This window comes from Panacibacter microcysteis (assembly GCF_015831355.1).
GTDB lineage: Bacteria > Bacteroidota > Bacteroidia > Chitinophagales > Chitinophagaceae > Panacibacter > Panacibacter microcysteis.
In genome coordinates this window covers 576717-1499462 of sequence record NZ_JADWYR010000002.1, presented here as the reverse complement: position 1 = coordinate 1499462, position 922746 = coordinate 576717, and the positions used below count along the sequence as shown (strand labels likewise).

General features: G+C 42.5%; 757 protein-coding genes, 5 tRNA genes, 1 other RNA gene and 1 pseudogene (1 of these 764 cut by a window edge). 395 read left to right on the top strand and 369 right to left on the bottom strand.

The genetic code is table 11. From position 1 onward, the window contains the following. Positions 1-454, bottom strand: the 5' portion of a protein-coding gene (locus I5907_RS18155; RefSeq protein WP_196992213.1) for a heme exporter protein CcmB. The gene continues 197 nt to the left of window position 1, outside the view; the window shows 454 of its 651 coding nt (coding positions 1-454); the start codon lies at positions 452-454; the stop codon falls past the left edge of the window. 156 nt (positions 455-610) lie between these two features. Then, positions 611-1180 carry a thymidine kinase gene (locus I5907_RS18150; protein ID WP_196992212.1) on the bottom strand — a complete coding sequence of 190 codons (570 nt, stop codon included), beginning with the start codon at positions 1178-1180 and terminating at the stop codon, positions 611-613. Between the two features lie 119 nt (positions 1181-1299). Between I5907_RS18150 and I5907_RS18145 the strand changes: the two genes are divergently transcribed. Next, complete coding sequence (locus tag I5907_RS18145; RefSeq protein ID WP_196992211.1) at positions 1300-2004, top strand: hypothetical protein; 705 nt, start codon at positions 1300-1302, stop codon at positions 2002-2004. Here I5907_RS18145 and I5907_RS18140 read toward each other — a convergent pair. Next, positions 1977-3233 carry a 3-deoxy-D-manno-octulosonic acid transferase gene (locus I5907_RS18140; RefSeq protein ID WP_196992210.1) on the bottom strand — a complete coding sequence of 419 codons (1257 nt, stop codon included), beginning with the start codon at positions 3231-3233 and terminating at the stop codon, positions 1977-1979. The two genes, I5907_RS18145 and I5907_RS18140, sit on opposite strands and share 28 nt — an antisense overlap. Positions 3234-4337: 1104 nt before the next feature. Here I5907_RS18140 and I5907_RS18135 point away from each other — a divergent pair. Next, a complete protein-coding gene (locus I5907_RS18135; protein ID WP_196992209.1) occupies positions 4338-4649 on the top strand; it encodes a hypothetical protein in 312 nt (103 codons plus the stop codon). Between the two features lie 484 nt (positions 4650-5133). Here the strand turns inward: I5907_RS18135 and I5907_RS18130 are convergent, their stop codons facing one another. Both I5907_RS18130 and I5907_RS18125 read right to left on the bottom strand, forming a co-directional pair. Beyond that, positions 5134-5907, bottom strand: coding sequence for a hypothetical protein (locus I5907_RS18130; RefSeq protein WP_196992208.1), 774 nt, complete (start codon positions 5905-5907; stop codon positions 5134-5136). A 206-nt stretch (positions 5908-6113) separates the two neighbouring features. Beyond that, positions 6114-6818, bottom strand: coding sequence for a phospholipid carrier-dependent glycosyltransferase (locus tag I5907_RS18125; RefSeq protein WP_196992207.1), 705 nt, complete (start codon positions 6816-6818; stop codon positions 6114-6116). 292 nt (positions 6819-7110) lie between these two features. On the opposite strand from I5907_RS18125, the gene I5907_RS18120 reads away from it, so the two are divergent. From I5907_RS18120 to I5907_RS18085, 8 genes are all read left to right on the top strand, one after another. After that, positions 7111-8241, top strand: a complete 1131-nt coding sequence (locus I5907_RS18120) for a DegT/DnrJ/EryC1/StrS family aminotransferase (protein WP_196992206.1) — start codon at positions 7111-7113, stop codon at positions 8239-8241. A gap of 16 nt (positions 8242-8257) precedes the next feature. Beyond that, a complete protein-coding gene (locus I5907_RS18115) occupies positions 8258-9238 on the top strand; it encodes a UDP-glucuronic acid decarboxylase family protein (protein WP_196992205.1) in 981 nt (326 codons plus the stop codon). 174 nt (positions 9239-9412) lie between these two features. Next, positions 9413-10705, top strand: coding sequence for a nucleotide sugar dehydrogenase (locus I5907_RS18110; RefSeq protein ID WP_231402158.1), 1293 nt, complete (start codon positions 9413-9415; stop codon positions 10703-10705). Further along, on the top strand, positions 10706-11563 hold the full coding sequence (gene rfbD / locus I5907_RS18105) for a dTDP-4-dehydrorhamnose reductase (protein ID WP_196992204.1): 858 nt from the start codon (positions 10706-10708) through the stop codon (positions 11561-11563). Between the two features lie 316 nt (positions 11564-11879). Beyond that, a complete protein-coding gene (locus tag I5907_RS18100; RefSeq protein WP_196992203.1) occupies positions 11880-12893 on the top strand; it encodes an alpha/beta hydrolase fold domain-containing protein in 1014 nt (337 codons plus the stop codon). A gap of 1 nt (position 12894) precedes the next feature. Next, positions 12895-13500: a dephospho-CoA kinase gene (gene coaE / locus I5907_RS18095; protein WP_196992202.1), complete on the top strand. Its 606-nt coding sequence runs from the start codon at positions 12895-12897 to the stop codon at positions 13498-13500. Beyond that, entirely contained in the window at positions 13487-13846 is a 360-nt protein-coding gene (locus I5907_RS18090) for a cupin domain-containing protein (protein ID WP_196992201.1), read from the top strand. The genes coaE and I5907_RS18090 overlap by 14 nt, the downstream gene beginning before the upstream one ends. After that, the gene (locus tag I5907_RS18085; protein ID WP_196992200.1) at positions 13843-14196 is read left to right on the top strand and encodes a hypothetical protein; all 354 of its coding nucleotides are present in this window, start codon (positions 13843-13845) and stop codon (positions 14194-14196) included. The genes I5907_RS18090 and I5907_RS18085 overlap by 4 nt, the downstream gene beginning before the upstream one ends. Before the next feature lie 11 nt (positions 14197-14207). Here the strand turns inward: I5907_RS18085 and I5907_RS18080 are convergent, their stop codons facing one another. The 8 genes from I5907_RS18080 to I5907_RS18045 form a co-directional block, all read right to left on the bottom strand. After that, a complete protein-coding gene (locus I5907_RS18080) occupies positions 14208-15173 on the bottom strand; it encodes a class I SAM-dependent methyltransferase (protein ID WP_231402157.1) in 966 nt (321 codons plus the stop codon). Positions 15174-15197: 24 nt separating this feature from the next. Continuing rightward, positions 15198-15755, bottom strand: coding sequence for a methyltransferase family protein (locus I5907_RS18075; RefSeq protein WP_196992199.1), 558 nt, complete (start codon positions 15753-15755; stop codon positions 15198-15200). A 101-nt stretch (positions 15756-15856) separates the two neighbouring features. Next, positions 15857-17458 carry a carboxylesterase/lipase family protein gene (locus tag I5907_RS18070; protein WP_196992198.1) on the bottom strand — a complete coding sequence of 534 codons (1602 nt, stop codon included), beginning with the start codon at positions 17456-17458 and terminating at the stop codon, positions 15857-15859. A 367-nt stretch (positions 17459-17825) separates the two neighbouring features. Next, positions 17826-19010 (bottom strand): PQQ-dependent sugar dehydrogenase, encoded by a 1185-nt coding sequence (locus I5907_RS18065; RefSeq protein WP_196992197.1) that lies wholly within the window; start codon positions 19008-19010, stop codon positions 17826-17828. A gap of 144 nt (positions 19011-19154) precedes the next feature. Next, a complete protein-coding gene (locus tag I5907_RS18060) occupies positions 19155-20366 on the bottom strand; it encodes a hypothetical protein (RefSeq protein WP_196992196.1) in 1212 nt (403 codons plus the stop codon). A 122-nt stretch (positions 20367-20488) separates the two neighbouring features. Further along, the gene (locus I5907_RS18055) at positions 20489-21571 is read right to left on the bottom strand and encodes an MBL fold metallo-hydrolase (RefSeq protein ID WP_231402156.1); all 1083 of its coding nucleotides are present in this window, start codon (positions 21569-21571) and stop codon (positions 20489-20491) included. 161 nt (positions 21572-21732) lie between these two features. Further along, the gene (gene pgi, locus I5907_RS18050) at positions 21733-23394 is read right to left on the bottom strand and encodes a glucose-6-phosphate isomerase (protein ID WP_196992195.1); all 1662 of its coding nucleotides are present in this window, start codon (positions 23392-23394) and stop codon (positions 21733-21735) included. Positions 23395-23566: 172 nt separating this feature from the next. Then, positions 23567-24583 carry a threonine aldolase family protein gene (locus I5907_RS18045; protein WP_196992194.1) on the bottom strand — a complete coding sequence of 339 codons (1017 nt, stop codon included), beginning with the start codon at positions 24581-24583 and terminating at the stop codon, positions 23567-23569. Positions 24584-24987: 404 nt separating this feature from the next. On the opposite strand from I5907_RS18045, the gene I5907_RS18040 reads away from it, so the two are divergent. The 6 genes from I5907_RS18040 to I5907_RS18015 all read left to right on the top strand — a co-directional run bounded on the left by I5907_RS18040 (position 24988) and on the right by I5907_RS18015 (position 30490). Then, entirely contained in the window at positions 24988-25845 is an 858-nt protein-coding gene (locus tag I5907_RS18040; protein WP_147188503.1) for a sigma-70 family RNA polymerase sigma factor, read from the top strand. Positions 25846-26198: 353 nt separating this feature from the next. Continuing rightward, the gene (locus I5907_RS18035) at positions 26199-26795 is read left to right on the top strand and encodes a DUF4142 domain-containing protein (RefSeq protein WP_196992193.1); all 597 of its coding nucleotides are present in this window, start codon (positions 26199-26201) and stop codon (positions 26793-26795) included. Positions 26796-26936: 141 nt separating this feature from the next. Further along, positions 26937-27968, top strand: coding sequence for a sensor histidine kinase (locus tag I5907_RS18030; protein WP_196992192.1), 1032 nt, complete (start codon positions 26937-26939; stop codon positions 27966-27968). Further along, a complete protein-coding gene (locus tag I5907_RS18025) occupies positions 27968-28681 on the top strand; it encodes a LytR/AlgR family response regulator transcription factor (RefSeq protein WP_196992191.1) in 714 nt (237 codons plus the stop codon). The genes I5907_RS18030 and I5907_RS18025 overlap by 1 nt, the downstream gene beginning before the upstream one ends. Positions 28682-28693: 12 nt before the next feature. Next, a complete protein-coding gene (locus I5907_RS18020; protein WP_196992190.1) occupies positions 28694-29404 on the top strand; it encodes a hypothetical protein in 711 nt (236 codons plus the stop codon). A 186-nt stretch (positions 29405-29590) separates the two neighbouring features. Next, on the top strand, positions 29591-30490 hold the full coding sequence (locus I5907_RS18015; protein ID WP_196992189.1) for a TraB/GumN family protein: 900 nt from the start codon (positions 29591-29593) through the stop codon (positions 30488-30490). A gap of 32 nt (positions 30491-30522) precedes the next feature. Here I5907_RS18015 and I5907_RS18010 read toward each other — a convergent pair whose 3' ends face one another. Continuing rightward, complete coding sequence (locus I5907_RS18010; RefSeq protein WP_196992188.1) at positions 30523-30939, bottom strand: nucleoside-diphosphate kinase; 417 nt, start codon at positions 30937-30939, stop codon at positions 30523-30525. 299 nt (positions 30940-31238) lie between these two features. Between I5907_RS18010 and I5907_RS18005 the strand changes: the two genes are divergently transcribed. Beyond that, positions 31239-33950, top strand: coding sequence for a DNA translocase FtsK (locus tag I5907_RS18005; protein ID WP_196992187.1), 2712 nt, complete (start codon positions 31239-31241; stop codon positions 33948-33950). Positions 33951-34063: 113 nt separating this feature from the next. Here I5907_RS18005 and I5907_RS18000 read toward each other — a convergent pair whose 3' ends face one another. Together I5907_RS18000 and I5907_RS17995 are read right to left on the bottom strand one after the other, a co-directional pair. After that, entirely contained in the window at positions 34064-34825 is a 762-nt protein-coding gene (locus I5907_RS18000) for a ferritin-like domain-containing protein (protein WP_196992186.1), read from the bottom strand. A gap of 239 nt (positions 34826-35064) precedes the next feature. Then, a complete protein-coding gene (locus I5907_RS17995) occupies positions 35065-36144 on the bottom strand; it encodes a Gfo/Idh/MocA family protein (RefSeq protein WP_196992185.1) in 1080 nt (359 codons plus the stop codon). A gap of 126 nt (positions 36145-36270) precedes the next feature. Between I5907_RS17995 and I5907_RS17990 the strand changes: the two genes are divergently transcribed. Both I5907_RS17990 and I5907_RS17985 read left to right on the top strand, forming a co-directional pair. Continuing rightward, on the top strand, positions 36271-37548 hold the full coding sequence (locus I5907_RS17990; protein ID WP_196992184.1) for a PAS domain-containing sensor histidine kinase: 1278 nt from the start codon (positions 36271-36273) through the stop codon (positions 37546-37548). Next, on the top strand, positions 37545-38597 hold the full coding sequence (locus tag I5907_RS17985; RefSeq protein WP_196992183.1) for a response regulator: 1053 nt from the start codon (positions 37545-37547) through the stop codon (positions 38595-38597). Before I5907_RS17990 ends, I5907_RS17985 begins: the two co-directional genes overlap by 4 nt. 132 nt (positions 38598-38729) lie before the next feature. Here the strand turns inward: I5907_RS17985 and I5907_RS17980 are convergent, their stop codons facing one another. Beyond that, positions 38730-39134, bottom strand: coding sequence for a hypothetical protein (locus I5907_RS17980; protein ID WP_196992182.1), 405 nt, complete (start codon positions 39132-39134; stop codon positions 38730-38732). 122 nt (positions 39135-39256) lie between these two features. After that, positions 39257-40675, bottom strand: a complete 1419-nt coding sequence (hemN, locus tag I5907_RS17975; RefSeq protein WP_231402155.1) for an oxygen-independent coproporphyrinogen III oxidase — start codon at positions 40673-40675, stop codon at positions 39257-39259. Positions 40676-40944: 269 nt separating this feature from the next. Between hemN and I5907_RS17970 the strand changes: the two genes are divergently transcribed. The 10 genes from I5907_RS17970 to I5907_RS17925 all read left to right on the top strand — a co-directional run bounded on the left by I5907_RS17970 (position 40945) and on the right by I5907_RS17925 (position 53181). Then, a complete protein-coding gene (locus I5907_RS17970; protein WP_196992181.1) occupies positions 40945-43344 on the top strand; it encodes a heavy metal translocating P-type ATPase in 2400 nt (799 codons plus the stop codon). 350 nt (positions 43345-43694) lie between these two features. After that, positions 43695-43868, top strand: coding sequence for a cbb3-type cytochrome oxidase assembly protein CcoS (ccoS, locus tag I5907_RS17965; protein ID WP_196992180.1), 174 nt, complete (start codon positions 43695-43697; stop codon positions 43866-43868). Further along, positions 43868-46048, top strand: coding sequence for a cytochrome-c oxidase, cbb3-type subunit I (ccoN, locus tag I5907_RS17960; protein ID WP_196992179.1), 2181 nt, complete (start codon positions 43868-43870; stop codon positions 46046-46048). The genes ccoS and ccoN overlap by 1 nt, the downstream gene beginning before the upstream one ends. A gap of 32 nt (positions 46049-46080) precedes the next feature. Continuing rightward, entirely contained in the window at positions 46081-46257 is a 177-nt protein-coding gene (locus I5907_RS17955) for a CcoQ/FixQ family Cbb3-type cytochrome c oxidase assembly chaperone (protein WP_196992178.1), read from the top strand. A gap of 18 nt (positions 46258-46275) precedes the next feature. Next, entirely contained in the window at positions 46276-47448 is a 1173-nt protein-coding gene (locus tag I5907_RS17950; RefSeq protein ID WP_196992177.1) for a cbb3-type cytochrome c oxidase N-terminal domain-containing protein, read from the top strand. A gap of 15 nt (positions 47449-47463) precedes the next feature. Continuing rightward, positions 47464-48879, top strand: coding sequence for a cytochrome c oxidase accessory protein CcoG (ccoG, locus tag I5907_RS17945; RefSeq protein WP_196992176.1), 1416 nt, complete (start codon positions 47464-47466; stop codon positions 48877-48879). Positions 48880-49197: 318 nt separating this feature from the next. Beyond that, positions 49198-49632 carry a FixH family protein gene (locus I5907_RS17940; protein WP_196992175.1) on the top strand — a complete coding sequence of 145 codons (435 nt, stop codon included), beginning with the start codon at positions 49198-49200 and terminating at the stop codon, positions 49630-49632. Next, positions 49632-50342 carry a sulfite exporter TauE/SafE family protein gene (locus tag I5907_RS17935; RefSeq protein WP_196992174.1) on the top strand — a complete coding sequence of 237 codons (711 nt, stop codon included), beginning with the start codon at positions 49632-49634 and terminating at the stop codon, positions 50340-50342. The genes I5907_RS17940 and I5907_RS17935 overlap by 1 nt, the downstream gene beginning before the upstream one ends. 108 nt (positions 50343-50450) lie before the next feature. After that, positions 50451-50717: a hypothetical protein gene (locus I5907_RS17930; protein WP_196992173.1), complete on the top strand. Its 267-nt coding sequence runs from the start codon at positions 50451-50453 to the stop codon at positions 50715-50717. Positions 50718-51054: 337 nt separating this feature from the next. Beyond that, positions 51055-53181 (top strand): c-type cytochrome, encoded by a 2127-nt coding sequence (locus I5907_RS17925; RefSeq protein ID WP_196992172.1) that lies wholly within the window; start codon positions 51055-51057, stop codon positions 53179-53181. Positions 53182-53225: 44 nt separating this feature from the next. Here I5907_RS17925 and I5907_RS17920 read toward each other — a convergent pair whose 3' ends face one another. The 4 genes from I5907_RS17920 to I5907_RS17905 form a co-directional block, all read right to left on the bottom strand. Beyond that, a complete protein-coding gene (locus tag I5907_RS17920; protein ID WP_196992171.1) occupies positions 53226-53492 on the bottom strand; it encodes a SemiSWEET transporter in 267 nt (88 codons plus the stop codon). Positions 53493-53525: 33 nt separating this feature from the next. Further along, a complete protein-coding gene (locus I5907_RS17915; protein ID WP_196992170.1) occupies positions 53526-53699 on the bottom strand; it encodes a phosphatidate cytidylyltransferase in 174 nt (57 codons plus the stop codon). A gap of 100 nt (positions 53700-53799) precedes the next feature. Continuing rightward, complete coding sequence (locus I5907_RS17910; protein ID WP_196992169.1) at positions 53800-54765, bottom strand: YihY/virulence factor BrkB family protein; 966 nt, start codon at positions 54763-54765, stop codon at positions 53800-53802. 48 nt (positions 54766-54813) lie between these two features. Continuing rightward, positions 54814-56019 carry a PQQ-dependent sugar dehydrogenase gene (locus I5907_RS17905; RefSeq protein ID WP_196992168.1) on the bottom strand — a complete coding sequence of 402 codons (1206 nt, stop codon included), beginning with the start codon at positions 56017-56019 and terminating at the stop codon, positions 54814-54816. Positions 56020-56500: 481 nt separating this feature from the next. Here I5907_RS17905 and I5907_RS17900 point away from each other — a divergent pair, with 481 nt between their 5' ends. From I5907_RS17900 to I5907_RS17890, 3 genes are all read left to right on the top strand, one after another. After that, positions 56501-57409, top strand: coding sequence for an SDR family oxidoreductase (locus I5907_RS17900; protein ID WP_231402154.1), 909 nt, complete (start codon positions 56501-56503; stop codon positions 57407-57409). A 346-nt stretch (positions 57410-57755) separates the two neighbouring features. Continuing rightward, positions 57756-58028 (top strand): hypothetical protein, encoded by a 273-nt coding sequence (locus tag I5907_RS17895; RefSeq protein WP_196992167.1) that lies wholly within the window; start codon positions 57756-57758, stop codon positions 58026-58028. A gap of 217 nt (positions 58029-58245) precedes the next feature. Then, positions 58246-59160: an SDR family NAD(P)-dependent oxidoreductase gene (locus tag I5907_RS17890; protein WP_196992166.1), complete on the top strand. Its 915-nt coding sequence runs from the start codon at positions 58246-58248 to the stop codon at positions 59158-59160. 483 nt (positions 59161-59643) lie between these two features. Here the strand turns inward: I5907_RS17890 and I5907_RS17885 are convergent, their stop codons facing one another. Further along, positions 59644-62052, bottom strand: a complete 2409-nt coding sequence (locus I5907_RS17885; protein ID WP_196992165.1) for a sensor histidine kinase — start codon at positions 62050-62052, stop codon at positions 59644-59646. Positions 62053-62345: 293 nt separating this feature from the next. Here I5907_RS17885 and I5907_RS17880 point away from each other — a divergent pair, with 293 nt between their 5' ends. Beyond that, a complete protein-coding gene (locus I5907_RS17880) occupies positions 62346-62702 on the top strand; it encodes a hypothetical protein (RefSeq protein ID WP_196992164.1) in 357 nt (118 codons plus the stop codon). A 142-nt stretch (positions 62703-62844) separates the two neighbouring features. On the opposite strand, the gene I5907_RS17875 is transcribed toward I5907_RS17880, so the two are convergent. The 4 genes from I5907_RS17875 to I5907_RS17860 form a co-directional block, all read right to left on the bottom strand. Next, a complete protein-coding gene (locus tag I5907_RS17875; RefSeq protein WP_196992163.1) occupies positions 62845-63069 on the bottom strand; it encodes a hypothetical protein in 225 nt (74 codons plus the stop codon). A gap of 68 nt (positions 63070-63137) precedes the next feature. Then, entirely contained in the window at positions 63138-63746 is a 609-nt protein-coding gene (locus I5907_RS17870; protein WP_196992162.1) for a hypothetical protein, read from the bottom strand. Between the two features lie 137 nt (positions 63747-63883). Next, complete coding sequence (locus tag I5907_RS17865) at positions 63884-64150, bottom strand: hypothetical protein (RefSeq protein ID WP_196992161.1); 267 nt, start codon at positions 64148-64150, stop codon at positions 63884-63886. Positions 64151-64426: 276 nt separating this feature from the next. Then, complete coding sequence (locus tag I5907_RS17860) at positions 64427-65773, bottom strand: NAD(P)/FAD-dependent oxidoreductase (RefSeq protein WP_196992160.1); 1347 nt, start codon at positions 65771-65773, stop codon at positions 64427-64429. 248 nt (positions 65774-66021) lie between these two features. On the opposite strand from I5907_RS17860, the gene I5907_RS17855 reads away from it, so the two are divergent. Next, positions 66022-66435, top strand: coding sequence for a cupin domain-containing protein (locus tag I5907_RS17855; protein ID WP_196992159.1), 414 nt, complete (start codon positions 66022-66024; stop codon positions 66433-66435). Positions 66436-66497: 62 nt separating this feature from the next. Continuing rightward, positions 66498-69203 carry a DNA ligase D gene (gene ligD / locus I5907_RS17850; RefSeq protein ID WP_346266793.1) on the top strand — a complete coding sequence of 902 codons (2706 nt, stop codon included), beginning with the start codon at positions 66498-66500 and terminating at the stop codon, positions 69201-69203. Between the two features lie 114 nt (positions 69204-69317). Here the strand turns inward: ligD and I5907_RS17845 are convergent, their stop codons facing one another. Further along, positions 69318-69833, bottom strand: a complete 516-nt coding sequence (locus tag I5907_RS17845) for a low affinity iron permease family protein (protein WP_231402153.1) — start codon at positions 69831-69833, stop codon at positions 69318-69320. Positions 69834-70102: 269 nt separating this feature from the next. Between I5907_RS17845 and I5907_RS17840 the strand changes: the two genes are divergently transcribed. From I5907_RS17840 to I5907_RS17805, 8 genes are all read left to right on the top strand, one after another. Further along, on the top strand, positions 70103-70573 hold the full coding sequence (locus tag I5907_RS17840) for a (2Fe-2S)-binding protein (protein WP_196992158.1): 471 nt from the start codon (positions 70103-70105) through the stop codon (positions 70571-70573). Further along, the gene (locus I5907_RS17835; RefSeq protein ID WP_196992157.1) at positions 70566-71585 is read left to right on the top strand and encodes an FAD binding domain-containing protein; all 1020 of its coding nucleotides are present in this window, start codon (positions 70566-70568) and stop codon (positions 71583-71585) included. Before I5907_RS17840 ends, I5907_RS17835 begins: the two co-directional genes overlap by 8 nt. 190 nt (positions 71586-71775) lie before the next feature. Continuing rightward, positions 71776-74013 carry a xanthine dehydrogenase family protein molybdopterin-binding subunit gene (locus tag I5907_RS17830; protein ID WP_196992156.1) on the top strand — a complete coding sequence of 746 codons (2238 nt, stop codon included), beginning with the start codon at positions 71776-71778 and terminating at the stop codon, positions 74011-74013. Between the two features lie 181 nt (positions 74014-74194). After that, positions 74195-75898, top strand: a complete 1704-nt coding sequence (locus I5907_RS17825) for a peptidase domain-containing ABC transporter (protein ID WP_196992155.1) — start codon at positions 74195-74197, stop codon at positions 75896-75898. 1 nt (position 75899) lies between these two features. After that, entirely contained in the window at positions 75900-77249 is a 1350-nt protein-coding gene (locus I5907_RS17820; protein WP_196992154.1) for an HlyD family secretion protein, read from the top strand. Positions 77250-77384: 135 nt separating this feature from the next. Continuing rightward, entirely contained in the window at positions 77385-78767 is a 1383-nt protein-coding gene (locus I5907_RS17815) for a TolC family protein (protein WP_196992153.1), read from the top strand. A gap of 149 nt (positions 78768-78916) precedes the next feature. Next, entirely contained in the window at positions 78917-79984 is a 1068-nt protein-coding gene (locus I5907_RS17810; RefSeq protein ID WP_196992152.1) for an acyl-CoA dehydrogenase family protein, read from the top strand. 194 nt (positions 79985-80178) lie between these two features. Beyond that, positions 80179-80646, top strand: a complete 468-nt coding sequence (locus tag I5907_RS17805) for a nucleoside deaminase (RefSeq protein WP_196992151.1) — start codon at positions 80179-80181, stop codon at positions 80644-80646. A 311-nt stretch (positions 80647-80957) separates the two neighbouring features. On the opposite strand, the gene I5907_RS17800 is transcribed toward I5907_RS17805, so the two are convergent. Continuing rightward, the gene (locus tag I5907_RS17800; RefSeq protein WP_196992150.1) at positions 80958-82562 is read right to left on the bottom strand and encodes a hypothetical protein; all 1605 of its coding nucleotides are present in this window, start codon (positions 82560-82562) and stop codon (positions 80958-80960) included. A gap of 63 nt (positions 82563-82625) precedes the next feature. Beyond that, positions 82626-83249: a hypothetical protein gene (locus tag I5907_RS17795; protein WP_196992149.1), complete on the bottom strand. Its 624-nt coding sequence runs from the start codon at positions 83247-83249 to the stop codon at positions 82626-82628. Between the two features lie 664 nt (positions 83250-83913). On the opposite strand from I5907_RS17795, the gene I5907_RS17790 reads away from it, so the two are divergent. Then, positions 83914-85521, top strand: a complete 1608-nt coding sequence (locus I5907_RS17790) for a DUF5018 domain-containing protein (protein WP_196992148.1) — start codon at positions 83914-83916, stop codon at positions 85519-85521. 525 nt (positions 85522-86046) lie between these two features. On the opposite strand, the gene I5907_RS17785 is transcribed toward I5907_RS17790, so the two are convergent. Then, positions 86047-87540: a T9SS type A sorting domain-containing protein gene (locus I5907_RS17785; RefSeq protein WP_196992147.1), complete on the bottom strand. Its 1494-nt coding sequence runs from the start codon at positions 87538-87540 to the stop codon at positions 86047-86049. Positions 87541-88130: 590 nt separating this feature from the next. Here I5907_RS17785 and I5907_RS17780 point away from each other — a divergent pair. Next, positions 88131-88997 (top strand): hypothetical protein, encoded by an 867-nt coding sequence (locus I5907_RS17780; RefSeq protein WP_196992146.1) that lies wholly within the window; start codon positions 88131-88133, stop codon positions 88995-88997. A 57-nt stretch (positions 88998-89054) separates the two neighbouring features. On the opposite strand, the gene I5907_RS17775 is transcribed toward I5907_RS17780, so the two are convergent. The 4 genes from I5907_RS17775 to I5907_RS17760 form a co-directional block, all read right to left on the bottom strand. Beyond that, complete coding sequence (locus tag I5907_RS17775) at positions 89055-89570, bottom strand: transposase (RefSeq protein ID WP_196992145.1); 516 nt, start codon at positions 89568-89570, stop codon at positions 89055-89057. A 34-nt stretch (positions 89571-89604) separates the two neighbouring features. Next, entirely contained in the window at positions 89605-90030 is a 426-nt protein-coding gene (locus I5907_RS17770) for a hypothetical protein (protein ID WP_196992144.1), read from the bottom strand. 604 nt (positions 90031-90634) lie between these two features. Further along, complete coding sequence (locus tag I5907_RS17765) at positions 90635-91006, bottom strand: VOC family protein (protein ID WP_196992143.1); 372 nt, start codon at positions 91004-91006, stop codon at positions 90635-90637. A gap of 449 nt (positions 91007-91455) precedes the next feature. Continuing rightward, positions 91456-91995 carry a hypothetical protein gene (locus tag I5907_RS17760; RefSeq protein WP_196992142.1) on the bottom strand — a complete coding sequence of 180 codons (540 nt, stop codon included), beginning with the start codon at positions 91993-91995 and terminating at the stop codon, positions 91456-91458. A gap of 180 nt (positions 91996-92175) precedes the next feature. Between I5907_RS17760 and I5907_RS17755 the strand changes: the two genes are divergently transcribed. Both I5907_RS17755 and I5907_RS17750 read left to right on the top strand, forming a co-directional pair. Then, entirely contained in the window at positions 92176-93108 is a 933-nt protein-coding gene (locus tag I5907_RS17755; RefSeq protein WP_196992141.1) for a winged helix-turn-helix domain-containing protein, read from the top strand. Between the two features lie 38 nt (positions 93109-93146). Further along, positions 93147-93599 carry a hypothetical protein gene (locus I5907_RS17750; protein WP_196992140.1) on the top strand — a complete coding sequence of 151 codons (453 nt, stop codon included), beginning with the start codon at positions 93147-93149 and terminating at the stop codon, positions 93597-93599. A gap of 214 nt (positions 93600-93813) precedes the next feature. Here I5907_RS17750 and I5907_RS17745 read toward each other — a convergent pair whose 3' ends face one another. Both I5907_RS17745 and I5907_RS21730 read right to left on the bottom strand, forming a co-directional pair. Next, positions 93814-94647: a GlxA family transcriptional regulator gene (locus I5907_RS17745; RefSeq protein ID WP_231402152.1), complete on the bottom strand. Its 834-nt coding sequence runs from the start codon at positions 94645-94647 to the stop codon at positions 93814-93816. After that, positions 94623-94814 carry a hypothetical protein gene (locus I5907_RS21730; RefSeq protein WP_231402151.1) on the bottom strand — a complete coding sequence of 64 codons (192 nt, stop codon included), beginning with the start codon at positions 94812-94814 and terminating at the stop codon, positions 94623-94625. Before I5907_RS21730 ends, I5907_RS17745 begins: the two co-directional genes overlap by 25 nt. 117 nt (positions 94815-94931) lie before the next feature. Here I5907_RS21730 and I5907_RS17740 point away from each other — a divergent pair, with 117 nt between their 5' ends. Both I5907_RS17740 and I5907_RS17735 read left to right on the top strand, forming a co-directional pair. Next, positions 94932-95411 carry a DinB family protein gene (locus I5907_RS17740; RefSeq protein WP_196992139.1) on the top strand — a complete coding sequence of 160 codons (480 nt, stop codon included), beginning with the start codon at positions 94932-94934 and terminating at the stop codon, positions 95409-95411. 11 nt (positions 95412-95422) lie between these two features. Further along, entirely contained in the window at positions 95423-95851 is a 429-nt protein-coding gene (locus I5907_RS17735; protein ID WP_196992138.1) for an SRPBCC family protein, read from the top strand. Between the two features lie 121 nt (positions 95852-95972). Here the strand turns inward: I5907_RS17735 and I5907_RS17730 are convergent, their stop codons facing one another. Beyond that, positions 95973-97505 (bottom strand): T9SS type A sorting domain-containing protein, encoded by a 1533-nt coding sequence (locus I5907_RS17730; protein ID WP_196992137.1) that lies wholly within the window; start codon positions 97503-97505, stop codon positions 95973-95975. Between the two features lie 836 nt (positions 97506-98341). Here I5907_RS17730 and I5907_RS17725 point away from each other — a divergent pair. Continuing rightward, positions 98342-99898, top strand: a complete 1557-nt coding sequence (locus I5907_RS17725) for a T9SS type A sorting domain-containing protein (RefSeq protein WP_196992136.1) — start codon at positions 98342-98344, stop codon at positions 99896-99898. A gap of 324 nt (positions 99899-100222) precedes the next feature. On the opposite strand, the gene I5907_RS17720 is transcribed toward I5907_RS17725, so the two are convergent. Further along, entirely contained in the window at positions 100223-101896 is a 1674-nt protein-coding gene (locus tag I5907_RS17720; RefSeq protein ID WP_196992135.1) for a GH39 family glycosyl hydrolase, read from the bottom strand. A 79-nt stretch (positions 101897-101975) separates the two neighbouring features. Further along, the gene (locus tag I5907_RS17715) at positions 101976-102323 is read right to left on the bottom strand and encodes a hypothetical protein (RefSeq protein WP_196992134.1); all 348 of its coding nucleotides are present in this window, start codon (positions 102321-102323) and stop codon (positions 101976-101978) included. Positions 102324-102888: 565 nt separating this feature from the next. Here I5907_RS17715 and I5907_RS17710 point away from each other — a divergent pair. Continuing rightward, positions 102889-103431, top strand: coding sequence for a heme NO-binding domain-containing protein (locus tag I5907_RS17710; RefSeq protein ID WP_196992133.1), 543 nt, complete (start codon positions 102889-102891; stop codon positions 103429-103431). Positions 103432-103549: 118 nt separating this feature from the next. Then, complete coding sequence (locus tag I5907_RS17705; RefSeq protein ID WP_196992132.1) at positions 103550-105460, top strand: hybrid sensor histidine kinase/response regulator; 1911 nt, start codon at positions 103550-103552, stop codon at positions 105458-105460. A 933-nt stretch (positions 105461-106393) separates the two neighbouring features. Here I5907_RS17705 and I5907_RS17700 read toward each other — a convergent pair. From I5907_RS17700 to I5907_RS17685, 4 genes are all read right to left on the bottom strand, one after another. Further along, positions 106394-107083, bottom strand: coding sequence for a hypothetical protein (locus I5907_RS17700; protein WP_196992131.1), 690 nt, complete (start codon positions 107081-107083; stop codon positions 106394-106396). A gap of 10 nt (positions 107084-107093) precedes the next feature. After that, a complete protein-coding gene (locus I5907_RS17695) occupies positions 107094-107588 on the bottom strand; it encodes an RNA polymerase sigma factor (protein ID WP_196992130.1) in 495 nt (164 codons plus the stop codon). A 12-nt stretch (positions 107589-107600) separates the two neighbouring features. Continuing rightward, a complete protein-coding gene (locus I5907_RS17690; RefSeq protein WP_196992129.1) occupies positions 107601-108467 on the bottom strand; it encodes an alpha/beta hydrolase in 867 nt (288 codons plus the stop codon). Positions 108468-109276: 809 nt separating this feature from the next. After that, entirely contained in the window at positions 109277-110590 is a 1314-nt protein-coding gene (locus I5907_RS17685) for a Gfo/Idh/MocA family protein (protein WP_196992128.1), read from the bottom strand. A gap of 403 nt (positions 110591-110993) precedes the next feature. Here I5907_RS17685 and I5907_RS17680 point away from each other — a divergent pair, with 403 nt between their 5' ends. Together I5907_RS17680 and I5907_RS17675 are read left to right on the top strand one after the other, a co-directional pair. Then, entirely contained in the window at positions 110994-111404 is a 411-nt protein-coding gene (locus tag I5907_RS17680; RefSeq protein WP_196992127.1) for a hypothetical protein, read from the top strand. A gap of 291 nt (positions 111405-111695) precedes the next feature. Further along, positions 111696-112409 carry an SDR family oxidoreductase gene (locus I5907_RS17675; RefSeq protein WP_196992126.1) on the top strand — a complete coding sequence of 238 codons (714 nt, stop codon included), beginning with the start codon at positions 111696-111698 and terminating at the stop codon, positions 112407-112409. Positions 112410-112691: 282 nt separating this feature from the next. Here I5907_RS17675 and I5907_RS17670 read toward each other — a convergent pair whose 3' ends face one another. Continuing rightward, positions 112692-113408, bottom strand: coding sequence for a GAF domain-containing protein (locus I5907_RS17670; RefSeq protein ID WP_196992125.1), 717 nt, complete (start codon positions 113406-113408; stop codon positions 112692-112694). A 148-nt stretch (positions 113409-113556) separates the two neighbouring features. Then, on the bottom strand, positions 113557-114804 hold the full coding sequence (locus tag I5907_RS17665) for an arsenic transporter (protein ID WP_196992124.1): 1248 nt from the start codon (positions 114802-114804) through the stop codon (positions 113557-113559). An 819-nt stretch (positions 114805-115623) separates the two neighbouring features. On the opposite strand from I5907_RS17665, the gene I5907_RS17660 reads away from it, so the two are divergent. Continuing rightward, entirely contained in the window at positions 115624-115818 is a 195-nt protein-coding gene (locus tag I5907_RS17660) for a hypothetical protein (RefSeq protein WP_196992123.1), read from the top strand. Positions 115819-116147: 329 nt separating this feature from the next. On the opposite strand, the gene I5907_RS17655 is transcribed toward I5907_RS17660, so the two are convergent. From I5907_RS17655 to I5907_RS17635, 5 genes are all read right to left on the bottom strand, one after another. Continuing rightward, positions 116148-116221 (bottom strand) — tRNA-Pro (locus I5907_RS17655). A gap of 206 nt (positions 116222-116427) precedes the next feature. Then, positions 116428-117222 carry a TPM domain-containing protein gene (locus I5907_RS17650; protein WP_196992122.1) on the bottom strand — a complete coding sequence of 265 codons (795 nt, stop codon included), beginning with the start codon at positions 117220-117222 and terminating at the stop codon, positions 116428-116430. Positions 117223-117262: 40 nt separating this feature from the next. Continuing rightward, entirely contained in the window at positions 117263-117724 is a 462-nt protein-coding gene (locus I5907_RS17645) for a TPM domain-containing protein (RefSeq protein WP_196992121.1), read from the bottom strand. A 15-nt stretch (positions 117725-117739) separates the two neighbouring features. Next, a complete protein-coding gene (locus I5907_RS17640) occupies positions 117740-118333 on the bottom strand; it encodes a LemA family protein (protein WP_196992120.1) in 594 nt (197 codons plus the stop codon). Between the two features lie 96 nt (positions 118334-118429). Next, a complete protein-coding gene (locus I5907_RS17635; protein WP_196992119.1) occupies positions 118430-119470 on the bottom strand; it encodes a DUF6807 domain-containing protein in 1041 nt (346 codons plus the stop codon). Between the two features lie 324 nt (positions 119471-119794). On the opposite strand from I5907_RS17635, the gene I5907_RS17630 reads away from it, so the two are divergent. Beyond that, the gene (locus tag I5907_RS17630) at positions 119795-121153 is read left to right on the top strand and encodes a Gfo/Idh/MocA family protein (RefSeq protein ID WP_196992118.1); all 1359 of its coding nucleotides are present in this window, start codon (positions 119795-119797) and stop codon (positions 121151-121153) included. A gap of 352 nt (positions 121154-121505) precedes the next feature. Here the strand turns inward: I5907_RS17630 and xylA are convergent, their stop codons facing one another. After that, entirely contained in the window at positions 121506-122834 is a 1329-nt protein-coding gene (gene xylA, locus I5907_RS17625; protein WP_196992117.1) for a xylose isomerase, read from the bottom strand. 351 nt (positions 122835-123185) lie between these two features. After that, positions 123186-124667, bottom strand: coding sequence for a xylulokinase (locus tag I5907_RS17620; RefSeq protein ID WP_196992116.1), 1482 nt, complete (start codon positions 124665-124667; stop codon positions 123186-123188). Positions 124668-124852: 185 nt separating this feature from the next. On the opposite strand from I5907_RS17620, the gene I5907_RS17615 reads away from it, so the two are divergent. From I5907_RS17615 to I5907_RS17600, 4 genes are all read left to right on the top strand, one after another. Further along, on the top strand, positions 124853-125704 hold the full coding sequence (locus I5907_RS17615) for an AraC family transcriptional regulator (RefSeq protein ID WP_196992115.1): 852 nt from the start codon (positions 124853-124855) through the stop codon (positions 125702-125704). Between the two features lie 144 nt (positions 125705-125848). Continuing rightward, complete coding sequence (locus I5907_RS17610) at positions 125849-127636, top strand: glycoside hydrolase family 2 protein (protein WP_196992114.1); 1788 nt, start codon at positions 125849-125851, stop codon at positions 127634-127636. A gap of 145 nt (positions 127637-127781) precedes the next feature. Beyond that, positions 127782-128180 (top strand): hypothetical protein, encoded by a 399-nt coding sequence (locus I5907_RS17605; RefSeq protein ID WP_196992113.1) that lies wholly within the window; start codon positions 127782-127784, stop codon positions 128178-128180. Positions 128181-128614: 434 nt separating this feature from the next. After that, a complete protein-coding gene (locus I5907_RS17600; RefSeq protein ID WP_346266792.1) occupies positions 128615-131509 on the top strand; it encodes a family 78 glycoside hydrolase catalytic domain in 2895 nt (964 codons plus the stop codon). 238 nt (positions 131510-131747) lie between these two features. On the opposite strand, the gene I5907_RS17595 is transcribed toward I5907_RS17600, so the two are convergent. Next, positions 131748-134243, bottom strand: coding sequence for a DUF5916 domain-containing protein (locus I5907_RS17595; RefSeq protein ID WP_196992111.1), 2496 nt, complete (start codon positions 134241-134243; stop codon positions 131748-131750). Between the two features lie 734 nt (positions 134244-134977). Here I5907_RS17595 and cobA point away from each other — a divergent pair. The 5 genes from cobA (at position 134978) to I5907_RS17570 (ending at position 142503) form a co-directional block, all read left to right on the top strand. Continuing rightward, complete coding sequence (cobA, locus tag I5907_RS17590) at positions 134978-135832, top strand: uroporphyrinogen-III C-methyltransferase (protein WP_196992110.1); 855 nt, start codon at positions 134978-134980, stop codon at positions 135830-135832. Further along, positions 135816-137531, top strand: a complete 1716-nt coding sequence (locus I5907_RS17585) for a diflavin oxidoreductase (RefSeq protein WP_196992109.1) — start codon at positions 135816-135818, stop codon at positions 137529-137531. Before cobA ends, I5907_RS17585 begins: the two co-directional genes overlap by 17 nt. Before the next feature lie 46 nt (positions 137532-137577). Further along, positions 137578-139278: an assimilatory sulfite reductase (NADPH) hemoprotein subunit gene (cysI, locus tag I5907_RS17580; RefSeq protein WP_196992108.1), complete on the top strand. Its 1701-nt coding sequence runs from the start codon at positions 137578-137580 to the stop codon at positions 139276-139278. 338 nt (positions 139279-139616) lie between these two features. After that, complete coding sequence (locus I5907_RS17575; protein WP_196992107.1) at positions 139617-140249, top strand: precorrin-2 dehydrogenase/sirohydrochlorin ferrochelatase family protein; 633 nt, start codon at positions 139617-139619, stop codon at positions 140247-140249. Between the two features lie 337 nt (positions 140250-140586). Beyond that, positions 140587-142503 (top strand): M4 family metallopeptidase, encoded by a 1917-nt coding sequence (locus I5907_RS17570; protein ID WP_196992106.1) that lies wholly within the window; start codon positions 140587-140589, stop codon positions 142501-142503. Positions 142504-142731: 228 nt separating this feature from the next. Here I5907_RS17570 and I5907_RS17565 read toward each other — a convergent pair whose 3' ends face one another. Next, positions 142732-143580: a DUF6089 family protein gene (locus I5907_RS17565; protein WP_196992105.1), complete on the bottom strand. Its 849-nt coding sequence runs from the start codon at positions 143578-143580 to the stop codon at positions 142732-142734. Positions 143581-143951: 371 nt separating this feature from the next. On the opposite strand from I5907_RS17565, the gene I5907_RS17560 reads away from it, so the two are divergent. The 5 genes from I5907_RS17560 to I5907_RS17540 all read left to right on the top strand — a co-directional run bounded on the left by I5907_RS17560 (position 143952) and on the right by I5907_RS17540 (position 148665). Next, positions 143952-144389: a hypothetical protein gene (locus tag I5907_RS17560; RefSeq protein WP_196992104.1), complete on the top strand. Its 438-nt coding sequence runs from the start codon at positions 143952-143954 to the stop codon at positions 144387-144389. A gap of 233 nt (positions 144390-144622) precedes the next feature. Next, the gene (locus tag I5907_RS17555; protein ID WP_196992103.1) at positions 144623-146128 is read left to right on the top strand and encodes a CCA tRNA nucleotidyltransferase; all 1506 of its coding nucleotides are present in this window, start codon (positions 144623-144625) and stop codon (positions 146126-146128) included. Between the two features lie 212 nt (positions 146129-146340). Continuing rightward, positions 146341-146925, top strand: coding sequence for an IS1096 element passenger TnpR family protein (locus tag I5907_RS17550; RefSeq protein WP_196992102.1), 585 nt, complete (start codon positions 146341-146343; stop codon positions 146923-146925). A 59-nt stretch (positions 146926-146984) separates the two neighbouring features. Continuing rightward, positions 146985-147878: an SDR family oxidoreductase gene (locus tag I5907_RS17545; protein ID WP_196992101.1), complete on the top strand. Its 894-nt coding sequence runs from the start codon at positions 146985-146987 to the stop codon at positions 147876-147878. Between the two features lies 1 nt (position 147879). Then, a complete protein-coding gene (locus I5907_RS17540; protein WP_196992100.1) occupies positions 147880-148665 on the top strand; it encodes a CHAD domain-containing protein in 786 nt (261 codons plus the stop codon). A 125-nt stretch (positions 148666-148790) separates the two neighbouring features. Here I5907_RS17540 and I5907_RS17535 read toward each other — a convergent pair whose 3' ends face one another. The 6 genes from I5907_RS17535 to I5907_RS17510 form a co-directional block, all read right to left on the bottom strand. Beyond that, on the bottom strand, positions 148791-150728 hold the full coding sequence (locus I5907_RS17535; RefSeq protein WP_196992099.1) for a T9SS type B sorting domain-containing protein: 1938 nt from the start codon (positions 150726-150728) through the stop codon (positions 148791-148793). A gap of 144 nt (positions 150729-150872) precedes the next feature. Continuing rightward, positions 150873-151721, bottom strand: a complete 849-nt coding sequence (locus tag I5907_RS17530; protein WP_196992098.1) for an ATP-binding cassette domain-containing protein — start codon at positions 151719-151721, stop codon at positions 150873-150875. Between the two features lie 2 nt (positions 151722-151723). Continuing rightward, entirely contained in the window at positions 151724-152500 is a 777-nt protein-coding gene (locus I5907_RS17525; RefSeq protein ID WP_196992097.1) for an ABC transporter permease, read from the bottom strand. Positions 152501-152762: 262 nt separating this feature from the next. After that, entirely contained in the window at positions 152763-154559 is a 1797-nt protein-coding gene (locus I5907_RS17520; RefSeq protein ID WP_196992096.1) for an OmpA family protein, read from the bottom strand. A 23-nt stretch (positions 154560-154582) separates the two neighbouring features. Then, positions 154583-155692 (bottom strand): hypothetical protein, encoded by a 1110-nt coding sequence (locus I5907_RS17515; protein WP_196992095.1) that lies wholly within the window; start codon positions 155690-155692, stop codon positions 154583-154585. A 10-nt stretch (positions 155693-155702) separates the two neighbouring features. Further along, entirely contained in the window at positions 155703-156371 is a 669-nt protein-coding gene (locus I5907_RS17510) for a hypothetical protein (protein WP_196992094.1), read from the bottom strand. 300 nt (positions 156372-156671) lie between these two features. Between I5907_RS17510 and I5907_RS17505 the strand changes: the two genes are divergently transcribed. The 10 genes from I5907_RS17505 (at position 156672) to I5907_RS17460 (ending at position 165533) form a co-directional block, all read left to right on the top strand. Continuing rightward, positions 156672-157496 carry a purine-nucleoside phosphorylase gene (locus tag I5907_RS17505; protein WP_196992093.1) on the top strand — a complete coding sequence of 275 codons (825 nt, stop codon included), beginning with the start codon at positions 156672-156674 and terminating at the stop codon, positions 157494-157496. Positions 157497-157555: 59 nt separating this feature from the next. Then, positions 157556-159577 (top strand): putative porin, encoded by a 2022-nt coding sequence (locus I5907_RS17500; RefSeq protein ID WP_196992092.1) that lies wholly within the window; start codon positions 157556-157558, stop codon positions 159575-159577. 72 nt (positions 159578-159649) lie between these two features. Continuing rightward, positions 159650-160030 (top strand): HYC_CC_PP family protein, encoded by a 381-nt coding sequence (locus tag I5907_RS17495; protein ID WP_196992091.1) that lies wholly within the window; start codon positions 159650-159652, stop codon positions 160028-160030. Between the two features lie 203 nt (positions 160031-160233). After that, positions 160234-160707 (top strand): heavy-metal-associated domain-containing protein, encoded by a 474-nt coding sequence (locus I5907_RS17490; RefSeq protein ID WP_196992090.1) that lies wholly within the window; start codon positions 160234-160236, stop codon positions 160705-160707. 53 nt (positions 160708-160760) lie between these two features. After that, entirely contained in the window at positions 160761-161306 is a 546-nt protein-coding gene (locus I5907_RS17485; protein WP_196992089.1) for a heavy-metal-associated domain-containing protein, read from the top strand. Between the two features lie 14 nt (positions 161307-161320). Continuing rightward, on the top strand, positions 161321-161791 hold the full coding sequence (locus I5907_RS17480; RefSeq protein ID WP_196992088.1) for a TlpA family protein disulfide reductase: 471 nt from the start codon (positions 161321-161323) through the stop codon (positions 161789-161791). 15 nt (positions 161792-161806) lie between these two features. Continuing rightward, a complete protein-coding gene (locus tag I5907_RS17475) occupies positions 161807-162619 on the top strand; it encodes a hypothetical protein (RefSeq protein WP_196992087.1) in 813 nt (270 codons plus the stop codon). Continuing rightward, on the top strand, positions 162619-163185 hold the full coding sequence (locus tag I5907_RS17470) for a helix-turn-helix domain-containing protein (RefSeq protein WP_196992086.1): 567 nt from the start codon (positions 162619-162621) through the stop codon (positions 163183-163185). The genes I5907_RS17475 and I5907_RS17470 overlap by 1 nt, the downstream gene beginning before the upstream one ends. Before the next feature lie 76 nt (positions 163186-163261). Further along, positions 163262-163996: a heavy-metal-associated domain-containing protein gene (locus tag I5907_RS17465; protein WP_196992085.1), complete on the top strand. Its 735-nt coding sequence runs from the start codon at positions 163262-163264 to the stop codon at positions 163994-163996. 190 nt (positions 163997-164186) lie between these two features. After that, a complete protein-coding gene (locus tag I5907_RS17460; RefSeq protein ID WP_196992084.1) occupies positions 164187-165533 on the top strand; it encodes a hypothetical protein in 1347 nt (448 codons plus the stop codon). A gap of 61 nt (positions 165534-165594) precedes the next feature. On the opposite strand, the gene I5907_RS17455 is transcribed toward I5907_RS17460, so the two are convergent. After that, positions 165595-166254: a head GIN domain-containing protein gene (locus tag I5907_RS17455; RefSeq protein WP_196992083.1), complete on the bottom strand. Its 660-nt coding sequence runs from the start codon at positions 166252-166254 to the stop codon at positions 165595-165597. 190 nt (positions 166255-166444) lie between these two features. Here I5907_RS17455 and I5907_RS17450 point away from each other — a divergent pair, with 190 nt between their 5' ends. Both I5907_RS17450 and I5907_RS17445 read left to right on the top strand, forming a co-directional pair. Further along, the gene (locus tag I5907_RS17450; RefSeq protein WP_196992082.1) at positions 166445-167065 is read left to right on the top strand and encodes a porin family protein; all 621 of its coding nucleotides are present in this window, start codon (positions 166445-166447) and stop codon (positions 167063-167065) included. Positions 167066-167292: 227 nt separating this feature from the next. Next, on the top strand, positions 167293-167934 hold the full coding sequence (locus tag I5907_RS17445) for a hypothetical protein (RefSeq protein WP_196992081.1): 642 nt from the start codon (positions 167293-167295) through the stop codon (positions 167932-167934). 456 nt (positions 167935-168390) lie between these two features. On the opposite strand, the gene I5907_RS17440 is transcribed toward I5907_RS17445, so the two are convergent. Then, positions 168391-169710, bottom strand: coding sequence for an aspartate kinase (locus tag I5907_RS17440; protein WP_196992080.1), 1320 nt, complete (start codon positions 169708-169710; stop codon positions 168391-168393). Between the two features lie 111 nt (positions 169711-169821). Between I5907_RS17440 and fbp the strand changes: the two genes are divergently transcribed. The 12 genes from fbp (at position 169822) to I5907_RS17380 (ending at position 179796) form a co-directional block, all read left to right on the top strand. Next, positions 169822-170829 (top strand): class 1 fructose-bisphosphatase, encoded by a 1008-nt coding sequence (gene fbp, locus I5907_RS17435; protein WP_196992079.1) that lies wholly within the window; start codon positions 169822-169824, stop codon positions 170827-170829. A gap of 235 nt (positions 170830-171064) precedes the next feature. Beyond that, positions 171065-172072 (top strand): DHH family phosphoesterase, encoded by a 1008-nt coding sequence (locus I5907_RS17430; protein ID WP_196992078.1) that lies wholly within the window; start codon positions 171065-171067, stop codon positions 172070-172072. A gap of 1 nt (position 172073) precedes the next feature. Next, on the top strand, positions 172074-173012 hold the full coding sequence (locus tag I5907_RS17425) for an FKBP-type peptidyl-prolyl cis-trans isomerase (protein ID WP_196992077.1): 939 nt from the start codon (positions 172074-172076) through the stop codon (positions 173010-173012). Between the two features lie 195 nt (positions 173013-173207). Further along, positions 173208-173444: a 50S ribosomal protein L28 gene (gene rpmB / locus I5907_RS17420; protein ID WP_196992076.1), complete on the top strand. Its 237-nt coding sequence runs from the start codon at positions 173208-173210 to the stop codon at positions 173442-173444. 31 nt (positions 173445-173475) lie between these two features. Next, positions 173476-173658, top strand: a complete 183-nt coding sequence (rpmG, locus tag I5907_RS17415) for a 50S ribosomal protein L33 (protein ID WP_147187708.1) — start codon at positions 173476-173478, stop codon at positions 173656-173658. Between the two features lie 2 nt (positions 173659-173660). Next, positions 173661-173834 (top strand): DUF4295 domain-containing protein, encoded by a 174-nt coding sequence (locus tag I5907_RS17410; RefSeq protein WP_196992075.1) that lies wholly within the window; start codon positions 173661-173663, stop codon positions 173832-173834. Between the two features lie 305 nt (positions 173835-174139). After that, complete coding sequence (ftsY, locus tag I5907_RS17405) at positions 174140-175102, top strand: signal recognition particle-docking protein FtsY (protein WP_196992074.1); 963 nt, start codon at positions 174140-174142, stop codon at positions 175100-175102. A gap of 252 nt (positions 175103-175354) precedes the next feature. After that, positions 175355-176176 (top strand): M57 family metalloprotease, encoded by an 822-nt coding sequence (locus tag I5907_RS17400; protein ID WP_196992073.1) that lies wholly within the window; start codon positions 175355-175357, stop codon positions 176174-176176. 225 nt (positions 176177-176401) lie between these two features. Beyond that, positions 176402-177220, top strand: a complete 819-nt coding sequence (locus tag I5907_RS17395) for a M57 family metalloprotease (protein WP_196992072.1) — start codon at positions 176402-176404, stop codon at positions 177218-177220. 150 nt (positions 177221-177370) lie between these two features. Next, entirely contained in the window at positions 177371-177781 is a 411-nt protein-coding gene (locus I5907_RS17390) for an EVE domain-containing protein (protein ID WP_196992071.1), read from the top strand. Between the two features lie 314 nt (positions 177782-178095). Beyond that, on the top strand, positions 178096-179028 hold the full coding sequence (locus I5907_RS17385) for a DUF4349 domain-containing protein (protein ID WP_196992070.1): 933 nt from the start codon (positions 178096-178098) through the stop codon (positions 179026-179028). Positions 179029-179103: 75 nt separating this feature from the next. Then, positions 179104-179796 (top strand): SIR2 family NAD-dependent protein deacylase, encoded by a 693-nt coding sequence (locus I5907_RS17380; RefSeq protein ID WP_196992069.1) that lies wholly within the window; start codon positions 179104-179106, stop codon positions 179794-179796. 42 nt (positions 179797-179838) lie between these two features. Here the strand turns inward: I5907_RS17380 and I5907_RS17375 are convergent, their stop codons facing one another. From I5907_RS17375 to I5907_RS17355, 5 genes are all read right to left on the bottom strand, one after another. Next, positions 179839-180177, bottom strand: coding sequence for a cupin domain-containing protein (locus tag I5907_RS17375; protein ID WP_196992068.1), 339 nt, complete (start codon positions 180175-180177; stop codon positions 179839-179841). 21 nt (positions 180178-180198) lie between these two features. Then, entirely contained in the window at positions 180199-181713 is a 1515-nt protein-coding gene (locus I5907_RS17370; protein ID WP_196992067.1) for a saccharopine dehydrogenase C-terminal domain-containing protein, read from the bottom strand. 94 nt (positions 181714-181807) lie between these two features. Continuing rightward, entirely contained in the window at positions 181808-183313 is a 1506-nt protein-coding gene (locus I5907_RS17365; protein ID WP_196992066.1) for a hypothetical protein, read from the bottom strand. A gap of 401 nt (positions 183314-183714) precedes the next feature. After that, positions 183715-187008 (bottom strand): T9SS type A sorting domain-containing protein, encoded by a 3294-nt coding sequence (locus I5907_RS17360; protein WP_196992065.1) that lies wholly within the window; start codon positions 187006-187008, stop codon positions 183715-183717. Between the two features lie 643 nt (positions 187009-187651). Next, the gene (locus I5907_RS17355) at positions 187652-189316 is read right to left on the bottom strand and encodes a glutamine--tRNA ligase/YqeY domain fusion protein (RefSeq protein ID WP_196992064.1); all 1665 of its coding nucleotides are present in this window, start codon (positions 189314-189316) and stop codon (positions 187652-187654) included. A gap of 642 nt (positions 189317-189958) precedes the next feature. Between I5907_RS17355 and I5907_RS17350 the strand changes: the two genes are divergently transcribed. Then, entirely contained in the window at positions 189959-191098 is a 1140-nt protein-coding gene (locus tag I5907_RS17350) for a choice-of-anchor V domain-containing protein (RefSeq protein WP_196992063.1), read from the top strand. Positions 191099-191337: 239 nt separating this feature from the next. Beyond that, positions 191338-192072 carry a lysophospholipid acyltransferase family protein gene (locus I5907_RS17345; RefSeq protein ID WP_196992062.1) on the top strand — a complete coding sequence of 245 codons (735 nt, stop codon included), beginning with the start codon at positions 191338-191340 and terminating at the stop codon, positions 192070-192072. Positions 192073-192329: 257 nt separating this feature from the next. On the opposite strand, the gene I5907_RS17340 is transcribed toward I5907_RS17345, so the two are convergent. From I5907_RS17340 to I5907_RS17320, 5 genes are all read right to left on the bottom strand, one after another. After that, positions 192330-192728, bottom strand: a complete 399-nt coding sequence (locus I5907_RS17340; RefSeq protein ID WP_196992061.1) for a hypothetical protein — start codon at positions 192726-192728, stop codon at positions 192330-192332. Then, positions 192712-193476 carry a methyltransferase domain-containing protein gene (locus I5907_RS17335; protein ID WP_196992060.1) on the bottom strand — a complete coding sequence of 255 codons (765 nt, stop codon included), beginning with the start codon at positions 193474-193476 and terminating at the stop codon, positions 192712-192714. Before I5907_RS17335 ends, I5907_RS17340 begins: the two co-directional genes overlap by 17 nt. Beyond that, positions 193464-194198, bottom strand: a complete 735-nt coding sequence (locus I5907_RS17330) for a DUF2071 domain-containing protein (protein WP_196992059.1) — start codon at positions 194196-194198, stop codon at positions 193464-193466. The genes I5907_RS17335 and I5907_RS17330 overlap by 13 nt, the downstream gene beginning before the upstream one ends. Further along, positions 194182-194589: a DoxX-like family protein gene (locus I5907_RS17325; RefSeq protein ID WP_196992058.1), complete on the bottom strand. Its 408-nt coding sequence runs from the start codon at positions 194587-194589 to the stop codon at positions 194182-194184. The genes I5907_RS17330 and I5907_RS17325 overlap by 17 nt, the downstream gene beginning before the upstream one ends. Positions 194590-194733: 144 nt before the next feature. After that, positions 194734-196035: an NAD(P)/FAD-dependent oxidoreductase gene (locus I5907_RS17320; protein WP_196992057.1), complete on the bottom strand. Its 1302-nt coding sequence runs from the start codon at positions 196033-196035 to the stop codon at positions 194734-194736. Between the two features lie 228 nt (positions 196036-196263). On the opposite strand from I5907_RS17320, the gene I5907_RS17315 reads away from it, so the two are divergent. From I5907_RS17315 to I5907_RS17300, 4 genes are all read left to right on the top strand, one after another. Further along, entirely contained in the window at positions 196264-196746 is a 483-nt protein-coding gene (locus tag I5907_RS17315; protein WP_196992056.1) for a MarR family winged helix-turn-helix transcriptional regulator, read from the top strand. Positions 196747-196754: 8 nt separating this feature from the next. Continuing rightward, positions 196755-198311, top strand: coding sequence for a histidine ammonia-lyase (gene hutH / locus I5907_RS17310; RefSeq protein WP_196992055.1), 1557 nt, complete (start codon positions 196755-196757; stop codon positions 198309-198311). Positions 198312-198443: 132 nt separating this feature from the next. Next, positions 198444-200120: a urocanate hydratase gene (gene hutU / locus I5907_RS17305; protein ID WP_196992054.1), complete on the top strand. Its 1677-nt coding sequence runs from the start codon at positions 198444-198446 to the stop codon at positions 200118-200120. Between the two features lie 119 nt (positions 200121-200239). Next, entirely contained in the window at positions 200240-200737 is a 498-nt protein-coding gene (locus I5907_RS17300; protein ID WP_196992053.1) for a GNAT family N-acetyltransferase, read from the top strand. 153 nt (positions 200738-200890) lie between these two features. Here the strand turns inward: I5907_RS17300 and I5907_RS17295 are convergent, their stop codons facing one another. Next, on the bottom strand, positions 200891-201589 hold the full coding sequence (locus I5907_RS17295; RefSeq protein WP_196992052.1) for a hypothetical protein: 699 nt from the start codon (positions 201587-201589) through the stop codon (positions 200891-200893). Positions 201590-201850: 261 nt separating this feature from the next. Between I5907_RS17295 and I5907_RS17290 the strand changes: the two genes are divergently transcribed. Beyond that, positions 201851-202549, top strand: coding sequence for a hypothetical protein (locus I5907_RS17290; protein ID WP_196992051.1), 699 nt, complete (start codon positions 201851-201853; stop codon positions 202547-202549). A gap of 9 nt (positions 202550-202558) precedes the next feature. Here I5907_RS17290 and I5907_RS17285 read toward each other — a convergent pair whose 3' ends face one another. Further along, on the bottom strand, positions 202559-203236 hold the full coding sequence (locus tag I5907_RS17285) for a TIGR02117 family protein (RefSeq protein ID WP_196992050.1): 678 nt from the start codon (positions 203234-203236) through the stop codon (positions 202559-202561). A 157-nt stretch (positions 203237-203393) separates the two neighbouring features. Between I5907_RS17285 and I5907_RS17280 the strand changes: the two genes are divergently transcribed. The 4 genes from I5907_RS17280 to I5907_RS17265 all read left to right on the top strand — a co-directional run bounded on the left by I5907_RS17280 (position 203394) and on the right by I5907_RS17265 (position 206114). Beyond that, the gene (locus I5907_RS17280) at positions 203394-203654 is read left to right on the top strand and encodes a hypothetical protein (protein WP_196992049.1); all 261 of its coding nucleotides are present in this window, start codon (positions 203394-203396) and stop codon (positions 203652-203654) included. Between the two features lie 96 nt (positions 203655-203750). Further along, complete coding sequence (locus I5907_RS17275) at positions 203751-204419, top strand: Crp/Fnr family transcriptional regulator (protein WP_346266791.1); 669 nt, start codon at positions 203751-203753, stop codon at positions 204417-204419. A gap of 89 nt (positions 204420-204508) precedes the next feature. Further along, positions 204509-205444: a ring-cleaving dioxygenase gene (locus tag I5907_RS17270; RefSeq protein WP_196992048.1), complete on the top strand. Its 936-nt coding sequence runs from the start codon at positions 204509-204511 to the stop codon at positions 205442-205444. Positions 205445-205493: 49 nt separating this feature from the next. Continuing rightward, positions 205494-206114, top strand: a complete 621-nt coding sequence (locus I5907_RS17265) for an alpha/beta hydrolase (RefSeq protein WP_196992047.1) — start codon at positions 205494-205496, stop codon at positions 206112-206114. 2 nt (positions 206115-206116) lie between these two features. On the opposite strand, the gene I5907_RS17260 is transcribed toward I5907_RS17265, so the two are convergent. Beyond that, complete coding sequence (locus tag I5907_RS17260; RefSeq protein WP_196992046.1) at positions 206117-206932, bottom strand: alpha/beta hydrolase; 816 nt, start codon at positions 206930-206932, stop codon at positions 206117-206119. 349 nt (positions 206933-207281) lie between these two features. Here I5907_RS17260 and I5907_RS17255 point away from each other — a divergent pair, with 349 nt between their 5' ends. Continuing rightward, positions 207282-207836, top strand: a complete 555-nt coding sequence (locus I5907_RS17255) for a hypothetical protein (protein ID WP_196992045.1) — start codon at positions 207282-207284, stop codon at positions 207834-207836. Between the two features lie 5 nt (positions 207837-207841). Next, a complete protein-coding gene (locus I5907_RS17250) occupies positions 207842-208255 on the top strand; it encodes a hypothetical protein (RefSeq protein WP_196992044.1) in 414 nt (137 codons plus the stop codon). A gap of 17 nt (positions 208256-208272) precedes the next feature. Here the strand turns inward: I5907_RS17250 and I5907_RS17245 are convergent, their stop codons facing one another. Further along, positions 208273-208560, bottom strand: a complete 288-nt coding sequence (locus I5907_RS17245) for a chaperone modulator CbpM (protein ID WP_196992043.1) — start codon at positions 208558-208560, stop codon at positions 208273-208275. Positions 208561-208566: 6 nt separating this feature from the next. Beyond that, a complete protein-coding gene (locus I5907_RS17240; RefSeq protein WP_196992042.1) occupies positions 208567-209439 on the bottom strand; it encodes a DnaJ C-terminal domain-containing protein in 873 nt (290 codons plus the stop codon). 413 nt (positions 209440-209852) lie between these two features. Between I5907_RS17240 and I5907_RS17235 the strand changes: the two genes are divergently transcribed. The 5 genes from I5907_RS17235 to I5907_RS17215 all read left to right on the top strand — a co-directional run bounded on the left by I5907_RS17235 (position 209853) and on the right by I5907_RS17215 (position 214492). Beyond that, on the top strand, positions 209853-211409 hold the full coding sequence (locus I5907_RS17235; protein ID WP_196992041.1) for a carboxylesterase/lipase family protein: 1557 nt from the start codon (positions 209853-209855) through the stop codon (positions 211407-211409). A gap of 204 nt (positions 211410-211613) precedes the next feature. Next, complete coding sequence (locus I5907_RS17230; RefSeq protein ID WP_196992040.1) at positions 211614-212606, top strand: amidohydrolase family protein; 993 nt, start codon at positions 211614-211616, stop codon at positions 212604-212606. A gap of 131 nt (positions 212607-212737) precedes the next feature. Further along, positions 212738-213520: a hypothetical protein gene (locus I5907_RS17225; RefSeq protein WP_196992039.1), complete on the top strand. Its 783-nt coding sequence runs from the start codon at positions 212738-212740 to the stop codon at positions 213518-213520. 157 nt (positions 213521-213677) lie between these two features. Then, the gene (locus tag I5907_RS17220; protein ID WP_196992038.1) at positions 213678-213998 is read left to right on the top strand and encodes an ArsR/SmtB family transcription factor; all 321 of its coding nucleotides are present in this window, start codon (positions 213678-213680) and stop codon (positions 213996-213998) included. Then, positions 213995-214492, top strand: a complete 498-nt coding sequence (locus I5907_RS17215; protein ID WP_196992037.1) for an SRPBCC family protein — start codon at positions 213995-213997, stop codon at positions 214490-214492. Before I5907_RS17220 ends, I5907_RS17215 begins: the two co-directional genes overlap by 4 nt. A 266-nt stretch (positions 214493-214758) precedes the next feature. Here I5907_RS17215 and I5907_RS17210 read toward each other — a convergent pair whose 3' ends face one another. Together I5907_RS17210 and I5907_RS17205 are read right to left on the bottom strand one after the other, a co-directional pair. After that, on the bottom strand, positions 214759-215379 hold the full coding sequence (locus I5907_RS17210; protein WP_196992036.1) for a hypothetical protein: 621 nt from the start codon (positions 215377-215379) through the stop codon (positions 214759-214761). Positions 215380-215391: 12 nt separating this feature from the next. After that, the gene (locus I5907_RS17205; protein WP_196992035.1) at positions 215392-215961 is read right to left on the bottom strand and encodes a papain-like cysteine protease family protein; all 570 of its coding nucleotides are present in this window, start codon (positions 215959-215961) and stop codon (positions 215392-215394) included. A 264-nt stretch (positions 215962-216225) separates the two neighbouring features. Between I5907_RS17205 and I5907_RS17200 the strand changes: the two genes are divergently transcribed. Next, the gene (locus tag I5907_RS17200; protein ID WP_196992034.1) at positions 216226-216657 is read left to right on the top strand and encodes an EthD family reductase; all 432 of its coding nucleotides are present in this window, start codon (positions 216226-216228) and stop codon (positions 216655-216657) included. Between the two features lie 153 nt (positions 216658-216810). Here the strand turns inward: I5907_RS17200 and I5907_RS17195 are convergent, their stop codons facing one another. Continuing rightward, the gene (locus I5907_RS17195; protein WP_196992033.1) at positions 216811-217542 is read right to left on the bottom strand and encodes an RDD family protein; all 732 of its coding nucleotides are present in this window, start codon (positions 217540-217542) and stop codon (positions 216811-216813) included. A 79-nt stretch (positions 217543-217621) separates the two neighbouring features. On the opposite strand from I5907_RS17195, the gene I5907_RS17190 reads away from it, so the two are divergent. From I5907_RS17190 to I5907_RS17165, 6 genes are all read left to right on the top strand, one after another. Beyond that, positions 217622-218647, top strand: coding sequence for a stage II sporulation protein M (locus I5907_RS17190; protein WP_196992032.1), 1026 nt, complete (start codon positions 217622-217624; stop codon positions 218645-218647). Then, a complete protein-coding gene (locus I5907_RS17185; RefSeq protein WP_196992031.1) occupies positions 218614-219492 on the top strand; it encodes a hypothetical protein in 879 nt (292 codons plus the stop codon). The genes I5907_RS17190 and I5907_RS17185 overlap by 34 nt, the downstream gene beginning before the upstream one ends. Positions 219493-219626: 134 nt before the next feature. Then, positions 219627-220334 (top strand): DUF4129 domain-containing protein, encoded by a 708-nt coding sequence (locus I5907_RS17180; RefSeq protein ID WP_196992030.1) that lies wholly within the window; start codon positions 219627-219629, stop codon positions 220332-220334. Beyond that, positions 220321-221517, top strand: coding sequence for a DUF4350 domain-containing protein (locus I5907_RS17175; RefSeq protein WP_196992029.1), 1197 nt, complete (start codon positions 220321-220323; stop codon positions 221515-221517). The genes I5907_RS17180 and I5907_RS17175 overlap by 14 nt, the downstream gene beginning before the upstream one ends. Then, the gene (locus I5907_RS17170) at positions 221517-222479 is read left to right on the top strand and encodes an AAA family ATPase (RefSeq protein ID WP_196992028.1); all 963 of its coding nucleotides are present in this window, start codon (positions 221517-221519) and stop codon (positions 222477-222479) included. Before I5907_RS17175 ends, I5907_RS17170 begins: the two co-directional genes overlap by 1 nt. A gap of 207 nt (positions 222480-222686) precedes the next feature. Further along, positions 222687-224033, top strand: coding sequence for a DUF58 domain-containing protein (locus I5907_RS17165; RefSeq protein WP_196992027.1), 1347 nt, complete (start codon positions 222687-222689; stop codon positions 224031-224033). Between the two features lie 33 nt (positions 224034-224066). Here the strand turns inward: I5907_RS17165 and I5907_RS17160 are convergent, their stop codons facing one another. Then, the gene (locus I5907_RS17160; protein WP_196992026.1) at positions 224067-224603 is read right to left on the bottom strand and encodes a hypothetical protein; all 537 of its coding nucleotides are present in this window, start codon (positions 224601-224603) and stop codon (positions 224067-224069) included. Between the two features lie 109 nt (positions 224604-224712). Beyond that, the gene (locus tag I5907_RS17155; protein WP_231402150.1) at positions 224713-225513 is read right to left on the bottom strand and encodes a ThuA domain-containing protein; all 801 of its coding nucleotides are present in this window, start codon (positions 225511-225513) and stop codon (positions 224713-224715) included. A gap of 330 nt (positions 225514-225843) precedes the next feature. Between I5907_RS17155 and I5907_RS17150 the strand changes: the two genes are divergently transcribed. The 18 genes from I5907_RS17150 to I5907_RS17070 all read left to right on the top strand — a co-directional run bounded on the left by I5907_RS17150 (position 225844) and on the right by I5907_RS17070 (position 243242). Next, entirely contained in the window at positions 225844-228513 is a 2670-nt protein-coding gene (locus tag I5907_RS17150) for a glycoside hydrolase family 78 protein (RefSeq protein WP_231402149.1), read from the top strand. 3 nt (positions 228514-228516) lie between these two features. Further along, entirely contained in the window at positions 228517-229575 is a 1059-nt protein-coding gene (locus tag I5907_RS17145) for a serine hydrolase domain-containing protein (protein ID WP_196992024.1), read from the top strand. Positions 229576-229879: 304 nt separating this feature from the next. Beyond that, complete coding sequence (locus I5907_RS17140; protein ID WP_196992023.1) at positions 229880-230599, top strand: hypothetical protein; 720 nt, start codon at positions 229880-229882, stop codon at positions 230597-230599. A 93-nt stretch (positions 230600-230692) separates the two neighbouring features. Continuing rightward, entirely contained in the window at positions 230693-230854 is a 162-nt protein-coding gene (locus I5907_RS17135) for a hypothetical protein (RefSeq protein ID WP_196992022.1), read from the top strand. 152 nt (positions 230855-231006) lie between these two features. Then, the gene (locus I5907_RS21830) at positions 231007-231129 is read left to right on the top strand and encodes a hypothetical protein (protein WP_283016290.1); all 123 of its coding nucleotides are present in this window, start codon (positions 231007-231009) and stop codon (positions 231127-231129) included. Between the two features lie 111 nt (positions 231130-231240). Further along, the gene (locus tag I5907_RS17130) at positions 231241-232065 is read left to right on the top strand and encodes a hypothetical protein (RefSeq protein ID WP_196992021.1); all 825 of its coding nucleotides are present in this window, start codon (positions 231241-231243) and stop codon (positions 232063-232065) included. 227 nt (positions 232066-232292) lie between these two features. Then, on the top strand, positions 232293-232814 hold the full coding sequence (locus I5907_RS17125; protein ID WP_196992020.1) for a hypothetical protein: 522 nt from the start codon (positions 232293-232295) through the stop codon (positions 232812-232814). A gap of 199 nt (positions 232815-233013) precedes the next feature. Beyond that, positions 233014-233511 (top strand): hypothetical protein, encoded by a 498-nt coding sequence (locus I5907_RS17120; RefSeq protein ID WP_196992019.1) that lies wholly within the window; start codon positions 233014-233016, stop codon positions 233509-233511. Between the two features lie 130 nt (positions 233512-233641). After that, positions 233642-233803: a hypothetical protein gene (locus I5907_RS17115; RefSeq protein WP_196992018.1), complete on the top strand. Its 162-nt coding sequence runs from the start codon at positions 233642-233644 to the stop codon at positions 233801-233803. Positions 233804-234210: 407 nt separating this feature from the next. Next, positions 234211-234825, top strand: a complete 615-nt coding sequence (locus I5907_RS17110) for a Crp/Fnr family transcriptional regulator (RefSeq protein ID WP_196992017.1) — start codon at positions 234211-234213, stop codon at positions 234823-234825. 109 nt (positions 234826-234934) lie between these two features. Beyond that, the gene (locus tag I5907_RS17105; RefSeq protein WP_196992016.1) at positions 234935-235582 is read left to right on the top strand and encodes an NADPH-dependent F420 reductase; all 648 of its coding nucleotides are present in this window, start codon (positions 234935-234937) and stop codon (positions 235580-235582) included. Between the two features lie 239 nt (positions 235583-235821). Then, positions 235822-236697 (top strand): alpha/beta fold hydrolase, encoded by an 876-nt coding sequence (locus tag I5907_RS17100; protein ID WP_196992015.1) that lies wholly within the window; start codon positions 235822-235824, stop codon positions 236695-236697. A gap of 380 nt (positions 236698-237077) precedes the next feature. Then, on the top strand, positions 237078-237437 hold the full coding sequence (locus tag I5907_RS17095; protein ID WP_231402148.1) for a DUF1801 domain-containing protein: 360 nt from the start codon (positions 237078-237080) through the stop codon (positions 237435-237437). Between the two features lie 408 nt (positions 237438-237845). Beyond that, a complete protein-coding gene (locus I5907_RS17090; protein WP_196992013.1) occupies positions 237846-239924 on the top strand; it encodes an outer membrane protein assembly factor BamB family protein in 2079 nt (692 codons plus the stop codon). Positions 239925-240353: 429 nt separating this feature from the next. Further along, positions 240354-240956 carry a hypothetical protein gene (locus I5907_RS17085; RefSeq protein ID WP_196992012.1) on the top strand — a complete coding sequence of 201 codons (603 nt, stop codon included), beginning with the start codon at positions 240354-240356 and terminating at the stop codon, positions 240954-240956. A 261-nt stretch (positions 240957-241217) separates the two neighbouring features. Continuing rightward, positions 241218-241769: a riboflavin biosynthesis intermediates N-glycosidase gene (gene ybiA, locus I5907_RS17080; protein WP_196992011.1), complete on the top strand. Its 552-nt coding sequence runs from the start codon at positions 241218-241220 to the stop codon at positions 241767-241769. A gap of 228 nt (positions 241770-241997) precedes the next feature. Then, positions 241998-242468 (top strand): hypothetical protein, encoded by a 471-nt coding sequence (locus tag I5907_RS17075; RefSeq protein WP_196992010.1) that lies wholly within the window; start codon positions 241998-242000, stop codon positions 242466-242468. A 297-nt stretch (positions 242469-242765) separates the two neighbouring features. Next, on the top strand, positions 242766-243242 hold the full coding sequence (locus tag I5907_RS17070; protein ID WP_196992009.1) for a hypothetical protein: 477 nt from the start codon (positions 242766-242768) through the stop codon (positions 243240-243242). Between the two features lie 502 nt (positions 243243-243744). Here I5907_RS17070 and I5907_RS17065 read toward each other — a convergent pair. Together I5907_RS17065 and I5907_RS17060 are read right to left on the bottom strand one after the other, a co-directional pair. Continuing rightward, entirely contained in the window at positions 243745-244359 is a 615-nt protein-coding gene (locus I5907_RS17065) for an NADPH-dependent F420 reductase (RefSeq protein WP_196992008.1), read from the bottom strand. A gap of 116 nt (positions 244360-244475) precedes the next feature. Next, a complete protein-coding gene (locus I5907_RS17060; RefSeq protein ID WP_196992007.1) occupies positions 244476-245126 on the bottom strand; it encodes a type 1 glutamine amidotransferase domain-containing protein in 651 nt (216 codons plus the stop codon). A 273-nt stretch (positions 245127-245399) separates the two neighbouring features. On the opposite strand from I5907_RS17060, the gene I5907_RS17055 reads away from it, so the two are divergent. Further along, positions 245400-245738 carry a winged helix-turn-helix transcriptional regulator gene (locus tag I5907_RS17055; RefSeq protein ID WP_231402147.1) on the top strand — a complete coding sequence of 113 codons (339 nt, stop codon included), beginning with the start codon at positions 245400-245402 and terminating at the stop codon, positions 245736-245738. A gap of 227 nt (positions 245739-245965) precedes the next feature. Continuing rightward, entirely contained in the window at positions 245966-246664 is a 699-nt protein-coding gene (locus tag I5907_RS17050) for a DUF4386 domain-containing protein (RefSeq protein WP_196992006.1), read from the top strand. 211 nt (positions 246665-246875) lie between these two features. Here the strand turns inward: I5907_RS17050 and I5907_RS17045 are convergent, their stop codons facing one another. Further along, positions 246876-248630, bottom strand: a complete 1755-nt coding sequence (locus I5907_RS17045) for a hypothetical protein (RefSeq protein WP_196992005.1) — start codon at positions 248628-248630, stop codon at positions 246876-246878. Positions 248631-248925: 295 nt separating this feature from the next. Here I5907_RS17045 and I5907_RS17040 point away from each other — a divergent pair, with 295 nt between their 5' ends. Further along, positions 248926-249177, top strand: coding sequence for a hypothetical protein (locus tag I5907_RS17040; protein WP_196992004.1), 252 nt, complete (start codon positions 248926-248928; stop codon positions 249175-249177). 35 nt (positions 249178-249212) lie between these two features. Further along, a complete protein-coding gene (locus I5907_RS17035) occupies positions 249213-249518 on the top strand; it encodes an antibiotic biosynthesis monooxygenase family protein (RefSeq protein ID WP_196992003.1) in 306 nt (101 codons plus the stop codon). Between the two features lie 155 nt (positions 249519-249673). Here the strand turns inward: I5907_RS17035 and I5907_RS17030 are convergent, their stop codons facing one another. The 3 genes from I5907_RS17030 to I5907_RS17020 form a co-directional block, all read right to left on the bottom strand. Next, a complete protein-coding gene (locus I5907_RS17030) occupies positions 249674-250834 on the bottom strand; it encodes a hypothetical protein (RefSeq protein ID WP_196992002.1) in 1161 nt (386 codons plus the stop codon). Positions 250835-251072: 238 nt separating this feature from the next. Beyond that, positions 251073-257552, bottom strand: coding sequence for a beta strand repeat-containing protein (locus tag I5907_RS17025; protein ID WP_196992001.1), 6480 nt, complete (start codon positions 257550-257552; stop codon positions 251073-251075). Between the two features lie 393 nt (positions 257553-257945). Then, entirely contained in the window at positions 257946-259100 is a 1155-nt protein-coding gene (locus I5907_RS17020; protein WP_196992000.1) for an acyl-CoA dehydrogenase family protein, read from the bottom strand. A 275-nt stretch (positions 259101-259375) separates the two neighbouring features. Here I5907_RS17020 and I5907_RS17015 point away from each other — a divergent pair, with 275 nt between their 5' ends. Then, positions 259376-260374, top strand: a complete 999-nt coding sequence (locus I5907_RS17015) for a beta-ketoacyl-ACP synthase III (RefSeq protein WP_196991999.1) — start codon at positions 259376-259378, stop codon at positions 260372-260374. A 300-nt stretch (positions 260375-260674) separates the two neighbouring features. Here the strand turns inward: I5907_RS17015 and I5907_RS17010 are convergent, their stop codons facing one another. Next, positions 260675-261172 (bottom strand): GtrA family protein, encoded by a 498-nt coding sequence (locus I5907_RS17010; protein WP_231402146.1) that lies wholly within the window; start codon positions 261170-261172, stop codon positions 260675-260677. A gap of 142 nt (positions 261173-261314) precedes the next feature. Here I5907_RS17010 and argS point away from each other — a divergent pair, with 142 nt between their 5' ends. Both argS and I5907_RS17000 read left to right on the top strand, forming a co-directional pair. After that, a complete protein-coding gene (gene argS / locus I5907_RS17005; protein WP_196991998.1) occupies positions 261315-263096 on the top strand; it encodes an arginine--tRNA ligase in 1782 nt (593 codons plus the stop codon). A 290-nt stretch (positions 263097-263386) separates the two neighbouring features. After that, the gene (locus tag I5907_RS17000; RefSeq protein ID WP_196991997.1) at positions 263387-264166 is read left to right on the top strand and encodes a hypothetical protein; all 780 of its coding nucleotides are present in this window, start codon (positions 263387-263389) and stop codon (positions 264164-264166) included. A gap of 53 nt (positions 264167-264219) precedes the next feature. Here I5907_RS17000 and I5907_RS16995 read toward each other — a convergent pair whose 3' ends face one another. Both I5907_RS16995 and I5907_RS16990 read right to left on the bottom strand, forming a co-directional pair. Beyond that, positions 264220-264798, bottom strand: coding sequence for a YdeI/OmpD-associated family protein (locus I5907_RS16995; protein WP_196991996.1), 579 nt, complete (start codon positions 264796-264798; stop codon positions 264220-264222). Between the two features lie 4 nt (positions 264799-264802). Continuing rightward, entirely contained in the window at positions 264803-266161 is a 1359-nt protein-coding gene (locus tag I5907_RS16990; protein ID WP_196991995.1) for a glutamine synthetase family protein, read from the bottom strand. 294 nt (positions 266162-266455) lie between these two features. Between I5907_RS16990 and I5907_RS16985 the strand changes: the two genes are divergently transcribed. Continuing rightward, a complete protein-coding gene (locus tag I5907_RS16985) occupies positions 266456-267955 on the top strand; it encodes an NAD(P)H-hydrate dehydratase (RefSeq protein ID WP_196991994.1) in 1500 nt (499 codons plus the stop codon). Positions 267956-268074: 119 nt separating this feature from the next. On the opposite strand, the gene I5907_RS16980 is transcribed toward I5907_RS16985, so the two are convergent. Then, positions 268075-268530 carry a hypothetical protein gene (locus tag I5907_RS16980; RefSeq protein WP_196991993.1) on the bottom strand — a complete coding sequence of 152 codons (456 nt, stop codon included), beginning with the start codon at positions 268528-268530 and terminating at the stop codon, positions 268075-268077. A 283-nt stretch (positions 268531-268813) separates the two neighbouring features. Between I5907_RS16980 and I5907_RS16975 the strand changes: the two genes are divergently transcribed. Together I5907_RS16975 and I5907_RS16970 are read left to right on the top strand one after the other, a co-directional pair. After that, a complete protein-coding gene (locus I5907_RS16975; protein ID WP_196991992.1) occupies positions 268814-269359 on the top strand; it encodes a hypothetical protein in 546 nt (181 codons plus the stop codon). A gap of 60 nt (positions 269360-269419) precedes the next feature. Then, positions 269420-269492 (top strand) — tRNA-Thr (locus I5907_RS16970). 222 nt (positions 269493-269714) lie between these two features. Here I5907_RS16970 and I5907_RS16960 read toward each other — a convergent pair. Next, positions 269715-270650 (bottom strand): annotated as a pseudogene (locus I5907_RS16960) (IS1595 family transposase). A gap of 281 nt (positions 270651-270931) precedes the next feature. On the opposite strand from I5907_RS16960, the gene I5907_RS16955 reads away from it, so the two are divergent. Together I5907_RS16955 and I5907_RS16950 are read left to right on the top strand one after the other, a co-directional pair. Further along, positions 270932-271444, top strand: a complete 513-nt coding sequence (locus tag I5907_RS16955; RefSeq protein ID WP_196991990.1) for a hypothetical protein — start codon at positions 270932-270934, stop codon at positions 271442-271444. A 298-nt stretch (positions 271445-271742) separates the two neighbouring features. Beyond that, positions 271743-272492, top strand: a complete 750-nt coding sequence (locus I5907_RS16950; protein WP_196991989.1) for a methyltransferase domain-containing protein — start codon at positions 271743-271745, stop codon at positions 272490-272492. A 3-nt stretch (positions 272493-272495) separates the two neighbouring features. On the opposite strand, the gene I5907_RS16945 is transcribed toward I5907_RS16950, so the two are convergent. Continuing rightward, positions 272496-273659, bottom strand: coding sequence for a hypothetical protein (locus tag I5907_RS16945; protein ID WP_196991988.1), 1164 nt, complete (start codon positions 273657-273659; stop codon positions 272496-272498). A 196-nt stretch (positions 273660-273855) separates the two neighbouring features. On the opposite strand from I5907_RS16945, the gene I5907_RS16940 reads away from it, so the two are divergent. From I5907_RS16940 to I5907_RS16920, 5 genes are all read left to right on the top strand, one after another. After that, positions 273856-275418, top strand: a complete 1563-nt coding sequence (locus tag I5907_RS16940; protein ID WP_196991987.1) for a Gfo/Idh/MocA family protein — start codon at positions 273856-273858, stop codon at positions 275416-275418. 431 nt (positions 275419-275849) lie between these two features. Continuing rightward, positions 275850-276155, top strand: coding sequence for a hypothetical protein (locus I5907_RS16935; RefSeq protein ID WP_196991986.1), 306 nt, complete (start codon positions 275850-275852; stop codon positions 276153-276155). A 210-nt stretch (positions 276156-276365) separates the two neighbouring features. Further along, positions 276366-277562: a hypothetical protein gene (locus I5907_RS16930; protein ID WP_196991985.1), complete on the top strand. Its 1197-nt coding sequence runs from the start codon at positions 276366-276368 to the stop codon at positions 277560-277562. A gap of 218 nt (positions 277563-277780) precedes the next feature. Further along, the gene (locus I5907_RS16925) at positions 277781-278323 is read left to right on the top strand and encodes a hypothetical protein (protein WP_196991984.1); all 543 of its coding nucleotides are present in this window, start codon (positions 277781-277783) and stop codon (positions 278321-278323) included. Positions 278324-278327: 4 nt separating this feature from the next. Beyond that, positions 278328-278513, top strand: coding sequence for a hypothetical protein (locus I5907_RS16920; RefSeq protein ID WP_196991983.1), 186 nt, complete (start codon positions 278328-278330; stop codon positions 278511-278513). Positions 278514-278617: 104 nt separating this feature from the next. On the opposite strand, the gene I5907_RS16915 is transcribed toward I5907_RS16920, so the two are convergent. Next, entirely contained in the window at positions 278618-278965 is a 348-nt protein-coding gene (locus I5907_RS16915) for a hypothetical protein (protein ID WP_196991982.1), read from the bottom strand. 6 nt (positions 278966-278971) lie between these two features. Continuing rightward, complete coding sequence (locus I5907_RS16910) at positions 278972-281434, bottom strand: penicillin acylase family protein (protein WP_196991981.1); 2463 nt, start codon at positions 281432-281434, stop codon at positions 278972-278974. A gap of 288 nt (positions 281435-281722) precedes the next feature. Here I5907_RS16910 and I5907_RS16905 point away from each other — a divergent pair, with 288 nt between their 5' ends. Beyond that, positions 281723-281932, top strand: a complete 210-nt coding sequence (locus I5907_RS16905; RefSeq protein WP_196991980.1) for a hypothetical protein — start codon at positions 281723-281725, stop codon at positions 281930-281932. A gap of 641 nt (positions 281933-282573) precedes the next feature. Here I5907_RS16905 and I5907_RS16900 read toward each other — a convergent pair. The 6 genes from I5907_RS16900 to I5907_RS16875 all read right to left on the bottom strand — a co-directional run bounded on the left by I5907_RS16900 (position 282574) and on the right by I5907_RS16875 (position 293827). Continuing rightward, positions 282574-283467 carry an MBL fold metallo-hydrolase gene (locus I5907_RS16900; protein WP_196991979.1) on the bottom strand — a complete coding sequence of 298 codons (894 nt, stop codon included), beginning with the start codon at positions 283465-283467 and terminating at the stop codon, positions 282574-282576. Positions 283468-283563: 96 nt separating this feature from the next. Further along, positions 283564-285108 carry a T9SS type A sorting domain-containing protein gene (locus I5907_RS16895; protein WP_196991978.1) on the bottom strand — a complete coding sequence of 515 codons (1545 nt, stop codon included), beginning with the start codon at positions 285106-285108 and terminating at the stop codon, positions 283564-283566. Positions 285109-285557: 449 nt separating this feature from the next. Next, complete coding sequence (locus I5907_RS16890; protein WP_196991977.1) at positions 285558-288107, bottom strand: TonB-dependent receptor plug domain-containing protein; 2550 nt, start codon at positions 288105-288107, stop codon at positions 285558-285560. A gap of 35 nt (positions 288108-288142) precedes the next feature. Next, positions 288143-289753, bottom strand: a complete 1611-nt coding sequence (locus I5907_RS16885; RefSeq protein WP_196991976.1) for a WD40 repeat domain-containing protein — start codon at positions 289751-289753, stop codon at positions 288143-288145. A gap of 347 nt (positions 289754-290100) precedes the next feature. Next, entirely contained in the window at positions 290101-290730 is a 630-nt protein-coding gene (locus I5907_RS16880) for a response regulator (protein ID WP_196991975.1), read from the bottom strand. 70 nt (positions 290731-290800) lie between these two features. Beyond that, positions 290801-293827: a sensor histidine kinase gene (locus tag I5907_RS16875; RefSeq protein WP_196991974.1), complete on the bottom strand. Its 3027-nt coding sequence runs from the start codon at positions 293825-293827 to the stop codon at positions 290801-290803. Positions 293828-294431: 604 nt separating this feature from the next. On the opposite strand from I5907_RS16875, the gene I5907_RS21945 reads away from it, so the two are divergent. Next, positions 294432-297923: an Ig-like domain-containing protein gene (locus I5907_RS21945; RefSeq protein WP_196991973.1), complete on the top strand. Its 3492-nt coding sequence runs from the start codon at positions 294432-294434 to the stop codon at positions 297921-297923. A 191-nt stretch (positions 297924-298114) separates the two neighbouring features. Here the strand turns inward: I5907_RS21945 and I5907_RS16865 are convergent, their stop codons facing one another. From I5907_RS16865 to I5907_RS16805, 14 genes are all read right to left on the bottom strand, one after another. Next, entirely contained in the window at positions 298115-298615 is a 501-nt protein-coding gene (locus I5907_RS16865) for a hypothetical protein (protein WP_196991972.1), read from the bottom strand. Between the two features lie 146 nt (positions 298616-298761). After that, positions 298762-300273, bottom strand: a complete 1512-nt coding sequence (locus I5907_RS16860) for a serine hydrolase (RefSeq protein WP_196991971.1) — start codon at positions 300271-300273, stop codon at positions 298762-298764. 660 nt (positions 300274-300933) lie between these two features. Further along, complete coding sequence (locus I5907_RS16855) at positions 300934-301326, bottom strand: VOC family protein (RefSeq protein ID WP_196991970.1); 393 nt, start codon at positions 301324-301326, stop codon at positions 300934-300936. A 314-nt stretch (positions 301327-301640) separates the two neighbouring features. After that, positions 301641-302294, bottom strand: coding sequence for a hypothetical protein (locus I5907_RS16850; protein ID WP_196991969.1), 654 nt, complete (start codon positions 302292-302294; stop codon positions 301641-301643). A 953-nt stretch (positions 302295-303247) separates the two neighbouring features. Then, the gene (locus tag I5907_RS21825) at positions 303248-303379 is read right to left on the bottom strand and encodes a hypothetical protein (RefSeq protein ID WP_283016289.1); all 132 of its coding nucleotides are present in this window, start codon (positions 303377-303379) and stop codon (positions 303248-303250) included. 271 nt (positions 303380-303650) lie between these two features. Continuing rightward, positions 303651-304163 (bottom strand): hypothetical protein, encoded by a 513-nt coding sequence (locus I5907_RS16845; protein WP_196991968.1) that lies wholly within the window; start codon positions 304161-304163, stop codon positions 303651-303653. Positions 304164-304460: 297 nt separating this feature from the next. Then, entirely contained in the window at positions 304461-304913 is a 453-nt protein-coding gene (locus tag I5907_RS16840; protein ID WP_196991967.1) for a hypothetical protein, read from the bottom strand. 260 nt (positions 304914-305173) lie between these two features. Further along, entirely contained in the window at positions 305174-305854 is a 681-nt protein-coding gene (locus I5907_RS16835) for a hypothetical protein (RefSeq protein ID WP_196991966.1), read from the bottom strand. Positions 305855-306089: 235 nt separating this feature from the next. Continuing rightward, entirely contained in the window at positions 306090-306677 is a 588-nt protein-coding gene (locus tag I5907_RS16830; protein ID WP_196991965.1) for a hypothetical protein, read from the bottom strand. Positions 306678-307729: 1052 nt separating this feature from the next. Next, complete coding sequence (locus tag I5907_RS16825) at positions 307730-309796, bottom strand: alpha-ketoacid dehydrogenase subunit alpha/beta (protein ID WP_196991964.1); 2067 nt, start codon at positions 309794-309796, stop codon at positions 307730-307732. Positions 309797-309842: 46 nt separating this feature from the next. After that, positions 309843-310454 carry a fumarylacetoacetate hydrolase family protein gene (locus tag I5907_RS16820; protein ID WP_196991963.1) on the bottom strand — a complete coding sequence of 204 codons (612 nt, stop codon included), beginning with the start codon at positions 310452-310454 and terminating at the stop codon, positions 309843-309845. A 115-nt stretch (positions 310455-310569) separates the two neighbouring features. Further along, positions 310570-311145 (bottom strand): aminoacyl-tRNA hydrolase, encoded by a 576-nt coding sequence (gene pth, locus I5907_RS16815; protein WP_196991962.1) that lies wholly within the window; start codon positions 311143-311145, stop codon positions 310570-310572. Positions 311146-311411: 266 nt separating this feature from the next. Beyond that, entirely contained in the window at positions 311412-312029 is a 618-nt protein-coding gene (locus I5907_RS16810) for a 50S ribosomal protein L25 (protein ID WP_196991961.1), read from the bottom strand. Positions 312030-312105: 76 nt separating this feature from the next. Then, entirely contained in the window at positions 312106-313059 is a 954-nt protein-coding gene (locus I5907_RS16805) for a ribose-phosphate pyrophosphokinase (protein ID WP_196991960.1), read from the bottom strand. Between the two features lie 72 nt (positions 313060-313131). On the opposite strand from I5907_RS16805, the gene radC reads away from it, so the two are divergent. The 3 genes from radC (at position 313132) to I5907_RS16790 (ending at position 315142) form a co-directional block, all read left to right on the top strand. After that, the gene (radC, locus tag I5907_RS16800; protein ID WP_196991959.1) at positions 313132-313821 is read left to right on the top strand and encodes a RadC family protein; all 690 of its coding nucleotides are present in this window, start codon (positions 313132-313134) and stop codon (positions 313819-313821) included. Between the two features lie 6 nt (positions 313822-313827). After that, positions 313828-314337 (top strand): AAA family ATPase, encoded by a 510-nt coding sequence (locus tag I5907_RS16795; RefSeq protein ID WP_196991958.1) that lies wholly within the window; start codon positions 313828-313830, stop codon positions 314335-314337. A 217-nt stretch (positions 314338-314554) separates the two neighbouring features. Further along, positions 314555-315142 (top strand): DUF6992 family protein, encoded by a 588-nt coding sequence (locus I5907_RS16790; protein ID WP_196991957.1) that lies wholly within the window; start codon positions 314555-314557, stop codon positions 315140-315142. 75 nt (positions 315143-315217) lie between these two features. Here the strand turns inward: I5907_RS16790 and I5907_RS16785 are convergent, their stop codons facing one another. From I5907_RS16785 to I5907_RS16770, 4 genes are all read right to left on the bottom strand, one after another. Beyond that, the gene (locus I5907_RS16785; protein WP_196992476.1) at positions 315218-317026 is read right to left on the bottom strand and encodes an alpha-amylase family glycosyl hydrolase; all 1809 of its coding nucleotides are present in this window, start codon (positions 317024-317026) and stop codon (positions 315218-315220) included. Between the two features lie 114 nt (positions 317027-317140). Next, complete coding sequence (locus I5907_RS16780) at positions 317141-318541, bottom strand: MFS transporter (protein ID WP_196991956.1); 1401 nt, start codon at positions 318539-318541, stop codon at positions 317141-317143. A gap of 90 nt (positions 318542-318631) precedes the next feature. Beyond that, entirely contained in the window at positions 318632-319915 is a 1284-nt protein-coding gene (locus I5907_RS16775; RefSeq protein WP_196991955.1) for a glucose-1-phosphate adenylyltransferase, read from the bottom strand. A gap of 541 nt (positions 319916-320456) precedes the next feature. Then, positions 320457-321875, bottom strand: a complete 1419-nt coding sequence (locus I5907_RS16770; RefSeq protein WP_196991954.1) for a glycogen synthase — start codon at positions 321873-321875, stop codon at positions 320457-320459. A 144-nt stretch (positions 321876-322019) separates the two neighbouring features. On the opposite strand from I5907_RS16770, the gene I5907_RS16765 reads away from it, so the two are divergent. Beyond that, entirely contained in the window at positions 322020-323669 is a 1650-nt protein-coding gene (locus tag I5907_RS16765; protein WP_196991953.1) for an MFS transporter, read from the top strand. Positions 323670-323776: 107 nt separating this feature from the next. Further along, complete coding sequence (locus tag I5907_RS16760) at positions 323777-324754, top strand: ROK family protein (protein WP_196991952.1); 978 nt, start codon at positions 323777-323779, stop codon at positions 324752-324754. Between the two features lie 117 nt (positions 324755-324871). Here I5907_RS16760 and I5907_RS16755 read toward each other — a convergent pair whose 3' ends face one another. The 18 genes from I5907_RS16755 to I5907_RS16670 form a co-directional block, all read right to left on the bottom strand. Next, entirely contained in the window at positions 324872-325729 is an 858-nt protein-coding gene (locus tag I5907_RS16755; RefSeq protein ID WP_196991951.1) for an SUMF1/EgtB/PvdO family nonheme iron enzyme, read from the bottom strand. Between the two features lie 270 nt (positions 325730-325999). Next, positions 326000-326725, bottom strand: a complete 726-nt coding sequence (locus I5907_RS16750; protein WP_196991950.1) for a pyridoxine 5'-phosphate synthase — start codon at positions 326723-326725, stop codon at positions 326000-326002. A 98-nt stretch (positions 326726-326823) separates the two neighbouring features. After that, on the bottom strand, positions 326824-327357 hold the full coding sequence (locus tag I5907_RS16745; protein WP_196991949.1) for a DUF2911 domain-containing protein: 534 nt from the start codon (positions 327355-327357) through the stop codon (positions 326824-326826). A 454-nt stretch (positions 327358-327811) separates the two neighbouring features. Beyond that, on the bottom strand, positions 327812-328834 hold the full coding sequence (locus tag I5907_RS16740; protein WP_196991948.1) for an isoaspartyl peptidase/L-asparaginase family protein: 1023 nt from the start codon (positions 328832-328834) through the stop codon (positions 327812-327814). 257 nt (positions 328835-329091) lie between these two features. After that, complete coding sequence (locus tag I5907_RS16735; protein ID WP_196991947.1) at positions 329092-331227, bottom strand: elongation factor G; 2136 nt, start codon at positions 331225-331227, stop codon at positions 329092-329094. A 292-nt stretch (positions 331228-331519) separates the two neighbouring features. Then, positions 331520-331915, bottom strand: a complete 396-nt coding sequence (locus I5907_RS16730) for a hypothetical protein (protein ID WP_196991946.1) — start codon at positions 331913-331915, stop codon at positions 331520-331522. A 328-nt stretch (positions 331916-332243) separates the two neighbouring features. Further along, on the bottom strand, positions 332244-333203 hold the full coding sequence (locus I5907_RS16725) for a glycoside hydrolase family 5 protein (protein WP_196991945.1): 960 nt from the start codon (positions 333201-333203) through the stop codon (positions 332244-332246). 134 nt (positions 333204-333337) lie between these two features. Beyond that, positions 333338-334156 carry an imidazole glycerol phosphate synthase subunit HisF gene (hisF, locus tag I5907_RS16720; RefSeq protein ID WP_196991944.1) on the bottom strand — a complete coding sequence of 273 codons (819 nt, stop codon included), beginning with the start codon at positions 334154-334156 and terminating at the stop codon, positions 333338-333340. Beyond that, the gene (hisA, locus tag I5907_RS16715; RefSeq protein WP_196991943.1) at positions 334149-334868 is read right to left on the bottom strand and encodes a 1-(5-phosphoribosyl)-5-[(5-phosphoribosylamino)methylideneamino]imidazole-4-carboxamide isomerase; all 720 of its coding nucleotides are present in this window, start codon (positions 334866-334868) and stop codon (positions 334149-334151) included. The genes hisF and hisA overlap by 8 nt, the downstream gene beginning before the upstream one ends. A gap of 26 nt (positions 334869-334894) precedes the next feature. Continuing rightward, positions 334895-335494: an imidazole glycerol phosphate synthase subunit HisH gene (gene hisH, locus I5907_RS16710; RefSeq protein ID WP_231402144.1), complete on the bottom strand. Its 600-nt coding sequence runs from the start codon at positions 335492-335494 to the stop codon at positions 334895-334897. Further along, positions 335491-336261 (bottom strand): tryptophan synthase subunit alpha, encoded by a 771-nt coding sequence (gene trpA, locus I5907_RS16705; protein ID WP_196991942.1) that lies wholly within the window; start codon positions 336259-336261, stop codon positions 335491-335493. Before trpA ends, hisH begins: the two co-directional genes overlap by 4 nt. Positions 336262-336439: 178 nt before the next feature. Continuing rightward, the gene (gene trpB / locus I5907_RS16700; protein ID WP_196991941.1) at positions 336440-337639 is read right to left on the bottom strand and encodes a tryptophan synthase subunit beta; all 1200 of its coding nucleotides are present in this window, start codon (positions 337637-337639) and stop codon (positions 336440-336442) included. A gap of 114 nt (positions 337640-337753) precedes the next feature. Continuing rightward, the gene (locus I5907_RS16695; protein ID WP_196991940.1) at positions 337754-338245 is read right to left on the bottom strand and encodes a GNAT family N-acetyltransferase; all 492 of its coding nucleotides are present in this window, start codon (positions 338243-338245) and stop codon (positions 337754-337756) included. Between the two features lie 135 nt (positions 338246-338380). Further along, a complete protein-coding gene (locus tag I5907_RS16690; RefSeq protein WP_231402143.1) occupies positions 338381-338998 on the bottom strand; it encodes a phosphoribosylanthranilate isomerase in 618 nt (205 codons plus the stop codon). Between the two features lie 10 nt (positions 338999-339008). Further along, positions 339009-339806 (bottom strand): indole-3-glycerol phosphate synthase TrpC, encoded by a 798-nt coding sequence (trpC, locus tag I5907_RS16685; protein ID WP_196991938.1) that lies wholly within the window; start codon positions 339804-339806, stop codon positions 339009-339011. Continuing rightward, the gene (gene trpD, locus I5907_RS16680; RefSeq protein WP_196991937.1) at positions 339806-340798 is read right to left on the bottom strand and encodes an anthranilate phosphoribosyltransferase; all 993 of its coding nucleotides are present in this window, start codon (positions 340796-340798) and stop codon (positions 339806-339808) included. The genes trpC and trpD overlap by 1 nt, the downstream gene beginning before the upstream one ends. 46 nt (positions 340799-340844) lie before the next feature. Continuing rightward, positions 340845-341438: an anthranilate synthase component II gene (locus tag I5907_RS16675; RefSeq protein WP_231402142.1), complete on the bottom strand. Its 594-nt coding sequence runs from the start codon at positions 341436-341438 to the stop codon at positions 340845-340847. 70 nt (positions 341439-341508) lie between these two features. Then, a complete protein-coding gene (locus I5907_RS16670; RefSeq protein ID WP_196991936.1) occupies positions 341509-342921 on the bottom strand; it encodes an anthranilate synthase component I family protein in 1413 nt (470 codons plus the stop codon). A gap of 469 nt (positions 342922-343390) precedes the next feature. Between I5907_RS16670 and I5907_RS16665 the strand changes: the two genes are divergently transcribed. Both I5907_RS16665 and I5907_RS16660 read left to right on the top strand, forming a co-directional pair. Beyond that, positions 343391-344500: an acyltransferase family protein gene (locus I5907_RS16665; protein WP_231402141.1), complete on the top strand. Its 1110-nt coding sequence runs from the start codon at positions 343391-343393 to the stop codon at positions 344498-344500. A 2-nt stretch (positions 344501-344502) separates the two neighbouring features. Beyond that, positions 344503-344793, top strand: a complete 291-nt coding sequence (locus I5907_RS16660) for a GNAT family N-acetyltransferase (RefSeq protein WP_196991935.1) — start codon at positions 344503-344505, stop codon at positions 344791-344793. 184 nt (positions 344794-344977) lie between these two features. Here I5907_RS16660 and I5907_RS16655 read toward each other — a convergent pair whose 3' ends face one another. From I5907_RS16655 to I5907_RS21820, 3 genes are all read right to left on the bottom strand, one after another. After that, positions 344978-347092, bottom strand: a complete 2115-nt coding sequence (locus tag I5907_RS16655; protein ID WP_196991934.1) for a prolyl oligopeptidase family serine peptidase — start codon at positions 347090-347092, stop codon at positions 344978-344980. A 235-nt stretch (positions 347093-347327) separates the two neighbouring features. After that, complete coding sequence (locus tag I5907_RS16650) at positions 347328-347582, bottom strand: hypothetical protein (RefSeq protein WP_196991933.1); 255 nt, start codon at positions 347580-347582, stop codon at positions 347328-347330. Positions 347583-347824: 242 nt separating this feature from the next. After that, positions 347825-347947 carry a hypothetical protein gene (locus I5907_RS21820; RefSeq protein ID WP_283016288.1) on the bottom strand — a complete coding sequence of 41 codons (123 nt, stop codon included), beginning with the start codon at positions 347945-347947 and terminating at the stop codon, positions 347825-347827. A gap of 810 nt (positions 347948-348757) precedes the next feature. Here I5907_RS21820 and bshC point away from each other — a divergent pair. Next, positions 348758-350356 (top strand): bacillithiol biosynthesis cysteine-adding enzyme BshC, encoded by a 1599-nt coding sequence (bshC, locus tag I5907_RS16645; protein ID WP_196991932.1) that lies wholly within the window; start codon positions 348758-348760, stop codon positions 350354-350356. A 17-nt stretch (positions 350357-350373) separates the two neighbouring features. Then, on the top strand, positions 350374-350943 hold the full coding sequence (locus I5907_RS16640) for a DNA alkylation repair protein (protein ID WP_196991931.1): 570 nt from the start codon (positions 350374-350376) through the stop codon (positions 350941-350943). A 1-nt stretch (position 350944) separates the two neighbouring features. Here the strand turns inward: I5907_RS16640 and I5907_RS16635 are convergent, their stop codons facing one another. The 4 genes from I5907_RS16635 to I5907_RS16620 all read right to left on the bottom strand — a co-directional run bounded on the left by I5907_RS16635 (position 350945) and on the right by I5907_RS16620 (position 357337). After that, complete coding sequence (locus I5907_RS16635; protein WP_196991930.1) at positions 350945-351895, bottom strand: helix-turn-helix transcriptional regulator; 951 nt, start codon at positions 351893-351895, stop codon at positions 350945-350947. A gap of 568 nt (positions 351896-352463) precedes the next feature. Further along, on the bottom strand, positions 352464-354842 hold the full coding sequence (locus tag I5907_RS16630; RefSeq protein WP_196991929.1) for a 3-hydroxyacyl-CoA dehydrogenase/enoyl-CoA hydratase family protein: 2379 nt from the start codon (positions 354840-354842) through the stop codon (positions 352464-352466). Positions 354843-355047: 205 nt separating this feature from the next. Then, entirely contained in the window at positions 355048-356037 is a 990-nt protein-coding gene (locus I5907_RS16625; protein ID WP_196991928.1) for an ion channel, read from the bottom strand. A gap of 76 nt (positions 356038-356113) precedes the next feature. Next, positions 356114-357337 (bottom strand): MFS transporter, encoded by a 1224-nt coding sequence (locus tag I5907_RS16620; RefSeq protein WP_196991927.1) that lies wholly within the window; start codon positions 357335-357337, stop codon positions 356114-356116. A 129-nt stretch (positions 357338-357466) separates the two neighbouring features. Here I5907_RS16620 and I5907_RS16615 point away from each other — a divergent pair, with 129 nt between their 5' ends. After that, positions 357467-358516: an NAD(P)-dependent alcohol dehydrogenase gene (locus tag I5907_RS16615; RefSeq protein ID WP_196991926.1), complete on the top strand. Its 1050-nt coding sequence runs from the start codon at positions 357467-357469 to the stop codon at positions 358514-358516. A gap of 178 nt (positions 358517-358694) precedes the next feature. Here the strand turns inward: I5907_RS16615 and I5907_RS16610 are convergent, their stop codons facing one another. Beyond that, positions 358695-359705 carry a potassium channel family protein gene (locus tag I5907_RS16610; protein WP_196991925.1) on the bottom strand — a complete coding sequence of 337 codons (1011 nt, stop codon included), beginning with the start codon at positions 359703-359705 and terminating at the stop codon, positions 358695-358697. A 209-nt stretch (positions 359706-359914) separates the two neighbouring features. Here I5907_RS16610 and bamJ point away from each other — a divergent pair, with 209 nt between their 5' ends. Beyond that, positions 359915-360349 (top strand): BamJ family beta-barrel-assembly machinery protein, encoded by a 435-nt coding sequence (bamJ, locus tag I5907_RS16605; protein WP_196991924.1) that lies wholly within the window; start codon positions 359915-359917, stop codon positions 360347-360349. A 115-nt stretch (positions 360350-360464) separates the two neighbouring features. Here bamJ and I5907_RS16600 read toward each other — a convergent pair whose 3' ends face one another. From I5907_RS16600 to I5907_RS16590, 3 genes are all read right to left on the bottom strand, one after another. Beyond that, positions 360465-360986 (bottom strand): hypothetical protein, encoded by a 522-nt coding sequence (locus tag I5907_RS16600; RefSeq protein WP_196991923.1) that lies wholly within the window; start codon positions 360984-360986, stop codon positions 360465-360467. Between the two features lie 116 nt (positions 360987-361102). After that, complete coding sequence (locus tag I5907_RS16595) at positions 361103-362998, bottom strand: ABC-F family ATP-binding cassette domain-containing protein (protein ID WP_196991922.1); 1896 nt, start codon at positions 362996-362998, stop codon at positions 361103-361105. A 110-nt stretch (positions 362999-363108) separates the two neighbouring features. After that, entirely contained in the window at positions 363109-363591 is a 483-nt protein-coding gene (locus I5907_RS16590) for a YdeI/OmpD-associated family protein (protein ID WP_196991921.1), read from the bottom strand. Positions 363592-364103: 512 nt separating this feature from the next. Here I5907_RS16590 and I5907_RS16585 point away from each other — a divergent pair. Then, the gene (locus I5907_RS16585; protein WP_196991920.1) at positions 364104-365102 is read left to right on the top strand and encodes an alpha/beta hydrolase; all 999 of its coding nucleotides are present in this window, start codon (positions 364104-364106) and stop codon (positions 365100-365102) included. 63 nt (positions 365103-365165) lie between these two features. After that, the gene (locus I5907_RS16580; RefSeq protein ID WP_196991919.1) at positions 365166-366839 is read left to right on the top strand and encodes a T9SS type A sorting domain-containing protein; all 1674 of its coding nucleotides are present in this window, start codon (positions 365166-365168) and stop codon (positions 366837-366839) included. 192 nt (positions 366840-367031) lie between these two features. Here I5907_RS16580 and I5907_RS16575 read toward each other — a convergent pair whose 3' ends face one another. The 5 genes from I5907_RS16575 to I5907_RS16555 form a co-directional block, all read right to left on the bottom strand. Next, entirely contained in the window at positions 367032-367241 is a 210-nt protein-coding gene (locus I5907_RS16575) for a hypothetical protein (RefSeq protein WP_196991918.1), read from the bottom strand. A gap of 41 nt (positions 367242-367282) precedes the next feature. Further along, the gene (locus I5907_RS16570; RefSeq protein ID WP_196991917.1) at positions 367283-367819 is read right to left on the bottom strand and encodes an SRPBCC family protein; all 537 of its coding nucleotides are present in this window, start codon (positions 367817-367819) and stop codon (positions 367283-367285) included. A gap of 79 nt (positions 367820-367898) precedes the next feature. Then, positions 367899-368318 carry a VOC family protein gene (locus tag I5907_RS16565; RefSeq protein WP_196991916.1) on the bottom strand — a complete coding sequence of 140 codons (420 nt, stop codon included), beginning with the start codon at positions 368316-368318 and terminating at the stop codon, positions 367899-367901. A 71-nt stretch (positions 368319-368389) separates the two neighbouring features. Next, positions 368390-368890, bottom strand: coding sequence for a DinB family protein (locus tag I5907_RS16560; RefSeq protein ID WP_196991915.1), 501 nt, complete (start codon positions 368888-368890; stop codon positions 368390-368392). An 18-nt stretch (positions 368891-368908) separates the two neighbouring features. After that, a complete protein-coding gene (locus tag I5907_RS16555) occupies positions 368909-369826 on the bottom strand; it encodes a DinB family protein (protein WP_196991914.1) in 918 nt (305 codons plus the stop codon). 193 nt (positions 369827-370019) lie between these two features. On the opposite strand from I5907_RS16555, the gene I5907_RS16550 reads away from it, so the two are divergent. After that, the gene (locus I5907_RS16550) at positions 370020-371006 is read left to right on the top strand and encodes a GlxA family transcriptional regulator (protein ID WP_196991913.1); all 987 of its coding nucleotides are present in this window, start codon (positions 370020-370022) and stop codon (positions 371004-371006) included. Between the two features lie 176 nt (positions 371007-371182). On the opposite strand, the gene secG is transcribed toward I5907_RS16550, so the two are convergent. From secG to miaB, 5 genes are all read right to left on the bottom strand, one after another. Beyond that, complete coding sequence (secG, locus tag I5907_RS16545; RefSeq protein WP_196991912.1) at positions 371183-371539, bottom strand: preprotein translocase subunit SecG; 357 nt, start codon at positions 371537-371539, stop codon at positions 371183-371185. 1 nt (position 371540) lies between these two features. After that, positions 371541-372827 (bottom strand): hypothetical protein, encoded by a 1287-nt coding sequence (locus tag I5907_RS16540; protein WP_196991911.1) that lies wholly within the window; start codon positions 372825-372827, stop codon positions 371541-371543. A 20-nt stretch (positions 372828-372847) separates the two neighbouring features. Further along, positions 372848-373381: an LPS assembly lipoprotein LptE gene (gene lptE / locus I5907_RS16535; protein WP_231402140.1), complete on the bottom strand. Its 534-nt coding sequence runs from the start codon at positions 373379-373381 to the stop codon at positions 372848-372850. Between the two features lie 156 nt (positions 373382-373537). Further along, positions 373538-374809: a sigma-54 interaction domain-containing protein gene (locus tag I5907_RS16530; RefSeq protein WP_196991910.1), complete on the bottom strand. Its 1272-nt coding sequence runs from the start codon at positions 374807-374809 to the stop codon at positions 373538-373540. A gap of 19 nt (positions 374810-374828) precedes the next feature. Next, positions 374829-376250 (bottom strand): tRNA (N6-isopentenyl adenosine(37)-C2)-methylthiotransferase MiaB, encoded by a 1422-nt coding sequence (miaB, locus tag I5907_RS16525; protein ID WP_283016287.1) that lies wholly within the window; start codon positions 376248-376250, stop codon positions 374829-374831. Positions 376251-376640: 390 nt separating this feature from the next. Here miaB and I5907_RS16520 point away from each other — a divergent pair, with 390 nt between their 5' ends. Next, entirely contained in the window at positions 376641-377594 is a 954-nt protein-coding gene (locus tag I5907_RS16520) for a DUF3078 domain-containing protein (RefSeq protein ID WP_196991909.1), read from the top strand. Here the strand turns inward: I5907_RS16520 and I5907_RS16515 are convergent. Continuing rightward, positions 377587-378102 carry a hypothetical protein gene (locus tag I5907_RS16515; RefSeq protein ID WP_196991908.1) on the bottom strand — a complete coding sequence of 172 codons (516 nt, stop codon included), beginning with the start codon at positions 378100-378102 and terminating at the stop codon, positions 377587-377589. The two genes, I5907_RS16520 and I5907_RS16515, sit on opposite strands and share 8 nt — an antisense overlap. 44 nt (positions 378103-378146) lie before the next feature. Then, the gene (locus I5907_RS16510; RefSeq protein WP_196991907.1) at positions 378147-378923 is read right to left on the bottom strand and encodes a (Fe-S)-binding protein; all 777 of its coding nucleotides are present in this window, start codon (positions 378921-378923) and stop codon (positions 378147-378149) included. A gap of 230 nt (positions 378924-379153) precedes the next feature. Here I5907_RS16510 and I5907_RS16505 point away from each other — a divergent pair, with 230 nt between their 5' ends. Further along, positions 379154-379432 carry a hypothetical protein gene (locus I5907_RS16505; RefSeq protein ID WP_196991906.1) on the top strand — a complete coding sequence of 93 codons (279 nt, stop codon included), beginning with the start codon at positions 379154-379156 and terminating at the stop codon, positions 379430-379432. Here I5907_RS16505 and I5907_RS16500 read toward each other — a convergent pair. The 4 genes from I5907_RS16500 to ahcY form a co-directional block, all read right to left on the bottom strand. Beyond that, positions 379413-380162 carry a DUF2306 domain-containing protein gene (locus I5907_RS16500; protein ID WP_283016286.1) on the bottom strand — a complete coding sequence of 250 codons (750 nt, stop codon included), beginning with the start codon at positions 380160-380162 and terminating at the stop codon, positions 379413-379415. The genes I5907_RS16505 and I5907_RS16500 overlap by 20 nt on opposite strands. Positions 380163-380239: 77 nt before the next feature. Further along, positions 380240-381130 (bottom strand): MerR family transcriptional regulator, encoded by an 891-nt coding sequence (locus tag I5907_RS16495; RefSeq protein WP_196991904.1) that lies wholly within the window; start codon positions 381128-381130, stop codon positions 380240-380242. Between the two features lie 369 nt (positions 381131-381499). After that, positions 381500-381943 carry a hypothetical protein gene (locus I5907_RS16490; protein ID WP_196991903.1) on the bottom strand — a complete coding sequence of 148 codons (444 nt, stop codon included), beginning with the start codon at positions 381941-381943 and terminating at the stop codon, positions 381500-381502. Positions 381944-382093: 150 nt separating this feature from the next. Continuing rightward, on the bottom strand, positions 382094-383419 hold the full coding sequence (gene ahcY / locus I5907_RS16485) for an adenosylhomocysteinase (protein ID WP_196991902.1): 1326 nt from the start codon (positions 383417-383419) through the stop codon (positions 382094-382096). A gap of 117 nt (positions 383420-383536) precedes the next feature. Between ahcY and I5907_RS16480 the strand changes: the two genes are divergently transcribed. From I5907_RS16480 to I5907_RS16470, 3 genes are all read left to right on the top strand, one after another. Next, positions 383537-384037 carry an Lrp/AsnC family transcriptional regulator gene (locus I5907_RS16480; RefSeq protein WP_196991901.1) on the top strand — a complete coding sequence of 167 codons (501 nt, stop codon included), beginning with the start codon at positions 383537-383539 and terminating at the stop codon, positions 384035-384037. A 460-nt stretch (positions 384038-384497) separates the two neighbouring features. Continuing rightward, positions 384498-385226 carry a sugar transferase gene (locus tag I5907_RS16475; RefSeq protein WP_196991900.1) on the top strand — a complete coding sequence of 243 codons (729 nt, stop codon included), beginning with the start codon at positions 384498-384500 and terminating at the stop codon, positions 385224-385226. A gap of 113 nt (positions 385227-385339) precedes the next feature. Next, complete coding sequence (locus tag I5907_RS16470) at positions 385340-386458, top strand: UDP-galactopyranose mutase (protein ID WP_196991899.1); 1119 nt, start codon at positions 385340-385342, stop codon at positions 386456-386458. 331 nt (positions 386459-386789) lie between these two features. Here the strand turns inward: I5907_RS16470 and I5907_RS16465 are convergent, their stop codons facing one another. The 3 genes from I5907_RS16465 to I5907_RS16455 all read right to left on the bottom strand — a co-directional run bounded on the left by I5907_RS16465 (position 386790) and on the right by I5907_RS16455 (position 388098). Beyond that, the gene (locus I5907_RS16465) at positions 386790-387215 is read right to left on the bottom strand and encodes a VOC family protein (RefSeq protein WP_196991898.1); all 426 of its coding nucleotides are present in this window, start codon (positions 387213-387215) and stop codon (positions 386790-386792) included. 83 nt (positions 387216-387298) lie between these two features. After that, positions 387299-387766 (bottom strand): hypothetical protein, encoded by a 468-nt coding sequence (locus tag I5907_RS16460; RefSeq protein WP_196991897.1) that lies wholly within the window; start codon positions 387764-387766, stop codon positions 387299-387301. Positions 387767-387837: 71 nt separating this feature from the next. Next, positions 387838-388098, bottom strand: coding sequence for a DUF3185 family protein (locus I5907_RS16455; protein WP_196991896.1), 261 nt, complete (start codon positions 388096-388098; stop codon positions 387838-387840). Between the two features lie 39 nt (positions 388099-388137). On the opposite strand from I5907_RS16455, the gene I5907_RS16450 reads away from it, so the two are divergent. The 3 genes from I5907_RS16450 to I5907_RS16440 all read left to right on the top strand — a co-directional run bounded on the left by I5907_RS16450 (position 388138) and on the right by I5907_RS16440 (position 390323). Further along, on the top strand, positions 388138-388776 hold the full coding sequence (locus I5907_RS16450) for a hypothetical protein (protein ID WP_196991895.1): 639 nt from the start codon (positions 388138-388140) through the stop codon (positions 388774-388776). A gap of 52 nt (positions 388777-388828) precedes the next feature. After that, positions 388829-389713, top strand: coding sequence for an alpha/beta fold hydrolase (locus I5907_RS16445; RefSeq protein WP_196991894.1), 885 nt, complete (start codon positions 388829-388831; stop codon positions 389711-389713). Positions 389714-389849: 136 nt separating this feature from the next. Beyond that, on the top strand, positions 389850-390323 hold the full coding sequence (locus I5907_RS16440; RefSeq protein WP_196991893.1) for an NUDIX hydrolase: 474 nt from the start codon (positions 389850-389852) through the stop codon (positions 390321-390323). Here the strand turns inward: I5907_RS16440 and I5907_RS16435 are convergent. Both I5907_RS16435 and I5907_RS16430 read right to left on the bottom strand, forming a co-directional pair. Then, on the bottom strand, positions 390320-391129 hold the full coding sequence (locus I5907_RS16435; protein ID WP_196991892.1) for a queuosine precursor transporter: 810 nt from the start codon (positions 391127-391129) through the stop codon (positions 390320-390322). The two genes, I5907_RS16440 and I5907_RS16435, sit on opposite strands and share 4 nt — an antisense overlap. A 430-nt stretch (positions 391130-391559) precedes the next feature. Further along, positions 391560-392009, bottom strand: coding sequence for a hypothetical protein (locus I5907_RS16430; protein WP_196991891.1), 450 nt, complete (start codon positions 392007-392009; stop codon positions 391560-391562). 297 nt (positions 392010-392306) lie between these two features. Here I5907_RS16430 and I5907_RS16425 point away from each other — a divergent pair, with 297 nt between their 5' ends. Continuing rightward, complete coding sequence (locus tag I5907_RS16425; RefSeq protein WP_196991890.1) at positions 392307-394163, top strand: M61 family metallopeptidase; 1857 nt, start codon at positions 392307-392309, stop codon at positions 394161-394163. 101 nt (positions 394164-394264) lie between these two features. On the opposite strand, the gene I5907_RS16420 is transcribed toward I5907_RS16425, so the two are convergent. Then, a complete protein-coding gene (locus I5907_RS16420) occupies positions 394265-396487 on the bottom strand; it encodes a patatin-like phospholipase family protein (RefSeq protein ID WP_196991889.1) in 2223 nt (740 codons plus the stop codon). A 255-nt stretch (positions 396488-396742) separates the two neighbouring features. Here I5907_RS16420 and I5907_RS16415 point away from each other — a divergent pair, with 255 nt between their 5' ends. Beyond that, positions 396743-397825, top strand: a complete 1083-nt coding sequence (locus I5907_RS16415) for an Ldh family oxidoreductase (RefSeq protein ID WP_196991888.1) — start codon at positions 396743-396745, stop codon at positions 397823-397825. Between the two features lie 237 nt (positions 397826-398062). Beyond that, complete coding sequence (locus I5907_RS16410) at positions 398063-398971, top strand: bestrophin family protein (RefSeq protein ID WP_196991887.1); 909 nt, start codon at positions 398063-398065, stop codon at positions 398969-398971. A 30-nt stretch (positions 398972-399001) separates the two neighbouring features. Here the strand turns inward: I5907_RS16410 and I5907_RS16405 are convergent, their stop codons facing one another. Next, entirely contained in the window at positions 399002-400429 is a 1428-nt protein-coding gene (locus I5907_RS16405) for an L-serine ammonia-lyase (RefSeq protein WP_196991886.1), read from the bottom strand. 140 nt (positions 400430-400569) lie between these two features. Between I5907_RS16405 and I5907_RS16400 the strand changes: the two genes are divergently transcribed. The 12 genes from I5907_RS16400 (at position 400570) to I5907_RS16345 (ending at position 411360) form a co-directional block, all read left to right on the top strand. Then, positions 400570-401277, top strand: a complete 708-nt coding sequence (locus I5907_RS16400; protein WP_196991885.1) for a DUF4397 domain-containing protein — start codon at positions 400570-400572, stop codon at positions 401275-401277. A 297-nt stretch (positions 401278-401574) separates the two neighbouring features. Beyond that, a complete protein-coding gene (gene hutI, locus I5907_RS16395) occupies positions 401575-402816 on the top strand; it encodes an imidazolonepropionase (protein ID WP_196991884.1) in 1242 nt (413 codons plus the stop codon). 247 nt (positions 402817-403063) lie between these two features. Beyond that, positions 403064-404002, top strand: a complete 939-nt coding sequence (locus I5907_RS16390) for a sugar phosphate isomerase/epimerase family protein (RefSeq protein ID WP_196991883.1) — start codon at positions 403064-403066, stop codon at positions 404000-404002. A gap of 159 nt (positions 404003-404161) precedes the next feature. Next, complete coding sequence (locus tag I5907_RS16385; protein WP_196991882.1) at positions 404162-404965, top strand: AraC family transcriptional regulator; 804 nt, start codon at positions 404162-404164, stop codon at positions 404963-404965. A gap of 71 nt (positions 404966-405036) precedes the next feature. Continuing rightward, entirely contained in the window at positions 405037-406689 is a 1653-nt protein-coding gene (locus I5907_RS16380; protein WP_196991881.1) for a serine hydrolase domain-containing protein, read from the top strand. Positions 406690-406762: 73 nt separating this feature from the next. After that, positions 406763-407581: an ion transporter gene (locus I5907_RS16375; RefSeq protein ID WP_196991880.1), complete on the top strand. Its 819-nt coding sequence runs from the start codon at positions 406763-406765 to the stop codon at positions 407579-407581. 305 nt (positions 407582-407886) lie between these two features. Continuing rightward, the gene (locus tag I5907_RS16370; protein WP_196991879.1) at positions 407887-408450 is read left to right on the top strand and encodes a DUF4256 domain-containing protein; all 564 of its coding nucleotides are present in this window, start codon (positions 407887-407889) and stop codon (positions 408448-408450) included. A 199-nt stretch (positions 408451-408649) separates the two neighbouring features. Continuing rightward, positions 408650-408973 (top strand): ArsR/SmtB family transcription factor, encoded by a 324-nt coding sequence (locus I5907_RS16365; RefSeq protein WP_196991878.1) that lies wholly within the window; start codon positions 408650-408652, stop codon positions 408971-408973. Positions 408974-408977: 4 nt separating this feature from the next. Continuing rightward, complete coding sequence (locus tag I5907_RS16360; RefSeq protein ID WP_196991877.1) at positions 408978-409442, top strand: SRPBCC domain-containing protein; 465 nt, start codon at positions 408978-408980, stop codon at positions 409440-409442. Positions 409443-409447: 5 nt separating this feature from the next. Continuing rightward, positions 409448-409828 carry a DoxX family protein gene (locus I5907_RS16355; RefSeq protein ID WP_196991876.1) on the top strand — a complete coding sequence of 127 codons (381 nt, stop codon included), beginning with the start codon at positions 409448-409450 and terminating at the stop codon, positions 409826-409828. Positions 409829-409838: 10 nt separating this feature from the next. Beyond that, the gene (locus I5907_RS16350; protein ID WP_196991875.1) at positions 409839-410420 is read left to right on the top strand and encodes a YdeI/OmpD-associated family protein; all 582 of its coding nucleotides are present in this window, start codon (positions 409839-409841) and stop codon (positions 410418-410420) included. A 157-nt stretch (positions 410421-410577) separates the two neighbouring features. Then, positions 410578-411360, top strand: a complete 783-nt coding sequence (locus tag I5907_RS16345; RefSeq protein WP_196991874.1) for an alpha/beta fold hydrolase — start codon at positions 410578-410580, stop codon at positions 411358-411360. Between the two features lie 174 nt (positions 411361-411534). On the opposite strand, the gene I5907_RS16340 is transcribed toward I5907_RS16345, so the two are convergent. From I5907_RS16340 to I5907_RS16325, 4 genes are all read right to left on the bottom strand, one after another. Beyond that, complete coding sequence (locus tag I5907_RS16340) at positions 411535-412386, bottom strand: NAD(P)-dependent oxidoreductase (RefSeq protein WP_196991873.1); 852 nt, start codon at positions 412384-412386, stop codon at positions 411535-411537. 243 nt (positions 412387-412629) lie between these two features. Then, on the bottom strand, positions 412630-413079 hold the full coding sequence (locus I5907_RS16335; RefSeq protein WP_196991872.1) for a DUF2214 family protein: 450 nt from the start codon (positions 413077-413079) through the stop codon (positions 412630-412632). 165 nt (positions 413080-413244) lie between these two features. Then, positions 413245-414453 (bottom strand): PepSY-associated TM helix domain-containing protein, encoded by a 1209-nt coding sequence (locus I5907_RS16330; protein ID WP_196991871.1) that lies wholly within the window; start codon positions 414451-414453, stop codon positions 413245-413247. A gap of 58 nt (positions 414454-414511) precedes the next feature. Next, on the bottom strand, positions 414512-416902 hold the full coding sequence (locus tag I5907_RS16325) for a TonB-dependent siderophore receptor (protein ID WP_196991870.1): 2391 nt from the start codon (positions 416900-416902) through the stop codon (positions 414512-414514). A 488-nt stretch (positions 416903-417390) separates the two neighbouring features. Here I5907_RS16325 and I5907_RS16320 point away from each other — a divergent pair, with 488 nt between their 5' ends. The 3 genes from I5907_RS16320 to I5907_RS21720 all read left to right on the top strand — a co-directional run bounded on the left by I5907_RS16320 (position 417391) and on the right by I5907_RS21720 (position 422660). Next, positions 417391-417759 carry a BlaI/MecI/CopY family transcriptional regulator gene (locus tag I5907_RS16320; RefSeq protein ID WP_196991869.1) on the top strand — a complete coding sequence of 123 codons (369 nt, stop codon included), beginning with the start codon at positions 417391-417393 and terminating at the stop codon, positions 417757-417759. 4 nt (positions 417760-417763) lie between these two features. After that, positions 417764-419008: a M56 family metallopeptidase gene (locus I5907_RS16315; protein ID WP_196991868.1), complete on the top strand. Its 1245-nt coding sequence runs from the start codon at positions 417764-417766 to the stop codon at positions 419006-419008. A gap of 250 nt (positions 419009-419258) precedes the next feature. Continuing rightward, entirely contained in the window at positions 419259-422660 is a 3402-nt protein-coding gene (locus tag I5907_RS21720; RefSeq protein ID WP_231402138.1) for a glycosyltransferase family 117 protein, read from the top strand. A 359-nt stretch (positions 422661-423019) separates the two neighbouring features. Here the strand turns inward: I5907_RS21720 and I5907_RS16305 are convergent, their stop codons facing one another. The 4 genes from I5907_RS16305 to I5907_RS16290 form a co-directional block, all read right to left on the bottom strand. Then, positions 423020-423514 (bottom strand): VOC family protein, encoded by a 495-nt coding sequence (locus I5907_RS16305; protein ID WP_231402137.1) that lies wholly within the window; start codon positions 423512-423514, stop codon positions 423020-423022. Between the two features lie 108 nt (positions 423515-423622). Further along, the gene (locus I5907_RS16300) at positions 423623-426835 is read right to left on the bottom strand and encodes a reprolysin-like metallopeptidase (RefSeq protein ID WP_196991867.1); all 3213 of its coding nucleotides are present in this window, start codon (positions 426833-426835) and stop codon (positions 423623-423625) included. 144 nt (positions 426836-426979) lie between these two features. Continuing rightward, complete coding sequence (locus I5907_RS16295; protein ID WP_196991866.1) at positions 426980-427228, bottom strand: hypothetical protein; 249 nt, start codon at positions 427226-427228, stop codon at positions 426980-426982. A 250-nt stretch (positions 427229-427478) separates the two neighbouring features. Continuing rightward, positions 427479-427760 (bottom strand): hypothetical protein, encoded by a 282-nt coding sequence (locus I5907_RS16290; protein WP_196991865.1) that lies wholly within the window; start codon positions 427758-427760, stop codon positions 427479-427481. Positions 427761-427913: 153 nt separating this feature from the next. Between I5907_RS16290 and I5907_RS16285 the strand changes: the two genes are divergently transcribed. Further along, a complete protein-coding gene (locus I5907_RS16285; RefSeq protein WP_196991864.1) occupies positions 427914-428303 on the top strand; it encodes a DoxX family protein in 390 nt (129 codons plus the stop codon). 7 nt (positions 428304-428310) lie between these two features. Here I5907_RS16285 and I5907_RS16280 read toward each other — a convergent pair whose 3' ends face one another. Next, on the bottom strand, positions 428311-428802 hold the full coding sequence (locus I5907_RS16280) for a DUF4251 domain-containing protein (RefSeq protein WP_196991863.1): 492 nt from the start codon (positions 428800-428802) through the stop codon (positions 428311-428313). Between the two features lie 506 nt (positions 428803-429308). On the opposite strand from I5907_RS16280, the gene I5907_RS16275 reads away from it, so the two are divergent. The 4 genes from I5907_RS16275 to I5907_RS16260 all read left to right on the top strand — a co-directional run bounded on the left by I5907_RS16275 (position 429309) and on the right by I5907_RS16260 (position 433405). Beyond that, a complete protein-coding gene (locus I5907_RS16275; RefSeq protein WP_196991862.1) occupies positions 429309-429509 on the top strand; it encodes a hypothetical protein in 201 nt (66 codons plus the stop codon). A 201-nt stretch (positions 429510-429710) separates the two neighbouring features. Next, the gene (guaA, locus tag I5907_RS16270; protein WP_196991861.1) at positions 429711-431249 is read left to right on the top strand and encodes a glutamine-hydrolyzing GMP synthase; all 1539 of its coding nucleotides are present in this window, start codon (positions 429711-429713) and stop codon (positions 431247-431249) included. Between the two features lie 53 nt (positions 431250-431302). Continuing rightward, positions 431303-432487, top strand: coding sequence for a type 1 periplasmic-binding domain-containing protein (locus tag I5907_RS16265; protein WP_196991860.1), 1185 nt, complete (start codon positions 431303-431305; stop codon positions 432485-432487). A gap of 198 nt (positions 432488-432685) precedes the next feature. Then, positions 432686-433405, top strand: coding sequence for a hypothetical protein (locus tag I5907_RS16260; protein WP_196991859.1), 720 nt, complete (start codon positions 432686-432688; stop codon positions 433403-433405). 115 nt (positions 433406-433520) lie between these two features. Here I5907_RS16260 and I5907_RS16255 read toward each other — a convergent pair whose 3' ends face one another. Then, on the bottom strand, positions 433521-434258 hold the full coding sequence (locus I5907_RS16255; RefSeq protein ID WP_196991858.1) for an FkbM family methyltransferase: 738 nt from the start codon (positions 434256-434258) through the stop codon (positions 433521-433523). 285 nt (positions 434259-434543) lie between these two features. After that, positions 434544-434617: transfer RNA gene (locus I5907_RS16250), tRNA-Arg, on the bottom strand. Positions 434618-434692: 75 nt separating this feature from the next. On the opposite strand from I5907_RS16250, the gene ung reads away from it, so the two are divergent. The 3 genes from ung to cdd all read left to right on the top strand — a co-directional run bounded on the left by ung (position 434693) and on the right by cdd (position 437799). Next, positions 434693-435364 carry a uracil-DNA glycosylase gene (gene ung / locus I5907_RS16245; protein WP_196991857.1) on the top strand — a complete coding sequence of 224 codons (672 nt, stop codon included), beginning with the start codon at positions 434693-434695 and terminating at the stop codon, positions 435362-435364. A 330-nt stretch (positions 435365-435694) separates the two neighbouring features. After that, positions 435695-437230: a S26 family signal peptidase gene (locus tag I5907_RS16240; protein WP_196991856.1), complete on the top strand. Its 1536-nt coding sequence runs from the start codon at positions 435695-435697 to the stop codon at positions 437228-437230. 77 nt (positions 437231-437307) lie between these two features. Then, positions 437308-437799: a cytidine deaminase gene (gene cdd, locus I5907_RS16235; RefSeq protein ID WP_196991855.1), complete on the top strand. Its 492-nt coding sequence runs from the start codon at positions 437308-437310 to the stop codon at positions 437797-437799. A 142-nt stretch (positions 437800-437941) separates the two neighbouring features. Here the strand turns inward: cdd and cysM are convergent, their stop codons facing one another. Further along, positions 437942-438823, bottom strand: a complete 882-nt coding sequence (gene cysM, locus I5907_RS16230) for a cysteine synthase CysM (protein WP_196991854.1) — start codon at positions 438821-438823, stop codon at positions 437942-437944. A 122-nt stretch (positions 438824-438945) separates the two neighbouring features. Then, on the bottom strand, positions 438946-440313 hold the full coding sequence (locus I5907_RS16225; RefSeq protein WP_196991853.1) for a sulfatase-like hydrolase/transferase: 1368 nt from the start codon (positions 440311-440313) through the stop codon (positions 438946-438948). Between the two features lie 299 nt (positions 440314-440612). Here I5907_RS16225 and mltG point away from each other — a divergent pair, with 299 nt between their 5' ends. Then, a complete protein-coding gene (gene mltG, locus I5907_RS16220) occupies positions 440613-441641 on the top strand; it encodes an endolytic transglycosylase MltG (protein ID WP_196991852.1) in 1029 nt (342 codons plus the stop codon). 2 nt (positions 441642-441643) lie between these two features. Then, positions 441644-442597, top strand: coding sequence for a YihY/virulence factor BrkB family protein (locus I5907_RS16215; protein WP_196991851.1), 954 nt, complete (start codon positions 441644-441646; stop codon positions 442595-442597). Between the two features lie 94 nt (positions 442598-442691). Here the strand turns inward: I5907_RS16215 and I5907_RS16210 are convergent, their stop codons facing one another. Then, entirely contained in the window at positions 442692-443141 is a 450-nt protein-coding gene (locus tag I5907_RS16210) for a hypothetical protein (RefSeq protein WP_196991850.1), read from the bottom strand. A 319-nt stretch (positions 443142-443460) separates the two neighbouring features. Between I5907_RS16210 and I5907_RS16205 the strand changes: the two genes are divergently transcribed. The 3 genes from I5907_RS16205 to I5907_RS16195 all read left to right on the top strand — a co-directional run bounded on the left by I5907_RS16205 (position 443461) and on the right by I5907_RS16195 (position 451345). Next, complete coding sequence (locus I5907_RS16205; RefSeq protein ID WP_196991849.1) at positions 443461-448560, top strand: autotransporter-associated beta strand repeat-containing protein; 5100 nt, start codon at positions 443461-443463, stop codon at positions 448558-448560. Between the two features lie 285 nt (positions 448561-448845). Further along, complete coding sequence (locus I5907_RS16200) at positions 448846-450057, top strand: cation:proton antiporter domain-containing protein (RefSeq protein WP_196991848.1); 1212 nt, start codon at positions 448846-448848, stop codon at positions 450055-450057. A gap of 235 nt (positions 450058-450292) precedes the next feature. After that, positions 450293-451345: a formimidoylglutamase gene (locus I5907_RS16195; RefSeq protein ID WP_196991847.1), complete on the top strand. Its 1053-nt coding sequence runs from the start codon at positions 450293-450295 to the stop codon at positions 451343-451345. Between the two features lie 129 nt (positions 451346-451474). Here I5907_RS16195 and I5907_RS16190 read toward each other — a convergent pair whose 3' ends face one another. Next, positions 451475-451918: an SRPBCC family protein gene (locus I5907_RS16190; protein ID WP_196991846.1), complete on the bottom strand. Its 444-nt coding sequence runs from the start codon at positions 451916-451918 to the stop codon at positions 451475-451477. A gap of 147 nt (positions 451919-452065) precedes the next feature. Between I5907_RS16190 and I5907_RS21815 the strand changes: the two genes are divergently transcribed. The 3 genes from I5907_RS21815 (at position 452066) to I5907_RS16180 (ending at position 453374) form a co-directional block, all read left to right on the top strand. Then, complete coding sequence (locus I5907_RS21815) at positions 452066-452422, top strand: aldo/keto reductase (protein WP_283016285.1); 357 nt, start codon at positions 452066-452068, stop codon at positions 452420-452422. A 17-nt stretch (positions 452423-452439) separates the two neighbouring features. After that, complete coding sequence (locus I5907_RS16185; RefSeq protein WP_283016284.1) at positions 452440-453060, top strand: aldo/keto reductase; 621 nt, start codon at positions 452440-452442, stop codon at positions 453058-453060. Positions 453061-453194: 134 nt separating this feature from the next. Next, the gene (locus I5907_RS16180; RefSeq protein WP_196991845.1) at positions 453195-453374 is read left to right on the top strand and encodes a Sec-independent protein translocase subunit TatA/TatB; all 180 of its coding nucleotides are present in this window, start codon (positions 453195-453197) and stop codon (positions 453372-453374) included. A 73-nt stretch (positions 453375-453447) separates the two neighbouring features. Here the strand turns inward: I5907_RS16180 and I5907_RS16175 are convergent, their stop codons facing one another. From I5907_RS16175 to I5907_RS16165, 3 genes are all read right to left on the bottom strand, one after another. After that, a complete protein-coding gene (locus I5907_RS16175) occupies positions 453448-454281 on the bottom strand; it encodes a ferritin-like domain-containing protein (RefSeq protein ID WP_196991844.1) in 834 nt (277 codons plus the stop codon). Between the two features lie 23 nt (positions 454282-454304). Next, positions 454305-455024, bottom strand: a complete 720-nt coding sequence (locus I5907_RS16170) for a ferritin-like domain-containing protein (RefSeq protein ID WP_196991843.1) — start codon at positions 455022-455024, stop codon at positions 454305-454307. Positions 455025-455157: 133 nt separating this feature from the next. After that, the gene (locus I5907_RS16165; RefSeq protein ID WP_231402136.1) at positions 455158-455772 is read right to left on the bottom strand and encodes a MiaE family protein; all 615 of its coding nucleotides are present in this window, start codon (positions 455770-455772) and stop codon (positions 455158-455160) included. 282 nt (positions 455773-456054) lie between these two features. On the opposite strand from I5907_RS16165, the gene I5907_RS16160 reads away from it, so the two are divergent. The 3 genes from I5907_RS16160 (at position 456055) to I5907_RS16150 (ending at position 460373) form a co-directional block, all read left to right on the top strand. Continuing rightward, positions 456055-457149 carry an aminotransferase class I/II-fold pyridoxal phosphate-dependent enzyme gene (locus I5907_RS16160; protein WP_196991842.1) on the top strand — a complete coding sequence of 365 codons (1095 nt, stop codon included), beginning with the start codon at positions 456055-456057 and terminating at the stop codon, positions 457147-457149. A 171-nt stretch (positions 457150-457320) separates the two neighbouring features. After that, the gene (locus I5907_RS16155) at positions 457321-457938 is read left to right on the top strand and encodes a DUF3347 domain-containing protein (RefSeq protein ID WP_196991841.1); all 618 of its coding nucleotides are present in this window, start codon (positions 457321-457323) and stop codon (positions 457936-457938) included. A gap of 74 nt (positions 457939-458012) precedes the next feature. Further along, positions 458013-460373: a TonB-dependent receptor gene (locus I5907_RS16150; RefSeq protein ID WP_196991840.1), complete on the top strand. Its 2361-nt coding sequence runs from the start codon at positions 458013-458015 to the stop codon at positions 460371-460373. A gap of 199 nt (positions 460374-460572) precedes the next feature. Here I5907_RS16150 and I5907_RS16145 read toward each other — a convergent pair whose 3' ends face one another. The 4 genes from I5907_RS16145 to I5907_RS16130 all read right to left on the bottom strand — a co-directional run bounded on the left by I5907_RS16145 (position 460573) and on the right by I5907_RS16130 (position 462848). Continuing rightward, positions 460573-460773: a hypothetical protein gene (locus I5907_RS16145; RefSeq protein ID WP_196991839.1), complete on the bottom strand. Its 201-nt coding sequence runs from the start codon at positions 460771-460773 to the stop codon at positions 460573-460575. A 113-nt stretch (positions 460774-460886) separates the two neighbouring features. Continuing rightward, entirely contained in the window at positions 460887-461516 is a 630-nt protein-coding gene (locus I5907_RS16140; protein WP_196991838.1) for an energy transducer TonB, read from the bottom strand. A 141-nt stretch (positions 461517-461657) separates the two neighbouring features. Further along, a complete protein-coding gene (locus I5907_RS16135) occupies positions 461658-462095 on the bottom strand; it encodes an acyl-CoA thioesterase (RefSeq protein WP_196991837.1) in 438 nt (145 codons plus the stop codon). Between the two features lie 15 nt (positions 462096-462110). Continuing rightward, positions 462111-462848, bottom strand: a complete 738-nt coding sequence (locus I5907_RS16130; RefSeq protein ID WP_196991836.1) for a class I SAM-dependent methyltransferase — start codon at positions 462846-462848, stop codon at positions 462111-462113. A 29-nt stretch (positions 462849-462877) separates the two neighbouring features. Here I5907_RS16130 and I5907_RS16125 point away from each other — a divergent pair, with 29 nt between their 5' ends. The 3 genes from I5907_RS16125 to I5907_RS16115 all read left to right on the top strand — a co-directional run bounded on the left by I5907_RS16125 (position 462878) and on the right by I5907_RS16115 (position 465950). Continuing rightward, complete coding sequence (locus I5907_RS16125; protein ID WP_196991835.1) at positions 462878-463369, top strand: TspO/MBR family protein; 492 nt, start codon at positions 462878-462880, stop codon at positions 463367-463369. 272 nt (positions 463370-463641) lie between these two features. Then, complete coding sequence (locus I5907_RS16120) at positions 463642-464331, top strand: ABC transporter ATP-binding protein (protein ID WP_196991834.1); 690 nt, start codon at positions 463642-463644, stop codon at positions 464329-464331. A 179-nt stretch (positions 464332-464510) separates the two neighbouring features. Then, the gene (locus I5907_RS16115) at positions 464511-465950 is read left to right on the top strand and encodes a TolC family protein (protein ID WP_196991833.1); all 1440 of its coding nucleotides are present in this window, start codon (positions 464511-464513) and stop codon (positions 465948-465950) included. A 142-nt stretch (positions 465951-466092) separates the two neighbouring features. On the opposite strand, the gene I5907_RS16110 is transcribed toward I5907_RS16115, so the two are convergent. Both I5907_RS16110 and I5907_RS16105 read right to left on the bottom strand, forming a co-directional pair. Next, entirely contained in the window at positions 466093-467724 is a 1632-nt protein-coding gene (locus I5907_RS16110) for an ATP-dependent DNA ligase (protein ID WP_196991832.1), read from the bottom strand. Beyond that, positions 467721-468767, bottom strand: coding sequence for a ligase-associated DNA damage response exonuclease (locus I5907_RS16105; RefSeq protein WP_196991831.1), 1047 nt, complete (start codon positions 468765-468767; stop codon positions 467721-467723). Before I5907_RS16105 ends, I5907_RS16110 begins: the two co-directional genes overlap by 4 nt. A 480-nt stretch (positions 468768-469247) precedes the next feature. Between I5907_RS16105 and I5907_RS16100 the strand changes: the two genes are divergently transcribed. Next, positions 469248-469469 carry a hypothetical protein gene (locus tag I5907_RS16100; protein ID WP_196991830.1) on the top strand — a complete coding sequence of 74 codons (222 nt, stop codon included), beginning with the start codon at positions 469248-469250 and terminating at the stop codon, positions 469467-469469. A 69-nt stretch (positions 469470-469538) separates the two neighbouring features. Here I5907_RS16100 and I5907_RS16095 read toward each other — a convergent pair whose 3' ends face one another. Continuing rightward, positions 469539-470897, bottom strand: coding sequence for a dihydrolipoamide acetyltransferase family protein (locus I5907_RS16095; RefSeq protein WP_196991829.1), 1359 nt, complete (start codon positions 470895-470897; stop codon positions 469539-469541). A gap of 264 nt (positions 470898-471161) precedes the next feature. Further along, positions 471162-472427, bottom strand: a complete 1266-nt coding sequence (locus tag I5907_RS16090) for a CinA family nicotinamide mononucleotide deamidase-related protein (protein WP_196991828.1) — start codon at positions 472425-472427, stop codon at positions 471162-471164. Positions 472428-472669: 242 nt separating this feature from the next. Here I5907_RS16090 and dacB point away from each other — a divergent pair, with 242 nt between their 5' ends. Continuing rightward, positions 472670-474067: a D-alanyl-D-alanine carboxypeptidase/D-alanyl-D-alanine endopeptidase gene (gene dacB / locus I5907_RS16085; protein WP_196991827.1), complete on the top strand. Its 1398-nt coding sequence runs from the start codon at positions 472670-472672 to the stop codon at positions 474065-474067. A 1-nt stretch (position 474068) separates the two neighbouring features. Here the strand turns inward: dacB and I5907_RS16080 are convergent, their stop codons facing one another. Beyond that, positions 474069-474479: an acyl-CoA thioesterase gene (locus tag I5907_RS16080; RefSeq protein WP_196991826.1), complete on the bottom strand. Its 411-nt coding sequence runs from the start codon at positions 474477-474479 to the stop codon at positions 474069-474071. 118 nt (positions 474480-474597) lie between these two features. Here I5907_RS16080 and I5907_RS16075 point away from each other — a divergent pair, with 118 nt between their 5' ends. Continuing rightward, positions 474598-475281, top strand: a complete 684-nt coding sequence (locus I5907_RS16075; protein ID WP_196991825.1) for a YdcF family protein — start codon at positions 474598-474600, stop codon at positions 475279-475281. A 54-nt stretch (positions 475282-475335) separates the two neighbouring features. Here the strand turns inward: I5907_RS16075 and I5907_RS16070 are convergent, their stop codons facing one another. Further along, a complete protein-coding gene (locus tag I5907_RS16070) occupies positions 475336-476058 on the bottom strand; it encodes a head GIN domain-containing protein (protein WP_196991824.1) in 723 nt (240 codons plus the stop codon). Between the two features lie 564 nt (positions 476059-476622). Between I5907_RS16070 and I5907_RS16065 the strand changes: the two genes are divergently transcribed. Then, the gene (locus I5907_RS16065) at positions 476623-477978 is read left to right on the top strand and encodes a Gfo/Idh/MocA family protein (protein WP_196991823.1); all 1356 of its coding nucleotides are present in this window, start codon (positions 476623-476625) and stop codon (positions 477976-477978) included. A 176-nt stretch (positions 477979-478154) separates the two neighbouring features. On the opposite strand, the gene I5907_RS16060 is transcribed toward I5907_RS16065, so the two are convergent. Both I5907_RS16060 and I5907_RS16055 read right to left on the bottom strand, forming a co-directional pair. Beyond that, positions 478155-478817, bottom strand: a complete 663-nt coding sequence (locus I5907_RS16060; protein ID WP_196991822.1) for a Pr6Pr family membrane protein — start codon at positions 478815-478817, stop codon at positions 478155-478157. A gap of 108 nt (positions 478818-478925) precedes the next feature. Beyond that, a complete protein-coding gene (locus I5907_RS16055; RefSeq protein WP_196991821.1) occupies positions 478926-481574 on the bottom strand; it encodes a glycoside hydrolase family 3 C-terminal domain-containing protein in 2649 nt (882 codons plus the stop codon). A gap of 417 nt (positions 481575-481991) precedes the next feature. On the opposite strand from I5907_RS16055, the gene I5907_RS16050 reads away from it, so the two are divergent. Continuing rightward, a complete protein-coding gene (locus I5907_RS16050; protein WP_196991820.1) occupies positions 481992-483128 on the top strand; it encodes an exo-alpha-sialidase in 1137 nt (378 codons plus the stop codon). Between the two features lie 51 nt (positions 483129-483179). After that, positions 483180-484622 (top strand): alpha-L-fucosidase, encoded by a 1443-nt coding sequence (locus I5907_RS16045; protein ID WP_196991819.1) that lies wholly within the window; start codon positions 483180-483182, stop codon positions 484620-484622. Positions 484623-484848: 226 nt separating this feature from the next. Here the strand turns inward: I5907_RS16045 and I5907_RS16040 are convergent, their stop codons facing one another. The 6 genes from I5907_RS16040 to lpdA all read right to left on the bottom strand — a co-directional run bounded on the left by I5907_RS16040 (position 484849) and on the right by lpdA (position 495290). After that, complete coding sequence (locus I5907_RS16040; RefSeq protein WP_196991818.1) at positions 484849-487239, bottom strand: hypothetical protein; 2391 nt, start codon at positions 487237-487239, stop codon at positions 484849-484851. 36 nt (positions 487240-487275) lie between these two features. After that, on the bottom strand, positions 487276-488442 hold the full coding sequence (locus I5907_RS16035; protein WP_196991817.1) for a DUF4249 domain-containing protein: 1167 nt from the start codon (positions 488440-488442) through the stop codon (positions 487276-487278). Positions 488443-488566: 124 nt separating this feature from the next. After that, positions 488567-491341: a TonB-dependent receptor gene (locus tag I5907_RS16030; RefSeq protein WP_196991816.1), complete on the bottom strand. Its 2775-nt coding sequence runs from the start codon at positions 491339-491341 to the stop codon at positions 488567-488569. Continuing rightward, entirely contained in the window at positions 491341-492099 is a 759-nt protein-coding gene (locus I5907_RS16025; protein WP_196991815.1) for a hypothetical protein, read from the bottom strand. The genes I5907_RS16030 and I5907_RS16025 overlap by 1 nt, the downstream gene beginning before the upstream one ends. A gap of 351 nt (positions 492100-492450) precedes the next feature. Beyond that, positions 492451-493749 (bottom strand): OmpA family protein, encoded by a 1299-nt coding sequence (locus tag I5907_RS16020; protein ID WP_196991814.1) that lies wholly within the window; start codon positions 493747-493749, stop codon positions 492451-492453. A 131-nt stretch (positions 493750-493880) separates the two neighbouring features. After that, positions 493881-495290 carry a dihydrolipoyl dehydrogenase gene (lpdA, locus tag I5907_RS16015; protein ID WP_196991813.1) on the bottom strand — a complete coding sequence of 470 codons (1410 nt, stop codon included), beginning with the start codon at positions 495288-495290 and terminating at the stop codon, positions 493881-493883. A 353-nt stretch (positions 495291-495643) separates the two neighbouring features. Between lpdA and I5907_RS16010 the strand changes: the two genes are divergently transcribed. After that, complete coding sequence (locus I5907_RS16010) at positions 495644-496309, top strand: YggS family pyridoxal phosphate-dependent enzyme (RefSeq protein ID WP_196991812.1); 666 nt, start codon at positions 495644-495646, stop codon at positions 496307-496309. Positions 496310-496355: 46 nt separating this feature from the next. Here I5907_RS16010 and I5907_RS16005 read toward each other — a convergent pair whose 3' ends face one another. The 3 genes from I5907_RS16005 to I5907_RS15995 form a co-directional block, all read right to left on the bottom strand. After that, entirely contained in the window at positions 496356-497024 is a 669-nt protein-coding gene (locus tag I5907_RS16005) for an outer membrane beta-barrel protein (protein WP_196991811.1), read from the bottom strand. A gap of 251 nt (positions 497025-497275) precedes the next feature. Beyond that, on the bottom strand, positions 497276-498790 hold the full coding sequence (locus tag I5907_RS16000; RefSeq protein WP_196991810.1) for a serine hydrolase: 1515 nt from the start codon (positions 498788-498790) through the stop codon (positions 497276-497278). A gap of 53 nt (positions 498791-498843) precedes the next feature. Next, positions 498844-499929, bottom strand: a complete 1086-nt coding sequence (locus I5907_RS15995; RefSeq protein WP_196991809.1) for a Gfo/Idh/MocA family oxidoreductase — start codon at positions 499927-499929, stop codon at positions 498844-498846. Between the two features lie 139 nt (positions 499930-500068). Here I5907_RS15995 and I5907_RS15990 point away from each other — a divergent pair, with 139 nt between their 5' ends. Beyond that, positions 500069-500536: a thioredoxin family protein gene (locus I5907_RS15990; protein WP_196991808.1), complete on the top strand. Its 468-nt coding sequence runs from the start codon at positions 500069-500071 to the stop codon at positions 500534-500536. On the opposite strand, the gene I5907_RS15985 is transcribed toward I5907_RS15990, so the two are convergent. From I5907_RS15985 to I5907_RS15975, 3 genes are all read right to left on the bottom strand, one after another. Continuing rightward, positions 500531-501094 (bottom strand): NUDIX domain-containing protein, encoded by a 564-nt coding sequence (locus I5907_RS15985; protein WP_196991807.1) that lies wholly within the window; start codon positions 501092-501094, stop codon positions 500531-500533. The genes I5907_RS15990 and I5907_RS15985 overlap by 6 nt on opposite strands. 257 nt (positions 501095-501351) lie before the next feature. Beyond that, positions 501352-502575, bottom strand: coding sequence for an alkaline phosphatase family protein (locus tag I5907_RS15980; protein WP_346266790.1), 1224 nt, complete (start codon positions 502573-502575; stop codon positions 501352-501354). Positions 502576-502758: 183 nt separating this feature from the next. Then, positions 502759-503520, bottom strand: coding sequence for a superoxide dismutase (locus tag I5907_RS15975; protein ID WP_196991805.1), 762 nt, complete (start codon positions 503518-503520; stop codon positions 502759-502761). 320 nt (positions 503521-503840) lie between these two features. On the opposite strand from I5907_RS15975, the gene I5907_RS15970 reads away from it, so the two are divergent. Continuing rightward, positions 503841-504674, top strand: coding sequence for a hypothetical protein (locus I5907_RS15970; protein ID WP_196991804.1), 834 nt, complete (start codon positions 503841-503843; stop codon positions 504672-504674). An 89-nt stretch (positions 504675-504763) separates the two neighbouring features. On the opposite strand, the gene ccsA is transcribed toward I5907_RS15970, so the two are convergent. Next, positions 504764-507334, bottom strand: a complete 2571-nt coding sequence (gene ccsA / locus I5907_RS15965; RefSeq protein WP_196991803.1) for a cytochrome c biogenesis protein CcsA — start codon at positions 507332-507334, stop codon at positions 504764-504766. A gap of 30 nt (positions 507335-507364) precedes the next feature. Next, positions 507365-507802: a cytochrome c maturation protein CcmE domain-containing protein gene (locus I5907_RS15960; protein ID WP_196991802.1), complete on the bottom strand. Its 438-nt coding sequence runs from the start codon at positions 507800-507802 to the stop codon at positions 507365-507367. Positions 507803-508123: 321 nt separating this feature from the next. Between I5907_RS15960 and I5907_RS15955 the strand changes: the two genes are divergently transcribed. Continuing rightward, positions 508124-508555, top strand: a complete 432-nt coding sequence (locus I5907_RS15955; RefSeq protein ID WP_346266789.1) for a DUF3276 family protein — start codon at positions 508124-508126, stop codon at positions 508553-508555. A 105-nt stretch (positions 508556-508660) separates the two neighbouring features. Then, positions 508661-511354 carry a T9SS type A sorting domain-containing protein gene (locus I5907_RS15950; RefSeq protein ID WP_196991801.1) on the top strand — a complete coding sequence of 898 codons (2694 nt, stop codon included), beginning with the start codon at positions 508661-508663 and terminating at the stop codon, positions 511352-511354. Positions 511355-511733: 379 nt separating this feature from the next. Here I5907_RS15950 and I5907_RS15945 read toward each other — a convergent pair whose 3' ends face one another. Further along, entirely contained in the window at positions 511734-514112 is a 2379-nt protein-coding gene (locus tag I5907_RS15945; protein WP_196991800.1) for a sodium-translocating pyrophosphatase, read from the bottom strand. Positions 514113-514314: 202 nt separating this feature from the next. Between I5907_RS15945 and I5907_RS15940 the strand changes: the two genes are divergently transcribed. The 21 genes from I5907_RS15940 (at position 514315) to I5907_RS15840 (ending at position 547569) form a co-directional block, all read left to right on the top strand. Beyond that, entirely contained in the window at positions 514315-515010 is a 696-nt protein-coding gene (locus I5907_RS15940; RefSeq protein ID WP_196991799.1) for a zinc metallopeptidase, read from the top strand. A 104-nt stretch (positions 515011-515114) separates the two neighbouring features. Further along, positions 515115-515432 carry a DUF3467 domain-containing protein gene (locus I5907_RS15935; RefSeq protein WP_196991798.1) on the top strand — a complete coding sequence of 106 codons (318 nt, stop codon included), beginning with the start codon at positions 515115-515117 and terminating at the stop codon, positions 515430-515432. Positions 515433-515724: 292 nt separating this feature from the next. Continuing rightward, complete coding sequence (locus tag I5907_RS15930; protein WP_196991797.1) at positions 515725-517113, top strand: Gfo/Idh/MocA family protein; 1389 nt, start codon at positions 515725-515727, stop codon at positions 517111-517113. 441 nt (positions 517114-517554) lie between these two features. Continuing rightward, the gene (locus tag I5907_RS15925; protein WP_196991796.1) at positions 517555-521826 is read left to right on the top strand and encodes a sensor histidine kinase; all 4272 of its coding nucleotides are present in this window, start codon (positions 517555-517557) and stop codon (positions 521824-521826) included. A 9-nt stretch (positions 521827-521835) separates the two neighbouring features. Continuing rightward, positions 521836-522483, top strand: coding sequence for a response regulator (locus tag I5907_RS15920; protein ID WP_196991795.1), 648 nt, complete (start codon positions 521836-521838; stop codon positions 522481-522483). A 96-nt stretch (positions 522484-522579) separates the two neighbouring features. After that, positions 522580-522951, top strand: a complete 372-nt coding sequence (locus tag I5907_RS15915; RefSeq protein ID WP_196991794.1) for a response regulator — start codon at positions 522580-522582, stop codon at positions 522949-522951. A gap of 126 nt (positions 522952-523077) precedes the next feature. Then, positions 523078-525603 (top strand): PAS domain S-box protein, encoded by a 2526-nt coding sequence (locus I5907_RS15910; protein WP_196991793.1) that lies wholly within the window; start codon positions 523078-523080, stop codon positions 525601-525603. An 18-nt stretch (positions 525604-525621) separates the two neighbouring features. Next, the gene (locus I5907_RS15905; protein ID WP_196991792.1) at positions 525622-526017 is read left to right on the top strand and encodes a response regulator; all 396 of its coding nucleotides are present in this window, start codon (positions 525622-525624) and stop codon (positions 526015-526017) included. A gap of 372 nt (positions 526018-526389) precedes the next feature. After that, on the top strand, positions 526390-531768 hold the full coding sequence (locus tag I5907_RS15900) for an Ig-like domain-containing protein (protein WP_196991791.1): 5379 nt from the start codon (positions 526390-526392) through the stop codon (positions 531766-531768). Between the two features lie 242 nt (positions 531769-532010). Further along, positions 532011-533090 (top strand): PorP/SprF family type IX secretion system membrane protein, encoded by a 1080-nt coding sequence (locus I5907_RS15895; RefSeq protein WP_196991790.1) that lies wholly within the window; start codon positions 532011-532013, stop codon positions 533088-533090. Positions 533091-533149: 59 nt separating this feature from the next. Beyond that, a tRNA-Met gene (locus I5907_RS15890) sits at positions 533150-533223 on the top strand. A gap of 258 nt (positions 533224-533481) precedes the next feature. Next, positions 533482-534000, top strand: coding sequence for a hypothetical protein (locus I5907_RS15885; protein WP_196991789.1), 519 nt, complete (start codon positions 533482-533484; stop codon positions 533998-534000). Between the two features lie 241 nt (positions 534001-534241). After that, positions 534242-535720, top strand: coding sequence for a hypothetical protein (locus tag I5907_RS15880; protein WP_196991788.1), 1479 nt, complete (start codon positions 534242-534244; stop codon positions 535718-535720). A 23-nt stretch (positions 535721-535743) separates the two neighbouring features. After that, positions 535744-539535 carry a hypothetical protein gene (locus I5907_RS15875; protein ID WP_196991787.1) on the top strand — a complete coding sequence of 1264 codons (3792 nt, stop codon included), beginning with the start codon at positions 535744-535746 and terminating at the stop codon, positions 539533-539535. A 10-nt stretch (positions 539536-539545) separates the two neighbouring features. Continuing rightward, positions 539546-540076, top strand: a complete 531-nt coding sequence (locus tag I5907_RS15870) for a glutathione peroxidase (protein WP_196991786.1) — start codon at positions 539546-539548, stop codon at positions 540074-540076. Between the two features lie 40 nt (positions 540077-540116). Then, entirely contained in the window at positions 540117-544517 is a 4401-nt protein-coding gene (locus I5907_RS15865) for a DUF6443 domain-containing protein (protein ID WP_196991785.1), read from the top strand. Positions 544518-544526: 9 nt separating this feature from the next. Further along, positions 544527-544883 (top strand): DUF7674 family protein, encoded by a 357-nt coding sequence (locus tag I5907_RS15860; RefSeq protein WP_196991784.1) that lies wholly within the window; start codon positions 544527-544529, stop codon positions 544881-544883. A 383-nt stretch (positions 544884-545266) separates the two neighbouring features. After that, a complete protein-coding gene (locus tag I5907_RS15855) occupies positions 545267-545824 on the top strand; it encodes a NucA/NucB deoxyribonuclease domain-containing protein (RefSeq protein ID WP_196991783.1) in 558 nt (185 codons plus the stop codon). Positions 545825-545863: 39 nt separating this feature from the next. Beyond that, positions 545864-546466, top strand: a complete 603-nt coding sequence (locus I5907_RS15850; RefSeq protein ID WP_196991782.1) for a hypothetical protein — start codon at positions 545864-545866, stop codon at positions 546464-546466. 255 nt (positions 546467-546721) lie between these two features. Further along, the gene (locus I5907_RS15845; RefSeq protein ID WP_196991781.1) at positions 546722-547039 is read left to right on the top strand and encodes a hypothetical protein; all 318 of its coding nucleotides are present in this window, start codon (positions 546722-546724) and stop codon (positions 547037-547039) included. Positions 547040-547059: 20 nt separating this feature from the next. Further along, positions 547060-547569, top strand: coding sequence for an Imm26 family immunity protein (locus I5907_RS15840; RefSeq protein ID WP_196991780.1), 510 nt, complete (start codon positions 547060-547062; stop codon positions 547567-547569). Between the two features lie 210 nt (positions 547570-547779). On the opposite strand, the gene I5907_RS15835 is transcribed toward I5907_RS15840, so the two are convergent. Beyond that, a complete protein-coding gene (locus I5907_RS15835) occupies positions 547780-548535 on the bottom strand; it encodes a hypothetical protein (RefSeq protein ID WP_196991779.1) in 756 nt (251 codons plus the stop codon). Between the two features lie 702 nt (positions 548536-549237). Further along, positions 549238-549417, bottom strand: a complete 180-nt coding sequence (locus tag I5907_RS15830) for a hypothetical protein (RefSeq protein WP_196991778.1) — start codon at positions 549415-549417, stop codon at positions 549238-549240. Positions 549418-549554: 137 nt separating this feature from the next. On the opposite strand from I5907_RS15830, the gene I5907_RS15825 reads away from it, so the two are divergent. The 4 genes from I5907_RS15825 to I5907_RS15810 all read left to right on the top strand — a co-directional run bounded on the left by I5907_RS15825 (position 549555) and on the right by I5907_RS15810 (position 556458). Further along, positions 549555-551282, top strand: coding sequence for a phospho-sugar mutase (locus I5907_RS15825; RefSeq protein WP_196991777.1), 1728 nt, complete (start codon positions 549555-549557; stop codon positions 551280-551282). A gap of 382 nt (positions 551283-551664) precedes the next feature. Then, entirely contained in the window at positions 551665-553623 is a 1959-nt protein-coding gene (locus I5907_RS15820; RefSeq protein WP_196991776.1) for a sialate O-acetylesterase, read from the top strand. Positions 553624-553725: 102 nt separating this feature from the next. Further along, entirely contained in the window at positions 553726-554382 is a 657-nt protein-coding gene (locus tag I5907_RS15815) for a protein-L-isoaspartate(D-aspartate) O-methyltransferase (protein ID WP_196991775.1), read from the top strand. A gap of 279 nt (positions 554383-554661) precedes the next feature. After that, entirely contained in the window at positions 554662-556458 is a 1797-nt protein-coding gene (locus tag I5907_RS15810; RefSeq protein ID WP_231402135.1) for a DUF4139 domain-containing protein, read from the top strand. A gap of 176 nt (positions 556459-556634) precedes the next feature. Here I5907_RS15810 and I5907_RS15805 read toward each other — a convergent pair whose 3' ends face one another. After that, positions 556635-557483 (bottom strand): alpha/beta fold hydrolase, encoded by an 849-nt coding sequence (locus tag I5907_RS15805; RefSeq protein ID WP_196991773.1) that lies wholly within the window; start codon positions 557481-557483, stop codon positions 556635-556637. 256 nt (positions 557484-557739) lie between these two features. Here I5907_RS15805 and I5907_RS15800 point away from each other — a divergent pair, with 256 nt between their 5' ends. Beyond that, a complete protein-coding gene (locus tag I5907_RS15800) occupies positions 557740-558534 on the top strand; it encodes a T9SS type A sorting domain-containing protein (RefSeq protein WP_196991772.1) in 795 nt (264 codons plus the stop codon). A gap of 53 nt (positions 558535-558587) precedes the next feature. Here the strand turns inward: I5907_RS15800 and I5907_RS15795 are convergent, their stop codons facing one another. Together I5907_RS15795 and glmM are read right to left on the bottom strand one after the other, a co-directional pair. Further along, complete coding sequence (locus I5907_RS15795; RefSeq protein WP_196991771.1) at positions 558588-559715, bottom strand: cysteine desulfurase family protein; 1128 nt, start codon at positions 559713-559715, stop codon at positions 558588-558590. Between the two features lie 280 nt (positions 559716-559995). Beyond that, positions 559996-561378: a phosphoglucosamine mutase gene (gene glmM / locus I5907_RS15790; RefSeq protein ID WP_196991770.1), complete on the bottom strand. Its 1383-nt coding sequence runs from the start codon at positions 561376-561378 to the stop codon at positions 559996-559998. A gap of 128 nt (positions 561379-561506) precedes the next feature. Between glmM and I5907_RS15785 the strand changes: the two genes are divergently transcribed. The 16 genes from I5907_RS15785 to I5907_RS15710 all read left to right on the top strand — a co-directional run bounded on the left by I5907_RS15785 (position 561507) and on the right by I5907_RS15710 (position 579418). Then, a complete protein-coding gene (locus I5907_RS15785; RefSeq protein WP_196991769.1) occupies positions 561507-562256 on the top strand; it encodes a class I SAM-dependent methyltransferase in 750 nt (249 codons plus the stop codon). 111 nt (positions 562257-562367) lie between these two features. Next, complete coding sequence (locus tag I5907_RS15780) at positions 562368-562733, top strand: VOC family protein (RefSeq protein ID WP_196991768.1); 366 nt, start codon at positions 562368-562370, stop codon at positions 562731-562733. Positions 562734-563071: 338 nt separating this feature from the next. Then, positions 563072-563614 (top strand): hypothetical protein, encoded by a 543-nt coding sequence (locus tag I5907_RS15775; protein WP_196991767.1) that lies wholly within the window; start codon positions 563072-563074, stop codon positions 563612-563614. A gap of 188 nt (positions 563615-563802) precedes the next feature. Continuing rightward, the gene (locus I5907_RS15770; RefSeq protein WP_196991766.1) at positions 563803-564351 is read left to right on the top strand and encodes a 2OG-Fe(II) oxygenase; all 549 of its coding nucleotides are present in this window, start codon (positions 563803-563805) and stop codon (positions 564349-564351) included. Positions 564352-564632: 281 nt separating this feature from the next. Next, entirely contained in the window at positions 564633-566327 is a 1695-nt protein-coding gene (locus I5907_RS15765; RefSeq protein WP_196991765.1) for a DMP19 family protein, read from the top strand. A 47-nt stretch (positions 566328-566374) separates the two neighbouring features. Next, positions 566375-567052 (top strand): hypothetical protein, encoded by a 678-nt coding sequence (locus I5907_RS15760; RefSeq protein WP_196991764.1) that lies wholly within the window; start codon positions 566375-566377, stop codon positions 567050-567052. Between the two features lie 412 nt (positions 567053-567464). After that, a complete protein-coding gene (locus I5907_RS15755; protein ID WP_196991763.1) occupies positions 567465-570668 on the top strand; it encodes a glycosyl hydrolase in 3204 nt (1067 codons plus the stop codon). A 63-nt stretch (positions 570669-570731) separates the two neighbouring features. Beyond that, complete coding sequence (locus I5907_RS15750) at positions 570732-571382, top strand: hypothetical protein (RefSeq protein WP_196991762.1); 651 nt, start codon at positions 570732-570734, stop codon at positions 571380-571382. Between the two features lie 236 nt (positions 571383-571618). Beyond that, a complete protein-coding gene (locus tag I5907_RS15745; protein WP_196991761.1) occupies positions 571619-571987 on the top strand; it encodes an FEKKY domain-containing protein in 369 nt (122 codons plus the stop codon). A 240-nt stretch (positions 571988-572227) separates the two neighbouring features. After that, a complete protein-coding gene (locus I5907_RS15740; protein WP_196991760.1) occupies positions 572228-572626 on the top strand; it encodes a DUF3997 domain-containing protein in 399 nt (132 codons plus the stop codon). A 796-nt stretch (positions 572627-573422) separates the two neighbouring features. After that, positions 573423-573887: a hypothetical protein gene (locus tag I5907_RS15735; protein ID WP_196991759.1), complete on the top strand. Its 465-nt coding sequence runs from the start codon at positions 573423-573425 to the stop codon at positions 573885-573887. Positions 573888-574447: 560 nt separating this feature from the next. After that, positions 574448-574822: an rRNA adenine methyltransferase gene (locus I5907_RS15730; protein ID WP_231402134.1), complete on the top strand. Its 375-nt coding sequence runs from the start codon at positions 574448-574450 to the stop codon at positions 574820-574822. Between the two features lie 77 nt (positions 574823-574899). Next, on the top strand, positions 574900-575451 hold the full coding sequence (locus tag I5907_RS15725; RefSeq protein WP_196991758.1) for a dihydrofolate reductase family protein: 552 nt from the start codon (positions 574900-574902) through the stop codon (positions 575449-575451). 195 nt (positions 575452-575646) lie between these two features. Next, a complete protein-coding gene (locus I5907_RS15720; RefSeq protein ID WP_196991757.1) occupies positions 575647-576069 on the top strand; it encodes a VOC family protein in 423 nt (140 codons plus the stop codon). Between the two features lie 390 nt (positions 576070-576459). After that, positions 576460-578094 (top strand): SBBP repeat-containing protein, encoded by a 1635-nt coding sequence (locus I5907_RS15715; protein WP_196991756.1) that lies wholly within the window; start codon positions 576460-576462, stop codon positions 578092-578094. A gap of 166 nt (positions 578095-578260) precedes the next feature. After that, entirely contained in the window at positions 578261-579418 is a 1158-nt protein-coding gene (locus I5907_RS15710; RefSeq protein ID WP_196991755.1) for a DmpA family aminopeptidase, read from the top strand. 3 nt (positions 579419-579421) lie between these two features. Here the strand turns inward: I5907_RS15710 and I5907_RS15705 are convergent, their stop codons facing one another. Beyond that, positions 579422-581092 (bottom strand): DUF3472 domain-containing protein, encoded by a 1671-nt coding sequence (locus tag I5907_RS15705; RefSeq protein ID WP_196991754.1) that lies wholly within the window; start codon positions 581090-581092, stop codon positions 579422-579424. Between the two features lie 380 nt (positions 581093-581472). On the opposite strand from I5907_RS15705, the gene I5907_RS15700 reads away from it, so the two are divergent. The 3 genes from I5907_RS15700 to I5907_RS15690 all read left to right on the top strand — a co-directional run bounded on the left by I5907_RS15700 (position 581473) and on the right by I5907_RS15690 (position 584197). Continuing rightward, entirely contained in the window at positions 581473-582135 is a 663-nt protein-coding gene (locus I5907_RS15700; protein ID WP_196991753.1) for a DUF4304 domain-containing protein, read from the top strand. A gap of 410 nt (positions 582136-582545) precedes the next feature. Then, positions 582546-582986, top strand: a complete 441-nt coding sequence (locus tag I5907_RS15695; RefSeq protein WP_196992466.1) for a DUF4291 family protein — start codon at positions 582546-582548, stop codon at positions 582984-582986. A gap of 467 nt (positions 582987-583453) precedes the next feature. Further along, positions 583454-584197, top strand: coding sequence for an ankyrin repeat domain-containing protein (locus I5907_RS15690; protein ID WP_196991752.1), 744 nt, complete (start codon positions 583454-583456; stop codon positions 584195-584197). Positions 584198-584346: 149 nt separating this feature from the next. Here I5907_RS15690 and I5907_RS15685 read toward each other — a convergent pair whose 3' ends face one another. Beyond that, positions 584347-585330, bottom strand: coding sequence for an aldo/keto reductase (locus I5907_RS15685; protein ID WP_196991751.1), 984 nt, complete (start codon positions 585328-585330; stop codon positions 584347-584349). A 153-nt stretch (positions 585331-585483) separates the two neighbouring features. Between I5907_RS15685 and I5907_RS15680 the strand changes: the two genes are divergently transcribed. The 3 genes from I5907_RS15680 to I5907_RS15670 all read left to right on the top strand — a co-directional run bounded on the left by I5907_RS15680 (position 585484) and on the right by I5907_RS15670 (position 588087). Next, on the top strand, positions 585484-586380 hold the full coding sequence (locus I5907_RS15680) for a helix-turn-helix domain-containing protein (protein ID WP_196991750.1): 897 nt from the start codon (positions 585484-585486) through the stop codon (positions 586378-586380). Between the two features lie 13 nt (positions 586381-586393). After that, entirely contained in the window at positions 586394-586696 is a 303-nt protein-coding gene (locus I5907_RS15675) for a DUF1330 domain-containing protein (RefSeq protein ID WP_196991749.1), read from the top strand. Positions 586697-586800: 104 nt separating this feature from the next. Continuing rightward, positions 586801-588087 (top strand): TCR/Tet family MFS transporter, encoded by a 1287-nt coding sequence (locus I5907_RS15670; RefSeq protein WP_196991748.1) that lies wholly within the window; start codon positions 586801-586803, stop codon positions 588085-588087. Between the two features lie 190 nt (positions 588088-588277). On the opposite strand, the gene I5907_RS15665 is transcribed toward I5907_RS15670, so the two are convergent. The 19 genes from I5907_RS15665 to aroQ form a co-directional block, all read right to left on the bottom strand. Then, positions 588278-589858: an amidohydrolase gene (locus I5907_RS15665; RefSeq protein WP_196991747.1), complete on the bottom strand. Its 1581-nt coding sequence runs from the start codon at positions 589856-589858 to the stop codon at positions 588278-588280. Then, entirely contained in the window at positions 589858-590277 is a 420-nt protein-coding gene (locus I5907_RS15660) for a GNAT family N-acetyltransferase (protein WP_196991746.1), read from the bottom strand. The genes I5907_RS15665 and I5907_RS15660 overlap by 1 nt, the downstream gene beginning before the upstream one ends. A gap of 166 nt (positions 590278-590443) precedes the next feature. Then, positions 590444-591865 (bottom strand): aminotransferase class III-fold pyridoxal phosphate-dependent enzyme, encoded by a 1422-nt coding sequence (locus I5907_RS15655; protein WP_196991745.1) that lies wholly within the window; start codon positions 591863-591865, stop codon positions 590444-590446. Between the two features lie 83 nt (positions 591866-591948). After that, positions 591949-592596 carry a GNAT family N-acetyltransferase gene (locus I5907_RS15650; RefSeq protein ID WP_196991744.1) on the bottom strand — a complete coding sequence of 216 codons (648 nt, stop codon included), beginning with the start codon at positions 592594-592596 and terminating at the stop codon, positions 591949-591951. A 118-nt stretch (positions 592597-592714) separates the two neighbouring features. Beyond that, positions 592715-593038: a GxxExxY protein gene (locus I5907_RS22010; protein WP_196992465.1), complete on the bottom strand. Its 324-nt coding sequence runs from the start codon at positions 593036-593038 to the stop codon at positions 592715-592717. 160 nt (positions 593039-593198) lie between these two features. Continuing rightward, positions 593199-594557: a Na+/H+ antiporter NhaC family protein gene (locus I5907_RS15640; protein ID WP_196991743.1), complete on the bottom strand. Its 1359-nt coding sequence runs from the start codon at positions 594555-594557 to the stop codon at positions 593199-593201. A gap of 42 nt (positions 594558-594599) precedes the next feature. Further along, positions 594600-596024, bottom strand: coding sequence for an NAD-dependent succinate-semialdehyde dehydrogenase (locus I5907_RS15635; protein ID WP_196991742.1), 1425 nt, complete (start codon positions 596022-596024; stop codon positions 594600-594602). 223 nt (positions 596025-596247) lie between these two features. Continuing rightward, positions 596248-597564, bottom strand: coding sequence for an aspartate aminotransferase family protein (locus tag I5907_RS15630; RefSeq protein ID WP_196991741.1), 1317 nt, complete (start codon positions 597562-597564; stop codon positions 596248-596250). Positions 597565-597665: 101 nt separating this feature from the next. Continuing rightward, positions 597666-599024, bottom strand: coding sequence for an NAD-dependent succinate-semialdehyde dehydrogenase (locus tag I5907_RS15625; protein WP_196991740.1), 1359 nt, complete (start codon positions 599022-599024; stop codon positions 597666-597668). A gap of 80 nt (positions 599025-599104) precedes the next feature. Then, on the bottom strand, positions 599105-600478 hold the full coding sequence (locus I5907_RS15620) for a RagB/SusD family nutrient uptake outer membrane protein (RefSeq protein WP_196991739.1): 1374 nt from the start codon (positions 600476-600478) through the stop codon (positions 599105-599107). A 223-nt stretch (positions 600479-600701) separates the two neighbouring features. Then, positions 600702-603815, bottom strand: coding sequence for a SusC/RagA family TonB-linked outer membrane protein (locus I5907_RS15615; RefSeq protein ID WP_196991738.1), 3114 nt, complete (start codon positions 603813-603815; stop codon positions 600702-600704). 34 nt (positions 603816-603849) lie between these two features. Further along, positions 603850-604326, bottom strand: a complete 477-nt coding sequence (locus I5907_RS15610) for an Lrp/AsnC family transcriptional regulator (protein WP_196991737.1) — start codon at positions 604324-604326, stop codon at positions 603850-603852. A gap of 604 nt (positions 604327-604930) precedes the next feature. Further along, positions 604931-605140 carry a hypothetical protein gene (locus I5907_RS15605; protein ID WP_196991736.1) on the bottom strand — a complete coding sequence of 70 codons (210 nt, stop codon included), beginning with the start codon at positions 605138-605140 and terminating at the stop codon, positions 604931-604933. Between the two features lie 71 nt (positions 605141-605211). Next, complete coding sequence (locus tag I5907_RS15600) at positions 605212-607053, bottom strand: tail fiber domain-containing protein (RefSeq protein WP_196991735.1); 1842 nt, start codon at positions 607051-607053, stop codon at positions 605212-605214. Positions 607054-607634: 581 nt separating this feature from the next. Then, positions 607635-608267: a response regulator gene (locus I5907_RS15595; protein ID WP_196991734.1), complete on the bottom strand. Its 633-nt coding sequence runs from the start codon at positions 608265-608267 to the stop codon at positions 607635-607637. Positions 608268-608312: 45 nt separating this feature from the next. Then, positions 608313-611474 carry a two-component regulator propeller domain-containing protein gene (locus I5907_RS15590; RefSeq protein WP_196991733.1) on the bottom strand — a complete coding sequence of 1054 codons (3162 nt, stop codon included), beginning with the start codon at positions 611472-611474 and terminating at the stop codon, positions 608313-608315. A gap of 20 nt (positions 611475-611494) precedes the next feature. Further along, positions 611495-612004 (bottom strand): hypothetical protein, encoded by a 510-nt coding sequence (locus I5907_RS15585; protein ID WP_196991732.1) that lies wholly within the window; start codon positions 612002-612004, stop codon positions 611495-611497. Positions 612005-612222: 218 nt separating this feature from the next. Beyond that, positions 612223-612894, bottom strand: a complete 672-nt coding sequence (locus I5907_RS15580; protein ID WP_196991731.1) for a toxin-antitoxin system YwqK family antitoxin — start codon at positions 612892-612894, stop codon at positions 612223-612225. 319 nt (positions 612895-613213) lie between these two features. Continuing rightward, positions 613214-613633, bottom strand: coding sequence for a type II 3-dehydroquinate dehydratase (gene aroQ, locus I5907_RS15575; protein WP_196991730.1), 420 nt, complete (start codon positions 613631-613633; stop codon positions 613214-613216). 112 nt (positions 613634-613745) lie between these two features. Here aroQ and I5907_RS15570 point away from each other — a divergent pair, with 112 nt between their 5' ends. Together I5907_RS15570 and I5907_RS15565 are read left to right on the top strand one after the other, a co-directional pair. Further along, complete coding sequence (locus I5907_RS15570; protein ID WP_231402133.1) at positions 613746-614285, top strand: methylated-DNA--[protein]-cysteine S-methyltransferase; 540 nt, start codon at positions 613746-613748, stop codon at positions 614283-614285. Then, a complete protein-coding gene (locus tag I5907_RS15565) occupies positions 614263-614850 on the top strand; it encodes an O-acetyl-ADP-ribose deacetylase (protein ID WP_231402132.1) in 588 nt (195 codons plus the stop codon). The genes I5907_RS15570 and I5907_RS15565 overlap by 23 nt, the downstream gene beginning before the upstream one ends. A gap of 60 nt (positions 614851-614910) precedes the next feature. Here the strand turns inward: I5907_RS15565 and I5907_RS15560 are convergent, their stop codons facing one another. Both I5907_RS15560 and I5907_RS15555 read right to left on the bottom strand, forming a co-directional pair. Further along, complete coding sequence (locus I5907_RS15560) at positions 614911-616281, bottom strand: dipeptidase (RefSeq protein ID WP_196991729.1); 1371 nt, start codon at positions 616279-616281, stop codon at positions 614911-614913. A gap of 277 nt (positions 616282-616558) precedes the next feature. Further along, a complete protein-coding gene (locus tag I5907_RS15555; protein ID WP_196991728.1) occupies positions 616559-617593 on the bottom strand; it encodes a T9SS type A sorting domain-containing protein in 1035 nt (344 codons plus the stop codon). Between the two features lie 151 nt (positions 617594-617744). Here I5907_RS15555 and I5907_RS15550 point away from each other — a divergent pair, with 151 nt between their 5' ends. Continuing rightward, positions 617745-618032, top strand: a complete 288-nt coding sequence (locus tag I5907_RS15550) for a hypothetical protein (protein WP_196991727.1) — start codon at positions 617745-617747, stop codon at positions 618030-618032. A 353-nt stretch (positions 618033-618385) separates the two neighbouring features. On the opposite strand, the gene I5907_RS15545 is transcribed toward I5907_RS15550, so the two are convergent. Next, positions 618386-618456, bottom strand: a tRNA-Gln gene (locus tag I5907_RS15545). 143 nt (positions 618457-618599) lie between these two features. On the opposite strand from I5907_RS15545, the gene I5907_RS15540 reads away from it, so the two are divergent. The 4 genes from I5907_RS15540 to I5907_RS15525 all read left to right on the top strand — a co-directional run bounded on the left by I5907_RS15540 (position 618600) and on the right by I5907_RS15525 (position 622576). Further along, on the top strand, positions 618600-619400 hold the full coding sequence (locus tag I5907_RS15540) for an O-methyltransferase (RefSeq protein ID WP_196991726.1): 801 nt from the start codon (positions 618600-618602) through the stop codon (positions 619398-619400). A gap of 71 nt (positions 619401-619471) precedes the next feature. After that, complete coding sequence (locus tag I5907_RS15535) at positions 619472-620596, top strand: Re/Si-specific NAD(P)(+) transhydrogenase subunit alpha (protein ID WP_196991725.1); 1125 nt, start codon at positions 619472-619474, stop codon at positions 620594-620596. Positions 620597-620749: 153 nt separating this feature from the next. Further along, positions 620750-621058: an NAD(P) transhydrogenase subunit alpha part 2 gene (locus I5907_RS15530; protein ID WP_196991724.1), complete on the top strand. Its 309-nt coding sequence runs from the start codon at positions 620750-620752 to the stop codon at positions 621056-621058. Positions 621059-621106: 48 nt separating this feature from the next. Then, positions 621107-622576: an NAD(P)(+) transhydrogenase (Re/Si-specific) subunit beta gene (locus I5907_RS15525; protein WP_196991723.1), complete on the top strand. Its 1470-nt coding sequence runs from the start codon at positions 621107-621109 to the stop codon at positions 622574-622576. Here the strand turns inward: I5907_RS15525 and I5907_RS15520 are convergent, their stop codons facing one another. Continuing rightward, positions 622577-624136, bottom strand: coding sequence for an acyl-CoA mutase large subunit family protein (locus tag I5907_RS15520; RefSeq protein WP_196991722.1), 1560 nt, complete (start codon positions 624134-624136; stop codon positions 622577-622579). 256 nt (positions 624137-624392) lie between these two features. Further along, positions 624393-624908 (bottom strand): DUF7935 family protein, encoded by a 516-nt coding sequence (locus I5907_RS15515; RefSeq protein ID WP_196991721.1) that lies wholly within the window; start codon positions 624906-624908, stop codon positions 624393-624395. 126 nt (positions 624909-625034) lie between these two features. On the opposite strand from I5907_RS15515, the gene I5907_RS15510 reads away from it, so the two are divergent. Further along, on the top strand, positions 625035-625379 hold the full coding sequence (locus tag I5907_RS15510) for a HesB/IscA family protein (RefSeq protein WP_196991720.1): 345 nt from the start codon (positions 625035-625037) through the stop codon (positions 625377-625379). 65 nt (positions 625380-625444) lie between these two features. Here the strand turns inward: I5907_RS15510 and I5907_RS15505 are convergent, their stop codons facing one another. Then, complete coding sequence (locus I5907_RS15505) at positions 625445-626854, bottom strand: DUF6600 domain-containing protein (protein ID WP_196991719.1); 1410 nt, start codon at positions 626852-626854, stop codon at positions 625445-625447. A gap of 358 nt (positions 626855-627212) precedes the next feature. Between I5907_RS15505 and pdhA the strand changes: the two genes are divergently transcribed. From pdhA to I5907_RS15460, 9 genes are all read left to right on the top strand, one after another. Then, entirely contained in the window at positions 627213-628208 is a 996-nt protein-coding gene (gene pdhA / locus I5907_RS15500) for a pyruvate dehydrogenase (acetyl-transferring) E1 component subunit alpha (protein WP_196991718.1), read from the top strand. Between the two features lie 55 nt (positions 628209-628263). After that, the gene (locus I5907_RS15495) at positions 628264-628962 is read left to right on the top strand and encodes a tetratricopeptide repeat protein (protein ID WP_196991717.1); all 699 of its coding nucleotides are present in this window, start codon (positions 628264-628266) and stop codon (positions 628960-628962) included. Next, positions 628962-629444: a 6,7-dimethyl-8-ribityllumazine synthase gene (gene ribH / locus I5907_RS15490; protein WP_196991716.1), complete on the top strand. Its 483-nt coding sequence runs from the start codon at positions 628962-628964 to the stop codon at positions 629442-629444. Before I5907_RS15495 ends, ribH begins: the two co-directional genes overlap by 1 nt. 153 nt (positions 629445-629597) lie before the next feature. After that, positions 629598-630317: a (Fe-S)-binding protein gene (locus I5907_RS15485; protein WP_196991715.1), complete on the top strand. Its 720-nt coding sequence runs from the start codon at positions 629598-629600 to the stop codon at positions 630315-630317. 79 nt (positions 630318-630396) lie between these two features. Then, positions 630397-631023 carry an MgtC/SapB family protein gene (locus I5907_RS15480; RefSeq protein WP_196991714.1) on the top strand — a complete coding sequence of 209 codons (627 nt, stop codon included), beginning with the start codon at positions 630397-630399 and terminating at the stop codon, positions 631021-631023. 235 nt (positions 631024-631258) lie between these two features. Further along, positions 631259-632146: a cyanophycinase gene (locus I5907_RS15475; RefSeq protein WP_196991713.1), complete on the top strand. Its 888-nt coding sequence runs from the start codon at positions 631259-631261 to the stop codon at positions 632144-632146. Positions 632147-632269: 123 nt separating this feature from the next. Further along, on the top strand, positions 632270-632809 hold the full coding sequence (locus tag I5907_RS15470) for a hypothetical protein (protein ID WP_196991712.1): 540 nt from the start codon (positions 632270-632272) through the stop codon (positions 632807-632809). A 107-nt stretch (positions 632810-632916) separates the two neighbouring features. Then, on the top strand, positions 632917-633342 hold the full coding sequence (locus tag I5907_RS15465; RefSeq protein WP_196991711.1) for an SRPBCC family protein: 426 nt from the start codon (positions 632917-632919) through the stop codon (positions 633340-633342). Between the two features lie 397 nt (positions 633343-633739). After that, positions 633740-635443: a GMC oxidoreductase gene (locus I5907_RS15460; RefSeq protein WP_196991710.1), complete on the top strand. Its 1704-nt coding sequence runs from the start codon at positions 633740-633742 to the stop codon at positions 635441-635443. Positions 635444-635446: 3 nt separating this feature from the next. Here I5907_RS15460 and I5907_RS15455 read toward each other — a convergent pair whose 3' ends face one another. Next, the gene (locus tag I5907_RS15455) at positions 635447-636313 is read right to left on the bottom strand and encodes an NAD(P)-dependent oxidoreductase (protein WP_196991709.1); all 867 of its coding nucleotides are present in this window, start codon (positions 636311-636313) and stop codon (positions 635447-635449) included. A 176-nt stretch (positions 636314-636489) separates the two neighbouring features. Next, complete coding sequence (metG, locus tag I5907_RS15450) at positions 636490-638592, bottom strand: methionine--tRNA ligase (protein WP_196991708.1); 2103 nt, start codon at positions 638590-638592, stop codon at positions 636490-636492. Between the two features lie 318 nt (positions 638593-638910). On the opposite strand from metG, the gene I5907_RS15445 reads away from it, so the two are divergent. Both I5907_RS15445 and I5907_RS15440 read left to right on the top strand, forming a co-directional pair. Further along, positions 638911-639819 carry a S66 peptidase family protein gene (locus tag I5907_RS15445; protein ID WP_196991707.1) on the top strand — a complete coding sequence of 303 codons (909 nt, stop codon included), beginning with the start codon at positions 638911-638913 and terminating at the stop codon, positions 639817-639819. A 52-nt stretch (positions 639820-639871) separates the two neighbouring features. Continuing rightward, a complete protein-coding gene (locus I5907_RS15440) occupies positions 639872-640162 on the top strand; it encodes a hypothetical protein (protein WP_196991706.1) in 291 nt (96 codons plus the stop codon). Between the two features lie 89 nt (positions 640163-640251). On the opposite strand, the gene I5907_RS15435 is transcribed toward I5907_RS15440, so the two are convergent. From I5907_RS15435 to I5907_RS15425, 3 genes are all read right to left on the bottom strand, one after another. Next, the gene (locus tag I5907_RS15435) at positions 640252-641274 is read right to left on the bottom strand and encodes a sialidase family protein (protein WP_196991705.1); all 1023 of its coding nucleotides are present in this window, start codon (positions 641272-641274) and stop codon (positions 640252-640254) included. A 9-nt stretch (positions 641275-641283) separates the two neighbouring features. Next, positions 641284-641685: an SET domain-containing protein gene (locus I5907_RS15430; protein ID WP_196991704.1), complete on the bottom strand. Its 402-nt coding sequence runs from the start codon at positions 641683-641685 to the stop codon at positions 641284-641286. A gap of 327 nt (positions 641686-642012) precedes the next feature. Next, positions 642013-642741, bottom strand: coding sequence for an EcsC family protein (locus I5907_RS15425; RefSeq protein WP_196991703.1), 729 nt, complete (start codon positions 642739-642741; stop codon positions 642013-642015). A gap of 148 nt (positions 642742-642889) precedes the next feature. Here I5907_RS15425 and I5907_RS15420 point away from each other — a divergent pair, with 148 nt between their 5' ends. Next, positions 642890-643324 (top strand): DUF6526 family protein, encoded by a 435-nt coding sequence (locus I5907_RS15420; RefSeq protein ID WP_196991702.1) that lies wholly within the window; start codon positions 642890-642892, stop codon positions 643322-643324. A gap of 48 nt (positions 643325-643372) precedes the next feature. On the opposite strand, the gene I5907_RS15415 is transcribed toward I5907_RS15420, so the two are convergent. Next, positions 643373-644614, bottom strand: coding sequence for a multidrug effflux MFS transporter (locus I5907_RS15415; protein WP_196991701.1), 1242 nt, complete (start codon positions 644612-644614; stop codon positions 643373-643375). Between the two features lie 267 nt (positions 644615-644881). Here I5907_RS15415 and I5907_RS15410 point away from each other — a divergent pair, with 267 nt between their 5' ends. From I5907_RS15410 to I5907_RS15400, 3 genes are all read left to right on the top strand, one after another. Next, positions 644882-646153, top strand: coding sequence for a type IX secretion system plug protein (locus I5907_RS15410; protein ID WP_196991700.1), 1272 nt, complete (start codon positions 644882-644884; stop codon positions 646151-646153). Positions 646154-646303: 150 nt separating this feature from the next. Further along, positions 646304-646402, top strand: an RNA gene (gene ffs / locus I5907_RS15405) — signal recognition particle sRNA small type. Positions 646403-646679: 277 nt separating this feature from the next. Beyond that, on the top strand, positions 646680-647489 hold the full coding sequence (locus tag I5907_RS15400) for an FkbM family methyltransferase (RefSeq protein WP_196991699.1): 810 nt from the start codon (positions 646680-646682) through the stop codon (positions 647487-647489). Between the two features lie 3 nt (positions 647490-647492). Here the strand turns inward: I5907_RS15400 and I5907_RS15395 are convergent, their stop codons facing one another. After that, on the bottom strand, positions 647493-647879 hold the full coding sequence (locus I5907_RS15395) for a hypothetical protein (protein ID WP_196991698.1): 387 nt from the start codon (positions 647877-647879) through the stop codon (positions 647493-647495). A 158-nt stretch (positions 647880-648037) separates the two neighbouring features. On the opposite strand from I5907_RS15395, the gene I5907_RS15390 reads away from it, so the two are divergent. Continuing rightward, entirely contained in the window at positions 648038-648658 is a 621-nt protein-coding gene (locus I5907_RS15390; protein ID WP_231402131.1) for an RNA polymerase sigma factor, read from the top strand. After that, on the top strand, positions 648642-649805 hold the full coding sequence (locus tag I5907_RS15385; protein WP_196991697.1) for an outer membrane beta-barrel protein: 1164 nt from the start codon (positions 648642-648644) through the stop codon (positions 649803-649805). The genes I5907_RS15390 and I5907_RS15385 overlap by 17 nt, the downstream gene beginning before the upstream one ends. Before the next feature lie 137 nt (positions 649806-649942). On the opposite strand, the gene I5907_RS15380 is transcribed toward I5907_RS15385, so the two are convergent. Further along, the gene (locus I5907_RS15380; RefSeq protein ID WP_196991696.1) at positions 649943-650683 is read right to left on the bottom strand and encodes a GLPGLI family protein; all 741 of its coding nucleotides are present in this window, start codon (positions 650681-650683) and stop codon (positions 649943-649945) included. Positions 650684-650702: 19 nt separating this feature from the next. After that, on the bottom strand, positions 650703-653498 hold the full coding sequence (locus I5907_RS15375; protein ID WP_196991695.1) for an outer membrane beta-barrel protein: 2796 nt from the start codon (positions 653496-653498) through the stop codon (positions 650703-650705). A 536-nt stretch (positions 653499-654034) separates the two neighbouring features. Between I5907_RS15375 and glgB the strand changes: the two genes are divergently transcribed. Together glgB and I5907_RS15365 are read left to right on the top strand one after the other, a co-directional pair. Next, complete coding sequence (gene glgB, locus I5907_RS15370) at positions 654035-656017, top strand: 1,4-alpha-glucan branching protein GlgB (protein WP_231402130.1); 1983 nt, start codon at positions 654035-654037, stop codon at positions 656015-656017. Between the two features lie 69 nt (positions 656018-656086). Continuing rightward, a complete protein-coding gene (locus tag I5907_RS15365) occupies positions 656087-657004 on the top strand; it encodes a PAS domain S-box protein (protein ID WP_196991693.1) in 918 nt (305 codons plus the stop codon). A 160-nt stretch (positions 657005-657164) separates the two neighbouring features. On the opposite strand, the gene I5907_RS15360 is transcribed toward I5907_RS15365, so the two are convergent. The 3 genes from I5907_RS15360 to I5907_RS15350 all read right to left on the bottom strand — a co-directional run bounded on the left by I5907_RS15360 (position 657165) and on the right by I5907_RS15350 (position 660228). Next, complete coding sequence (locus tag I5907_RS15360) at positions 657165-658637, bottom strand: hypothetical protein (protein ID WP_196991692.1); 1473 nt, start codon at positions 658635-658637, stop codon at positions 657165-657167. After that, positions 658624-659187, bottom strand: coding sequence for an RNA polymerase sigma factor (locus I5907_RS15355; protein ID WP_196991691.1), 564 nt, complete (start codon positions 659185-659187; stop codon positions 658624-658626). The genes I5907_RS15360 and I5907_RS15355 overlap by 14 nt, the downstream gene beginning before the upstream one ends. 384 nt (positions 659188-659571) lie before the next feature. Then, positions 659572-660228 carry a metal-dependent transcriptional regulator gene (locus I5907_RS15350; RefSeq protein WP_196991690.1) on the bottom strand — a complete coding sequence of 219 codons (657 nt, stop codon included), beginning with the start codon at positions 660226-660228 and terminating at the stop codon, positions 659572-659574. Between the two features lie 81 nt (positions 660229-660309). On the opposite strand from I5907_RS15350, the gene I5907_RS15345 reads away from it, so the two are divergent. Then, positions 660310-662772: a TonB-dependent receptor gene (locus I5907_RS15345; RefSeq protein WP_196991689.1), complete on the top strand. Its 2463-nt coding sequence runs from the start codon at positions 660310-660312 to the stop codon at positions 662770-662772. A gap of 205 nt (positions 662773-662977) precedes the next feature. On the opposite strand, the gene I5907_RS15340 is transcribed toward I5907_RS15345, so the two are convergent. From I5907_RS15340 to I5907_RS15290, 11 genes are all read right to left on the bottom strand, one after another. After that, positions 662978-663457: a hypothetical protein gene (locus I5907_RS15340; RefSeq protein ID WP_196991688.1), complete on the bottom strand. Its 480-nt coding sequence runs from the start codon at positions 663455-663457 to the stop codon at positions 662978-662980. A 149-nt stretch (positions 663458-663606) separates the two neighbouring features. Beyond that, complete coding sequence (locus tag I5907_RS15335; RefSeq protein ID WP_196991687.1) at positions 663607-664911, bottom strand: hypothetical protein; 1305 nt, start codon at positions 664909-664911, stop codon at positions 663607-663609. Continuing rightward, positions 664908-665468, bottom strand: coding sequence for an RNA polymerase sigma factor (locus tag I5907_RS15330; RefSeq protein ID WP_196991686.1), 561 nt, complete (start codon positions 665466-665468; stop codon positions 664908-664910). Before I5907_RS15330 ends, I5907_RS15335 begins: the two co-directional genes overlap by 4 nt. A gap of 59 nt (positions 665469-665527) precedes the next feature. Then, positions 665528-665998, bottom strand: coding sequence for a hypothetical protein (locus tag I5907_RS15325; protein WP_196991685.1), 471 nt, complete (start codon positions 665996-665998; stop codon positions 665528-665530). A gap of 233 nt (positions 665999-666231) precedes the next feature. Continuing rightward, entirely contained in the window at positions 666232-666990 is a 759-nt protein-coding gene (locus I5907_RS15320; RefSeq protein WP_196991684.1) for a PLDc N-terminal domain-containing protein, read from the bottom strand. A 95-nt stretch (positions 666991-667085) separates the two neighbouring features. Continuing rightward, positions 667086-668165, bottom strand: a complete 1080-nt coding sequence (locus I5907_RS15315; protein ID WP_196991683.1) for an AI-2E family transporter — start codon at positions 668163-668165, stop codon at positions 667086-667088. Between the two features lie 133 nt (positions 668166-668298). Next, a complete protein-coding gene (nhaA, locus tag I5907_RS15310) occupies positions 668299-669462 on the bottom strand; it encodes a Na+/H+ antiporter NhaA (protein ID WP_196991682.1) in 1164 nt (387 codons plus the stop codon). A 271-nt stretch (positions 669463-669733) separates the two neighbouring features. Continuing rightward, complete coding sequence (locus tag I5907_RS15305; RefSeq protein WP_196991681.1) at positions 669734-670234, bottom strand: GNAT family N-acetyltransferase; 501 nt, start codon at positions 670232-670234, stop codon at positions 669734-669736. Positions 670235-670382: 148 nt separating this feature from the next. Then, on the bottom strand, positions 670383-670976 hold the full coding sequence (locus I5907_RS15300; RefSeq protein ID WP_231402129.1) for a phosphatase PAP2 family protein: 594 nt from the start codon (positions 670974-670976) through the stop codon (positions 670383-670385). A 12-nt stretch (positions 670977-670988) separates the two neighbouring features. Continuing rightward, positions 670989-673628: a valine--tRNA ligase gene (locus tag I5907_RS15295; protein WP_196991680.1), complete on the bottom strand. Its 2640-nt coding sequence runs from the start codon at positions 673626-673628 to the stop codon at positions 670989-670991. Between the two features lie 108 nt (positions 673629-673736). Further along, the gene (locus I5907_RS15290; RefSeq protein ID WP_196991679.1) at positions 673737-674021 is read right to left on the bottom strand and encodes a hypothetical protein; all 285 of its coding nucleotides are present in this window, start codon (positions 674019-674021) and stop codon (positions 673737-673739) included. A 319-nt stretch (positions 674022-674340) separates the two neighbouring features. Here I5907_RS15290 and I5907_RS15285 point away from each other — a divergent pair, with 319 nt between their 5' ends. Beyond that, positions 674341-675675: an exonuclease domain-containing protein gene (locus I5907_RS15285; protein WP_196991678.1), complete on the top strand. Its 1335-nt coding sequence runs from the start codon at positions 674341-674343 to the stop codon at positions 675673-675675. A gap of 106 nt (positions 675676-675781) precedes the next feature. Next, positions 675782-678025, top strand: a complete 2244-nt coding sequence (locus tag I5907_RS15280; RefSeq protein ID WP_196991677.1) for a Tex family protein — start codon at positions 675782-675784, stop codon at positions 678023-678025. 404 nt (positions 678026-678429) lie between these two features. On the opposite strand, the gene I5907_RS15275 is transcribed toward I5907_RS15280, so the two are convergent. Then, a complete protein-coding gene (locus tag I5907_RS15275; protein ID WP_196991676.1) occupies positions 678430-679125 on the bottom strand; it encodes a DUF4397 domain-containing protein in 696 nt (231 codons plus the stop codon). A 313-nt stretch (positions 679126-679438) separates the two neighbouring features. On the opposite strand from I5907_RS15275, the gene I5907_RS15270 reads away from it, so the two are divergent. Beyond that, on the top strand, positions 679439-680761 hold the full coding sequence (locus I5907_RS15270) for a cation:proton antiporter (RefSeq protein WP_196991675.1): 1323 nt from the start codon (positions 679439-679441) through the stop codon (positions 680759-680761). Between the two features lie 97 nt (positions 680762-680858). On the opposite strand, the gene I5907_RS15265 is transcribed toward I5907_RS15270, so the two are convergent. Further along, complete coding sequence (locus tag I5907_RS15265; RefSeq protein ID WP_196991674.1) at positions 680859-682106, bottom strand: PQQ-dependent sugar dehydrogenase; 1248 nt, start codon at positions 682104-682106, stop codon at positions 680859-680861. 277 nt (positions 682107-682383) lie between these two features. On the opposite strand from I5907_RS15265, the gene I5907_RS15260 reads away from it, so the two are divergent. Both I5907_RS15260 and I5907_RS15255 read left to right on the top strand, forming a co-directional pair. Next, positions 682384-682974, top strand: coding sequence for a Crp/Fnr family transcriptional regulator (locus I5907_RS15260; protein ID WP_196991673.1), 591 nt, complete (start codon positions 682384-682386; stop codon positions 682972-682974). 59 nt (positions 682975-683033) lie between these two features. Continuing rightward, positions 683034-683378 (top strand): hypothetical protein, encoded by a 345-nt coding sequence (locus I5907_RS15255; RefSeq protein ID WP_196991672.1) that lies wholly within the window; start codon positions 683034-683036, stop codon positions 683376-683378. Positions 683379-683548: 170 nt separating this feature from the next. Here the strand turns inward: I5907_RS15255 and I5907_RS15250 are convergent, their stop codons facing one another. The 3 genes from I5907_RS15250 to I5907_RS15240 all read right to left on the bottom strand — a co-directional run bounded on the left by I5907_RS15250 (position 683549) and on the right by I5907_RS15240 (position 685279). Then, the gene (locus tag I5907_RS15250; RefSeq protein ID WP_196991671.1) at positions 683549-684193 is read right to left on the bottom strand and encodes a hypothetical protein; all 645 of its coding nucleotides are present in this window, start codon (positions 684191-684193) and stop codon (positions 683549-683551) included. A 10-nt stretch (positions 684194-684203) separates the two neighbouring features. Continuing rightward, positions 684204-684701 (bottom strand): RNA polymerase sigma factor, encoded by a 498-nt coding sequence (locus I5907_RS15245; RefSeq protein ID WP_196991670.1) that lies wholly within the window; start codon positions 684699-684701, stop codon positions 684204-684206. Between the two features lie 161 nt (positions 684702-684862). Then, a complete protein-coding gene (locus I5907_RS15240; RefSeq protein ID WP_196991669.1) occupies positions 684863-685279 on the bottom strand; it encodes an Hsp20/alpha crystallin family protein in 417 nt (138 codons plus the stop codon). A gap of 229 nt (positions 685280-685508) precedes the next feature. On the opposite strand from I5907_RS15240, the gene I5907_RS15235 reads away from it, so the two are divergent. From I5907_RS15235 to I5907_RS15220, 4 genes are all read left to right on the top strand, one after another. Then, a complete protein-coding gene (locus I5907_RS15235; RefSeq protein ID WP_196991668.1) occupies positions 685509-685922 on the top strand; it encodes a BrxA/BrxB family bacilliredoxin in 414 nt (137 codons plus the stop codon). A 311-nt stretch (positions 685923-686233) separates the two neighbouring features. After that, entirely contained in the window at positions 686234-687526 is a 1293-nt protein-coding gene (locus I5907_RS15230; protein ID WP_196991667.1) for a prolipoprotein diacylglyceryl transferase, read from the top strand. A gap of 260 nt (positions 687527-687786) precedes the next feature. Next, the gene (locus I5907_RS15225; protein WP_196991666.1) at positions 687787-688734 is read left to right on the top strand and encodes a DUF6600 domain-containing protein; all 948 of its coding nucleotides are present in this window, start codon (positions 687787-687789) and stop codon (positions 688732-688734) included. Positions 688735-688847: 113 nt separating this feature from the next. Beyond that, the gene (locus I5907_RS15220) at positions 688848-690122 is read left to right on the top strand and encodes a sterol desaturase family protein (protein WP_196991665.1); all 1275 of its coding nucleotides are present in this window, start codon (positions 688848-688850) and stop codon (positions 690120-690122) included. Positions 690123-690472: 350 nt separating this feature from the next. On the opposite strand, the gene I5907_RS15215 is transcribed toward I5907_RS15220, so the two are convergent. Next, a complete protein-coding gene (locus tag I5907_RS15215) occupies positions 690473-692314 on the bottom strand; it encodes a UbiD family decarboxylase (protein ID WP_196991664.1) in 1842 nt (613 codons plus the stop codon). Positions 692315-692361: 47 nt separating this feature from the next. Then, complete coding sequence (locus I5907_RS15210) at positions 692362-693234, bottom strand: DUF6089 family protein (RefSeq protein WP_196991663.1); 873 nt, start codon at positions 693232-693234, stop codon at positions 692362-692364. 393 nt (positions 693235-693627) lie between these two features. On the opposite strand from I5907_RS15210, the gene gyrA reads away from it, so the two are divergent. The 4 genes from gyrA (at position 693628) to recF (ending at position 699828) form a co-directional block, all read left to right on the top strand. Then, positions 693628-696213, top strand: a complete 2586-nt coding sequence (gyrA, locus tag I5907_RS15205) for a DNA gyrase subunit A (protein ID WP_196991662.1) — start codon at positions 693628-693630, stop codon at positions 696211-696213. Between the two features lie 13 nt (positions 696214-696226). After that, positions 696227-697528, top strand: coding sequence for a hypothetical protein (locus I5907_RS15200; RefSeq protein WP_196991661.1), 1302 nt, complete (start codon positions 696227-696229; stop codon positions 697526-697528). Between the two features lie 543 nt (positions 697529-698071). Continuing rightward, positions 698072-698500, top strand: a complete 429-nt coding sequence (locus I5907_RS15195) for a Fic family protein (protein WP_196991660.1) — start codon at positions 698072-698074, stop codon at positions 698498-698500. A gap of 245 nt (positions 698501-698745) precedes the next feature. Then, on the top strand, positions 698746-699828 hold the full coding sequence (recF, locus tag I5907_RS15190; RefSeq protein ID WP_196991659.1) for a DNA replication/repair protein RecF: 1083 nt from the start codon (positions 698746-698748) through the stop codon (positions 699826-699828). Between the two features lie 192 nt (positions 699829-700020). On the opposite strand, the gene I5907_RS15185 is transcribed toward recF, so the two are convergent. Together I5907_RS15185 and I5907_RS15180 are read right to left on the bottom strand one after the other, a co-directional pair. Continuing rightward, a complete protein-coding gene (locus I5907_RS15185; RefSeq protein ID WP_196991658.1) occupies positions 700021-702384 on the bottom strand; it encodes a M1 family metallopeptidase in 2364 nt (787 codons plus the stop codon). A 260-nt stretch (positions 702385-702644) separates the two neighbouring features. Next, on the bottom strand, positions 702645-703223 hold the full coding sequence (locus tag I5907_RS15180) for a HupE/UreJ family protein (RefSeq protein WP_231402128.1): 579 nt from the start codon (positions 703221-703223) through the stop codon (positions 702645-702647). Positions 703224-703347: 124 nt separating this feature from the next. Between I5907_RS15180 and I5907_RS15175 the strand changes: the two genes are divergently transcribed. Continuing rightward, on the top strand, positions 703348-703836 hold the full coding sequence (locus I5907_RS15175) for a DUF6702 family protein (protein ID WP_196991657.1): 489 nt from the start codon (positions 703348-703350) through the stop codon (positions 703834-703836). Positions 703837-703842: 6 nt separating this feature from the next. Here the strand turns inward: I5907_RS15175 and I5907_RS15170 are convergent, their stop codons facing one another. Then, positions 703843-705144, bottom strand: coding sequence for a hemolysin family protein (locus I5907_RS15170; RefSeq protein WP_196991656.1), 1302 nt, complete (start codon positions 705142-705144; stop codon positions 703843-703845). 213 nt (positions 705145-705357) lie between these two features. Then, positions 705358-707103 carry an ABC transporter substrate-binding protein gene (locus I5907_RS15165; RefSeq protein ID WP_231402127.1) on the bottom strand — a complete coding sequence of 582 codons (1746 nt, stop codon included), beginning with the start codon at positions 707101-707103 and terminating at the stop codon, positions 705358-705360. 44 nt (positions 707104-707147) lie between these two features. On the opposite strand from I5907_RS15165, the gene I5907_RS15160 reads away from it, so the two are divergent. The 8 genes from I5907_RS15160 to I5907_RS15125 all read left to right on the top strand — a co-directional run bounded on the left by I5907_RS15160 (position 707148) and on the right by I5907_RS15125 (position 716691). Continuing rightward, positions 707148-708830: a M1 family metallopeptidase gene (locus I5907_RS15160; protein ID WP_196991655.1), complete on the top strand. Its 1683-nt coding sequence runs from the start codon at positions 707148-707150 to the stop codon at positions 708828-708830. A gap of 154 nt (positions 708831-708984) precedes the next feature. Then, positions 708985-710481 carry a lipopolysaccharide biosynthesis protein gene (locus I5907_RS15155; RefSeq protein ID WP_196991654.1) on the top strand — a complete coding sequence of 499 codons (1497 nt, stop codon included), beginning with the start codon at positions 708985-708987 and terminating at the stop codon, positions 710479-710481. Between the two features lie 195 nt (positions 710482-710676). Further along, positions 710677-711594, top strand: coding sequence for a hypothetical protein (locus I5907_RS15150; protein WP_196991653.1), 918 nt, complete (start codon positions 710677-710679; stop codon positions 711592-711594). Positions 711595-711874: 280 nt separating this feature from the next. Continuing rightward, entirely contained in the window at positions 711875-712462 is a 588-nt protein-coding gene (gene msrA / locus I5907_RS15145; protein WP_231402126.1) for a peptide-methionine (S)-S-oxide reductase MsrA, read from the top strand. A gap of 478 nt (positions 712463-712940) precedes the next feature. Further along, positions 712941-713801, top strand: a complete 861-nt coding sequence (locus I5907_RS15140; protein ID WP_231402125.1) for a UbiA family prenyltransferase — start codon at positions 712941-712943, stop codon at positions 713799-713801. Further along, the gene (locus tag I5907_RS15135; RefSeq protein WP_346266788.1) at positions 713740-714873 is read left to right on the top strand and encodes a type III polyketide synthase; all 1134 of its coding nucleotides are present in this window, start codon (positions 713740-713742) and stop codon (positions 714871-714873) included. Before I5907_RS15140 ends, I5907_RS15135 begins: the two co-directional genes overlap by 62 nt. Beyond that, positions 714870-715562, top strand: coding sequence for a methyltransferase domain-containing protein (locus I5907_RS15130; protein WP_196991651.1), 693 nt, complete (start codon positions 714870-714872; stop codon positions 715560-715562). The genes I5907_RS15135 and I5907_RS15130 overlap by 4 nt, the downstream gene beginning before the upstream one ends. Further along, positions 715552-716691, top strand: a complete 1140-nt coding sequence (locus I5907_RS15125) for an NAD(P)/FAD-dependent oxidoreductase (protein WP_196991650.1) — start codon at positions 715552-715554, stop codon at positions 716689-716691. Before I5907_RS15130 ends, I5907_RS15125 begins: the two co-directional genes overlap by 11 nt. A gap of 250 nt (positions 716692-716941) precedes the next feature. Here I5907_RS15125 and I5907_RS15120 read toward each other — a convergent pair whose 3' ends face one another. The 11 genes from I5907_RS15120 to I5907_RS15070 form a co-directional block, all read right to left on the bottom strand. Beyond that, positions 716942-719293, bottom strand: a complete 2352-nt coding sequence (locus tag I5907_RS15120; RefSeq protein WP_196991649.1) for an ABC transporter permease — start codon at positions 719291-719293, stop codon at positions 716942-716944. Between the two features lie 62 nt (positions 719294-719355). Further along, positions 719356-721731, bottom strand: coding sequence for an ABC transporter permease (locus tag I5907_RS15115; protein ID WP_196991648.1), 2376 nt, complete (start codon positions 721729-721731; stop codon positions 719356-719358). 332 nt (positions 721732-722063) lie between these two features. Beyond that, the gene (locus I5907_RS15110; RefSeq protein ID WP_196991647.1) at positions 722064-724121 is read right to left on the bottom strand and encodes a T9SS type B sorting domain-containing protein; all 2058 of its coding nucleotides are present in this window, start codon (positions 724119-724121) and stop codon (positions 722064-722066) included. Between the two features lie 303 nt (positions 724122-724424). Continuing rightward, on the bottom strand, positions 724425-725453 hold the full coding sequence (locus I5907_RS15105; RefSeq protein WP_196991646.1) for an ABC transporter permease: 1029 nt from the start codon (positions 725451-725453) through the stop codon (positions 724425-724427). A gap of 59 nt (positions 725454-725512) precedes the next feature. Then, the gene (locus tag I5907_RS15100; protein WP_196991645.1) at positions 725513-726871 is read right to left on the bottom strand and encodes an ABC transporter permease; all 1359 of its coding nucleotides are present in this window, start codon (positions 726869-726871) and stop codon (positions 725513-725515) included. A gap of 59 nt (positions 726872-726930) precedes the next feature. Beyond that, entirely contained in the window at positions 726931-729333 is a 2403-nt protein-coding gene (locus I5907_RS15095; RefSeq protein WP_196991644.1) for an ABC transporter permease, read from the bottom strand. A 198-nt stretch (positions 729334-729531) separates the two neighbouring features. Further along, positions 729532-731850: an ABC transporter permease gene (locus I5907_RS15090; RefSeq protein ID WP_196991643.1), complete on the bottom strand. Its 2319-nt coding sequence runs from the start codon at positions 731848-731850 to the stop codon at positions 729532-729534. Positions 731851-732055: 205 nt separating this feature from the next. Beyond that, a complete protein-coding gene (locus tag I5907_RS15085) occupies positions 732056-734452 on the bottom strand; it encodes an ABC transporter permease (protein ID WP_196991642.1) in 2397 nt (798 codons plus the stop codon). Between the two features lie 232 nt (positions 734453-734684). Next, positions 734685-737099 carry an ABC transporter permease gene (locus I5907_RS15080; RefSeq protein ID WP_196991641.1) on the bottom strand — a complete coding sequence of 805 codons (2415 nt, stop codon included), beginning with the start codon at positions 737097-737099 and terminating at the stop codon, positions 734685-734687. A gap of 298 nt (positions 737100-737397) precedes the next feature. Beyond that, positions 737398-739800 carry an ABC transporter permease gene (locus I5907_RS15075; RefSeq protein WP_196991640.1) on the bottom strand — a complete coding sequence of 801 codons (2403 nt, stop codon included), beginning with the start codon at positions 739798-739800 and terminating at the stop codon, positions 737398-737400. A 96-nt stretch (positions 739801-739896) separates the two neighbouring features. Beyond that, positions 739897-742326 carry an ABC transporter permease gene (locus I5907_RS15070; RefSeq protein ID WP_196991639.1) on the bottom strand — a complete coding sequence of 810 codons (2430 nt, stop codon included), beginning with the start codon at positions 742324-742326 and terminating at the stop codon, positions 739897-739899. 375 nt (positions 742327-742701) lie between these two features. Between I5907_RS15070 and I5907_RS15065 the strand changes: the two genes are divergently transcribed. Beyond that, positions 742702-743157: a DUF1801 domain-containing protein gene (locus I5907_RS15065; protein WP_196991638.1), complete on the top strand. Its 456-nt coding sequence runs from the start codon at positions 742702-742704 to the stop codon at positions 743155-743157. 14 nt (positions 743158-743171) lie between these two features. Here I5907_RS15065 and I5907_RS15060 read toward each other — a convergent pair whose 3' ends face one another. The 12 genes from I5907_RS15060 to I5907_RS21940 form a co-directional block, all read right to left on the bottom strand. Beyond that, complete coding sequence (locus I5907_RS15060; protein WP_196991637.1) at positions 743172-743672, bottom strand: hypothetical protein; 501 nt, start codon at positions 743670-743672, stop codon at positions 743172-743174. A 387-nt stretch (positions 743673-744059) separates the two neighbouring features. Next, positions 744060-746438: an ABC transporter permease gene (locus I5907_RS15055; RefSeq protein WP_196991636.1), complete on the bottom strand. Its 2379-nt coding sequence runs from the start codon at positions 746436-746438 to the stop codon at positions 744060-744062. A 424-nt stretch (positions 746439-746862) separates the two neighbouring features. Further along, positions 746863-747606, bottom strand: coding sequence for a head GIN domain-containing protein (locus I5907_RS15050; protein WP_196991635.1), 744 nt, complete (start codon positions 747604-747606; stop codon positions 746863-746865). A gap of 265 nt (positions 747607-747871) precedes the next feature. Continuing rightward, positions 747872-750295 (bottom strand): ABC transporter permease, encoded by a 2424-nt coding sequence (locus I5907_RS15045; RefSeq protein ID WP_196991634.1) that lies wholly within the window; start codon positions 750293-750295, stop codon positions 747872-747874. Between the two features lie 370 nt (positions 750296-750665). Further along, the gene (locus I5907_RS15040) at positions 750666-753050 is read right to left on the bottom strand and encodes an ABC transporter permease (RefSeq protein WP_196991633.1); all 2385 of its coding nucleotides are present in this window, start codon (positions 753048-753050) and stop codon (positions 750666-750668) included. Positions 753051-753214: 164 nt separating this feature from the next. Beyond that, positions 753215-755656: an ABC transporter permease gene (locus tag I5907_RS15035; protein ID WP_196991632.1), complete on the bottom strand. Its 2442-nt coding sequence runs from the start codon at positions 755654-755656 to the stop codon at positions 753215-753217. A 367-nt stretch (positions 755657-756023) separates the two neighbouring features. Next, the gene (locus I5907_RS15030; RefSeq protein ID WP_196991631.1) at positions 756024-758447 is read right to left on the bottom strand and encodes an ABC transporter permease; all 2424 of its coding nucleotides are present in this window, start codon (positions 758445-758447) and stop codon (positions 756024-756026) included. Between the two features lie 301 nt (positions 758448-758748). Continuing rightward, positions 758749-759786 carry a DUF4097 family beta strand repeat-containing protein gene (locus tag I5907_RS15025; protein WP_196991630.1) on the bottom strand — a complete coding sequence of 346 codons (1038 nt, stop codon included), beginning with the start codon at positions 759784-759786 and terminating at the stop codon, positions 758749-758751. A 295-nt stretch (positions 759787-760081) separates the two neighbouring features. Continuing rightward, positions 760082-762445, bottom strand: a complete 2364-nt coding sequence (locus tag I5907_RS15020) for an ABC transporter permease (protein ID WP_196991629.1) — start codon at positions 762443-762445, stop codon at positions 760082-760084. A 189-nt stretch (positions 762446-762634) separates the two neighbouring features. Continuing rightward, a complete protein-coding gene (locus I5907_RS15015; RefSeq protein WP_196991628.1) occupies positions 762635-762853 on the bottom strand; it encodes a hypothetical protein in 219 nt (72 codons plus the stop codon). Positions 762854-762883: 30 nt separating this feature from the next. Beyond that, on the bottom strand, positions 762884-763561 hold the full coding sequence (locus I5907_RS15010; RefSeq protein ID WP_196991627.1) for an ABC transporter ATP-binding protein: 678 nt from the start codon (positions 763559-763561) through the stop codon (positions 762884-762886). Between the two features lie 53 nt (positions 763562-763614). Then, on the bottom strand, positions 763615-764868 hold the full coding sequence (locus I5907_RS21940; protein WP_196991626.1) for a permuted SH3 domain-containing protein: 1254 nt from the start codon (positions 764866-764868) through the stop codon (positions 763615-763617). 436 nt (positions 764869-765304) lie between these two features. Between I5907_RS21940 and I5907_RS15000 the strand changes: the two genes are divergently transcribed. The 3 genes from I5907_RS15000 (at position 765305) to I5907_RS14990 (ending at position 768854) form a co-directional block, all read left to right on the top strand. Beyond that, on the top strand, positions 765305-765838 hold the full coding sequence (locus tag I5907_RS15000) for a hypothetical protein (protein WP_196991625.1): 534 nt from the start codon (positions 765305-765307) through the stop codon (positions 765836-765838). Positions 765839-766098: 260 nt separating this feature from the next. Beyond that, a complete protein-coding gene (locus tag I5907_RS14995; protein ID WP_196991624.1) occupies positions 766099-767460 on the top strand; it encodes a sigma-54-dependent transcriptional regulator in 1362 nt (453 codons plus the stop codon). A 50-nt stretch (positions 767461-767510) separates the two neighbouring features. Then, positions 767511-768854, top strand: coding sequence for a sensor histidine kinase (locus I5907_RS14990; RefSeq protein WP_231402124.1), 1344 nt, complete (start codon positions 767511-767513; stop codon positions 768852-768854). Positions 768855-768957: 103 nt separating this feature from the next. Here I5907_RS14990 and I5907_RS14985 read toward each other — a convergent pair whose 3' ends face one another. After that, positions 768958-770727: a sulfatase-like hydrolase/transferase gene (locus tag I5907_RS14985; RefSeq protein ID WP_196991623.1), complete on the bottom strand. Its 1770-nt coding sequence runs from the start codon at positions 770725-770727 to the stop codon at positions 768958-768960. A gap of 325 nt (positions 770728-771052) precedes the next feature. Between I5907_RS14985 and I5907_RS14980 the strand changes: the two genes are divergently transcribed. From I5907_RS14980 to I5907_RS14960, 5 genes are all read left to right on the top strand, one after another. Continuing rightward, positions 771053-771604, top strand: coding sequence for a hypothetical protein (locus I5907_RS14980; protein ID WP_196991622.1), 552 nt, complete (start codon positions 771053-771055; stop codon positions 771602-771604). Positions 771605-771625: 21 nt separating this feature from the next. Continuing rightward, positions 771626-772258 carry a hypothetical protein gene (locus tag I5907_RS14975; RefSeq protein WP_196991621.1) on the top strand — a complete coding sequence of 211 codons (633 nt, stop codon included), beginning with the start codon at positions 771626-771628 and terminating at the stop codon, positions 772256-772258. Beyond that, the gene (locus tag I5907_RS14970) at positions 772222-772968 is read left to right on the top strand and encodes a sensor histidine kinase (RefSeq protein ID WP_196991620.1); all 747 of its coding nucleotides are present in this window, start codon (positions 772222-772224) and stop codon (positions 772966-772968) included. The genes I5907_RS14975 and I5907_RS14970 overlap by 37 nt, the downstream gene beginning before the upstream one ends. Then, complete coding sequence (locus I5907_RS14965; RefSeq protein ID WP_196991619.1) at positions 772968-773648, top strand: response regulator; 681 nt, start codon at positions 772968-772970, stop codon at positions 773646-773648. The genes I5907_RS14970 and I5907_RS14965 overlap by 1 nt, the downstream gene beginning before the upstream one ends. Positions 773649-773922: 274 nt before the next feature. Next, positions 773923-774510, top strand: a complete 588-nt coding sequence (locus I5907_RS14960) for an outer membrane beta-barrel protein (RefSeq protein ID WP_196991618.1) — start codon at positions 773923-773925, stop codon at positions 774508-774510. 296 nt (positions 774511-774806) lie between these two features. On the opposite strand, the gene I5907_RS14955 is transcribed toward I5907_RS14960, so the two are convergent. The 3 genes from I5907_RS14955 to ruvX form a co-directional block, all read right to left on the bottom strand. After that, complete coding sequence (locus I5907_RS14955) at positions 774807-775733, bottom strand: hypothetical protein (RefSeq protein WP_196991617.1); 927 nt, start codon at positions 775731-775733, stop codon at positions 774807-774809. Beyond that, positions 775730-776308 (bottom strand): peptide deformylase, encoded by a 579-nt coding sequence (gene def, locus I5907_RS14950; protein ID WP_196991616.1) that lies wholly within the window; start codon positions 776306-776308, stop codon positions 775730-775732. Before def ends, I5907_RS14955 begins: the two co-directional genes overlap by 4 nt. 67 nt (positions 776309-776375) lie before the next feature. Beyond that, the gene (gene ruvX, locus I5907_RS14945) at positions 776376-776789 is read right to left on the bottom strand and encodes a Holliday junction resolvase RuvX (protein WP_196991615.1); all 414 of its coding nucleotides are present in this window, start codon (positions 776787-776789) and stop codon (positions 776376-776378) included. Between ruvX and I5907_RS21810 the strand changes: the two genes are divergently transcribed. After that, complete coding sequence (locus I5907_RS21810; RefSeq protein ID WP_283016283.1) at positions 776788-776919, top strand: hypothetical protein; 132 nt, start codon at positions 776788-776790, stop codon at positions 776917-776919. The two genes, ruvX and I5907_RS21810, sit on opposite strands and share 2 nt — an antisense overlap. Before the next feature lie 14 nt (positions 776920-776933). On the opposite strand, the gene I5907_RS14940 is transcribed toward I5907_RS21810, so the two are convergent. Together I5907_RS14940 and I5907_RS14935 are read right to left on the bottom strand one after the other, a co-directional pair. Continuing rightward, entirely contained in the window at positions 776934-777869 is a 936-nt protein-coding gene (locus tag I5907_RS14940) for a UbiA-like polyprenyltransferase (protein ID WP_196991614.1), read from the bottom strand. 6 nt (positions 777870-777875) lie between these two features. Beyond that, the gene (locus I5907_RS14935) at positions 777876-778415 is read right to left on the bottom strand and encodes an RNA methyltransferase (protein WP_231402123.1); all 540 of its coding nucleotides are present in this window, start codon (positions 778413-778415) and stop codon (positions 777876-777878) included. 152 nt (positions 778416-778567) lie between these two features. On the opposite strand from I5907_RS14935, the gene I5907_RS14930 reads away from it, so the two are divergent. From I5907_RS14930 to I5907_RS14920, 3 genes are all read left to right on the top strand, one after another. Further along, positions 778568-779026 carry a GNAT family N-acetyltransferase gene (locus tag I5907_RS14930; RefSeq protein WP_196991613.1) on the top strand — a complete coding sequence of 153 codons (459 nt, stop codon included), beginning with the start codon at positions 778568-778570 and terminating at the stop codon, positions 779024-779026. Positions 779027-779090: 64 nt separating this feature from the next. Then, the gene (locus I5907_RS14925; protein WP_196991612.1) at positions 779091-780017 is read left to right on the top strand and encodes a DUF6089 family protein; all 927 of its coding nucleotides are present in this window, start codon (positions 779091-779093) and stop codon (positions 780015-780017) included. Between the two features lie 109 nt (positions 780018-780126). After that, the gene (locus tag I5907_RS14920) at positions 780127-780963 is read left to right on the top strand and encodes an energy transducer TonB (protein ID WP_196991611.1); all 837 of its coding nucleotides are present in this window, start codon (positions 780127-780129) and stop codon (positions 780961-780963) included. A gap of 53 nt (positions 780964-781016) precedes the next feature. Here I5907_RS14920 and uvrA read toward each other — a convergent pair whose 3' ends face one another. Next, the gene (gene uvrA, locus I5907_RS14915; protein WP_196991610.1) at positions 781017-783893 is read right to left on the bottom strand and encodes an excinuclease ABC subunit UvrA; all 2877 of its coding nucleotides are present in this window, start codon (positions 783891-783893) and stop codon (positions 781017-781019) included. A gap of 435 nt (positions 783894-784328) precedes the next feature. Here uvrA and I5907_RS14910 point away from each other — a divergent pair, with 435 nt between their 5' ends. Further along, the gene (locus I5907_RS14910) at positions 784329-785441 is read left to right on the top strand and encodes a DUF2911 domain-containing protein (RefSeq protein ID WP_196991609.1); all 1113 of its coding nucleotides are present in this window, start codon (positions 784329-784331) and stop codon (positions 785439-785441) included. Between the two features lie 51 nt (positions 785442-785492). Here I5907_RS14910 and I5907_RS14905 read toward each other — a convergent pair whose 3' ends face one another. Together I5907_RS14905 and I5907_RS14900 are read right to left on the bottom strand one after the other, a co-directional pair. Then, the gene (locus I5907_RS14905; RefSeq protein ID WP_196991608.1) at positions 785493-787115 is read right to left on the bottom strand and encodes a CotH kinase family protein; all 1623 of its coding nucleotides are present in this window, start codon (positions 787113-787115) and stop codon (positions 785493-785495) included. Positions 787116-787172: 57 nt separating this feature from the next. Beyond that, the gene (locus I5907_RS14900; protein ID WP_196991607.1) at positions 787173-787556 is read right to left on the bottom strand and encodes a hypothetical protein; all 384 of its coding nucleotides are present in this window, start codon (positions 787554-787556) and stop codon (positions 787173-787175) included. A 141-nt stretch (positions 787557-787697) separates the two neighbouring features. On the opposite strand from I5907_RS14900, the gene I5907_RS14895 reads away from it, so the two are divergent. Further along, on the top strand, positions 787698-788186 hold the full coding sequence (locus I5907_RS14895; RefSeq protein ID WP_196991606.1) for a hypothetical protein: 489 nt from the start codon (positions 787698-787700) through the stop codon (positions 788184-788186). Between the two features lie 155 nt (positions 788187-788341). Here the strand turns inward: I5907_RS14895 and sat are convergent, their stop codons facing one another. Together sat and cysC are read right to left on the bottom strand one after the other, a co-directional pair. Then, positions 788342-789490 (bottom strand): sulfate adenylyltransferase, encoded by a 1149-nt coding sequence (gene sat / locus I5907_RS14890; RefSeq protein WP_196991605.1) that lies wholly within the window; start codon positions 789488-789490, stop codon positions 788342-788344. A gap of 35 nt (positions 789491-789525) precedes the next feature. Further along, positions 789526-790134 carry an adenylyl-sulfate kinase gene (gene cysC / locus I5907_RS14885; protein WP_196991604.1) on the bottom strand — a complete coding sequence of 203 codons (609 nt, stop codon included), beginning with the start codon at positions 790132-790134 and terminating at the stop codon, positions 789526-789528. A gap of 293 nt (positions 790135-790427) precedes the next feature. Here cysC and ade point away from each other — a divergent pair, with 293 nt between their 5' ends. Continuing rightward, positions 790428-792101 (top strand): adenine deaminase, encoded by a 1674-nt coding sequence (ade, locus tag I5907_RS14880; protein WP_231402122.1) that lies wholly within the window; start codon positions 790428-790430, stop codon positions 792099-792101. On the opposite strand, the gene I5907_RS14875 is transcribed toward ade, so the two are convergent. The 5 genes from I5907_RS14875 to I5907_RS14855 form a co-directional block, all read right to left on the bottom strand. Then, positions 792102-793373, bottom strand: a complete 1272-nt coding sequence (locus I5907_RS14875; protein WP_196991603.1) for a DUF2851 family protein — start codon at positions 793371-793373, stop codon at positions 792102-792104. A 73-nt stretch (positions 793374-793446) separates the two neighbouring features. Then, positions 793447-794016 carry a Maf family nucleotide pyrophosphatase gene (locus I5907_RS14870; RefSeq protein WP_196991602.1) on the bottom strand — a complete coding sequence of 190 codons (570 nt, stop codon included), beginning with the start codon at positions 794014-794016 and terminating at the stop codon, positions 793447-793449. Positions 794017-794218: 202 nt separating this feature from the next. Then, entirely contained in the window at positions 794219-795157 is a 939-nt protein-coding gene (locus I5907_RS14865; protein WP_196991601.1) for a geranylgeranylglycerol-phosphate geranylgeranyltransferase, read from the bottom strand. A 54-nt stretch (positions 795158-795211) separates the two neighbouring features. Next, complete coding sequence (locus tag I5907_RS14860) at positions 795212-795733, bottom strand: KdsC family phosphatase (protein WP_196991600.1); 522 nt, start codon at positions 795731-795733, stop codon at positions 795212-795214. 342 nt (positions 795734-796075) lie between these two features. Further along, positions 796076-796840: a Rossmann-like and DUF2520 domain-containing protein gene (locus I5907_RS14855; RefSeq protein ID WP_196991599.1), complete on the bottom strand. Its 765-nt coding sequence runs from the start codon at positions 796838-796840 to the stop codon at positions 796076-796078. Positions 796841-796853: 13 nt separating this feature from the next. Here I5907_RS14855 and I5907_RS14850 point away from each other — a divergent pair, with 13 nt between their 5' ends. Further along, the gene (locus I5907_RS14850; RefSeq protein ID WP_196991598.1) at positions 796854-797720 is read left to right on the top strand and encodes an alpha/beta hydrolase; all 867 of its coding nucleotides are present in this window, start codon (positions 796854-796856) and stop codon (positions 797718-797720) included. A gap of 319 nt (positions 797721-798039) precedes the next feature. Next, positions 798040-800622 (top strand): type I DNA topoisomerase, encoded by a 2583-nt coding sequence (gene topA, locus I5907_RS14845; protein WP_196991597.1) that lies wholly within the window; start codon positions 798040-798042, stop codon positions 800620-800622. A gap of 468 nt (positions 800623-801090) precedes the next feature. Here topA and I5907_RS14840 read toward each other — a convergent pair whose 3' ends face one another. The 7 genes from I5907_RS14840 to I5907_RS14810 form a co-directional block, all read right to left on the bottom strand. Continuing rightward, complete coding sequence (locus tag I5907_RS14840; RefSeq protein WP_196991596.1) at positions 801091-803547, bottom strand: TonB-dependent receptor; 2457 nt, start codon at positions 803545-803547, stop codon at positions 801091-801093. A 489-nt stretch (positions 803548-804036) separates the two neighbouring features. Then, positions 804037-804597, bottom strand: a complete 561-nt coding sequence (locus I5907_RS14835; RefSeq protein WP_196991595.1) for a DinB family protein — start codon at positions 804595-804597, stop codon at positions 804037-804039. Positions 804598-804730: 133 nt separating this feature from the next. Further along, on the bottom strand, positions 804731-805918 hold the full coding sequence (locus tag I5907_RS14830) for an MFS transporter (protein WP_231402121.1): 1188 nt from the start codon (positions 805916-805918) through the stop codon (positions 804731-804733). 166 nt (positions 805919-806084) lie between these two features. Beyond that, positions 806085-808415 (bottom strand): T9SS type A sorting domain-containing protein, encoded by a 2331-nt coding sequence (locus tag I5907_RS14825; RefSeq protein ID WP_196991594.1) that lies wholly within the window; start codon positions 808413-808415, stop codon positions 806085-806087. A gap of 229 nt (positions 808416-808644) precedes the next feature. After that, positions 808645-810225, bottom strand: coding sequence for a Na+/H+ antiporter (locus tag I5907_RS14820; RefSeq protein WP_196991593.1), 1581 nt, complete (start codon positions 810223-810225; stop codon positions 808645-808647). Between the two features lie 252 nt (positions 810226-810477). Next, complete coding sequence (locus I5907_RS14815; protein ID WP_196991592.1) at positions 810478-811674, bottom strand: DUF3179 domain-containing (seleno)protein; 1197 nt, start codon at positions 811672-811674, stop codon at positions 810478-810480. A gap of 186 nt (positions 811675-811860) precedes the next feature. Then, positions 811861-812472, bottom strand: coding sequence for an FMN-dependent NADH-azoreductase (locus I5907_RS14810; RefSeq protein WP_196991591.1), 612 nt, complete (start codon positions 812470-812472; stop codon positions 811861-811863). A gap of 121 nt (positions 812473-812593) precedes the next feature. Here I5907_RS14810 and I5907_RS14805 point away from each other — a divergent pair, with 121 nt between their 5' ends. From I5907_RS14805 to I5907_RS14795, 3 genes are all read left to right on the top strand, one after another. After that, the gene (locus I5907_RS14805; protein ID WP_196991590.1) at positions 812594-812941 is read left to right on the top strand and encodes a winged helix-turn-helix transcriptional regulator; all 348 of its coding nucleotides are present in this window, start codon (positions 812594-812596) and stop codon (positions 812939-812941) included. A 256-nt stretch (positions 812942-813197) separates the two neighbouring features. After that, a complete protein-coding gene (locus tag I5907_RS14800) occupies positions 813198-813647 on the top strand; it encodes a DUF5009 domain-containing protein (RefSeq protein WP_196991589.1) in 450 nt (149 codons plus the stop codon). Positions 813648-813680: 33 nt separating this feature from the next. After that, positions 813681-814295 carry a hypothetical protein gene (locus I5907_RS14795; RefSeq protein ID WP_196991588.1) on the top strand — a complete coding sequence of 205 codons (615 nt, stop codon included), beginning with the start codon at positions 813681-813683 and terminating at the stop codon, positions 814293-814295. 163 nt (positions 814296-814458) lie between these two features. On the opposite strand, the gene rph is transcribed toward I5907_RS14795, so the two are convergent. The 4 genes from rph to I5907_RS14775 form a co-directional block, all read right to left on the bottom strand. Continuing rightward, on the bottom strand, positions 814459-817056 hold the full coding sequence (rph, locus tag I5907_RS14790; protein WP_196991587.1) for a rifamycin-inactivating phosphotransferase: 2598 nt from the start codon (positions 817054-817056) through the stop codon (positions 814459-814461). Positions 817057-817297: 241 nt separating this feature from the next. Then, positions 817298-817843: a lipocalin family protein gene (locus tag I5907_RS14785; RefSeq protein ID WP_196991586.1), complete on the bottom strand. Its 546-nt coding sequence runs from the start codon at positions 817841-817843 to the stop codon at positions 817298-817300. Positions 817844-818148: 305 nt separating this feature from the next. Then, positions 818149-818487 (bottom strand): zinc ribbon domain-containing protein YjdM, encoded by a 339-nt coding sequence (locus I5907_RS14780; protein ID WP_196991585.1) that lies wholly within the window; start codon positions 818485-818487, stop codon positions 818149-818151. 171 nt (positions 818488-818658) lie between these two features. Beyond that, positions 818659-819042: a hypothetical protein gene (locus tag I5907_RS14775; protein WP_196991584.1), complete on the bottom strand. Its 384-nt coding sequence runs from the start codon at positions 819040-819042 to the stop codon at positions 818659-818661. Between the two features lie 145 nt (positions 819043-819187). On the opposite strand from I5907_RS14775, the gene I5907_RS14770 reads away from it, so the two are divergent. Genes I5907_RS14770 through I5907_RS14760 form a run of 3 tightly spaced genes read left to right on the top strand, consistent with a single transcriptional unit; the run spans position 819188 to position 821256 of the window. Continuing rightward, on the top strand, positions 819188-819832 hold the full coding sequence (locus I5907_RS14770) for a phosphatase PAP2 family protein (protein ID WP_196991583.1): 645 nt from the start codon (positions 819188-819190) through the stop codon (positions 819830-819832). Positions 819833-819844: 12 nt separating this feature from the next. Continuing rightward, positions 819845-820792: an FAD-dependent oxidoreductase gene (locus I5907_RS14765; RefSeq protein WP_196991582.1), complete on the top strand. Its 948-nt coding sequence runs from the start codon at positions 819845-819847 to the stop codon at positions 820790-820792. Positions 820793-820797: 5 nt separating this feature from the next. After that, entirely contained in the window at positions 820798-821256 is a 459-nt protein-coding gene (locus tag I5907_RS14760; RefSeq protein ID WP_196991581.1) for a GNAT family N-acetyltransferase, read from the top strand. A 219-nt stretch (positions 821257-821475) separates the two neighbouring features. Here the strand turns inward: I5907_RS14760 and I5907_RS14755 are convergent, their stop codons facing one another. From I5907_RS14755 to I5907_RS14735, 5 genes are all read right to left on the bottom strand, one after another. Further along, positions 821476-822435, bottom strand: a complete 960-nt coding sequence (locus I5907_RS14755; RefSeq protein WP_196991580.1) for a TolB-like translocation protein — start codon at positions 822433-822435, stop codon at positions 821476-821478. A gap of 244 nt (positions 822436-822679) precedes the next feature. Beyond that, a complete protein-coding gene (locus tag I5907_RS14750; RefSeq protein WP_196991579.1) occupies positions 822680-822868 on the bottom strand; it encodes a CsbD family protein in 189 nt (62 codons plus the stop codon). 156 nt (positions 822869-823024) lie between these two features. After that, positions 823025-825403 (bottom strand): ATP-binding protein, encoded by a 2379-nt coding sequence (locus tag I5907_RS14745; RefSeq protein ID WP_196991578.1) that lies wholly within the window; start codon positions 825401-825403, stop codon positions 823025-823027. Between the two features lie 172 nt (positions 825404-825575). After that, positions 825576-825854 (bottom strand): hypothetical protein, encoded by a 279-nt coding sequence (locus I5907_RS14740; RefSeq protein WP_196991577.1) that lies wholly within the window; start codon positions 825852-825854, stop codon positions 825576-825578. Positions 825855-825967: 113 nt separating this feature from the next. Beyond that, positions 825968-827347, bottom strand: coding sequence for a T9SS type A sorting domain-containing protein (locus I5907_RS14735; protein WP_196991576.1), 1380 nt, complete (start codon positions 827345-827347; stop codon positions 825968-825970). 428 nt (positions 827348-827775) lie between these two features. Here I5907_RS14735 and I5907_RS14730 point away from each other — a divergent pair, with 428 nt between their 5' ends. After that, positions 827776-828303 carry a VOC family protein gene (locus I5907_RS14730; protein WP_196991575.1) on the top strand — a complete coding sequence of 176 codons (528 nt, stop codon included), beginning with the start codon at positions 827776-827778 and terminating at the stop codon, positions 828301-828303. Positions 828304-828453: 150 nt separating this feature from the next. Here the strand turns inward: I5907_RS14730 and I5907_RS14725 are convergent, their stop codons facing one another. Continuing rightward, positions 828454-829224: a DNRLRE domain-containing protein gene (locus tag I5907_RS14725; protein ID WP_196991574.1), complete on the bottom strand. Its 771-nt coding sequence runs from the start codon at positions 829222-829224 to the stop codon at positions 828454-828456. A gap of 223 nt (positions 829225-829447) precedes the next feature. On the opposite strand from I5907_RS14725, the gene I5907_RS14720 reads away from it, so the two are divergent. Then, positions 829448-829855, top strand: a complete 408-nt coding sequence (locus tag I5907_RS14720; protein ID WP_196991573.1) for a DoxX family protein — start codon at positions 829448-829450, stop codon at positions 829853-829855. 166 nt (positions 829856-830021) lie between these two features. Here I5907_RS14720 and I5907_RS14715 read toward each other — a convergent pair whose 3' ends face one another. The 4 genes from I5907_RS14715 to katG all read right to left on the bottom strand — a co-directional run bounded on the left by I5907_RS14715 (position 830022) and on the right by katG (position 835381). Beyond that, on the bottom strand, positions 830022-830408 hold the full coding sequence (locus I5907_RS14715) for a VOC family protein (RefSeq protein ID WP_196991572.1): 387 nt from the start codon (positions 830406-830408) through the stop codon (positions 830022-830024). A 59-nt stretch (positions 830409-830467) separates the two neighbouring features. After that, positions 830468-830854: a helix-turn-helix domain-containing protein gene (locus tag I5907_RS14710; RefSeq protein ID WP_196991571.1), complete on the bottom strand. Its 387-nt coding sequence runs from the start codon at positions 830852-830854 to the stop codon at positions 830468-830470. A gap of 303 nt (positions 830855-831157) precedes the next feature. Continuing rightward, positions 831158-832588: a T9SS type A sorting domain-containing protein gene (locus tag I5907_RS14705; RefSeq protein WP_196991570.1), complete on the bottom strand. Its 1431-nt coding sequence runs from the start codon at positions 832586-832588 to the stop codon at positions 831158-831160. A 525-nt stretch (positions 832589-833113) separates the two neighbouring features. After that, positions 833114-835381, bottom strand: coding sequence for a catalase/peroxidase HPI (gene katG / locus I5907_RS14700; protein WP_196991569.1), 2268 nt, complete (start codon positions 835379-835381; stop codon positions 833114-833116). A gap of 140 nt (positions 835382-835521) precedes the next feature. On the opposite strand from katG, the gene I5907_RS14695 reads away from it, so the two are divergent. The 4 genes from I5907_RS14695 (at position 835522) to I5907_RS14680 (ending at position 842115) form a co-directional block, all read left to right on the top strand. Beyond that, entirely contained in the window at positions 835522-836454 is a 933-nt protein-coding gene (locus I5907_RS14695) for a hydrogen peroxide-inducible genes activator (protein ID WP_196991568.1), read from the top strand. A gap of 562 nt (positions 836455-837016) precedes the next feature. Then, complete coding sequence (locus I5907_RS14690) at positions 837017-837571, top strand: hypothetical protein (RefSeq protein WP_196991567.1); 555 nt, start codon at positions 837017-837019, stop codon at positions 837569-837571. Between the two features lie 149 nt (positions 837572-837720). After that, positions 837721-838998, top strand: coding sequence for a T9SS type A sorting domain-containing protein (locus I5907_RS21935; RefSeq protein ID WP_196991566.1), 1278 nt, complete (start codon positions 837721-837723; stop codon positions 838996-838998). Positions 838999-839727: 729 nt separating this feature from the next. Further along, positions 839728-842115, top strand: coding sequence for a T9SS type A sorting domain-containing protein (locus I5907_RS14680; protein WP_196991565.1), 2388 nt, complete (start codon positions 839728-839730; stop codon positions 842113-842115). A gap of 86 nt (positions 842116-842201) precedes the next feature. On the opposite strand, the gene mnmE is transcribed toward I5907_RS14680, so the two are convergent. Beyond that, entirely contained in the window at positions 842202-843584 is a 1383-nt protein-coding gene (gene mnmE, locus I5907_RS14675; protein ID WP_196991564.1) for a tRNA uridine-5-carboxymethylaminomethyl(34) synthesis GTPase MnmE, read from the bottom strand. A gap of 517 nt (positions 843585-844101) precedes the next feature. On the opposite strand from mnmE, the gene I5907_RS14670 reads away from it, so the two are divergent. Next, positions 844102-845043 carry a nucleotidyltransferase family protein gene (locus I5907_RS14670; RefSeq protein WP_196991563.1) on the top strand — a complete coding sequence of 314 codons (942 nt, stop codon included), beginning with the start codon at positions 844102-844104 and terminating at the stop codon, positions 845041-845043. A 9-nt stretch (positions 845044-845052) separates the two neighbouring features. Here the strand turns inward: I5907_RS14670 and I5907_RS14665 are convergent, their stop codons facing one another. Genes I5907_RS14665 through I5907_RS14655 form a run of 3 tightly spaced genes read right to left on the bottom strand, consistent with a single transcriptional unit; the run spans position 845053 to position 848713 of the window. Then, positions 845053-846450, bottom strand: coding sequence for a B12-binding domain-containing radical SAM protein (locus I5907_RS14665; RefSeq protein ID WP_196991562.1), 1398 nt, complete (start codon positions 846448-846450; stop codon positions 845053-845055). 6 nt (positions 846451-846456) lie between these two features. Further along, positions 846457-847272, bottom strand: a complete 816-nt coding sequence (locus I5907_RS14660; protein WP_196991561.1) for a class I SAM-dependent methyltransferase — start codon at positions 847270-847272, stop codon at positions 846457-846459. Continuing rightward, complete coding sequence (locus I5907_RS14655; RefSeq protein WP_196991560.1) at positions 847262-848713, bottom strand: B12-binding domain-containing radical SAM protein; 1452 nt, start codon at positions 848711-848713, stop codon at positions 847262-847264. Before I5907_RS14655 ends, I5907_RS14660 begins: the two co-directional genes overlap by 11 nt. Positions 848714-848846: 133 nt before the next feature. On the opposite strand from I5907_RS14655, the gene I5907_RS14650 reads away from it, so the two are divergent. After that, positions 848847-849821 (top strand): glycosyltransferase, encoded by a 975-nt coding sequence (locus I5907_RS14650; protein ID WP_196991559.1) that lies wholly within the window; start codon positions 848847-848849, stop codon positions 849819-849821. Positions 849822-849838: 17 nt separating this feature from the next. Here I5907_RS14650 and I5907_RS14645 read toward each other — a convergent pair whose 3' ends face one another. From I5907_RS14645 to I5907_RS14635, 3 genes are all read right to left on the bottom strand, one after another. Next, a complete protein-coding gene (locus I5907_RS14645; protein WP_196991558.1) occupies positions 849839-851011 on the bottom strand; it encodes a glycosyltransferase family 4 protein in 1173 nt (390 codons plus the stop codon). A gap of 181 nt (positions 851012-851192) precedes the next feature. Then, entirely contained in the window at positions 851193-852251 is a 1059-nt protein-coding gene (locus I5907_RS14640) for a glycosyltransferase family 4 protein (RefSeq protein ID WP_196991557.1), read from the bottom strand. Further along, the gene (locus tag I5907_RS14635) at positions 852244-853911 is read right to left on the bottom strand and encodes an ATP-binding cassette domain-containing protein (RefSeq protein ID WP_196991556.1); all 1668 of its coding nucleotides are present in this window, start codon (positions 853909-853911) and stop codon (positions 852244-852246) included. The genes I5907_RS14640 and I5907_RS14635 overlap by 8 nt, the downstream gene beginning before the upstream one ends. 305 nt (positions 853912-854216) lie before the next feature. Here I5907_RS14635 and I5907_RS14630 point away from each other — a divergent pair, with 305 nt between their 5' ends. Beyond that, positions 854217-856166 (top strand): ABC-F family ATP-binding cassette domain-containing protein, encoded by a 1950-nt coding sequence (locus I5907_RS14630; protein WP_196991555.1) that lies wholly within the window; start codon positions 854217-854219, stop codon positions 856164-856166. 251 nt (positions 856167-856417) lie between these two features. Here I5907_RS14630 and I5907_RS14625 read toward each other — a convergent pair whose 3' ends face one another. Continuing rightward, a complete protein-coding gene (locus tag I5907_RS14625) occupies positions 856418-857167 on the bottom strand; it encodes a LytR/AlgR family response regulator transcription factor (protein WP_196991554.1) in 750 nt (249 codons plus the stop codon). Positions 857168-857176: 9 nt separating this feature from the next. Continuing rightward, positions 857177-860074, bottom strand: a complete 2898-nt coding sequence (locus I5907_RS14620; RefSeq protein WP_196991553.1) for a sensor histidine kinase — start codon at positions 860072-860074, stop codon at positions 857177-857179. 147 nt (positions 860075-860221) lie between these two features. Here I5907_RS14620 and I5907_RS14615 point away from each other — a divergent pair, with 147 nt between their 5' ends. Beyond that, entirely contained in the window at positions 860222-862696 is a 2475-nt protein-coding gene (locus tag I5907_RS14615; protein ID WP_196991552.1) for a YfhO family protein, read from the top strand. A gap of 289 nt (positions 862697-862985) precedes the next feature. Here I5907_RS14615 and I5907_RS14610 read toward each other — a convergent pair whose 3' ends face one another. From I5907_RS14610 to I5907_RS14600, 3 genes are all read right to left on the bottom strand, one after another. After that, a complete protein-coding gene (locus tag I5907_RS14610) occupies positions 862986-863654 on the bottom strand; it encodes a DNRLRE domain-containing protein (protein ID WP_196991551.1) in 669 nt (222 codons plus the stop codon). A gap of 394 nt (positions 863655-864048) precedes the next feature. Continuing rightward, the gene (locus tag I5907_RS14605) at positions 864049-866895 is read right to left on the bottom strand and encodes a sensor histidine kinase (protein WP_231402120.1); all 2847 of its coding nucleotides are present in this window, start codon (positions 866893-866895) and stop codon (positions 864049-864051) included. Positions 866896-867019: 124 nt separating this feature from the next. Next, entirely contained in the window at positions 867020-868024 is a 1005-nt protein-coding gene (locus tag I5907_RS14600; protein WP_196991549.1) for a glycosyltransferase family 2 protein, read from the bottom strand. 59 nt (positions 868025-868083) lie between these two features. On the opposite strand from I5907_RS14600, the gene I5907_RS14595 reads away from it, so the two are divergent. The 6 genes from I5907_RS14595 (at position 868084) to I5907_RS14570 (ending at position 873824) form a co-directional block, all read left to right on the top strand. Then, a complete protein-coding gene (locus I5907_RS14595; RefSeq protein ID WP_196991548.1) occupies positions 868084-868839 on the top strand; it encodes a TylF/MycF/NovP-related O-methyltransferase in 756 nt (251 codons plus the stop codon). Next, a complete protein-coding gene (locus I5907_RS14590) occupies positions 868839-869555 on the top strand; it encodes a class I SAM-dependent methyltransferase (RefSeq protein ID WP_196991547.1) in 717 nt (238 codons plus the stop codon). Before I5907_RS14595 ends, I5907_RS14590 begins: the two co-directional genes overlap by 1 nt. Before the next feature lie 72 nt (positions 869556-869627). Next, complete coding sequence (locus tag I5907_RS14585; protein WP_196991546.1) at positions 869628-870770, top strand: glycosyltransferase; 1143 nt, start codon at positions 869628-869630, stop codon at positions 870768-870770. 1 nt (position 870771) lies between these two features. Beyond that, positions 870772-871887 carry a non-hydrolyzing UDP-N-acetylglucosamine 2-epimerase gene (gene wecB, locus I5907_RS14580; protein ID WP_196991545.1) on the top strand — a complete coding sequence of 372 codons (1116 nt, stop codon included), beginning with the start codon at positions 870772-870774 and terminating at the stop codon, positions 871885-871887. Continuing rightward, entirely contained in the window at positions 871887-872816 is a 930-nt protein-coding gene (locus tag I5907_RS14575; RefSeq protein ID WP_196991544.1) for a glycosyltransferase family 2 protein, read from the top strand. Before wecB ends, I5907_RS14575 begins: the two co-directional genes overlap by 1 nt. 84 nt (positions 872817-872900) lie before the next feature. Further along, positions 872901-873824, top strand: coding sequence for a glycosyltransferase family 2 protein (locus I5907_RS14570; RefSeq protein ID WP_196991543.1), 924 nt, complete (start codon positions 872901-872903; stop codon positions 873822-873824). Positions 873825-874064: 240 nt separating this feature from the next. Here I5907_RS14570 and I5907_RS14565 read toward each other — a convergent pair whose 3' ends face one another. Next, on the bottom strand, positions 874065-877889 hold the full coding sequence (locus I5907_RS14565; RefSeq protein WP_196991542.1) for an Ig-like domain-containing protein: 3825 nt from the start codon (positions 877887-877889) through the stop codon (positions 874065-874067). 378 nt (positions 877890-878267) lie between these two features. Between I5907_RS14565 and I5907_RS14560 the strand changes: the two genes are divergently transcribed. From I5907_RS14560 to I5907_RS14540, 5 genes are all read left to right on the top strand, one after another. Next, positions 878268-878648 (top strand): RNA-binding regulator, encoded by a 381-nt coding sequence (locus I5907_RS14560; protein WP_196991541.1) that lies wholly within the window; start codon positions 878268-878270, stop codon positions 878646-878648. 245 nt (positions 878649-878893) lie between these two features. Further along, entirely contained in the window at positions 878894-880075 is a 1182-nt protein-coding gene (locus I5907_RS14555; RefSeq protein WP_196991540.1) for a lipoprotein N-acyltransferase Lnb domain-containing protein, read from the top strand. Positions 880076-880077: 2 nt separating this feature from the next. Beyond that, entirely contained in the window at positions 880078-880890 is an 813-nt protein-coding gene (locus I5907_RS14550; RefSeq protein ID WP_196991539.1) for an alpha/beta fold hydrolase, read from the top strand. Between the two features lie 96 nt (positions 880891-880986). Further along, positions 880987-883641 carry a PKD domain-containing protein gene (locus I5907_RS14545; protein ID WP_196991538.1) on the top strand — a complete coding sequence of 885 codons (2655 nt, stop codon included), beginning with the start codon at positions 880987-880989 and terminating at the stop codon, positions 883639-883641. A 316-nt stretch (positions 883642-883957) separates the two neighbouring features. Next, positions 883958-886174, top strand: a complete 2217-nt coding sequence (locus tag I5907_RS14540) for a carbohydrate binding family 9 domain-containing protein (RefSeq protein ID WP_196991537.1) — start codon at positions 883958-883960, stop codon at positions 886172-886174. 52 nt (positions 886175-886226) lie between these two features. Here I5907_RS14540 and lipA read toward each other — a convergent pair whose 3' ends face one another. Both lipA and I5907_RS14530 read right to left on the bottom strand, forming a co-directional pair. Further along, a complete protein-coding gene (gene lipA / locus I5907_RS14535; protein WP_196991536.1) occupies positions 886227-887144 on the bottom strand; it encodes a lipoyl synthase in 918 nt (305 codons plus the stop codon). A 205-nt stretch (positions 887145-887349) separates the two neighbouring features. Further along, positions 887350-888177, bottom strand: a complete 828-nt coding sequence (locus I5907_RS14530; RefSeq protein ID WP_196991535.1) for a hypothetical protein — start codon at positions 888175-888177, stop codon at positions 887350-887352. A 45-nt stretch (positions 888178-888222) separates the two neighbouring features. On the opposite strand from I5907_RS14530, the gene I5907_RS14525 reads away from it, so the two are divergent. Next, positions 888223-888627, top strand: a complete 405-nt coding sequence (locus I5907_RS14525) for an OsmC family protein (protein ID WP_196991534.1) — start codon at positions 888223-888225, stop codon at positions 888625-888627. Positions 888628-888878: 251 nt separating this feature from the next. Here the strand turns inward: I5907_RS14525 and I5907_RS14520 are convergent, their stop codons facing one another. From I5907_RS14520 to I5907_RS14510, 3 genes are all read right to left on the bottom strand, one after another. Continuing rightward, positions 888879-889394, bottom strand: coding sequence for a hypothetical protein (locus tag I5907_RS14520; RefSeq protein WP_196991533.1), 516 nt, complete (start codon positions 889392-889394; stop codon positions 888879-888881). Between the two features lie 125 nt (positions 889395-889519). Continuing rightward, on the bottom strand, positions 889520-889891 hold the full coding sequence (locus I5907_RS14515) for a response regulator (protein ID WP_196991532.1): 372 nt from the start codon (positions 889889-889891) through the stop codon (positions 889520-889522). Between the two features lie 200 nt (positions 889892-890091). After that, positions 890092-890529, bottom strand: coding sequence for a hypothetical protein (locus I5907_RS14510; RefSeq protein WP_196991531.1), 438 nt, complete (start codon positions 890527-890529; stop codon positions 890092-890094). 261 nt (positions 890530-890790) lie between these two features. On the opposite strand from I5907_RS14510, the gene I5907_RS14505 reads away from it, so the two are divergent. From I5907_RS14505 to mqnE, 15 genes are all read left to right on the top strand, one after another. Further along, positions 890791-891348: a pyridoxamine 5'-phosphate oxidase family protein gene (locus I5907_RS14505; protein WP_196991530.1), complete on the top strand. Its 558-nt coding sequence runs from the start codon at positions 890791-890793 to the stop codon at positions 891346-891348. An 86-nt stretch (positions 891349-891434) separates the two neighbouring features. Then, positions 891435-891785, top strand: coding sequence for an NADH-quinone oxidoreductase subunit A (locus I5907_RS14500; RefSeq protein WP_196991529.1), 351 nt, complete (start codon positions 891435-891437; stop codon positions 891783-891785). Positions 891786-891816: 31 nt separating this feature from the next. Beyond that, a complete protein-coding gene (locus tag I5907_RS14495) occupies positions 891817-892356 on the top strand; it encodes an NADH-quinone oxidoreductase subunit B (protein ID WP_196991528.1) in 540 nt (179 codons plus the stop codon). Between the two features lie 150 nt (positions 892357-892506). Next, the gene (locus tag I5907_RS14490; RefSeq protein WP_196991527.1) at positions 892507-892956 is read left to right on the top strand and encodes an NADH-quinone oxidoreductase subunit C; all 450 of its coding nucleotides are present in this window, start codon (positions 892507-892509) and stop codon (positions 892954-892956) included. Positions 892957-892958: 2 nt separating this feature from the next. Continuing rightward, entirely contained in the window at positions 892959-894074 is a 1116-nt protein-coding gene (locus tag I5907_RS14485) for an NADH-quinone oxidoreductase subunit D (protein WP_196991526.1), read from the top strand. After that, positions 894064-895152 (top strand): NADH-quinone oxidoreductase subunit NuoH, encoded by a 1089-nt coding sequence (gene nuoH, locus I5907_RS14480; protein WP_231402118.1) that lies wholly within the window; start codon positions 894064-894066, stop codon positions 895150-895152. The genes I5907_RS14485 and nuoH overlap by 11 nt, the downstream gene beginning before the upstream one ends. A 386-nt stretch (positions 895153-895538) precedes the next feature. Further along, positions 895539-895949, top strand: coding sequence for a 4Fe-4S binding protein (locus tag I5907_RS14475; protein WP_196991525.1), 411 nt, complete (start codon positions 895539-895541; stop codon positions 895947-895949). A gap of 34 nt (positions 895950-895983) precedes the next feature. Then, the gene (locus tag I5907_RS14470; protein WP_196991524.1) at positions 895984-896505 is read left to right on the top strand and encodes an NADH-quinone oxidoreductase subunit J family protein; all 522 of its coding nucleotides are present in this window, start codon (positions 895984-895986) and stop codon (positions 896503-896505) included. Continuing rightward, complete coding sequence (gene nuoK, locus I5907_RS14465; RefSeq protein WP_196991523.1) at positions 896498-896812, top strand: NADH-quinone oxidoreductase subunit NuoK; 315 nt, start codon at positions 896498-896500, stop codon at positions 896810-896812. The genes I5907_RS14470 and nuoK overlap by 8 nt, the downstream gene beginning before the upstream one ends. A gap of 35 nt (positions 896813-896847) precedes the next feature. Further along, positions 896848-898779, top strand: coding sequence for an NADH-quinone oxidoreductase subunit L (nuoL, locus tag I5907_RS14460; RefSeq protein WP_196991522.1), 1932 nt, complete (start codon positions 896848-896850; stop codon positions 898777-898779). Positions 898780-899022: 243 nt separating this feature from the next. Then, positions 899023-900462 (top strand): complex I subunit 4 family protein, encoded by a 1440-nt coding sequence (locus I5907_RS14455; RefSeq protein WP_231402117.1) that lies wholly within the window; start codon positions 899023-899025, stop codon positions 900460-900462. 9 nt (positions 900463-900471) lie between these two features. Next, on the top strand, positions 900472-901884 hold the full coding sequence (locus I5907_RS14450; RefSeq protein ID WP_231402116.1) for an NADH-quinone oxidoreductase subunit N: 1413 nt from the start codon (positions 900472-900474) through the stop codon (positions 901882-901884). 1 nt (position 901885) lies between these two features. After that, entirely contained in the window at positions 901886-902275 is a 390-nt protein-coding gene (locus I5907_RS14445; protein ID WP_196991520.1) for a hypothetical protein, read from the top strand. Between the two features lie 174 nt (positions 902276-902449). After that, positions 902450-903691 carry an ABC transporter permease gene (locus tag I5907_RS14440; RefSeq protein WP_196991519.1) on the top strand — a complete coding sequence of 414 codons (1242 nt, stop codon included), beginning with the start codon at positions 902450-902452 and terminating at the stop codon, positions 903689-903691. Between the two features lie 266 nt (positions 903692-903957). Next, positions 903958-905181 (top strand): aminofutalosine synthase MqnE, encoded by a 1224-nt coding sequence (gene mqnE / locus I5907_RS14435; protein WP_231402115.1) that lies wholly within the window; start codon positions 903958-903960, stop codon positions 905179-905181. Between the two features lie 49 nt (positions 905182-905230). On the opposite strand, the gene I5907_RS14430 is transcribed toward mqnE, so the two are convergent. Continuing rightward, positions 905231-905521, bottom strand: coding sequence for an isoamylase early set domain-containing protein (locus I5907_RS14430; protein ID WP_196991518.1), 291 nt, complete (start codon positions 905519-905521; stop codon positions 905231-905233). Positions 905522-905941: 420 nt separating this feature from the next. Here I5907_RS14430 and I5907_RS14425 point away from each other — a divergent pair, with 420 nt between their 5' ends. After that, positions 905942-906328 carry a BlaI/MecI/CopY family transcriptional regulator gene (locus tag I5907_RS14425; RefSeq protein ID WP_196991517.1) on the top strand — a complete coding sequence of 129 codons (387 nt, stop codon included), beginning with the start codon at positions 905942-905944 and terminating at the stop codon, positions 906326-906328. Continuing rightward, a complete protein-coding gene (locus I5907_RS14420) occupies positions 906328-908364 on the top strand; it encodes a M56 family metallopeptidase (protein ID WP_196991516.1) in 2037 nt (678 codons plus the stop codon). Before I5907_RS14425 ends, I5907_RS14420 begins: the two co-directional genes overlap by 1 nt. Positions 908365-908816: 452 nt before the next feature. On the opposite strand, the gene I5907_RS14415 is transcribed toward I5907_RS14420, so the two are convergent. The 4 genes from I5907_RS14415 to I5907_RS14400 all read right to left on the bottom strand — a co-directional run bounded on the left by I5907_RS14415 (position 908817) and on the right by I5907_RS14400 (position 911906). Continuing rightward, positions 908817-909650 carry an energy transducer TonB gene (locus tag I5907_RS14415; protein ID WP_196991515.1) on the bottom strand — a complete coding sequence of 278 codons (834 nt, stop codon included), beginning with the start codon at positions 909648-909650 and terminating at the stop codon, positions 908817-908819. A gap of 53 nt (positions 909651-909703) precedes the next feature. Continuing rightward, entirely contained in the window at positions 909704-910261 is a 558-nt protein-coding gene (locus I5907_RS14410) for an ExbD/TolR family protein (protein WP_196991514.1), read from the bottom strand. A 50-nt stretch (positions 910262-910311) separates the two neighbouring features. Beyond that, positions 910312-910977, bottom strand: a complete 666-nt coding sequence (locus I5907_RS14405; protein WP_196991513.1) for an ExbD/TolR family protein — start codon at positions 910975-910977, stop codon at positions 910312-910314. Between the two features lie 65 nt (positions 910978-911042). Continuing rightward, a complete protein-coding gene (locus I5907_RS14400; protein ID WP_196991512.1) occupies positions 911043-911906 on the bottom strand; it encodes a MotA/TolQ/ExbB proton channel family protein in 864 nt (287 codons plus the stop codon). A 604-nt stretch (positions 911907-912510) separates the two neighbouring features. Between I5907_RS14400 and I5907_RS14395 the strand changes: the two genes are divergently transcribed. Next, on the top strand, positions 912511-915042 hold the full coding sequence (locus I5907_RS14395) for a zinc-dependent metalloprotease (RefSeq protein WP_196991511.1): 2532 nt from the start codon (positions 912511-912513) through the stop codon (positions 915040-915042). Between the two features lie 108 nt (positions 915043-915150). On the opposite strand, the gene I5907_RS14390 is transcribed toward I5907_RS14395, so the two are convergent. Next, on the bottom strand, positions 915151-915306 hold the full coding sequence (locus I5907_RS14390) for a hypothetical protein (protein WP_196991510.1): 156 nt from the start codon (positions 915304-915306) through the stop codon (positions 915151-915153). A gap of 314 nt (positions 915307-915620) precedes the next feature. Between I5907_RS14390 and thrA the strand changes: the two genes are divergently transcribed. The 4 genes from thrA (at position 915621) to I5907_RS14370 (ending at position 921610) form a co-directional block, all read left to right on the top strand. Next, a complete protein-coding gene (gene thrA / locus I5907_RS14385; RefSeq protein WP_196991509.1) occupies positions 915621-918068 on the top strand; it encodes a bifunctional aspartate kinase/homoserine dehydrogenase I in 2448 nt (815 codons plus the stop codon). Positions 918069-918094: 26 nt separating this feature from the next. Further along, positions 918095-919036, top strand: coding sequence for a homoserine kinase (locus I5907_RS14380; protein WP_196991508.1), 942 nt, complete (start codon positions 918095-918097; stop codon positions 919034-919036). A 440-nt stretch (positions 919037-919476) separates the two neighbouring features. Then, entirely contained in the window at positions 919477-920763 is a 1287-nt protein-coding gene (gene thrC / locus I5907_RS14375; protein ID WP_196991507.1) for a threonine synthase, read from the top strand. A gap of 25 nt (positions 920764-920788) precedes the next feature. Continuing rightward, a complete protein-coding gene (locus tag I5907_RS14370; RefSeq protein WP_196991506.1) occupies positions 920789-921610 on the top strand; it encodes a hypothetical protein in 822 nt (273 codons plus the stop codon). A 22-nt stretch (positions 921611-921632) separates the two neighbouring features. Here the strand turns inward: I5907_RS14370 and I5907_RS14365 are convergent, their stop codons facing one another. Beyond that, complete coding sequence (locus I5907_RS14365; protein WP_196991505.1) at positions 921633-922625, bottom strand: 3-hydroxyacyl-CoA dehydrogenase family protein; 993 nt, start codon at positions 922623-922625, stop codon at positions 921633-921635. Between the last annotated feature and the right edge of the window lie 121 nt (positions 922626-922746).

Genomic DNA, 922746 nt, shown 5'->3' with positions numbered 1-922746 from the left:
GCTGCGCCTTTGCTGCAATGGCCGCAAGAAACGTAAAAATGAGACTGAAGCCAATGCCACCTAATAAACTTATACCTGCAAATGCCCAGAAATGCAGCAGCGGGTTATCGAGCCAGAGTATAAAAATGAGCAGGCTCAGGAAACTCATCAGCATCATGAGCAGTGCATTGAAAGCAAGTTTGGCAATGATAAAGTCTCTTGCGCCGGCAATGGAATAGTAATACAACATCCGGCCCTTGCTGTCCTGCAAAAAACTTTTGGCCACTGCATTTACGCATACAAACAGTTGCACCACCCAGAACATCGCATTCCATACATCATCTTCAGGTTTGCCCAATGTGAGGTAAATAACGAATATTGTAGACGCCACATATAGTAACACACCGTAAAAAGTATATTGCTGCCTTACCTCGAGGAGCAAATCTTTTTTGATGAGTGTAGTTATCTTTTGCATGGTTGTTTAAAATATGAACTGTGGCTTATGAATAAAGCTTGCCCTGTGTAGCTTGCGTAGTTGCAACCCGAAGCTGCCGCATAATGATCTTCAGTACAAGAGTGCGACGCAACAGGCGATGCCATAAAATACCGCAGCTCGGCTACTAAAAAAATTTTATGTCTTTTCATTATAGCATTTTCTGCAACGCGGTTCGTACGAGTCTTTTTCTCCCAGTAAAAGCTGGCCTTTATCTGCCGTTTTGCGGTAAGAGTTGGTGGCTATATTTCCGCACTTTACACATATGGCGTGCAGCTTGGTGATGTAGTCTGCAATGGCGAGCAGGTGGGGCATGGGCCCGAAGGGCTTGCCAAGAAAATCCATGTCGAGCCCCGCAACAATAACCCGCGTACCTTTCAGCGCCAGCGTTTCGCAAACCTGTATCAGTTGCGGGTCGAAGAATTGCGCTTCGTCAATACCAACCACATCAACCCCGCTTGCCATAAGCAGTATTGTTTGCGAATTATCGACCGGCGTGGAAAGAATTGCATTTGCATCGTGACTTACTACCTGCTCCTCGGCATAACGCGTGTCTACAGATGGTTTAAAGATCTCCGTTTTCAGATTGGCGATCTTGGCTCTTTTCAGCCGCCTGATCAGCTCTTCTGTTTTACCGCTAAACATAGAGCCGCAGATAACTTCTATCCATCCTCTTTTATCCCCACCTATATGCGGTTCTATAAACATTATGCAAAACCTGTTTCGTTTAATGAAAAGCTTAGTACTTTTAATATGTCAACACAAGTACAAAGGTGGCATAGCAATTGCGGATGCGCACCTATTAATCGTCAAATGTATAATATAACATGCAAAGAGTTGATACTCTTATAAAAAGATTGGTTGAGTTGCAGGAAAGCCATGCAGGTAATGCTTCATTGCTGCTAACTGCGCAAATGCTTGTGCAGGAGTTACAGGAAAATGCAAAAACAGTAAACAGCAAATCTGTAGCGGTTATACACCCGGCCATACAAAATGTACCTTACGAAAATATAACCGTGTTGCAACCCGTTGCTGAAAAAGCAGTGGTGAAAGAGACTCCTGCCATAACGGTTCAGCAACCTATGGTTGAAAAAGTTGCGGAAGTTGTTGAAGTACCGGAAGTGCAGGAGAAAACATATATGCCTTTGCCAAAGATTGAAGAGATACCCACTTTCGCATACCAGGTAAAGGAAACGCCTGTGTTTGCAGGAAAGGAGCACGCGGTATCAGAACAAACATTGAATGACCGGCTGAAAACAGAAAAAAGAGAACTTGGCAATTTGTTGAAAGAGACACCCATTAAAGATCTTAAGAAAGCAATTGGCATCAACGATCGCTTTGTTTTTATAGAAGAACTTTTTCGTGGTGATGAGATCATGTATGAACGCAGCATAAAAACCATCAACAATTTTACCATCTTCCCCGAGGCCGAGTATTGGATTCAAAGAGAGCTGAAGACAAAGATCGGGTGGGATGAAGAGAGCCCTACCGTAAAACATTTTGATCAACTGGTAAGAAGACGTTTCTCATAAATATATTGCATAACGCCGGCAGTAGCCCCTTTTTTAGACCTTACGTAATTGCCTGCTGCGGCAGCGCAGTATTCGTACAGGTCAGTATCATCAAACAGTTCATCTAACATTTCTTCCAGTTCCAGCGCGTTTGCCACCGCAAATGCGCCTTCGTTATTGATGAGCTCTGTTGCTTCAAAATATTTATCATACACAGGGCCAAATACAACAGGTTTATTGTAAACAGCTGCTTCCAGCACATTGTGAATACCATCGCCCCCAAAACCGCCGCCTACGTAACATACAGTGGCATATTTATACAGGTATTTAAGCATGCCTATATTGTCTATAATAAGGGTATTGGCGTTAACGCCGGCAGTTATGTCGTGCGCATAAACTGAATATCTTACACTCTGCTGGTACAAGGCTTCACATTCTTTTAAACGCTCCTCTCCAATATTATGTGGTGCAACTATAAAGCGGTGGTCCGGGTGAGTATTTGCATAATGATCAAGTGCCTCGTCATCATCCGTCCATGTACTGCCTGCCACTACCGTTTTTTTTCCTGCGCAGAATGTTTGTATAACCGGCATTGCTTTAAAATCTTCTGCAATTTCCAATACACGGTCGAAGCGCGTATCGCCGCTTACTGATGCATTGCTGATATGTATGGATTGCAGCAATGCAAGCGCTGCATCTGTCTGAACAAAAAGATAGGTAAAGCATTGCAACATGCCCCGGTGAAAATCTCCATACCATTTAAAAAATGGCTGGCTTTTACGAAATATGCCCGATACAAGTACCAACGGAATATTACGAACTTTTGCTTCGTAGAGGTAGTAAAACCAAAATTCATATTTTACGAATACCACTAAAGATGGCTGCACAATATCAAAGAATTGTTTTGCATTGGCGCGGCTGTCCATCGGCATGTAAAACACGTGGTCTGTATACCTGTTGTTTTTTTCATGCTCGTAGCCGGACGGGGAGAAGAAGGTAAGAACGATGGCATATGTGCTGTAGCGCTGTTTAAGTTCCTCAATAAGCGGCAAACCCTGTTCAAACTCTCCGAGTGAAGAGCAGTGCACCCAGATTTTTTTACGCTTGTCGGCAGAAAGTTTTGCTGAAATCAATTCAAAAATATCTTTCCTGCCTTCTACCCACAGTTTTGCTTTGCGGTTAAATATGCCCAGCAACTTTGCCGCAACAGGGTACAATTGTATAAAAAGTAAATATGCAAGTTTGCCCATAAATCTTTTGCAAAGAACGTGATAAAGCGGCAGGCGTAAAGATTATTTTGTACCCAACTGTGGAATAAAAATGAGGCTTTTGTTGCGTCGCACACTTGTACTGCAGTACAACAGGCAACAGCTTAGCGTGCATCTTCAAAAGAAATACTGATTTTCTGCAACAAATAATTCAGACATTAGGATTTTATATTATTCCAAAGCATTTATTAAGGTGTGTTTTTCAAACAGATCATGTAGTTTTGAATTGAAAGACTAATATCCAATATCTAATCTCCGAAAAACCATGCTTATGCAATTCGATTTTCATTCCATTTTATGGCCAGTTGTAAACATTGTGCTGCTTGTTATTATTCTGTATGTGGTTGTTAAGTTTTCTGAGAAGGGAGCGATGTAGGTGTTTAAACATTACATGCTACGGTTTAGGGGAACAACTAATTCTTTATCTATTTATGTTTTTAAGCTTAAGATTACATGTAGGCTGCTGTTGGCATACGAAAAAAAAACCTGATTCAGGCATTAGATGCTCTTTGTAAACCTTGGGGATTTAAACGAAAGGCAAGCAAGTGGTACTTAGAATGTAATGATATTTTTAAAGTAATAGTACGGCAAAAGTCTAGTTGAAGTATGCGTATTATATCAATTTCGGTTATTACATAAAAGATTTGATCAGTTCATATCCGAATCCGCACATTTATCTGGGACTATCTTCATCATATAATAAAGAGAGTGCTTCCATAACTGGACTTTTAGACTTGGAAAATAATAATACTGAAGATACACGAGAAAGCCAATTTGAAGTTTTTGTTGATAAATATGTATTAATGAATTGTCTAAAATAAATTCGTAAAATGACTTACATATATCTCTAAAAAATAGATTACATCTAAATGATGTTGTCTTTGTTGTCCGGAGTAGGTATGGGTGGTAAAAAGGAAGATTAATGGTGCCAACAAATATCAGGTAAATTGTACGTAAAGTATTAAACAAATCCTTGCCAGTAAGGAACACTTTGCAGAAATTATTTTTTGCCGAAGAGAAAAAAAGGCTATTCCAGGTTAAACATTTTTTCATAGGATTTACATAGAGCTGTAATATGATATAATTATGCATTTAGAACATTTATCAGAACTCTATTACAATAAATATTTGAAGAAAATAGCGGTTGATTTAATGGATATTGAAGAATACAGTTGTAGTGAGCCGGAAGATAAAGAAAGGATTTTGTCGCTATATAAATTAAGAAACGAAGTATACAAAGAAAGAAAAGGAAGAGATAATAAGCGATTTAAAACTTTTATAGAAGAAATGGAATCATATAAGGGTTCAAGAATTGTAATGCACTTTTATAAGATTAATGAAAACGTTCATATGGTGTTGACCGACGATACTTTTACGAAAGTCATTTGTGAACTATAACTATGCTATTGCAGAAGAGAATTAGAAAAGCATCTTAGATTCTTAAAAAAACGGTTTAAGTAGTATTCTAAAAAGCGCAAAACTCAAACGTGCTTTATTTAAACTGTAAGCTCAAATCGAAGAACTTGTTTACAAGTTTATAACAATAAAGTAATAAACCTAAAAATGTTGCCATTATCAATATTAATAACACGAAACACTTTTGAAATTTACCCTATTACTATTCTATTTATAAATTTACATTAGCATTTGTCCGTAAACTTATTTTGCATAATGTTTCAAAAAAGTGTTAGTGTTATCAAATCTTTGTTGGTTGAACAGCCCCTTACAATACTCTTTTTGTTGTGGTTATTCATGCAGACATTTATTTATAGCATTTTTGGTATTGTAACCACCGGTGAAGCACCCCAATACGGCCAGCAGGCAGATTACTTTCTTAAAAGATGACAAATTTTGTCTTTGACGTCAAAACCATTTACGCTTATCAAAATGGTTTTGATATTGTCGCATTATCTTTCTCTATCGCTTTAGAAATGTACTTGATTGATTCAAATGAATCAATCAAGTAGGCGCTAACTTCACCATAATCAACAGCGTCTTTTATAAAGCCATTTTTAGATAAAACTTTAACTGTATTTAGGAAATTTACAGACCTTATTGTGTATCTATTATTTACAACAAACCATCCTGGCTGAAAATTTTCTTCATCCAGCTTTTCATAGTATTGAGGAAACACTTTGAAGGGTTTGTTGTCTAAATTGAATGAATGCACAATGTCATTAAATCCATGTAATAATTTCCAGTATTGCATGTTATCGTGTTCCGGAAAATAAAAATATTGCCCGTCGATCTTTTTTGAAAGTTGCTGCATGTCTTTATACCATGTGCCGTTTTTATAAAACAAATGATAGGGCATGTATATCAACAAAACGGTAGCAAAAGCCAGGTATTTTGCTTTGTGAAAAAATTTTTTATGAAGTAACAATCGCTGAACAAAAAAGAAAAAAAATAAAAGCCCATACATCATCCAGTACCACTTCTCTCCGGAAATATTGATACCGCATATAAATAGTAGAGCAGAAGCTATAACCAGCATCCAGGAACTTTCCTCATTGCTCCAGTATCTTTCAATGAAAAATGTTGACGCCGCTACGCCAAATGGCAACAAAAAAAGAAAATGTCGTACTTCAAAACAAAGTGGTTGATAGCCTTTTAATGAAAAAGGAAAATAGACTGCAATAAATGAGAGTAAAATCAAGTATCTAATATTTTGTTCTCGCCAAACTGGAAGCCGCCTGGCAGAAAATAAATTTAATAAAACAAGTAATAATGGTAGAATTACCGGGTAAAAACTTCTAAGAATAAGCTCTTGCCAAATTCCATAAGTAAGGCGCTTAACTAATGCGCTAAGTGGTTGATAGTTATAATTACAGGGATTAGCATAGTCTGCATTTTCAATTTGCTTTACCCTGAAAAAAAGTTATTGGTATAATGATAGTAAAGCAGCCCTGATATAAAGACCAACAAAATAAATGAGGCTGTAATAATGAAAGCTGGTTTCAAACCGTAGTCTTTTCTTTCTAAAACTGCTATCAACAAAATAAATGGCAGGTAAACCAAAGCGTTTTCTTTAAAAAACAATGCCATGAAAATGATTAGGCCGATCAAAAAAAAGGGTATTATTTTACCGGATTCACGGGATTTATCCAGCGTTTTTTTCCATAATAGAATAACAAGTAAGCCTGCAAGCATTACATACACATCGGGCATTATTGTAAGATCAGAAGCGGGAAGTACGGGGTTAAAGTAAAAAAGTGCTGCTGCACAGATAACCCTGTTATTCGACGATTTTGAAATCAATTTAAAAACAGTTAGGTATGCGCAAAGAATTGTGGCGAGCATTGTACCCAACTGGCTTGTTATAATATTAACACCGCCAATATAATAAATGAGTGCCTGATAGCTTATGAGCAGTATGCGCCCGGAAAATATGTCATTTTCATTGAACGGGTTATACCGACCCTTTAATAATTCAGACGCAAGCATAGCATAGTGTAAATCGTCCGTACCGTTAAAACCACGGAATGTAATCCAGCTAAAAAATATGTAGGTGAGGGTAATACATACAAAAATCCAGTAGGGCTTATTTTTTTCCGTTACAGCTTTCAACGAAATAGTTTAATGCAATATAAACGAATCTCGTTTGCAAAAAACCTGAATGCGTGGTATTCCTTTGCTCCCAAACCTTCCAGCCGCACGAGTGAGTAATCTCTTGTGGTTGTTCGAACCGAAACGCTGCAGTCGCCATAAAAACGGAACGTACAAGTGAGTGACACAACAGGCGATGCCACAACGAACTGCAGCCGGTACCATAAAAATTGGCTTAAGCCAACGCTGCCTGAACAACATTAATGGTAATCAGGCGTTTTTACGTTAGTTTTGCGGCATTTAAATTTTAGGTATGCGACCTATCCAAATGGTGGATCTTAAAACACAGTATCAAAAGATTAAGACCGAAATTGACACTGCTGTTATCGATGTATTAGAAAGCACTGCATTTATAAATGGTAAACCGGTACAACAGTTTACAGATAATCTTGCAACATATCTGGATGTAAAACATGTTATTCCCTGTGCGAATGGTACAGATGCATTACAAATAGCGATGATGGCGCTTGATCTGCAGCCGGGTGACGAAGTGATCACACCTTCATTTACCTATATAGCCACTACAGAAGTGGTGGCGCTACTGAGGTTGAAGCCGGTTTTTGTAGAAGTAGATGCAAAAACTTTTTGCATGGATCCTGATGCGCTGCGTAAAGCCATCACACCAAAAACAAAAGCGATCGTGCCGGTACATTTGTACGGTCATGCAGCCAATATGGAGGCAATTATGCAAATTGCTGATGAACATCGTTTATATGTAATAGAAGACAATGCGCAGGCCATTGGTGCAGACTACACTTTTAGCGATGGCACAAAAAAGAAAACGGGTACAATAGGTACCATCGGTACCACGTCATTTTTTCCATCCAAAAACTTAGGCTGCTATGGCGATGGTGGCGCCATCTTTACCAATGATGATGCGCTTGCAGCAAAAATGAAAATGGTGGCCAATCACGGGCAAAGCAAAAGATATTACCACGATGTAGTAGGATGCAACTCCCGGTTAGATACCGTGCAGGCTGCCATACTCAATATCAAACTTCGTGAACTCGATAATTATATTGCGGCGCGCAGAGAAGCGGCAGATTATTATGACAATGCTTTTGCGAATCACCCAAAGATCACCACGCCTCATCGTGCAGCGTATAGCAGTCATGTGTTTCACCAATATACGCTGATATTGGACGACGTAAACAGGAATGGATTGAATGAGCACCTTGCTGCAAAGCAAATACCTTCCATGATCTATTACCCGGTACCAGGCCACAAACAAAAAATGTTTGATTCGTTTAACCTGCCAAATGTAGATTTATCAACCACAGACTGGCTTACAGAAAGGGTTATATCTCTGCCTATACATACAGAGCTCGACGAGGAGCAATTGACTTATATTACATCATCAGTGTTAGATTATATTAACCAGTAAAAACAACCAGGACATTATGAGTAAAAAACGTGTATTGATTACCGGCGCCGCCGGGTTTCTTGGCTCACACCTTTGTGACAGGTTTATAAAAGAAGGATTTCATGTTATTGGCATGGATAATCTTATTACAGGTGATCTCAGGAATATTGAACATCTTTTTCCCCGGGAAGATTTTGAGTTTTACCACCATGATGTGTCAAAATTTATCCATGTGCCCGGTGAGTTGCATTATATACTGCACTTTGCTTCCCCGGCAAGCCCGATTGATTATTTAAAGATCCCGATACAAACATTGAAAGTAGGCTCTCTTGGCACACACAACTGCCTTGGCCTTGCACGTGCAAAAAATGCAAGGATTCTTGTTGCTTCTACCAGCGAAGTGTACGGAGACCCGCTGGTACACCCGCAAACAGAAGAATACTGGGGCAATGTAAACCCGGTTGGTCCGCGTGGCGTGTACGATGAAGCAAAACGTTTCCAGGAAGCCATCACGATGGCTTACCATACTTTCCACGGTTTGGAAACACGCATTGTGCGCATCTTTAATACCTATGGTCCGCGCATGAGGCTCAACGATGGCCGTGCATTACCTGCATTTATCGGCCAGGCCTTGCGTGGTGAAGATCTTACTGTTTTTGGAGATGGCAGCCAGACGCGTTCTTTCTGTTATGTGGATGACCTCATAGATGGCATTTACCGTTTGCTGATGAGCGATTACGCCAAACCGGTAAACATCGGTAACCCTGTAGAGATTTCACTGAAAGACTTTGCAGAAGAAGTGTTGAAGTTAACAGGCTCATCAGTTAAGCTTACGTTTAAACCATTGCCCGTAGATGATCCGAAGCAGCGCCAGCCTGATATTACCAAAGCAAAAGAACTGCTTGGCTGGGAGCCCAAAGTAAGCCGTGCAGAAGGTTTGAAGGCTACATACGAGTATTTCAAATCGTTGCCAAAAGACGAACTGGTGAAACAGCCGAAAGAGTTTATCTCAAAGTAATGGTATGTACCCGGCTGTAGTACCTGTGGCATCGCCTGTTGCGTCGCACTCTTGTACTGTTGAAAATATATTGAGCAAGCGCGAAGATTGCAACGCAACTATAAAAGCTTTTTGGTGGTGTGAACAATACTGCTGATTTTATTTCCTGTATTTACCTGCAATTAATTAAATGTTATGATCGTTCAGCAACTGCTCGACAAAGAAACCAAACTGGCCGTAATTGGCCTGGGTTACGTTGGCTTACCTATTGCGCTGGCCTTTGCAAAAAAGATAAGTGTTATCGGTTTTGATCTCAATGCCGAAAGAGTAGGCATGCTAAACAATCAGCAGGATCCCAGTAAAGAGCTTGGCAAAGAAGCATTCGAAAATACAGACATCACGTTCACCAACGATCCCGACGTACTAAAACAGGCGTCGTTCTTTATTGCTGCCGTACCAACACCGGTAGACGACCATAATGTGCCGGATATTTCTTTGTTATTGAAAGCTTCCAAAACCCTCGGCAGCGTACTAAAGAAAGGCGATTATGTTGTGTTCGAATCTACCGTTTACCCGGGTTGTACAGAAGAAGATTGCGTACCGGTAATGGAAAAGATCAGCGGGCTTAAGTTTACCGAAGATTTTAAAGTCGGTTATTCACCTGAGCGCATCAATCCCGGCGACAAAGAACATACGCTCGAAAAAATAATCAAAGTAGTTGCCGGCTGCGACCAGGAATCGCTTGATAATATTGCGGCAGTTTATGATATGGTGGTAAGGGCGGGCACATACAAAGCCAGCTCCATCAAAGTAGCAGAAGCTGCAAAAGTTATTGAAAACACGCAACGCGATCTCAACATCGCGTTAATGAATGAACTTTCCATCATATTCGATAAAGTTGGCATCAACACTTACGAGGTACTCGAAGCCGCCGGTACAAAATGGAACTTCCTCAAATTTCAGCCTGGTTTGGTAGGCGGTCATTGCATTGGTGTAGATCCTTACTATCTTACCTACAAAGCATCAGAACTGGGCTTCAATTCAAGGGTAATTACAGCAGGCAGGTATGTAAATGACACCATGGGTAATTACATTTCCAAAAAAGTGATCCAGCATATCATCCAGCACAGCGGCAATGTAAAAGAATCCAAAGTACTGATCATGGGTGCAACGTTTAAAGAAAACGTCAGTGACATACGTAATTCCAAGGTGGCAGATATTGTAAACGTACTGCGGTCATACTATCTTAATGTGCACATCGTAGATCCTCATGCATCTTCTGATGAACTGCAACACGAATATGGTTTTGCTCTTACAAGAGAAATGGACAATGATTACGATGTGGTCATTATTGCCGTACCACATACCGCTTACAGGCTGCTGGATGAAAACTATTTTCAGTCCATTACAAAAAAACATGCGCTCGTAGCAGACCTGAAAGGTTTATACAGGAACAAAATTGCTAACCGTTATTACTGGAGTCTGTAAATGGAAAAACCTGTTATACTCGTTTCCGGGAAGAACGGACAACTGGGCAGCGAGCTGCAAAATATTGCTGCCGCCTACCCGCAATACGAGTTCGTTTTTTTTGACCGCACCTCCATGGATATTGCAAACGAAACACAACTTGCCCGCATCTTTCAGCAATATCAACCTTCTTACTTCATCAACACTGCGGCCTACACGGCTGTAGATAAAGCTGAAACTGAGCAGGAGCAGGCTTATAGCATCAACGCCGCAGCCACAGGCTATATAGCAACTGCATGTAAAACGGCCGGCGCAAAGCTGATCCATATTTCCACCGACTATGTTTTTAATGGTACCGGCTCGCAGCCATACAAAGAAGATGATGCAACAGATCCTGTAAATTATTACGGCTACACAAAACAGGTGGGTGAGCAACTTGCGCTGCACAACAATCCCGAAACAGTTATCATTCGTACATCATGGGTTTATAGTGTGTATGGCAACAACTTTGTAAAAACAATGCTGCGCCTTATGAAAGACCGCGCAGATATCAATGTGGTGGCAGACCAGTATGGTACGCCCACTTACGCAAAAGATCTTGCGGAAGCTATCATGCAGATCATAACACACCCGCATTTTGAGCCCGGTATTTTTCATTTCAGCAACAGCGGCGAAATTAACTGGCACAATTTTGCCACAGCAATAAAAGACGCCAAACATTTTGCCTGCAATGTGCATGCAATACCTGCCACACAATATCCGACTCCGGCAAAAAGGCCAGCCTATTCTGTAATGAGTAAAGAGAAAATTCAGCGCGTTTATGGCATAGCGTTACAACCCTGGCAGGAAAGTCTTGCTATTTGCCTCTCGCAATTATAATTTTTTGGAGCCCGGCAATAGAATAAGGATGAAGCTTTTGTTGCGTCGCACTCTTGTACTGCAATGCGTGTTGCAGCAATCCTCACGGTCTCACTGCTTAAGCAATCATTTATCTATTGACCGCAACACCAATTAAATTGCGCATTCTCATCTGCTCTTACTGTAGAGCAAGCAACAGAAAACGCAACGAAAAGATGCCATGAAAATTTGCTGTACAAGTGAGTGACACAAGGGACGATGCCATAAAAAACGACCGCACGCTAACAAAAGAAATCAATAAGTTTGTGCTGCCTGCTCAGCAAAATCCAGCAACAGTATGAAAAGAATTTACTCGTTTTTTTTAATGATCACTGGCTGGTTTTCAGCCACCGCGCAGGAAGGCAGTGAGCGCTATAAAGACACGGTTTTTACATCGGTTGACAAGCTTACTGTTACCTATGGCAGCAATACAAATTACAGTGGTACCCAACAAAATCTCGAAGCAGATATTTATGCCCCGGCTGGTGATTCCGTTTTGCAAAGACCAATGATCGTGTATATGCACGGTGGTGGTTTCAGGGCAGGCAGGCGGTTTGATACTGCCTGCGTGGAATTGTGTAAAAAGCTGGCGCGGCGCGGTTATGTAACTGCATCCTTAGATTACAGGGTTGGTATGGCAGATGCAACAACAGCGGAACAGTCTGCAGCCGTTATACGTGCAGTACAGGATTTAAATGCATTTATACGCTATGCAAAATCAACTGCGGATTCATTGCATATTGATACGGCAAAAATATTTATCAGCGGTTCTTCGGCCGGTGGCATTGCGGTGCTTACCAAAGCTTATATCAAGCTTGATTCCACGGCTGCTGTGTTTGGTATAAAAAACATGAACGACCTCGAAGGTACCACGAATGAATTGCCCTTCACATCATCTGTTGCCGGTGTGTTTTCTATGTGGGGTGCTTTATACAACATTGATTGGCTGCAAAAAAATGACATACCTGTTGGTTGTGTTCATTCCCGGGGCGATTCTACCATTCCGTTTGTATCTGGTTATAACAGGCAAAACCGTTCATTGCTGTTGTATGGCAGCAAGCCAATAACAGAGCGTGCAGATAGTTTGGGCATACCCACCTTTTTGCATGCCTACGATTCCTACAAGCATGACCTTGGCTTAAAAGTGGCCCCGTATAAAGACACCACCGCACAACTGATGGCTGATTTTTTTTACAGGTTATTGCAACCTGGAGTGAAAGATGCGCCGGCACCGGTCAACAATCCGTCTGCACAGGCATATGTAGCACCTGCCATCACGCAAAGATTTTCCCAGCAAAAACAAACCAGGTAATATGGGCTTGAAGGTAGGATTGACAGGTGGCATCGGCAGTGGTAAAAGCACGGTGGCCAGGATTTTTAAAACACTGGGTGTACCGGTATTTGATGCAGATGCCGCGGCAAAAAAAGTGATGAATGAAGATGTAGCATTGAAACAGCAGGTGACTGCATTGTTTGGCGAAGAGGCATACATTAAAAATGAACTGAACAGGAAATATATTGCTTCTGTTGTTTTCAACGATTCGTTTAAACTTGAACAGTTAAATGCGATCGTTCATCCTGCCACCATTGCGGCAGGTGAGGCCTGGATGAACAAACAAACCACTCCCTACACTTTAAAAGAAGCGGCTATATTTTTTGAATCAGGCTCCGCCGCCGGTCTCGATTACATGATAGGCGTTTTTGCTCCGCAGCACCTGCGTATCCGGCGGGTGATGCAACGCGACAATATAACAAGAGAAGAGGTGCTCAGCAGGATGTCTAAACAAATTGATGAATTTTTGAAAATGAAGCTGTGCGATTTTGTGATATCCAATGATGAGCAATCTCTCCTTATTCCCCAGGTGCTAAATGTGCATGGGCAGTTGCTGGCCATAAAACAAAAACATGGAGAAAGTTAACCTGTCAGACAAATTTGCATTATTCAAAGACCACTGGTCTCCCAAAATCGTGGGCGAGCTTAATGGCCAGCAGGTAAAGCTGGTAAAATTCAAAGGGCCGTTTGTCTGGCATCATCATGAACATGAAGATGAGTTGTTTCTTGTTGTAAAAGGGCAATTTATAATGGAGCTGAAAGACAAACACGTGCAAATAAACGAAGGCGAGTTTTTTATTGTGCCACGGGGTGTCACGCACCGGCCCAATGCCAGGGAGGAAGTGTGGGTAATGCTTTTTGAGCCTGCTGCAACTTTGAATACGGGCAATGAAATAAATGATCTTACCAAAACTGCACTTGACAACATATGAAAAAAGGGCGCATTTTACTAATTGTGATCATTTCAGTATTTGCAATGCTGTATGCGTTTGCATATCTGTTTGTCATTCCCAATGCTGCTGAAGCATCCATGCCACACAAATGGAAATATGTTTTCGCCGATTTAAAACAGCGCGAATATCATGTATACCTTGGCAGTACTGCAGCGGGTGAGGCGGAACAGGCATTCACAGACAACTGGGTTGTGAACAACGGTAACTATACATATTACCTGGACATACATTACGATAAGGATACCATTGCAGACCGGATAAACATGCGCTATACGTTCAAAAATTTCCTTTTTAGTAAAGAAGGTGAAATAACCACCGCCAGGCCTTAAAACAAAGGAAGCTACCTGGAAATCCTGTAGCACCACCTTTTCAGCTTTCCTTCAAAATCGAATGGTGTAGTGGCCCTGGTTATATCTTTTACGGCAGATGCATGTATGCTTGCCTCGTTTATCAGGAACTTTGTATAATTGGTACTGAAATAAACGGTGCCGTCTTTGCTGATGGCGTGTAATACGTCATTGAGTAATTCCACATGGTCCCGCTGGATATCCAGGAAATCTTTCATGCGTTTGCTGTTACTGAATGTCGGCGGATCCATTATTACAAGATCGTAACTATCCGGTTGTAAGGTTTTGAGCCACTGCTTTACATCTGCATGAACAAATGCATATTTTGTCTTGTCTTTAAACCTGTTTATAATAAAATTATCTTCTGCCCACTGCAGGTATGTTTTTGAAAGATCAACCGACGTAACTGTTGCTGCACCGCCGGCAGCCGCATAAACCGAAAAGGAACCGGTATAACAAAAAAGATTCAATACCCTTTTGCCGGCGCATTGCTCTCTTACCATTTGTCGTGTAATGCGGTGATCCAGGAATAAGCCGGTGTCAAGATAATCCGTAAGGTTAACCAAAAACTTTAAACCACTTTCTTCAACAGTGAAAAAATCCTTCCGGGCATCTAGCTTTTCATATTGGTCCTCGGTGCGGTGACTCATTTTTCTACGCTGACGCACATAAACTTTTGTAACAGGTACATCCAGGAGTTTACTTATAACAGCAATGCATGCATCAAGCCAGCTATCATGTTCTTCGTCTGTCATGCCGTGCCTGCGCAGGTATTCGGCCAGGTAAATCTTGTCTTCGTATAATTCTATGCAGAATGGAAATTCCGGAAGATCATGATCATAAACCCGGTAACAACCGATGTTTTGCCTTTTCGCCAGTTTGCTTTTGTGCTTATACACCTTCTGCAGACGGTTTTCAAACATGGTTAATTTATCATTGCTATGCAGTTCATTGCTCATGCGGCTTTTTTTCTAAGCGCAATATTAGTAGATAAATGGAAGAAGTCTTTTTGTATTGTTGATGTAGTTTTTATACGCTTCGCCAAACTGCGCAAGTAATGCCTTTTCTTCTGTGCTCATGCGAATGACGAACACACTAAAGACCGGAATAAAAATGATCAAAAGGCTGTACCAATTATTGAACGTTATACCCAGCCCCAGGAATGCAAGCAGTACGCCTGTATAAGACGGATGTCTTACATGCTTATACAAACCTGACTGCATCAATTGATGTTCCTGCCTTATAGTTACATCTACCGTAAAATATTTGCCTAATTGCTTTATAGCTATAATACGAAGCAAAATGCCTGCAATCATCAGCGCCATGCCAACATACGAAAAGTTATTTAGCAGTACAATTGGCTGGTATGTGATAAATGAAACGTATACACCCAACGTAACTGCTATTGCTATAACGATCCATAAATAGCGTTCGGTATTACTATCAACTTTTTGGTTGTCACCCTTGCCGGAACGTACCAGCCTGTTGAGTAATATTTCTGCTGTAAGCCATATGCCGGAGATGATGTAAAACAGGTTCATGCCATGAATTTAAGAAGCTAAAAAATATACCAGCTTTACCAATCAAGCACAATAAAAAGCCGCAAGTGTATTCAACCACTTGCGGCCTGATGAATAAACGTCTACTTACCCAACAACGAAAACAATTCCTTATCCATCTGCGGCATTACCGCACAGGTATTATCAAAGTGCATGGTAGAAGTATTGGTTGCACTATACGCCGGCCATTGTGGTAAACCTTTGTGGTTTGGATTACCGTTGCGTGCAAAGCTGATCCATGCGCCACTTACTTTTTCTGCCAACGCATATGCTTCTTTTGTTCCGCCGGTCATTTCTTCGCAGCGCTGTATGTTATTAAATGCAAAAGGCAGTTCCATACAGTGCATCGCCTTATACTTCCCGTCTAAAACAGGCGACTGCCAGGTAAACAAATACATGTAAACCGGTGCAGCGTTCAAAGAAGATTTTTCATTGGCCTGCATTACCGCGCCGGGGCGAAAAGTAACGTCAACATCCATCAGGTCTGACGGCCTTGTATCGTTTGGATATGCTTTTTTTACTGCTGCTATATAAGCATCCGCTTTATCGCCCTGCTGTTTCTTTATTGCTTCCATTACTTTATCAAGCGGCGCACTGCTCATGCCTGTAAACAAAGACGGCATAAACTCGTTCTTTACCGTGCCGATCATCAGCGGCACATCTTTGGATAGCTCAAATGCTTCTTTCGAAAAAAGCTGGTAGGGCAGGTCCGCGCCATCGCGGCTCGGCCCCCAGCTTAAGCCAAAACCTGGTATGGTTTTGCCTTCAGCCTTCATTTTATCTGCAATGGTGCGCAGCGCTTTTCTTCCTGCATCACTCAGTTGCGCAAAAGGTACTTTTTGTATGCTGTCAATATTTGATGGGTCGATGTTCAGGTTTTTCAGCACCTCTGCGGTAATGGCCTGCGTGGTTGCTTTTTCAAGCATTTCCATCCTGAAAGATCCGCTCTGGTTGATTGCTTTGTGAAACAATCCTTTCGCAGATGGCATTGCCATTAGCGTATTTACTTTTGCGCCGCCACCGGATTGCCCGAAGATGGTAACATTACTTACATCACCACCAAAATTGCTGATATTGGTTTTAACCCACTCCAGCGCTGCTTTAATATCCAGTATGCTGTTGTTTGCAGAATGTTTGTATTTGTCACCATATGCAGAAAGATCTAAAAAGCCCAGTATGTTTAAACGATGGTTGATCGATACAACTACCACATCGCCTTTTTTTGCCAGTGCTTCTCCATCGTAGGAAGGTAGTTCCTGGCTGGAGCCTGCGGTATAACCGCCACCATGTATCCAGAATAGAACGGGCCTTTTTTTGCCGTCATTTATGCCCGGTGTCCACACATTGATGCGCATGCAGTCTTCACTCGTATAACCCCAGTCGTGGTGAAACATAAATTCACTTTCGTCCTGCACGGTTGTAGTAGGTGTTTCGAGCGGCGCCACAGGGCCATACGTCATAGTACTGCGCACACCCTGCCATTGTCTGGGTTTTTGTGCTGCCTCAAAACGTTTGGCTTCCGCATATGGAATGCCTTTGTAGGTATAAATACCGTTGTGTACATAGCCCCGCACTTTTCCCGCGTCGGTAGCAGTTACGGCAACATTTTCGCCGGTTTGTAATTGCGCAGATGCTGATAAAGAAAGAAGGGATGCCACCAGCAGGCAAGTCGTTATTTGTTTCATATGTCAGTGAGTTTTGCAGGTAAGAAATTACTTAAATATAAACTCTTTAAAACCCGTGGAAAAAAGTTGAGATAAAATCGTCTTTTTTGTATACACCCCGGCAAATATCAGCGACGGAATTTTTTGGCTTAATGCGTTTAATTTACGGAATGAATTTTTTTGGGGCCCGGCTGCATTGCTACTATGATGCATCGTTGCGTCGCACACTTGTACGGCTGTGCAAAATTCGGCAAGGTGCTGCCTTGCTCATAAAAGATATGCAGTACAAGTGTGCGACGCAACAGCAGTTGATACATGCGTTGCAGTTGGGTACCAAAAAATAAAACCCGCAATGATGATTGCGGGCTTTACAATTATAGCAGGGTCTCTATTCTTTTGCAACAGGCAGCGCAGCGCCAACACGATAGATGATGCCTTCGGCAGAGGTGGCGTATAGTTCACCTGCTTCGTCTTCTGCGTAACTGGTAATAGCCGGCGGAATATTGAGTTGTTCAAAAATATTGAAGGTGCCACCGGCCGCTGTTCTTATCTTCCATGCTTTGTTTTGAATATAGTCTGAACAGATATAATAGCCTCTCAGCATGGGATAGTTTTTGCCGCGGTAAACAAACCCCCCGATGATTGCCTGCTCGCCGTTTGAATCGGGCGGATTTTCAAAAACAGGGAAAGTGTAACCGGCAGAGTCGGCACAACCTTGTTGTACAAATGTTACCGAACCTTCATAACATGGCCAGCCAAAATTCTTAAACCCAACCTGGTTGCGGGGAACAAAATTGATTTCATCCCATTGTTCACCGCCATCATCTGCTATCCATATATTCATTGTCTGCTTGTCAAAACTCCACCGCCACGCATTTCTGAGACCCATCATAAATATTTCCCGTTTTACCGTGGTGCTGCCGGCAAAAGGATTATCGGGTGGTATTGTGTAATATGGCGCAGTAATGCCATTTCTAACATTTATACGCAGCATTTTTCCGAAAAGTGTTGTGCTATCCTGCGCTGCTCTTACGGTCCGGTTGAGAAAACTGCCATCGCTTACCGTCAGGTACAGATTTCCATCGCGGCCAAACTGCATTTCGCCCAAGTGTGAAAAAGTAGTAACGGTGTCTTTGAGCGAAAGCACTTCAACCCTGGAGTTGAGTATAACAGAATCTGGATTTGTTTTACTTACCTGGTAGCGTGCAAGAATGGTGTTGTTTGCTTTGTCATAATAGTACACAAAGAATGCACGGGTTCTTTTAAAGTCCGGGGGAAACGCAACACTCCATAGCCCTTTATATTCACCTACAGCAACAAGATTTGCAATATCAAGAAATGGTTTTGGTTGTACCTGTCCGTCTTTTAAAATTTTTATTTTGCCGGTCTGCTCTACAATAAACAGCCTGCCGGTAGAATCATTTGCAGACTTCATGTTCAGCGGCAATTCGAGTCCTGCCGCAACGCTGGTAAAAGTAAGCTCAGGTTGTGCAGATAAATTATTCAGAAAAAAACTGTACAACATAACAATACAGAAAAGCAGGTTTTGCTTTTTGAAAAAGGTAATTTTCATTGCAGTCAGAGTTTTAAATGTTGGCCGGATTAATTGGCAGAAACGATAAGTGTAAAAATAACTTTATTCAATTCTGGGTTTTAAGCAACAGGTTTATATTATCATTAATTTGAATAAAAAAATACTTAATATGTGAGTGGTGATTTACCTGGAGTACATGATATTGATTGAGCTACTCACCGTGTAGTCAGATGAGATGGTCAGTTCGTCCTTTTTATTGCCGAAAAGAATTTCCAGCTTTGCTGTGTTTGGCGGAAACTCCCCGAGGTTGTGCGCATGAAATACCAGGGTATTATTACCGGAAGGTTGCACAGGTATTTTTATAACAAATGCTCTCGACGTAAGGGATAGCTGGTCTATCACCACTTTATCGTTGTAAACAACAGAAACAACATCTCCATCAACCACGCCATTATCATACACACGAATTGTTATGGAATCAGTGTCTACGGGGATTGTTCTTACCACGTTCACTTTTCTTTCAGCGTAGCCTTTTGGCAGTGCGGTAATTGAATCCTTCAACACCGGTTTAGCCACCACAGGTTTAGTTTGCATCACAACTGCCTGCGTATCTTTTTTGATGCTTGTTTGGGCTACATCTGCAGGTATTATTTTGTTTGGCACTGTTGGCTTTATTGTAAGTGAAGATTGCCTGTAAACGTTGATTTTTGCTGTCACCGGTAACACCGGTTGTTTAGGTTTGTTGCTCCTGATAAGTTCGGTTGTAACAGGCGTCAACATTGTTCGTTGAATACTAACTTCTTCAGGCCCGGGGTCATTTACTTTTGGCTTCATTTCAACTACAGCAACCGCAGCAGTTGCCTGTACGTTTTTTAGCGGTCGTTCGATTTTCAGCAATGCATACAAAGAATCCTGGTCCTTGTCATTAAACTGGTCAATTTCTTTTGAGAACTCACTTACTCCTTTGCATTGCGGGTAACACTCGTCTACAGTTCCTTTTATGTAAAACCTGTTTTCCTGCAGTCCAAAAGTCATTTTGGGTGGTTTGCAGTTTACACAACTCAGCAGCCATTTGCTTCCCGGCGAGTTACGTACATAAAAGACTTTGGTTGATTTGATGGTAACATAATCGCCAAAAAATTCACCGGTAAAGCGCGCATCATACCGTATGGTGGTATCGTATGGTTCCATCGTGCTCAGGTAGCCCTCGAACTTATTGCCTTTTATTTCCACTACTCTCAGGGTTAGGGAGAAATACTGTGCCTCATCGCTGCCGGGCAGGTAAGACTTGCCTTTCCAGGTGCCCATCAGCCATGCGTTATTTTGCGCTTTGGAAAAAATACCAACTGAGAGAAACAGAAAAAGGATAAATATTGGACGATACAGTGAAGCCATAAACGTAATTCCGGTAATTGCCTTACTAAACGTTTATGCATCGCAATCATTGCGGCAGATATGCATTTTTTATTAACATGAACCGGTTATGATATGTCTTTGTGCTTTATCATAGATACAAATTATTTCCACCACGTTGAAGCAGGCAATTGCCTGGTAAAATATACTGGCTCGCCTATCATTGGCGTGGTGATCTGTGTGGCAATATTTTGGTGAGCTGCAAGCAATCGTTCTATAGGTTCATTCCACGGGTGTAAAGACAAGGAGAATTTAGCCCAGTGTACAGGTAACAGCACCCGTGTGTTCAGATCTTTGGCAGCCTGTGCAACTTCTTCCGGCATCATATGAATATAAGGCCAGTCTTTCCCGTATTGGCCGCATTCCAGTATGGCAAGATCGAACGAGCCCCACTTTTCTCCAATCTGCTTAAAGTGGCTGTCATATCCGGAATCACCACCAAGATAAATTGTATAATTGTTGATCTCAAGTATAAAGGACGACCACAAGGTTTTTCCGCGGGTAAACTTTCTGCCGGAAAAGTGCCTGGATGGAGCAGCCGTTAACTTAATGTTCCCGGTTATATTCAGCGTATCCCACCAATCGAACTCTGTGATTTTGGTTGCTGCAATACCCCAGAATTTTAAGTGTGCGGCTACCCCGAGAGATGTATAAATATGTTTCACTTTTGGCTGCAGTTTTATCACAGCATGATAGTCTAGATGATCAAAATGATCATGTGTGATAACCAGTATATCAATGGCCGGCATATCGTGTGGCTTGTATATATCAGCACCGTTGAAAGCTTTTACAGACATTGAAAACGGTGATGCATAACCGCTGAAAACGGGATCTACAAGTATTGTGGTGCCTTTGTGTTTTATTAAATAAGAAGAATGTCCAAACCATACAACTACGGGCTCTTCATCACTGAGGTTTGCCAGGTCTGTTTTTACAGAAGGAATGGTCTGTTGAGGCGTTGTGTCTTTGGGTTTGTTGAGAAATTCTATCATCATTTTTGGGTAGGAGGCACCCTTTCTTATTTCGTCTGTCAGTGACAGATTCTTAAAAACACCATCCCGGAAATTAAGCGACGCATTGATCTTTGCCTCCAGTTTTGCATCAGGTGTTTTACCAAAGATTTTCCGCTGCATGAACAGGTATACGCCAAGAAAAATAATGAACAGGATTGAGAAGAATACTAACATGTTATAAGATTACAATAAAAAAGCACGATGGCAAAATTATGCATCGTGCTGGTTATATAAGATTACGCTTCGGTCTTCGCGTTTGTTCAATAAAGATTCAACAGTACAAGAGTGCGACGCAAGTAAAGCTCAATGGCTGTACCAATGCCGGGTACATTATTTTAACCCTTTTTTCTGAAAGCCTTGTACGCATTGATCAAACCGTTGGTCGATGAATCATGAGAACTGATACCTGTTTCATCTTCAAGTTCCGGTAGAATTTTATTGGCCAGTTGTTTGCCAAGTTCTACGCCCCATTGATCGAAACTAAAAATATTCCAGATAACACCCTGTACAAATATTTTGTGCTCGTACAAGGCAATCATGCTGCCCAATGATTCCGGGGTTATTTCTTTCAATAAAAAAGAATTGGTTGGCCTGTTGCCTTCAAAAACTTTAAATGGCAGCAGTTTTTTAATGGCTTCTTTCGATTTACCGGCATTGGTCAATTCTTCCCTTACCTCTTCTTCACTTTTGCCCGCCATCAGCGCTTCTGTCTGTGCAAAGAAATTGCTTAGCAATTTCGGGTGATGATCACCAATAGGGTTGTGGCTTATAGCGGGAGCAATAAAGTCGCACGGAATAAGCACGGTGCCCTGGTGTATCAACTGGTAAAAAGCGTGCTGGCCGTTGGTGCCGGGCTCGCCCCAGATTACCGGGCCGGTCTGGTAAGTGGTGTCATTCCCATTCCTGTCAACATACTTGCCATTGCTTTCCATATTGCCCTGCTGAAAATAGGCGGCAAAGCGATGCATGTACTGATCATATGGCAGTATAGCTTCTGTTTGCGCACGGAAAAAGTTTGTGTACCAAACACCCAGCAGCGCCATGATTACAGGAATATTTTTATCAAACTTTTCTGTGCGGAAATGCTCATCTACTGCATGGGCACCTTTCAATAATTGTTCAAAATGATCATAACCAATGGTGAGGGCAATAGACAAACCGATAGCGCTCCACAAAGAATAACGACCACCAACCCAATCCCAGAATTCAAACATATTCTGCGGGTCAATGCCAAACTTTGTAACCTCTTTTTCATTGGTGCTGAGTGCCGCAAAATGTTTGGCCACATGCGCCTCATCTTTTGCATGTTGTATAAACCATGCACGTGCAGAATGCGCATTGGTCATGGTTTCCTGCGTGGTAAACGTTTTAGATGCAACCAGGAATAGTGTTTCATCGGGCGTAACTTTTTTTAGCGTTTCCACAATATGGGTACCATCTACATTGCTTACAAAGTATGTTTGAATGCCTTCCACCCAATACGGTTTCAGCGCCTCGGTTACCATGAAAGGGCCAAGATCGCTGCCGCCAATGCCGATATTTACAATGTATTTTATGGGCTTGCCGGTATAGCCTTTCCAGGAGCCACTGTGTACAGATTCGCAGAATGTCTTCATCTGTGCCAGTACTTTGCGCACGGCGGGCATTACATCTGTACCGTCGCTCAGCACAGGCTTGTCGCCCATGTTTCGCAAAGCGGTGTGCAATACGGCACGCCCTTCTGTTTCGTTGATCTTTTCACCGGTGAACATTGCTTCAATAGCATCTTTCACGTTGCATTCTTCTGCCAGCAGTTGCAGTAGTTGTAATGTTTTAGCGGTAACAATATTTTTGGAATAATCAAACAAAATGTCATTGAAGCGAACAGAAAATCTTGAGAACCTTTCGGTGTCTGCATCAAAGAGGCTTTTGATTTTCAGGCGCTGCATTTCTTCCTGGAAGTGTCGCTTCAATAACAGCCAGGCCTGTGTAGTAGTTGGATTAACTTTTGGAAACATAGATTCGGTTAATTGTTTAATTTACCCGTTATATAACTTGAATGGTTATTATGGTTAAACCGGCTGTACTGCATCCATGCAACTGCTGTTGCGTCGCACACTTGTACTGTATATCATTATTCAGCAGCTCCGGACACTTTCTTCTTAATGCTTTTTTTTGCTTTTTGTAACCCTATAAGCGTTCAATTACCTGTATCACTTCTTCTATCATCTCTTTGCTTATGTCGAGGTGTGTAACAAGGCGCACCTGTGTGCCTGCAATAGCGATACTGAGAATACCATTTTCCTGCAATGTTGCTACCAGTTCTTTTGGGGTAAACCTGCCTTTAACTTCAAAAATTACAATGTTGGTTTCTACGGGCAGCATTTCGCCTGTAAAGTCTTTCTTCACCAGCGCTTCGCCAAGCTGTTGTGCATACCGGTGATCTTCTTCCAGTCTTTCAATATTGTTGTCCAGCGCATATATACCGGCCGCCGCAAGATAGCCCGCCTGCCGCATGCCACCGCCAAAAATTTTTCTTATTCTCCTGGCTTTGCGTATAAAGTCTTTGTTGCCTGCCAGTACACTGCCCACCGGTGTGCCAAGGCCTTTACTCAGGCATACCGAAATGCTGTCGAAGACTTCTCCATATGCAGCAGGTTGCTCTTGGTTTGCCACAACGGCATTAAATATGCGGGCCCCGTCAAGGTGCAGTTTCAGCTTATGTTCCTGGCATACCTGTTTTATGTTGTGAAATTCCGCAAAGTCGTAACATGCGCCACCGCCCCGGTTGGCTGTATTTTCCAATGAAACCAGCGAGGTATATGCTTTGTGCACATCAGAGGGGTTGTTGATGGCCTGGGCAACCATACTGGCGGTAATTCTGCCCCTGTCGCCATTTAACAGTTTTACAGAACAACCCGCATTAAAACCAATGCCACCACCTTCATACTGGTAAATATGCGAGAGCTGGTCACAGATTATTTCGTCTCCCGGTTGTGTGTGGCATTTGATGGCAATTTGATTCGTCATGGTACCGCTGGGGCAAAACAAACCTGCTTCCATACCAAACGTATCTGCAACCCTGGCTTCCAGCCTGTTTATTGTTTCATCCTCGCCAAATACATCATCACCCACGGAAGCGTGCATCATTGCTTCGAGCATACCTGGCGAAGGACGCGTTACTGTATCAGATCTCAAATCAATCATGCCTGCGAAGATAAGTTTGCATGTTGATGTTTTTTGATGGAATATCTTTAAATAGCGGCTGTTTTTGGGTTACTTTTTAGATAATATGGTATGTATTTGGCAGGTCATTGACAAAGTAGCGCGACAGAGCCGGGGTGCAGCGTAATGTACATGTGTACAAGAGTGCGACGCAACAGGAGATCAACAGAGATTCTGTTGCCGGGTACCAAAATAAATTTTAGCACATATGCGTTAGTAAAAAATTACCATAACAGGGTAGTTTTTACGCAATTGTCACTAAAATCACCTTAAACTGTTGTACCTTTGCAAACATTTTCCTTATATTACGGAAATTTAAGTGTCAAACGCAACTTTATCCCGGCAACAATAGTCTTATCATTGTTTTAAAATAGTAATCGTTTAACATGAGGCAACTCAAAATCGCTACACAGATCACCAACCGTGATTCGCAGGCAGTAGAAAAGTATCTCCAGGAAATTTCTAAAATTCCGATGATCACTCCCGAAGAGGAAACAACACTTGCACAGCGAATCAAGATGGGCGATCAAAGAGCGCTTGACAAATTGGTGCAGGCCAACTTACGTTTCGTGGTATCTGTGGCTAAGCAGTACCAGCACCAGGGCCTTTCACTTAGTGATCTCATCAACGAGGGAAATCTCGGCCTTATAAAGGCGGCACAACGCTTTGATGAAACAAAAGGGTTTAAATTCATTTCTTATGCTGTATGGTGGATTCGCCAGTCTATCTTACAGGCATTGGCAGAGCAGGGCCGACTGGTACGCCTGCCCCAAAACAAAATTGGCACTTACAACAAAGCGAACAAAGCCTATATGGCTTTTGAACAAGAGCATGAACGCGAACCTTCTACCGAAGAATTAGCCGACATTCTTGAAATGAGCGAAACTGAAATCAACAATATTTTCCAAAGCAACACAAGACACACATCCCTGGATGCACCAGTGCACGAAGCAGAAGATGTGGCTATGGGTGATCTGCTGGAAGGTAGCGATGATACAGATGATGATGTAATGAAAGATTCTTTGAGAGAAGAAATCAAACGTGTATTAAAGTCGCTTAGTCCGCGTGAAGCCGAGATTGTAAACGCGTATTTTGGTCTTGATGGTGAAAATGGTGTAACGATTGAACAAATCGGGATGAAGTACGATCTTACAAAAGAACGTATCCGCCAGATTAAAGAAAGAGCAATCAAACGTTTACAAAAGGCCCGTTACAGTAACGCATTGAAAGCCTATTTAGGATAACGGAAAACTTTACAACAAATTAAACCTCCTGCATTTTGCAGGAGGTTTTTTATTTGCAGCCCGCGGTACGCTTTGTTCAATGCATTTTGCACAGTCCGGATGCATTTTGTTGGGTGCGGGGCCGTTTTGTAGAATAATCTCAACTAAATTATTACATCATTCCCCACAAAGCGGTTTTTTAAAAACAACAAGAGACACCTTAGCCAGCCTTTGTTTTTATTGTTTTATGTAGCAACAGCAACTGTTTGAAGCGTTTTGGCATGTCTGAAATATATTTTGGATGAAACCGCCGGCGGGATGGCTTGCGATTTGTAATGCATACCCTGCATTGTTAATCTTATAAAAACATTTTTATGAAAAAGACTTTTTTACTGGCTATAGCAGCAGGTACCTTGTTTTTCGCATCTTGTGGCTCGGGAAATACTTCAGGTGAAGATCCGGTAGATAGCGCAAAAGACGTTAATGACATGAAGGATACTTCTTCAATGAGTTCTAATGAACCTATGAGTACTACACCTGTAGACAAAGATGCTGCAGATTTTGCGGTAGAAGCTGCAAGCGGCGGCATGATGGAAGTGGAGCTTGGCAAACTGGCCCAGGAGAAAGCTGCTGATCAGCGCGTTAAGGATTTTGGCGCAATGATGGTGAAAGACCATTCAGCTGCAAACGATAAACTGAAAGCAATTGCCACTGCAAAAAACATTACTCTTCCGGCAGAAATGGGTGATAAACACAAAAAACATGTGGAAGACCTTGCCAAAAAAACCGGCAAAGATTTCGATAAAGCTTACATGGATATGATGGTTGATGACCATGAAGAAGATGTAAAAAAATTCGAAGACGCTGCTGAAAAATGCAAAGATGCTGATTTGAAAGCTTTTGCTACAGAAACACTTCCAACACTTAGAACACACCTCGATGCTGCAAAAGCAATCGATGACAAAAAATAGTTTTGTGAGTATTTTAGTTAAGCCGGCCCACCAATGGCCGGCTTTTTCATGTAACAACTTTTTGTATCAACTTATTCCTGCTTCGTCGCATTATTTAACCACTCACCCTTTTAAATCTGCCGATTTCACTATTTTGGCTGTATGAAAGGACCCTGGTATAGCAAAAAGTCGGTAATTGTTTTGTGGCACATCCTTGGGTGGCTACTCATTTTCGCTTTACCATTTCTTATCAGAACAAATTCTTCTGATCAGCGTAAGCAACCGGACGAAGGGTTTCTCAATTTTTATATTGTATCCCGTTTTTTGTGGATTGGATTGTTTTACTTCAACGCGCATTACCTTTTTGCGAAATACGTTAATAAGAAGAGCTTTTGGATTTACATTATATCGCAGGTTGTATGTATCCTTTTCATTTCCGTACTGTCTCACTGGCTGTTCAATGCTTTTGTAAAAACTTCGCCCTACGATATTGCCAACTTTTTCGTGTACAACATCTTTACCTACTTTTTTATAATGGCTGCAAGTACTGCCTATGTACTTATTCTTGATAAGATAACAGCAGATAAACTAAAGCAACAAAGGGAGAATGAAAACCTGAAGACCGAATTGTCTTTTTTACGTTCGCAGGTAAGCCCGCACTTTATGTTCAACGTTTTAAACAACATGGTAGCGTTGGCGCGCAAACAGAGTGACCAGCTGGAGCCATCGTTGATAAAACTCTCATCACTTATGCGCTATATGCTGTACGAAACAGATGATGATAAAGTGTTGCTGGAAAAAGAAGTGGAATATGTAAAAAGCTATATCGATTTACAGCAATTACGTTTTGGAAAGAATGTAAAAATAAATGTTGAAATACAGGATGTACATGGCGGATACGAAATAGAGCCCATGTTGCTGATACCTTTTGTGGAAAATGCCTTTAAACACGGTACCGGCTTAATTGAAGCAGCCTGTATAGATATTGAACTAAGTATAAAAAATAATATTCTTTACTTTACGGTAAGAAACAAATACAACGAGCACAGCGAAGAAGTTAAAGACAAAACATCGGGCATTGGATTGAATAACGTAAAACGCCGGTTAAATTTGTTGTATGGAAGTAACCACAGTCTGTTGATCAACAAAAACGATAACTGGTTTACAGTTTCTGTACAATTAAACCTGCACTGATGCTTAAATGTATTGCCATAGACGATGAGCCCCTTGCACTCGAATTGCTGTCAGACAATATCAGCAAAGTACCTTTTCTTGAGCTGGTAGCAGAATGTTCTAACCCGCTGGAAGCACTCAGTGTATTACAGGCGCAAAAGATCGACCTCGTCTTCCTCGATATTCAAATGCCAGGTTTAACCGGTTTGCAGTTTATACAAAGCCTGGCCGAGAAACCCATGTTTATTTTGATTACGGCTTATGAAAAATACGCACTCGACGGCTATACACTCGATGTGCTTGACTATCTCGTAAAACCGGTATCACTCGAAAGGTTTATCAAAGCCTGCAATAAAGCAAAAGACCTGCACGATCTCAAGTTAAAGGGAATAAGCAATCCGGCCGGCCCAAAAGCTGACTACTTTTTTGTGAACGTAGATTACAAGCTGCTCAAGGTAGTGTTTAACGATATCTCGTGGATTGAAGGTTTGAAAGACTACATCAAAATTCACCTGAAAAATTCCGGGCGCCCTGTTATTACCCGTATGAGCATGAAATCTGTGGAAGAACAATTACCTGAAAAAGATTTTATCAGGGTACATAAATCTTATATCGTTTCAGTGAAGCATATTACCGCTGTTATGAAAAACAGTATATTTATCGACGATCTCGAATTGCCCGTTAGTGATAATTACCGCGATGCACTAACCGTTTTAACCGGACGAAATAATTAAAACCATACATAGATGAAACAATCAAAACTACTGTTTGCTATTGCAGCAATGGCACTTTCTGTTGGCTATTCCCACGCACAAACTGCAGACGAAATCATTGCCAAACACGTTGATGCAATCGGCGGCAAAGCTGTTCTAAGCCAGGTAAATACTATTGTAACCGAAGGAAACCTCGAGGTAATGGGTGGCAATAATCCCAGTAAAACATACCTGGTAAATGGCAAAGGCTATAAAAATGAAATCGACTTCAATGGCCAGAAAATTATGCAGTGTGTAACTGACAATGGCGGCTGGTCTTTGAACCCGATGATGAGCGGGCCTACCGCGCAACCGATGTCTGCAGAAGATGCCAGCGCAGAAAAAATGGCTATTTACGTGGGCGCTCCTTTATATGATTACGCAGCAAAAGGCTATAAAGCAGAGCTGTTGCCAAACGAAAAAGCAGGCGATAAAGATGCCTATAAGATCAAGCTTACAGGTTCAGGTACCGAAATGTTGCTCTGGCTCGATCCTTCAACATACTACATTATTAAAACAGAACGTAGCGTGGGTGGGCAGGTTACAACATCTGCCCTGTCAGACTACCGTAAAACAGACATTGGTTTTGTAATGCCTTTTGCCGCTGAAATTACGTTGCCACAAGGTTTTACGTTAAATACAACTGTTACGAAGGTTGATATTAATACCAATGTAGATGCAACCGTTTTCGATATGCCGAAATAAGCGTTAAATAAACTTTTTCATCAGCAGGTGTCGCTAATGGCATCTGCTTTTTTATTTATTTTGTTACCGGCAGCAGATCTTTGGGCATCGCCTGTTGCCACGCTCGGTTCATCGTTCCGTTAGTATGGCGGCTGTAGCGATCTGTAGACAAACGTGCATCAAAAAATGTAAACTGTAGTAAAAGAAATGAAGCAGAAACTAATAAAATATACATCACTGTTATTAAGTCTTACCGGTCTGTTTTCCTGCCAGACAAAAGCGCAATACGAAACTGCCGCAGGTAGCAAAAGCCTGTTGTGGGAAGTAACTGGTAAAGATTTAAAGAAGCCATCATACATTTTTGGCACCATGCACTTATTGTGCGCAAATGATGCAAAGCTCAGCACCAACCTGCAGGCTGTTATAACCGCGGCAGATGAAATTTATTTTGAAATAGACATGGACGATTTTGGTCAGCTGATGAGTGGGCTTGCAGCCGGCACAATGAAGCACGATACAACACTGCCACAACTATATACGCCAGATGAATACGAACGTATAAAGACATTCTTCGATAAACATGGTATGGGTATGCAACTGCAGTTACTGGGTAAAATGCAACCCATGCTTGTATCGGCATTGGTGTACCAGGCCATGTTGCCCTGCGCCCAGTCAGACGGTATGGAACTGAGCATTATGCAATTGGCCCATACCAAAAAGAAAGAAATAAAAGGACTGGAAACAGTGGCTTTCCAGGCATCAATAATGGAAAACATTCCTTACGAAAAGCAGGCAAAAGAATTGTTGCAGAGTATTGACAGTATAGAAACAGCCGCAAAAGAAACAGCAGAAATGATCAGGTTGTATAAAGAGCAGGATGTAGATAAGCTGCTGGAATTTAGCCTGAAAACTGATGGAGGCTCTACCAGCGAAATCCAGGATGTAATGATCGACAGCAGGAATAAAAACTGGGCCGGGAAGTTTGCTGCAATTACAAAAGATAAGCAATTATTGATAGCAGTGGGGGCGGGGCATCTTGGCGGCACAAACGGTTTGCTAAACCTGCTCAAAGAAATGGGCTACCAGGTACGGGCAATACAAAATTAAAAAACGGCTCGCCGCAGGCGAGCCGTTTTGTTTTAAAATCTTTCAAGACCAGAGAAGAAAAAGTTTCCCTCTATCACGGCGTTCTCATCGCTGTCGCTGCCGTGTACGGCATTCTCACCAACAGACGCTGCATATTTTTTCCTGATGGTACCTTCTGCTGCGTTTGCAGGGTTGGTAGCACCGATCAATGTTCTGAAATCGGCAACAGCATTTTCCTTTTCAAGAATGGCTGCTACTATCGGCCCGCTGCTCATAAATTCAACCAACTCTCCATAAAAAGGTCGTTCCTTGTGTATTTCGTAAAATTTACCAGCCTGTTCTGCGCTTAATTTTATCCATTTCATGGCTTTTATTGCAAAGCCTGCGTTTATAATCTGGTCTAAGATTGCACCTGTATAACCTTTGCCGGTAGCATCAGGTTTTATCATGGTAAAAGTTCTGTTACTCATCTCGGTTAAATTTTGGCGGCAAAAGTAAGCGGAACGGCTTAAATAAAAAGAAATTTTATGTTAATGCATAATCTTCGCACCAGCCGAATATTGCTGCTGCCGTACAAGAGTGCGACGCAACAGCAGCTTCATTGAAATACTGGTGCCGGCTACAACATAAAAAATGGTTATACCGGTAAAGAGTGGGCAATCCAAAGCTGGTTTTGTTATTGTATATGTGTATTTCTTTTGGGCGGTATAACAGTTATGCACGGGGTTTTGTGCGTTTATGGTAAACCTGTAGGTTTGTAGGTTATAATATGGCGAATAAATTAAAAAAGAAAACCCCTCCTCCTGCGCCAGATCCTGCCAAGCTGAAAGAAGATAAAGAAGCGAAGGTTACGGTTACAGAGGTGGTAAAAGATGAAAGAACAACAAAAATTGCCGGCGCGGTCAGTTTGCTGGTAGCTATATTCCTGTTTATTGCTTTCACGTCTTATATATTCACATGGAAAGAAGACCAGGATATGGCCCGTCTTGGCGTTGGTATTTTTACAGCAGATGATGTAAAAGTAACTAACCTGCTGGGCGCACTTGGTGCATACATCTCGCACACGTTTATTGCCAATGGCTTTGGCCTGGCCAGTTATCTTTTTTGTACTTTTTTCTTTGTGCTGGGTGTAAACCTCCTGTTCGGTAAAAAAGTATACAGCCTTGCACGCAACCTTCGTTATTTAATACTTGGTTTACTGGTAATAAGTGTGGCGCTTGCATTTCCCACAAAAGGCGCAGAGTTTTCCTGGGGCGGCGCAACGGGTGAAATGATGAGCGACTGGCTGGTAAAAGTTACCGGCAAGGTGGGCACCACGCTTATTCTTGCACTGGCTGTTTTGAGTTATGTGATCTGGCGTTTTAACCCGGTATTTAAAATGCCGCAACGTAAACCCAGGACCATGAAAGCTGCACCACCGCCACCTGCAGAAACCGATGAAGCCGAAGCAGAAGAAATGTTGCCGGTTTATCCTTTTGCAAAAGGAGATCCGGGAGTTTTGGAAACCGGTGATGCCGTTGAAGACAATAACAACAAACTAAAGAATGGTGGTAAGAATATCTCAGTGATAATGCCTAAACAGCAGGCAGTAAACGAAGACCCGATGATTGCCTTCGAGGTAAATGAAAAGGAGATTGCTGAAGATGCGGGTCTTGTAACGGCTATTCCACCTAAAGAGATCAATGATCTGTATGCTGCCGGGTTAATGAAAGAACCTCTTGCCGATGAAGAAGAACCCGCAACCGGAGAACCAGTTGCCGAGCCTGTAACAGTAAAAACACCACGGAAAAATGCTACCCCGCAAGATATGGAACTGGAGATAAAGCAAACGGTTGATGACGAAATTGTTGATACAGAGGCGGAAGCTGATATGGAGGATAATGATGATGCATTTGACAGCGAAGCGGTTGATGATGCCGGTAAAGCAAATGAAGAAGACGAGAAGGTTTATCCCTTTACCAATTTCAAAATACCGGATGGTGATTATGAACCTACACTGGAATTGCGCGATTATAAATTTCCGGCGCTCGATCTGCTGGAAGCACATGGCAGCGAAAAAATTGTACATGACCCGGCTGAACTGGAGGCGAATAAAAACCAGATTATTGCCACACTAAAAAACTACGACATCGCTATTCAGCGTATTGCTGCCACAGTAGGCCCTACAGTTACATTGTACGAGATTGTACCTGCACCTGGTGTGCGCATCAGCCGGATAAAAAACCTGGAAGATGATATTGCACTGAGCCTTGCAGCACTGGGCATTCGTATTATAGCGCCTATACCTGGTAAAGGTACTATTGGTATAGAAGTGCCAAATGTGCGTAAGACAGTAGTAAGCATGAAAACTCTGCTGGCTTCCGACAAATTTCAGCACAACAGTTTTGCGTTGCCGATAGCCATTGGTAAAAAGATCGACAATGAAAATTTTATTGTAGACCTTGCCAGCATGCCGCACCTGCTTATGGCGGGTGCAACCGGGCAGGGTAAGTCTGTTGGTATAAACGCATTGCTTGTATCGCTGCTGTACAAAAAACACCCGTCGCAGCTCAAGTTTGTACTGGTTGATCCCAAGAAAGTGGAGCTGAGTATCTACCGTGTAATTGAAAAACATTTCCTGGCCAAACTGCCCGGCGAGGAAGAATCTATTATTACTGATACAAAGAAAGTAGTGTATACACTCAATGCGCTTTGTATAGAAATGGATAACCGTTACGACTTGCTGAAAGAAGCCGGTTGCCGCAATATAAAGGAATACAATGAAAAATTTGTAAAGCGAAAACTTAACCCGCAGAAAGGTCACCAGTTTTTACCCTTTATCGTGTTGGTGGTAGATGAGTTTGCTGACCTCATCATGACTGCTGGCAAAGAAGTGGAAATGCCTATTGCACGCCTTGCGCAGCTTGCCCGTGCCGTGGGTATACACCTTATTATAGCCACGCAAAGACCTTCTGTAAATATTATTACCGGTACCATCAAGGCCAACTTCCCGGCACGTATTGCTTTTAAAGTTTCATCCAAGATAGACAGCCGTACAATTCTCGATGCCGGCGGTGCAGAGCAACTGATTGGTAAAGGAGATATGCTCGTAAGCTACAATGGCGAGATAACGCGTTTGCAATGCGCTTTTGTAGATACACCCGAAGTAGACCGCGTGGTCGATTTTATCGGCGACCAGCGTGGCTACCCGCAGGCATTCCTGTTGCCGGAGTATGTGGATGAAAAAGAGATGGAAGGCAAAGATTTCGATGTTGCCGACCGCGATCCGCTGTTTGAAGATGCGGCAAGGCTAATCGTTCAAAACCAAATGGGCAGTACCTCTCTTATACAACGCCGCATGAAGCTTGGTTACAACCGTGCAGGCCGCTTAATGGATCAACTGGAAGCAGCGGGTATTGTTGGTAAAAATCTTGGCAGCAAAGCAAGGGATGTTTTGGTACATAGCGAAACAGAACTTGAGGAAATACTTGGTGGTTTCTAACTGCAACATCGTATAGTTAATGCAAAACAAATGTAGGGGCCGGGCAATAGTTATTACGGCATCGTCCCTTGCGTCGCACACTTGTACAGTATAACCTTTTGCAGCTTCGGCGATCAGGAGCTAACACCATATGCTTTATTAAACTTCTCTTTCATGCCGCGTTGTACGGCAGTTATTCTGCTGATCGTTTTCCTGTATTTAAAGATCATCTTTCGCAGATACTTACTAAAAGTTACGCCACCTGCCATAAACAATTTTTTGTGGGCACACCATACCACCAGTATTGTGGTGTAAAAAAACATAAAATACATTTTTTCCACTATCAACCGCTGTACAAAAGATTTATTGCTGAAAAGTATATACAATCTTTCCAGCTGAAAGTCTATATGGTATGCTTCGTCAATCAATATATCTGTACAGATTTGTTTGAGTAACCGGCAGCCTGTTGCATCTTTCAAACACTGGTAAAATACCTGTGCAGTACTTTCTACTGTAATCACGGTAAGGGTCCACAATTCCATGTTGGTATTAAAATACCTGATCTTTCTGAACAGTGTGTCTCCCCAGTTTTTTTGTATTCGGGGTTGTTGAATTAAGTCGAGATAGCGGCCGAGATTGTTGCCATGTTTCTGTTCTTCTTTTATAAAGAGTTTTACTGCTTCAATGTATGCAGGATCGCTGATGCGCCAGGCGTATTTTGTAGCGGCAAATATTAAATGCCTGCCGTCAGAAGTTTCTCCCAGTTGCCAGGCTTGTAATGATGGCAGGATTTCCCGCATTTCTTTGTTGTTTATGGCTGGCTTAAGATTCCAGTCAATGCGTTGCCGCAGTGCATTTGCAGAAAAGTGGTTGATCCATTTGATGGTTGTAGACATGGCTTCTTATTTAATTTAAAAGTACTTTGAATTTCAAAGTAAATTAAAAATAGTTGTACCTTATCTTCAAAAAAGCTAAAATTTAGTGAATACGTTTAATAATGCCATGCTGCCTGCACGCGCAACCAGTTTAAGAGCAGGTACGCAGTTATACCCGGAAGTGCTCCACAGAGATATGCAGTTGAAGAGTGCGACGCAACAGCAGTTCAATTGTTATTCCACTGCCTGGTACATACATTTTACAATTTAATTTTCTTACCTGTTTTTGCAGACTCTCGGGCAGCCTCTAGAATTCTTACCACGATTAGATTGTTTTCCAGGGAAGATAGATCGTTTGCGGGTTTTATGTTGCCATGTAACACATCGGCAAGGTATTGCAGGTTGTCTTTGTATAGATAAGCAGGCACATCGGTTTTATAATAAGCGCCGGTATCTCTCGCTTCAAGCGTGTTGCTGTTTAAAGCATGGAGGTAACCTTTCTCTCCAAATACTTCCATGTCTTTTATACCGTATGGCCAGTTCCAGGAGGGTTCTACGATGCCGGTTGCATCTGCGTATTCAAGCAGTATGGTTGCATCATCATCTACTTTTGGATAAACCGAAGGCTTTATTTGCTTTGTGATAGCGGTAACCGCCAGCGGCGCTTTGCCGTTCATCAGCCAGGTCATCAGATTGGCGCCATAGCAGCCGAAATCTGTAAGTGCACCTCCGCCATTTTTAACAGGGTCCGTAAGCCAGTCAAGGAAATATTTGCTGCAGCCAATTTCTTTGGGCCCCTGGTGGCCATCGTGTACAATCATTTTCCTGATGTTACCGATCTTGTTTTCTTTATTGGTCAGTGTATACGCCTGCTGGTTTGAAGAATACCAGGTTGTTTCATAATTGGTTAATACCTGTATGTTGTATTGTTTGGCAAGTGCATGCATCTTCATAGCATCTTCAACGGTTGTTGCCAGTGGTTTTTCTACCATTACGGAAATACCTTTTGGTGCGCAAACTTCCACAACAGGCAGATGATCGATCGTTGCATTATAAGCAAGCACAGCATCTGGCTTTATATGATCGAGCATTTCTTTTACGGAAGTGTAGAAAATAGAATCAGGTAGTTTATAGCGCTCTTTGTACCGTGCAACCAACGCTTTATCCGGTTCTGCAATACCGAGTAGTATTACTTCGCCGCGCTGGTATTGGCTCATCAAGCCATAAGCGTGATCATGGTTAAGGCCTGCAACACCCACTTTCAGTAACTGCGCAGATGCAGTAAATTTCCCGGTGGCAAGCAGTACACAAACAAGCATCGTATGTAAAATCTTTTTCATAATGGCATATTTCAATAAATATAAGCATGCCTGCGGTGAAAAAAGTTATACCGTGTAAAAGTTATGCGTATAACTTTGTAGATTATTTATCCCTTACAACATTACCTGTCTTACAACTAAGCCTTCATGAAGGATATCCCCGCTATATCAAAAGACAACAGTGAGCAGTTGGAAGCCTTGTTCAATTTTGCTACAATAGGGATTATTGTAACAAATGATAAGGGGGCAATCATCAACTTCAACAGGTTTGCCCAAACACAGTTTGGTTATACAAAAGAAGAACTGCTGGGCAAAACAGTAGAAATCCTGTTGCCGCAATCAGTACATCATGCACATGTGAAATACAGGCATGAATACTACACTCACCCTGAGCCACGTGCAATGGGCCATGGTCGTGATCTTTATGCAAGGAATAAAAATGGCGAGACGTTCCCGGTAGAAGTAAGTCTTAGTCACTATACCATTAACAGGGAAACCTTTGTAATAGCATTTGTAATTGATATTACTGTGCGAAAGAAACATGAGGCTGTAGTGCTTGACCAGAAGAAAGAACTGGAAAGGGTAGCGATGGAGATCAGGAAAATGAACAGTGAGCTTGAACAGAAAGTACAGGACCGTACCAAAATGCTTCGTGAGGCTTTGGTAGACCTTGAGAAATCAAAGGAAGAACTAAATGAGGCGTACGAGAATGAGAAAGAGCTTGGCGAGCTGAAGTCACGGTTTGTAACAATGGCTTCTCATGAATTCAGAACGCCGCTAAGTACGATACTTTCTTCTGCTTACCTGCTGGAGAAATACAACGAAACAACGGGCGATGAAAAAATTACCAAGCACCTGCAGCGTATACGCAATGCAGTAGGAGGAATGAAAAATATACTGGAAGACTTTCTCTCGCTTGGCAAACTGGAAGAAGGCAAAGTGCAGGTGCACATGGAAACGGTGAGCGGTGCAGCGGTGATGGAAGCCATAAGAGGAGTGGTGCAGGAACTGGAAGGATTGCTAAAACCATCTCAGCAAATTGTAGTACGGGGCAATATTCCCGGGAACATCCTGATAGACACACACCTTCTGAAAAATGTACTGGTAAATCTTGCCTCTAATGCCATTAAGTTTACACCCGGCAATGCATTGGTGGAGATTGAAGCAGGTATTGTAAACGAACAATTTTTTACCAGCATAAAAGATAATGGTATTGGTATTTCTGAAGAAGACCAGGAGCATTTGTTTGAAAGATTTTTCCGTGCCAGGAATGCATCTAACATACAGGGAACAGGCCTTGGCCTGCACATTGTAATGAAATACCTGGAGCTGATGAAAGGCAATATAACCCTCCAAAGTAAACTGGAGCAAGGTTCCATATTTACCATCTATATACCCCAAAACGATCAACCGCTTACAACATGAAAAAAATATTGATAATAGAAGATAACCCCGAAGTAAGAGAGAATACTGCGGAAATAGTGGAGCTTTCTAATTACCAGGTTGTAACTGCAGAAAATGGTAAAGTTGGTGTGGAGATAGCACTGAAAGAAAAACCAGATCTCATTGTTTGTGATATCATGATGCCTGTACTTGATGGCTATGGCGTGCTGCACTTATTGAGCAAACACAAAGAAACTGCTGCCATACCTTTTATATTCCTGACTGCTAAATCGGAAAAGGCAGACCTGCGGAAGGGTATGGAGATGGGTGCAGATGATTACATCACCAAACCTTTTGATGGCATAGAATTGCTTAATGCCATTGAAGCGCGGCTAAAAAAAGCAAACCTGCTGCAGGAAAAATATGAGGGTCCTAAGGCTATGCACGATTTCCTGGCGGATGTTGAAAAAAGTGGCAAAGTGCAGCTCGTATCAGACGAGCGGGAAGTAAACAATTACAGCAAAAAACATATTCTTTATAAAGAAGGCCAAAGGCCAAGGGCAGTGTACCACATATTGTCTGGTAAAGTAAAAACGGCCCGCTGCAATGAAGATGGTAAAGAGCTGATAACCGGCATTTACAGCAATGGCGATTTTTTTGGTTATACACCCGTGCTGGAGAACAGCACATATAAAGAAGAGGCGCAGATACTGGAAGACGCACAACTGATGCTTATACCGAGGGAAGATTTCTTACAACTTGTATCAAACGATATTCATATTGCCCAGACCTTTATAAAGATCATTACCAGGAATATTGCAGAGAAAGAAGAAAGTCTTTTAAACCTTGCTTATAATTCTTTACGTAAGAAAGTAGCCTTTGGTCTTATACAGTTGTATGATAAATACCGCCGGGAAAACGAGCACCCGGTACTGAATATTTCCCGTGAGAATATGGCGCAGTCTGTAGGTATTGCCACAGAATCATTAATCAGAACCCTGGGCGATTTTAAAGACGAGCGGCTGATAGATATACAGAGCGGCAAAGTAATTGTGCTTGATGAAAAGAAACTTCGTAACCTGCCTTATTAACCTTCGCTGAACAACCTTACACGGGGTAATGTGCGCATATGCAGTATCGTTGCTGAATAAAGTGCAGAACCCTGCAGTGAGTGACACAACAGGCGATGCGTAAAGCGCTGCAGCCGGTACACAAATAATCATTTAACTGCCGGTGGGCGGCAATGACATTTCGGAACTGATAAATTTTCCAGCATCATTCTGGTCTTCGAGCGTCCAGCTATCGGTTAGGGTAATAGCATTCCATACGTTGCCCGATTTACGGGAAAACTGCACCGTTAGCCCCAGTATGCTTTTTACTTCCTGCTCTATCTGGGCGATGGTTTTTTTATGGCCAATATTTAAAATGGCCGGCATCTGTGATTTGGCCACTTCTTTTACACTTATTTCTGCAATGATTTTTTTGGGCTTTTGCTGCCCGTTTACCGTGCCATTGTGCAATTGCCAGAACTCTATTTTTAAAAAGGGATAATGATCGTTGAATGCTGACTGTATATCAGACAGCAAAGTATTTTCCGTTATCAATATTTCCTTGTGCGAACTAATCATTGTTACATCTTATATGATACTTGCCTGCATAAATACTGTTCAACTTTGAACAAAAATATTTTTATTGAAAGGGATTGGTGTCAACCTGCATCAGCTACTGTTATGATTATGGTCAGCAGTCTTCATATAGCCTTGCTAAACATCTGTTGGCTGGTATGCCGGCTGCGTTGCAGGTGAAGATCGAAAGCGCTGCAAATATTCCTTATAAAATAATGCCCTTGCTGTGTTAATGTGCAGGCATCAGCGTCATAAGTAAGCAACCCGTCATGCTCAAACTCTTCCAGCGCAGGCATGCTGTATTCCTGCAGCAGCGCATATTGCGCCGCTTTAAAGCTGGTACGGCCATGGCAACTGAGATCCCTGATGTTTTGTTTGAAGTCGAGGTCTTCTTCGTTTAAAAAATATCCTTTTCTTACCGGCAGCCTGTTTTCTTCCAGGGCAAGGTAATAGAGGTCGAGCTTTTTTTCATTTTGTGCAAAAGCTGTTCCTGCGTCACTAATGGCAGATACACCCAGGCCAACAAGCATGTTGGTGCTTTGCGTGGTATAGCCCATAAAGTTGCGGTGCAGCTTGCCTTTTATGCGTGCTTTGTACAAATCATCGTGTGGCAGCGAAAAATGATCCATGCCAATATCATAATAACCAGCCTCTGTCAGTAACTGTTTACCGGTAAGGTATAACGCCATTTTTTCGGCAGCGCCGGGCAGGTCATCTTCGTCAAACAGGCGTTGTGCGCGGCTGGTCCAAGGCACATGCGCGTAGCTGTAAAATGCTATGCGGTCAGGCTTTAATTCAATTACCTGTTGTATGGTGCGTGTAATACTCTCAGTGGTTTGCTTCGGTAAGCCATAAATAAGATCGAAGTTTACAGAAGTATAACCAATGTGCCTTGCTGTTGTAATGGCACGTTGCACATTTTCAAAAGGCTGCACCCTGTTTATTACGTGCTGCACCAGCGGGTCGTTATCCTGCACACCAAAGCTAACCCTTCTGAAACCCAGCCTGTACAAGACTTCCAGGTGTTCTTTGGTGGTGTTATTGGGGTGCCCTTCTATACTAAATTCATGTTGTTCGTGTATGGTATTGCCTGCCGTTATTGTGGTAATAATGCGCTCAAGATTTGCCGGTGAAAAAAAAGTAGGCGTACCGCCACCAAGATGAATTTCCCTTATGCAAGGTTTTTCATGCATCAGGGTTTTGTAAAGGCTCCATTCTTTTTCCAGGGCAGGTATATACGTTTCTTCTACTTTGTGGTTGGTGGTTATTTTCTTGTTGCAGCCACAGTAGGTGCAAAGACTTTCGCAAAAAGGCAGGTGAATGTAAATACTTATACCATCATTGTTATCGCGTATAAAATTGTTTGAGAATGTGCCTGCCCATTTCGCTGCATCTATCGTTTCCTCCCAGTAAGGCACTGTAGGGTAGCTTGTGTACCTGGGCAATGGTTTGTTGTATTTCTCAATAAGCGCCGGTAAAACAGCAACACTTTTCATCTTACGAAAATATACATGTGTTTTTCCAAACAACATGACGGTCGTCATGTGCTTATTTTAAATGACTGATCTCCATCATCATTGTTCCTGTGCTGCCGTCATCCGTAGTACATGCACGGCCCGGTAGTTTTGCTGCCATATTTTTTGTGGCCGGGCAGGGAGTTTTTTATGGCATCGTCCCTTGCGTCGCACTCTTGTACTGTATAACATTCTTCGGCTGCCCGGGTTTGCACAGCGTCACTGTTTATGTCTTTACTGTTCAGGTGCAGGCTGCAACCGGTTGCTGAATATGCTGCAGGCACTTACAAACAACTACAATGGATCAACAAACAATACAACAACAAACGGCTTGTTTTCACTGCGGCGAGCAGTGTGATAAGGAACCGGTTATAGCACACGGTAAATCGTTCTGTTGCGAAGGTTGCAAAATGGTTTACGAGATTTTGAACGACAGCGGCCTGTGCGATTACTACACCATCAGCAAAAACCCCGGCGCCAGCCGCAGGGTGGCCGTTAGAAAAGATAAGTTTGGTTTTTTGAATGATGAAAAGATCATGCAGTCGCTGATCTCTTTCCGCGATGCCACGCAAACGCATGTTACGCTGTACCTGCCGCAAATGCACTGCAGCAGTTGCCTGTGGCTGCTCGAAAACCTGCACCGGCTGCAGCCTGCCATACTCAGCAGTAAGGTAAACTTTACAAGAAAAGAGGCAACTGTTGTATTTGATCATCGTAGAGTGACACTGAAAGATGTGGCAGACTTGCTTACGAGTATAGGTTATGAGCCTTATATCAGCTTTAATGATATGAAGAAGACAAAGCCTGTCATCAACAAATCGAAAATTTACAAGCTGGGCGTTGCCGGTTTTTGTTTTGCCAACATCATGCTGTTGAGTTTTCCTGAATACCTGGGCATAAATGCGGCCGAGGAAAATCTTGTGCAGACTTTCCGCTGGCTCAACGTATTATTAAGTTTACCTGTATTCTTTTTCAGCGCGTCAGAATTTTATACCAGTGCATGGAAAAGTTTAAAGCATAAATTTCTAAACATAGATGCGCCGATTGTACTGGCGGTATGGGTCACTTTCGGCAGAAGTTTGTACGAGGTTATTTCGGGCACGGGCAGCGGCTATTTCGACAGTATGACGGGTATTGTTTTCTTTATGCTTATTGGCCGCATACTGCAGGATAAAACCTACGAGCAGCTTAGCTTTGAAAGAGATTATACATCTTACTTTCCTGTCGCTGTTACAAAGATCTTCAACGGCAAGGAATCAACGGTGTCTTTGCCGGATATAAAACTCAATGATACGCTGCTTATACATCATGAAGAGCTGATACCTGCAGATGGTATTTTAACACGCGGCCGTGCATACATCGATTACAGTTTTGTAACAGGCGAGAGTATGCCGGTACGCAAAGAAATGGGAGAGATCGTATATGCAGGTGGTAAGCAAACGGGAAGTAACATAGAAATATTGGTAATAAAAGAAGTGGCACAAAGCTATCTTACCAAACTATGGAACCGGGAAGAATTTCAAAAAGATAAAGCCGGTACGCAGCTTTCTTTTGTACACCTGCTCAGCAGGTATTTCACCTGGATTGTTTTTGCAGTCGCCTCTGTTAGCGCGTTATACTGGTCGGTTATCGACCCGGTTAAAATATGGCCTTCTGTAACCGCTGTATTGATTATTGCCTGCCCATGCGCGTTGCTGCTGAGCAACACATTTACCAACGGTAACATACTGCGTATTTTGGGCCGAAATAAATTTTACCTGCGCAATGCACAGATCATTGAAGAGATAGGTAAAATAGACCAGGTTGTATTCGATAAAACCGGTACCCTGACCACGGGTGCAGGTTCAGATATTATTTTTATTGGAGAACCACTTTCTCTAAAACAGAAAAAAATGGTGGCGGCACTTGCATCGCAGTCCACACATCCTGCAAGTAAAGCTATTGCTGTATTGCTGGGCGGCGGAAGTAAATGTAAGATTGAAGACTTCTCAGAAATTCCGGGTTATGGTGTGGAGGCTTTGGTTGACGGCACAGCAGTTGTTATCGGTTCTCAAAGACTGGTTAGCGGTAAAACGCAGCAGGATGAAAAGACATCGGTATATGTGGCAATCGATCATAAAGTGTCGGGCCGTTTTGTTTTTAAAAATCATTACAGGAATAATATTGGCGAGTTGATCGATAGCCTGAAAGATCATTACGGGCTGGCTGTACTAAGCGGTGATAACGACAGCGAAGCAGCTACGCTTGCAAATATGTTTGGTGAACATGCACAGCTTTACTTTCAGCAAAAGCCGGAAGATAAATTACAGCGGATAAAACAACTACAGCAACAGGGTAAAAAAGTAATGATGCTGGGTGATGGTTTGAACGACGCCGGTGCATTGAAGCAGGCAGATGTTGGTATTGCTGTAAGTGATGCAAGTAACAATTTTACACCTGCAAGTGATGCAATTGTTGATGCCGCTGCATTACCGAAGCTGCAACAGTTTATAAAGTTGTGCATCATCAACAAAAGAATTGTGCTGTCCAGTTTTATTGTCTCAATATTATATAATATAGTTGGTATCTTTTTCGCAGTGCAGGGCACACTATCCCCAATGATTGCCGCTATTCTTATGCCTGCAAGCAGTCTTAGTATATTGCTGATAACGTTCGGTTCCAGTTCTTTCGTGGCGTGGAAAATGAAGCTGCTCAAATAATACATACTCACTGTATACATCAACAGCAGGTGTGCATAGATACGACTATGCATAACATGTTGCGAAAAACACCACAGGCTTTTGCCGGAACCACCTGCTCATCTATTTGCTTCAGTACAAGAGTGCGACGCAAGGGACGATGCCATGAAATACTGCAGCCCGGGCCACAACTATTACTGCGCTGTGCATTGGAGCAGCATTAAATAAAAGCATGCGACATAAGAATATATACCTCTCACCCAAAAAACATTCACCATCTTTTTTAAAACATGATAACAATCATAAACATGGTTGAGTAAGGTCAAAACCAGGCGGTTCAACGGAGGTTACTTTTGACAATCAATTTACATATGAGTGTTATAATCCTTTTGTTGATAGCAAGTATTACTGTAGCCGGCCTTTTTCTTATTGCATTTTTATGGAACATCAAAAAGGGGCAGTACGATGATGAAGAAAGCCCACCTGTAAGAATTCTTTTCGACGATGCACCCGTTTCTCAAAACCAAAATAAAACCATTGATTAATGTCAGTTCATTCCACATCTTTAGAAGGGTCTTTTCAAACAAGCGCTCCTGGTGTTGAAAGATTTTATTACGACAATAAGATCGTAAAGCTTTTTATGTATGCTACAATATTCTGGGGCGTAATTGGTATGCTGGCTGGTTTATTTGCTTCTATCCAGCTTTTCTTTCCTTCAGCAAATTTAGATTTTGCACCCACCACATTTGGCAGGGTAAGACCTGTGCACACCAACGCAGTAATATTTGCCTTTGTTGGTAACGGTATTTTTATGGGTGTGTATTATTCTTTGCAGCGCCTGTGCAAAACCAGGATGTTCAGTAATGCACTTAGTAAAATTCATTTCTGGGGCTGGCAGCTGATTATTGTTTCTGCTGCACTTACATTGTTTATGGGTTATACCACCGGTAAAGAATATGCAGAACTTGAATGGCCGATAGACATTGCCATTACACTTATATGGGTGGTGTTTGGGATAAACATGTTTGGTACCATTTTGAAAAGAAGGGAAAGCCATTTATACGTGGCCATATGGTTTTATATAGCTACCTGGGTAACCGTGGCTATGCTGCATATTGTTAACTCTTTTGAATTGCCTGTAAGCTTTATGAAGAGTTATAGCTGGTATGCAGGTGTGCAGGATGCGCTGGTGCAATGGTGGTATGGCCACAATGCCGTAGCATTTTTTCTTACTACGCCTTACCTGGGTTTGATGTATTACTTTCTTCCGAAAGCGGCTAACAGGCCGGTATACAGCTACCGGTTATCTATCGTTCACTTTTGGGCGTTGATATTTATATATATATGGGCTGGTCCGCACCACCTGTTGTACACTGCGTTGCCAGACTGGGCACAAAGCCTGGGTGTAGTGTTTAGTGTAATGCTTATTGCACCAAGCTGGGGTGGTATGCTTAACGGCTTGTTTACTTTAAGGGGAGCATGGGATAAAGTGCGGGAAGAACCGATCCTGAAATTTATGGTGGTAGCGGTAACCTGCTACGGTATGTCAACATTTGAAGGCCCGATGCTGAGCCTGAAGAATGTAAACGCCATTGCCCACTTCACAGACTGGATCGTAGCGCATGTACACGTTGGCGCACTTGGCTGGAACGGCTTCCTTACGTTTGGTGTGATCTACTGGCTGGTACCAAAAATGTTTAAAACAGCGCTTTACTCGAAGAAGCTTGCCAATACGCACTTCTGGATAGGGACGATAGGTATTGTATTGTACGTGGTGCCTTTATACTGGGCAGGGTTTACACAAAGTATGATGTGGAAAACATTTACGGAAGAAGGCCAGCTGAAGTTCCAGTTCCTTGAAACAGTGACCAACATTATGCCTGAATACATGGGCAGGAGTATTGGCGGTACGCTTTACCTTATCGGTGTATTTATCATGATTTATAACGTGGTAAAAACCATTAAGGCCGGAAGCTTTGTGGCAGATGAAGCTGCAGAAGCTGCACCATTGGCAAAAGTTGTACAGGCTCATGGCAAAGAACACTGGCACAGGTGGATTGAAAGAAAGCCAGTTCAGATGCTTGTATTCAGCCTCGTAGCGGTTGCTATTGGTGGTATACTGGAACTGGTACCCACATTTCTTATCAAAAGCAATGTGCCAACCATTACATCTGTAAAACCTTACACGCCACTTGAATTGCAGGGCCGGGATATTTATGTAAGAGAAGGCTGTTATACCTGCCACTCTCAAATGATAAGACCTTTCAGGGATGAAGTGGCGCGGTACGGAGAATATAGCAAGGCCGGTGAGTTTATTTATGATCACCCTTTTCAATGGGGTAGCAAAAGAACAGGTCCTGATCTTGCGCGCATTGGCGGTAAGTACCCGGATAGCTGGCATTACAACCACATGCTCGATCCCCGCATCATGTCGCCCGGCTCTATCATGCCTTCTTACCCCTGGTTGCTCGATAACCAGATCGATACGGCATCTACTGCAGGTAAAATAAGGGCTATGCAAACATTGGGTGTACCGTATGCCGAAGGATACGATCAACAGGCTAATGCAGACCTGATGCAGCAGGCCGCCAGTATAAAGGAAAGCCTTAAAAAGGATAAGTTGAACACACCTGCAAACAGTGAAATTGTTGCATTGATCGCTTACCTGCAAAGAGTAGGAACAGACATCAAAGCTGCGCCAAAAGAAGTGGCACAAAACAAATAATATTTATTCCAAACCCACGCTAAAATATACATATGAATTTCCTCAATTATTTAGAAAAGATAACCGGCGTAGACGTTTTCGGGCTCACATCATTCATGATCTTCTTCGTCTTCTTCGTTGTAATGTCACTCTGGGCATGGCGTGCCGACAGGAAGCTGATTGATGTAATGAAACAGATTCCGCTGGATAAAACTGAAATAAATAACTAACTGAAAATTGTCTTTTATATGAAACGATTTTTCTTTCACCGGTTTTTTAAAGCAATGGCACTTACAATCATGTTTGCTGTTGCCGCAGTCAACGTTTTCGCCGACGGCCCTCCAAAGCCGAACCAGTTCGATAACCCGCTGGCGGTTTCACTGATTATTGTTGCCGGCGCATTGTTACTTGCAATTGTAATGCTTGGCAGGGTACTTATCAATGTTGCCCAGTTTAGAGTGGAAAGAGACAAAGAAGCACGGAAAAATGCAGGTACTGCTACAAAAGTACTGGTAACCTTACTGTTCTGTACCGTTGGCTTTGCATCATTTGCGCAGAATGCTGCGGGTGATGGTACCAGTGTTGCCAACGATGCAGCAGCTTCTTTTGGTGGCCTTTCTGCATTTTCTTTTTATACGATCATCAGTATAATCGGGCTGGAGGTTATTGTAATTGCTGCGATGCTCATTTCACTCAAAAGCCTTATTGCAAAAGAGAAGGCGGTTGTTACCGCGGTTGCCGGTGAAAAAATTCAAACAGAGTCTGCCGTGCAGGTTATATGGAGAAAGCTTAACAATTTCAGACCGCAGCACGAAGAAGTAGACCTTGGGCATGATTACGATGGCATCCGGGAACTGGACAACCGGTTACCGCCCTGGTGGCTCTATGGATTTTACATCTGTGTGGTGTTTGCCGGTATATATCTGTATCGTGCACACGTATCTCATGCTGCTCCTTCAAGCGAGCAGGAATATATTGCCGCTGTGGCAAAAGCAGATGCAGATAAAAAGGCATACTTAAAAAAAGCAGCCAACATGGTTGATGAAAATAATGTGGCAGTACTAACAGATGCCAACCAGATTGCAGAAGGTAAAAAACTTTTTAGCAGCACCTGTGCCGCCTGCCATGGCCCTGAAGGACAGGGTCTTGTTGGACCAAACCTAACTGATGATTACTGGCTCCATAAAGGCAGTATCAAAGATATTTTTAAGACCATCAAATATGGTGTGCCTGAAAAAGGCATGAAGTCATGGGAAGCAGATTTTAGCCCTATGCAACTGGCAGAACTGGCAAGCTACATCAAATCATTGCATGGCACAAAACCTGCCAATCCGAAAGAACCACAGGGAGATATTTATAACGAAGAACCATCAGCAACACCAGCACAAGACTCTTCAAAAATTGTGGCTGCAGTAAAGTAACGGAGAGTATACAATATGGAAAAGGTCGCGCTAAAAAAGGTTAAAGAGGAAGAAAGCTTCAGGGACCATCTTGCTACAGTTGACAAGAAAGGTAAAAGAAACTGGATATATGCGTACCAGCCCAAAGGCCGGCTCTACAACATCCGCACAGTATTGAGCATCTTTTATTTCCTCTTGTTCTTCGGGCTGCCTTTTGTACATCTAAACGGCAGACCGTTGTTCATGTTCAACATACCGCAGGCAAAGTTTATTTTATTCGGTAAAGTTTTCTGGCCGCAGGATTTTTTCATCCTTGGTCTTGGCATGGTAACGTTTATCTTTTTTATCATTCTTTTTACCGCATCTTTTGGCAGGTTGTTTTGCGGCTGGGCCTGCCCGCAGACCAACTTTATGGAAATGATGTTTCGTAAGATCGAATACCTGATAGAGGGCGATGCGGCGCACCAGAAGATACTAGCAAAGGAACCCTGGCATAGTAAAAAAGTGGTGAAGAAGCTGCTGAAGCACGTGGTTTTTTACCTGCTGTCCTTTATCATCGCCAACTTTTTTCTTGCATACATTATCGGCATCAAAGACCTGGAAAAAATTATTACAGAGCCTGTATCACAACACGTAGGCGGCCTTACAGCCATTATGATTTTCAGCGGTGTGTTTTATGGTGTGTATGCCTTTTTCAGGGAGCAGGCCTGCACCGTTGTTTGCCCGTATGGCCGTTTGCAGGGTGTATTGCTCGATAAAAATTCAATGATCGTTGCCTATGATTACAAACGTGGTGAGCCGCGTGGCGTAGATAAAAAGAACAGCGAGGTACAACACGGCGATTGCATTGATTGCTTTCAATGCGTAAAAGTTTGCCCTACGGGTATCGATATAAGAAATGGCGTGCAACTGGAATGCGTCGGCTGCACTGCATGTATAGATGCCTGCAATAACATCATGGAAAAATTGGGCAAGCCACATGGGCTCATCCGCTATGCAAGTGAAAACAGTATAGCCAACGGCGAGCCGTTAAAGTATACACCGCGTATGAAAATGTATACCGCATTGTGCGGTCTCGTGGTTATCATTCTTTCTGCCATTCTTTTTACAAGAAAAGATATAGATACAACCGTTATGCGTACGCCGGGCATTCTTTACCAGGAGCGTGGTACAGACAGCATCTCGAATCTCTATAACATAAAGCTTGCAAATAAAACGCTCGATGAACTGCACGTTACCGTAAAACTGGAAGATGCACAGGGCAGTGTGCAGCTTGTTGGCAAGCCTTATGTAAATGTAGCCGGCGAAGGGCAGGGCAGTGGTTCGTTTTTCGTTGTCTTGCCTGCGAAGAATATTACAGCAAGAAAAACAGCCGTAAAACTTGGATTGTACCAGGGAGATAAAAAGATCACGGCCATTACAACAAGTTTTCTCGGGCCTGTTGGAGATTAGTGCTGTTAATGATGTACCCGGCAGCAGTACTGCTATGATACCCCGGTTGCGTCGCACACTTGTACTGCAATGCATGTATCAGCAAAGCGATGCTTACCCGCTGCTCCGTTTTGTAACATGTTGCAATGTCAAAGATCATTGGGTACGTTGCAGGATATGCAGCAGGCATGCGAACCAGTATCGTTGGCTGCATAAAGTATCAAACGTACAAGTGAGTGACACAACAGGCGATGCCACCTGTACAAAAGCTGGCAACATCATTAAAAAAGTCAATACGATAACGTTATGATATACATTGAACGTTTAAAATTTTATGATATGAGTTGGGGAAACAAACTGCTGGTGGCCTTTATAGCATTTGGTGCGTTGATAGGAACACTTGTGTACAAGTGCATGCACCAGAATTTTGAGCTGGTATCGAAAGACTATTATGCAGATGAACTTAAATACCAGGATAGGATAGATGGTGCAAATAATGCCGGAAAGCTAAGTGCGGTACAGGTTTCAACAACGGGTACTGAACTGGCTATTCAATTGCCAAAAGAACTGAATGGCCAGGTATTGAAAGGTGAAGCGTGGTTTTATTGCGCAACCAATGCAGCAGATGACAGGCGCATTCCTTTAACGGTAGATGACAAAGGCATTATGCTGGTTGATAAAAGTAAACTTGCCAAAGCCAGTTATGTACTTAAGCTGAACTGGGAAAATACGAGCGAGAAATTTTATAACGAACAAGCTGTTTCATTAAGATAATGTTCTGGCAGATTTTTATATCGGCATTCAGTATAGGATTGCTCAGCAGTTTTCACTGTGTGGGCATGTGTGGTGCGTTTGCGTTTTCCCTGCCTGTGCAGGAGTATTCAGGTGTAAAAAAAGCAAGTGCTATTTTGTTGTACAACCTTGGGCGCACCGCTACGTACGCCGTCTTGGGTCTTGTTTTCGGTTTAGCGGGAAGACAAATGTACCTGGGTGGGTTTCAGCAATGGTTCTCGGTTACTGCAGGTATCATCATTGTGCTTGTGGCACTGCAATCTGTTATTAAATATCCTTTGCTGCGCATCAGAGGTTTTTCTGTGTTTAATCTTTTTGTACAAAAGCTTATAACAAGAGCAATAGGGCAAAAGAATTTGCATGGCATACTGCTGCTGGGCATGGCAAACGGTTTGCTGCCCTGCGGGCTGGTTTACCTGGCTATTGCCGGCGCACTGGGCACAGGTAGTATAGAGGGGGCGTCGTTTTTTATGGCAGCTTTTGGCATAGGCACGTTGCCGGCCATGTTCAGTGTGTCTTATTTTGGCTATTTTATCAGGCTGTCGGTTCGCAATACCATTAAAAAAGCTATGCCATGGTTCATTGCTGCCATGGGCGCCATGTTGATTGTAAGAGGTATGGGGCTGGGTATTGCCTATCTTAGCCCGCAATTGAGCAGCAATGCAGAAAAGACGGTCTCCTGCCACAAATAACTTCCTGTTGATTACCCGAAAACATATTAAAAAAACTAAGCAAATATTGATCATTTTAAATATTACATTTGTGCTATCAAAAGAAAAAACCATTGTCCGTAAAGACATATGAAGACGACAATAGCACTCGCTGACCTCTCTGTAAAATGTTCCTTCTCAAAGATTGAGGAAGACCTGTTGATCGACAGGAAATTTCAGCGTGTTATACACTACACGGTAATATTAAAAATGAACGACAAACGTTTCAGTCTTGTTCACCTTTACAAAGATCTTGATGGCAACTGGCTTCCGCCGGGCTCAGAAGAAAGCAGGGAACTTTTCACCATCATCGGGCAGAAGATAGATTCCATTGAACAAAACGGAACAACGATTTAGGAAAGTTATTGTCGGATCATTCGCGCTTTTTTTTATCCCTCCCATAGCACCTCCACAACATTAGTATCGGGTCTTTAAGCATTCCGCGTTTTAGAAAAAATAATAATGTGCATCTGCAGCATACCATCAATTGTACAGCGGTTAAACTTATAAGCAGCTTCGGGAAAGAAGCATACTTGTAACCCAAATGCATATGGCTGGTTCAGTCGCGGGAGGATGGCCCGTGGTATATTCGTTTGTAACCAGGCTCGCAAAATGAAATATACGGCCGGTTATTCCTGAAAAAATCCATAAGTTTAAACTGTTATAACACTTCTAACCAGGATTTGCTTTTCGCATGAAAAAATTACTTGTACTTACCTTGTTCTTTACCACATACCTCGCATGTAAGCAGGCAGAAAAGCCCGCATATGGTACCAGTGAATGGAAAGAATACCTCGGAGGACCCGAACGTAATCATTTTTCCCCGCTCACACAGGTTAATAGAGAGAATGTACAGCAGTTACAGGTTGCGTGGGAATATCATACCGGCGATTCCGGGCAGATGCAATGCAATCCCATCATTGTTGATGGTGTTATGTATGGTATGACAGCCACGACCAGGCCATTTGCTGTAGATGCAGCAACGGGCAAAGAGATATGGAAGGGTAAAAGTGAAGGGCCTGATAGTTATAGCAGCAGCCGTGGCGTTGTTTACTGGGAGGATGGCGATGATAAACGCATTCTGTATACCAGCGGCCCGTGGTTGTATGAACTGGATGCACGCACAGGAAAGCCTCTGACGTTGGTGGGGGATAGCGGCCGTATCAGTCTTAAAGCCGGGCTGGGTAGTACGGCAGGTGATAAGATGGTAATATCCAATACCCCGGGAACAATATTCGGAGACCTGATCATTATGCCGCTGCGCGTGTCGGAAGGCACAGACGCCCCTCCGGGCAACATACAGGCGTTCAATATTAAAACCGGGAAGCTTGCATGGGTATTTCATACCATACCACATGTCGGCGAAGAAGGATATGAAACATGGCCACCGGGCACATATAAAAATCTTTCCGGTGTAGGCGCCGCTAATAACTGGAGTGGTATGTCGGTAGACCGTAAACGCGGCATAATCTTCGTTCCTACGGGCTCTGCAGCATATGATTTTTACGGTGGTAACCGTAAAGGAGCCAATTTGTTTGCCAACTGTTTACTGGCGCTGGATGCAAAGACCGGCAAACGCATTTGGCATTTCCAGTTTGTTCATCACGATATATTGGACCGAGATCCCCCGGCACCGCCAAACCTCATCACTGTTACACGCGGTGGTAAAATGATCGACGCGGTCGCGCAAATTACCAAACAAGGCTATGTGTTTGTTTTTAACCGGGAAACCGGTGAACCATTGTTTCCTGTAAAAGAAACACCTGTACCGCAATCAGACATACCGGGAGAAGCCGCATGGCCTACACAACCTATTCCGGAGAAGCCTGCACCTTACGCAAGGCAGTACCTGAAGGAGCACGATATAAATCCTTACGCAGCAAACAGGGATTCGCTTATCGCACTTTTAAAAGAAACGCGTTCTGAAGGCCCTTTCACCCCGTTGAGTGAAAAAGGGACCATTATTTTTCCGGGTCTTGACGGAGGTGGAGAGTGGGGCGGGGCTGCCGCTGATCCGGAGGGTATCATTTATATCAACAGTAATGAAATGGCCTGGCGTATCTCGCTTGGTCCTGATAAATCAAAAGAGCAGAATGTAAGTATGACCCCTGGTGAAAGTGTGTATGTGACCAATTGTACCTCATGTCATGGCACCGCACGAAAAGGCAACCCTTCCAGCGGTTATCCCTCATTGGTGAACATTGGTAGCCGCAGAAAACGGGAAAGCGTGCAGGCTGTCGTCTCTCATGGCAAGGGCATGATGCCAGCGTTTCCAAAGCTAAGCAAGGACGAAATGCAATCGCTTGTAGGGTTTTTGTTTGGCGATGAGCAGGTAGCACGAGTACCGAGCGAGCCAGGTGTTGACAACGCCATAAAGACTGAACAACAGATCTCGTATGCTATTTCAGGATACAGTAAATTTTTAGACAGGGACGGTTTACCGGCTGTTTCGCCACCATGGGGCACGTTGAATGCAATCAACCTGAATACAGGAGAATATGTGTGGAAAATACCTTACGGCGAAATACCCGCGTTGAAGGATAAAGGTCCTGATGCAAAAGGTGCCGAAAGCTACGGCGGGCCTGTGATCACAGCAAGCTGCCTGCTGTTTATCGCAGGAACAAAAGACCAGTATTTCAGGGCCTTTGACAAGTTAAACGGAAAACTTTTATGGCAAACACAATTGCCGGCGGCATCTTTTGCAACGCCAGCCACTTATGAAGTAAAAGGGAAGCAATACATCGTTATGGCTTGCGGCGGCACCAAACTGGGCGCAAAAGGTGGTGACAGCTATATTGCCTTCACACTACCCGCTCCGTAGCCTAAGATAACATTTTTCGAATTGATGCACTCAAGAGGCGTTGCTTACGCTTCATCGCTGTTATTTCTGTAAATGTATCCAAAGATGCACAAGGTTATATTTACAAGCAGCGAGAAGATATTTGTAAATATGATGGGGTAGTCTTCTTTTAAAATACCATACCATACCCACGTTGCAAGGCCGGCAATTAATACGAGTACCATACCAAAGGAAACACCCTGGGCTTTTTTCTCTTTAATCACTTTTATCAGCTGCGGCAGCATAGCTATAGCCGTCAGAACCGCTGCTACAATACCCACAATTTGCTCCATGTACTTCCTTCCTGTTTTTAAGCAACATAGTGCTTATTTTTTTCCACCTGCAAAAACGCGGATGATGATAAATACTACCACTATAACGATGAGTATACCAACCCATACACCTGCACTGAATATACCCTGTATCGCTTCGCAACCTGTGAGTAATACTGTAGTGAGTATAAGAAAGGCAAGCGATTCATAGACATGTAGCTTTTTCATAACTTCTTTTTTTTATTATAGAGAAAATGCGTGCCAAATGTTAAATCCTGAAACAATATCCTTTACTGCTACACAAGCGGGTCAGTCAGGAATTTCAACCTTATTGCTGTTTTACCGTTTTCTTGCTTCCCGTATTTTCATTTTCCTGCACAGACGCGTCACCTGTTTCAACTTCTACCTGCCGGGTTGTAACAGCGTATGCATTTGGATGAATCGGTGCACCAAAAACAACAGCGTATGCTTTGGTAAATTCAGCACCCATATATAAGATCATAGAAGAATAATATACCCACACAAGCAATACCACGATAGATCCCGCAGCGCCGAAAGTTGTACCCACATTACTCTGGCCGATGTAAAATGATATAGCGAATTTGCCCAGCATAAACAATACGGCAGTGGTTATGGCACCGGCCCGCACATCTTTCCAGCGTATTGCTGCATCAGGTAATACCTTGAAGATAGTAGCAAAGATGGCAGAGGTAATGATCAGTGTAAGCAACAGGTTGAGTATATAAAAGATAACTACCTTTCCTGTTTCAAAAGAAATCGTCAGTCGTTCGCTGAATGCATCAATAACCGCACTAACAGACAATGACACCAGCAGTAAAAAGCCCAGGCTCACAATAACAGAAAAAGAAAGAAACCTGTTTTTAAGCATTTTCATCAACCCTTGTTTTGGCTTTGGTTTTAAACCCCAGATCATGTTGATGGAATCCTGTATCTCTCCGAAAACCGTGGTGGCGCCTATCAACAATGTTATACCCCCAATAATGGCTGCAAAGGTGCTTTTTCCTTCAAGTGAGGCACTTTTTACCAGCACCTGCAATTGCGAGGCTGTATCCTGTCCTACAAAGCCCACCAGTTGTTCGTAAATTTTTCCTTCACTCGCTTCCCTGCCGAGTATGATACCTGCTATTGAAATAATGAGCAACAACAGCGGGCCCATTGAAAATACAGTGTAATATGCCAGTGAGCCACTTAGTTTCGGAAGCTTGTCTGCCCCAACATTTTTAAATGTCAGCTTGATAACCTTCCATAAATTTTTCAGCGAAAACTTCTTCATAATCAATTTTCAATCAATGTGCAAAAAGGCGACCAGTATCGCCGTTACCTATTTTTTTGTGACCGTGTTTTCGAAACTGATTTTATAGATCATACCATTTTCATCATCTGCCACAAGTAGAGATCCGTCGGTGTATTGTGCAAGACCAACTGGTCGTCCAAAAATTTTGGTGCCATCAGCAAACAGGAAACCGGTTAAGAAGTCTTCTATTCCCTGCACTTTACCATTATTGAATTTTACCCTTACTACATTATACCCGGATGGTGGTTTACGATTCCATGAACCATGCATAGTTGCAAAAGCGTCGCCCGAATAGTTTGCAGGAAACTGCTGTGCAGTGTAAAAAACAAGATCCATTGGTGCAGCATGTGCTGTGTATAACATTTCCGGTGCAATGGTGTGTTTAGCGTATGCCACATGTGTTTCACCTTTGGGGTCATGGTGTTTATCGAATTCATAATTACCATATACATAAGGCCAGCCATAATCGCCACCTTCTTTTATCAGGTTCAGTTCTTCGCGCTGGTCAAAATCTCCCAGCCAGTCTATACCATGATCAAAACCCCACATCGCCTTTGTTTGCGGATGCCATGCAAAACCAATGGTATTACGCAGGCCTTTTGCAAAGATCTTTTGTGTACTATCCTGCAGGTTCACCTGTAGCATGGTTGCGTTCCTGTCGTTGGTTTCATCGCAGGAATTACATGTACTGCCAACAGAAATGTACAGCAGGCTGTCTGGCCCAAAATGCATGGTACGGTTACCGTGCTGACCACCATCCGGCAGATTGCCTGCAAGCAGCACAAGCGAATCGAGTGTACCATCTTCATGAATGGTTGTAGAATACAAGTCTTTTACTGTAATAAGATACAGTGAACTTCCTTTTTGTGCTATGCCGTGCATCTGGTCTTTCTGCGCTACCACAGTGGCCATATCTGCTTTTCCATCATTGTTTACGTCTTTTAACAGTGTAACTGTACCGGCTTGCCTGTTGGTAACATATACATTCCCGTTTGGCATCACCAGCATCATACGTGGTTTGCCCAGGTTCTTTGCAAATACCGAAACTTTAAAGCCGGCAGGCACTTTCAGGCTTTTGATGAGGTCATCTGAAGGCGTAACCACCACAGGCCTTATAATATGCCCTTCTTTCTTTTGATTGATAAGACCTTTAATATCTTGTGTTTGTGCATGCAGGGTTTCTGCAAACACAAGCAGCACTAAAATGACTGTGTTAATAATTGTTTTTTTCATAAACGATGTTGCTAAACAATGTGTGGTAAAATGTATAAGATCGCGGTTTGTATTCGTAAGTATATGTATGCATGTTTCTAATGCTGCCGGTTTTTTTATGATCCAGCCTGTATTACTACTATTAAACTTTTGTTGCGTCGCACCCTTGTACAGCGGTATATTACTGAACAAGAGCGCAACCCCGCTATTACAGGCAATCAGTTCCTGCTGCTCCACGCTTGTAGCATATACTGCATATATAACCTACAGTACAAGTGAGTGACACAACAGGCGATGATAGTAGCAATGCTGCCGGCAACATCATTATGCTTATCACAAAAGGTCTTTATTGCTTTCTCCGGTGCTTGCCTTTTGTTGTACAAAACGTTGCAGCGCTTGTTATAGCTACTATTGAGCCACACTTTTGTGATAGCGGGTTTGAGCAACAGTTGTAATAAGTTCTACAATAAGCGACAGCTAAGTGGGCAATTTGTAGCTATGTATGAGAAAAATCAGCTATGGCATAATAAGTGTGCACGTAGTTGAAACAAATTTTATGAAAGACATCAACACAATACCTCCGCAGCACCAGGATGTACAACCCGGCATAGAAGCGGAGATGAACCCGCTGCCGGTTTATGATGACGGACGGCCGGGCAGCAAGAAATTAAAAGATAAGGTTGCGATTATAACAGGTGGCGACAGCGGTATAGGTAGAGCGATTGCGATAAGCTTTGCCAAAGAAGGTGCAGATGTGGTGATCGCTTATCTTGATGAAAACAACGATGCAAAAAAAACGGCAGAACTTGTAAAAGGTTATGGCCGCAAAGCTTCGTTGATAGCGGGAGACCTGTCTGTAGAAGAAAATTGTAAAAAGGTGGTCGACCAGGCCATTGCAGAATTTGGTAAAATAGACGTCATCATCAACAATGCTGCTGTGCAATACCCGCAGGATGATATTACAGGCATTTCTGCAGCGCAACTACACAAAACATTTGCGGTAAACATTTACCCTCATTTTTATATGGTAAAATATGCATTGCCACATTTAAAAGAAGGTAGCTCCATTATCAACACAGCTTCAGTTACGGCTTATAAAGGCAAAAAAGTATTGCTGGATTATTCTTCTACAAAGGGCGCCATTGTAGCATTTACAAGAAGCTTATCCCAGTCTTTGTTCGATAAAAAGATTCGTGTAAATGCTGTAGCGCCCGGCCCGGTTTGGACACCCCTGATACCAGCTTCATTTGATGAAGACGAAGTGGCATCTTTTGGTAAGGACACCATGTACAAGCGGCCCGCACAACCCGCGGAAATAGCCCCATGTTACGTTTTTCTTGCCAGCGATGAAAACCTCTTCATGAGCGGCCAGGTGTTGCACCCGAACGGCGGCACTATAGTAGACTCTTAATATTCTCTAATACCTGTTACCGTTACCATAAAGGTTTTTTCCGTGTTGCCGCATGCGCAGCTGCCGCAGCAGGAAAAGCCTTTTTTTATGTATTGTTCACCGCGTAAATCCTTTTGTGCTGTGTACTTCGGCCAAAGCGCATTTTTTTTTGGTTAAAAAACATGATGTTGTTAGTTTTGTTTTACTCTACTGTACTTGCAGTATTGCTCTACATACCAGGAAAGTTTCCATTCAATTTATTGCAACAGATTTTACCGGCAAAACCGCTGTACCTGTTTATGCCGGTAGCGGAAAGCGCGTTATCAAACTTTGTTTTTTAAACCAGCAATTTAAAAAAGCATTGCCTATGTATATACACATTGTACATGCAGGAGAAACACAGAAAGCAAAAGTGGTTTACAATTTCAGGCAGGTAACAAACATGATTCTTTTAAAGTTCGAAGTGCCCATCAAAAACGGGTTACATGAGATTGTGCTTACCTGTACTGACAATTTATGGAGAGATGATTGCAACATCAAAGAATCAGACCCGGAACTTTTTACGCAATTGTTGATCAAACTAAAATCTGTATTGCAGGAATCTTTAAGGGCAATACAAAATGAGTATAACAACATGTAGCATTTTTACTTCGTTGTTGTACCCTAATAAACGTATAAGTCCCGGCCATAAATGGCCGGGACTTATACATTGTACCACTTTGAATCACCACTCATTCCAACTTCTTTTATAAATACCTGTAACTAAGTTTGTTATTGCCACCCGGTGGCAGGATAATTGTTTGCATATACTGCACGATAACTGCAATACACGTCACTTATATCAAATGCTGATCAATATGAAACACATTAACACAGAGAACAGGAACAGGTATGCACTGATCACCGGTGCATCAAGCGGTTTTGGTTATGAGTTTGCAAACCTTTTTGCGGCTGATGGCTACAATCTGATCATTGTTGGGCGCAATGAAAAGCAACTGCAAAAAATTACCGATGATTTTAAAGCTAAGTACGACGTGGAAGTAACGCCTGTTTTAAAAGACCTCTTCGACAGGAATGCAGCGCAGGCCATTTACGCCCATACAAAAACCATGGGTATAAATGTAGATGTACTCGTAAACGATGCCGGGCAGGGGCAGTGGGGAATGTTTGCCGAAACTGATCTTGAGCGCGACCTTGACATAATACAATTAAACGTTATCACACTTTTGTCTCTTACCAAACTCTTTTTAAAAGACATGCTTGCAAGAGGTGAGGGAAAAATTCTGCAACTGGCTTCTGAAGCAGGCAAAACACCTATGCCACTAATGGCTGTATATGCCGCCACCAAAGCCTTTGTGATCTCTTTTACCGAGGCCCTTATCAACGAAACCGAAAACACCGGTGTATCGGTAACGATGTTATTGCCGGGCGCCAGCGATACAGATTTCTTTCACAAAGCGCAGGCAGAGAAAACGGTTGTTTACAAAGAAGAAGAACTGGCAGACCCGGTAGAAGTTGCCAAAGCGGGTTACAAAGGCCTGATGAAAGGAGAGAACAGGATTACCATTGGCGCAGGTGCAAAATCTCATGTGGCCATGAGTGCTATGATGCCCGATCATGTAAGTGCTGCCAATATGCGTAAAAAGATGGAGTTAAGCGAAAAGCCTGATAACGAAAACAGGAGAGAAGCTTTACACGACCCATCGTTTGAAGAGCGGTTGAAAATTGTGCGGGAAACCGGCGAACTAAGTGGTGATTATAAAAGTAATTAGCCAGGAATAAAAAAGATTGCCTGTGGGCAATCTTTTTTTTATGTGTAACCCGGCAGTTGTACATGCATTGGGCTTTTGTTGCGTCGCACACTTGTGCTGCAGCAAATTATTCGGCAACGGTTCGGGCTTGCTGCTACGGCACCCTTTTCTTACTATGCTACTTTGTATGCACAGGTATAGACAGTAATTTTTTTGGGAAACGGCATCGCGAACTGCAGTTGCTGCTTTTACAATTGTACAAGTGTGCGACGCAACGATGCTGCATAGCGGGATATCGGCCGCTTACAAAAAATAACAGCGGGTAAAAAATGGCAACACAATTGTGGTGTAGCAAAGATGCTGCGCCATGTGGTTCATTTTCCAACAGTATTGTGTTTTCACTGCACGAACCACTGAAAATTATAATGGTACAATGTATGCTTTGGATCAGGCAGATAACAGCACCCATATACAATGTGCCCGGCCGTTTTGGCCGGGCTTTTTTTATGCGCTAAAAGGAAGCTCTGCAGGAAAGTAGCAAAGAAACACAGCGCCGTTGCCCTCATTGCTTTCTGCCTGTATAAACCCATGGTGTATATCCATGATCCGTTTGCAAATAGAAAGTCCGATACCGGAACCCCTGTATTTTTTTTGCGGCGGTTTATAAAAGATCTCGAAAAGTTTTTCTCCGTCAACCGGGTTAAAGCCGGTGCCGTTGTCTGTAACAGTTATCCTGTGATAAACCATGTTTGGTATGGCGTCATCTATATGAATGTTATTGAGTTTTTTATAGCCGATATGTACAAGTCCCGGCTGGTCTTCTTTCCTGAATTTTATGGCATTGTCCAGCAGGTGGTAGAACAACAATGATATCAGTAACGGAAAGCCTTTTAAAGAAGGCAGCGGGTCAGCTTCAATGACTGTGCCTGCAGAATGAATCTTGTCCTGCAAATCATTGATCACAGTTTTAAGTATTTCGTTCATATCAATGTCTGCAAGTACATTATCCAGGGACGGGATCTTCAGGTAATTCACAATATCATCTGTGAGCAATTTCATTTTTTGTATACCAGACTGTGCCCTGCGCAGGTTTGCTTTACCTGCATCACTTAATTTTTTTGCTTCATTGCTAATGATGAATTCGAGGTTTGTATAAAGGTGTTTCAGGGTTTCTTTATAATCGTTGGCTGCTATGGATGTAAATGTTTTGATACCGGCATTGGCTGCTTCCAGTTCGCGGTTTTTATGCAGTAGTTTCTTATTCAGCACTGCTATTTTTTCTTCTGCTTCTTTCTGGTAGGTGATGTTTTGTATTACGTTTAAACCATGCGTTGCCACGCCTTCGCTATTTCTTTTAAACACCCTGCCCCTTACTTTAAACCATCGCCAGCTTTCAGTTTCATTGTTCCTTGCGCGGTAATCGGCATGTGTTATTTCATCATCGCTCATGGTGTAAAACTTTGCAAAGAACGCCTGCAGGCCGTGCAGGTCTTCCGGGTGTATCATCTGGCTGAGTTCTTCCCTGGGCTTTGCAGAGAGCTCATCAGTGTTAAAACCTTCAGAGGTAAAAGTCCTGGTATTAATAAATTCATACTTTCTCGTTGATAGTTCTACAATGCTGATCATATCGGGCACTGTTTCGGTAATCCTTGAGATATATGCTGCCTGTTCTTTTATTTGATTTTCGTTCATTTTCCGTTCTGTGATGTCAAGGTTTGTGGCTACAAGTCCGCCATCAAACTTTATGAACATGCTTAAAAAGTGTTTGTCAAAACCATCGTGCCGGTAGTGGTATTCTAACTCCTGCGGCTTGCCTGTTTCTACTACCCGTTTCATGGCTTCAAAAACGGGTGTCTGCTTTATACCCGGGTACTCTTCGCTGTATAATTTACCTTCAAGGTTTGTGCGGCCTGTAAGTTGCTCAAGCTGTCGGTTGGCAATTTTTATACGAAAGTCCGTTATGTTACCTGCTGCATCAAACACTGCCTCATGTACCGCCATACCAACAAGGTTCGTGTCAAAAACAGATTTCAGGAGGTATTGGCTTTCTTTCAATGCTATCTCGGCAAGCTTACGCTCGGTAATATCCTTTGTTGACACGACCACGCCATCGCCCATTTTTACAACAGCCTGCTCAAACCAGCCGCTATATCCTTCATGGTCGTAATATTGTTCAAACTGAATGCTGTTGCCGGTTTCAGCCACCTGTACCCATTTACTGAAGATGCCTTCCGTAAATATGCCAGGATTTGTTTGCGATACTTTCCTGCCTTTCGTATCACCATTTGCTTGCCCGGTGTTTTTATTGGAAAGCACCGGTTGAAAGTCTGTAATATTGCCGTCTTCCCGCCTTATAGCATTAAACACCTGTATATGATTAAGCGTGCTTTCCAGCGCTGCAAATAATAAATGCTCATTTTCATTAATTGCTTCGGGTGTTGCACGGCTTCCTGCAAAGGGCTGTGTAACCGGCGAACACACTCCATTTTCGCCAGGTAGTTGCCCGGCCTGTCTCTGTACCGCCGCTGTGTAACTTACCAGCACACCATCGCCAAATTTTTGTGCGGTATAATCTAACCATTGTACGCCTGCCGCAGTGCTGTGTGCATAAGCAAAACTTAGCGGCTGCTGCTGGCCCGCTGCCTCCAGGAATTTTATAAAAAGGCGATCGGCTTCTGCGTTGCCCGGGTGTGTATGTAGTTGCTTACCGGTCAATTTTTTTCCCTGCAATGCATCTGCGGTGGTATTGGAAAACACAAACAAAAAATCTGTGATACTACCGCTGTCGTCCCGCACGGCTCTGAGTACCTGCACAGCAATGGGCATGGCATCAAGCAATGCCCTGAACATACTATTTTGCATAAACTGCTGCATCTCCTGCGCAGAGTAAAACGAAGATGAACCTGTTTGCATTTGTAAAACCTTGTGTTTATAACGTCAACAACTGCCTGGCTGGAATTATAGGGGAATATGATAAAGTGTATTATACAGATACGCCGGAACCGCAACCTGCTGGCTTTAATTGTTGAAGTGTATGTAACAGTTCCGGCTAAACGCGGTAAACAAATATAAGCCAGCAATACTACATATTCATATAATAGCTGTTTAATTTGTAATGCGCCAGTTTACAGCTATATGTTGTGGATATTTTTCATCACATATGCACAGTTTCCGTTATGCGAAAAATGGCCGCTGGTTTGTAATGTTTGTATGACAGGAAAATTTTAAAGATCAACAGAAAGGAGGAAAAGTTTATGAACCCGGTAAAAGTATTTGAGATAAGTTTTGATTACCCGCTGTCTGCAGAAATGATAGTGGGTCTTACTGCAACGGTAGCGTTGCATCATTCCGATCCGTATTACGTTGTGGCAGATTTTTTTCTAGACCAGGGAACTAATCAGCGCCGTTTGCTGCCCGATATTGCGATACAGGCTATAAGACGTGGGCAGGAGGTGATATGGGTGCATGCAGATTCTCAACAGGAGACCCTGCTTAGCAGTGCTGCAGGCAAAGCCATTGAAGCCCTTGGAAATTTTGAAATTTCTGAAGGTACACCATCGTGAAAGCGTTAGCAATATTTGAGATACAAGCTACAGTACTCCGTGGCATCATCGTTGCGTCGCAATCCTTTCATCAGCAGTGCTGATGGCATCTGATGAAGAAAGCGGCCGGCGACAGCCGGCCGCTTTCTTGCCGGAAGTAACGTTACATTGTTGTATCTCTTAACCGCGCTGTATCACTATTGTCACGCATTTGTGTAGAATCTGCTTTATTAGGTGTAGCATTGGGGTCCACCATAGGCTGGCTGTTCTTCATCGAATCGTCCCTGCTGCCGCCATCTTCGCCTGTGGCTCGTTCTTCGGGCGACTTACATGCGCCAATTACCAGCATTATTACAATTGCTGCAAAAAAAGACCTGTAGTGTTGCATAATTTATATTTGAGTGAGAAATGTTTGTTCTTTACAAGTGCAGCAAATGCCGCACCAATACACATTGCTTACCTGCAGAGAATACCCCTGGTGAGGGTCTTCCATTGCAGTTTTGAAAATCCCGCAAAAGCAACCAATGCTGTTAGCATGTTTCGGACCATTGTTCCGATAGTTGTCATGTCAATATTGGCTTTCTCATTTCTGCCGATCACCGCACAGGTTACAATATTGCCTTTGTGTATAACAAGAAATGTACTGGTGGCATGCTCCTGGAAGAAATGTGCTGTAGAGCCGTTGGCGTTGATTGGCTTTTTTGCCGGCCTAACTCGCATTGCCAATGAGTTTTCCTCTTCACTTACTTCCCTGTATTCTATTTTTTCAATAGTAACCCAGTCCGTACCACCGCCTGATTTATTGGAGGGCCCCGGGATATCTATTTTAATGTTATATCCTTCCTTTGCCAGTGCGTTTACTTTTACACCTTTGCTATCTGTCAGGGAAAATTCAGCAAATTTTTTACCGCTGTAAGTATGCCATTTATTTATGTTGAGCAACCTGTTGGCACTACGTATAAAAAGCAGCGATGCCTGCCTGTTGCTTGGGCATTTTACTTTTGACGATGTTTCATTATTTACGCCTTCCTCTTTATCTGGTATTACATTGTCAACAGAGTTCATGAGTTTAACATTTTAATATCTTGTTCAATAGTTATGCCACGCATGGCATTCTGTTGATTATGTAAAAATCTGTACCGGCAAGCCTTTTACATGAAGATGCTGAGATGAAAAATAGGTATATCAGTTTTAAAACGGTGCTACAGAGAATCATCGCAGCGGCTTGCTTCAAGAAAAACATTGCGGAGCTTATATTGTAACTGGCCGGTTATCTCGGGGTACCTGAGCGAAAGGTTGTCTTCTTCAAACCACGTTTGCGTATTCTTAAGTTTTAATAAAACGACATCCCTTTCCGTTTCACCAAAGCAACGGTCAAAACGCACGAGGATCATGTCTGTGATAATGTTGAAATTGTAAATAACCCTGCCGGACAGTTCCTGCCCCTGGTTGATAATTTTTATTACCATAATTGATTTAAAAGATAACGCTTACCCCGGTACGTAAATAACCAGTGGCTTTATGCCAGATAATTTGAACCAGAAAGAAGAGGGACAAAATAAATATGAGGCAAAATGAAACCGGGATGAACTGAATGTAGAATATATCCTTACAAAGAAAGGCAATTAATAATGGTATAGCAAATAAGAAACAATGTTTCAGATATATTCTTTACTGTTATACTTCAAAACATGCACACAACAAAGCTTTTAAAAGATCATGCCGGTGTGTAGGCCCGGATGTTATTAAGCTGCCGTTTCATTTTCTTTGAAAACCTGTTTGGCTAATTCGTTTCCACTCTTAACATACGGTCGTATAATAAGCCGGTTTCCTTTGTCAAAAGTAATGTAGTTCCAAAACCAGTTTACCAGCACAAACAATTTATTACGAAAGGTGATGAGAAAAGTGAGATGTACAAAAAGCCAGATCCACCATGCAGGGCGGCCTCCAAAATGAAGCTTCCAGATATCCGCAACTGCTTTGCCACGGCCAATAGTGGCAAGCGAGCCTTTGTCAAAATATTTAAATGGCGGAACCTCCTTTCCTTCATGCATAGCTTTCAGGTGTTTGCCAAGGTATTTGCCCATTTGTATAGCAGGTTGCGCCACACCAGGATGTCCTTTGGGGTAAGCGGTAGTTTTCATCAATGCAATATCGCCAATGGCGAAAATATTATTGCTGCCGGTCACCCTGCAATATACGTCTGTAAGAATGCGCCCTCTCTCCATCCATTCTTTGTGCAGTCCGTCTATGGCTTCTCCTGTAACACCCGCAGACCATATAACGGTATAGGTATTTATCGTTTCACCGGATTTGAACCTGAGCGTACGGCCGTCATAGCTTTCCACCATTGTATCGTTTTTAATAATGATACCAAATTTCTCCAGGGTCTTTTGGGTTATTGCACTCGCTTTTTCCGACATGGGTGGCAATACACGCGACATTCCGTCTACGAGGTAAATTTTCATTCCTGAAAAATCTACCTGTGGGTAATCTTTTGGTAATACATGTTTCCTGAGCTCAGATAATGCGCCCGCCAGTTCCACACCGGTAGGGCCTGCGCCTGCCAGCACAATAGTCAATATCTTGTCCTGCTGCGTTTTATCCTGCGTCATGCTAGCCCACTCAAACATCTGCATCAAATGGCTTCTCAGGTTGAGTGCATTCGGAATAGTCTTCATTGGTAAGGCATATTGTTCAATCTCTTTGTTGCCAAAGAAATTTGTCTTCATGCCGGTTGCAATGATGAGATAATCGAAATGAAGGTTTCCCGCAGTGGTTGTTATTTCCTGTGTTTCATTATTAATACTCAACACCTTTAGCATGCGAAAATGAAAATCGTCTCTGTTGGTGAAGATCTTACGAAGCGGCCCAACAATAGAATCTGGTTGTAGTGCCGCCGTAGCTACCTGGTAGAGCAGCGGTTGAAATGTGTGATAATTGTGTTTGTCAAACAAGACCACCTGGAAGTATTTTGTACTGAGCTTTTTCGCCGTGTATAAACCGCCAAAACCACCGCCGACTATAACTACCCTCGGTTTTGTTGTATCGGGAACGTTGAGCGAAAGATTAAGCGCGTTACCTGTTTCCATTTTGACTATTGTTTGTTACAGGTAGTCAAAGACTGTACCCCATAATACATTCTGTGGTTTTAAGCCCGCAACCGGTGGTTGGTCTTACCATTTACCGGTCAAAAATGTATGTGATGTTCAATTAATACTGCTGCCGGTACAGAAATGCCTGAGCACAACAGGAGTTGGTTAAGAACGGGTGAAATATCAACAAAAACTGACTGGCAGGAAAATTGTTCCCTGTTATATAACACCAAAAGATTATTTATATGAAGTACAATGAAGCAACAGCCAACCGTCCCGAGGGATCAAGATTACTGGATGCATCTCAGCTATACATCAGTATTCCGGAGCATATTGCAAAAATAAAGGAAGAAAAAGCGTGGGAAAAGAATGACCGGAATGCGATTACGGTTTTTAAAAACGGCGAAGTAACAATTACTGTGATGTTGCTGAAAGGTGGTGCTACATTGTTGCCACAGGAAGTTGATGCGCTTGTTACTGCCCAGGTGGTTGAAGGCATGATCAGTTTTGAATCTACGCAGGGCAAGAAGAATATGACAAAAGGAAATATTGTCGTATTACACAGCAGCCAGCCTTTTAATGCCACTGCTATAGAAGAAACAATATTGCTGCTGACCGTTTTTCATACAGAAAGCGGAGTGCAGACCTCGCTTTTGTAAAGTGCCCGGCAATATCACAAACGCTGGCAGAACCCTTGTTGAAAAATGATCTGAACGTACAAGTGAGTGACACAACAGCAGGCGATAGTAGTAATGCTGCTGACCAAATAATACTTATGAGTCTTGCGCAATACCGGAAAAAGCGTTCTTTTAAAGTAACGCCGGAGCCAAAAGGTGGCAAACCCGAAAACGTTACATTGAAATTTGTAATACAAAAGCATGATGCAACGCACCTGCATTATGATTTTCGCCTGGAAATGGATGGCGTTTTAAAAAGCTGGGCTGTTCCGAAAGGCCCGTCTGTTGACCCCTCAGTGAAAAGGCTGGCGATGATGGTGGAGGATCACCCGTACGATTACAAGGACTTTGAAGGTATTATACCAAAGGGCCAGTATGGTGGCGGAACCGTAATGGTGTGGGATGAAGGCACTTACGAGCCAATGACGAAGCACGCTACAAAAAAGGAAGCGGAAAAAGACCTGCTGCAGCAGTTGCGCAAGGGTAAGCTGGTCTTTATAATGCACGGCAAAAAACTGAAAGGCGAGTATGCACTGGTTAAATCTGCTTACCAGGGAGAAAACAGCTGGCTGCTGATGAAGGCAAAAGACAAGTACGCAAAAGATACAGATATTACAAGGAAAGATAAATCTGTTGTATCTGGCAAAACACTCCTGCAGATAGAAAAAAATCCTGGAAAAGTATACAGCAGGAAAACGATTGATCCCGGAACGACTGTAAAAGACAAACCGAAGAAGTTACAGGAAAAGCCGGCTAAAAAGGCTGCTTTTTCAGTACCTGTAAACATAGAGCCGATGCTTGCAACGTTGACAGACAAACCTTTTGATGAACCGGGATGGATTTACGAAATAAAGTGGGATGGTTACAGGTGTATTGCTTATGTGAACGATGGCTCGGTGGAATTGAAATCGAGAAACAACAAGTCATTCAACGAAAAATTTTATCCGTTGCACACGGCGCTTGGTCAACTGAAGGTCAATGCTGTGCTCGATGGGGAAGTAATTGTAGCCGGTGAAGAAGGTATTTCGAAATTTGGTGATTTGCAAAACTGGCGCAGCGAAGCAGATGGCACTTTATTGTTTTACGTGTTTGACATATTGTGGCTCAATGGCGAAGAGTTGCTGCAGTTGCCGCTTACAGTGCGCAGGCAAAAGTTAATGGAGACCATTACCGAAAATGAAAGCATCAGGATAAGCAACGCATTCGAAACGTCTGGTATCGAATTTTTTGATGCTGCTTCGAAAATGCACCTGGAGGGTATTATAGCCAAGAAAAAGGAGTCTTTGTATGCACCCGGTGCAAGATCGAGGGAATGGTTAAAAATAAAAGTGCAGGCAAGGCATGAAGTGGTGATTGGTGGCTATACAAACAATGAAGACAGTTCGAAATTATTCAGTGCTTTATTGGTTGGTGTGTTCAGGGATGGAACGCTTCATTACACCGGCAAGATAGGTACGGGTTTCAATGAACAAATGCAGCAGCAGATGATGAAAACATTTAAGCCGCTCATAAGGAAAACGAGCCCTTTTGATACCGAGCCCGATGTAAACAAACCCAGCCGCTTCAGGCCTCACCCGCCGAAGGCATCTGTTACGTGGCTTAAGCCTGCATTGGTTTGTGAGGTTTCGTATACAGAAATCACCGGTGATGGCGTAATGCGTCATCCATCATTTGAAGGTATGCGGGATGATAAGAAAGCTGCCGACGTAAAAGAGGAAAAACCTTTGCCTGCAAAACGGCTTACAGCAGCATCATCTGTAATTGACAAACAAAAAATGATCAAACCTGTTGCTGCAGGCAAGCGTAAAACGTTATTGAATCCCACGGACGAGACCCAGGTTCGGGTGATCAATAAACATGAATTGAAGTTCACCAATTTGTCAAAGATTTTTTGGCCCAAAGAAAAATACACAAAACGCGACCTTATCAATTATTACTACCAGGTGGCGCCATATATGCTACCTTATTTAAAAGACCGGCCACAATCGTTAAACCGGCATCCAAACGGTATTGATGGTAAAAGTTTTTACCAGAAAGATGTAACGGGCAAGGCCCCGGAATGGCTGGAAACATTTCCTTATCGAAGCGATGCCGACAACAAAGACAAGGAATACCTGGTCTGTACAAATGAAGAAGACCTTTTGTACATGGCATCGCTTGGTTGCATTGAGATCAACCCGTGGAGTAGTCGCGTACAAAAGCCCAACGAGCCTGACTGGTGTATCATTGACCTTGATCCTGATAACAATCCTTTTGAGCAGGTGATAGAAGCGGCGCTTGTTACAAAGCAGGTGTTAGACAGCGCCAACATTACATCCTATGTAAAGACTTCCGGCTCAACGGGCATGCATATTTATATTCCGCTCGGTGCAAAATATACCTATGAGCAATCAAAAGAATTTGCCCGGGTAATTGTTAAACTGGTGCATGCACAGTTGCCTCGTTTTACGAGTATTGAACGTGCTACCAGGCTGCGCAAAGGCAAGCTGTATTTGGATTTCCTGCAGAACAGGCCACAGGCTACCCTTGCAGCACCTTATTCCGCAAGACCCAAGCCAGGCGGCACAGTCTCGGCACCGTTACATTGGGAAGAAGTAAAAAAGGGATTGCAAATGAGGTCCTTTACTATCGCCAATATGATGGATCGTTTAAAGCATGAAGGTGACATTTTCAAAAAGGTGCTGGGCAAAGGCATCGATATGCAGAAAGCTCTGGACAAGCTGCTGCTACAGTTTGAAGAAAACGGGTAAATATAAAAGATAATGTAACCGGCAGCGGTATTTCAATGAAGCTGTGGTTGTGTCACTCACTTGTACGCCTGGTAGCGCTGCTCAGCAGTGAACAGCCACGTCGATATTGCACGGTCATGCGCCTTTGCGATGCTGCTGTGTATTTGCTTTCTTATTTTTTCTTTTGTGCAGGCTTTGTTCCTGTTTAAACTCGTGGTTAATCTCCGCATCTTCAATCGAGTGAGATTCCTGGAGTGAATCTTCGAGTTCAGCTTTCTGCTTCAGCGCACAATAATACTGGTGAATCGTCTTCAACTCATCTTCTGTAAGGCCCTCTACATCTATCAGCCTGTTGCTTGCGCGTTCCTGTGCGGCAATAATCTCGTTAAGCTTTAGCTGCACGGCCAGCGATTCTTTGTTTTGCGACTTTTGTATAAGGAACACCATCAAAAATGTAATGATGGTAGTGCCCGTATTTATTACCAGTTGCCATGTTTCAGAATAATGAAAGAAAGGGCCGGCGCATGCCCACGCAAGAATGATAACGAATGCAATAACAATGGCAGTGGTGCTCCCGGTAATATTGGCTGCGTAGCCCGCAAACTTTTCCATCAATGGTTTTTGCTGCGGTATATGGTTTATGCTCTTCATGATCTCAATGATTGTTTAAAGAATGCATTCAATTTGTATACCATAAGTAAACATGTGTGTCGTACGGTATTTAACAGATCGTCGGTTTAGCTAGCCGTTTTGCGGGAAGCAGGCTGTGCCATAAACGTAAATGGCGAAAAGATGCAACAGTTAGCGTCATTTTTTTCGTACTTGCGTAAAACTGCATTTTAATTTTTTATGAAACACACGCTGTTATACATGGCATGATATTATAGTGGTGGGAGAGTATTCCTCTTCTAAATTATTTTATGCCTACTATTCATTTAACAGTTAATCATACAGCACACGAGCTGTCTGTGTTGCCATGGGTATCCTTACTCGATGCACTACGCGAAAGATTAAAACTAACAGGTACTAAAAAGGGCTGCGATCACGGGCAGTGTGGGGCCTGCACGGTTTTATGCGATGGTAAACGCATTTTAAGTTGCCTTACTCTTGCAGTAATGAAAGACAATTCAGCTATTATAACTATAGAAGGTTTGGCAGAAGGAGATGTGCTGCACCCGCTGCAGGAAGCGTTCATTAAACATGATGCGTTCCAGTGCGGTTATTGTACGCCGGGGCAGATATGTAGTGCAGTAGGGTTGCTACAGGAAGGACGGGCAAACACCCGTACGGAAGTAAAAGAACTCATGAGCGGCAACCTGTGCCGCTGTGGGGCAAACGTAGGTATTATAGATGCAATCATGGAAGTAAAAGATGGAGGAACCAATGAATAATTTTGATTACCTGCACCCTGCAACAGCAGATGAAGCTTTTGATAAAAGCAATACTACAGACGGGGCAGTTTATGTGGCCGGCGGTACCAACATTATAGACCTCTGGAAATACGATCTCCTGCATCCGTCTGTGATGATTGATCTTAATGGTATTTCAGGAGAAAAAGGGATAAAGGAAAACGAAGATGGAAGCGTTTTACTGAGCGCTTTAATGACGAACGCGGAAACGGCTTACCATCCTGTGATAGAGGGCCGTTATCCATTGTTGTCCAGGGGGATTTTGGCAGGTGCTTCGCCGCAGATCCGTAATATGGCCACCAATGGCGGCAACCTTTTACAGCGTACACGTTGCTATTATTTTTATGACTCCAATTCACCATGCAACAAACGGCTCCCTGGATCTGGTTGCCCGGCCAGAGAAGGCTACAACCGCATTCACGCCATACTGGGTGCCAGTGAACAATGTATTGCAGTGTTTCCATCGGATATGTGTGTGGCGTTAGCCGCTTTGGATGCAACAGTGCATGTTTCTGGTCTTACAGGTAACCGCAGCATAGGCTTTGAAGATTTTCACCGCTTGCCGGGCGATACGCCGGAGATAGACAATAATCTGAAATACGGAGAAGTGATAACAGGTATAGAGTTGCCTGCAAAAGGCTTTGCAAAAAATTATGCTTACCTGAAGTTGCGCGACAGGCATTCCTACGCATTTGCGTTGGTATCTGTAGCCATTGCACTGGAACTTGATGAAAACCATATAACGGAAGCAAGGATAGCACTTGGCGGCGTGGCGCACAAACCATGGCGCATAAAAGAAGCAGAGGAAATGCTGAAAGGTAAAAGCGCAGATGCTGCCAGTTTTGCTGATGCGGCAGATATTATTTTGGCAGGGGCGCAGGGCTTTGAACACAACCATTTTAAAATAGAGCTTGCAAAGCGTGCTGTTATTCGTTGTGGATTGATGGCCCTGGAGCCTGAGAGCCAGTTGCCGGGCGCACAACCATCATTATAATAACTATAAGCCTTGCAGGTAGTAACACAAAGATTATCTTATCTACGAACCAGGCCATGGAGTTTCGTTGTTGCATTGTGATCTGTCGTACAAGTGAGTGACACAACAGGCGATGCCATTAGCACTACAGCCGGCAAAACAATATTTTTTCATACACTGATTTTTGAGTTAGTAAATATATCGAGCACTTATGACCAAAGCATCATTTACCGGGCAGCCTGTAAGCAGGCTCGAAGGAAAACAGAAAGTAACAGGTACCGCAAAATATGCCGCAGAATATGAAGTGCCCGACCTGCTATATGGTTACGTAGTATGCAGTACAATAGCTAAAGGTACCATTACAAATATTGATATAGACAAGGCGATGGCTGTTGACGGAGTAGTGGAAATATTAACACACAACAACCGCACAAAGCTTGCGTGGTTTGATATTCAATATGCAGACATGGATGCGCCGCCCGGTATGGTATTAAAACCGTTACGCGATACAACCGTTCATTTTTTCGGGCAGCCTGTAGCATTGGTGCTGGCCAACGATTATGAAACTGCACGGTACGCATCGACCCTTGTAAAAATCGATTATGAATCAGTACATGCAGATACATACCTGCCCGACCATACCACAAAAGCGAGAGAACCAAAAAAAGGACTGGCAACAGCTTTAAAACCGCCACCACCGCCGCCCACCGGGGATTTTGAGGCGGCCTTCGAAAGTGCGCCGGTAAAAGCGTCAGCAGTTTATACACATGGAACAGAGCATCACAACCCGATGGAGTTGTTTGCTACTACGACGGTGTATGAAGGCAAAGGAAAGCTGACGATCTATGACAAAACACAGGGCACGATCAACAGCCAGGTTTTTGTAGCCAACATATTTGGCCTGAAGTTCAAAGACGTGAAAGTACTGGCGCCATTTGTTGGCGGAGGTTTTGGCGCAGGGCTACGGCCGCAGTACCAGCTTTTTTTGTGTGTGATGGCATCGTTGCATATGAAGCGTAATGTGCGTGTGGTGCTGGAAAGAAAACAAATGTTTGCGTTTGCACACAGGCCGCAAAGCATACAGTCGCTGCGTTTTGGCACAACAGAAGAAGGCATTATGATGGCGATGAACCACTCAACCGTTTCTGAAACATCTCAGTACGAAGATTATACAGAAACAGTTTCTTCATGGAGCCACAAATTATATCCTTGTCCCAATACACTGTTTGAATACAAACTTGTTCCGCTCGATGTACCAACGCCGCTGGATATGCGTGCGCCAGGTGGCAGCACCGGAATGCATGCAATAGAGTGTATGATGGATGAACTGGCGTATAAACTTGATATGGACCCGGTTGCATTAAGACTTAAAAATTATGCAGCGGCAGATCCGTCAACCGGTAAGCGTTATACCAGCAAAGCATTAAAGGAATGCTATACCAAAGCTGCCGCTCATTTTGGCTGGGACAGGCGAAACCCGCAGCCCGGCAGCATGACAAGAGGAAACAAATTGGTGGGTTATGGAATGGCAACCGGTATATGGGATGCGTTCCAGTTTCCATCGAGGGTGGCAGCCATGCTTACTACCGAAGGTAAAATTGAGATCAATAATGCGGTTACAGATATTGGTACGGGTACCTATACCATTATGACGCAGATTGCGGCTGATGTATTTGGCCTGCCTATGGAGGATATCATCTTCAACTATGGCAACAGCAGCTATCCTTTTTCCATGTTCCAGGGTGGTTCTTCGGTGACTGCCTCAACAAGTTCCGGTATAGTGGTGGCAGCCAATGAACTGAAGAAGAAAATACTCAAACAAATAAAGCAGGCAGGCAACACCACTTTTGGTAAGGCTAAAACCGAAGATGTCATTTTCAAAGACAGCAGGATCTGCCTGAAGGAAGATGAAAGCATTTATTTGTCTTTTGCAGATGTTATCGCGCTAAACAAAGGACGTGCGGTGAAAGCGACAGGCATGGGTGCTCCTCATGCGTTTAAACTACGAAAGTTTAGCAAGGCCACGCACAGTGCCGTATTTGTAGAGGTGGAGGTGGACAAAGAGTTAAAGACAGTTACCGTAACCAGAGCAGTAAGTGCCGTTGCAGCGGGCAGGATTATTAACCCAAAAACGGCGCGCAGCCAGATACTTGGGTCTATGGTATGGGGTATAAGTAAAGCGCTGATGGAGGAAACGGTTACTGACAAAAAAGCGGCAAAATACATTAATACCAACCTGGCCGAATATCATATACCAGTACACGCTGATATTAATGACCTGGAGGTAATTTTTGCTGATGAGGAAGACAACCTGATCAACGAACTGGGCGTAAAGGGCGTAGGGGAGATAGGGCTGGTAGCTGTGCCTGCCGCAATTGCCAATGCTATCTTTCACGCTACCGGAAAACGGATCAATGATCTGCCCATACACTTTGATAAACTTCTCTGAGATTAGAATGTGATTAGAAATAAAGCCCTGGTTTGGTTATAAGTAGTGGTTTCTGAATGATTATTAGAAGGTATTAAGATTTTTTTTACAATTATATTATCTGCAATATGAACAATTTTCTAAAAGAGTTTGTTTATTGCAGCTAAGATTAATAACCTTTAATCATTCAACATTCTTTTACATGGCAGACTTGGGCACCAATGTTCTTGGAAGGGCTTTATCGCGTTTTTTTTCATTTTTAAAAGCAGACAAGAAAGATTTCTACGCAATTTATGCTTATGCAATCTTCAGCGGGTTGCTGGCGCTCTCTGTGCCGCTTGGTATTCAGACAATTATAAGTTTCGTACTGGCTGGTTCTATTTCAACCTCCATGGTAGTGCTCATCTGTTTTGTTGTAGTGGGCGTCTTTTTTACCGGATTGTTACAGGTAAAACAAATGCAGGTAGTGGAAAAAATTGAGCAGAAGATTTTTGTTCGTTATGCATTTGAGTTTACGGACAGGCTGCCCAAAATTAACGTGCAAAAAATGGACAGCTACTACCTGCCTGAACTGGTAAACCGTTTTTTTGACACTGTTTCCCTGCAGAAAGGTATAGGCAAGCTGCTGATTGATATTCCTACCGCCACTATCCAGTTATTGTTTGGATTGATCTTACTCTCTTTTTATCACCCCGTTTTTATTGTTTTTGGTATTGCACTGTTCCTTGTGCTGATACTGATATTGCGTTTTACTTCGGTAAAAGGCATGGAAACAAATGTGCTGGCCAGCGATTTCAAGTTTAGCGTTGCCGGATGGATAGAAGAAATTGCCCGTACGGTGAAAACCTTCAAATACTCTAAAGGAACACAAATTCACCTGAAGGAAACGGACCAGCTTACATCGGGTTACCTGAAGGCGCGTACCGAACATTTCAGGATATTACAAAAGCAATACTGGAGCCTGATCGTTTTTAAAGTGCTGATTACGGCGGCGATGCTGATTGTAGGTGCGGTGCTGCTGATTGACCAGCAACTAAACGTGGGCCAGTTTGTAGCTGCAGAACTGGTAATACTTACCGTGATCACCGCAGTGGAGAAATTTATTCTAAACCTCGACAAAGTGTATGATGTACTTACCGCACTGGAAAAACTAGGTAAAGTTACCGGCAGCGAGATAGAAAAAGATGGCAGTGTGGTATTGCCCACAACCAATCAAGGCGTTGCGGTGAGGTTTAAAGACGTTGTGTTTCATTATGGGAGTGACAACAACGTATTGCGCAACCTTTCTTTCGATGTAAAGCCGGGAACACATGTGGCCGTAATGGGAGAATCAGGTTCCGGGAAATCAACAGTACTAAGGTTGCTGACCGGTGCTTTCAACAAGTTTGAAGGAGCCGTGCTGGTAGATGAAGTGCCGGTAGGTAATTATGAGCTTGCATCTCTGCGCAGACAGACAGGGATATTGCTGAGCCTGCAGGATATATTCAAGGCCTCGTTACTGGAAAATATTACAATGGGCAACCCCGATGTATCTATCAATGAAGTGATCCATCTGGCTGCCATCACCGGGCTTGATGAGTTTGTACAGGCACAGAAGGAAGGATATGATCATATTCTTGACCCCGCTGGCAAGCGGCTACCCAAGAAATACATACAGGCCATATTGCTGATGCGGGCATTGCTCGGCAGGCACCGGCTATTGCTGCTCGAGGAACCATGCCACTACCTCGACAGGAAGCACATACCGGGTATTTTGTCTTTTTTAAAAGAAGATTCTAACGCAACAATTATTATTACCACCAACGATCCCGAGATTGCAGGCTGCTGCGACGAGGTGTTACTCCTGAACGAAGGTCAGCTGCAGGCTCGTGGCACATGGGAGATCATCAAAAATAAAATTGCATAATATGGCTAAATATTTAGAGAAGGATATTGCCATACTTGCATCTGAGCATCAGTATGGTTCTTTTGATAAAGTGTACCAGGTGCATAAGAGAAGCACCATCAAAAAATGGACATTGGGTATTCTTTGCGTGCTGGTAATTATACTTTTTTTACCCTGGACGCAGAATATTAAGGCAAAAGGAAATATTACCACGCTGCGGCCCGAGCAAAGACCACAGCAGGTAAATAACGTTATTGCCGGATCGGTAGTAAAGTGGTATGTAAAAGAAGGCGACTACGTAAATGCCGGTGATACCATCCTGCAGCTGGGTGAGGTAAAGGCAGAGTATTTTGACCCGCAGTTGCTTGACAGGACCAAAGAACAGATCGATGCAAAAATACTGAGCGAGGAAAGCTACCGGAACAAAGCATCTACAGCCGTGTTGCAGGTAGATGCCCTGCAGCAGGCACGTGACCTTAAGCTGCAACAGCTTAATATAAAACTGCAGCAGCAGGCACTGAAGGTGCAAAGTGACAGTATTGATGTACTTGCGGTAAACAATGAGTTGAATGTGGCACAGCGCCAGCTGAATGCTGCCCAGCAGATGCTTGACAGCGGTGTAATTTCACTCGTGGATTTTGAAAGGCGAAAAGTGTCTTATCAAAATGCACAGGCAAAGAAGATAAACGCGGAAAACAAACTCATGCAATCCCGGCAGGAGCAGCTTACATTGGCTATAGAAAAAAATGCTACTGTACAGGATTATACGGATAAAGTGGCAAAGGCGGAAGGAGACCGGTTTGCATCTTTGTCTGCCTCGGCAACTACGGCGGCAGATATCTCCAAGTTAAAAAATACCTATGCCAGCTACGATGTGCGTAATAAACTGTACTTCGTGCTTGCACCGCAAAGCGGCCAGGTAGTACAAACAAAGAAAGCAGGTATAGGCGAGGTTGTGAAAGAAGGAGACCTGATCGCGGAAATTGTACCCGATCATTTCCAGTATGCTGTGGAAATGTTTGTAAGCCCCATGGACCAGTCGCTGATAGAAAAAGGGCAGAAGGTGCGGTTTATCTTCGACGGTTTTCCTGCCATTGTTTTTTCCGGCTGGCCATCTGCTTCGTATGGAACATTCGGTGGCGTAGTGGCTGCTGTGGAGAACAATACGAATGCAGAGGGCAAATACCGGGTGCTGGTAGTGGAAGACAGTGCAGATAAACCATGGCCACCACAATTGCGCATGGGCGGCGGCGCAAATGGTATAGCGTTATTGAAGAATGTTTCTGTGTGGTACGAGTTGTGGCGTAACATCAATGGCTTTCCGCCGGAGTACTATAAACCTGCCACTACTGCCAATACCGGTAAAAAATAATTACCTGCAGCACTATACGTAGGCACGAAATGCGGAAGAAAAAGCTGCTGTTGATGCTTCAGTACAAGAGTGCGACGCAACAGGCGATCAATAGCATTCCTGCAGCCCGGCCCATAACAATATTGAAAAATACACATGAAACGTTGGTTATTATACATTGTACTTTTTGTTGCACAAAGCGTAACAGCGCAATCACTTTTTACGGTAGATGAGTTTATTCAACAGGTAAGGCAGTATCATCCTGTTGCAAAGCAGGCCAACATACTGGTAGACCAGGCTGCGGCGGAATTACTTGCAGCAAAAGGTGCATTTGACCCTGCGGTGATGCTGGATGCCTCACGTAAAACTTTTGATGGCAAGAACTATTACTATTACACCAATCCTGAGCTTAAACTGCCAACATGGGTTGGTATTGATGTAAAGGCAGGGTTGGAAAGCAATGGCGGCACATATCTTAACCCCGAAGTTACGAGTGGCAATACCAGTTATCTTGGTGTGGAAGTACCACTGGCAAAAGGTCTGCTGATGGATAAACGCAGGGCTGCCGTGCAACAGGCAAGAATATTACGCAGCCAGAGCGAGCAGGAAAGAATGGCTGCCATCAACGACCTGCTATTTGATGCTTATACCAGTTACTGGCAGTGGGCGGGGCAATACAGTTTATATAATCTATACAGCACTTTCCTGGATGTATCGAATAAACGTTTCAGGCTGGTGAAGCTTTCTTTTGTTAATGGCGACCGCTCGGCAATGGACACGCTGGAAGCGTTTGCCCAGTTACAGAATGTGGCCATGATGCAAACAGAAGCACTTGCAAAGCTAAACGATGCCGTACTCGATCTTTCCAATTATTTATGGATAGACAGGGATAGTGCCTACCTGTTGCCTTCTACTGCAAAGCCTGATACAGTAAGGTTTGCAGCGTATGCAGAGCCGGTAGATGCAGAGGCTGTAATAGCAAATGCCTATCTGCAGCACCCGCTGCTGAGAACATACCAGTTTAAACTGGAATCGCTGCAGGTAGAGCGTAAACTTAAGTTCCAGAGTTTGCTGCCTGTACTCAATGCAAAAGCAAACCTGCTGAATAAAAACTATTACGTATTAAAAGGCGTTGATGCAGCCTTCCTGCAGAATAATTATAAGTGGGGTATCGATTTTAAACTTCCGCTTTTTCTGCGTGAGGGCCGTGGCAGTTACCAGCAGGCAAAGCTGAAAATAGAAAACACCAATTATGCATTCACTGCCAAACAGTGGGAGATCGAAAACAAGATCCGCTCATACTTCAACCAGTTTATACAATTGCAAAAGCAACTGCAGATAACGCAAAGCGCATTTGACAGTTACAGGTTACTCCTTCGCCAGGAAGAGTTACGCTTTGCCAATGGAGAGTCTTCGCTGTTTGTGATCAACAGCCGCGAAAACAAGGTGATCGAAACGGGTCAGAAACTGGCAGAATTGCGCATCAAATACCAGAAAGCCTACTATGCGGTACAATGGGCTGCGGGCATGCTTCGATAATAAGCATACAACAATGTTGGTAGCCGGCTGCAGTATGGTATGGCATCGCCTGTTGCCACGCTCGGTTCAACGTTCCACTCTTATGGCGGCTGTTCCATGGCACCATCTTACAAACAGGTATAACTATCTTCGTACAAATCTTTTTGCTGATGCATGTAAACAATGTTGCGCCTGTATACCATCCTCAACATCCTGCACGTATGATCGATACTTTATTAGCAGCGCGGCTGAGTGCTGTGTGTGACAAGGCGGAAGCGTTAGGAAGACTGCACGAAGAACAATTACAGGTTATTTATGCGCAGCAGTGGTTTAAAATGTTTGTGCCAAAAATATTTGGCGGTCTTGAACTATCCCTGCCACAGGGTTTACAACTACAGGAAGCACTGGCTTATATTGACGGCAGCATTGGCTGGACGGTAACCCTTTGCAGCGGCGCCAACTGGTTTGCAGGCTTTTTGCCCGTGCATATATCCCGGGATATTTTTACAGGTGCATACGCATGCCTTGCCGGCAGCGGCAAAGCCACCGGTGAAGCTGTTGTGGCAGGTGATGAATATATCGTTACCGGAAGCTGGGATTACGCAACCGGCGCTGCACATGCTACGTTTTTTACTGCAAACTGTGTAGTAAAAGACGGGGCCGAAACACAGGTGCGTTCGTTCTGGTTCAGGCGGGATGAAGTAACCATTAACGAAAGTTGGCACATGATGGGCATGGTGGCCACGGGCAGCCAGCGCTTTGGTGTAGCGCAACTGCATGTGGGTAAAGAAAGGGCTTTCACGATTGATGCCGCACACGCGGTAATGCCGCAGGCTGTGTATCGTTACCCTTTCCTGCAATTTGCAGAGGCCACGCTGGCGGCAAATATGTGCGGTATGGGTTTGCATTTTCTGCATTTATGCGAAGCGCTGGTAAAAGGTAATGAGCCTGCCCTCACAATGCTGGACGCATCAAACGCACAGGCGGCAGCACTGCGCAGCCATTTTTATAACACAGCAGAAGCATCCTGGCAGATGCTGCTAAAAGATGGAACCATCAATGACAGCCTGTTAGCGGAGGTAAGCCAGTCTGCAAAAGCACTTGCCAACGGTATAAGAAAACTAACGGAAGCGCTATACCCGTTTTGCGGCATGGCTGCTGCAGAAAAGCATACCACCATTAACCGCGTTTGGCGGGATATGCATACCGCCAGCCAGCATGTGTTATTGAGGGGGTAAGCCGCATAAAGTTCCCGAAAGTACAAGAGTGCAACGCAACCAACGCTTCATTGAAATACTACAGCCGGGCTCATTATTTTTATTTTTTGTATGCAACGTGTTGGCGGGCATCAGGGGTATGTTTGGGTGCTGTTGTTTGCTATTGATATGCTACTGGCATGTTATTGGACTATGTACCTGTAAACACAGGAAACATGGCAACAACAGACCAAAAAAGGTTTATGCAAATGGCGGTAGATCTTTCTGAACAGGCGGCAGATGGAAAAAAAGGCGGGCCGTTTGGTGCGGTAATCGTACGCGAAGGCAAGATAGTAGGCAGTTCCGGCAATTGTGTGATGAAACATACCGATCCTACGGCTCATGCGGAGGTAATGGCTATACGCGATGCATGTGCAAACCTTGATACCATTGATCTTGCGGGCTGTGAAATATATTCCTCTGCCGAACCCTGCCCCATGTGTACGGCAGCAATTTACTGGGCAGGCATTAAGGCTGTATATTTTTCCAACACAGAAGAACAATCGATGGATTATGGTTTTGTAGACAAAGAGATTTTACAGGAGCTCAGGAAGCCGGTTGCCAAACGTAAAGTAAAATTTCAGCGCATAACAAACCCGGCTGCTATTAAAGTGTTTGATAAGGCTTTAAAGCAAAATGGTTAACAGTAAGACTGCAATAAATAATTGAAAAGCCACAGTCGCTTAGTAAATGTGTAAGTTTTCGTGTAATGATGCAGGCATTGTTTTATGCCAACAGTGACATTTGTTATGCTCCTGTTGATGGTTTTGCCACCAGTTGGAATATGCCTCGGTTGAGTCCGCAGGTTCTTCGCATTAAGTGCCCAATATAGTTGTTGCAGTACAAGTGAGTGACACAACAAAAGCTCAATAGTAGCAATACTGCATAGTCTATGAAATAAAAAAATGCAATCCTTTAAAGATTGCATTTTGATTTTTATAAAATTATGTTGCGCTTATTTGGAAGTAATCAATACCGGTTGAAATAATTTCTTTTTTATTCTTGCCCTGCCGATGAACTGGTTACCGTTGATCTTGTAAAAATTAGTTGGGTAGATCATAATGTCTTCATCGCGTGTATCGAATAACAGTTCTTTTGTAGTTGTGCCATCACTGGTAATCTTAGATACAATTACCTGGCCACCGGCGCCATCAATGTGGTATTTCGGTGTTTCATCTTCTGCCAGGTTCATGTTGTGAATGTTATCAAGATAAAGAAAATAATAACCTGTTTCATCGCTGATCAGTTTAAAGCTCATGGTACCTGTGCCGGCAGTGCCACGTTGCTTTTTAGGAATCTTGCGCATCCATAAAAACTTACCTGCTGCATCTATTTTTGCTGCATAAATATCTTCGTAATAATACGTATAGGTTGTGCGGATAGAACCATTAAAGTTTGATGTGGATACCACCAGTTTGTATTCTTCGCAGGCAAAGAAAACGCTGCCATCTTTTTCAACTATCACATTTCTTACCCTGAGGTTGGGTAATTCGAAATCTTCTTTGTTCTCTATCTTTCTTTTTGTTCTTGAACTTTCAAACTTCTGCAGTTCTTCACCGGGAAATTCGTAATAACCTTCCCTGTACTTTGCCAGAATTCCTTCCTGGTTTAATGATGCGAGAAAGATGCCATCGGTACCATTGCCTTTTGACTTTTTGCTGTAGGTGCAGGCAACGATCATCTCATTCAAACTGCTTTCTATAAGGGTTGCTTCCCTTATATAATTATCGCCAAGGTTAATTTTCGCAGAAATGATTTTTTTGCTCTCTTTGGTAAATTTCAATACCTCGTAGTGGTAAGCAGGATTGCCCGTTTCTTTGTCTCTTTCTCTTCTGGAATCGCTGTCGTACACCTTCGCAAGCATGTAAGCGTTGCCTTTAGCATCCAGAGAAAAATCTGAATTATCCATGATGGCCTCTGTATAAGGCATCGTAAACTCACCGCCCCACAGTTTATTCATCTTATCATCAAATACCTGCAGACCAATTTTGTCAAAGTTTTTCTTGTCACTTTTTTGTTCCGGGTACAGGCGGTAGCTGATCAGCAGTTTACTGCGCTCTGCATTATAATTGTACCTGTACTTGCCTACAACCTTTGCGCTGTATAAGCCATTGCCAACAAGGGTTCCAGCCATCCTCGTTGCCTGAAACAGTTTGTGGTTTGCATCTTTTATTTTACCTGCGGTTACGTCTATCTTGTCGTAATACAGCATTTCCGTTTCACTGCTTTTATCCCAGTCGCTGTGCATCCAGTAGTAGTTATCATCATTGAAATTTACAACAAGTTCGCTGGTGAAATTTTTTGTTGCTTCCGGCAGTTCAATTTTTTGTTCCGCTGTTTTATGTAATGACTGTGCATCGAAACGGGTAATGTACAGCTCATCATCTTTCAAAGAAAGGTTTACGATACCATCTTTTTGATTGCCAAAAAAAGCAAGGTCTTCTGTTTTGCGGGGCAGTTCATATTCGTCGCCCAGCTTAAAAGTAAATTTGGTACTCTGCTTTTGCGCATACGTAACCACCGATAATAAACATACCGGGAGCATTGCTAAATATTTCATCGTTTGGAGGTTAAAAGGTTTGTTAGAAGTATCAGGTGTATAAAATTTTATTTGTTGATCAGCTTAGTATTTTGTTAACGGCACCAACACACCGGCCCGCAGGGCGGTAAACGCATAGGCGCCCAGGTAACCGCCACCGGTGCTTGCCACAACCGGTTTTAACGACAGGTCGAAGCAACCTTTTGTTTCAATCACCACACGTTTAATGCGACATTGAATACCCGTATTAAAACTAAAGCCGCTGATGATGTAATTGAATTTATCGCTGGTGGCAGAATTGCCGAGGAATTCGTATTTGTTGCGCTGAGATACAAAGCCCAGCATGCCACCTGCACCCACAAACCAGTTTACACGGGAGTCTGAGAAATCGCCCACCAAGGCGCCTTTAAAACCCAGTTGCAGGTATTTGTAGTTGTATATTTCAGAATGTTTCTCGTCGCCTACATAGGTATTATCGTCGTACACGGCTTCGGTGTACCCGTCCGTATTTTTTTTGTATAGAGAAGCATTCAGGTAATAACCTACACGGTCGTCACTTACATATTCCACCATCAGTGTTGGCCCGGTGCCTTTAAAGTTGTCACCCGAGCCAGGGTTATTGAAAGTGCCATAGACGGCGCCGACAAACAACTGTGCGAAAGAAAACTTAACGGTAAAAGCAAAGAAAAGGGTAAGCAGTTTTTTCATAATGTTCAGGGGCTAAAGGCAGGTATATGTACCTGTGTATGGGTTTTTGTATGCGATTTTTTATTGAACGACGAAAGTACACTGCTGCTTGTTGCCAGTGCCTTTAAAAACCATTAAAACATTAAACGCTATGCACAGCATATCAATTAAGAAGATAATGTAGCCGGCTGTAGTACTTCGTGGCATCGCCGGTTGTGTCACTCACTTGTACGGTTGGTTGGTGTGGGATCTGTAGCGTTGCAGTTTATCCCACTTTCGGCAGACGACTTACTTTTGCGGTTGGTTAATGTGGCGGCAATGAATTCAGCTATGTTTCTGGCGCAGGTCTCCTGACCTGCGCTTGCTGGTTATTTAACTCGTCTTTAAACATATGCAGAAGCATAATCAAGTTCTTGTAACTGAAATTGATTATTGAATATAAAATAAGTAATGCTTAGGCGCAGGAATGAGGCGTTAGGTTTGCAGCTTAGCTTCCTGTGCCTTTGCAACAAGAGTATTTTGTACTAATTACAAACTTAAGATGCCTAATCGCAAAAGATAAGCATCAATCTTAAGCCAGCACCGTAGCAAGCAACGCGAAACCAACTTCTATAATTTTACAAAGAGATTTACGTTTTATATATTGCATTTCAATCTATGAGTAAAAGTCAGATCCTAAACTAACATGAGAAAAATATTTTACATTGTAATCAGCATCGCTTTAGTAAGTTGCACAGGTAGCCCCTCAAATCCGGTAACTCCACCAGATTATCTTCCATCAGATAAATTTATAACTCTATTCAGTTTTAAAGCTGCTGATAATGCAGGTGTTCTAATTTCTGATGTTTCGGGAGTAGTAGGTACTGATAGTATACATCTTTTAGTGCCATACGGAACCAAAATAAATAATGTTAAGCCAACAATAACTATAAAAGGTAAAAGTGTTTCACCTTCAAATCTTGCGGCGCAAAACTTTACGAATCCTGTAGAATATATTGTTACGGCCGAAGATGGATCAACAAAAAAATATGTTGTTGTTGTTAGGGAATCAACACCCGATATTTTAGTTGACAATAAATGGCAGTGTGAGATTGGTGGCGTTCTGTATTCAGGTACTATGGACACCAGTTTTATTAATATCATCAACAGCCAGGGCACGCCGTTTTATGATTCACTTGTTTATTTCACCGGAACCTCCACAGACAAAAAAACAAGTATTGCCTTTTGGATAAATGTAAAACGGAATTTATATCCCAATGGCATTTTCAGTAGTTCGCAAGGAATGAGTTCATTAAGTATCGATATGAATTCATCAGATGAATGGTCGTCAGTATATGGCTCGCCGGATAAAGCCGATTTTGTAGTTGACTCTTTTACCACAAAAAAACTGAAAGGAACTTTTAGTGGTCATTTTCCTAACAAACAACATACTGCATGGATAGATGTAACAAATGGCAAGTTCAGTTGTGAATTTGGACAAGGAAACAATGAACCCAAGCAGGTATCGTTTGTCGGAGAAGACAGTATTTATGGCTATACACGTTATGCGGCATTACAAGCAAATTCGCTTATTATTGACGCTTCAGATTATACTGCATTTACAGGACGTACATACAGGCTAATAGTGCATACCGGCAGCACAATTAAACCGGGAACATACGAAAGTAAAGAAGGTAATGTTGGCTTCAATCTTTATACCCCCAGCATCTACCGTTATGCAATTGGAGATTCACTTGGTAATATGTCTGTAACAATTACAGCAGTAAACGGAAATGTTGTAGAAGGAACATTTCATGGCAGGTCGGAATTTGCCGTTGAACACGATATTAATGACGGTAAGTTTAAATGCCGCGTTCTGAATTATTACCCACAGCAAGATTCTGTAAATAAATGGAAATATCTATCTGATAACATTTATATGGCGGAGTATTCCATTTTTGGAGGCAACATTACAAAAGCCGAAAAAACTTTCTCCGATAATTACTACAGACTAACGGTAGATGGCACTTCTGATAATGATAACTCACAATTTAAACTCGCTGTATTTTCAAGAAATCCAATAGATACAGGCTACTATGCTACAATACCTGGCAATAGAATAATAGAAGCCATTTATTTTAAAACAGGATCAACCTATCCATTCAATTTTGGAAGCAGCAGCACAGGTGTGTATTGCCATATAGATCATATTGACAACAATACTGTTTCCGGCACATTTGGATATAATCCTTCTGTAGGTCAGTTTGATAATTATTTAATAAGAAAGGGAAGTTTTACTGCATCATTTCATTAATATCTGATTTACCTATTGGGTCACCAGTTGGCCTAAGAATATAAACCAGCTGTTGGCGCAGGAATGAGGCGTTAGGTATATAGCTTAGCTTCCTGTGCCTGTACAACAGGATTGTTTTAATTTATTCGAGAGTTGCTTACAAGGCTTAAGATGCCAACACACAAAAACCTTTATCTCAATCTTAAGCAGCATTGTAGTTTGCTTCTTTATAATAAAGACGTCTTTGCTTATGCAGATAGAAGTAATGAAGCAGATCGCTGCAGCCGCCATAAAAGCAGAAACCTGAAGTGTGCGACGCAACCAAAGCCCAACAGTATTCCCCAGGCTAGCTACCAAAAAATACATCAGTTCGATCAGACTTAAACTTATCAGTTACTTAGTAGTGTTTAAAATATACAAATTGAAAAAAATACAGGTAGTAAACCTGTACTATAGTGTATCAAATCATTTATTTATACAACACCTAAATGGATAACTATGCTTCAACTGATTCAAAAAGTATGTTGCTGCGTTTCGTTTTGAGGTTTAATGTAGTTTGTAAAATTTCGCTTGCTGAATATCTAATGTATTACTTGAAATTTTCAAAACATATGTTCCTTTGGGAAGTGACAACACATCAATCGTCATGTTTATACTTCCGTTAACCGCTATTATCTTTTGCTTATTGAAAGTTCGTCCCTGCAAATCACTAATTGTAAGAAGTAGATTTGTTGACCTGATATTTTTTATACGTAACGTTAGTGTGTTGCTGGTTACAGGATTAGGTGAAATAAATATCGTATTACTGATATCTGGCAGTGTTTTGAAATCAATTCCTTTAACCCATATGGAATACAATGAGTCTGTTCTGCATAAACTTCTAAGCTTCCATTGATAAGTTGTATTCGGCAACAGACCGTCTATGTTAATCCCCTCCTTTGAATAATTTCTTTGTTTTATAATCCATACAGAATCATTGCTGGCACGGTAAGCTATCCTTGTGTTTGTAACGTTAGTGTCTGTAATTGTCCACGATAACCTTGCTGCTGTATTTGTAATTTTTGAGGCGTTCAGATTAGATGGAATACTGCAAACTGATTCGGCTGGTGTGTAAGACCATAAATCTTTTGCGAAGTTATGTTCTGCCACGCCAGTGCCTACATATCCCTTATTGCCGATGTTAAAACTAACACAAGCATCATATCCTGCACCGGCGAAATCTACTTGTTGCAACCATTGATTAAGCCCGGGATCATACTGCCAGAAGTCTTTATAAGCTGATCCTGATCCGGAACCACCCGTTCCTACATATCCTTTTTCCCCAATGCTAAACGCTACAGCGTTTAAACGGGCAACTCCGCTAAAATCTGCTTTTTGCGACCATTTATTTATCGCAGGATCGTATTCCCAAAAGTCTTTTACATTTCCTGTATATCCGCTTCCTGTACCAACGTATCCTTTATTACCTATACTAAAACCGACAGCACCAAATCGTTCTGTCCCACCAAAATCGGCTTTGCGCTTCCATGTATCCGTAAGTGGATTGTATTCCCAAAAATCTCTCGCCACTTTGGTACTGTAATGTCCTGTACCTACATATCCTTTTCCACCAATACTAAATCCTATATTGCCCTGGCACCCTAATCCGGGGTAACTTGCTTTCTGCGTCCATTTGTTTTGCAGAGGATCGTATTCCCAAAAATCTTTTGCCTCTTGTGTTGATGTGCCGACCCAACTTAAACCCATTCCAACGTATAGTTTTGAACCTATGCTAAATGCAGTGGAAAAAGCACGTAGGCCACCACTGAAATCTGCTTTTTGAGTCCAGGTATTTGCTATTGCATCATACTCCCAAAAATCTTTCAGAAATCCGTTACCAATTCCAACTCCAATGTATCCTTTGTTGCCTATGGCAGCCCCACATGCACCGTAACGACCTTCTCCACCCATGTCTTCTTTTTGCGTCCATACCCCGGATTGAGAAAAAATTGTTACTGTACTTAACGACAGGACGGCTACAACCAGCAAATGCTTTTTCATAGTGGTAAATTTTGTAAATAATTTTTTGAGCAATCATGTTTGCTGCTGTATAAAAATTATTAAACACAATAGTTATTCATGTTCAGCAATACAGCTTTAAGCTTTTGATACAAATATTATTACCTAAGGTTGGAATTGTAATGATAAATAAATCTGACAGTAGTCAAGAACCCGGATGATTTTAATCAAACTCATAAAGAGTCTTAAACTAACATAAACCAGCTAATACCAAGTTGGCCTAAGAATATAGCTGTTGGCGCAGGAATGAGGCGTTAGGTATATAGCTTAGCTTCCTGTGCCTGCACAACAAGATTGCTTTAATTTATTCAAAAGTTGCTTACAAGGCTTGAGATGCCAACACACAAAAGCTAAGCCTCAATCTTAAGCCAGCATCAACGGTGACTATTTGCTGCCCAAACAATCGAAAGTACAAGTGTGCATCTCATAAAATGTTATTGATTTTATAGAACTATAAATAAAACAACAATATTAATTGCAAACATCTACCGTTAAATAACGGTACGAAATACGGTTTTTTTCTTGTTGACATGTTTTCTCTTAGAAAATAATTTTAGGCATAAATTTTATCTATGAAACTTATTAACCTTTTTTTTCTACTTTTCTTAATAATCTTATTTTATAGTTGTGATAAAACAACTGATCTAACAAGTAATGCTTCTGTTAAAGGATGCAGACAGCCAAACTCTTTTAATTATAATCCAGCTGCGACTGAAGATGATGGTTCATGTAAAGAAATGGAAGGTTGTCTTGGTTATAGCTCTGGTTTAACTAATTCGGGCTCATTGGGAAATACACTGAATAGTGCCTACTATGATCAGAAAATGAGTGAAGAAATATACCTCCAAAGCATTTTTTTTAATGGAATTCCTGCAACTGTATATATACTTTATGAACCATCAATTGAAATGAAAAATGCATACGCAAGTCCTGAGGGAAATATATTATTTGGGTATTATATGTTTTATTATACGATACAGTCTTACGGAGAGCTTCCTGTTTCTGGAATTTTGGCTCATGAGTGGGGGCACCGAACTCAATTTACAGTAGGATGGCAAGACTATTATAAGCCTTCACATAAAGAGCTAGAAGCTGATGCGTTTTCGGGATTTTATATGGCTCTTGCAAAACAATATGCGTGGGATCAAATTGAATCATATTATGCGAATGTTTACGCTACAGGAGATTATTATTATAATAGCCCAACACACCATGGAACCCCCGACCAAAGATTAAATGCGGCATATCTTGGAGTTAATACTGCTATTTATGCACTTCAATCCGGTAAGCAATATACATACAGTGAGCTACATGAAATTTTCTTTGGAACTATTCGTACTCAAATTGACGGAAAAAGTCAGGGACATGGATTTAAAGACGTTGTATATCCTAAAAATCTTACTAAAGATTACATAAAGTCTTTGTTTCCAAAAATGTAGAGAATTAATATTTTGTGTGCATTTTCTCTATCGGTTGGTGTCCTCACCAACCGAAACCTAGTCTCTGAAATGCGTAAGTATATTAAACTCATCCTGCCCGGTTAAATAAAACCTGGCGCTGCTCCACTTGTATTCTTCAGGTAACTTACACAAAGACCATTTCTCTCTTACCGGATTAAGATGAATATAGTTCAGCTTTTCAGCAAGTATATTGTCGTTGCTTATCGGGATAGCAAGCGGATCTCTTTTCCAGAATTGATATTGCCGGTCTTCTTTATCCGATTGATACAACTTTAGCAAGCCGGCATCTTTGGCAGACAAATATTTTTTAAACTGGTGAGCAGTAAACTTTGCAAAACTTCCCGCCGGACTTTCTTTTCCATTATCCTTTAATATATACCATAGTAAGTGAATGTGATTTGGCATAATAACATACCCATAAATTTTTACCAGATTATTCGTGACAAGATATTGAAGGGAATTAATCACCGTCATTTTTAAACTATCATCAGCAAGCAGGTGCCTGAATTGATTGATTGTATCTGTGTAGAAATAGCAGATATTTCCTGCCATTTGTCCCTGGCGCCTATGAAAAAATATTCATGATTTAAGCTACAATATTTTTCGGTTCATCAATATTTTCGGTTGGTGGGGACACCAACCGATAGATAAAAATATTTTTCGGTTCATCAATATTTTCGGTTGGTGAGGACACTAACCGATAGATAAAAATATTTTTCGGTTCATCTACATTTTCGGTTGGTGGGGACACCAACCGATAGATAAAAATATTTTTCGGTTCATCTACATTTTCGGTTGGTGGGGACACCAACCGATAGATAAAAATATTTTTCGGTTCATCAATATTTTCGGTTTGGTGGGGACACCAACCGATAGATAAAAATATTTTTCGGTTCATCAATATTTTCGGTTGGTGAGGACACCAACCGATAGATAAAAATATTTTTCGGTTCATCAATATTTTCGGTTGGTGAGGACACCAACCGATAGATAAAAATATTTTTCGGTTCATCAATATTTTCGGTTTGGTGGGGACACTAACCGATAGATAAAAATATTTTTCGGTTCATCAATATTTTCGGTTTGGTGGGGACACCACCGATAGATAAAATATTTTTCGGTCATCAACATTTTCGGTTGGTGGGGACACCAACCGATAGATAAAAATATTTTTCGGTTCATCAATATTTTCGGTTTGGTGGGGACACCAACCGATAGATAAAAATTTAAGCTACAATATTTTTCGGTTCATCAATATTTCGGTTGGTGAGGACACCAACCGATAGATAAAAATATTTTTCGGTTCATCAATATTTTCGGTTGGTGGGGACACCAACCGATAGATAAAAATATTTTTCGGTTCATCAATATTTTCGATTGGTGAGGACACCAACCGATAGATAAATTCAACATGCACACAAGGCTTAAAATAGCAACTCACAAAAGCTAAGCCGCAATCTTAAGCCAGCACCAGTATTGCATAACGTTTATGAACTTGTTCAGGTGGGGGTTTGTAGTACGTTATCCGAGCATATAAAAATGCTGAGTAGCTTTAGAAAGGTTCAATTTATTGTATCAGCTTCATTACCCAAAAAATGATGTTGGCTGTTCGTTGTTCATTTCATTGAGTGAAAAGCAACTTTGTTTCCTTCTGTGTCAATAAAATATGCCATAAAACCATTTTGACCAATAGAAGTTTTGGGCATTATTATTTTTCCGCCTGCCTGCTCTACTTTGCTCAACGGTAAACTTAAATCTTCACCGCCATTCAGATAAACAACTGTTCCTTTGTCTGATGGTTCAAAGCCTTCGCCCTGCGCAAGTCCTCCACCAACACCACCATTCATCATATCTGCCGGAAATATTCCATACTTTCCGATGGGAAACGGCATTTCCGAAATTTCTACTCCTAACACAGTTTCGTAAAATTTTTTTGCTCTTGTGAAATCTGTTGCCGGGATTTCAAACCAATTGATTGCATTTGTCATTTTGTTACTTATTTATTGTTGAGGTATACCAATTTTGAAAGCTCCTTTCTGCGGCTTCAATATTTTTCATAACAGCATAATCATTTAATATTGATGGTAACAATAAATATACAAAACTGCCATATATCAACTGTCTTGATTTTATGGTTGGCCTAAGAGCCTAAACAACCCGTTTGTACTGGAATGAGGGATTAAGGTTTGCAGTTTAGCTTCCTGTGCCTGTGCAACAAGTTTGCTGCAAGTTATTCATGGATGCTTAAAAGGCTTAAGATGCCGGCACGCAAAAGCTAAGCCTCCATCTTAAGCCGGCACCATGTATTCAAGAACTCTTGCTGATGCAGCAAGAAGATGATTAACAGATCGCCGCAGCCGCCATAAAAGTGGAACCGTCAACCGAGCGTGGCAACAGGCGATGCCATGGAAAGATTGGCTGGTAACATAAGCCTTTCTCAGCAGCCGCCTTTACGCGGATTGCGTTTGAAAATAAGCTTATTGTCTTTTTCAACATAATCGCCTGAGATGATGGGATAAGCGTACTTCGGTGCATACGATACAAAATGGCTCCGGATAATGATTTTGTCATTCACCCGCAGGGTGCGCAGTTGCTCAAGTTGAGGCTTGTCAGCATCAAACTGTAGTATGTATTCAGTGCCGTTAATACTGGCCATTATTCCAAAACCCAACCGGGAGCCCGGGGGAAGTGTAAGAGAAGTGATCACAGCCTCCATATTGCTATAGCTGCTTAACTGCTCCCTTATTTTAGCGGCACCGTCGAGCACTTTGATACCTTCGGGTGATGCCTGCCATGTCCTGAATTTTATACCTTCGGCGGTAGCTTCCCATTGTTCCCTTTCGGTTTTTGCTGCTGCAGCACCAAGGGTATTTGCGGCAGGCTTTTGCGTGGTATCAATTTTTGAATCGCGGTTAGCGAATACAAGACCGCTTACCACCACCAGCGGTAAGATAAGTGCATAGATCGTTTTTTTCATGGTTGATGTAGTTTTAACTGACATGAGTGTTGTTATCCGTTTTAACCCAACCGTTCAAGGATTTCTTTTTGTTTGCCCATCCTTATAAAGTTGGTGCACCAAAAATACTTTGATAATTTTCCCGCAAACAAATACTGCTTGTAAATAAGCATGTAAACTTTGTAAATAATACATTGACATATGCCTGGTAAACGATATTTCCCTGCCATACAAGGTACATACTTTGGTGGGTTGTTATTGCTTATGTTAATTTCTGTGATCTGCGTGGCTTTTAGCATGACGGACAGCAACGATTTTGATGTTGCAAGGAGGGAAGTGCTGCTGCGCCGGGTAGGGCACGAGATACTGCTGCAGTCGGGCGACAGTACATCGCGGGTATTACCGGTAGAGAAAACCGGGAGCAATGAATACCAGCTTCGTTTTGAAAACGCGTTTACTTTTCAGCCCGAAGCCCTCGTGAGCACCACGCAGCGGTTGCTGGCCAAAGACCCGCTGGCCGTTGATTATATTGTTAATGTCATCAACTGTGCTGATACCACTGTAGCATACGCCTATGCAGTTTCAGCCAATAAGAAAGATGATATTGTGGCGTGTATAGGAAGAAAGCAGCCAACTGCCTGTTACATGATCAACATTCAGTTTAAACCGGCAGGTGTAATGACCGCGAAGAGCGGTTTGCTCGCAGGCAGTATTGCGGTTGCAGCCTTTGCCGGGTTCGTTTTCTTCCGGTTGCACAAGCCGCGGAAGGTATTAACAGGGTCGCCCGGTGTGGCAGAAATGTCTCCGACACCCGCGCTGCCCGATAACCCGCATACAGAGTTGTTTACGCTGGGCGCCATGTTGTTTGATGCCGGGGCGCGTAAGCTTACGGTGAACGAACAAAGCGTAGACCTTACCAAAACGGAAGCACGCGTGCTGCGCATTTTTGCATTGTCGCCAAATGAGATCATAGAACGCAGCCGGCTGCAAAAAGAAATATGGGAAGATGACGGCGTTATAGTCGGCCGCAGCCTGGATATGTTTATTTCGAAACTTAGAAAAAAGCTGGAAGCAGACCCCGCTGTACGCATTGTTGTGATACGCGGTAAAGGATATAAGCTTGAGATTAGTTAAAACTGAGTGTAATAAAATAAATCATTACCAACCACACTATGCTAACATTAGAAATACTGCTTGCAGAACTGGACCGTGCCATTGCACAACAGCAAGCAATGAATGCAGCAGTGTCGAAAGCCAATGTAGGCTGGCATATTGAGCACAGCCTGCTAACCATAGATGTGGTGATTGAGGCTTTAAAAAAGTCTGATCCGCAGCATTACACTCCGCGTTTCAGCATGCCACGGCTGATCGTTTTTACCACAAATGCTATTCCGAGGGGGAAGGCAAAATCTCCCAAAGCAGTTGTGCCCGATGCTTATACAGCGCAAAGCCTGCGGGAGCATGTAAACCTTACAAAAAGCAACATAGAGGAACTGGCCGCTATTGATAAAAACAAATATTTTAATCATCCCTTCTTCGGGCATATACGCGCAGCTAAAACAAGAAAATTCCTGGTGATACATACCAGTCATCATGTAAAGATCATCCGGGACATACTTCGCTGAATGCCCTACGCATTGTTATCTGCAGGTATATGATCGTATGCCGGTTCACCATTTTACAAGATGCCGGTTCTTATGTAGTACATTTTTCTAATGATTATGTAGCAAGCTGCAGATTATAATGGCATCGCCTGTTGTGTCACTCACTTGTACGGTGGGAACGTATATCGGCAACGCGAAGACAACAGCGTATTCCTTTACTGTTATGGAAACCGGGCTACACCAAAGAATATTTTCTTTCCTTGTTGTACTTTGATTTATATGCGAGTGGTGAAAGCCCTGTTACACGATTGAAAACTTCCCTGAAAGCTTTGGTATCATTGTAGCCCACTTCATACATTATCTCACTAACCGTTTTTCGCGTGGTTTCAAACATCCTTTTGGCAGCTTCCATTTTTACTCTCTGCAGGTAATCCAGCGATGTAAGCCCGGTGGCCTTAATAAACCTTCGGTCAAAATTTCTTCTGCCAATGTTCAGGTCTGATGATAATTTTTCAATAGATATTTTGTCCTGGTAGTTTTGTTCGAGGAATTCCTGCGCCGTTAAGATTTCATTGTCATTATGTTTTTTATACCCGTTGAATATTGAAAATTCGGCCTGCAGGTTTCTATCCAGGTCTATCTGGAAATATTTCGCACAATGAATGGCGGTTGGCCTGTCATAAAATTTTTCTACGAGGTACAGCAATAAATGTAAAAACGAGTAGGCACCACCATTGGTGTAAATACCATTTTCATCCGTAATCAATTGGTCGGTTTGTAAATTCACATCAGGAAACAAGGCTTTAAAATGTTCAGACAAAGCCCAATGCGTAGAACATGTTTTGCCTGCAAGAATGCCGCTGGATGCCAGCATAAAACTGCCGGCACACATACTGGCTATTTCCGCACCCTTCTTATACTGTTTTGTTACCCAGTCAATCAATAGCCGGTTGTTTGCAGCAGCGGTCTCATAACTGCGGATCTGCGATGCAGGAATAATAATGAGATTGGTCTTGTCAATTTCATTGATCGTTACCTGGTGCTTTATGGAAAGTAAGCTGGTCTCCAAAAATCGCTTTTGGTTGCACCAACCAACTCAATAGTAAAAATAGCTTTGCCATTTTTCTTTACCAGGCAGTTATTTGCCTCACTGAATACCTGGTATGCACCTACAATACAGGCAATGGTACTCATGTTGGTTTGATCGTCCGGCACAAGGATGCTCAGGTGCTTCATCTGTTTTTTCAACAAAACTATAGCAATTATTTGTCTAAATCAACCCGCTATAATGTCGGTTTAGCACCATGCAAATAGCTGTTCCGGACAGTACATTTGCTGATAAACACACAAAAAATGATAAATACAGCGTTGTTCGTAAAAATGGTGATTGACAGATGGAATGGCTCCATTGCAAACTTAGACAAGCACCTGGGTTCATTAACAGATGAGCAATTGCAAAAGCAGGTTGCACCGGGTAAAAACAGGGGCTTTTATTTACTGGGACATTTTATTGCAGTGCACGATGAAATGCTGGTACTGTTGGGCATGGGTGCAAAACTATACCCCGAATTGTACGGGCCCTTTCTCAAAGAACCTGATAATATAGCGGTGCAAACACCTCCTGTTGCTGCACTAAGGAAAATGTGGGAAACGCAAAATAAACTGATCCATGAAAAATTCCGGCAAATGAACCCAGAAGACTGGTTTCAGAAACATACAGCCATTGCAGATGCAGATTTTGCTGCAGAGCCACACCGCAACAAACTAAATGTAGTCATTACCAGGACTTCGCATCTGCAATATCATACAGGGCAAATTGTTTTACTCCATTAACAGCCACAACTATGACAGCACAAAATTTTCAATACAGTTTTACCACTTCAAAAGGCACTGCTGAAGTATTCGCGCATCTACTCAATCCCAAAAACTGGTGGGTTGGTTTATTTGAAGAAAGGATTGATGGAAAAAGCAACGCCATCAATGACGAGTTTAGTTTCAGTGCAGGCGGTGGCGCACACTTTTCCAACCAGAAATTAACGGAGCTTGTTGCCGGCAGCAAAATTACCTGGCTGGTTACCGAAAGTAATTTGTCGTTCCTGCACAATACAAATGAATGGGCAGGAACAAAGCTCTGCTTCACGATCGAAGAATTTGGCGATCAAACAAAAGTCACCTTCACACACGATGGGTTGGTTCCGCACTTTGAATGTTACGGTGGTTGCTCACGTGCGTGGACACAATACCTGCAGAACCTGGAGCAACATCTTGCGTGAGACAGTTAGTGGCTACACAAAGCGCCTACAAGCTTGCAGCAGCACGTGCTCGTTGCCGGGGGCAACGCACCCCGCAAAGTCGCACAGCGCTTGTGCCCTGGCGTATTTGAATTCCCGGTTTTTATTGCTTGATAAACCGCAGCACCGCATGTTGCTCACCATCTGAAATCCGGATGAAGTAAAGACCTTTGTTAAGAGACGCAACATCAACCGGTATGTTGTTCAAGCCCTTCATGAGCGTTGTATTGATGGTTTGTACAATTTTACCATCAGCAGCCGTAATATACAGCACAGCCTTGCCCGCAAATGTTTTATTTACACTTACCGTGATGGTACTTACTGCCGGGTTAGGTGCAACGGTTGCCGCAGGCTTATGTAGGCTGATGTCATTACTGGCAGTTTGGGATATCGCTTTCGTGTTGGCGCTCCCCTCACAAAAGACTGTTACCGCATTGATTTTATTTGTCGCAATATCGTATGCGCCAGTAGTAATGCCATCTTCCACGGTAGTGTATGGAATATTGGTAACCGTAAAATTTTTTGGTGTAACAATGGAATCAAATTTTGGAACACGGTAACCTGTGCATATCCTGCCGAGTGAATCATACTTGTACAGCATCATATCATAATTATACGTGTCGCCACCATAATACCGGTTGGCCTTAAACATACTGCCATCCCTGTTGAACGCAAGATTATAATATGCACCATCAGGTAAAGTAAGCAGTTGGTGATTCACCGCATACTGTACCGCAAAGTCTGACTGCTTAACCGTAGAAGCACTTACGACCGTGGAATTTTTATCTAACCGTAACCAGAAATGTTTTCCTGCGTAGTAAATAATGCCTGCTATCTGCCATTGTTTATTTTTCCCATAAACTTTCATAGGGTAGGTAGATTCGTATGTCGGGTCGCAATTGGCACAATATACAGACTGGAAAGACTGGATAACCCCGGTACTGTCAAACACCATCAGGCCGGCGCTGCCAGCATTTTCAAAAAGCGTAACAGAAAATTTGCCCGCTACAGCTACTGCGCCATCTTCCCTTACCGCCACCGCGGCAGAGGCAAAAACATCCTGGGCCAATGTATTCACTGTCTTTTGCAGTGTAACCACACCTGAAGCATTTACCCTGAATAATTTGAACAAGCCTTTTGGAATGATGCCAATGCCAGGGTCTGCGGTAAAATAAAAATTACCACCCGGTGCTGCTGTAGCAGATTTTACAGATAATGATGCGTAGGTATGGCTGTTTATGTTTCTCGTCCACTGTACATCGCCGTTTGGCGCACATTTTATAAGCAGTATACTGTTAGCGGTTGCGCTGGTGGTTTCATACGTTTCGGCCACCAGTAAAAAGCTGCCGTCATCCGCCACTGCGCATTGGGCATTTTTCTCCGATGCAGCCGTTCCATAAGTGTTAGACCATCTCATGTTGCCGCTGGCATCAGTACAAACAATATAAATATCGTTAGAGCCTGCGCCAAAGTTTTGGGTGTAGCCAACCAGCAAAAATTTGTTGCTGCTTATTCTTTTAAAGTCCGTCTGGTATTCCGATGCGTTGGGGCCACCAAAGCCCTTTTCAAAAGTTGATTGCACAAATGCGGGCAATGAAATGCCAAGCAACAGTAACAGGAAGAGTATTTTTTTCATAAAGTGTTGTGGGTATTGTGGCGTTTAAATAATGGCACGAAACAGTCATATTGCATATGGGGACGGCATGTGGTTTTAATGGTTAAGGAATGAGCTGCTAAATGTAGCTTAATAACCTACAAAGATGCGTACACCTTTTCCTGTATTTTAACTGCGTCATGGTCAGCCCTTGCATACAATGTTGAATGATGATGGAGCCGGCTTTTGTATTACATGGCATCACCTGTTGTGTCACTCACTTGTACGGTTGGTTATTTATGGCGGCTGTGGCGTTCCGTTAATCCGGCGTGCGGCAGAATGGTAACTTGTTTAATCAGGTATTTTATTTATAGCGCATTCAAAAGCTGCGATTTGTGTGAAAGATAATGTCTTGTCATCATTACTCTCCGGCGCAGGTATTACGAGCTAACCCTGCAAGCAATGTTTAGCTTTCGAATAGCAGAAATACACGAAAAAGGGGAGTATACGGCTATTGGATTATAGTTTACATTTACCGGTATCATGCAACTTTGGGTCAGCCAGCATCATTTTTTAAACTGTTCAAACTCTTACATGAAAACAATGTTACATGTCTACCTGCTCAGGCGAGGGTCGGAAAGATGTGTGAGCTGGCTTTGTGGCACTCACCCGCATATTTACCAACATGGCGAGTCCGCTACTCCACAACCGGTACACATGAGACTCGCCTTACAATTCAAATTGTCGCCATAAAAACAGAACGCACAAGTAAGTGACACAACAGGCGATGACAGAAGCAGCTTAGCTCATAACACCAAACATTTCTTATCATGCTTTTAAAACAATACTCACAATATTTATAACCTAAAAAATACTCTATGAAAATGCGTATCCTGCTTGCTTCAATTTTTATTTTACTTACTATAACCCCTTATGCTCAGCATAGTTTTATTGACAGTATTTCTTCAAACGTACCAATAAAACTAATATCCATAGCTTCCACTGCAGACGGCGGCTATTTAATGGGCGGACATTCAGGTTCTAACTGGAGTTCGAACATGTTTGTACAAAAGATAAATCGTAAAGGTGATGCTACATGGTCTAAGACTTATGATGCAGGCTACCAGGAGGAACTGGAAAATATGATTACTACCTTCGATAGTGGTTTTGTTTTATTTGGTACAACCTACGACGGCAAGTACGCCGATGTAGGATATGCTGGCTCTTTACTGATAAAGTGCAATAAAAATGGCAACATTGAGTGGAAGAAAAAATGGAGGTTTCCGGCCAAAGCCAATACTTTTTATGATACCGCCTTTTATGGCGGATTGGTTATCGAGTCAAAAGACGGAGGGTTTATAACAGCATCTCTTGCTGGTGAATTCTGGAGCGGCACAAGGTATATCGTTGTTAGTAAACTAACTGCGCAAGGCAACGTTTTGTGGAGCACTGTGCAAACTACTCCTTACTCTTTTACCAGCGCTATTGAAGCATTGGATGAAGCGCCTGATGGTTCGATATTGATTGGTTTTGCATCTGAGCAATGTTCTGGTTTTTGTAACAGGCTCTACCTGTATAAACTACAATCTACAGGAGTATTTGAATGGGAGAAACATATATTCCTCAGCGCTTACCGGGAAGATGATGAAAACAATCATTTTATCGGGTTGGCATCTGATGAAAGCGGTATTCACATTATAATACATTTACTGAGCAACCGGCCATATAAAGATTATCAATATAGCTACCAGCTTATAAGACCAGACAACAGCATTTCCAAAGCAGACATTATGGATGATAACATGTTTACACTTAAAGACTATTTATTAAAAAATAATATTAACGCATTTAAGAATGCAATATTACCACAAACACTTTCCCGCAACAACGGTTCGGCGCTTGTAAGAAAAGATGGTTCTGTTGTGGCAGGTTCTTATGGTTCTATATTTGGACAAAGTAATTATGTGTTACTGAAAAAATATACACCGGGCAACAGTATATGCCCTTCTTACACACCGGTAAAATTCTCTGATGCTATATTGAAAGAGCAAGTGGATCAAACAGCGCTAACTGAAAATTTTTCTGCTGTTGGTTTGGTAAAACTTCCTGTAAATATTACAACCGGAAATACATCTTTTACTTTTTATACAGCATGCAACAACACGTTAACGGCTGCAATTAATGCTGTTGATGCCCAGCAATTACAACACAAAGGCCGTGGGTTTGTTGTATATCCCAATCCAGCAAGAGATCATATAACATTCAGCGTACAAAGCAATATAAAAATTGGTTTACTAAACAGTACCGGAAAATTATTACAAACCATTAATGCAAGTGGGAACCAACGAATGAATACCAGTCATCTTGCAGCAGGTATGTACTACCTTAAAAATTATGCGACAGGTGATGTACAAAAACTTTTTATCAGCAGGTAAGAAACCTGTGCTGCCTTGCACACTGCCACAGGGCTGTAACTTGTGCCATAGCAATATCTTTCACCGCACTGGCGCAGGTCTCCTGACCTGTGCCCGGGTGTTACTTATCTTTAATCTCACCCGGCGATAATAAAATGCAGGATAAACAACAGAACACACAGATATGCGCTCCGCAGGCAGTTAGCTAACCGCAACGCTACAGTCGCCATAAAAACGGAACGTACAAGTGAGTGACACAACAGGCGATGCCATGAAAAACTACTGCCGGAACAATACAAATACGCCGCACCAGGACGCAATCGTGAAACGAAATGCCTGTACGTTTTATTCGTAAGTCAGCCTGAGCAATGATACGCCCTGCCGTGGTAAGGAGAAATGAATCACGGCTTCGCCGTTTGCTGTATTGATCCATTCAGGTGAACTGAGTAATTGCAACTGACCTGCCCGCTCCAGTTGTTTGTATTGCTCATCTGTAACATGTTGCGGCGAACCCATCTGCTTCCACGCCTCATAAGCATTGCTGTAGTCTTTATCAATGCGGTAATGTTGCAGCAATATCTTTTTTGCAGGAATGTTTTTGATGGTAACGGTAACCGGCGAAGCGTCGTTTGCAATAGCTGCATCGTAGTAGTTCCACACCATAACGGATGAAGATTTTTTATCAGCGCAAGCCAGTGCATGAATATCTGCACTGTTTGCATGCACACTGTTTTTAAGTATGCTGTCTAACGGAATTTGGTTGTTGTTCTCAATCGGTATTCTGTTGCCCCGCATTAATCCATACATGCGAAAAACATTCAGCACAGGTTTATCAATACCATTCGTTGCAAGATCCCTGAAACCATCAAACCATTGCTGGTTCTCAAATTCGAATGACCAGCTTGTAAGCCCTGCCAGGTTTACCTTATACCGGTCGGCAAGGTCATATATTCTTGCAAAAGAAGCCGCGGTATAACTTGAATACAAGGTGCCATTGCGGTATGCATTTTCCGGATTGGTTGCCATACCACATGCGGCACAACCTTCAGGATCGCATTCTGTAATATAGATGGGCAGTTGTTTGTAGGCAGATGCATGCACGATTTCAAAACCTCTGGCAACATCTTTTAACTGCGGCGACATGTTCATCTGCACATGACCATCTACAACCTTCGGACTTCCCTTTGCATGAAAGCTGATAAAATCCAGCGGTACACCTTTTTTTCCTGTTGCAAAATTTTTCCCTTCCGCACAGTGCACCAAAAAATCTTTCAACCATACAGCCGCTTTATCCCATCCCGGGCCTGTGGTGGCCGGGCCGCCTATTTGTGCAGCAGGGAATGCTCTCTTCACCGCATCTGCAGCATAATCATCGACCATAAAATATTCCTCTTCCGTGCCTTTCCAGTAACTGATATTTGGTTCGTTCCATACTTCCCACAACCAGGTTTTTACTTCCGCTTCACTATAACGCTGAATGGAATGTTTCACCCATTGGTACACAAGTTCACCCCATTTTTTATAATCGTTTGGCGGGTATGCCCAACCCGTATAAATACTGTCGTATTTTACACCGGGCTTCCAGTAATGACGGTAGGGTTGCGGATGTGTTGACAATGCTTCGGGCATAAAACCAATCTCAGCAAGCGGTTTCATTCCGCGTTGTATATACGTATCAAAGATGCTGTCCACAATATGCCAGTCATATACCGGGTTGCCGTTTTTATCTTCTGTATAGGCATTTGTGGAGCCCCATTTCAATGCCGCCGTTCCATCACCTGTGGTCAGCAAATTGTGGCATCGTACATAAACAGGGGCGGGGCTTAACGCAGCAATTTCGCTCAGCAGTTTTTTGCCATCTTTCATGTATGTATAGTTCGGCTCATCATAACCAAAATGCGCCCATACAGGCTGCAATGGTTTGCCTTGTTGTTGCAGGTCAATTGTAATCTGTGCAGCAACTGTAGTGTTTGTAAGTGTAGCAATTACCATTAATAAAAAGAAGGGAAAACATTTCATTGGTGCTATTTGAGTTGAAAGTTATCATGCTTTCCAGTGATAATTATATTTTTTATTGAACCGGTCTGCATTATTACTATTAGGCGTTCCTTGCGTCGCACGCTTGTACGGTTGGTTCTTTATGCAGCAATATCACCCACCGGCGTAAGTATGCAGGGCTGGCCAGTTGTGTTGCGTACCTGCGCCGCAAACAGGTTGCAATACTTCTGAAGTTTGGGAGTATGATAAAAGTCAGGCATAACAGGTGAAATATTATGCGCCAGCATCCCGTATGATTTGACGATACACCCGATGGCCAGTACGCAGCCGTTGATGATAAGAATGTAAGGAACAGCACCACTCTTTTTTTGTTGATAAAGAAGGATTCGGGATCGTCTTTTTTGTAAATGATGTTTACCTGCTCACCTTTTTTATAGGTGCCCGGCATCACACCAATTTTTGAAACCTTCGTTATCTATACATTTTCTGTTGTGGGAAAACGTACAACAGGCCTGGCCGGGTGGTGTCTGCAGACAAATATGTTACGGGCTTCTGTATTTCATGGCATCGCCTGTTGTGTCACTCACTTGTGCGTTCCGTTTCTATGGCGGCTGCAGCGTCCTGTTTATCCGGCCATGAGCAATATGCTTACCTGCAAGTTCCAACGTTTCTTGTCATAGCGAAGTAAATACAAGAGGTTTGTGTGCCAGGCAATGTTTTGTGACAAGCTGTATTTAACCTGCTGACATTGCCATTACTAATCTTTGATACAAATTTGTGTAATCATTCTGCTATTCTATCGGGGTCTTTGAGATGAACCCTTTGGCATGAACTAAATAAAACGCAGGCACATGTCACAGACCTGCGAAAATGAGGAGATCGGTGTGTAGTAACAATACTACACGAAAAACCAAAATCACATGACGGCATCACCCGTTTAGTTTGCTTTATTTTAAAGTTTATATCATTTTAAAACCCTTCAGATACAAATAGTGTATTTGTAAAAGAACATTATGTACGGAATAGTTAATAGAGCCATCGAAGACCTTGTAACCACAAACTTTGGAGAGGCCAGATGGCAAGCTGTTAAAAAGAGAAGCGCTGTAGATGTTGATTTTTTTGTAAGCAGCGAACCTTATGATGATGATATAACCTATGCACTTGCTAATGCCGTTTCTGAAGAGATGAACATGCCGCTGCAGGATGTGTTGCAGGCTTTTGGAGAATGGTGGATTTTAAAAACAGGTAAAGAAAAATATGGAGGGCTCATGCAGGCAGGCGGAAAGAATTTTAAAGAATTTATTGTAAATCTTCCTTTGTTTCACAATCGTATTATGTTCATGTACCCAAAGCTTACACCGCCTGAATTTAAAGTGGATCATTTAACAGATAATAGTGTTTGGCTCCACTACTTTTCAAAGCGGCAGGGCCTGCAGGAGTTTGTTCGGGGACTCTTAACAGGGTTAGCAAAAATGTATGATGTACATATCACCCTGGAACTTTTGCAAAGCAGGGGCAGCGGAAGCGATCATGAAATATTTAAAATAAACTGGTAAACATATGGATCAGGATATTTCGTTTGACCAGGCACAATTCAACAGGCTTTTTCCGTTTTATTTTGCTGTAAATAAAGACTTGCAAATACTGGAGACTTGATGTTCGTTACAAAAACTGATGCCTGTATTAAAGGGGGAGATATTTACTGATGTTTTTGTAATAAGCAGACCCCATATCGAAGCGCATACATTTGAGAATTTGAAATCGTCTCTTACAAATGTTGTAATTATAGAATGTGTAAGTCAAAGCAATATTAAACTCCGTGGACAATTCGAGTATGTTCCTGCACAACACGCGTTGTACTTTCTCGGCTCTCCCTGGTTTCAGAATATTGAAGACGTAATAGCCAATAATCTGACTTTACATGATTTTGCATGCCATGACCCCCTCATAGATCTTTTGCATTTGTTGAAAACACAGGATATAACGAATGAAGATCTGAAATACCTGCTGAAAAAGATTAACATTCAGAAAAAGGAAATCGAATACAGCGCTAACAGACTTTCTACCCTGATAACAAACCTGCATGCCGGCGTTCTTTTGGAAAACGAACAACGGACTATCGCATTAATAAATAAAAAGTTTTGTGATCTTTTTGAAATACCTGCAGAGCCTCATGCCCTCATTGGCGCTGACTGTTCTTCTGCTGTTGAACAGTCCAAGCATCTTTTCAAGGAACCTGCTGCTTTTGTAAATCGTATAGAAAAAGTGTTAGAAGAGAAAGTTTTAGTAGTAGGAGATATACTTGAATTATGTGACGGGAAACATTTGGAAAGAGATTTTATTCCTATCTACGGGGAAGATGGATATATCGGTCATTTGTGGATATATACAGACATTTCAGAAAGGGTAAATGCTGAAATGGCATTGAAAAAAGCGAACCAGGCTACGGAGGATCTTGCGAAAGCAAAACAAAATTTTCTTGCAAACATGAGCCATGAAATTCGTACACCCATGAATGCAATCATTGGAATGGCTAAACAATTGAGTAAATCAACTTTAAATCCAACCCAGAAAATTTTCCTTGACACGATCAATACTGCTGCCGACAATCTGCTCGTGATAATTAATGACATACTTGATATTTCAAAAATTGAAGCAGGAAAACTAACAATCGAGAAGATAAATTTTGATGTTAGAGATGTTGTTGGAAAGGCTATTGATGTGCTTAATTATAAAGCAGAAGAAAAAGGATTGAAATTAACCTGTAGCTATTTTGATAACAGCATAGACAGCGTTTTAATTGGTGATCCGTTTCGTTTAAACCAGGTGCTGTTAAATATCATTTCAAATGCTGTAAAATTCACTGCTGTTGGTTCAATAAAAGTCAGTTGCAGTCTACAAACTGAGGACAGCAATGAGCAGTTAATCTGTATAACCGTAACTGATACAGGTATAGGTATGGATGAAGCGTTTCTTGATAATTTTTTTACAAAATTTAGCCAGGAAGATAATTCTATGACGAGGCGCTTTGGGGGAACGGGGCTGGGTACCAATATATGTAAACAATTGGTGGAATTAATGGGCGGAAGCATTGATGTGAAAAGTAAAAAAGGGGTAGGAACAAGTGTGTCTTTTACGTTCAAGGGGTACAAGACTTCCTCCGAATCGTTGGTTGTAAAAGAAGAATGTATATATGATAAAGCATTAATCAGAAATAAAAAGATTCTTGTTGTTGATGATAACGAAATGAATCGAATGCTTGTCTCAATATTATTACAAGACTATGGTGCAAAAGTTACTGAAGCGCAGGATGGTAAAGAGGCTGTTAAAGCAATTTCGGATAATGAGTTTGATCTTGTGCTAATGGATGGGCAGATGCCGGAAATGGATGGAATTACCGCAACTAAAATAATAAGGGATCAAATCAATAAAGATTTGCCGGTTATAGCGTTAACTGCATTTGCAATAAAGGGAGATGAATTAAAATTCCTGGAAGCCGGTATGAACGATTATGTTTCAAAGCCAATAGATGAACCACTTTTTATTAACACTATTTGTCGTTGGCTCGGAAACAGAACTGTTTAATGGATCTTGTACACAAAGCACCACGTAGTTTACTGACTTCCTCCTGCAAAATCAAACATATTCGTTAAAAAGTCTCTTTAGTTACGCAACCATTCCGGCGGGAAAGGAGATATTGCCGGTTAAACAGTTTACTAAGGCTCACAGTCGAATGTTTGAGTACAAAGACAATTTACCAGACCCCCAAATGGTCTAAGTATGTAAACCTGTTCACTGGCGCAAGTATGCAGCCAGGCATTTTGTAGCGAAGCGTACTTGTGCCAAAGAAGTAAACAAGGCACAAGTGCACCAATACACATTAACCACTTCACTGGCGCAAGTATGCAGCTAAGCTTTGCAGCGCAGTGTACTTGTGCCATAGCACTAAACTATTATCAAGGCACAAGTACGCCAACACACATTAACCACCCCTGCATACTTGCGCCAGTATCAACATCATGCAGCATAAACAACCAACCGTACAAGTGAGTGACACAATAGGCGATGCTATGAAATACTATAGCCCGCTACTTAAATAATTTTTCTCTATTGGTCGATGTCTGTAACAATTTTACCATTCCGGCGGGTGGGGACACACCGCCGGTAGAACTTCAACTGCACACCTACGGTCTATCGGTTGGTGTCCCCCAAATAGTCTAAGTATGTAAACCTATTCACTGGCGCAAGTATGCAGCCAGGCTTTTTGTAGCGTAGCGTACTTGTGCCATAGCACTAAACTATTATCAAGGCACAAGTACACCAACACACACTAACCACCCCTGCATACTTGCGCCAGTATCAACATCATGCAGCATAAACAACCAACTGTACAAGTAAGTGACACAACAGGCGTACATCAGTGCTTCAAAAGCCGACAAAAAAATGTAAAATAAACTTGTACCGGAGGGTATACAATAGACTGCACTGGTTTCATCATTCTTAAAAAGAGATACAGATTCAGTTTTCTTTTCTCAAGCCCTGCAACTCTTCCATGAACTGGGCCGCTCTATAAACATTCTTGCTACTTACGCCGCGAATGATTGTCTTTACCCAGGGTTTGTGCATGTTGGCGGGCTTTACCTGCTGGTAAAACCAGGCACCTGCGGGTACGAGAATGATACACACGATACATTCTACCATCCACCATTTACCTTTTGTATACGTGATAATGTCTAATCCATCAAAGTAATTCAATTGTAAATCGATCATCGCTTTCATAACTACCACGGGAAAGGACAGGAAGACAGGAATGCTGAGTAGCGAAAGCCTTGGGTAATGCAGTACGTGTGTATTCAGTTCTGCCAGTGCTGTTTGTTTGCTCATTATGTCAGTACAACGGTCTACCTTCCGTATGGCTTTTATTTGCTGTATGCAGTTCACGGTTAAGTAAACATAAAACAACAACAATACAAGTGCAGAGGCGGCGTAGGGCAGATCGGATATATGATACACAAAGAAAATAAGCAAGCCTGCAATAAATAGTACATGAAAAACCAATACGATTTTATTTTGCAGCAGTAGGGGCTTAAGCATCGAGTGTATTTTCTGTGATTTGATTTTATCAAGCAACGGCGTATTTAGTTTTGCTGACTTTTCCAGTGTTGCTTCCTGGTTTTGCCACATTGATTTTAAAGTATCGAATTCCATGATTCCTTATTTAATAATTTGAAAACTTCGTTTTGAGATTTGCCTTTATACGGCTGATTTTTGTTGCCACATTGGTTTCGGAAATGCCGGTGATCTCTGCTATCTCATGATAACTTTTATCATCCAGGTACAATAGCATAATTGACTTATCGATTTCTTTCAGCTCAAAAATGAATTGCTGTAATAACAAAAGATTTCCTTCGAGTTCTTTGTTATAACCTTCTTCGCTAAAGACGATCAGGTTTTCGTCGTAAGGCGTGTATTGCAGCGAACGTTTTTCTTTACGATAATAAGAGATGGCCACGTTCAATGCTACCCGGTATAACCACGTAGAAAATTTATGGTCCGGGGTGTAGTTGGCAAATGCCTTCCAGAGATTGTATACTATTTCCTGCGAAAGGTCTTCTTTATCATCCTTTGCCTGGCAATAAGCATTACATATTTTGATGAGAATACCTTTATGTTGCTCGAGCAACAGTAGAAATGTTTGTTTGTTCTTTGTCATTGCCTGGTCTTTTTACCTGGATGCCATAAGAGAATAAAAAGTCCTTAATGTACGGGTACAGGTGAGCGGTACTACAGATAAATGCGTCTCGTCGTCAAATATTTTGTAGTTCAGTTTTATACCGGGTAAGTTAGCAATTATCACCTTCTCAAAAGCATCGACAGGTTTTATCATGAAATCACCTTCCAGTTTTCCCGCTGATAGAAAGACCCGGGCATCAATGGTTGAATCTGCGGCAGTGGTTGCGGCAAATTGTTTTGCCATTTCACCCTGGCGCCACCAGAGTGACGGACTGTTGATGGAATACCTGTGAAACAATGCAGGTTTTTGCAGTAGACAATAAGCGGAGAAAAGTCCACCCAGCGAATGACCATACAATCCTTTATCAGCATTGGTTTTATAGTGCTGTTCTACCCATGGCAGTATTTGTTTTTCCAACGTTTGCAGGAAGGCGGTTGCTCCGCCAGAGGGTACAACAGCGGTTTTCATAAACCTGGCAATCGCGGTATCGGCGGCCGGATCGGAGGAAGGGGTGTAATCATAATACCGGTTAGCGAGCCATTGTTCGTAAGAGGTATTAACGCCATCAATGGTAACAATTATTAGCTGCTGCAACTCAGGCGCCATAGAAAATAAGTCTATGGTTGACTGGAACAGACTAGTAGAATAGTTTCCGTCGAGCACATAAAGTACCGGATAGGCTACAGTATCTGATGCAGTGTATTTTGCCGGCAGAAGTACTTTTAATTGGTACTGTTTTTTGTTATAGTCGGATACGAGCTTATGCGTATCGCTACTTGCAGACTGAGCTGCAGCATATACTGTAGGAATGTATAAGCAGGTAAGCAAAAGCATTAAACGGGTGGTAATCTTTTTCATTTGTATGTGCGTTTACAATTAAATAATGGTTGCAGTAATTACTGATAAGGTTAATCGCAGGACTTAAAAAAAATCACAGTCTTTTGCATTTTTTTTTCGCGGAGTTTTCGTTGGTTTAAGCATGTTTAGTTGAAATAAAAAGCCCGTGCAGGAATAACGGCGTGACTTTGTGTGTAAGTGTCCTGTGGGGTATAGCTAGCCTGTAGGGCAAAATTTACCTGTGGTGCATAGACGACTAATTGTACGCTGCCCCAAATGGTCTAAGTATGTAAACCTGTTCACTGGCGCAAGTATGCAGCTAAGCTTTGCAGCGCAGTGTACTTGTGCCATAGCACTAAACTATTATCAAGGCACAAGTACGCCAACACACATTAACCACCCCTGCATACTTGCGCCAGTATCAACATCATGCAGCATAAACAACCAACCGTACAAGTGAGTGACACAACAGGCGATGCTATGAAATACTATAGCCCGCTACTTAAATAATTTTTCTCTATTGGTCGGTGTCTGTAACAATTTTACCATTCCGGCGGTGTGTCCACACCCGCCGGTAAATCATTGCAGACATGTCAAAACATTACAGACTCACACAGTCGCATGTTAGAGACCAACATCTAAGTATTACTTGTCTTTAACTTTGATCCCACTATCATAAGCTATTGCATAAATAACTGAACGCACAAATAAAAATCCGCCGCGAAACCGATAAATCGGAACGCTACAGTCGCCATAAAAGCGGAACGTACAAGTGAGTGACACAACAGGCGATGCCATGAAAAACTACAGCCGGAAAACAGGTAAAGCTACTACACCACCGGTTCCCAGCCTTTTTCGTAAGTACGGCGCCAGAGTTTCATCGCGTCTTCATTGTGCAGAATGTGCCCGTTTGATGGATCGCAGTTGAGCAGGCCGCCGCTGCGTTGTGCAATATTGGCGAGGTGACAAAGCAACACCGATTTGCTTCCTTCATTTACAGGTGAAGTAAGTTTTGCATTGCCACGAATTGCATCAACAAAATTCTGAAAATGGTAAAGATCTAAATTGCCTGTTGAGCTTACGAGATTGTTGGCCTCTGCTTTTACATTGGTGGAAACATCGCTTACCAGTTTGTTCTTTGTATCATAAATTTTATACGCGCCACCACCATCATTTACGAGTGTGCCTGCATCACCATAAATAATAAAGCCACGGCTTTGGCCTTCTACGGGGTAATTGTTGCAACTTCTGCCTTCCCATGTTATGGCCTTATCATTACCAAACTCGAAGTTTGCAACCTGTGTGTCTGTTGTTTGCCAGTCATCTTTGAATGCATATCGTCCACCAGCTGATGTAACTTTTGTTGGGTAATCAACGCCTAAAAACCAGCGGCAGCAATCAATTTCATGCGTGCCGTTGTTGCAGCTTTCACCGGTGCCCCAATGCCAGAACCAGTGCCAGTTGTAATGCACAATATTGTCTTTGTAAGCTGTGCGTGGTGCAGGGCCCTGCCACAGGTCCCAGTCTAATGTTGCGGGTACGGGAACAACTTTTCCTGTACCGATTGATGCGCGGTTATTGGTGTACCATGCTTTTGCAAAATACACTTTGCCAATAGCGCCTGCCTTTACCTGTTTTACTGCTTCGATGAGGGTAGGCATGGAGCGGCGCTGGTTGCCCATTTGTATATGCATGCCATACTTTTCATATGCTTTGGAAATAAGTTCTCCTTCGTAAGGGTTTTGTCCGCAAGGTTTTTCTACATACACATGTTTGCCACTTTGCACACCGAGTATAGATGCAGGCGCATGCCAATGGTCAGGCGCTGCGATCAATAATGCATCGAAATCTTTTTGTTTTACCAAGGCACGGATGTCTTTTACGACACGCGGTTTTCGTGGTGCTTCTTTTAATGCATCGAGACCGTTTTTGATGGCGCCATCTTCCACATCGCATATATAAGCGACCTCTGTATTTTCCAATGATGCAAATGATTTAGCGAGGTAATTGCCACGACTGTTGACACCCATAACTGCGAGTACCACCTTATTACTTGGGGCATCTTTGCCAAAGACGGGAAAATTAAGAATGGTAATACCCGCTGCTGCGGCTGATGTGTTCCTGAGAAAATTTCGTCTGTTCATAGTTGCAAGCTTGTGTACTAAAGATAGCAGAATTTGCCATTCAGCAACATGTATACGCAGGCTAAGTGATTGATTCTCGTGCCACATGATTGGTATTGTAAAACATTCATGTGATCATTGTTGTTTTACACGCACACTTGTTATAATAATTTGAGACGGTAACAGCGGGCAGCAGCAAGAATGGTGAAAATCGGAAAAAGCTTTACCCAACCGATATTTATAAAACCTGTTTATGTAGAGGAAATGCTGCATTTATCATGTTGCAGTGCCCATAGAGTCCTGCAGACAGGCTGATACTGCTGTGGCATGATATTTTGTTTTTATTAATCTGTTGTTTACGGGGTACAGCTTGCTGTACCATGGAGTGCTACAACAATGGACATTTTTAACACCGCATAACATTATGGAGCTGACAGATCAATTGGTAAGGCTGTTTATACTTCCGCTGGCTATTGCCTGCATTAGCTGGACTGTAACGCATGAACAGATATTCCTGGAGCCGAGAACCTGGTGCCAGGATTGCAGTAAAAATGCGAAGACATTATTGGTAAGAAAATTCTTCTACCTGTTTACATGCGAGTATTGTTTTAGTCATTACGTGACCGCGCTAATACTTTTTATTACAAAATTCCAGCTTTTGTATACCGGCTGGAGAGGTTACATCATTGCAGGTTTTGCCCTGGTTTGGATCGCTAATGTGTACATGAGTTTATACAACCTGGTAAGAACAGATCTTAAAAAGGAAAACCTGGAAGCAGAACTTAAAAGCGAGGAGAAAAAAGCTATAAAGCGTACAAACGAGCAGGCTCTTTAAGCCGTGTTAATGCAGTTTTGATGGCAGAGACCAGATCAGTGATGACTGTGTTTGTATGCGCTGTTGGAACCGGCGCTGCTGCGCAATGAAAAGAAAGTACAAGTGTGCGACGCAACGGAAGCTGAGCAGGATTACCACAGCCCGGTTACAAAAATTGCTTTATGTTTTCTGCATGATGGAAGTAAACGCCTGAGTTATTATTGCTTTGCAGATGTGCCTGCAAACGCAGGCATCTTAGCGCATTATTTTTGACTGTTGCATGCTGACGTAATTGGTAAACAAACAATAGATATGAATACATTACAAGGAAAGGTAGCCTATATTACTGGTGGTAGTAAAGGCATTGGTTATGGTATTGCAAAAGCATTGCTGGATAGTGGTATGAATGTGGCCATCACGAGCCGCAGCATAGAAACTGCACAGCAGGCAGCAAAAAGCTTAGGCAGTGGAACGAAGGTACTGGCACTGCGGTCTGAAGTTAATTCCCTGGAGGACGAACAAAAGGCCATTGATGCAACCATTGCACATTTCGGGCAATTGGATGTGGTAATTGCCAACGCTGGCATCGGTCATTTTGCGCCTATACAAGACATGACGGAAGCGCAGTGGAAAGAAACCATTGACACCAATCTTACAGGCGTGTTTAATACGGTTAAATCCGGCATAGAGGCATTGAAAGCATCAAAGGGTTACATAATCACCATTGCAAGCCTTGCCGGCACTAATTTTTTTGCCAACGGCGCGGCCTACAACGCCAGTAAATTCGGACTGGTTGGATTTTCGCAGGCCATTATGATGGACTTAAGACAATTTGGTATAAAGGTAACTACGATTATGCCGGGCTCTGTGGCTACGAACTTTGGTGGTCACACGCCAGGCAATGAAGATACTTGGAAGATACAGCCCGAGGACATAGGAGAGATGGTTGTAGATCTCCTGAAGATGCACCCCAGAACGCTGCCGAGCAAAATTGAAGTAAGACCATCAATGCCCGGTAAATCTTAGCGTTTTCCATGTATATAGATTTTCTCTCTTTTTGGGAAATTTGTCCTGAAATGGGATTTTTATATAGTTTTTAATGTATAAATGTTTGAAAAACAATGGGTTAGATACGCGGCACATATTTGGCTAACAAATAGTTGCTCGTGTATCCCTATCCTATGGAGTGCAATGAGCATATGATCCGGGGAGCCTTCCCCGGGTTTTTTATTGTTAGTTGATGGCATTGCAGAAGAGCCCGGCTGCTTGAGACTGGCAACAATTTATTTAAAGTCCCGGAGTGTTACATTACATGTTGAGGAAAGCTTCTAACAAGCTGATCCGCGTTTTTACATTTTCAAACAGGTGCTGCCTGCTTTCTGTGCCGGCACCCGGTGTACGTTCGAGCGTAGCGATGTCATTTTGTATTGCTTTCACCATTGGTATCACCTGTGTATCAAACTGGTCAACACGCTGCTGCAATTCTTCATTGCGTTCTTCCAACAGCTTTTGCAATACTGTCATTGTCTTTGTTGCACGCCTCAATTCCAGTAAGCTTACCACGTGGCCCGATAGAATTTTAAGCGCCGCAAGCTGGTTTTCTGAAAGCGTGCGGGTTTTGTTGTCTATTACACAAAGAGAACCTAACGGGAATCCGTCTTTGTTTACGAGTGGCACCCCGGCATAAAAAATTACGTGCGGATCGCCTTCTACCAGCGGGTTGCCCGAGAAACGTTCATCTGCCCTGGAATCGGGCACAATCAGTATTGCTGAAGGGTCTAAAATGGCGTGTGAGCAAAAAGCATAATCTTTTGGTGTTTCGCGTACTGACAAACCGTGGTTTGATTTAAACCACTGCCTTTTGTCGTCGATAAAGCTGATCAGTGAAATGGGTGTACTGCAGATGGTTGAGGCGAGTAAGGTAATGTCATTGTATTCTTTCTCAGGCAGCGAATCCAGTATATCGTAGCTGTGTAATGCTGCCAGTCTTTCTTCATCATTTCCCGGTAAATCTGCAACCCTCATTGTGTTTGTTGATTTTGACAATGTTACAGAAAAATGCTGTAGCACTGAAATTCGAGCCTGGTTATTGGAATGTGGCATTAAAATATGCATGCCCGGTGTGCGTTCATGGCTGCGCCGGTACTGCCGGAATCTAACCTGCACCTATACATTAAATCCAAAGCGTGGCCAAAGTTGCCAGCAGGGCAGGAAGCATTACCACCAGGCCTGTTTTCAAAAACTGCCAGGCGCTTATGTCTTCGCCTTCACGTCTTAGCACGATCAGCCAGAGTATGGTGGCCAATGAACCCGTGACAGACAAATTGGGGCCAAGGTCTACACCAATAAGCACCGATCGCTGAATGATTTCCGGAACCGCTGCTGCCTGCACTGCATTGCCTGCTATCAGGCCGCTGGGCAGGTTGTTCATGATATTGCTGATGAAAGCTATGCCCAATCCACTCAACCATGTTGTTGCACCTGCAGACTCCCGTGAATTGTGGGTGAGCCAGTTTTCAGCAAATGCCAGCACGCCTGTTTTGGTAAGGCCTTCTACTATAACAAACAATCCCGCCACCATGGGTAATACAGCCCAGGAAACCTGGCGTATGATACTGGCAGGTTGCAAACCACAGCCCGTTGTAACCACGACGAAAATAAGAAGGCCGGTTATAGCCGTAGGTAAACCGAGCGCTATATCTAATGCAGAACAGATTGTCAAAACCAGGGCGGAGAGGAGGATGCCTGTTCCGGCCAGTTTACCTGCCGGGGAAAGTGCGGGGATTGAAATATTTGTTTCAATGCTGCCAGCCAGTGATTTGCGTTGTGTATAATATAGCGCTAGATAAGTGATAAGGATTGATACCAGTGAAGGAATGGTGTATTGTCTCAGCCACGATAGCAGGGGTGGCAGCTTATCGCCATATATTACAAGATTTGCAGGATTGGAAATAGGTAAAACAAATGATGCGGCATTTGCTATAAAAGCACAGATCAACAGGTAGGGAAGCACGTTTTTTACATTGGCTGCTTTGGCTGCTGCAAATACAGCCGGCGTTAATACCACAGCGGTTGCGTCGTTAGATAAAAACGTTGTTGTCGCAATGCCTACAACATATACGAGCAAAAAGAGTTTCCGGGGCGAGCCTTTGGAGAAGGAAACGGCAAGTGTGGCCAGCCAGGCAAACAATTTTGCTTCTCTGGCAACCTCTGCCATCAACATCATGCCTGCCAGGAACAGGTATACGTCCAGGCCTTTTGTTACGCCGTCTAGTGCATCTACGGGTGTTATGAGCCGGAATATAACCAGCAACGCAGCACCTGCTACTGCCCAGTAAGCTTCAGACAATTTAAACGGGCGGATGATAATCAGGAAAATAACCAGCAAGGCAATAATCCATATAAAAATATTCGGTGTCATAAGTTCTTCTGTTAACCATTCTGTTTAATATTTCCAGCCATTCAGTTCATGCCCGTCCTGTTCATTTCCGCATGTATCATGATGAGCTTATGTATCTCATTCATCTTTGAACGATATACAGTTCATTCTCCAAAGCAAAACAGGTACCAATGCAAAGATCCCGGACCAAACCACGCCGGCAAAACGAAATAACTGTGAGCAACAGTAATATAAAAATGATTTTTTTCGACTGTTTCTCATTAATCCGAAGGGTATAAAAAGAGCAAACGTAACAGATAAAATACCAAATAAAGATGCAAACAGATGAAACAGGGCTGGCATATGTTCTGCATAAATCTGGTAAGGTTGCGAAATGCCGGCCATTTTGTGTAAAACGCATTGCAGGTTGTAACGCTATCGGTTTGTTGTTTTTCCAATCTGGATAAAATGATCATCGTGATGTTAAAGGTTGCGATAATTTTTACTGAATGCCGTATGCATGATTTGTTTTTCAGCAGTAGTATTTTATGGCATCGTCCGTTGTGTCACTCACTTGTACGTTCCGTTCTTTACGCGGCTGCAGTCCGCGGCTCGGCATTACAACAAAGTATCAACCTCTTTAATTGCCTGATTGGATACGGCAGGGACATAAAAAACACTTATTGTACTCATCAACATTGTGAACATCATGTTATAGCAATATGATAAATGATTGTTAACGATGCACATATATATAAAGTTGATGGATGTTAACAACGATAAATTATCGGGCACAGCGTACACGTTTGGCACAGTTGTTGGATTTTAAGGTTTGTATTTTTAAATCAAAAAAAGTTAACCATGAAAAAATTACTATTTGCAGGCATGTTGCTTATTACAGGTGCAGCATTTGCTATATCATCAGATAAGGGTACTACAGGCGATTTTTCTCAGTACGCATTCAATAACATTAAGGACACTGTGCCACAGGATACGTCTGATACAACGCATAAACCAGACTCTATTTTCCTGGCAAATATTCTTGACCAGCAGTAAATACTTTTAGAATGCTTCATTACTGAAATCATTTAGGTTAACGATGAAGCATTTAGTGAAGCCACCTTGCAAAAGGTGGCTTTTTGTTTTTGTGGGGCGATACAGTATTTAGATATATACAGTCCGCCTTTCAATTAATTTATCGCTATCTCATAACATTGCAGTCTTGTTGTTTCTGTAAAGCCCAATTTATTGGAGTATACGAGGTTGGTTACAATATTTTCACCACTGCCAGCATTTTCTTCACAGCTTTATTACTGCATGTTTTGAAGCGCATAAAAAAGCCTGCGATGGTTATGCAGGCTTGACAATTGTTTTTCATAAGCTTGTCGGGATGACTGGATTCGAACCAGCGGCCTCTTCGTCCCGAACGAAGCGCGCTACCGGGCTGCGCTACATCCCGAAATTTTGTATGACAAAAATATCTAGTCAGACATATTTTTCAAAACACATTATGCCGGCAGGTATTTTTCTGCGTGACTGTGCCCTGGGCTGTTGCATGAGGAACAGAAAGTACAAGAGTGCGACGCAACAATAGCTGCATTGAAATACAAAAGCCGGGCTCATAAAGATTCCCGGCTTTGTTATTTACGTGTTTTATAAGACATTTTACCATCCGCCACTGGCACCGCCGCCGCCGCTGCTGCCACCGCCAAAGCCACCGAAGCCGCCACCGCCGCCGCTCCAGCCGCCACCGCCACCACCACCCCAGCCACCGCCACTGCGGCCACCGCCGCCCAGGTTGCTGAAGATAAGCGGCCACAATACGCTGGAGTAACCTCTGCGGCTCATCATGCCACCGCCACGGCCACCACCGCCACCGCGGCTCACGATCATGATGACAACAAAAAGTATTACAAAAAACAGGATGGCACCGCCTATGCCTCCGCCGTCATCTGCAGGGCGTTTGCGTTTTTCACTGTATTCACCAACAGCGGCTTTGCTTAAGGAAGTTACCGCTTCATCAAACGCACGATAATAATCACCTTTCTTGATGTTGGGAATGATGTCGTCTTCAATAATGTGTTTGGAAGTAATATCGGGGATGGCACCTTCCAGGCCATAACCTACTTCTATACGCACCCGTCTTTCATTGGGTGCTACCAGTATAAGCACACCATTGTTATTCTTGGTGCCGCCAATACCCCAGGAGCGGAAGAGTTTGTTGGCATAATCTGCCACATCGTAACCCTGGAGGTCTGGAACCGTAACAATTGCTATCTGGTTAGATGAGTTATTGTCGAGGTCTACGAGTCGTTGTTCCAGTATTTCCCGCTGCTCGGGTGATAGTACGCCTGCAACATCGTTTACCAGCCGTGGCGGGTTGGGTTTTGGCAGCAGATCCTGCGTAAACCCTGCAAACGTTGCAACGAGGAAGGAGAGGAGTAATAATATTTTTTTCATCTTATAAATAAGTCCCGCCTTGCGACAGGACTTTGTTGATTTATTTTCCAAAAACTATCTCGTCCGGCAATTCATTTTTATCTGTATGCGGGTCGTACGGAAAGTGTGCGTGCAGTACTTCGCCGATTTCTGTTACAACGGTGGCAATGCCTGCGGCGTAATTTGCTTTGTTGAAGTGTGTAAGCATATGTTTTACTTCTTCCGTCCAGAAACTGTCGCCTGCTTTTTTATAAATGCCTTCATCTGCAAAAATGGCCAGCTGCTTATCTTTCATAGCTACATACACCAGTACACCGTTGTGCAGATCGGTAGCATTCATCTTAAGATTATAAAAGATCTCTGCCGCCCGGTCTATAGGGTCTACATAACTGCAATGGCTTTCGATATAGACACGCACCTCACCGCTGGTATGGCGTTCTGCCTGCTGTATGGCGGTGTGTATGTGTTCCTTTTCTGCTTCAGAAAAGAAATTGACTGCTTTTTTGCGAAATAGTGCAAACATGTGCTGGTGCTGGTATTATTTAATGTTGAACTGTATGTCCGGCGCTTTTTCGCTGCCTGCATCTGATTTGTAGAAAGGCTTCTCTTTAAAACCGAAAATACCGGCAAACAAACTGGTTGGTAACTGTTTTACCTTAAGGTTATAAGATTCTACAGCTTTGTTGTAATCCTGCCGCGCAATATTGATGCGGTTTTCGGTGCCTTCTATCTGGGTTTGAAAATCGCGGAATGCAGTCGTTGTCTTAAGATCAGGATAAGCTTCTGCTACGGCCATTAACCGGCTGAATGCACCCTGCAACTGGCCCTGTGCCTGCTGGAACTTTGCCAGTGATTCAGGATCATCAATATCGACCGTTACGCTCGTAGCCCTGGCACGTGCCTCGAGTACTTCTTTCAGGGTAGACTTTTCAAAGTTTGCTGAACCTTCGATTGTCTTAATAACACTGTTGTACAAATCTGTACGGCGCTGGTAGTTGGTTTCTACGTTACTCCATACTTTTTTTACATTCTGGTCGCTGCCAACAAGACCATTGTACATATTGCATCCGCAACCACCTAAGATTACCAGTAGTGCTACAACAACTATTAAACCTAAACTTTTCGTTTTCATGTGCGATGTTTGTTTTATTTAAATATAATCAATCAACAGATACTTTAAAAATACAACCTGAAAGCATAAAATAATCTGACTGCAATCATTTCATCTTTAGTAGAGTTTTGCAAATGCAGCAGCCATTTTATCAATGTTGTCATTTGTTAGTCGCGTGCCTGCAGCATTTATTACAATCCTGTACCTGAATCTTGTTCTTTCTTCTTTTTTCAACGCAAAGTTGAGTGTTTCTTTGCCGTTGCTAAATACTTTTTGCCCGAGCGGGTTAGCTGCAAACAGGCCATAACCCCTGGCATGCCAGTAAGTAGGGTAGCCAACATTTTTCGGGTGATCTATGATTGCAATACTAATACTGTCGCTGCCTTTTTTGCCATATAGTAAACACCAGTTTGCCCGTGTGCCCCATGCTGCGTTGCCTTCCTTGCCTGCACCCGTAAGATAATTGCCAGATGCAAGTGTGTCGGTGGCTGCATTTACTTTGGTTACAATGCCGTTGGCATCGGCATATTCACGGTCTTCTTTCGACGGCAGCTCCAGTTCATGCGCCACACGCAACCCCAGAAATCCATCTTTGATGTCTGGCATCGATACTTCTTTCAATGCAATCAGCGTTGTTATCCGATCAATAATAATGGCATTGTTTTCCTGTAAAAAAATAAAAGTGGTCAACTCTTTCAGCAGGGAGTCTCCACTGCTGTCCAGCCAGTTCGCTTCGTAGGTAAGTTGCCCCTCCCTGCCGCTTTTGCTGTTTACGATGCGCGTAGTTTTTATGCGCCCATACCGGTTCTTTTTGTCTGCAGGAATTGCATAAGAATTATTCCAGAAGTCAAGCCCGTTCACGTTTTCATAGTTCAGCCACAAGCCAATATGGTGGGGATGGTCAACCGGGTCACCGGCCCTTGTCGCAAGCGGGAAACCGCGGGTGATTACTTCGCCGTTTGGTGCATAGACCGGGTAAAGAAATGGTTTCTCCAGGCTGTCAGGAAAATTGAATACCGTAAAAAGTTTACCATCTACACTAACAGTAACCTGTTGTTTATTTTTTACCGGGGCAACTTTTATATGCTGTGCCTTTGTAAAAAACGGAAGTATAAGCAGGCAGATAATAAAGAAAAAATTATACGTTATGCTTTTCATGTGCTACCGGTTTACGTTATCATTAAATGTATAACTTTAATCGCTTTCAGGATGTTGGCAAAACAGTTTTACAGCGGCAATGATACTCAGTTATGCATGAATAAAATGTTTTTTATTTTGTTAGCGTGCTGTAGCGTTTCATGGCATCGCCTGTTGTGTCACTCACTTGTACAGTGAGGGCATTATGCAGCACGCGAAGACTGTTGCGAAAAGCGTTTAAACCCGCAACAATTGCTAAATAAGATTGAGCATTTGTCTTTTTATGCATGCAAATATGCCCGGCTTTTTTCAGTATACAACACAACGCTAAAAATTACTTGCAGTATGAATAACACAAGAAGAAACTTTATTAAAAAAGGTGCAATGACAGGCGCCGCTACCTATCTCGGAACACTTGGTTTAAGTGCAAAAAGTTACAGCAGGATTATAGGTGCCAATGACAGGGTAAATGTAGGTGTGGTAGGTTTTTCCGACAGGCATAAGGATTCTCACCTTCCTTCGTTTATGACCCTGTACAAAGAATTGAACTTCGATATTATAGCGGTGAGTGATATATGGAAAAAGCGCAGGGAAGAAGGCGTTGCGATGTGGAAGCAGAAACTGGGCCACGGCGTCACAGCCTGCATGAACAATGACGACTTGTATGCGTTGAAAGACCTTGATGCCGTGTTTATCAGTACCGCAGACTTTCAACATGCGCAGCATTGTATAGAAGCGATGAAAGCAGGCAAAGATGCCTATACAGAAAAGCCCCTTGCCGAAACAATGGAAGATGCACGGGCCGTACTTAAGGCAGTAAAAGACAGTAAGCAGATCGTACAGATCGGAAGCCAGCGCAGGAGCGGAGCCAATTACTGGGCCGCTTATGATTTTATAAAGTCAGGCAAATTCGGACCCATCGTTACTGTTGAATTAACATGGAACGTAAACCAGCCGGGCCGCTGGCGCAGACCGGCACTGGTAGCACAGGTAAAAGAAGAAGATGTAGACTGGAAGCGCTTTTTAATCAACCGGCCTGATGCACCGTTTAATGCGCGGCACTACCTCGAGTACCGGTTGTTCTGGCCATATTCGTCTGGTATTCCCGGCCAGTGGATGTGCCACCAGATAGATACCGTACACTGGTTTGCAGGTTTATCGCACCCACGCAGTGTGGCAGTTAATGGCGGTAATTATGTATGGAAAGACGGCCGGGAAAATGCTGATACGCTAACAGCAGTATTTGATTACGGTCCGATGGATGATATGAAAAATGGTTTCCAGGTAGTGTTTACGTCTCGGCAAACAAATGCGGCGGGCGATGTAAAAGAGATCTATTATTCCAATGGCGGTACACTCAACCTCGACACAAATAAAATATCGTCTGCCGGTGGTCTTACAGAAGAGTATGCAAAACCAATGAACATGAAGCCCAATCTTTTGCCGGAGATAAGCCTTAATGATCTTGCTCCAAAAGTTTCAACAGGTGCCAATACCGGCGGCGACCCGCTTACGCAGGCACATGTGCGCAACTGGATGGAATGCGTGCGCAACCGTAAGCAACCCAATGCACCCATCGAAGCGGGTTACAACCACAGCATTGCGGTTATCATGACCAATGCCGCGTACAGAACCGGGCAAAAAGTAACATTTGATGATAAAACCCAGGAAGTAATGGCAGGGGATAAGGTTTTTAAGTATTAAAAAAATCTTCGTTGCGTCGCATTCTAAATGCTGGTTTCTTTAAGCTAATGCGGGTATGTTTTTCATTCTTTGCTTTAGTATAAATACTATGCAATCGAGGATCAGATTTAAAACGGGTTCCAATCATTAGATGATATCGTTTAATCGAATGCCGGAAAAAAACAAACCGGTCAGCTTTCAGAGGGCAAGTAACTTGATAAAAACGGCGTGGTTTTAAAATGCGACGCAACAAAGACTAATCTAAGATAGAAAGTTTACAGCAAAAAAAACAAACGAATTTTCCTGCCTTTTTATGTTAAATGAAAGCGCCGCCCCATGGGCGGCGCTTTCATTTACTGCTCTTTTGCATGTATCAGATAAACCTGTTCACGATGTTTTCAAATAATTCCTGTTTGCCACTGGTAATTTTTGGTTCGCCGTTATCAATAGCGTATTGTCTCAGATCTTCCAGTGAAAGCTTACCTGCTTCAAACTCAGCGCCTTTACCGCTGTCGTAAGATGCATAACGCTCTTTACGCAGCCTGCTGTAAGTACCGTTTTGTAAGATTTTGTCTGCTGTAACCAATGCCCTTGCGAACGTATCCATTCCGCCAATATGTGCCAGGAACAGGTCGTCCGGGTCAGTGGAGTTGCGGCGTATTTTTGCATCGAAATTGATACCGCCACCTGCAAAACCCCCTGCCTGCAAAATGATCAGCATGGCTTCAGTAAGTTCGTTTATGTCGTTCGGGAACTGGTCTGTATCCCATCCATTCTGGTAGTCGCCACGGTTGGCATCTATAGAACCAAGTAGTCCCGCATCGGCAGCCACCTGCAGTTCATGCGTAAAAGTATGCCCGGCAAGTGTGGCATGGTTTACTTCAATGTTCAGTTTAAAATCGTTCAGCAAGTCATGCTGGCGCAAAAAGCTGATCACTGTTGCGCTGTCATAATCATACTGGTGTTTTGTAGGCTCACAAGGTTTTGGCTCTATAAAGAAGGTGCCGGTAAAACCCTGGGATCTTGCATAGTCTTTTGCTTTATGTAAAAACATGGCCAGGTGTTCCTGCTCACGTTTCATATCTGTGTTCAGCAATGTCATGTAGCCCTCGCGGCCACCCCAGAACACATAGTTTTGCCCGCCCAATGCAATGGTTGCGTCGAGTGCTGCTTTTACCTGTGCAGCCCCATGTGTCAATACATGAAAATCGGGATTGGTAGCTGCGCCGTTCATATAACGCAGGTGAGAGAACAGGTTGGCAGTACCCCATAACAGCTTAACGCCTGAGGCTTGCTGTTTTTCTTTTGCATATGCTACCAGCGCCTGCAAACGTCTTTCATTTTCTGCAATATCGTTACCGTAGTCAACCACATCAACATCGTGGAAACAGTAAAAAGGCAGATTCATTTTTGTAATAAACTCAAAAGCGGCATCCATCTTATCTTTTGCTCTTTCAACTGCATCACTTTTTTCATCCCACGGGTGCGTATGTGTTGGGCCGCCAAAAGGGTCAGCACCGTTGCCGCAGAATGAATGCCAGTAAGCACATGCAAAACGCAAATGCTCTTTCATGCTTTTGCCTGCAATTGTTTTATGCTCATCGTACCAACGATAGGCCAGCGGGTTATCGCTTTCAGGGCCTTCGTATTTAATCTGCCCGATTCCTTTAAAGAATTCTTTGTCTCCGGTAAGAACTGACATAGTTATTGATTTAAAAGTTATAGTTTTTTATATGATTGTGTAACCAGCTTTTGTACTGCTGTCATCGCCTGTTGTGTCACTCACTTGTACGTTTGGTTCATTACTCAACTGCTCCGGGTGCTATATGCAGGCTAAATATAAACTCCTTTTTATACTGCATTATTTTTTCTTTGGCTACCACCCTGGTGTGCTAAAGCAAAGCTTTAGCACACCAGGGTCATTTTATACTTGTAAACCATTGCGCCGGTTGCATTTAAGCTGCTGAGACATGCAATGCAGTACAAGAGTGCGACGCAACGAAAGTTTCATGCCTGCACGGCTGCCGGGCTACAAACCTTCTTTGCTTTTGTACTAAAACGACAGGTCTTTTTGCAAATAACTTTTCCATTGCTGGTAATGTTCTTCGTATGCATTGTTACCGTCTGGTGTTACCGTTTGTAACTGCTGCATGTTGGCAAAAGCTTCTTTCGCGCTGCTGAAAACATTGGCACCAATACCAGCGCCCAGGGCGGCACCCACACTGCCATCGCAGTTGTACAACTCCACAGGTGTATTGGTTACGTTTACAAACGCATCAGTAAATACACTGCTCAAAAACATATTGGCTTTGCCTGCACGAATGACAGAAGGATTCATTTTGTTTTCGCGCATAATATCCAGACCATACCTGAAAGCAAATGCAATACCTTCCTGTCCGGCGCGGTACAAATGCGCCGTGCTGTGTTTATTAAGATCTATGTTGTGTAAATGTGTACCCGGAATTTTATTGTTCAGCATGCGTTCTGCGCCATTGCCAAATGGTATAATGTACAAACCATCGCTGCCAATGTTTACTTTGGCTGCATCTTCGTTGAGTGCACTGTACGAAGCGTTGGCGGCTGCAATGTTTTTGAGCCATTTGTTTAAAATACCCGTACCATTAATGCAAAGCAGGATGCCAATGCGCGTTTGCGCCGGTGTATAATTTACATGCGCAAAGCTGTTTACACGGGATTGCAGATCGTACGCAAGCTGGTCGCTTACGCCATAAATAACGCCGGATGTGCCGGCAGTAGCTGCAACTTCGCCGGGTTCAAGCACATTTAACGAGAGTGCATTATTGGGCTGGTCGCCTGCCTTGTAAGCCACAGGAATACCAGGCTTAAGTTGTAAGAGGTTAGCAACGGCTTCGGTAATATAACCATGTTCGCTAAAGACGTTGTTGATTGTTGGAATAATGCTGTTATCGAACCCGAAATACTGCATAACATCTGCAGAAAGTGTATTGGTTTTAAAATCCCAGAATATACCTTCTGATAAAGACGAGATGCTGGTGGTAATACTTCCTGTGAGCATCATGCCGATATAATCGCCAGGCAGCATTATCTTATCTATACGTTCGTACACCTGTGGTTCATTTTCCTTTACCCATGCAAGTTTGGCCGCTGTAAAGTTGCCGGGCGAATTGAGCAGGTGTGCAAGGCTTTTTTCTTCCCCGATACTTTTAAACGCTGCTTCGCCGTATGGCACAGCGCGGCTGTCGCACCAGATGATTGAATCTCTCAGTACGTTCTGGTTTTTATCTACTGTTACCAGCCCATGCATCTGGTAAGCAATGCCGATGGCGGCAATATCTTTGGGATCATAGTTTTTTGAAGCATGCGCTTTCCTGAGGGCTTCCTGGAAAAACATCCACCAGCTTAGTGGTGATTGTTCTGCCCAGCCGCTTTTATGTGCAATAATCTCTGCTTCCGTTTCAGGATAATTTGCAGACGCAACCGTTTGTTGTGTTTGTGCATCTACTACTGATACTTTGATTGATGAGGTTCCTACATCTATGCCTAATAATAACATACAGCTTGTACCCGGTTGTTGTAAGGGGTTATTAAAAATCGTTAGAAAATCAGTTGCCGATTACCCGTTTAAGGTAAAAGTATTAAAGAGATTTGCCACGAGCCTACACTTTCTTTTTTAAAACTAAAACTATTTTAACTATCTATTTTATAAAACAATAGATTTGTGCTTAATATAGTTCAGGAATGAAGCCGATAATTGAAAAATTAATGTTGAGTGAGAACACTTCTTTTCTTGCTACAACATACACCACACCGCTTTTTGAAGTGCCCTGGCACCAGCATATTGAATACGAACTCATCATGTTTAAAGAAGGAGAGGGCAGCAGCTTCATCGGTAATTACATTGGTGAATTTAAAACGGGCGACATTTTTTTTCTCGGTTCAAACCTTCCGCATACATTTCAGAAGGTTAGCAAAGACATTATTACAAGCGCCCTTGTTATCCAATTCAGGGATGACTTCTGGGGCAAAGAATTCCTTCAATTGCCGGAAAGCAGGCACATCAGGCAGTTGCTTGATATTTCTTACCAGGGTTTAAAAATAAACGGCAACCTCAGAGAATACCTGAGACCATTTATAGAGGAACTTGAATTTGCTGAAGGCTTCGAACGCATCATTCTACTTTGCGAGTGCCTGAATATGATCATGCAGCATAGGGGCTTTGAAACTGTTTCCACGCAGGAAGTAAAAGCATACAACACCCGCCATAAAGAACGCATTGATAAAATATACCAATATACCATCGACTATTTCCAGGAGCCAATATCCCTGAATGAAATTGCCATACATGCCGGTATGAGCGTTCCGGCATTTTGCAACTACTTTAAAAAAAGTACAAAAAAAACATATATCGATTTTCTAAACGAAGTGCGCATTGGTTATGCCTGCAAACAACTGATCGACACACAGAAAACAATCGAGTCTATTTGCTATGAAAGTGGTTTTAATACGCTTGCCAATTTCAATAAACAGTTTTTGAAAGTAAAGCAGGTTACACCATCCCGTTACAGGAAAGATTTTATGCAGCGTTTGTAATGCAGGCCATTTAAGGTTTACCTGCAATAAAGCCATATTTGTGCCGTTTATTGCAGGTGTTATGGCGTAACCGGCAGCACAAAATTTTGTCTTTATCTTATGGCTTTAATCCCTATTTTCATGGCTCACTTTTTTAAGCATATTATGAAAAAATCCATCCTGTTGTTCTGTGGTATTTTTATGTTGTTGGCAAATCTGTCTGCACAGGTTAACTTCAATATCATACAAAATATCAAAGGCCGGAATATCACAAATCTAGATGGTAAATGGCACTACATTGTAGACCCTTACAACACCGGCGATGAACGTAAGTTCTTTATGAACAAACAGCAGGAAAACGACAGCGAATTGCTTGAGTATGACTTTTCAACCGCACCAACAATCAATGTTCCCGGAGACTGGAACTCCCAGAAAGAAGAACTGAAATATTATGAAGGTATTGTATGGTTTCAGCGCGATTTTGTAGCGCACCCGCAAAATGGTAAAAGATATTTTTTAAACTTCGGCGCCGCCAATTACAAAGCAGAGGTATACCTTAATGGCCGTCTTTTAGGATCTCACGAAGGTGGTTTTACGCCTTTCCAGTTCGAGATATCAGATAAGATTGCAGATGGTGATAATTTTATTGTTGTAAAAACGGATAACACGCGTTATGCAGAAAATGTACCATCAGATAATTATGACTGGTGGAACTACGGCGGCATAACAAGAGATGTGGTGCTTGCCGAAACCAACGAGACATATGTGAATGACTATAGCCTGCAGTTAACCCAGGATATGAAGAATCTTACCGGCTACGTGCAGCTAAAAGGCATGCAGACTTCGCAGGAAATTACGGTGCAGGTGCTCGAAGCAAACCTGCAGATAAAAATACCAACCAATTCAAGCGGCCGCGCCACTTTTATTTTTCCCATAAAGAATGTAGAATTGTGGACGCCCGAAAACCCGCAGTTGTACACCATTAAAATATTTGCCAATACAGATACCGCCACAGACCGCATAGGTTTCAGAACAATTGAAACACGCGGCAAAGACATTTTGCTCAATGGTAAATCAATCTTTTTGCGGGGTGTTTGTTTGCACGAAGAAAATCCATTTATACCCGGCAAACCACGCAGCAAGGCAGATCTTAAAATGTTGCTGTCATGGGCCAAAGAACTCAACTGCAATTATGTAAGGCTGGCACATTACCCGCACAACGAATATGTAAGCCACCTTGCAGATGAAATGGGCTTATTATTGTGGGAAGAAATACCTGTTTACTGGAACGTAGAATTCAATAACGGCATTACATATGAGAATGCCAAACAGCAGATGAGTGAACTCATTTACCGTGATAAAAACCGCGCCAGCGTTATCATCTGGTCAATCGGCAACGAAACGCCTAATACAGATACGCGGCTCAAATTCATGAGCGATCTTGCCGACCATGTACGCCGTATGGATACCACACGCCTTGTATCTGCCGCGCTACTCGGTGGCATCGACAGCACCAATACTTTCCGCTTGTCAGACAACCTGGCTGATAAACTCGATATCATTTCTTTCAATGAATATATAGGCTGGTATGGGCAGAATGCGGCTGACATACCGCAATACCGGTTTGATGTTATGGCAGACAAGCCTGTTGTGGTAAGCGAGTTTGGCGCAGAAGCCCTGGGTGGGTTTTATGCAGACAGTGCTACGCGCTTTTCAGAAGAAATGCAGGAGCTTTTCTACAAAAACCAGTTGAAACTTATCAGCAGTATTCCTGCCTTGCGGGGCACTTCCCCATGGATACTCGTAGATTTTCGATCGCCCAAACGTTTAAACCCGATCTACCAGGAAGGCTGGAACCGCAAGGGCTTATACACAGAAACAGGTAAAAAGAAAAAAGCTTTTTTTGTAATGAAGGCCTGGTACGATGCACAGGAAAAAAAATACAGGAAATAAATAATGAGCCCGGCTGTAGCATTTCAATGAAGCTTTCGTTGCGTCGCACTCTTGTACGGTGTATCACTATGCATCAGCGATGCTGCAATAATATCTTGTTCAGTATGTAAGATTTGAATTACAGCGTGTGAAAGATTATTCCTGTATGAAAAATTCAATTATAATTTTTGTTTTGATCGCTTTTGCAACAGCTTGTAAGGGTACAAAGAATAATGTAAACCACACGAAAGCTCTCGACAATCCTATGTTTGTACTATGGAATGAAGATACTGTAAATACACGCACTTTCGTGATTTCAAAAACTGGTCATTTCACTTATTTCATAAGTAATGGCAACCGTGCAGTAATTTATTCCGGCATATGTATAAACGAAGCCTCAAACGATAGCTTGTATCTGTTATATGACAAAAAAAAGCAACCACCATTTACTACCACTTACCTGATACGGGAAGCCTCAGGAAAAGGGTATTTCCAGCATTTCACAGATGGCCGAAAAAAAGAATTTTTGTTCTTTTTGCCCACACATGGCAGGCATGGCTATTAATAATACAAATAATATAAGTATAGGTAAACGTAGCAAACTGGCAGCACTTACGCTGTAAGCAAACTATCCAATCAATATAGCATGTAAAAACATTAACGGCGCAATGCCTGCATCCCTGTTTTCACACTGGTTTATGCAACAAGCTTACCAGAAAGTATGTGGGCTGCGCCGTCAGCAATGCAGTATCGCTGCTGCATAGCGATCTGCCGTACAAGAGTGCGACGCAACGAACGTTTAATAGCATTCCTGCAGTACGGCCCACCAATCTTTAACAGGATAGTACATGATGGTTGCTTATTTTTTCTGTGTTATTTTGGGCCACTGATCAGAATTGGCTGACAACCTCAACTTTAGCTATGACGAAATCGATTGCTTTGTTTTTTACATCACTGCTGTGCTGTTTTACTGGTTTTTCTCAACTTAAAATACAGCATGTGCTGGTCGAGAATCTTTCCAACCCCATAGGTCTCGATGTAGCGCAGCCGCGCTTTAGCTGGCAACTTATAGCAGACAAAAGAAAAAATGTAACACAAACCGCTTACGAAATACTCGTGTACTCGGCAAAAGGTAATGTGTGGAAGAGTGGCAAAGTAATGAGCGATTCATCTGTGCATGTTGCGTACAAAGGTGCACCCCTGCAAAGTGGTACACGGTACACAGTTGAGCTACGCGCATGGGACAATACAGGCAAACCATCTGCCTGGTGCGAGCCTGCTTTTTTTCAAACCGCGTTGTTTAACCCCAGCGACTGGAAGGCCAGGTGGATTGCACCGGGCTACACAGAAGATTCGGTAATGCGCCCCAGTCCTTATTTCAGGAAAGAATTTGCCGCAAAGAAAAAAATCTCCTCGGCGGTAGCGTACATCACCGCGCATGGTATGTACGAAGCGCAGATCAACGGCAAACGTGTGGGTGACGCATATCTTACACCGGGCTGGACTGCCTACCAGAAAAGGATACAATACCAGGCTTATGATGTAACGCAAATGCTGCAAAATGGCAATAACGCTATCGGGGTGGTGTTGGGCAGTGGCTGGTACAGGGGTATCATCGGGTTTACTAATTCTTCCAATGTTTATGGTAAAGATATTGCCCTGCTTTTTCAGCTGGATATCACCTACACAGATGGCTCTGCAGAATCGGTTGTTTCTGATGGCTCCTGGAAAACAGCTACCGGCGCCATTACATACGCCGAAATTTATAACGGAGAAACAATTGATGCGCGTAAAGAAAAAAAGGGTTGGTCTGCTGCCGGGTTTAATGATACCGGATGGACACCTGCAAAGGCCGTGGACTATCCGATGAATGTATTGGTAGCCACTTACAATGAACCCGTTAAAAAACACGAGGTGTTTAAACCCGTAAAAATATTTAAAACGCCAAAAGGAGAGCAGGTAATAGATTTTGGCCAAAACCTGGTTGGCTGGGTGGTGGTAAAAGTAAAAGGCAAAGCAGGCGATAAGATCACCCTTTCGCATGCCGAAGTGCTCGATAAAAATGGTAATGTTTACCTGGATAACCTGCGTTCTGCAAAAGCTCAGAACAACTACATTCTGAAAGGTGGCGAAAAAGAAATATTCGAACCACATTTTACATGGCAGGGCTTTCGTTATTGCCAGGTAGAAGGATACCCCGGTGAAATAACGCCAGAAAATTTTGAAGCCGTAGTCTTGTATTCTGATATGCAGCCAACAGGTTCGTTCACCACGTCTAATACAATGATCAACCAGTTACAGCACAATATAAAATGGGGGCAGCTGGGTAATTTCCTAGATGTACCAACTGATTGCCCGCAACGTGATGAACGCCTTGGCTGGACAGGCGATGCACAGGCATTTTCACGCACGGCTGCTTTCAACTACCGGGTAGATAATTTCTTTGCCAAGTGGCTGAAAGATCTTGAAGCCGACCAGCAGAATGGTGTGGTGCCATTTGTCATTCCCAATGTACTGGGTGCCGCCATCAGCAGTGCAGGCTGGGCAGATGTGGCAACCATCGCACCGTGGAATATGTACCTTGCCTATGGTGATAAACGCCTGCTCGCAAATCAATACAACAGCATGAAAGCGTATATCGAAAGTATCAGGAAAACAGCGAAGAATGATCTGTGGAATACGGGCTTTCATTTTGGCGACTGGCTCTTCTACCGCCCCGATGATGATAATGATGGCCGCGCAGCCGTAACAGATAAATACCTGATTGCACAATGTTTTTATGCCAACTCAACACAGTTGCTTATTAATGCTGCGCAGGTATTGGGCAACACAAACGATGTTACTGAATACACTGCTTTGTTGCAACGCATAAAAAGCGCATTTAATCAAGAGTACGTTACCGGCAATGGCCGGCTTGTTTCAGGCACACAAACAGCATACGTGCTTGCGCTCAACTTCGATATGCTGCCGGAAGACCAGCGCAGGCAGGCTGCGCAGCGGTTGGCAGATAATGTAAAAAGTTATGGCAATCACTTAACGACTGGTTTTCTCGGCACGCCCTATCTCTGCCATGTACTTACGCGTTTCGGTTTTACGGATGTAGCCTATAAACTATTATTGCAGGACACCTATCCTTCCTGGCTTTACCCCGTAAAAATGGGTGCAACCACCATTTGGGAAAGATGGGATGGTCAAAAGCCTGACAGCAGTTTTCAAACACCTGGCATGAATTCTTTTAACCATTATGCGTACGGTGCCATTGGCGACTGGATGTACCGTAAAATGGTGGGGCTTGATACATATGAAGATGGTGTGGGTTACAAACACATCAAAGTGCAGCCACATACAGGAGGTGGCTTTACCCATGCTTCCGCTACTTTAAATACCTACTATGGTACCGTCAGCAGCGGCTGGAAGATAGAAGCCGGTAAGATGTTCATGGATGTTACCATTCCCGCTAACACTACAGCAACAATATGGCTGCCTGCAGCGGGCGGGCAAGACATTACCGAAAGTGGTAATCCTCTCAGCAGCGAACTGCAGGTAGAGGGTAAGGAAGATGGATATGTAAAAGTAAAAATTGGTTCGGGAGAGTATCATTTTGCTGTTAACAAACCGGCAGATGCCGCCATATCCGTTAATGCAGCAGACTATGCGGGCAAATACAAAACCGGCGGGGGAATGGTGGAAATGATCGAAATAGTAAATGAAAACGGGAAGGTTGTTGTAAAAATTTTTGGCAACAGCGGCGAACTCGAACCGGTAAAAGATGCAAAAGATACCTTTAGCAGCGCAGATGGTTCTACGGTTAGTTTTACACGCGATGCCGATGGAAGGGTTATTAAAATAAAAATTAACGCTTTGGGTATGACGTACGAAGGCGTAAAGCAATAAAGATGCTGGTCGTTTTTTAACGACGCCCTGTCACGTAAAAGTGGCGGGGTTTTTTATGCATATAACTTATTTCGCAAACTGTATCGGCATACTGCTAAGCGAACCCGTTATTTATGTATGGTGCCGGCTGCAGCATATATGGCAGCTGTTGTTGCGTCGCACTCTTGTACGGCAACAAACAAATCAACTGAAGCGATCACAGTGTATACATCGCTAATAGTATAAGCCGCAGCCAGTATTATTTATGTTCGGTTTTGTTGCCGTGCAGTTGTTTTCTAACACTGAGGTAATCAAGAAAATAGATCACTTTTATAGAAAGGTTGTTGTTATTATCTGAACTAATGGTATTGCGAAAGTTTTTGAAGTAACTTCTTTCCACCTCATTGGTGTAATACTGCGTGGCATTTTTCCATACTACATTTAAGAAGCTTCCCGGTGCAAACTGCCAGGTGTACACCATATCAATATTAAAGAAATTGGCATTTTGGTTTGCTGCTGGCAGGTACCCGGCATTGGCCGTCAGCTCCCCATTTTTCTGTAAAATAAAAAACTCTTTGTTGTCTACGGTACTCAGGTAGTGTCTTGCACGAAAAGTAATGCCCATCTTATTGCTGAAACTGTAAGTGGTACTCAGGATATTTTCAATTGTATTCACTTTGCGCCTGGCAAAATTGATGTTGCTGCTCCCGCTGATGTATGTGTACCCAACGTTGTTGAATCTTGGCAGCAGGTTTAACTGGTTAGAGAAACTGAGTTTATTGTTTACCCTGTATTCCTGGCCAACAGCTATGTCAAAACCAAACTGGTTATAAAAGTTGATGCTTTTTCTAAACAGAGCATCTATGAAGAATGAATACTTTTTGCTCTCATTGCTTTCAACCCAGGCCTCAGTAACCACCTGCGCGCCGCGTTTAAAATACCAGCCCTGCTGCCTCGGCTCGTAAAAGTCATTTTGTAAAAAATTATAGCCCATAAACGCGCCAAAGAACCACAGCTTTTTTGTTTGTGCATTTGCGTTGATATTGATACCGGCAGACTGGTATTTTTCATTTACCGGTTCAATTTTTTTTGACAATATGCTGATGTTGCTGTTGAAATTTACATTGATGCGGTTATACCAGTTTTTGGGTTTGTTCCAGGTATAGTGCACCCACAGGTAGTGGTTCAGGAAATTGTTGTTGGTAAAGTAGCCCATATCGTCGCTGGTAAACTTCGCATCTGTTCTTTCCTGTGATAGACTAAAGTTGAACTGGCCGCTTGTTTTACTAAAATGCAGCTCATGGCTGAAACCTGTTTCAGTGCTGCCATCGGGCAGCAAGCCAAAGCGGTTGCTGGTAGCTAGTTTGCCACCGAGATTATAGGTATTCTTTTTGTCGTTCAACTCAAAGAGCGCGGCAGTAACGTTTGCATCATAATCTTTGCCACTGCGCCATACATTGGTATTTACAAGCGATACACTCGAGTTATATTTCATCGTTTTATCAAGTACGAACACATTGTAGTTGGTAAGGGGGTCTGTAAGTGCCTGTCTTTCCTGTTTTGTAGCCGTATTTTCGATGGTTGCATACTGCGCCCTGGTAACGGCATTCAGAAAACCGATGCCAAAACCGTTTTGCGTTCTGCCGGAAATCTTAGTGGCATTGATGAGTTTAGATTCTGTAGGGTTTTTGATCACGGCTTCATTGCTGTCAACAGCAAAATCGTACATGTGCAGCGGAGAGCCGCCAATTCTGCGGGAATAAAAAAGGTTGCCTTTGCTGAACAGTTCTGTACCTTCTGTAAAAAAATTCCTGTACTCATTATACTTCACTTCAAATGGTGTAAGGTTCAATACCTGGTTATCGCTTTGAACCTGGCCAAAATCCGGGATCAGCGTGGCATCTAATGTAAAAGCCTGGTTGATGCCATACTTTACATCAAGCCCGCCGTTTACCCTGCTTGTCCAGTTGCTGAAACCCTGCTGGTTAGCCGGAAAATGATTGGCATACACGGAAAAATAGGGAGAAAACTGTAAACGCATGGGCGGCTTTATATCCGATATTCCTTTCCACAAGCCTTCCTGCGTAAGAAAGCCATTGATATTGGGATCGATTGGGTTCCAGGTATTTTGTTGCTCTGTTTTTCTACGGCGGCGTGTAACGTTGAAGCCCCAGTCCTGCACTTCTTTTTTTCCAAAGCGTATGGCTGAAAATGGAATGAACATTTCAAAACTCCAGCCGCTGTCTGTTATTACAGCGCCACTTTTCCAAACACCGTTCCAGCTAAAGTCTTCCATCTCGCCATCTATGCTTGGCGGGTTCATTTTAGCATCCCACTGTTCGCCGAGTGGTGTAACAAAATATTCGAAGCCATTGAGGTTATCATTATAGGTATCGAAGATGATGCCTATGTAGTCGTTGGTGCCAAAACCATCACGTGTACCCGTTAGCTGCGTTGCAATACTGTCTTTGGTGCGCTCGTAACAAAAGCCCCCAAAGTAAATGCCTTCATCGCTGTACATCATGTACGCAACGGTTCTGTTGGCATATTCTTCGCGGGCACCGGTTGTAGGCCGGAAGTAGACAAAGTTGGTCATTACTGCAGCATCCTGCCAGCCCGAATCTTTTATAAGACCATCAATTTTTATGGTGCTGTTGGTGCGTTTTGCCTCCAGCGTTCTTTGTGGTGTCTTTTGCGCAGATGCAACAAAAGACAAACATATCAATGCAGTTAATATAACAGGGCCGAGTTTCATAATGCTGGTAATAATGGTTTTGATGCTGAACGATTATGTGCAACAGATGTTACAGGTTAATCCTTTGGTACAAACAAAATTGCCGGTGAAAACAGATGAGCAGTAGTTAATTTATGTGAACAGCATCTTTATGCTGACAAGAGGTGAATTATGCGCAACTGTCTTTGTGTGTAAACGAAGTAACCATTTGTTGCATAGCGGCCTTGTTTAACCGGAGCGCTGCAGCCGCCATGCAAACGGAACGCTGAAGTGAGTGACACAACAGGCGATGCCATGAAGACTATAGCTGAAACAACCATTAAATCCGGTTTTTCTGGAAGTAATGCAGGTGAAAAGTGTGGGCCGGGTTCGAACAAATGTTAGCTTATTTTTCACGTGAATATTTTCTATTTATTTGGTAGACTATTCATTATCGTGTTTCTTTGCACCACCAATCTGGTAGACTAATGGCTAAACTCACACATCTTCAGTCTTGTTGCCCCATGCAACGCATGATCTGCAAACGTTGTTGTTTGTGTTGTTGTTAAATACACATTACGATAGCAGATCAGATATTCAGTTTAGCAAATTCCATCAAACTTATTTTCGAAACATGGCACTGCCGGCAAACATCTTTACCACTACTGCATTATGTAAAAATGATGTGGCAGAAATGTGTTGTAAGCAGGTGTGTTTTTCGGCCGGGAGGGTAGGGCTTTTTATTTTATTTATTAATCTACTAAAATTGTGGACTAATGGTTAAGCAGGTTTTTGGTAAAGTTTTTTTTATAGGTGCAGGGCCTGGTGATCCGGATTTACTTACCGTGAAGGCTGCTAAAGTTTTAGCCAAAGCAGCAGTGGTGATCACAGACAGGCTGGTAAGCAGTGAGATTATCAGCGAATATGTTAACCCGGCGGCAATTGTGATACCTGTAGGGAAGCAGGGCAGGAGTAACGCTTCTACTCCTCAATACGAGATCAATGATCTGATTGTTCAGTTTGCCTCGGCCTACCCGAATGTTGTAAGACTAAAGGGTGGAGATGTAGCCTTTTATTCCAATGTTCTGGATGAGCTTATAGCTGTGAACGAAAACAATATTCCTTACGAAATAATACCGGGTATTACAGCTGCATCCGGCGCTTCAGCGGCAACAGGTGTACCGCTTACGGCCAGGGGTTTATCAACCGGTGTGCGTATGCTTACCTATTACCAGCATACAGCCATAGCAGATGATGCCTGGAAGCAGTTGGCAACTTTTGAGGACACACTGGTGTTTTATATGACCGGTAATGCTTTGCAGCAACTGGTAAACAGGTTGCTGCAGCACGGAGCAGATGCTTCCATTCCATTTCTTGTTGTAGAGCAGGCCACCACACCATTGCAGCATGTGCATGAATTTACACTGCAGGGTTTTGAAACCGCCGAAAAACCGGAAGCTTTTTTAAGTCCCTCGCTGGTAATAATGGGCAAGGTGACAGCCTTGTACAAACAGTTTAAGTGGCAGGCAAATAGTATGGAGCGGGCACATTACTTTAAACCATTACAGGATAACCCGGAATTAATTTCATTGATCAATCATATACAGGAGACACATGTTAGCAGGGCCTAAGTTACAGTTGTTACAGGAGTTGGCGAAAGGTGCATCAAGAGATGAACTGATGTGGATAAGCGGCTATATTGCCGCGCTCTCCGCGCAACCCATAGCAGAAGAGAAACCAGTTACAGAATTTGTGCAGGATGCTTCTTTTGTAATGCCGGCGTGTACCGTCGTGTATGGTACAGAAACCGGTAATTCAAAGAAAGTAGCGGTAGATTTTGGTAACCGTTTAAAGAAACAGGGTATTCAGGCAAAAATTAAAAGCCTGGACCAATATCGTTTAAATGATCTTGCAAAAGAATCGCACATGATCGTGGTAATAAGCACTCAGGGTGATGGCGAACCACCAGCCGCGGCAAAGAAATTTTACGATCATATACACCAGCAGGATATATCGTTGTCGCAATTGAAATACGGCGTGCTGGCGCTGGGGGATTCAGCCTACCCGTTGTTCTGCAAAGCCGGCGAAGACGTGGACAAGCGCCTGCATGCTCTTGGTGGCCGCAGAATTGTTTCCATGAAGAAATGCGACACAGATTTCGAAGCAGATGCAGATACATGGATAGATGAACTGATTACGGCAGCACTGGCCGTAGGTACCGGCGCTGCCACCAATGGTGCCGTAAAAGCTAAGCCGGCAAAATCAGGTAAGAAACTGTATGATGCAAACGTAGTGGCTACCGTTAACCTTAATGATCGTGGCTCCAATAAAGAGACCTACCATATAGAGATAGCTACCGACGAGCCGATTGTTTACCAGCCCGGAGATGCATTGGGCATTGTGCCAAAAAACAGTGCTGCCGGCGTAAAGAAAATTCTTGAATTACTGTCGCTGAAAGGCAATGAGGAATTCATTTTCAGGGAGCATGCTTATAAAGCAGAAGAAATGTTTGCAGGTAAAATCAATATTCAATACCTGCCGGAGAGAATCATTCAGCAGTATGCAAACATTGCAGGAAAAGAAATTCCGAATATACGCATGGACCTTGCCGACCTGTTACGTATATATCCTTCAGATAAAAAGCTGAACATACAGCAACTGGTTGCAATACTGGAGCCAATAGCGCCAAGGTTATACTCCATTGCATCATCGCCGGCAGCACATGGCGGGAATGAGGTGCACATTACCGTAAGCCGTGATAATTTTTGTATAGACGGGCAAACACGTTTTGGATTGTGCTCAGATTACCTGGCACAGTTAAAAGAAAACGAGCCACTGCAGGTGTATATACAAAAGAACAATGCTTTCAGGCTGCCGGATGCTACAACAGATGTAATCATGGTTGGGCCGGGTACAGGTATTGCACCCTTCCGCTCATTTCTTTTTGAGCGTGATGCAAAAGGCGACAGTGGCCGCAACTGGCTTTTCTTCGGTGATCAGCATTTTGTTACAGACTTTCTTTACCAGACAGACTTACAGGGCCTGCGCGATACCGGTGTGCTTACCAGGCTGAACCTTGCTTTTTCCCGCGATCAGCAGGAAAAGATCTATGTACAGCATAAGATGCAGCAAAATGCAAAAGAGTTGTTTGAATGGCTGGAAGGTGGTGCACAGCTATACATCTGTGGTTGCAAAGACCCCATGAGTTACGATGTTGAAAAAACATTACTCAACATCATTGCGCAGGAGAAGAATGTTTCAGCAGACGCTGCTGAGGAGTACCTCGCTGCCATGAAGGAAGCCGGCAGGTATCATAAAGATGTGTATTAGGGAGAGCGATAGAAATAAGTGAACAGTAACCAGTAAAAGCAAACAAATGAGATTAAGTTTTATTTATACGCAGCAGTATTCGCTTTCTGAAGTAGGGGGCAACCAGACACCGGTAGAACGTATTAAAAAATCGAGTGATGGTTTACGTGGTACACTTAAAGAAAGTTTGTCAGATGAGCATACAGGTGCCATCCGCGAAGATGATCAGACATTGATCAAGTTCCATGGCATGTACATGCAGGATGACAGGGACAGAAGAGAAGAGCGGGCAACAAAAAAACTGGAGCGGCTGTATTCTTTCATGATAAGGTTACGCCTGCCGGGCGGCAGGTTGACACCGGCGGAGTGGATTGCATTGCACAATATAACCGGTGAGCATTCTACCGGCGTAATAAAAATTACCACTAGGCAAACCGTACAATTGCATGGTATTTTAAAATCGCACATAAAACCTACCATCGCAGCATTTGACCGCATGAAGCTTGATTCTATTGCCGCATGTGGAGATGTAAACAGGAATGTAATGGTCAGTGCGCATCCTAAATTTTCTGCTATACACGAAGAAGTTTTTCAGTACGCTGATAAGATCAGCTACCTGCTTTTGCCAAAAACAAGAGCTTATTACGAAATATGGCTCGATGAAGAAAAACTGCTTGAAGTGAATGAAGAGGACAACCTGTACCAGGATCGTTACCTGCCGAGAAAATTCAAGATCGCTATTGCTATCCCGCCATACAACGATGTAGATGTATTTACAAATGATGTGGGCATCATCGCCATTATCGAAGACAATAAACTTATTGGCTTCAACATTGCAGCCGGTGGCGGTATGGGCACCACGCACGGTAACCCGGATACCTATCCAAGGCTTGCATCAGTGCTCGGGTTTATAAAAGTAGAAGACCTGGAGAAAGTTGTGTATGAGATAGCTACCACGCAAAGAGATTACGGCAACCGTACAGACAGGAAGTTGTCGCGCTTAAAATATACCATGGACAGGGTAGGGGTAGATGTGTTCAGGGCCGAAGTTGAAAAGCGCTCAGGCGTTACGTTTCAGCCTGCAAAACCCGCCGTATTTACCACAAGAGATGACTGGTATGGCTGGCAGCAAAACCATGAAGGCCTGTGGTACTATACCATGTTTGTTGAAAGCGGAAGATTGTATGACGACGATAACGTTCAATTTAAAAAGGCCTGTCTCGAAATTGCGGAAAGTGGTAAAGCAATGTTCCGTTTTACAAGCAATCAAAACCTTATTGTTGGTGATGTTAAAGAAGAAGACAAAGCTTTTGTTGATGAAGTGCTGACAAAATACGGTGTTATTGCACAAACAGAAAAAGCATCAGCTTTACGAAGAAGTGCACTGGCCTGTGTGGCACTCAACACCTGCCCCCTGGCACTGGCAGAAGCACAACGTTATTTGCCATCACTGATTGATAAGATTGACGAAGTGATGATGAAACACGGTTTACAGGACGAAGGTATTACCATTCGCATGACCGGTTGCCCCAACGGTTGCGCACGGCCGTACATATCAGAAATAGGTTTTATCGGCACAGCATTGGGTCATTATAACATGTATCTTGGTGCAGATGCTGTAGGATACCGGTTAAATAAAATTTATAAAGAAAATCTCGACGAAGCTGCCATATTGAAAGAACTGGATGTGTTGCTCGAAAGCTTTAAAACAAAGCGGTTGCAGAAAGAAAGTTTCGGTGATTTCATAATGCGTGAAGGGATCGTGTAAATGATGATTGCAAATGCAGCTTTCATTGCGTCTCTCATGTGTTGACTATAAACCAAACCCCGCATCCCTCTCAATCCTGGGAGGGAGCAAGGTGCGGTTATATACGAAAAGATTTTTTTGTTAACCGGCTGCAGAACATATATCGGGCTCCTGTTGTGTCACTCACTTATACTCTATCACTTTATTCAGCTTTCCCCGGTTCAAACAGCGTATACAAATCCAGCTTCAATCGCTGCCAACCAATTACGTTCACCATTTCGCCAGCATTATACTAACGGAATATTTTGAAAGATGATTTTAAAATGCGTCACTTAAAGTTGTTGGTGTAATTTGCATCTATGAGTGATCATATCCATTCTCATCCTCCGGTTGAAGCAGCCAAATCAGGTGTCAACAACTTGTTCCCCGTGTTCTTCAAACTCGAGCAAATGCGTGTGTTATTAATAGGTGGCGGCAATGTGGCGCTGGAAAAACTGCAGGCAATTGTAAACAATGCACCGGCAACAAAAGTTACTGTGGTGGCAAGAGAAGTGTTTGATGTATTCAGGGAAGAGGCAATTAAATATGATACCGTAGAGATTATTACCGGTGCTTACCATCCGTCTTACCTGGATAGTTGCGATCTTGTTATAGCCGCGGTTAATGATATACCCACCAGCGAAATTATAAGGAACGATGCCAAAGCAAAAGGCAAACTCATAAACGTTGCAGATAAGCCGGCACTTTGCGACTTTTATCTTGGCTCTGTTGTAACCAAAGGAAACCTCAAACTTGCAATTTCCACCAATGGAAAATCGCCAACAGTGGCAAAGCGTTTAAAAGAAGTATTCAACGAAATGCTCCCCGAAGAACTGGAAGATGTACTTGAAAACCTGCAGCAGATAAGGAACAGTCTAAAAGGAGATTTTACCAATAAGGTGCACCAACTCAACGAGATTACAAAAGTGCTGTTAGATGAAAAAAAAATATAATTCAATCAACTCTGCTGTTTTTTTCTTTTAGTATTATTTTTTTACCATTTGTTTAATTGAATACAAACTTTCTTATTTTAGTTCCGTCAACACAAAATTGTCTGTTACCTTTTGAAGCAAAAGTAGCTGCAAACTCCGATTGTAAATTTTCCCGGATTTAATTGCCATCGATAAAGATGGATAATGCGTTAACCGTATGCAGCAGGCTACGGTATGCACCAGTGCTATGCGATGACTTTTTTTGAACCAGGCGACCTTTACAGGACCCGGAAGATAACTATATAACAACAATGATCTTATACGTGCAAAATTTATTCCTCTATAAATTCAAATCAAAATGAAGAAACATTTACTTACGTTGGGTTTGCTTGCGCTGCTGATGCAGGCCGACGCTCAAAAGAGCCTGCTGCCTGCTATTAAAGGAGAGAAAGGTATTTCCAAACAGTATGCTGTTTTTACTGACAAAGAACAGGTGCCATTTAATGCCAGATCTGCAAAAGCAGTTTTAGGCCTTAACGACAAATCAGATCTGGTGCTCTACAGTACAGAAACAGATAAGCTAGGTTTTACACATTACCGGTTTTACCAAACGTACGCAGGTGTACGCGTAGAGAACACCATGCTGGTGGCACATGTAAAAGATGGTAAGCTCGTATCAGTCAGCTCATCACTGGTAACAGACTTCAATGCTGACCTGTCTTCGAAACTTGCACTCAAGACAATTGCCGGCGCAGATGCTGTTGCAAAAGCAATCCGGCATACGGGTGCCACCGTTTTTGCATGGCAGGATGCAGATATGGAAAGTGCATTGAAAGACCAGGAAGGCATTGCCGCAACGTATTATCCAAAAGCTGTAAAGGTTTGGTACAATGAAAATGATGTATTGAACGCATCAACGTTAAAGCTGGCGTACAAAGTAGATGTATACACCCAGGAACCGAAGATAAGCCGTGCTTATTATTTTATAGATGCACAAACAGGCGCGGTAATTGGCAGGCGCGAAAGAATGCATACAACAGATGCTGTTGGTACGGCAAACACTTTATACAGCGGCACGCAAACTATCCACTCAGACCAGACAGGCGCAAATGCTTACAGGCTAAGGGATTATTCCCGCGGGCTGGGCATTATAACAAGGAATGCAAAAAACAGAGCAGAAATTACCAGTCCCTCTGCAAACTGGAACCTTGCACTGCCGGATCAGAATGGCCTGGATGCACATTGGGGTGTTGAAATGACCTATGATTTTTACAAAACAAATTTTAACCGCAACAGTCTTGACAATAATGGACTGGCTTTGTACAGCTATGTAAATAAAGGTGGTTTCTTGTACAGGGACAACGCATCATGGGACGGAACAGCAATGAACTACGGTAAACGTTCCGGTGCTGCCAATAAAAACAAGGGTGTTACAGGTATTGACGTTACCGGTCATGAGTTAACACACGGTGTTACTGAATATACCTGCAACCTCGTATATAGCGGCGAATCTGGTGGTATGAACGAAAGCCTGAGCGACATTATGGGTAAATCAGTTCAGTTCTGGACAAAACCAACAGACAAAGACTGGCGCCTTAGCAATGACATGGCATGGTTTATACGCGACATGAGCAACCCTAATGCTTACCAGCAGCCGGATACTTATGGCGGAACATTTTGGAAAGCCGGTGCAGACGTACACATCTTAAGCGGTGTAGGAAACTTTATGTTTTACCTGCTGGTAGATGGTGGTACAGGCACCAATGATAAAGGAGATGCTTACAGCGTGCAGGGATTAGGTTTGAGTAAGGCAGACCAGATTCTGTATCGCTCACAAAGCGTATATCTGGTTTCTTCATCTAATTATGCTGACTGGCGTGTGGCATGTATCAATGCTGCAACAGACCTGTACGGCGCATCATCCAATGAAGTAGCACAGGTGAAGAATGCGTTTTATGCAGTAGGTATTGGTGCTGCTGCGCCGGGCAGCATTGTGGCGGCAGATTTCAAAACAAATATTACCATGTCTCCCAACCCGGTAAATGGCGGTGTTTCTACCGTGAAGTTTAACCTGGTAAAAGATGGTAATGTAATATTGAAAGTCTACGACCGTACGGCCAATGCAGTACAGACCTATAACCTGGGTAACAGGCAGAAAGGTGATGTTGCTTACAGGCTTACGAGGGCGGCAGAATTAAAAACCGGCGATTATTTTGTAAACGTAGAGCAGGATGGTGCTGTAATCGGTCGCCTGAAATTTATTGTATTGAAGTAAAGATTCAACAAACATAAAACACAATAGCCGCCTTTTGAGGCGGCTATTTTTTGTATCAGTAACAGGTAGTAAGAAGATGTTTGTTTGGGTACTTCCACCAACGTTTAAATGGTTGTGTTATGAATGCCTTTGTATAAACAGATCGCTACAGCTGCCATAACAACGGAACGTACAAGAGAGTGACACAACAGGCGACGCCACGAAGCACCCATGCCGGTTACAAAAAAATTACAACTTAACGGGCGGGCAATTTTTATAATATTTACCGGAAGTTTTGTTTTGAGAGCTATTGCCAAAAGGCAGGCGGTAAGAAATGCGGAACATGAGAAAATAGTACGCGTCATTCTGATCAGGATTACCTCTTAGTGCGCCTTCGCCCGGGAAGGGGATCGGTGGTTTTAATTCATCGCCACGATAAGATAACATGGCACTGCGCGAACCGAGTAAATCCAGATCCGGATAATTTGTACTAACATCATCCAGGTAATCGGTGAAAAGATTGCGCAGGCTGAATTCTGCGGCCACTTTAATATTATCGCTCAATGCAAGTTTTACACCTCCCCCAACAGGAATATTGATGTGCGTTCTCCGGTACACCTGGCGGTCAGGATAATTTGGTAAACCCTGCCCCTCTGTACGCAACCCCCGCAGGAAAGCTTTTCTGCCCAGTGTATCGAATGTGTAAGGGCTAAACCTGTAAACACCCACACCGGCAAACACGTACGGTACCAGCTTATGCGTGTAATTATCCAAAATATCGTATTCTGCCACAAGGTTTACTTCCTGCAATATGGTTTTAAAGTTTAGGTTGCGTATGATGTGGCTGTAGATTTTCGAGTTCTTGTCATCGGCGCCAAGGTTGGTATACGTAAATTGTCCGCGTAAGAAGAGCTTATTGGTAAGCTCGTAGCTTAAACCCAGCGCCACGGCTGGTTTTGCCCGTTGTAACGTAAAACTTTTATCCTCCAGTTCTCCTGCATAGTTGGAAACACCACCCAGTAGGTTAACGTGAAATCTTTGAGCATTTGTAGCAATAACGGTGAGCAGGGTAATAGCAAATAAGATAGCTTTCTTCATAGTCGGTGCGTGTACGGCAATAATTATGCCCTGTTATAAATAATAAGGCGCAACGAAATTACTGCAATTAATCTTGCTGCAAAATGTTTAAGGAAAAGCAAAAAGTTTACTGACCGTTTACATCGTTGTCTGATCCGTAAAGGTGCGTGTTAACGATTGAGAAAAGCACCGGTTGTATCACTGCGAAACAGTTTTTGTATCGAAAGCGAACAACCCATATGCGTGTACCGGTTTTAAGTGTTTTAGTCAATAACAGTTCATCCCTTTTATTTTACCGCTCATCAGCGCATTTACGCCTTTCGTTGCGTGGTTAACAGTTTTTAACCAACATCGTCATGCCCTTTGCCAATATTAAGTCAAACACATTTATTATGAAAAAGCACTTGTTATATGTTACGGTTGCAATGGTACTTGCAATAGCTGCTATGGGCAAACAGGTGATTGCTCTTATGACACCAGCCAAACCAGTTGAAAAAAGCGTATCGTTTGCCTTGTATAAAGAAGGCAATTATGCAGCAGATATTTACCATAATACCTTTGCCGGCGTGCATATTGTTATTGAAAAAGTAAATGGCAAAAGCAGGAAGAAGGTTTGGGATAAAACTTTCGATGCACAAATGCTGCAGCAGTACCCCAGCATGCAGGAGGCCATAGCCCAAACGGTAAGCATTTCAAATGTTTTTGACAACAAAGAACACCTGGAGGTTTCTTACACACTTACTTACAACACCAAAGGAAGTGAGTTGCAAATGCAAAGCGGCATTGTGGTAAAAGGCAATGGCAATGACAAAGTTTATATTGGAATTTAGACTAACAGAAGAGCCTTTACAACAACCGTTAAAACATGAATGGAGCATTTTCAATGCTCCTTTTTTTTTATTGTGTAACCGGCTGCATTGCTACTATTGATCGTCCCTTGCGTCGCACTCCTGTACTGTATCTCATTATTCGGCATATGCAATGTTCGCAGCGGAATCTTGTAACCTGCAGATGCCTTGCACACCGTTTTATTCAGTTGGTTCCAACACTTATCTTTGTCGCAATGGATATTCAGTGTACCGGTAAAGAATTATTTATACTTAACAAGATCGCAAAAGCCGCCGAAGAACTAAACGTGGAATGTTACCTGATCGGCGGTTTTGTGCGGGATAAAATTATTGGCCGCCCCACAAAAGATGCAGACATCGTTTGCCTGGGCGATGGCATTGCACTGGCGCATAAAGTGGCCGAACGGTTTAAACCTAAACCAGCCGTTGCGTTTTTTAAAACCTTTGGTACGGCACAGATAAAGATCCATTCATTTTTTAAAGACCAGGACGAGATACCGCTTTTCCACGATCGCGAAGAAGAAAGTATTATTGAAGACAGCGATGCAGATAAACTGAGTTTCGAAATAGAGTTTGTAGGCGCCCGCAAAGAAAGTTATAACCGCGATAGCCGCAAACCAATGGTGGCGCCGGGCACGCTGGAAGATGACCAGAACCGCCGGGATTTTACCATCAACGCTTTGGCTGTAAGCCTTAACCAGCAAAACTTTGGCAAGCTGGTTGACCCCTTCAATGGTATAAAAGATATAGAACGTGGTGTAATACAAACCCCGCTTCAGCCCGCTGAAACATTTAGCGACGATCCTTTGCGCATGATGCGCGCCATTCGTTTTGCCACGCAACTGGAATTTATTATTGCGTATGATACATTCGAAGCCATTAAACAAAATGCCGAACGCATCAGCATTGTTTCTCAGGAACGCATCACCGACGAGCTAAACAAGATCATGCTTTGCCGCAAGCCGTCTATCGGTTTCGATCTGCTTAGCAAAAGCGGCTTACTGCAACTTATCTTTCCGCAAATGATGTTGCTGCACGGTGCCGAGTATGTAGATGGCAAAGGCCATAAAGACAATTTTTATCACACGCTGCAGGTGATCGATAATATTGCCGAAAAGACCAATGACCTGTGGCTGCGCTGGGCAGCTTTGCTACATGATATTGCAAAACCTGCCACAAAACGCTTTGAAGAAGGCCATGGCTGGACGTTCCATGGCCACGAAGTGGTAGGTGCGCGCATGGTACCAAAAATTTTTTCCAAACTGAAGCTACCGCTGAATGAGAAGATGAAAATGGTGCAAAAGCTTGTGGCGCTTCATTTACGGCCTATCAGCCTTACCAAAGAAAATATTACAGACAGCGCGGTAAGAAGATTGTTGTTTGAAGCTGGCGAGGATATTGATGCACTAATGTTGCTCTGCGAGGCAGATATAACCAGCAAGAACAAATACAAAGTAAAGCGCTACCTGCAAAACTTTGAAATGGTGCGCCAGCGCATGAAGGAAGTGGAAGAAACAGATCACCTGCGCAACTGGCAACCACCTGTTACGGGCGAACTTATTATGCAGAAGTTTGGCATACCGCCTGGTCGTAATGTTGGTATAATTAAAGACGCTATACGGGAGGCAATACTTGATGGCATAATACCCAACGATTACCATGCAGCCTATATGTTTATGCTGGAAAAAGCAAAAAGCCTCGGTTTGCAGGCCGTTGAATAAGTTGTAGTTTCGTACATGACTGTTAAGTACGAAAGATGATTGCTCTGCTGGTGCAGGTTGCACCCTTGCCGAAAAGGGATAAGAACGTACAAGTGAGTGACACAACCAATGCCTGATAGTAGCAGTACAGCTTGCAAAATAAAATCTTACTTTTATCGAATATCGAAACGGCAGTTCTGCCGCAAACGCATAAAACCGAAATCAACAACAGGATGGCAATACTTAAATTCAGGGTTTATTTTGAGGAAGATGATGCAGTGTACAGGGATGTAGTGATACGCCACACCCAAACATTTGAAGACCTGCATTATGTGATATTAAAAGCTTACGAGTTTGACAGTAAGCACCAGTCAACTTTTTACCGTAGTAACGACCACTGGGTACGTGGCCGGGAAATATCTTTTGCCAGGTACGAAAAAGATTATGTGGCCCCGCCATTGCTAATGGCAGAAACCACGATAGGCAGCGAGATCAGAGACACCAGCCAGAAATTTATATACGTGTACGACTTTGCTAAAAACTGGACGTTTATGGTGGAACTGATCAATGTGAGCAAAGAGGAAAACGCACGTACCGTATATCCCTCTGTAAGCAGGGTAGAAGGCATCGGGCCGCAGCAATATGGCACACGCAGCCTGCTGGGCGATAAATTTGCTGACATTGAAGAGAAATACGACCTGACCAAAGGTGCAGAAGGATTTGGGCTGGAAGGCACCGGCGATGGTGACAGCGATGAAGATGAATTTGGTGGCAGTACAGAAGAAAGCACCAGTGAAGAAGGCGGCGAAGACTATTAATAAACTGTAAACTTTCTATTAATTTATTCAATATGCCAATAGCTTATTAAATTGGCAGTATGAAAATGCTGATTACAGGCGCCAATGGTTTTCTCGGTCAACACCTTACGTTGTACCTGGCAGATAAAGGTTACGATATATATGCCTGTAGCAGGGGCGAAAGCCGCATTCCTTCAAAAGTTCCTTATACCTATTTTCCCGTTGACCTTACAGACAGGCCTGCCGTAGCGCAGTTGGTTGCGGCGGTAAAGCCAGATGTGCTGGTGCACACGGCAGCCAATAGTAAGCCCGATGATTGCCATATAAACCGCGAATGCTGCCTGCTGCAAAATGTAGAAGCTACCAAATATTTATTGCAGGCGCTTAAAGAACACACACCCGGCGCAAAGTTTATCTATGTGTCCACCGATTTTGTTTTTGGAGAAAACGGCCCCCACGCAGAAGACGATGAAAAAGGCCCGCTCAACTTCTACGGCGAAAGTAAACTGCTGGCAGAACAGGCCGTACAAAGCAGTGGATTAGCTTATGCTATTGTAAGACCGGTTTTTATTTACGGTCCCGTATGGAACGGTGTTCGCTCCACTTTTTTGCATTGGGTAAAAAACAACCTCGAGCAGGGCAAAGCTATTAAAGTAGTGAGTGACCAGTTGCGTACGCCCACTTTTGTCACAGATATCTGCAAAGGCATAGAAGCAATTGTAACACTGCAGCAGCAGGGGGTTTTTCACCTGGCAGGCAAAGACCTGCTTTCGCCGTATAATATGGCGGTTGCCGTGGCTTCGTTTTTACGCCTTGATGCAGCACTTATTGAAAATGTAACGTCTGAAACTTTTATAGAACCGGTACAAAGAGCAAAACGTTCGGGTCTCAGCATCGCCAAAGCAAAGCAGTTGCTGCAATATGATCCCGTAGATTTTGCAACAGGGGTAGCGCTAACTTTCAATAACCAATAGTATGGATACTCCACTGGAGAAATATTTTGCACAAAGAGTAAAAAACCTCTTCAATAACCTGCACGATTTTGAGTTAAACGGCGATGAACCTTCCCTGCACGATCTGCGTGTAGAGATCAAAAAGCTGAGGGCCATCATTAAATTCCTGGGCACCATTTATCACAAGCAACAGTTGAAAAAACCTGCTCACTTAATCCGTTCTGTTTTTCAAAAAGCCGGCGAGGTAAGAGAAAGCCAGTTGCTGCAACAATGGCTGCAAAAACACGAGTTTGGTATTATAGAACATACCTATTTCCCGCAGGAAAAGCTCGATTTTCTTGTGGCCCAATTCAGGCAAAATGCACCGCGCTATAAAGATGATTTTAAAGAGATCGTGGAAACACTTTCCAAATTTGTACACAGCACCAACGAGATTTTAGCCGAACAATATTTTACAGACCTCAATGCACAGGTTGAAAAGCTATGTCGTAAAAACCTGCCCGGCGCAGAGTGGCACGATCTGCGTAAGCTCATTAAGCAACGCATTTATGCATACAACTGGGTAAGGCACGAGGCAGAAAATGACGACCCCAACTTTGCCTATTACAATAAGCTACAGGAAAATATCGGCATCTGGCACGACCTGGAGATCATCAAAGACAATTTTTCTCAGAAGCAGGTTTACCTCTCGCAGGATATTGAGGTGCAGAAAGAATTCAATATAGCGTGGGAGAAGCTGACCGCTGCCCATAAGTACCGCGAAAAACATGTGGAAGAGCTGCTGGCACGCACGGCAATACAGGATTAACATTCGTCGAAAAAATATTTATACCGGCATGCGTTTTCCATGGAATCATCGTTGCGTCGCAATCACTTTATCTGCAGTTTTTCATGGCAGCAGTTCCAGGTCACTATCCCGTGCATAAAGCATTATCAGCGCAATATCGTCAGCGAACCTTTTAATGGCGCAAGTTTAAGTTCACCGGCAGATTTAAGGTCAATTACATAGTAGTAGGTGCCCACCGGCAGGTCAGTATTATTGAACTTACCGTTCCATGCAGTATAACTACCTTTCGAGGTAAACACTGCTTTCCCATAACGGTTGAAAACACTTACAACAGCATCAGGGTAAGCATCAAGGGCCAGTATCTGCCATTTGTCATTTATGCCATCATTGTTGGGCGAGAAAGCATTTGGCACAACCACCTTCTTATATACTTTTATAAATACATTGTCAGAAGCAATCCCACAACCCAGTTCAGAATATACATTCAATGTATAGGTAGCATCTGCAGGCGGTGTAACCAAAGGAGTTAAACTCACAGGATCACTAATGCTGGTATTTGGTGCCCAGTTGAAGGTAATACCTGTACCTGTTGCTGCGCCTTCCAGCGCTATACTGTTACCTTCCATGATCACCTTATCGGGACCTGCATTTGCCACAGGCAAATCATACACAAATATTCTCACAGAATCCTGTGCAGTGCAGCCTGTATTGTTGTCTGTAACGGTTAGTGTGTAAGTGGTACTGTCGGCAGGTGTTACAGTTGGGTTGGCAATATTGGTAGCAGATAAACCGGTTGATGGCGACCAGGCAACTGTGCCATTTGCAAAAACTCCGTTCAACGTTGTTGAGCGGCCCGCACAAATACCGGCATCACTGCCGGCATTGGCAGCAGGCTTTGCTACCACCGAAACAACAGTGGAATCGGTTTGCACACAACCTGCTGCAGATGTAACGGTAACATAATATTTGCCTGCGGCACCAAATGGCGTTGGCTGAATAACAGGCTGGGCAACTGATGAAGAAAAGTTTCCAGGCCCTTTCCAACTGTAAGATATGCCACCTGTTGCGGTAAGTGACAATGCTGCATCTTCGCAAACCGGGCTATTGCTGCCTGCCGTGGTCACAGGTTTGCTTTCTACATTGAACTTAATCACGTTAGAGTAAATGCGGCATAGTGCTGATGAGATGTTTTCTTTTTCTGCCACTGCCATCCTGTAATAATAGGTGCCTGTTGGTGTTGGTGTGCGGGTATATGTTGCAGCAGTAGCCCCGCCAATATCGCTCCAGTTAACATTATTAGTGCTTAACTGCCATTGGTAGGCAGGATCAGTATAGCCTTGTGTAATGGCACCAGTGAGTGTATAAGATTTTGAATTGTAGTCGCACAGGTCTTTTACGTCTATAACAGACTCTCCCTGTATGGAAGCTTTAACTTCCGGCCCGCATGGCCTGAATGTAATATCATCCAGCGCAAGGTCGTTACCGCAACCACCGTCTGCATTGTTCCTGATACGTACAATTACATCGGTAAGGCCGGCAGGTGTTTCAAAGAAAAAACCGTACTGCTTCCATTGCGGGCTGTTCTGAGACGGGATGGAACCTGTATTGTATTTCTGGAGTGTATCGCCCTGCAGGTTTTGGATGTAAAATGTAAGATCAGGCGTAATGCCGGCAGCGTTGCATGCAGAGGGCTTTAGAACATTTACCACCCAGGCGGCAAACTCGAACGTTGTTTTCGGGCAAAGTCCTCTCACCGTATCAACATAAAAATCGCCTTTTTGCAGCGATGCATTTACCAGCATAAAATAGCCGCTTCCATTGCCTGTGTGGTCTTGCACCAGGCTGTGCCAGCTATCTCCAAAGCATGACGAAGTACTGTTGCGCACAGCATAAAATCCGTCATTCGGGCAGTCGTTTGTAACAAAGCCATAACCTGTAGGGAACGAAAGTGTTGGTCCCGGGTTTGGGCCTGAGCCAAAATCAATTTTAACCACGGGATCGCCGAGGCTGCCCTGGCATAACTGTGCGGAAAGACGATGCGAGAAGGCAATCAACAGGAAGAGGAGGCTGAAACGGATTATCAATGGATGGTTATTTTGATAAAAATAAGTTATTGCACTTTATTCTAAAGATTGAAAGTCAGTAAATTATTTTTGCATGTACACGTATGGCGATATTCGCCGGAAGATAGTAACAGCGATTTGACTATTGGCTGCTGTTACGCAGAATCATGATCGCAGCATAATGTCTTTTATTTCTTTTACCAGATCAAGATGTGCTGATGTGAAACTGTCGTGCCATGCCAGGCCCAATGCTTTAAGATCAAAATGTTTTAAAAGCGTACCTACATTATTGTTGTGAACACTTTTGTCATAACCCAATACATAAAGAGAGTCAGCCAGCTCAACAGCCAGTTCTATATCATGTGTGCTGAATATAACAGTGTTTAATTCATGGCTGTCATTAATGAGTTTAAACGCATCTTTTACGTTTGCAATGTTTCCAACATCTAAACCGGAGAAGGGTTCGTCCAAAACCATATAGTATCCTGAGCTGAGCAACTGTTCCAGCAAGGCAGTACGTTGGCGCTGGCCGCCAGATAGTTCGCATGGGTATTGATCTTTTGCTGATTCAAGACCCCACTGCTGCAGGTGATGCATTATTTTATCATGTTTTTGCTCTTTGCTTTCTGGCGACTGCCGCAATGAAAACATAAGTGCCTGGTAAATGGTTTTATGCCTGAAGAGCGTATATTTCTGGTCTACGAACCCAACATCTCCTTCTGCTACTTTTTTGGCAGGTTGCTGGCCGTTTACAATTTCTTTCGAAAAATCTGGTATCAGAATGTTACCTGATGTAGGCGTTATAAGCCCGGTTAATGCTTTGAAAAAAGTAGATTTGCCACGTCCGGATCTTCCTACAACAGCAATAGTTTGCCCCTGCTGTTTGCCGGGTCTGTAACAATTTTTTTCTTCAAGGTTAATGTTTTGAATAATTGTCTTATTACCATAAGCAACACTTAAATGCTCTACGTGCAGGATGGTTTCCTTCTGTTCGTATTCGTACTTGGGATTCATTTTTAGAATGTTGAGTAGCGGAATAAAGATTTTCTTGTTATGTTTAAAACCCAATCGAGGCCTAACCCGAGGAAAAGTATTACCAACTGCAATGCTACTATACGGCCATGATTCATAAACTTATCGCTGTTTTTAATGAGTACGCCGAGACCGCCGGCTGCCACCAGTATAGATTCTACGGTTACCAGCATCATCCAGATAATAGAAAGATTTTGGCGCAATACATCAATCACATAGTCAAGACGACCTTTGATAACCACTTCCCATAAGATTTCCCAGCGTGTACATTTTAGAGATCTGGCATGGTCTATTTCTTCTGAAGGAATATCCTTTAAGACTGCAAGAAGGGACGTGATAAAATAAAGGCTCATAAATATTACCAAAACACTTACCTGCATGGATCGTGCATTGCTAACGAGTATGGTAAGATAAAAAGTTATACCTGTAAGTGGAAGATACCTCACTTTACTTAGTGTAACAGCCAAAGGTTTTAACGCCGGCAATGGGGAGAGATAAACAATGGTTAGCGATACCACCAACGAGATAAGTGTAGCCTGTAAACAAAGCCCGAGCGAACTGGCTATGTGTACAACAAGCCCTTCGTTATAGAGAGATGCAAAACCGTTTAATACCTGGCCTGGCGATGGGAAAAGATGTTTTTGCCCCAACGAAGCGATAACCCAATAGCCCATTACTAAAACAAGCCATATGCCGGCCAACACGAGGCGCTGATTTTTTTTTACAGGTTCAAACGGTTTGAAAAATTTCGCGATGCTCATTATAATTTGGTTGATTTTGATCACGGGCGTACCCTGGAAGTTGTAGCTGGCAGGACTTGTAATATCGTTTGCTGATTTGATTGCAACGGCTGCTGTTGATGATATGTATAATGCAGGCACCTTGTTCCTTATACTAAAAACCGAATTGAAGCGAGTTGAGAATAACTAAGGCAGACTGCATCAATTGCTGAAGCATATTCAACAGTACAAGAGTGCGACGCAACGGAAGCTTAATTAAGATTCCGTTGCCCGGCTCATAAATTTATTTTAAAATAGATACCACAACACGCCTGTTTTTCGCTTTACCAGCAGCCGTTGCATTATCTGCTACCGGCTCATCCTGTCCTTTACCTTCAATTTTCTGGAAGCGAGTAGCTGGTATGCCGCGCTGGATGAGGTAGCTTTTTACGGCTTCAGCCCTGGCCTGCGACAATGAGTAATTATTCTCTTGTGTACCTGTATTATCTGTATGCCCTGTGAGTTCGAGTTTTGAGTCTTCTGCCTGGATAAGGAGATTGTAGATTTGCTCGAGTACGTCTTTACCTTCAGGGCGTAGTGAAGCGCGGCCAACATCAAAATTTATCTGCCATTCGCCTGAAGCAACCACGTTTGTAGCCTTTTCGCTATAGTCTGCCGTGTATGCCTTACCTGCATCAATGTTCTCTACCTGGTTTAAGAACGAAACATTTACAGCCTCCTCATAAGGAACGATTCGTTTCACATTCTGGTTAAAGCCTGCAGGGTTAAGATTTTTAAGATAACTGCTTACCTGGTCGTAAACCGCTTTGTAACGATTGGTTCCGTCAGTTATGCCAAAGTACTGCTTTGCATCGGAAAGGTTGAAAACCCTTGAACCACCCATGTTGTAAGAGATGCCATTTTTTTCGCCTTTTTGTCCTTTGAACATGTTATACCAGTAGTCTGCATTTTCCATATTGAAGGTAGAGGCAACATTTTCTGCAGCCTTCTTTCTCCAGTCATCGTACTGTTTCATTTGATTGCAGGCGGTGTACGTAGCCTTCAAAATGTTTTGTACAACGTCTTTATTTTTGTCTGCCCATTGTTTTAAAACAATAACTGCGGTTGCCATCTGGTTGTTGAATTCTCTTGTAGAAATAATATCTGTAACACCACCTAATTCATCAAAAACCATTTTATCTCCCGGCGTCCAGGTTGCGCAACCATCGACTTTCTTATTGATGGTTTTACCGGTAAGTTTTCCAGCTTTTACTTCTTTAAGACTAACAGTGTATCCTTCCTTCTGCGATTTGATCAGATCTTTTGAAGCTTCTATGTAGTCGTCGTTTGCTGCGGCTACAAAGTTTACCGCTTCTGCATCGTAAGTTGATGGATCAGGATTTACTTTGATATTGTTGGCAGAAGCGTAGTTTACAGCGGTAACCCAATCACCATCTCCAATTACAGTTGATATAAGTGCACCCTTCATGGACTGAGGGTTCATTTTCCAGCTTGGGGGGCCAATTAGTTTATCTTCTCCATAACTTAAACCTACTACACCTACCACCTGCAACTGGTATTTTCCCGCACCGTATTTATCATCTATCGCCTGCTGTGCGGAACTGATGTAGAAAGGCACGCCGTCGCCCATGATCATTATTCCTGCTACTCCTTCTTTAGGATTGTTGTTACCCTGATCAAATTCTTCAATGAATTTCATTTGCAGGTTGCGTAGTTCAGAAAGCCAGTCCTGGCGAATGATTTCGAGGTTTACTCCATTTTTCTCCATTAAGGAGCCTTTGGTGGTCTTTGCTCCACCATTTGCAACGATAATTCCGGATTGTGCATTCCATGCGTAACCTGCAATTTTTACCACCGGTTTTGAAGAAACCTCTGTTGACAGTGCTGGTTCCGGGAGCGGCAATTCGGCTGACGTTACAACATTATTTATATCTTTCTCAGACAAGTCAAGTTTTTCGAGTTGCTTTGATTCGTCGATACGAAGCCCTGGCGCGAAGTAATAAACTGCTCCTCCTACAGCTCCGGCGATTATTAGAACAATAAGGGCTTTTGAAAAAAATGTGAGTTTAGACCATTTCATATTTGTGGATTATAAAAATTAGATTAATTAAAGATGTCTCCAAATCCTTTGCTTTCCAGTTTATCCTGGTCAGTTAGTTTATAATTGGGGTTACTGTATTTTTTTGATTCCGGTAAGGCGTAGTTATCTGTTTTGATCTGATCAGCCAGCTTATCCAATTTAGAATAGAGCTCATCACTGTCAAGGGAATATTCGCTTGTTAATGTATCCAGGTCGAGCAGGTTTTCACTTGTTGTGGCCAGGTCCATAGCGATAGTATTGGTTACTACGTCAAGAGCATATTCCAGTTCCCAGCCTTTTGTAAATAACATGGCAGATTTAGCTTGTTCAGTAGCTTCTCTTGCTGCCTGTGCAAATGCATATTCTTTTTTTAGCATATCAATGCTCACATCGAAGTCTGCAATCTTTATTTCCATTGCAGTATCTACCATATTTAATTTACGGTCCAGTTTACCGATTACATGCGCACGGCTGCCATATTTTCTAACAAGTCCGGTACTTTGATTAAGCATGTGGCTAATACGCTGTGCTTCGCTAAGCGTCTTCATCAAACCTGTTTGAAGCTCTACATAATCATCATTTTCTTTTGCTGCCGCACCCATAGCGCGATCCATATCTTCCATTTTGGTCTTAGTATTTTCTGCACGTGATTGTAGCATGAGAACTTTTTCCTGATATTCCTTTGCTTCTTTTTCTGCTTTGGCAGATTCCGCCTCCATGTTGGATTTAATTGCCTTAATCTTTGCTTTTGCTTCTTTAAATTTCATTCTGTTGCCAATCATTTTTTGCTTTTGTTCTTCTAGCTCGCCAAAAGGATCATATTTAATAAGCAGTTTATGAAAAAGACGCGCAAGGTTTTTTAGTGCCTTAATGATTACCGGCAGCATTATGAAAAAAGCAATCACCAGCACCGCAGTAGCAATAGCTCCCAAAGCCTGACCTATCCATGTAAAGACGATTGGTAAAACATATTGATATAAGCCCCATGCGAGTGTTCCGGCTAAAATAAGCCCGAATATAGTAGCAATCCCTTTTTCACCTTTACGCCAGTTTTTCGGGCTTAGTGTGATGTCATTTTTATCAAAATGCTTGAGAATGGGTAACTCAAGTACTTTACTTGATTCAAGAGCCATATTGTATGCTTTAGATAGTTTTTATAAATTTTAGAATGCCTTCCTTGATAGTAGTAAGTTTAGTTACGCTTGCCTGCCTGGCAACATCGTTGGCTACCATCTTATCTCTTACCGACTTTTCTTCGGGAAAATACGCTTCATCAATTTTAGACAATGAACCGCGTTTTTGATTTATATCAGACTCGAGTTGCTGCAATTCATTTCGTAACTGAGAGATTCTTACTGTAGCAGCATCTATTTCGTTGGTTAATTTATTTTTTTCACTACTTTTTTGCTCCTGTAAAGCATTTAATTTTTTTTGTCCCTGCGCTACATACTGGCTGTGGACTTCATTTATTTTGCTGATGTAAAACTCGGCGTCACCGGTTAGCTTTTGCGGCGTAAGTGTTTTATCCAGTGTTTTGGCCATCATAAACGCCATGTTGTATGATTGTTCTGTTACCTGTCCGGTCGCTGCCACAGATTTATAGAATTCATAGAAGTCATAGCCAGGCATATTTATAGATTCGAGCCCGCTTTCATACACGCTGAGCACTTCATCCAGAATCCTCTGCTCAATGCCGGCTGAATGAGACGGTATATTTACCGTAGAGGTATTCGGCGCATTTACGGGAAATGAAAAAGACTCGGCGGCAGGTTTAATATTTGTAGACTCTTCAGGGTAATCTTCGGATTTCACAAATAAACTTTTCCAGTTTTTAAGCATTGTTTTGGTCGAATTTGTTTTAGAAAAGAATCAAGAGCAATCAAATGTAATGTAAATGTTAACATATAGTGAGGCATTTTGCTCACACTTGTCTTAATGCGTTTTTCTGTATTTTATTGTAATAATCAGCTTTTTGTTTTATTCATTTGTTAGTAAGAAATGTAAAATATTACAAAGTCTTACGGTTTTTTCTAAGATTCACTCACGGCTTCGCAGAATGAAGATAAAATCATATCGCTTCGCCTATATTTGCCCACACATAAAATGTATGCTATGGCAACTGGTCTGTTACAGCAGCTTAATGAAACAACTTCCTACATCAAATCTGTGTATAAAGACACACCTGAAGCAGGTATTATTCTTGGCAGCGGTTTGGGTAATTTGGTACAGGAGATCGACATAGAAAAGGAAATACCTTATGAAGATGTGCCGCATTTTCCTGTGAGCACAGTAATTGGCCATAGCGGTAAACTGCTCTTTGGAACATTAAATGGCCGCAAGGTGATGGTAATGGCAGGCCGCTTTCATTTTTATGAGGGTTATACACCGCAGCAGGTAGTTTACCCCGTGCGGGTAATGAAAATGATGGGTGTACACACCTTGTTATTGTCCAATGCTGCCGGGAGTGTAAATCCTGCGTATAAAGTGGGAGATCTTATGATCATAAAAGATCACATCAGTTTTTTTACCGTAAACCCACTGATTGGTAAAAATGAAGAAAGCCTGGGTACACGTTTCCCGGATATGAGTGAACCATACAACAGGGAACTGATTAGCAAAGCGCATGCAATTGGTAAAACATTGGGCTATCATTTTCATGAAGGGGTATACACGGCTGTTACAGGGCCCACCTTTGAAACACGTGCCGAATATATGCTGATAAAAATTGCCGGGGGAGATGTGGTGGGTATGAGCACCGTGCAGGAAGCTATTGCAGCCGTGCATGCGGGTATGAAAGTATTTGCCGTAAGTGTTGTAACAGACATTGGTATAAGAGAAGACGATAATATCATTACCCACGAAGAGGTACTTGCGGCAGCGAAAGACGCAGAACCAAAACTTACCGCACTCTTTAAAGAACTGGCTGCGGTACTATAAAAGCTAATTATATTTTCATTCACAGGTTTACGCTTATTTTGCGCAACTGATTCTAAAAAATGCATAACAGGCTTTCCTTTTATATTATCTGTTTGGTGTTGTGTTGTATGGCCAGCCTGTCTGCATTTGCACAGGATGATGTTCCCGCAAGAAATTTTGACAACCGTGGGCGGCCTGTCGCCAAAAAAGACTCTGCCAATATGAACCTGCAGCACAGGGATGCCAATGCAGATTCCATAACAATCAGTTACCACTATTTCGATTCCACAAAGACCTATAAAATTGACTCTTCCATCAGCGATTTTTACCAGCGCTACCCTGTGTCGTACAATTATACAGACCTGGGTAATTTTGGCAGCGCTGCAAGATCAATGATATTTATGCCCTATATGAAGCCGGGTTTTGACGCCGGTTTTCATGCATTCGATGTATATAAATTCAGGATAGAAGATACCAAACTGTATACTACTACAAGGCCATATACAGAACTTGCCTACCTTCTCGGCAGCAAGGCCGAGCAGATGATAGACCTGATGCACACGCAAAACCGCAATGCCAACCTGAACTTTTCCTTCGGTTTCAGGCTTATCAATGCACCGGGTGCATTTAAAAACCAGAATACCAATCATAACAATATCCGTTTTGCACTTGGCTATACGGGTAAGAGCAAACGGTACAACAATACACTCATCTTTATTACCAACAAAATACAGTCTTCAGAAAACGGCGGCATACAGGTAGACACCGCGTTAAAAAGTGATGGCAGTTTTAGTGACCCGTTCAGTATTCAAACACGCCTGGGTAATGCATCTCAGTTTTCTAGAAACCCCTTTTCTGTAAAGATCACCACCGGCAATGAGTACAAGGAGACAACCATACTATTCCGCCAGCAATATGATTTCGGTCAGAAAGATTCTTTGGTTACTGACTCACTTACATACAGGCTGTTTTACCCGCGCCTACGCTTACAACATACTATCCAGTTCACCCGGGAGAATTACGAGTTTCATGATTATGCACCGGTAGATACGCTGTACAACAAATATTATAACCTTAGCATCAGCAACAACGATACCCTGCTGTACAGGGATCAGTGGGCAAGACTAAACAACGAGTTTGCTGTCGTGTCTTTTCCGGAAAAGAAAAACCAGAACCAGTTTTTAAAGCTTGGTGCAGGGTATGAGATGATTGCAGGAGGGTTTTATCCGTATAAAACAAAATACAACAACGTTTATTTTACGGGTGAATACCGTAACAGAACACGCAACAAAAAGTGGGATCTTGTGTTGAGCGGGCGTCTGTACAGCGCCGGCGCGTATGCGGGCGATTATGACGCATATGGCAGTCTGGAAAGATTGTTAGGCAGTAATAAAGGAAACCTGCTCATCGGTTTTCAAAACGTGAACCGTTCACAGTCGGCTATCTTTTTCAACAGTGTCAGTGCATTTCCGGTATTGACAGGAGGGGAGAACTTCAAAAAAGAAAATGTCTCAAAAGCGTTCGCCTCCATCAACTTTTCGAAACTTAATCTTAGCCTGGTTGGCAACTACTATATCGTAAGTAATTACGTGTACATGACAGACTTTTACAGGGCACAGCAGGAAGCTGCTTTGTTCAATGTATTGCATGTGGGCGCACTCAAAAAAATACAACTGCGTAAGCACTGGTTCTGGTATATTGAAGCGCATTTCCAGCAAACTGCCGGTAACCCGCCCATAAATGTGCCAACTGTGCTAACCCGCCACCGCTTTGCGTTTGAAGGTAATTTCTTTAAAAACTTATATCTGTCCACCGGTTTGGAGGTAAAGTATTATACCGGCTACAATGCAGATAATTATTCTCCTTTTTCAGGCCAGTTTATTTTCCAGGAAAACATCAGTACCAGAGCCAACAGGCCGGAAATAAATGCGTACCTCAACTTTCGTATCAAAAGCTTTAAAGGTTTTATCCGCGGAGAAAACATCAACTCTGTTAATACAGAAGATGGCTTCCGTTTTACACGCAACAATTTTTCTGCCCCTCATTATCCCCAGCGCCCATTCTGGTTCCGCGTAGGTATATGGTGGAACTTTGTAAACTAATATTAGATTTAACAAAAATATGATCGGGCGCATGTTTTAAATGGCCCAACTACTGTAGTTTTGCATTTTCGCATGAATAAGACCGTGGCACTCATATTAGCGTTTATGTATCTCAGCCTTTCATCAGGGCTGGCGGTAAATATCCACTATTGTATGGGTAAGGTGGCAGATGTTCATGTAAATGATTATACCGAAACAACCTGTAAGTGCGGAAAGAAAAGTGCAAAACCTTGTTGCAACAACCAGTTCGAAGTAGTTAAGGTGCAGGATGCACACCAGCTTGCTACTGCAGATTTCAACCTTCAGTCTCCTGCAATAGTGTTGCATAGTTTTCAAAATCTTATGGCATTGCTCACGCTGCCGCAGGTGCAAACCGCTATGGTTGCAGATCATGCACCACCATTATTATCTCCGCCCGATATCTACCTGCAGAATTGCGTTTTCCGAATTTGATAAGCCGTTGGTGCTACAGTTAGTTTTATTGTGAAACCGGCTGTAGTATTGCTATCCGGCGTCCCTTGCGTCGCACTCTTGTACTGTTGAATGTATATGGAGCAGCTACCGCAACTCCTATCTTGTTACGCCGTATACAGCAACATTCCGGCTAAGTCTATTAATCTTTTATCATTCTTTTCTTATCATTTCAAATTCATTGTATGAAAACAAAATATTTCATTCTCTCATTATTGTGCGCAACGTTTTCTTTCGCAACATTTGCTCATTCAGGTACAGATACAATAAAGGTTTCCGGCAACTGCGGCATGTGCAAAAGCCATATAGAAAAAGCCGCAAAAGATGCAGGCGCCACAGAAGCAACCTGGGACAAATCAACCAAATTACTGGTTGTTACTTACGATGAGCATAAGACCAGCAACCTGTCTATACAGAAAAAAATCGCAGCTTCCGGCTATGATACGCAAGATGTAAAAGCATCAGAAAAAGCTTACAACAAACTGGAAAAATGCTGCCAGTATGAAAGGCCGTCCAAAGATGGCGTTAAAGCAGCAGGCTGTTGCAAAGACAAAGATTGCACAAAAGATGGTTGTTGCAAGAGCGATATGAGTTGCTGCAAAAAAGATGTTGCAGCAGGTGATTGTTGCAAAGATGGAAAATGCAGCAACGGCAAATAATTTCTTACCCGCAGGTTTGCGTTTACACGCAGGCCTGCTCTAAATATTTTTATATGAAGCGATTGATGTTTTTATGTGTGTTGTTCTTCACAACCCAACTGGTAAATGCGCAGGTAAAAGAAGCAAATCTTGTTGCCAGTGGTTTAACGTGCTCTATGTGTTCAAAAGCTATTTATGAAGCCCTGAAGAATATAAGTACCGTAGAAAATGTAAAGGCAAACATTAAAGAGTCGAGCTATAACATTGTTTTTAAAAACGGTGCAAATGCCGATCCTGATGCAATAAAGAAGGCCGTTGAAGACGCCGGTTTTTTCGTTGCAAAACTGCAATTGAAAATTAAATTTAATGATGTTACTGTAAAGAATGATGAGCACATTACCGCAGCAGGGCTAAATCTGCATTTTCTAGATATCCGGGAACAGCAATTAAACGGTGAAAAGTTGATTACTGTAGTAGATAAGAATTTTGAACCTGCAAAAGAGTTTAAAAAATATGCGCAGTTCACCAGTATGAAATGCTTAACGACTGGCAAAGCTGAAAGCTGCTGTGCGGATGGAAAAATAGCAGCTGGTGAACGCATTTATCATGTGACCATTTAACTTATATTCATTCAATGAAAAAAGCAGTTTCTGTAATTTGTTTTTTATTGGTTGCAGTGGTGTTGTTTGCACAGGATCCCGAAAAAGGCAGCAAAGCAAAAGAGATCAGTTTGCCCGATGTACAAGGCAACAAGGTAAGCCTTGCTGCTTTACAGGGTAAAGTGGTATTAGTAGACTTTTGGGCAAGCTGGTGCGTGCCTTGCAGAAAGACGATTCCGGCATTGAAAAAATTGTATAATTCGTATAAAGACAAAGGTTTTGAGATCTACGGTATTTCGCTTGATACCGATGCCGTGGATTGGAAAACTGCTGTGCAGCAGGAAAAGATAAACTGGGTACAGGTACTCGATACAAGCGGCGAAACTGCCGGTGCCTGGAATGTGAACTATATTCCACGAACATTTTTAATAGACAGACAGGGTAAGATCATAGCCATCAATCCCACAGAAGAAGAATTACAAAATCAATTACAGAAGCTGCTTTAGCAAAGCAGTATTCCCATGAAATATTTATGGATTATTTTCCTGTTTGCAACCGCCAGGTTGCAGGCGCAGGAACTTTTTGTGTACACGGAGCCGGCCAGTAATATGCCCACCCGTTCTTTGGGCGTGCGCCTCACCAATATGCTTATGGACGAGCGGGGCACTGAAAAATATGAATATCACGTTGTGCCTGAAGCTATGTGGGGCGTGAATAAAAGATTAATGGTGCACGCAAATGCTTTTATCAGCAATGCTGCTAATAATTTAAAAGCAGAAGGTGGAAGCATTTATGCCAAGTACCGTTTCTTAAGTTCAGACGCTGTACACAGCCATTTCCGCATGGCAGGCTATGGAAAGTATAGTTTTAATAACAGCGCAATACACCAGCAGGAAATAGACCTATTTGGTCATAACAGCGGCTGGCAGGCGGGGGTTGTGGCTACGCAGCTAATACATAAAGTCGCAGTGTCTGCCAATGTTTCTTACTTACAGGCTACCGATAACGGAAGCTTAAATAAATTTCCCGTTACAGAAGCCAATAAGGCGGTGAGCTATTCATTATCACTTGGTAAGCTGATGCTGCCAAAAGAATATGTGGATTATAACCAGACAAACATAAATGTTATGGTAGAATTGCTGGGACAAACACTTGGCAATAATAAAGGTTCTTACCTCGATATCGCGCCTTCTTTGCAACTGATCATTAAAAGCCAGGCCCGTATTGATATCGGGTACCGTTACCAGCTAATGAGTTCTATGGCACGGTCTGCTCCCAATGGATTCCTGTTGCGTTTTGAATACCTCATTTTTAATGCTTTTAAAAAACATTAATGGAAATAGCGGTAAAAAATATGGTATGCAGCAGGTGTGTGAAAGTGGTAAACCAGGTGTTAGATACCATGCATATTGCGCATGCGGTTGTTACACTTGGGCACATATCGTTTCAGCAGGAATTGTCAAAGCAGCAATACGATGATCTGAAAACACTACTGGAAGCTGAAGGCTTTGCGCTTGCAGAAAATGAAAAGTCAGTTATAGCCGAGCAGGTAAAGAACCTCGTGATTGACCTGGTGTATAATAAAGAGCTGTCAGATTTCAATTTCAAACTTTCTGCATATCTCTCAGCTGCGCTGCATAAAGATTACAGTATGATCAGCCAGGTGTTTTCTGCGCTGGAGAATACAACCGTTGAGCAGTTTTTTATTTTGCAAAAACTTGAACGCGTAAAAGAAATGCTGGTGTATGACCAGGATTCTTTGAGCAACATAGCCTGGAAAATGGGCTATAGCAGCGTGGCGCATCTTTCTGCGCAATTTAAAAAGATGACGGGCTTTACACCTTCCGGTTTCAAAGCATTGAAGGCGCATAAAAAAGTTTCGATTGACCACCTGAAATAATATAAACAATAGCTGTAATTGTATAACAGTGAGGGCTGTTTGTTGTACAAACTTTGTGTCATTAAAATATTCAGTTATGACACATACTTATAACATTACAGGCATGACATGCAGCGGATGCGTTGCAAAAGTTAAATCAGCCTTATTAATGCTCGGAGACGTAACAGCCGCTGAGGTACAACTAAACACACCGCAGGCCACGATCACTATGCAACGTCACATTGACTTACAAACCCTGCAAAATGCATTGCACAAAGCCGGCAATTATAATATTACCGAAGACTTTTATGCTGGTGCGATGACGCATACAGCGGCAGAGCCTTCAAAAACATGGCTGCAAACATACAAACCATTGTTGCTGGTGTTCGGTTTTATAACAGGCATTGCATTGCTAACTGCATACAACGGAGACAAAATTGTTGGGCATATAGCCATGAACAATTTTATGGCTGGCTTTTTCCTGGTATTTGCATTCTTCAAAATGCTTGACCTGCGTGGCTTTGCAGACAGTTACAGCAGTTATGACCTGCTTGCCCGGCGCTGGCATGGCTATGGATTCATCTATCCGTTTGCAGAGCTTGCCCTTGGTATAGCTTACCTGCTGCACTGGCAACCACTGTACACCAATATTGCTACCATTATTGTAATGGGTTTTAGCAGCATAGGCGTCATTAATAGTGTTGTAAACAAAAGAAAAATTCAATGTGCCTGCCTGGGTGCCGTTTTTAATTTGCCTATGAGCACCATAACAATTATAGAAGACCTGCTGATGGTAGCAATGGCCGTGATGGGCGTGGGAAGTGAATGGTGAAAGGTGAATGATGAATTGAATTTTGTTGATTGATTATGCACAGGAGGGCGTTGATAAATACACGGCGTTGACCGTTTACTGATCGCCGGAGCTGCCATAAAAGAGGAACCCTGAAGTGAGTGACACAACAAGCGATCAGTAAAGTACTGAAGCCGGGTTCATTATAACTAACTTATTTAAATAAACATCTATGAAAAAAACACTTCTGCCGGCATTACTATTTTTTTCAATGCAGGCCTTTGCGCAGCATGATATGCACAAGATGCAACATGATTCAATGCCTGCGAAAGATTCAATGCACATGAACATGCACGAACATGGCCATATGAACATGCCGGGTATGAACCATGCATATTCGTTATCGCTGCCTATGAACAGGAATAGTTCGGGTACAGCATGGAACCCCGATAACACACCGATGTATATGTTAATGAAACATGGCAAAAAAGATATGTGGATGTTTCATGGCAGTGTGTGGCTGCGTTACAATAACCAGGAGCTGACCGATAAGACCAGCCGCAGTGGGGCGAAGTTTGATGCGCCCAACTGGTTTATGGCCATGTACAACAGGCAGGTTGGTTCTAACGGTTTGTTGAATGTTACCGGCATGTTTAGCCTGGATGCACTTACTGTTGGCAATGCAGGCTATCCATTGCTGTTTCAATCAGGTGAATCTTATAATGGAAGGACACTGGTAGACCGCCAACACCCACACGATCTTTTTGCTGCACTGAGCGTTGGATACACACAACGCCTTAGTAAATCTGTTGATGTCTTTGGATACTTTGGTTATCCCGGCGAACCAGCCATCAGTGCACCAACCTTTATGCATCGCATCAGCGCCATGAATGATCCTGATGCACCTTTGAGCCACCACTGGCAGGATGCAACACACATTACGTTTGGCGTTGCCACACTTGGTGTAAGGGTTAATAAACTCAAGCTCGAACTATCCAACTTCACCGGCAGGGAACCAGATGAAAAACGTTATGGTTTCGATAAGATGAAGTTTGACAGCTATAGTTACAGGCTGTCTTATAACCCCGGCAGGGCATGGGCTATACAATTTTCGCAGGCATATCTTGAAAGTCCTGAACTGCTCCACCCTTCAGAAAATATCTGGCGCTATACGGCTTCTGTTCTATATGCCACGCCTGTTAGAAATGATAAATTTTTTACCGGTGCATTTGTATGGGGCATGAATGATGCAGGCAAAACACACAAAGAACATTCGCTTTTACTGGAAGGTACGCAACAGTTGAAAACGCAGGCCGTGTACGGGCGGTACGAGTTTGTGCAAAAGTCTGCGGAAGAGCTTGCACTGGATGATGCGTTTGATCATGATTACCTGTTCAACATCCACAAACTTACACTTGGCACTAACAGGAAGCTTTTTGCGGTGGGTAAAATTGATCTGCTGGCAGGTTTGCAGGTATCAGCAAATTTGCCACCGGCATCCCTGCATTACCTGTATGGACAAACACCATTGGCCGGGCAGGTTTATCTGCAGCTAAGACCATCGCGCAGCAAAATGTAAAATGCATATGGTATAAAAAAGAAAGCACCGCAACCGCGGTGCTTTCTTTTAGCCTGCAGTTTTATTGGCTGATGAGTTTCCCGCTGCCGGATATTTCACTGTTCACTTCTTCCGGGTTGCCTTTGTAATATACAGTGCCACTTCCAGAGATGTGGACATCCAGGCTTTCGGTTGCTGTTATTGATGCATTGCCACTGCCCGAAATGGCTATCGCCGCATGCTTTGCGGTTAAACCAAATGCGCCAAGGTTACCACTTCCGGATGATTGATAGTCCAGGTTATCATAAGTGCCGTTTGCAAAATCTATGTTGCCGGATCCTGATATGGAAGCATTCAGTTGTGTACCGCTGAAGATGCCTTCCACTGCAATGCCGGCGCTGCCGCTGATAAATGTACCCGCTAAAGAAGGCATGGTTACATACACTTCAGCATTGTCGTTCTTTACATTGGTGTTGTCCTTGTAATGAACTTCGAGTGTGCCGTTAACAACCTCCGTTTCAAGATATGGAACAAGGTTTTCGTAAGCCTTTACACTTACTTTAAATGATGTGCCCTGTGTAATAAAAACGTTGGTAGAACCTTGCGTACTCACTTTGGTAAATCCTGTAAGCTGCCTGTCTTCTGTTTTTACGTTGCCGCTGCCTGTAATGCGGTCTTTACTGCATGAACATAATGAGGTAACTGCTGCTGTAATAAGCAGCGCATAAAATGTGCTTTTCATGATAGGTTGTTGTTTAAATAAATCTGTAATGCCGCAAATTCTTTGCAAGTAGCAGCATATGCAAGCTAAAAGGTGATCTGCGGTTTGAATATTTTTTTACCGGTATTTAAATGTATTACTGCTTATATAATAAGAAATAAATTTTTCAGGTTGTGGCTGCGCATTATTTTTGCCGCCTAAACTTTAAAAAATGAAAAAACTCTTAAAGAACATGGCATTGGCCGCTCTCTTTGTATTTCCATTCACCAATAACGTAGATGCGCAGGTAAGTGTTGGGCCCGAGGTTGGCTTTTCCGCTGCAGGCCTTTACAACGATGAAAGCGATGTATATGCGGGCATCAATGTGCATGCAGGTGCAACTGCTCACATTCAGCTCGGTAACTTCCTCGCTGTAAGACCTTCGTTGCTTTTTAAAACAGGTTCATTGTCTTACCAGGATGATAATACTTCAAAAATTTCTTTCACCCGCATTTCATTACCGGTTCCGATCATGTATTCAAAGATTTTTGACAATGGCGGCAACCTGTTTGTAGGTGTTGGTCCGAATATTATGTATTCATTGGGCGGGAAGGTAAAGGAGCAGGGCCAGAGCGCAGACATTGATTTTGGAAAAGAGCCCGGGCAGCTTAAGCCAATTGATATTGGTTTGCACTTGAAGGGAGGCTTTCAGTTTTCAAACGGACTTGCGCTAAGCACCTTTTTTAATGGTGGTTTTACAAACCTTTCTAATGTTAGCGGTATTAAGACCAAAACAATGGATGCTATAGGTTTTTCTATCGGCTGGATGTTTGGTGGCGGCTCAGATTATTAATCAGCAATTATTTTATAAAAAGCAACACTGCCCCTGGCGTGTTGCTTTTTTTATTGCACAATACTTTTGTAGCCGGCAGCAGGTTTGCTATTGAACTGTTGTTGCGTCGCACTCTTGTACTGTATATCGCTGCGCGGCTGCTCCGGGCACGGCCATGTTTTATTACAGGCAACCTATGCAAAATGGTTTTCTAAAAAATGGGTATTATTCTTGAGTACACTCGGTTAATGAAAAATTTCATTTTTATTGCGTTGCTGTTGTTTGCTGCATGTAACGGAAACCTAAATGATCAGCAACAACATGCGTCAAGCCAATCAGATTCAGCTGCAGTAGTACCTGACGACTCATCTGCTGTTATCGATACTGCAAAGCTTATTGTGCCCGGTGCAAGCATCGGTAGCGTAAAAATTGATGAAGATGCGGCACTGTTGGAAAGACAATTGGGTAAGCCGGATTCTTCCGATGCTGCAATGGGCAAAGCCTGGTTGTTCTGGTTTGGTAAAAAAGATGCGCAAAACAATACCAGTGAACTGAGCATTTTTACTTCTTATAAAGACACATCGATGAATGGTAAATCGGTAAAGCTTGTCAGAACTACTTCTTTATTTTTTGAGACAGGAAACGGCATAAAAGTTTCCGCTTCCTTCAACAACGTGCAGCAACAGTTTACAATAAAACGAATTGGTTCATACACAGCTAAAGACGGACGTAGCATGCTGTTATATGACGATGAAACCGGCGGTATTGCATTTGAATTTGCAGGCAGCGAACAAACCTGCAGTGGCATTATAGTGCATCAGAAAAATGTGCCGGTACTCAATACTTACCTGACGTTTCATCCCGGGATGAAAATAACCGGAGCAGACTAATGTAAGCTCATGCCCCTGCTTTGAAAAGACCCGGATGAAGAATAGAAATATTTCACGTATCCATTAAATTCGGCGGCAGTAAACGCAACACCTGCCAGGCCAGGTTGAATTACTATACGCGTTTGTAGACGGTGGGTAAGAAATATTATTTCACACCTTTACATGATTTTATGTTTGATACAACGGATCGCTTCGGCCGACATGAAAAACGGAACGCACAAGTGAGTGACACAACAGGCGATGCCATGAAATGCTACCGCTGAAACAACAATAGATAAAGCATTCAGTGCAACTAAAAACTACATTTGATACTATAAATCAATTCAGTTTTCACGCCAGTAAATGCTACCGCTGAAACAACAATAGATAAAGCATTCAGTGCAACTAAAAACTACATTTGATAACATCATTAAATTTAGTTTTCAAGCCGATAAATACTGCTGCCTGTTACTAAAATCAGTCCCTGTATAAAACCTGTATGGTTTGTTTGTCCTGCTGTTGTAATACAATTTCTTTACCTGCAGTCATTTTTTCGATCAGCATCGTTGTATAATGGCGGATCGTTAACAGGCTTAATCCTTTTTCAACCTGCACATCAAAGATGGCGCCTGCTTCGGCGGCAAGGTGGTCTATCTTTTCGGGCTTATCGTCCAGGCAAACCTGCAGGCTTATTGCCCCGGTCTGTATAAGATTGGGCCGAATTTTATTGGATGCAAAATATTCATACAAACGAATAATCGGTTTTTCGCCCACAAAAGAAAAATCCTGGCTGTGCAGGTGCATCAGCGCCTGTTGTTTTTTGATTATGATAATGGGTGGCAGGTGCCTCGGTTGTTTTTTGTAGATAACAGTGCCCGGCAGAGACGGATCTATAAAACTCTTTACATGTAGCGGTATACCTTTATTCTGTAGTGGCTTGATGGTTTTAGGATGAATGATCTGTGCCCCATAGTAGGCCATTTCTATCACTTCATCGAAGCTTAACTCGTGTATAATCTCAGCATCGGGGAATTGCTTGGGGTCTGCGCTCATTACGGCTTCCACATCTTTCCAGATCGTTTGGCTTTCTGCATTGAGCAGGTTGGCAAAAATGGCTGCTGTAAAATCGCTTCCTTCCCTGCCCAGCGTGGTGCTCTCATTTTCATCGGTGGAGCCGATAAAACCCTGCGTTATCACAATGCCCGGTGTATAGTTGGCATCGTCTGCCGTAAGAACCGACGAAGATTGAGCCGCCTGCATGTTATGGAAATATTGTGCCTTTAGTTCGTCTACTTTCCGGGCTGTGTATTCCCAGTCTATGGTGGCATCGCGAAAATTATCATCGGTCCTAATGATATCTCTTACATCGAGCCAGGTATTGGCCACTTGCATTTCGTTGAGGTAATAACTCACAAGGCAGGTACTGAGTAATTCGCCCACGCACACCACCTGGTCATAGTAATAATCAAATGCTCTTACCGGTTTATCATGCATTAACCATTCAACTTCGGTAAAAAAGCTGTTTAGCTGTTCAATACAGGCGTTGTAATGTGTAACCAATAGATATTTTGCAGTGGTTACGTGTTGTTTTTTGATGCCATCGAAAAGTTGCAGAGCTTCTTCTTTGTGGCCGGCGTAGAATGCTTCCACCACTTTTTCCAGCGCATTGGTGGTTTTACCCATGGCAGAAATAATAATCATCAGTTGCTCATCGCTGTAGCTTTTGATAATCTCCTTTACATTTTGAATTCTTTCTACACTGTTCACACTTGCACCACCGAATTTGAAAACTTTCATAGCAATCTTTTGAAACCTGTTAATGATTTGTATAACCTGTTGAACAAAGATAGGAGGAATGAAAAGTAAATTTTTTGCAGGCAACTACTTTTGCCTGAAACGATTTGCACCATGGCACTAACCAGGAAGATACTTACACTAGATGAGTTTACCATTCAGCAATACCGCACCATACCCAATGCAACAGGCGAACTCAGCAGCCTGTTACGAGATATCGGCCTTGCCGCCAAACGTGTAAATGTTGAAGTAAATAAAGCAGGCCTTGCAGATATATTGGGTTATGACGGCAGCCGCAACATCCAGGGCGAGGAAGTGATGAAGCTGGATGTTTTCGCCAATAACCAGTTTATGAGTGTACTTAAAAACGGCATAAGCTGTGCCGGTTGTGCCAGTGAAGAGATGGATGACATTGTGGTGTTCGATGATGAAATAAGCAACAACAGTAAGTACGTGGTCATGTTCGATCCCGTTGATGGCAGTAATAACATCGACGTAAATATTTCTATCGGTACCATCTTTGGTGTGTACCGCCGTAAAAGCAAACCGGGCACGCCATGTACCATCGATGATTTCCTGCAGCCCGGCATTAACCAGGTAGCTGCAGGTTATATTGTCTACGGCTCATCAACCATGCTGGTATATGCCACACGCCGGGGCGTAAATGGTTTTACACTCGACCCCTCTATCGGTGAGTTCTGCCTGAGTCATCCCGGCATTACATGTCCGGAACATGGAAAAATCTATTCCGTTAACCATGGCAATTTTTTTCAATACGAGGATTTTGTAAAACAATATATTGCCGGGTGCCAGCAGAAAAACGAGACCAATGGTGGCCCTTATTCGCAGCGTTATTTTGGCAGTATGGTGGCAGATCTGCATCGCAACCTTATAAAAGGTGGCATTTTCATGTACCCGGCCACGGCCGATAACCGCAACGGTAAACTGCGTTTACAGTATGAGTGCAACCCGTTTGCTTTTATTATTGAGGTGGCTGGTGGTAAAGCAACAAATGGTAAAGAACGTATTCTCGATATACAACCCACCGCATTACACCAGCGCACGCCCATATTTATTGGCAGTAAGGCCATGCTTGAAGAACTGGAAAGCTTTTGCGCGTAATTTTTTTAACCAATACAATTTTTGTGGCCCGGCAGGGTATAAGCATTAAGCTTTCGTTGCGTCGCACTCTTGTACAGCAGTGCATAGTTCAGCTGTAGCGTTCAGGTTATCGTCGCGCTTTCGAATCCCGGCATTTGACCCTTTTTCAAAAAATCCTTAAAATACAAGGGTGTGGCGTGTTGCCGGCAAATACTTTTGACTGTATGACGGTAAAGCCGCAATTTTGCCGCCACCTATGCAAGAGGTAAAATTTGTATATCCATTATTAGAAGAGCAAAAGCGGGTTGTAATAACAACGCACCAGAAGCCAGACGGTGATGCAATGGGCGCAGCGCTGGGGCTTTATCATTTTTTGAGCCAGCTTAACCACCATGTTACGGTTATATCTCCCACCAACTGGGCCAATTTCCTCGACTGGATGCCGGGCTGCGATAAAGTGCTGGATTTTGAGAATGACCGTGAACTTGCATCAAAGATCATCAGCGAGGCAGACGTGTTATTCTGTCTCGATTTCAATATTCTGCACCGTACCAAAAACCTGGAACCGGTACTTGCAGCAGCGTCCTGCCTTAAAGTGCTGATAGACCATCACCAGCAGCCACAGGTTGAGGTTTTTGATTATGGCATCAGTAATGTACACAAAAGTTCTACCTGCGAGATGGTTTTTGATTTTATTGATGCATCTCCATTCAGCACACTGCTCAATAAAGATATAGCTACCTGTCTTTTTACAGGAATTATGACAGATACCGGATCTTTCCGTTTTTCTTCCACAACGGCCGAGGTTCACCGTGTAATTGCCGTATTGAAAGAAACCGGCATAGATCATACAGAGATATACGAACATATCTACGACAACTTTTCTGAAAGCCGTTTACGCTTTATTGGTAATGCGCTTTTAAACAGGCTGGAGGTTTTATACGAGTATAATGCCGCTGTAATGGCCATTCCTAAAAAGGATCTCGTTAAATATGAAATAAAAACAGGCGATACAGAAGGACTGGTAAACTATCTCCTTACAATGGAAGGCATAAAGCTCGGTGCCCTGTTAATCGACAGAACGGAAGAGCGGAAATGGAGTTTCAGGAGTAAAGGAGACTTTGATGTGAATGTGTTTGCCAGGCTGCATTTTGAGGGTGGTGGTCACCGGAATGCCGCAGGCGGGCGCAGCAGTGAAAGCCTTGAAGAGAACGTACAAAAATTTAAAACTGTTATTAAGGAATACGAACAACAATTACAATAAGATGAAAAAAATCATGTTTGTTGCTGCGGCAGCAATAGCTATGGCTTCATGCGGTGTGGATTATCAAAAAACTGCATCTGGCCTTGTGTACAAAATTTATGAGGGAAAAGGTGGCGATTCTGCCAAACCCGGCAACTACGTAAAATGCAATGTGCAGGTATTTTTGACTGACAGAACAGGGAAAGAAGATTCTGTGCTTACGCCACAATCCGATTTTCCAAATTACCTGCCTTGCGATACCAGCAAAAGAGCAGAAGCGTCTTTCATGGAGATCATACCCAAACTGCGCGAAGGTGACAGTGCTGTAATTAACGTAAGTGTTGATACGCTTAAGTCGAAAAGACTTATCAACCCTGCAGACAGTGTTGTTTTTGTGAAAGGCAGCAATATCCAGTACAGGGTTAAGGTTACCAGGGTTTTCAAAGAAGAGAAAGATGTGATGGCAGATTATGAAAAGGAAACCAAACTGGAAGAAGCCCGCCAGACAAAACAGGTGGAAGATTACATTGCAGGTAAAGGCCTGAAGGATAAAGCAAAAAAGACACCGCACGGCGCCTATGTTGTAGTAGATAATGCCGGCGATGCAGCTTTAAAAGCTGATTCGGGCAAACAGGCCTCCATTAAGTACAAGGGTTACCTGATGAGCGATAACAGCAAAATCTTTGATACAAACATGGATTCATCCAAAGGACATACAGACCCGATTGATGTAGTGGTTGGACAAAGTATGGTGATACCGGGATGGCATGATGCGTTGCCATTTTTCGGGAAAGGTGGTTCAGGAAAAATATTGATACCATCATTCCTTGGTTATGGTCCACAGGGAAGACAGCCGGAGATACTGCCCAATACAAACCTGATTTTTGATATAGAAGTGCTTGATGTAAAAGATGCACCACCTATGCCTGAAAGAAGAATGCCGGGCCAGATGCCGCAATAACTGATTAAAGCCTCGAAAGAGGCTTTTTTATTGAAAACCAGGCATTTTGGATTCGAAGTATGTGGGTAACTAAGTAATTCAGGTGTTGGAAATTTACTTTTCCCTACGATGTGAAGAACTTACGTAAAAAAACTTTTAATTGTTTTGGTAATTCGTTGGTTTTCCCGACCTTTGCCGTCCGAAAAAATTACAGTCATGGCAAGAGTATGTCAGGTTACAGGTAAGAAGCCAATAGGCGGTCACAGTGTTTCTCACTCAAACATTAAGACCAAGCGTCGTTTTTTACCAAATTTACAGACGAAGCGTTTCTACTTTGCAGAAGAAGATCGCTGGGTTACATTGAAGCTTTCTACAGATGCATTAAGAACCATCAATAAAAACGGTCTTGCAACTGTAATAAAAGAAATGAGAGCAGCAGGTGCTAAAATCTAATAATCGTATTAATAGTTAAATTGCTTATACAATGGCAAAGAAAGGCAACAGGGTTCAGGTTATTCTCGAATGTACCGAGCATAAAACCAGTGGTCAACCGGGCACAAGCCGCTACATCACCAAAAAGAACAAAAAGAATACTCCCGAAAGACTGGAGTTGAAGAAGTACAATCCTATTTTGAAAAAAGTTACCGTTCATAAAGAAATTAAATAGTCATGGCAAAAGCAGCTTCAAAAAACGCGAAGGTTAAAGATGCTAAAGCAGCAGCAGAAGCAAAGAACTGGACCAAAGTAATCCGGGCTGTACGCAGCTCAAAGTCTGGTGCTTATACTTTTAAAGAAGTAATCGTTCACAAAGACAAAGTGAAAGATTTCCTGGCTGGTAAATAATGCATGTACAATAAGAAACTGAAAAGCTGTTCTGTATTTACGGAACAGCTTTTTGTATTTGTATGTTAGTATTACCAGTTAATATTTCTTTTATGCATGGTATTTGGCTACATTAATTATGCTGCGGGTCTATGATTATTTCATGTCATTATGCATGAATGAATGCCCGGAAAAGGATAACAGGACCGCACCTTGTTGAAGGAAGAACAGAACGCACAAGTGTGCGACGCAACGGAAGCCTAATAGAATTGTTGCAGTTGGGCTCATAAAAAATATATTTGCACCTACACACCAAATAAATCAGCATGAGTTTTTTCGGAAAATTATTCGGCAAAAAGGAAAAGGAAAGTTTAGACGAAGGTTTGCAAAAAACCAAGGAGGGTTTTCTTTCTAAGATAACCAAAGCAATTGCAGGTAAAAGTACCGTAGATGAAGAAGTGCTCGACAATCTTGAAGAAGCACTCGTTACAGCCGATGTTGGTATAGATACCACGCTGGCTATTATTGATCGTGTGGAAAAACGCGTGGCACGTGATAAATACGTGAGTACCGGCGAACTGAATAAACTGCTGCAGGAAGAAATAGAGAATGTTCTTGTAGATGCTTCTGATGACAAGCACAAAAACTTTGATATACCGGCAGGTAAAAAGCCGTATGTAATTCTTGTGGTTGGGGTAAATGGTGTTGGTAAAACCACTACAATTGGAAAGCTGGCATACAATTATAAACAGGCCGGTAAATCTGTAATGCTTGGTGCTGCAGATACATTTCGTGCTGCGGCGGTTGACCAGCTTACCATATGGAGCGAAAGGGTAGGAGTGCCGATCGTAAAGCAGGCTATGGGCAGCGACCCGAGTGCAGTGGCTTTTGATGCAGTTCAAAGTGCAGTGTCAAAGAATGCAGATGTGGTAATTATAGATACCGCCGGGCGCTTACACAACAAACTTCATTTGATGGATGAGCTTACAAAGATCCGTCGCTCAATAAGTAAAATTATACCAGATGCACCACACGAAGTATTGCTGATACTGGACGGCTCTACAGGCCAGAATGCATTAGAGCAGGCCAAACACTTTACTGCAGCCACAGATGTGACTGCCATGATTATTACAAAGCTTGATGGCACCGCCAAGGGTGGTGTAGTGCTTGCAATTGCCAATCAATTCAGCATTCCAGTAAAGTATATTGGTGTTGGAGAAAAAATAACTGATCTCATCGTTTTTGATAAGCATGAATTTGTAGACTCTTTGTTTAATCTGACGAGATAACTTACATTATTATTTTTTGTTTTTTGAAAATTTATTTTTTTTGAAAACTATTGCACGGGTTTTTCTCAATGAGGCAATGGTTTTGTTTTATTTTTTTTAACGATTGTATTGCTTGTCTGAATTCTTTTCTGTTGGTGTTTAAAAAATCACAACCGGTCTTCAATGTGTTTTTTTAAAAAAACATTAAACACATATATTTACCCTCGTTGTTAATATTTTGTAACCAAAACAAATCACCAAAAAACGAGTTCCATGAAAATCTTGAAATCGGTTCTGGCTTGTGCTGCATTGAGCACGGCATTATTCTCCTGCCAAAAAGATGCAGCAGTAAAATCAGATTCATCAATCCCCTCCGATGTAATGAATCAAATCAGGGCACATGGCTTTAGCACAGACGGTGTTATTGCACAGGCTGATGGTTATGTAGTGGAAGGTGACGTATTCTTATCTTACAAAGATTTGTCACGTACACCGTTGACTGAAACACAAATGCGTATTGCAGAAGTTGAGCAGTACCACACAACAAATCTGATTACAGGTTTGCCACGTGTTATTAAAATTTCTGTGCGCAATCTTGATCCGGTATGGACAGTAGCGTTAGACAGTGCTGTAGCACGTTACAACGCATTAGGCATGAGGTTAAGATTTAAAAGAGTTGCAGGTATTGCAAAATCTGACATTGACCTGATTGGTGCTGATCTTGGTGGTGGTGGCGTATTAGGCCGCTCTTCAGGTTTTCCTGATGTAAACGGAGATACTCCTGACACCATTACCATCAACAACCGCGCAGGTACCTTTGGTACAAACCCAAGTGTGCAGTGGCTTACAACAATTGTTGCACATGAAATTGGCCACACAATTGGTTTCCGCCATACAGACTATGCCAACAGAAACTATAGCTGTGGTTTCTCTTTCCCACGTAATGAGGGTGATGCAGGTGTTGGCGCAATCTGGATTCCAGGTACACCAACAGCTCCACAGGATCCAGGCAGTTGGATGCTCGCCTGTACAGATGGCACAGACCGTCCGTTCAATGTGAATGATATCATTGCACTCAATTATCTATACTTGTAGATCTGTTTGCTACAGCCTGTAAAAGGGCTGTAGCTTTTTTATTTTATTTATTCCCCCTGGCGTTTTGTTAATTAATTATTAATTGGTTTGATTAACATTATTCCACACCTTTGGTCTGACAAACAAAACGTACCCCCTTCAAAAAAATCACGATAGAAACATCTTTACTTATTCTTACAGTTTTATAAGCCAAAAACAAAACATTAATTACAAACTCTCATTCTTATGAAAATGAATGTTAGATCTGCTTTAGCATGTGCTGCACTCAGCACAGCTTTATTTTCCTGCCAGAAACAAGACAAAACACCTGCTGCAACTGCAAACCAGATTCCTTCTGAAGTAATTGCACAGATTGCTGCAAAAGGATTTAATACAGAAGGCGTAGTTGCTGCAAATGGTGGTTATGTAGTAGAAGGCGATATCTTCCTTTCAACGAACGATCTTAAAAATCTGAACCTCGGTCCGGATTTAAGGGTTGGCGAAGAAGAGCAGTATCACACTACTAACCTGGTGAAAAATCTGCCAAGAACAATTACTATCTCTGTAGAAGGTTTAGAGCCAATTTGGGCGCAGGCTACAGATATAGCTATTGCGCGTTACAATGCATTAGGCTTACGTCTTACATTCCAGCGCATCACTAGCGGTGGAAACATCGTTGTAATTGGTGCGGATTTAGGCGGTGATGGCGTTTTGGGCCGTTCTTCCGGTTTTCCAACTACAGCAGGCGATCCTGCTTCTCCAATTACATTGAACAACCGTCCTGGTACATTTGGTTCAAATCCTGATGTTAACTGGCTTGCAACAGTTGTAGCGCATGAAATTGGTCATACAATTGGTTTCCGTCACACAGACTATAAAAACCGTAAATATAGCTGCGGTGGTATCCGTTACAACGAAGGCAAAGCAGGTGTAGGTGCCATCTGGATTCCTGGTACACCAACTGGTCCTCAGGATCCTTATAGCTGGATGCTTGCATGTACAGATGGTACAGACCGTCCTTTCAATGCAAACGATGTTATTGCATTAAACTACCTATACAAATAATCTTAGTTCTTACTGTAAGAAATTAAGAAGGCCCCTGCAAATTGCGGGGGTTTTTCTTTTGGTACCCGGCCGCAGAAAAATAATGCAGCTTCTGTTGCGTCGCACACTTGTACGGTATATCTTTATTCAGCAAATAACACAACCATCATTATGGCATACTGGCTTGTAAAAAGTGAACCATTCAAATACAGTTGGGAGCAGTTTGAAAAAGATAAACAAACATTTTGGGATGGTGTAAGAAACTACGCAGCACGCAATAACCTTCGATCCATGAAGAAAGGAGAGGAGGTTTTATTCTATCATAGTAATGAAGGCCTTGCAATTGTTGGTATTGCAAAGGTTTCAAAAGAAGCTTACCAGGATCCCACAACAGAGGAAGATGCATGGGTGGTGGTAGATTTAAAGCCCTACAAAAAAATCAAAAAGCCTGTAACGCTTGAGCAGGTGAAAGCAGATCCCCGTTTAAAAGATATGGCCCTTGTACGTCTCGGCAGATTAAGTGTACAACCTGTTACAGATGATGAATGGAACATCATTATGGAACTTGGCGGCATGAAATAATTATATAAGAAAAAAGAGAACATTCAACAGGTACAGGTCATAAGGCCTGTACCTGTTTTGTTATCATGCTATACCGGCCTTGAATAACTTCAGGCCTGCGATTTCTGTTGGTTTTCTTTTGCTTTCTTTTAACGTTAGTACGTGGTTACAAAAGTCAACCATAAAGAATCAATACAAACAAGCTTGTCTTTCTGATTATTTTATCCAACAACTTATTTTCAAAAAATTAAGCTATCTCGCGAAGCAGGTATAGAATAACGCTTACCTGTTTGTGCAATCTAAACTTTCCCGCATCTAAAACAAAAAACTAAATTATGAAGAAGCAATTTTTCTATGCATTTTGCGTAGCCGCTATCGCTATGTCTTGTACCCGCAATGAACAAGAAATGACTTCGGATCTTATTCAGTCAGATAGAGGTAATAAAGAACTTGCAGCGCCGGGTACGGTATCAGCAGATACAACTGTTATTCCCACTATGAATATTAATGATGGTAGAGAGGTTTTGCAATCTGGAAATCCGCTGATAGATTGGGATAAGAAGATTATCAAGAATGCACACGTTACACTTGAACTGAAAGACTATAACGCTTATAATGCAGCCTTGCATAACAAACTCAAGAGCTATGGAGCATACGTAGCGCAGGAACAGCAAACTCAATCTGACGATCAAATTGCAAATATTTTGTCAGTAAAAGTTCCTGTAGATAAGTTTGATGATTTAATGAATTCCTTATCAGGTGATGGCATTAAAGTATTGGAAAAAACAGTTTCCACAGAAGATGTTACAGGGCAGGTAGTTGATACCAGGGCCAGAATAGAAGCGAAGAAGGAAATAAGGGCCCGGTATATCGAACTACTGAAGCAATCAAAAAGTATGAAAGATATTCTGGAAGTTCAACGAGAGATTAATGGTATCCAGGAAGATATAGAGTCTGCAACCGGCAGAGTTAGCTACCTGACCAATTCTTCATCTTACAGTACGATCAACCTGCGCTATTATCAATTTCTAAATGGTGCTGATGAGCAGACATTGCAACCAGGATTTATGTCGAAAATAGCAGACGCTTTCAAAAACGGAGGTAGTTTGGTAAGCGGTATATTGTTGTTTCTTGTCTCAATATGGCCACTGTTAGCAGGCGGACTGTTAGTATTTATATATTGGAAAAAACTGCGAGTGAAAAAGCAGGTGGCACACGTGCCGACGCTTAATCCGAACGCACAAGTGAGTGACACAACAGGCGCTTAATAGTAGCAATGCAGCCCACACAAAAAAGTTTCAACCCTTTACCTTTCTAACGATTTGCCTGCTTAATTTTATTACATGTCTAAAAAGAAACTGGTGGTGCTTACGGGTGCCGGTATAAGTGCAGAAAGTGGCCTCAGAACTTTTCGCGACAGCGATGGTTTGTGGGAGGGCTATAACATTGAAGATGTGGCCACACCGCGGGCATGGAAACGTAACCCGCAACTGGTGCTGGACTTCTATAATTACAGGAGGAGGGATGTTGCAAAGGCGCAACCTAATGCCGGCCACCTTGGACTTGCTGCGCTGGAAAATGATTTTGACGTGCACATTATAACACAGAACATCGACGACCTGCATGAGCGTGCAGGCTCTACTAAGGTATTGCACCTCCACGGCGAAATATTTAAAATGCGCAGCGAAAAAAGAATGAGCCCGGTATATGAAATACGCAATGATATAAGGCGTGGTGACCTTGACGAAGATGGCGGACAAATGCGACCTCATATTGTATGGTTTGAAGAGCCTGTGCCCATGATCGAGATTGCAGCGGCTATAACCGCGGAGGCTGAAATATTTGTGGTGGTGGGTACTTCGCTTGTTGTATACCCTGCGGCTGGTCTGGTGCATTATGCACCCGATCGTGCACCGAAATTTATTGTAGATAAAAAAATACCTTACTTGTCTTCTTCGCAAAACCTTACTGCTATTGAACTGCCGGCTACAACAGGCGTAAAGGTATTACAGGAAAAACTAATGGCTTTGCGGTAGAATGATTTACCCGTGATTGAACAAAAGCAAATAGCGTTGGTTTTATAGAATGGTTGCTTCACCACCCTGCCTGCCATAAAAGATTACCCAGGTGGCAAAATCTTCTGTAAAGTTTTCGAATCGGTGTTCCATGCCGGCTGGCACAAACAAGACATCACCTTTACTGAACTTAATGCGTTCGCAATTTCTAAAAAATGTTCCAGAACCGGCAACAATAATATACAGCTCGTCCTGTGTATGGGGCGTTTGTGTGTCTGTTTTATACGGCGCAAAGTACTCAACACTCATAGTGCCGTGTTGCATAAGCACAGCAAACTTTTTGCCCGTTTCTTTTTGCAATGCCGTTATGGCTTCATTGAGTGGTATATGATAACGGTTCATGCCCGGGTTGAGTATTTTTTATTAGTGTTCCGTTTCATTGAATACAATACCGTGTTGTTGTAATTCCTGTAAAACCGGCTCGTAAATTTCCGGGCTTACCGGTATATGTAATCCTTTTTCTTTGATCCTGCCTTCCAGTATAAGTTTGGCAGCGATACCCAAAGGAAGACCAACTGTTTTTGCCATTGCCGTATGTATACTGTCTTCACCTTTTAGTACCAGACTGCTTTTTATTGCATGCATTTTGTCATTAAGCTCATAATCTATCTCGTGCATCATTACGATCATGTCTTTATCTTCCGGTTTCAATGCCCATTTGCTTTCAAGGATAAACTGCAAAACGTCTGCAGCACTACAAAGCCCTTTGTTGATCAAGGTCTCTTCATCATCAAGTCCGAGAAAAAAGAGTTGCTTCATGCTGAGGTTGGCTTCGTGCATTTTACCCGCTACCGATTCGGTAGCTTTATCTTTTATCTCTTCAAGATCGAGACTAGTGAGTGCACCTTTCTCATCAATCATCATGATTTCCTCTTCAGCCGGCTCGCCTGCTTCGATAGCCTGCTCTTCTGCATCCATGAGTTGCATGAGTTTTTCCATCATGGTTTTAGCATAATCAAGGCGGCTGGTAAGCATGTTGTTCAGCCATTCGCCAAAGCCATTTCTCTCAAAATGTGTTTTAAAAAAACCGGCTACACTAAGGCCGTCTGTTTCGTATACTTTTTCTTCATCCGTTAATTTCAGATCTACGATATTTTTCCAGCCAAAGCTAAACTCAGGATGCCTGAGTGTTGTGCGCATAAGAGTTTGAATACCCTGCAGGCCGTAAAGTTTTTCGTATGCCAGTGAATCGCGGTTGGCATAATAGGCAAAAATGCCGTGCCCGGGAATTTCGATGATATTATCCGTATCGAATAAACCGGTATAGGGCAGGTGCACTTCCCGGCCGTTAACCTTGTAATCTGCCCCTGCTTTACCGGCAAGTACCACATTTCTTGGGTTCCAGCTTATTTTATAGTGCCACGGATTGTCATCACTTTCCGGTGCTACCAGTCCGCCGCAATGCGATTTAAACGAAGTAATTTTTCCACCCTGTTGTTGTATGCGATGGAAAAGCTGCATGGCACTCATATGATCGATACCAGGATCGAGCCCCATCTCGCAAAGAAATAAAAGACCTTTAGCCGCTATTTGCTCATGCAACGCGTTAATGGATTCACTTACATAAGATGCTGTCAAAAGGTGTTTGCCAAGGTCAATGCAGTCAAGCGCCAACAGGTAATGCAGGTTTGGCGGCATCATTGATATTACAATATCTGCTTCAGTAACCAGCGCCCGGCGCTGGGTTTCGTTCTCTATGTTTACCTGTGCAGCCTTTACAAGCTCGTGTTTACCAACTTTGGCTTCCACAACGGCAAGGTTGCTGTCTGCTACTGTAACCTTCCAGATATTCCCGGTAGCAAGTTTTTTTAGATAGTCGATAAGCACAGTAGCAGATTTGCCCGCACCAAAAAGAACGATGTGTTTTATTTCAGCCATAAAAGAGATGTTGGTACCCTTGAAAAATAGTGGCAAAAATAAAAGCCTTTTTTAGAAAAGGCTTTTATCATTTTTCAGCAAGACGAAGTGCTGTTTAGTCAGCTATTATATTCAGATCATTTTGTTCGGAAGTAATCATCGAAACTTTGTATTTGATACCGGCTGCTTTCTGGTTTTGTGGTGCATTGATCCTTACATTGCCGCCAGGCTGTACGTTCTTTACGGTAAGTGTTTCGCCTTTAATAAACTTGTTATTTGCATCAAAGTATTGCAGGTCGAGCATTACAAGATCCAATGGAACGTCACTGATATTGGATACATTGTATTGTACGCCTGATGCAACGGGGTAAGATTCAACATCCACATAATCATCAATCAAAACTGCCTTTTTTACAGGTCTTTTTACCTCCGGTGCAACCACTGTTGGTTTTTGCTCGTCCTGTGGTTGTGCATACGTAGTTTCCGCTCTCTTTGATGCATTGCGGGCACCATTTACATCTGTTGCAGCAGGCTGGTAGCTTTTCTGTTGTACCACTGCATTTTGTTGTGCCTGTACTTTTTGCACCGGTGCAGTCACAGGTTTTGCGTTACCGATTTTTTGTCTGGTTGTTGCAGGGTTTGCAACAGGAGATTTTATCACAGCAGGTACCACTACCTGCTTATTTGCAGTTTCGGCATTTTTTCCGGCATCAGCCTGTTCATCGCTTACATTGCTATTGTCATTTGCTGTAACCGCAGTGCTTTCATCAGTAGTTTCCTGCGGCAGTAACTGGATATCTTGTTGCGGCTGCAAATTTGCGTTGGCCTCTTCAAAACTGGTCTTATCGCTCCAGGTAAGATCCACCCACATACCCGCCGCCATAATAGCCAGTAATAATACCGCAGCCGTGAGATGCGATTTATATTTTTCAAAACCTGACGATGCTTTCTTTCTTGCCAGCAGGCTGTCAGCATAATTGCCGGCAATGTCTTCCAGCGACTGAGAAAATTTTGTTTCCAGCACTTCTTCTTCGCCCATTGACTTTATGCGGTCGTTAACGGTCTTGTAAGACACGGCAGCAGAAGATACAGCCTTTTTTTCCTGCTCCCAGTCCATCCACATATTCTCCCACGATGCCGGAGACGCCACCGTTTGGGTATGTTTTACCTGTTCTGTATTTACTTTGGGCGTAACATTATTCTCCACAAAAGATACAGGTGGCCTGTAATTGTCTATTAATTGTTGTGGTGTAGTGGTTACAGGTACTGTGGTGGTCACTGTTTCAATACGCCGGGAATCTGCGGTTATTCTTATACGCGGCTTTTCCTTCCTGGTAACCGGCACGGGGGCCTCCGTTTCCATTGGTGGCGCCTGCACCACAGTTTGTTGTAGCACCTGTGTGGCGGCAGTTGTATTTCTTTTATAAAACCTGTCAAATGGCTGCTCGTCTACGGGCGGCGCATAAGGTTTTAATACCTCTATTTCGCTGGGGTAGCGCCATGCAGCACTTCTGCCATCTACCCAAACAAGGTCGTATTTCTTTAAACCCATTTGTATGAGTTCTTCGGCAGCGTATGGGCCCGATTCTTTGTTGTCGCGTAAAAGACGGTACTGTTTCATCGCACTATGTAGTTAGTAAATTGTATAATGCACACCACATTCCGAATATTGCAAAAGAATAGTTATAAATGCACTGATACCTTACAAAACTACTTTATTTTTCCTGCTCTTCAAAGGTTGTACCGTTTAACGATATGATATGCAGTTGTTTGGCTGCGCCGGAACCTTCAGATGCCATAAAAAGGGAACCCTGAAGTGAGTGACACAACAGGCGATGAGCAATGCTGTGCTGCTGGTAAAAAAGCAATTAAGGATACCGGCTTTTGTACGTTGTGGCATCACCTGTTGCGTCGCAATCCGTTCAACTGTAGTTTTTCATGGCTGCAGGGGCAAGGTGGTGCCAAATAAAAAACCCGCCCATGCAAAAGCATAGCGGGTTATACATAGTGCTTAACATCCGGTTATCCTTTGACCAGTTTTGTTGAAAGCTTTTCTCCGTTATCGTTATTGATGATTGTTACGTTGTAGAGACCATCTGTTAATGAAGACACATTAACCGGTATCTTATTGTTGCCCTGGTTAGCAACGCCAGACTTGCGGATAACTGTTTTACCAGACATGTCAGTGATCTCGATTGTGTAGCGGTAATCTACATCTGCATCGAATGAAAGGTAAGTAACGCTTCTCGCAGGGTTTGGTGAAGCCGTAACCGTGGCTGTTTCTGTGGTTGTTTTAGTACTTGTGGTTGTAGTTGTGCCTACGGTGATGTTCAGTATTGTATTACCTGAACTTTCGCATTTGTTGTTGGCAGTAACTTTTACGCTACCATCTCTTGAACCCCATGTAACTGTGATGGACGGTGTGTTTTGACCAGAAGTAATTTTGGCACCGCTTGGCACGGTCCATTTGTAGGTAAGACCGCTAACTGCTGATGTTGTGTACACAAGACCTGCCTGGCCGGACTTCACTTTCTGCGGTCCTACGATGCCGCCAGGATTTTGTGGCGCAACTTTCAATGTTTTGGAAGAATTTCTGCTGGTGCCGCAAGTGTTGCCTGCTGCAACCTGCAGAGAACCACCATTGAAGCCAGACTGTGCGTTAAGTGTTAACGTTCTGCCATCGATGCTGGTAGAAGCGATCGTTGCTTTTGCGGGCAATGTCCACACATAAGACGTAGCATTCTTCACAGCATTTACAGAGAAAGTATATGTGCCAGGTCCGCACACACCTGTAATGTCTGCATCAGGGCTGAGGATAGTACCTGGTTTTTCAGGAGCGGTACCTGTGCCATTAGGAGCAGAGAAACCCTGGTTGTCTGTACAACCGTTTTTATCGGTAACAGTGTAAGTAATAAAGCCTGAGCTTTTCACAAATGTTCCGGTACCTGTGTAAGGCATTGTGCCGCCTGTTGCAGTTACATATACATTGGTTGTGCCGCCTTTACACTGCATAGGATCTGCAGATACTGATGTTATCAATACCTCAGGCTGTGTAACAGTGAAGCTTGCAGTTGTTTTACAGCCGTATGCAGCGTTGATGTTTACTGTATAAGTAGAAGGAACCAGTGCATTGATATCTTCTGCAGTAGACTTGAAATTTGTAGCGCTGCTAACCCAGCTATAAGTGAATGGTCCCTGGCCACCTGCCGGTTTCAAATCGATCGAACCATTTTTGCTGTTGTAGCATGTTACATTGTTAACGGTTGAACCTGTAACATCCGGTGCACTGTTCATGGCTGCTGCACTAACGGGTAAACTGATTTTTGATGCACCGCCACCATACACAGGAATGTTGCCAGAGTAAGAACCGGGGGCGTCTGGTCTGAACTTCACATACAACGACTGTGTGAATTTAGCGCCCTGGCTGATGATGATTGAATCACTGTATATACCATCTCTTGCAGTAGCGAAGCTGAAGCCTTTCAGCGGGCCTACCACTACGTTGCTGTTGTCAAGGTAAAGACCAGTAATGCTTACAGCCAGCGGATCAGGCGTAGAGGTGATACAAATTGTATCAAAGATTAAAGCATTTGAGTATGAAAGTGTGCTGCCTGTAACACCATTGCCTGAACGGGATAATTCAACGATCTGAAATATTACATTTTCTGAACCGGTATTTTTAATGAAGAAGTCTGCGCCGTTTGCAGCACGGTTTCCGAAATACGCATCATTTAAAGTTATTGCAACTGTTTTCCATTTGTTTGTATTGGTGCAGTTAATAGACATGGATGATGGCACTGTACCTGTTTTACCATCGTAGAACAACTGGAATTTACCGTTGCCCTTGTCGAGATAAGTTACCTCTATAATAACAGGGTAAGCGCCGTCTAAAGCAGCATTGTGTAAGAAGGCGTCTTCTACGTCAAAATAGAGGGCGTCTTTACCTTTTGCAAGATCAAAGCCCCTTGCAAAACGACCATAAGATGTATTTGGTTCTGCTGAAGCAACATTCCAGTAACCGGCGCTTGTTTCGTTAGCGTTGATCTGGTGAATGAATTTTTCGTAATTGCCCGGGAATAGTTTCCAGCCCACATCGTTTGTTCCGTTTGCTGCAATGTTTTCCATTTCACCACCCATTGCTGAGCCCATATCTTCCAGCTTTGCACCATAAGGTACAAACGGTGCAAGTACGTTATTAAACCTTGAATTTGTTAAAGCAACGGTACCATACTGAGATGCAGGAAACCTTACGCCATCTGCGGCATCAATCACATCTTTAAGCATACACATGGCATTGCTGCTTGTTGCGGCATCTTTATAACCTGCGTATTTGTTGAAGAGCGTAAAAGATGGATCATAGTTGTGATCCTGGATCTTGTCAATATTCTGGTTGTTCCAGTCAAGACCCCAATGAATACCATAAGCCATAATTGCAAACATGTTTTTGTATGGCTGAGAGAGCCACCATTTTGCACTTAACATGCTGCCCAGGAATTCTGATCTGGCACGCATCATTTGCGAATTGTTAGGATTATTCAGCAGGCCATATAACCATGCAGCCTTATCAGTTTCATAATTTAACTGGTAGCCCTTACCCAGTGTGCCTGTTTTTATCCAGCCGCCGGGACAATTTGCCATTAACCAGAAAGTCTGCTCTTCGCCATTATTTTTAGGGTTGCTGAGAATGTAGATCTTGGGGCTGGTATACTTATATTCGTCCCAATAATACAGGGTAAACTCCTGGAACAACTGGTAGAACTGTGCATCAGACAATGCATATTGCGATGCTACCTCACCTTTGTAGCTAATATAATCGCCGGTGCTGCCAAAGCAGGGCTGCACGCCGATGATATTGCTGCGTACATTAGCAGGGAGTGTTTCGATGTGCTCATGTACCTTGGTTATCATCCTCTTAAAGAATGATTTATAGTCAGCATCCATATAGTATGGAGAATACCCGATTACAGTACCGTTTACATCTTTCTCTGTAACTTTTGGTACACCATTGCTGTATAACCAATCAGGTGCATCTTCTTTTGTATACATGAGAAAAATAAAAGGAAGCCCGTCTTTGGCTTTGCTGGCCATTTCATCATCAAAAGCGGCCCAGTTCCATACATTTGGGCTTGGTTCAATATCAGCCCACCTGAAATTCGCAAGTCTGCCCTGTATTTCGGGATAAAGAGAAGTGGAGGCTGCTTCTCCGAAAGTCTGCCAGATACCGTACTTGTAGTGTGTTGTATCTGTTTGCGCTTGTGTTGTAAGCGTAACAATACTGCATAATGCCATGAGGGCATTGATGTAGAGGTTTTTCATGTTCTAAGATTTTGGATTTTTTGGATTTTTTTAAATGGATTTTACTTCATTGAACCAGGAACACATTGTTGCTGTTCCGATTCCTGCTACTCATTTCCGAGCCAATTAAAAAGCTTTCTTTTTTTGTAATAAAGAGTTTTGTTGGTGTTTGATCTCTTTAATGACAATCATCCAAATGCAAGAACCATGTTTTGCAGAAACCCGGATTGAAATAATCCCGGTTGCTGGTTTGAGTTGTTCTGTGTTTGTAAAGGTCTTCTCATTTTTTTGGGGGTTTTGATATTGGATGAAGCAAAGTTAATTTGTCTTCGAATGTTTAACGCCTTTATTTGATTAAAAAATGTCTTTTGTGTGATTAAATTTATTTAATTATTCTGGTTATTTACTGTTAATATCATTATCAATATATTGATAATCAATATTTTATTATTTTATTTCTAACTATTTCAAACAGTCCGTAAAAGGCTTTTTTATTTATTATGTGTCTTATTGGGATATTTTGTCTCAAAATAAAATCCGAAAAATTCGGACTGCATTTATCGACGGCTTTTGCCTTTTCTGGTCTAAAAAAACACCAAATCCCAGGCCATAAACAAAAAAGCCGCAGGGTCTCTACGGCTTCTTAATGCTTATTTATTAGCTTTTAATCTTTCCTGGTTTCTTTCGCCCATGTGTCTTTTAAAGTAACAGTCCTGTTAAAGACCAGCCCTTCTTCACTCGTGTCTTTGTCAAGATTGAAATAACCCTTCCGCAAAAACTGGTAGTGTTCATCAAACTTCGCATTTTTCAAAGCCGGTTCTGCAAATGCTGATTTAATCACCTGCAGCGAACCAGGATTTATGTAATCTTTAAAATCGCCTTCTTCAGACGATGGGTCTTCTACCTTAAACAGCCTGTCATACAACCTGATCTCCACCGGTACCGCGTGCTGTACACTTACCCAATGCAACGTGCCCTTTACTTTCATTCCGGCATTTTCTTCGCCTGTTTTACTATTGGCAACATGAGAGCATTTAAGCGCCGTAATAGTACCAGCCTCATCTTTTACAACTTCATCGCACTTAATAATGTAGGCGCTTTTCAAACGCACCATCTGCCCGGGTGCCAGCCTGAAAAACTTTTTAGGCGGGTTTTCCATAAAGTCTTCCTGTTCAATATAAAGTTCCCTGCTAAAAGGTACATCCCTGTAGGTTTTTTCCCCGGCTTCAGGATTATCTTCACTCTGTACCAGTTCCGTTTTTCCTTCCGGGTAATCAGTAATGATAATCTTTAAAGGTTCAAATACCACCATTCTTCGCTGGGCAATCTTATTCAGGTCTTCCCTTACACAAAATTCCAGCAGACCTACATCCACCATGTTTTCCCTTTTAGCCACACCAATGCGGTCACAAAAATCCCTGATGCTTCCAGGCGTGTAGCCCCTTCGTCTCAGGCCACTGATCGTTGGCATGCGGGGGTCATCCCAGCCGGTAACATGCTTTTCATTTACCAGTTGCAGTAACTTCCTTTTACTGGTTACAGTATAATTGATGTTGCGGCGGGCAAACTCATATTGATGCGAAGGATAAATCTCAAGGTGTTCAATCAGCCAGTCATATAGCTCCCGATGCGGCACAAATTCTAATGTGCAAATAGAATGCGTTACATGCTCTATTGAGTCACTTTGGCCATGCGCCATGTCATACATCGGGTAAATGCACCATTTGTCCCCGGTGCGATGATGATGCGCATGTTTTATACGGTACAAAACAGGATCACGCATCAGCATATTTGTACTTGCCATATCAATCCTGGCACGTAAAGTCCTCGTGCCATCAGCAAAAGCACCGGCTTTCATCTGTTTAAAAAGTTCGAGGTTTTCCTCAATGCTTCTGTTGCGGTAAGGACTTTCTTTGCCCGCCTCAACAGGTGTTCCTTTCATGGCTGCAATTTCTTCCGATGTGGAATCATCCACATAGGCAAGACCTTTACCAATCAATTTCAACGCATATTCGTACAGTGTGTCAAAATAGTCAGATGCATACAACTCATGCTTCCATTCAAATCCCAGCCATTTCACATCTTCCTTGATGCTTTCTACATATTCTGTTTCTTCCGTTACAGGATTGGTATCATCAAAACGCAGGTTGGTATAGCCGGCAAATTTTTTGGTAAGCCCAAAATTGAGGCATATGCTGGAGGCATGCCCAAGATGCAGGTAGCCATTTGGCTCTGGTGGAAAACGGGTTACGATCGATTTGTATTTACCGTTCTTCAGATCTTCTTCTATGATCTCTTCAATAAAATTCAATGATTTCTCTTCGCTCATGCTTTAAAATTCAAGGACGACAAATGTAAGGAATCGCAGTCAAGTGTGCATCGTAGCTTTTAAGCTTAACAAACCATGTAACTATCACACGTTGCTGATGCAAACTGCGATGAGTTTGAGCCAGGCTGAAGAACAGGCATCAGGCTTTCGTTGCGTCGCACACTTGTACTGTATCGCCATATGCAGCAGCGCCGGGTGTAACACCATAAAGAAAAGCCGGCCACTTTTATGATTAAGAGAAACCATTCTTCGCCAGCTACAGTTATTTTGTTTGGCGTTCATATTTTCCCGTTCAGCAATTATTTGTATTTCTTTAAAACCGGTGGCACCATTTTTAGTCGCTTCTGTCAATATATATACTACCTGCATTTTGTAAGCCTTGATACCAGTTAAAAGTATTCGGCTAAATCCCCGTTGAGCAGTATGGTTGGTGCGTCATAACCCCCAAAAACTTCACCAGCGGCTTTTCCGCTGACCTCTTAATTCCTTTGCAGTTGTACTGCAATAAACTTTTGTTGCATACTATTTATTGCGGCTGTGCATATAGCACGGGTAGTCATGTTTTGTCTTAAATGCGTGCACTATCCGGTGTTTATTGTTGCACACATGGCAGTGTCATTTCTTCATCCTAAATACATCGTTATGTTTAGTAAAGTACACCAGACACGCTCATTGATTTACAGGCAGAGAAAAAGTATCATCGTGCTTTCTTTGCTTGGTACACTTTTGTGTTTAACGCTTTTAAGTTACAAAAGCGGTCCTGCAAAAAACGGGCAGACCGTAACCGGCGCACCTTTCAACAGTAATCAAACCTGTTCCAAATGCCACAGTGGTGGCAATTTCGGTGGCACTATCAAAACGCAGTTGCTGGATAGTGCCAACAAGGTAACCGGCAAATATGTGCCCGGCAAAAAGTACACCTTCAAAATCCTTTTTACTAAAACAGCTACCGCAACACCAAAGTATGCTTTTCAGACAACCGCTGCTACACTTGCAAATGCAAACATTAATAAATGGGGTACATTGCCTGCCAATACACACAACACGCTTAAGTCAGGCCACAACTATGTAGAGCAATCAACAACGTTGACAACAGCACAAATAAAGATTCCATGGACTGCGCCTGTAAAAGGAACAGGCTCCGTAAAATTTTACACTGCAGGCAATCTTGTTAATGGTAATGGCAGCACATCCGGCGATCAGCCATTAAACACCATACTTACCATAACGGAAACCGCGGCTGTAGCAGCAGCAATATCACTCAATAATCTTTCCGGAAACCTTGATGCTAACAGTGCGGTTGTAAAATGGAATACCGACCGGGAAAAAAACATTCATAGTTATACCATTGAAAAAAGTTCAGACAACATCAACTATAAAGTTGCCGGCACACTGCTTTCAAGAGGTGGCGGCGATTACAGCTTTACTGATTTTTCATTCGATAAAAAAGCATGGTACAGAATTAAAATAACAGACAACGCCGGTGCTATTTCTTACAGCGACGAAATAGCAATCGCAAAACCTGCCAAAACTGATTATAAGCTCAGCTTGTACAGCCATGCTGGCAACGGCTATATCATGTTTAGTAATGGCGGCAAGGCACAAAAAGTACAGGTAGTTTTTGCTGATATACAGGGCAGGCCGATCAGCAGCGGTATAACTTTTGCCAATGAAGGAGATAATATGTGGGATATACCTGAGAACAGTCCGAAAGGTATAATCGTTATCAGTGTGATAACAGAAGATGGCATCAGAACATCGCTGAAGTTTATGCAAAATTGATGCATCGGCGATTTTTTTGGATAAATACAGGTAGCAAAAGGAGCTGTATCGTCGGCTCCTTTTTTTTGTGGGGCGGCGTGGTTGTTGCTTTGCCTGGTCTTCGCACATGCTGCACAAAGCTTCAATTGTACAAGAGTGCGACGCAACGAAGATGCCATAACATACAACTGCCGGGTACATGATTATTCTTCTTTGTGTTGCAGCCCGCCACATATTGTTTTGAGAATATATTTGCAGCAATGAAAATCTTTCGTGAAATACTTGGCAGGCTTTGGGCACTATGGGCATTGATCCTTTTTGTGCCCACCATGTTTATAGCATTACCATTTTACCTGGTTTGTTACCTGTTAAAAGAACCCGTTGCATCTAAATGGCACAGGCTCGTATCGAGAACATGGATGACTTTTTTTCTTAACCTCATCGGCTGCCCGCTGAAGGTTACAGGCACACACTATTATAAACCCGGGGAGAATTACATTGTAACATGCAACCACAACAGCCTGATGGATATACCCATTACCACGCCGTTTATGCCACAGGCCAATAAAACGATTGCCAAAACAACTTTTGCATTCATCCCCGTTTTTGGCTGGATATATGCCGCCGGCAGTATTCTTGTAAACCGCAAAAGTGAGCAAAGCCGCAGAGACAGTTTTAAAAAAATGAAGTGGGTTTTAAGTACAGGGCTCGATATGGTTATTTATCCTGAAGGTACACGCAACCGCACCAGCGACCCCCTGAAATCGTTCTACGATGGCGCTTTTAAACTGGCCACAGACACCGGTAAACCTATTATGCCTGCTTTGCTTTTCAATACCCGGAAGGTATTGCCGCCGGGTAAAATATTTTATCTCGAGGCACATAAAATGCAGATGCATTTTTTACCGCCTGTTGAAAGCAAAAATCTTACAGCAAAGCAGCTGAAGGAAAAAGTATTCCGGCAAATGTGGGATTATTATGAAGCCAACATGTGAAGACCTGACGGTTAGAAAAACAGTGAAAGAAGCCAGTGTACAGCGAGTGGCATGTATAAAGAAAATGATGGGCCGGTCTGCATTGCTACTATAAGGCTTTGGTTGCGTCGCACTCTTGTACTGCAACAACCATATGCAGCGTGGCGCTTACTTCCTGCAATATTAATCAGCTTGTTTAAATGCAGCGGTCTTTTCTGCACTGCAGGCTTTTTGCAACAATACAACAAGTTTGGGGTTATTAAGTTTCATAAACGCGTTTATGCAGTTTGGTAGGCAAGTGTAAAAACAATGCATACATAGATCCAGAACATTGAGAATATTATGTGGATGATGGTTTCGAATTTCTTACATCTCCATAACGCCGGTGAATAAATAAAAAACTGGCAGATGAGCCTTATAAACCAGAATATCAGTAAGCCGCCGGTTATCTTTTTGCCAAATGCAGTATGCGTCAGCTCATACCCGCAGGTTAAGCACAGCAGACCCATCAGCAATACAGTAAGAGCAATAAAGAAAGTGTGCACATACATTACCTGGCGGTTTATAAGGCTCAACGTTGTAAACTCCGTTTTCCATTTAAAATAAACGGGAAAAACAAGATGTATCAATGCCAGGACAATCATCATGGCACCAATAATTTTAAGATGCAGTTCCATGTTTTTGAAGTATGAAGGTTTTAATAAAGGGCGTTATTTTTATAGTAGCCGCAACAGAAAGGTTAGCCGCTGCAAAGGTTTTTAACCAGTTATTCCGGCTGTAAAAATGAAAGAAACCAACTGTGTATGCAATAAAGTTTGGAATATCCCGCAGATGTTCTGTAACAACAATTTTTCCTTTGGATGAGATGATTCTTTGTAACTCTTTAAAGAAAATAATTCTCTCTTCAACGTTCCTTATTTCATGGGCGGCAAACATTACAAATACCATATCTGCGGTATCGTTTGCCAATGGTAAATGATCTGTTGCAATTTTTACTGCACCGGTTACAGGTTTATATAATTTCCTGGCCAGTTTTATAGATGGTTCGGTATGGTTCCGGCTGTTGTAGAAGTCAAAAACCAGCAAATTTCTAAAATGATATTTCTTTTGAAGTATTTCAGATGTTTCATCAAAACCTGCATGAACATTTACTGCAGTTGCAGCTTCTTTGTCTATCATGTCAGTCAGCCAACGCATCCTGTACAGACCGGAAAAGTCGTAGATATATGCCGAAATAATAATTGAAAGCAGCGTGACGCCGGATATACACGTGCAAGTAAAAAATAACCAAAACCTGATTGGATTAACCGCTGTGAAAGCAAACAGCATCAGTATTAAAAATATAAGTAGTGACAACAGGTAGAATGGCCAGTTAAACCTGATGATATTACCGATTCCCTGTAATGGCTTCCTTATTGTTTCCATAATTCTACCACTCCTTTTTCCCATTCGTATGGTATATCTTTTAAGATAAAAGCATTGGACAATACTGCATTTCTGAAAACATGATTTTCCATAAACTTTACTTTACAGTTTGATACCTGAAGTGGCTGTGGCTTCCAGTTATCTCTGACACCTTTTACAATGGTGACTTCTTTATTTTTGGTGTTATAACTAAACGTATAAGGTAATGGTCCTGCAAATTTTCTTGCAACATTCCAGTCGGTGAAAGGAGACGAATGAGGCAAATGACCTGCCGTTGTTTGCACTGTTACATCAATACCGGCTTTACAAGACGTAACAGAAATGAAATCATCTTTTTCTGTTAATTTAAAATCAGCAGTTGTATAGTTATAATGTGTAAATGTATTGCCCAGCAATTGCATCAGGTATTTATCTGTTTGCGATTGAAGAATGTAAAGCCCACGCAATGTCTTACCTTTTGAATTGGTATATCTTACAAATATCCTGAAGCCTGCCAGGAAAAAACTGTTGCCTGAGAATGCCGGAAAGCCTTTAGGTCGCAAACCTTTGGTTTGTACAAATGCTATTGCCACAAATGCCCATTTGTTGTTGTAGGTATCCGGAGTAACACATTCAGGAATCAGGTGTATAATATCTTCTTTTGGAACAGCAAATGTTATTACGATTGATTTGGTGAAGTAAGCCTCCACTGCGAACGGATGATTTTTAAGAAAGGGTAACATTGCAATCAGGTTTTTTATATAAAATGAATGCTGTATAAGCTATAAAACAGGAAAAAACAAGTGCAAATAAGAGATTATATTCCTGCCATAGCAAAAGATCTTTTGCAAGGTGGAACTCCAGTATGTTCATTGTAACAATTACCGCGATTTGCGTTAAAGCATTTAGTTTTTTAAAGACGCCGGAGATGATCCATATAAACATCACAATTTCCGCTATGCCTATCAGTTTTGTGATTACTAAGCCGTTAGTAAGATTTAGGATGCGTTCCACAATTTGCTGATGTCTTGGTACAAGATTAAACACTTTGCAAAACAGGCCATTGATAAGCCATACAACAGCTATGCCGTACCTGCTTAGTGTGTAGATGGTTTGTTTGGTTTGGGCAGACATATTAGCCGGGTTGCCAATTTTATATAAAAGATGTTTCTACTTGTTTTATTCAGGCAAGCCGTTTGTGCCCGGGGACGCTGACTAATGTTATTCAGTACAAGCGTGCGACGCAACAGGTGCTTCATACGCGTGCAAAAGCCGGGCTCATAACAATCTTCTTGTAGCTTCTTCTGCCTTTGTAGGCTTAAATGATATTTTAAATAACAGGCGTAAACTCTGGTCGGAGGTGAAGTATTTATACACCCAGTTTACGAAAATCTGCAACCTGTTTTTTACACCCACAATGAGTACGAGGTGCAGGCCCATCCATACCATCCAGGCAAGCCATCCGCCGAAATGAATGCGGGGTTTTGGAATATCTACTACCGCTTTGTGCTTCCCAACGGTTGCCATACTGCCTTTATCGTGGTATTCAAAGTCATCCTGGTAGTGTTTGTTGCCGTTGACCTGCCTGATGAGATTTACTGCAAGATTTTTTGCCTGGTTGATGGCCACATTGGCAACCTGTGGGTGGCCATGCGGGTATAAAGGAGTCTCCATGTAAGCCACATCGCCAATGGCATAAACATTTTCTGTGCCTTGCACCTTGTTGGTGCGGTCAACCTTTATACGATTGCCCCTGACAATAAGTGTGCTGTCTATACCTGCGGGTACATTGCCTTGAATACCTGCTGCCCATATGAGTATCCTGGTGCCAATGATTTCGCCGGTTGACAACGTTGCATTCGTACCATCGTAACTTTTTACAACGGTTTTGGTAACAACCTTAACGCCGAGATCTTCCAGGTATTTACGGCTTTGAGCAGCACTTTTATCACTCATGGCGTTTAACGTCCTGGGGCTTCCTTCCACTAGATAAATATTCATTTTGGCGAAATCAAGATCAGGATAATCTTTTGGCAGAATGTTATTGCGCATTTCTGCCAGTGCCCCGCTTACTTCTACACCGGTGGGGCCACCACCTACCACTACAATGGTCATCATGCGTTGCAGTTCTGTAGCATCTTTGTCTTTTACAAGCAAGGCATCTTCAAAATTTTGTATTACCCGGTTGCGCAACTGCAGTGCCTCAATGGTAGATTTCATGGGAAAGGCATTTGCTTTCAGTTCTTCATTGCCAAAAAAATTGGTATCGGCTCCTGTTGCAATGATCAGCCTGTCGTAATCAAACGTGCCAATATCTGTGAGTATGTTATTATCCTTTGTGTTGATTTGTTTAACCTCGGCAAGCCTTACCGCTACATTTTTACTGCCCTGGAAAGCTTTGCGCAGCGGGAAAGAAATGTTACTGGCATCCAGCCCGGCAGTTGCCACCTGGTAAAAAAGAGGTTGAAACTGGTGATAGTTGTTCCTGTCAATAAGTGTTACTTCAATATCAATGTGGTCATTGAGGCGGCGGGCAAGCTTAAGCCCTGCAAAGCCTCCACCGATTATAACTACTTTCATGCTTCGTTGATTTGTCATACAAAGATAGTTGAATTTTCAGAAATTATTGAAAGTTTATGAAACTCTTTTTTCATTTTAGTCATTCCGGCAAGGTCATGGTTCTTTCAATATACCATAAATAGCCTGCAAGCAGCGTGCCGTATGAAGGGCACGCTTTAAAGTTAATTTTGCCATTTGCCTAAACTGCTTAATTTTGAAATTGTATAAGCACTTATATAATTTACCACGATGAACTTTTATCAATCCCTGGGCTTTTTGTTCTTTGGTACAAGACTCAAAAGACTAAGTGAAGTTTTCCTGAATGATGTTAATAAGATTTACCGGAAGCATAAGATCAGTTTTGATGCTTCATGGTTCCCGGTGTTTTACCTGTTGTCTGAAAACGGGGAAGTTTCTATCCGGGAAATCTCTAACGAGTTACGTATCTCTCATTCTGCAGCCAGCCAGATGGTAAGCAGTCTTCAGCAAAAAGGCTTTATAAAATCTGCTGTTTCTAAAACCGATGCCAGGCACAAAGCGGTAACGTTTACTGCGAAAGGTCAGAAACTTTTGCAAAAAGTACAGCCTGTATGGCAGGCATTGCAGGAAGCAATGGATGATCTTAGCAAAGAAAGCACCCAGAGTAAAAAATTGCTTGATGCGCTGACTGCGCTGGAGAATAACATTCAGCAGAAGGGTGTGTACGAGCGTGTGCAGCATAAACTGAAATAAACTTTTGTATGGAATTTAAATATGGTGTTCATCAACTAACGGTTCGTTTTGCGGGTGAAATAGCGCTGGGAAATATGAAAGGTGTTCTCAGTAAAGAAGCTGTAGAGCGGATAAAGCAAAGCGAGCAGCATGTGAAAGATATAGTAGCTGCCAATAAAACGGTGTATGGCATTAACACTGGTTTTGGTATACTGGCAAATACACCGATTTCTCCTGAAGACACTGTAACCCTGCAGCACAAAATATTACAAAGTCATAGTGTAGGCGTAGGGGAGCATATACCCGCAGAGGTGGCCAAACTGATGATGATAACAAAAGTGCAGGCGCTTGCGCAGGGTTTTAGCGGCGTACAGTTGCAAACACTGGAGCGCATTATCTGGCATATTGAAAATGACATCATCCCGGTTGTGCCATCAAAGGGTTCTGTCGGGGCCTCCGGCGACCTTGCGCCATTGGCGCACCTTTTTTTGCCATTGATCGGTCTTGGCCAGGTTTTTTATAAAGGCACGCCACATGATACGCATGAGGTATTGCCCAAACTGCATATATCGCCATTGAAACTTGGTCCTAAAGAGGGGCTTGCGCTGATAAACGGTACACAGTTTATCTTGTCATTTGCAGTAAAAGCAGTGCAGCGTATGCACAACTGCCTGGAGGCTGCTGATATTATCGGCGCAATGAGCCTTGAAGCACTCACCGGGACGAAGGCGCCATTTGATGAGCGTTTGCATGCACTAAGGCCATATGCAGGCAGTAAACTGGTGGCGCAAAGACTGCGACTGTTACTTAAAGATTCTGCCATCATGGAAAGCCACATAGACTGCGGACGGGTGCAGGACCCTTATTCTTTACGGTGCATGCCCCAGGTGCATGGTGCATCAAGGAATGCATGGCTGCACCTGAAAGAACTTACCGAAATTGAATTGAATGCTGTTACCGATAATCCCATCATATTATCCGCAGAGGACACTATAAGCGGGGGAAATTTTCACGGCCAGCCGCTGGCACTTCCGCTGGATTATGCCTGTTTTGCCGCCGCGGAAATAGGCAATGTATCAGACAGGCGGTGCTATCTTTTACTGGAAGGAAAGTGGGGGTTGCCCATGTTACTGATGAAAGACGTAGGGCTAAACAGTGGCTTTATGATACCCCAATACACAACGGCGGCATTGGTTACAGAAAATAAAACGCTTTGTTTCCCGGCAAGTGCAGACAGCATACCGACTTCATTAGGACAGGAGGATCATGTAAGTATGGGATCTGTGAGTGGCAGGAAACTGAACCAGGTAATAGATAACCTGGAATATATACTGGCGATAGAACTGTTGTCTGCCTGCCAGGCCATTGAATTTCGCAGGCCTTACAAAAGCAGCGCATTGCTGGAGTATGCGCACGACTATGTTAGGGAATTTGTAGGTTTTGCTGCCGAAGACAGGATTTTTGCAGAAGATATCAACCAGGTTGCAACGCTGATCAAGGATTTCTCTTTTGTGGACAATGTAAATGCTTTTGCGGCTTCAAAAGATATGGTATTGAATGATTCATTTGACGCATTTGCGTTGTAAGAAAAACGTTGCGCTGTATAAACCTGGTCGCTGCAGTTGCCATAAAAACGAGACCCCGAATTGAGCGTAGCAACAGGCGATGCCATAACGATCTGCAGTTGACAACATAAATATGCCAGACAAATAATTGTTATGATACAGACACAAAAGCGCTACGACGCTGTTAAATACAAAACACCCACCGGTGCAACATTAACCTGCAAAGGGTGGGTACAGGAAGCTGCCCTGCGCATGCTGCTAAACAATCTTGACCCTGAAGTGGCAGAGAGACCTGATGACCTGATTGTATATGGCGGCCGCGGCAAAGCTGCCAGGAATTTCGAAGCACTTGATAACATCATAGCAGCTTTAAAAGTATTGGAAAACGATGAAAGCCTGCTGATACAAAGCGGCAAACCGGTGGGCATTTTGCGTACACACAAAGATGCCCCACGGGTCTTGATCTCAAACTCGCAACTGGTACCAAACTGGGCCAACTGGAAGCATTTTGAAGAGCTCGAAAAAAAAGGCCTGATGATGTATGGCCAGATGACTGCCGGTAGCTGGATCTACATTGGCAGCCAGGGTATAGTGCAAGGTACTTACGAAACATATGCTGCTGCAGCCGATAAAGATTTTGGTGGTACATTACGTGGTACACTTAATGTTACTGCCGGTTTAGGTGGTATGGGCGGCGCACAACCCCTGGCGATTACGATGAACGAGGGTGTTGCACTAATAGCAGAAGTGGAAGAGTGGCGCATTGATAAACGTATTGAAACAAAATACCTGGATGAAAAATATACAGCGATAGATGCTGCTATTGACGCAGCTCTTGCATACAAACAGCAGGGAATGGCCAAAAGTATTGGCGTGCTGTGCAATGCAGTGCATTTATTACAGCGTTTGCTGGAAAGAAATATTGTGCCAAATACCTTGACGGATCAGACATCTGCACACGACCCGTTGATTGGTTATGTGCCGCACACACTTACAAATGAGCAGGCCAATAAGCTAAGACAGGAAAATCCTGAACAATATATTGACCTCAGTTACGACAGCATGAAGCTGCATGTGGAGCTGATGCTCGAACTGCAAACCAAGGGTGCTGTTACTTTTGATTACGGCAATAATATAAGGGCACGTGCAAAAGAGCGCGGGTTGCAGCAGGCATTCGATTTTCCTGGTTTCGTACCCGCCTACATCCGCCCGTTGTTTTGCGAAGGCAAGGGGCCTTTTCGATGGGCAGCATTAAGCGGCGATCCCGCTGATATTGCTGTGACCGATGAACTGATCATGCAGATGTTTCCTGAAAACAAAGGCATGATACGATGGATGAAAATGGCGAAAGAAAAAATCGCATTCCAGGGCTTGCCGGCACGCATCTGCTGGCTGGGGCAGGGAGAGCGGGAAAAGGCCGGGCTTGCTTTTAATGAACTTGTGAAAACAGGCAAAGTAAAGGCGCCTATTGTAATAGGCCGTGACCATCTTGATACTGGCTCTGTTGCATCGCCCAACCGCGAAACGGAAGCAATGCTGGATGGAAGTGACGCTGTTGCCGACTGGCCGCTCCTGAATGCCCTGGTGAACACTGCCGGTGGCGCAAGCTGGGTTAGTTTGCATCATGGTGGCGGTGTGGGCATGGGCTATAGCATACATGCAGGGATGGTTATTGTAGCAGACGGTTCTGAAGATGCGGCTGCGCGGCTGGCAAGAGTATTACGCAACGATCCCGGTATGGGTGTTATCCGGCATGCAGATGCGGGATATGAGACAGCAAAACAAACAGCCAGGCAACACCATCTCGATCTGCACGAAAGATTGAAGTAGCCAAACTGCCTGATTTTATAACAAAGGTGAATGAATCAATCGTTCACCTTTGTTATTTCAACCGGATTGCCTTTGCATAAGTATTTACCTTAGCATCCATTTAAAATAATGCAGCGCCTATGATGCCGCAACAAATCATTACAGAAAGGCTGGAACTTAATCTTATCAGTGAAGAAGACTATGCGTTTGTGCAGGAACTTGTGAACACAGAAGGCTGGATAAAATTTATCGGCGACAGGAATGTGCATTCCCCAGCCGATGCCGTGCGCTACATTCAAAAGATTATGCAAACGCCGCAGTTGTTTTACTGGGTGGCAACGATCAAAACAACAAAAGAAAAAGCAGGTATCATCTCATTCATGAAGCGCAGCTACCTCGATAACTATGATATTGGTTTTGCTTTTCTTCCGCGTTTCCATAAAAGCGGCTATGCACTGGAGGGTGCCCGAGCGTTGCTGACACTTGTACAGGAAGCATATGGACACGAGACTGTGGTGGCCACAACCATACCGGGTAATCTGGCATCCATCAGCCTGCTTACAAAAATGGGCTTTACGTTTAAAGAATGTATTACACAGGGCGGTGAGCAGCTAAATGTATACCAGCATCAAAAATAACTGAATAGCCTGTATACAAAGCGCCGGCAAATGCCGGCGCAGTATGTTTTACATCTTTGCTTTGATCTTCGCGTTTGCCTGGTATTGTTCCGGCAGTTGAAGTGAGTGACACAACCAAAGCCTCATGCAAGCACTATAGCCTGTACCATACAATTATTCTTTTGCAGTAGCCGCAGTTTGTGTAAGCTCATCCTCGAGCTTTATCACGAACTCTTTTGTCATGGCGATTATCTCCTGGTCATACGCAGCAAGATGTTCGGAGGTTGCAGACTTCCATGATTGAAAAAAACGTAGCCCCTGGTTATCTAATTTATTGTGTACGGTTATCTTACCGGTTTTTACGGTATTATCGTTTTGTGTAAACCTGTAAGCAACCACCAGGTCTTTTTTGTCGGGCTCCACATACACTTTGCTCCAGTGTACGGCGTATAGCACCAGCCATATAATATTCGTTTTATCAACCATAGAAAATACAGAAGGCGCCTGCTCTACCGTTAGTTCCAGTTGCTGACCATTCAATACTTTGTCAAGGCTTCTTGCTGAAGCTGTATTGAATGCCTTGCTAAAATTTGCAGTACCAATTTGTTTGTTCAGTTCACAATCGAACCTGTGATCGATCTTCCAGTAAAACAGCAGTGGTATTGTTTTGGTGTGGCTGGTGGTGGCCGATACTTTGTCTGAGGTTTGAGTAGCAGGCAAGACCTTTACGTTGCCGGCTTTTTTCTTAACAGTAATTTCGGGCACCTGGTCATTGTATTGTGCAGATACATATGCATCAAATTTTTTGGTAGTTACACAACTGCTGAATACAAGCAATAATACAATGTAAGCGGGATAAGAAATAGACTTCATACGAGGGTTGAAATTTAGCCTGCAATATTAGGCGATTGCGCACATCCTAAAGATCAATATGCTATCCGCAACAGATTTTTAAGTAAATTTTTATGCTGCGCCTGTGGTTGTCTTTTTTATGTAACGGGCGATAGTCTTTCAATGAAGCGCCTGTTGTGTCACTCACTTGTACGTTTGGTTGGTGTGGCGGCTGAGGCGATCCGAATGCTGACTTGATTAATGTAACAAAATGTTTTATTTGCATACTTTAAAACAGGATAAATGCCATTATTTAAAACAGTTAGCTGCTTAATAGCCGCCATAACTTTTATGAACTTCAGCTCTGCAATACAGGCGCAACAATTAGATATTCCTATTCACTACGTTTTGGTAGATTCTGTTTCAGGAGATCTTGATAAAGACAGTAAAAGGGAACTGGCAGTTATATACAATATGGATGACAGTGACAGTGCTGAATCTGAAGGTGTTTCAAGGGTGCTGATTGTATACCAAAACAACAACAACACATGGCAGCCGTGGCAAAAATCTTTTCAGGCAATTTTGGGTAGCAGAGATGGCGGAATGATGGGTGACCCGTATGAGGAAATGATGATAGAAAAAGGAATATTAATGATCAGCCAGGGCGGAGGAAGTAGTTGGAAATGGAATTATACAGATAAATATCGTTACCAAAACGGTGCATTCTATTTGATCGGGTATTCGTCGAACGCCGGAAAACCTTGTGAGTACTGGCTGAATGTAGATTTTAACGTGGTGACAGGATTAATGATTGTAACAAAAGAATACGAGGAGTGTGATGCAAACAACGAGGACAAGGCGCCGGAAATTTATAAGAAAGAGCATGAAACGCTATACCGGAAAGGTTTTAAAATAACCTTGCAGGCCAGAAATAAAAACGACATAGTAGTAAAAACGCCTGTTTATAAACATGAAATATACCTTGCTAGAAAAAGGGAATAGCTGCTTATATCAATGAGTATACTTTAAAAAGATACCTGTATCGAAAATGGTCCACACACAACATCGTTGTCCGCTGGCTTTTAAAGCATCGTTTGCCCATGTGTTACAGGTTTTAAACAAATGATAGCTGCCCGTGCCTTCGTAAAAAGCATCTGTACTTCCATAATTTGCGTTTGTATTAATGTATATGAAATTGCCCTGCGGGTTTTTGTCAAAGCTTTCTCTCATATAATCCACAAGTCTTTCGTATTGCCCCTTACTGATCATTATCTTTTTGCACGAAGCATCTTCTTTTAGTGTTTTATAGAATGTGGTATGCATGGCAGACGTGCTTAGTGCGAATGCTGCTTTAAATGCAGTACTGAATGTAAGATCATCCCATGTCGGGGTTTCGAGATAAAAACCTTTATCGCCCCAGCCCATGGCTACATACCTGTAATTACTGTCTTTGGAAACCGTATTGCCAAACAAAATCTGTGTTGACCAATCTGTTACCTCAGATTTTACCGGCACCACGATGTCAGTATGCACACCGTTTGTTTTTATATAGATTGCTATATCCCTCGCTGCAGCAGCTTCTTCGGCTATCGTAATTCTTGAAAGTATATAAGCAGCAAGCAGGTAAGCTGTTATAAATAATAAAAAACCTGATATTATTCTGGCTGCCAGTTTGAGTATCGTTTTCAAATTATCCGGAGGTTTTTGTGTAGGGGTTACCTGCAGCCAAAGTAATAAAAAACCTGCGTATTTGTGTCAGGTGCACATACACCTTTTAGTGGAAATAATTGGGGCATTTTATGAATCGTCTTGTATATTCGCGGCTTCAAGAAAAATCCGATATAGTATGGAGTTTGCAGGCGCAGGTAATGAGTTTTTATTGCATTTGAAATCAGCTAACATTGAAACACAACACAACATTATTTTGGAACTGCTCAACAGCGAACAGTTTGGCGCATCGCTCATCAACTACAAATTATTTGAAGCAGAAAGTAAAGCGGCTTACCGCATAAGGATGTTGCCTTCTGTTCTTATCCTTTTCAAGCGGCGGTTCGACCAGCTTATCAGGTACGAGCTGCTGGAATTATTTGAATACAAGGAATGGTAGTTGCAACCTGCCTGCACAACCGAATAGCAGCACGATTGCTGTTGTGAGGTTTGTATGCACCGCGGGCCGGAGCTGCCATGAAAGCGGAACGCACAAGTGAGTGACACAACAGGCGATGCCACCTGGCCTGTTGCCGGTAACACAATGCTTACCCGAATAACTTATTTTGCAGGTATGAAAAACGATGTTTACACATTGATAGATTTAAACGTGCAGAAATATACCCGTGCGGCAGACCATGACCTGCTTATTCTGCATGAGCTGGCAGAGATCAAAAAAATTGCAAAGAAAACATTGTTGTTGTCTGAAGGTGAAATATGCCGCTTTGAATTGTTTATTAACAAAGGCTGCATCCGCAATTATTATATAGATGACAAAGGCGAAGAGGTAACACTGCAGTTTGCAACAGAAGGCTGGTGGGTAAGCGATATTGCCAGCTTTAACGAGCGTACACACAGCCGGATGTTTATCGAAACACTTGAAGATTGCGAGGTGTTGTGGTTTACACCGGAAACCAAGGAACTGCTGTTGCAAAAAGCGCCATGCTTCGAGCGTGTGTTCCGCATACTGGTGCAGCGCAACCTGGCACGCATACAGGAAAGATTATTCAGAACGATTGCTACCACGGCTACAGAAAAATACCTTGATTTTATTGAGCGATACCCCGGTATTCCGCAACGGGTGGCGCAGCACTACATCGCCAGTTACCTCGGCTTTTCACCTGAATTTTTAAGTAAGGTGAGAACCAAGCTTGCAAAAAAATAAGTCATTACCTATTTCTTGAACTGGTTCAATGTTTTCAACCCTGGCTTTATGCGATGTTTGCATTGTAAAAAACAATAAAAACAAAGCATATGGAAAATACAATCTCTGGCATACACCACATAACTGCAATAGCAGGAGATGCCAAACGTAATTTTGATTTTTATACGAGGGTATTGGGTTTACGTTTTATAAAGAAAACGGTAAACTTTGATGACCCGCACACATACCATTTCTATTTTGGTGATTATGAAGGTACACCTGGTACAATCCTCACATTCTTTCCCTGGGGCAGTGCGATAAGACCCGGCAAGCGCGGCGCCGGAATGGCTACAGAAATAGGGTATGCTGTGCCTGCAGGCAGCCTGGAATTCTGGCAGCAGCGATTTGAGACATACAACGTGATCTATAATAAACCGGCAGAAAAATTTGGCCAGCGCTATCTTACTTTCCTTGATCCTGACGGGTTGAAATTTGAAATGATCGAAGTGCCAGGTGACAACCGCAAGCCTTATGTAACGGCTGAAGTAGGCGAAGCTGTTGCTACACGCGGCTTTTACAATACAACGCTTACACTAAACAACGCAGGGCCAACGGCGCATATACTTACAGAGGTGTTTGGTTACAGGCTATTGTCTAAAGAAGTAAACCGGTACCGCTACATTACCGATGCTGCAGATACCGCAAACGTGATAGACATCGTTGAAATACCTTCAGAAAACCGCGGTATTGGTGCCGGGGGCACCATACACCACATCGCTTTTCGTGTAAAAGACGATGTCACGCAAATGAAGTTCTACGAAAAGATCTCTAAAATGGGTTTGCACATTACCCCGCAGATCGACCGTAACTATTTTCACTCTTTGTACTTCAGGGAGCCGGGTGGGGTGCTGTTTGAGATCGCTACCGATAATCCCGGGTTTACGGTAGATGAGCCACTGGAAGAACTTGGTAAAAATTTAAAACTGCCGGCGCAGTACGAGTCACAAAGGACAGCCATTGAAAAACATCTTGTAGTACTTGATTAATAAATATAACGGGCTGTTTTACGGGCAGCCTGTTTTTAATAATATGGTTATGAACACAACAATTAATCGTGCAGGAAAGACTATTGAAACAGCCTCTAAAGCATTGGTCATGTTGCATGGCAGGGGCGCATCTGCTGAAGACATTTTGGGTTTGGCGGCTCACTTACAGGTAGCTGATGTTTCTTTGCTTGCACCACAGGCGGCAGGCCATTCATGGTACCCTTATTCGTTCATGGCGCCTGTTGCCAACAACGAACCTCATTTAACCAATGCACTTAAAGCAGTGGATGAGGCTGTACAGCTTGCCCTGCAAAATGGTATTGAGAAGCAGCACATATACCTGATGGGTTTTTCGCAGGGTGCATGTCTTGCCGCTGAATATATGGCGCGCAATGCAGATCGGTTCGGCGGGCTTATTGCTTTTACCGGTGGCCTCATAGGCGGGCAGATAAACAGGAGCAACTATGCAGGTAAATTCGATGGCATGCCGGTATTTATCGGTACTTCAGACCCCGATTTTCATGTGCCCGTAGAAAGGGTGTATGCTACGACAAATATTTTGAAGGAAATGGGTGCTGTCGTAACTGAGAAAGTCTACAGCAATATGGGGCATACCATCAACCAGGATGAAATAGACCACGCCAACAGGTTACTTGCCGGCGCTCTGTAGGCCTATTGTACCTGCTTACTGATTGCTGCTACTTTTTGGAGCAGTAACGGGAATGCAGGTACGGCCATTCCTCCGTGGTCGTAGCCATCCATTTCATACAAAGTGGTTTCCTTATGGCCGGCAAGCTTCATCATCCTTGCCAGGTAAGCATTCTCCTCGTACCGGCCGTAAAGCTCCATTTCGCGGTCTCCTGTAATCAGTAATACAGGTGGCGCATCTGCTCGCACATGGTATAGCGGTGCAAATGTGTCAATGATAGGTTGTGTGGCCTTTATACCACGTTCCTGTCTTATGGTAAAATGCGTAATTGCCTGCCCGCTGAAGGGAATCAAACCCGCTATTTTATTCGCATCAATAGTATAACGTTGCAGGTATTGTTTGTCAAGCGTCACCATCATACCAAGATAACCACCCGCAGAATGGCCGGATATAAAGATCAGCTTATCACTTCCTCCATATTCCTGTATGTGTTTGAAAACCCATGCCACTGCTGCTGCGGCATCTTCTATATATGCCGGTGCTTTTGCTTTGGGCGATAACCTGTAACCTACACCTGCCACAGCGTAACCCTTGTTTTTCAACTGTTCTGGAATTTCCTTGTTGCCCCCTGTAATGCCACCACCATGAAACCATACAATGGTTGCATAACCTTTTTTATCGGCAGGGTAGTAGAGGTCAAGTTTGCAACGCTCCGCTATGTATGCATCACCGGTATTTGCAGAGTCTGCATAATAGCTGATGTCCGTCTTTGTCTTGTATTGTTGTGCAGATGTGGTTAGCCAGCTTATCGTCAGCAACAGCGCCAGTAGTTGTTTCATCCTGCAATATAAAAGATAATTGCCGGGTAGCAGGCACAGGGGTTTACCTGCTCGAAAACCGGGATTGATAATGTTGTAAAATGTGGTTTTTTAGTTGCACTGAATGCTTTATCTATTGTTGTTTCAGCGGTAGCATTTACTGGAATGAAAACTGAATTTAATGATGTTATCAAATGTAGCATTTCATGGCATCGCCTGTTGTGTCACTCGCTTGTGCGTTCGGTTGTTATGGCAACTGCAGCGTTTTGTTTTATCCTGTACAGCCTGCAGTGCGCGTTTCATAGTATACTGATCGTCGTCATGTTTTTTTCTGATTGAAAATTTTTCTTTTACAGCAAAGAAATATGCAATGGTAACATTTGCTGACCGCCTGTCAGGTTCAGACATCAGATCAATCGGTAACGTAGACTCCGTTATCAGCGATATAAAGAATAAGCACGATTTCGACCAGTTATTTTTGTTGCTGCACAGCAGCGACCGGGTAATTGCCATGCATGCGGCAGACGCCATAGAGAAAATAACTAGAGTGCACCCGGGATATTTGGAAGGCCACGAGCAGGCTGTAGCAACTATTACGCTGCATGCTGCCAGCAAAGAGCTACAATGGCACATGGTTTTGCTGGTGCCGCGTATCACGCTCTATAAAGAAGACCAGCACGCGGTGATTTTTAAGATCATAGCATGGGCAAAAGATAAAGAGCAGTCAAAAATTGTGCGTGTAAACGCGTTGCAGGCATTGTATGAACTCACGATGAAAGATGTTTATTCAAAACACGCTTTAAAGAAGTTGTTGCAGCATATAGAACAGGAAAACATTCCTTCTTTGAATGCCCGTATCAAAAAGATCGTTCACCTGCTGCCTGAATGTAAAGGTGGTGGAGATTGCAGTTGCTGCGCATTGTAATTGCCATGAGAAATTTACCACGTATACTGGCACTTGTGTTACTGGCCGTTAATGGCGCAGGCGCAATATATGGCGGCTACCTGCTTATGACAGACCCTACGGGCCACGCATTACAAATGCCCCATGAATGGATTGAGCATACGCCTTTCAAAGATTTCTTTGTTCCGGGCGTAATTTTATTTTTGGTAAATGGTATCTGCAGCTTCATTGTTATCATAGCAACAATTGTACAATACCGCAAAGCGGCCGCGCTCATTTTCGTGCAGGGTTTATTGCTTTGCGGCTGGATTTTTCTACAACTCCTGCTTACGCTGAAATATCATCCGCTGCAGGCAATAATGGGTGCTATTGGTCTTTTGCTAATGATTACCGGCTACCAGCTCACACACCGCGATACAATAGTTGCACAGGCTGATTAGCCGGCGGCTGTGTAGCATTACAGGCCGTTTAATTTGTTGGTCAGTTGTTTTATTTCTTCCTGCATGGCATCAATCCTGTTCAACAGGTGCGCAATAGCTTCAATGCCTTCGAGGTTTATTTCCATTTCGGTATTCATCCGCACAAATTTTTCCAGCCTGGGCAGTTCGTTTACAGGAATACAAACTTCTTCCTGCATGGCCGTTACTTCAATTAACCCGGATTCACTTAAAGACAATACGAAAGATTGTTCAACACTGTGGTGAAAACAAAACTGCTGCAATGAGATCATTTCTTCTGTTCCCATAATGTGTTATTTAAGTTGCGCTAATGCAGTAAACAATTCTTTTTGTCTGGCGCTAAGGTTGGTCGGCAGTTTTACATCAAACGTTACATACAGGTCTCCGGCCTCTCCTTCTTTTTTGTAAACTGGTACACCTTTGCCCTTTAGCTTTATTTTAGTGCCATTCTGTGTTTCAGGGTTTACTTTCAGTTTTACTTTCCCGCCCAATGTGTCTATAATTACTTCGCCGCCAAGTATGGCCGTATACAGGTCTGTAGTTACCGTGGTATAAAGATCATTCCCGCTTCTTTTAAATACCGGGTGCGGGGCAATTTCGAACGTAATATACAGGTCACCGGCAGGGCCGCCGTTAATGCCGGGTGCGCCATAACCTTTTAGCTTTATCACCTGCCCGTTTTCCACACCTGCAGGCACTGTAATACGGATATTTTTATTGTTAACGGTAAAGGTTTGCTGGTGCGTTTGCATAACATCGTTCAGGCTCAGTGTAAAGGTGGCATTGTAATCCTGTCCACGGTACTTTGACTGGCTTCTTCTGCCTGATGCGCCAAACATTGATTCGAAAAAACCGGAAAAATCTTCATCTCCTGTACCTGAAAAATATTCATATTCCTGGCCGCCACCCTGTCTTGCTTTTTGTTGTTCAAATTGTTCCGCATGTTGCCAGTCTTTGCCATACTGATCATATTTTTTTCTTTTTTCCGGGTCGCTCAGCACTTCGTTAGCCTCGTTTATTTCCTGGAATTTTTTGTGCGCTTCTTTATCGTTTGGGTTGAGATCAGGGTGTAATTTCCTTGCGAGTTTACGGTAAGCTTTTTTGATGTCTTCGTCAGTAGCATTTTTGTCAACACCCAGCACTTTATAATAGTCGATGAATTCCATATCAGCATTTTACAAAATAAAGTTACGTTTTTGCAGTTTGTTTTTTACAAACACCTATCATCCAGCCAACATATTTACCCGCGGTTGAGCTGTTATTTTCTTTTTGACGTGCCGGGCTGCATTGCTACTATTTAGCTTTTGTTGCGTCGCACTCTTGTACGTATAATCGCTATGCAGCATTGTGCGGTTTTGCAGCAGTTGCATAAGCTGGCTCATGGCCTTGCCTGCAACAGCCGTTGCGTGAAGCAACTGCCAGGTCAACTGCATTTATTCTGTAAAAATTACGCAATCAATTTTGAAAGTTGGTAAATTGCAAAGAGGTAGCTTTATTTCCCTTTTTCGTCGCATAATTTACAACCATATTTTTTTCATTCAGATATTTAACCGCAAACATCAATTAAAAGCATTGCCTTATGAGTCGCAACCACATCCTGCTAGCAGCAGCCAGTTGTATTGCTGTCTTTTGTATACATCATTCTTTCGCGCAGGTTGCACCAGCCTTTGAGCAGGTAAAAGTAGCAGGTGGTATTGTATCCGGTATGGAAGATAAACAGAACGGTATCACCGTATTCAAAGGTATTCCTTTTGCTGCGCCACCGGTTGGTGCATTACGCTGGAAAGCGCCACAGCCCGTACTGCCCTGGAATGGTGTAAAAGCATGCACAAATTTTGGGCCCAGCCCAATGCAGGCAAGCCCTGCGCCGTTCAGCATGTGGAGTGAAGAATTCCTGATTCCAAAAGAGCCGATTTCAGAGGATTGTTTATACCTCAATGTGTGGACTGGCGCAACATCTTCCAAAGAAAAACGGCCTGTGCTGGTATGGATTTATGGAGGCGGTTTTGCCAGTGGCGGCAGTGCCGTACCAATATACGATGGAGCAGCCATGGCAAAGAGAGGGATAGTGTTTGTAAGTATTAACTACCGGGTAGGCATTTTCGGCTTTTTTGCGCACCCCGCACTTACCAAAGAATCGGGTAAAAATGCATCGGGCAATTATGGGCTTATGGACCAGGTGGCCGCACTACAATGGGTACATGATCATATACCAGCGTTTGGCGGCGATGCTGCCAATGTTACCATTGCCGGCCAGTCTGCGGGTTCTATGAGCGTAAACTACCTGGTGGCCTCGCCGCTGGCCAAAGGTTTGTTTAAAAGAGCTATTGCGCAAAGTGGTGCAAGTTTTACCAATGCCAACCCGCCGTTGAAAACAGCCGAGCAGGATGGTGAAAAAGTGATGCAGGCTTTGCAGGCAAATTCCATAGAAGAAATGCGCACCATTCCGGCCGAGACATTAATGAAGCAGGGTGGCGGTTTACGCAGGCCAATCATAGACGGTTACGTACTGCCTGATGCAATCGTCAATATTTTTAAACAGCATAAAGCAAACGAAGTTGACCTGCTTACCGGCTGGAACCAGGATGAGGGCCTCATGTTTGGCCCGGTAAAGAACGCGGCAGATTTTAAAAATGATATGACCAGTACCTATGGTGCAAATGCCAAAGCTCTGCTGCAATATTATCCTGCGGGCAATGACGAGGGGGCTGCAAAAGCTCAGCTTGACCTGTCCCGGGATGTGATTTTCGGCGTGCAGAACTACACGTGGGCAAATATGCAAAGCCTTGCTGGTGGTAAAGTATTCATGTACCGCTTTACACGCAAAGTGCCCGGCACAGGAGTGTATGCCAGGTACGGCGCCTTCCATACAGGGGAAGTGCCGTATGCGTACGATAACCTCCGCTTTGTAAACCGACCATGGCAGTCAGCAGATCATCAACTGGCCAAAACAATGTGTGGCTACTGGGTTAATTTTATTAGAACAGGAAACCCTAACGGTAAAGATTTGCCTGTATGGAATGCTTATAACACAACAGGTAAAAATATTGTATTGCTGGGCGAGGCGGTTAGCAGTGCGCCACTGCCTGATGCACCTGCACTGGATTTGCTATGGCAGGAGTTATCAGCCAGATAATTTGTACCGTTTCGGCGCGTGTTGTTTATTTCGCAATAGCTGAGTTTGCAATGTCGTGTTTGAGCAGGTGCTCTCAACAAAAGAACGCCGCACATGCTGCATAGTATTGTTGCAGTACAAGAGTGCGACGCAACAAAAGCCCAATAGTAGCAACGGTATTGGGTTCATAATTATTCTTAAATCTTACCAAATCAAATTGTTTTTATGTCAATGAAAGTAAACTTGTTTTTTATTGTTGCGCTTTTATACAGTGTTGGTATGAATGCCCAGCAACCTGCAGCAAAACATTTACCCATTATAGATGTGCATGTGCACGCCATGAAAATGAATCCTGCATTTGCAGCAGATATGTGTCCGTGGTTTTTGAGCGATATGCCTGGTGGTGACCCTAACCAGCCACCTCCGGCATTTATCAATACAGATTGTGCTATGCCGCTGAAAGCAGCCAGGAGTGATAAAGAGTTCCAGGATTCGCTGGTAGCAACAATGAAACGTTTGAATATGACGATCATTGCCAGCGGAGATGGTGGTATTATACGCAACTGGCAAAAGGCTGCACCGGCGGGAAGGGTTATTCCCAGTATTGGCATCAGTTCTTCCAATGAGATGACCGTTGTAGCTTTTACAGATTCACTGTCGGCCGGTTTCTATAAAGTAATGGGAGAGGTAGCGCCGCAGTATGCAGGCCTGTCGCCCGCTGATACATCGCTCGATGCCTATTTTGCAGCGGCAGAAAAACTAAACATACCGGTAGGTATACATATGGGTACCGGTGGCAACGGATCGATCAACATCAATAACCCAAAGTACAGGGCATCTTTGGGCAATCCTTTCCTGCTGGAAGATCTGCTGGCAAGGCATCCTAAACTGAAAGTGTGGGTAATGCATGCAGGCTACCCGATGGTGAATGAAATGATTGCGTTGATGGGTGCTAACGCTTACGTGTATGTAGACATAGCCGGTATGATATGGAGTTACCCGCTGGCAGAGGTGAATGATTATATCAGGCGCCTGGTACAGGCGGGTTTCGGAGAAAGAATTTTGTATGGAACTGATCTGATGGTTTGGCCAAAACTATTGGAAACATCGATCGGTGTTATTGAAAATGCCAACTATTTATCATTCGACCAGAAGAGGGATATACTCTTTAATAATGCTGTCCGCTTTTTCCGGCTGGATGAGGCGCAGTATAAGTAATGTTATTACCCGCTACATGTTTTACGCATTTCATCGGCTATAACCACATTTCATACATGTTTGCAACTGCCTGCGCAGCAGACGGGTATTTCTTTGTGTTGTAATTATCTCACTAATAAATAACCTACAACATGAAGAATGCCTTTTATCTTTTAGTACTTGCAGCAGCGTTTTTTACATCATGCAAAAAAGACGACAAACCTGCACCGGGTCCGGGCCCGGAGCCAACACCGCAAACAGCTATACAGAAATATGTGAATGGCGATGATTACATAGCATTTACATATGCCGGCGATGCAATAACACAGGTAACAGTAAAAACAGAACTGGCCACAGCCGGCGATGAAGCACAGTTTGACGTTTTATACAACACTGATAAAACCATCAAAGAACTCAGGGGCAGCAATGGCCAGCAGATCGTTCCGCTGTATGAAAGTGGCCGGTTGGCAAGAGCAGACATCATGGAGCAGGATGTGAGGCTGGGCCAGACTGTGTACAATTATGAAAATGATCAACTGTCTATTGCCACCATTTACCTCTCTGACGGTGAAGATCTGTTGCCTGCGCTGGAATTCAGGTTTACTTACAGTGCCGGCAACATTATGGAAACCGTGATAATGGTAGCAGATGAAACGCCCAATCACATGGTGCGTGCAGGCAGTGTAAAAATGGAGTATGATGCACACGCAAATCCATTGTACGCGTACAATGACCTGTTGATGTTGTTCTGGCAGGTGGCGTCTGAGAACAATGTTACCGTAGAAAACCACCTGAATGCGGAGCTGCAGGCAGAAAACAAATACGTTTATACTTACACTTACCTGGATAATGGTTTGCCCGCAAGTGCAGCCGTTAAGATTGGTTTGCCGGGCACGCCACAAACCGATGCCGCTGTTGATTTTATATACAAATAGTTTTTGCGCATAGTTAATACACACACAGCCGGGCTTTTATAAGCCTGGCTTTTTTATGTGGCAATAATCGTACAGAAAAAAGTTTACACAAAATTTGCGAAACCAAATAGTTGCGCATATATTTGCAACCGAATGGTTTCCTAAAATAGATTAACCGATGCGCAGAGACATATTCCAGGCAATTGCAGACCCCACGCGGCGTGCAATCATTGCCCTTATTGCATTGCAGGCTATGACGCCCAATGCCATTGCAGAAAACTTCCACACTACCAGGCAGGCAGTATCAAAACACCTGCGAATTTTAACAGAATGCGAACTGGTAAAACAGGAGCAACAGGGCAGAGAAATTTATTACTCATTAGAAATCGATAAAATGAAAGAGATTGATCAGTGGTTAAACCAGTTCAGGAAAATGTGGGAAACCCGTTTCAATCAGCTCGACAAAGTATTATCAACAATGAAAAAACAAAAAAAATGAACAACAACCTGTTATTCGATTTTACGGTAGACAAACCCGCTAAAACGGTTACCATTACAAGGGCGTTCGACGCTGAACTTTCACTCGTGTGGGATGCCTTCACCACTGCGGAATTGCTCGACCAATGGGTGGCGCCTAAACCATTTTCTGCTAAGACAAAGTATATGAACTTCACAGTAGGGGGTAAGCGCCTTTATGCAATGGTTAGTCCTGACGGGCAGGAGCGATGGGCATTGCAGGAGTACAAATCAATTACTCCGAAAACCAATTTTAAAATGTTCAATGTTTTTTGTGATAAAGATGGTAACCCTGAGCAGCATGGCTCTGACTGGGATTATAATTTTAGTGAACAGGATGGTATAACAACGGTGTACATAACTGTCTACAACGAATCTTTCGAACGCATGGAAAGTTTACTCGAAGGATTTAAACTGGGCTTCACTTCCACGCTGCAAAATCTTGATAATCTTCTTGCAGATCTAGCTAAAAAATAAACCCCGAAGTTCTCACCGGCGCAGTTTATTCTTTCCGGATGTTTGCTGTAAGCAGTAAAGAATGGTGCGTTTTTCAGCAGCGGTTTTTCATGGCATCGCCTGTTGTGTCACTCACTTGTGCGTTCCGTTTTTATGGCGGCTGTGGCGATCCGTGATAAATGAACTGTAAACTATTTTCGACGGCAGGTGTGGCTGACTATATCGTCACTTTATTTATAGGCACACCCCCGGCAAAAATGCCGGGGGTGTTTTTTATAGATTAGCAGCTACCAGGGAAGACCGTTATATGTGTTGGCTGTTGATACAAGTAACTTAACAAACAAATCCGCATCTCTTATTTCGCCTATTCTTGTATGCAGCAGGTCACTTTGCTGCAGGCTTGCAAACTGCAGTTTGCCGTTTACCGCGGGCAAAGCCGCGAAATAAAAATTAAGTGAAGGAATTCTGACAATTGATGTTGTTTTGTTGGATACAAAACCTTCGGTTTGCGCCAATGCTTTTGCAATGCCCGCATTAGCAAAACCTTTTACAACAAACCGCTCTTTGATCAGCTCGAGATCAACCATTGTTATTGTTTTGCCGCTCCGGCTGTCTATAATGGTGCATACATACCTGTTAATTGGAATGATCAGCGGTTGTATATCTCCACCCTGGTATTGTTTGAGTGCATCCAGTTGAATGAGGCTTGTCGGTAACACTTTATCAGCTTTCAGGGTTGCTACATTCATGCTTGAATCAATGCCAAGCATCTTATAATTTTCTTTTGTAACTGTTGCTGCAAGCGTTTTCAGGAAACTGTCGGTGGCAGCTTTTGCCTGCCCGGTGTTTTGTGCATGCAGGCTGGTAATTAAAGCACATGCAATAAATAAGGCAAATATCTTTTTCATGGTTTGGTTCTTTTATTTTTTTGTGATGTTGTAGTAATCATTCCAGTGCGTGTGGTCGGCGCCGCTAACATACTCCTCGTAAGTTATCAGGCGTTGGTTGCCTTCATTCGGTGGCCACGGATCATTAATGCTTACAAAATTCGTGTTGTTAAAAACCGCATAACCGGTAATAACCATCATGTGCCCTCCGCCGCCATTCCAGTGCCAGGAAAACGCGATGGGTTTTTTCAAACAGTAGATTTGTTTTTTTATTTCATCCCAGCTAAGCGCTGCGTTTGCGGTAACAGAAGCGGTAAAGTTATACTTTTCAAATTCGGGCCATCCACCGTTTATACAGGCTGCAGGCACGGGATCGTTGCAGCAATCTGTACGGCCAAATCTTTTATTGGCTTCATCACACTGCGCTACGTCTGTACCAAGGAAGTCCATACACATCTCCCCACTGGCCGCCCAGCACCACATACTTGTTTCCTGGGCTCTCAATGGCACCGGCTGGCTTCCGATGATGGCATTTGGCGTACAACATCCTGTTGCAAGGGCAATCAGCAGGATGGAAAGAAAGATATACATTGAGTATTTCATAAAACGAAAGATTGAATGAGTAAATAAATGTTGGTGATTTATATTGTACAATAATCTTTCACAAAAGTATTTTCAATATGGGGTTGTGTCAAGCGTACCAATACGGAATAAAAATATCAGGTATAACTACCATTACCGCGGGTTTATACTTTTTGCAGCCTGGATGTTATAAGCACAATTATGTGTAACAAGATTTGTGATTTTAAAAGTGCGGGTAAATTTTCTCCAAAAAACCAAATCGCCTTATCTTGTAAAAAAAAGTTTATGCGGCGGTCAAAAATCATTGTGCTGTGCACCATACTTATGGCATTGCTAAGTTGCAAATCTGGTCAGTTAAACCAATCTGCCACACCCGAAAAGGGAATGGTTAAAGTAGCTATACTGTATGCCGGCGGAGAGGGTAAAACGTTTGACATGGATTATTATGAAAATAAACACATGCCAATGATGGCCGGCCTGCTGGGTAAAAATTTAAAGTTTTATGAGATTGATAAAGGTATCGCGGGCAGAACACCCAACGATCCTGTGCCTTTTGTAGCTATCGGTTACTTCTATTGTTACGATATGGCCGAATACAATAAAACGATTGCCCAAAACCGGGAAGCCATTGTGAGCGACATCAAAAAATACACAAATATTCAGCCCACCATACAAATAAGTGAAGTAAGGCAGGTAAAATATAACACAACAAAATAATGGCTGTATAAAATTGAAAAATGAGTTTTCACCGGTATTACCGGCTACCAGCTTTTGAAAAAGCTTAGTGCCGTTGCACCCTGCCCAATTAACTTCCCCAGGTACAAGTGAGTGACACAACAGGCGATGCCACCTGCACTGCAGCCGGTTACATTATTGTTGTTCTTTGGAAGCAAGATGATTGTAATCGCTAAGCAAGACGTATAAAAAATTCATGGGGTCATCGTACTGGTTCTTTACATGCAAAATGTTTTCCAGCTTCTCCGTAGTTTGCCATGCCAGTATGTTGTTGCCGCTTTTACGCACATTAATCATCACTTCCTTGATCAGTTGCATATCGCTGTCTTTCAGGTTTACTACTTCGGGGTATGTAACAATGTAACTGGTATCAACCGTTGGCACATACAGGGTTTGTTCTATGCCGGTACGTGCTTTTGTTTTTACCAGGGTGGTGCCCGCTACAAGGTCGCCAATGCGCTGGTGTTTTTTCGTGGCCGCCACCACTACTACGGCAATCAATCCGCTGAACATGAGCAGGTCTATAAGCCTGAATATCCAGCGTATAAGATATTGGCTGAATGTGGGCTGGTTGCCATTGAGGCTAATGACTTTTATGGCCATCACTTTCTTGCCCACAGACTGGCCATTTAAAAATACTTCGCTCAGCAAAGAATATAAAGCCGCGGGTAGCATAAGCAACAGGAAAAACACTATACCACCTTCGCCAAATGAATCGGCCGAAATACCCAATACCATTAGCAGTATTACAACGTATGCAATTTTTATAATGTCGTCTACGATAGAAGCAATGATCCTGTCTCCCAGGCTTGCGAGCTCATATTCCAGCTCTATATTTTGGGTTGTGGTGATTGAAATAATAGCCATAAACCAAAGATGTATAAATAATTTTAATTTTCCGTATTGTATTGATTAACCAGTTATTTTTATACTTTATAACCCTGCTATGCGTGAAGCCCAGTTTTTGAAACAGAATGCGGAGAAGTGGAAGCAGTATGAACAGGAATTAAACATCGTTATTCCTACAGATACGCTTGCCGGCCGCTTTGTTGAACTTACAGACGATCTTGCTTATGCCCGCACATTTTATCCGAAAAGCAATACGGAGAAATACCTGAATGGTCTTGCCGCACTGTTTCACCAAAAGATATACCGCAACAAAAAGGAAAAGAAAAACCGCATATTCTGGTTCTGGCAGTACGAACTGCCCTTTTTATTTAAACGCTACCAAAAGCAGTTCCTGTATGCTGCTGCTCTTTTTGTATTGTTTGCGCTGATGGGGGCGTTGTCTGCAAAATATGACGATAATTTTGTGCGCCTCATTCTCGGGGATGATTATGTAAACATGACTGCCGAAAATATAGACAAAGGCGATCCTTTTGGCGTGTATAAGCAGAGCGGCAGCCTGCTTATGTTTTTAGGCATAGCAGTAAACAATATCCAGGTTTCGTTTTGGGGTTATGTTCTGGGCATTACCTTATCGCTGGGTACGGTGTGGTTGCTGCTGAGTAATGGGCTTATGATGGGTTCCTTTCAATACTACTTTATTTCAAAAGGCCTTGGTGCAAAATTTATTCTGGTGGTATTCATTCACGGCACGCTGGAACTGTGGAGTATCATTATTGCAGGCGCCGCGGGTATGATACTTGGCAACAGTATCCTGTTTCCCGGTACCTATACAAGAATGCAGTCCTTCCTGCGTGGCGGAAAAGACGGTCTTAAGATTGTGCTCGGGCTGATACCGATGTTTATTACTGCAGCGTTTTTTGAGGGCTTTGTCACGCGCTATACAGAAATGCCCCTGGTCGTAAGCATCAGCATACTGGCAGCGTCGCTGTTGTTTATTGTATGGTATTTTATTATTTATCCCACACGTTTGCATAAACGAATTGCAGGTGTTACTGCCGGCGAACAAACAGGTAATCAAAACTTCAATGCATGGATCAACAAAAAGTTCAGCTTAGAAAGCTGAGAGATTTCGGCGAAAATTTCAGTGATACTTTCCAGTTCATCAGGCAGGAGTTTAAACCACTGATGCTGTCATTTATTTTGGTATCGGGGGTTTTTATGCTGGTCACCGCAATCGTATCAGGTTTATACCAAAAGACAGCCTTTGGTTTTCTCGATCAGCTGGAGACCGGCGTGTTTACGCCACGCACTTTCTCTGACACATTCAACAGTGTGTACCTTTTAATGATCCTTTTTTCCATGCTCAGTATAATCGCCATGCAAACCGTGGCAGCTATATATATGAAGCATAGAGAGCGGTTTGGTGAGTCACCTTCTATGCAAGACGTGTGGAGCGGTTTTACCAGGTTTTTTCCAAAGGTCTTTTTTTATGCTATACCGGTGTATTTGCTGATCATCATCGGCTTTTTCTTTTGCATACTGCCGGGCATTTACCTCGCCATTGTATTTACGCCTTTTGTCTTCGTGGTGGTAGATGAAGAAAGATCTTTTGGTGATGCGTTCAGCCGTTGTTTTGACATCATCAAAGAAAACTTCTGGATATCGCTGGGTATCTATTTTGTAGCGTATCTTATTTATGCTGTTTTTGCCGGCGTTATCGGTGTGTTTGTAGGCCTGTTTGCGGGCGTGGGCTCTTACTTTACAACCAGGGAATTAAGTACCACTGCGGCCTGGGTGATGTCTGTACTCAACGTGGTGCAGTATATTTTTTATGTCATTTTCTTTGTGTCTGTAGGGTTGCATTATTACAACCTGGTAGAAGCCAAAGACGGCACCGGCCTGGCAAAAAGGCTGGAAGGTTTGGGCGGCAACTCAAATGTGAATGACAACATAGAAGAACAATATTAACAGTATGTACCCGGCTGCAGAACAGGCATTAAGCGCCTGTTGCGTCGCACACATGTACTGTATAGCATGTATCAGCAGCCCCGGTTCGGCCTGCGTTTGTTGTTAAGGCAGTCGCACTTAAACTAAAAACATTCATGAGAATTCTGTTGGTCATATTATTTACCTGTAGCACTGCTGCACTCTTTGCGCAGGAAAAAGTATTGTACGATTCTGCTGCGGTAGCAACCAGGACTTTCAAAACCGAAAGCTTCGATCAGTATAAAACAGATACCGATTTTCAATACGACCGGGAGCTTGTGCAAACGCCTTCCATCATAGATCGTTTCTGGGCATGGGTGTGGGAAAAATATGAAGAGATCATGAGTACCGAAGCAGGAAAAACCACCATGACAATTTTGTTGTGGGCACTGGGGCTGGGCGGCCTTGCATTCTTTATTTACAAGATCGTAAAGATGAACAGGTATGCGCTCTTTACCGCCAATGAGCGTGGCCATATGCCTTATAAAGTAGAGTCAGAAAATATTCATGCCATACAATTTGACGAAGCCATCAACGAAGCAGTACAGCAGGGCAATTACAGGCTCGCTATAAGATTATCTTACCTGCAAAACCTAAAACTGCTCGCAGACAGGTTGCTGATAGACTGGCGCCCCAATAAAACCAATACCGATTACTGGAAAGAGCTGGATGCTGTTGCCTTAAGACCAGCATTCCGCACCATTACAAATATATTTGAGTATGCATGGTACGGCAGTCATTCAGTAACAAGAGACGATTTTGAAACAATGCGTACAGAGATTCACCAATTCAAAAACCAGTTGCAGAACATTGAGAACAAGTAAAATCTTCATCATCGTTTTCGCGGTTTTGTTCATCCTGTACATTGTGGTGCAGTTAAACAAACCCAGGGAGTTTGACTGGACTCCCTCGCTTTCTTCCACCGATAAAAATCCTTTCGGCACGTTTGTGCTGCATGAACAACTGAAGCAGCTTTTTCCTTCAGCCGATATACAATCGCACCGGGTTCCCATTTACAATGTGCTGCATGATGTGTATGCAGACAACAGTGCATATATTTTACTCACCGCACGCTTCACGCCCGGCGCTGCCGATCTGTCTGCCATGCTGGATTATGTGAGCGCAGGAAACACCGTACTCATTTCTGCTGTTGATGCAGATAAAAAACTGCTCGATACACTGGGCCTTTCTTTCCAGCCCTTTGCCGGCTTTATGGAGAAAGATTCCACCACCATTAACTTTGTAAATCCTGCACTGCATACAGTAAGAGATTATGGTTTCAGGCGCCAGACCATCGATGGTTATTTCAACAAGATCAATAAAAAAGATTCCATCATCGTGCTTGGCACCAGGAGCGATACTTTGCCCAATTTTGTAAAAGTGTTGTATGGCGATGGCTTTTTCCTTGTACACGCAGCACCCATTTGTTTCAGCAACTATTTCATGCTCTACCGCAATAACCAGGAGTATACAGCCAAAGCATTATCGTACATTCCAAAAACTGTCAAAACACTGCATTGGGATGAATATTACAAGCTCGGCCGGGAAGGTGCCTCTACGCCGTTGCGCTTTTTCCTCAACAATGATTTTCTTAAATGGGCACTGTGGCTTTCTGTTACTGCGGCATTGCTGTATGTACTGTTCCAGGCAAAACGAAAGCAGCGCATCATACCCGTTATTGAGCCGGTGAGAAATACGACACTCGAGTTTGTACAAACAGTGTCGTCCGTATACTTTGGCCAAAAAGACAATAACAGCATAGCCCACAAAAAAATATTGTTCTGGCAGGAGTATATCAGGCAGCGTTACTATCTTATTGCAACGGTAATGGATGCAAATTTTGTGCAGCAGCTTGCCCGCAAAAGTGGTGTATCCAAAGAACTCATTGAAACAATATTGCAACACATACAACGTGCGGAAGCACAGCCAAAAATAACAGACGGGCTGCTCATGGAACTTACAGGCAGCATCGATGAATTTTATCAACTATCCAAAAAAATAGTGTAATGGAAATAACAACCAACGTAGCACAGTTAAATGAAGCGGTAGATAAAATAAAAGCAGAGATCGGTAAGGTAATTGTAGGCCAGGAAGAAATGATTGAGCTGCTGGTTACCGCATTGCTGGCAGATGGGCATGTGCTCATAGAAGGCGTACCTGGTGTTGCAAAAACATTAACGGCCAAGCTGCTGGCAAGGTGCATAGAAGTGCCTTTCAGCCGCATACAATTTACGCCCGATCTTATGCCCAGTGATGTGATTGGCACTTCTGTCTTTAACCCGCAAACCACGGCATTTACATTTAAGCAGGGGCCGGTATTCAGCAACATTGTTCTTATAGACGAGATCAACCGCTCACCCGCAAAAACACAGGCTGCATTGTTTGAGGTAATGGAAGAGCGACAGATAACCTACGATGGCGTTACCTACACAATGCCGCAACCGTTTATGGTGCTGGCCACACAAAACCCGGTAGAGCACGAAGGCACGTACAGGCTGCCGGAAGCACAGCTCGACCGTTTTCTTTTTAAAATTGAAGTGGGTTATCCATCGCCGGAAGATGAAGTAAAAATTCTTGAACATGCGCACAAAGGCATTACAACACATTTCAGCCAGGCCGTGCAGCCGGTGATGAGCAGTGCAGAAATTGTACAGTACCGCCATGTTGTAACCGGCATACACATTGAAGAAAAAGTTTTAAAGTATATCGCCGAGCTGGTGTATGAAACACGCAATAACAAATCGATCTTCCTTGGTGGCAGCCCACGTGCATCAGTAGCTGTGCTACGTGCCGCAAAAGCAATGGCAGCAATCAATGGGCGGGATTTTGTTACACCCGATGATGTAATCCGCGTATTGCACCCGGTGCTTTGTCACCGCATTATTCTTACGCCTGAAAGGGAAATGGAAGGCGGTACAGCGGCAGATGTTATTAAAGATATTACACGCAAAATAGAAGTGCCAAGATAGGTTTGTTTACCGGCTGTGGTTTTTTATGGCATCGCCTGTTGTGTCACTCACTTGTACAACATACCAGCAGGCAGCATCGATACCAAGGCAGCGGGCCTGTTTCTAAGCTGCCGGGAAATGAACAGAACGTACAAGAGTGCGACGCAACGGAAGCTTCATAGCACTACAACTGCCTGGCTCATCATTATTTAACGCGATCAGAAATTAATGAAGTCATTTTTTAAAAGATATATCGGTTCGCTTTACTTCACGCCAAGGCTGTACATGGCATTTATTGTATGTATTGCATTGTTTGTGCTGCGTTTCTTTTTTATATGGCTTGCAGATATTCCTTATGGTGCTGTAATAGCACTGGTATTACTGCTGGTGTATGATTATGCAATGTTGTATGGCCGGCAGAAGGGGATAGTTGCGGTGCGCACCATGGCCGACAGGCTGAGCAACGGGGACAATAACAACATTCGTATAGATGTGGAGAGTTACTACCCGTTTTATACCAATCTTGAAATTGTAGATGAAATACCGCACCAGTTTCAGAAAAGAGATGTATCGTTTACACTTGTATTACCGCCGGGGGAAAAGAAAGTACTGCAATACCTGTTGCGGCCTGTAAAACGCGGCAGTTATGAGTTTGGTGTCATCAATATGTACGCAACAACACGGCTGGGCATCTTTAGCAGGAAGTATGTGGCGGGTGTGCCGCAGGAAGTACCTGTGTACCCGTCTTACCTGCAACTGCGCAAATACCAGCTAATGGCCATCAGCAACAGGCTGAGTGAAATTGGCGTAAAGAAAGTGCGGCGCATGGGCCACAGTATGGAGTTTGAGCAGATCAAAGAGTATGTTGTGGGAGATGACTACCGTACGCTGAACTGGAAAGCCACCGCACGTAAAGGTGCGTTGATGGTAAACACTTTTGCTGATGAAAAAAGCCAGCAACTCTATTGCGTGATAGATAAGAGCCGCGTAATGAAAATGCCTTTTGAAGAACTGAGCCTGTTGGATTACGCCATCAACACATCGCTGGTGTTGAGCAATGTTGCGTTGATGAAACAGGATAAAGCAGGGCTGCTTACTTTTTCTGAAAAAATTAGTTCATTTCTGCCAGCGGAGAAAAAGGCTTTGCAAATGCAAAGCATTTTGGAAACGTTGTACAACCAAAAAACACGCTACCTCGAAAGCGATTATGAAAGGCTGTACATTTTCATCCGCAGAAAAATAACACAGCGTAGCCTGGTGGTTTTGTTTACAAATTTTGAATCTTTATCCGGCATGCGCAGGCAGTTGCCTTATTTGAAAAAAATTGCAGGGAACCATTTGCTGATCACTGTCTTTTTTGAAAACACCGAGCTTACAAAGTTTATAGATAAACCCTCGGCCAACCTGGAAGAAGTGTTTAGTAAAACAATTGCTGAAAATTTCTCGTACGAGAAAAAACAGATTGTAAAAGAACTGAATCAAAACGGTATTCTCACCATACTTACCGCGCCAAAAAATCTTACCATAAATGCATTGAACAAATACCTCGAGATAAAAGCGCGGGGTTTGTTATAACGATAAAAACCGGCGGTATGCCGGTTTTTATCGTTATTGCTTCAGGAATTTGAGTGGTTCATCGGTGTCTTCCAGCGTCATGTACAGGGCTTTTGTACCGTTTAACTCCGTGCCGGTTTCGTATGTGTATGAATCATCTTCCAGCTCGTCCATATTCATATCGCGGTCTTCTTTTGTTGTACCGTTTTCTGTTCTTTTATAATGAGAACTATTAGGGTGCGTTATGATAGCTTTGGTTGTTTCATTGATCTCTACCGTACCTTTTGTTACGGATTGATGGTAAGTTACAACGGTGCCAATTACCGTTTTGCCGGTAAAGTATTGCTCGTAAGTGCCGTCAGCATTGAATTTAAAAGCAAATGCAAGTTCAATGCCGTTGCCTAAATATTCTTCAGGGTCCTGGCTCCAGTAGTCGATAAGGGAAAAGTTTCCATTCATCCATGTACCCTGCAGACTTGCCGGTACATCTGTACGTGGCGTATTTGGTATAGCCGGGTTGGCATTGTCTTTTTTGCAGGATACAAAAGATAATGCAACGATCAGTGCCGTTAATAATAAGCTGTTCTTCATGTCGGTTAATTTTTTATACTGCAAAGAAAATATGCAGTGAGCTTACCTTTAACCGGTAAATGGATGAACTGATTATTTGACAGATAAGCTATCAAAAACAGCGGATGTATTATTGTTTTGTGCCGCCAAGCCAGAGCAGGCTGTTGATGATAAAACGATTTTGTATTTCGTTATCAAACTGGAATGATAGTTCTTTATTGGTCTTGTTTTCGTAATCAATATCGTTATGACCCATGTTGGTGTAGATCATTTTATATTTTTTGTTTGTCCATGCAACAGGGTAGTAGCCGCTGTGCCATATTTCATGCAGCTTGGGGCCTGTGCCCAGTGGAAAACTGGACGAATCTACAGCCAGCAAAATATCGATGTCCGGGTTTTTAGTAAGGTCTTTTTCCCAGCTATACCATTCATTAGGTGCAGATTTAAATATGTGCGGCAATCCTTTAACAGCAGGGTGCAAGCTGTCTTCTATGCGTAAAAAAGCAGCAGTGGGACGCCAGGTGTTACTTTTATATTGGCCGGCGCCTATAAAGTCGTTGTGATACCAATCCCAATCCTGGTTGTAGGCAGAAGGTGTAAGTGCAAAACCGGCAAAATGAAAACCCAGCCAGGCCCCGCCGTTTTTCATGTAGTTTTCAAATGCCCGGCGCTGTGCCGGTGTTTCCGGTCTTGTGTCGAAAAACAGCACAACATTGTATTGTTGCAGAAAAGCTGTGTTCATGTTGTTCCAGTCGTTGGTAGAATCGTACAGGAAGTGATACTTTGCCGCGATCGCCGGAAAAAACCTGTTTGCCTCATGCACAAAGCTGATGTGTGCCCGGTCTTCTTTTGCAGTATAAAATGCAATGACTTTAAATAAGGGCTTATCCTGTGCAAGAAGGGGAGCAGCACAAACGAAAATGGTTAACAAGACCAATAATTTTTTACAGCACATCCTGTTTGGTTTATAGGATGAAGATATGGTCTGATCGGGATTTAAAAGAAAGTTTTGGTAAACGACCTTCAACCACTACCTGCATTTCAATCAAAAACTGTAAGACATAAAATGACTTTGCCCCGGTTGTTTAAATTTTATATTTACTAGTCAATATTACCATTCCCTGTTGACAATTCACTATTCCCCATTCACCTCTTCCCCCTGCTCCGGCATTTGTTGCCGTACAAGAGTGCGACGCAACGGAAGCTTCATACATATTCTTTAGCCCGGCTCACTTATATTTACACACATAAACAACGAGTGATGACCATAGCCGGAAGATTGCTGATGATAGTGTTTTCTTTTACCTGCATACAGGCTTTTTCGCAGACAAAAATTGTGGCACTACAGTGCGAATATCTTACGAACCCGCTGGGTATTGATGGTGCACAGCCACGCTTTACCTGGAAAATGGCAGACACGGCGGCGGGTGCAACCCAAACGGCCTATGAAATAATTGTTGGTAAAGATTCTGCCGCACTCCTGCAGGGTAAAAACAATGAGTGGCAGACTGGTAAGATAAACAGTGCAGTGCAACTGGTGACTTATAACGGCAACGCATTGGAGCCGTTTACCAAATACTTTTGGCTTGTAAGGTTATGGAACCACAAAGGCACCATGGCCCAGGCAACAGGAAGTTTTGAAACCGGCATGATGCAGATGCGCAACTGGAAAGGTGCATGGATAAAAGATACGCGTGATATACACCTGAAGCCTGCACCATATTTCAGGAAGACATTTACTGCAGGCAGGAAAATTAAAAATGCCCGTGCCTATATTGCTGTGGCCGGTTTGTATGAATTATACATTAACGGCTCAAGAATAGGCGACCACCGGCTCGACCCTATGTACACACGGTTTGACAGGCGCACACTGTATGTAACTTACGACGTGACCGCTGCATTGCGCCAGGGTAAAAATGCGGTTGGCGTTTTACTGGGTAACGGCTGGTACAACCACCAGTCAACAGCGGTTTGGTATTTTCATGAAGCACCGTGGCGCGCAAGGCCATCATTTTGTATGGATCTGCGGATAACATACGATGACGGCAGTATTGAAACAATCGCAACAGACAGGCAATGGAAAACCACACTGAGCCCGGTTATCTTCAACAGTATTTACACTGCAGAACACTACGACGCACAAAATGAAATACCTGGCTGGAATGAACCAGCCTATATTGATACTGCATGGAAGGAAGTGATATTACCATCTGCACCATCCGGTAATATAGTGGCGCAGGCATTACAACCCATACGAAACGTTGACACTATTCCTGCTTACAGCATCAACAAACTGAATGATACCAGTTATGTGTTCGATCTTGGCAGAAATATAGCGGGCGTTACACAACTGAAAGTACGTGGTGCTGCAGGCACGGTGATGCGCCTGAAGCACGGAGAGCGCTTGTATGCCAACGGTCGTGTAGATATTTCCAACATAGATGCGCATTACCGGCCAACAGATGATAAAGACCCTTTCCAGACAGATATCTATATTTTAAAAGGCGGCGGTGAAGAAGTATTTATGCCACGGTTCAATTATAAGGGCTTTCAGTACATAGAAGTAACCAGCAGCAAGCCTGTGTCGTTGGTAAAAGAAAGCATCACCGGTTATTTCATGCACAGCGATGTTGTGCCTGTTGGCAGCATTCGCTCCTCTGCTGATATCATCAATAAAATTTGGCGTGCTACCAACAACGCTTATTTGTCCAACCTTTTTGGCTATCCAACTGATTGTCCGCACCGGGAAAAGAATGGCTGGACGGGTGATGCACAGATAGCCATTGAAACAGGGCTGTACAATTTTGATGGTATAACCGTGTACGAAAAGTGGATGGCCGATCACCGGGACGAACAGCAGCCCAATGGCGTGCTGCCTGCCATTGTTCCCACAGACGGCTGGGGCTACGAGTGGGCCAACGGGCCGGACTGGACAAGCACCATCGCCATTATTCCCTGGAATATTTATCTCTTCTACGGAGACAGCAAAGTACTGGCGGATTGTTATGACAACATCAAACGTTACGTGGATTATATCAATCTACATTATCCGTCCGGCCTCACCAACTGGGGCCTGGGCGACTGGATCCCGGTGAAATCGCAATCGCCTGTGGAGCTTACATCAACCGCGTATTATTATGCAGACGCCATGATACTGGCCAGGGCAGCAAAACTGTTTGGCAAAGAAGCAGACCATGCTTTTTATATGGCGCTGGCAGAAAAAATAAGGACTGCATTCAATAACAAATACCTCAACACGACAAACGGTATCTATGGCAGTGGATTGCAAACAGAATTAAGCGTACCACTTTTCTGGGGGCTTGTGCCGGATGATATAAAAGCAAAAACTGCCGCTGGTCTTGCAGCGCGTATAGCGGCAGACAGCATGAAGCTTGATGTGGGCCTGCTGGGCACCAAGGCCATACTCAATGCCCTGAGTGAAAACGGTTATGCAGATGTGGCTTACAGGCTGGCGTCGGCAGATATATTTCCATCGTGGGGGTGGTGGATAAAAAACGGCGCAACAACCCTGTACGAGAACTGGCCGATAGATGCCAAATCAGATATTTCGATGAACCATATTATGTTTGGTGAAATAGGAGCGTGGTTGTACAAGGCGCCCGGCGGTATAAAACCGGATGCCAATGCGCCGGGTTTTAAACATATATTGCTGCAACCATTTTTTGTACAGGGCCTGGATCATTTTGAAGCGGTACACAATGGCCCTTATGGCACCATACAATCTGCATGGAAAAGAGAAGGGAAAAAAATTGTTTATAAGGTTGTTGTGCCACCAAACAGCACGGCCACCGTTACGCTGCCGGCAGGTAACAGGCAACATGTTTACCTGAACGGTAAAAAAGAAACTGCGCAGCAGGGTGTTTACAACACCCGGATTGCCGCAGGTACTTACACATTTGAAATAAGATAGTCTATGTATATAAACATCGTCAAGTATATTACGGTTGCATGCCTGGTGCTTTTTGCCGCCTGTAAAAAGCAAACTGCAGAACCTTTCTATCCAACCAATCCTGCGTTTGCCGCGGTAGAAAAAGTACTCAACGATTCTGTAGCGCTGTTTGGCGGCAACTGTTATGTAGTGATACACAAAGACGGGGAGGTGGTGTATGAAAAAGCCATGGGTAATTTAAATGCAGACAGCCGCACATTCATTGCCTCGTGCAGCAAATGGCTTTCCGGTGCTGTACTTATGAGTCTTGTAGACGAAGGCAGGCTCAGCCTGTCAGATACATTGGGCAGGTATATGCCCATATTTACCAGGTATGGAAAAGGCGGTATAACGGTAGCGCAATTGTTTTCGCATACCTCCGGGTTCGTGGGCGATTCGGAACAGGGTTTCGAGTACGACAATACCATTACGCTGCAGGAGGCGGTAGATTATATAGCGCAGTATGTACCGTTGGTTAACCCGCCGGGAACCGCGTTCTATTATGGCAGTGTAAGCATGCATGTAGCCGGTCGTGTTTGCGAGGTTGTGTCGGGTAAAAGCTGGGCAACACTGGCCAGGGAAAAAATCTTCGATCCCTGTGGAATGGTCAATACTGATTACGGGCTAACACCCAATCCAATCATTGCCGGCGGCGCAAGAAGTACGCCCGGCGATTACATGCAGTTCCTCGATATGATCGTTAACAAGGGTGTTGCCACCAATGGTACACGTGTGCTCAGCGAAGCTGCTGTAGCGGCCATGCAGGAGAATTATGTGGCTGGTACAACGGTGTATTACACACCCGCACCGCCATACCTGCACTTCACCAATTTCTATGGCATTGGTAACTGGCGTGATGATCTTTCAGCAACCGGTGCACTTATTGAAAACAGCAGCCCCGGTGCATTCGGTACACATCCGTGGATCAATCATGAAAAAGGCTATACCGGTATCGTGTTTACGTTTATCCCCGTTGATGGTTACCTCACTACGCTGCCCACCTGCATTAAAATAAGGGAGCTCACACGCGGCATTATACAATAAGAAAGCATGGTGTAGCCTGCATTGGTACCATGTGGCATCACCTGTTGTGTCACTCACTTGTGCGTTCCGTATTTTATGGCGACTGTGGCGATCTGCTTTATCCGGCCTCCCGGCGCATCAGTTGGTATTACCATTTATCGGTACGTGTTTAATAATGAAGAGAAAAAAATAAACAGTGGATTATAGCAACCCTATAATATCAAAACGGCGGATCAACAGTGATGCAATTCAATGAGATATGATTTATTAAAATGCTGGAGTATTGCTTTTATATTTGTGTTAGCGGCAAGCTTAAATGACCACAGTGGACAAGCAACTAAAACTTTTAATTTCCTTATACGAAGAAGAAAAAGCCCGACTTCAAAAGCTTATTGACAAGTCTTTAGTTGAGACTGAATATTTAATGGCTCATTATCATTCACAAGCCTTATATCAAATAAACGGCAGACTTCAAACTTTAAAGAATATTGACGACAAGCTCTTTGACGAGAAAGATATTAGGCAAAGAAGAATTGACAGCTTACAAAAACGGATCGAGACTGAAAGTTCAGACTACATGAAGGAATATTATGTGAAAGACCTTCAACGGGCTAAAGAAAAATTAGAAAAACTAAATCAAATTTCCAGACCTGCGACACATCCCGACAACGAAACTTTACTTGACGAAACTCTAAAAAAACTGGTAGACAAGAAAGTTAAAAACCTAAAGCTAATTCTAAAAAAAGCTGACAACTTGTTTATAAGTTTTAGCTATTCAAACAGAGTATTAAAAGTGACTTTACCGTACGTCAAACAGCATACAAAAAAATGGACACTACATGCCGACAATATAAACTCTTTTAAAAATTTAGGTTTCAACTTGACAGAAACTAAAACGAAACTTATTTTGACACTTACTGGCGACAAAGAATACATCTTGAACCAAGTGAAATTAATTTTATCAAAAATAGTTTTTGAAATATTTTACTTTAAAGAGTTTGACAATGAAAGCTACATTGAGTTCACGGAAAAAGCGAGCCGATAACATTGGTATTGCCAATAGTGGGGCTTGACATTGGAACAATCATCAGCGGTACTGTCTCGTCCTGAAATAGGTTGACTAAAAATCAACCAAATCATGGATTTAAAAGAACACATCATTGCGGAGTATTTAACGCAAGGCTGCGGCTTCAGGAAGCTGGCGGCAAAGTATGGCATCAGCAGAACCACCATCTGCAAATGGATAATGATCCACCAGGGAATTCATAACTTGCCCCCCACAACAAAGCAGTCAATTTAACAAAACCACTTAGCCGATGCCGACATATTTGCTGCAGTACAAGTGAGTGACACAACAGGTGGTGATAGTAGTAATGCAGCCTGGTACAAAAGAGATTTACAGCAAAAAAATGCACCGCATTTTTATGCAATAATTATATAAACGTTGCGAAGATGCAAACAGGGATACTCCGGCGCATGATTGACCATAACCTTCCTTTTAAAGACATAAAGGTTTACTGGCCGATTGCAAATAAGGCAATGGGTTGGGGCAGTATAAACAACTTTCAACTTTAGTTCTTAAATTCAACTTTATATTTTCAATCAGCAGCGGTTATCGGCTGACAGGAATGCTAATACCACGCCTTAATCAATGCGTAGCCGCCGTCCAGCAATTATATTTAGACCATGCGTAAATTAACAATCCTGTTTCTTCTAACCCTTGCAGGCGGACTTGTGCAATCACAAAATATCTATTCTGCTTTACAATTAAATGCAGAACGAGAATACAAAACCAAACGACCCAAAAAAATTATCGAGACAAACACTTTCTTCAATTCAAGTGGCAAACAAATTGATAAAAACATCAAAACATTTGATGAAGCGGGTATGCTTTTAACAGAAGAACGGTATGACGACAATGGTACTTTGACATCAAGGTTAACTTATACAAACGACACAGTTCACAGGATTAAATTGACAAGAGTTTTTGAGAGGTGGACACAGTTTGGCTATTCTAAAGAAACTGCATTTTATTCCTACGACGCAAACTTCATTTTAACTGGTACGACTGACAAGGACGAAAATGGAAACGTTATTAATCAGACAAATCTTATTTGTAATGAAAAGGGACATCCAATTGAATTGTCATTATTTGACGGTAATGGAAATTCTTTTGGCAAAGAAACCGCCACATACTTATATGACAAAAACAAAGTTGTGACCTCTATTTTATCAAATGACGGCAGAGTTTTATCCAGCGACACGGTAAAAATCAGCTTTACAGAAGCCAGCAAATTTCCCCGCGACAATGAAGTTTATAACGTAAATGGCGACTTAATAAAATGGACAAGACTAAATATGAATGGAACTGAAACTATTTTTGAAGAAGAATACACTTATGATAGTTTTGGCAACTGTACAGAAAACAAAATCTTTAAAGTAACAGCGAAAGGAAACGGAAAACGCAAGCGAGAGAACGACAGAATATTTAGAAAAGAATATTTTTACTGACTAAGAATAACTGCTGGCAACAAAATGTTTGCCGCAAGGCTGGAAGACCTTATAATAACCATAGGTTGACTACTATCAGCTAATATCGGGCTTGACCTTATCTATTTAGCTTTTAGTTGTTAACTTCAACATTAGTAATTTTAATCGGCTTCAGTAGCCGGGCGGACACAGCAACTATTCCATCCCTGCGGCAAACCTCGAACCTTATGCGGCATTTTAAAACGACTATGAAACTAACAACTTACATAACGACAATCATCTTTGCTTTGACAATAGTTTCATGCGACCGAATAAAAAATAAGGGACAAGATCTAGCCGACAAGACTGGGGAAAAAGTTAAGGACAAATCAAAAGACCTTGTTGATAAAGTTGTGCCCCATTTTGATGCTTACAAACCGGATACAAAGTTTAATAAAGAACGTTTCATAGATTTTTTAAAAGTTGACCTTACGCCTGACATCAAAAATATTTATTGCTTTGACGATGCAATTGGCATTGACGCAGACTATATGTTTTCATTCAACTGCGACACGACAACGGCAAGAAAAATAATTGAAAAGCATCAATTAAAACTTGACAAAGAAACGGCTGACTATGCGTTTGGACTTCAACACGACTTTGACTGGTGGGACAAGAAAAAAATTGTGAACCTGGACTTGTATAGCTGGCAAGGCGACCATCAATATTTCAAATACTTTTGGTACGACAAAACTGAACAAAAGGCTTACTATTTCGACTTTGACATGTAAGCAGAAAGAAAAACGAACGTTACCACGGGTTTTGCGTCAGGCGGGCTGACGAACAATCTTGGAGCTTTGCGCTTCTAATGAATTGTAGTAATAACATCGGCTTTTGTGCTTCGAAACCCGCTCGAACGCAGAGCCCGAAATCGTTAGCGGTCAGTTAGAGAAAGACACCGAAATGAAGAGCAAAAAAGACATTTAAAACATGGCAACATTAAGAGAAGACATTAAATCACGATCAGACTGGATAGTGGAAGCATTTGCTGCTGACGGTTTCAAACTTGATTTCACAATTGACAGCATAGTTGAAGTGGACAGGTTTTTTACCGTAAATATGAAAAACGGACGACCTAAAAAAGGTGGGCGACTTTACGGAAAAGGATTTGGACCAAAACTTTTTTCTATTGGTTCGTATGTTGGTGAAACAATCATTAAAAACGTGAAAGGTGCTGACTGGGTAACCGACGACAACGACCCACAAGCCGAACTAAATTTATTTTTACAACTTCCAAATGAAGGACAAATTTGGCCGATTCAAAAAATAATGAAAAGATTTCAAAACGGAAATGAAGACGCAATCTATCCGTATGTGCATATGGTGACAAAGGAATTTACAAATTTACCATTTAAAGAAGAATTTTGGGCTGTAACTGCAGAGACAGACGAATCTGAGCAAACAAAACCCTGGTGGAAATTTTGGTAGAGCAATACGACAAAAAAGAAAACCGAACCGCTAACATCGTATTGGCAATAGGGGCTTGACAGTTTTAGATTCAACATTTGTAAATCTATTGTCTCGTCCTGAACCAGGTTGACTAAAAATCAACCAAATCATGGATTTAAAAGAACACATCATTGCGGAGTATTTAACGCAAGGCTGCGGCTTCAAGAAGCTGGCAGCAAAGTATGGCATCAGCAGAACCACCATCTGCAAATGGATAATGATTCACCAGGGAATTCATAACTCACCCCCCACAACAAAGCAGTCAATTTAACAAAAACCACTTAGCCGATGCCGACATATTTGCTGCAGTACAAGTGAGTGACACAACAGGTGGTGATAGTAGTAATGCAGCCTGATAAAAAAGAGATTTATAGCAAAAAAATGCACCGCATTTTCATGTAATAATTATACAAACGTTGCGAGGATGCAAACAGTGATACTCCGGTGCATGATTGACAATAACCTTCCTTTTAAAGACATAAAGGTTTACTGGCCGATTGCAAATAAGGCAATGGGTTGGGGCAGTACAAACAACTTTCAACTTTAGTGCTTACTTTCAATTGTATATTTCACCCGCCAGGGAAAATCGTAATCACTGCAGCAGGCTTTGATTGTGCCGGGTTGAGCAGGAGAGCGGCGTTTAAACAAGCTGGTGAAATATCTTTGTAATTGTAACAAATGAATAAGGAAGCATTATTGCAGACAAATATTGATCCATTACTTAACTACTTCAACAGGATTATTCCAATAAACAGTGAAGAGGCAAGACTGGTTACAGGCTTATTTAAACCACGTCTTTTCAGAAAGCGACAATTTATACTGCAGGAGGGAGATGTCTGTACACATTTTTATTTTGTTGTACGGGGATGTTTGCGCATGTATAAAATTGATGAAAAAGGCAGCACACACATTCTTCAATTCGCAGTCGAAAACTATTGGATCAACGACCTGGGAAGCTTTCACGGAGTTAAGCCATCATCCTTAAACATCGATGCTTTGGAAGATACGGTTGTGCTGCAAATAACCCGGGATGATTTGATTGCGCTTTACATACAAGCTCCAAAGTTTGACCGCATCTTCCGGGTGCTTTTGGAAAACAGCTTTATCCGTTTGCAGCAACGACTGCTGCAAAATATTAGTTCCACAGGCGAAGAACGTTATCAATCATTTTTAGACCTTTACCCGCACCTGGTAAACCGTCTTTCACAAGTACAGATAGCAGCCTTCTTGGGCATTACCCCTGAATTTTTAAGTCGCTTACGCAACAGGCGAAGCCGGGCAACGAAAACGTAACATCTTAATCTACATCAAGACTATTTCTTAATCAAGGTCATTGGTTACAGCCGCCACAATGATGGATTTTTGTGCGGTAAATCATTCGTTAATTTAGAAACAAAAGGTTATGACACAGACATTAAAGGTTGCAGTGATTGGTCTTGGCAATATAGGCACTACTGTAGCTACGAATCTTGTAAGAGGTAATCGTTCCGTGATCGTTGCGGATAGAAATCCTGAAAAAGCAGGCGCACTGGCTCAGAAGCTGGGCAAGCTGGCTCAACCAAAAGAAATTGCTGCTGCTATTGAAGATGCAGATATCATAGTATTTGCTGTTTGGTTTGATGCTATTAAAGAGCTGTTCAATACTTATGCATTAACGTTACGGGGTAAGATCATTGTAGATCCTTCAAACCCGATAGCTCCGGATGATAAAGGCGGCTTTAAAAAAATCATTGCAGAGAATCAATCTGCCGGTGAAATCCTGTCATCCCTGCTTCCTGAAGGTGCAAAACTTGCAAAGGCGTTAGGCACACTGGGTGTTGCTTCACTTGGCAGTGCTGCTTTTCAGCAACCTGCAAATGTGTTATTCTATGCAACTGATGATGAAAGCATAAATGAAGCAATTGAACAACTGATAAAAGATGCCGGGTTTGAAGCAGTTCGTGCAGGCAGTTTAGATAAATCTGTTCGCATAGAAGTGTTTGGAGACTTACATGAATTTGGCGCATTGGGAAAGGTTGTTACCAAAAATGAAGCCACTACAAAATTGTAATGCCAGGCGGTTGTTGGGGCAAGCGGATGATACCCTGTTCGGGGCAAAAAGGTTGAGTAGTGAAATATGAACACTGTCTACACCGGTCAGCCAATTATTCGTAATACCGGCAACCGCCAAAGTCTCACTTTTACGCTTGTCGTATTGAGCCCTAAACTTGTCGTATTTACACCACGGTTATTTGTGCAGGTTGCGCATCTTTGCTTTGTAAAAATTGCCTACCACCATCAACCTGCATTATGAAAAATATATGTACCATAGCCCGCTTTTTCAAACTGTTCTGTTGCACTATCATTGTTGTGCTAACTGCTGCCCAGGCAAACGGCCAGCAGCTAAAGCCGGTTAGCAGTGGCTATGCGCCTGCCAACGGCATCAGTGTATACTACGAAATTTATGGCCAGGGTAAGCCTTTGGTACTATTGCATGGTGCCTTTTATACCATCGGTCTTAACTGGGCAGCACTCATTCCCGAACTGGCTAAAGACCACCAGGTAATTGCCATTGAAATGCAGGGCCACGGCCATACAGCGTATGCTGAAAGAAAATTATCCATTACCACACTGGCCGCCGATGTAGAGAAGGTGATGGATCACCTGAAAATCGATAGTGCCGATGTGGCGGGCTTTAGTATGGGCGGCTCAATAGCCTACCAGTTTGCCGTACAAAGCCCCAAACGCCTGAGAAAGCTGGTCATCATTTCTTCTACGTATAAAACAGCGGGCTGGTTACCCGTTGTAAATGGCGGGTTCAAAGATTTTAAACCGGAACTGTTCGATAATACGCCACTTCAGACAGCATATGATGAGGTAGCGCCGGACAAAGCAAACTGGCACAGGTTTCTAACGCAGATGTTTCAGTTTGCAGAAGAACCATTTGATGTGGGTGCCGAAAATATTGCAAAGATTACCGCGCCGGTATTGATTATTGCGGGTGATAACGATGGGCTTGATAAAGTTGAACTTGCCAAAACCTACCAGCTACTTGGTGGCGGGGTTTCGGCAGATCTGCAGCCCATGCCAACATCGCAACTGGCTATTGTACCTGCACAGGGCCATGTAAGTGTAATGATGCAAACGGCTACACTAGCCGGCTACATGCAGCAGTTTTTGCAGTAATCACATAAAGCCTGGCATAATACAGTTTTTTTTTGCTTACGGCATCAATGCACAGGCATTAGCAGAAGTTTATTACCGGCAGTAGTTTTTAGTTGCACTGAATGCTTTATATATTATTGTTTCAGCGGTAGCATTTACTGGCGTGAAAACTGAATTGATTTATAGTATCAAATGTAGTTTTTCATGGCATCGCCTGTTGTGTCACTCACTTGTGCGTTCCGTTTTTCATGGCGGCTGCAGCGTTCCTTTTTTGCGGCATGCCTTTATTTGCCAGGCGTTTACATTTATACACAATAACCAACAATAATTGTAACGATATGTATGTACAGGCACAAATAACCGGGTATCTCAGCACCCAGCCCGCTGCCAAACGCAGTGATATGCAAACACTGCATGAAATGATGCTGCAATTAATGCCCGGTTGTAAACTGTGGTTCCTGGATGGTAAGAACAGTGAGGGTAAAGTAGTCTCCAACCCCAGTATTGGTTACGGGGAGCGCACCACCCAATATGCAGATGGTAAAACAAAAGATTTTTACCAGGTAGGCCTTAGTGCAAATACTGCGGGTATTTCGGTGTATATTCTGGGCATAGCAGATAAAACGTACCTCAGCAATACTTATGCAAAACAGATCGGTAAAGCAACGGTAACAGGTTACTGCATTAAATTTAAAGCGCTGAAAGATATCAGTATTGAGGTACTTAAAGCCGCCGTCTCTGGTGGCGTGGGGCAGGTGTAAGTACTTATTCCATTTGCTGCTTATTCAAAAGAACACTGCATGGCTACAGGCCTTTCCCTGCCACGCCGGCCGCACCGCGAACCACAGATGCCACCTGCACTGCAGATGAACGGAATGCGACGCAACGATGATGCCATAGAAAACCATTGCCGGTAACCCTCATCCCATACTATTTTCCTGCCACGTACCATGCTATTGCCAAAAAGCGCAAATAGGGCATTCAGCGCAACTGCATACACCACCGGTAAGTCAAAAACGCTTTAGTATGTTTAACAGCGAAACGCCTGTAACAGCACTTGCACGTTTTCCTGCATTGCCCGTTTGCTGATATCTTTATATTTGCCATGATGGCCTTGCATTGGTGCAGGGCCAGTAAATATTTACAAACGATTTTATCAGCTACTCCAGATGAAAAAAATTACCGGCATTTGTTTATTGTTTGCACTGGGTGCCTGTGGCCCCAAAGAACAGGATGATGCGGCCAACTGGCCCACTTACGGGCACGACGCATCCAACAACAAATTTTCAGCGCTTACTTACATAGATACAGCAAATGTTACGCAGTTGCAGGAGGCCTGGCGTTTTGAAGATACAACAGAAGGAGGCGTATACTTTAACCCTGTAATGGTAGACAATAAGATGATCGGCCTTATGCCTTCCAATAAACTGGTGGCGCTGGATGCTGGAACAGGCAGGTTGCTGTGGCAGTTTATGCCGGATTCTTCAGCTATCTCCAACTGGTCGCGGGGTATTACTTATCACCCTGGTAATCCCGGCCGCATCTTTCTTATTTCGGGCAGCACGTTGTATGCACTCAATGCAGATGATGGTAAAGTGTTCAGCGGGTTTGGCACCAATGGCCGTGTAGACTTTTATGAAGGCCTCGAAGTGCCGGACTCTATGCGTGCCGCGGTGGCTGTATCGAGCAATGCGCCGGGTGTAGTGTATAACGACCTGTTTATCGTGGGCTGTAAAGTACCCGATGAACTGCCATCCATACCCGGAGATATACGTGCATTCAACATACATACCGGCAAACTGGAGTGGACCTTTCATGTAATACCCAAACCGGGTGAGTATGGTGCCGATACATGGGGCGCCAATGCCCGCAAACGCAATGGCGGTGCCAACTGCTGGGGCGGTATGGCGCTCGATGCAAAACGTGGTATCGTGTTTATACCAACCGCTTCGCCCTCGTTTGATTTTTATGGTGCAGACAGGCCCGGTCAGAATCTTTTTGCCAACTGCCTGCTGGCACTCGATGCCAAAACAGGCAAACGCATCTGGCACTTTCAAACCACGCACCACGACCTGTGGGATCGTGACAATGGCTCGCCGCCAAACCTCGTAACAATCAGTCGCGACAATAAAGCAATAGACGCCGTGGCGCTCGTTACCAAAATGGGCTACCTCTTTCTTTTCAACCGCGAAACAGGAGAGCCACTCTATGGCATAGACGAAGTACCGGTAGATACCGTAAGTACCATGCCGGGCGAAAAGCCCTGGCCCACGCAGCCGCGGCCTGTTAATCCACCGTTTGCAAGACAGGGCTACCAGGATAGTTTTTATGGCCGCTCTGCTGCATGGATAAAAGAGCAGGTAGCCAAAAACGGGTATAAGACCGGCATTTACGAGCCACCATCAATGGCCGGCTCCATTATGCTGCCAACGGCGCATGGTGGTGCCAACTGGGGCGGCGCTACGGTAAACCCAAACACCAATATGCTTTTTGTGAATGCCACCGATATACCCATGATCTTAAAGATCACAGACCTCAAAAAGATACGTGCAGCCAACCAGCTCAATCCGGAGATATTGTTCAGGACCTACTGCAGCAACTGCCATGGCGCAGACAGGAAGGGTGGGGTAGGGCCCGATCTTACAGGCAAGGTGAAAACGTACCCCAATGAGAAGATTGCAGGCATAGTACAAAAAGGTGCAGCACCCATGCCTTCTTTTTCTTTTCTTTCACAGGCGCAGATTGCATCTATTATCTCTTACATAAAAGATACGGCCATACAGCAAACCTCTTTTGAAACCGGCGATATACCTGCCAACAATGAGCCTTATGGTTTCAACGGTTACAGTTTCTACCTCGATCCCGATGGCCACCCGGCTATTGCACCGCCGTTTGGTACCATGACGGCTATTGACCTTAACACGGGCAATATTGCATGGCAGGTTCCCCTGGGCGAAGACACGGCATTTAAAAACATGGGTATTCCCAATTCGGGTATGTTTAATCGCGGCGGCGCTATTACAACGGCTGGCGGGCTTATTTTCATCGGTGCCACGGGAGATAATATGCTGCGTGCATTTGATCAGTCAACCGGTAAAGTGCTGTGGCAGTACCAGCTACCGGGTATGGCCAGTTCCATACCATCTACGTATGCGGTGGGTAAAAAGCAGTACCTGGTAGTATCTGTAAACGGCGAGCCGCAAAACAACTTCAAAGGCGGTTATATCGCTTTCGCGTTGCCTGATTAGGTATGCCAGCCTGCTGCGTGTGCCTGTAAAGAAAGATTATCTTAGCCGGCAGTGGTATGTTATGGCATCACCTGTTGTGTCACTCACTTGTACGTTCCGTTTTTATGGCGACTGTGGCGTAGCCGTTTATCCGGCTCCCTACAGATCACCTACTTGTGCTTGTGATTGGCTGCTTGTTTAAAAAAGATAATCAAAACTTCAACAGTGGATTATAGCAACGTTATAATATCAAAACGGCGGATCAACAGTGATGGCATTCAATGATATATGATTTTTTAAAATGCTGAAGTATTGCGGTTATATTTGTGTTGTGTGCAACCCTATTTGACACCTCACAACTATTAACACGTATTTTCAATTTCGCTTTAACAATTCGGGTTTACCTGCTTTATATTTATGTGCAATTACTAAACATCTGAATCTATTTTAATGAAAAATTTCATACTCTTTATTTTATTTATTTCAGTAGTTAAAAACTCATCAGGACAATTGACAAAAAATAATTGGTTAGTTGGAGGTAATGGATATTTCAATTCAACCGCCTACAATAATTCGGCAGGAGCCTCAGGTCAAAAAGTGACAAATATTCAATTGACACCCAATATCGGATATTTCATTGCAGACAAATTTGCTACAGGATTAAAACTTGGCTTTGGCTCATCAAGATATCGAGTGGAAGGACAAAATAGTTTAACTAAAAACACAACCTATAGTTTTGGCCCTTTTGTTAGATATTATTTTCTGCCTTTGAAAAAACAATTCAATATTCTTATTGATGGAAGTTATCAATATGGTATAGAGCGTGGTGGTGGAGCTTCTGCACCAATTGGACAACCTCTAAACTTTTCAATTACTCAGTATGAAAAGAATACCTTCTCCATCTCTGCTGGACCAGTTCTATACTTTAATTCAAGTGTTGGCTTGGAATTTTTAATTGGTTATTCTACTTCAAAATATGTCAAATTTAGTGGCACTAACAATTCGTTATTAGTTGGACTAGGCCTTCAAGTTCATTTAGAAAAAGACAAGTAGAAGAAGGGTGTGCGTACAACAGGCGGTTTGGCAATATGGCGGGGCGACGAATATATGCTCAACTTTTTTCGCTAATCGGTTTCAGTTCCAGCCAAAGAATAATGCCAATCAATAGAATAAATAATGAACTTTTAATTATAAATTTAGCTGCGGTTACAGGCTGACGATTTTCAAATACCGCCACATCGCCAAGCCGTGGCCGTTGGCAGCTATTTGATAAAATTACTGTTTAGCTTGCAGACTACATACATTATAAGTGACATGACATATAACTTAGACTGGCTGAAACAGAATTTTGAGACAGGTGACAGAATTAAATACCTATTCTTTTGGGGACATCAGAAAAGTAAAAGTGGCGATCTCACTTCCTCTTGTTTTAGTCAGTGGTGGGCTTCACCTTTCATCATTGATAATGTAAAATATAATACGGCTGAACATTGGATGATGGCACAAAAGGCACTGCTTTTTAATGACCATGACAACTACAGTAAAATTATTATTGCTAAGTCACCAGCTGAGGCAAAAGCGTTGGGAAGAGAAGTCAGAAACTTTGATGACGTTGTTTGGAATGAAAAGCGTTTTGATATTGTTGTGAAAGGTAGTTTATATAAGTTTAGCCAAAATGAGGAACTTAAAAGTTTCCTGCTAAATACAAAAGACAGAGTATTGGTAGAAGCAAGTCCGGTTGACAGAATATGGGGCATCGGACTGACTGCGGACAGTAATAAAGCAGAGAATCCTAACCAATGGAACGGACTTAACTTGCTTGGATTTGCGTTGATGGAAGCTAGGGATGTTCTAAACAAAGTTTAATCAAAGAACAATAAAACAGCCGCTAACATTTGCTTGCCAAAATAGCGGCTGACAGGAGTTATCAGCAACAGGAATTCTATTGAACGATATAACTATATTTGAACTAATGGAATGCTATTCCCGCTACTTCGGCAAGCAGTAGACCGTTAGGCGTCATTTCAAGTTAGATCGGCTCAAAACCATTCAAACTAATTTTTTCATCGCCAGATAAGCTATTGCAGATATAGTATGTTGGAAGACCAGTTCGTAATCAGACAGTCTAAAAAGAAGCAAATCGGTATTGTTTTATTGACGGCGGGTTTGATTATCTATTACTTCGTTGGTCCTTATGAGAAGACCAGAATTATCTACAAAGAAAGCCCAACTTTTACAATCATTTTAGGCATTGTTTTTTTCACGTTGCTTGGTTATTTCTTAAACGAGTTAATTACACGTAAAGCGGAAATAATTTTAAATAAAGAGGGAATTGAGCTACGGGACAAAGGCTTTTTTACTTGGGACATGATTGAGAGCTTTTCAACCCTTTATTATCGCTACAGTGAAAACCGTAATATTGATTTGGTATTACATTTCAAGGAGTATGCGGATATGAAGTTTGACATTACTCGTCTTGAACAGGACAAGGACCAAATCACAGAGTTAATAATGAAATATAAAGGAACTGCAAGCCTGTATTTTGTAAGTCACGAAACAAAATAAAGCGAACGCACAACATCGGCTTGCTGCTATGCCGGCTGACGGAACCCAGCATCAGCTTTTTGTTGTCTCGTCCTGAAATAGGTTGACTAAAAATCAACCAAATCATGGATTTAAAAGAACAGATCATGGCGGAGTATTTAACACAATGCTGCGGCTTCAGTTTGAAGGCAGGCAATTATAAAATATCAACTCTTTGGCAAGCCTCGAACGTTAGTAGTAAGCATTATTGGAATGCCCTAATAATTTTACAAGTAAATGGTAGTAGACTTTGGAAACATTTATGAGCACACAATCCCAATGAAGGATTTTAGTTTAAGTTGGCGGTTCACTGACGATAAATATGACAATCTGCCTGAACTACATTTAGACCAACTCCAACCATTAGACAACCTTGCTTCTAAATTTTTGTGGGATTATATTTCAAATTCAAGACTTCATGACGACGTTCCATTTAAAGCGAATTTTTTCAAAACTATTGACAAAGCAAAAATTGACTTTGACAATAAGAAAGTAATTAAAAAATGGCTTTATCATCGTGGACTTCCGTTTGATAAGCAAGTCTTTCTTTCGTGGCAACCTGACCAAGCAATGATTGTACCTTGGAAACTGTTCATAAAATATTTTGACAGCTTTTATTATTCTGATGACTTAACAATAATTGACCAAAGTTTGACTTGGGCGTTATTATTTTATCATGAATCTGAAATTTATTTTGGGACAAACAATGAATATAAACAAAGTGAAGACTTTGCAGAACATCAATTTATTTGGTAAAGCAATTCAAAGCAGACAGAAAACGCCAGCCACCAACTTTGGGTTTAGTGCAGGTGTGGCTTCAGCTCGACAAACTAACATCAACCAACTGCAAAGCGTTTAATATCTTATTCGGCCTTTGACTTATTATTGGAAGTTTAATCAGAGCCTTTTTCGGAGAACGCAAATACTTAACAAATTTCATCCCTGACGATAGACACGTAAAAATAAAATACCTGACTTCATTGCTAAAGACAAAGAGCTACAGTTTTGATTTGACTGATATCACAAGTATTGAAATCGAAAAGGTTAATTGGTTAATTGATTATCCAGCATCAGTCAACATTAAGAGCAAAGAGGAATGGGCTAAATTTCATTTGGTTGACAAAAAAATGAAATCAATGCTTCAGAGCGACATTGTTGAGGCTAACACAAGTATTGCCAATACTGAGGCCTCACATTGGAGCAGTCAGCAGCGGATGCTGCCATTCAACAATGCTGTCAACTCTTCCGGCGAAGCATATCACCGGCGCACAACCTTAAATGCCATATCTCGTCCATTACCTTGCATGATTGCAAGGTTTATCCACGACAATGCAAATTGTTCCAGCAGTACAACTTTGTCTGCTTTGCCAAAATCAATACAGCCGCCAAAACCGCAATCAAGTGCCAGTTGCCGGGCAGTTTCTTTGGCTTTATCACTGTCACCAGCCATAAACATATCGATACGTTCGTTATTGTACACAGGGTTCAGCATATTCTCAAAACCGGTAGTATTAAAACATTTCACAATCGCAGCACTGGTTCTGTCGGCCAGGCAATGATAAACTGTCGGGTAAGGTTCAGGACCTTTCATTACGGCATTCGAGGCATCTATGATAACCTTACCTGAAACGTCACCCATCTGCTGAATAATGTCAAATATGGCTGTTGCTGGTGTGGCAATCAAAATAACGTCGCATTGTTTTACCGCATTTTCAATCACCGCAAACCTGTCTTCGCCAATCTTTGTGGCAAGCTCAATGCTTTTACCGCTCAACGGAAAGTTTGCACCGATCAAAACGGTGTGACCCGCTTTAATCCATTGCTGCGCAAGTGCACCGCCTACATTACCCGATCCTATTACTGCAATTTTCATCATCATTAAATTTAAAATAAATAACCGTCTGTCGCTTTACTTTTCCTGGTATTTGTTCAATGTATTACCGCCAGCTTATGGCAAGACTTTGGTAATGCTTTTTTATAATTGAGCTATTACCTGTTCAATGCTTTCACTACCAGTTCTGCCGCCGCAGCACCGCTGTTCTGTTGCTGGCCCGTAATCAAATTTCCATCAGCAATTGCATAGCTGCTAAATGCTGCGGCCACTTTAAATGTGGTGCCGGTCAGTTTGCCTGCTGTTGTTTCTATGCGGTAGGGTTGAATTTTTATACCTGCTGCCTCATCAGCGTAATCTTCTTCAGCATTGGCAAAGCCTGTCCATGTTTTACCATGCACCAATAATTCTCCATCCGTTTTCTTTGCTTCCAGTAACAGCGTGGTGGAATGACAAACCGCTGCACTGGGCTTACCCGCTTCATAGAAGGCAACGAATAATTTCTCAAGGCCTTTATTCCCCCTGAATGTGTACATCGGGCCCTGTCCGCCTACCAGAAAAATAGCATCATAGTCGGCAACATCTGCTTCCGTAAGCTTTTGCGTATTTGCCAGCATATCATTAAACGATTGCTGCTGCATATAGCCCAAAGAAATAACATCCCCGGCCGAGTATCCGCTTGCATCCGTGGGATTAGAATAGCTGTCCATTTCAAGTTTGCCACCGGCAGTAGAAACCAGTGTTACCATATAACCAGCCTCCTGGAAAACCCGTAACGGATGTGTTAGTTCTGCAGCCCAAAAAACCAATAGGCCAGCCTGTTTGTGTGCTTACAGCCGGCGAACTGGCCACCATTAAAATCTTACCTTTTGCAGGTGCACCATGAAAATGCACGTAGCTGTTTACTTCTGTAATCATTATGTTTGGTTTGATGTGTTAAATACTCGTGGTGCACTGCTTAGTGCCCCCAAAAACTTTTGTACCACAAATATCACTGCCATATCTACCTTCGCAAGCAGTATAACCAAAAAGTGCGATACGCACTTTTGGGTAAGTAATGCTGCCACCAATCGTTACATATAATGCCTGATTTTAACTACAACGGTAAAATTTATTACAACCCTGTGCAACTGGTTATGGAACAAATAGGGGGTACGTGGAAGGCTCCCATCTTATGGCGATTAAAAGACCACGTGATGCGCTATGGCGAATTGCGCAAAGACATTCCGCACATCTCTGATAAAATGCTCACAAGCCAGTTGAGAGAACTGGAAGAAGATGGTTATATTGAACGCAAGGTGTATGCTGTAGTACCGCCCAAAACGGAGTACAGTCTTACAGAGCAGGGCAAAGACATCATAGAACTTATTACAGCCATCAGGAATTACGGCCTTAAAATGATAGCAAAACAACAACCGTAGGCGCAGGAAATCCAATACGGCTATAGTAAAAAGAGCTTGAAGAAACCATGAAAAAAATAATTGGGTGAGCATCGGTTCCATGTGGCATCGCCTGTTGTGTCACTCACTTGTGCTTTCCTTTTTCATGGCGGCAGCAGCGATGCGGTAGCGGTTTCGTATTGGTGCGCTGGCGTCTGTGCCGGTAAGCGCTCCTGTGAAAAAACCAACCACAATAAAAAGCAGCAAATATGGATACAAGTATACAACACGCCCGGTTGGTTAAAACCGCAAGAATTGCAGGGCTGTGGTACCTGCTACTGGCAGTTTCCGGTGTTTTCGGGTTCATGGTTTTTCATCCCCGTATTTTTGTTGGTGATGATCCGCAGCAAACATTGAATAATGTCATTGACCTGGCGCCGGTTGCAAGAACCCGGCTTTTTTTTGAATTACTTATTATCGTTGCGCAGGCACTTACTGCAGTATGGTTTTATAAATTGTTTTGCGGTATTAATAGATGGGCTGCTTTGGTATTGGCAATCTGGGGCACAGTAAATGCGGTAATAATCATGGTTAGTGCAACGTCAATGAGCGCCATCATCGATATTGCCGGCTCATCGTTCTCAACGCCACGTGAAAAAATAATCGGGGTACAAATATTAATGGGTATAATCGCAAACGCATGGTCTGTAGGTGGTTTGTTTTTTGGGCTTTGGCTACTGCCGATGGGTTATATGGTAATCACTTCCCGCAGCATGCCGCTATGGTTGGGCAGAATACTTATAGCAGGCGGAGCAGGTTATCTTTTACAAACGTGCCTTAACTGTGCAGGATTTCAAAGCGCTTATACTGGTATGCTTGTTATACCCGCAACAGCCGGTGAGTTTTGGATGATCGCTTATTTGTTGGTATACGGCATAAGGGCTGTGCCGGTGGGCAGCAGAGCATAGCCTGCAGCGGTTCAGTACCCGTATGTTGCCCGCTACTAAAATCGCAACGCTCAATCCTGGTAATGTATCAGTTGTGAAAATAGCCGCTTGAGGGTTCGCATAACAATAACAAAAGAAAGGTTACCCGTGTTCCGGTTTTGAATAAATAAAGAAGCCCTTGCGGGCTCCTGTAAGTTTTTTGCTACTGCAGTTATAAAAAAGTATCTACATTCTAGCGAATGATTATAATTTTTTGCCTGGCTGTTGGCGCACCGTATATTTCGATATAGTAAGTACCTGTTGACAGGTTTGCCGGCAATTTTATAGTGCCGGCAGTGCTCATGCCGCTTGCTACAATTGCAGCACTGGCGGTAAAGAGTTTATATGCGGTATTTGCATAAATATTCTTTACGTACACAATTCCACCCGGTTTTGCAGGGTTAGGGTAGATCAACTGTTGTTTGTCATTCAACGTTATGGCATAATGATCTGCGGTGTTTACAGCGCTGGTGCAGGCAACAGTGGTAAAGTTTTGCACTGCAGAAAATGGAGATGTTGTATTCCGGGAACTGTCACAGATTGTCCGGATTTTCCATTCATAAACGGTGCTACAGGTAAGTCCCCTGGCAATAAATGTATTACTGCCTGCCCCGGTGATTACTTTCTTCCATCGACTGGCAGCTATAGGCTTCGCCCATATTTCGTATCCATACGCACCGGGTACGGGCAACCAGTTTAATCTGGCTTTATTGGCATTGATGTTTGAAACAGTTAAACCAACAGGGGTTGTACACAGAGGTGCTTGCATAAATTTAGCGGTATATCCGCCAACCACATATATGTTATTGTCATTTCCAATATCCAAGCCGTAGGCAAATCCCCCGCTCGTTGAATGAGTCCAGCCGATAGTGCCGTTACTGTTTATTTTGCAGACAGCCATCTCTGTTAATGTGCCTGCCGCGAGGTAGGCATTGTTAATGGCATCCAGTTTCATTTGTGCAGGTAATAACAGGTTGTACAATGGCCCGTCAGCATCAAGATTTTGCCACAGCATCGTTCCGCTGCTGTCAAATTTTGCAAACGCAGCGCCGCCGTTACCGTTGTTGGGAAATCCGCTGATGACGGGCTGATTATCCGAACCGACCTCTGCCAGGTAGCCAATCACATCATGTAGCTTTTGCCACAAAATATTTCCTGCGGGCGATAATTTTTTTATCACACCTTTACCATTTAGTACATACTCATGATGTGTAAGGTATGTGTTGCCATACAGATCACCTGCTGCATCGCCTGTATACAAGCTCAAAACACCTGCATAGTTCCATATGTTATTGCCTTCAAGGTCGATCTTTGAATATCCGTTTACGCTTCCGGTTATGCCCCGTCCTGTTATCAGTATTTTGTTATCGGGTGTAAGTTTAATGTTTAGCGGTGCGCCTATTCCTGCATCATCGTAATAAGTCCACGCAGTAGTTCCATCCGGGGTAATTTTTTTTACACTGGTTACGAGCCCTGAGGGGCCATTGCCCAGGCCTAGTACGTAGATGTTATCGTTGGCATCTGTGACACATTTTTTTGTAGAAGAGCCGTCGAAACTGCTTTCGTACACCTTACGCCAAAGCAAAGTGCCGGAAGACGAATACTTCATAACAATGCTTGCGGCGTTTACCGGGTTGGAGTAACCTGATCTTATTGTGCCGGTAACAAATACGTTATTCTGATGATCTGTTTCAACCCAGGTAGCTACTTCATGTCTTGTCTGGTCTGTGTTATCAAAAGAAGCCTGCCATTGAATTTCGCCCGAAGTATTTCGTTTTGTGAGGGTAATATCTCCACCGGGACTATAATCCCAATCTGCAGTGTAAACATTGTTGAACAGATCGGTTGCGACTGAAACACCACGCGGTTCATTTACCCATGCTGTTGTAACCTGTGCTTTGCCTATAAACGATACAATGCATAACAGGCAGGTAATTATTTTTCTCATATTAATGGCAATTTTTGTAGTTAGTAACCAATATGGGTTGGTAATTTTTCAAAGGTTAATCGGGTGCTGAAGCAATGAAACAATTGCAGGTATAACCATAGCAATTTAACCGCTTGTATTTTAAAAAAACATGACCAGGATTAGCATGCAGGTTTTTTAGAATGTTGCAGCCATAGTATAATGCACTGTTTTGGTAACAACCCCTGAAGTTTTTGTAACCCGTAATGCCAATACGCTTATGTTAATTTTGGAAACCGGCTCAGGATTTACAACAAGCCATTACTTTCGCAGTATAATGACGGACGAATTTATTCTCACCACCAACTACAATGAAACCAGCCGCGATTTTAAAGCACACCTGCTGCTGCAAGGTTTTAGTTATAAGATAGTCGTACAAATTGATGAGATGGATGTTTACTTTGAACGCGATGAAGAAAGTAATTTTCGCGTGGTAACTATACCAGGCCAGGATGTAAAGAAGCTGGAAAAAATCGATAAGCAACTATTGCAATTGCTGGCAGATGAGCTTACAGTTATTTTACGTTAGCAATGTTAACAGCAAAAAAATTTTAATTAAATACGATGATACTTGAAGTGGCAATACTTAATATAAAACCAGGGCAGGAGTCTGCGTTTGAAAAAGATTTTCAAACCGCAGGAAAGTATATTTCTTCGATAGATGGTTACATTAAACATTCATTACGCAGGTGTGTGGAACAGGCAAATAAATACTTACTGCTGGTGGAATGGCAAAAACTGGAAGACCACACCATTGGGTTCAGGCAATCTCTGCAATACCTGGAATGGAAAAAATTGTTGCATCATTATTACGATCCTTTTCCGGTTGTAGAACACTATGAAATGTTGAGCGCAAACCTGCCAGGTTAAATGTTAGATCAGCTTTGTAAGCTAATGCTTTTTAAACATTGATCGCTGCAGCTTCACCAGTGTTCTGAACGATGAACGTAATGCGACGCAACGAAGATGCCACGAAGCACAAAAGCCGGCTCTCACAAACTAACATGTCGTGCATTTAACCACTCCTATTTTTTGCGCGTAAGGGTAAGGTATTCCAGCAACAGCGCATCATTGTATGCAGGGCAATAATGATAAAAGAAGCCGATCTTTTTTGCTGTTGCAAACTTTTTTTGGAGATTTTTAAAGTAGGAAGGTATGTTGCCAACAAAAAAACAAAAATCGTTCTGTTCAATTTTCGGTACCACATCCTGCATATCTATTTGTATGGGAGGAGGTTCGTAACCAAGTTTCAATATCGTGGTACTGAGTATTATTTTTTCCAGCATGTTGGTGGTTAAAGCCAGCTCTCTTGCAGCGTCAGAAACAATTTTAACACGCAGTGGCTCGAGTGCGGCAACGGGCTTAATGTACATCAGTCTTGCTACATGATAGAGAATGAGCGATGTTTTTGGATAATACGGTGATGCATACACCGCATGCGTTCGGTGATAGTCGTTCTGCAATGTGGTGATAATTACGTCAAGGCTTGCAGAGTCGGCTTTTGTCCACTGGAGGTTGTATTGCTGCACAAATGCGAGTACGTTACACAAAACAGATACATCAAACACTACCGGGAACTTTTTTCCAAACCAGGTAGAATAGGCAGGCTTGTTGCGGTAGTTTTCTATCACAGATCTTACCCTGTTCGTATCGCTGTTTACAAATTGCTGCATCAGTGCATGTACAACAGCAGCATTGGCGCTGTCCGTCTCCAGGGCCAGCAAAGAAAGCACGGTGTCATCCATATCATCCGGCAATGAAATATCTTTTGCAAATGGCGTTAAAATGCCTGCATACGGGTAATCATAAGTTGTATCTGTGCGCCAAAAATTATAGGTGTTTCTGCCTTTCCGGTTTTTAAAAAATGCATAGGCAGGTACTCCATTGATAAGCATCGTATTGGTCAGCGGTTGTAAGTTTTTATTAAGCGTTGCTTTAATATCCTGCAACGTATATGCAATAAGCCCGTTAAAGAAAATATTGTTGTCTTTTTTTGCCGTGGAAAATTTTTCATTGTTATTGATGTAAGAAGGGTAAACGCCGCGTATAAAAAAATCATCCTGCTGCACCTGGTGCGTATTGATTCTTTCGAGAATAAATTTCAACAGCAAACTATCCTGCGCAACCGCTACACAACAAACACATTGAGCAACCACCAGCCATAAAAAAAATCGCATTACTTTCATTACACGAAGATTGAATTCTGCATCAATATTATGCCATTTATAAGATCTGTTATAAAGTAAGCTGCATTGCTACTATCAGGCACCTGTTGTGTCACTCACTTGTACGGCAGCAAATGAGTGGGCATTGTGTAACTGGTTTTGTTTGTTGCAATCATAAAGCGGATAGGCGCTCATGAAAAAAGCTGTCTCCTGCGAGACAGCCTTCGGTTTTTCGGGCGTGTATTGGAAAAATCATTGCTTAATCTGTAACAATAATTTTTAGGGGTTTACTGGCCCATTGTGTGTTCAGTAGCCTGATAATGTATGTTCCTCTTGCTGTGCCGGCAGGTAGTATAATGGTTTTGCTACCCGTTTCATTTGCCCGCACATTTTCAAGTACACCATTTAAAAGACGTTGCCCGTTTATGTTGAATAGTTCGTAGTTAATAGTTCCGGCCACAGGCAATTTGTAGTTGATGGTAAAATGCCCGCCCGTAACAGGGTTTGGCATCACGAGTATCGAACCAGCCTGCAGTTGTTTACATGTCAGCATCGCGGCTTTGCTCAACACTGCTTTTCCAAAGATGTCTGTTGTTTTAATCCTGAACCAGATAGCGTTACAGGGTGCAGGAATGTTGGCATCGGTATAGCTGTAAGCGGCAGACTGGCCGGCCCTTACTTCACTTATTGCTGTAAAATTTACCGCATCTGTACTTCTTTCAATGGTAAAGCCGGTAACGTTGGGTATAGCTGTACTCCATTTAAGCAATACGCTGTTACCAGACCATGCTGCGTTAAGATCAATTGATTCATCGGGTAGAACAATACTGCACGATACAGGAGTCGGGCTCATATTGATTGACCCGGTACTGGTACACCCGTTAATGCTGGTAATCTGCACAGTGTATTGACCGGCTTTGTTGATATACGGCATGCGCATATTGGAAGTGGCATTGTCATCTGCCGTACTGTAGGTATTGCTGGTATAAAACCTGCCACCTGAAGTAGTGGTCCATTTCCAGCTATAGCCGTTATTTTCCATCAATCGCAACCAGTTATTGGGTGTAGAGCCGCAAGACCATGCAATAGAAGGAAGCGTGTTGTCGTAAATAACTGCGCCCGTTATCGCGCTGCCTTTACAGCCAATGGCATCGGTTACAGTAACAGTGAAACTTCCTGTTGTAGTTGGATTTGCAGTGGTGTTTTGAAGGTTAGCATTGGTTACGCCGCTTCCTGCCCATGCATACGTGTAAGGACTTATGCCACCTGTTGCCGAAGCGTTCAGTTGTATGGAAGACGGAAGGGATTGCGCACAGTAAACGCCTTTATTTACGCCTGCTGTTGCGTTTGGTGATGATGTGCCGCTTGCTAAACAATTGGCAATACCAAAATTGGCGTTTAAGGCCTGTGCTGTTATATTGCCCAATGATAATATACCATCTGCAGTGCCATCACTGCCTGTACCGGCGCCGAAATTCTCGCCGGTGTTTACCCATCCCGAAGGCAAGGTTACCGCCGGTGGTGCGGCACCTATAGTTGCGGCTGCGGTAGTGATACGAACCGAATAAGCATTGTTTGTGAGGCCGGCAAAGCTGAAAGCGCCACTGCCGGATACAGCAGTTGCCGCAATAACCGTATTTGAAGCAGTATTGATAAGCACTGCATTTATGGTATTGCCTGCATTTGTGCCGGTACCATTAATCATGTTGTCTGTAAGTCCGTTAACGTCGTTATATACATTGCCTGATATTGTAAGGTTGAAGGATAGGGTGGCTGTTCCTTCATTCGAAGACTGGAAGCCTGCCCCATCCCTTGCCACAAACCTGATCGACACAGATCCGCTACCGTTAAAAGATGGATCAACCGTAATTGTTTGGGTCGGGTTCCCGTTTGCATCTGCGGTAACTATTACGCCTGCCGCCGGAAATGTGGCGCTGGTGTAACTGGTTCCATTAATAACCATACTTGTTGTATTTGCAGGAAACGTAGTGATGCGGATAGCCGTTACAGCACCCGGTGCAGGATCGCTGCTTGTTGTAACATTGGTAAATGTTCCTGCGTTTACAGTAAACTGGGCTGTACCCCCGATATTGTTTATACCGGTTTGTGTACCGCTGCCGGCTGTTGGTGGTTGTTCAATGCCAAAGTTTGCATTGGAAACCGTGCTGTTTATAGTGCCAATACTGAGTATCCCGTTAATAGTTCCATCACTGCCTGTTCCGCTACCGAGGTTTTCTCCGGTGTTTACCCATCCCGCGGGAAGTGTAACAACGGGTGGTGCGCTGCCCACTGCTGATGTATTGGTAGTTATACGAACCGCATAACTTCCGTCAGCAAGACCTGTAAAATTATAGTTGCCACTACTGCTTACTGAAGACAATGCTGTCACAAGATTTGTTGCCGTATTTACGAGTATTGCATTCAGTGTGTTGCCCGCATTGGTTCCGCTTCCATTCACTATGTTATCGGTAAGGCCATTTGTATCGTTGTAAACATTACCTGCTACTGCATTAAATAAACTTACCGTTGCTATACCTGTATTGGCCGATTCGACATTTGCAGCATCTCTCGCTACAAACGAGATAGTTATGGTGCCGCTTCCGTTGAAGGATGGATCAACCGTAATTGCCTGGCCAGGGTTACCGTTTACATCGGTGGTAACAATTATACCTGCTGCCGGAAATGTGGCGCTGGTGTAACTGGTTCCATTGATAACCATACTTGTTGTATTTGCAGGAAATGTCGTGATGCGGATACTTGTGACAGCGCCCGGAGCGGGGTCACTGCTGGGTGTTATAGTGGTAAATGCACCTGCATTTATAGTAACCTGTATTGTTCCACCCGGGTTTGTACCTGCATTGTAACTACCACTTCCTGCTGCAGGTCGCTCGTCTATACCAAAGTTGGCGCTTGTTACTACACCGGTAATATTGCCAATATCAAGAATACCGTCCGGTGTTCCGTCACTGCCAGCGGCGGGGCCGGTGTTTTCACCGGTGTTCACCCATGTTGCCGGGCCTGAAACTGCGGGAGGAAGACTGCCGACCGTAGCTGCCAGTGTTGTGATGCGAACGGAATAATTGCCATTTGTAAGACCGGTGAAAGTATAGTTGCCTCCTGTTGCCACAGTAGAAGCAACCACCAGGCCGGTGGTATTGTTGACCAATACAGCATTGATCACGTCTCCGGGGTTTACAGACGGGCCATTTACGGTGTTGTCACTAAGACCATTTGCATCGTATAATATATTACCCGATACGGCAGTGGTAAAGCTTATAGCCGCGGTGCCTGTATTAGAAGATTCCATACCTGCAGCATCTCTTGCAACAAAAGAAATCGTTACCGCACCACTTCCGTTAAACGAAGGGTCTACCGTAACAGTCTGCGCAGGATTGCCGCTGGCATCTGCGGTAACTGTAACGCCGGCAACGGGAAAGGTTGCGCTTGTGTAACTGGTGCCATTAATGACAATACTCGTGGCATTTACAGGGAACGAGGTGATACGTAAGCCGGTTACAGCTCCCGGTGAAGGATCGCTGCTGGCAGTAGTGTTCGTAAAGGCCGATGGGTTTACGGTAACCTGTGTTGTTCCACCCGGGTTGGTACCGGCACTTTGCATACCGCTGCCTGCGGCGGGTGGCTGTTCAATTCCAAAGTTTACGTTATTTACAAATGCTGTTATAGTGCCAAGGTTTAGGATACCATCTACCGTTCCGTCACTACCGGAAATAAAACCAACAATTTCACCTGTTCTTACCCAGCCGGATGGTAATGTTACAGCAGGAGGGGCACTACCGACCGCAGCTGCAGTAGTGGTGATTCTAACCGAATAATTACCATTTGTAAGACCGCTGAAAGTATAGGTGCCGCCCGTTGCGACAGCAGAGGCTGCTACTAACCCGGTAGTATTATTCACCAGTACCGCACTAATGAGATTGCCCGGATTAATTATTGTGCCATTAACAGCATTGTCAGAAAGACCGTTGAAGTCATTATATATATTACCTGATATGTAAGTTGTAAAATTGATAGCCGCTGTGCCTGTATTGGAAGATTCCATACCTGCAGCATCTCTTACAACAAAAGAAATGGTTACTGTGCCGCTTCCGTTAAATAATGGATCTACTGTAATAGTCTGCGCAGGATTGCCGCTGGCGTCGGTCGTAACTGTAACGCCGGCAACAGGAAAGGTTGCACTTGTGTAACTGGTGCCATTAATGACAATACTCGTGGCATTTACAGGAAACGAGGTGATACGTAAGCCGGTTACAGCTCCTGGCGAGGGATCGCTGCTGGCAGTGGTATTCGTAAAGGTGGATGCATTTACGGTAACCTGTGACGTACGGCCGGGATTGTTGCCTGCATTTTGGCTACCACTACCTGCAGTGGGAGGCTGTTCAATACCAAAATTTTGCCCGGTTATGTCAGTTGTGCCGGTAGTTAAATCAATACTGCCAGGTGTTGAACTTTGTGCTGCCGTATTCCCACTACCTACATTCTCACCGGTATTAACCCATCCGCCGGGCAGTTGTGGTGATGAGGAAAAAGATGTGGTTGTTAATACCAGTTTATACCCGCTTACCGACTGAGGTGCACCGATAGAATAGGTTCCGTTAGTGGCTACGGCTACAGATCTGACGATGTTATTCCCGCCATCTATAAGATTCACAAAAACGGTGTTCCCCGCGTTTGTTCCCGCTTCTAAGCCGTCGATCAACAAATTGCCGTTTACATCGTTCCATACCGTGCCTGAAATAAGATTTGTTACAGCTAACTGGTAATCTTCCACCTCCCCATTGCTTGCAACTCCGGTACTTCTTTCATCAATATTGGTTGTCGATATATCATCTGTAAGGCCCGCAGAAGTAATCCTGGTACGCATATAAAGTTTGCTGTTCAGGCCTGACGTAGGCAACCCGCTCCAGGTTAGTGTGACATTTGCTGTGCCGGTTCCAACCGACCTGACCAATATTTCACTGCTCGAAAATTTCCCATCATTATTCCAGTCTACCCATGCATACAGGTTGACGTTTGCGCCGGTGTTGTTAACGGTGTTTACGGTTACACTATAAGTTCCGTTTCGCGTATATGCGGGCAATGTTGTAATGCCATCTTCTTCGGTACCATCACCATTGCTGCCATTATTGTCTGCACCTGCAGCAACATTTACAATGTTATTGTTATTGGCTGTTGGAAAAGTTGCACCAAGCCTTAGCGTGAGCGGATTCGTGGTAAGTAAATGTGTGGCATAGTTCCCGTTCTCGTAGCTGGCGGGAACATCCCCGGCGTCGAAACTTGTGGCTGCACAAATGTCTATTGTGCCTGTATTTGTACAGTTGAAATCAACTTCCACATCATCTATCGATGTACCGTCTCCCATAGAGCCGAATACACGGTGGCCGATGTAACAATACCTTGAGCTACCCTGTTTTACAATAATGGTGGAGTGACCACCAACTTCCATAAAAGTGGCTATATCTGTACCAACTGTAAAACCGTTGGGAATAGTTGGCCTGTTAAGCGTTGTGATGGTCTGGTTGTGACCGATCATGCCATAAGAGTTATCTCCCCATGTATAAACTGTTCCATTATTAAGTACTGCACCCGCTGCACCATAATGGTCATCGCTTTCGTTGGCACTGATGAGTCTTACACTTGTCAGAGCAGCTGTTCCTGTACCGGGCTGCACCACGTTTGTCCAGTTTAGCTGATCCGTATAATTACCAACACCCATCTGGCCTGTGGTGTTTTCACCCACCACATAAATCTTACCATTGGTATGCAACGCGTAATAAGCCATCAGGTCAGTGGTAGTATTCTTACTGCCCACCTGTATCATCTTCACCTGGCTTGCGCTGGTAAAATCTGCAGGAACAGTCATAGCTGTTGCAAAGCGTCTGTCGACACTAGCGCTGCCATTTGCGAGCAATGACTCATCTCCCCATGTGTACCATGCATTTGTACTGGTTATTGCAAACCCTCCTTTATAGGTGATGCGCATATGTACAACGTTGGTAAGGTTGGTCGTGCTGTTTATTTTAACCTGGTGCCACGCATTATTTGTAACAGTTGTACCATCTCCATAAGCCTGGTACCGCGAGCCGAGCGTGTAGACATCGCCTGTATTGGTTTGAATGGCCAGGACCTGGTGACTGGCGGTCATATATGCAATGTCTGCCGGCGTTAGGGTTCCCGGTAAGCCGTAGCTATTGGCCCCTGTCGGGGTTATGGACTGAAATGCGTCATTGGTTGTTATAGCTGTGGGGATAACAAGGTTTTCTGTACCCCAGGCATAAAGATGTGTTGAAGTAAGTAAAATTACCTGCGGCTCTTCCCATGTTGATCCCATGGCCATAAGTAAGGGAGAACCGGTATAATTAAACCCGTTTGCAGGTGTTACGGCTGTGGGCGATAAAAGATCTGCATTTGTAGTTGTCGGGCCCGTTTGCTCGCCCCAAATTACAAACGATCCGTTTGCAAGGCGTGCAAATGATGAGTGATAGGCAGAAGTAACCTCATCATAAATAACTGAGGGGTTACAAAATTGTTGCGCCACACTTTTTGCAGGTAATACAAGTGCTAACAGGCAAACAGCCAGGCAATTAACAGACCATTTTAAATATATGCGGAATGAAGGAAAAAGTATTGCAGCGGAGGTTTTTTTTACCTGGAGGTTTTTTTTACAAGCAACAATTGCTTTTAAAAAAATACCAACGGGAAGGTGGTTTTTCTTTTGCATGATATGGATTTGAAATTCGGACTAGTAAAAGAGCTACAAATTTACATATTATAATAAAATTGTAATTAAAATAAATATTAATATATAATCAAATAGTGGTTAATAATAAATTATAGAAATGTTAATATAAAAATATAATTGTTAAATGCGAAGGGTATAAACTGTTAATTGTGAAAGCGTTGATTTTTATCTGGTATTAAAAGCGTGTTCAGGACTTTGATAAAGGCCTTATGAAATGTTTTGCTTAGATCTTCGGGTTTGTTCAATATGGTTACTGCAGCTGAAGCGTGCGACGCAACGGAAGCTTAATGGATGCATTGCAGCCGGGCTCATAAAATAAATAACCCCGCAATTTCTTACGGGGCTATTTTCTCATGTGCTTTATTAAACCAACTATTGTAAAATACTTCGTCCTATTACAATACGTTGTACCTCACTGGTACCTTCATATATCTGTGTAATTTTTGCATCGCGCATTAAACGTTCAACATGGTATTCTTTTACAAAACCATAGCCGCCGTGTATCTGCACTGCTTCGGTTGCAGTCCACATAGCTGTTTCGCTTGCAAACACTTTTGCCATTGAACTGCTTAGTGTGTAGTCTATGTTATTATCTTTTTCCCAGGCGGCTTTTAAACAAAGCAAGCGGGCAGATTCTATGCGTGTTGCCATGTCGGCCAATTTAAATTGTATGGCCTGGTGATGCATGATCTCTTTGCCGAAAGCTTTACGTTGTTTGGCATAATTCAAAGACAATTCATAAGCGCCGCTGGCTATGCCCAGTGCCTGCGATGCAATACCAATGCGCCCACCGGCAAGTGTTTTCATAGCGAACTTAAAACCAAATCCATCTTCGCCTACACGATTTTCTTTGGGCACTTTTACATCATTGAAAAGTATGGTATGTGTATCGCTGCCACGTATACCCAGTTTGTTTTCTTTAGCACCCACGGTTACACCCGGCCAGTTTTTTTCAACGATAAGGCAATTGATACCTTTCGATCCTTTTGCTGCATCTGTTTGTGCCATTACAAGATATACACTGGCACTGTTTCCATTCGTGATCCAGTTTTTAACACCGTTCAACAAATAGTGATCACCCTTATCTTCTGCTATCGTTCTTTGGGAAGTTGCATCACTGCCTGCTTCGGGCTCGCTTAGCAGGAACGCGCCAATATACAGTCCGCCCTCTTTTTTGCCCTGTGCGAGTGGGGTTAGGTATTGTTGCTTTTGTGTTTCATTGCCAAACTTTTCAAGGCCCCAGCAAACAAGACTGTTGTTTACACTCATACACACACTTACGCTCGCATCTATTTTACTGATTTCTTCCATTGCCAGCACGTAGCTTACCGTGTCCATACCGGCACCACCGTAATCCGGGCTTACCATCATACCCATAAACCCGAGGTCTGCCAGTTGCATGATCTGTTCTTTGGGAAATTTTTGTAATTCATCCCGTTCAATAACACCGGGCAAACACTCTGTAACTGCAAAATCCCGTGCAGCTTTTTGAATCATCAGTTGTTCTTCTGTAAATTGAAAATGCATGGTTGTTAGAATAGATGCGCAAATGTAGCTGAAACAATTATAAAACTAACAGTCGATAGTGTAAAAATTATTTACCTCAATTTGAGTAACTCATTCATACATTTTTCAAATACCTTTTGAATGGGTTAGTTTTTGTATAATCAATAACGATTTAGCTTATTAATTGTTTAAGCGTAAGCCGATTATGTATTCAGTTATCAAAAAGTCCTGCCCGGCAAATACTAACAGTTACTAATATCTTATTTCAATACATTTGCCCGACAATCGGAATACTTATGAATAAAATTACTGCCGCTATTACTGCGGTTGGTGGCTATGTACCCGAATACAGGCTAACAAACGCAGAGTTGGAAAAGATGGTAGAAACAAATGACGAATGGATCAGAACCCGTACCGGAATTGAAGAAAGACGCATCCTTAAAGAACCCGGTAAAGCCACCAGCGATCTTTGTGTGCCCGCCGTACAGGAAATACTTCGCAAAAAAAATCTGGACCCTAAAGAAATTGACTGCATTATTTGCGCCACCGTAACCCCCGATATGGTTTTTCCTGCCACAGCAAACATTGTTGCAGATAAAGTGGGTGCAACCAATTCATTTAGTTACGATATCAGTGCCGCCTGCAGCGGTTTTCTTTTTGCCCTTACTACAGGTGCCGCATACATTGAAAGTGGCCGCTACAAAAAAGTAATTGTAATCGGCGCAGATAAAATGAGTGCGATTATCGATTATACCGATCGTGCCACCTGCATTATTTTTGGCGATGGCGCAGGTGCTGTTTTACTCGAGGCCGACACAGAAGGCTATGGACTTATCGATTCAGTTTTAAAAAGCGATGGCAGCGGCCGCGATTTCCTGCATATGAAAGCCGGAGGTTCTTTAAAACCTGCAACAGTAGAATCGGTTACCGCCAAGGAGCATTATGTGTACCAGGAAGGAAAAACCGTTTTCAAATTTGCGGTGGTAGGCATGGCAGATGTAAGCGCACAAATAATGGAGCGTAATAATCTTACGGCTGACGATATTGCATGGCTCGTGCCACACCAGGCCAACCTGCGTATCATAGATGCCACGGCCGCCCGTATGAACCTGCCCAAAGAAAAAGTCATGATCAACATACAGAAATACGGTAACACAACTGCCGGCACATTGCCACTTTGTTTGTGGGATTGGGAAAAACAGCTTAAACGCGGCGATAACATTGTGCTTGCCGCATTCGGCGGTGGTTTTACCTGGGGTGCTTCGCTTATAAAATGGGCTTATAACACAGCGTAAGATAGTTATGTAACCGGCAGCAGTTTTCATGGCATCGCCGGTTGTGTCACTCACTTGTACGTTCCGTTTTTTGTGGCAACTGTAGCCCTGCGCTTTTGCAGGCCTTCAACATATCCAATATGCCAAAGCGCCAAGAGCCGTAATAAACAAATCATATCAACGCCATGAGCATTATATAAACGGGTTTAAAAAATTGCATAGCAATTTTTTAAACCCGTTGTCAATTCTCAATGTTACAAAGGTTTCAAAAAAAGTAAACAACGCTCCTCCTTTTTTTCGACTTAGACCTGTTCTGCTACCTCATTTCGTTTCACGGAAAGAAAAATAACGGCTGGAGAGATAACTGAAGGTGATGACAAATATTGCCGTAAACATTTTAGATGGAGTAGGGTACCACCCGAAGTATTCGATAAACAGCTTGAGTAAAAAGTAATTCAGCAACATTGTTCCTGCCACCACCAAAAAGTACCGGAACAACTGCACCCTTTTGCGCATACCAGATTCGGGGAAAACAACATACCGGCTCAGGTAAAACCCAATAGGAAAAGTAAACAGTATTGCAAAAAGATATTCCGCAGCTATATAGTTTGAAAATGCAATAAAAGGCAGGTGTACCACCGGTTGGGGATATATGTAATGGAAACCGATATAGTACAGCAAAATGCCCAGCGCAGTGTTGCCACCGCCACACGCTGCATAGCGAAAGGTTTGTAACGGAATAAAGTTTTTGAATGGCGGATAAAAAAAATCCACCACATTTAAAATTGTATTCCTCACCCAATAATGCAGCTTAAGCATAGTGGCGGCGAAGGTAAAGTATAAGGATATTACGCATTGTTAAACCAATTTGATTTTTTTAGACCCGTGCATCAACAGCAGCACACGGCTTATTGTATTAATCTTGTGGCGCTTTCTTATTTTTGCCACCCAAATCACAGGAATGAGTATTGTAATAAAGATAAAAGAAGCTGCGTCTGAAGCAATTAAAGCATTGTATAATGTGGAGATTGCTGCAAAAGATATTACTGTAAATGCCACAAAGCCGGAGTTTGAAGGTGATTATACTATTGTAATATTTTCTTTGATAAAACAACTGCGCAAAGCACCGGATGTAGCCGGCAATGAACTGGGCACTTACCTTACTCAACACCATGCAAACCTGTTTGGTTCTTTTAACGTCATCAAAGGTTTTCTGAATCTTGTTGTGGCTGATCAATATTGGCTGCAATTTCTCACTAACAATTACAGCAATGAACACCCGGGAGAAAGTGCCAGAAATGGTAAAAAGGTAATGGTGGAATACTCTTCACCCAACACCAATAAGCCACTTCATCTTGGTCATTTAAGAAACAATTTCCTCGGCTGGAGCACGGCCGCAATACTCAATGCCGGCGGGTACGATATTGTAAAAACCTGCATTGTAAACGACCGCGGTATTCACATATGCAAAAGCATGATTGCCTGGCAGCTTTTTGCAAATGGGGCCACGCCACAAAGTGAAGGCGTTAAAGGTGATCATTTTGTTGGCGATTACTACGTGAAGTTTAATGAAGAGTATAAAAAAGAAGTGGCAGCGCTTATGGCCGGCGGACTATCAAAAGAAGCGGCAGAAAAAGAAGCACCCATAATGAAAGCTGCACAGCAAATGCTGGTTGACTGGGAAGCCGGAAACCCTGCTGTGGTTGAACTTTGGAAAACGATGAATGAATGGGTATACGCCGGTTTTGATGAAACATACAAACGAATTGGCAGCAACTTCGATAAAATATATTACGAAAGCCAGACTTATTTGCTTGGTAAAGATCTTGTGGAAGATGGTCTTGCTAAGGGTGTATTTACACAAAGGGCTGACGGCAGTGTATGGATAGATCTTACGGCAGACGGATTGGATGAAAAAATTGTTCGCCGTAAAGACGGCACATCGGTTTATATAACACAGGATATCGGTCTTGTTGTAAATAAGTACGAAGAATACGGCTGCGACCAAAGCATATATGTAGTAGGAGATGAGCAGAATTATCATTTCAAGGTATTGAAACTGATTGCCCAAAAGCTTGGTTTGCCTTCTGCAGATGGCATTTACCATTTGAGTTATGGCATGGTAGAATTACCTACCGGTAAAATGAAAAGCCGGGAAGGTACTGTTGTAGATGCAGATGATATCGTTAACGAAATGATCAGCATTGCGCGGCAAAAAACAGAAGAGCTGGGAAAAGTAAAAGACTTTACAGAAACGGAACTTGCCGCACTCTATAATACGATTGGTCTTGGTGCATTGAAGTTCTTTTTACTGCGTGTAGATCCTAAAAAGAAAATGATCTTTAATCCTGAAGAGAGTATAGACTTTCATGGGTTTACGGGCCCGTTTGTGCAATACACTTATGCCAGGATCAAAAGTATTTTGAGAAAGGTTGGAAACACTGAATACAATGTATCAGGAAACAATGAATCATTATTGCCTTTGGAAAAAGCTGTCATCAACCAGCTTGAACAATTTGCCGGAGTAATTGATGAGTGTGCCACAGAACATGACCCTTCCAAACTTGCCATTTATGTGTTTAACCTGGCTAAAATATTCAATTCTTTTTATACCGAACATTCTATCTCAAATGCTGAAACGGCTGACAAAAAAATGTTGCGTCTGCAACTGGCGCAATTAACTGCGCATACCATCAAATCAGCGATGCAACTGCTGGGCATAGAGGTGCCTGAAAGAATGTAACGTTATAGCCTTTACTTTATGCTGCACAAGACCTTGACAGTTTTGATACGCTGATCGCTGCAGCTGCTATAACACCGGAACCCTGAAGTGAGTGACACAACAGGCGATGCCATGAAAACCTCAGTTGGTTTCCAAACTTTTTTTCTGCCCGTTATTGGCGGTCATAGTCATGCCTACAATTTTTTTGACTGAATGAATGCTGCCGATATAATATTATTTTGCATATGACGGATACGCAAAATGATTTCGTAATTTGTTGTGCTCAACGATTACCAACCTAAATGCTTGTCATGAAAAATTTCCGCACACTATTAGCAGCCTTATGTTTTGTTACCACATTTATTGCCTGTAAAAAAGAAGCAGCCCCGCCACGAGAAGCGGTTGTTGCCAGTGTTGCTGCATCTGAGGCCGTTACCGGTGATAGATGGTGGGCAGATTACATTGCATTTCGCGGCTACCCGAGATCGCGGCGTTTTGCCGATCATTTTTTTGTGGCCAATGGGTATGCAAGGCTATATACAGACACAGTCGCGATATACCCGTCCAATTATTACTCCACTGTTTTCCGTCTAAGGGTTCCTGCATCAAGAAACATTAACGCAGACAGTATAACGTTTGAAGCGCATGTAAAAAATCCTTCTAATTCATCTCAGTATATTCCTTTTCACGGGAGAGATATCGGGCTGAAAATTATTGGTGAAACAGACAGTGCACTGATCAATAATGTAACGCCGGACAGTATACGAAGCGATGCGCATGATTATGCTATCATGCAGATCGGCAGTAACCGCATTGATAATGTAACGCAACTGCAATACCTGTTTGAAGACTGGGGAACACTTATCATTCAAACATTTAACAATGGTGTGGTGGCATACCGCGACGACCAGTACCTGAGAGGGTTGCCGTATGCCGGGCAGCCACTTTTAGGCAGGCTCAAAGAGTTGTCTGTGTCTTTCAAAGGCTCCGGCTATATTGATTGGGTGAAGTTGTACAATAGTGCAACCGGCGAACTGATCATGTCTGAAGATTTCAATATTGACGGGCAAAGTTCTGTTGTTTGGTACTAAAACCTTTACCCTCATAAAAAAAGCTCCGGCGCTGTACCGGAGTTTTTTTATGCTTATTGATTAGCTTTTATGTTTTGTGCTGCAAGTTCTATAGTTGTTGCAATGCGGGCCTGGCGTGTTTCCGGCCGTTTGGCGCTATAGATCCAGGTAAGAATGATCTTCTGCGAAGAAATGCTGAACTGATCAAAGTGTTGTTTTGCCTGTTTGTTTTTGCTGAGCGCTTTTGCAAGATCATCAGGAATTACCAGGTTGTCTATTACATCCAGTGTATTCCAGGAGCCGTTTTCTTTGGCTTTTTCAATTGCTGCAATACCTGCCGGTGCCAATAAACCCGCTGCAGACAAGCGTTCTATTCTTTCTTTGTTGATCTTGCTCCAAACGCTTTTGGGTTTGCGCCTGGTAAATGAAAGATAAAAACTGTCCTCATCACGTTTGTTTGGTTTGCTGTCTATCCAGCCAAAGCAAAGCCCTTCTTCCACGGCTTCTGCATAATTGACTGATGGCGTGGGGCTGTCTTTTTTATAAATGATCAGCCATACCCGTGTTTCAGTGGCGTGGTTTTTTTGCAACCATCTGCGCCAGGTTTTCCTGTCCTTTGCATAAAATGCGGGTATGTCTTTATAAATTTCCAACAGTCTATATTATTTCGAAGTAACGTTTGAGTTCCCAGTCAGTAACATGTTTGCCAAACTGCCGCCATTCCCATAAGCGTGTTTGCGTAAAATGATCAACAAACGCATCGCCAAACAATTCTTTTGCCAGTGTTGATTGCTGCATTTGTGTTGCTGCTTCCAACAAAGTGGCGGGTAATACGCCGTTCGCTTTATCCTGGTAGCCGTTGCCAACCGTAGCAGGTATATCAAGCGGCAGTTTATGTTGTATGCCATACAGGCCTGATGCAAGGGCCGCTGCAATGGCCAGGTAAGGATTACTGTCAGCACCGGGCACCCTTGTTTCAACCCTCGTGTATTTTTCCGTGGGGTGCAATACACGTATAGCTGTTGTGCGGTTATCGATGCCCCATGTAATAGTAGTGGGTGCCCAGGCGCCTTCTACCAGCCGTTTATAGCTGTTAATGGTTGGTGCATACATTGGCGTTATGTGCGGCATGCAGTACAACTGCCCTGCAATGTAGTGCTTCATCAGATCGCTCATGTTGTTGCTTTCAGCGGCATCGTAAAAAAGGTTTTGTGTGTTGTCTTTATTCCAGAGGCTTTGGTGTATGTGGCCGCTGCAACCCGGTAAATCCTCGTTCCATTTGGCCATAAAAGAAGCCATAATGCCGTGTTTGTAAGCAATTTCTTTTACCGCTGTTTTAAACAATACCGCCTTGTCTGCAGCCTTCAGTGTTTCATCATGTGCAATAGCCGCTTCATAAACACCCGGGCCTGTTTCTGTGTGTATGCCTTCTATTGGAATATCAAATTGTGTAAGCAAATTAAACAGGTCGTAGTAATAATCATTTTGCATAGATGTACGCAAAATAGAATAACCAAACATACCCGGTGTAAGCGGTTCTATTTTGGTAAACTGTTTTTGTTGCAGGGTTTGCGGTGTCTCTTTAAAATTAAACCACTCAAATTCCTGTGCAAAAGAAGCATGGTAGCCCATGTCTGCACACTGCTTTACCACACGCTTCAATAAACTCCTGCTGCAGGATGGCAGATCATGGCCAGGTTTGCCACTAAAGTCTGCCAGGAAAAAAGGTATATCATCCTGCCAGGGAATACTGCGCATTGTTGAAAGGTCTATACGCACGGGTCTGTCCGGGTAGCCGGAGTGCCAGCCCGTAAGTTGTACATTATCGTAGGCGTGGTCGTTGCTGTCCCATCCAAATACCACATCGCAAAAACCAATACCGCTATCCAGTGTGTCGAGCAGTTTTTGCTTGCTGATTACTTTGCCACGCAATATGCCATCGATGTCTGCAAAAGCAAATTTTATTTTGTCAATATTATGTTGCTGTAAAAATCCTTTCAGTTCCTGGTTATCCATGATGTGGTGGTTAACTGTTATACTAAGTTAAATACAAAGTTGTGTGTATAAAAGCTTATTTCAAACAGTAATTAACATGGTTTTATTGTGGGCCATGCTACAGTATATGCATGAGGCTTTCGTTGCGTCGCACTCTTGTACGGCATTGCATGTTTCGGCAGTTCCGGTTCCGGCAGCTTATGTTTTATCCATACCTGTCAATGTTTATGTATAAGCTACTGTTACCCTGTAAAAAAAGTTGTTTGTAAAAAGGCAACATGCATTTTAAAAGCAAGCAGTAATTTTAGCGCTGCTATGAAACTACTATCGCCGCAACAGATACATGATTGGGATGCCTATACTGTAGCCAACGAACCAATAGCCTCTATAGACCTGATGGAGCGTGCCGCAAAACGTTGTACTGATTTTATTATCGGACAAAATTTCCCGCAACAACAGGTGGTGATCTTTTGTGGTAAAGGCAATAATGGGGGAGATGGTCTTGCTATAGCAAGACAACTGACCGATGCAGGTTTAACCGCTGTGGTGTATATACTGGAGTTTGGAGCACGGGGTACAGATGATTTTCAAATAAACCTGCACCGGTTGCACCAGGCCAATGTGCAGGTACATTATATTCAGTCCGGGGAGTTCTTTCCGTTTATTGATAAAGAAGATCATCTTGTTATAGATGCATTGTTTGGCAGCGGGCTAAACCGGCCCTTGCAGGATCTGAGTGCCGCTCTTGTTTACCATATCAACGACTCCGGTGCCAGCGTAGTAGCCATTGATGTGCCGAGTGGTATGTTTATAGATAAAAGTTCGAAAGGTGCCGCTGTAATTAAAGCCACCCATACACTCACTTTCCAGGCGTTGAAACAATGCTTTATCGTAGCAGAAAATGAAGCATTGACAGGGTTGGTTCATGTGCTGGATATTGGCTTGTTACCCGCTTTTCTCCATACGGTTGAGGCACCGCGTTTCAGTAACCGGGAAGATGTTGCTGCGATCATGAAGCCGAGAACATCCTTCGCACATAAAGGAACATACGGGCATGCAATGCTTGTTGCAGGTAACAAAGGCAAAATGGGTGCTGCAATCCTTTGTGCAAAAGCTGCTTTAAAAACAGGCGCCGGCCTGGTTACACTTTGCACACACGAAGATTACTTCAGCGCGGTACACAGTGCACTGCCCGAAGCTATGTGCCTGTCGCAACATGAAGTTGTTGATACGGCAACATATAAAACAATTGGCATAGGCCCCGGCATAGGTACAGGTGCTGAAAGCGGTTCCCTGGTATCAAAAACACTGGAGCAGTTTACAGCGCCAATGGTTATAGATGCGGATGCGCTGAATATTGTTTCGGCCAATAAAACATGGCTGGAAAAAATGCCGGCACAAACAATTGTAACACCGCATCCCAAAGAATTTGAAAGGCTTTTTGGTAAAAGTGACAATGATTTTGACCGTTTGCAAAAAACCATTACACTCTCTAAGCAATACCCGCTGATCATTGTATTGAAAGGTCATTATACGCTGGTAGCTGCAAATGGTAATGCATGGTTCAATACAACCGGCAACGCCGGTATGGCAAAAGGTGGCAGCGGGGATGTGTTGACGGGCATGCTGACTGCATTACTCGCACAGGGCTACGAGCCTTTACAGGCTGCCATTGCAGGTGTTTACCTGCATGGGCTGGCAGCAGATATTGCGGCACAAACCATGGCGCAGGAATCAATGCTGGCTTCTGACATTATTGATCATATATCTGATGCATTGCTTAGCCTGCATGAAACTGCGGGTCAGTCATTTTAGTTTTTACAACCTGCACAGGAACCGGCTCGTAGTAAGTGTTGTATAGTAGCACATGCCTGCCAGCGTACCGAACCCTGAAGTGTGCGACGCAACGGCAATGATATACATCTTTAACCACGCTAGTCCACGCGTCTAACTTTTACTGTATAATTGGGCTTTGATTGATCTATAAATGGTTTTATCTTAGAGAGCAACTCATAATTTTCCGTATCTTCTTCAAATTGAATAAATATAAACTCGTCGTCATTTTCTATATCAATTTCCCATGTATCAAACATGAGAATTTCATTATAAAGTATACCTAGTTGTTGAGCATATTCTTTGTATAAATATGCGGTGTTCTCTAATGCATTCAATCCTATAGAAACTCTTCTTCGACTACTTATTCCCTTAATTTGTCTGAGTATTTCTGTTGGTGAATTTTTTGAAAATTGAACATCTAAGTTGACTTCATCTTCTTCAAAATCCCAATCAGTTTGTACTAACTGGCCATAGCTTATCCCTAATACTTTTGCTAGTAGGGCATCTCGTTTAATCTCCTCATTTTCCATCATTTCATTTTTCAGCACACCCATAATATCAATTTTTATTTTTCTTTTTTAAAACCTGTTCTGTTTTAGCTTTTTTATTTACAGTACTATCTTTTGGTACATAAGAAGTACTCATATTGAATAGTTCTTCAAATGAGGTGTTGAGCTTTATTTTTTTCTCTTGCGTTGCATTGGCCTTAATTTTCTTTGACGTAATTAAATATTTTGACTAATCCAAATCTTATTATTCACAATCGGTCTAATTCTATGGATAACGTTAGACTAAATTTTTTGTCGCCATTAGGATTATTTCATCTATATTTGATGAATGGAAAATATTTCTATCCATATTGATTTAAAATCAGACAAGCAAGCTCGGCTTCACATTAAATTATATGAAACCGAAATCGCAAATCTGCAAGATAAAGTTAACGATTTGAACAAACAGTTGGAAGAAACTTCAAGTGAAATCGAGCAGTACAGAACGCTCATATATGACATCAATAAGCAACTAAAATACGCAGGTACAGGAAAGACTATAAGTGATTATGTTAAAATTAGTCCTAAAGAAAATGAGTATAGCGATAAGTGGCCGCTCTTTAAAAAATGTGAGTACATATTAAATAACTCTTCAACATTACTAACTACGCGGGAACTGGCAGAAAGGATATTTGAGATTGAAAATTGGTTTGACGAGAAAAACGAAAGCGTAATCGACCCATTACATAAAAACATCGGAGCAACATTATATCAAAAACTACAAAAAAACGAGATATTTTATAGAGAAAACATTAACGGCGAGTATAAATACGGTTTATTAGAAAAGGTAGTAAAAGAACCTGAAAGTGAAGAAGAATTAGACTTACCTTTCTAATAAAAAACCGCCTGGTTCAGAGGCGGCAATTTTTTTAGTAGACATGGATAACAAAATACTGAGGGGATGGCCAAGTTGGTTAAGGCACAGGACTGGTACTCCTGAACCGCGGGATCGTACCCCGCTCCCCTCTCTTTTTGCGTATATGCAAGGTAATACGCTTAAATGAGATAAACAAATTTCTTAAGAACAAATTGTCGTTTCGCAGGCGACAATAACAAGAACAGTATCAATATATGTACTGTTAACCCTGTGCACACAGCCTCTCATAAGGGTCTCTCATTAGGCGTAAGTGTTGTGTACGGGATTGTTATTATATGTAAAGTACGTACTAAACTTGACAATAGCAAGCTTCTTAGTCAACTTTACCAATAAGTTGTTTGTATTTCAATCTCCCTTCACACTTCTTTATACTTACCTGAAATCTATCTACGTCTTTTATCTTACGTGTATTATACCTGTATGCAGTCTCAATACAATACCTGCTTAAATGTTTTACAGATACTTGGTGATATATTCCATAGATAGAGCGTTTAAGGTGGCTAAAAAAACCTTCTACGCTATTTGTATGAAATCAACTTGCGTTGACGTATTCATCTAAATTGTGGTTAACTACTTCATGTTGCAGATATTCTTTGTCTAAGCCACGGTAAGCAATAAAGCTATCAGTAACTACAACTGTATTCTTATCAACATGCGCACGTACCATATCTTTTAAAGTCTGTTTTGAACTATCCCAAACTTGGACTTTAACCTTACTATCTTGTTCCAAAAGAGCTACAACAGGAGTTTTGTTGTCTATGTGACTTCTATTCTCAGCATGAGCCTTTCCCCTTATGGATTTATGCTTATTCTTCATTTTGCCGCCAACGTAAGTTTCATCAATTTGCACCATATTTGAAGATTTTTCCTCAGACTTATCTACGTACATTTCACGTATTCTGTGTAATACAAACCATGCACTTTTTTGTGTTATTCCTAAGTCTCTAGCAAGTTGATGTGAGCTTATACCTTTCTTATGGTTACCTATTAAATACATAGCGAGAAACCATTTTTGTAAAGGCACTTTACTATTCTCATAAATACTGCCAACAGTAACACTAAATATCTTTCTACATGTTTTTTCTCTGCATTTAAAACGCTTATTATCGCTGAATCTGCAAACATTAGTTGATTGACAGAAAGGACATACAACACCATTAGGCCAACGTCCATCTTCTAAAAACTTTCTGCATACTTCATCGCTATTAAAGAAATTTGTAAACTCGATTATGTTCTTAAAGTATTTCATTGTTTAAAGTTTATAACTTTCAACTATTTAGGTAAAAAAATATATTTATCTACGATTAACAACAGGTATAGAAGGAAATCTATTCAATTCTATAAACTGTATTCCATCAATAATGAATGCAGACATTTTGCCTTCTTTTATTAACTTGTAAATGTATGACGGAGTTACACTTTCTCTTAAAGCGTAATTTTTTATTGTCATCAAATTAGCAATATCAACTTTCATAATATAAAATTACATACTAAAGTTGAAAGTTACAAACTTTAAACAAATATTTTTTTATGGCTGACAGGCAATATAATCGCATAGTTCAAACTACATTGAAATATAGAGGCGTTGTAATACATCAAATGTCTCATTTGGAAAAAGCATTAGATACATACATTGCACACTATTTAACTGATAATAACGAGGTTAAAATTAGTGAGATGCAATTACTAATATTTGGAGATAATAGAATGACAATGGAAAGTAAAAGACAAATATTCCATTACATTGCTCAACATCACGATAATTGGTGGTATAAGAATTATAAACCAGTAAGAGAGGTTGAATCTAAAAAAGGCTCTGTTTTGATGAATAAAGATTTGACATGGGTTATTGAGCAGAGAAATGTTTTTGCGCATTGCATTCCTGACACGAGATATGAAGCCTATTTAGAAACTGATTCAGTTGGTTTTTTAAAATTTAAAGACAAAGAAGAACGAATACAATTTACTCAGGATGAATTTAATATACTCGAATTAACAATTCTTAATTTAGTCAATTATTTTATGCATAGAAATAATATTTAGTAGAGCCCCTATTTAATGGGTATTGTGCACAAATCCATTACGTCAACGGGGCTAACTACCTTCTTTAATTATTTTACGTGGTTAAAGTAATATATCATCGCCGACGCAACGATGCATCATAGCAGTAATGCAGCCTGGCTCATACCTCATCGAACAACCAATGTAACGTGCGCTGCGAAAAGAAAGATAAAACAGTAAAATACTTTACCGGCGCATGCCAATAAATAGATCAGGGCGGGCGTTTGAGTTGCTGTATTTACTTAATTTAGAGCTTTCGGTAATACATAAACCCCGCATCATGTTTTCGTCAATCAAAAGAGCACTGCATCCAAAAATCTTACAGAAAAAAATGTTGCGTATTGCCATGCGTGGCAAAAATGTTGAATGCCCCTGTTGCGGTGCTACGTTTGTAACATTTTTGCCTGCAGGTATTCAGAAACGGCCCAATGCGGCATGTTTAAAATGCGGTTCGCTGGAAAGGCACAGGGCATTGTCGTTGTACTTTAAAGACAATCCAGGTTTATTTAAAGCACACAACCGGTTATTACACGTAGCGCCTGAAAAAATATTCAGTATCTATTTTCAATCGCGAAAAGATATTGAATATGTGGCCATAGACCTTGAGCCTGATGCATACGATTATGCACCGGCCACCATTGCCATGGATCTTACCGACCTTCAATTTGATGCAGATAATTTTGATATCATTATCTGCAGCCATGTGCTGGAACATGTGCCGGATGATGCCAAAGCAATGCAGGAAATGTATCGTGTGCTTAAGCCAGGCGGCTGGGCAATCATTAATGTTCCCGTTGATCCTAACCGCACAAAAACCTTTGAAGACCCAACTATACACGACCCTGTAAAACGTACGGAGCTTTTTAACCAGCCAGACCATGTAAGGGTGTATGGCAAAGATTATGTTGACCGTTTACAGGCTGCAGGCTTTGTTGTGGAGGTAATACAATGGTATTATCAATACGATCACAACACACGGTTTAAGTACGGTCTTAAAGAAAATGAACTGATTTATTTATGCCGCAAGTAACGCTTATTCACTCAGCGATAAGCCTGCTGTATCATCCAGCCTTGCAATAATTCCCCAACCATAAAAGTAGTTTGCCAGCGCGATCATTATTTCGTTTTTGCCTTGTTTTAATGGCAATGTAAAGTTTGCGTTTTCTATGGTGCACCTGCCATCATTTTTCGCCTGTGGTGTACCAAAGTAATTTTTGCCTGCATACACTATTTGCCCGTTGATGAATACCCATGCTTCATCACTAAAACCAAGTTGTATTGTTCGTTCCTGTTCTTTATCTGCTATAATGGTGGTGCGCAGCCAGGTTAACCTGCGTGCATCATTTTCTGTTGCGCCAAACAAATTATATACGTTTACAATACCCCTGTTGTTGGCAATAAGAGGTTGCCATTTCGCAGAACTGTCCGGCAAATCAGCTTTAGTGAGGGTGCCGTACATGCTGGGGAGACTGATGATGATTTCTTTGCCAAAAGGGAACCCGATCGCCGGTGCAACTTCCCATTTCCTCAGGTAGCGTGTGTCGTTGGCAATAACGTTTAATGCTGCCGAAGAGTCAAGCGATTCAACAACTCCCGGTTTTATAACAAGGTTGGCAAAGATCACATTTCCTGATAAGGAGATGCCGCCAGATCGTTGGCTGCTTTCCAGCTCTGGTACAACAAGCGCTGGTTTATGCATGTCGTTCACATAAGCCTTCATTTGTTTACCGGATATTACCAGCTTTACATGGTTCCAGCTATCCTGATGTATGACTGCGCCGGCCTGGTATTCATCAGCAAGATCCCACATACTTACACCGTCTTTTATCTCGGCATATTGAAGGGTTGTTCTTGTTGCACTGCTTACCGGGCCAAAAGACCTGATATAAAAATGCTCGCCGTTTTTATTGTCAGCCGACATACGAAAGTTAATGCCGGGAAACCCCATGCCGGACAATTCCACATCGAATTCTATGGTGCCGGCTGTAAATACCTGGTCTTTGAGAAAAACCTGGTAAAAAGCATTGTTCCGGCCTTTTACACAACGCACTGATTTGTATAACACAAACTCAGTTTTGGAAGAATCGAATTGCCACGCTGCAGGTTGCATGGGAACAGTTATGTGTTTTGCCTGTGCCTTTGCGCCGCAGCAGGTTATTAGTACAGCAATGCTTATAAAAACGGATCTTTTTTTCATGTTGAATACTTATTGCCCTAAAGTAAGCTGCACAAAAAGTGCGGGTAAATTTTTTCGACCAATTACATATTTGGAAAGACGTATAGTTAAAGCAGTAACCTGCAAACCATTTATAAAAACAGCATGTATTTTTTCCGGGTACTTCTGATAAACCTTAATTTTAAAGACCTCTTTCTCTAACGATAAATGCAACAAGATGAAAAAAATGTTTGCTGCTGCTACAAAGTCGCAGGTAAAAGCCGCTATTAATCGCCGCAAATTTGTTGGGCTTGGTTCGGCTGCCGCGCTCGGTTTTACCATTGTGCCCAGGCATGTGCTCGGTGGCCCCGGTTACACGGCGCCGAGCGATAAAATTACCCTTGCATATATTGGCATGGGCACGCAGGGAATACGGGAAATGCTGCCATTGCTCGCAGTACCCGAAATACAGGTAGTGGCCGTATGTGATCCCAATAAAGAAGCGCGTGGCTACCGCGACTGGGGCAAAGATTACCTGCGCAATGAAATAAGGAAAGCCATCAATAACCCTAACTGGAGCCCCGGCGGCGATAATGCTGTTGCCGGTGGAAGGGATAATGGCAAAGCAATCGTTGACGCCTATTATGCAAACGCCAGGAAAGATCCCGCTTATAAAAGTTGCGCAGCTTATGCCGATGTTCGTGAACTTTTTGCCAAAGAAAAAGACGTGGATGCCGTGAAGATAATGACGCCCGATCACCTGCATGGTGTGCTTTGTACGGCGGCTTTAAAAAGAGGTAAACATGTGCTGGTACACAAACCGCTTTCCAACAGGCTTACAGAAGGAAAGAAAGTGATTGAAATGGCAGCCGGTAAGCCAAATGTTATTACGCATCTTATTCCGTGGGATTCGAATGGTTCTATGGATACCGTCATGAACTGGATAAATGCAGGCGCCATTGGTACGTTAAAAGAAATACACAACTGGACCAACAGACCCGTCTGGCCGCAATACCCCGATCTGCCAAAAGATAAACCGCCTGTGCCCGAAGGCTTCGATTGGGATCTTTGGCTTGGCCCCGAAGCCATGCGTGACTACAGCCCCGACTATACGCATATGGTTTTTCGTGGCTGGTACGACTTTGGCGGCGGTGCCATGGCAGACATGGGGCATTACAGCCTGTGGACTGTCTTCAATGCGCTTAAACTTACGTCGCCGGTAACGGTTATTCCAAACCGCAGCCATGTATGCGGTTTTCATGAGCCCGTACCTTACCGCATTAATAACGACTTTTCTTTTCCGATGGCGAGTATGGTGCGCTTTAAATATCCTGCAAATGGCAGCAGGCCCGCTGTTGACCTCTGCTGGTACGATGGTGGAATGAGGCCGCCGGTTCCCGAAGAGCTGCTGGCAGAAGGCAAAGAACTGCAGCAGGAAGGCATGATGTTCGTTGGTGAGAGCGGTAAAATTCTCGCAGGGTTCAATGTGCAGAATCCACAGATCATCGCCGGGAAAAAGATGGAAGCGCCTAAAACAAACAGCGATAGCCGCGACCAGGTATCGCAAACGTCTGCCGCCTTGCCGTTGTTTGTAAACGCATGCAAAACCGGTAAGCAATATGCAGGAAGTTTTCCTGAAGCAACCTATATTACAGAAGCTGTAAACCTTTATGCAGCTTCACTCCGGGCGAATAAGATATTGAAGTACGATGCAGCATCGCAAAGCATTACAAATGTAAAAGAAGCCAATGCATACCTTAGCAGAAGCTACCGGAAAGGGTGGGAGCCTGATGCTATTTAATGCAGATTTTAGCAGCCATTTTATTTTTGTGCAGGTACCGGCTTTTGTATTTCATGGCATCGCCTGTTGCGTCGCAAGCACTTTATCTTCCGGTTCAATGGGCAGCTTCAGCGATCTGTTTGTGCTATGCCGCCATTTACCAACCGGTAGCAGCTAAAGCAAGATTGCATACGCTCCGCTTCCATCTTCGCATTGCCCAATAATGTTCCGGCCGCTGAAGAGTGCGACGCAACAACAGCCACATTTTTATACTGTAGCCGGGTACACAAAAGCTTTCTTTTTTTATTAAACGATCCGAAAGCCTGTTGTGTAAGTGTAGGCGCTGCATGCCCGTAAGCATAGAATATTCAGGACTGGTACGATAGAACGTAAAAAACTTAACATTGAAAAAACATGGTCAATGTTAACTTTAGGTTACTAAATCATTAAATATGGCGAAAGTAAATTCTACAACGAAAGGAAATAAAAAAGAACTGAAGCATAAGATCGAAGCCGCGCTGGATAAGATGATGGCGGATATGCTGGAAGGCAAAGAGATATCAAAACACCTGCATAAGAAAATGAAAAAAGCCGGTAAACTGCTGGCAGAAGGCCTAACCGAAGACAAACAGCCACAGGAAAAAGAACCGGTGAAAAAAGCGGCGAAGGCTGCCGCAAAAGAGGCACTGCCAAAAAAAGCTGTTGCCAAAAAAGCGATTGTAAAAAAAGCTGCCGGTAAAAAGGCAGCAAAGAAATAGCCATCAAAGCTCAGCCCCGCCAGGTATTGCGGGGCTTGTTGTTTATATTGTTTAGCAGCGCTTGTCCAGGCTGTAAGCTCATGTTTAGAAGCCAATATATGCACGGCCGTTTTCCGCTTACCGTGTTATTAGGCCAAAACATAGCAAACTCCCTTGCACGATAACATTGTGAAGTTTTCTTTCTTACTTTAGCTGACAAACAACATGGTTATGGTTCCATCAATGAGGCAATGGTTCAATGAAAATTTTACTACAGAAAAGTACCAGGCATATCTTGATGCATTGAATGCTTCGCACCCGGGTGATATTGAATTCCGCATTGCAGAAACACCCGTATTTGTTGATAAGGTGTTTACGGAAAAAATGCTTGCTGCCTGTGAAAGTATTGTGGATGTAATAACGCAATTCAATTTTAAAACGCTTACGGCGCATGCTATACCGGCAGAAATAAAAGTACCCGGAGAAAATGATTATTCAGATTTTATCGCATTTGATTTTGGTATTTGCGAAAATGAAGCTGGTGAACTGGAACCGCAACTGATCGAAATGCAGGGCTTTCCCACACTTTTTGCATTTGAAGTACTGATAACAGAAACTGCAAAAAAAGCATTTGATATTCCTGATAATTACGATGGCTACCTCGGCGGTTTTGATAAAGATTCTTACCTCGCTTTATTAAGAGAAATAATTGTGGCAGACTGCAAGCCCGGTGAAGTGATCTTGCTGGAAGTATTACCGCATAAGCAAAAAACCCGGATTGATTTTTACTGTACACAGGATTACCTGGGTATACCGATTGTTTGCATAACTGAACTGGTAAAAGAAGGCAATAAGCTCTTTTATATGAACAACGGTGTAAAGACGCAGGTGAAAAGAATTTATAACCGAGTGATCTTTGATGATCTTCAGCAGCAATCTGCGGAAATACAGGAAAAAGGAAAAATCCTGTTTGAAGAACTGGATGTACAATGGGTGCCACACCCTAACTGGTTTTACCGCATCAGCAAATTTACGCTGCCTTATATCGATCATCCATACGTGCCGAAAACAAACTTCCTGAGTGATATAAAGCAATTGCCTGCAGACCTTGAAAATTATGTTTTAAAACCATTGTTTTCTTTTGCAGGCCAGGGCGTGGTGATTGACGTTACAAAAGAAGACATTGAAAAAGTAACCGATCCGCATAACTGGATACTGCAACGAAAAGTAAAGTATGCAGAGGTGATTGAAACACCTGATATACCAGCCAAGGCTGAAATAAGAATATTTTACTTCTGGAAAAAAGGTGAAGCAAGACCAGTACCGGCACAAAATCTTGCACGGCTTAGTAAAGGCAAAATGATTGGCGTACGCTATAACAAAGACAAAGAATGGGTAGGCGGTACGCTGGTTTTCTTTGAAAAATAATAATAGACATTTAAGGCTGCATTTCAAACAAACGGTTTTACGAAAGTAGAACCGTTTGTTTTTACGGTAAACCGTAACGTTTAGTGGATTGTGTAGAACTTATTTCCCTTATTCTATACACATAAACCTTAAATTATATAATTTGAAAATTAATATTTTAATTTTCTTTTAAGATGTTTTATTAGTCATTAGTATTGCTTATCCGTGAAACTCAGACTATGACTAACATCAACCTAATCCTTGTAGCCGTACTGTTGTTCATTTTTTCCCGAGGTAATGCACAGGCAACAATAAGCCCGGCGATAGCTGTTGGTAAGTACATTCCGTTTAATAACGGGGGGCAGAAAAAACTTACTGCTATGCTAAACGTTAACGCAGGCTACATGTTTACTGTAGGCAATGAAAGAGGCGCATTTTACCCGCTGACAGAACTTAGTGTATTGGTGCCGCTTGATAATGATCACCCGGTGTCTTTTGCATTGTTGGCCGGTACTTATTTACCTGTATTTGACCGGTTCTCTTTTGCGTTGCTGGGCGGTGTGGAAACGCATTTACAGCAGTTGTATGATTATTCATCAGAATCGAAAGACGGTGGAATAACATACCCTGTAAAAGGAAAGTTTCAACCATGTGGCCGCCTTCGTATTATGCGTACTTCAGGGGTAGATGAAAAAACAAAACTTTACACAGAGTTTGCCTACGACCAAACGATGCCGCTGGTGAAGTTTGGTATGTTTATTACGATAACTAAAAAAAGCTAGATCGATGGAAGCTTCTCAATTATCAAACATTGATGCAGCCTCATTTTTTGCAGGCATGTTTACCACCGTTATTATTGCAGCACTTGCCGTAATTATATTGTACTTCAGGTTTAATGCGTGGAAGCAAAAGAACGCTGCGTCTTCTTACCTGGATAATCACCAGCACTATACTGCCAACATGCAGCAATAAATTATCGGGGAATTCGTACCGCGAACTGCTGATGCCATGAAAACTGAACGATGAACCGAGCGTGGCAACAGCAGACGCACAATGATATACTGCCGGTTACCTGTTTATTTTGCCTTACCTCTTGCCAGGCTGCCGCTTAATGCAGCCAGAGATGAGATAAGCCCGCCTACAAATGCCGACAACAGCATCACTGAAAAAGCGCTGCTCCCTATTTTTAAAATCTCCGCCACTTTTTTTGACAAAAGATGATCGTTGGTGTAGTCAATGATAAAGGTGTGTATGATGAACAGGAGAAATACACCAAAAAAGCCGGAAACAAAGGCCAGGCCTGCCTTTTGGTGCACCACTACTGCTACCACAAAAGATGTAATGGCAAAACTCCACCATGGAAAAAACAGTGGCGCGGCATGGCCAAGTAATGCAGTAAGCAAAATAGCTACAAAGAATTTCATGTTGGATTATGATTTACTGAAAGTGATTTTTCCTTTCAGGTTGGTTTGTTTTTGTAAAGTAAGTTTATCTGTAAACAACAATTTGTAGTACCGGCCTGCCACGTAGTCTCCTATAAAAGCATCGTAATATTTACTGCCGGGGTTGCCACTTTGTCCGCCCGGGTAAATAGCGTATGCATTGGTTTCATCGGTTAGTTCTACAATCATTTTCCAGCTTGGGCCATGGTATTGTTTGTATGCATTGATGATGCCATCTCCGCCACCGGCAAAGAGGTGAAGATTGCTGAATGCAGGCAGTTTTAACAGGTGTCTTACGCCACTGTTTTTATACTTGCCCCATGCCAGGTTATCGTCAGCATCGAGTTGTTTTAATGCTGTTACAGATTTTCTGAATGCAGTGTAAATATCATCCTGTATGGTTTCTTTTTCACCGGTGTTTATATTGTCTGCAAAAAGCTTTAGCGAATCTTTTAGCAGCGATTCTATGAGTGTACTGTTTTCAGGCGCTGGTAACGGGTAAGCTGATTGCGCCAGCTCATCGCCATAAACAGTTGCTACAAGGCTGTCTATCCACAAAGAAAAAACAGTGGCGCCACGGCTTGCTGCATTGTTCTGCAGGTCCCATGTTTTAAATGTGTTGAAATATTTTAGTTCATCTGCTGAAAGGCTGCTGTCGCTGATGTACCGGAGTAACACGGGTTTTGCTATCTCTGCAAAAAGGTTGTAATTATTGTTCTGCATTTGCTGCATAGAGTCGATGGTAGCCTGTTGCATTTGTGTAAGCAACCTGTTTACCATTATACCCCTGTATACCGGGTAAGTACCCCCGAGATAATAAGGGTAAGAAGTATCGTAAGGATATTGATTTGCGCTGCTGATAAAACCGCGATCCGGATTGTGCATGGTTATATTCATACTGTCTGGTATAAAGCCGCGCCATGCAAATGTGCTGTCGGTGCCGGGCATTATAAAATCTCCCTGTCTTCTCCATTTGGCGGGAAATTTTCCCTGCTGGCGCATCGCGATATCGCCACCTTTTGATGCAAATGCAAAGTTTTGACCGGGGCAGGAATACTCTGCCAGTGCGGCTTTATAGTCATCGAAATTTTTAGCGCGGTTCAAATAGTAGAATGCTTTTAGTTCGTCGCTTTCTTCGTGTGCAGCCCATTTTACCGCGTATGCATTGCCAGACTGCAGTTTGTCAGGGAATGAGGCATCATACATTACGGGACCCCACACGGTCATTGGTATTTGCAGTGTGTCGGCTGGTTTGCCTTTTATTTTTATAATCTCCTGCCTGAATGTGGTTGTATGCCAGGTGCTGTCAAACAAATATTCGGCCCGGGTTTCATCTTTGAATGTGATCTCGTAATAATCTCTTACATCTCTTTCGGCATTTGTTACACCCCATGCACAGCTATCATTAAACCCGATGATCACAGAAGGAGAGCCCGGTAAGCTTGCGCCGTATACATTTAAACCCGGCGCGGTAATCTGCATCTCGTACCAGATAGATGGCAGGTTTAAACCAAGATGCGGATCGTTGCAAAGTATTGGCCTGCCGCTTTTTGTTTTGCCGCCGCTTACTGCCCAGTTATTGCTGCCATTGTCACGCTCCGGCTGCATTGCCTTAACTGCGGCAGTAACCTTTTTAAAGGCCGTGTACAGGGAATCTGCCATTACCGGCGGTTTCATATCAGCACCGCGTTTAGGAAATACTGTGCCTTTTGGTATAATCGGGTCGAGCGAATCCTGGCCATAAGGGTATAGCGCTTCATACTGTTCACGGCTGAAGACCGCACGTGCGCTGGTCATCTCAAAGTCGCGTTCAAAACCCGCCAGGTCCCACGCCATATATTTTGAAAGCAATGCTGTTCTTAAATTCGTCCATGGCTCCGGCCTGTAATCGAGCAGTTTAAATTCAACAGGGTAGGAGGCTTCATCAAGTGTATTGATGTATGCATTTACACCTGCTGTATATGCATCGCATGCAGCGAGTATCTCCGGGTCTTTTTCAATGGCTTTTAAAGTGTTTTCTGCACCATACACCATACCCAGTCTCCTGAACATTTTATCAATAGCAAGAAAGTTGGTACCGTTGGCAGAATCGCCCATTATTTCGCTAAGCCTGCCGGCAGCCGCATCTGTCTGAAATTCCATTTGCCAAAGGCGAAACCTTGCATGTATAAAACCCTGTATAAAATAAGCATCGTGTTCGTCACCTGCATAAATGTGCGGCACAAGCCTGTCATCAAGATATACTTCAGAATTACCGTGTAACGCTTCGGCAATGATGTTCATGCTGAATGATTCGTTTGACCGCTCTGCGTTTTGCCAGAAACCTTTTTGCGGCGACAAAAAATAGCCAAGCCTTGGCGTTTTGCTGTCGCCAAGTGTAAGCTGGTGATCAAGTGTATAAACAAGTGCTATTGCAGCCAGTGCGCAAACAATGGATAGTATGATTCTCATGTATTGCAAATAAAGTTTGAAAGTATGGATATTTAAAACAAATAGTGTGTTTTTTGGTAACAGGCAGCGGTATTTCAATGGGGCTTTTGTTGTGTCACTCACTTGTACTTCCGGTTCTATATGCAGCCCTTGCGATCAGTAAACAAACCCTAAAACAGTTTTAAATCCGTTTTTATTTACACTGGTTGCATGTTTTGAGTAAACAATTACACAGCACCATTGATATTCAGCCATTCTTTTTTTTGGTATAATAATTTCACTCATACTGCGAAACAAAACTATTCTACCATGAAAGCATTCGGCATTATACTTATCGTAGTTGGCATTTTGATGCTCATTTTTACAAACATCAACTTCACCACAGAAGAAAAGGTTGTTGACGCAGGACCAATCGAAATCAATAAGAAAGAGAATAAATCTATAGGCTGGCCTACATGGGCCGGTGGTGTGGCGGTAGTAGCAGGTGTAGCGCTGGCTGTTGCAGGACGAAAAAGATAAAATATCCGTAACAATTTTTGTTGTTATAGTTTATGTATAAAGCAGGTTAACCACCTGCTTTTTTTATAACGCTGGTTTAAACGTGCTTGTATAAGCATTGCGCTGCAGCTGCCATAACAACCGAACGTACAAGTGAGTGACACAACAGGCGATGCCATGAAATGCTACCGCTGAAACAATAATATATAAAGCATTCAGTGCAACTAAAAACTACATTTGGTACAATAATTAAATTCAGTTTTCACGTCAGTAAATGCTACCGCTGAAACAATAATATATAAAGCATTCAGTGCAACTAAAAACTACATTTGGTACAATAATTAAATTCAGTTTTCACGCCAGTAAATGCTACCGCTGAAACAATAATATATAAAGCATTCAGTGCAACTAAAAACTACATTTGGTACAATAATTAAATTCAGTTTTCACGTCAGTAAATGCTACCGCTGAAACAATAATATATAAAGCATTCAGTGCAACTAAAAACTACATTTGATACTATAAATCAATTCAGTTTTCACGCCAGTAAATGCTACCGCCGAAACAATAACAGACAAAGCATTCAGTGCAACTAAAACTGCTGCCTGCTACATAAAAAAACGCCGTATACATACGGCGTTTACAAAAAGTAAGGTGGCTTTTTAAGCACTTAGTTCTTCATAAGCGGCGGTAAGCGGTCGTTCAATGCCGGGGCCTTTCCACTCTTCAGCACCTGGTATAACGGTGGTTTTGAGCACTTCTTCTTTAGACTTACCGGATTTTATGGCGCCTTCCACAAAGACAAGTGTTTTTTCAATATAGCTTCTGAATGCTTTTACATCTTCTGCGGTACCTGTTACATTATAGCCTGCTTCTGCATGACCAAACACGTAGGTCGTTTTCTTATTGAATTTATCCAGCGTCTTGTCGAGTACTGTTATCCAGTTTTTCATACTGGCGCCGGCAGTCCTGTCCACATACGGATGTCGGCGGTTGGCAACCAGGTCGCCTGTATGTACAATGTTTGCTTTCTCAAAATGGATGAGGGCATCACCATTGGTATGTGCTGCGCCAAAATAATACAGGCAAAGTCGCTCCTTACCAATTGACTCGCACCACACGTGCCCGAATGTCTGACCAGGATAAAGTTGTTTGTCTTCGGTTTTGTTTTTTATGGCAACATCCTGCTGGTTCTTCTTGCTGTTCTCATGCGCCAGCACATGCTGCACAATATCTTTAAAGGCTATGTTGCCACTGCTATGATCTCCGTGGTGGTGTGTATTTATCAGCAACCTGAATGTCTGAGATTGTTTTTTTAGTTCATCTATAAGGTGTTGCGCCTGTTCCGGGAATTGGGAATCCACCACCACAATGCCGTCTTTTGTGTAGTAAAAAAGAATGGTGCCGCCTTTTTCTGTAAACACACCGGCATCGTTGGTCAGCATCTGGATTTTCCATGCCGGTTGCTGAAACATTCGTGCAATGGAAGCCTGCCTGAATAACGTTAAGCCCGTTGCTGTTAACAACGCAGATTGTATAAATTGTTTTCGCTGCATACTGGTAAGTAGTTTGTAAATAATTGTAAAACAAACTCTAATATAAATAAAAAGCAGGAACATGCGTTCCTGCTTTTGCGTGATGCGGTGTGTTTTTTATTGTTTTACAAATTTTACCGTTTTAGTCTCTTCATCAGTTTTTACCAGCATTACGTAATTGCCGGAAACAAGCATACTTACAGGAATAGTCTGTATGTTTTTGCCAGCCTGCAGGTTTACGGACAAACGTTGCACAAGCTGCGATTGGGTATTGATAACTTGTATAACGGCTGAACTGCTTTTTGCAACGGTAAGCTCGATGTTTATTTTATCCACTGCGGGGTTAGGATACACTTTTATCGTTGCTGCTGTTGCAATATTTACCATAGCAGCAGCAGATGATGCCATCAGTGAAGGCTGATCCACACAGATATTGTTGAAGGACAGTGAAGCTGCAGATTGAGTACCGGCAAGAGGTGTAGCCGTAAAAAAGCTACCCGGCTGAAATGTATTACCGGTTTTCTTTTTCAATACAGCGTCTGTTAAAGTACTTGTTCTGGTAACGGCGTTACAATTATTGCCATTTTCATCAATGCGCATAAGGTAGCAGGAAGGGTTAACAGGGTCAAGATCTTTCGCTGCTATTACATAGCCGCCATTCTTAAGCCTTGTAATTGAAACCGCTTCCTCATCTCTGTCTGTACCAAGTGTCTTAGACCAAACAACGGTTCCGTTGGTAAGCATTTTTACAAGGTAGATATCAGTTTTTTGCGTGGCATTATCGAAAGAGATTGTTTTGCCTGCCAGCATAATGGTATCACTAAAAATGTTTACGGCTGTTAAGTAATCTTTATCGTCTCCGCCAACTCTTTTCTGCCATACCACTGCACCATTGTTGTTGAGTTTTAACACGAGGCCGTCTGTTTGCGTGTTATCAGCATTGGGTAGTAATATAAGCCCGTCTGAAACCTGTTTGATGGCGTTGCCCTTAAATATATCTGAACCACGCACATAGGCAGTAGCATTGATAACGCTCCCATCATCTTTGATGGCAGATACATAGGCCGCACCGTTTTGCGAGCCCGATATCATGTATCGCCTGCCAGTTCTGATAGGCTCTACACTTCGAATAACAGTCTGGTTAATGCCGGTAGTAAATTCTGAGCGTTTCCACAAAAGGCTGCCATCTGCGCCAAATTTGGCGAGGTAACCAATTGTGTCAGCGGCGGTGGAAATATAGTAGCCGGTAACAACAAAGTTTCCAGCCCAATCTTCGGCAATAAATGTTGCCGGCGTTTCATTTGTGTTATAAAAACGTTTGTCCCACACAACGGCACCTGCGGAATCGAGGCGCACCAATTCGGTATGGTTAAGTGGCGTTGCACCGCCGTTCGTCACTACAATATAACCGCCTGCTTCTACCGGTATAGCCTGAACAAACCTTGTACGGCTGGTATCCGCAGCCCTGCGTGTCCATTCAATACGGTCTTTCTTATCAAACTTAATGATGTATGCAGCCGTTGTAAGCAGGTAACCTCCATCTTTGGTAGCATTCACGTACCGAATATTTTTTGTAACGAGTTCGCGGTAATAGTTGCCTTGCGCAATAGCAGCAGTTGAGCAACACAGGAACAGCAATAAAAACAGTTGGATCTTTTTCATAAGAAAGTCTGATTGATGATTACAGGTTAAGATAATATTTGGTAAAGATGACGTGATGTTTTAAACCGTACGGATTTTTGTTTTACAAATCTACGGGAACGTGAAAATACGACCAGCCACATGAATATGTTGGAAACAGGAAGTGTTTCACTATGCGCTAAAGACATATTTCGGCCGTTTCAAGGCAGGGCAGGTGGTGGCTATGAAAAAACCCCGGTAAATAGCCGGGGCTGATGTTTTCCTTAGGTTAGTGTTGAAAACCCCCATAAAGTTTAATAAGTTTTCAAGGTTGAAAAAACCAAAACAGGTGTCAGGAGTGAAAAAACTGATTTTTCGGGTACTGTTTGTCCCTCGAAATTTTTTGTAAAACTACGGTGCCTTTTAAACCACATCAAGTACATAAACATGTGGGTTCAGCTACATATTTAGTTATTGTGATAATTGTGTTGCTAGAAATCGAAGTGAAGCCTTATAAAATAGTTCCTGCCCATTTGCAGTACCTGGTTGGGCACCCGTATTCCACCAGCTGTGCGAATGCCGGGCGTATAGTAGGTGGTGTTGAAAATATTGTTACAACCCAGTTGCAATGTTGTACCCTTCATTACATCGGTTGCGCTGATTGTGGCATTGGTTACAAAAAAACCCGCAAAAGTCAGGCGGTTATTCGGCGCGCTGGTTTCAATTGTATTTTTTTTACTGCTCAGGTAATTACCCCGCAGGTTAATATTGAATTTTTTAAAAAACAGCATATTCAGTATGCCATTCACTTTGTGCGTGGCGATGTCTGAAACAGGCAGGTCTACATCTGTTACATTATTCAGCGTATCAACAGATTTTGTCTGGTGAGGGTCTGTATAGGCATAGTTTACCGTGGCCTGCCACTTTTTATCCAATGATTTAAAAAAAACATTGGCCTGCAAACCTTTGATCCTGAATTCCCCGATATTCTGGTTCTGCAGCCTCCTGCTGGTGAGTACTGCACTTACCACATCTGAAATATTGGAGTAATAAAAGTCTATATCACCACTCAGTATATTAGAAAACTTTGATCCAACAGAAAACTCATAATTGGCAATTACCTCCGGTTTCAGGTTTGGATTTGGTGCAATGTTCACTTCATCAAACTTGGTGTAGTTGGAAACATTTTCTATACCACTGCTATAGATAGCCTTGAAGATAACATCCTTTATGGTATAGTCTAATACAAACCTGGGACTTACATGATAGCCCAACCCTCCGCCCTGGCGTATCTGGTTATAGTCCATCCTGGCACCCAGGGTAACACCAAGCCCGAATCTCGTACGGTAGTTGCCCTGTGAGTAAACACCCACATCATTTACATTGAACGTGTTACCGCCGGGGATGTTGGGCGCCCTTCCGTCATCCTGTGGCCTTGCAGAGGTTAAAGAAGTCAGGTAATAACCCTGGAGCTGGCTGTTACGTATCTCCACACCACTATTCAGGTAAAATGATTTATTGGGTGTGTACAGGAGTTTAAATTCTGACCTGAATTGCTGCGACTGTTCATAATAATAAGTTGTTTTCCATGATGCGGGAACGCCATTTACCAGGTCTGCCAGTGTTAAGCCACCAAATGTACTGTAATCGTTCTTCGTGGTTATTTTTGAACCATTCTTAATAGCATGAATACGGTAGTTGACAAATGAAGTAAAAAGAAACTTTTCATTTATTCTTTTGGTGTACCTGAAATACGCATAATTATGCCCGGTAATCCATCTTGAATTGCTTACAGAAGCAATGGCATCTGTAAATGTTGTACCAATACCTTCCTGTTTTTCCCACGATACAAGGCCGAGCGTAAAATCGCCGAAATTCATTTTGCCGCTTAAATAGTAAGAATTGGAGGGATTGATGAAGGCTGTGTAACCTGGATTATCATATATCAGTTTATTAAGCCTCGTAGCTTCTTCAATGCCGGCCTGCGTCAGCGTCAGCCTGTTCGTATCGCGGCTTACACGAAAGAACGGACTGCTGGCAGGCAGATTGTTGGCAGCCAGGTATGCCTTTCCATCGCTCTTTATAGATAGCAGGTTTTGATACCGGAATGCTGCAATGCTATCTTCATAATCATCCGGGTTAAAATCCCAAAGCCCCTGCCCTGAAAGATCGGGCCTGTCTGATTTATAAAACCTGCCGGTAACACTTGCCGAAAAGTTGCGTCCCTTATACGCAGTGTTTATATCTGCATACCGCGTGTTATAAGAAGCAATACCGCCATTTGCACTTACGCCAAATGAACGGCGGTTGGTAAGATAATCAACAGGGTCTTTTGTAATTATATTGATAACACCCGAAAATGCGGTTGGCCCATACATCGTAGATGCGGGCCCGTAAATCACTTCAATTCTTTTGATATTTGAAATGGGGTATTGCTGCGAGATATCCGCAAAATTAGACCACAGATCATTTTCCTCCACGCCGTCTACCAGCAACAGTGTTTTATCTGTATTGTTTGTTCGTAAACCGCGTTGATAAACATTCGCATAAAGCTGGCCGTAGTAAATCGAAATATCAAAACCGGGGAGGTCTTTAAGTACTTCAATAAGATCGGTATAACCACGTTGCAATATTTCTTCCGCTGTAATTACGGCGGTGGTAGCCGGTGCAAGGCGTATATCTTCGTTCCTTTTTGATACAGACGAAATAATGCTGGAACGTATCAGCGCAATGCGGTTAATAAATCTTTCGGGATCTTTAGGGTCAGTTTCAAAGTTTTCTTTCAGTACCAGCAGTTCCTCAATCACCGCATCAGCCTTATCAAGTGAATCTATAGCGAGGTAACATTTTGCCATTAAATGATAGGCCTGTACTTTTTCATCTGCATCAAACCCGTTTCTTGTCTGCAGGCATTTTGATAAACCGTCGATGCATTCGATGAACCTGCCTACATCGTATCGCTGTTCTGCCGAGTCTATAGAAGCACGGCCACAGGTATTTTCCTGCGCATACACACATATACATGTAAGCTGAAACACCATAATTATGCAGTATCGCAGCATATTTTGTAGCATAATTATTTTTCTGTTAGGGTTTTATAAAGGTCTGCAGTGGTGGGCTTCCAGGCAATCAGCTTATTGTCTTCTCCTACAGAATACAACCACGATCCGCCGGGTGCATAGCACAACCCATAGATCCACTTGTTGTGGCCACGCAGTGTTAATACATCCTCTGAATATTTACGCTGCATAACCGCGGTAACATCGGTTAGTTTGATTGTCTGGTCAGCACTGGCAGATGCAAGCTGTACAAAGCCGCCATTGACCACAGAAAACTGCAGGTCATTAATGCTCGAGGCATGCAGGGCGCGGCTCCAGATAATGTTCGTGTTTTTATTGTTCAGCAGCCATACAAAACCATTGTATGTACCAACAGCAAGATATTTTTCGGTGTTGTCAATAGCAATGCTCGTTATTTTAGCGTCGAACGACTGCGATGCCGAGGTTTTATTTTGTGCAAGATCGCTCCAGTCTTTGTACACGCTTAGCGTATTGCCTGAGGCTACATACAAAATGCCACTTTTGCCGAGTGCCACATCATTTAAGCCATCCCGCGGTATATAAGCGGCCTCACCAGGCTTGCCCGGCTGCAGTTTTACGAGCCCTTTGGTTGTTGCCACAATAATATTGTCGCTTTCATCAAACAGCACCGTTTTGCCAATACCCTGGAACTTGAATTCACCGGCAGGAGTTATGGCACCTGCGGCAACTTTAAAGTACATCCCGTTTCCTGCTGCAGTAATAACGGCCAGTTTTTCACCGCTTCCTGAAACGGCGATGGATCTTATTTCTTCTTTCACATTATAAAAACCAGTCTTCTGCACACTATAATTATTCATCCGAGATGCATATATAAAGCCAGCTTCATCTGCCGTAAAAATAATGTCTGTTGAAGGGCTGCCACATATACAACGCACCGGCAAACGGTGAAAGTTAAACTGGTTTTTGTATGCTATACTTTTTATCCAGTTTACATTGAGTGCATCATAAATATCACTGTTCTGTGCGGGGCCATCGTTAATAGCGTTTACCAGGTATGCTTCCAAGGCCCTGTCTTTGCTGGAGTCGTAGCGGTGTTCATTCATCATTACCACCGCTTCTTTTGCCAGTTTTCGGCTGTCTGCCAGTTCTTTTAACCTGCTTGATATTTGTTTCTGGTCGTTTGCAATGATACGCTGGCTTTCGGCTTCGGCCTGCTGGCGTTTTGCTTCTGCCGCATTGCTTTCGGCAAGTTTTGTTTGCTGTGCCGCGTAGAGTTTTTGTTGTTGTGCCAGGTATTGCTGCTTCAATGCTTCCAGGCGGTTCAATTCCGCATTTCTTTTCTGGTCTTCTGCAAGCTGGCTTTGCAGCAATGCATTTTTTTCGCTTTCAAGTGCCAGTTCTCTTTGCTGTAACGCCTGCTCTTTGCTGCTGTCTGCAATATTGCGTTGTGCCAGGGCTATCTGCTGTTGCTCCATGGCTTCTGTTATGTTGCGTTTGGCAAGCCGCGCCTGTTCGTCTGCATAACGCTTTTGCTGAAAAGCGTAACCGGCAAGGAGTATAGCGGCCAGCGCTATCAGCGAAACAAGCCAGGTCGCTGTCTTTATTTTGCGTAAACTTCTTTTATGCGTTGTTTCATTAACGATCATCAGCAGTTTGATCTTTTGGATACGGAAAACACACCGTACATGTTACAGACAAGTTGCAAACGATATAGCTCGTTGTGCCGTTGTTCTTCTTACAATTAAATAATGTTGCCGGCTATGGCTCATTGTGGCATCGCCTGTTGTGTCACTCACTTCAACGTTCCGTTGTTATGGCGGCTGCAGCGTTCCGGTTTTTTTGGCCTGCTGCGGTTACAACCGCATAAGGCCAGTGTTTGTGGCACCCGTTACACCCGCAGCAGATGCCATGAAAAGAACAGTTGAACTGAGCGTAGCAAGGAACGACGCCCAAAGATATACTGCCGGTAACATAATTGTTGTTGTAAAATTTTCTACACAATATGTTCCCGCAAAGCTTTTGAGACCGCTTCGGGCGCAGAGTTTACCTGCAGCTTCAGGTAGATTTGTTTTATGTAGAAGCGTACGGTATCTATACTGAGCTCGAGCTGTTCGGCAATCATTTTGTAACTGTAGCCCTGTGTAAGACAAAAAAGTATGTCTTTCTGCCTGGCAGAGAGATCATATTTCTTTTCAACTTTTACCGGGCGGGCAAAATGGTTGAGCACTTTTTTGGCAATTTCAGAAGTCATGGGTGCGCCACCGTTATGAACGTCTGAAATGGCCTCTATGAGTTTTGCGGGTGTTGTTTTCTTTAAGAGATAGCCGGAAGCGCCGGCGCAGAGTGCATCAAAAATTTTATCACTTGTGTCAAAAACGGTCAGCATTAATATCTGCACATTAATATTGAACCTTCTTATCTGCTGCACTGCCTGTATGCCATTGATGCCCGGCAGGTCTATGTCCATCAGAATTACATCGGGTTCCAGCTTTTTTACCTGCGCCTCAGAAGACATACAATCCGGGAAAGCGCCGAGCAGGTGTAAACCTTCAGCCCTGGTGATCAGTTGAGAAAGGCTGTTTCTAAGGTCGTTGTTATCTTCAAAAATCAACACTCCGATCATAGGTGATGGTGTTTTTACAAATGTATATGAATAGGCTGCTTACGGTACTACATGATTATGTAGGCTGCAATCAGTCTTTGGATGGTTTTAACTGTACAACAACGGTGGTGCCCGTATTTGCTTCTGTTTCCAGCCGGTAGTAGGCACCAATTTTCTCCGCCCTGCTTTTCATGTTTCTGAGGCCGTTACCGCCGTCTCTTATGTGCCCGGGATCGAACCCTTTACCATTGTCTTTTATTTCCAGCGTAAGATAGCCATCGGTATAATCCATATTGATCCATGCTTCTGTTGCCTGGGAATACTTTGCAAGGTTATTGATTGCTTCTTTAAAGATCATATAAAAATTATGCCGCTCCGTAATACCAAGGTGCAGGTTTTCGAGGCTTTTACCTGTTTGAAGATGAAGGTTTATTTTCCTGGATTCCAGCAGGTCAGACGCAAAAGCCACCATCCTGGCAATAATGTTTTGCACCGTATCATTCTTTGGCTGAATGTTCCAGATAATATCGTTCATGGCATCAAGCATCCTGGTAGAAGATTCGTTAATGGTGGTTAATGTAGATACAATACGGCTGTTGGCTTCTTCCGCATCGTTTAATGCCATAGAACTTAAAAAGCCGATACTGCTTAGCGTGGAGCCTACTTCATCATGCAAATCCCGGCTAATGGTATTTCGGACTTCTATGGCCTTTACTTTTTGCCGGAGTTTTGCCTGGAATATGATATACACAATGGCAACAATGGAGAGTATTACGACCGTATAAAACCACCAGGTGTTCCACCATGGCTGGCTGATGATAAATGTAATCTTTGCGCCGCCCTCGTTCCAGATGCCGTTGTTGTTTGCTGCCTTTACATGAAAGGTGTAGGTGCCCGGAGCAATGTTTGCGTAGGTGGCAAAACGGCGGTCGCCGGCTTCCACCCATTTTTTATCCAGCCCGTCGAGCATATAAGCATAACGGTTTTTGAAAGACTGCGTGAAGTTCAATGCCACATAGGTAAAGGATATATAGTTTTCACCATACCGAAGGTGAATAACAGTGTCCTGGTAAACATGAATTGTTTTATCCATTACCTGCATCTGTGTAATGTATACCGGCGGCACTTCCTTGTTTAGATTAATGGTAGAAGAATGAAAGGTATGCAGACCATTGAAATCAACACGCACCAGGTCTCCGTTAGATTTCTTAACCAGGTAATCCTGCTGGTTGATGCTAAGCCCGTCTTTGGCAGAGTAATGCACAAACCTGTTGTGGTCGGGGTCTATTACTTCCAGCCCGAGGCTTGTATTGAGCCATACCTGCCCTTTGTCGTCTTCCGTTATTTGCGATATGGAAGTGCTTTGTAAACCGTTTTTGATAGAATAATTGAAGAAGTTATTTAGGGTTGCATCAGTCTTCCACAAGCCGCCGCCGTCTGTACCTATCCAGAGATGCTTCTTTTTATCCTCGTATATGGCATTGATAATGGCGTTGTCAATAGCGCTTATTTCCTGCTGTTTTACAAATTCAATCTTTTGTACCTTTTTGGCATTCCTCAATACCAGCAATACCCCCTTTCCTTTTGTCCCAATGAGCAAACTATCAGCGGAAAGCACCGTTATTGCTGCAATGCTGAGGGATGCCGCATTCTTTGCATCGGGTGCCACTGTTTTAAAAGGCGTGAACGATTTATTAATGCAATCAAACACATACAGGCCTGCGCCGTTGGTACCTGTCCATATTTCATTATTGTAGAAAGCCAGTGCCCTTACCTGTATTTTACGCTGCCCGTCGATGGCAAATTTTTCGGTTTTCCATTCGTTGTTGTGGGAGAAAAGATGGATGAGTCCGTTATCTGCCCCAAACCAGATAGAGCCGTCCGGCGCCCTTACCCCGGTGTAGATAGCTACACCCTGGCCAATAAGGTTGTTGCGGTTGGTATAAATGCCTGATGTAATGTCAACGGTGCCAAGACCTACATAGTTACCGACCCAGAAATTGCCCGTTTTGTCTTCGATAATGGTATTGGCGCTCTGGAGTGTAAAAGGATATTCAGCTTTTGCCGTGGTAAAACCGTAGAGCTTGGGATCGTAGATGGCGATTCCTCTCTCGGTGCCTACCCAAAGTATACCGTTCTTATCTGCCTGTATGCTCCTGACCCTGGTGGCGGCATTGGGGTTCTCTTCCTGCAAAGGGTTTACATATGTGAACAGGTCTTTGCGGTAGTTGTACCGGTACAGTCCTTCGCTGCCTACCCATAAAGTTGAATCACTGCTCAGTGACAGGCAGGTAGCGGTTTTTGCATTACCTGCAGGCCCGCTGATCACTTTACCAGAGACCTGGCCGCTATTTACATCGAGTTTATAGATACCATTGTTAGTGGTGGACATCCAGAGATTACCGTCTGGTGTTTGAATAATATTATGTGTGATCTCCTTTGAAATATCTTCAAACGCTGTAACCCCTACAGGGTATGAAACAGTTTTACCGCTTTGCATGTTATACTTCCGGAAACCTGTTTCTGTTGATAACCACAGTATGTTTTTGTTTTGCTGATCCGGCACGATGCCCTGTATATTTTCTCTACCATTGTTGTCTGTGGGGTGACGGGTAATTTGCCTGCGGTATTGATCCAGCGAGAAAAGCCCGTTGCTGCCTGCGAGCCAGAGTGTACGGTCGGCATCTTCGAAAAAATCGTATACATAACCCTGCAATAACGGGAAATTGTAATTCGTGAATTTGTTGGTAACAGGATTGTAAGAAGACAAACCTGTGGAGGAGCCTATCCAGATGATATGCTTGCTATCCTGGAAAAGACTTACGATGTTATTGTTTGCAAGGCTGGCTGTATCGCCGGGTGTGTTTTCGAACGTGCGGAAAGTGTAGCCATCGTACCGGTTTAAACCATACACAGTTCCAAACCAGATATAACCCTGGTGATCCTGTAAAATGCACTGTACCTTATTGTGCGAAAGGCCTTCGGCGGCCGTGATTATTTCAAAAACAGGTTTGGATGGCTGAGCAAAAATGCTTTGCAGGCACAACGACAGTACAGTTGTAAATACTGCCTTACAAACAAAAGTATGAAGCGTGTAAAAGTGTTTTTTCCTCAGCAATATTGATCGTTTCTTGTGTAAACCTGGTTGCTAATATAGAACACAATGTTACAGGGTTTATCTTTTGCCGGTGATTAATACCATGTTTTAACCTGATATGTTGTAACAAGACATGACATGCTGGTGCATGGCATAATATTCAATAACAATATGTACAGGCTTACAAGACCGGCCAAGGAACGGGCCGGCACATGCAGTATTGTTGCTGCCAAAAGCGTTGCAGTACAAGTGAGTGACACAACGAAGACGTCTTGTATTGGTGCAGCCGGTTACCAAAAAATTTTTCTTACCATAAGACAGAAAGAGATTTGATGGGCAGGCATATTTTCAGGAAGCAACATGGATTACCGTGGGCAGATAACAGCCGCAGTGTTGGGTTGCAGCTAACGCTAGGCTAAACAGGCGCTGTAAATTGCGGCGGATGGCATTGAAAAATATTACGGAAAGTTGAAGGGTCTGTATTTAATATCAACCACTATAACCGTTATCTCTTTACTACATATTCATGTGGTTCCATTTTAAGGGCAAATTCTTTGTAATTGAATTATATTAACGATATTGCAGTGTTTTTGAACCAGATCCGTACAGTCTAAATTCGATACCCGTGAATCCTATAAAGATTTATCCCACTTCATTTGTGCTGCTTGCACTTTTTGTGCTACCACCTATGGTCACCCACGCCCAGGATGACTGTTACAAATCATTTAAATATGCGCTTTCTACTGCAGGTTATCATGCCAATGCATTTGACGTTGTAGATGCGGGCAACAACCAGTTTTTTGTTGTAGGAACAACAGGAGATTCAACAGGTGGAAGAAATATACTTGTGACCAAAATAACAGGCACAGGAACAGTTTTATGGTCGCAGATGTATGGCGGCCTGGGCAATGAATTTGTAAGAAAAGCAAGCCCGACATCGAACGGTGGTTTGCTGATTGCCGGTTCCACCACATCGCCCGGCTCTTCCAAAAGTGACATGCTTTGCATGGCCATTAACCCGGCAGGTTTTATAAGGTGGGTGAGGCGTTTCAGCTTCAATTCGCCCAATGGAGATGTGGCAATGGATATTATGGAGACCAGTGGCAATCTGCACGCCGTTACAGGTATAACAAACGTTTCTTCGGTAAATGCCGATGTAGTTGTGATGCGCCTGGACAAAGGAGGAAACCTGATCTGGTCCAGGCAATTTGATAGCGGGAATGAAGACAACGGCATTGGCATTGCTGAAAAAGGAAATAACCTGGTGGTGTCTGGCAGTATTCAGCAACAAGCCGGTAAAACCGAGTCATTTGTAATGGAGATTTCGAAAGCCAATGCTTCAGTATTAAACGTTGTAAAACTCGGTACACTTACAAACAATATAGGCAGCCCTTATATATTCAAAGACAATGTAAATGGCGGATTCTGGATCAACAGCCATCTGACCAACGGTAACCAGCAAAATAAAATGCGCCAGGCGGTGTTGAGGCTGGATGAGGATTTTAACATCAACGCCTCGTACCAGTTAACCATACCTGAAGAAGTAAGCAACAGTTATTCAGGCTTTCGGTCTATGCCAGACGGCGGGTTTATAACCTGTTCAGGAATGGAAGCAAACAGCAGTGGCTTTATCTTCAGGGTAAGCAAAGAAGGAACACCGGTATTCTCCAAAAAATTGAAAGGCGGTAATGACCGGAAACTTACGCGGCTGGAACTTATCGGCGATAAAATTGTATCAGTAGGTTCGGACAAAAGAGGCGGATTAGATGCCATGTTTGTTATTGCTTTTGATTCCAACGGTGTGATTGATGAACCCTGCCAGACTGATACGGCTGATCTTACTGTTGAAAATATCACCGTAATAAGTGCAGACTTTAAATGGGCCAAAACAGGCAGTGAGTCACCGACTAATATAACGACTGATTTTTCAAAGAAAAATAAAGACGTAAGCCTTACCGTACTATGTGCCCTTAAATGTGATGTGCCGGCTGTTAATGCCGATTTTGAAGTGGCAGATACCGTTTGCGTAAATACGCCGGTAACCATCGTAAATAAAACAAGCGGGGGCACTACCTTTTTCTGGAATTTCGGTATTGAAGGAGGTAGTGGTACCACCAACATTTTCACTTCTTCAGATTCGATGCCGTTACCTTTTACTTATAAGGTGCCGGGTATATACAATCTAATGCTCACTGTAGATAAGGGGTTGCCTACAGAGCAGTCTTTGACCAAAATACTGCATATTGTTGCTCCCCCTGCAGCAAGGTTACTCCCGGATACTTCCTTTTGTATGGGTGACAGCCTGCTACTTAAGACCTCTTTTTTTGCAGGTAATATTGCGTGGTCCAATACAGGGACCGATAGTTTTATTTTAATCACTCGGCCAGGTAAATACTGGATTGAAGCAAACTATTACGGCTGCACAGTAGGGGATAGTGTAAACGTTATACAACATGCTTTACCTGTTGTGAGTTTAGGTAACGATACCACCATCTGTGTTGCCGGTATATTGCTCAATGCGCAGAATGATCAATCCTCGTATTTGTGGCAGGATGGTACGGTGAGTCAAACCTATAACGTTACAAACTCAGGTCTTTACACAGTACGGGTCACAGATGCCAATGGCTGCTCGGCAAAAGATTCTATTAAGGTTACCATGTACAGCCAGCTCGCCTGGCAGATCGGTGGCGGTGCAACCATCTGTGCAGGTGGCAAAACGCAACTCACTGCCAATGGGTCCAATATCAAAAGTTATTCGTGGCTGCCTGTCGTTTCATTGTCAGACCCGCTGAGCAATACGCCTACGGCGTCACCACTCGATTCTACTACTTATGTTTGTACCGTTACGGCAGACAATGGCTGCAAAGGCATTGATTCTATACGCATCAATGTAAAGCCGGTACCTTACGTAATTGCACCGCAGGACATGGTGGTGTGCGCAGGTACAAAAGTATCCTTGCCAACGACTGCCACAGCCGGCGTTACATTTAACTGGAGCCCGAAAAATTATCTCACCCATAATGCCGGCGGCGGTACGTTTACCATACCTGATACAACCATAACCTACCGTGTGCATGTAACAGATGCCAATGGCTGCTCAGCCAGTGATTCGGTTACCATAGAAGTTAACCCTTCACCCAAACTGCTTGCCGCCACGCTTGATACACTGATTTGCGCAGGCGCAGAAGCAAGACTCGCGGCAACGGCAGCATCACCAAACACTACTTTCACGTGGTCACCGGCCAATACTTTGAGTGATGCATCCGGTGCTAATCCTGTTGCAAAACCAGCTACAACAACCATGTATTTTGTAGAAGCGCTTAATGAATATGGCTGTACTGCAAAAGATTCCGTTACCGTAGCGGTGAGGTCAAAAGCTGTGTTTAGTCTCGATCCTCAAACGGCAGCTACCTGTCCCGGAAAAACCATAACGCTTACAGCCGGCGGAGGGGATGTTTATGAATGGCTGCCTGCCTCTACGCTGGTTGCGGCCGGCACTACGGCCATCGCATCGCCGGTGGAAAACACTACTTACCGGGTGGTTATAAAAGATACTTCCTGCAGCATAACCGATACACTTTCTGCAACTATTGCGGCAAGTGCAAAAATGTATACCAAAGCCTCTAAAACAAACGATATTGACTGCATTTTACCTACCGCTTCACTGAAAGCAGAAGGGGGTATAAGTTACCAATGGTTCCCGGCAGCATCACTCAATAATGCCGCCATTGCCAATCCCGTGGCATCTCCCCAGCAGTCCACGAAATACTATGTAAAAGTTACCGCGGCGGGTGGCTGTTACAGTTACGATTCCGTTACTGTCAACGTTTACAAATCGGTAGAGAACGGCTACCAGTTACCAACCGCCTTCACGCCCAACGACGATGGCAACAACGATTGTTTTGGTGTGCGTAAATGGGGAACACTCACATCGCTGGATTTTAGCATTTTCAACAGGCAGGGCAAACTCATTTTCCACACGAAAAATCCGTCTGATTGCTGGGATGGCACCATGAACGGCACTAAACAGCTTACCGGCTCTTACATCTATGTTATTAAGGCGCAGGTTCCGTGCGGCCAGATAACCCGTACAGGAAGCGTGGTGCTCATAAGATAAGGATGTAACCGGCAGTAGTTTTTTATGGCATCGCCTGTTGTGTCACTCACTTGTACGGTTGGTTTTCATGGCATCAACGAAGCGGTATTGCGGTCAACGTAAAGGGTGGTGTAAATACAGGTTGTTAACTCGCAGCGCCTCTTTCCGGAGACGCTGCTATAACGGGAATATTAAAAAAGTGACCAAGCACTCTATATCTTCAAATATGTTGAGAGTTCTCCCTTATCATCTGCTTCTATTGCTTTTTTTAACTCAGCATTTATTTTCACTTTGTTTTTTTCTTCTTTCGCATAAGCAATAATCAACTTCACAGCGTTGAGTTTTATCATGTTCTGGTCTTTCGCATTTTCTTTATTTTCCAGTACATACTTTGTCATTGCGGCCATGTACAGGCCTAAAAGATCATCGCTCTTTTTAGCAAATTTTGTTGCCTGCTCATCAAGCGTAAAATTATAATCCGGCGTGCCAGACATCCATTTGATGATGTATTGCATTGATCTTAATCTGCCAGCATCATTCTTTTCCAGCGGTGTTGAGAAGAGATAATTTGCGGCTTGCAAAGCGGCATCATCAGCTGTTACATTAAAATCCTCTTTTTTATCAATGCTAATCGCGTCAAAGTCTGGTAAATTTTGTGCGAACGAAATGTGGCATAACAAGCCGAATAGTAATCCGAAAAATAGTTTTTTCATTTTAGAAGGGTTTTATTTGTTGGCAATAAATATACAAAGCTTAGAATAATAAACTGGGAAGCAGCGTATAAAACAATTATACACTTTCTTGTGGACTGTTCGCTTTTCGCATCTTCCCTTTCACGAAACGCCGCAGGTTGAGGAAGCTACTGCAAAAGCTGTCGCAGTACTTTCTGCGCGTTGTCATTTTTTGGATTCAGTTCTATCGATCGCTGATACATCTTAATCGCTTCCTCCTTTTGCCCATCAGCCAATAATGCTTCACCATAACTGTCATAGGCGTTCCAGCTATCCGGGAATAACGACACGTTTAATTTTAGTGTTTCGATGGCCTGCTTATACAAATGTTGTTCCGGCAACTGGTAGGGGTTACTGTTGCCCATAAAGTCGTACCCGAGCGAGTTCATTTCATCTTCACTCAGGTAATAATTAATGGTGTCTTTCTGCAAATTTTCCAATAACGCTTTGGCAGCAACCGCGCCTTCGTTCCGTAAAGCGATGCCGTACATTCTCGCAATACTTCTCCGCGGCATGTCAACATGCCTGTTGTTGAGCAGCATCATTATTTTGCCGGCCGTTTCATGGGCATTAAAATGCATGTTGTCAAATACAATTACCGTTTGTTGTGTGGTAATATTCCGCATGATGTTTGCGCTTAGTCCCATAGCCGCTCCGCTGTGATAAACCAGCTTACCCATCGAGCTGTCTTTTTCTATTTCCCAGCCCAGACCAAATTCGTCACGATTATTTTCCCCGTTGTTCAACTTCACGGGTACAAAAGCCGCTGACAGGGTTTGTTGTTTCAGCAACACATTCCTGTAAAGTGCCTGGTCAAACTTCCATAAATCGCGCATTGTACTAATGTAATCACCAAAGCCATTAAAGCCGTACGAATGCCAGTATGCTTTTACATAAGCAATCGAATTTGATTTCACGGGCAGCGAATCGTACAGGTGCAGATACACGTGCGGGAACGAAAAGTTTTGTATGGCTACGGTATTAAATTGTTTAGGCAGCGGAAAAAATACCGTCTCTGTCATACCTGCCGGTGTAAGAATATTTTTTTGAATATAGCTTTCATAACTCAGCCCCGAAAGCTTTTCAATAATCAGCGCCAGTACCAAAAAGTTGATGTTGTCATAGTTCCCGTTGTCGCCGGGCTTGTATACCAGCGGTTGTTTATTTGCCACAACACCCGGAAGAAAATCCCTGTTGGTAAAAACCCTTTGCGGATCTTTTTCGTGGTATTTGTCAAAGAATGCATTGTATGGCGGCAACCCGGATGTATGCGAAAGTAAATGCCTGATCGTTACATCCGCATAAGGAAATTGAGGCAGGTATTTCGCAACAGCATCTGTTATTTTCAGCCTGCCTTGCTCATGCAGTTGTAAGATCGCTGTTGCCGTAAACAGTTTGGATATGCTCGCTATAGGAAAAGTAATCGTTGGCCTGTTGGGGCTATGGTCAGCCAGATCAGCATACCCGAAAGAATGCTCGTAAATAATGTTGCCTTTATCGATCACCAATACGTTGCCGCTGAAATCCTGGTGCTTCACCAATGCCTGTACAAAGCTGTCAATAATGTGTTGTTTGGATTGTGCCTGAGCAAAAAAGCCTGTAAGTGTAAGCAGGCAACTGATAACAAGCATTTTTTTCATGTATCAAAAGTAGGTTTGGTTAGTACAACTGCTGGTTGTTGATGCAGGGTGTATTGCAGATCATACACCAATATACATTGCATACAAGAATGTTCAAACGCCCGGTATAAAAATAAATTACGTAAACATAATAGTTGTAACCGCGAATTAACATTCGCGTTTTTTTCTTAATAAGTCATTGAACGTTTTATGGCTAAAAGCATCGGCTGTAGCAGGATAGCATAGAAAGGTATGAAACCAGCAGCAATTTTTAGTTGCACTGAATGCTTTAGCTATTGTTGTTTCAGCAGTAGCATTTACTTGCGTGAAAACTAAATATGGTTATTGTATCAAAGGCAGTTTTTAGTTGCACTGAATGCTTTATATATTATTGTTTCAGCGGTAGCATTTACTGGCGTGAAAACTGAATTTATTTATTGTATCAAATGTAGTTTTTAGTTGCACTGAATGCTTTATATATTATTGTTTCAGCGGTAGCATTTCATGGCATCGCCTGTTGTGTCACTCACTTGTACGTTCGGTTGTTATGGCATCAGCGAAGCGTTATCGCAGGCAACGTAAGCATAGATTTTTCGGACTGACATAAGTTAGTTCAATCTTCCCTTTTCACATTGATCTCGGGAGGTATTTCGCCAAACACAAAAGCTGAAATTTGTCCTGTTATATCTTTTTCTGTATTTGCCAATAATGCCCAAATGGATCCTTAAACATTCCCTGCCTGTATCCATAATCATGATCTGTTGTAGGATTAATTTCTGTTGCACCAGCCTTAATAGCTTGTTGCATAATCTCCTCCACGTCAGGAACGAATAACCCGATAACTGCAGTTACGCCTTTGGCGCTTACAGGTTCAAGCGCATCACGCATGGTTTCGTGAACATGAAAAATGGCGCCGTTGATTTCCAGTTCCGCTACATGAATGCTTTCATCATCATTTCTAAAACAGAAATTTTCAGTAGCGCCAAATCTTGTATAAAATTCTATGCTCTTTGTTCCATTTGGAATATGTAGTTCAGGTGCAAAGTGTGTGCTGGCCCCGGTTGATGTTATCATTTTTTTATTTTGAAGTTACCACTTTTTGTTTCCACAGATTCCGCTGTTGAGGGTGGTGCCTGTTGTTACACATACAATCATGTATTTATTTTGCTGGGTAAGGTATTTCACCCAGATGTACATTGATTGATAGCTGTTGTTTTTTTGCAGCCATAACTTTGTTCCGGATGATTGTTAAAAGTAAGTATCGCTACTTCCAGTCGTTTTTCTTTTACTTTCATTGATGTCGGAACACGCCAAATCGTTTAAATCACCCGCAGCGTTCCATTCAGAGATGCCGAACAGACGGAAACGATGTTGTTATGTAATGTGTTCTAGTCAGGCAAAATTTTTGATGTGTAATCCGTCACAAAACTTCTAAGAAAATTGTCAATATACTCATCGCTATTACCTTCTTTTTTTAGCTTTGCTTTAGTTTCCTTGTATTCTTCAGTTTTTTTGTATTCTTCAAACTGTTTGTCCTTGAATTTTTCATATTCTTCATAATCAAACTGCTTCGATTTGATGTAGTCACCTTTGTCAATTTCTAAAAGGAAATATTTTTCGTATGTAGAACCATAGCCCATGTGAACATAGTTTACAATTTTTCCATGAGGTAGAACAAGCAATCCGGTTAACCAGTCAACCTTTACATCTTTTTGTTCCGGAAAAACTTCTTCCATTACACTTTTCCATTCGTCATCATGATTGTTTTTATCCGTTGTGTTTATATATATAATTTGAATGTCTTTTACAAATAACTGATTGTCTCTGACTTCAAATGTTGCAACATATCCCCGCCAAAGAGCTGATGATATTACACCTCCTTCTGGTCGTCTCTCAGGATTTTTTTCAAAAAAAGCTTCTAACGGATTTGAGAGAAGAGCATATTCTTTACCATTAAAGAATATCTTGTCAGGATATTGGGCTGTAGCAAAACTTGTTAAGTATAAGGCCGTACTTATGATTGTTGTAATTAAGAATTTCATTTTTTATGTTTAAGGTTTCATATGTTTTAATACTGTATACAATATTTTTGATCAGGTAAAATGCAAGTATCTTTCTTTTTTTGACCAGCTTACTAAATAGATGATTGTTTCCTGTTCAATTTATTGATTGCTATTAAATCTTTTTGTTAAAACTGGCGCAAATGCTTAAATGAAAATCTGATTCTTTACATAGAAAACTATTGTTTCATAAAAGCCACATTGCTCGCAGTTCATTTTTTCTCTTTCATTAACGCTGATAAACCAAATGGAGAAATTACATTGATGTTCCATCCGCGTTTGTTGAATCTTGTACAAATGCTTAACCGAAATAAAAGATTTGTTACCAGCAACAGTTTTTCATGGCATCGCCTGTTGTGTCACTCACTTGTGCGTTCCGTTTTTATGGCATCAACGATACGTCGTAGTCGGCTGTGTTTAAATGAATGTCTGGATAACATCAATTCGTTTAAACCATCCGCAGCGTGCCTTTCAGGAGATGGTGCGGATATTGAATTGCTAGTTATTCCATACCGCAACAAATAACGCAAGTACAAAATTGAAAAATAAATACCCAAAACCTATTAGTTTACATTTCCCTTCCAAATTTGAGCCTTTATACTGACTGATTGCTTTCGCCAACACTTTCTTTGGAAATATGAATTTCATCAACAAGAACACGGTTAGCAGGCATACTAAAAATACAACTACATATATTTCCTTTACCTGGTCACTTTTCATTAAGTCAATATTGGTAGCAAAAAGTAGTAGTTGAATAATATGTATAAAAACATTTAACCCGATTAAATTTAAAGCGTTTCTGTATTGATAAGAATTCCTTTTCGATAAGCCGAAATCGTTACCATCACAGGCTTTGTAAGCTATGAATAGAATTAGTCTTTTGTTCATGGATTGAAAGGCGGTTATAAATAACAATCATTTCTGTCATAGATTGATCAAAATACAGCGTCTCTTTCAGGAGACGCTGCGGAGACTGAGGCAAGCCACGCATTTACAAGCGGGGTGGTAAAAATCTTCGTGATGTTCTGTACATGTGCAGCATGAATGCCATGAAAAAACTTGTTCAAATTCTTCGTCTGTTTTTTCAGGTATCAAAAGTGTTGTCGGTCTGTCCATACTGATGGTCTGTAAAATAGCCGCTAATGTCCAGGGCTTTTTGCTGTTGGGATATTTACCAATGTCCTGCCCGGTACAGCTGCTAAATTCATAATTAAATGTTCATTGTTTGTACAAAAGGTCAAAGGTGTTTGTCCTGCTGAAACTGAAGACTGGCTTTGCTTTTAGTTGAAGATTATTGGTCAAGCCCTAATAGAATAAAACCCCCTGTTGGTGGCAGTTTTAGTCCTGCCGTTGTAGCCAAACTGTTCTATCAATTTTTGCTGTGTCAATCGAAGTCTCCATTTTAAAAATAAACAATATTGGTCTATGAAGTACAATTTGATAATCGTTGGGGTGTGTACCTCCGCCAAAAGCACCTTCATTTACATAGCGTCTGATAATTTTTATTTTTGGATTGTCTTTTTTTACATAAAGGATTGAAGCTTCTGTCCAAACTGAAAAGAATAACCCCAAAGTCCAAAGTCCGAAAATAACAAGTGTTGCAAAGCCAATTAAAATTGAATAAAACCAAGCAGATGAAACATTTTCTTTTCGTGATTTATGAATTCTCTTAAAAATTGTCCTACTTACTGCGATTACAAGTAAAATGTAAATGACAAAATAAAAGAGCGTCCTGAAGCCTGTGTCCGTAAAATAAATCGGGATAAATTGTCCAACTGTAAAACAGAAAATACAAAATAGCATTATGAGAAATGAAATATTGTAAGTTCTTTTTAATGTTGTTTGCTCCATTGATCTGTGTCGGATGATATTTTAAAATCGTAGGGTCGTTAAAAATTGCCACTAGCGGTTAGGTATTTGCGAAGGCTTGGGAATAGACAACCGTCCGCCGGAACAACAGCCCAGCTTTTTGATAAAGTTAAATATTAAGAACAAAAGCTGGGCTTTATTCGTCAAGCCCTGAACCGCAGTACAGCAGAATTACCGCTGCTGATTGTTTCAATGTCAAGCCCCACTATTGGCAATACCAATGTTGTAGGCAGTTTTGCTCACTGTTAATTCATTGTCGTTAAAGCCAAGAATGTCTAATTATGAGTTTTTTATTTTCAATATTCGCAATGTTAAACAACCAACAAATGTTGTCAAACAACTTGACAGCCAAAGCCAATAACCCAATCCAATGCGTTTTATTGGATTATAATGTCCAGCTTCGTTTTCAATTATTGTCTGAAATTTTAAAAACGAAATACAAAATAATAATGCTGTCAAACTAAATAGCCAAGCAGATTTTTTATTCTTTGTCAACAATACCCAACTTACAATCAAAAGTGGATTTGCCAACCAAGCTATTGCTGCACCACCAGTCGACATTGCGAGCCAGCCAATTAGCAATGCTTCAATTGAAGTCCTGCAACCGTTGTCTGTACAAAAGCAAACATTGAAAAGTGAAAGAACAAAAAGTCCAGTCCCGCCAATTAACACAAGTGTCTTTAACTTGGATTTTTCCTCAACCAAAATTTGTTCATCGTCTGAAAATGGCATATTGAGAAATTTCTTCTGGTTTCAATTTGCGTTAGGGTATCGAAATAAATTGCCTACAACGTTCGAGGCTTTGTGCAGTAGGGGAATTAACCAACTGTCCGCCCGGAACCGAAGCTAAATTTATAACTAAAAGCTGAAGTTTAGAACTACTGCCCGGCAGAATTAAGTCCGCCGAATATAAAGCTTGGATATGTACTGCCGATGATTGCTTCAACGTCCAGCCCCAATTGCACAAAACCTTTTGTTGTATGTAGTATTTGTTAGAGAGGCTTTAGAGAAATCCAAGTCAAGCAGTCCAAAATTTTATCATTAATTTCAGATGGCTTGGTCTCAATTTTACTTGTTCTATTTAGTTCTTTTTTTGAGGTAAAAAACACCTTTTCAACCATAACCTTTTTAACCGAAATTGAATACGGCTTAAAGATTAGGTTTATGTCCGAACACAATTTTGATTTTTCAATGAAACGTGAAATTGTTGAATAATTGCTTATTTTATCACTTTTCCCAAATTTCATCCTGTAATTTTTTGTCAGATATATCGCAATGTCTCCATTATTTACAAGCCTCCCAAAGTAAATTGATTTTAACGAGTCCATTTTGTAATCTTTGGAAGCAAATGGTAAAATTATTCTTAAATGTTCCATTCGTTCTCTGTATGATGTTTGGTTATCTTTTCCTATGAAATCCAATGAAACATACTTCCCGTCTTTCGAGTCACTAAAAATGCAGGTGAACTTTGATGTGTCCTTACCAATAATTAAAAAGTAACCCTTTGCACTTTTTCTGTATGCTGAACCTGCAATTTCATCTGTTATTATCTTGCTACCAACTGTTGTGTCCGGAAGGAAAATAGAATTGTCCTGAATAGGTTTTGGGTTTCCGAAATTGAAGGAAAGTGTCAAACCAAATGCAAGTAAATATTGAAGTGTTGAGGTTATCATAGTGGTTGAATAAAATTACATACAACGGTCAGGGCTTGGCGAAGTGCGGGACATCTGCGTTCCGTCTGCCTGGCTTACTGAATTTGATTAATGTTTAATTCTTCAAGTTATAGATTTTTGTTTAATAGCGTTCGGTCAGCCGGTGCAAAAACTTAATTGAAAAAATGCAGTTGAAGAAAAAGTTCCGTTAGCCCGCATTTTTGCCAAACCCCTTGTTGGTAGCAGTTGTGCATCGTTACTCCCCTTGCTCTAACTGAAAAGCTTGTCGCACCAAGTAGTGCCGCATTTCTTTATTAGTCTCTGTTTTCAGACGCTTGTAAATGTCAACGTACTTATTACTGCGATTAATAAAATCGTCGGTCGAGATGAATGAGTCAAGCCACACAGCAAAATCGGATAGATCTGGCTGAGAACTTGAATAATCGACAGCGTCTGTATATTCCGGCCTTGTCAGGTTGGAACTATGCCACATGTCATGCGGTGATATGTGTCTGCCGAAGAATTTGTCAAACCAGTAGGGGTTAGAGCAAAAAGTGTGAAAGGCTTTTTGTTCTGCTATATTTACCTTACCACATTTGAAAAAAATAATTGTTTGTTCAAATAAAAACTCTGGAAACCCGGCATCGTCTGGAAAATTTTTGTCGAACCACTTGAGGTATGTCAAACCATCGGTATAGTCCCCCAACTGAATGAAATATTTTGTCGGCAAGTAACGAAGTCCACGGCTGTCGTCATAGCAGCCAAACTTTCTTTTCTCTGAAGAAAGTGTCCGCTTAATGTCAGCGATTTTTTTCTTTGCTCTTTCAATTTGTTTCGGTGTCACGATTTCTGTTTACAATTGCTACCAACGTTCAGGGCTTGCTGCAGTTGTGGTATTAGTATTCCGTCTGCACGGCACCGCCGCTGATTGATGATTTAAAAGTACAAGTTAAGAACTAAAGCCTAATAGCAATCCGTAAAGCCCGAACTGAAGTCGAGTAGCGAACGGCGGAAGAAGGTTCCAACGTCCAGCCACATTTGCAGCAAACCCATGTTGTATGCCGTTTTTCTCAGCTTCCATTTCAGTTGTTTTAGTAAAAAAAATCAATACTGATGAAGGCCGGGCGCAGGTCAAAGACTGCGTCTAAGCGTAATAAGCCAAAGAGCAGTCATAGTTTGATTGTAGTCGGTTTTGCATATCTAAGACTTGTCTGCTCGTCTTTCAATTCTTTCATAATCATTATTTTTTACTTATCTTTTAATCGATAGTACCATCGAACTGCGAAAAATCCTGGAATGAAGAACATTAAGAAGAGGATAATAATTCTTAATAAAATATGTCCGAAAGAAACTTCTCCAAAATCTTTTGCGATATATATTCTATAGTATAAGGTCCGTGCCATCGCATTAAATAGTGCGAACAAAAAAATAAAGATGTAACCTTTTCTTGTCATTTGTCGTGCTAATGTATGTGTCATAACCATAAGACGGTTAAACCTTTGATTATGTCTTGCGATTTATGCTGTTTTTAAATACTTCTCAATTAAAGTCTACCTGTTTTAATTTGAAGAGGGTCGAAGTAAATGGCATACAACACAAATATAAAAGCAATACTTCAACATTTTAATAAATCATATATCAATGAATTTCATCACTGTTGATCCGCCGTTTTGATATTATAGGGTTGCTATAATCCACTGTTTAATTTTTCTCTTATTTGTTAAACAACGACCAATAAGTGGTAAAGCCAGTTGATGCGCCGGGTGACCGGATGAAGCGCATCGCTACAGTCGCCATAACAACCGAACGCACAAGTGAGTGACACAACAGGCGATGCCCAATGATACCATAGCCGGCTACCTGGAAATTAACCGGCTGTTCAATAGATTTCAACAATCAGTAGCTGAATAATTGTTGCAGCCTGTCAATAAGTTTGGCAGGGGTGGGGAGCATGGCGGCTTCAAGCGCAAGATTGATGGGTACAGCGGGCAGGTTGAGCGCACCCATTACTTCTACCGGTGCATCCAGGTGCATAAAGCAGTTGTACGTGATTCTGTGGGCCAGCGCTTCGGCAAAAGAATTGTTTTGCTGTTCTTCACTCAGTACTAGGCATTTGCCGTGTTTGCGCACCGTATCAAACACCAGTTCTTCATCAAGCGGGAAGAGTGTACGCAGATCAAGCACTTCCACACTGCCGGGGAAATTGGCGGCAGCAGCTTTGGCCCAGTAAACGCCCATGCCATAAGTGATGATACAAACGCTTTCGCCTTTGCTTACTTTGTTGTTGTCTGCTGGTAAAACAATGTTGGCCTTGCCAAGTGGTAAAATATAATCGCGGGAAGGTTGTATGTTTTTGGCTTCTTCGGTGCCGGGCACTTTGCTCCAGTAAAGTCCTTTGTGCTCGAGCATTACCACCGGGTTGGGGTCGTAATATGCGGCTTTCATTAACCCTTTCATATCTGCGGCATTAGACGGGTAACAAACCTTGATGCCTTTGATGCTGAGCAGGGTAGATTCCACGCTGCCGCTATGGTATGGGCCACCGCCGCCATAAGCACCGGTGGGCACCCGCAATATCATGCTTATGGGAAACTTGCCATTGGAGAGATAGCAGGATTTGGAGATCTCTGTCACCAGTTGGTTAAAGCCGGGATAGATATAGTCAGCAAACTGTACCTCTACAATAGGTTTAAGCCCAACGGCCGACATGCCAACGGTAGAGCCTACGATATACGCTTCCTGTATGGCGGTATTGAATACGCGGTGATCGCCAAATTTCTCTGCGAGTGTTGCCGCTTCACGAAATACACCGCCAAGCCTTCTGCCCACATCCTGCCCGTACAAAATACATTCGTCGTGCTGCTGCATCAGTTCTTCAATGGCAAACAATGCGGCATCAACCATCATGATCTTTTCACTACCTGCAGGGCTGCGGGTACCGGTTTCTTCCATAACTGTTGTGGGGGCAAATACATGTGCCTCTACGTTTGCAGGTGAGGGCTCTTCTGCATTGCGGGCCTCTTCAAAAGCCTGCAGCGTTTCTTCTATTGCTGCTGCTTCTATGCTGTTTATTTCCAGCCCGGTGAAACCGTGGCTTTCGAGCATGCTGCGCATTTTCGGATAAGGATCACGCAGTGCATGCTCTTCGAGGTTTTCTTTGGTTCTGTAAAATTCTTTTCTTACCCCGCTGGTATGGTGGCCGAGCAGGGGTACTGTGGCGTGCACCAATACCGGTTTGCGGATGTTTCTTACAAATGCAAGCGCCATACGCATGGTATCGTAAGACGCGGTAAAATCTGAGCCGTCGACCTGCATTTTATGCATGCCGGGAAAACCTTCTGCATATTCAAAGGCATTCATGGCACGTGCCTCTTCGGCCGTTACACTAATGCCCCAGTTATTATCCTGTACAAGAAAGATGATGGGTAATTCTTTTAACACCGCAAACTGGAACGCTTCACTTACCTCACCTTCGGTAACACTGTTGTCTCCGAGGCTGCAGATGACAACAGGCGGTTCATTGCCATCGCCACGGCGGTAGAGTGGTGAATTTGCCTGTTCGAGGTATTGTATGCCCTGCGCCACACCGGTGGTGGGAATGGCCTGCATGCCGGTGGCACTGCTCTGGTGTATGATGACGGGTTTGTGCTGATCCCTGCTGGACGGATGACAATAATAAGAACGGCCACCCGAAAACGGGTCACCGGCTTTTGCCAGCAGCTGCAGCATAAGCTCGTAAGGTTTAAAACCGGCAGCGAGCATCAGGCTGTCATCCCTGTAATACGGGCTGACATAATCGCACGGGAGCAGTTGTAAACCGGTGGCTATTTGTATGGCCTCGTGACCTTTGGATGTTGAATGCACATATTTGCAAACCTGGCGGTTGTTTTCATAAATGTCTGCCATGCTGCGTGCAGCAGCCATCAGTCGCCAGGCTTTAGCAAGTGTGTTTTTGGTAAACATGCGCAAATATCCGTAGGTGCAATGAATAAACGGGGCGGGTAGCAGATTATTTCACGATGAGTGAAAATACTCTTTTGCTTTCCAGGTAACCTGTGAGTTCGTCGCCTACTACACATTCACCAACACCGGCCGGGGTTCCGGTAAAAATGAGGTCTCCAATGTTAAGGGAAAAATACTGGGATATGTTAGCCACTATTTTATCGAAGGAGAAAATCATGTCATTACTGGTTCCGCGTTGTACTGTTTCGCCGTTGAGATCCATTGAAAAGTTGAAGGGTTTTTTCAACAGGTCTGGTGTAAGGTCAGTCCATTCACCTACTATGGCTGAGTTGTCCCATGCTTTTGCTTTTTCCCATGGCAGGCCTTTTTTCTTAAGTTCCTGTTGTACATCTCTTGCCGTAAAATCAATACCAACAGTGATGGCATTAAAGTATTTGGCGGCAGCATAATCGGGAATGTATTTGCCGTTTTTTGAAACGCGCAGCACAAGCTCAGCTTCGTAGTGAAGCTCATTGGTAAATTCCGGGTAGTAAAAATGTACGTGTGGTTGAATTAAAGCACTTTTGGGCTTTAAGAAAATCACTGGTTCGTCGGGAATGTCGTTATGTAGTTCCCTTGCATGCTCTGCATAATTGCGACCAACGCAAAATATTTTCATAGATTCAGATTCTGTTTTAGGGTAATACAGGAACGTTTGTTTCCATAAGGTAATCAGTTATAGCCGTTTTAGTATATATGTCCTTACCGCAAGATAAAACATGCAACTCACTTAATTAAATAAATTCCGTTTTATTTATTAAGTTCATTGTTCTTTCAATGCCGTTAGTGGAAAAGCTTTCAATGGCTTCTATACATGCCTGTACTTTTTTTGCAACCACTGCAACTTCTTCAGGAAACCATTTGCCCAATACAAATTCTACCTGCATGCCACGCGGGTAATTGTTGCCAATGCCAAAACGCAGTTTGGGATATTTGTCTGTAGCAATGGTTGCTTCAATGTCTGTAAGACCATTGTGACCACCGCTGCTGCCTGATGGTCTGAGCCTGATTTTACTAAGCGGCAATGCAAGATCATCAACGATAGTAAGCGTGTTTTCAACAGGTACTTTTTCTTTATCCATCCAGTATTTAAAAGCTTTACCACTCAGGTTCATATAAGTGGTGGGCTTTATGCAAATAAAGATCTTTCCTTTCCATTTTATTTCTGCTACTTCTGCCAGTCTTTGTGTAGTGAATGTGCCGTTATGTTTGAGCACAAAAGCCGTTAGCACATCAAAGCCTATATTATGTCTTGTATGTGCATATTCTGAACCTATATTTCCCAGGCCAACGATCAGGTACTTTGACATAGTTTTCTTTTATTACTTACTGCCGGTTTTTATTGCCTGCAAAATAATACTTTCTGCAGCTATACTATTGATCAAACAATACAAGACATGTATTGCAGGCTGGTTGTTCCGCTATGGTCTTCTCGTTTGCTGAGTGATGCTTTGCAGTACAAGAGTGCGACGCAACGAAAGCTTCATGCCTGTACTACAGCCTGGCTCATAATATTGCTTTCATGCTAAAAAAAAACCCTGTACAATGTACAGGGCTGTAGTAATGTAGCTGTAGCTTATTTCTTTGCAGGAGCAGCTCCCTTTGCAGGTGCAGCGCCTTTTGCAGGTGCAGCAGCTTCTTCCTGTTTTAACTGACGTGTCATAACCACAGATGCAACAGAGATACGTGGAGAATTGAGGATTTCCATGTTTTCTGTTTTGATATCTTCCACACGAATGTTACCGTTGATCTCGAGGTTGGTAATATCTACCTCAATGTTTTCTTTCAGATCTTTCGGCAATGCTTTTACTTTGATGGTCTTCATTTTTAAAACCAGTTTACCACCGGCTTTAACGCCTGCTGCGGCGCCAACAAATTTTAAAGGCAGGTTTGCGATCACTCTTTTGTCTTCTACCAGTTCTAACAGATCAATGTGTGTAAGTGTGTCGGTAACTTTGTCGAACTGCAGGTCTTTTAAGATGCAGGTGTACTTGTTGCCATCTACATTTACTTCTGCCAGTTGAAATTCACCGGTATAAACCAATGGCTTTAAAGCCTTTGCCGAAGCGGAAAAACTCACTTCCTTGGCACCCCCGTAAATTACACCAGGCACAAGTTCCTGAGAGCGAAGCTGGCGGGTGGCTTTTTTGCCTAGTTCGGTCCTCAGTTGTCCTTCGATTGTAATTGATTTCATTGTTTTGTATTGTTTAATTTAGAAAAGACTTATGCAGGTGATATATCCTGTTTCAGCACTGCTTTACCCGGGCTGGTTATTTTTTACCTCTCAGTTGTGAGTGTATGAACAGGCTTGTGATACTTTTATTCTCATAAGCATTCCTGATTGCGATGGCAAAAAGGTCTGCTACGGAGATCACTTTTATTTTTGAAGACGGCTGCCTTAGCGGAATGGTATCGCAAACGATCAATTCTTCGAGCACGCTGTTTTCAATATTCTCATACGCTTTACCGCTTAAGATGGGGTGAGTACATAAAGCTCTTACGCTTCTGGCACCTTTTTCTTTCAGCAGTCCTGCGGCTTTTGCAAGTGTTCCGCCGGTATCACATATATCATCTATAAGAACAATGTCCCTGTCCTGCACTTCACCAATTACCACCATGCTGGCTATTTCATTTGCACGTTTGCGGTGCTTGTCGCAGATAACCATATCTGCATTAAAATAGCTGGCCACTTCTCTTACACGGTTGGTGCTGCCCACGTCAGGGGCCGCGAAGGTAAGGTTTTCAAGTTTAAGTTGCTCAATGTAAGGAATGAAAATAGCAGAGCTGTCGAGGTGATCGACAGGTATTTCGAAAAACGCCTGTATTTGAGGCGCATGCAAGTCCATGGTTATCACCCTGTTGGCGCCTGCTGCTTCGAGTAAAGTTGCAACAAGTTTTGAACCAATGGCCACACGTGGTTTGTCTTTCCTGTCCTGCCGGCTAAAGCCATAATAAGGAATTACGGCAATGATCTTGTATGCACTGGCACGCTTTGCTGCATCGATCATCAGCAGCAGTTCCATCAGGTTATCTGTTGGCGCAAAAGTGCTTTGTACCAAAAAAACATAATCGCCACGAATGCTTTCCAGGAAGATGGGCTGAAACTCTCCGTCGCTGAACTTCTGGATGTTTACCTTACCCAATGCTGCACCAAATCGTTGTGCTATTTTCTCGGCAAGCTCATGAGACCCATTACCGGAAAATATCTTTACTGATGGACCCATATAATTTAGATGTGCGGCGAAGATAAAAATTAGCAAATGAAATTGTATTTTGATACTTCATAACTTTTCAACATGCAGGGAACAAGTATAAAACATTGGGCAGAAGATGACCGGCCAAGAGAGAAGATGTTAATGAAAGGAACCGAGGCCCTGAGCAATGCAGAACTGCTCGCTATTATTATCAACAACGGCACAAAAGATAAGTCGGCGGTTGATGTGGCCAAAGAATTACTGGCTGTTGTACAAAATGAAATTTACCAGTTGGGCCGGCTAAGTGTAAAGGAGATGGTAAAGCTGAAAGTGAAAGGCATTGGCGAAGCAAAAGCCGTAACAATTGCCGCAGCGCTCGAGCTGGGTATAAGGCGCGAAACCGCAGACAGGAAGCGAACAACGGTAACGCATAGCCGTGATATAGCCGAGTTTCTGCGTGCAAAACTGCAATATAAAAAGCATGAAGTATTTGCGGTGGTCTTCCTCAACCGTGCCAATAAAATCATGCACTACGAAGTCATCAGCGAAGGTGGTATTACAGGCACCGTGGCCGACCCACGTATCATCTTAAAGAAAACATTGGAGCACGATGCGGTAAATATCATTCTCTGTCACAACCATCCCAGTGGCAGCATTAAACCAAGCCGGCAGGATGAAGAGATCACGCAAAAAATTAAAGAAGCTGCCCGGTTTCTCGATGTAAAAGTGCTGGATCATATTATCGTAAGCGAAGAAGGTTATTACAGCTTTGCTGATGAAGGTATTTTATAACATTGTATGAGAATAGCTTTAACAGGTGCACACCGCGTTGGTAAAACCTCGCTGGCCGAAAGCCTGCAGCAGGAACTGGTTACTTATGATTTAACGGCTGAGCCATACCACCAGCTTGAAGAAGCCGGTTATGCTTTTGCAGAAACACCGGGTACAGACGATTTCCTGGAACAGCTCAGCTATGCATTCAGGCAAATACGTAAAAGCAGGGGCAATACAATTTTCGACAGGTGTCCCATAGATCTGCTGGCTTACATTTATGCACTCGATCCTTCAAAAGATATCCGGTCGCTCTATGCACAGGTTGAAACCGCCATGCAGGCAATAGATCTGCTCGTCTTTGTACCAATAGAGAAGCCAGACCTCAACGTTTGCAGCGAACCAGATCTGCCGCTGTTACGAGCACAGGTCAATGACATACTGGAAAGCTGGATCAGTGATTTTAACATCACCATGATCGCTGTAAATGGCAGCCTGGCAAACAGAACACAACAGGTGCTCAATGCAGTTTTTTGAAAATGATGTTCCCGGCTTTTTAAACTAATGGCAGCACCTGTTGCGTCGCAGTCCGTTCATCTGTATCTTTTCATGGCAACTGTAGTCTGCGGTTACGGTCTCCACAATTAATAGAAATATCTTAAGGCATAAACAAAACGTCCGGCTTCATGTTGTCATCACATTTTTCAAACAAAACGGTTTGCATTTCGTATATGTAATGTAACCATGACATACCATGAAAAAGATCATATTTCTCCTTTGTATTGTGTATAGTAGTCAAACGTTGTCGCAGGACAGCTTGCAGGCGCTAAACAGCGTGCGCAACAAAACCACGCTTGCGGGTATGAAAGTTCTCGGTGGCTGGGGCGCTCTCAACCTTGGTGCCGGTATTGCCGGCTGGGCCACCAGTGAAAGAGGCAGTCATCAATACTTTCACCAGATGAACACATTCTGGGGCGCAACAAATCTGGGTATTGCCTTATTAAGTCATGCAGGTACACGCAAACGTATGCAAACAACTTTGGGTGTTGAAGAGAGTATCAAAGCGCAAAAGCAAATAGAGAAAATTTTCCTGGTCAATGGCGGAATTGACTTTGCATACATTGGTACAGGTATATACCTCAACACTCGCGGAAACAGCCGGAACAATGACCAGTTAAAAGGTTATGGCACCGCTGTTATTATGCAGGGTGCTTTTCTTTTATTGTTTGATTGCACCATGTACTCGTTGCTGCGCTCCAATGGTAAAAAGCTCAATGCCTTGTCCGGTAAAACTTCATTTAATGTTTCGGGTAGCGGGGTAGGGCTGGTATACAATTTTTAGTCATTTTTTAGTATGCCTAAAATAAAAACTGCTTCATACCTTTTGGCATGAAGCAGTTACGGTAACATTTTGTTTTTACTTCTTTAGTTCGAGCACCCACATTTCATTTGCACCAATCGAAAGTTTATCACCCATACTAAATTGTTGTTCATCGGCAACCCTGACAGCTTTGGTAAATCCTGCCGTGCGCTCTACATACTTTGTAAAGTCTATTGTTTGTGCAGCGTCTGACGTATTCATCACGCACATGATCGTTTGGTTATTGTCATACCTGAAATATACGTACAGATTATTTGCAGGCACGTACTGCATGGTATTTCCTGTTTTAAGTGCGGAGGAATTTTTGCGGAAGTTGCCAAGCTTTTTCGTGAGTTCCTGTACCGCTTTTTCATCTTCCGTAAGGCCCTGTTGGGTAAATGCGTTTTTTGTGTCACCACTCCACCCACCCGGAAAATCGAGGCGCACCCAGCCATCAGGATTACTGATGCCTTTCATGATCACTTCTGTGCCGTAATACATTTGCGGTATACCACGTGTGGTAAGCAGCCAGCTAATGGCCATTTTTTGTTTTGCTACATTTTCGTTTAATACAGAGAATATCCTCGACATATCGTGGTTGTCTAAAAAAATAACATTAGTCATCGGGTGTTTGTATAAAAAGTCCATACTCAATGTCTGGTATAGCCTTCCCGGGTTGTTCTGTGTAAGCGCAGGATATACACCACCAAAAAGCAGCTCAAAATCTATATCGCCGTTCAGGTTACTCTTAAACGGGGTGTTGATATTGTTCTCTGCAAAGTAAGCCTGGTTTACAATGCCTTCTCCCCATGCTTCCCCAAACATGGTAATCTTTGGGTATTCATCATACAATGCTTTATTGCAACGGTTCATAAAATCCAGGTCAACATATTTATACGTGTCAATGCGCCATGCATCAATACCAAATTCTTCCACGCACCAAATTGCATGTTGAATAAGATAAGTGGACATATATGCATTGCTTTGGTTAAGGTCAGGCATCATGTTGGTAAACCAGCCATCTGTCATTTGCCTTTTATCACTTGGTGCTGCATAAGGGTCAAAGAAGACCTGCTCTTTATAGTTGGGGTTGGTAAAAGTTGGCCACTGGTGTACCCAGTCTTTGTCTGGTGCATCCTGTATAATCCAGTGATATAAACCAATATGGTTATACACCGCATCCTGTATTAGTTTCATGCCGCGCTTGTGCAGTTCATCACTCAGTTTATGATAGGCTGCATCACCGCCGATGCGAGGTTCTATTTTATAGTGGTTGGTAAATGCGTAGCCGTGTTCTGTTCTGTCGGGCATATCATTTTCCAGTACGGGTGTCATCCACAGTGTGGTTACACCAAGGCTTTGCAGGTAATCGAGGTGATTGATTACGCCCTGTAAATCGCCGCCATGCCGCAGGAAAATTGAATCCCTGTTCAGTGACTGATCTCTCATGCCCGCCACATGGTCATTTGATGGATCGCCATTGCTGAAACGATCGGGCATCAGGAAATAAATGAAATCAGCAGGCTGTACACCCTGGGCATAGGTTGTTCCATTACCTTTTCTTCTTTCTTTTAATGACCATGAAACATCGTTTTTCTTATCCCCGTCAGTAAACCGGATTTGTACATTGCCAGGTTTTGCGGTGGGTGCAATAGTAATATCTACGGCCAGGTATTTTCCGTTGGGAAACTTGTGTGTACCTGTTATACTCACCCCGGGATAACTGATCTGTACTTTTTCATTACTAAAACTTTCATGGTCTGCACGAAAGATCAGCTGAATCTTATTATGCTTCATGCCAGTCCACCAGTTTGTGGGGTATACTTCAGCGTACTGTGCAAAACAGCATATCGAACAAAACAACATTAAAGCAGTGGAAAGAAATTTATACTTCATAGTTAAGCAGTTTATCGATTTGTTCAAATTGTAGCAATGTCTTTTGTAAATGTTGTTGCTCTTAATTTAATTTGAGATTTGTTATTATACAGAACGATTCTCCTCAATTTCAATCCTTGAGATCTTTGGATTTTCAGTAATAAAAACTTTCCTTTCTTTTACCACGAAATAGCAAATAAATGCCGCCAAGATCATTAGAACGCCACCTATTTGTACAGCAAGCATCCGGTTATTATCAAGTAAATTTTCCATTATCCATCCGAAGAATAAAGAGGCGATTATTTCAGGCAGCACAATGAAAAAGTTGAAAATACCCATGTAAACTCCGATTTTATCTTCTGGTAAAGCACCAGCTAACATAGCGTACGGCATAGATAAAATGCTAGACCAAGCAATACCTACACCTGTCATACATATATACAGTTCAAAAGGTTGTTTTACAAATCCAACTGCAATTAATCCGATAGCGCCACATAATAAACATAATGAGTGTGTAAGTTTTCTACCCAGTGATTTAGCTATAAAAGGTATAGTTAAGGCAAACAGGAATGATACTATATTATAGTAGGACAATGTTAACCCGCCGTATTCTATACCTTTTATGTAATTGGGATCAGTAGTACTTGTTGCATTAAATATATTTCTTGCTACAGCCGTGTTATAATAAAACCACATAAGAAACAATCCCGGCCATGTAAAGAATTGTACTAGTGCCAGTTGTTTCATTTTAGGCGGCATCGATTTAATTGCATGTAAGATTTCTTTAAATCCACTGCCAAGACCTTTGTTACTTTGCTTTACTTTTTCCTTAAAACTGAATTCATTTGGAGGGTATTCGCTACTCGTTAAAACGGTATATAATACTGAAACAAAGAAAATTGCACCTCCTACGTAAAATGCAAACTTTACAGAAAGGGGGATGCCTTCTGTTGATGCAGTAGTGGATACGTTAAAAATGTGCGACATTATCCATGGCAGGGCTGAGGCAATGCTTCCGCCAATGCCAATTAAAAAACTTTGCATAGCAAAGCCTGATGTGCGTTGATCTTCTGGTAATTTATCTGCAACAAATGCCCGAAAAGGTTCCATCGCGATATTGCCGGACGTGTCGAGAATCCATAATAAACCTGCTGCCATCCATAACGAACCACTATTAGGCATAAGGACTAAACATATAGTGCTTAATAAAGCACCTACAAAAAAATATGGTCTTCGACGGCCCCATCTTGGATGCCATGTACGATCGCTCATATATCCAATTATGGGCTGCACTATTAATCCGGTTAAAGGAGCTGCCAAAAAAAGCATTGGAATTTGTTCGGGAGACGCTTTGAGGTATTCATATATGGGCCCCATGTTTGCGCGTTGTAAATCCCAGCCAAATTGAATTCCAAAAAAGCCAAAGCTCATATTGAATATATGTTTCAGGCTTAGGCGAGGCTTATTAATACCTGAATTTGAAGAAGCAGGGGCTGTGGCAGCCATAGCAATCGTTTAGTTTGGTTAATATGTAAAAATTACACAAAAGCGAAAATACAATAAAAAAACATCCTGCAAAGAGGATGTTTTACGAAATTATATTACAAATCCATCTGGTAAAATAGCACCTTTCTTCACTACTACTATACCATCTTTTACGGTATATAAAGTATGATCTGTGTTCTCCAGGTGAGGGCCGCCATTGATCCTTACATCATTACCTATACGGCAGTTTTTATCAATGATCGCATTTTTGATGTAGCATCTTTCACCAATACCAATTTTGGGTATGCCCTTGCTGGCATTGGCACTCATCTCTTCCAGCGTTTCATAATAATCGTTACCCATTATATAGCAACTTACCACAGTAGTGCCATGTCCAATACGTGTTCTTATACCCAGCACACTTGTTTCAACGCGGCTTGCAAAAACCAGTGCGCCTTCTGCAACAACTGTTTTCTCCAGCGTTGTTCCACTTATTTTTCCCGGCGGCAACATTCTCGATCTTGTATACACCGTTTTTGTTTTGTCAAACAAATTAAACGGTGGTATATCCTGTGTAAGCGCAAGGTTGGCTTCAAAGAAAGAGTAGATATTTCCTATATCTGTCCAGTAACCATCATATTGGTAGCTTACCACTTTATAGTTACCGATTGAGTTAGGCATGATCTCTTTACCAAAATCTGTTGCTTCTGCATATTCGTCTTTCAGCAATTTATCCAGCACCACGCGGCTAAATACATATATGCCCATAGATGCAAGATAAACCCTGCCCTGGCTGCGCATCTCATCACCGGTATCACTCACCCATTCGCCAAGAATATCTTTTTTAGGTTTTTCAATAAAGCTGGTAATAAGACTGTCGCCGTCTGCTTTCAGAATACCAAACTCAGGCGCATCACGGTCGCCAACAGGTATGGTAGCAATAGAGATGTCTGCACCTTTCTCGCGGTGATCATTGATCATAGCATCAAAATCCATCTGGTACAACTGGTCGCCGCTCAATATCAGCACATACTCATAATCGTTATTGGCTATATGGCGCAAACACTGGCGTACGGCATCTGCTGTACCCTGGTACCAGCCTGCATTATCAGGTGTTTGTTCAGCGGCAAGTATATCAACAAAGCCGGTGCTGAAGGCACTGAAATGATAAGTGTTCTTGATGTGCTTGTTCAGAGAGGCAGAGTTAAACTGCGTAAGTACAAAAATTCTGTTGATCCTTGAATTGATACAGTTGCTGATAGGTATATCAACCAAACGATATTTACCTGCAATTGGTACGGCCGGTTTAGACCTGGCTGCTGTTAACGGATACAATCTTGTACCGGCTCCGCCACCAAGTACCACCGCTATCACTGACTGTGTTATAGAAAACATATTGAACTGGATTTATTTAATGTAAGTAATCGCTTGAGGTAATAAATATAAGATGTTTATGTAACCAATAATTATTTTATATGCAATAAATTTAAGTAGAATATTTTTTTGTTTATCAGCTTATTTGCATGTGGCATCGCCTGTTGTGTCACTCACTTGTACTGTATAACATTATTGGGCAATGTGCTACCTGCGTAAGCTTTTTCTCACCCGCAAAACGCGTGCAGTTTACACGCTCTTTGATTTCTCTTTTTCGTCTCTCACAAGTTGTACTATAAAAACTGCTTTTAACTGTTTATACGTAACAGGCGCGTTGCATGTACATACTATTTACATGCATGTGCGTTATGCACAATAATAAAACAGCCTGAAACACTGTACAGCAAAGCACATGCAGCAAAAACTTTCGCTTTGGTCTTCGCGTTTGTTCAGTAATGCTTCAACAGTGGAAGAGTGCGACGCAACGAAAGCTTCATAGTATTGCTACAGCCCGGTACATAATAAAAAAGATCTTGTAATGAAGGAGTATGTATATGAAATGCTACCTGAGACTGCTGTACAGGTTGAGGTATTGCTGTACAGCATTTTCCCAGCTGTTGTCAATATTCATCATTCGTTTCCGCATCCATGCAAGGTGTTCGCGGTTGTTATTGTACAGGTCAATTCCGCGCCATATAGCATGTGTAAGGTCGCCCACAGTTGCATGATTAAAGCGGATGCCCCAGCCCTGGAAATCGCCCATGTCTACTACTGTATCCTTTAAACCGCCGGTGCTTCTTACCACCGGTACAGTTCCATATTGCATGGCATACATCTGGTTGAGGCCACAGGGTTCTACACGGCTTGGCATCAACAAAAAGTCTGCACCTGAATACATGAGGTGACTCAGCTTTTCATTGTAACCGATAACGGCGTTGTAACTGCCCGGGTAAGCGGGTACCAGCTGGCTTAGTTGCCACTCTACATTCGGTTCTCCGCTGCCCAGCATCAAGAAATTTACCTGGTCTTTGAAGTTGTATAACGAAGACATGATAGCATCCGGAAGAATGTCTGCGGCCTTTTCGCCAACAAGCCGCCCAATGAATATGAAGAGTGGTTTCGAACTATCAAGATTGAATTGTTTACACAGCAGTTCTTTGTTTGCCTGTTTGCCTTCATCAACAGTATCGGTAGTAAAATGATTGTCTATGTATTTATCAGTAGCAGGGTTCCATACCTGTGCATCGATACCATTTAATATACCGGCGCATTTACCTTTTTCATATTCAAACAATGCTTCAAGACCGTTGGAATTGTAGCGCAGTTCTTCCATATAGCTCCAGCTAACCGTAGTTACTTTCCATGCACACTTTACTGCAGAGGCAAGCGGGTTGATGGTGCCTGCCCATTCGAGCATACCGCGTTTCCATTCATCCCAGCGTGGAATATACATGCTTTTGTCCCAGCCCATCCAGCCCTGGTACTGCCCGTTGTGTATGGTAAAAACAGTAGGTATGCCGGCCAGCTTATTGTAATCGTAGCAGTGTTTCATCATAAAAGGAATAAGCCCTGTATGATGGTCGTGGCAATGTATCACATCTGGTCTGTGCTGCCAGTGACTGAGCCAGTTTACCACAGCTATCTGGAATGCAGTGAATCGCTCTGTATCATCTGCATAACCATACACGGCTTCGCGATCGAGCAACCCATGAATATCGATGAGGTAAAGATCAAAACCCAGTTCGTTGTGTTTTTCTTTGATAACAGTAAAATCAAACCATCTGTCTCCAAGATTGGTGCGTCCTTTATAATCTACCGCCCATTCATTCTGGTAAAGGAACTTTGTTTTATACATAGGCATAACCACTTTTGCGTGGTGCCCCATCTTTACCTGGTACTTGGGCAGTGCGCCCACAACATCTCCCAAACCTCCTGCCTTGGCCACCGGATAACACTCTGCACTTACGTGAATTATTTCCATTGTGATATGATAGTTAATATATGCTGCATAAACACTAATATCGTGGATGAAAGTAATAAATCGTATTAATACTTTTAAAATTTTTAGAAAGATAAAATGTATTTAATTTACGCAGCCATTTCATAAACCAACTTAAACATTCCAATGAGTCAAACAAGTACAGCAGCTTCTGCTGCTCCAGCCACCATCAAGACAAATACCGGGGCTTTGGCCACATTAGTTATTGTATTTTTCTTTTGGGGCTTTATTGCTGCCAGTAACAGTATATTCATTCCCTTCTGTAAATCACATTTCAATCTTTCGCAATTTGAATCTCAGTTAATTGGTTCTGCATTTTATGGTGCGTACTTTATAGGTTCACTTATACTTTATTTGCTGTCGAGTGTAATGGGTTATGATATCCTTAATAAAATAGGGTATAAGAAAGGCATCATTTATGGTTTGCTCATTTCTGTTGTTGGTGCACTGGCCATTATACCATCTGCCAATGCTAACTCATTTGGATTGATATTGGTTTCCTTCTTTATTGTCGCGTTGGGTTTTTCGCTGCAACAAACCGCAGCACAGCCTTTTGCCATCGCGCTGGGTGATCCGGCAACCGGTTCGCACAGGCTTAACCTTGCAGGCGGTGTAAACTCTTTGGGTACCACATTAGGGCCAATTATAGTGAGCGTATTTTTATTTGGTTCTGCCAGCAGTGCCAATGCCAATGTAACAGTAACGAACGTTAACAATCTTTACCTGATTGTTGCCGGCGTATTTGCCGCAGTAGCCGCCTTCTTTGCTTTATCAAAAAAATTACCTGATGGCAAAAGCGATGCAAAATTTGAAGGGTCAAAAAAAGCTTCCGGTTCATTGTTGTTAATGACTGGTTTGATTATACTCATCATCATTATCGGTCAGTTAACGGAAGTTGGTAAGTTGCCCTTGTTGCTGGCAACTCTGTTTATTGTTGTGGGTATACTCTTTTACTCAAACAGCAGTGCGTTAAAAAATAACGATGGCTGGGGCGCTATGAAATACCCGCAACTGATATATGGCATGCTTGGTATATTTCTGTATGTTGGTGTGGAAGTAACAATTGACAACAACTTTGGTGCCTTACTTAAAACACCGGGATACATAACGCAGAGCGGTCTTGATGAAAGCGAAATATCTGGTTTTATTTCACTTTACTGGGGTAGTCTTATGATCGGCAGGTGGACCGGCGCTATCGGCGTATTTAATCTTTCCGGCATGGGCAAAAAAATAGCAACCATTGTGGTGCCGTATATTGCTTTTGCTGTGGTGTTGTTTGTAAATAATTTGTATGGCAACGATATCAACGAATTGTTGCCATACGCCGTATGTATTGCTATCGCTATTGCTGCCTTCTTTTTTGGGCAGGAGAAGCCGGTAAAAACCTTACTCACACTTTCTTTGCTTGCAACCGTTGCCATGCTCATAGGTGTATTTTCAACAGGTAAGATATCTGTATACGCATTTATATCAGGTGGTCTCTGTTGCTCTATCATGTGGCCTTGTATCTTTTCTCTCGGTGTTGCCGGGCTTGGAAAGTATACCAGCCAGGGTTCAGCTTTTTTGATCATGATGATCCTGGGTGGAGCAATTATTCCACCATTCCAGGGTTCCATCGGTGATATCACCCATGCTGATGGCACCAATAACATGCACAATTCTTATCTTGTGGCCGCCGCTTGTTTCGGTTTGCTTGCATTCCTGGCACTTAAGCTAAGGAGTGTATTGAAAGCGCAGGGGCTCGATTTCGATTCGCAGATCGGTGGCGGGCATTAATAATGTAATTTAAATGGGCTACAGGTTAATAATAGAGGCAATTACACCGGCAAGTGACTATCAGCTAAACAACTCAATAAAGCTTATTACTAACGACAAATATTAAAATGGCAACATCAAAACCTGCTTTAGATCCACTTGTAATTGGTATTGATATTGGTGGTACAGGAACCAAATTTGGCATTGTAGACCGTGTGGGAAATGTTTTGTTCTCGAGTGAAATGTCTACCAAAAAGCACAAGTCACTCGAAACCTATATCGATGAGTTGTACAACAGTTTAAAGCCATTGATAGATAAAGCCGGTGGCGTTGGCCGTATTAAAGGCATAGGCGTAGGTGCCCCAAACGGTAACTATTATACAGGTACCGTGGAGTATGCGCCCAACCTTCCATGGAAGGGGATTCTACCACTTGCCAAACTTATACAGGATAAATTTAACCTTCCGGTGGTATTAACCAACGATGCAAATGCAGCCGCAATAGGAGAGATGATGTACGGTGCCGCACAGGGCATGAAAGACTTTATCATGATAACCCTCGGCACAGGCGTAGGCAGTGGTATTGTAGCAAATGGAAACCTTATTTACGGGCATGACGGCTTTGCAGGAGAACTTGGCCATACCATCATCATCCCGGATGGAAGAATGCACGAGGGCACAGGCAAAAAAGGCTCACTGGAAAGTTACGCTTCTGCAACCGGGGTAACACTTACAGCCATCGAGTTTTTAAAGAATACCAAAAAGAAAAGCCTGCTCAGAAATGTAAAACCTGAAGAGATAGATTCTAAAAAAGTTTTTGAAGCCGCTATACAAGGAGATGACCTGGCAAAAGAGATTTTTGAATATACCGGTAAAATACTTGGTATGGCACTGGCCAACGCTGTAATGTTTAGCAGCCCCGAAGCAATCATTCTTTTTGGCGGTCTGACAAAAGCAGGTGAACTGATCCTGAAACCTACCAGAGAACACATGGAAGCCAATCTCATTAAAGTATTCCAGAACAAAGTAAAGATTCTCGTAAGTCACCTCAAAGAATCTGACGCTGCCATACTTGGTGCAAGTGCACTCGCATGGGAAATAAAATAGTCCTTCCTTACCTGCTTATCAGCAACATCGCCTGGCAAAATGCAGGCACCAACATAAAAAAGAACTGCCTCAACTAAACGTTGAGGCAGTTTCTTTTGAGCACAACAGCAAGACCTGCTATTGCTCCACTTCACATACACACCGAAAGCCAACATTGCTTGCAGGGGCATATTTACTGGTAATGATATTTTGTGCAGCCTGTGAATTTTCGTTAAACAAAGCACCGATAATCGCCTTTTTGTCCAACAGTATTTCTGCAAAATTGTTGGCATAAATACTAAAACTGTTCTCAGCTTTTCTGCTGTCAACAGGTGCATAGCCGGCAAATGATTTTTTATTAAAGTCTGCACGTATACCAAAGTCACTCAGCAGCACATTGCCTAAAGCGTTATAGGCATACTTCCATTCATCTTCTGTCATAAGCCTGTAGTTAACTTTGCTGTAATACCTTTTTCGTTCTCCCTTGCCGGAAGATTTTAAAGCGTAGTGCAGCATTACCATATCGCTTCTCCATTTGCAAAACATGGCAGCCTGTTCATGGGTAATATAAATAACAGGATTGTTTTTATAGAGCAACGCTTTTGTGTAATACTCCATGGTGAGGTTTGTAGCCAGGTCAACAACCAACTGGCCGGGTATCTTCATACGCTCAGAGAACGCCGGGTCTGGCGTAAGAAAAAAACTGTCTACAACATCCGCATCATATTTATCTACGATCCGCACAGCAGGGTCGTCAATAAATTTGAGGCCATACAATGGCAGCCGCGGAATAGCTTCATGTGTCTTTTCTGACCAGAATTGTTGCACCGCAAAGAGAAATTCTTTGTACGCGTTGTTGGTTACCGGTAGCCTGTCAATGTAAATGTTGTCTTTGAGAAAAATAGTGCCGGGTGGGGCAGTTTTCAATTTTTGGGCTGGTGCCGGCAATGCAAATAAAAGCATAGCAAGGCATGCCATGGGTAGAGTTCTTGTCATAAGGTTCGGATTATGTAACGTAACAAATATAGAATTAAAAACGGCCGTCTGCCTTGTGCCCAAATACTTTCAGCAACTTTTAATTGTTGTCAGGCAATAAAAAGGAAAATGATGAACCCGGCTATAGAATAAGCATGAATCTTCCGTTGCGTCGCACTCTTGTACAGCATTACTTATTTCGGCACCTTAGGGCGTACCAGGATTCAACAAATAAGTTTCGCTGCTGCAGGCGAATATTGAGCGTAGCGCAAAAAATAGGCGAAGACAGTTTTACAGTAATTGTCTCTTGTACATCTGGATGGTGTTTTGGAAACCGAGGTACAGTGCATCGCAGACAATAGCGTGGCCTATAGAAACCTCATCAAGCCACGAAATCTGCTGTTTAAAAAATTGCAGGTTGTCAAGATCGAGATCGTGACCTGCGTTTAAACCGAGACCCAGTTCTTTTGCTTTCTCTGCTGCCGCAACATATGGAGCAACAGCTTTGTGTTTATCAGTGGCAAAATGAGCAGCATAAGCTTCTGTATACAGCTCTATCCTGTCTGTGCCGGTTGCTGCAGCACCTTCCACCATTTCTGTTACAGGATCTACAAAGATCGAAACACGTATACCGGCATTTTTAAAAATGCTGATCATTTCCTGCAGGTAAGTTTTGTGTTCTATGGTGTTCCAGCCGTGGTTGCTGGTAAGCTGATCTAACGCGTCTGGTACAAGCGTAACCTGGTGTGGCCTTGTTTCCAATACGAGATCTGTAAACTTTTGTTCTGTACAATTGCCTTCTATATTGAATTCTGTAGTAATGATCTTTTTTATCTCCCGTACATCGCTGTAACGTATATGTCTTTCATCTGGCCGGGGGTGAACCGTTACGCCATCGGCGCCAAACAATTGTGCATCTTTAGCTGCTTTAACAACGTCCGGGTTGTTGCCACCCCGGCTGTTTCTTAGTGTTGCGAACTTATTGATGTTAACCGAAAGTTTCGTTACAGTGTTCATACAACAAAGTTAAGTGTAAGGATAGTTGATAGAACAGGAGCAAGCACACAAAAAAAGGAACCGTTTCGGTTCCTTTTTAAAAAGTTCGCAGGTCTTTTTTACATTACGCTAAACGGTACACGAAGTGTGCCCCACTGTAATGTTACCTTGCCCGATTTATCAATAAGATAAGTAAGGCGCTCTACAGATTGTGCGTCTTTTGCAGCTTTTACTTTTACCTGCAAGGCATCGTTCTGTTTGTTCTTTTCGTAATCGTAAGCGCCCCAGGTATCCCATGTCTTATTAAAGATCAATGTCCACTCATCGCCTTTGTTGATGGTGAAGAATGCGTATTTACCGGCAGGTAAAGTTTGTCCTTCAATTTTTACATCTTTATCAACCTGGAAAGTGGTTGCCTCATTGGCGCCTGCACGCCATACCTGGCCATCTTTTGGTTCTACATCCTTACCAATTGTTCTGCCTTTGAGTGCAGGCTGGCTGTAATTGATTGTAATAGTAGCTCCGCTGCTGATGGTCTCTTTTGTAGAGGCAGCCGGACTTGGTTTGCTGCCTTTATCGCCACCCTGGGCGCAGGCATTCATACTTAAAGATATAACGCTGGCTAGTAAAGCAACTGGAAGAAATCTTTTCATAGTTCTGTTTTTTGTCTGAACGAAGTTCTGCATTAAAACCAATTGAACAAATTTTTTGAACGGGCGGTTATGTGTAGGGTGCTAAAGTTTTCCCAAAGTAAATGGCCGTGCCGCTGCAACCAATCGCATTTACCCGCTACGGTCTTCGCGTTTGCTGCATAACGCTTCACCAGTTGAAGAGTGCAACGCAACAGGCGATGCCACCAGCACAAATGTTGGGTTCATCATTATAAAACTGACTATACTTGAAGGCCTTTAAACAACCAGCCAAATCACAGTTCATACCAATGATTTGTTAATTGAAACACCCCACCTTTTTGTGGCATAATTTTTTGCATTCTCTTTACTGAAAACTTATAATTATGATCCTCGTAACCATTATACTGATCGGTGTATGTCTTGGAAGGGCAGTTTATACCGAGAAACAGGCCCAGAAAAAAAGGGCGATGTAGTGCTAGTCTTTAAAGATTTTTACTTCGGTTTTTCCGTTGCCCGTGATGTACGCCCTGTACATGCCTTCGGTATTAAAGGGCATTGCGATATTACCATCTTTATCTACGGCAATCAGTCCGCCATCTCCGCCTAAAGCGCCAAGCTGTTTCATCACCATTTCGTTTGTGGCGTCTGCCAGTGCCTGGTACCCAAATTCCATTCTGTCACTTATGGTTTTTGCCATTACAAGGCGAATATAAAACTCTCCCCAGCCGGTACAACTAATGGCACAAGTAGCATTGTTTGCATAAGTGCCTGCACCAATGACCGGTGCATCGCCAACACGGCCAAACTTTTTGTTGGTCATGCCACCCGTACTTGTTCCTGCGGCGAGATTGCCATTCATGTCCAACGCCACACATCCAACAGTGCCATACTTATAATCTTTATTACCGGGTTGTTTAAGCAGGGCTTTTGCAGAGTCATGATCAAGGAGCATTTTGGAAGAATCTTCTGCCCGGATTTGTTGCAGGCTTCGCCAGCGTTCTTCCGTAAAAAAATACGATGGATCTACAATAGTGCAGCCCTGCTGCTGTGCAAATTTTTCCGCACCTTTCCCAACCATCATCACGTGTTCACTTTTATCCATAACGGCCCTTGCTGCCGTGATCGGATTTTTTATGGTAGTTACACCCGCAACCGAGCCCGCTTTTAAATTACTGCCATCCATAATGGCTGCATCCATTTCGTTTTTGCCTTCATTGGTAAATACTGCACCTTTTCCTGCATTGAACAGGGGATTATCTTCCAGCACTTTGATTGCCGCTACTACTGCATCCATAGCTGTACCGCCATTTGCAAGAATCTTTTTTCCGGCTTCCAGTGCATCGTTCAACCCTTTTGTGTATTGTTGTTCTTTTTCTTTGGTCATCTGGCTTTTGAGAATGGTACCGGCGCCGCCGTGTATAACAAGCACATATTTCCCGGTTTGCGCAAAGCATTTAAATGAGAGGCAGAGCATTATTATAAGCAAAGTATATTTCATTGGTGGGTATTTACTGCCAAAGTAAATCTTCTTTGGGTAAATTCCATTATTCATCAATGTTTGTAAAAGCGGCTTTATGTTTCCCTGAGCAAAAGTGTTTGTACAAGCGATGCAATTTTGCCAGGGATCGCTGCTGTTGCCATGAAAACGGAACGCACAAGTGAGTGACACAACACGTGATGCCATGAAAAGCAAATGCCGGTTCCATAAAAAATGCCCTCCAGTTACAGGAGAGCATTTCTAACTATAATAAACAACTAAACCAATTCTTCCTTTTCTGCCTTGCTGTAATCATCAATAAGACGGCGCTGCAGGTCGTAAGGCACGGGCGCATATGCTGCAAAGCCGCTCTTAAACTTTGCGCGTCCCTGTGTAATGCTGCGCAGCGATGAAGAGTAACCATCCATTTCTGCCAGTGGAACTTTGGCAACGATCTTTTGAAAGTGGCCTTCGGCATCTATGCCTTCTACAATGGCGCGGCGTGTTTGCAAATCGCCCATTACGGCGCCGGTTATATCATCGGGGCAGAGCACTTCTACGTGGTATATGGGTTCCAGTATTTGCGGATCTGCCTGCTGAAATGCCTGGCGGAATGCCTGCAGGCCCGCTATTTTAAAGGAAATATCATTACTGTCTACAGGGTGCATTTTGCCATCGTACACACATACGCGTACATCTCTTACATAAGAACCGGTTAAAGGCCCGGTGTGCATCTTTTCCATTACACCTTTTAATATGGAGGGCAGAAAACGGGTATCTATGGCGCCGCCTACAATGCAGTTGTAAAAGACAAGGTTGCCGCCCCAGTCCAGGGGATAGGTGTCCCGGCTGCGTACATTTAATCCTGCCGGCTCGGGCATACCATCGTACCAGGGTTCTATGCGCATAAATACTTCTCCAAACTGGCCTGCACCGCCGCTTTGTTTTTTGTGGCGGTACGTAGCATCAGCCATTTGCCGGATGGTTTCGCGGTAAGCAATACGTGGCTTTATAAAGCGCACTTCCAGCTTGTGCAGGTGTTCTATTTTCCATTTAGCAACGGCCAGGTGCATATCTCCCTGGCAGTGGATAAGCAACTGCCTTAATTCGGGAGAATGTTCAATGATAAGTGTTGGGTCTTCTTCTTTCAACTGGTGCAGTGCCACTGATAATTTTTCTTCTTCGCCTTTTTTTACAGTTTCAACGGCAACAGTCATGTTTGGCGGCGGAAACGCAATAGGTGCCAGTTCGTAATTTTTTCCTCTTATGTGCAGGGTATTGTTTACATGGGTGTTTTTTAGTTTAAGTGTGGCACCTATATCACCTGCTACCAGTTCATTTGTATTGATGCGCTTATTGCCTTCTACCATAAACAACTGGTTCAGTTTCTCACTTATGCCCGTTGATTCGTTCTCCAGTTCCATACCGCTTTTAACGGTACCTGAATAAACCTTGAAGAAGGATAATTCGCCTACATGCGGTTCGGTAACGGTTTTATAAACAAAAATGCAGGCAGGTCCGTTTGCATCGCAGGTTAGTACATCACCGGCTTTTGTCTGCTGTGCGGGTAATTCATTTGCACCGGGGCAAACATTGTCTATAAAGCCCATTAAACGGCCGCTGCCCATATTGCGCTCTGCCGATAAACAAAAGAGTGGAAAAAGGTCGTGGTGGATCATCGCTTTTTTGAGCCCTTCCCGCATTTCATCTTCATCCAGTTCGCCTTTATCAAAATATTTTTCCATCAATGTTTCATCATTACTGGCTATGGCTTCTATAAGTTCTTTATGAAGTGTTTCAGCTTTTTGTTTTTCATCTTCCGGTATAGCAAGTTTATCAGGCTTACCGCCGGTATCGCGAAACTTATACATGGTCATGCGCAATACATCAATGATCTCGTGAAAACCAGCGCCCTGCTGCCTTGGGTATTGCACAACCAGTACTTTATTACCAAAATGATTTTTGGCCTCTGCCACTGTGCGGTCAAAATCTGCACGGTCATCATCGAGTTTGTTTACTGCAAATATCATGGGTGTTTTAAACTGCTCGGTATATTCCCAGATGATGTCTGTTGTTACTTCCACACCCATCGCAGCGTTTAGCAACATGACCCCGGTATCTGCCACACGCAGTGCAGAGATCACTTCGCCCACAAAGTCATCGTAACCGGGTGTGTCTATAATGTTTATTTTATAACCACGCCATTTTGTATGCATGAGTTTGCTAAAAATAGAATTACCACGTTCCTGCTCCAGTTCGTGGTAGTCTCCAACAGTAGTGCGTTCGGCAATGGTTCCGCGGCGGTTAATAAGGCCTGCTTCATACAGCATGCATTCCGCCAATGTTGTTTTGCCGCAGCCGGCGTGGCCGAGCAAAACAATGCTTTTTACATGTGAGGTATCAAATTCAGCCATGGCTAAATAATTTTAGTAAGTGATTAAATACTTCACCAAAAATGTTATTACGGATAATAATGAGCCAGGCTGTATTGCTACTATGAAGATTCTGTTGCGTCGCACTCTTGTACGGTAACAAGTAATGGCAGCACGGCTGCAGTCTTGTAATGGCAATAGCAATGCTGTTGTATGTTTATACAACTTTAATACAGGTAAATCATATGTTTTGTTCTGTTGCGCTTAAACCCGTAATGATAATTCCGGAGAAGTGAAGTTGTGCTTATAACAGGCACATGCAAACGTGCAACTGCTAATTGTAATTGGCAACTGCAATGCTTTTTACATATTTATAAAACGCTGAACGCAACTCATCGAGCGTGCTTTGCAAAGAATGATATGCGTCGTAAAGATTTTCGTGTTCGGTGTAAGTGTCGTCTGTAAGCTGGCCCTGGTTTTCCGAGACTTCGTACTGGATTTTCTTATCGTGTGTTTTTACCGCCTGTTTAAGATCGTGGATGTTGATCAGTTGAATGTGGAGTTGATTCTGATAATGTTCCAGGCCGGTTAGCTGGTCTTTGGAGAGCGCTCTGTTTGCAACATGCTGCAATTCGTGTTTGAGCCTGTTAAACTCATCTCTGAAGGAATGAAGGCGCTCTCTCCAATCGTTACATTCCTTTGAGAGCTGTGGGATGTCTGTCTGAACCATGGGATTTAAATTTTGAAGGTGATAAAATTCCTCGGCGGTTCGTCGGGGTATGTCAAATAATGCTGTAATAAATGTAGTACTTTTTTAAAACAGGCGTGTGATAAAAACGACATTTTTTTGAAACGCAGATCAGTAAAAATATGGGTGAAAAGACTTATGTATAATGCACTGCAAAGTGTTTGCGGCAGGTTTGTACTTGCACCGAAGCACGTTAAGGGCTTTCAATATTTACGCTTAGATATTCGCGTTTGCTGCACATTGTTCCCGGCGTACAAGAGTGCGACGCAACGAAAGCCTGATTGCAGCAATGCAGCCGGGTACATTATGGTTATTGGTATGCGGTAATCATTTTTTTAACAAGCTTACCAGACTCTTTCAGGTCATCTTCTTTCCAATTACCATCTGAAGCGGCACCTGCCTGCAAAACAGAGCAGGTTTCATTTTTATCGCTTACAGACCAGGTAACCCAGCTTACTTTATTTTCCTCTGCCCAATTGATCCATCTGGTCCATTCATCGATGTTTATCGGTCCATCTCCGCTGGCAGACATTCCGGCACTTTCAGAAATGAACACAGGCAAACCGGCATTGATCGCAGCAGTTGTCCTGTCTCTCAGTTGCTGTTTATGTGTATCTGCATAAAAGTGCATGGTGTACATAATATTGGTGAAGCCTGTTACAGGGTCTGCGGCTGCAAGGTGTACATCCTGGTCCCAGTGTGGTGAACCAACAAGGATAATATTTGCTGTGTCAAAAGTCCTTATGGTTTGGATCATTTCAATTGAATAATCTTTTACTTCGGGCCAGGTTTCTTTATCAGGTTCATTAAAGACCTCGTATATAACGTTTGGGTATTGACTGTATTTTTTTGCGATGTGTGTAAAGAAAGTTTTGGCTTCCTGCAGCCTTACATTGTGGCTGTGAAAATCTACGATAACATAGATGTCTTCTTTGATGGCTGCATCAATCACCGTTTCTACCAACGCAAGTGATTTTGCCGGATCTTCCATGTACCCATTCTTTGGCTCTACACCCATTGCTGCTCTTACCACGTTGCAGTGCCAGTCTTTGTGCAGCCATTCTACTGCGCCAGGTGTATAAAACCGCGGATGAAAATTACTCCAGCCAAAGCTCATGCCTCTTAGTATGACCGGCTGATTATTTTTATCTGTCAGTTGTGTGCCTTTTACCATTAGCCGGCCATGTTCTTGTACAGCCTGCGCCTGCAATGCAAGTGAGCCGGTGATGGCAGAAAGAAATAACAGGACGATTTTTTTTAACGGGTTCATCAGTTTTTGTAATTGTCGTTGTGTGAAAGTGTTACCAATCCATTGTTCATGCTGTTCTTCCTGGTACCGGCAGTATTGTTGAATTCTTTAGTCAGGCAGCTGAAGAACAACGCTCATAAAACGTATACCGATTGCTATATACGAACTTTTATGTTTTGTGCCAGCAGGTACGTTTTCAACTCAGGAATACTGATTTCTTTGAAATGAAAAATGCTTGCAGCCAGGGCTGCATCTGCTTTTGCAGTGTTAAATACTTCCGTGAAATGTGCCGGTGTGCCTCCGCCGCCACTCGCAATCACCGGCACTGGCAGGGTAGTAGAAAGTGTATGGGTAATATCTACAGCAAAACCTTGTTTGGTGCCGTCGTTGTTCATAGAGGTAAGCAGGATTTCACCTGCGCCAAGGTCAACCGCCTGTTTTGCCCAGTCTATGCAACGTGTGCCTGTTTTTGTTCTTCCGCCGTTCAGGTAAACATACCATTCGCCATCTTCTTCTTTGCGGGTATCGATAGCAAGCACTACGCACTGGCTGCCGAAGTCTTTTTCCAGTTCGCGCAAAAGTTCGGGCCTTTTAAATGCAGCGGTATTTACAGATATTTTATCTGCACCATTTTGCAGCAGCAGGCTTACATCATCCACAGAAGCAATACCACCGCCCACTGTAAAAGGTATATTGATGTGGTGCGATATTTTATTTACCAGTGCACTTAACGTTTTTCTTCGTTCTACCGTAGCGGTTATATCCAGAAACACCAGTTCATCTGCGCCCTGCTGTGCATACAACGCACCCAGTTCTACAGGATCTCCTGCATCTCTCAGGTCAACAAAATTGGTACCCTTTACGGTGCGCCCATCTTTGATATCCAGGCAGGGAATAATGCGTTTGCAAAGCCCCCTGTTTGCTGTAGCAGGATGATGTAACGAACTTTCGGATGTTTGTAAATTCTCATTCATAAAATTTCTTTAAATCAGCAATCCTGACCTTTCCTTCATATATGGCTTTGCCAACAATAGCGCCGTTGCAACCGGCGGATTGCAGGTCTTCGAGGTCTTGTAAAGAACTGACGCCACCGCTTGCAATGAAATGCAGCGAGGGAAACTTTGTTGTAATATTTTTATATAACTCAGTTGCCGGTCCTTCAAGCCTGCCGTCTTTGCTTACATCTGTACAAAAGACTTGCTTTATGCCATGCTGAATATATTTTTCAATAAAATCATAGATCCAGATATCTGTTGTTTCCAGCCAGCCGCCAATGGCAATCTTCTCGTTTTTTACATCTGCACCAAGTAAAAATCTACCGGCTCCGAATTGGAGTAACCACTTTACAAATTCGAATTCATTCTTTACTGCTATACTGCCTACTGTTGCAAAAACAGCGCCCGACGAAAAAACAATTTTTACATCTTCTTCCTGTTTTATACCGCCCCCGAAATCAATTACCAGGTTTGTTTTGGAAGCCAGTAACTCCAGTACTTTCCAGTTTTTTACCGACCCTGCCCTGGCACCATCCAGGTCTACAAGGTGTAACCTTTTTAATCCTGCATCTTCAAATTCCTTTGCTACCTCAAGCGGGTGTTCGTTGTAGATTTTTTTTTGTGTATAATCGCCTTCTGTAAGTCTTACGCATTTACCTTCTATAATATCAATGGCTGGTATAATGGTCATTCGTTGTAATTTATATTAGCTGGTTGTTATACATTCAAAATAAAGTTCTTTAGAATCTGTTCTCCCACTGCAGCGCTTTTTTCAGGATGGAACTGTACACCGTAAAAATTATTCCTGTGCAATGCTGCGCTGTATGGTTGTATATAATCTGTTGTTGCAACGGTATGCAGGCCGATGGAAGCGTAATAACTGTGTACAAAGTAGCAGTAGCTGTTACCAGGAACATTGCTAAACAGCGCTGTTTTGAGGTCGTATATATTGTTCCAGCCGATCTGTGGAACTTTGAGGCTTTCTTCTGCCGGAGGCGAGAATTTGCTAACGACTTCATCAAATATGCCGAGACAGGGCGTATTGTTTTCTTCGGAATATTTACACATAAGCTGCATGCCAAGACAAATACCCAATACCGGTTGTGTAAGGTTTATTAGTACTTTATCCAGCCCCCGTTCCTGCAGGTACCGCATGGCGCTGCTTGCCTCACCAACGCCGGGAAAAATGACTTTGTCGGCAGATTTTATTGCATCATGATCATCTGTAACGATTGCCTGCACACCAATTCTTTCCAAAGCATATAATACACTTTGAATATTACCTGCATTGTATTTTACAATTATTAGGTTCATCATTTCAAAATCTGGTGAAGGAATGTTTTCGTCGATTCATTAATATCTGTCGTATGCTCCAGAGCTTTGATATAGGCGCTCCCGATGATTGCTCCGTTTGCATGCTTGCAAGCCATGTTGAATGTTGTTTTATCTTTTATACCAAAGCCAACCAGCACCGGGTTTTTCAGTTGCATTTGTTGCAAACGCTGCAGGTATGTCTCTACCGGTGAAAAATCTTTATCGCTACCTGTAATGGACGAGGAGGATACCGCGTATAAAAAACCGCGGCTTAAGCTGTCCAGTTTTCTTATTCGTGCTGCTGATGTTTCCGGTGTAACAAGAAAGATAAAATCGAGCCCATAACGTTGCATAATGGCACCATATTCAGTTTCGTACTCGTATTCAGGAAGGTCTGGTAAGATCAGTCCGTCGATAGGCGCATCGGCGCAGTACTGGCAGAATTTTTCGAAACCAAATTGTAAAACCGGGTTCATATATCCCATAAGAATAACCGGTACATAAATTTCTTTCCTGAAGTCTTTCAGTTGCTGAAAAAGTTTTTCTATACTCATGCCGTTGGCAATGGCTTTTGCGCCGCTTTCCTGTATAACGGGTCCATCTGCAAGCGGATCACTATACGGCATACCAAGTTCTATAAGGTCTGCACCATGTTCCTGTAAGGCTTTCATTACCGTAATGGTACTGTCTGGCTGCGGGTAGCCTGCGGTGCAATACACGTTTAGTATTTGCTCTTTTTTTCGTTGAAACAGTTCTTCCAGGCGGTTCATTTGTTACAATCTTTAAGCATGAAGTGTGATCGGTTTGTTTTCCGGTATCTTTTGTTATGGCTATCGTGAACGCATATTTCTTTTAGTTGGTCGTGAAAGCGCATCGTTGCTGCAATATGTTATACAGTACAAGTGAGTGACACAACCGGTGGCGATGTATGCACTGCAGCCGGCTTCATTATTTTTCTTCCATCACTTTCATATACGTGGCAAGATCTTTATCTCCACGGCCGCTTAAACAAACCACCACCTGGTCTGTTGGCGCGAATGTTAGCTGGTACAAAGCGGCCAGTGCATGCGCACTTTCAAGTGCAGGAATAATGCCTTCTAATTTCGCCAGTTCAAATGCAGCGGCTAAAGATTCGTCGTCTGTCGCACTCAGGAAAATACCACGACCACTATCATACAAGTGGGCGTGCAACGGGCCCACGCCGGGATAATCAAGGCCGGCTGAAATGCTGTGTGGTTCTACCACCTGGCCGTCTGCCGTTTGCATCAACAGGCTTTTGCTGCCATGCAAAATGCCGGGTTTGCCCAGTTGGGTTGTTGCTGCGCTAAAGCCGCTGTGCACACCATGACCTGCTGCTTCCACCGCAACCAGTTTTACCGCGGGCTCTTCTAAAAAGTGATAGAAAGCCCCGGCCGCATTACTGCCGCCGCCCACACATGCCACTACGTGTGTAGGCAACTCGCTGCCTGTTTTTTCCTTCAGCTGTTTGCGTGTTTCTGCACTGATGACGCTTTGAAAGCGCGCCACCATATCAGGATAGGGGTGAGGACCCACCACGCTGCCAATGATGTAATGTGTATCCAGCGGATCGTTAATCCAGGCACGTATCGCTTCGTTGGTTGCGTCTTTCAATGTTTTGCTGCCGCTTGTTGCGGGTATAACTGTTGCGCCAAGCATCTTCATACGTGCAACGTTTGGGGCTTGCCGTTCAATGTCTTTCTCGCCCATGTACACCACACAGTCTATTCCTTTCAATGCGCACACGGTGGCGGTTGCAACGCCGTGCTGACCAGCGCCTGTTTCTGCTATGATGCGTTTTTTTCCAAGCCTTAACGCCAGTAAAATCTGCCCTACGGTGTTATTGATTTTGTGTGCCCCTGTATGGTTAAGGTCTTCCCGTTTGAGATAGATATTCGTTTTATGCAAAGCACTTAAACGCTGTGCCAGGTAAAGCGGCGTTGGTCTGCCTACATAATCATGCAGCAATGCATTGAACTCTTCCTGGAAGCTGTCTTCATACATTATTTCCAGGTACTTTGTGCGTAATTCTTCTACATTTCTATGCAGCATTTCCGGTATGTACGCACCGCCAAATTTTCCATAATAACCCTGTTCATCTGGCTTTTGATATGTTGCTGTTTGTGTCATATAATTTTTATGTACTAAGCTTTTGAATAAATATGTAACGCCTGTTGCGTCGCACTCTTCAACTGATGAATATGAATGAACAGTGAAGCCCCGCAATGCATGAAAAATATGCGGCTACAGGATCAATTGCATAAACACCAGGTCCAGCCAGCGGTCAAACTTCCAGCCAATTTGTTTGAGGTAACCTGCTTCTTTAAAACCGAATTGTTTATGAAAGTCTATGCTGAGCTTGTTTTCTGCATCTATACCTGCAACCATGGTATGCAACTGCATTTCTTTTGCCGCATCAATCAACGGCTGCATCAATAACTTACCAAGACCTTTTCCGCGCTGACCATCTTTTACATAGATCGAATTTTCTACGGTGTACCGGTAGCCGGCCCACGGGCGAAAGGGGCCGATAGAACTAAAACCAACAATCTCTTCATTGTCTTCTGCCACAAATACTGGGAAGCCCTGCTGCTCTTTCGTTGCAAACCATTCTTTGCGCATTGCCATCGTATGCGGTTCATAATCGTACACGGCTGTGGTATGCAATATGGCATCATTGTATATCTCAAGTATTGCGGGTAAGTCTGCTGTTGTTGCGTTTCTGATCTGAACCATACGTTGAAAGCGTTGTACATTTTTTAGATGCTGGACTTATTTATGCCGGTACACCCGGAACTGCTGCATCATGATCTGCAGTACAAGTGAGTGACACAAGGGACGATGAGTAAAGTACTGATGCCGGTACCACACTCATGTATTTTTTACCTGCGTCACAAAATCTTTTATCATATTCATATCTTTTAAACCCGGCATTATTTCAAACTTGCTGTTTATATCAATTGCAAAGAGGTCTTTTGCTACCGGATCCTGCTTGAATTGCCGCAGGTTATCTGCGTCTCCGGGGCTTATACCGCCACTTAAGAAAAATGGTTTGCGAATATTTTGCCCTTTCAGTAACTGCCAGTTGAACTTTTTTCCGGTGCCGCCATAACCTGCGCCTTCGGTATCGAACATATACATGTCAACCGGATCGTAATATTCACGGATCTTCCATGCAATGTTGTCATCTTCACTGATGCGGAAAGCTTTGATTACAGAGACGTAGTTTGAAATGCGTTCGCATGTACGCGGATTTTCGTCTCCATGTAATTGCACAAGATAAAGGCCGCACGCATCAACCGTTTTCAAAATCTCGTCGGGGTCTGCATTTACAAACACGCCCACTTTATTGATGCTGCCGCGTATCTTTTTTATTTCTGTTGCCGGCATGGTTTTAAAGACGTACCGTGGCGACTTCGGATAAAAAATAAAGCCTGCAAATTCAACACCCAGTTCATCCAGTTGCATTACCTGTTCCGGTTTCGTCATTCCGCATACTTTAATGCGCATTTTGTTTTGCTTTAAGCTCTGTTACAAAATCAGCAAAAGCAATCGTGGGGTCTGGTTGTTTCATAAAGTTTTCACCAATGAGGAAACCTTTAAAGCCAGCCTGTTTCAAAGTTACAATTGTATCTACATTACTGATGCCGCTTTCTGCGATGGCAGGTTTATCTGCAGGTATATGCGGAAAAAGCTGTAGTGATGTATTGATATCTACTGTAAACGTTTTGAGGTTCCTGTTGTTTACACCTACAAAATCTACTTCTGCACAAATGTGACCAAGTTCTTCTTCGTTGTGTATTTCCAGCAAGACTTCGAGTTGCAGCGATTTTGACAGTTGTGCAAAAGCTTTTACCTGTGCGGGTGTAAGACAGGCAGCAATCAGTAAAATTACATCTGCCCCGATGGCCCTGGCTTCATAGAACTGGTATTCATCAATCATGAAATCTTTACGCAGTATGGGGGTATTGTTACGCCTTGCGGCTTCCAGGTCTGTATCATTACCGCCAAAGAATGTTGCATCTGTAAGCACAGATAAGCCTGACGCGCCGTATAATGCGTATGCACCCGTAACTTTCGTTACATCAGCCTGGCTGTTGATGATGCCTTTGGAAGGCGATTTTCGCTTGAATTCCGCAATGATGCCCGTTTTTGATTCGTCCAGTAAAGACTGGTGTAGTGATATGGTTTTGCGGGAAAATGCCGGGTATGCTTCGAGCTCCGCAATAGTGACTAATGACTTGCGGCTTGCTACTTCCTGTTTTTTATGTGCTACGATCTGGTCGAGGATGTTCATTATTGCAGGCTGATTAATGTTTGTAATGATTGGTAAGCTTTGCCACTTTCCAGGCTGTTTACGGCTGCATTGTACGCATCGTTATAAGTAGTATACGCCCCGGTACATTCCAGCGCCATAGCAGCATTGGCCAATACCACCGCATTTTGTGCCCATGAGCCTTCACCTTTAATGATCTTTACAAAGATTCTTGCTGCCTCTTCTGTACTGTTGCCGCCATAAATATCTTCTGCAGATACAATACGTTTGCCAAGCTGAAGCGGTGTCATAATGCTTTCACCCTTACTGGTAATGACCTTGGTATCGTTTGTGAGAGATATCTCATCATAGCCATCCAGACCATGAATAATTGTAAACGCTTTACCGGTTTGTTGTAGAAGGTAGTTATAAATTCTTGCCATTTCCAGGTTGTACACACCTACTAACTGGTAAGCCGGCGAAGCCGGGTTAACCATTGGGCCCAGCATGTTAAAAAATGTACGCAGGCCCAGGTTTTTTCGAATTGGCCCAACAGTCTTTAATGCCGGGTGAAAAACAGGTGCATGCAAAAAACATATATTGGCAGTTTCAACTTCTTTTTTTAACTGGCCATTATCGTGTTTGAATTTATAGCCAAGCAGTTCCATCACATTGCTGGCGCCGCTTACAGAAGATGCACCGTAGTTACCATGTTTTGCAACTTTTTGCCCCGTACCGGCTACAATAAAGCAGGATAGTGTGGAAATATTGAAGGTGTTCTTGCCATCGCCGCCGGTACCAACGATATCAATGGTCTTATGTTCACCCAGGTCAACTTTTACGCATAATTCCAGCAGTGCATCGCGGAAGCCCTGCAGTTCTTCAATGGTAATGCTGCGCATGAGAAATACCGTAATGAAGGCGGTAACTTCATGATCGTTGTACATGCCTTTCGAAATATTGGTCAATATTTCTTTTGCCTGCTCGCGGCCAAGCGTTTTATGTTCAAATAAATATTGCAGAATCTTTTTCATGTTTTCTTCTTAGTATGCTTTACAATGTAACCATCAAAATCATCACTTACATAGCCAGCCAGTTGCGCATAATTTTTTCGCCGTCAGGCGTCAATACGCTCTCCGGGTGAAACTGCACACCTTGTATGTCGTATTGTTTATGTTGCAACGCCATGATAAACCCCTGCTCATCTTCTGCTGTTACAGCGAGGTCTGCAGGAAAGTTATTACGGTCTACCACCCATGAATGATAACGGCCCACTTCGAACGTGTGCGGCAAGCCTTTGAACAGCGGGCTTTCTGCTGCTGCATTTTCCCGGTTAAGAGTTATCGGCGTAGCCACACCATGATAAACACTCGTGAGGTTTGACAACGTGCCGCCAAATGCCTGCCCAATGGCCTGGTGCCCGAGGCATACGCCCAGTATCGATTTGCTGCCTGCATATGCTTTTATAAGCGGTAGCAATAAACCTGCTTCTTCCGGAATGCCGGGCCCGGGTGATAAGATGATCTTATCATACGCTTTTACATCCTCCAGCTTAATCTTGTCGTTGCGGTACACAGCTACCTTATAATGCAATATTTTTTCAACAAGATGAACCAGGTTATATGTAAAAGAGTCGTAATTGTCGAAGACTAATATTTTCAGGTTATTGCTCATAATATAATAATCAGTACAAGAGTGCGACGCAACGATGCTGATGCATGCACAACTGCCGGGTTCATAAAAATTAAATTGTTTCTGCCAGTTCCACCGCTTTTTTTAGTGCGCCAAGTTTGTTGTTTACTTCCTTCAACTCGCTTTCGGGTACCGATTTGGCTACAATACCTGCACCTGCCTGGTAGTTTAATGTGTTTTGTTTACTGAGGAAAGTGCGTATCATAATTGCCTGGTTGCACGTACCGTCAAAACCCATAAAGCCAATACAGCCGGCGTAGTAACCGCGAACGGTGGGCTCGTATTCATCGATCAGTTGCATGGCCTTGAATTTGGGTGCACCACTCAATGTGCCCTGCGGAAAAGTAAGCGCAAGCAATTCAAATGGGTTGGCATTTGGCCTTACCGTGCCGCAAACTTCGCTTACAAGATGTATAACGTGCGAATAATAATGTACCTGCCTGTAATGGTTAACCACCACGTTATCGCAACAACGGCTTAGATCATTGCGTGCCAGGTCTACCAGCATAGTATGCTCCGCATTTTCTTTGGCGTCATTGAGTAAAGCTTCTGCAAGCTGCTCATCTTTTTCATCATTACCGGTTCGTTTAAATGTACCGGCAATAGGATGAACGATGGCTTTACCGTTTTTGATAATGAGCTGGCTTTCGGGGCTGCTGCCCATTAATTTATAATCGCCATAATCAAAGTAAAACAGGTAAGGAGAGGGGTTTACACTTCGCAGCGCACGGTATACATTGAATTCGTCTCCTATAAACTTTTGTTGAAAACGCCTGCTGAGCACAATTTGAAAAACATCTCCCCGCAGACAGCTTGCAATACCTTTTTTTACCATGTCAATATATCCCTGGTCACTGATGTTGCTTACCTCGTCTTCCTGTATTTTAAAAGGGTAAGCTGGTACGTCTTTGCTTTTGATAAGCGATTCCACTGCGGCAACATCGCTTTCAATATTGTTTACGCGGTTTTCGCAGAGGTACATTTCATCTTTAAAATGATTGATGATGATAACATACTGGTAAAGCCTGTAGCGCATTAGCGGAATTTCCGGCAATGTGTTGTAACTCTTTAGCTTTACCGTTTCAAAAAATTGTACGGCATCATAAGTTGAATAACCGTAAACACCCTGTGCCAGTTGTACTACTTTTTCATCAGGTTTTACAACTTCAAAGCGGTTCATAAAGTTCCAGATCGTGGCAGGTATATCCTGTATATGTTTAATGGCTTCGCGTTCGGGTTTCTGTCCCGGAATTTTATACTCAACAGAATCGAAGCCTGAAATTTCGATACCACCAATGGCATTGATGCCAATAAAAGAAAAACTATTGTCAGATGCCCTGTTGTCTGTGCTTTCGAGCAGCACGGTATCCCTGAAACGATCTCTCAGACGTAAATAAATACCAACAGGTGTGTATACGTCTGCCAGCATCTTTTTATACGTTGTGTTAAGCTGAATTTTTTTCATAATGCCTGTTGTAAAATTTATGTACCCGGCTGTTGGTTATCTGTTAAGCTTTACTTGCGTCGCACTCTTGTACTGTATAACTGTTGGCAGCAACGATACTGCCTATGCCTGCCTGTTTAAATAATGCATGGTATTTAGTAACCTTTATACAAACAAGAAGCCCCGACGTTATATCGGGGCTTCTTTGAATATAGTTATTCACGAATGGATATGCCATTACACGCCCCGAACGGAGTTTGTGTGCCACCACCAATGATTATTGATAACTTGTTTTTTCATTGCGATGCGAATATAAAAACAGAAATCGAAAACAAGCAAATATTTTTTGAAAACTTCCAAAAGATATGCTGCATCGTAAATATTTATTCAAATTGTTTACCGTATGCTTCAATAATAATGCAAACGTTTGTAATAGTGTATAGCTATTGAGTTCTGAATATTATTTCTATCTTCTGCAAAATTTCTGCACATGTCTCAGCCATTCACTGCTTCTGTAAGCAAGCGATTGCTCTCACTGGATTTTATGCGCGGCTTCATTATGGTGCTGCTTGCCATGGAAAGTACAGGGCTTTATGAACACTTATATGAAGCAACAGATGGTAATTTCCTGCATGGTTTCTTTCAGCAGTTTTTCCATCACCCATGGAATGGTTTACGTTTCTGGGATCTGATACAACCCGGGTTTATGTTTATGGCAGGCGTATCGATGGCCTACTCATTACACAAACAAACGGAGCAGGGTGTAGCGTGGAACGACCAGTTCAGGAAAATACTGAAACGCTGTTGCTGGCTTTTCTTCTGGGGCGTACTGGATTACGCAGTTCGTGGCGATAAACTCTCGTTTGAATTATGGGATGTGCTGACACAACTTTCTTTTACAACACTGGTGGCGTTTCTTATTTTCAGATGGAGTACAAATGCACAGATAATGATGTGTGCAGGATTGCTGCTATTGACAGAAATTTTATATCGTTTTACCAACGTGCCGGGATTTGAGCAGCCATTTACAGACCAGCATAATTTTGGTAATTATGTAGATGTGTTGCTGATGAATAAGATCAATGACGGGGGATGGGTTGCTATTAACTGCATACCTACAGCGGTGCATACAATTGCGGGTGCATTGACTGGCAAGCTTTTAATGAGTAACCGTACAGATAAAATAAAGCAAATGCTTTTATGGGCCATGATTGTGCTTGTTGCGGGGTTTGCACTTGACCTGGCAGGCATTACTCCGATTATAAAACGCATCGCTACGAGTTCGTTTACGCTTGCATCTTTGGGCTGGTGTATAATTGGTCTTGCTTTTTGCTATTGGTGGATTGATATCATGGATCATAAAAAATACCTGCAGTTCTTCCTGGTAGTTGGTATGAATTCTATCTTTATTTACCTTTTTTTCGAGATTGTGGGAGCAAGATGGTTTAATGGCTATATAACCATTATAGCAACAAATGTACTAAGCTGGATAAATACCCCGGAAATACTGAGCAAGATCATTGCTTCTTTATGCATCTTTGCGTTGGAGTGGACCATGTGTTGGTTTCTCTGGAAAAAGAAAGTCTTTTTTAAATTATAACTATGCAGATAGAACACCAGGAAAAAGGAATAAAAGGCATGTGGTATGCAGGTGATGCCGAAGCGCCACTTGCCGCAATGGTTTACAGGAAAGATGCCAGGAATAACATTATTATTGAACATACAGAAGTTGATGAGGCATTGCGCGGCAAAAACATAGGCTATCAACTGGTGCATACAGCAGTTGAATATGCACGGGCAAACCACGTGAAAATATTACCGCTGTGTACTTTCGCAAAAGCCGTATTTGACAAGCAACCTGAATTTGCAGATGTACGGCTGCAACATTCCTGACAAAATGAGCTGTGCTGCGTAGCAGGACCGCATTTGTAACACGGTGGGTATGCAGTATCGTTGCTGATAAAAGATATACAGTACAAGAGTGCGACGCAAGCAAAGCTAAATAGCATTACAAAAGTTGGGTACATAAAAAAAGCATCGTTTTACCAAACGATGCTTTTTGTTTTAAGCGGCGTGACTATTTGTAATCAACGCCTATATTCCAGAGCATGAAACTCCATTTGTCTGCCTGTTCTTCAATAATCTTTGAAGTTGGTTTTCCTGCACCATGACCGGCCTTGCTTTCGATGCGAATTAAAACCGGGTTTTCGCAAGTTTGGGCATTCTGTAACTGGGCCGCGAATTTAAAGGAGTGCGCAGGTACCACACGATCATCGTGATCTGCTGTTGTTACCATTGTAGCAGGATAACAAGTGCCTTTTTTTACATTGTGTACGGGCGAATATTTGTATAAGTAATTAAACATTTCTTTATTATCGTCTGCTGTGCCGTAATCGTAAGCCCAGCCTGCACCTGCAGTGAATTTATGGTAGCGCAGCATATCCATTACGCCCACTGCGGGGAAGCAAACACGGTACAGCTCGGGCCGCTGTGTCATACAGGCACCCACCAATAAACCGCCATTACTGCCACCGCTTATGGCAAGATATTCTGAGGAGGTGTAATTCTGTTTTATCAAAAATTCAGCCGCGGCAATAAAATCATCGAATACATTTTGCTTTTGCATTTTTGTACCCGCATTATGCCATTCGTCTCCATACTCTCCGCCACCACGCAGATTAGGTACGGCGTAAACGCCGCCGTTTTCCATAAATACCAGGTTACTGATGCTGAATGCGGGTGTAAGACTTACACTAAAGCCGCCATAGCCATATAGCATGGTAGGGTTTTTACCGTTGAGCTCAATGCCTTTCTTATGTGTAATGATCATCGGTATCTTAGTGCCATCTTTTGAAGTGTAGAACATTTGTGTGCTTTCATATGCACCCGCATCAAACTGTACATTGGCCTTCTTGTAAACAGATGATTTTCCCGTAGCTATATCATACCTGAAAATAGTTGGCGGGTAAACATAAGATGTGAAAGAGTAGTATAATTCCTTTTCTTCTTTTTTACCGCTGAAACCACCGGCACTGCCAAGGCCGGGCAGCGTTATTTCCTTTTCTTTCTTGCCGGCAAGATCATACTGTATAACCTGAGATACTGCGTCTTTTATATAGTGCGCGAATAATTTGCCGCCACATGTGGAAACCGACAAAGGAAATTTTGTTTCCGGGATAAGGTCTTTCCAGTTTTCGGGTGTTGGTGTGGCTGCATCTGTAACGACGAGTTTTGTATTTGGTGCGTTTTTATTGGTGGAAATATACAATTTGCCGTTGTTGCTGTATGCAACGTATTGCTCCGTTTCAAAACCGGTAACAACGGGCACTATAGGCGCATTTGGCTTAGTAAGATCCTGCAGGTATAGCTCATTGCCATACGTAGCATTGGCTGCGCTGATAACAAGGTAATGCTGATCTTCCGTTACGTAACCGCCAATGTAGCGCCTTGGTGTTTGCACGCCGCCAAAGACGAGTACATCTTCTGTTTGCTTTGTACCAAGTCTGTGGTAAAAAAGCTGGTGTTTATCCGTCATGCCGCTTAGCTGGCTTCCTTCTTTGGGTTTGTCGTAACGGCTGTAGTAAAAACCTTCATTGCCCTTCCATGCCACACCGCTGAATTTTACCTCAAGCGTATCGTCCATTACTTCTTTTGTGGCGGCATTTATAACGATAAGTTTGTTCCAGTCTGCGCCCCCTTCACTAATAGTGTAGGCTGCAAGGGAACCATCTTTTGTAAATTCAAGCCCCGATAAGGATGTTGTGCCATCTGCAGCGAATTTGTTGGGGTCGAGAAACACTTCAGGCTGTTCATTGCCTTTTTGCCTGTATAATACAGACTGGTTTTGTAAACCGTCATTTTTATAGAAATAAGTATAACCGCCTTCTTTGAAAGGCGCCGAATATTTTTCGTAGTTCCACAAAACGGTAAGCCTTTTCCTGATTGCATCTCTGAATGGTATTTGCTGCAGGTATGCCTGCGTTACTTCATTTTCCTTTACCACCCATTCCCTGGTATCGTCGGCTGTATCGTTTTCGAGCCAGCGGTAAGGGTCTGCCACTGTTGTTCCAAAAAAATCGTCTTTCTGGTCAATTGTTTTTGTTGCGGGATATTTACCTGTAAAAGCCGGTTTGCTTTGTGCATTTACGCTCATAGCCGATAATAATGTTAGTGATAAAACGAGCTGCCTCATAGTGCATTTATTTTGAAGTTTGCAATATAAGGTTTGTTTTTACAATAGTTAATACCGTGTATATCAGCGGCGTGAGGCCGCAATTAAGAAAGCGCAGAGAAATTGCAGGATAAAAGATGCCATGCCCTGTAAAGAAAAACTTTTTTACAGGGTAAGAATAAGAAAGAATGACAGTGATTATTTACTTTACCAGGAGAGCTTTCATGGGCAAGGTATTCACCAGTAATGCAGCATGCTACATATGCCTGTTGAAGCCTCTTGACGGCCTGGGGGATTGCGGGCTAAACAAATTGCAGTAGTACTCGTTTTCATAGACGTACACTGTGGCTGTTCTAAAGCCGCCATCATAATTTTTATAAATAAATGCCTTGTATTTCTTTATTATTTTGTTTCGTACTATGGCGTCTGCGTCTTTTAAACCAAGCTTGTTCACCAGCATGTAAACGGGCTTGGCATTCATCACGATTGCCGTTTTTTCACTTTCAGTCATAGAAATAATTCCGGAGGTTTTGATCTATTAACGCCGAAAGATAGCAAAATATTCTAAAGCTGCTTACTCTCAGCGGTCATGTTCCGGCAAGTTAAAATAAAAGAATGAATATTATTTGTAATAAATAAGAAACTGGTATGCAGGATTTTGCAGGTACAGGTATCTTGTTTTCGTGGTTATGAAGGCCGCGGATTAAGATTTCCTTTAAATGTGTACGGATTTTTTTACAAAAATTATCTATCCTAGTCCGAGTAAATGTCGTGCAATCTTCTCGCTTTATTTTTTTCTGCAATAGAATAATTCCTGTAAGAATTGATGGAATTAAGCACAACGGCTGTCAATAAAATGATTAATACTACTAACATAAGTAAAGGATTTTTTGTATTTGCAATGCAGCGGGTTAGCATGCGTTATAAATACGTAATAAAAAGGATTTAGTTGTGTACGGATGCCTCAAAGTTTATCCTGGTTCAACTTATTTGTTATTGACATTGGCCAGGTAAAATAAGTTGCATCCGTACGCGGCAATAATGGAAATTTAATATCGCCTCATCCTTCATTCCACTTTTGTTAATGGTATTTATTTCCATCAGCAATGCCCAAGCGCCCAGTAGATCAACGCAAAAACCAATATCGATCCAAGACATCCGCCGCCCCATTTGTAAGCGCCGTACCCTGCCAGTAGTGTTCTAAGCCAATTTTGCATATAGTGTAGTTTGGTACAATCTACAAAAAATTATGCCACCGCTAAAAGCATACAGTAATGAGTAAATACCTCCTCATATGTTGCCCGTAGACAAATGCTTAATGTATTTTTTTGAACCCGGCTACAGTAAAACAATTGAGCATTCGTTGCGTCGCACTCTTGTACAGCAAATCAATATGCAACTGTTCCATGCCACCAGCTTGCAACAGAAACAAAACGAGGTTATCATTGACATGCAGACAACAACATCTTATTCGCCTGTTGTATGCGGCAGTACAGCATGGTGGCACCATGCTGCATAATGAACAGGAAGTACAAGAGTGCGACGCAACAAAAGCCTCATGCATAAGCTGCAGCCGGGTTACAAATGTTTTATACCCATACAAGCCCGCTTTCGATTTGTGAAAGAATGAATAAAGGTTGTACATACAACAAAGAAAGAGACTAAATTGCTGTCCAATTTTTCTGCATGGAAACAACCTGTACACTGCTCAATTACGATAAAACCAACTTTTTCTCCGGTCTTGCGCTGGATTATGTTCAGGCAGATGAAAAGCTGCGACCATTTTATGCGCATGCCGTAAACATAGAAGGTATAAAAGCCGCCATTGAAGCAAGGCAGCAGTTTCCGCAGCAAAGACAAGTACTTGCAGATGCATTAAAAAAGCAATATGAATCGGTACAAACGTCTGCGGCAGTGCGGAACAACATCGCATTATTGTTGCAAAACGAAACGTTTACCGTAACCACCGCACACCAGCCAAATATCTTTACCGGCCCGCTTTATTTTATCTACAAAATACTGCACACCATAAAATTATCAGCCACGCTTAAAACGCAATTACCTGCATACAATTTTGTTCCGGTATATTATATGGGTAGCGAAGATGCTGACATCGACGAACTTGGTTCTATCAAGATCGATGGCGTAAATTATACCTGGAATACTACTCAAACCGGTGCAGTGGGACGCATGAAGATAGATGCTTCATTTTTACAGATGCTTGCGCAAATGCACGGTCAGGTTGGTGTATTGCCTTTTGGAAATGAATTGGTAGCAACTTTTCAAAAGATCTATACCAGGGGAAAGACCATACAACAGGCTACGCTGGAACTGGTAGATCACCTCTTTGCTCAATACGGTCTTGTGGTAGTAATACCTGATAATGCAGAACTAAAGCAAATTTTTCATTCCGTTGTTGAAAAGGAACTGTTGACGGGATTTTCTCACAAAGCAGTTAAGTCAACCATTACAGCACTGGAGAAAAATTACAAAGCACAGGCCGGTGGACGTGAGTTGAACCTGTTTTATCTTATCGACAATAAGCGGGAAAGAATAGAAAAGCAGGGAGATTTATTTACAGTTGCAGCGCTTGGTTTATCATTTTCCCCGCAGGAAATACTTGCTGAACTGAACAATCATCCCGAGCGTTTCAGTGCCAATGTTATTTTGCGCGGTGCATTCCAGGAAACCATATTGCCAAACATCGTTTTTATTGGCGGTGGGGGAGAACTGGCTTACTGGCTGGAGTTGAAGCAGGTTTTTCAGGAAGTTGCTATTCCTTATCCAATGCTGGTTTTACGCAATTCTTTTTTGGTGATAGAAGAGAAATGGGCGCAGAAGATTATCGCATTGGGGCTACAGCCAAAAGACATGTTCAGTTCATCATTTGACCTGATGAAACAGATTGTAGCAGAAAGAAGCAGCAACCAGTTTGCCCTGCAGGAAGAGCTAAAAAAAGTAGAAATACTCTATAAAGAGATTGATACGCTGGCATCCACCGTGGATCAGTCATTGCATGCTCACGTGGAGGCTTTAAAAACAAAAGCTATAAAAAAACTACATGAGCTTGAAAAGAAGATGCTACGTGCAGAAAAACGAAAGTTTGAAGCAGAGCAGCGCAATCTTGACAAAATAAAAGCGGCGCTCTTTCCGGGTAATAACCTTCAGGAAAGAACGGAAAATATCGCGTATCTATATGCACGCTTCGGTGCACGTTTTATTACAGTTCTATTAGAGCACTCTTTGACCCTGGAGCAACAATTTTGCATACTCACGATTAAATAATTACACGGATATCGGGCATGTCGGCAGCGTTAAAAGAAATTCAGGATGCATTGCGTATGAATGCCAGCAAAGAAGCGATGGCAGCACAGGTAAAATTTTTGCCCGGTGTTACAAAATCCTATGGAGTTTACATGCCTGTGATCAATGACCTTGCAAAGCAGTACAAGACAGGTGGATTTGATCTTATAGAACAACTTTGGCAGGCTGGGCACCTGGAAGAAAAAATGATTGCGGCGAAGATATTGGGCTGCATAGCAAAAAAAGACCCTCAACGGTCGTTACGACTGGTAGAAAAATTTGCCGGTCTACTGGAAGACTGGTCTGTTTGTGATACACTGGGCATGCAGTCTTTAAAGCCTTTGCGCAAGACACACCAGCGGGAAATTTTTGCACTGGCCGGAAAACTCAGTAAAGCCAGCGATTCCTGGCAACGGAGACTTGCACTTGTTTTGGTAGAATGGTATACACGGGACGCTTCCACGCATGAAGCCATCAATGAGCTTCTGTACAGGCTGCAGCATGATGAAGCATACTATGTTCAAAAAGCAATTACCTGGATAAAAAGGAACCTGCGGAAACACAAATAGATTACAGGAGTTTTACAGCCAATGCCTGGATATATCTTTTGACATGCTCTTTCAAAATAACAGGATATAACAGTTCGGCATGGTCAGCAAAAGTAATGTACCATCTCACAAAACTTTCCCGGTAGGCAGAAAGAAAGGTCATTTCGATCCGGTCATCATCAACAGGTTGTTCACTTACAAACCCGTAATATAACTTTTGCGCCTGCAGGTATTTTGCTGCTTCTTTGTCAACACGCAATACGATTTTTTCGAGTTGCTGTTGATGCATTATTTTATCAAGATACGTTTTAAGACTTGGGTGTTCCGTTTTGTATTGTTCTTCCGTGGTTTGTATGGATTGTATCCTGTCTGCCCTGAAATCCCGGTAATCTTTACGCAGCCTGCAATAAGCGAGCGCATGCCAGTAACCTGATGAATAAAAGATGCCTACGGGTTCAATCAGTCTCTCTGTTGTTTCTTCTGAATGGAATGCTTTGTATTGTATTTTAATTACCCGCTGTTCGGCCACACTTCTTAAAAACGGCTGCAGTTTATCTTTTGCATTGTCTGCTTCGAAGGGTAAAACAGGTCTCAGCACTTCTATATGCTGCTCCATGTTTTCGAGCAGGTCTTTCTCTGTGCTGCGTAAGACTGCCCTAACTTTATACATGGCAGATTTATAGCTGGCTTCGGTAGAAGCGTCTGTAAATTTTTCTACGATCTTTTCTGCAGTTAAAAATGCAGTGGCTTCTTCTTTGGTAAACATTACCGGAGGCAGGCGGTAACCATCCATGATTGAGTAGCCAACACCTGCTTCACCTATAACGGGAATGCCTGCTTCTTCCAGGGTTTTAACATCCCGGTATACAGTGCGCAGGCTGATATTGAACCGCTCAGCAATATCCTGCGCTTTTACAATCTTCCTTGACTGGAGTTGTATCAATATAGCTGTAACCCTGTCGATGCGATTCATAAGCGTGAAAAGTAAATATTTTACCCGATCTTTTGCATTGTAGCAGGTAATTTTTGTGTTGCCTGGTTTAAAATAAAAGTGTTGAAAATGATAACCGGGCTTTTCGGACAAATAGTTGAGAAGCAAAAAAGAAATTGCATGTAAGCCGGTGTTATTGCGTATATACCTGTTGATTCTGAAAGTGTGGATGTAAAGGTGTTTGATATAAATGCAGGCAACCAGCGGGAACTCACAGAATACAAAGCAACCGGCGATACAATTACCTTTAATTCAACAGGGGCATCAACTACTTTGACGGAAATTTATCAAGGTTGTACAGTTTGACCAACATACATAAGACGCTAACAACCCTGCTTATTAAGCATGTGCCCTTGCGTACCTGGATTTTCCTTGGAGTAGCAGAAAAGGGGCGCTGCAGTTGCCATAAAAACGGAACCCCGAACCGAGCGTGGCAACAGGCGATGCCATGAAAACCCTGAGCCGACTACCAAAAAATCAACCATATTATTAACGGGCAAAAAAATACCTGCTCACTTATGAACAGGTATTTCACAAATGAATTTTGTTACTAATTTCTCAATGGCTTTCCGCTTTTTAAAACACTCTGCAAACGCTCCAGTGTTTTTCGTTCCCCGCACAGACCGAGGAAAGCTTCGCGTTCAAGATCGAGCAAATATTGTTCTGTTACCAATGTTTGTTCACTCAGATCTCCACCACACATAACGTATGCGAGTTTACGTGCTACCAACGCATCATGATCTGTTGCGTAGTTGCCGCGCCACATGCCATTGATGCCTGCATACAACGCACCCAAAGCAGACCTTCCCAACACTTTAATATCGTTGCGTTGAACCGGCATTGTATACCCACTGTCGTAAAGCTCAATCACGCTGCGTTTAGCTTCGGCAATTCTGCGACCCTGGTTGATGACCACTTCATCGCGACCTTTGCGGAGGATGCCCAGGTCATACGCTTCAAAACCAGATGTAGCAACCTTTGCCGTTGCAATATTGAAAAATCTGCTTTTCAGGGTAATTGTTTCAGGCTCATCTTCGTGCATTTCGTCTGAGGCACGCAATACAAACTCTTTTGTGCCTCCGCCACCTGGTATAAGACCAACGCCCAGTTCCACGAGCCCGATATATGTTTCTGCCGCAGCACAGATCTTATCTGCGTGTAAATTCATTTCGCAACCGCCCCCAAGTGTAAGGCCGTGCGGTGCAATAACCACCGGTATACTGGAATAGCGTACGCGCATCATGGCATTTTGAAACATACGTATGGCCATATCAAGCTCATCGTATTCCTGCTCAATTGCAAACATGAAAATCATGCCCACATTAGCGCCTGCGCTAAAGTTGGGGCCATCGTTTGCAATAACAAGCCCTTTGAATTTTTCTTCTGCTATGGCAATACTCTTATTTAACGATTCAAGCACTTCACTGCCAATGCTGTTCATTTTGGTATTCCACTGCAAAGCAACCACGTCATCACCAATATCAAACAGCACAGCGTTGCTGTTTTTCCATACAATTTTGTCTTTAAAATTATTTAGTATAATAAATGCATCGCCACCCGGTGTTGGTTTATAGGTTTTTGAGGCAACATCATAATAAAGTTTTTTACCCGCTTCAACTTTATAAAAGGTTTTGTTACCTGCCGCCACCATTTCATCTACCCATGGGGCAACAGTGTAGCCTGCTGCCTTCATTGCCGTTACCGTCTTTTCAACACCAAGCGTATCCCAGCTTTCGAATGCGCCGATTTCCCAGCCAAAACCAGCCATCATGGCATCGTCTACCCGATAGATTTCGTCGCTTATTTCGGGTACACGGTAAGAGATATATGAAAACAGCGCATAGTGAAACTGGCGGTAAAACTCACCTGCTTTATCCTGGCCGGCAACCAGTGCTTTCAATCTTGTTTTTAGATCCTCGATAGGTTTTGCTGCTTCGAGCGTTGCAAATTTTGGCTTTACGCGGGGCGCATACTCCATGGTTTGCAGGTTAAGGGTAAGTATCTCTTTCGCACCGTCTGCTCCTTTCGTTTTTTTGAAAAAGCCTTGCCCCGTTTTATCACCCAGCCAGTTGTTGCTTATCATTTTGTCCAGCCAGCCGGGGATAGCAAACAGTTCTTTTGCTTCATCCTGCGGGCAATTTTCGGCAACGCCTTTTGCTACCTTTACAAGCGTATCTATACCCACTACGTCGGCCGTTCTGAAAGTTGCAGATTTTGGCCTGCCTATAACCGGGCCGGTAAGTGCTTCTACTTCGTCTATGCCCAATCCAAGCTTTTGCATGCCATTGAAGATGGCCATAATGCCAAACACACCAATGCGGTTGGCAATAAACGCAGGCGTATCTTTTGCCAGTACAGTGGTTTTGCCCAGGTAGAGGTCCCCATAATGCATTAAGAAATCCACCACTTCAGGGCTTGTGTCTTTTGTAGGTATTATCTCCAGCAGCCGCAGGTAGCGCGGCGGATTAAAGAAATGCGTTCCGCAAAAGTTTTTCCTGAAATCTTCACTGCGGCCTTCCGATAACATATTAATCGGTATGCCAGATGTGTTGGATGTAATCAATGTGCCGGGCTTGCGAAACTTCTCAACTTTTTCATAAAGCTGTTGCTTAATATCGAGGCGTTCTATCACCACCTCGATAATCCAGTCACAACCTGCTGTGTCTTTCAGGTTGTCATCAAAATTGCCCGTGGTAATACGTTTTACAACGTCTTTATGATAAACAGGAGAGGGGTTGCTTTTTACAGCAGCCATTAGTGCATCGTTAACGATCTTGTTTTTTGCTGCCGGTTTTGCATCTGCAGGTGTGTCCTTTGGTACAATATCGAGTAATAAAACCTGAACCCCTATGCCCGCAAAATGACAGGCTATTCTGCTACCCATTACGCCACTGCCTAAAACTGCTACTTTCTTAATAGTACGTTTCATAAATTCTTGTTTGGTAATTATTGAGCCGGGCAAAACAATGCTATGAAGCTCCTGTTGCGTCGCACTCTTGTACTGTATATCTTTAAGCAGCTGTGGGATGCCGGTTTAAGATACGAACAATACAAAACCTGCAAAATAGTTAGCTATGCAACTAATTTAAAACCGAAGGTAATATTTTTATATTGTCTGCCAAATCATGTTTAAGTTATATTACAGGTGTTTGTGCAGTAGTTTGATAAACGGGTGTTTCTTTATACTCATTCAGTTTGTTAAGCTCTATGATTGTAGTATTACCGTCTTCGCTTTGCCGGTACATCTGGACAAACTTCGCGTCAAAAATTATTTCGTTGTAGGTATACGAAGTGCGTTGTAATACATTACTAGAGAAACTGTCGTCATACGCCTTTACCAATACATATATTTCAAAATCGGCATTGCGCATATCTTCCAGGCTCATACCTCTCAGCGGGCTTTCATCGTCTATAGGGTGCACAACTGTAAAGTTCATTGGCAGGCTGTCTACCCTCGTTCTTTCGAGCGGCAGGTTATAGAATTTATATTCCTGTTTGCCGTTTACATCTTCCAGTATGCTCAGGCTCACTTTTACTTCCACATCTGCAAGCGTGTGTCGTTCCTTAAAGCTTACAAAGCGGAACATAAGTCCTGCAATATTCCTGTAGGGGCCAATCAGCGCTTTTTTGCTGAACTCAAGAAATGCACGTGGTTTTGAAAAACGGCCATACATAAGACCGGTTACCAGCGCAAAAAACAGCGAACCTGTTAGTGCATCTGCTGCCGCAAAAAAATTGGCAAGGCCACCAACAGGGTTTACCCTTCCATAACCAACCGTGCTGAAGGTTTCGGTGCTGAAAAAAAACATTTCCCTGAACACGTGCCACTCGCTTTCTGCTATAATGCCGGTAAATTCAGGAACACCCACCAGCATAAATACACCTGTATACAGAAGATTGATCAGGATAAAAACGGCAATAATAATAGCCAGAAACTGCCATCCCGGTAAATTGATCATAGTATGAAACATACTAAAGCGATCCCAGAATGCTACGCCTTCTTTTTGTACATTGAAACTGCCATCCTTATTTACAAACCTGCCGCCATAGTTGCCGGTATTGCTGCTGAATCCTGTATCATTATTGGTTTTCAGAGATGCATTATTTCTTCTGAGCAATGACATATATAAATTTATTACGGTATAAAGTTAGGCAGTGCAACTGAGCAAGACAACAACTGCTTGTGAATAGCATGCTGATTTATTGCGATAATACAGCCGACTGACGGCTTATCTTTTTGCCAAGCAGCATAAAGCCGATACTAACCAGCAGGCATAGTGCTGCAATCAACCACCATAACGTTGTATAGTTGATGTTTGCAGCAACCTGGCTACCTAATGTCGGGGCTGTTATCTGCGCAATGCTCCAGGCAATGGTGTACATAGCTGCATATTGACCCCGGTTAGTGGCAGAAGTCCTGCTGATCCAGAACGAATTCATAAAAGGCATGGAAAATATCTCTCCAAGTGTAATGATGACCATAGATAACACAGAAGACCATGCGGCGTCCGGAAGTATATTAATAAGAGCATAACCTACACCAACCATAAACACACCCCGCTGTATAAAACTGGTATTGCTCCTTGTTCCTTCAAGTTTATAGATCAACGCCATTTCTATAAATACGATAATGATACCATTTATCGCCATCAGAATGCCTATAAACTGCTCAGTCAGTTGCCAGGACTCTTTATAAAAAACAGGCAGAATGGTAAAGAGGTGGAAGAAGCATGTAGCAAATAATACTGTAAGCAGCAGGAACAATACATACACCGCATCCTTCCAGGCAGCTTTGGTAACTGTTGTTTCTTTTGCTGATGCATGCCTGTTGCCGCTTTTAACGTAAGGCAACAGTTTGAGCAGCAGTAATGCTGCACAAATGTTTGTACAACCATCTACCCAAAAGAGCAGCTCGAAACTTACAGATGCAAGAAAACCGCCAAGTGCGCCGCCAACTGCCCACCCCAGATTAACTGCCAGCCGGTTGAGTGAGTAAGACCTCGTCCTGTTTTCTTCTTTGCTGTAAAATGCAATAGCCGTTGCATTGGCAGGTCTGAATGACTCATTGCATATACTTAGTATGAATGTGCTGATACAAAGAGATTCATACGTGTGCATATAACCGGTAACAATAAACATGATGCCGCCAAAAAACAAAGACAATATCTGCATAGGGTAGAAGCCGAACCAGTCGGTAATTCTGCCACCGATAAATGCACCTGCTACAGCACCTATACCAAATAACCCCATAACAAAACCTGCCTGTATAATAGTCAGCCTGAGCTCCTGTGTTGCATAAATGGTAAGAAAAGGTACCACCATTGTACCACTGCGGTTAATAAGCATTACAACAGACAGGTACCATGTTTTGCGTGATAAGCCTGTATAGGCATTTTTATATAACTCTATTGTTGAAGAAAGCATAGGCGACTGCGAAATTATACCAAACCAGCGCTGTAAAATCTTTGCCGTATATAACCGGCAAAAGAATTTTGTTGGCGGCTTTTGAACCTTGCATCCTTACTTTTGTTGCTCCTAAAAATTTTATCATATATGATTCCTGTAAATGCATATGCCGCACAAAGTGCAACCTCACCACTGGCGCCATTTAATTTTGAAAGAAGAGCAGTGGGCCCTCATGATGTGCAGGTGGAGATTTTATATTGTGGCGTTTGTCACTCAGACCTGCACCAGGTCAGGGATGAATGGGGTGGCTCCATTTACCCAATGGTACCCGGTCATGAAATAGTTGGTAAAATAGTAAAGACCGGCAGCGAAGTAAGAAATTTTAAAGTAGGCGAAATAGCAGGTGTGGGTGTTATGGTAGATAGTTGCCGTGTATGTAAAAACTGCAAGCAGGACCTTGAGCAATATTGCGTGGAAGGCATGACGGGTACTTACAATGCTATGGAACGTGACGGCAAAACAATTGCACAAGGTGGTTACTCTACGCAGATAGTAGTAGATGAAAAATATGTACTGCATGTTTCTGAAAAGCTGGATCTTAAAGCTGTGGCGCCCTTGTTGTGTGCAGGAATTACTACTTATTCACCGCTGCGTTTTGCCAGTGTAAAACCCGGTATGAAGGTAGCCATTGTGGGTCTTGGCGGTCTCGGCCATATGGGTGTAAAGTTTGCCGTTTCTTTTGGTGCAGAAGTCAGCTTGCTGAGTACATCCAAATCTAAAGAGGCAGATGCAAAAAAGCTGGGTGTGCATCATTTTATTCTTACCACAGACCGTGCTGAAATGAAAAAATATGCCAGCTATTTTGATGTAATTCTCGATACAGTTTCTGCTAACCATGAGTATGAAGCTTATTTAGACTTGCTGGACTTAAACGGCCGCCTGATGGTGGTAGGCTTACCACCTGAGCCATCAAAGGTTGGCGCTTTCAAATTGTTGAATAATCGCAGAAGCATTACAGGATCTATGATTGGTGGTATAAAAGAAACACAGGAAATGCTTGACTACTGTGCCGAACATAACATTGTGGCCGATGTTGAAATGATCAATATGCAGGAGATCAATGAAGCATATGAGCGCATGGCGAAGAACGATGTGAAATATCGTTTTGTAATTGATATCAACAGTCTTAAAAGCTAAAATTTACAATGCTTATTACATCGTCAGCCTGGTTGAAAAAACCGGGCTGATTGCTTTATAGCCAGGCTGCTGACTGTTTGTACAATTGTACCCGCAGACTGAAGCTGCACAACGAACAGAACGTACAAGTGAGTGACACAACAAGTGTTGAAGAGTGTGCTATTGCCGGTATCAACATTTATATTCCTTCCACATTATGTTTCATGGCATCGATCTGTACGCGGGTGCCCAACACGATTACTTTCATGCCGGCAGACACAATGGTGTCTTCGGGAGGATTGATGAGAAATTTTCCATCGCTGCTTTTAATGCCAATACAGTTTACGCCGGTTTTTTTCCACGACATGATTACATTAAGCGGCTGATCGCGTATTTCAGGAGGCAGCCTGTTGTAATCAACAGATTCCATGTTAATGCTTTCGCCTTCTTCACCACTCAGGTACTCTATAAACTCTACCACATCTGGCTTTGATACAAGTGTGGCCATATGCGTGCCGCCAATTTTATCGGGCATTACAATATTATCTGCGCCTGCTTTTTTTAGCTTGGTGGTGGTGCCATGCTGCGATGCGCGGCTGATGATCTGTATAGAAGTGTTTAAAGAACGGGCAGATAACACAATGAATACATTGTCTGCATCCTGCGGCAATGTTATAACCAGTGCCCTGGCCTTATGAATGCCTGCACGTACCAGGGTTTCATCTTCCGTTGCATCTGCATTCATATATGTAAGCGATGGATGATCTGTTAACCATTGCTCTATATTGTGGTTGTCTTTTTCGATTACCACAAATGGTACTTTATGCGCCATTAGTGTGCTGGCGGCCTGCTGGCCATTTCTACCAAAGCCGCATATAATAACATGGTCATGCAACTGATGTATTGCCTGCATAAGTTTTTTGTTTTTAAAATACATTGCCATCTCGCCGCTTATCAGAAACTGGGTAAGCCTTGCAATGGCATAGGTAAAGGTTCCGAATGATGAAATAATAAGGATGATATTGAATATTTTTCCTGCATCTGACAGCGGGTAAACTTCTTTGTAGCCGATGGTTGTTACCGTAATCACCGTCATATACACCGCATCGAGCAAAGAATAATGCTCTATCAGCATAAAGCCCGTTGTACCTGTAATGGTTATGGCAGCTATTACCAGGAACCACACAGATAAGGAAAAACGTGGATTCAATTTGATGTTGGTTTGCAATAAAATTAGAAGTTTTTTTAATTAGTGGCCCACCTGCATTACTACTATTAAACTTCTGTTGCGTCGCACTCTTCAGGGTTCTTATCGCTGGTGGGCAAAGATTAACCCCGCTGTGTTTTATGTACCATCTTAATTCTTTTACCTTTGCAGCTTGTATCTTTTATTAAACATTTACACAAAACATTTTTATCATGAGTCTTTTTGATAAGCTAACCCAGGCCAGGGAAGAAAAGTTTGAAGCAACAAAAAAGGAAGGTGCAGATTTTCTTGAGAAAAATGCAAAAGAAGAAGGTGTTGTTGCTTTACCAAGCGGCCTGCAATACAAAGTGCTGCATATGGGCACCGGTGCCAAACCACAGGCTTCACAAAATGTAACCTGCCATTACGAAGGGTCATTGATCAATGGAACAATATTCGATTCGTCTGTAAAGCGCGGCCAGCCGGCAACCTTTCCTTTAAACCGCGTTATCAGCGGCTGGACGGAAGGTTTGCAGCTGATGCCCACAGGCAGCAAGTTTCGTTTCTTTATTCCGCCACACCTTGGCTATGGAGACAGGCAGGCCGGCGCCTATATACAACCTTACAGTACATTGATATTCGACGTGGAGTTGCTTTCAATCAGTTAGCTGCAGCCGGTATGGCAATCGATGCTGAGCTGAAGGCAGATAAGTAAGCAAAGGAATATTATATCGGGCACTGACTTTTCCCATGCTTTGTTTCCTTATTCCTTACGTATCAGCATTAGCTTTTCTCGCCTTCAAAATAATCGGTTCTGTATTTAAACAACACGTTGAAAGTAGTAAGTGAACCGTAAATGCGTGTGATATACTGTTGAAGATTTACTTTGTCTTCATTGCTCAGTTTATCATGCGCATTTATTCTTTGCTCCATTACACGCAAACGATCGCGCAGCATAACGATCTTATTAAAGAAAACATCTATCGGTACTTCTTTATCTTTAAGTGTTGCATCGCCGGGTTTCAAAATCATTGTACCGTTCTTCCATTTGTCGCCAAGCGAGACAACTTCTGTTACGTCACTCCATTCGCGCAGGATCTTTACCAGCGCGTCTTCTGCTTCGCTGAAGCTTACATTGTATTCCGGTTCTACACGTTCTGTTATCTCCAGCTGCTGATCTTTATTAACTGTTTTAATACCGTTTTCAATAAAGCATATTTCGTACACCCGTTTGTGAATGCGGATGACCACACCCTGCCCGAACGAAGGATGAGTAATACGGGAACCGACTCCTAAAATATCCATATTGCTAAGTTTATTGTAACCAGGTTGTGTTAAAGTGCTGAGTTAAGCAGTGTTGTACAAGAGTGCGACGCAACAACAGCTTCATGCTTGTACAACAGCCGGGCCCATAGTTTGTATTATAAAATTTCACTGAGCTCGAGCCAGCGCATTTCTTTTGTTTCCAGCAGCATGCTTATTTCCCCAATGCGTTTACTTGCACTGTTTAACTGTTCGTACGATGCAGCAGGATTGCCCAGTTGTTCTTCCAGTTGTTGCTTTTCTGTTTCGAGTTCTGCAATCTCTTTTTCCAATAACTCAAACTCTCTTTTTTCTTTGAAGCCCGCTTTTTTCCTGTTGCTGCTGGCGGTTTGCTGCATGGTAGCATTTTCTGCCTGGCTTTCAGTTGCAGGCATTGAAGTAACGACCGGTGCTTTCTTTTCTTCTTCTTTCTGCCATATGCGGTATTGCGAATAATTACCCGGGAAGTCTCTTACATCGCCATTGCCTTCAAACACAAACAGGTGGTCTACGAGCCTGTCCATAAAATAACGGTCATGGCTTACAATAAGAATGCAGCCCTGGTAATCCTGCAGAAAATTTTCCAATACACCGAGTGTTGGCAGATCCAGGTCGTTGGTAGGCTCATCGAGAATAAGAAAATTAGGGTTGGTAAAAAGAATCGTCAGCAATTGCAGGCGCTTCTTTTCGCCGCCACTTAGAGACGAGAGGTACGTGTATTGCTTTTCAGGTGGAAATAAGAAGAGCTCGAGAAACTGCGCTGCGCTGAGGCTGCCACCTTTTGCCAGCGGGAAATTTTCAGCAAAAGATTTTACATATTCTATTACCCGAACATTGTCTTTGATTACAAGTCCCTGTTGGGAGAAGTTTCCAAACACCACTGTATCTCCAATGTTTACTTTGCCACTGTCTGCCGTTTCCAGCCCTTGCAGGATATTTAAAAACGTGGATTTGCCAACGCCGTTTTTACCAATAATGCCGGCCCGCTCACCTTTGCTGAAAGTATAGTCGAAGCCTTTTAGAATTGGTTTATCATCGTAGCTTTTATACACCTTTTTCATCTCGGCAATCTTGCCGCCAAGCCTGGTCATTTTTACCTGTAACTGTAACTGGGCATCGGCAATTTTTTGTTTTGCTTTGGCTTCAACTTCGTAGAAGTTGTTTTCCCGGCTACGGCTTTTTGTTGTTCTTGCTTTTGGCTGTTTGCGCATCCATTCGAGTTCTTTGCGATACTCGTTGCGTGCTTTATCTATACTGGCCTGCTCACTTTCCAGCCTTGCCGCCTTTTTGTCGAGATAGTTTTCGTAATCGCCTTTATACACATACATATTGCTGCGTTCGAGTTCCCATATTTCTTCGCATACAGCATCCAGAAAGTAACGGTCGTGGGTCACCATCAGCAGTGTAACATTTTCCTGGTTCAGGAAATGCTCCAGCCATTCAATCATTTCTACATCGAGATGGTTGGTTGGCTCATCCATCATCAGCAATGTATGCTTGTGATCGAAGCCGATATCAATCAGCGTTTTGGCAAGTGCCACCCTTTTACGCTGGCCGCCGCTTAATTCGCTTACATTATGTTGCAGGTGGTGAATATTAAGTTTGCCCAGTATCTCTTTTACTTTGGCTTCAAACACCCAGGCGTTCAGTTCATCCATTTCAGCCATGGCGGCAAGCATCTCATCGCTGTTGTTGCTTTCGAGTGCGGCCTCGTACTTCCTGGTGGCTGCCATTACAGGATGTGCACTGTTGAAAATATTTTCCAGCACTGTTTTGCCTTCGTCAAACTGAGGGTCCTGTTCAAAGAGTGCAACAGTTACATCTTTGTTGATCCAAAGCTTTCCCTCGTCCTGTGTTTCTTTACCGGTAAGTATTCTAAGCAGTGTACTTTTACCTACGCCATTGCGTGCTACCAGGGCAATTTTATCACCCTCATTAATGTGAAAGGAAATATTATTAAACAATGGTGTTATTCCGTAACTCTTCGTTAAACCCTCGGCAGATATATAATGCATAATGTAAAAGCGAATTCAAAAATAATTCAAGGCAGCAAAAATAGATAAGTGCACAGTTAAAACCCGTAAAAAGATTGGTTGGTGTCTGCGGTCGTGTTTGCTTTATACATTCAGGGTTTATCTCTTCCTATAAACCGCTGTTTACCCAACAGGAAATTGATGGCTTTTACAACATTGATGTCTACTGATTCTTCAGTCTTAAGTTGGTTGATATAACGTAAAATTTCTTTTTGTAAAGATGGCCGCAAGGCATGGAATATTTTCGCTGCTTTTTTGTTCTCTTTCAGTGCGGCTGCCAGTTTTGGATGAACAGGTATTATTCTTTCTTCCGCATCAAAACAAATTGTAAAGACACCTGTATTCCCCACATCTATACCTGCTGCTTTGCGCATGGGCGTATTCAGGTACAGCCTCCAACGGTTTCTGAATTTTACAAGGTGTTGTTTGAATTCGAAGCCGTTCATGGTCATTATAACCGGAATTGGCCCTTTGTTCCTTCCGGCATCTTTAAACAATTGCTTTTGCACGGCAGCAGGAACAAGCACATAAGGGTTGATGTCGATGATCTGTATGCTTGCAGAAAATGAATGCATGAATAAAGATACAGTCGTCGTTCAGATTTTTATAACCCACATTATACAATATGGTTCAATTACGCAAGCCTTGAATCAGATACTTAGCCGAAAACGAACACAATACGCATGCATCAGCTCTGGCTTTGTCCGCATTTAACGACTGCGTAGCGAGTATCACCCGTTATGGTAGTTGTGGTGCCAGCTGCAGAATATCTGTTGTGCTGCTGTTGCGTCGCACACTGCGGCTGCATCACGCATTTCAGCCCTCAGAATCGGGCATACAACAGTTTTATTTATAATACGTATACACTAAAAAGGAGAGGCGTTAATTGTTGACTTCTAAAGATATATGCCTTTTTTTTGATGCAAGCAGGGTAATTTCCTATTTAGCTGAAACTTATTTGACGATTTAATTGGTTTTTTAATTAAAAAACCAGTGTTTGCTTGATATTATAAGAATATTGTGGTTATTTCGTAGTACGTTTATCCGTAGAGAACAATTTTCCATTACCTAGTCGAAACAAATTTTAATGAAACCTCTTATCCTACTACCCTTTGTAATGGCTTTTTCTGCTTTTATGTGGCCAACAAACAGGGTTAAAACTCAGACATCATCAAGTGTAGCAACCGCCGAACTGACTGACAAGCCAGGTGTTGTATTTGCACGCAATTTAACTGATTGGCGTGGCAGACCTGTTGACAGTATAATGATGGATATGTATTATCCTACCGGCGCTACCTCCAACAAAAAGTACCCTGTTATAATCTATTGCCATGGCGGTGGGTTCTCCGGTGGTAACCGTTTCAATGTTATGCCTGCCTGCGACCGTTTTGCAGATAACGGATTTATTGCGGTAGCAATAGATTATCGTGTTGGTTACAAAAAAGGTAAAGGCGACCTGGCTTGCGAAACAGACTCCGTTTCATTAAATGAAGCAACTTACAGGGCATGCCAGGATGTTAATGCCGCTTTCAGATATTTGGTGGCAAATGCAGAAGAACTGAATGTTGATACGTCAGCGTTATTTGTAGGTGGTTCAAGCGCGGGTGCAGCATTGGCCCTTGAAGATGCATTTCTTACTGATGAAACAGCGCAGATATTTTACCCTTATGCTGTAACAAAGCTAGGAACGCTGCAAACAAGCGGGAATAACCTTACCAACACATATAAAGTAAAAGGCGTAGTGTCGTTGTGGGGCGGTTTAGCATATGCTGACAGGCTGATTGACAGCGTTAAAACACCTATACCGGTTATTTTGTACAAAGGCACTGAAGAGGCCGGCATTCCTGATAGTGTAGGTAATTACAGAGGCTGCATTACCATGCCGATACTATATTCTGCACCTGCTATCTATGCAAGATTGGAAAATCAACGTATACCTTCTGTTTTTCATAGTTTGCCAGGCGGCAACCATCCGGCGTTTGATATTGAATTCTGCGTTGAAAATTCAACCTGCTTTATGAAAGCAATTATAGAAGGCAGGCCCTACAGCGGATTATACCAGTACTTCAATTCCAGTTGCCAATAACAGGCTTTCCATACAAACGTCAACCCATCTATCTTATTAAATAACTCAATGAAATACCTTAATATGAAAATAAAATTATACATGATGCTGTCTTTGTTTGTTGCACTGTGCATCAACACGATGGCTCAAACGCCCACCATAAGCTGGCAGTTTGCTGTGGGCGGCAGTGGTAATGATAGTCTTACTGATCTTAGGACCACTGCAGATGGCGGTTTTATAGCATGTGGCAAATCGAACTCCAATACATCTGGCAATAAATCAAACAACGCACTTGGCGGCTACGATTACTGGGTAGTAAAGCTCAACAGTGCAGGCGCAGTAACCTGGAACCGGACTATCGGCGGCATGGCAGATGATGTAAATCCTTACGTTACACAAACCCCTGATGGAGGTTACCTGGTGGCAGGTAAATCTGTTTCCACCATTTCAGGCAATAAAACAGAAGATGCCATTAACCTTAGTTACGATTACTGGGTTGTGAAGTTGGACAAAAATGGCCTTGTACAGTGGGACAATACTGTCGGCAGCATTCAACTGGAAGCTCCCCGTGGTCTTGCAGTTTCAGCAGATAACAGGAGTTACATGGTGGCTGGTTACGCATTCTCAAACAATGGTTACGATAAGACAGAACTGAACAGAGGTTCATCTGTATGGTCTGACTACTGGCTTATCAAACTTAACAAGAAGGGAGTAGTTACCTGGAATAAAACCTTTGGCGGCGGAAATGAAGACGTGCTTACCTCATTTATCCGCACCAGCGATGCAGGATACATGATGGGTGGACATTCCTACTCACCTGCAGAATACGAAAAGACAGACAGCTTCCTGGGTAACAATGATTACTGGATCATAAAAATCAATTCGGCGGGTACCCAACAATGGGATAAAATCTACGGCGGGAAGTTCTCGGACTATCAAACCTGTATGGCTCAGACTGCAGACGGTGGCTACATACTGGGCGGCTATTCAAACTCACCTGTATCGTTTAGTAAAACAGATGGATTCAGGGGCGGTACAGACTATTGGATTGTAAAAATTGACGCTGCTGGTAACAAACAATGGGATAAAACATTTGGTGGAGCCGGTAAAGATTATCTCTATTCAGTAAAGCAGACTATTGATGGCGGATACATTCTTGGAGGAACTTCCAATTCTAATGCAGGCAATGAAAAGACAGAAAACTCTATCGGTGGCAATGATATATGGATCGTAAAACTGGATGCTAATGGAAATAAAATATGGGATAAGACTTATGGCGGAAGTGATGACGATATATTGTCTTCCCTGACTGAAATATCTGCTAATGAATACATCATTGGTGCAACTTCGAAATCCCCGGTTAGTGGTGATAAATCTATGGCTACCGTTGGTGGAACAGGGTTTAACGACTTCTGGGTAGTAAGAATTTCTGCAGGCGGCGCAAAAGCTAAAGCGTTAACAGCTCAAAGCGCGCAACTGATTGTTAAGGCAGATGAAAATCCGTTGACACAGAAACTTGGTATAAGGGTTTCTCCAAACCCAACACAGGATGTTGCGGTGATCAATTACACGTCTGTTGCCAATGGGAAACTGACATTAACAGTTTATGATAACAACGGTAAAACTGTTTTACAAAAACCACTTGCCAATAATGCCGGTACCTATTCAGTAAATATCTCAGGATATGCTGCAGGCCTCTACCATTTTGTAATTACCAGTGGAAAAAGTAATGCAACTGCAACTGTGCTTAAGCAGTAACTAACAGCTTAGAAAGAAATAACAAAGGGATTCAAAAAATGAAACCCTTTGTTATTTATACCCGGTTAACATTTTCAAAAATGCCTGGAAAAAACATGCGTAGTGATGCCCTGGGCGCTCAATAGCGGTAAAGGCGTACAAGAGTGCGACGCAACGATGCCCAATAGTAGTACTAATGCCCGGCACCAAAGATTACTCCAATATATTACAATAAAAGCCACGCTCCTGTAAAACGCGGATAATATTGCTGCAGATAAAGCTATGACCTTCTATGCGTAAAACTTTATCACAATCATCCAGGTCGAAATTGATCTTGTTTCCTGGAAAGGCCTGGTGCAGCACGTTAATCAATTCTGCTGCATGTTCATTTTGCTGAACATTCGTTTTGAATACTTCAACCATATGTAACAAAATGTGGTTAGCAACCTGACGGGAGCCTGTTTTTAATTGGCTTCGCACATCGTTTTTAATTTATTCAGCCCCTTACTGTATGTATCGCCAATCATATCATCCATACTCAGCAACAGCATTACATTCATTGGATAGGCATACTTGCTGTCAAACGTCCACGTGGCTTTTGTGCTGTTACCGGCATCTTCCAATACGATTGATGCATCTGCCTCGCCTTCGAAAGGTTTGATAAAATGTACATGCGTATTGATTGAATTTGGTGCATCTGTTTTTGTAATGGTCTGTTCGCCTTCCCCAACATCGCTGTTTCCTTTCCATTTGTAAATGGCGCCGGGTGTGCCATCATTACCTTCGTATGTGATGTTTATGGCCGGGTCGGCCTCTATCCACGGGCTCCAGCTATGCATGCCGTGCAGTGAACCAACATTGCTCCAGACTTTTTCTTTTGGGGCATTGATAGTTACATCGCGTTCGATGTGTAATTCTTTTGGTGCAAACAATGCCGCAATAAGCACAATGGCTACTATTGAGACAATAGCAATAAGCAGGATTTTTAGAAACTTTTTCATGTGTTGTTTTGGTTGGTGGTTAATGTAACAGGTAAGATAGTAAAGAAAACCGCTCCATCAAACCTTTACGAAATGGTTGTTATGATTGTTGGAAATTGATCATCCATTTTGTACCAAATTTATCTGTAAATGAGCCAAAATAAGCGCCCCAGAATGTGTCTGCTATGGGCATTTCTACCTGCCCGCCGGCTGACAGTCCGTTGAAGAGCATGTCTGCCTGTTCTCTTGAATCGGGACTTACTGAAATATAGTTGTTATTACCTGCTATAACCTTAAAGCCCATTTGCGCGGGGGCGTCTGAGCCCATAAGAATGGTATCATTGTTCAGCGGCAGCGATATGTGCATGATCATTTGCGCAACACCGGGTGGCAGTTTGTCTGCATCCGGCATGTTTTTAAATCTTTGCACCATTAAAAAATCGCCGCCGAAAACACTTTTGTAAAAGTTGAATGCATCTTCTGCGGTACCCGGGAAATTGAGGTATGGGTTAAATTTCATATGTTTTGTTTTAAGATTGCAATGTATTGGTTCTCTAAAGCTAAACAACTGTATGGCTTATTCAAATACCACTAATCAAATTTAAGCGCAGGGTAACCGAGCAGGCGCCTGAAAATACCGATCTGGCCAATGCAGTAAGACTCACGGTCTGTGCAGAACAACAGTGTATCGAATAGTTTGAAATCTCCGCCGGGCATCTTAAACGGATCAGGACCATTCAACTCGTCTTCACTGAGGCTACTGATTTTTTCTTTTAATAGAGGCGAAATATTTTTCCAGTCGTTTCTAAAATCGTTGAGCGAAGGATAGATGGCATCATCAATGATTCCTTTGAAATTTTCGAATAATTCAAGCCCGGCCTGTTTTTGTTCAATTCCAAGAAGGCCTGCAAGGCTATATCTGCCATAGACAAGGCTGCCGGAAAGCCATGCAATATGGTTTGCCTTTGTTCCCAAACGGTTTGCTGCATCTGTATCGTTGATGCCTTCCAACGCTTTGTGAAATAGTCCTGTATGCCAGTCGAAAAGGCTTAAGACAACCTGGAGCTTGATCTTTTGCGGTGTTGATTCCATGGTTAAAAATTTTATAGGTTAGTTATTAATGAATACGGGCGTCTTAATTGTTGAGATAATATTTTTTAACTGATGCGTATGTCTTTGTATGTGAAACAAAACAAAATACAACAGTTCCAGTTTGGTGATCTCGCCGAATGCGGGATGTTTAATAGCCAGTAAAAGGTTCGTATTTCTACCGGCCTGTTTCAGTTGATCAATGGAGTTGGACAATTTTTTGAGTAGTTCATCTTTGGTAAACGGGCCACTACCAGGCAAGATAAATTCAGGTGATTTATACTTTACATTGAAGTCGAGAAAAGTCTGTTTTAACTCATCAACTCTCTTATCAGCTTCCCTTGATAATTTTTCGCCGTCGAGCTGCATCGCGCTTGCTATACCGGTGTTTGACCTGCTGATATGCGCAATTACCTGTGCCGCTGACCAGCTTTCTTCAACAGGCTTTTTATTGATGTCAGCTGTGCTGCATGCATCGATCGTTTCGAAAAGCTCCCGAATTGTAGTATCGAACTCTTCGAGTAATTCAATTGAACGCTTTACCGCAACTAGGCAGATCATTTCTTTATCATTTTTATAGATCTCTATTGCCGGTGTCTTATCATCGGCTCTTTCATCAAGCATTATTTCATGAAATACATCTTTGATACACGCAGTTTTATTCTGCCAGTCTTGTACGGTAACAGACAGGTAAGTTCCTTTTTCAATGGTGAATGTTTCATAGCCATATTGGCGGGCTTCTCCTGCAGTTTTTTCTTCGGCGGCCGCCACGTATGTAATATCATTACCGGTACACCAGCTAAGGCCGTAGTATAGCCGGTTATTACCGCCGGGCAAAGTATTGATGAGGCTATCAAACGCTTCACTTACACCGGCCGGAAAAGCCTCTACTGTATTTCCAAAAACAGTAATGTTATGGGGTAAATGATATATTTCCATCGTATATGCTTTTTTATTTATGCAAACCTACTCTCATTACAATTTCTATAAAGGGTGCAAATGCGGCATTGTATCGTGTTGATTGCGACAACGGAGTAATTTATATTTGTACAGGAAAAAACGATTGCCTGGCATCAATGCATAACCGTAACAATACGCCGGCTGCATCATTTCTTACAAAATTTATCTTGCAATGAAACACATTTCAATTCTTATTCCGCATGGCCATTCCAGTGTTGTAAATATTGAAGGCTCTCACCAGATTATGAATGAGGTAAACAACATCCGTTCTAAAATGGGTAAGCCTGCATTATTCAAAGTGCAACTGGTTGGTATTGCTAAAGAGGCAAGCCAGCGCAATGGCCTGTTTATCATCAGCCCTGATGTAATGATAGAAGATGTAAAAAAAACAGACCTTATACTCATACCGGCAGTACATGGAGATCCCAAAAAAGTAATGCAGGATAATGCCGCTTTTGTTCCATGGATTCTTGAGCAGTACAATAACGGCGCAGAGGTTGCAACAATGTGTATCGCTTCATTTTTCCTCGCTGGTACAGGCTTGCTCGATGGCAAGCAATGCGCTACGCACTGGAGTGCTGCCAATACTTTCAGGGCACTGTTTCCCGGTGTAAACCTGGTTGACGATAAAATAATGACGGAAGACGACGGCATCTATACAAGCGGCGGCGCCTATTCTTTCACCAATTTGCTGGTGTACATCATTGAAAAATATGCCGGCAGAGATGTTGCCATTATGATTGCAAAATCTTTTATGATCGATATCGACCGCATCAGCCAATCACCATTTATTATTTTCCAGGGTCAAAAAGCACACGACGATGAGCAAATCCGCAAAGCGCAGGAGTACATTGAGCAAAATTTCGATGATAAAATAACCGTAGACCAGCTCGCTTCCATGCTTGCTCTTGGCAGAAGAAACATGGAACGCCGGTTCAAAAAGGCCACCTCGAACACCGTTGTTGAGTATATACAACGGGTAAAGATTGAGGCAGCAAAGAAGAATCTCGAAAACAGCCGCAAAAACATCAATGAAGTAATGTACGAGGTTGGATATTCAGATACAAAGGCTTTCAGAACAATCTTTAAACGTATTACAGGTTTGTCGCCTGTTGAGTATAGAACAAAGTACAACAAGGAAACCGTTATGATGGCGTAATGAAGATTGTGGAGGTGAACGACATTGCTACTATGTGGCTTTGGTTGTGTCACTCACTTGTGCGTCCGGTAACCTTATGCAGCTTTTGCGACCAGCTTAATGTATACCGGTCTTTATATGCAACAAACAAAAAACCCCGTTTTAAAACGAGGTTTTTTTATGCAGAGATAATGCGCTTATTTGTTTGAGTCAGCCGGTAATGTTGTGGTATTAGAAGGCTGCGTAGCAGAAGGCGTTGTTGCAGGTGCCGTAGTGCTGTTAGTTGTCTTCAGGTTTTTGATAACGTCTGAACCGGTTGAGCTGCCACCACCTGAAAAGAACAGGGTAGAAGTAATGCAAAGTATAGCAACGATACCCGCAAAAATCCATGTGCCTTTTTCCAGTACATCGTTGGTTTGCTTCACACCCATGATCTGGTTTCCAACACCGCCGAATGTACCTGATAAACCACCACCTTTAGGGTTTTGGATCAAAACGATAGCGCCAAGCAACGCACTTGCCAATATCACTAAAATTAAAAATAGAATACTCATCTTATTTGTTATTTAAAGAATCAATTTTGGCCGCAAAGTAAGCGGATTTGTCCGGATTAAGCAAACCTAATTTTTTGTACAGTTGCACAGCTTTATCAAGTTTACCTTGTTTTACCAGTACTTCTGCCATAGCTTCCGTTACAATATCTTTTTGTTCATTAGAAGTAGCCGCAATGGTTTCAATCAGTTTTTCTGTTTCAACGTCTGTTCCAAGATCCTGCGGCTGCGGGTTTTTGACTTTTATCTGTTTTAACCAGTCTGTAAACTTGCGAACGCGGTAGGTCATCTTATCCTGTTCATCGGCTTTAATACCCTGCGAAGCAAAATAATCCACTGTATGAAACGGGTTTGCTTTAACAGGCAGTGTTTCATGCTCGGCAACAGGTTTCTTAAAATCTGCCAGGTGTTGCTCAATCAGGCTGGAAAGCTTAAGCCGCTGCGTATCTGTTTCCTCAGCAGAAGCGCTGTCCTGTTCTTCGTTTGAACCGGTGGATTCATCTTCGAAATGTTCCGTGCCTCCTACAAGAACACTATCTGCAACTGCATGTTCATTTGTAAAGTCTTGTCTTATTACTTCTACAGCAGGCACCACTTCATCTGTTTCATTCACTACACCTTCTGCAGGTATTTCCACCGCCGGAACAATTTCATCTGCAGGTTCTTCTGCGAACTCTTTTTTAGTTATTTCCAAAGCAGGCACCACCTCATCTGTTTCATTCACCACGCCTTCTTCCGGTATTTCAATCGCCGGAATAATTTCGTCAGCGGGTTCAACAGCCATTTCCTTTGCGGTTATTTCTACAGCCGCAACAATTTCGTCTGTGTAGCTATCCACGGCATCTTCCTGTATGTCTATGTTTGATGTTCTTTCTGCTGTTTCAGGAGCAACTTCAGCTATAGTTTCAGTAATTGCGTTGCTTTTTTCTTCTACCGGCGGCAATTCATTTGTGTCAGCAAAATCTTTACGTTCTTCCACATCATCAGCCGCAGCCATCTCTCCATTTGTTGAGGCGAAACCTGGCCCGGTACTGTAAACTATTTCTTCTGCTGTCTCGTCATCCAAAAGATAACTGAGCCAATATGGATTGTTGAAAAAAAGCGCGGTTTTTCTTAACTGGCTTGCTTTTCCCCCTGCATTTTCAACGTGCAACTTTCTTGCAAGCAAAAACTGTGGCACCGGGAAATAAGGGTACTGCTCTGTAAGCATTTCAAGCTCTCTTTTGCTTACATGAGCCAGGTCTTGCTTACCAAACAAATGCTGTGTAATATGTTTACCTGCTTCGTTCATGCCGTGAAAATAAGCTTCTGTTACCAGTTAGAAAAAAGACGGTTAAAAATTTCATCGGTAACATTTTTTATAATGTCATCGAGCAGTTGTGCCTCTGCCTGGGAGAGTGTTAAACCCGCGGAGAAATCAAAGTCTCTTGATACCTGGTAATCGGTCGATTTGTTTTCAAGTGTGTTGAATAAAGTCATGGTTAGCCCCACCGTTAACCTGTTAGCCGCTGCCTGCTGCCCGCTGATGGCTGCTGTGCTTACATTGTAGCTGCTGATATAACCGCTGATAATATAATCGGCATTGTCTGATTGTGTAACTGTTCGCCTGGTAAGGTTGGCAACTTTTTGCTGCAACTGGTCTGTAAGTCTTGCTGCAAGCTGGGGGTTTTTATACGGTGCCCTGTTTTCTATAAAATTTATTTTAATGGTCTTCACTTCCGGCGGGATAGACACATCCTTAAAGGTATACGGACCGCATGCGGAAAACACAATGGCCGTTGCTATAAAAAACAGTAAAATAAAAATGTTCCGGAAGGGAGTATGTGAATAAGGTTTATAAAACATCTGATTTGTATTATTGGTAAAAGACCGGTGCTAAGGTCTGCAACAGGTCTTTGTAAACAACTGGTGGCGGAACCGGAACTGCTGAATATATTGTTACAGTACAAGAGTGCGACGCAACAGGAGCTTCATGCCTGCACTGCACCCTGGCCCATACACTTATTCATCAATATCATACTCCTTAAGTTTACGATATAGAGTACGTTCGCTTATACCCAGGTCTGATGCTGCATCTTTGCGCTTGCCTTTGTGCTTTTTTAATGCTTTTATGATCAGTTCCTTTTCTTTATCCATAATGTTCAACGATTCTTCCACTTCTTCATGGTGATGAATTTCATCATCATCATCATGGCCAATGATAACCGGTTGCATATTGTTTGAAGGAACGAGCTGCGGATGTACCACCGGTGATGAAACCTGCTTTGGTAATTCCGGCGCCATATTATTATAATCGCTAAGCAATGAATCTTTTGTATAATTAGCTGCATGCCCCGCCAGTGAAGGATTCTGAAGAATTTCAAGAAACATTTTCTTGAGTTCTGTCACATCCTTTTTCATATCAAAGAACAGTTTGTATAAGATCTCTCTTTCATTGGCAAATTCACCTACAGGTTGCGCACCTGATGCAAGCATGGGCAACCTGTTGTTTGTTTTATCGGGCAAAAATTTGTGCAACTCCGGCCCTGAAACATTCGGTTGTGTACTAAGCACAGAAATCTGCTCTGCAATATTCTTTAATTCACGCACATTGCCGGGCCAGGGATAATTTATTAACAGGTTTTTTGCGTCTTCATCTAACTGTACCGGTATTGTTTTATAGCGTTCTGCAAAGTCTACTACAAACTTCCTGAACAGTAAAGGAATATCTTCTTTGCGGTCCCGCAGCGATGGCACGCGAATAGGCACCGTGCTTAACCGGTAGTAAAGATCTTCGCGAAATTTGCCGGTTTGCGTAAACTCCAGCAGGTCCCGGTTGGTGGCGGCAATAACGCGTACATCTGTCTTCTGCACTTTTGAAGAGCCCACGCGGATGAACTCCCCGGTTTCCAGCACACGTAATAAACGTGCCTGTGTGCCAATGGGCATTTCACCAATTTCATCGAGAAAAATGGTGCCGCCACTTACGGTTTCGAAGTAACCCTTGCGGCTGTCAACGGCGCCGGTAAAAGCACCTTTTTCATGCCCGAATAATTCTGAATCAATCGTGCCTTCGGGGATGGCGCCACAGTTAACTGCGATAAAAGGGTTGTGTTTCCTTGCCGATAATGCATGGATGATGAGAGAAAAACTTTCTTTACCTACACCGCTTTCACCAACAATGAGTACGCTAAGATCTGTGGCTGCAACCTGCACAGCAACATTCAGCGCATGATTCAGAGATGGTGAGTTACCGATAATGCCAAACCTGTTTTTTATACTTTGCTTATCCATAAATGCCTGTCTTTATAAATTAAATGATCTGCCCCAGTAATGTGGCCTGCGTACATTCATTAACCTGTACGTTTACGTAGTCGCCGGGCTTTAGACCGTTGTTTATTTTGGGAAACACGATCATTTTATTCTGAGAACTTCTCCCTTTCCATTCTGCCGTGCTTTTCTTACTATCGCCTTCTATGAGTACTTTAAAAATTTTACCAACATCCCGTTTATTACTTTCGAGTGATAGCCTGTTTTGCAGCTCTACGATTTCCTGAAGCCTTCTTTTTTTGATCTCTTCCGGGATATCATCTTTATAACGGCGTGCTGCAAGTGTGCCAGGCCTTTCGCTGTAAAAGAACATATAGCTCATATCGTACGCGCTATATTCCATAATACTTAAAGTATCCTGGTGGTCTTCTTCAGTTTCTGTACAAAAACCGGCAATTATATCAGCGCTTATGCCACAGCCGGGTACAATTTCTTTTATCTGTTTTACTTTGGCCATATACCATTCCCTTGTATAGGTACGGTTCATCAGTTGTAATATCCTCGTGCTGCCGCTTTGTACAGGAAGGTGAATATAATTACAGATGTTTTCATATTTCGCCATGGTACGCAATACCTCTTCTGTAATATCTTTTGGGTGAGAAGTGCTGAATCTTACACGCAATAACGGATTGATCAGTGCTACCATTTCCATCAGCTTCGCAAAGGTTACCGTTTCATTGGTGGCTTCGTTTATCCAGTAATAGCTGTCAACATTCTGACCAAGTAGCGTAACTTCCTTAAAGCCCCTGCTAAAAAGGTTTTCCGCTTCCTGAACGATTGATAAGGCATCGCGGCTACGTTCCCGGCCACGTGTAAACGGAACCACGCAAAAACTGCACATGTTATTACAGCCACGCATGATAGATATAAATGCGGTAACACCGTTGCTATCCAGTCGTACAGGCGAAATGTCTGCATAGGTTTCGTCTCTGCTCAGCAACACATTTACGGCTTTCTGGCCCGTCTCTGCCTCTTCAATCAACCCCGGTAAACTTCTGTATGCATCAGGCCCCACAACAATATCAACCAGTTTTTCTTCTTCGAGTAATTTGGCTTTCAAACGTTCTGCCATACAACCAAGCACGCCGATCAGCATTCCCGGTTTAGACTCTTTTATTTTTCTAAATTCAGTCAAACGTTTGCGTACCGTTTGTTCTGCTTTCTCACGAATAGAGCATGTGTTGAGCAAAACAAGATCAGCATCTTCCAGGTTACGCGTGGCGCCAAAGCCTTCATTGTTTAAAATAGAGGCAACAATTTCACTGTCGCTAAAATTCATCTGGCAGCCATAACTTTCAATGTAAAATCTTTTCCGATACGCATTCGCATCTGCTTTAAATGGCGCAAACGCTTCTCCCTGGCGGGTTTCATCATGAACTTTCTCTGCAATGTCAAACATTTCCATTAAGGAATTATTTTAGTTTTTGGTACCCGGCTGTATCACTTTACTCATCACCTGTTGCGTCGCACTCTTGTACTGCAATACCTTTTTCAGCAGGTGGCTTCGCAGGCAGTTATTATCCAGCCATCGGGCAAAAATGTTTTTTCTTTATAAGCTTGCAAAAATAACTAAAAGATTCTTACTGCCTGTTTGGCAGTTTCTTAACATTTATTAAAGTGTTGAAAGTTAAATTTGCCTGCACCTTTTTAAACAGCTTGTTGAAAAGATATTTCACCAAATATCCAAAGTGCGTGTTTTATTTGCTGAAAGGAATGTTGCATGGGAGGCAACCAGATATTTCAGAAGTCAGCTAACTAAAATTGAATCGGCATATAAACACGTTCGGTTAAAGACATGAGAAGACTCTTTCTGTTTTTTATAGTCGTTTGTTTTACGCAAGTAGTCTTGTGCCAGGATATACCTGTAAAAACCTTACCTACAGAAATATTTAAAAGCGTAACCAGGAAAGCTACAGATACAATCACCGTATGGAAATGGAAACGTGGCGGAATGATCAACGTAAATCTCTCGCAGGGTACACTCAGTAACTGGGCCGCGGGTGGAGATAATTTCTCGCTGGCTACAGCGGCATACGTAAATTATTACGTGTACAACAAAGGCAAAAGATATAACTGGGACAATAACATCGATTTCAATTTCGGACTTATCAAGACTTCGAGCCTGGGCACGAGAAAGAATGACGACAGGGTAGAAGTAATTTCAAAATATGGATTAAAGGTAGATACGGCCAGTAAAATTTTTGCATCAGCACTTTACAACTTCCGGTCTCAGTTGTTTGATGGATTAACATATGTTGGCGACAGCGGTTATCTTTCATCGTCGTTTATGTCACCCGCTTATTTTCTTCTTTCTCTTGGGTTTGATTACAGGCCTTCACCTGTGTTTTCATTGTTTCTTTCTCCTTTAACCGAACGTATTACGCTGGTAAGCAGTAAAAGACTTTACACAAAAGGGGTATATGGTGTACCTGCCGGAAGAAAATATATTACACAAATAGGTGCATTTGCTTCCATCAACTTTAACAAGGAAATATTTAAGAACGTTACCTACCGGGGTAAAATGGATTTATTCTCCGACTACACCAATAATCCTGCAAATGTTGACATGTACTTTACCAACATTTTTGCTTTTAAGATCAATAAATGGCTGTCTGCAACCTACAACCTGGATATGATCTACGATGATGATGTGCGCCTGTTTGGAAAAAACAAAACAAGCCCCGGGCTGCAGTTAAAAAGTCTTATAGGCATTGGCTTTTTGATGCCAATGAATCCTGTAGTTAATTAGCTTTTTCCAGTTTGATCCTGGTGGAAAGCCAACTATCTTTCACAGGTATAATCCATTTTTCAGTAAATTCTTTTTTATTAGCTACCAGGTTATTGAAGTAAAGAGTACTGGGTGTGATGTAGTTATTTTCCAATGCATAATTCAACTGGCCAAAGGGAAGCAACTGAACCTTATCTTTTACAAAAAATGCCAGCATCTGCCTGTCAAAAAGATTTACACCAAACTGCTCCTCTATGTTTTTAATAACACGTACAGAGCTGTCTGTGCTACAACCGCTGACACCAGTGGCTGTTTCATCGGCCATCAGTATGATAAATTGCCCGAAAAGCAGGTTCGCATAACCTTTTACAGGTGTGCCATGGCTTTGCCAGTTTGAGGTAAAGTCTTTAAGAATTACCTCTATCTGCAATGCCTCAGGAATGGTAAACAAACGGCTTGCCTGGTAAACCCATACACGTGAAGTATCGTGAAAATCTGCCGGGATGGTATCTCTGTAATCGAAGTTCATGATGCAAAGATAAAGTAAGCTGCTAATTATTGTGCAGCACAGGATTACATAGATGATGCTATGATCTCCGCAATATCCAGCACTTTTACTTCCTGTTCTTTCTCTTTATTTTTTACACCATCCATCAGCATGGTATTGCAGAATGGACAGGCTGCCGCAATTACATCGGGTTGAAGCGATAAAGCTTCATCTGTACGTTCAATATTGACACGTTTATTGCCTGGTTCATCTTCCTTAAACATCTGCGCACCACCTGCACCACAGCATAGACCGTTGGTTTTACAGCGTTTCATTTCTACCAGTTCAGCGTCCAGTATTTCCAATACTTTCCTTGGTGCTTCATAAATATTGTTTGAGCGGCCAAGATAGCAGCTATCGTGGTATGTAATACGTTTGCCTTTAAAGCTTCCACCTTCCTTTAAAACTATCTTTCCGTCATCGATCAATTGCTGCAGAAAGGTGGTGTGGTGTATGACCTCATAAACGCCGCCCAACTCAGGGTATTCATTTTTGAGTGTGTTGAAGCAGTGGGGGCAGGCAGTTACAATTTTCTTTATATTATAGTTATTCAGCACCTGGATATTGTTGTATGCCATCATCTGGAACAGGAATTCGTTGCCTGCGCGTCTGGCAGGATCTCCTGTACAAGCTTCTTCTTTGCCCAATATGGCGTATTTTATACCGACTTTATCAAGTATTTGCACAAAAGCTTTTGTGATTTTCTGCGCACGCTGATCGAAACTGCCTGCGCAACCAACCCAAAAAAGTATCTCCGGTGTTTCTCCGTTCATTACCATCTCTGCCATACTTGGAACCTTCATATTCAATTCGTTTAGTCAAATGTAAAATAAAAGTTTAAATACCTTTTGAAGCTAATAATTTGCAGGCGTGGTCGTTTAGTGCCCGGTAGCGTTGTGCAGCTGAAGAGTGCGACGCAAGTAAAGTTGAGTGGTGTGTTGCAGCTGACTACAAAAAATTCCTTACAAATATCCGGCTAACGCCAATTGTAGCACAAGAATTGCAGCTATAATCTTTTTTTGAATTAATCATTATGCGTATTCAGTTTATAAAGAACGTTCATTTTACAAAGCTGGTTAAGATTAGCGGCAGGAATGTAAAAGAGTTCAATTTTAGAAAAATGCGAAGCGGAGAAGAAGATCTGTTTAGTGTGGATGTAAGTGATGACCGCGGCAACAGGATCATGTTTCAGATGAGGAAGGAGGGAAGTACATGGAACATTGCTGAACAGGTTTTACCAGCATGGATAACCGAACAGGAGCAAAAGCTGAATGAAATAATTGAAGAAGAACTCAGATCTCCGACTTCATAGCGGCACTGATACCCGCTTTTTTTGCATAAGTGCTGTTTTGTAGTGTTGTTACAGACATACTTGTACGATTGTTTTCAGCAACAACAAACCTTACTGACAGGCTTTTTTGTTTGTTTTTCCTCCGTTGAATAATGAATAACTCTGTGATAGCCAAAGGCAGGATCCATGAAACCCAGGCGAGTACCGTAAGGCGTTCAACCCTGTTTACTTCCAGCGATGCATTTACTACAATATCTTCCAGCAATCTTGAAAGAGAAAAGCCAATTGTAACCACAAAACTTCTCAGCATCCATTCCTTATGTGCCTCCACTTTTCCGGACAAGGCATTGTACATACCTGCGAGCGCAGTAACCAGCCAGGCGGCAGTAAAACCTCCCAGGCCAGCGGCGTACCATATATTTTCCGGCGTTGTGGCGCATAGATAAAATGAGGTAACGGACGACACTATAATGGCATAAACATATGTTTTGCCGAACAATTTATGCAGGGCAAAATACCGCTTTCTTATAACCGGCCAATATTGGAACGGCGAAACAATTGTTGCAATCATACCTGAAAGAACATGTGTAAATACACAATATTTGCGCGACCAGAAAAAATCGAAATGATAGCTTTTGGGTGTGAAAACAAAATAACGCAGACAGTTTGCGTAAATATAATAGACGCTAAAAAAAATAATTAACGCCCATACAAAAAGGATTACAGTCTTCCTGAGGGTGCCGGATTTCATGTAGGGGGTACTTTCCTCAAAAATAAAAGATTATCCTAACCCGCTGTGGTATTTCAGCTAAAATTAATGTGATGTATTTATAATGTTGCTGAAAGACCTGGTTTAATAAAATCAAGCGCTGCAGATTGCGATTGCAGAATGGTACAATTGTGATGGTCTGAAGTAGCCCGTGCACTGAAAGGCCCACTGGCAACGATTTGCTGGTTGGAAAAATTATTTACAAGTGTATTAAGGTAATCATTGATATCGTAATCTGTAAAGTTTGTAATGAGGTGAAAATACAGTGTACCCACAGAGCATGCCTGTATGCATGCACTTATGTCGCTAATAGTTGCATTAGCACCAAGATAAAGACACTTATGACCATGCTTTTTAAATAAGTAATGATAGAACAAAAGGGGCAATTCGTGGTATTCACCATGAGGCGTAAACAGCAGCACGGCCGGTTCTTCAGAAACTACCGGGCTTAACTCATCTATCGCGACGATCATTTTGTTCCTGATAATATTGCTGGTAAAGTGCTCCTGTGCAGGCACAGCAATATTATTCATCCAAAGGTTGCCGATCTTTTCAAAATACGGAAACACTACATTTTGTACGCACCTGGAAAAACCAAGTTTTTCAATAGCAGTGTTCAGCGATTCTTCAAATTCGTAAATGTTGAATTCAAAAGAATATTGCAACAGCTTGTTTACAAGTAACTGGTCTGTGTTTTTATTGGTAGAAGTGTAATTTGTAAGCCGGTATAGCTCATCGTTATTTAAAGAGGCAATGCGTGAAATTTTATAACCGTTATTGTAGAGATACGCGATCTTGAGAATGTGCTTCAGATCATCGTTATCATAATAGCGGTGATTACTAATTTTCCTTTTGGGGTTAATAATATTGTAACGTTTTTCCCAGATGCGCAAAGTGTGCGCTCTAATACCCGTCAAGTTTTCAATATCGTTAATATTAAACCTTTCCATAGTTTGAAAATAATTTTTGTTGCTGTTTTCTATGGGTTAAGGGGAGTAGTGATTATGCTTTTGGACCCGGCAAAGAATAACTATGAAACTGTGGTTGCGTCGCACTCTTGTACCGCATATCTTTATTCAACTGCTCCGGCCAAATCAGCCTGCACTTGCCTAAAGATCTCTAGTCACAAAGAATATACCTGATATCTGGAAACAACCTGGTAATGATTTGCTGTGCAATCGCCATTGCTACACTGCTCCGGGAAATATTATTATTTGATTGGTTGGGAAATGGCATCGTATGCTGATTACTGATAGAAAGTACAAGAGTGCGACGCAACCGCCGATGCTATGAAATGATGTAGCCGGGTACCAAAAAAATTATATGTCCTGCCACGCACTTTTAGATTCTCCAATCAAAAACTGGTATTGAGAAGAGAGGCTTACCAGTATGGAGAATGCGGCAATAAGTGCGATCCAGTTTGTCTGGTCGTTATATTTTGCAAGTGGTATATTGATAAAATGATCTGCCACCACGGAAATAATAACACCTGCAATAACCAGTAACCAGAACTGTTTTGTTTTGGCCATGTTAGCTGTGGCCAGCGCACATACATACAGTGCCGCACATGTTATTGCAAATATGGCGATGCCCAAAACGATGGTAAGGCCTATGATATAAAGTGATTCTGTTGTTGAAAATTCCGGTACAAGGAGGTGCGGGGCAGTAGCTGTTAAAATATGTGAAGAGGTAACACAGGTATTCAAAAAAACAGCAACAAAAAAGGTGTAAAGGATAAAACGAAATGCAGCATTATTGTTCATAAGTAGTTTTTGGCTGGTTAGTTAACATCGCTGTAAAACTAAATAAATAACAGGTTCTATACTTAAAATATTGTACTTAACTTTTAAATACATGGCATAAAAAAACCATCGCCATGCGATGGTTTGTATAGAAAAATTCAACAATGAAAACTAATAGCGATAATGTTCCGGTTTAAACGGACCTTCCTGCGGAATGCCGAGGTATTCTGATTGTTCTGCTGAAAGTTCATCCAGCTCAACACCAATTTTAGCAAGGTGCAGGCGTGCCACCTTCTCATCAAGATGCTTTGGTAATACATACACTTTGTTTTCGTATGAAGCATGGTTTGTCCATAATTCAATCTGGGCAAGTGTTTGATTGGTGAATGAATTACTCATTACAAAAGAAGGATGGCCTGTTGCGCAACCGAGGTTTACTAACCTGCCTTCTGCAAGCAAAATAATATCCTTGCCATCGATGGTATAAATATCAACCTGGGGTTTAACGGTATCTTTTGTTTCACCGTAATTTTCATTTAACCATGCTACGTCAATTTCGATATCAAAGTGACCGATGTTACATACGATCGCTTTGTCTTTCATGGCACGAAAATGTTTTTCGGTAATCAGATCTCTGCAGCCGGACGCAGTAACAATAATATCAGCCTCTTTAACTGCATCAATCATTTTTTTAACTTCGAAACCATCCATCGCCGCCTGTAAAGCACAAATGGGGTCTATTTCGGTAACAATTACGCGGCAACCGGCGCCGGCTAAAGAAGCCGCAGACCCTTTGCCTACATCACCATAACCGCCAACAACTGCAACTTTACCTGCAAGCATAACATCTGTTGCACGGCGTATTGCGTCAACCAATGATTCTTTACAGCCATACTTGTTGTCGAACTTAGATTTGGTAACCGAATCATTAACATTTATGGCAGGAATTGGTAAAGTACCCTTTGCCATGCGTTCGTATAAACGATGTACACCGGTTGTAGTTTCTTCACTTAAACCTTTAATGTGTTGAATAAGCTCGGGGTATTTATCGAAAACGATGTTGGTAAGATCTCCACCGTCATCCAGGATCATATTTAACGGCTTATCTGTGCTGCCAAAAAACAATGTTTGCTCAATACACCAATCTGCTTCTTCGAGCGTCTGGCCTTTCCATGCAAAAACACCAACACCTGCAGCGGCGATAGCAGCGGCAGCATGATCCTGCGTTGAAAAAATGTTACATGAACTCCAGCGTACTTCTGCACCTAAAGCAACCAGCGTCTCAATTAATACGGCAGTTTGAATTGTCATGTGCAGGCAACCTGCAACACGTGCACCTTTTAACGGCTGTGATGGCCCATACTCAGCACGGAGTGCCATAAGTCCGGGCATTTCAGCTTCTGCTAAACGGATTTCTTTGCGGCCCCACTCGGCAAGGCTAATGTCTTTCACCTTGTAAGGCAAGCTCAGGTCGATTTTTTGCGCTATCGTAGACATGATTAAAATTTTAGTGACGCAAAGATATATTAGCAGAATAGAATACCATATTGTTAATTAACTTTGGAATATAATTACAAATTAAAGATCACTTGCAGAATAAAACAACTGTTACAGATGGAAAAGTTCACTCAAAAAGAACAAGTGCATAGTAGTAATATCACACTCGATTCAAAAGATCTCGCCATACTGATTATTCTTCAGCAAAATGCGAGGGCCACGGTTAAGGAAATATCAGAAAAAATTCATCTTTCAACCACGCCTGTGCATGAGCGTATAAAACGTATGGAAGAATCGGGCGTTATAAGGCAATATGCAACACTACTGGATCATGCCAAGGTAAAAAAAGGCCTCATGGTAATTTGTTATGTTTCATTAAAACAACACAACAAAAATGCAGGCGCACGGTTCATAAAGGCCATTCATGAAATGAACGAGGTAATAGAGTGTTACAATATTTCAGGGCAATTCGACTTTATGCTTAAGGTCGTTGCTGAAAATATGGATGCCTACTACGACTTTCATGTGAATAAATTAAGTCAAAGCGATAATATAGGACAGGTGCAAAGTGTCTTCGTAATGGGAATCGTAAAACAAACCCACCAACTTATACATTAAATGGAAGATGAGTAAACGCTTCTTATGTATGGCAGAAAATTATATATATTTAAACAAACTTATAATAAGCTTTAAACAGAAATAAATTCATAATTAATTTATAATTTTTTTGAATGGGGCTTGTTTTTTTTAAAATAAAAAGTTTATGTTTGCCACAGATGAGTTTAGAGTAATGGGAATCAAGTACCTAGAAAATTTAATCCGTAAACCCAGTACTCTGATGAAAATTATTCTATTGCTTCGCACGTATGCTTTTTCAGAAAAGTGAATAATTGCCGATTGTTTTGAGTTCTTGTCATGATACGCAAAATATGGGCGTATATGATAAGCTTTAAAATATTTCAACGTTATTAACTTAATTTATACTGAATATGCAGAAAAATATAAACGACGAAAAATTTAAGAGGCAAAATAAAAGTAAACTCGTATCCCGTAAAAACCAGAATAAAAACTCAAATCTATGGAAGTAAACCTTTTACAAAAGCAAAATGTAGTGCAAGAGTCCGTATTGCACATTCATCTCGAGACGTCCTACCCTGAAAAAAAACGTGCCATTGAACAATCCCTTCAAGCGAAAAAATTTCAAGTGATCTTAAAGAGAACTTTTGATATTGTCGCTTCCTCAATGCTTATTGTTTTCTTTTCTCCGATTCTTATTGTTGTAGCTATATTGGTAAAGCTGACGTCTAAAGGACCTGTTCTTTATTCGAACGAACGTGTTGGTTATCGTGGAGATAACTTCAGGTGTTTCAAGTTCCGCTCAATGGTTAGTGATCAAAGCATTAAAAAATCAGACTACGAAGTTGCTTTGGCCGGCCAGGAAAAAGGAATTTTGCACAAAGTTAAAAATGACTCCCGCATTACCTGGATTGGTAAAATAATCCGTAAAACAAGTATTGATGAACTGCCTCAGTTGTTCAATGTATTGAAAGGTGATATGAGCATCATCGGTCCAAGACCACTTGTTCCGTTTATGCTGAAACATTTGCCTGAATTCAAAGAAGTACGTTGCCTGGTACGTCCTGGTATTACAGGACTATGGCAGATTCGTGACAGGGTAAATAATACAAGTGCAGAATTCATGATTGAACATGATACTGAATATATAGAAAATTATAGCCTTCTGCTTGATGCAAAAATTCTGCTTAAAACGCCAATCGTAGTAATAACAGGAGAAGGTGCATACTAATTCATTCCGCGCAAAATTTTTAATCTAAATAAGCGTTTATATTACACGCTTGCCCAACAGGACAAGCGTGTTTATTTTTTACAATCATTATCTTATCAACTAACCACCAGCTTATGATCAAGGCAGACTTTGTAATTGTAGGTTCAGGACTAACAGGAAGCACCATCGGCAGAATACTTGCCGATAACAACCAGGACGTAGTAATCATCGACAGAAAAGACCACATTGCCGGCAATGTTTTCGACTATAAACACGATAGTGGTGCAATGATCCATAAATATGGACCACACTATTTTCGTTGCGGCTCTGAAAAAATCTGGAATTTCGTAAGCCGGTTCTCCGAGTTTTACGACTGGAGTGCCGTACTGAGATCTAGGGTAAACGGCGAGTACCTAAACTGGCCTGTTCAACAGTCTTACATTGAGCAAATCGCAGGGAAGGATTGGGAACTTTTTAAAGGAGAACCAAAAAATTTTGAGGAGGCTTGTCTCGCCAAAATGCCACGGCAGTTGTACGAACTTTTTATAAAAGGTTATACCGAAAAACAGTGGGGCGTAAAATGTACAGAACTTGATAAAGATCTTGCTGTACGTATTACCATTAACAAGTCTAATGTCACATCACTTACACCAAACCACAAGTGGAACGCATTGCCACGCAATGGTTACACGGAATGGGTTAAGAATATGATCGGCGACATCCCGGTTGAGCTAAACTTCGATTACCTTCAAAACCGCGACAAAGTTGTGGCCAACAAACTGCTCATATTTACCGGACCTATTGATGAGTTTTTCAACTACAAGTTCGGAAAACTGATGTACCGTGGTCAAAACCGGAGGGTAGAACATTTGCCTGACGTAGAAGAATACCAGCCATTTATCCAGGTGAATTATCCAAATGCAGACGAACCAAGAATACGCACAATAGAATGGAAACACCTGATGCATCCTGATGATAAAAAAGATGTACAAGGAACGTTACTAACGCACGAAACTCCATTTACGCCTGAAACACCACATCAATACGAGTATCCATTCCCGGATAAAGTGAATAAGAACTTATATGAAGAATATCGTAAGGCAGCAGATGCGCTTGAAAATATTATCATATGTGGAAGGCTGGGTGAATACAGGTATTATGATATGGACCAGGCTATTGGTCGGGCAATGAATTTTGCTGCTGATATCATGGAAAAATACAACATAAAAGACACCGCAAAAGAACCGGTATAAACCAATACTCGTTTAGGTAAAAAATATAAAGAAAGCATATGCTTTCTTTTTTTATTATGTACCAGGCTGCATTGCTACTATGATGCTTCCGTTGCGTCGCACCCTTCGGCTTTTGAAGCATTGTTCGCCAACTGCGAAGACGATTGTTTGTTATGAACATCAACATATGCCACCATCAATCAGAAAGGAGTAAGATGTGTGTATGTAAACAGTAATGACCGTACATACAATCACCCAGGTAAAGTGCATCGTTGCTGCCCTATGTTATGGCGTACAAGAGTGCGACGCAACAGGTGCCGGGCAGCGATAAAAAAGCCGGCTACATAAAAAATTATTTCAACACCTGGTTAAATTCGAGTCTTTCATTATCAGGACCAATAATATTAAAATAGCGGCATCCTTTACTCCAGAATTTCAGGTACACGGGCGCTTCTTCAATAATATGATAACCGGAAGTTTTCAGTATAAAAAAAGTTTCATCAATATTTTCCACATCAAAAGCTATATGGTCAATGTGGCCGTTGTTTCGTGCAGCAATAGATTGAAGCTCGCTTTGCGGCAACTGGTATAATTCGATTGTTATATTTCCCTGTTGCATCATAATACAGGTTCCACTGCTTTTGTTGTGTTCAAACGTAGCCTGCATTACATTGCTAAAACCTAAATCCCTGTAAAACTGTTCTGACAGCGAGATATCTGTAACGGGAATACCCACATGTTGTATAGCTTTCAGCGAGAGTGTAACAGGTTGTTGCATTGTTTTTCTATTGTATTGCTAAAGATAAAATAAAAAAAAGCCGTTGATACAACGGCCTTCATTTATAACGAGGGGGAATAGCTTTAGTCGTGTTCTGTTTCCAGGATAGAGCCGCTGTTGTTAAATGTAACTTCCCATTTCACACTGCCACGCATAAAATGTGCTTTCCAGGTATTCTCATTGGTAAGCTTCCATTCATAAACATTGTCATTGGGGTATACGCTGCGAAATGCATTCAACACGCCATTTGGTACAGCACCATCCAGGCAAATAACAGAATGAGATGACTGGTGGCCATTATCTTCAAAACGTGCTTCATGTCGTTTATCATCCATATTGAACTGGCAGGTATAGCTGTCGTCACTTCCTTGATGCCATTCCGTTTCTGTTGCACCGCTAAAACTGCTGCTAAATGCAGCTATAACTGCAGAAGGTACAGCAGAGGCTGGTATTATATTTACTGAACCAGGGTTATCTGTACTATTTACATCTTTTTTACATGACACAAAAGCCAGCATCACCGCTACAATGAAAAGGATCTTAGTCTTCATAACATTTCAATTTAAAAATGAGCATTAATAATGTTATGTATTGTTCGTGCATAAAAATGTAACCAGGGCAACTACTTTTTTTTCCTGCTTGCCATAATTACGATCAGTCCGCATATAGCGGCTATACCTCCTGCATAAGTAGTTGCGGTGGAGGTATGGCGTCTGCCGGAATTATTAATAAGTGTGTCTGCATTGCTGATAGGCTGGTAACTACTTTGGAAAGGTCCGGCAAAAAAAATCATTAACACACCCGCCACAATAAGTGCAATACCCAGGAATTTCATGGTGTTTTCTTTTTCGGTATTTTCAGGCTTGTAAATATCATGCCACAAAGTTTTTATAAACGGGTAAGTTCAAAGCACTGCTGCTTCATGAAAATGACAGTGATATTATTTGTAACCATTTTTACAATTTCTACAACCATGCAGGCACAAAGAGATTCTATAACCGGGGTTTACGAATTAACCGGGATAAACGAGGTTGCTTCTGGTTTTAAATTAAATACGGATTCCTCGTTTGAATTTTATTTTAGCTATGGCGCGCTAGATCGGTCTGGCAGCGGTAAATGGCGTATAAATGGTGATAAAATAATTTTTAACAGTGCCGCATGGCCCGGCCGCGATTTCCGGCTTATACAGTCGGAGTTTGAGCCCGGTGCACCGGTTACAATAATCATCAAATCGCAAAACAATATGTTGTTGCCCTACGTGTATGGTTATGCGGACGAAATAAAAAATAACGAATACCCGGTCAATGCAAATTCACATGGAGAGATAAGACTAAAAACAACCAATGCAGATTCGCTGCATTTGCTGTTTGAGTTTGTTCCCGAACGGGTTTCTTCTTTCAAAACAGATACGCATGAGCATAACATTTTTACGTTTACATTTGAGGCATGGTTGTTTGAATTTTTTTTCAACAATCTGGAATTATCTGTAATGCCAAATGCTCTTTATGGAAAACATCCGCTTTTGCAAAAAGAAGATTGCACTTTCGAAAAAGTACAATAGTTGTGGCACCAGATATGCTTCGCTTTCAGTATCATCCGTTTAATCGCCAGCAATGACTACACAAATCAAACTAACCTGTGCCGTAATTCTATTTATTGCAGCAGCCTGTGCCTCGCCGGAAAGCCCTGATAAACATGTTGAAGTGAAAAACGGTATTGTACCGATTGCCTATAATATGAGCGGAAGTGGCGATACCGCGCTTGTTTTTGTGCACGGCTGGGGTATCAATAAAGATTACTGGAGCGCGCAGGAAAAAGCTTTCAACAACCGCTACAAGGTGGTAGCAATCGACCTCGGGGGCCATGGAGAAAGCGGTAAACAAAGAAACCATTGGACGATCGGCGACTTTGCCAATGATGTACTTGCCGTGCTGGATAGTTTGAATCTTAACAGGGTTATTCTTGTCGGACACTCTATGTCCGGTGATGTAATTTTAGATGTAGCCTATAAAATCCCGGAAAGAATTGTTGGATTCATCGGTATCGATAATTTCAAAGAAATTGGTGTGGCCATGACCCCGGAACAGCTTTTGCAAGTAGCAGGCTTTATGAAAGCACTCGATACCAACTACAGGAAGGTAGCAGGTGAATATTCAAGAATGTCATTGTTTCCTAAAGATTATAAAGACTCGGCAAGTATCAATCGAGTAATAAATGATATTACTAACACAGACTCTGTGGTTGCAGCAAAATCTTTGCAGGGTTTAATGGATTTTGCGCCCAATGAAACCGCCTTATTAAAACAAATAAATATACCTGTTCACCTCATCGTAAGTGATTACACACCTACAATAACAGACTCGCTGGCTAAGTATAGTAAAGCTGGTTACTCGGTCAAAACAATAACCGGTGTAGGTCATTATCCAATGATTGAAAAGCCTGGCGAATTCAATAAAGCGCTCGCTGAAACGCTCAATGAAATTGCTAATGGTAAATAATATTTTTGTGTACCGGCAACAGTGCTTGTGGCATCGCCTGTTGTGTCACTCACTTCAACAGGCAGATCAATAGTGAGCTTTACGAAGCAAGGTACACGCCAGCATTTAGTACACATTCTACATTTGAAATAACACTATGATAGAAAAATTTACCATCAGGGTTTACGGGATTTTGTTAGACAATAAAAAACGTGTATTGGTCAGTGATGAGTTCATCCGCGGAAATTATTTTACGAAGTTTCCCGGCGGCGGTATGGAACTTGGCGAAGGCACACGTGATTGCCTGAAGCGTGAGTTTAAAGAAGAAACTGGTTTAGACGTAATAATCACAGATCATATCTACACCACTGATTATTTTCAGCAATCAGCCTTTAATAGTAAAGACCAGATCGTTTCTATTTACTATTATGCCGTTGCAACTAATGCGGAAGCATTGAATACATTACCAATAAAGTCAATTCCTTTCGACTTCGAGCCTCACCAGGTTGCAGATCCAAACGGTCAAAGCGAGGTATTACGTTGGGTAGAATGGCCCGACCTTACGTATGATACAGTCTCTCTGCCAATTGATAAGATCGTGGTGAAAATGCTTAAAGAAACAGGTTATTAGCCCGCTGTCGGGATGTTCATTATTGCGTCCTGATCCTCGCCCATAGCGCTTTTTTTCATTCTTTGCGCAGTTTCCTTTCCCAGGTATTTTTCTATCCTGTGTTCAACGAAATAAATTACAGGTGTCAGCAATAACGCTACAGTAAACTTATAAATATAATTCATCGTTCCAACAGCAAAGATCATTGGCCATGTCCAGTCACCACCCAATTTAAAAGCAATAGAAAGTACAATAAAACTATCAATGAGCTGAGAAACCATTGTAGAACCGGTGGCTCTCAGCCATACACGTTTTTCACCCGTAACCTTTTTAATACGATGAAAGACGGTTACATCTACAATCTGGCTCACAAGAAATGCAACAAGGCTTCCGAAAATAATCCACATACCTTGTCCGAAGATTCCACTAAAAGCGTTTTGCATATCAGGGATACCCTTATTTGTGTTGGTGCCAATCCAGAAATCGGCTGCAGGCACATGAATAGCGCCATAAAACATAATGAATGCATAGGAAATTAGTACCACTGCTGTGTAGCTGATGCGCCGTACCGCTTTTGGGCCATAGTATTCATTCACGATATCTGTCATTACAAATTCCAGCGGCCACAACAGCACCCCGCAAGTAAGGTTAAATGATAAACCTGACTGTCCAAATAAATTAAAGCTGGAAGGTTGCAAACCGAATAACTTTTCCAGGGAAAAGATCTTTGTACCTATACATTCTGCTATCAATGCATTCGCTACGAAGAATGCCGTAAAGCCAAGAAAAAGTTTTGTAGGCTTGTCCTTTAAAATTGAATGGATCATTATGCTAGAAAATAATAAATAAATTGAACAAGAAGGATAATCATATTAAACATACGTAACCATTTCGGAACAATGGATACCTGCCGGTTAAATAACAGGAGTAATTCCCAAACGTTCACAACAATACCCAACAAAAATGAAAAAAAAATGCCCAGGATGATGATGTAACTTTCGGCTGTATGATTATCAATAAAATTAAAAGTATACACTACCGCAAGACAAACCAGGAAAAGGATATTACAAATGAAGGTCAGCCTTTGCAAAAACAGCAGTACACGCATGAAATTTTAGCGTAAAATAATATTTAATATTGAATTGAAATACAAAAAGCTCCCTTTAAGGAGCTCCTGTTGTATTACGGGTTATAGCTATCAGTTCAACGCTGTTAATAACCGGCAGAAGAGAGAAAATCTTGGTATATAATTCGCCCTTAGCGCATTTTTACAATGCTTGTTTTAGTAAAATCTGCTGATTCTTTTGGTATTCGCGCCTTTGTTGGTACGAAGAAATCCACCTCTTCCAAAACAAACTTGTATTGTTTCCCTTTTTTAGTTACATGAATAACTTTTGAGAAGTGCTGTTTAAAGGAACCTTTAGTGAAAATATCCACGTAGTACTTTCCTTCCGGTAAATCGCCAATAACAATACGATTGTCTTCCACCGCAAATTTTTGGCTTACATAGCCTGCACCTGTTCGGTTATACTTATCAAGTATAATATAGGCTGCTTCTACAGACTGGTCATTGTTCTTAGAGTTGTCAAGCAAAAAAACAACGGATCCTTTTGTTTGTTCTGTTATTTTTGACGACCGTTTTCCTTTTGCAAAAGCAATTGCAGGAACAATCAGTATTGTAAAAATAGTTAGGTAAAATTTTACCATAGACCTGGGTTTGTTGAAAAATGGTTTTTACTGATATTTTGATTTTGTCCCGGCTAGGTTACTACACCCGCCATTGGGTTCTAAAAATTCAAATCAGGTACCAGTTTTTTATTCCATTGATTTTTAATAAGTTAATCAATTTCTGAGTTACAGTTGTCCTAATCCGGGAATACGACTTCTCTTTAGAGGAATATAGAAACAATGCTCGCTGAAAATCGTCCCTTAAATATTAGGAAGAACGGTATGAAAAAACATATCACTTGCGCTTTCTTTGCATCAAATAAACTTTGTACAAATATGAAAAAAAAGTTGAAATATGGCGGATTTTTATTATGTGTCTTAACCATGCTGTCGGGCATTGTAAACGCACAGGATGTATATAAATACAGTGTAGATCTCACCAAAGTAGATGGAGATAAGCTGGCGATTAAACTGGAATGCCCTAAAATTGATACTAAAACAATAAATTTCTACTTACCGAAGATTGTTCCCGGAACTTATATGAACAGTAATTATGGTAAGTATATCCAGGATCTGAAGGCTTATGATAAGAATGGTAAAGAGCTTGCTGTTACAAAATTGGACGACAATGGCTGGACGATCAGGAAAGCAAATAAGTTGTCTACAATTACTTATTTAGTCGAAGATACATGGGATGCAACAATTGACAATATGGTGTACCCGATGTGCGGTACAAGCTTCGAAGCAGGAAAGAATTTCATTATAAATACTCCAGGTTTGTTTGGTTACTTTGAAGGATTGAAGAAAATGCCTTTTCAACTTGCTTTCACAAAACCTTCCGGATTTTATGCGGCCACCGGTTTGAGACCTGTAGAAACAAGTAATACAATGGATCTCTTTCAATGTGATAATGCAGATCATTTGTATGATTCACCTATAATGTTTTCTTTGCCAGATACAACAACATTAAAAGTTGGCAATGCAGATGTTCTGGTAGCAGTCTACTCGCCGCATAAATTGGCTACATCAAAATTCCTGGCTGCAAATCTTGAAAAACTTCTGCTTGCTGCAAGAGATTACCTGAGCGGTAAACTGCCGGTTGACAAATATGCATTCATTTATTACTTCAACGGCGAACAAAAAAAATCTCCCATTACCGGCGCCTGGGAACATTCGTATTCATCTTTTTATGCGCTGGACGAACAACCGGAAAAAGATGCCATAGAACATTGGGTTGATATCTCGTCTCATGAATTTTTTCATATTGTTACACCACTTACAATAAGTTCAAGAGAAGTAAAAGAGTTTAATTTTAATGAAACTGTATTATCAAAGCATCTTTGGTTGTACGAAGGGAGTACCGAATATTATGCACATCATGTGCAGGCATACGAAGGCTTAAAAACACCTGCACAGTTTCTAAACACATTATCGCAAAAAATTACTGTATCGCGTTCTTATTACAACGATACGCTTGCCTTTACTGAGCTTAGTAAAGAAAGCGCAGGAAAATGGGCGCCGCAATATGGAAACGTTTACCAGAAAGGTGCGTTGATCTCAGCCTGCCTGGATTTGTACCTGCTAAAACTTTCAAATGCTCAGTACATGCTCAAAGATCTTAAACACGATCTTGCCATTAATTACGGTACAGATAAATTCTTTGAAGATGATTCATTATTTGGTGTTATCAAAAAGCTTACCTATCCTGAAATAGGCAGCTTCCTGGATGATTACGTTGCAGGTACAAAACCCATTCCCTACGATCAGTTCTTTTCTATGGCTGGTATCGAATATATTCCCAAAGAAACATTCAAAGAGTTCACTATTGGAGGTGTCGCAATGATGCCTACTGCTGAAGGCAACGTGAAGCTTGGTACAAAAAATATGAATGACGTTGGAAAAAAACTTGGCTACAAGGACGGCGATGAGCTGGTTAGTATCAATAACGTTGAGATAAGCCTGGCGAACCTTGAAAAGGCGTTGACTGACTTATACGCATCGTTGAAAGAAGGAGATGAGCTAACTATAAAAGTGAAAAGAAAAAGTTCAAACGGCGAAATTGAGGTAGTTACATTGAGTGGTACAGCAGCTAAGGTTGAAAAGAGCAGGGCGAATGTTCTTAAGTTGATGAATAATCCTACAGAAGAACAGCTAAAGATCAGGAATGCCTGGTTGAATAGCTGCCATAGATAAATAGTATGAAAGTTGGAAAAGGCTGAGCACCCGCTCAGCCTTTTTATTTTTTAAATCCTCTGGAATAAAGTGAGGGTTTATTTAAATAGTCTGAGAGTTGTTTAGAAAGGAATGCCAAGATTGATATAAGGCAATACTTTCTTGGATTGATCGCTGTACATTGCGCTGATTTCAAGCGGACCCAGTACAAAATTATATCCCAGTGTTAACCCGTAACCTGTAAGCAAAGTGGAACTGCTGAAAGATTTATTACTCCCGATAAAATTGTAGAAACCACCATTTGCACGGGCGATCAGAAAAAGATTATTATACATCTGGTAACGTAAACCAAATTGGAGCGTAGCAATACTGCTGGCATTTACGCTGCCTTCATTCAAGCCAACAAACGTAACCTGGTTACGAAAATAGTTATTAAGACCACCAATGATATAATTGTTCAAAATACTTTCCTGCTGATTAAAATTAATACCAGCCTGTATAAGGGTGGTAAATGTATATTTTGCCGATAACGGGTAATAATGTTCGTATGAAAACCTGGTTCTGATAAAATTATTGAAGTTGAAACCAAGCGAATCAATATTGGTAATAGGTTCTCCCTGGTTATAAAATGAAACTTTGGGATGCTGAGAATAAACATAACCTGCTTCTATGTCTACTTTAGAGCCGCGCTTGGGATAAACTGCGTTACTCAACGTATTTAACCGGATTTGCATATAGCTGTTCCAAAGACTGTTTTTACCGCGTACTTCAAATTTTGATGTTATCTGCGGGCGATACCTGAAACTCTCGAACCTCGTGCCAATACCAAATGCATATTTCCTGGCAAGATTCCAGGTTACGTTGAGGTTTGTCATTACGTACCCTTGCCTGTACAACCCGTCCTTGGTAAAATTTGTATACGTATTAAAACCAAGATTCTCGGCCTGTACATTTGCTTTTACAGACAGTGTTTTAAACTTACCAAAGAACTGCAGGTGTTCTGCTTTTACACGCAGATTCTCGCCGATGTTTAATGTTGCTGAAGTTCTTGAATAAGGTGTAAAAAAATCTCTCGTCGTAATGTTGCCAATCAGGCTGATGCCACTAAAAGTATTGTAATGCAAACCTAACTTGGCGAATGTAAGCGGGTTCTCCACAACGCTGAAGATTATCTTGCAGGTTCCGTCGGGCAAAGGGTGCAAAGAATAAATTATTTTATTGTAATAGCGTGTGCCAAAGGCTTTGCGGATGCCGGCAGACAGCAACGCGGCAGTATACCACTGGTTATTTTTAAAACCGGTTCTATGCAAAAAAAAGTTTTCGTTTGTCCTGTTGAGCCCCTTTACCTCGTACTCTGTAATCCTTACAGAGTCTATCTTAGGCAAGGTTTTTCTTACTGATTTGTCTGGCCCGTAAATAGCATTCAGTGAATCTGCAATTTTTTTGAAATACGGGTATAGGCTATCACCTTTTGCAAAACCTTCTTTCATTATTTCTTCCGTAGAACCAAAACTACCCATATTGAAATTGTCGAGGTTGTGCTTAATATAAATATTACAAAGCTTTCGCTCATTCACTGCATCAGCATCTTCCCTGAAAAAAGCCACCTGCAGCAGAACCTGGAAAACATTGTTGATCTTTTCTTTTGGCAACAAACCGCCGGCTACATTACTGCCAATCACCAGGTCTGCACCCATTTCCCTTACATCTCTTACAGGAAAATTTCTAACAACACCTCCATCTACAAACTTTCGCCCATTATAATCTACTGCTGTAAATACAGATGGTATTGCCATGCTCGATCTTATTGCGGAAACAATTTCGCCACTATCTATAACCACACCCTCACCGCTGGCAACATCAGTGGCAATACATTTAAAACCACGTGTAAAATGTTGAAAATTTTTAGTCGCATATACAGGGAAGAAAAATTCACTTAGCTTAAGCCACAACTCTTCAGATTCAAGCACACCACTTGGCAGCCTGAATGCATTGTTCACCCACGGCAGCTCTACAGCGTACTTACTATATTCTTCTTTTTCTTCTATACTTAATACCTGCAATGATGCACTGTTGGTTAGCAGCAGATCCCAGTCTATTTTTTGTGCAAGCGCTGCTATGCTATCGCCGGAATACCCTGCGGCATACAGCGCTCCAATGATGCTGCCCATACTTGTACCGGTAACATAGTCAACATTGAGCCCTGCTGAATCAAGCGCTTTTAAAATACCGATATGCGCAATTCCTTTGGCACCGCCACCACTCAGCGTAAGACCAATCTTAGGACGCTGTGCAACACAAAAAAAACTGATCAGTAAAAAAGAAAGAAACGGTAGCTGCTTCATCAGGTGTAAATAAATGAATACTTGGTTAAGAGAAAATTATTTTTTGGTGCAGCCGGTTAACAAACAATTGCGTTGTATGTTGTTACGCACCACGCAGCCGGCGATTGTACCAACGGAGCAAGGTTGTGCCATTGCTCATTAGCGTTGCAGGCGTTGAAGAGTGCGACGCAACGGAAGCCCAATTACCGGCAAAAAGCCGGGCCCACAAATAAATATGTAATACCGGTTCTTTGCACGTTTGTTTATCTTGCAGCCATGGAGCATGTTTTTTTTTACGGCGATCTTTTCAATTTTACTTACGCCGTTTTTAAAGCAATGGGTTGTGCCGACGCAGATGCACATACAGCAACAACAGCGCTTATAGCAGCAGATATACGCGGTATCGACAGCCATGGCGTAGCACGGCTTAGTGGTTATGTGCGCCTGTGGGAGGCAAAGCGCATCAATACCACGCCGCAAATAAAAGTGGTGCATGAAACACCTTCCACGGCTGTAGTTGATGGCGACCGGGGACTTGGTCTTGTTGTGGCACCAAAGGCCATGCAACTGGCCATTGACAAAGCAAAGAATGCAGGCACGGGCTGGGTTAGCGTAAAGAACAGTAACCATTTTGGAATTGCCGGCTACCATGCCATGATGGCCCTGCAACATGATATGGTCGGCATGGCTATGACCAATGCCAGTGCGCTTGTTGCACCCACCTTTAGTATTGAACGCATGTTGGGCACTAACCCCATAGCAGTGGCCATACCGGCAGGTACACAGCCTGCTTTTGTAGCAGATTTTGCTACCACCACCGCAGCCAATGGCAAGCTGGAAATACTGCAGCGCAAGCATGCCGATACACCAGTGGGTTGGGTACAGGATAAAGACGGCCATGCTTCGGTAGATGCAAACGCGTTGAAAACAGGCGGTGCATTGTTGCCGCTTGGCAGCGATCGCGAACACGGTTCTCATAAAGGCTATGCTTTGGGCAGCATCGTCGATATATTTTCTGCTGTGCTAAGTGGCGCAAGCTACGGGCCGTGGGCACCACCATTTCCTGCATACGTGCCCATGCCGCAAAACATGCCCGGCGAGGGTTTGGGACATTTTTTCGGCGCCATGCGCATTGATGCTTTCCGGCCGGCAGACGAATTTAAACAGCACATGGACAACTGGATACAGCGCTTCAGAAAAGCAAAGCCTGCACCCGGGTATGATAAAGTGCTGATACCCGGAGACCCCGAACGCGAAATGGAAGCTGTGCGCATGAAACATGGAATACCCGTCATAGCATCTGTAGTGGAAGATCTGCGTACAACGGGAGAGAAGTTTGGTGTTGTGTTGCAGAGATGAGGTCAGCAGGTGAACCAAGTGGCATCGCCTGTTGTGTCACTCACTTGTACGTCCCTTTTTCATGGCAACTACAGCGATCTGTTTTATGCTACCTTCATAAGTATACATACTGCATTCGAATGATATTGATTTGTGTTGAAAAAAATAAACACCGTCTTTAATATAACAAGGGCGTTTATAACTGGAATAATTTATGTGTATAGGGCTTTGATCAGGAAAGTCATTCAAACATAGAATATGCTAATTGTTAGAAATATACGCATCACCAGGATATTAAAGAATACATGGCAGGTAGATATTATTATGCTCATAACCTGCTCGCTTGTTTACTTTTTTCACAACGAGTTTGTCAAGTACCATATAGAAATACCCGCTATTGTACCAACTGTTATGGGTACAGCTATTGCCTTCTTTATAGGTTTTAACAATAACCAGGCATATGACCGCTGGTGGGAGGCACGTAAAATATGGGGCGCAATTGTAAATGACTCCCGCTCATGGGCCAGAAGTGTAATGAGCTATGTACAGCAAGGCAATGATGGTGCAGCAATTGCACCTGTACAGCAAAGGCTGGTTTATCGTCATCTTGCTTTTTTGTATGCATTAAAAGCGGCCTTGCGTGGTGCAGACACAAACGGTTATACAAGGTATCTGACAGATGATGAAGCAGAACACATTCGCAGCTACACCAATACACACAATATACTGTTGCAGTGGCAATCCCGGGATTTAAAGATGTTGCTCGCCAACAACAGCATCGATGGTTTTCGTTTTATACAAATGGATAGCCTGCTCACAAAATTTTCTGATGAAATGGGTATGAGTGAAAGAATCAAGAAAACCGTTTTCCCTACAACATACAGCTATCTTACCAAGGTCTTTATCTGGATTTTTGTGGTGGCAATTGCTTTTGTAACCAGCCAAACCATGGGGCCATGGTCAATTTTCATTAGCTGGCTGCTCAGTTTCATTTTTGTATCTACACAGATCAATGGTATGAGTCTTGTTGACCCTTTTGAAAATAACGTGGCAGGCATACCACTCAACCAGATCACCAGGAACATAGAAATAGATCTGCTGCAAATGTTGGGCGAAGAAGATATTCCTGCACCGATTACGCCTGTAAATGGAGAATATGTATTATAATAGCGTTATACTATATTACCCAGATAAGATCTAACATTCACTCAGGCTTATCGGGATGTTAACAGCAAGACCACCATCAGCAGTTTCCTTGTATTTACTGTTCATATCAAGTGCCGTATCCCACATGGTTTTAATTACTTTATCAAGGCTTACTTTGGCATAATCCGGCGTACTCTGTAAGGCAAGCTGGCTGGCCGTTATCGCTTTTATGGCACCCATTGTATTACGTTCAATACACGGCACCTGTACCAGCCCGCCAATAGGGTCGCACGTTAAACCAAGATGGTGTTCCATCGCTATTTCCGCTGCCATCATGGCCTGTTTTTGAGTGCCGCCAAGACTTTCCGTTAATGCTGCAGCCGCCATTGCAGAAGATACACCGATTTCAGCCTGGCAACCACCCATGGCTGCAGAAATGGTAGCACCTTTTTTAAAAATGCTGCCGATCTCCGAGGCGGTAAGCAGGAAATTGATGATCCTGCTTTCGTCATAACCATTGCAGAACACGATGAAGTACTGCAATACGGCAGGAATAACGCCGGCTGCACCATTGGTAGGTGCCGTAACTACCCGTCCAAAAGCCGCATTCTCTTCATTAACTGCCAATGCAAAACAACTAACCCAGTCCAAAATATACTGAAAACTGTTCCCGCCATTCCTGATGGCCTCAATCCAGCTTTCATAGTTGTTATAAGACTGTCCGCCAATAAGTTTTTTATTCAGGTCGAAAGCCCTTCTTCTTACATGCAAACCACCCGGCAGCTCACCTTTATTATGGCAGCCCCGGTACATGCACGCTCTCATGGTCTGCCATATCTGTAGTACGCCGTCTTTTGTAGATTGTTCGCCACGCCATGCATGTTCATTTTCCATTACCACCTCATGTATAGATAAGCCTGTTTTAATACACCAGTGTAGCAGATCATTAGCTGTATTAACCGGGAATGGCAGTTCTACACTGGCATCCCTGTTATTTCCCTCACCTTCTTTTACCACAAATCCGCCGCCAATAGAATAATATGTTTCACTTATACTGTCACCATTGTTGAACTGCGCCAAAAAAGTTAATCCGTTGGGATGAAAAGGCAGGCTTTCAGAGAACAGGAAAGCCACATCCGTTACAGGCTCAAAGTCAATAGTCACCTTTCCGGCCAGCAGCATTTTGTTGGTGGTATTTATGTCCTGTATTTTAGGGGTTATACTGTTAACGTCAATCGTTACCGGGTCATCACCGCACAAACCGAGTATCACAGCTATATCGGTACCATGACCTTTGCCCGTTTTAGCGAGGGAGCCGTAGAGCAATACCTGTACATCGAGTACGTCTTCCAGCCTGTAACCAGCCTGAAGTGTATCTAAAAAACGCAACGCTGCACGCCACGGGCCGAGAGTGTGGGAGCTGGAAGGACCCACGCCGATTTTAAACATATCAAATACGGAAATACTTTCGTGCGGCATAACAATGTTTGTCTTTCAAAAGTACTGGAATTGCGTTCAAACATTTTTTTAACTTTTCTCACTCACATTTGACTGTAATGCAACGTTCTATAGTATACACTGTCTTAATATTATATTTGCAAAATTTAAAAAAACGACAAATGATCAAACGACTTAACTATTTGCTTGTTGCCCTGTCTGCTGTACTGCTGTTTAGTTGTTCAAAAAATGATACTCCTCCACAACCTTTGCCTACCGCATTTTTTGTAATACAAGCTTCGCCTGATGCGCCAAACACGGATGTTTACATCAACAGCCAGCTCTCACTGCAAAATATTCCTTACGGCACAGACACGGGTTACGCGTATGCATTGCCGGGTAACTACGAGTTTAAAGTAGCTGAAACAGGTAAAACAACTTACTATGTAACCAAGGCATTCAGTTTCGATACGGCAAAACTATACAGCGTGTATTTTATCGATTCTGCCAGCCGCATGAAAGCCGTAGCAGTTGACGATAATTTTTCTACGCCAAATGTAGACTCTGTGCAGATTCGTTACCTTGATTTTAGTCCAAACCTTATTGTGCACAATGTAAAATTCACTAACACCACCACTTCGCAGGTGTACGAAGAAACAGGCCGGTCATTCAACGACCAGGCCACAAACACCGACCGCCAGAAATTTGTAACGCTAAAAGCAGGAACATATAAAGTAGAATTTTTCCTTATCGGCAGCGGCACACCTTTCAAAACCATCGATGCGCTGGAGTTGAAATCTCAAAAAGCATACACGCTTTACATGAAGGGTTTCTATAACACGGTTGGCACAAGTGGCCTCAACCATGCGGTTATCCAGCATTTGTTGTAGCCTGTTAAATATTTTTATAAGAAAGCAGGTAGTTACAATTACCTGCTTTTTTATTTTGTAGCAGGCTGTTGTTTTTCAATGAAGCTTTTGTTGTGTCACTCACTTGTACTTTTGGTTAATATGGCAGCTACAGCGATCTGTTTCAGCAATTAGCTTACAGTTAATACCGGTAGCTGACATATAAACTTTTCCGTAACTAATTTCTCTGATCTTACCCTGTCTCGTGTACGCCGTAAATCACGCCGTGCTAAAACAACTTTGCAAAAATCATCAATGTAAAACCTGTAATATTGCGCCATGCAACAGCTTATCATCAATATCGGTTGCCTCGCCGGTATACAGCAAAATAATACCATACTGCGTGGTGCTGCGCTGGCAACAATACAAACCATCACGAATGCATTTTTGCTTGTAGAGAACGGTTGTATAAAACAATTTGGCAGCATGATCGAAATTGAGTTGCAGCAATATACCAGTGCAGAAATTGTTGATGCAAATGGTGCCACCATTTTGCCCGCCTGGTGCGACAGCCATACACACCTCGTATTTGCTGCCAGCAGGGAAGAAGAATTTGTTGATAAGTTAAAAGGTAAGACTTATGCTGAAATTGCGGCCAAAGGTGGCGGCATATTAAACTCTGCTGCAAAATTGCAAAACGTTTCAGAAAATGAGTTGTATGAAAAAGCAGCGATGCGTTTAAGCGAGCTCATTAAACTTGGTACGGGTGCTGTTGAAATAAAAAGTGGTTATGGTTTAACGGTAGCTGCAGAACTGAAAATGCTGCGCGTTATAAAAAGGCTGAAAGAAACATTTGCACAAATACCTGTAAAAGCAACTTTTCTTGGCGCTCACGCTTTTCCTGCAGAATTTAAAAATGACCACGAGGGTTACATAGATCTTATTATAAACGAAATGTTGCCTGGTATAGCCAAAGAAAACCTCGCAGATTATATTGATGTATTTTGCGAGCAGGGTTTCTTTAGTGTAGATGAAATGATACGTGTATGTAATGCCGGTGCAGACTACGGGTTAAAACCTAAATTGCATGTAAACCAGCTAAACAGTATTGGCGGCATACAGGCTGCAGTTGAGCTGAAGGCTGTCTCTGTCGATCATCTCGAAACAATGACTGATAATGATGTACAGGTTTTGGCAAACAGTAACACGATCGGAACATTGTTGCCCACGGCCGCATTTTTTTTGCGCATGCAATACCAGCCTGCAAGACAGTTAATAGACAGCGGCTGCGCAATAGCACTTGCTTCTGATTTTAACCCCGGCTCATCTCCAAGTGGCAATATGAACTTTGTAGTAGCGCTGAGTTGCATACAAATGAAAATGTTGCCTGCCGAAGCCATTAATGCAGCTACACAAAATGCAGCTTTTGCCATGGAAGTACAGAACGAAATGGGTAGTATAACCGCTGGTAAAAAAGCGAATTTAATTTTTACAAAACCGATCACATCTATAGACTACCTGCCATATGCTTTTGGGTCTGATCTTATAGATCGCGTAATGATTGCAGGCAGCTTTGTATAGCAAATGAAGCATTAGGCATACACGCCGGCGTAATATGGTATCTTGATTGGGCTTAGTCTACGCTTCGTTCTTCGCGTTTGCTGCATAAAGTATCACCAGTACAAGAGTGCGACGCAAGGGACGATGCCATATAACCTTCAGCCGGGTACATTATAATATTCATTGCCTGCACAACCCGGCCGCTGTTTGACGTAATCTTTATGTTGTACTAATTAATTTTTATTACCTTTTATTTTAAATGCCTGGTATGAATAACAGAAGAAAGTTCCTGCAACAGACAATGTTAGGCGCAGCCGCAATGTTTGTAAAGCCATCTTTATTTGCCGCTGCCAAAGATGCGGGACTAAAAATTTCTTTGGCTGAGTGGTCTTTACACAGGGCACTGCAGTCTGGAAAGCTTGACCACCTTGATTTTCCGGCAACGGCAAAAAATGATTTCGGGATTGATGCTGTGGAATATGTGAATGGATTTTTTGGTGGTAAAAAAATGCATTTTAAAGAAGCCGGAAAAAATGCTGCTTATTTGAAGGAATTGCTCAGGCGTAGTAAGGATGCCGGTGTATACAACCATCTTTTAATGATTGACGACGAAGGATCGCTGGCGCTGCCTGGTGATAAACAACGTTTACAGGCAGTAGATAATCATAAAAAATGGATAGAGGCCGCGGCACTGCTTGGTTGCAAAACGATCAGGGTAAACCTGCATGGCTCCGGCGACAGCGATGATAAAAAAACTGCTTCGGTAGATTCGCTTTCAAGGCTATGCGAATTTGCAGCTCCAATGAATATAAACGTAGTGGTAGAAAACCACGGCAGCGACTCTTCAAAAGGTTTTTGGCTGGCCGATGTAATGAAACAGGTTGGTAAGCCTAATGTAGGTACCCTGCCCGATTTTGGTAATTTTTGTATTTCGCACCCCTGGGGCACAACACAGGGTGGCTGTAAAGACGAATATGACCGTTACAAAGGTGTTGCAGAAATGCTGCCCTATGCAAAAGGCGTAAGTGCGAAAACCTACGATTTTGACAGTAACGGGAACCAACCATTAATGGATTACGACAGGTTGATGAAAATTGTAAAAGATGCAGGTTTTAAAGGTTACATCGGTGTGGAGTTTGAAGGCAATACACAGGATGAAGCGGAGGGTATCCGCAAGACAAAAACATTGGTAGAAAAATACCTGTAGTCAGTGATGCTGGTTATATACTATTGAATGTATATAAGGGCAACATAACGCCAATCAGGAGAAAGCGCCAAAATACCCTCCACCTGGAGAAAAAAATAAACGTGTTGAAGAAAAAGTGTGCGCCTTGGAATTTATAAACAATTTTATCTTACACAACCCATGCAGCAATTAGCAGGTGGCCAGTTTTTTGGTGAGACGACAAAGACTTTATTGCTCAATGGCCTTACCGTTACAGATACTGTATATACGCACGACAAAGTTGACTGGCATTATCATGAGCATGCGTATTTTACTTTTATTTTACAGGGTTGCGTAAAGGAGATCAATAAAACCGAAACCCTTACCTGTACCCCAGGCTCACTGTTGTTTCACAACTGGCAGGAGCCACACTACAATCTGAAAGCGCCGGTATATACAAGGGGTTTTCATATAGAAATTGAAGATCGCTGGATGAAACAGTTTTTAGAGAACACTACACTAGAAGGCAACAGGTGCATCAGCGATCCGTCAGTAAAACTATTGTTTCACAAAATGTTCTGCGAATCAGCAATGAGTGATAAAGAATCTGCCATTGGTATTGAGAGCCTTTTGCTGCAAGCTTTTTCGCATTTATATTTAACAAGTAACAACACCGGTGCACACAAACCAAAGTGGGTAAATGTAATCAGGGAAATATTGCATGATGGTTATAATGACAATATCTCGTTGACAACACTTGCTGGTGAAACAGGCATACATCCGGCTCACCTCTGCCGGGATTTTTCGAAATATTTTGGCTGCAACATAAGCGCATATATAAGAATGTTGAAAGTGCAACGTTCCTTCGCCTTACTTCCTTTAAAAAAATATTCGCTTGCAAATATTTCATACGAATGTGGATTTGCAGACCAGAGCCACTTTATAAAGTGCTTTAAAATGTATACAGGTCTTCGCCCGCTGGCTTACAGAAAACTGCTTCATTGAATACTTCAACGTTAATCCTGTTCTATTTTATCCGGTAATGCAGCGGTAATTTTGTTATCAAACAATGAATAATGAGAATGCCGGTGTTGATATGGATGATGATTTTTTCAGTTCACTGCAGCTTTGCCCAGGTAGACAATATCGTTACGCCTTCGCGTATATTGACTGACGTTCATAAGAACAATATTGGCCGTATTATCTTCACGGCAACATTTGTGAACACAGATACGATAAGTACGGAAGATTTTTTAACTGCCTGCAAATTCACCAATAAAAGCGATCTTTTCTTTACGGCGTTCCTGGGGAATTCGGCGACTAACTACCTGCACGGGCTTGCACCAAATTTGCCAGCAGATGAACTCAACAAGAAAGGAAACTACCAGTTTGCTTTTTATATTGACGGTCACCATGTGCATACCAGTAACCTTATTACGGGTGCCCCGCAGGCTGCTGTACAGGACAGTGCCACACTGATCAGCAAACCGTTTATTGATAATAAGAGAGAAAATTCCATCTGGAGCCAGTCTTTATGGAACAGGTTTATGTACTACGGCGGAGATAGTGCCTTAACAGAAGGGAAACATCTTTTACGAATAGAATTACGTGTATATATAGACACCGGCAAAGTTCTCACCAGCAAACTGATCGCTTCTGGAGATCTTCCGCTTATTGTAAACCGCAAACCGACGATTGACATTGCCAAAATCAGGTTACATAAACCTGCACCTTACAATGGCTTTCACGTGAGCAATGATGCTTTTGATACAGCAGGAATTAAACGATTGATCGCAAATATCCATGAGAATGTTTTCAGGAATATCACCAGCATTGTGGTAATAAAAAACAGTAAACTGCTTATCGAAGAATATTTCAATGGCGCAGACAGGAATACTTTGCACGATACACGATCTGTGGGCAAATCTTTCTCTTCCACTTTTATGGGAATGGCTGTCAGGGACGGGCTAATACAAGATGAGTCTGTACCACTGAAAGCTTTTTATAGTTTAAAGGATTACAAAAACTATAGCCCCGCAAAAGAGAGTGTTACCATTAAACAACTGCTGACCATGAGTGCCGGTTTCGACGGAGATGACAGCGATCCACAATCACCCGGTAACGAAGAAAACATGTATCCCACAAACGACTGGGTCAGGTTTACGCTTGATTTACCTGTAAATAATTCGCGGCCGAAAGCCTCGTGGCATTATTTCACCGCGGGTGTTATATTGCTCGGTGATATTCTGAACAAAAAGCTACCCGGCGGGCTCGGGCAGTATGCCCGTACAAATTTCTTTCTCCCGCTTGGTATCACCCGTTATCAATGGCAATACACACCGCAACATGTTCCCAACACTGCCGGCAGCCTGCAATTGAATACACTCGATCTTGCCAAGTATGGTCAATTGTATAAGAACAACGGCGTTTGGAATGGCCAACAACTTGTACCTGCCCAATGGGTGAAAAAAACGTTTACCCACCAGTTGCCTGTTACCAATCGTAACGGTGAATACTACGGTTATCTTTTCTGGAACAGGTCATTCGAAGTAAACGGAAAATCTTACGAAGCATATTACTGTGCCGGCAATGGCGGCAACAGTGTTTTTATCTTTAAAGACCTGCCGCTTGTTATTGTTGTTACTGCCAAAGCTTACGGTGCATATTATGCCCACGACCAGGTAAACAAAATTGTTACTGATTATCTCCTGCCATCAGTTATCAGGTAGCAGCATGATATGTTGATGCCTTCATGTTATTCTTATAATCTTATGGCCTACCTTTAAGATATAAGTATTCGCTATGGCTGCTAACGAAGAACGAACATGGAAAGCACGGCTGCATGAAATTATTTTTGAATCTAATACAAAAGCAGGAAGGCTCTTCGATATTGCACTGCTGGTTGCTATTGTTGCAAGCATCGTTATCGTAATGGCAGACAGCGTAGCTACGCTGCATTTGCAGCACGGGCAGCTATTCTATCGGCTCGAGTGGGCATTTACCATTCTTTTTACCATTGAGTTCATATTGCGCCTTATCAGCGTCAAAAGCCCTGCACATTATCTTGCAAGCTTTCTGGGTATTATCGATCTGTTATCTATTGTACCAACTTACCTCAGCGTTTTCTATATAGGAGCGCAGTCTTTGCTGGTGTTGCGCGCACTACGCCTGCTGCGCATTTTCCGCATTTTCAAACTAAGTTATTTCATTGCCGAAATGAAATTTTTAGGTGTGGCCATCAGCTCCAGCCTGCGTAAGATCAGCATCTTTATGTTCTTTGTTTTTACGCTTGTGATAATACTTGGTTCCGTCATGTACCTTGTAGAAAGAGGACAAAATGGTTTCAGCAGCATACCAGATAGTATATACTGGGCTATTGTAACAATCACTACAGTTGGGTACGGAGATATATCGCCCGTTACACCGCTTGGTAAATTTGTGGCCAGTATCATCATGCTGCTTGGGTATGGAATAATTGCCGTGCCTACCGGTATCGTCACTACAGAGATGGCAATGGCTGCAAGAAGTAAACTACAGAAACATGAAGCTTGTCCAAACTGCGGCAGGGAAGGGCATGATGATGATGCAGTGTTCTGCAAATATTGCAGCAGCAGGTTATAAACTGTTTTTTTGGTAGCCGGCAGCGGTGCTTGTGGCATCGCCTGTTGTGTCACTCACTTGTACTGTATAACGCTATGCAACAGCGATACTGCATAGCTTACAACGCAGCCGGCAAAGCGGCGCACACGTTTAAAGCAACCAGTTGCTGATGTCTTTGATATAGCAGAGCGCCGTAAGTATTGCAGCCGCTATGTATAAAACCTGTAAGGCTTTTTTCCTGTTGTTCATGTAAATAAATTTATCACATAATTACCAGCAATACACAAACTGTGTTATATTATTTTTACCAGGTAAACGATTGTACAATGCCAACCCAACATCAATTGTCAAAAAAAGTGCAGCAATCTTTGTTGCACACCTTACAAAACCGGTTTGAAAAAAACATGGCCCGCCATAAGTCGATAGTATGGAAAGATGTGCAGGCAAAACTGCAGGCCAGCCCCGGAAAAATGTGGTCGCTCAATGAGATGGAGATTACAGGCGGCGAGCCTGATGTAATACATGTCGACAGCCAAACAAATGCATATATTTTTTGCGATTGTGCTCCTGAAAGCCCAAAAGGCCGCAGAAGCCTTTGCTATGATACTGATGCCTTAAATGCGCGTAAGGAAAATAAACCCGCTGGCAGTGCAGTGGCGTCAGCAGCAGAAATGGGCATTGAATTATTGGATGAAGAAATGTACAGGCTGCTGCAGGGTCTTGGCGTTTTCGATACCAAAACGTCCAGTTGGATTGCCACACCTCCGGCAATACGCACATTGGGTGGCGCATTATTTTGCGACCGGCGCTATAATACTGTTTTTGTTTATCACAACGGTGCAGAATCTTATTATGCTGCAAGAGGCTTCCGCGGTTTACTGCGCATTTAATTAATCTCTCCTTTATTACATACTGCAGAACAGCAGATGCGTGATGCGGCCTGTGCCCTGATCGCTACAGTTCCATAAAGTGCTGAACGTACAAGTGAGTGACACAACAGGTGCCGGGCTATGCACTGGTGCCGGTAACCAAAAATAAATTTGCGTAGTTAAATGGCTACATATAAATTTGTAGTCAAATAGCTACATAATGAATTTACGCAGAGATGTGTTCCAGGCAATAGCAGACCCAACACGCAGGGCCATACTGCTGCTCGTTGCATCACAATCGCTTACTGCAGGTGCCATTGCCGCCAACTTCGATACGGCAAGGCCTACGGTATCCAAACATTTACAGATACTTACCGAATGCGAATTACTGCAGCAGCAGCAAAACGGGAGAGAAGTATACTATCACTTAAATGCAGGCAAGATGAAAGAGATCGCAGATTTTATAGAGCCATTCCGCCTGTTGTGGGAAAACAGGTTTAATAAGCTTGAAAACATCATGAAAAAATATAAAACCAAAAAGTAACGCTATGGAAATGAAAACACAAATACATGCAGAAGAAAACCGCCAGGAATTAACGATTACGCGAATATTTGAGCTGCCCGTTGAGTTGCTCTTTAAAGCATATGAAGATGCTGAGATTGTGGCGCAATGGATGAACACGAAAGTACTAATACTAGACTGCAGAAATTACGGCAGCTATCGTTTTGAAACAACAGACCCAAAGGGTAACAAGCATTATTTCAGCGGCGCCATACATGCTTTTAAGCAAAATGAATCTATTATAAGAACCTTTGAAATGGAGCAAACGCCATTTGATGTAAGCCTGGAATTTTTAGCGTTTGAAGCATTGACGGAAGAGACCAGCAAACTAACGATGCATGTAATTTACAAATCTGTTTACATGCGTAATGAAATCTTGAAACTGCCCTTTGCACAGGGCATTAACTGGGCCCACAACCGTATACAGGATATTATGACTAAACTACAATAAACGGTATGAACAAAAGCAATAAAATCATATACTGGGTGGCCACAGCGTGGCTATCGCTCGGTATGTTATCTACAGGAATAGTGCAGCTCATGAAGATGGACAAAGAAGTGGCAGTCATTACTCATCTCGGTTACCCGCTTTATTTCCTTACCATAATTGGTGCCTGGAAAATTGCCGGAGTAATTGCTGTGCTTGTGCCTAAGCTTGCCCTGGTAAAGGAATGGGCTTATGCAGGCTTTATTTTTGTAATGACAGGGGCTGTCTTCTCTCATCTTGCCATGAACGATGAAGCCATAGAATTCTTTGGCCCTGTGTTGCTCATATTGCTTTCCATTGTTTCATGGTATTTCAGACCGGCAGATAAAAAACTGTTTTCAGCTAAATAAAAAGATATTAATGAACCCGGAAACCGATTTCTTTTTTGACGAAGAAACACAATGGCAGGATGCCTATAAAAAATTACGCACGATTGCGTTAGACTGCGGTCTTGCAGAAACATTGAAATGGGGTTGCCCATGTTACACTTTCAATAGCCATAATGTTGTACTCATACATGGCTTCAAAGAGTATTGTGCACTTTTGTTTTTCAAAGGCGCACTGTTGCATGATGCAAACGATATGCTGGTACAGCAAACAAAGAATGTACAGGCTGCAAGGCAAATACGCTTTACATCAGCAAAAGAAATTACGGCAAACAAAACGGTAATAAAAGCATACATATACCAGGCCATTGAGGTGGAAAAAGCAGGACTGCAGGTTAAACTCAGGGAGACTGCAGCCTTTGAAATGCCTGCAGAGTTTGAGACGTTGTTGGAAAAGAACACGCCGCTAAAAGCAGCTTTTGAAGCACTTACACCTGGCCGCCAGCGTGCATACCTGCTGCATTTTGCACAGGCAAAGCAAAGCAGGACACGCATGGCCAGGATTGAAAAATATCTACCGCAAATAATGGCCGGCAAAGGATTGAATGATGCCTGATAAAAATTATACGGTTGCCTTGCCAGGTAGTCTTAAAGCCTTTTTTTGGTGCGTGCCATAGTTTGCATGAAAATGTCGCAATCTCCCTTCTTTTTGTCGCTTATAGCATAAACCCATAAGAGCTATTTACAGATATTTACGATGTAACTGTTACAACATGAAAGAAGACAACGTCACCCGTGCATACGCTTCCATCAATGGCATTAACATGTATTACGAGGTATATGGCAACGGCCGGCCGCTTGTCCTGATACATGGCGGAGGCTCGACTATCCAGACATGTTTTGAAAACATCATTCCATTGCTGGCTAAACACCGGCAGGTGATTGCCATGGATCTCCAGGCGCATGGCAGAACAGGTGACAGACCCGTCAGTTTAAGTTTTACGCAGGATGCGGATGATGTGGCAGCACTGCTTGCGTTTTTACAGGTTGATACGGCTGATTTTCTGGGTTTCAGCAATGGTGGCCAAACCTTGTTTGAGCTTGCATTGCGGCACCCGGGCATTGTTTATAAAATGATCATCGCATCTGCTTTTTACAAGCGCGAAGCAGTACCTGCAATGTTTTGGGAGGGTTTCAACAACGCAACGTTAGAGATGATGCCACCGCCACTTAAAACCGGTTTTTTAAACGTGCGCAACGACATCAGTGCATTCGAAAATATGTTTTATAAAGATGTAGAACGCATGAAAAACTTTACCGGTTGGCCGGATGATGTTATAGGCAGCATTAACAAGCCTGTATTAATCATCAACGGCACACATGATGTAGCAAGTGTTGAACACGCGGTAGAGATGTACCGCAAAATTCCCGGTGCGGAATTGGTTATCCTGCCCTGCAATCATGGCAATTATCTTGGCACCGTTGAATCGTTGGAGAACGGTACCTGGCATCATTCGTACACTGCTCAAATAATCGATCAATTTTTAGATGATTAGCAGATAAGAAAAGAAAGCTGGTTACGGGCTGCTGTTTTTTATGGCATCGCCTGTTGTGTCACTCACTTGTACGTTCGGTTTACATGGCAACTGTAGCGCTGTGTTTACGCAGCCCCAAACAAATTCCACCTGTGAGGGATTGACGTAAGTTTTTATGCAATGCCATGATGTATACTACAGGTTATCTTTCCCGATCACGCTCCAGTCATCCGTGCCATGACCTTTGGCAATCCACCTGTCCAGCTCAGCTGCGATAGCAGGAATAACGGCGAGTGGTTTACCGGCATTGATTGCTGCGTCGAGCATTAAACCAGCATCTTTACGCGCCATATTCAACTCCCACGAAGGTTCATGAAAGTTTGCATCAACTATTTTTTTCAGTCTTGCAGGGGCGGTTGCACCAGGATTCCAATGGTTGAAAAGTTCCTGCAGTTCTGCCGGTTTTATGTTGTGTGCCTTTGCAAGCGCCAGCGCATCTGAAAGACCTGTCGTAATGCATAAAAGAAACAGGTTGCCCGATAATTTTATACCTGCAGCTTTGCCTTCATCGCTGCCAAAGTTTAGCAGCTTGCCGGTCATTTTAGCAAGCATTGTTTCATGAGCGGCAATTACCTGCTGGTCTCCAGATACAAGCATAAAACCCGAGCTTTCCAGGGCGTTGGCGGGTCCCATAAATACAGGTGCATGTAAATAAGTATATCCTTTGCTTTTCCAATATGCCGTTCTTTCTATAGCGCCGGAAACGGAGGTTGTGGTATGATCAATCAAAACAACATTGGCTTTAAAACCTTTCGCTGCGCTGGCAAGCACCTCATCAACAGTTGCGTCATCCTTTAACGTGATGTGGATAATATCAGCAAGATGCACTGCATCTTTTATATCGTCGAATGCTGTGGCGCCAAATTGTTCCAGCACTTTTGCTTTTTCAACTGTTCTGTTCCATACATGTACGGTGTCTCCTTTTTGCAGCATGGCCTTTACAAAATTCGATCCCAGTAAGCCCATACCAATAAAAGTTTTTGTCATAACAGGTACTTTTTGTAAAGTTAATATGATGCAATTATAACAACGGCAGTTAGCTTATCTGAACAGCAATATAACGCACCGGCAACCATTCACCAGGTTATAAGCCATTAGGTAATGATTGAACCTGACTGTAGACTACGCTGAATAATGTTGTGTTGTACAAGAGTGCGACGCAAGGAACGATGAGTGCAGTAATGCTGCCCGGTACATAAAATTTTAAATTAAACTTGGTAACGGGTGTTGCTACTGCCACATACCTCTTGCTATAGCTGTAGCCAGGCATACTATTATGGCCAACAGGCCGAGTTCTATGTGGCTAAGCCTTGCAAGTTGCCTTGCCGGTGAAAAATTGATCGGTTCATTTTTTTTGCGCTGTCTGCGCCATTTGATAAGCGTAATCATTGGTTTGATCTCCAGTATAAATACCAGCAGGAACAGCGTCATTTTTGCAATAAAAGCATTGCTGTGAAGGTAATAGTAGCTGCCTTTCTCAAGGCCGCCAAACGCACGCCATAAGCCGGTTACGATCCATAGCAAAGATGCAAGCCCCCATAAATTGTCTGCTTTAAATACATCTTTCAATCCATGTGGATCGTGTAGTTTTTTCAATGCATCTGCGCGTGCCCATATGCTGTAAAAACCCAGGCCGAAAGTGATGATATGAATCGTGGCAATAGTGTAAGATAGTTGCATAATCCTTTATTGAAACAACCGTAAACTTACATAAAACATTTTTTAGTAAGTCGCACATATCTGCATCATGGTGGTTCGCATATACAGGCTGTTCTGCAAATTTCATCTTGTGCTGTAACCGAAGACCAGCGCAGGCTGGTATTCCCGGATTTGCAATGCTGAATACTACGCAACTTCTGTAGTGGCACCAATGTTTGCGGTCGGTTTAGACTGCCGCTTGTGTTTCTTTTTCCTGAGCCTGTTGACCCACATAACAATGCCGGTAACAGGAAAACTTACACCTAACAGGCAAACGACAAAAGCAATGATCTTTGAAGGCGTTCCATAAATACTGCCTACATGCACAGGCCTGAATGTTGAGCGCACACGGCTGCCTAAACTTTTCTCTGAAAAGCGTAAAGTGCCAAGTACTTTGCCCGAATACTGATCAATGTAAACGGCATCACCAGCCGATTCATGCGGGGCATGGTTGCTTAAAGCGGTAACTATAATGGGTGCAATCGAATCCTTTGGCTTACTGATATTGTAGTACTGCACAGCTGTAAAAGTGTTTTTTGCGGCGCTCAACGCAATATCAAAATCAATTGTTTTTTGATTGGGAATATAGGTTGACCTAGGCGGCGCCGGTGGCTGTAAAGGTGAATTGGTTACTGTGTAAATACCGTTGTTGAACCATTCAAATGACCATGCAAGCGCCGTAAACGAAAAGATAAAGAGGAATATAGCGCTGTAAAAACCCAGCACGATGTGCAGGTCATGGTTAAAGCGTTTCCAGCCGGCATTGCGTTTTATTTTTAAACGCTGTACAAGTATTTTGTTGGTTTTTGGCCACCAAAGAATAATACCGGTAATCAGAATAAACAGGAAAATAAGCGTAGCTATGCCGGTAATGGTTTTTCCAATGCCTTCACTATCGCCAAGCAACCAACGATGCAAACTCATTACCTGGAAAAAGAAGCCTTCGCGTGGATTATAAGTTTCAAGAATTGCTGCTGTATAAGGATTTACAAAAACGGTAAATGATGGAGGTCTTCCGGAAGGAGCACCGGGATTTTTATTGCCCGGTGCGTGCTGGTCCTTTGCTTTTTGGTGATCGTCAGGTATACTTATGTTGATCTCCGCACTGCGTGCAGGGTCTGTGTACGTTTTGAGGCTGTTTATCTTAGCCGAGGGCTGGGCCTTTTTTACCGCGTCTAATAACGTTTTTGCCGGAAGTTTGTTGCGTTGTTGCTCAACAAAATATCTTTCGCTGTAAAATGTTTGTTCCAGTTCTTTCTGGAATACAAGTATTGCACCGGTCAAACAACAAATCAGGATTACCAATCCGGCCGCAAGGCTCAACCAAAGATGAATATAGCGAAAAAATAATTTCATACACAATTTTCCTCAAAAATCAACGGGCAGCGAAGCTGCCCGTTGAACGTTTTTATCATTAGAATCGGTACGATACAGTTGCTATCACCTGCCGTGGCGCAATCGGGTTTACGCTATAATTCTCATGTACGTAATAATTAAGCGTATTTGTGATATTTGACAGTTTGGCCAATACAGAAATATGTTTGTAAGTATAGCCAGCTGTAAGATCAACAGTTGTAAAACCGCTTACCGGTATAAGTCTGGAGTAGGTTTGTGTTTGGCCAACGGTATTGTTCCAGCCTGCAAAACGTTTACCCGTGTAAAAAACCGCCGCGCCGATCTTGAAACCTTTCAATGCAAGGGTATTAAAAGTATAAAAGATACTTCCGTTTGCTGTATGTTGCGGTGTGCTTACAAGGCGCTCACCCTCTATGTAGCTTCCTTTGGAATCTGGTGTCTTTACGTAACGCATATCATTATAGCTATAGCCAGCCACGATATTCAGGTTCGGTGCAGGATTATAAGCAAGGTCCAATTCTATACCCTTGCTGCCTGTCTGGCCCACCAGTTCTTTGAGGTTTGTATTGCTGTTTACATTGCCGCTGCTATCAAACTGCGCGGTTTGTGCCAGGTTGTTATTCCTGATATAATACAAGGTTAAATTAGCAGTAAGCGCACCGTTAAAAAATTCATTTTTAATACCAGCCTCATACTGATCTATAATAGACGGAGACAAGGCATTAAAGTATATATCTGTACCGGTGTTGGGAGAGAACGAACTTGCATAACTTACAAATAATGAAGTGCTGTTGGTTGGCTTATACACCAAGCCCAATCTTGGCGAGAATGCCCTGTCTGCCTTGTAAGTACCTTTTGTGGTGCTGTCATTATACAACAGGTAGCTGGTGGTATTAGCCGGTGATTCCTGCATAGACCAACGTACGCCGGCAAGTAAATTCAGCTTAGGGGTTATTGCTACGAGGTCCTGCACGTAAAAACCCACACGATTGATCGGTGTTTTGATCAGCGTTTTCCTGTCTGCAGCCGGAATGTCTGTCCTGGGAACATATTTGGCAGCATCAAACACATTAATTGTATCATACACTGTGGGGTTTGTAAATCCATAGGTTGATGTAAGGTAACGTTCTGCATCAGCACCGGCAAGTAGCACGTGTTTCAGTCTGCCGGTATTGAATTTGCCGGTAACATCAACCTGCGCGGTATAATAATTTTCTTCTGACAATATTTTATTCAGGGGACGGTAAAAATCGCCGTTGGTTTGTATTTGCACTCTTTCTATAGAGTAATAATCACGGTTGAATTGTTGGTAAGATACATTGCTGTTCAGCGTCCATGCATCATTGAATTTATGCCGGAGGTTTACAGATGCAGTCGCCTGCTGTGCCTTATTATACTGCCATGGCGTACCAAGAAATGCATTGCGTGGTAAGTCAGCAAGCTGGTTGGGTTCTGTAAGGACAGAGCCTATTCCAAAGTCTGGCGTAAAGTTCGAATACAGGTAATCGCCCTGTACGGTAAGCTCTGTTTTCCCGCTCAATTTAAACAGCAAAGAAGGGTTTACATAATAACGCGCAGAGCTAACATTATCACGATAACTGTTGGTTGTTTCGTAAGTGCCATTTACACGGTAAGCAACAGATGATGACAGTGGTCCATATACATCAAAAGACGGTTTTACCAGGCCAAAACTGCCTGCGCGTAACGAAACCTCGCCTCCGAAATTAAACTTCGGTCTTTTAGTTACCATATTCACAATACCACCCGGCGCAACATTGCCATACAGTATTGCTGCGCTGCCTTTCAATACTTCTACTTTTTCGAGCGAGCTCATTTCGGGCATAACGCCGGTATTAACCCTGGCGCCGTTTTTAAACATATTATACGCACCAAGGTTGTAACCACGTGCAAAAAATGTTTCCTGGGTGCTGCCACGCGTTGTGCCAAGATATACGCCGTTTACATTCTTGATCACATCACTCAGGCGCTGTGCCTGCTGATCGCGTATCAAAGCTTCACCTACTATAGCAGCGCTTTGTGGTAATTCTCTTATTGCTACAGGCATTTTACCAATGCTCGTGTTACGCTCATTAACACTTTTGCCGGTTGCTACAATTACTTCCTGCAGCTCTACCGCATTTTCTTTCAGGTTAAAATCAACGGTTTTATTTTCTCCCGCAGCCATCACAACTGGCCTTGATTGAGACTCAAGCCCCACAAACGAAGTGATGAGTATGTAATTACCTGCAGGTACCTGTTGAAATGCGTAAGAGCCATCTTCACCACTTATTGTTTTGAGCCTGGTGTCTTTAAGAAAAATAGTTACATAAGCAGCAGGCTTTCCATCCTGCGTAAGTAGTTTCCCGTTTATTTCTCCTGTTGCTGTTTGTTGTGCATTGGCCGTGCTAAATATAAAAATCGCCAGTAAGCTATAGATTAATGATCTCATAAGTTCCTTTTCAGGCTGCAAAAGAACAACGAAACAACAGTTTTCGTTTACGGTAACGGGAACACGGTTTACGCAATCGGTAAAACTTGCATTTAAAGGGGCAGGTAATTATTGGCGCGGCCGCATTTGCCGGGTAATGAACCAGCCGTACAAGTGAGTGACACAACAAAAGCTCAATAGTAGCAATGCAGGCGATACCTGAATAATTTTTGGCATCGCACATATTCAGACTTCTTCTTTATGAGTATTGCGGCCTTTAGTTTAAGTTGGTAAATGACCGCGCATGTTGAATAAAAACGCCCGGTAGTAATTTTTTGGTGACGGGCTGTAGTACTGCTATTGGGCGCCTGTTGCGTCGCACTACGTTCATCGTTCTGTTCATTATTCAGCACGCCGGTTACAGTCTTGCTGCACACTAACAAAATTTTAGCGAATAAAATTTACTGCACTTTTACGAAATATTCGTAGGTTTACGAAAAATTCGTAGAATGGAAAAGCTTTCACCGCAGGAAGAAGAGCTGATGCAGGTTATCTGGCAAACAGGAGAGGGCAGCGTTAAAACCTTTTTGCAGGAAATGCCAGAACCAAAGGCACCATACACCACACTGGCTTCAACCGTAAAAAACCTTGAGAAAAAAGGTTTCGTAAGCAGCAGGTTGTTGGGCAATACGTATATCTATGCGGCAGCGGTAACGGAAGAAGCTTATAAGCAAACCTTTATGAGTGGCTTTATTGAAAATTATTTCAACAATTCCTATAAAGAAATGGTCAATTTTTTTGTGCAGCAGAAAAAGCTCAAATCAAAAGACCTGCAGGATATTATAGAAATGATCGAAAACCAAAATAAGAAAAAGTAAACGTATGGCAGTATTCATATCATACCTCCTGAAACTCAGCGCCTGTTATGCGGTAGTTTATCTTTTCTATTATGCCCTGCTTCGGCAGCTTACACGGTACAGGTTTAACCGCTTCTTTTTGTTGTGCGCCTCGTTGCTGGCTTTTGTTATGCCGCTGATAAATATTCAGGCTTTTGTAACTGATGAAACGATCAATACTTCTGTGCTGCTGAGCAATATACCAGCCATGAGCAAAGCAACGCAACTGCTTATACCGGCTGACCGTATAAACAGTTTTGCAGAAGGTGTATTGGTTACATTGTTTTTTACCGGTATGGCAGTATGTGCCGTATATTTTATGCTGCAGTTATTGTCATTTAAAAAACTGGTACGTAACGCGGTGTTATTTGGCAAAACAAAAGACATCAAACTGTATCACATTAACCACGACATTATTCCTTTTTCATTTGGTAACGTGATCTATCTTAATAAAGACAAGCATACGGCAACAGAACTGAAAGAGATATTGCAGCATGAATCTGTACACGTTCAACAAAAACATACGATCGATATTTTATTGTCAGAACTGGTGTGTATGCTAAACTGGTACAACCCTTTTGTATGGCTGATAAAAATGTGTGTGAAACAAAACCTCGAATTTCTGGCAGATGAAGGCGTAGTGAATGCCGGCGCAGAAAAAAAGAATTACCAGTATATGTTGCTGAAGGTGGCTGGTTACTCATTGCCGGTTGTAAGCAGTTTCAACTTTACCGGGCTTAAGAGCCGGATTTATATGATGAACAAAGAGAAAAGCTCTAAAAAGCACCTGCTTAAAATACTGATGATTGTACCATTGTTGGCATTGCTCATGGTGGCATTCAGGGAAGATAGTAACACAGTGTATCATACACCGGAAGAAGTGTATATTTTAAGCCAGGTTAGCTATGCCATACCCGATGCACAGGTGGCGATGATTGTAAAACAGGCAGAAAGCAAAAGCTTTCTGCAAACGGGTAAAACATTTTCCATTGCGCTGATCAAAAACGAACGCGACAGGCTCAAGACGCTGTTGCAGCGCAGTGGTTACAAGACAGTTGATAATAATGCCATCACTTTCCTGATCGATTCAACTTTAAGCAATAATCACTTCTCAGTAGAAGTAAATGTTGACCTGAACAGGCATAAGCTGCAATCGTACAAAACCAATAACGATAATACGCTGGCGTTACAGGCGCCGGCAACAAGCTTACATTCGGTGATAAAGGATTAGCCGACCACACAGGAATCATCATCATCATACACATTGACAGGAACACTTTTTGAAAGATTCGAAAAGGTAATGGCAGCGCTTTGGAACCAGTGTTCAGTAAATGCCATACATGCAACCATGATCACGTAAGCAAACCCGGATCGCTGTCGCTGAACAGCGATATACAGTACAAGAGTGCGACGCAACAACAGTTGCCGGTCCTTGCTATTGCCCGGTACATCATCAATATATTCAATAAACGACCAGTAAAATGAACTTTAGCCCCATCAACAATATTACGGGCTGGGTAATGTGCCTTTTTGCAAGTACGGTTTACATCTTAACAAGTGAACCCGGCGGAAGCTTTTGGGATTGCGGTGAGTTTGTAAGCAGTTGTTTTAAAGTGCAGATACCGCACCCGCCGGGTGCTCCACTGTTTGTACTACTGGGCAGATTATTTGTAATTCTCTTTGGTAACGACCCCATGACTGCAGCAAGAGCGGTAAATATTATGAGTGCAGTGGCAAGCGGGTTTACCATTTTATTCCTGTTTTGGACGATCACTCACTTTGCTGTAAAGATCATGCATCAAAATACTACACAACCGATCACCAGACTGCAGCAATGGTCTGTTATTGCAGCGGGCATTGTAGGCGCACTCGCCGGAACATTTACAGATTCTTTCTGGTACAGTGCGGTAGAAGGTGAAGTGTATGCCATGAGTTCTTTGTTTACCGCTATTGTGTTTTGGGCAGCCCTAAAGTGGGAGCGCAATGCAGATGAGCCGGGCGCAGATAAATGGCTGGTATTTATCTTCCTGATGATCGGGCTTTCTATTGGTGTGCATTTGCTGTGCCTGCTGTGTGTACCCGTAATTGTGGTCGTTTATTACCTGAAAAGAAGGGAAACCTTTAACTACCCTGTACTGAGAAAATACTTCATACGATCTGTAATTGCTGGCACTGCTGTACTTTTTATTGGGGCAATTGCCGGCGGACAATTGCAGGCTGATGCGGCCAGGGGTATTCCTGCTGATAAAACGATGGCAGTTCTTTTGCTGGCAGGTGGTGCGCTGTGTATCGCCTTTTTGTATGTGGCAGAAAAAATATCGAAACAACAGAAAGCATTGTATGGCGGCCTGTATATTTTTTTTATGATTGGTGTAGCCGTTTTTGGATTTATACTCAAGGCCGTTATACAATATTCTATAAAAGGTGCCGGTGCGTTTGATGTGTTTTTTGTAAATGATCTTGGTATGCCGTTCTTCTCCGGCTTTGCATTTTTCTTTTTGCTGGTAGCAGCAGGCTTATGGTGGGCGCTTGGTTTTGCAGCAAAGAAAAATCTTGTGCATGTAAGGCTCTTCCTGTGGTGTATTGCATTTACGTTTGTTGGGTACAGTACATACATCACCACGCTGATACGAAGCAATGCAGATACCTCTATAGATATGTTTAACGTAGATAATCCGCAGGCGCTGGAAGGTTACCTTGGGCGTGAGCAATATGGTGATTTTCCTTTGGTATACGGTCAAACCTTTAATGCACAGCCGGTAGATTATGCCTACGGAAAAATGAAATATTCAAAAGGCGGCACGAAATATTTGCCGGCAGGTAGGAGCGTGGATTATGTATTTATGCCATCAGATAAAATGATTTTTCCGCGTATGTGGGACATGAGTAATGACCAGGGCCATGCAGATTATTACGCATTCTTTGCAGGTATTGGTAAAAGTGGGGACGGCACCTATGAAAGAAGTCCCACTTTCATGGAGAATGTAAGCTTCTTTTTAAGCTACCAGACTTACTTTATGTATATCCGTTATTTCTTCTGGAACTTCAGCGGCAGACAAAACGACATACAGGGTATGTTTATTGGAAACGTAAGAGATGGCAACTGGATTTCGGGCATACCAATAATTGACAATGTTTTGTATGGTGATCAAAGCGCCATGCCTGAAAGTATAGCGCAAAGTAAAGGGCATAACGTTATGTTTATGTTGCCGTTTATACTCGGCATCATCGGCCTGCTGTATCATGTAAAGAAAAACAGTAATAATGCATTGATAAATGTATTGCTGTTTTTGTCTACCGGCCTGGCAGTTGTGATATATATTAACCAGCCAGGCTACCAACCCCGCGAACGTGATTATGCTTATACCGGTTCCTTTTATGCTTTTGCAGTCTGGATAGGCCTGGCCGTATTATACTTTATAGAAATGGCCGTTGCGTGGAACAGCAAACTTTTAAAAGATATCATTGTAAATACATCATTTGTTGCAGGGCTCTTAACTGTGTTTATTCTTATCGCGGGTTACGGCGGCGCTGCAGGTATTACGACAGGCGTGATAGTATTTCTGCTTATTGCCTTTACGGCCTTTGCTGTTCCCTTTGTTTTGAAATTGTTGAAACAGCCAAAACTAATTGTTACCACGGCTTTTGCAGCAAGTTTGCTGGTTCCGCTACTAATGGCGGCCTGTGAATGGGATGATCATGACCGCAGTAAGAAACAACTGGCCAGGGATGTAGCCCGTGACATGCTCGAAAGCTGCGCTCCCAATACAATATTATTCACCGCCGCCGATAATGATACTTATCCTTTGTGGTATGCCCAGGAGGTGGAAGGCGTAAGACCTGATGTAAGAATCGTTATCATGACCTTACTTGGCACAGACTGGCTCATCAATTCCCTGCGACATAAAGTAAACAACAGCGACCCTATAGATGTGATATGGTCGCCGGCACAAACCCAGGGCAATAAAAGAGATTATATTTTTTATCAGCCACAGCCGCAGTTCCCCGATAACCGGTATTATGATCTGTATGATATGATGAAGAACTGGGTTGGCAGCGAAGACCCGGCAAAGATGGTCAGCAGGGGAGACGGTGACCTGTACAATACATACCCGGTAAAAAAATTATCTGTTCCCGTAGATGAAAAAACAGTGCGTACCAATGGTACGGCTAATGAACAGGATAGTGTGTTGAAAGAAATGCGGTTCGAAATTCCGCCAAAGAATGTTTTGCTAAAAAGCGACCTTGCTATACTTAATATTATTGCGGCAAATAAATGGCAACGCCCCATCTATTTTACGATGCCTTTTAATGACCTCGGTTTTCAGCAATACCTCCGCAAAGATGGGATGGCATACAGGCTTGTACCCGTGAATAACCCGGAGATAAATACCGCTAAAACATACGATCTCATTATGGATCCTAAACGTTGGGGTTATGGAAATGCCAACCTTCCCGGTGTTTATCTTGATGAGATCAACAGGTCTCAGTTACTCAACGTACGAAAGGCCGACCTGGAGCTTGCATACGATCTTATTTTTAAAGACAGGTTAGCTGATGCAAAAAAGGTGCTGGAGCACGATGATAAGATGATCAACACCGGTAACCTGCCATACGGAATGGCCTCAAGAAACAATAACCATAACAGCACATCTATTGGGTTTTTGGAGGCTTGTTACCGTGCCGGGGCTACGGCACTTGCAGCAAAGATCCATACAGCCGTAAAAAAAGACCTGGAGCAGCAGCAGGTGTATTACAATGCGCTTGATGAAGTGAAAAGAGATAACCTGCGCTTTGATATCAACACTACCAATAACCTGCTGGAAATACTAAACAAACTCGACCAGCAATATAATCACACAAATGGTAAAGCGTTGCAATAGTCATTGATCATTGTACCTGGTAAGTAAACCACGAAATTCTTTTTCTGCCGGGTTTGTAATCTTTCTGTAGCAAACTTCAGCACTTATGGCATCTCCTGTTGTGTCACTCACTTCAGGGTTCCGTTTTTATGGCAACTGTAGCGATCTGTTGACTTGATAACGAAACAAGGTAAAAATAGTTGCAGTACGCGGCCTCTAATCACTTATTACTACGAACGGTTTGAAAGCTGTGGAAATTATAACAAGCCCGATCTTTGCTGAATAAAGTGCCAGCCGTACAAGTGAGTGACACAACAGGTGGTGAGGAGGATTGTTGCAGCCGGTAACATAACATGCACACAAAATTGTTGAACGGCTACTTATACATTTTCCAATACTGCAATATCAAATTTTTTCATCTTCATAAAGGCCTGCACCACTTTCTGCGATTTTGCCGGATCGCTTAAAAGCTTTGGTAATATTGATGGCACAATCTGCCATGATACCCCGTATTTATCCTGAAGCCACCCGCACATGCTTTCGCGTCCGCCGTCTGCGGTCAGCTTATCCCAGTAGTAATCTATTTCTTCCTGCGTTTCGCAATCTACCACGAATGATATCGCTTCGCTGAATGTAAAATGCGGGCCGCCATTCAGGGCCATAAAGCGTGTGCCGTTTATTTCAAACGTCGTCACCATATTGTTTTTATCCATTATGGCCGATTGCCTGAAAACACTGCAATAAAATGTTGCAGCCTCATGCGCGTTACCATTAAACCAAAGGCATGCATAAATTCGTTTTGTCATGACTGATGTATTGATGATGAATGATAGCAGGCCACTTGCGCCGGCTGGTTCTGTGTTTGAAGTTAGCATGTTTTAAGTAAGTGTGCTATAGTAATACATCAGCGTTACACACCTACAAAAATCAATAAAAAAACGGGTGACAATCGTCACCCGTTCATATTTTGGAAGTGCTGCAGGTTATTGTTTTATAACCTTGTGCGTAAGTATTGTACCGTCTGCAGTAACAACTCTTAGCATATAAACACCCCTGTTAAGCCTGGAAATATCAACGAAAGAGTTCACCTCCGCAGTGCGGTAAGCTGCAACCTGTTTTCCGTTTACGTCGAACAGTTTTATGTCTGATGTTCCTTTGTACCCTGTAAGACTAACATTCACTTTAGAGGAAGCTGGGTTAGGGAATACAGACAACAAAGGCTTGTTAATGGCACTTTGCGCAATTATATCACCTTTTGATGCGGTACCCAGTGCAACCTTCAGCGTGTAACAGTTGTTTGCATTATTGGCATTATTAAAACCATATACCTGTGCATAATAGGTGCCTGCAGCAGCAGTATAATTGATTGTTTCGCTTGTTGTGCTGCCATTTTGTGAAATAGCTACCTGTGTGCCGGCGCTATTACGTAACCTGAGATCATAATCTCTTGGCAAAGTAGTAAGTGTTAATGTTATGGTGCCTGCATTTGTAATAACGAATTTATAGTAATCATTATCACCGCTTGGGCTTATCAGGCCTTTAATATCAGTGTTAAAAGGAATGGTTGGTGCACCGGATGTTGTACCGTTTGTACTTACATCATATATACCGGGGCATGTTGATGTTGCTGCAGTTGTGGTAAACTGTGCTGCTGACGCTGTGCTTGAACCGGAAGCACAGTTTGTTGTTACTCTCCAGTCATACAGGCTCGAAGCACTTAAGCCGGTAAGGCTTGCAGATGTTGCTGTTTGAGCCGTGGAGAAGCTTGTCCACGTAGCTGAGCTATTGAGTTTATAATCTACCGCATAGCTTACTGCCCCGCTTACAGCGCTCCAGCTTACCGTAGCACCTGATGAAGTGATGGCTGAAGATGTGAGACCTGTTGGTGCATTACAGATAGCTGTAGAAGTTGTGGTAAACTGCGCTGCTGCAGGTGCGCCGGTACCGGATGTACAGGTTGCCGTTACACGCCAGTCGTACAACGTGCCTTCTGCAAGACCTGTAATATCTGCTGTTGTTGTAGTTTGTGCAGTTGACAGATTGATCCAGGTTGAAGAGGAAGCTGCCTTGTAATCTACCGCATAACTTGTTGCACCGCTTACTGCGCTCCAGCTTACTGTTGCACCCGAAGTTGTAATTGCCGACGCTGCAAGACCTGTTGCTGTGCCGCAGGCAGCGCCCGCTGTGATGGTAAAGTTTGCATTTGAAATATCAAAGAAGATATTGCCAACGGCTTCTATTTTTATTCTTGCTGTGCCTGTAGGCGTATTTGGAATGGTTACAGCCTGCGAGCCATCATTTGGTGTGCTCGCAATCAACACTGTTGGAAATGTTAGTCCACCATCTGTGCTTAATGATATTTTTACGTTGGCACAACTAACCGGCGTTGCGGTAGTATTGGCAACGTTCCATGTAATTGTTTGCGAAGAATTGCCCGCCCAGCTTACTGCGGTATTTGGTGCCGTTACTGTAAATGGTCCTGAAGTATTGCTTACGGTAACAACCATATCTGTAAACTGTGTTTGGCCAACACTGACTGGTGCAGTGGAACTGTAGGGTGCATTATCTCTTACAGTTAAACGGAAATTCAAAGTCCTTGAAACAGAACTGAGTGCCTCGATCAATACGCCGGCATCACCACCTGCAATTGGTCCTGTAGTAGTACCGCCGGCCAGTATGGTATTGAGATTTGGAAAATATCTTACGGGAGATGTGCTTGCAGGATAAGTGATCCAGTTGGGGCCGGTAGCTTTTGTTGCACTCGCACGGCTGCTGTTACCGGTTTGTGCAGTAGATGCGTTGTCGTTTTGCTCCCAGCAGTAGGTAAGTATATCGCCGGCATCTGCGTCTGTTGCAGAACCTGTTAATGCGAACGGTGTACTGATTGGGATAGTATAATTGCTAACCGGATTCACAACAGGAGTGGAGTTAACAATCGTGCTGGTAACCGGGCAGGTCTTTGTATTAATGTTCGCTTGAATTTGCGCAATAGATGCCTGGTGGTAAATATCGATCGAGTGTGGAGCAACATCCTGCGTAGTGATACCCGCATAACCCATGATTGTTATGCCGGAACCAACTTCCTTGTTTACGCCGGTGCCCTCATTGCTGTGTGAGAAAGTATGGTTTCCACCTAGCTGGTGACCAACCTCATGCACAACATAATCTATATCGAAATTATCTCCGGTAGGAATACCATCATTGGGAGATGTGAAACCTTTTCCTTTTGAACCGTTTGTACATACACAACCTATACAGCCTGCATTTCCACCACCGCCGGTAGCACCAAATAGGTGACCGATATCGTAGTTGGCCTCACCAATTACAGCAGTAAGTGTGTTTTGAAGTTCATTGTTCCATGCACCGCCGGCACCTGTAGAAGCTGCAGAGTACGGATCGGTAGATGCATTGTAATAGATAACACTGGTTGTATTTGCAATGAGATTAAGGTGTAATGCAAGATCTTTTTCATACACACCATTGCAACGGGTTAAGGTGTTGTTGATGGCCGCAAGTACCAACCCTACCTGTGCAGAACTTGTTGCACCGAAGTAATTGGAATACTCTGCTGTTACAGACTGTGCAAGCCGTAACGTTTTAAGGTTTGCGCCAGATCTTGCGGTAACGCCGCTGCCGCCAACCTGGTTGCCTATGTTTTCTGTAAGTTTCACATCTTCAGTAGAGCATGTCCAGGGAAGTTTGCCCGGTGTGCGTTGAGATTTGAAAACTGCGTAGGTCTTTCTATCCTGGGAGTAGGCTTCAATAAATTCGTTTTCAGTAGCTGTTCTGAATACCATTGTTTGTATACCCTGCGGAGATATACTGAGCTTTACAGTAGCGCCTTTGTCGCTAAGACTTCTTCCTGAGAAAGCACGTATTTCAGGAAAGTTTGCCTGAAGCTTTTTGTCGAAGTTGGAAGCTTCGACCATTTCGAAGTTTTCCAGTTCGCCTTTTGCATTTGGCAGTGTAATCACAACCCTGTGGCCGGATGCATTACCGGCAACAGAAAACAAATCGCTTTTAAGCGGACTGATGTTCAGATCGAATAACTTAAAGGTTGTTGGAAATGACTGACGCGCTACTTCTTTAGTCGTTTGGATTTTGGCTGAGCCTGCATGTGATGACCAGTAGCTTTTTTGAGCCATCACCATCGTGCAGGACACGAAGGAGATACAAGAGAGTAAAAACCTCTTCATAAGAAATTGTTTTGGTGAATAAAGACGAAATGTAGAGACATTTATCTGAAAAAACCAAACAACCGATAGTTTTGAATATCCGAAAAAGGCTAATTTGTTAAAAAAAAGCCAACGTCAAAAAGGCCATCGTTCATTATTAAGCAATTAACAGTTTTCATCCAGCTCTTCCTTGCCGTTTCTTTTACAGTTCCAGTCATCATAAAAGCGGTCATCCCATGTGTTTACGGATGGTTTACCATATTTGAGAATTACATAAGCTGTTGTAATGACCACCAGTGGTGAACATGCAAACATAAACCAGATAACCTGTTCACTGATATTAATGTGCGGGGCTATGTTAAAGATTACTGCAAAAAGGGTTGCAAGTGTGACTACTACAGGTACCTTCTTCATAACTTTTCGATGATGTGTGAATAATAACCTACTATGGCAAGTTTGCTGCCAATCGTATTTTACTATTCAACAACAGGACTGTGGTATTGTTGCGTAGAGAACAAAGTGTACAAGTGAGTGACACAACCAAAGCTGAATAGTTGCAATAAAGCTGGTTACCAAAATTTTCCTCTGATATATTGATCACACGCGGTGATACCTGCCTGTAGAAATTTTTACCGGTTCTTTCGGCATTCGTGCTGCATGAAAACTACCTGTAAAGCCGTTTGTCTATAGCTGCACCTATTGCCGCTACGAGCGGGGATGTAACAGAGGAAGATGCATGTACCCATACAAAACCGTTTTGTGAAGGCTGTTTCTCAATTGCAAAATCGCTGATTACTGAAGCAATTGCTTTGTGCATGCAGGGTTGAAGCGTGAGTACATGGAATTGCTGATGATTTGTTCCAGGCCGTATGAGCGCTGACAATTCGCAATCGTTCTGCGCAATGTGTATCGAAAATTTCACCTGGAAGATCGTTGGATTATTCATGGATATTTATTGGGTTATAAGTCTTTTGTAAAACGATTGAGTATTGTAAAAATTGTAGTTTGTATTTTACCGGCAATCAAAATAATTACACCTGCTTTATCTTATCTGAACGTTTATTGCTATTTTGTTAGCCCTTCCTAATAATGACTTGATATGACAACAAAAACTACCGGCATATTGTACTGGGTATTTACCATCATTTTTGCTTTGTTGATGATCTTTTCGTCTGTTGATGGATTGGGACCATCGGAACAGGCTTTGCAGATTATCCATGAAGTAATGGGTTATCCTGTTTACTTCATACAGTTTATCAGTGTTGCAAAAATTCTCGGCTGCCTCGTGATTCTTATACCCGGAATTCCGAAAACCTTGAAAGAATGGGCTTATGCCGGTTTGTTCTTCGACCTTGCAGGCGCTATTTATTCAGGCGTGGCAAGTGCCGGTGCATTCGATCCAAGAATGTTGATGATGTTGTTGTGGATTGTGCCGGGCATACTTTCTTACTACTATTGGCATAAAAAAAGCGATGGCAGCCGAGTATAATGACAAGTTACTTTGTTTGCAAAGCTTCAATCTTTCCCCTGTAAGAAATCGGCTGCCTGTTCATGGAACTTATACGCAGATCAGCCGTTCCATCAGGATAAACAATGAGGTATATTTCCTGTATATCCTGTATGTCTTTGGGTTTTATGGTAACCTGCTCCCTGGACTTTGTTAACTCCTGCGAACTGTAAGCAAAATCTAACGAAGAAAATTTCATACCCACATCACTGGTTCCGATGGGTGCTGTATTCGATTTGCCGAAGTATGGCAAATCCGCAATTACAGACGCTGCGCTTACTTTAAGCGTATAATTATTGCCGGCCACATTTCTTTCCCTGCCCGTCATAGGCTGCACTGTTGTAGCGGTAAACTGGTATGTTTTCTTCCATAACAATTTAGCAGTTGCAGACATTTCGGTAGTGTCAACCGTTTGCTGGGCATAATCACTAACAGGAATTAGTAACAATATAAAAAAGCAATAAAACAAATACGATCTCATATAATACATTTTTAATTTTGCAGTGTTCCCGCAAGTTAAAAATAAAGAATGGGTGTTAGTTTGATTATGGCACATTTAACCTCGCTTTATTGTTAGCCGCTATATGTTTTTTTGGGTCTGCAGTATAACAATTATCAGCTGCTGTTGCGTCGCACACTTGTGCAGTAGCACTTTATGCAACATCTCCGGGGTCGTACTACGCACCCGCATCGATCTTCTCCCGGCCGCGGTTTGATTTATTTAATCGGGAAAATAATGCAGTCTTTACAAGGCTGATACACTCACCAAATACCATTTTGCGCGGTTAAAATCTTAAGCATCATTTATACTGTCTACATGATTATGTACTTGCAAACCAAAAACATTTAAAATATATTTGTGGCAAATCCGTATTTATCGAGTCTCCACATACAATGAAAACACGCTGCGAAGACTTACATTAAATACTCTTGAAAACAAAATTTAGTCTGAACCTGGAAAATCCTCAAACTTAAAAATCTTACACTATGGAAGTCTCTGTTTCATTTAATGGTATGCAGTATGCAATCGCACCCGGCGACGATGGCTGGTTATATGTAACCGGCGCCGACATCTTCAGGTTTACCCGTGACGATAAGTATTTCTGGCATTTCAGCAAACAAATCGACAACGATCTGCAGGTTGTTCTTAAACTTAAAGCCTTTGTTACAGGATTGTATAAACACTGATCCAATTATTATATTCATGCAAAGCAGCAGTACAACCTGCTGCTTTGTTGTTTCAGAAGGTTATGGTGTGCACAAATAATCTTACTTCGCTGCTGCCCTCCATTACAAACATACAATCTTGAGATTTAGAGGCCTTTCTTTTACCTTCGCAGCAAATTTCCAGGAAAGCATAGAACGTGATTTCCGCTACAACACTTCAATATGACAGAAAAGATTCTTATTCTCGATTTTGGCAGCCAGTATACCCAGTTGATTGCACGTGCAGTAAGAGAAGCAAATGTTTATTGTGAAATAATTCCATACCACAAAAAGTTTGAAGCAGACGAATCATTAAAAGGTATCATTCTGAGTGGTTCACCATTTAGTGTAAATGAAGAAAATGCACCAATGGTTGATGTTGCCACATTTATACAGAATCAACCTGTTCTGGGTGTTTGTTATGGAGCGCAGCTTACTGCAAAAAGTTTCGGGGGAAGGGTAGATAAGTCGAATAAAAGAGAATATGGTCGAGCAAAACTGCTGAAAAAGAAAGAAGACGTTTTACTGGAGCAGGTTACAGATCACTCCCAGGTTTGGATGAGCCATAGCGATTCCATCACCGAATTACCAGAAGGGTTTGAACTGCTGGCAACTACTGACAGTATCCCGGTTGCGGCGTTCCGCAAAGAAGACAGCAACGGCGTTAAACCATTGTATGGTTTACAGTTTCACCCGGAAGTATATCATTCTACCGAAGGCAAAAAAATTATCCATAATTTTTTGGTAAACATCTGCGGTTGCAGCCAGAACTGGACGCCGGCTTCGTTTGTGCAGGAAACTGTAGATGCGCTCAAAAAACAAATTGGAGATGCGCACGTTATCATGGCGCTTAGCGGAGGGGTAGATAGCACAGTTGCTGCAACCCTTATCAGTACAGCAATCGGTAACAGGCTGCATGGCATCTTTGTAAACAATGGCGTGCTAAGAAAAGAGGAATTCTCAAAAGTTTTGGACACATATAAACAATTGGATTTGAATGTGAAAGGAGTGGATGCCTCAAATTTATTTTACAATGCACTTGCAGGTAAAACCGATCCCGAGGCTAAACGAAAGGTGATTGGAAAATTGTTTATTGACGTTTTCCAGGAGGAATCTCAAAAGCTTAACGATATACGTTTCCTGGGTCAGGGGACAATATATCCCGACGTTATTGAGAGCGTAAGTGTGCACGGGCCTTCAGTAACTATTAAATCGCACCATAATGTCGGTGGATTACCAGATACAATGCACCTCAGTCTTGTAGAGCCGTTGCGTTACTTATTTAAAGATGAAGTAAGAAAGGTGGGATTGGAACTCGGTATTCCTGCTGATATGATCAATCGTCATCCATTTCCCGGACCGGGGTTGGCAATCAGGATATTAGGAGAAGTAACTGAAGAAAAAGCTAAGTTGTTGCAGGAGGCTGATGACATTTACATTAAAGCGCTGAAGTCTCATGACCTGTATAATAAAGTATGGCAGGCCGGGGCTATTTTATTGCCGGTTAAAAGTGTAGGGGTAATGGGTGATGAAAGAACATATGAATATACTGTTGCCCTGCGTGCAGTTACGTCTGTCGACGGCATGACGGCAGACTGGGCTCATCTGCCTTATGAATTCCTGGCCCATGTATCAAACGAGATTATCAATAATGTCAGAGGTATAAACAGGGTAGTGTACGATATCAGCAGTAAGCCACCGGCTACCATAGAATGGGAGTAGACAAAAATATGTGGCAGTATTCTTGCCTGCCGAAAACGCAAAATCGGTTCTTCATGAAAGCATGCTTATCCGCCGTATGTAAAATATTCCTGCTTTTTGGTGTTATGCTCATACACTTAAGAGGTTCTTCCCAGTCTCTTATCGGCGTGCCGAGGGTAGCTATACTGGCGCCTTTATATATAGATTCTGCATTTGATAATACAACCTATAAGCTTGGTTCTACCAGTATGCCGCGCTATATTTTACCCGGTCTCGAGTTCTATAATGGCGCAATGCTGGCGATTGATTCTATTAAGAAAAGCGGGAGGTCACTGGATGTATGGGTTTTTGATACCAAAAAGAAAAACCTGACAGTTGATGCGCTGGCTAAAGAAATGGAATCTTTGCAGTTTTCTCTGGTAATAGCGGCTTTTTCAAATCTCACCGAACAAAAAAGATTTGCCGAATTTGCCTTCAGCAACAACGTGCCACTAGTATCAGCCACTTATCCTAACGACGCATATGTCTCTGGAAATCCGTTTTTTATAATGCTTAATTCTACTTTAAAAACTCATATCGAAGGTATTTATAAACAGGTTCAGCGTATGTACCCGGTGGGAAAGTTCCTGCTGGTAACGCGCAAAGGAAATATGGAAGAACGTATACTGGATATGTTTGCTGATGCCGGGAAAAAGACATACCCTATAAAATATAAAACAGTCGAATTGCCTGATAACTTTACCGAAGATCAGCTCTTGCCTTTACTAGATAGTAATGATCAAAACATCGTCATATGCGGTAGTCTTGATGAAAACTTCAGCACAAATCTCATCAAAACCCTTGATCGTTCAGCAACTTTCCCGGTTACTCTTGTGGGTTCACCAACATGGGATGGTTTGAGAGCTGTGGTAAGAACCGGGAATGCAAACTTGTCTATACTTTACTCTACTCCGTTCAACTACATAAGAACCGATAAAACCATTGCCGGCATCGCTGCAAAATATCGTCAAAAGCTCAATGCAAGACCAGGGGATATGGCCCTGAAAGGTTACGAGAGTATGTTTTATTTCAGCAATCTTTTGCTACAATACAATAAAGACTTTCTCAATAACCTGTCAGATCCAAAATATCGGATTGCCAATGCATATAACCTGCAACCGGTGAAATTGCAAACCTCTGCCCAGATACCGGATTACATTGAAAACAAAAAGCTTTACTTTATAACCCGTTCTTTGGGAAAGATTACTGCTGTTAATTAATAAGAACAGGAATTTGCATTCATCTGGTTCTTACCTAAACGTTTAATATTGATCAATATATCACGTTAATTATTACATTTCCGGGCATTGGTTATCAACCACACGCGCTATACCTATAAAGAACAATTAAAAAGGCGTTGCATGCATCAAAGTGTTTTGCTTTTTTTGTAAATTCCATCTGAATCAAACCTATTCATTATGAAGTCCTTATCCGAAACATGGTTTGCAGACGGTTATATAGATTTTGAACTGAAAAAATATACATTACTGGCTTACCTGCAGCGGGTGAATGCATATTTCAACGAAAACAAGCTCTATCCGCAACTGGCGGACGTAATTTTCCATTACAACAACCTTATTTCATTCCGGAAGAATAAGCAATTCTTGCAGGAACAGTTTCCCAAAAAGTTTACCGGCGTACAAATTCAAAAGATTCAACTGTTGTACGAACAGATTATAGAAGACGATGAGTTGATGACTGAACTGGAAGAAATTATCAGCTTTGCGGCAACCCAAATGCAGGCAACCATAACGAATGGTACCGAGATTTATGAATTTGTAGAGGACAAGATCAGTATAAACCCGATTGGTATTGTGCCACTCGAACAAAAAGAGGGGTATTTCTTTTTAAGCAAGAGCTCCACAAAAGATACAAGTGTTTATTATTACAGGCTGAGCATTTTTGAAAAGCACGACGAGAAATACCGCACAATCAAAACTGAATTTATAAATAACTGGTTGCGTAGTTTTTCCAATACATACGAGAATATAAAGTCAGAGCTGATCCGTAACCGTAACATGTTACCAAACCCTGCTGTTTATGCAATAGAGTCTGAACTTGTTTACCCTGTGGAAGAAACATTGTTACCAGTTGCTAAACGTAGCCTGGTGAGGTACCTCACGGAAAATGGTGCCTAGCATGTATACAAAAGCCGCTGATTAAGCGGCTTTTTTGTCATCCGGATTGGATCCAGGATGTTTTAAAAACTTCTTATGTGTAGATAAGTCGGTTAATTTCTATGCTGTAATATTTTTAGTCAAATACAACACAAATATTTTCTCCCCTGAATGTTGTGCTAAAATTATATTTGACAAGTTCAGTAAATACTGCTTTGGAACAACCCGGCTTGTATCTGTCATGTAGTTCTAAAATAAGCATCTTTGTAATACCTGACCACTTACTAATCCCTGCTTCAAAAACTTCCTTTTCTGCACTTTCAATGTCCATTTTGATAATGTCTATTTTGGTTAAGCTATAACTGGATATAATCTGTTCAATAGAAATAGTTTCTATGTTTCCGGATGGATCTTCCAAAGTAATAAATGACCATTTAGAGGCATTCTCATCTATTATTTTTAATCTTGTTGGTTTATGCCATACTCCCGCCTTTATGCAAATGATGTTCTTGTATCGCTCTGTATTCTTTACTAATAGTTCATAATTTGATTCGTCCGGCTCTACAGCTATTATTGTAGCATTTGGAAATAACGACTTGTAATAGATGGAAGCAAGACCAATATTTGCACCGAGATCTAAAATGACATCTGCGCCCCGCCAATAATTAAACTTATATTCTTTGTGTTTGATGACCTGATCGAATGTGGCAATGTCAGATGTTTTGTTTCTTAAAAATATAGGGTGTTCAAAGCCTCTAATTTTCGCTTCAATTATTTCTTTGCCACTGGTTAATTGTGAGTAATAATTTATTCCACTCTTCCCGAACTTTCTAAAATGGTAGAAATACTCATTAAGCGTATTTAATATTTTCATATTGCATATAAATTAGCGAAAACAATTTGAATTTTTTAATCACTTTATCAGGATAAGTATCAATTTGTTCTGTGTGTTTGCCGGTCGGTAAGTATAGTACCATCCTAAGTTAAACCGTTTTCACATTGATAAAATTTCAAAATATGCTTTCTGTTGTTTTAGAATATCTTTAGAATCAGCTAATCATGCAATGTGTAAACGAAAATAAAGCACATCATTAATTGCTAAAGGATAACAATTTTTGTCCTAACTAAAAAAGGTCTATCAATCAAGATAGACCCCTTGTGATCCGGACAGGATTCAAACCTGTGACCCACAGCTTAGAAGGCTGTTGCTCTATTCAGCTGAGCTACCGGACCGTAGCACAATTTTACCTGAGCGGCGGCAAAAGTAATTTTTAATTAGTTTGCACCCAAACCTAATTCAAAAAAAAGATGGATGTAAAAATTGAAAGCTCCTGGAAGGAAGTGTTACACAAAGAATTTACCAAAGCCTATTTTGAGCAGATCGTAGCTTTTTTGAAAATAGAAAAAACCCAGGGGAAAATCATTTACCCGCCCGGCTCACTTATCTTCAACGCATTTGATAAAACACCTTTCAACAAAGTGAAAGTGGTTATTCTCGGGCAAGACCCTTACCATGGGCCCGGGCAGGCTCATGGCTTGTGTTTCTCTGTTCCGGATGGAGTGCCATTCCCTCCTTCATTAAACAACATTTATAAAGAACTGCATACCGATGTGGGCATGCCATTTCCTAAAACAGGTAATCTTTCCAGGTGGGCGGAACAGGGCGTTTTTTTATTGAATGCATCTTTAACAGTGCGTGCCGGTGAGCCGATGAGTCATGCAAAAATTGGCTGGGCCGAATTTACTGATGCGGTGATCAAAACAATTTCTGCTGAGAAGAAAGGTGTAATCTTTTTGTTGTGGGGTAAGTTTGCACAAGACAAGCAGGTACTTATTGATGAAACAAAACATTATGTACTAAAAGCCGCTCATCCATCTCCTTTAAGTGCACACAACGGTTTCTTTGGCTGCAAGCATTTCAGCAAAACAAATGAAATTCTAAAAAAACAATCACTGGAAGCCATCGACTGGAATCCATAACAACTTAACGCTCTATTACCGCAATTGACATTGCAGATCAAGCCTGTTACTGCCGGAAACCTATGCTGTGCTTTGATCTTCGCGTTTGCCCCGTAAAGCGCTTACAGTACAAGAGTGCGACGCAACGGCAGCTACATAGTAGCAATACAGCATGGCTCAACATAAAAAATGACCAAAATCTTTACGTCTTTAAAATGCAAAAAGCGTCTGGCAGATCTTTTTATACTGACCAGCCGTGCCGTTTACTCATCCCTATTTAAGAAAACTTTGCCGAGAATGATTTTGCAAGCTTTAATAGAATGTTATTTTTGCTGCCTTAAACTACACTAAATGGGTTGGATTATTTTTATTATTGGTGCGATAGGCTGGCATATCGGTTTGTATGGTATGTTCAAAAAGTCCGGAATAGACCCTGTAAAAGCTTTTATTCCTTTTTATAATACCTGGCTCATCGTGGAGAAATGCGGTATAAGCAGGCTTTGGTTCTGGCTACAGCTTATTCCTATTGCAGGCCAGTTCATCACTATCTGGATCATTATTATTTATACTATGCACTTCGGCAGGTTTGGTGTAGGAGATCATGCTGCTGCGGTATTTGTTCCTTTTATATACCTGCCATACCTCGGCTTCTCAAAAGATGTGCGCTGGGGCGGTGATAAGGTGATGAAGACCTACAGGAAATCTGCCGCACGTGAATGGATAGATGCTGCCGTGTTTGCAGTTGTTGCAGCCACACTTATAAGAACATTCATTTTTGAAGCATACACCATACCAACGGGCAGTATGGAACGAACCTTACTCATCAATGATTTTCTTTTTGTAAACAAACTCAGCTATGGGCCGCGCCTTCCGCAAACACCATTGAGTTTTCCGTTTGTACATAACACGTTGCCTGCCATGCCTACCACGCCTTCTTATCTTAAGTGGATACAGGTACCTTACACGCGGCTTGGTGGCCTGGGTGAGATAAAACGCAATGATGTAGTGGTGTTTAATTTCCCTGCAGGAGATACGATCATCAATCTCGAAAGCTTTGGTTCAAAAAATCCTTATTATGATGTGTTGAGAAAAGAATTCAATGGCAACAGGGATCAGTTGATGTCGCAATACGGAGATCATATTCTTGTACACCCGATGGATAAAACGGATAATTACATCAAACGTTGCGTTGGTGTACCTGGTGATGATTTACAGATCAAAGACGGTATTTTATATGTTAATAACGAAAAGGCTTTTGTGGCGCCCGATTCCCAGATAGATTACGAGGTAGAGACAAACGGAACGCCTTTCTCACAGGATTTTTTAGAAAATGAACTCGGCTACAAGATTATTTCTGAAAACGGAAATGTGTACGAGCAAAACGGAGACTACAATGAAATTCCGCAATCTAATATCGTGTTGTTGAATCTTACACCGGGTAAGGTAGATATTGTGAAAAAACAACCAAATGTAAAGAGTGTCAAAATGTTCCTGAATACACAACCAGACCCCATGGATATCTTTCCTTACGATAAGTATCATGCCTGGAGCGTAGACAGTTTTGGGCCGTTGCATATTCCCAAAAAAGGCGAAACAGTAGCACTGGCGCAGGATAATATCGATATTTACAGGAGAATTATCACGGTGTACGAACACAATACACTCGAAGTGTCTAATGGCAAATACATCATCAATGGCAAGGAAACACCTTCCTACACATTTAAATATAACTATTACTGGATGATGGGTGACAACCGCCATCGCAGCCAGGACAGCCGTTTCTGGGGTTTTGTGCCCGAAACACACGTAGTGGGTAAAGCATCATTAATATGGTTTAGCTATGCTGATGGCCCGAGATGGAACAGGTTTTTCAGGTCGATCAAATAAACCGCAATAAATATTTACGGAAAATCTCCGCTCAACATTGAGTGGAGATTTTTTATTTATATGCGTAAATTGCTGGTATGAATAAAGTGTTAGCGCAATTTGAATATGAGGTGTACGAATCTTTCAATGAGTTGTCAGCGGCAGACAAACAACTGGTAACTGTGGCCAGAAATGCTACTGCCAATGCTTACGCACCTTATTCCAACTTTAACGTTGCTGCGGCTGCATTACTAACCAACGGACAAATTGTGGAGGGTACCAACCAGGAAAATGCAAGTTTTCCGGTAGGCATTTGCGCAGAACGTGTAGTACTTGCGGCCGTTGCATCTCAATTTCCCGGAACTGTTATAGATACCATGGCCATAAGCTATAATAACCACCATGGCACAAGTTCCAAACCTATCTCGCCATGTGGCATGTGCAGGCAGGCATTAACAGAGTTTGAAAACCGTCAGCACCAACCCATAAGGGTTATACTTACCGGCATGCAAGGCAGTATTTACATTATCAAAGAGGTAAAACAGCTACTGCCACTGCATTTCAGCAGCAGCGATCTTAAAGAAGGTTGATTTTTATGTACCCGGCAAATGTGCAGGTGGCATCATCGTTGCGTCGCACTCTTGTACGGCTAGACCTTTACTGATCAAACGCGAAGAACTCAGCGTATAATGATATTTGCACCGGATATGTTATGCCGGGATCGTGCGCAGGTTAATCGAACAAATCAGAAGACAAATAGCGGTCGCCACGGTCGCAAACAATAAAAACAATTACGCCTTCTTTTATTTCTTTTGAAAGTTTTATGGCAGCATATGCAGCACCACCGCTGCTCATACCACTAAAAATTGCTTCTCTTGTTGCCAGTTTTTTGGCCATCGACCGGGCGTCTTTTTCATCTACTTCAATAATACGGTCTATACGCTCTTTCTCAAAAATTTTCGGCAGGTATGCCTGTGGCCATTTACGAATGCCGGGTATGTGAGAGCCGTCGGTTGGCTGGCAACCTACAATCTGAACATTTGGGTTCTGCTCTTTCAGGTATCTTGATACACCCATTATGGTACCCGTAGTTCCCATTGCAGAAACAAAGTGCGTAACCGTGCCTTGCGTATCTTTCCATATTTCCGGGCCCGTGGTATTGTAGTGCATTAAGTAATTATCAGGGTTGGCAAACTGGTTGAGCATAAGATAGCCTCCCTTTGCAACCTGTTCATTGGCATAATCGATAGCACCTTCCATAGATTTTGCTTTTGGCGTTAATATTACCGTAGCGCCAAATGCTTGCATAGTCAGCACACGTTCTCTAGTTGCATCTTCGGGCATTACCAGTTCTATTGGTACATTGAACATACTGGCAATCATTGCCAGCGCAATACCGGTATTGCCACTGGTGGCCTCAATAAGTTTTATACCCGGTTTTATTTCGCCGCGGTCCAGCGCACCTTTGATCATACCATACGCGGCACGGTCTTTTACACTGCCGCCGGGGTTATCGCCTTCCAGCTTACCGTAGATTTTTACATTTTTGTTTACCGTAATATTCTTTAGTTCAACCAATGGAGTATTGCCTACAAGATCAAGAATAGTTGCCATATCAGGTGCGCTTTGATGCACTGCAATTTAGTAACGAAATAGCTGATGCCTTAAAAATTATTCGCGTTGTGGCTTACAATTTAACACATCAAAAAGCCCCACGTAGTGTGAGGCTTTTTATTCTAGTGCAGTGTATCCATGATAGATTGAAATTCTGCCTGCAGTGCCCTTTCTGCCGGCGTCATTTTGCTTGGTTTAATCGGTCTCTTTTCTTCAGGGTCCAGTACCACGTTGTAAAACCTTCCGGTGCTGTCGTACAGTTTATATTGTGTGTTATTAATCCATCGTCTTACCACGTTCCCGTTCTGTGCATCTGTATCGGGTTTGTAATGGCAGAAAACCCACTCCCTGGGTGTGTTGGGTAAGCCCCGCAACTGGTTAAGGAAACTTACACCATCTACCGGGCCATAGTCTGCAGGTGTTGAAATACCGGCCGCTTCAAATGCGGTTGCGGTAAAATCTGTAAAGTCAATGAGGTTATTATTAACCTGCCCGCCTCTTACGCCGCCTGCGGGCCATGTAACAATCAGTGGAACATGAGTACCATAAGTATTGGTAGAAGATTTAGAACCTTCCTGGTATACACCATCCTGTGTAAACCATATACCATGGGGGGTACCATTGTCTCCTGCAAACACCAGGATGGTGTTGTTAAACAATCTCCATGCTCTTAAAGAATCTGCAAGCATGCCAATTTTTTTGTCCATGTATTTTACCATAGAAGGAAAATAGCTGCTGTCAGAAGGACTCTTAGGATCCCATGCTGCATATTGCGGGTCATCTGGTGTGGGTGAGTAAGGGGAGTGACATAAAGTAATGGGAAAATACACAAAGAAGTTATTCTTCCTGTTGTCTTTTATAAATGACAAAACACGGTCTGTAAAAATATCATCACCGTATTGGTTTCTTACAACATTATCGGGCAGGTAACCGCTGTTCTCATAAATGCGCGGTGTTTTGTAATGAGAGCCGTTATCACCAAGAAATGCGCTCCATACACTATAGCTGTCAAAACCATGCGCTTTTATAGAAACATCCCCACCGTCAAACGCCCATTTACCGGCAACATAGGTTTTGTAGCCGGCGCTTTGCAATACGTTCGACATCATCTTTTCATTCAGATCCAGTATGCCCCACTCATTATAATTACGAAAATTGTATTTACCGGTCATAAACATGGTGCGTGACGGCGAACAAAGCGGCGAGCCGTAACATTGGGTGAAACGCATACCCGCAGCAGCAAGACGATCTATATTGGGCGTTTGATAAGTCTGACCGCCATTTACTGTAGGAAGTCCATACCCAACATCGTCTGCAAGTATGAGGATGATATTTGGCCTGCCGGTGGCTGCCGCTGCATCTGACACATCTGCTGAAACAACAGCGTTGCTGCCAGATAGCTCAGCTGCCTTTTTACAAGACCATACTATCGAACTAATAAGTATTACAGAAAATACACGCGTTAGCAGTTTTGGTACATTAACTTTCATGGTAGTTGGTTTATGGACGGATCGATTGGTTTGTTTAGCCCTGGTGTTGCGATAAAAATAAAGCTATTCGCCGATATTTCAAAACGCTAAAGCTCTTACTGTCAACCATATGTTTATGTTACTTCTTAATGATTGGCAAGTATTTGTTCTTTGCTGCCATCTTCGCACTGCTCAATAATGTGTTGCAGTTGAAGAGTGCGACGCAACGATGATGCCACCTGTACTTTTGCCGGGTACCTAAAAAAACAAATACTGCGATTGAAGATTTATTGGTCATTGATTTGTTATTTTGACCCTGAATGAAAAAAATATTCTTATACGTTGTTGGTTTGCTGCTGATTGCCGGTGTGGCATTTGCATGGTTGCTTTTCGGGCCGGGAACGGGTTTTAACGGTGACAAAAAATACCTGTATGTGAGACCGGGAAATGATATGCAACAACAGGTACAGGCACAGGTTGATACGGCAAACCTGTTTAGCTTTCCTGCTATTTTTAAACTGGCAGCCAATAATGCCGGTGTGTGGGATAAACTGAGAGCAGGGCGTTTTGAAATAAAAAAAGGTGCAAGCATTGTTACGGTTGTGCGGATGCTGCGCAACAACACACAATCTCCGGTAAAACTGGTCATCAATAAATTGCGGACCAAAGAAAATTTTGCACGGCAACTCGGCAAAAATTTCTCATTCGATTCTGCTGCAGCCATGAATTTTTTATCCAGTAATGATTCTTTGCTGGCCCTTGGTGTAGATACCAATACGGTTTTTACTTTGCTTATTCAAAACACTTACTTCTTTAACTGGTACACGCAACCGCTTACTGTATTGGAAAGGCTGAAGGAAGAGCACCAGAAATTCTGGAATGAAACAAGATTACAGCAGGCGCAGGAGCAGGGGCTAACACCTGAACAGGTTTATACCATTGCATCTATAATAGATGAAGAAACCAATAAACAGGAAGACAAAGGGAAGATTGCCAGTGTTTACATTAACAGGATGAACAAAGGCATGCTGCTTGGAGCCGACCCGACAGTGAAATATGCGCTGCGCGATTTTGCGCTGAAGAGAATCTATTATAAACACCTGGCAGTAGAATCTCCTTACAACACTTATAAATACAAAGGATTGCCGCCCGGCCCCATATGTATTGCCGCAACCTCTACCATAGATGCAGTGCTGCAGGCACCTAAAACAGATTATCTTTTCTTTGTGGCCAACAGCGATTTTAGCGGGTATCATCATTTCAGCAACAGTTTTGCAGAACATGATAAGTATGCAAAAGAGTACCAGCGTGCGCTGGACGATCTTATCAGGAGCAAACAAACACAGTAGTATTGAGAAAAATTGAACGTATTATATTAGAATCCAAACCGGTAACTTCCTTTCGTGAGAAAAGTAAGCAGCTTATCATTCCGGGGTTCCAGGGTTTACCACTATACGAAGTTTGGCATTTTTTTATTGGCCAGATAAAGCGCGAGGGGTTGAACACCAGGGCGGCCGCTATTTCTTTTAATATTATTATGGCTATACCTGCAGCGTGTTTGTTCCTGTTTACTTTGGTTCCTTATTTTCCCGTATCGAAAAGTATTCACAACGAGCTGATCGGGGTTATTGCAAACATCAGCCCCAATGAAGATACCCGAAAAGTGATTGCAGATTTTCTGGATGATTTTTTCAATAAGCCAAAAACCGGCTTGCTTTCTATTGGTTTTATGCTTGCATTGTTTTACACCTCCAATGCAATGATGGGTATTATAAGAAGTTTTGACCGTTCTCTACTCGACAGGGCAAAACCGAAATTTCTTGGCAAACGTCTGCGGGCTATCAAGCTCACCATCATACTTGTTATCCTTTTTATAGGAACGGCCATTATTTCAGCAGGGCAGGGTGTGTTGTTTAATTACATTATGGAAAAGCTGGGTATTGAAAACGACAACACCAAATACCTTATTCAAAGCCTGCGATGGCTGGTGGTAGTGGCGTTATTTTTATATGCGGTGGCGTTTATTTATAAGTTTGCCCCCTCTGTGCAAAAACGATGGAAATTGCTTTCACCGGGTGCCGTGCTTGCCACGCTGTTAATGATACTTGCCACCTGGCTGTTTTCGTTATGGGCGCAGAATTTTTCCAACTATAACAAGTTTTACGGGTCCATCGGTTCGCTGCTGATCATTATGACGCTGATTTTTATCAACGCATTGATTTTGCTGATCGGTTACGAACTCAATGTTAGTATTACTTATCTTAAAAGGCACACGGATAAACTGAAATTGAAAAAAAAGCAGTAATCAATGTTTTGATACCGGCAGCGGAACTTTGGGCATCGTCCCTTGCGTCGCAATCACTTCATCTGTATATCTGTGGGCAGCAGCAACCTTCGCACTATTTTATTTCCGCAATGGCAGCATTCATTACTGATAAAGCAATACTGTCCGTACCTTTTGGCAACCGGTATTTTGTTTTAAAGCTGATGGAAGCATTTGGTTTTATTACTTCATCAATCACATCTTCGTGCTCTTCTGCCATAGCCCCGTTTTTATAACACAACATTTTTACCCGGATGTCAGTATATGCAACAATGCTTGCCTTATTTGTAATAGTCCCGCGGATCACTGTTTGGCCGATAAGATTTTTCTTGTCGTCGCCTTTTACCATCAAAAACTTCAACGGGTGTTTTTTCTCTTTCGCTTCAAGACTTTCTTTCTGATCTACGTAAGATTGTTCATTTTCTGCTGCGGCGTCACCTGAAGAACAGGCAGGAAGAATCATCAGGACGAAAAGCGAAGATGTTACCAGAAGAAATTTTGAGAACAAACTTTGACTAGCTTTCATAGTTGTAATATTAATGGAATGTTTAGAAAAATTTTAATAACGGCTTTTAATTTTTAACGCTTTAAGGATGTATAAATGTTAATATAAAGATTAAAAATTGCTATAATTTATAGTTCCGCTAACATAAAATACAACATTTTGTAAATGTGTCCGTTTTCAGGAACATGTTGTGTATGAGTAAAGAAAGATTTTAAAAGCATGCCCACAAGCTTTGCAGTATAACTTGCTGTTAATTAAATCTTAATTATTCTAATATATAATAGTATATATATTCGCTTAAGTAAAACGGTGACCCTGTTTTTACTGTAAAACCAATATCATGAAGACTGCACCCCCTAATAGTGCTCCGTTCCGGAGTATAATGGTTATATGTTTTATGGCCATTTCGCTTGCCACACTTGCGCAGACTACGCTTGTAAACTACAACTTTGATGTTTCAAATATTACCAACTATCCAAAATTCTACTCCAGGTACGTCAATGGCATTTCATCTGTATTAAGTTCAGGAAGTAATTACAGCCAGGCGCTGCACGACGGCTCAAGCAGTTTTGCCGGTACTGTTACGGGAGCATCTGCCTTTACAGCAAATACCACAGCTTCTCCAAACAGGATCGTTGCATTAAGTGGTACAAGTGCTCAATATTTCAACTTCAGGCTTACCGGTTCAAGCCTTAAGGCATATTCAAATTTTAAAGTTTATTTTCAACACAGAAGAGGTACTACAGGTACATCCACGATAAACACTATTCAATACAGCGTAGATGGTGCAGCGTTTGTAACGATAGCGACTGCGGTTGCAACGTCAACGACATGGCAGGAGTATCTTTCTTCAGCCCTGTCAGTCACACCGGCTACGTCTCTTGATATCAGGATCAATTTTACAAACAGTTCCACCAGTGGCATTTTCGCCGTAGATAATTTTCAGGTACAAGGCCAGGGGCCTGCATCAGCCACCGTTTGTATCGCACCCAATCACCCCGTGGCGGCGAATTTATTTGCATCCACTACCGACAACATGATCGCTTCCTTCAGGATGGATGCACATGTAACATCTATCGCTCCATCAGCAATCACCGTTACAACCGGTGGTACTTACATTGCTACAGATTTTGCAAACTTTAAACTCTGGCAAAATTCCTATAACTCTTTATACGGCGCCACACAGGTAGGCAGCACTGTTTTAACTGCTCTTTCCGGCGGCAACATTACATTTAATACCGGCTTCAGTAGTATTGCTGTAAATAAGTCTTCTTATTTTTTTATTACAGCCGATGCACTTGTTACAGCTACTGCAGGAAGAACAATCAATATTACCACTACTGCTTTCACAAACTTTAGTTTTTCAGGTACGCCTGCCAAGGTGGGAACCACACCAGTAAGTGTGGGAAATACTTTCACGATAGCAAGCAACAGGAACAGGTATACACAATCATCCGGTTCTGGCAACTGGGATAATGGTAGTGCCGTAAACCGGTGGGGTACTGCTTCAGGTGGTCCTTACTCAGGCAGATGGGTGCAAAACGGTACGGCGAATTTGGAAACTGCCGGTGAGACAATCCAGATGGATGCAACAACCGGTGCTACCGCGCAGCAGGTGAATGTAACGGCTGCCAGTTTCAATGTGCAGTCCACACTTACACAGGTTACTACAGGTCTTACACTAAACAGCCCTGCAATTATCGACGTTTCAGGTTCCAACACACTCAGGTTATCTAACAGTGCCGGTGGTAACGGCAACGGTAATCCGCTGTTAACAAGCTATGGCTTAAGAAAAGAAGGTACTGGCGAAGTAATGTTCTCACAGCCTTTTTCTATTTATAATTCCGGATTGTCTGGGCCTATTTACATAAACGGAGGAACGCTTACAATAGGAGATAAGTCTAATACAAACAACCCCAATCTGTATGTGTACGATAATGATTTCTTTATCAACAATGGTAAACTGACAATTGCGGCCTCCACCAGCACATTTGCATCACCGGGCTTTATAAGGTCTCTAACTGTGGATGGTTCAGGCTCTAATACAGCGTCAATAGAAATTTACAATACCGGCACCACCGGTTCACTATATTCAGAGCCTACGACAGATGATCGTTATCCCCAACTGGCAATTGATATGGTTCCGCTTACGATTAAGGGTACCCTGAACTTCGGTTACGCGGGTAACATCTCTGGTGTAACTACCGCTATGGCGCTTGGCAACGTAACATTGACCGGTAACGCTACTTTCAAAACGCAAACCAACGGTGTCGGTAATCTTGCTTCATCTTCCGGGATAATCTCCAACCTGGAACTTGCAGGCGAAGGCGGACGAAGCGGTTTATCTGGCACGCCTGCAATCGGAAATTTTGGTGTAACTGACAATGGTTATACACTTACTGTGTTAGGCGGCGGAAGCAACTCATGTGACGGAGGCTATGTAAGCATAAACGGAGATGGCGGTACCAGCACAGGCGCATGGAGCGTTGGTAAATCGGATGGTACTGAAGCGGGCTACCTGTCTATCAACGATGTGGACGGCATGACTTCAGGCAGTATTACGGTTTACAACAACAGCCAGCTGGACATCAATGTAACGGGCGCTACCGTCAACATTGCCAAGACGCCGACAATCAACCTGAATGGCGCTAAATCTTTCTCTTACTACGGTGCACTGGCCTTATACAACAGTACTGCAAACAGTTCAAACTCCTGGGCCAGCCCGGTAGTGGTAAACAGCACTGACGCAACAATCGCGTTGTACAACAACGAGTGGATCATGGGAGGCGCATTCACAGGTACAGGCACTTTGCAATTATGGGCCAATACATCCACACACAATCTCACCCTTACATCAGGGGCCAATACATGGAGTGGCGGAACAAAAATACTGAGTGGTATTCTTAATGTCAGTTCAGGATCATCCATCAGCACAGGTGCATTGACAATGGCACAGCTAAGCGGCTTCGATACACGTATAAACTTCAATAACGCTGCACAGACCATAGGCGCCTTGTCATCTGCATGGGTAAATACTACAGGCACAAGAAGCCAGGTAATCAATCTTGCTACAAATCATATTCTCACGGTAAACCAATCCACAAGTACAAGTTATGGCGATGGTGCGGTTAATACACTTACAGCTATTATCTCCGGTGCAGGAAACCTGATAAAAGATGGCACCGGCACATTAACGCTCACCGGTGCTAATACATATACCGGTTTAACACAGGTAAAAGCGGGCACATTGCAATTGAACAGGCTGTACACAGCCTCTGGTTCTGTATTGCCTGCTACCAATAATGTACATATTATAGGAGGCACACTGCGTGTTACAACCAACCAGACCCTGAATGATGTTATTCTATCTACCGGCACGTTACAGGTAGACAACGGAGTTACATTAACTATCAATGGCACACTTACCCTTGTAAATGGTTCTATCAGTCTCGTGGGTACAGGTAAAATTGCCTACGGTGCTTCCGGCCGCGTTACGTATGCGGGCAGCAATCCACAAACAACCTCCACGGCAGAAATCCCTGCATCTGCCGGGCCCAAAGGAATTATTGTTGACAATAACACCAATTCTGGTGTTACCCTCAGTGCTAATGTAGCCAACCTTACCGGCGCATCAGTTGTAAATGGCTGGCTGGATTTTGATGGTAAAACAATGACTGGTACCGGCGGTACTTTTACATTGAATGGTCTTGTTGGTCCCTACAGTTTTACCGGCACAACTTCAACTTCGTCTAATGTAATTACCAATGTATCCAGCACTGCGGGTCTTGGGCTGGGTATGAGGCTTATCAGTTCAGCGTTACCGGGAGGTACATATATCATCTACATCAATCCGCTGGTGGCAAACAGCGTAACGATCAATAACAATGGATCATCTAACAGCGTGGGCGCATCGGTTACAGCAGCATGGCGTGGTGGCCTTAAAGTGAGCCTGCCAAACGGTATCGGCGATGGCAGCACCAGCTCACACGTACAAACAACGGGAACAAATGTGTACAATTCAGGTGCAAATTATATCTTTAAAACACCAACAAGTGGTACCACAATATTCCCTGCATTCCCAACTGTAGGAACACTTTCTTATAGCCCCGCATACGACGTAGCCATCCAGGCTGGTTCTGCCAACAAAGTAATTCTGGGCACATCGCAGGATATAGAAATATCACATGATCTTACATTGACCAGCGGTTTATTTGTAACCAACAACAACCTTATTACATGGGCCAACAGTGGTGGTATATTATCAAGTCCAAACAGTCCTTTTGCCACTATGAGTACCGCTTCAAATACAAGTTACATTGTAACCGCGACCAACACCGGGGCTGAGTTGTCTGTATCCGGTGCATTCACGGGCAACAAGGGTTTCAGGATAAAAAATGTAGGCAGCAGTACAGATATTTATTTCCCTGTAGGGTTAAAATTCAGCTCACCAAACAGGATGATGATCAACAATACCGGCACTGCAACAGACATCACCGTATTACTGAAAAGTGGTGATCTTGCTCAAACGCCGGGCGCCAGGGTCAACCGCATATGGTATATGCATTCTTCCGTAACCAGCGGTGTAAAAGCCAATATGCGCCTGTTCTTTACCAAAAAAGACTGGACAGGCTGGCCCACCACACAGGAAGAAGTAGAATCAGGTTTTGTTTACAACGATATACATCTTATCCAGAGAAATTACAGCGGCGCCTTTGTCAACAAGTCTGCAGGTACAGATGTAAGTGGCGCTAACTTTATAAGTGGTACATATACCAATACAGAAGTTTATGGACAATATTCCATAGGTGTAAGTGCTGATGCCGGCGGTGCAACAAACGGTATCAACAGCTTCTCCAGATTCAGTCTCGTTAATGAATACATCGTTCTACCGGTACATGTTACCAACATAAAGGCTTTTCAACAGGATCAGCATATACGCGTAAACTGGACAGCACTCAATGAAACCAACATTGATCACTACGAAGTGGAAAAATCACTCACAGGAAATGATTTCAAAGCCATTGCAAAAACAACAGCGCTTAATAACAATCAGCCACAGAATCTTTACGGCATAACAGATATGCAGGTAAATGCAGGCAAACAATACTACCGTATCAGGATCATTGCAAAAGACGGTGAAGTAAGCTATACGGCTGTTGTTTCAGTAAACATCAATGGCGGAAAACCAGCCGTAACCGTGCAACCCAACCCTGTTCAAAACAAAGTTGCCAACCTCCAGTTCAACAATATCCCGGCAGGTAAGTACCAGGTGCAGTTGTACAATAGTGTCGGACAAAAAGTATACAGCAAAGTAATCGATCATAATGGCGGGTCATCATCGCAGCAACTTAATCTGCCATCATCGGTTATTGCAGGAAATTATATATGCAGGGTGTTTGGTGAAACTGCCAGTTTCAGCATAACACTTGTTGTGGAATAGTTTGATGGATTATGTAAAACGTAATAGTTTATTCAACCGGCTATGTCTATAGCTGGTTGATTTTTTTTGTACCAAACTGCAGTGCATGTATTAAGCTTTTGTTGCGTCGCACTCTTGTACGGTTGAACCTTTACGGGGCAAACGCGAAGACCGAAGCAAAGGTTTCTCACAGGCATGCTTCAGCGTATTGGCCATAAAGTGCCATTTGAATTCCACGCCTTGTTTTTATTGGTATCACATTGTTTATTTAAAGTATTTTTCGCCATCTTGCTTAAAATACGGTGAATGAATTTATCTACAGAATTAGTGCTGATCATTATTGCCTCCGTGGTGGTAGTTTCTTACCTGTTTTCAATAGTATCGAATTATATCAAGATCCCTTCTGTATTACTGTTGCTTATCACAGGCATCCTTACGAGGATCGTTGCAGGACAACAACACTGGGAAATTCCTGTGCCCGAAAAGCTTACTGAAATGCTGGGTGCAGTGGGGTTAATCATGATTGTACTGGAAGCCGGCCTCGACCTGAAGCTGGGAAAGAATAAACTAGGTTTAATACGCAGTTCATTCTTTGCAGCGCTGTTTATTTTCCTCTTATCGCTTGCAGGCATCAGCACGGCGTTGTACAACATTTTACATGAGCCATGGATCAATTGTATTGTGTACGCGCTGCCACTGTCTATCATGAGCAGCTCTATTGTTATTCCCAGCCTTCACCAGTTAACACAACAGAAAAAAGAATTTCTTATATACGAAGCATCTTTCAGCGATATTATCGGTATCCTTATGTTCAACTATTTTATCGGCGATAAAATAATGACGCTTGCTTCTGTTGGTTCTTTTTTCCTTAGTATTATAATCGCTATTGTATTGTCACTCATATTTTCAGTGCTATTGTTCATCATACTAACCAAGGCAAAAACAAACGTCAAATTCTTCCTTGTTTTTGCATTGCTCATTATCCTGTACGAAGGTGGTAAACTGATGGGGCTGCCTTCGCTCATTATAATCCTTGTTTTCGGTTTACTCATGAAGAACTGGCAGCTTTTGAACCATCCACGTATTGCCAATATGTTCCCCAAAGAAAAAGTGGATGAAACAACACACCTGTTGCATTCACTTACTGCAGAAAGCTCTTTTCTTATACGTACTTTCTTTTTTATACTGTTTGGGTTTTCTATAGATATTAGCCTCATTGGCTCAACGCAGGTAGTACTCATCGGCAGTATAATTGTTGGTGTATTGCTGATCACCCGTTTTTTTTACCTGCGTTTCTTCCTGCGCGAAAGTGTTTACCCCGAAGTGTTCTTTATTCCACGTGGCCTTATCACCATCCTCTTGTTTTATAAAATTCCCGATGCGCTAAAGCTTACCACGTTCAATGATGGTATTCTCTTTTATGTAATTCTCGTTACCAGCCTCATCATGATGCTGGGTATGATCTTCTACAAAAAAGACAAAAAAGATATTGTGGAAGATGACCTGCTCGACAGGTAATAACAGCACAAAACTTCGCCTGCAAAAAATATATTGGCTGGTCTGTGAGTAATGTTGCATGGCCTTGCTGCCGGGTCTTCGCACCAGCCCAGTAAAGATTCAAGTGTACAAGAGTGCGACGCAACGAAAGCTCAATGCATGTACAACAGCCGGGCTCCAAAAAAATTCTTTTTCTCCCTCACGCATAAGTTGTTAACTTAACAAACACGTTTAAAGACCAAAAAACACTCTTGCCATGACTCATCTAAAAGTTTATAATAAACAGGACGTATTGCTTTTAACCAGACTACGACGATTCGAAACCAAATTAGGTGAGCGTTTGCAAACTATAAATGATGCAGACCGGATTGAGGAATCGCTGGCTGCCTCTACCGCAAAGTATGTACTGGTAGGTGTTCCGGAAGATACCGGTGTGAAGGCCAATTATGGTAATGGCGGCTGCGATACAGCCTGGATGCCCTTCCTGCAGGCTTTCTTAAATATTCAGAGTAATGACTTTTTGCCTGGCGACAACATGCTTTTGCTGGGGCATTTTGACTTTAGTGACCTCGGTCTTGTAATTGAAGAAAACGCAGGCAGCTACGAAGAAAAAATTGAAGCATACCGTCACGCGGTAAACACCATTGACGATGAAGTAGAGCACCTCATCAAACTTATTACATCGCATAAAAAAATACCTGTAGTAATCGGCGGTGGCCATAACAATGCATATGGTTGTATAAAAGGGGCTGCCAAAGGTTTATACAAGGCAGGCCTCATACCTTTGGCGCAGGTTAATGCTATCAATTTAGATGCGCATGCAGACTACAGGCCGCTCGAAGGCAGGCATAGTGGTAACGCATTCCGCTATGCAGATGAAGACGGATACCTGGCCAAATATTGCGTTGTTGGCCTGCACGAAAACTATATACCGCAAAACTGCTGGATAGACATTGTGAATGACCCATTCATAGATGTGATTACCTATGAAGATATTTTTCTGCTGGAAAAAAGAAACTTCATGCAGGCCATTGCCCACGCAACCAGTTTTACGGAAGACACTTACTGCGGTATAGAGATCGATCTCGACAGCATTCAAAACACGCTCAGCAGCGCAGCTACGCCCAGTGGCATACTGCCGTTGCACGCAAGACAGTTCGTTACTTTTTCTGCAAGCGATAGCAAGATCGCGTACCTGCATATTTGCGAAGGTGCATCACGCATCAGCGATGGTCGCAGCGATGCAGGTATGGGAAAACTCATCAGCTACCTGGTGAGCGATTTTGTAAAAGCTGCAGAAGCCATGTAGTATTTATGTAGCAGGCTGCATTACTACTATGATGCACCTGTTGTGTCACTCACTTGTACGCTTTTATCATTATTCAGCAAAGTGCATACAGCATGCACTTTAACGGTCATGCTGCATGCAGTCATTGTATTATTCAGCTTCGGCAAGTTGCTTTACGTTTTGCAAAGCTGCCGGGCAGGTATTTAAAAAATAATCTTTAAAGTCTTCGGTAATGTCCATATCAAGCTGAAGTAATGTGTTGTTGCCTGTTTCTGTAAGTGTGTAATTTTCTTTTGAGCCACTCCACTGCTTTACCCTTTCGCTGGTGGTATCTTCTGCGCCGTCTTTTACTTCTCCCAGGTGTTCAAAAGACATAAACTCGTTTGGCCTGTTTGCCGCAACCCGGCTAACCATACCGCAACCATTGCCATCCAGGAACAATACTTTGCTGTCTTGTTTCCAGTTATCGGTTACAACGTGCGAACCTTCAGAAAAAACAGCGGTCCATTTCCGGTAGGTGTCATCACTCCACAATATTTTCCACACTTTTTCTTTTGGGGCCTCAATGTTTACAGATAAAGTGATCTTTTCCATAGTTTGTAGTTTTAATTAGCAATCTGTTTATTTGATAGTGTAAAGGTGCTCAATAGTTTAGTTTTACAACAGGTAAAAAGCGACATAAATCGGGCTGATTGCGGCAATATATTTGCAGCACAGGTCATCTACAATAAACATACAATCATGAAATACAGAAAGCTTGGCAACACAGATCTGGATTTATCAGAAATAACGTTTGGCGCATGGGCCGCCGGCGGCTGGATGTGGGGCGGCAACGAAAGCAATGATGCAATAGCAGCAATTAGGGCGTCTTATGACTTAGGCGTAAATGCCATTGATACAGCGCCAATTTACGGCCAGGGTGCCAGCGAGGAAATAGTTGGCAAAGCCATCAAAGATATACCCCGTGATAAGATACATATTCTCACCAAGTATGGTATGCGCTGGATGATACAAAAGGCAACTTCGCTTTTAAAAGCAAAGACAACAGCGGTAATGATATTAATATTTACAAATATGCCGGCAAAGAAAGCGTTATAAAAGAATGCGAAGACAGTTTGAAAAGACTGGGTACTGATTATATAGATCTTTACCAGATACACTGGCCAGATGTTACCACGCCTATACCTGAAACAATGGAAGCCGTGGCGCAATTGATCAAAGATGGTAAAGTACGCTATGCCGGCGTGTGCAATTATGATGCGGCGCAAATGCAGGAAGCGGATAAGCATGTAATGATCGCAAGCAACCAGGTTCCGTACAGCATGGTAAAGCGCGATATTGAAAAAGATGTAGTGCCTTACTGCCTCGAACACCAGAAAGGTATTCTTGCATATAGCCCGCTTGAACGCGGTTTACTCACTGGTAAATTAAAACCTGGTCACCAGTTTGCTGAAGGCGACCACCGCGCAGGACTGTATTTTTTTAAAAATGAGAATATTGAACGCACCAACAATTTTCTTAATGAAATAAAACCGATCGCAGATGCAAAAGGCATCAGCCTTGGCCAGTTGGTGTTGTTATGGACACTAGAACAACCAGGTATTACCATTGCACTGGCAGGTGCCAGGAATGTGCAACAGGCTACACAGAACGCCAGGGCCGTAGACGCTTCTGTATCAAACGAAGAAGTGCAAACAATCACCAACGCATTGAATAAACTGCAACTGGTTAAATAATCGGTTACCCATGACTAAAAAGTGCTGCAGTTTTTTTGCAGCACTTTTTTTGTATTAATCAAATCCATATTCTTCTACATTTCGTACATGATGCTGATACCGTTTTTATTATCTGATATGCTAAACCTGTCGTTATGGGAAATCTTGGATTCAACGAAATTCTGCTGATTGCCGTTGTTATTCTTGTTCTTTTCGGTTCACGTAAAATACCTGAATTTATGCGTGGCATTGGAAAGGGCGTAAGAGAATTTAACGATGCGAAAAACACCGCCACAAAAGCATTGCAGGAAGATATTGCAGAAAAAGGTGTTTGATTTTTTTTGATTTGTGGTTATAAGAAAAAGGCGTTCATTAAGAACGCCTTTTTCTTTTTGTGCCATGCTATGTTTAAACGATGAAGGGATCTACAATGGCAAGAACCTGGTCCATTGTCAGCGGCTCGTCAAATGATTCTGTTGCATCCTGCATAGAAATGTCAAAACCATTAATGCCTACAATTTCAACGCCCAGTTGGTTGGTGGTTTCTTCTCCGTTGTAAGAAGCCTGTACAGAAGGGCCAACACCCGCTGTGCTTTTATTGGTGATCCACTGCCTGATAGATTCATCATTGGTGCGGAGATATCTTTTATAACGAACGTGAGATGCATGTCTTGCTTCCACAGAATGTATCTGCAGGGCTGCAGTTAAGATCGTATTGTCAGAAATCAGGTTACCGGCCTGGCCTTTGTAAGCGCGTACACCGGTATCTTCAAAAGTTTGAGATACGGCAAGAAATGTATCGTAGTTGCTGAATACATCAGGGTATGTGCCACCTGCAGTAAAGTCGAACTTAGGTTTGGTTACCGGTGTGCCGCCCAAAGATTGTATGGTAGTTTGTAAAAAAGCCACATGTGCTTTTTCATGATCCCTGATGATTACAAATGCTTCTTTGGCACGGTCGCCTGGTATTAACCCGCTGGTTGCAACGCCTTTAATATAATAATCGGCTTCCAGGTACTCCAGTGTTAACGCAAAGTTCAACACATCAACAATGGAGCTGGTACTGTTTGTACCTGCGTAGGCTTTCTTAAAAAAGCCTCCTAACGCAAGCGGTACAGCCGCCAGTGCAAGTCTGCCAGCAGATTTTGTATAACTGCGTATTGTTTCTCTGCGGGAATCAAGCCTGTCTGAAACTTCAGGGTCGAACTTTTCTATTTCGTTTAAAATATTTTTGATGTTCATGGTAATAGTTTTATTGATATGAATTACATAGGGAACCAGGTAGCATTTAGTGGCGTTAGAATGAAAGGATCAGCAGCCGCAATTACAACAGAAGGCGGGTTGGCTACATCCAGCCCATTTGCGTCAACTACTGTACTGTCTGCAAAAGATACAGGATCTATAAGGTCTCTTATAAATGCTGCGTGCCTTGCTTCTACAGAAACAATTTTACCGGCAGCAAGCAGGTAGTCTACACTTTTTATCTGGTTGGCCACACCATTGTAGGCAGAAACACCAAGGTCTTCGAACGTTTTGGCATTGGCGAGAACACTCGATTTTTTAGTGAAGTCAATCGTGCTGAAATCGAATTCCAGTTCGGGAATAGCAGACGAACCCAGTGCTGTTTTAAAGAATTCGCGGTGTGCAATTTCATGGTCTCTCACCTGGCTGAATCTCTTTTTTTCATACTCCGTGGCACCGGAATAAAAGCGGCTGGTAAGCATGATATAAAACGATGCTTCCAGTTGCTCCAGCAGGTAAGCATAGTTTAATATGGCAATATCGCCTTTTCCAAAATTCAGGTCTTCTGATGAAGTTGCTGTAATGGCATTGTTAACCGGTTCAACATTCTTTTGACAAGCTGCAAGGGTACCGATAGCTGTAAGGCCCACAAGCTGGCCCAGGAAATTTCTGCGTGAAGATGATGATGAAGAAGCTGATGCAATCTCTTCCCGCTTTGGCGAAAGCGTCTTGTTTGTTAGCATAACAAAGTTTTGTTTAATGAAAAGAGCTGGTTTCTTTGTTAGCTACGAGATGCGATTACATGTGGTTTTACTTTTTTAAGATTTCCTTAAAATATTTTTATAAGAACCTTTTTTCAGCAGCAAAAAGCTGTTACTAATGAATACGGTCTCCCCGCAATGTAAGCTCCTGCATAATTGCAGCTTCGTGCTGCAGCCATTGCAGCCAACGTTGGCGCACATGTGTTTTATCAATGTATGTTTCTGCAAGTTCAATAAACAGGGCATAGTGCCCGGCTTCACTCTCCATAAATCTTCGGTAAAAATTACGCAGGTATTCATCGTCCAATCCTTCGCTCAAACGTTTAAAACGCTCACAACTCCTGGCTTCTATTAAAGCCATCGTCAGTAGTTCATCCAGGAAACGGCCTTCAGCAGCACCACCTTTTTGCTGGAATGCAATCAGCCTGTTCACGTATTCGTCTTTGCGCTGCCTGCCAAGTGCCAGTCCACGCCTGTGCAATTCCTGCAGCACCAGCCTGAAATGGCCCCATTCCTCCGTTACCACAGGTGCCAGCTCTTTAACCATCAGTTCTTTGTCAGAATAACGTTGTATAATAGAAATACAACTCGTGGCAGCTTTCTGCTCGCAGTATGCATGGTCTGTAAGAATATCCTGCAAACTCATTGATGCCAGGTTTACCCAGCGTGGGTCGGTAGGCAGTTGCAAACCCAGGATATTTTTTTGCGCTTCCAGGTTTTGTTCCATCATAATATGATTTTGTCCGCCGTCAGTGTTTGTTAGTTGCACTGACTGCTTTATTTGTTATTGTTTCAGCGGTAGCATTTACCGGCGTGAAAACCCAGTTTAATTATGTTATCAAATGTAGTTTTGTATGGCATCGCCTGTTGTGTCACTCACTGCACCGTCCCGTTTTTATGGCGGCTGCAGCGTTCCGGCAATCAGTCATGTTATCAGTAATACCACGCATACATCGCTTCTACACGGTTGCTGTGTTGCAAATATCTGCCACAAAACTCTACATTTGAAAATATGTACAATGATGCTTTCCTGCGCCGCAAACTGGATGAACGCGAACAGCAAAACGCATTTCGCCGCTTAAAGTTAAACACCGGCAACGTTGATTTTTGTTCCAATGACTATCTCGGTATTATAAAAAATAACCTGCTTGCACCATTACTTGCTACTCATACTTATGCTTACGGCAGTGCAGGTTCAAGATTATTGTCGGGCAATTATGCACTGACAGAAGAAGCGGAAGCGCAGTTAGCCGCATTTCATAGTGCAGCGGCAGCACTTATTTTCAACTCCGGTTATGATGCCAATGTAGGGCTGCTGTCTGCCATACCACAACGCGGAGATACGATTATTTACGACCAGCTTTGCCATGCGTCCATCAGGGATGGTATAAGACTTTCGTTTGCACAATCTTTTTCTTTTGCACATAACGATGTGGAAAACCTGGAAAAAAAGCTCAAACAAACAGAGGGCAATGTATTTGTGGTTACCGAATCAGTATTTAGTATGGATGGTGATATTTGCCCGCTGGAAGCAATCGTTACCACCTGCGAAAAATACCATGCGCACCTTATACTGGATGAAGCGCATGCAACTGGTGTAATCGGTGAAAAAGGAGAGGGGCTTGCACAGGCATTGCAACTGCACCAGCGCATCTTTTGCAGGATGCATGCTTTTGGTAAAGCAGTGGGTTGTCATGGCGCGGTGGTGCTCGGTTCTGCAACACTGAAGGATTACCTTGTAAATTTTGCACGCAGTTTTATTTATTCCACCTCGCTGCCACCACACAGTATTGCAGCAATCCGTGCTGCTTACCATATTTTTCCAGGCATGGCGGCGGAACGTATGCACCTGCAACAGCTTATCACTACATTTAACAATGCTACGATAGCCTGCAACAGGCTTGCATCTGCCACGCCCATACAGGTGGTAATTATTCCCGGTAATGAACAGGTAAAAACTGTGGCCGCAAAACTACAGCGACACCGGCTGGATGTAAGAGCCATACTCTACCCGACCGTTCCAAAAGGCGCAGAACGTTTACGCATCGTGCTGCATGCCTTTAATACGACAGATGAACTACAGTTGCTCATGAATTGCCTGCAATAAAACTGTTTGCGTGTGCGCAGGCCGAAGATGGAACTGTTGCAATGTGTTATAGCGTACAAGCGTGCGACGCAAGGGACGATGCCATGAAAGATGCTGCCCGGCTCATACACCTTCCATATAAAATTTGTGCACGCATGGATATATATGATATTTTTGCCGCAAATTTCTGAGATGAAAAAAGGTTTGATATTTCTTGGTCTTGCAGTGGCGATTGGAGCCGTTTACTTTATTTTTTTTAATAAGGATGAATCATCGCAACCGGCACCGGAAAAACAGCAACCCCTTGCCCAGGGCAGCAACAGCGAAAGGTTTAATAAACCATTCAATGATATGCTGAACAGTTATTTTGAACTGAAAGATGCGTTGGTTGACTGGGATACAACAAAAGCTTCATCAGCGGCAACACAACTGGCAGATCTTGCCGCAAAAGTGCCGGTGCAGGAATTGAAAGCTGATACAACAATCATAGAAACTGCCCGCAGCTTTATTGGTTCTGTAATAGCAGAAGCACAGGGTGTGGCAGGCGAGCAAACGATTGGGGAAAAACGTAAATCGTTTTATACGCTTAGTGATAACCTGTACAATTTGTTGCGTACGGTAAAGTATGACCAGCAGGTGATCTATTATGATAAATGCCCGATGGCATTCAATGAAGATGAAACTGCATACTGGCTTGCCAACAAACGCGATATTGTAAATCCATATCTTGGTAACAAACATCCAAAATATAAAACCAGTATGCTTGGTTGCGGTGAAATTGAAGATTCTATCAACTTTGTAAACAGGTAAAACATACTGGGTTTACCGTGAAATAACCTTCCTGCAACTGAACTTCGGGAAGGTTATTTTGTTAATTACGTTTTATGATCAAAAAGATACTGCTGACATTTATTTTGATTAACACACTTACCGGCATTTTTGCACAGGATAAGTTTACACTGAATGGTTATATAAAAGATTCGCTTTCCGGCGAAACACTGATAGGCGCCAACATTGCCGTAAAGGAAGAGGGCAGGGGCGTTACCACCAATCAATATGGTTTTTTTTCACTTACACTTGCAAGGGGTAAATATGACCTGCTGGTAACTTATGTAGGTTACCAGCCAAGACTGGTATCTATAGATTTTGATGGCAACAAAACGCTGAACATTTTACTGTCGCAGGGTTTAAGCGATCTTAACAATGTAACCGTTGTAGGCCGCAAAAGAGAGAGCAACGTAAAGAGTGCGCAAATGGGCAAGGTTGACCTTAGTATAACGACTATAAAGTCGCTGCCATCATTCCTGGGCGAAGTTGATATTCTGAAAGCTTTACAGTTACTGCCAGGTGTAAGAAACGCCGGTGAAGGCAATTCAGGATTTTACGTGCGTGGTGGCGGGCCAGACCAGAACCTTATTCTGCTGGATGATGCGGTTGTTTACAATACCGGGCATTTGTTTGGCTTTTTCTCTGTCTTTAATTCTGATGCCATTAAAAGTTTATCGCTTATAAAGGGTGGTATGCCGGCACAATATGGTGGCAGGCTATCTTCGGTAATAGACATTGCCATGAAAGATGGCAACATGAACAAAACAGAGGTAGATGCGGGTATCGGGTTAATTGCATCCAGGCTGGCCATACAGGGGCCAATCAAAAAGAATAAGGCATCTTATATGATCTCTGCACGCAGAACCTACATAGATGCTCTTACCAAACCATTCATTGGTAAAGAAAACAGTTTCCGTGGTTCGGGCTATTACTTCTACGACCTGAATGCAAAAGTGAATTACATATTTTCAGAAAAAGACAGGCTATACCTGAGTGGCTATTTCGGCCGCGATAAGTTTGATTTCAACAATGGCAAACGTTCCTTTAAAGTAAGTATTCCATGGGGTAATTCTACTGCCACTTTAAGATGGAACCATATCTTTAATAAAAAGCTGTTTGCCAACACTTCACTTGTTTATAACGACTATAGATTTTCCTTTACGGGTTTACAAAACGATTTTAATATCAACCTTTCCTCAGGTATAAAAGACCTTAATGCAAAAACAGATTTCGATTATTATGCCACACCAGAGCATAAACTAAAGTTTGGTGCGCAATATACCTTTCATACTTTTTTGCCAAGCGTTGTAAGCGGCAACCAGGATACAATCGAGTTTAAACCCGCCAATGTACAGCGAAAATATGCCAATGAATATGCATTGTACATACAGGACGACTGGGATGTTAGCCGTGCCATCAAACTTAACTATGGCATACGCTACAGCCAGTTTCAGCAGGTAGGCAGATACACAGCGTATACGACAGATGCAGATGGCAACAAAACAGACAGCACCCTTTATGGCTCAGGACAAACTGTGAAGACATATGGAGGCTTTGAACCACGGTTAACCGTGCGTTATGCCATCAACGACGTAAGCTCTTTTAAAGCCGGCGTTACTAGAAACCTTCAATACATACACCTTGTTACCAATGCCGGCAGTACATTGCCAACAGATATATGGGTGCCCAGCACTTACCGTGTAAAACCACAGATCGGCTGGCAGTATGCAGCAGGTTATTTCAGGAACTTCAATAACAATATGTTTGAAACTTCAGTGGAAGTTTATTATAAAACCATGCAAAACCAGATTGAGTATCGTGAAGGTTACACGCCTAATACTTTGAAGGATCCTGAAGAAGATTTCGTTTTTGGTAAAGGCTGGAGTTATGGTGCAGAGTTTTTTGTAAACAAAGTTAAAGGCAGGCTTACAGGCTGGGTTGGTTACACGCTATCTTATACGTGGCGAAGATTTGCCCAGTTAAATGATGGAGAAAAATACCCCAGCCGCTACGACAGAAGGCACGATCTTTCAGTGGTGGGTACCTACCAGTTAAGCAGTAAATGGAAATTATCATCGGTCTTTGTTTTTGGCACTGGTAACGCTATCTCCTTGCCTGAGCGATTTTATTTTGTAGATGGCACATTAACGCAGGAGTACAGCCGCATCAATGCCTACCGCATGAAACCTTATCACCGGCTGGATGTGGCGGCCACTTACACGCCGGTACCAAAAAAGAAACGCAAATACACCGGCAGCTGGGTGTTCAGTATTTATAACTTATATAGCCGCGCCAATCCTTACTTCTACTATTTCGACCAGGAAGGAAGTGCTACACAGGGTACGCTCACCATCAAGTCAAAGCAGGTTTCATTGTTTCCTGTTATACCGTCGGTGACATGGAATGTAAAGTTTTAAATTGGGGTGACGGACTGTAGTGCTTTAATCAGCACCTGTTGTGTCACTCACTTCAGGGTTCTGTTTTCCATGGCATCTCTAGCGTTCCGGGTTGATCAGCGAGAGTTAACCGGCAAACATTAAAGTAAAAAATAAAAAAAACTGTCTTAAAAAAGACAGTTTTTTATAAGATTGTATAGGTTAACAACGGCCTTATCAACTATGGTTTTGCAGTAGAATCAGTCATCATTGATGTATCTGCAGGCATAGTTGAAGTCGTATCCATAGGTGCAGGTGACAGGCTTTCGGTAGTTGCTGTATCGCTGTTGGTCTCGTTGGTGTTATCTCCGGTACCGCAAGCCGTTAGTAAGCATGATGCGCTTACGCATAATGCCATTAGAAATAAAGTGGTCTTTTTCATAATGTTATAGTTTTGGCTTATTTGACAAACACCATTCCAATTTGCAGCCGGTACGAAAAAAAATGCGCAACAAACGTTGCGCACTGTTTTATAAAGATCAGGTTGTGAATCATTTATATCAACTGGTAAACGATCGGCAGTGTAAATGTTGTCTTTACATTTTTACCTTTCAGTTTACCGGGATTCCATTGTGGCATTGATTTAATAACGCGTAATGCTTCTTCTTCCAGCCCGTAACCAAGTTTATCAGACACTACATTAGGCCTGTATATCCTGCCATTTTCATCTACATCGAATGTTACGATAACCCTGCCTTCCACATCATTATCTATCGCTTGTTGTGGATATTGTAGATTATCCTCCACAAACTTGTTTAGAGAACTTTCCCCACCAGGAAACGATGGCATAACTTCTACTTTTGCGCCGGATGCAGGTGCCGCTTTCATATCTACAGATGCACGTCCTTTCAATGCTTTCTTTTTCAGCACTACTTCATCCTGGCGCGGTGGCACTGATGCAGCCGGCGATGTGGCTGTATTGCTATCGGCGCTCAGCATGCTTTCATCAGCCTGCAGGCTAGTAGTAGTGTCAACTGCAGCGGCTTCGGGATTGTTATTGGCATCGGCGTTTTCGGCCACTGGTTGTGTGTTCATTTCTTTCGCCCTTTCTTCCGGTGTCTGGCAGGCATTGATCACGAATATAGTTGCCAAACCAAGCGCCATAGATCGAATCTGTCTTTTCATAACATATATTTTGATGATATGTATGAAAAGACAAATGCTGTTCCATTCACAAACGATTGATTACCAACGTAACAGCCAAATGACTGTATAGAAGTGGTGACGATTTATGCAACGGTTTGTGGATTTTTACGGACTATCTGATTAATCTGTCCATTCAAAACCGGGAGATTTTGGTAAAGCTTCGAATACTGTTTTTATAACTGCTGGTGGGGTAGCCAGCTTCCTGCTCTGCGTATCAAGCCAGGCGCCATCAACAGTAATTGTTGCGCTTAAAATATCTTTATTCTTCCATACTTCATGTATCATAGACCACCGGCTCATGTCGCGCCTGCTTTTACTTATATATACATTCAGGAATACAGTATCGCCAAAAAGTATTTCCCGCTTAAAAACGCATTCCTCCCTGAAGAGTATAGGGCCAAAATGCAACTGCTGCATTACAGCAGGCGTTAACCCATGATCATGCAGGAATGACAGGCGCATCATTGCTCCCCAATCATAGTACACCGAATGACGCAGGTGAAAATTAGGGTCCATATCACTCCACCTGATGTCAACCTGTTTTATATAACTGCTCATATTGTATAGATTTAATTATAAACGACCAACCCGCAACAACAGCGGAAATGAAATGTCATAGCAGGTATTATCGGGCCATATTGAATCAAGCCGTTGCAATGTATCTCCTGCCAGCGGGTTTACACTATTTGCCCGGATGAAATGTTGTACAGCGCTCCAGGTATTTAAATAGCCGAGAAACTGTTGTTTCGACCACTTATAACGGATGAACAACGATGGTGCACTGATCTCTTCAAAAGGAAAAGGAATAGTTGTGTAATGGTCATCAATGTATTTTCTTTCACTATCCCAGTATGGTCCTATAATATTGGTGTAAAAATGTTGCAGCCATCTGTCTGTTACTGTATTAACGGATACAAGGCCATAACCTGCCACGGCAATAATGCCACCCGGTTTTGTAATCCGCCTTACATTGGCGTAAAATGCGTCGAAATTGAACCAGTGTATCGCTTGTGCAACGGTGACAAGATCAAAAAAATGATCCGCAAATGAACTTTGTTCTGCGGCTTCCTGTTTGTATTGGATGTTGGGTAGCTGCGGCGCTTCAGACAATTGCTTTGCACTTATATCTGTTGCGTAAACCTGGCTAAACTTTGCAGCCAGTTCTTTGGCAACCTGCCCGTTCCCTGTTGCTATGTCCAGCGCACGATCATAACAGCTTAGCTGGCCATATATAAATGCGTACATCTCTGTAGGGTAATGCGGTCTGAAGTTTGCATAAGCTTCTGCCTGCGCCGAGAAGTTATCTTTCATTGGTTATAATTAGTGTAAATTTAAAATGCATGGATCAATCTTATTCAAAATCGCTGAACCCAAATCTGAAACTTTTTCTCTCACTTGCTATTACATTGCTTGTTGGTTTCGGGGCAGGCTTTGCAACCTCATCAGCTATTGGCACCTGGTACGCCGGTTTAAACAAGCCTTTTTTCAATCCACCTAACTGGTTGTTTGCACCCGTATGGACAATTCTTTACATACTCATGGGCATATCATGCTATTTTGTGTGGAAGCAGCCTGAAACATCTAAACGAAATGTAGCATTATTTGTTTTTGCAGTGCAACTTGCACTAAACGGAATGTGGAGTATTATCTTCTTTAATTTTCACCAGGTTGGCTGGGCATTGGTAGATATTGTTCTTTTGTGGGTCATGATTCTTATAACAATGTATTTGTTTTCGCAGCATTCGAAAGTTGCCGTTTGGTTACTATATCCATATTTCTTCTGGGTTAGTTTTGCCTCTGTGCTCAATGGTGCCATATTATACCTCAATTAAAATTTACCACCTGCTGTGGCCGTCTGTACTGTATCATCATTCATGCACTTTTTCTGATCAATCGTTACTTTTTTTTGAAAACCCCGGATATTACTGACATGTAGATGATGTGTGCCATGCGCCATGCATCAAAACAGTACATTAAGTGTATCAAAACCGTACACCACTATTCTATTTACACTCACAACTATTTGAAAATCAACAATAAATTAAGTTGGCATGTATTTGTAAACATTGAGCCTGATTATAACTTTGGCTTTAAATACAAAACCATGATCGAACTTAAGCACATCTCTAAATGGGTAAATGTTGGCGGGGCAAGAAATTTTATCCTGAAGGACGTTAACCTTGGTATTACCGAAGGCGAATTCGTGTCTATTATGGGGCCTTCCGGCTCAGGCAAATCATCTTTGCTCAATGTAATAGGCATGCTCGATGAAGCAGATGAGGGTGAATATTTCTTTTTCGGAGAGCCTGTACACAAACTTAAAGAAAAGCATCGCTCACAGCTGTACAAACAATACATAGGTTTTGTTTTCCAGGCTTACCATCTTATAGATGAGCTAACGGTGTATGAGAATATTGAAACACCGCTTATTTACCAGGATATGAAAACATCTGAGCGCAAAGCCGTGGTGGCAGATATTCTTGACCGCTTTAATATTGTTGGTAAAAAAGATCTTTTCCCCACACAGCTTTCGGGCGGTCAGCAGCAACTGGTGGGAATAGCCAGGGCACTTGTTGCCAAACCAAAACTGATTCTTGCCGATGAGCCCACAGGCAACCTCAATTCCAAACAGGGTGAAGAGATCATGGAGTTGTTTAAAAAACTAAATGAAGAAGACGGCGTAACTATCATTCAGGTTACACACTCTGAAAAAAACGCCGGCTATGGTTCCAGGATCATCCATTTACTCGACGGAAGGATTGAACGGGAAGAACCCCACCTGACAATCATGTAATATAACAACAGCGAGCTTATCACGGCTTTTATATACAGCGGAATTTTACCGGTGTGCGTTGTTGCAGCCGGGGCAGCTGAACAGCAATATACAGTACAAGAGTGCGACGCAACGGAAGCCTCATAAGCATTCCCGCTGCCGGGCCCATAATAAAAATGAAGTGGAATAATAAACAGATCATGAGAAAGATTAGTTTGATTGCAACGTTTATCGTTTTTGTGCTTGCACAAAAAACCTTTGCACAGGATACAGCACGCATCAATGGTTTGGTGTCGCTCAAAAAATGTATAGATATAGCGCTTAGAAATAATGCTGATATCAACCGCAGCGAACTTGCCATGATGGACAGTAAGGTTACGTACAACCAGTCGCAGGGAAATCGTTTACCGTTTATAAGTGGTGGTATAACACACGGTCTTAGCCAGGGCAGGGCCATTGATCCTTTTACCAACTCTTACATCAACCAAAATCTCAGTTACGCCAACTACAACCTGGGAGCAGATTTATACCTGTGGAACGCCGGCAGCGTTAGTAACAACATTAAAGCAAACAGGCTGAACTACGAAGCAGGCAAGATGGACTGGCAACAGCAAAAGGATAACGTTACAATCAATGTTATACTGGCATACCTGCAGGTACTGAATGCAACAGAGCAACTCAATGCAGCCATACAGCTTGCCGATGTGACCAGGAAACAGGTGGAAAGACTGGAATTGCTGAACAACGACGGCGCTATTGCACCGGCAACATATTACGATACCAAAGGACAGCTTGCAACAGATGAAGCGAATATTGTAACGCTTAAGAATACGGTTGAGTCTGCAAGAATTTCTTTGGTACAACTAATGAACATCAATTACTCGAAAGACATGCAGCTCGAAAAAGTTGATGAATCATCAGCCTTAAGCCTGTACGATGGCAACAGCAATGACATTTACCAGACTGCATTGAATAATCTTGCGATGATAAAGGCAGTTGACCTGCGCAGGGCAAGCGCCACCAAAAGCCTGAAAGCAGCAAAAGGCCAGATGTACCCATCGCTGGTACTCAGCGGCGGTTTAGGCACCAACTATTCAAGCGCAGCAAGCACTTCCACGCTTATCAGTGTTACCGATGTAGCAACGGGCGGGTATGTAAATGTGAACAATGAGAAACTACAGGTGTATGCCCCGCAGTCAAATTTTTCATCGGCAAAAATCCCTTATGATATGCAGTGGAAAAACAACTTCAACTCATCCGTAAGTGTAGGTATACAGATACCAATACTGAATGGTCTTGTGGCAAGAAGCCGGGTAAAAACTGCCCGTAACCAGGAGAAAAGAGCAACGCTAAATGCAACCACTGCAAAAACACAGCTACAACAATCAGTAGAGCAGGCATACCTTAACATGAATACCGCATTTGAGCGTTACCAGAAAGTACAGGCACAGGTAGATGCGCTTTCTATTTCGTTTACTGCTGCAGAAGTTAAGTTCAATGCCGGCGCCATCAATTCTGTTGAATATTTATTGGTCAAAAACAGGGCAGACAATGCAAAGATTAATCTCATAGCTGCCAAATATGATTATATATTACGCACAAAAATATTAGACTTTTATAAGGGTACATTATCGTTGTAATTATTGTGAGCCCGGCTGTTGAATACCTATGAAGCACCTGTTGCGTCGCACTCTTGTACTAAAGCAAACACTGCAACATTGCGAAGCGCGATACAATACCAAACGCTATAAAACAATCCCGGGAATTTCATCCCCGGGATTGTTATTTGCCGTATAATTCAAGCATCTTTTTTAAATCGTCCAGCGTGTTTATTTCTGCTGCTTTCTTATCTCTCCGCCACCGGTGAATTCTCGGAAACCGAAGCGCCACACCGCTTTTGTGCCTGTTGCTGGCGGCAATACCTTCAAAGGCAATTTCAAAAACCAGTTCTGGTTTAACGGTTCTCACCGGGCCAAACTTTTCAATAGCATTTCTTTTTACAAACGCATCCACCTGTGCAAATTCCTTGTCTGTTAAACCGGAATAAGCTTTTGTAAAACTTACAAGTTTATCGCCATCTTTTACAGCAAACGTATAATCTGTGTACAGGTTGCTTCTTCTGCCATGACCTTTTTGTGCATAGATCATTACCGCATCTATAGTCAGCGCATCTATCTTCCACTTCCACCAGTCACCCACTTTTCTCCCCACCTGGTAGGCAGAAGATTTCCTTTTCAGCATAATGCCTTCAGCATTAATACTTCTGGATTTGTCTCTCTCCTCTGCCAGTTTTTGCCACGAGTTGAAGTTGATTACCGGTGATAGCTGTAGTATAACGTTACCGGCTTTACTTACAACCTCTTCCAGCAATGCTCTTCTCTCTGCAAGCGGCTTATAACGTATATCTTCTCCATTGTATTCAAGCAGGTCATAGGCAAAGAAGGCTACAGGCGCTTCCTGCAATTGTTTTTTTGTAACATTTTTTCTGCCGATGCGTGTTTGTAAAACAGAGAAAGGTAACACGGCAACATTACTGTCTGTGAGAGAGGTGTGCTCATCTTTCCTGAATGGCATTATTTCGCCATCGATCACAATACCATTAGGCAAACCGGATTGCAACACTTCATACTCGGGAAATTTTTCTGTCATCAGTTCTTCCCCACGGCTCCACACAAAAAACTCATCGTTTCGCCTGATCATCTGTCCGCGGATACCATCCCATTTCCATTCGGCCTGCCATTCGTATGGCTCACCCAAAGCAGAAGGCGCTGTTTCGAGTGCATAAGCAAGGTAAAAAGGGTAAGGCTTTGAGTTATCCAGGCTGCCATTTTCATCACTCAGCAGATCTTCAAATACAATGCTCGAAGGATCCCAGTTTCCGCTTATCCGGTGCGCAATCACTGCTGCATCAGTGTCAACTGTTTTAGCAAGGGCGTTGACCATCATTTTCTGCGAAACACCAATTCTGAAACCGCCGGTAAGCAACTTGTTAAAAACAAATCTTTCCTCTTTTGTCATTCGCATCCACTGGTCAGTAATGAATGTTTTCTTTTGCGCTTCCTCTGCTTTTTCCAGCGCAATAATTTTTTCAAGAAAGTAAGCAAGATCATGTTCTTCCTGCACTTCAGTTGTTACAATGTCTGGCAGCAGCAGTGCAATTGTCTCGCCCAGGTCACCCACTGTATGATAGCTTTCTTCGAATAACCAGAACGGAATATCTACAATTTCGCAGCACCATTCCGCCAGCCTTGTGGAGTTGATGATTCGCCTGGGTCTTCTGCCACTGAATAACGCTATTACCCATACCTTATCTTTACCGCCGGCCTCCTGCATATACTGTGACAACGCATTTAGCTTATCAGTGGTTTTTGTGGAAGTTCCAAGTACCTGTACCAGCGCTGAAAATTGTTTCATAGTTCCGCATTTATTTGATCGTCGTGGGGTTCCACTATGCCTGTATCATTCACTGCTTCTTCATCATCATTACCATATTCTGTTTTCACCTCTGCACTATAAATACCCTGTTCATTCAGATAGCGGCTAAGCGTAGACTGAAATCCGTGTGTTACAAAAACCTTTTCGGCCCGTGTTGCCCTGATGGCGGCTAACAAACCTTTCCAGTCAGCATGATCGCTTAAAATAAAACCCGCATCTGCATTTCTCCTGCGCACATTGCCACGTACCTGCATCCACCCGCTGCACATGCCTACGGCATACGGTTCCATTCTTTTCATCCAGGGAGAGCCGTCTGCCCCGGGCGGTGCTATTACGATGCCTGCCTTGAGATCATCTTTCGTAGTTTCCGGTGTCACACGCTCCACGGCCGGCATCAGTATACCTGCTGATAATAATGCCTGATGCATGTTCCATATAGCCCCGTGTACATAAATCTTTTCCTGTAATGGTTCCAGCGCTTTCAATACCCGTTGCGCTTTCCCCAGGCTGTATGCAATCAAAACAGACGTTTTCCCGGCAGCTTTATTGGCGATGACCCAGTTGCGTATCTTCTCGTAGATACTCTCCTGGGGCATCCAGTTATAGATGGGTAAACCAAAGGTGGATTCAGTTATAAACGCGTGACACTGTACCGGTTCAAAAACACCACTGATATGGTCTGTTTCTGTTTTATAATCACCGCTTACAACCCACACCTCGTCTTTGTAACTGACCCTTACCTGCGATGAGCCGATAATATGACCCGCCGGATGCAGCGAAACAGTTACCTCGTTCAACCGGATTGATTCATTCCATCCAATACTTTCGTACACATTGTCGCCTAACCTGGCCTGTAATAAAGGTTTGGTGTAGTGGTGACAGAGGTATTGTTTGCTTCCCCACCTGGCATGGTCACTATGTGCATGCGTAATGATCGCTTTGTCCACCGGTTTCCACGGATCAATGTAAAAATTGCCGGGCGCACAATACAAGCCTTTGTCTGTGAATTCAATCAGTTGCATGCAGGTGTGTAACCAAAAACATAGCCAATTGTTTATCACCGTCACGTGGCAGGCAGTTGCTGTATAAAAACGCTGGTATCAAAAAGAAAAAACCTTCCCGTGGGAAGGTTCAATAATTTGTGAAAGGGTGCATAGTTTGTAACAGGGTTATCAGGCTTTCAGGGTACGGCGTTTTCTAAAGGGTATCGGTGTCTTTAAGAGTTTCGGATTAATAAACGGACAATTATAATAAGCCAAACCCTGTGCCAACGAAAGAGTACATCATATATCATTGATAATCAATTCATAATACAACTAGGCGTCATTGTTATTCCAATATCCGGATAAAACGTTCTCAGATATAGATTTTCTTAATTTATACAGCGGTTTTTTAATGCAAATTAAACCGGTTAGTAAGCAGCCGCCGTAATTTTCCCACACTGGTTTTCGTTTAAAAGAGGTGAGCAAAATATGCCCACACTTATTGAATAACCAAAAACCATGAAAAAATTACTATCGCTGTCCGCCTTTGTCGCATTAACCATTATGTCCTGCAGCAAAGAGGAAAAAACATCAGTAAAACCTGCGGCTGTAGAGTCTGCGGTTGTACAATCCCAGGCGGGAATAAGTACAGATACTGTTATCAACCCTGCAACGCAAACGGGTAAAAAGAAAGTCGTAAAAGTAAAATACCCAAGACCAAAGGGAAAAGGTGTGCAATAAGAAATGCCTTTTAAAAAGAAAAGTCCCGGCTGGCCGGGACTTTTCTTTTTATAGTCTTGCGTAATTTAACTACCAGTTTCGTTCTGTATCCCATGCTTCAAATTCCCTGGCAACCGCTGTAAGAAAAGATGCCCCTGCACTTCCGTCTACGATTCTGTGATCGTAACTTAAAGAAAGATACATCATGTGCCTTATGCCAATAGTGTCACCCTGCGGTGTCTCAATTACCACCGGCCGCTTTTTGATGGCGCCAACCGCAAGAATCGCCACCTGTGGCTGGTTAATGATGGGGGTGCCCATCAGGCTGCCAAATGTGCCCACGTTGGTAAGTGTAAAAGTGCCGCCTTGTGTATCGTCAGGTCTTAATTTGTTGTTCCTGGCGTTTTCTGCCAGCATATTTACCTGTTTGCTCAAGCCCACCAGGTTTAAATAATCGGCATTTTTGATTACCGGGACAATCAGGTTGCCACTTGGTAAAGCAGTAGCCATACCAATGTTCAGGTCTTTTTTAATAATGATCCGCTCACCGTCAACCGAACTGTTAATGATCGGGTATTTTTTCATCACCCTTACAATACAGTCAATAAAAAGCGGCGTAAAAGTCAGTTTGGTATTTTCTCTTCTCTCAAATTCTTTCTTTGCCTGCTCCCGCCACAGTACCATATTGGTTACATCAGCTTCAGCAAAACTTGTTACATGCGGGCTCGTGTGCTTGCTATCCACCATGTGTTTAGCAATTACTTTACGCATACGATCCATTTCTATAATTTCTACATTGGCGCCAGTGTAATCTGGAACGATAGCTGGTTTAACAGCCGGTTGTTCCATCCTTGCAGGTGCCGGCGCTACCGGCTCAGCTTTAGGTGCTGCAGGCGGTGCAGCAATAACCGTAGCCGCAGGCTTTACTTTGCCGCTCTTTTTATCCTCTACATATTGCAGGATATCTTTTTTGGTAACCCTCCCTTCATTTCCCGATCCGTGAATGCTTTCCAGTTCTGCCAGCGCAACACCTTCACTACCCGCAATATTCAGTACAAGTGGTGAGTAAAAACGATTAGCGCCACCATTTCCATTCATATTTGCGGTATTCACCTGTGCAGGTGTATAAGGTATTTCTGCTTCTTCAGTTACAGACTCTGCAGGTTGCGGCGTTATTTCCGGTTCCGGAACTGCGGAAACCGCACCCACAGTTGTTTCTATTTGTGCAATCACCGCACCCACTGCTACTACATCATTTTCCTTGAAGAGCAGTTCTTTTATAGTGCCTGCAGCAGTAGAAGGCACTTCACTATCTACTTTATCAGTAGCAATTTCGAGAACAGTCTCGTCCATTTTTACACTATCACCGGGTTTTTTGTGCCATTTTAAAATGGTGGCTTCCATAATACTTTCACCCAGTTTAGGCATTACCAGATCAACAATAGCCATAACAAGTTTAATTTCAGTTAGAGATTTTTTATGAACCCGGCTGCTTTTTCTTTGCTCATCTTTTGTTGCGTCGCACTCTTGTACTGCAAATCTTTGGGCGGCATTGGTTCGGCCAGTCCTCCTTATCTGCAACTATTTTGTGTGTGCAACTGTACGTTGTGCAACAATACTACACAATTTGCAAACGCATCAACTAATAAAGAACTGTTTACGCACATATAAATAGTATGGCAGGCAATCCTTTAAAGCGCCAAAGGTAGTAAATCAGGCGCTACCGTTTGTAAGAATGAAAATGCGTAAAAGATTCAATGCATTTATTGCTGTTAATTCAATGTTTCGCTTCCTGTCGAAACGAAACCACAGCTTTTTAGTTTCAATCCTATCTTTATTGCCTACTGCTACCCATACAGTACCAACAGGCTTATCTTCACTGCCGCCATCAGGCCCCATTATACCCGAAACAGCAATCACATAGTCAGTTTGCATAAGCGCTAAAGCACCGTTGGCCATCTCTGTAACTGTTTCAGCACTTACAGCGCCATACCGGCTGATGGTTGCTGCTTTTACGCCAAGCAAATGTTGTTTAATACGGTTATCATAACTGACCACCCCGCCATGAAAATAAGCAGAAGAGCCCGGTATGGAGGTTAACAGGTGCGCAATATAACCACCGGTACAGCTTTCTGCTGTTGTTACTATTTTGCCCAATGCTTTCAGCAAGCGCCCAACCACCTCGTTCATCGGAATGTCTTCATCAGTTACGAGGTATGCATGCACCAGTTGCTTCAGTAAATCAAACTGTTTGTTCAGCTCGTGTTCTACCTGTTCTTTTTCACCCATTCCGGTAAGTCTTAGCCGAACCATACCATAATTAGGCAGGTATGCCAGTTTTATATTGGTCGGCAAAGCCGCTTCCCAGCTTTGTATCATTTCAGCCAGCATCGATTCTCCCTGGCCCGCGGTTAATAATGTGCGGTGACCAATGCGCGGCATGCTGTAACGTTTCCTTATAAGTTCAAAGACATGGTCTTTCATGATGCCCTGCATTTCATGCGGCACACCCGGCATACTTATAAATACCTTACCGTCTTTTTCAAACAGCATACCCGGTGCTGTACCACGTTCGTTTTTCAGCACGGTGCAAACATCGGGCACTTCGGCCTGCTTTTTATTGCGTTCCAGCATAGCGCCAGGCCTTTTAAAAACCTGCTCAAAGAGATAGGTAACATGTTCAAGCGTGGGCTGGTGCATGATGAGCCTGCCACCAAAATATTCGCAGAGTAATGGTTTGGTAATATCATCTGCAGTCGGGCCCAGGCCACCGGTAATCAGTATAATATCTGAACGTCTTCCTTCTTCATCCAAAGCGTGCCGGATGTCATTCCTTACATCGCCCACTGCAACGCGGTGCTGTACCCACACTCCGATATTGTTGAGCTGTTGAGACATCCATGCGCTGTTGGTATCTATTACCTGCCCGATCAAAAGTTCATCCCCGATCGTTATGATTGATGCAGTAACTTTTTGCATATTGTAACAATTCTGCTGTGTGTTTTTAGTAACTAAATATTATCATGCATACGAAAGCATAAACGATGTTCCCGGTTGTGCCTTTTCATCAGTTCTATATTGTACCTACGCGTTGATCTTCGCGTTTGCTGCATAAAGTTTCAAAAGTACAAGAGTGCGACGCAACGAAAGCTTTATGCATGTACTTAAGCCGGGCTCATCAATAAAACAAACACTATTTTAGCGCAAGGTAAATGATGCTTATGAAAAGACATGTGATTATAATGGTTTTGGTAATAACCTGTTTGGAAACCGGCGCTCAAACTTTGCCGCAACGCATTGATAAAGCAGTAAAGCAGTTGCAGCAGGCACCTCAAATGAAACATGCTTCTATGAGTTTGTACGTGGTTGAAACAACAAGCGGTAAACCTGTATTTGCATTGAATGAGCAAACAGGCCTGGCACCGGCAAGCACACAAAAGGTTTTTACGGGTATTGCTGCATTTGAAAAACTGGGCAGTGCATACAGGTACAATACTTCCATACTGTATTCAGGAAAAATTGTAGACCATGTTTTGCAGGGTGACCTGATCATTAAAGGATCTGGTGACCCCACACTTGGAAGCTGGCGTTTTTCGCAGACCACGAGAGAAATTGTACTGCAGAATATCCTTGTGCAGCTAAGCAATGCAGGCATTGCCACAATAGCGGGCAACATTGTGATTGATAATACCGCCTTTGACTATCAACCCCTGCCTGGTGGCTGGATTTGGGACGACATCGGCAATTACTACGGCGCAGGAAGCTGGGCCATAAACTGGAACGAAAATCAATATGACCTGTTGCTGAAACCCGGCAAGAATGAAGGAGACAACGTAACGATTACCGGAACCGAGCCGGTATTATACCATACAAACATCAACAACAATTTAATGAGTGGTAAGCCCGGCAGCGGTGATAACGGTTACATATACCTGCCGCCATATTCAAACAACGGTTTTGTTGATGGCACAGTACCGGCAGGCGAACAACGTTTTAAACTATCGGGTGCATTGCCGGAGCCTGCCTTACAGTTGGGCGAAGAACTGGCGGCGATGCTTGCCGAAAAAAATATGGGGCAGCACACACAAACAAAAGTGTTGTACAATACTGCTGCAGACAAAACCGCAACACAGCTTTCAAATCTCACATCACCAACACTGGATTCGATCAATTACTGGTTCCTGCAAAAAAGCATTAACCTGTATGGTGAAGCGTTGCTGAAAACAATGTCTTATCAAGCAACCGGTGCAGGTACTACAACAGCAGGAGTGGAGCTGGTGAAAACGTTCTGGAACAATAACGGGATAGAAAAAGCTGCATTGAACATAGTAGATGGCAGCGGCCTTTCGCCACAAAACCGGGTTACCACGCATGCGCTGGTAACGGCTTTACAATTTGCAAAAAACAAAACGTGGTACAACAGTTTTTACAATGCGTTGCCGGTGTACAATGGCATGCACATGAAAAGCGGAACGATTGGTGGTGCAAAAGCTTATGCCGGTTATCACACAGCGGCAAATGGCATTACCTACACCTTTGCTATTATCATCAACAATTACGATACAGCCGCCGGCAGCATTGTGCCAGCCATGTACAAAGTGCTTGATGTACTAAAATGATTTACTGGAAATACGGCATCAGGCTTTGGCGCATAGCCGCCGGCATTTGCGTTTTGCTTCTGTCGCCTGCATTTAAAAAAAACAGCTTTACGGTGCCGGCGCAAAGCAGTTTACCGGCTTCATTCAACACTTCCTGGAAGAACTCGATCCTGTGATCTGTGGGCAGTTCGCGAAGGGTGGTTTTAACAGTAAGCAGATCATCATACGTTGCCGGGCGCAGGTAGCGCACATGCATTTCCACCACAGGCATAATAACACCGGAATGTTCCATGTCTTTATAAGTGTAACCCAACTGCCGTATACTTTCCACGCGGCCCACCTCAAAGTATTGTGCATAGTTACCGTAGTATACTACATTCATCTGGTCTGTTTCCGCATAGCGTACACGCATTTGTGTTACTGATTGATACATTCTTTTTGCCGGTTTAATTGTTTATGGCATGCAAAATGCGTAATCTTTTCAGATTAAAGCACTAAATTCCTTGAACAAATAACACAGTTGTTTGTTGCAGTCATTTACAATTTTTGGTATGCTAAAGAAAAAATCCAACAGGTTAAAAACATTACGCCTCATCATGTTTCTTTCCATGATCATCTTAAGTGCCTGTGCATTTTCTGCAAAGTCAACCAGGCGCAAGCTGCAGGAATCTCAGCAAACACAATATGATATGGTTGTTGTACCAGGTGTGCCTTTTGATACCGCAGCAGGGAAATGGAGCAGAACCATGAAAGCGCGTGTATACTGGTCAAAATACCTGTACGATAAAGGCATAGCCAAAAACATTATGTACTCAGGCTCATCTGTGTATACACCATATTACGAAGGCGAGATAATGGCCATGTACGCTGCAGCCATAGGCATACCCAAAGAACATATTTTTACAGAAATAAAAGCAGAGCACAGCACAGAGAATATTTACTACTCCTACAAAAAATCCAGGAAACTGGGGTTTCATAAAATTGCGCTTGCCACAGATCCGTTCCAGGCAAAAATGCTTACCCAGTTTACGTACACAAAAGTGGCCACAGATGTGGGCATTATCCCAATTGTTTTTGATACGCTAAAAGCTATGGAACCTTTGATGACCGACCCGCCGATTGATTACCAAAAGGCATACAACAAAGATTTTGTAGCCATTACTGAAAGGGAGAATTTCTGGGAAAGAATGAAAGGTACAATGGGAAATAAACTTGATACACTGGCGTATGAGTAGCATAAAAAAATCCAGCTTCTTAAAGCCGGATTTTTTTACCGATACAGCGCTGTGCTATTCGATCCTGCTTATTTTACCGCTACCTGCAATGTGTTTGGTAATGGCCGGTTCACCGCGGTAATATACATCACCGCTACCAGCAATCTCTACATCCAGGCTTTCTGATGCATACACTTTTGTATTGCCACTGCCGGCAATATTAATTTTTACTGTCTCACTTTTCAGGTTATCGGCATTGTAATCGCCCATACCCGCAATACTTATTTTAGAATCCCTTGTTTCGCCGCGCAAGCCAATGTTTCCGCTGCCTGCAATGTTTACATCAATATCAGGCGAGTTTACATCCAGGTCTACATTACCGCTGCCTGCCACAGAAATTTTCAACCTGTCACGACCAGTAAACTTACCCTGGCCGGTAACATTGCCGCTGCCCGCAACTTCCAGCAGTTCCAGTTCATTTGTTGTAACGGTAACTTTTATAGCATCATCTGAGCGCAGGTTATATCCTTCTCTTGTTTTAATAACCAGCGCATCGCCTTCATTCCTTGTAAGAATGTATTCCATCAGGTTATCATCAGCTTCCACTTTTACAGAAGGCGTGTTGCCCTGTATAATCACGATATCGAAACTGCCGAAGGATTTTATTTTATCAGCACTGTTGATGCTGCGGTTTTCTGAAGTTATGTTGCCGCTGCCATTAACGGTTTTTCTAAATACTTCGTCGCACGAAGACAAAGTAACCAGCGCAGGCAAAATAAACAGGATTAATTTTCTCATGGTGTTTGTTTTACGGCTGAAAATTATACAATCTCTTTTTACCGGTAAAGGATAACTTCCATAAACGGAAAAATGGGTTGGTAACGGGCACGTTGATACTGTGAATAAAGATCGTTACCAGGTGCACGCTGTTTAAAGCTTTCTTTCCGGTTGTTCCGTCATCCGGGAAATACGATGAAAGCTGGTGTTTACCGGCAGCAGTTTTTTATGGTATCGCCTGTTGTGTCACTCACTTGAAGGTTCAGTTTTCATGGCGGCTGCAGCGATGTGTTTTTTGCAATGTGGTTAATAAATGTTGCGCTCCGTTTATTACGTGCAAAGCATAAAAAACCCTGTAAAAATTTTTGGTTTTTTACAGCATCAACCATGCTGCAAATACTTAGCCACTTTGCCCATGCTGAATAGCAAACCAGCCGTACAAGTGAGTGACACAACCAAAGCATCATAGTAGCAATGCTGCCGGCTACCACATAAAAAATTAAAACCATGCAACCGTTTGATTACAGCAGGTAAGCATGATTTCTTTACTTTCACCTAAACTTGCCAAACTGTAAATTAATCAACATGAACAGAAGGAATTTTGTAAGAAATACCGGCTTAATGACTGCAGGCGCCATGCTGGCAAACCATACAATGTTTGCCGGGCAACAGGCAGATGCAAAAGTGAAAATGGCGGTTATTGGTACCGGCGCAAGAGGCCATGGCCATGTGGAGTTGCTGCTTAACAGGGAAGATGTAGAACTGGTGGCCATTTGCGATATTGAAGAACGTGCACTGAACAGCACCAAAGAAACCATTAGCAAAAGTGGCAAAAAGATGCCGCAGGTTTTTACAGGCAATGGCTATGCATGGAAGACGATGCTGGAAAAAGTACCTGTAGATGGTGTTATCATTGCCACACCGTGGGAGTGGCATAAACCAATGATCATCGGCGCGCTGGATGCAGGCGTAAAATATGTAGGTACAGAAGTGGTGCTTGGTATAACACTGCAGGATCACTGGGATGTGGTAAAGGCCGCAGAGCAGCACAATGCGCATGTAATGATGATGGAAAATGTTTGTTACCGCAGAGATGTAATGGCTATACTTAATATGGTACGCCAGGGTTTGTTTGGCGAGCTTATACACCTGCAGGGCGGCTACCAGCACGATCTGCGTGCCGTAAAGTTTAATGATGGTGTACATATGTATGGCCACGGTGTGGAGTTTGGCGAAAAAGCCTTTTCAGAAGCACACTGGAGAACAGAACATTCCGTACGGCGCAACGGAGACCTTTACCCCACCCATGGTATAGGGCCTGTGGCGCAATGCATCAATATCAACCGTGGTAACAGGTTTGTAAATCTTTGTTCTTTTTCATCAAAGGCAAGAGGGTTGCATAATTATGTTGTAAAGAACGGCGGTGAAAACCACCCGAATGCAAAGGTGAATTTTAAACTGGGCGATGTGGTTACCACAAACATTACCTGCGCCAATGGCGAAACTATTTTATTGCAGCACGATACCAACCTGCCAAGACCATACTCATTAGGTTTTCGTGTGCAGGGTACAGAAGGTATATGGATGGATGTAAACAAAAGCATTTACATAGAAGGCAAGGCCGCCAAAGAAGATGTGTGGGAAGATGCGCAGCCATGGCTGGAAAAATACGACCACCCTTTATGGGCAAGGTGGAGTAAAGAAACAAAAGGTGCAGGGCATGGCGGTATGGACTTCTTTGTAATACATGCGCTGGTAGAAGCTATTAAACGCAAAGTGCCTACACCGCTGGATGTGTATGATGCAGCTGCATGGAGCGCCATTACGCCGCTGAGCGAGCAGTCAGTGGAACTCGGTAACGAAACAGTAGATTTTCCTGATTTTACCGGCGGTCAGTGGATGTACAGGAAACCCGTTTTTGCACTCAACAACGAATTTTAATAACAACCTTCTCTGAAAAGTTTGTAACGTTCTGCATAAAAAACAGGACGTTTTTTTATGTGGTAAATATTGATGGGGCCAGGCGGCAGTGCATGCATTGAGCTGCCGTTGCGTCGCACTCTTGTACGCCTGAAGCAATACTCAGCAAACGCGAAGACCAAAGCGAAAGAACAGCTTTACCGGGCTGTTTGTGCCAGCGCAGACCGCTTACCCATTAACCTGTCAAACGCAACAACAATAAGAGAGAGTGAAATATATACAGCAAACAGCACCGCAATTACCGCATAAACCTTTGATGCTTCGTGTGTGTGCAGATTTAAAAAAGGATAGGGGTAATCGCCCGTTATGGCGCCGCGTGTCATGGCATAAACAAGATAAACAGTTGGGTATATAAGCCACCTGTAAACATTATTGAAAGCAAGTGTACCTTTTACTACAAACACCAGGTAAAACAAGAGATATAAAAATGGCACCAGGTAATGCAGCGATTTATCAACCCAGTATTGCAAACCTTCCGGCTTCCATACATTGGCCAGTAAAAAATGATAGCCAAGGCACACCACAATGATGTACACAAGTATAGCAGATTGTGTATTTGGTTTAGCAAAAAATCTCCCTGCTTTGGAAGATGGTGCTGCCAGTGGTAATACGTATGCAAGCGCCACCAGTATGTTGGTAAGAATGGTCATGAAACTAAAAAACCTTACAATCCTGGTAAGCATTGGCTCTGTGCCGGCGGCCGTTACAGTAAGCCAGAACTGAGCTACAATAGTAATAAAGCTGATAACGAAAAGAAAAATACGGATGGCTTTTTCTTTGCCTGAATAGAAGGGTAACATAAAAATTAGTTGACCTGTTTTTTATGGTTCATACCAAATATACAGGCAAAAAATAAATAAACAGGCATTGGCATTATTGCTGCCGCACCGTATCTCGTATCTAAAAGCTTAGTCCTGTACGGTTAAGGTTTGTTTCAAACGCAGATCGTGAGACGATGCACCGATCATGATCCTGAAGTCTCCGGGCTCTACCACTGTTTCCATGTTTTTATTCAGCATGCTCAGCATAGCCGGCGTAATTAAAAAGCTGACCTCTTTTGTTTCGCCCGGTTTAAGCGTCATACGCCGGAAGCCTTTTAATTCCATTACAGGTCTTGCCACCGAAGCAAGAAGGTCGCGTATATAAAGCTGCACCACTTCGTCGCCGGGAGTTTTACCGGTATTTTCTATTGTACAGGTAACAGTTATGGAATCTTTGCTGCCGATGTTGTTTTTGCTTAGGCGCATATTGCTATAGCCAAAACTGGTATAACTTAAGCCAAATCCAAAAGGAAACAACGGCTCGCCACTCAGGTTGTAGTAATCATCTCCCCGGCCGGTTGGTTTATGGTTGTACACGAGAGGCAACTGTGCTTCACTAACGGGAAAAGTTACAGGCAATCTTCCGGCCGGGTTATAATCTCCAAAAAGTATCGCGGCTACTGCATGGCCACCTTCTTCACCGGGGTACCATACATCCAGCACACTGTTTACGTTTTGCAGCCAGTTATTCATGGTAATGGCGCTGCCACCTACCAGTACAACTACTACCGGTTTGCCTGTAGCAGCAACGGCATTGATGAGTTCCTCCTGGTGGCCGGGTAAGGATAGCATTGCCCTGTCCTGGAATTCGCCTTCGTGAATACCCGCAGCAATAATCGCTACATCTGCCTGTTTAGCAGTGTTCACAGCGGTTTGGATTTTTGTTTTCCAGTCATTCTTTAGATCAGCGTTCCAGACCAGTTTTATCTGTGCATTGCCTTTTGGTTCATAGAACTCCACGCGGAGGTTGTATAGCTTTCCCTGCTCCATTGATAAGTCTGCGAGCTTTGTTGTATAGGTTTGTTTTTGCCAGTTATCGATCAGCATTTTATCGTTGATGTACAAGCGATAGCCATCATTACCTTCCAGGCCGATTTTAAAAGTGCCCGTTGCAGGCGCCGTTAACTGCCCTGTCCATCTTGCGGCATAAAAATCCACATCAAGTTTTGGGTCTGGTGGAAACAACGTCCAGCTAAAGTTTATCTGCTCGTCTATCCTTTTTACTGCAGGTTCTCCGCTAAACGTAATGTTGTTAAAATAAGCAGCCTGCAGGCCTGGCTGCTTAGCATGCGACAAATATTTTTTACTGATCACATTGTAGTCATGGTTTTCAACGCCTGCGCCGGGCGCATAAAGTATTGTGCTGTTTTTCGCAATGGCCTTAATGCCATCGAGGATGCTTACTTTACCATTGCCATTACCGCTATAGCCACCCAGTCTTGCGGCGGCTGCATCTTCACCGATTACAGCAATTGTTTTAATGCTCTTTTGTAAGGGTAATATTTGCTTTTCGTTTTTTAGCAGTACTGCCGATTCCAGTGCAGCCTGTTTTGCCAATGCTTTATGTGGCTTTTCTTTCATCAGTGTTTTTACCGTTTCTTCGGCTACATAAGAGTGTTCGAAAAGACCGAGTTCGAATTTAGCTCGCAGCACACGAGACACTGCATCGTCGATTCTTTTCGCATCTATTCCGCCATTTACAAAAGGATCTATAAACAGCGTGTGGTGTTTATACTCTGTTTGAAAGATCACATCAAGACCACCGTTGATAGCATGTAAACCTGCCTCAGCGTAATCTTTGGCTGTGTTATGCAATACCACTTCTCCACCAACTGCATTGGCATCAGAAATTACAAAGCCTTTAAAACCCCATTCGTTCTTCAGTTTTTCTGTAAGCAGCCATTTATTCGATGATGCGGCTATACCATCAAGCGAATTATAGGCACTCATTACAGAGCGCGACCCACCTCTTTCTATACAGGCCTTAAAAGGAGCGAAGTATATTTCATCAAGCAGGCGTTCGTTCCAGTGAACAGGGTAACTGTCCCTGCCACCATCGCCCACATTGGCAACAAAGTGTTTGGGCGTGGTGATGATATTCATTTTTTCGAAAGCGCTTACAAATGCAACACCCATTTCGCTGGTAAGAAACGGGTCTTCGCCGTAAGTCTCTTCTGTACGGCCCCAGCGCACATCACTGGCTATGTTTACAACCGGGGTAAGAATATCTCTTATACCCCTTGCTTTTGTTTCAACGGCAATGGCCATTGCAACTTTGTGCATTAAAGCGGTATCCCATGTTGCGGCAAGCGCAACAGACTGCGGGAAAGCAGTGGCGCCGTCTCTTACAAGCCCGTGCAAAGCCTCATCAAATGCAATGATCGGGATACCAAGTCTCGTTTGCGCTACAAAGTATCGTTGAATACTGTTTATCTTCTGTGTTAACAGTAATGCGTTTTCGCTGGTATTATAACTAAGCAACTGCCCACCTGCATCGCCCTTACCGGCGGCACTTACCTGGAAACCAAATATGCCATTTTTGTACTGACCCGGTGTGGCATTATCCAGGTCTCCGGGAATCATGAACAATTGCCAGAATTTTTCTTCAGGGGTCATCCGCGACAAAAGATCTGCTACCCGCTTTTCAACCGGCGCAGTTGAGTCTTTGTACAACGGTTGTTGTGCAGTAGCTGATTGGTAAATACACAGCAACAAAAAAAGCATGAGTGTACGCATATGATTGTATTACGGTTGTGCCGGACAAGGGGTTATTTTCACCAAAAGAAAATGACCATTGTTTTTTGAATTGTAAGAGTAACTAACTCTTACATGCAATGTAAGTGTATAAATATTTGGGCGTATAATCATGCCCCGGTTTGCAAATAATAGATAAGAAAAAGTTCAAATAAGCACAGCCTGCAGATAATGCGCGTAGCATGTGCCCGGAGGTGCCGAGCAGCGCTTTGCAGTACAAGAGTGCGACGCAACGATGATGCCTTTTATACATAAGCCGGCCACCAGACAAAAAAAGACCGGCCAAACAGCGTGTTATAGAATGAAACAAATTTTACAGTGCAAAGAATATAGCAGTAATAGTATAAATCGGAATAAGACCGCAACGGAATTGCAAGTACATTGCAACACTACGCTTATATGACCAGATTGATACCATGCTTGATTATAGTTTTTCTTTTACGTGTTGCCTGCATTGGCCAGGTTAGCCACACTTATGTTTCGACAGAAGGGCTTTCTAAACTTGCGATAGAGCGCATCATGATTTATACGCCTGATACGGCATGGCTGTACAACCATCATGCATCTGTTACTGTATTCAATAACACATTGGTTGCCATGTGGAGCGATGGAATGAAAGACGAAGACAAGCCCGGGCAGCGTGTGGTATATGCTACATCTTCAGACTTTGTGCATTGGTCTCCGGTAAAGGTTCTGGCACTGCCATCCATCTACAACGCAGATACGGCGAATGTTTTAACCGCGGCGGGTTTTCACGTGTTTCATGATACGCTTGTTGCATATTATGGTGAGTATACGCCACACCGCACCAACACACACTTATGGGCGGTGTACACAACAGACCTTGAGCATTGGAGCAAACCGGCAGACATGCATATACCGGTTAATCCCAATCATGGTCCGCAGGCAACAGCAGGAGGCAGGCTTATCATTAGCGGTAATTTTACATTTCCGTATACAGACGATTACCGTGGTTTAAGCGGCTGGAAGATGAGCAGTTTCTATGACACTTCTATGTATACAGAAGATAATCCGGCTACGTTTTATGCACCTGCTGAGCAAAGCGGTTTTCCACCATTGTGCGAGGGCGCTTTTTTCCAGGCAACGGACAATACCATTTATATGCTGATGCGTGTAACGGGAAAAGGCTGGCATGGAAGATTATGGCTTACAGAAAGTAAAGATGATGGCACAACATGGAGCAGACCTTCAGAACAACGTTTTCCTGACAACGACAGCAAGTTTCATTTTGGTAAATTGCCTGACGGCAGGTTTTATTATGTGGGTATTCCTGACACGCTCCATCACTACGACCGTAACCCTTTGGTATTGTCGCTTTCTGCTGATGGAAAGATATTTAATGAGCACTACATTATTGCAGACGAACTGTACCAGTTAAAGAAAGAGGGTTTGTGGAAAGGTGGACAATATGGCTACCCGCACACCATGATCAATGACGGGTACATGTACATCATCGTATCGCGGCAAAAAGAAGCAATAGAATTGTTACGGTTTAAACTGGATCAATTACCATAACGCATGAACACATTAAGATAACCTGGCAAAAACTTATAACCACCACTTAATATGAAAAGGAGATACCTGCTTTCTGCCTTGCTTGCACCATGCACAATTACCGCATTTGCGCAGCAGCATAATTTTAATAACAGCTATGTAAAGCCTGCAGATACATTGGTGCAGCAAAAAATAGCCCAGTGGCAGGATCTTAAGTTTGGGCTTTTTATGCACTGGGGCACTTACAGCCAGTGGGGTGTTGTGGAGAGCTGGAGCATTTGCCCAGAAGATGAGGGGTGGACACAGCGCCGCGGCCCTTATGCAGCAACCTACAACGGATATGTGCAGGCCTACGAAAACCTGCAGACCACGTTTAACCCGGTAAACTTTAATCCCGATAAATGGGCTGCCGCCGCAAAAGACGCAGGTATGAAATATGTGGTGTTTACCACCAAACACCATGATGGTTTCTGCATGTTTGATACCAAGCAGACAGACTATAAAATAACATCATCCAAAACACCCTTTTCTGCCAATGCAAAAAGTAATGTGACCAAAGAAGTATTTGATGCATTTCGCAAAGAAGGTTTTATGACGGGTGCTTATTTTTCCAAACCGGACTGGCATAGCCCCGATTATTGGTGGCCATACTTTCCACCAAAAGACAGGAACGTTAATTACGATCCCAAAAAATACCCGCAGAAGTGGGAGGCATTTAAGAATTATACCTACAACCAGATACAGGAGCTGATGACTGGTTATGGAAAAGTGGATGTGCTATGGCTGGATGGTGGCTGGGTAAGGCCACTCTCTTCTGTAGACACAACCGTAGAATGGCAGCGCGGCATTAAAGACGACCAGGATATAGACATGGCACGCATTGCCGGTATGGCACGTACACATCAGCCGGGTTTAATGGTGGTTGACCGAACAGTAAGTGGTGAGTTTGAAAATTATGTAACACCGGAACAAACAATACCAAATGAACCGCTGCCTTACCCGTGGGAAAGTTGCATAACGATGGGTGATTCGTGGAGCTATGTACCCAACGACAATTATAAATCTACCAACACCATTGTACATATGCTGGTGCGCATTATTTCCCGTGGTGGCAACCTGTTGCTGAATATAGGACCATCGCCAATGGGCGATTACAGCGATACGGCCTATACACGCCTGAAAGAAATAGGCGGATGGATGAAAGTGCACGGCGAAGCAGTCTACGGCACTAAACCGCTTGCGCCTTATGAGGATGGCAATATTGTGTACCTGCAATCTAACGATGGTAAAAGTAAATATGTATACCTGCTGAGCGATAGCAAAACCGAAGACGTTATAGTGCCTGAAACCATAACATTAAAAGGATTAACACTTACAAAAAAGAGTAAGATTGTTTGCCTGGATGCACCTAAGACAAAACTGAATATTACCCTGGCAGATGGCAATACCATATTAGCATTACCGGCAAATAAGATTGCGGGTAAATATGCCATAGCTTTTAAAATTACGGAGTAGTATAAGGTAGCCGGCAGCAGTACGTATGGCATCGCCTGTTGTGTCACTCACTTGTACGTACGGAACTATGGTGAGCAGGGACGTTGCGAACCGGAAGCTGAAGCTGAGCTATGATCTGCAGTACAAGTGTGCGACGCAACAAAAGCCTGATAGCAGCAATACAGCCGGGTACATAAGAATATTAACCAACCAACCGTAAAGCCTGTTCAATAAAATGAACGGGCTTTTATTTTACAACATCAAAAGAAAGGATCTTGCTGCCAAACAAACCGTTGGCCGAAAGCCCCTGGATAACTACAACATACTTACCGGGCAGGTCTGATGTATAGAGTTCTAAGGTTGTTTTTGTTTTATTGTTGAGGTGTATATCTGGTTTCCATTGCAATACATTCCTGAAATCGGGCAGGTGGCTTGCAACCGCTTCTGCAGTATTGTATACGGGTGTGTAAAATTCCCTTTCCAGTTGAAGCCCTTCGTATGCAGCCACGTTTACGTTTGTAGTAAAATCGTAGTTTGATAATGCAGGGCTATAGGTTTTATAGTTGAGTATGCCTTCAAATACCGAAGTGCCGTAAATGTAACGCCTGGTAACAACATCAAGGTTTCTTACTTTAAGCGGATCAAATTCCAGCAGTTTATTTAAGTTGAACAATGGTACACCATCAATGAGAACGAGCGGGTCTGTTTGAAAAAAAACATTTTCGGGTGTATTAATCACAGGCAGGTACACCCTGCCGCCCCTTCGTGTTACGTTTACCATCGCCACGTATTCACGCAAAACTTCTTCCATAGATGTGAAACGTGTGTAATCATCAAGGGCATACTTTAACTCGGGCGTTACATAAAATGCGGCAGTATCTACATAATGTGGCAAATAAAACTGCTGTTGTTTTTCTGCGGTATAAATATTCTGTACCTGCATGCTAATGTGTTGCGCAAGCACAGTGTTGGGAAAGCTTACCGGCCGTTCGAAAGCAGGGAGGCCTGTAGTTGTATATGCATTGCTGAAGGGGTCTTCCAATTCAATTTTATTGATGGTGTCCGTCATTGTATTAGGCATTGCGACCAGTGATGAACCCCCGTAAAAATTGGGGAACTCGTATTTAACAGTGCCGCCCGTATCGCTGATACAACTTTTAAACTGCGTCATAGACCCAGGCACAGATGCGTATGTTTCTATTAACTGCGCAGGCTGCCCGGTCATGGTGTTGATGACTTTCCCCCGTACAATGTGCCCATTCGTTTCCGGGATGAAGGAAACAGGCGGTTGCTGACTGCCCAGTATTTCATTCCATTTAAACCTGCGCCACCCTTGTGTCAACAACAGGTTATCCAATGCTTCATCAGCCTCGTTGCCGGCAGCGTTGAAATAGTAAGCAGGGTCTTCAATAAACCCCCTGAGCTCGGAAGACAGGAGCAGGTAGTGCTCTATCGCAGCAGTCTCAGGCGTTTGAAGAGAGTCGATCCTGTAAACAGCCATGGAAAGGCTTGCTGTATCGGCGTTGTTCAGGCCTACATCAATGCTTACTTTTTGTCTTTCCCGATAGCTGGCCTCACTGGCCGTTGCAGCTATTGACAACAATGTTGCTGGTTTTTTAAAGACCAGTCTTTCTGATACTGCTTTGCCCTGGTCATTCAAAGCAGTTAGTTGTGAAATACCATCGCCCAAAACAGCTTTGCTGATAGAAAAAGCTGCTATATTGTTTTGCAGCGCCGCGGTGGCTGTAAACTTTACGGCACCGCCTGTTGTAGCCATTAACGTTATTGCTTTTATTGCAGTTACATTACACTGTACCTGCACATTCCACATATTACCGTTACCGGTGACCAGCATATTATATCCATTGTTGTAAACCAGTGGCAGCGATTTGACTGTGATTACACTGTCGTTTTTTATAACAGCCTGGTAGGTGTGACCGGTTTGAGGCGTAAAGCTGAAGCTGCCCATACCTGCATGTACAGGATTGAACTGCAAAATGGTATCGGTATTATCTAACAGGTAGCCAGTGAAGGCGACGCCTTTACCAATAGGTGTTGTGGCTTTAAACGCTACGTGATTTTTCAATCCATTGATAAGGTCACCGCCTTCCGGAAAGAATTGTATATCGGTTTGAAAAGGGGTGTTTGGCGAAGCCGTACTGTTATTTTTCTGCACATTGACTACGGTTATTTTTTTCCGGAAGTAATATACCGGATCGAAGTTTTTCATCCAGCTTGTGTAGACTCTCAGCAGGTAGTTGCCTGATGAAATATTAACCGGCAGAAACAGCGAGCCATCGCCTTCGCCATCTTTTAAACCAATTTTTGCCTGTAGCACGGGCTTATTTGCACTATCGAGTAATTCAACGTAGGCAACTTTGCTCATTGCAAGCGGCCTGTGAAAAACGCCATCGGTGTTATACAGTTTAAACCATAGTATTTCGCCCGCCAGGTAATAGTTTTTATCTGTATGTGCATATATTTTTTCGGTGATTGTACGCGCTTTGTATTGGTTAAATACCAGCCTGATATTACTGGTACCCTGCTGAGCAGAGATGCTGGTTGAAGCAATTGTGAAAATAAAAACTGCAAACAATGCACGTGTAAGAAAACAAACACAGGTGTTACTGAAATACATGCCGGTGATCTTTTAGCTTGTAAGTTTTAAAATGATTTATGGCCAGAAGGACGGTCTTTGATTAGTGCCCCGTAAAGTGCAATCGACACAATAAGGATCAGCCGCGTAAAAATCTATGATGGAATTGAAGGGTCCAAGTTGATTAGGAACTGTAGGAATAAGCCCGTTACCATATTTTGCTATGCTGTCAGCGTTATTGTCTATTTTTATATTACTGCAGCCTTGTGAATAGCCCCATTTATCTACATCACGATTACTGATAAAAATTCTCTTGGTGCTCTCTGTGGTTACGTCTACATATCCGATTACGATTTCTCCTGGATCTGTAATACACTGTATATTACCAATTAACTCTGACGGTTGCGCATCAAATATAGAGCCCAATTGTTCAGTATTTTTTCGAAGTTGCTCGTAAAAATTGTACGCGCCTTTACTCAACGCATATTGTTTTAGTTCCACGCTATATAAAACACTTAACTTGATTGATTCGGGTTCTATATGCGTTAATGGTAAATAAATTATATCAGAGCTTAGTTTTTCTGTTGTACCCAGCATGATATTTTTGGCAGTGTAAGATTGCCAGCAATCCCAAATAGTTAAATCTGGCAGCCCGGCATTGCGATACTCTACGCCAACATTTAAAGATGTGAGCGGGTCAACAGTGTATTTAAGTGTACTGTAATAAGCAGACCTGATCTGCCATGTTTCTGCATATGTCCAGCGGTAGTACTTTACATTTCCGGTGGCATCATGCGTGTTGATATGAGTTGTTACGCCTTCACCTGTTTGCTCCCAGCTAATGCTATCTATAACGGGTGTGGCTTTTACAGGTGTGTAGGCTGATGTATATTCCTTACCGTCTGCCGTATTGATGTGCACCCTGTAATTAACAGCAGTATTCAATGTAAGCGGATCTGATGTATACGTGCCATTGATACCTGGTGTAAGATAATAGCTTTCGCCATTTTCTCCTTCTATAACTACGCTTGCACCGTGCTCGTACAAAACGCTGACTGTATCTACCAGTTTTGTGGTTCTCGTAAGTGTTATTGTTGATGTGCCGCCACTGGCTGAATTGATAAAACCATCTACAACAAGATAACCTGTTTGTGGTGATTGAAGATTGGGTTCGTAAACTTCTTTGCACGCACAAAACAAGATGCCTGCAAAGAGAACGAAAAGTATAAGTCTGGCTGGTCTCATGCTGTTTTTGTTATAATGACTTTAGCAAAAGGTCATCGTTGCCCGGCTTTGCTTTGCAGTACAAGTGTGCGACGCAACAGGCGATGCCATTATGACTAAAAGTTTGGTTCATAAATATTTTCTACTAAAACCTGATATTGAAATTTACATATGGTATGGCGCTTCCAAAAATGGACAGCTTATAACCGTTTACCGCCCCGTTTTCTGAAACATAGTAAACTGAGTATGGATTTTTTCTGCCCGTTAAGTTGTATACACCCACCGTCCATGAATTATGTGTTTTCTGGTGCACTTTGTGGTTGCCTTCTATATTCATAGAAAAATCTGTACGAAAATAATCCGGTATCCTGTGTCCGTTGCGGTTTGCATACAATGTACGCTCGCCATCTGCGTAATAGAATCTGCCTATGGGTAACGTTATTGGCCTGCCTGTACTATAGGTTGCATTAAGTGAAATACTAAAGCGATGTGAGAACCGATAGTTCCCGATGAACGTAACGTCATGCGGCTTGTCGTAGTTGGCAGGATAGGGATCCCCATTATTGATAAAATCGCCAGTTTCAGGATTATCTGCCGTTAGTAAAATGCGGCTGTATGTATAGCTAACCCAACCATTGAATTTACCTGTTAACTTCTTGATCAATAATTCAGCGCCGTATGCTTTGCCTTTTGTTTTCAAAACGTCGGTTTCTATGTGCGGATTAAGCACCAACACTGCTCCACTTTTATAATCGAGATAATCCTTGATACGTTTATAATAGATCTCTCCTGATATCTCGATGGTATTATTCTTGAGGTTTTTATAAATGCCCACAGACACCTGGTCGCCATACTGAGGTTTAATGTTAGGATCACTCAGCTTCCAGATATCAGTAGGTGCCATGGCCGCAGTATTTGACAACATGTGTATGTATTGCCGCTGGCTGTTGTAACCCGCCTTTATGGACAGCGTTTGATTAAGTATATACCTTGCGCCAATTCTCAGCTCTGGCCCGTGGTATGTTTTTACAATTTTGCCTTTGTCGTAAGTTGTTGTGCCAATAATGTTGTCTTCTGTTTTAGGAACGCCGTCCGGATAGTTATTAACCGTGTAAGGCCCGAAGAAATTATACACAGAGTACCGGATGCCACTTTCAATAGAAAGCTTATTGTTGATATTGTATTTATCGCTAAAATATAGTGCAGATTCAAGTGCCTGCTCTGCCTGCATTTCTACAGGCACTACCAACGATTCTTTGCCTATGGGCTGGTAAGTACCGGAATGTAATTTATAGAAGAGGCTGTTAATGCCAAACTCAACAGTATGTTTACTATTAATAAAATAATTAACGTGTGCCTTGAAATATGCCTGGTTGATATCAAAGCCCAGTGAATATGCGTTAACAGGATTTTTTTCGCTCGAAATCTTGTATGCATAATTATCGTAACCAGCAGTTACAAGGCTATAGACTTTGTTGCTGAAAATGTGCTTCCATTTTAAAGAAACATTTTTGTTACCGTACGTGTAAAATGTATCGCTGTTAAGATTGAACCGGTCACTGCTCATATAACCGGTAAGATAGATGTAGTTCTTTTTGTTGATCTCGTGGGTGATGTTCAAGTTAAGATCATAGAACGATGCCTTGCTGTTTTCGTACGCTGATGGTAATAGTTTTAACAACCAGTTGGCGTATGTGGTTCTACCTCCAAGAATGAAAGAAGATTTATCTTTTACCAACGGTCCTTCAATGTTTATCCTGCTTGTTAGTAAGCCAATACCTGCAGAACCGGTGATATTCTTTTTATTCCCCTCGCGGCTGTTGATGTTTACCACAGATGATAATCTTCCGCCATACCTTGCCGGAATACTGCTTTTAAAGAGCTCTACGTCTTTTACTACTTCGGGATTGAAGGCGGAAAACATACCGAAAAAGTGAGCCGGATTATAAATGGTTGCGTCATTGAATAAAATGAGGTTCTGATCTGCGGAGCCACCGCGTACATTCAGGCCGGTACTGGCTTCCCCGACAGACTTTACACCCGGCATGGTAAGGGCAACCCTTAGTACATCAGCTTCTCCAAAAACTACCGGCACCTGCTTGATTGTTTTGATATCAATCTTTTGCGAACCCATCTGCAGGCTACGGATATTGCTAGCTTTTTCGGCTGAAACGATCACCCGTTTCAACGTCATCACAGTGCCTGCCATGTCTATGTTTATTTTACCTTCTCCCTGTACAAGTAACTGGCGCTTAGTGTCGGTCATGCCAATACTTTGAACGAATAACGTATGCTTGCCTTTAGGTAGCTGAATGGTAAAATAACCATATTGATCTGTTGATACACCAATGGTGGGGTTTTGGATATAAACCGATGCGCCGATAACAGGTTCTCCCGACTTTGCATCTCTGATGTATCCGGTAACAGTCACTCTTTCTTCACCTGTATTAACGTTTTTCTGGCCAATTACATAAAGCTTGTTATCCTGTTTGGCAACCTGCACCTTCTCTTCCGGCTCCTCAATATCCTTTGCTGATGTTTGAGCGGACGAATCTTGCGGGTTTGTAACAACCGCAAAAAAAGACTCCGGTAAATCAGTTTGAACAGTTATGCCCTTACTTACAAAAACATTTTTATCATGGTCAATTGTGTACACCAGGCCAATGTCTTTAAAGGCCGCAGTAAGCACCGCTTGTAAGGGCTCGTTTTTTACTGAAAGACTGATTCTGGTTGAATCAAACCAGGCAGTATCATAATAAAATTTATAACCAGATTGCTTTTCTATGGTAATAAGAAATGTATCAATAGTAAGACCTTTGAAATCACCGGAAATTACAGGCCCACCAGTCTGCTGTGCCCGCAGTTGACTACAACAAAACAAAAAGCTGATCAAAATGATGGTGTAAATTTTCACTTGCATTAGTTTGTATGGGTTGTTGATAGCTGATCATAGTAAGCCGCAGTCTTTGCAAGTACGCCATCTTTGTCGTCCCTGAAATTCAGCTTGTTTTTTTTGAGGAAAGACTGAATGTCTTTTTTCTTATCTCTGAATGCAGCAAGCAGTGCTTTCCGGTTGTTGATGACGATATACCGGTTACCTTTTTGCAGGTAATAATCGGTAGCATCAATAATGAAAGTTCTCAGTTTACTGCCTGATAAGTCTTCGCCCAGTGTCTTTAACTGTTTCTTGTAAGCTTTGCATTTCCCATCGTACAAAATTTCGTAGAATCCAGCTTTTAGAGTGTTATAGGCCGTGTCCTTTTCCAGTTTTTTAAAATGGCGGTTTTCAATGCTGAAAGCTGTTGTTTTTTCATTGTTGAGCTGAACAAGATAGTTTGTAGCAGGTACTCTTGTAACAATCATGTTTTTCAAAATATCATAACGTAAAGGCACATTTTCATACAATATGCCATCATATTCAATGCTGCCATTATCCATTTCATTCGAAGCAATAAGAAAGGGCGTGCCTTCACTAATTGTATGGGCATACACAACATATTGCCTTCCGTTATAAAGACCACTTTCTTTATCGATATAGCTGTTATGCAGGCGGGTTATATAAAGCCTTGCATTTTCAAGAGCAATGCTGTCTTCCTGGTCTTGCTGGGAAAATACAACTATTGGAATTGAACAAAACAACAGCATCTTAAGGTAGCGGCCGACAGATGGAAAACCCATAAGCAGTATCGTTAATTTGGCGATTAAATATTGAAAACTAATGGTTTTTGAATTAAATCAGTAAAGAAAATAGATGAGTGTTCAAAAAGTGGCGACATAATTAAAGTTCTTAAATGGCAACTACACTTTTTTGGGTACCCGGCAACTTATCCCTGGTTAGGCATCGTTGCGTCGCACTCTTGTACTTTTGTACGTAACTCAGCATTCCATGACACAGGGTTGCGCATATGCGTTGCACGGTCATCTCGAAAATGCCGGCATACTTAGCTGTCTGCGCAATCACTTTTCCCATCGTATAAATAAAAAAGCCCCGGAAAAATTCCGGGGCTTTATAATCATAAAAGTATGTTGTTACTGAGCCACACTAAATTCAACTCTTCTGTTCAATGCCCGGCCTGCGGCAGTTTTATTGTCTGCTATCGGGTTGTCAATTCCATGACCCGCTGCAGTTAATATGTCTGTTGAAATTCCCTTCTTAACGAGGTATGTTTTTACAGCGTCTGCTCTCTTTTGAGAAAGTGTAAGATTGGTTGCTGGTTTACCCGTGTTATCAGTATAACCGTCAATTGACAACTTCAATGTAGGATGTTCGTTTAATATCTTCACCAGTTTATCAAGTTCCGTTACTGCACCTTTTGTAAGAATTGCTTTACCTGTAGCAAACTGTACGTTTTTCGCGTTAAAGTTGAACTGCTCAAGGCGTGGACAACCGTTATTATCAGCAGGGCCTGCTTCTGTAGGGCACCTGTCATTTTCATCATTCACGCCATCACCATCAGTATCTGGTATCGGGCAACCCTGGTATCTCGGAAATCCCGCAACAGTAGGGCACTTGTCCTCTTCATCATTTACACCATCTTTGTCGGTATCAGGAATGGGGCAACCGTCATATTTAGCAAGCCCGGCAACAGTAGGACATTTATCCTGCTCATCGTTAATGCCGTCTTTATCTGTGTCGGGAATAGGACAGCCCTGGTATTTGGCTAAACCAACAACAGTGGGGCATTTGTCATCAGCATCAATAACACCATCCATGTCTGTATCAGCAGGTGGTGGCGGTGGAGGAGGAGGCAATACTTTCGCTTTGGGCTCCGTAAGCGGAGCAAGTACACCGAAAGAATAAAACAAATGATTCACTTTATTATCACTGTAAGCGAGTTTATATTGCGCCTGAGCCAGGAGAAAGGTATTCCCCTGAAACGGACTTATTTGTAAACCAACTCCAAAAGGTGATTGCGCTCCAAATTTTGACGCGTAATTGTATCCTTCAATACCAGCCGTTAAAAAAGGGTTTATGACAGCTTTGTCATGAAACATTTTGATGTTAAATGAAGCACCCAAAGATTGAAAATAGTCCGCCACCTGGTCAGGAAAAGTTTGTGGCAATCGATTAAGAAAACTTCCGGTGTATGTAACTGAAAGGTCGATGTTTTTAGTTAATCCTTTCCAGTAATGAGCCGCAAAGCCAGCATTAAGTTTGCTGAATCCACCAATTTTAGCATCACTTATTGAAGTGTTCTTTATATCATTGGCAGCAATAAAATCAGTTCCGGCAACACTAAAGCCAATCGACGAAGGTTTTTTTTCTGTTTGGGCAAATACGCCTGTTGCCAGCAGCAGGCAGGAAACTACGGTTAGATTTTTTCTCATGTGTAAACGTTTGATATGATTTAATAAACGTAAAAAAGCAAAATAGGTTGACTTATAGCCTGGTAACTATATGTCAACCTATTATTAGTTCATGTATTTCCGGTTAAGAATGTCTGCGTACAGGAATGATACTAAATGTCTATAGCCTCTCCATAAGCCACTGCTGTAGCCTCTTTCAAACCTTCACTCATCGTCGGATGCGGATGCACTGCATTCAAAATTTCATGCGCGGTGGTTTCTAGTTTACGTGCAACAACAGCTTCAGCTATCATCTCTGTAACGTTACTGCCAATCATATGGCAACCCAGAAACTCACCATATTTCGCATCGTAAATTACCTTTACAAAACCTTCAGTTGCACCGGCTGCACTTGCCTTACCGCTCGCCATGAAGGGGAACTTGCCAACTTTAATTTCATAGCCGGCTTCTTTGGCCGCTTTCTCAGAGAATCCAACACTTGCTATTTCAGGACTGCAATAGGTACATCCCGGTATATTGCTGTAATCCATCGGTTCCGGCTGGTGATGGAATTTCTTTTCCATATAACCAATATATTCAGCCGCAAGAATACCTTCTTTACTTGCTTTATGCGCCAGTGCCTGGTTTGGTGTACAATCACCAATGGCAAAAATACCCTGCACATTTGTCTGCATGAATTTATCCGTTACAATTCTTCCCTTATCTACTTTAATGCCACTTTCTTCCAGGCCAAGGTTCTCAACATTAGCCACTACACCCACTGCACTTAATACAATATCTGCTTCCAGCATTACTGTGCTGCCATCCTGTTTTTTTACCAATGCCTTTACGCCTTCACCACTGCTGTCTACACTTTCAACTGAAGCACTGGTCATTATTTCCATACCTTGTTTCTTAAGCTGTTTCTCCAGTTCTTTGGAGATATCTTCATCTTCCACAGGTACTATCCTTGGCATAAATTCAACAACGGTAACCTTTGTGCCAAGACTGTTGTAGAAGTAACCAAATTCAATTCCTATTGCCCCGCTGCCTACGATAATCATGCGCTTGGGCTGCTCCGGCAATACCATCGCCTCACGGTAACCAATAACCTTTTTACCATCCTGTTTCAGGTTAGGCAATTCGCGGCTGCGGCCACCCGTTGCCAGGATGATGTATTTACCTTCTACTGTTTTTTTACTGCCATCTGCTGCTGTTACTTCCACCTGTCCTTTTCCTTTCACCTTACCATAACCCATTATCACTTCAATCTTATTCTTCTTCATCAGGAACTGAACGCCTTTACTCATCTTATCTGCTACACCACGGCTACGCTTTATAACACCACCAAAGTCTGCCTGCGCCTCACCCGCAATAATGCCATAATCTTTACTGTGTTTCAGGTATTCATACACCTGTGCACTTTTTAAAAGCGCTTTGGTAGGAATACAACCCCAGTTAAGACAAATACCACCAAGGCTTTCCTTTTCGATGATTGCTACTGAAAATCCTAACTGAGAAGCACGTATAGCGGCAGGGTAGCCACCCGGGCCACTACCGATAACAATTACGTCGTATGCCATATCTGTTGATAATTTTTGTTGTCAGAAAAATTGCAGGTCATAATCTATGACGTAGCGGCTGCGAATTTACTGGCTTATTACCAAATAGCAAAAGATGGATATAAACATGCGTTCGTATCTTATGTAAAGCAAATACGGTAAAGGAAATTTTGGTTACCGGCTGTAGTTCATGTGGCATCGCCTGTTGTGTCACTCACTGCATCGTTCGGTTCTTTTCCCGGCAAGGGCCAACCATGCTGCACTTTACACTGCATGTTCCTGTTCCACGTTGTATGCTTATAATATTTACATGATAGCTGTGATAATACGTCATATGCCCTGTACCGGCTTTATCTTTACACAAAAAAGTAAGCATGGCAGTTAATGCAGCAGCATTTCATTCATTAACCACAGAACTGGCAGCTAAAAACGTAACACTGGTAGCGGTAAGCAAAACCAAACCTGCCACCGATATTGAAGAACTGTATAATTTGGGCCAGCGCCATTTTGGAGAAAATTACGTGCAGGAACTTGCAGACAAACAGCTAGCCTTACCTCCGGATATTCACTGGCATTTTATTGGCCACTTGCAAAGCAATAAAGTGAAATATATTGCGCCGTTCGTATACCTTATACACGGTGTGGACAGTTACAAACTACTGGTGGAAATAAACAAACAGGCAATGAAAAATAACCGAACCATTCAATGCCTTTTACAAATACACATTGCAGAAGAAGAAACAAAATTTGGTTTAAACGAAGCCGAACTCGATGAACTGTTACGCAACTACAAAAACGACAATCTTTCAAATGTTGCCATAAAAGGTTTTATGGGTATGGCCTCGTTTACAAACGATGCTAACCAGGTAACTAAAGAGTTCATCCATCTCAAGACACTTTTTGATCTGTACAAAACTGCTTTCAACCTCGGGGTTTTATCAATGGGTATGAGCGGCGATTATCAACTTGCCGTAGAAAACGGAAGTAACATGGTACGCATAGGCAGCCTGCTTTTTGGGGAAAGAAATTATACCAAATAAGAAAGAGGCCGCAATGCGGCCTCTTTCTTATAATTATTTAAGCTACTTATTTTTTCAACTCAAACAACCTTATACCTGCGGTAAGTGCAAGAACTGAATTCCTTAGATTGTTTGTATTGCCCGACCGGTCAAATGATGTAAGAATTGGCAGAAAGGCAATCCTGTACTGAGCGCCCAGTGAAATAAATTCTTTGATATTAAACGCAATCTTGAGCTGAAAACCAAAATCTACTCTTTTAAAATTATCGATCTGCAGTTTTTCTTTATCTGAACCAAATACGCGATCTCCGTTCATAGCATAGCCTGCATATAAACCTGCGCCGGCATGTACACTGTTATCGCCCTGCAGTTCAAAATAATATAGCGCATCTCCATATACATACGCATAGTTTAATATGGCCTTGGAAATAGCAGAATCACCAAAAACACCGTAAGCAGACAGAGAATCTTTTGTATTGGTGCCCTGCTGAGAAAGTGATACGCCGGCATCAAAACCGATAAGCGTAGGATATTTTGTTTTAACATACAGTCCAATTGTTGGTCTTGTTACATTTCCTAAACTAAGTGTTCTTTCCGTACTTGCTGCCTGGTAAAACGTAGAAAGGTTTATGCCACCTTCTCCTACAACCATTACCCTGGTTTTGTTACTGTATTGGGCGTTTGATGTAATAACTGTGAGGGTTAGAAGGGAAAGGATCAACAGCGTTTTTTTCATAAAATTTTTGTGCTTTCTGGTAAATGATTTTTAGCAAGGATATAAATCAGTCCTGGTATTGAACTGTGCAACAGGTTTAAAATTCGGTGCAATATTATTGATTATTGCGTGAATCTAAAAATTTGAAAGATTAAGATGTTATTGTAATACAAGGCTGTTATGCCCTGAAACTGCAGTTGCCATGAAAAGATATTGTACAAGTGAGTGACACAACAGGCGATGCCCGGAGGTCTTTGGCTGGTTACCAAATTTTATTGCTTTGTAAAGAGATAGGCATCATATTCAATAAAATCGTTACACTTTATTTCTGTTGAAATTACTTTATCGCCGGCGGTTTTAAAGCGCACCGGGAATATGCCAAAAGCAGCATTGTTGTAGGTAAGCAACCATTCTTCATGATCCATATATTGAAGCCTGGCAACAAGCCCGTTGTGGTGCGGAAATTGTATGAGCAGACCTTTGTTGCTGACGCTTATTTCAATATCACCCATCAATTCATTGGTGAACGTGCCGGCATATGCTGATAAAGACAGCGGCGGCTGGCTGCCTCTTACCCTTGCTTTAAGACTGTCTGTTTTTTTTACAAGTGCAGCATGCTCTTCTTTAAAACCCGCCAGTGCTTTTTGATTCCTGTTTGTACCGGTAACCCCCAAATAGGCGTCGAGCACCTGGTAACGTAATATTTCGAAAAATTGCTGGTTATCATTATTGGTTAATATGGTTATGCCAAGTTTTTCTTCCGGTACAAAACAGGTATTGGTAACAAAACCGTCTGCACCGCCGGTATGCCAATAAACCTGTTTGCCGTTATAATCCCGTTGCAGCAAGCCCAGATTATAGCCAACAATGTGCGACGGGTACAAGTCTGATTTCCTACTGCTGATGATCGTTTGCATCTGCCTGGTTCTGTCTATTACATTCCACGGTAAGATGCGTTTACCATTGTAGCGACCACTATCAAGCTGCATGAGCAACCACTTTGAAATATCCTTTACGCTGCTTACCATACTTCCGGCAGGGCCAATATTGTCGACATTGTCGTATGGTATTAGTTTAAGATCATTCGAAAACCCATTGGTATAGGGGGACGCAGCATTGGGCATCTGGTCCATACCTTGCCCAAGTGTATGTGTATTGCTCATACCCAGCGGCACCAGGAGGCTGTCGTAGACATATACTTCCCACGGCATGCCACTTACAGCGGGTATGATTTCACCCGCGGTAACGAAACAACTGTTGCAATAACCATAACTCTGCCTGAATTGCTGCCCGGGTTTCAGCAGACGCATTTTATAAATAACCTCCCTTCGTGTGAGTGACGAATTCCAGAAAGTAAAATCGCCCTGGAAGGTTTTGGTACCCAGGTGGTGGCTCAGCATGTCTTTGATGTTTACCAGCGCGGTAGTAGTGCTATCATACAGTTTGAAGTCGGGAAAGTATTGTATGATCTTATCATCGAGCGAAAGCTTTTTGTTGTACTCAAGCTGCGCAAGTGCAGTTGCTGTAAACAGCTTGCTGTTGCTGGCGATCATGAAAAGCGTGTTTTCATCTACAGGTGTTTTTGTTTCGAGATTGCTTACACCAAAGCCTTTCATGATAACTGTTTTTCCGTCTTTAACGATTGCAATGGCCAGACCGGGAATTTGCCAGTCTTGCATTCCTTTTGTAATAAAAGCATCGAGACTGTCTTTGATAAAAGCAGGCTGTGCCAATGATGCAAAGCATGATCCGACAAGAAAAATAAATAAAGACAGTCTTGCTTTCATGGAATGATATTTAAAATGATTGGGCAAAAGCGCTGTTGTCCTGAACGCGGCTGTTAATCTCTTGGATAAGCTGCCGCGATAAAGCCTGTGCAGGCAATAGTACGCTTTTCTTTGCTGCTCTCTTCGGCCAGTTCTATCAATTTGATTACATTGAAAGCATGCTCGGGTCTTTCGCGCAGCGGTATTCCTTCCCGGATGGTTTTGTAAAGATTTTCGTAGTAATAGCCATAATCACCTTTTATAGAAGGATACTTTTCATTAAAGACATGACCACTAAGATCGGTATGGATTGTGCCAAAAATCTGTTCATCTTCCTGGCCCCAGTTTTCAACTTCGGTGGGCAATTTACCCGCACGTAAGTAAACTTCCTGCGGGTCTTCGCCATATTTTACAAATGAGCCAAGTGTTCCATGAATCATATAACGGGGCCCGGGCTCTCTAACCAACATGCCTGATTTCAGAATCACTTTGGTAAACCCATAACCAAGTTTGAGTTCAAAATTATCGACCGTGCGTGCATGAGGGCGCTGCAAACGTATGTCAGCAGTAACCTCCTGTGGCAGCCCAAAAAGATAAAAAGCCTGGTCTATCAGGTGCGCACCAAGATCATATAGAATACCGCTTCCGGGTGCTGGCTCCTCCCTCCATGCATTTGGTTTTGCTTCAGGGCGATAGCGATCGTAATGTGCCTCAAATTCATGCACATCACCCAGCAGCTTATTATGCAATAGCCTTTTGATGGTAAGGAAGTCTGACACATAACGCCTGTTCTGGTACACGCTGATCACTTTTCCTACCTGCTGAGAGAGTGTAATCAACTCCTGCGCTTCAGCAGAAGTGATGGTAAAGGGTTTATCAACCACTACATGTTTACCAGCCAGCAAGGACGCTTTTGCATAAGGAAAATGCGTTTCATTGGGTGTTGTGATGATAACCAGTTCAATGTCTTCTATTGCCAGCAGTGCTTCAATGGAACGGGCAATAACCGCACCCGGGAAAAGTGTGGCTGATTCTTTTTGATGTCTTTCCAGCACCGCAATTACGTCGTATTGCTCCGGCCGGGTCTTTACAAAAGGAGCATGCATGAATTTGCCTGCAACTCCAAATCCGATAATGGCTGTCTTAACGGGATTGCTCATAAATATTTTTGTGTTTTTCCTTGAACGAGGGTGCGGCCTGTAAAACTAATCTATATGGAATAAATTGTTAAACCACCGGCAATATATTTTTGTATGTAAGGGAAAGGGCTTTATTTCGTTTTACATTCAAAATAGCATTATGAATAAAATAAAGTATGGCCTGCTGGCACTTTCCATTGTTGCAATAGCATCTGCATTTGCATTCAAAGCAGCAAAGCCTGAAGTGAAAACGACAACTGCAACAACAGACAAGGGCATTACTTTTATAGAGCAGGATTGGAGCAAGGCTTTGCAGGATGCAAAGACCAATAAAAAACTGGTATTCCTTGATATTTATGCTACCTGGTGCGGCCCATGTAAAATGCTTAAGAAAAATACTTTTACAGATGAGAGCGCTGCAAAATTCTTCAACGAGAACTTTATTAATGTGTCTGTTGATGGTGAAAAAGGAGTGGGGCCGGAGCTTGCGGCCAGGTACAAGATTGTTGGATATCCTTCCCTGATCATTACAGATGCTGATGGCAACGTGGTATTGCAAACTGCCGGCTATGTAGACGCTGCTTACCTCATCAATTTTGCCAAGGAAGCTTTAAAAAGAAAATCATAACAACAGACTTCCTTCCAACAGCATGAGTTTGGTTTTAAGCACTGCTGCTACGGAGACTGCATCAGTTATTTTACCATTTTTTACCATTTGATATAAATCATCAAATGGTATTTTTTTTATGGCCAGTTGCTCGGTTTCTTCCGGCATTGCCGCATGTTGAGATAAACCCGTTGCAACATACACAACGCATGCTTCATCGCAAACGGAATTGGATAAATGCATGTCAAGTATTTTGCTCCACCGCTCAGCCTTTAAACCTGTTTCTTCGAGCAGTTCTCTTTTGGCACCATTCAGCGGATCTTCATGCAACGGGCCACCACCTTCAGGAATTTCCCAACTATAGATGTTAATGGGAAAGCGGTATTGGCCAACAATGTACGTGTTCATTGATTCATCCAGCGGAACCACACCGATGGCAATATTTTTAAAATGCACTTTACCATAAATTCCTTTTCCACCAGATGGGTTGATCACATCGTAGTGGGTAACTTTTATCCAGTTATTGTCGTAAGCTTCCTGCTCATGTAAAATTTGCCAGGGATTGTGTTGTTCATTCATGAACTAAATATACTCGTATTAAGTTAGAAGATTTTTATGTACCCGGCAATATTACCGCTATTCATCAACTGTTGCGTCGCACTCTTGTACTGTAACACATTGTTGGGCTTTTGGCTGCGGTGCAAGGCTGCGCACAAATTATACAAAGCACGTGGTGTTGCCTGGCAGCATGTTGCCCAATGCTTCTAAAGTACAAGTGAGTGACACAACAGGCGATGCCATAAAATACTGCTGCCGGCAAACAAATTTTTCTGCCCTTACTGTTTAAGTATGCCGCCTAATACATTGATGTCTCCATCGATCTGTTCGGTGTATGTGAGACCAAGCATGTTGGCAACAAGCGGGTACACATGTACATTCTCAAAACCCTTTATTTTTTTGTGCGGCTTAAACATGGGGCCCCATGCATAAAAGGTAGCACGCATATCTTTCAAAGCCGGATCGAACCCGTGTTTGCCGGGTGTTATTTTACGGTTGCTAATGTTAAATACTTTAGGTAAATGTGGTACGAGTATAATATCTCCTATACGGTTGTATTTGTCGTCTGCCTTACTATAGTGCCACTTTGCGGGAAGCGCGGTGGCAAGATACACATCATAGTCTTTTGCCGTGGCTTTTAGTTTTTCGTACGTTGGTTGTATAGCTGTTTTATCTTTTGCGTACAGGTGCATGAGTGCATCTGCATAACCAGGAATAATAAATTTTGATGTATCAATAACCTGCGGCAGCGGAATAGTGTTGTTTACGTCAACATCCGTCATGCCATGGTCTGAAAGGAAAATATAATTAATGGGTAATTTGAGTTCCTGCAGTGTTTCTGTAAGTTTTGCAACAGCGTTGTCAACAAACAAAACAGAATCTCCCGTTTCCTTTGCATCAGTACCATATTTATGTGCGGCATGATCTACCTGCGGCAGGTAAAATGTAATAAGATGCGGACGTTTTTCTTCAGGCAGTTGCAACCAGTTTTTTACAATATTGATGCGTGTATCTATATCGATTGCTTCATTATAGTAGTAGCAATAAGTTGGTTTTACGCCATGCATGGCAGCTTCTGATCCAACCCAGTAAAAGCTTGCGCTGAGCATCTGCTGTTCTTCGGCAAGCACCCACAAGGGCGTGCCGCCATACCATGAACTGTCTCTTACTATTTCTTTTTTGCTCATGGAATAAGACGCGTGTTTTTGCTCATCATAAAACGAGTTGTCAACAAGACCGTGATGCGCAGGGTACAGGCCGGTAACAATGGTATAATGATTGGGAAAAGTAAGCGACGGGTAAGACGGTTGCATGTAATTTGCACAAACACCTTGCCTGCGTAAACGCAACAGGTTTGCAGCATGGTATTTATCCGCAAAGTCGTACCTGAAACCATCTGCAGATATAAGTATAACATATGGCTTTTGTTGCTGTACCGCACTGTTGACCCTGCCATCAACAATATGTTGTGCAGTATCCTGCGCGGCGAGCCTGGTGAACACAAAAAAAAGTAGAACAGCTGATATGAACGGGTGTTTCATGTGCTGAAGAATTGAAGCTGTGAGGCAGCAAATGTAGCCATCGCAAGGTGATGGCAGGAACGATAAGGCTATTAAATTTTTGTTGCCATACAAAACAACAATGGCGGCCCGGAGCCGCCATTGTTGTAAAAATATTGCAATCGCTTACAGGGCATCAAAACGAGACTGTATATAATCCCAGTTAACCACATTCCACCATGCATTGATATAATCTGGTCTGCGGTTTTGGTATTTCAGGTAGTAGGCGTGTTCCCAAACATCAAGACCTAATAATGGGATGCCTTTTACTTCTGCAACATCCATTAAGGGGTTGTCCTGGTTGGGCGTAGAAGCCACTACCAGTTTTTTACCCGGTGTTGCTATCAGCCATGCCCAGCCACTGCCAAACCTGTTTTTACCAGCATCTGTAAATTGCGTTTTAAAAGCGTCAAAAGAACTGAAGTCTTTTTCAATTGCACTTACAAGCTTACCTGCAGGTTTTGCACCTTCCTGCGGCGCACGCATGCATTTCCAGAATAATTCATGGTTATAATGACCGCCGGCGTTATTACGCATTTTAGCTGAATACTTAGATACGGAACCCAGCAGTTGCTCCAGTTTCACAGAGCCAGTGTCTACTTTTTCTGCAGCCGCAGCTTCTGCAAGGTTCTTTGCATAAGTTGCGGCATGCTTGCTGTAATGTATTTCCATCGTCATCGCGTCGATTACAGGCTCCAATGCGTTGTACGCATAAGGGAGTGGTTGCTGCGTATAAGGCGTTTCAGGAACATTTATATCTGATAAGTTTGAGGGGCTGTTTGCTTTTACAAGCGAGGGCAATATTGTCAGCGATAAGCCTGCTGCAATGCCTGCTTTGCCACTGGTGCTAAGAAAGTCTCTGCGGGTACTTGCTGTCGGTTTTTTCATCTTTTGTATGTTTTTCGTAAGCAATAAAATTAAGACTAATCGATGAAACGAGGTTAATCGGCTATTACAATTAACTGATAATCTGATTACCACACAACGGGGAAAAAATTATATGTACCATGTGTATTTTTTTGCGCAACCAAACCAAAATAACGCAGCTTTCGTATGTAATATCGGTTGGCATTTGGTTTGCCTTATCATTTCCGATTAACATTACTACATTATAGGGGGTTTATAAATAAATCGGGTTGCTTTTCAAAGCGACCTTTTTTATTTATATTCATTTCTAGTAATATATCAAACCAACTTAATGCTACGCCATGAGATTTGTTTTTATTGTTTTAACCACAGTAAGCTTATTCTGTACCTGTAAAGAAGCATCCAAAGAGACCACACTTGTATTTAAACCTTTGCAGGCTGCGCAGTTCAATTTTTCAGCTGATAACAGTTTTGTTCCACCCAATGATGATAGATGGGAGCAGCGGAGAATTATACACGATAGCTGCATGGGAGAAAGCTTTGCCGCCAATGCAATATTCATGAAGACCAAAGACACCTTTAATATTGGCTGCATTGTTAATATGCAAACTTTAAAAGTCGTCAGAGACCTCGACATTAAAATGTTGCCGCAAAACAGCCTCAGTTCTGTCATTGGATTTTTTACAGCTCCGTGTTATCAAAAAATGCAGATAGACATTCCTGCAGCTAAGTTCATGAACCTGCGCGTCAGTTTCGTGGCAGATGGTGCGACAGATGCTATTAACCGTGAGCTCACAGATATCTTTAATCATGCAAACTCAGTCGGGCTTGAAACAGGTTCCTGGTTAAATTTTGATTTGAAGGATGGTATAGCCAACGTTCTCGATACAACTAATAACAGGGAATTACTTGCTTATAAAGAAGCGCTGACAGATACAGCCAATATGGTACTCGTGAGAAGTTCTGCCATGACCGATATAAGTCTTTTTCTTAATCCGGAGAAAATTTCTGCCGGTCTGTTAAACGTATTGAGGCAAAAACCGCTTGCTACACTTAATGGTTCCGCTCTTAAAGCAAAATTATTCCTGATTGGAGAAGGCACAGTCAAAGTTCAGCTAAACGGGTTTTTCCAGGTAGTAGGACAATTTATGCAGGTAAGCGCGGAACAACAGTAATTAATTAAATGTAACTTGTAAAAGACTGAAGTTTTCGGTTTTAAGTCTTTTACAAGTTACTTAGAAATATAAAAATCTTGTACCCTAACCTAAACAGCAGTAAGCCTTATTTTTCTTGTGCGCTGTATAATACTCAGGACGAAACCCAGCACCATAATAATAACCCCAAGCCACACCAGCCATACCATAGGAAATGCATATACTTTTAAAGTCATCAGGTCATTAAGGTTAGATGTTTCTTTTATTCCTATTTGCATAGCACCCTTTTCTTCTTCGCCAAGCTTTTCAAAACGTACTATCAGGCTCTGTGCGATTACTGTATCCGGCAGGTTACGGAAACTGCTGTCACGCATATTTATGGCAAAGCCTGGTTGCACCGTATATTGCCTGCCATCTTTAGCGGTTACATTCATATCCAGCATCACAGCCGTTTCACCCGGCAGTGTTGCTCTTTTGTAATGTTCAGGGTTAACCACCACCTCTTTTAGAACGATGATGCCGTTTGAGTAAAAGATGCTGTCTCCTTTATTTATATTTACAGTTCTGAAACTTGACGTATCGTTAACTGCTTCTGAACCAACCCATGATGTGGCATAAGCATACACATCACCCCAGAAGTAATGTTCTTTGGCAGGATTAGGCGCAAAACCTTCCTGGCCTTTGTTATTTTTCAATACATCGGGGTAAAGAAAGAAATTATCTTTTCCGTCTTTACCTTCAAATTTGACTTCGAAATACTTTTTACGGTCAAAGTCATTCGCTGTATCTCTCAGGTACGTAACATTGTACTTACCCATGTCTGTCCTGATGCCCTTAAAAAGCGTAATATTTTCAGCAGGATCCTGGTCTTTCGTCTTTTCGAAAACGGCAATACCGGTTGTGTTTTGGCTGAGGACTGTTTTTTTACTACTGGAAATAAGGACCCCCAAAAGAAAAAGTGCAAAACCGAAATGCGTAAGAGATCCTCCGGCCCCTTTCATTTTTCCTTTTAAACCTACCCATATGTACATGGCATTGGCTATTACCGCGTAAACAGATGCAAACAGCGCAATATGTATCGCCGCTAAAAACCCTATGCCATGCTTATCGTAGTCGATGTTACCAAAGATGCTTATAGAGAGACTTACGATCAATGCAATAATTGTTGGCAATAACACCTTCTTATAGAAAAAAGATTTTTGGGTGTTTTTGTATTTAAAATACTGCGTGATCGCAGTAAGTACACCTATAATTATTGCAATAAATATCTGTATTTGGTTGTATGAAAACTCGCGGTCTTCAGCGTCAGCATGCTGCTGGTTGAAAATGCGGTTTATAACAGGTAACGATGTCTGGTAAGTAATAATAACAGCAGAAAGGAAAAATACAAGTGCACCAATAAACATCCAGAATTCGCGGCTGTAAGTGCTTTCCTCTTTTTTTATAGATGGTATATATTTATTAAGAAAATAAAACAGGAAAGCAAATGCTATCAGGCATGAAGCCAGTGCAAACACAATATGAAAGTAATAACATCCGGTTATAATGATCGCTGCGCCTGTTACAAGCATTCTTTCATTTTTAGTGCGGCTGGCAAATAATGCCGCGCCCCAGATGAACACCGTTAAAAAAAGGTACAGCTGTTCTGTCATATCCGCACCCGTAAATGCGTGCACTGATGTATCGCCTAAAATACCAGTACGGGTCAGGAATGTTGAATAAAGGATAAGGACAAAACCCAATATGTAAAAGAAATAAGTACTCTTCAGAGAATAACCAGTATGATTATAAACCAGATTAGTATGTAACCCGGCGACGAGCAAAAGCCACGGCACCATAGAAGCATTCTCAACAGGATCCCATGCCCAGTAACCGCCAAAACTTAAGCTTTCATAAGCCCATGCAGCACCCATCATAACCCCCGTACCCAAAGCTGCCGCAGAAAAAGATACCCACGAAAGAGCCGGTTTTGTCCAGCTGTTATCTTTGTTAACAAGGCCTCCAAACGCAAAACCAAAAGGTATAATAGTAGAGGCAAAACCAAGGAAAAGGATAGGAGGGTGGATTACCATCCAGTAATTCTGCAAAAGGGAATTAAGATCGTTGCCTTCTTTAATTCGTGGCAGGTTCAGGTATTCCGGGTTATCAAAAATAGGTGCACCGGCCATCTGGTGACGCAATAAGATAAACGGATCATTTCCAAGCCTGACATCAAATATGTAGATGCCTACAAGCATAGTGGCAATACAGAATTGCGCAAATGAAATAACGGTCATTACCGGCGCTTCCCACTTTTTATTACGCAAGATGAAAACCCAGCCTAAAACACAATGCCAAAAGTTCCATAACATAAAACTGCCTTCCTGGCCCTCCCAGAAGCTTGCCAGTAAGTACTGCGGCTGCAGAGAAAGTGCTCGTGAAGAGTGATTCCAGGCATAGAAATATTCATGGTAATGGTTAGAAATAATATGATACAAAAAGAGGTAAATACTGATCACAGAAATCGTTTCCACAAGAAAAGCCATGCGTGCAAACTTCAACCAGCTTTGGCGATCTTTTAAATCGGCCGTTTTGTTGGCTTTAAAGAAAGCAATCGTAGCAATAAGAGAAGCAACAAGAGAAAGGACAGCAAAAAAGTGACCCAGTTGCCCGGGCAATAAATGTTCACCTACATACTCCATTGTAAACTATTGGTTTGGTAAAAAGCATTATTATTTATTCCCTGCAGATTCGGAGCTATTGTAAGACGTAGCGCCTGCGTTTTCTTTGGCTGTATTCATATCGTCCTTGTATTTGGAAGGGCATTTGAGCAAGATATCTTTACATTCAAACTGACCATCCTTAACGCTTCCCTTTAAAACAAGCCTTTCACTTTTTTCCATATCGGTAGGTTTAGCATTACGATACAGTACTTTAATGGAGTTACCCACAGTGTCAATGGCTGTAAACGTAAGATAGTTGGGGTTTTTTACAGGGTCGTATTCCATTGGCTGAGACTTATCGATTTTGGCAACAAGTGTTACAGCCTTGCCTGGTTTATCTTTGGCAACCGCAATCGTGTCATAGGTTGTAACGTCACCCATAAAACTGATCAGCACTGCAATCGAAACGGCAATCAGCACTAAAGCTATGATATGTGTCTTTTTCATCCAGGAGGTTTTCGTTGCGAAGTTAGTTCAAAAACAATTGTTTTAACAGTTGGTTTAAATGAATATCGTTAAAGGTTGTTAAAGCAACAAACAGTATAGAAGTTTATGAATCATATATATATATCAGGTATGCCTTATCACATAGATTACGATAATTCGGTGAATATTTGCCCCCGGTACAGGCTGACTAAACCCCTTACGATTAATTCTTAATTGAAAAATTGAAAAAAAACCCGAAATGAATTGCTAAAATTTTGGCAATATTAAAACAATACTATATTTGCGCATCATCGGATTAATTAACCAAAATCGTATTAACCAGTGGCTTACGAAAACAACGACAAGAAAATGGAAAGCGTGTACAGTAAACGCATCAGGGCAGGTAAAAGGAGAACTTATTTCTTTGATGTTCGTGCAACACGCGGTAATGATTATTTCTTAACCATTACAGAGAGCAGGAAACGTTTTAATGAAGATGGTTACGACAGGCATAAGATATTTCTCTACAAAGAAGACTTCAATAAGTTTATAAAAGCACTTGGTGAAGCTGTTGATTACGTAAAAACCGAGCTGATGCCTGATTTTGATTTTGACGCGTTTAACCATGAGTATGCTGAAACGCAGGAAGGGGTGGAAGCAAACGAAGAAGTTGTTGCAACAATTGAGACTGTAGAGAGCGTTTCCGTTGTTGAAGTTATTACAGAAACACCTGCTGCTTCCAATGGAGCCACTGAAGAAGTAGACAAATGGTAATAAAAAACTTCCAATATTTTAGCCGTTCAACAGAACGGCTTTTTTGTTTTCTGCGTATATATTTTCAGTATTTTTATCCGTTGCATTTCGCTAAAAACCAACTATATGAAAGCATTTAAACACATTTGCTCAATTGCTACGCTGCTGCTTTTATCAACAACATTTTCTTTCGCCCAGTTATATAAAATTGAACTGGATGAGAAAGTTCAAAAATCATCCCTGATTGTAGAAGGAAAGGTTATTGCCAGACAAAGCTTTTGGAATGAAGATCAGACGATGATTTACACCTCTAACACAATCGAAATCTATAAATCTTTTAAAGGTGAAGTAAAAGACAAAAAGATTGAGATTATTACAGTGGGAGGCACTGTTGGTTTAAGATACATAGAAGCTTCCGATCTGCTGGATTTGGATGTGAATGATAAAGGGGTTTTTTTCTTAAATGCTAAACAGAATAGGAAATCTCCTTTCTCTAATAAAATTATGTATGATGTTTATAGTAGTGCTCAGGGTTTTTTCTCGTATGACGAAATAAATGATGTTGCCTATGCGCCTTTTGCTAACTACAAGGGTATCGAAACAACATTTTATAGTACATTGAAAAGTAAGACCGGATTATTGAAGGTTATTGATAATTCATTTAAGGTCCAGAGTACAAATGCTTCCAATTCAGAAACGGGCACACTAGCCGCAACAATAAGTTCGTTTAGTCCGACGACTGTTACGGCTGGAACATTTAGTGATGCTGCAAACAACGTATTAACTATAAATGGTTCAGGTTTTGGCTCTCCTGGCGGATTATGTGCCGTGCGATTTAAAAATGGCAACAGTTCCAGTGATATTCCAAGTTATTCTTTGCCATACACTTCAAAAAATATCATTTCATGGAGTGATACAAAGATTGTTTTACAAGTGCCAGGTGGTGTTAGCAGGCAATCAAATAGTGGTGTTGCTGCCACGGGTAAAATTTCAGTTGTAACGAGTAGCGGTTCTGTAACTACATCTAGTGATATTTTAAATGTATTTTACAGCCTCATTACACCTGAATTCAACTTTGGGGGATCCGTTATTGCCGGAGAGCCTAGAATGATGAATACAAACGGACAAGGGGGATATACTTATAGATATTGTACCAGTACAGCGGGTGGTGGAAAAAACTTTAGCACGGCCCCTGAAAAAGTGACTTTTGAAAGAGCATTGGCTACATGGAAAGAACAAATAGGGCTAAATTTTATTCAGGGTTCAACAACTACCGTTCAATTGGTGGCAGACGACAATATTAATATTATTATGTTCGATAACAGAAATAAAGGTGCTGACGCGAACATACTGCCTGACGGAACGCTTGCTACAACCTATAGTTTTTTTTCCGCCTGTTCAAAGAATTCAACAGAACTTTATCCCGCGCAAAGAACAGGATTTGATATTGTTATAAGAAACAACGGAGTTTCTTCCGGAAGTACAACTTTTGAAGAAGGTTCCTGCTTCCCGCAGGGTAACGATCTTGATCTAGAAATGGTTATTTTTCATGAGCTTGGGCATGCTTTAAATCTGGCGCATATAAACGATGGCGATGAGAGAAATCAGGGTAACAATGCATTATACGTAAATCCAAACAAGCTAATGCATTATGCAATTTCAAATTATGTAAATAGGCGTTCCTTAGACGCATCAGCTTATCAAGGTGGTCTTTACGCAACGAAAAAAAGAAATGATACTTATGGGGTATGTGATTTGTTCACTACTGAAATGACCCCGCTTTCCTACACCGTAATTCCAAACGATAATTGCCCGTCGGCCTTCCCAACATCGGTGACGCCTTTGAATACCGTTGTTAACTTCGATCTTGTGCATGCCACAAGTAACAAACTTTCAGACCCTCAGTCAAATGTTACCAACTGTGGGGGCACAACAGTAAGCTACGGCCAGTTTGTAGTAAATAACGCGTACTATGCCTTAAAAACCGGCACCTCCACCAACGGCACTTTGAATGTGCTGGTCAGTAATTACGCCACCACGCCCGCAGACCAGGCAAACTGTACCGGCCAGGGCGTAAAGATGTTGGTATTCGATGTAACTACCTGCCCCGCCGGCCAAAGTTTCCCTGCACCTGTTGCATGCCGTTCATTCTCAGCCAACGGCTCTGTAGCAGCCATCACAGGTCTTGCAGCCAATCATAACTATTTGCTTTATTTCGATGGCTTACGCAATACAAAAGCAAAATTCTCTGTAACGTTAAATGGTTCAGCTTTGCCTTTGTCAGTAGCGAAGTTTACCGGTGAGTACATCAACAATACCAATAAACTTTATATTGATATTGTACAGGCCATTAATGTTAAATCAGTGAAGATTGAAAAGAGCGCAAATGGCACAGACTTTAAAGAAATTGGTGCATTGGCAGTAAGTGGCACAGACCTGCTGGGCAAACACACATATACCGACGCGCTTCCGTTTGCGGGCAATAATTTTTATCGCCTGGCAATTGTCAACAATGATGGTTCCGTTGATTATTCTAATATCATCAATATCGGGAACGAATCAGTACGTTTAATACATATTTATCCAAACCCGGTTAAGGATATATTAGTAGTGAATATTACAGCTAACAGTGAATCAAAATACCAGTATAGCGTGTACGATGTTACAGGTAAAATTGTACGCAACAGTTTCTTCGATGCTGCACAAGGTGAACAAACGATCAAAATACCGATGTCAAATGTTGCAGCGGGTAACTATTACATAAAAGTTACAGATGCAGAAGGTAAAGTTGTTGCAAAACAAAGTATCATTAAACAATAAAGGAAATTGTGTTGCCGGCTGTAGTGCTGCTATTAAGCTTCTGTTGTGTCACTCACTTGTACGCCCGGAACTTTATTCAGCAACACGAAGCTAAAGTGTGATACTACCGAAAAGTTATAAAATGCACAGACCGCCCTATTACGTGGCGGTCTTTTTTTGGAATGGCAAATGGCGCATCGTTAATCTATAAGGAAAGTAATTAACACGTTCCTGCAAAACCTGCTTTTGGCAGCAGCAGTACGGTCGCCCGTGCTGCATAGTATTGTTGCCGTACAAGCGTGCGACGCAACAGGCGATGCATAAAGTGGTGTCGCCTGGTACACAAAAAAAATCCCCGGCAGTTACGCCGGGGACGTTTTTATGGTTGACGGTAGAAAACTTATGGTGTTATTGTTTCAGTCAGTTCAATATCTGTGCCTTTCCCGAGGTAAGCACTGTATTTTTTAAGTTCCTCGTCAGACAGCATGTGGTCATTCACCGTTATATGACCATCCTTTATTTTAATGGTATTTACTTCATTATCCTTTGATGGGTAATCTGCCCTCAATGCCTCAACCAGTTGTTCTTTTTGGGAGCTTGCCTGCGAGTAAACATTGCCGGTTTTTTGCGTATTCATTGCCGAGCCTTCGGTACCGTGCATTTGTGCGAGTGTTGGTGCAATAACCAATGATACAATTGACATGAGTTTAATAAGAATGTTCATAGAAGGGCCTGAAGTATCTTTAAAAGGATCACCAACGGTATCGCCTGTTACCGCGGCCTTGTGGGGTTCACTTTTCTTTTTGTAGATCTGCCCGTTTATTTCAACACCTTTTTCAAAACTTTTCTTGGCATTATCCCATGCGCCACCCGCATTGTTTTGAAACATACCCATTAATACACCACTTACCGTTGCGCCTGCAAGAAAGCCACCCAATGCTTCGGGCCCCAGCAGGAAACCAATGATTAATGGAGAAATAATGGCAATGGCGCCGGGTAACATCATCTTTTTTAATGATGCTTCGGTAGAAATGGCAACGCATTTATCATACTCAGGTTTACCTGTACCTTCCATAATTCCGGGAATAGTGCGGAACTGGCGGCGCACTTCTTCAACCATTGCCATAGCTGCCTGGCCAACGGCACGAATAGCAAGTGACGAAAAAATAAAAGGGATCATGCCACCCACGAAGAGGGAGGCCAGTACATCAGCCTTGTAAATATCAATACCATCTATACCGGCAACACCTACAAACGCAGCAAATAAAGCAAGGGCGGTTAATGCAGCAGAGGCAATGGCAAAACCCTTACCGGTTGCGGCAGTGGTATTTCCTACAGCATCCAGCACGTCAGTTTTTTCGCGAACATCGGGTGGTAACTCGCTCATTTCAGCAATACCACCCGCATTATCTGCAATAGGTCCAAATGCATCTATGGCAAGTTGCATAGCCGTTGTGGCCATCATACCTGCAGCTGCAATGGCCACACCGTACAAGCCGGCGCAATAATATGAACCATAAATACCGCCTGCGAGCACAAGAATAGGAAGAAATGTAGACTCCATACCTACGGCTAGTCCGCCTATTACGTTTGTACCGTGGCCGGTGGCGCTTTGACGTATAATACTCAATACCGGGCGTTTACCCATAGCAGTGTAATATTCGGTTATCATACTCATTAAAGTACCTACAACCAAACCCACAGCGATAGCGCCCAAAACGCCCCATTTGCTAAACTCGATGCCACGTAAAGACATCGTTTCCGGCAACAGGTAATACACCAGTCCTACACTTGCAGCACCAGCCAGTATCATAGAGCCCCAGTTGCCCATATTCAATGCTTTTTGTACAACAGCATTACTAATGCCTGCGCTTTCACTTATTTTCACAAAGAAAGTTGCGACAATGGAAAAGATGATGCCGGTTGCCGCTATAAGCATTGGTAAGAGAACGGGAGCCAGGCCGCCAAACATATCATTCGAAACTGTCTCCTGCCCAAGTACCATTGTGGCAAGTACGGTAGCCACATAAGAGCCAAACAGATCTGCACCCATACCAGCTACGTCGCCCACATTATCGCCCACATTGTCTGCAATAGTTGCAGGGTTGCGCGGATCATCCTCAGGAATGCCTGCTTCTACTTTTCCTACAAGATCTGCACCCACATCTGCAGCCTTGGTATAAATACCACCGCCAACACGGGCAAACAATGCAATTGATTCAGCACCCAGGGAAAAACCGGTGAGTACTTCTATTGATTTAAGCATGGCAGTTTTAAACTCTTCGGTGCCACTAACATAGTCGCCCACAAAAGTCATATACAGTATTATGAAGATACTGCCGAGCCCAAGTACTGCAAGGCCGGCAACACCCAGCCCCATAACCGAGCCCCCGGTAAAAGAAACATTCAATGCTTTTGCAAGGCTTGTTCTTGCAGCCTGCGCGGTACGTACGTTAGCCTTGGTTGCCACACGCATACCGATGTATCCGGCAGTTGCACTGAACACCCCACCAACAATAAAGGAAATAGCAATGGACCAATGAGATTCTGGATTGCTATACGCCATAACACCCAGCAGAACTGCTGTGATGGCAACGAAGTAAGAAAGTATCTTCCACTCAGCTTTTAAGAAAGCCATAGCTCCTTCAGCAATGTATTTGCTGATCTCCTGCATACGTGCATTTCCCGGATCTTGCCGGGCTACCCAGTTGAATTTGATCAGTGTATAAAGAAGACCTATTATTCCCATGGCAGGAACAGCATAAAACAGATTGTTCATAAGCAAATGTTAGAATTTTAAAATGTCTATAAATATAGGAGAATAATATTAAAACCAAATCAACCAATGTATTATATCAAAGTAACGCATAAGATACCTGCAGCATGCAGGAATGTTTGCTTTACATCCCTGCATTACTGCTAATTCGTCATACCCATACGGGTGGTATATTTCTTGGACACTACATACAAACACTTATTAAATGACACCAGGAATAATTATTATCTCTCTTGTATTTATGCTTATTGGCATGGTTGTTCAGTTCAGGCTGAAGAGCAAATTTGCTATGTATGGAAAAGTTCCTTTATCCAGCGGATTAAGCGGTAAAGAAATTGCTGAAAAAATGCTCCGGGACAATGGCATATACGACGTGCAGGTTGTATCTGTAAACGGTTTTTTAAGTGACCACTACGACCCCACAAAGAAAACAGTCAATCTAAGCCCTGATGTATATGCCGGCAGGTCGGTTTCTGCTGCCGCAGTTGCTGCGCATGAGTGCGGCCATGCAGTGCAGCATGCCACAGCCTATTCCATGTTGATGCTACGCTCCAAAATGGTACCTGCCGTACAGGTAAGCAGTAACCTTGCACAATGGGTTATCCTGGCGGGGCTTGGTCTTTTTACTTTTGGCGGTGGCAGCCAGGTTGTTTTATTGATAGGCATTGTTTTATTCGCCGTTTCTACCTTGTTCTCCGTTATTACACTGCCGGTAGAGTTCGACGCATCTGCCAGGGCATTGAAATGGCTCGAGACTACAAATATGGCACGAGGTGCTGAGCATGATAAAGCAAAAGATGCGCTGAAATGGGCCGCGCTTACATACGTGGTGGCTGCGCTTGCATCTATTGCCATGCTGGTACAATACATTCTCATTTACCAGGGCAGAAGCAGGGATTAATCAAACCTGCTCAACCACATTCCAATACTAAAGAGTTAAGCACCTTTGCTTAACTCTTTTTTTCTTAATGCTACTGCAACGCTACATTTGTAAAAAATAATGATATGGCCGATCAACAAGCACCACAGAATAACCAGTTGAACATTGAGATTACTGAAGAAGTTGCAGAAGGTACTTACGCCAACCTTGCCATTATTACACACAGCCATGCAGAGTTTGTTATAGATTTTGTAAATGTAATGCCCGGCACCCCCAAAAGCAAAGTGAAATCACGCATCATCTTTACGCCTATGCATGCCAAACGTTTTATGCGTGCGTTACAGGAAAATGTAGAACGCTACGAAGCTGCAAACGGCAAAATACAGGACCTGGAGCAAATAGAACTGCCGCTGAACTTTGGCGGACCAACAGCACAGGCATAATGATACTTTATCTATGACGGGAAATTAGTTAGCAATACACAATTTTGTTATCTTCATCGGGAAGGTAAAAGACCTTGAAGCATGACTTCAAGGTTTTTTGATTGTACACGGACCGGTATTACATATTTGTTGTGCCCGTTGTTTGGCGCGGCTTTGCATATGCAGTATCGTTGCTCAAAAAGGTGATGCAGTACAAGAGTGCGACGCAACAAAAGCATCATGCATGTGCTTTTGCCCGGCCCATACTAAAACTGATTTTTCCTTTAACGATTAACCATAAATTGTAAACACAATGTCTGACCGCCGAAACTTTCTCAAAAATCTTGGTGGCTCTGTAGTACTACTCGGTGCAGGGTCGCTCAAAAGTCTTGCCGCACAGGAACAACACGAAAAGCACATACTGGCGTGGCAAAAAAAATATGCAGCCAGCGACACCATTCGCATTGCCGGAATAGGTATGGGTATAATGGGGTTTTCTGATGTAAGCAGTGCACTTAAAGTGCCGGGCGTGGAGCTCGTAGCCTGTTGCGACCTTTATGATGGCCGCCTGCAGCGCGCCAAAGAAGTGTTTGGCGATCATATATTTACTACCAGGAAATACGAAGAAATATTAGAGCGTAAAGATATTGATGCCGTTATTGTGGCAACGAGCGACAACTGGCACAGCCGCATAAGTATAGATGCCTTGAAAAAAGGAAAGGCTGTGTATAGCGAGAAGCCCATGGTGCATCAGCTGGGGCAGGGGTGGGATGTGGTGAATGCCTGGAAAGATTCTAAAAAAGCCATGCAGGTGGGCAGCCAGGGCATCAGTGGTTTAAACTTCGCAAAGGCGAAAGAGTTATACCTGGCAGGAGAGATAGGACAGATCAATTCTGTTGAGGCCGTCAATAACCGCCACAGTGCATTGGGCGCATGGCAATACACTATTCCGCTCGACTCCTCCCCACAAACGGTAGACTGGGAACGCTACCAGCAATACGCCAAAAACAAAACAGCGTACGATGAAAAGAAATTTTTCCGCTGGCGCAATTACCGCGAGTGCGGTACCGGTGTTGCCGGAGATCTCTTTGTACACCTGCTTACGGGTTTGCATTTTATAACAGGCTCCAAAGGACCATCAAAAATTTATTCACTCGGAGGGTTAACCTACTGGAAAGACGGCCGCGATGTACCGGATGTAATGACATCCATTCTTGAATATCCTGATTGTAAAGAGCACCCTGCATTCCAGGTTACATTGCGTGTAAATTTTGTAAGTGGTGAAGGAGACACCGGCTACACACGCATTACAGGTAGCGAAGGCTCCATTGATCTTGGCTGGGATGGTCTAAAAGTAACGCACGATAAAATGCCTAAAGCGCCTGGCATCGGCGGCTGGGATTCGTTCAACACCTTCCCTAAAAGTATGCAGGACAAACTGATGGCCGAATACAATAGAAAATATTCTGAGGCAGATAAAAAAGTGCCGGAAACAAAACCAATCATTTACAAAGCGCCGGAAGATTTTGATGAACACGTACACCACTTTATGAACTTTTTCGAAGGGGTAAGATCGGGCACACCAACGATCGAAGACCCGGTATTTGGTTTTCGCGCAGCAGCGCCATGCCTGGCCTGTAATGAAAGTTATTTCCAGAATAAGGTGATGCATTGGGATGCAGAAAAAATGAAAGAAGTTTAGTCATTGCAGTAAAGCAACATATTCCAGAACCGCAGTTTTCAACTGCGGTTTTTTGTTGAGAGAAACTTTTGGTTACCGGCATTTGTACTTTGTGGCATCGCCTGTTGCCACGCTCGGTTCATCGTTCCACTTTTATGGCAACTGCAGCGTAGTGGTATTACTTTCGCACTCACTAAAAAAATTTACAAATTAAAAACTTCAAATGTTGCAGGTTTACTTGCCATATGTTTAACATATATAGTTCGCACCCCTTCAAAGTGTTGTTTCGCTATTTTAATAGGCAGCAATAAAATGAGGAACAAAATATGATTTATATCATACGGGCTATAGCCCACACTCCATACAACAATTGATATAAATCATTAGGTTATGCCGAATTAAACGCTTACTTTACAATACGTTGAACCAATTGCTTATAAACAATTACCCCTACATCCGATTATGGCTAAATCCCGACGGTGTGCATTTATTCTCCTGCTTATAGCCATGGCTATAAGTATTTCGGGCGTTATCATTCCAGGGTCATTTCAATCATTTCAACCTGTTGCCTTCATCATCTGGTTAACAGTAGCATCATTCCTTTTTTTCAACTGGTTACAAAAACTGCAGGTTTTTCAAACAACACATACGGCCGCAGCACTGCTGTTCCGGGAGCTTTTCGAAACAGCTCCTGATGCAATGATTGCAGTGAATGAGGCGGGTTCGATTGTAATGGTCAATAACCAGACAGCAAAGCTTTTTGGATATGCAGGCAATGAACTGATCAATCAGCCTGTTGAAATATTGATTCCTGCATCGTTACGTTTTGTACATGAGCAGCACGTAAAAAATTATGGTCATGCTCCAAAGGTTCGTTATATGGGCGCCGGCTTAGAACTGGAAGCGCTCAAAAAGAACGGCACAACTTTTCCCGTAGAAATCAGCCTTTCCCCTGTAAACGCAGGAGACAAACGGCTTTTTGCAGTTTCCGTAAGAGATATCACCGAAAGAAAAATTGCAGAAACAGCACTCAAAAAAAGCGAGAAGAATTTCCAGCTCCTGGTAGGTGGCGTTAAAGAGTATGCCATCTTTTTGCTTGACAAAGAAGGTAAGATAGCGAGTTGGAATGAAGGGGCCGCCCTCATAAAAGGTTATACTGCCGAAGAAGTAATCGGCAAACGTATAGACATTTTTTACACACCGAAAGAACTGGAAGAAAATGAACCTGTAATAAACCTTACTACAGCACGCGAAAAAGGACATTTCGAAAAAGAAGGCTGGCGAAAACGGAAAGATGGCGCCGTTTTTTTCGCAAACGTTGTAATAACGGCATTGTACGATGATAATGGGGCTTTTTATGGTTATGCCAAAATAACCAAAGACATAACAGAAAAGCGGCGTGTGCAGGAACAACTGGAAAATCTCCATCGCCAGATTGAATTGACCAATGACGGTATTTATATCCTGAATGCAGACCGGCTTATTACCAGCTGGAATCGTGGGGCAGAGCTTATTTATGGCTTTACCAGCCAGGAAGCAATCGGGAAAAACTCCAACGAACTTCTTGAAACAGATCTTAGTCCGGAGGCAATCCAGGAAGCGTTAGCCCGGCTTAACGAAGAAGGATATTGGCGGAGTGTTTTGAAGAGAAAGCGAAAAGATGGAAGGGAGATTTATGTCCGCACATCCAACACGGTAATCAGGAATGCACAGCACGACATAACAGGGTATGTTGCAGTCAACATAGACATTACCAAACAGGTACAGTTAAGAAAGCAGGTAGATCACCTGGCAAGTATTGTAGAAAATTCTTCAGAAGCTGTTTTTTCCAGGGATAAAGAACACCGGATATTAAGCTGGAACAGGGGAGCCGAAAAAATGTTTGGTTACAGCAAAGAGGAAGTACTTGGAAAAACAACTGTTGAAATCGGGTTTCTGCCATTTTCAATGGCGGACATCAAAAAAGTGGAACAGCAGATCATCAGCGATAATCATTGGGAGGCAGAAGTTTATTACAAAGCCAAAGATGGCACAGGTTTTTTCGGTGCTGTAACCGGCAACTGTACGCGTAACGACAATGGCGATATAGCATCTTTTACATTCATGGTTAAAGATATTACTGCACGAAAAAGGCTGGAGGATTTTTTAAAAAATGCAAATGAACAACTGGAGGCAAAGGTTGAGGAACGCACTTTTGAATTGTATAAAAGCGAAAAAAGATTCAGGGCGCTCATAGAGCACAACAATGATATGATCGCCATGGTGGATGCAGACTTTAAAGTTGTATACCTCAGTCCTTCGTGCGACAGGATAACCGGCTGGTCACGCGAGGAACTGGTACGAAGATCTGTTATCAAGCTGCTGCATCCTGAAGACAAGTTAAGGGCTAACGAAGCTTTTATGCAGATAATGGCCAACCCCGGAAAAGCCGTGGCATTATCGCTGAGGATATTACAAAAAGGCGATTATTACCTCTGGCTGCAGGGAACTGCAGTAAATATGTTGCACGATGAAGCCTTGCAGTCAATCGTGTTCAACCTGCGCGATGTAACGGAAACAATAAATGCACAGAAAAAACTGGAACGCAATGAAAGACGTTTCAGGTCATTGATAGAGAACAGTGCAGACGCATTTACGTTGTTTGACAAAGACCTGAAGATCGTTTACCGGAGCGCATCTGCATTACGCATTACCGGGTGGAACGGTGATGAGCCCGCATTGTCTAACGTGCTGGCGAACCTGCATGCTGATGATCAGGAAAGGGCGGCCATGGTAATGCAGGAAATGCTTCAAAAACCTGATGAGGTGTTCCAGGTTTCGATACGATACCTCCATAAAAACGGGCATTACCTGCATGTGGAAGGCGCGCTGGTGAACAAACTGACGGATGAAGATATAAGAGCGGTCGTATTCAATTTCCGGGATGTAACGGACCGCGTTATGGCGGAACAAAAACTGGTATCAAACGAAAAACGTTTTCGGTCGCTTATTGAAAACAGCCATGAATTTATCGGGCTGCTCGATGAATCTTTCCAACTGGTTTACCGCAGCCCGACGGCAGAGAAAATAACCGGCTGGTCCAACGAAGAACTGAGCAGTGTAATATCCGGCAACCTGCACCCGGATGATAAACAGGCATTTATAGATGCCATACTTGCTGTGCGGGAAACGCCAGGCAAAAGCCTCAATATTCTCGTTCGCACGCTACATAAAAACGGGCACTACATCTGGCTGGATGCCGTAATAACCAACCTGCTGGAAAATCCTGACGTGCGGGGTTTATTGTTCAATATCAGGGATGTAAGTGAAAAGATAAAAGCAGAAGAAAAGATCCACGCCAGCGAGATAAGATTCAGGTCGCTGATCGAACATAGTGCCGAAGGTATATCATTGATCGATGAACAAATGCGTGTATTGTACCGGAGCCCGACAGGTGAACGCATGCTTGCAGGCAGTGACCCCAAAACAACTATGATGCACGTCTTCCCGGATGACCTGGAAAAAATCAGGATGGCTTTTACACAGGCAATGGCAAAGCCTGCACAGCCTGCAGCATTTCTTGTCAGGTATATGTTACCAGATGAAAGCTTTTACTGGATGGAAGGCACTTTTACCAACCTGCTGCATGTAGAAGGCGTAAATGCAGTTGTAACAAATTACCGCGATGTGTCAGACAAAGTAATAGCGACACAGGAAATTGTAAAGGAAAGAGATTTTTCAGAATCTATTATCAATAGCCTTCCTGCGATATTTTTTATTCACAGGCCGGGTGGTGCAATCATCCGCTGGAACAGGAACCTGGAGGATGTGACGGGGTTTGATGCGGCAGAGCTTATGCTGATGACACCCACAGATCTTTTTGCAGTGGAAGACAGGGGCTATATAAAGGAAAAAATGGCCGAGGTTATGCGCAACGGTCACGCCAGCGCACAACGCAACCTGCTTACCAAAGAGCATAAACGTATTCCCTATTTTTTCAGCGTAACCACTATCAGCTACCTAAACGAGCAATGCCCTGTAGTGGTTGCTGTAGACTTTACAGAACGCCTGCTCATACAGAATGAAATAGAACAAACGACTGAAAAGTTACGCCAGCTTACGGCGCACTTGCAGTCTGTAAGGGAAGAAGAAAGAAAACGCATAGGCAGGGAAATACATGATGAGCTTGGCCAACAGCTTACGGCCATAAAAATGGATATAGCCTGGATAGATCGAAAGACGACAGATGCTTCACCCGTTAAAGGGAAAATAAAAAATATCATACAACTGCTGGATCAAAGCAACCGCTCAGTAAGGAGAATATTAAATGAACTGCGCTCAAACATTCTCGATATGTATGGTATTGTGGACGCCCTTGACTGGCTGGGAAACCAGTTTACTACGCTTACGAAAGTGAAACTTACTTTTCATAAACCCGCAACAACCATCAATACAACAGAAGCTGTAACTACATGCCTTTTCAGAATATACCAGGAGGCACTTAACAATATTGCCAAGTATGCGAAAGCAAAGCATGTGGTGACCTGGCTTACGGATGAAAACGGAACGATTACACTAACGGTGAGTGATGATGGTGTGGGATTTGAACATAATCAAATGCCCGCAAACGATAAGTTTGGTATGCTCGGTATGAGGGAACGCGTATTGTCTTTAGGCGGTGAATTTATCGTTAAACTGCCGGGTAAAGGTGTAACCATAAAAGCCATTTTACCAAACATTGTACAACCTGTTTAACTCCCCGATATGAAAAAGATCATACTTGCAGACGACCATAGTTTTATTAGAATGGGCCTCATGCAGTTATTAAAAGATGAATACCCCACTGTAGAAATTACCGAAGTGAATGATGGTGATAAACTGGTAGCAGAGGTAACAAAAAAAGACTTTGACCTTGTGATCTCCGATCTCGAAATGCCCGGCAAAAGCGGGCTCGAGGCACTGCAGTTTATCAAACAGGTAAAACCAAAAATACCGGTGCTTATTTTGAGCATTTACACCGATGATATTTACGCACTGCGGGTTTTGAAGGCAGGCGCATCTGGTTATCTAAATAAAAACGCAGCACCGTATGAACTGATTCATGCCATCGAAAGAATTAAACTGGGAAGAAAATATATAACTGCGGATATAGCGGAGAAGTTATTGCTTTTACCAGACGACAATAAACAACCGCATGAGCTGCTGAGTAACCGCGAATTCGAGATCTTCAAACTGCTGGCTAAAGGAAAGACCATCACCTACATTGCGGAAACACTTTTTCTTGGTGTTACGACTGTAAGCACCTACCGCAACCGCATTATGTCCAAGCTTAACTTACATACCAATTCAGAACTTACGCGCTACGCCATACAACATCATATCATTTCAGACATTGATTTTTTGAGCATGTAGTAAAACTATTACAAAATGATTACCGGTATTATGACATTTAAAAGTACAGGGCGGCTATGCAATACACCTGTGAAATGAACGTCCTTTGCATTTGTAATGCTGCACATTTTAATCATAGACACGTCTTCTACGATCGTAGATATTATGGAAGAACTGATCCTCGAATCAGTTTCGGGCAGTTCATTGTACAGGGCACAAAACTTTGTAATTGCCCGCCATTTGCTTACGATTGTACAACCAGATGCGATGTTGATTGACATGAATATGCCGGACAATGGTGTATTATCTATACTGGCAGAAAGAAACAGGATTTGCCCCGCCACCAAGGTAATGATCATGACGAATTATGAAGATGATTACCTGCAACAAAAATGTATGGAAAACGGTGCAGACTTTATGATTGATAAATATTATGGCTACCCGCTTGTAATAGAAATTTTGCAATTGCTTTGGCGCGCCAGCGAATGAAAATACCTGAAAGCTTTGCCGGCGACTGGCAAACCACTTAAAGCATTCACTGAAATATATAAGTAACAAACGTATTGCAGCGACCTTGCCAACGTGAACGCTGCAGCCGCCATAAAAAGCGGAACGTTGAACCGAGCGTGGCAACAGGTGATGCCATTTATACAAATGCCGGCATCCCAAAAAATCTTAAGCAGTATAAAAAACTACCGTGATGGAAAGAAATGTGCGGAAAGAACTTTTTCCTTTTGTATTGCGCTGCTGGCAATGCTTGCAGCCGGCTGTGCAGCGTTGCTGCTAATATACGCATGGCAACATGCCGGCCCGGTTACAACCCCCTTTATCATTTGCACTGCCGCAATGTTGTGTATGGTTGCAGCACTGATGTTTACCTGCACAAGAGGCCGCTCTTTATATACTTTATTGTTACACGATGCCGCTGTAAATACAGACCGCCTGAATGACCGGTTTCATTCATTGTTCGATTCCATACCTGCAAGCCTTGTGTTGGTCAATAACGAAGGAACCATTGAGTGCGTTAATAAGAACTGGAAATTATTTGCAGACAACAACGGCTTCAGCAGTGAACATTATGGCGTGGGGCAGAATTATTTTGCCGCAGCAGGTAGTGATTCAAAGCTTGTAAAGTCTCTGCAGAAAATGGCTGAAGGCAGGCAGGATCGTTTTTCCATGATCTACCCATGCCATACAGCAGGAAAGAAAAGATGGTTCAGGTTAATTGCTGCAAGAGCACAGCCATTGCAGCAACCCGGCCTGTTGCTGATGCATATAGACATTACCGATCTTTATACTGCACATGATAACGTACAGCGTACACAGCATAACCTGCAGCAGATCATAGATCTTGTACCACACCTGATCTTTGCACGGGACAGTGAGGGCAATTTTAACTTTGTAAACAAACGTTTTGCAGAATTATACGGTTACGATTCCCCGCAAAAACTTATTCATAAAAATATTGCTGATTGTGCGCCACATGCTACGGAAGCGCAGAAATTTCTTTCAGAAGATGCAACAGTTATGCTTTCGGGGCAACCGGGTATTTTTCCGGAAGATATTTTTACGGACAAGAACGGCGACACACATATTTTTCATACAACCAAAGTTTGCTATACGCCGGCAGATACGCTGAAGAAAGGAATTTTGGGCGTGGCCATTGAGATAACAGCGCAGAAAATAACCGAGACTGCACTTATAAAAGCCGAAGCAAATTACCGTGAAATATTTGAGAAGGCCAATCAAGGTATTTTTATACTGGACATAAATACCGGTGCGCTTATCAATGCCAACAAAAGGGCTTGTGAGATCACTGGCTTTACACATGATGAATTGCTCAACGCCTCACCGGCAGCTATTGCATTAATAAGCCCATGCGCACTGCAGGCAGGCATACAGCATGATGAAGCAGCCTCGTGTGCAGAAAGGCATCATACACAGGAATGGCAACTTACAACAAAAGGCCACCAAAAAATATGGGTGGAAGTTAGTTGCACCATAGCAACCATAGCAGGTGTAAAAAGAATCATTTCATTTTTTCATGAAACAGATGACCGCAAACGTACTGCCCTGGCGCTGAAACAATCAGAGGCAGAGTTGCGCTCCCTTTTTGCTGCCATGACTGATCTTGTTGTGGTACTTGCTGCGAATGGCGATTGCCTGAGTATTGCGCCTACAGGTTACTTTGAAAGCATGCACAACCAGGCAAATTTTACAGGGCAGAATCTTGCCGCTTTTTTACCGCATGATGAAGCAGCAAAAATTTTGAATTGTGTGAAAGCTGCTATAGAACAACAGCAGCCTGTCAGTTTCGAATACAGGCTTAGCGGAGAGGATGCTGAAACGTGGATGGAAGCCAGTATTTCGCCGCTGAGCGATAGCACTGTTTTCTGGGTATCGAGAAACATTACAGAAAGAAAGCTGGCGCAACTGGAACACTGCAGGATAACACAGGATCTTGTGCAAAAGATCAAAGACCTGGAACAGTTTGCCTACATCGTATCGCACAACCTGCGGGCACCCGTTGCAAACATACTTGGTATTACCAACGCGTTACATGCCATGCAGCTAAGTGCGGAAAAAAGAGAGCGGCTAAAAGCAGACCAGCTTACCTGCGTAAAAAAGCTGGATGATGTGATCAAAGACCTTAATTATATTCTGCAGCTAAAAAGCGAGGTTACGGAACGAAAAGAAACCGTACGTTTTGCACAACTTGTAACCAGCGTACAACAGTGTATTGATTACCTGGTAAGGAAAGAGAACGTTGTATTTATTACAGATTTTTCAAAGGCAGGCGAAATAAGAACTTTCAAAAGTTATCTCTACAGCATCTTTTTCAACCTCATTTCAAACAGCATCAAATACAGGCAGCCACACATAAAACCGGTTATAGAAATTTCTACCGAAAATACCGGGAACAAAACAAAAATCATTTTTAAAGATAACGGGCTGGGCATAGATCTTTCAAGACATCAGCAACAGGTTTTCGGACTTTACAAAAGATTTCATACACATACCGATGGAAAAGGAGTGGGGCTTTACATGACCAAAACACAGGTGGAAACACTTGGTGGAAAGATCAGCATAGCAAGTAGTGTAAACCAGGGCACCGCTTTTACAATTGAATTTGACAACTAAACAATATAAACACCAGCCATGCAGCCGTTACATTTCCTCATTGTTGATGATGATGCCATTAACAACCTGCTTTGCCAGCTTATCATCGAGCAGCAATATCCGCACGCCATCGTAGAAACGTTTACCGATCCCGAACTGGCACTGCAACACATCAGCCACCAAACCATTGACGCATTGAATATGAAAACGACCATCTTCCTCGACATTAATATGCCGGTCATAAGCGGGTGGGATTTCCTGAAACAGTATGCAGGTTTTGGCAACGCTGTAAAAGCACATACACAGATATACATGTTGTCATCATCCGTAGACCCGCGTGATAAACAGGCGGCAACAGAAAACATGTATGTACAGGGCTATCTCGAGAAGCCTTTGTCAGCAGAGCAACTTGTGCATGTATTGCAGGCTGCATAAAAAATTACCGTGCTAAAAAAACAGGTAAGTAGCCGGCATCAGCCGTTGTGGCATCGCCTGTTGTGTCACTCACTTGTACGTCCCCCTTTTATGGCGACTTCAGTCCGCGTGTTCATACGCCGCAAAAAATAGCTGTGCTATTGCTAAAACGAGCAAAACTGTTACTGGTGGTATCACTACAAAAAACCTGTTTACATCACGCAAATAGGCTGCAGCGCTTTTACCAATACCGTGAAAAGCACAACATTATATGGTGAAAAAACTTTTGCGTTGTGCTGCAGAATCTCGATATTGCAACGAACCACCTAATCCTTAAGATGTTACCTGAACCGCTAATATCTCAGGGAATCCGTAAACCATACCAACAACTGCATGAAAATATTTTTCGGGATAAACAGGCGTATCGTCTTTACCCTTGTAGTGTGCATACTCATGACTGTAACGTCATTTGCGCAAGTGCCATCTATTACGTCATTTACACCAACAACAATCTGCCAGGGCGGTACCGTAACCATTACCGGCAGCAATTTCAGCAACGTGAAGACTGTAAAACTAGGTACTGACACTGCATCCAAATACACCGTTAACAGTCCAACATCTATCACAGCGACTGTTTCAGCCAAAGCGCAAACAGGAACTGTTATCGTCGTAACCAATAATGGGAGTGATACTACAACAAATAAGCTTACCATAAACGCATTACCCGATCCAATTTTGGAAGATGTAAAAAATCCTGCCAACTCCTTCACAAACTGTAACGGAGAAGCTACCTATGAATTAATAGTAGCTAATAAGTCCGCTCAGACTGGGAGCGGCTGTAAGTTTGAGATTGACTGGGGTGATAACACTCCCCATTTCATCCAAACAGACTGGCCTTTTAATAATCAAATTGGTCACACGTACAATTCCCAGGGTTATTTTCCAATAAAGCTCACTACGACCACTGCGTCAGGATGTATTAAAAGTGAAACATATAAATTCTATAATGGAGCAAATCCCCTGGCCAGCATTACTACAACAACTCCGACGACAGGTTTATGTGCACCAGCAACAATTGTATTTAAAATAGGTAATTGGTTCAATAATTCAACAGGTACAATTTATGAACTGAATTTTGGCGACGGGTCTCAACCTGTAACATTACAACATCCGTTAAACAATTCAAATGAGGATAAAGAAGTTTCTTATACTTATACAAATTCATCTTGCCCAAACCAAACGTACTTCACAGCGTCACTTAACGCTATAAACGGATGTTTTCCCACAACCTACACCGTGAATCAGATTGTAATAAGAAAAAAACCAATTGCCGATTTCAACGCCGTCAGTAGTTGTGTTGGTACACCGGTATGTTTTGAGAATCTTACAAGTGATGGCAGTAGTGGTTCCACTACATGTAATACAACAAGCAATTACGCCTGGAATTTTGGTGATGGTCAAACATCTAATGCTGAGACACCAGAATGCCACAATTACGCAAAGGCGGGCACCTACACAGTCACGCTCACAAGCTCAAATGCTACTTGTGGAAATGATACAAAAACAAAAACAATTATTGTAAAGGATGTATCTGAAAAGCCCGTTGTATCAGCAAACTCAGTTGAATATTGCCTGAATGAACCAGCCAAACAGTTAAGTGCAGCAGGCACAGGTTTGTTATGGTACACGGTTGCAACAGGCGGTACAGGTAGTGCCACAGCACCCACACCTTCAACAAATACACCGGGCACTACTACCTATTATGTAACACAAACATTGGCAAACCAATGTGAAAGTCCAAGAGTAGCCATATCTGTAACAGTTCATCCGATACCCAATGCACCAGGTGTAACAACGCCGGTACAACTTTGCCAGGGGCAGTCTGCGTCACCACTTACCGCAACAGGTACCGGCCTGCTTTGGTATACTACAGCCAGCGGTGGCACCGGAACAACTGTGGCACCGGTTCCGTCAACTGCTTCTATTGGAACAACAATTTATTATGTTAGCCAAACCATCAGTAGTTGCGAAAGCCCAAGGGCTGCAATTACTGTAAATGTTGCATCATTGCCCGGCGCACCTGTTGTTATTACACCTGTAAATTATTGCCAGAACCAATCCGCTGCTCCGCTATCTGCTACAGGCACAGGGCTGCGCTGGTACACAGCAGCAACAGGCGGTTCCGGCTCTTCCGCTGCACCTGTTCCGTCAACAGCCACTGTTGGCAGTACGATCTATTATGTTAGTCAGACAACCAGTTGTGGTGAAGGACCCAGGGCATCAATTACCGTAACGGTAAAACCGGGGCCTTCCGCAACTATCAGCTACACACCGGATAATCTTTGTAACGTTAACAACACAACCACAACACCAAACCTCCCAATCGATGTAAGGCTTACCGGATCATCCGGAGGGGTATTCTCTGTTTCGCCTGCATCGGGCTTGCCGATTACTCCTTTAACGGGCAGAATAGATCCTTCAGGGGCAAGTGCAGGTTCCTATACTGTTTTCTACAAAATACAAGGCACCGGTGGTTGCTCAGATTTTACTACATCAACTACTGTAAACGTAAATGGTACACCAACGGCAACGATTAGCTATCCGCCAATATGTACCGCCAGCGGCAATGTAAACGCACAGCTAAATGGTTCACAGGGAGGTACCTATTCATCAGCAGCAGGTTTATCAGTTAATGCAGCTACAGGTGCAGTAGATGCAGCCTCAAGCACGCCCGGCAATTATGTTGTTACATATACCATCCCGCCTGCTGCACCATGCCCGGGCTTTACCACAACGACCAACGTTACTGTTACAAAGGCACCAACTGCAACGATCAGTTATAATGTTGCAAACCTTTGTAATGTTACAAATAGTGGTTCAAATCCCAATCTTCCTGTTAAGGTTAACATTACCGGTAATACAGGCGGTACATTTGCTATTTCACCTGCAGGTTTACCCATTAACACCATAGATGGCACAATTGATCCTTCCGGTGCACAGCCTGGTTCATACACCATTTCTTATACCATACGAGGCAGCGGCGGCTGTGCTGATTTTGTAACAACCACGGTCGTTACTGTAAACGGTACACCGCAGGCAACAATCGCATATCCACCTGTATGTACCTCCAATAATCCCGTAGCTGTACAACTTTCAGGATCACAAGGCGGCACTTACAGTTCTACTCCAGGTTTGGTAATAAATGCTAATACAGGTGTAATAACTGCCGCATCAAGTACACCGGGTAGTTATGTGGTTACATATACCATTGCTGCCTCTGCGCCCTGCCCGGGTTTTACAACCTCTGCAAGTGTTACCGTTACAAAAGCACCTGCTGCAAGCATCAGCTATAAGGTGGTCAATCTTTGTAATGTAGAGAACACTGCTACAACAGCTAATCCAAAAGTTGATGTAACCATTAACGGCACAACCGGCGGAACATTCTCCATCAGTCCTGCAACAGGATTACCGGTTAATACCATTACAGGGCAGATAGATCCGTCCGGTGCTGCTCCCGGTGTGTATACAATTAGTTACACGATTCCATCCGGCGGAGGCTGTGCCCAGGTTGTTGCCACAACACAGGTCACCATCAATAAAACACCAACCGCGGCGATTAGCTACGCTACACCTTCATTTTGCAGAAGCATCAACACTCCACAGCAGGTAAATTTTTCGGGCGCTGCGGGAGGCGTATACAGTTCATCAACAGGGCTTTCTCTCAGTGCCACAACGGGAGAAATAAATCCATCATCAAGTGTACCCGGTACTTATAAGGTTAAATATACCATCGCACCTGCTGCACCATGCCCGGGTTTCGAAACAACTACAACAATTACTATTGATGACAGCCCTGTTATATCATTTTCAATGCTTACACAAGCTATATGCTCCGGCGGAACCGCTGTTTTCAAACCTGTTTCAACTGTTGCCAATACAGTTTATAAATGGAGCATAACCGGGAACCTTCCTGCGGGCGTATCAGGCGTATCATCAGGTACAGCATCCGATCCAAATGCTGCGATAACATTGTCATTTACAAATACAGGTACCATCAGTCAAACGCTTACCATTCATGTGGTGCCGACAAACCCTGTACAAAATCCCTGCGACGGAACTGCTATTGACCTTACCCTGATGGTTAATCCAATCCCCGTTGCGTTAGCCGCTGACAGTTTCAACTTTTGCATGCGCACACCACCCCAGGCTTTAACCGTGAAAGCAATTCCTGGTAATACGGTCAACTGGTACAACGAAAATTTGCAACCGTTAAATGCTGCGCCGGTAATCAATACAAATAACCCGGCCACTTTTACTTACTACGCAAGTCAATCGAATATCTACGGCTGTGAAAGTCCGCGATCAACAATTATCGCTGTTGTTAACGCAACAGCTAAAATCGTCAGTTCAGCTTTCAGCAATCCTACCCAGTGTGGTATTCCTTCAGGTTCCATTACACTAAACGTACTTGACCTGAATAATAACCCGATGCCCAATACAAATTTCATTGTTCATTATACCAGGTTTCAAACAACCTATACCACACCCGCAAGAAGTGATGGTACTGGAAAAATCGTTATCCCGCTCGTTGCAGGTACATACAGTGATATCTATGTAGAAAGTAACGCCTGCCTTTCTCAGAAAATTCCTGATGTATTTATATTAACAGATCCTGCACCACCGGCACAACCGATTGCCGGCTATAATGGTCCTGTTTGTACGGAAAGCGTACTGAACCTTTCTGCATCATCACCAACAAGCTCTCAGGTATGGCCGATCGATTATGTATGGGTAGGGCCTGCATTTGGTTCAACACCAGACACTACCAGAAATACCGTTTATTCATTTCCATCTGCCCTTACCTCTTATGCCGGTACGTATATCGTTTACGCTATCCAAAACAATTGTATTTCTCCGGCTGCCAGCTTTACTGTTGCAATCAAGCAATCGCCTTCCAAACCTGTGATAACAACAAAAAACCCGTTGTGTGTGGGCGATGATCTTAGCCTGCAGGCGGCAAGCTCCATGCCTGGTAACAGTACCTTAAGCTTTACATGGAACGGGCCTGGAAGAGGTTTTCCCGTAAGCAATGCTTATGCATTTATCAATGATGTGACAGTACAGGATGGCGGTATTTATACGGTAACCGTTAATGCTGCACAAACAGGTTGTAGTGCAACGGCAGATACATTTATCAGGATCGGTAATTACCCGGTTATTAAGTTCCCCGTTGATTCTATCACTGTCCCCACCGGTTACCAGTTAAATCTTGCCACTACAATTACAAACGTTAACGATCCAAATGTGTTGCCGATGAAGCGTTATACGTGGACACCGGCACAGGATATAAAATGCAATAATACACTTTGCGATGCGCCGGTTGCAACGGTAAAGAATAACGGCTGCTATTACGTAACTGCAACAAATGATTATGGGTGTGCAGGCCGCGATACAATATGCGTGAAAGTATTCTGCCAGCGCTCCCAGGTGCTTATGGCAAACGCATTTACACCAAATGGCAGTGCAGCAAACAGCGTATTTATGGTGAGGGCAACAGGTATTTCATCGGTAAAGTCTTTCCGCATATTCAACCGTTGGGGCAGACTTGTTTTTGAACGCAGCAATTTTGCGCCGAACAGTGCAGCATACGGGTGGAATGGTTTGGTAAACGGCAAACCTGCAGACGTTGGTGTATATGTATATACAGTAGATGTTGTTTGCGAGAATGGTGTGCCGTATACATACAAGGGAAATGTTACGTTGCTTAAATAATGTGCGATAAAGAAGAAAGCATTTTGGTGACAAGCTTCCTGTTCCCTGGTTAAGCATCGTTGCGTCGCATTCCGTTCATCTTCCTGAACAAAGATTGAGCTGAGGAAAGATGCCATTGGCACTACAGATAAAGTGATTGCGACGCAACGAAGATGCCATGAAATACTACTGCTGGTATACACAAAAAACATGTATACAGCGAAGCTTAAAATAAAACGGTGATACTAAAATTTAACTGCATAATGATGTTTAGAACAAAAATTTGCCGGATTGTTGCAAGCGTATGCATTGCGATGCACGTGTATGCAGCTGCATTGGCACAGGATGTGGGCTTTTCGCAGTTTTACGATCAGCCATTGCTGCGTAATCCTGCACTGGCGGGTATTTTTACGGGCGATGTGCGGCTGACAGCATCTTACCGCAATCAATGGCAAAGCGTTACAGTGCCTTACAGAACGTTTGGCCTTAGCAGCGAGATAAAATTTCCCGTGCAGGTAATGGGCCGCGACCTTACTTTAACAACCGGTTTGCAGCTTTTGAGAGATGTGGCGGGCACATCTGAATTTAGTAAAACGCAGGTAATGCCGGCTTTGAACCTTAGCATACCGGTGTCTGCAAATTCATTTTTATCAGTTGGTTTTATGGGCGGTTTAATGCAGCAAAGGTTTGACCCCTCAAAACTTGTTCTGAACGACCAGTTTGTTACAAACAGCGATGGCAGCTTTACGGTGCTGCCATTTTCGGGGCAGGTTTTTACCAATACCAGTGTAAACTATTTCGATCTTTCTACGGGTATAACTTACAGCACATCGGTTAATGAGAACGTGGATCTTTATTTTGGTGCTGCATTGTTTCATGTAAACAACCCGAAGGTTGGTTATGTGGAAGACAAGCAAATCATCCTGAATAAAAAGTTTGCCATCAATGCGGGCTTGTCTGCAAGGGTTAGCGACAGGGATGAGCTTATAGTGTATGGCGATTATTTTGGCCAGCATAAAAAAGATTTTGAATATGTTGGCATCAGTTCTTTCCAGGCAGGTTTATTGTTGCGGCATGATATTTCTGTGTATGAAGATGATGACAAAGGAATAACTGCCGGTGTGTTGTATCGGCTGGATGATGCAGTAATACCGGTGATTCAACTGCATTTGAACAAGTTTACCGTTGGTACGAGCTATGATATTAATATCAGCAAGCTTTCAGTTGCATCGCAATTGCGTGGTGGTTTTGAGCTAACCTTGTCTTTCAAAAGTCTTTTCCAGAACAGGCAGGGTGATTTAAGGAGTGTTGTTTGCCCGCAGTTTGGTGGCCGGCGCAAATAAAAAACGGCTTTTTTTCTTTGGAATTTTAAATCTAAAACCACTATTTTTGCCGCCCGATTGGCGAGGTAGCTCAGGTGGTTAGAGCGTTGGATTCATAACCCAAAGGTCTCGGGTTCAACTCCCGATCTCGCTACAAAGCTGGAAGTCTTTAGAAATAAAGGTTTTCAGCTTTTTTGTTTATCATTCATGCAGTATCATTTGATTTATCGTGCACTTTTAATACTTACACCATTTACATTAGTATGTAATCGCTTTTAGAACGCTAATTTCCAACTGGTCGGACATAAAGCAACAAATAATTATTGGTTTTCCTCAATTCAAGTCATACTGGAGAAATATATTTGTACGTTAGTAAGATTTAAATATTTTTTACCCTTAACTTTTAAAAACCATGAAGGCATTTCACATTACTTTTATGTTAGTTCTTTTTACCACCGCGTGTAGTAAAAATCAGACGTCACCTGAAAAAGAAGAAGATGAAGAAGTCAACAAGAATAAATCAGCGATCTTAGGCACGTGGCATAACTTAAATTGGTTGGATTCTGTATATCGACTGGACGGAACTTTCATTGGTGAATATTTGTACGTTATGGATACCAGTTTTTGGAGTTTAGAAACCACCAATTTTATGACTTTCAATGATGATGGAACATATTACTCGCAAGTTCCTCAGCCATATCCCTCAGATCACCTAACAACCTTTTATGATTTCATCTCTAAAGATCAATATTCTGAAACGCGCTATGATATTTTCACTGGGCAGCGAGATGCTACTCCTTACGATACAGTAACGATAAAAACTCTTACGGATACTACAATGATACTTGAGAAAATTACAATCAAGGATGGATTTTACGATTCTGCCTGGACTAAAGTTCGAGAACACTCTATACAAAGTTGGTTTAGATAAGTTTTATTCTGTGAAAGAATAGATTTACAACTTAAAGCTTCGGATTCGACTCCCAATATATTACTCATGCTCACAGTTAAAGGCTGTGGGCTTTTTTATTTCTGTGCATTAATGACAATTTAATATATAAATATTTATAATATTAGTTTTTTTGTATTGTCAGAACATGTAACTCCTCAAAGTCGCTAACTGCCTAACACCAAGACATAAAATAAGTGTTTAACGGACTAAACCCAAATCCATGCGGTATATTATCGCGCTGTTGCTATTTTGTTTCACCCTAAACTGTTTCAGCCAGGAAGCAGAACAGTGTATATATGATAATGATTCATCTAAAATCAATTTAGATGAAGTGCCCTTTGCTGTGCTCATGAAGCTAGACAATAAGTATTATAAATTATCAGCGAGTGTAAATAAGCACAGCCGGAAACTTATTGAATCACTACAGGCTGAAGAAGAAAAACTTCAAATTAAACTCAGTAGGGTTGATAGTCTGAAAGCACAAGCATTATTTCAGAAAACGCAGGAACAATATGCCCGTTTAAAAACACTGGCAGATAATCCTGTAGATATAGCAAGCGCAAAACTAAAAGAATATATACCCAATATAGATAGCGCAAACACGGTCTTAAAATTTCTGTCACAGTATAAAGATCTATCTGCACTTTCATCTGGTAAATTGGAGCAGCTATCACAGACACTTAATTCCCTGCAAGATTTACAAGGTCGTTTACAACAGGCAAATGAGATCCAAAACTTTGTAAAACAACGGTTGTCTCAACTCAAGTCTTCGCTATCCAACAGCGCATTGGGGCAAGGCTTAGCCAGCATCAACAGGAAAGCTTACTACTATCAGCAACAGATAGAAGAGTACAAGTCAATACTTCGTGATAAAAAGAAACTCGAAGAAAAATTGATCGGTACAGTAAGAACATTACCTGCTTTCCAAAAGTTCTGGGATAAGCATAGTTACCTCGCTCAACTATTCCCTATGCGCACAAATCCTGAAACAAGCGGCAATCCTATTCCTGGATTACAGACAGCCGCAGGCATGCAGCAACTCATGCAACAGCGCTTCGGTACCCAAATCACTTTGCCAACAACTAACCCTGCAGCAGGGGCAGGCTTATTCCAGGAACAAACGGCCGTTGCTCAACAGCAGATAGCTGATCTCAAAAGGCAGGTTGATAAAACAGGCGGCAGCAGCAGCGATCTTGTTATGCCCGGGTTCAAACCCAATGAACAAAAGACCAAATCATTTCTGGAAAGGTTGGAGTATGGCCTCAACTTTCAAAGTGAAAAAAGTACCAGCTTTTTACCTGCAACAACAGATATAGCGATAACCGCAGGATATAAGCTCAGTGATAATAAAGTGATCGGGCTAGGAGCCAGCTATAAGATTGGCTGGGGTCACGGATGGAACAATATATCATTATCAAGCCAGGGTGCAGGTTTCAGGGGATATGCAGATGTAAAAGCAAAAGCCGGCTTTTGGCTAAGTGCAGGGTTTGAATATAATTACCTGCAGACTTTTTCAAACCTGCGTGATCTCCATACAAACATTGATGTATGGCAGCAAAGCGCTCTGGCAGGCATTACAAAAAAATACAAGATCAGTAAAGGCAGAGAAGGGAAGATACAAATACTGTATGATTTTCTGCACAACAAACATCTGCCAGCTTCACAGGGACTTAAGTTCAGGGTTGGCTGGGGTTTTTAAAACAAAAGCAATAACATCTCTATATGCGCAAATGGTTGTTGATTGTAATTGTAGCGGTATGCTGCAATAAGCTAAAGGCACAGGACGGGCCAAATTTTTCTGACGGAACGCCAATGTCCGCAGGAGCAGAAGCATCCAGTAAATTCATGGCTGACCAGGTAAATCTTTTTACTGGTCAGCCGGCTATTTCTGTACCTATTTTCAATTATAGTAGTATCAACAGCATTGGCGTTAGTGTTGGATTATATTATACTGGTACAGGTGGCATACGACTAAATGAAAAAGCGTCCTCTGTTGGATTAGGATGGTATCTTGGCAGCGGAGGCGTTATTACAAGGATTGTACGCGGAACACCGGATGATATTCCGTCAAGAGGTTTTTTGTATACTCCAACTTTACCAGCAGACTATCGGAGCAATGCTGATAAATATCATTACGACACCCTCGATACGCAACAGGATGTTTTTCAGTTTAATTTTAATGGAACCAGCGGAAAATTTTATATCAGGAAAAACAAAGAGATAATACTGGTACCCTATTCCAAACTAAAAATCGTTCCTGCATTTGACCCGAATGCTTCCGTTGCCAAAATACTTTCATTCACTATCACAACCGAAGACGGGATCCGTTACCTGTTCAAAGACGCAGAATCAACCACACATTACAGCACAGGTATGCACCAGGGCTACAGCAATATCAATACAAACTGGAATTTAAGCGAGATCATCTCTGCGTTCGGGGTGGATACTATCCGTCTTGCTTACACCAGTAAAGCATTGAGCAGTATATACGGTTACCCGCTGACATACCTGATGGCGGCTCCTTATACGTCCATTTATAAAACTTACAATTATTCAGGTAATCAAACAGAGACCGTTAAAAAAATTCAATCTATAACTCTTCCAGATAAAAGAGTAGTCAGTTTTTATTACAGTAAAGAATTTTATTCTGAGGCCGATAATGGCGTACTTGAAAAAATAACTATCAGCGATACTATTTTCCGTTCCGGCTTCTATTTCAATTACAAAGACACAGCCAATACTCTTTTTTTAACAAGCGTAGTACCTTATACCGCAAAGGAGCGAACAAAAGGTTACAGCTTTTATTATGATTGGACAGATACAGGTTCAATTCCTTGGGTAAGGGGCACATTTCTTAAAGAAATGGGGGTGGTTTCCACCAATGTGGACGATTGGGGGTTTGACCTTGGCACCACTACGCACTTAAAGACCAACTTTACCAATAATAATTACCCTTCTGCGGTTTGGCAAAACAGGTATCCAAATGCAATAAGAACGCAAAAAGGTGTATTGAATAAAATGGTAAATCCGGAAGGAGGTGTTATCGAATATACTTATGAACTTAATGATAAAAACCCTTCGTCGCTCTCGTATAAATATTATAGCGTTCCTTCTAATAACACCGTAACAAACAATGTTAATTTCACAAATAGCTACGGAGATGGGCAAGTATTAAGTTTCAAAATTGATACTGCACTGCTGAGAACACAGTCTCCGCCTTTGAACGGCACTTGTAATTTTTCGTGCAAAATAAAAACCTCTGCCGGTGCTGTTGCCGCACTTGATTCAACGACCATTTCACTTTTCGATCTTTACTATAATGGCTTGAAGAAATGGGCTACCAACCTGCCCGACGGTAACTATGTAATGGAAACCAAATTTTTGGGTTCGGGTTCCGTTACATCCTCTTTCAATATTTATATCAGCTGGTACAATCATAGTTATATAGCGGAAACATTGCCCCTAGCAGGGTTAAGGGTAAAGCAGATAAAATATAAAAATGATCTTTCGGATACCGGAAGCATTGGTATCAAAACATACAGATACGTACTGGAGGATGGGGAAAGTTCCGGCATGATCGGGGAATTGCCGATGTCTTATTATGATTACCGCGAAACATTTGTAAACAACACAACACTCGCTGTACGGCTACGCAGTTATTATTTAGCGATAGGGCAGCAACCAATGAACAATCTGGATTTCAGCCAAGGCGGCCCGGTTGGTTACAGCCGTGTAGAAGTAATCAATGGTACTCTTCAGAAAAACACAGGTAAAGAAGTTCATGAGTTTACCACTCTAAAGCACGCCGGATGCAAGACTTCAGTACCTGCATTTCCTTATGCACCCAATGACCTGAATACATGGGCTGTAGGGTTACCACTTTCAGTAAAAGCTTATGATAATGCAGGCACGTTACGCAAGAAGTCTACTATTGTTTATAGTATTAAAACCTTTAGTTACACAAATCCTGATGATCGCAACCTTAAGCTAGGTCTTGCACAGAATATAATATTTGAAGGTTCCGGTAACCAGGTTATTTCTAAAAAGAATGTTTATGTGGCAGAAGAATATTATCCGCAGAGTGGCAACGTTTTTCAAACAGCCATTTATGATACAACGTACAATGATAATGGCTCGCTACTGACTGCTAAAACAGAAATGGAATATGATACCGCCCGTTACCTGGTAAAAAAGATCATCACTGCTTACGATCGAACCCGTGGACTTAATCTTGAAAAAAGATTTTATTATCCACACGATTATACAATAAGTGGTGTAATAGGTAAACTAAGAGATAGTGGTATAATCACACCAATTATTGCCACAGAGCAATGGATTACGGGTGACGCGACCCCAAGGATTTTATCAGCCGTAATCAGTGAGCCGCAGCAATTATCCAACAACAGTATCAGGCCTTTTAAAACCTATGCTCTGGAAACTAATAAACCGGTTGCAGGTACAACGATAGGCAACTTTAATCCTGCACAGCTCAATCGTAATACAACCTATTTTAAACAACAGGCTGAATATCCCTATTATGATAGCAAAGGTAATCCCGTTCAAATAACAAATACTGTGACAGGCATATCAAGTTCATTAATTACTGACTATAACAGCTTATATAAAACAGCCGAAATATCAAATGCTTCATATGCTGATGTCGCATATACCAGTTTTGAAAGTGACGGTAATGGCAACTGGACAGTAAACAGTACGCAAAGGTCAAATACAAATGCATACTCGGGAAAATGGGCTTATGCATTAAGTAACGGCAGCATTGTAAAAAGCGGGTTGACCAGCAACAAAACTTATATCGTTTCGGTTTGGGGCAGGTCAGGTGCTTCGGTTAATGTAAATGGTTCTTCTATCGGCAGTGCTGTTACCAATTATAATGGCTGGTATTTGTATTCCAAGACAATAACAGGTGTAACACAGATTACCGTTTCCGGGTCAGGAACCATTGATGAACTACGGCTTCATCCTTCCAATGCGAACATGGTAACGTACAGTTATGAGCCTTTTATTGGTGCAGTCGCCGTTGTTGATGCCAATAATACTGTATTATATACTGAGTATGACAACCTCAACAGGATAAAAGTAGTGAGAGACAGGAACAGGAATGTTGTACAAAAATATGAGTACACGGACTCGGTGTACAGTGTTTCGATGTTACCGGACTGGATTGGTACAGGATATTATTGTACCGGCAACCTGCAGTATGACTCAATATATACAGACATAAACCCGTACAGCCCGACACACGGAAATACAAAGTTTGTTACGCCCGCCAGATACGGGGAGTGCCACTGTATGCCGGTAAATTATAAATGTATTAATGGATTTCCATCCCAGGGGGTACGCTTCAACAAATCCACGCGCCGAATTACGGTAGACGGCATATATATGTGGGAATGCACCTATTATTACATGTTTGAGGATTGCACTCAGACACAGGATTACACCGAAATAAATAGCACGGCCTGCACCACACAAACGGGTAATTGTAATTTTTAAAACAACAGAAATGAAAATATTTTACATGCTTTTCGGAGCGATGTTTTTTCTTTCAGGAATATCAACGTACAGCTTTACTGATATAGATGATAATACGGTGAACATGTCTTCCTTCATTGGGAAAAAAGTATTGATCGTTAATACAGCCAGCAGCGGTGACAGTATCCAATTTGCCGGGTTAGAGACATTGTACAACACATACCATGACAGCCTGGTCATTATTGCTTTCCCCTCTAACAGTTTTGGCAACGAGCCGCTGGAAAATGCTGCGATCAAATCCCTGATGACAACAAAGTATGATACACATTTTATACTGGCGGGTAAAACTTCTGTAACTGGCAATGACCAGCTTGCATTGTTTCAATGGCTAACCCAGGACAGTTTAAACAACACTTTAAGCACAATAATCCAGGCAGATTTTTATAAATTCCTTGTGGACGAAAATGGGGAATTAATGGGTGTTTTCTCCAATGAAGTATTGCCGCTGGACAGCAATATAATAAAAGCGATCAGCATACCAGTTGCACCGGTTAAAGAATAAAAGCTTATAAAACTGCTTACAAAACCTATATTTTAAACCAATGCGCTTTATTACCATAGCCCTTTTTTGTTTTGGGTTTGCAACCAGCCTGCACGCCCAAAATATACCCAACAGCGAAACCGCACCTGCAGCTGCAACTTACAAAAAGAACCTTCCTGCATATAACCTGAAAAAAGCAAACAGCTACCAACGTGTGTATAGTGCATTGATACCCATGCAGGATACTTCGCTGCTTAACATTAATGCGGCAATTACAGATGTAAGCGTTACAACTCAATATTTTGACCAAATGGGCAGGCCATTACAAACAGTGGCAAAAAAAGCATCTCCGTTGGGCAATGATGTGGTTTCTGCCATGGTCTATGACGAGTTCGGAAGAATGCCCATCCAATACCTGCCTTTTGTTGTACAATCCGGAAATACTACCGATGGCAAGTTTAAAGCAAGTGCTTTGACAAAAGATTCAACGTTTTACCAGTCATTGTTTCCTAATGAAAGCGTTATTTACAGCGAAACGGTAATGGAATCGTCTCCTTTGAACCGAGTGACAGACCAGTATGCGCCAGGAAACAGTTGGGGTGGTGCCCATAACGGTATTAACATTAGCGTACGATCTAACACTCTGGCGGATAGCGTAAGACTTTGGCAGATCAATATCAACAACGAAAATGATATACCATTTACCAGTTCAGTATACCAGGCAGGGGTTTTGGCTGTACAAGAGATAAAAGATGAGCATGGCAAAAAGGCCGTTGTTTACACAGACGAACAGGGTAAAAAAATACTGACCAAAACCCAACTTGTCGGTTCCCCATCGTCACACCATACAGGATGGCTATGCACCTACTACATCTATGATGAACTGAATCATCTTAGGGCCGTATTATCACCCAAAGCTGTTAATTCCATTGATGCAGAAGACTTATGGAACCTGACTGCAAACAGTGATGTGTACGATCTTCTATGTTACCACTATTGGTATGATAACCGCGGAAGACTGTTGATGAAACATATTCCTGGTAAAGGTGATACGTATTTTGCATATGATAAACTTGACAGGCTGGTAATGACGCAGGATGAAAACCTTCGCCTTACCAACCAATGGACATTTATAAAATACGATGCACAACTAAGACCCTGTAAAACAGGTTTGATTACCACAAGTCTTACAAAAGACCAGGTGCAAACCAATGCTGCAGCAGCGACAGATTACCCAACGCTTACGGGCACTTACACTGTATTATCGGAAACTTACTTTGATGATTATTCCTGGACAAGCGCCACTCCTTTAAATAGTAACCTGGTAACGACCAATATCAACAGCACCAATTTTATTACGACGTATAATACCAGTCCGGGCTATGCGCAGCAGATCGCGAAGACTGACAGAATAAGAGGTATGGTAACCGGTAGTAAAACCATGATACTGGGTTCGGGCAATTACTTATACTCTCTAACGCTCTATGATGAAAACGGAAGAGCGATCCAATCAAAGCAAACCAACTATAGCGGTGGTGCAGATATTGCAACTACACAGTATGATTTTTCAGGAAAATTGTTGAGATCACATCTTGCACACCAGAAGAGCAGCGCAGGCAGCGAAACGCATACTTTGCTTACAAAATATAATTATTATAACGGGCAGCGGCTGCAGAGCATAATTAAAAAAATAGATAACGGTGCTGATAAAACTGTAAGTACGCTTAATTACAATGAACTGGGGCAGGTAAAATCAAAAACACTTGGTAATAATTTATCGGTACAGGATTATACCTACAATATAAGGGGTTGGTTGAACGGTATAAACAAAGCTTACGTGGAAAACGGCTCGGGCACCAACCCTTATTTTGGGGAAGTACTCCACTATGACTTTGGATTTACCACAGACGAATATAATGGCAATATTGCGGGTGTAAAATGGAAGGCTGCCGGTGATGGTATAGCGAGAGCTTATGGCTATACCTACGATAACACCAACAGGCTAACAAAAGCAGATTTTACACAACAGAATGGAGGTGCCAGTGCCTGGACAAAAGACAAAATGGACTTTTCTGTTTTTGGTATTACCTATGACGCAAATGGCAATATAACAGCGATGAACCAACGTGGCATGAAGATCAATACAGCGGTAACGATTGACTCGCTGGGCTATACTTACCTTGCCAACAGTAATCAACTGGCGAAAGTGAAGGATCTGATTAGCGACACTGACCCATGGGGAGATTTTAAAGATACGAGCCTGACAACGAATGATTATGTGTATGATGTAAATGGCAATCTTATAAGAGATAACAACAAGCATATACATGGTTCAGGCGGAGGTAGTGGTATAACGTATAATTTTTTGGATAAACCCGATAACATCAATGTGAATGGCAAAGGAAGTATTGCATATGTATACGATGCCGGGGGCATGTTATTACAAAAGACAGCAAGTGATACAAAAACCGGTTTAAAAACAATTACAACATACCTTGCAGGATTTGTGTACCAGCGCAGTATACCAATAGCCAACAATGGTGGTACTGATACGTTACAATATGTGTTACATGAAGAAGGTCGTATCAGGAATTCGATGAAGATGAATTACAGCACCATGGCTGTAACATTCAGCCTGGAATATGATTACTTTATTAAAGATCACTTAGGGAACATCCGCACTACGCTTACAGAAGAGCAAAGAACAGATGCCTATCCGATGGCAACACTTGAATCAGGTAATGCGCCAGGTGAAAATTTATATTACCTGAACCTGGATGCTACAAGAACAACCGTACCTGGAAACTATCCGGTTGATAATGTTTACAGCAATCCTAATGAAAAGGCTTCGCTGGTAAGAGGAAATGGTAACAAGATCGGAGCTTCCATGATTTTAAAAGTAATGGCGGGTGATAAGTTTAACCTGCAAGCCAATAGCTGGTACGTATTGGGAGGTAATACACCGGATGCACCTGTTAGTCCATTAAGTGATATCGTTAGTGCTATTGTGAATAGTGTGCCCGGCCTGTCAGGCGGAAAAATAACCGGCAGCCAGTTAACCTCAGCGGTGTTGAATCCATCCGTATCAGGCTTTTTAACAGACAGGGATGCAAGTACAGTAACGACAAGACCAAAGGCCTACCTGAACTGGATCTTATTTGATGAGCAGATGAACCCAATTCTAACCAATGATGGTAAGAATAGTGGGTTTCAACAGGTGGTGGGTAGCGGGGTTTATAAAACCCACACGATTACTGAAAGGGAAATTACCAAAAACGGCTACTTATATATTTATGTAAGTAATGAGACGCCTAACATCAGTGTTTATTTTGACCAGTTGCAGGTGACACATATACGGGGACCGCTATTGCAGGAGGAAGCGTATTACCCGTTTGGGTTGGAGATGAAAGGTATTAGTGCCGCTGCGGCAACCACTGCTGCAAATAGGTATAAGTTTAATGCGGGGACGGAGTTAGAGGAAAGACTTGATGTAGATTATTATGAAACTCCATTTAGAAGGTATGATGCACAGGTGGGGAGGTTTACGGGGGTGGATCCGCTTGGAGAATTATATTTTGATTTAAGTCCGTACCTGTATGGGTCTAATGATCCCATATTTTGGAATGACCCTACCGGATTAGCATTTGCTGTACCAATTGAGAACGAGCCGGAACCAAATCCGTTTGGTGGTATGAGCATGTGGGCATGGATCGGATTTAATACAGGACACTATGAACCTTTTGGTGGCGGTAGTGATTACGGCGGGGCTAATAATTGGGAATGCAGTTTTACAGGTGGGGACGGCGGCGGGGGGAGTAGTCATGGTGCGTCCGGCGGTTGGCATATAGAGTTTAAAGTAAAAGTTCAAAAAAGCTTGGCTGAATTATCCCAGCCCAAAGCACTTTATTATGACATTACAGGCAGAGATTTTGAAGTGTTTCTTCCATATGGTAATGAGGCTGATGGTCATACATTTATTTTTGAAATTGATGATGATGGTTATATTGATTTAAATGCAGGAAAATTAAAGCCAATCGAAAGCAGGCTCTTTAGTTTTGGTAGTCTAAGAGCATTATCTAAATATCGTACAGCAGCGAACATGATTAAATTTGTTCGCAATCAACGATTTTTTAAGAGTATAAGATTAAGAGATTTTCTTGCAAAATATTATCGAATGGATGCAAAAGTTGGTAATGGGAGTTCTGCGGATGCTTTAATACATGAGGCTATAACAGGCAATTTACTAAGCCCAACCGGTCATTTACAAAAAGTCGTGGACGCAAGGATTTTTTTCACCAAGTTGCTTAGCTCAAGTGTTTCAAAATTGAGTGAACTGGAAAAACAATTTGTCGTTCGACAAATAATTGAGGCAACACGTGCAATTAAAATTGCTACCGGAACTGGCTCTAATTATGGTTCTATAAGCCAGGAATTGCTAAATTTAATTTCACGATTCCAATAGTAACATAACATGATTAATTATTATAACATTCCTGATGAGCTTAAAAAACAAATTCCTGAATTTTCTTTTGAGGAAGAAGAATTTACAGAAATGTCTACCGTTGTATTTTCTTTTTTTTCAGGTTTTATAGAAGAAAATTTAACGGAAAATAATGCAGATGTTCTTGAACGATGTGCAAAATTTATTGATGAACTATGTGAAAGCGAAAATGATAAAATAGGCCCCCTACTGGATGAAATATTTCTTGGTGTTTATAATACTTCAACTCACATTCATGAAAAATTTTTCAAACTACTGTCACTATTAGCGAAAAAAAGGATGGAGCTTACTATTTCTTATTGGAGAAGGCAAGAAAATATACAATAAACTGTATGGAGAAAAAATATTTTAGCAGTGATAATGGTTGCTGCAGAACATTTTTTTCGTTGCAGCAGAGTCTCCCGAAAGGGATTCTGCGGGTAGTTTAAGCGGATTAGTATGACCCATTCACACACAGCCAACTACACCGCTTCGCTGCCGCCATAAAAGACTACCGCACAAGTGAGTGACACAACAGGCGATGCCATGAAAAGCAATAGTTGGTAAACAACATATAAGCACTTACATATTTGTTAAAGATCACTTAGGGAACATCCGCACTACGCTTACAGAAGAACAAAGAACAGACGCCTATCCGATGGCGACAATGGAAGCGCTAATGCAACAGCTTCAACACGTGCAGGCGGGGAGGGGATATTTACAAACCTAACATGATTTCAGACAGCGAAATTACTAAAAACAGCTACCTGTACATATATGTGAGCAATAAGACGCCTAACATCAGTGTTTATTTTGACCAGTTGCAGGTGACGCATATACGGGGACCGTTATTGCAGGAGGAAGCGTATTACCCGTATGGCTTGGAGATGAAAGGAATTAGTGCTGCTGCTATAGACGTAAATGAAGGAAATACTGCAAATCAAGTAAAGAAAAAAGGTTTGATAGATCGGCATGAAGTGCCGTATGCATCAACCATAGAAGGAGGGATTAAAGCAATGACATTTCCTGCTCCCGCATCCCAAAATCAGTTGCATGGGGTAGCCCTTAAATTATTTTATGCTGCTAATAACTTTAAGGGCGGAAAGGAATTTTGGGTGCCATTCCCTTCACCAAAACTACCTTCTCCGGTTCCTGTAGGGGCCCCCTTATTTCATCCCAAGAAAAAAGAAAATCCTTTGAACCCTGTTATGATTCCTGTTGTAACAGGAACAGCGACTGAAGCTGTGTTATCTTTACTTGCAGAGTGGGGCTGGGTTATCATTCTTTAAGCCTTCAGGAGTAATAAATAAATATTTTTAAATTTAATTATGCAAACGCAAACATTTAAATCATTACTTGAAGAATTGGATGGCACGCTTAAAAATTACAATATGCAGGATTATGAAAAATTGCAATCACCGTTACCTGATAAGGAAATAGATGAATACTTGCGGGAATTAAAAATTAATGATGAAAATCTGAAAGCGTTGTTTCGATGGAAAAACGGGGAAAAAGAAAATTCATATTGTCAAATGATGGAATATGGAGGATTACAGTCCTTGAAGTCAATCAAAGAAAGTCAGTCAAGTTTTAAACTTTATGATCCACTGTTAATCGAGATAATAACCGATAATGGGGAGGAATCCATTTTATTTAATAATAAGCCGGGCACTCATTATGGCAAGTTGTACATGTATTCTGTGCCTCAGCTATATATTGAGCAACCAATAAGTTATTTTGATTCGTTGGAGGCTATGGTAAAAACCATCATAGAGGGTTATAAAGAAAAAGCTTTTAAACGAAAAACGCAAAAAAAACGCTTACATATTGATTATGATAAGTTTGCTGCGATTGCTAAAAAGATCAACAAAAAATCTGCTTATTGGAAAAAACATAACCCACTTAAGCCAGAAGAATGGTACGAAATATAAGTTTTTCTCTTTTAAAGCAACGCCTTCATGCAAGATTTCTGTGTGGGTTATAAGACGTTGCATTGGCAGCCACTTATTATTTCTTCTTCGCTCTGCCGCCATAAAAAACTACCGCACAAGTGAGTGACACAACAGGCGATGCCATGAAAAGCAATAGCTGGTAAACAACATATAAGCACTTACATATTTATTAAAGATCACTTAGGGAACATCCGTACTACGCTTACAGAAGAGCAAAGAACAGATGCCTATCCGATGGCAACACTTGAATCAGGTAATGCGCCAGGTGAAAATTTATATTACCTGAACCTGGATGCTACAAGAACAACCGTACCTGGAAACTATCCGGTTGATAATGTTTACAGCAATCCTAATGAAAAGGCTTCGCTGGTAAGAGGAGATGGTAACAAGATCGGAGCTTCCATGATTTTAAAAGTAATGGCGGGTGATAAGTTTAACCTGCAAGCCAATAGCTGGTACGTATTGGGAGGTAATACACCTGATGCTCCTGTTAGTCCATTAAGTGATATTTTTAGTGCTCTAGCCAGCAGTCTGTGCGATCAACAGTCTTAGAACTGCAAATTGTATTTTATATGGAGTTAAATAAACGGTTAAGAAAAGCAGGATTTACCATATCATCAGGTGATATTTTTGAAGTGCCCTTAAAGAATGGGACTAAAGGATATTTCCAATTTTTATACAAAGATGACAACTACATGGCGGGGCATGTAATAAGAGCATTTGACTATTTTGCAAAACAGGATGAACACCCTATGATGGAAAATATAGTAACATATTCCATAAAATTTATTGCACATACAAGAGTATTTGAAGGGTTAAAAGATGGGCTATGGTCTAAATTAGGAAACATGCCACTGGAAGCTGGTTTTCAATTTCCTGTTTTCAGGCAAACAAATGATACTTATGCTTTGGTAAAGAAATCTTACAACTGGTTTATATGGCAATATGATCCTGAAAAAAGGACGCATATTGGAGAACTTACTGATAAATACAAACATTTGCCAATGAGCGGTATTTTGCCATCAAAGGCTATTGTAGAATGGTTTGAAACAGGTTGGCATGGATTCAAAGAACCAGAATGAAAATTCCAACAGACTCTCTTTCGCAGCAACGTCTTTGTGCAAGCTTTGTGTGTGGGGTTATGAGACGTTGCGTTGGCAGCTCAACTTTCGTCGGGCTCTTGTGCATTTATAAAGAAAGTTATACAATCATTAAACTCAATAGCAAACAATGCCAAAACAAAATACATAACATTCTGGTACTCTAATATTATGATCAAGTTCCGCGGATTGTTAATACCATATAATATTAGACTGCCCGGTCTTTGTAAAATCTTCATACATAATAGCGCCGCCCGTAGCAGAGTTTAAAAATTTAACGCCATGAACTGAACCACCACCTTTAAAACCAACATGAATAGATTTTACTTTGCCTATTTTATTACGCGTTCCGTAAAAAACGGACCCTACTATTTGATCTCCATTAGGGCCAATATACACATTCATCGTCTCGTTCCTTGTTTCAAGTACTACTTTTTCATAGTCCTCAAAAACATGTATAAGAGCCTTTTTATTTGAGTGCGTTATCGAGCCAATTTTTGCATAGTTGTATGCCCAACTGGTAAAGTAAACGATTGCAGTATCTTTTGTACCTATGAGTGTAACAATTACATCATAATCATGAAAAATATAGGGCTGAGAAGATGGATTTTTTAAAGACACTTCCAATCTGGTGCTATCGCCTGAAAAAGTGTGGCATTGAGGAATATCCAACTCAAGGCTGGAATAGTAAAAATCATAAGGGCTGAATTTCATCCACGCAATGCCATTGCGTACAAAATTCTCAGTAGTTACTGTGTCATAATTTTCCCCGGGTGTATCTCCGTTTGCATAAATACCACGCCACACTCCGGCTGTACATTCCGCTGTTGCAATTTCCTGGGATGTTGATTGTAAGGATTGAGATGATGTCTTCTGCAAATTCTCCTTTGAACAAGATAAAGCCAACATGAATACGCAAGCAGCAGGTACAGATTTGATGTTTTTCATAAAGTTGATTTACATGTATTCTTCAAAAGTAACATAAGCGATGATCAATATAACTCTGGAGCAGCTACATAATCATGCGGGTAAAGCAATGTTGCACCTATCGGGTTGTGCCCTCATCGACAATAGAGGGATCTAAAAAATATCATTTATTTTCTGTTGGTAAAGGGCAGAATTATTTACGGCTTCTTCGTTGCACCGTGCTTTTTTACAAAAACAATTTTACTAAGCGGAAAGATTGCTTTAAAAAACTAGTTTGAGTAGATTCAGGGAATAAGATTTGTTTTATAAATTCTGGAATTTTCAGTTATGCCAGAGTTTGAACATACTTTCTCTTTCGCAGCAGCTTCTTCATGCAAGATTTCTGTGTGTGTTATGAGACGTTACGTTGCCAACCACTTATTATTTCATCTTCCCCCTGCTGCCATAAAAGACTACAGCACAGGCGAGTGACACAACAGGTGATGCCATGAAAAGCAATAGCCGTTAAACAAAATATAAGCACTTATATATTTTTTAAAGATCACTCTTTCGCATCAACGTCTTTGCGCAAGCTTTGTGTGTGGGTTATGAGACGTTGCATTGCCACTCACTTATTATTTTATCTTTAATTTGCTGCCATAAAAAACTACCGCACAAGTGAGTGACACAACAGGCGATGCCATGAAATACCGCTGCCGGCCAACAAATTATTCCCTGCCTTTTTTACGCGCCAAATATTTCTGTGATCAGTTCCTGCACCGGCTGTGGTATATAGTGCTCTTTACCGGTATCCAATACCAAAAGACTCACATCTTTACGGTATTCGAGTATGGACGTAATATGACTGCAAAATACCACCAGCGTTTGGGAATGTGTATTCCTGATAACAATGTGTTCTTTCATAATGTGCCTTTGCTCAAAAATAAGGCATGTAACCCTGCCGGAAACAATAAAAAAAGACCAGAAAAGCATATTAAATTAATCGCTTTTAAGTGGCGAATAATCATTAAACTTGCCGTCCAAATAAAACCGACTTAAATATGGATGCTGCAATACAATCAAAAGTAGATACCTGGCTCAATGGCAATTATGATCAGGCCACAAAAGATGAAATACAGCGCTTGCAAAATCAAAGCCCGGAAGAACTTACAGAATCTTTCTACCAAAGCCTGGAGTTTGGCACAGGCGGCTTACGCGGTATCATGGGTGTGGGCACCAACCGCATCAACAAATACACTGTTGGTATGGCCACGCAGGGTTTTGCCAATTACCTCAAAAAAACTTACCCTGATACCGAAATACGTGTGGCCATTGCCCACGACAGCCGCAATAACAGCCGGTTTTTTGCAGAAACTACTGCCAACGTTTTTGCTGCTAATGATATTAAAGTTTTTCTCTTCGAGGCACTGAGACCAACGCCGGAACTAAGCTTTGCCATTCGTCATTTCAAATGCAATGGCGGCGTGGTATGTACGGCATCGCACAACCCCAAGGAGTATAATGGCTACAAAGCCTACTGGAATGATGGCGGGCAGCTTGTACCCCCGCACGATAAAAATGTGATTCGCGAAGTGGAGGCTATTACCAGCGTTGATGACGTAAAATGGAGTGGCGGTGAAGCCAACATTACCATCATAGGTGCTGATGTAGACGCTGCGTACGTGGAAATGGTGAAAGGCCTGAGTGTTTATCCTGATGTAATCGCTGCACAACACGATCTTAAAATTGTGTATACGCCTATACATGGAACCGGTATAAAACTGGTGCCGGATGTACTGAAAGCTTTTGGCTTTACCAATGTAACGATTGTTGATGAACAGAGCACACCGGACGGTAACTTTCCAACGGTTGTTTACCCCAACCCCGAAGAGAGTGAAGCCATGAGCATCGGTTTAAAGAAAGCAAAAGAAATAGATGCAGATATTCTTTGCGGTACAGATCCTGATGCAGACCGCGTGGGCATTGCCATCAAAAACCACAAAGGTGAGTGGGTGCTGGTAAATGGTAACCAGACAGCCGTGCTTGCTTTCAGTTATATGATGGAAGCCCGCAAGGCCAAAGGTATTGCGCAGCCTAATGATATGGTGGTTAAAACAATCGTAACAACAGACATGATCTACAACGTGGCCAAAGCCAATGATGTGGCTTGTTACGATGTACTCACCGGTTTTAAATGGATTGCAGAACTCATTAAAGAGAAAGAAGGCAAAGAGAATTATGTGATCGGTGGCGAGGAAAGCTTTGGTATGATGATCGGTGATAAAGTGCGTGATAAAGATGCGGTGTCTGCCGTGGCGCTGCTTTGCGAAATGGCTGCCTACGAAAAAAGCAAGGGTCGCTCATTGTACGATAAACTTATCGATCTCTATGTGCAATATGATCTTTACCTGGAGCACCTCATCAGCATTACCAAGAAGGGTATGCGTGGCCAGGAAGAGATTGCAGAAATGATGCAGGGCTTCCGTAATAACCCGCCCACAACCATCAACGGCGCCAAAGTGGTGCACCTGTTAGATTACCAGTTGCAGGTAGGCAAGAATCTTGTTACCAACGAAATCTGGGATATTACATTGCCAAAGAGCAACGTGTTACAGTTCCTGTTGGAAGATGGCACCAAAATCTCTGCACGGCCAAGCGGTACAGAACCAAAGATCAAATTCTATTTTAGTGTAAATACCAAACTTGCCGGTAAAGATGCCTACGACGAAACACATGCAGCCTTAATGGACAGGATCAAAGCGGTGATAGAAGACATGAAGCTGAAGTGAGTTATTATAAGTAGTAAGTTGTAAGTAGTAAGTTGTAAAATTATAAGTAAATGCCACGGAGTTGTTCGTGGCATTTTATTTTGAAGCAATTATTATTGGCCCGGCTGTAGCATTACTATAGAGCTTCCGTTGCGTCGCACTCTTGTACTGTATAACCATATGCAGCAACGAAGCTGCATGTCGGATAACGCTAAAACCATAGCCTCCAAAATCCTGCTCCTTTGGAAAGGGATATAGCGTGAGGCCTGGAATCCAACAGCTCCGTATAGCGGTAAAAGCACAAGTGAGTGACACAACAAAAGCTTAATGCCTGTGCTGCAGCTAAGTACATAACAGTTATTCTTATTTTTCATTTATATTCATTGCTCAATTATTTGCATGTATGAAAAAACTATCGCTCCTTTCTGTGTGTTTTTTTTCCGTGATCTCGTTGTATGCAGATGTACGTATGCCAAAACTTTTTGCAGACCATATGGTCTTACAGCGTAACAAGCCTTTACCCGTATGGGGCTGGGCCGCAGCGGGGGAGAAGGTTACCGTATTATTCAACGGGCAAACAAAAACAGCCCGGGCTGGCAAAGATGGCAAATGGTCTCTGCAACTGGATGCTACACCTGCAGGCGGCCCTTATACACTCACGGTAAAAGGAAAAAATACCCTGACTATAAATGATGTATTGGTGGGTGAGGTATGGATCTGTAGCGGTCAGAGCAACATGGAGTGGTCTGTACGCAATACCACCAATGCTGCAGAGGAAATGAAAACAGCTGATTTGCCGATGATCCATCATTTCATGGTTGCCAAAGACGTAAGTGCGCAACCGTTACAGGATATTAAAGCCGGCGAATGGAAAGTTTGCACACCAGAGACCGTAGGTGATTTTACTGCGGTTGGCTTCTTCTTCGCCCGGGAATTGTACAATAGTCTAAAGATCCCGGTAGGGCTTATTCATACTTCGTGGGGTGGTACGCACTCAGAAACATGGACAAGCAGGGAAGCCTTTGAAAACAGCGCCGAATTTAAAAGTATGATTGCAGGCATGCCCAATCTCAACCTTGACTCTGCGGCAGCCATAAAGAACAGGGCCATTACCAAAAAGATACAGGCATTGCAACCAGGCTTTGCCAACCCGCTAAAAGAAGATGCTTTTGAAACAAATGGTTACAACGATGCACAATGGCCCACGATGGAAATTCCCGGCCTTTGGGAACAGCAGGGGCTGGATGGTGTAGATGGCACCATATGGTTTCGCAGGCATGTGGAAGTAACGGCGGCAGATGCGGGCAAACCAGCCACTGTAAGCCTCGGCGCAATTGACGATAATGACATTACCTATGTCAACGGTATCAAAGTTGGTGCTACCAATGCCTGGAATGAAAAACGCACCTACAATATTGCTGCAGGCATTCTAAAAGCCGGTACAAATATTATCGCGGTGCGCATAGATGATACCGGTGGCGGTGGTGGCATCTACGGAGATGCATCAGATATTAAACTTACCATAGATGGCAAGGTGTTGTCACTGGCTGGCAAGTGGCCATACCAGGTAACCGCCCTGCAACAAAGTGGCGCAGGCGTAGGCCCAAATGATTACCCTACACTGCTATTCAATGCCATGCTTAAGCCGCTGATACCTTACGCAATCGAAGGAGCTATCTGGTACCAGGGAGAATCCAATGCAGGCAGGGCATACCAATACCGCACCGCGTTTCCGCTCATGATCACAGACTGGCGCAAACAATGGAACAGCGGAGATTTTCCTTTCTACTTTGTGCAACTGGCCAGTTATAATTCGGCAAACGGCAACAGCAAAAACGGCAGCACCTGGGCAGAACTGAGAGAAGCACAAACGATGACTTTGTCTCTGCCACACACCGGCATGGCTGTTACAACAGACATCGGCGAATCGAATGACATACACCCCCGCAATAAAAAAGATGTAGGCAAAAGGCTTGCTGCTATTGCTTTGCACGATGTATATGGCGCACAGGGCGAGTACATGGGGCCAATGTACCAGGGTATGGAAGTGCAGGGCAATAAGATCATTGCATCTTTTACACACACAGGCGGCGGCTTAATGGCAAAAGATAAATACGGTTACATTAAAGGGTTTGAAATTGCCGGGGCAGATCAGCAGTTTCATTATGCCAAAGCAATGATACAGGGCGATAAAGTTGTGGTGTTTGCAGATGCGGTAACCAGCCCGGTGGCAGTGCGTTTCGGCTGGACGGATGATGCCGGTGAAGACAACCTTTTCAATAAAGAAGGGTTTCCCGCATCACCATTCAGGTCAGATACATGGAAGGGTATAACGGAGCAAAACAAGTTTATCATCAACTGATAAAAAATACAAACAAAATGCTGTGGATAAAAGCCCACAGCATTTTTCTTTTTCCTCTGTTGCCAAAAGACTGGCTGGTATTTGATAGTTTAGCTTTGTATTATGAGAAATTATAAAGACGACTGGTATCACAAAGGTTTAAGAAAACAACTGGTAGAACAGTTGCGTTCAAAAGGCATAACAGACGAGCAGGTTTTAAACGCCATCAACACCATTCCCCGTCATTATTTTTTAGATTCTGCATTTGATAAGATCGCTTACGAAGACCGCGCTTTTCCCATAGGTGAGGGGCAAACCATTTCTCAACCCTACACGGTGGCTTACCAAACGCAGTTGCTGCAGGTAAAAAGAAACGAGAAGGTACTTGAAATAGGTACAGGCAGTATTTACCAGGCAATAGTACTGGCAGAAATGGGCGCCAGGGTGTACACCATCGAAAGACAGAAAAAACTCTTCGAACAAAACAAACAGTTTTTCTACATCACCAGGTACCCCAACATCAAATTTTTTTATGGAGATGGCTTCGAAGGGTTGCCGTCATTTGCGCCTTTCGACAAAGTAATCATTACCGCAGCGGCACCGTTTATCCCGCCAAAATTAGTTGCACAGATGAAAGCAGGGGCATTAATGGTAATACCTGTAGATGAAGGAGACAAGCAACGCATGCTCCGCATTACCAAACAGCCTGACGGCTCCTGCACCGAAGAGTTGTTTGATTATTTTTCCTTCGTACCCATGTTAAAAGGCCGCAACGGTTAAACCCTGTAAGTAAAAGTTTGGCCTGCATTTGCCCTTCGTGGCATCACCTGTTGTGTCACTCACTTGTACGTTCCGCTATTATGGCGACTCCGGCGTTCCGGTATAGCTGTCATTCAAAACCATGAAACTTATGCCGCCAACAAAATAATTTGTCTCAGGTAGCTACACCTAAAAAACATTGCATGGGAATGTGTGTAATCTTATTCGATCCTGCATCCATACATAAATACTTGTATGACCAAATCAATTCTACTGCTTGTCGTAAGCACAGTCATTTTTTTGAAAGCATTTTCTACAGATGGTAATATTGTGCAGGCAAATCTCAAAACGGTAAAAGTTTACAGAACCGGTGCAGAACTAACGCATGCTACAACTGCCCTGCTAACACAAGGAACAAATCAACTGTTGGTTGATAATCTCGCAAATAATATCGATTTAAATAGTCTTCAAATAAAAGTGCCTTCTTCGGTTACAATCGTAGGATTAGAGTTCTCCACGAATTACAAAAAAAATGAAGAAAAAACACCACGACAGGAAATGCTCGAAGACTCGCTTGTCAACATTCGCCGTCAAATTGAAAAGCTTAATCTCCAAATTGATAACGATGTAAACTTATTGGAAGTCTTAAGTGCAAACAAAGAGATCAAAGGACAGCAAAACGGTTTAAGCGTAACAGAACTTGCTAAACTTATGGATTATTATCAAACTAAATCGTTTGAACTGTCTTCTGCTGTGGCAACCTTCAGGGAGAAAAAAGAAAAGCTTGCAACTCTTCTCAATAAAATTGAAAACCAGGTAGATGAAGAAGCAAAAAAGAACGTCAATACATCTGGCAGATTAGCTATCCAGGTAAATGCTGCTGTTACTTTGAAAGCTGAATTTATAATATCCTATGTTGCGAGTAATGCTTACTGGATTCCTTACTATGATGTAAAGGTTGAAAACGTACAACAAGCAGCCAAGCTATTTTATAAAGCCAAAATAGTGCAAACAACAGGTTTAGACTGGAAACAGGTAAAACTTTCTTTGTCAACATCAGTACCGGCTCTAAAAGGAGTTGCGCCTAAACTGGATTCGTGGTTTGTAGGCTATGTAACCAATAATGCGCCTATAAAATTAAGAGGACTCTCTACATTCAATGATCAGGCACTTCAGGGCAGTGTAGCCGGCCTTAATATTGGCAGCGCTTCGCAATTGAGCGAAGTAGTTGTTGTCGGTTACGGACGTGCCGGGGATGGTGATGCTGAGCGCGTAAGTAATGATGTTGTGCCTAAGCCGGTATACATTCTAAACGGAAATATTATTAATGACGAGGAGTTTAAAAGAATAAATCCCAATTCTATTAAAAATTTAAAGGTGTTAAAACCAAAAGAAGCTTCGAATATTTATGGAGGTGTGGCATCAGGTGGTGCAACAGTGGTGGACCTCAAAACAGAATTGAGTGATTATGTTTCTGTAAATAATACTGCATTAAATGTAAATTTTGAAATCGATATCCCATACGATATACCAACGAATGGAAAAGCTCAAACAGCTACACTACAAACTGTAGAGATCCCATTATCTTATGAACACATTGCTGCACCCAGGAAGGATGCAGATGTTTATCTTACCGCAAAGCTGGTTGATTGGGAAAAACTCAACCTGTTGCAGGGTGAAGCAAATATTATTCTTGAAGGAACTTACATTGGAAAAACCATGATCGAGCCCAATACATCAACAGATACAATGCAATTAACATTGGGTAGAGATAAACGCGTAATTGTTCAAAGACAAAAACTGGCAGATTTTAGCAGCGTCAAATTTCTTGGAAGTAATAAACTGCAAAAATTTACTTACGAAATAATGATGAAAAATAACAATAGCGAACAGGTCTTTTTGAAGTTGAATGATCAGTTTCCATTATCAACTGATAAGGATATTGAAGTGGAATTACTTGATAGTGGAAATGCTGATATAAATAATGAGACAGGTTTACTTAAATGGGACATAACGCTATTGCCCGGTGAATCTAAAAAAGTCAGATTTTCTTATAGCATCAGATATGCAAAAGATAGAACGATTAATACAAACTAACGAGGCGGAAAGAAATGTCTTTCTTATAAATCAAAGTTCAGATAATCAAACTGTTTTATAAAGCATGCGGTATTCATTCGCTTCGATCTTCGCACTTGCTCAAAAGAGAATTGTACGCTGAAGAGTGCGACGCAACGATGCTTCATAGTAGTACTAACGCCGGGTACATAAACAGGTCAATTCATTTCCAGGTGCAGCAATGCATCCCTGATGTCATTGAATTTTGTCCACGGAATAAAGTGTTTCTCATTTTTGAACCATACCAGTTTTACTTCTTTTGCATGCGTTAAATGTTCTTGCGCATAAATGGCATTTCCGGGTGGTACAAAACTGTCTTTATCGCCCTGCATGATGAGTACGCGGCAGGTTACTTTTTGCAAATCCGCCGGCATTGATTGCACATCCTGTTTGAAAAACAGTAACTCTGCATTGCTTGGGCGCATTGCACCGGGTACCAGGTACCGCAGTGGCGTTCTGTCCAGTGTTGCGCGCCAGCTTTCAGGGCTTTCTTCTGCCGGGTCTACAGAACCGGCAAGTATCACAAGGTTGGTTAAACCGGGAATGGTATGTTCTGCAGCAAGTTTTACCACCACAGGGCCGCCAAGGCTATGGCCAACGAGGCAGGCAGGCTTTCCATTGGCTGTACGGGTAATTAGTTTGGCCAGCAGGCTGCATTGCTGCTGCAGGTTGAGTGCTTTACCAAATTCGCTGTAGCCAAAGCCAGGCCTGTCGATACTTATAAGGCGGTAATGCTGTAACAATGTGCTGTCTTTAAGATAATCTTCAAATGCATTCCAGCTACCCGGTGAGCCATGTATGAAAATGATTGTGGGCAAAGAATCATTGCCTGAGATAACATAATGTAGCACATGTTTATCAATAGTATCGTAGAAGGCCCTGAAGGGAATTTGCTTTTCACTAAAAGATGCGGCAGCAAGACTGTCGCTTGTTCTGAAACGCATACAGCTTTGTGCGAAAATCGTCCAGCAGCAGGTGATGATGAGTAATACCAGGAAAAATTTCATGAGCCTTTTTTTCACTTGTTGTTGATGTTAATGCCAGCTAAAATTAATCATTACCCCGGTAGCTACCGTCGGCCAACTGTCATTATATTACCGGTACGTACAAAGACTGTATATGAAAAAAAGGTAAATAAATACGGCTGTATAATATTATTGCGTATGCTGCGTTATAAAACACGAAACCCGGTTGGTGCGCACATGTAAACCAGCTAACGCACCCGGGCAGTGCTTAATCATCCAATATCATAATCCACTTCGAATGAAAAACTTTTACGTTTTGCGCCTCATGCTTGGCGTATTGCTGCTTACACTATCCTCATTTGCTTTTTCCAGGAAATGTACCGTATGTATCATCAACAGTTATGGCGAACAATCATTTCTCTATCTTGATGAATATAAACCCGGTATGTGGAACGTAACCGGTACACATGATTACAGTATGTACGGTGGTACCTTATGGCCCGTTACCGGCACTTATAGCTGTATTACAAAAAAGCTGCATTATATAGCTACAAACCCTGAGCCGGATAACTGCTCGCTGTGGGCAAACCAGGTTACGTTTGACTACGATGTGGCAGACACGGCCCTGGCAGGAAATTTTATCAATAGCTGCGGTATGTCAAAAGCTTTTTCGGCTGTGGCAAACATGGGCAAATGCAAACCTGTTGAACAAACAATGCTTAAAAGCGGCGAGTTTGGTACATCAGGTTCATCAAAAAACAACAGGTCGTTATTAAAACTACCAAAAGGTGAGAAACTGAATGAAATGTTGAAAGATAAATCAGTAAACATACAGGTTACCCCTAACCCTGCAAGACAATTTGCGAATATAACTTTTGACCTGGCAACAGCCACTAAGGCAAGGGTGAGTATTTATGATATGCAGGGTAACCTGGTACTGAATATTGCTGATGCAGCATTGGCCGCAGGTAAACACAACTATCAATGGAACCTGCAATCGGTGAAAGGCACGCCGGTTAAGGGTGGTTACTACTGGCTGAGAGTGGTTACAGATGCGGGCATCACTTCAAAACAATTATTCGTTGATAAATAAGCTTTACTTACAAAACCCTGCAGCAAAAAGGGAAGCGATGAGCTTCCCTTTTTTTATATTAGTTCTTTTAGTTTCCCGACCACTGTGTCAATTTCTGCTTTTGTGTTGTATTTACTGAAAGAAAACCTTACTGCCACCTGGTTTGGATCATTGTTTACAGCCCTTATTACATGGCTGCCGGTATCTGCACCGCTGGTGCAGGCGCTGCCACCGCTGGCACAGATGTTATTAATATCGAGGTTGAAAAGAATCATCTCACTTTTCTCTGTTTTGGGAAAACTCACATTCAATACCGTGTACAGGCTGTTACCCAACACATCGCCGTTGAAAGCAACCTGTTGAATATTTTTTTGCAGTTGCTCTATCATATACAACTTAAGGTCTTTGATGTAGGCACTCTCTGTTTCGTAGTTTGCTGTGGCCAGCTCTAATGCTTTGGCAAAGCCCACAATACCATACAGGTTTTCGGTACCCGCACGCATGTTACGCTCCTGTGAGCCACCGTGTACAAAAGGTTTGATCTTTACATTTTCATTTACGTATAACATGCCCACACCTTTGGGGCCGTGAAATTTGTGACCGGCACCGGTAATAAAGTGTACAGGTGTATTGCGCAGGTCAAAAGGAAAATGACCGACTGTCTGCACGGTATCACTATGAAAAATGGCACTAAACTTTTTACAGGTATTGCCTACTGCATGTATATCGAGTATGTTACCAATCTCGTTGTTGGCATGCATTAATGTTACGAGCGACTTTTCTTTGCTTTCTGCGAGCAGCCTTTCGAGATCTTCCAGGTCTATATGCCCGTCGGGCAGCAATTTTACGTAACTGAGTGCAGCTTCATTGGCATGGCGCAGGTGCTCTACCGTGTGCAGGGTTGCATGGTGTTCAATAGCCGAGGTTATGATATGTTTGCAGCCGAGATCTCTTACTGCCGCAGTAATAGCTGTGTTGCTGCTCTCTGTGCCGCCACTGGTAAAGAATATTTCTGCGGGATGCGCATTGAGCAGTTTTGCCACAGTCTTTCTGGCATTTTCAATGGCAAGCCTGCTTTCGCGGCCGTAACTGTAAATGGAAGAAGGGTTACCAAAATGGGTGGTAAAATAAGGCATCATTGAATCTAGCACGGCTGCATCCAGCGATGTGGTTGCAGCATTATCGAAATATATGCGGTTCATGCATTGGAAAATTTAAAAGCCTTACGCCCGCCTGCACTTGCAATTTTACCAACGGGCGCTACCTGATTTTTGGCTGGTGATCTAAAACTGTTTAAAATGCTGGTGCCATCTGCGTTATACGGCAGGCTGCTGCCATAAACGGCGATACACCCGGAGCTGCTGAATAATGTTTTGCCGTACAAGTGTGCGACGCAACGATGCGCAATGCTTATTCAAAAGCCGGGTGCAAAAATAAAACTTACTAATCTATTAAAGTGCAAGAGTAAAGAAAGCGTGTTGCTTACATGCTTTCGCGTATATCTTCCATTAAACGTTTGGCAATATTACCTGCAGTGGTTTCAAAATTACTCTCTGCATAAATGCGGATGATAGGTTCTGTGTTACTGGTACGCAGGTGTACCCAATCATTGTCGAACTCTATTTTAAGACCATCTTCGGTATTAATGGGATGGTTTTTATATTTCTTTTGTATGTGACCAAAAACTTTTTTTACATCGATGCCATTATCCAGTTCAATTTTGTTTTTGCTCATGAAATAGTCGGGGTACAGCCTGCGCAATTGAGTGGCGCTTTTTTTGGTATGGGCCATGTGTGTAAGAAACAATGCAATACCAATAAGTGCATCTCTGCCATAGTGCAGGTCGGGCACAATAATACCACCATTACCTTCACCACCTATAACTGCGTTTACTTCTTTCATCCTGCTAACAACATTTACCTCGCCAACAGCGCTGGGAAAATATTCGCCGCCATGTTTAACGGTAACGTCTTTTAATGCCCTTGTAGACGACATATTGCTAACGGTATTGCCTTGCCTGTGCTGCAGTACATAGTCTGCTACTGCTACCAGTGTATACTCTTCGCCAAACAGTGACCCATCTTCGCACACAAAGCAAAGGCGGTCCACATCAGGATCTACAGCAATACCGAGGTGTGCATTTTGTTTATTGACCTCGTTGCACAAGCCGGTAAGGTGCTGCGGCAGTGGTTCAGGATTGTGTGCAAACCTGCCGTTTACTTCTTCGTTTAAAATGGTGATGTCTTTTACACCCAACGCTTTCAGCAATGCAGGCACTGCAATAGCGCCGGTACTGTTAATGGCGTCTACCACAATTTTAAATTTCTGTTTTTTGATGGCTGCCACATCTACCAGCGGGTAATTTACCACCGCATCAATGTGCATTTGCAGTGCATTTTCATCTGCAGTGTAAGTGCCCAGTTTATCAACGCCTACAAAGTTAAACTGCTCTGCGGCTGCAATATCCAGCAGGGCTTTGCCATCTTCCCCGCTAATAAACTCACCTTTATGATTGAGCAGTTTGAGGGCATTCCATTCTTTGGGGTTATGGCTGGCAGTAAGAATAATACCACCCGCAGCTTTGTGCTGCACCACGGCCATTTCAACAGTAGGTGTGGTGCTAAGGCCAAGATCAATAACATTGATACCAACGGCATTGAGCGTGCTTACGACAAGCCGTTGAATCATCTCGCCACTGATGCGGCCATCGCGTCCAATAACAACATTTTTATTTTCCGGCTGATGCTTTAATAACCAGGTGCCATAAGCAGCAGTAAACTTCACCGTATCAAGTGGACTAAGTGTTTCCCCGGGCTTGCCACCAATCGTGCCTCTGATGCCTGAAATGCTCTTGATCAACGCCATCACTTAACAATTTAGGTAACAGCAAACATACCAGAAAAAATGCTAATCCGAAAGAACAAACGTGTGCACTGCAAAAGTTTTTTGCAAAGCCGCGATTTGTAAAATAAATTTGAAGATATATTACAACAATGGCATTAAAAGAGTGGTACAAAGACTGGTTCAATTCCCCTTATTACGATATTTTGTATTATAAGCGTAATGAACAGGAGGCTGCAGCTTTTATAAAGCTATTGCTCAGTCACTTAAATCCGCAGCAGGAAAGTTATATGTTAGATGTGGCATGCGGAAAAGGCCGGCACAGCAGGGTTTTGGCAGAGATAGGTTTCGATGTTACCGGTATTGATATTTCCAACAACGCCATCACCGCAGCCAGGGAACATGAAACAGCAAAGCTCCATTTTTTCTGGCACGACATGCGGTTGCCTTTCTTTATCAATTATTTCGACTTTGCCTTTAACTTCTTTACCAGTTTTGGTTACTTCCATACAGAGCGGGAGCATAACAACGCCATCAGAACAATAGCACAGAGTTTAAAAAACAACGGTGTATTTGTCATCGATTACCTGAATGTACATTACGCAAAAGACCACCTGGTAAAGAATGAGACAACAACGCTCGACGAGATTCCTTTCCACATATCCCGCTGGCAGGATGATACACATTTCTTTAAACAGATACAGATAGAGAAGCCCGGCCGCCACGATCTTAAACACCTTTATACAGAAAAAGTAGCCAAGTTTAGCCTCGGAGATTTTACAGATATGCTTGCATACCAGGATATGCAGGTGCAGGAAGTCTTTGGCGATTACCAACTGGGCAGTTACAACGTAAGAAAATCACCACGCATGATCATCGTGGCAAAAAAAGCCGTACGTTAATGAACAATGTTTGCGCAGCCGTAAAGTGATAGAAAGTCTTTACGGCCTGCACATAAAAGATGGTCATTGTACAAACTGTGTTGTATATTTCACACAGAAACAAATTAGCGTATGAATCATAAGGTCATTTCCATGCGCCCGTTTATTGGCGCGAAAGATTTCAATACCTCCCGCAGTTTTTACACAGCACTTGGCTTTGAAGAGGTGGTACTCGATCCAAAATTTTCCGTGTTTAAAATGCAGTCGCTTGCGTTTTACCTGCAGGATGCCTATGTAAAAGATTGGATCGACAATACCATGATCTTTGTAGAAGTGGAAGATGCAGATGCATATTACCAAAGGCTATCTACACTCAACCTGCCCGACAGGTATGAGGGCGCACGTTTAACGCCTGTAAAACACTACGACTGGGGCAAAGAGTGCTTTCTCCACGACCCGTCAGGAATACTCTGGCATTTTGGCCAGTTCAATCAATAGATGATCGTTTAGCAGCAGCAGTTGTTGTTTATATAAGCTCTGGCAGGTAATTTTTGCACCAGCAATAGTTTTCATGGCATCGCCTGTTGTGTCACTCACTTGTGCGTTCCGTTTTTATGGCGACTGTAGCGTAGCAATTACCAGGCTCGCGGCGCATCATTCATTTGTGCTGGATATCGGCCACTTGTTTAGAAAAGATTACAGAAGCTTCAACAGTGGATTATGGCAACGCTATAATATTAAAACCGCATATCAACAGTGATAATTTTCAATCAGCTACCAGTTGTTAATAATATTGTTTATTGCTTTTATATTTGTGTTGTGTGTAATTATATAAGATGTCTTACTACGAACTAAAAGAGAAAGTACAAAAAGCCAACACATTTGATCGATACATGTGGTATGTATTATTTTCTTTCTTTTCGATATTTGGCATTTGGCTTTTTTATAAACTTTCTTTTGACATTAAGAAGTTTCAAGAACACAGAACCTCCTCATATATGTATTTTCTTTGCACTTCAATCTGTGCATTTTCACTTTATTCAATTATCTATCTTATACCGAATCGATATAAAGTCTTATCTATTTATTCCGAACTAAACATAGAGCAAAAGCAAGAAATAGTGAAAAAGGTTCTCGAAAACATGAAAATTCCAGTCTATGATAACACAGCAACATATTACTACTACGAGTATGGAAAGTCACTATTATCGTGGGGCTATAATCTTCATTTAGCAATTGATATTCATGGATTTTATTTAAGCATACAAGGACGAACAGGTAACGGCCGTTACGGTGGAGGGTTTATAGATCTAGGTGGGACAGAAAAACAGAGAAGAAAAATTATTAATCAAATAAAACTATTCGAAACCGCCGAATAACTGCACACAACAACAGCTTGGCAAAAGTTGGGCTGACGAATATTGCCCATCAACTGTAGGAATTCTGACCCAGCTTCAGTAATTTGGCTTTAGCTAATCGAGTCTTTAGTGGCTAAGCAAGCGACAGAATATATTTCCCAACCTTCGCCAAGCCCTGACCGTTAGCTGCAATTTTAAAGAGACCTTCTATGCAACTAAATAAATTGACTGACACCATATTTACAATTGACGACTTTTGGACACGACAAGAGTGTGAAGATTTTATCTCTAAAAGCGAAGCAATCGGTTATGAGCCTGCAACTGTTGACACAGAAAAAGGACAAAAAATTGTTGAAGCTGTTCGCAACAACTATAGAGTTATTTATACTGACATAGTTCTTGCAGACAATATTTGGCGAAAATTGAAACCATTTGCACCGTCACAGATTGGGAACAGCAAAGCGGTTGGACTTAACGAATTATTCAGGTTTTATAAATATCAAGCAGGACAAGAGTTTAAAAAACATCGAGACCAGAGTTTTATTCGTGACGAAGTTGAAGCAAGCTATTTCACTTTTATGATTTACTTAAATAACGATTATGAAGGTGGCGAGACAACCTTCAATAGTTTAACAATTCAACCTATACAAGGTTCGGCATTGATTTTTTTACATGACTTAGAACATGAAGGCAGTTCTGTTCGACGAGGAATAAAATATGTTTTGCGTACAGACATTATGTTTCGACTTACAGATTAGTTGTATTGGTTCATAGTTAACCGACACAAAACGGCAGCTTACATTGGACCTTATGTAAGTTGGGCATGACCAGGTAACATCTGCTAATTGTAAATCCAAGCTGTGGTTCGGGCTGGATAAATAACTTTCAACTTTAGTTCTTAAATTCAACTTTATATTTTCAATCAGCAGCGGTTGTGGGCAGACGAATACTAATTCCTAACCTTCATAAAGCCCTGCTCGTTAGCTGAGATGCAATGACGACCCAACTGATGCGACAACTACTAATCACCATATTTACAATGGGAATATTTAATTTATTCGGGCAAGACAAACCCAAACAAGACCCATATTGGGAGTTTGATAAACAAACACATTTCAGACCTAAACTAAATAAAGGTGCCTTTTTCAAACTAACAGGTTTTGACTTTGGTTGGTTTGTACTTGAACCAATTTCAAAGTTTGTTAAAGACAGAGACCACGAAATTGAAAAAGGTAAATCCCTGTCATACGGACAAAAAGCTCTTTATTATTGGTGGTACATTGACGGACAAGTAACAAACGGTGGGTTTGTACAATTCTATTACAATGGTTATGGTTCTTATGTGCCGACAATCATTAAAAGTCTTGAATACATTGGCGACAAAAAAATGGCAGAGTTAATTCAGAGAGCCGAGAATATTTATCAGAAGAACAAAAAACTAATGGATAAAGCTAGAGAAAAGGATTTGTTCGATAGTGATTTATATGAGAAACTTGAAGAAATGTCAGCCTTAGACGATGAGTATTATGAACTCAAGGGCAAGACAATGACTAAAATAGAAAAACACATCAGAAAGAATCCAAATGAAATCTGTTTAGACGAAGATGGGAAAGGGTTTGATCTGAAATATTCAGGTGAATGCAAAACATTTTATTCTGATAACTCACCCAAAGAAGTTTTCAATTTGGAAGATGGTATTATTAATGGAGAGTTTAAAAGTTTTTATGAAAGTGGAAAATTAAAAGAACAAATTCAATATTCAAAAGGCGAGCAAACAGGAGTACGAGTTGAATACTTCGAAAATGGAAATAAGAAATATTCTATTCGAAAAGACTCAGCATTAAAACAGTTTGAGCATTATTGGTATTACGAGAATGGGAAACCAAAAAAGTTAGAACACAAACTTTTGGACAAAGACGAAAGAATTGGTGAGTATAAAGAATGGTATGACAATGGACAGCTTGCAGAAACAGGGATTTATGTATCAACTCACGAAAGAGATGGGAAGTGGCTTGAATTTCATAAAGACGGAAGCAAAAAATTAGAAGCCGAGTTTAAGAATGGCCATTTCTTAATTCAAAACTGTTGGAATGAGAAAGGGGAACAAACCTTAAAAGATGGTACAGGATTATATATTTATGATTGTAGTGGTTGGGAAGGGTATTTAGACCATAACGAACAAGAGTACAAAAACTATAAACGGCACGGACAACAAAAAACATTTACCAATGGTGTTTTACGTCTTTACCAAGAAATGGAAAATGGAGTTGAAAATGGATATACAAGAAATTATTACAAAAACGGGAAAATAAAGGAGGAGAAATTATGTAAAAAAGGTAAAGCAATATCTATAAAAACATTTCCTAAATCAGACAACCCTATTGGAAAGGTATCATTTCAATATTTAATGAAACAGGAATGGTTGAAAGATGAAGACTTACCAACAGCAGACACATATCCTCTTTGCATTAATGAAGATGAAATAAAGAAACTTATTAAAATACCTAAATCACTATTTGAACCACAATACCAAGACGTAGAAGGCTCAACTTGTCTTTGGCTTTCAGTTGATGAAAAAGGAAATGTTACTGATGTAAAATTCAAGTCTGCATATATGACAGAAGGGCAAGAATTTGCAGAAGTTGCTGATAAAATGAAATTTACGCCTGCAACAAAAGACGAAAAAAATGTAGCTTCATTTATTTACATCATTGCAAATTTTAACATTGAGTGACGACAACCACAGATGCACCTCAGCTAACTGTCTCGTCCTAAAATAGGTTGACTAAAAAACATTCAACCATCAATACCAATGAAACGCTTTTACCCTTATTATTGTTTATTATGACACAGCAAAAAAGCCCTGCACAAAGCCTTGACACGTATACAGACCAATTGTATTTTGGCATGCTCTCCTACAACCCTGACACTGCAATCATCGAATTTGTGGCTTCACATGTACCCTCGGTTCTAAAAAAAGCGCCTGCAGATGGTAAATGGGTTGCATATCCACCTGGTGTTTTCAAGGAACCGGTTTTTTATACAGTAACACAGGTGTACCATTTTAACCCACATCCGTATTTCGACACATATTTTAATACCGGGAAACTGGCGATTACCCAAAAGGTGTACAAAAACGAACAATGGCCCGACAACATCACCGAAATGATGCTGTGGTTTGAGTTTGACAAAAAAGAAGATGCACAAAAATCCTTCCGGCAGCTGGTGGCAAAATTTAAAGGCTTCAACGTGCGTGAAAAAATTACATCTCGGCAAGGGATAAAGAAAGCGGCGTTTACCGATGACAAGTCTGACAGTTACTATAAAAGTGTTCAAATTGTTTTGGTGACCGACTATGCGCTTGGCAAAAGCTACATCGAGCCTGGTGAAACTGAGGTAAAGACCATCTTTGAACCAGGTTACAAACTGATCGTTGAAATTGGTAACGACCTTTACTAACTGCTGTTCTTGTGTGCATACTTTTGTAGGCTTATTCCTTAACAGCCATACTTACGTTCAAAACAGAAAGCGTTTCAGTGAGCCCGAATGGTCGTTTCTACGACTACGACAATAGCATATACTATAACCAATATAGATTTACCACACCAACCACTGTAACTTTGAGGTACCTGCTCTTACCCGGTGCCGGTTGCACCATGCCGCGTAAAGAACCAGCCGTACAAGTGAGTGACACAACCAAAGCCCCATAGTAGCAATGCTGCCGGCTACATACTATAACCCTGCCTATATATCGCGTATTATTTTTATATTCACTGCACCAGGATTTTTGCTCCCTCTTCTAAGTGTAAGCTGTACTGCCATTGCAGGTATGTACCATTGTTGAAAAGTTTATAATGATCAAAATAAACCCATGATGTTGAATGCTTATGCTTGTAAAAATGTAGTATGCTGCTGTTTGCTGTTGCTTGCTGCCAGCGTGTGCAGTGCCCAGCAAAAAAAGACAGCCCCAAAGCAGCCTGCGAATGATGCACTGTTGAAAGGTTTTCAATCTCCTCCGGACGTAGCCAAACCGCGCATCTATTGGTTCTGGATCTATAACAGGGTTACAAGGGAAGGTATTACCAGGGACCTGGAAGCCTTCAAAGACAAAGGCATCAGTGCCGTTACGCTTATTTGTACCGGTGGTTATGGTGGTAAAGAACCCCTGTTGGGCGTAGACTTCCCGGGTGAGGAGTGGCGTGCGCTTTTCAGGCATGCGGTAAAGGAAGCCAACAGGCTGCACATACAGTTTGGATTTAACATGGCCGGTGGCTGGACGATGATGGGTCCATGGGTTACCAAAGACAACGCCATGAAGAAAATTGTATTTGCAGATACCCTTGTAGCAGGCCCTGCAAGGTTTGCAGCAGTACTGCCACACCCGGTTATTACAGATGATTATTACCACAGTATAAAAGTGCAGGCTTTCCGGCTGAAGGATAATGCCAAAACCATTGACGAAAGGCAGGTCGTTGACCTTTCCACAGCCATGCAGGCAGATGGACGGCTGGTATGGGATGTGCCGCCCGGCAACTGGGTAATACTGCGCAGCGGTTACACGCTTACAGGTGAATTCTGGAGTAAATGGAAAGCCTACCCGGAAGGGGATACGTTTAAAGGCGGTGAAGGGTACGAGATAGATTACCTGAGCGTGGCAGCACTGGATGCGCACTTTAATGTGCTCGGCAAACTCGTGCTGGATGAAGCAAAGAAAGCAGGTGGACATATTGATTATTTATGGTCTGACAGCTGGGAGTGTGGCAAGCTTTCCTGGACACAGGACTTTGCAGCACAGTTTAAAAAATTCCGCGGCTATGATCTGTTCAAATACCTGCCTGCACTTGCCGGCTATACCGTAATCGACACAACTGTTACAGCAAGATTCAGAGACGACTTTCAGCGTACCATACAGGATTGCATTGCAGAAAACTTCTATGGCCATTTTGCTGAACTTTGCCACAGCCATGGGCTTGAGGTTGGCAATGAGGCCGGCGGCCCCAATGACATACCATCACAGGATGTACTGAAAAATTTCAGCACATCAGATATTGTGGCGGGTGAGTTTTGGGTAAATGGCACAAGGAATGCAGAAGGTGGTTACAACAAAAACCCTGCGCTGCGGCTCAACTTAAAACAAACGGCCACAGCCGCACATGTGTATGGCAAAAAGCAGGCAGAAGCCGAAGCATTTACAGAGCAACAAAGAGATGGCACACACTGGACGCTCGGGCCATTTGATCTTAAACCTTATGCCAACGATGCTTTTTGCGAAGGCATTAACCGGTTTATGTTGCATGCCGCCACCTGCCAGCCACCGTCAGATGGTATGCCCGGGTATGTATACTGCGCCGGCCAGCACTTTACGCCCAACATTACCTGGTGGAAACAATCAGGTGCTTTTTTTTCCTACCTCAGCCGCTGCCAGTACATGCTGCAGCAGGGCCGGTTTGTGGGGGATGTGTGCTTTTACCTTGGCGAAAGGCCACCGCTGCTCGTACCACCAAAATATAACGTTCCGGGCCTTGGTGCAGGCTACGATTGCGATTATGCAAACCCTGATGTATTGCTTACCAGAATGGAAGTCAGCAATGGCCGCATCGTTTTGCCCGATGGTATGAGTTACCGTATGCTGGTATTGCAGCAATGCGTAAGCCCTGTACCGGAAATAGCAAAGCAGGTGGGCAACTACCAGCAGTTGCAGGTTTCTGCCGTACCACTCAACCAGGTGTCTTTACCCATTATGCAAAAACTACGCAAGCTAATTGATGCCGGCGCTACGGTTATAGGCCCGCCACCGGTAAGTGCTGCCAGCCTGCACAATTACCCGGCGTGCGATGTGGAAGTACAAAAGATAGTCGCCGAAATATGGGGCAACCTCGACGGTAAAACCTGTACCGAGCGCCGCTATGGTAAAGGACGCATTATCTGGGGTAAAACACCACGGGAGGTATTGCTGGCAGATGGTGTGCAGCCTGATTGCACATTTACCGGCCAGGAGCAGGATCCCGGCCGCTTTGATTATACACACCGCAGGAGTGCAGGTACAGATATTTATTTTATAGCCAACCGCACCAACCAGCCACAAAAGGCAGACTTTACTTTTCGCGTGGCCAACACACAGCCGGAAATATGGAATGCGGTAACCGGCGAAGTATTTGCAGCACCGCTGTTTACACAGCAAAACGGCACTACCACACTTCCGCTGGAGCTGGATGTATTCAGTGCTTACTTCATCGTGTTTCGTACGCCGGTCGGCAATGCAGGTGTACAAAAAGCAACGGCTAACTTTCCCGTACTAACCCCGCTGCAAACATTAAACGATGCATGGCAGGTCTCTTTCGATACTGCCTGGGGCGGCCCGGCAACAACAACCTTTCCCATACTTACCAGTTGGACGGTAAGTGAAACGGAAGGCATCAGGTATTATTCCGGCACGGCAACATACAACAGGCAGTTCAATACAACATTTGCTATAAGTAAAGACACTGCAAACCGCCGGCGGTTGTTCCTAGACCTGGGCGCAGTAAAAGAGGTGGCCGATGTTTACCTCAACGGCGTAAAGCTGGCAACGTTGTGGTGCAAACCCTGGGTGGTAGAAATAACGGGTGTGGTAAAGGAAACAGGCAATACGCTTACGATAGATGTGGCCAACCTGTGGGCAAACAGGGTAGTGCACGATCTTGGTTTACCGGTAGAAAAACGGCTGACAAAGACACACGAAGTATTCCGGTTCGATATGCTCAATCCGCAAACGCCCGTCATTGAGTCTGGCCTGCTGGGTCCTGTACGCATATTGCAGGCAGCAGGGATTAGGGTAACAGTACGTGTAAATGATGGTTATGTCAGCAGTAGTATGTCATGGCATCGCCTGTTGTGTCACTCACTTGTACGTTCCGTTTTCATGGCGGCTGTAGCGCACCGGTTTATCCGGCACCCGGCAGCTCACCCACTTGTACGGTATTGTGGCTACTGTTTAAAAAAGATGACAAAAACTTCAACAGTGGATTATAGCAACGTTATAACATCAAAACGGCGGATCAACAGTGATGAATTTCAACCAGATACCACTTGTTAATAATATTGCTTATTGCTTTTATATTTGTGTTAGCGGCAATTCACCGACAGACAAACTTCGTACATGAGAACAATATTAGCAGTTTCACTTTTCCTCGGTTTTTGTTTTAATGGACAAGGACAAACTGGTAGTATTAATATGTCCGAGTACTTTAAACCAAAGTGTGATACATTATTCTACAATTGTGTTTACAATTCTTTCCATGCTTCAGGTCTGCATGACACAGTAAAATTGGTTTGGAGAAAAATTCCTATTGCGAACGAAACAGCTTATTATATCTCGAGTGCAGACGACACGACTGGAAATTATGCTCAATTGAGGAGTTTTTCTGGCTCTGCAATGATTTTTAGGAATGATACTATATTGCTAGCGTCATTGACAGAGAATCAAAGTCCAACTTTGCTGACAAAGAATGATTTCAGCCATATTGTAACATCCAACTTAATGTTTTCAAAGCCATTTGACCTCGCTAAACTAAAATGGAGCTTTGTAATGGAAATTTTCATAAAGGACTTTCAATTTGAAGATGTGACAATTGAGAAAACCGTTTTGAAAAACTGTCTCAGGCTCAATTTATTGGTTTATGACAGATCAACTAAGCCAGATAAGGCAACCGTATGGTTAAGCCGAGATTACGGAACTGTAAAATGGATTAGAACAACTGGACGAACAGAAGTTTTAGACTTGACTCGATTCAGAAAGAACTGCCGCTAACAGTGCATTGGCAATATAGCGGGGCGACGAATATGTGCTCAACTTTTTATTCGCTATTGAGCTTCAGTTCCAGCCGACGAAGAACGTCGAGCAACAGAATAAACAATGATCTATTGTATCTTTAATCAGCAGCGGCACCGGGCAGACAGAACACAGAATACCGCCACATCCATCGCCAATGCTTTAACGTTAGCTGCAACTTTATGGAATTCAGCACAGTCTTCATCTTTAGTAAAATGAAAAAGAACCTGAAAATAATACTAATAGTTTTTGCTTTAAGTTTATTGGGATTTTCTATCACCTACAAATTCGGACTTGCAACGAAGTATAACTATTTTTCAGCAAAACGTGATATTTCAAATGGGAATATTCAAATTATCAGTTATGGTTTACCTTTAATTGACGAAATTCTTATTTCAAAATCATTTGCCTTTCAAGTTGAAGAATTTGGGTGCAGTATAAGCAATGAGCAGATAAATGGAATAGAAAAATATAATAAAATAGTGAAAGAATATTTTACTAAAATAAATGGAGACAATTGGGGGACACAATTCAACAATAAATGTGACTCTTTAATAAAACTCATTTCCCAACCAAATTATTAAACCGCTAAAAAAGCTGCTGCTAACACTGCATTGCAGCAATTGGGCTAACGAATAACGTTCTTCAACTGCAGTAAAAATCCAGCATAGTTCCGGTTGAAGGAATTCTGAGCGGCAGTAGAATATTTTATGAGCTTTTGTATCTTTAATCAGCAGCATTCACGGGCTGGACGTTTTCCAAATGTCTTGCCGAACACAAAGCTGTGAACGTTGTAGGCAATTTTTGGAAAGACCGTTACAGTTATGAAACTCAAACTTATTATCACAATTTTTTCAGCAATTTTATTTTCAAGCTGTTTGTTTGACAGCGATAGCGACAAAATTATTGGTGACTATGAAACTGTTTGGATCGACATTCCTCAGACAAGGAGCATTAACAAAGGTGAAGAAATTATACCAGCTTATGTTTCGGAAATAGGACACAACTCAGATTTTATAATTGCTAAACAACAGCCAATCAAACAAGGCAATATTGTTACAGTTCATACAGACACGACAAACTATTATGTTATTACAATTTCTAACAACTCATTTCAAGACAAGCCAGTTTACGGACCATTAAGTAAAAAATCTTTTGACAGTTTAAGACATGAACTAAAAATTGAAAATATCAGGTTTGATATGTTTTATCCTGAATATTGACAAAAATTGAGAAATTATCCATGTGTGACAACTGCTTTAATAATGAAATAAAATCTTTTCCTATACAAACTAACTTTGAAGAGTTTGAACTGGTGTTGACAAAGAAAATTGCTAACGACAAAAGAATTAAAATGGGCAAGTTTGTTGACACAGCTTGGAATGATAGAGGCTATCAAGTTTACAAGTGTGTTGCATGCGAACAATTATAGAAACCTTCAACACCAGGTTACTCCGCCAGATGTTACCTTTTACAACTGACAAAACAAAACTGCCTACAACAGGCGGTTTGGCAATATGGCGGGACAACGAATATATGCTCGGCTTTTTGTTCGCTAATCGGCATCAGTTCCAGCCGACGAAGAACGTCGAGCAACAGAATAAACAATGATCTATTGTATCTTTAATCAGCAGCGGCACCAGGCAGACGGAACACATAATACCGCCACAACGCCAATGCTTCAACATAAGTACTAATTTTATCAAGACCCAAACTTTCATAATAACATTACTTTTATTTGGCTGCAATAGTCAGACAAATAACAATGCCTCAAAACAGGTTGACACAAGCGTTGTTAAGAAAGCTGCTATCGACAAATCTCAATTTTATGCGAAAGGTGACAGTATAATTATATCATCAAAATATTCTGACACAATCAAGTATTCAAAAGAGGAGTTTAATCAAATAGTTGACAACTTCCCTTCTTTATATTCTTCAATTCCAGTAAACCCTGACATATCCTATGCACAAAGTGGATATTTCAAAGACATCATTGAAGATAACGGTAAAAAAATGCATTTGTCTTTTGGAAGTGAACAAGGACAAGACACTTACTACATTTTATACTCTTACTTTTTAAGGCAAAAATACAATGACAAAAATTTGGATACAGTTCGAGAAAACTTGATAACCATTTACCAAACAATAAATGACATTTTTGGTTACTTGCAATATGGAGGAACTTTCTTTGGGCATCAATTCAATCGAATTAATGGATATGCTGAGTATGGAGTTTACGAATACAAATCGTTTTCTGACATCGATAACAAATTGACGGACATTGGCAGATTAAAGATGCTTTATTTAACTTCCCTGAAAGAGATTATCCATAGAGAAGCTGAGTTAGATAATGAAATTCCGCAGAGGGCAGAGAAAGCAGCAAGAGAAAATGAACTTTTAAAGTACGTTGCGACTTTAGACAAAATAATCGACAACTATTTTTATTTAAAAAAAGCTCAACAATTTCAATACTCGTATTATTGACAGACAAAAACTGCTACCAACAAAAGGTTTGGCAATATGGCGGGACAAAGAATATATGCTCGGCTTTTGTTCCTTAATCGGCATCAGTTCCAGCCGACGAAGAACGTCGAGCAACAGAATAAACAATGATCTATTGTATCTTTAATCAGCAGCGGCACCGGGCAGACAGAACACAGAATACCGCCACATCGCCAATGCGTTAACGTTAGCGGCAACCGTCTTGAATTTTTATGTTTCTTTTTTTATTTTCCTAAGTTGGCTCATCTCAAAGTTTTTGGTACGCTGAATTCTGTCAACGATATAACTGAGAGTAAAAGGCTTTGGTTTTTATATTGGAAATAATAAAGACAAAAAAAAAGCCTGCCCGATTTATAAATTCACCTGACCTTTAAACATTCGGATGAGAAGCCTTCGCGCTGTGCTTGATTTTTCTTTTAACAAGAGGCGAAAGTTTTTGATACCCGGGAAATTCAGGCCAGTTATTTTTGTTGCTCACATTTAAATTAACAGATATAGTGTTTGATCCGAATAACAATGTAGTTAAACTTTGTACGTCAGGCATGGAAATGGAAGGAAAAGGCCTTTCAGAAGAGGCAGGCAAATGCTTTCTTCAGGCATGGAATGAAGCAACAAACGACCTTGAAAAATTCACTGCGGCTCATTATGTAGCCCGACATCAGAATAGTGTAGAAGAAAAGTTGCGATGGGACGAAATAGCTTTGCACGTTGCATTACAATCAAATGATCAAAACGCGAAAAGCGCATTGCCTTCGTTATATTTAAACATTGCAAAATGCTATGAAGACCTGCTAGACTTTGATAATGCAAGAAAAAATTATGAATCAGCACTTTCGTTTACCAGCTATTTACCAGACAACGGATACAGTAATATGATAAAAGGAGGCATTATCACTGATATAGAAAGAGTACGATAAAATCTTTATCACCCGGAGAAACGAACAGCAGGTACACAACCCACGCACAATCCAATTCTAAACAACTGGTACTACATATGAAAAGAGTAATCGCGGCAATCAATATGACGGTAGACGGAATTTGCGATCATACGGCAGGAATCGCAGATGAAAAACTTCATCAGCATTATGCTGACCTCATCAATAGTGCAGGAGTCATTTTGTACGGCAGGATTACTTTTGAACTGATGAAATTCTGGCAAACATTACTGACAGATCCATCTGCAGATGCATCAATGAATGAATTTGCCTTTTCAATAGATAAAATACAAAAAGTAGTTTTTTCCGGCACTTTGAAAGATACCGGGTGGGCTACAGCAGAATTAGCAAAACAGCCCCTTGCAGCAAAACTGCTGGAATTAAAGAAACAAGCAGGGCGGGATATTTTAATTGGTAGCCGGAGTTTGATAATTGAACTTTTAAACAGCCATCTGATTGACGAATTGCAACTTTGTGTGCATCCTGTTATTGAAGGAAAGGGCATGCGTTTATTTGACAAAATAAAAGAACGGATATTTTTCAAACTCATCAGGACTAAAACCCTGCCTTCAGGTGCAACGATATTTTACTACGAACCGACCACAGGCTAAACGACAAACCGATAACATTGCATGGCTAATGGCAGGCTGGCAATTGTCGACTCAGCATTTCTTTCTTTCGGGTTTCTCTAATTGTACAAAACGTATGCTTTAACTTTAAAGCGTAAAACCGTAACAGTGCATAACTGCGGTAGCAGGGCAGCAAAGCCTGCAACCACGCTGGCACAAATGATAAAATAAACTTCAATGAGCAGACAAATTTTCATCAACCTTGCAGTAAAAGATGTAGAACGGTCAATGGCTTTTTACACTGCCATGGGCTTTACCAATAACCCGCAGTTTTCAGACGAATCCGGCAAATGCATGGTGTGGAGCGATAGTATTTTTGTGATGATCCTGTCGCATGAAAAGTTTGCCACTTTTGCTACCAAACCCATTGCTGATACAAAGGCTGCTCTTGCCGCTTTGTATTCATTGTCCACAGACAGCGTGGAGGCGATGAACACGATTGTAGAAGCAGGGCTGCAGGCCGGCGGTACAGAACCACATGCATTAAGAGATTATGGTTTTATGCAGCAACGAACACTGGAAGATTTTGACGGACATAGCTGGGAGATATTTTTTATGGATATGTCTAAGTTTCCAGCCGGTGAGCCTGTAGCACAATAGCTAAACAAATGATCGATCTTTTATTTACCGATAAACTTTTATGGTATAAGTAAAAACAGCAGCTGCCTCAATAGTAAGAGACAGCCTGTGATTATTCGTTAAGTGGATGGAGAATGTTTAGATTTAAGGGATGCTCAAAGCCTTCATTTTACTTTTTAATACATCTTCGGCAACCCTTTAGCGTAGGTTGCGTGTCCCCGTAATCGTTAACCATATTAAAACGCAAGCCTTTAATGAAAACTTTTTCCTCATTTGATGCATAACTGATTGCATTAGTTTTATCTCATACCTTTTTTTGGTTTTGAAAGACCGTCTACATGAATATGTAGTAAACTTTTTAAAATTTGTAAGCAGTCAATGATATATTCGTATTCTTAATATTTATAATATATGAAAACATTTGTACTTAACATTTTAGCATTGTTATTTACTCTTTCCTTAAACGCACAAAGTTTTACACGTGGATGGGCCAATTGTTATAGCGACCCTACTGCCACTACCTACATAACAGATGTTACCGCAGACAAAAACGGCAATACATACAGCGTTGGTTATAAGATATACAACGGAGACGAGTATTACCAAACCCACCTGTTTGTAAGAAAAGTTACACCTACAGGACAGGAAGAATGGATCCAATATTTTAATGCCACCCAGGATTCGATAGACAATGCGAAAGCGGTAGCACTTGATAATGCAGGCAATATTTATGTGACCGGTACACGTAAAGACACATTTTGTAACATCTGTACTTACAATACTAAGATAAGTGACATCATTACCATGAAGTACAACCCCCAGGGGCAACGTTTATGGCTAAACAGGTACAAACCCGGCTTAAATATCATCAGCTACCCATCTGCTATTCATGTATTGCCAAACGGCACAAGTGTAGTTGCCGGCAATGAAGACGTGTTAAATACGCAGACATATGTTTGGGAGAGACGTGCTGTTATTATGCAAATTACCAATGCAGGAAATACCACATGGGTTCGCAAGGTTGAATCAACAGTAGCAAATAGTGTAACCGTTTTTGGAGATGGAAATATTTATGTGGCGGGGGCCAACGACCAATATCATTATTTTATGACCTATAAACCTTTGCTTCTGAAGCTTAAAAAAAATGGCGTTGTTCAATGGACAAATACATTTGATGAACCCAATAAACGTGGTCAATACTTTTTTGTAAAAACCGATGCTTCCGGAAACGTATATGTAAACGGAGAGACTGATACGGTGGCTTTTGCAAACGCGCCGGCTATGCTTACCACAAAAATAAATCCTGTTTCAGGCACCAATATCTGGAGCAAAAAAGAAATGGGAACAAGTACATCTAATACACAGGGAAGCTATACAGTTGATAGTGCAGGAAACAGTTTTACTGCCGGCACAGTAGCACCTGGTGGCTATTTTACTGATTGGGTACTGACCGGTTACAACACTAACGGAGAAAGCATTTGGACGAATTATTACGCAGGTGCACTTGGAGGAAGTGATGCTCCCGTTGACATTCAGACAGATGCAAGCGGTAACGTGTATGTTGCCGGTAACACTTATGGCCCGGTTAATAATCGCTATTCCTATACCTTGAATGTGTACAACGCAAAGGGTGCTTTAACGTATCAGAATCTCTATCAAAATGGAAACAGAATTATTATACCCGCAGGTTTAGGTTTGGACAGCAAGGGCAACGTTTATGTAATAGGTAATTGTACCGTTAAGTATAAGCCTGTTCAAAGTATTGCTGCGCAGCAGGTAAATACTGATCTGTTGAATACTCCTATAGGTAAGCCGGTAAGAATTTATCCTAACCCTGCAAAAGATGTAGTAAATATTGATCATGGTTTTGGTACAGGTAATATTATCTGGCGTTTGCTGGACAACACTGGTAAAGTGTTGCAACAACAAACAACAGCAGCAAAACCGGTTATTAACTTACCGGTCAATCATTTGAAAGCAGGTACTTATTTTATCCAGGTAACGGCCGGCAAAGAGCAGTATACCAAAAAATTTATAAAACTTTAAATCATTTAAGAAAGACTACAGCATACCGCCGAAAGGCGGTATTTTTTTGTTTCCACTTCACCCGACTTAAGTATTCTATTCATGAAAAATTGCTATTAATACATACACTACCAATTTTTACGCACCTTCGGAGCATCTTTCTCAACATTCTAAAGCGTATAATAAAATGAAATACTTGTTAGTAAATATTCTACTGTTGTTGTTTTGCCAGGTACAGGCACAAAAACCAAGAGCAAGAGATATCGGCATACCATTCAATGGAACTCCCGGTAAATACAATGCCATAACAGATGTAAAAGGTGTGGAAGTTGGCTACAGCACCATCATCCGCGGCTCCGGTAAAAATGTAAGAGAGCAGGGGCCTGTAAGAACAGGCGTTACGGCAATCTTGCCACGTGGCCGCAATAATAATCCTGTTTATGCAAACTGGTATTCATTGAATGGCAATGGAGAAATGACCGGTACCACCTGGATAACAGAATCCGGTTTTCTGGAAACGCCAATCATGATCACCAATACCAACAGTGTTGGCGTAGTAAGAGATGCAGTACTAAAATGGTTTGTAAGAACAGGCTGGTACAAAGAAGACTTTTGGTACACTTACCCCGTTGTGGCTGAAACTTATGATGGATTTCTGAATGACATTTATGGTTTTCACGTAAAAGAAAGCAACGCATATGAAGCGCTGGACAGTGCTAAGAGCGGTTACTTAGAAGAAGGAAATGTTGGTGGCGGTACAGGGATGATGTGTCTTGGTTTTAAAGGCGGTACAGGAACGGCTTCAAGGGTGGTGAAAATACAGGACTCAACATACACCATAGGTGTTTTGGTACAATCCAACTTTGGCAGTAAAAAGAATTTAACCATTGCGGGTGTGCCTGCAGGTAAAGAATTAAAGGACACACTCAACTATGAATTTAAAGCAGCTCCATCTTACCGGCAGGAAGGTGATGGTTCTATTATAGTGGTAGTGGCTACGGATGCGCCGCTATTGCCACACCAGTTAAAGCGAATAGCTGCAAGGGTGCCGCTTGGTGTAGGTATTGTTGGCGGGAGAGGTGAGAATGGTTCCGGTGATATATTTATCGCTTTTTCCACGGCCAACCCAACAGCTTTTAACCGGGAGCAATTTACAGCGGTAGAGCAATTACCCAACGACCAGATCAACCCGCTTTTTGATGCTACCGTACAGGCAGTGGAAGAAGCCATCATTAATGCAATGGTTGCGGCGGAAACAATGGAAGGTATCAACGGCAATAAAGCTTACGCCTTACCGCACAACCTGGTAATAGAATTACTGAAGAAATACAACCGCGTAAAATAAGGCTTACTGTCGCGCATCCACTACTTCAATATCAAATACCATGATACTGTTGGGCGGAATATTTGCAGCAACATTTCGCACGCTATATGCAAGACCTGATGGAATGACAAGCCGTATGCTGCCACCCACTTTACATTTTGGCAAAGCATATTGCCAGCCTTTGATGAGCCTGTTTAGCGGAAATTCAACGGGTGTTTCTTTGGTGGAATCAAACACCTCGCCGGTGCTTAGCAGGCTACCTTTGTAAAATACTTTCACAGTATCGGAAAGCGCTACCTGTCTGCCGTTGCCTTCCTGTAGTATGGTATAATAAACACCATGTACAGCGCCTGTGGTATCTATCTTTCCGGCTTTAATGGCATGGAGTATTAACCGCTGATCTGTTGCCGCCTGCGCTACACTGTCCAGGTGATGATACACATTTGCAGGTGTGCGCACACCGTTGGCCGTGCGCAGCAATGTGTCGCCATATTCTACATCAGGGTTTTTAAAACCGCCATTCCACAAATAAAACTGGTTGCCTGCAGCGCCGCCGCCAAAATCTGCCCGGTCTTTTGCACGGCCTGTAACATCGCAGGAGAAAGTCGCTTTTGTCAGTTCCTGCCAGTTGCCGCTTGCTTCATCCTGTATCCACTGGTTACCAAAATAAGCGCGGCGGTATAACTGGCCATTCACACCACTGAAATTTTCGGTAAAAGAATACAGGTGTCGTAAATATTGCGCATCTTTTGGCGCACGAAATGCAGCAATAAACTTCCATGCTGCGCTGTCAGCCGCATAAAAATAAGCCGCATAGGTGGTAGTGTTGGTGGCACTGTCCGGCACTGCTGTTACAAGAAATTTATAGGTGCTGTCTGCATGCCAGTTGTATACCCAGTGGCTGTGGCCGCCGGTGCCTTCATTACCAAAATCGTTGGTAATAACACCGCTGCCTTTGGCAATGAGTTGTACGCGGTTACTGTCTGCCACTTTGTTGCGGTCAGCCGCTTCGTCACCGGCATCCCAGACAGAAAATATTACGCGCCGCTCTTTGGCTGCGTTTACCTGTATACCAAAATAGCCCCTGGCAAAACCACAGGCCATGTAATAGCTGTGTATAACGTCTGCGCCTTTAGGTACACGCAGCTCGTTGTAAAAAGCCGTGGCTTTTACAGTGTCTGCCAGCGGATATAGCAGGTGTACAGATGCCGCGTTGCGCCTTTCTTTTATGTTGAAAAAAACCTGGTTGCTATGCGCCGTTTTCATTTCAAGCGATTGTATGGCAGCGATCGTTTTACCCGTTTTTCGGTTGCAGGTAAGCTCTACAGCAAGTGCGCCGCTATCAGCGGTTGTAATACTGCCAATGTACAGGCGTTTGTACAGTTTACCGGCAGGTACGGTAAGCAAAAATTTTTTGCCCGCTGCAGTAATGATTAGTTCGGCGCCACTATCGCTCTGTACGTGCAGCCACAGTGCTGCCTCACCCGCTTGCTGCATGATGCCCATGTAACTGATGTGCTGGCGGGTATTTGTCCAGTTCACCAGTCCTTTTGGCGCAACGAACATTGCTGTGGCCTCATCGTTTTCAGCCGGTGTGGCATAGCCCGTAAAGCCAGGTATTATAAGGGTTTGCTGTGCCTGTGCGGCAATCAGCAATAAGCAGGCAAAGACCAGTGTAAGCATTGTACGTATCATTCCCGTCTGTATTTATTGGCGTCAAATCTATTGCTTATACAACAAATAATATGCATACGGTTTAATGAATAGGAGAGCAGATGTATGTGTACCGGCAGCAGAACGTTGTGGCATCGCCTGTTGTGTCACTCACTTGTGCGTTCCGTTCTTATGGCGACTGTAGCGATGTGCTTTATCCGGCCTCCCGGCGCATCAGTTGGTATTACCATTTATCGGTACTTGTTTAATAATGAAGAGAAAAAAATAAACAGTGGATTATAGTAACACTATAATATCAAAACGGCGGATCAACAGTGATGAAATTCAATGATATATGATTTTTTAAAATGTTGCAGTATTACTTTTATATTTGTGTTGTAAGCCATTTTATTTGACACTTCATGATAACTACAGCCAACTTTAAAAAACAAATAGCAAAACCTTTTGGACACGAAATGCGGCGTTACAATTTTAAAGGGACAGGTTTTGAATATTTTCAAGAAACAGAAGATTATTTAATTGCAGTTACAATTGACCCAAGTAGATGGGGTGGCAGTTGTTCAGCAGGCTTTGCTATACATCCAAAACAAATTGACAAAGATTATGACGGTAAACGAGATCTCTCTAAACTGAAAGTTTATCAATATGAATTTAAAATGGGCTTGACAGATTATGCAAGAGGTGAATGGTGGGACTATGCCGATGAAGAAAGCGCAAATTTGGAAACACTAACTAAAATCATAACGTCAATAAAAGAAAAAGCATTTCCAGTGATAGACTTGTTTAAGCAGAAGCCAAATATCCTTGACGAATTTGACGTAAGCGAAATGGAAAACTTTCATAAAAACTGGACAAAAAGAACTGGTGTTACTATTGCAACAACAGGTATGAGATTTGCGTGGGCTATGACAATAATTTTTGAAATCAAAAATCTTTATAAAGCCAAACAGTTTGCTAGCTGGGGACTTTCAAATCTTGAAGAAGGAATTGAAAACTGGTTTGGTAAAGAAGATTTTGACCGTGTACTTGCGACAAAAAACGGCTTACAACAAATGCATTTGTAAAAGCATGGCTTGACCAGCAAACTTGTCCAGCAGTAATTCTTATCATCTTTTGTTCACGCCGACATTCCACTATTAAACATTTGTAATTATCTTCAACACCAGTTTTTAAATTAAGCATTTGTACCGGCTGACCAAACGCTATTGCCATGCCTTCACAAATGCTTCAACGTAAGCTGTTATATTCACCACCATTTAGCAACACAAGAAACAATGAGCTTTTGTACCTTTAATCAGCAGCGGCACTTGGCAGACGGAAAACTGAATACCGCCACATCGCCAACACTTTTCCGTTATGGGCAATTTTAAACGTACTCTAACTTTCAAATGAAAATAGAAACAGGCTAATACCACACTCTTGAAAATGAACTTCCTAAAAATGGTCAGCATATTTTAGCTTATCAAGCTGAGGAATCAATTGTAGTGTATCAACGTATAATAATCAAATAGCGGATTTTGCTGTAGAAAATCAATATTTCGGACGAGCTCATTTTAGTTATAGTCGAATGTCTTGGATAAAACCCAATTTTTTATGGATGATGTTTCGCTGCGGCTGGGCATCAAAAGAAAACCAGGAAAGAGTCCTTGCCCTTTGGCTGAAAAAAGCAGATTTTGAAGCGATATTATCACAAGCAGTTTTTTCGTCTTATCAAGAAGGGAAATATGCGAGTTTTCAAACTTGGCGAAATGAATTAGATTCCAAAGAGGTTAGACTACAATGGGATCCAGATCACAATCCTTACGGAGAAAAGCTTGCCAGGAGAGCCATTCAACTAGGATTAAAGGGAAAGACTTGGAAATCTTCGGAAAAGGTTCCATTCAACAAATTGAAGACATTACTGAATTTGTGGTAGACCAAAGAAGTAATATTAGTACGAATCAACTGGATAATCTTTTGGTTCCCTTTGAGAAGGTTTACAATCCAAACGATAAAACACTTTATTCTGCAATCGACATCGACGAGCAAAACTGAACATAACATTGGCATTACCAAAAGTTTGGCAGACAGAATAAGTACGGGCAGTTATGTGTCTCATCCTGAACCAGGCAAACTAAAAGTCAACCAGATCATGGATTTAAACCGTATAAAACCGTAGCTGAATAAAGGTGAAAAAAAATGCCTGCAACTTCGCACCTGCTGAATATTGTTGCTGCCGTACAAGTGTGCGACGCAACAGGAGCCTTATGCTTTTACTGCAGCCTGGTTCATAATAATTGATTTTGCATTCGGCGGGTATGCATACAAAGCATTGAAACCATGAAATATTTGGCTATATTTAATCAGCATCCTTTTCGCTGCACATGCTAACTACCTTACCTGATGGATTACCTGCAAAAAATATTTACAGACTTTGAACTGCATGCCGCCGACGGCATCAGGGAATGTTTCAAAAATGGTGTAGATCCGGATACAGTGGTAAATGGTAAACCGCTGATCTATGGCCTGGTCAATATGTACAGCCGCGGGCCACTGTTTAAAAGATGTATACAGGTTTTTATTGACTTTGATGTGCAGGTAGAAGACAAGGTTTTACTGGCTGTATTGTCTGATAATGCTGACCTGCTGGACACTCTTTTAACAGCGGATAAACGGGCACTTACAAAAAGATATTCTTTCGACTGCGTTTTTACGCCGCTATATGAAGTATCACTGTTACACATTTGTGCAGAATACAACCACCTGGCATGCGCCAATGTATTGTTGCGGCACGGCGCAGACATCAATGAGAAAGCCGGGTTAGATGAACATGGTTTTGGCGGGCAAACACCTGTTTTCCACACCGTAAACCAGGATGCGAACAAAAGTATAGATATGCTGAAGTGGCTGCTGGCACTGAATGCAGACCTTTCTGTAGAAGTAAAAGGTCTTACCTGGGGTAAAGGCTACGACTGGGAAACTTTTATTCCCGGTGTAAACCCACTGAGCTATGCGATGATGGGTTTGCTGCGGCAGTTTCAGCGAACGGAGAAACAGATCTATGAAATTGTGTCGCTGTTATTAATAGCCAGGTATGGAATTGATTATTCTCCTGCTAACGTTCCCAACAGGTACCTGCACAGTTAGGCTATAACGCGGCCAGGTTTTACAAAATCACATTAATCTGAATGTGCTGCTTTGCGGATTTTGACAACAAACCGGTTTACCAAACGCTGCAATAAAAACAGCCTGCAACACACGCTTACGTGTTGTTGCAGGCTGTGTAGTTTTATATGTTACTTACCGGTAATGGCTGCAAGATGTGCGGGGTATCTTTCGCCCACAATCTTTATTTCTTCGAGCGCACTGTTGATGTTGGCAAGATCACTGCTGCCAGGCTGCAGGCTGGCCGCACCAATGTTTTCTTCGAGCCTGTGCATTTTGGTTGTGCCTGGTATAGGAACGATCCATGGCTTTTGCGCCAGCAGCCATGCCAGCGCTATTTGTGCAGGTGTGGCTTGTAGTGCTGCGGCAATCTGTTTTAGGAGATTTACCAGAGACTGGTTTGCTTTGCGGTTCTCTTCTGTAAATCTTGGTACAATGTTCCTGAAATCGTTCTTGTCGAATTGTGTATTGGCATCGATGGCTCCTGTAAGAAAACCCTTACCGAGCGGGCTGAATGGCACAAAACCAATACCGAGTTCTTCGAGCAGGGGAATGATCTCTTTTTCCGGCTCGCGGTAAAACATAGAGTATTCACTCTGCAAAGCGGCAACCGGCTGCACCGCATGTGCTTTGCGAATGGTTGCAGCACCCGCCTCACTCATGCCGAAATGTTTTACTTTACCTTCTTTGATAAGATCCTGTACGGTGCCCGCCACATCTTCTATAGGTACGTTGGGGTCTGTGCGGTGCTGGTAAAACAAGTCGATGTAATCTGTCTGCAGCCTTTTAAGTGAAGCTTCTGCCACGGCCCTGATGTTTTCCGGGCGGCTATCCAGGCCCTCTGTGGTTTTACCATTTTTAAAACCAAATTTTGTTGCAATCACTACCTTATCCCGGTTACCTGCAAAGGCTTCGCCGAGTAGCATCTCATTGTCATAAGGGCCATAAGCTTCTGCGGTATCAAAAAAGGTAATACCCTTATCATAAGCGGCCCGTAACAATTTTATCGCTTCCTTTTTCTCTGTTGCCGGCCCATAGCCAAAACTTAAACCCATACAACCAAGCCCAAGAGCCGATACTTCCAATCCACCAGCGCCCAATATTCTTTTTTCCATAATGCATCATTTTATCAGCGCAAAGTTGTGACAACGTATGCACAATGCAGGTATACAGATTACTGATTATTGTACCATTATTACTGTTTTTATTTAAACCAGTTTGTGCGCCCTATAGTAATATTTACCTTTAGTACATAAACAATAATATCAATGGCGGCAGTAGTAAAAATTGATACAGTTACAAAATACAATGAGATGCGCGGCGTACCAACCTTACACCCGCTCGTTTCTGTAATTGACCTGTCTGCGGCAAAACCAATGCCGGTAGCCACCTTCAACTTTGGGGTATATGCGGTATACCTGAAAGAATTTAAATGTGGATTGTTACGTTATGGCCGCGGCCATTATGATTACCAGCAGGGCACGCTGGTGTTTGTGGCACCCGGGCAGATTTTGGGTGTAGAACCAAAAGCAACACCGTACGAAACCAAAGGCTGGGCCCTTATATTTCATCCTGACCTGCTGGTAAATACTCCGCTGGGCAAACACATACACGCCTACAGCTTTTTCTCCTACCATGTGAATGAGGCCTTGCATTTGTCAGACAAAGAGGCGGTCATTATAGTGGATTGTCTAAAAAAGATCGCCTACGAGCTGGAGCAGGCCATCGACAAACACAGCAGGGCGCTCATAACTGCCAATATTGAATTACTGCTGCAGTACTGTGTGCGTTTTTACGACCGGCAGTTCATTACCCGCGACAACGTGAACAAAGGTGTGCTGGAAAGTTTTGAGCAGTTACTGCGCGATTATTATGCATCCAACAAGCCGCAGCAACTGGGTCTGCCGTCTGTGGCATACTGCGCCGGCGAATTGCATCTGTCGCCCAATTATTTTGGCGACCTTGTAAAAAAGGAAACGGGTAAAACCGCGCAGGAATATATACAGCATACCATCATTGATCTTGCAAAAGAAAGGGTGTTCGATGCAGGCAAGTCTGTAAGCCAGGTGGCTTATGAGCTTGGTTTTAAATACCCGCAGCATTTTACAAGGCTGTTCAGGCAAAAGGTAGGCGTTACACCCAATGAATACAGGAACATGAATTGATCAATACACCCACATGATCTACATAACACAGTTAATTTATATTCACCCCGGGCAACAAGAGGTCTTCGACCGTTTTGAAGCGGTTGCCATACCATTGATTGCCACCTACAATGGCAGGCTCCTGTTTCGTGTAAGGCCGGGTGCGGAAGACTATATTGAAAACAGCATGGAGCAACCATACGAAATACACCTGGTATCTTTTGAAAGTGAACAGGACTTTACCCGTTTCATGCACGATGAAACCCGCAAAAACTTCCTGCACCTGAAAGAGCAGTCCATTAAGGCTGCCATACTCATTAAAGGCACAACCCTTTAGCAGCCAGGCCAGGCTATACCACCGGACTGATATTATTTTTTTCCCGCAACATTTTTGTAACGGGAATAAACAGCATTTTTGCTGCTTCAATTTATACGAGCCGTATGCAAACAACGAATAAGAAAGCAGCCATTGGTTTCATTTTTATCACGTTACTGATCGATGTAATGGGGTGGGGGCTTATCATCCCCGTAATGGCAGACCTGGTGGCACAGCTTAAAAATATTCCTGTCAATATTGCCAGCAACTACGGTGCTGCATTGTTGTCAGCGTTTGCAGTTACACAGTTCCTTTTCTCACCTGTAATTGGCAACCTGAGCGACAGGTTTGGCAGGCGGCCGGTTTTACTCATTTCATTACTGGGTTTTGGTATAGACTACATTATACTGGCCATAGCACCAGCATATGAATGGCTTTTCATTGGGCGTATTATCGCTGGTATCACCGGCGCCAGTTTTACTACTGCAACAGCGTATATAGCAGATGTAAGCACCAACGAAACAGAACGCGCCAAAAACTTTGGTTTAATTGGTGCAGCTTTTGGGCTTGGTTTTGTGCTGGGGCCTGCGCTTGGCGGGCTGCTTGCAAACTGGGGCATACGTGCACCGTTTTATGCAGCAGCCACATTGTGTTTACTCAACTGTATTTACGGCTATTTCTTTTTACCCGAATCACTGAGCCCGGAGAACCGCAGATCATTCGACTGGAAGCGTGCCAACCCCTTTGGTTCGCTCAAATTTCTCACACGCCACCCGGAGATCGGCGGCCTTGCCATCGGCTTCTTCCTGATATATCTTGGCGCTCAGTCTATACAGGCCAACTGGAACTTTTTTACCATCTATCGTTTTGGTTGGAGCGAAAAAATGGTTGGTATATCACTGGCCGTTGTGGGTGTATTGGTAGGCGGTGTGCAGGCTGGTCTTACACGCGTGGTAAACCCGAAGATTGGCAACGAAAAAAGCATTTACCTGGGTCTTACACTATATACCATCGGGCTGGTATTGTTTGCATTCGCATCGCAATCGTGGATGATGTTTGTATTTCTCATTCCCTATTGCCTCGGTGGTATTTGCGGCCCGTCCTTGCAATCTGTTATCGCAGGCCATGTATCACCTAACCAGCAGGGCGAACTACAGGGAGCACTTACCAGTTTAATGAGTTTAACAACGATCATCGGCCCTCCGCTGATGACGATGACCTTCAGTTATTTCACCACCAAAGAAGCCCCTTTTTATTTCCCGGGCATGCACTTTCTCATCGGTGCGTCTTGTATGTTGCTGAGTATTGTAATCATCTACAAGGTGCTTACAAAAGAAAAGAAAGCACATCCTGAGCTGAGGAACGTGATAGCCGGTTCAGGCAGCGAAGCACAGGGTTTCCAGGGGCATTGATTTATTTGCAAAAGAAACGGTTTTACGATCCGTCGGCTGACCGGCAGAAATCATTAAGCCGCACAATAATATCATGATACCGGCAGTAGTTTTTTATGGCATCGTCCCTTGCGTCGCAATCCGTTCAGCTGTAACTTTTCATGGCGGCTGCGGTCTGCGGTGCCGTCTTCACAATGCTACAACGACCAGCTTACCTGGAAAAAACTTCAACGCCATTGATAAAAGTGGCGCTTACATGAAGATCATTTTCCGTTGCAAAGTCTTCGTCACTCCTGATTAATCTGTTCAAAACAATAAAATCAGCAACTTTTCCAACGCTGATACTGCCATTGAAATCCGAAGTACCGTTGGCAATGGCGCCACCCATGGTATATGCATACAGTGCTTCATTTTGCGTAATGGCTTCCCGGGGGCCAATGGTGTTTCCCTCCGCATCTTTTCTACATAATGCTGCGCGTATGCCGGTAACGGGATTGAAATCTTTCACTACCGGCGCATCGCTGGAAAGCGCAAGCGTAATGCCTGCATCCAAAACACGCCTGTAAGGGTATATCCTGTTCAGCCTTTCCGCTTCGAGATATAAAGCAAAGTTTTTACCCAGTTCTTTTAAGAAAATACTTTGGGAAACACAGTGAACATTAAGCTTCTTCATAAGAGCTAGCTGTGCACCAGATGGCAGGCCCAGGTGCTCTATGCGCAACAGTATTTCCGGGTATGCGGTTCTGATCTGTGCATACACCTCCAGCACCACATCAATTGCTTTGTCGCCAATGGCATGTGTTGCAATACCAAAACCCTTTCCTGCCGCTTCTTTGGCAAGCGGGTAAAAGAAGTCAGGCGTTAAGCGAAGCACCCCGTAAGACGTGCTGTTTTGGTATGGTTGTGTCATTGCGGCGGTCATACCGCTTAGGCCGCCGTCTGCAAAAAATTTTACGGTATGCACCTGCAGTTGGTCAGAAAGAAAACGGGCGGGTATTGGCAGGCTGGTTTCACTGCCATCAGGTACACGAACCGGCAACGCATTGATGCGTATTTTCAGTTGACCATGGTTGTGCATGGTGTGGTAACATTCCAGCAGATCGGACATTACAGCCGGGTCTGTTGCGGCGGTAATACCATATTGCAGCATTTCTTTTTCCGCTGCTCTTATCATGACGGCATAATCATCTGCTGTATAAGGTGGAATCTTATTGGCTATTAAACCGAGTGCCGTTTCGGTAAATATACCGTTTGGCTTTCCATCATTGCCGGTGCGCATTTCACCACCGGCTGGTATGTGTGTTGTTGCATCTATACCGCTTAGTGCAATTGCTTTACTATTGGCAATGCCAATGTGTGCGCAGGTGCGTATCAGCCATACAGGCCTGTCTTCACTTACAGCATCCAGGTCTTCTTTTACAGGCAAACGTTTTTCCTGCATGTTCGCTTCATTGAATCCCCTGGCCTGTATCCAGCCGTTGCCGGGATTATTTTTTATAAAGTCCGAAAGCTTGTCCTGTAATGCTGCAATGCTTGTTACGCCTCTTACATCCAGCAAAAATGTTTTCAGGTTGCCGACTTTCCAGATGTGGATATGCGCATCTGTAAAACCGGGCAACACGGTTCTGTTTGCTGCATCCACCAGCTTTGTATGCGGTTGTTGCAAAGCAAGCACCGGTTCATTATTGCCTACGGCAATAAACTTTCCGCCGGCTACAGCAAAAGCCTGTGCCAGCGGCAATAACTTATCCTGCGTAAGTATGTTTGAATTATAAACAATAATGTCTGCCATTATAACTGCTTGACAAAATGGTGTGCCGTAATGTTGTAACCCTTGTTAAGATATAAACGATGCGCATTAAAGCGGTGATGACCTGAGTCCAGCGCCACATACCGATAACCTTTTTCCCTTGCAAGATCATGCACATAATCGAGCAGTCTGCCCGCATATCCCTTGCCTCTTGTTTCAGGCAAAGAGACGAGGTCGTCTATATAAAAATGCTTTCCAATGTACAGGAATTGCTGGTAACGAAAACCGATAGCAGATGCGGCTTTTCCATCTTCTTCAATATAGGCAAGCTGGTAACCTTCTGACATCATTTCGAGAACAGTATCTACAAACTTTTCTTTTTCCAGGTGTGGTCTTAGCACCAGCAAAACATCCCAACACTTGCTGATGTCTGCTGCTGTTCCGGCTATTTTTACTTCCATGAAAGATCGGGTATTTGGTATTTGATATTTTAATTCGTGCTGGCATTGCTGGTTGGTCTGTTAACCACTCCAGGTAAAAAAGATCGCCACAGTTGCCATAAAAACGGAACGCACAAGTGAGTGACACAACAGGCGATGCCATGAAAAACCTCTGCTGACCAACTGCTTATTTTCCTCTTTTTTCATGAGCCCTTTGTATGGCATCTTCCAATACCTGTAAACCTTCGAGCAATTGATCGTCTGTCATTGCAATGGGTGGCAACAGGCGAATACAATTGCTGTACAGGCCGGCGCGTATTAAGATGATACCGTGTGCCACAGCGTCTTTCAACACTTCGAGCGGCAACTCCATATCCGGCTCTTTTGTGTTTTTATCTTTTGCAAATTCCACAATACTCATAGCACCGGTAGAACGTGTGGTACCAACGTATGCGTATTTGCTTACCCAGCTATCTATAACATTTTGTATAAGATGGCCGACATGTGTGGCACGATCGAGAAACTCCTGCGAACTTAATATTTTCAACGCTTCGATGGCTGCCGCTGCTGCTACCGGGCTACCGCCATACGTACCACCTACACCACCCAGGTGTGTGCAGTCCATAATGGCTGCCTTACCTACAACGGCGCTTATGGGCATGCCTGCACCAAGCGATTTTGCCACTGTTATTACATCGGGCACCACGCCGGTATGTTCTATGGCAAACAACTGGCCGGTGCGGCCGCTGCCACTTTGTATTTCATCGGCAATCATTACTATGCCATACTTATCGCACAACTCACGGATCTTACGCATAAACGGCGCAGGCATTTGTATAAAGCCGCCTTCGCCGAGCACCGGCTCTATAATAATTGCGGCTACTGATTCCGGCTCTACCTGTGCAATGAAAGCATGCTCGAGGTTGTTGATGCACCAGGAAAGGTATTCCTGCTCCGACATACCGGCGGGTGTGCGGTAAAGATTGGGCACAGGAAGACGGTAAACATCACTGGCGAAAGAACCAAAGCCTTTCTTGAATAAACTGTATTTACTCGTTAATGATAAGGTAAGCATGCTCCTGCCATGGTAAGCACCTTCGAAGCAGATAACAGCAGGCCTTTTGGTATAATATTTTGCCAGCATTACTGCATTCTCCACTGCTTCGGTACCGGTATTGCACAACAATGTTTTTTTAGGAAAATCACCGGGTGTAAGCCTGTTAAGCATTTCAGCCAGTTCTATGTAAGGCTCGAAAGTTGTAACCAGCGAACAGGTATGAATGTACTTATCTACCTGCGCTTTTATGGCATTGGTAATTTGCTCGGGCCTGTGGCCAACATTGATCATACCGATGCCGCCTGCAAAATCGAGGAGGGTATTGCCGTCAACATCCCACACAATGCCGCCTTCTGCTTTATCTACTACTACTTCGGTAGATTTGGCAAGACCTGCCGGCAGTGCGTTTTTTCTGCGTTCCAGCATAGCAAGGCTTTTGGGGCCGGGAACAGGCGTAACAAGATTGATCGTAGACATATCGAATGGTTTATCGTTTTTTATTTTTTTGTAACCAGCTTTTGAAAAAATGGCATCGCCTGTTGTGTCACTCACTTGTGCGTTCTGTTTTTATGGCGACTGTAGCGTTCCTGTTTATGCTTACTGCAATACACCTGTTTCTTCATCAATGCAAATCACTACACTTCTTTTGCGGCATCCAGCACAATTACAGCCCCTGCATTGCCACAGGTAGGATCATTCAGGTAATCTTTCATCAGCCCGGTTATTTCAAAGCCGATCTTTTCCTGTACAGATACTGTGGGGTCAAACAACTGCTTTGCTTTTACCTTCTCATAATAAGTTTCAATGGTCATTTCGTGTTGCACTTTTGCATACCCATTAAGCATGCCAACTGTCATTTGCCCTTTCAGCCCGAGTGCTCTACAGGTATGTTGCCGGGCACGGTACAATGCTCTTGCTATGCCTTTGTTGCGATAAGCAGGATCTACACTAACATCTATGCCGTAAAGCCAATCGCCTTGCGGATCGTGCGTGGTAAGCCACCCGCCACCCATTACTTCGAAGAAGGTATGTTGTTCGGGATGTTGTATATCGAAATGGTAACGCATGGAAGTAGTAGCACCGATCACTTTATCATTGTCTAACGCTACAAACTGGCCTTCCGGGAAAAGCTTTACGTGGTGCCGGTATTGATCGGCATGTAACAGCTCTTCTTCAGACAATGCCGGAAATACCAGCCGTTGTAATGCTTCGAGTTGTGTGGCATGAGTCTCCTGCATGCGCGTTATAATAATGCCACCAGGTAAGGTTTCCTTGTATTCCATTTTTTTGGTTTATAAATTAACCAGTTTAACCACAGAGTTGCATGAGTTGATTGCACAGAGGAAAGGAGTTAAAGCATTACTCTTTTTATACCGTTTTTCAGAGATGCCACTTTAAAATTTAACAACAATCCAATTCTGCATTTGCTAGCCTTAGGTACGTTAATACCCGGGCCAGGTATACATCTGTAAAACTGTCTGCAACTTTTATCACAACCACGATTCTTTTTTTAACCAACAGATCAATCCGATAACCAACTTCGGGTTTTACTTCTTTATAAATAAGCGGCATCGGTTTTTCTTTCTCAACATACATTCCAGTGCTCACCAGTTCGTAATACAAACATTCTTTATAAGAAGATTCAAGTAAGCCGGGCCCCGGCGTACTATGAACGGTGAATGCTGTTTTTAATATTCGCTCGGTAAGCTCATTACCTTGCGTGATATAATTTTTTAATTATTCACTTAGCGGGTAATGGAGACCTGTCGATTCTCAATTTTCCATCAGCAAAAAATTAAACTCCAAACACTCTGTACCTAAACTCTCTTAACTCTGTGGTTAATATTCACTCAATAATTTCTAAGATGAAATAAGTTGGTACCGTTTAAACCACATAACCCAACACAACATACACTACGCAACTGACCGAAAAAGAAATCAATGCAAAGGGCAATTGTGTAATGGCATGTTCATAGTTATTGCATTCTGTACCCTGTGCTGCAAGTATCGTTGCATCAGAATAAAAACAGGCATGCGCACCAAAAGCACCAGCACTTACCACTGCGCCTATACACAGCCATACATTGGCACCCATTTGTTGCGCAAGTGACACGACCAGTGGTATAGCAATAGCATACAACCCCCATGAATTGCCGGTGGTAAAGGCAATAAAACCCAGCGACAAAAACACACACAGCGGCAACATCGCTTTGCTTACAACCGGCGATACGATCCTGATCACATACTGTGTAAGCCCCATCTGATCGCCGAGGTCTTTCAGGATATAACTCATTACCAGCAGCACTAGCGCAAACAACATACTTTTCAAACCCTCAATAACAGCTTCTGATAATTCTTTGAACGTAGCTACTTTTCTAAGCGCATAATATATCACGGTAAAAACGAGTGTTACCACCACGCCTTTCAGTGCATCCTTATCCAGCAGGATCGTTGATGTAACCAATACCACCAATGGTAAAACAAGATTGAGTATATGCGGGTGCTGAATGCTTTTAAACAACGTGGTTTCCGTTTTAAACTCTTCTGAATTATCCGGAATAACCTGGCCCGTTTCCAGCGCACGTTTATTGGCTTTGCGCATTTTACCAATAACAGGTATAACACCAAATATTACGAGCCCCACCACAACGTATTGTACCCAGCCATAGGCAATAAACGGTATAATATTAAGGTAAGCAGTAATACCTTCCCCCGCCGGAATGATCTGCGTTCCTTCTACAAGCTTGCCAATAAAAATGACCCAGGTAGAGATAGGAACAATAAGGCAGGTGGTAACAGCAGTTGAACTTACAAGGAACGCCAGCATTTCACGGCTGATGCGAAAATGATCGGTGATCTTCTTCATGGTTGTGCCTGATGTAAGTGCATTCATGTAATCATCCACAAACAGGAAAGTGCCAAACATCCAGGTAATAAACATCGACCTTTTAGGTGTATTGGCATAGCGCAGCATATAGTTACCAAAACCCAGCGTACCTCCTGAGCGTATCATCAGGTTAATAAGGCTGCCGTACATACTGCATACCAGTATCACCCACACCATCTGGTCATCCTGCATTACATGTTGAAGGCTGGTTAGAAACGCATCAAAAAATCCCCACCCGGCTATTATAGCAAAACCGGCAAGACAGCCGATGATCAACGGCTCCAGCGACAGTCTTGTTATCAGCGCTATGATGATTACGATAAGCGGTGGCACGAGTGAAAGAAAGCCATAGTCCATGAATGCTTGCTTGATTTTTTAGTGCTGGTTATATAAAGCTGCTTAACTTAAACCGCCCCAGCTGATCAGTTTCTTTTCCATGTATTCAAATAAACCTTCACTGCCGCTTTCGTGGCCAATGCCACTTTGCTTCCAGCCGCCGAAAGGCGCCTCTGTTGCATGTGGTGCCCATTCATTTATACCTACCATACCAAACTCCAGCGCTTCGGAAAAATAAAATGCGTCATTGATGTTATTGGTCCATACATAAGCGGCAAGCCCGTAGGGTGTGCTGTTGGCCCATGCCACCACATCTTCCCGGTGCTGCCATTTGATAACAGGCATCACCGGTCCGAATATCTCCCTGTTTACGGCCACATTGTCTGCAGCAACATTTGTTAGCAGGGTAGGAGGCACAAACCAGCCTTTGTCTGCAGGTATAGCCGCAGACGCTGTATGGGCGCCACTTTGTTTTGCATCTTCAATAACTTTCAATACCTGCTGCTGCTGCCGCTGGTTGATGAGCGGGCCCACCGCGGTGTCTGCATCCCAGCCGTAGCCGACCTTTATATTTTGCATAGCGTTGGTGGCTACTTCTACAAAATGGTCGTAGATGTCTGCATGCACAAAAAACCGTTGTGGCGAAACACATACCTGTCCTGCATTGCGCAGTTTTGCTGTAACAGATGAGACTGCCAGTGCTTCCACATTTACATCATGGTTAATGATAACCGGCGCATTACCGCCCAACTCGAGTGACAGTTTTGTATTCGTACGGGAAGCGCCATCCATTAATATTTTTCCTACCCGTGTGCTGCCCGTAAAACTTATCTTTTTTACATCTTCACTACTTAAAAATGCATCACCAATGGCAGCGGCATCTCCGTTTAAGTTATTAAGCACACCTGCCGGCAAGCCGGCTTCAGCCAATGCTTTTACCATGTTTGAAGTGGACAGCGGTGTAAACTCCGAGCCTTTCGTAACAAGCGTGCAACCCGCAGCCAGTGCTGCCGCCCATGCTCTTGCCGGGTTATAGGCCGGGAAGTTCCACGCTGTTATAACACCAACTACACCCATCGGTTGCCAGATGGTCATCATACGTTTGTCGTTGCGAATAGCAGGAATGGTTCTGCCATATGCCCGTTTGGCTTCTTCTGCAAACCATTCAAACAGGTTGGCCGCAACCAGCCATTCGCCTTTTGCTTCGGCAAAAGGTTTACCACTTTCCTGCACGGTATCGTTCGCATACGCGGTAACGTTAGCACGCATAATGTCCGCAGCTTTTTTCAATATGGCGCTGCGCTGGTATACATTGGTTTTGCTCCAGGTAACAAATGCGGCAGCAGCAACACTAATGGCTGCGTTGCAATCATGCACATCTCCCCAGGTAATGTCTGTAATCACTTCTTCTGTAGCAGGGTTAATGAGCTTTTCTGTTTTGCCCGATTGTGCCTGTACAAATTCTCCGTTGATATAATTTAAAACCATGATAATTTTTTTTATGTGTTAAGCTGCATTGCTACTATGAAGCTTTGGTTGTGTCACTCACTTGTACGCCGGTGCAAAACGCAGCATGGTGCGTACATGTTTTGTAAACAGTAACCGGCAGCCGGTACGAAAGCCGGAGCCCGCAGCTCATGCATGTATTGCGGTACAAGTGTGCGACGCAACAGGCGATGCCATGCAATACCAATGCCGGGTACACCATCTTTTATACATTTTCACTGATTACCTGTTCCAGTATATCAAGCCCTCTATACAACAGGTCTTCTTCTATTACCAGCGGGCTGAGAATGCGTATAACATTACCATGTAGGCCTGCGGTAATAATGACCAGGCCACGTGCTGCGCAGGTTTCCATGATCTTCCTGGTAAGCTCTGCGTTGGGTTTGGTATCGTCGCCATCTTTGATTACATCAAACGCAAGCATGGCGCCAAGGCCACGTACTTCACCAATAATAGTCGGGTATGTTTGCTGGAAATGCTCAAATCTTTCCCGCACAATGTTGCCCACTTTTACACCCAGCGCATTGATGTTTACTGCTTCCATGTATTCGATGGTGGCAAGCGATGCGGCACAGCAAACGGGATTGCCCGCATAGGTGCCGCCAATGGTACCGGGTACTGCGGCATCCATAATGTGCGCTTTGCCCATTACCGCAGCAATGGGAACACCGCTGCCCATACTTTTAGCCCAGGTAGAAAGATCGGGTGTTACATCATAATGTTCATAAGCAGCCCATTTACCAGTTCTGCCAAAACCACTTTGCACTTCATCGAATATGAGGAGTATACCTGCTTCATCGCAGAGTGTACGAAGCTGCTGTATGTACGCTTTGGGCGCAACATAAAAACCACCTTCACCCTGTACAAGCTCTATGATGATGGCAGCAACATCTTCGCTGCGCACATTGGATTTAAAGAACAGTTTCAGTTTTTGTATCTCCTGCGCTGCAAATGCTTCTTCTGACAGCGTTTGTTTTTTTGCGTTGTATGCGGGGTAGTCTACCCGGTACACTTCCGGCGCAAATGGCCCGCAACCAGATTTATAGGCCACCTTGGAAGTAAGCGACATAGCCATCATGGTTCTGCCATGAAAGCCGCCGCCATACGCAATTACAGCCGGCCGTTTTGTGGCCTGCCGTGCTATTTTTACGGCATTTTCCACCGCTTCGGCGCCACTGTTTACCAGCATTACCTTGGTAGCATCGCCATGCGGAAGAATGGACACAAGCTTGTCTGCCAGGTCGAGGTAAGTTTCATACACCGCCACATTGAAGCTGCTGTGTATTAAACGTGCGGCCTGTTCCTGTATAGCGGTTACAACAGCGGGAGGGCAGTGCCCTGCATTCAGCACGCCTATGCCGCCTGCAAAGTCAATCAGTTCTTTGCCATCGGCATCTACCATAATTGCACCATGTGCATACGCCACGCTGGATGGATTAAAAATACCCAGCGCATTTGGTACCAGCCTTTTCCTGCGCTGGTAGAGTTCATCTTTCTTAGCTATTGTTGCTACGCTTTCCATAAAGCATTCTTTTGTTACCGTTGCAGGCAGCCTGCCACCGGTGATTGGAAAATCTGTTTGCACCCACTGCCGGAACCAACGGAGATAAACCGGCAGGTATATTATGACCCTATATAAATGGTTTTGATATTCATAAATTCATGGATACCGAAGTACGATAATTCCCTGCCGTACCCTGATTTTTTTATGCCGCCAAAAGGGTAGCGCGTATCGCTTTTTACCAGTGCATTGATAAATACAGCACCCGCTTCCACTTCTTTTGCCAATGCTTCGGCTTTTTGTATATCAGCACTCCACACAGCGGCAGCAAGGCCGTACCGTGAGTCGTTGGCCAGTTGTATAGCTTGCGCTTCTGTTGATGCCTGTATAATACTGGCAACCGGGCCGAAGATTTCTTCATCAAACGCAGGCATGCCTTCCTGTACATTGGTCAGTAACGCCGGTGTAAAATTGCAGCCGCTTACATGCCCGCCTGTTACCAGGTGTGCGCCTTTTGTTATGGATGTCCTGAACTGCTGATCCAGTTTTGCTGCAAGGTCTGCTCTTGCCATGGGGCCTGTTGTAGTGGCGGCATTGAAAGGATCGCCCTGCTTTAGCTGGCTGATTTCCTGCTGCACGGCATGCGCAAATGCATCGCCTGCTTTGCCAACTGTAATAAAACGTTTGGCGGCTATACAGCTCTGGCCGGCATTCTGCATACGCGACATTGTGGCTACCTGTGCAGCCTTCTGCATATCGGCATCTTCGAGTACGATGACGGCATCACTGCCGCCCAGCTCCAGCACAGATTTTTTGATGGCTTTACCTGCCAGCGCACCCACGCTTGAACCTGCAAGTTCACTGCCTGTAAGTGTGATGCCCTGCACAATGTCATGGTTAATAATATCTTCGACCACATCGGTATCAATGATCAACGTTTGAAAAACACCTTCCGGGAAACCGGCCTCTGTAAAAATGCGTTCAATGGCCAGTGCAGTGCCGCACACGTTAGGCGCATGTTTCAACAGTGCTACATTGCCGGCCATGATGTACGGCGCAGCAAACCGGAAAACCTGCCAGAAAGGAAAGTTCCATGGCATAATGGCGAGTATGGCACCTGTTGGCTCAAATGTTACATAGCTGTTAGCTGCATCTGAAGGCTGTGGTATATCTTTCAGAAACGCTTCTGCATTGGCGGCATAGTACCTGCAACACGCGGCACACTTTTCCACCTCCGCTTTAGACTCTTTCAGCACCTTACCCATTTCGTTTGTAATCAGCGCCGCATATTCGTCGCGGCGGGCAATGAGGATGTCAGCCACTCTTTCCATCAACGCGCTGCGTTGCGCAAACGTGGTTCTGCGCCAGTGTTTAAATGCTTTGGCACTGTTGTTTAAGTATTGCTCAACTGTTGCTTTACTCATAACCTCATATGCTGCAATGGTTTCGAGCGTATATGGAAATATGGATTTAAATACCATGTTTTGATTCCTTATTTATTGATGTCTGATGATGTTTTTTTCCAACAACTTCTTACGGTTCACCGCTCAGGATTGCAACGCTAATACCCGTCATTCTGTGCTACCACCCCGTTTGTTGCGCTGATCTCTCTTGCAGGGATCGGCATGATCGGGTTTACGCCTTCACCAAGATAAGTACCTGTTAAGCCCAGCCTGGCAAGATCCGACAAACGATGACCCTCAAAATTCAGTTCCGCCCTGCGTTCATCCAGTATTGCCAGCAAATAATCATCTGCAGTTGGTACGTCTGACAGTTGCAATGCTTCCAAACCCCTGCTTGTTCTTAATTCATTTAATGCAGCCAGCCCTGCGCTGCTTCTGCCCAGCGCTTCAGCGTTGACCAGGTACATTTCCGCCAGCCGTATAATGTAGGCAGCGTTATCTTTGGTCGTTTCGCCGCGGTATTTTTGTGTACGGCCGTCCGGCTGAATGCTCACATCATTATTTTCAAAATCTACCAGGCTGCTGCGGTTGTCACCGGGTCTTGATTCAAAAAATGTATGCAGATCAGCATTTGCAATAAAGATCACATCACTGCGCAATGCATCATCTCTAAGATAAGTTGCAGCATTAAAAGCGCTGGTATTTTGCGGGTCAAACACGAGTTCGAAAATGCTTTCTTCCGTATTTTTTTCTGTGTATATTTTGGAGAGATCATCGGGGCCAAACAGCGCAAAACTTCCTTCCGCTATTACTGCGGCGGCGTTTTCTGCAGCGGCCTCATAATCGCCGTAGTAGAGGTAAACTCTTGCCAGTAAGGCTTTGGCAGCAGCAGACGACGCATACTGGTTGCCCTGGTAATTGTTGAACAGCCCGTCTGCCTGCGTAAGATCTGCAATGATCTGCTGGTACGATTGTTCTACTGTACTTCTTGCCACGCTTTGCTCCGGCGCATCTGTAGTTGTAACAACAGAAATGCCAAAGACAGAAGTCTTGTCCCAATGTTCGCCCCACGTTCTCAGCAGATCGAACTCTGCCAGCGCCCTTACAAAATAAGCTTCCGCCAGTGTGTTATCATGTTCATCTGCGCCAAGCCCCGGAACGTTGTCAATGTTATTGATAATCTTATTGGCTGTATAGATTGTATTGTAAATTGCATTGTATGTTTGCTGTACATAGATATTGGCAGTACCCACTGTCCTGGCCGCAATATCGTTCAGGTCTATTACATCGTAGCCACCCGTGGTGCCGTTGTCTGTATAGCATTCCGTAAACAATGGAAAATAACCTCCATAATAGTTGCGGTTCTGCAATGTGTTGTACATGCCTATCCTTGCATTGCGCAGCCCGTCAACAGTAGAGAAGATGGCATCATCGCCCACTTCGTTGGGAGAAACTACATCAAGAATTTTTTTGCATGATGTTGCAGTAAGCATGAGCATTGCAACGATGAGTATATATTGAATTCCTTTCATAGTAATGTTTTATTTGTTTACCGGCCGTGGTACCTTGTGGCATCGCCTGTTGTGTCACTCACTTGTACTGTTGAGCCATGTGCGGCAACGATGCATTCCTGCAACATGCGTACACGCATGAACAGAACGTGACCGTGCCCGTTGCCCGGCAATGTTCAAGGCGCTGAAGAGTGCGACGCAACAACAGCTTAATAGCAGTACTACAGCCTGGTTCATCATCTGCTTAAAAATTAAAGTTTACACCAAAAGTCAGTGTTCTTGCCTGCGGGTAAGCTGCGTAATCAACACCTGCTGTTTCGGGTGCATTGCCGCCATTGCTGCTTACTTCAGGATCGAAACCATAATACTTTGTAAACACATGCAGGTTTTGTACCTGTGCATATAAACGCAATGATGAGAATGCTTTTGTTTTCTTTGCTTTGATGGTATAGCCCAGGTTTACCGTGCGTATGCGAAAGAACGATGCATCTTCCACGAACTGCGACGAGTTTTGCAGGTAATTGGAGAAGATGAGCGACGCTCTTGGTATATCAGTCTGGTCTCCGGGATTGCGCCAGCGGTCGTTTACAATTGTTGCATTGTTGGCATATACCTGGTATAAAAATCCGTCTTCATCCCAGCCCTGGTCGCTCCAGCCAAGTGTTTGATAAGTACTGCGTATGAGGTTGTAAACCTTGTTGCCAACACTGAATTGCGACACTACGGAGAGGTCCCAGTTCCTGTAGCGGAAGTCATTCGTCCAGCCACCAAAAACATCAGGTGTTGCTCTGCCTAAGATTTTACTGTCATTATCATCTATTGTGCCGTCTTTATTCAGGTCCTCATACAAAGGGTCGCCTGTTTGCGGGTCTACACCGAGGTACTGAATGCCCCAGAAAGAACCAACGGATTCACCAACTTTCAGGATATGTGTGGGAAAAAGGTCTGAGTAAGCACTTACCAGTTCATTATCAGAATACAGCGATTTGATTTTGTTTTTGATGTAACTGATGTTGAACGAAGTGGTGTAGGTAAAATCTTTGTGACGGATAACATATGCATTTAAAGAAAACTCGAGGCCCGCATTTTGAATTTCGCCAGAGTTGATGGTGATTGACGGAAAGCCGGATGTAGCGGGCAATACAGCTTCTGCAAGCAGCTTCGTACGGTTGCCTTTGAAGTATTCTATAGAACCGCTGAATTTACCTTTGGCTATCTCAAAATCGAGACCGAGGTTCAACATCTTGTTGCGCTGCCATGTAAGGTCTTTGTTGCCCAGGTTTCGTGGACGAAGACCGGCATAACCATCGTACCGGCCGGGTGTCCAATAGCTGAGGTATTGAAAATTGCCTATTTCCTGGTCGCCTGTTAGACCATAACTTAAACGCAGTTTAAGATTGGTGAGCCATGCAACATCATCCAGGAACTGCTCTTTTGTAAGTACCCAGCCAACGGAGGCAGCAGGGAACAAACCCCAGCGGCCCGCAGGATCGAAACGTGATGAGCCGTCATAACGGGCACTAAGCGACACCAGGTATTTGGAATTGTAAGCATAGTTTGCCCTGCCGATGAATGAAACCAAACCCCAGCCGGTATTAAGATCTGACGCTGCGGTGATCGCAGATGCGCTGGAAATATTCTGCAGGCCGCTGCCGGCAGGAAAGCCCTGGCCACGGATAGAAGAACTGTTGATCTTTGACGACTGTACGGTGAAACCGCCAAAAAGCGTAAGGTCGTGTTTGTCTTTGAAGCTGTTTTGATACACCAGCGTATTTTCATTGAGCCAGGTGGTGCTCCTGTAACTGCCTTTGATTGCTTTGCCACCAACGGCTTCTGCATCGGTGGTGATGGGGTCAAAGAACTGATCGTCTGTAAGACTGGAAAAGTCTGTGCTGAATGAACTTCTGAACTTTAGATTTTTTACAATATCTATATCGGCAAATACAGAACCGATAAAACGATAGGCCGATGTATATGCAGTAATCTCTTTGGCTGATTTTACCGGGTTATCACTCAGCCAGCTTGCCTGGTATTCGGTGTAATCTGAGTATGAACCATCTTCATTGTACACCGGCTCCAGCGGTGATGCACCAATTGCGTTTGTAACAATACCTGTATAAGTGTTGTCATTGAAGCTTCTGCGGTTGCGGGAATACGTAAAACTGGCATTTGCACCGATCGATACACGGTTACTGACCTTATTATCTACATTCATACGGAACGAACCACGTTTGAAAAAGTTTTCAATTACAATTCCCTGCTGATCGAAATAATTGCCGGCAATAAAAAACTTCGTCTTCTCATTGCCGCCACGGGCAGAAAGTTGAATATTGCTGAGTGGTGCAGTGCGTAAAATTTCATCCAACCAGCTGGTATTAACGCCTGTGTTCCAGGAATCGGGTAATGTATTGGTAAGAATGGCCGGGTTAAAATCATCGCCAAACAATGAAGGATCTTCATTGTATAATTTAAGATCCTGCGCCCTTGCATCTTCAATTAACGCCACGAATTCTGAACTGCTGAGAAAGGGTATTTTACGTGCGGGTGTTTGAATACCTGTAAAACTGTTGAAAGCAAAATCTGTTTTACCGGCCTTACCTCGTTTTGTTGTAATCAACACTACACCGTTTGCTGCTCTTGCACCATATATTGAAGCCGAAGATGCATCTTTTAATATCTCTATTGACTCAATATCGTCCGGGTTAATATCTGAGATAGAACTTACATTCTGGCCGGCGCCCACTTCATTGCCATCGGTATCATAAGAGGTAGACAGCGACGAATTGCTTTCACTGATCATGGGAACGCCATCTACTACATACAGTGGATTATTCGTGCCACGTACGCTAACCAGTAAGCCTGCACCCGGCGTACCGGAAGGCTGGCTAACCAGCACGCCGGAAACCTTGCCCTGCATGCTTTGGGCCAGGTTGGCCACAGGCTGGTCTTTGAACTCTTTGTTTCTTACAGAAGATATGGCACCGGTAATATCGCTTTTCTTTTGCTTGATGTAGCCGGTAAGCACGACATCGTTCAAAACACTGACAGATTCTTCCATTTTTACATCAAAAGAAACAAGCGCCGGATTGAATGCTACTTCTTTGAGCGCATAACCCACACTTGTAAAAACAAGAATGCCCGAAAACTCCCGGGTACGCAAATTGAATGCACCTTCACCATCTGTTTGTGTGTTTTCTGATGGCTTGCCTTTTACCTGTACGGTTACACCGGGTAATGGTTGCCCGTCTTTGCCCGTTACTTTTCCTTTGAGCTGTGTGCCATCCTGCGCAGCTGCGGTAAGGCCATTTAAAGCCAATAGCAATGGCAATAAAAACAATAGCAGTTGTTTTACTCTCATAAGCGGTTTGGTTTTATGGTAAATGGCAGCAATGTTATTTTGTCCAGAGGTCTTTAACCAGATCAAGATCGGGCTGAGCTATTTTAAAAACCTTCAGGTACATATTTGTTTCGGTTTCGTACACACCTTCTATGGTATGTATTTTTTCCATCAGTTCGATGAGGTGGTCATTGTTGCGACACTGAACGTTTAATTCCAGGTCGTATTTACCGGAGATCATTGCAAGAAAACTTACCTCAGGCAGTTCTGATAATTTGCCTGCCGTATCCTGTATAAATTTTGCCGGCTTTACGCTGATAAAAATGCGGGCATATGCATGAAAGCCAACTTTTGCAGGATCTACACGACCAATGATCTGTACTGTTTTTTCTTCTGTTAACCTGGAAAGCCTGTTTCGTATGGTGCCGATGGAAACATCCAGATGTTTGGCGATAATGGTGAGTGACATTGCTCCATCTTTCTGTAACTCTCTAAGAATCTCAAAATCCAGCTTATCCATTTTTTCGTCCATTCTATGCAGTTTTTATAGTATTGGTAAATAAAAATAAAGTTTTTATAATAAAAACCTAGTAAAATTGAAAAATTTTAATTTACAAAGCTCTGACTAATCCTTGCCCTGTTCACAATGATAATATATAACAACAGGAACTGGTGGAGTTGCCTGCTGTCAATTAACTGCTTAACATTACTGCCAGCAAAAAGCACTATACTGTTGAAGGAAAAAGAAAATGCGTACCGTTTACCGTGAACACGGAAGTTACGAAGTATGTAAATAAGTACCATCAACCGTATATAATAAGTAGCAACAATACAACAGGAAACATCAGGCAATTTCATCAAATGCTATACGGATAAATTTTCATGTGGCCGGTATCTGTTGCAGATGGCTGCAATGCAGTTTTATTGCACAAAAAAAAGCTGTTCCCGTACAGGACAGCTTTCAATATTTGTGCGAAAGATTATGGTTGATAAATAACGGGCGCAGTATTACTGAAGTACAAACAATGAACTTAAGCAGATGTACTAAACTGAACGCTGCAGCCGCCATAAAAACGGAACCCTGAACCGAGCGTGGCAACAGGTGATGCCATAAAAAACCACTGCTGACCAAGCAATCATTCACACGCAACCGTAAACTCCACGTAGGTTCTTTTAAAGGCAGCTTCTTCATCATCTGTGCAAACCTCTTTTGTTTCGATAGTGGTTCCTTCGGGCCCCTGGTGTGCGGCGCAGGTTTTACACTGCTGCGGTTCATCTGCTTTTTTGCTGCAGGAAGCGGTCATGATTAAGAGGCAGGCAATTATTATATTGGTTAGCGTTTTCATACAAAAATATTTTAGGCTGAAAAAAAGCGGGCACCGTAGAAACGATGCCCGGGTGTTTCTAATACTACACTTTATTTAGCAACGATCATTCTTTTGGTTTCAATGTTACGGCCATCTACAATCAGTGTATAATTGTATGTGCCGGCGTTTAGTGCTGTCGCATCAATATTTACTACACCAGCCCCTGTTTTTAAACTGATCTGCCTGATGTTTTTACCGCCCATATCTGTAATGAGCAACGATGCGTTTACTGCATCTGCAGGAATGTTGTAACGTATGCTGGTGGTGCTGCGCAGCGGGTTGGGAACATTTTGTTCCAGCGCGGCATTGCTGAGTTTTACGTTTACAGCGCTAACCTGCTCTGCAGTTGGTGTTGCAGCAACTGCGCCAGTACCATTTAATTTTTTAAGCGCGTCTATCTGTTGCTGCTGTTCCTGTATGGCACGTATAAGCACCGGTATAATATCTGAGTACATTACACCCATGCGCTCTGTGGGCACTTTCTCTTTTTTCCCTGTTGCCTCATCCGTTCTGTATTCGTAATCTCTTACTACTTCAGGCAATACTTTTTTTAGTTCCTGCGCAATAAGGCCAACCTTGTCATCATTTGCTACCGCGTTTTTCCAGTTGAATTTTACAGCGCGCAGTTTCATGATTTCTTTCAGTCCGTAGTCGAGGTCGCGTATATTCTTTTTATCGCGTTCATCCGATGTGTTGATGGTACCATCAACCGCCCAAACATCTGTCCAGCGCAGGCTTGCATCGCCGAGGCCGCGCGCATTATCAGTAGAAGGATTGATATCAGAATTTGAATTGATGGTAAAACTTCCGCCGTCTGAGAATGTTTCCACAGATCCGAAGCCAACAGAGCCGTTTACATCCAGGTTACCGCCGATAAAAACGCTTCCGCCACCGGGGTTCAGATTGAGTGTATTGGCAAGGCCGGCGCTTCTTGCCTGTATTTCATTGTCATCAAACTGCAGGTTGGTGCCACCCGGAGAAGTACCTACAATCATATAACCACCGCCGGCCAGTGTTGCTTCTGTGCCGGTAGCCACGTGCAGTGTTGCATTGGGATTGACCGTGCCAATACCTACATTACCACCACTGGCTATACGCATTCTTTCCAGGTTGTTTGTTCTGAACGCAAGCCCCTGCAGATCAGTTGTACCAATAAAATCTGTTGCGGGGTTTGTTGCATCGTTGCCTCTGATGCGCCACAAACCGCTGCCGCTAAGGGTAAAGTTTGGATACGTGCCACTGGCAGATATACCGTTTGTACCCGTTAGAGAAACTACCTGGTCCGGTGCTGCATTCGTAAATGTTGTGCCTGCAAGGCTGAGGCCTGCGCCTGCAGTGTACGTGGTGTTTGCATCTGTGCTCCACGAAACATTTCCTGCACCATCGGTTTTCAGCACCTGGTTGTTGAGACCTCTTGCAGATGGCAGCAGGTAATTAACGCCTGTAGCAAAATTGCCGACAGATAATGCACCTGTGCCCGCATCAATGTAAAACACGGGCTGCGCTGTGCCGTTCCTGAACTCGTAGCGCACATCTGATGAGTTGAAGTAAAGGCCAAAGTCCGGATCGTTCTTATATTGGAAAGCATATTTGTTGCCGGCAACCTGGTATACGCCATTGCCATTGAACGATAGTTTGCCTAAAGAGTCTACCTGCATATTGTTGGCAGCAGAGCCAAAGCGCCAGGTGCCGCCAACGCCAAGCAACCTGCCACGCTCCAGGGCATTGGTGCGGAATACAAGATCGTTGGGGTCTGATGTGCCAAGATAATTTGTACCGGCAGCAATGTTGGCATTTCCATTGATGTTCCAGGATTGCGCATGTGCCACTGTGTTGCATGCAATAATGGCCGCAATAACCTGTGTGGCAGCAATGAGTTTTTTCGTTTTCATGTTTTATAGATTTTGTTTTGGTGTGTGTTGGTGTTTATACCTGTTACATTTTATTGATGATGATTGCTTTTTTGCAGGAAAAAAATGATGAGCCCGGCAGCAGTATATGCATGAAGCTGCTGTTGCGTCGCACTCTTGTACTGTATAACATTGTGCAACAGCGCCGGGTGTGTCTGCGCAGCAATAAACAAACTGTTTTTCCCGGGTGCAACAGTGCGTGTTTACAGTAACTGCCTGCGGGTTTTATCATGTTTGTGTATTGCATTATCAACAATACAAAGTTGCTGTGGCAGCAATGCTTTAGCAATACCACTTCTATGTTACAGGCCAGTGCGGTGTTGTGTTTTTTGTACCATAATGATGGTACAACAGGCCACTACAGTAAATAAAAAGTAAAACGCAAATGAAGTTTAACAAGCAGTGTGTAAACAGCATAAAAAAGTTTTGTGTGTTATACAGGCAGCGGGAGAGATGCATGTGTTACGCCAGGATCTTCGCATTTGCCCGGCAACGCTTCAACAGTACAAGAGTGCGACGCAACAGGCGATGAGGAATGCGTTGCAGCCGGGTACCAAAAAATCTTATATATTTCTTTGCGGGAATATTTTATTGATGGCCTCCTGTGCAGAATGTACGTGGAGTTTTTCATATATGCGTTTAATATGGGTGCGCACAGTCTCAAGCGTTATGTTTAATTCGCCGGCAATCATTTTATAACTAAAGCCTTTCATAAGCAGTTGCAGAATTTCCTGTTCTCTGGCAGACAGCTTATCAATCTCGCTGCTGCGTGCAGGCATTTTGGGGAACATCTGTAATATTTTACGTGCTACTGCAGAGGTCATTGGTGCACCACCATTGTATACATCTGTAATGGCTTCAAGAATTTTGGCGGGTGGTGTTTTTTTGAGCAGGTAGCCGCTGGCACCATTGCATATGGCCTGGAATATTCTTTCGTTATCATCAAATACGGTAAACATAATAACAAGGGTGTCGGGCGCTATTCCCCGTATCTTCTGTAGTCCTTCAAGGCCATCGGTACCGGGCATATGAATATCCATCAGCACTACATGAGGCAGTAGTTTTTTGATTTGCTTTTCTACATCGCTGCAGTTTTCATACGCGCCTTTCAGTTCAAAACCATCGGTACCATTTACCAGTATGGAGAGTGTTTCCCTGAAGTGGATGTCATCTTCGTATATTACTACTTTGATCATGTGTTGTAAAATTAAAAACCTGTAAGGAATACTGCACTACCACTTTTATGGTACAACCATTGTTAGCGTAATGGTGGTTCCCCTGGCCGGCGCTGTATCAATTTTCAATGACGCCTTTAAATGGGCAGCGCGTTGCTGCATATTTTTTAAACCGTTTCCTGCATGTACCATTCGTGGATCGAAACCTTTACCATCATCCTGTATAATAGTTACAAGTGCCTTTGTACGATGCGTAATACAGATTGCGGCGTTGGAAGCGCAGGCATATTTTGCCAGGTTGTTGATGGCTTCTTTATAAATCAAAAAATAATCTTTGCGCATCTGCATGGGGATCTTCAGGTCGCCGGTGTTGGTATCTGCGCTAAACGAAAAGTCAATCTCTTTTGCCTCCAGCATTTCTGCTGCATACTCACGCATACGCACAAGCATGTTAGCAAAGCGGTCATTATCCGGGTTCACGCTCCACACAATATCATCCATCAGGTCTATCATCTTTTTTGATGTGTCGCCAATACGTGAAAAAATTTCCTGTGGCTGAAGGTGTGCGGTGGTTTTGCCCTGCTGCGCCATATTGCTTAACAAAGAAATACTGCTGAGCGCTGAGCCAACATCATCATGCAGGTCTTTGGCAATATTGCTCCTCAGGTTGTACAACTTCATCAACTGGTTAATCCTGATGCGGTAAACGGCATATACGATTGCCGTAATGGTGCAACTCATCAACAGGTAGAACCACCAGGTTTGCCACCAGGGTGGTGTAATAACAATTTTCAACATGGCAGGTGTATTGTTCCATACTCCATCACTGTTTGCGGCCTTTACTTTAAAAAAGTATGTTCCGGGTTTTATGGCCGTGTAATCTGCAAACCTTTTGGTTCCTGCTTTTATCCAGTCTTTATCAAGCCCTTCCATCATGTACATATAACCGGAAGAACTGTTGTTATAGTTCAATGCAGCAAATTCAAAAGACAGAAAATTTTGACTGTAGTCAAGGTGCAATGACCGGTATACATTGAATTGCTGCTGCAGCGCCGTATCTCCTGTGGCATCTAAACCGGTGTTCAGTATTTTTATATTTGTAATTACAACCGGGTAAGTATTGGTGTCTGCAGCTACGGCGGCAGGATCAAAAACAACCAGCCCTTTTTTGCTGCCAAAATACATTTTACCGGCATCGTCAATTGCACAGGCATTGTTTAAAAACTGGTCAGAAGCCAGGCCATCCACAGTTGTGTAGGTATGGAGCGTGTGCAATTGCCGGTTGTACTTTACCAGCCCGTGGTAAGTACCCAGCCAAAGGTTGCCCAAATGATCTTCCTGTATACTTCTTACAGATTCTTCAAATGATCCCTCGTTTGCTGTGATACGTTTAAAACTACCGGTTGCCATATCAAACAGGTTGAGCCCTGTTTTTGTACCAACGAATACCTGCCCGTTTTTTGTTGTATAAATACAATTCACCTGGTCGTGACTGATCGAGGTTGTATCACTTGCGATGTGGCGGTACACAGTGGTGCTGCCATCTGTTTTCAGCATTACCAAACCATCATCGGTGCCACAAAGAGCATTGCCTTTGCTGTCGCATGCAATAGCAAAAACACTGTAGCCCGGCATGGCTTTTTTTGTGGGGGATGTGTAAACCGGTATCAGCTTACCTGTTGCGGGCAGGTATTTACAGGCACCTTTGTATGTTCCGATCCATATATTTCCTGCAGTGTCTTTGGCAAAACAAAATATATCGTTACTAATAAGTTCAGGTGTATTTTGCCTGTTAAGCTGTCGCCAGTTTTGCCGCTTCTCTAAATTGCCCCGCGTGTCTTTTAGTACAAACACACCCTGCAATAATGTTCCAATGTAAATGCTGTTATCTGCACCCTGTATAACGCAGTTTACCTGGTCAATCAGATTTTTTTGCAATCCCGGCAGTTTTAATTGCATGTCGAGACGCTTATTGTTGTGCATGTCAGTTACCAGGATTGTGTCAGCATCATATCCTATCCAGGTGCGCCGGCGGTTATCGTGTAATATGGCCAATATATCTCTGCCCGTTTGCAAGGGTGCCGGTTTCATATATTCACTAAATCGCTTTTTGGCCGGAATATATTTGGAAACACCTTTTTCCGTACCAATCCAGACCGTTCCCGTTTTGTCTTCAAAAAGGTCGTTGCATAAAGAGCTACCCAGGCTGTTAGCTGTCATTTCATTGCTTTGATATCGTTCCACATTGTACACGCTGTCTATGGCAAGGCTAAATTTTATGATGCCAAAATCATTTGTTGCTATCCAGCCGTTGTTATGCCTGTCAATAATAAAATCGTTGATGTTCCAGCTGTTTAAATTGCGCGTTCCGGCAACGAAGGGTAAAAAATGACGTACAGTAAAACGGTTGTTGTTTCCCGGATCGCAGGTAATCCTGTCCAGCATTCCTTTTCCACTGATCCAGACTGATCCGTCGTTCATGGGCCATAATTTAAAGACACTGGAATTGGTAATGTTGGTACCGCTGTTGCCCGCGGCCGTAAACTTTTTCAACACAGTGCCATCTTTACTGAAAAAGAACAGGCCGCTTTCTGTGGCAGCCCATAGATTCTTACTGGCATCAAAACAGGTTGAAAAAAGTTGTGTAAGCACAGGGGCGCTGGTATTGATTGCCCGGTATGTTTTTGTAAAACTGTAGGTATTGTTATCTTTCCTGGCAATACAAAGCCCACCATCGTAGGTGGCTACCAATATATTGCCCTCTGCATCTTTTGTTAGACCGGTAATCACATTCCCGCATATACCGCTATTGCTGTTACCAGCGTGCATGAAAGATTGAAACAGGTTGGTTTTCCTGTTGAGTACACTCAACCCGTTAATGGTGCCCGCCCAGATGTTATTATCAGCATCGACACATAAACTTACGATCTCATTGTCTGCAAGCGAATACCGGTCATCTGTTTTGTGACGATAGGTTGTTGCTGTATAGCCATCAAATTTTTTTAGCCCGTCAACTGTTCCCAGCCATATATATCCTGTACTATCCTGCACAACAGCAGTTACAGAAATACCGGATATGCCCGGCACACCATTTACATTGTCAAAATTGTACCCACCGGTTTGCGCAACAGCACCGGAGCAAAACATCACCAGCCAGTAAAGCAGGCGATACTTTACCGGCAGCTTGAATGTATACCCGCAGGCTCCGCGGTTAGTAATATGTGCCACCGTTTTTTGTTGCGGGTACTTTATTCATTTGCATAAGTAATAGCCGTGCCGGCTGCGCCCACAGCGATTGTTGGATAAGGCTGGTAAGTAATGCAGCTTCTTTTGATTTTGGCAACACAGGCTGTATTTCTGCAACAGGGCTTTGGTGGCGGACAATTGCATATTCTTTTTGCCCTTGCGTACATTACACCATCTGTGTTACGGGATGTAAGTACCAGGTCGGTACCATTCGATTCGGTGCAGTTGACCAGTACATTCACGAGATAGACGGAATCATCTCTTGTACTTAAACTGTTGATGGCAGCCAGCAGATCTGCTTTAGCATACACACCACCTTCAAATGAAATGCCCCGCAAAGAATCGAGCATAAATTTTTTGAGGTTTGCATTGGTCATGGTGTAGCCACTTGCGCAATCGCTTGCAGCAGCGGCTTTTTTGTCCTTTTCAAGGCTGCTGAAAATAGTAAAACATACAAAGACAATTGCGGCGGGAATAACACTTCCCAGGCGTTGGATAAGTTTAGTTTTCATACTAATAGTTTTGGTGCGTTAAGAAAAAGGAGCGGGGTTGGCAAAGAAGCTGGTAATTGTCATAGGTTCGGCGCTGCAGTTCCTTCTTACCTGGTCGTATTAAAGATAAAACTTTCTGCACTCTGCAAACACACCGGTGTTTTTTCCCCTGTAAAAAACCGTAATACTACGTTTGGCACGGCATAAAAAAACCTTGCAGTTGCAAGGTTGTGGATCAGTTACTGAACGCCGGTGGCGCCGTCTCTTACCCGTATTTTCTTTTTCTTATTCTTCTTTTCGTAGTCTAGTACCTCTTTTGGTTTGGCAATCGCTTTTGAGGTATCACGCACATATTTTAAACTGTCGGATAATACATATGTACCATTCTTTTTAGATGATACAAGCTTATCCAGTATATATTCTTCCGTTTTACTCACCATGCCTGTTTGCGGATCATAAAACGTCCAGGTGCCATGCCTGTAATTGGTGCCTTCTACTTTTACAATTCTCTTATACACCGCGTCAGTATTCAAATCAGGCACATCCACCGTGTCGTAGGGATTATCGGGGTTTACCGCTTTCCAGTTTTCTTCCCTTACAATACCGTACACCGTGTAATAAGAACTTTTACCATTCTTAAAACCATACTTATAATTTTCAATGGCCTGCAGATCTCCCATGGTACTGTACTTTCTCCATACACCTTCTTTTTTATCATCTTTAAAATAGCCTTCTTCATCATAGCCCGGCTCTCCGCGCAGCGGTGGCACGCTGACAACCCAGCGGCCCTGCTTCAGGCCGGCATTGTCCACGATATTCAAAGTATCTCCTTTTACACCAATCTTAAAACTTTTATACTGGCTGTAGCCGGGTAAGGCAAACAATAAACAAATGAATACGATTCTGTACATAGTTTTTGTTTTATGGGCCAAAGCTGCATTGCTGCTATTGGGCTTTTGTTGCGTCGCACTCTTGTACGCCGGTGCAAATTTCAGCATTTGCTGCCAGCATCTGTTTCACCGGCCCGTTAAATCTTTAACGGATCTGTGCCGCAATCATTATACCGTGTTGCAGTTATCTTGTTAAAATAATTTATTTGCGCAGTGTAAACGGGTGGCAGTGCGGGAATAAAAAATGCGTTGTTACACCCGGAGCTGTTGCATACAGCGTTGCAGTACACGGGTGCGACGCAACAGTTGACGCCATGAAACACCACAGCCGGCTACATCATCATTTTTCAACGAGTGACCTTAGTGCGAGTTCGTAACCCTTAAGACCAAGACCGGCAATAGTGCCTTTGCATTTGGCAGAAACATGAGAGAGCTTTCTAAAATCTTCGCGTGCATGTACATTGCTGATGTGCACTTCCACAACAGGTGTTGTAATGGCAGCGATTGCATCACCCAATGCTACAGATGTATGTGTATAACCACCGGGATTAATGATAATGCCATCGTAAGAAAAGCCTACGCGCTGTATTTCATTGATGAGTTCGCCTTCTACGTTGCTTTGGTAATAATGAAAATTTATACCTGGAAAACGGCCTTGCAGTTCACTGAAATATGTTTCAAAAGATGTATTGCCATACACGCCGGGCTCCCGTTTACCCAACAGGTTTAAATTCGGGCCGTTGATGATTGCTATCTGCATGATAAATGTTTACTGTAACGCAAGTTATATAAAGCGCATAATAATAAAATTGCCATGGGAATTTAGTGGCTGATATTTTACAGTAAAAAATAATTAACTTTCGCACCAGCTTATGCCAGACAACGTTTCTATAAACCAGACTTCGCAAAACAGCATGCCACCGCTGTACTACACCTATTACCAAAGTCCTTTGGGTTTATTAAAGATCGGCGGTACAGACCACTATATAGCAGAACTGAGTTTTGTGGATAACAAAGACAACATCAGCTACGGCGAGCCGGGCGTGAGTGATATTATTCATGAGTGCACTGAGCAACTGATAGAGTTCTTTAATGGCAAGCGGAAGGTTTTTGACCTGCCGGTACACCAGGAGGGAACTGACTTTCAGCAAAAAGTGTGGAATGAGTTGTTGCATATTCCCTTTGGTAAAACGATCAGCTATTTAGACCAGGCCAAAAGGGTGGGAGACGTAAAAGCAATAAGGGCAGTGGCCACCACAAATGGCAAAAACAAAATTGCAATCATCATTCCCTGCCACCGTGTAATTGGCAGCGACAGAAGTCTTACCGGCTATGGCGGCGGTGTCTGGAGAAAGAAATGGCTGCTGCAGCATGAGTTCAGAATTACGCATGGCATACAGACCTTGTTTTAGTTTCCTGTTCCAGTTTCCTTCAGAAAAACATTTTCCTATGGCTGCACTAAGCATTATCCACGGCGATATTACCAAACAAAAAGTAGATGCAATTGTGAATGCTGCCAACAGCTCTTTGCTTGGCGGCGGCGGTGTTGACGGTGCTATACACCGTGCCGGCGGCCCGGCCATTCTTGCCGAGTGTGTGGAGATCAGGAACAGGCAGGGTGGCTGTAAAACAGGCGAAGCGGTAATTACAAATGCGGGCAGGCTGCCTTCGAAAAAAGTGATCCATACCGTTGGGCCCGTTTGGAAAGACGGCACAAACAATGAAGAAGGGTTATTGTATAACTGTTATGTAAACAGTCTTCATCTTGCCGTTGAGCATGCCTTGCTGTCCATCGCCTTTCCAAACATCAGCACCGGTATTTACGGATATCCCAAAGTAAGTGCTGCCAATACCGCCATTCGTGCGGTAAGGGATTTTACCGACAGCAACTTTGGTAAAATAAAAGCAATTGTTTTTGTTTGTTTTGATGAAGAAAATTATGAACTGTATACACAAATACTTGAGCCTGCCAGTTGAAAAACTGTATAAAAAAATCCCGCTTTTGGCGGGATTTTTTTTATAAGGGGAAAGTATTTGTTATGCTTTCATTTCTGCATAAAATTGATGAAAGTATGGTATGGTTTCAATGCCTTTATAAAAGTTGGCTATATCATATTTTTCGTTGGGGCTATGAAGGTTGTCATTATCAAGCCCAAAGCCAAGGAATACTACTTTACAGCCCAGTTCGCTTTCAAACAATGCAGTGATGGGAATACTGCCACCACCACGCACCGGCACCGGCGCTTTGCCAAAAGTTGCTTCTATGGCCTTTGCAGCGGCTTTGTATTCTATACTGTCAACCGGTGTCATATAAGGATCACCGCCGTGGTGAGGTGATACTTTTACCTGCACTGATGGCGGTGCAATTTTGTACAGGTGATCGATAAGCAGCTTTTCCATTTTGTCGCTTTTCTGGTTTGGCACCAGGCGGCAGCTGATCTTGGCAAACGCTTTGGATGGCAATACCGTTTTTGAACCTTCACCGGTGTAGCCGCCCCAGATACCATTTATTTCCAAAGTGGGACGAATGCCGGTACGCTCATTGGTAGTATAGCCCTTTTCGCCCCACAAGGCATTTACACCAAGTTCCTGTTTGTATACTTCTTCATTATAAGGTGCCTGTGCCAGTGCTGCGCGTTCGTCTTTTGTTGCTTCTACCACGTCATCGTAAAAACCGGGAATGGTTATATGATTGTCTGCATCGTGCAGGCTGGCAATCATTTTTGCCAGAATGGTTATGGGGTTGGCAACAGCGCCACCGTATACGCCACTGTGTAAGTCACGGTTTGCACCGGTAACTTCAATCTCTATGTATGTAAGACCACGAACACCTACATCTATGCTTGGTGCGTCCATGCTGATCATAGAAGTATCGCTGATGAGAATAACGTCTGCTTTCAGCAGTTCCTTGTTTTGTTTCACAAAATCTGCAAGGTTGGGAGAGCCTACTTCTTCTTCGCCTTCTATAATGAACTTGAGGTTGACCGGCAGAGAATTTGTTTGCATAAGCGTTTCAAGCGCTTTGATGTGCATGTAAAACTGGCCTTTATCGTCACAGGCGCCGCGTGCAAATATTTTTCCATCTTTAATAGTTGGTTCAAACGGGCCGCTGTGCCATAACTCAAGCGGATCTGCCGGCTGCACATCGTAATGACCATAGACCAGTACAACTGGTTTTGATGGGTCGATCATTTTTTCGGCGTATACAACAGGGTGACCGGGCGTGGCTACGATCTCTGCCTTATCGGCGCCGGCCTGCAGTAATCTTTCCTTAACGGCTGCTGCACATGTTTCCATATCGCTTTTATGCTCACTTCGTGCACTTACACTGGGTATGCGTAGTAGTTCCAACAATTCATCCAGGAAACGGTCTTTATTTGCCGCCTGGTAATCTTTCCATGCCTGCATAGCAAAAGTTTTATATAAAGTAAAGTATTGAGTGCAGCGAATGTAGGTGTTTTAAAAATATGATACCGCAAGCCGGGAGTTTAGTACAGCCGTCAATTTTTACCACCTGTTTTACTTACGGAACGCTGCATCCGCCACGAAGGCGGAACGCACAAGTGAGTGACACAACAGGCGATGCCCAAAGATCTGATGGCGGTAACATTATTCTTTTAAAACAGAAAACCCACAATCACAAGATCGCAGGTTTTCATCATTCACCAAAACCGAGTTTAAAGGCTTATTGTTTGAATATTTTTGTTGAACCAATTACCTGTTGTTTGCTGTTGAGCACCTGAACCACGTAGGTACCCATACGCAGGTCACTTACATTGATGAGTTCGTTGTCGTTTCTGTATGGTATAAGTTTATACCTGTTGCCGTATAAATCTGCAATTGCGATATATGCCACGCCGGCTTTCTTTACCCGTACATGCAGGGTATTCATTACAGGGTTAGGAGCAACCGCGATCAGCGCATCTGCACCATTGTAATTGTATACGGGCGACATACCGGTGCAATCGTGCGTTGTTTTAATGGCTACTGTGTAAGCACCGTTGCGATCGGGCACGATGTAATTTTTGGTGGCGCCGGGTATTTGCCTTCCGTTATAATACCACCGGTAAGTTTTTGCTGCTGATGCGAAGAGGGTATCATTGCTTTCTGTAATCAGCGGTTCTACTTTGTCGAAGGCATAGTTCATGGGAATGTTCTGGCAATCTGTATAAGACGGGCATACGGCCGGTGAGCCGCAAACCGTGTAACTTCCTTTCTGCGTAACCTGGAAAGTTTTCCCCGTAGCGCCGGGTATTGGTTTGCCCGCATTGTACCATTGTATGTTTACATTGTACGGATCGCCCATGGTCATGATCACACTATCGCCCGGGCACTGGAATCTTACATCCTTTAAAGGATTGTAAATACCAATTTCGCCGGTGGTAATAACGTATGGCAAGGCGAAAACGTAACCATCAACCAATACACGCTTAGATGTATCTGCACAACCATTTTTGGTTACTGACACTTTGAAAAAGCTGGCGGCATCGCGGTATTGTTCTACGATGTAAAAGGGGCCTGTAGCACCTTCGATGGGCTGGTTGTTTTTGAACCACTGGTAGCTGTCGAAGTTGCCCGCTACGGAAAGTGTATCTGTGGCGCCGGGGCACAAAATAAGCTGGCCGGGAGCAATGACGGGGTTAAGATCGCATTGTGCCGATGCTGTAATTGACAGTAATGCAAAGGCAGCAGCAGCTAACAGAGATAGATTTCTTTTCATAAGTGCATTTTAGATGATGGATTTGTATAGTTTGACCAACAGTACGAAAGAATGAGAAAAAGTGTTGGCAACCAGCGCACAAAAATTAAGCACATTTTCATGGCATGCAATTTCTTATGTTACTAACTTGTGTATATTAAATCCAATATTTATGTATCCCCAGCTAGCATCCTCATTAGACGCAATCGTAATCAATAAAGTAGAAGACTTACTCTTCATCGAAGTCAAAGATAACCTCACTATCGAGGCAGAATACAGCATTCAATCAGAAAATGATCATGTGATAAGGCGTGGCCGGTTTAAGGGTCATTTTATTCAGCTTTGTCTTAGTCATTTAGCATCAGGCTATTACAAGCTGTTTATCAATAAAGATGAGCACGATGTTATTACTTATCCTTTTGAGAAGCAGGCGGGCCAGTTCCTGGCGATAGGAAGATAGATGTTGACGGCTATCGTGTGATTTATCTACAGATCTAAAAGCCTTCTTTGCGTGGTGTACGAACAGGAAAACACCAACGATATAAATATTTGACCCACTGTTGTAAAAAAAGCGCCGGGCTGATATTAAAAATAGTTTAAATACACCCTAACAATTGATTAAAAAGAAGAAAATATTTTGCGGTCTTTCCAATAAGCTCTTTCTTACAGGCAGTTTGTAATACCACAACCAAAATCGACTGCATTTTGCACTTAATAAGAAGCCACTGATAATCACAGTGGCTTTTTAATTGGCGCAACGGCTGATAATACCACAAATAAAAACAGCGAAGACATTTCTTCGCTGTTTTTTTGTTGGCCAACCTGGACTCGAACCAAGAATAACAGAACCAAAATCTGCTGTGTTACCATTACACCATTGGCCAATCCGTTAAATGGGCTGCAAAAATAGTCTCCGTGGCAAAATGTTCCAAAACTTTTTATCTTTTTCCCTACTTATTTCTCTGTAAATATTTCTGTTATCCGTTTTCTTATGTATTACTTTGCGCCCTTACGAAAATAGGTATTGATGTATTCTCCGGTTAAACTTGGCACCAAATATTTAAAGTATTGGCTTACGGCGGCTAATGGAAAAGGCCATGGCATTCATTCACCTTTTGTGTTTGATTTTGTTACAAAAGTGCTGAATGACTACAATACTTACTATTGCTATACAAGTATTGAAAACCTGCGAGCCAGATTGAAACGCGATAATACAATGTTAACCCTGCAGGATTTTGGCGCTGGTTCGCGTGTGCATGCCTCATACGAAAGAAAAGTAAGCGCTATAGCCAACAGCTCTTTAAAACCTAAAAAATTTGCGCAGTTGCTGTTTCGTATGGTAAACTATTACCAGCCGGGCAACATACTGGAACTCGGCACCTCGCTGGGTATTACCACAGCTTACCTGGCCAGTGCTGATGCCAGTAAACCTGTTATAACCATGGAAGGTGCAGCAGCAGTTGCCGCTGTAGCAAAGCAAAATTTTGAACAACTGAATATCCATAATATACAAGTGGTGGAAGGCAATTTTGATCTTACGCTCGATAAGGTGCTGGAGGAACAACTGCCGGTGACCGACTTCGCATTTATCGACGGCAATCACCGCAAAGAGCCCACTATAAACTACTTCAAAAAACTTTTACCACACATACACGAACATTCCATACTGGTTTTTGATGATATACACTGGAGCGAGGAAATGGAAGCTGCATGGAACCATATAAAACAGCATGATGCTGTGACACTTGCTGTAGACCTGTTTTTTATTGGCATTGTTTTCTTTCGTAAAGAACAAAAAGCGAAAGAAGATTTTGTGATAAGGTTTTAAAAAACGTCAGCGGTTTGCAAACAAAAAACAGCGGGCTAATTCTATGCAATAAAAAATGCTTATTTTAAAGCATGATTGCCGGAATAATAAAAGAACCAACAGGAGAACACCGTGTAGCACTCATGCCCGAGCAGGCAGAAGCGCTCGTAAAGAAAAACGTAATTGTCTATGTAGAGCCCGCTGCCGGCGTGTCAGCATTTGCATCAGACGACATATATCTCTCAAAAGGCGCACAAATAAAGCCACGCAGCGAAATACTGGCCAGTGCAGATATTATTCTTTCTGTCAATCCGCTGCCTGCCAATGATATCTCTTTGTTACAACAAAACACCGTATTAATAGGCGCTTACCAGCCACTGATCAATCATTCGCTCATTAAACAGGTTTGTTCACAACAGTGTACTTTGTTTAGCATGGATATGCTGCCTCGTACTACCCGCGCACAAAGCATGGATATACTCAGCAGCCAGGCAAACATTGCCGGGTACAAAGCTGTGTTACTCGCTGCATCTCTCTACCCCAGGTATTTCCCCATGTTTATGACCGCTGCCGGAAGCATTCCGCCCGCAAAAGTGCTGATTCTTGGCGCCGGTGTGGCCGGCCTGCAGGCAATTGCTACAGCCAGGAGACTTGGTGCGGTGGTGGAAGTGTTCGATACACGTCCGGCCGTTAAAGAAGAGGTAATGAGTCTCGGCGCGAAATTCATTGATGTGGAAGGCGCCGCCGATGCTTCTGCTGCGGGCGGTTATGCAGTAGAGCAGGATGAAGCATATAAACAAAGACAGCAACAAAAAATATCAGAGGCGGCCGTAAAAGCAGATATTATCATCACCACGGCACAAATTCCGGGGAGGGCCGCACCGGTATTGATTCCTGAAGCGGTGCTCATGCGTATGAAACCGGGTTCCGTGATTATTGATCTGGCGGCCGCAACAGGTGGTAATACTGCTAAAACCGTCAACGATCAAACCGTACATTTTAATAATGTAACCATTGTTGGCAACAGCAATTTACCCGCAGGTATGCCGGCAGATGCAAGTAAGCTGTATGGAAAGAACATACTGAATTTTTTACAGCTCATTATCGGTAAAGAAGGAGCGCTTTCACTAAACTTTGATGATGATCTGGTAAAAGGCACCTGCATTGTGCACAATGGCGCCGTCGTAAATGAAAGGGTAAAATCTGCAATGGCATAAAGACAATGATGAACCCGGCAGTTGAATAAGTATGAAGCTTTCGTTGCGTCGCACTCTTGTACTTTCATAACATGATGCAGCAGCGCGAAGATGGCAGCGAAGTTTAAACAACAGCGCTGATCATTATAAAGAACAAAAAACAGGAACAGATATATGAGTAGCTTTTTATCATGGATACACGTGCACCAGGAGTACATCTACATTGTAATACTGATGATCTTCCTCGGTATAGAAATAATTGGCCGCGTGCCCAGCGTACTGCACACACCACTCATGAGCGGCGCCAATGCCATACATGGTGTGGTAATTATAGGAGCCATTATTGTAATGGGCAAAGCAGAAACCGATAATTATACCGCATTAGTATTGGGTTTCCTTGCTGTAATTCTCGGAACATTGAATGTGGTTGGAGGCTTTGTTGTTACAGACAGAATGCTGGAAATGTTTAAGAAAAAGAAATAGTAAAACATTCATCATACCGTATGTTTTGCGCATTATAAAAAATTACGCATGGAAATAAATCTGCTCACGGTCATTTACCTGCTGGCAAGTGTAAAGTTCATCATAGGTTTAAAGATGTTATCCAATCCCGCGGCTGCACGTAAAGGCAATCTGGTAGCGGCTGCAGGTATGAGTGTTGCCATCCTGGGCACCATATTCCTGTACAAAGACGAAGAAGGCAACAGCCTGCATAATTATAGCTGGATATTTGCTGCCATAATTATCGGTGCCGTAGCAGGCACAATGGCTGCCAAAAAAGTAAAGATGACTGCCATGCCCGAAATGGTAAGCGTCTTCAATGGTATGGGTGGCGCCTGCGCAGCATTAATTAGTATTGTAGAGTTTAACCATTTGTTTGGTACGAATTACGGCTTCATTAAATGTCCAGATTGCGCTGCCAGGCTTCACGCTCATAACTTTTATTTACTTGAATTTATCATCATCTTCGCTGGGTTGATAATTGGATCTGTATCGTTTGCCGGAAGTATGATTGCGTGGGGCAAACTTAACGGGAAGGTAAAGGATCGCAGTTTTAAGAATCAGCATCTTTTTAACATGCTTCTGCTGTTGGCTATTTTAGCTTTAAGTGTTTACAATGTTGGATTCGAACTAAGGAGCATGTCCTTGTTTAATTTCGCCGGTGCATTATTTTATCTCACATTATTTTTATCTCTGTTGTACGGTATCTTCTTTGTACTTCCAATCGGTGGCGCAGATATGCCTGTGGTTATATCACTCCTTAATTCTTTTACCGGCGTTGCCGCTGCATGTGGTGGTTTTTTATACGATAATAAAGTAATGCTCACCGGCGGTATTCTTGTTGGCGCTGCGGGTACATTGCTTACCATCCTTATGTGTAAGGCAATGAACAGGTCCCTGAAAAATGTCCTGATCGGCAATTTTGGTGGCGCCGCCACAATAGCTGCACAAGCCGGCAAAGCGGGTGGTGCGTATAAAGAGATAATCTTAAGTGATGCTGCTATAAATATGAGCTATGCAAGAAAGATCATGATCGTGCCCGGTTATGGCCTCGCCGTGGCGCAGGCTCAGCATGTGTGTCACGAACTGGAAAGCATACTGGAAGAAAAAGGCGTAGAGGTTAAATACGCCATACATCCGGTTGCCGGCAGAATGCCCGGCCATATGAATGTACTGCTGGCAGAAGCAGATGTACCCTATGATAAGTTGCTTGAAATGGAAGACGCCAACAAAGAATTTAGGATTACAGATGTCGTACTGGTACTGGGCGCCAACGACGTGGTAAACCCGGCCGCAAAAACAGACACGAGTTCACCCATTTATGGCATGCCTGTACTCGAAGTGGAAGATGCCAAACTCGTTATTGTAAACAAGCGAAGTATGAAACCAGGTTATGCAGGTATTGAAAATGAACTTTTCTTTCAACCAAAAACATCTATGCTTTTTGGAGACGCTAAATCTGTATTGCAACAACTGGTTACCGAAGTTAAAAATCTATAGTTATCGGTATTCGCCAAATTCATTGCGCAGGCAATCTGCTATTTCGCCAAGTGTACAGTACTGCTCTACCGCATCTACAACAAAGGGCATAATGTTTTCACCGCTTTTTACAGCCGTACTTAGCCTTGAGAGATATGCTGCAACCTGCTGATTGTTTCTTTTATTTTTTAGGGCCCGCAATTTTTCTACCTGCAAACTGCGTATGCTGTCATCTATTTTCAACAGTGGTGTATTGTATTTTTCATCAACCACAAACCTGTTTACACCAACGATAATTTTTTCCTGCCGCTCCACCTGTTGCTGGTAAATGTAAGCGCTCTTTGCTATCTCATCCTGTATAAAGCCGCTTTCAATAGCACTTACACTTCCACCCAATGCATCTACCTGGTTTATAATTTCAAGCGCTTTCGCCTCAACTTCATTGGTTAGCGCTTCTATAAAATAACTGCCTGCAAGCGGGTCTGCCGTATCGGTTACGCCGCTTTCAAATGCTACAATCTGCTGCGTGCGCAAAGCAATTTTTGCCGCCTCCTCTGTCGGTAAGCTCAGTGCTTCATCATAGCCATTGGTATGTAGGCTTTGTGTACCGCCTAATACTGCAGCCAATGTTTGAAGGGTTACCCGGCTTACATTATTCAATGGCTGCTGTGCTGTAAGTGTACTGCCACCGGTTTGTGTATGAAAGCGCAACATCTGCGCTTTTACATCAGTAGCGCCTAGCTCTTTCATAATAGTAGCCCACATTCTTCTTGCCGCACGAAACTTAGCTACTTCTTCAAAAAGATTGTTATGCGCATTGAAAAAGAAGGACAGTCGTTTACCAAACACATTTATGTCCAGGCCTTTCTCCAGCGCTGCTTTTACATAGGCTTTTCCATTGCTTAATGTAAAAGCTATTTCCTGCGCAGCGGTGCTGCCCGCCTCGCGTATATGATAACCCGAAATGGATATCGTGTTCCATTTTGGTATTGTTTTGCTGCACCATTCAAAAATGTCTGTGATAATGCGCATGGAAGGCTTGGGCGGATAAATATAAGTGCCACGTGCTGCATACTCTTTCAAAATATCATTCTGTATGGTACCTGTAATCTTCGAAAGATCGGCGCCTTGCTTTTTGGCGAGTGCCACATAAAATGCCAGCAAAATATATCCCGTTGCATTAATGGTCATTGATGTGCTTACTTCTTCGAGTTTAATGCCATCAAACAACATTTCTATGTCTTCAAGGCTGTCTATGGCTACCCCAACTTTTCCAACTTCGCCTTCTGCAAGCGGGTGATCGCTGTCATAACCTATCTGCGTGGGCAGGTCAAAAGCAACACTCAGTCCCATTACACCCTGCGACAATAAATAATGATAACGCTTATTGCTTTCCTCTGCGGTAGAAAAGCCTGCATACTGGCGCATGGTCCATAGCTTTCCACGATACATGTCTGGTTGTATGCCACGTGTAAAAGGAAACGTTCCAGGCTGCTCACCGGTATCCTTTCCTGCATCAGCAGATGTGTAGAGCGATTTTATTTCTATACCACTGTCCGTATATCTTTTATCGTTATTCATCCGGCAAGTTTATCGTTTTTTTGGTAGCAAGCTGTAGTATTTTATGGCATCACCTGTTGTGTCACTCACTGCATCGTTCTGTTGTTATGGCAACAACGATGTGTTTTGTTCGCAAACATGCTGTATTAAAGTGCGGTGCAATACAACAGGTAAGATTTTATAAGGCGGGCTGTGGCACTGCTGCCCAAAGTTTCAACAGTACAAGAGTGCGACGCAAGGGACGATGCCACAAAGACCTGCAGCCGGGCTCATAATGTTATTGCATTATTTTTTTTGCTTCAAAGCTGAGCACCTGGCTCACCATATCGTGTACATTTCCCTTGGGATCGTTCATAGAGTACTCGAGCAGGTGTTTGTTTAAATCGAGGGCAGTGGCCTCGGGCGGCAGCACGTTGGCAAACTGGTTTATGACAAGTATATTTTGCTCTTTCAATGTTTTTACGGCAGTCCACGCATCATCACTTACATACACCTGCTGTGTAATGTTGTGGTTAAATTCTTCTTTGATATTACTGACCAGCACCTGCTGCATGTTTCTTGCAGTAAGCCCTGGCTGGTTTAGCCTGCTGATAATGTTTGGCAGGGCAATCCTGTCTGTAAGTATCAGCAATCTTTCGTAAGCCTGCAGGCGCATTGCATTTGCAGGCTCATTGGATGGAACTGAATTGTTCCGGTTGTTCTTTCCTATTTTGAGATATGTTATGTAAGCAGATACACCACCAATAATAACCATGGCAGCAATAAGAAGAATGAGCAGGTTTGTATCGAGCATAAAATAATTTTTGCAAAAATAGGTTTCTGTTAATCTTTTATATGTTGGATATTTTCGCAAACCGTAAACTGACAAAAGAGTGGTTTTATTGTTGGTTTGTATCTTTGTGCTTTAAATTTTCTGAACATGGAAACAGCATTACAATCACCGGTTTCTTTTACCGCGGGTGCCATTAAGGAGTTGAGAAGAGTAATGAATGAGCAGGGTGCGGATACACCTAAAAGATTACGTGTTGGTGTAAAAGGTGGTGGCTGCAGTGGTTTAAGTTATGTACTTGGTTTTGATGAGCTGCAGGATGGTGACGAATTCTTTGAGATAGAAGGTATTCCCTGCGTAATTAATAAGTCTCATGAAATGTATCTTTTTGGTATGCAGATCGACTGGCAGGATGGATTGAATAACCGTGGTTTTACATTTGAAAACCCCAACGCTTCTTCAACCTGTGGATGCGGTTCTTCCTTTGGAGTGTAACGAATAATTATTTAAATAAAAATGCCGGCAAAAGCCGGCATTTTTTATGTGCTATACCTGATGTTTTATGATGGCCTTCTGTTGCTGTTTTCTCTTTGCTGCGGTGCAGGTCTTGATGGCATGTTGCGCTGCGGCTGCGGAGCAGGCTGAAAACTACGTCCGTTGTTCCTGTTGCGGTTCATTTCCTGTCTTTGCTGAAAATTCCTGTCCTGGTTGCTGCGGTTAACGTCCGGGCGCCCAAAGTTCCTGTTATCGTCGTTACGGTTGTCGTTCCTGTTTTGCTGCGGTTGCCTGTTTTGCTGCGGTTGCCTGTTTTGCGGGGGCCTGTTATCCTGTTGATTCCTGTTATCAGAGTTTCTGTCAGGGAATCGATTATTATTTTGCGAAGGCTGCCTGCGATCTATGTTATTGCCACGCGGCTGATCATTATTGTTCCTGTTGATGTCCCTGTTATTGTTCCTGTTATCACTGATCCTGTCACGGTCATCGGGCTTTCTGTCGAAGGGCTTCTGATCATTTCTTCTTTCAGGTGTTCTGATGATACCCGGATTTCTGTTGGGCGTATTGTTATCGTGAGACTGGCTTCTTGTATCAACTCGTTTGTCATCTCCGGTTCTTTGGCGATTGATATTCACATTATTCCTGTTGATCTCTTTTTTATTGATCTGCGGCCTGTAAATATTTACTGTATTGTTGGTAACCCTTGAAGCACCCGGCCTGTTGTTGATCCTGAGTTCATTCACCCTTCTGCCGGAAAATCTTTCCACTTCCCTTCGGTCCGGCCCTGTTGCAAACCTCGTATTGCGGTAAATATTGGTATTGTTGATAATAGTTGTGTTCCTTATGATGGTGACATTTCGGCTCCTGTTTACAGCATACCTGTTGAAATTATTGTAGCCCATATAGCGCCTGGGGACAAAGCACCAGTTGTTGGCTGCTATACCACCAAAGTTAAATCCTACGCTGATGTTCATACCCGGGCTAAGGGGTGCCCATCCATAATAGTCGCCACCCGATCTCCAGCCTACCCAGGCTGGTCCCCACTGGTAACCCGGCACCCACATCCAACCATAAAACGGGTCATGCGCCCAACGGCCGTAGTGAAAAGGCGCCCATCCCCAGTTGTAATTGGAAGCCCACGTCCAGCCGTAACTGGTGTAAGCCCAATGGCCGCCGGAATAGTATGGCACAAAACCAGATTCATTGCAAATCCATACCTGGCCATAAGCGGGTGAGTTTACCCAACGGCCATAGGGACTCAGTGCATCCACAAAAACGTTGATATTTACATCGGTTTCTGAGGGGTCATCTTCATAATATTCTTCATCGTCACCTGCATAGTCATCATCATAATTTTCGTAATACCCGTCATTGTTGTCAGGGTATTGCGCAGTGGCGTTCCTGCTTGTACTGCAGGAGAGCAATGTTGTCATTGCCAGCACGGTGAATAAAGTGGTGTTGAATTTTGTTTTCATCTTGAAATATTTAGTTGTTGAATGAATAACAATTAAGTTCAATACTTGTACCAATTAAACTAACACTTGTTCATTACATACAGCTTTGACAAATTCTTATAAGAAAGGATTGTTAAGGACAGTAATAAGAGCCTCAGGGAGTTAGCACGATTTTCCGGAAATTAGAGGCCTGTGTGCGCGGAACTTATGATCAGCAACGGAAGCAGGTGAATCAATGGCATCGCAGGTGCAAGATGAGCTGCAGTACAAGTGTGCGACGCAACAGGCGATGCCATGAAAAACATCTGCCTGGCCCACAATACAAAAACAATAAACTACAAACTGTTTTCCTATATTTGCCCACCAAATTTAAACGCAAGTGGCTACAAAATTTTCCAAAGAAACGTATATGTACTGGTATGAATTAATGCAGTTAATTCGCCAGTTTGAACTGAAGGCTGAAGAGATGTATAAAATGGCGGGTAAGATCCGTGGTTTTTTCCATGCGTATATAGGCCAGGAAGCAATAGGGGCAGGGTGTATGACGGCGACAAGACAGGAAGATCCGTTTATTACGGCGTATCGCGATCATGGCCTGGCATTGGCTAAAGGCGTAAGCGCTGACGCTTGTATGGCTGAGCTGTATGGAAAAGCTACAGGTTGTGCAAAAGGTAAAGGTGGCAGTATGCACTTCTTTAGCAAAGAACATTATTTTTTTGGCGGCCATGGAATTGTGGGTGCACAAATTGGAACCGGTACCGGTTTGGCGTTTGCGGATAAATACAGGAACACCGATAATGTTACGCTATGCTTTTTTGGAGACGGCGCTGCCCGCCAGGGTATGTTGCATGAATCTTTCAACCTGGCTATGACGTGGAAGCTGCCTGTAATATACATTTGCGAAAACAACAATTACGCGATGGGTACTTCTGTTGAAAGAACCTCTAACGTAATTGATATATACAAACTTGCTGATGCGTACGATATGCCGGGCGACAAAGTTGACGGCATGAGTTGCGAAGCGGTACACGATGCGGTAGCAAGAGCGGTGAAAAGAGCAAGAGAAGGCGGTGGCCCTACATTGCTTGAAATGAAAACTTACCGCTATAAAGGTCACTCAATTTCTGACCCGCAGAAATACCGCACCAAAGAGGAGGTGGATGAATACAAGGGTCGCGATCCTCTTACGCTGGTACTGGCAACCATTAAAGAGAACAATTTTGCTACTGATGAAGAAATTGCAGCTATTGATGCACGCATCAATAATGTAGTGGAAGCGAGTGTAAAATTTGCTGAAGAAAGCCCATGGCCTGCGGAAGACGAACTGCTGAAAGATGTGTATGTAGACCAGCAGTATCCTTTTATTGTTGACTAATTTGATTATCGAATCAAACATTATAAATCCCTAATAATCATTTCAAAATTCAAACATGTCTGAGAAGAAAGTGCAGGTTGCAGAATCTGGCGATACCTTGCTTAAAATGGAAAGTTTCTGGCAGAAATATTCAAAACAACTACTGATTGGCCTGGCGGTGATAGTAATTGCAATTGGTGGCTGGTATGGCTACCAGTCGTTCGTGGTACAGCCAAAAGAAGATGAAGCGGCCAACATCATTTTTAAAGCAGAAGCAGATTTCAGGCAGGATTCGCTGGTGAGAGCGCTTAAAGGGAATACAGAAACAAGAAGTAAAGGTTTTCTATACGTTATCAATAATTTCAGCGGCACTAAAGCCGGCAACCTGGCCAAATATTATGCAGGCATCTGTTACCTAAAAACAGGCGATTTCAACAATGCTGTAAAATACCTCGCAGATTTTAATACCGATGCCAAACAAATACAGATGATGGCGTATGGTGCGCTGGGTGATGCATACGGGGAGCTTGGTAAGAATGATGATGCTGTTGCCAGCTATAAAAAAGCTGCCGCTACTTTCGATGCAGACCAGCTCAATGCATCTGAATACCTCTTTCGTGCCGGTCTTAAGCTCGAAACAATGGGTAAGAACAAAGAAGCCGTGGAAGTGTACAAAGAATTGAAAGAGAAATTCCCGCAAACAGAAAAAGGTTACCAGGCAGATAAATACATTTACCGCTTAAGTATAGAACCAAACGATTTTAGTGTAAAATAATGGCTACAAAAGGAAATAACGCTTTAAACAAAGGCATCCCCGCGCTAAAGGATGCCTTTGTAGTTATAGTAAAAACCGAATGGAACGCACCTATCGTAAACAAACTGGAAGCCGGCGCCAAAAAAATATTGAAGGAGGCAGGTATTGATACAAAGACACTGGTAGTACCGGGCGCTGTTGAAATACCATTTATTATTAAGCAATACGCCGATAGTATTCAAAACCAACCAGATGCGTTTATAGCATTGGGTACAGTAATCCGCGGAGATACACCTCATTTCGACTATGTATGCAAGGCTATTACTGACGGGGTGTTGTCGCTGAACATGATGCTTGAAGTGCCAACCATTTTTGGTGTACTGACTGTTAATGATGAGCAACAGGCCAAAGAAAGAATAGGTGGTAAACACGGCCATAAAGGAGAAGAAGCAGCAGTCACAGCCATCAAAATGATCCGCCTCAACCGTTCATTAAACAAATAGCCTTTTGTGTAGCCGGCAGCAGTAATCCTTATCAGCTGCTGTTGCGTCGCACACTTGTGCAGTAAAACCTTTTGCAGCAACGAAACTGCATTTCTAACTTGTTTAAATATTGGTTTTCAAAAGAATTTTTCATCTCACTCATCGTCGCAGCATATGAATGTGCAGATTTTTATACCATGTTTTGTAGATCAGCTTTATCCTTCTATTGCATTCAATACGGTAAAGGTTTTACGTAAAGCCGGCTGCACCGTTGAATACAATGCCAATCAAACCTGCTGCGGCCAGCCAGCCTTCAATGCCGGTTTCTGGAACGAAGCAAAAGATGTATGCAATAAATTTGTCAAAGACTTTAAAGGCAGCGATTACATTGTAACACCCAGTGCAAGCTGTACAGGTTTTGTAAGGAACTACTACGGAAAACTTTTTCAGGACTCCTCCAAAAGCAACGAAGTACGGGAGCTTGGCAGTCGCCTTTTTGAATTTTCAGAGTTTCTTACAGATGTTTTAAATTTTGACGACACCGGCGCTGTGCTTAATGGTAAAGCTACCTACCATGACAGCTGCGCTGCATTGCGTGAGTGCAGGATCAAAGAAGCACCGCGCAGGCTGCTTAGTAAAGTTTCTGGTCTTGAACTAACAGAAATGAATGATGTGGAAACATGCTGCGGTTTTGGCGGCACTTTCGCAGTTAAGTTTGAGCCCATCAGCATTGCAATGGCAGACCAAAAGGTTTCTAACGCACTGGATACACATGCAGACTACATAATCAGCACAGACATGAGTTGCCTTATGCACCTCGATGGATATATTAAAAACAAAAATGCTGCTGTTAAAACATTACACCTTGCCGATGTACTTGCAAGTGGCTGGTAACTAACATGCTCTACTTGCCAGGTAGGAAAAAGCCTTCTTTTTTTTGTATCTTCAGTTTTTGCACAAAAAACTACAGCAAATGATCACCTGGCAGGAAACACTCTTACGTTTGGTTATAGCGTCTGTACTCGGCGCACTGGTAGGCATAGAAAGAGAGCGGCTTGACTGGGCAGCCGGCTTACGCACTCACATGATTGTATGCCTGGGTTCGGCTTTGATGATGATCGTTTCTGCATTTGGTTTCCAGGACGTAGCCCATGTTCCGGATGTTGACCTTGACCCATCACGTGTAGCCGCACAGGTTGTGAGCGGTATTGGCTTTTTAGGTGCCGGCACCATTTTATTCCTGAAGAACGAAGTGGTAAAAGGTTTAACCACTGCTGCAGGTTTGTGGACGGTTGCAGGCATCGGGCTTGCAGTCGGGGGCGGCTTATACATTGCTGCAGGCATTACCACAAGCCTCGTACTTATTATCCTTGTGCTGGTAAAACCTTATAAAAAGAAATTTTCCAAACCAAAACCTATCAGGGAAATTACCATCAAAACCGATGTGGGAAATTCTCCGGTTATGCAGATAGAAAGCATAACTCGGCAGTACAATATGGAATTTACCCAGATTGTTATTCAAAAAGCAGATAAGGCCGACACAAACAATATACTCATTCGTTTTAAAAAGAAACAACACCGGAATCATTATTGCATATAAAGGAACAACTGAATAACCTGTCTGGCGTACATGAAGCAAAATACAGGACCGAATAACAGCGCTGTTGCATTACCTGGCCGGTAATCAAGACATTAACACCCATGGCATGTGGAATTTACAAACAAGACACAAGCCGGCTAACCGTTTTAATGGTATTTTATTAAGGGCTGTGGGTATTTATAACCACTGTATTTTTTGAGCAAACTTATATTTGCTTAACCAGTATCAAAAAAGCATGAGTATTCCAAAAGGGAAATTAATAGCGATAGGCGGCGCAGAAGACAAAGGCACCGATGAGCGGGAAGTGTTTCATTTGAACAACCTTAATTTTTTCGGGCTAGGCATTCTACGCCGTATTGTAGAAGAGGCGGGCGGGCCTGCGTCTCGTATTGAAGTAATCACTACAGCATCTACTATTCCTTACGAAGTTGGCAATAACTATCTCGACGCTTTTGGCAAAATTGGCTGCACCAACATCGGGCTGATGCATATCCGCGGCCGCGAAACCGTAAATGATGGCGACTTCCTTAAGCGCATCAAGGCATGTGACTGTGTAATGTTTAGTGGCGGCAATCAAATGCGTCTCACTGCAGTTTTTGGCGGTACAGAATTTCTGAAAATCATTCATAAAAGATACCAGCAGGGCAATTTTGTAATTGCAGGCACTTCTGCAGGGGCCATGGCTATGAGCAGTACCATGATCTACGAGGGCAATGCTACCAGGGCACATTTGAAAGGTGAAGTAAAAACAACTACCGGACTGCGCTTTATGGATAATGTGATCTTTGATTCTCACTTCGAAAAGCGCGGCCGCTTTGGAAGGCTTGCACAGGTAGTAGCAGCAAATCCATCGTGCATTGGTATAGGCCTGGGAGAAGATACCGGCATGCTGATTACACAGGGTGACCGGATGGAAGCAATTGGAAGCGGGCTGGTCATCATCTTAGACGGGCACAATATTCACCACACCAACATTGCCGATATACCGGAAGGCAGCCCGTTAAGCCTTGAAAACCTGGTTGTGCATTTTTGCGCAAAAGGAAATGGCTACCTGATAAAAGAAAGAAAATTTATAGAACTGATGGGCAAGGAAACGACCCCGGTAATGACGGATGTTTACTAATCGTGTGAAAGGTTTGTGCTATTGCCACTATTATAGGCCCTTTTCAACTCCGCTACAGTTTACAGAATAAGATGTGCATAGCGGTGTAGTACCGTTTACTTTTATCTTGTAAATTTTTTAAACATGAAAACAATTGCTGCTGTACTCTTTTCGGCTACGTTATTGGTAGCCTGCAATACCGCCACGCCTGATAAGTATTTCGACATAGCTGTTCTAAACTGTAACGTGCTGCATGGTTTTGCGAATGATATACTGCTACAGGAATTGCAAAACCCTGGTGTAAAACTGGTAGAAGGCAGCACCGAAAAAACCGAACCGCTCACAAGGAAAGAAGTTATTGAAAGTAAAATCAGTTATATTGAAGAAAGCTACAGCAAAGTAAGAGATTTGAAGGAAACAGCTGAAACAAAAGAAATGCTGAGTGCGTCGAAAGCTGTATATGCGTATGTATTACCGGTATATAAAAATGAATATACACAACTGGCAAAAAAGTTTGATGAAGGCGCACCTGCAGACGAGCTGGATGCAATGGCGCAACACATTACCACTACATATGCAGCAGGATTTGAGAAACTGATGACGGCACTTACTGATGCCGGAAAACCGTACGCAGCCAAAAATAACATTCCCGTAAAGTGGGATGTACAGACTTCCCCTGAGTAAATGTCGTGATCAGCCTTATTTTGGTCGTTTTTACACAGCGTTTTATTGTGTATCGTGGCCGATGTTTGCAGTACGCAATAAACATCAATAAAATAAAAATGGTTACCATGAACACACAGCAAAAACAAACAATTACCATCGAAACCATTGTACATGCACCTTTGGAAAAGGTATGGGATTATTTTACCAGTCCCGCACATATTACGCAATGGAACAATGCTTCTGAAGACTGGCATACACCCACCGCTTCCAATGATTTAAAGGTTGGCGGAAGCTTTTCTTACCGCATGGAAGCAAAGGACGGGAGTTTTGGTTTTGATTTTGGTGGTGTGTACGATGCGGTAGAGGAACATGCCCTGATAGCTTACACACTTGGTGATAACAGACAGGTAACCGTGATTTTTACTGCTGACGGCAACTCGACCAAAGTGCAGGAGAGCTTCGAAGCTGAGACCATGCATTCAGTTGAAATGCAACAGGCGGGCTGGCAGGCCATTCTCGATAATTTCAAAAAATATACTGAGCAGCATTGATACAATCAGGTACGAAGAGCGGCAGCCTTGCGGCTGCCGCTGTTCGTATATAGTAAAGCGTTATATGATCATCCATAACGTGCTTTATAAAATATAATTATTGTTGTTGCCAGCTGCTGTGCAGGTGGCATCACCTGTTGTGTCACTCACTTGTACGTTCCGTTCATTTTTCAGCAAGGCGAAGCGCTTTATTCACATCCGCATTTTGCCTGGTTGTAAATGGCAAACTAACATAGTATTCATACATATTGTGTTGCTTTGTTCTTCGCACTGCCCAATAACGCTTCAGCCGTTGAAGAGTGCGACGCAACAAAAGCTTAATACTTGTACCAATGCCCGGCTCATAATTCTTTTTCTCCTAATTTTAAACTTTTGAGATTTTAAAAACCAATAGCCAATGCCGGGAGATAGTTTATTACTCAACATTCAGGCAAAACAGCAACATACATACGATGCAATTGTGGTGGGCTCCGGCATAACAGGCGGTTGGGCCGCAAAAGAGTTGTGCGGGAAAGGTTTAAAAGTGCTTATGCTTGAACGTGGAAGAAATGTTGAACACATTAAAGACTACACGACAGCCAATTTGGCGCCGTGGGAATTTGATCATCACCTGAGACTGAGCAAAGCAGACAAAGAGCGGTCTTATGTACAAAGCAGGCATTATTCTTACCGCGAAGACAACAAACATTTTTACATTAACGATAAAGAAAATCCATACGAAGAAATCAAACGGTTTGACTGGATAAGAGGTGATGTTGTAGGTGGAAGATCTTTGCTATGGGCAAGAGCCTGCTACAGGTGGAGTGATCTTGACTTTGAAGCCAATCTAAAAGATGGTCATGGCATTGACTGGCCGATACGCTATAAAGATATTGCGCCGTGGTACGATTATGTAGAATCATTTATAGGCGTAAGTGGCTCAAAAGAAAATATCCCGCAATTACCGGATGGTATTTTTCAGCCTCCATTTGAATTGAATTGCGCGGAGCGGTCATTTAAACAAAAGATAGAACGTGCTTATACAGACAGGAAAGTAATTATTGGCAGAACAGCAAATTTAACCAGGGCAGTAAAGGGCAGGGGGCAATGCCAGGCCAGGGATCTTTGCCACCGCGGTTGCCCGTTTGGAGCTTATTTCAGCACCAATGCCAGCACAATGCCCGCCGCTTATGCTACAGGCAACCTAACCGTAAAGCCGCACTCACTTGTAAACCGTGTATTGTATGACGAAGGTAAACAGAAAGCTACCGGCGTGGAAATACTTAATACCGAAACAAATAAAACGGAAGAATATTATGCTGAAATAATCTTTTTAAATGCAGCTACAGTTGCCACTACATTTATATTGCTCAATTCAACATCAACCAGGTTTCCTGCGGGTTTGGGTAATGGCAGCGGGCAGATAGGCAGGAACCTGATGGATCATCACAAAGGTCTTTCTATTACCGCGGATATTGATGGCTTTGAAGACAGCTATTATTATGGAAGGAGACCAACGCCTGCCTATATTCCACGTTTCCGTAATGTAACAGACCAGTCTCCTGATTTTTTGCGGGGGTACCATTATGGCCTTAGTGCCTACCGCGGCCGGCAGGAGCATGATGCCGCAATCGGGTCTGCACTGAAAGAAGCTTTAGCTGAACCTGGTCAGTGGGGCATAAGTATGTATGCTTTTGGTGAGTGTTTACCATATAACGACAACAGGGTAACGTTAGATACAAACAAAAAAGACAAATGGGGCAGACCTCTTATAGCAGTTGACTGCAGCTTTAGAGAAAATGAAAACGCCATGCACAAAGACATTGCAGCTACCGGTGTTGAAATGCTGGAAGCCGCAGGCTATCGTAACATACAGGTGAATGGCAGTATTTCCTTTCCCGGTAATGCCAATCATGAAATGGGTACAGCACGCATGGGTAAATCTTCCAAAGACGCAGTATTAAATTCCTACAACCAGATGCATGAAGTACCAAACGTGTTTATAACAGATGGCAGTTGCATGACATCCGGTTCCTGTGTAAATCCATCGCTTACTTATATGGCGCTTACAGCCAGAGCATGCGATTATGCAATCAAGGCTTTGAAAAAAGGTAATATATGATGGCTACTTCAAAGCCAGCGCAATAGCTGTCCAGTCGTGTTCACCAAATCCTTTGTTTACACACTCTTGTAATTGCTGCTGCAGCACACCGCCCAAAGGCATTTCTGTGTTTTTTTCAGCGGCCTGTTCATTGATCAGGTTTACATCTTTAAGCCCCAGTTTAAGACTAAATGCGGCGGGCTCGTATGCCTGCTGTAACAAAATGTTGCCATAATTCTTATAAATGGGAGAGGCGAATAATGTGGATGTGATCATGTTCATCCAGGCTGTTGCATCAATGCCGCTTTTCTGCGCCAGGTTAATGCCTTCTGCCATGGCTTCAATAGCAGCTATAATGAGAAAATTGCTGCAGAGTTTGGCAACATTTGCCGCTTCGGTTGCTGTACCAATATTCCATACACCTGCGGCGCCTGCCGCTGTCAGCAGCGGCGTAATAGTTTCAACAGTAACCGGTTTGCCAGACACAAGAAAATTTAGCTTTTTGGCACGTGCAGCTTCTGGTCTGCCCATTACAGGCGCTGCCACATATATGTTCCTGTGCACATGGTGTAAAGAATCCAGGTATATGGCCGTGGCCGGTAGTATGGTGCTCATTGAGATATGGATTGCGCCTTCTTTCATGTTGGCAGCAAGCCCGTCTTCGCTTTTTGTTATATGGTTGAGCGCTGCATCATCTGAAACCATGGTAAAAATGACGTCGCATTGTTGTGCCAGTTCTTTTACAGTGGCACATAGTACAGCGCCTTTATTTACCAGCGGTTGTGCTTTTGCAGCAGTGCGGTTAAATACAAATAGCTGGTTGTGCTGCTCCAGTATATTTTCGGCAATAGGTGTTCCAAGATTGCCAAGACCAATAAATCCGATTTGCATAATGTAGGTGTTTTTGTCAGCTATAAAAATAAAAAACCGCTTTGATTAAAAAGCGGTTTCATTGATAACAGATAGGTTAATTAATTACTTTACTGTTTCTAAAAGGGCGTTAACTTAAGGTTGTACTGCAAAATTCACTATTTTACCCGGTACATAAAACTACATAATCATGTAGCCTAGTTTACACCTGCTCCGGCATTGATGTTTTCTTCCGGGTTTACAAAATGCAGTTTGCCGTTTCCATCTTCTGCCATTAAAATCATTCCATTACTTTCTATGCCGCGCATTTTGCGCGGTGCAAGGTTTGCAACCACCACTACTTGTTTCCCGGTAATCTCCTCCGGTTTAAAATGTTGGGCAATGCCAGACACAATGGTTCTCGTTTCAAAACCAAGATCTACAGAAAGCTTCAGCAATTTATCAGCCTTTTCCACTTTTTCTGCAGCCACAATCTTTCCAACCCGCAGATCCATTTTAGCAAAATCGTCGTAAACAATCGTTGCTTTTTTGTCCGCAGTTGTTTGCACTGCTGTTTGATTACCTGAATCATCCTTCTTACCGCCTGTTACTTCAACGGTTTTTACCAGGCCGCTCTTAAGTTTTTCTATCTGCGATGCAATTTCCGCATCTTCTATTTTTCTGAATAGCAGTTCAGGAGCCCGTAGCGTATACCCAACGCTTAGCAGTTTTGTGCTGCCTGCATTATGCCACTCAAGCATTTTTTCTACAACCTTCATCATATGCAACATTTTCTTTGCCGTGCCCGGTAAAAATGGATTGATAAGAATAGCAAGATTTGCGGTTAATTGTAAACAAAGATGAAGACAGTTATCAATCAACTTTTGTGCATCCGGGTTTGCTGCCAAAGATTTTGCAACGATCCATGGCTCTTTCTCCTGCATGTATTTATTGCCTTTACGCGCAAGATCTATTACTTCAAAAAGTGCATCTCTGAATTTGTATTGTTCAATAAAACTTTCAACCTTTTCTTTGGCGGCCTTTATATCTGCTACTACCTGTATATCTCTTTCGTCATAAACATCTTCATGCAGTTTTGGTACTTTACCGCCGCAAAGCTTGTGCATAAGCACGAAAGTCCTGTTTACAAAATTGCCGAAGATGCTTGCGAGTTCATTATTGTTCCTGTCCTGGAAATCTTTCCACGTAAAATCGTTGTCTTTATTTTCAGGTGCATTACTACAAAGCACATAGCGCAACACATCTTCACAACCCGGGAAGTCCTGTACATATTCATGCACCCATACAGCCCAGTTTCGGCTGGTAGACACTTTTTCACCCTCAATATTTAAAAATTCATTTGCGGGAACATTATCAGGCAGTACAAAATCTCCATGTGCTTTCAGCATCGATGGGAAAATGATGCAGTGAAAAACAATATTATCCTTGCCTATAAAATGCACCAGTTTTGTATCTGCCTTGCACCAGTAATCAGCCCACTTATCTGTCAGTTCTTTTGTTGCACTTATATACCCAATTGGTGCATCAAACCATACATATAATACTTTGCCATCGGCATCAGGCAAGGGTACCCTAATGCCCCAGTTACTGTCACGCGTCATAGCACGGCTTTGCAGGCCACTATCTATCCAGCTTTTACATTGTCCATACACATTATTCTTCCATTCTTTGTGTCCTTCAATGATCCATTCTTTCAGCCAGCCCTCGTATTGCTGTAAAGGAAAGTACCAGTGCTTTGTTGTTCTTTTCACCGGCACAGCATCACTGAGTGCACTACGTGGGTTGATCAGTTGTTCGGGTGATAATGAAGAACCGCATTTCTCGCATTGATCTCCGTAAGCATTAGGGTTCGCACACACAGGACAGGTGCCAACGATATACCTGTCGGCCAAAAATGTTTTTGCCTTTTCGTCGTAATACTGTTCACTTTCTTTCTCTTCAAACAAACCTTTGTTGTATAAATTCAAAAAGAAATCCTGCGATGTTTTATGGTGCACCTCGTTTGATGTTCTTGAATAAATATCAAATGAAATATGCATCTGTTCCATGCTTTCCTTTATAAGCGCATGGTATTTATCAACTACCTGTTGCGGCGTTATGCCTTCTTTCATGGCGCGAATCGTGATAGGTACACCGTGTTCATCACTGCCGCCTACAAAAACAACATCGCGCTTTTGAGCACGCTGATAACGGGCATAAATATCTGCGGGTAAATAACAGCCTGCCAGGTGGCCAATGTGTACAGGTCCGTTTGCATAAGGTAGTGCCGCCGTAATTAATATTCTCTTGTAATCATTCATTTTGTACTTGGCTTTAGCGCTTTACTCATCGCCTGTTGTGTCACTCACTTGTACACTATCTCTTTATTCAGCAACGATACTTCATTTGCGAAAGCTATACCAGGCAATGCCTGCTACAGCAAAAGACAGTTTTATAAATACAGAACAACCAAACGGCTATGAGGGTCGCAAAAATAGCCAATAAGCCGCATTTGCTAAAATCTGCCGTGTAGCAAACGAAGTTTTAATACCCGGGCAGGTGTCCTTTTTCAAACCTGCATTGCACTACTGCTGTAAAAGCACGTTAACAAGCCATACACATTCTGTAATATTGTTGCTATGAAAATACCGCCATACCTTAAGAAAGGAGATACCATCGGCATTGTTTGCCCGGCTGGGTTTATGACTGTTGAGAAAGCAACGAAATGTATAGAAACACTGAAATCCTGGGGTTTTAACGTGAGAACAGGGAAAACTTTAGGCAACCAGTTTCATTACTTTTCAGGTACAGATGAAGAGCGTTTACACGACCTGCAGCAGATGCTTGACGACAAAAATATACAGGCTATCCTTTGCGGAAGGGGAGGCTATGGCATAAGCAGGATAATCGATGACCTGGACTTTACAGCCTTTAAACGTAACCCCAAATGGTTAATAGGCTACAGTGATGTTACCATACTGCACGCACATCTGCAGCGCAGGTTGAAAATAGCATCCTTACATGCGCCTATGGCGGGGGCATTTAATGATGGTGGCGATGCAACTGAATACGTGCAGTCCATCAGGAAAGTACTTACAGGCAAAAAAATAAACTACACAACAAACGCTCATGATTACAACGTAAAAGGAGAGGGGGAAGGCCCCCTTGTTGGCGGCAATCTTTCTATCGTTTGTCATTTAATGGGTAGTAAATCAGCAATCGACACAACAAACAGCATTCTTTTCCTTGAGGACGTGGGAGAATATTTGTATAATATTGACAGGCTGTTTATGCAATTGAAAAGAGCCGGAATGCTGGATACACTCAGCGGACTTGTTATCGGCGGTTTTACGGACATGAAAGATACCGTTGTACCGTTTGGACAAAAAGTGTATGATTTGATAAAAGAAAAAATTAAAGACTACGATTACCCTGTTTGCTTCGATTTCCCGGTTAGCCATAGCGAAAGAAACTATGCTTTGAAATATGGGGCAGTACATAAACTGAAAGTGACCGGAACAAAAGTTATTTTGAAAGAAGCTGAATGACAAGCCTCTTTCTGGCATGTATTTTTCAACGTTGCTAACTAAAGTTTTAGCCATGAAGAATGAAAATAACCAATCTACCAACCCGATAACGGAAGAAAACGAAGTAGAACAAAGCAATGATGAAAGAATAGACCAGGATTTTGAAGGTTTTCCGCATGCGCCTGCTAATGAAGAAATGATAAAACCGGAAACAACAAATGAAAAGCTTACCGCAGATGTAGAAAAGAATGCGCAAACACAAGCAACCGGGGAAAATTCCTCTGACGGTTCAGGAGGTGCTTTTGAAAGTACAGAACGTGTAAGCGATGATGACAACGATGTTACCCGAATAGACGAAAAATAATATAGCTGCGGGTGTGTGCTGAATAGCGATATAGCCGTACAAGTGAGTGACACAACAAAAGCCTAATGGCAGCACTTCAGCTAAGTACATTACTTTATTTCAAGTACCGCGATCTTTCCATTGCTGCCTGCGAGGTAAACCTTGCTGCCATTTTTGGCCAGTTGGCAAACATGAAAACTTTGTCTGGAGATCAGTTGCCAATTTTTACCACCATCGGCAGAAATATCGATACCGCTTGTACCGCACGCAATGAGGTTTTGAGATGTTATATACTCTACACAACTCCGGTACCCATGTGGCGGAGTTATTGGCTTTTTCCATGTTTTACCGTTATCTGACGAGTAGGCACTGTTTCCCACAGTATCTTTATCATTGCTGAAATCGCCGCCTACAACAAACATATTTTTTCTGTAAACCGCAAGTGAATTGGCACCGGTAGATTCTTTGCCCTGCACAAGCGGCAGAAGCAACCTGATATTGCCTAAGTGACGGTTTACAGGTAGCAAAATAACGCTGGATTTAAGACCGCCGGTAACAATCATTCTTTTATACGTTGAGGTGTTTAACGCCTTGCTGTTGGTGCCGCTCGACGCAAACATTGCCTCACCACTGTCCAGCAAAGGAAGGTCGTCCTTTTTAGTCCAGGTTTCACCGTAATCATACGTTTCTGCAATAAACATTTTGCTGTTAACAGGATCGCCTATGACAATGCCATACAGATCGGTAAAATCCATCGCATCGAAAAACATTCCTTTCGAAGTATCTTCAAATACTTTATACCATGTTTTACCTGCATCTCTTGTCTTCAAAATTATAGCAGGTTCCGCAATGGCCATAATGATGGCAGTGTTACTGTCAATGGCTTCAATATCACGAAAATCTCTTTGCGCATAACCTTTTACTGTGAGCCATTGAATCGTTTTACCTCCATTTACAGAACGCGCTACTGTTCCGTTACTTCCACTTGCCCAAAAAACATTATCGTCTACAACACTTAAACCACGGAGTGAAGTTGTTTTTCCGGAATCGAGTATGGTGACCGTTGTTTGCGCAAATGGGATTTTTGCTGACAGACAAGCAAAGAACAGTACAATAATGCATTTATATTTCATGTGCAGGATTTAAAGATAGCCTTTACAATTCGCACTTCCACAACTACATTTCAGTTTACCATCGTGGTGTGTAGGACCATAATCACAGGTAAGCTCTTCGCCTTTTTTAATACGACGCAGCGCATAGAATTCAACTTTACCATAACATACCCGCATGTAAGTATTGGGGGAGCAGGAGTGGTTGATATAACGCAATTCGTTAGGGTTGACACTCGCATCCAATGCACGGCCATCGCCAAATTCAACCATGGCAACGCGTTTTGTCATTGCTGCTCTTTTTCTAGCTTCTCTTAGGCTGATGATCTCTCCCCCAAGATTGCCGATTTTCCTTTTCGGTGGTATTGTTTGTACAGCAAATGCGCCGGTGCCATCTATAAGACTTTTTTTATTGAAGATTTTGTATTGCACCATATGTTGCAAGATAAGGGATGGCGATATTAAGTAAGTACGGGAAGCGACTACACGCATGTATTTTTAGCAACCGCCGCTTACTAAATATTTTTTAAGCGAGATTAATTGAAATTTTAAAATTCTACAAATCAATTGTTTATAGTGACAAAGGTATCAAAATAAGATATTTTATGTCTTTTTAGGATATTGTTAAGTTAAAATTATTTGGACTTGATATTATTGATACGCTATTTTAGCATCAGCAAAGATCCAATATCCCTTCGTCCAAAAGTTAATGTACTAAAAGCGGGCTCCCGGTTTACTTCCGGGGGCTCAGTTTTTTTATAGCTATAATGTCTGCTCATCAGCATAACGCATACGATAGGCGTTTTTAGCGGTCTCGCCAAGCTGATCTATAAGCCTGTAGTTGACGATTATGCCAACCACAGCTCCAATTCCCGGAATAAGTTGTGCCAGTTTAGCAATGTCAATATAGTCCCTGTATTCCTGTTGAAAATTGCGCCAGTCAAATTGATTGATGTCTTCCGGCACTTGGGTGTATTTGAAACGCCAGTCTTTCATTTGTTCAAATATGTCTCTTCTATGTTGCTGGCTCGAAAAAGTAATCTGGAAAATGTGCAGGATGTATAGCCGCTCCCTGAAGTCTTTCACAGAATAGCCGTACACACTTGCTATTTCAAAAAGCATTTTCAGTTTTAATCCGAGCAGTATAGGAAAATCAGCCAGGCCCAATAAAATACCGCCTGCACCCGTTATGCCCCCTTCGGCAGAAGCTGTTTTTTTATAAAACGAAATCTTCTCATTTACTACGGCTTCACGTGCTTCAAGCGTTTCGAAAACTGCACGGTTGCCGGTTGTAAACTCAGCGCCAAATAATACGGCCTTAACCATTTGCTTTATGGTGGCTGTTACAGCCTGGTGTACTTTTTCGGGTATATAACTGTTTAACTTAACCTGCACCTTTTTGCTAAGGTTGTTGATGACTGATGGCTTACGCTGCATCTTACGTTGCCATTTTTTCATTTCCTGCACGGCGTTTAATTCATACGAATTCATAAGCATATTTTTAGACCGAAATGATCGTTGTTTAACATGTGAAAATTAACTCCTTTTTTCACCAGAGCCACCGGGGCAAAGTACATTGATAAACAAACAGCAACAGTGTGTATCAACAAAAAGGCTAATTTGTATTGCAAATACTTATATGAGAGAACAAAATTATAAAAACCATGCCCGTTATGTTTTCAGTTATCATGTCATAACAGGCATTGCCTTGCTGGCATTGATTATAGGGTCTTTTATCAATTTATATAATTCTTTTAACGACCATGGTAACCTCTATTCAGCATCGCTGATAGCACTGGTGGCAGTGATCATGGTAGCAATATTTTTGTTTGCACGCTCATTTGCATTGAAAGCACAGGATAGGGCAATAAGAGCAGAGGAAAACCTGAGGCATTATGTATTGACAGGGAGAAGACTTGATCAGAGATTATCAATGTCCCAGATTATAGCGCTACGTTTTGCTTCAGATGAAGAAATGCCTTTACTGGCGGAAAAAGCAATTGCTGAAAATCTTAGTAGTACTGCAATAAAACAAAGTGTCTTAAACTGGCGTGCAGATCATAACAGGGTTTAAATAAACGTCATGATGAATCCCTGAAACCGGTACCGAAGCAGCCTGGGTTTACAGCGTGCTGATCATTTCTGCCGTTTCTTCTTCAATACCTTCTGAGTTTACCTTGTAGCGGATAATTGTTTTACCTACTGTGAGTACCAGCAAACTACTTATGGTACAGCAGGCCATGATACCTGTCATAGGTAATGCGGTGTTATTGCTTAGCGCACTTACAGTAGCGGAACTGATAGCACCGATGCTCATCTGTATTGCGCCAAGCATTGCAGAGGCGCTGCCTGCGTTTCGTGTAAACGGTGCCAGCGAAAGTGCAGAGGCATTCGGAAAAATAAAACCCTGGCAGCATAAAAAAACAGCAATAATGATCACCGAGCCCAGCAGATTCAGCCATCCCACTATTGCAAAAACAAAAAGCGTGGCGCCGGTTATTGCCTGGCAGATTGAAGCAACCCTGATGATTTGTTCACTGCGATATTTACGCAGCAGGAAACTATTGACCTGGCTGCATGCAATTAATCCTGCCGCTATGATAGCAAATATCCAACCGTATAGTTTTTCTGAAGCATTGAACAACTGCATGAAAACGTGCGGAGAGCCGGAGATGTAAGCATACAAACCAGCCGTTGCGAGTGCGCCTGTAAAAGAATATGTGAGAAACTGAGGTTCTTTTATTACACTAATATAATTCCTGACAGTCGGTTTTACCCTAAGCGATATACTCCGGTCGGGCTTTTTGCTCTCGGGCAAAAAGAAATATACGGCCGCAAGAATGAGTGATACCATAATGGTCAAAACCACGAAAACGCTGTGCCAGCCAAATGCTGCTGTAAGATACCCCCCTGCGGTTGGCGCAATAATAGGAGACACACCAATTACCAGCATTAATTGTGAGAATACCTTGGCCGTTTCATTTACGGGAAAAAGATCTCTTACCATGGCCCGGGATGCAACCATGCCGGCACAGGATCCAAAAGCCTGCAAAAATCTTAGAATGATCAATTGATCTGCCGAAGCAGCCAGGGCGCAACCAGCAGAAGTGATGATGTACAGTATAAGACCAACACACAATGGTCTTTTGCGACCAAAGCGGTCGAGCAGAGGACCATAAATTAACTGCCCAATGGATATACCAATAAAAAAACTTGATAATGAAAGAGACACTACCGCAACGGTTGTATGAAGATCGGAGGCTATTTGTGGAAAACCTGGTAAATACATATCTATCGAAAATGGACCGATGGAAGACAACAGACCTAAGACACCAACCAGTAAAAATCTCTTATTTGTTTTCATAATCTTCAGCAAAGCTAATCCTGTTTAAAATCTACGTAAGTTTTGATTGCTACTGTCACCTGCGTTCTTTGAATAATTACTGTTCCGGGTTGAACTCTTTCCTGGGAGATCAATGGGGAGGAAGGAACCTGGTGAAAAATCACCTTGCCAGCTTACCGGTACTGTTTATTTAAACAACAGTTACCCCGCAAAGCAGGCTATAATTTTTTACATTGTAAGAACATAAAAGAAATAAATTTTATTGTACGTTTAACCCAAATTATACTGATGAAGTGTTTGTTCACACTATTGTTGTTCGTGTATGTATCAGTTGCTGCCCAACGTAACCCCGATAGCGTGTACATGCCCAATATACACGGCATAAAATTATGCCAGAATGGAAACCAGGAAGGTTACCCTATTATTACACTGGGTGCACAGGCCGCATTGGAACTGCACTTTGATGACCTGGATGCAAAAATCAGGAACTACAGTTACACCTATCAATTGTGTGATGCAGACTGGAAAATACTTGATCTGAACCAGTTGGATTATATGCAGGGTTTTACGCAAACGAGGTTAAACCAGTACCGCAATTCTTCGGTGGCGCAGGTACGTTACATTCATTACCAGGCATTATTGCCCGACAGAAGTTGCATGCCATCCAAATCCGGTAATTATTTGCTGAAAGTCTTTTTAAATGGCGATACATCTAAAATCGCGTTTACAAGACGCCTGCTTATTCTCGATAACAAACTGAATGTGGCTGCGAGAATAGCACAACCGTTCAATTCTCAATTGATGCGCACCCACCAAAAAGTGCAGTTTAGCGTTGATATTGGTAAACTCAACATCTTAAACCCCTCGCAGCAGGTAAAAGTGGTAGTGCTGCAAAATTACCTCTGGAATACAGCCGTAACGGGCAAACAGCCACAGTTTATGCGCAGCAATATTTATGAATATAATGGCGAGAGAGACTTTCTTTTCGAGGCCGGTAAAGAATACCGCTGGTTAGACCTGCAAAGCTTTCGCTACCAAAGCCCGAGGATTGCCAGCATTAACAGGAATACAGTGCCAATGGAAGTTTTTGCAAGACCAGACCTGCAACGTTCTCAGGAACGCTTCCTGATGATGCAGGATTATAACGGCGCTTACTTTATAAAAGGCACAGATGTAAACAATGCATGGTGGCAGGGTGATTATGGCAAAGTACATTTTATGTTTAAACCCAACAGTGTTATAGAGTTTAACGACAAGGATATTTTTATTATGGGTGAAATGACCGGCAATGCCATCAACGATTCCACCAAACTTACGCTGAATGAAACGACGGGCATGTATGAGATTGACCTATTGCTTAAACAGGGTTTTTACAATTATACATACGTAACTACAGACAGGACAAAAAAGAACAGTAAGCCCGAAACAGCGCTGACGGATGGCGATTACTGGGAAACGGAGAACACGTATACCGTACTGGTATATTATCGTTCGCTGGGCAACAGGTACGATGAACTGCTGGGCATTGCCACACTGGACTCAAAGTTTGGCCAGCAGTAACGCAGCAGGATAGTGCTGCAACATGAACCAACCGCACAAGAGTGCGACGCAACAAAAGATTAATAGTAGCAATGCTGCCTGGCCCATACTAAAATTTACTTTACATTTTTTAATGTCTTTGTTTTTTAAAATCATCGCTTATATTTGCAGCGGCAGGTCTTACACGACCAGCTCGCTTTGAACCTCCCCAGGGCAGGAATGCAGCAAGGATATTAGCTTGAGCGGTGCGATGTAATTAGCCTGCCATTTTTTATTGCTCAAACCTTGAAAGGGTTTTCCAAATAATATAAACTGAACAGGAAACGTTCAGTTTTTTTATTTTTAATAATTATGAACCCGGCTGTAGGATAAGTATTAAGCTGTGGTTGCGTCGCACTCTTGTACTGTAAGAATGCAATGCACCAGACGCACTGCATACTTCAGCCGATATTAACCAAAACATACAATTATTGCTGCAATGAAATATATCAGGTATTACAAATACTATTTATGCCGGGTTTTATCAAAAACCGGGCTGTTGAAAAGCATGTCGGCAACCTTTACAGCCAGGCTTGGCGATAAAAAGTTTAAAGTGCCGGTAGTTAACGGTTATGGTTACTATAACCTTTTTCCAAACCAGGAAGTGTGGATGGAAACACTGGTAAAGCAAATGATGCAAGAAAGACCCGGTGCCATTATAGATGTAGGTGTGAATATCGGGCAAACATTACTAAAGATAGCTTCTATCAATAGCAGCACCGCTTACTATGGTTTCGAACCTAATCCGCTTTGTTATGCATACTGTTCCGAACTGGTAAAAGTAAATGCCCTGAACAGCTTTAATGTATACCCCGTGGGGCTTTCCTCAAAAGCGGAAGTATTGGATCTTTATGGTGATAATGAATACGCATCAGGCGCCAGCCTGGTAGAAAACTTCAGGGTTAATACACAAAAATATTCGGTTATTCACCGTGTGCCGGTAATGCGTGGGGATGATGTATTGTTGAAAACAAATATTGAAACAATCAGCTTTATTAAGATAGACGTAGAAGGAGCTGAACTGGAAGTGATACAGGGCCTGAAAGAAACGCTTTTACAATTTAAGCCACCGGTAATCATGGAAATTTTGCCTGTATATAATACAGCAACTGAAAACGGAAAAATGAGGAAAATGAGGCAGGATGCGTTACAGCGCCTTTTGCACGAATGGCAATACAATATTTATTTAATTGACGAAAGCAATGTGAAACTGCAGTTCGTTGAAGATATACCTGTGCATGGAGATATGAACAGGACAAATTATGTGATGCTGCAAGCCGGCCAGGAAAAACAGTTTGAAAAGCTGCTATCAATGTAGGGTTTAATTTTTTCGTTTCCTGTTATCGAACAACTCTTGTTCTGTATATAACTTTCCTTCGTCTGCAGTTTTCTTAATATAAATAATTATCTGTTTGCTTAAAGAGGGTTTTTCTCTTAAAGTAGCTGTAACAACTACAGAGTCTTTATCGTAAGCAGAATCGACGATGAGACTGTTACCATCCCACTTTCCGGTATTGCTTTTAAAAAGCACCTCTTTTTGAGATAAAGGCAGATACCTGCCGTTACTCAGTTTGCCATCTAAGTTGATGTAATTATACCTTCCTTTCTTCAGACTATCCGTATACAAATGAAAATCGATGCTTTCGATTTCCTGTGCTTGTACACCGGCTGCCATCAATAATGCTGCAAATAGTAATATAAGCTTCATAACTTCTTGCTTTAACCAAAGTAATACCATTCGATATGAATGAGTCATAAATATTAAATAAAGTTGCAAACAGCAGGTGAATTGTTTTGTAAGACCTTATTCTAAATTAAATATTAACTTCGATAAAATATGTTTTACAGGCAACCGCCATTTACCACATGCGTATTATTCCTATAAATAACACATACGGCCGCAGCGAGCCCGAACTTTTAAAGGTAATGATAGAGGGCTGCAAAATAGGAGACAGGCGATGTCAGAAAGCTTTCTATGAGAAGTTTTTTGGTTACGCACTCAAAATTGTTTTCAGGTATATATATCGATACGATAAATCAGTTGATACGGTACATGATGGTTTTGTAAAGGTTTTCAAAAATATTGCTGCCTTTGAATGTACCAATGACAAAGACCTGGAGAAAATTTTGTTTGGCTGGATCAGGCGTATTATGGTAAACACCGCCATAGATGAGCTACGCAAGAATAACATGATACCTGAAATTGGCGGTATGCCTGATTACATTTGGGAAGAACCGGATGAAAGCGGCAACGCAGATCAACTGGTGCTTTACAAGGAACTGATCAAAGAAATAAAAAAACTGCCTCCTTCTTATCGTGCAGTTTTCAACATGTTTGTGTTAGATGGATTAAGTCACCTGGAAATTGCAACCTTATTGGGTATTTCTGTTGGAACTTCAAAATCGAGCCTGTCAAAGGCCCGGCATCAACTGCAAAAAAATATTTTAAAGCATTCGCTCGAAGTAAGCCATGTCGTACATCAATGAAAATATTGACGAGTTTTTTCAAAATGCGGCTGAAGACTATCCTCTCAAAACAAGCGTAGCTGACTGGGAAACATTTAGCCAAAAATTACCGCCTATTAGCAACAGGGGCAGCAAATTTGCTGATTACCGATTTGTCGTTGCTGTTTCTGCATGTATACTTTTTATTGTTGCTCCATTCAGCCTTGAAACTCCATTGCAGAAAGTGTATGCAGAAAAACATAACAGATTTGAAAATAGTGCGGCCGGAATTTTAGCAAATCATGCAGCAGCAAAAGGCCTTACAGAGAATAACAAAAATAACACACGGTCTCTTTCAGTATTTGCGGAAGAGTATTATGATGTAACTACACAGGTTGCAGAAGCAAATCAACCAAACACAGTCTTTAGGTCGGCAGATGCACGTGTTGCAAAACTGCAGGATAAACCTTTTGCCCCCGAAATAGCAAACACAGAAAACATTTTACCGCCGCAACATGATGCAGTTACGGCAGAGTTATTGTTTGAAGCAAATAAAGTTGAGACAAGCACAAAAAATACAATAAAACTGAATACCCAATCGCGCAGAAGATTGTATATAGGGGCAACACTTGCACCTGAAATTTCTAATGTAAAACACCAATCTGTAACCAAGCCAGGTTTTACCGGTGGCTTTCTCGCTGGTTATAAAGTTAACAGCAAATTACAGGTAGAAATTGGGATGGCGCTTTCGCACAAATATTATTATACAAAAGGTAAATATGCACCCCCCGATGTTATAAGAAGGGGTGAACAACCGGTAGATAACGTAAATGCATTTACAAGTGTAACGGAGATACCACTTACGTTGCAGTATAATTTCAGGAGCAGTGGCACAAGCCGTTCATTTGCTTCTGTGGGAACAATATCAAGCCTTGTACATAAAGACAGGTACAACTTTGACTATAATAAAAACGGCGAAGAGCGTTCTGGCTCCAGGCGCTATAATAAATCTGCTGACAATCTTTTTACTGCCATACAAATCAGCGCCGGGTATGAAAGAAAACTGGGCAATATTGGTAATGTAAGAATAGAGCCTTACTACCGGCTGCCGCTGAATGGTATTGGATCGGCCAACCTGCCAGTTACGAGTATTGGTATTAACTTTGGCCTTACACGTTTTATAAAATAACCAGTGCGCTTATACAATTATTGCCGGCATAATTAAAACATAAGCGGACCGAACCTTGCTGAATAAAGAACAGAACGTACAAGTGAGTGACACAACCGAAGCTTAATAGTAGCAATACTGCCGGATGCTACATTAAACTATATCATTATCTGGATAATATATCTCCTGGCCCATTTCCCCCAATCTTTCATCCTGTCCTGGAGTGTTGTCAGTAATGCTGTATTGGAAATTTTTTTGCCTTTGGCGGGTGCTTTTAAAGAAGCTTCGGGGATTTGTTCGTTATAAACTTTTGTGGCAAACCAGGTAATGTGTTCGTGCGGAATGGCGAGGCCAAGGATCATGCCCGGCAGGCCTGTAAAAGATTCGGGGCCGCCGCCCGGAATAATGCTTTCGGTGTAAAAAGCTACGATATAAATAGAGTCCATGATGAGTGCATTTGCGCGCCTGCACTCGAAACCTGCAATGGTCCTGGTTTCGTCTGTAATCTTCCAGTTTATTTTACGTGCCGTATCACTGATAAGAAACCCCTGCTCGTAAACATTTTTGCGGCTTGTACTTAGGTGCGACTGAAGATCGGTGAAAATGATATTGTCTTCTGCAGGGCTTTGCCACATGCGGTTGTTGTCAGTGTTTTCACGGCCGGGCTGGTATAAGGTTTTATCACCATTGAACGTAAGATCAAAGTAAGTGATCTTAAATTGCGGTGTTGTTTTCTTCATCAGGTCGCGCCACGCAGCATCTTCATCATCATCGAGGGCAGCATACAAATTGATCTTTTTTTCATACTCAATTCTTCCCTGCGTTAGAAAAATGGCATTTTGTGCTTTGCTTAAAAAGCCGGAAAAAAACAATGCGGTTATAATGATTACAGACTTCATGTAAAAGGTTCTTTTAAGATTATTGCATACCGGGTGCAGTAGTTCCTGCCTTAGTAAAATTCCATACAAGCGACAAAAGGAAAAATCGCTGAATGGTGCTATAAGTTCTTTGTGAGATATAATTGCTGTTAACGGTACGGTCGAAGCCAATATTCTGGTTCAGCAAATCGTGGCCGGTAACTTTTACCAGCAGGTTTTCTTTCTTCATAAACTTCTTGCCCACCCATGCGTTCCAGAGAATAACATTATTATTGGTACTGAACACTTCTGTCTTTTGCCTGAAATTAAAGTCACAATCAGAATGTATCTGGAATTTAAGTGGCAGAAATACATCGAAACTGGTGTTGATATTAAAGGTCCAGTATTTTGTGGGCAAACCTGTTTGAATAGATGATTTACTGGTAGTATAAGTGGCAGAAGGTGAAACATAAAAACTATATTTCTTTTCTTTATCCTTATTAATGTTAAGTCCCAGGGTATAACTGCCGCTGTTAGTGGTATTGAGGCTATCATTTACAATGCTCACATAACGGCTTCCGTTTACATTCGCATTAAGGCCTATTCTTGTCTCCAGCTTTTTCAACTTGATACCATAATCCATATATGCATAGATAGAGCGGTTACCATCTACATTTACCGACTGGTAAACGCGCTTGCCGGTAGACGGGTCAACAAAGTCTCTGCTGCCAATTGCATTCTGGGTAAAAGTGTAGCCCACATTTGTCCAGATGTTACGCTCAGTAAGCACTTTAAAGTCAAAAAAGCCGAGGTTGATGTTGCTTCTGAAAGCTGGTTTAAGATCGGGGTTACCAATGGCAATATTCAGCGGGTCATCATTCGTGGCTACCGGTTGTATCTGCTGAATAGATGGTTGTTCGGTGCTTCCATTGTAACGAAGGAATACCCTTCTTTGCTGGGAAAAATTATAGGAAAAATTGGCCTGCGGAAACCAATTCACAAAGCTGCGCCTGACCGTTGTTTTTGAGATCATGTCTTTCTGATCGAAACTGGTAATACCTACATTGGTACCGGCATTAAATTTCAATTTCTTCCTGAATAAACTATAATTGGCACCTGCCCGGTGTGTAAATACATTGAATGCATAATCATTGCTGAAAATACTGTCTACGATCGTATACTTACCTTCATTGCTTTTGTTATAAGAACTTCTTTCTGAATTACTGTTATTGATAACAACACCATAATTAACGACTATAGAAGAAACCTTCGACAACGGCTCGGAGTAAGTTATTTTGGAATCGAATGAAATATTCTTAGAATTATAGGCTTTGTACTGGTCGGTTATTTCATTGGTCTCTGCGCCGTTGTTAAAGAACCGGTTGTCAGCATACAAATATCCATCAGATGTGTTGTTCGAAAATTTCTCACGTAGGTTAAAAGATACAGTTCTCCCTTTTTTCTTCAGCTTCTTTTTCCAAAGAATATTACTGTTTACCGTGCGGTTATCACCAATGGTAGAAGTGTTGCGCTGGGAGTTATTGATAGGCGATTTGTCGTTGCCCAACGCTTCGGAATAATCTGTACTGCGTGTTGTTTTATGGTCTATGCCGCCGTCTGCTGTTATCCTGATAGAAGAAGTTGTATCAAATGTATATTCATAGCTGCCGTTACCACGGTTGCGTAAAATTTCGTTGGCAAAATTTTGCGTGGAATTATTGTAAAAAGAGGTTGAATCCGGCAGAATAGATTGCGCTTCTGTAGCACTGTTACCCGTTACATGCAATTGCATGATCTTATAGTTTAGGTTCAGGTTGTTTTTATCATCATTCCACTTATTGTTGTAATGTACTCCGCCTGTTTGTACCAGTGGGTATCCCTGCCCGTTGTATCTTCCGTCCCAGGAATCAAGGTCGTCTCCACCGCCTTCAATAAAGAAGTAGCCACCGGTTTCATCATAGTCTGCATTGCCCAATGGATTATCGCCAAAATTACTTTGATCCTGCCAGTTGAGGCCCGATGTACCGGTGTTTGAAACGATACCGTACAATGCAATTTTTTGCTTGTTCTTAAACGAATTGATCATCGCCTGGTTATCATGATACCCATCTGTACCTGCACCTGCATTGATCTTGCCGAAATAGCCATTCTTTTTATTGTCTTTCAACTTCAGGTTCAATGTTTTTTGCCGTTCTCCGTCATCTATACCGGTAAAATTGGCCTGGTCACTTTTTTTGTCAAAAACCTGCACTTTATCAATCATGTCTGCGCGCAGGTTCTGGGTCACAAGCGTGGGGTCATCGCCAAAAAATTCTTCCCCATCCACCAACACTTTTTGTACCTTCTCGCCCTGGGCCGTTATCTGCCCGTTTCTGTCAACCTGTATACCAGGTAGTTTCTTCAGCAGGTCTTCTACAGATGCGTTTGGCTGTACGCGAAAACTATCTGCATTATATTCAGTGGTGTCACCCTTTACACGTATGGCGCTTATAGTTTGCCGTACAATCACCTCCTGCAAAAGGTTTGCTTTCAGAATAACAGGTATGGTGCCAAGATCCATGGCTGCGGCTGAGTCTTTTATGGTTAGATTTTCAACATAGTCCGCATATTTGGGATAGGTGATCAGCAATACGTATTTGCCGGTATCAATACCTTTTAATTCAAACGCGCCATTCGTATTGGTTCGGGTAAATTTTACAAGTATCGAATCTTTGCCGCGCAACAGTGCAACGGTGGTATTAGCAAGGTTTTCCCGGCTGCTTGTATCTCTTATGATTCCTTTTACAGAAGAGGTTTGCGCATATGATACAGTTGAAAAAAAGACGACCGTAAAAAGCAATAACAGGTTTCTTTTCATACGTTGGTAAAAGGTTAAGTTGCAGTAAACTGCAATTATGTAATTACTATGTACCAGGCTGTTGAATAAGCATCAGGCATCCGTTGCGTCGCACTCTTCAACTGCAGGAACTTATTTGAGCAAAGCGAAAACAGGAACGATCTCCGCGCAAATGATTGCCGGCAGTGCTATCGTTGCTTGTTTTCTACGTTTTCAGCATATACCTGCATCTGATCTGCAGCCATTCATCTCCTGAAAATCTTACGCCCATGCAAAAAGCAATTCTGTATTTCAGCAGTTTTTTGTTCACAAAAACCAATAGTCGAAGAATAAAAATGTTTGCAAGGAAAAAGCCTGAAAAATCGCACAAATCATTGAAGCACAGTCCTGGTTATAACGCCGTGAAATTGTGTAAATAAATGCAGAAAGCAATTTTACTATTCCTAATTTTACGTTAATGGTTCTTATATACTTTAAACGGTTAGCACATGCCAGCGAAATCAAATTCAGCTAAGACACAATCAAAAGGTGATTCCATAAAAAAAACGAAAAAAAATTTGAAGCACGACAACAGTGATCAGCAGCCTATACAAAATACACCTCCCAAATACGAGGATATACATTTTGTTGACAGTACAAAACCTGTATGGAATTATTCCTTGTTTTCGCAGGAAGACATTCAAAACTTTCAGCAGGGCACACACTACAGGTTATACGAACTGTTTGGCAATAAACAACTGAATGTACTGGGTACACCAGGTACCTATTTTGCTGTATGGGCACCAAACGCTACACAGGTAAGCGTTACAGGAAATTTTAATAACTGGGAAAAAGATGCCCATCAGCTTTTTGTACGGTTAGATCACTCAGGTATATGGGAAGGTTTTATACCGCATGTTGTAGCCGGGGAATCATACAAATATCACATACACGGTTTCCAGGGCATACAACTTGACAAGGGAGACCCTTTTGCCCATTTATGGGAAATGCGCCCTTTAACAGCATCCATTACATGGGGCACTTTTTATGAGTGGAAAGATGAAGCATGGATGCAGCAAAGAACGGAGCACAATAAACTTACAGCTCCCTGGAGCGTGTACGAAGTGCACCTCGCAAGCTGGATGCGGCCAGATAAATTTGATGAAGAGTCTTACAATACCTATGCGCAAATAACTGAGAGACTTGTTCCCTATGTAAAGGAAATGGGTTTTACCCATGTTGAATTCATGCCTGTTATGGAACACCCTTTCGACGGAAGCTGGGGATACCAGGGCACCGGATTTTTCGCACCCACTTCACGTTTTGGTGCTCCCCAGGATTTTGCTGCTATGGTAGACGCATTTCACCAGGCCGGCATTGGTGTAATACTCGATTGGGTTCCTTCGCATTTCCCGTACGATTCACATGGACTCTTTATGTTCGATGGCACGCATACATATGAATATGCAGACATGCGAAAGGGCTATCACCCGGACTGGAATTCCTATATTTTCAATTATGCACGGGGCGAGGTAAAAAGTTTTCTTATCAGCAGCGCCAGGTTCTGGTGCGACCGCTTTCATGCAGACGGTTTGCGTGTAGATGCAGTAAGTTCAATGCTGCGGCTCGATTACAGCCGCAATGCAGGACAGTGGGAACCCAATGAATTTGGCGGCAATGGTAACCTGGAAGCCATTGAGTTCATCAAAGACCTCAACGCTACTTTATACAGGGATTTCTCCGGCATACAAACAATAGCAGAAGAAGCTACCGATTGGCCAAAGATCAGTAAACCGTTGTACGATGGCGGCCTCGGCTTTGGTATGAAATGGATGATGGGCTGGATGCATGATACGCTCGATTACTTCAAAATGGATCCAATCTACCGACAGTTCCACCAGGATAAATTCAGCTTTAGCATGATGTATTTTCACGACGAAAATTTCATGCTTCCGTTAAGCCACGACGAAGTGGTTCATGGCAAAAGTCCCATGCTGTACAAAATGCCTGGCGATGATTGGCAAAAATTTGCCAACCTGCGTTTGCTATACACCTACATGTTCACACATCCTGGTGGCAAACTACTCTTCATGGGCAATGAGTTTGCAGCAACTACCGAATGGAATTACAAAAGCGAACTGCAGTGGAACCTCCTCAATTTTGTAAGCCATGGCGGCATGAAATATTGCATCCAAAAACTGAACGAATTATACCGGGGCGAGCCTGCATTGCACGAAAAACAATTCGATCCCGGTGGTTTCGAATGGGTAGACCTCAATCATCGGGCAGATACAGTACTAAGTTTCAGAAGAAAAGGAGAGAACCCCAAAGACGACATCGTTGTTATTTTAAATATGACGCCGCTGGTACGCAACAATTGGGAAGTACATGTACACGGCAAAAACAACTGGAAAGAAATTTTCAACAGCGACAGCAAAGAATTCTGGGGTACCGGTGATGTTTTCAACCCCGAGATCAAAGCTGAAATGGTTGACGGAGATGATAACTGGTATAAGTTAAAAATTCACCTGCCCGCCCTCAGTGCAGTTGTAATAAAGTAATAAAATACTGTAGCGCCTATGTAAAGTTTGTAGTAAATTTTTACTCATATTTACAGCCACGCTACTACCATGATTCCTAACTGGCTAAAACATTCCAAGACTAACCTTGTACTGCTCTTTGATAGCAACGGCAACGTCAGGGAGTACAATGATGCGCTGGCAAAAGCTTTTTGCGTTTCCGGTAAACTCCTGTTTACCAGCGAAATCTTTACCGGCACTGAGTTTGAAGAATTTCAACATCTGAGCAATGTAGTATTAAACGACTCTTTCGCTCATATCGAATTTATTTCGCACGATCCGCAGAGCAATCTTTACACATGGGAATTTACCCTTTTTACTGAAAACATCATCATTGGCATCGCCCAGCAAAACAGTGTAACCAAAAGAACACAGTCTATCATTAAAGAATCCCATCTTATTGATAGCTTCATGAACAACAGTCCCGCCTCCGCGTGGATCTGCGATGCCGCAGGCCGGCTCCTGAACATGAACAGGTACTATCTTGCCTTCACAGGGCTTTCCATAAACGATATTGGCAAAAGCCTGTGGGACATCTTTCCGCAACACCTTGCAGATTTATACCAGCTCAACAATAATATTGTGCTTACTACGCAAAAAGTGCTGAAAACAGAAGAAATCAGCATCGACCTGAAAGGCAGAACCAGGAACTTCCTGGTATATAAATTCCCGCTTACAACAATTGATCATAATAAACTCGTCGGCGGCTGGGCCATCGATATTACCGAGTTAAAAGCAGCAGAGCAAAAAGTTTACGAGCACGATCTGAAAATAAAGGAACTCGCATTTTTACAGTCGCACGAAGTAAGAAGGCCACTGGCAAATATGTTAGGTTTACTCGAGCTTATCAGGACAGATGTAAGCAATGTTATAGAACCATCATTAAAAGATATGCTGCTGTACATTCAGCTAAGCGCAACAGAACTGGATAATGAAATAAAGCGTGTGATAGACAGGCTGCAGGCGTAAAAAATAATGTTACCGGCAGTATATCTTTTGGCATCGCCTGTTGTGTCACTCACTTGTACGTTCCACTCTTATGGCAGCTTTGGCGATCACAAATACCAACTGGCTTAACACCGCTCATTACCGTATTGTAGTTGCGATTGTTTTATATTTATTGTTCTGATTATCTTTTATTAAAGTAGTACCGCGCCTGCAAACCCCACGCAAAGAAATGTTGCTTTGTACTATAGTTTTTCGTTACGCTGCCAGGAGAATATTGCGCCTGCGGGCCAAACGTAAGTGTGTGATCATTGTGGAACCGCAAGTTGGCGTTTAAACCAACCAAAAAGTTTATCTGTGTTTTATTCAGCACGTCGTTGTTCTTATAAAAAGCCTGGTTATAACTGTCATAAATAAGTGCATCAGCACTAACAAGTCTCAATAAAGAAAAGCCTGCATCTGTGTTAAAGTAAAGCCTTTTATTATTGGTAAAACGATAACTGTAAAAAACCGGCACTCTTATAAAACGATACGTATTCGTTTGAGTAATATTGCCGCCGGCCGTATAAAAATTATCCAGCCTCGTTGATATTTGCGAGTTGTTGTAATTAAAATTGCCACCGGAGTCTTTCATAATGCCGGTCTGTATCTGCGTTTTCATTTGCAGGTATTCAATGCCCGCACTAATGCTGCTTCGTGGGCCAACAGGTTTTGTTGCCACCACACCTATTGCAAAAGATAACCTGGCCTTTACATCTTTTGCTTTGTTTTCATACACAAGGCTATCCCGCAAATATCCGTTTGCTGGCATGCCGGTTAGTTGCTCTGCGTAGGCCTTGTCCGCACCCGATAATCCGAGGTTAAATTTTTCAATCACATCACTCTTTCCATAAAAGGCTGTTAACCCAAGACTGATTTTCTTCTGTTTGTTAGCAGCGTTTTTTATATCGCGTTTAGTTGCTTCGGCAGTCACTTTTTTTGAAGTGTCAGGCATTATCAGTTTTTTGCTACTTCCATCATTTTTTTCAATTACCAGTGAGGTTCCGGCGCTTTGAGTAACGCTAACATGATCATCTGGCAGTTCGGTTGTTTGGTATGTTTCCGGGTCGGCTGTTTCTTTTTGCTTACTGATTGTTGGTTCTTCTGTTCCTGCAAAAAATTTTCCCGTTGCATTCTTGTCCGTATTCTTTTCATTGTTCGTGCGTAATACATCATCAGGGGTTGGATGATTGATAGCAGCCCGGCGTGTTGGGTTGCCTGTGTTTTTTGCTGTGGCTATGGCGTTAGGCAAAATTCTTTTTGCTGATTTTTCGGTTGCTGCAGGCTGCTCATTACTTTGTTTTTCCTCCCGGGCTATTGCTGCTGCTCCACTGGCATCAGGATTGGCAGGCGGGATGCGCTTAGTTTTTGTTATGGCTGCGTTGCTGTCTTCAAATCTTACAACAGTTGCAGCATAATTGCCGGAATAAAATTTATAATACACAAAATAGCCGCACACCGCAAAACCGGTAAGCAATAAGAAAAATGCAAAAAATCTTCTTCTCCGGTTGCTTTTGGGTATGCGCTTTTCAAGCGTTTCCCACACAGGTGCAGATGGAGTGATCTTCAACTCATCCATCAGATCTTTTACCTGTTTTTCAAATTCATTTTCCGGCATATCTTTCTTTTTTTACACCAACACTACTTTTGTGTTCCAGCCAGCTTGTTAATAAAGTTCTGGCCCTCATGTATTGAGATCTTGATGTACCCTCATGAATACCGAGCATTTTACCGATCTCCACGTGCGTATAGCCTTCCACCGCATGCAGGTTAAAGATTGCCTGGTAGCCTGTTGGCAACTGTCTTATCATGTCGGCAAGTTCTTTGGCGTTTAAAACAACAAGTGGAGTTGCTTCCTCAACGGGATGCATGGATACATCATCATAGGTGAATTCATAACTGTAAGGTTGATTTTTTTTGAGGTAATTGAGTGATGTCCTGACCATAATAGCCCTTATCCAGGCACCCAGTTCTCCATCAAAACGATATTGGTGCAGGTTTTTATACACTTTAATAAATCCTTCCTGCAAAACATCTTCTGCATCATTTACAGATTTGGTATATCGGTAGCAAACGGCCATCATTTGCGGCGCAAACAGGTCGTACAACTCCCGTTGAGCCGCAGGCAGGCATCTTAAACAGTCTTTTACCAGTCTTTTTTCATCCATCCGGGAGCTGTATGTTTATGCTGACACGGTATTGATAAAAAGCGTTGCATGTAAAAAATATTTTTACAGGCATATTTCACCGTAAGCATTATTGCTGCGGGCAGGTAATAAAAAAACATGCGCCGTGCCACAGTATATGCTGCGTGATGATGATAATGTGTATCAGTAATTAACCTGAACGAAAGAGACGACAGAAGTGTTTGTTACCACCTGAAAAGTTGTTCATATAATTGTTAAACGGAAAGGCATTGATTGAATTTTCGCTTCAATCTTCGCACTGCTGAATAAAGCATCAACAGTACAAGAGTGCGACGCAACGAAAGCCGGGCTTTGTAATGCAGCCGGGTTCATAAAAAAACTTTTCGTATACCTGCGTGTGATGCATCAGATAACGAACACGTTTTCGGCAAACTTCTGGCTTACACTCGAGGTTTTCCCGTTTACCTCAATGTCGATGGTTGCATCAAACTCGTGGCGTGCGGTTACTTTTATCTTGCTGCTGAGCCCGAGCCCAACCTTTACCGCATATTGCAAAAAAGATGCACTATTATCTTTTACAGCAATTAGTTTGCAGGTTTTACCTACCGCTACTTCTGATAATGTTTTGCGGGTCTGCATTTTAAGTTCGCCCCTGGCATTGGGGATAGGATCTCCATGAGGATCGAACTCAGGATAGGCCAGGAATTTTTCGAGCTTTTCAATCAGTTTCACAGAATGAATATGCTCAAGCTGTTCAGCCACTTCGTGTACTTCATCCCATGTAAACTCGAGGCATTCATATAAGAAGGTTTCCCATAGGCGATGTTTGCGGATGATCTCAATCGCCTGCTTTTTGCCAAAAGTTGTCAACGAAACTTTACCGTATTTCTCGTAATGGATCAGCTTTTTTTCTTTCAGTTTTTTCAGCATATCGTTTGCTGTAGCCGGCTTTACATTGAGCGTACCCGCAATCTCGTTTGTTCCTGCCTCTGATTTACCGGCGGTTTCAGCAGTTAGGTGGAACAAGGCTTTTAAATAATTTTCTTCTGTTTGCGAAAGCATGTTGTAAATGTAAGAAAGTAGATCAAAAATTAATTTTGTTAGACTAATCTAACTTTATACTTTTGTCTGCAAAACACTACATTGAAGACCAGCCTATACTTACCGCCAATATTTATTTTTACGCTGCTCAGTTTAAGCTTACAAGCGCAGGTAAAATTATCCGGCACTGTAACAACCGAAGGTTTTCCTGCACAGGGAGCAACGGTACGTATTGCTGAACTTCACCGGCAGACTTTAACCGGCAACAAGGGAGATTTTTTGTTTGCAGATATTCCTGCAGGCCTTTATACAATAACTGCCAATTATATTGGCTGCAACATGCATGAACAAAAGCTTTTTATTGATTCATCAGCGTTTACGCTAAACATTGCACTTTCAAAAACAGACAATAAACTGGAGGAAGTGGTGGTAACAGGCGTTTTCAAAGGATTGCTTGTTAAAGAAAACCCGGTGGCTATAACGAGTGTGTCGTTAAAAAAAATAGACCAGTCTGTTGAAACAAACATTATAGATGCGCTTGTTAAAAATGTACCTGGCCTCAACGTTGTAAAGACCGGCCCCAATGTCTCCAAGCCATTTATACGTGGCCTTGGCTATAACCGTGTGTTGACTTTATACGACGGCATAAGACAGGAAGGCCAGCAATGGGGCGACGAACACAGTATTGAAGTTGACGGCTACAACATAGAGAAAGCCGAAGTAATCAAGGGGCCTGCAAGTCTTATGTATGGCTCCGATGCATTGGCAGGCGTAGTGAGTCTATACCCGCAAAAACCGGAAAGTGCTGATAGTAAATTACACGGCAGAATCGTTTCTGAGTACCAGTCTAACAATAACCTTATTGGCAATGGCGTACAGGTCAATTATAACAATGGCCGGTTTTCATTTGCATTGACTGGCTCTGCACGATATGCAAAAAACTATCGCAACGCGTTGGAAGGCCGCGTGTATAACACCGGTTTCCGCGAAAAAAGCTTTTCTGTTTTTACAGGTTACACTACCAAAGCCGGCTATAGCCATTTGCGCTATACGTATTACAATAACCAGCAGGGTATACCGGATGGCAGCAGGGATTCTCTCACAAGAAAATTTACCTACCAGCAGTTTGAAGCAGGGGAGGATACAGTTAGCAAACGACCCCTTGCAGATGACGCAATGCTAAACAGTTACCGGCTTTCGCCACTGCACCAGCATATAGCACACCAGCGGTTATATACCCATCATTATTACAAAGCAGGCAACGGCAGCATTGATGTACTGCTGGGCTTGCAGCAAAACACCCGCAAAGAATATAACCACCCTACCGTGCCTGATAAGCCTGGTATGTTTGTAAAACTCAACACAATCAACTATGGCATCAGGTATAATACGCCTAAAATTTCCGGGTTTGAAACAGCGATCGGCATCAATGGTATGCTGCAAACCAACAGCAGCATCGACGCTACTGACTTTCCTATCCCGGACTATCAGTTGAAAGACGCCGGGCTATTTATTTATACCAAATGGAAAAAAGAAAAACTTACCGTTAGCGGCGGTATTCGATACGATGTAAGAAAGATCAACTGGGAAAATTTCTATGTAAAAAACAACCCGCTTTCCGGTTTTGATGGTAAGGTAACCGGTGCTGACACCATGGGTGCAACTTTGCAGTTTCCTGCTTACAACAAAACATTTCACGGTGTATCTGCAAGTGCAGGCTTTACATTGCAGTTAAGCAACAAACTTAATCTTAAGATCAATGTTGGCAGGGGTTACCGCTCTCCAAATATTACCGAGATGGCTTCAAACGGGCTAGATCCGGGAGCACACATTATCTACCTCGGCAACAGGAATTTTAAACCGGAATTTTCTTTGCAGGAAGATGTAGGCCTGAATTTCAACAGCACAAATTTATCCGCAGAACTGAGTGTGTTTAACAACCATATCAAAAACTATATTTACCTGTCATTGCTGGCAGATGAAAATGGCAATGCCATTACAGATGCACAGGGAAACAAAACATACCAGTATCGTCAATCCTCCGCGTGGTTGTATGGCGCAGAATTCTTTGCCTCATTTCATCCCCGCTATATCAAAGGTTTTGTTTTCGACAATAGTCTTTCCGTTGTATATGGCATCAACACAGATGAAGCTGTAAAAGGCAAAGGAATACAGGGGGCATACTTACCGCTTATGCCGCCATTAAAATGGCAAAGCACCATCATGCAAAAAATTGAAACAGGTCATGCGCTCATAACAACCGTTTCTGTAAAGGCCGAGCTTGAATATGTGGCAACACAGAACAGGTATTTAGGCCTCAACAACACAGAAACGAAAACACCTGGCTATACGCTTTTAAACGCCGGCCTGCATACAACTATACAATACAGTAAGGCAAAAAGCCTGCAGTTGTATCTCATCGCCAATAATCTTTTAAACAACACTTACCAGTCTCATTTAAGCAGGCTAAAATATTTCGAATATTATACAGCATCACCTGCAGGAACTTTTGGCATGTACAACATGGGCAGAAATGTATGTATAAAACTGGTGCTCCCTTTTTAGATAAAAAAATAAATATAATGTTGGGTGGTCAGCTGTATTACTACTATCAACACCTGTTGTGTCACTCACTTATACGTTCGGTACATTAGTCGGCACTGTGCAAGCACGCTTATTTCAATAAACGTTGTTGCCTGGCAGTACAGCTTACAGTAATAAAAAAACCACAACCTGTAAAGTTGTGGTTTAAGTATAACAAGCAGTAATCCTAAAATGTATAGCGAATGCCCGTACCGCCCCATCCACCTTCGAAGTAGTTATACCCCACAAAGTTGAAAGAAGGCTGCCAGTCCAGGAATATGTCTATCGGCACCCCTTTGAATTTATAATCAAGTCCGCCAATGCCGTCAATACCTATAGCAATACCGCCATCCCTGTCAGGGTAATCTTTTTTCCATTTATTGCTCCAGAAGCCAACGTGTACGCCAGGGCCGGCATACCATTTCAAACCATCTACGCCAGGTATATCGCCATGAAATTCATACAACGCAGTTGCCCGGGAGCCGTAATTCCAAAAATAAGCCAGCCCTTCAACTGCGCGGTTTTCCTTTACAAAATGCTTGATGGTAAATGCCGCAGGATAAATTTTTACACCAATAGCAGTGGTGTATTCGCTGCTCGTATTTTGTGCATTGGAAGTAAATGCAAAGCTTGTTACAACAAGGAGTACAAAGATTATTCGTTTCATAGTTGTGCTAATTAATAAATGGTGTCTTTTTGAATATGATGCAATAATATGCATGAAACGATGCATACATGTTCTATGTTATCAAATAACTTGTTAAAGTAAAGCTTATCCCCAGTGTGGAAAAATGCAGTAAAGTTGACAGGGAGATCTTATTTTATCCTGTATGTGAATTTAAACGTTAACAGGCTTGCCTTATCACCCTTTACGGCTTCGCCGCTCAGTAATGGTTTTACTCCCCCCTGGTATTGTAAACCAACAGAGAGCTTATTCAGGTCGTAGTTAAGACCTGCTGTATATCTTATATCTATTTTTCTTACATCAACCTGTTTGCTGTAAACGGGTGCCGCAGAAGGAGTAGGTATAAGTGTTCCGACATCGGTAAGGGCAACCCGGTCGCTGTTAAAATCATAGGGCTCAAGTGTAGTGTAACTTTTAGAAGAAAGCAGTCTTGATGCCTGTAAACCTGCACTAAACGACATGCGTTTTGTAAAATGAATACCGGCCTGTAAAGAAAGATCAGCATAATAAAGCCGCTTAAAATTGAGCGTCTCGTTGTACCTGCTTACATCAGATGATGTGTCGTTAATGTATACCGTCTTTTTCACACCACTTGTATTTGTAGACACAGGAGAGAAGAGCGCCAAACCTCCGCTCACAAAAACCACAGGCGAGACTTTGTATTTCACCTCTATCACAGGGTACGGTTGCAATCCTTTTGATATATTGCTCAATGAAAAATTCATACCAGCGCCAACACTGTATTGCCAGGCATGCGTGTTCTTGCCGGTTGTATTTTTCTTAGCTGCAACTTGTTGCGTCTGCGTGTTTTCAGTCTTATCAACCACTGCATTTTCCTGTGTATTGGTTTCATTGCTCACCAAATCCTTCGCCGCTGGCTCGTTCCCGCGTTTAAAATCAGTCGATGCACCGTCATTGATCTTCGTGTTTTGCGTAATATATCCGGGATCTGCTATAACCGGGGTTTTTGTAACCGGTTCAGATTTACCACGCACCATTTGCCTGTCAGGTTCGTCAGCACGCCTTACCGGTATAAAACGTTTACTTTCTCCTTCCTGGTTTGTATAACCATGCCTGCTTGCTTTCGCCCCATCAGCAACAGCGAGCGTACTGCTGTTTTGTTCAACCCCATTTGTGTTTGGTGTATTTTTTTGAGTTTCACCGCCTGCTGCTTTTTGCACCGTATTATTTGCAGCAGCTGTGGTAACTTGTTGCCGCATGTCGTCTCTCCTGGATTGAATTGTAAACAGTACCAGCGCTGTGCCCACAACAACAGATGCCACCCAGAATGCAAACCTTCGTTTTGTTCTTTTTGATGATACCGGCATCTCGGCGTCAAGCAGCTGGCGCATGCTGTTCCAGCCTTCATCCGCAGAAACTGGCGGCTGGTCATCCGGTTCGTTATCAAAAAAATAATATCTCAGGTCTTCACTCATATTTTGTAAGTTTTTTGCGGGCTGGTTATCTGCAGGCTTTCTCGTAACCTTTTACGTGCTTCAGAAAGATGCCAGCGGCTCGTGGTTTCCGTTATGTCCAGGTGCAATGCGATTTCTTTGTGTGAAAAGCCGTCAAAGGCAAATAGGTTAACAACGGTCCTGGTGATTGTGGGAAGCGCCTGCAGATGCCTCATCAGCTCTTCATGCTTCCAGCGGTGTTGCAAAGCAAAATCTTCATCACCCTGCTCCTGGATCTGGTCTATATGAACCAGCCTGATATCTTTCTTTGTGCTACGTAAATGATCAATGGCGGTGTTGATTACAATTGTTTTCAGCCAGGATTTAAACTGGCCGAGATTTTCTCTGTAAAGAGCAATATGTTTAAACGCTTTTAGAAATGCATCATTCACTATCGTAAGCGCCACATGATGATCGCATGAGTATCGCTGCGCAAGCCGGAACATATCTGCATAATAAAACCTATACAGTTTTTCCTGCGCAGTTCGTCGGTTCTGCCGGCAGTCTTCCAGTATTACCTGTAACTCCTCTTGCGTCAAAATATAGATTGTTTAAAAGGTGTTGCAAAAATGTATTAATTCATGCAACACCTTATACACTATTTTTTAAATGAAATTGTTTTTGTGATTTTATTAGCAGCTACCGTACTGTCAATAAAAGTAACCTTCAGTACAGAATCATTTAACGTTAAAACCTTCCACGAAACATACCTGGATGCAGGGTTTACGATTGCTAACTGGATAGAGTCCACATCAGTTTTATAGCCCCAGTAACCGTTACTGTAATTGAAAACAGTAGAATCGCACTTTACCGTGCCGTCCCTTAATTCAAACACACCATTGGCGCCAAAAAGGGTCATATCGTCAGTCATGCATGCGCTGAGCAAACTGCTGTCTCCACCGGGCGTTTCTTTTTTAGGTGTGGTAATGTCAACGATTTTCCAGTCTGTTTGTATCAGCTTCTGAACCTTTTCCGGCAACGGTTCAGGGTCAGGGTTTTTACACGCACCAAATGCCAATCCCGCCAGTACACTCACTGCAAGATATCTTACAAGCTTTTGCTTTTTCATATAAATATTCATGTGTTAATCTTGAAAAAAACTCCCGGGATTGTTATTAATAACGGGCACACAAAAGCAAACGTTGGGTCATATAAAAAAAAAGTAGAAATGTATTTTGGGTGTCAGCAATGGTATTTCATGGCATCGCCGCTTGCGTCGCACTCTTGTACAGCAGAAAACTATGGAGCAAACGCGAAGACCGCAGCGGAGGTTTTAGATTACAGGCTTCAAAATTGGCGTAATCAAATTACTTGTGATGTTTGCAGGTGTTTCAGTTCTTCTTTGGCCAGGCTTATAAAAGTGCGGTTGTGTTTTCTCTCCCTGCTGCTCAATTGTTGCTCTTCTTCAGCAATAGTTTTAAAGAGCTGCCTGGCTTCTCCTGGTCGGTTATCCCTTATCAGAAAAAGGCCATACTGGTATCGTGCCTCGAAGTTTGAAAATCTTGCTTTCATGCTTCCGTACTCTTTTTCTGCCTGCGCCTTGTTGCCAGTGTGTTCCAATGCCAGTGCATATGCTATGTGCGCTTTCGAACGTGCAAACTGCGGTATGTTGTAAATCTTTTGTGCCAGCGAAAGAATAGGGACGTAGTTCTTTTTGATGCCGTAAGCTACAATCAGTTGGGCAATCACATATTCATTTTCTGAAAAATTACCCGTAAGGCTGTTCTCATATAATTCAATGGCTTTGTCCGTGGTCCCTGCAGCAAGGTAAGCATCAGCCAAAAGAATACGGTTATTAAATGTGTCGCTGAACTGAAGCTGTTTTTCCAGTTTCCGTATTTTCCCGGCAGGGTTTACAATTGTACTTACTCCGGCCTGAACGTTTTGAATCTCGTTCCCCGAAAACATTTCTGTAAAAATGTACGCAACACATCCTATCAACGGGAGGAAAACAATCAGCCAGATCCATTTTTGCTCATTACCTTTTTTTAAACAATGTATCACACAAATGGCCTGCAGAATGATAATGATGTAATAATAATTGCCGATTAAAAAAGGCATGTGCTTTAGGGTTAAATTTTAGCGATTAGAACCCAAAACAAAATAATTCCCGGGTAATCCCAAAATTTTTTATCTAAAGCCATCTTGCACAAATACTATTTCTTAGCCGTCTTAAGCTTCTTTTTTTCACCTGGTAACTCATCGCCAAATAAAACTCCCCATTGTTTAAACTGCTCACTTCGGTCAAATATAATTTTAAAGACCGCTATAAGAGGCAGCGAAAGAAACATGCCCGGGATACCAGCCAGCGCACCTCCTACAAAAACGCCTGCAAGGCTGGCCAGTGCATTGATTTTTATTTTTCCGCCTACTATTCTCGGCATCAGTATATTGTTGTCTAAAAACTGTACTACGGCTATAGCGATCAACACAGTTAATACCGGGCCCAGTTCCTCAGAAGAACTTAACGTAAGAAGAACACCTATTATATTGCCGAATAAGGCTCCTATATATGGTATAAGGTTTAAAATCGCGAAAATAACGCCTATTAGTAATGCATGCTGTATACCAAATAGCATCAAGGCAACCCCGAGCAGGATTGTGATGTACGTTATTTGTATCAGCAAGCCAACCAAATAACTTTTGATCATAGACTCTGTCTCGTGAATCACTTCTCTCACTTTTGCATAATGATCTTTTGGAAACCATAAGAAGATGAACTTCACAAGAATGTCTTTGTAATAAAGAATGAGGAAAGTATAAATTGGCAGCAAGCCAAAAAAGATCAAAACAGAACCTACAGAACCAGCAGCCCCGCCTAACACGTTACCAGCAGAATCAAGCATCTTTTGGCTCTGCTGGTTTACAATATCGGTTTGCTGGTCTTCAGACATACCCGTTTTTTCACTGAACCATTTACTCAGGGAATCGATGTGCTTTAAAATATTCTCTTTTATCGAAGGAAAATCACTGATTACCGGTTTCAACTGCGATGAAATAAACAAAACGATCAGGACTGTTACAATAATCATTACCAGCAACGACATAACAATTGCCAGCACACGGGGGATTTTTTTACTCACTAAAAACCTGTAAACCGGCAACAACACAATGCTCATAAAGAAAGCCATGAGCAGCGGCATAATGATCTGCTGACCCTGTATAATAACAAAACCCAGTATTACAAGGCCCATTAGTTCAATAGACCGTCTTACAGTTAGTGGAAGTGTATGCATATTGTAAAAATATTATGGTGTGTATTATGTTGGTGTCCGACTATAAAACAAAGATTAAGCCTATTCACAAAACAGGGCGCCCGTGGAATAAACGCAGGTGTGGTACAGAACAACCGTTATTAATAAAAAATGCTCATGTAGCCGGGGTTGCAGATTGTTCATTGCCTGTGCGCATAACAATTTTGAGCCACGCAAAACCAATAATGCCCGATGCCAGTGATGCCAGTAGTACTATAAATTTGGCGTTGTTAATGATAGCCGCTTCGTCAAACGCCAGGTGTGTTATAAAGATAGACATGGTAAAACCGATCCCGGCTATCATACCTGCGCCTATTACATGTTTCCACTTCATGTCGCCCGGTAGCGTACACAAACCAGCCAACACTGCCAAAAAAGAGAACAGTGTTATACCAACAGGCTTGCCCGCAACCAGTCCCGCAAATATTCCTGCACTGATGGGTTCGGTTAAATGATTGTACCAGTCGCCGTTGATAATGATAGCTGTATTAGCCAATGCAAACAAAGGCATAATCCCAAATGCAACCGGCCGGTGCAAAAAATGTTGAAGTTTATACGAGGTAGAAGTCTCAGAACCATCGCCAAACGGAATAGCAAAAGCAAGTAAAACACCGGAAATGGTTGCATGCACACCCGACTGCAGCATAAAATACCACATAACGATACCGCCCAAAAGGTACGGTAAAAGGTTTTGTATTTTCAGACGGTTGAGCACAAGTAACAACACAAAAACTCCAAGCGCTACAGCCAGGTTTACCAACGACAGGTCGCCGCTGTAAAAAATGGCGATAACGATGATAGAGCCAAGATCGTCAATAACAGCAAGCGCGGTAAGAAATATCTTTAGCGATGCTGGTACACGCTTACCCAGCAAGGCCAGTATACCCAAAGAAAATGCAATATCTGTAGCCATTGGTATGCCTGCACCATCCTGTGTGGCAGTACCAGCATTAAACAACAGAAAGAAACCGGCTGGGAACAACATACCACCCAGTGCGCCTGCTACAGGCAGTAATGCGTTTTTGATACTCGAAAGTTCCCCCTGGTAAATTTCCCTTTCCAGCTCAAGGCCGATGAGCAGGAAGAAAATCGTCATGAGCCCATCATTGATCCAGTGCTCCAGGCTGTGCCCTCCAATATTTGTATGCCAGAAGCTGATGTAACTGTCCTGCCACGAAGAATTGGCAATCACCAGCGAAAAAACCGTGCAAATGATCAGTACAATACCTCCCGATTTCTCACTGTGAAAAAAATCGCTGAATAATTTAGATAGTACCATGATTGTGCTTTAGCGTCTGTTAACCGGTTCATAGTAAAAGTAAACAGATAGCTTAACTCCACCTGAATAAAAATTGACTATTACTGCAACAAAAAAGCCATTTAGGTAGCCGGCACTGGTATACATGGCATCGCCTGTTGCCACGCTCGGTTCAGGGTTCCGTTTTTATGGCGGCTGTAGCGTTCCGGTTCATCAAAGCCCTTGCGGAAAATTACTTCGCATCATTTTTTTTCGGGCAGGGGCACTTTGAGTTAACGAATGGTCTTTTGCCTTATACCGGCATCGCCATTACATAATCATTCATGTAGTAGCCATTGCCAATATGTGTGTCTTTTTCTTCTATTACTTTAAACCCCAGCTTTTCGTAGAAACCTTTTGCTTTATTATTCCGGTTTACATCCAGTTGGAGCGTGGTTGCGCCGGCTGGCTTAATCTCTTTAATGATATGGTTAATAATAAACCTGCCGATTCCCTTACCCTGCTGGTCGGCCAGTGCGTATATCTTATGCAGTTTGTATACATTCTCCGTTACAGGCGCATACGAGGCAAATGCCACATATGCATCACCATCTTTTACAAGTATGAAAGTGTGGCCGTCATTCATCTGCTTTTGTAATGATGCCGTGCTGTACATCATATTAAGCATGTAAGTAATTTGCCCGGCAGTAATGATCGCTTTGTAAGTTTCCGGCCATACCTGGTTGGTGATGTCCTGTATCAATGGAATATCTTTTTCTGTAGCTTTTTCTATGGTTAAATTTATAGCAGGCATATAGCAATGTTTTAAGATCAAACCTGGAAAATAAAGTTAAGTACGTTAAACAATGTTACACCCGAAGCTGATGCATTATATTCTGCAGTACAAGAGTGCGACGCAACGGAAGCTCAATAACTGTACTGCAGCCTGGCTCATAAAAATATTACCTGAAAACTTTTTTTGTTAACCAGTGGCTTAAAAAAGCACTGCCTGCGCCAACGGCTGCACCCGCAAGTACATCGGTAGGGTAGTGCTCGCCCAGGTACATCCTGGAATAACCAACGCCGGCTGCCCATGCATAAGCGGGTACCGCTACATACCATTTTTTAAACTCCAGTGTAAGCGTTGTTGCAGTTGCAAATGCGGTTGAGGTATGGCCAGAAGGAAAAGAGGGGCTGTCGTCAAACTCGTACGGGTAAACAGCGTTAGGATATTTTTCAAAAGGCCGCTGCCTGTTGATGGCATATTTCATACCCTGTGTAATGGCGGTATTTATAACCAGGGAGCCCACAGCTTCCCAGCCTTTTTGTTGCAGCACTTTGTCTTTCTTTATAAAACCTGTTGCCAGTAATGCAGCAGGCGATGCCAGCGATAAAGGATATACCGATTTCGACACACCACTCCACACACCGGCCTGCGGGCTTTGCGGGTTGATGCTTTTGAGCGTATTGATATCCCAGTTCTGCCCGTTTGCCGACATAAAAAAGCATCCTGCAAAAAGCAGGATGCATGCGAGTTTGTAACGTAATGTCTTCATGCGAATGTTTACTTAGTTTAAGTTTTGCAGGCTTTCTTCAATGGTTTTTATTCTTGCTTCGGCATCGGCCTGCTTCCTGCGCTCAAGTGCTACAACTTCGGGCTTTGCATTTTGCACAAAGCGCTCGTTGCTGAGCTTTTTAATGACAGACTGTAAAAAATTCTGCTGGTAAGTAAGGTCTTTAAGCAACTCTTCTTTCAGCGTAGCTGCATCCAGTTGCTGTTCGCACTCTATAAAAAATTTATCTTTTTCAACCGCAACAACAATACTGTTTGCAATGGCTTCTTTTGTATAAGCAACACGTTCTGCATTTACCTGCTTTGCAAGAATACTTTCTATGGGCTGGTAACTTTCCACGTGTTCTGTATGTATAAAAAGCCTGATGGTATCTTTCGGCTTTACCTGGTTCTTGTTTCGTGCATCGCGTATGGCAGAAATCACTTTCTTTAATATCTCGCCCTCTTTTACAATAGTTATATCTGCTGCGTTTGCGGGTGAAAACTGTTTTACACACAGGTCATCTTTCTGCGTTTTAAGCAGGTGATAAATTTCCTCTGAAATAAATGGCATGTATGGGTGCAGCAGTTGCAGCAACTGTTCAAAATAGCTAATTGTTTTCTGGTAGACCGCTTTATCGATCGGTTGTTCAAAGCCTGGTTTAACCCATTCCAAATACCAGCTACAGAAATCATCCCAGATAAGTGAGTAAATCGTTTTGAGTGCTTCACTCAAACGGAACTGTTTGGTCAGCGTGTCAACTTCAGCCTTTGCTTCATTCAGTCGCTGGCCAAACCAGTTTACGGCAAAATTATCGTTGGTTTCATTTTCGAAGTTAGCCTGGCGGCCTTCCCACATCTTCGTAAGTTTAAGGGCATTCCATAGTTTGTTATTGAAATTGCGTCCCTGTTCAAGAGATGAGTCGTCGAACAACAGGTCGTTACCGGCGGGGGAGGCGATGAGAATACCAAATCTTACAGCATCTGCACCGTATTGATCAATGAGTTCCAGCAGGTCAGGGCTGTTGCCAAGACTCTTGCTCATTTTGCGGCCGAGCTTATCACGCACAATGCCGGTGAAATATACATCCTCAAACGGAATGGCCTTTTCATACTCAAGGCCAGCCATAATCATTCTTGCTACCCAAAAAAAGATGATCTCGGGTGCGGTTACAAGCGTGTTGGTAGGGTAGTAGTAGCTTATATCTTTGTTGCCGGGGTGGCTGTATCCTTTAAATACTTCAAAAGGCCAAAGCCATGATGAAAACCATGTATCAAGACAGTCCTCATCCTGTACCAGCCTGTCAGTGCCGGTAAGCTGTCGGCCATATTTTTCAGCGTATTGTTGTATGGCAGCTTCTTCATTTACTGCAACCACGTAATTGCCTTCTTTATCGTACCATGCCGGTATACGATGGCCCCACCAAAGCTGGCGGCTTATGCACCAGTCTTTAATGTTTTCCATCCAGTATTTGTAAGTGTTTACAAATTTTGCCGGGTGAAATTTTATTTCTCCGTCAGCCACGGCTTTTAGAGCGGGTTCAGCAAGCGGCTTCATTTTAACCCACCATTGCATGCTTAGCCGTGGCTCTACTACAGAGTCAGTACGTTCGCTGTAGCCAACCTGGTTAGGGTAATCTTCGATCTTAACAATAGCTGACGCTTCTTCCAGTAATGGTATAATCTTCTTCCTGGCAGCAAACCTGTCTTCACCTACAAGTATCTGCGCATCCAGGCTGAAGGTGCCATCATCATTCATAATATCGATTACTTCAAGGTTGTGTTTTAAACCCAACTGGTAATCGTTCATATCGTGTGCCGGTGTTACTTTTAAAGCACCGGTACCAAACTCCATGGTTACGTAATCATCTGTTATAATGGGTATACGGCGGTTGATCAGTGGTACGATTGCATACTTTGCATGCAGGTGCCTGTAGCGTTCATCACCGGGGTTTACGCAAATAGCGGTATCACCTAAAATGGTTTCAGGTCTTACTGTGGCAATGGTTATACCACCTTCAACCGGCAAACCATCTCCGTCAACCACTTTGTAGTTAAGAAAATAAAGTTTCGACTGTGTATCCCTGAAGATAACTTCTTCATCACTTAACGCTGTAAGTGCTTTTGTATCCCAGTTGATCATCCGTTTGCCCCGGTAAATAAGTCCCTTGTTGTACAGGTCTGCAAATACGCTGATAACAGACTTGTAGTAGTCATCATCCATCGTAAAGCTTACACGGCCCCAGTCGAGGCTGCAGCCAAGCTTCTTCATCTGTTGCAGGATGATGCCGCCGTATTTTTCCTTCCATTCCCATGCATACTGCAAAAATTCATCTCTCGAAAGGCTGCTTTTGGTAATACCTCTTTCCCTCAGCATGCCAACCACTTTTGCCTCTGTAGCTATAGACGCATGGTCTGTACCCGGCACCCAGCAAACATTTTTACCGTTCATGCGGTTGTATCGTGCCAGTACATCCTGTATAGTATTGTTAAGACAGTGCCCCATGTGCAGCACACCGGTTACGTTAGGCGGTGGAATTACAATTGTATATGGTTCTCTTTCATCAGGGCTGCTGCTGAAATATTTTTGCTGCAGCCAGTGGCTGTACCATTTACTTTCTGTTTCGTTTGGTATGTAATTCTTGCTCAGTTCCATAAATATAAAATGGGTGCAAAAGTAAGTAATATGTGTTTGTCATAATATGCGTAAAAACAAAAATGCCTTCCGTGTCGGGGAAGGCATTTTCAGTATGCTAAAGCCGGTCTACCAAAGCATCATGTGTGTATCCCAGCCGTTGACTTTCTTTTCACGCTCACCTCCCTCAAGTGTAAGGTTGAGGTTGGTGACCTTTCTTATTTCAGTACGTACGTTTTTTGCAGCTTCTGTGCAGTTGGTAACTGCTTCAGAAACTTTCTCGCCGGTGTAGCGCAGGTTGCTAAGCCTGTTGCCACAGGAACTTAAAATAAAGATCATTGAAATAATTGCAGCGAAGCGCATGGCAGTATAATTTTGCGGTGTAAATTTAGACAGAATTTTCAAGAATAACATTATTTGTTGTTAATATCAGACGCAAACAGGCAAAAAATGTTACAGTCATTGTAAGAAATAATTTAAAGTCGCAACAACGATCCGGACGATGAAAGGATTGCGACGCAACAGGTGATGCCACACGTACCACAGCTGGTATCAACATTTTTATAACAGGCTTTTGAATTACTATTGAGCTGTTGTTGTGTCACTCACTTGTACGTCCCCATCTTTACGGAGCTTTGGCGATCCGGTCTGTAACCCGAAAGTTTATTTCCTGCAGGTTGTAAATAACGGTACGTGAGTGAACACAGATTTGTTGGTAAAGCAAAAAAAATTAATGTACGCAATTGTAGATATAGAGACAACCGGCAGCCACCCTGAAGGAAACGGCATTACAGAAATAGCCATTGTATTATATGACGGGGAACAGGTGGAAGGGCGTTTTTCAACACTGGTAAATCCCGGTTATCCCATTCCTCCATATGTTGTACAATTAACGGGAATAACGAATGCCATGACGGCTGTTGCACCACCTTTTACCGAAGTAGCAGAAAGAGTGTACAATCTTTTAAACAACCGCATTTTTGTAGCCCACAATGTAAACTTTGATTACTCCTTTATAAAATATCACCTCCGTGTTGCAGGCTTTGAGTGGACACCGAGGAAACTCTGTACTTTAAAGCTTAGCCGTAAGGCATTTCCCGGTTTTGTAAAGTATGGCCTGGGCCATATTTGCAGGGAGTTGGATATTAGAGTAGAGAACAGGCACCGCGCCGGTGGCGATGCAGATGCTACCGCTATTTTATTTGGAAAAATATTGCAGAAGGGCGGAGAAAAAATGGTGCGCGAATTCCTGCGCAAAGAAAACCGCGAACAAATATTGCCACCCAACTTACCTGCCGAGCAGGTTAATAATCTGCCATATACACCAGGTGTATATTACTTTCATGATGCAAAAGATAAGGTGATCTATGTTGGCAAAGCAAAGATGCTGAAGAATCGTGTGATCAGCCATTTTACAGGTTTAAGCACTGGCAAAAGAAGGCAGGAGTTTTTGTTAAATATTCACCGTGTCACCTTCCAGGAAACACCTACAGAATTTACTGCATTTATACTGGAAAGTATAGAAATAAAAAGGTTGTGGCCCAGGCATAATCAAAGCCAGAAACACTTTGAGCATAAATACGGCATTTATACTTTTGATGATGCAAAAGGTTACAAACGGCTTGCCATCGATAAAAAACGCAGCCATTTTGAGCCTGTGCTGTCTTTCAACCAGTTTACAGATGCGCACCGCATGTTATGGAAAATTGTGCGCGAACATGAATTGCACCCGGGGTTGTGTTTTCTTGATAAAACAAGGATTACCGATGACCATTATCCTGAAAAAGATGCGTACAACAATAAGGTTAGCATAGCCATCAGCAACATACAATCACAACTCAATACCTACGCTATACTGGAGCCTGCTGTGTTTGGCAGGGAAAATGTTTGTATACTGGTAGAAAAAGGCACTTTTTACGGCATGGGCACTATACCCGAGAATACCAACTTTACAGACCTTGGAAAACTGAAAACGAGGATTACGCAGTACCCCGAAAACGAAGCGATCCGCTCATTGATCCGCAGTTATGCATTGAGATACCCGACGAAGGTATATTCGATGGATTAATGATGATTGCCCACCAATATGTGTGCATAAATTTTCTGTTTTTTCTTTTGGTCTGCCTTACTACATTCGCACCCCTTTATTCAATTGATCAATTAAACTTTTTGTAATGAGTGAATTTGCACAGCCTATAGCATTGAAATTAAACGTGAGAACTGCACAGGTGGAAGCTGTACTGGCCCTTTTTGAAGAAGGTGCAACCATACCGTTTATAGCCCGGTATAGAAAAGACAAAACAGGTGGCCTGGATGAAGTGCAGATACAGCATGTGCAGGACGAAGCGAAACTGTTAAAAGAGTTTAGCGAAAGGAAAACATTCATAGAAAAGACCATTACTGATCAGGGTAAAATGAACGATGACCTGCAACAAAAAATAAATGCGGCCACTACCATTGCAGAACTGGAAGATATATACCTGCCTTACAAACCAAAAAGAAAAACAAAGGCGCAAACAGCAAGGGAAAACGGTCTTGAACCGCTGGCGCAGTTATTATTAGAACAAAACGACAGCGATGTAAATGTTGCTGCCTCGGCTTATATAAATGAAAAAGTAAAAACGGCTGATGAGGCATTGCAGGGTGCAAGAGATATTATTGCGGAAATGATCAATGAAGATGCGCAGGTGCGTGCAAGGCTGCGTAAGCTTTTTGAAGATACTGCCACACTGCAGAGCAAAGTGCTTGCAGATAAAGAAACGGAAGGCAGTAAATATAAAGATTACTTTGACTTCTCAGAACCGGTAAAGAAAGTCCCATCTCACAGGATACTTGCGGTACTCCGCGGTTTCCTGGAAGGTATACTGCGCATGGCTATTGCACCTGTTGAGGAAGACGCTATTGCCCTGCTTGAAAAGCAATATGTAAAGGGCATGGGCGCTGCTGCAGAGCAGGTAAAAAAAGCCGCAAAAGATGCCTACAGAAGACTGTTACAGCCCAGCCTTGAAACAGAATTCAGAACCGCACTTAAGCAACAGGCAGATGAAGAAGCTATCAATGTGTTTGCTGAAAACCTGCGCCAGTTATTGCTGGGTTCTCCGCTTGGCAGTAAAAGAATGCTTGCCATTGACCCCGGTTACAGAACCGGTTGTAAAGTGGTTTGTCTTGATGAAAAAGGAGAGTTGCTGCACAACGATCTTATCTATGTGCATGAAAGCAATAAGCTATATGATGCAGAACATAAAGTGAAAGAATTAATAAAGAAACACGATTTACAGGCTATAGCAATAGGTGATGGCACTGCTGGAAGGGAAACAGAACAATTCATTAAAAAGCTGGACCTGAATCTGCCTGTTTTCCTCGTAAATGAAGACGGAGCGTCGGTGTATTCTGCTTCAGAAACCGCAAGGGAGGAATTTCCCAACCATGATGTAACCGTGCGTGGTGCAGTAAGTATTGGCAGGCGGTTAATGGACCCGTTAGCCGAGCTGGTAAAGATTGATCCTAAGAGCATTGGTGTGGGCCAGTACCAGCATGATGTAAATCAAACGCGTTTAAAAGAAAGGCTTGACCAGACGGTAGTAAGCTGTGTAAATACCGTAGGCGTTAACCTTAACACTGCCAGTAAACATTTATTGAGTTATGTAAGTGGTATTGGCGCTACACTGGCGGAAAACATTGTTAAATACCGCAACGAAATAGGCAGGTTTACCAGCCGCGACCAGTTACAGAAAGTACCGCGGCTGGGTGGTAAAGCCTTTGAGCAATGCGCAGGTTTTTTGAGAATAAAAGAGGGCGATAACCCGCTCGATGCAAGTGCCGTGCACCCCGAAGCTTACAAGGTTATTCAAACAATGGCTAGAGACCTTAATGCTGATGTGCAATCACTGATTGGAAACGAAACATTGCTAAAAGAGATCAATACAAAAAAATATGTAAGTGAAGAGATTGGCGAACTGACGATTAAAGACATATTGAATGAATTGAAGAAGCCGGGTCTTGACCCACGCAGTGAACTGGAGCAATTTGAATTTGCTGGGATCTACAAAATAGAAGATGTGCAGGTAGGTATGGTTGTACCAGGTGTTGTAACGAATATCACGAGGTTTGGTGCTTTTGTCGACATTGGCGTAAAGCAGGATGGACTTGTACACGTGAGTGAAATATCACACAACTACATAACCGATCCCAGTGAAGCATTAAAACTGAATGATAAAGTGCAGGTGAAAGTGCTGGAAGTTGACATTGCAAGAAAGCGTATTGCATTGTCGATAAAGCAAACGCAGGATGCACCGCAAAGAACTGCCAATAAAGGCCGTATACAAAAGCAGGAGCGCAGGGAGCAGGATCTTGCAAACATGAATATGAATGATGCATTGAGCTTGCTGAAAAAGAAGTTTGGGAAAACTGTTAAGTAGTGAGTTATAAGTGATAAGTTATAAGTATAGTGTTGTTGCCTTTTCACTGTTGCCAAATGTTACTGTCGTACAAGTGAGTGACACAACAGGCGATGCCCAAACTGTTAAGTAGTGAGTTATAAGTGATAAGTTATAAGTATAGTGTTGTTGCCTTTTCACTGTCGCCAAATATTACTGTCGTACAAGTGAGTGACACAACAGGCGATGCCCAAACTGTTAAGTAGTGAGTTATAAGTGATAAGTTATAAGTATAGTGTTGTTGCCTTTTCACTGTCGCCAAATGTTACTGTCGTACAAGTGAGTGACACAACAGGCGATGCCCAAAGAACTGCTGCTCACAAAATAAAAAAAGCTACCAGTTTTAAATGGTAGCTTTTTTATTGGTTATAAGTTACGTTTGCTTCTTAATTATGTTGCAATGTACCCACTCCCAGGGCCTGAACCCCGGTACCCGTGGCGAATCCTTTTGCATAGAGGGTATATACTTTACCACCTTGCAGTGTAAGCGCCGGAACAGGTAACAACACGGTGGAGGTACCTGCAGCATTCACATTTACACTATAGGTGCCCGCCTTGATTTTTGTAAACGCCTGGTAAGACTTTGTAGCTTCCTGATCATTAAATGTCCTGTTACCGAACCACGTTGTACCATCAGACACTACCACATCTACAGCAGGTGCATCAGGACTGAAATGGAAAAACCTTACCATCACAGAATCCGTGGAAGGTATGGTAAAAGAATCTGTAACTACAGCGGCTTTGATGGCGCTGAGCGAATCAATGGTAAATACAGAATATGCTGTGCCCGGTGCAAGTGATATGCTTGTATTGAGCACATAACTTGTGGTGCCGGTTGGAGCAACCTGCAGATTATACGAACCAGGATTTACCGCGTAATATCCCGTGTCAGACCCATACGCAAAATTTTGCGCTGCCAGGCCGCCATTCAGGTAGACATCAACATTACCGGCATCTGGCGTTGCATGCACAATACCCACATAAGAAATAGGCGGCGTTACATTATCATCATTATTAGTGTTACAACTAACAACGCCCAAAAAAGCAGCAAGACCAACTAACGAAAACAGTGTTTTTTTCATGGTTATAATTTGTACCCCATAAAACCAATGATTATGCCAAAGGAATGTGAAAAACAACTATAAAAAGTTAAACAATACTGGTGCGCATGAGCCCCGGAAGTATGTGGACACGATTGTCGTTAAATAGACGCGTTGCGAAAGGCTATGCCTATGCCCGGGTGTTTTTTGATAAGAAAATCGTCTTACACCGGGTTGTTAAAGAATGTTAATTAAATTCCTATAAAACTGATAGATGATATAGAATAATCCTTATGTTTGTCTGGTAGAACTCTGATATCTTAGCATCAAAACTCAAACTTAAAGGTCAACACCTATGATCTCAAAACTTAACTCAGAGGAAATATTGAGTTTCCTCATTATTGTTAGTATAATTCTTATTTCGAGTCGTTTGCTCGGAGAATTATGCCGCAGATTTAAGCAACCGGCAGTGGTCGGGGAAATTATGGCGGGTATCATCATTGGTCCGTCTCTTCTTGGTTCAGCATTTCCTGATTTATTCAAAGAGATATTTACAAGTCACCCACGCTCTTTTGGTGCTTACGATGGTCTTGCTAATATTGGGGTAATCATGCTTATGTTTCTTGCAGGTGCAGAGGTAGACTTGAAGCAGATACGTGCACAAGGCAAACAGGCTGCTTCTATCAGCTTTATGGGTATTGCTTTCCCGTTTGCGCTTGGTTTTATATGTATCTGGTTTTTTCATGACTATATTTTTAATGTACCCTCTACAGACAGACTTATACCGGCGATGTTCTTTGGTACGGCTTTATCCATTACCGCTTTGTCTGTAATTGTAAAAATTTTGTTAGACCTCGATATTATTAAAACAAAAGTTGGTGGCCTTGTAATTACGGCATCAATGATTGATGACTTTCTGGGCTGGATCTTATTTTCCATCATCATACAAATGATGAATGCCAAAGGCGAGGAAGCATCATTTTATTCCATAGGCATGGTGCTGTTGTTTGTAGGCTTTATGATAACGATTGGCAAATGGATGGTGAATAAGATCCTCGCATTTGTAGATAAACAGCTGGGCGGACCTGCCAGCATATTAACTGCAGCAATATGCCTTTGTATGCTCGGTGCCGTTTGTACCGAATACCTTGGTATACGTGGCATCTTTGGCGCATTTATGATGGGTATTGCGTGTGGCGACTCAAAACATTTCACACACAGTATTCAAAATCTTTTCCACCATTTTATTGTAAGCATACTGGCGCCTTTATTTTTTGCTTCCGTAGGTTTACGTGTAAACTTTGTTACCAATTTTGATCTTTCTGTGGTGCTTACCATATTGGGTATTGCATGTATTGCAAAAATTGTGGGTGCAGGCATTGGCAGCAGGATAGGTGGGTTAAGTAAGAACGAATCACTGGCGATAGCCTTTGGAATGAATGCCCGCGGTTCGCAGGAAATCGTATTGGGAATGGCTGCTTTACAGGCAGGTATTATTGACGAGCGAATATTTGTAGGTCTTGTTGTAATGACCATGGTAACCATTCTTGTAGCAGGCCCGCTCATGAAATACTACCTCGAAAAAGAGCTGAAAGAGAAAAAAGTACCGGTAACAAATGAAGAAGATGTTGTACTTATGGTAGAAAGCCCGGAAATAGCGGCTGTTCAAAAAAATTAACGCCAACTCCTTTTTATATAAAATCCCGCAGTTATTTAACTGCGGGATTTTTTTGAAATGGTATCTTCGTTTTGGTAACTGTATTTGCGTTTGTAGCTTATTGCTTGCTTATTTTGTACATGTTACCGCCGTCAGTTACTGCATACAGCATTCCGTTTGAATAGGCAACATCACGAAAACGTTCTTTCAGGTCTGCCAGTAATCTTTCTTCGCCCACAACTTTATTGTCTTTTATTACGAGCCTGATAATGTGCATACTGCTAAGGCCACCAATGAAAAGATTGTTTTCCCACTCCGGTATGGCATTACCCTTGTAAAAAGTTATACCACTGGGTGATATTACCGGGTCCCAGTAATAAATTGGTTGCTGCATGCCTTCTTTCTGCTGAATACCGTCACCAACTTTTTCACCGCTGTATTCAATACCGTAGGTGATGGTCGGCCAGCCATAGTCTTTTCCGGATTTTATAATGTTTATTTCATCGCCACCCCGAGGGCCAAACTCAGCTTCCCACAATTCACCACTTACAGGGTTAATGTCTAAACCCTGCGGGTTTCTGATGCCATATGCAAATATCTCCGGCATTTTACCAGCCTGGTCTGTAAAAGGATTACCCGGCGCTGGTTTTCCATCAGTAGTTATTTTAAATACCTTGCCAAGGCCTGCACTCAATAGCTGCGCCTGTTTTCTCCCCTCAAGAATTGATCTCTCGCCGGCGCTTACAAAAAGGTTACCGTCTTTATCAAATACCAGGCGGGATCCAAAATGCAATGCGCTATTCAATGCAGGCGTGGCCCTGAATATTACTACAGGATTATCAACTTTACCCGCGGCTTCATTAAGCTGGCCCTTTGCCACCGCAGTAAGATTTGCATCACCTTGCTTTTCTGAAAAAGACCAGTAGATGGTTTTGTTGGTGCTAAAAGCGGGGTCAAAGGCAACATCCAGTAAGCCACCCTGGCCATCATCTTCCACTTTGGGAAAGCCTGTTATTTCTTTTACCATAGCACCATTGGCATCATAAATCTGCATTTTGCCACTCTTGATGGTTACGAGCAAACGACCGTCTGGCATAGGTACCACTGCCCATGGACTTCCCAGGCCTGTAGCAATCTTATCCGCTTTATAAGGCGTGGCAGTTTTTACACCGGTTATGCGCGTCTGGCCTTCAAATGCGGGTTTATAATCAGTGTTGGCTTTTTGCGTTTCCACAGGTGGCAATTTACCGGTAGTATCTTCATTGTTATTTTGATCATTGCCAGCCGGCTGTTGCGGGCTACCTGAACAAGCTGCCAGACAAAATGTGGCGAATGCCGCCACCAAAAACTTTTTAGATTCCTGCATGTTTTGAATTTGATGATGATAAGTTAGAAACCGAAAGATAAATACAGTGGCTTTATAATTCCAAAACTGTTCCATAAAATAACAGGGAATAAAGATCTGGTGGAACCCGGCTGCGGGAATTCTGTGCATCGTCCCTTGCGTCGCACTCTTGTACAGCAATACAATAAGCAACAGTGCCGGCTCATGCTTGTGAATGCTTGCAAAACACCAGAAGTTTAATAGTAAAAGACACAGTTATTAATTAATTTGTAGAGAAAACGCCCCTTACACATTTTATATGAAAAGCTCCGCAACCCATGAACAGCTGCATACACTCCGAAAGGTAATGGACAAGATTGAACCGGTAAATGATGATGATTTCAACCTGTTAATACCATTCATTAAACGGGAAAAGTTTAAGCGGGGACAAGTTATTGTACACGAAGGAACGATTAACCGGTATGTATATTTCATTATAAAAGGCTGCGTACGCAGTCATGGAATAGAAGAGGGAAGAGAAGTAAATCTTAAGTTTTATTTCGAAGAAAATGTGTTTGCAGATTTTAACAGCCTTAAGAACGAAACAGCTTCGGCATTTTCTTTTGTAGCGCTGGAAAGTGTAGAGGTATTGTGTATTTCCAAAACCGATGTACTGCCGCTTGTATTACATTCAGATGGTATGACGCTGTTTTCATTCCGCTTTTTTGAGCAGCTTTTTATCGAAGAGGAATTGCACAGCAATTCCTTTAAACTGCTAACGCCGGAACAGCGCTACCATTACCTTGAAGAAAATGAACCGCATTACCTGCAGCGTATACCGCTTACTTACCTTGCATCTTACCTTGGCACAAGCCGGGAAACGCTCAACAGGATAAGGAGAAGCAAATAATTATTTTGTGTCATATGACACACCATGCTTACACGTGTGCCAATACTTTTGCCGCCGCTATGAAACCAGCTAAAAACGAAGACTTTGCAAGTACGGTATCATTGCTGCATAACCGCCTTGTTAAACTGGACCTGAATAAAACGATCGGGGGGCATGTGGTATTATCCTGTAACCTGGCTTACCCTGAAGGGGTGGTTTATTTTAAAACAACACCCGAACTGGTTGTTGAATTCCTGACAGGTGATCTTTTACTACAGGCTTTGTTTGATAAATCAGCAAATGCAACAGTAGAAATAATATATAACGGTATTGCCACACACGCTTCTCCTGCTGATACCGATATTGTTCTCAGCGGCGGCAACAAGACTTTCAGGGAAATATTTGACTTTGAGTTTTTACTGTAGAATGCCTGAATAAAACGGGTAAGTAAATGTGTAACAGGGCAGCATGTGCTGAGTATTGATATAGCAGCACAAGAGTGCGACGCAACAAAAGCTTTATAGTAGCACTGCAGCCTGGCGCCAAAAAATCTATCTTTCTTCAACGTACTATGCACGCTGCTTCTGACGATTTATTATTGTATGCTATTGTCATCCAGTTCTTTTACCACGCCCTGTAGTTGCAACACATAATTACCATATAACTTTTTAAGATACCAGCGTGTAAAGTAGTACATGCCTGCAAAGAATACTGTAAAATAAAGTATGATGACCGTAATTTTTAGCGGCGAATCAGTAATGCTTCCGAGAACACCTGTACGCCCGGTATCTGCTGCAGAATAATCAAAATATAGTAAAGACGTGGCCAGTATAAGAGAAATAGGTATAAGGGCCATGGTTAAACGAAAGTAAAGTTTTGTGTATTGATTGATGAGTGTGATCAATGACTGGATATTACTCTTTAACGGCATCACACTGCCTGTAAGTTGTTTTGTTTTATTGTACAATACATAAAGCAGTGGTATAAAAAGCAGGCAAATAACTGTGAAAATGGCAAAGTAAACACGCATAGAAGTAAGTGTACTAAAATAATAGCATGCGAAACAAACACACACAAATACTGCAGAAATAATCATTTCCAACAGCAGATTGCGCTTTATTTTTTCTGCAACGGAATTTGTTTTTTTCCCAAGCAGTAATGCAAATTCTGCCTGGGATTTTGGCTGTTGCACACGCTCCATCCTGTTTTGTATGAGCGCTTTCAGTTCATCTAATTCCATATAATCACTTTTATGAGAACTGGTAATGTTTTTTACTTTCTTCTTTCAGCTTTGTTTTTATCCGGTTCATTTTTACGGCCACGTTATTAGCCGTTATACCGAGCATATTGCCAATTTCGTCGTAACTGTAATCTTCGAGATATAACATGACAAGTGCTTTATCAATCTTTGAGAGCGTGGCTATTGCTGCATACATGGCCTGCATCTGCTCTTCTATTTCGTTGCTTTCTTCTGCACGCTCAGGAAACTCATTGGCTGAAAATTCAAATACGGGTTTTCGTTTTTCCTTCCGGTAAAAAGAGATGGCAGTATTAAGCGCAACCCGGTAAAGCCAGGTTGAAAACTTTGCGTCTCCGCGAAAATTTTTGTATGCATTCCATGCCTGCAGGGTAATTTCCTGGAAAAGATCTTCCTTATCTGCAGCATCGTGCATATAGATGTTACACACTTTGTGTATAATATTTTGATGCTGATTGATGAGCGATAAAAAATCGTTATTTACCTGCATTAATGAAGTAACCTTTATTGATGGTGTAAATATCGGTTTTATAAACTAACCCTGTTAGTAGTATAAACTTATAAATCATTACAAAAAAAGAAAGCCCCGCATGGATATGTGGGGCTATTAACCAAAACCAACTGCTTATGAATCAAAAATTATTGAATCTCTTATTGTATGGTGATAGCTTTGGGCTGCACCTTTACTTCTTCTTTTTTAGGAAGTAACAGCTTAAGCACGCCATTCTCATATTTTGCCTGGATTCCATCTGCATCAATCTTGTCATCTACACTAAAACTGCGTTTGAAACCAGATACACTAAACTCTTTACGGTGTGTTTTGTATTCTTTGTTTTCTGCCTGCGCTTTGGCTTCGTAGCTGATTGTTAGTAAACCTTTTTCAAGATTTACTTTAAAATCTTCTTTGTTTAAACCAGGTGCCACAAGCTCAAGATGGTAAGCATCAGTGTTCTCATGAATGTTTACCGGTGGAACGGTTAAACCGGTTTCTCTGCCCCAGGTAGTTGGGCGTAAAAATTCTTCAAATAGATCGTTGAAGTTCCTGTAATTGTGTTTTGCGAGTGTCATAACTATTTGTGTTTTTGTTTTTAAATGATTACTGATACAATCTTTTCAAACGATATACCACCCGTCGAAATCAACCATTTTTGCAGTTTGATGCTGTAAAACTTACAAATTAAGCGACATAATGTCAAATACACCAGCCAAATCATGACTAAATGTCTTCTTTTATAGGTTATTAAGTTTAGTCGAATTATCCTACATTTGTAATTCTTAAGAAAAAAGGGAGGAAAAGATGTATCCAGCAGAGATCGTAATGCCAATGAAGGCTGAACTTACGGAAAATGGTTTTGATGAATTAGTAACGCCTGAAGAAGTAGACCAGGCGCTGAAAAGTGAAGGAACGACATTAGTAATGATCAATTCTGTGTGCGGGTGCGCAGCAGGAAGTGCAAGACCCGCGGTAGTTATGGCGGTTAATAATACTGATAAAAGACCCGATAAACTGACCACCAGTTTTGCAGGCTTTGACATTACAGCGGTTAACAGGGTTAGGGAACACCTGTTGCCTTATCCACCGTCATCACCGGCAATAGCGCTCTTTAAAGATGGTCAATTGGTGCATATGATTGAAAGGCACCAGATAGAAGGAAGACCGGCGCAGGTTATAGCCAGAAATCTTATCGCTGCTTTCGAAAGTTATTGTTAGCAGAGAAAATATTCCATGTTCATCACAGCTTTGTTCATGGATGGGTTAGTAAATAAAACCTTCTCATTCCTGGGAGGGTTTTTTTATGTGCCGGGCAGTTGAATACGCATGAAGCTTCCGTTGCGTCGCACTCTTCAACTGAAGAATAATATGGAGCAATGCGAAGATCATGGTGCGCCAAATAAAATCAGCTTTTTCAAAACGCCTTGCAGCAACAGCAAATCGCTTTTGCTAAAATTTTATCTTTTTGAAACTAACTGGGCAAAACATCTATCTTTTAGTTAACATTGCAATCTTTCAAATAAGCATTAATGTATCCAAATTTATATTACGCTTTCAAAGACCTTTTTGGTATCAATATTCCTTTTCTCAAAGTAATCAACACATTTGGCTTTTTTGTGGCGCTTGCTTTCCTTGCAGCCGCGTGGTTCCTGGTAAAAGAACTAAAAAGAAAGCAGGCGTTAGGAGAATTTACTTACGTTGAAACAACTATTACGGTAGGTAAACCGGCCGGTTTTTCAGAAATACTCATCAATTTCATACTTGGTTTTATCCTTGGTTTTAAGATCATAGGTGTGGTACTGGTTAAAGGGGCGCTGGATAACCCACAGGCATTTATTTTCTCTTCCAATGGCAGTTGGCCTGCCGGTATTGTTGCAGGTTTATTTTTTGGTGGTCTTAAATGGTGGGAAAGGAACCGGAATAAACTGGCAAAACCAGAAGAACGAAAGATCAGGATATGGCCGAGTGACAGGGTAGGAGATGTGGTAATGATCTCTGCAGTGGGTGGTATTATTGGTGCCAAAATTTTTGATAACCTTGAAAACTGGGACAGGTTTATTGAAGATCCACTGGCTAATCTTCTTTCACCCAGTGGTCTTACTTTTTATGGGGGCCTTATCGTTGCTTCGCTTGCATTGTGGTATTATTTTAAAAAGAAAAACATCAGTTTTATAAAAGTAGCAGATGCTGCCGCGCCTTCTCTTATGTTGTCTTACGGACTTGGCAGAATCGGTTGCCAGGTTGCCGGTGATGGCGACTGGGGCATTATCAACAGTGCGTACCTTACTCATGACGACGGGGCAATTTTTCTTGCCACACCGGAACAGGTTGAAACCGGTTTAAAAGCCTATGGTTCCATGTACCAGGAAACGGGGCTGGTTGGTTCAGCAGAACATTTGTCTGTAAAGGCTTTCGCTGGTTTGCCGGATTGGTTCTTTGCCTACAACTACCCGCACAACGTGAACGAAACAGGTGTTAAACTACTTAACTGTGATTGGGGACAATATTGTAACCATCTTCCGTTGCCTGTATTCCCTACGCCGCTTTATGAGATCATTATGGGTCTTTTAATTTTTGGTATTTTATGGGCTGTCAGAAAGAAAATAAAAATTACCGGCAGAATGTTCGCCATATACTTAATCTTTAATGGTATTGAAAGATTTTTGATTGAAAAGATAAGGGTGAACACCAAGTATGATATTGCCGGCTTTCATCCTTCACAGGCGGAACTGATCTCTTCAATGCTTGTTATTGGGGGCATATTATTGTACGCCTACGCTCCAAAACTATGGCCTCCTAAAAAAGTTCAGGCTACCACATAGTGAATGGCTTTTTGTAAATTTTACTGTTTATCATCAAGCGTTGTAAGCGCCAGCACGAACGGCAGTTGCCATTATTGCTAAACGCTGAAGAGTGCGACGCAACGAAGCTCAATACCTGATCTGCAGCCTGGCTCCATATTTTTATACGTTTCATTCCTCACGGGTTTTTATGCTTTAACAATTTTACTGTTTACCTGCTTCCTGTTCGCTGGTCTCAATTGGCAAGGTTTTTTATTTATTCATACAGTAAATACACATCAATGAGAACAGCAATACGGTTTCTACTGGCAGGGATAATATGTTTTTCCGGTCTTTTATATTCCAATAAATCAGCAAGTCAACAAGTTAGCGCAACGGTAAGTTTTTCAGTCTTTCATGATAACCTGCAATCATACGGCAGGTGGAGAGCCCACCCAAAATATGGTGACGTGTGGATTTACGGGCAGGCAGGTTTTACACCTTATAGTACAGATGGCCATTGGGTTTACTCGCAATATGGCTGGACGTGGGTATCTGACTACCCATGGGGCTGGGCAACTTTCCACTACGGCCGTTGGGCATATGAACCTTCTTACGGCTGGTTTTGGGTACCGGGTTCTGAATGGGCTCCGGCATGGGTAAGCTGGAGAACAGGCGGTGATTACTATGGTTGGGCGCCACTTGGTCCGGGGTTAAGCATCAATGTTGGTGTTAATTCAATTCCCGCAAACAGGTGGGTGTTTATGCCACGCAGGTATATAACAGATCCAAGACCTAACCGCTACTATGTATCAAACACAAAGAATGTAACCATCATACGAAACACCACCATTATCAACAACACAAATGTTAACAGGGTATCAAACAGGAATGTAACTTTCAACAGTGGCCCAAGGCGCGAAGATGTGGAACGCGATACAAAAGTGAAAGTGAATGTGATGAATGTAAATAACAGCTCCAGGCCGGGCAAAGTTGAAATAGACAACAGTAAAAAAACAGTGAATATCTACAAGCCTGACATTGACGAAAAAACAGTGAACAAAAAGGTCGTGCGAAATGAAAGCAATGACAACGACAAGCCTGATATTGATAATGAAAACAGGAAACCTGTTGTTAAAAAGCAACAGGAAAATAAACCACGGCCAAAGCCGCAGGTAAAACCAAAACCACAGCCAAAACCTAAACCCAAACCAGACGACAGACCAGGAAAAAGCAGGAAAGAAAAATAAACAGCAAATAATAATGCGCCGGGCTTACCGGCGCTTTTTTTATGTACTTAAATGCTTTTAATGTGCTTGTACGGGTTAATGCAATCTTATACCTTTATACAATAGCTGCTGTTATGGAAACTTATGGTAAGATATTGTTGATTGCAATGCCTCTATTCCTGGCACTTGTATTATTTGAAAAATGGTATGGCTGGTTCAAACACAATGATACCGTGCGTGGAATGGATATGATAAGCAGCCTGAGCAGCGGTATCACAAATGTTACCAAAGATGTGCTTGGCCTGGGTGTCTCGATCATTACATACGAATGGATGGTGCAACACCTGGCTGTTTTCCACATTGAATCGACCGTAGTAACTTATGTACTGGCGTTTATAGCACTGGACTTTTCCGGTTACTGGGTACACAGGCTAGATCACAGGGTAAACATATTCTGGAATGCGCATCTTATACATCACAGCAGCGAAGAGTTCAACCTTGCATGCGCCCTGCGGCAAAGCATTTCCGTGTTTGTGCGGTTATTCACTTTCTTTTTATTGCCTGCTGCTATCATTGGCGTGCCTGCAGAAGTAATTGCAGTAGTGGCGCCCATACAATTGTTTGCGCAATTCTGGTACCACACAAGACATATCCACAAAATGGGATTTCTCGAAAAGATTTTGGTCACACCTTCGCACCACCGCGTGCACCATGCATTAAACCCGGAATACCTTGATAAAAATCTTTCGCAGATATTCATTGTGTGGGATAAAATTTTCGGCACCTTCCAGCAAGAGCTGCCCGATAAGCCACCGGTTTATGGCATTACCCGCCCGGTTAAAACCTGGAACCCTGTTAAAATAAATTTTCAGCATTTGTGGTTGCTGGTTAAAGATGCATGGAGAACAAAAAGTATAAAAGATAAACTTCGTATATGGTTTATGCCTACAGGCTGGCGCCCTGCTGATGTAGCAGAAAAGTATCCCGTTTACAAGATCGAAGATGTGTACAACTTTGAAAAATATAATCCGCAACATTCTGCAGGTTTATATGCATGGTCATGGGTTCAACTGGTTGTTTTATTGCTACTCATCAGCTACCTTTTCGGCAATATTGCCATAATAAAATCCCCCGGAATTTTTGTGTATGGCGGCTTTATTTTTCTTATGGTATACGCGTTTACGGAATTAATGGATCGAAATCCCAATGCATTTTACTGGCAGCTATTGACCAACTTTTATGGCGTGGGTGCTATTATTTATTTTGGTGACTGGTTCAGCATCACAAAAACACTACACGTTAGCAACACCGTGTTCTACGCATGGTTTATTTTCTCCCAATGCGTCTATGCCTGGTTTGCATTTGCCGGGTTTTCCAAAAAACACAACAGCGTGGTACAACATTCCTGATTGTAAAATACAGGTTACTGCACAACATAATCTTGCCTGAAATGATGATTTTAGAAGGTTAGGGTACCGGCATCAGTTTGTATGGCATCGCCTGTTGTGTCACTCACTTCAGCGTTCCACTCTTATGGCGGCTTTAGCGTTCCGCTTTGTACCACTTAGTGCATATACATAACAGCAGTGTGCGACTGCAAAAAATCATATCTGTAAAGACCACCCGGTTACGATAAAAGAAAAATAATTTTTGTTAACAAATTTGCTTGTTTGAGTAAAATCATTTTCTATATATTTGCAATAGTTTTTTAAGGGTTTAGGGTTGAAAAAAGGGCCGCTGGTTCCCCACTGGCCCTCTTTTATTTTAATACCTTATACAAACTCCCGCCTTTATTGAAAATCCGCTCTATCTTTTTCTCAACATTTTTATCTCTTTCTAATACCGGTGCGTGGTGTGGCTTTATACGCGCATCAATAATCAACGAACCATTGCAGCCCCAGTGCTTAAAAATAGTCGTGGTGCCTACGCCATAAATGTCATGAGAAGGGTTGCACCTGGTAAATGCTACCCACAAAAAATTGTTGAGCGTAGCAGCTGTAAACAACGCGTCATCGCATACAACAATAATGGGCACATGATGAAGTAATGCAACGTCAGCAGACAATAGCTGATCTATTTCACCTGTCTCCATTTGTGCATGTTCATAACTTGTAAATGCAGGCAACTGAATACAGGCAACACCTGGCAAAGCCATTGCCGCAGACGTCCACAACCTGTTGGGCGCAAGAATAGCAGGCAGATCTTTTGCCGGCTGGCGTATCTCATCACCATATGCTGCAAATACAACTTTGCTGCCTTTGTTTAAACCCGTTCCCGAGTAGTCAAGTGTATCAATGGATGTATTGGTATAAAAATGAACGTCTCTTGTAAGATCAATTCTTCTTAACAAGTAATCGAAAAAATCGGGGATATTACTCGCAGATAAGTGTTTGCTCTCGTCTGCTGTAATAAACAAAAATTTCGCAAGGCTCAATTGGCCGGTTCCCAACACATGATTGGCTATCGTTAATATCTCGGAAGGTTGTTTCGCCGGCATATAAGGTGTGTAGCGTTCGCTGCCAATTGCCAGTAATAACGGGTGAACACCGGCAGCATCAACAGCATGCACTTCTTTCAAACCAGGAATTTCATTGGGTATAGCATCTCCTGTCAAATCGTGAATCAGCTCTCCGAAAGCTGTGTCTTCCTGTGGAGGTCTGCCTACAACAGTAAAAGGCCAGATAGCATTTTCTTTTGCGTATACCTTTTTCACTTTCATTAACGGAAAAAGGTGTTGAAGGCTATAATACCCCAGGTGGTCACCAAAAGGGCCTTCCGGTTTGTTCTCTCCGGGGTATACCTCTCCCGTAATAACAAAATCTGCATCAGCACTAATGCAGTAACCATCCCTGTAAAAATACCTGAATCTCCTGCCACCGAGTACCCCGGCGAAAGTCATTTCACTGATGCCCTCCGGCAAGGGCATTACCGCTGAAAGTGTATGTGCCGGAGGGCCTCCAACGAATACGCTAACCTTTAAGGGCTGCCCTTTTTTATTGGCTTTTGTCTGGTGTACACCAATACCCCTGTGCAACTGGTAATGCAACCCGATCTCTTCATTTAACTTATAATCGTTACCCGAAAGCTGGATACGATACATACCAAGATTAGCCTGCATTATGCCAGGCTTTTCAATATCTTCTGTATAAACCTGGGGCAGCGTTACAAATGCCCCACCGTCGTTTGGCCAGTGTTGAATAAGTGGCAAATCGCTAATGGCGATTTGTTTATGTAAGATTGGTTTTGCCACAGGATTTTTCAGTGGCAGCGCTTTGAGGCCTGCGAGTGCCGTGCGAACATTGCTAAGAGGTTTCTTCAATGCTTCCGCCGGGTTATTGCGCAGTTTGATCAAAGCCTGCACGAGTTCAATGTTTCCCCGAAAAATAAACCTGCTTCTTTCCAGTGTTCCAAAAATGTTGGATGCGGCCCTGTACTTCGTACCTTTTATATTTTCGAAAAGCAACGCGGGGCCCTTGGCTTCATGAACCCTCAGGTGTATAGCCGCCATTTCAAGAAAAGGATCTGTTTCTTCTTTTATTCTTACAAGCTGATTGTTTTTTTCAAGATCAACCAGGCATTCCTCCAGTGTGGTGTAGCGCATATTCTTTAAACAATTATAGCTTGTATAAGTTTGAAAGCTGAGCCGCTTTATAACTTAGGCGGACAACTTGACTGCCTGCGCAATCTTTTGGCTTCTGCATGATTACCTCCTCCGTTGCCTCCGAAAGTGATGTAAAGTTTCAGTAAGATAGTGTAGTAAACATCTTTCCGATCGGGATTACCTCTTTGAATGTTGCTGTTAAAAGTGAGTGGGTTTGCAGTTTCGTCACTTCTGAAAGACATTTTCGCAGAAAGCGGGCCCCGGGCTGTTCTTAGAAGACCGGTATCCACGTATCTTCTGCTGCTTACATCGTCCAGGTAGTCTGTAAACAATTTTCTAAAAGTGATTTCTCCCCCAATCATTATTCTGTCCGTCACCGCAAATTTCAGCCCCCCTCCAAAGGGAATGGCCAATTGTGTGAGGCTATAGATTTTCCTGTCAGGGAACTGTGATAATCCCTGGCCTTCTGTGCCCAGCGGCTGCAGATAAACTTTCTGCCCCTGGTAATAAGTGTAGGGGTTATAATGGTATACAGCTATGCCCGCATGCATGTATGGTGTTAGCCGTGCGTTTCCCGGTACATCTCTCAGGTTAGCGTGCAATACCAGGCTGCCCTCAGTAAGTCCTGAATAAAAACTCAGGTTGCGCCTTGTAGATTCTACTTTGGTCTTTGCGTCTGTGGCGGCCAGCTTTCCTGCAGAGAACGTACCCTCGAGTGCAAACGCACCTGAAATTTTATAGTACAATCCACCACCAAAAAAGCTGTTGGCCTGCTGAAGCGTGAACAACTGTGACTGCAAATCGCCACCATAATTGACCGCGCCACCATCCAGGTGAACAAAAAGCCGCTGACATTTGGCGTGAAATGTTTGGGCAAGTAACGGGAAAATAATACAGATGCGTACTACGCTTTTGTACATATTGCAATTTGATGCGCAAATGTATGTGATATGTTAGCGGAAAATACAGCAGCCATACAATGAAGCAAACATGTTAATATCGCCTGCACAAGCCGGTTATAAAATCTCCATTATTGGTATGCATGCAGCGAAGGCCGGTATTTTGCAGCGGGTTTGCACCATGCCGCATTACATTCTGCAGTACAAGTGAGTGACACAACCAAAGCCGGGCAAAGCGTTGCAGCCGGCCACCAAAACACAACTAACACGGCCATTTTTACAGGTAGAAAAGTTATTGGCACAGTGTGCATAAAAGAATGTAAAAAAGGCGTGCTTTTTAAGGTGTTTCCCTTTCAAAAAGTTAGATTTGCAAGCCCGTAAAAAAAGGGTTAAATCAGGAGAATTTTCAGTAGTATGGAAGAAAATCTATTGCCCGAACAGACCAACGATAACGATCGCATTATCCAGGTAAATATTGAGGAACAAATGAAGACTGCCTACATTGATTACTCAATGTCGGTAATTGTTGGACGTGCCTTACCCGATGTAAGAGATGGTTTTAAACCGGTACACCGAAGGGTATTGTATGGAATGAATGAACTGGGAAACAACAGCAATAAGCCTTATAAGAAAGCAGCCCGTGTAGTGGGAGAGGTGATGGGTAAGTATCACCCGCATGGTGACAGCGCCATTTACGATACACTCGTGCGTATGGGGCAGGATTGGGTGATGCGTCATGTGCTCGTAGACAAACAGGGAAACTTTGGTACGCAGGACGGTGACCCGCCAGCGGCCATGCGTTATACAGAAGTACGGCTCGACAAATTTGCCGAGGCTATGCTCGAAGACATTGAAAAGGAAACCGTTGACTTTCAACTGAACTTTGATGATTCTTTGAAAGAACCGATCGTTTTACCTACCAGGATACCCCAGTTGCTTGTAAACGGCAGCAGCGGTATTGCCGTGGGTATGGCGACCAATATGATGCCGCATAACCTTGGCGAATCTGTAGACGGTTGTGTTGCATACATTGAAAACAAAGAGATTACTGCCGAAGAACTTACCAAATATGTAAAAGCTCCTGACTTTCCTACCGGAGGTGTTATTTACGGCATGGATGGTGTGAAGCAAGGATTATTGACCGGTCGCGGAAGGGTTGTGCTGCGAGGTAAATGCCATACCGAAACAAAAGCCAGTGGCAGGGAGCAGATCATTATTACAGCGGTGCCGTACCAGGTAAACAGGGATTCACTTACCGACAGGATAGGCCAGCTTGTAAATGAAAAAGTGCTGGAAGGTGTGGCCTACGTAAACAACGAAAGCACGAACCGTGAAGGAACAAGAATTGTTGTAGATCTGAAAAGAGATGCCATTGCCAATGTGGTGATCAACCAGCTTTTCAAATACACTGAACTGCAGACCAGTTATGGCATTAACAATGTGGCTCTTGTAAAAGGACGACCAAAGATTCTGAATATACGGGATCTGATCAGCGAGTTTGTGGAGTTCAGGATGGAGGTTGTTACCCGGCGTGCACAGTATGACCTGCGTAAGGCGCGTGAAAGGGCACATATCCTGCAGGGTTACCTGATAGCATTAGATCATCTTGATGAAGTCATCCGTTTGATAAGGAGTTCTTCAACACCAGACATTGCGAAAGACAACCTGATCAATGCTGGCTGGGGACTGGATGAGATACAGGCAAAAGCAATCCTCGAATTAAGATTACAGCGCCTGACCGGAATGGAACGTGACAAGATCAAAGAAGAATTTGAGGGATTAATGAAACTTATTGCCAGCCTGGAGGAATTACTTGGTAGCGAAACACTGCGCTACGAGTTGATCAAAAAAGAATTGCTGGAAATAAAAGAAAAGTTTGGCAGCGAACGAAAAACAGCAATTCAGTACCTCGCAGATGAGATGCGTATTGAAGATCTTATTGAGGAAGAAGATGTTGTAATAACTATCTCACATTTAGGTTACATCAAAAGAACCTCTGCTACCGAATATCGCCAACAGCGCAGGGGCGGTCGTGGAGCCATCGGAAGCAAGACAAGACAGGAAGATTTTGTAGAACATCTTTTTGTAGGATCTACCCACGACACGTTAATGTTTTTTACACAAAAAGGCCGTTGTTACTGGCTGAAGGTTTACGAAATTCCGGAAGGTGAAAAGCAGGGTAAGGGAAGAGCCATTCAAAACCTGATTCAGATTCCACCGGATGACAAGGTGAAAGCCATTATCAATGTTAAAAATTTCGAAGACAAAGCATACAACGAAAGCCATTACATTATTCTTTGCACCAGGAAAGGCATAATTAAGAAAACCTACCTGGAAGATTTCAGCCGCCCCAGAGCAAATGGTGTGAATGCCATCACCATTAATGAAGGAGATGAGTTGATTGAGGCAAGGCTTACGGACGGTAATTCCGAGATCATGATGGCCGTAAAAAGCGGCAGGGCGATACGTTTTCCTGAGAGCAAGGTAAGACCTACGGGCCGTGGTGCAATAGGTGTTGGAGGTATAGAAGTGGATGACGAAAAAGATGAGGTAATTGGCATGATATGTGCCAATAAAGGCGAAACTGAAAAAACGGTTCTTGTTGTAAGCGAAAAAGGTTTTGGTAAACGCACTTCTGTAGATGAATACCGCATTACCAATCGCGGCGGTAAGGGGGTAAAAACGATTAACATCACAGAGAAAACCGGTACCTTAGTAGGCATCCTCGACGTAAGCGAGAAAGAAGATCTGATCATTACCTGTAAGTCGGGCATTACTTTAAGAACGCCCATTTCTAATATTAAAGAGGCGGGCAGGGCTACACAAGGTGTTATTCTTATAAGGATTGATAATGGCGACGCAATAGCTGCTGTTTCTAAAATTGAAGAACAGGAGATCATTGAAAAGCCAGAGGAAACAACAGGTGAACCGGAACAAAATACCAATGATGAACCCAACGAATCAACTGACGATCAATCAGAAACAACAAACAATTCATAATAAAATACACATCATGAAAAAAGTGTTTTTATCCCTGTTGCTTGCCGGATCTTTTTTTTGGGCAGGAGCGCAATATAATAACGTTACCCTGTATTACAGTACCGGTAAAATGGAAGAGGCTAAGAAAGAAGTTGACAAATTAGCTACCGAAGAAAAAACAAAAGATAAGCCCGAAACATATATCTGGAAACTAAACGTATATGGAGAGTTGTATGCTGACAGCTCACTGAGCCCCAAATATCCTGAAGCCGGCACAGAAGCTTTTACAGCACTGAATAAATACACAGAAAAAGAGCCCGATCTCAAAAAGTTGAAAGAAGAAGGCATGCGCGCAGTAAGCCTTTTATATGGCAATGCTTTCAACAGGGGCCGCGAAGCATTTACGGCAAAAGACTGGGGCAAGGCTTACGACAACTTTGCATTTTGCCAGCAGGTAAGCGAGTTTGTTGGTAAAAATAACCTGTCTACCAGCGGAAAATATACCATTGATACAACCGTGGTATTGTACACTGCTTATTCTGCACAAAACGCCGGCAAAACTGAAGAAGCCGTTAAGCGCTACAAAGCTCTGGCCGACTGGAAAGTAAACGACAAAGATTTTGTAGACATCTACAAGTTTATACTCGATTACGACAGCAAGCAAAAAGACGAAGCCAGCTTTAAAAAATACCTTGCACTTGCAAAAGAATTATACCCGGCAGACCAGGCCGTTTGGAGCCAGTTTGAAATGAACTACATGACCAGCAATACAGGGCTGGATGAGATCATCAGCAAGTATAAAACTGAAGATGCCGGTGGTAAACTTACCGAAGATGGTTACATTACCTATGCAGAGTCTTTTGCAATGCCTGATAAAGCACAGGCTGACAAGCTCGATAGTACCCAGCAATCTCAGTTGAAACTTACTGCTGCAGATGCATTTGCCAAGGCATATAACCTCAATAACAAAAATGGTTTGTATGCATTTAATGCCGGCGTATTGTATTATAACATCTTTACCACACTCGATGACCGTTATTTTGCCAACACCGGTGAATCTGCCGCGCTGAAAGCAAAACGCGCTGAAATCCTGAAAGAACAGCAGGATGTTGCGGGCAAGTCAATTGACTGGTTGGAAAAATCTTACAACACGCTGAAAGCAAAAGAGCCACGTGAAAAAAATGAAAGCAACAGTTTGAACAGGGCTGTGACCATGCTTGCCAACCTGTACATGTGGAAGAGAGACAAAACCAAAGGAACAAACGATACAAAAGCATACGATGCTTTTGATGCCAAGTTCCAGTTGTTTGACGGTGAGGTAGGAAAATATAAGTAAACATATTGATTGGATATTATCTAAAAAGCCCCGGAATTTCCGGGGCTTTTTTGTGTTTAACTTTCTCCAAAAATCTATTCCCCCGAAAGCCGCCACTTACAGAGGGATTTTTGAAATGCTTACTATGTCTGAAGAAAAGAAGGCAGAATTAAGAATAAAATGTATGGAAATTGCCTGCAGTATACAGACAATTTTGATGCGTTGAAAAGATTAACAGAGGAATTTTTAAGATTGATTATCCGTCTTAACTAAACAGTTTTGGCAAATACAATATCTTATATTGCAAACAAAACCAACTTGTATATACTAAAGAAATTAGTTTTCCGTTAATATTGTGAATAATTACGTTGTTTATTAGTATTATTGCATTATTAAAGATCGTGGCAAACGTAACTACACATATCAAGCACAAAAAGGCAGCAAAAAAATCAGTAATGCCAAGACGATCTAAGTCTTCTATTAAGAAGAGGAAAGAAGTTAGCATGAATGACTTCAAAGCTGTTTTCTTCGCAAAGTATGGCGAATTGATGTCTCAATTGAGCCATGAGTAAGATTATTCTATCTATCTCTTTCGGCGAATTTATACAATTATTGAAGATGGCGCAGGAATATCATGCTGAAAAAGATGAGCCTATTCCTGAAATTTCACAAGAACATATACCAAAAATTGAGAGTTGTTTAAATACACCTTTTGGCGTTTGTTTTGGGGAAGAACTTTATAGAGGCTTTATTAATAAAGCCTCTATGTTATTTTATTTGATAATAGCTAATCATGCTTTAGGCAATGGAAACAAGCGAATGGCTATTTTTACCTTACAATACTTCTGTGTTAAGAATGGGTATTTCTTAGATTGCCCACCAAAAATACTCCGAAAAATGGCTAAGGAAATCGCTCAACCACACATTTTTGAGAATAAGCTTAATGACATTAAGAAGATGATCAGAAGGTATATGGTTAAAGCTAAATTGTAAAGCATAAAGCATAGCTATACAATCCTCACTACAATCTCCACAGGCTATTTACCGCAGGGCGGGCTTTCTTTTTCGCAGTGACCATGCATGTTTAACATAATATAAATTATAGGAAAAAAATGGTACCAGCTTTTGGCATTCCAATGGAGCATCGTTGCGTCGCAATCCGTTCATCTGCAGTACTGATGGCATCTTTTGAACGATGCACATACAAACATCTTTATAATGAATTACTTTGCGGCTGAATGATGCGGTTTACAAATATCGGCGTTGCACAGTTCAGGAATTACCTGGCAGAAAAATTTGTTTTCACAGAGCGTATCGTGGCTATCTGTGGTAACAATGGTACAGGCAAAACCAACCTGCTGGATGCAGTATATTATCTCTGCTTTACCAAAAGCTATTTTTCAAAACCTGACGCGCAGAGCGTTTACCAACAACTCCGGGGTTTCAGGATTGAAGGCGAAATAAATTCCGACAATGCTGTACATGAAGCCGTCTGTATTTTGCGCGAAACCAACCGTAAAGAATTTTTGCTTGACGAAGCGCCTTACAAGAAGTTCTCCCAGCACATCGGGAAATTTCCCTGCGTTTTTATAGCGCCTGACGATGTAGAGATCATCACGGGCGGCAGTGAACTGCGCAGAAATTTCATTGATACCATTATTGCCCAGGCAGACCAGGCTTACCTGCTACACCTGATCGATTACAAAAAACTGCTGGAAGAACGCAATGCACTACTGAAAGCCGCTGCCGAAAAAAACTATCTCGATGAAACATTACTTAACATAATAGATACGCAACTACAAAAGTCCGGCAGCAATATCTTTCAATACCGGCATTCTTTTCTTGGCTCATTTATACCCGAAGTACAACGCGCTTATCAATATATTGCGAACTCAGATGATTCATTATCAATTAAATATGACAGTCAATTAATAAATAATTCTTTTGGTAAATTGTTGGAAGAAAACCGCCAGCGGGATCTTTACCTGCAAAGGACCAGTGCCGGCGTACACAAAGATGACCTCGAAATAGCCATGAGCGGACAACCCTTTAAAACGATGGCTTCCCAGGGACAGCGCAAAAGTTTGCTGTTTGCATTGAAGCTGGCCGAATTTGAAATACTGAAACAAAAAAAAGGCTTCGCTCCCCTATTATTATTGGATGATATTTTCGAAAAGCTTGATAATCAAAGGATGAACAACCTGTTAGCTAAAGTTTGTATTGAGGAAAATGGCCAGGTTTTTATTACCGATACACACCGCGACAGGTTGGAAACTGCTTTGAATAATGTGGGAGTTGCTTACCAGTTGATTGGGCTGTAAATAACTTCTTTCTCCAACAATACCCGCAACAACACCGGGTAACCGGAACGCTACAGTCGCCATAAAAACAGAACGTACAAGTGAGTGACACAACCGGCGATGCCATGAAAAACAAAAGCCTGCCCCAAAAAACGACAAAACCACTTCTTTCGAAGTGGTTTGTCCCTTGAACGAGTGAGCAACTAACAACAACTATTTCTGTGCAGCTTTCTGCATTGGATTTAAACCTTGTGACTGGCCACGCGCAGCCTGTTTCATTTTAAACAGGTTAAAATTATTTACCGTTTCAATTTTTGGCCAGCTATTATTCGTAAGATTGATATCTGCCGTTTCTTTCATCGGGTCTAACTGCACAGATACCACTTCTTTATCTTTCATAAACACTTTCGAAACGTGATTTTCATCTTTGCGCCAGATTTGTACTGCAATGCGTTCGGTTTCTTTTGTTCCGTCTGCAAAGGTCCATTCTACGATGATCGGCATTACCAGGCCGCCTTTATTGGAAAATGAGACTTCGTACAGGTATTTACCTGCATATTTTTGTTTGGTAGCGTTGTCAATCTCTTCTATTTCAACAGGTTTACCCTGGAATTTATAAGTGGAATCGTATGGCTCCATACCCCGGTCGTAGCGCCAGTAAAAGTCGCGCAAAGTAGTATCGGTATCAGAAAGAAAGTGGATCGCTTTGTCTTCCCTGTTTCTTACTTTGGAAATATCGTCAAACACTGGTACGGCAGGTTTGTCGAGTGGTTTTTCTCCCGGTGTCCGCAATTTAACCTGCCCGTTAAGGTCGGCTTTGAATGCTTTTACACTGTCGATGGAAATATCGCAGGCGTCTATACTGTAAAACCAGCCTCTCCAGAACCAGTCAAGATCTTCTGCACTCGCATCTTCCATAGTGCGGAAAAGGTCAGCAGGTGTCGGATGTTTGAAGGCCCAGCGCTGAGCATATGTTTTAAATGCATAATCAAACAGTTCGCGGCCCATGATCGTTTCGCGGAGGATGTTTAACCCTGTAGCAGGTTTAGAGTATGCGTTTGGCCCAAACTGGATGATGTTTTCGCTGTTGGTCATGATCGGTTCCAGCTGATCTTTTGGCATTTTCATGTAATCAACAATTGTATGGGCCGGCCCGCGACGCGATGGAAACTTGTTGTCGTACAATTCTTCTGTCAGGTATTCGCAGAAAGTGTTGAGGCCTTCATCCATCCATGTCCACTGGCGCTCATCGCTGTTTACGATCATCGGGAAGAAATTGTGCCCTACTTCGTGGATGATTACGCCGATCATGCCGTTTTTGGTGGCTTCACTATAGGTGCCATCTTTCTCTGTACGGCCGTAATTAAAACAAATCATCGGGTATTCCATACCATTGCTGGCCTCTATGCTTTGGGCAACGGGGTAAGGATATGGAATAGTAAATTTTGAGTAAGACTTAATGGTATGTGCCACCATTTTGGTGGAGTACTTGCTGTAAAGGCCATAAGCTTCCTTACCATAAAAGCTCATACACATTACTTTTTTGCCTTCCACAAAGGCGGGCATTGCATCCCATAAAAATTTGCGGCTCGATGTCCATGCAAAGTCACGCACCATATCAGCTTTGAATATCCATGTTTTTGTAGCTGTACTTTTTTTGCTTTCTGCTGCTTTTGCCTCATCAAGCGTTACAATCTGTAAAGGTTCTTTGGCGGTTTGGGCTTTCTGCCAGCGGCTCATTTGTGTGGCAGATAAAACCTGTGCATAATTCTGGCACTCGCCGGTGGAGCCCACCATATGGTCTGCAGGAACAGTCATCTGCACCTTAAAGTTGCCAAAGGTTAAAGCAAATTCGCCGCTGCCCGCAAACTGGTGATTCTGCCAGCCCTGGAAATCGCTGTACACGCAAAGACGGGGATACCACTGTGTCATGGTAAATAGGTAGTTGCCATCTTCCGGGAAGAACTCGTACCCGCCACGGCCATTGTATTTAAAGCGGTCAGAAATATTGTAGCTCCAGTCAACATTAAATATAAATTGCTGGCCGGGTTTTAACGGCGCAGGCAACTCTACACGCATCATGGTTTTGTTTACGGTGTATTTTAATGATTTGCCGCTAGCATCTGTAATTTTTGCAATCTTATCACCGTAGCCGTTGTCTGTTTTGTTTTCTTCCATTCTTTCCAGCAACGTAAGACTTACATTCTGCTGCATGGAACTGCTGTTCTGGTAGCCGGAATTGTTTACACTGCTGTGCTGGTTTTCGTCGAGCTGAAGCCACAGGTAGGTAAGCACATCCGGTGAGTTGTTGAAGTAAGTAACTTTTTCGCTGCCGGTCAGCTTCAGGTTCTTCTCATCGAGCGAGCAGGTAATATCGTAATCGCAACGTTGCTGCCAGTACTTTGGCCCCGGTGCGCCGCTCGCCGTACGATATTCGTTGGGTGTGGGAAGAATGGTTCCCAGTTGTTCAAACTTATTGCCATGATTTGAACCGGGATTGTTCTGAATGTTCTGGGCCATTGCCGTTTGTACAACCAGCAGGGCTACCGTGCAAAACATTAGTTTTCTCATCATCATGTGTTGACTGTTTATTTTTTATGTTACAAGCATTCGTTCTTCGTGGCATCGACTGTTGTGTCACTCACTTCAGGGTTCCGTTTTTATGGCGACTGTAGCGTTGCGGTTTACCAGATATCCCGGGGCCGGGCATTTGCCTGGATATTTGCAAAGCCCTGAACGGTTTTTGCATCCTGCATCGCTGATCACCTGTGGTTCAACAGTACAAGTGTGCGACGCAACAGGCGATGCCAAATGTACTGCAGCCGGGCTCAAAACAATTATGGTATTCGTTGCAGCGCCATTTCTAAAGCCAACGCTGCTATACCGCCACTTACAAACAATAAATAATACTTCCTGTTTACGCTTAGCATGTTTACCAGCAAAAAAGAAAAGAGCAATATGCAGGTTACAATTAAAAGCTGCCCTACTTCGAGCCCAAGGTTAAATGCCAGCAACTGTACTACAATGCTTTGATCTTTACCTAACATACTTTTTAGCAATGTGCTGAAACCAAGGCCATGAATTAAACCAAAGAACAACGCGAAAAAATAAATAACCGGGTATTTGCCTGTAAAACTGAAATCTTTTACAAAGCAATTGCTGCATGCTGTTATAACGATTGTTACCGCAATAAAGAACTCTGTAATGGCCTGCGGCACTTCAATAATATTCAACGCGCTAAGTGCAAGTGTTATTGAATGCCCAATGGTAAATGCCGTAACCAGGATGAGCAGTTTCTTCCAGTCGCTGATTACATAACGTAAACAAAGTGCTGCTATAAATAAAATGTGATCAATGCCATTGAGGTCGGTTATATGCTCAATGCCCATCGGGAAAAACATGCTGAAATCACTCATGTGCGTCGGCCAAAGCTGCAAATATAGTCGTTTAAAGAACTGATATATTGCGGGTTTTAACGAAAAATAAAATAAAGCATTCAATTTAAAACGCACTTTTGTGCTGGTAAAAAAATCTTGTTGAATGGCAACTATTTTACATCAGTGGCTTTTGATTGCATATACTGCAATGATTCATCCTTTTTATGTATCAATGACCGATATCAACTACAATGACAAAAACAAATCGCTTGAAATAAGTGTAAGAATTTTTACAGATGACTTTGAGCAAACACTGCGCAAAAGCCACCAGGATAAGATAGACATATTGTACCCGGCCAACCAGGAACTGATGAATAAATATGTAAGCGCTTACATACAGCAACACCTACAGTTGAAAGTAAATGACAAACCGGTGCAACTGAATTTCGTAGGTTATGAGCAACAAAGTGAAAGTATCTGGTCTTACTTTGAAGTACAACAGGTAGCGCAGGTTAATAAGCTTGCTATTATGAATGACCTGTTGCATGAGTACAATAACAACCAGATAAACATGATGCACGTGAAAGTAAAAGAAGCAGAAAAAAGCAACAAACTGAATTATCCTGAAAACATTGCCGTGTTTACATTTTAGTAGCAGCTAGAGGTCTTCTTCCAGTTCTTTCTTTAGTTTGTCTGAGAGTGTAACGAGTAGTTTATCTATACGGTGGTTATCCATGTCTATGATCTCGAAAGTAAAACCGCGCCAGTCAAACTTGTCTCCGGTTACAGGTATACGCTCCAGGTTATCGAGTATAAACCCTGCCAGTGTATCAAATTCCTGGTCGCTGTCTTCCATCCAGTCAGTTTTCTCAAAATATGAGAGAAAGTTATAGTAAGATATCTGCGCATCAATCAGGTAAGAACCATCATCCCGCCTGATGATCTCATATTCTTCATCATTTGGTTCAGAAATATCTCCCACGATTGCCTGCAATATATCATTCAATGTAATGATGCCCTGCAATGTGCCATATTCATCTACTATAAAAGCATAATGCCTCTTGGATTCTTTAAACTTTTCCAGCAACTGGTATGCAGAGTTGTTTTCGGGCACATAAAAGGCCGCATGCATAATATCTTTCAGCAATGTTTCAGGTGCAGACCTGAATATATCCTTCAATGAAACAACGCCTTTAACGGCGTCGATCGTTCCGTCACACACCGGGTAAACAGAGTGTACCATATCGTCAGACAATTCTTTGATGGCGCCCACACTGCTGTTAACATCCAGCCACACAATGTCGCTGCGATGCGTCATCAAAGAAGTAATGTTCCTGTCGCCCAGGTGAAAAACACGTTCGATGATCTGCTGTTCCGCTTCATCAATCGTACCCTGCTCCGTACCTTCACTTATAATAGCTTTTATCTCTTCTTCAGTAACCTGGTTATCGTTTCCTTTTATACCAAACAGTTTGATGAGAAAGTGGCTTGATTTGGTAAGCAACCATATAAAAGGATAAGTGATTTTGGATAATACACTCATTGGCCCGGCCAGTGCTTTGGCGATACCTTCAGGATTGCTAAGCCCGATTCTTTTGGGCACCAGTTCTCCAATAACAAGCGAAAGATAAGTAATGATGATTACTACGATCGCTGTTGCAGCACCGCTGCTGTATGGCGCAATGGCCGGATATTTCTGTAAGAATACAACAATATCATCTTTGATATTCTCGCCGGAGAATATACCGGTCAAAATACCAATCAGTGTAATGCCTATCTGTACTGTTGAAAGAAATGTATCAGGATGGTTTGCGAGTTTTAATGCTTCCCGTGCCCTTGAATCTCCTTTATTCGCCTGTCCTTCAAGCCTTGCTTTTCTTGCCGAGACCAGGGCTATTTCAGCCATTGAAAAGACCCCGTTAAGAATAACAAGACCAAGTATTATAAGTATTTCTGTCATAATCGAAGTGGCAAAACTAATGAAAAGAAGGCATTCTAAATTTTTGAGTAGTGTTGAATCTTTCATTCCATCACCTGCTATGGCTTATCCCCCATCCGTGTTTCGCACACCTGCAAGACATAGCAATAATCGGGCAACAGCGGTTGAACGATGTAACAACTACATACTACTGCCAAGAATTATTAACACGTTCCCGCTCATTTTGTACATATCTTATTGCTTCTTTACCTGTGTTCTTCTAAGTTCGAGCAGGTTAAGTGCATTTGCAGGAAAGCCCACTACTTCTTTGTTTACAAGATGAATAACCTCATCATAAAACAACGGCACAACAGGTGCATCATCTATTACCAACTGGTCCATTTTCCTGTACAATGCATACCTGAGTGAGTCATTGGTTTCCTGCAAAGCCTCTTCGTACAATGCATCAAAAAATGGATTGTTGTAGCGTGTATAATTGGGCGGAGCCGGGTTTTTGCTGTAAAACATAGTCATGTAATTTTCCGCATCCGGGTAATCGGCAATCCAGCTTGCCCTGAAAAAAGGCGCCTGCTCTTTCGCCGTTTGCTGCAGCAATAAACTTTTTTGTATTACCTCCACCTGTATAACCAAACCAATATCGGCCGCTTGTTTTGCTACGAAACTTGCTATATCTGCATAAACAGGAATTGTAAGCAGTTTTATTACCGGCGCGTTTTTCCTGTCAATGCCCGCCTGCCTTAACAACTGCGCCGCCCTTGCAGGGTCATATTGATACCCGGTTATTGTTGCGGTGTTATTCGATGGTAATCCTTTTGGTACTATACCCGCAGTAGCTGCAGTACCTATAGAGTTACGCATGTACATCATCAGTTGCTGCCTGTTGATGCAATAATTAATGGCCTGTCTCACAGCTTTTGTTTTCAGGGGCGAATTTTTCACCAGTGCATTTTGCGTATCTACCAGTATGCCGAAATATTCAGTATTCAGGTAAGCATGTTTATCCAGCAGTATTTTATCTTTCCATTCGTTGCGCAGTGTGCCTTTTTTGGTAAGCACTTCGTCTTTAAAAGAAGGGTCAATGTCATTGATAAAGCTGAGCCGCTTTTGCCTGAATTCCAGAAATTCGGTGGCTTTGTTATCATAGAAACTGATCTTCACAGCATCGAGGTAAGGAAGCTGTTTGCCTGTTTCATCTTTCTCCCAGTATTGTTTGTTCTTCTCCAGCACCATAGCCTGTCCTTCATCCCAGTATTTAAGCCTGAAAGGCCCGCTGCCACATGGATGGCTGCGAAAATCATTACCATATTTTTCTACAGCTTCTCTCGCAACAACGCTGCAATACTGCATGGTAAGAATACCAAGTATTGGTTGAAACGGCCTCAATAGTGTTAGCTGAAAAGTGGAATCGTTTATTGCGGTAAAACCATTTACCGCATCAACACGGTTATTAAATATCCATGCGCCACTGCTGGCAGTTTTTGTATCCACTATTCTTTGCAGGCTATATACCACATCGTTTGCAGTAAGCAGTCTGCCTTTCCCGCCTTCAAAAACATTGTCATCATTAAAGTATACATCCTTTCGCAGGTGAAAAGTATAGATAAGCCTGTCAGCACTTATCTCCCATGTTTTTGCCAGGGAGGGTGCAATGTTCAGGTCAGCGTCCATTTCTACAATGGTATTGTATAACTGGTGTGTTACCCACATAATGCTTTGGTTGCGGGCAAACGCAGGATCCAGCGTGGCCACGCCGGTTGTTTCGTTGTAATAAAAAACCTGTTGGTCATTTTGCTGTTTACGGGCGCATGACAAGAGTATACATAATAGAAAAAATACATGTATGAGCCGGGCTGTTGAATAAAGATTGAACACCTGTTGCGTCGCACTCTTCAGCGGCAACAATGCTATTGGGCAACGGGCGCAGTTTTGCTGCGGTTGCGTATAGCCCTGTTGCTGGTTTAAATCCATTGTTCCATTCATAAATTTTAGAACTGAGACAGCATCGAATATCCTATTTTTATCGCATGAAGAAAATACTTGTTTTACTGTTGTGTACGGCTTCATCTGCAGGTTTTGTAAAGGCACAGCTCGGCGAAAAAAAAGCGACCTTTACACACCAGGATACACTGCGTGGTTCACTTAATGCTGAAAGAACATGGTGGAACGTGCTGCATTATGACATTTCTGTAAAGCCCGATTACAGCACCAAAACTATAACAGGTAAAACAGGTATCAAATATAAGGTTACACAAAGCAGCTACCCCGCCTTTATGCAGATAGACCTGCAGGAGCCATTGGTAATAGACAGTGTTTTATTTGGCAACAGCAACCGGCCGCTGCAGTTTACAAAAGATGGTAATGCATGGCATGTAAATGTGCCCAAGCAGCCGGCAAACGCGGTGAACGATGTAACTGTTTACTATCATGGCAAACCAAGAGAAGCAGTAAGACCACCATGGGATGGCGGCTGGATATGGAAAAAAGATTCGCTCGGCAGGCCATGGATGAGTGTAGCCTGCCAGGGTCTTGGCGCCAGTGTTTGGTACCCTTGCAAAGATCACCAGAGTGACGAACCCGATAGCGGTGCAACATTGACCATGATTGTACCAGATACATTGATTGGTGTAGGAAACGGAAGGTTAAAGAATAAATCTTCCAATGGCGGCCTGGCCACCTATACATGGGAGGTTGTCAATCCCATTAATAACTACAACATCATTCCTTACATTGGTAAATACGAAAACTGGACAGATACTTTTATGGGCGAAAAAGGTAAACTTGACCTTAGTTACTGGGTGTTGGATTATGAAATACCGAAAGCGAAAAAGCAGTTTGAACAGGTGAAGCTGATGCTGCGGGCTTTTGAGTATTGGATGGGCCCCTACCCTTTTTACGAAGATGGTTACAAACTGGTACAATCACCACACCTGGGCATGGAACACCAGAGTGCGGTGGCATATGGCAATAAATTTTTAAACGGCTACCTGGGAAGAGACCTGTCTGGAACCGGTTGGGGATTGAAGTGGGATTTTATTATTGTGCACGAAAGTGGTCACGAGTGGTTTGCCAATAATATCACGTCCAATGATATTGCAGATATGTGGGTTCATGAAGGTTTTACCAATTACAGCGAGACACTTTTTACAGATTATTATTACGGCGCAAAAGCCGGTAATGAATACAATGCCGGCACAAGAAAAGGTATACAAAATGACATAAATATCATTGGCCCTTACGGTGTGAATAAAGAAGGCAGCGGAGATATGTATCCCAAAGCAGGTAATATGTTACAGGCTATCAGGCATAGTATTGACAATGATGGGCAATGGCGGCAAATATTAAGAGGTTTAAACAAGACGTTTTATCACCAGACGGTGGATACAAAACAGGTGGAAGAATATATCAGCAAAACATCGGGTATAGATTTTAGTAAAGTGTTTGACCAGTACCTGCGCACCACACAAATTCCGCAACTGGATTATTATTATACCAATGACGGCAAGACTTTTTGCTATAAATGGTCTGATTGTGTTCCTGGATTTAATTTGCAACTTGCGTTGAATAATGGCAACGGTAATATAAGATTGAAACCCACAACGAAGTGGCAAAAACTGTCTGTAAGCGCCGCTGATAAAGCGTTGCTGGATGGTAATTTTATTACAAGTCTGTATTACGTAACGGTTAAAGAACAGGCGCAGATTAAATAAGGATAGCTGTTTTACGCTTCCATCTACGCGCCTGGCCAATATAGCTTCCACAGTACAAGAGTGCGACGTAACAGGCGTTAAATGCATGTGCAAAAGCCGGGCTCAAAAAATTCCTATACATATTTTCGGTTAATTTGCCGATATAAGCAACTACATGTCAGGTATAAGAAAACAGGCGATCATTTCGAGCATTGTAATATATATAGGTGTTGCCGTTGGCGTTTTAAATACTTATCTTTTTGTAACCAAGGGAACTTTTTCTCAGGATCAGTATGCGCTTACGCGGTTGTTCAATGACATTGGTCAGAATTTTTACATCATTGCCAGTCTCGGTATTATACCGATTGTTTACAAATTTTATCCGTACTATAAAGACAACCTGCCGGAAAAAGAAATTGATCTTTTAAGCAGGGCTTTTGTGTACGCGGCTATTGGATTTTTACTTGTTGCGATTGGTGCCTATTTTTTTGAACCGGTGATCGTTCAAAAATTTGGTACCAAATCGAAACTGCTGGTTGATTACTATTTATACATCATTCCTTATTTTTTTGGCTACCTGCTTTTTTCTCTGCTTGAAGGTTATGCATGGGCATTGCAAAAAACGATATTGCCGCATTTTTTAAAAGAGACAGGTATGCGGTTGTACATTTTATTGCTGGCCTGTTTATACCTTTTTGAGTGGATCGATTTTAAACGGTTTATGCAACTGTTTTCCCTGGCTTATGTAATAATGGCCGTTGTGCTGCTTATTTACCTGGTACGGACAGGAAGGTTCAAATTTCACTTTAAGGCAAGCCGCGTAACGAAGAAGTTTAAGAAAAAGATGCTGGCCATGCAGATTTTTATCTTTGGCGGTATTGTTGTTTCAACCATCGGTCAAACGATAGATGGATTGATGATTGCCAGTATAAGAGGCCTGGAAGATGCGGCGGTGTACCTGCTGGCGTTGTATACATCCAGTCTTATGCAAATACCTGTAAGAAGTATACAGGCTATTGCCACCGGTGTACTGGTGCGTTTATGGAAAGACAAAAACCTGGCAGAGATTAAAAGAATTTACTACCGTTCTTCGATCAACCTGCTGTTGATTGCTCTTTTCATATTTGGCAATGTCTGGCTGAATATAGCTGATGCACTGGATGTGTTTAATGTGCAGGAAGCATATAAAGCCGGCATACCGCTGGTGTTTATATTCGGTATTATCCGGGTGATTGACGCCGGCACAGGATTAAATGCGCAGGTAATCGGTTCTTCTACCTATTGGCGTTTCGAATTTTTGAGCGGTGTGGTTATGCTGGCGCTCAGGATCCCGCTTGTATACGTGTTTGTAAAGGAATTCGGGATAATCGGCTCTGTGTATGGTGATTTCATTTCTTTGACTGTGTACAATTTTATAAGATTTGAGTTTTTAAGGAGAAAGTTTGGCTTTCAACCCTTTAGCAATAAAACTGTCATCGCAATTGTATTAGCGTTGGTAGCTTATGCAGTAAGTTTCTGGCTGTTTCGCCAGTTTCATGGGTTTGTATTCCTGCTGTTGCGAAGTGCTGTATTTTCAGGCATCATGATCGGCGGAATTTTTCTTTTTAACCTGACACCTGACGCCCTGCAGATAATGGAAACGGTGAAAAAAAGATTGAAGCTTAATGTTTAAAGTACAATAAAACATTGCAATTGTTCTGAGAGCCGAATTCTTGCTAATTTTAATCCTTTAACAATTTTTTCTTTTTATTCGAAAAATACTACTTTTACTTTATTATCCGCATCCTTTGATTTATCAGTACCTTATATTTTGAAACCAGCATAAAAGTTTTTACGTAAATTAAAAGAACATTCTAAATCAAACCCGATGAGAAAAAAAACACTCCTTTTTGGTGGCGGTTCACTTCTGATGATTGCAGCTACTGTATTTGTATCCTGTAACAAAAACGAATTAAAACCTACTCAAGCTTCGACTTCAGCTTCCAATACTGATTTTGCGATTAAAAAGACGATTGGTCTGCAAGACCTCGCAGCGGCTGAAGAGTCTGAACAGCTTGCTTATGCATTAAATCCTTCTTTAGCTGTAAGTGCCGCTGTAAATAATGGCTCCTGCCCTCCTGTAGTAACCTACGACAATCCGGAAGGTGTTTATCCCAGAACAGTAATAACTGATTGGGGTACCGGTTGTACTTATGTTGCTTCAGGTATAACCAGGAGCGGAAAGGTGATTCGTACATATTATGGCGATATGATGGATACTACATCTCAAAGCTATTTTATCGAAACATATGATAATTACTACGTAAAAAGTGCTAAGCAGGGTTACGATAGTGTAAAATTTGAGGGTAGCTTACGCGTAAGACATGAAAGCAAAACGCAGGACCCACAAACAGCTTACAGACAAACTTCTTTGAACAGAAAGCTTACAGAAATCAACGGTGACTATATAATTTACAATGGCGCTAAAAGATTTGTTAAGCGAGAAGATGACGGATTCTATCCTAATATTCGCGTTCAGGGATGGTTTAAAGTTACAGGAGTAGAAACCGGTGACGTGTTAAGCGGCGGTGTTTCTTATCAATTCAGAGACTCAATAGATGTAGCTAACCCTATTATTTATAAGCGTTGTGATTTTGTTGTTGCAGGAAACAGGATCATTAATTTTACAAACCAACCTACCTGGACTGTAGATTACGGTACCGTGGTAAGAGATTGTGATAATCTAGCCGACCTCACTATAGATGGAGTTACCACAACAGTAACTTTACCGATAAATCTTTGGTAACAAATTATTGTAACAAAAAAAGGATGGCAAATGCCATCCTTTTTTTTATGCCCATCCTTTAGCATTTCCTTAAGTAAGTACCAGTCCTGATTTCCGTATTTACGGTTAATCAATTTTATCTTTATAGGGCTTTGTTAATTAACTTGACCGTATTGATAAAATTTTACTACTTGCGCAAATGATTACAGGAATGAAAAAAAATTACACAGGTATGCTTAATAGCAGTCTTTTATTAAGTTGTCTGCTGATTTTTTCATGTGCAGAACACAAAGGGCAATCCATGGATTTATCTACAGCAAAAATGAAAACAAGCGTACACTACGACACTGCAACTTTTGGCACCGGTTGTTTTTGGTGTACAGAGGCCATTTTCGAACGGTTGAATGGTGTGGTGAAAGTTACCAGCGGGTACAGTGGCGGTAGCGTACTCAACCCAACGTATGAGGAGGTATGCACCGGTACTACCGGCCATGCAGAATGCTGCCAGGTTGTGTATTCGCCGGATGTAATTTCTTTCGATGAATTGCTGGAGGTATTCTGGAAAACACATGACCCTACTACATTGAATCGCCAGGGAAATGATGTTGGCACACAATACCGAAGCGTAGTTTTTTACCATACGCCTGATCAAAAAGAAAAGGCAGCTTATTATAAAAATGAACTCGACTCCAGCGGCGCGTTTAAAGATCCGATTGTAACGGCAATAGAACCATACAAGAATTTTTACTCTGCAGAAGCCTATCACCAGGAATATTATAACTCCAATCCATCCCAGATGTATTGCCGGTTTGTGATTATGCCCAAGGTGGAAAAGTTTGAGAAAGTCTTTAAAGATAAACTGAAGACAAACGCACTGTCTCAAAAGTAAGAAGTATGATCTATGCAGTTTTGCTTTTTACAGCACTGCGTGAAAAGGCATCGTTGATCATATATGTTGTACAGTACAAGTGAGTGACACAACCGGTGCTGAAAAGCGGACAGAAAGCCGGCTATATAATTAAACCATTGATTGTGTAGCCGGCTTTTTCATGCACACTAATACCTGGCGTTTGAGTGACCGGCTCTGTTTTACCAATATTGAACATTGCATGTAATTTTTGATTCAGAAGCCTCATGCAATTGCATAAATATGAAATGTTTTACAGCATCGGGTACAATCTTAGTTGCACCAAATGCTTTATTTATTTATTGTATCAGCAGTAGTTTTGCATAGCATCGCCTGTTGCGTCGCACTCTTCAACTGTGAAGCTTTATGCAACAAACGCGAAGCTGTCTGCTTGAAAAATGAATATTCAATTAAGCAACGGTGCTGTATTTATTGCATAACTTAACTGAAAATTTAGTCATTGCAATCATCTACCGTTCAATTATTGCGTTTTCCTTTCTCGTTCTTTTTGCTGCCTGTTTTCTTTTTTGCGCTGAGCTTTGTAGGCAGTATTCACTGGCTTCATGCCATTGCCGCTCTGCTGATCATTCATTTACTTATTTATCCTTCCAGCAACGGTTACAACAGTTACATGGACAGAGACACAGATAGTATAGGAGGTCTTGAAAAACCGGAACAGCCAACAAAAGAGCTGTTTTATGTTACCATTGCGATGGATATTGCCGCCTTACTGCTTGCATACTTTGTAAACCCTCTGTTTGCGTTTGGCCTGGTTGTATATATATTATTTTCCAGGCTGTACAGTTACAGGGGCATAAGGCTAAAAAAGTATCCTGTGATCGGGTACGTGACGGTGGTACTGAACCAGGGTGCGCTGATCTTTGCACTTGTATTTTATACGGCTGATAAAACTGGTGTGCAGGATATTCCGTTAATACCACTGGCGGCATCAATCTTTTTGATCGGTGGTTTTTACCCGATCACACAGGTATATCAACATGCGGCTGACAAAAAAGACAATGTAAGAACGATTAGTATGTTGCTGGGTAAGCGCGGAACATTTGTTTTTTGTGGCATTATGTATGCAATAGCATTTGCATTATTGTTTATTCAATATAACAGTACAGGCAGCATAAGGATGTTTATTATTCTGCAACTATTTTTTATACCTGTTGTTTTCTACTTTATAAAATGGTTCGTGGCAGTCTTTAAAGATGAAAAGGCAGCAAGTTTTAAAAATACCATGCGCATGAACATGCTTGCTGCCACCTGTACAAACCTGGCATTTATCACTATCATTATACTACATCAAATTGGCTGATATAATTTCCATAGCAACAGCGGTTCCACGGTATTGCCACAGGCAGGATGAAATTATCCATTTCATGTCTGATATTTACGCCCTGGAAAAAGACGAAAAAAGAAAGCTCTCTTTTTTATACAAACACAGCGGTATTCACAGCCGTTATTCTGTTGTTGGAGATTACAGCCGCACAGAGGATGAATGGGATTTCATTCCTCGAAGCGGGAAATCTTTTCCTTCGCTGGAGCAGCGAATGAAAGTTTTTGACGAGGAAGCTTTGCCGCTGTCAACAAAAGCTATTACCAAATGTATTGAAGGTATTATCAACAAAGATGATATTACGCACTTGATAACGGTGAGTTGTACCGGCATGAGTGCACCGGGATTAGACCTGCAGATCATGGAAGCGCTGGAGCTCTCCCCCGCTATCTTTAGAACGTCTGTGAATTTCATGGGTTGTTATGCTGCCATTCATGCTTTAAAGCTTGCCAAATTAATTTGCGATGCAGAGCCAAATGCCAATGTAATGATTGCTGATACAGAATTGTGCACGCTTCATTTCCAAAATGATTACACAACAGACAATGCGGCCAGCAGCCTGCTGTTTGCTGATGGCTCCGCTGCCGTACTGGTGTCGAATAATATTCGTACAGCGAACGCTGTAAGCATTAACGGTTTCTTTTCTCACGTGGCATTTAAAGGCAAAAATGATATGTCGTGGCAGCTTAGCAGCAAAGGTTTTCTTATGACGCTCAGTGGCTACGTACCACAACTGATCAAAGAAGATATTGAAGGGCTTGTTTCTAAATCGCTACTACACCACAACGTTTCAAAAAAAGATATTACCCATTGGTGCATACACCCGGGTGGAAAAAAAATACTGGAAGCCATAGAGAACAAGCTGGATCTCACTGAAAACGACCTGCATTATTCCACCAAAGTACTGGCCGAATATGGAAATATGTCCTCTCCCACTATACTCTTTGTGCTAAAGGAAATGATGGAAAATATGGAGCAAAACGCTAAAATTTTCGGCGTTGCATTTGGCCCCGGATTAACAATGGAAACTTTTCTAGCTTCCAAACAATGAACCTGAACAAGCGGATATACAAAAATGAGTTGCTTGACGGTGATGATATTCCTTTTGCTGATATAAAGCAAAACATGCAGGAGTTAAACACGATCAACACATTGCTTGGCGGTCATACAATTACAATAGATGGTTTACGAAAACTTGCTGCACACAAAAGGCAGATAACCGTTTGCGAGATTGGCTGCGGTGGCGGAGATAACCTTGCCGCGATCGCAAAGGCACTACCTCATGCATCTGCAGGCTTTATTGGCATAGATGTTAAAAAAGAATGTATTGATTTTGCCAAAGCAAAGAACCAGTCAAATTTTACTGCAGAGTGGATAACATCAGATTACAGGCATGTTCAGTTCGATCAAAAACCCGATATTATATTTTCCAGTTTATTTTGTCATCATTTTACGGAAGATCAACTGGTTCAGCAGCTACGCTGGATGCACGACAACAGTCGTATTGGCTTTTTCATCAATGACCTCGAAAGGAATACCATCGCTTACCATTCTATAAAACTGCTGACAAAATTTTTCTCAAAGTCTTATCTTGTAAAAAACGATGCACCGCTGAGCGTAGCCAGGGGTTTCAAAAAATCTGAGTGGATAAATATCTTCAAGCGGGCAGGCCTGGCTCATTATTCTATAGCATGGAAATGGGCGTTTCGTTACCTGATCTTATACAAACATGAAAGCTGAAACAGATTATGATATTGCTATTGCAGGTGGCGGCCTTGCAGGCCTGACGCTGGCTATACAGGCTGCAGATGCCGGTTACAAGACCGTACTGTTTGAAAAAGAGCGATATCCCTATCATAAAGTTTGCGGCGAATACATAAGCCTCGAAAGCCTGCCTTTTCTAAAACGCCTGGGATTTAACGATAACGCTTACGAATTGCCTGTAATTAACAAGCTGCAGCTTTCTGATGTGAAGGGTAAACTTTATAGTTTTGATTTACCACTTGGTGGCTTTGGTATAAGCCGCTATACGCTTGACAATGCTTTGTACGATATAGCAACAAAGAAAGGCGTACATGTGTTGCAGAACACAAAAGTGCAAAACCTTTCATTTGCAAATGAAAAATTTACTGCTGAAAGCAATGCCGGCAATCTCACTGCTAAAGTAGCCGCTGCAACCTATGGCAAACGCAGTAACCTCGATATTAAATGGAACAGGAGCTTTACACAAAAAAAACCTGACAAACTAAACAATTATATTGGCGTTAAATATCATATACGTTACGCCTTTCCCAGGCAAAATATAGCGCTTCATAATTTTAGCAATGGTTATTGCGGCATTTCGACTATTGAAGACGGCAAATGTTGTCTTTGTTATTTAACAACGGCCGGCAACCTGAAACAACACGGTAATTCCATTAAGCAAATGGAGCAGCAGGTGTTGTGGCAAAACCCTTTATTGCAGCACATTTTTACAAAAGCTACATTCCTGTATCAAGAACCGCTTGTTATCTCGCAGGTTAGCTTTAATAAAAAAGAACAGGTAGAAAATAACGTTTTGATGATTGGTGATGCGGCTGGTTTAATAACGCCGCTCTGTGGCAATGGTATGAGCATGGCCATGCATGCATCCAAACTTGCTTTTGATAACATCAACAGGTTTTTACATGGTTCCATTAGCAGGAAGGAAATGGAAGATCATTACACAAAGCAGTGGCAGCAACAATTTAGCCGGCGCCTGGGTATGGGGCGCTTTGTGCAATCAATATTTGGAAACAACACTGCCACATCTCTTTTTCTTACTACTATGAACCACACCCCATGGCTGGCCAGGAAAATAATCAGCACCACACATGGAAATGCTTTTTAGTATGGGCCCGGCAGCTGTACTACTATCGGGCACCTGTTGCGTCGCACTCTTCATCGTTCTGCAAAAGCTACGGCATAGCACAGTGTTGCTGTATTTGCCACTAACGACCTCAATAGCGAATGAACCTGCAAAGCAAATATGTCTACGCTTATATCTTCGCGCTTGCCCAATAAAGTTGCTGCAGTACAAGTGAGTGACACAACGAAAGCCTAATGCTTATACTGCTGCCGGTTACATCATACTTAACTGTTTATTCAGTCCGCAAACTTTTTACAGGATTGCGCATAGCTGCCCGCATGGTGTTCATACTAACTACCACCAATGTAAGCAACAATATTACCGCCCCTACCACTGCAAAAAGCCATATACTGATATCTATCCGGTAAGTATAGCGTTGCAGCCAGGTGCTCATGGCCCACCATGTTAACGGTATAGCAATGACGAAGGCAATCATCACCAGTTTTAAAAATTCTTTTGAAATCAATAATAATAACTGTTGCACAGTAGCACCCAATACTTTTCTTACACCAATTTCGCGTATGCGCTTTTCGATTGTGAAGGAAGCGAGCCCTGCCAGGCCGAGGCAACAGATAAATATGGCAAGCCCGGCAAAAATATTGGTGAGTTTACTAATGAGCTCTTCCGTTAAAAACTTGCGTTGAAACTCCTGGTCTACAAACTGGTACTCAAAAGGCACCAGCGGATTATGCTTTTTAAAGATCGTTTCGATAGATGCCAATGCCTTCTGCGGGCTTATGCCGCTCTTCAAACGAAGCGTGTTCATGGCTGCGCCGTTTGGATCGAAGATGATCAACATTGGGTAAGCTGGCTCAAATGGAGAGGTCATTACTATATTGTCTGTTACGCCAATAACGTTAAATGTTCTGCCAAAGCGCATTTGCATACCAACAGGGTTCTTCAGTTTCATTGCATCAACAGCAGCCTGGTTCAGTATCATCGATGCTGAATCTGCCGGTGTGCCTGCAAAGTCTTTACCCTGCAGCATTTTAACGCCCATGGTTGTGGTAAAACCAATATCTGTAGCCAGCGCACCCATAATAATCTGGCTGTTTGCAGGTTTGCCTTCATAGTCTGGTGCACCGGTGTTCCACCAAACTTCTGTTATGGGAGAAGATGTCCTGGTTACAGCACTTACCATACCGGAGCTAAGTAATTCCTGCCTGATAACAGCATAGTTCTGGTTGGTCTGTTCTGTTGCGGGAATCATGATAAGGTTATCAGGATCGTACCCCATACTACGGTCTTTTACATGCTGTATTTGCTGGTAAACCACGATGGTAGCCGAGATCAGTAAAATGGAAATAACAAACTGCGAAACCACCAGCACATGCCTTGGCAAAATAGAACCTTTACCTTGTGTAAGCGTACCTTTCAGCACTTTCACAGGTTTGAATGATGACAGGTACAACGCTGGATAGCTTCCTGCGACAAGGCCTGTAAACAACACTATACCGAGTGCCGTAAGCCAGAAAAATGGCTGTGAAAATTGTATAGTAAGCTGCTTATCTACAAGCTGGTTGAATGATGGCAGCAATAGCAGAACAGCAACCAATGCGAGAAAAAATGCGATTACCGTAAGGATCATCGACTCTGCAAAAAATTGTAAAATGAGTTGCTTTTTTTGAGAGCCGAGTGTTTTGCGTATGCCTACTTCTTTCGCACGTTTTTCCGACCTTGCAGTAGACAGGTTCATAAAATTGATACAGGCTATCAGCAAAATGATAATAGCCACAATGGAAAATAACCTTACATACTCGATCATCCCGCCGGTATTTACACCATCGTTGAAGTCACTGTACAAATGCCAGTTATTCATAGGAAAGGCGAAATAGGTGCTGATATCATCATTACCATGCGCACGCTTCAGCTTTGTAATATTTTTATTTAACAATGCGGTATCTGTACCAGGTACAGTTTGTACAAACACATTCCATGAAGAGCTTTGCCATTCATTCATGGCACGCTTTGTATCTTCTTCATCGTAATTGAATGGCACCAGCCACTCAAACCGGAAAGACGAATTACCAGGTACATCTTCTATAACCGCTGAAACTTTTACATCTTTAATATTATCGAAACGAAGCACCTTGTTAATTGGATCTGCATCGCCGAAATACGTTGTTGCTGCCGACCTGGTGAGCACTACCGAATTGGGATCTTTCAAAGCAGTGGCAGCATTGCCTTTGATAAATTTCCAGGTGAACATATCAAAGTAATGTTCACTTACAAACAATCCCTGTTTCTTTATTCTATTATCACCCAGTGTAAGTACCCTTTGCTGCGGATAGGTTGTAACCACTGCACGTTTTACCTGCGGAATATTTTTTTCCAGTTCTGCGGCCAGTGGCAATACCATGCTCCTGTCTGTAAATACCTGGTTGTTAAAATCGCGGTTGGCAATAACCTGGTAAATATTGTCGTGCTCCTGATGAAACCTGTCATAGGTAAGTTCATCCTGCACCCATAATACAATAAGCATGGTACAGGTTATGCCAATAGCCAGGCCTAGTACATTGGTAATGGTAAAACCTTTGTTGCGAAACAGGTTTCGCCAGGCAACTTTAATATAGTTTTTAAACATGATCGGGTTATTTATAATGGTATCAATTTTTTATGCAGGCACAATATTTTATCGCCGAAGGATTACTCGCTCCTCAGGCTTTTTGCCGGGTTCATTATGGCTGCCTTTAACGCCTTGATGCTGACAGTAAGTAATGCAATACCAAAAATGATGACCGCTGCAAGCACAAAAATCCACCAGCTAAAAGGTGTACGATAAGCAAAATTCTGCAGCCAGGTATTCATAGCATAATACCCCACAGGCATAGCGATAACAGTAGCAATCATTACAGGCTTCAGCAAGTCTTTGGACAGCAGTACAACAATGTTTTGTGTAGATGAACCCAGCACTTTTCTTACCCCGATTTCTTTCGTGCGTTTTGCTGTAGTAAAAGATGCAAGCCCGAATAATCCCAGGCAGGCAATGAATATAGCAAGACCGGAAAATATGCCCAGTATGGTTTGCTGTCTTATATCGGTTCTGTACATAGAATCAAACTTCTGATCAAGAAAAGTATATTCCAGCGGGTATAGCGGTGTTACTGTTGCATAAGCTTTCTTTACTGCTTCTGTGCCTGCATTAATATGCCCGGGTTTTATTTTTACGAGCGCCACTCTCCTGTCTTCTGCTGTTGAAATAACAAGCGGTTCCATATTTTCTTTGAGCGATAGAAAATTGAAATCTTCTACTACGCCCACTATTCTTCTTCTCGCTGTATCCCTGATGGTATTTTTTATCCATTTACCCACAGCTTCAGCAGGTGTAAAACCCAGCTTGGTGGCTGCTGTATGGTTGATCATCACGGCATCGGTACTATCTGTACCAAACTGCGGTGAAAAGCTTCTGCCCGCAATTACTTTCAGCCCCAGTGTGTTCACAATATCAAAGTCAGCAAATTCAGTTCTTGCTTTCCACGTATCACGCTGGCCTTCTACTTCAAAAGTATGCTGGTCAAAGAAGCCGCCGGGCTCACCAGACATCATTGACACAGATTCAATATTACTGTTGTTCAACAATTCACTTTTAAAACTTTGCAGGTGCTCATAAAAATCTTCGTTGTCAATAGGTATAGCAAGGGTTTGCTCCCTGTCATATCCCAACTGTTTGTTCTTTACATAACTCATCTGGTTTACGATAACTATGGTGCCAACAATCAGTAATACTGAAATACTGAACTGTACAACCACCAGTGCCTGCCTGAATGTTGAACCTCCTTTGCCAAGCTTCAGTTTCCCTTTCAAAGATTCAACAGGCTTAAAAGCAGAAAGTACAAAAGCCGGGTAGCTGCCTGCAAGAAAACCTACGACCAGGATAATACCCGTAAGGAAAACATAGATGGGCCATGTATTCCATGATACAGTGAGTGTATAACCAAGCAACTGGTTATACAAAGGAGAAAGTAGTTGTAACAATACCAGTGAAAAGATGCACGAGATTATCGTAAGTAAAAAGGACTCCCCGATAAATTGCAGTACCAGTTGGTTTCTCAATGCGCCAAGTACTTTTCTTAAGCCAACTTCTTTTGATCTTTCCACAGCCCTTATCGTGGAGAGATTCATAAAGTTGATACACGCAATCAGCAATATCAAAACAGCGATGGACAGGAAAATATAAACGATTGTTTTATCGCCATGTTTTGTCGGGTCGAAGCTCGAAGATTCACTGAAATAGATCTCTTTAACAGGTGTCAGTTTCAGGCCTACTTTTACGCCCATCCGCTTCATGTCGGTTCCCATATATTTATCCATAAATGCAGGGAACTTCTGCTCCAGCTTTGCTTTGTCTACATGATCATTCAATTCAAGATATACAAAATGATTGTTGTTGATCCACACTTTGAACCACGGCTCATTGTACCAGTTAGAAAGCGGCACAACCATATCAAAACTTAAATGCGAATTAGATGGAACATCTTTGGCAACAGCGGTTACTTTCAGCTGCATGTCTTTATCCATTTGCAACACTTTGCTCATGGCATTTTCTGCACTGCCAAAATATTTTTTTGCAGTGGTTTCTGTAAGTACAATACTGCCGGGCTCTTTCAAAGCTGTAGCTACATTGCCTCTTAACAGCGGAAAAGAAAACACACTAAAGAAATTGTCATCCGCCAGGTACACATTTTTTTCATTGAACGATTTATCGCCAATCACAATCAGGTCGCTTGATGGCATTATACGAACAGCGTTTTTTATTTCTGCCGGAAAATCATTTTTCAATGCGCTTGCATATGGTCCCGAAACCCACGGCGCAATAGTTTTATCCTGGTCAAATGAGCGTGCCACGCGGTACAGGTTGTCTTTCTTTGCATGAAAATTATCAAAGCTGAATTCGTTCATGATAAAAACAAAAATCATCATGCAAACTGTAATCCCGATCGTTAAACCAAGAATGTTGATCAGCGAAAAAACTTTGTTTTTACTAAGACTGCGCCATGCAATCTTCAGGTAATTTTTGATCATGGTTGTTGTTTGAACAGTGTAAATATTGTTGAACCAAACAGTGGCAATCCTATTAAGCTTTTCTTGCGTCGCACTCTTGTACTGCAACACATTATTCAGCAGTTCCGGGTGCATCTTCGTTAGTCAGTACACGCCTCTTCAAAAGCAATCCTGTTACGGCAAATTCATATCATCAATAGTTAGCAACAGGCACACCTCACCGGTTAATCAAAATAATTTTCAATGGTCATGCCAATACCTAAATTGTTAATTTATAAACACTTACACCTCTTATAACGACATAAGGTGTCCGATATCGGACACCTTATGTACGCTGCTGAACAAAGCAGTTTTTATCTTATGAGTACGATTGTACCTTTCTGGTTTATTTTTTCTTTACCATCCAGTGAGATCATTTCAACGAAATATACATAAGTACCGGCAGGTGCCGGTATTCCTTTGTAAGTTCCATCCCATCCTTTCCCTGCATCGCCGGTTAAGAACAAAGCATTACCCCATCTGTCAAATACAGCAAGCCTGACCAGTTTGTTGGCTACCTGTGCTGGTACCCGGAATATATCGTTCTTTCCATCTTTATTAGGTGTAAAGGCACCCGGCATGGTAACAGGAAAACTGCAGTCTTTAAATACCTGCGTGGTATCTGTTTTAGTGCCGCATGCATTGGTAACGCTCACCGTATAAAGCCCCGGTTTGTTCACTACAAAATAAGGGCTGCCTGTTAAAACATTATTCCAGTAATACTTTGAGTAAACTGGGTTCACTTTTAAGATCAGGGAGTCTTTACCAGCAAGGCAATAACTGCTGCCCAGGTCAATTTCCGGGCTTTTTGAAAAAGTAACGTCGAAGTAAACAATACTGTCGCAGCCTTTAACCGTTTTAAACTGCACCGGGTATATGCCAGAACCTGTAACCTTCTCATTGTTGGATAGCAGGTATTCTCTGGCATTGCAAAGATCCACAGGAGTTGCATAGGCTGTTACATCAGTACAGCAGGTTTGTTTACAAATAACGGTTGATTTCATACCGTAGTCATATTTACCGATTGCAGATACAGAATACCAGCCGGCCTGCACATCCTTAACAGGCAGTGTAACATCTTCCTGCCTGTAAAAGGAAGACATATCTGCAGCCGTAATATCACTTTCACTTTCTACACAATCGGCTTTACCATCAGTATCAGTTTTTACCATCGAAAACTCCTTGCTTCCTCCATTATGCGTAAAGCAAAAAAAATAGTAGCCTGCATCACTTGTAAGCAGCGAGGTAGTTTCCTGGCTTCTTCCAACTTTACTGTATGCATGATGCCATAATACTTGTCCGCCTTTGTCAACGGCCATCAATAATGGACTATCTGCATTATCCATCAGAATTATAAGACGGTCATTTTTGGTATCATACACTGCATCTGAACTATACAGCGGAGGTTTGCCGGACGTATAATGTAAAGCAGATAACAGCCTGCCCTGTTCATTCACTTTGATGTTTACAATATTTTTTGTTGTTCGAAACTGGTAGTAAGCGGTATCAGCATAAGAAGATATGAGGCTGATTGTACCATCATCATACGCTGCCAGGCTGGTTACATCTGCGAATGAACTTCGGTTATTGAAGAAAGTAAACCAATAAAAGTGTTCCCATTTATTCAAACCACTTTTACCGTCCAGGCAGTGCATATAATACCCATTCTTAGGTGGTGTAGAAGGTGTATTACTATCAAAGTAAAAATCTTTTTGCGCTACCAGGAGATCTCCGTTGCGGAGTTGGAGCAACCTTGTAGCACCCGGAGCATCACCTGCACGCCAGGCAATAATTTTATTCCATTTTATATTAGCATCTGCATCGAAACAGAGCAGGATTGTATTTGCTACATCTTTCCTTGCATTGAAAGACACCACAATGTTTCCATCGTTCAGTTTTATCATGGCATCAGGCGTAAATATATTGTCAAACAGCCTGGTCCATTTAATATTTCCCTGGCGGTCTATGCGGGCCAGGAAACCTGTAGAAGCGAGTACAGCCGGTGGAATGGAAGCTGTATCGACCGTTGACAGTGAGCCTGTCACCATCGTTTCACCATTATCCAGCGGCACAGCATTATAAAACTGTACATAATCATAGTTGGACGATGAATATGCCCTGCTCCATAATATTGTTCCCTGCTTTGTTGACCGCGTTAACATTCCATCGATCAAAACAGAGTTTTTTCTTAAAACAGACCCTGGTATATCAATACTGCCCTCTGTATTAAAGATGGCTTTGCCGGTTTGTTGTACAGTTGGTGTGATAAAGTTTACGGAAAGGTAATCTGTCGCACATACCTGGGCCACTGCATACAGCGAAGAAAAAACGCACAATAGCACCACTGATATTAAGGGGCCGAACAATCGCATACATTGCTTTGTAGATGCAATTTACAGTGCATTATACTGAATACAGAAATATTCTGCCCCACCAATACATTTGTTTATATGTTATGCATGCCTGCTCTGCAACATAGATATTCGCTGAAAGCTGTTGATGTACTTCTAAAGCCCCATGCAGATTAGCAGTGCGCAGTTACACGCTGAGGTGCTGAGTAAAGTGTTGCAGTACAAGTGTGCGACGCAACGAAAACTTTATAATTATTCAAATGCCGGGTACATCATCTTACCACGTATATTTTACACGGCGATAACTATTTAGTAACCGGTTAACTATTCTGCCCGCAGGCTGTCAACAGGGTTTGCAATAGCCCTTCCTGTAGTATGTACAATAATGGCTATGAGCGCGACCAATACAGTTAAGCCTGCTGCTGTAAAGAACAGTGCAGGGCCTAACGAAGTACGATAGGCAAAACCCTGGAGCCATTTATTCATTACGATAATTGCTGCCGGTATTGCAATAAAAAAAGAGACCATAACGAGCCGTAAAAAATCTGCTGATAGCAATGTGAGTATTTGCGCCACTGATGCGCCCAATACTTTTCTAATGCCTATTTCTTTTGTACGACGAACGGTGGAAAGATGTGCGAGTCCGAATAACCCAATGCAACAAATAACAAATGCGATGACCGTTGCAATAGTGATGATCTTCTGCCAGCGCTGCTCCTGCACATATTGCATGGCATTAAGTTCATCGAGGAAACTGAACTGGTAAACACCGGATGGAAAGACTTTGCGGTAAATACTTTCAATGGCGGCCATAGCATCTTTTTGCCGGCGGCGATCGATCTTAATCCACATACCGCCATCGGGTACATCACGCATGTACATAACCATTGGTGCAATCTTTTGCCGGAGCGAACCCACATGAAAATCTTTCACCACACCGCGTATATATCTGGTGCTTGTATCGAAACCTGCATTAAGCCTGATGGTTACGGCTTTACCAATAGGTTCTTTTATGGCAGCGGCTTTTACAAACGCTTCGTTTACTATAATGCCTGTATTTATATCTCCTGGAAAAGATGCAGAAAGGTTTCTGCCTGCCAACAGCGGAATTTCTAAAACAGGTAAATATTGCGCATCGATATTCTTATACAGCGCTTTGAAAGCATGCGTACCTGCCACTACTTCTTCTTCCCACCCATCATTACCAAACGAAACAGTTTTTACCGATGGCACTTTTGAAAATTCATTTACGAGGTAATCGTGCGCTTTTTTGTAATCCCTGTCTCCGCCAAAACCTGTTCTGATAATACCAGCAGGATTGTACCCCAGGTCTTTTGTACGCACAAAATCCATTTGGTGATTGTAAACAAGCGCAGCAATCAGCAAAAATACAGCGAGTGAAAACTGGAATACTACCAGCGAACGGCCAAAGAGATTTTTACCGGCAGCTTTTGCCTGTTGTATAATACTTCTGCGGCCCTGAAGTTTGACAAAATATAGGCGGGATATAAACCGGTTAACAAAACTACCACGGTAAACAGCAGGGCGAAGTACATCAACAGACTGGTTTGAGCCAGCTTTTCTGCTACAAAATGTTTACCTGCAAGTGTATTAAACAATGGTAAGGCTATTGAAAGGAACAGCATTGACAATAAAAAAGCGGTAAAGCACAATATTGCAGACTCACAAAGGAATTGCAGGATTATCTGTCTTTTACTGCTGCCTGCAATTTTTCTCAGACCAATTTCTTTCATGCGTTTCAATGAACAGGCGATACTGATGTTAACAAAATTGATTGCAGCCATTAACAGTATAAAAACGGCGATACCCATAAACATGTAAGAAGTAAGCGGGTTACCGGTATTTACTACACCACTTTCCCCGGAAGAACTGATACTGGTATTTAAATGTATGTCTGTAACAGGCTGCAAACTGTAAGTGATTTTTGGATCAAAACCATAGATATCAAACGCTTCTTTGCCTAATTGGCCTTTGGCATGATGTGTATAAATATCATTGAACTTCTTCACCACCTGTGTTCTGTCAGACTGTGGGTGCAATACGACAAATGTGCCCAGGTAGGCATTCAGCCAGTTATTGTCTTCGAAAGACAGTCGCATAAAACCGAATGTGAGCAGGATGTCAAACTGCAGGGAAGAATTTGGAGGCGGATCTTTTACAACACCTGATACCACTAAGGGCTTACCCAAATTTTCGAACGAGGGGTCAGCATCCATACTCAGCAATTTGCCTGTTACATCTGTACTGTTGAAAAACCTGCGGGCAGTGCTTTCGGTTAATACTACATAATTTACATCACTCAGTACTGTATTTGCATTGCCATGCAATAAGCGGAAACTGAATACATCAAAAAAGTTATCATCCACAAACAACGGTTGCAGGTGAAGCGTCTTGTTATTAGCCGACACATCACTATAAATTGCACCACCCATTACACGGGTATAACTTTTTACTTCAGGTACAGAAGCCTTAAATGCAGGGCCTTGTACCTGCCCGGTGCCACCAGTGGGTTCGGCTTTGCCGTCTTTTGTAATAGCAGTGGTAACAATGCGATACAGGTTAGCGTTATTGGCATGAAAATCATCAAAGCTATGCTCATCCTGCCAGTACAGAATGGCCAGCATCATACAGGTAATACCTGCTGCAAGCCCAATGACATTGATAGTGGCATAGAGTTTATTTTTAACAATATGCCTTACCGATATTTTTAAAAATGTGCCCAGCATATTCATTAATACTGTTATGAACATAAAGTTTTCTCATCTGTTTCGGCGCCACGGCATTGTATGATCTGGCCGTATCATCGCAGTTATTCTGTTCGTAAACTGTTTGCAGGGTTTGCAATAGCAGCTTTTATGGCCTGGTAACTTACAGACAACAATGCGATGAATATAGCTACCGCCGCAGATGATAGAAAAATACCAAACCCGAGGTCTATACGGTAAGCGAAATCCTGCAACCAGTTGTTCATAGCCCACCAGGCAAGTGGTGTTGCTATAACAATTGCCACGCATACTAATACAACGAAGTCTTTGGAAAGCAACGTTGTTATCTGCTGTACCGATGCACCCAGCACCTTGCGTATGCCTATTTCCTTTGTTCGCTGCTCTGCTGTAAAAGCGGCCAGTGCAAACAGGCCAAGCGCGGCAATAATAACCGCAATAAAAGAAAATATGAGGATCAGCTGAGAGGTTTGAATGTCTTTGCTGTACAGCACATTAAAGCTGTCATCCAGAAAAGTATAATGAAAAGGTTGTGTTGGTACAAGCGATGCCCATACAGACTGCACAGCACTTACCGTTGCAGGAATGCTGCCCGGTGCCACTTTTACAAACAGGTGCGAACTTCTTTGTGTTTCTGACATCAACACCATTGGCCCTATTTTATCGTGTAAGCTCTTATAATGAAAATCTTTTACTACGCCAACCACATGCCCTGTATCTCCGCCCCAGGTAAAACGCTGCCCTACAACCGGTTTATGCATGTTAAACTGTGCCACAGCTGTTTCATTTAAAATGTAATTACGTTCATCATCTTTGCCCGTGGTAAACCAGCGCCCGTCTGCGAGCTGCAATTTAAACATGCTTCTAAAATCTGCATCCACGCTTAGCCTGGCAATGGAAGGGTTGAACAAGGTATCCCTGCCATCCCAGTCTGCATTGCCCGATGAGTAACTTTGCACATTCGTAATATCATCACTGCCACCACTTACTCCCATAACGCCGGGCTGCCTGCGCAATTCGTTTTTAAATGTTTGAAAAAACATACCCAGCTCCTCACCTTTTAGTTTTGCATAAGCAGGATAAGGCACTTCTACCGACATTACCTGCGACACATTGTAACCCGGGTTGGTGGTTTGTATATAATTGAGCTGCCGGTAAATTACCATTGCACCTGCTATAAGCACCGTTGAAAGCGCAAACTGGAAAACTACCAGGCCTTTGCGTACCGCTCCATCATTGAGTTTAAGCACACTTACACCCCTGAAAACATTCAGCGGTTTGAAAGACGACAACAACAAGGCCGGGTAAATGCCATTAAGCACCGCTGCAAACAACAGCGTTCCGGTAAGTACCTTCCATACAGCAAATGAACTGAGGGAAATCTCGAACGACTTTCCTGTTATATCATTGAACAAAGGCAGGCCCAGGATAAGCAGTACTACCGTGAAGAACAATGCGAATAAACTTACTGTGAGCGACTCAGTAATGAACTGTGCAAAAAGGCTGCTCCTGTCGGCGCCGATTATTTTTCTTACACTTACTTCTTTTGCACGCAGGCTGGCTTTTGCAGTGGTAAGGTTTACATAGTTAATACATGCTGTAAGCAACAGCAATATGCCCAGTATACTAAATATGTATACAGTTTTTTCTGTGCCTTTTGGCATAGCAGAAGACTGAAGGTCTTCCTCGAAATACAGGTCCTTCAATGGCATCAGCCTGATGGTGGTATTATCGTTACCGGGCCTGTTCTTTTTTACAATATTATTTAAACCGGCAATAACCTGCGTAACGCTTGCGTCTTTACGCAGTTTAAGAAAAGTGATATAGCCAAAATTATTCCAGGTAAGGTCGTTCCTGTACGTATTGGGATCGGCAAGGCGACCGCCCATCTGCAGTAAAATATCAAACTGGAAACTAGAATTGATCGGGTTATCTTTTATTACTGCCTTTACAGTATAGTTGGTTGTATCCACCTTAATCACCTGCCCAACCGCTTCTGCATTGCCAAAGAATTTTTTGGCTTTCGATGCGGTAAGTATAATACTGAACGGATCCTGCGCAAACCCTGCTGCATTGCCCGCAATAAAATCATAAGAAAAAATATTGAACCAGTTTTTATCTACCCACGCACTTGTTTTTTCGTCGTATAATTTATTATTAATATTCAACACAGGGCCGCCCCAGTTATTGATCATTACACGAGATGCCTGCTCTACTTCTGGTATTTCACGCAAGGCGGTTTCGGCCATCATCATCGGTGCATTTTCCCATTTCCATTGCTCATCGGCGTTAATAGCAATGTCGCATGTTATCCTGTACACCTGCTCTTTTTCAGTATGGAAGCTATCAAAACTTGCCTCATTCTGCACCCACAGAAAAATAAAAACAGCGGCAGCCATGCCAACAGCAAGCCCGAATATGTTGATAAAGCTGGTGGTCCTGGTTTTCCAGAGACTGCGAAATGCCGATTTAAAATAGTTTCTCAACATAAGCAACAGATTATTTTAGTTAATGATGTTACCAGCTTATGGTTCGCTGTTCAGCGCCTGTTGTGTCACTCACTTGTACGTTCGGCTCTGTATTCAGCACGGTGCGATCTTCGCACCTGTTCAATAAAGCTCCAGGCGCTGAAGAGTGCGACGCAACGGATGCTTCATGCATATTCTTCTGCCGGGCCCATCATGCTTTTATTCCACTCTCAGGTTCTTTACCGGGTTTGCTGAAGAAGCCCGGTATGTATTCGACAAAATGGTTACAAGACCGATGAGCAGTAAAAAAATAAAACCAACCAATACGGTGCCGGCACCAATACTCACCCTGTTTGGAAAATTTTGCAGGAACAGCACCGATAAAATTAAACCAACCGGTGTAGCAATAAGACCTGCAATAACAATAAGTTTTACAAACCCTTTTGAAAGCAGGAACATTAGCTGGTTTACGCTGGCACCAATTACTTTGCGAATACTTATTTCCTTTTGTTTTGTTTCTACGGTATAAATAACCAGTCCCAGTAAGCCAAGTGCAGCAATGCTGATGGTAACAAATGCCAGGAAACCCATTTGCGTGTATGTCCCGGACTGGTTTTCACGGGCCGCTATTTTTTGATCGAGCCATTCATATTCAAATGGCGCATGCGGGTTTACTGTCTTCCACACACGAGATACTTCTTGTAACGTTTTATCTTTACCTGCGGCATTTACAAGAATATTGATGTAGTTATAACCGGCTTCATTATTCCTTAGTACGAGCGGGTTTATATTTCTTGCTGCACCTTTATCGTAAAAGTCTGCCAGTACGCCTATTATGGCCACCTGTGTAGAATCGTTGAGCCAAACTGTTTTGTTGATGGCGGCTGCAGCATCTTTAAAACCCAGTACAGCAACAGCTTTCCGGTTGATCAAAACAGCAGACTCAGCAGCGGCATTATCATTATCAAAATTTGAACCTGCCACCAGCTTCAACCCATGCAGTGGCACCGTTCCGGCATCGGCAAAGTAATAATCAGCAGCTATGCCCTGGCCATTTACAGGTTTATCTAAAAACAACTGCAAAGAGCCCGAGCCTCTTATGCCAAAATCATCTGACTGCCTGTTAAACATTTTAACGCCGCTGATCTTTGCTATTTCGTTTACAAAAATCTTATCGTTGGCGGAGGCCGGAATGGTGATAATATTTGCTGCCGTAAAGCCGGTGTCTATTGTACCGAGATAACTAAACTGCCGGTAATAGACCGATAAAAACATCACTACAAGAATGGACAAACTGAACTGGAAGATCATCAAAGCTTTTTGCAGGGAAATATTGCCAAACAATTTTTGTACAGACACATTCTTGAGCACCTGTACAGGCTTGAAAGCAGATAATATCCAGGAAGGAAAAGAGCCCGCTGCCAGTGCCGTGATAAACGTGAACACACCTGCAAACAACATAAGTTGCACAGTAAAATGAAAGCCCGGCTGCAATATGGGAATAAAACAACATGCAAAGAACAATGCAGCAAATGCAATAACCATTGATTCTACTATGTACTGCATAAACACCTGCATTCTTGTGGCCCCGGAAACTTTTCTTACGCCCACTTCTTTCGCTCTTGTTAGCGCCCTTGCAATGGTAAGGTTGGTGTAATTAAAGCAGGCTGCCAATAAAATGATCAATCCTACGCCTATAACCGTAAGTACCTTTGCCCACACATTGCCACGGGATATTTCGTTGTAAATATTATCGCTGCCGGGCACAATATCCAGCAATGGTTGCGCAGTGAAAGAAATGCTGCCTTCAGCAGATCTCAATTCGGGCCGTTGTTGAATGCGGCTGAGCAAACCCTGGAAAGCAGCGCTGCTTATACCAGGCTTTACAACTGCGTAAGTGTAACCATCGTTCAGGGTGTTCCAGCTAGCACTTAAGGCCGGCAACACATTACTTTTCCGTAACTGTTCTGTTGCAAGTATAGAAGCATAAGCATCAAAATCGAGGTGAGATTTGCCCGGGTTATCTTTTAATACACCGGTAACCTGGTAAAGACCCATTTTACCGAAATCAAGTGTTTTGCCAACAGGGTTTGCATTACCAAAAAACTTCTGCGCAGTCGCCTTGCTGATCACAATGCCATTTGTAACGGCAAGTGCATCGTCTTCATTGCCTGACAATAAACCGAAGCCAAAAACTTTAAAAAAAGATGCATCTGTAAAAGCAGCATTGACGGGTAATTTTTTCCCTTCAAATGTTGCATTGCCTTTCAATGCAGGATATAGTTGTGTTGCGTATTGCACCACCTGTTCATTCCGCTGCAACTCGCCCTTAAGTGGCAGCGGCGAACTTGCCAGTTGATATTGCTTTTTGTTCTTGAGTTCGGTTATATTAGTCAATACCCTGTACGTATTGTGGGCATAGGGGCTAAATGTATCATAACTAAGATCTTCCAATACCTGCGACATAATAAGCAGGCACACGAGCAAACTGAGGGAAAGCCCGAAAATATTGATGAAGGAAAAAAGTTTGTGCCTCATCAGGTTTCGCCATGCCGTTTTAAAATAATTTCTGAACATAGGTATTTGAAATGATAGTTATTGGTATGTGGCCGTTCTGTCCGCTATTCAGCACCTGTTGTGTCACTCCCTTGTACTTCCGGAACGTTATGCAGCAAGATGCGGACTGCCAGCGTTGCTGTTTCTAAAATCAAATTAACTTCTTCCTCATTCACCCTTCACCACGCTACTCTGTGCGCAGGCTTTTCACCGGGTTGCTCAACGATGCTTTTACTGAGTGATAGCCTACTGTACAAAAAGCGATGATAATTGTTGCAGCACCGGTCATAACAAACACATAAGGCTTTACAGGAATTCTGAAAGCAAAGTCCTGCAGCCATGTATTGCCCGCCCACCATGCCAGCGGCACGGCGATAATGATTGCCAGCACCACGAGTTGAATAAAGTTTTTGGCAATCAGTAAAGTGATGCCTTTTATATCTGCACCCAATATTCTCCGTATGCCAATCTCTTTTGTACGCTGTACGGTTGTAAAAGCCGCAAGCGCAAACAGGCCAAGGCTTGCAAGCACAATGGCAATAATTGCTGCAACGGTAAACAATGCAGATGTTCTTTGTTCTGCGAGATACAGTTTGTTGTAGTCTTCGTCGAGGAAATGGTAAGTAAAGGGCCTGTCTGTTACACGCTGTTTCCATAAGCCTTCCAGGCGCCGTATGGTAGATTGCATATCGTTCCCGTTTATGCGAACGATAAAATCTCGTGTAAGATCCCTGTCGAGAAATATAAGCAGCGGGCCAATGGCGTCATGCAGGCTGCTGAAATTAAAATCTTTTACAACGCCTACAACCGGGCCCGGCACTCCTTTTTCAACGGTTTTGTTGATGGCATTGTTTGCACTCCAGCCAATTTTTTTTGCAAGTGTTTCATTGATGATGAAAGGCTGCCGGAAATTTGTATTGTTATTGGTTGTATCCATCATTGCAAAATCTGATTGCTGGAAATCGCGGCCGGCAACCAATTGCATTTTCATGGTTTTAATAAAATCCAGATCTACCGGCATTGCATTTACCGAAACTTCGTGGTTGCCTTTTTCATCTGTTGCAGTTATGCCATCGCCCCATTCAACATACTCCGGTGTTTCGTAAGACGCGGTTACACTCTCTACACCCCTCACCTGCTGCAACGCACTTTTAAAAGCTTCGAATTCTTTTACCATGCCCTGCGTGGCAGGCAACACCACCACATGCTCTTTGCTATAACCCAGATTGGTATTTTGCATGTAGTGCATTTGCTGCATAATGATGATGGTATAGATGATAAGAAACACAGATACCCCAAACTGAACAACGATCAGCGTTTTCCTTAGCAGGCCATTGCCACCGGTAAAAGTGAATCCTTTCTTCAGAACACTCATAATCTGCGTGCCCGATAAAAGTATGGCGGGGTACAACCCGGCAAAAAAGCTGACCATTATTGCAAACACTGCAAGGCCAATGAGTGAAGAAGGCTGTAAGAGCATTACCGAAGTAAATGCTTTACCGGTAAGCTGGTTGAAATAAGGTATCAGTACCATACATAAGGCAAAGGCCAGGAATGCAGCAATAATGGTGATTACAGCAGACTCTCCGATAAACTGTGTAAATACCTGCGCTTTAGATGCACCCATCACTTTACGCATACCGATCTCGCCGGTACGCGCAGCAGATTGCGCTGTGGCAAGGTTTGTATAGTTAGCGCATGCAATGATCAGTATGAGCAATGCAACCACCGCAAACATATAGATATACCTTATGTTGCCATTGGGTTCAAAACCGGGCAGGGCAGAATGCAGGTGTACAGTTGTTAAAGGCTCCAGGTGATAGGTAAGGTAAGAAGCTCCTTCCAGGCCGGCTTCTGTTCTTACCTGTGGCGTTTTCATGTAAGCTTCCACCTGCTTTTGCAAGGGTGCAACAGACGCTGCATCTTTTACCAGAAAATAAGTGATCCAGTTGGCGGTCCACCAGTTCTCTTCGCTTACATTTCTCAGGTTAAGGAACTGCGTAACAAAATCAAACCTGATCTGTGAGTTTTGCGGGGCATCTTCGCATATGGCCGAAACAGTACACGATTTACCCAACGCTGTAAGTGTTTTTCCAATGGCATTCTCACTGCCAAAATATTTTTGTGCCATTGACCTTGTCAGTACAATCTTATCCGGCGCATCCAATGCAGCGCCTGCATTGCCCGCTACAATGCTGAAAGAAAACATTTTGAAAAATGCAGGGTCGGCATACAATACACGCGGCTCCTCGAATATTTTATCGCCATTTTTTATCACGCTTTGCCCGAGATAGGTTCTTACATATTCTTCCACTGCAGGAAATGTTCTTTTAAACTGGGGGCCTACTTTGGTGCCGGTGGTGGCTGTTGTGTTTACTGTGCCGGCCTGGCCATACTCCATGGTAGCACGTACAATCCTGTCGGCATTTGCATTGAATTTGTCGTAACTCAGTTCATGCTGAATGTAAAGGCCGATCAGTAAACAGGCTGTTAACCCAACAGATAAACCCAATATGTTTATGGCTGCGTACAACTTGTTTTTCTTAATATTCCTGACTGCAGTTTTTAAAAAAATTCTAAACATAGCATTAGAAATTTACACGTTTATTATAACCAGCTTCAGATAGTTTGTTCAGTTTTTCGCTTCGATCTTCGCGTTTGCCCAATAGCGCTTCAGCAGTACAAGAGTGCGACGCAACGATGCTTAATGCTTATGCTGCTGTTTGGTACATACACCTCACGCCTACGCCTTCTCCGAAGGTCAGAGACTTTGAAAGTTGTTGTAATATTTTTTATCATTCGCTGTTCATGAATGCTTATTCTGTTCTTAAACTTTTTACCGGGTTGGTAAGCGCAGCCTTTACTGCTTTGAAACTAACCGTAAGCAATGCAATGAGCAATGCAGCAAAACCGGCAACAAGAAAAACCCACCAGCTTATTTCTATGCGGTAAGCAAAGCTTTGCAGCCATTTGTTCATTGCCCACCATGCTACCGGGAATGCCACCAGCGATGCGATGAGTACCAGCTTCAGAAATTCTTTTGAAAGCATTTGCGTAACCTGCGCTACGCTGGCGCCAAGCACTTTCCTGATGCCTATTTCTTTGGTTCGTTGCTCGGCCGTATAGGTTACCAAACCAAATAAACCCAGGCATGCGACAAAAATGGTAAGGATAGAAAAAATGTTGAGAATGGCGCCTGTTTTTTGTTCGGTTGCATAGGCCTTATTGAACATGTCATCTAAAAAGTTGTAGGTAAACGGCTCTTCGGTGGTATAGCTGTCCCAGTTCTTTTTCATTGTTGCCAGCAAACCCTGCACATCAGCGGTCTTTATTTTAAAGATCAAACCACTTTCAGGGTTGAGGGTCATAAACAATGGAGAAATGTTTTCATGCAATGATCTGAAGTTGAAATTTTTGACCACGCCGATAACGTGGTAAGGAATGTTATTTCCCCTGTTGCTGTTCTGGCGCACCACAATTTTATTTAGCGCGGTGGTATTGTTCCAGCCGAAATTTTTTACAGCAGTTTCGTTGAGAATGATGCCCAACGAATCTGTTGAAAATGCTTTGGAAAAATTTCTGCCACTGATCATTTGCATACCCATTGTTGGTATGTATTGTTCGTCGATATGAAAATCCACGCCATTGACCACGGCGTTATCATTTCCCTGCGGGTAGGCCAGTGCATTGTTGTAAGCCGATGGCCCTACAGGTTTGTAAAATGAGGTTGTGGCACTAACAATACGCGGATCCTGCAGCAACTGTTGTTTAAATACCTGCTCATTCTGACCCAGCATGTAAGAATTTGGAATGCTGATGAGCTGCTCTTTGCTAAAGCCCAGGTCTTTGTGTTGGATATACTTCATCTGCTGGTAGACCACAATGGTGCCGATGATAAGGCCAACAGAAATAAAGAACTGGAAAACCACGAGGCCGCTACGCAAACCAAACGACCTGTTATTGGTAGCAAGCCTGCCTTTTAACACAGCAATAGGTTTGAAAGAAGACAAATAAAACGCAGGATACAAACCGGCAAGTACACCAACCAGCAAGCCAAGCGCTATAAACGCCAGAACTGGTTGTACATCGAATGACAAATTTTTACCGGCAAGTTCATTGAACAGGGGTAGCGCAATCTTTACCAGCATAAATGCCAGCACCAGTGCCATTGCGGTTAGTACTACTGATTCGAACAGGAATTGGCGGATAAGCTGAAACCTGTCAGAACCGGCTACTTTGCGTACGCCCACTTCCTTTGCTCTTTTTGTAGCACCAGCGGTAGCAAGATTGATAAAATTTATACAGGCTACAACCAACATAAAAAGCGCTACGCCGGCAAAGATGTATACATACATTTTGTTGCCACCCGGTTCAAACTCAGTGGTGGTATAAGAATCGAGGTGTATATTTTTGAGCGGCTGTAAAACAAAACCCAGTGAGTTACCCTTCTGCTGAAACTGCGCAAGGCTTAGCCCCATCTGCTGCTGTATTTGCGGGCCCATGTATTTTGTAACCATGGCCGGGAAACGTGCTTCCACTTTTGCAATGTCTGTATGTGGTTGCAGGAGCAGGTATGTATGGTAGCCGCCAAACATCCACGAATCTGATGTAGCCTCTGTCCAGCCACTCATTGCGCCAAACATATCAAAATGAAAATGTGCGTTGGCAGGAATATCTTTTATAACACCTGTTACGGTGTACGGCTGGTTATCGTGTGCGGTAACTGTAATTACTTTGCCAATAGCGTTCTCTGTACCAAAATACTTCCTGGCAGTTGACTCAGTTATCACAACGCTGTTGGCATTTTTCAAAGCAGTCTTTGCATCGCCCTCAACCATTGGCAAAGTAAAAACGCTGAAGATGTTTGCGTCTGCAAATGCAAACCTGTCGTCTTTAAACACCTTGTCTTTATAGGTAATCTTTGAACGTCCGAAATCTTTGATGCGTGTAGCTTCCTGCACTTCAGGAAAATCTTTTTTGATTGTTTGCGCCACCGGCGGCATGGATACACTTTCATTTATCTTGCCACCATTTACTTCTGCCTTGAATATCACCCTTGCAATGTTATCTGCATGCTCATTGAAACGATCGTAGCTAAGTTCATCCTGCACATACAACATAATAATAAAACATAACCCAATACCCATCGACAAACCAAGCACATTGATAAATGAGAAGAGTTTGTTCTTCTTAATATTGCGCCAGGCTGTTTTCAAATAGAGATTAAACATGATAGTAATTTTTTTTGATGATAACTTTTTGGTTAAGGTTATGATCTTTTATGTTTGAAACCAGCTATCAGATCTTTGGTCATCGCCTGTTGTGTCACTCACTTGTACTTTGGGAACATTGAGCAGCAACTCCAGGTGCAGGTCTTGTTCACTTACACAACAACAAGGTGCAAATTTCGCTTTGGTCTTCGCACCTGTACAGTATAGGTGCAACAGTACAAGAGTGCGACGCAACGATGCTTCATGCTTGTACGGGTGCCCGGTACATAATGCTTCACTTTTCACCATTTACCGTTCACTACTCTGTTCTTAAACTCTTTACAGGGTTTGACATGGCTGCCTTGACTGACTGGAAACTAATGGTGAACAATGCCACGCAGATAACCATTAAACCCGAGGCTGCAAAGAGTTCCCAGCTTAATGAAATACGGTAAGGATATTTTTCCAGCCACTTGTTTGTGGCAATCCATGCAAACGGCACAGCGATGATCAATGCAATGAGCACGAGTATAAGAAAGTCTTTTGATAAAGCGGTAACAATACTCTGTACAGAAGCGCCCAGCACCTTTCTGATGCCAATTTCTTTGGTGCGTTTTTCTGCAGAAAGAACTGATAAACCAAACAAACCGATACATGAGATGAAGATGGTGAGTACCGCGCCAAACAAAATGATCTGTTTCCATTTTTCTTCTGCCTCGTAGCTTTTTAAATATTCTTCATCTTTAAATACATACTGGTAAGGGCTCATAGGGAAAAACTGCCGGAAGGTTGATTGCAGGAACTTCAGCGCTTCGGTGGCAGTGTGCGGTTTGATCTTTACTTCTACCTGCCCGTAATCGTTGCTGTTTTTCATGGTAAACACCTGCGGCTCGATCTTCGTATCATTCAACGCAGCATAATGATAATCTTTTACCACACCTATTACGCGGTAGATTTCATTATTGTTATAAAAAAAGTTCACTGTTTCACCAATTGGGTTCTTCCAGCCGGCTTTTTTTACAAATGCTTCATTGACCAAAATTGATGATATAGAATCTGACGGATAATCTTTTGAAAAATTACGGCCTTGGACGATCGGTATTTTAAGCATTGGCAGATAATGCTCATCAATCGTTTCGTACGCAAACTGTATGGATGAATCATTTGCAATTTTTGCACCCGTAAACCAGGAGCCTCCGTTTTTTGCAGCAGCATCCACAATATTGGCATTTTTAAGCAACTCTGATTTAAACAAAGCAGCTTTCTGGTGCGAAAGATTGTTTACCTGGAGTTTTACAATATTGGTATTATCGTAGCCAAGGTCTGTATGTGTTAAAAAATCAAACTGCGAATAAACGGTGAATGTGGCAATGATCAGAAAAGATGCCAGCGCAAACTGCAAAACCACCAACGACTTCTGCAGGTAATTCTTGCCGCGCAGCGTAAACTTGCTATACAATGTTTCAACAGGTTTATACCCTGATAATACCAGCGCAGGATAAAACCCTGCCAGCAAAGATGTAACTGCAAACAAAGCAATATAACCAACTACCAGCCTGGCATCGGCCAGGTAAGAAAACGCCAGTTTTTTATTGGCCAGGTCGTTGAATACGGGCAGTACAATTATGGCCAGCACTATCGCCATAACAAAAGCCAGGAAACAAAGTACAAACGATTCGCCCAGGAACTGTGTAATCAGTTGGCGCCTGTCGCCGCCCACTACTTTTCTTATACCTATTTCCTTCGCCCTTTTTACAGAACGTGCAACAGTAAGGTTAACAAAGTTGATACATGCAATAAGCAGGATGAATAAGGCAATGCCTGACAAAATATAAGAATACACAGGATTACTTTGGTTACTTAAACCATTCTGCGCAGGCAATTGTGTATTCAGGTGCATGTCTGTAAAAGGCTGCAGGAAATATGTTTCCATCTTTGCATCCGGCGGGCCGCCATATTTTAAATTCAAGGCAGTAAATGTTGCAGACGCATCTTTGATATAGAATTTTTGTATCTGCTTTTCCACGGCCTCAACATTTGAACCCGGGTTAACCGTAACAAACGTGTTGAGGAAGTAACTATACCAGTTATCATTGTTTGCAGCATCTGCCTCATTTGACCGGAAGGGTAACAATACATCAAACTTGATCGAAGAATTCTGCGGGCATCTTTCCGAAACGGCGGTTACTTTATAAGGCACAAATGTGGAATCTTCTTTTACCATTACTGTTTTGCCCAATGCGCTGGTGTTGCCAAACTGCTTTTTAGCTTCGTCTTCAGACAACACGATTGAGTGCGGTTCTGTTAAACATGTTTTGGGGTTGCCTTCTACCAGCGGAAAACTGAATACGGAGAAAAAAGACGAGTCTACAAACAACAAAGACTGAGATTGAATTTCATTCCCCAGCTTTACATCTTCCATGCCCGACTGTACCCTTACGAAGGTTTCCAGCCCCGGTACGTTTTGCTTAAAACGAGGACCCTGCAGATGACCGGTATTACTGTTATATCGCTCTTCCCCGTTTCGCTCGTTCCTGCTTACGATGCGGTAAATGTGATTGACATTACTGTGGAACTGGTCATAGCTCACTTCATCCTTTACGTACAATATGATCAGCATAGAACAGGCAAGCCCGATGCTTAAGCCTGCAATGTTTATTAAGGAGTACACCTTGTGCCGTGCAAGGTTCCTGAAAGCAATGTTGAGGTAATTTTTGAACATAGTAAGCGGTATGAAATGGTAGTTAATATTATTTATTAATAAAGCCCGGCGGTTCTATTACCGCCAGGTGTTTATGTTTTTATATAAGCCACGGCATCATTCGGTGCGTAGATTTTTTATGGGATTGCTCATGGCAGCCTTTACCGCCTGCAGGCTTACGGTAAGCAACGCAATAGCTATTGCGATGATGCCTGCAACGAGGAATATCCACCAGTCTATGGCAGTGCGGTAAGCAAAATCCTGCAGCCATTTGCTCATGGCCCACCATGCAAGCGGAGAAGCAACAATAATGGCCACCATAACCAGTTTGATAAAATCTTTGGAAAGTAAAGCGGCAATGTTGGTTACACTGGCACCCAGCACCTTTCTTATACCGATCTCTTTTACACGCTGACGCGCAGAAAACGCAGCAAGACCGAACAATCCAAGACAGGCAATGAAGATGGCAATAACTGCCGCTGTAATAAATACATTTCCCAGCTTTTGCTCAGCAAAATATTGCTGGTCATATTTATCATCTGCAAAAAAGTATTCAAATGGATTACCCGGAAATGTACTGTTATAAAGCTGTTTGATTGTTTCAATCTTCGACTGCATATTTCTTTCGTCTGTTTGTACGGTAAAGAAACTATACGAGACGGACCCCAGGTAGATCGTTGGCCGGATGGGTTCTCTCAGTGAAAGATGGTGATAGTCTTTTACCACTCCTACAATTTCGTAGGGCTCGCCCCAGTTTATTTTCTGGCCAATGATGTTTTGCTTTGTATCAAAACCAAACTGCTGTGCGGCTTTTTCATTTATGATTACACTCTTTACATTGTTCCAGCTACGCTCCGCCTCTTCTTTCTTAAAAGTTCTTCCCTGCAAAAACCCGATGCCCCAGGTATCAAAAAAATTCTGGTCGCAGATAAACATGGAGTAAGATTTTTTTTCGTCGTCTTTCTGCGGATTATTCAGCCTTGTTATACCTTCTGTCGAAAAATTATAACCTATGCCGGGCACATTGTTGCTGGCTGACTGTTTTTTTACAAAAGACAATTGCGACAATGCATTTTTGAACGATACATTTTTTTCTGCCTGGTCCTCGCTGGAAACGGTGGGCCCCTGTATCACCAATAACTGGTCAAGGTTCATTCCCAGTTTTTCTGTTTGCATATACCGCAGTTGTTTGTAAAGGATAGCAGTAGAAATGATGAATATGATCGATACAGTAAACTGGAAAATTACCAGGCCTTTGCGTAATGATAACCCGTTGTTCACCTTTTCCACCTTACCACGTATAGTGTTGATCGGTTTATAGGATGTTAATGTAAACGCAACGTAGCTGCCGGCCAATAGCGTACCAGCTACAATGAGCGCAATACCTCCCAGCCAAAACCATGTATTGTTCAGCACCGACAGGCTTAAAGATTTTCCTACAAAATCGTTGTAGGGCTGTTGAAAAATACTCACCAGGCATATAGCAATTACAGCACTGATCAATGTAAGAATAAATGTTTCTGCGAGGTATTGAAATACCAGTTGTTTGCGGCTTGCACCCAGCACTTTTCTTACACCTACTTCTTTGGCGCGGTTAAGCGCCTGGGCTGTAGACAGGTTAATGTAGTTAACCCACGCAATTACCAGTATCAGTAAGCTTACACCGGCAAAAACAAGCACCATTAAAAGGTTACCAAAAGTTTGATAAGGATAATCCAGTGAAGGAGCAAGATGCAATGCACTGAATGGCTGTAAAACAATGTCATCGCCTTTTGTTTGCGCATCGGCACTGTTTACAAACGCTGTAATACTCCGTTCCACTTTAGCGGGGTCTGCGCCGCTTTTCAGTTTAATGTAGATGTTGGTAAAGGAAGATTGAACGCCGTTAGGGTCTGCCCAGTCATTACCATCACGATTGGCGGCGCTCTCAAGTGTTTGTAATGAAAGCAGGGCTTCAGATTTTATATCACTTTCCTGCGGGTTGCTATATACAGCTTTTACTGTATACAGTGTATTACCAAACTGGTTGCTTATGGTTACAGTTTTGCCAATACTCCGTGTTGTACCAAACAGTTTACTGTTCATTTCTTCGCTCAGTGCTATACTGTTTGGTTCCCATAAAGATGTACTGCCTGCAATAAGCGGAAATGAGAACACATCCAGGAAACTTCCATCCACGTACATCATATTAGGCTCCCTGAATACCTTATTGTCTTTGTTATCCTGCGCAGTGTAAGTAACAACACCGGCAGCTATACCATCTGCAATCCTTACATAATTATCAATTTCGGGTATTTGCCTTTTTGCCAGCGGTGCAAGACCTGGTGCGTTGTAGTAATCTACCGGGCCTGCTTTATGATGGTAATTTACCCTGTATAAAACATCGTAATTTTTGTTGTACCTGTTGGCGCTCCACTCTGCTGCCACATATTGCATTATAAAAAGAAAAACAGCGAGGCCCAGCGTTAGCCCTGCAACATTGATGATAGAAAACTGCCTGTTGCGCCAGAGATTTCGTACAGCAGTTTTAAAATAGTTTCTAAACATACATAGAAGTTTTTTTGGTACCCGGCATTTGTAATATTACTCATCACCTGTTGCGTCGCACACTGCATCTTCCTGTTCATTCTTCAGCTTCAGCACCCGGTTTGGTCATGCTGTGCTTAAAACCATTTCCGGCACAGTACAATTTAAAAACAAAAATTGGTGCCACGATATAATTTACTGATTATCAGTTAATTGATACACACTTTAAGATACAGGTGTTCGGTTTTGATACAATCACTGTTTTGGTTTGATACACCTTGCCCCAATCACGAGGCAAAAGCAACAGCAGTATGGTAAAACCTTTTGGTGTTTTACTACTTTTGTTATGAATCGTGTAAGTTTACACAACTCCTCATTCAAAAAAAAGGCATTATCATGCAATCAAACGCAACAACTGTTGATGCATACGTATCAGAAATACCCGAAGACCGCAGGCAGGCCATAGAAGCACTGCGCAAAACCATAAAAAAGCGCCTGCCAAAAGGTTTTAAAGAAACCATGAGTTACGGTATGATCGGTTATGTTGTTCCGCACGAACTTTACCCGGCGGGCTACCATTGCAATACAAAAGATCCTTTACCTTTTATGAATATTGCTTCCCAGAAAAACTTTATCGCTATTTACCATATGGGCATGTATGCGAGCCCCGCACTGCTGAACTGGTTTACCGATGAATATGGAAAACGTGTAAAAGGAAAACTGGATATGGGCAAAAGCTGTGTGCGGTTTAAAAAACCTGAACTTATTCCTGTTGATCTTATTGGTGAGCTGGCTGCAAAAATGACCGTGCAGGAATGGATAGACATGTACGAAAAGAATTATAAAAAGTAGCCTGTTTATATTCCTCAATCTGCCTTCTGCATATGGTAGATCTTCACACCTTTGGGCGAGGTAAGCAAGGCATCCCAACTGCCGTCTGCTTTTAGCTGCCAGGTTATGTCGTTGTGAATACGGTCGCTGTTGGGCTGTAACTGTATTACAGAATCTGCTATTAAACCTGTTGCCCAGTCTTTATTGGCGCCCAGGAAATATAAACCATCCTGCCAGAAAAGAGTGTCTGTATAAGAATTGGTACTGTCAGTGGAACCGTCTTTCAATTCGTAGTTGCTAATTTTGATAGTGCTGTCGTTGACAAACTCGTATATCTCGTAAAAAGGTTTATCGCCATCCATACCTTTCCACTTTCCGGCAATCCATTTTATTTTTTGCAAGTCTTCTTTTTTATAGTCTACGCTGCCGGCGGTTACGGGGTCTTTCTTTTTATACACTACAGGCGTATTACATGCACTTATCAAAAAGCAGCCAACTATGCATAGCAAAGAAAATGGTAAAACGTTCCTGTTCATGCGGCAAAAATATTGAATGAATAATAATTATGAGGGCCCTTTGGAAAAAGGGCCCGTTAAGCAGAATATTATGTGTATTCCACTTATGAGACTTCTTTATAACAAATGCCGCTGTTGTCTTGTTTACCGGTATAATAATTTTTGTTTTCAATGCAGGTGTTATTGCTGCGCTGTTAGCATGCCATGAGCGATGCTGCATAGTGTTTTACAGTACAAGAGTGCGACGCAACAGAAGCTTCATGCATGTACAGGAGCCGGGTACCAAAATGTATTTCACCCATTTCTTTTTACACGAAAGCCCGGAACCTTAACAGCCTTGCTTAATATACCTTTCAACGTTTTACTGATCCCGCCTGTTCACCTTTCACCCCTTCACCTTTCTATGCATCATTCCGTTTTCAGGCTCTTTACGGGGTTGCCCACTGCGGCTTTTATACTCTGGTAACTCACCGTAACAAGCGCCACTGCAATCGTTGCAAATGCAGCGCCGGCAAAGATTTGCCAGTCGAGTGAAATTTTATAAGCAAAGCCCTGCAGCCAGTTATTCATTACATACCAAGATAGCGGAAACGCGATGCAAATAGCTACAACAATGAGTTTTAAGAAAGAACCTGATAACAGGGCGATGATGTTTGCAACAGATGCGCCGATGACTTTTCTTATACCAATTTCTCTGGTGCGTTGCGCTGCGGTAAACGTGGCCAGGCCAAACAGGCCAAGACATGAGATGATGACAGCAAGTATGGCAAAGTAATCAGATAATTTACTAACCATTATTTCGCTGTTGTAAAGACCGGCAAATGCAATATCTGAAAACTGGTAAGTAAACGGAAACTTTGGATTGACTTCTTTACATATTTTCTCCAGGCCTGCCATGGTTTCTTTGATGTTGCCGGCTTTTGTGCGGACAAGGATCGTACCCCAGGGCCAGTTATCATCGAGCCTTACAATAAGCGGCTCAATGGTTTGATGCATGCTGCTGAAATGAAAATCTTTAAGCACACCGATTACCGTACCCGCTCTCCCGCCCCAGGAAACTTTGTGCCCCACAGGATTTTGCAGGCCCATTTTTTCAACAGCCGTTTCGTTTAAAATATAGCTGGTGGAGTCTGCACCAAAGACGGGCGAAAAATCGCGGCCCGCAGCCATTTGCAGTTTCATTGTTTTGGTAAAATTGTAGCCCACCACCGCATCAGCAAATGAAATGGTTACATTCGGTTCTTTACCCTGCCAGTCTATGCTTCCGGTATGGTGTTCTATAACTGTTGGCGAATTGCGCATTTTAGAAACATCTGCCACGCCAGGCAGTTGCAGTACCTGTTGTTTGAATACGCTGTAATTTTTGATAAGGTCGCCTTCTATGGGGATGTACACGAGGTTTTCCCTGTCGTAACCAATATTCTTTGACTGTATATAATTCATTTGCCGGTAAATAACCATCATGCCAACGATAAGCATAATGGAGAGCGTGAACTGGAACACCACCAGCCCTTTGCGAAATAGTACTGCGCCATTGCTAAACTTCAGTGAACCCTTTAAAACTTTTACAGGCTTTAACGACGAGAGGAACAAGGCAGGATAGCTGCCCGCAACAACACCTGTTACCACAAGCATTACCAGTATGGCTGCCCAGAACAACGGTTCTGATACGGGCAATGCAAGCGCTTTTCCCGTAAGTGCATTGAACGCAGGTAACAACAGCGCTGCAGATACAAGTGCCAGCAACATGGCAAACGCTGTAAGCAGCAATGCTTCGCCGGTAAACTGCAGCACGAGCGTGCTTTTGTTTGCACCAACCACTTTGCGTAAACCTACTTCTTTTGCACGCCTGACAGAACGGGCCGTTGCAAGGTTCATAAAGTTGATACAAGCGATAAGCAGAATAAAAATGGCTACATACGTAAATACATTTACATATGCTATACGGCCACCGGCTATATATCCATTTTGGAAGGTGGCATGCAGGTATTTTTCGGTGTATGGTTGCAGCGCAAGCTCTACACGCCAGTTGCTGTTCTTTTCTGTATAGCGGTAAATAAAATCTTTGATCGTTGTTTCAACTGCTGCTGCACCGGCATCTTTACGCAGTTGTACATAAGTTACAGGATCTGTATTGCCCCAGTTGTTTACCCATTCATTTTGTTTGACGAAGTCTGTCCAGGCGCGTAAAAACTCAAACCTTACAGATGAGTTGGCAGGCACATCTTCAAACACTGCAGTTACTTTTAAGTCTTCTTTGTTATCGAAACGGATGGTATTGCCAATCGCCTGTTGCGCATCGCCAAAATAATGTTCCGCCATTGTTTTAGAAATTGCAACCGAGGCTGGTTCTGTTAATGCAGTTGCTTTATTGCCTGCCAGCAAATGGTAGCTAAACATGGTAAAGAAGTCGGGCCCTGCAAAAAAACCGGCAGCTTTACCAATCTCTTTCCCCGCATCAAAGGTATTACCGGTGCCTGGTGGCGATGCAGATTCCAGGCCGCTGGCATATTGAATACCGGGTACCACGCGTTTCAGCTCTTCTGCCAGCAACCCCTGTGTATTGTAGCCTGCATCCACTTTTCCATCATAGAAATTTCGTTCATACACCTGGTATATACGGCTGCCGTTTGCATGAAATGCATCAACATTTTTTTCATCCTGCACCCAAAGCATGATGAGTAAACTGCAGGTTATACCCAGTGCAAGTCCTGTAATATTGATAAAGGAAAATGCCTTATGGCGTGTAAGATTACGCCACGCAATTTTTACAAAGCTGGTAAACATAATGTGTTTGTTTAGTAATAAACGATTGTTTGGCGGTTAAGGCTGGGACAATATTTATTTACTGAACTACCCCTGATGCATAAAGCTTCCGGGATTTAAACGGTAACACAGGCGATCTTGCATGTCTGTTGTACCGGCACCCCTGCAGGTGGCATCGCCTGTTGTGTCACTCACTTGTACTGTATCTCTTTAAGCAGCAACGATGCTTTTTCCTCTACATACAACGGTAACGAAGCGGGTGAACACACAAAAGCTTTCATTGCTTATTGCATTTGTACTGTATGTAAAGGCAGGCCGGCATAAAAACTTCAACTGCTGTGCCACTGTGTAACAATTTGATTTTTAAGCTGCTAAGCCACTGTAAAACAAAAAGGTGTCCGATATCGGACACCTTTTGTACGGTGATGAACGCCTGTACAAATGATCAGTCTATCCTGTTGATCACAAGATCGCCAAAGTGCAAACCTTTATCTATTACAGGGCTTCCTTTATAATGAACAGCGGCCTCACCAAATGCGGTAACTTTTATACGGTCTTTTACATTCAATGAAAATTCAGCTTCTCCATATGCAACCACTTTTGCAGTTGTGCCTTTTACGTCGAGGCTGTTTACAACTCCTTCTCCATAGGCTGTATATTTTTGGTCGGCAATTGCTCCGTTTTTTATACGCAGGTTACTTTCCCCGTAGATCGTTGTATTCATTTCTTTAAAATCCACACTGTTCAAAGTAACATCGCTTTCTCCATAGATCTTCAGGTCGAAGCTTTCACCTTTTAACGGACTTTCACAAATATGCTTCTCTTCCCCGCGCAATGAAAGATCAGTAAGTGTTTTGTAAGAGATCTTTACGATCAAAACGGTGCCGCGGTATAAAGGATTTTTTTCTTCATAACCCTTGTCGTAGTTCTTTTCATTCTTTGTATAATCTTTGGCGCCGTCGAGGTAAACACGCAATGTTTTTCCGTTTACTTCCACGTGTATTTTGTTTTCGTCTACTTTGCTGTTTTCAACCGTTACAGACTCTGTATTGCTTTCCACGAATGTTGTTTGTATATGCGGGCTCACGATTACTTTATCGAAAGCTTCCACGTTATAAACTTTTTGCGCAGACAAGGTGCTAACCACAAACAACAGCATGGCAGCAAGCGAACATTTTATTTTGTACATAGTATAAGTTTGTATTCAATAATTGGTAACACCTGTTATACGTGTATGCAATTGTTTTGTTACAGGTTATCAAAAAATTCTCCTGGGTTCTTTGCTTAGATCTTCGCTTTGCCGAATAAAGATACAAGTGCACAAGTGAGTGACACAACAGAAGCTGCTGTACGTACCGAAGCTGACCTCATCATACATTTTATTTAATGCTTTGTTCCCCTCACCCAAAATCCCTCTCCTTTCGATAGGGACTTTGAAACCAGCGCCGCACGCCCTACTCCGTTCTCAAACTCTTTACCGGGTTGGCAAGTGCTGCCTTTATAGACTGGAAACTTACGGTTAACAATGCAATGGCAATAATGACCACAAAAGGCAACACGAAGAATGACCAATGTATGTCTATACGAAACGCATAATCCTGCAGCCATTTGCTGGTTGACAGCCATGCAACCGGTACAGCGATCACAAAAGCAATCAGCAGCAACAACGCAAACTCTTTAAACAGCAATCGCAGGATGGTACTTACGGATGCACCCAATACTTTTCTGATGCCGATTTCTTTGGTGCGTTGCAGGGTTGTAAACGATGCAAGCCCGAATAAACCAAGGCATGCCACGAGTATGGCAAGGCTGGTGAACAAGGTGAATACCTGGCCAAAACGCTGATCAGCCTTGTATTGCGCATCAAAATGATCGTCGAGGAAAAAATATTCGAATGTATTGCCCGGAAAGAATTTTGCCCACTCTGCTTTTACACCATTGATGGTTTGTGCTGCGTTGGCAGCAGTTGTTTTAACAGAGATGTACCCGTTTACATCGGGCATTAAACGCAGTATCAATGGCTCATACGCTTCGCGCAACGATTGCTGGTGGAAGTTTTCGGCAACACCTTCTATTGTATATTGATCGCCCCAGAAATCAATCTTCTTACCAACAGCATCCTGCGGGTTATTGAAACCAAGTTGTTCCACGCCTTTGCGGTTAAAGATCACGGAGTTTTTATCTGAACCAAAATCTTTTGAAAATGCGCGGCCGGCGATCATTTTTAAACCATATGTGCCCATATAATCGTAGTCAACACCAATTACACGGTACTGTTTCTGTTTAGATTCATCCTGTTCTATAAGCTTTATACCACCTGCATTCCAGCCAACGGCCTCACCCGGTATACTGGTTGAAACGGTAATGTTCTTTATTGCTGATTGCTTTTGCAGTTCCTGTTTAAAGGCCGTTATTTTTTGCAGGAACGTAGAGTCTATACCAACAACAGGCGACGGAACAACAAGGGTTTGTGCGATGTTTAAACCAAGCGATTGTTTACGCATGTATTGAATTTGCTGGTATACTGTAACAGTACCAATCAACAAAAACAACGATGCAGCAAACTGGAAAACAACAAGCGATTTCCTGAGCAATGCGCCCTGCCTGGTGGTACCGAGTTTACCTTTTAATACATCAATAGGTTTAAAGCCGGATAGTACAAATGCCGGGTAAAGACCTGAGAAAAACACGCCGATCGTAAACAGCGTAACAAGGCCAAGCCAGAAATCGGCTTTTGCAAAAAGCGTGAATGACAGCTGCTGGCCTGAAATATTGTTGAAGCCCGGAATGGCAACTAAAACAATAATAACTGCCAGTAACAATGCCAAACCATTGAGTAATGCAGACTCTGAAAGAAATTGCAGCACCAGTTGCTTTCTTTGCGAGCCGATTGCTTTACGTACACCAACTTCCCTTGCCCTCGTGATGGCACGGGCAGTTGCCAGGTTTATATAATTTACCCATGCAATAATGACGATAAAGAAAGCAATGCCCAGCAACAGGTACACCGTTTTGCCATCACCGGTTTCGCCGGGCTCCATCATATAGTGGGAATAGAGGTGAATATCTTTTAATGACTGCAAATGATAGATTACACCTGCGTTATAATTCTTCATGTCCTGCGCAGTAAACTTATCTACCACAGGTACAAATTTTTTCTCTACAACAGCAGGATCTGCTGTTGGTTTTAATAGTAAGTAAGTAAGACAACCGTCCCACATCCAGGCCGTTTCGGGGCCGTTGCCGGAAGAATCTGTGTTCAGTTTTTTGAACGTGGCGTAAGACAGCAGCAGATCCGGCTTCAGTTGTGTATTGGCAGGCGCATCTTTATACACTGCAGTAATGGTAAAGTTGCTGTTGCGGTTAATGGCCAGTGGTTTGCCTACTACATTCGTTGTGCCAAATATCTTTTTAGCGGTTGTTTCTGATAAAGCCGCAGTAAAAGGTTCGTCCAATACTTTGGCTTTATTGCCCCCCAGCAACGGATAAGTAAACACACTGAAAAATGAATTGGTGGCAAAGAAAACCTTTTCAATTTTTATCGGTTGGTTGGCAATCTCCGTTGTTACCCGGCCGGTGCCTACCACCTTTACATAATCTTCAATTTCGGGTATGGCATCTTTAAACGAATTACCAACTGCAAAAGCACCTGCAGCCCATTGTGTACTCAGTTTGCCATTATCGTACCTGTCCTGCTGCACGCGATAGACGCGGTCCTTGTTTACCTGGAAATTTTCGTAACTCAGCTCAAAAGACACGTATTGCAGAATTAGTAAGCATGCAGCAATACCGATTGCAAGCCCCAGAACATTGATCGCCGCATAAGCCTTGTGACGCATCATATTGCGCCATGCAATTTTAAAATAGCTTCTAAGCATGTGAGAACATTTTGAAATGATAAAATATACTATACAGGAAAATGATGTTACGGACTTTTGGAACACTGCTCACCGCCTGTTGTGTCACTCACTTGTACTTCCGGAACGGCAGGCAGTAAAGCAGAGACAAACAGGCCGAAGTGATACGATCATCTGTCCGCTTCAATCTTCGCGTTTGCTGCATCATGCTTCAACAGTACAAGTGTGCGACGCAACAGAAGCCTCATGCTTATTCTGTTGCCTGGTACATCAGTTTCAACTTAATCTCAACCAAATTCCCTCTCCAAAGGAGAAGGAACTGGATGGTACCTGCAATACTTCAGTGAAGTAAATTCACCATTGACCATTCACGATTAACCATTCACGCCCTTTACTCTGTCCGCAAACTTTTTACGGGATTAGAGAGCGCTGCCCTGATCGATTGAAAACTTACCGTAATAATTGTTACAAGCATAGCACCTGCACAAGCCAGCACAAACACCCACCATGATATGTCTGTCTTGTACTCATACTGCTCCAGCCAGCCGCTGAGATAATACCAGGCAAGCGGCACGGCAATAAAACAGGAGATAACTACAAGCCATGCAAAATCTTTAGAGAGCATCTGCCACAGGTTAAACACAGATGCGCCCAGTACTTTGCGTACACCAATTTCTTTGGTACGCTGTTCTGCAACAAAGGCAGCCAGGCCAAACAATCCAAGACAGGAAATAAATATGGCAAGAACAGTGAAGAAAGTAGCGAGATTGCCTATGCGCTGCTCATCTGAAAATTTCTCTGCATATTCCTGGTCAGTAAACTTAAAATCGAATGGCGCACCGGGATTGTATTTTTTGAACACCGTCTCAATTTTGCCTAAAGCTGTTTGCAAAGGAGCGCCGGGTTTTATCTTTACGGTTATAACGTTTACCCAGTTGCGGCTGTAAAAAAATATTGTGGGTTTTATAGGGGTGTATGGCGATTCCATTACCATATCCTGTATAATGCCCACCACGGTATAGTTAGCGTCGTCCTGCTGCACAATTTTATTTAACACACCGCCTTTCATATTGATCAGCTTTGCAGCAGACTCGTTAATGATTATGCTGAGACTATCAGAAAAGTCTCTTGAAAAATCCCTGCCTTCTTTAAGTTTCCAGCCAATCGTTTTACCAAAATCTTCTGTAACCGCTATAGTGCCAAATGAAGGCAATGTTGCCGGATCTTTACCCTGCCAGTTAAAGCCAATCTGGTTAGCCCACACACCTGTTGTAGGGCTGGAAGATTCGGCCATATTGGTTACAACGCCCGTACCAAGCAGATCCTGCCTTATTGCATCATAATGGCCATAAAGGTCTGGCGTGGTCATACTTATCGTAAGTAAACCTTCGCGGTTGTAGCCTACGGGTCTGTTCCTGGCAAACTCAATTTGTTTAAAAACAATGATGGTACCTATAATTAAAGCAATGGAAAAAGTAAATTGTATAACCACCAGTACCTTGCGTGGTAATGATGCGAAGCGCCCCACACGAAATGTACCTTTTAATACTTTGATGGGTTCAAAACGCGAAAGAAAAAATGCCGGATAGCTACCCGCAATTAAACCGGTTATTACGGTAAATGCAATAGCAATAAACCAAAATACACCGGTAGACCACGGAAGCGACATTTCCTTATCGGCCATGCGGTTAAATAGTGGCATCATCAACAACACTAATATTATTGATAACACAAAAGCACACAATGCAACAAGTATTGACTCACTTAAAAACTGGCCTACCAGTTGTTGCCTTAATGAGCCTACCGCTTTACGTATACCTACTTCTTTTGCACGTTTTTCGCTGCGTGCAGTACTAAGGTTCATAAAATTGATGCAGGCCAGCAGTAACACAAAAATGCCTATGATGGCAAACAACCACACAAACTGAATACGCCCGCCGGCAGCCACACCATCCTTAAATTCACTATACAGGTGCCAGTTGTTCATGGGTTGTAAAACAAGCTCTTCCACGCCTTCTGTAGCAGCATTCTTATGCTTCATGGAAGCATCTTTTATTTTAGCGGTAACCTTTTCCACATCTGCATTTGGCGCCAGCTCTACAAAGGTTTGAAAAGAATGGTTGTTCCACTGCGTCTGGGCATTTTTTAACCACTCCTCTGTCTCGAGGTATTTTTTCCATGGTATAAAAAGTTTGGCCTCACGCAGCGTGGTATTGCGTGGCAGATCTTCAAACACACCGGCCACTTTAAAGTCCAGTTTGTTATCGATTTTCACTGTTTTACCAATCGCATCTGTATTGCCAAATAATGCAACAGCGGTTGATGCGTTGATCAAAATAGAAGAAGGATCGTCCAGTGCATTGATATTGCCTTTCTCCATTTTCAGTGATAGCATGGAAGGAAACGGCTGCTCTGCCCACATACCATTGGCCGAGATTTTCTTCTCTCCTACGGCAATGATGTGGCCGAAGTTCCATGAAGTCATGGACACATTTTTAAAATCTCCGCCAAACTTACTGCGCAGTTCAGGTGCCAGTGGCATGGCTGTAGCTTCGCCGGTACTTTTTTTACCATGGTCGTCTGTATACGTTGTCATTACCTGTGCAACACGGTCGTGACTGGCATGGTATTTATCAAAAGTTATTTCATCCCATATCCAAAGACCTATCAGTATAACCACAGCCATACCGGCAGCAAGACCAAGTATATTTATAAAAGAATACACCTTATTCTTTACCAGGTTTCGCCATGCGATTATAAAATAATTCTTTATCATAAAAGGTAATTGTAATGTGTTTATGTACTTAGCTTTTGGTTCATTGGTCATCGCCTGTTGTGTCACTCACTTGTACTTTCAGATCATTGATCGGCAGGTGGCTCCGGATACGGGCATTCTATATTGTACATGTTGCTTCGCATCTTTCACAGGCTCTACGTTAACTATTCCGTTCTCAGGCTCTTCACCGGGTTTGACAATGCTGCCTTAACAGCCTGGAAGCTTACAGTAAATAATGCAATGGCCAACGCGACAATACCCGCGAGTACAAATACCCACCACTCCAGGTTAATGCGGTAAGCAAAATCTTTTAACCAGTCATTCATGGCAATGCCGGCAACCGGGAAAGCAATGATGCATGCGATACCCACGAGTAACAAAAAGTCTTTTGACAACATTGCTACAACATTTGATACAGATGCACCCAATACTTTCCTGATGCCAATCTCTTTGGTTCGTTGCTCTGCCATATATGTAACAAGGCCAAACAAACCCAGACAGGCTATTAATACCGCAAGTATTGCAAACACGATGGCAAGTGTGCCCGCACGTTGTTCACTCTTATACATTTCGTCGAATGAATTATCCATAAAGCGGTAACTGAATGGCAAACCTGAAGCCATAGCTTTCCACTTTTGTTCTATCTGTTGTATAAGACCACCTGCATCGGCTGCGCTTATTTTAAAGGAAGTAATTCCCGTGCTGTTGCCCAGGCGCATGCACAAAGGGCCAATGCTCTGGCGTAAAGATTCAAAATGGAAGTCTTTAACCACACCGATCACCGTGAGCGGAAGCATGGTGTTATCATTGGGAACATTTGAAGGCGCATATAGCGTTTTTCCCACAGGGTCTTTATACCCCATTAGTTTTGCAGTTGTTTCTGTAACCAGCACTGCGGTTGAATCGGTGCCATATTGTTTTGAGAAGTTTCTCCCTTTTACGATTTCCATACCCATTGTACCGATGTAGTCATAATCAATGGTCCACGTTTGCATATCAATACCGCTGCGCACATCCATTACAGGGCTGGTAGAATAAGTATTGTCGCTGCGCGATGAACTGGATACCGGCAGGTAAGCGCTTATTGTGCCACTCTTTACACCTTTCATGCTGAGCACTTCATTTTTAAATGCCTGCACATTGTTATTAAGTGCATACGTATCATTTATGATCAGTACCTGGTCTTTATTGTAACCCAGCTTTGCGTTTTGTATGTAATGCAACTGGCGGTACACAATTATTGTAGCTATAATGAGCATTACCGATGTTGTAAACTGGAAAACTACCAATACATTTCGAAGGTTGCTTTTTTTAAAGCCTGTATTGGCACTGCCTTTCAATACCGTAATAGGTTTAAAGCCCGATAAAAACAGCGCCGGGTAGCTGCCCGCCAGCAAGCCAACGATCACCGGCAATAATATGATGAAGGGAAGGATCTTTAAATCAAGCAGGTCGTTTAATGCGAGCGATTTATCTGCTACATTGTTGAACAGCGGCAGCACGAGGTATGCCGCAGTAAGCGCTATCAATAAAGCGATAAAAGCAGTGATGGTTGATTCAATCAGGAATTGCTTGATGAGTGTTTTTCTTTCCGTACCCAGTACTTTTCTTATGCCCACTTCTTTTGCCCTGTTGGCACTGCGCGCCGTACTCAGGTTCATAAAGTTGATGCAGGCTATAATGAGTATGAAAAGGGCTACAGCAGAAAAAATATAGACATACTGAATATTGCCGGAAGGGCTTAACTCAAAATTATAATCGCTGTACAGGTGAATGCGGGTAAGCGGAATCAGTGAATAATGCAGCGTATTACCCGATTTCCTGAATTCTTCCATGCTGCTGATCTTGATGAACTGCTGTACATAAGGTAACACATATGCATTGATGTACTGTTCAAAATTCTTTTCAAATGCTTTATAGTCTGTACCCGGCTTTAGCAAAAGATAAGTGCTGAAGTTGTGACTGGTAAACTGGCCCCACTGGTAATCTGCACTTTTCATAGATAAGAAAATATCAAAATTGAAATGCGCATTGTGTGGTAGATTTTTAATTACTGCCGTTATCTTGAAGGACGTTGTGCCTGTTTGATTCCTTATTTCGAGCGTTTTGCCAAGCACATTGGTGGTGGAAAAATATTTTTGTGCTGCCGCTTCTGTTACCACCACTGTGTTTGGTTCGTTGAGCGCAGTTTTGGTATTGCCATCTATTGCAGGAAAAGTGAAAACACTGAATAACGTTGAATCTGCATAGGCAATCTTTTCTTCGTTGATGAATTCATTGCCTTTTCTTATAAGCTTGGAACCTTCATTTGCATAAATACGTGTGTATTCTTCTACCTGCGGGTAATCTTTTTTCAATGTTGGGCCCATCATATCTGCGGTCTGCACCATATGCAGATTGCCGCCACCATATTTGATATCTGAATTGATCCTGTAGATGCGGTCTGCATTGGTATTGAATTTATCGTAGCTAAGTTCATCTATTACGTATAGCGTGATAAGTAAGCACGTTGCAAGCCCAATGGCCAGCCCAAAAATATTGATGGCACTGTAACCTTTGTTTTTCCAAAGATTTCTGAATGCGATTTTAAAATAGTTGCTGAGCATACAATAATTTTTTGCTGTTTGTAATACGATTGTTACAAGCTTTTGTAACGGCAAGGGTGGAATCTTTTTTTAATAATTATCTACGCTTCGGTCTTCGCGTTTGCTGCATCATGCTTCAACAGTACAAGTGTGCGACGCAACAGCAGCTTCATGCATGTACTGGAGTCTGGTACATTATCTTTTTAAAACGCATATTAACGTGTTTCAAAAGATTGAAAGACTGCATCCCTGAAGCCGCTGCAAAGATTGACTGATAACACCTCAGCATACATTGCTCTCCAAAGGAGCGGGACGTTAAAAAAGTTGACAAATTGACTAATCAAAATGCAGCATAAACCTTGACCATTCACCAGTGACCATCTCTCTCCTACTCGCTTTTCAAACTCTTTACAGGATTAACCAGTGCAGCTTTTACAGCTTTGTAGCCAACTGTTATCCATGCAATGATGAGCGAAGTAAAAATTGCCAGCAGAAATACACCAATGCCAATGGTGATACGGTATTGAAAATCCTGCAGCCAGCCATTCATTATAAACCATGCTACAGGTACGGCTATAACAAATGCAATGCTTATTAATATGGTAAATTCTTTGGAAAACATGACCACAATGCTGCTTACACTTGCACCCAGTACTTTTCTTATACCCACTTCTTTTGTTTTTTGAGAAGCCATGAAAGAAACGAGGCCATATAAACCAAGACAGGAAATGAAGATGGCTATGCCTGCAAAAATTTTATAGAGTAGTGCAAGCTGTGTTTCCTGCCTGTAAAAATTTTCAATAGTTTCATCTGCAAAGTGACTGTTGTAGGCATATTCAGGATATGTTTTCTCCCACAGTTTTTGGATCTGCGCGGTGGTGCCTTTAAGATTGTTTGTATTTACTTTCACAGCTATGTTGAAGTAAAAATCTTTTTTGGCAGCAATCATGATGGGCTTTGTTTCATCTTTCAACGAGTTGGTCTGGAAATCTTTTACCACACCTACAACCGGGTACCAGCTACCGGACCCTATGCGCATATCTTTACCAATTATTTTCTGCGCATCAGTATAACCAAGCTTGCGCATCAGCGTTTCATTGATGACCATTTCTTTCATGGTGTCGCTCTTTGCATAGTTTCTGCCGGCAAGAAATTTTACACCGTAGGTACTCATATAATCAGCATCGCCAAACTTGTGAAATACCGGGTAATCTTCGTCTTCTTTATGATCAAATGCAAAGTTGGACGCCCAGTTGTTGCTGGAAGAAACTTCATCGCTGCAGAATGAAACACTTACCACGCCCGGGTTTTGCAACAGTTGCTGTTTTAATGGCTCCATGCGTGCAAGGTTGGCACTGTCAGCATAAGCAGGCAGAATAAGTAATGCATCTTTATTGAAACCGAGGTCTGCGTTGCGTACATGATTCATCTGGCTTACCGCGACGATTGTACCAATGATGAGTATTTGTGAAATGGCGAACTGTGTAACAACAAGCGCTCTCCTGAGCGAGATACCGCCAACGCTTGCGGAAGTAATCTTACTTTTTAATGCCAGTACAGGTTTAAACCCTGAAACGATAAGCGCCGGGTAAAAACCGGATAACAGCGTAACAACAATGACTACTGCAAAAAGGAAGATGATCGTGGGTACGCTTAACAACGATACACCATCTGGCAGGCTTGCCACATTTGACATAAAAGGCATAGCGATCTTCGCAATGCAAACCGCCAGTAATGCAGACATGACAACGATGATGAATGTTTCGCCCATTACCTGGTAGATGAGTTGTCCGCGTTTGCTGCCCAATACTTTCCTTATGCCTACTTCTTTACTTCTGCCAACGGCCTGCGCGGTAGATAAGTTAACGAAGTTGATAGACGCCATAATGATGACGAGAACACCAATAAATGCCAGCGTCCATAAAATATTCTTATCGGTACTGTGATTGCCGAGACTACCATAGTTACCATCAAAATGTATGTCGCGAAAGGGCTGTAACAACTGCTCTTTCTTACCATTCGTTTCGTTGTAATGCTTCTTTACAAAATCCGGCAGCTTTGCCTGTATTGCAGCGGCAGTTGCATTTTTGGGAAGCAGCACAAATACCTGGTGGTTACTGCTGAGGTTACCCCAGTCGGTGCTGTAGCCAAATATGTCAGGTTTGTTTTTAAAAGATTCATAAGATATAAACATACCCATGATCATATCGCTGTTGAGCGGTGCATCGGTTACCACACCACTAACTTTCAGCAATAAGGCATTGTCTATTTTTAAAAATCTCCCGGTGGCATTTTTATAATCTGTAAAATATTTTTCTGCCTGCGCTTTGGTGAGTACCACATTGCCCGGCTCTTTAAGCGATGATGCAGTGCCGCTCAGCCATTTAACGCTGAACATGTCAAAGTAATCAGGTGTGGTAAAAGCTATATTTTCATCTTCAATAAATTTCTTACTGGAGGCAGCATCTGTATTTGGGTCGCTGCCCAATACGGTTACCTGGTTGCCCGATGAAACATTCATCGGTACAATTTTTTCAAGCTGCGGAAAATCAGCTTTTAAAGCCTCATAGGCCGGGCATGGAATACCAGGATTTCGCCCCATACTTCCGTCACCATGCTTTTCTGTAGTTACCACGCGGTAAATACGATCGATGTTTGGCTGAAAGGCGTCATAACTTAATTCAAACTGTACTACTACAAAAATCAGCAGGCAGGCTGCTATTCCTATGGCGAGACCACTGATGTTGATAGCGCTGTAAGCTTTATTTCTTATTAGTGTTCTCCAGGCTGTTTTTAAATAAGTGCGAAACATAAGTGTAAAGTTTCCGGTATGAAAAACGATCAAAACGAAAATATTCGTTTTACCTTGTAAAAACAATTGTGCCAACAAATAACCATATGGTTTTCAATGATTTACTGAGTATTTACAGAATAGTGGTGTACGCTTTTGATACAGCTTTCGTTCACTATCGATACAAATAAAACAGCTGGTTGATGTTTGCCTTTGCTGCATCACCTTGTGCAACACAAAACCCAAAAAATATGTGCAAAAAAAATGCAGCTCTGTGAGCTGCATTATAACTGCCTGTGTTGACTACAACCAGCAAGTTTTTTTATTTGAATGTTACATTTACATGACCGCTGCCGGCGTGTACTTTTACAGGTGTACCACCACCATTCATTGTGCCTCTTATACTGTTATCATCAGTATCGCCACTAAAATTGTTCATCGGGTTTACTTTCACCCTGTTACCATGTAAGTCAACATCCAGGCCCTTGTTTGCAGGAAGTATAATATCTATGCCACCACCAGAATTGCTCACTTTTACATATTCACCAAGCTCAGCTATCTGAATATCCATACTGCCACCGCTGGTAGATGTTTCAAGTGTACCGCGAATGTTGCTGAGGTGTACACTGCCACCACTGGTAGAAGCAGAAAGTTTACCTTTAATGTTATCGGCATCTATCCTGCCGCCGCTTGTATTTGCCTGCGTTGTGCCATCAAGATTTGAAAGATGCAAAGAGCCGCCGCTGGTAGAAAGTTCCATGCTTCCTTTGCAGTTATCAGCAGTAATAGAACCACCGCTTGTGCTAAGATCAATGTTATCGCTGCAGTTGGTAACCGTAATGCTGCCGCCACTTGTTTTGCCATCAATCCTTCCGGATACTTTATCTATTTTCAAACTGCCGCCGCTTGTTCTGAAATTTTGTGAACCGTTCAATTCGCTCAGTTTAATACTTCCACCGCTTGTACTAAGATCGGTAGACACGTTAGACGGAACATATATCTTGAATGAAATACTCAAAGATCTTTTCCAGTCCCAGTTATTACTTTTGTTTTTAGCAGTGGCCGTAAGTGTATTGCCAGATACATTTATCTTCACCACATAATCTTCTTCCAGTCGTTTTTTAATTTCTTCTTTTGAAAGTGTGTTCTTCATATTATTGGCGTTTACCCACATTTCAATACGGGCTTCACCTGCAGATGTGCCACTTACCGCAATGCTGCCACCGCTGGTTTCAACATTTACCTGCTTAATTGTTTCGGTGCTTAATGATTGTGTCAGGTAAGGTTCTTTGCTATCCTGTGCATTAACGGTAAAGGCTGTTGAAGAGGCAGCCAGTAAAAACAATAAATACTTTTTCATGTTTGTGATTTTTTTTTGTGCGATTATTTTTGGTAACGGGCTACAGATCTTTTCCCGTCTTCGTTGTGTCACTCACTTGTACTGCAAATCTTTATTCAGCTTTTCGATGTGTTGTTACATTGTTGCCTCATATAACTGTCAGCAATAAGCGGTGTTTCATGTCAAACGTTTACCAGTGCGTAAGGTTACAGTGCAGGTAAAATATTTTTAAAATAATCTTCTTTATTGCCGCACTTAAATATTGCTTCCCTTTTTCTCTTTACCACTCACCGCCGCTTTCCCCTCTGACTCAACCCTATTCCGTCCTCAAACTCTTCACAGGATTTGCTATCGCGGCTTTTATAGCCTGGTAGCTAACTGTTGCAATGGCAATAAAGACAGACAACAGCAGTGTAATTACAAATATCCACCACGCAATCGGCACACGATAGTTGTAACTCTGCAGCCAGGAATTCATAGCCCACCAGGCTACCGGTGCTGCAATAACAAACGAAATAAGTACCAATATCAAAAAGTCTTTAGACAGTAAGGTAGTAATGCTCGTAACAGAAGCGCCCAGTACCTTGCGTACACCAATTTCCTTTATGCGGTTCTCAGCCATATAGGTAGCAAGACCAAACAAACCGAGGCAGGATATAAAAATGGTCAATCCCGCAAAGATGGCTGCCATGGTGCCCTGCCGTTTTTCATTTTCAAACTTGCGTGCATATTCTTCATCTACAAATTTGTATTCGAAAGGATATTCAGGGTTATACTTCTTGAAAATCGTTTCTGCTTTTTTCAGGTTGGCAGCTGTAGAGTTGTTGCTGTTGAATTTGATCAGCATTGTCTGGAACCACGCTTTGGCGCCGGCTATCAGCATTGGCCGCGTAGGCTCGTACGGATTGGTAAGAATGAAATCTTTTATCACACCTACAATATGCCAGTCCTGCCCGTTGTCTTTTACAATTTTACCAATCGGGTCTTTAAACTTCATTACTTTCAATGCAGACTCATTAATGATCATACCTGTTGAATCTGTTGGAAATTGCCTGAGATCGAAATCCCTTCCGTTTACAAAAGTTAAACCTGCCGTTTTGCCAAGGCCTTCATCTGCATTAAACCGGTAAAAATCTGTTTTATCATTGGGGTCTTTGCCTTCCCATTCCTGTCCCCAGCCATCACTCCAGCTTTGTGTAATAGGTGCACTTGTTTTGGTTACTGCTGTTGCAATACCAGATGACAGTAATTCATTTTTGATAAGTAAATAGTTCTTGTCAATATCACCTGTAAAAATGTGGTATACAAGGTTGTTCCTGTTGTAACCGGTTTCGCGGCTTTGCGCGTAGTCTATTTGTTGCTTAACGATAAGCGTACAAATAATGAGAATAATGGCAAAGGTAAACTGTAGCACCACCAGCACTTTACGTGGTGTAACCAAAGCATTGGCCTTTTTAAATGTGCCCTTCAGCACCTTTACAGGCTGAAACGACGACAGAAAAAATGCCGGGTAACTACCGGCTAAAAAGCCGGTAAAGATGATAAACAGCAGGGCAGAAAACCAGAAGTTGATGTTGCTGTATTCTATCTCAAGACGGTTATCAGTAAGGGTATTAAAACCATCAAGGCATAACTGAACAATAACGATTGCCAGTACGGCAGCGCCAAAAGCAAGTAAGACAGATTCTCCAATAAACTGGCTGATGAGACTGATCTTTTTTGCGCCCACCACTTTTCTAATGCCCACTTCCTTTGCTCTTTTCTCGCTACGGGCTGTGCTCAGGTTCATAAAATTGATACAGGCTATCAGCAGTATAAAACCTGCAATAATGCCAAACCATCTTACTACCTGTATCATGCCACCGCCATCTTCTTTACCATTGGTAAAGCTGGAATACAAACGCCATTTGCTGATGGGATAAATAAACATTTCCCATTTCGGTTCATCTTTATCATACTTTGGTTTTAGTACTTTCATTTTTGCATTGGCAGATGCTTCAGATGCATTAGGTTTAAGCAGTACATAAGTTCTCGTGCTGTTATTACCCCAGTAAGGATCATCTTCACCCTGTGCACGTTTAAAGGCCCAGGGTAATAAATATTCGAAACCAAAACGCGTATTAGAAGGAAGGTCTTTTGCAATAGCTGTTACGGTATAATTGTCTTTGTTATCTATCCTGATAACCTTGCCCATAGGGTCTTCGTTACCAAATACTTTTTTTGCCAGCTTCTCTGTAAGTACAATGGAGTGCGGGTCTGTAAGACAGGTTTTCAGGTTGCCTTTTACAAGCGGGAACGTAAATACCTGCAGAAAATTTGAATCTACAATATTACCTTCTACGGTTAATCTTTTTTCTCCTACGCTAAAGAGATGGCTGTTTTGCCAGTCTACACGTACCGCCTGTTCCACTTCCGGCAGGTCTTTTTCCAGCGTTCTGGCGAGCACTTTTGGTGTGGTGTTCCAGCATTGCAGCTCGCCGCTGAATTCTGCACGGTTCCATGCCTCGTAAATGCGGTCTTTCTTTTCATGAAACTGATCATAAGTAACCTCATTATGTATCCACAACAATATAAGCATGGCACTTGCCATACCTACCGCCAGCCCGGCAATATTTATAAAGGTGAACCCTTTGTTGCGGAAAAGATTTCTATAAGCAACTTTGAAAAAATTCTTGAACATGACAGGAGAATTTGGTATAGGTTAAATAGATATCAGCAGCAGGTGTTTACTGCTGATATAGTATGTAGTGCCGGCGGCAATGTTGTGTGCTGTAAGCGTGTTGCACTGTGGCGCACAGCGCTTCTTGAGTACAAGAGTGCGACGCAACAGGTGCTCAATAGCAGCAATGCAGCCCGGCTCATAAAAATGCTACAACAACTCTGTAAGACGAATAGATATCAAACGCAGCGGCGTAATTTCTTCGTCTATGGTATGCTTGTTAAAACCCTTATTGTTGTTGTCTGTTGTTGAGTTTGTCGTTTCGGGAAGCGAAACATTAACTGCTTCGCAGCAAACCAAACTGCTGCAGCAAACATATAATGTAAGTAACAGGGTTGCTCTTACTATATGGGCAGCTATGGCTTTCATGTTGGTGTAATTTGATGGTTAATATTAAGATCAGATCAATATATTTTCTGTAACGGTTTGCCCGTCGAGCATGCGTACAATGCGGTGGCTGTAGCGTGCATCATGTTCGCTGTGCGTAACCATAACGATGGTTGTGCCCTGCTCATTTAATTCTGTAAGCAACTGCATAACTTCGTTACCGTTAGATGAATCGAGGTTACCCGTAGGCTCATCGGCCAGTATCAGTTTGGGCTTGTTTACCACGGCTCTTGCAACGGCCACACGCTGTTGCTGACCACCTGAAAGCTGCTGTGGATAGTGATTGCGGCGGTGCATGATCTGTACTTTGTCGAGTACTTCTTCTACACGTTTCTTCCTGTCTGCAGCTTTTACGCCGGTATAAATAAGTGGTAATTCCACATTTTCAAAAACGGTCAGTTCATCAATCAGGTTAAAGCTCTGGAACACAAAACCGATGTTGTGTTTGCGCAGGTCGGCACGTTTGCGCTCGTTGAACCTGGCTACTTCAATACCATTAAAAACAAAACTGCCTGCATCCGGATCATCTAATAAACCAAGAATATTCAGCAGGGTTGATTTGCCGCAACCGGAAGGGCCCATTACTGCAACGAACTCGCCTTCTTTTACTTCAACAGTTAGTTTGTTCAGTGCAACGGTTTCCACTTCTTCTGTGCGGTACACTTTTTCGAGGTCTGTAATTTTTATCATGACCGGTTATTTTATTTTGGTTATTGTGTTACGTTTAATATATTATTTTGTTACTACTTCTTTAAAACTAATTCCTGCATTTTATCATAGTTCTCATAACTGCTGGTCACCACTTTATCGCCAGGCTCAAGACCGCTTACCACTTCGTAGTAATCAGGGTTCTGGTTGCCCAGTTGTATATCTACCCTGTAAGCAGTGGAGCCATCTTTGCTCAGTTTGAAAACCCAGTTGCCACCAGTTTGCTGGTAAAAGCCGCCTTTAGCCAGCAGCAGCGATTCTCTTTCGTCGCTCAATGCAAGTAAAATCTGCAATGTTTGTCCGCGGCGTACACCTTCAGGAATTTTCCCGGTAAAGATCATGTCTACCTGGAAACGGCCGTTTACAATCTGGCTGTACACTTTGCGTATTTCGAGTTCATAATTTTTACCGGCAAAATCGAAATGGCCTTTTAAACCGGCATAAATGCGGGAAAGATAATGTTCATCCACATCTACACGCACTTTATAGCTGCCCATTACATCTATCTGCCCCAGACGTTCACCTTTGTTTTTGCTTTGTCCAACTTCTGCATCGAGCGATGTAAGCTGGCCGTCTACCGGTGAACGTACGATAAGATCACCTACTTTTTTGCGCATTACGGCCAATGCATTCTGAGAACCCTGGTAAGATTGCTGCGCCTGCGCCAGTTGCTGTTTGTTAGATGCAGAATCCTGTTGTAAAATCTGCTCCGTAAGCTTCGATTTTTCTACCTGGTAATTGTATTTGATCTCAGATTGTTTGTATTCCTGAGAGCCTATTGCCTTGTTCTCGTACAGGTGTTTGTTAAGATCATACAAGCGCTTGGCTTCTTTCAGGTCATTGTCAACATCCGTCATCTGGTTCAGGTTGTTAATGGTATTTTGCTGTGCGGCGTTGCGGCTTATCTGCATCTGCGTAAGCAGGTTGTACACCGCTGTTTCCTGGTTTACAAGGCTCAGTTCCAGATCAGTATTGCTCAGGCGCAAAATAGGTTGTCCTTTTTTCATAATGGTGCCGTCTTCCACATATTTTTCTTCCACACGGCCTCCTTCTACTGCATCCAGGTAAATAGATGTTTCAGGCAGTACAACACCATTTACAGGTATCGTTTCCTGGAACACGCCTTTCTTTACTTCGCTTACGGTAATGCGTTCAGTATCTACATTCAGTTTACTGCCGCCAGATGTAAAATAAATACTGGCAAATATTAAACCCGCCAATGCCACGATACCTACAATTGTGAGTATCCGTTTTTTGCTCCATTTCTTTTTTTCAATTACTCTGTCCACTGTTTTAAATTTTTTGCTTTATGAATTTTAAAAAGAAACCCGGTGTAGAAACACAGGTTCGAATTGCACATGAGAAACTAAACTATCTTGAATAAATTTTTTTTTGATACCGGCTAAAGAACTTTGTGCATCACCTGTTGCGTCGCAATCCTTTCATCTTTCTGTTCTTTGTTCATCTTCAGTCCGCGGTTTGTGCACCATAATTCTTCTGCGAACGACATTATTAAATAAAGAGTAGTGCCAGAAAATTATCGATTGAAATACAACGAGTTATGATTTACTACAAAACACCGGTGTACGGTTTTGATACAATTTGTGTGCGGTAGTGTAACATGGGTGTTTACCCTGCAGTAAAGCCACCACCCGGCACCGTTGCAAACAAGCCATACAGGGTATTAAACCGATTGTATATATTAGTAGTACCACTTACAACAACATGAAAAAAACCGGCGGCGCATTGGCAGCTTACCTGCACGGAATCAAAAGCAAAAGACCATTTTCAATGATCGGTTTATTGTTTATGCTTTTAGGCCTGGTTGTAATGCCGGCTATACTGTTAAACATCATGCATAAATTAACCGAACCATATGAGCGCTACAACTACGAGGAGATTATAGGTAAAGGACATGTGCAAAACGCAAAGATCACCTGGATAGAAAGAAACTATACCACGCGAATAAACGGCACAAACCCACGAATTATCAGTTATATGTATGTAGAAAACGGCATAATGAAGAAAGACCGCTTTCAAACCTTAGATGTGGCAAAGCTCGAAACGCTGCGGGTAGCAGATTCAATAACGGTAAGCGTACTCAACAACGAATCGGTGATCAATGATATAAAACCTTTCAGTTTTCCGTTTCAGTATTTATGGCTTGCACCACTTATTTTTTTACTACTCGGCTGGATGATGTATAGCAGCGCACACAAAGCGGGGATGCAGCAGGTACAGGAAAGCAGTCATGCATAAGACATTCAAAACGGCGTTCGCTTTTGATACACACCTGTTCGCTAATGCTACATATTTTTATCCGGCTTTTTTATAACCGGCTCATAATCATAAATTTTTATTCATGGTACATTAATAGTCAATAAGTTTGTGACAGCACAACCAGTTGCACACGGAGAAGCTGAATAAAGAACCAAACGTACAAGTGAGTGACACAACGATGCTTAATAGTTATTCAAAAGCTTGTACCATCATATACCAAACAAATAAGCGCATAGTTTATGAGCCTGAAGAAATACAGTATACTGGCAATAGATGATGATCCGGATGTTTTAACAGCAGTAAGATTATTGTTAAAGCCCGAGGCAAAAGAAATAACTACGGAGAAGAACCCGGAGAACATTCCTGCGCTGTTGTCGAAGCTTACACCCGATCTTGTATTGCTCGACATGAACTTTAAAGCGTCTATCAACACCGGCAATGAAGGCATTTACTGGCTTAAACGCGTAAAAGAATTAAAGCCCGACGTTGCAGTAATCATGATCACTGCTTATGGAGATATAGACCTGGCAGTACGCTCGTTGAAAGAAGGTGCATCTGACTTCGTGGTAAAACCGTGGCACAACGAAAAACTGCTCGTTACCATTGAAGAAGCGCTGAAACGAAAAGGCGCCGCTAAAAACAAAGGTGATTTTTCTCTGAAAGGTGACAGCATTATCGGCAAAGAATTACTTGGTGAAAGCGAGCCAATGGAAGACATCTTTTATAAGATAGATAAAATTGCACCTACAGACGCCAATGTTTTGATACTTGGTGAAAATGGAACGGGTAAAGACCTTATAGCAAAAGCCATACACCAGAAATCTTTGCGTGCCAACAAGCCATTCATTAAAGTTGATGTTGGCGCACTTACGGAAACATTGTTTGAGAGTGAGCTTTTTGGCCATAAAAAAGGCGCATTTACCGATGCCAAAGAAGACCGCGTGGGCCGTATTGAAAGTGCCAATGAGGGCACTTTGTTTCTCGATGAAATAGGAAACATAAGCCTTACACAACAGGCAAAGCTGCTTACCGTTTTGCAAAACCGGTATATAACACGCCTTGGCAGCAACCAGCCCGTACCGGTAGACATACGCCTGATATGCGCCACCAATTTACCGCTTACAGAACTGGCCAACGAGAGCAAGTTCAGGAAAGACCTGGTGTACCGTATAAACACTGTTGAAATAACGGTACCGCCTTTGCGCAGAAGGGGTAACGACATTACCATGCTTGCCAAACACTTCCTGAAATTGTATGCGGGCAAATACATGAAGCCCGTGGCAAAATTCGATGATGCCGCCCTGCATAAACTATTGCAGTACCACTACCCCGGCAATGTGCGTGAACTGCAATACACCATTGAAAGGGCCATCATCATGAGCGAAGGTGACTCACTTACTGCACAGGACCTTATTTTTTCACCCATTGAATCGGCGCCTGCAGAAACAAAAGATATAGACGATCTCAACCTCAGCAGCATTGAGAAAAATACGATTTTGAGGGTAATAGAAAAGCACAACGGAAACATTACAAAAGCAGCAAAGGAATTAGGTCTTACCAGAACAGCATTGTACAGGAGGTTAAGCAAATACGATATTTAATACCAGCACCATCATGTACCATGTTTCCTGAATCTTGAATCTTCAGTATTATGTTTGAACAATATGAGTGGCGCATCGTAGTACGTGTAGTACTAATGTTTTTTACCATCAGTATCTCCAGCTACCTGCTGGTAAAAGGTTTATATCCTTACGAGATCATTGTAGTACCCGTGATCATTTACCAGGTTATAGACTTCTTTAAATTTCATAAAAAAGCACAGGACGAGGTGGCGCAGTTTGTGGAAAGTGTACATTACCGGGACTTCTCCCGCTACTTCGATGTAAAGCATGCCCCGCTTGAGTTACAGCCGCTGCGCCAGGGTTTTAATGAGATCAACACTACCATGAAAGTGATCAGTAAAGAAAAAGAAACGCAATACCAGTACCTGCAAAAAATTCTGGAGCTGGTAGATACAGGTATTCTCTCTTACGAGATAGAAACGGGAGAAGTAGTGTGGATGAATGAGTCGCTTAAGAAACTGTTACAGATACCTTATCTAAAAACGATTCATTCTTTGTCAAAACGCGACTGGACGCTTTACCACGAGATCATGGCACTGCCGCTTGGGCAAACAACCATTGCCACAGCACACCAGGAAAAAACAGGCTTTAAAGTGTTATTATCAGCAACAGCTTTTCAAACCGAAGGCAAAAAATACAAACTGGTAGCTTTTCAGAATGTAAATGAAGCGTTGGATGAAACTGAAAGCAAGGCCTGGCAAAGATTGCTGAGTGTAATGACACACGAGATCATGAACTCCATAGCGCCCATTTCGTCTTTATCCAGTACGCTAAAAAATATTCTTACACAGTCTAAAGAAAAAGTAGCACCGGAAAACCGTTCCAATTTCGAAGATCTTGAGCTGGGTATCAACACCATCAAAACCAGGAGTGAAGGCTTGCTGAAGTTTGCAGAAACCTACCGCAACCTCAATAAGATCACCACACCCAATTTATCAAAAGTGTATGTACGGGATTTGTTTGAGAACATGCACACGCTTATGGAGCCTACCCTGGAGCAGAAAAATATTGAGATGGACATCATTCTTAAAGATCCTGATCTCATGCTCGAAGCCGATACCAACCTTATAGAGCAGGTACTCATCAACCTGATTGTAAATGCTATTGAAGCCGTAAAAGAAAGTGCTGAACCGCATATACTTTTATCGGGTTATGTATCGCCCAACCACCGCACCATAATTAAAATTGCCGACAACGGTTCCGGCATGCCCGAAGAACTCCTCGACCAGATCTTCATTCCTTTTTTCAGTACAAAGAAAACAGGCAGCGGTATTGGTTTAAGCCTTTGTAAACAGATCATGATGTTGCACAAGGGCAATATACAGGTACAAAGCAAAGAAGGCGAAGGCACCGCATTCTTCCTGCAATTTTAATGTTCAAATAATCTTATGTAACCGGCTGCATTGCTACTATCGGGCTGCTGTTGTGTCACTCACTTGTGCTTCCGGTTCTTTATGCAGCAAGGGTGCCACCTTGTTATTGCAACACAAACAGAGATGTAGCGCTTAGTTGTTTTCCTTTTATTGCTATGGTATAAACACCTGCCGCTCTTTCTGCTGCACTAAAAGATAATATGTTGTTGCCGGTATGTAAGAAGTTGGTCATCTGCTGCACTATTTTTCCGGCACTGTTGTGTACAACAATGTGCACACTTTCATTGTATTCACTCTGCAGTTCAACAAATATTTTTTCGCCTTTTGAAGGGTTGGGATACACTTTTAACTCACCGGTTTTTTGCAACGCATCGTTTGTTGTGGTAACGGCATTGATTGCCACAGGATCTGCAGGAGGCAATACCCTGGTCCAGCCCCCGGCCATAAGTTTTCGCATGTTAGACAATATTGTAGCGTATGCCGGGTTCAGCACCTGGTTTACATATTCAAAAGGATCGGTTTTATGATCGTATAATTCTTCCCCGTCTTTGCCCCATGAGTTGTACCGGTATTGGCTGGTTACAAGACCATACTCGTTTACCGGCGGGTTGTTATAGCGCTGCACCTGTGTAAATGCTGCACGTTTCCATGGCCTGGCAGGATTATCGAGCAACGGTAAAAAGCTGGTGCCTTCCATGCCTGCGGGCGCAGGCAAACCACATATTGCTGCCATGGAAGGATAGATATCAACCATCTCTACCAACGCTTTTGATACCGCAGGCCTTTTACCGGGTACACATACAATAAGCGGTGCTTTTGCTGACTCTTCAAACAACGTGTTCTTAAGCCACGTGCCTTCGTGCTCGCCAAGGTGCTGACCATGATCGCTCCAGAACACGATTACCGTGCTATCCCATAGACCTTTTCTCTCCAGTTCATCGAAGATGAGGCCCAGTTGCTTGTCCATACCGGTCACTTCCGCATAATATGCATGCACCGTATTTTGCCATTCCGTTGTTGACTTTAAAACCTGGGAAGGAAAAGCTACCGGGGGCACATCACTCCTGTCTCCTGCAGGTGTTGCCGGCAGAACGATGTTGGAGGAACCATTACCCGACAATCCATTTTTCTGGCCTTGCCGGTTTACCGGTAATAGCTGAGGCGCAGCATGGTCTCCATAAACATTCCAGTAACTGATAGATGGAGTGAAGGGATTGTGCACGGTAAGCCCCAGTGCCATAAAGAATGGCTGAGGTGGATTTAGCCTCATTCTGCCAAGCATTCTTCTTACCAGCACGCCATTGGCGGTACTGTCGTCAGGCGAACTGGTAACCCACCATGATCCGCCACCATCTTTCTTGCCTGTAAGACTTTGCGAACCTTCATCATATCTCAGCTCACCAATGTAGAGCGAGTCTGAGTAATCCCATGCGATATCATTTTCAAAATCGCCGTGGAGGATTTTACCGACTCTCTCTGTATGATAGCCATACATTTTAAAATATTCAGGTAAAAATTTTACATCAGGGCCCATGACGGAGCGTGGTCGTGTATCGTTGTTGTAAACGCCTGTTTTATCGGGCCGCCAGCCGCTCAGCAAAGATGTTCTGGAAGGATTACACATCGGGAACTGGCAGTAGGCATTCGTAAAAACAGTACCACGTTTTCTTAAACGCTGCAGGTTAGGTGTAAGCACTGTTGGAAAACCGAATACAGATGCACGGTTGTTCATATCATCTACAGCGATAAACAGTACATTGTAATGCGGTGTTGCCTGGCCCAATGCAGCATTACTCCATAGCCCCGCAACGGAACTAAACAACACGATACATAAAGCGGAAATATTTTTCCGTTTGATAGTGGGTTTGGACATTTCAGTTATTTTTAGTTATTGGATACAGGTTGCTGCAACTGAAGCTGCACAATGAGCTTACGCCGGAACTACACTTTGGGTACGAGACCGTAAAATACAAAAAAAGCTGTAACCGGAGCCCAAAGCTGAGTCTTGCTTTGCAGATGAACGGATTGCGACGCAACAAAAGATGCCATGAAATACTGCTGCCGGTATCATAAATAAAACAATGCTGTACAACAAGCCCGGAAAAATAACTGTAAAAACCGTATAACTACGCAGCCGGTGTAAATACCAATAAAGTAGCTTTCAGGAAATTTATTGCATAAATTTTAAACGTTCAATCATGAAAAGAAAATCCGTTTTTGGTTATCTGAAACCCTCTTTTGCCGTTGCACTTCTTATTGCCGGCTCGCTCATTTCTTGTAAAGAAGTTAAGCATGAAGTTGTAACGCAATCATGCGCAGACACAAAGGCCGATACAACCGGCTATACCAAGGAGTTGAATAACATAAACCACTCCATCTCGCTGGAAAGAGCGCTGCAGCTTACAGATAACTATGCCCGCTCAAAAGACATTATTTTATCCGGCAAATACGGCGACCAGAAAGAGCTGTTGCCTGATTATGAAACATTCAACCTGCAATCGATTGATTCTTTAATGTGCCAGGATGAAACAGTTGGTTTTAGAATTTACCTGGGCCTTGATGAGAACAACAAGATAAGGTTGGTATTAGCAGGTGTAGACGCCAATGGCATTGATGTACTGCAGGAAACAAGGCAACAAAAAGGTGCTTTGAATACGCAAAAAAGCATGCGTGCTACTGCTGCTGCGCCACCGCCGCCACCGTCGTCAAAGAACACTTTATTATTGGAAGATGGACAAAGACACCCCTAGCAGCATAAATAAAGACCCTTAATGAATAATACAGTTTCATTTATTTTAAGTTTAAGTATCCTTTTCCCGATTATAGCGTGGATAGTAAGATTAAACACCATTCCCAAGGCTTACTATCCACTTATATATATGCTGGCAGCGGGATTAATAGTAGAACTGATAAGCTTCAGGAGTAAAAACAATGCGATAGCTACCAACCTGTATGTGCTGGCAGAATTTATTTTGTTTTGCTGGTTGTTTTATAATCTTAAGCAGGTACTAAGCAAAAGAAAATGGCTTTATGCGCTGATGTTGCCTTTTATATTGATGTGGATATTTGAATGCATCCTGCTTAGAAAACTAGATTCGTTCGATATTTATTACAGGATATTGTATCCTTTTGCACTCGTATTGTTAGCAGTTAATCAACTGAATTACCTGATCATAAATGACAGGCATGAGATGATACTGAACCCGTTATTTATTTTGTGTTGTGCAATGATCATTTACTTTTCCTACAAGTGCCTGATCGAGATCTTTTACATGTACGCGCATGATTCGGTTGTTGGTAATGCCATTTTCAGCATTCACATTTACATAAATGTTCTTTTTAATATTCTGCTTACATTAGTTGTTATATGCCTACCGAAGAAGCGAATTATTACACTGCGGTGACCGTTGCGGCCATATTGCTTGGGATAATAATTATTTACTTTATTATCACCATGATCAGGCATCAGCGACGGAACATGCACCTGTATAAAGCCAAAATAAATGCAGAAATATCTACGCTGGAAAATGAGCGGAAGCGTATTGTGGCTGATCTGCATGATGAACTGGGACCACTTTTATCGGCTGTAAAACTGCGCATCAACCAACTGGATTCTGAAAGGGAGGATGACAAAAAGATTGTGGAATTTGCCAACAAGCACCTCGGCGATATTATTATCAAGATCAAAGAAATTTCATACAACCTTTTACCAAACACACTGGCCCGTAACGGCTTGATTCATGCAGCAGAAGAATACATAGACAAGATCAACGCCGTGCACCCACTGAAAATACGGTTCAATTATGATGATGACCCGGGGCTTTCGAAGGAAAAGGAAGTAAACATTTACAGGATATTCCAGGAAATCATACACAATACAGTTAAACATGCAAGGGCCGATAAACTTGAAATAGAAATGAAGAAACAGGATAACCAGCTGCTGCTTACTATGATTGACGACGGTGTGGGCTTTAACTACGAGGAGCGCTCGAAAAATGGCAGTGGTCTCGGCTTACTTAACCTGCAAAGCCGTGCTGAAGTACTGAATGCGCGGCTGTTGATAGAATCTGCAAAAGACAAGGGTACAAAGTACTTTTTTGAAATTCCAATATAATGGCTACACAAAACTACACCGCAGAAGCTATAACAGTTGTACTGGCAGATGATCATGAGATCTTCCGGGATGGTATGAAACTAATGCTTTCAAAACTACCCGGCATCTCCATACTTGCTGATGCATCGAATGGCAGGGAACTGATTAAGCTGGTTGATGAACTGAAACCAGACATCGTGGTAACAGACATAAAAATGCCTTTGATGGATGGCGTAGAAGCGACGAAATACATTACCAAAAAATACCCTGACACCGGCGTAATCGCGCTATCAATGTTTGATGAGATATCTCTTATTATAGAAATGCTCGAAGCCGGGGCATCCGGTTATCTTGTGAAAGACTGCGACAAAACGGAAATAAAGGAAGCCATAGAACGTGTACACCAGAAAGAGCAATATTACTGCCGGCATACCGGTAATAAGCTGATGCAGGTAATGGCAAGGAATGCTAAAAAAGACCAGGGAAAAAATGGCGCTCCTGCACTCTCAGAAAAAGAAAAAGAAATTATTGATCTTATCTGCCAGCAATATACTACCAGGGAAATTGGTGAGAAACTTTTTATGAGCCCGAGAACGGTAGAAGGGTACCGGCTGAAGATACTTGAAAAGCTGGAAGCAAAAAACACGGTAGGTATTGTGATAGCAGCAATAAAATATGGGATCTATGTGCCTGAGCAGTAATGATGATCTCTGGTCAGCTTTTACAATTACTGCATAAAAACATTCAGACGTGGACGCCAAAACGGCGTCCATCTTCATTTTTACGCCTGCCGAGTGCGTTCTAACGCTTTAGTTATGCAGATTATGGTTAAACGTGTATAAGAGTGGAAACAGTATAGCCCTTTTGTGTAGATAATTCCACAAAATCTTGTACGCATGATGTTGAAACTATGACCAGCAAGGCATTTGGCATAATGGAATGGTAGTTGCATTTATGGTTGCAAACAAACTATTTATGAAAAGAATCATTATTACTGCGTTTGCGTTGTGCATGTTCTCTGCAACTTTTGCGCAAACACAAAAAGGTAATATTTTAGTCGGTGCGGACCTTGCGGGTCTTGGGCTTAACTTCCAGGAAGGAAATACTCAGTTTAATCTTAACATCAATCCTAAAGCTGGCTGGTTTATAAAAGATAACCTTGTTATAGGGCCGGATTTAAGTATTGGTCTTAACACACAAAAAGGTGCTACAAGCCTTACATACGGAGTTGGTGCATTCGGCCGAAAATATTTCAACGACAATGCTACAAACCTTACCAGGACTACCAAATGGTTTTTAGAAGCTAATGCAGGTATTTATGGTACAAACCTTTCAGGCGACAACGTAGAGAAAACAAGCACAAATGGTTTTGGTGCAGGTTTTGGACCTGGTCTTGCTTACTTCCTTACGCCAAACATAGCGCTGGAAGGATTGGTAAAGTACAACCTAACCGTTGGTTTTGGTAGCTCTACAACCAATAACAATATTGGTTTTGGACTGGGCTTCCAGATTTATTTACCAGGTAGCCAGGCAAGACAGCTTGCCAAAGATCCTATTAAGTAATGACAAATACTACTACTGTGCATTTCTTATCGGGAATGCACAGTGTTCTATATATACAGTTGCTAACCACTTAAAGTAACTGCAATCATTGCTGAATAACATGTAAGAATTTAAAGTACTGCACGGACGGCTTTCTGTGAGAGGGCCTGCCGAAAAAAGTTATGCTGTACAAGAGTGCGACGCAACGGAAGATGAGCAAAGAACAGTAAGCTGGTAACAAACAATTCCCACTTAAAATCTACTACCGGCTTGGGTTACATGCTTGGGTTTGTAATAATGCTTCCGCTGCTTCGCACTTATTTTTTATAATCGAAAATGGTAGCTGTAAATTCTCCCCTCTCCCTCTTTTTAAACAGTGCAGAAAAGTTTCCCTTGTAACGTAATGTTTTGGGTATCAGTAAATCACCCACCCGCGTCATTTCTACCTGCATGTTTACATCAAAATCATACACACCTACTTTGTAACTAAGGGCGTAATTACGGGCAAGTACTTCAAATGTTTTATAGTCAAACCAGGTGGTCATTTCATCAACCACTATATCTCCTGAACCGGCATAAGACTCCTTTGGCTTAATGGTAAAAACGTAAGCATAGCTGCCTTTATAGTCAATATAATCAAGCTTATAATCGTATAGTTTATATGCACGCTCATCATACAAATCAAGCTTATTGCCTATAAACGGTATGCCGGGAATTTTTTTTCCGGGATTAAAGAAAAGCATCTTTAGCTGCTCTTTGTGCTTCTCGATGCCGCTTTTATTTGCCAGGTCGAATGCATGGCCGTTAACAATGTTGTCTTCTCCACACACAGTTCCTTTTGTAAGAAAGATAGCCGCGTACATTTCTGCAGTGGTGTAATTATAATTGCCCTTATTATCGAAATAATCACCGGTGGTTTCCTGGCTCAGCACCTTCATGCTGCGGCAATTATTTTCGCGGTGCTGTGTGGTCTTACTGTTCCAGCTTGCTTTTACGCTGCCATCTTTATTGAGCATGCGTATGTTGTTGTAAGAGCTGAATTCTATAATATGAAGATTGCGGAAAGCCTTGTAAAAAGTAGTGTCGTCTTTAATGCGTTGCAGTATATGCCTGTAATCAAGGTTATTCCTTACAACAGCTTCCGGAAGTGTTATTTTCTGGTTATCCCATATAAGCGTTGTATCCTGCGCAAACGCTTTGCTGGTAAGGGTTAGCGAAAGTAAAACGAGTATGTATTGCCTCATTTAGGAAACACCATTTTATAATCCACTTTCACTTTACCTTTTGATATATCTGTCAGTTTTCCTTTGAGCATTTTTTTGCGGAGCGGTTTCAGGTAGTCTATAAAAAGTTTGCCCTCTATATGATCGTACTCATGCTGAATGATACGCGCAGTAAGACCGGTAAAAGTTTCTGTATGTGGCTGAAGCTTTTCATCAAGGTACTCTATGGTCACTTCTTCAGGCCTCATTATGTCTTCCCTTATTTTTGGAATACTCAAACAGCCTTCATTATACCCCCAGTCTTCACCGCCAAACTCCACAATGTGTGCATTGATGAATACTTTTTTGGTTCCTGGCTCATCTGGATATTTTCCTTTCTCGTCATCTTCCTGGTGCTCAAATATCTGCGCGCTGTCTATTACAAAAAGGCGGATGCTTTTATTTACCTGCGGTGCAGCAAGCCCCACACCATTGCTGGCATACATCGTTTCCCACATATCTTCAATAAACTTATCCAGTTGTGGATAATCCTGGTCAATATCAATGGCAACTTTTCTTAAAACATCTGCGCCGTAAGCAACAATGGGTAAAATCATAATTCCTCTACAATTAAAATTGCGGCAAATATAAATCTTAGGTTGTTAATGCCAGTCAAAATAACGGTCAGGTATGTCTTTCAAGGTATTCCTGCAACATAATGGTGGCGGCAATTTCATCAATGTTCTTTTTGTTCTGTCTGTCTTTCTTTTTCATTCCCATTGCCACCATGGCCTGTACCGCCATTTTAGAGGTATAACGTTCATCAACGGTTTGCACGGGTACAGCAGGAAATTCTTTTTGCAGCCTTTTAATAAACGCCTGCACCAGCGGTGTGGCATGTGTGTCAGAATCATCCCAGTTTTTTGGTTCTCCTACCAGTATCAGTTCAACAGGTTCTTCTTTCAGGTATTGCTTCAGGTAAGTAAAAAGGTCTTTTGTATCCACTGCGGTTAAACCGCCGGCAATTATTTTCAACGGGTCTGTTACAGCCAGGCCTGTTCTTTTTGCACCATAGTCAATCGCTAAAATTCTCGCCATGTACAAAGTATTTTTTTATGAGCCCGGCATTGGTGGTACTATGAAGCTTTGGTTGCGTCGCACTCTTGTACTGCCCGAACACTATGCAGCAAACGCGAAGATCGAAGCGAAACAGTTCTCAGGCTTTTAATTTCTGCAATAAGCTTATGCCAGCAATAATATATCTGCTATAACCAATACACCAAAAACAACGCTTGCTATACCATTGGCCGTAATAAATGCAATATTTACACGGCTCAGATCATTGGGTTTTACAATGGAGTGCTGGTAAACTAGCATACCGGCAAACACCGCAATACCCGTCCAGTATAAAAAGGAAAAGTCGCCAACCACGCCAGCTGCTACCACAAAACCCACACTTAGTAAGTGCAGGAGTGCTGATACACGCAATGCCTTTGCTTTGCCCAGTACAGCGGGTATGGAATACAATTGCTGCGATTGGTCGAACTCAACATCCTGCAAAGCATAAATGATATCAAAGCCACTGACCCAGCAGATTACTGCGAAGGAAAATAAAACGGGCAAAACATCAAATCTTCCTGTTACGGCAAGGTATGCGCCTATTGGCGCAAGCGATAAACCAAGACCAAGCACAAGGTGACAAAGTGGTGTAAAACGTTTTGTATAGCTGTAAAACAACACTACAAAAAGTGCTGCCGGCGAAAGGTAAAAACAAATCTTATTGATAAAGAAAGTTGCTATGATAAACAGCAGGCAATTGAGTATTACAAATCTCAGTGCACTGTGGGGCGATATGATACCTTTTGGTATTTCCCTGATGGCCGTTCTGGGGTTCTTTGCATCGAAACTCCTGTCGAGGTAACGGTTGAAGGCCATGGCAGCGCTGCGTGCTGTAACCATGCAGAGCAGTATTAAAATAAACTTCTGTATATATTCTCCGGCAGGAACACCTGCAAAAGCCGGTAAAACAAAATGCGGAGTATCGATGGCTGGCACCGGCATATTTTGCCAGAAGAAAAGCTGCGCTGTTCCTAAGAAAAAACCAATCATTGCGAAAGGCAATGCGAAAATGGTATGACTGAATTTTACCAGGCTTAAATAATTCTTTACTGTACTCATCTTACACTATTTAAAAAATGCCAATCTTGGTTCAGATAACTTATACAAAACAATACCGGCGGCAACTGAGATATTCAGGGAGTGTTTCATGCCCAATTGTGGTATTTCTATACAACCATCGCACAGGGCTATTACTTCGTTGTTTACACCTGCTACTTCATTGCCAAAAACCACCGCAAGTTTTTCACTGGCTGGTGCGGTAAAATTTTCAAGTGAAATGCTTTGCGCTGCCTGCTCCACTGCATACACTTTATAACCCCGCTCTTTCAGTTCTTTTACCGCAATGGTGGTTTCAGCAAAATGCATCCAGTCTATTGTATCTGTGGCACCCAATGCTGTTTTATGTATATCCCTGTGTGGCGGTTGTGGTGTATAACCACATAAGCAAATACCTTCCAGTAAAAAAGCATCTGCAGTTCTGAACACGCTGCCCACATTGTGCATACTGCGTATGTTATCCAGCACTGCTATAATACTGTTCTTGTCTGCAGCTTTAAATTGTTCGACCGATTTACGGCTAAGCTCATCCATGCTTAGTTTGCGCATGGTGCAAAGATAGCCTTGAAAAAATAATGTTTGGTGCCGGAGTACGAAGACCGCATCTGGAGCGCTGAGCAGCGATAAAAGCGTACAAGAGTGCGACGCAACAACAGCTTAATAGTAATTTTACAGCCTGGTTAACCATAAAATTTACAACTATGATTATCTGGAAGTGTAAACCATTCAGAGACCTTTCTGTATTTGAACTGTATGCGATACTTCGTTTGCGCAGCGACATTTTTGTTGTGGAACAAAACTGTGTTTTTCTTGACATGGATGACAAAGACCAGCATTGTGACCACCTGTGCGGATGGAGTGGTGATATTCCTGTAGCTTATGTAAGGCTGGTACCACCGGGTGTTGCTTATGATGAACCGTCGATCGGCCGCGTGGTTACCGCTAGAGCATTTAGAAAAAGTGGCATTGGCAGAACGCTGATGGAAAAAGCGATTGAGCATTGCGGTAAGTTGTTTGGCCACACAAACATCAGGATTGGCGCACAACTGTACCTGAAAAAATTTTATGAATCATTGGGTTTTGTACAAACAAGCGACGTGTACCTGGAAGATGGTATAGAGCATATCGAAATGATTTTTGAAACTATGGATAATTTATAGCATAATTAATACGTTTATAAGGCTCAAGCAACCAAAACGTAATTACTTTGCACACGAATCCGATATGTGTAAAAAGATACTAACAACATTAAGTTTAATTCTCTTCGCGTCAGCCTATACCTTTTCTCAGAAAACGTATGACCTGGATGGTTTAAGAGACCTTACCAACTACTGGGAAATTGATATTACCGGTGGTGCTAACCAGTTTCTTGGCGATCTTGGAGGGCAAAAAGGCATTGGCCGCGATGGTCTGAAAGACTATAAAACCTCCGCAAACCGAATACTGGCAGGCGTTTCAGGCACTTATAACATTACCAACTACTCCGCTGTTAACCTGGCTTTTAACTATGCAGGTATTTATGGTGCAGACAGCATCATAGATAATACGGGAAACATGGAACGCTGGCGTTATTATCGCAACCTCAGTTTTAAATCAAATGTTTTTGAAGCAACGGCTACCTACACCTTTTACCCGATCATGTTTATGTACCGCAATAAGATTGAACTTTTCCGTTTCAATCCTTATATAAGTACCGGCATAGGTCTTATGCATTTTAACCCCAAAGCGAAGCTGGATGGCAAGTGGTATGCACTGCAACCTTTTCGCCTTGAAGGGCAGGGTTTTGAAGAATACCCTGACCGCCAGCCATACAAACGCACCGCGATTTTTATACCTGTAAATGTGGGTGTTAAGTATTACTTCAACAATCGTCTTGCACTGTCTGCAGGTTTAATGATGCGCAAAACGTTTACTGATTATATGGATGATATAAGTACTACGTATATTGATCCTGCACTTTTTGATAAATATTTTTCACCTGAAAAAGCAGCCATAGCCAAACAACTCTACTCAAGATCTCTTACACCCTGGAAAGTTAAACCCGATATCGTAAAGGCAGATGCATCTGACAAAGACAGCTATGTTACCTTTAGTTTGAAACTAAGTATCAGGCTTGATAAAAGACTTTATATCTACTATCCCAAATTATAATTTTTTTTTAAGGTTCCGGGCTTTATCGCCGGCATGAAGCTTTACTTGCGTCGCACACTTGTACTCCTTATCTCTATTCAGCAACCAGGCACAATCCCCTAAACAAGCAATGAAATCGCGTATTCTAATACTTTTTCTACTTCCGGTGTTACTTGTAGCCTGTAACGAAACTTATGCGCAGCGTAAAAAGAAAAAAGATCCACTCGCAGATGCAACGCTTTATATATTCAATGATGACTGGTCTGCTGCAAAAACATACAACGAGTGCACCTATTTTATGCAACTAACTAAAGAGTCAGACTCGTTATACATATGCCACTATTATAATAAACTTGGGCCCATGATAAGACAGGAGCCTTATAAGGATGCTGATTTTACAATTGCTAATGGCAGGTTTTGCTGGTATAATAAATCCGGCAGCCTCGATAGCACAGGGTGGGTGTCCAACAATAAAAAAGATCACGGGTGGGATTACTACCAGGGTGGCAAGCGTTCGTTAACAATGGAATATCTAAACGGACGTTTTGTACGTACTAAAGACTATCAGCAGGAAATATTTATTAATGCAGATGGAACAAAAACGCCGTTTGAAGATAGAAAAGCAAATGATGTAATCAATAAGGATTCCTTTACCACCATACAGGTTGAAGCAAAATTTAAAAACAGTGTTGATGACTGGACCAACTATTTAAAAGATAACTTAAAAACACCGGAACGCCTGATGAATATTTTAGGTGTGGGAGTACACACCGCAATCGTTGTATTTATGATTGACAAAGAAGGCAAAATTGACAAGGATATTTATCTTGAAAAGTCTGTTGAATGGGCCGGCGATAATGAAGTAATTGCTTTAATCCAAAACGCTCCTGATTGGCAACCTGCCTATCAGAATAACAAAGCTGTTTTTTACCGCATGAAACAAAGTATTTCATTCAGCGTAAACTAAACGCTACCAGGTTTACTTTTTAAACCTGGTAGCGTTTGAACATTTTATCAAGTTTATGCCATCTCAATCTTCAGGAACTTCGCAGTATGGCTTTCTTTAGCTTTTACAATCATTTCTTCAGGTGTTCCTTCAAACAATATTTTACCGCCACCATCGCCACCCTCAGGACCAAGATCAATCACATGATCAGCAACTTTTATTACATCAAGATTATGCTCAATTACTAATACGGTATTACCACGATCAACAAGTTTATTAATCACATCCAGCAGGTGTTGAATATCCTGGAAATGTAAACCGGTGGTCGGTTCATCCAGGATATAGAATGTTTTACCAGTATCTTTTTTAGCAAGTTCTGTTGAAAGCTTTACACGCTGTGCCTCGCCGCCGCTAAGCGTTACAGCAGACTGCCCCAGTGTAATATAGCCCAGGCCAACATCCTGCAATACTTTTATTTTACGGTAGAGATAATGCACTGGCTGAAAAAACTCACAGGCCTCGTCAACAGTCATATTCAGTACATCGCTGATCGATTTTCCTTTGTACCTTATTTCCAGTGTTTCCCTGTTATAGCGTTTGCCATTACATTTCTCGCAGTGCACATACACATCCGGCAGAAAGTTCATTTCAATTACACGCATTCCGCCGCCTTCACAAACATCGCAGCGGCCGCTTTTAACATTGAACGAAAACCGCCCCGCATTGTAACCGCGAATCTTTGCTTCGGGAACGGAAGCATACAATGTTCTGATCTCTGTAAAAAAACCGCAGTAGGTCGCAGGATTGCTTCTTGGCGTTCTGCCAATGGGTGACTGGTCTATTTCGATAACCTTATCGATGTTCTCAAGGCCCTTGATCGTCTTATATTCCATCACATTCACCCTTGAATTATAAGCATGCTTCGCAAGCAGCGGGTACAGTGTTTCGTTGATAAGTGTTGATTTACCACTGCCACTAACACCGGTAACAACGATCAGTTTACCCAATGGAAATTTCACTGATACATCTTTCAGGTTGTTTCCTTTCGCGCCCTTTAGTTCCAGTACTTTTCCATTACCCTTTCGTCTTTCTGCAGGAATGGCAATTGTTTTTTTACCACTCAGGTATTGGGCAGTATCAGAATTTGACTCCAATATTTCTTTTGGTGTACCAGCTGCAACAATTGACCCGCCGTATTTACCAGCCTTCGGACCAATATCCACTAGGTAATCAGAAGCCATCATAATGTCTTTGTCATGCTCTACCACAAGCACACTGTTACCTATATCCCGCAGGTTTTGCAGGGCAGTAATTAATCTGTGATTATCCCGCTGGTGCAGACCAATAGAAGGTTCATCCAGTATATAGGTAATACCCTGTAATTGGGAACCGATCTGTGTTGCAAGCCTTATGCGCTGAGACTCGCCACCACTAAGCGTTCTGGATGGCCTGTTTACAGAGAGATAGGTAAGGCCAACATCCAGCAGGAACTGCAGCCGCTCTCTTATTTCCTTCAGTATATCTTTTGCAATGGCGTTTTGTTTATTACTCAGGCGCTTTTCAATATCGATAAACCATACCATCAGTTTATCGAGGTTCAAGTCACTTAGCTCAGAGATATTCCGCTCATCCACTTTAAACCAAAGACTTTCTTTTTTCAAACGTGCGCCATGGCAGGTAGGGCAATTTTTTAACGTCATGTATTTCTGCACCCACTCCCGCAACACTTCGGTGCTGTACGATGAGGAAAACCATCTTTTCAGCATGGGTATTATGCCTTCATAACTGCCGGTATATTCATTCGGCACAGACTCATCATCCGTATCAACATCGAGTGACGCATTGATGCTTTTATCGCCGTACAACAACAGGTCAAGCTGCTCTTTGGGCATATCCTTCAAAGGCACATTTAGTTTGATCTTGTGTTTCTTTGCAAACACTTTCACCTGCTGGTAAACACTTGCATCCCTTTCTTCGCCAAGCGGCACAATACCGCCTTCTTCCACCGTTTTAGTTTTATCGGGCAATACAAGTTCCATGTCTATCGTAAACACACTGCCCAGTCCTTTACAGGTAGGGCATGCGCCGTAAGGAGAATTAAACGAGAACGAATTGGGAGAAGGTTCTTCGTAACTGATGCCGGTATCAATGCACATCAGTTGTTTGGAATATTGAGCAAGTTCATCACTGTCGTTCACAAGCATGAACATCAGGTCTTTGCCCATCTTAAGGGTTTGCTGTACGCTCTGGCTTATACGCACCCTAAACTCCTGCTCTACTTTCAAACGATCTACCACAACTTCTATATCGTGAATTTTATATCGATCCACCTGCATGCGTGGCGTTATGTCTTTTACCTCTCCATCTACACGCACTTTTACAAAACCTTTCTTGCGTATGTCTTCAAACAATTCCCGGTAGTGCCCCTTACGGCCACGTACAAGCGGTGCAAGTAATGTGATCTTTTTGCCTTTGTATTTTTGAAAAATGTTCTCTACAATTTCCTCTTCACTAAACTTCACCATTTTTTTACCCGTGTTGTAACTGTATGCCTCCCCCACCCTTGCAAACAGCAAACGAAGGAAATCATAAACTTCGGTTACGGTACCAACTGTAGACCGGGGATTTTTATTGGTAGTCTTCTGCTCAATAGAGATTACGGGAGAAAGCCCGGTGATCTTATCTACATCGGGTCTTTCCATATCACCGATAAACTGCCGCGCATAGGCGCTGAAACTCTCCATATAACGGCGCTGACCTTCATTAAAAATGGTATCGAACGCTAGCGACGATTTGCCGCTGCCGCTTACACCTGTAAATACAACCAGCTTATGCTTGGGTATGGTAATGTCAATGTTTTTCAGGTTATGTTCACGTGCACCAATTACTTCAATCACTTCTTCCTGCTGCGTACTTACTGTAGCAGCCACTTCCGCTTTCTTTTTCGCCATAATAGTTTTTGCTAAACGTCAAAATTAACTAAGAGTTTTAGAAAGACAAGGCTAAATTTTTGTGCCAAAAAAGCCTGCAACATGCCTCTGCCTGTGTAAAAACCAACGCTGGCAGCCCATGCCCACACATGCACTGCCGTACAAGTGAGTGACACAACCGGGGCATAATAGTAGCAATACAGCCGGCAAAACAATCACCATTTTCGTGCATAATTTATTTGGCATAAAAAAGAAATGATGTTACCGGCAGTAGAATAAGCATGAGACTTTTGTTGTGTCACTCACTTGTACTGCAACAATACTACCCGGCAGGGTGCGGCCATGTTACGTGTAAATAACCCCGTTCATGTATTTAACAGGCAAAGGCAGGGCAGATTGTGATTAGCGGTTTCCACGTTTTCATAATTACAATTTCCTTTGTTGAAATTAACTGCTATGAAAAAAATGATCATTCCCTGCCTGGCAATGATGGCCTTTGGCATCAGCGCCGCTGCACAGGCTTTGCGTATACCGGGTACTGCCAATATTGTATGCATGACCGGCAGAAAAGTAGGCGTTACAGATATAGAAATAAAATACAGCGCGCCGGGGGTAAAAGGCCGCGAAGGCAAGATTTACGGCACCGGTGTTGTACCTTTTGGATATGAAGTACTCGGCTTTGGTTCAAACGTAGCGTCACCATGGCGTGCCGGCGCAGATGAATGCACCACCATTGCTTTCTCTACAGATGTAAACATCAACGGCAAAAGATTGCCTGCAGGTAAATATGCATTTTTTATAGAAGTACAGCAGGATACCAGTGTGCTTATTTTTAACAGGAACACCAGGGAATGGGGCAGCTATTTTTACCGCAAAGAACTGGATGTACTACACGTAGGCACCACACAAAAAAAGAACCTGCCGCAGATGCAGGAAAGACTGGTATATGATTTTGCAAACCAGACAGACAGTACAGTTGATATTGAGTTAAAATGGGAAAGATGGAGCTTCCCGATTCATGTTTCAGTAAACTTAAAAGAAACCGTACTGGAAGATATAAGACAGCAAATGAGCGGTGCAATTGGTTTTGACCCCGCCAGCCTGGAAGCTGCTGCGCAGTGGTGCGTGGCTAACAACATTAACTACGAAGAAGCGCTGAACTGGATAACCAGTGCGACCGACCCCAATCTTGGTGGAAAAAATTCATTTGGTGCAGCATCAACAAGAGCTGCATTACTAAGAAAAACGGGTAAAGAAGAAGAAGCAACAAACATCCTGAATGCGGCGCTGGGAAGCGCTTCTGTAATGGAATTGCATACTTATGGAAGGCAGTTGCTGGCCGAACAAAAAGTACAGGAAGCGTTTGCTATATTTCAGCAAAACTTTACCAAAAACAAAGGCGCATGGCCCACCAATATGGGTATGATGCGTGTGTATGCTGCAATGGGTAATTACAAGAAAGCGCTGGAACATGCAAAGGCAGCATTACCGCAGGCACCTGATGAGCAGAATAAAGCTTTTATTGAGAATGCGATTAAGCAATTTTCTGCAGGGAAGCCTTTACAGTAAATAACACGACAATCTTTATAAAAAATGCGCAATTTCAGTTGCGCATTTTTATTAGTGCAATAGCTTCACCGTTTGCTTTTCTCCTGAAGTGTTGGTAATCTCAAAGAAATAAATACCCGGCGCAAGGCTGTTCATCATGCCCGTGGAAGGCAATACATTTTTGCCCTGCTGAGCCTGTAACGTAGCTTTTACAACCGTTCTGCCAGATACATCTACAATGCGTATATAAATTGTTTGTGCTTTTGTACTGTAGATAGTTGACTGGTTAAAATCGTATACCGGGTTGGCAGTAATAAGTTTCATGGAACCATTTATCTGCGGCAGAGACACTGCGCAGGCACCTGTGTTTGGAAGGTTGCTATCCAGCCATGCAAGTCTTGCCGTAAGCCAGTTTTTTAGTGCCGCTATTTCGCCACTATAAGTTGATGGTATGGGTTCCGGATTTGGCCAGATATATGTGCCTAAAATCGGCCATTGAGTAAAATGCCGTTGCTGTGCTTCATTTACGAGTGAGGCAACAGAATCTATCATGTGAAAGATACTTTCATTACTCAGTACACTTTGCCGCAGATCTTTCCACCTGCAGAGCAAATTTGATTTGAAAGTGCTATCCTGCATAAAACGATTCCACCAGAAGGGTATTTGCCAATAGTCATCGCCGCATACAGAATTAAACTGGTAAGCCCAGCCGGTAGTAAGATACCCATCGCAGTAGTCGGCATTCCTAAAAGCAAGGTCATAATCCCACACAGGCCCTGCAATAATTTTGTTGTTGATGCTGTTGCGGTCTTTATAGAAGTAGCTGCTTAGCCTGTAGCCATCAACATTCCGGCTTATTTCATTTACAATAAAGTAATCGATGAAAGAAAGTTCGTCAGCAAATTTCCGAAACCCGGTAGCGGCATTCTGAAAATCGTTTCCATTCAGGGCATTTTCAAAACTGTCTACATAATTTTTGATATAGGCCTGTTGCTCTGTTGTAATGTCTTCCAGTTTGGGATAAACATAACTAAACTGTATGTTGGCCCCGGGATTGTTGTTAGGATGATAAGCAGAAAACCAACCGTCTGCTTCTTTATCGATGCTGAAGATGTAACCGCCTGTAACTGCATCACCGGCGTTATCCTTGTCACTCATTTTTTTAATGTCTACACGGCCGCCATCTCTTTTTATCTTTTCCATAAATACATATACGCCGGCATAATTACCATTGAGTATTACTTCTACAAAACGGCAATGCGCAGCCCAGTGACCGAGATTGACAGACATTGTATAAGCAAGAAAATTACGCATGAGTGTTTTATCTGTATAAGGCGCATACAATACCCAGTCGCTCTCTTCGGGCATACCAAATATTGACTTATCCACGCCATCTCCTGCATCGTCCCACAACTCAATGGAATAAGACTTCATGGGGAACATTTGCGAAGACTGGCCACGTATTTCTATACCGATCTTTCCATTGTATTCATTGAAAGGGTCTGTGGTATTATTACGAACACCATCGCCATTAAAAATGATACCCATGTCTGCAGTGATCTTGGGATCGTCTAAAATTTCCTGGCCGTTTGTGTTGATGATAACAATGGGCAAATTTGAAGAGGTAAGGTTGACCTGCGAAGAAGCATGTAGGGAACAGCAGGCAACTAAAAGCACAAAAAGCAGTCGTTTCATTATAACAAGTTATAAGGCAAAGTAAACGATATATTATGTATGCAGGCCGGGCGGGTGTCAGGTGTGGAATAATTTGTAAAACACTGGTGGTGCAACCAATAGCCATAACGGGATCAGTATCCATATACGCCCTTCAAAAATGTTGTAGTCGTGTAATAATTCGTGGAGCGCTTTTCCGCGGTAAAAGCCGAAACCAAACTCAAACGCCAGCGTACAGCATAACCAAAGAATGCCGCATTGCAGTGCCTGCGTGGATGATGCAGGCGGATATGCTTTAACAATAAAAGCGATGTACAAGGCAAACAAGAGCAGCAATGATGCCGTGGAAAGCTGGTGGGCCAACAGTTCTCCGGTAAATTTTTTATACACCACGTCACGCAGCGCGCCATTTGCAACGGCCAGCAGCAACATAGGAAACCATGCAATGAAGTACCTGAGCATTGCTATTTGTTTGTGCAAAGCAAAATATTTACAAGGGTATTGTGTATGACTGTGATCATCGGTATAAATGAGCGTACGCAAAAAATATGAAACGACAACAACTGTACGGATTATTGGTATTTATTTTGTACAAAAAGGCACATGCGAAATCCATTGTTAATATGCACGCTTTCGTTTTTACTTTTCGCCTGTAATGAGCAAGGCAACAACGCTGCGGGTATTGCTGACAGCAGCACTGCTGTTTCAGCACAAGCAGCACCGGCAGCCAGCGTTAATGAAACGAGAGAAAATGTAAGTGACAAACCTGTTGCCAGCTTTTCCAGGAAGGTGCCCGATGAACTAAACGACTGGAAGTTTGCGGTGAACGTGTATGAAACAAAACAAACTTTCCGTTTTTTGATGAAAATGCAGTACATGGAACTTACAGCAGCAGATACATTGAAAATACCAAATGTGGGCATGGAGCCGATTGTAGAAATAAGGCCGGGCAAAGATGCATTCTCCTGCATTGTTGGTTTTCTTGATAAAGACAAAACTTTTAAAGAATATAAACTGGTTACAGCAAAAGACAATAACTTATCAGTTAAAATACTGCACCGCTATGCAGCAGTAACCTACGAGGTGAAATAAGCCGGAGACAAAAACGCCGGCCGCAGATGGCGAATAGCGATATAGCCGTACAAGTGAGTGACACAACCGGGGCCGATAGTAGCAATGCTGCTGGTTCAATAAATAAAAAATGCAGATCAATCGATCTGCATTTTTGCTATAAACATGTTTTGTGTTTACTTTTTGGATGTTGCCCACTCGATCAGAATGTCTGCAACTTCTGCTCTTGAAAACTCGGCTGGTGGTCTTTCACCATTGCTGAGCATTTCACGCACTTTGGTACCACTGAGAGAAACCTGAGTAGCATTTTCAGGAGCTGTTTTGCTGCTGGCCATACCATTTGTTTCTTTACAGAAGAAAGTGTTTTCAAATTTCAAAATCTGCATGCCCATTTCCGGACCTACTTTATCCATAATAACCTGTGCATCGTAAGTGCCATAATAAGAACCAACGCCTGCATGGTCGCGGCCGATGATCATGTGTGTGCAGCCGTAATTTTTACGGATGAGCGTGTGGTTGATCGCTTCACGCGGACCAGCATAACGCATAGCTGTTGGTAATACGCTCAGCTTGGTATTCTTTGGATTAAAGTAACCAGCGATAAGGGCTTCGTAGCATTTCATACGAACCGGCGCAGGAATATCATCGCTTTTTGTTTCACCAACAATCGGGTGTATCAACGCACCATCAACAATTTCCTGTGCGCATTTGATCAGGTATTCGTGTGCGCGGTGTATAGGATTACGTGTCTGGAATGCAACGATCGTGTTCCAGCCGCGTTTTTCAAATTCTGCACGTGTATCAGCAGGATCGATAAAATATTTATCATCGATTGCATCGTGACGAACAGGGCGGTTAACCATTTCAAGCGGGCCTGCAATAAATTTATTGCCACCTCTTAAAATTGCAGCTACACCCGGGTGTTTGTCTTCTGTTGTGCCAAAACATTTCTGCGAAAGGTTTGCAAGGTCAAGCTCAAACTTTTCTTCGATGGTCATTACAGCCAGTAAGCGGCCTTCTTTATCGTTCAATGCTATTTCCTGGCCTACAGAAAGGCTGTCGTACTCAGCAACGGGCAGCAAAATAGGAATACCCCATGCAAGTCCGTTGGTAAGTTTCATATCTTCAATAGCTGATTCAGAATCAGCTTTTCCCATAAATCCTGTTAGCGGGCTGAAAGCACCTACGGCAATCATTTCAATATCTGCACCATAACGGTCTTCCAGTGTAATGTTGGTAATTTCTTTTGCTTTAGCTTCCAGTTCTGCTTTGCGTGCACCTGTAGCAATGCGGTTTACCAGGGTGCCACCATGTGGTTGGATCATTTTTTATTCAGTGTTTTTGTGAAGGAAAATTGTGATTATGCTTTTGTGATGTAACCTTTTTCTTCCAGGTATCTCAGTACGGTTTCAGCACTTTCATCAAGAGATTGTGCACCGGTATCAACTGTTAATTCAGCATTCACAGGCGCTTCATACGGATCGCTGATGCCTGTAAAGTTTTTGATTTCACCTGCACGTGCTTTTTTGTAAAGACCTTTTGTATCGCGGCCTTCACATACTTCGAGCGAAGCAGCAACATATATTTCAACAAATTCTCCTTCGGGTACCAAAGCACGAACCATGTCACGGTCAGCAATGTATGGAGAAACGAAAGCTGTAGAAACAATAACGCCGGCATCAACAAACAGTTTAGCTACCTCACCAATTCTGCGAATGTTTTCTTTACGGGCTTCAGCATCAAAGCCGAGGCCTTTGTTCAAACCCATGCGAATATTATCTCCGTCAAGCACGTAAGTGTTATAACCACGTTCAAAAAGTTTTTCTTCCACTTTATTTGCAAGGGTAGATTTGCCCGCACCGGAAAGACCTGTATACCACAGGATTGCGCTTTTATGACCGTTTTTACGATGGCGGTCTTCTTTGGTAATTGTAGCATTATGCCACACGATGTTCTTTACAACTTCCATTAGTTTGGATATTTTTTAGGTTTTGAAATTTGCGGCGAATATAGCTTAAGTTCCCCATAATACCGGGTGGTCGAAAATGTTTTTCCCTTAATTCTATATTAATTATAGGAATTAATTTTGCTATATAACAAAGTAATTATATATAATTTTTTACAGGTCAGCAGCAGCTATTATAGCATCGCCTGTTGTGTCACTCACTTCAGGGTTCTTCTTTCATGGCAGCAGCAGTCCGCGGTCCTGTCTTGTGGCAGTTAGGCAACAATGTTTCCTGCAAAATCATCGTTGCACACTGCATGAAACCCACATCCGGTTTCGCATTATCTTCACTCAAAATTCTGTACATGCAGCGTGCAACATTCAGCATAAAAGGAAATTTTGTAGATATACCGCGCAAGAGTATTTATGCCGCATCTGTCAATGTTGAAAATGGAATCATCAAAAGTGTAGAACCGTTGGAAGATCAGGTAACCAATTACATCCTGCCTGGTTTTACAGACAGTCATGTACATATCGAAAGCAGCATGATCATACCCAGCGAATTTGCCAGGCTGGCCGTTGTGCATGGCACCGTATCCACCATCAGCGATCCCCACGAGATAGCCAATGTGTGCGGTATGCAGGGCGTTGAGTACATGATTAACAATGGCCGCAAAGTACCATTCAAGTTCAATTTTGGTGCACCCAGTTGTGTACCGGCCACATCTTTCGAAACAGCGGGTGCTGCACTCGACAGCAATGATGTAAAAGCACTGCTGGAAAAAGAAGAAATACTTTACCTGAGCGAAATGATGAACTTTCCCGGGGTGTTACACAAAGATGCTGAAGTAATGAAAAAGATTGCAGCAGCGCATGCACTCAACAAACCGGTAGACGGGCATGCACCCGGGCTTCGTGGCGAACAGGCAAGACAGTACATCAATGCCGGCATATCTACAGACCACGAATGTTTTACAGCAGAAGAAGCCTTGGAAAAATTGCAATATGGTATGAAGATATTGATCCGTGAAGGCAGTGCTGCAAAAAACTTTGACGCGCTGGCTGGCCTGCTAAACGATTATCCTGACCACGTGATGTTTTGCAGCGATGATAAACATCCTGACAGCCTTGCGGAAGGTCACATCAATCAGCTTTGTGCCAGGGCCGTGGCAAAAGGCATTGATGTGTACAATGTTCTCAAAGCAGCTTGCATCAACCCGGTTGTACACTATAAATCAAAGGTTGGTTTGTTGCGTGCCGGAGACCCTGCAGATTTTATCGTTATAAAAGACCTCGAATGTTTTGATGTGCTGCAAACGTATATCAACGGACAGCTGGTAGCTGACAACGGCGTCAGTCTTATTACGGGTGTTGATGAAAAAGTGATCAACAATTTTAATTGCAGTAATGTAGTAAAAGAAAGCCTCGCAGTGCGCTGGAATAATAAAGACCAAATCGAAGTAATAGAAGCGCTGGACGGCCAGTTGATCACCAACAGGCTAAATGTAAAACCAATGGTTGCAGATGAATTTATTGTAAGTGATATTGACAACGACATTTTGAAAATGGTTGTGATCAACCGGTACAGCAACGCAACTCCTGCAAAGGCTTTTATTAAAAACTTTGGTTTTAAAAAAGGAGCTGTTGCATCTACGGTGGCACATGACAGCCATAACATTATTGCCGTAGGTGTTGATGACGAAAGTATTGCGAAAGCTGTAAACCTTGTTATTGCCGAACAAGGTGGCGTAAGCTGTGTAAACGGTGCAGATGAGATGGTTATTGGTTTACCGGTCGCCGGGTTAATGAGCCACAAAGACGGGTACGCCGTGGCTGCAGCCTACACAAAAATTGACCAGATGGCAAAGGGTCTGGGCTCACCTTTATCGGCACCTTTTATGACGCTCAGCTTTATGGCGTTGTTGGTTATCCCACACCTCAAACTAAGCGATCAGGGTCTTTTCGACGGCGATCGTTTTTGCTTTGTTTAATTACGCCTGCTTCAGAAGCCTGTTACCAACTGCACAGCGTAAGCAATGACGCCCGTCGCAGTATTCATGCTTTAGTTCCAGCAATGCCTGGGAGTCAAATGCGGTTGTGTTACTTACACCCAACGTTTTCCATTCATGGAGTATACTGTTTGTTTCTGCCGGCAACGCCTGCAAAAAACCGATAGCAGTTTCTTTTACCTCCTGCTTTTTATGGTATAAGCCATAGGCAAACATTACCGGTACAATGGTATTTATGATAAGGTTACTCATCATCGCCTTACCAAGATTTTTTGGTTTATACGTTGTTGGTTCATCAAACGTGTAATGATAATGCCAGTAGTCGTTTGCCGTTGTATTGAAAAGGCTGTACAGTTCTGTGACAGAAGTAACTTCGAGTATTTTTGAAAAAAGGTGTGAGCTTGTGTAGACCAGCGCAGCCAGTTGGGCCAACCGCACCGTAGGAAAGTTTGCCGGCCGCATACGTAAAAAATCAGGCGCTTTGTTTACAGGCGTTAATGCATACTTGGCTGCAAGAAATGTATACTCCCTTTGTAATAAGTTTGGATAGTCTTCCAAAAAAGAACCGTTGAGTAATCCTGATTGACCAAATAACAAACATTCAATCTGTATCAACTGGTTTTTATGTTTCGCGAGTATGTTTAGCGGAATACTTTTAGCAACCTGTTCAAACAACTGCGCATTCACTTTTACGCCGAAATTTCCCGCCAGCAGCCACCAGAAAACCTCTTCCCAATGGTTGCCCGACTCTTTGAACAAATCCAATACTACAGCAGCTTTACGCTGCAGCCTTTCAGCCACCAGCCGCTCTTTCCAGCCAAGCCAGCCAATTGCTGAAAGCAACGGCAGCTCTTTCCGGCAGGGCACAAAACCCTGCGCATGCATTAGTCTTTCGTAATAGTGGAGCATCATTACAGGAACAAGTGGCTCCAGCTCCAGAGTTGCTACAGGCCTTTTACTGTCTCCGGTTAGAGGTACATCATTTTGCCATACCACATGTAAAATAATGTTGCTGTAATTTTTATCGTGCTGGTGCTGATGACTGTACCAGTCAGAAGCTTTGATGTGCAGTTCAATATTACCAACCCATTTAATATTGTCAATCATTATGCTGCCTGCTGAAAAATCAGGGCCCTGGTTCGTGTTTGGAATACCGGGATGCTGAATGTGCAGCAGGCGCCCGTCAGTGCAGCGCAGGTTATCTTTATTAAAATACTGGAACTGCCAGATGAATTGCAGCAATCTTTCATTCATAAAGGTCCAGGGATTTGTTTGTCTGAGCTGCCAAACTAAAATTAAACGCTCAAACAACAAACATTTACCCGGATTAAAGTTTTGCCAGTTCCTGCACCACCCTGCTTACCGGCAAACCCATTACATTATAAAAATCTCCTTCCACGCTTTTGATGCCAACGACACCGATCCATTCCTGTATAGCATAAGCGCCGGCTTTGTCATATGGCTGGTATTTGTCAATATAAAAAGTAATCTGTTCCTGCGTTAGCTGATGGAAGTGGACCGTGGTAATATCTGCAAACGAAATAACGTTCGTTGCTTTCACCAGTACAACACCGGTAATTACCCTGTGTGTATTACCTGATAAGGCAGCAAGAATGGCGATTGCATCAGCCCGGTGTTGCGGCTTGCCGATGATGCGGTTATCCAATACCACCACCGTATCTGCAGCCAGTATGGTTTGCTCCTGCTGTGCAGGCGTAAGTAATGACTGCACAGCTTTTGCCTTGTGTAAAGCAATGTGTACAGGTACTTCTTCAACAGGCATGGAGGCGGGAAAGCTTTCATCTGTTGGCTGTATAACAATATCAAAATGTACTTCGGCCCATTCGAGCAATTGCTTTCTGCGGGGCGATTGTGAGGCTAGTATTATTTTATTCATTGATAAAAAACTAGCTGCAATGTTAGTGCATAAATGGTTTTAACAGGCACAGGTTTTAAGCGGCAGCCGGTCTTCACACAAAGATCAGCCGGTACAAAAAACATGCGTAGGTGCAACCGGAACTGCTGAAAAAAGATATGTAGTACAAGAGTGCGACGCAAGAGGCGATGCCATAAAAGACAACTGCCGGGTACATAAAAAATTACGTGCGGTAAATTCTGAAGAAGATCATGGAGAGAATGCCGGCAAACATTACGAGTTTTATAACAGTGCTCAGGCGATGATAATCATCCGGTTTGTTTGCGCTGAATAATTTCCTGAAAATCCACAACAGCGGTATAATGATCGCAGCAATGCAATATGCCACGCTCCAGTACCAGCCCAGCTGCATGGCATACACCTGCACGATGACCAGCACGGCAATGAGCACCACTAGCCATACACCCACAAAAACCTTGGTAGCATTGATGCCCCATGCAATGGGCATAGTGGTGCACCCGTAACGCCTGTCTCCTTCCACATCTTCCATATCTTTTACCACTTCCCGTATAAGTGAAATAACAAATGCAAAGCCAGCATATAAAAAGGTTTCGCGCAGAATCTTTTCTGCATGCAGCCCGTTCTTTAAATGGATGAGATGATTGTACTCACACCACGCCACTACAAGAATGACCCATGCGGTCAGCAACGAAATAAGCAGGTTGCCTATCAGCAACTTTCTTTTAAATGTGGTGGAATAAACAAACAGTACTGCCACGCAGATGGCATTGGAAAAACCGAGCAGCCATATTTTACTGGTAAAATCTATGTAAAAACCGATGGCAATACCTGCCGCACTTAGCAGAATATGCCAGAGAATGGCCCAGCGCCTTTTAATAACCCTGTCTACCACCAGTTTATCCGGCTTGTTTACCAGGTCAATATTCAGGTCAAAATAATCGTTGATAATGTAACCGGCGGCAGCAATCAGGATAGACGATAATGAGATAAGCACAAAATTGAGTCCATGCACATTGGGCTGCAGCGGGCTTTCACTAAAGATGGGTTTTACAATGCAGTACACAAACAATGCCTGCGTTAAACCTATGAAAACAAGGTTTGGCCAGCGTACCAGACGTGCAAATGCTGTGATCAGTTTCAAACAAAAAGTTTAGTGTGCAAAATAAGCTGGAAGAAATGGAACCACCAGATAAAATTATTGTGCCCTGATATGCGTGTCTATGCTCCAGTGGTTGCGCAGTTTCATCACTTTCTCAATTACATCTCTTACACAACCTTCGCCACCTTTAAAAGGTGAAATATATTTTGAGATACCTTTTACTTCAATCACGGCATCGCAGGGGCAGCAAGGCATTCCAACAACATGCATTACCTCCAGGTCGGGCACATCATCGCCCATAAACAATAGTTGGTTTACCGAAACGTCGTGCAGCTGCATATAATTGTGCAACACGGTGCGTTTGTCTTCCACCCGCATGTATACATCTTTTACACCCAGTTTATTTAACCGCTCCTCTACTTCAGGGGAATTGCCGCCTGAAATAATTACCACGTTGTAACCCTTTTTTATAGCCAGTTGCATGGCGTAGCCATCTTTAATATTCATGCGGCGGGCCATAAGACCGTTGGGCATCACAAGCAGAGTGCCGTCAGTTAAAACGCCGTCAACATCAAAAACAAAAGTGGTAACCGATTGAAAAAGTTCGAGTACGTTCATAATAAGGTTGCAAATGTAAAGCACCTTGCAGCAGTATATCAAATGGATTGTGGTAATTACCCGTTGAATATTTATGAAGCCGGCAGCACCAATAATGGCATCGCCTGTTGCCACGCTCGGTTCGGGGTTCGGTTGTTATGGCGGCTGCAGCGCGTCGGGCGGTCAGGCATCACAAATGTTAACAGCCTGAAAGTCAACCACTGATCAAAGAAGAAAAAATATTTTCAAAAAATAAATAACTAACACTTGTTTGTTCGAAATATTATCCCTTATTTTGATCCCTCATTTACGATCGGTTGCTTGCTCATAACAATTCCCTGCCTGGTTTTCCGGTGGGGACTTTTATTTTAGATAGGTACCCTTGATACTTTCTGTAAACAGCTTATACAAAATTTTCATTTCCGGGTAGTTTTCCAGTTCGTGCAGGTGCCGGTTTATAGTATCGTTGTCATTCCTGATGGCAGGGCCGGTTTGCACTGCCCTGGCCGGGAAGTCTGACAACCGCAGTGCGGTTTCCTGTATCAATGGCACAAGCATATTAAAGGGTACCGCCTCTTTATCGCAGTAGTCATGTGTAACCGCATACAGGTGATTGGTAAAGTTTGATACAAACACCGCCGCAATGTGCAGCCGCAGCCTTTGTTCATCATCAGCCACGGATACATACGGCGAAAAACCCGCAGCAAAAGTCTTCAGCAACTCCAGCGTGTAATCATTCGCGCCATCGACCAGGAAGGGAACAGCAGGCGTATGTAATTTTTCTTTACGGATACTTTGCAGTGGGTACAACACGCCATAATTTGCTGTGCAGCCTTCCAGTATTCTTTTTGATGCCGCACCCGAAGTATGTACCACAATTTTATTGTTAGGTGATAGTTGTTTGGCAACAGCCTGTATGGCATTATCACTAACAGCAATAAGGTAGATATCTGCGGTTGCATCAATTGCAGTTGCATCAACAACCGCTTCAGCTGATAATATACCGGCCACATTTGCCACGCTGCCGGCATTTCTGCCATATACCTGTACAATTGCATGCCCGGCATGATGTATCATCTTACCTAATACAGTTGCTACATTTCCCGAGCCGATTATTACTACCTTCATATCTTTGACGTTTATGCAATTCAGTTTAACACAGCGTATTATTATAAAGCTTTACAGTACAAAGTTCAAAATAATACAAAAGTTTTCACCGCAAAAGGCGGCTGCATCTTTTCTCAAGTTATTCTTTACACCATACCTCACACACCGTAAGGCAGAACGGCCTGCAATTTTTCATAAGGCCGAAAAACTGTCGTTTGACTTTAACGGTTTCAACATAAGAGGCTTCAGGTGGAAAAGCAATGTGCAGGGTGCCCCAACTGTGTTGATTTGCCATGGTATGAATAGTTGTGCTTACCGTTTTGAAAAATACATACAACTCTTAACACAACAGCATTTTACCGTACTTGCTTTTGATGCGCAGGGTCACGGGCAAAGTGAGGGAAAATTTTTAAATGCGGCTGTTTATGGCGATATCATTGTTGAGATAGAAAACCGTTTCGGGCCGTTGGATGGCATTATCGCACATTCGGTTGGCGGCATGGCCACCTCCTTTGCGATGGAAAAGATCAACGATGCTAAAAAAAATGTGGTGCTGATTGCACCTGCAACAGAAACTACCTCTCAACTTGATATTTTTTTCCGCCTGCTAAACCTGCCCCTTAGTTACAGGCTTATGGTGAATGAAGAAATAGAGCGTACACGTGGGCTTCCACCAGCATGGTATTCAACCTCCCGTGCCGTACATCACTTTAAAGCAAACATTCTTTGGATACATGATACAGACGATCTTATATGCCCTTACTCCGATACATTGAAAATACAGGAAGAGGGTTTGCCTTACATTAAATTTGTTACCACCTCGGGTTTAGGACACAATAAAATTTACCGCGATGCAGGCATTCAAAAAATGATCGTAGACTTCTTAAAGCAACAACAGTAACCTTCAAATACGCTTTCTCACTTTATGCAAACCTGCGGTTTTAAAAAAGCTGGTAAGCCAGCCGCAACCAGTGGTTTTTTTTGTGTTTTAAATGATTGAACTAATATTGCACAAAAGTGAAATGGGTGTAAAGCTATTTTTACCCACGCTAAAAACGGACAAACCAGGCTTACTATCCTGGTGTTTTTTAGGGAAACTACACGCAGATATTGCACAATGTTTTAAACGCCGAAATATGCGGACCGCCGGCTGGCGGTAAGGCTGTAAAAGGCTTTGAGCAGTATTATGCAGCCCCGTCTCACAAAAATTAAAGCTAAGCATGGCAAAAAACTTATTGATTGTTGAGTCTCCGGCAAAAGCAAAAACCATTGAAAAAATACTCGGTAAAGATTTTACCGTTAAAAGCAGCTATGGTCATATCCGGGATCTTGAAAAAGATGAAATGGGCATTGATGTTAACAATAATTACCTGCCGCGCTACAAGGTTCCTGATGATAAACAACGCGTAGTTAGTGAACTGAAACAATTATCCAAAAAGCACGACGAGGTTTGGCTGGCAACGGATGAGGACCGCGAAGGAGAAGCTATAAGCTGGCATCTCTGCGAAGTGCTTGGTCTTAATCCCGCAGAAACAAAACGAATCGTTTTCCACGAGATTACAAAGCCTGCAATAAGGGCAGCAGTAAACAATCCGCGCACGGTAGATATGAACCTCGTAAACGCCCAGCAGGCAAGACGCGTGGTAGACCGTATTGTGGGTTTTGAACTTAGCCCTGTACTATGGAGAAAGATGAGCATGGGTTCATCGTTAAGTGCCGGCCGGGTGCAAAGCGTTGCCGTAAGACTTATTGCAGAAAGAGAAAGAGAGATCAATGCTTTTACCTCTACCAGCAACTTTAAAATTGAAGCTGCATTTGCAGCAAATGATATTGCCGGCAGAAACGTAACCTTTAAGGCAGAAGGAACAAGACAACCTGATGCAGCCAACGCAGAAAAGTTTTTAAAGAGCTGTATCGGCGCAAAGTACACAGTAAAAGACATACAGGTAAAGCCTGCGAGAAAATCACCTGCAGCACCTTTTACCACATCCACATTACAGCAGGAAGCCAGCCGCAAACTGGGTTATGGCGTAAGCAAAACAATGTTGCTTGCACAAAAGTTGTATGAAAGCGGTTACATAACATACATGCGTACAGATAGTGTAAACCTTAGCGATACTGCTATACAGGCCGCCAAAGCGCAGATCACCGCTATGTATGGTGATAAGTATGCACAAACCCGCCGCTACAAAAACAAAAATGAAAACGCACAGGAGGCACACGAAGCCATACGCCCTACCTACATGGAAAATACTTCTGTGCCCGAGGACGAACTGAGACGTTTGTATGATCTTATCTGGAAACGCACAATGGCCAGCCAGATGGCTGATGCTGAACTCGAAAAGACCATTGCTAAAATTGATGTATCTTCTAACAAAGCAGAGCTTACCGCACAGGGAGAAGTATTAAAATTCGACGGCTTTCTGAAAGTGTATATGGAAGACCGCGATGACGATGATGTAAACGATGAAGAAGCAGAAGGCGTTTTACCTCCGCTCACCGTTGGCCAGCAACCTGAACTAAAGGAGATGAAAGCAGTAGAACGTTTTACAAGGCCGGCACCAAGATATACAGAAGCATCGCTGGTAAAAAAACTCGAAGAACTTGGCATAGGCAGGCCATCTACCTATGCACCAACGATCTCTACTATTCTCAAAAGAGGTTATGTGGAAAAGCGCGACAAAGAAGGCGTTAAAAGAGATTTCCAGGTGCTGGTACTGGTAAATGATCAGCTGTCTAAATCTATACAACAGGAGAATACCGGTGCAGAAAAATCAAAACTTTTCCCTACCGACCTCGGCCTTGTAGTTACAGATTTTTTAAGCCAGTATTTTAACGATGTAATGGACTATGGCTTTACTGCCCGCATAGAAGAAGAATTTGACGAAATAGCCGGGGGAAAAAAACAATGGACTAAAATGGTAGACGGCTTTTACAAGCCGTTTAAAAAAGATATAGATAACACACTTGAAAATGCAGAGCGTGTAAAGGGCGAGCGTGAGATTGGTACAGACCCTGCAAGTGGTAAAAAAGTAGTGGCCAGGATTGGCCGGTTTGGCCCCATGATACAGATTGGTGATGCAAACGATGAAGAAAAACCGCGCTTTGCCAAACTGCGACCTACACAAAGTATTGAGACCATTACGTACGACGAAGCAATGGAGCTCTTTAAACTGCCGCTTACATTGGGGGAATATGAAGGCAAAGAAGTGTCTGTAAATGCGGGCAGGTTTGGCCCCTATGTAAAATGGGGCGAAGATTTTATTTCACTGCCGCGTGGCGAAGACCCGCTGGATGTAGAGCTTAACAGGGCCATTGCACTCATCACCGAAAAGCAAACAGCCGATGCGCCAATTGCCACGTACGACGGTAAACCGGTTACAAAAGGCAAAGGCCGTTTTGGCCCTTTCATCAAGTGGGACAATCTTTTCATTAATATTCCACGTGCGTACAACTTTGATAAGCTTACACAAAAAGATTGTGAAGACCTGATTGAAAAGAAGCTTGAAAAAGAAAGCAACCGCTACATACAACAGTGGCCCGATGAAAAAATTTCTATTGAGAATGGCCGGTGGGGTCCGTTTATACGCTTCGGCAAAAAAATGCTGAAGATCGGCCGCAAGGCAGATAATGAAAAGTACACAGCAGACGATCTTTCTGCCATTAACATTGATGAAATAAAGAAAATGATAGAGCAGCAGGTACCTGATGCCTTTGTAAAAAAAGCAGCCAAAAAATCTGCCGCCCCAAAGAAAGCAGCTACCAAAAAAGCAGCTACTAAAAAGTCTGCAAAGAAAAAATAAATCACTCCCTTAATGTATAATGCCTGCTGCTGTAGCGGGCATTTTTTATTGGTATACCGACATTGGTTTTTCATGGCATCAACTGTTGTGTCACTCTCTTGTACGTTCCGTTTTTATGGCAACTGCAGTCCGCTGTTTCTCCTGCCACGCTAATGGTATGCCGGTTAACCGCTAACATGGTTCCCGCACGTTGGAAATGCTTTTTTACTGAGCAAGCATGCGTATTGAATTTACGGCGCAAGGCCTTGAAACGTGCGGTGCATAAAGCATACATCATTTTACGATTATGTATATAATACAGCCTGTGCTTCGAAAGCTGTGCACGCCGCAGCCTTGCTGAATAATGTTGCAGGCGTACAAGTGAGTGACACAACAACAGCAATATAGTAGCAATACTGCCGGCCACACCAATAAAAAAGCCCCGGTTGAAACCGGGGCCGGAATTATAATGCACATGAGAAAAAATCTTTACTGCTGGCCACCGGTATTTACACGGTTTTGTTCAGCATCGGCACCGGTAGTACGGCGGCGTGGCGCGGTACCGGTATTTTTGCCAAAACGATACGTAAAGGTTATAATGGCCCTGCGGTTATCCCAGTAACTGTGTATTTGCGTGTAACCCCTGTTCAGATCTGTACTGCCACGAAAACTCATGAGGTAAAACGGGTCTCTGATATTTACACGGATGGATCCTTTGTCTTTTAAAATCTTTTTGCCACCACCTACAGAAAACATACCCATTGGCAGCGAAAGAATGGCGCTGCTCTCCAGGTTTTTTGCCAGGTAAAAACCACTCACTTCTGCGGTCCATCCTTTGTTGAAAGTAAACTGGTTGCTTAAGTTGGCCTGGTAAGAAGTAAGGCCAAGATCGATCGCTTCGCCATCAATAGTGCCTTTGTAATGATTGTTGAATACATTGGCCGAAACACTGATGGACCACCACTTTGCCAGTTTTGCACTATAACTAACGGCCAAACCTATGTTTTTATTGGATGCAATATTTTGCTTGGTTTGAAACGTGGTATAATTTGAATCGCCGGGTTGTTGCGTGGTAATGAGTACATCGTTGATGATGTCTGACACGGTAGTGTAATTTACAGACACATTCAATGCGCCTTTGTAATTGTAGCTTGCCTCTATGTTGTGACTAAATTGCGGCTGCAGGTTCGGGTTTCCTTCACGGTAGGTATAGCGGTCAAGCTGGTACTGAAAGGGGTTCAGATCCTGGTAGCCGGGGCGCTCTATACGCCTGCCGTAAGAAAGACCGAGTGTGTTGTTATCATTTAACTGGTAGCTGAAATACGCTGTAGGAAAGAGTTTGGTATAATTTCTTTTGAAGGCGATATTCTTGGAAAGCTGGTTGCCTTCTGCAATGGTTTGCTCGGCACGCAGGCCCAGTTGCACACCAAATTTCTTTATTTGTTTTTGCAGGTTTATATATGCAGCATTGATGTTTTCTTTATAGATAAAGTGGTTGCTCCTTGTTTCATCATTTACCCATTTATCGTTGTTGCCATCATAAACGGTGTATTGCGCATCGTTGTCTGTTTTTACATAACTCAGTTTAATGCCGGCCTCGAATGTGGCATTTTTTTTCAGCGGCAATTTATAGTCTGATTTTAAACTATAGATATCAATGTTTGCAGGCAGGTAACCATTTAGTAAAAACGGATCTTCTGACAAAGTGTTATCAGGATTATAGAGGTAATTGTAAGAGTATTGTTTACCTTTTGTCCTGTACAAAATATAATCTGCATCTACAGAAACTTCCTGCCCCTTCTCTCCTATTTTCTGCTGCAGGTTCAGGTTTATGCCAATGTTATTCCATGGATCATTTGTTTCTGAAACGGCATCATTGTATTGTACAAACTGTTTTAGGCTGTCATATATATTGGCGCGGCCTGTTGATTTAAATTTACGGCTGTCAAACAAACCATTTACCGCAACACCAAGTGTCGTTTTTTTGCTGGCATAATAATCTGCACCTATTTTAAAGTTGTGCGGGTAGCCGGAAAACCTGCCAAACGTGCTTTGCTCACTGTAGCGGTTAAAAGGCGTATTCCTGTCTGCTCTTAAACTTCTGTTGATGCTGATGTCGTTGAAACCCTCCCAGTAAGAAAAACCATAGTTGGCATAATAATTTGTTTTGCCTTTGCGCCAGTTTACATTAATGTTATTGGTATTCTTAAAATATTTGGCAAAGATGGCACTGGTAGAAAAGTTTCCGTTAAAACCATTGCTGGCATTCTTTTTTGTTTTGATGTTGATGATGCCTGTGTTGCCTGATGCATCATATTTGGCAGATGGCTGAGACATGATCTCTATCTGGTCGAGCTGGCTCGATGACATATTTTTCAGGAAGTTGGTAAGGTCCTGCCCTGATAAGTAAGCCGGTTTGCCATCAATAAAAATTCTCACGCCCTGCTTGCCTTTCAGGCTTATCGCACCATCATTGTTTACAGTTACACCCGGCGATTTTTCCAGCACTTCCATAGCAGATAAGCCGGTGTTCGTTGGCGATGCATCCACATTCACAACTGTCTTATCAATCCTGTTCTCTACTAACGGCCTGCGGGCTGTAACGCTTACGCCACTGAGCACCTGTGCGGATGCAGTAAGCAACATCTCCTCGTGTACATGGCTGTTTTCTGCAGCAACAGGTTTATACAATTTCTCAAAACCAATAGCATCGGCCACCAGCAGGTATTTACCGGCAATTATATTTGCAAACTCAAATGCGCCGTTCTTATCGGTTATTTCCATTTTTACCAATACCGAATCTTTTGCCCGCAACAAAGAAACCGTCACAGCTTCCAGCGCTTTCTTTTCGGCTGTTTGTATGTTGCCCGTAATTTTTACGGGAGATTGTGCCTTTGCAACAAACAAAGCACACAAAAAAACAGTAAGCAGGTATATCTTTTTCATAACAGTGTATGGTTATTGTACGTCCAGTTTCGTAGAGCGAAAATGGTTATAACAAACTGAGGAGAAATGTAAAAATGGGACAAACGGGAGTTTAATAATTTTAAAGGAAACCGCTCATCAACCGGCTGTGATAAACGGAAAATATGCCATGATGAACGACTGCAGCAATACGTAGGTTAACAAAATAATGTTACTGGCATTTGTTCCCTGGTTAAGCATCGTTGCGTCGCATTACGTTCATCGTTCGGATCATGTATGGAGCTGCAGCGATTTGTTTTTCTACAACGCAATAGCTACAATGCAGCGCAAAAAGCAAAGTTGTGCAACCTATACAAAGCCGCATTCTTGCTGCATAGCGCACCAATTGTATAAGTGAGTGACACAACGAAGCACAATAGTAGTATTGCAGCTCAGCCTATAAAAAAGACACACATACGCCTGTCAAGCCAGGGTGTAGCAAGAAGCGTTGAATGACGTCAAAGCAAAATTCTATTTGCTATTGCCTGCCCACAGGTATGTATCATAATCTGTATTGGGTATGTTATGATTAATACCCAACACCCTGCATATGGTAATAATTTGTCCGCGGTGGTAAGAGTTATGGTTGATTGTATGCAGTATAAATTCGTACCTGCTTTTTGTTATGGCCGGAGATGAGACCTTTGCTGCCAGGCCGTCTTCAGTAAGCATGTTAACAACATCAACAATTTGCTGCGAACCTTTTAATAACGCCCCCATAATTTCATCTACGGTACCTGGCTGTAATTGTTCGTCATGGTCATCAATGCCTGCATTGCTGATGACGGCATACCAGAAGTTTTGCGCATTTATCATATGCTGTAATGTGTGTGCAATACTTGCAAAGCTTGACTTGCTTTCTTTGTATAGCAATGTGCTATCCAGCGATCTGAGCCAGCCCGTTAATGTTTGGTTAGCCCAGTGATTGTAGATCGTATAATCCAGTATGGCAGCCTTTATCATCTCTTCGGTATTGTCTGCACAAGATATAAAAAACACTTCTTCGAAAACAAAGACTGTGTAATTACGCATTTGAGGAAAAATGATCGCTGTAGCCGCTATAAAAACGGAACGTACAAGTGAGTGACACAACAGGCGATGCGTAACATTACTACAGCCGGTAACCAAATATTTATAACGCTTACGAAGTTGTGCTTAAAATATTTTACAAATGCTTTGTGCGGTTGTCGCTAAAAGCAAGCAAAGTGGCAAGTATACCGATTATACAAAAGCTGATGACGAGTGGAAGAACAGTTGTCTGCATAAGGTTACTGATAAGTGCACCGAGCGATGCACCGGTAAAGAAAAAAAGTGTGCCATATACTGCAGAGGCTATGCCGGCCATATCGCCCATGGGCTCCATGGCAAGTGCACTGCTGTTTGGTTCAATGGCAATGTTGATACCCAGTAGTAATGCAATAGCGGTAAAACATACCGGCATAGCGGGTGGATTGCTGTAGGTAAGCGTATAAGCCAGCAATAGCAACGCAATAAATGTGTAGCATACCAACAACCATTTGAGAGTGGGCCGTGCACCAAATTTTTTCGAAAGCCGCGAATTGGTAAGCGCACAAAAAGACATTAGTAAACCAATACCTGCAAAAACCCAGGCAAACAGATCTGGTCTTTTGTACAGGCCGCTTACAATATGTTCTGAGCTGGCTACCCACGAACTAAGCGCAGCAAAAAGGAATGTAGTAATAAAAGTATAGCGTAAAAATGTTTTGTTGGTAAGCACCTTTTTTACCGACGCAACAATGCTGCTGCGGTTCAACGCGGTGCGTTTTTCTGTTGGTAATGATTCTTCCAGCCTCAGCGACCATAGAAAAACCACAACGGCAAACATTGGGGGCGTAATAAAGACCATTCTCCACGAAGCTACCGCTGCAATAGCAAGACCGAGGAAAGGTGCAAATACTGGCGTGGAAAGAAAAATGGTCAGGATAAGAGACATAGTGTGCGCCATCTGGTCGCCAACAAACCTGTCCCGTACGCTTGCAATCGTTGTCATGAAAACGGCTGATGCTCCTACACCTGCCACAAACCGGGCAGCAAACATTACAGGCATATTTGGTGCATATGTTGCAGCTACACCGCCTGCTATATACAATGGAAAACCGATGCGTAATATGGCAAGACGGCCATACCTGTCAGACAATATACCAAAGAAGATCTGTGCAATCTGTCCCAGGAAAAAGAAAAGGATAATCTGCGCGGTAGCGGTTGAGTTTTCAGGAAGGTGAAATGATTTTCTTACTTCCCCAAAAACGGGCAACATAATGTCTATACCAAGCGCAGTAAGCATCATAGTACATGCAGAAAGCGCAATAAATTCAGCCTTTTTCATTTTCATACCCGTTCTATGTTGTTTGCCCGTGTTTCAGCGCTCTTCAAATGTATGGCGTATTTGTGCATGCCTAAGGGTGGAATAAGACAATATAAGGTGGTGAATACGACTGCCGGTTTCAATTTAATCAAAAAACAAAACCGGCTGACAGAAGCCGGTTTGTCTGGGTGTTTTATCGTTGTATAACGAGCCTGATCTTTCTGACCTGATCTTCCTGTATAAGTTGTGCAATATAGAATCCGCCGGAAAGCCTGCTAACGTTTACTGTATTGCCTGTAAGGATTTGTGAAATAACCTGCTGCCCGCTGCTGTTGTATATCTTTAAAAAGACGGGTTTGTTATTGTGCAGATCATGCCTGATAGTAACATAATCTCTGGCGGGATTGGGATGAATGAACACTCCTGTGCTGGTTTCGTGCACGGCTGAAACCATACCAGCGCTGAAGCTGGCTTGGGGTAGCGTGTTGCCGGTTATAATCAAACCATAATCTTCTGTTTCGCCGGATGCGTATGAGCCGCAAACAGGTGGTGCGCTACCGTTTTTCATACTTACCCTTATTCTTGTGGTGCCTGCTTTGGCATTGGCAGGTATAGTAAATGATACCGGGAAACTGCCGATACTGGTGGCCGTCGTGCTTACAACCAATTCTCCCGGGTCATTAAAATCGCCATCAATATTAAAGTCAGCCCATACGCGGAAATACTCATTGAAAACAGGCGCAAAATATGATGCACTCAGGCTTCCGCTGACCGTTTCACCAGCTGCGGCTTTGGTAGTGAGATATGTAAAATCTGCATAACCGTTGTTACTGCCTGTGCTGTTATTGATGCCGTCTACAAAATTGCCGAGTTGTACATACGCTATGTAATCGTCTGAAGCATTCAGCGCACCGGTAGTGCAGTAAGGGGTCCCGGCAGTAGTAAACTGTCTTATAGCCTGGTAGCCTGAGGGGCGGCTGTTGCAGACGGTTTCAATGCGGTACTGGTAGGTGGTGCCTGGTGCCAGTCCCGACAGTTTATATTTCAGTTTATCAGTAGAAACCGTAATCCATCGCGGAGAAGACAGTGCCTTGTACTGTATATGATAAACGATTGCACCGGGAGTTTTGCGGTAATTGATTACAGCAGACGATCTTGTTATATTGGTGATGGTTGCTGTATCCGGGCTGTTACAAACACCTGTACCGGAATGATTAAAATAATGCAGTACCGTTGCATACGCGGAGCCAAGCGCATAAACACTGCCATCGCCCGATAAAACGATTGCGGTGCCCCTGCTGGCTGTGGAATCAGATAATGCTGTCCATGCTGGTGTACCATCCGCAGTGTATTTGCGTGTAGCCATGGCAAGTGTGCCTGGGAAGGGTTTGCCACTGGGCTTGTAACCTGTTACGAATAACTCTCCATTGCTGTTACCGGTAAGGTTTGTGGCACCAACATCGTAAGGCGAAGTGTTAACATCTGTTCTACTCCATAGCAACGCACCGGTTGTCATATTGATTTTCATTACCAGCCAGTCTGACGTGAAGCTGCCGCCAAAATAGCCAAGGCCTGAGATACCCAGTTCTCCGGCGCCGGTTTTGCATAACCTGTAGCCTGTTTCGTTATTGGCAAAGTTGTATTTGTAGCGGGCGGTTTGCGCGCCGTTGCTGTTGTATTTTAGTATCAGTATATCGAGGCCGCTGGTGGCGTTTACTTCATTATAGTTTGCTGTAAGTATATAGGCATTTCCTAGGTTATCGGTTTCAACATCCTGCCCGCCGCGTTCAGGCGTTGCAGCGCGCCATTTTTCAACACCGGTGGTATCGAAGCAAACGGTTGCAACATTGCCAAATGCGCCTGCAGATGAACCCGTAAGCAGAACCTGGTTGTTGCCAAGCCGCATAGATAAAAAACCTCCGGGAGAACCGGCTGTGCTTGTCCTGCTCCACACAAGTGCACCCTGTGGATTGAGTTTGAGTAAAATAAAGCCACCCACCGTATTGCCGGCAATAGTGCCCGATGTACCTACATAAAGATTCCCGCCTGTATCTGTCTCACTTCTGAACCTTAGTGCAGAATAGCTTAATGGTATGGTAAGCCCATAAGAGCCTTCAAGTATATATTTCCATAGCAGGTTGCCCTGGGCGTCGTATTTAAGTACAATAAGAGCGTTTGGAAAATTAAATGGCGCCTGGCTACTGTAAGAGTAGCGGTAACCGGTGACGAACACATTATTTTGCGCATCTGTGTTTACCCATGTGGCAGTCTCGTAATTACTTTGTATACCTGAAAAAGATGATCTTTCCCATAGCAGGTTGCCAAACTTGTCAAACTTACGGGTGTAAATCGCAGATGTGACAGCGGCGCCGGTAACAATAACATTGTTATCCTGGTCTTTTGCCAGCATGGTGCCGCTTTTGAGATAGCTGTCTGCAGTGCGTAGCCAGTCGAGTGAGTAATTTTGTGCGGTTGCACAGGTAACGATAACCAACATCAATAGCAGTTGTAAAATCTTTCTCATGATCTTTGTTTTGGTTGTGCAGTTTCGGTTTATACGTGCTGGTGTCGTAATAACATACAGGATGTCTGTTATGTAAAAATTGCTGGCAGAAGTTCTTCCGGGTATAGGTCTCTGTAAAGATGCAAACCGTAACCGGTATGCGGTTGTTTTTTGCAATTACTTCTTTGCAGATATTTAAAATGAAAAGTTATGATGCTCCCGGTGCTTTAAACAGTGCTGCTGTGTACGATTACATAAACCGCAGTTTTTCTTCTTCAATATCTATCTGGTATAGGTGCCTGCGTATGATATCTTCATCCACGTCATCATTGGTATCATTTTTATTCAGCAACCATTTACGTTGCTGGTTCAACAGGTCCAGGTAGATCGCTTTACTTTCTTCAGAAAGAATTATTTCTGCACCATCCAGCAACTTGCTTTCCCACTTTTCTGCCATTTGCTTTAGTAGTATATGACTGTTAAGATGCTCTGCATAATGCGTGTTGAGGTATTGCAAAGCATGGCGGGATAATTCTTTTTTCAACAATTCATTGGCCTGTTCTTCGGGAAGGTAGTCATCATAATCAGGTAGCTTTATTTTCTTAATGAGATACGGCAGGGTAAGCCCCTGCAGCAGCAGCGTGGTAAGTATAACAATGAACGTAATAAAGAGGATCAGGTTGCGATGCGGAAATGGCGTGCCCGCTTCGTCTGTTACAGTTGGTATAGACAATGCTGCAGCAAGCGATACCACGCCACGCATACCCGTCCATCCTAAAAGTACCGGTGCTTTAAAGCCCGGGTTGCCATCCGCAACTTTAATGAAATTGCGCGCAATCAGCGTGGTTATAACAGCACCGTAAGCAGCAAGAATTCTACCCGCAATCAATACACCTGTTACCAGTAAACCATATCCAATGGCATCCCTGAAACTTATGCCTTCTGCTTTCAGTCCTTCAGTAATTTCAGGCAGGTCAAGCCCGATCAGCATAAAGACCAGGCCATTTAAAACAAACACCAGGCTTTCCCACACATTTACACCCCGCAACCTTGAGGAGCTTCTTAGAAATGAATGTTGTTTGTGCGATAAATACAGTCCCCCGCTAACCACTGCAAGTACACCTGAGCTGTGTGCTTCTTCCGCCACAATGTACATTACGTATGGTGTTACAAGCGTAAGTATAACGTCCATATATACATCGGTTGGCAAGCGCTTATGAAATTTCATAAACAGGTAACCTATAAGCAAACCGATCAGTACACCACCAATAACCATCCATCCAAAACTCAGTGCTGCATTGTACCATACAAACTGGCCCGTCGTTACTGCAATGGCGGCAAACCTGAAGATGATCAGCGATGATGCATCGTTCAATAAACTTTCTCCTTCCAGTATAGAAGACATCCTTTTTGGTACAGTAACAAATTTCAGAATAGCACCAGCACTCACAGCGTCAGGCGGCGAAACAATACCACCCAGCAAAAATCCAAGTGCCAGCGAAAAACCGGGAATGAAAGCGTTGGCCACCACCGCAACAGATAAAGCCGTAAGAAAAACCACCACAAACGCAAAACTGCCGATAATGCGCCGCCAGCGCCACAGCTCCTTCCACGATATTACCCAGGCAGCTTCATATAACAGCGGTGGTAAAAAAATGATAAAGATGAGCTCATGGTCTATGTGTATTACCGGAACCGCCGGTATAAAACTGATCAGCAGCCCGGCAATAACCAGCAAAATGGGATATGCAACCCGTATTTTTTTTGCAAGCATGATCAGCAATACAATCGCCACAATCAATGCCAGGTAAAAGGAGAAACGTTCAATCATTTAAGCTGTAGTTTATTCAATGCTTAAAGATATTCTTTATCAGGTTAGATGCAATCATGCAGTTTAAAGGGATAAAGGTGTGTAATGAAAGAAATGAAGGGTTGTTGCCGGCAGTAGTATAGTATGGCATCACCTGTTGTGTCACTCACTTGTGCGTTCCACTTTTATGGCAACTGCGGTTTCCGGTACTTACAAACGAATATTTATCATGCCTGTCACCGCGCACATCGCCCTTCACCAGTCAATATGTTTTTATTTTTCTCCGGCGTCTTCGTATTCCGCCGTCCCAGGGTGAAATTCACTCCACGATTGCCATGTCTCTACATAAGATTGAACCTCTTCTAACTGAGTTCCTTCCAGTCTTCCTTCTATGCAGGTTCCTTCAAGGTTCCATATACTTTGCGTGGCAACATCCTTGAGCAGGTTGGGTTTGTCAGTTTTTTCAAAAACATGCGTTACTCCGTTTACATTCCTGTTTAATGTATGCACACTCGCATTGTCGGCTTCCACCGTTATCAGCAGCGGTAACCGGTTAACCGAATCTTCGATGATTTTGTTACGGTTCAGTCTGTCGAAATCATATGCTTTCGCCACATTGTTTTGTACAATACCTATCACCATAGATTTGGCTTTAAAAGCAGCAGAATCATGCTGGGAATATTTGGCCCTGAAAAAAGCCTTGTCATCCTGTGTAAGCCTGTAAGCAGCCAGGTAGTTTGTATCCGGTTGCATCACCAATGCATCAGGATGTCTTTTTAACCAGCTGCTCAGTGTAACCTGCTGCGACGGTATTTCCCGGAGCACTTTGTTTTTCAGCGGTCCGGCTACAGCCTTGCCTGTTGCCTGCTGCCACCAGCTGTCGGTCCTGTCATCTTTAAACAAAGCATTGTACTTATTCATGCCCACCAGGCGAAAGTGAGTTGTTTGCCCGTCTACCTCAGCATCAAAGACCCTTGCACTCCGGCATACCGTGCAGTAAGTAACAATGATCGGTACACCATTTACCGTGTCAGTAATGTGATGGTGGTAGCCAATGATCTGTAACGGGTAAGCCTTTGCCTGTCCGTTAATATTAACGCCAATCACCATCTTGTCACTACTTATTTTATTGGCTTTTTTCGATGCGAAGGTTTTTACTTTGATTGGCTGGTACACTTCTTCAGGCAATACATACACGTTCAGGTAGTAATACACTGCAACATAACCTGCCAGCAAAAGCAGCACGGGAAACAAAGGCTTTATTTTTTTGTTTTTTACAAGACTATACAACGGGTAAGCAATCAGCAACACAGCCAGTATACGCAGCCAAACAATATTATTGCTGAAAAAGTATCCAATAGCCAGTGCATCGTTTTCGAAGCTGCCTGCAAAGGGCATAGTGAAATAAGATTTCAGCACTTCGGCAATAAACAGCATTATCATTCCGGCAGTAAGTAATATAGCACGCATAGATTAGTCAGGCTGTTAGTTGTTGCGCCACAGAATAATGGCAGCTATTAAAATTATCTGCCAGCGTTGCTACTCTATTGGTAATGCGCCCATTTGCCGATTATCTGCTACTAAATGCTTAAATGATGCTACCAAAAAACATTACATAAATATGTATATAACCGATATTAAAATTTATTTCTATACTCAATATGCATGTTGTGCTATCATACCTAAGGTGCTGGCTAAATGCTGGTCACGCAAAGCTGGTATAGACACCCCGTCTGCGCGGAACACCGTTACGTCGTGCATGCCAATAAAACCAAGAAAGCCGCGGAGAAAAGGTTCAATGTTATCAATGGTTTTCATTGGTTCTTCTCTGTATACACCGCCCTGTGCAATAGCCAGGTAAACTTTTTTTCCGCTTATCAAACCCTCCGGTACTCCCGCTGCACTATAATTAAATGTTTTGCCGGGTACTGCCAGGTGGTCGAGCCACGATTTTAAAACTGATGGTATGTGGAAATTGTAAAATGGCACACCTATTACGATAATGTCTGCATCCAGCACTTCGGCAATAAGCATGTCTGCATATGCAACTGCTGTAGCCTGCACCTGGTTGCGCTGTTCTTCGGGAATGCGCATAGCAGTAAAATCGGCCGCATCAAGATGTGGTACGGGTTCTTTGCCAAGGTCGCGTATTATTAACTCACTTCCCGGGTGCGAAGCTGTTATCTGTGCAATGATCTCTGCAGATAATTGATTACTCACTGACTGTGCCCCGTTAATGCTTGACTGAATGTTTAAAATCTTTGCCATAGTTCACACTTTTTGTTAATGATGTAAAGCTCCTTAACTTCGCTTACCAAAATACAGCAGTTACCCTTTGGTAAGCGGTTTGCCCGCTCACCTGCAGGTAACCACGTTTGAAAAGTTATCTATGAATAAAGTAGACCACAAAGATTGCCTGGGAGCGTTACTGCCTATAAGAGACGCGCTGGATGCTATACACGGCAAATGGAAACTGTTGATTTATATTGCTGTCTCCAACGGTAATAACCGCTTCAGGGAAATTGAAAGAAGCATTCCCGGTATTTCCTCCAAAGTACTTGCGAAAGAGTTGAAAGAACTGGAAGAACACCAGCTTATAAAACGTACGGTTTACGACGCTACGCCGGCATTGGTAGAATACACCGTAACGGAATATTCCAAAAGCCTGGAAGTGGTATTGCAGGCGCTTAATACGTGGGGCACCAACCATCGCAAAAAGATAATGGGTAAGCGATAAGTAAAACTGATGTAAGGCTGCTTACTCAACGCAATAGACTCTTAAGGTAAAGCGGGCTGTAAAGCTGTGGCATGCCCTTTCCGGCAATTCGCCTGCAGCAGGTGAAAAAACGATTGCTGAAAACAAACCGGCACAGTTAATTATTTGCTTATCTGTATTTTTATAACATATACAAACAACCAAATCTTCATCAACTGCTGCAACTATCAGTGAAGACAATTCATTGCCCAAACGTATAGCTGTTAAAACAGGTATAGTGCCGCAACAAAGGCTTTACTCGCTGGATGCCTTGCGCGGCTTCGACATGTTTTGGATAATGGGAGCGGAGGAGATTTTTCATAAGCTCTATGAAGCTACAGGATCACCGTTCTGGGGTGCCATTGCTTTACAGATGACACACCCTGAATGGAATGGTTTTCATTTTTATGACCTGATATTCCCGCTGTTTCTTTTCCTTGCCGGCGTAGCCACACCGTACTCTGTTGGCCGGGAAATGGAAAAAGGTGTTGCACGAAAAAAACTTTTACTGAGGGTTATAAAACGTGGATTAATACTGGTGTTGCTTGGTATAATTGCCAATAACGGTCTTGTGTTGAAACCTGTCGCAGAATTGCGTATTGGAAGTGTGCTTGGGCGCATTGGTCTTGCCTATATGTTTGCCAATATTATTTACATCTATGGCAGCAAACGCAGCCAGGTTATCTGATTTGTTGGCTTATTATTGGGTTACTGGCTGGCAATGAAAGTGGGTCATGCGCCGGGTTTTGCCCCTGGTGATCTTACCATACAGGGTAATCTAGCATCTTACGTTGACCGCATTTTACTACCCGGCAAATTGTACCTGGGCATTCATGACCCGGAAGGTATTTTTTCTACCATACCTGCAATTGCTACGGGGCTGTCAGGCATTCTTACGGGTACATTTATCAGGACATCATCCCTCAATGGTACACAGAAGTGTGTTCGTATGGCGGCTGCCGGTATAGTGTTTATTGTGCTTGCACAATTATGGAACATAACATTCCCGATCAATAAAAACCTGTGGACGAGCTCTTTTGTTTTACAGGTAGGCGGTTTGAGTTTATTGTTGTTATCGCTGTTTTACTTTATCATAGATGTAAAAAGCTATAAAAGCTGGGCCTTCTTTTTCAAGGTGATTGGCATGAACTCCATCCTTATCTATATGTCCGGCCACTTTATTGACTGGGAATTTACCAACGATAGCTTGTTTGGCTGGCTGGGAACACTGGCCGGAAACCCTTTCAACGCAGTGATATTGGCCACAACATTTGTTCTTGTAAAATGGCTGTTCCTGTATTTTATGTATAAGAAAAACGTGTTTCTGCGTGTGTAAATAATAATTAAACCGCCTGATCTTTCACGGAGGTTTGATGAGCACGCACGCTACAGTCGCCATAACGACGGAACCCTGAACCGAGCGTGGCAACAGGCGATGCCACGAAGATCTGCTGCTGACTACCAAAATCTTTTTTGTACTAACGTATGCCGCATTGACTTTATAGCAGTTCTATATTGCCATCTGTTCCGTTTACCCTTATTTGCCTGCCATCCATGATCAACTGCGTTGCATTTTCGACGCCTACAACGGCTGGCAGGCCATACTCACGGGCAATGACAGAACCGTGCGTCATAAGACCGCCTACTTCTGTTACCAATGCTTTGATGGAAACAAAAAGCGGCGTCCACCCGGGGTCTGTAAAACGTGTAACGAGAATATCGCCGGGCTGCAGGTCTGCATTGGCCAGGTTGTAAATAATGCGTGCCCTTCCTTCTGCAACACCCGATGATACAGCCAGACCGCCAATGGCCCCGGCAGGAAGCTGTGCATGTTCATAACTGCCCGTGATAATCTCACCATCACCGGTAAAGATGCGCGGTGGCATTAATTTGTTATAGTGCCTGTAGGCCTGCTTTCGTTCATCGATCAACTGGTTGCAGGAGTGCTGATATTGTAACAGGTATTTTATTTCTTCCAGGCCCAGGTAGAAAATGTCTGTTGTGTGGTGTATTTTATTTTGCTGCACCAGTTCTCCGGCTTCCTGCAGCAGTGCCTGTTTGTAAGCAAAATACCGGCTTACCATGTGGTATTTCGGGTATTCCCGGTAGCCTGCCAGGGTGCGCAGTTTGTGAACCTGCTGTTTCGTTTCCTGCATTTTCAATGCTGCACCCGGCAGTTGTTGCAATCGTTCCAGCAATGCGGTTTCCTGCTGCCTGGCTTCCTGTAAACCTTTTTCAAACCTGCGTTTGCTTTCACCCGCTTTTAAACCATCGATGTTTGCAAGCAGCAAGGGTATAAGCGTTACAGGTTCTTCGCTCCATCGTGGCCTGGTGATGTCAATTTCACCTTCGCACCGCATACCGTATTTTTCAAGAAAATTACCGATTGCTTTTTTTACTTTTTCACCATTTTCCAACGAAGGCAGTACGTTTAAAAAATGATTATCGCTTGTATGGCGCAGGTAGGCGATGATGTTTTTATATGGACGAATAACATCTGCAACATCAAGCAATGCAAGACCCATTTGCGCAGTGATGTTATTGGCGAGGGACTGCGAAAGTTTATTGGCCACATTTTTTTCGCCCAGCCATTCCTGCATTTTTTCATTCAGCCACTGCGCTGCACTTATGCCACTCATAATAATACCAATGCTATTGTTACATGCAACTGACTGCCTGTATTGTTGTATGTCCTGCTCTATAAACTCTATCAGTGCTACGCCGCTTTTGTTACGGATGGCTTGTTTTAGCTGCATTATTGATTGCTCACTTTTGCTGATGAGCGCTGCAACATCTTCTGCGGTGTATTCCTGCAGGTTGGTGTGGGGCGGGTGAGAATTATCCGATTGCTGCACAGGCGCATCATTTGATGTATCAAAAAGATCCTGCCGTTGCAGGATTTTGAGCAAAGCTGTTTTTATAAGCGGGTCAGATTTACCCAGCACATTCATTACCATATTCCGGCCCGTAGCTGTTGACAGATCCTGCATAATATCAACAAATAACCTGCCGCCGGCAGTAAACATTGGTCGGGGCGCCGTTAGCTGCCAGATTGATAACCCCAGCGGTTTAATTGCATCCGTCATCATCTGCTGGTGGCCGACCGAAACATATATATGTTTGTTGTTTGCACCGCCTTCAGGAATGGGAAATAGCGTAGTAACCGGCCGGGATTGCACAATGTAAAATATGCCGCCTGCCAAACACCATTCAACATCCTGCGCGGTGGTAAAATGACGGGCTATTTTACTGCCAGTTTCAGCGAGACGTATTATTTGTGCGTCGGTCAATACCTGCTGGTCACGCTTGCTGTAATCAATCTCTGCCAGCTTTGTACCACCCTGTTGCGATGCATACATTCCCTGTTTTTTTGACGATATCTTCCGACTGATGATGGCATTCCCCATTACCTTATAAACATCTGTATTAACAATGCCAGATACTATTGCTTCACCAAGCCCAAAGCCTGCATCGATCGAAACAACCTTCCGGTTGCCTGTAACGGGATCAGCCGTAAACATAATGCCTGAGGCCTCTGCCGGCACCATTTCCTGTATGATAACAGACAGGTAAACACCTGCCTGGCTAAAACCATTTTGTATACGGTATAAAACAGCTCTTTCTGTAAACAGCGAAGCCCAGCATCTGCTGATGTGCGTAAGAATGGATGCTTTACCGGTAATGTTCAGATAACTGTCCTGCTGGCCCGCAAAAGATGCATCCGCCAAATCTTCTGCTGTGGCACTCGAACGGATAGCAAATGTTGGATGACTGCCGGGTATTTCAAGGTGCAGCATTATTTCGTTTACAAGCTGCCCGGGTATTTCAACAGATGCTATCGTTTGCCGAAGCACAGCGCTTATCCCGGCAATCGATTTTTTTTCAGTGGCCTGCAGTTGCGATAATTCCTGTATGAGTGCTGCAACACGTGCGTTTGATGATATGATCTCTTTAAAGGCTGCGGTGGATATACAGCATCCACGCGGTACATGTATTCCTTGTATTGTACACAGTTCACCAAGGTTGGCTGCTTTACCACCAAAGGTGTCGGAAGAAGTTTTTCCCAGGTCGCTTAAAGCGGATACATATGTATGCATGGCGAAAGATTTTACGTTAGCAACAGCTAATGTATCTGTTGCAGTAAGCCAAAAATCTTTTTCTACACTATATTTTTTACAGGCAATAAAGACGGTGGGTAGCAGCGTTTACCATGCAACAAAACAACCATAAGCCTGCCAAACCTGGCGCATGGTTATGTAAAATAAGTTTACACTCCTGCATACAAAAACGGCTGCAGGTCTGCTGCAGCCGTTTTTGTAAACGTAGTACAAGACAGTCTTAGTCGTGTTTTACCCATGTCAGGTCTTCTACTTTAAAACCGTGGCTGCGCGCAATATTCAGGTACCGTTCAATGACTTCTTCCGGCATTGATTTTTCGCGGGATAACAGCCACAAATAATCCCTGTTTTTTCCTGCAACCAACGCGTAGCGGTAATCGTTGTCGAGCGCTATTACATTATACCCGGCATAGAAAGGGCCAAAGAAAGATACTTTTAATCTGGCTACCTGTTCATCACCGGTAAACTTTGCTTTTCCTACTGCAGATTGATATTTCGCTTTCCGCGTGTTGTAACCTTTGTTTACAACCTTTATGCTGCCATCTTCATTTGCTGCATATTCTGCTGTAGTCTTATTCAGGCCACGCTCAAATATGTAGTCGAAACGCGCAATTTCATACCATTTGCCCAGGTATCGTTGCTTATCAAAATTATGTACAGCCTGCACACCTTTGGGTATGGTACGCCTTCGGCTCCACGCTATCAATGCACCGGCAAGTAAGAGGCCGCCGCCAATCAACAGGTATTTTTTATCAGTTTTTTTCATGCCTTCCATTTTACCTGTACAGTCAATCAAATGCAATACCAAAAAATAAAAGAATTACAGCCATAGTGTAGCGGGCAACACAACAAATGGCATCGCCGGTTGTGTCACTCACTTGTACGTTCTGTTCTTATGGCAACTCCAGCGATCTGTTGCAGCGGGCTTGCAAAAAGCAGTATTACGAAAGTTGTATGAGTTTAACTTTCATCCGATAACAGGTGATGTTTTGCTTTAAAAAGAAATACTTGCGACAGCAAAGTTTTTGCCGGTGAGCCGGCGTAATATGTAACGTAAACTGCAGCTCGTGGTCAGGCTTTCTTTACAAATTCTGACTTAAGCGCCATGGCCCCAAAGCCATCAATCCTGCAATCAATATTATGATCGCCACTTGCCAAACGGATGTTTCTCACTTTTGTACCTGCCTTTATTGTTTGTGATGAGCCTTTGACCGGCAGGTTCTTAATGGTAACCACCGAATCGCCATCTTTGAGCACATTCCCGTTACAATCTTTTACTACCAGCGCGTCGTCGTTTACGTCATTTTCCTGCGGGTTCCACTCATGGCCGCACTCGGGGCAAACAAGCTGGTCATCCATGGCATAGGTATAAACCGATTTACAGAGAGGACAAGGTGATAATTCGCTCATTCGATTTTTTTAGGCCCGCAAAATAGCATTTTACAGATGATGTAAAATGATTTCAGTCATATACGCGTCAATCTTCGCGTTTGCTCCGTGATGTTCCGCCAGTTGAAGAGTGCGACGCAACAACCGATGCCATGAAATACTGCTGCCGGCTACATACTTGTTTTCTGTGATTTAGTTTTTTCGTTCTTTCAACGGGTTAGGCATATCGGAAGCTGGTGATTGGATGCGCATAAAATCTTTCACGGGCATATTGCTGTAAAAAGAAGAATCAGGGCGTAGTATAAACATATTGTCCTGCGGTGTCTGGTAAATATCAAAACCCTTACCATTGTTGCCAAGGTAGGTCATTTTGTTGGGCATGGAACCCGGTAAAGGCGCACGATGTTTACGGAAATATGCAGAGGGCAAAGAATCTATAAACTGTTTTTGTGGGTATGTCTTTTTAAAAACAGAATCCTGCTGGTTATTACGCGGTATTACAAAGGCTTTGTCTTGTTGTGCGCTGAGCGTTATGCAGGCTGGTAAAAGCAGCAACAGGAGTGTGATCTTTTTCATGGCGGTGCTGTTGATGATTGAAACTAATAATTTTTTGCCGTAAAAAGTATGGCTGCGTACATGATGCACGATTTTTTTGCATTACATAAACAGCGCTGTATTTTTTTTATTTGCTTGTATCTTGTGCCCTTAATAAAACTGTAGCATGTTTTTACTGGACACAACAGCAGGCCCCGGTGTTTGGGAAACCATTCAAAGCTGGGACAGGTGGCTTTTCATCAGGATCAACAGCACCTGGACCAATGATTTTCTCAACAGCGTGGTACCGTGGTGGAGAGACTCTAATACATGGATTCCGCTGTATCTTTTTCTCACCTTGTTTGTCGTTATCAACTTCGGCTGGCGCGTATGGCCGTGGATCGTTTTTTTTGTACTTACTGCATCTCTCACAGACCAGTTAAGCAGCGGTCTTATTAAAGGCCTGGTACAAAGACCAAGGCCATGTAATGACCAGGACTTCCTGTTTCATGTAAATGCATTGCTGGGCGGCTGTTCGGGTACATTCAGTTTTCCTTCGTCGCATGCTACCACGCATTTTGGTATGGCCTGGTTTGCCTGGCTTACCATGAAACAATATTTTAATAAATGGGGATACCTGTTTTTTTTCTGGGCCGCCACCATCGCTTACGGGCAGGTGTATGTGGGCGTGCATTACCCGCTGGATGTATTGGGTGGCGCTTTTATTGGCAGCATCGTGGGTATTGTTACCGCCAATGTATTCAACAGTAAAATTGGTTTACCTCCGCTCATCGGCTACAGCCGGAGTGTGGCGCCGGGTATAAATGAATAATTGAATGAACTCATGGGTAAAAAGATCGCTATTATCGGGGCAGGCATCAGTGGTATGAGTACCGCATTGCTGTTAACGGGCAAATCACATAATATTACAATTTTCGCCAGTGCATTTTCGCCAGGCATAACATCCAACAAAGCGGCTGCATTCTGGTTCCCTTATCATATACGCAACGATAAACGCGGCATTGGCTGGTGCAGGGAAAGCTATCATTTTTATAGCTCACTTATCCATGAGCCTTCATCTGGAATAAGCATACAAAAACTGGTGAAAGTATTGCGACATGGTGTTGCAGAAGCTGAGCCTGTATGGATAGATTTTATGCCTGAGGGCGCTATGCGCATACTGCCCGCCACTGAACTGCCTGATGGTATTGCAAAAGCATATGAAGTAAAGGTGCCGCTGATAGAGACCCAGTTGTTTCTTCCGTATTTGAAAACAATACTTGAAACAAAGGGCGCCGTGTTTATTGAACGCACCATCGGCCATTTCAGCGAGCTGCAGCACGATTACGATTGCGTGATCAACTGCGCGGCACTGGGTGCAAAAAAATTGTGTAACGATGCTGCGCTCATACCAGTAAGAGGGCAGGTGGGTTTACTGGAGCCTGCAGAAGAAATGGATATCTACCTCGATAACGAAAAGCCCTTATACATTGTACCGCGCAAAGATGCAATTATTGTTGGTGGTACTTACGAAGAACATGTAGATGCGGCAATTACCGAACCGGCAACCATAGAACGACTGCTTGGTAATGCCTACGAGGTATTTCCTGCTTTAAGATCGAAGCGTGTGCTGGGTAGCTGGGCAGGCGTGCGCCCATACCGGCAGGAAGTACGCGTAGAAAGAGAAGCAGGTACAAACATCATTCACAATTACGGGCATGGCGGCAGCGGTTTTACGCTGGCATTCGGCTGTGCAAAAGAAGTGGCACAACTTGTTGATGAAATAAACTGATTACAATGATCAATGTTCGAAGAGCAACAAAAGAAGACTGCAAAAGGCTGCTGGAACTGGTAACAGAACTGGCCATCTATGAAAAGGCACCGGATGAAGTTACTGTAACGCTGGAACATTTTGAAGAAAGCGGTTTTGGTGAAAAGCCAGTGTGGTGGGCGTTTGTAGCCGAAGAAACCACCGGCGATAACACGGTGATCCTGGGGTTTGCATTATACTACATACGTTACTCAACCTGGAAGGGCCAGCGCATGTACCTGGAAGATATTGTAGTAACAGAAAACGCAAGAGGCAAGGGAATTGGCAGGTTATTGTTCGATGCACTGATTGAAGAAGCAAAGGCAAAACGTTTCAGCGGTATTGTATGGCAGGTACTGGAGTGGAACGAACCCGCCATCAATTTCTATAAAAAATACCAGGCAAATTTTGATCCCGAATGGATCAACTGCAGCATTCCGGTCTAGGTTGTACTTGCCTGATTTAATGATGTTACCAGCTTCGGTATTGTATGGCAGCATCGTTGCGTCGCAATCACTTTTACAGCATATTTTCATGGCGGCTGCAGTCCGTGGTTTGCTCATGCATCATTATAACCGGCCTTGCCTTATTGCATCGTAAACATATTGTTCCATGTATCTTGTAAACACATTTTTTCTCAGGCCAAACATCCCGGCGTAACAATTTTACTTATATGCCGCAGGATCGAATTTTATCCAGTACAGATCATCCAGGCCATTACCTGCAGAAGACAGTAGTTGCGTGGTTGCGGCATAATCTTTTTGCCGGCCATTGTTAAACTGCGTGCTTGTTCTGTTAGAGGTGAAAAAAAGGATGTTTTTATCCCGGTTAACAAAAGGGCAATAATCAAGATCCGTAGTGTTGATACCTTTGGGCAAATGCTTTGCCTGCAGCCAGTTTCCCTGTTCATCTTTATAAGCAATATACAGGTCTCCTTTGCCCAGGTCATCAGGCCTTCCATAAGCAGTAAACAACATGAATCTTGCGTCTGGGTCAACAAATGCATTGAACTCGTAGCCTTCGGAATTGATGGTTCCAGGCAGGCTTACGGGTGCCGCATAAGTATTGTTGCTGAAAGCGCACACCACAATATCTTCCCTGCCTTTTCCATTTACTGCTTCAACGGTAAAATACAGGTCTCCGTTTTTTGTAACAGATGGGTAAAACTCATCTTTCGCCGTGTTTACTGTAAAACCAAGATGTTCCGGTTGCTCCCATGCGCCATTTCTTTTCTGCACCTTCCATAAATCAAAATCACTGATCGAATCGTTTGCATCAACCGGCCTGTCTGAAGAAAAGTAAATGGTGTTGCCATCGGCTGCAAATGCTGCTTCAAGATCGCGGTAGGTGCCGGAAAAAGGTGCCCTTTCAGGTGCACTCCACCGGCCTTTTATTTTATGCATGTACACGATGGTGCTGCTCAGGAATTTTGGTTGCTGTATGGTAAAAAAGATCTCTTCACCGTTTGGAGAAATTGCGAAATCACGGTTGCTCAACCCGTTTGATATGATGTCTGCTGCAAACAGCTTTACCGTATCTGCAGCATTTTCGTTTGCGGGGTAAGTTTGTGCAAATGCGCTACAGGTAACAGCTAACGAAAAACAAAGAGGCATAATCTTTTTCATAAGCTCCTTTTACAGTGTTATTTCCAAAACGGTTTTACAGAAAGATATGCTGGATCATGTTTGGTGCTCATTATGCAGTATCGTTGCTGCCAAAGGCGCTGCAGTACAAGAGTGCGACGCAACGATGCTTCATTGGAATACAACAGCCGGGCACACCAAAATTCTATTCTTTAAAATTATGATGTTGCCACGTATGTGTAAAAAACAAAAGCTTCCGAAACGGAAGCCTTTGTCATTGTACTGGTTATCCTAATCCCTTTAGCCAGTTTACAAGGTCATCTTTTGCTTTGCCTGTCTTTTGCTGAATGCGTCCCCAAAGCTCATCATCTTTACCTTCTTCATACGTTAGATCATCGTCAGTAAGATCACCATATTCCTGTTTGAGTTTTCCTTTCCACTCGTTCCATTTACCTTTTACTTCCATCTTGTCCATAATAAATGTATTAGGTTAAACAATACATTTCTATGGTAAAAGATTGTGCCAAAAGAGACTCACCATGTTTCCCTTACAAAAACTACATGATGCGGTACGAACGCGGTAATGTTTTGCACACATATTAAAAAATATGTGGAATTGATGACCACACATTTATTCTACAGGGAGTGTGAAATAGAACGTAGAACCCTTACCTGGTGTACTTTGCACGCCGATGGTACCGCCGTGTCTTTTAATGATCTCTGCACTGAGGTAAAGACCTATACCAAAGCCGCTGATGGTTCGGGTGGCGTCGTTCATCACCCTGTAGTAGCGCTGGAAAATATTTTGCTGGTCTTCTGTTTTTATACCAATACCCTGGTCTGTAACTGTAACCTCTACCACTTTTTCTTTGAGGTGGCAAACAACGTGTATATTGGTATTGAACGGCGAATACTTAATAGCATTGCTCAGCAGGTTACGAACAACAGACTCTATCTTTTCTTTATCTGCTATGATGGTAATGTTGCGGCACCTGTCGAAAGTTATTACGTGGTTGGGTGCTATCAGTCTTTTGCTTTCTATTACTTCATCAACCAGTACATCAAGATCAAAAGGCTGCTTATCGATCGTGAGTTTACCGGCCTCAAACCTGGAAAGATTAAGGAAACCATGGATGAGGTCATTCATCTTGTTTACCTGCACTTCTACTTTTGGTAATATGGCCGGCGCAAGATTGGTATAGTTGGCAGATTGCAGGATTTGCAGGTATGCTTTTAACGATGTCAGAGGTGTTTTAAGTTCATGACTTACCATGCCTATAAAGTCATTTTTACGCAGGTCATCTTCTTTTTGTTCTGTAATATCGAGTACACTGCCTATAAAGCGCACCGGAACATCCTGCGCGTTGAAATATGCTTTGCCCATGGCGCGTACCCAACGCACTTTGCCGTCATCTGCACCAACGGTGCGGTACTCCACATCGTAATTACCATTGGAAATCTCCCTGTTGAACACTTCGTTATTGATGATGTACGTAATGCGCTCCCGGTCGTCTTCATGCAATCCGCCTACAAAGTCTCTGTCGTAAGAGACATCGTTGTCGTGGCTGATACCAAACAACGTTCTGCATCTTTTATCCCATTTCATGATGCCGTTCTCAAGATCGAGGTCGAATGTACCAAGATTGGCGGCTAATATTGAAAGCTTTAATGTGTCTTCTGTTTTTTCCAGTGTTTTGCGGGCAATTACCTGCTCCGTAACGTTGATGGCCGTATGCAATACACCTGCAATTTTACCATGCTCAATAAAAGGCTGGTATGTAACATTGTAATACCCGAGTTCTTCTTTGCCATCTTTTACCATCAGAATGGGCTGTTCATCACCGGTCCATTTTTCGCCCGTTGTATAACAACTGTATAAATGATCAATAATGCTTTGCCCTTTTAATTCCGGCATAACGCTGTATACAGACCTGCCCTTGATAGAAGCATTGTGCCGTATAAGATCGAGCATGGGTTGATTTACTTCTTCTATCACCGCCTCCTCGCCCCTGGTAACCATGATGGGGATAGATGACTGCTCTACAATGCTCCTGAATTTATGCTCGCTTTCCTGGAGTGAATGCTTTACTTCCACAAAGCCGGTAACCTCATGCACAAAAACCATGATACCATCTACCTGCTTTTTTTCATTGTGTCTTGGCTGGTAAATAAAATTAAAGTAACGGTTTTCCAGTTCACCTGTTGGCCCTGCCAGGGGTACCTTCAACTCCCTTCCTTCGAAGGTTTGGTCTTTTTCATAAACATCTTTTATAATAGTTGCTATGGGCTGGTCAGCTAATTCCGGCAAAGCGGTAAAAATAGGTTTACCAAGCAGATCTCTGCCAGGCAACAACATCTGGTAATTGGGGTTGATCAGTTCAAAAACAAGGTCTGGCCCGCCCAGTATGCAGATACCAGCAGGGGCTTCCATAAAAAACCTGGTAAGCCGATCGCGCTGGTTTTCTGTTTCCAGCTTTGAGAGCTCCAATGCTTTCTGCGTTTCGAGTATGGTTTTATTGCTCAGCACCTTGCCTGTAGTCTCCATACATGTTACAAACACACCTTCTATAATACCATCGTTGTTATATACCGGGCTGTAGCTGTAGGTCCAGTAAACATCTTCAATTTTTCCATTCCTGTAAATGGGCACCAGCTGGTCTTCGCTGAAGACAGCTTCGCCGGTTGTAGTAACGGTTTTGATCAGCGGTTCTACAATATGCCATATTTCGGGCCAGCAGTCTATGGCATATTGCCCCAGGGCATCAGGATGTTTTCCTGAAACACCCAGGCTTGGGCGGTATGCATCGTTATAAAATTGTATAAGATTGTTACCCCACCATAAAAACATGGGGAATTTAGAATTGAGCAGAATATTTACGGTTGTAAGAAGGGTGCCAGACCAGCTGCTGATTTCGCCAATGTCAGTTTTACTCCAATCCTTTTCCCTGATTAACTTACCCATCTCACTACTACCCCTTATGAGGGCAGTATCGTCGATAACTTTGTGCATAGAAAAATGTTCAGCAATAATCAGCAAAAGAAATGAATTATTTAGTCAAAATTGAAAGTTTTTATATGTTTAAGAACCGCATATAAGATTTTATACAAAAAATTAAAATATCAACCGGCTGTTGTAAAAAATAAATGCTAACCGCAGCACTACCTTTGCGGCTTAACAGGCACTACTTTTTGTACAGTTCAATATAGTTATCCCATACTTCATAATACCCGCCCGATACCTGGTCTGCCAATGATTGCTTTGCTACGAAGTCTATTATTGCAGCACGCTCATCCAGTGTTCGCTGTGTACTGGCGCACCAATGTTGCTCCGCCGGTATAAAAATGATGGCAACACAATTACCGCCACCAAACTCAAAATCAAAACTGATCTCAGATATCGCATCGCTGTAAACGACTGTGCCGCCACGCCCGTTATTGTTGTATGTAAGTTTTCCTGGCATTTTAAATAATTTAAGTGAGCACATGTGCCCCTCCTGATAAAAATAAAGAATGTTTACTGCTGTAGTTACATGAGGCTTTCCAGGGGGGTAAAAATTGGCTGGCCGAAAGTTCATCAACGCACAACCTGTATTGTTTCTTTTTTACCACTGCCGGCCAATACAATAATGTAATTACCATGCGCCAGTTGCTGTGCATGAATAGTTGTATTTGTCTGCCCCTCAGCCAAACGTTGCCAGAACAGCAACTTACCTACAACATCATACAAAGCAATCGTTGTTTTGCTGTTTGCCGCAGCATGCTTTACAAATATTTCATTACCGGATGCAAATGCAGTTGCTTTACCTGCATTGCCTGTTATATCAACAGAACGTACGGCAGAATAAGTGTAAGTACCATCAGCATCTATCATTTTTAAACGGTAGAAGTATGTTAGTGCCTGCACCATAACGCCATCTTTAAATGAATAATGTACAATGTTATTACTGTTTCCTTTTGCTTTAAGCGCACCAATTGTCCTAAAGTTTATACCGTCAAGGCTTCTTTCTATTTCAAACCCGGAGAAATTCAGTTCTGTTGCTGTGCTCCAGTTGGCAGTAACGCTTTGTTGGTTATATACCACATCAAATGCTTTCAGCGTTACAGGCAGAATAAGATTACACGCGCCTGAATTTGCCCTTACCATAGAGGTACCCCAGTTGGACCCGTTAGAAGCATTGGCAGCGCCGGGGTTCTGGGCAACATTCAATGTACCGGGACCACTAAATATTTTGTTATTGAGGGTTGCATTGGTGGTGTATTTCAAGCACGCCGAAAATGATGCAGGCACATAAATACCATTGGTTACGTCATTTCCCACACTGGTAGTATTAACCTGTGTATTACCGGTTAAGCACATTCTATTATTTCCCTGTAACTGAAAGCCATTGAAATTTACAATGCCTCCATTGGAGTAAAGCACTGTGGTGTTGGAGTTGTTGGCAAAGTTGGTAAACTGTTTAAAGGTTAATACGGCCGCAGCGTTCTTGTTAATAAAAATGGTATTGGCAGCCATTGTTATACTGTTATCAAACTGCATGATACCATAGTTGATAAAAGTGATGTTACTGCTGTTATTAATATCTAAACTTTTAAATACAATTGTTGAGTTGGCTGTTACCACCAGCACAAGATTATTAAATGCATTATTGCCCCTTGTCAGGTTCTCGATGGTCATGTCACCAACAAAACGAATGGTATCATTGCGGTAAATATTGTTGTTGCCTGCAAATTTGATGGTAAGCTTCGAACCGTTGCCCTGGTTTTTGTACGCAATATTTATGTTGTTGCTACTTATTGTTTCGGTTTTGGTACCGGCAATCAGCGTTGCGTTGGTAGTAATATTTTCCCTTGGTTCAGTTGTCGTTATACACTGTGCCTGTACCGGCGCAGTTGCAAATAAAAAAACAGCCAGCAGAAATACGCTCACACACATTGAAGTAAAATTCACTTTCATAAGTATTGGTTTTGAGATGTGCCACCTACTTTCAAAAGAAGTGCAGGAAATCGTGGCCGGATTATTTAACAATTAAAATATACTTCAACGTATTGATTGTCAATATTATACACGCACATACATTTCTTTGTTTTATATAAAAATCTATTCATATAACGTAGATTTTTCCCATTGCTAGACTTACATTTACAGATAGAGAATTTTATTATGTTGCCAGCTAAAACTATATCCCGGCTTTCGTTGCGTCGCACTCTTGTACTGCAACAAATAAATCGGCTGCAGCCTCCGGTCACAATTGCGCAGCAGCAGCAGTTTACCAACGCATTACCCTAAAACCAATCAATATTTCTTCAAAAAAAATCCCGGGCAAAAACTGGCAGCCTTTACTTTTTTAGAGTACTATCGTAGATGACTAATACCGTTATGTTATGAACAGACTATTATTCTCATTGCTGCTCGTTGCAGTTTCTTTTACAGCAGGTTTTGCATTTAAAGCAATACTTACAACCCAAAGTAATACACCACAACAAAGCAAAAAGGTAACAGGCATAGGCGGCATCTTTTTTAAATGCAAAGATCCCGGGAAGCTTAGGGAGTGGTACAAAGAGAACCTTGGTTTGCAAACCAACCAATACGGGGCTGTTTTTGAATGGCGGCAAGGTGCAGATACAACACGCAAAGGCTTTACGCAATGGAGCCCTTTTAAAGAAACGACCACGTATTTTCAACCTTCCGCGAAAGATTTTATGATCAACTATCGCGTAGAAAACCTGGCAGAGTTGTTAAGCGCCTTAAAGAAAAATGGCGTAACAGTGGTGGATTCTATTGAAACATACGATTATGGCAGGTTTGTGCATATACTCGATCCTGAACAAAATAAAATTGAATTGTGGGAGCCAAACGACCTTGTTTATGAACAACTCGGTATTCAAATGGGAAGCACAACCACCAAATAGTGTAGTCAACGTAAACAGCTCTACGTTATAACCATACAAAAGCCATCTCCTGTCGGAGATGGCTAAAGCAATTTGTTCTGCGAGATTAATAACAATCTCACCTCTACACCAGCACAAATTATGCCCGTTTACTGCTGCATGCAATGTGCACTAAAGTTTATAAACAATAATAAGTTTTGGGCGCTTGTGTGCTATAGCCGCTTCGGAAGCAGAGAAGATAATGGATTTATACAGTGTTTCACCTGCAAGCACCATTTCGAAACCGTTATTTAACCCGTCAGCTTTTACCATTGGCTTTACAAGGGCAGTTACATCAACAGAAGTATTGAAATTCCATTGACTCGTAGAAGCCTCGGTTACAACCATGTCTTTACTGGTTACTGAAGGCCTGGTATTCCAGGTAACGGTATTTTCATCCCAGTCAGAGGTTACTCTTTTTATATAACAGGAATTGTTTCCTTCGCCATATGGAGATCCGGGATAGCTGGAATTTCCCTGCGGGGCGGGCGCACTTGAAGTAGTGCCATACAAAAACAACTTTGCACCAAGTATTTTTGCCGAATCGGGAATGTCATTTAAGCCGGTGAATTTGATCAGTGACCGTCCCAGTACTGGTGTGCCGTAAACGGTCCAGGCAAATCCATCCAGTTCCGGCAACTGACCGGCATTGCTGTTGGCATTAGCATCATCGTCTTGTTTCCATTGAATAAGCGCATCCTGTCCGTCATCGCCAGGCTGCAACACGAGTTTTATTTCACCTGTACGGGTATTGCGGTACAATCCTGGAGCGTCTGCTGATGAAATAACACTTGCGTCGTTTTGCTGTAAGCCGGATGAGGTAGAGATTGGTGTGTTTTCTTTTTTGCAACTGATCATGCATAGGTAGCATACGGCCAGTAAAAGGTGTTTTCGGTTAAGCATTCTTGATAGGTTTTGTTTTACGTGCACTAAAGTATGTAGTGGTACTGGTCTAAAAAACTACATATGCATGTAGGATCTAATGTATAAGCCTGCATTGCATGGTTACTGCTGCGTTGGTGAACTGGTAGTATTGGATATTCATTGCTTACCCTTGCGCTTTACACACAATCGTTCAATTCATGATTTAGGCATAACTTGTAGCTAACAAAATAAACACTACACAATGATCAGGAATATTATGCGCATCTTACTCGGAGCATTTATGATACTGGCAGCCATTGGGCACCTTACATTTCAACGACAGGAATTCCAGGCGCAGGTGCCAGACTGGATACCGCTGAGTAAAGATCTTGTAGTTATACTTTCCGGTATTGTAGAGCTTGCATTTGGCCTGGCAATGATATTCTGGAAACGTCAACGCGTAAACGTTGGCATTGCCCTGGCGGTCTTTTATGTGCTGATCTTTCCCGGGAATATTGCCCAATACCTTAATCATACCAACGCCTTTGGGCTAGATACAGATAATAAACGATTGATAAGATTATTCTTTCAGCCGGTATTGATTATTTGGGCCTTATGGTCTACCGGCGCATGGGAGCATCTTTTTAAAAGTAAACGTGACGCCCGGTAAAAAGATGTTTTTATGGTAACCGGCATAGCTTTACATGGCATCGACTGTTGCCACGCCCGGTTCAACGTTCCGTTTGCATGGCAACTGCAGCGATCACCGTTGCATAGCCGCCCCGGATTTATATGCTAAAAGCAACAGGAAACATGGTTACATTTTTCACATCGCTTTACAGCACCTGGTAGATCTGTATATTATTGCCACAGGTATCTTTAAACACTGCAATCTTTACGGTACCCATTTGTGTGGGCATCATGGAGAACTCCACTCCTGCTGCTTCCAGCCGCGCAGCTTCCGCAACGATGTCTTCTACATAAAAAGCGGTAGCCGGAATGCCAGCCGCAAGCAAGGCTTGCTGATAAACTTTTGCCGGTTCAAACGCGATGGGTTCCAGCACCAACTCTACGGTATCTGGTTCTTCTTTTGATACTACTGTAAGCCACCGGTGTTCGCCCATGGGCATGTCTATTTTCTTTTCAAAACCAAGTACAGTTGTATAGAATTGCAGTGCCTTTTCCTGGTTATCTACCAGCAGGCTTGTTAATCTGATCTTCATCTTTGCTTTATTTTACAGAGGGGCAAAAATGAAGATGTTAATTGACAAAAAGGTATTCACTATTGCTTTTTTCTAAATTGAGAAGGTGTAGTACCTGTATGCTTTTTAAAATATGCAGAAAAAGAAGTACGGCTTTCGAAACTGAGATGATAACAGGTATCGTTTACACTGGCGCCTGCCTTTAGCATTTTTTTCGCTGCTGCAATACGTTTATCGTGCAGAAAGCGGAACGGCGTTTGGCCGTAGCAGGTTTTGTACAGCCTTAGCATATGAAACTTTGATAAGCAGCATTGGCTACAAATGAAATCGAGGTCTATATTGTTTGTGTAGTGCGTTTCAATAATATGTTTAGCCTGTATAATCTTATCCACTACATGTTTTGCCGGCAATACATTTTTTGTAAGCTCCAGTACTTTCTGGTGGTAGTATGTTGATGCAGGTAACAAAACTTTTATGTGCGATGTATTTGTGAAAGCAAAAATACAGACCAACTGTATCAGTTGATAATAAGCCTGGTCATTATTAAACAATGTGAATAACAGTTATTGACCTGGCTGTGTAGCAAAAGTTTGACAGCATTGCTGCTGCTATTTGCTGTGCAGTACAAGAGTGCGACGCAACAGGCGATGCTATTACTACAACTGCCCGGTACAAAATAAAAACAGCACTACCTGAACCAGTGCTGCCAATACTTGCGCAATAAAAAAGCAGCCACATGGCGGCTGCTTTTCGCAAACGCAGTAGTGTTTTTATTCCACCATTAGTTTATGTGTTTGTATTGATTTGCCTGCAATAACTGAAACGATATACATTCCCTTTTGCACGTTTGGTAAAGCAACCTGTTGCACGCTGCCTGCTGCCAGTTGTTGCTGCATGATCTTTTTGCCGGAAAGATCTGTAATAATCATGGTAATACTTTCCTGCATTTTGTAGCTGCCCAGGTTTAGTGTGAAATAGCCTTTGGCAGGGTTTGGAGAGAGCAACACTTTGTTACCTGCAGCGAGATTGTTGTGTTGTGGTGCAGCTTGTACAGCGTGGCGTTTTACTGCCAGTTTACGTTTTACAGTTACGGCTATTTGCCTGTTGCCAGATGCAAAAGATCGTTCTGTGATCCAAGCTTTGGGCAGGTTTGCCTGCGTGGCCAGCAGCTTCTTTATTCGGTTTTCACTTTTATCATCAGTGAGCATTTCTATGGATGGTGTAAAATCAATGGTGGTGGCACATGCATTGTTGGTGTAAGTTGCACGGTAACCAAAACTCCACGCATTGCTAAACGCGTCCCACGATTCGAATTTAAAATATTGCTGGGAGCCATCGCTGTAATAGCCACTGTTTACGCGAAAACCATTGATCCATCCGGCTGTTGCCACATCCCAAACTTCATTTCGTGCCCGCTCCACCAAATTGGCTGCGTTATAGTTTGTGGAAGTGCGTGATTGGTTAAGCCAGGACGACCCTGTGTAACTCTGGTACAACTGTTTTGTTGCCACCGCGGTGCCCGGTAAATAATCGTTGAAGCCGCGCTGTGACTTTACCCATACTGCATTAAATGGATCCCAATAGTAAGAAAATGACAACCCACCTTTTGAGTAATCGAATGTTGTTCTGCTGTTGTTTACCCAGGCATTATTGACGTAATACTGGTACACAAAATTGATAACACGTTGCTGGTCGTCGTAAGTGTTAAATGTTCGTGCCTGTGCTAACCAGCCCAGAGAGGCATCATACAAATCGAACTGGCTTGTGTTGGTTGTGCCATCAGCATTGAATTCAACGCGAATCCGAAAACTGTTGATCCATTGTTTGTTTACAAGATCCCAGCCCTGCGAAAGGTTTGTAAAATAGCGCCCGTCGCTGCTGTACGTATAAATTGAACGACCCGAATTTATCCAGCTACCGGCCAATGCATCCCATACCTGGCTTAGTATGCTGGCAACATTGCCCGCTTCATCGTACGTATATGTTGTAAGTGCCCTGGTCACGTAAGATGAAGTTGCCTCATCCCACGCCTGAAACAGGTTTGTTGCCACAGAACAATCAGGGTTTAGTGTTTGTATGTCGATACCATTTTTAACCCATACACCATTCTGTTTATTGTCAGAAAAAACGGTGTCTTTAACCTGTGCATTTGCAAGCACACAAACTGCCAATAGCAAGATGGAAAATGTAGACTTTTTCATACGCAATAGTTAAGTGATTTTAAATTGTATTTCCGGGGAATTACTGTAGCCTGACATCAATATATTTAAAATCGTTGCATATAAACAATTAGAGCCGGAAAATATTTTACTGTACCTGCGGCAGGAACATGTACGCCTTTATTGGTTTTATAATTGTATGCATGCCCGAATACAGGTCAAAGAACAGGATGGTGTGTGGGTGGGCTGTTGTACAGGTGGCATCGCCTGTTGTGTCACTCACTTATACGCCCGGGCCTTTATTGAGCTGTTCCAAACACCAAGGCATCTGCAGTTTGCATTGGCTTGAAACCAATGAAAGGAACGGTTCTTGTTAGCGGCATTTATAATACAGCGTAAAACAATAACCGCAGCCTGCAGCTCAATGCTTATTCTGCAGATGAACGGATTGCGACGCAACGATGCTTAACCGGAGTTGCTGTTGCCGGTATCACCATGACTTTTATAATGTAAAAAGGGCCGCGGTAAACCGCAGCCCGTTAAAAGTGGATGTCAACACTTTTTTTATTACACAAGATCGAACCTATCGAGGTTCATTACTTTATTCCATGCTGCAACAAAATCTTTTACAAACTTTTCTTTTCCATCGCTGCTTCCATATACTTCGGCAATGGCTCTTAATTCTGCATTGGAACCAAACACGAGGTCTGCACGTGTGGCGGTCCATTTTACCTCGCCTGTTGCACGATCGTGCCCCTGGTACAATTCCTTATCTTCTGAAGCTGCTTTCCACGTGGTATTCATGTCGAGCAGGTTAACAAAGAAGTCGTTGGTTAAGGTGCCGGGCTGCTTTGTGAAGACGCCGTGTGCCGACCCGTCGTAGTTGGCATTCAGTGCACGCATGCCGCCCACAAGCACCGTCATTTCAGGAGCGCTGAGTGTAAGCAACTGAGCTTTATCTACCAGCAATGCCTCCGTAGACACAGGTGATTTTTGTTTGCGGTAGTTGCGGAAACCGTCTGCAAACGGCTCGAGATAAGCCACTGATTCTACTTCGGTCTGTTCCTGCGAAGCATCCATACGGCCGGGCGTGAATGGCACCTGTATGTTGCTGCCGGCATCTTTCGCAGCTTTTTCAACTGCGGCGCAACCAGCCAGCACGATGAGGTCTGCAAGAGACACTTTTTTGCCGTTTGCTGCACTGGCATTAAATTCTGTCTGTATGCCTTCCAGCGTATCGAGTACTTTATTTAACCGTACAGGATTATTTACGCGCCAGTAACGCTGCGGTGCCAGGCGAATGCGTGCACCGTTGGCGCCGCCACGCTTATCTGACCCACGAAACGTAGAAGCCGCGGCCCATGCAGTGGAAACAAATTCTGATACACTTAAACCACTGCCAAGAATTTTTTCTTTTAACGCTGCCGTGTCTGTGTCATTAATCAATATATGATCCACGGCCGGTATCGGATCCTGCCAGATGAGTTCTTCCTGTGGTACATCCGGGCCAAGGTAGCGTGCACGCGGACCCATATCCCTGTGTGTTAACTTAAACCATGCACGTGCAAAAGCATCTGCAAAAGCTTCAGGATTTTCGAGAAAATGCCTGGATATTTTTTCATAAGCAGGATCAACCCTTAATGCCAGATCTGTCGTAAGCATGGTTGGTCTTTTGTTTGCGCCATTGAAAGCATCCGGGATAATATCGCCTGCATTTTTTGCAACCCACTGGTGTGCGCCGGCAGGGCTTTTTGTTAATTCCCATTCGAAACCGAAAAGGTTTTCAAAGAAATTATTGCTCCATTTTGTTGGTGTGGTGGTCCAGGTAACTTCCAGCCCGCTTGTTATGGTATCTGCTCCTTTTCCACTGCCGTAACTGCTGCTCCAGCCAAAACCCTGCAATTCCATTTCCGCAGCTTCGGGTTCTTTGCCAACATGGGTAGCAGGTGCTGCACCATGGGTTTTACCGAATGTATGCCCGCCTGCAATGAGTGCAACGGTTTCTTCATCGTTCATTGCCATGCGGCCAAATGTATCGCGTATATCTTTCGCGGCGGCCAGCGGATCGGGGTTGCCGTCAGGGCCTTCAGGGTTTACATAGATCAAACCCATTTGCACTGCAGCCAGCGGATTTTCAAGATCACGGGTATGTATTTTTCCGTCTGCGTTATCGTCTGATGAAACTACACCGTGTTCTTTTGGCACACCTTCTGAACCCTGAGCATAACGTATATCTCCGCCAAGCCAGGTTGTTTCAGAACCCCAGTATACGTCCTCCTGTGCCTCCCACTGGTCTTCTCTGCCGCCTGCAAAGCCAAAGGTTTTAAAACCCATTGATTCCAGCGCTACGTTACCGGTAAGTATCATAAGATCTGCCCAGGAAAGTTTGTTTCCATATTTCTGCTTTATTGGCCATAACAGTCTTCGGGCTTTATCCAGACTTACATTATCAGGCCAGCTGTTTAATGGCGCAAAGCGTTGCTGACCTGCACCGCCACCGCCACGGCCATCCTGCACACGATAGGTGCCTGCACTATGCCATGCCATGCGTATAAACAATGGTCCATAATGGCCGAAATCTGCCGGCCACCAATCCTGGGAATCTGTCATTAACTGGTGCAGGTCTTGTTTAACAGCCCCAAGATCCAGGCTTTTAAACGCTTCAGCGTAGTTGAAATCTTTGTCCATTGGATTGGACAGGGATGAATGCTGTCGCAGTATGTTCAGCTTTAGCTGGTTTGGCCACCAGTCACGGTTTCTTGTACCATTGCCTGCCACGCTTTGTCTCATTGTGCCGTTATGAAACGGACACTTACTGATGTCATTAGATTCCATAAAAAAATTTGATAAATGAGTTTATAATCCGGCAACAAATCAGGAAAAGTGCGCATACCTTTCCGTTAATTGACAAATGTAGAGCATTGAATATATAAGTATAATCAATTAATTTTATGCGTTAATAACATAAAACTATCATGACTTTAATTCAGTTGGAATATATAGTAGCACTGGACACACTTAAACATTTTGCAAAAGCGGCCGCCCACTGCCATGTAACACAACCTTCGTTAAGCATGCAGGTTCAAAAGCTGGAAGAGGAACTTGGGGTGCAGATCTTTGTACGTACAACGCCTGTAACTACTACTGATACCGGCCAACTGATTATACAACAGGCCAGGAAAGTATTGACAGAAGCCGCTAATATTCATGAATTAATAGAACAGGAAAAAAGTATTGTGGGCGGCAACCTGAAAATAGGCGTTATACCAACGCTAGCGCCCTACTTGTTGCCGCGCTTTGTTCAATCATTTACGCAAACATACCCCAAGGTAAAATTGAGCATTTACGATCTTACAACCGAAAACATCGTAAGACAATTAAAAAACGGGAACATTGATGCTGGCATAATGGCTACGCCGTTAGGTTATGCAGAACTAAAAGAGGACTTTCTTTTTAATGAAGAATTTGTTGCATATGTGTCTACCACACAAAAACTGTTTGACAAACGATTTTTGTTACCCACTGACATGGACATTAACAATATGTGGCTATTGGAAGAAGGGCACTGCCTGCGCAACCAGGTAATTAATTTCTGCGCAATTCAAAAAATAGCTTCTACGGAAAAACATTTTGAATACTCTGCAGGAAGTATTGAAACACTGAAACGATTTGTAGACACTAACGGAGGCATTACGTTACTACCAGAGTTGGCGACCTACGATATTTCTGACACGCAAAAAAATATGTTACGGTATTTCAAAAGCCCGGCACCCGTTCGTGAAATAAGCCTTGTAACGCTGAAGACTTTTAACAAAAGACGGCTCATCAATATTTTGAAAAACACCATCCTGGAAAACATTCCTGAACAAATGCTGCAAAAGAAAAAGGTGGATGTGATTGCTATATAGTACCCGGTGCAACTCTTGTGCTCCGATGAAATTGCGGCGTGTAGCTTACGCCGCCAGCCAATATTTACTTAAACACAAGTACGTTTTTGCATTCTAAAGCAGATTTTTACCATTTGCGCATTTTGCTTCGCAGCCAAAGATGCCATAAGTACTACAGATGAACGGAATGCGACGCAACGATGATGCTACGAAGAACCATTGCCCGTACCCAAAAAAGCGTTTGGCTGTTGCATATGCAATATTATAAGGTAATAAAAGCGTGTCCTCTATGCAAGGAACCAAATAAACCATGCTATAGATTGATGACTGCATTGCTGAATTAAGTCTAAATAAACTCACAAAATCTTACTTAAGCAGTTATTGAGAAATTTTAATAACACAACGCCGATAATGTATGGAGGCCTATTAATGTTTTTGGCTCTCCGTAGGACACATATTTACGTCCAACATCAATAACACCACAGGCACAGGATTACATGGCAGTGCCAACTATGGTGTACAGCTTGAAACCGACCTCCGCTATGGTTATATTACGTATGGCAGCACCAATTATAATGCAAGGGTGTATTATGGTGATCTTGTCATTACATTTAACAGACCTGTATCCAACCCGCTGTTGCATATTGGCGGTATTGGCGGAGACCAGTTTAACAATGGCGGTTTATATTACCAGGGATTTTACAATGAATATGAACTCGGCGCCACAGATATCAGTAACGGCATTACCATTACCGAGTTATCTGGAAACGCTTATTTCGATGCAACTACCTCCAATACTAAAATTGTAAACTCCAACACTGCGAATCCAACTTCTTACAGTAATAACTGGTTTGCATCAACGTCTTCGTCAGACAGTCATGGTTCTGCAGGTAGCGTAAGAATAAACACCGGTACTTCTTCTATCACAAGTATTACACTTAAAGTTTTTCTAAGAAGCAATGGTTTAACTTATGATCCTAATAAGGGTCCGAGGATTGTTGCTAAAGAACACTGGGCGCCGGCTGAAGATACAGGCGGGCATGTGGGTGATGGCAATGTTTTGACTTTATCATTGCAAACATATACGATTAGCGGAACGGTTTACAGGGATGGTAACGGGCTACCGATAACACAGTAAATGGAACTGCCACACAATATGCCGGCGGCACAACACAGTTATACGTATCTCTCGTTGACAAAAACAACAATGTTTTTGCGTCTACGCCGGTTTCAGGTGCCGGAACATATTCATTCGTAAACGTGGTCAGCTCCAGTAACTATAAACTTGTGCTTTCTACAAACGCCTCTGCAAAGTTACCCTCGCTGCCGTCCGGGTGGACGAATACCGGGGAAAACATTGGAGCTGCTGCGGGAAATGACGGCTTGCCTGACGGTACACTGGCAATACCATTGCTTATTAATACAGTGAGCAATGCAAACTTTGGCATCGTGAATTGCGCAGCGCTGGCAACAGCTTCTCCCGTTGTAACCGCCACTTCCAGTACCGGTGTTTACTGTGCTCAATCAGGATCTTCGCCCATCTTACTTAATGCCTCTGCAACCGGCGGCCTGAGCCCATATACATATGCATGGGCAGGCAGTGGTCTATCTAACCCGGCTACTCAGAACACAAGTGCAGTGCCAACAACAACAGGTAGCTATACCGTAACCGTTACAGATGCTGTTGGCTGCAAAGGGAGCGCTTTCACCAATGTTATTTACGATAATATTGTGCCATCTATCTCATGGAGTTGTGGTGACAATCCTGCATGGCTGCGGCTGATGGAAAATAACGGTGCAAGCTGGTTTTGGACCACCACTTCCGGCGGCAGGTTTTATACGAGTACAACTTACAGTACAACAGATGACAGCCCTGTTTCAAACTTAAAAATGCCTTACATAAAAAATACCGGGCAATACACTGTACAAATAACAAGTGCAAACGGTTGTATTGTTTCGGGGTCAATAACAGTGGGGGCCACACCGGCTTCGTGCAACATAGTTTTGGAGGATAATAACATTGATCTTCATGCACTGTGGGCTGGCAATAGTGTGCTGCTGAAATGGAACACGCCTATTACCAACGTTACCGCATTTACTTTGCAACGAAGCACTGATGCCGTAAGCTTTACAAATATTGCAAACATTGAACCCAACGAGTTTTTAACTTACAGCTATACGGATGTAACCTTACCTGAACCATGCACAAACATCTGGTACCGGGTAAAGACAACCGATATTTACGGCAAAGAAGTGATGGGTAAAACTGCGCATGTAACCTGTAAGCACTTACAGGAAAGCTCAATACTTGTAACGCCCAACCCAGTTACAAACGGCCAGTTTACACTTAACTATAAGATACCTGTACAGGGCACCATACATTACAACATCTATAACATGAATGGCAGGCTTTTACTTACCGGCACATTCGAAAACGCAGGCAGCAACGAACCGGGCAGCAAAACAATCGTGCTTCCACCGGGTGAACGGCAAGGTGTATATTTTATAACAATGTATAACGCGCAATGGATGAGTAAACCTGTAAAAATACTTGCATTAAAATAACTGCATTTAAAGACAATCAACCCACCCTTTATCAAAGAGAATGGCTTCCCCTGCACAGAGGTAGCCATTTGTATTAACAGGTCTGCTATCTGCTATCACATACCTGAACTACAGTTGATGGTTTTGCGCTGTAAGCTAATGAGCCCACAGATGCGATATGTTATACAGATGAACGTAATGCGACGCAACCGGGATGCCATATGCACAAATGCCGGCAGCCGTATAGTTTTTATACAAACACTCCCGACACTACATCAGCATATTTAAAAATAATGAACGTGTCCGCGTCTTATATCTTTATGTAGAAGTAATTTTTGTAGGCCGGCAGCAGTTCGTTGTGGCATCGCCTGTTGCCACGCTCGGTTCAACTTTTTATTTTCATGGCAACTGTAGCGTTCCGGTTATAAAACCATGATTTGCTGCAATCGCTCTATTGGCGAAATACCTTTTATAATCACCCGGCTTAAAACACATTAAGAATTAATATCAATTCTTAATAGCTGATATTAATTATTTTATCATAACACATTAATAATAATAGTAATACATGAGCGTATGTAATAATAATCCATTTCCTGTTTAAAAATCAAAGCCATGTACTACAATCATTGCCCGAAGCCGCGATTTACACTGGTAATCAAAAACCTGATACATGTTTATTTAAACCAATGTTTCGCCATTGCGTTCATACATAGACAGAAAAAAAGTTTTAAATGTGCCCTGATATTGATGACTACCATCTGGATTGATAATACTGAAGCAATTGGTCAAACCCAACTTGAACTCAATGCATCCAGTGCAAGCCTTACAGTAACAGGCCCAACAACTGCAAGTCAAACCGCTACATTTTTGAAAAACGATAATGGATCAACAGTGTTTAGTGCGGCTACACCAACTACTACTGTTAACTACGCCATTACAAACCAGGTGTACAGCGGCGGCACTTACCCCGGTATTTTTTTTGGCGGCACATCCTCCGGCCAAAATGTTGTGGCAGATAACATCTGGAAGAAAATGAATACTTATGGAGGTGCTACGAGTATCAGGTTTAGTTCCAATCCGTTTACAGGTGCAACACAAGGTATAGATGTAACATTAAACTATTGCATTGGCGCAATGATTTCGCCATACTATATGACGCAGTTATACAGGGCCACAAATCTGAATGCCAGGCCATATTATGGAGACATTACGATAAGTTTTAACCGGCCGGTACAAAATCCTGTACTACATTTTGCCGCTATAGGCGGGGAATTCAGCTCGGCTAATGGCTTGTTTCAACATGGTTTTTATACAGAGTTCGAACTTGGCACAGCGGAGGTGGCCGCTGGCTACACCTTTACCAGGTTATCAGGAAACACTTACTTTGGTGTGGGCAATAACACCCAGGTGATTAATACAAATACAACAATTCCTGCGAGCAATACGCCAGGTTATTTTACAGCAGAAACAACCCGGGGCTCAGACGGCAGCGTAAGACTTAATACGAATGGCACAAACATCTCCAGCATAGTGTTAAGGGTTTTTCTAAGAGGTATGCCTGGTGTAAATCCCACAAATACCCAGGCTTCATGGGGGCCCACAAACGGAGGTGTTGACGGGTATGTTGGCGATGTATTTACACTGTCAGCTACGTTACCGACTTACAATATTACCGGCACCGTTTATAATGATGCAGATGGCATGACCAATAACATTATTGACGGCACTGCTACACGCTATGCAGGCGGTACCACGCAGCTCTATGTTAACCTCGTCGATAACAACAACAATGTTTATGCCTCCACTGCTGTTAGCAGTACTGGTACCTATACATTTGCCAACGTCGTTGCTGCTGCCGGCTATAAACTTGTACTCTCTACCAGCAATGCGGTTACCACAGCCTCACTGCCCGCCGCATGGGCTTACACCGGGGAAAAAGAAGGTTCTGGTACCGGCAGTGATGGTACACCCAATGGTATATTGCCACTCGGCGTTCTCACTGCTGATGTAACTACAAGATTTGGTATCAGAAACTGTTCCTCGCCACCTGCCGTTACTGCCGCTGCAGGCACTGCACTTTACTGTGCACAGTCTGCAACCTCTCCCATACAACTTACTGCCACTCCCACCGGCGGACAAGCCCCTTACACTTATGCCTGGACAGGCAGTGGTATTTCCAACGCCACTATTCAAAACCCTACTGCCACTCCCGCTGCTGCAGGATCGTATACCGTGGCTATCACTGATGCGCTCGGCTGTAAGGCCTCCGCTTCTACAGGAAACATTACATACGATAATACTGTTCCTTCCATTTCCTGGAGTTGTGGTACTAACCCTGCATGGTTAAGGCTAAATGAAACCAATGGCACTACCTGGTACTGGACAACTGCATCCGGTGGTAAATTCTATCCTAACAATACCTATAACCCTGCACAGGATGCTACTACTTCTGCCTTGCAGCAACCTTATATTAAAGTTGCAGGGCCTTATACTGTAAAAATCACCAGTGTTAACGGTTGTACCAGTTCCGGCACTATTAACATGAGTGCCACGCCTGCAGGCTGTGCCACAGTGCTCGCAGATGAACACATCAGGCTTACCGCTGCATGGGCGGGTAATAACAATGTACTCGTAAAATGGAACACCCCACTAACAAACATCAGCAACTTTACCATTCAAAGAAGTACCAACGGTACAAACTTTACCGATATTGGCACCACTGAATACACGCAGCCTTCTGCTTACAGTTTTACTGATGTACGCATACCTGCCGGTTGCAGCAAACTGTGGTACAGGGTAAAAGCTACAGACCACAATGGCAGGGAAAACTTTAGCAGCGCAGCATCCTTAAACTGCAACGGCATTTCTGCGGGTAATATCTTTGTTGCCCCTAACCCGGTAGTAAATAAACAGTTTACCCTAAACTATAAAGTACCGGTTACAGGCAAACTAAACTACGAGCTTCTTTCTGTTGATGGCAAACGCATATTGGCAGGCATACTTGAAAACCCGGCACCAGGTGAAACAGCAAGCAAAACAATCGTATTACCTCCGCTTGAAAAAGGCTTGTATTTTTTAAGGGTAAGCAATCAACAATGGATCAGTAAAACAGTAAAGTTGATGATAGGCGAGTAAAATTCCGAAGTCTCATAAACAAAGGATATAAGGCGAAAGATTCATCAATGTGAAAGATATCTGATGCTGCAGACAATATGCGTCGGTTACTTCCCGATACAAAACTTGCTGAATATATAATCCAACATGTCTTCATTCGTTACCTGGCCGGTTATTTCGCCGAGATAATGCAGGCAACGCCTTATATCCAAAGCAAGCAGATCACTTGCCAGGTTATTGTTCATGCCCAGTCTTATATCTTCCAGGGAGGTTGCAACTTCTTTTAGTGCATGGTAATGGCGTGCATTCGTAACAATACTGCTTTCCGTTTGTATTTTGCCATGCAATACCGCATCTGTCATACGCTCTTTCAATGTTTCCGTATGTAAGCCGTCTTTTGCGGAAATAAAAATAATCTTGTCATAATGACCAAATATCCGGCGCCCTTCCGCGTCGTTCAGCCTGTCAATTTTGTTGGCCACCAATATATAGTTAAGAGATTGGGCCTTCATTTCCTGCACACGTGTTTCTATCTCGTCCGCATCATCCTGCACATCAAAAATGTATAATACAAGATCTGCCTGTTTCATTTTTTCTATACTGCGTTCTATGCCTGCCGTTTCAATGATGTCGCTGGTGTGTTTACGTATACCTGCTGTATCAATCAACCGGAACAATATGCCATCAATGTTCAGCACTTCTTCAATCGTATCCCTGGTGGTGCCCGGTATATCGCTTACTATTGCACGATTCTCATTCAACAAAGCATTCAGTAATGTAGACTTCCCGGCGTTTGGCTTGCCAATAATCGCAACACTTACGCCGTTCTTAATTACATTGCCCAACTGAAAAGAGCTAATCAGTTTGTGTACAGCTAATGCAGCTTCATTAACCACAGCATACAATGCAGACCTGTCTGCAAATTCCACATCTTCCTGAGAAAAATCCAGCTCTAGTTCTATCAGCGCGGCAAACTTCAGCAACTGCTCCCTCACGGCCTTTAACGCACCCGAAAAGCCACCACGCATGCTGCCGAGTGCTGCACGCTTAGATGCTTCGGTATTGCTCGCTATAAGATCAGCAACGGCTTCAGCCTGTGCAAGATCCAATTTACCATTTAAGAATGCCCGCTGCGTAAACTCGCCCGGTTTTGCCAGTCTTGCACCATTACTGGTAATCGCCTGCAACACCTGTTGCAAAATGTAGTTTGATCCGTGACAGGATATTTCAATCACATCTTCACCGGTATAAGATCTTGGCTCTTTAAATACTGCAACAACCGCTTCATCCAGCACTGTTTCATTATGCTTAAGCAGTCCTACATGCAGGGTATGCGACGGTTGAAGGGATATTTTTTTAGCAGGAAAAATGTTATCTGCAATGGCTAATGCGGCTTTACCACTTATCCTTATTACACCAATCGCACCAACACCAGGCGGTGTTGCCAGTGCGGCAATTGTATCGTCCCAACCAGTAAATTGTGTATGCATAATGAGTGTGCAAAAATAATGCATCGCCTACAACTCTTTGCTGCAGTTAAAAAACAACAGGTGATGCAAAAAATAAAAACTGACATGCTTTATTTTTTTTGGGAACCGGCAAAGGTTTTTATGGCATCGCCGGTTGTGTCACTCACTTGTACTGATGGTTTTTATGGCGGCTGCAGCGTTGTGTTTCGGCAATGTTCTTTCTATAATAAGTATCTTAAAAACGACAGGTGGCTTAAACAAAGCCTTCTTCACAACACAGTTTGAAGACCGGAAGATGGTATAACCGCAGCGCTACAGTCGCCATAAAAGTGGAACCCTGAACCGAGCGTGGCAACAGGCGATGCCACAACGAACTAAAGCCTGCTACCAAAAATACTCTTTTACAAAAGCCTGTTCGGTATATAAAAATGCTTACTCGGTATTTTTTTAAGCTGATAGTAAAATATAAAGTTGATCTTTAATTAAAGGAAATACCGGCTTTTTTTTACGCAAGACATAGCCAAAACAAACTTTTTATTTGAATTCACTACCGCAGATGGACGAATTAAAACGAAGCATAATAAGGTCTATGACCTATTTTGATATTTTTCATTACCCCATGACTTCGGCGGAAATAAGAGCGCACCTGGACATGCCGTGTACAGAACAGGAACTTGCCGGCGCACTTGCTGCTCTCATGAAAGAAAAAATACTTTTTAAAACACAGGGGTATTACCAGCTCAAACATGATGATTCTCTTTTAACTGCACGGCTTGCCGCAAATAAACTGGCTGAGAAACACCTTGTAAAAGCCAGGAAGATTGCTGCTTTTCTATCATGGTTTCCGTTTGTAAAAGGCATTGCCATATCTGGCTCTTTATCAAAAAAAGTTGCAACCAGCGACAGTGATTATGATTTCTTTGTTATTGCGGAAAAAGATTACCTGTGGATCTGTCGTTCTGTTTTCTTTACATTCATTAAACTGGTATCGCTGTTTGGTTTTAAAAAATACTTTTGTCTTAACTATACTGTTGACGAATCATACCTTGAGATAAGTGAAAAAAATATTTTTACTGCTACAGAAATTGCTACGCTGATGCCTGTTTACGGTATGCAATGCTTTGCCGGCTTTTTTGCGGCCAACGAATGGATATATCGTTTTTTTCCGAATCATCCGCCAATTGAATACAGGCATCCTGAAAAAAGTAAAAGCTTTACCAGCAGGCTCATAGAGAAAGTTTTCCGGAACAGGCGGGGGCAAAAAATTGATGATGCGCTGATGCGTTACTTTGAAAGACGGTGGGAGAAACTACAATCCAAACACGTAGTTACAAACAGCGGTTATGTACTGGGCAGCATGATGGTGGGCAAACATTACTGCAAACCTTACCCACAACATTTTCAGCAAAAAGTATTGAGCATGCACGAAGAAAAAATGCAAAAGCTGTTTAGTGCAATCGTGCTTAAATCCGTTGCGTAACGCCGCCGGTTATACGGGTATTCTATGCCGGAATCTTTCGAAGTACATGCCTGCTCTTGCCTTTACTGAGCGTAGTTTTAATTTGAGTTTATTGATTGGGCCCTGGTTGCGCAGGTACAACATTTCCTGCTGAATCCAGTTGATGGCATGCACGTAATAACGACGGCTGTAAGTGCGCGTAAAATCAATGTCTCTGTCTGTAGAGTTTTCCCATGCCAGTTCTTCTATAAAAAGATCTTCAACTTCGGTATACAAAGGCGTGCCTTTTATGGGATAGGCAACCGTTACCGTATAAAGGCTGGGGTTAGCATATTTCAAATGTTTGAGCGTTTCTTTAATATCACTTTCGTCTTCACCGGGGTAGCCAAGCATAATAAAAGTACCTGCTTCCATACCATATTGTTTTACCAGCCGTATCATATCTCGTACCTGTTCAACTTTTACGCGGCGGTCCATGGCATCGATAATTTTCTGCGAACCGCTTTCCGCACCAATCCAAACCCTGAAACAACCGCTTTGCTTGAGTAATTGCACAGACTCTTCTGTAAGCCTGTCGGCTCTTGTGATGATTTCGTATGGTATGTTAAGGTTTCTGACGCTTATCTCTTCAGCAAATTCACGCAGCCACCGTGGGTTAATGGTAAATACATCATCCACAAACCAGATCATGTCAAATGAATAATTTTCTTTCAACCATTGCATTTCATCAACCACCAGTTTGGGATTGCGCCTGCGGTAGCTGGTACCATAGACAGCGCGGCTGCACCATTTGCATGAGTAGGGGCAACCACGCATGGTACTTACATTTACCATACTGATGCCGTGCTTCGGCTTCCATGCATCAAAATACAACTGCATATTTATCTTTTTCCTGTTGGGAAAAGGAAGCTGGTTGATGTCCCTTATCAGGATGCGCTCTTCGTTGACCGTTACGTTATCGATTTCATTTTTGTAAGCGATTCCGGGAATAACACTCAGATCAGGCCGGAGGTGGCTTGTAAATGCATTTGCCAGCTCTACCATAGTATCCTCACCTTCACCAAAAACAATAACATCTGCGCCATATGCCAGGAATTTTTCTTTGTGGTTACGCACTTCAGGGCCGCCCAGGATAATTTTTGTATTGCTTAATGCGGGTTCATTTTTAACGAATGCAATAATCTTCAGCACATTCAGCTTGGTCATTAAGTTTGTATAAATACCAAGCATACGTGGTTTTTCCTGCAATAAAAAATGCTCAAGTTTTTGTAGTGTGGCAAATGTTGAATCGAAAACTTCGTTTGCAATACCATGCATATCCAGGTAACCTGAAATGTACAAAATACCCAATGGTGGGTACGGCCGCATGATCTCTCTCTCTTTTGGGTCTTCTGCTAAAAAGTAACCATGTGTAAGCACAATATTCATTAATTCTTATTTCTTTTTTAGTACAGTACAATAATGGTCAGATAACAAACTCAGCCATTCCCGGCTGTTAATTTTTTTTTCCAGCTTACCCAATCGTTTTAACCATGCCGGGTGCTTCTCAAAAAAAGACTCCAGGTAAGATGGTGGCACAAATAAACCTACTGCATGGCTGTAACAATGATGATAATGACCAAACAATTTATTCAACGAACCCGGCGTATAGTAGTGAACAGGTATTGTGTTGCCATTTACGGTAAATGTTGATTCGCCCTTTATGCGGCGTATGGCAGTCTTCCATTTTCCGGCAAGCAGGTGATACGTTGTTTCCCACACGCAAAACTTACCCATCACCACAAAAAAAAGCGTTGCATTTTCATTTGTAATACGCGCAAGATCTTTATCAAGCTGCCGGAGTTCCTTTTTATCTATGCAATTTAGTCCGCCAAAATTTGAAAATACAAGATCGAATGTTGTATTGAAATTGTAGCCGCTAAGCTGAGCAAAGCTTAATTGCAGGAACTGCAGGTTGTCTTTAACACCGTCATGTATTTTTTGCGTAGCCTGGTCTATCATTACAGCAGATGCATCTGTTGCAATTACGTGATGCCCCAAGGTAGCAAGACGTAATGCATCTACACCCGTACCGCAATTTATCTCCAATATACGCAAAGGTTTTTGGTGGCTGCCAAGTAACGGCAACAGCTTACGCCAAACGCCTTCCCTTTGTAATTTGCCAATCTCCGAGAAAGAGAATGCTTCGTCATACGTTTCAGCCATTACATCAAAAGGCATTTGTGGCAATATGGTTTGGTCAGAATTCAAACGCCTTCAATTTTTTTCGCTGAATAAACTCATCATAAAAATAGTATGGTAAACGTATCACTTTTCTCAGCTCTTTTAGCGTAGATGCATTGCTGAATATGGCTTTACATGCGTGCAAACCAGCGGCTTTTCTGAAACTTGCATGTACATAACGGTGTAAAGATTTATAAAAAGACGGATGGTAAGTATTTTTAAACATCAAAGCTAATTCGTCAGAATCAGTCCAGTTTGCTTTTTCTTTCAACTGAGACTGAACCTGCTCAAAAAACTTGGTGCCCGGTAACGGGTAAGAAACAGAAATACCCATGTCGTATGGCAATAGTGTATTGATCATTTTAATGGTGGCCGCGATATCTTCTTTTGTTTCACCCGGGTACCCAAACTGTATAAAGAAGCAGGGCTTCATCCCATATTTTTTAATAAGTCTTGTCGCTTCATAAATCTGCTCAACAGAGGTGCCTTTATCCATGGCGTCAAGTATCTTTTGGGAACCACTTTCAGCGCCCATCCAGATCATGTCACAACCCGCCCGTGCAAGATCCTGTATATAATTTTCCTGCAATAAAAGATCTGCCCTGGCCTGTATTTTAAATCTTAATTGCAAACCTGCCTGCTGTAACAGTGTTGCAAAACTATTGACCCAACCTGGTTTTAACCCAAAAATGTCATCGCAGAACCAGATATGGTCATACCCGAATTTTTCTTTTAGTAAAGTCAATTCCTGCACAACATTTTCAGGCGAACGTGAATTGTACCTGTTGCCGTATATAGGTTTGGCGCACCAGTTACATTTAAAAGGGCAACCACGTGTTGTTCCCATATTTAAAGAAAAATAACCCGCGTTATCCAGCCACATTTTTTTGTACGGGGCTATATCAATAATATCCCACGCAGGAAAGGGTAACTGGTCCAGTTCCTTTATCACGTTGCGCTTTAAAGTCTTTATAGTTGTACCATGCTGCCTGAACGCCAAACCCTGGATGGATGCAAAATTCTTTTCCTGTGCTTCCAATGCGTTAATCAATTCTTTAAGGGTTATTTCTGCCTCTCCTATCAATATGAAATCGGCACCTTTATCAAGGTATTTTTCAAAGTGATCTGTAGAGTCTGAACCTGATACAATAACGGTACATCCTTTTTGCCTGGCGAACGCGATCATGTCAAATGCAGCCTCACGCATGTTTGTAAGGCACATTTTGGTCAGGTAGTTAAAGCCATCATCATAAATAACAAAATAAGCGGGCTTTTGCTGTTCAATATAAGGAACAACTTCAGAAGCGTCGTGCGCAAACATGCTATCAAACAATGTTACATGGTGGCCCTCCTGTTGCATTACCGCGGCAGCATACAACGTGCCCAATGGCGGATAAGGCTGGGCTGTCTTCCATTGTTTGGGATCAAACCTGAGAAAATAAGAATGTGAGAAAAGAATAGCACTCATTGTCCGCAAGTTAACAGCTTTTGTATGAATAAAAAGTCATTGTAGCAGAACAGGTAAATAACAAATATAAAATAGCAAATAGTACTTTTGAAAGCGTAACATAACAGAAAGCGATCCATCTTATTTATTGTTTGTGATTGAAATAAGCGTAGTAATACCAACATGCAACAGAAAGGCAAGAGTAATATCATTGCTCCGGAATTTATCGGCATCAACTTATCCGTTTAAAGAAGTCATCCTGGTTGATTCGGGTGAAGATCGCTTCGCAAAGGAAGAACTGGATCAATTTATTCCTTTGAACATTACTTACCGCAATACCGCAAAATCTGTTTGCCTGCAGCGAAATACAGGTATTTCTCTTGCTACAACAGATTGGGTATTTGTATGTGACGATGACATTGAAGTTCCTCTGACATACGTGGAAAAAATCATTACCCATATCAATAATTACCCGGATGCATGCGCAATTTCCGGGGTGGTACTGCAACAGGAAAATGGCCGGTGGCAATCTAAATATCCTGTTACATCTGTTGTCACATTGTTATGGAAATATTTCTTCTGTCAGAGCATCTGGGGAGATATAGCATGCAACGATACCCTGCTCAGCAGGGGCATAAAAAAATATTACGCGGCAAGGAAAAATTTTATCACAAAAGCCGGCTGGCCCGTATTAACAGATTTTGCAGGTTCATATTTCCATGCTCCTGTCTACGGCCTGGGGGCTTCGGTAATCAGGAGATCCTTTTTACTTAAGTTTCCTTACGAAGAAAAACTTGACAAACACGGGATAGGCGACAACTATGGTTTATCAATCAACCTTCCTGCCGGCAGTATACACGTGTTAAATAATGCATATGTGTATCACCACCAGGAAAAAATAAACCGCCTGCAAAAAATACCCCAACACTACAGGAGAGTAATGGCGCTCGATTACTTCAGGACAACGAATAAACGACTGGGATTTGTAAAAAAAAGGTATTTGCTTTGGTCAGTCTTTGGCCATATGCTGCTCGCCGCCGTTCACCTCGAAAGGGATATGGTGCTTGTTAATCTAAAGTTGATACTACAAATTGGAAGTGGCAAAAATATTTATGCCGCCAGGAAATAATTTTTGTATTGCTTCACTCAATCATTCACTGCTGCTAATCTGCCTGCCATTATTTTTTTGTAATGCTCAATTGCTGTCAAAGCTATGGCTTCGAAGGTGAGATGATGACGGTAAAATTTTATACAACTTTCCGCTTGCTGTTGTAAAGGTTTATGTAAGACTTCGTTTACCGCAGCAATAAGCGCATCAGCATTGCCTGCCTCCCATAATTTTCCCAGCGTACCATTGTCAGTCATTACACGAAAACTTGGAATATCTGTCACAACGGGTACACATCCAAAGCTCAGAGATTCACTTAATGCAAAACCACTTCCTTCATAATGACTGCCTAACACAAAATAATCAGCGCAACTGTAATAATGCACCATTAAATCACGGGGTACTTTACCAACAAGCACAACGTTATTCCTTAGTGCCGGCGACTGTACAATCCTCTGCTCCACTTCAGCAATTAGTTTTTTGTTGTGATAAATCATGTAAAGGAAGCCGGTGTTCAACCCGGTAAAAATCACCTCGAAAGCATTTAATATGGTAAGCGGATCTTTGTTTTCATCCAGCGCGCCAACCCATAAAAAAACGGGCTTCCCTTTTAGTCCAAATGCCTTGCGTGCAGCGTCCCGGTCTGCGTATGTATATGTCCGGTTTGCATCCAGTGTAGCAACATCAAATACAGGACAGCTTTCCATTACCGGCATTACTTTTTTACGAAGCCTGTCATGTTTAAACCAATGACTGCCCTGTTCAAAAGCAGTAAAAAAAAATGCATCAGCAAAGTGTGCCAGCCTGGTCAATATTTTTATCGCGAATCCCCTACCAACTTTACCTCCATGATTTTGCACCACAATACCAGTTTTACGTGGCAATAGTATCCTCAATACAAAAGCAGGAAAGCTAAAGGGAAATGAATGCAAATGAACAATGTCTGCATTCGCCCGGACAATGCTACGCAGAAAAGACAGAGGCATTTGCCACAACCGAAGCTCCCCTTTAAATTTATCTTTCACAAAAACATACTGCACACCATTTTTTACAAATGATGCATCCCGGTGAAATCGTTTCAAAACAACAACGTCCACGCCATTTCTCTGAAGGGCTTCTGCCCAGCCAACCGTGGTATAATGAACCCGTAAAAGCTCTTCTTCGCTTTCCACAAAATCATCATAATAAAAAGATATATCTGCAGCACGCATGTGATAACAGTTAATAGTTATGAGCCCGGCTTTGGGTTAATAATGTAGCTTTTGTTGCGTCGCACTCTTGTACGTTCTGATCAATGGGCATCTTCGAAGCGCTTTCAAAAAGTCGTTTCAAAACATAACACGCGATGCCTGCATCCAAAAAACCTATAGCGTTTTACTGCATGTTACTACATTATATGTGGCCAAACAATTTTATTACCTCCTGTGCAGTGTTATCAATGTTTTGCACAACAACCCGTTTGTGATCCCGCTTATCAGCGCTTAACAGGCTTATCAGCATGTTTACCATTTCTTCTTTGTCTGCCACGTTATACCAATGCTCTACAGGTTTGTAGATAGGCTTGCAAAAACTAATTACATATGCTCCCGCATGCAGTGCTTCTGTACAAACCGTTCCAAATCCCTCATAGGCAGAAGTATGCAACAAAATTTTTGATCGGGTCATGTATTGCAAAACTGATGCATGCTTTGCCTGGCCGGTCATTTCTATGTTTGCGGTTAGCCCGAGATTTGCGATCATTTGCTCAATTTTTGCACGCTCTTCACCATCTCCGCATAAGACCACTTTAACATCCGGCCTTTGCTTTTTCACCTGTGCAATAACTTCAACAAATATGTCATACTGTTTCGAAGCATGCAGGTTACCTGCTCCCAATATATCAATATCTCTTTGCATACTGTTGGCAGCAAACAATCCAGCATCAGTTCCGTGGTAAATAACATGGGCGGGCATTATACCATGATTACTATAAAATTCATCTTTTAGAAAATCTGATGCTGCCACCAGTCCATTCCCGGTTGGTTTGATTTTCTTTACATACGTATTAGATTTTTTTGCGTCTCCTCCCAGCAACCAGCAATAGTGTTTTACCTGGTATTTCGTTGCTGCTTTCTTCGCCACAAAGGCACATTCGTGACACCACATGCTGAATATGCCTTTTATATTATATGTCTTCTGAATGCGACCAACCTGCTGTAAGATTTGAAACCACATCATCAGCCTCGCAAAACGTTTCTTGTAAAAACCATCAAAAGCAAATATTTTGTTTCCATACCAGTCATATTCCTTCCGTGAAGCCGGTGCCTGGAAAGCAAACACAATGATCTTTAGCCCGGGGCTGTTGCGGTTCACCGCTTTTACAAATGCCTGCAGCCAGGGCAACCAATACTCGTCCTGCTCATCTTTTGGAAAAGCCGGAGTGAAAATTACCAAAGCATCCTGTTTACGCATCCAGTGAAATAATATTGGTACAAAAATGCAGGTTTGCTTTGTTATGCGTTACAAGAATTACAATCCTGCCTTCGTCTGCCAGTTGCCTGAAATATTTCATAATGGATAGCTCAGCAGCTTCATCCAGTTCATTAAAAGGTTCATCTAAAATAATTACATTGCTATTTTTATAAAGTGCCCTGGCAATTGCCAAACGCTGTCTCTGGCCACCACTTATGTTTCTGCCGTTTTCCGTAATCATTCTGTCAAGACCCTCAGGAAAGCTATTGACAAAATCGGAAAGCAGGCTGTGCTTTATGGCATTTTCCAACAACGGTTCATCCCATTTATCTTCCAGTAAGGTAATGTTTCTGCGTATTGTGTCGTGTAAAAGAAATGCTCCCTGTTTGGCGTATGAGATGTCCTGCCAGTACATTTTCCTGTTTGCTTCGTTAACAGGATTTCCGTTTACCCTGATAGCTCCTTTAACTGGTTGCAGAAATCCGAGTAAAAGGTTGATCAACGTCGTTTTGCCTTTCCCTGAAGCACCGGTAACTGCCGTAAATGACGAAACTGTAAAACTGCAATTGAAATGATCAAAAATGATTTTATTGTCATAGCTGAAACATACATCGGTTGCAGTAACGGAAACGATCGTTTCTTCTTTCCGGGGCTTGCTGTTGTTTTGAGGCGGCTTATTATTTTTAAGCAATTCATCTACCGTATAATAATAAGTTTTGATGGTATTGCTGACGTTGATTATCCTGGATATACCAGGGATGATTTTATAAGCAGCCGCCATATAAGCCCCTAACGTGAAGAAGACAAGTGCGTTTCCGCTGTCATTGTATTGACCTGCTAATATAAATACAAACAATCCGAAGATGGCAAACACTTCAAAAAAGCGGGAAGGTATAGCTTGTGTTATCTGGAGATCGGCAACGTAATTATTAACCACAGATTGCGTTTTATTGTACCTGTCAGCAAGCAATAAATTTTTATTGTACAGATTGCTTTCTACATAACCGGCAAGCGCCTCATGAAGAAACTGGATGTTCTGCTCATTAGCAGTACTGATGTTTTTCCTGATGCCCGACAAGCGCTTTTTGGTGATATATGACAGGAAACCGATAGCGGGCAATAGTACAATAGCGATGATAAGAAGCAATTTTGCATCGTAAATCAACAAGGCTGTTATAGTTAAAATTACCAGGCTTGCTTCTGTAATAACCTGTAGTACGCCTGACAATACGAAATGAGCAAACTCTACGGGCTGAAAACAGATTGTTCGCGTATATGCCGCAGAATCTGTCATTGTGTAAGCGGAATACTCACCCTCAAGGTATAAAAGCAGGTTTTTCTCTGATATGCCGGATGCCACATTGTTAATAAACCGGTAATGAGCTTTTGAAACATAATACCCAAGTATACTTTTAACTAAGAAAACTGCCAGTAACAGTATACCAGGTATCAATACATGGTCTTTATTATGCGAAAAGAAGGAAGAAAGTATGTTTACCCCGGTGGTTTGGGGAGAATAAAAATTGATAACCACAAAAAGAAAAAAGATCGAAAAAATATCTGCTATGCCAGTAAAGATGTTGAGCGCAGTCAGGTAACCAAGTTTTCTTTTCTCGTCTTTGGAAAGAATGACACTGATATTGCGAAGCAGTTTTTTCAATAAAGCCTGGTTGATGTGAAGCGGCAATTTATAGGATATAAGAAAAGAAAAAAAATTAAGTGTACCGGGCCGGTCATTGGCATGTTTGTGACAGTGCAACTGCTACACCCGCATCGATGTTGAATAATGGTTTGCAGATGAAGTGTGCGACGCAAGGGACGATGCCATGTAAACCAATAGCCGAAATCATGAAAAAAAACTCCTGCTTCTTTACGGGTAATGGCTTATAATGCCAGCCGTACTTTGCGTATCGTTTGCAAACTGTGCTGTAATGATTTACTTTTGCCGTTCAATTTTTTGAAATTATGTTGGTTGGTCTGAATAATGTAACGTTTGAATTTGGGTCGAGATTAATTGTTGAGAATGCCACATGGCATATAATGCCCGGTGACCGTACGGGGCTGATAGGGTATAACGGCACGGGTAAATCAACTTTACTGAAAGTTATTGTAGGGGAATATTTACCGAGTGCAGGCACCGTTGAGCGGGGCAGGGAAACAACCATTGGCTACCTGCACCAGGATTTGCTGAGTTTTGATACAAACGATTCGATACTTGAAGTGGCTATGGGCGCTTTTGAGCGGGTTAAGCAACTGGAAAAAGAACTTGACCTGCTCGTAAAAAAAATGGAGTCGCCTTCATTTACCGGCGATAGTGCGGCAGATGAGGCGTTGCTGCATGAGTATTCAGACAAGTTACACGAAATGGATGTATTGGATGGGTACAACATTCATCATAAAACAGAAGAAGTTTTACAGGGACTAGGTTTTGAGAACAGTGCATTACAACGACCGTATAAAGAATTTAGCGGAGGTTGGCGCATGCGTGTACTGCTTGCTAAAATGATATTGCAACAACCCGATGTTCTCTTGCTGGATGAACCTACGAACCACCTTGATCTCCCGTCTATTGAGTGGCTGGAGAAATATTTGTTGCATTATAAGGGCAGCGTAGTGATTGTGAGCCATGACAAATTTTTCCTGAACCGTATGGTTAATAAAATTGTGGAGGTTTACCAACAGGAATTACATCATTACACGGGTGACTACGATTATTACGAGACTGAAAAAGCTTTGCGTATTGAAATGCAGCAACGCGCTTTTGAAAACCAGCAGGATTACATACGCCAGAACGAGCGGCTGGTTGAACGTTTCAGGGCAAAGGCTAGTAAAGCCGCCATGGCGCAAAGTATTATGAAAAAGCTTGATAAACTTGAGCGGATAGAGCAGGTTGAAATTGAAAGACCCAACCTGAGAATAAACTTTAAAGTAGATAAACAGCCCGGTAAAATTATTGCCACTTTAAAAGATGCGACTAAAAAATTTGGTGCCCTTACGATTGTTGATGGTGCCGAAGCAGAAATTAACCGTGGTGATAAAATAGCACTGATTGGCGCGAACGGAAAAGGTAAATCTACTTTATTGCGAATGATTGCAGGTACTGAAACATTTGACGGAGAAAGAATATGGGGCCACAATGTGGATGAAAGTTTTTATGCACAACATCAGCTGGAGGCATTGAATGTTAACAACACCATTCTTGACGAAATGAAGGAATGTGGCAGTGGTAAAACAGAACTGGAACTGCGTGCATTAATGGGTTGTTTTCTTTTTAGCGGAGATGATGTAGATAAAAAGATAAAGGTATTGAGCGGAGGAGAAAAGGCAAGGGTAGCATTGGCTAAAGTAATTGCAGGCAAAGGTAATTTTCTGATGCTTGATGAGCCTACAAACCACCTGGATATGCATAGTGTGGAATTACTGGCTGAGGCACTCAACAAATATGAGGGTACATCTATACTTGTAAGCCATGACCGCTTTTTTATTTCGAAGACTGCCAATACCATTTGGGAGATTATTGACAATGAGATAAAAGTTTTTAAAGGTACTTACAAGGAATACGTTGACTGGAAAGAACGTATGGCAAAACAAAAACCTGCCGAAGAGACAGTAAAAGAACCGGTACAAAAAATTGCAGAACAACCTGCCAAAACGCAGGAAAACGTTGCCGACAGAGATCAAAAAAAAGAATTACAAAAACTGCAACGACAGTTTAGCAAACTGGAAGAAGACATTAACAGGCTAAATAACAGCAAAACTACCCTTGAGGCGGATCTTGGAAATCCTGGTATCTATGCTGACAGAAATAAATTTCAGCAGGTAGAACACGAGCATAAACTCGTCTTATCAAAGCTTTCGGCAGCGGAAAAACAATATGAAGAGTTGTTTGAAAAAATTGTAAGGCTGGAAGGATAAATGGTGTATACCTAAAAACAAAAAACCGTCACGGACGGCTTCTGTTTTTCACATAACCCGACGGAGTATTATGTCCTGGGAGATGTAAAAGGTAGGGTTTAGGGAGAAATGGGATATTAAAAAAAACTTAACTACTATTTGTTATTTATCAATCTGTAGCTAAACTAAGGGGAAGGATCGAATCAATTTGATGTGACGAAATAACTGCGCCATTTTTAGGAATAAGTGCTGGGATATTTGTAATAACTGCTTTACTCCTCTCCTATAAAATTTATTAAAAACTCCTTTTTACGCCTTGTAGCAAGTGGTATCTTAATGCCATCCTCCATTTCCACAATTGCATTTAGTTTGTGGTAGCGTTTTATAAAGTTAGTGTTGATAAGATGGGAATGGTGAATACGGAAAAAGATATCTTCGGGCAGCAAATCTTCATACTCTTTCAGGTTTTTTACAGAAACGATCTTTCTGCCATCGCTCATGAAAAAGAGTGTATAGCGCCCTTCCGCTTCGCAACGAATAATATTGCTGACCACGATAAATTCATAGCCAAAATGAGCAGGAACGGCCAATGACTGAAGGCTTCGTTTGGAGGGTTCTACATTTGCCAGCAGGTTTTCAATCCTTTGCTGGAACTGGCGCTTATTGATCTTTTCAGCCACTTTGTTTACAGCGGCGATCAATTCTTCAATACTAACAGGCTTTAGCAAATAATCGAGCGCACTATATTTTATTGCTTTAAGCGTGTATTTGTCATAAGCTGTTACGAAAATTATTTCAAAATGGCATGGCTTTAGTTTATCAAGCAACGTAAAAGAATTGCCTCCGGGCATTTCTATATCGAGAAAAACGAGATCGGGCTTTTCTAATTTAATAAGATCATGTGCTTTTGACACGGTGCCGGCGTCGCCCAAAACCTCTACCTGGGGACAATAGGCTTCAAGCATACTGCGGAGGATCTTGACATTAGCTGCTTCATCTTCAATAATAACGGCGTTAATCATATTGCAATTTTAAATATATACAGGCAATCGCAGGATAACTTTTGTTCCTTTTTTTTGTGAAATATCCAAATAATCAATCGCCATTTCAATTGATTTAGAGGATTCTTCATTTAATGCTTCAATGCGTTTTTGGATCAGCGTCATACCTTTTGACTGGTGTTCTATGACATTTTTACCACGGAGTTTTAGTGAGCCTTCAATTCCGATACCATTGTCAGTAAGTTGGTAAACCAGGTAATCGCCGGCAAGCGAAAAATCAATGTTGATAACGCCTTCCCTGTTATTTAGATTACGTATACCATGCCTGATAGCATTCTCCACAAAAGGTTGCATTAATAATGGCGGCAGGAAAATTTCTTCTGTATTGAGGTTACCGTCGATATTGATCGAGTAATCGAAACTCTTATCAAAACGGGTATGCTCTAAACTGAGGTAGGTGGAAATGTATCTGATTTCTTCTGCCAAAGAAATATTCTTTTTAGCAGAAAGATCGAGTGTTTGCCTTATTAGAGAGGAAAAATCAGTAATAAACTTGTTGGCTTCCAATGCGCTTTTTGAAAAGATGTATTGCTGAATGGAGTTAAGACAGTTGAATATAAAGTGTGGATTCATTTGAGCACGAAAAGCCAATTGTTCCAGTTCTGTAAGTCTTTTTTGGGTTCTGAGCTTGTCATTTTGTTCCGCTCTAATTTTCTTAATTCTGCGTGATACAAAATACCAGACTATTAAAATACCTAAAATACAAACGATCGTAAGAAACCATGCCTTTTGATAAAAAAAACTTTCTATTGAGAAACTTATTTTTACCTCATTACTCTTCTTACCAAATGCATTGACAGCATAGAGTTGGAACTGGTAGTTGCCAGGGGGAAGAGATGGGTAATTTATGGAAGTTTCTTTGGTATTGTGCCATTCATTATCAAGACCAACAAGTCTATAATAATAATGTATGTTACCATTAGATTTGAAGGAAACACAAGCATAATCGATATAAAACTTATTGTCGGAAGGTTTTAGTGTAAAGCTATCTGCATAGGCAAGCCATACACTGTCTTTCGAGGCTATCTTGTTTACGTTTAAAACTGCAATTGACTTTTTGTCGATAGCGTTAGGAGAAAAAAACGTAAGCCCATAAGGAGTTCCAACAAATACAGAATCATTTTCGACATATATACAATTGATTATGTCACTGCTTAATCCATCTTTAGTGGTGTATTTATTGCTGATTTTATTAAGCGTCAGATCTATTTCATTCAGGCCTTTGTCTGTCCCAACCCATAATTTTCCACCGCTTACAAAAATATCTCTGCACATATTGCTTGAGAGTCCATTTGCCTGGGTATAATGAGAAAGAATTTTTTCTCCGTCAAACTCAATTATACCATTTCCGTAAGTAGCCACCCAAATGCTATGGTTTGTTTTAGCCAAGGCAGAAATTCGGGAAGTGAGTAATGGAAACTTTTCGCCTAGAAAAATCGAATCCTTAATATTCGTTTCTTTAGTTCTAAAAAGCCCCTTCAGTGTTCCAATAAAATAGTCATTTTGAAAAAAAATGGAGCAAGTTGTTCGCGTAGTCAAAAATGCCGGATCGCTAATTGTTTCGCCAAATTTAAGTTTGTAAACACCCACAATGGTTGATATCAAAATCTGATCTTTATCATAGTATAGATCTTTACCAGATGCACCTTTGATTAGCCGGGTCTTTTTACCATTTTCAAAAATACAGAGAGACTCAAGTGACGATGATGCAACAATCGTTTTAGCATCATAGAAAGCAATGCCGGTTATACGGTTTTCTCCGGGAGACGATACTTCAACATTTGCAGAAATTGAGTTATTAATCAAATTAATATCCCAAACCTTTCCCCGGTTCGTTCCCACATAAAGCTTTTGATTGCTTTTGGCTATTGAATAAACAGGCAGTAAGTTGCCGCCAACGACAAAGTTGTAGTTCACAAAAGCAGTGCTTGCAAGCCTATAAACACCGTAACCATTGGTGGCAAACCAATAGGAACCTTCGGAATCGAGAAATGAATTTGTAACAACTTTATTTAGCAAAAAGGTATCGGTATATTGATGTTGGTAAAAATTATAAAGCAGCACTTTATCGCTGCAATTCACGAAAAGCATCGAATCGTTCAATAAATCAAAGCCAAGCATATTATCTGGAACGGTAACATAACTTTTTTTTCCTTTTTGCAGGATTTTTAGAAATTTTCCAACTTGAAAAATTTTTAAAGACGGTTTTAGTAAGGAGGTGAGGCTAGTTGTCCAAATGTATTGGCGTGCATCTTCTGGTGGACTAAGATAAAAACTGTCTTCTGAAATATTGAGAAATGAAAATTTAGCATGTTCTACTCCATAAGCGACAGGTACAGAAATAGTATTATTTTCTACCAACACCGCACCATACGGAGATATTAAATGGTTTTCCAGCCGGTTAATAATTCTTAATTTCTTTTCCGGTGTAACGATGACAATTTGTCGTCGATCTAAAATAATCAATTCACCATTTTCCCCTTCCGCAATATTTGTGGGTTCTGAAATCAGACTTATCCTTGCTAATAAACTATCATTTTTTTGATTGTGAAACAGCCCATCTTTATAGTAACATATAGCATTTGTAAAAGGCAATATCCACATTCTACCTTTACTGTCGATTGACAAATCGATAATTTCATTGTCGGGCAATCCATCAGCCGTGGAAAAATTTTTAAAATTAGTGCCATCAAACCTGCTTAGACCGGTTTCGGTTGCAAACCACATAAAACCTTCTCTATCCTGAATAATTTTATAAACTGTCAATCCACTCAGGCCATTAGAAACATCATAATGCTGGTAGTTATAAGATTGCGCATGCAGTAGTTTAAAGCAGAAAAGTGATATAACTACCAAAAGGCTTTTCATCATGAATTATTTACCTATGGAAATACTGATACACGCTATTAGTACCAAATGAGACTTACTTGCCAAACAGAAGTCAGTCAATACATGCAATTTACATTTTGTATTTATTCTAGACTTCTTGTAGGTTTGCCGCACTTAAATGTAAGTATGAAAAATATTAATTGGCAAAAAATTTACCCGCACATTATTGCAATAGTGATTTTTTTAGTTGTTGCGGCATTATACTGTAAACCTGCCTTGCAGGGGAAAGTTATGCAGCAACACGATCTTGCTCAATGGGTGGGAATGAGTAAGGGAATGATTGATTATACAGATAGTGTTGGTCATGCACCCTTGTGGACAAATAGTATGTTCAGCGGTATGCCAGGTTACATGATAGCAGGTTATAGTAACAATATTGTACCGGGTTACTTTATTATAATCTTATCTGCAGGTTTGCCACAGCCACTTGATTTCTTTTTTCTTGCTTGCATATGCTTCTATTTTCTTGCTTTGGTTTTAGGCATAAGACCGTGGATAGGCATTATTGGTGCGCTAATGTATGCCTATGCAACTTATAACCCTATAATCATTACGGTAGGCCATGTTACTAAAATGTATTCGATCGCATTGATGCCGGGCTTTATAGGCTCGCTCTTATTACTGATAAACAGAAAATATTTATGGGGTACTGCGCTCACGGCGCTCTTTACTTCTGCGCTAGTTGTTGAAAATCACTACCAGATCGTCTATTATGCTATTATAATTGCTGCTTTCATGGCTGTAGCATTTATCATAAAAACAATAAGAGAAAAAGACTATAAGCACCTTGCTATAGTAACCGTAACCGTGCTTCTTGCAGCAGGCATAGGTATTGCTACAAATGCTGTTATGATGTTACCAAACTATGAGTATTCCAAAGAAACAATCAGAGGCGGCAGCCAGTTAGGCGTATCCGGCGATACGGCATCAAAAGGCACATCAGGCCTTAACGAAGATTATGCATTCAGTTATAGCTTTGCCATCAGCGAACCATTTGTGATGATGGTGCCGCGTATGTTTGGCGGAAGCAGCGGCAGGCCTGAAGTTGAACAGGATAAGTCAAAAGCCATCGCCGCCCTGCAAAGCATGCCGCAGGAACTTGGACAACAGCTTGCAAGAAACATGAGTTATTACTGGGGTGGCATTGAAAGTGTAGGTACCGCAGGCCCGCCATATGTTGGTGTCATCGTTTGTTTTCTTGCAATTGTTGGCTTTGTGATAGTAGACAGGAAGTACAGGTGGTGGATACTTGCATGCTGCATATTGACAATTATCATGAGTTGGGGCGGATACTTTAAAGATGTTAACAGGTTGTTTCTTGAATATTTACCAATGTATAACAAGTTCAGGGCACCCAGCATGATCATTGTTGTACCTACGCTCTTGCTGGGAATGATGGCAGTGCTGGCACTCGAAAAGATTATGTCAACATCAAACCTGTCTGCGTTGGTGCAGCCATACAAAAAAGCCCTGCTTATAAACGGCGGTATCTTCGTATTGCTTATTATGTTGTATATAAGTTTTGATTATTTGACCAATAACGACAGAGATTTACTTAAACAGGTAAGTAGCATGGATGACCAGATCAAAACCCCGGTAAAAGAATTTTTTACAGGCCTGCAGGAAGACCGAAAAGGGCTATTCCTTGGTGACCTGCTACGTTCTTTGTTCTTCATAATTATTGCTGCCGTTACATTATGGCTTTACATAAAGAACAAATTAAAGCCTGCCATTGTGCTTACGTTAATCGGAGTATTTTCTTTTATTGATGTGATTGCTATCGATACAAAATATATGAATGCTGACGATTTTGAAGCAAAAGAAGATTATGACAGCCAGTTTGTACCAACTGCTGCAGATAACCAGATACTACAGGATAAAAGCTTTTACAGGGTTTTAGATTTGAGACGAGGTATCAGCAGCGCCTTCAATTCAGGAGCTATTACAGCTTACTTTCATAAAACTATCGGTGGTTACCACCCCGCCAAACTAAGTATTTACCAGGATCTCATCGACTCCCAGCTATATAAATTCCCCAATTGTTTGCCCGTAATAAACATGCTGAACACAAAGTATGTGATTACCCAAAACGACCAGGCACAACAGAACCCCGGTGCGCTTGGCAATGCGTGGTTTGTAAAGTCTGTACAGTTTGAGCCAGATGCAAAAGCCGTAATGAAAGCTTTGGATACATTTGAGCCACAGACGGTTGCCATTGCTGAAAAATCAGTAGGCAATGTGCTGAAAAATCCTGGAGTTTTCGATTCTGCTGCAACGATTACGCTCCTCGCTAATCACAACGACACGGTTACATACAAAGCAAAAACATCATCGGAGCAACTGGCAGTATTCAGCGAAGTGTATTACGACAAAGGCTGGAATGCATATATCGATGGTAAGCCTGCACCGTATGCAAAAGCAAACTATGTACTAAGAGCTATGATGATACCCGCAGGTGAACATACTATAGAATACAGGTTTGAACCTGCAAGCCATAAAACCGGCTGGACAATTACTTCAGTTACTTCGGTTATTGTTGTGGTGCTAACTTTACTTGCGGTATTCTTTGAAGTTAGAAGAAAACGAAACATTGCTAAATAAGAGCAAGAAAGATTATGAACCAGGCTGTAGTTTATTAATGATGCTTTTGTTGCGTCGCACTCTTCAGCAGTTTTCTCTTTACTGAGCACGGTTGCACCCTGCTGACTAAAGAACAAGGCGTACAAGTGAGTGACACAACAGAAGCTGATAGTAGCAATGTTGCTCGCTTTATAATATTGCAAACATAAAAAAGAGACTGCCTTTTGAATGAGACAGCCTCTTTTTTCATTAGCTAATCATGTAATTGCTTAAGGTGAGCCGACAACGTAACATTATATCTTCAGCCATTTTATTTCTGATATTCAATGACAAGCTTAGGTCTGACAGACGCATTTACATTTTCGGCACTCGCAAAAATTAAACACCTGTAAATATCTTCTTTCAACAGGCTTATCCTAAACCCGAAGTTTTTTGACGGATCTTGTAAGATTGATTTGACCATAGCAGTCACATCTACCTCAGCACTATAATCCCACTGACTGTTAGATGCGGGAATTAATACGGCGTTTGTGCTCGTTACACCAGGCTGATTGTTCCAGGTGATGCCTTCTTCATTCCAGTCTTCGTCAATTACTCTTTCCACCATGCAGGCGTTATCTGTACTATAAGGAGATCCGGGATATCCTGAATTACCATTTAGCGGATTGGAAATAGAGCTGCCTTTTGGGTATAAATAAAGCTTTGCCGAACTAACTGTCGCTCCTTCGGGAACTTCAGAAATCTTTGTAAACTTTATAAAAGATCTTGTACCCATTGGCAAACCATTATTTGTCCACGAGGTCATTGAAAGCTCCTCAGCCCAGTCTCCATTACCACTGGCCCACGAAGCGTCACCATCCCAAAACGCTACGTAAGCGTCAAGCGCCGCACTATCGGTTATCTGGCCATTCTGTGGCTCGGCGGGAGGTATTTCCTCTTTTTTACAAGACATTATACTACTAACTAACAACAAAAACATACCAGTTTTTTTGATCATTTTTATTTAATTGAGCGTGAGTAATTATGGGTTTTAACTATTGATATAGCAATAAAAGGCTTGCTTGAAGCTTTGCTATCCATACTTGTTTTCCAAATCATAAGCAGAAACAGGTTTGCATAACATCATGCGACAGATATTTATCACAAGCGCTAAACGATAGAAAGTGCAAATAGATAGAATGGGTAAATGCCTCCGTTCGGGTATTGTTACATAAATGAGTTTAGGTTTAAGATTGAAAAAGGGATGCAGGACAATTGGATTTACTGCATTTCCATACGAATTTAAAAGTAAAAACAATTGGATTAAATACAATTCGCCAAATTATTTTAATATGAAGAAGTCCCGACAGTTTAATTGAGAAATGACAATGAGGCTAAGCTACTGGAACCATTAAGGAGACTCTTGTACCCTGATTCTCCGAAGAGGCCATGTTATCTTCAACAGTAAGCCTGATGGGTTTTTCGCTTTTCCTGTTGATATTTTTTATACGCTCAAGAATTAAACTTACTCCCTTTGATTGATGACTACTTCTAAATACGTGTTTCATTTTTTCAGCAGCTTTTATTCCTATTCCATTATCGATAACATTACAAATAAGATAATCATTTTGTAAATGGAAATTTATCTCAATACATCCCCTGACATTCTGAAGATTCCTGACGCCGTGACGTATGGCGTTTTCTATAAATGGTTGTAAAAGTAATGGCGGCAACTCCACTGTTTCGGTATCAATGATGCTCTCTACATTTATTGTATAGTCAAAATTATGTTCGAACCTCGTGTGCTCCAGGTGTAAGTATGTAGATAGATATTTGATTTCGTCTCTGAGCTGTATACTTTTTTTTGAAGATATATCGAGTGTCTGACGGATTAACGAAGCAAATTCTGTAATAAAATTATTTGCTTCGATTACATCTTTTGTAAAGAGATATTGCTGAATAGAATTGAGACAATTAAAAATAAAATGCGGATTCATCTGAGACCGGAAAGCAAGCTGTTCAAGTTCGTTCAATCTTTGTTCTGTAATCAATTTATCCTGTTCACGCATCCTTATCCACGCAACTCTTTTGGCGAACATAAAATATACCAGCAAACCAACGATAATTATTACAAGTGTAATGAACCATGCCTCCTGGAAAAAGAACTTTTCGACGGTGATATTTATTTCGACTGTATTACTTTTTTTATTGAACGCGTTTACTGCATAAATCCGTAACCGGTAAATACCGGGATTTAATGAGGCAAATTCAAGGCTGTTTTCCCTCGTAAGATTCCATTTATCGCCATCGCCCTGTAATTGATAATAGTATTTGATATCCCCATCCGATTTAAATGAAACACAGGCGTATTCGACATAGAGTTTTTTTTCTCCTGGTTTTAATGTTATGTTTGAAAAAAGTCCTGTTTTACTTTCTTCAGAGGTTACAATCCGTTCTATATTTAAAGCCGCTATCGATGTTTCTTTGGCCCTTCGCGGATCAAAAACAGTGACACCATAAGGAGTACCCATATAAATAAGAGAATCATCAACATCTATTGCGTTGATAATGTCGCAACTCAGACCGCTTTTTGCGGAATATGTAACAATTCTATCATTTGTATCAAGGATGTTTATGCGATTTAGACCCTTATCGGTTCCCACCCATAAATAATTGCCCTGCAGTTTCAAGCACCGGCACATGTTGCTGCTTAAGCCAGAGGCTTCTGTGATATGTCTTAAAATCTTTCCATTCTTATACAAAACAATACCATTCCCATAAGTTGCAATCCACAATGCATCATCTTTTAAAAATAGTCTTGAAATCCTGGAAGAAAGCAAAAAGTTTTCTTTACCCAAATCAGTAATTTTCTTTTTTTCATCAACACGAAAAAGTCCGTGAATGGTGCCAACCAAATAATCATTATTTATTTTTACCGCACATGTAGCCCTGCTCTTCCAAACAGTATCTTTTAATGTCTTTTTTTCCAGGTCAACGATTATAACGCTAGTATTGGTCGCAGCCAATAAATCAGACCCATACCTTTCCATCGATTTTGCGACTGCGGTACCATGATTAAGTTTAACAATTTTTCCTTCAGGATTTACTGAAAAAATTGCATTTATACCCACAATCATATCTTCCCTGTCAAATAAAATTTCGCTTACCCTACCCTCTCCATAAGAATTGAATTGCTTTGAGTCTATTTTGTTCGACTCAAGGTTAATTTTCCACAATAAGGCATTATTTGCTCCAGCATAAAGCACATTGTTTTTTTTCGCGACCGAGTAAATGGGCAAAATACCCTTGCCCCATTTTAATTCATAATTTTTAAACGCGTCAGAAGACAGTCTGAAAAGCCCAAAGCCATTAGTCCCAAACCAAAAATTGTTTTCATTATCCTTATAACAGGCATTTATCACTTTTCCTGTAATTAAGGTATCAACAACTGCATTCCTTTTAGCATTAAACAATAAGACTTTGTCACGGCAAATCAGGGTAAAAGAAGTATCGTCAATTGCAGTGAAGCCTACGAAGTTTGGTGGTTGCTTGATCGTCTTTAACTTAAAATCTTTACCAGATAAGTAATGAATATTTTTGTTGTGAATAAATGCTAAATTTTTTGGCGTTAATATAAATGTAAGAGAAGAAGTAAAATAAGAATTGTCTGATATGCCGCTGTATTTCACGTTGCCAGTAAACCTATCTACCTCAAGTAATACAAGGCTATCGTTTCTATGTTCAAAAATTGAAGCGATTATCGTATTTCCCAGGTTATTTGTTCCGATGCCGATAGTAACAACCTGATAATTTTCATATTTAATAAAGGTTTTTACGTCTCCATTATTTTTCAAAAAATGTATTTTCTTTCTTTCAGTTATTATGATGTTTCCTGATGAATCTTCCTGAATATTTTGTGGTTCTGTAGAAAACGTTAGATTTTTAAGATAAGCATCATTAGATGGAGAATGTAAAAGCCCATTTTCGTAAAAACATATTGAATTGGTAAACGAAAGCACCCAAACTCTGTTTTTTGAATCTACATAGAGTTTTAAAACTTCATTGTCAGGCAAGCCATCTTTTGTCGTATAATTTCTGAATCTCCTTCCATCGAAACGGCTCAATCCTGTTTCAGTACCGATCCACAAATAACCATTATGGTCTTGTACGACAGAATAAACATTCAATCCCGCTAACCCTGTTGTCAAGTCGTAATGCTGGTAATTATATTCCTGTCCCAAAGAGCACACCGGTGTAAGGAATACTAAGACTATGAAAAAAAATTTATACATCATAGAAAGCGCTCAGTAGGGTTCCTTTGATAGAAGAAAGTATAATTTAATTGTAAAGCCTGTTAATGAAATTTTACAACATTTTATAAAAATAAGGCCGATTAAGAGAAATACGCCATACGAGTGTCCAAACTTTTAAAACATTCAGTGAATAGTTTTTTACGTTGCCTAAATTTAAAAAAGGGTTTTTGAGTTTGACGATGTTTTCAAATAGAACACCTAGAAAAAAAATTGGAATTTCGAGTGAATGCGTGATCAGGTGAAATAAAAACCATGCAATGCCAAATTGTTTACGGGTGCGCAAATGACCTGAAACAAGCAATTGTAAACCTTTCTTGTTCCAGAGATTTGTATAACCTTTTTCTTTATTGCTAACAGCCTTATTAATTGACGATCCCTGAATATGAACAACTTTTAAATCTCCATATACACAGATTTCTCCTGTTGCCAATAACCTGCTGCACCATTCAATTTCTTCGAAATAAAGAAAAAAATCTTCATCAAAAAGACCAGCTTTATTTAAAACCGATTTTTTTACCATCATGAAAGCGCCGTTAATCCAATGAACTTTTTCTTCATTTGAAGCCGCCTGCACATTGGTTTTTTTGACTCTTAAACTCAATGCGATAGCCTTAAGAAAAGGTCCGAGATAAGGTAGTGGAAGCAAATGATTTAAGCCTCCTGTCATGAAAAAATTACCTGTGATCTGGGGAGAATGATCTATATTATACAGTTGCGCTGATGCTGCCGAATATTTTGAATCCTTGAATCTCATGTAACACTGCGCTATTGCATCATCCATGATTAAAGTATCCGGATTCAATAAAAGTACGATATCTGAGGTAGAAGCTTTTATACCTGCATTATTAGCTCTTGAAAAACCTGCATTATACCCCATATTTATCCATCTAACAAAAGGGTACTGGCTGGTTATAACCTCTTTACTGTCGTCAGCAGAGTCATTGTCAACAACAATCCATTCAAAACTTTGGCATGAGCGGTATTGCATGGCACTTTCTAAACAGTTGCAGATATCTGCTGCGGACCGAAAATTGACTATGATAACCGAAAGTTGCAACCTGTTCTGTATTTATGGTAATGAGTATTTATCTTGCGATGCTAAGATATGTTTTGAATATGAAACAGTTTATACGTAAAATACTGCAAACTTTTAATTACGACATAATTAAAAAGAATCAGCTTGTGAAGCTGCCGGACGATTTTGAGGATTTGCACAAATCAATTTATTCTCATGTGAAAAGCAATACTATGACAAGTCCGGAACGAATATATAGTTTAATCGAGGCAGTGAAATATGTCGAGAACAATGGTATTGCAGGAGAAATTGTTGAATGTGGTGTCTGGAAAGGCGGAAGTATGATGGCTGTTGCTCAAACATTATTACATTTAAAAAAATCTTACAGGCAACTATATTTATACGATACTTATGAAGGAATGAGCGAACCTACCGAATATGACAAAACATTTTACGGCGAAAAAGCCGCTACGTTATTACAAAAGGATTCCAATAAAGAAAAGAATCTCGTTTGGGCATATTCAGCTTTAGATACGGTCAAATCGGGAATGAAATCCACTGGTTACCCATCAGAAAACATACATTACATTAAGGGTAAGGTAGAAGATTCGATCCCTGCTACTATTCCTCAAAAAATTTCAATTCTTCGTCTCGATACAGACTGGTATGAATCTACCAAACATGAATTAGAGCATTTATTCCCGTTACTAACTGTTGGCGGGGTCTTGATACTGGATGATTATGGTCACTGGGCCGGTGCCAGAAAGGCTGTTGATGAATATTTTGCGCTACAAAAAACGCGTATTTTGCTCACAAGAATCGACGAGACAGGTCGCATCGGAGTAAAACTGCAATAATGAAAAAGGGCGAATTAGCATACGAATTTAACCCGGGTATAACTTATCCAGCTTACCTTACAAGAAAAAGATTGCTTGCTTCTATAAGGAAATCTTCGAAAGATTTAACAGGACGAATGCTTGACTTTGGTTGCGGAACCAAGCCATATTTTAATTTGTTTAAAGTGGAGCAATATATCGGTTTAGATTTTGAGAATCCCGGACATCCACATTTTAATGAACAAATAGATGTTTTCTATGACGGTAAACATATACCTTTCCAAGACAACTACTTTGACGCTGTATTTAGCAGTGAAGTCTTTGAACATGTTTTCAATTTAGAGGAAGTATTGAAAGAAATTTATCGAGTTATGAAGCCGGGTGCGAAAATTTTGATTACCTGCCCATTTTCTATTTGTGAACATGAAGCACCAAACGATTTTGCACGATATTCTTCTTTTGCAATCAGAGATTTGTTTAACCGAAATGGTTTCAAAGTACTAAAACAAGAGAAAACCGGTAATGCTGTTGAAACAGTTTTTCAATTATGGATAATGTATATACATCAGCATATTACACCTTACGTGAGAAAAATTCCAATTGTTAGATCTGTATTTAGATTTATTACCTACACATCTCTTAATATCATGGCACTAATTTTGGGAAAATTATTGCCCCTAAGGCAGGATCTTTATTTAAACAACGTGGTATTGGCAGAAAAAAACAACCTCTCCTAGCACAGGGTCTGGTATGTATTTTTATTTTCGAAAGTTCATAAGGCATATTTTGTGTAAATCAACAATCAAAGGATGACAATAGTTATAATTTCCATGATAAGAGATTCATGGGGAGGCAGTGAAGAGTTATGGTATGAAATGGCGAAAGAAGCATTAGAGCGAAAATATAAAGTTATACATCTTTCATACAGTCATAGCATCTTGCACCCAAAAATGAAAGAACTCATTTCAAAAGGTCTTATAAGTTACCAAAGGCCCGCATATGTTAAAACAAAAAATTCTTATATAATAAATTTCTATCACTTACTTGTAAACTTCCTTAAAAAAAAAGTTGATTCCTCTTTTCAAAGGGTATTTAAACATAACCCTGACGTTGTTTTATATAACGGAACTTGCTATTCAATAGCGAATGAACAAAAACTTTTAGAAAAATTAAAATTTCCAACATTCAGTTTTTTTCTTCTTGGACATTTTAATGATGAAAGAATTCCTTCGTTGCCGACCGACGAATTGAGTATTCTACGTTTTGCTTATCTAAAGTGTAAGAAAGTACTTTTTGTTTCTGAAAGAAGTTTACAAACTACCCAAAGGCATCTAAATCTAAAACTTTTGAACGCCTGTGTAATTAGAAATCCCGTAAACATCGTTCAGAAAACAATTATACCCTACCCGTCCTTGTCGGGAACAATTCAAATGGCTCTTGTTGGGAACCTTATTCTAGTACATAAAGGCCAGGATTTAGTGTTTAATGTATTAAATAAAGCACAATGGAAAAATCGATCTTGGCATCTAAATATTTACGGGAGCGGTCCTGATGAAGATGAATTAAAAAAAATGTGTGAGCGATTAGGCCTGGAATACCGAATAACATTTCATGGGAAAGTAAATGATATCCGAAAAGTTTGGGAGCATAATCACTTACTTTTGATGCCTTCGCATATGGAGGGTATGCCTTTGGCAGTTGTGGAGGCAATGATTTGTGGGCGGCCATGCGTCGCTACAGATGTGGGTGGAATTACAGAATGGATTATAGAAGAAGAAAGTGGTTTTATTTCACCTGAGGTATCGCTGGGCTGCATAGAGGCTGCTATGGAAAAGGCATGGGGATTTCGTGAAAGCTGGGAAAAAATGGGAATTGCTGCACATCAACGGGCAGTTAACTTATATGACGCCCATCCAGGAAAAACATTATTGACTTTGTTGACGCATAACTGACATGAAAAAACTTTTGTTTGTATTTGGAACAAGGCCGGAAGCAATCAAAATGGCTCCGCTCATACTAAAATGTCTGGCATACCCAGAAATGTTCGAAGTGAGACTTTGCCTGACGGGTCAACATAAAGAAATGTTGCAACAGGTAATGGACTTTTTTAAATTGAAACCGGATTATAATCTGGCGCTTATGATGCCAGATCAAACTTTATTTGACATAACGGCGAACTGCCTGTTGCGTATTCAAAAAGTGCTGGACGAATACCACCCAGATTTGGTTTTGGTTCAGGGTGATACTTCTACAGCATTTGCCGGCGCGCTGGCTGCCTTCTACAAAAAAATAAAGACCGCCCATGTAGAAGCAGGTCTCAGAAGTTTTGATAACTATTCTCCATTTCCTGAAGAAGTGAACAGGCGACTAACTGGAATAATGGCCCACTATCATTTTGCGCCAACTCCACAAGCAGTAAAAAATCTTCATGCCGAAAATATTCATCAACATATTTATTTGACTGGCAATACTGTAATAGATGCTCTACTTCTGGCCGTTGAAAGAGTAAGGATAGACGAAAAGATAAGGCAGCACTTCTCATTTCTTGACGCTCACAAAAAAGTGATACTTATTACTGCCCACCGCCGTGAAAGTTTTGGAGTTGCTTTTGAGGATATTTGTAATGCTATTCTTACTCTTGCAAACCTGTACAAAGAAGTTCAGTTTGTATACCCTGTCCATCCTAACCCAAACGTTCAAAAAATTGTACATCATAAACTTGACAACGTTACTAATATTTTCCTGATAGACCCGTTAAGCTATCCACACCTTGTATGGATGATGGATAAATGTTATTTCGTTATTACTGATTCCGGAGGTATACAAGAGGAGGCACCAAGCCTCGGCAAGCCAGTCATTGTCATAAGGGATGTTACCGAGCGCACTGAAGGTATTTCTGCAGGTACTTCACTGCTTGCAGGAACAAAAACTGAAAATATTGTAACTGCAGCTAGTAGTTTGTTAACTGATGATCGCGCTTATGAAAAAATGGCTAAATCAGTCAATCCTTACGGCACAGGGAATACAGCACAAGTAATAATTGACATATTATTAAAAGAACAATTGTAATGGGTTTACCGGAAATCTCTATCATATTACCCACGTATAATGGCGCAAAGTTCTTGAAAACGTCATTGGATAGCTGTTTGGCTCAAACATTTACAAATTTTGAGTTAATAATCGTTAACGATTGTTCTACAGACGACACAGGTTTGATAGCAGATGAATATGCTTTAAAAGACAAGCGAATTAAAGTAATCCATAATCAGGTAAACAAAAAGCTTCCTTTATCACTAAATGCCGGTTTTGATATTGCAACAGGCGCATACCATACCTGGACATCAGACGATAATTATTACGCACCCAATGCATTGGAAACGCTTTATAAAATGCTGAAGGCTGATGAATCTGTTGGATTTATTTACACTAATTACACTATCATAAACAATCTGGGAAATATAACCGGCAAACGCACCTTTGGTGATATCAATCAAAACTTCACCAATTTTCAAGGGTGTAGCGCTTGTTTTTTATATAAGGCAGAAATTTACAAGTTGAACAAAGGCTACAACGCATCAGCTTTTTTAATCGAAGATTATGATTTTTTTGTGCGTGCTTTTTTAAACGTAAAAGTAGTATATGATGACCGTTATGATCTTTATTATTATCGGGAACACGAGGCATCTTTAACTGCTACACATGGAGACGCTGTAAATGACGTTGCTAAAATAATGATGGAGCGCTTAATGCCTTTATTAGAAAAAAAACTGCCCGATGCCCAAATGGCTTTAGTATACAGAAAGTTTGCTGTATTTAATGCTGTACAAAAGAATAACACAATTAAGTACCAACTCTATCTTAAAAAGTTGTGGCGCTTATCTAAAAAGCAGGTTTTTATAACTATTGCATATGTTCCCGTCGTAAAATTTATTAAAACACTTGTCATTAGCTTTAAGGGATTAACTGCCACATTACAATTGATGTTAACTTCAAAATAAGGTTTAGCAGAGATTAAAAGGCTTGTGTCAATTACAAGCAAAAACTTTCATCATTTAAGGAACCCAATTAAAGTAAAAACATCTATGGATGAATTGAGCATGTCTATCTCTCTCATCATTTGCACTTACAACCGAGACCGGTATCTTCCCGAAGCACTGGAAAGTATTCGCCTGCAAACGGCAGAACCAGGTAGTTTCCAACTCGTTATTGTTGACAATAAAAGTACCGACAATACCCATAAAATTGCGCAAACTTTCATTCGCAACAACCCTCATCTGAATGTAAAATACGTGCTGGAAACGAATAAAGGACTCTCCTTTGCACGTAACCGTGGCGCTGCAGAAGCAGATGCACCTGTACTATGCTACATTGATGATGACGCACTGCTATCCCCGGCGTTTGTAAGTGAGATGACCCTTTTTTTCAATAACCATCCTGCCGCTGCCGGGGCTGGCGGAAAAGTTATTCCGAAATATGAAGATGGCATAGAACCAGCCTGGATGAATAAATACCTCAATGGTTTTGTAGGGCGTGTAGATCATGGAACAAAGATTACCAGGTTCACTAAAAAAATGAAATACCCTGCAGGTTGTAACATGACTTACAAAAAAGACATCATATTAAAAGCCGGGGGCTTCAATAACAACCTCACTTTCCGCAGCGATGACAAGTATATATTCTATAAAATAAAGGAATTATCAGATGAGATTTACTATTTGCCAGACGCTTATGTTCATCACTACATAGACAGCTACAGGCTTGCATTTGATAATTTTAGAAAACTCTTTCTCAAAACAGGTAATGAAGAAAAAATAAGGGTGCGCACTACAAAAGGTATGATTGGCGTTGCAGTAAAAGCACTGGAGTTCCTGTTCAAATTTGGCGCATCGGTTTTAATATGGTTACTGTTTATGCTCAAAGGCCAAAGCATAAAAGGAAAATATGTTTTTTTATCCCAATGGTTTACACTAAAAGGCTTTTTTAAGAACAACGTATTTGTAAGGTAAAGCAATAATGAGCCAGGCTTAAGTACTGCTATTTAGCTTTTGTTGCGTCGCACTCTTGTACTGTTGAAACTATATGGAGCAACGCGAAGATTGCAGCATATTTTATATACCTGTTCCCCACCCCTCCTTTGGTCCATAAACGCTTTTGATTAACAGATCGCTATAGCTGCCATGAAAAACAGAACGTACAAGTGAGTGACACAACAGGTGATGCCACTACTACCAATGCCGGTAACATTACTACCTTATCAGCACTACTGTTCCTTTCCTGTAAACAGTGCCGCAGAGTGCCTGGGCCCTTACCTGGTATACATAAGCACCCGGTGGTTGCAACTGGCCTTTATAGGTTCCATCCCAGCAATCTGAAGCATTATTGGTATGAAAAATGAGTTTACCCCACCTGTCATAAACACTAAAGTCAAGACCTGTTAAGGTTCCCCATTTCCGCACATTGAAACAATCATTATTACCGTCGCCATTGGGCGTAAAAGCTCCGGGCATTTTATAGCCGTTTTCCACTCGGCCCTTATAAACATTTACCGTAACTGAATCACTACCTGTACAACCCAAAGTGTTACTAACTTTTACATGATATGTTGTTGTTTGCAATGGAGCTGCAACCGGCGTTGCGATAGTAGAATCTGAAAGATAAGTTCCGGGGCTCCAGTTGTATACAAGACCGCCTGTGGCTCTCAGGTTTGTTGTGCCAATAATGCAATCTATATCATTCGATTTTGTAACTGTAATGTTTGAAAGCGAAGTAATGTTCACCACTGCAAAAAGTGTGTCAGCCATATTGCAAATATTGTCGGTAATAATTGCCTGGTATTTTGTAGACACCTCAGGTGTAGCAACTACAACAGGTTTATCAAACACGGTTAAACCTGCAGTGGGAGACCATGCATATTCATCCCCGCCTGAAGCCGTAAGCGTTACAGATTCTCCTTTGCACACCCCGGACGTTGAAGGAGTGACCGCAAAAACGGGTAACGGTTTTACAGACACCTGTACAGAATCTTTTATTTTACAGCCGTTATTATCTGTTACTTCAACAACATAGTTTGTGTTAGTTTTTGGCGATGCAACTGTAACAGGCGATATTGGATTTGCAAGATCTGATGGTGGAAACCAGTTGTATGATACTACACCGGGAGATATAGCTGATACAACTGCTGTACTACCAACACATATGAGCGTGTCGCTGGTACTGGCAGTAACAGCCGGCAAGGGGTTCACCGCTATTACCACAGAATCTGTCGCTGTACAGCCTGCGCCTGTTGTTACAGTAACTGTATATGTTGTGTTTGCAGCAGGTGTGGCAATAGGGCTCGGGTCAACACCGGAAGATAACCCGCCGGACGGAGACCATAAATATTTTACACCTTGTGTTGCACTGTTTGCGAGTATGATTGAACTTCCGGCACATATACCTGTATCAGCCATTGCTGCAACCGATGGTAATGCAGCAACATTGATCAATACAGAATCGCTTTCTATACAACCGTAGATGTCTGTTGCACTTACGTAATAGCGAGTGGTATCGTTTGGTGAAGCAACAGGATTGCTGATTGATATGTCTGTTAATGTATTGTCCGGCAGCCAGGCATAAGTCTGAACATTGTTCCCATTTGCCTGCAGCATTAATGATGAGCCGGTACAAAGTGTTGTATCACTCGTTACCTTCAATGCAATTGCCGCATGATTTGCAAGAACCAGTGTGTCTGAACTGGTGCAACCGCCGGAATTTTTTACATGCACAATGTAAGTGCCGGCACTATCTGCCAGGATCGACTGACTGGCGCTTCCGGTATTCCAGAGAAAACTTGCACCCGCATTTCCGGCATTGATCAATAAACTGTCAAGACGACAAATTGCAGTATCTGCACCAAGATTTACAGCGGGTGACACCGCATTTATGACATTGATACTATCCCGGACTACACAACCATAATAATTTGTTTCTACCCAATAAATACCTGCCTGTTTTATAGTTATACTGTCGTTTTGTACTGCCGTATTCCATGTATAGGGAGCAGGAAAAGTTGTTGACAAAACTATGCTATCACTACTGCAAAAAGCAGTATCAAAGATTGGTGACTTTGCGGGGGATGGTACAACAGTAATGCTTTTACACAATGAAGTTTGTGTTGGCAGCCCTTCGTCTACCATAAGATTGATATTGTAAATACCTGGAGCGTTGTAAGTAACAGGTGGCGGTAAGGAATCTGCGGAATTGGGCGTGTTGGAATTTGTACACCCTGAAAATTTTAGACGTGTAATCGCATTATTATCCGCATTTGTAATAAAGCTATAAATATCCTGATTAACGCGAAAGAGTTTAGATAAAGAATGCGGCTTGTCAAAATTGGCAATATTACCTAGTGATTTCGCGGTCGGGATTTGGTCAAAACCTGATCCGAAATCCAGCTTTATTATCTCGTCTGTATTGGCATTTACAATAAACCCTGTGTAACTGTCACAAAATTTTACGACAAGCATATCCCTCGGGGTAATAAGCGTATTGCCTGGATTACCCAGATCTACCGGTACAGGGGTATTTAGCAGGGAACTGCCAAAATCCAAACGAGTTATCGTATTACCTAATCCATTAGTGATAAACACTCTCCAAAAGTTATTATCATTTACAGCATAAATGCCATCAGGATAGTTGAGTAAACCAAAGTCGCCAAGATTAATAGCTGTAGGCGCTACATCAAAGTTGTTGGAAAAATCAAATCGTGTGATGGTATTGTTTAAGGCATTTACTGTAAATCCATACCAGTTATTACCTTCATTAAATACGTGCAAATCAATAGGCTGATCCAACAGTCCTAAATTCCCCCAGTTATGTGATATCTGAGAAACACTTCCCATTGAACTACCAAAGTCTATTACCACAACTCTGGGACTTGAATTCGGCAGCCCGTTTCCACCACCTACTACCACAATATACCATTTTCCATTAGCCTGAACTATTTGAACACCTTCTGCCTGATTAGGAATATCACCATTGTAATTTCCAAGATTTTCTACAACTGGTGTATTCAGAAGGCTGTTACCGAATCTGTACCTGATTAATTGTCCCGGAATATGATTGATACTAAATCCGTAATAATCCCCATTATCATCCTTAGCAAAATCCATAAATACGGGTTGGCTTAACTCACCACCCAAATTACCAAGATTCTCACCAACAGGGGTTTGATTAATATCTGCCACACAAAAATTCCAGTAAAAATTAGTGCCACCTTTCGTAAGGTTATTGATGTTAATTGGTTCATTGATACACACAGAATCAGGAACCGAAAAATCTGCTTCTACCGAGTTAGGTACAGTTACCACAAAACTGCATGAGTCTGATGCATACGTGGCGCATGTAGGGTTTGTTGATTGGAGATTAGCATTCCCGAAAATCCTGGCATCCCACAACGTATTGCCCTGCTTATTTTTCAGATCATTAAATGTATAATATGCTAACAAACCCGCCTGAGCAGAAGGATTCGGCAGCGCCTGGTTCATGTAAGCTCTGATTTGACTTTGCGATCTGGCTACACCCCATATTTTCACCTCATCAATATACCCAACCAAACTTTCCTGGGCATACCCTGGCAGGTAAGCCAGGTCTCCGATAGTGGTTAAAAGATTGTTTTGAACTAATGCTCCAGAAGCCGATACCCGGCTCATTAAAAAACCATTCCTGTAAAATTTTAGTGTTGTGCCATCGTAAACTAATGCAACATGATAAGTTTTGTTGATTTCAATTTCGCAAACCGGCGGTGTTACAAAATATCCATTCTCTGTGGTTATTTCAGCAGAGTTCGGTCGTAACAAGTAGTTAGTGTTTATCGGGTCTGTATGCTTTGACACCAAATCCCCGGCATATAGTCTACCGCGGGTGTAAGGAATGCTCCTGTTGAATTTCGCCTCGATTGTTATCTTATCCCCGGTAATATCCAGGTCACCAATTGTTACACCTCCATTATAGTTTGTAACATTAAGCCACGTACTCCCACAGGTTTGTGCTTTTAAACCAAAAACGGGCAATGCAAGAGCAATACATATCACCTTAAAATAATATGTAAATAAGGGTCTTATCCGGGTTGTAGTTACAGTAAAAATCATGAAATCCTGCGCATTAGATATACGCGAATGTCTTGTTTTTAAAGCACAAACGCACGGTTTAAAGTGTTTTTAAGCTGTATATAATCACCGTTGTAAATCATCATTCACAAACAGAAAAACCGCCGGCAACCGCTCCTTAAACAAAACTTAATCAAAAGTTTTAAAACTTAAATTTTAATTGCCTGTTTTACAATAAAATCAATATTTTCGTTACGTCCAAAGAAACAGTGCTACCATTCCTGAACGTTTCTACATTAAATGTTTTTGGTTTTTGGGTTACTGATCTCTATTGGTTTTATCTTTTCATTTAATTCAAAAAACATGAACATTTACGTAGGAAACCTCAACTGGAACATGACCAGTGATGACCTCAACAATCTTTTCTCTACTTACGGAGAAGTGGTGTCTGCAAAAATCGTTACAGACAAATTCAACAACAACCGCAGCAAAGGTTTTGGCTTTGTTGAAATGAGCGATGATGAAGCAGCACGCACTGCCATCAGCAACCTGAACGACTCAGATATCCAGGGCCGTAAGATTGTGGTAAACGAGTCAGCTCCACGCAAAGAAGGAGACGGCGGTGGCTACAAAAAGAAAAGCTTTGGCGGCGGCGGTGGAAACCGTGGCGGCGGCGGTGGTGGTTACCGTGGTGGTGGTGGTGGCGGAAATCGCGGCGGCGGCGGCGGTTACAACCGTTATTAATCATTCGTAATCAAACAAATTATACCAATAGTCTGGCTCCTGCCAGACTATTTTGTTTTACTAAACTGCATTGCTACTATCAGCATCCGTTGTGTCACTCACTTATACGGCTGGTTCAATATGCAGCAATACACAGTCTGCGCCAGCTTATATAACCATCTTTACCTGCAAAATGCCATCATTTGCCGATTAATAACAATGGAAATGAAATATTTACGAACTTACGCACCTAATCAAATGTTTTCATGAGAAGGTTGGTACTATGTTCATTACTGATATTATTTGTTTTGCTCAGCAACACAGCCCCCGCCCAAAATGACAGTTCCTGCCCACTCCGTATAAGTGTGTTAACCTGCTCGCCTGGTCAGGAACTTTATTCACTGTTTGGCCATAGCGCACTGAGAATTGTTGACCTGGCAAAACATACCGATATCATCTACAACTGGGGCACTTTTGAAGGATACGGAGAACCGGATTTTTACCTGAAGTTTATGCGTGGAAAGCTGCGCTACTTTGTTTCGCCTGATAAGCTGGATGATTTTATGTATGAGTACCAGTACGATGGCAGAAGTGTAACAGAACAAATCCTCGATCTAAGCTGCGAAGACAAACTAAGAATCAAACATGCTGTTGACAGCAACATGCTGCCTCAAAACAGGTTCTATAAGTATGATTTTACATTTGATAACTGCACCACCCGTATACGCGATATTATTGCTCAAAACACCGCGTCATTAAACCTGCCGGATTCGCTGGTACCCGCAGGTACTACATTCCGAAATATGCTGTATTTCTACCTCGACCGCGGCAGCCAGCCATGGAGTAAACTGGGTATAGACATTCTGCTGGGGTCTAAACTTGATAAGGTTGTAACTACCAGCCAGGCTATGTTTTTGCCAGAGTACCTCATGGCAGCTATCGATCTTTCCACAAGAGATAACAAAACGCTTACCGGCAATAAACGACAATTGCTACCGGCGCAACCGTACGGGGAAATGAAAGGAATATACGAACCGTTGCTGATCATATTTGCGGTTTGTCTATTGTTCTTTACGCTGAGTTTAGCTAAATCTTCCACCGCTAAACGCCTGACGCGTATTATAGATAGCCTGTTACTCTACTTAACCGGGTTGCTGGGCTTCCTGCTTTTATTTATGTGGTTCTTTACAGATCATGCAGCATGTGCAGATAACTATAATTTGTTATGGGCGCTTCCGCCAAATCTTATTATTGCGTTTTCCAATAAACAAAAGCAATCGGTGAGGTCTTATTTTAAATTAACATCCATTGTTCTGTTACTTACAATTACGCTTTGGTTATGGCTGCCCCAACAACTTAATATTGCGATATTGCCACTGGCTGTTTACCTGCTTTACCGGTATATTGCACATGCCGGCTTCAGTTTTCAAAAAAAGCCACAGGGTTAATTATGCACAAAAAATTTCAACATATCAATGCATCAGTATCATATACCCTGACCGGTATTAAAGAACCTGTAATTGTTCTCGTACATGGTTTCGGTGAAGATGCAACAGTATGGAATGAACAGGTTGGTTTTTTGAAAGAAAATCACCGCCTGCTTATTCCTGACCTTCCCGGAAGCGGCAATTCCTTTTTTAAGAACGCGGAAGTTGCATCATCAATTGATGATTTTGCTGAAATGATTGCCGCATTACTCATACACGAAAAAATATCGCACTGTATCATGCTTGGTCATAGTATGGGTGGATACATCACGCTTGCGTTTGCTGCAAAATATCCTGACATGCTGGAGGGATTTGGTTTAATACATTCAACCGCTTTTGCTGACAGTGATGAGAAAAAACAAAACCGTTTAAAAGGCATTACAATGATGCAGGAGTACGGCGGATATGCTTTTCTTAAAACCACCACCCCAAATCTTTTTTCTGAAGCTTATAAAAGAAATAATGCTTCCGGTGTGGCCGCATTAATAGAAAAAGGAAAAGATTTTTTAACGGCAGCTCTGCAACAGTATTACCAGGCAATGATGCAGCGGCCTGACCGTACGGATGTTCTGGAATGTAGCAAGGTTCCTGTGCTGTTTATTATAGGTACGGAAGATGTGGCAGCACCAATGAACGATATGTTGAAGCAAACACATTTACCCGGAATTTCGTTTATACATATACTAAACGAAACAGGCCATATGGGTATGTGGGAAAAACCTTTGGAAGTAAACGAAGCTGTTGACAGTTTTGTACGTTACGTTCAAAGCAGTTGAATATGGCGTTACCGTACAAGAGTGCGACGCAACAGGAGCATCATAGCACTGCCAAAGCCCGGACCATAAAAAAGACTTCTAAAGCCGTAACATGACATGAAAAAAATTGCACTGCTTATATTATTCATTCAGGCTTCTGTAAGCCTTTTTGCGTCTCATATTGTGGGAGGAGAAGTGTTTTATACCTACCTGGGCCCGGGTACAACGGCGGGCACAAGCAGGTATATGGTGTCCCTCAGGTTATTCAGGGATTGTAATGTACCGTGTAATGTGAACAATGTTGCCTGCCTTCCTTCGACTGCCATTGTATCCATTTTTACCAATGCAGCCCCCTTCAGTACAATAAAACAACTGGATTTACCCCTTGAAACCTCGCAAAGTCTTACGTTGCGAGGATACCCTGCATGTATATCAACAAGACCAGCCATATGCTATGAAGTAAAGACATATGCAGCTGAAGTAACACTTACTGATAATGATGCCGGATATGTACTTGCCTACCAGAACTGCTGCCGTGCAGATGCTGCCAATGTTCTTAACAGCGCCAGCAGTATCAACGGGTCACCGGGCGTTACTTACGATTGTATAATGCCTGGTAAAGATGTCTTGCCATCCGGCACCAATTCCAGCGCTACATTCAACCTGAAAGATACTGCCCTGGTTTGCTACCAAAGCAATTTTACGCTTGATTTTAGTGCAAGGGATGAAGATGGAGATTCGTTGAGTTATGAGTTTGTTCCGGCATACCAGAGCAACCCTGCTTTTACTGCATCTAACGACCAGTTACCGGCATTTCCGCCAGAGTATGATTCTGTTGATTACCGTACAGGGTATAGCGGTTTACTACCGCTGGGTGACAAAGTTTCGATTAATAGTACAACCGGTATTATCAGTGGCATTTCGCCCGCTACTCCCGGAAAATATGTGGTTGCCGTTATTGTGAAGGAATGGCGCAACAAGAGGGTTATTGGCGAGCATCGCAAAGACTTTATAATGCGTGTTGAAAACTGTAATTTTCCCGAGGCCGACCTTGCGCCTTCTTTCATTACATGCGATGGTTTTGACCTGTCATTTAAGAACAACTCCACCTCTCCTATTATCACTTCTTATTACTGGGATTTTGGCGTTGACAGCACCACCTCGGATACATCAAACAGCCCGACACCAACATTTATTTATACAGACTCCGGCACCTATACCGTTACGCTCATTACCAACCGTGGCCAGCAATGTACAGATACGGCTACCACCATTGCAAAGGTTTACCCGGGCTTTATTCCTGATTTTGCTGTTGATGGCAGTTGCGTACTTAACCCTTACCAGTTTACTGATAAAACAACATCCAGGTACGGAAGAGTTGATAGCTGGCGCTGGGATTTTGGCGAGACCACTACGCTGGCAGATACATCTTTACTACAGCATCCCGGCTACAGGTACGGGGCAGTTCAGTCGCCGGAAGTCAGGCTGATCGTTACCAACAGCAAAGGTTGTATAGATACTGTAACGAAAACGCTGTCCATTTCAGATAAACCAGTAGTAGATCTCGCCTTCAGGGATACGCTGATTTGCGCCATTGACACGCTTTTGCTAAAAGCCAGTTCAGCAACAACGGGCATCACTTATACGTGGAGCCCCGGCTATAATATCAGTGATATCAATATTCCCGAACCACTCGTCTGGCCAAAAACCACAACAGTATACAATGTAACCATCAACAACAGAGGATGCATTGGTACAGACTCGGTAAAGGTAAATGTCATCTCGGCTGTTACGCTAAACCTGGGGCCTGATACTACGATTTGTTTAACAGACCCGGTACAGATGTTTCCAAATACAAACGCGCTTTACTTTTCATGGTCGCCGGCGAATGATGTAGATGATCCTTCCGCGAAAAATCCTTTTATTACACCAGTTGGCAGTTCATCTACCTACACACTGACAGCCACTGTTGGAAAATGTAATGCTACAGATAACATAACTATAAAGGCAGTGCCATACCCACAGGTTTATGCGGGTGCAGATACGGCTATTTGCTATGGCTCTGCCGCTGCGCTGCACGCAACCACCACCGCGCCAAACTATGCATGGTCGCCAATAACAGGGCTTATAAGGGCCACTACACTAACACCTTCGGCAACACCATTTACCACTACTTCTTATACCATTACCGTATCAGACGTACAAGGGTGCCCCAAACCAGTAAGCGACACAGTGGTGGTGAACGTTATACCACCGGTGCCTGCATTTGCCGGCCGGGATACAGTGATTGTTGTAAACCAGCCATTGCAGCTAAACGCTACCGGTGGTGCTGTTTATACGTGGAGCCCCCCTACTGGCATGAGCGATCCTAATATTCCTAACCCGGTAGTAACATTGGCTACGCCGTTCGATTCCATTGTTTATCGCGTAAGGGTTAGTACACCGGAAGGTTGCTCTGCAACAGACGATATAAAAGTAACCGTCTTCAGGTCTAACCCCGACATCTTTGTACCATCTGCATTTACACCAAACGGCGACGGGAAAAATGATATTATTAGACCCAGGGTGATTGGTATCAGGCAATACAATTATTTCCGTGTTTATAACCGGGAAGGCAAAATGATGTACAGCACCAGTACACAGGAACAGGGCTGGGATGGCAGTTATGGAGGGCAGTTACAGCCGCCGGGTGCTTATGTTTACATGGCACAGGCCATAGATTATACAGGTAAACTCATCAATAAAAAAGGAACCGTAGTATTGATAAGGTGAGATTTTTTGTACCCGGCTTTGGTACGCTTATCATCACCTGTTGCGTCGCACTCTTGTACTGCAAAACATGATGCAGCAGCGCCGGGTGCAACTGCGTAAACAGAATGTGCAGGTTGATAATATAACAGCAGATACAACCGGAATATAAAGACTGTATTACAGTGCCTGCCTGCATAACAGCGGGGCCGCTGTTGCCATATGTACTGCAGATGAAGTGATTGCGACGCAACGAAGATGCCATGAAAAACGTAAGCCGGTATCTGATTATTTATTCCTCCTGCTCAGCACGATTGGTGAAATTTATTATTTTCACTGCATGACCAGAACGCTTGCTGTACTAGCTGCTTTATTTTTTCATGGCTGGTTGATTGCCCAAAGCAGCGATGTTATAAAGCCCGACTCAATAAAGAAAGAACTTACAGCTACTGAAATTTTTACCACCCTCAAAGTTGATGGCCATTTAAACGAAGCCGAGTGGCTGTTGGCAAAACCTGCTCCGCGCTTTATACAGATCGAGCCTTACCAGGGAACATTGCCTTCGTTTGAAACAGAAATACGCGTACTTTACAATAAACAATTCTTGTACTTTGCCATAGTCTGCCATGATTCGCTGGGCAAAAAAGCCATACGTGCAACCGACTTTAAAAGAGATTTTGATTTTCTCCAACACGATGTGGTTAATATTGCTTTTGATGGGTTTAATGACAAACGCAATGCAATGTCTTTTGCCACCAACCCTTATGGTGTGCAAAGAGATTTGCTGGCATTTGATGACCTTTATTATGATGAAGACTGGGACGGTTTGTGGCGTGTAAGAACATCGCGGAACGATTCGGGCTGGGTTGCAGAAATTGCCATACCGTGGCAAACGTTGCGTTATCCAAAATTTGACAAAGACAGTGTACAAACGTGGGGTTTCAACATGTACCGCAACCGAAGGCTTACCAACGAGGTTACTGCTTTTTCAGAATACCCACGGTCTTTCAGTTCGTTGCGCATGGATTATGCCGGCATACTAAGCAATTTAAAACCGCCACCGCCCAAAACAAACATACGGTTTCAGCCATACCTGTTGTCATCTTACGATCATTACAAGGGTTTTGACAGCTCAGTTAAAACAAGTGAAACAAACTACAAATTTGGCGGCGACCTTAAATGGGCGATTAACCCGAATGCCGTATTGGACCTTACTGCCAATACAGATTTTGCGCAGGCAGATGCAGACAGGCAAGTGAATAACGTTACACGTTTTTCGGTGTTCTTCCCGGAGCGCAGGCAGTTTTTTTTGGAAAATGCTTCGTTGTTTGGCGTGGGGGTTAGTCAGAGCTTTGACTTTTCTGGTGGTTCAATGCGTATACAGCCATTTTTTAGCAGGCGTATAGGGCTGGATGATGCAGGAAATCCAATACCAATAGATATAGGTGGTAGGTTTGTGTATCGGTCTTCAAAAGAAAACTACGGTGTAATGGCCATGCGACAGCGCGGTAACGATATTACGCCTGCAACAAATTTCTTTGTGGGCAGGTTTTCAGAAAACTTTGGTAAACAAAATCGCATCGGGGCTTTGGTTACGGTAAGAAACCGGCCGGATGTTACAAACGTGGTAACGGCTGTAGATGGTTTCTTTCGGCTTGGAGAGCCACATTCGCTGAATACGATGATCATTCATTCCACCTCAACAAAAGATGGTGGAAAAGGCATTGCAGGTTTTGCGCAGTACTTTTATTCTACCAACCAATGGAAAGTATGGTGGACGCAGACACTGGTTACAAAAAACTTTAACCCGGATATGGGTTTTGTTTCCCGCAGCGATGTGATTGGCGCTACACCCGGCATTATCTGGTACTACCGCGGTAAGCAATTACCTTTTAAAAAATATTTGAGGGCATGGGAGCCCAGTATTAGTCCTGAGTTGTATTATCAGGCATCTACAGGTAAACTTGTGGAGCGAACAATGTCTGTGTACCCGCTATGGTTAAACATGCAAAGCGGCGCTTACCTTGGTTATGGTATTATTCCAACCTACCAGCGTTTAACAGAGTCGTTTGAACCACTGGGCGTGGTTATACCCTCCGGCGAATACAACTATACACGTCACCAGGTTTGGGCCAGTACAGACCCGTCAAGGAAAATAAATGCGCAACTTTTATTTACCGGGGGCAATTACTTTAATGGCAAGCTTAGCTCTACAGAATTTACTTTGCAAATTGCACCTGACCCACATTTTTCATTAACAGGCCTGCTTAGCCGCAACACTTTTGTAAAAGTGGGTACACCACAGACCACAGCTACCATTGATTTATACAATATTGAGTGCCGGCTTGCCTTAAATCCGCGATTACAATTGATTGGTTTCTACCAGCGCAACTCGCAAAACAAGGAATACAATTACAACATCCGGCTTTCCTGGGAGTACCAGCCGCTGAGTTATGTTTATATCGTACTTAACAGGGGAGGTTTTCAAACTGTGCAGGGAAAGGCGCTTGCAGAAACACATGTGATTGCCAAGGTGAGTTATTTGAGGCAGTTTTGATGGTAGACAATATCAAAAAAAAGAACGGCTGCCAAAGGCAGCCGTTCTTTTTTTATGCATTGATCATTTGTTCTTTTTCTTCGAGCCATTTCTTTCTGCCGTAACCTTCAAACACATGCCTTTCGCTGTGGTAAGAAGAACGCACAAGCGGACCGCTTTCCACATAATCAAAACCCAGCCCGTAGCCTATTTCTCTCAGTTCGGCAAATTCGTCAGGGTGCACGAAACGTTTTACCGGCAGATGTCTTTGTGTAGGCTGCAGGTACTGGCCGAGCGTGAGTACATCCACATTAACTGCTGCGAGATCTTCCATGGATTGGATTACTTCGTCCTTTGTTTCTCCCAGGCCAAGCATAATGCCTGTCTTAGTGCGCATACCACCCTGTTTCAGGACTTTCAATACTTCGAGGCTGCGCCGATATTTTGCCTGTATACGCACCTGCTTTGTAAGGCGCTCTACTGTTTCCATATTATGGCTCACCACCTCCGGTGCTGCGTCAATGATACGTTGTATGTTTTCCGTTTCGCCTTTGAAATCCGGTATAAGGGTTTCCAGGGTCGTATCCGGGTTTAATGCCTTTACGGCTTTAATGGTATTGTACCAGATAACTGAACCACCGTCTTTTATTTCATCCCTGTCTACACTTGTTATTACTGCATGTTTGACTTTCATCAGGTGGATGGCTTCCGCAACACGTTGCGGCTCGTCCCAATCTACTGCATCAGGGCGACCGGTGGCTACGGCACAAAAACCGCAACTGCGTGTACAAACATTACCGAGTATCATGAATGTGGCTGTGCCTGCCCCCCAGCATTCTCCCATATTGGGGCAATTGCCGCTTTCGCAAATGGTATGTAGTTTATGTGTATCTACAAGGTTGCGTACATGTTTGTAGCTTTCACCAATGGGTAACTTTACACGAAGCCAGTCTGGCTTTTTTACTTTCTGCACAATGGGTAATTCCTGCATCTTATGTTATACTTTATCTGGATAGTAAGTTTAAGAATAATTAATGAGCCTGTAACCGCGCCCTGCAGCTGCGCAGTGCTTTGCAGTACAAGTGAGTGACACAACAGGCGATGCCATGAAAACATTAGCTGGTAACAAAATTTACTGCGATAATGATTGCGGGACCGACTGAAATAACACCGGATATTCAGGCTGCAAAATTAGGTTACTTTCTGCTACCAAATTCAATAGCTACATAACCGTTGAAGAAGAAGCGCTTTTCCGGGTTGTTGATCATAATGGGCATTGTTTTAGTGTAGAACTCGCCATTTATGCCCACCTCGATTGCGGAAAGAAACTCGTTGAAGCGACCATAGTCGAAGCGTAAGGCAAAGCGTGCCTGCGCACCGGGTACAAACTTACCGTCTCCAAAACCTTTGGTGAAACCGCTGGAACCATTGATGGCTGCAGGATCGAGAAAAAGCGCCTGGGTAGCACTGTCTGAACCTGGGTATTTAATATCGCGGTTTACATTGTCTACATCCTGCACATTTAGAAAATATGGCTTTAAATAGCCGAGACTTAAACCGCCGCCGTAGATGGCTGAGACGGCCACACCATTTTTATTTCCCTTGCCGCCGATGAGTTTCTGCTGACCCAGGCCTAATTTGAGGTAATAAAAATTATTCTGTTTACCGAAAATGTATGGATTACCGAGAAGTCCAAAATCGCCGATAATACGTGTTATTCTTTCTTCTTTGGGGCTTTTGCGTTCGCCAAATTCGAGCCACCAGATGTTTGTTGTAGTGATGGTTTTGTATTTTCCATGCTCGTACAGAACGCCCCAGCCATCAGTATTTAATTTGAAACCAAAAGCTGATTGTTTTGAATAAACGAGTGCCCCTTCTTCTTCCTCCTTAATCAGCCTGTTTATTTTTTCTTTTCGTTCCTGTTTCTTCTTTTCTCTTTCGCTCAATTCCTTTCCTGTTGTTGTTTGACCAAAGCCAGTAGCCGTAAGAGCGCTCAGAACTATCAGAAAATATATCTTCTTCACTATGAATTATATTTGTTGCTCGTAAATTTAGGCAAATTTAAAAATATGACTTCTCAAATTATTTATAAAGGGGCGTTAAGAACAGAGGCTGTTCACCTGCAAAGCGGCACTGCCATTGAAACCGATGCGCCTGTTGATAACCAGGGCAAAGGTGAACGCTTTTCTCCAACTGATTTGCTTGCAACTTCACTGGGGAATTGTATGGTCACGATTATGGGTATTAAAGCACGTGACATGCAGGTTGATCTTACTGACACAAAAATTGACATTACAAAAATTATGAAAAGTGAGCCACGCAGGGTTGGTGGTATAAAGGTATCTTTTCATTTTCCGCAACACCTCCGGCTTGATGACAAACAGAAAACAATTCTTGAAAATGCCGCAAAAACATGCCCGGTGGCAAAAAGTATTCACCCAGACATAGAGCAGGATATCACTTTTAACTGGTAATATTTTGGGTAGGCCCGGTGTGGACGATACTGTAACAGGTGGGGAAGGTGTAACTGCACTTGTATTGTAAATATCTGCGCAGGGAAATAAAGAAACCGAAACTTTTTAAAGAATACACTTAAGACGGTATTGCCAGGGTAAGCACCGGCAACTAGCTTTGTAACCTGAAGGCCGTTGCTAACACCTGCAGAGATCATTACCAATAAATAAGGCCGCTGCGTAGCAGCGGCCGTGAAAAACTTATCTATTGCTTACACCAAGTAATTGATGATTTTGAGGGATGCATAGGCGAGTGCAGGAAAATGTAAACGATGAACAACTGCGTTTCGCTGGTTAATGACGCTTATCTTCACCAGTAATCGCTCGGTTTTCGTTTCCCCTGCAGCGTAACTTAATACTAAAGTGCTACCTGTTTTTAATGTGCTCATTAGTTCCTTCACGGGTACATGCATTAATCTGGACGAATTATCGGCAAAGCGCCATTGTCGGATTATATTGCCTTTTTCATCTTTCAAAAACACAACCCTGTTCGTGCCTTTTTCACCGCAGTGGCTATATAATATGGTCAAATCTCCATTTCGGTCAGATTCGCTAAGCTGCACGGTTAATGCACGGTACCCGTTGATGACAAATTGCTTTGAAACCAGTTTGCCGTTAAGATGGACTTCAAACTGATCGCCACCGGCATATACCTTTACAATAGAACAGATTGCATATAAAGCGAATACCCAGGCAAACCGGGCTGCTTTTAACATTGAGTGTAACATAACAGCAATTTTTTTTGTGATGAATAATTCTTCAAAGTAAATTATCCCTCACCGTGTGCTGTTACAATATCTGATGAATTGACTACTGGTGATGACGTAATGCAATCTTGCAAAAAAAAGGCTTACTATGCGTTAACCTTATCTGACAGAAAGAGTTTGATCTTTTTCAACAGGACAGAGAAATTAATGGGTTTTTCTATAAAATCATCCGCGCCGTAGCCAACATATTCTTCTTTAGAAACAACAAGACCCGAGATAAGAATGATTTTTGTCCGCTTCGTTCTGGTGGTAGACTTTAGCTGCATGCAAATATCCCTGCCGTCCAACTCAGCCAGTTTAATGTCTAACAAAATAATATCGGGCATAAGCACATTGACCATATTGATGGCTGCTTCTGGCCTGGAGAGCGTTGTTACATTATAACCATTATTTTCAAGCAGTCGTCCTAAGGATAAAAGCACATCTTCTTCATCATCAATTATCAGGATATTTTCCATGGTGTTTTCGTGTTTGACATTAGAACCATAGACAAAAGTTATGCCTTTTTATCTGCCGGTAAAATTATAATCTCCTTAATATAAAACAGATCATATTTATAAAATTTTTATTTATAATATGTAAATTTTTCCACACATTGCACGCAAAAAAGCCGGCAACGCCGGCCTTTTTGCATTCACCCATTTCCTGAAAAATTACCCTACCTTTTATACACTTCAATTGATCCGTTCCCGCCTACTTTTAATACCATATTTTCATTGCCATTTACAATGGTAATAAGGTATTTTGTTTCATTGTCCATCGTGTATTCAACGATCTCTGTCTTTTTAAAATCACTGTATTTCTCATTCACCGCTTTTAAAACCGGCAGCGGCAAATGCTCTTCTGATACAAAGGTGCTGGTAGCAATAACATCACCATCGGCATCGAAAAATGCAGAAACATTTTTATGCTGGTAATTAAAGGTGACGCGTAAAATGCCCGAACCTACCTCCTGCCATGTTGCATTTTCTGCGCCTGCAAATTCTTTTTTGAAAGATTTTAATACCGATTGATTTACATCTTTACCATCATAGGCAAAAGTGGCGCTTGTTGTAAGGCTGAAAATAACAGCTAATGTTGCAATAATCTTTTTCATGTTAACTTGTTTTTTGTGTTTTTAAATAAGTAAGCTGAACCCGGTGCTTTCAATACATTCTTCATCTACTCGCATGCTTTTGTTCAACAACACCACAAAGCTATTATGAGGCATTCCTTAAAAAAATGCAAAGTCGATAGACTGACAGAATACAGCGGCAAACTGCAGATTATTGTAGGTAAGCTGCATTCATGCTTATTCACCTGCGTGGGATGAGCAGACAAATAATTATCTTCATTACTATTTAAACCAGCATTTATTATGGGAAAGTTTCATAGTGCAATGACGAATGCACACATAGATTTTATTCGTCAGCAAAAAATGTTTTTTACAGCTACGGCACCACTCAGCGCAACCGGTCATATAAACCTTTCACCCAAAGGTCTGGACAGCTTTCGTGTACTGTCTCCTACAAAAGTCATCTACATGGATATTGTAGGCAGTGGTAATGAGACTTCCGCACATATCCTGGAAAACCAGCGTATCACTTTCATGTTTTGTGCTTTTGAGGGCGCACCCAATATCCTCAGGCTATACGGAAAAGGCCACACCGTTACAGATACTCATGCAGACTGGCAGCAGTATGCGTCGCTCTTCCAGCTACCATTGGCGGTAAGGCAGTTTATTGTTGCAGACATTCATAAAGTACAAACATCGTGTGGGTTTAGTGTGCCATACTATGACTATGCCGGTGAAAGAGACCATGCAGAAAAATGGGCTGCTAAAAAAGGTATTGACGGATTACAGGATTACATGCAGGAAAAAAACATGGTGAGCATGGATGGTTTACCCACGGCCCTTGCTATTGCGCATAAATAAATAACTATTGCATAGTACTGTGGAAAAATATGTAGGGCTTTTAGTTTTTCCTTGGTATATTTAGTTGCCATAAAAATTAAAGGATCATGGGTTCTGCATCCTTATTATTACTCATTACAGCAGCGGTTGCTTTTTCAGCTATAGGTATAGCAGTAGCAAAAATACTGACGAAGTCGAAACCAAACTTTGTAAAGGGGCAGCCATACGAATGTGGCATACCTGTTTCCGGTTCTCCCTGGAATCAATTTAATATCGGCTATTACCTGTTTGCCCTCATTTTCCTGATCTTCGATGTAGAGTTAATTTTTCTTTATCCCTGGGCAGTAGTAGTAAAACAGGTTGGCATAACCGCACTTGTAGAAATCATCATTTTCTTTTTCATATTATTTATGGGCTTTCTGTATGCACACAAAACCGGTGCATTAAAATGGGTATAGCAAAGCAGTCATCACCAATAGCAACAAGCGCATGAAAGAATCCGGCAATACAACACAGGAGGCTTTTCCGGGCCAGGTGCACCAGGCACCGGGCGGCGGCATACTGGTGAGCAAACTGGACGAAGTCATTAACTGGGCGCGTGCAAACTCTCTTTGGCCCCTTGTTTTTGGAACAAGTTGCTGTGCCATAGAAATGATGAGTACTGCAGCACCCAAATACGACTGGAGCCGATTTGGTTTTGAAGTTGCCCGTGCCACTCCACGACAGGCAGATGTAATTATTATTGCAGGTACCATCGTAAATAAAATGGCCCCGGTGCTTAAACGTTTGTACGACCAGATGCCTGACCCGAAATACGTAGTGGCAATGGGTGCCTGCGCTACAAGCGGCGGTCCTTTCTTTTACAACACATACTCAGTAGTAAAAGGTGCAGACCATGTTATTCCTGTAGATGTGTACATTGCCGGCTGCCCGCCAAGACCAGAAGCGCTGATACATGCATTGATCGCCTTGCAGGATAAGATAAAAGCAGGCGGCAGGATAGATAAAATTCGTATTGAAAAACAATAGAAGATTTATGTACCCGGCTGCAGTGCTGCTATTAAACTTTTGTTGCGTCGCACTCTTCATCGTTCAGATCAATATTGAACAGAAAGCACAAGTGAGTGACACAACAGGCGATGCCATAAAAAACAACAGCTTGTAACCAAACAATAAGTTTTGACTAACGACGAACTTAAAATAAAACTCGGCGAACTATTTCCATCATCAGCATTTGAAGAAGGAACGGAATGGACAACCATGTTAGCCGAACCTGTATTATGGAAAGAAATTGCGCTGCAATTGCGCCACGAATTGGTGCTCGATTTTTTATTCTGTATTACATGCGTTGACTGGAAAACACACCTGGCAATGGTTTATCATTTGCGATCAACAACAACACAAGACACAGTAGTTGTAAAAGCCAAACTTGACAGGGAAAACCCGCAGATAGCAACGGTTTCAGACATATGGCGCACAGCAGAATTTCATGAAAGAGAAGCGTATGATTTATTTGGTGTGCAGTTCATTGGTCATCCTGATCTGAGACGATTGTTTTTAACAGACGACTATGAAGGTTTTCCATTGCGTAAAGATTTTGAAGACCCGGTTAATATGATCAAACTATAAAAATGTTTGAAGAAACAGGCACAACAGCAGAAGGCGATTTGGTGATCAACGTGGGGCCGCAGCACCCGTCAACACATGGCGTGCTGCACCTGGTTATAACGTTGCGCGGAGAGACGATAATAAATGTTGAGCCCCACCTTGGCTACATCCATCGTTCGATTGAAAAAATGTGCGAAAGCCTTAGTTACAGGCAATTTATTTACGTTACCAGCAGAATGGATTACCTGTCATCGCACATCAATAATCATGCATGCGCGTTGTGTGTGGAAAAAGGCTTACAGGTAGAGATACCTGAACGGGCAAAAGTGATTCGTGTATTGATGGATGAGTTGACACGCATGGCATCTCACCAGTTATGGTGGGGGGCTATGGCAATGGATGTTGGTGCACTTACACCTTTCTTCCATGCATTCCGTGAAAGGGAAGTGATCAATGAGATAATGGAGGAAACATGTGGTGCAAGGTTAACGATGAACTACATGGTGCCCGGCGGGGTGATGTATGATCTGCACCCAAACTTTCAGCAAAAAGTAAAGGATTTCATTATACTCTTTAAGTCCAAAATTGACGAATATGATGAAATGGTAACGGGCAACGTGATCTTTCAAAACCGCATGAAAGGCGTTGGTTATATTTCAAAAGCCGATGCTGTTTCGTATGGGTGCACCGGCCCAACCGCAAGAGCAAGTAATGTTAGTTGTGATATCAGAAAACTGTTTCCGTACGAAATATATGATAAAGTAAATTTTGATGAAGTAACAGCAACCGGTGGCGATTGTTTTGCCAGATACCTGGTTAGGGTACAGGAAATGCGTATGTCGCTTTCCATAATAGAACAACTGATAGATAATATTCCCGAAGGAGACTTCCAGGCAAAGACGAAAGCAGTATTGAAATTGCCTAAAGGAGAATTTTATGCAAGCGTTGAAACAGCGCGTGGAGAGTTTGGCGTATACATTATAAGCGAAGGTGGAATGACACCTTACAGGATAAAATTTCGTTCACCTGGTTTTTCCAACTTATCAGCATTAAACCATATGGCTAAAGGGCATAAGATTGGTGATCTTGTTGCCATCATGGGATCATTAGATTTGGTAATACCTGATATTGACAGATAATATGATTAGCCTCGAAAGCATAACAAACAGTATTCACACATGGTTGAATCAAACATTCAATCCAACTCTTGCCATAGCATTCGAATTTGTTATAGCAGGCATTAGTGTGATCACTTTCTTCGCGGTGCTGGGGCTGATACTGGTATTAATGGAACGCAAAGTTTCTGCTTACATGCAAATAAGGCTTGGCCCAAACCGTGTTGGCCCGGGTGGTACTTTACAAACGGTTGCAGACACATTAAAACTTGCAGTAAAAGAAGGATTAACACCCAATGGTGCAGACAAATTTTTATTCAACCTGGCACCTTTCGTAGTAATGATCGTTGCCATGCTTATCCTCGCTCCTATTCCGTTTGCAAGAGGTTTCCAGATCTGGGATATTAATATTGGCGTTTTGTACGTAACCGCAGTTTCATCAGTTTCAGTGATTGGCATTTTAATGGCGGGTTGGGCAAGCAACAATAAATATTCACTGCTTGGCGCCATGCGTAGCGGCGCACAAATTGTAAGTTATGAATTGAGTGCAGGGCTGTCTATTATTTCTATTGTTGTGCTTACCGGAAGTTTGCGCATATCCGACATTGTTGCATCCCAGGAAAATGGATGGTGGCTCTTCAAAGGTCATATACCTGCCATCATTGCGTTTGTAATCTTTATCATCGCAGTAACGGCAGAAACAAACCGTGCGCCGTTCGACCTTGCTGAAGCGGAAAGTGAACTTACTGCCGGCTTTCATACAGAATACTCAGGAATGAAATTCGCGTTGTTTTTTTTAGCGGAATATGTAAACATTTTTATCGTGTGCAGCATTGGTGCTATTTTGTTTCTCGGCGGCTGGATGCCTTTACATATCGGTAACTGGCGGGGCTTTAACCATATTATGGATTACATTCCATCTTCAGCCTGGTTTCTTGCAAAAGTGTTTTTCCTGATTTTCGTAATCATGTGGTTTCGCTGGACGTTTCCACGCTTACGCATCGACCAGTTACTGAATCTTGAATGGAAATATTTACTGCCCATTAGTATGTTCAATGTTTTATTGATAACATTGATCGCAATTATGGGTTGGTATTTTTAGAAAACTTTTGGGTAAAGCTTTTTATGTCACCGGCATTAGTACATAGGCAATCGTCCCTTTCGTCGCACTCTTGTACTATTGAATATAATTGAAAAAAATAGTTGTGGCAACAATAAAAATTGAAGATATAAGAGCATGGCGAAAACCCGGATTACTTTCTGATGAAATACATAACATTTCTGCTGAGACAGAATTATCGAAAGATTTTATAAGAAGCATGAGCGGAGGTATAATAAACTATTGAAATAAATCAGCAATAAAGGGAACAAAACTCAAAGAAAGCGTTTAACAATTCGAAACACAAAACACAAAAATTTAAACTAAAGTTGTTTTTAAAAGAATACATATCAGACATTTTTAATGCTGTAAAATCTTTGCTGAAAGGGATGCGTAGAACAGGTTACTATTTCACACATCACAAAGAAATTATTACGCAGCAATACCCCGATGTAAAGCAAACATTACCGGAACGCTTCAGGGGTGAAGTTGTAATGAAGCACGACGAAAATAACGAACATGCCTGCACCGGATGTACTGCCTGCGAACTTGCATGCCCCAACGGAACAATAAAGATCATTACAAAGTTTGATGTAACACCAGAAGGAAAAAAGAAGAAAGCACTGGATACTTTTATTTATCACCTGGAATTATGCACAATGTGCAATTTGTGTATTGAAGCGTGCCCTACAGATGCCATAAAAATGGCCCAGAACTTTGAACACAGTGTGTATGATCGAAGTCAGCTGACAAAGAAATTAAACAGGCCAGGTTCAAAAATAAGGGAGGGTGTGGAATGACCGCAGCGCCAAAGGGAAAGAGAAAAAAATAAATATGACAGGAGTCCAAATTATATTTTACATCATTGCCGCATTCATTTTAGTAACTGCATTGCTTGCTGTTACAACAAGAAGAATATTTCGCGCTGCAATATGGTTGTTGTTTTCATTGGTCGGTATTGCCGGTTTATTTTTCTGGATGGATGTAGAATTTATTGCAGCCGTACAAATTGTTGTATATGTGGGAGGAATTGTTGTGCTGATCATTTTTTCCATTTTTCTTACACAGCAATCCGGCAGTGAAATGAAGCAGCCAAAATTAAGCAGCAAAATATTCTCTGTATTAGCCGCAGTATTTGGGTTTGGGTTGTTTTATACTTTGATAAGCCAGTATAACTTTCAACCCGCAACAGGCAAGGTTTTTAGCGTAGATGTTGGAGAAATTGGCACACAATTATTGAGCACAACAAAACATGGTTTTATACTGCCCTTCGAAGTAGTGAGTATTTTACTACTGGCCGCAATGATCGGTTGTATTGTTATTGCAATGAAATCAAAAACTGCCACAGATGAATGAAATTCCGTTAAGCCATATTTTATTGTTAAGCACAGCCCTCTTTTTTATAGGCATGTATGGTATGTTTACCAGGAGAAACCTCATTACTATTCTAATGAGCATTGAATTAATGTTGAACAGTGTGAATATAAACTTCGTGGCATTCAACAAATACTTATACCCTGAACAACTGAATGGTGTTTTCTTTACCATTTTTATTATAACAATTGCTGCCGCTGAAGCTGCTGTGGCAATTGCCATTATCATTAACCTTTACCGCAGTCATCATTCAATTGATGTGGAAAGCGCAGAAGAAATGAAATACTAAAAGAAAGTTTTAAGAACCAAGAAGCAAACACAGGCATGGCAAATTATTTTTACACTTCCTTAATTCCATTATTGCCGTTGGCAGGCTTCGTTGTATTTGGTTTATGGGGCAAGAAATATCTATCTAAAATATCCGGTATACTTGGCACATTGATATTACTTGCTCTTACACTTCTTTCTTTTTATACCGCATACAATTATTTCTTTGTTCATGGAAAAGTAAATGACGTTTATCAGCCCATCATTGCCTTTGATTATACCTGGCTACGCTTTACAGATAGCCTTTCTATAAATATGGGCGTCATACTCGATCCTGTTTCTGTGATGATGCTTGTTGTGGTAAGTTTTGTTTCGCTCATGGTGCACATTTTCAGCCTTGGCTACATGAAAGGCGAAGAACGATTCGCTACCTATTATGCTTTTCTTTCTTTGTTTACATTCTCCATGTTAGGATTGGTTTTATCAACCAATATTTTCCAGTTGTACATTTTCTGGGAACTGGTTGGTGTATCTTCTTATCTGCTGATTGGTTTTTATTACAATAAACCTTCTGCGGTTGCTGCTTCAAAAAAAGCGTTTGTTGTAACACGCTTTGCAGATCTTGGTTTTTTGATCGGCATTCTTATGCTTGCATTTCATGCAGAAACGTTAGACTTTAACACGTTGATTGAAAGGCTCACAAATACAGCCTCAGCACAGTATTCGACCGCTGCAGCAGCAGGGTTATTCGGTGTTTCAGCATTAACATGGGGTTTAACAATGATTTTTATCGGCGGCGCAGGCAAATCAGCCATGTTTCCTTTACACATCTGGTTGCCCGACGCCATGGAAGGTCCCACTCCTGTTTCTGCATTGATCCATGCCGCAACAATGGTTGTTGCCGGCGTTTACCTTGTTGCCAGGCTGTTTCCCGTTTTTTCTTTCGATGGTGTAGCACTCGACATTGTGGCTTATACCGGCGTATTTTCTGCAATCTTCGCAGCAATCATCGCCTGCACGCAAACCGATATAAAAAGAGTGCTCGCCTACTCTACCATGTCGCAGATTGGTTACATGATGTTTGCATTAGGCGTTGCGGGAAACAGCGGCGAAAATGTCTCAGGTTTTACAGCGTCGATGTTCCACCTATTTACACATGCACTTTTTAAATCATTGTTGTTCCTGTGCGCAGGTGCCATTATTCATCTGGTGCATAGCAATGACATGAAAGATATGGGTGGTTTAAAAAAACTGATGCCCGTTACAAATATTTGCTTTTTGATCGCCTGTCTTGCCATTGCCGGCATTCCGCCTTTTGCAGGCTTTTTTAGTAAAGAAGCAATACTTACTGCTGCATATCATTCCAACATGTTCATTTATGCTATTGGCCTGCTTACATCGGCGCTCACGGCATTTTATATGTTCCGTTTGTATTTCTCCATTTTCTGGAACAAAGAACCGCATATTCATGAAACGCATCATGGCGAAGGGACCATAACAATGAAGTTGCCTTTAATTATGCTTGCTGCATGTACCGTTGTTGCGGGTTTTATTCCGTTCGGCTCTTTTGTAGCTGCCGGCGGCAAACCAGCCGAAACGCATACCGACATTGTTTTTTCTATCGCGCCGGTTGCGCTTGCAATTGTTGCAATTTTCATGGCATCGCTAATGTATAAGAATGCAAGTGATCGCCCTGAAAATATTGCAAATACATTGAGTGGCTTGTATCGCTCTGCATACAGAAAATTTTATATCGATGAAGCCTATGTTTTCTTAACGAAGAAAATTTTATTCAACCTTATTGGCAGGCCCGCAGCATGGATTGATAAAAATATCATTGATGGTTCAATCAATCTGATTGCTGTTATTATTGCGAAAAGCAGTGCACTAATAAAAGGATTTCAGTCTGGCAAGGTGCAGCATTATGCGTTGTATTTTTTTGCAGGCGTGGCCGGGCTTGCAGTTGCGTTTGTATGGTGGTGGCGGTAAAGCCCGGGGTTTAAAGTTTTATTATGAGCCCGGCATTTGGGCTTTGTGGCATCGCCTGTTGCGTCGCACACTTGTACAGCATCACATTGCTGAACAAAGAACAGAACGTACAAGTGAGTGACACAACGAAGCTTAATAGCAGTACTTCAGCTAAGTACATAATATAAAAATCAGCGAATGAGTTTGTCATTGCTTGTCATATTACCATTGTTAACTGCGATCATAATCTTGTTTTGTAAAGATTTGAAACAAGTAAGGGTTACTGCATTGTTGGGATCAATCATTCAGTTTATTCTTATTCTGTATTTATATTTTGTAGACTATACGCTTGATTATGTATTTGGCAATATAGACGGACATCCTGGCAATCCATTTTACCTTGAATACACGCACGCATGGTTTTCCGCATTAAATATCAATTATCACATAGGCGTCGACGGAATTTCAATCGCTATGATCGCACTGACAGCATGCGTTGTATTGGCCGGTGTTTTGGTGTCATGGAAAGAAGAACGCATGAGCAAAGAATTTTTCTTTTTACTGATGCTGCTTGCTGTGGGTGCGTATGGCTTTTTTATCTCACTCGATTTATTTACCATGTTCTTCTTTTTGGAAGTTGCAGTAATTCCAAAATTTTTGATGATCTGCATTTGGGGAAGCGGCAAAAAAGAATACAGCGCCATGAAACTTGCATTGATGCTGATAGCTGCGTCTGCACTGGTCTTCGTGGGCTTGATGGGATTGTATTTTACTACGCACACTTTTAACCTGGCCGAAATTGCACAAATGCATATTCCTGTTAATATTCAGAACACATTTTTCCCATTTGCATTTATAGGTTTTGGAATTTTTACGGCATTGTTTCCATTTCATACATGGGTGCCCGATGGTCACTCTTCTGCACCAACAGCAGGTTCTATGTTTCTGGCAGGTATATCAATGAAACTTGGCGGCTACGGCTGTTTGCGTGTGGCTACGTTTCTAATGCCTGATGCTGCAAAAGAATACTCCTTCATTATTGTTGTGCTAGCTACGGTTGCTATTATTTACGGCGCATTCGCGACGATGATGCAAAAGGATCTGAAATACATCAATGCATATTCATCAGTCAGTCATTGTGGTTTTGTTTTGCTTGGTATTGGCATGCTCACAGAAACTTCTATAAGAGGCGCCGTGTTGCAAATGGTATCACATGGATTAATGACTGCACTTTTCTTTGCTGCTATCGGCATGATCTACAGCAGAACGCATACACGAATGTTAGCGGAGCTTGGAGGGTTATTGAAAGTAATGCCGTTTATATCTGCTGTTTTTGTAATTGCTGGTCTCTGTTCGCTGGGTTTGCCAGGGCTAAGCGGCTTTGTTGCGGAGATGACCGTTTTTATGGGCTCGTGGCAAAATGCAGATGGAGCTTACAGGATTGCAACAATATTATCGTGCGCATCAATAGTTGTGACTGCGGTGTACATATTAAGAGCAACGGGCCAGGCTGTTATGGGGCCGGTGAGCAATCATCATTACCTGCAGTTGCATGATGCTGCGTGGAATGAAAAAATAGCTGCAGTCATACTGATTGCGGGTATTCTTTTTATCGGCATTGCACCTTTTGAATTAAACAACCTCATTGCGCCTGCTACAGAAACAATCATTCAGCATATAACAAATGCTTTGGCTTTGAAATGATAACGGCTTATGATGTATGACTTTTTCATTTTACTGAAACAGGAGCTGGTGATTACTGTCATCATCTTCGTGCTGCTTTTCGTTAAGCTTGGAACCAGTGAAAGGAGTAATAACAACATTTTGAATATTGCCAATATTTTACTACTGGTGAATGTATTGTCTGGCTTTGTCTATACCAAAGAGGGAACATTATTCGACAGCATGTTTACTACCAACTACCTGTTTATCCTCGAAAAAAACATTCTGAACCTGGGCACTTTTCTCACAGGCATGCTGGCTTATCCCTGGCTAAAAAATCATAAGCATATCCCTGAATTTTACATATTGCTTCTGGCCACTTTGCTTGGTATGTTTTTTATGATCTCTTCGGGCAATGTGCTCATGTTTTATCTTGGCCTCGAACTTTCCACCATTCCACTGGCAGCCATAGTAAACTTCGACCTCGGCAAACGCCGCTCTTCTGAAGCAGCCATGAAGCTGATCATTTCGTCTGCTTTTTCGTCGGCGCTTTTATTGTTGGGCATTTCATTATTGTATGGCACAACCGGGAGCCTGGACTACGAATCCATCGCTGCAAAGGCCGACGGAAGTGCACTCCAGGCCTTTTCTGTTATATTACTGATCAGCGCTTTTGCTTTTAAAATATCGATTGTACCCTTTCATTTATGGACGGCAGATGTGTATGAAGGGGCGCCAGCAACCATTACAGCTTACCTGGCTGTTGTTTCCAAAGCAGCATTTGTATTTGTTTTTACAGCCGTGTTATACAATGTTTTTAAAGCATACAGCACGTTATGGTATAATGTACTTTTTGTGTTAAGTATTACTACAATGATCATTGGAAACCTGTTTGCCATCAGGCAAAATAACTTCAAAAGATTCCTGGCTTTTTCATCTGTAGCGCAGGTTGGTTTTATACTGGTAGGTATATCAGGTTCAAACCAGGTTGCTACTGCATCTGTCATTTACTTTATACTGATCTACTTATTCTCAAGCCTGGCTGCATTTGCCGTCATTACGCTGGCAGATGCTGCTGCAGACAGGGAAAACATTAGTGATTACAGAAGTTTGTACACCAATAATAAATTCTTGTCGTGGGTATTGGCTATTGCTATGTTTTCACTGGCGGGTGTACCCCCTACTGCAGGCTTTTTTGGCAAATTCTTTTTATTGATGGCCGGTGCAGGCAAAGGCAATTATCTACTCGTTGGTGTGGCTGCGGCAAACATTGTGGTGTCATTTTATTACTACCTGAAAGTGGTAAGAACTATTTTCATGGAAATAAACGATACACCGCCTGGAGCAATAGCTATTCCTTTTGTATCGAAAATTGTGATGGTGATTTGTCTTGCCGGCATATTACTAACCGGTTTCATAAGCTGGATACACCATTATATTTATTCACTCAGTTTTGGCTTTTAATATGGCAATCAATAAAAACCATGAATTTGAAGACCTCGATGGCATAAAATGCGCCATTGCAGAAAAGAATGCCGGCAAGGCGCGTGCAGACTTCTTGAAAAATTTACTGGAATCGAATGGCTACACCGTAGTGGTGGTACCAACGCCGCCGCCTAAAGCTGCGCCTGCCAAACCCGCAACTACCGGGGAAGATGCACCCGCTGTGCCGCCCGTGCCAGAAACGTTTACGGTTGGTGTTACAGATGTTATGTTTAACCCTGTAAACGCCATTTTTGGAAGACTGCTTAAGACAACTGACGGGCATGTGGTAACGCTTGCTTTCTGGGAACAGCAGGAAAGCACAGCACATGATGAAATTCCTTACTTTGAAAAAAGGCCCGGGCTTTTGTAAAACCGCACAACAGTTAACAGGACTGGCACCGCACCCACAGCTCAATACAGATCTGAACGGTGCAGTGAGTGACACAACAGGCGATGCCACCTGCACCACAGCCCGCTAACAAAAACACAATTTCATTTCCTTATTTTGCTGCCATCGTTTAGCGGCGTAGTTTTATCGCATTAAATGAATGTTGCATCTTTTATAGCTACCCGTGTTGCGTTTACCAATCAACGAACTTTTTCCCGCTTTATCATAAGGCTGGCAACAGCAGCAACCGCATTAAGTGTGGCAGCCATGATACTTACACTGGCTTTTGTAAATGGTTTTCAACATACGGTAAGCAATAAGGTATTCAGCTTTTGGGGGCACCTGCATGTGCAGCAATACGACCGTGGCAAATCGATGGTTGCAGAAGAAACGCCCATGATGCAAAACGACACCGTTTTACAAATACTGCACAGTACGCCGGGTATCCATCACATTCAGCCTTTCGCTACCAAATCTGCAGTGGTAGAATTCAACAAAGAAATAGAGGGCATTTTATTCAAAGGTGTGGATGACCACTACGATTTTGCCAATATGCAGTCTTTTCTCGTGGATGGCAGCTGGCTGGACTTTAATGATTCATTGTACAGCAGGCAAATTGTGATCAGTAAGTTTATATCAGATGAGCTGCAGATAAAAGTAAACGACACCATCAATGTTTATTTTATTTCTTCTGAGAACAAAAGCAGCAGTACCAGGAAACTTTTAGTAAAAGGTATTTTTAAATCGGGCATAGAAGAGTTTGATAAAACATACGCCATTGGCGATATACGCTTACTTAGAAGGGTGAACAACTGGCAATACAACCAGATTGGCGGCTATGAACTTTTTTTGAATAACTACAAAGACATTGAAAAGGTTGACAATACTTTGTACGAAGGAGCCAACCAGTTGCCCGGCACATGGATCAGCCGCTCGGTAAAAGATATTTACCCGTTTATTTTCGACTGGCTAAACATACAGGATGTAAACCGCAATGTAATTTTTACGGTTATGTCGATCATTGCCATTATAAACCTGGTTACATGTTTACTCATTCTTGTGCTTGAACGTACAAGAATGGTAGGCGTATTAAAAGCAATTGGTGCAAACGATTGGAGCATACAGCAAATATTTTTGTACCATGCCGCAATTATCTCTGCCAAAGGTATTGGCCTTGGTTTGGTCTTTGGTTTGGGCATCGGTATTCTTGAATATTATACCGGTTTTATCAAACTCGATGAAACCGCTTACTATGTGTCCAGCGCGCCTGTAGAGATCATCTGGTGGCAGGTATTGCTCGTTTGCGCCGGTACGCTGGTGGTTTGTTTTATCTCTCTATTGTTGCCAACACTTTTCGTAAAAACAGTAAAACCTGTTAAGGCCATACAATTCAGGTAATGTTTTTTATACATTATTTGCTTCACAATGTCTTCTTTCCTTTTTTCATGGTAGTGATCATTGGTTTTTCATGGCATCGCCTGTTGTGTCACTCACTTGTGCGTTCCGTTATTATGGCATCTGTAGCGTAGCGTTTTATTTAAAACGTGCTTATGTAGCTGTACCATTGGTTTTGGCTCCCGAAACTTTGGTAAAAACCTTCCCCAATGATCAGTGTACTTTTTATGAACTGTTTAACGTGCTGCAGGTAATTAACAAACCTGCTGATGATTACGTTGTTCGTTCGTGCGGCTACGCATAACTTTGCAAAAATTTTGATTGCAATGACACATGTGCAGCAGATCGTAAATGCCGCTAAAGACAAAGAACTAAGAAGCATAGGAGAAAAAATACTGGCCAGGCAGCGCATCGGGTTTGATGAAGGTGTAACCTTGTTTGAAAAAGGATCGCTGGCATACCTGGGTGCTTTGGCCAATTGGGTAAGAGAAACAATGCACGGCAACAAGACTTATTTCAACCGCAATTTTCATATAGAGCCAACCAATGTGTGCGTATTTTCCTGCGCATTCTGCGCTTACTCCAGGCTCTACGCAAAACGCGACGAAGGCTGGGAACTTAGTATAGACCAGATGGTTGACATGGTGAAAAAGTATGACGGTAAGCCGGTAACAGAAGTACATATTGTAGGTGGCGTGCACCCAAAAATGAACCTCGATTTCTTTAGTGAACTGCTGCAAAAAATTAAAGCACACAGGCCGGGCCTGCATATCAAAGCGTTTACCGCAGTTGAGTTTGATTACATGTTCCGCAAAGCCAAACTTTCAGTACAGGAAGGCATGAATAAACTAAAAGCCGCGGGTTTAGATTCTATACCCGGTGGTGGCGCAGAAATATTTCACCCGGAAATAAGACAACAGATATGTGCAGACAAAGTAGATGCAGATGGCTGGTTGTTGATTCATAAAACAGCACACCAGCTCGGTATGCACAGCAACGCTACTTTGCTGTATGGCCATATTGAAAAATACTGGCACCGTATAGACCACATGGAAAGGTTGAGAACACTACAAGATGAAACGCATGGCTTTAATACTTTCATACCACTAAAGTTTCGCAATAAGGATAACGATATGAGCCACGTAAGCGAAAGCAGCGTTATAGAGGATATGAAGATGTATGCCGTATCACGCCTTTACATGGACAATTTCCCGCATTTAAAAGCTTATTGGCCAATGCTGGGCAGACAAAGTGCCCAGTTAACACTTTCCTTTGGTGTAAACGATCTTGATGGAACAATAGATGACACTACGAAAATATATTCTATGGCAGGCAGTGAAGAACAAACGCCTACATTAACCACCGCTCAGCTTGTATCGTTGATAAAGCAGGCAAAACGGGAGCCTGTAGAGCGGGATACGCTTTATAATGAAATCAAAAATTACCTGCATACAGATATAACAGAGCTAGAAATAAACCCCGTATATAATTAAAACAAAAAGCTTGCAGTACACCGCAAGCTTTTTTTATACTAGTATAATTTTAAAGAATAATAACGCTGTTGCTGCCTCCAAACATATTTGGCTGCTGCTCGTCTGCTTCAGGCTCATTCAGCCATTCGGTGGCGTTTACACGGTATTTGAACTCGTGTTTTGAGTTTTTGGGTAATGATACATCTGCTGTAAAAGTGCCGTCTTTCTTTTTGCTCATGATTACGGAGTTTTCCCAATCGCTGTTAAGACCTAAAATCTCAACCGTTTCTGCATTTTCAGGGCTAAAAGAAAATTTTACTTTACAATAGTCTTTCGTTTTGAAGTATGTTTTTTGTACCATATTTAAGTTTTTTTGTGAATAAATACTTCTCAATACAGCTTGCAAACGTCAGCTTTCAGTGTACTTATTGGCGCAAAAATAACGCCTGAGGCTTATAATGACCCTCATTGTTTTTAACACCCGTGAATAACGGTCAGGACTATTGAAAACCAGTTAACTAAAAATGCAAAACCGTTGTATATTTTATCTACCGCAGCAGGCGCGTTGGGAAAACTTTGCTTGTCCGCCCCGCAGTTGCCCACACATATCCAGGCGTTGAAGAGTGCGACGCAACAGGCGATGCCATGAAAAACTACTGCCGGGTACACAATCTTTTTTCTTTATAAGCGGTGATATTAAATGTTAAGAAAACAAAAAAATAAACCGTCATAACTGAACTTTACGATTCGATTCGTATTTTAGTACGAAATATATCGTAATATGACTAGCAACAAACAAATAAAACCTACTGAGGGTGAGCTGGAGATCTTGCAGGTTTTATGGGATAAAGGCAGCGCAACTGTAAGGGATGTGCATGAGCATATTTGTCAATACAAAGACAGCGGCTATACCACCACGCTCAAACTGATGCAGATCATGTTTGAAAAAGGCCTCGTAAAAAGAGATGACAGCAGCAAGACCCACGTGTACAAACCAAATGTAAGCCGGGAAAAAACACAGCAACAGATGCTGGGCAAAATGGTAGATTCTCTTTTTGGGGGTTCGGCTTCGCAACTGGTAATGCAGGCTTTGGGCAATGCGCAGCCAAGCAAAGCAGAACTGGAAGAAATTCAGCAATTGCTTAATAATCTTAAAAACACCGACTAATGCAAAGCATACTGCATTCTGCATTTTTACAGGCACTTGGTTATGCCATATTCAACAGCCTGTGGCAGGTAGCGCTGCTATGGCTTATTGTAATGCTGGTTAACGGCCTGGCAAACCTATCGGCTTCCAGGAAATATTATGTGGCTGTAACAGCGCAGTTTGCAGGTTTTGTCTGGTTTCTTTTTACGCTGCAATTCTACTACGCTCAGTGTAATACTGCAATATCTTCGTTACAATCTGCAGGTCTTGCGGTAAACGATTATTATTTCTATGAACCAATCGTACATAATTTTTCTTCTGGTGTAACATATGCCATCATTAAAACAGAACAACTCATTCCATATCTTTCGGCAGCCTACATTGTTATGCTGCTGTTTCTTGCAGGGCGCCTTATAAGAGCGCTCCTGTACGTTAAGCAAATAAAAACAAAAGGATTATCGAAACCGGGTGTGGAATGGAAATTATTTGTAAAACGTACCGCTGATTATTTAGGTATTAAAAAAGAGGTTTCTTTATATTTCTCCGGCATAATCTCGAGCCCTCTTACAATAGGCTTTTTAAAGCCGGTTATTTTGTTACCGGTTGCAAGCATCAATCACCTAAGTACAGATCAGCTGGAAGCTATATTGCTGCACGAGCTGGCACATATAAGAAGAGCAGATTACCTTATCAACATTGTACTCTGTACAATAGAAACTGTATTGTTCTTTAATCCCTTCACGCATTTATTGGGTAAGTTTATCAAACGTGAAAGAGAAAACAGTTGCGATGATTGGGTTCTGCAATTCCAGTACAAGCCTGCTATGTATGCCGAGGCGCTGTTACGAATTGCAACCCTGCAGGTACAACCTGCGTTTACTATGCAGGCAGCAGCCAAACAGGAATTACTGCCGCGGGTAAAAAGAATGCTTAACCAGAAAGAAAAAAACTACCAGTACCGCAATCATATACTTGCTTTTTTGCTTATAACAGTTATGCTAACGACAGTTGCATGGTATACTCCACCGGCAACAAATTATAAACCCGCTCAGCAAGCTGCTACAGCATCAGAAAAGAAAATGATGATCGAGCCTTTAACCGCCAACGTAGAAAATCCTTTTTATAACCCGTTTTATTATGTTTTCGACAATGTTGTTAAACAACAAATTGAGAAGGCACTGACTATTTCCGGGAAAAACGCGGCACTTATTTCTGCAACAACTGCAGATGCAATGGAAAAAGCTACACCGGTAGCCATAAAATCTGTTCAGTCTGCATATGATGAGATCAGTAAAAGCCTGCCAGGTATACAAGCAGAAATAAACAAATCGTTGGATGAAGCAAGCATGGAACTGGTAAACCTTCATATAGACGACCTTACGCTGGCAGATTCACCAATAAATATAGCATTGAACGCGCCTTTTATTAAGGATGCACTTGCCGGTATAGACTGGACAGCAATCAGCAACGATCTCAGCAAGGCAAAAGCAGATATCAGTAACAATGTAAACAAAGATGTGGTAGAAAAACTCCGTTTTAAAAACCTCCTGAAAGAAATTACGATCCAGTTATCTGAACTCTCTGATGATAAAAAAATGAAGGATCAGCAGAAAATGCGTTTGAAAACACAGGCCGACGAAGATCAGAAAGAACAGGAGCTAAAAATTGAAACACTGAAAAAGGATGCTGAAACACAGAGAAAAGTGCATGCCAAACTGCAGCCGCTCAAAGTATGGAGCGATATTGAAAGAGAAGATGTAACCACTTACGGCATTGATGACACTGCGGTGAACAATGCACTGTTTAACAGCAATGCAACAATACAAAGTAATTTTCCGGCCAGTCTTGCATCTCCGGTATCTTTTAATAGTGAGGCTCCGTTAACAAATGTCAACGTTGAACCTTCACCTGCGGAAACAATTCCGGGTTCAGCGGTCATCATCATTCAGCATGATGCTGACAATGAAAACAGCCATATCAAACATATAATTATTAAGGTTGCCGGCACTAATGGCGTTACCAAAACGTACAGGTTAAGTGCAGAAGTTTACCAGTAATTTTTCAGGTTACAAGCTTATCTTTTCATGGCATCGCCTGTTGCGTCGCATTACGTTCAACTGCAGTATTATAAGGGATCTTCAGTTCGCGCCTCAAATCTTCAAGCTATTTCCACCACTTCTTTATAAGCAAAGGGGCATACGCTAAAGCAAACGGTCATAAATCAGTTGGTGTCTTTGACAACATACATCCTCTTACTGTTATGACCGCCTACACAACATATTAAGCGTTAAACATTCAGTCCTGAGAACGGTACAACTTGCATTGCACAACAAAAGACATCCAAAAAACATGTTGTATTCCGCCGTTCGGACACGGTTCTTCAACTAAGAACGGGCAATCGTTTTAAAGACAATAAATGACATTCATTTTAGCTAAAATACTTACGGCAAAAAAAGAGGCTGTCTCTGTTGAGACAACCTCTTTTAGTATTCAATCTAAGTAAGTGCTTTTATCCTTCTGCTACCTGGAATGTTACACTTTGCTTTTGACGGTAAATTACGTTACGTCCGTTCTGCACTGCGGGAGTCCAGGCCGGCCCTTTCTTAATTACGCGTATAGCTTCTGTAGCGGTTCCATAACCGGGATCATTCAATGCCTGAACTTCAGATATGTTACCGTTTTTATCTACAAGGAAAGAAACGATAACTGTGTAGTTACCCGGAGGCGCACCATTTTCAACAGGCGCTTCACTGTTCAGGTTTCTTTGCAGATATTTTTGCCATGCTGCGGCACCACCGGGAAACTTGGCTTCAATCTGTACAGTTTTAAACTCTTTATCGTAGTCTTCTGCCTGTACTTTTGGAGCTTCCACAACGCCTGTACTTTGTTCAACCGGTGGAGCAACAACATCAGACTTTTCACCTTCCTGGTTAATAGTACCGATTGTTGTTTCTTCCAGTTTTTCCTGTTCTGGTGGCTTCTCGTCTTCTTTTACTTCCTCATCCTTTACAATTTTTGGAGGCGTAAACTTCGTTATCTCAATTTTAGGCGGTTCAACTTTTGGAGGAGGTGGCGGCGGAGGCGGCTCCGGCTTTTTCTCTTCCTGCTTAACATCTGCAAGCTGAACATCCTGTACAAGCATTTGTACCGGTTTGTCAGACTTTACAACATTAGCAAGTAACACGCCTACAAAAACGAGTAAACAAACGCCAACCATAGATAAGATAGCCGTGGTAAGGCGTTTCTTATATGTCTTTCTTAATTCATATGCACCGTATTCTTTATTTCGACCTTCGAATATGATGTCGAGAATGTCGGCGTTTAAGATTTTGTTTATATCCATGGTTTGGAATTATATTTAACTATGATTCAAATACGTGAAAATTCCACAAAAAATTATTGACCTGCCGGAGGTGCAGCAGCGCCGCCGCCTTCAGAGATTTTCACAAGTTCATCCTCTTGTGGAGAGATATCAACCAATGCATATCTTTTGATTACATTAATTGACATTTCGTCTAAAATATCAATAACATTTTTGTAGTTACTCTCATCACTTGGTTTAATTACCACTACGAGATCTGCGGTGTCTGTATTTTGCTTTTTCTTGATCAGCTCACTCCGTATATCTTTAAAATTTGAAGATTTAAAGTTGGAGCCGTCAGGTTGAAGCATACCCTCGTAGAAAAAAACATTATTGTCTTTGCCCAGTAAAATGGTGAATGCACCAGATTCTTTCGCCTTATTTTGTTCCTCCGGTGTAGCACTGTCGTCCGGCAGGTTCAACTTCATAGCGGTAGGCTGACTCATTGTCGTGGTGAAAATGAAAAACGTAATAAGCAGGAAACCAAGATCAACCATTGGCGTAAGGTCTACCCTTGTAGACATCTTTTTACCTTTCTTGACTCCCGGGCCTTTTTTATGTTTCCCCCCACCCGAGGTATCCATTTCTGCCATAAAAAAGCTTTTTTATTTGTTGAAGAATCAGTTTTCTGAATTGGCTGTAGTTACTCAACAGCCTTACCACTCATATTAGCCTTCCATAGATCACTACCCTGTGGTACACTTTCCGGGTTAGTAACCATCTGGAATTTGAACAGCTTATTCTTTTTGAAAGCAGTAAGAACATTTTTAAATGAGGGGTATTTAGCTAAATTATCACCCTTCAGCAAAAGATTAACCTTTGTTCCCTGGTATACGTCAGAAACGGCTCTCATCCAGTCGATCATCTGGTTATTGGTAGAGTCTTTTGCAGGTATGCCCGGCAAGGTTTTGTCATTCATCTGGTCTGTTTGCAATTTGGCCTGCTGAGCAAGTTGTTCCACCGGCACGCCAATGAAAGGTGCTTTGGTCAGCGCGTCGATATCTGTTTTAGACAAACCAAGATTTCTGGATTCATTTACGGAAGAAATGATATCATGCTTTTTTTGAATGTCTGATGAATTATCCCCTGTTGAAAGGAATACCTTTCCATCTTTGTTAAGCGTTATCATCACCACATCTTTATCCGGGGCAATTTTTGATGCCACCGAATTAGGTGTTTCTACCGTTACCGCCTCAGAAGGCTTAAACTTCGTGGTAAGGATAAAGAAAGACAGCAACAGAAAGGCCACATCACACATCGCAGTCATGTCGACTGATGTACTCTTTCGCGGAATTTTCGGTCTGGCCATTTTATTAATTTTAAACTTCAGTAATTAGATGCAATCCTGGAAATATTCCACAATGCCTTTTCCTGTTATTTGTAATTAGCAGCAAAGCTTTGTGTTAAAGTAAAACCAGACTCATCAATACCATAAGTTACCGCGTCAATTTTTGTTGTAAACACGTTGTACATAATAATTGATACAGCTGAAGTACCGATACCTAGTGCAGTATTATAAAGTGCCTCAGATATACCTTCAGAAAGTTTCTGAGCAGCCTCACCACCACCACTATCACCAAGCGCAGAGAACGATTTGATCATACCAACCACCGTACCTAAAAGACCCAAAAGCGTAGCAACAGAAGCAAGTGTTGAGAGGAACACCAGGTTTTTCTCAAGCATTGGTAATTCCAGTGCTGTAGCTTCTTCTACTTCTTTTTGAATATTCAATACTTTTTGCTCGGTATCAAGCTCTGTGTTTGAGATCATTTCTTTGTACTTGCGAAGACCGGCTTTCATAACGTTACCAACAGAACCTTTTTGTCTGTCGCACTCAGCCATTGCTTTATCAACATCTTTGTTTGCAAGGTGATATTGAACTTTCCTGATAAAGTCAGGAATGCTTCCTTTACCTGAAGCTTTCGATACTGTGAGAATTCTTTCAATAACAAACGTCAATACAATTAGAAAACAACCGATCAAAAGAGGCACAATGATACCTCCCAAATACATTCTTGAAAGTGCTGTTTTAGGTCCCTGATTGTCTGGCCAGAAACCACCTGATGTATCAGGCCTTTCGAAATTGTCAGGATTTCCAATAATAAAACGCCAGATGATGTACCCGAAAGCCACGCACAAAATTGGAGCTATCCATGAAATTGCGTTACTCTTCTTAACAGGTTGTACGGAAGTAGAACTCTTTGCCGCTGCTGTTGCAGTTGGTTTAGTTTCAGCCATGACACAATTGATTTTAGGTAAAAAATTGGTTTAATTTTTAAAAGTACAATTCTAATGAAATTTATATACAAAAAACAAGTTTATGGCAAATAATTTAATTGGGTACACAAATTAAAAACTTTACTTATTGCAACCAACTTTTAGTTTTTATTGATTGTAAAACAAGGCATAATACAACTGCATAAATTTAACAACCGTTAGCTTATTTACACCTGGCTGCAACACTTTATAATGCCTGAAGTTGCGCTGTTGTTGTGTTTCACCGAACAAATATTCATTCGCAATTTTGGTACAGATCAAATATAAGTGTAATGATATTTATGGCAATGTAAGTCACTTCATTGAATAACCTTTGTTTTTTATAAACAACGTATGGTTATCTCTATCTACAACTTTTTAAAATGTTACCAATATATAGTGCAGTGTATTGTTCATAAATGCTATACAGTACAAGTGTGCGACGCAACGAAGATGACCATTGAACCAAATGCCCGGCTACAAAAAATACCGTTCAAAATATTTTACCGGCTGCTGTAAACACAAATAAAGTTATAGTTGATATTCGTGTATATTTATTTTTTGATTTCTTAACCTCAAATTATTTATGAAGAAGATCTTTGTGCTGTTTTGTGCACTGGGCATAGGTTTTAATTTACATGCGCAAAAAAAGAAAACTGACACAGTCCCCTCTCCCCCACCTGTAAACAAGCCTGATTCTACTCAACCAAAAGATGGGTTGAAAAAATTCAAAGATGTTATTACGGATAAAGCAATCACGAAACAGGGATTGTTTACTGTACACAAGGTTGATGACAAATGGTATTTTGAAATACCAGACTCATTATTCAACCGGCAGGTAATGGCTGTAACACGTTTTAGTAAAGTGGCCGGTGGTGGTTTTATTTATGGTGGCGAACTTGCAAACGAGCAGGTGGTAACATGGGAAAAGGGACCCAATAAAAATGTGTTCTTACGGGTTGTTACAACAATAAGCGTTGCAGATTCTACCAACCAGATTTACAAAGCTGTAACGAACTCTAACGTTAACCCGATTGCGGCAGCCTTTGATGTAAAAGCAAGAAGCAAAGATTCTTCCGGTTTGGTAATAGATGTTACCAGCTTTTTTAGCGGCGATAACCAGGTAGTAAGCATAGACCCCATGGGAAAAAGATCATTGAACCTGGCCAATCTTGCTACCGACAGGAGTTTTATTAAAGACATTGCCAGCTTTCCTTTAAACATAGAAGTAAAAACAGTAAAGACCTTCAACTCTTCCCCAAGTATGGGTGGCGGCGGCGGTATTGTCATTTCATCGGGACTGCCCGCAGCATTTGCAGCCGGTGCAGTAACGTTTGAAATGAATACGTCTTTCATTCTACTGCCCAAACAGCCAATGAAGAAAAGAAGATTTGACCCGCGTGTCGGCTATTTTGCAGACAACTACACGGTATTTGGAGATGATCAACAAAAAGTTCAGGATGACATTTTCGTGGTAAGATGGCGTCTGGAACCAAAAGAAGAAGATATTGAGAAGTATAAAAGAGGCGAACTTGTTGAACCTAAAAAACCAATTGTATATTATATAGATCCTGCTACTCCCAAGCAGTGGAGACCATACCTTATCCAGGGCATCAACGACTGGCAGTCAGCTTTTGAAAAAGCTGGTTTCAAAAATGCCATTATGGGAAAAGAGTGGCCTGAAGATGATACTACCATGAGCCTGGAAGATGCGCGTTTTGCGGTACTGCGCTATTTTGCCTCAGGCATCGAAAACGCTTATGGGCCTAATGTTCATGACCCCCGCAGTGGCGAAATATTGGAAAGCCACATTGGCTGGTACCATAATGTAATGCAACTGCTGCACGATTGGTACATGGTACAGGCCGCCGCCGTTGACCCCAAAGCAAGAAAGATGAGATTTGATGACTCGCTTATGGGACAGCTTGTGCGTTTTGTTTCTTCACATGAGGTTGGGCATACACTTGGTCTTCGCCACAACATGGGTAGCAGCAGCAAAACACCTGTAGAAATGCTCCGGAACAAAGCATGGGTAGAAGCAAACGGACATACAGCTTCTATTATGGACTACGCCCGTTTCAACTACGTTGCGCAACCTGAAGATGGCATTACACAGAAAGGGCTGTTCCCACGTATCGGAGATTACGACAAATGGGCTATTAAATGGGGTTACACTTTAACAGACGTTAAAGATGAGGATGCAGATGAAAAAATAACTAACAGGTGGATCATAGACAGCCTTGGCAAAAACCCTCGTTTGTGGTTTGGAACAGAACTAAACCCTTACGATCCAAGATCCCAGACAGAAGACCTTGGAGACAACTCTATGAAGGCTGGAGAATACGGCATCAAAAACCTCAAAAGAATTATTCAGGGCCTGCCGGAATGGACCAAAGAAGAAGCGGATAAATACCAGAACCTCGATGATATGTATGGGCAGGTTGTTATTCAGTTCAACCGCTACATGAACCATGTAATCAAAAACGTTGGCGGTATTTATGAAACACCTAAAAGTGTAGAACAAAGTGGCGATGTGTACGAGCCTGCACCAAAAGCAACCCAAAAAGAAGCCATCATGTTTCTCCAGAAACAGTTGTTCGAGACACCTACCTGGTTGTTTGATAAAACAATCCTGAACAAAACATCCAATCCAACATCTGCAGAAACGGTTAACAATATCCAGATCGGCGCCATCAACAGCCTATTCAGGCCTTCACGCCTCAATATAATGGCAGTAAGCAGCAACAGGTTTGGAAACGCCAATACTTACCTGGTAGACGAAATGATGGATGATGTAAAGAAAGGTGTATGGAGCGAACTTGCATCCAAAAGACCTATCGATAACATGCGTCGCAACGTGCAAAAAGCTTATGTGGAAGCGCTGATAAGTATCCTTAATCCAGCACCTCCGCAACAAATAAGTGGTTTGCCGGCATCATTTGCGGCACTGCTTGGTACCAATGTAAAAAATACCGATGTGCCCTCAATTGTAAGAGCACACCTGGTATCGCTGAGAGCAGATATTCTTGCAGCTATCCCCGGCACTACAGATAAAATGAGCAAATACCATTTGCAGGATGTTGCCGAGCGCATAAAGAGGGCACTCGATCCAAAATAATCTAAACAAGAGGTAAATAATAAAAGTCCCGCTATAAAAGGCGGGATTTTTTCATTTGCCCGTATACAGGCGAATAAAAGATGTATGTAACCGGCTGCATTGCTACTATTAAGCTTCTGTTGTGTCACTCACTTTTGCTTCCGGTTGTTTATTCAACACGCATGCGGCCACACTGCTGCAAACAAAATCTCCATCAATTTCTACACTAACGCTTGTTATAAATAATGTTACAATTAACTTGCCTGCCTGAGATGAATCAATCACCTGCTCATATCATTACTTTTACCACTGCCGAAGTTGTTGTAGCAACTTCAACAACAACTACTACAACCCTGTAAAGGGTTGCACAATGTCATATCATCCCCTGTTCCACACCGGAAGCATTAAAAAGAATAAATATTGTATTTAATGAACGCTGTTGCATAATGAAAGGTCTGATCCTTATAGTAGCCACTTTTCGCAACCAACATACCAATCAAAAGGCGCTTATTAAACGCATTCAATGCAAAAGCTAAAAATTATATATCAAAGCTGGTATCCACCAACAACTATAAACATAAAGCATTCAACATATTAATATGAAGGTTCTAAAATTCGGCGGCTCTTCTGTAGCAAATGCCGAAAACATACAGAAAGTAGTAGCCATTGTAAAAGGCAATACTGAGTCGCAAATCGTAGTCGTATCAGCATTAGGTGGCGTTACAGACCTGCTGATCAAAGCAGGCACACTGGCAGAACAAAGTGAGGAATTTTACAAAGAAGTTTTAAAGCAACTCGAAACCAAACACCTGGATACAGCGCGTGCCCTGTTGCCCGTTACACACCAAAGCAGTTGCCTGAGCATGATCAAACAACACTTCAATGAACTGGACGAAATTTGCAACAGTGTTTTCTACCTGAAAGAATTATCACTGCGTACAAAAGACCGTATTATCAGTTTCGGGGAAATGCTTTCTTCAAAAATCATTGCCGCCTACATGCAAAGCCTGGGCATTGCACATGAGTGGCTCGATTCAAGAAAGCTCATCAAAACCAACAGCAATTTTGGTTTTGCTGCGGTAAACTTTAGCATTACCAACGACAAAATTTCCTACGCTGTTTCTTCGTCCGGCAACCAGCTATTCCTGGCACCTGGCTTTATATCGAGCGATGAACAAGGCAATACAACCACGCTGGGGCGCGGGGGCTCAGATTACACTGCTGCAATTTTTGCTGCAGCGGTACACGCCACCTCACTTGAAATATGGACAGACGTTACAGGCATGATGACAGCCGATCCACGCTGGGTGCCCAACGCCAAAACCATTGCCGCCACTTCGTACCAGGAAGCAATGGAGTTATCGCATTTTGGTGCAAAAGTCATCTACCCGCCCACCATTCAGCCGGTCATGCAAAAAAATATTCCTACCTGGGTTAAAAATACCTTTGCGCCCAACGAAGCCGGCACAGTAATAGGCAGCAGTGCTGCTGCCGACGAAGCAGAAATCATCACAGGCATTTCAAGCATCAATGCCATAGCACTACTCAGCCTTGAAGGCAGCGGCATGGTTGGCATTCCGGGCTTCTCCAAAAGATTGTTTGAAGCCCTGGCTTCAGAAAAGATCAATGTCATTCTCATTACTCAAAGTTCTTCTGAACATTCGATCTGCGTAGCCGTAAACACCGCAGATAGTGACAAAGCAAAACTGGCTGTTGATAATGCTTTTGAAATTGAAATAGCACAGGGCAAATTAGATCCGCTTAAGGTGGAAAAAGACCTGTCCATTATAGCCCTTGTCGGCGATAAAATGCGCCACCACACAGGTATAGCTGGTCGCATGTTTGATGCACTTGGTAAAAACGGCGTAAACATCCGGGCCATTGCGCAAGGTTCTTCTGAAAGAAATATCTCGGCGGTTATAGCCGGCAATGATGTAAAAAAAGCTGTCAACGTTTTACACGAAGCATTCTTTGAAACCACTTACAAGCAGTTGAACATATTTATAATTGGTGCCGGCAATGTTGGCAGTAAACTGATAGACCAGGTTAAACAACAACAGCCTTTTTTACTGGAGCAGCTAAACCTGCAGGTGCGTGTTACAGGTATTTCAAACAGTAAAAAAATGTTGTTTGCAGAAAATGGTAATGCAATCGATCTGGCAAACTGGAAGGCTTCGCTGGATGCTGCTGACGCAATGGACTTGCAAGCATTCGTAACAACGGTTATTGAAAAAAATCTTCGCAACAGCGTTTTGGTAGACGTAACAGCCAACGCAGGTGTAGCTGCTGTTTACGGGTCTTTACTGGCTAAAACTGTTTCCGTGGTTGCATGCAACAAGATAGCTGCCTCATCTTCTTTCGAAAGCTACCTGAAACTTAAGTCACTTGCAAAAGAATACAACGCGTTATTCCTTTTTGAAACCAACGTAGGTGCAGGATTACCGGTTATCGGCACATTGAACGACCTGAGAAGAAGCGGCGATAAGGTAATCAAAATCCAGGCTGTTCTGTCGGGCACACTCAATTTTGTGTTCAATAACTACAACGGCACCAAACCTTTTACGGAAGTGGTAAGACAAGCGCAGGCAGAAGGTTATACCGAGCCTGACCCGCGGCTCGATCTTGGTGGCACAGACGTAATGCGTAAGATTATGATCCTGGCCCGTGAAGCAGGCGAACAAATTGAAATGGACGACATTACAAACAACGGCTTCTTACCGCAAAGTTGTTTTGAAGGAACAGTGGAAGATTTCTACTCAGAAATGGGCAGGCAGGAATCACATTTCAGGAAATTGTATGATGAGGCTGCAGCAAAAAACTGCAAGCTTAAATTTGTGGCACAATTTGAAAACGGGAAAGCTTCTGTTGGCCTGCAACACATCCCTGCTGACAGCGACTTTTATCATTTGTATGGCAAAGACAATATTGTACTCTTTTATACACAACGTTACCCCGAGCAACCCCTGGTTGTAAAGGGTGCAGGTGCCGGTGCAGATGTTACGGCCAGCGGTGTGTTTGCTGACATAATTAGAGTGGCAAGGGTGTAAATGCAATGAACAAACAATAACGAACAATGATCAGGAAAACAGTAAAGGCCTACCCCTGCGGAACAGTTGCCAATATGGTTTGCGGTTTTGATATACTCGGTTTTGCACTCAATGAACCGTGCGATGCATTTGAAGTGGAGATAACAGATGAACCAGGTGTGCATATCATTAATAACGACGATTATAACTTACCTACAGACCCGGAAAAAAATGTAAGCGGTGCAGCCATGCTGGCATTAATGGACGAAGCACCGGATGTAAAAGGTTTTATCATCCGGTCAACCAAGATTATAAAGCCCGGGAGTGGTATAGGCTCCAGTGCGGCAAGTGCAGCAGGCGTGGTAGTTGCTGCCAATCACCTGCTGGATAATCGTTTCAGCAAGGCAGACCTTGTTCGTTTTGCCATGTTTGGAGAAAAAGTGGCCAGCGGTGTAAAGCACGCAGATAATATTGCGCCATGTATCTACGGCGGTGTAACCTTGATACGTGCCATTCACCCGCTCGATATAGTGAGCATAGAAGCCCCGCCGCTGCACGTAACAGTGGTGCATCCGCAGATTGAAGTACGCACTGCAGATGCCAGGCAGATACTTAAACAACAGGTACTGTTAAAAGATGCCATTAAACAATGGGGAAATATTGCCGGGCTTGTTGCCGGTCTTATAAAAGGCGATTATGATCTTATCGGCCGCTCGCTGGAAGATGTGATCATTGAGCCCGTACGCAGCATTCTTATCCCTGGTTTTGATGAAGTAAAGAAACGAAGTAAAGATGCCGGTGCCCTCGGCGGGGGCATCAGTGGCAGCGGTCCGTCTATCTTTATGCTAAGCAAAGATGCCTCCACAGCACATGCTGTGGCCAAAGAAATGGAAGCTGTGTTTACGCGTATCGGCATCGATTATCATACGCATGTTACCACCATCAATCCGCATGGGGTAAAGCTGGAAGCTGTAGCAAACAATGCCTGAGGTTTCCATAACATGCGTATAAAGCAATAAAGATTTTTATGTACCGGGCTGCATTGCTGCTATTGGGCTTTGCTTGCGTCGCACACTTGTACAATACAGCATTACTCAGCAATGGCCACGTTCATAATAATACACAACCGTGCTTTTTGTGTAACAAAAATGGCCAGATGTGCATGGTTTTAAAAGTGCCGGTTATAAAGATGATGCTCAAGGAATTTCATCAAACCAACGTGGTGCATTAGAGGTAACCTGGCTGAACCGGAGGCTGATGCACAATGATCTGAAAGTACAAGTGAGTGACACAACAGGCGATGCCATGAAAAACAGTTGCCGGAAACATAATAATACATAGCAATGCATGTACAGCGCGTATCAATAGAATGATAACACAACATTGCCGGGAGCAATTTTATAAACAGTTTTTATACCGATGAATATTTATGATCTACTATAGCCTTAACCATCAATCTCCACGTGTATCGTTTGCAGAAGCCGCCGTAAAAGGACAGGCACCTGATAAGGGCTTGTATTTTCCTGAGCACATACCGGTGTTGCCAAAAGATTTTATACAACACTTAAAAAGCAAAAGCAAAGAAGACATAGGCTTTACGGTAATGAAGCCCTATGTAGGCGAAAGCATTCCGGATGATGTGCTGCAGCAGATTATTGCAGAAACGATCAACTTTGATTTTCCACTGGTACAAATTTCAGACAGTATATCGGCGCTTGAATTATTCCATGGGCCTACCCTTGCCTTTAAAGATGTTGGCGCCAGGTTTATGAGCCGTTGCCTGGGCTATTTCAACAGGCATAGCAAGACGCATACAACAGTGCTGGTAGCCACCAGCGGAGATACAGGCGGTGCCGTTGCCAACGGTTTTCTTGGTGTTGACGGTGTTGATGTAATCATACTTTACCCGTCAGGGAAAGTAAGCCCCGTGCAGGAACTACAGTTAACAACGCCGGGCCGCAATATTACGGCCATCGAAGTACAGGGTAATTTTGATGATTGCCAGGCAATCGTAAAACAGGCCTTTGCAGACGAAACACTGAATAAAAAATATGCCCTTACATCTGCCAATTCCATTAATGTGGCAAGATGGCTGCCACAGCAGCTATATTACTTTTATGCCTGCCAGCAGTGGCAGTTTGATGAACCACCGGTGATATGTGTACCGAGTGGCAACTTCGGAAATATTTGCGCAGGCATTGTGGCATATATGAGTGGTTTGCCTGTAAAACATTTTATTGCTGCCTGTAACGCTAACGACACTGTGCCGGCATTTTTACAAACCGGTGCATACAAAGCCAGGCAGGCAGTAGCCACCATATCCAATGCTATGGATGTGGGCAACCCCAGCAATTTTGTGCGTATTATGGAGTTGTTTCAACAAAAATTTGACGGGCTTAAAAGTATGCTTGGCAGTGTGAGCATAGATGATGAGACAACTAAAGCAACAATTAAAACGGTTAAGGAACAATTCAACTATTTATTAGACCCGCATGGCGCCGTGGCATATAAAGCACTGGCAGATTATTTAAGCGGTAATGAAAAAGGCTTTATACTTGAAACAGCGCATCCTGTAAAATTTCCGGAAACGGTTGAGGCTGTAACAGGAGAAACCATAAAAATACCTGAAAGCGTTCAGCACCTTTTAAGCAAGACTAAAAAAAGTGTTATGCTAACTTCATCATTCGAAGCATTCAAAGACTGGATGATGCGTTGATACCAGCAGTTAGCATTACCTTTTTATGAAACGTATTTTCTTAACCGTTCTTATAGTAAAACTCCAGGTTGCCCATGCGCAATCAGTGTACGACTCGTACATACAACAAAATGTAACGGAAACAGATTCTGTTGCAGCATTCCATGAGCTCGTAACACAACAGTTTGCACAGATCAACGACGCAAGACACCGGCAAAAGGATTTTACACCTTTACTTGCTGCCGGCGAAACAGTGCCTGCACTGATCAGTAACTGGAAGCATACGATCATGAGCATGAAAGACACGCTCGATTTTAATACGCTCACCATTATAAAATCTGAGGACAGGAATTTTTGCATGGTTTCATGGGATACGCGGCTTGGAGATACAAAGACCGATTATGCATCAGTGATACTATACCGCTATAACGACTCCATCTACGTTGTACCCAACAAACAGGAGTTTATTAAAAGCACACCTGAAAATCCCAAGATAAGATACACGGCTATCTATACACTCAAAACCAAAGACAAGATAATTTACCTGGCAAAAGGTTACGGCCAGGGCACCACCACAGAACCGTGGCAGGAAATAAAAGCTTTTTGTATTGAGCAGGATGTGTTGTCTACGCCAGCCATTTTACCGGGTAAACAGCATCGCCTTTTTGTAGCTGTTAATGCGACACAGTTAAGGGGAGCAAAAAAAATTCCGCCATTGTCTTACGACAGCACAACGATGTTACTTACCATACCCGGCACAGATAAAAAACATGTATTTACAGGTTCTTATACAACCTACCGTTTTTCAAACAACAACTTTAAAGAGGTAAAAGATAAAACGGTTAAATATGCCATTGTACCTTACTGAAATTTAATACCTGTGCGGTATTTTAGTCTTCCTGTTTTAACTGCATTTTCTTTTTTACCACATCGGCCGGGTATTTTAAAGCCAGCTTTCTGATATCAAAGCTGAATTCTGTAAAAGTTTCTTCCCACAACTTTGCCTCTTCTGCTGTATAGTCATAAAAACCTTTTGCATTGGCAACTCCTCTTCCACCCTGCCGCACAATACTTTCTATCATTGCAGGCACGGTGGTTTGGTTGTTAAGCGTGGGAAAAAGATCTTTCATTACATTGTAGTACGCAGGTACACCGGTAAGATCCATCCAGCGAAACACACCCACCAGGGTCATCCAATAGCCGGCATTGTTCCTGCAAGCCCGGTCTACATCTTCTATGCTTGCGTAACCATTTTCAACAAGATAAAATGCTTCACGGTACATGGCATACATTAGCCTGTTGGTTATAAATCCGCGGATGTCTTTTCTTACCAGTGTTGGTTCTTTTCCCCAGTAATGAGCAAGTTCATACAGGTATTCTGCGCAGGCTATATCGCTTTTATCACCACAGATAATTTCAAGAAAACGCGTGGTATGAGACGGTTCAGCCCAGTGCAAACCAGCAAAGCGTTGCGGGTGCCTGGTGAAGCTTTGCAAAATACTGATAGGTATGGCAGATGTATTGCTGGTTATAATGGTACTTTCATCTACCACGGCTTCTATCTTCCCGTAAACAGATTGTTTAATAGTAATGTCTTCTATGGTACATTCTATTACAATGTTGCATGGTTTCAAATCACTGTAATTGCTGGTTATCTGCAGCTGCGACAGGTATTTGGCGGGTTGTTCGCTTATAAGGCCTTCTTTATAAGAGCGCAGCAGGTGTTGCCGTATACGGTGTTCTGCATGCTCCAGGTCTGATGCAACCGGCGCCAAAGCCACCACGTGGTGGCCAGCCATTAACAAACAGGTTGTAATACTGCAACCCATTAACCCAAGCCCAACCACGCTTATGTTTATATCACCCGTTATCAGTTTATCCATTTATATAAGTTTATCAGCTGCTGTACACCGGTGAAGCTGCTGTTGCGTCGCACTCTTCAACTGCAACAACTGTATTGAGCAATGCGAAGTATAAAAGATGCTTTTGGAAAGCCTTTTTTTA

What these genes read in the sequence shown, in the direction of transcription:
- thrC (WP_196991507.1), top strand. Translation starts at nt 919,477, where the DNA reads ATGATCTACTATAGCCTTAACCATCAATCTCCACGTGTATCGTTTGCA.
- I5907_RS15715 (WP_196991756.1), top strand. Translation starts at nt 576,460, where the DNA reads ATGAAAACATTTGTACTTAACATTTTAGCATTGTTATTTACTCTTTCC.
- I5907_RS15680 (WP_196991750.1), top strand. Translation starts at nt 585,484, where the DNA reads ATGGCGGCAGTAGTAAAAATTGATACAGTTACAAAATACAATGAGATG.
- I5907_RS14625 (WP_196991554.1), bottom strand. Translation starts at nt 857,167, where the DNA reads ATGATTAACGCCGTTATTATTGAAGATGAAGCAGCTAATGTCAAGATC.
- I5907_RS15875 (WP_196991787.1), top strand. Translation starts at nt 535,744, where the DNA reads ATGCGCAAATGGTTGTTGATTGTAATTGTAGCGGTATGCTGCAATAAG.
- I5907_RS17840 (WP_196992158.1), top strand. Translation starts at nt 70,103, where the DNA reads ATGCCTACTATTCATTTAACAGTTAATCATACAGCACACGAGCTGTCT.
- I5907_RS17185 (WP_196992031.1), top strand. Translation starts at nt 218,614, where the DNA reads ATGGATCAACAAAAAGTTCAGCTTAGAAAGCTGAGAGATTTCGGCGAA.
- I5907_RS16125 (WP_196991835.1), top strand. Translation starts at nt 462,878, where the DNA reads ATGGATCAATCTTATTCAAAATCGCTGAACCCAAATCTGAAACTTTTT.
- I5907_RS16115 (WP_196991833.1), top strand. Translation starts at nt 464,511, where the DNA reads ATGAGAAAGATTAGTTTGATTGCAACGTTTATCGTTTTTGTGCTTGCA.
- I5907_RS17875 (WP_196992163.1), bottom strand. Translation starts at nt 63,069, where the DNA reads ATGCAACACTACAGGTCTTTTTTTGCAGCAATTGTAATAATGCTGGTA.
- thrA (WP_196991509.1), top strand. Translation starts at nt 915,621, where the DNA reads ATGAAGGTTCTAAAATTCGGCGGCTCTTCTGTAGCAAATGCCGAAAAC.
- I5907_RS15455 (WP_196991709.1), bottom strand. Translation starts at nt 636,313, where the DNA reads ATGCAAATCGGATTTATTGGTCTTGGCAATCTTGGAACACCTATTGCC.
- I5907_RS16320 (WP_196991869.1), top strand. Translation starts at nt 417,391, where the DNA reads ATGGAAAAGCTTTCACCGCAGGAAGAAGAGCTGATGCAGGTTATCTGG.
- I5907_RS15035 (WP_196991632.1), bottom strand. Translation starts at nt 755,656, where the DNA reads ATGCTCAGCAACTATTTTAAAATCGCATTCAGAAATCTTTGGAAAAAC.
- I5907_RS16940 (WP_196991987.1), top strand. Translation starts at nt 273,856, where the DNA reads ATGAAAAAAATGTTTGCTGCTGCTACAAAGTCGCAGGTAAAAGCCGCT.
- I5907_RS17145 (WP_196992024.1), top strand. Translation starts at nt 228,517, where the DNA reads ATGTATATAAACATCGTCAAGTATATTACGGTTGCATGCCTGGTGCTT.
- I5907_RS16630 (WP_196991929.1), bottom strand. Translation starts at nt 354,842, where the DNA reads ATGAAACGTACTATTAAGAAAGTAGCAGTTTTAGGCAGTGGCGTAATG.
- I5907_RS16990 (WP_196991995.1), bottom strand. Translation starts at nt 266,161, where the DNA reads ATGGATAACCAGGAACTGAAAGGATTTTTACAGCAACATAATATTGAC.
- I5907_RS17740 (WP_196992139.1), top strand. Translation starts at nt 94,932, where the DNA reads ATGATAAATACAGCGTTGTTCGTAAAAATGGTGATTGACAGATGGAAT.
- pth (WP_196991962.1), bottom strand. Translation starts at nt 311,145, where the DNA reads ATGTCAAAGTACCTGATCGTTGGCCTGGGAAATATAGGTTCAGAATAT.
- I5907_RS18005 (WP_196992187.1), top strand. Translation starts at nt 31,239, where the DNA reads ATGGCGAATAAATTAAAAAAGAAAACCCCTCCTCCTGCGCCAGATCCT.
- I5907_RS17690 (WP_196992129.1), bottom strand. Translation starts at nt 108,467, where the DNA reads ATGAAAAAGATTACCACCCGTTTAATGCTTTTGCTTACCTGCTTATAC.
- I5907_RS14715 (WP_196991572.1), bottom strand. Translation starts at nt 830,408, where the DNA reads ATGAAGATCAGATTAACAAGCCTGCTGGTAGATAACCAGGAAAAGGCA.
- I5907_RS15625 (WP_196991740.1), bottom strand. Translation starts at nt 599,024, where the DNA reads ATGGTATTTAAATCCATATTTCCATATACGCTCGAAACCATTGCAGCA.
- I5907_RS15090 (WP_196991643.1), bottom strand. Translation starts at nt 731,850, where the DNA reads ATGAGGCACAAACTTTTTTCCTTCATCAATATTTTCGGGCTTTCCCTC.
- I5907_RS16160 (WP_196991842.1), top strand. Translation starts at nt 456,055, where the DNA reads ATGTACAATGATGCTTTCCTGCGCCGCAAACTGGATGAACGCGAACAG.
- trpD (WP_196991937.1), bottom strand. Translation starts at nt 340,798, where the DNA reads ATGAAAAAGATTCTGCAATATTTATTTGAACATAAAACGCTTGGCCGC.
- I5907_RS17905 (WP_196992168.1), bottom strand. Translation starts at nt 56,019, where the DNA reads ATGAAAAAAACAATTATTAACACAGTCATTTTAGTGCTGCTTGTGTTT.
- trpC (WP_196991938.1), bottom strand. Translation starts at nt 339,806, where the DNA reads ATGAACATCCTCGACCAGATCGTAGCACATAAAAAACAGGAAGTAGCA.
- I5907_RS16865 (WP_196991972.1), bottom strand. Translation starts at nt 298,615, where the DNA reads ATGAAAAAACTATTTTTCGGATTACTATTCGGCTTGTTATGCCACATT.
- I5907_RS18080 (WP_231402157.1), bottom strand. Translation starts at nt 15,173, where the DNA reads ATGAGCAATGAACTGCATAGCAATGATAAATTAACCATGTTTGAAAAC.
- I5907_RS17565 (WP_196992105.1), bottom strand. Translation starts at nt 143,580, where the DNA reads ATGAAGAAAGCTATCTTATTTGCTATTACCCTGCTCACCGTTATTGCT.
- ftsY (WP_196992074.1), top strand. Translation starts at nt 174,140, where the DNA reads ATGAGTTTTTTCGGAAAATTATTCGGCAAAAAGGAAAAGGAAAGTTTA.
- I5907_RS15070 (WP_196991639.1), bottom strand. Translation starts at nt 742,326, where the DNA reads ATGTTTAGAAACTATTTTAAAACTGCTGTACGAAATCTCTGGCGCAAC.
- I5907_RS15325 (WP_196991685.1), bottom strand. Translation starts at nt 665,998, where the DNA reads ATGAAAAAGCAAAAGCTTGTAAGATATCTTGCAGTGAGTGTACTGGCG.
- I5907_RS16860 (WP_196991971.1), bottom strand. Translation starts at nt 300,273, where the DNA reads ATGAAAAAAATGCTTGTTATCAGTTGCCTGCTTACACTTACAGGCTTT.
- I5907_RS14655 (WP_196991560.1), bottom strand. Translation starts at nt 848,713, where the DNA reads ATGAGTGCTATTCTTTTCTCACATTCTTATTTTCTCAGGTTTGATCCC.
- I5907_RS16890 (WP_196991977.1), bottom strand. Translation starts at nt 288,107, where the DNA reads ATGGTGTTTCAGCTTACATGTATATGTGTGTATGCGCAGGAAAATACC.
- I5907_RS15835 (WP_196991779.1), bottom strand. Translation starts at nt 548,535, where the DNA reads ATGAAAAACATCAAATCTGTACCTGCTGCTTGCGTATTCATGTTGGCT.
- I5907_RS17670 (WP_196992125.1), bottom strand. Translation starts at nt 113,408, where the DNA reads ATGAGGGTTGCAGATTTACCGGGAAATGATGAAGAAAGACTGGCAGCA.
- I5907_RS16190 (WP_196991846.1), bottom strand. Translation starts at nt 451,918, where the DNA reads ATGGAAAAGATCACTTTATCTGTAAACATTGAGGCCCCAAAAGAAAAA.
- I5907_RS17900 (WP_231402154.1), top strand. Translation starts at nt 56,501, where the DNA reads ATGAGAAAAATCAGCTATGGCATAATAAGTGTGCACGTAGTTGAAACA.
- ribH (WP_196991716.1), top strand. Translation starts at nt 628,962, where the DNA reads ATGGCTACAAAAGGAAATAACGCTTTAAACAAAGGCATCCCCGCGCTA.
- I5907_RS15900 (WP_196991791.1), top strand. Translation starts at nt 526,390, where the DNA reads ATGAAAATATTTTTCGGGATAAACAGGCGTATCGTCTTTACCCTTGTA.
- I5907_RS14400 (WP_196991512.1), bottom strand. Translation starts at nt 911,906, where the DNA reads ATGGCTGAAACTAAACCAACTGCAACAGCAGCGGCAAAGAGTTCTACT.
- I5907_RS17010 (WP_231402146.1), bottom strand. Translation starts at nt 261,172, where the DNA reads ATGCTTAAGCTGCATTATTGGGTGAGGAATACAATTTTAAATGTGGTG.
- I5907_RS17865 (WP_196992161.1), bottom strand. Translation starts at nt 64,150, where the DNA reads ATGGTAATAAAAATTATCAACCAGGGGCAGGAACTGTCCGGCAGGGTT.
- lipA (WP_196991536.1), bottom strand. Translation starts at nt 887,144, where the DNA reads ATGCAGGAATTACCCATTGTGCAGAAAGTAAAAAAGCCAGACTGGCTT.
- I5907_RS16315 (WP_196991868.1), top strand. Translation starts at nt 417,764, where the DNA reads ATGGCAGTATTCATATCATACCTCCTGAAACTCAGCGCCTGTTATGCG.
- I5907_RS17870 (WP_196992162.1), bottom strand. Translation starts at nt 63,746, where the DNA reads ATGAACTCTGTTGACAATGTAATACCAGATAAAGAGGAAGGCGTAAAT.
- I5907_RS18010 (WP_196992188.1), bottom strand. Translation starts at nt 30,939, where the DNA reads ATGAGTAACAGAACTTTTACCATGATAAAACCTGATGCTACCGGCAAA.
- I5907_RS15565 (WP_231402132.1), top strand. Translation starts at nt 614,263, where the DNA reads ATGGCATACAGACCTTGTTTTAGTTTCCTGTTCCAGTTTCCTTCAGAA.
- I5907_RS15650 (WP_196991744.1), bottom strand. Translation starts at nt 592,596, where the DNA reads ATGGAATACAAGGAAACCTTACCTGGTGGCATTATTATAACGCGCATG.
- I5907_RS16570 (WP_196991917.1), bottom strand. Translation starts at nt 367,819, where the DNA reads ATGAAAAAGTTTCTAAAAATCCTGCTTATTGCTATTGTCTCAATAGTA.
- I5907_RS17125 (WP_196992020.1), top strand. Translation starts at nt 232,293, where the DNA reads ATGAAACTAACAACTTACATAACGACAATCATCTTTGCTTTGACAATA.
- I5907_RS14420 (WP_196991516.1), top strand. Translation starts at nt 906,328, where the DNA reads ATGCAAAGCATACTGCATTCTGCATTTTTACAGGCACTTGGTTATGCC.
- I5907_RS17165 (WP_196992027.1), top strand. Translation starts at nt 222,687, where the DNA reads ATGAAGTCATTTTTTAAAAGATATATCGGTTCGCTTTACTTCACGCCA.
- I5907_RS14820 (WP_196991593.1), bottom strand. Translation starts at nt 810,225, where the DNA reads ATGATTGAACGTTTCTCCTTTTACCTGGCATTGATTGTGGCGATTGTA.
- I5907_RS15245 (WP_196991670.1), bottom strand. Translation starts at nt 684,701, where the DNA reads ATGCAGGTAAATAACGATTTTTTATCGCTCATCAATCAGCATCAAAAT.
- cdd (WP_196991855.1), top strand. Translation starts at nt 437,308, where the DNA reads ATGAATAAAGTGTTAGCGCAATTTGAATATGAGGTGTACGAATCTTTC.
- I5907_RS14745 (WP_196991578.1), bottom strand. Translation starts at nt 825,403, where the DNA reads ATGCACAAAGTTATCGACGATACTGCCCTCATAAGGGGTAGTAGTGAG.
- I5907_RS15285 (WP_196991678.1), top strand. Translation starts at nt 674,341, where the DNA reads ATGTACGCAATTGTAGATATAGAGACAACCGGCAGCCACCCTGAAGGA.
- I5907_RS17430 (WP_196992078.1), top strand. Translation starts at nt 171,065, where the DNA reads ATGCAAGAGGTAAAATTTGTATATCCATTATTAGAAGAGCAAAAGCGG.
- I5907_RS15045 (WP_196991634.1), bottom strand. Translation starts at nt 750,295, where the DNA reads ATGCTTAGAAGCTATTTTAAAATTGCATGGCGCAATATGATGCGTCAC.
- I5907_RS14970 (WP_196991620.1), top strand. Translation starts at nt 772,222, where the DNA reads ATGCCTACCGAAGAAGCGAATTATTACACTGCGGTGACCGTTGCGGCC.
- I5907_RS15540 (WP_196991726.1), top strand. Translation starts at nt 618,600, where the DNA reads ATGTATTCTCCGGTTAAACTTGGCACCAAATATTTAAAGTATTGGCTT.
- I5907_RS15435 (WP_196991705.1), bottom strand. Translation starts at nt 641,274, where the DNA reads ATGAAATATAAATGCATTATTGTACTGTTCTTTGCTTGTCTGTCAGCA.
- fbp (WP_196992079.1), top strand. Translation starts at nt 169,822, where the DNA reads ATGGCACTAACCAGGAAGATACTTACACTAGATGAGTTTACCATTCAG.
- I5907_RS17075 (WP_196992010.1), top strand. Translation starts at nt 241,998, where the DNA reads ATGTTGGAAGACCAGTTCGTAATCAGACAGTCTAAAAAGAAGCAAATC.
- I5907_RS14935 (WP_231402123.1), bottom strand. Translation starts at nt 778,415, where the DNA reads ATGCGCAAACTAAGCATGGATGAGCTTAGCCGTAAATCGGTCGAACAA.
- I5907_RS14505 (WP_196991530.1), top strand. Translation starts at nt 890,791, where the DNA reads ATGGGAAAGTTTCATAGTGCAATGACGAATGCACACATAGATTTTATT.
- I5907_RS17970 (WP_196992181.1), top strand. Translation starts at nt 40,945, where the DNA reads ATGGATCAACAAACAATACAACAACAAACGGCTTGTTTTCACTGCGGC.
- I5907_RS16795 (WP_196991958.1), top strand. Translation starts at nt 313,828, where the DNA reads ATGAGAATAGCTTTAACAGGTGCACACCGCGTTGGTAAAACCTCGCTG.
- I5907_RS16880 (WP_196991975.1), bottom strand. Translation starts at nt 290,730, where the DNA reads ATGATCGGAGTGTTGATTTTTGAAGATAACAACGACCTTAGAAACAGC.
- I5907_RS18030 (WP_196992192.1), top strand. Translation starts at nt 26,937, where the DNA reads ATGAAAGGACCCTGGTATAGCAAAAAGTCGGTAATTGTTTTGTGGCAC.
- I5907_RS14365 (WP_196991505.1), bottom strand. Translation starts at nt 922,625, where the DNA reads ATGGATAAACTGATAACGGGTGATATAAACATAAGCGTGGTTGGGCTT.
- cysC (WP_196991604.1), bottom strand. Translation starts at nt 790,134, where the DNA reads ATGGAAGTTGTAAAGAACATCGTGTGGCATAATGCTACAATTACCAAA.
- I5907_RS17095 (WP_231402148.1), top strand. Translation starts at nt 237,078, where the DNA reads ATGCAAACACTGCATGAAATGATGCTGCAATTAATGCCCGGTTGTAAA.
- I5907_RS15600 (WP_196991735.1), bottom strand. Translation starts at nt 607,053, where the DNA reads ATGAAAACGAAAAAACTCATTGCTGCCACACAGGTTATTGCGGCCATT.
- I5907_RS14540 (WP_196991537.1), top strand. Translation starts at nt 883,958, where the DNA reads ATGACCAGAACGCTTGCTGTACTAGCTGCTTTATTTTTTCATGGCTGG.
- I5907_RS16195 (WP_196991847.1), top strand. Translation starts at nt 450,293, where the DNA reads ATGACTCATCTAAAAGTTTATAATAAACAGGACGTATTGCTTTTAACC.
- I5907_RS16885 (WP_196991976.1), bottom strand. Translation starts at nt 289,753, where the DNA reads ATGATCGTTAATGAAACAACGCATAAAAGAAGTTTACGCAAAATAAAG.
- I5907_RS16415 (WP_196991888.1), top strand. Translation starts at nt 396,743, where the DNA reads ATGGAGCATGTTTTTTTTTACGGCGATCTTTTCAATTTTACTTACGCC.
- I5907_RS15200 (WP_196991661.1), top strand. Translation starts at nt 696,227, where the DNA reads ATGAAAAAAGTGTTTTTATCCCTGTTGCTTGCCGGATCTTTTTTTTGG.
- I5907_RS15920 (WP_196991795.1), top strand. Translation starts at nt 521,836, where the DNA reads ATGAAAAAGATCATACTTGCAGACGACCATAGTTTTATTAGAATGGGC.
- I5907_RS16820 (WP_196991963.1), bottom strand. Translation starts at nt 310,454, where the DNA reads ATGAAAATATTTTGCGTTGGTCGCAATTATGCAGAGCATGCAAGGGAA.
- I5907_RS15255 (WP_196991672.1), top strand. Translation starts at nt 683,034, where the DNA reads ATGAAACCAGCTAAAAACGAAGACTTTGCAAGTACGGTATCATTGCTG.
- I5907_RS15825 (WP_196991777.1), top strand. Translation starts at nt 549,555, where the DNA reads ATGGATGCTGCAATACAATCAAAAGTAGATACCTGGCTCAATGGCAAT.
- I5907_RS15395 (WP_196991698.1), bottom strand. Translation starts at nt 647,879, where the DNA reads ATGAAGCTTATATTACTATTTGCAGCATTATTGATGGCAGCCGGTGTA.
- I5907_RS17750 (WP_196992140.1), top strand. Translation starts at nt 93,147, where the DNA reads ATGCTAACATTAGAAATACTGCTTGCAGAACTGGACCGTGCCATTGCA.
- I5907_RS17995 (WP_196992185.1), bottom strand. Translation starts at nt 36,144, where the DNA reads ATGAAAAAGATTTTACATACGATGCTTGTTTGTGTACTGCTTGCCACC.
- I5907_RS16520 (WP_196991909.1), top strand. Translation starts at nt 376,641, where the DNA reads ATGAGAAGACTCTTTCTGTTTTTTATAGTCGTTTGTTTTACGCAAGTA.
- I5907_RS16900 (WP_196991979.1), bottom strand. Translation starts at nt 283,467, where the DNA reads ATGCAGCGAAAACAATTTATACAATCTGCGTTGTTAACAGCAACGGGC.
- I5907_RS17340 (WP_196992061.1), bottom strand. Translation starts at nt 192,728, where the DNA reads ATGGAACTGCATCTTAAAATTATTGGTGCCATGATGATTGTCCTGGCA.
- I5907_RS15755 (WP_196991763.1), top strand. Translation starts at nt 567,465, where the DNA reads ATGATGTTGAATGCTTATGCTTGTAAAAATGTAGTATGCTGCTGTTTG.
- I5907_RS17070 (WP_196992009.1), top strand. Translation starts at nt 242,766, where the DNA reads ATGAAGGATTTTAGTTTAAGTTGGCGGTTCACTGACGATAAATATGAC.
- I5907_RS17890 (WP_196992166.1), top strand. Translation starts at nt 58,246, where the DNA reads ATGAAACACATTAACACAGAGAACAGGAACAGGTATGCACTGATCACC.
- I5907_RS15850 (WP_196991782.1), top strand. Translation starts at nt 545,864, where the DNA reads ATGCAAACGCAAACATTTAAATCATTACTTGAAGAATTGGATGGCACG.
- I5907_RS15750 (WP_196991762.1), top strand. Translation starts at nt 570,732, where the DNA reads ATGAGAACAATATTAGCAGTTTCACTTTTCCTCGGTTTTTGTTTTAAT.
- I5907_RS17545 (WP_196992101.1), top strand. Translation starts at nt 146,985, where the DNA reads ATGAAAATGCTGATTACAGGCGCCAATGGTTTTCTCGGTCAACACCTT.
- I5907_RS16210 (WP_196991850.1), bottom strand. Translation starts at nt 443,141, where the DNA reads ATGAAAGCTAGTCAAAGTTTGTTCTCAAAATTTCTTCTGGTAACATCT.
- I5907_RS17280 (WP_196992049.1), top strand. Translation starts at nt 203,394, where the DNA reads ATGGAGTTTGCAGGCGCAGGTAATGAGTTTTTATTGCATTTGAAATCA.
- I5907_RS17885 (WP_196992165.1), bottom strand. Translation starts at nt 62,052, where the DNA reads ATGCAAACAGGTTCATCTTCGTTTTACTCTGCGCAGGAGATGCAGCAG.
- I5907_RS16000 (WP_196991810.1), bottom strand. Translation starts at nt 498,790, where the DNA reads ATGAAAGCAAGACTGTCTTTATTTATTTTTCTTGTCGGATCATGCTTT.
- I5907_RS17065 (WP_196992008.1), bottom strand. Translation starts at nt 244,359, where the DNA reads ATGAAAATTGCAGTAATAGGATCGGGTAATGTAGGCGGTGCACTTGCG.
- I5907_RS16780 (WP_196991956.1), bottom strand. Translation starts at nt 318,541, where the DNA reads ATGGCTGCCACAGCCCCTGCTTCTTCAAATTCAGGTATTAATAAGCCT.
- I5907_RS16130 (WP_196991836.1), bottom strand. Translation starts at nt 462,848, where the DNA reads ATGAAAGATAACTTCTCGGCGCAGGCAGAAGCTTATGCAAACTTCAGA.
- I5907_RS15970 (WP_196991804.1), top strand. Translation starts at nt 503,841, where the DNA reads ATGAGATTTGTTTTTATTGTTTTAACCACAGTAAGCTTATTCTGTACC.
- I5907_RS14725 (WP_196991574.1), bottom strand. Translation starts at nt 829,224, where the DNA reads ATGCTTAACCGAAAACACCTTTTACTGGCCGTATGCTACCTATGCATG.
- I5907_RS17385 (WP_196992070.1), top strand. Translation starts at nt 178,096, where the DNA reads ATGAAGAAGCAATTTTTCTATGCATTTTGCGTAGCCGCTATCGCTATG.
- wecB (WP_196991545.1), top strand. Translation starts at nt 870,772, where the DNA reads ATGAAAAAACTTTTGTTTGTATTTGGAACAAGGCCGGAAGCAATCAAA.
- I5907_RS15805 (WP_196991773.1), bottom strand. Translation starts at nt 557,483, where the DNA reads ATGAAATTTTTCCTGGTATTACTCATCATCACCTGCTGCTGGACGATT.
- I5907_RS15570 (WP_231402133.1), top strand. Translation starts at nt 613,746, where the DNA reads ATGCCAGACAACGTTTCTATAAACCAGACTTCGCAAAACAGCATGCCA.
- I5907_RS17935 (WP_196992174.1), top strand. Translation starts at nt 49,632, where the DNA reads ATGTTCTGGCAGATTTTTATATCGGCATTCAGTATAGGATTGCTCAGC.
- I5907_RS17530 (WP_196992098.1), bottom strand. Translation starts at nt 151,721, where the DNA reads ATGAATCCCAAGTACGAATACGAACAGAAGGAAACCATCCTGCACGTA.
- I5907_RS16905 (WP_196991980.1), top strand. Translation starts at nt 281,723, where the DNA reads ATGAAAGCATTCGGCATTATACTTATCGTAGTTGGCATTTTGATGCTC.
- I5907_RS17845 (WP_231402153.1), bottom strand. Translation starts at nt 69,833, where the DNA reads ATGAAGAGCATAAACCATATACCGCAGCAAAAACCATTGATGGAAAAG.
- I5907_RS15235 (WP_196991668.1), top strand. Translation starts at nt 685,509, where the DNA reads ATGTATCCAGCAGAGATCGTAATGCCAATGAAGGCTGAACTTACGGAA.
- I5907_RS17240 (WP_196992042.1), bottom strand. Translation starts at nt 209,439, where the DNA reads ATGGAATTCATCGACTATTATAAAGTGCTGGGTGTTGACAAAAATGCT.
- I5907_RS16490 (WP_196991903.1), bottom strand. Translation starts at nt 381,943, where the DNA reads ATGAACAATAATGCTGCATTTCGTTTTATCCTTTACACCTTTTTTGTT.
- I5907_RS15725 (WP_196991758.1), top strand. Translation starts at nt 574,900, where the DNA reads ATGAAAAGAGTAATCGCGGCAATCAATATGACGGTAGACGGAATTTGC.
- I5907_RS14495 (WP_196991528.1), top strand. Translation starts at nt 891,817, where the DNA reads ATGAAAGAATCCGGCAATACAACACAGGAGGCTTTTCCGGGCCAGGTG.
- I5907_RS15690 (WP_196991752.1), top strand. Translation starts at nt 583,454, where the DNA reads ATGGATTACCTGCAAAAAATATTTACAGACTTTGAACTGCATGCCGCC.
- I5907_RS16325 (WP_196991870.1), bottom strand. Translation starts at nt 416,902, where the DNA reads ATGAGATCATTAATCTATAGCTTACTGGCGATTTTTATATTTAGCACG.
- I5907_RS15780 (WP_196991768.1), top strand. Translation starts at nt 562,368, where the DNA reads ATGAATCATAAGGTCATTTCCATGCGCCCGTTTATTGGCGCGAAAGAT.
- I5907_RS14510 (WP_196991531.1), bottom strand. Translation starts at nt 890,529, where the DNA reads ATGAAAAAGATTATTGCAACATTAGCTGTTATTTTCAGCCTTACAACA.
- I5907_RS15580 (WP_196991731.1), bottom strand. Translation starts at nt 612,894, where the DNA reads ATGTACAGAATCGTATTCATTTGTTTATTGTTTGCCTTACCCGGCTAC.
- I5907_RS16375 (WP_196991880.1), top strand. Translation starts at nt 406,763, where the DNA reads ATGGCTGCTAACGAAGAACGAACATGGAAAGCACGGCTGCATGAAATT.
- I5907_RS17895 (WP_196992167.1), top strand. Translation starts at nt 57,756, where the DNA reads ATGTATATACACATTGTACATGCAGGAGAAACACAGAAAGCAAAAGTG.
- I5907_RS17990 (WP_196992184.1), top strand. Translation starts at nt 36,271, where the DNA reads ATGAAGGATATCCCCGCTATATCAAAAGACAACAGTGAGCAGTTGGAA.
- I5907_RS14900 (WP_196991607.1), bottom strand. Translation starts at nt 787,556, where the DNA reads ATGCTCAGGTACTTCATTGCATGGTTTCCTATGTTGCTGCTGGCCGTT.
- I5907_RS17000 (WP_196991997.1), top strand. Translation starts at nt 263,387, where the DNA reads ATGAAAAATTTCCGCACACTATTAGCAGCCTTATGTTTTGTTACCACA.
- I5907_RS18015 (WP_196992189.1), top strand. Translation starts at nt 29,591, where the DNA reads ATGAAGCAGAAACTAATAAAATATACATCACTGTTATTAAGTCTTACC.
- I5907_RS16140 (WP_196991838.1), bottom strand. Translation starts at nt 461,516, where the DNA reads ATGAAAAGACAGATTCGATCTATGGCGCTTGGTTTGGCAACTATATTC.
- I5907_RS14405 (WP_196991513.1), bottom strand. Translation starts at nt 910,977, where the DNA reads ATGGCCAGACCGAAAATTCCGCGAAAGAGTACATCAGTCGACATGACT.
- I5907_RS15975 (WP_196991805.1), bottom strand. Translation starts at nt 503,520, where the DNA reads ATGAAAAAACCGACAGCAAGTACCCGCAGAGACTTTCTTAGCACCAGT.
- I5907_RS15130 (WP_196991651.1), top strand. Translation starts at nt 714,870, where the DNA reads ATGAACCTGAACAAGCGGATATACAAAAATGAGTTGCTTGACGGTGAT.
- I5907_RS16920 (WP_196991983.1), top strand. Translation starts at nt 278,328, where the DNA reads ATGGAAGCTTCTCAATTATCAAACATTGATGCAGCCTCATTTTTTGCA.
- hutI (WP_196991884.1), top strand. Translation starts at nt 401,575, where the DNA reads ATGCAACAGCTTATCATCAATATCGGTTGCCTCGCCGGTATACAGCAA.
- I5907_RS14630 (WP_196991555.1), top strand. Translation starts at nt 854,217, where the DNA reads ATGTTGGTTGGTCTGAATAATGTAACGTTTGAATTTGGGTCGAGATTA.
- I5907_RS14575 (WP_196991544.1), top strand. Translation starts at nt 871,887, where the DNA reads ATGGGTTTACCGGAAATCTCTATCATATTACCCACGTATAATGGCGCA.
- I5907_RS16295 (WP_196991866.1), bottom strand. Translation starts at nt 427,228, where the DNA reads ATGAAGAAGGTACCTGTAGTAGTCACACTTGCAACCCTTTTTGCAGTA.
- I5907_RS16030 (WP_196991816.1), bottom strand. Translation starts at nt 491,341, where the DNA reads ATGCAAGTGAAAATTTACACCATCATTTTGATCAGCTTTTTGTTTTGT.
- I5907_RS17505 (WP_196992093.1), top strand. Translation starts at nt 156,672, where the DNA reads ATGGCAACTGGTCTGTTACAGCAGCTTAATGAAACAACTTCCTACATC.
- I5907_RS15630 (WP_196991741.1), bottom strand. Translation starts at nt 597,564, where the DNA reads ATGGAAAGCGTAGCAACAATAGCTAAGAAAGATGAACTCTACCAGCGC.
- I5907_RS15945 (WP_196991800.1), bottom strand. Translation starts at nt 514,112, where the DNA reads ATGAACAATCTGTTTTATGCTGTTCCTGCCATGGGAATAATAGGTCTT.
- I5907_RS16840 (WP_196991967.1), bottom strand. Translation starts at nt 304,913, where the DNA reads ATGCCATTTTCAGACGATGAACAAATTTTGGTTGAGGAAAAATCCAAG.
- I5907_RS16585 (WP_196991920.1), top strand. Translation starts at nt 364,104, where the DNA reads ATGAAACCTCTTATCCTACTACCCTTTGTAATGGCTTTTTCTGCTTTT.
- I5907_RS14665 (WP_196991562.1), bottom strand. Translation starts at nt 846,450, where the DNA reads ATGAATATTGTGCTTACACATGGTTACTTTTTAGCAGAAGACCCAAAA.
- I5907_RS14680 (WP_196991565.1), top strand. Translation starts at nt 839,728, where the DNA reads ATGACTACCATCTGGATTGATAATACTGAAGCAATTGGTCAAACCCAA.
- I5907_RS21815 (WP_283016285.1), top strand. Translation starts at nt 452,066, where the DNA reads ATGAAATACAGAAAGCTTGGCAACACAGATCTGGATTTATCAGAAATA.
- I5907_RS17515 (WP_196992095.1), bottom strand. Translation starts at nt 155,692, where the DNA reads ATGGCTCTTGAATCAAGTAAAGTACTTGAGTTACCCATTCTCAAGCAT.
- I5907_RS18065 (WP_196992197.1), bottom strand. Translation starts at nt 19,010, where the DNA reads ATGAAAATTACCTTTTTCAAAAAGCAAAACCTGCTTTTCTGTATTGTT.
- I5907_RS18085 (WP_196992200.1), top strand. Translation starts at nt 13,843, where the DNA reads ATGAAAAAAGGGCGCATTTTACTAATTGTGATCATTTCAGTATTTGCA.
- I5907_RS16335 (WP_196991872.1), bottom strand. Translation starts at nt 413,079, where the DNA reads ATGCAACTATCTTACACTATTGCCACGATTCATATCATCACTTTCGGC.
- I5907_RS16445 (WP_196991894.1), top strand. Translation starts at nt 388,829, where the DNA reads ATGACTACACAAATCAAACTAACCTGTGCCGTAATTCTATTTATTGCA.
- I5907_RS14840 (WP_196991596.1), bottom strand. Translation starts at nt 803,547, where the DNA reads ATGAAAAAGATATACCTGCTTACTGTTTTTTTGTGTGCTTTGTTTGTT.
- I5907_RS16505 (WP_196991906.1), top strand. Translation starts at nt 379,154, where the DNA reads ATGCGTATTCAGTTTATAAAGAACGTTCATTTTACAAAGCTGGTTAAG.
- I5907_RS17260 (WP_196992046.1), bottom strand. Translation starts at nt 206,932, where the DNA reads ATGAAACAACTACTGGCGCTGTTGCTGACGATAAGCTGGCTAACCACA.
- I5907_RS17980 (WP_196992182.1), bottom strand. Translation starts at nt 39,134, where the DNA reads ATGATTAGTTCGCACAAGGAAATATTGATAACGGAAAATACTTTGCTG.
- I5907_RS14705 (WP_196991570.1), bottom strand. Translation starts at nt 832,588, where the DNA reads ATGAAAAAGTCTACATTTTCCATCTTGCTATTGGCAGTTTGTGTGCTT.
- I5907_RS16460 (WP_196991897.1), bottom strand. Translation starts at nt 387,766, where the DNA reads ATGAAGACTAAGATCCTTTTCATTGTAGCGGTGATGCTGGCTTTTGTG.
- I5907_RS16930 (WP_196991985.1), top strand. Translation starts at nt 276,366, where the DNA reads ATGGTTCCATCAATGAGGCAATGGTTCAATGAAAATTTTACTACAGAA.
- ccoG (WP_196992176.1), top strand. Translation starts at nt 47,464, where the DNA reads ATGGAAAAGGTCGCGCTAAAAAAGGTTAAAGAGGAAGAAAGCTTCAGG.
- I5907_RS16595 (WP_196991922.1), bottom strand. Translation starts at nt 362,998, where the DNA reads ATGCATTATATATCTGCCGAGGGTTTAACGAAGAGTTACGGAATAACA.
- I5907_RS17370 (WP_196992067.1), bottom strand. Translation starts at nt 181,713, where the DNA reads ATGGCTGAAATAAAACACATCGTTCTTTTTGGTGCGGGCAAATCTGCT.
- I5907_RS16180 (WP_196991845.1), top strand. Translation starts at nt 453,195, where the DNA reads ATGGGAAATCTTGGATTCAACGAAATTCTGCTGATTGCCGTTGTTATT.
- I5907_RS14835 (WP_196991595.1), bottom strand. Translation starts at nt 804,597, where the DNA reads ATGCGTAATTACACAGTCTTTGTTTTCGAAGAAGTGTTTTTTATATCT.
- I5907_RS15665 (WP_196991747.1), bottom strand. Translation starts at nt 589,858, where the DNA reads ATGGCAGACATTATTGTTTATAATTCAAACATACTTACGCAGGATAAG.
- ccoN (WP_196992179.1), top strand. Translation starts at nt 43,868, where the DNA reads ATGTCAGTTCATTCCACATCTTTAGAAGGGTCTTTTCAAACAAGCGCT.
- I5907_RS15940 (WP_196991799.1), top strand. Translation starts at nt 514,315, where the DNA reads ATGACACCAGGAATAATTATTATCTCTCTTGTATTTATGCTTATTGGC.
- I5907_RS16435 (WP_196991892.1), bottom strand. Translation starts at nt 391,129, where the DNA reads ATGATCCATTCAATTTTAAAGGACAAGCCTACAAAACTTTTTCTTGGC.
- I5907_RS14545 (WP_196991538.1), top strand. Translation starts at nt 880,987, where the DNA reads ATGAAAAAAATTGCACTGCTTATATTATTCATTCAGGCTTCTGTAAGC.
- I5907_RS16305 (WP_231402137.1), bottom strand. Translation starts at nt 423,514, where the DNA reads ATGCTAACTTCAAACACAGAACCAGCCGGCGCAAGTGGCCTGCTATCA.
- I5907_RS21720 (WP_231402138.1), top strand. Translation starts at nt 419,259, where the DNA reads ATGAACTTTAGCCCCATCAACAATATTACGGGCTGGGTAATGTGCCTT.
- I5907_RS14920 (WP_196991611.1), top strand. Translation starts at nt 780,127, where the DNA reads ATGAAATCGCGTATTCTAATACTTTTTCTACTTCCGGTGTTACTTGTA.
- I5907_RS16345 (WP_196991874.1), top strand. Translation starts at nt 410,578, where the DNA reads ATGAAAGAAGACAACGTCACCCGTGCATACGCTTCCATCAATGGCATT.
- I5907_RS17410 (WP_196992075.1), top strand. Translation starts at nt 173,661, where the DNA reads ATGGCAAAAGCAGCTTCAAAAAACGCGAAGGTTAAAGATGCTAAAGCA.
- I5907_RS17615 (WP_196992115.1), top strand. Translation starts at nt 124,853, where the DNA reads ATGAAGCCGATAATTGAAAAATTAATGTTGAGTGAGAACACTTCTTTT.
- I5907_RS15620 (WP_196991739.1), bottom strand. Translation starts at nt 600,478, where the DNA reads ATGAAAGGAATTCAATATATACTCATCGTTGCAATGCTCATGCTTACT.
- I5907_RS15480 (WP_196991714.1), top strand. Translation starts at nt 630,397, where the DNA reads ATGATCACCTGGCAGGAAACACTCTTACGTTTGGTTATAGCGTCTGTA.
- I5907_RS14930 (WP_196991613.1), top strand. Translation starts at nt 778,568, where the DNA reads ATGATTATCTGGAAGTGTAAACCATTCAGAGACCTTTCTGTATTTGAA.
- I5907_RS14860 (WP_196991600.1), bottom strand. Translation starts at nt 795,733, where the DNA reads ATGAACGTACTCGAACTTTTTCAATCGGTTACCACTTTTGTTTTTGAT.
- msrA (WP_231402126.1), top strand. Translation starts at nt 711,875, where the DNA reads ATGGATTTATCTACAGCAAAAATGAAAACAAGCGTACACTACGACACT.
- I5907_RS16475 (WP_196991900.1), top strand. Translation starts at nt 384,498, where the DNA reads ATGGAAGTAAACCTTTTACAAAAGCAAAATGTAGTGCAAGAGTCCGTA.
- coaE (WP_196992202.1), top strand. Translation starts at nt 12,895, where the DNA reads ATGGGCTTGAAGGTAGGATTGACAGGTGGCATCGGCAGTGGTAAAAGC.
- rpmB (WP_196992076.1), top strand. Translation starts at nt 173,208, where the DNA reads ATGGCAAGAGTATGTCAGGTTACAGGTAAGAAGCCAATAGGCGGTCAC.
- I5907_RS16950 (WP_196991989.1), top strand. Translation starts at nt 271,743, where the DNA reads ATGTTTTCGTCAATCAAAAGAGCACTGCATCCAAAAATCTTACAGAAA.
- I5907_RS16265 (WP_196991860.1), top strand. Translation starts at nt 431,303, where the DNA reads ATGAAAGCATGCTTATCCGCCGTATGTAAAATATTCCTGCTTTTTGGT.
- I5907_RS17115 (WP_196992018.1), top strand. Translation starts at nt 233,642, where the DNA reads ATGGATTTAAAAGAACACATCATTGCGGAGTATTTAACGCAAGGCTGC.
- I5907_RS16135 (WP_196991837.1), bottom strand. Translation starts at nt 462,095, where the DNA reads ATGAGCAGTTATATAAAACAGGTTGACATCAGGTGGAGTGATATGGAC.
- I5907_RS17775 (WP_196992145.1), bottom strand. Translation starts at nt 89,570, where the DNA reads ATGGCAGGAAATATCTGCTATTTCTACACAGATACAATCAATCAATTC.
- I5907_RS17710 (WP_196992133.1), top strand. Translation starts at nt 102,889, where the DNA reads ATGTACGGAATAGTTAATAGAGCCATCGAAGACCTTGTAACCACAAAC.
- I5907_RS18115 (WP_196992205.1), top strand. Translation starts at nt 8,258, where the DNA reads ATGAGTAAAAAACGTGTATTGATTACCGGCGCCGCCGGGTTTCTTGGC.
- lptE (WP_231402140.1), bottom strand. Translation starts at nt 373,381, where the DNA reads ATGTTTTATAAACCTTATTCACATACTCCCTTCCGGAACATTTTTATT.
- I5907_RS15335 (WP_196991687.1), bottom strand. Translation starts at nt 664,911, where the DNA reads ATGAGTGAAGACCTGAGATATTATTTTTTTGATAACGAACCGGATGAC.
- I5907_RS16655 (WP_196991934.1), bottom strand. Translation starts at nt 347,092, where the DNA reads ATGAGGCAGCTCGTTTTATCACTAACATTATTATCGGCTATGAGCGTA.
- I5907_RS16300 (WP_196991867.1), bottom strand. Translation starts at nt 426,835, where the DNA reads ATGAAGAGGTTTTTACTCTCTTGTATCTCCTTCGTGTCCTGCACGATG.
- I5907_RS15440 (WP_196991706.1), top strand. Translation starts at nt 639,872, where the DNA reads ATGAAGAATGAAAATAACCAATCTACCAACCCGATAACGGAAGAAAAC.
- aroQ (WP_196991730.1), bottom strand. Translation starts at nt 613,633, where the DNA reads ATGCAGATAGCAATCATCAACGGCCCGAATTTAAACCTGTTGGGTAAA.
- I5907_RS17390 (WP_196992071.1), top strand. Translation starts at nt 177,371, where the DNA reads ATGGCATACTGGCTTGTAAAAAGTGAACCATTCAAATACAGTTGGGAG.
- I5907_RS15250 (WP_196991671.1), bottom strand. Translation starts at nt 684,193, where the DNA reads ATGGAATTAGATGAACTGAAAGCGCTCATACAAAACAGGATGGAGCGT.
- I5907_RS16005 (WP_196991811.1), bottom strand. Translation starts at nt 497,024, where the DNA reads ATGAAAAAAACGCTGTTGATCCTTTCCCTTCTAACCCTCACAGTTATT.
- I5907_RS15105 (WP_196991646.1), bottom strand. Translation starts at nt 725,453, where the DNA reads ATGGATTTTGTGCGTACAAAAGACCTGGGGTACAATCCTGCTGGTATT.
- I5907_RS16735 (WP_196991947.1), bottom strand. Translation starts at nt 331,227, where the DNA reads ATGGCTGAATTTGATACCTCACATGTAAAAAGCATTGTTTTGCTCGGC.
- I5907_RS17055 (WP_231402147.1), top strand. Translation starts at nt 245,400, where the DNA reads ATGCCTGATTTTAACTACAACGGTAAAATTTATTACAACCCTGTGCAA.
- I5907_RS17680 (WP_196992127.1), top strand. Translation starts at nt 110,994, where the DNA reads ATGGAGCTGACAGATCAATTGGTAAGGCTGTTTATACTTCCGCTGGCT.
- I5907_RS17235 (WP_196992041.1), top strand. Translation starts at nt 209,853, where the DNA reads ATGAGTCGCAACCACATCCTGCTAGCAGCAGCCAGTTGTATTGCTGTC.
- hisF (WP_196991944.1), bottom strand. Translation starts at nt 334,156, where the DNA reads ATGAATGAGAATTTACAAACATCCGAAAGTTCGTTACATCATCCTGCT.
- I5907_RS15295 (WP_196991680.1), bottom strand. Translation starts at nt 673,628, where the DNA reads ATGGAACTGAGCAAGAATTACATACCAAACGAAACAGAAAGTAAATGG.
- I5907_RS14985 (WP_196991623.1), bottom strand. Translation starts at nt 770,727, where the DNA reads ATGTCCAAACCCACTATCAAACGGAAAAATATTTCCGCTTTATGTATC.
- I5907_RS14855 (WP_196991599.1), bottom strand. Translation starts at nt 796,840, where the DNA reads ATGAAGGTAGTAATAATCGGCTCGGGAAATGTAGCAACTGTATTAGGT.
- I5907_RS17725 (WP_196992136.1), top strand. Translation starts at nt 98,342, where the DNA reads ATGAAAATGCGTATCCTGCTTGCTTCAATTTTTATTTTACTTACTATA.
- I5907_RS14815 (WP_196991592.1), bottom strand. Translation starts at nt 811,674, where the DNA reads ATGCGTGCTATATTACTTACTGCCGGAATGATAATGCTGTTTATTGCC.
- nuoL (WP_196991522.1), top strand. Translation starts at nt 896,848, where the DNA reads ATGGCAAATTATTTTTACACTTCCTTAATTCCATTATTGCCGTTGGCA.
- I5907_RS16510 (WP_196991907.1), bottom strand. Translation starts at nt 378,923, where the DNA reads ATGAAGGTTCCAAGTATGGCAGAGATGGTAATGAACGGAGAAACACCG.
- I5907_RS14850 (WP_196991598.1), top strand. Translation starts at nt 796,854, where the DNA reads ATGCAATTCAGTTTAACACAGCGTATTATTATAAAGCTTTACAGTACA.
- I5907_RS16200 (WP_196991848.1), top strand. Translation starts at nt 448,846, where the DNA reads ATGAATTTATCTACAGAATTAGTGCTGATCATTATTGCCTCCGTGGTG.
- I5907_RS16665 (WP_231402141.1), top strand. Translation starts at nt 343,391, where the DNA reads ATGTCTCAGCCATTCACTGCTTCTGTAAGCAAGCGATTGCTCTCACTG.
- I5907_RS17820 (WP_196992154.1), top strand. Translation starts at nt 75,900, where the DNA reads ATGGCTAAATATTTAGAGAAGGATATTGCCATACTTGCATCTGAGCAT.
- ccsA (WP_196991803.1), bottom strand. Translation starts at nt 507,334, where the DNA reads ATGGAGTATGTAGGTGAACATTTATTGCCCGGGCAACTGGGTCACTTT.
- I5907_RS15315 (WP_196991683.1), bottom strand. Translation starts at nt 668,165, where the DNA reads ATGCATACACTTCCACTAACTGTAAGACGGTCTATTGAACTAATGGGC.
- I5907_RS14555 (WP_196991540.1), top strand. Translation starts at nt 878,894, where the DNA reads ATGAGAAGGTTGGTACTATGTTCATTACTGATATTATTTGTTTTGCTC.
- I5907_RS16120 (WP_196991834.1), top strand. Translation starts at nt 463,642, where the DNA reads ATGATCGAACTTAAGCACATCTCTAAATGGGTAAATGTTGGCGGGGCA.
- I5907_RS14520 (WP_196991533.1), bottom strand. Translation starts at nt 889,394, where the DNA reads ATGTTACACTCAATGTTAAAAGCAGCCCGGTTTGCCTGGGTATTCGCT.
- I5907_RS17130 (WP_196992021.1), top strand. Translation starts at nt 231,241, where the DNA reads ATGCGTAAATTAACAATCCTGTTTCTTCTAACCCTTGCAGGCGGACTT.
- I5907_RS17955 (WP_196992178.1), top strand. Translation starts at nt 46,081, where the DNA reads ATGAATTTCCTCAATTATTTAGAAAAGATAACCGGCGTAGACGTTTTC.
- I5907_RS15020 (WP_196991629.1), bottom strand. Translation starts at nt 762,445, where the DNA reads ATGTTCAAGAATTTTTTCAAAGTTGCTTATAGAAATCTTTTCCGCAAC.
- I5907_RS15470 (WP_196991712.1), top strand. Translation starts at nt 632,270, where the DNA reads ATGAAAACAATTGCTGCTGTACTCTTTTCGGCTACGTTATTGGTAGCC.
- I5907_RS17520 (WP_196992096.1), bottom strand. Translation starts at nt 154,559, where the DNA reads ATGAAATGGTCTAAACTCACATTTTTTTCAAAAGCCCTTATTGTTCTA.
- secG (WP_196991912.1), bottom strand. Translation starts at nt 371,539, where the DNA reads ATGAGTATTCTATTTTTAATTTTAGTGATATTGGCAAGTGCGTTGCTT.
- I5907_RS14740 (WP_196991577.1), bottom strand. Translation starts at nt 825,854, where the DNA reads ATGCCAGGAAAACTTACATACAACAATAACGGGCGTGGCGGCACAGTC.
- I5907_RS16450 (WP_196991895.1), top strand. Translation starts at nt 388,138, where the DNA reads ATGAAAATGACAGTGATATTATTTGTAACCATTTTTACAATTTCTACA.
- I5907_RS16480 (WP_196991901.1), top strand. Translation starts at nt 383,537, where the DNA reads ATGGAAAAGTTCACTCAAAAAGAACAAGTGCATAGTAGTAATATCACA.
- I5907_RS15950 (WP_196991801.1), top strand. Translation starts at nt 508,661, where the DNA reads ATGAAAGCATTTAAACACATTTGCTCAATTGCTACGCTGCTGCTTTTA.
- I5907_RS15700 (WP_196991753.1), top strand. Translation starts at nt 581,473, where the DNA reads ATGATAACTACAGCCAACTTTAAAAAACAAATAGCAAAACCTTTTGGA.
- I5907_RS14795 (WP_196991588.1), top strand. Translation starts at nt 813,681, where the DNA reads ATGAAAGTGGGTCATGCGCCGGGTTTTGCCCCTGGTGATCTTACCATA.
- I5907_RS16550 (WP_196991913.1), top strand. Translation starts at nt 370,020, where the DNA reads ATGAAACACATTTCAATTCTTATTCCGCATGGCCATTCCAGTGTTGTA.
- I5907_RS15000 (WP_196991625.1), top strand. Translation starts at nt 765,305, where the DNA reads ATGAAAAAAACCGGCGGCGCATTGGCAGCTTACCTGCACGGAATCAAA.
- I5907_RS15280 (WP_196991677.1), top strand. Translation starts at nt 675,782, where the DNA reads ATGAGTGAATTTGCACAGCCTATAGCATTGAAATTAAACGTGAGAACT.
- I5907_RS15585 (WP_196991732.1), bottom strand. Translation starts at nt 612,004, where the DNA reads ATGAAAACTAAACTTATCCAACGCCTGGGAAGTGTTATTCCCGCCGCA.
- I5907_RS17575 (WP_196992107.1), top strand. Translation starts at nt 139,617, where the DNA reads ATGAGTGATCATATCCATTCTCATCCTCCGGTTGAAGCAGCCAAATCA.
- I5907_RS17715 (WP_196992134.1), bottom strand. Translation starts at nt 102,323, where the DNA reads ATGCCGGGCACCTATAAAAAAGGTGAGCAGGTAAACATCATTTACAAA.
- I5907_RS14560 (WP_196991541.1), top strand. Translation starts at nt 878,268, where the DNA reads ATGAACATTTACGTAGGAAACCTCAACTGGAACATGACCAGTGATGAC.
- I5907_RS17480 (WP_196992088.1), top strand. Translation starts at nt 161,321, where the DNA reads ATGAAAAAAGCAGTTTCTGTAATTTGTTTTTTATTGGTTGCAGTGGTG.
- I5907_RS14810 (WP_196991591.1), bottom strand. Translation starts at nt 812,472, where the DNA reads ATGGCAAAGATTTTAAACATTCAGTCAAGCATTAACGGGGCACAGTCA.
- I5907_RS17585 (WP_196992109.1), top strand. Translation starts at nt 135,816, where the DNA reads ATGTTAGCAGGGCCTAAGTTACAGTTGTTACAGGAGTTGGCGAAAGGT.
- I5907_RS16385 (WP_196991882.1), top strand. Translation starts at nt 404,162, where the DNA reads ATGCAGCAATTAGCAGGTGGCCAGTTTTTTGGTGAGACGACAAAGACT.
- I5907_RS17190 (WP_196992032.1), top strand. Translation starts at nt 217,622, where the DNA reads ATGCGTGAAGCCCAGTTTTTGAAACAGAATGCGGAGAAGTGGAAGCAG.
- I5907_RS16620 (WP_196991927.1), bottom strand. Translation starts at nt 357,337, where the DNA reads ATGCTTTCTTCAACAATAGAGTTATATAAAAATGCCTATACAGGCTTA.
- I5907_RS16600 (WP_196991923.1), bottom strand. Translation starts at nt 360,986, where the DNA reads ATGGATATTTTAGGAGTCGGTTCCCGTATTACTCATCCTTCGTTCGGG.
- I5907_RS16725 (WP_196991945.1), bottom strand. Translation starts at nt 333,203, where the DNA reads ATGAACCCGTTAAAAAAAATCGTCCTGTTATTTCTTTCTGCCATCACC.
- recF (WP_196991659.1), top strand. Translation starts at nt 698,746, where the DNA reads ATGATGCGGTTTACAAATATCGGCGTTGCACAGTTCAGGAATTACCTG.
- I5907_RS15775 (WP_196991767.1), top strand. Translation starts at nt 563,072, where the DNA reads ATGTCTTACTACGAACTAAAAGAGAAAGTACAAAAAGCCAACACATTT.
- I5907_RS14590 (WP_196991547.1), top strand. Translation starts at nt 868,839, where the DNA reads ATGAAAAAGGGCGAATTAGCATACGAATTTAACCCGGGTATAACTTAT.
- rpmG (WP_147187708.1), top strand. Translation starts at nt 173,476, where the DNA reads ATGGCAAAGAAAGGCAACAGGGTTCAGGTTATTCTCGAATGTACCGAG.
- I5907_RS18070 (WP_196992198.1), bottom strand. Translation starts at nt 17,458, where the DNA reads ATGAAACAAATAACGACTTGCCTGCTGGTGGCATCCCTTCTTTCTTTA.
- I5907_RS15300 (WP_231402129.1), bottom strand. Translation starts at nt 670,976, where the DNA reads ATGAAGACATTACGTTACAAACTCGCATGCATCCTGCTTTTTGCAGGA.
- I5907_RS16955 (WP_196991990.1), top strand. Translation starts at nt 270,932, where the DNA reads ATGGCTGACAGGCAATATAATCGCATAGTTCAAACTACATTGAAATAT.
- I5907_RS16075 (WP_196991825.1), top strand. Translation starts at nt 474,598, where the DNA reads ATGCTAAAGAAAAAATCCAACAGGTTAAAAACATTACGCCTCATCATG.
- hemN (WP_231402155.1), bottom strand. Translation starts at nt 40,675, where the DNA reads ATGACGACCGTCATGTTGTTTGGAAAAACACATGTATATTTTCGTAAG.
- I5907_RS17835 (WP_196992157.1), top strand. Translation starts at nt 70,566, where the DNA reads ATGAATAATTTTGATTACCTGCACCCTGCAACAGCAGATGAAGCTTTT.
- I5907_RS14875 (WP_196991603.1), bottom strand. Translation starts at nt 793,373, where the DNA reads ATGAATGAAAGATTGCTGCAATTCATCTGGCAGTTCCAGTATTTTAAT.
- I5907_RS16020 (WP_196991814.1), bottom strand. Translation starts at nt 493,749, where the DNA reads ATGAGAAAAAATCTAACCGTAGTTTCCTGCCTGCTGCTGGCAACAGGC.
- I5907_RS16540 (WP_196991911.1), bottom strand. Translation starts at nt 372,827, where the DNA reads ATGAACGAAGCAGGTAAACATATTACACAGCATTTGTTTGGTAAGCAA.
- I5907_RS15560 (WP_196991729.1), bottom strand. Translation starts at nt 616,281, where the DNA reads ATGCAGGCATGGAAAGATTACCAGGCGGCAAATAAAGACCGTTTCCTG.
- I5907_RS16640 (WP_196991931.1), top strand. Translation starts at nt 350,374, where the DNA reads ATGTCGGCAGCGTTAAAAGAAATTCAGGATGCATTGCGTATGAATGCC.
- I5907_RS16975 (WP_196991992.1), top strand. Translation starts at nt 268,814, where the DNA reads ATGGAAAATATTTCTATCCATATTGATTTAAAATCAGACAAGCAAGCT.
- I5907_RS14570 (WP_196991543.1), top strand. Translation starts at nt 872,901, where the DNA reads ATGGATGAATTGAGCATGTCTATCTCTCTCATCATTTGCACTTACAAC.
- I5907_RS16575 (WP_196991918.1), bottom strand. Translation starts at nt 367,241, where the DNA reads ATGGTTGAAGTATTCAAAACGAATGTTCAGCAAAATGAACATGCAGCA.
- nhaA (WP_196991682.1), bottom strand. Translation starts at nt 669,462, where the DNA reads ATGGTACTATCTAAATTATTCAGCGATTTTTTTCACAGTGAGAAATCG.
- I5907_RS16110 (WP_196991832.1), bottom strand. Translation starts at nt 467,724, where the DNA reads ATGAAACAATTTTCAGCGCTGGTACAGGTACTTGGAACTTCCACAAAA.
- ccoS (WP_196992180.1), top strand. Translation starts at nt 43,695, where the DNA reads ATGAGTGTTATAATCCTTTTGTTGATAGCAAGTATTACTGTAGCCGGC.
- I5907_RS17025 (WP_196992001.1), bottom strand. Translation starts at nt 257,552, where the DNA reads ATGCAAAAGAAAAACCACCTTCCCGTTGGTATTTTTTTAAAAGCAATT.
- I5907_RS17230 (WP_196992040.1), top strand. Translation starts at nt 211,614, where the DNA reads ATGTCAATGAAAGTAAACTTGTTTTTTATTGTTGCGCTTTTATACAGT.
- I5907_RS14760 (WP_196991581.1), top strand. Translation starts at nt 820,798, where the DNA reads ATGATCAATGTTCGAAGAGCAACAAAAGAAGACTGCAAAAGGCTGCTG.
- I5907_RS17635 (WP_196992119.1), bottom strand. Translation starts at nt 119,470, where the DNA reads ATGAAAAGCATAACGTATAATTTTTTCTTTATTATCTGCCTGCTTATA.
- I5907_RS18145 (WP_196992211.1), top strand. Translation starts at nt 1,300, where the DNA reads ATGCAAAGAGTTGATACTCTTATAAAAAGATTGGTTGAGTTGCAGGAA.
- I5907_RS15495 (WP_196991717.1), top strand. Translation starts at nt 628,264, where the DNA reads ATGTCTGAGAAGAAAGTGCAGGTTGCAGAATCTGGCGATACCTTGCTT.
- I5907_RS18040 (WP_147188503.1), top strand. Translation starts at nt 24,988, where the DNA reads ATGAGGCAACTCAAAATCGCTACACAGATCACCAACCGTGATTCGCAG.
- I5907_RS14615 (WP_196991552.1), top strand. Translation starts at nt 860,222, where the DNA reads ATGAAAAATATTAATTGGCAAAAAATTTACCCGCACATTATTGCAATA.
- I5907_RS16835 (WP_196991966.1), bottom strand. Translation starts at nt 305,854, where the DNA reads ATGATAACCTCAACACTTCAATATTTACTTGCATTTGGTTTGACACTT.
- I5907_RS15905 (WP_196991792.1), top strand. Translation starts at nt 525,622, where the DNA reads ATGCAGCCGTTACATTTCCTCATTGTTGATGATGATGCCATTAACAAC.
- I5907_RS14430 (WP_196991518.1), bottom strand. Translation starts at nt 905,521, where the DNA reads ATGGTACAAAAAACATACTTCAAAACGAAAGACTATTGTAAAGTAAAA.
- I5907_RS17015 (WP_196991999.1), top strand. Translation starts at nt 259,376, where the DNA reads ATGAATAAAATTACTGCCGCTATTACTGCGGTTGGTGGCTATGTACCC.
- I5907_RS17375 (WP_196992068.1), bottom strand. Translation starts at nt 180,177, where the DNA reads ATGAACCGTTATCATATACCACTCAATGAAGCCATAACGGCATTGCAA.
- I5907_RS15155 (WP_196991654.1), top strand. Translation starts at nt 708,985, where the DNA reads ATGTCAGGTATAAGAAAACAGGCGATCATTTCGAGCATTGTAATATAT.
- katG (WP_196991569.1), bottom strand. Translation starts at nt 835,381, where the DNA reads ATGGAATCTAATGACATCAGTAAGTGTCCGTTTCATAACGGCACAATG.
- I5907_RS16980 (WP_196991993.1), bottom strand. Translation starts at nt 268,530, where the DNA reads ATGGGTGTGCTGAAAAATGAAATGATGGAAAATGAGGAGATTAAACGA.
- I5907_RS14750 (WP_196991579.1), bottom strand. Translation starts at nt 822,868, where the DNA reads ATGGACAAGATGGAAGTAAAAGGTAAATGGAACGAGTGGAAAGGAAAA.
- I5907_RS17780 (WP_196992146.1), top strand. Translation starts at nt 88,131, where the DNA reads ATGAAACTTATTAACCTTTTTTTTCTACTTTTCTTAATAATCTTATTT.
- I5907_RS15460 (WP_196991710.1), top strand. Translation starts at nt 633,740, where the DNA reads ATGCCGGGAGATAGTTTATTACTCAACATTCAGGCAAAACAGCAACAT.
- I5907_RS15165 (WP_231402127.1), bottom strand. Translation starts at nt 707,103, where the DNA reads ATGAATGGAACAATGGATTTAAACCAGCAACAGGGCTATACGCAACCG.
- I5907_RS17785 (WP_196992147.1), bottom strand. Translation starts at nt 87,540, where the DNA reads ATGAAAAAGCATTTGCTGGTTGTAGCCGTCCTGTCGTTAAGTACAGTA.
- I5907_RS15710 (WP_196991755.1), top strand. Translation starts at nt 578,261, where the DNA reads ATGAAATACTTGTTAGTAAATATTCTACTGTTGTTGTTTTGCCAGGTA.
- I5907_RS17225 (WP_196992039.1), top strand. Translation starts at nt 212,738, where the DNA reads ATGAAGAATGCCTTTTATCTTTTAGTACTTGCAGCAGCGTTTTTTACA.
- I5907_RS16095 (WP_196991829.1), bottom strand. Translation starts at nt 470,897, where the DNA reads ATGGCTATTGTTGATCTGGTAATGCCTAAACTGGGTGAAAGTATTATG.
- I5907_RS16465 (WP_196991898.1), bottom strand. Translation starts at nt 387,215, where the DNA reads ATGCAACAACCTGTTACACTCTCGCTGAAAGCTATACAACATGTGGGT.
- I5907_RS17950 (WP_196992177.1), top strand. Translation starts at nt 46,276, where the DNA reads ATGAAACGATTTTTCTTTCACCGGTTTTTTAAAGCAATGGCACTTACA.
- I5907_RS15870 (WP_196991786.1), top strand. Translation starts at nt 539,546, where the DNA reads ATGAAAATATTTTACATGCTTTTCGGAGCGATGTTTTTTCTTTCAGGA.
- I5907_RS15380 (WP_196991696.1), bottom strand. Translation starts at nt 650,683, where the DNA reads ATGAAGTCTGTAATCATTATAACCGCATTGTTTTTTTCCGGCTTTTTA.
- hisH (WP_231402144.1), bottom strand. Translation starts at nt 335,494, where the DNA reads ATGATGAACCTAATAATTGTAAAATACAATGCAGGTAATATTCAAAGT.
- I5907_RS17040 (WP_196992004.1), top strand. Translation starts at nt 248,926, where the DNA reads ATGACGGACGAATTTATTCTCACCACCAACTACAATGAAACCAGCCGC.
- I5907_RS15365 (WP_196991693.1), top strand. Translation starts at nt 656,087, where the DNA reads ATGATTCCTAACTGGCTAAAACATTCCAAGACTAACCTTGTACTGCTC.
- I5907_RS17595 (WP_196992111.1), bottom strand. Translation starts at nt 134,243, where the DNA reads ATGAAACTCGGCCCTGTTATATTAACTGCATTGATATGTTTGTCTTTT.
- I5907_RS16740 (WP_196991948.1), bottom strand. Translation starts at nt 328,834, where the DNA reads ATGAAATATACTTTGCTTATAATAATGCTCTGCCTCTCATTTAAATGC.
- I5907_RS15055 (WP_196991636.1), bottom strand. Translation starts at nt 746,438, where the DNA reads ATGTTTACCAGCTTTGTAAAAATTGCGTGGCGTAATCTTACACGCCAT.
- I5907_RS21810 (WP_283016283.1), top strand. Translation starts at nt 776,788, where the DNA reads ATGTACAAAGTATTTTTTTATGAGCCCGGCATTGGTGGTACTATGAAG.
- I5907_RS15290 (WP_196991679.1), bottom strand. Translation starts at nt 674,021, where the DNA reads ATGTTATTCTTGAAAATTCTGTCTAAATTTACACCGCAAAATTATACT.
- I5907_RS21820 (WP_283016288.1), bottom strand. Translation starts at nt 347,947, where the DNA reads ATGTTAGTAGTATTAATCATTTTATTGACAGCCGTTGTGCTTAATTCC.
- I5907_RS15340 (WP_196991688.1), bottom strand. Translation starts at nt 663,457, where the DNA reads ATGAAACGAATAATCTTTGTACTCCTTGTTGTAACAAGCTTTGCATTT.
- I5907_RS14895 (WP_196991606.1), top strand. Translation starts at nt 787,698, where the DNA reads ATGCGAAATCCATTGTTAATATGCACGCTTTCGTTTTTACTTTTCGCC.
- I5907_RS15555 (WP_196991728.1), bottom strand. Translation starts at nt 617,593, where the DNA reads ATGAAAAGAAATCTATCTCTGTTAGCTGCTGCTGCCTTTGCATTACTG.
- I5907_RS17020 (WP_196992000.1), bottom strand. Translation starts at nt 259,100, where the DNA reads ATGCATTTTCAATTTACAGAAGAACAACTGATGATTCAAAAAGCTGCA.
- I5907_RS17425 (WP_196992077.1), top strand. Translation starts at nt 172,074, where the DNA reads ATGAAAAAAATCATGTTTGTTGCTGCGGCAGCAATAGCTATGGCTTCA.
- I5907_RS14940 (WP_196991614.1), bottom strand. Translation starts at nt 777,869, where the DNA reads ATGAGTACAGTAAAGAATTATTTAAGCCTGGTAAAATTCAGTCATACC.
- I5907_RS14370 (WP_196991506.1), top strand. Translation starts at nt 920,789, where the DNA reads ATGAAACGTATTTTCTTAACCGTTCTTATAGTAAAACTCCAGGTTGCC.
- I5907_RS16730 (WP_196991946.1), bottom strand. Translation starts at nt 331,915, where the DNA reads ATGGTTCAGACAGACATCCCACAGCTCTCAAAGGAATGTAACGATTGG.
- I5907_RS17045 (WP_196992005.1), bottom strand. Translation starts at nt 248,630, where the DNA reads ATGAGAAAAATAATTACCTGCCTGTTATGCATTGTATCGTTTATAGGC.
- I5907_RS14870 (WP_196991602.1), bottom strand. Translation starts at nt 794,016, where the DNA reads ATGAATAAAATAATACTAGCCTCACAATCGCCCCGCAGAAAGCAATTG.
- I5907_RS16045 (WP_196991819.1), top strand. Translation starts at nt 483,180, where the DNA reads ATGAAAAGGAGATACCTGCTTTCTGCCTTGCTTGCACCATGCACAATT.
- I5907_RS18090 (WP_196992201.1), top strand. Translation starts at nt 13,487, where the DNA reads ATGGAGAAAGTTAACCTGTCAGACAAATTTGCATTATTCAAAGACCAC.
- I5907_RS16360 (WP_196991877.1), top strand. Translation starts at nt 408,978, where the DNA reads ATGGAAATGAAAACACAAATACATGCAGAAGAAAACCGCCAGGAATTA.
- I5907_RS15260 (WP_196991673.1), top strand. Translation starts at nt 682,384, where the DNA reads ATGAAAAGCTCCGCAACCCATGAACAGCTGCATACACTCCGAAAGGTA.
- I5907_RS17400 (WP_196992073.1), top strand. Translation starts at nt 175,355, where the DNA reads ATGAAAATCTTGAAATCGGTTCTGGCTTGTGCTGCATTGAGCACGGCA.
- I5907_RS17180 (WP_196992030.1), top strand. Translation starts at nt 219,627, where the DNA reads ATGAGAATTCTGTTGGTCATATTATTTACCTGTAGCACTGCTGCACTC.
- topA (WP_196991597.1), top strand. Translation starts at nt 798,040, where the DNA reads ATGGCAAAAAACTTATTGATTGTTGAGTCTCCGGCAAAAGCAAAAACC.
- I5907_RS17555 (WP_196992103.1), top strand. Translation starts at nt 144,623, where the DNA reads ATGGATATTCAGTGTACCGGTAAAGAATTATTTATACTTAACAAGATC.
- glmM (WP_196991770.1), bottom strand. Translation starts at nt 561,378, where the DNA reads ATGGCGTTGATCAAGAGCATTTCAGGCATCAGAGGCACGATTGGTGGC.
- I5907_RS17570 (WP_196992106.1), top strand. Translation starts at nt 140,587, where the DNA reads ATGAAGAAACATTTACTTACGTTGGGTTTGCTTGCGCTGCTGATGCAG.
- sat (WP_196991605.1), bottom strand. Translation starts at nt 789,490, where the DNA reads ATGATCCAACCACATGGTGGCACCCTGGTAAACCGCATTGCTACAGGT.
- I5907_RS15505 (WP_196991719.1), bottom strand. Translation starts at nt 626,854, where the DNA reads ATGAAAACAAAATTCAACACCACTTTATTCACCGTGCTGGCAATGACA.
- I5907_RS17335 (WP_196992060.1), bottom strand. Translation starts at nt 193,476, where the DNA reads ATGGAAACAATAAGGAAGCCATTACAGGGAATCGGTAATATCATCAGG.
- I5907_RS16565 (WP_196991916.1), bottom strand. Translation starts at nt 368,318, where the DNA reads ATGAAATTTAACCCATACCTCAATTTCCCGGGTACCGCAGAAGATGCA.
- I5907_RS15515 (WP_196991721.1), bottom strand. Translation starts at nt 624,908, where the DNA reads ATGCTCGATACAAACCTGCTCATTCTTCTTATTGCTGCCATGGTTATT.
- I5907_RS14440 (WP_196991519.1), top strand. Translation starts at nt 902,450, where the DNA reads ATGAATGTTGCATCTTTTATAGCTACCCGTGTTGCGTTTACCAATCAA.
- I5907_RS16290 (WP_196991865.1), bottom strand. Translation starts at nt 427,760, where the DNA reads ATGAATAATCCAACGATCTTCCAGGTGAAATTTTCGATACACATTGCG.
- I5907_RS17540 (WP_196992100.1), top strand. Translation starts at nt 147,880, where the DNA reads ATGGATACTCCACTGGAGAAATATTTTGCACAAAGAGTAAAAAACCTC.
- I5907_RS15355 (WP_196991691.1), bottom strand. Translation starts at nt 659,187, where the DNA reads ATGGATGAAAAAAGACTGGTAAAAGACTGTTTAAGATGCCTGCCTGCG.
- I5907_RS14695 (WP_196991568.1), top strand. Translation starts at nt 835,522, where the DNA reads ATGACTTTAATTCAGTTGGAATATATAGTAGCACTGGACACACTTAAA.
- I5907_RS15215 (WP_196991664.1), bottom strand. Translation starts at nt 692,314, where the DNA reads ATGCGCTACACCACACTGGAGGAATGCCTGGTTGATCTTGAAAAAAAC.
- I5907_RS14470 (WP_196991524.1), top strand. Translation starts at nt 895,984, where the DNA reads ATGACAGGAGTCCAAATTATATTTTACATCATTGCCGCATTCATTTTA.
- I5907_RS15915 (WP_196991794.1), top strand. Translation starts at nt 522,580, where the DNA reads ATGCTGCACATTTTAATCATAGACACGTCTTCTACGATCGTAGATATT.
- I5907_RS16380 (WP_196991881.1), top strand. Translation starts at nt 405,037, where the DNA reads ATGAGAATGCCGGTGTTGATATGGATGATGATTTTTTCAGTTCACTGC.
- I5907_RS15855 (WP_196991783.1), top strand. Translation starts at nt 545,267, where the DNA reads ATGATTTCAGACAGCGAAATTACTAAAAACAGCTACCTGTACATATAT.
- I5907_RS17790 (WP_196992148.1), top strand. Translation starts at nt 83,914, where the DNA reads ATGAGAAAAATATTTTACATTGTAATCAGCATCGCTTTAGTAAGTTGC.
- I5907_RS17650 (WP_196992122.1), bottom strand. Translation starts at nt 117,222, where the DNA reads ATGAAAAAAATATTATTACTCCTCTCCTTCCTCGTTGCAACGTTTGCA.
- bshC (WP_196991932.1), top strand. Translation starts at nt 348,758, where the DNA reads ATGGAAACAACCTGTACACTGCTCAATTACGATAAAACCAACTTTTTC.
- I5907_RS16560 (WP_196991915.1), bottom strand. Translation starts at nt 368,890, where the DNA reads ATGGAATCAACACCGCAAAAGATCAAGCTCCAGGTTGTCTTAAGCCTT.
- I5907_RS14475 (WP_196991525.1), top strand. Translation starts at nt 895,539, where the DNA reads ATGCGTAGAACAGGTTACTATTTCACACATCACAAAGAAATTATTACG.
- I5907_RS15025 (WP_196991630.1), bottom strand. Translation starts at nt 759,786, where the DNA reads ATGAAAAAGTATTTATTGTTTTTACTGGCTGCCTCTTCAACAGCCTTT.
- I5907_RS15670 (WP_196991748.1), top strand. Translation starts at nt 586,801, where the DNA reads ATGCAAACAACGAATAAGAAAGCAGCCATTGGTTTCATTTTTATCACG.
- I5907_RS16390 (WP_196991883.1), top strand. Translation starts at nt 403,064, where the DNA reads ATGAATAACAGAAGAAAGTTCCTGCAACAGACAATGTTAGGCGCAGCC.
- I5907_RS16825 (WP_196991964.1), bottom strand. Translation starts at nt 309,796, where the DNA reads ATGTTTACCAAAAACACACTTGCTAAAGCCTGGCGACTGATGGCTGCT.
- I5907_RS15485 (WP_196991715.1), top strand. Translation starts at nt 629,598, where the DNA reads ATGAATGTGCAGATTTTTATACCATGTTTTGTAGATCAGCTTTATCCT.
- I5907_RS16515 (WP_196991908.1), bottom strand. Translation starts at nt 378,102, where the DNA reads ATGAACTTCGATTACAGAGATACCATCCCGGCAGATTTTCACGATACT.
- I5907_RS15930 (WP_196991797.1), top strand. Translation starts at nt 515,725, where the DNA reads ATGTCTGACCGCCGAAACTTTCTCAAAAATCTTGGTGGCTCTGTAGTA.
- I5907_RS15180 (WP_231402128.1), bottom strand. Translation starts at nt 703,223, where the DNA reads ATGAGTGATTTCAGCATGTTTTTCCCGATGGGCATTGAGCATATAACC.
- I5907_RS15840 (WP_196991780.1), top strand. Translation starts at nt 547,060, where the DNA reads ATGGAGTTAAATAAACGGTTAAGAAAAGCAGGATTTACCATATCATCA.
- I5907_RS16555 (WP_196991914.1), bottom strand. Translation starts at nt 369,826, where the DNA reads ATGGAAATATATCATTTACCCCATAACATTACTGTTTTTGGAAATACA.
- I5907_RS14960 (WP_196991618.1), top strand. Translation starts at nt 773,923, where the DNA reads ATGAAAAGAATCATTATTACTGCGTTTGCGTTGTGCATGTTCTCTGCA.
- I5907_RS16650 (WP_196991933.1), bottom strand. Translation starts at nt 347,582, where the DNA reads ATGACTGAAAGTGAAAAAACGGCAATCGTGATGAATGCCAAGCCCGTT.
- I5907_RS17205 (WP_196992035.1), bottom strand. Translation starts at nt 215,961, where the DNA reads ATGAAATACTCAATGTATATCTTTCTTTCCATCCTGCTGATTGCCCTT.
- I5907_RS17925 (WP_196992172.1), top strand. Translation starts at nt 51,055, where the DNA reads ATGAAAAAATTACTTGTACTTACCTTGTTCTTTACCACATACCTCGCA.
- I5907_RS16280 (WP_196991863.1), bottom strand. Translation starts at nt 428,802, where the DNA reads ATGAGATCGTATTTGTTTTATTGCTTTTTTATATTGTTACTAATTCCT.
- I5907_RS16365 (WP_196991878.1), top strand. Translation starts at nt 408,650, where the DNA reads ATGAATTTACGCAGAGATGTGTTCCAGGCAATAGCAGACCCAACACGC.
- I5907_RS15160 (WP_196991655.1), top strand. Translation starts at nt 707,148, where the DNA reads ATGAAGAAAATACTTGTTTTACTGTTGTGTACGGCTTCATCTGCAGGT.
- I5907_RS16500 (WP_283016286.1), bottom strand. Translation starts at nt 380,162, where the DNA reads ATGAAATCCGGCACCCTCAGGAAGACTGTAATCCTTTTTGTATGGGCG.
- I5907_RS17100 (WP_196992015.1), top strand. Translation starts at nt 235,822, where the DNA reads ATGAAAAATATATGTACCATAGCCCGCTTTTTCAAACTGTTCTGTTGC.
- I5907_RS18020 (WP_196992190.1), top strand. Translation starts at nt 28,694, where the DNA reads ATGAAACAATCAAAACTACTGTTTGCTATTGCAGCAATGGCACTTTCT.
- I5907_RS17350 (WP_196992063.1), top strand. Translation starts at nt 189,959, where the DNA reads ATGTTTAGTAAAGTACACCAGACACGCTCATTGATTTACAGGCAGAGA.
- I5907_RS17500 (WP_196992092.1), top strand. Translation starts at nt 157,556, where the DNA reads ATGCATAACAGGCTTTCCTTTTATATTATCTGTTTGGTGTTGTGTTGT.
- I5907_RS15535 (WP_196991725.1), top strand. Translation starts at nt 619,472, where the DNA reads ATGATTGCCGGAATAATAAAAGAACCAACAGGAGAACACCGTGTAGCA.
- I5907_RS14485 (WP_196991526.1), top strand. Translation starts at nt 892,959, where the DNA reads ATGTTTGAAGAAACAGGCACAACAGCAGAAGGCGATTTGGTGATCAAC.
- gyrA (WP_196991662.1), top strand. Translation starts at nt 693,628, where the DNA reads ATGGAAGAAAATCTATTGCCCGAACAGACCAACGATAACGATCGCATT.
- I5907_RS15985 (WP_196991807.1), bottom strand. Translation starts at nt 501,094, where the DNA reads ATGAATGAACAACACAATCCCTGGCAAATTTTACATGAGCAGGAAGCT.
- I5907_RS17105 (WP_196992016.1), top strand. Translation starts at nt 234,935, where the DNA reads ATGACACAGACATTAAAGGTTGCAGTGATTGGTCTTGGCAATATAGGC.
- I5907_RS17795 (WP_196992149.1), bottom strand. Translation starts at nt 83,249, where the DNA reads ATGAAAAAACTGCTTACCCTTTTCTTTGCTTTTACCGTTAAGTTTTCT.
- I5907_RS16055 (WP_196991821.1), bottom strand. Translation starts at nt 481,574, where the DNA reads ATGCGTACACTCATGCTTTTTTTGTTGCTGTGTATTTACCAATCAGCT.
- I5907_RS16785 (WP_196992476.1), bottom strand. Translation starts at nt 317,026, where the DNA reads ATGTTGTTTTGTTCGATATGCTGTTTTGCACAGTACGCTGAAGTATAC.
- cysM (WP_196991854.1), bottom strand. Translation starts at nt 438,823, where the DNA reads ATGGCAACTATTCTTGATCTTGTAGGCAATACTCCATTGGTTGAACTA.
- I5907_RS16340 (WP_196991873.1), bottom strand. Translation starts at nt 412,386, where the DNA reads ATGACAAAAACTTTTATTGGTATGGGCTTACTGGGATCGAATTTTGTA.
- bamJ (WP_196991924.1), top strand. Translation starts at nt 359,915, where the DNA reads ATGAGTCTTTTTGATAAGCTAACCCAGGCCAGGGAAGAAAAGTTTGAA.
- I5907_RS15770 (WP_196991766.1), top strand. Translation starts at nt 563,803, where the DNA reads ATGCAACTAAATAAATTGACTGACACCATATTTACAATTGACGACTTT.
- I5907_RS17825 (WP_196992155.1), top strand. Translation starts at nt 74,195, where the DNA reads ATGGCAGACTTGGGCACCAATGTTCTTGGAAGGGCTTTATCGCGTTTT.
- I5907_RS17355 (WP_196992064.1), bottom strand. Translation starts at nt 189,316, where the DNA reads ATGAGCGAAGAGAAATCATTGAATTTTATTGAAGAGATCATAGAAGAA.
- I5907_RS15615 (WP_196991738.1), bottom strand. Translation starts at nt 603,815, where the DNA reads ATGAGAGTAAAACAACTGCTATTGTTTTTATTGCCATTGCTATTGGCT.
- I5907_RS17330 (WP_196992059.1), bottom strand. Translation starts at nt 194,198, where the DNA reads ATGTTACCCTTTCTTAAAAATCATCCGTTCGCAGTGGAGGCTTACTTC.
- I5907_RS16100 (WP_196991830.1), top strand. Translation starts at nt 469,248, where the DNA reads ATGAAAAAATTACTATCGCTGTCCGCCTTTGTCGCATTAACCATTATG.
- I5907_RS17665 (WP_196992124.1), bottom strand. Translation starts at nt 114,804, where the DNA reads ATGACACCGAATATTTTTATATGGATTATTGCCTTGCTGGTTATTTTC.
- I5907_RS16770 (WP_196991954.1), bottom strand. Translation starts at nt 321,875, where the DNA reads ATGGAAATAATTCACGTAAGTGCAGAGTGTTATCCGGTGGCCAAGGCA.
- I5907_RS16750 (WP_196991950.1), bottom strand. Translation starts at nt 326,725, where the DNA reads ATGAACACTGTAACGAAACTTTCGGTTAACATCAATAAGTTCGCAACA.
- I5907_RS17660 (WP_196992123.1), top strand. Translation starts at nt 115,624, where the DNA reads ATGAAAAAATTACTATTTGCAGGCATGTTGCTTATTACAGGTGCAGCA.
- I5907_RS17525 (WP_196992097.1), bottom strand. Translation starts at nt 152,500, where the DNA reads ATGAGCATCGCGAAATTTTTCAAACCGTTTGAACCTGTAAAAAAAAAT.
- I5907_RS16695 (WP_196991940.1), bottom strand. Translation starts at nt 338,245, where the DNA reads ATGGTTCAGATCAGAAACGCAACAACAGCAGACTTACCCGCAATACTT.
- rph (WP_196991587.1), bottom strand. Translation starts at nt 817,056, where the DNA reads ATGCATACATATGTATCCGCTTTAAGCGACCTGGGAAAAACTTCTTCC.
- I5907_RS15795 (WP_196991771.1), bottom strand. Translation starts at nt 559,715, where the DNA reads ATGAACCGCATATATTTCGATAATGCTGCAACCACATCGCTGGATGCA.
- I5907_RS16850 (WP_196991969.1), bottom strand. Translation starts at nt 302,294, where the DNA reads ATGAAATTCTTAATTACAACAATCATAAGTACGGCCTTATACTTAACA.
- I5907_RS17135 (WP_196992022.1), top strand. Translation starts at nt 230,693, where the DNA reads ATGGATTTAAAAGAACACATCATTGCGGAGTATTTAACGCAAGGCTGC.
- I5907_RS16255 (WP_196991858.1), bottom strand. Translation starts at nt 434,258, where the DNA reads ATGAAAATATTAAATACGCTTAATGAGTATTTCTACCATTTTAGAAAG.
- I5907_RS15610 (WP_196991737.1), bottom strand. Translation starts at nt 604,326, where the DNA reads ATGGACGAAAAAATGGATAAGCTGGATTTTGAGATTCTTAGAGAGTTA.
- I5907_RS17465 (WP_196992085.1), top strand. Translation starts at nt 163,262, where the DNA reads ATGACACATACTTATAACATTACAGGCATGACATGCAGCGGATGCGTT.
- I5907_RS17700 (WP_196992131.1), bottom strand. Translation starts at nt 107,083, where the DNA reads ATGGAATTCGATACTTTAAAATCAATGTGGCAAAACCAGGAAGCAACA.
- I5907_RS17805 (WP_196992151.1), top strand. Translation starts at nt 80,179, where the DNA reads ATGGCAACAACAGACCAAAAAAGGTTTATGCAAATGGCGGTAGATCTT.
- I5907_RS16790 (WP_196991957.1), top strand. Translation starts at nt 314,555, where the DNA reads ATGAAAAAGATCATATTTCTCCTTTGTATTGTGTATAGTAGTCAAACG.
- I5907_RS15990 (WP_196991808.1), top strand. Translation starts at nt 500,069, where the DNA reads ATGAATAAAATAAAGTATGGCCTGCTGGCACTTTCCATTGTTGCAATA.
- I5907_RS14410 (WP_196991514.1), bottom strand. Translation starts at nt 910,261, where the DNA reads ATGGCAGAAATGGATACCTCGGGTGGGGGGAAACATAAAAAAGGCCCG.
- I5907_RS17200 (WP_196992034.1), top strand. Translation starts at nt 216,226, where the DNA reads ATGCGGCGGTCAAAAATCATTGTGCTGTGCACCATACTTATGGCATTG.
- I5907_RS16165 (WP_231402136.1), bottom strand. Translation starts at nt 455,772, where the DNA reads ATGATGGAACAAAACCTGGAAGCGCAAAAAAATATCCTGGGTTTGCAA.
- I5907_RS17550 (WP_196992102.1), top strand. Translation starts at nt 146,341, where the DNA reads ATGGCAATACTTAAATTCAGGGTTTATTTTGAGGAAGATGATGCAGTG.
- I5907_RS16275 (WP_196991862.1), top strand. Translation starts at nt 429,309, where the DNA reads ATGGAAGTCTCTGTTTCATTTAATGGTATGCAGTATGCAATCGCACCC.
- I5907_RS14735 (WP_196991576.1), bottom strand. Translation starts at nt 827,347, where the DNA reads ATGAAAGTGAATTTTACTTCAATGTGTGTGAGCGTATTTCTGCTGGCT.
- I5907_RS15150 (WP_196991653.1), top strand. Translation starts at nt 710,677, where the DNA reads ATGAGAAAAAAAACACTCCTTTTTGGTGGCGGTTCACTTCTGATGATT.
- I5907_RS17035 (WP_196992003.1), top strand. Translation starts at nt 249,213, where the DNA reads ATGATACTTGAAGTGGCAATACTTAATATAAAACCAGGGCAGGAGTCT.
- I5907_RS15740 (WP_196991760.1), top strand. Translation starts at nt 572,228, where the DNA reads ATGAAACTCAAACTTATTATCACAATTTTTTCAGCAATTTTATTTTCA.
- I5907_RS17440 (WP_196992080.1), bottom strand. Translation starts at nt 169,710, where the DNA reads ATGAAAGTTTTCAAATTCGGTGGTGCAAGTGTGAACAGTGTAGAAAGA.
- I5907_RS16425 (WP_196991890.1), top strand. Translation starts at nt 392,307, where the DNA reads ATGAAAAAAAAGTTGAAATATGGCGGATTTTTATTATGTGTCTTAACC.
- I5907_RS15015 (WP_196991628.1), bottom strand. Translation starts at nt 762,853, where the DNA reads ATGAAAGCCATAGCTGCCCATATAGTAAGAGCAACCCTGTTACTTACA.
- I5907_RS15830 (WP_196991778.1), bottom strand. Translation starts at nt 549,417, where the DNA reads ATGAAAGAACACATTGTTATCAGGAATACACATTCCCAAACGCTGGTG.
- I5907_RS16925 (WP_196991984.1), top strand. Translation starts at nt 277,781, where the DNA reads ATGACTAACATCAACCTAATCCTTGTAGCCGTACTGTTGTTCATTTTT.
- I5907_RS14445 (WP_196991520.1), top strand. Translation starts at nt 901,886, where the DNA reads ATGGCAATCAATAAAAACCATGAATTTGAAGACCTCGATGGCATAAAA.
- I5907_RS16225 (WP_196991853.1), bottom strand. Translation starts at nt 440,313, where the DNA reads ATGAAAGTTAATGTACCAAAACTGCTAACGCGTGTATTTTCTGTAATA.
- I5907_RS14770 (WP_196991583.1), top strand. Translation starts at nt 819,188, where the DNA reads ATGTTTTTACTGGACACAACAGCAGGCCCCGGTGTTTGGGAAACCATT.
- I5907_RS15170 (WP_196991656.1), bottom strand. Translation starts at nt 705,144, where the DNA reads ATGACAGAAATACTTATAATACTTGGTCTTGTTATTCTTAACGGGGTC.
- I5907_RS18135 (WP_196992209.1), top strand. Translation starts at nt 4,338, where the DNA reads ATGCATTTAGAACATTTATCAGAACTCTATTACAATAAATATTTGAAG.
- I5907_RS16590 (WP_196991921.1), bottom strand. Translation starts at nt 363,591, where the DNA reads ATGCATTCATTTTCTGCAAGCATACAGATCATCGACATCAACCCTTAT.
- I5907_RS17030 (WP_196992002.1), bottom strand. Translation starts at nt 250,834, where the DNA reads ATGAAAGTAATGCGATTTTTTTTATGGCTGGTGGTTGCTCAATGTGTT.
- I5907_RS16400 (WP_196991885.1), top strand. Translation starts at nt 400,570, where the DNA reads ATGATCAAACGACTTAACTATTTGCTTGTTGCCCTGTCTGCTGTACTG.
- I5907_RS14780 (WP_196991585.1), bottom strand. Translation starts at nt 818,487, where the DNA reads ATGAGCGAATTATCACCTTGTCCTCTCTGTAAATCGGTTTATACCTAT.
- trpB (WP_196991941.1), bottom strand. Translation starts at nt 337,639, where the DNA reads ATGACACAAACAGCAACATATCAAAAGCCAGATGAACAGGGTTATTAT.
- I5907_RS17300 (WP_196992053.1), top strand. Translation starts at nt 200,240, where the DNA reads ATGATGCCGCAACAAATCATTACAGAAAGGCTGGAACTTAATCTTATC.
- I5907_RS14980 (WP_196991622.1), top strand. Translation starts at nt 771,053, where the DNA reads ATGAAAAGAAAATCCGTTTTTGGTTATCTGAAACCCTCTTTTGCCGTT.
- I5907_RS17485 (WP_196992089.1), top strand. Translation starts at nt 160,761, where the DNA reads ATGAAGCGATTGATGTTTTTATGTGTGTTGTTCTTCACAACCCAACTG.
- I5907_RS17495 (WP_196992091.1), top strand. Translation starts at nt 159,650, where the DNA reads ATGAATAAGACCGTGGCACTCATATTAGCGTTTATGTATCTCAGCCTT.
- I5907_RS17685 (WP_196992128.1), bottom strand. Translation starts at nt 110,590, where the DNA reads ATGAACAGACGAAATTTTCTCAGGAACACATCAGCCGCAGCAGCGGGT.
- I5907_RS15445 (WP_196991707.1), top strand. Translation starts at nt 638,911, where the DNA reads ATGAAAATACCGCCATACCTTAAGAAAGGAGATACCATCGGCATTGTT.
- I5907_RS17450 (WP_196992082.1), top strand. Translation starts at nt 166,445, where the DNA reads ATGAAAAAACTCTTAAAGAACATGGCATTGGCCGCTCTCTTTGTATTT.
- I5907_RS18075 (WP_196992199.1), bottom strand. Translation starts at nt 15,755, where the DNA reads ATGAACCTGTTTTACATCATCTCCGGCATATGGCTTACAGCAGAAATA.
- I5907_RS15270 (WP_196991675.1), top strand. Translation starts at nt 679,439, where the DNA reads ATGATCTCAAAACTTAACTCAGAGGAAATATTGAGTTTCCTCATTATT.
- I5907_RS16615 (WP_196991926.1), top strand. Translation starts at nt 357,467, where the DNA reads ATGATTCCTGTAAATGCATATGCCGCACAAAGTGCAACCTCACCACTG.
- I5907_RS14830 (WP_231402121.1), bottom strand. Translation starts at nt 805,918, where the DNA reads ATGAAAATGAAAAAGGCTGAATTTATTGCGCTTTCTGCATGTACTATG.
- I5907_RS16660 (WP_196991935.1), top strand. Translation starts at nt 344,503, where the DNA reads ATGCAGATAGAACACCAGGAAAAAGGAATAAAAGGCATGTGGTATGCA.
- I5907_RS14825 (WP_196991594.1), bottom strand. Translation starts at nt 808,415, where the DNA reads ATGAGAAAGATTTTACAACTGCTATTGATGTTGGTTATCGTTACCTGT.
- I5907_RS16755 (WP_196991951.1), bottom strand. Translation starts at nt 325,729, where the DNA reads ATGACAAGAACTCTACCCATGGCATGCCTTGCTATGCTTTTATTTGCA.
- I5907_RS17195 (WP_196992033.1), bottom strand. Translation starts at nt 217,542, where the DNA reads ATGGCTATTATTTCAATCACCACAACCCAAAATATAGAGCTGGAATAT.
- I5907_RS17705 (WP_196992132.1), top strand. Translation starts at nt 103,550, where the DNA reads ATGCCTGTATTAAAGGGGGAGATATTTACTGATGTTTTTGTAATAAGC.
- pgi (WP_196992195.1), bottom strand. Translation starts at nt 23,394, where the DNA reads ATGTTTCCAAAAGTTAATCCAACTACTACACAGGCCTGGCTGTTATTG.
- I5907_RS17160 (WP_196992026.1), bottom strand. Translation starts at nt 224,603, where the DNA reads ATGAAGAACAGCTTATTATTAACGGCACTGATCGTTGCATTATCTTTT.
- I5907_RS17675 (WP_196992126.1), top strand. Translation starts at nt 111,696, where the DNA reads ATGAATACATTACAAGGAAAGGTAGCCTATATTACTGGTGGTAGTAAA.
- I5907_RS14640 (WP_196991557.1), bottom strand. Translation starts at nt 852,251, where the DNA reads ATGCGTAAACAGGATGCTTTGGTAATTTTCACTCCGGCTTTTCCAAAA.
- I5907_RS16350 (WP_196991875.1), top strand. Translation starts at nt 409,839, where the DNA reads ATGAACCCGGAAACCGATTTCTTTTTTGACGAAGAAACACAATGGCAG.
- I5907_RS17985 (WP_196992183.1), top strand. Translation starts at nt 37,545, where the DNA reads ATGAAAAAAATATTGATAATAGAAGATAACCCCGAAGTAAGAGAGAAT.
- I5907_RS15995 (WP_196991809.1), bottom strand. Translation starts at nt 499,929, where the DNA reads ATGAGCAATCCCGTTAAGACAGCCATTATCGGATTTGGAGTTGCAGGC.
- I5907_RS17860 (WP_196992160.1), bottom strand. Translation starts at nt 65,773, where the DNA reads ATGGAAACAGGTAACGCGCTTAATCTTTCGCTCAACGTTCCCGATACA.
- I5907_RS15595 (WP_196991734.1), bottom strand. Translation starts at nt 608,267, where the DNA reads ATGATCAAAGTAGTAATATACGAAGATGACATCCACTTCAGGGAAACA.
- I5907_RS15305 (WP_196991681.1), bottom strand. Translation starts at nt 670,234, where the DNA reads ATGCCTGCTATAAATTTAACCATAGAAAAAGCTACAGAAAAAGATATT.
- I5907_RS17085 (WP_196992012.1), top strand. Translation starts at nt 240,354, where the DNA reads ATGAAAAATTTCATACTCTTTATTTTATTTATTTCAGTAGTTAAAAAC.
- I5907_RS14925 (WP_196991612.1), top strand. Translation starts at nt 779,091, where the DNA reads ATGTGTAAAAAGATACTAACAACATTAAGTTTAATTCTCTTCGCGTCA.
- I5907_RS15705 (WP_196991754.1), bottom strand. Translation starts at nt 581,092, where the DNA reads ATGATACGTACAATGCTTACACTGGTCTTTGCCTGCTTATTGCTGATT.
- I5907_RS17910 (WP_196992169.1), bottom strand. Translation starts at nt 54,765, where the DNA reads ATGAAGAAGTTTTCGCTGAAAAATTTATGGAAGGTTATCAAGCTGACA.
- I5907_RS16155 (WP_196991841.1), top strand. Translation starts at nt 457,321, where the DNA reads ATGAAAAAAGGTTTGATATTTCTTGGTCTTGCAGTGGCGATTGGAGCC.
- I5907_RS15085 (WP_196991642.1), bottom strand. Translation starts at nt 734,452, where the DNA reads ATGTTTAGAATTTTTTTAAAAACTGCAGTCAGGAATATTAAGAAAAAC.
- uvrA (WP_196991610.1), bottom strand. Translation starts at nt 783,893, where the DNA reads ATGGCGAAAAAGAAAGCGGAAGTGGCTGCTACAGTAAGTACGCAGCAG.
- I5907_RS17120 (WP_196992019.1), top strand. Translation starts at nt 233,014, where the DNA reads ATGGCAACATTAAGAGAAGACATTAAATCACGATCAGACTGGATAGTG.
- I5907_RS15410 (WP_196991700.1), top strand. Translation starts at nt 644,882, where the DNA reads ATGAAGTGTTTGTTCACACTATTGTTGTTCGTGTATGTATCAGTTGCT.
- I5907_RS16090 (WP_196991828.1), bottom strand. Translation starts at nt 472,427, where the DNA reads ATGCAAAAAGTTACTGCATCAATCATAACGATCGGGGATGAACTTTTG.
- I5907_RS15845 (WP_196991781.1), top strand. Translation starts at nt 546,722, where the DNA reads ATGGCAACACTTGAATCAGGTAATGCGCCAGGTGAAAATTTATATTAC.
- I5907_RS15265 (WP_196991674.1), bottom strand. Translation starts at nt 682,106, where the DNA reads ATGCAGGAATCTAAAAAGTTTTTGGTGGCGGCATTCGCCACATTTTGT.
- I5907_RS15860 (WP_196991784.1), top strand. Translation starts at nt 544,527, where the DNA reads ATGATTAATTATTATAACATTCCTGATGAGCTTAAAAAACAAATTCCT.
- I5907_RS18060 (WP_196992196.1), bottom strand. Translation starts at nt 20,366, where the DNA reads ATGGCTTCACTGTATCGTCCAATATTTATCCTTTTTCTGTTTCTCTCA.
- I5907_RS14755 (WP_196991580.1), bottom strand. Translation starts at nt 822,435, where the DNA reads ATGAAAAAGATTATGCCTCTTTGTTTTTCGTTAGCTGTTACCTGTAGC.
- def (WP_196991616.1), bottom strand. Translation starts at nt 776,308, where the DNA reads ATGATTTTACCCATTGTTGCTTACGGCGCAGATGTTTTAAGAAAAGTT.
- I5907_RS16915 (WP_196991982.1), bottom strand. Translation starts at nt 278,965, where the DNA reads ATGAAATTCTTTGTAGCTATTTTGCTTACTGCATTACTTGGCCATGCC.
- I5907_RS15390 (WP_231402131.1), top strand. Translation starts at nt 648,038, where the DNA reads ATGCGTATTATTCCTATAAATAACACATACGGCCGCAGCGAGCCCGAA.
- I5907_RS16745 (WP_196991949.1), bottom strand. Translation starts at nt 327,357, where the DNA reads ATGAAAAGATTTCTTCCAGTTGCTTTACTAGCCAGCGTTATATCTTTA.
- I5907_RS15785 (WP_196991769.1), top strand. Translation starts at nt 561,507, where the DNA reads ATGGCATTAAAAGAGTGGTACAAAGACTGGTTCAATTCCCCTTATTAC.
- guaA (WP_196991861.1), top strand. Translation starts at nt 429,711, where the DNA reads ATGACAGAAAAGATTCTTATTCTCGATTTTGGCAGCCAGTATACCCAG.
- metG (WP_196991708.1), bottom strand. Translation starts at nt 638,592, where the DNA reads ATGAATGATTACAAGAGAATATTAATTACGGCGGCACTACCTTATGCA.
- I5907_RS14730 (WP_196991575.1), top strand. Translation starts at nt 827,776, where the DNA reads ATGAACAGACTATTATTCTCATTGCTGCTCGTTGCAGTTTCTTTTACA.
- I5907_RS15360 (WP_196991692.1), bottom strand. Translation starts at nt 658,637, where the DNA reads ATGCCGGAAAATGAATTTGAAAAACAGGTAAAAGATCTGATGGATGAG.
- I5907_RS15880 (WP_196991788.1), top strand. Translation starts at nt 534,242, where the DNA reads ATGCGGTATATTATCGCGCTGTTGCTATTTTGTTTCACCCTAAACTGT.
- I5907_RS15065 (WP_196991638.1), top strand. Translation starts at nt 742,702, where the DNA reads ATGCAATCAAACGCAACAACTGTTGATGCATACGTATCAGAAATACCC.
- I5907_RS15220 (WP_196991665.1), top strand. Translation starts at nt 688,848, where the DNA reads ATGGAAACTTATGGTAAGATATTGTTGATTGCAATGCCTCTATTCCTG.
- I5907_RS15275 (WP_196991676.1), bottom strand. Translation starts at nt 679,125, where the DNA reads ATGAAAAAAACACTGTTTTCGTTAGTTGGTCTTGCTGCTTTTTTGGGC.
- I5907_RS15520 (WP_196991722.1), bottom strand. Translation starts at nt 624,136, where the DNA reads ATGAATAACGATAAAAGATATACGGACAGTGGTATAGAAATAAAATCG.
- I5907_RS17620 (WP_196992116.1), bottom strand. Translation starts at nt 124,667, where the DNA reads ATGTTATTATTAGGCATAGATGTAGGAACCTCATCAATCAAAGTATCA.
- I5907_RS15175 (WP_196991657.1), top strand. Translation starts at nt 703,348, where the DNA reads ATGGCAACTATTTTACATCAGTGGCTTTTGATTGCATATACTGCAATG.
- I5907_RS15530 (WP_196991724.1), top strand. Translation starts at nt 620,750, where the DNA reads ATGAGTAGCTTTTTATCATGGATACACGTGCACCAGGAGTACATCTAC.
- mqnE (WP_231402115.1), top strand. Translation starts at nt 903,958, where the DNA reads ATGATTACGTTGTTCGTTCGTGCGGCTACGCATAACTTTGCAAAAATT.
- I5907_RS15080 (WP_196991641.1), bottom strand. Translation starts at nt 737,099, where the DNA reads ATGTTTAATCTCTATTTGAAAACAGCCTGGCGCAATATTAAGAAGAAC.
- I5907_RS16495 (WP_196991904.1), bottom strand. Translation starts at nt 381,130, where the DNA reads ATGGAAAGGTTTAATATTAACGATATTGAAAACTTGACGGGTATTAGA.
- I5907_RS15895 (WP_196991790.1), top strand. Translation starts at nt 532,011, where the DNA reads ATGATGTTTAGAACAAAAATTTGCCGGATTGTTGCAAGCGTATGCATT.
- I5907_RS14720 (WP_196991573.1), top strand. Translation starts at nt 829,448, where the DNA reads ATGATCAGGAATATTATGCGCATCTTACTCGGAGCATTTATGATACTG.
- I5907_RS17770 (WP_196992144.1), bottom strand. Translation starts at nt 90,030, where the DNA reads ATGAACCGAAAAATATTTTTATCTATCGGTTGGTGTCCTCACCAACCG.
- I5907_RS18120 (WP_196992206.1), top strand. Translation starts at nt 7,111, where the DNA reads ATGCGACCTATCCAAATGGTGGATCTTAAAACACAGTATCAAAAGATT.
- I5907_RS18110 (WP_231402158.1), top strand. Translation starts at nt 9,413, where the DNA reads ATGATCGTTCAGCAACTGCTCGACAAAGAAACCAAACTGGCCGTAATT.
- I5907_RS15100 (WP_196991645.1), bottom strand. Translation starts at nt 726,871, where the DNA reads ATGTTCATAACAGTATTAATGAATATGCTGGGCACATTTTTAAAAATA.
- I5907_RS15605 (WP_196991736.1), bottom strand. Translation starts at nt 605,140, where the DNA reads ATGAAAACGCTAACCAATATAATAATTGCCTGCCTCTTAATCATGACC.
- ung (WP_196991857.1), top strand. Translation starts at nt 434,693, where the DNA reads ATGGATGTAAAAATTGAAAGCTCCTGGAAGGAAGTGTTACACAAAGAA.
- I5907_RS15210 (WP_196991663.1), bottom strand. Translation starts at nt 693,234, where the DNA reads ATGTACAAAAGCGTAGTACGCATCTGTATTATTTTCCCGTTACTTGCC.
- I5907_RS15510 (WP_196991720.1), top strand. Translation starts at nt 625,035, where the DNA reads ATGGAAACAGCATTACAATCACCGGTTTCTTTTACCGCGGGTGCCATT.
- I5907_RS16170 (WP_196991843.1), bottom strand. Translation starts at nt 455,024, where the DNA reads ATGCTAACAAACAAGACGCTTTCGCCAAAGCGGGAAGAGATTGCATCA.
- I5907_RS16025 (WP_196991815.1), bottom strand. Translation starts at nt 492,099, where the DNA reads ATGGGTTTTCCATCTGTCGGCCGCTACCTTAAGATGCTGTTGTTTTGT.
- I5907_RS17215 (WP_196992037.1), top strand. Translation starts at nt 213,995, where the DNA reads ATGAACAACAACCTGTTATTCGATTTTACGGTAGACAAACCCGCTAAA.
- trpA (WP_196991942.1), bottom strand. Translation starts at nt 336,261, where the DNA reads ATGAACCGCCTGGAAGAACTGTTTCAACGAAAAAAAGAGCAAATACTA.
- I5907_RS21730 (WP_231402151.1), bottom strand. Translation starts at nt 94,814, where the DNA reads ATGAAGCACCTGAGCATCCTTGTGCCGGACGATCAAACCAACATGAGT.
- lpdA (WP_196991813.1), bottom strand. Translation starts at nt 495,290, where the DNA reads ATGGCATACGACGTAATTGTTATCGGTAGTGGCCCGGGTGGCTACCCT.
- I5907_RS15125 (WP_196991650.1), top strand. Translation starts at nt 715,552, where the DNA reads ATGAAAGCTGAAACAGATTATGATATTGCTATTGCAGGTGGCGGCCTT.
- miaB (WP_283016287.1), bottom strand. Translation starts at nt 376,250, where the DNA reads ATGGAAATGTTTGACATTGCAGAGAAAGTTCATGATGAAACCCGCCAG.
- I5907_RS15050 (WP_196991635.1), bottom strand. Translation starts at nt 747,606, where the DNA reads ATGTACAAAATAAAATGTTCGCTTGCTGCCATGCTGTTGTTTGTGGTT.
- I5907_RS15465 (WP_196991711.1), top strand. Translation starts at nt 632,917, where the DNA reads ATGAACACACAGCAAAAACAAACAATTACCATCGAAACCATTGTACAT.
- I5907_RS15960 (WP_196991802.1), bottom strand. Translation starts at nt 507,802, where the DNA reads ATGAAAAAGACACATATCATAGCTTTAGTGCTGATTGCCGTTTCGATT.
- I5907_RS17760 (WP_196992142.1), bottom strand. Translation starts at nt 91,995, where the DNA reads ATGAAAAAAACGATCTATGCACTTATCTTACCGCTGGTGGTGGTAAGC.
- I5907_RS14995 (WP_196991624.1), top strand. Translation starts at nt 766,099, where the DNA reads ATGAGCCTGAAGAAATACAGTATACTGGCAATAGATGATGATCCGGAT.
- rfbD (WP_196992204.1), top strand. Translation starts at nt 10,706, where the DNA reads ATGGAAAAACCTGTTATACTCGTTTCCGGGAAGAACGGACAACTGGGC.
- I5907_RS17930 (WP_196992173.1), top strand. Translation starts at nt 50,451, where the DNA reads ATGAAGACGACAATAGCACTCGCTGACCTCTCTGTAAAATGTTCCTTC.
- I5907_RS14775 (WP_196991584.1), bottom strand. Translation starts at nt 819,042, where the DNA reads ATGAAAAAGATCACACTCCTGTTGCTGCTTTTACCAGCCTGCATAACG.
- I5907_RS14380 (WP_196991508.1), top strand. Translation starts at nt 918,095, where the DNA reads ATGATCAGGAAAACAGTAAAGGCCTACCCCTGCGGAACAGTTGCCAAT.
- I5907_RS14805 (WP_196991590.1), top strand. Translation starts at nt 812,594, where the DNA reads ATGAATAAAGTAGACCACAAAGATTGCCTGGGAGCGTTACTGCCTATA.
- I5907_RS15925 (WP_196991796.1), top strand. Translation starts at nt 517,555, where the DNA reads ATGGCTAAATCCCGACGGTGTGCATTTATTCTCCTGCTTATAGCCATG.
- I5907_RS21830 (WP_283016290.1), top strand. Translation starts at nt 231,007, where the DNA reads ATGCAAACAGGGATACTCCGGCGCATGATTGACCATAACCTTCCTTTT.
- I5907_RS15475 (WP_196991713.1), top strand. Translation starts at nt 631,259, where the DNA reads ATGAGTATTCCAAAAGGGAAATTAATAGCGATAGGCGGCGCAGAAGAC.
- I5907_RS15350 (WP_196991690.1), bottom strand. Translation starts at nt 660,228, where the DNA reads ATGCTTTCGCAAACAGAAGAAAATTATTTAAAAGCCTTGTTCCACCTA.
- I5907_RS16065 (WP_196991823.1), top strand. Translation starts at nt 476,623, where the DNA reads ATGAACAGAAGGAATTTTGTAAGAAATACCGGCTTAATGACTGCAGGC.
- I5907_RS17645 (WP_196992121.1), bottom strand. Translation starts at nt 117,724, where the DNA reads ATGTTTGCACTATTTCGCAAAAAAGCAGTCAATTTCTTTTCTGAAGCA.
- I5907_RS16635 (WP_196991930.1), bottom strand. Translation starts at nt 351,895, where the DNA reads ATGAATCGCATCGACAGGGTTACAGCTATATTGATACAACTCCAGTCA.
- I5907_RS16625 (WP_196991928.1), bottom strand. Translation starts at nt 356,037, where the DNA reads ATGTCATTGCTCAGAAGAAATAATGCATCTCTGAAAACCAATAATGAT.
- I5907_RS16675 (WP_231402142.1), bottom strand. Translation starts at nt 341,438, where the DNA reads ATGAGCAATAACCTGAAAATATTAGTCTTCGACAATTACGACTCTTTT.
- I5907_RS17755 (WP_196992141.1), top strand. Translation starts at nt 92,176, where the DNA reads ATGCCTGGTAAACGATATTTCCCTGCCATACAAGGTACATACTTTGGT.
- I5907_RS17455 (WP_196992083.1), bottom strand. Translation starts at nt 166,254, where the DNA reads ATGAAAAGCACATTTTATGCGCTGCTTATTACAGCAGCAGTTACCTCA.
- I5907_RS16205 (WP_196991849.1), top strand. Translation starts at nt 443,461, where the DNA reads ATGAAGACTGCACCCCCTAATAGTGCTCCGTTCCGGAGTATAATGGTT.
- ybiA (WP_196992011.1), top strand. Translation starts at nt 241,218, where the DNA reads ATGACATATAACTTAGACTGGCTGAAACAGAATTTTGAGACAGGTGAC.
- I5907_RS17830 (WP_196992156.1), top strand. Translation starts at nt 71,776, where the DNA reads ATGACCAAAGCATCATTTACCGGGCAGCCTGTAAGCAGGCTCGAAGGA.
- hutH (WP_196992055.1), top strand. Translation starts at nt 196,755, where the DNA reads ATGGAATTTAAATATGGTGTTCATCAACTAACGGTTCGTTTTGCGGGT.
- I5907_RS14415 (WP_196991515.1), bottom strand. Translation starts at nt 909,650, where the DNA reads ATGGATATAAACAAAATCTTAAACGCCGACATTCTCGACATCATATTC.
- I5907_RS15095 (WP_196991644.1), bottom strand. Translation starts at nt 729,333, where the DNA reads ATGTTGAGAAACTATTTTAAATCGGCATTTCGCAGTCTCTGGAAAACC.
- I5907_RS14550 (WP_196991539.1), top strand. Translation starts at nt 880,078, where the DNA reads ATGCACAAAAAATTTCAACATATCAATGCATCAGTATCATATACCCTG.
- I5907_RS14620 (WP_196991553.1), bottom strand. Translation starts at nt 860,074, where the DNA reads ATGAAAAGCCTTTTGGTAGTTATATCACTTTTCTGCTTTAAACTACTG.
- I5907_RS18055 (WP_231402156.1), bottom strand. Translation starts at nt 21,571, where the DNA reads ATGTTAGTATTCTTCTCAATCCTGTTCATTATTTTTCTTGGCGTATAC.
- radC (WP_196991959.1), top strand. Translation starts at nt 313,132, where the DNA reads ATGCAGGGAACAAGTATAAAACATTGGGCAGAAGATGACCGGCCAAGA.
- I5907_RS14610 (WP_196991551.1), bottom strand. Translation starts at nt 863,654, where the DNA reads ATGTTTTTGTTGTTAGTTAGTAGTATAATGTCTTGTAAAAAAGAGGAA.
- I5907_RS17695 (WP_196992130.1), bottom strand. Translation starts at nt 107,588, where the DNA reads ATGACAAAGAACAAACAAACATTTCTACTGTTGCTCGAGCAACATAAA.
- I5907_RS16035 (WP_196991817.1), bottom strand. Translation starts at nt 488,442, where the DNA reads ATGAGACCAGCCAGACTTATACTTTTCGTTCTCTTTGCAGGCATCTTG.
- I5907_RS16810 (WP_196991961.1), bottom strand. Translation starts at nt 312,029, where the DNA reads ATGAAATCAATTACAATCGAAGGACAACTGAGGACCGAACTAGGCAAA.
- I5907_RS16580 (WP_196991919.1), top strand. Translation starts at nt 365,166, where the DNA reads ATGAAAATAAAATTATACATGATGCTGTCTTTGTTTGTTGCACTGTGC.
- I5907_RS16150 (WP_196991840.1), top strand. Translation starts at nt 458,013, where the DNA reads ATGATCAAAAAGATACTGCTGACATTTATTTTGATTAACACACTTACC.
- I5907_RS17490 (WP_196992090.1), top strand. Translation starts at nt 160,234, where the DNA reads ATGAAAACAAAATATTTCATTCTCTCATTATTGTGCGCAACGTTTTCT.
- I5907_RS16775 (WP_196991955.1), bottom strand. Translation starts at nt 319,915, where the DNA reads ATGTTTTCTATAACACAGTCAGTGATAGCGGTGGTACTTGGTGGCGGA.
- I5907_RS16805 (WP_196991960.1), bottom strand. Translation starts at nt 313,059, where the DNA reads ATGGGTCCATCAGTAAAGATATTTTCCGGTAATGGGTCTCATGAGCTT.
- I5907_RS15425 (WP_196991703.1), bottom strand. Translation starts at nt 642,741, where the DNA reads ATGAATTCGTATGAATTAAACGCCGTGCAGGAAATGAAAAAATGGCAA.
- I5907_RS17245 (WP_196992043.1), bottom strand. Translation starts at nt 208,560, where the DNA reads ATGGGAACAGAAGAAATGATCTCATTGCAGCAGTTTTGTTTTCACCAC.
- I5907_RS15110 (WP_196991647.1), bottom strand. Translation starts at nt 724,121, where the DNA reads ATGCGATTGTTCGGCCCCTTAATATCAGTGGTGCTATTGTGCGTTTTT.
- I5907_RS16285 (WP_196991864.1), top strand. Translation starts at nt 427,914, where the DNA reads ATGACAACAAAAACTACCGGCATATTGTACTGGGTATTTACCATCATT.
- nuoK (WP_196991523.1), top strand. Translation starts at nt 896,498, where the DNA reads ATGAATGAAATTCCGTTAAGCCATATTTTATTGTTAAGCACAGCCCTC.
- dacB (WP_196991827.1), top strand. Translation starts at nt 472,670, where the DNA reads ATGAAAAGACATGTGATTATAATGGTTTTGGTAATAACCTGTTTGGAA.
- I5907_RS15720 (WP_196991757.1), top strand. Translation starts at nt 575,647, where the DNA reads ATGAGCAGACAAATTTTCATCAACCTTGCAGTAAAAGATGTAGAACGG.
- I5907_RS14515 (WP_196991532.1), bottom strand. Translation starts at nt 889,891, where the DNA reads ATGGAAAATATCCTGATAATTGATGATGAAGAAGATGTGCTTTTATCC.
- I5907_RS16985 (WP_196991994.1), top strand. Translation starts at nt 266,456, where the DNA reads ATGAAACTACTATCGCCGCAACAGATACATGATTGGGATGCCTATACT.
- I5907_RS16440 (WP_196991893.1), top strand. Translation starts at nt 389,850, where the DNA reads ATGATAGAAAAATTTACCATCAGGGTTTACGGGATTTTGTTAGACAAT.
- I5907_RS17470 (WP_196992086.1), top strand. Translation starts at nt 162,619, where the DNA reads ATGGAAATAGCGGTAAAAAATATGGTATGCAGCAGGTGTGTGAAAGTG.
- I5907_RS15885 (WP_196991789.1), top strand. Translation starts at nt 533,482, where the DNA reads ATGAAGGCATTTCACATTACTTTTATGTTAGTTCTTTTTACCACCGCG.
- I5907_RS17170 (WP_196992028.1), top strand. Translation starts at nt 221,517, where the DNA reads ATGGAAATAACAACCAACGTAGCACAGTTAAATGAAGCGGTAGATAAA.
- I5907_RS17295 (WP_196992052.1), bottom strand. Translation starts at nt 201,589, where the DNA reads ATGAAGTCTATTTCTTATCCCGCTTACATTGTATTATTGCTTGTATTC.
- I5907_RS15820 (WP_196991776.1), top strand. Translation starts at nt 551,665, where the DNA reads ATGAAAAAACTATCGCTCCTTTCTGTGTGTTTTTTTTCCGTGATCTCG.
- I5907_RS17475 (WP_196992087.1), top strand. Translation starts at nt 161,807, where the DNA reads ATGAAATATTTATGGATTATTTTCCTGTTTGCAACCGCCAGGTTGCAG.
- I5907_RS15385 (WP_196991697.1), top strand. Translation starts at nt 648,642, where the DNA reads ATGTCGTACATCAATGAAAATATTGACGAGTTTTTTCAAAATGCGGCT.
- I5907_RS17360 (WP_196992065.1), bottom strand. Translation starts at nt 187,008, where the DNA reads ATGAAAAACCTCTACATCAATGCCCTCATGGCATTATGCAGTATTGTT.
- I5907_RS16240 (WP_196991856.1), top strand. Translation starts at nt 435,695, where the DNA reads ATGGGTTGGATTATTTTTATTATTGGTGCGATAGGCTGGCATATCGGT.
- I5907_RS16530 (WP_196991910.1), bottom strand. Translation starts at nt 374,809, where the DNA reads ATGGATAAGCAAAGTATAAAAAACAGGTTTGGCATTATCGGTAACTCA.
- I5907_RS17720 (WP_196992135.1), bottom strand. Translation starts at nt 101,896, where the DNA reads ATGAAATGTTTTCCCTTCTTTTTATTAATGGTAATTGCTACACTTACA.
- I5907_RS17270 (WP_196992048.1), top strand. Translation starts at nt 204,509, where the DNA reads ATGGAAAATACAATCTCTGGCATACACCACATAACTGCAATAGCAGGA.
- I5907_RS17265 (WP_196992047.1), top strand. Translation starts at nt 205,494, where the DNA reads ATGAACACAACAATTAATCGTGCAGGAAAGACTATTGAAACAGCCTCT.
- I5907_RS16410 (WP_196991887.1), top strand. Translation starts at nt 398,063, where the DNA reads ATGCTAATTGTTAGAAATATACGCATCACCAGGATATTAAAGAATACA.
- I5907_RS15550 (WP_196991727.1), top strand. Translation starts at nt 617,745, where the DNA reads ATGTATCCCCAGCTAGCATCCTCATTAGACGCAATCGTAATCAATAAA.
- I5907_RS15225 (WP_196991666.1), top strand. Translation starts at nt 687,787, where the DNA reads ATGAGAACAGCAATACGGTTTCTACTGGCAGGGATAATATGTTTTTCC.
- I5907_RS16470 (WP_196991899.1), top strand. Translation starts at nt 385,340, where the DNA reads ATGATCAAGGCAGACTTTGTAATTGTAGGTTCAGGACTAACAGGAAGC.
- I5907_RS15240 (WP_196991669.1), bottom strand. Translation starts at nt 685,279, where the DNA reads ATGACACTCGCAAAACACAATTACAGGAACTTCAACGATCTATTTGAA.
- I5907_RS17050 (WP_196992006.1), top strand. Translation starts at nt 245,966, where the DNA reads ATGGATACAAGTATACAACACGCCCGGTTGGTTAAAACCGCAAGAATT.
- I5907_RS14965 (WP_196991619.1), top strand. Translation starts at nt 772,968, where the DNA reads ATGGCTACACAAAACTACACCGCAGAAGCTATAACAGTTGTACTGGCA.
- I5907_RS18000 (WP_196992186.1), bottom strand. Translation starts at nt 34,825, where the DNA reads ATGTCTACAACCATCAAATGGATCAACCACTTTTCTGCAAATGCACTG.
- I5907_RS15320 (WP_196991684.1), bottom strand. Translation starts at nt 666,990, where the DNA reads ATGCCTTTTTTAATCGGCAATTATTATTACATCATTATCATTCTGCAG.
- I5907_RS17210 (WP_196992036.1), bottom strand. Translation starts at nt 215,379, where the DNA reads ATGAAAAAGATATTTGCCTTATTTATTGCATGTGCTTTAATTACCAGC.
- I5907_RS18100 (WP_196992203.1), top strand. Translation starts at nt 11,880, where the DNA reads ATGAAAAGAATTTACTCGTTTTTTTTAATGATCACTGGCTGGTTTTCA.
- I5907_RS16260 (WP_196991859.1), top strand. Translation starts at nt 432,686, where the DNA reads ATGAAGTCCTTATCCGAAACATGGTTTGCAGACGGTTATATAGATTTT.
- I5907_RS15400 (WP_196991699.1), top strand. Translation starts at nt 646,680, where the DNA reads ATGTCGGCAACCTTTACAGCCAGGCTTGGCGATAAAAAGTTTAAAGTG.
- I5907_RS14645 (WP_196991558.1), bottom strand. Translation starts at nt 851,011, where the DNA reads ATGCGTGCTGCAGATATATCTTTTTATTATGATGATTTTGTGGAAAGC.
- I5907_RS15745 (WP_196991761.1), top strand. Translation starts at nt 571,619, where the DNA reads ATGAAAAAGAACCTGAAAATAATACTAATAGTTTTTGCTTTAAGTTTA.
- I5907_RS16895 (WP_196991978.1), bottom strand. Translation starts at nt 285,108, where the DNA reads ATGAAAAAGATCCAACTGTTTTTATTGCTGTTCCTGTGTTGCTCAACT.
- I5907_RS14395 (WP_196991511.1), top strand. Translation starts at nt 912,511, where the DNA reads ATGAAGAAGATCTTTGTGCTGTTTTGTGCACTGGGCATAGGTTTTAAT.
- I5907_RS16855 (WP_196991970.1), bottom strand. Translation starts at nt 301,326, where the DNA reads ATGATAACATCAACCGGGGCCAGCACACACTTTGCACCTGAACTACAT.
- hisA (WP_196991943.1), bottom strand. Translation starts at nt 334,868, where the DNA reads ATGACCATTATACCAGCCATTGATATTATAGAAGGTAAATGCGTAAGA.
- I5907_RS15030 (WP_196991631.1), bottom strand. Translation starts at nt 758,447, where the DNA reads ATGTTTCGCACTTATTTAAAAACAGCCTGGAGAACACTAATAAGAAAT.
- I5907_RS15075 (WP_196991640.1), bottom strand. Translation starts at nt 739,800, where the DNA reads ATGTTCAAAAATTACCTCAACATTGCTTTCAGGAACCTTGCACGGCAC.
- I5907_RS16060 (WP_196991822.1), bottom strand. Translation starts at nt 478,817, where the DNA reads ATGTTACCCTTCTATTCAGGCAAAGAAAAAGCCATCCGTATTTTTCTT.
- I5907_RS15765 (WP_196991765.1), top strand. Translation starts at nt 564,633, where the DNA reads ATGGGAATATTTAATTTATTCGGGCAAGACAAACCCAAACAAGACCCA.
- I5907_RS17290 (WP_196992051.1), top strand. Translation starts at nt 201,851, where the DNA reads ATGCCATTATTTAAAACAGTTAGCTGCTTAATAGCCGCCATAACTTTT.
- I5907_RS14975 (WP_196991621.1), top strand. Translation starts at nt 771,626, where the DNA reads ATGAATAATACAGTTTCATTTATTTTAAGTTTAAGTATCCTTTTCCCG.
- I5907_RS18035 (WP_196992193.1), top strand. Translation starts at nt 26,199, where the DNA reads ATGAAAAAGACTTTTTTACTGGCTATAGCAGCAGGTACCTTGTTTTTC.
- I5907_RS16080 (WP_196991826.1), bottom strand. Translation starts at nt 474,479, where the DNA reads ATGTATCAATCAGTAACACAAATGCGTGTACGCTATGCGGAAACAGAC.
- I5907_RS17855 (WP_196992159.1), top strand. Translation starts at nt 66,022, where the DNA reads ATGAAGTACAATGAAGCAACAGCCAACCGTCCCGAGGGATCAAGATTA.
- I5907_RS16370 (WP_196991879.1), top strand. Translation starts at nt 407,887, where the DNA reads ATGCCAACCCAACATCAATTGTCAAAAAAAGTGCAGCAATCTTTGTTG.
- I5907_RS16105 (WP_196991831.1), bottom strand. Translation starts at nt 468,767, where the DNA reads ATGCAACTGATTGAATTCACAGACAAAGGCTTGTATTGTGCGCCCGGC.
- I5907_RS17150 (WP_231402149.1), top strand. Translation starts at nt 225,844, where the DNA reads ATGACCATAGCCGGAAGATTGCTGATGATAGTGTTTTCTTTTACCTGC.
- I5907_RS15800 (WP_196991772.1), top strand. Translation starts at nt 557,740, where the DNA reads ATGAAAAACTTTTACGTTTTGCGCCTCATGCTTGGCGTATTGCTGCTT.
- I5907_RS17640 (WP_196992120.1), bottom strand. Translation starts at nt 118,333, where the DNA reads ATGAAAACGAAAAGTTTAGGTTTAATAGTTGTTGTAGCACTACTGGTA.
- I5907_RS16420 (WP_196991889.1), bottom strand. Translation starts at nt 396,487, where the DNA reads ATGAAGCAGCTACCGTTTCTTTCTTTTTTACTGATCAGTTTTTTTTGT.
- I5907_RS15635 (WP_196991742.1), bottom strand. Translation starts at nt 596,024, where the DNA reads ATGGTTTTAAATTATATCAACGGAGAATTTGTACAGGCACAATCGGGC.
- I5907_RS15120 (WP_196991649.1), bottom strand. Translation starts at nt 719,293, where the DNA reads ATGTTTAAAAACTATATTAAAGTTGCCTGGCGAAACCTGTTTCGCAAC.
- xylA (WP_196992117.1), bottom strand. Translation starts at nt 122,834, where the DNA reads ATGTCAGTTCTTACCGGAGACAAAGAATTCTTTAAAGGAATCGGGCAG.
- ade (WP_231402122.1), top strand. Translation starts at nt 790,428, where the DNA reads ATGAAACCCACATCCGGTTTCGCATTATCTTCACTCAAAATTCTGTAC.
- argS (WP_196991998.1), top strand. Translation starts at nt 261,315, where the DNA reads ATGAGTATTGTAATAAAGATAAAAGAAGCTGCGTCTGAAGCAATTAAA.
- I5907_RS17800 (WP_196992150.1), bottom strand. Translation starts at nt 82,562, where the DNA reads ATGAAATATTTAGCAATGCTCCCGGTATGTTTATTATCGGTGGTTACG.
- I5907_RS17255 (WP_196992045.1), top strand. Translation starts at nt 207,282, where the DNA reads ATGGTAACATTTGCTGACCGCCTGTCAGGTTCAGACATCAGATCAATC.
- I5907_RS16070 (WP_196991824.1), bottom strand. Translation starts at nt 476,058, where the DNA reads ATGAGAAAATTAATCCTGTTTATTTTGCCTGCGCTGGTTACTTTGTCT.
- I5907_RS17315 (WP_196992056.1), top strand. Translation starts at nt 196,264, where the DNA reads ATGAACTTTTATCAATCCCTGGGCTTTTTGTTCTTTGGTACAAGACTC.
- I5907_RS15415 (WP_196991701.1), bottom strand. Translation starts at nt 644,614, where the DNA reads ATGAAAACAAATAAGAGATTTTTACTGGTTGGTGTCTTAGGTCTGTTG.
- I5907_RS14585 (WP_196991546.1), top strand. Translation starts at nt 869,628, where the DNA reads ATGACAATAGTTATAATTTCCATGATAAGAGATTCATGGGGAGGCAGT.
- I5907_RS15230 (WP_196991667.1), top strand. Translation starts at nt 686,234, where the DNA reads ATGTATCCAAATTTATATTACGCTTTCAAAGACCTTTTTGGTATCAAT.
- I5907_RS15815 (WP_196991775.1), top strand. Translation starts at nt 553,726, where the DNA reads ATGAGAAATTATAAAGACGACTGGTATCACAAAGGTTTAAGAAAACAA.
- I5907_RS17920 (WP_196992171.1), bottom strand. Translation starts at nt 53,492, where the DNA reads ATGGAGCAAATTGTGGGTATTGTAGCAGCGGTTCTGACGGCTATAGCT.
- I5907_RS17610 (WP_196992114.1), top strand. Translation starts at nt 125,849, where the DNA reads ATGAAAAAATCCATCCTGTTGTTCTGTGGTATTTTTATGTTGTTGGCA.
- I5907_RS17320 (WP_196992057.1), bottom strand. Translation starts at nt 196,035, where the DNA reads ATGAAAGTAGTTATAATCGGTGGAGGCTTTGCAGGGCTTAAGCTTGCC.
- I5907_RS15430 (WP_196991704.1), bottom strand. Translation starts at nt 641,685, where the DNA reads ATGGTGCAATACAAAATCTTCAATAAAAAAAGTCTTATAGATGGCACC.
- I5907_RS14525 (WP_196991534.1), top strand. Translation starts at nt 888,223, where the DNA reads ATGACTTCTCAAATTATTTATAAAGGGGCGTTAAGAACAGAGGCTGTT.
- I5907_RS16145 (WP_196991839.1), bottom strand. Translation starts at nt 460,773, where the DNA reads ATGAAAAAGACCACTTTATTTCTAATGGCATTATGCGTAAGCGCATCA.
- I5907_RS17915 (WP_196992170.1), bottom strand. Translation starts at nt 53,699, where the DNA reads ATGAAAAAGCTACATGTCTATGAATCGCTTGCCTTTCTTATACTCACT.
- mnmE (WP_196991564.1), bottom strand. Translation starts at nt 843,584, where the DNA reads ATGCATACACAATTTACTGGTTGGGACGATACAATTGCCGCACTGGCA.
- I5907_RS14955 (WP_196991617.1), bottom strand. Translation starts at nt 775,733, where the DNA reads ATGAGGCAATACATACTCGTTTTACTTTCGCTAACCCTTACCAGCAAA.
- I5907_RS15195 (WP_196991660.1), top strand. Translation starts at nt 698,072, where the DNA reads ATGAGTAAGATTATTCTATCTATCTCTTTCGGCGAATTTATACAATTA.
- I5907_RS16175 (WP_196991844.1), bottom strand. Translation starts at nt 454,281, where the DNA reads ATGAACATCAAAAATATTTTAAACGAAATAGAAAAGTTCGACCCTGAA.
- I5907_RS15040 (WP_196991633.1), bottom strand. Translation starts at nt 753,050, where the DNA reads ATGATAAAGAATTATTTTATAATCGCATGGCGAAACCTGGTAAAGAAT.
- I5907_RS17940 (WP_196992175.1), top strand. Translation starts at nt 49,198, where the DNA reads ATGAGTTGGGGAAACAAACTGCTGGTGGCCTTTATAGCATTTGGTGCG.
- I5907_RS16690 (WP_231402143.1), bottom strand. Translation starts at nt 338,998, where the DNA reads ATGACGAAACCGGAACAGGTAATGCAACTGGATGAACTGGGTGTTGAA.
- I5907_RS17730 (WP_196992137.1), bottom strand. Translation starts at nt 97,505, where the DNA reads ATGAAAAAAATACTCTTCCTGTTACTGTTGCTTGGCATTTCATTGCCC.
- I5907_RS15865 (WP_196991785.1), top strand. Translation starts at nt 540,117, where the DNA reads ATGCGCTTTATTACCATAGCCCTTTTTTGTTTTGGGTTTGCAACCAGC.
- I5907_RS15375 (WP_196991695.1), bottom strand. Translation starts at nt 653,498, where the DNA reads ATGAAAAGAAACCTGTTATTGCTTTTTACGGTCGTCTTTTTTTCAACT.
- I5907_RS14500 (WP_196991529.1), top strand. Translation starts at nt 891,435, where the DNA reads ATGGGTTCTGCATCCTTATTATTACTCATTACAGCAGCGGTTGCTTTT.
- I5907_RS17345 (WP_196992062.1), top strand. Translation starts at nt 191,338, where the DNA reads ATGAAAATCTTTCGTGAAATACTTGGCAGGCTTTGGGCACTATGGGCA.
- I5907_RS15730 (WP_231402134.1), top strand. Translation starts at nt 574,448, where the DNA reads ATGGAAATGGAAGGAAAAGGCCTTTCAGAAGAGGCAGGCAAATGCTTT.
- I5907_RS17395 (WP_196992072.1), top strand. Translation starts at nt 176,402, where the DNA reads ATGAAAATGAATGTTAGATCTGCTTTAGCATGTGCTGCACTCAGCACA.
- I5907_RS17325 (WP_196992058.1), bottom strand. Translation starts at nt 194,589, where the DNA reads ATGTCTGCCCAAACCAAACAAACCATCTACACACTAAGCAGGTACGGC.
- I5907_RS17630 (WP_196992118.1), top strand. Translation starts at nt 119,795, where the DNA reads ATGAATAACACAAGAAGAAACTTTATTAAAAAAGGTGCAATGACAGGC.
- I5907_RS16040 (WP_196991818.1), bottom strand. Translation starts at nt 487,239, where the DNA reads ATGTATTTCAGTAACACCTGTGTTTGTTTTCTTACACGTGCATTGTTT.
- I5907_RS17815 (WP_196992153.1), top strand. Translation starts at nt 77,385, where the DNA reads ATGAAACGTTGGTTATTATACATTGTACTTTTTGTTGCACAAAGCGTA.
- I5907_RS17365 (WP_196992066.1), bottom strand. Translation starts at nt 183,313, where the DNA reads ATGAAACAGTACCGTCTTTTACGCGACAACAAAGAATCGGGCCCATAC.
- I5907_RS18140 (WP_196992210.1), bottom strand. Translation starts at nt 3,233, where the DNA reads ATGGGCAAACTTGCATATTTACTTTTTATACAATTGTACCCTGTTGCG.
- I5907_RS17445 (WP_196992081.1), top strand. Translation starts at nt 167,293, where the DNA reads ATGAAAAATTTCATTTTTATTGCGTTGCTGTTGTTTGCTGCATGTAAC.
- I5907_RS17250 (WP_196992044.1), top strand. Translation starts at nt 207,842, where the DNA reads ATGAGAAATTTACCACGTATACTGGCACTTGTGTTACTGGCCGTTAAT.
- I5907_RS15420 (WP_196991702.1), top strand. Translation starts at nt 642,890, where the DNA reads ATGAGAGAACAAAATTATAAAAACCATGCCCGTTATGTTTTCAGTTAT.
- I5907_RS17460 (WP_196992084.1), top strand. Translation starts at nt 164,187, where the DNA reads ATGAAAAAAACACTTCTGCCGGCATTACTATTTTTTTCAATGCAGGCC.
- I5907_RS14765 (WP_196991582.1), top strand. Translation starts at nt 819,845, where the DNA reads ATGGGTAAAAAGATCGCTATTATCGGGGCAGGCATCAGTGGTATGAGT.
- I5907_RS16670 (WP_196991936.1), bottom strand. Translation starts at nt 342,921, where the DNA reads ATGAAAAAAATTCAGCTTAACACAACGTATAAAAAGATGCTGGCAGAC.
- I5907_RS14595 (WP_196991548.1), top strand. Translation starts at nt 868,084, where the DNA reads ATGAAACAGTTTATACGTAAAATACTGCAAACTTTTAATTACGACATA.
- I5907_RS14910 (WP_196991609.1), top strand. Translation starts at nt 784,329, where the DNA reads ATGAAAAAAATGATCATTCCCTGCCTGGCAATGATGGCCTTTGGCATC.
- I5907_RS17090 (WP_196992013.1), top strand. Translation starts at nt 237,846, where the DNA reads ATGAAAAAAATTACCGGCATTTGTTTATTGTTTGCACTGGGTGCCTGT.
- cysI (WP_196992108.1), top strand. Translation starts at nt 137,578, where the DNA reads ATGAGATTAAGTTTTATTTATACGCAGCAGTATTCGCTTTCTGAAGTA.
- ahcY (WP_196991902.1), bottom strand. Translation starts at nt 383,419, where the DNA reads ATGTCTACGATAGCGCAAAAAATCGACCTGAGCTTGCCTTACAAGGTG.
- I5907_RS16945 (WP_196991988.1), bottom strand. Translation starts at nt 273,659, where the DNA reads ATGAAAAAAAGATCCGTTTTTATAAGCATTGCTGTACTAATAACCTGC.
- I5907_RS16760 (WP_196991952.1), top strand. Translation starts at nt 323,777, where the DNA reads ATGGCAACATCAAAACCTGCTTTAGATCCACTTGTAATTGGTATTGAT.
- I5907_RS17220 (WP_196992038.1), top strand. Translation starts at nt 213,678, where the DNA reads ATGCGCAGAGACATATTCCAGGCAATTGCAGACCCCACGCGGCGTGCA.
- I5907_RS17765 (WP_196992143.1), bottom strand. Translation starts at nt 91,006, where the DNA reads ATGACAAATGCAATCAATTGGTTTGAAATCCCGGCAACAGATTTCACA.
- I5907_RS17605 (WP_196992113.1), top strand. Translation starts at nt 127,782, where the DNA reads ATGAAAAATTCAATTATAATTTTTGTTTTGATCGCTTTTGCAACAGCT.
- I5907_RS18150 (WP_196992212.1), bottom strand. Translation starts at nt 1,180, where the DNA reads ATGTTTATAGAACCGCATATAGGTGGGGATAAAAGAGGATGGATAGAA.
- I5907_RS16405 (WP_196991886.1), bottom strand. Translation starts at nt 400,429, where the DNA reads ATGCCGCACGAAAGTATTTCCGTATTTGATATGTTTAAAATCGGCGTG.
- I5907_RS17560 (WP_196992104.1), top strand. Translation starts at nt 143,952, where the DNA reads ATGAAAAAGCACTTGTTATATGTTACGGTTGCAATGGTACTTGCAATA.
- I5907_RS16765 (WP_196991953.1), top strand. Translation starts at nt 322,020, where the DNA reads ATGAGTCAAACAAGTACAGCAGCTTCTGCTGCTCCAGCCACCATCAAG.
- I5907_RS17810 (WP_196992152.1), top strand. Translation starts at nt 78,917, where the DNA reads ATGCATGTAAACAATGTTGCGCCTGTATACCATCCTCAACATCCTGCA.
- I5907_RS16330 (WP_196991871.1), bottom strand. Translation starts at nt 414,453, where the DNA reads ATGAAATTATTTTTTCGCTATATTCATCTTTGGTTGAGCCTTGCGGCC.
- I5907_RS17735 (WP_196992138.1), top strand. Translation starts at nt 95,423, where the DNA reads ATGACAGCACAAAATTTTCAATACAGTTTTACCACTTCAAAAGGCACT.
- I5907_RS16935 (WP_196991986.1), top strand. Translation starts at nt 275,850, where the DNA reads ATGGCGAAAGTAAATTCTACAACGAAAGGAAATAAAAAAGAACTGAAG.
- I5907_RS14785 (WP_196991586.1), bottom strand. Translation starts at nt 817,843, where the DNA reads ATGAAAAAAACTGATAAAAAATACCTGTTGATTGGCGGCGGCCTCTTA.
- I5907_RS16430 (WP_196991891.1), bottom strand. Translation starts at nt 392,009, where the DNA reads ATGGTAAAATTTTACCTAACTATTTTTACAATACTGATTGTTCCTGCA.
- I5907_RS15660 (WP_196991746.1), bottom strand. Translation starts at nt 590,277, where the DNA reads ATGGAAGTAAAAATAGCCGGAACAGCAGCAGACATCAGCAAGTGTTGG.
- I5907_RS16910 (WP_196991981.1), bottom strand. Translation starts at nt 281,434, where the DNA reads ATGAGAATCATACTATCCATTGTTTGCGCACTGGCTGCAATAGCACTT.
- I5907_RS15935 (WP_196991798.1), top strand. Translation starts at nt 515,115, where the DNA reads ATGGCCGATCAACAAGCACCACAGAATAACCAGTTGAACATTGAGATT.
- I5907_RS18045 (WP_196992194.1), bottom strand. Translation starts at nt 24,583, where the DNA reads ATGATTGATTTGAGATCTGATACAGTAACGCGTCCTTCGCCAGGTATG.
- mltG (WP_196991852.1), top strand. Translation starts at nt 440,613, where the DNA reads ATGAAAAAAATATTCTTATACGTTGTTGGTTTGCTGCTGATTGCCGGT.
- I5907_RS16010 (WP_196991812.1), top strand. Translation starts at nt 495,644, where the DNA reads ATGGCAGTTAATGCAGCAGCATTTCATTCATTAACCACAGAACTGGCA.
- I5907_RS14990 (WP_231402124.1), top strand. Translation starts at nt 767,511, where the DNA reads ATGTTTGAACAATATGAGTGGCGCATCGTAGTACGTGTAGTACTAATG.
- ruvX (WP_196991615.1), bottom strand. Translation starts at nt 776,789, where the DNA reads ATGGCGAGAATTTTAGCGATTGACTATGGTGCAAAAAGAACAGGCCTG.
- I5907_RS16355 (WP_196991876.1), top strand. Translation starts at nt 409,448, where the DNA reads ATGAACAAAAGCAATAAAATCATATACTGGGTGGCCACAGCGTGGCTA.
- I5907_RS14425 (WP_196991517.1), top strand. Translation starts at nt 905,942, where the DNA reads ATGACTAGCAACAAACAAATAAAACCTACTGAGGGTGAGCTGGAGATC.
- I5907_RS14905 (WP_196991608.1), bottom strand. Translation starts at nt 787,115, where the DNA reads ATGAAACGACTGCTTTTTGTGCTTTTAGTTGCCTGCTGTTCCCTACAT.
- I5907_RS15060 (WP_196991637.1), bottom strand. Translation starts at nt 743,672, where the DNA reads ATGAACAGGAACGTTTTACCATTTTCTTTGCTATGCATAGTTGGCTGC.
- I5907_RS15675 (WP_196991749.1), top strand. Translation starts at nt 586,394, where the DNA reads ATGATCTACATAACACAGTTAATTTATATTCACCCCGGGCAACAAGAG.
- I5907_RS14450 (WP_231402116.1), top strand. Translation starts at nt 900,472, where the DNA reads ATGATGTATGACTTTTTCATTTTACTGAAACAGGAGCTGGTGATTACT.
- I5907_RS15185 (WP_196991658.1), bottom strand. Translation starts at nt 702,384, where the DNA reads ATGATGATGAGAAAACTAATGTTTTGCACGGTAGCCCTGCTGGTTGTA.
- cobA (WP_196992110.1), top strand. Translation starts at nt 134,978, where the DNA reads ATGGTTAAGCAGGTTTTTGGTAAAGTTTTTTTTATAGGTGCAGGGCCT.
- I5907_RS15115 (WP_196991648.1), bottom strand. Translation starts at nt 721,731, where the DNA reads ATGATCAAAAATTACCTGAAGATTGCATGGCGCAGTCTTAGTAAAAAC.
- I5907_RS16050 (WP_196991820.1), top strand. Translation starts at nt 481,992, where the DNA reads ATGACCAGATTGATACCATGCTTGATTATAGTTTTTCTTTTACGTGTT.
- I5907_RS17110 (WP_196992017.1), top strand. Translation starts at nt 234,211, where the DNA reads ATGAATAAGGAAGCATTATTGCAGACAAATATTGATCCATTACTTAAC.
- I5907_RS16845 (WP_196991968.1), bottom strand. Translation starts at nt 304,163, where the DNA reads ATGGAGCAAACAACATTAAAAAGAACTTACAATATTTCATTTCTCATA.
- I5907_RS15685 (WP_196991751.1), bottom strand. Translation starts at nt 585,330, where the DNA reads ATGGAAAAAAGAATATTGGGCGCTGGTGGATTGGAAGTATCGGCTCTT.
- hutU (WP_196992054.1), top strand. Translation starts at nt 198,444, where the DNA reads ATGATACAGACACAAAAGCGCTACGACGCTGTTAAATACAAAACACCC.
- I5907_RS15640 (WP_196991743.1), bottom strand. Translation starts at nt 594,557, where the DNA reads ATGGACTATGGCTTTCTTTCACTCGTGCCACCGCTTATCGTAATCATC.
- I5907_RS15010 (WP_196991627.1), bottom strand. Translation starts at nt 763,561, where the DNA reads ATGATAAAAATTACAGACCTCGAAAAAGTGTACCGCACAGAAGAAGTG.
- I5907_RS17380 (WP_196992069.1), top strand. Translation starts at nt 179,104, where the DNA reads ATGTCTAAAAAGAAACTGGTGGTGCTTACGGGTGCCGGTATAAGTGCA.
- I5907_RS15525 (WP_196991723.1), top strand. Translation starts at nt 621,107, where the DNA reads ATGGAAATAAATCTGCTCACGGTCATTTACCTGCTGGCAAGTGTAAAG.
- I5907_RS18025 (WP_196992191.1), top strand. Translation starts at nt 27,968, where the DNA reads ATGCTTAAATGTATTGCCATAGACGATGAGCCCCTTGCACTCGAATTG.